The following is a 922,746-nucleotide window of genomic DNA, read 5'->3' as shown; positions in this document are numbered from 1 at the left end:
CGGCTGGAAGTCCACTGTAGCTCTGTCTGTTGCTAACGGCAACGTTGTAGCTGTTAATTTCAGCGGTGTGAATGCTGCAGGCGACGATAAGAAACAATATTCTGTAGACGGCAAATACGGCATGAAAGCCGGCGGCGCTGCTGCTGAATGGCATGAAGAAATCGCCCTTGCCGAGAAATACTTCCTTGAGAACAAAGGCGTAGCTCCTACCCTGGATGCTGAAGGTAAAACAGACGCAATCTCCGGCGTATCCATCCACGTTGGTGAATATTTCACACTTGCACAAAAAGCACTCGAAGGCGCGAAATAAGTATTCGCCACCCTTTTGCAGCTAATCAGATGAATGAGGTGAGTTTCTCTTGAAGAAAATAGTCATTTTGGGCGGCGGCTACGGCGGCGTACTCACGGCTAAGAAACTGGCAAAGAAATTTAAGAACGACAAAGATGTAGAAATCAAACTGATCGACCGAAATCCATATCACACTCTTTTGACTGAGCTGCATGAGGTTTCTGCGAATCGCGCACCTGAGGATTCGATCAAAATTGACTTGAAAAAAATCTTTGCCGGCCTGAAGGTAGATGTTGTTCTAGACGAAATCAGTAACATTGATTTCAAGAACAAGAAGCTGAAGTCCGACAAAGCCACCTATGCTTATGATTATCTGGTCATCGGCACAGGAAGCAAGCCAACCTTCTTCGGAATCCCCGGAGCAGAAGAGAACACCTTCTCCTTCTGGTCTTACGATGATGCAGTAGCCCTGAAGCGTCAGATCCGCGACATGTACACCAAAGCTGCGAAGGAAAAGAACCCGGCTACTCGCCGCGCTATGCTGACCTTCGTAATTATCGGTGCCGGCTTTACCGGCGTTGAGCTTGTAGGTGAAATGGCCGAGCAGCGCGAGGAGCTCTGCAAGGAATTCTTCATCGATCCTTCTGAGGTTAGATTGGTTGTAGCTGATATGGCTCCGAAGATTCTGCCTATCCTGCCGGATAAGCTGATCCAGAAAGCCGAAGCCCGTCTGCGCAAGCTGAAGGTAGAAATCGTTACAGGCGCCAAAATCACCGAAGTAGGCGCAGGCTCTGTTGCCCTCGGCGAGAAGAACATCGTGGATGCACAGACAATCGTCTGGACAGCCGGTGTTGAAGGCTCCGAAATCGTCGGTAACCTCGATGTTCAGCAGCAAGGCCGCAAACGTATTGTTACTAATGAACACCTTGAGAGTGTTGACCATAAGAACGTATACGTTGTTGGGGATAACATCTTCTTCATCCCTGAAGGCGAAGAACGTCCAGTTCCGCAAATGGTTGAGAATGCTGAACAGGCAGCTCCGGTTATCGCAGGCAATATCACTGCCGATATCAAGGGTACGCCTAAAAAAGCATACAAACCAGGCTTCCACGGCACCATGGTTTCGATCGGCAGCCGCTACGGTGTAGCGAACGTTGGTCTTCCGGGCAAGTTCTTCATGCTGACCGGATTCATGGCTATGTTGTCCAAACATTTCATTAATATGTTCTATCTGTCCCAGGTTGTGGGCTTCAACAAGGTCTGGACTTACATGATGCACGAGTTCTTCCATGTTGAGAACCGCAAGAGCTTCGTCGGCGGTTACTTCTCCAAGCGCTCACCGAACTTCTGGCTCGTTCCGCTCCGTATGCTGCTCGGGGGAATGTGGTTATATGAAGGTATAGAGAAGATCCGCAAGATCTGGGTTGATCCGAATAAGATTTTCCTGATTCCTGCGGCTCCTTATGCAGACGCCACATCAGCAGCAAGTCAGGCTGTAGATGCAGTCAAAACTACCGTAGATGCCCAATCTGCCGCTTCCGCAGTATCCACTGCCAAAGAAGCTGTATCGGCTCTTCCGGTTCCAGGTTTCATCTATGATATCTCTAACTGGTTCATGGATCTCATGTTCTATAACCCGGACGGTTCTTACACCTTCCTGGCCAAATGGTTCCAAATCGGTATGGTTTGTGCCGAGATCGTCTTCGGTGTAATGCTGATTGTTGGTCTGTTCACAGCGATCTCTGCTCTGGCCACGATAGGTATGGCGGTTATGATCTGGACCACCAAGATGGCAGCAACAGAAATGCTCTGGTATGTTGGAGCAGCTATTGCCTGCATCGGCGGTTCCGGCAGCGTGTTCGGCCTGGATTACTATGTTCTTCCTTGGCTCAAGAAGCAGTGGAAGAGGATTCCTCTCGTCCGGCGCTGGTATCTGTATACCGACTGATGAACCGGGTAACCGGTTGTTACGAACTACATTCATTTATAAACAGCGGCGGATGCACAGGCTCCGCTGCTGCAAGCTGAATAGGATATTCTCAAGAGTAATGTGTCCCTAGGACACATTACTCTCCTTGTTTAACGAGGTGAAAGTACATTTATATGCGCTTTTTCAACAAAGTGGTTTTGTAGGAATATTCAGGGATTGAGTTCCTTCCAGCAAAACCGACATGAAGGAGAGAAGCTTGTGAACCAAAAAATCACCCAAGATACGTTCCGGTTGCTTCAGGCTGAAATGTCTAGTATTGCCGGAATTCAGTTGTCTCTCTCTCCGGCAGAATATGAGCAAATGCTCTCGGTACTGGAACGCCATGATCTGGAGTATGACCGCAAAACCCATTTGCTAGGCATTTATACTATCCTTACCTTGGCAGCACAGCGCCATATGGAATGTGTCCCACATCATCCTGACCTGACCCGTAACATTTTGGATGGAGATTACCTGTACAGCTTCTATCTGCAGTTTGCAGTGAAATGCAGGGAGCTGGATCTGGTAGCTTATATGGCCTCTTCCATCAAAAAATTGCAGATCGAACGTTCAAATGGAGAGTTCACGGAACACAATCTGGCCAGGGAGCTTGGTGAATTCCTCATTCAGGAGCGCAGACAACGAAGCCGTACCAGCAAAGCCATTTGAACAGGTGGGAACATGAACGATGAAGCTGCACGAAGCCTTGAATATTGATCTGAATGAAATTAACCGTGAAATTAAGAATCTGGTGACCCGTGATAAGGATGTTCCCAAAAAGTCGCAGCTGGCGCAGAGCATTCTAGAACTGACAGGCTCCGGCGGTAAACGCCTCCGCCCGCTGATGGTTATTGTCGGCAGCCGGTTTGGTCCTAAGCCTGCCGGACGCCGAACCCTGCAATTATCCGCTGCGGCTGAATTTATCCATGTGGCCTCATTGATTCATGACGATATTATTGATAACGCCGAGCTGCGGCGGGGCGAGCCTGCGCTGCATATCAAGACCGGTATTCTATCCGCTGTCCATATCGGTAATTATATGTCTGCCCGCATTATTGAACTGCTCAGCAAGTACACCGGGGATAAGGACCGTTACGTTCACGATTTGTCCTCTGTCGCTACGGGCCAGCTATGTCTCGGTGAATACCAGCAATTGGAGCATGCCTTCGATTATGATCTTACACTGGAGCAATATCTGGAGAAGTCCCGTAACAAAACCGCGCTGCTGATGGCTACCTGCCTGCGGGTAGGCGCACTGTCGGCGGAGAGCAGTGCAGAGACTGCCCAGCTTCTCTATGATTTCGGCGAAGCGCTGGGGATGTCATTCCAGATTCAGGATGACATCCTGGACTTCACGCAATCGGCGGATGTCCTCGGCAAGCCGGCCGGCAGTGATCTTCGCCACGGCCAGGTTACCCTTCCTGTGCTCTTCGCCTTACAGGATGCCGAACTTGTCCCTGTCATCCGCAGAATAGGCCCTGACTCTTCTCCTGCGGACATCGAGCAGGTCTTGGAGCTGGTAAGGGGCAGTGATGCCCTGGCCCGCTCAGAGGCTGTCAGCCAGGACTATCTGTCCCGGGCTGCTGCGATTGTGGAGCAGCTCTCCAGCTTCCCGGCGCATGCTGACCTGAGGACTCTGCTGCAATACTTCGCCGGGCGTGACCGCTAAAGCACCAGCACAATGTGGTGACAACCTGTGCGAGCACAATGTATGCTGTTTTTCGCATACATTCAATTTTTAGCTGTTGAAATCCCTCTTGTCTACAAATTTATACATCTTTCCACAGCATCAGGAAACTATAGTTTCCAATACAACTACAACAAAAAAAGACTGCCGGAACTTTCCTGGCAGCCTGGGCGCCCTGTAACAGGGGCGCCCTTTTGTTTATTCATTTTCAAGCAGCATCGTATCTATCTTCTCCTGAAAATCATCCCTGTACTGACGGAATACCTCCGTATCAAACTTAGTATTGGGATCTTTGGGCTTGGGCGGGCCAATGAGGAGCTGCGCGTACAAGCTGTCAGTTTCTTGGGATAGCGGTGCCCATACTTTCTTCACATCGTCATATTCAGCACCCAGGCCTGCGATGTAGCTGTCGGATTCTTTCTTGTGGGCCATCGCAACAGCTAACCGCTCCATGGTTGCCTGAATATCCATCTTTTCGCCGACACTGTTCTTCCCGTTCTTGGAATAATAATGGAACTCAGCGAAGCCTTTGTTCCACACATCGACAATGATAAAGTTGACCAATTCATCCAGCACCGTCAAGGGCGGCAACGTCACAGCCGGAACTGGTGCCTTGAACTTGCTGCGGAGGTTGCTAAATTCGGCTTTTTCTACTGCTTCCATAGCTCTGAAGATTTTATTATCTGCAATCAGGACAATGACCTCATTGTACATATTCGACCGTTTCTCCCCTTGAAGCAGCACCGCATCTACCTTTGTCCCATTGTCATCCGTATACTCTGTAGATTCAATGACCTTGGGTCTAAGCACTTTAAGCTCTGGCTCCGTCTCCGTCAATTGGGCTTCTTTGAACAAAGCCTGCACACCGGGATGGAGATGTTCAGCCACAAATTTCTTTTTCGCCGCCACATCCGAATTGTTCACATATGTAATGATGTAGTCCAGAGCCAGCTTCTCCGCAGCCGTAGGCTCTGCCTTAGGTGCTTCAGTAGGAGTAGTTGTCGGGGCAGGAGTAATCTCTGCCGTAGGTTGAACAGTTGCAGCGACAGTGGGTGCAGCAGCAGTCGGAGTGTTATCAGGCTTCGCTGTATTGGCGTCCGAAGCGCAACCCGACAGCACAGCACAAGCCACAATAAGGCTGAGCACCAGTTTGTTGTTCAATTGGTATTCCTCCTTCAAGAAATTGGATGTTCCAAGACCTATTCTTTCTATACCCATCCAATAACCACTTAAAGCTCATGTTAATTGAAGTTTTGCTGAACAAACGAACGCAGCGCAGCGTACGTGAGTGGTGTTTAGCGTGGAGGTTTGGGGTTTGGGGTTTGGGGTTTGGGGTTTGGGGTTTGCGGTTTGGATGCCCCAAAAAGAAGAAAAGCGCGAAGCTCTAAGCTTATTCGCGCTTTTTCTGCCGCCCCGCCCCACTGGGTAGGCCTGTTGTCTTTTTGAAGTTTAATCTTCTCTGGGGGAGGTTAGGACGGAACGGAGAGGAATTTTGGAACTGGAGGAGCGGTAGCGTTCGCCTTTAACTTCGGATTCCTACCGCTTTCAGCGGCTCCAATCAGGGAATCCGAAGTTAACAGCGACCGGAAGTCCAAACATTCCGCGCAGTGCAGCTTCCAGCTCCCCAACCTCCGGCACGCGCCACACTCCGACGCGCTTCCCACCCTACTTAACGTAAAAATAATCAATCAGCGTACACAGCAAGATCACCATACTGATCACCTGATTCAAATTATAAGAAGCCACCTTCATCAGCTTACGGTTGGCAGGCTTGATAATTTTGTGCTCCGTCATGAGCAGCACCGTAGCAATGCCGATGCCCACCAGATACATCCAGCCGAGATCACGCCAGAGGTACAGGAACAGCAGCAGCATAACCATAATGAAATGCAGCCCTTTCGAGATCCGCAGCGCATTCTCCAGGCCGAAGAAGCTCGGAATGGACCATAAGCCGTTCTTGCGGTCGAACTCAATGTCCTGAGTCCCGTAGATGATATCAAACCCGGCAATCCAGAGCATCACCACAGTTCCGATCACGAATGGTGTGAACGCAATATTCCCGGTGACCGCAAACCAGGCGCCAATCGGCGCCGAAGCAATCACAAAGCCCAGATACAGATGGCTCAGGAAGGTGAAACGCTTCGTATAAGAGTAGGATGAGATCAGTACAATGGCTACCGGGGACAACACCAGACAGAGCAGGTTCAGCATCCCGGAGGCCACAATGAACAGGGCATAATTGATGATAATGAACAGAATGACTTCTTTCTCGGCGAGCAGACGCTGCGGCAGATGCCGGTGGGCGGTACGCGGATTGTTACCGTCGAAGGTGCGGTCCACCAGACGATTAAACGCATTCGCCCCGTTGCGTGCCCCGATCAGCGCGATCAGTCCCCATAACATCATATGGCCGGAAGGCCAGCCGCCCGCCGCCCACACCATCGAGATGATGGCAAAAGGCAGGGAGAACAGCGTATGGGAGAACATCACCAGCTCGCTGAACATTTTCAGTTTAAGCGCCGTATGTTTAAAAGCATTAATGATAACCATAATGTTAGGCCTCTTTCTCAGTGAATCGCTTGCAGCACTTCATGGAGTGCATCCAGCAGGGCATTGATATTCCCGGAAGTGACAACAAGCGGCGGCTGGAAGGCGAGGACGTTGCGGCCTATGCCGTTTTTGCCGATCAGGTATCCGCGGTCCTTCAGCTCTTCCAGCACATAGTCTGTCACAGCAGCGGCATCCTCAGTCTCGGAACCGGCCAGCTCGGCCCCAAGCATAAGTCCGCTGCCCCTTACATCGGTAATCAACGCAGGGTACCGCGCCTGGAGAGCAAGCAGGCCTTGCTTCAGCTGCCCGCCAAGCTCAGCCGCACGTTCCGCCAGCCGCTCATCACGGATGTAGTCCAGCACCGCCAGCGCCGTAGCCGCTGAGACCGGATTCCCTCCGAACGTCGAGGCGGAAGGCTTGTTCAGCGATTCCGCAATCTCATCCGTTGTGGAAAAGGCAGCGATGGGCACTCCGTTCCCCAGTGCCTTGGCCATGCTGATAATGTCCGGCACGACGCCGAAATGCTCCATCGCAAACATCGCTCCCGTCCGGCCGTAGCCGGTCTGGATTTCGTCGTCAATCAGCAGTACACCGTATTGCTCAAGCAGCGCCTTCACCTCACGGAAATAAGACAGCGCAGGCATGACGATCCCGCCGTTCCCCTGAATCGGCTCCACGATCATTGCAGCGATGGTGTCTCCCTGGGCAACGAGTACTTCCTTCAGATTCTGGATGGACTGAGCCGCCGCTTCCTCCAGCGTCAATTCCGGATGATATGGGCGTTTAATGAACGTAACATCCTCATCGAGGAAGGCATCGGTTCTCCACATTTGCAGCCCGGTCACACTCATAGTGAGATTGGTCCGGCCATGCAGGCCGGCCTCCAGCGCGATGAAGCCTTTGCGGCCCGTATGCATCCGCGCCAGCAGCAGCGCCCCTTCATTCGCCTCTGAGCCGCTGTTGACGAAGAATGTCCGGCGCAGCGTGCCCGGCAGCACTTCTTCCAGACGCTCCGCTAAGTCTACATTCGGCTGGGTCAGATAGATCGGCGAGGTGTGCTGCAATTGCTGCAGTTGTGCTATCGTACGTGAAGTAATAGCTGGATTACAGTGGCCGCAGGCAACCACAGAGACTCCCGCGAAGAAGTCGGTGTATTCCTTGCCTTTCTCATCGTAGACGTACTGCATGCTTCCGCGCACCAATTGCGGGGCATCCCGGTAAAAATGTGCGGTGCACGGGTAGAAATACTGCTTCCTTTTGGCAGCTACCGCTTCTCGTCCAATGATGACGCTCTGTTCCATGAAGTTCCCCTCGCTTTCAATAGCTGATGATTTAACAATAATGGCTAAGCAGGATGATCCCAAATGAGGCATACCTGTCTATTAGTTTGTGAAAAAAGGTACTTATAATTGCGCCATATGCCCTTATTATACTCGCAGCAGCGTTATTTTAAAATTGAATTATTAGCATTAGTTAAATTGCAGTGAACCGAGGGTGTACCCCGCATATACCGGCTTCAGTCCGCCCAGCAGATCATCCTCCGGCTTCGTTCCATCCATCGCAGCCTGATAAGCAGCAATAATAGTGCGCAGCTCCTCTATACTGTATGTCGCGCCTTCTATCCGGAAGCTGGCAATCCCCAGGCCGTTCATTTCACTAAGCATCGGGAGATAGCATAGCTCCTTGGCGAACAACAGATGGCAGCGGCCATATTGGTCACGGTAGACCGGGTTCTCGCCCTTGTCAGTCTTAAGCACCAGCACATCATTGCGGACATATTGATTGTCTTCTTCCCCGATCGGCTCCATCACCTCTGTATTCTCGAACAGATCATGCTCCATATACATCAGCGCAGGCGTTCCGTGCACCACAACCTCCAGCGGCAGGTCGCTGCGTGAGGTGAAGGAGGCGAAATGCTCCAGGGTCATCTCCGGCGAAACAGTCAGCTTAGTAAGGCCCAGTCCCGCATACAGCCCGGCAGACAGATGGTTGTAGACATTCAGATTAGCATCGCCAATCATCGGATAACCGGTCGCGCGGTAGCGGCGGATCGCCCCCAGGTTCGTAATGATCAGGCCGTCAATCGGCAGCCGCTCCCCGTTCAGCAGATGATCATACTGGTCGAAATGCAGCTCATTCATCATCCGCGGCAGGCCGAGATATAGCTTGGTATGACCTTTTACCGCTCCAAGGTCCTTAATATCCTGCTTCGTAAAAGGACGGTCCGGCTCAAACACATCGCCCGGCAGATACAAGCTGTCTACTCCCATCTCCAGTACGAGACGCGCTTGCTCCATATTATTTACACGCACTGCCAGCTCAGGCTTGTTAAGGGTACTGCGTCTGTCTTCAGCCATTCGCCCGCGCAGCTCCGTCACCCGCTCCGCAGACAGCTCACGCTCAGCAGTCGGTGTACTGAACACTTTGCCGGTGCTGTAGAACTTGCCTGTTCCCTCATAACGGCGGTTGATATTCGATAGTCCCGGTTTGCCAAAAGCATATGCCGTGGAAAAATCGCGCTTACGGTTATTATACAGCTCTTTGGAATCCTTGGTGCGGTCGAAGCCCAGCGGATCATCAATATAACGGTCAATCGCATCGCCGTAGCTGTTGGACAACATCACCATGAAGTCTTTATCGCGCATACGGCCTTCGATTTTGAAGGAAGTAATGCCGGATTCAATCAGCTCCGGAAGATGCTCATACATGAACATATCCTTCACCGCCAGCGGATATTCCGCAGGGAAGACGTAGCCGTCACGTTTGATCCGGTAATCCCAGCGGCATGGCTTCATGCATTTGCCCCGGTTGCTGCTCATCCCGAACACCTGGGAGCTGAAATAACAGTTCGCCCCGTGTACAGAGCACATATCGCCGTGGATGAAATATTCCAGCTCCATGCCGCTTCTTGCGCCCAGCAGCTTAGCGGTCTGCAGATCCATCTCACGCGAGGTAACCACCCGGCTGACGCCCAGCTCCTTCAGCGCATGGATCATCTCCAGATTATGCACATTCATCATGACGGAAGCATGAACCGGCAGATTCAGCCCCATCCCGCGGATCAATTCCAGCACCGCCATATCCTGCACGATCAGCGCGTCCGGACGGGCCGTGTCCAGGAAGCTGAGGTACGCTCTGGCCTCTTCCACATCCTCTTCGCTGAACAGATTATTTACCGTGATATATACTTTTTTGTCCATACTATGGGCGATATTCAAGGCTTCAATAATCTCTTCATGACTTAAGTTGTAGCCCTTGCGCATCATTCTCATGTTCAGCACCGGACCGCCGAAATACACCGCATCACACTTCGATTCAATAACAGCCTTGAAGATCTCGAAGGTTCCCGCAGGAGCCAATAACTCTACTTCTTTACCATTAAAATAACGTGCCATTTCCGTATCCCCCTAAATGTCTTACAATAATGCTACTGCAACTCCCAGAACAACGAACATAGCAACAAAAAGCGTATCCGCCGCGCCCCACCTGAGCCGGTGATACCGGCTGCGCGGCGCATCCATACGGAAGCCCCGGGCTTCCATGGAATAGATCAGGTCCTGGGCGCGCCGGAACGCACTGGCGATCACCGGAACCAGCAGCGAGACAAGCATCCGCGCCTTCTCCTTCAGCGGCAGCTCCTTCAGATCCGCTCCGCGCGAGGCTTGCGCCTTTAGAATAATCTGCGCCTCATCGAGAATCGTCGGGATGAAGCGGAGCGCGATGCTGATCATCAGCGTAATCCGGTCCGGTGACAGCCTGAGCTTCTTCAGCGGGGCCAGCACTCCCTCCAGCCCCTGGTTCAGTTTGCCCGGCGTTGTCGTGAACGTCAGCAGCGCGGTGAAGGTCAGCAGGAACAGCATACGGATCACAGAGAATGCCCCCAGCCGAAGTCCACCCGCATGCAGAGAGAATGAGCCAAGCGACCATAGCACCTCCCCTTCCTTCACGGACAGCGCCTGTACAATGAAGATGAACAACATCAGATAACGCAAAGGCTTCGCAGCCTTAATGAAATATTTCAGTGGAATGCGGGTCGTCGCCATCACCACGATGGAGAAGAGCGCAACCAGCCCGATGGATATCCAGGAAGTGGACAGCAGGATGATAGCAACATAGAGCAGCATTCCGGTAATCTTGGACCGGGCATCCAGCTTATGTACCCATGAGCCCGTATCAATGCTGCGTCCCAGCAGCAGACGCTCATTCATGGCCATTCCCCATTTCTTCCGTGCCGGAGGTATTCAGCGTGCGGCGCTCTTCCAGCAAGGCCGCAAGCCGCCCCGCGAGGCCCTCGGCTGTAAGGAGCGGCTTCTCGCCGCTAAGGCCGAAGCGCTCGGCGGCAGCCTGCCAGTAACGCAGAGACTGCGGAACCCGCAGCCCGCAGCGCTCCAGCAGCGCCGGATCAGCGGCCAGTTCGCCGCCGCTGCCCTGGAAGGCGAGCTCCCCCTCCCTCAGCAGGACCCAGTTGTCAGCATAAGGCAGCAGTTCATCCATCCGGTGCGTCACGATGATGATCGTCCGGCCCTGCTCGCGGCACAGCCGCTCCAGCAGCGCGATCAGCTCCGCCCGGCTTACCGGGTCCAGGGTGGCAGTCGGCTCGTCCAGCACGACAATGTCCGGGTCCATCGCCAGCACCGAGGCAATGGCTGCCTTGCGCATCTGTCCTCCGCTAAGCCGGAAGGGATTGCGCTCCAGCAGCGCCAGATCCAGTCCCATGTCTGTCATCGACTTGCGTGCCCGCTCCTTGGCCTCCTCCAGGCTGACTCCGAAGTTCAGCGGCCCGAAGCAGAGATCCTTCTCTACCGTATCTTCGAACATCTGCTGCTCCGGGAATTGAAAGACGAGGCCTACCCTCCGCCGCAGCGGAAGCAGCCTCGGTGATTTCTCCCCTGCAGTTATCGTTACATCCAGCACCTGCACCGTGCCTTCCGTCGGCTTAAGAATGCCGTTGAACAGCTGGAGCAATGTAGATTTACCGGAGCCGGTGGCTCCGGCAATGCCGGTCAGCGAACCCCTGGCAATCTCCAGATTAATCCCGTGCAGCGCCGTCTGCTTCCACATACTCCGGTCAGCATACGTATAGCTTACTTGCTGTAGTTGTATTGCCATAGTGTGTCTATAAGCTCCTTTTCGCTGGCGGGTACATCCACCGTAATTCCCCGGCTCTCCAGTTCACGGGCAAGCTGCCAAGTATAAGGCTCCCGCAAATGGCATTTCTCCAGCAGCTCTGCATCACGGAACAGCTCCGCAGGTGACACATCTGCCGCGATGCTACCCCCGTGCAGCGCCAGCACCCGGTCCGACGCCAGGATCTCATCGGCATCATGAGTAATCAGCAGAATCGTGTAGCTGCCTTCTGCTTGCATGTCGCGCAGAATCCCCATCAGCTCGTCGCGGCTGCCCTCGTCCAACATAGAAGAGGCCTCGTCAAAGATGACGATGCCTGGCTTCATAGCGAGAATCGAGGCGATGGCCACACGCTGCTTCTGCCCGCCTGACAGCTCTCCGGGATGCTTGGACAGCAGATGGCTGATCCCGAGCTTACCGGTATAGAATTCAAGCCGCTCCTTCATCTCTTCGTAGGGCAGGCACAGACCCTCCAGGCCGAAGAGAATATCTTCTTCCACCGTCTGACCGATGAACTGGTTATCGGGGTTCTGGAAGACCATTCCGATGCATTGCCGGATGGACTGAATCGTCTCTTCCTGCAGCGTATGTCCGCAGACAGAGATATGGCCGGCACTCTTCGGAAGCAGCGCATTCAGCAGCTTGACCAGGGTCGATTTTCCGCAGCCGTTAGGCCCCACAATGCTCACCCATTGACCCTGCGGGATCGACACGTTGATATCATGGAGAATCGGATGCTCCGGGTCATAGCCGAAGGATACGCCCTCAAGGGCAATGACTGCTGGCTTCTCACCAGCTTTTATATCGTTGTACGCTTGATTCATGTTACTCATCCTTCCGCAGCTAGTGACCCGGTCCGTTCAGGAACTCTTCAAATAAGGATATTTTGGATAGCGAGTCAACCACATACCGGACGGCGAAGCCGACAGCAATGCCTGTAATAATGCCTGTGATCAGAAGAACCGGCAGGTAATAGAAAATACTTGTTGAATTGAATACGAATGAGGCTGCGAGCAGCTGTCCCGTATTATGAGCCAATCCGCCCGCAATGCTGATACCGATGACACTGAACTTTCTGCGGCCAAGCTTCACCAGCGCGAACATCACAATGAAGCTGAACAGGGAGCCGAACAGGCTGAACAGCAGGCTGGATAGCGTACCAAGCAGGAAGGCGGTCAGCAATGTCTTGAGGATCACCAGAACCAGGACATCGCGTCCGCGCAAAAAGTAAATACAGGTCAAAATCATTATATTGGCGAAACCCAGCTTCGCCCCGGGCATTAGCCCCACTCCAGCCAGCGGGATCTGTGCCTCCACAATACTCAGCACCACAGCAACGGCAGCGAATATAGCAATAATTACGGTCCGCTTCAGCGCTGTAGCCGATTCACTACTGGACATAGCCATCTACTTCATCCTCCCCGGCCGCACTTGCAATCTCAACCAATACCCGGTGTGGAAGGCATACGATGGTCTGCTTGGGCAGCGTGATGAATCCGAAGCCGAGGCAGACCTTATCCGGGCAATCCGCATCGAACATCTCAACCCCGTAATCATGCACCTTCAGAATGTTATAGCCCCGCTCGGTGCGGACCTCAATAGTCTGCTCTTCTTTGGTTAGGGTTATCGTTTTGAATAACTTACCATCTACTGTTATATTGGCCTTGAGTTCTTTGCCTGGCCCACCTTTATCAGCATCGTTTGACAGCCATCTTGGCACGAGAAAGGCGAGCGCAGCAATCAGAACGATAGAAATCAGCAGCACATCTGCGCGTTTCATAGAAATCTCCCTTATTTTTTAATTAAAATCCAGACTTAATAATTATAACGGTCTGCCCTCAATCCTTCAATGAATGTAGTCGTTAATTGTCGCATTTCCATCGCAGTTCACAAAATAGGCACGCAAAGCCGAAGCGGAACCTCCATAAACTGGATAGTATCCGCTTCGGCAAGGAATATAAGGATATGCTTTCATCTAAAGTGTTACCCCGCTTGGACAGGCTGAGCATCCTTGCGGGCTTCCGGCTTCTCTCCGAAGTAATCCAGGAACAATCCGGCGAATTCAGGGTCCCATTGGCTGCCCCTGCCCTGCTCCAGAATGCCCAGCGCCCGTTCGTGGTCCATCCCTTTCCGGTAAGGCCGGTCGGACGTCATCGCATCATAGGCGTCCGCTACCGCGATAATCCGGCCGTGCAAGGGTATATTCGTACCGGCAAGACCATCCGGGTAGCCGAGGCCGTCATAACGCTCATGATGCGAGCGGACGCCGCCCAGATAGGGTGCCATTTTGTCCGCCGGTTCAATCTGCCGCAGAATATTCTCCCCCAGCACAGTATGGCTCTGAATCTGAAGGAACTCCTCATCCGTAAGGGCTTCTTCCTTGAACAGGACGCTGTCTCTCACCCCGATCTTGCCGATATCATGCAGCAGGGCTGACTTGCGCAGATCATCCAGCTCCTGCCCGCTCAGTCCGGCCAGCTGTCCGATAATCACCGAATACTCCGCTACACGGAGCGAATGTCCTGCCGTATAAGAATCGCGGGCATCCAGTGCCACGGCAAGGGTGGAGAAGTAGCTGTCCAGCAGCTGGCGGCTCTGCTGCTCCCGTGCCTGAAGCCCGCGGACCATCATGTTAAAGCCTGCCACCAGCTTCGAGAACTCATCGGAGTACTCATCCTGCACCTGGACCAGATTGCCGTCCTTCACCTGGTTCATCGCCTGATACAGCTCATGGATCGGATGCTGTACGCTATTCGTCAGCAGCCAGGCCGCAATGGAGGAGAACAGCGTACCGATCAGCAGCACCATCCCCGCCCAGGCCCAATAGCTCTGAAGTCCTACGACGACTATCGAATTCCCCTCACCATTCATACGGATATGTGTCGCCATAATAAACAGGAACAGCGGGAAGGTGCCGATCAGCATACAGCTCACCAGGAATTTGGGGCGTATCGGCACGAACACATGGCCCTCCAGGGAAAAATCCACGCTATACTGCTCCAGCGCACGGTTCCTGAACTCCTTAATCAGCGGAATAATGGAGGTGCAGGTCAGGAAGAATTCAATCAGGGAATGCATACAGGCCACAAGCACAGCGCAGCACATGGCCAGGATCAGATAGAAATAAGGGAACGTAACCCAGCCGGCATGGATCATCCAGAAGGTCAGCAGCAGAGCCGGAACGGATAATCCGAGCAGATGCGGCCCCATAATCCGCTGAACGGCCCGTTTGGGCAGCTGGTGCGTGTGCAGATATGCTTCTTCCAGCATCGATAGCGCAGCATTCTCCTGAACCAGTGCAGCCCGTATAGGTCTGATCTGTCTGAGAAAAATAGTAATCTCTATGGACGCCATAATCACAAAGGAACAAAGAAGCACCAGCAGGAGCCGGTAATATTCAACCCGGCTGATCTCCAGGGAAGATAACATAAGCAGACTCCCGACTGCCAGTACCGCTACAGCTGAGCTGAAGATGTAGTTCCGGATCTGTTTCTTTAAAAAAATTCTGTATAGTTCCATCTGTCCCCTCATTCCCGTCCCGGCCGCAGCCCAATATACAGTTGCATATATATGATCCCCGTGCTATAATAAAATAATATTTGTTTTCGAGTATGTTTATCCCCATCAAGAAGATGTCAGGCCGATGAATCACTTCTTTATATTATCGGCGGTTTGGACACAATATCTTACGTTTTCTTGCAGTACTTTTCCTTTTTATGAGACTAAATTCGAACATAGCATTCCGATTCACACTGGCGCGGCCACGGAGCCGCAAGGACAAAAGAGAGGTAGGGCTTTTGTCGTATTGGAAGGATTTCTCTCGCCACACGGCTGCTGGAAATAACAAGGAATAACGACACCCGTTTCGCTCACAAACGGCGGGGGATTTATATACCGATAAGACATGGCTGGCTGCTTCTCTGTTCTTCAGGGAAAGGCCCCATGTGTGGAACATAATTAGCGCCCGATAACCGCTGTCTGCGGATATCGGGCGCGTCTACGTTCTAGGGGTTTTTATCTTACAGTTTCAGCGGCAGCCGGGCTGTGTACATAGCGTTCTACGAATTCGCCTACTGTGCGGATGTATGTGCTTTTATCCGTATCATAGGACAGGCCATGCCCTGCTCCATGCACCACCAGTTGCTCCTTCGGACTCCGGCAGGCCTCATACAGCTCATTCATCATCGCATAAGGCACGAACTTATCCGCATCCCCGTGGATGAACAGAATCGGCACTTTGGCCTTGCGTACCTGCTTCAGAGCAGACGCTTCACCAAAGGAATAGCCAGCCTTCTTCCGGGTCACCAGACTGGCCACCGGCACAAACGGGAAGCTGGGCAGATGGTACATCCGCTTCAGCTGATAGGACAGCTGCGCCTTAACCGAGGTATAGCCGCAATCGGCGACAATCACCTTGACCTGCGGAGGAAGCTCCTCACCGGACGTCATCAGCACCGTGGCTCCACCCATAGATACACCATGCAGCACGATTTGCGCGTCCGGACCGTTCTCCTGCAGGACAAATCCGATCCATTTCAGATAATCCCGGCGCTCCGGCCAGCCAAAGCCGATATAATCCCCTTCGCTCCGCCCGTGTCCTCTGGCATCAGGCAGCAGCACATTGTACCCCAGATTCTCATAATAGTTCTTAGCGGTCGCCCCCATATCCTTGGCCTTCCCGGAATACCCGTGGGCAACAATGACCGTCCGGCCGGCAGCACGCTCTGACGCCAGATAATAGCCTTGCAGCTTGAGTCCATCCTCAGACACCAGCTCCACCTCACGGAAGGTCTGCCGGGACACCCACTCCGCCCCTTCTCCCCACGAGGCTCCAGCCACCGGCGGCGGATCGATCTTAAGGTCTGGGGTCTTGGCCAGGAATTCCTTAGGGGCCCGCTTAATGGCTACTCCATAAAAATAGAATCCGGCATATCCCACCCCTGCGGCCACCACGATCAGCACCACAAGCAGGGTTATCATCCACATCAACGTTCCTCCTTCAGTAAGCAACCATTCCAGCCAGGGAATAGGATCTTTTGCTTAGTGTAATTTGAGCCTAGTATAGCACGGGAGTACGGCTAACTGAAAATACAGCCGGGGCTAAGGCAAGATTCAGCATGAATGGATGGAGTATGAATTACGACGACGCTTAGGAGCACGCTCCGCAAACGGAACGTTGTTCCAATCGCTCTTGTATCCAGATTTTTTTACATTCCCCTAATCGGTGAAAATCCGGATACAAAGGCGACCGCTCCGCTTCTCCACAATCATTCCGCCCGCTCCGCTGTTTAAGTGTAGGAGTATCAAATGAAAAAAGAGCTGCTCCAGGAGAACTTCATCTCCGAAAGCAGCCCTTGTCAAATTACAGGGTCATCGTTTGTCTATATAAATCTCAGTTCCGGTGATTCACTTACGTTTGCTGTTTCTGGTGGTTCTTCTAAGAATCAAGCCCAGACCAGCGAGTGCCAAACCAGCAAAATAATAAGGAGCAGGACTGGATTCGCCCGTCTTCGGCAGCATTCCATCCACAGGCACACTGCCTAGAGGAACCTCATCATCAATAATGACTACATCGGGTGCCGGTTCCGCTGAAGGCGTAGGCTCCGGTGTTGCTACTATTGGCGCAACCGCAACAGCTGGTGTCGGCGTTGGTGCCGGTATTGTTGTAGCTATTGGAGTTGCTACAGGTCCAAGCGGCAGCGGATCATCATTCACAGCCACGTCATTGCTCACGATAAATCCAATAATCGGAGTCGGCGTAGGCACTGGAGGGAAACTGAACGGCGGCGATGTTGGCGCTGGCGTTGTTACTGGTGTTGGCGTTGGTGTTGGCGTTGGTGTCGGCGTTGGTTCTACCGTTGGTGTCGGTGTCGGCGTTGGTTCTACCGTCGGTGTTGGCGTCGGCGTTGGTTCTACCGTCGGTGTTGGTGTCGGCGTTGGTTCTACCGTCGGTGTTGGTGTCGGCGTTGGCGTTGGTTCTACCGTCGGTGTTGGTGTCGGTGTCGGCGTTGGTTCTACCGTCGGTGTTGGTGTCGGCGTCGGCGTTGGTTCTACCGTCGGTGTTGGTGTCGGCGTCGGGGTTGGTTCTACCGTCGGTGTTGGCGTCGGCGTTGGTTCTACCGTCGGTGTTGGTGTCGGCGTTGGTTCTACCGTCGGTGTTGGTGTCGGCGTCGGCGTTGGCGTTGGTTCTACCGTCGGTGTTGGTGTCGGCGTTGGTTCTACCGTCGGTGTTGGTGTCGGCGTCGGCGTTGGCGTTGGTTCTACCGTCGGTGTTGGTGTCGGCGTTGGTTCTACCGTCGGTGTTGGTGTCGGCGTCGGCGTTGGCGTTGGTTCTACCGTCGGTGTTGGTGTCGGCGTCGGCGTTGGCGTTGGTTCTACCGTCGGTGTTGGTGTCGGCGTTGGTTCTACCGTCGGTGTTGGTGTCGGTGTTGGTTCCACCGTCGGTGTTGGTGTCGGCGTCGGCGTTGGTTCTACCGTCGGTGTTGGTGTCGGCGTCGGCGTTGGTTCTACCGTCGGTGTTGGTGTCGGTGTCGGCGTTGGTTCTACCGTCGGTGTTGGTGTCGGCGTTGGTTCTACCGTCGGTGTTGGTGTCGGCGTTGGCGTCGGCGTTGGTTCTACCGTCGGTGTTGGTGTCGGCGTTGGTTCTACCGTCGGTGTTGGTGTCGGCGTTGGCGTCGGCGTTGGTTCTACCGTCGGTGTTGGTGTCGGCGTTGGCGTCGGCGTTGGTTCTACCGTCGGTGTTGGTGTCGGCGTTGGCGTCGGCGTTGGTTCTACCGTCGGTGTTGGTGTCGGCGTTGGCGTCGGCGTTGGTTCTACCGTCGGTGTTGGTGTCGGCGTCGGTGTTGGTGTCGGCGTCGGTGTCGGCGTTGGTTCTACCGTCGGTGTTGGTGTCGGTGTTGGTTCCACCGTCGGTGTTGGTGTCGGCGTCGGCGTTGGTTCTACCGTCGGTGTTGGTGTCGGTGTCGGCGTTGGTTCTACCGTCGGTGTTGGTGTCGGCGTTGGCGTCGGCGTTGGTGTCGGCGTCGGCGTTGGCGTTGGTTCTACCGTCGGTGTTGGTGTCGGCGTCGGCGTTGGCGTTGGTTCTACCGTCGGTGTTGGTGTCGGCGTTGGTTCTACCGTCGGTGTTGGTGTCGGTGTTGGTTCCACCGTCGGTGTTGGTGTCGGCGTCGGCGTTGGTTCTACCGTCGGTGTTGGTGTCGGCGTCGGCGTTGGTTCTACCGTCGGTGTTGGTGTCGGTGTCGGCGTTGGTTCTACCGTCGGTGTTGGTGTCGGCGTTGGTTCTACCGTCGGTGTTGGTGTCGGCGTTGGCGTCGGTGTCGGCGTTGGTGTCGGCTCTACCGTCGGCGTTGGTGTCGGCACTGCTGTCGGCGTTGGTGTCGGTACCACTGTTGGCGTTGGTGTCGGTACCGCTGTTGGCGTTGGTGTTGGCACTGCTGTCGGTGTTGGTGTCGGCTCAACTGTCGGCGTTGGTATCGGCGTTGGCGTTGGTGTCGGCTCAACTGTCGGCGTTGGTGTCGGCTCTACCGTCGGCGTTGGTGTCGGCACTGCTGTCGGCGTTGGTGTCGGTACCGCTGTTGGCGTTGGTGTTGGCACCGCTGTTGGCGTTGGTGTTGGCACCGCTGTTGGCGTTGGTGTTGGCACCGCTGTTGGCGTTGGTGTCGGTACCGCTGTTGGCGTTGGTGTTGGCTCTGCCGTTGGTGTTGGTGTCGGTACTGCCGTTGGTGTTGGTGTTGGCACCGCTGTTGGCGTTGGTGTCGGTACCGCTGTTGGCGTTGGTGTTGGCTCTGCCGTTGGCGTTGGTGTCGGTACCGCTGTTGGCGTTGGTGTTGGCACCGCTGTTGGTGTTGGTGTTGGTGTTGGTGTTGGTGTTGGCACCGCTGTTGGCGTTGGTGTTGGCACCGCTGTTGGCGTTGGTGTTGGCACCGCTGTTGGCGTTGGTGTCGGTACCGCTGTTGGCGTTGGTGTTGGCTCTGCCGTTGGCGTTGGTGTTGGCACCGCTGTTGGCGTTGGTGTTGGCACCGCTGTTGGCGTTGGTGTTGGCACCGCTGTTGGCGTTGGTGTTGGCACCGCTGTTGGCGTTGGTGTTGGCACCGCTGTTGGCGTTGGTGTTGGCTTCACGGTTGGTGTTGGCGTCGGCTTCACGGTTGGTGTTGGCGTTGGCTTCACGGTTGGTGTTGGCGTCGGCTTCACGGTTGGTGTTGGCGTCGGCTTCACTGTCGGCGTTGGCTTCACTGTCGGCGTTGGCGTCGGCTTCACAGTTGGTGTTGGCGTCGGTTTCACGGTTGGTGTTGGCGTCGGTTTCACGGTTGGTGTTGGCGTCGGCTTCACGGTTGGTGTTGGCGTCGGCTTCACGGTTGGTGTTGGCGTCGGCTTCACGGTTGGTGTTGGCGTCGGCTTCACTGTCGGTGTTGGCGTCGGCTTCACTGTCGGTGTTGGCGTCGGCTTCACTGTCGGTGTCGGCGTTACCGTCGGTGTTGGTTTCACTGTTGGTGTCGGCGTTACCGTCGGTGTTGGTTTTACTGTCGGTGTTGGCGTTACCGTTGGTGTAGGCTTCACTGTCGGTGTCGGCGTTACCGTCGGTGTTGGCTTCACAGTCGGTGTCGGCGTTACCGTCGGTGTAGGCTTCACAGTTGGTGTCGGTGATGGACTAGGGGTCGGCGTTGCGGTCGGCGTCGGACTCGGCGGCGGCCCCTCTCCCTCGTACATCCCAAGGTGCATCTCAACCCCGCCGCGAAAAGATTTTGCAATCAGGGTCCCGTAAAGCTCTGCTCCGGCATAATGAACATCCGCTCTAGGTGCGAGGATCGTCCCGTAGAATGAGGTATAAGCGATATTCACCGCAGAGGCTTCGTAAAAGTTGAACAATACTTGACTGGCTCTGCCGTCCTTCATTGAAAAGCTCGGCACATTGACTGTAGGCCCGCTTATATTAATAATCAGCGTAGCGTTCTGGGCAATGTTGAACTGAATATAATTCGTACTCGCCAGTGTCGCGGCATCCACATGAACCACATTGAAGCGATCTGGTGCATTTATCGTAAGCTGCCCATAATGATTATTGCCAATCTCATTCGTGTCGGCCAAGGCCCCATACTCTGTGGAACGCGAGATTAGAAACTCCCGCTCGGCTGCAAAATCAATCGGGCTGGCATTTTTCTTCCCGCCTCTAATGTTGACACCAGGCTCATTGGCTGTAAAGCTATCCCCAAATACTACATTTCCATAGATCTCTCCACTGCCTGAATGTACAAAATTCTTACCGGCCACAAGTACATCCGTCGGCGCAGCACCACTGTATGCTCTTGCTACTCCGTAACCTCCCGAGAGGGTAATGTTCCCTGCCGCTGCCAGGCGGCCCTCAATCTGATCATTGCTCTGTGCAAAATCCCCGAGGATAAAAGCATTAAAATTCCCTGCGACTCCTAAAACCGGTGTTGGCGTATACGGCACCCCTGAAGCTGCTCTAACATCCGTCCCCCACGTAAAAGCACTGGATAAGGTCAATAGGCCAGCCATAATGATGGCGGCTGTTTTACGCACTCTTTTTTTCAATAGTCCACACCTCCTAGTTACTATTCTATGAATCTGTCACGCAACTATAACAACAAAAAGACCGCCACGAAGGGTTAGCTTCACGGCGGCCGGACGACCCTAGCCTCAACTTTAGAGACAGTAGATTCCTGACTTTGCGTCCCGTTCTTTCGATACGGTTTGCGTTTGTACATGATTTCGGTATGAAATTGAGATTTGCTTATGTAAATTCGTTGTTGAGTCTATGACATTTGTTACTTTTGTACTATTTTAGTTTATCCGCTCCCCCACCCTGTTGTCAATCCATTCCCAGTATATTTTTTGAAATTATTTTTTGCGAAGGTTCCTCTTTGATCCCTTGTACCATAAGGGTTAAGGGACGAGTCTCTTTTTTATCTATTGACGAAAAAAGTCGAGAAATCAGAGAATTGGCTGTAGCCGTTTATCCCGCTTTTCTATAATTATATCAATTTATATTATTAAAATTTGATGCATTTGTCCTATTTTTATCACCCTAAGCCCATCTCCCCTCCCATTTCGCTTCTGTTCAATGTAATCCCCCCTATTTATGGGAATCTTAGCCCCGAAAAAAAGCGCCGCCCATGAGGACGACACCTGCTAATAGAATTCATATATTTTGAATAAAATGTCGCCTAGGCGGACCCAAACAGCTGAATCCAGCCAATCATTGATACCCAGAGCGGAACACTTAGAATGATCCCGAATACTAAACCACGGCGGAGACTTCCTTCATGACTCATTGCCATTCTCCTTTGAGCTGATTTATTTTTCAATCTTTAATATTTCAATTTTAATATAAAATAATTCATTTGATTTTATTGTGAAAAATGTCACATTATTTGAGTTAATTTATAAAACCCATTGATTATTTTTTGAAGGATGAGTTACAATGCGAATATACGTTCTCTTTGAGGGGTTGAGAGGGATGCATAGAGCAGAGAGCCAGGATAACCTGCTGGTCAAATCCTATATTTTGCTGCCGCTTATTCTATCCGCCTTCGAGCGCGATGCTTCTGCTATATCCTCAGAGCTTCGCACGCCTGCGCCTTATCTGGAGGTCATCCAGAGGGCAGTCCATGCCGTTTCTGCCGATCTGCGGGAGGTCCGTGCCGGGATGCGCGCCCGTGGTCTGAGGGTCTATGAACAGAATCGGCTGGAGGCGGGTGTTGAAGCCAAATTCGTCTGCAGGGGTTATCACGAGCGGATGCTGCTGCTGGATGACGTGATTGCCGCCCAGGCCACTCTGCATATGCGCAGGTATCTGGGTATGGAGAAGACGGCGCAGGGCGGCCCGAAGCAAGGATAACAAAGAAGCCTGCCGCAAGCGGCAGACTTCTGCATTAAATGATCACCCGGATGCAATTACATTAACAACGTCCAATACCCCAACGTGCCGCATATAACCACCACAGCTACCGGGTACAAGATTCTACGGCTGACCTGATCCCTGAACGCAAGAAACAAACAAAGCATACAAAGCCATGCAATTAGAAGGCTTCCCATCTATTATGCATACGCCCCTTCCCGGCATTCCTGCCCCTCTCCAGCGGTAGACCGCCTCAGAGCACAACTATCCTTATATATAGGAAGATTTCCCGCCGAATATCCCAATTATACCAGCCGGCAGCCAATCCGGAGCAATTTTTCTTCAAAATATCGTCAGGAAATTCACAATTCCTCTTCCAGCACAGGATATTCCCAGAACCCCAGACGTCCCTTGGCAGGTATGGGATGTACCAGCGGAACAACCTCCTCCAGCTTCCAGGCATACCTTCCTTCGGCATAATTGCCGAATACATATTCATTTCCACCCGGCCAGCCTTGCTGCGCAAGCTCCGGTGTCATTTCACAGCAATCCGCAATGCGGCTGACTGCAATGATCTTGCCGGTTGGCAGATTGTCCGCAGTGTAGCCGTGACGTGCAAGCAACGACTGGAACGGCTCCGTCCGGCAGATCGCTTTATTTACCTGCATCCCGGCATGAATAGCTAACTCCCCCCGGTGGGCGGTCCGCCAGGTCCGGGTTTCGATTTGTTTTTCTCCCAGCGCAATTAACGTGGCCCACGGCTGGCGAATGGTCAGGCATTTCATATATTGTTCGCTTCCTCTCCAGTTGCAGTATACTCCACTATGTGAACAGCGAGCAATTCTTGATGGAGCGCTATCAATTAACCCCCTTCTATATAGTAAAAATTCCCTTTCTCTGTTAGACTATTTTCAGAACACTACTCGGGGAGGATTTTTTTGAGAAAAAGCTATATTTCTTGCTTACTGGCAACACTTAATTTTGATTCTGCAATAGCGGAGGGTCAGCCGGGAAGAACAGATGCAAACAGCGGATATTATTGCCGCACCAATTGTGCCAAATGGTGATATGCAACAGGAGAGTACCATTAACACAACAAGGGGGGGCCAAATCTGCGCCGGCCGCCACCAAAAAAACAGCTGTAAAAGCAACCACCAAACCGACCGCTAAACCGACCAGCAAACCTACAGCCAGGACAACCATTCGCCCAACGGCCACCCCGCACCTACACTGCCGAAGAAATGAACGTCAGCATGCTAAAAACATACAAATTCATAAATTTAAAATATGACAAAAGTATTGCCCTCAATAGGAAATGGAGGTCTATGCATTGCAGTATATTATATATACAGATGAATCAGAAAAAAAAGGGAGATATTTCGGTAATTTTTATGGAGGCACCTTAATTAGATCTACTGATTTTGACTATATTAACAAAGCACTCAACAAAAAAAGAATGGAGTTAAATCTTACTGGTGAAATCAAGTGGCAAAAGGTTACGGAAAACTACTTAGAAAAATATATGGAGATCATTAATTTGTTTTTTAATTTTGTAAAAGAAGATAAAGTGAAAATTAGAATCATGTTCACTCATAATATGTACCAAGCAGTTGGTTTAAACGAAGCACAAAGAGGCAATGAGTATTTCTTGCTTTATTATCAATTTTTCAAACATATATTTGGCTTTCAATATTCGAATCCAACAAACGAGCCCATTTCTTTATATATTTTATTAGATCAATTGCCTGACAAAAAAGAAAAAAATGAAGAATTTAAAAGATTCATATATTCGCTTCAATACCAGGAAATTTTTGTTGAATCAAAACTACACTTCAAAAGCATGGATGACATAGGTGAAGCTACATCACATGAACACATAATACTACAATGCCTTGATGTCGTTTTAGGGTCAATGGAATTTAAGTTAAATGGAAAAGATCAAGACAAACCCCCAGGGCAGAGATTACGAGGAAAAAGGACACGAGCCAAAGAAAAATTGTACAAGCTAATTAACAAACGGATTCGAGAAATATATCCTAATTTTAATATTGGTGCCACAACAGGCTCTTCAAATTTAAGTGATCGCTGGTCACACCCTTACAGACATTGGAAGTTTGAGCCTAAGTACACAAAAATTAATAATCAATATAACGCAAAAAATAAATGAGCCCCACTTCACCTACTAAGTAGCCCACGTGGAACGTAAGCCTTCGGTGATAGTCAAGCTCATTTATAGTTTCATTATATAGTTTGCCCTAATAATTTGCAATGGATTATACGGCAACTTCAATAATGCATCAACAACACGTTCATTGAATCAATAAAAAGACGCAGCACCCACTTCCGGGAACCCGCGCCACTATCGACTTCATACAAATGCTGGTGAAGGGAATTGAACCCCCGGCCTACGCATTACGAGTGCGTTGCTCTACCCCTGAGCTACACCAGCTTACAGACTCTGAAGTCTGCCAAACAAAAAACATTATAACTCTTCCAGCGGAAAACGCAACCCCTTTTTCCTCTGGCGGCTGTGTCCTCAGCCGTGCATCAGCCCCAGCCCGCGGAAATAATCCAGCGCGAGCTTAGCGCTTGCAAGGGAGGATACCTCATAGGCCTCTTGCTCCACAATATAATAGAGAATTCCACTCTGCTCCGCGATCTCGAAGACGCTCTGGAAATCCACCTCTCCTTTTCCGAGATCGGTCTCCTCCTGGTTGGCTCCGAAATCCTTAATGTGGACCAGCGGAACACGTCCGGCGTACCTTGAAACATATTGAGCCGGGTTGGCTCCGCCTCTGTGTACCCAGCCCAGATCGAACTCTGCCAGCATCTGCTCCGCAGGAATCCGCTCCAGCCAGATATCGATGACCGCCTTGCCGTCAACCTCTGCGAATTCATAATCATGGTTGTGATAACCGTACTGCATCCCTGCCGCCCGGACCATCGCGGAAGCCTTCTCCAGGAATGGAATGATTCTTGTTACATCCTCTATGGAAGGGTTCTGCGGAAGCGGTGCCGATGGGGTGATCATATATTGCAGTCCGAGCTCTACACCATATTCAATCTCTTTGGCTAATGCCTGTTCCATCTTATCCAGACTGCTGAAGTCCAGACCTACATGCGCCGAAGGGGCAGCCAGGCCAAGTTCATCCAGCTTACGGCGCAGTTCCCCTGCAGATACACCGAAATAACCGGCGAATTCCACTGCCTGGTATCCCATCTCTGCCACCTTGCCCAGTGTACCGAGGAAATCGCGTTCCGTCTGGTCACGCAGTGTATACATTTGAATTCCGATCTGCTGTGCTGCTTCTGTCATGAAGAATCCGCTCCTTATCGGTTAATTCTGATTAGATACTATAGTGGTTACTCTCCCTGAAGCTTACGCTCCACGGATTCCAGCTTGCTGCGGCTGGTGGAGGTCTTGTCGCGCCGGTCGTCGATCTTGAGCGAGGTGGAGACTCTCTGCGCCCCGGCGGTGAACGGCGACTCATGCAGCGCTTCTACCGCAGCCAGAATCCGCGCTACCGGTCCCTCAATAATTGTACCCATAGAAGTTAGCTCATAGGTAATGCCCTCCACCGTCTCCAGCACGCGCTGCATCTCGGCCACATAACTGCTGAGGCTGGTGCTGCCTGTCCCAATCGGAATAACGGTCACTTCGCCAATTGCCATTGTGATCTCCCTCCTAATTATCTGTTGTTCCTGCCTCTTACTTATCCTCTTATTGTAACGCTTCGCCAAGCTTGCCACAAATCACCTGCCACCCCTCTCTATTCTATTAATATCCGTCAAAATAATTACCAGGATTAGACGCACTCTATTTATGGATTCTTTGTGGCGTATTTTCGGAGATTTTATGAAACATTCACGGCAGATTCGGAGGAAAGTTGTGGATTACCTGTGGACTAACTGTGGATCAGCTGTGAGTAAAAGCGCCGAACCCGCTCCCCGTGCGGGATTGCAAAAAAACATTTACAAACACAATATATTGCGGTAGCTTTAATAGATCACAACAAAATATAGTAGAAACGGGTGTTTCACCCCTTGTAATAGAGGTGCGACTTAATAGGGAAGCGCGGTGCAAAACCGCTGCGGTCCCGCCACTGTAACCGGATGCTCCCAGGGCGCGATGCCCCCAGGGCCGCATTCTCCGGCTAATTGCCACTAAGGGGCTGAATAAGCCCCCCGGGAAGGCGCCGGAGGAGTTGCCGGAAGCCAGGAGACCTGCCTGTTTCGGTGGCACCGCTTAGACTCCTGCGAGGAACAGGGGAGGTGTCCGTATGCGGCCTGCCATAGCAGAGTTAGCCTTCCGTCAATCGGGCCATAGGCTGCCGATACCTGAGGACGATCGGGGATTATCTTCAGGTATCGGCTCTGCGGAATATACAAGAACGGGCGTAAGCTATTTGCCCCGTGTCTGCTCGTATGTTCCACCCAGACCACAGGCAAATTTCCGCTTACCGGATCTTTGCATCATGCATTCGGGCATTTCCGGCCTTCCCGGCCGGGGGTGCTTTTTTACTGATGTCCTGACCATTCTATCTATATTACATATTACGCTTACAATACCCGAGAGGAGAGAGTTATATAATGACACTGCTGGAGAAACGTTATAACGAAGGACAAGCTGCACAGGAGGATCTTTTGGAAGAGGTCATTCATCTGGGACGGGATATTATCGACAGCCGGGATCTGGATCTGCTGCGCGAGAACGCCAACCTGAACGGGGAGAGCTTCTCCGGCAAAATGAGCAAGTTCGGCAGTGAATACTCCAAATGGTATGCACGCAATTTCACCATGCCGCCACAGCTGGTACAGGCTACCCTGGATAATGTCGTCTATGTACATGACCTTGATCAATACGCCATTGGAACCACGAACTGCATCTTCATTCCGTTCGAACGGCTTCTCCGTGAAGGCTTCAACACCGGCAACGGCAGTGTACGGCCTCCTAACTCGATTATGACGGCGATGTCGCTGGTGGCGATTATTTTCCAGTCACAGCAGAATGCGCAGTACGGCGGCGTATCCGCCAATAAGCTGGATTATGACCTGGCCCCTTATGTTACCAAATCCTTCTCCAAGCTCTTCCGCAAAGGTCTGGAGTATTTCGAGGAGAATGCAGAGGGTTCTGCACTTGGGGAGATTACGATGAGCCGCAGCGATCTGGCTGAGCAGTATCCGCGCGCCTTCCGTTTTGCCCTGAAGGAGACGCAGAGCGAGACCCTGCAGGCCGCAGAGAGTATGGTACATAACCTGAATACGATGTCCAGCCGCTCCGGCGGCCAGATTCCTTTTACCAGCATCAACTACGGCACCTGCACCTCACCAGAGGGCCAGCTTGTGATCAGCTCGTTGCTAACGGCTACGATGAACGGACTGGGCAGCGGGGAGACACCGGTGTTCCCGATTCAGATTTTCAAATGCAAGCAAGGCATCAACCAGCAACCGGGTGATCCTAACTACGAGCTGTTCCTGAAGGCAGCCGAGTGCTCGGCGCGCAGATTATATCCGAACTTCGCCAATCTGGACGCTCCGCTGAACATGCAGTATTATGATCCGGCTGACCCGGATACCGAGTTCGCTACGATGGGCTGCCGGACCCGTGTACTCAGCGACCGCTTCGGACGCAACCACTGCTCCGGCAAAGGCAACCTGTCCTTCAACACGCTCAACCTGGTGCGTCTTGGACTGGCCCACGGCACGATAACCGGCCGCCGCCTCGCTGCTGACGAAGCAGGATTCTTCGACGACCTCAATCACTATATGGATATTGCACTGGACGGCCTGTTGCACCGCTTCCGTATCCAGGCTTCCCAGAAGGCCAAAGCCTCCGATTTCATGATGCGTGAAGGCGTCTGGGAAGGCGGCGAGCAGCTTGCCCCCGATGACAGCGTAGGCGAACTGCTGAAGCACGGCAGTCTGTCGCTGGGCTTCATTGGAATGGCTGAATGCATGAAAGCCATGTACGGCAAGCACCACGGCGAAGATATGGAGATTCACGCCAAGGCTGTTGCTATCGTCCGCCATATGCGTGAATATTGCGACCGCAAGAGCGAGGAGCTTAACCTCAATATCACCTTGTTTGCAACGCCGGCTGAAGGTCTCTCCGGCAAGTTCACGAAGATCGACCGCAAGGTGCTCGGCTCTATCCCTGGGGTAACGGACCGTGAATACTATACGAACTCGTTCCACATTCCGGTCTATTATGAACTAAGCGCAGCTAAGAAGATCAGCCTGGAAGCTCCGTTCCATGAACATTGCAACGCCGGAGCGATCTCCTATGTCGAGCTGAACGGCAATGCCCGGAGCAACCCGTCAGCCTTCGTCAAAATCATCAAATACGCGCTGGAGCAGGACATCAGCTACTTCAGCATTAATCATCCGATTGACCGCTGCTCCGGCTGCGGCTATGAAGGGGTTATCGGCACGAATTGCCCGACCTGCAATGCCCATGAGGATACCACCCATATCCGCCGTCTGCGCCGGGTTACCGGGTATCTGACCGGTGACTACCAGACCCGCTTCAATGCTGCCAAGCAAGCCGAAGTCCGGGACCGTGTTAAGCATCTATGAACATCTGCGGATATTACCCGGAGTCGATCAATGAAGGGGAAGGCCTGCGGGCCGTCCTCTTCTTCAGCGGCTGCCGCCACCGCTGCCCGGGCTGCTTCAACCCAAAGACCTGGAACTTTAATTACGGGGAGGTCTTTACCCCGGAGCGGCGGCGGGAGATTATAGAGGAAATTGCAGGCAATCCGCTGCTGGACGGCTTGACGCTTGCGGGAGGGGACCCTTTTTTCTCGGCTGAGGAGGCTGCAGACTTCATTCACGAGCTGCGCGCGGAGCTGCCGGACTTCCCAATCTGGATCTATACCGGCTATACGTACGAGGAGCTTACGGCTTCACCGGGCTCTGCGGAATGGAATCTGCTGGCCTTGTGCCAGGTCGTGATCGACGGACGGTTCGTCGAAGAGCTCAAAGACCTTACCCTCTCCTACCGGGGAAGCAGCAACCAGCGGATCATTGATATTCCGGCGAGTCTGGCGGGAGATAGGGTCGTACTGTGGGAGCCGGAGCTGAGCTTTCAAGGGGTATGAAATCCCCATACAAAAAGGCACTACACTCCCGCATTCGGGTAGTGTAGTGCCTTTTGATTGTACCGGGCGGCAAATGGAGCCGGCAGCCTAACGTTATTCTACGGCTGCTGATTGCCCTGCCTTGCGCCCCACCTTATGCTCCGTCTCTTCCGCCAGCTCTTCCAGCACGCTGTCCAGGCGAAGCTTCAGCTCCTCAGCCAGCTCAACTACGCCCTGGTCGTTACGCACTGCCTGGGAGTCTACGGCGTAGACGCCGCCAAGAATGTAGCGGGCGCCAAGTACGGACAGTACCGGCTTCAGCGCATAGTCAATCGCCAGCAGATGCGCGAGACTTCCGCCCATGAAGAGCGGCAGGACGATTTTGCCGGCCAGCCCTTTTTGCGGCACCAGATCCAGGAAGGTCTTCAGCACTCCCGTGTAAGAAGCCTTATATACCGGACTGACGACGATTACCGCATCGGCTTCCGCCACGATCCCATTCGCCTTGACGATGGCTTCACTCTCGAACTTGGTGTGAATCAGATCCTCCGCCGGAAGCTCAGCGACATTGATCCGCTCCACTTCATACCCGCGTTCACGCAGGGCACTCTCTGCATACTCAATCACGGCATTAATCCGTGAGACCAGAGAGGGTGTTCCGTTAATTACGACTATTTTGGCCATTTCCGCACCTCTTCCGTCCGCAAGATAGGATGGGCCGGGCTGCTTCGCCGGGCGCCAATACTTTAAATTAGTAATAATCCTAGCAGAGTACAAGGAATATTGTCAAACCCCTCTTATGCTTGCAAACCGCTGCCGCTCTGGTTATAATAAACGGCAAACCTATACCCCCACCAGGCCAACGACCGGCATCCAACCGCGAGGCGTCTGCGACCGGAGCAGCTTCCTGTTCCCTAAGTTTACCGGGTTTCGCCCGTTACCGCGAAGACCAAAGAGGGCCTGATTCCGCGCTGCATAGCTGCTATACGTGAATGAGGTCAACCTGGGTGGCACCGCGAGCTGACGCTCCTCGTCCCATGGATGAGGGCGTTTTTTGCGTTTTTTTACCCACACTTAAGGAGCGGATGCAGATGTTGGATATGAATTGGATCAGGGAGAATGAGGACATTGTACGGAAGACGGCCGAGTGGAAAAGATTGAAGTTCCCCCTGGAGGAACTTCTGCAGTGGGATGACCGGCGGCGGCTGGCCCGCCGGGAGACCGAGCAGCGCCGGGCGGAGCGCAACGCGCTGACCAAGGAGGTCGAGCGCCTGCTGCGCGGGGGCGACCATGAAGGCGCCGAGCAAGTGAAGGCGCAGGTGCGGGGGACCCTCAGCGAGTTGGCGCGGCTGGAGGCGGAGCTTCTGGATGCGGAGCAGCGCTGCAGCGAGCTGATGCTCCTCGCGCCGAATCCTGTATCGGCGGATACGCCGATCGGACCGGATGACAGCGCGAATGTGGAGCTGCGGCGGCATGGCGCGCCGCCGGTCTTCGGGTTCCGCGCGCGGGACCATGTCGAGCTCGGAGAGCTGCACGACATTATGGACCTTCCGCGCGGCGTCAAGGCCGGAGGGCCCCGCAGCTATGTGCTGAAGGGGGCCGGACTCCTGCTGCACCTGGCCGTGCAGCGGCTGGCGCTGGATGTACTGATGCAGCGCGGCTTCAGCGTCATGGATGTGCCCGTGATCGTCCGCCCGGAGGCGCTGGAGCGGACCGGGTTCTTCCCCGGCGGCCGGGATCAGACCTACGAGCTGACTGGCGAGAAGCGCTGGCTGGCCGGGACCTCGGAAGTGTCGCTGGTCTCGCTGTACAGCGATGAGATTCTGGAGCTGGAGCAGCCGCTGCGCCTGGCCGGGATGTCGGCCTGCTTCCGCCGCGAGGTGGGTTCGGCCGGCCGCGATGTGCGCGGGCTGTACCGGGTCCACCAGTTCTCGAAAATCGAGCAGGTGGTCATGTGTAAGAACGATCCGGCAGAATCGGAGCAGATGCTCCAGGAGATTCTCGGCAATGCCGAGCATATTCTTCAGCTGCTGGAGCTGCCTTACCGGGTAGTCGCCGTCTGTAGCGGAGACATGGCGATGAAGACCCACAAGCAGTATGACATTGAGACCTGGATGCCGGGCAGAGAAGCTTACGGGGAGACCCACTCGGCTTCCAATCTGCTCGACTTCCAGGCCCGCCGCTCGGGCATCCGCTACCGTGATGAAGACGGGCGGCTGCAATACTGCCATACCCTGAACAACACAGCGGTGGCCACGCCGCGCATCCTGATCCCGCTGCTGGAGAACCACCAGCAGGAGGATGGTTCGATCTATATCCCACAGGCACTGCGGCCTTATATGGGCGGGACGGAGCGGATTGAAGCTAGGTAAAGCAACCTAACCTTATCCATTGGCTACCTATCCGCCCACTTCTGGGGGTACCCGGCGAATTCAGGGGCATTAGTGCTCCTTCTATCGCTCCTTTGACCCACATCCTGCAAAATCAGGGGCAGTACTGCCCCTGATTTTGCTCTTTCTGCTTACATTGGGTACATTCAGGGGCACTAATGCCCCTTTTCTTCACCTCGGAGTTCAATCGGCCCATGCACCTTCCCGCCAACGCATTGTAATCAGTTTTTCGACTACATCCAACCCACGCACCCTCCGACAGCACATTGTAATCGGTTTTTTGCCTACATTCGCCCGCGCACCATCCGTTTGTGGTGGATAATGTGTGCATAGAAGAGTTGAGGGGAAGTGGATTGATGATCATAGTTTCTTTAACAGCAAAAACAACAATAACCGGCGCTTCCCTCACTTAGTAGGGGACCGCCGTTTTTTAGCATATAAATAACATATAGTTTACATGTTTTTCAGAAAACATAACTAATTCCCCATGAAATATATTAAACTTTTATTTATTTCATCATTTCCAACCATGATTTTATGCAAGTTTAACAAATATTGACGAAAAATTGCGCTAGATTCATATTATCTCTATTATAATAGAGTACGAATGATATTTTATGGGGAGGTATACTCACATGAAACTTTCTTCACAATGCAGGAAGCCGCTCAGTCTATTCCTGGCGGCAGCATTGCTATTAACCGGGATCTTCCCGGGAATGTCCACAGGCTCAGGGACGGCCTCGGCAGAGCCGATTATAGCAGCCGATATGGTTGCGGCCACTGCGGCCACCCAAGCTCCCCCCGTTACTGCATCCCCTGCCTCAGGCACTAAGATCGGTACAGGGTCAAAGATTACTTTAAACACCTCTGTAACGGCAAGCGTGTACTACAGCGTCTACGCCAACAAGAGTACTACAGCAGAAGTGGCAGACCAGTTGTATACTGCCCCAATCACCGTTCACTCCGATATTACCTCGCTTAAGATTACAGCTTATGCCTCATTACCCGATTCTGAGAAAGGTCCCACATCCACTTTTGAATACAGCGTCTCTCCTGCACTGGCAGGTCTGAAGATTAACCAGATTCAAGGCGCAGGACATATCTCACCTTACTTGGACGCAACGGTCGTTGACGTCAAAGGAATTGTTACCTACATCAAGGATGCGGACAGCTTCTATATCCAGTCTGCGGCCGCTGATATGGATAACGATATCAAGACCTCGGAAGCCATTCAAATCTATCAGAAGGGAAAAAGCATTGCCGTTAAACCAGGCGATGCTGTCACGGTAGACGGCGTTGTCAAAGAATTCGGCCGCTCGGGACAGTTACCCACCACTCAGATTACAGCCAGCCAGACAACGGTTGTCAGCAGCGGCAATCCGCTTCCGGCCCCAACCCTGCTGGGCACCGGCGGACGCCTCATCCCAACGGCTGTAATCGACGATGACGGCCTGAACCCGGCTAAGTTCGAGCCCGCCACCGATGCCATCGACTTCTATGAGAGCCTGGAAGGCATGCGTCTGGAGCTTGCCAAGCCGACCACCGTGGGCCCTGCAGTCTACTATGCTTCCAGCAGTACTTTTGAAATCCCAGTGGTGACCGTCAACGGTACAGGCAACACGACTGAAGTGACTTCCCCTGCCGGTGGACTGGTATTGACGGGTGCCGACTTTAACCCGCAGCGCCTGATTCTCTCGGTGAAGACCGCTCCGGTACTCACTACAGGCCAACAATTCTTGGGCAATGTCACCGGTATTCTGACCTATGATTACGGCAAATTCCTGATTTCTACGGAAACAGACGGCCTGCCGGATGTCTCCCCAAGCAAGCTGAAGAGAGAAGTGACCTCGCTCTCCCCGGGAGATGCGGATAAGCTGAACATCGCTTCTTTTAACATTGAGAACTTCTCCCAGCACAATGATCCTGCCAAAATCACCAATGTCGCCAAAGATATTGTACTCAATCTCAAAACACCGGACATCGTTGGCCTGACAGAAGTACAGGATAACGATGGAACCGGCAAAAGCGGAACGGATGCCAGCGAGAACTACAAAGCGCTGATTGCTGCCATTGCTGCCATTGACGGCGGTGCATCTAACTATGGTTACACGGATATCGCACCGCAGAACAACCAGGATGGCGGCGTTCCGGACGGCAATATCCGCTCCGGCTTCCTATACAATATGAACCGCGTCACTCTGAAGCCGGGCACACCCGGTACAGCTACAGACGCTGTAAGCTATGCCGCCGGCTCTGGCCTAAGCCTGAATCCGGGCCGCATTGATCCGGGCAATGAGGCCTTCAAGGAGTCGCGCAAGCCGCTGGCTGCCGAGTTCCTTTTCGGGGGCAAAGAAATCATCGTAATTGCTAATCACTTCAACTCCAAGAGCAGCGACAACTATCTGTTCGGTTCCGTTCAGCCTCCGGTCTTCTCGACTGAAGTTCAGCGGGCCAAGATCGCCAAGGTAGTAGGCAGCTTCGCTGAGGATGTGCTTCAGAAGAATCCTGAGGCCAATCTTGTCGTGCTCGGCGATCTGAATGACTTCCAGTTCTCAGACACGCTTAATATCCTCAAGGGCAGTGCGCTTACGAATCTTGTAAGTACCCTGCCGCTGAATGAACGGTATTCCTACAACTTCCAGGGCAACTCCCAGACGCTGGATCATATCCTCGTCAATAACCGGCTGGCTTCTGCCAGCAAGCTTGATATCGTGCATATTAATGCCGATTTTGCAGATCCGGGAGATTATCCGAAGGGCACTGTATCGGATGCCGACGGCATCCGGATCAGTGACCATGATCCGCTGCTCGCACAGATTGATTTCGGCGGGGCAGATTTCAATCTGCGGGTCCTGCATACGAACGATACCCATAGCCATCTGGAGAATATCACCAAGCGGACCTCCGCCATCAGCAGCGAACGGACAGGCAATACGGTACTGCTGGATGCGGGTGACGTCTTCTCCGGAACCCTGTATTTCAACCAGTTCAAGGGTCAGGCAGACATCAAGTTCATGAATAATATCGGCTATGATGCGATGACCTTCGGCAATCATGAGTTTGACATGAACAAGGAGAATCCGGAAATCCTGCGGAATTTCGTGACGGCGGCCAAGTTCCCTTTTGCCAGCTCCAACATTGATTTCACTACCAAGAATAGTGAGCTTGCTGATCTCTATCAAGAGATGACTGGTATTCTTAAGACGGATGAGTCCAAAAGTACTGCCAAAGACGGTCACATCTATCCTTCCGTCATCAAGGACGTATATGGAGAGAAGATCGGAATCTTCGGCTTGACGACTGAGGATACTGTAGGCCTCGCGTCTCCTGGTGATAAGATTATTTTCAAGGATCATGTAGAAAGTGCAAAGCGGACCGTCCAGGCGCTTGAAGCCCAGGGCATCAACAAGATTATTGCCGTCACCCATCTGGGGTACACTGTGGATCAGGAGCTGGCCAAGGCCGTTCCGGGGATCGACATTATTGTCGGCGGACATTCCCATACGAAGATCGATAACCCGCCAGCCCCTGTGGTGATTGCAGGTACGGACAAGAAGGTCCTGATTGTGCAGACTGGTGAATACAGCCAGTTCCTGGGTGAGCTTGACGTTACCTTCGATAAGGATGGCGAGGTCAAGGCTTATCAGGGCAAATTGCTGGATGTCAATCTGTTCGGTGAAGATGCTGCTGCCAAAAAAATTCTTGCCCCGTACGATGCCGAACTGGCAACGGTTCGAAGCCAGGTTGTAGGCTACTCGGACGTTGACCTTTACACCAACCGCGACATTGACGGGAAATCCGTACGCGTGGTGCGTAAGGAAGAGACGCCAATCGGCAATATGATTGCTGACAGTATTGCGGAGAAAGTAACCGAGCTAATGCCTAACTTCGTATCCAAGGAGGACCAAAGTACGATCAAAGGCATCGTCGCCATCCAGAACGGCGGAGGCATTCGTGCAGCGATTGACAAGGGCGATATTACGATGGGTGAGGTGTTGACCACACTCCCATTCAATAACAGTCTGGCAGCCCTGAAGGTTACCGGCGCAGAGATCATCTCCTCCCTGGAGAACGCAGTCAGCGGGCTGGAGTCCGATCAGGGACGTTTCGCCCATGTCTCGGGGATGAAATACACGTATGACTCTACCAAGAAGCCGGAGATTATCGATTCATTAACCGGCAAGGTCACGCAAGCGGGAGAACGCATAATCTCCGTTGAAATCAAACAGGCGAACGGGTCTTATCTGCCGATTGATCCGGCAGGCTATTATATTCTGTCTACGAATTCCTTCATGGCAGGCGGCGGGGACTTCTACCGTGCACTGGCCTCAGCCAAGGCGGACGGACGTTATTACGAGCTGGGTCTTCCTGACTTCGAAGTTCTGCTGGCCTATCTGAAGAAGCACCTCCAGGTGACTTCCAGCGTTGAAGGACGGATCACCGATCTGAAGGGCGCCGTTCCAAACCCAAGTCCGACTACAACACCAGCACCAACCACCAATCCGGGCGGATCTAATCCGGGTGGAACCGGGGGAGTGACTCCTACAGCAACGCCATCGGCCACCCCTGCTCCAAGCACGGGAGCAGCGCCGCAGGTTACCACGTTTACTGCAGCGGATCTCACCGCTCAGTTTGCAGCCTTGCCCGCCGGTACTAATGAGCTGAAGCTCCCGCTCACGGCTTCAGCAGGCGGCGCGCAGGCTGTGCTGCCAGGCAGTGTGCTGGTGCAGCAGGCGGCGGCACAACCCGACACAGTGTTGACCTTCATCTCTACCGGCGGTGCTTCCTACTCCCTGCCGCTGAGTCTAATTAACGGAACGGCTCTGGCCGCACGGCTTGGCACCAGTGATTTCACAATTACTGTCTCATTGCTTCAGGCAGATACCGCTATACTGGACAGCCTGAACAAGGCCATCGCCGCGCAGGCAGGTACGATCACTGTTGCTGCGCCCGTCATTGAATTCAGCATCAGTGCCCAGGCAGGTACCACCAGCGTTCCGCTGAACACCTTCGGCAGCACTTATGTGAAGCGGACAATCACGGCCACTGGTGCAGTTGATGCTAAGGGTGCGACTGGTGTCGCCTTTGACCCGGCCACAGGTAAGCTATCCTTCGTGCCTTCGGTCTTTGGTAGTCCGGCAGACGGACATACGGAAGTAACGATTAAGCGCAACAGCAACAGCTATTATACTGTGGTGAAGTCGTCCAAGACCTTCGGTGACACTACCGGGCACTGGGCACAATCCGCCATTGAACTGCTGGCCTCGAAGCTGGTGATTACCGGCACCAGCCCCGCCGCTTTCTCGCCTGCACAGTCCATAACACGGGCAGAGTTCGCAGCGTTGATTACCCGTTCCCTGGGCCTTGCCCCGGCTGCTCCGGGAACCCCCTTCAAGGATATTAGCGCAGGCTCCTGGTACACAGAAGCTGTACAGACAGCCGCTGCCGCAGGTCTGATTACCGGATACACGGACGGCAGCTTCAAGCCGGGCAGTCCGATTACCCGGCAGGAGATGGCAGCCGTTCTGTCCAAAGCCATGAAATACACCGGCAAGACCCTGACGTCTGATCCGGCTGTACTGGCTAAATTCCGCGATGCCTCAAGCATCCCGGCCTGGTCCAGAGCAGCGGTAGCAGAGATCGCCTCAGCAGGCATCATTCAGGGAACCCCTGATGGTGCGTTCGCTCCGGCGAAGCTGGCTACCCGTGCAGAAGCAGCTACGATGCTGGAGAAGACCTTGAAGTCGCTGCAATTCATTAACTAACACACGCACACCACAGCGTTATACGAGGTTTAAATCTGTAAAGGCGGTTCCCAAGGCGCATGATGCGCTGCGGGAACCGCCTTTTTTGAAAGATAAGAATTTTTATGTTTGGCCCCGCAAAGTACCTGGGTCATCATCGAGGCCGGAGCTCCACTTTACGGGGTTATTTTGTGAAGCATAAGACTACTTCTTTGCGAGAAAGAGACTCCCTCCGAATACTGCGGCAGCCGCTCCATTGCTCTGATAAAAATATCTTGTGCCGCATCCTCCGAAAAAAAAGAATCATTTGCAAAACTAAAAAGGTTCGTTTATTATAAAACTAATATAAGTTCTACGTTTATAGAACAAATTAATTATTCTTCATTATCTATAATTTCTCTTGCCTAACCCTACTACACAAGAAAGCAGGAATTTCTTATGGATTATAAAGTAACTGTAGACTTCGCGCCTATCTATGAATGCATTACCAGCCTGAACGCTTTTATCGGCAAGCAAAATCATACCGCTATGGATGCCGGGACCCCCTGGGTCCGCCAGGTTCAGACACAGTTCGCCCCTGTCATGCTCCAGCGTATGAAGGAAGTGCTGAAGCTCACCGATAATTTCAGTCTCTCCCCCTTCATCTGGAGCTGTCCCGGAGAGCGTACGGCGGAGGAATTCCTGCATTGGTTCGAAGAGCTGTCTCCGGGGGAACTCTACAACATTGCCGGACGGTTCGGACAGAGTGTGCCTGCGAATCTTGCCGGGCTGCGGGATGCGGCGGCTGAAGTGATCCGCGTGTGGAATGACAGCTATTTCAGCAGCATTGATCCGGCCATTATAGAAGGACTGCGGCAGGAGGCCGAAGTACGGGCAGCGATGCTGGACGGCACGAATGATATGGCTCTATATGAGGCAGCTACCGGAGGGATGCGGCTCTATCCGTCGGAGACGCTGAAGCAGGTTATTATCACTCCGCAGTATCATGCCCGTCCGCTGGTCATCTCTTCTCAATATGATGAATTTGTGTTCACCAGCTACTCCTGCGATGCGCTCCCTCCGGGAGAAGGACGTCCTGCTGCCGCTCTCCTGCGGCTCACCCGGGCATTGTCGGATGAGACCCGGCTGTTCATTCTCCGGCAGCTTACCGGACGGCAGATGAATTTCACGGAGATTGTGAAGGCGGTCCAGCTGTCCAAAAGCACGATTCACTACCACCTGATCGCGCTGCGCGCAGCAGGTCTGGTCATCGTTCACACCAGCGGCAAAAGTGTCTCCTACAGCCTGCGGCTGGAGGCGCTGGACGATCTGCCCGGGCAAATTGAGGATTATCTGAAGGGGTGAGCAGGTTGCAGAAACGGAGCTATTACGGATTGTTATCCACGGTTTCACTCAGCGCGTTCGGCGATGCCTTTGGGCTGCTGGCTATGGAGTGGCTGGTCTATGACCTGACTGGCTCCAAGGTAGCCATGGGGGCGCTTGCGCTCAGCTCCATGATTCCCGAGCTAGTGCTGCGCCTGCTCGGCTCGCCGCTGTCCGACCGGCTGCCCCGCGCAGCGTTCATGGCCTGCCTCGCCGTGCTGCGGCTGCTGGCGCTCCTGCTTCCGCTCGGCATGGGACTCGCCGGCCATCTCCAGCTCTGGCAGCTGTTCGCTGCCGCCAGTCTTAGCGGTGCCTGCTCCGCGCTGTTCCTGCCGACGGCCATGGCCGTCATCCCCGAAATCGCCGGGACCGGCAAGCTGATGCGCGCCTTCGCGATCATTGACGGCTGCAAGGGCGCTGCCGTGCTGCTCGGCCCGGCGCTTGCCGGCATCCTGACCGCAGCCAGCGGTGCCTTGCCGGCGCTCGGGGTCAACGCCGTCTGTTATATGGCTGCGATTGCCATGCTGCTGTGGCTGCCCCGGATGGGCAAGCCGGCCGGAACGCCTGCCGCTGCCATCTCCATATCCGGCTATCTGCGGGAGGTGGCCGAAGGCTTCTCGTTCTACCGGCGGTTCCCCGCTATGCTGACGATCATGATGATGGCTGCCGTAAGCAATCTTAGCTCCACAGCTATATGGACGATGATGGTCCCTTATGTCCGTGAGGTGCTGCACCGCGATGCAGCGGCTGTAGGCACACTGTCCACAGTGTCTGCGCTTGGCTACCTCGCCGGGCTCGGGGTCATCTCCATCATGGGCGAGATTAAGCAGCGGCGCGCTGTCATGCTGGGCAGCCTGGGCTTGTCGGGCATCGTCACCATGCTGTGGGGCTTCATCCCCAGCTATGCCTTCGCCCTATTCGCCGTATTCGCCGCCGGACTGATGGGGCCCTTCTTCAGCTCCTTAAGCTCCTCTCTGCACGGGCGGCTCGTGCCCGGCCAGCTTCAGGGCCGGGTGAATTCGGTCCGCTTCCTGATTGGCGGGAGCCTGTCGCCGATTGGCGCCTTGGCCGCCGGTACGGTCGCCGAGCTGTACGGGGTTCCAGTGCTTTTGCTTGCCGCAGGCCTGCTTCCGGTGCTGTACGCCGGAGTAGCCCTACGCCTGCCTGGGTTGAAGATGCTGGACGGCGACTTGTCTGTGCTGGAGCAGCGGGACCGCCAACGCCAGGAGGCTGCGCTGACGGGCAATGTCTCTATGTAGATGGACCTCAAGGAGCTGGCAGTGTTGTATTTCGCGCAGGATCTCCGCCCACACCGCTCCTATCGAGCCACAGTGTTGCACTTTATGCAGGATTTTTCTAATTTTGATACTGGTTACAGCACATTGTTGCAACTTTTGCAGGATTTCGGGCGATTCGGGGCTAGCGGGAGCTGGATTGTTGCCTTTCGTGCAGGATCTTCGCCCAGGTTGCTCCTATCGAGCCACAGTGTTGCACTTTATGCAGAATCTTCGCGCAAGCCGCTCCTATCCAGACGCAGTGTTGCACAATGATCAGGATCTCCCGCACGCCGTAATCTGTCCCACGCCGCCCCACGCCAAACAGGCGATGCCACATGCGCATCGCCTGTTTATCGTAACTGCACCTGCTGTGCTGCTATCCGCTAACTGCTGCTCAGGACTCCAGCTCGCCCTGAACGGTCACATAGTGACTGGTATCCCCGTGCAGCACAATCTCCGGCACGCCGTTTGTAATATCAATTCTGCATAGGCAGGTAGGGTGGATGTAGGGCAGATCCCACAGCTTCTCCATGGCCCGGCCTTCAAAATAAGCCATCAGCACCTTCACTACTACCGTATGGGTGGCAATGAGGATCGTGCCGCCTTCATGCAGGTCTATCAACTCACGCAGCTTGCCGAGCGCACGCTCCTGCACGGCGGCGAAGGTCTCGCCGCCCTGGATACTGAACAGCGCCGGATCACCCCAGAACAGCTGGTGCTGCTCCGGGTACTGCTCCTCCAGCTCACCGGCCTCCCGGCCTTCCCAGATGCCGAGGTTAATCTCTCTGAATTCATCATAGGCGGTAAGCGGAATCTCCCGCTCCCCCCGGATAATCTCTGCCGTCCGCAGCGCCCGGGGGCTGGAGCTGGCATAAACCGCGTCCAGATGGACATCCTGCAGGCTCTTGCCCAGCCATTCCGCCTGCTGGACGCCCAGCGGCGTAAGCGGCGAATCCTGATGACCCTGCATCCGCTTCTGCACATTCCATTCCGTCTGCCCGTGTCTTGTAATATACACTGTAGTAGTCATGAATTCCGATTCCCCTTTACCCAAGTATGTATCGATAATTACCTGCGGCAGCGCTCCAGCCACTTCACCCCATAATCGACTATCTCCCGCTGCGGGACCAGCTGCGCCGCAGATGCTGCAATGAAGTCCTTGGCAATCCGCCCGGTCTCCTTGTCAAAGTCCGCGCCAAGCTGAGCGAAATCATCCGAATTCCAGTTGTAATCACTGAACTCCACCCATTGCCGGGCACCGTCCACCAGCATCGGAGCGCCTGCGATCACTTCCTGCTTCCCGGCATAATCCGCCCGGTACTCCGCCAGATGCAGCGAGGTGTTGTTCCCATGGTCCACGCCCAGCAGCAGCACGCTTCCACCTAGCTCATAGATCCGGGCCAGCGGCGACCGCTCTCCGAAGGCATATTCCAGGCCATGGCCGTCAATAATGACATCCCGGTTCTTCCCCCAGGCGGCAAAAGAATCAATCGGATGACTGCTGCGCCGCACCCCCCGCTGCTTGCGGAAGCAGTCCGGGATAATCCCCATGCCGCGAATCGGCGTGAGGTCCGGGTCGTACGCCGGCATATGCTCGCGGATGCCCGGCCACCAGGCCTCCGGCACCGGCGGTCTGCTCCAGCCTGACGGATCGGTCAGATCCGAGGATTGCGTCGGCATCACCAGTGTTCCTTCCCCGCCCAGCACCTGCTCCAGCGCGAGGATCACGGCAACGGGTCCGCCTGCCACCCACTGCCCGAGTGACTTGAAGGAGGAATGCATCAGCAGCGTCATTCCCTCCTGCACACCCAGCCGCCGGAAATCGGCGGCAAGTCTATCTGTCGTAATCAGTGTTCCTTGGATCTCTTCCATACAAATACCTCCAGACCTTCCATCCATCCTATCATAGATCACAAGTGGAAACGACTTTGCCGTCCTTTTAAGGACGGTATCGTTTCAGCGAGAAATAGAAGGATAATTTATCATGTGAAACATATGAATTCTTATATTTGAACCGCAAGTCTTGTCACCCGGACCTAATGCTATATCTGCCATCGTTCTTGTATCTACTCTAGCCCTAAGACTCCTTATCCTCAGCCTGGCCGGGATAACGCCCCATCAGCAGCTTCGCCCGGTACTCCCCGGGAGAGATGCCCTCCAGTTCCTTGAATACCCGTGCGAACTGCTTACTGTTCTCGAAACCGACGGACTCGGAGACGGAAGCCAGCTTGACCCGGTTATCGGCCAGCAGCTCTTTGGCGTGGCGGATGCGGACTTTTTTGAGATACAGCACGAAGCTCTCCCCGGTGTAGGCCTTGAATGCCTCACTGAAATAAGAATAGTTGAGGGACACATAATTACTGACCATCGCCATGTTCAGCGGGCGGGCATAGTTCGCTTCGATATAAGCCAGCGCTTCCTCCATATCGGCATGCTCGGTGTGAGCGGATTTGATGCCTATAATATAATCGTTAACGCTCAGAAGCAGATGCTCAAGCGCACGGTAATAGTCGTGGAAATGGCGGAAATTATGCAGGTTGCCCACTTGGCGGTAGAGCTTCAGCACCTCCACCGAAGCTTCTCCATGGGTACGGAACACCTCATCCAGTACACGTTCATTCATACTCCGCCCTACATTCTCCAGGTAACTCAGATCCAGTCTCAGCAGATGCTCCGTCTGAAAAACAACACCAAGCAACGCCTTGATCTCCTTCTCCCGCCCGGTGCCCAGCATATTAAGCAGCTTACGCAGCTCCTCCTCGGGGAGCGGGAAGCTCAGCCGCCCAGCCTGAATATCCGTATAGTCCACGAAGCTGGCCTGCGGCGACAGGAAGGTATATTGCAGCGCCCGGCAAGCCTCCAGATAACAGGCGCGGAACTGCTCGGCGCTGCGGCTCTCCCTGCTGATTCCGAGCAGCAGCCGCGTTAGCTCCTTGGACTCGGCCTTCCTCGCCAGCTCCAGGAAGTTCTCCCCCTCTCCGACAAGCACCAGCTTCCCGTCCCCGTCCGTCAGGATCTCCGTGAATTTGTGCTCCAGCGGTCCGCCCAGCTGCTCCAGCAGCCCCTGCACTTCTCCAGGCTTCATCCGTGTACCGTCACTGTGATAATAGTTCAGCACCCCTACTGTAAAAGGCAGCGCCAGCCCCGCAAGCTCCTCCTGCTGGGCCGCCGATACCTCGCCCTCCTGCTGCATCAGGAGGCTGCGCAGACGGGCCGCCCGCAGCTCGCGGCGGTAGCCCTCTGCTTCCTGCAGCTGCTTGTGGCTGCTGGATTCCCGCTCCGCCCCTTCCTTGGCTATGCGTTCGAGAATCTCGAACAGCTCCTCGCGGCGGATCGGCTTCAGCAGATAATCCTTAACGCGGTAGCGGATCGCGCTTTTGGCATATTCGAAATCATCATGGCCGCTGAGAATAATCACAGCCGGAGCTCCGCCCGCCCCTGCTTCCGCAGACAGCCGCGCCAGCAGCGTAATCCCGTCCATGATCGGCATCCGGATATCGGTGATAATCACATCCTGCCGCTCCCGCTTATACTGCTCCAGTGCCTCTGCACCGTTTCCCGCCATCGATATATTGTAGACCGACGGATATTCCCGTTCGATCATCACCTTCAGACCTTGACGGATCATTCTCTCATCATCCACAATCATCAGATTTATCATCGCTGATTATCCCCTGTCAATAGAACTTTGGGCAGAGACATGTACACTGCCGTCCACTTCCCTGCTTCGCTCTGCACTTCCAGTCCATAGGCTTCCCCGTAAAAGAGCTGCAGGCGCTGATGCACATTGCGCAGTCCAACGCCTCCCGCCTTATATCCACCGCTGCTAATCCCGGAAGCGTCCGCTCCAAGCTCTTCCTTCGCATAGATCGCCTCATGCAGTTCCACCAGCCGCTCCTGCGTCAGCCCCAGCCCGTTATCGCGAAGGACAATGAAGATATCCCCCTCCGCCTCTGTAAGCTCGATCTTCACAATCCGGTCCGTTAACTCCACGCCGTCTGCATTCCAGGCATGCTTCACGCTGTTCTCCACAATCGGCTGCAATGACATCTTAAGCACCTCCACTTCCAGATAAGCGCTGTCAATATGAAGCTCCAATTGAATGGTGTGTTCGAACCTGATATTCATGACTTCTATATAATTCTCGATGTGGCGAAGCTCGTCTCTCAGCTTCACATATTCCCCGGTCCATTTGAAATTATAACGCATCATTCCGCCAAGCCGGGTCAGTGCATCCGAGATGGTCCGCTGGTTCTCGATTTCGGCAAGCATCTTGATATTCTCCAGCGTATTGTAGAGGAAATGGGCATCGATCTGATTATGCAGGGTCCGCAGCTCTGCCTCCTTGGACAGCGCCTGCTTATAGACCGCCTGGGCAACCAGCGTATTGATTGTATTCATGAGCTTGGAGAAATGATGCGCCAGCTCTCCGACCTCTCCGCCCCCGCTGACCTTAATACTGCCATACGGCTCGCCCCGGCGCACCTTCTTCATCGTCTCTGTCAGGCGGCGGAGATTCTTCAGAATGAATGCATTCAGCACATACGTAATCGCCGTAACCAGGAAAATAAATCCAATATTCACCCCGATAATCAAATTACGGGTCCGCGAAATATCCTTCATGAGGCCTTTCATCGAGACAACAGTGACCAGGGAGGCATCAATCTGCTCCACCGGCGCCTGAATCAGCAGGAACGAGTTCCCGTTCTCCTTGTAATCCATCTCCCATTCCCCGGTCTTGCGGTAGGCGGCCAGCCGTTCCTTGATCGCTGCGCTCAGCCCGGAATCAGTGGTCAGGAAGGAGTTATCGGTGCGCGTGAACAGATTCAGCGCATCATCCACAATGACCATCTGGGATTCGTTATCCTGCACAGAGGTATAAGTCTTGGGCGTGAACTTGCTCAGCAGCATATCTACCTGAACCATTCCGATATGATTCCCTGCCGGGATACTGATCTCCCGCAGCACGGATACCTTCGGCTGGCCTTCCCCGGCTCCCCCAGAGAATCGCTGCATCAGATCAATGTCCGTATTTTGAAAGGACCAGAGATTCCGCCTTCCTTCCAGTCTCATGGCCTGCTGGAACCAGGGCTCCATAGAGACCCGGGATTCACGAAAAATAACAGGCCACAGCTCATACACATTCGGACTGGCAGAGAACAGATACAGATGCTCGATATTCGGGTTGTTGAACTGAATCTGGCTGAAATTCAAAAAGGTAGTCGTATTGAAGTCAATCAGCTCACCCAGGGTCGGATCGTCCTCACTGATCAGGTAATCTCTGACACTTTTATCATTATACGCCATCTGCAGAGCCCGCTCCATCGCCTCGATCTGGTTGAGTACATGCATTCTCTCCATTTGCAGCAGATAGCTGTTCTTCTCGATCGAATCCCGCATATAGGTGTTGTTGATTTCCTGATACGAATAGAAGGACACCAGCAGGCTGGGTCCCAGAATAATGAAGATATAGGCCGCAATCAGCCGGCTCTGCAGTGATCTCCGCCCCCACCAGTAGTGGAAGGAGTGCCATAATGCCCCTGTTCTCTCTTTCATGCCCACCTCTTGAAAATAGCCCAAAAGCCCGCAGTATGCGGGCCATTGGGTCATATATTTAAAAACTTACATTCCGAGTTTTTTCTTATTCTCTTCATATTTCGTCTGGCGGTAGGCATCGAAGGTCGCTTGGCCTTCCTTATCCTTTTTCGCAATATATTCCGTCCAGATCTTGTCGAATTCCGCATCGGAATCAGCCATCAGCAGCTTCGGCATCGTTTTGCCGCGGAGCTGTTTCAGCTTGGTGGCGATAATGCCTTCCGGTGAGTTACCCGTAGGATCGATTAACTGGAACTCCGAAGTATTGATCGATTTGCCCTTGGTCCAGTCTTCCAGTTGCTTGAACGGCTCCACGGATTCCGGTTTCCACTGGTCGGTAATATTCGTATTCTGCATCATCCAGAAAGTGAAGGAAGAGCCGAATTGCTTATCGAAGGCTGCACGGTCGGAGTTCATAAGCTTCAGCGCTTCAGGCAGGAACTGGTCCTTGCCGTCAATTGTATCATAGCTGACCCCTTTTTCGCCCAGATAAAGATCCTTATTGCCTTCTTCACTGTTCAGATAGCTGAGGAATTTAATCGCACGCGCCTTATCCTTAACATCCTTCGAGATCAGGGTTACGGTCCAGCCGGAGATCCCAGGGCCGTTCAGTGCAGGCTGATCCATCTTGGTGTTAGCCGGACCGTCTACTGCAATGTACACCTGCTCAGGGTTCTTCTGGAAGATAGTGCCGAGCTGGGAACCGAAGTCCGTACGTTGATAGAGCATTGCGAAGTAGCGGCCCTGTACGATCTTTTCTTCCATTTGAGCACGCTTGTCAATGAAGATATCCTTCGCAAGCAGTCCGTCCTGGTTCGCCTGGCGGAGGGTCTTCATCCAGCGGACATACTCAGGGTCACTCTCGCGGTCGTAGACCTTGCCGTCTTTTTCCCAAGGAATGTTCAGGAAGTTCTGAATGTAGCCTTCAAGGGAATCATTGCCGTTCTCGGTGAACTCATGCAGACCCAGCGGAATCAGCGGCTGTCCGTTCACTTCAGGGAATTTCTCCTGGGCTGCCTTCAGGGCGCCAAGGAAGCCTTCAGGTGTGCGCATATCCGGGCTGCCGATCGCTTCATAGATATCCTTGCGGACCGCGAAGGTCTGGTTGGAAACATAAGTATCGCCATATTTTTCGTAGTCGGCAGGAGAAGAGGAAGAGTTAGGATAGCCGTAGACGTTACCGTCAGGCTGTGTATACCAGCCCAGCTTATCTTTATCCGAGACCTTGAAGAAGTACGGGTCATATTCCTCAGCCAGCTTGTTCAGCGGAAGCACCAGCTCGCCTTCCACCATTTTTTTGATCGCATCTTCCCAGTAGCCGAGCGTGATGAAGTCAGGCATTTTGCCGGAAGCAATCAGCGTATTCAGCTTTTCATTCTCATTACCGGCAGGAACGATGAAGTTCACGTTAACGCCAGTCTTCTTGGTAATATATTGCGAAGTCGGGTCAACGCCCCACTTGTTGGCGAACCAGGCAAAGTTCAGGTACCAGTCGAAGGTAATCGGTGAAGTATCGCTTTTCCAGCCCGGCTCATCTGCGTTCAGTGCAGGTGCTGTTGTTTCTGTGGCTGGTGCTTTGGTAGCTTCCGTATTCGCCGGAGTGTTGCTCCCGCTTGCGTTATTGCTGCTGGAGCAGCCTGCCGCCAAGGAGGTCAGCATTAGTCCTGCAAGCAGCAGACCCATTTTCTTTGGCTTATGTTTCATGCCCATTTGTTTACCCCTTTTCTAGAAAATAATAATTATAAGCTCAACCCCGTTGCCCATAAGACACCCGGGCGCTGGAGGAGTTACCTGGTAGCAAGGAGATGATCAGCCCTTGATCGAGCCGATCATCATGCCTTTGACGAAATAACGCTGCAGGAACGGATAGACGAATACGATAGGCAGCGTAGTGACAACCATGGTTGCCAGCTTGATGGACTGGGACGTTACCGACCTTGTTGCCGCGTTACCCTGGACAGCCACCATCATAGTATTGGAGCTTGACTGGGCGACTACACGGAACAGATAGGTCTGAATCGGCTGCAGGTCCACATTGTTGATATAGATAATCCCGGCAAAATAATCATTCCATTGATACACGCCGTGGAACAGCGCAATGGTCGCAATAACCGGCATGGAGACCGGAAGGATGATCCGCAGGAAGATGGACCAGTCGTTGGCCCCGTCAATCCGGGCGGCCTCTTCCAGACCCTCGGGAATCTCCCGGAAGAAGGTCATGAAGATAATGAGATCGAAGAAGCTGAACATCACTGGAATAATATAGACCAGGAAGTTATCCAGTAGATGAAGGTCGCGGTTCAGCAGGAAGGTCGGAATCAGACCGCCGTTGAAGAACAGCGTAACGGTGCCGATCAGGATGTAGATTTTGCCGCCTACCAGATCCCTGCGGGATAAAGCATACGCCACCATTGCGGTGAAGAATACATGGACAGCGACACCAAGCACTGTCTTGGCTACCGTAATTCCCATGGCGAGCATAATGCCCGGGCTTGCGAATACCGCTTCGAAATTCTTCAGCGTGATCATCCGCGGCCACCAGTAGATGCCGCCCAGCATGGCGTCGTTCCCGTCATTGAAGGAATTGACCAGCACATACCAGATAGGATACAGCGTCAGGAAGCAGACACAGAGCATGACCAGATTATTGACGATATCAAAGATAGCTTCACCTTTGGTTTTACGTTTTAGAGCAAACATATATAGGTCCTCCTTGTCCTAGAACAGCGACGTGTCGTTGATTTTTTTGGATACCTGGTTGGCAATCAGCAGCAGAATCAGTGCTATAACCGCTTTGACCAGGGTGACCGCCGCAGAATAGGAGAAGCGGTTGGAGATAATACCCGTCTGATAGATATAGTAGTCAATTACGTTAGAAGCACTGTCATTGAGCGAGTTCCGCAGAACCAGAATCTGGTCGAAGTTGGAATTCAGTACCCCGCTGACGGCCAGAACAAACAGAATGCTGATCGTTGCCCGAATAGCCGGCAGTGTGACAAACCACATTTTCTGGAAGCGTCCCGCTCCGTCAATCGTTGCTGCTTCATACATTTCCGGAGATACGCCGGCGATGGCCGCGAGATAGATAATGGCAGACCAGCCAAGCTCCTTCCAAATGTCAGAAGTAATAATAATAGTCCAGAAGTAACTGGGCTCAGCCAGATAGGTAATCGGCTTGTCAATCAGATTGAGTGCAAGCAGAATATTGTTGATAATCCCTACATCAGCCAGCCAGGTGGCCAGAATCCCGCCAAGTACAACCCAGGACAGGAAATGCGGCAGATAGGAGATCGTCTGAATAGCCTTCTTGTATCTGATGGAACGGACCTCATTGAGAAACAGGGCGAATATGATCGGCAGCGGAAAACCGATGAACAGCTTAATCAAGCTGATGCCAAGCGTATTGCGGATGACATTCGGCAGATCCTCGTCAGCAAACAGCTCTCTGAAATGCTCCAGCCCTACCCATGGGGCTTCGGCAATCGACTTGACGATGTTATATTCCTTGAAGGAAATAATCAAGCCATAAATCGGAATGTAGTTGAAGATGATCATCCAGACTACGCCGAGCAGGGCCATGGTCTGCAGATGACGCTGGGCTACAAACTTCCTCCACAGTGTGTTTTTGCGACCTGAACCGGTTTCGATTGACGCCGGAATGAGCGGCCCCATGGCCGGATTCGGCTTGGTGTTACGTTTGTTCTCCATCGTATGGACCTCCAAAATACCTATCTTTATTGTGAAGCGTTTTCATCTCTATGTATGTATTGTATGCGTTTTAGGTATTCGGTAAAAGGCCTCATTTTTCGTATTTAGGGGCTCATTTTTCGGCTTGGAGCGTTCCTCTGAGCACTCCAAGCCGGGGCCTGTTACACATGCAGAACCGCATGCTCCTCCGATAGTACGATATAATCACCGGTCACACCGTCCTCAAAGGCAGGCTTGCGCGGCTGGCCGTTTCCGAGCGGGGGCAGATCCTGATGGTATTTGTAGAATACAAGCTGGGATCGTGTGCCCTCCTGAGTCAGCTCAAGCCGCAACTCCTCACCGGTCAGACGGACAGCGGACACCACACTCCCCGTTACTTTTGCCGTCAGCTCATCCCATTGCTCTTCCTCAGGCTCCCCTGCCCAGCTGGATATCCACGGCCGGTGGCTCTTGTTGTAATTCAGGTGGCATTCAATCACTCTGCCGTCCAGCAAAATATATTGGCCCGATGCCCAGACGGCATACACAAGATACTGCCTGATGCCCTCCTTCTCCAGCAGCAATCCGAAGAACCCGGGACCGCCCATGCCATAGGTTCCCAGATGGGTGGAGAATCTCACTGCCCTGCTGCCCAGCAGCGAGTCCGTGTCAATCTCTGTCAGGGTTCGGGGTCTGGCGGTCATCATCGCCTCGCCTTCTTCCGCCTCATAGTGGAAATCCCTGAATGCAGGTTCTTCCACCCAGCCCTTCGACTCCCATGCCTCCCGCTGGGCAGCCGGAACAATCAAAGAGTATTTCTCAATCAGTCCCATCTTAAGCTCGCTCATTCCTTCATCCTGCTCCTCTCTTGTTTGGCTGCTCTAATTCAAGGTAATCTAGGCCAAGCTAACCAACCCAACCCAACCAATCCAGGCCAACCCAATCCGCTACCTCGCATTCCGGCTGGGGTGCTGCTATCAAATCTATACCCCATTATTATAAGCTAATTCTCTGCTTGACTGAATTAGCGTCTATGTTGGCCTAAGCTTCAGCCCATTGTAATCAGTTTTTCGATTACATTGGGTCCGCGCGTCTACACCAGGTACATTCCGTTCCCCTTCCCCGAATCACCAAAGAGGAGGCCCCAACGGACCTCCTCCATAGCTTATTCTACTGGTAATGCAGACACAGCTTATTCCATCACCGCACGGATCGCGGCAATCTCCCCGCGCCGCAAGGCCTCGGCATCTGCGCCGCGCAGCAAGCCGCCGGTAATTACGCGCTCCGTACCGTCCCGGAAGGTCAGCCCCAGCGTCTGAATAACCGCCTTGCTGTCGCCGAAGGTATCCGCATGACGCGGATTCACATAGGTCACTTCCGTGCTGCCCAGCAGCTTGAAGGAGACCTCTCCCTGCTCGTCGAACAGCCAGCCGGGAAGGGCCGGATGCAGCGCCAGGGTTAGTTCACCATCTGAGATAGCGAACAGGCTGCTGCCTGCCATCATCGTTCTCCACATGCTCAGGAACTCGGCGGTGGAGCCGCTCAGCCGGGCAACAAATCCCCGTCCGTGTGTATGCGGGTCAGGGTTGCCGCCCGTGGAGATGAACGACGAATTTTCCAGCGTACTGCGTCCGTAGACCTCTGGATCAAGGAACGGAATCAGCGACGTTCTCAGCTCACTGTAGAATTCTTCATACAGCCCCGCCTTCAGCAGCTCAAGCAAGTATTTATAGGACATGTGCAGGAAATTCGATTCCCGCTCTTGCCAGCCTGCGGTGAACGCCCGGATACGTCCGATCTCATGCCCCTCTTCCTCCAGCGACACCGAAGTGCGGTACATCGAGGTGACCGGATCGAACAGCCCGCTCTGCTTCACCTTGCTGTAGATAGCCTTGGCGGTCTGCTGATCCTCCAGTGTCTTAAGCCAGCGGGTAGGACCTTCCAGGAAATACGGCAGCGCCGAGGCCTCGAACTCCTCCACTACGGCCTTCGGCAGTCCATAGCCGCTGATGACCGGCTCGCCGGCAGCATCCGTAACCGGCCGGAAGCGCGTAGCCTCGAAACGGAAATAGGTGGGCACCAGTCCGCCGCCCATCTCCACCGCACGCGCGATCCCCTGATCGGTCTTGCGCAGCCACTGCTCCAGCATTTCGCGAATCACCGTAAGAGAGACATCACGGGTCTCACCTGTAATCCCGAAGCGAATCTCCGCCCGGTAAGCCTCACGCGCATAGGCAACGCGGTCCCAGTATGCGAATGGGTCCAGCGAGCCGTCCAGCACTTCCGTTACAGCCTGCTCTACCTGTGTCAGCAGCGCCGCTATCTCCGATGGAAGCGCCACTGACGCAGGAAGCCCGGCACTGTTCTCCAGCGCTTCCGCCATGAACACCAGCATCCGCTTCAGCTCCAGCGTCTCGCTCATCCCCGAGCCGATCAAGCCCGGCAGCCCGTTCATCGCATCGTTCCAGCCCGGCTTGTTCGCCTCCATCTCCACACCCATACCGTACGGATCCAGCGTAGCGAATTTGTTCAGGGCGAGCGACAGCATTTTCACAAATAGACTGGTCCGGTAGATCTCCCCATGCCCGCCTTGCGTGCGCAGCCACTCGGTACCGGATGCCTTGCGCTTCAGCTTGTGCAGCTTCTCCTCATCCTCCAGCAGAGCTCCGAACTGCCGCACCTTGCCGCCGCTGATCACATATTTCTCGCTGCGCGGCAAGACGTACGCCGGAGAGTCGTAGAACGCATACGTCTCATCCCCGAACAGCAGCTCCCCAAGACGCTCAGGATAAATATCCAGATAGCCTTCCACCAGGTCCAGGTTATACGTCCAATGATCAGACCAGAACCCCTCCCCGAAGGCGGCTTCAATGTTCTGCTGCGACAACGCTAGCACCCCGCTGAGGAATTCCTGCTCGCTTAGGGTTAACGCAATCTGCTGATCGGCAATATAGTTAATCAGACTGCCTGCGGTGAAGCGTCCGGCCAGGAGCTGCGTAAGTCCCGTATGCTGCTCCGCAAGCGCTCCGGCCAGCCAGGTCTTAAGCTGCTCTTCCGCACCCGGCAGAATCTCGAAGCTGGTGCCCTGTACACTGAGCGGATTGTAGCCGTCTGCCTGAATCAGGCTATAGAACATTTTGATATTGAAGCTGCCCACCTTGGGATGGAAAAAGACGTCGTTACGCCGGTTCTGGTTCATATCGCGGAAGTTCCCGTTCCCCTGCGAATAATATTCGGGAGCCAGCGAGAAGAAATTATAATCCCGTTCCATATCGCCATGCTTGCGGGAGTAGAGATGGACGACGAAGCCCTCTTCCCCATTGTCAAAAATAAACGGATATCCCCCGCGCAGGAAATTGTCGAGATAGGACTGGCGGCAATACGCGTCGAAGATCGGCGAGGACGTCCGGGTGGCGATATCTGCAGTTAACTCCTCGGTCAGCGCGGCAGCTTCAAGGGATTTGGCGGCAAAATACTCCTCACGGCACAGCTCCGCCGTCCGTTCATTAATCCGGTCAATATCATTCACATGCCCGATGATCGTGTTCAGCTTCAGCGAAGCACCAGGGGCCAGGGTCCGGGCTGTGCCGCTGAAGCCGCACGGCACCTTGTTAACCGGATACTGCGGTTGTGCCAGCAGCTCTGCCAGCGGAAGCGCGGCGAAGCGGTCGGGATAGGTCAGTGAAGTATTCCCGCCAAAGATCACCTCATAGTCTACCAGCGGACGGAGCAGTTCCCCTTCCACCGTGGAGGAGAGATAGAAATGCCCGCTCTCGATCTTGCCAATTTCGGCATCGTCATTCGTGCCGGAGCGCAGCTTGTAGAACGGAATCCCGTGCTCCAGGTTGAACACATCCATCCAGCTGCGGAGCAGGTTCCCCATCTCCTTATAGTTGCCGTTTGCCACCCCGAACGGAAGCACCTCCGGCAGACCGTCCAGCAGTTCCAGCTCAAGTTCGGCTCCGCCGATGTTCTGAATCTCCACCTGACGGACCAGCGCGGCATAATCATCCCCCGGAAGATTGAAGTAGTGGACCGTGGTCTTCAGCCCATGTCCGGTATGCGTCTCCTCAATGGTTAATCCGTTCGGCAGAATGGTCATGATCCGCTTGGCTTCAGGGTCCGGGCGGGCCGACTGGAACGGTTCATAGATCTCTGCTGCCCCCTTCAGCTTGATGAAGGTGCGGAAGCCGGTCGATGTTACATTCTTGTAGGAGATATTGGCCGGCGAGAACTCCATGATCGGTGAGTTTTTGTCCCGCACGCCGAAGCTGCTGATCCCTTGGCCGCGGTTCACATAGAACGTCCACATCGGGATTCCTTTCAGTCCGGCCAGGCCGGGCAGGAAGCTGGCGAACGGTTTGCCTTCGTGGAACTGCTCGATAATAAATTTCCCTGAATCAAAAGTATAATGGCTCATCTTTACTCCTCCTAAAATATCAATAAATGCTTGCGGCATAGACCTAAGCCTGTGTGATCAGATGGGTCGCAATAGAGTGCGCAGGCAGCGTGCATTCGGCGGTCTCGGCGCCCAGTCCCAGCGTCAGCGTACGTGCTTCCCCGCCTTCGTTCATCAGCACCACAGCGAGACTGCCGTCCGGATTGCGGAACGCTGCCGACAGCACCTCTGCCGCTGCCGAATCCAGGCCGATCCGCACCGCACCCGGAGCAATGAATTTGCTGAAATGCCCGATGTAATAATACGAGCTGTTGTAGTGGACCTCGTCTGCAGCCGTATCGGCAATCACCGGAGCATCGCAGAGATTGCCTACATGGTTCGGCCCGCCCGTCTCATCCAGCACCAGATTCCAGTCCAGGTAGCCTTCGGTCCAGGCATTCAGATCGCCGATCATATTACGGCCGTAGCGCTCACCCGTGAACCATTCCCCCAGACGCACGCCGCCCTCCTGGCAGCCTTCAGTGAACAGCACATGCTTATCCGGGAAAAGCTCATGCACCTGCTCCACGTTGCCGAACTCCTCGCCGCCGTACCAGTGAATTCCAGTCCCCCAGACATACTTTGCAGCCTCCGGGTCCGACAGAATCGGGGTCACGCGCTCGACCATAATGTCGCGGTTATGATCCCAGATTACGATGTTCACATCGCCCATTCCAGCTTCGTGCATTACGGGGCCGAGATGATTTTTGACAAAATCACGCTCTTCCTCTGCACTGTACACACAGGAATCCCAAGTCTGTACTGCTGCCGGCTCATTCTGCACAGAGACACCCCAGACCGGAACGCCTTCCTTGCGGTAGGCCTCGATGAATTTGGTATAATACCGTGCCCAGACCGGCGCATACTCCGGCTTCAGCGAGCCGCCGTTATTCATCTCCCCGTTGGTCTTCATCCAGGCAGGCGGGCTCCACGGAGAGGCCAGCATGGTGAACGGTCCGCCCCGGGCCTCCATGGCATCCTTAATCAGCGGCAGAACCCACTTATGGTCACGTGAGATATCGAAGGTCTTAAGCTCCGTATCCCCATCCTCCACATACGTATAATTGCCGAGTGCGAAGTCGCAGCTATGGATATGGACACGGCCCATGCTGTAATTCAGCCCATCCACCGGGTCGAAATACCGCCGGATGACCTCTGTGCGCTTCGCCGGACTCATCCGGGACAAGGTATACGCCGCTGCTTCTGTGAATGCGCCGCCAAAACCAATAATGGTCTGATACGCCTGCTCTGGCCGCAGCACGATATCTGCTTTTGCCGCGGCGCTATCCGCATTGAACTGAATGCCATTCTTGGGACTTAGGCGATCCCCTGTATCTTTGGCGGTGACTACGGTTTGTACTGTTGTCATGTCCATCACTCCTCTATTATTTTTGCCAGGTTACAGCAGGAACGAAAGAAATCGAAACCGGTTTCGATTTTGCCGAAAAAAAAGGTATTCCTGAATGAACGCATCTTCATCACATGCGCGGCGGTGCGCAGGAATCCCTCACAATAATCTCTACAGGCAGCACAAGTGCTTCCTGAGCCGTACCTGGACCGTTCATAGATGCCAGCAGGAGCTCCGCCGCCCGGGTCCCCAGCAGTCCGGTATTCTGGCGTACAGTGGTCAGCGCAGGCGTAACGTATCTGGCAAGTTCGATGTCGTCATAGCCCATCACCGAGACATCCTCCGGCACCGCAAGCCCCTGATCCTTAGCTGCCATTACTGCACCCAGGGCCAGCAAGTCACCTGAAGCAAAAACAGCCGTCGGCCGCTGTGGCAGCGCCAGCAGACGCTTCATTGCACCATAACCGTTCTCCAGCGCGTAGAAGGCTCCCTCGGCCACGTATTCATCCGGCACCTCAAGTCCCTGCTGCTCCATCGCCGTTCTGTACCCCAGCTCCCGCTGCTGTCCCGGATAGGTGTTCCCGCCTCCCGAGATGTGGGCAATCCGGCGGTGTCCAAGACGGGCCAGATACTCTACCGCCTGCAGTGCACCCGTCATATTATCCGAGCAGACTGTATGCGACAGCTCCGTCTCGAAATCGAGCACCACGGTCGGAATATCACTCTCCAGCAGCTCCCGGAAATACGGGTCATCGTAATCAGAGAGGAACACTACCACCCCGTCGACGCCGCGAATCCGGCAGTTCTCCAGATATCCGCTCTGCTTGCCGCCGACATCCTTCGAGATGAACATGAGGGCATAGCCCTTGGCTACGGCAACCTGCTTGAAGCTCTCAATCACTGCGCTGAAAAAGGGATGGCGGATTCCCGCCCCCGTATTCTCAACAAACAGCACACCGATGGTCCAGGATTTCTTAGTCGTCAGTGTACGTGCATGCGCATTGGGAAGATACCCCATCTCCCGGGCGGTACGCAGAATCTCCTCACGTGTCTTCGCCCGCACATCGGAATAGTTATTGAACGCCTTGGACACTGTGGTTGGTGAGTAGCCGGTCCTTTTGGCAATATCATATATCGTGGTCATTCCGGTTCACTCCCGCAGCTCAATGAAAGCCCTTTTATGTTCACTGACATTCTAACTTCTTTCGGCACGGCCGTCCAGCATAAAATATCTTTGGACCTCAGGCAGCAGCGTCACGATCTGAATCAGCATTCCCAGCGACATATAGAACACATGAATGAAGCTGACCATGTTCCACATGTAGGTCTGCGCCATAATCCAGATAATCTGGCCGAAGCCGATATAGAGTGAAAAGCTCCAGGCCGCATGCCGCTCCTTGAACGGTGTCAAGGCGTAGCTCCAAGACCACTGCGGCTGCTTCCAGAGGCCGTACAGTACAAGCAGCGGGAGCAGGCCGAATACAGACAGGAGCAGCAGCCCGGGGATGGCAAAGCTGTGAAAGGGCATTCGTACCATTGCCGAGACCGGCATGCCGAGTAATTCCCCGCTGGGATCAGCCAGCAGCGCCAGCCCGCCGGCAATGGCCCCCAAGCTCAAAAAACCTTGAAGTACAATCAGCACCCTCACAGCACCTGGCATTTTTTTAGCAGCATTCATCCTCATTCCTCATTTCAGGCACATTTTTTTCCGGCTACAGCCTCGGGCTATTTCTTGTTAGCGCCTATGCTTTATTGAGATTTTACAGATTTCTCCTCAAGATTGCCGGGAAAGAAATCACACTCCGGAAAATTCGCAGGATGTGCCTGCTGTGTGAATGTCTGCAGTTTACGCTATACTAGTATCAATTAGGACAACTACTGAAATTAAAACGGACGCATGCAAGCAGATGCACTTATCATTCACAATACAGAAGGGATTGGACGGTTGCGGCTTAAGGCTGCTTCTGCCAAGTACATTTATGACTGAGACCACAACTCTACCTCCATCCAAAAAATGCGCGTACTGCCATCAGCTTAAGCCGCTCTCTGAATTCCGCAGGCGCACAGGCAAGCGCGCCAAGGGCGTGTCCCGGCGCGGAGCCTGCCGGGAATGCCGCAAGCTCCGCGAGGCTGAAGCTTCCTTGCCGCCAGTGCGGGCAAGCGTAGTGCCTGCCCTGCCGGAGCGCCCGGCAGGGCCCCTCAAGCGTGACAAGGGGCCGGCCTCTATCTCCGGGGCAGCTGCGCCCGGGAAGGCACAGCCGCCCATAGCCCAGCCCCGTCCGGCCTCACGGCCTGAACGTGCCCGGGACGCCAGAGGCAACGCGGGAGCGGCCGGTCTTAAGGGCAAGGCACGTCCCCGGCATGCCGCCGAGACCGGACGCAGCCTTCCGCAGCAGCGCGGGCCGAGGCCCGATCCGCAGGATGCCTCTGCCCTGATTCCTTCTGCCAAGGGCATGATTCTCATGCGCGGGCACAGCGATAAGGGCCGCCGCTGGCATCAGGAGATCGACCTTGAGCTTGCCATGACGCTGGTCAAGGAGCATGCGGCCGTCGTTGTGAACCGGCGTACGATCCGCCGCATATACAGCAACAAGGACTTCCGCGCCTATATTTTGACGAGGGACCGCTATACGTGTTATTTCTGCGGCCAATACGGGGATACCATTGATCATCTGCTCCCCCGCGCCAAGGGCGGGCATACTACGCCGGACAACTGCGTCTGTGCCTGCAATTTATGCAATCAGACGAAGGCTGACCAGTCGGTGGAGCAATTCATGAGCCGGTAATGTTCTTGACCCGTCCTACCTGGCCGTCCGCCAGACGTACCTTGATCCCGTGCGGATGGCGGGGCGAGTTGGTCAGGATGTCTTTCACTGTGCCATGCGTGAGCTTGCCGGTCGCCTGATCCTGCTTCAGTACGATGTCTACCTGAATGCCGGGGCGGATATCCGCTCTTATTTGTCCGTTCATAATACACTCTCCTTCCGTTAATATTTGCGTTATATGTCGTCTACTTCCTCTTACAGATAAGGATGAACAGCCATGGCTTTTGGAATCAACCGGGCGGAATTAACCCGCTGGAAACAGGCCGTCTCCGCAGGGGAGATTGCGTTCCTGACCCATTACTGGATCGATAAACGCTACCCCGGGATCACCACAGTCACCAAGGTGGGCTGCAGCGATCTGCCCCGCCTGCGGGATTGGTGCAGGAAGCACGGTCTCCCGGCGCGGTATATTCATAACCGCCAGCCGTTCCCCCACTTCGACCTCATGGGCCCGAAGCAGGCGGAGATTCTCCGGCAGGAGGGCTTATGGGAGCACCTGGAACGCTTCCGTATGCTCTGAATTCTATGATGAACGGCAGACTGAGGAGCGCCTGTGACCGGGCGGTTATTTCGGGTTCCGCAGGTCCTTCATAATCCGGCGGCCGGTCGGGGTCTGGGCCAGCCCGCCCCCGGCCGTCTCCCGGTGCTTCTCAGGCATCGCAGAGCCGACCTCCAGCATGACCTTAATCACTTCATCGGACGGAATCACGCTACGGACGCCAGCCAGGGCCATATCCGCCGCCGCAAGCGCCGTAACGGCACCGAAGCCGTTGCGGACAATACACGGAATCTCCACAAGTCCGCCTACCGGGTCACAGATCAGTCCCAGTGTATTTTTGAGCGCGAGACCTACCGCATGTACAGCCTGTGCCGGAGTCCCGCCGCGCATCTCGGTCAACGCTCCGGCCGCCATGCCGATCGCTGAACCCACCTCGGCCTGACAGCCGCCTTCCGCACCCGATACAAAAGAATTATTAGCAATAACATACCCTATCGCTCCAGCCGCGAACAAACCGGAGACCATGTAGTCATCGTCCCAGCCGAAGCGCTCCTGACAGCTCAGGAACACACCGGGGATAATTCCGCAGGAGCCGGCAGTCGGTGTGGCAATAATCCGGCCCATGGAGGCGTTCACTTCAGAGACAGCAAGGGCATACGCCATCGCCTGGCCTGCCGGTCCCCCGAGACAAGGCTCATCCGCTGCATTATAGGCGGCCACCCGCTGGGCATCCAGGCCTGTCAGGCCGCTGCGTGAGGTGGTATCTTCGGTCATGCCGCGCTGCACCGCTTCCTTCATCACCCCGTAATACTCGCGCATGGTGGCGAATTCCTGCTCTTTGGAACGGCCGGATTCTGCGCTCTGCTCCTCAAGCATCAGAGCGCCGATCCCAAGCTCCCGCTCCCCGCATAGTACAGCCAGCTGGCTCAGTGTTTGAAAATTCATGTTGTGATGTCCTTCCCCTTCTGTGTCTGTTCTTGTGCATTGCCGTTCAAATCGACTACCTTGACGCTCTTCACTGCCGGAAGCGCCCGCAGCTTCTCCAGCAGCTCCGCCGTGGCTGACTCATCCAGCTCCAGTACCGTCAAGGCCGCCCCGCTGCGGTTCTTCCGGTCCAGTGACATATGTCCGATATTGAACTGGCCCTCCCGCATGACATCCGTGACACTGGCCAGCACACCCAGATAATCCATATGCTGAATCAGCACTGTAGGGTACATGCCGGTCAGCTTCACACTGAAGCCGTCAATATCCACAATCTCAATATTTCCGCCGCCGATGGATGTGCCTGTTAGGGTCATCTCCGTCCCGCTCTCCCTGCCTACAAGACGCAGACGGACCGTATTGGGATGGGGAAACAGCCCCGTTCCCTGACCGAAAGAGATGCTCATCCCGGCTTCGGCCGCAAGCTCAATGGAATCCGGCAGCCGGTGGTCGTCCGTGGCGAAGTCAAGCAGACCTCCGGCGATTGCCCGGTCTGTCCCATGTCCCTGATAAGTCGCGGCAAAAGAACCGAAGAACGTAACCTCGGCCTCTCCCGGCAGCTCACCAAGCACCTGCCTTGCGGCCCGCCCGATCCGCGCGGCTCCCGCTGTATGAGAACTGGAAGGCCCGACCATGGCCGGACCTATAATTGAGAATACATCTTTAAATCTCATAGTTCTGGTCTCCCGCTATCTAAATTCGGCCATGCACAGCGAATATTATTCATCTGTTCATTGTACAGCACCTATATATTATACTGCGTCCGCACCAAAGCTACACTATTACATGAATTGTGAGGGAAATAGAAGGATAATGTATAGCGTGAAACCTATAATTTCTTATTTTGAGAACAGCACCAGCCCGTCCCGCTCCTGCCAGCCGATACGGGTCCAGAAGCTGCGGCCCGGGGCATTATTTTCGATCACCATGAGATGGCACTTCGTTATGCCCGCTTCCAGCAGTTCCGCGAGGCAACGCCTCACCAGCTCACGGCCTGCACCGCTTCCCCGGCTGCCGCTGTCGACAGCCACATGATACATATAGCCTCTGCGTCCGTCATGCCCGCACATCGCTGTGCCCATTAGGGTGCCATCTTCCTTCACGCACACCTGGCTGATGCCCGGATTCCGCTCCAGATAACGGATGATGTGCTCACGCGAGTCGGCTTCACTGAGACCCATTCCGTCCGTATTCTCCCATAACCGGTAAGCCGCCTCGTAATCGTCCCCTGTCATTGCTCTATATATCATTCATTCTCCCCATTTCTATGTTTAAGACTCCACTTCACGCCGCACGCTTTTCTGGGCGCATGCATACCCATATACGGAAGAGCTGAGCAGGCAAGGAGGAGTAACCGCCGATGAACCCCGTGCATCCTTATTATGGCAAGTGGAAACAGCTTTGCCGTCCTCTGAAAGGACGGTACCGTTTCAGCGAGAAATAGAAGGATAAGTTATCGTGTGAAACCTATAAGTTCCTTATATTTTGAAAAGACGGTCTGTCATGTGCAGCCTGTCGCTTTCCCCCTCAGCACCAGGACCGCCAGCCCGGGCTGGCGAGCGTAATGCAGCCGCCTCCAATCAGCGAGCAGCCGCAAGGCAGTCCTTTTTCCTGACTCAGGCGGCGCTTCCGCATCTTCATCCAGGGAGCTGCATCATTAACACCGCCTCCATAACCGCATACCGGGGACACGAGGAGCTGATTGACTATTCATCCACCAAAGGCGCTATCGTCTCCTTCACACGTTCGCTCGACTTATCTCTCGCCGGCAGCGGCATCCGTGTCAACAGCGTAGCTCACGGTCCGGTATGAACGCCGCTGATTCCCGCCAGCTTCTTCTCTGCGGAGGAGGTCAGTGTCTTCGGTACTGAGACTCCGTCAAGCGTGCGGCACAGCCCTACGAACTGGCAGGAGCCTAAGTCTACCTGGCCAGCGATGATGCTTCTTATGTAACCGGCACCTGCATTCATTTTAACGGCGGAGACATGGTTACCAGCTTATCCATGTCCAAGCTTCAGCCGGTCACTCCGGCCGTATTCATCCCCCACCTGAAAGGATGTATAGCAATGAATCAACACAAGGATTTCAACCTGCCTTCTGTCCGCCTCAATGCGGGCATGTACGCTCTGACCAAGCTGTCGGCCGCCGGATTGACCTTCATCCTGATCTCCCTGTTCATGCTGATCCATGGCTATGAGAACGGAATTCCGTCCGGCTGGCCAGTATCGGTTCCTTATGCTATCTACGCCTACGGCCTACCGGCTGCCATCCTCGCTGATGCGCTGCTGCGCATGTTCCGCTCCACCTCACTCAGCCCTGCGCTGGTCCTGTACGCCATTGCCGGCTATGGCGCCGGCCTGTGGCTCGCTGCGGAGCAGGGCGGCGACGCCCTCGTCTCCGGCCTTACCGGCCTCGCAGTACTGTTGCTGTTCCGCATCGCTCAAACCGCGGGCGAGCGCTTCCCGATCCTGCTTCCCTTCTTCGCTCTGTTTATTCCGCTGGTCTGTCTGGTTCTATTCTGACCCGGACGGATTCAGGCGGGGGCGCTGGTGCATCGCGCGCTATTGGATGCCCGCAGCATACAATTGGAGAAATGTATCTTCATCCATCCGTTTCTGCCGATTATAGGCAAACAGGTGGCAAAACTACTAATAAAGTTAGTTTTGCCGCCTGGAGTGAAATGTGCCAAATTAAGTGTCGTTTATCCAACTAACGTCCCGCCAGAGCTCATCCGTTCATCAGCAGGTGGACAAAATCCACCTATTATCCGCTAAAGCAGACTAACATAGACTTTGAGCTCAAAGTAGGGCCGTGCGCCAAAGCGAGCAAGAACTTGAACTTGTTAATAGAATGTTGCCGGAGGCTGGCGCTGTTGGTTTTGAGAAATCAAGCCGGTGCCTACACTTACAGCGCTTCGATAATATCCCCGGCGATCAGGGCGGAAGGGTGGTCCCGCTTCCGGGCGGCGCGTTCTCCGGCCAACCCGTGCAGGTAGACTCCGAATGCTGCGGCCTGATCCGCCTCCAGGCCCTGGGCCAGCAGACCGGAGATGATGCCCGTCAGCACATCCCCCGCACCGCCGGTACCCATACCGGGATGCCCGGTGATATTGATATAGGCTTGCCCTTCGGGCGTTGCTATTACGGTATGGGCTCCTTTGAGCACAAGGATTACCCCATGCTGAACTGCATAGGACAATGCCAATCCGATCCGGTCCCGCTGCACCTCCGCTGTAGATATCCCCGCCAGACGGGCCATCTCCCCCGGATGCGGGGTCAGAATAACCGGATGGCGGCGGCTCCAGCTCCGATATCCGGCATCTGCCAGTATATTCAGCGCATCCGCATCGATAACCATAGCCCTGTCCGACTCCTCCCACAGTCTGCGGAGCCACTCCGTATCTCCTTCGAACCGGCCCAGGCCGGGGCCGATGGCTACACAATCGCGGCTGGTACTCAGCCGCAACACTTCAGCGGCCGTACCCGCGTTCCACTCCCCGTCGCCTCCGGTGACCGGGGCCAGCATCAGCTCCGGTACGGAACCGATCACATAGGGCAGCAGCTTCTCCGGCAGCGCCCAGGTTACCAGCCCGCAGCCTGCGCGCAGTGCAGCGCGGGCAGACAACAGGCCTGCGCCGCTCATGCGCAGGCTTCCTGCTGCAAGCAGGACATGCCCGTAGGTACCCTTGTGGCCCTCGGGCGAACGGCGGCGCGCCAGGTCAACCTTCAAGCGCGCCGTCAGTACTTCCGGCGTCAGGAGGCTGACCTTGACGCCCTCCCGGGCAAGTGCAGCGGGTATGCCGATGGAGCGGACCACGACCCGCCCGGCTGCCTCTGCGCCGGGATATTGCAGCAGCCCCCGCTTCAGGAACGCGAGGCAGACGGTCACTGACGCATGAATGCAGGGCTCATGCGTCTCCCCCGTGTCCGCATCCAGCCCGCTGGGGATGTCCGCGGACACAATGGCTCTGCCGCTGGCATTCGCAGCGGCAATCAGCTCCGCATAGGCACCGCGCGGGGCTCCCGCGCTGCCTGTGCCGAGCAGCGCATCCACGATGCCGCTGCATGCGGCAAGGTCCAGGGCATCCCTGCCGTAGACTACGGCAGGGATGCCCATGGCTGCAGCGGCATCACGCTGCAGCGCGGCTTCGCCGGCCAGCGACTCCGGCGCGGCCGCGTACACCAGCGTGACGGCGATGCCGGCCTCACGCAGGTGCCGGGCGGCGGCGAGGCCATCGCCGCCGTTGTTGCCCTTGCCGGCGAGGACGAGCCAATGCTCTCCGCCGGCACCGGCAAACGTCAGCGCTGCATCTCCGCTGACAGAGAAGCCCGCAGCATCAGCGCCGAAGCCTGGCGCCACGCGCCCGCTTGACGCATGTGCTACGCTACCAGTTGCTACCGTTCCGCTACTCCGCACTACACCTCCAGCCATGCCGAACCCATCACTACGTACACCATCAACAATCGCTCCCGCTCCGGGTACTTCGCCACCTAGCACTCCCGCTTCATTACTCCACACTCCACCTCCAGCCGTACCAGCCACACCAGCCACACCAGCCATACCAGCTTCACTTGCCCGGCGGCGGCAAAAGGCGATGACCTCCTCGGCAATGGCCCGTCCGGCATTTTCCATCAGGGCGATGGCCGGGATGCCCAGCCGCTCAATCGTGTCGCGGTCGAATGCCCGCATCTCCTCCGCTGTCACCACATCCATTGGTCCAGACCTCCTTCATAGTTGCTTCGATTGTACTAAGTCCCGTTTCAGCAAGCAAATAACCCAGGTAGCTCATAGCGTCCAACGAGTAACTAGTAACGATCTGCTTAAAAAGAAAAAAGCCCTCCCGCTACGAGGAGGACTCTTTATGTTAGATAGTTAAGGATATCGTTGTAAAATCAGGCGTTTTAGTTGTACAGAGTGCGTTAAACCTGCCGCTGACTCTACCTCTGCATTTTCACCTTCCGCCTCCGCGTACACCCCCACCCTCATCAATACCCTACAGTAAACCTGGCCCTGCTGAAATTACCTTCCTCCAGCTCATCGATGACCGCCACAGCGAAATCCTGGATGCTGATGCCGCTCCGGCCGTCTTCATCTACAATAAGCCGGTCGAGGCCGATACGGAATTGGCCGGTGCGGCGCCCTTCTACCAGAGCGGCAGGCGGACTGAGATACGTATAATCCAGCTCTGACCCTCTATAGATCTCATACGCATTGGCATGAGCCGAAGCCAGCGCGCGGTAGTCCTCGGGGAATCCGGCGGTGTCCATCAGCCATTCTCCTGATTCTGTCTTCAGGCTGCCCGCTCCGCCGACAATGATCAGACGCTCAAGTCCGGCCGCCCGCATCCCTTCCAGCAGTGAATCCGCCACCCGCAGCAAATCATTCTCATGCCCCGCCGCCGGACCGAAGGCACTGATTACCTCTTCATGCCCGCGCACGGCTGCCGTTACCGAGGCCGGGTCCAGCAGATCAGCAGCCGTCACCTGCAGCCGCTCATGCTGAAGGCTGAAGGCTTCCGGTCTGCGTACCGCAGCCGTGACCTCATGTTTTCTTTTTAATGCTTCCTGTACGATGGCACTTCCAACTCTGCCCGATGCCCCAAATACTACAATATCCATTATCCCGCTGCCTCGCTTTCCTAATCTGCTATCCTTTATCATTACACGAATTCATACGATTTATCGCCGCAGGAACATTCCCTGTGAAGCAGGCATTACCGGCGCGAACCCGTATCTGGCATATAACTTGGCCGCTTCCCCGTCAGCGATGAGACTGATATACGCCTTTTCCGGCACACTGTCCAGGAACGTGCGGATTTCCTGCATGATGCTTTTTCCGAGACCCCGTCCCTGGAAGGAAGGCTTCACAGCAATATCCGTCACTTGAAAAAAACATCCCCCGTCCCCAATAACCCTGCCCATGCCCACTAGTTGCTCCCCTGCATACACCGTCACGGCAAAAGCAGAGTTAGGCAGTCCGGCGGACGCCCCCTCTATGCTCATCGGACTAAGCCCGGCTTCCTGCCGCAGCGCCAGATAATCCTCAACTGAGGGCAGCTCCTGCCGGATCTCCGGCTGTACTGAATTTGTCATAATTCTCCTCCTGTATCCTGCAATCTGCAAGCAGATCCCGCTGCCATACTGATACCAATATATATGTATTTGTTCAAAATTGAAACGCCCCGACTCCTCCGGCGTACAATAACTCAAAACACAGCACTTGCTCTCTGCGGGCGGGCAGGTTATTCTTACCCCGTGTCCTTGGGTAAACTGTGGATAGACAAGCAACACTATTATTTTGGAAGGTTGGTGAAGTAATTATGTCTCCTACAGGGAAACTATTTAAATGGGGAACTTTCGCTTATGAGGCTTTTCTGGCGCTGCCGATTATCGGGGGAAGCTTTGTTGTGGCAAATGCCTGGGTACCGCTTGGGGTCGCTTTTCTGCTGCATGCTGTAGCCATTATCATTCTGCTGAGAGAGCGCGGTCCGATTATCGGGAATGCAGTGGGTGTGGTCACCTCGGTGGTTGCCTTGATTCCTTTTGTCGGCTGGGTGATGCATGCCATTACCGCTATCATTCTGCTCGTAGAAGGACTGAGCGGATCACGGCGCAATCCACGTTACTGATAGTCAACAAGTGGAAACGGCATTGCCGTCCTTTTAAAGGACGGTACCGTTTCAGCGAGAAATAGAAGTATAATTTATCGTGTGCGACATATAAATTCTTATATTTTTACAAAAGACCTCCCATTGGTTGCCCAATGGAAGGTCTTTCTGCATTATCCTCGTCCCCCAGTACGGGTATCGGTCCGCCGGCTTCCGGTCTCTCCACTACCACGTGAATTTGCTGTGCTGTTCTCGAAACGTTTGCGCTCCGTGCGCTCCATCTGTACGATTTGACCTTCATGCACTACGATGTGCAAGGAGCCGAATTCCATATCGTCGAGAAGTTCCGTTATCCGCGCAAGCCATACCTCATCCACCTTCAGTGGTTTCGCCATTCGCAAGCCTCCCTTTCCCGGTTAGGGAAGTAACTCTGCCTAAATTCCGTTATTACCACCTTGTATACTATGAATTAACTTAGCACGGCTCCCAATAGCTGTCAATGAGCATTTTTGCGTACAAGTACGCTTTTTACAATCATCGTTACCAGTGCCAGCAGGAGCAGCAGAGAAGCCACCGCGAAGGATGCCGAAAACTGATATTCGTTGTACAAAATTTCGACATGCAGCGGCAACGTATTCGTCTCCCCGCGGATATGCCCGGACACCACCGATACGGCGCCGAACTCGCCCATGGCCCGTGCATTGCAGAGAATAATGCCGTAGAGCAGACCCCACTTGATATTCGGCAGCGTGACGCGCCAGAAGATCTGCCACCCGTGCGCACCTAGCGTAATCGCAGCCTCCTCCTCCTGTGTGCCCTGCTCCTCCATCAGCGGAATCAGCTCGCGGGCTACGAACGGGAACGTGATAAACAGCGTAGCCAGCACGATGCCTGGCAGGGCGAAGACGATTTTGATATCATGGTCGCTTAACCAGGGGCCGAACCAGCCGTGCGAGCCGAACACCAGAATGAAGATCAGTCCGCCAATCACCGGTGATACCGCAAAGGGCAGATCGATCAGCGTAATCAGAAATCCCTTGCCGCGAAAACGGAACTTGGTCACCGCCCACGCCGCCGTTACTCCAAAGACCGTATTCAGCGGAACCGTAATCGCGGCGACCAGCAGCGTCAGTCTCAGCGCCGAGGCGGCGTCCGGGTCGGTCAATGCGGCCCAGTAGACATCCAGCCCCCGCTTCAGCGACTCCACCAGAACAATGATCAGCGGCAGCGCAATCAGCCAGAGCAGGACCAGTCCAGCCAGGGAGATGAGCACCCATTTCACCACTTGTGACTCCGTCGTAGAAGGCGATGACGCGCCTGTTCGCGGCCCGGGGACATGCAAGGGAACCGTACCGGCCATTCTAATTCCTCCTAAATTAATGTGTTTATCGCGAGCTCCGCCGAGCCCAATGCTGAAGGCTGTTGATGACCAGCAGCATCAGGAAGGAGAGCAGCAGCAGAATCAGCGCCACGGCAGTGGCTCCGGCGTAATCGAACTGCTCCAGCTTGGACATGATCAGCAGCGGGGCGATCTCAGTGCGCATCGGCATATTGCCAGAGATGAACACGACAGAACCGTACTCGCCGATGCCCCGGGCGAACGCCAGAGCGAAGCCCGTAAGCAGCGGAGGCAGCAGCTCCGGCAGGACAATCCGCAGGAAGGTACGCCCGCGGCCTGCCCCAAGCGTAGCTGCGGCTTCTTCCATGTCCCTGTCCAGATCCTCCAGCACCGGCTGCACCGTGCGGACGACAAAGGGAATGCCGATGAACATCAGCGCCAGCGTGATGCCCAGCGGCGTGAAGGCTACCTTGAAGCCCAGCGGCGTCAGCAGGGAGCCGATCCAGCCGTTCTGGGAATAGAGGGCGGTCAGCGATACGCCCGCCACGGCTGTAGGGAGCGCGAACGGCAGGTCGATCAGGGCGTCGAAGATTCTTTTACCGGGGAATTCATACCGCACCAGCACCCAGGCCAGCAGCAGTCCCAGAAAAACATTAATCAGGGCCGCAGCGCCCGCCGTACTCAGACTGACACGGTAGGAGGCCAGGACGCGGGCATCCGTAGCCACATCCCAGAACTTGGCCCAGCTCAGCCCCGTTGAATTGAAGAGCAGCGCGGACAGCGGCAGCAGGACCACAAGACTCAGATACAGTACGCTGAACCCCATCGTAATTCCGAACCCCGGCAGCAGCTTGCGCCGCGACACCGTCCTTGCAGCAGCTTTGGTCATGACACTCATCTGCCCATTCATCCTTTCAAGACTCCGCTATCAGCTGCCCGGTACGTAGATTTTGTCGAAAATCCCGCCGTCATTGAAGTGCTTCGCCTGGGTCTCCTTCCAGGTTCCGAATTTATCGGCCAGGGTGAACAGCTTAATCTCCGGGAATTGATCCTTGAACTCGGCCTTCACGCTATCCAGTGTCGGACGGTAATAGTTCTCGGCAGCAATCTTCTGGCCTTCCTCGGTGTAGAGATATTTCAGGTAGGCATCTGCTACCTCGCGCGTTCCTCTTTTATCAACCACCTTATCCACCACCGCAACCGGCGGCTCTGCCAGAATGCTCTCTGACGGATTCACAATCTCGAATTTGTCCGGACCCAGCTCCTTGATAGACAGATACGCCTCATTCTCCCAGGCAATCAGCACATCCCCGATGCCGCGTTCCACGAAGGTAGTGGTTGAGCCGCGCGCTCCGGTATCCAGGACCGGTACATTCTTGAACAGCTTTTGCACAAATTCCTGAGCCTTGGCTTCATCATTATTATTGTGGTCCAGCGCATAGCCCCAGGCAGCCAGGTAGTTCCAGCGGGCGCCGCCAGAGGTCTTGGGGTTAGGGGTGATGACCTCTACGCCCTCCTTCAGCAGATCGGGCCAGTCCTTGATGCCCTTCGGGTTGCCTTTGCGGACCAGGAAGACGATGGTGGAGGTATACGGGGAGCTGTTATGCTCATATTTACTCTGCCAGTCCGCGCCGATCAGCCCGGCCTCCTGAAGCGCATCAATGTCATATCCGAGTGCCAGCGTAACGACATCTGCCTCCAGGCCATCCAGCACAGCCCGGCTCTGCTTGCCCGATCCGCCATGCGATTGCTTGACTGTTACCTTCTGGCCGGTCTCCTGCTCCCAGTAGGCGGCGAAGGCCTTGTTGTAGTTCTCATACAGTTCACGCGTTGGATCATAGGATACATTCAGCAGCTCGACTGGATCTTTGGCCTGTGTCTGGGTGGCTTCCGGTGTTGAAGACGCCTTCGCCGCCGCTTCTGCCACGGCCGGGGCCGCCGTTCCTGCACCCGCACTGTTCCCTGCATTACTGTTCCCGCAAGCCGTAAGCCCTGCCGTCAATATCAATGCAACTCCGGCGAGAAGCCCCTTCTTGATCCCTTGTGTCATCCTTAGCCCACTCCCCCATATTAGTCTGGTAACAAGCAATAGACGCAGGAAAGCCCGCTTGCGGCAAGTCAAACCGGTCTTATAGACACGTATCTGCGAGCCTGAAGCAGGCGTTCCTCCGTCTGTACGGTAAGAACTTATTCGATTATTCCTACCCATTTAGTAGGTTATAGAGATATAATACTGAACGCTTCCCGCGCTGTCAAACCTTTTTTTCACTTTGAATGAAAGACGGCGATCCACGGGCCCCGGGCAGGAAGTGGCGCCCGTTCCTGTAAGCTCCACTTGTTATTGCTGCCCCAAAGTAATATCATTGCTTACATCTAATAGAGTGAAAAAATAGAGTGGAAAACGCACCGGGGGAAATAATCATGGGAATGGATTTGGAGTATGGCCCCGCGCCGCAGGGACCGCGGCTGCACAGGCGCGTACTCAAAGAACTGGGCAGACGCATTCTGGAAACGTACAGGTATGATACTACTTTATGGAGGACTGCGCTCAGCGGCCCTTGGACGCTATGCATTCTGGCTTTTTCTATAGTTATTATGGGTATTCCTACCGGACTCGGAAGCGCAGCAGATATTATGTTGGCAGTTGGCGCAGGAACGCTTGTTATGGCGCTGGCCAGCAATCTGCTGGCTGTGCTGCTCTCTCTAACCGGACTGCGGCTTCCGCATCTGTTCGCAGGCTCTTTGCTCAGCACTTATGGGGCTGTATTGCTAATCTTATATTTTTCCGATCTGGAGCTTGAAGCTGCAGCCGTTATCGCCGGTATCGCAGCCTTAGCCTGCGGGATAGGGGGACTTGCGGCCGGTCTGCTGCGGACCCGCAGAATGCTCAGCGGCAGTCTGCTGGCAGCGGCACTCCTCCTCTCCCCCTTCGCACTGGCCTATGGCTCCGGGACGGGGAGCAGCCCGGTATCGGTACCGTCGCTTCAGAGTCTGGCGGCAGACGGACAGGTGCTTCCCTTACTTGCAGACGATCCCGCACAGCCGGGCGGCTATACATTCCACAGCTTCACCTATGGAAGCGGCAAGGATCTGCAGCGCAAGGAGTACAGCAAGGATGTCCTGCTAACCTCTGCTTCCGTGGATGCTACCGGGTATATCTCTTCCTGGCCCGCGCTGCGGACCCTGTTCTGGGGATTCGATCCCGCTACCCTCCCGCTGAACGCCAGAGTATGGATGCCGGACGGGGACGGGCCGTATCCGCTGGTGCTCATGGTGCATGGCAACCATATGATGGAGGACTTCTCCGAAGGCGGCTACGCCTATCTTGGTGAATTGCTGGCCAGCCGGGGCTTCATCGCGGTCGCCCTGGATGAGAATTTCCTGAATTATTCAGCTTGGTCGGGTATTCCAGACAACGACTTCAAGGTAAGGACCTTGATGATTCTAAAGCATCTGCAGCAGATCGGAAGCTTCGCGGAGCATCCCGGCACCCCCTTCTACCAGAAGGTTGATTATGACTCTGTTGCGCTGCTCGGCCACAGCCGGGGCGGCCAGGCTGTAGCCATGGCTGCGGATGCATCGCTCTGGTTCAGCAGTGATCCGGTTCTGGAGGCTATTCAGCAGTTCCATATTACTTCAGTCATTGCCCTGGCCCCTACGGATAAAATGATCGACAGCAAGCAGGCCCGTCTAACGGATGTGAGCTATCTGACGCTGCAGGGCGCCCGTGACGGCGATGTGCATGATTTCTACGGGGACCGGCAATATATGCGTTCTTCCTACACCGGCAATACCCCCGGCTTCAAAAGCTCGCTCTACATCGCTGATGCCAACCATAGTCAGTTCAATACGGACTGGGGGCTATATGACCAGACGCTGCCGACCGGCCTGTTCCTGAAGCGTTCCCGGATCATGGACGGGGAGGAGCAGCGGAGAATCGCGAAGGTCTATGTCTCTGCCTTCCTGGAGAACACGCTGCACGGGAGAACCGAGTACCGGCAATTGTTCCGCGATTACCGCAGCGGCGCCCGGTGGCTGCCGGATACCGCCTATTATAACCGCTTCCAGAGCGGGTCCTATATCACGGTAGCGGACTATGATGAAGATCGCAACAGAGGCATCGTTCAGGGCGGGACCGTCTCTACGACTACGGGGCTTCACTGGAGCGAAGAGGCCGCGAAGGACCGTGAACGGAACAATAAGCCCTCTTACGGTATCCTGCTGGAGCGCAGCGCAAGCCCGGATCAGGAGTCTGCGGACGCCGAGGCGGCTTACAGCATTAGGCTCAGCGATACGCTGACCCGGACGCTTGCGAAATCCCCTGCTGTAGAGGGGCTCACCTTCTCCCTGGCGAACCATAATTCCGATCCTAACCAGGACGGCGATGCCGGGCCGATGCCGGAAGCTGAGCTCTCTCCGGATGTGGAGGTGGAGCTGACTGACAGCAACGGCACCGCCGCAAGAATCCCTCTGGACGAGGTGATGGATATTCTGCCGCTCCCGCAGACTGAATTCACGCTTAGTCCGTGGCTGGAGGAGCGGATCAGTGACGGCAAATTCAGCAACCTCTCGGAAGCCGTCTACCAGACCTACAAGCTGCCCTTCGAGCTGTTCCTTGAGGAAGAACCGGAGCTTGATCCGGACAGTTTGACTGATATCACTTTTTATCTGCAAGGCTCAGAAGACAAGATTATGCTGGACGACATCGGCTTCTACGAGCGGGGGGACCCGCTGACAGGAGTGTATTAACCGGACATCATTCTATCTATAAAAAGCCCAAATTGCCCCCTGCCCGCCATACTCCGGCGTTCAGGGGGCTTTGCCGTTCCTGCACAAAGATACTTGTCCAGGTTAGTCCAGGGCTACAAGGCAGACAGGGGCTGGTACTTCCAGCTCATTGCCGGTAGGGATCAGCCGCCCGGTCTCACTGTCTATGCGGAAGGAGGCAATATTGCCGCTGTTCTGGTTAGCGGCGAGCAGCATGCCGCCGATCAGAGCGAAATTGCGCGGTGTCCGGCCCCCGGAGATTACCCAGTCTTCCGCTTCCAGCAGACCTGTAGCCTTATCGATGTGGAATAGTGCGATGCTGTCGTGTCCACGGTTGGATACGTAGAGGTAACGCCCGCATGGCGATACATGGATGTCAGCAGCCGTGTCATCACTTCCGGCCGTATAGTGCTCTGGGAGACTGCTGATGCTCTGCAGGAGCTTCAGATTACCCTGAGGCTCATCATTGGCGAATACGGTGACCGTATTGCTCAGTTCATTGACCAGATAGATCCATTGCCGCGAAGGATGAACCGCCAGATGGCGCGGTCCTGAACCTGGAGGAAGGTCCGCCTCCCGGTGAGTGACCAGCTTCCCTTCCTCCACCCGGTAGATCACAATCTGGTCGAGACCGAGATCACAGACCAGCACATGTTCACCCGTCTTGTCCGGGATCACCGAATGGGGATGGGGTGCCTCTTGACGGTCGCTGCGGATTCCCGAGCCTTCATGCTTCACCTGGGAAGACATCTCCTGCAAGGACCCGTCCGGGTTCAGCGGGAAAACATTGACGTTGCCTCCCGTATAGTTAGACACCGCTATGTAATCTCCCTGCGGAGCAACCGAGACATAACAAGGTGCGCCGCCTCCGGTTGCTCTGCTGCCCAGCGGATGCAGGGCTTTGCTGCCGGGTTCAATCGCATAGGCATGAATCTCACCCTCATCCTGCTCGCTCACTGCATATAATGCAGTCTGCGCCGCATTGACCGCCAGATAGGAGGGATTCTGGGTCCCCCGGGTACCGCCCATAAGCCTCATTTCTCCGGTCTCCTTATCCAGCGCACCGAGCAGGATGGCCTCTTTCTCCTTACTGTTGTACGTTCCAATATAGAATAATACTTCATTAGGCTGGTGCATGGCTGCGGCTCCTTTTTGTTCTAAAGTATATAATCTTATATAACCTGTACACCCCTATTCTCACTCAGAGGGTGATCCATTAATTCACTATAACATCTTTATGTACCCGCGGCCTTATCAGGGTTAAACAGCATAAATTTGGACAGACTGGAATACTAAATAAATGTGTGCCGGCAAAATTTAACACTGGTTTAAACGCTGAGCATGAGGTTAATAGTAACCATCGAAGACAACAAACACAAAAGGAGCTGAAGTAAATGAGTTTACTATGGATGTTGATTGTTGGTGGCGTAATTGGTTGGCTGGCCGGGTTGATTATGGGCCGGGACATTCCGGGCGGAGTTATTGGCAACATTATCGCTGGTATTCTCGGTTCATGGCTGGGCGGCATGCTGCTGGGAAGCTGGGGACCTAAGGTCAGCGACTTCTATGTCTTCCCATCACTGATCGGTGCTGTGATTCTGATCTTTATCGTAAGCCTGATTCTGCGTTCGGTTGGCGGACGTAGCCGTTCTTAAGCTCTATGGCAGCATTCTTCGATGAAGCTGCTGAACTATACTTAGCAAGCAGACCCGCCGGGGTTAGACTCCTGGCGGGTTTGTTGTGTGTACCTCATTCTGAAATCCAATCATTATCTGCTATAATGAAGACAATAGTGACCAAAATCACAGAGAGGACAGTGAATTATGGGTAACATCAACCCCTCACTTCTGCATGTGGGCTCTACGCTGGGGGCCGTATTCATGGCGCTGATGGTGATTTTCATCCGCATGAAGGCCAGTGCCCGCCCGGTAACGATCCGCAAAATATGGATTCCGCCGCTTGGCATGTCCACTGGCTTCGCCATGTTCGTCGTACCGGAAGTGCGCTTCCCCTGGTGGTGGGCGGCCGCGGCCTTCCTGGTCGGCTGGTTTATTTTTGCCTATCCGCTAATCCGCAGTACGCGGTTCGAAGAACGTGAAGGGCTGATCTATGCCCAGCGCTCCAAGAGCTTCGCGTTCATTCTGCTTGGACTGCTGCTGGTCCGCACTCTGCTCCACGAGTTCATCAACCGGTATGTATCTGTTCCTCAGTCCGGCGGATTATTCTTCATTCTGGCCTTCGGCATGATCCTCCACTGGAGACTGTTCATGTATAAGCACTATACCGGAATGTTGCCTGCCGAGCCGCAGATTCCGCAGCCCCGGGTCTAGGGCGAAGCGGGGTAAGACATTCATTTATGTAAAAGGGGGGTGTCCCCGGCAGCCTTAGGGATGACTGCCGGAGGCACCCTTTCCTTCTGCCTTCCCAAATGCCCATCAGCTGCATATTATAGTTCATAAGAACCCTGACACTCTAACCTTCCATGTGAATTGTGGCTAAATAACGGACGGGGACAGCGGTCATTTTCGGTGCTATGTCAGGTAACTTGCGATGAGATCGGTTAGAATAGTACCATACTTGTAGAGAGTGGGGACGGGGCAATTGAAAAGTAAATCGAGAAAAGTGGCAATCGTCGGCTCCGGCATGGTCGGCTCAAGTGTTGCCTATTCCATGGTGAATCAAGCCGTATGCGATGAGATCATGATGATTGACCGCACCTACGACCGCGCCATGGCACAAGCGCTTGATCTCTCGCACTGCATGGACTTCACCGGAACACGCACCAAGGTCTATGCCGGCACCGCCAGCGACTGTGCGGGGATGGATGTCGTCATTCTGACGGCAGGCGCCAATCCCAAGCCGGGGCAGACCCGGCTGGATGTACTGGATGCTGCTGCTGTAATTACCCGGGAGATCATCACCGAGATTATGGCGGGCGGCTTCGATGGTATCTTCGTCGTCGCTGCGAACCCTGTAGATATTGTGACTTATATGGTCTGGCAGATCTCCGGCCTGCCGCGGCACCGGGTGATCGGCACAGGCACCTCCATCGACTCTTCCCGGCTGAAGACACTGTTGTCGGAAGTATTCACGATCGATCCGCGCAGCGTCAACGGCTATGCCCTTGGCGAGCATGGGGAATCGCAGTTCGTGGCCTGGTCCCATGTGACCATCGGCGGCAAGCCGATTCTGCAGATTATGGAGCAGCACCGCGAGCGCTTCAGCAGCCTGGATCTGGAGGATATCGCCCGCAAGACGAAGGATGCCGGCTGGGAGATTTTTACGCGCAAGGGCTCCACTCACTTCGGGATCGGCAGCGCGCTCGCCTATATCACCCGCTCCATTCTGAATGACGAGCACAAAATCATCGCCGTCTCCGCCATCCTGGACGGGGAATACGGACAAAGCGGCGTATGTGCCGGAGTACCGGCTATTATCAGCAGCAGTGGCATTCAGGAATTGCTGGAGCTGAACCTCAGTGATACGGAGATGGCCAAATTCACCGCCTCCTGTAGCATCATCCGCGCGGGAATTGATAGCCTCACGCTAGAGGAGCAGCACTAAGCTTAACAGCATAGCCTATACAGTAAACACCCCTCTGCTTCACACAGTAACCTGTGCGGCAGAGGGGTGTTTGCGATGATTTCACCTGATATTATTGAAACTTCTCGATCTCGCTCCGCAATTCGCTCATTAACTGGTTGAGGGATTCGGCTGAGGTGACGACCTGGCCCATCAGATTCCGCTGCTCGGTGGAAGCCTCCGCCACCATCTCGGCACTCTCGGCAGAATCTCTGGCAATGATCAGCATATCGGAGATGGAGGCTGTAATCTCCTCTGTCCCGGCGGACATCTGTTCATTGACGGCAGAGACGTCCTGGATCTGAACCGATACCTCACGGATGGACGAGCGGATATGGTCGAAGGAGGTGCCTACGTTTTGCATTTTACCCATTCCGTCTCCGATCTCAGCAATGCTCTTCCCCATAGAGACCTCAGCCGCTCTGGTGGATTCCTGAATCTGACGGATCAGCTCCACAATATTCACAATGGCGCTGTTCGTGCGCTCCGCCAGCTTCTTCACTTCATTCGCCACCACGCCGAACCCGCGCCCATGCTCCCCTGCTCTGGCCGCTTCAATCGACGCATTGAGGGATAACAGCCCCGTCTGGTTGGAGATTTCGGAGATTACATCAACAATCTGGCCAATCTGTTCAGATTGTCCGCTCAGATTGCTGATCAGAGCCGAGGTCTCCTCCGCAGCGCCGCTGATGACAGTCATCTGCTTAAGTGTGGATTGAATCTCTACATATCCGTTCTCGACCTCGGTGCTGACCGTCTCTGCCTGGTCGGACACATTGACGGAGGATTCCGCAATCCGCTGCAGCCCGATCGCCATCTCCTCCGTAGCTCTTGCCGCCTGTTCCGAGCCCTTGAACTGTTCGCCCATGCCCTGAGCGACTTCCTGGACGACTGTCTCAATCTCAGCCGACGTATTCGAGGTCTGATTAGCGTACTTCAGCACACTTTCTGCCGAGACAGCAACCTGGGCCACTGTAGCATCGATTTTACCGACAATGCCGGATAATGATCCGATCATATCATTAATGCTCTGGCTCATCTGGCCGATTTCATCACTGGAGCGTACGGTCACCCGTTCGCTGAGATGGCCGTCCGCTACTTTCTTCATCACCCCGGAGATCGCTGCAATCGGCTTCACAATCAGACGGGTCAGATACAAGGCCAAGGCAATGACCGCTAAAATGATGATTACAATGAACAAGGTGGATATCCGCTGGGCTGAGGTGACTTTGGCGGTAATCTCGCTTTTGGGAACCGTAATCAGCAGCTTCCAGTCTGTGCCCGGAACGCTACGGAAATAGGTAATCACCTGTTTGCCGTCCTCTCCCTTGTAGGCTTCCGAGCCTGCTTCCTTGCCGAGAATATGCTCTACAGCCTGTTTCATCTCTGTTGTCTTGGCGTAATCCGCGATATTCTTGCCGATCCGCTCGGTCTCGGAGTAGGCGTAATAATCACCCTTGCCCGAGATTACGTATCCGTAGCCGGTGTCGCCCACGTGGATATTTTTGCCCATCTCCATCAGAATGTCCGGTGTCACCGAGAAGGCGATGCCGCCGCCAAACTGTTTGTCCTTGTCCACGACCGGAACGAATACCGGAATAATATATTTACTGAGCTGTTCCAGATAAGACATCTCCGCTACAGCCGGAGCAAGACTCTCCTTTGCCTGCAGGAAATATGCCGATTGGCCTACATCCGCCGTAAGCTTAAGGGAATTGGCCAGAATGCCTTGCTTGTTAATGACGCTGTAACCTTCGGACTGAGTATCGCTCTCTTCGAGTACCTTGACCACAGGAAAAATAGTATCCGGTCTCGAGGTATCAAATTCAGGATGCTGTGCAATCAGCTCCTGGACCGCAGATGTCCGCGTATTCAGCCACTCTGCGATCCGTGTGGTATTCATCTCCAGAATATTCTGGGCGAGCTCCTCACTGTCGTCTCTGGTTACACCCCCGAAGTACTGCATGAAAAAGATCGTGACACCAAGCAGAGGTACAATAGCAATTGCCAAAATAACAAGCGAATACTTGCTTTGTAGCGACAATGATTTTCCATTCTTTGCATTCATTTTCAATTTGGACCGTACACTTGCCTCATTCACCGCAAAATCCCCCTAGAAACCCTTTGTGGTCTTCCATATGCTGTAAATATATATTGATATATCGGCATAAATAGACAAAAAGCATAATACATGCAATAAAAATAAGCCTTAAGACCCAAAAATTAGGATCATTAAGGCTTATACTTTTCATAATTATTTCATTATCGCATCATATTACACCATTATACCGATTTCGGCGGCTGTAAAGCTCGCATACTGTTCAGTACAGCAAGTACAGTAACTCCGACATCTGAGAATACGGCCTCCCACATGGTGGCAATTCCGAACGCTCCCAGCAGCAGGAAGACCGCTTTAACTCCCAGCGCAAAAGCAATGTTCTGCCAGACAATGGTCCGTGTCCGCTTGGCGATGCCGATGGCGGAGGCGATTTTGGAAGGTTCATCCGTCATGATTACAATATCCGCAGCCTCAATGGCTGCATCCGAGCCAAGTCCGCCCATGGCAATCCCGACATCCGCTCTGGCCAGCACCGGAGTATCATTAATCCCGTCCCCGACAAAAATGATCTTCTCCTTCGGTCCCTTTTCCCGCTCCAGCTGTTCAATCGCCGCGACCTTATCCCCCGGCAGCAGCTCTGCATGGATCTCCTGAATATCCAGTTGTCTGCCGACAGACTCGGCTACCGGAGCGGCGTCACCAGTCAGCATAACCGTCTTGTGGATTCCCAGTGCATTCAGAGCCTGAATAGCCTTAAGAGAATCGTCCTTCACTTCATCTGCAATGACGAGATAACCTGCGTAGCGCTTATCTACAGCAATATGAACGATCGTCCCGTACTCCTGCGGGGTTACGCTGGCAATCCCTTCACGCTCCATCAGCCGCGCATTCCCGGCAAGCACTGCCTTCCCCTCCACGGTAACGGCGATGCCGTGGCCGGAGATTTCGTTATAGTCGGTAATCGCTTCGCCGGGAATCGCTTCGCCATAGGCTGCACGGATGGATTCCGCAATCGGATGGCTGGAATGGCTCTCCGCATAAGCCGCTACCCGCAGCAGTTCCTGCCCGGTGAAGCCTTCCGCCGGAATATTGCCGGTTACCGTGAACTGGCCTTTGGTCAAGGTTCCTGTCTTATCGAACACAACGATCTTCACATCATTCAAGGCTTCCAGATAGTTGCTGCCCTTCACCAGAATCCCGTTCTTGGACGCGGCACCAATACCGCCGAAGAACCCAAGGGGGATCGACACGACAAGCGCACAAGGGCAAGAAATAACGAGGAAGACCAGTGCGCGGTAGATCCAGTCCGAGAAGGTGGCTCCGCTAAGAACCAGCGGCGGAACCACTGCCAGCAGCAGCGCTGTTATCACTACAACCGGCGTATAGGCGCGGGCGAATTTGGTGATAAAATTCTCTGTCTTCGCTTTGTTATTCGTAGCATTCTGCACCAGCTCCAGAATCTGCGAGACTGCTGACTCGCCGAAGTCCTTGGTCACTTCAATGGTAATCACACCATTGCGGTTAATGAATCCGCTCAGCACCTGGCTCCCCGGCTGTGTCGAGCGGGGTACCGATTCTCCGGTCAGCGCCGAGGTATCCATCATCGCGCTGCCCTCAAGAATAATCCCGTCCAGCGGAACCTTCTCGCCGGGCTTAACCACGATGCTGTCCCCTACGCTAACCTCTTCGGGGGACACCTTGCGCAGATTATTGCCTTCCTTCAGATAAGCGAACTCCGGCCGTATATCCATCAGCGCTGTAATCGAACGGCGTGAACGGTTCACAGCCATTCCCTGGAACAGCTCACCCACCTGATAGAAGAGCATAACCGCGACGCCTTCAGGATATTCGCCGATAGCGAAGGCACCGATGGTCGCAAGGGCCATCAGGAAGTTCTCATCGAACACCTGGCCTCTTACAATATTCCGGGCAGCAGAGAAGACAACCTCACCGCCGACAATCAGATAGGCTGCCAGGAAGATCAGCAGCTCGGTGATCCCGCTGACTGGCAGGAACATCCCGGCAGCGGCCAGAATGGCACCACCGCCCAGCCGCATCAGGATGCGGCGCGTATCGCCCTCCCCATGCTCGTGGCTGTGTCCGTGGCCATGGGAATCCTCATGACTGTGGCTGTGCTCAGCAGCATGTGAATGCTTGTGCCCGTCTTCATGGGAATGCACTTCTCCGTGGGCATGCTCATGACCGTGCGGTTCGCCGTGGCTATGAACATGGCCCTGTCCTTGAACCGCTACGCCGCGCACCTGAGCTGCATCCTCCGCAGACAAGGGCTTCTTAACAGCCCGCGAAGCTTGAACCGCCCGTAGCTTCACATGCGGCTCCAGCTTGGTTACCGTCTGCTCAGCCTGCCCGGCGATCTCATCCGCAGCAGCAGCCGTTGTCTCCAGTGTCATGGTCTTGGTGGCGAAGTTGACGGTGCAGGAGGACACACCTTCAATCTTCTTGACCTTATTCTCGATCTTCATTGCGCAGTTCGCGCAGTCCAGCCCATCCAGTACCCATTTCCGCTTCACATTGTCTTCTACCGTACTCAAATGACTCATCTCCCTTGATCGTCCCTATATATGAGTATTTGTTCATATGTTAACTTACACCTATTATATTCTCCTGAAACATACAGTGTCAATGCATTCAGCCCACAGATTGTGGCAAAATAAAAATAAGAAAAGCTTGTAATTTACCTGCAGACGCCATAATATTAACATATGAGCAACCATTCATATATTAACTGAAAAGAGGTCCTATCTAATGAACAATTCCAAAATGAACAACGTTAAACCTTCCGGGCAGCATCCGAATGTAACAGCTTCGAACAGCAGTGGATCGGAGCACACAAGTCATGAGAATGCAGAGCATACGCATAGTGACTCACATGCTCACTCACACTCTGGGACACATACTGGAGCACATGCTCATTCGCAATCTGGCGGGCATTCCCACTCTCATTCACATGCACATTCACATTCCCACGCACCAGATAATAAAAAGGGGCTGCTAATCGCCTTAATTATCACCGGCGGTATTATGTTCCTTGAATTCTTCGGCGGTCTGTTTACGGGAAGTCTGGCTCTATTGTCCGATTCAGGCCATATGCTCAGTGACACCGCCTCCCTTGCCCTTAGCCTTGTGGCAATGATTATCGCGGTGAAGCCGGCATCCTCCAAGAACTCCTACGGCTTCCACCGGTTCGAGATTATGGCGGCCTTATTCAACGGGGTGACTCTGTTCGTCATTGCCGGATTCATTATGTATGAAGCTTTCCAGCGTTTCTCCGCCCCTCCGGCGGTAGCCAGCGGAACGATGATGCTGATTGCCAGTGTCGGATTGCTGGCCAATCTCGTCAGTGCGTGGTCACTGATGCGCAAAAGCGGGGCTAAAGACAATATCAATATCCGCAGCGCTTACCTGCATGTAATCAGCGATGCTCTCGGCTCCGTGGGCGCGCTGGCGGCTGGTCTAATTATGAACCTGTTCTCCTGGTATGTCGCAGATCCTATCATCAGTGTGCTGGTTGCCCTGCTGATCCTGCGCAGCGCCTGGGGTGTCATCAAGCAAGCCTTCCATATTCTTATGGAAGGAACTCCGTTTAACGTGAATGCTGAAGAGGTGAAGAAGGCTCTACTGGGCATTGAAGGGGTTCAAGATGTGCATGATCTGCATATCTGGACCATCACCTCCGGCCTGGATGCCCTCAGCGGTCATCTGCTGATCAGAGACGGGGTGAATACGGAGCAGGTACTGCAGCAGGCACTTCAATTAGTGGAAGAGAATTTCGGCATCCAGCATACCACACTGCAGATTGAGAATTCTGCTGTGAAGCACGGTCACCTTCTGGTTTGAGGAAGAGGTGGTACGCAGAGAAGGGTGAGAGAGTATGAGAGTCCAAGGGAGTCCGGGATAGTCGGAGGAAAACCTAACGATTCTGTAGGCCTGCCGAATATATGCTGTTTTCCACATACATTCGGCGCACTGGCACATATATATTTGGTTTACCGCACAACATAATATAAAAGGGCTGCCCCAAGCCATTACCTGGCTTGGGGACAGCCCTTTTGCTGTCATAACAATCTATTCATGCCGGATATGTTCATGAGTCTGCAGGAAGATCTGCTCCACATGTGCATCATTCAGCGAATAATATACGGTCTTGCCTTCCTTGCGGCGCTTCACAATCCGCAGATTCCGCAGATAGCGGAGCTGATGGGAGACTGCCGACTGTCCCATATCCAGTATGGAGGACAAGTCATGCACACATAGCTCCTGCTGGGATAACGCGTAAATCAGCCGAACTCTTGTCGGATCGCCCAGTGCCTTGAACATTTCCGCCATCTTATCTGTAGTCTCGCGGTCCGGCAGAATCAAGGCCATAGATTCCGGTTCCAGTTCGGAACCATTACAGGTGTTGTCGCATTCTTCAAGTGCCGCTGGTTCCATGCTCCCGCCCTCCTCCATATACTCATCCGGCATCGCCGGCGCTTAATAGTATCTTCTACGATTAATTATAGGAAAAATGGCGTCGAATGTCCATGGAGAAGGGAAATGCGTAAGGGATTTCACTCAAACATGCGGCGGTGTATAGCGTTGCGTTCGGGTTCGCTTCGAATATTCCGTGTTAGTTGTAGTCATTGGATTAGTATTTAACATTTCCCGCCAGCCGCATTCCTATACCTGCTAACCTTATACCGCCTTACGCCAAAAGCCTATCAAGCCAGCACCCAGGAACAGAAGCAGGCTGCCCGACACGACAATCATCAGGCTCTCCAGCGGCAGGTTGAAGGCGCCGAACCGTTCTTCTCCGAAGGGGGACATGGCCAGCATCGGTTGTACCCATGGGTAATAAGGTCCGTAGGTGGCAGAATTGGCAATCAGTATATTGGGAATGGTGAAGCAGACATTCAGCGCCAGCGGAGCGCCGAAGCTGCTCCAGCCCTGGGATACCGCCAGTTGCAGGGCAGCCAGGGGCAGGCAGGCAAACCATCCTCCGAACAGGCTGCTCAGCAGCAGCTCCCAGGGAACTCCCCCTTCAGCACCCCGATACCATCCGACCCCCAGAACCCCTCCAACAAATAGCAGCTGCACCGCACCCAGCAGCGCTATTATCAATACATATTTGGCAAAGTATACTGAAGTCCGCGTAACCGGGAGCGCCAGGAGCTGCTTCCAACCGCCGTCACTATGCTCATTGCGGCAGATTAAGGCAGCGAAGAGTCCTGAGAGCACCGGAAGAAACAGCAGCGCATGTAGCGTTGACATCGTACTCAGCAGAACCTGCCAGGTGATTGTCTGATTTCCCGGCATGTCCGAAAGCGCACCAATCGGCAGGGAGACCAGCGGACTGAGCAGAATCAACAGCCAGGTGCGGAATCCGGCTATCTTCAGACACTCCGCAGACATGATTCGCAGAAAATTCCTCATATTCAGTCCACATCCTTTCGCGCGAAATGGATGGCTCCAGGCAGGATTACCAGGAGTCCAACCACCAGGCCGGCTCCGCTGAACAGCCAAGGACGCGGATCACTCCAGGCTAATTCCGGCCAGGAGAGCGGGAACCACTGCGTGAAGTACGAACCGAACGGGCTGACCAGCGACAAGGTCAATCCCACCGATACCGGAAGGGTCTGGTTCCGGCTGGTTAAAGACAGCCACAGCTGGAGTGCAATGATAGGCATGGCCGCAGCATAGGCGGCGAAGCCCATCCGCAGGACATCTGCGAGCGGTATCGGCTGAGTACCAAAGCCGAGCAGCAGTCCGAGAATGACGGTTCCCGCCGACAGCAGCAGGCAGGACACGATAAGCAGCAGCAGGCAGAGCAGCAGCTTCGCCATGAATACTGCCGTACGGGAGACAGGCAGCGCCAAAAGCTGCTTCCAGGCGCTGGTCTGATGCTCGACATTCGCAATCAGAGAGCAGATTAGTGTGCCTCCAAGATAAAGGGCAATCGGTACGAAAGGTATGACCTCACTGAGCAGGCCACCCCACAGATCCTCGCGGTACTGCCCGCGAAGATAGTCATAGCGGAGGCCGAAATTCAGTCCCTGCATGGCGATGAGGCCCAGCGGACCGAGAAAGGTGAGGAACCATATGCCTTTGCCGCGGATCTTAAGCCAGTCCGCCGACAGCGCACGCCACATCATAGCTCCCCTCCCCCAACCACCTGCAGGAAGAATTCCTCCAGAGATTGCCTGTGCTCCTCCACCCTGTAGATCGCGTGACCCTCCTCGACCAGCTCTTTGACCAGCAGCGATACTCTCGCATCACTCATCCGGGGCAAAACCAGCCGGCCCTCCTGCAGCTCGCCGCCGCAGCCGCGCCGCACCGCCGTCATCAGCGCAGTCTCCGGCTCGGATAACGCCAGGCGCAGATGGCCGGCCGCCTGCTGCTGGAGATGGGCAATGGTATCCTGGTAGACCATCTGTCCCTCGCGGATAATACCAACCGTACCGGCCATCTGCTCAATCTCGCTCAGCAGATGGCTGGAGACCAGCACCGTAATCCCCTGCTCTCCGGGCAGCCGCTTAATCAGGGAACGGATCTCCTGTATGCCTGACGGGTCCAGCCCGTTGGTCGGCTCATCGAGAATCAGCAGCTCCGGGCTGCCCAGCAGAGCTGCCGCAATCCCCAGCCGCTGCTTCATGCCCAGCGAGAAGCCCTTGACCGGCCGCGTCTCCTCCCCGGTAAGTGAGACGATCTCCAGCACCTCGGCAATGCGCACCTTCGGCACAGCCAGAATGCGGCGGATCGCTTCCAGGTTGTCCCATGCACTCAGATGCCCGTAGTAGGACGGCGATTCCACCAGTGAGCCTACCTTGCGCAGAATGGGCATCCGGTTCGCACGCAGCTCCTTGCCGAAGATTTCAATGCTGCCGGAGGTCGGCTTGATCAAGCCGAGCAGCATGCGGATAGTTGTTGTTTTGCCGGCACCATTTGGTCCGAGGAAGCCGTAGATTTCCCCTTTTGTAATATTGAGATTCAGGTTCTTCACAGCCGCACGGCCGCGGTATTCCTTAAGCAGGTTTCTTGTCTCTATCACTGTATCCTTCATTCTTCTCTTCACCTCGGTAACAGCATAACGCCCCAAGGTTAAAAGCACGGAAGCAGCAAGTTTAAATTTCGTTTAAATTGTTCAGGCGTTCCGCTTCCAGATCACAACCTCGGTTCCCTTCGCCGTGCTCTCCATGCTCCATTCCAGGTCCATCCGCTTCAGCAGCAGATCAACAATCGACAGGCCCAGGCCTGCTCCTGCGGAGTCAGTGCTCTGCGCAAGGCCGCCGCCGTGATCCGAGATGATAATCACCCGGTTGCCCTCACGGATCTCCGTAAGTATTCCTACATACAATCCGCTGCGTGCATGACGCAGAATGTTCTGGAACAGATTATCCAGCACTCTGCGGAACCAGCTGTCATCGATCTCCCAGTACAGCGGCACAGCCTCCAGATCAATATCGATCTGGTACCCCTCCCTCTCCCACACCGGATACCAGGCGGCGGCGCTCTCCCGCACCAGTCTCAGCACATTCCGGCGTTCCGGGTGCAGCGCAATGCGCCCGCTGTTCAGCAGATTGTAGGACAGCAGGTTCTCAATCAGGATGCTTAGGCTCTCGATCCGCTGATCCATCAAGTCAAGGGAGGACTGCCCGTTCGGTGACAAAGGCTCCTTGCCCAGTACATGGAGATGGCTGCGAATGACGGTAAGCGGAGTCCGCAGATCATGCGACAGATCGGCCACCAGCCGCTTACGCAGCGCCTCTTCTTCCGCCTCTCGGGCACGGCCTGCCTTAAGCTCCGTCACCATGGTATTGAAGGCTTCCTCCAGACGTCCGATCTCATCCGGCTTCCCCGGCGGAACAATCTGCGGTAAGCCCTCCTGCCCGGTGAACACCATAGCGGTCTGCAGCCGCAGCAGCCTTCTGCGGATCATGATGAAGAAGAACCAGGAGCTGGTGATGAACAGAAGGAAGAACACCAGCATGGCAATCGTATACCATTTATCCAGACCTGCGGTATATTTGCTCTTCGTAATATCCTCAGGAATCTGCATAACCATGAAGCCCTCAGCGGCTTCTGCCCGGTCCCCTATGAAAGCGACAATCGCCAGCGGCTTCAGCGCTACACTGTCCTTCATGAAGGATACCGCTTCAGCGGCGCTCCACTGGGCGGGAACGGCCGGAGCCTCTCCCGTCAAAAGCAGCGGCGGTCCTGAAAGCTCTCTAACCAGCTGTGTTTCCCCCGCAGGATCGACCCAGAATATTCTCGCCAGCGGATAGGCTTCGCTTAAGGCCGACAACCGCCGGGTGATATCTGCAGGAGACTGGTCAAGGAGCTTGCGGGCCTCCTCATGCCACATAATCTCCAGCTTATCTATACTGGAATACTGCTCATACTCCTTAGGTGGACTTGTATGAGTAAGCCCCCCGAAGATACTGTACACAGCAATCGTCAGCGGAATAACAACGGGCACGAACAGCAGTGCAGCTACAATAATCAGCAGATAACGAAAAAGCAGCGAACGGTGCAGCAGCTGGAAACGCCCTGTCCCCTTCACCCTCTCACCCGGTAGCCGATCCCCCGGACCGTCTCAATAATCTCCGGCGCTGCAGGATCAAGCTCCAGCTTCTCGCGCAGATAACGGATATGTACCATCAGTGTCTTGTCGCCTTCGATATAGCTCTCCCCCCAGACCGCCTCATAGATCTGCTCCTTGGTTAGAATCTGGCCCAAATGCCGCAGCAGATAAGAGAAGATCTGGAACTGCTTGCCGGTAAGCATAATCTCCCGTCCGGTCGCAGCTTCCGTGACCACACTGCTTCCCGGTCTGACAACCAGATGCTTAAGCGTGAGCTGGGCGGGCGCAGCAGCACCGCTTCTTCTCAGCAGCACCTCTATTCTCGCCGCCAGCTCATCGGGATGAAATGGCTTGGTCAGATAATCATCGGCGAAGTCCAGCCCCTGAAGCTTATCGTCAATGGAGGTGCGCGCCGAGAGCATCAGAACCGGCAGCTCCGGATACGCCCGCTTCAGCCGCTGGCCGACGGTGAAGCCATCCAGCCCCGGCAGCATCACATCCAGAATCGCAAGCTGGCAGCCCTCTGCGGCTTCAAGCGCCCCGTCCCCGCTCTCCAGCCAGCGCACAGCATATTCCCGTTCCCGCAGATCAGCCGCCAAGGCACTGCCGATCTCCCGGTCATCTTCTACGTACAATAGGGTTACACTCACGTTGTTCTCCATCCTTTCTTCCTTCCAAATGGCATCACAAATCCCCGGATACCAGCAGTCTTGAGGTCTGCCTGCATCCGGGGAGGTTCATACTTGCTGTTCAGGCCGTAATTCCGAACCGTCCCGGCGGCTTATCCTCCGGCAGCCCGAACAGATAGCCTTGTCCCAGATCCATGCCCAGATCACGGCAGACCAGGAATTCCTCACGGCGTTCAATGCCTTCGGCCAGCAGGCTTGCACCGAATTCTCCGGCCCTGGAGATAATCTCCCCAAGCATCCGCTGCTTCCCTTCATCCCGGTCACAGAAGCTGATTAGACTGCGGTCAACCTTGACATAATCCGGCTGGAGACTGGACATCAGTTCAATGGTCGAATAGCCCGCGCCCACATCATCCAGCGCAACCCGCATCCCCTGCTGGCGGTATTCGGCGAAGATGGCTCGCAGATGCGGAATATCGCTGATCTGCTCCGTCTCCACAACTTCAAATACATAATCCTCCGGGTCCTGGTCCAGCCTGCGGATCGCCTCGAAGGTATGCGTAAGACAATACTTGGGATTATAAATAGAAGAGGGCAGGAAGTTAATGAACCGCTTGATGCCCTTGGGCAGCAGCCTGCTGCTGGTCTCTATCGCCGAGATCCGGGCGGCCCGGTCCAGGAAGGAGTGAAACCCTGTACGGCGGGCAATCTCAAATAGCTCATAGGGCTGAAAGTAACTGCCCTGGGCCAGCGGCCGCAGCAGAAATTCAAAACCGACAATCTCCTCGCTGAAATTCACAATCGGCTGCATATGGCTGCAGAAATCATGGCTCATAATGATGGACACCAGATTCTCATTAGCGAAGCGGACCTTCAGCTGCTCAAAGGTCAGCCACCGGTCCGGGGCCGCAGAGGCACCTTTACTCTTAACGCATACGGTTAATGTATCCGCTATGTCCTTAGCCGCCACCAGCATTTCAATAAGCTTCAACAGCTCTTCCTTACGATGATATGGAATGATACAGGTCTTGCTTGTCTGATAAACTTCATAACCGGCATTTCGGATGGCAGCAGCCAGCGGAGCTGAGCAGGGGCGGAGCTTCAGCTCCCCTTGATCCTCTATCGGGTCGATGTCAGCACAATCAACACAGTTCATGGCAATCCCCTCCGCCTCATGATGTCGATAACCTGAGGCCATTATAGCATGATTCCTCCGGCACAATCCGGAAAGAAGCAGCAGAAAGAGCCTCTTTTGAACCATGAAGGTCCATAAGAGGCTCGGGTTGCCAGACTATATAGTGCTCAGGCTTTGGCAGAACTCACCCGTTACCGGACACGGCCATCCTTTTACCGGAGACACCCGCTTAAGACTGCCATACCCCATGCTCGCCGTTCTTGCCCATATATTCAATCCGTGAAGGTGACAGCTCAAGAATGACATAATCGGGATCATCCGGTCCCTTGAACCATTTCTCCAGGGACTCATTCCATACCTTAGAGCGCAAGCTATCATCCTTCGTCACAGCAACCGTAGCTTCAATCTCCAGTACATCCTTGCCGCCGCCCTGTTCATAACCAAGCAGCAGACAAGCATTCGGATTATCCTGAAGCTCTTCTAACTTATGAGTCTTGCGGCTCGTTGCGAGATAGATGGACAGCCCGTCATGAAATACCGCCATGTAGCGCACCTTAGGCTTGTTACCGGCCTCAATCGTGCCGAAGGAACCGAACCTGTTGTCGTCCAGCACCTGTATGATTGTTTTCTCCAGCTCTTTGTTATCCATTGACGTCACAGCTCCCTTCAAAATTCATGTGAATATAAGTTTATATATTCACGTCCTTGGTTTGGATTTATGATTAACCTGTGCCTAATATAGTGTACCCTTCCCGTTCATTCTGAATCCCGCCATCTGCTCATAAATTGATTCATAAGGAGTCTTATTCTTGAAAAAACTAATCTGGATCGGCTGTCTCTCCTATTTCGTAATCGGCCTCGCCCATGTCGTCCTGGGCTCCATTCTGCCAGTGCTGCTCCAGCATTATGACCGCAGCTACAGTGCTGGGGGCGAGCTGATCTTCAGCCAGTTCGCGGGCTTCCTGGCCGGCGTACTGGTCTCGCCGCTGCTGAACCGGCGGTTCGGCAAGCGCGGCGGCATTATGATTGCCACCGGCCTGCTGCTGTGCGCCGAGATTGCTTATGCCTTCCTCCCGCCCTGGGGCTGGATGTACGTAATTGCCGTAGCCGCAGGGTTCGGCTTCGGGATGATCGAAGCCGTCATCGGCACGATTATTATAGCCGCAGTCACCGAAGGAACAGCAGTTGCCATGAGCCGGCTGGAGGTGCTGTTCGGTGTCGGGGCGCTGCTCATGCCGCTGGCGGCCAGTCCGCTGATTGCCGCAGGGCAGTGGCGGCTGGCCTTCCTGATCGTTGCAGCCTTCTCCCTCCTCTCGCTGCTCTTCTGGGCGAAGAGCAGATTCGGCCCGCTGGACAGCGCGCTGGATGAGCGGCCTGCCCGCCCTGACCGCGCTGCGGCAGCGGGAACCGCCAGAAGATTATCCTTGCCCTACAAAGGCAAGCAGTGGGTCGTGCTTGGCTTGTTCATTCTGTTCTTCTTCCTCTATGTAGGCACCGAGATGAGCCTGGTGAATTTCATGCCGGCGATCTTCATCGCGAAGCTGGGCATGAGCGAGGCCACGGCTGCGCTCACGGTGACCTTCTTCTGGCTTGCTATGTCGGCAGGCAGACTGTTCGCCGGTGTCATTGCCGAGAAGATTTCCTACCGTATCTATGTGCTCGTCAGCTGCTTTGCCGCTTTGCTGCTGCTTATCATTTTCCCGTTCGCCGGTCACCGGCTTGCCGCCTTTGCGATCATTCTGCTGCTTGGCCTGTTCATGTCCGGCATCTTCTCGATCGCGCTGGTCTTCTCCAGCAAGCTCCTGCCCGGCGCAGAAGAATCGACGCCCAGCATTATGATCGCCTCCGGCGGAATTGGCGGCGCGGTGCTGCCGCTGCTGACCGGCTGGTCCATGGATCATCTGCAGATCGCCCAGACCTCGGGACTTTTGGCCGCTTTTGCCGCACTGTTATTCGTGCTGAGCGTGACCGCCTGGAGAATCGGGTAATTGTATGCTACAAGGTCCATATTCTGTGAATAAGGATGGAACCCACATATGGCTGAACTGCATTCCGAGCCCACTCTGCATACCGCCTTGCTGCAATTCATTTTCCCCTTTTCGATGAAGGCCGAAGTAGACCAAGAGCTGATTGAGAGTCTTCAGGGGGATGGATTTACCCGTTTTTTTCTCGACAACAAGGAACTGGAGCAGGCCTATTACGGAGACCACTGTGTATCCCATGAGAAAATGGAGCGCAGCTATCTTCCGTTTGCCGCCCATGTCTTGTTTCCGCGTGAGAAGGATAAGGATTCCTTCCGCCGCTTTTCCCGGGTGAGTGATCTGCTCTGCGGGCTGCAAATGCCCTTCCAGACGGTTCCCTTCCGCGTGCTGTCGACCGATGTGTTCCTCTGCCCGTTCGAGCTGGGCTTCCTGACGGTAAGAGTGGCTATTGAGGAGGAGAATCTCCCCTTCAGCATGGTGCTCGAATTCGCCGACCGGTTCCGCAACCTGGAGGATGTAAGTGTTCAGGATGAGCATACCTTCATTCATTGTCATAAGAAGTCTTTTGACCGGGTGGAGGATTTCGTGTTCAGGCATCTGGTCACCGGGCTGGAGCCGTATCTCGATCCTGCGGAGACGAATGACAATTATTTCGAGACCCTGCCCTTCTTCGTCGATGAACGGATGCTGGTGCAGGCCTTCTACGGCGTTAATCTCCCGGAGGATGAGGAAGAGATCAGTGTCGAGCTGCTCTACCGGGCCTCCCAGGTGGACGGTCTGAGCATCGACGGCAGCCCCTATATAAGCGCGAGTGATCCGGACTATATCAAGCAGTACACCCGGGAGCATTGCTATAGCCGCTGGGGGCCGGACACCTATTATATGACCAATGAGCAGACCTTCTGCTGCGTGAGCCGGGCCAAGCCGGAGATTGCCGCAGGCCTGATCAGCCAGATGTACGGCGAGTATTATTACGGAATGCTGCTGAGTATTTTTCATAAAATCGTGCTGCTGAAGCTCGCCAACCTCCACTCCCGGCTGCGCATCAACCACGACAATGACGAGATCGAGAATCTGATCTTCCTGATCAACAAATTCTCGGCCAAATTCTACTTCCTGGAGCTGATTTCGCAGTCGCAGGGGCGGGAGATTTTTTTTCAGCTGCGTAAGGTGTATGGCAATGATGCCCTGTTCGATGAGGTGAAAATGACCCTGAATGACCTGTTCCAGTATCAGGACAAATTCCAGGCCAAACGGCGGGATACGCTCCTGATGGTGCTCACCGTGTTTACGGTCATCAGCGGGATTTACGGGATGAATCAGGTGATCGAGGATCTGAAGGGACAGATCGACTGGAGCAAAATGCTGGAGTACTCCGCGTTCGAGTATCTGGCTCTGTTCCTGACCTTCTCCGGGATCACCGTCAGTGTCGGCTTAACGCTGAGAGAGATCTGGAACGGCATCCGCAGCCGCCGCAAGAAGCGGCATTATACGAGGGATTAAGACATATCCGAATAGATAAACAAAATAACAGCGATGCTTCCGCCAGGGGAGTATCGCTGTTTTTTGGTAAGCATTCAGAGATCTTGTGAGTGATTTGTCTGCCATCAAGCGTAGTAACCAGTAGTTAGACATAATCAGCACTAGCTTCCACCTGAGGGATGGGAAGAATTACCGGAGGTTCATATGACACCTAAAGACTATGACAGCCTCTCCTGGCCCGGCAGGTTCAGCAGAGGAGATAAGCAGGCACTTGCCGATGCTATGGATTACTATGGAACGGATGTGCTTAGGCTGGTCAAGCGCATTCTGGGCGGCTGCGGGCGGGCAGAGGATGCTGAGGAATGTGTCAGTGATGTATTCTTAGCTGCCTGGAACAACATCGGACAGTACGATCCTGATCGGGCCTCATTCCGCACATGGATTCTAATCCTTGCCAAATATAAGGCGCTGAATCTGCGGCGTAAACTACAGCCCGGGCTTGATCAGACGATGGGCCAGGCAGCCATCCCCGTCCGGAGCAGCAGCAACACAGAGCAGGAAATTTTGCGGCGTGAGGCAGCGGAAGAACTGCTGCACCATATCAAGCAGCTTCAGGAGCCGGACCGCAGCCTGTTTCTGCGCCGGTATTATCTCTATGAGAGTCTGGATGAACTGGCTGAGGCTTTTGACTTAACGAAAAAAGCTGTAGAGAACCGGCTGTACCGGTGCCGAACCATTCTGAAGCAAACTCTGCAGCAGACTAAACCAAACAGAGAGGAGGACTTAGGCCATGAAGAAAGAGTTGACCACCGGTGAGCAGGAGCTGTTCGATCAGCTCGATACGCTGGAGTTCAGTGAAGCGGAGCTGGCCTTGAACACGCTGACCGCCGAGCCTCAATCAGCCGCTCCATCGGAAGAGGAGCTTGAAGCCATAAGCAGAATCAAAGTGCGCACCTTGTCCCGGACCGGGACCGCTCCTGACGTACAGCGCCGCTTGCCTTCCGTCCGCAGAAGCCGCCGGCAGGCTTATACCGGAGTTGCCGCAGCCCTTCTGCTTGGCGCAGGGCTGGTGTTCACTTCGCCCAGCGTCCAGGCGGGCCTGAAGCAAGTGTTCAGTTTCTTGCCCGGCCTTCACACCGTAGTGGAGAATAGTCCCGACAGCCCGTTATATGTGCTGAAGAAGCCTTTCACCGCTGCTGTAGGTCGGGGTGAACTGACTGTCAACGCTATCCTTGTGCAAGAGAACCGCGCAACCATTAATCTTCGGGGGCAGAAGACTCGCATTATTAATGAATTTCAGGCAGACATCGGAGGAACCCGCTATACCTTCATGTTCAATTCGCGAACTTCCTCCGGAGGTCTCGACTGGGATGCAAGCTACAGCGCTCTTCTTCCCCATGATCTCACTTTACAGGCTGAAGAAACGGTAACCTTATACATTAATAGCACGGTCATTGGACCGCTTGTCCTGGGGCCGCCGCAGACCGCCGATGACCTGCAGCAGCTCGGGGTCAGCGATGTCCAGCAGGATGTGCGGATTTCCGCTTTTCCGGTACGGCTGGGTGATGGGCTTGTCCGTGTTGAACTGGTCCCGGCTCTTCAGAAATCCGCATCCGCTGCATCTTCTTATACACTAGAGCCGCTAATGCCCTGGAATGGCACCTATGTCGAGAATGCAGCAGGAGTAAAAGTCTCTACCGAGCACTCTCCATCCTCTATAGGCTACTATTCTGAGCTCTTGTTCCGTGAACAGAAGGAAGCCGGAGGACATCCTTATACAGTCGTCATCCCTTACATCGAGGTATCCGATCAGGAAGCCGTCTCCCAGAAAGTTACCCTGCCGCTGCCCGCTATCGGAGAGAGCAGAACGCTGGATATTACTGCTGAGATCGCCGGATATCCGGTAGACTTCACCCGCATCACCCGCAGCAGTGAGACAGAGGTCAATGTAGATATAGACTTGAAATTTAACCCGGCGGGGGCAAAGTCACTTACCCATTTCTCTGTCAGCTATCCGGGCTCTAAGGAGCCTTATTCCTTTGGGTGGGAGGAGAGTGAAGGCACACCGCGTGTCATGAAGACTCTTAACCTGATTACAGAGCCGGGCGCGGATAAGCTGCGTTTTATACTTTCGAAGCCCATTTTTATATGGAAAGGTCCCTGGACTCTGCCGCTCAAACTGGAGGATTAAGACACAGAGGGTGGACAACGGCGGGGCTGCCGTCTATAATACACCGTAAGAACATAGCAATACCTGTGAACTTTATAGAACCAGGGGTGCTGGAATTGGCCGGCTGAGATTGTATCCCACAAGATACTGACCCTTATACCTGATCTGGATAATGCCAGCGTAGGAATCTTCATTCGGCACAGTGCCTTAAGCGGTACTGCAGCTGAAGTCCCCTCACGCAAGTCACTGGCGTCCCGATCATCGGGACGCTTTTTTGATTCTAAGGATGTACAGGAATAAGGTTTCTGTAAGCTCTGAAGACCAGGGGTTGCTGGAAGGAGAGAGAAAGAGAAATGGGAGTCAAAAAAACAGTCACACTACTGCTCAGCTCCATGCTGCTGCTCACCGTAGCGGGCTGTGGCGGCGGGAACAACAGCGGCAATGCGGGGGCCAGCGCACCTGCTGCCGGGAACAGCACGGCTGCACCTGATGCAACCGCAGCCGCACCCACGGATGCACCAAAGGCTCTGACCCCGGTCAAGATTGCCCTGGACTGGACGCCGAACACGAATCATACCGGCCTGTATGCTGCCAAGGAGTTGGGCTATTACGCGGAGGAAGGTCTTGATGTGCAGATTGTACAGCCTGGCGCTGCCGGGTCCGATACGATGGTCACTTCCGGCGAAGCCCAGTTCGGCATCAGCGCCCAGGAGGCGCTGACCCTGGCCCGTCTGCAGGATGTGCCGCTGGTGTCGATTGCTGCAATCATTCAGCATAATACCTCCGGGTTCGCGGCTCCGAAGGACCGCAATATTAAGACGCCGAAGGATTTCGAAGGCAAAACCTACGGAGGCTGGGGCTCCCCTGCGGAGCAGGCTGCCATGAAAGCCATCATGGACCCCGAAGGCGGGGATGTCTCCAAGGTGAAGCTGGTAAATATCGGCGAAGCGGACTTTTTCACAGCCGTGAAGCGGGATATTGACTTTGCCTGGATCTTCTATGCGTGGACCGGGGTAGAGGCCGAGCTGCGCGGGGAACCTCTGGATATGCTGTATCTGAAGGATTACGCTCCGCAGCTGGATTACTACACCCCGGTGCTAACCACTAGCGAGAAGGAAATCGCCCAGCACCCTGAAATGGTGAAGGCCTTCCTTAAGGCTACGTCCAAGGGATATCAGTACGCGATCGATAACCCGGAAGAAGCCGCGACGGTCTTGTCCGATGCTGTACCTGATCTGGACCCCAAGCTGGTGCTGGCCAGCCAGAAATGGCTTAGCCCGAAATACAAGGACGACGCCCCGCGCTGGGGCGAGCAGAAGCTTGAGATCTGGAAGAATTATGCCGACTGGATGTACGGCCTGAAGCTGCTGGATAAGCCGCTGGATGCGGAGAGTACGTTTACGAATGAATTTTTGCCGGAATGATAATCAACCCGCATAGCGGGAATCTTATACTTAACTTGGAGAGGAAGGATTCATCATGGCTAATACATTGCTCAGCATTCAGGTCATTCCCAAGACACCGAACAACGAGGATTCTATCCCTTATGTGGACAAGGCCATTGAGGTCATTCAGAAATCAGGCGTGAAGCATCAGGTCAATCCGCTGGAGACCACTATGGAAGGCGAGCTGTCCGAGCTGCTGGATATTGTGCGTGACATGCATGAGGCGCTGATCGCCTCCGGCAGCCCGAGTGTCATCTCACAGATCAAGATCGCCCATAATCCGGGCGGCATCAGCATGGATAAGCTGACCGAGAAATACCGGCCGTGAGAAGCACCTGGAAGCTAGTGTGGCCGCCCTTTGTGGCGGTCCTCTTTTTTGTCGGGATATGGCAGTTATCGGTTATGCTGTTCGACATCCCGGCCTACCAGCTGCCCAGCCCCGCAGATATCGCGCGTGAGTCGAAGAACAATGCCTCCGGGATCTGGGAGCACACCGCCGCCACGCTGCGGCTGACCCTGATCGGCTTCCCGGTCGGCACAGGCATTGGCCTGCTCACCGCCTTGCTGCTGCATCTGCTGCCCTGGGTCAAGCGGGCGATCTATCCGCTGCTGATCCTCAGCCAGAATGTGCCCTCCATTGCGCTGGCCCCGCTGCTGATTATCTGGTTCGGGTTCGGCCTGCTGCCCAAAATCATCCTGATCACCCTCGTCTGCTTCTTCCCTGTAGCTGTTGCAGCCATGGGCGGGCTGGCCCAAAGCGACCGGGTGATGATGAATTATATGAAGATGGCCGGTGCGGGCAAATGGCAAATCTTCACCCGGCTGGAGCTTCCCGGCTCCCTGCCCTCCCTGTTCTCCGGGCTCAAAATCTCCGCCACCTATGCGGTGATGGGTGCAGTGGTGGCCGAATGGATCGGCGCCGACAAGGGGATCGGCTACTATATGCTGCTGCAAAAGTCCTCTTACCGTGCGGACCGGATGTTCGTGGCCATCGCCATCATCGTGCTGCTGAGTCTCGTATTATTCGCGCTCATTGCCCTGCTGGAGAGATGGCTGGTGCGCTGGAAGCCGCGTAAGGATGCTTAATGTGTACAGAAGGATCATCCACAACAGAAGTAACCATAATGAACAGAGGGAGGCTGGGCGAATTGTCTGAGCTTACGAGGATTGAACTGGAGAAGGCGGACGGAGACGGATGCCTGCGCACTCAGAGTGTGCCGCCTGCGCTGGAAGTCAGCGGCATCTCCAAATCGTTCACGCACCGCCGCCGGGAGACGCAGGTGCTGAATCAGGTGTCCCTGACCGTGGAGCCGCAGGAATTCGTCTCCATTGTCGGCCCGTCCGGCTGCGGCAAAAGCACGCTGTTCCATATTATCGGCGGCCTTACGCTGCCCGATACCGGAACCGTCCGCATGAACGGCATCCCGGTGACCGGGCAGCGCGGCAAGATCAGCTATATGCCGCAGCAGCCCGCGCTGTTCCCGTGGCGCAGCACGCTCGACAACGTCCTGCTTGGCGCCGAGCTGCAAGGCGCCCCGCCGCGGGAGGCCCGCGAGGCTGCGCGCCACTGGCTGGCGAAGATCGGCCTCGGCGGCTTCGAGCGGGCCTACCCGCACATGCTGTCCGGCGGCATGCAGCAGCGGGCCGCCTTCCTGCGGGCCATGCTCGCGCCGCAGGAGCTGATGCTGCTCGATGAGCCGTTCAGCGCACTGGACGCGCTGACCCGCGAGCAGATGCAGCGCTGGCTGCTGGAGCTGTGGGAGGAGAACCGCCGCTCCGTGCTGTTCATTACCCATAACATCGAGGAGGCGCTGCTGCTCTCCACCCGCATCTACGTTTTCTCCGGACGGCCCGGCTCCGTCCTCCATACCGTGGAGGTCCCCTTCCCGCGTCCGCGCCGCGAAGAGATCGCCGATTCGCCGGAGTTCCTGCGGATGCGGCGCCAGCTCTCCCAGTGGATGCGCGAGGAGCAGGCGAAGAGCCAGACATAAGGAGCAAGCTGCTGCGAAGGTGAAATTGCAGGAACGATCGGGCTCCTCGCTGTGCCTAACAACAACCTTCGTGACTCGGCACTGCCTTGTCAGTAGCGGTATAACTCATCCTGATTGTATTTAGTACAATAGAATCTTCAATATTCCGGACAAAATTCACTTCTGCTGTATTTCGTACAGCAGATTTTGTATATTTGCCCAAAAATACCACTTTCGCAGATTTCTGCTGTACAGAGTACAACAGAATCGGATTTGCTGCGGATTCAGGGGATATCTGTTGTATAAAATACAATTGAGCTAACTGCGGCAGCAGAACTATGGCAAGTGAATTCACAAACAATCCAGCAACTTTAGATACTCAGCTCAGGTTGGCGTTACCATTCAGCCCATAGTTGTATTACGTGCAATTAAAAACAGTGAAAAGCATAGTTTGTCTTCTATAACTGCACCGTCACGGCCTACATCCAGCCCTTGTCCTCTGCCAGCCGCACCGCTTCAATCCGGGTCTTGACCGCAAGCTTGCTGAGGATCTCCGAGATGTAGTTGCGGACGGTGCCGTAGGAGAGGTGGAGCGCCGCGGCGATCTCACCGGCGCTACGGCCCGCGGCGGCAAGCTTCAGAATCTCACGCTCCCGGTCCGAGAGCGGATTCTCTTCGCGCAGGCTGCCGAACACCAGCTCAGGCGAGACCTCGCGCCCCCCGGCCATCACACGGCGGATGGCATCGGCCAGCTTATCCACCGGCTCATCCTTCAGCAAATACCCCTGAATTCCGGCTTTCACTCCGCGCTCGAAATAACCGGGGCGGGCGAAGGTGGTCAGGATAATGATTTTGGTACGGCAGCCCCGCGATTTCAGTATCTCTGCCACCTCCAGGCCGCTCATCAGCGGCATTTCAATATCCATCAGGCATACATCCGGCTGGACACGTTCGATCAGGGCCAGCGCCTCCGCCCCGTCCCCGGCTTCGCCCGCCACCTCAATATCATCCTCCAGATCGAGCAGCGATGCCATCGCGCCGCGCAGCAGCCGCTGATCCTCGGCAATTATGATCCTGATCATGCTGTTTCCCCACCCTTTCCATCCTTCACTACTCTTGGTGTAACCACCGTTAGCCGGGTTCCCCCGCCGGGTCCCGGAGCCAGCGTCAGCGAGCCGTCAATCAGGGCCAGCCGCTCGCCCATCCCCTTCATGCCGTTGCCGTCCCGGCGCTCCGTCCCCCCTGAACCGCTCGCTTCTACCCCTATGCCGTTATCCTCCAGTGTGATCTGTACCTCGCCGGGTGTCATTACGATGCTAATCCGGCATTGGTCCGCACGGCTATGCTTAACGATGTTGGTAATCCCCTCCTTGATGCAGAGGCTGAGAATATTCTGCGTCAGATCGGATACACCCGGCAGCGCTGCATCTCCCTCTACCTCAAGCGCGATCTCCGCACTGCGCAGCATCTCCGCCGCCTCGGCCAGCTCTTCGGCAACGGAGACTGCACGCATCTCAGAGACCAGCTCCCGTACCTGGCGCAGCGCGGCCCGCGAGGTCCGCTGGATTTCACGGGCTTCCGCCTGCGCCCGCTCGGGATTCTTGACGACCAGCTTCTCGACCAGCTGGCTTTTCAGCGTAATCAGCGACAGCGTGTGTCCCATCGTGTCATGCAGATCGCGGGCGATGCGCATTCGTTCCTCACGCTTGATCATTTCCTTGATCTGCTCGTTGGCCTGGTCCAGCTCCTTCTCCAGCACCCGCCGCCGGTTAATGGAGCGGATGCCGAAGGGCGTGATCAGCATCATTATCGCAAATGGCAGCATGAAAAGGATATCCGGGCCATACACCTGCGGCAGGTAGAATAGGCCCAGTCCGGCCAGCACAGCGGTGAACACCGCAAGAGCCCGTCTGAATTGGCGCGTATCGGTATACCAGCCAATAAAGTTACTGGAGAAGAAGCCCATATACATGTTGTAGGGGCTATAGACTACGGTTAGCACGACAATAATCAGCAGCTGCACTCCCATCCAGGCCGTGTACGTTCTACCCTCCGTCCAGTAGAGCTGACGGTACGTCACCAGGAACAGCAGGACCAGCCCATAACCCGCCATCAGCTTGACCCCGCTATACCCCTGAAGGTTAAGAATCGGGAACACCAGATAGATCAGCCAGATGTAGGGGAAGAAGCCGAATTTTTGCGGAAAGAACCGGAACTGCTTACTAGCCATTGTACATTACACCGCTTCCTGTTTTCGCCTTATATAGACCGATAATAACATAAATACGGCCAGGTAACCGAGCAGCAGCAGCACAGCCTTCCACGACGGGGAACCTCCCGCTACAATCGCCCAGGCTCCATCTCCATAATTGTAGGACGGCAGCCAGTGCCCGATCTTCTGCATCAGCTTAGGCATAATGTCGAGAGGCATCCACATACCCCCGGCCACCGCCAGCCCCATATAGAGCACATTGCTCACCCCGCTCGCCGTATCCACCCGCTTCATGGACCCGATAATCGTACCCAGCGCGAGAAAAGGCAGCGAGCCCGCAAGCAGCCACAGTCCACTAAGCAGCCACTGCGCTGCTGTCAGCGACACCCCGTTGATCAGATACCCGGCCAGGAAAATACACAGAACCGAGAACAGATGCATGACGCTCTGACCGAACATTTTGCCGAAAAAATATACCGAGGACGGCAGCGGAGTAATGCGGATAAACGTATTCCAGCCCTGCGTCTGCTCCTGCACCAGCCGGATGCCGAGGGTCATAATCGCCGAGCCCATCACGCTGAAGGCCGCCATCGACATCAGATAATGCGACTGCCACTGCTTCGTATCGTCCGTGCCCGTATTCACCACCCGGGTGAAGATGAAGTAGAACATAATCGGCATGAGCAGCGACCAGAATACATAATAGGGATTGCGGATAATCCGCAGCAGCTCTGCCTTGCACTGGGCCAACATAGGTTTCATCATACTGCCGCCTCCTCTTGATTCAGGGTCAATTGCTCGAACGCTTCATCCAGCTTCCCCTGGTCGATCCGTACATCCTGCACAGCCAGCCCGTTCACGAAAATAGCCCGCAGCGCCTCATCCGTATTCTCCGTCGTCACATGCAGCCGCCCATCCTTCTCGTAGCAGCCTTCCACGGTTGGCAGCTCCAGCAATTGATTGCGCAGCAGCGCCGGGTCGCCGGACGCCAGGAAGGACAGCGACTTCTTCACCAGTCTCGCCTTAATCTCGTCCGGGCTTCCGTCCGCCGCCAGCACTCCCCGGTTGAACAACAGAATCCGGTCCGCGATATCCTCCGCTTCCTGCAGGTAATGGGTGCTGAACAGAATCGTCTTGCCCTGATCAGACAGTCCCCGCACCCTATCCCAGAAATGCCGCCGCGCCGTCGTATCCAGCCCCACCGTCGGCTCATCAAAAAACAACAGATCCGGGTTGCCCGCCAGCGCCAGCGCGAAGCTCAGACTGCGCTTTTGCCCGCCGGAGAGCTTCTCCGCATAGCGGTTCAGATCCGCCGCCCCCAGCCCCGTCGCCTGAAGCAGCACCTCCATCTCCATGGGCTGCGGATAATAGCTGCGGATCAGGGCCAGAATCTCCCGGACCTTCAGCCGGTCCATAACGCTGACCTCCTGGAGCATGGCTCCAGTCCGCTGCTTCACCCTGACGTCTGTTGGCTTATGACCGAACACCTTCACGCTGCCCTCCGAGGGCTCAAGCAAGCCCAGAAGCATCGCCAGTGTAGTGGTTTTGCCGGCTCCATTAGGGCCAAGCACCGCTGTGATCGAGCCGCGGCTAATCGTAAAGCTCACCTGCTTCACCGCTTGCTTCTCCTGGAAGCTGCGGCTGACATTGTTCATTTCAATGACATGTTCCATCATGTATCCCTCCGTGTCCTTCTGCCCTCTTGGCTATATTGCTATAGTACCGGAGACCGGAGAGAAGCATCAGTATGGACTGTCACCGATTCAAAGTGACAACTGTCACCCGGCAACAAGTGGAAACGGCTTTACCGTCCTTTTAAGGACGGTACCGTTTCAGCGAGAAATAGAAGGATAATTTATCATGTGAAACATATAAGTTCTTATATTTAAATAAGGCGCTCCTGTCCACGATTTCGTTATCGTAGCAGGAGCGCCTCCGTGTGCATATTACTCAAACCTCAATTGCCCAATCGCCTGTTCCAGCATGTCGTTCAGCGTCCGTCCTCCGGGAGGTGCACTTACCCAATGGAAAACCGCTGTGCGTATCGCTGCCATAAGCAGCGCGGCCAATAAGTCCGGGTACAGGTCGAGCTTCACATCCTTATGTGTGCGTTCCGCAATCACCTTGGCCAGCTCCCGCTCAATCTCAATCTCCACCTTGCGTGTGGCGCCGAACAATGCCGGATCATCGCGAAGGAGGACGATACGCGCATACCACTGCCGGTCTGTTGTCTCGGCGAATCCGTCAAGCACAGCAGCCCGGATCGAGTCTTGCAGCGGTTCCCCGGACGGACGGCCGGCAAGGGTAGCCGCTATCCGCTCGGAACGCTGGTACGCATTGCCGACAATCGCAGCCTCTTTGGACGCAAAATAGTTATTGAACGTCCGCATGGAGACATTCGCGGCTGCGGCAATATCCTCCACCCGAACCTGGCTGGCCCCTTTCTCCATGGCAAGTCTGCAGGCTACATCGCTCAGCGTCCGCCTGGTCTCTTCTTTTTTGCGTTCTCTCAAGCCCTGTTTTTCATTCGTCATGTCACTCAATTGCTCCAATCCTTATATGTAGTCAAGATCTGCGTTGCTGTCATTTCAGCACCGCAGATCCGGCCTTAATCCTGAAGATCGCTTACTGCGCCGGTTGTAGCTGAATGTTATAATCGAGCACCTCATCCAGCCAGTCAAACATCACCTGGTAGCTGAGCGGCAGATTGTTCAGCTGGCAATGCAGGTCGGCACCATCCTCCTCCGTCCCCTTGAAGATCGCATTCTTCTTGTTCGGAGCCTTCTCGTAAGTGTCGATCGCTTGCCGCTGCATCTCGGGATGCTCCGCTTCCGAATACATGGAGAGCAGGGGACACTTGACGTCCTTAGGATCAACCTCCATCACTTCTCCGGCTGAACCATGCCACCCGGCAATGCTGTCCAAGCCATGGGACCAGGCCAATCCGGCGAACAGCACCTGGCCGGTGTACGGCATTTTCTTAGTCTGCTCCGCCGCTTCTTCTGCACTGCCCCTGAGAAACGAGGACATGCCGCGTTCAATGAAGGACGCCATGGAGTACACCGGTGAGTTCGGCACTGCCGCTGCGAAGCGGTCGTCACAGCTTGCATGAACCATTGTCTTGGCCCCGCCATAGCTCATGCCGCTGACGACCAGCCGTTCAGGGTCCACATCCGGCCGGGCCAGGACGAAATCCGTGGTGGCTCTGTAGACATTATGCAGCTCCTCGCGCGGGAAGTTCTTGGCCGTTGCCTCAGGCTCATAGAACCGGACACATACATCATAAGGAAGGTCTACGATCAGCGCGTTATATCCCCGGTCAATAGCCGCTTGCCCTCCGAGAAAATAGGTATCTTCCTTGTGCGTTTCCCCGCCGTTATGGAAAATAATCGTTGGTTTAGGCGTATTCCCGTGCTCCGCCTTCAGGAAGCATCCCGGGAACTTATACCCCTTGTATTCCACCTCGACCCACTCGTGGGGAATCTGCTCAGACTTCGCATCAAGCGCCTTGCGGAAGCATTCCACACTTTTGCCGTGGTACCGCGCAAAATCCGGTTCATCTGGAAAAGCCCCGTAAAAGGCTGCCCGGTAATACGAGTGGGCACGGATAAAGGCCTCGCTGGCACTGATCAGATGCCCTTTCTTCAGGCAGCGCTCTGCCGTTGCCTCGATCTTAACGGCTTCCTTCTCGAATTCAGTCTTCCAGCTGGTCAAAGAGCTGGGATCAATGTTCCGTGCAAGCTTAAATACTTCACCCTGCGACACACCGCCGCAATGTACGAACGACAGCAGCCACTGGAACGTGAATTCAATATCATCGCGCTCGAAGAATACCTTGTGCGTCAACCGTGCAGCCACCTTTGTCTCTTGCCCGTCTACCTGTACCATACTCTTCTCCTCCTTCTCAAATCTATGATTTCAAGAGCATCCGCAGCAGAACAGCCGCGAAGCGGAAGAGGGAATTTGGCTACGGCGCGATTCCGGGCCCGGGTGTTGGCGTCCAGCGAAATCCAACCTCTATCCAAATTTTAGCACTTTCCATATTTTTGCGCAACACGCAATATTTCTTTTAATGCAATTTTGCTGTGAATGCAAAATAATCGAATAGGAGAATACCCTTCCACTCGCTTCGGCTCACTCACCCTCACTCGAACCCATTGTATGTTGTTTTCGGCATACATTTGCCCCGTTCACCCTTGCAGTTGCACATTGTATGTTGTTTTCAGCATACATTCGCCCCGTTCACCCTTTCAGTTGCACATTGTATGTAGTTTTCGGCATACATTCGCCCCGATTCCCCACAGTTGCACATCATGGCGATGTTCCGCCTATCTCTGGCCAATTTTGATGGTTATCACTCTCTGCCACCACTTGTATCGGTTTGTGGCAGCATTGTTGTATTTTTTGCAGGATTTCTCTAGACATGTTACTAGCTGCGGTGCATTGTTGCATCGTTTGCAGGAATTTCGATGTTTTGAGCAAGTTTGTGCTAGCTTTGTTGCATTTCGTGCACGATTTCCGCATAAGCCGCTTATTTTCGGCAGCATTGTTGCACTTCTTGCAGGAAATTCAATATTTGTTACTGGCTGTGGCGTACTGAGCCTGCGTACCTTCGCGCCAGCCTACAGTATTCGGTTTTACGCATACGTTCGGTCCATCCTCCCCCAATCAAAAAAAGGCCTCCCCCACAGACTCTGGAGAAGGCCTTTCTGTTCACTACCTCTGCATGAATCCCTTGCTGAGCAGGAATTCCTTCATGTGCAGCCTGGCAGGCTGAGCCAGCCGGCCGGCCATCATCTCCGACCAAGAGGCTGCGCTCTGGCCGCCGGTACGCTCGCGCATGTAGTTGCTGGAGATCGCGTCGTACACCTGGGCCTGTTCCACTGCGGCTTCGGCATTGTAGCCGTTATGATGCAGCACCGCCGCCTGCGGCAGGCGCGGGCGGATGCCGTTCACGGCGGCCGGATACCCGAGGCACATGCCGAAGACCGGATAGACCAGCTCCGGCAGGCCGAGCAGTTCAGATACCGCAGCGATCTCATTGCGGATGCCGCCGATGTAGACAATGCCAAGACCGAGCGATTCTGCGGCAACAGCAGCATTCTGCGCGGCGAGCGCCACATCGACAGTCGCTACAATCAGATTCTCGGCCGTGTCCTCATAGGACGGCTTCCCCTCCAAATGCGGAGCGGACGCTTCCCGCAGCCGGTACAGGTCCGCACACCAGACCAGAAAGACCGGACACTGTTCGATGTACGCCTGATTACCGGATAAGGCAGATAACTGGGCTTTCAGTGCTGGCTCCGTTACAGCAATAACTGTGTACGCCTGGACATTGCTGGAAGTCGAAGCCATCTGTCCCGCTCCAATCACTGCTGACAGCAGCTCGTCGCTGACCGGCTTGTCCTGGTACTGGCGGACAGAGGTATGACGGTTCAACAGCTCAAGGGTTTCATTCGTTATTTTCATTATCGTCCCACCTCTCTTCACTCCTATATAAGCCTATTATGATCCCATTTCGCGGCCCATACAACAAGAGTGGCTCCCTTCCAGCCTCTTTCAGACTCTTCCGCCCTCTTTCGCCTCTTGCTCCTCTTCTTCCTCTTCTTCCGCCTCTACGGCCTCTACGGCCCCTACCACCCGCTCCCGCGCTTCACCTCCTGGACAACCGTCAGGATTCCCTCATCAATCTGCGTAAGCCCCGCCCGGGAAATACTGATGCGCAGGAATTTGTCCCGGGTCTGGTAACCCGGCAGATAGAAGCCATTCCCGGGTACCACGCGGATCTTCCGCCCGGCCAGGCGCTTGACCAGACGCTCCAGGTTGACGGTGAGCGGCAGCTTGAACTGGATATAGATGCCGGAGCTGTCCGCAGAGGCTTCGATTAAGCCGTCTGTATTATGCCGCCCGAGTGCTTCGTATACCGCGCGGATTTTTTTGGCATACATGGCTTTGATCTTGTGCCTGTGATGCCCGTACATCCCGTTCTTGATGTATACCTCAAGCGCAGCCTGTGACAGCAGCGAGGTATCGGTGTAGCCTTTATAGGAGCGGAAGGCCTCCAATAGGGGCTGCGGCACAACCACCGCACCGAGCCTAAGGCCCGGGAAGATGATTTTGGAGAAGCTTTTGAGATAGATGACATGGGAAGTCTGGTCATACGCATAGATCGGGTCATAACGCCGTCCGATCCCCAGATCCGCCATATAATCATCCTCGGCGATGTAGACATCGTATTTGGCTGCCAGTCCGGCAATGACCTTGCGTTCCTCTGTGCTGTAGGTTGTCCCAAGGGGGTTGTGATATCTGGGCATCGTATAAAAAAACTTAAATCTCCCGCTGGCGAACTTCTCCTCCAGCTCCTGCAGGTTAATGCCCGCCGCCGAACGCCCGATTCCGCTCACCGGCAGGCCCTCAGCCTCCAAATACCGCAAAAAAATATCATACCCCGGCTGTTCCACCAGAATCTCCGTTCTGCCGCTGGGAAAAGGCATTCTAGCCAGAATCTCCAGCGCCTGCTGAATCCCCGAGGTAATCAGAATCGACTCCGCCTTGGCGAACACCTGATACTCCGCCAGATGCGACACCAGGGTGCGGCGCAGCGTCTCCAGCCCCAGGGCATCACCATAGGTGAACAGATGGTATTTGTACTGATCAATCGCCTTATTGAGGCAATGCTGGAAGTCCAGGTACGGAAAGACGTTCAGATCCGGCGAAGCCGAAGCAAAATCAACCGTCCCTTCGCTCCCCGCCGCTGCCGAATCGTCACTCTTGTCCACCATGTAATAGCCGCTCTGCGGAATAGAGTAGATCGTATGCGTCCTCTCCAGCTCCCCGTATGCCTTCAGAATCGTACTGACGCTGCAGCCGTAGATTTCTGAAGCACTGCGCACAGACGGCAGCTTATCCCCCGGGCGGTACTGCCCTTCCTTCATCTGCCGCTCCAGCTCTGTGATCACCTGATGATATTTGTTCATCGCCCGCCTCCGTTCGCCGTCATTACCCTACTATGCCGTGTATTTTATCCTATTATTCTTCCCTTATTATATAGGATCGCGGCAGACTGTACCGGTACAGTTGAGGAAAGCTTGTATTGTTGGTGTACGCCTTTTCCTTTAATTTTAAAGTAATAGATCGAATGTTTACAGCATCCAATCTTCACTAACCTATAAGGAGATGTACCCATGCACAAACAAGGACTCAAGCTGGCCTACAGCTTCGCCGTACTCAATGCGGTCATTATCGGCTTCTCTTTCCTGTTCACCAAAGTGGCTCTCGTTCATGCCGGGCCGCTCGACACGCTGACCTTCCGGTTCGCCGCCTCGTTTGCCGTGATGTCGGTTCCGGTCGCCCTCGGCTGGGTCAAGGTTTCCTACCGGGGCAAGCCGATTGGCCGGGCCCTGCTGCTCGCCGCGATGTATCCGCTCGGCTTCTTCACCCTGCAGGTCTTCGGACTTCAGCGCGCCACCTCAGCCGAGGGAGGCATCCTCTATTCATTCACTCCGGTGGTGACGATGATCATCGCCTCGATTTTCCTGAAGGAGAAGACCACCCTGCTGCAAAAGCTGTGTATCTTCCTCTCGGTATTCGGCGTGGTATTCATCTTCGTCATGAAGGGAAGCGGCATTCAGCTGTCCAATATGACCGGGATTGTGCTGCTGTTCATGACTTGTCTCGCTTTTGCCGGGTACAGTGTGCTGGCCCGCTCCCTCTCCAGCCACTTCAGCCCTGCTGAGCTCAGCTATCTGATGATGGGAGTCGGCTTCGCCACCTTCCTGATCATCTCGCTTACCGGACATACAGTCAGCGGCACGCTCGGGGATTTCCTGAATCCGCTGGGAAGCACAACATTTGTCCTGTCCGCCGTATATCTGGGGGTGGTCGCCTCGCTGGTCACAACCCTGACTTCAACCTATATTTTATCCAAAATCGAGGCCTCACTCATGAGCGTCTTCACCAACCTCTCCACCATCGTATCCATTGCAGCCGGAGCGATCTTCCTGGGTGAGCAGATCACGGTCTATCACTGGATCGGATCATTCCTGATCATCGCCGGGGTTATTGGCACGAACCTGCTGGGCCGGAAAAAGACCGCTTCGGCTTCCGCAGCAGCCAGCGAATAGAGTAGCATGTACCGAATGCGTCTATAGAAGACGCGCATTTAGGTGCTCCCCTCCGCTTCATATCTAACCCAAAGAATCGCCGGCATATGTACCGGCGATTCTTTGGGTTCCTTCCTTCCGTCCGGATGGTTCCGACTCCAGCAAGCCGTATAATTCTTACAGCTTGACGCGCTGTAAACGCAGCGCGTTCAGTACAACAGATACCGAGCTGAAGGCCATCGCGGCTCCGGCCAGCCAGGGCGCCAAGAAGCCGAGCGCCGCAATCGGGATGCCGAGCGTGTTGTAGGCCAGCGCCCAGAACAGATTCTGCCTGATATTGCGCATGGTCTTGCGGCTCATCAGGATCGCATCCGGGATGCTCATCAGATCGCCGCGCATCAGCGTGATGTCCGCCGCCTCCATCGCTACATCGGTGCCGGTGCCGATCGCCATGCCCGTATCCGCGGTTGCCAGCGCCGGAGCATCGTTGATGCCGTCACCGACCATTGCTACCTTGACTCCGCCGCTCTGGAGCCTGCGGATCTCTTCCGCCTTGCCCTCAGGCAGCACCTCCGCCAGAACCGTGCGGATGCCCGCCTGATCCGCAATCGCCTGGGCCGTAATCTTGTTGTCTCCGGTAATCATGATAACCTCAATACCCATAGCATGCAGCCGGGCTACTGCCTCGCGTGAGGTATCCTTAATCGTGTCAGCCACGGCAATCACTCCCGCTACCGCATCCTCCACGGCTACCAGCATCGCTGTTTTACCCTCTTGCTCAAGCCGGGTCATGATCCCTGTCCACGGCTCGATATCCAGCCCGTTCTCCACCATCATCCGCCGTGTGCCTACACTTACCTTCTGGCCGTCCACTACCGCCGACACCCCGCGGCCTGGTACCGCCTCGAACTGGCCCGCAGGCGGCAGGTCGATTCCTCTACCCTGTGCTCCAGCCACAATGGCCTCCGCCAGCGGATGCTCCGAGAGCTTCTCCGCAGCCGCTGTTATGGCCAGCAGCCGGTTCTCGCCAAGCACCCGGCCTTGCGCAGCTATTGCGGTAGTTGCTACAATATCGGTCAATACAGGCTTGCCGTTGGTCACGGTCCCGGTCTTATCCACGACAACCACCTTCACGCCCTTCGCAGCTTCCAGATGCTCCCCGCCCTTGAACAGGATGCCGAACTCGGCGGCCCGGCCGGACCCGGCCATAATGGAGGTTGGCGTCGCCAGTCCCAGTGCGCAAGGACAGGCGATGACAAGCACCGCAATGGCTTTTTCCAGGGCCTCTGCAAACTGCCCCGGCGCTCCCCAGATATACCAGACCCCGAAGGTTACAGCAGCAATACCAATCACAATCGGCACGAAGATCCCGGAGATGACATCAGCAATCCGCTGGATCGGTGCCTTCGAGCCCTGCGCTTCCTCCACGACTCTAATGATATGTGCCAGCGCCGTATCACGGCCGACCTTGCGGGCTTTAACCCGCAGCATTCCGTTCTTGTTCATCGTAGCTCCGATAACAGAATCCCCCGGCTTTTTCTCCACCGGGATACTCTCGCCTGTGAGCATGGATTCATCGACGGAGGACAACCCCTCAACGACTTCACCGTCTACAGGCACCTTCGTGCCGGGCTTCACCAGCACAATATCGCCGATCACTACATCCTCCACGGGAATGCTCAGCTCCGCGCCGTCACGCAGCACCAGTGCAGTCTTGGCCTGAAGCCCCATCAGGCTGCGGATCGCATCCGACGAACGCCCCTTGGCCAGCGCTTCTAACCACTTGCCTACGAGAATTAACGTGATCAGAACCGCACTGGTCTCGAAGTACAGCTCCACGGTGTGGTGCATCCCGCTCATTTTCAGAGAATCAATCGTCAGGTATAAGCTGTAAAAATACGCCGCAGAGGTACCCAGCACCACCAGCACATCCATGTTGGCACTGCCATTCTTCAGCGCCTTATAGGCGCTGACATAGAACTGCCAGCCGATCACGAACTGAACCGGGGTCGCCAGCACAAGCTGGAACCAGGGATTCATGAATAGCTCAGGCGTCCAGATCCAGGTTGTGAACGAGAAGTGGCCCGCCATGGCCCAGAGCAGCGGGAGAGACAACAACGCGGAGATCATCCACTTATTCCGCTTGCGTGTAATCTCTTCACTGCGCTGCTCCGCGATATCCTTCCGGTCCTGCTTAAGTGACGCCTTATAGCCGATGCTGCTCACCTTATCCATAATCTCGGCTGTACTGACATTGCCCGGCGAATATTCCACATGCGCAGTCTCCAGCGCCAGGTTGACATTCACAGCCGCGATCCCCGGCATCCGTCCCAGCACCTTCTCAATGCGCGCCGAGCAGGCGGCACAGGTCATGCCGGTAATATCGAAATCCGCCGACTCCTTCAGCGTATCGTAGCCAAGGGAGCGGATCTTCTCCTCGATCTGCGGCACATCCATAACCGCCGGGTCGAAGCCCACCGTAGCCTGCTCCAGTGCCAGATTGACATTCGCCCGGGATACCCCCTCCATGCGGGACAAGCCCTTCTCAATCCGCGCCGCACAGGCGGAGCAGGTCATGCCGGTAATCTGCAGCGTTGCCTGCTGCGGGGCGGCCTCTGTACTCTTTTCCATCCTCATGCACCTCCACATACCCCCAAGGGGTATATTTATCTTGAAAAGAAAAGGCATTGGCGCCCGGCCCTGTACCCCAGGGTTCCCTGCTCCAAGCCCTTATATTACAAACCTTAGCTTACACTACGTCGTAGCCCTGATCTTCAATAGCGGCCTTGATCTTATCCAGGCTTACCGCATTCTCATCGAATTCAACCGCCACCGTCTTCGCCGGCAGATCCACCTTCGCTGCAGCGCCTACACCGCTCACAGCCTTCTCTACAGCACTTACACAATGACCGCAGGACATTCCTTCAACATTCAGTGTTACGTTCGACATTTGAATAACCTCCTAATTATTGTTGGTACACGCTTAATTTGTGTTCATATTCTACAGCCGGATATATAGATTGTTCCGTGAGGAAGGGGTGGCTGTGCTTGATTGTACTTTATACAACAGATGCCGGATAAATCAGCCTCTGAGTGGAATCTATTGTATTTTGTACATTAGTTTTTCTGCTTTTAGGCACTTTCACCTTATTTCCCTGACTTCAATTGTACGGAATACAATAGAATGGATATTTTAATCGTTAAGCAGGAATTCTATTGCACAAAGTACAATCAGACCCTTGGTCGTTATTCTTTTTTCTTCCTCACCACAGCCTGGAGAATTCGAACTATTAAATCCCATACAAAGCACAACCTTTATTTCATCAGCTTGTTCACCGTAACCAGCAGTTCGTCAATCACCTCATGCTCACCGGCTTCGATCCGTTCGATAATGCAGCTCTTCATATGGCCTTCAAGCAGCAGCTTGCCCACACTGTTCAGGGCCGCCTGCACCGCCGCCAGCTGATTCAGCACATCATCACAGTAGGTATCCCGTTCAATCATGCCTTTGACTCCGCGGATCTGCCCTTCAATCCGGTTCAGCCGGGTCGTCAGCCCATTCTTGAATTCCGGGGAATGATGACTCTTACGCACACCGGAAGCAGTAGAATGGCAGGCTTCTGCACAATCCTGTCCGGCAGGGTCCTTCTCATTTGTAGACACAGGAATCAGCCTCCTTATTACCAATATAATATACCCCCCATGGGTATGTCAAGACCTCAGGTGACAAGCAGCCTTTTTCCCTCCTCCAGATACTTTGCCCTATTGCAGCAGGAATAAAGGACCGGCAGATAAGGAATACCAAGTACACGCATGCAAGTTCCCAGCAGATCCCAACCTGTATGTCCTCTTTAAAAAAACAATTGCCACCCTATTCAAATTTGACTATAATGAAATTCCATTGAATTTTAAACATAAAGGAGCTTAACATGCACAGCAAAGAAAGTAATCTCAAGCTCGTCATTGTCGGACTGCTGCTCGGTATTCTGATGTCAGCCATGGATAACACCATTGTTGCCGCAGCTATGGGCACGATTGTCTCCGACCTCGGGGGACTGGATAAAATCGTCTGGGTCACCTCCGCCTACATGGTCATGGTTATGGCCGGAACCCCAATCTTCGGCAAATTGTCCGATATGTACGGACGCAAACGGTTTTTCATCTTCGGGCTTATCGTGTTCCTGATCGGCTCCGCCCTGTGCGGAACGTCGGCGAGCATTACCCAGCTCAGTATTTACCGTGCGATACAAGGGATTGGCGGCGGAGCACTCATGCCGATTGCCTTCACGATTGTCTTTGACATCTTCCCGCCTGAGAAAAGAGGTAAGCTCACCGGACTCTTCGGTGCTGTCTTCGGAATCTCCAGTGTGATTGGGCCTCTGCTTGGTGCGTATATCACCGAATATGTGAGCTGGAACTGGATTTTCTATATTAACCTGCCCATCGGGATTGTCTCGTTCTTCCTTATTATGACCTCCTACAAGGAATCCATCACGCATTCCAAGCAACGGATTGACTGGGGCGGCGCGTTCACCCTGGTGGCAGGTATCATCTGCCTGATGTTCGCCCTGGAGCTTGGCGGTAACCAGTATGCCTGGGATTCTGCGGCCATTCTCGGACTGTTCGCTGCGTTCGCCGTGCTTCTGATCGCCTTCATTATCATTGAAAAATTCGCGGCAGAGCCGGTCATCTCTTTCGCCATGTTCCGGCAGCGCCTGTTCGCAACCAGCAGTATACTTGGCTTGTTCTATGGTTCAGCATTCATCGTAGCCACGGTATATATCCCAATATACGTCCAGGGGGTATACGGCGGCTCCGCCACCAACTCCGGCCTGATACTGATGCCGATGATGATTGGTACCGTAATTGGCAGCCAGTCCGGCGGCCTGCTTACCACCAAAACGAGCTTCCGCAACATCATGCTGCTGTCAGCAGTCTGCTTCGTGGGCGGGATCTACTCCCTCAGCACCTTAACCCCGGAGACCCCCCGGATGGCGCTTAATGCCTTCATGGCATTGACCGGCTTCGGCGTGGGCTTCTCCTTCTCCGTGCTCAGCCTGTCTTCTATCCAGCATTTCGACATGCGCCAGCGCGGTTCGGCAACGTCCACCAGTACCTTCATGCGCTCGCTCGGGATGACGCTGGGGATTACAATCTTCGGCATTATCCAGCGTAACCACTTCGCCTCCGAGCTGAGCACAGCCTTCGGAGACAGCGGGCAGGCCGCTTCCTTCGGCGACCCGCGTTCCGCGTTAACACCCGAGGCCAGAGCACAGATTCCGGCGCCTGTACTGGAGAAAATCACGAACTCACTGTCTTCGTCGATCTCACATACCTTCTTGTGGGCCATCGTTCCGGCGGTGCTTACGGTGGTGTTCGTCCTTCTGATGCCGAAGGACCGTCTGCTGCCGCAGGGCAGCCAGCATGGTGCAAATCAAGGTCAGCGGTAAGCCCATGCCGATGAAGCTGCTGATTCTGGGACTTTTGCTGGAGCGGAATATGCATCCCTACGAGATTACCCTGGTCATGAAGGAACGCTCTATGGATCAAGTCATCAAGCTTCAGACCGGTTCCTTATATTACGCCGTGGACAAACTGGCCGCAGGCGGCCACATCGAGGCGGTGGAGATCATTCACAGCCCGGACCGGCCGGATAAGACCATCTACCGCATTACGGATAAAGGCAAAGAATTGATGGAGCAGCTCATTCTCCAGCAGATTAAGAAAAGTGATCCGCCGTATCATCCGCTGTACATGGCCCTGGCCCTCGCGCGTCATATCGACCAGGGCAAGGTGGCGAAGCTGCTGGAGGAACGCATCCGGGAGGCGGAGCATCAGGTGAATTATGCCTATCAAGTATACGAGGAGCATATCTCCATCGTGCCCCGCTCGGTGCTGCATATGATGTACGGCAGATATGAACATAGCCAGACCGAGCTGAAATGGCTGAAGCGCCTGTATGAGGATGTAGCCGTCCGCAGACTGGATGATATCGGCAGACCGATTATCGGAGACTAATAAAATACCTATGAACCAGGGGGATTGTCTATTCTGCCGTTACCGGCAGCAGGCAGTCCCTTTGGTGTCTGGAGTACGTCCTCGTATCGCGGATTTCAGCCGCTGTAACTGTTTAGCGAAGACAATATGTGTTTATGTAGGGAGCAAACCGCCGGCGAGCGGCTTAGGCAACTGGACTGAATGCCAACCCCCGCCTGACGGATACTCTGGAAAGGGAAGTGAAGCCGCTATGAGCGATGACAAACAGCCGATCAGAGACGAACGCGACCACCCGGAGCAATACCCTGCGGACAAGCCCAGCCTGTTCGATGTAGATGAGAGCCAGCAGCATGTGGACCCGATACCCGTAGAGGACCTGACACTCGAGAAAGAGGAAGAGAAGGATAAAGAGACCACGAAGCACCGTTCCTCCAGCGACAAGCGATACCACACCGGGTTCTAAAGGTGTAGGCTTGTCCGGTAGCATAACCGGAGCATTCTCAAGCTGAATACTATGGAGGGATCACTTTGCTGAAGGCGTTACCCCTTAACCGGCGCGGCATACCTGCCAGCCGTATCGCGCTGGGCTGCATGGGACTGGGAGGAGGCTGGGACCGCGAACCGGTCACCGCTGCGAATATGAAGCAGGGGCATGAGGCGCTGGATGCAGCGCTGTCGATAGGTATTAATTTTTTTGACCATGCGGATATCTATACCCGGGGCAAAGCGGAGAAGGTGTTCGGGCAGATCTTTAAGGAACGGCCGGGGCTACGCGAGGACATCCTGCTTCAGTCGAAATGCGGCATCAAGCTGATGGAGCCAGGCGAACTCTCTAATAGCTTCGACCTCTCCAGGGAGCACATTCTGTCCAGTGTTGATGGAACTCTCACACGGCTGGGCACAGAGTATATTGATATTCTGCTGTTGCACCGCCCAGATCCGTTAATGGACCCCGAAGAGGTGGCGGAAGCGCTGCATCAGCTCAAGGCCTCCGGCAAGGTGCGCCACTTCGGCGTCTCCAACATGAGCGCCGCCCAGATCCAGCTGTTACAGACTTATTGCGACGAGCCGTTCATAGTCAATCAGCTGCATATGAGCCTGTCCAAAATCAGCTGGGTCGACGCCGTACTCAGCGTGAACCGCGACCCGTGGAAGGACATTACGTTCCCGGAGGGCACCATGGAGTATTGCCGTGCCGGGAACATCCAGCTACAGGCCTGGGGCCCGCTGGCCCAGGGACTCTTCAGCGGACGGCCGCTTGACGGCCAGCCGGACAATGTTGTGAATACAGCAGCCATGGTACGGAGACTTGCTGACGAGAAGGCTACGACACCCGAGGCTATCGTCCTGGCTTGGCTGATGACGCATCCCGCAGCTATTCAGCCCGTCATCGGCACTGTGAATCCGCAGCGGATATCCGCCTGTGCAGGCGCAGACCAGCTGGAGCTATCCCGCAAGGAATGGTATGAGCTGTACATCACCTCGCGCGGGGAGAAACTTCCTTGAGTTTGTATTATATTGGGAATTGCGTGAAGGAACAGGTTCAGCGAATTCGGACATTTTCATAAAACTAGCGGAGAGGGGCTGTCCTAAAAACCATGAAATGGCTGCTTAGGACAGCCCTTTATTGCGGAGTAGAGTCAACGTGAGCACTTGAGTGGACGCTCCGCTGTTTAAGTGGTAACGAAACACCCAATCATAAGAGAATATCATTTGAATTCTCTTCCACAACAGAGAAAGCAGCGATTCTCCATTAACGGAAGTATCGCTGCTTTTGGGACAACCCCTTCTTTGCCAACGAATACACTAACCCATTCGTTTAGCCGACTGGTGCAGCATCCGAATTGTGTTCGGTTTTTCGCTTACATTGGGCCCTATTCTTCACCCCGCCCACTTTCGCCCCATCCAGGTGCACTTATGCTCCTCATTTACGCTCCCCGCCCACTTTTGCCCCATCCAGGTGCACTTATGCTCCTCATTTACGCTCCCCGCCGACTTTTGCCCCATTCAGGTGCACTTGTGCTCCTCATTCCCGCTCCCCGCCGACTTTTGCCCCATTCAGGTGCACTTGTGCTCCTCATTTACGCTCCCCGCCGACTTTTGCCCCATCCAGGTGCACTTGTGCTCTTCATTTCCGCTCCCAGCCGACTTTTGCCCCATTCAGGTGCACTTATGCTCCTCATTTACGCTCCCCGCCAACTTCCTGCACTTAACACCTATTTACTTCATCACCCCCTCGCTTTTCTACTCGCCTCACTCCGTTCCTCACACTCACTCCAGCCATTCGTTCTTTATAAAGAACATTTGTGAAAAACAGCGATACCCGCAGCTATAGCGAGATATCCCATCCAATTCGTACTTTATTGCGAACATTTCGCTGAAATTAACATTTTTCTTTTCCAAGCGGTGCAGTGTATGATTTGCTTACGATATCGTTCTTTATAAAGAACGAATATAACGAATAACTCATTAGCAAGTTGAGAGGGGGCTTAGCTATGTACCCCAGATCTGCCAAGCGGCGCAAACGAAAAACCAGGAAGCTCGGCCTGCGGATTCTGCATTCGGGTATGGCCGTATCTGTGCTACTGATGTACACCTCGGGCCAGATCGGCAGCACCTATGGAGAGTTCAACACCTCCCAGGAGCAGATCAGCTCCATCGGGCTGTGCTCAGTATTCCCGGGTCAGATTGAACAGCTGTTGTCCGAATTCAGCGGTCACATAAGCACCCTCATGGAGCTGAAAGCTTCCCTTGGCAGCCATAGCTTCAGTGGAGTGTATGACGCCTCAATCGCTACCGGAGAGTTGTCACTTGCAGAGCTTGATCAGGCTGCGGACGAACTCTCGTCGCAGCTCACTCAAGCTGGCAGCGAGATCGATCTGCTGGAGAAGCAACTGAGCTTCAACGGGACGGTCTGGCAACAAATCCTGCAGGAAATTGGCTATGCAGCGGCCATTCTGCACAAGCTCGGAGGGTATATGGTGAATCTCGACCCTAACTGTCTGGAAATCCGTGATGCACAGTTCTTCGACCAGATTCAAGAGAGTCTTCATCAAAGCGGGATTCTGTCGGAATCGCTGGCGGAGACGTTAAGCGGAATTGTGCAATACCTTGGCTCGATTCATGATATCGGCGGATCATTGCCCACTGGCAATCCTGACCGCGTCTTACTCCGGCAGGATGACTACAGCTTCCCTGCTGAAGAGCCTATCCTCTCGTTCGTAACCAGCGCCTATCAGGCAGATTCGCAGGTATCCCCCGCGCTGCTGGCCGCGTATGAGCAGTTGAATACCGAATTATCAGCATCCAAGGATACCCTGTCCTCCACAATCCACACCTTGCAGGAACGGCTGGCAGAAATCGCTGACGCCAAGACGGCCCTTGAGGACAAGGCGAAGGCACAGCAAGAGGAAGAGGAACGACTGGCGCTTGAAAAGGCCAATAAAGCCAGAGCGGAGGAAGCCGAGCGGCTCGCCATAGAGAAGCAGAAAGCTGCTGACGAAGCGCTGAAGCTGGAGCATGAACAAGCCCAGAACCAGCCGCCTGCCACCAGTCCTCCTGACAAAAGCCAGCCGGTAGAGGAGCCCGCTCCCGAAGCTCCTGTACAGAACACCCCAGTCCCAACAGCTTCAGCAGCTGAGGTTATTGCTCCAGCAGCCACTCCGGCGCCTGAGATTCTTTTACCGGAAGCGGCTCCAGATCATGAACCCGGCAGCGAAATTCCAATTCCGGGCACTGTGATGGACGGCGGGCAACCTGCTCCTGCAGCTACACCGGCTCCACAACCCGATACCAGCAAAGGCGGCGAATAAGATGCGCATCCGTAAAATAGCGGGCACGATAATCTCCACACTAATTCTGATGGTGTTCCTGGTGCTGATCACAGCCGTTGTGATCTCCAAAGCCTCCGGCGGCGAGCCCTCTTTCTTCGGCTACCAGATCAAGACGGTATTATCCGGCTCCATGGAGCCCGGCATACAGACCGGTTCCATTGTGGCCATTAAGCCGGGCGGAGACATGAGCCGTTTCCAGAAGGGTGATGTGATCACTTTTTTGAATCCCGATAATATTCTGATCACCCACCGCGTGGTCGATACTGAGCTGAACAGTGCTCTGGGGGAAGCCAGCTACACCACCAAGGGCGACAATAATGACTCAGCCGACACCGCCGCCGTCAGTTCCACGAATGTGGTAGGTGAGTACACCGGCGTGACCGTCCCCTATGTGGGCTATGCCATGAGCTTCGCAGTCTCCAAAGCCGGAAGCGTAGTGCTGATGATTATTCCCGGACTGCTTCTGCTCCTCTACGCGCTGTATTCTTCCTGGAAGGCCGTTGCGGCACTTGAAAAGAAGAACGTCTCGTCTTCCGCAAACAACGGCGGCGGGCCGGATACTGTGACTGACCTCGTATAATGATCAATTGTCCTCTCCCGTTTACGAAACGCGGAGCCACAATACAGCTTGCCGGAAGCCCCGGCTATGCACAAACCAGACTCATAAGAGAGAGGGATGAACAAATGAACGTCAAAAAAACATTAGGTCTCGGCGTTGTATCGGCAGCATTAGGCTTGACCCTGGTCGGCGGAGGCACCTTCGCTTACTTCAGCAGCACCTCTACTACCTCATCTTCTTTTAACAACGGAACTTTATCACTGAAGTCTGATCCCTCTGTCATTGTTAATCTCAGCAACCTCAAGCCGGGAGACAGCATCTTAAGAGATTTCAAGCTTATAAATGACGGGACGCTTAACATTCCCAAAGTAGTGCTGCGCACCTCATCGGCCATTACAGACGCTCTGGGAGACAACGGCTCCCATAATTTCAAGGATGATATTATTGTGACCTTCCTCGCGAACAAGGATAAGCAAGAAGCGCCGCTTCTGGTCATCTCGCTGGCCGATTTGGAGAAGCAGAGTCCCGATCTGGTGGCCCGGGGAATTCTCGGAGCGATCCTGGGCGGAGAGAAGTCCGGCATTAAAGCCGGAACCTCCGATAATCTGCTCATTCAATTCGCCTTCAAGGAGACTCTCCAGCCGCAGAACTATTATCAGGGCGATACGCTTGCGCTGACGCTGAATTTTGAAGCCAACCAGGAAAAAGGCAGTCTCAAATAATTTACCAACAAAACAAACCATTCGAGGAGGAAATTAATCATGGGTATCAAAAAAACATTGGGTCTTGGCGTAGCATCAGCAGCACTGGGTTTGTCTTTAATCGGCGGGGGCACGTTCGCTTACTTCAGCTCCACAGCCACCAGCACGGCAACCTTCGCCGCAGGTACGCTGAAGCTTGGCTCTTCCTTCAATACTCCGGTAGCGTTGACGAATCTGAAGCCGGGAGACTATACCGTCCGCACCTTCACCTTGTCCAATGACGGCACACTGGATATCAAATTCCTCAAGCTTGCCACCACTTACACCGTGACCGATGCCAAGGGCGATAACGCAGGCCAGGATCTCGGAGACCACTTCAAGGTCAAGCTCCTCGATAATTCATACACCGGCGGTTCATTAAGCGGTCATGTGCTGTCCGAGATCTCCCTGAAGGATCTGAAAAACACCCCCAGCTACGATCTCGTAGCAGCAGGTATACTGCCGGGAGGGATTGCCGCAGCCGGGTCCAAGACCTTCAAGATCGCCTTCGAGTTCGTGGACAATACGCTCGATCAGAATATTTTCCAGGGTGACGGCTTAGCATTGAACTGGACCTTCGATGCACTTCAAGGAGTGGGAGAAGCCAAGTAGGCCAAAGCTGCATTTATCGATCAAGAACGGCATATCCTCCCCCATCCGGGCCGGGTATGCCGTTTCCTTTTCCCCGCTTCCGGGTTCAAGGATTTTTGTCCGATTTGCAGATTTTTGTTATACTGACAAGTGGAAACGGCTTTGTCTTCTTTTTAAAGAGCGGCACCGTTTCTGCGAGAAAGATAGGGCTACGGTATAGCGCGAAGCATATCACTTCTTATCTTTTACCAAAAAAGTACGGAGGGCGTTGTAATCGTGTCAGATACTATGGGAAGCCGCATCCACAAACTCCGGCTGGAGAAGGGCTATTCGCTATCCGAGCTTGCGGATAAGGCTGATGTGGCGAAATCATACCTCAGTAATGTGGAACGGAATATTCAATCCAACCCCTCCATTCAATTCATCGAAAAAATCGCAGACGCGCTTCAGGTATCCATTCATGTACTGCTGTATGGCGGACTGGCAGAGACGGAAGAACAGGCGCTGGACGGGGAATGGTTCCGGCTGGTTCAGGAGGCTATGGCCTCCGGTATAAGCAAACGCGAATTCAAGGAATTCCTCGATTACCAGAAATGGCGCATGGAACAAAAGGACAACTAGACGTAGCATCGTATGCCTCAAGGAAGACTCCGCACGGCAGGGAGGCCGCCTTCGGCGAGGGCATTCTTTCAAGCGGCATGCAGAAAAGGCACAGCGTACCGGACGCTGTGCCTTTTCTGTATGTATCCTAACAATGATGACCGCCCTTACATCGCCTGGAGTGCCTTTTCACTTAGAAACCGGCGGATATCCTCCGCCGCGATCCCCGCCTGCTTGGCAGACATCAGCAAGTGCACCCATTCTAAATCCAGATCTACTGCCTGCAGCTCGTCATTCCCCTGGTTGGACATATCCAAGAAATCTCCTCCTAGAATTTTCGCGTCCCCAGGCAGTCCGGCCATCATAGTAGTATTGCTACTTTGTAGTATCTCTACGTTAGATCCGAGACTTTGTGCCCCTGTCTTTCGGCAGGTTTACCTTTTACTGGACCCTTTCCATCATGAAAGGATCTGGCAAGAATCGATGAAACCGTTCTCCGCAATAACATTATACAAGATCATACGCGATTAGTGTGTCGTTTTCTGGAATTTTTTTATGATAAAATGTGAGGAAACTTAGCTGAAATTGCCAGCGGCTTGTATAAATATTTCCAGTTCCAAGTTCAAACCCTAAGTAATAGTTTAATTATGCTAAAGGGAACTCTAACTACTCCGCTTTACCGCACCACGCAACATCGTATAGAGACAATTACCCATCTGTATAGATAACGGACAGTGATATGGATTTATTTCTATTTATGATAGTTCCGTATGAATACTGTAATGAATCATGCCGAATTGCGAACGGATTGACCGAAAGTATGAATTGATTACCCCGCCGGAAAGTAGCACAATAGGATGAGAATGAAACCGCAAACATTTGCAGCTCCGCCAAGTGGCACACTGGATGCCTCGCGTGGAGTTTATCCGTTAGGAGGACCTATTCATGGCAGTCAAAGAGCCCTATAACGACACAGTATGGAGCAAATACTACGGCCCCAATCTGGGCTACATCCAAGAAAGATATGAGCAATTTGTCAAGGACCCCTCTTCTGTTGAACAACATTACCGCGATCTCTTCACCGTATCCGGCCCCCCTCCACTGGCACCCGATGCCGAGAGGGCTCCAAGGCCTGCCGTATCAGCAGATGCCGAGTGGCTCAAGAAGGCTGTCAAGGCCTCGAAGCTGATCGCCAATATTCGAATATATGGCCATATGGCCGCAGACATTGACCCGCTGGAGCGCAGCAAGAACCCGATGGCCAAATGGCTGGAGCTGGAGACCTACGAGCTTACCCGCGAGGATCTTAATGCTCTGCCCGCTTCGCTGATCTGGGATAATGCCCCTGCAGATGTGCATACCGCGATGGATGCCGTCCACAGAATGCGTCAGGCCTATACCCAGACCATTGCCTATGAATTCGGGCATGTGCATGATGAACGCGAGCTGCGCTGGCTCAACAGCCAGGCGGAATCGATGACCTCCCCTGCCCCGCTGAATAATACAGAGCGCAAAGAGCTGCTGAAGCGGCTGGTTCAGGTGGAGCATTTCGAGACCTTCCTGCACAAGACCTTCGTCGGCCAAAAGCGGTTCAGCCTGGAGGGCAATGATGCCCTCGTGCCGATGCTGGATGAGATTGTGCGGGCCGCCGCGCATGACGGCGCAGAGCATATCCTGATGGGCATGGCCCACCGCGGAAGACTTAATGTGCTGGCTCATATTCTGGGCAAGCCTTATGATATTATTTTCTCGGAATTCCATCATTCGCCGAACAAGGAACTGTTCCCTTCGGAAGGCTCCATGGGCGTGACCTACGGCTGGAGCGGTGATGTGAAGTATCATCTCGGGGCTGACCGTGCCGTCCGCGAAGGCGAGACCGTGCGCACCCGGATCACACTGGCCAATAACCCGAGCCATCTTGAATTCGTCAACCCTGTCGTCGAGGGCTTCACACGCGCCGCACAGGAAGAGCGCAACGATCCGGGACTGCCTAAGCTGAACACAAGCAAGGCCATGGCTGTGCTGATGCACGGCGATGCCGCCTTCCCTGGAGAGGGCATTGTCGCTGAGACGCTTAATATCGGCAAATTGCAGGGTTATCAGAATGGCGGCACCGTGCATATTATCGTCAATAACCGGATCGGATTCACCACAGAGAGCGAGGATTCCCGCTCCACCCATTATGCCAGCGACTTGGCCAAAGGGTATGAGATTCCGGTCGTGCATGTCAATGCCGATGACCCGGAAGCCTGCATTGCCGCAGTACGTCTGGCCAGTGCTTACCGCCATATGTTCAAGAAGGACTTCCTGATTGATCTAATCGGCTACCGCCGCCACGGGCATAATGAAATGGATGATCCTGAGACCACCCAGCCGATTGTGTACGGCAAAGTGCGTAACCACCCTACAGTGTACCGCGCTTATGCAGAACGCCTGGAGCGCGAGAAGGTAATTACAGCAGATGATCTGAAGAACATGATTGCCGAGGCAGAGAGCGTCCTCCAGCAGGCCTTTGACCAGATGAAGGAAGGAAAGCACAAGAATGCGGAGTCCAAAACCGCCGTCGCGCTGGATAACGACAGTCCCCAGCAGCGTCCGACTGCCTTCCCTCTTGCCGGTCTGCAGGAGATTAACCGTGAGCTGCTGCGCGTACCGGCCGGCTTCAAGGTCTATCCGAAGCTGGAACGGATTCTGCAGCGCCGCAAGGATGCGCTGAATGACGGAGAGCGGGTAGACTGGGCGCTGGCAGAGACACTTGCCTTCGCTACCATCCTGAAGGATGGCACGCCGATCCGCCTCAGCGGACAGGATGCACAGCGCGGCACGTTCGCCCACCGTCATCTGGTGCTGCATGACAGCGAGAACGGGGAACTCTATGCTCCGCTGCATCAGCTGAGTGATGCCGGCGCTTCATTCGGCGTCTACAACAGTCCGCTGTCCGAGGCCTCTGTCCTTGGCTTCGAATATGGTTATAATGTATTCGCACCGGAGACCTTCGTCATCTGGGAGGCTCAATACGGCGACTTCGCCAATGCCGCTCAGGTCATTATTGACCAGTTCATTTCAGCCGGCCGCGCCAAGTGGACGCAGCGCAGCAATCTGACGATCCTGCTGCCTCACGGCTATGAAGGCCAAGGACCAGAGCATTCCAGCGGCCGAATGGAACGGTTCCTCCAGCTCTCCGCTGAGGAGAACTGGACTGTAGCCAACCTGACCACTGCTGCTCAGTATTTCCATCTGCTCCGCCGTCAGGCCGCACTCTGCGGACAACCGGATGCCCGGCCGCTGGTGATCATGGCGCCGAAGAGCCTGATCCGTAACACGCGCAGCACCTCAGCCGGAGCTGACCTCGCTTCGGGCACCTTCCAGCCGGTTCTTCCCGAGCCGCTGCTCGGCAGTAAACCGGAAGCCGTGAAGCGCCTCGTGGTATGCAGCGGCAAGGTGGCCATCGACCTGCAGACGGAGCTGGAGGCAACACGCGGACAGGACTTCTCCTGGCTGCACATTTTGCGCATGGAACAGCTCTATCCGTTCCCGGAACGCGAGCTTGGCGCTCACCTTAGCGGCTTCAGCTCTCTGGAGGAGATCGTCTGGGTACAGGAAGAACCGAAGAATATGGGCGGCTGGACGTATGCCGAATCCCGGCTGCGCGCCATCGCACCGCAGAAGGTCACTGTCCAGTACATCGGCCGTCCGGACCGTTCCAGCCCGGCCAGCGGCTATGCAGATGTCCATAGCTTCGAGCAGCGGCGCATTGTCCGGGAAGCCCTGAAATTGAATGCTACAGTGCAAGCACCTGTACCGTCTTCCTGAGTACAGCAAGGCGGTCATCCGATATTACGCACACCACTATATTTGGGGAGGTACGGCCTGTGTCCGAGATAAAAGTACCCGATTTGGGCGAATCGATTTCCGAAGGAACGATCTACAAATGGCTGGTTAAAGAGGGCGACACTGTCGGCCAGGGGGATGTGCTTGCCGAGCTTGAGACCGATAAGGTCAATCTGGAGATCAGTGCGGAGGAGGACGGCGTCATCTCCTCCATCCTGCGCCAGGCGGGCGAGAACGTTGCCGTTGGCGAAGCCATCGGCATCATCGGCAGCGCCGCCGGTGCAGGCGCTGCCAGCAAGCCGGCAGCAGACAGCGCTCCGCAGGGCGGCAGCGCGCCTGCTGCTGCCGCAAGTGCCGCAGCGGCTGAACCGGCCGCTGCTGTAACGGCTCCAGCCGCCGCCGAAAGTGCGGCGGCAGGCACTGCGGCCCTGGCTTCGCCGGGGGCGCGCAAGCTGGCACGGGAGCGGGGCATCGACCTCGGCGAGGTCAGTGCCCGCGACCCTATCGGCCGGATCGGTCAGGCCGATGTGGATGGTCATGGCGCAGCGGGGCCGCAGGCCGCTGCGCAAGCGGCTCCGGCTGCGCGGCCGGAGCCGGCGAAGCCCGCGCCGCCGGCAGCGGGCAAGGCGCCGCACGCCGAGGACGGCAAAGCCACCGAGCGCAAGCGCATGTCGCGGCGGCGGCTGACGATTGCCAGCCGCCTGGTCGAAGCGCAGCAGACGGCCGCGATGCTGACCACCTTCAATGAGGTGGACATGACCGCCATTCTCGACATCCGCAAGCGCCGCAAGGATGCCTTCAAGGAGAAGCACGAGGTCGGACTCGGCTTCATGTCCTTCTTCACCAAGGCCGTCATCGGCGCGCTCAAGGCTTACCCGATGCTGAATGCCGAGATCGACGGGGAAGATCTCCTGCTGAAGAAATATTATGACATCGGCATTGCCGTAGCTGCCAAGGAAGGCCTGGTTGTACCGGTCGTCCGCGATGCCGACCGGCTTAGCTTCCCTGAGATTGAGCGGCGGATCGGCGAGCTGGCCTCCAAAGCGCGCGCCAATACGCTCAGCCTGCCGGAGCTACAGGGTGGAACCTTCACCATCACGAACGGCGGAGTGTTCGGCTCCCTGCTGTCCACACCGATCCTCAATACCCCGCAGGTCGGCATTCTCGGCATGCACAAAATCCAGCTGCGCCCCATCGCACTGGATGAGGAGCGCACGGCCAACCGTCCGATGATGTACATCGCCTTGTCCTACGATCACCGGATCGTGGACGGATCAGAAGCGGTCAGCTTCCTGGTCAGAGTCAAGGAATTGCTGGAGGACCCGGAATCCCTGCTGCTGGAAGGCTAAGTCTCCGGCCACACAGTTTCTCCATCCGCTTATCTGATAACAAGTGGAAACGGCTTTGCCGTCCTTTTGAAGGACGGTACCGTTTCAGCGAGAAATAGAAGGATAATGTATAGCGTGAAACATATAAATTCTTATATTTACACAAAGGCACCCGGCGGAGCGTAACCCTACGCTTCCCGGATGCTTTTTTTCATATCCGCTGACTCCGCTATCCCCGCTCATACCAACATGCGCCTGTTCTCGGCAGCCCACGCACCTCCGCCGCGCTGAATGTAGTCGGTTTTTCGATTACATTCGGCCTTCGCGGCGCACCCAGTCCAATTGTGATCGGTTTGCTGAATTAAGTACGGACGACATTCTATAATAGTCACACTGCTCATTTTCATGCTGGATTTGTGTCTCGAAAGATAGGTTTGTGTTCGACCATGAAAAAAAGACATCCCCCACCCGCTTACACAAGCGTAGGACATCTCTTCTCCGAACTATTCTCTTTGTCTATAGTACTCTTATCTGTCTATAGTACTCTTATCTGTCTATGGTACTCTTATCTGTCTATAGTACTTCTCAAGCCGACACAAGTCGATATATGGTTAAGCCGAATTCCGTGAAGGCTTCAGGCTCATTCCCTTAGCTGTAGCCGCTCTGGCTACCGGAGGCTTCAGCGAAACCGCCAGGATGCAAGCCACAATACACAGCAGCCCGATGATGTTAAAAGTGGGCTTGAACCCGCCGAGGAAGGCGGCGATGAACGAACCGGACAGCGCGCCGATCCCGAAGCCCTGATAGATAATGCCGTAGTTCTTGCTGTGATTCTTCAGGCCGAAGAAGTCACTGACGATCGCCGGGAAGACGGTAATGTTACCGCCGAAGCAGAAGGCGATGGCCGCCACACAGGCGAAGAACAGGCCATAGCTCAGCGTGGCATAGCTGAGGGTAAACATCGCCACAGCTGTTACCGCCAGCGTGATACTAATCAGCTTGGTCCGGCTTACCCGGTCGGATAATGCGCCAAGAATCAGGCGTCCGGCAGTATTAAAAATAGCGATCATCGCTACAGCATTCGCCGCCGTCGCCACATCCATCCCCGCCAGCTGCACACCGATATCCTTCACGATACCGATCAGGTAGAGGCCGCTCATGCAGGCGGTGAAGAAGATTACGAACAGCAGGTATGCTTCCTTCGTGCGGAGCATTTCTTTTACCGTATAATCCTTAGGCAGAAGTTCAGCCCCGGAGGCGGCCAGCTTCGGATTTCCCTTGACAGGTGCAGCTACCGGAGCCTCCCGGACCAGCAGCGAGCCGATGAGGATCATCGTCATAACTATAAGGCCCCAGTATAGAAAAGCATTCGACACCCCCGCCGATTCAATCAGGCCGCCGTTGATGTATTTGAAGATCAGGCTGCCCGTTCCGTATGCACCCACGGACACCCCGGAGATCAGTCCCTTATTCTTCGGGAACCACTTCATCAGGTTGGACAGCGAAGTAATATACGCCGTTCCGTCCGCATACCCGACTACTACACCAGCCAACAGGTAGAACATCGGCAGGGAACTGGCCTGCGAGCTTAGAATCAGCCCCAGCCCCAGCAGTATGCCTGAAGCTGCGGTCAGTCTGCGGAGACCGAACCGGTCCTGCAGCTTGCCTGCGAACAGTGTGGCGAAGGCCAAGGCAAAGCTGGTAATAGAAAACGTTATCGAAACTGAGCTAAGCTCAAACCCAAATGTACTCACAAGATGTGCATTGAACAGGCTCCAGGTGTAGATGGTACCGAGTCCCATTTGCATAATTACTGTACCTAGTACGATGAGCCACCGTTTACTGGCTGTATCCGTTATCATCAGAATTCCCTCTTTCTCGCTGAAGTCGCTTCAAGGCTTACTTTGCCTCTTCATTGTAGCGAAAGGAGCTCCTTCTGAGAGAAATCCGGAATGAGATGACACTGACAGGGAATGAACTGCCGTTAGAGACGCATAATCTGCCTGAATTCCTTCACCTTACTACGGCTGACGGGTACCTCGACATTCAGATCACGCAGCCGGAGCAGATAGGTATTGTTGAACCAGGGGATGATTTCCTTGATTTTAGACAGATTGACCAGATAGGAGCGGTGGCAGCGGAAGAACTGCTCCTGCGGCAGGCGGGTATGGAATTCGCTGATACTTAGAGCCATGCTGTATTCCTCCCCCTTGGTGATCACACTCGTTGTTTTCTCCTGCGCCGAAGCATAATAGATCTCGTCTGCATTGACGACGATAATCTTTTCATTTTTCCACAGATTGACCTTATCGCTGCCCAGCTTCACCAGTCCCTCTTCCCCCTGGCGGCTCCCGCCCGTGATGGCACCTTCCAGCTTCTGCAGCATTGCTCTGATCCTCGTCTCGCTGTAAGGCTTCAGAATATAGTCGAACGCTTCAATCTCGAACGCCTCGGCGGCATGCTCCTTATAGGCTGTAATGAACACAATATACGGCTTGACCGCGAACCGGCTGATATTATGGGCCAGCAGCACCCCATCAATTGAAGGGATATTGATATCCAGGAAAATCACATCCACCGTATCCGTCTGCAGATACTTCAGCGCATCCAGCCCGTCCTCGAATTCCGCTGCAATCTTGATCCGGCTGTGGGTCTGAATCAGATACGTAAGCTCCTGTCTTGCCAGCACTTCATCCTCGACAATGATCGCTCTCATCGCTGCTCCTTTATCACATCAAAATATATTTCCGTCCCCTTAGCCAGCCGCCGGATGATCAGACCTGTACCATAGATCAGCTTGATGCGCTGGTGCACGTTGTTGAGGCCGATTTTGTTGCCTTCCATGCTTCCGCTGTAGACCTTCGCAATCGTCTCTTCACTGATCCCCGCTCCGGTATCGGCAATTCGCACCCTTACACTGTCTCCGTGGTCCTTGACCGAGATGTCCACAGTTCCGTTCCCCTTCCCCTTCAAAATCCCGTGGATAATCGCATTCTCCACCAGCGGCTGAATGACCAGACTCGGAATGCGTACCGCCACCTCATCTATATCGTACAGAACACTCAGGCGGCTGCCGAAGCGGGCCTTCTCAATCTCCACATAATGCTGCACCTGCTGCAGCTCGCGCCGGATATCTATAGACTCATCGGTCAGCTCCAGATTATACCGCATATACCCCGACAGATTGACGATCAGCTCGCGCGCCTTGTCCGGGTCGATCCGGATCGAGGAAATAATCGCATTCAGCGCATTGAACAGAAAATGGGGGTTGATGCTGGTCTGCAGTGCCTTCAGCTCGGCCTTGTTGGCCATCTCCTTGATCCCCTCGACCCTTGAGACCTCCATCAGTGTGGAGATGATCTGTGACAGCCCTACAGCCATAGCCTGGAGGGAATAGGTGATTTTATGCGCGTGGGTATAGTAGATCTTGAGTGATCCCGTCACCTCCCCCTTCTCCTTCAGCGGAATAATGATCAGCGAGCGGATGTCCCGGTTCATGTACTCGGTATCGTCGTCACGGATGGTAATCTCCCCGCTGCTCAGCGTCTGCTTCGTCTCTTCACTGATAATCTCATTAGCTTCGGCATAATATTCTTCCCCGACACCCACGTAGGCCAGAATGACTCTGGTATCGGTAATGGCCACCGCATCCGCCCCGATATCCTTCTGGATGATTCCGCAGATGGTACGCAGGGACTCGGGATTAATACTGCGGAAATACGGAAGCGTCTTATTGGCAATATCCAGCGCCAGCTTGGACTGCTTCGCGGCAATCCGTTCCTTCTCCCCTTCTACACTCTGCACAAGCGTAACAATCAGTCCGGCACAGATCTGCCCCATTATCATCGGAAAAGCAATCTTGGACACAATGTCCACCCCCAGCGAATGGGGATCAGCCATCACCAGAATCAGCGCCATCGTCAATGCCTCACAGGCCATTCCGGCGGCAATGGCAGCGATCCAGCGCCGTTCAGGCGAAGTGCGCCGGTAAATGATCCCGGATACCACACCCGCTGTAATGCTGGTAATCAGACACGGGAGCGAGGTGACCCCGCCGATATCGATCAGGAAGCGGTGTACGCCTGAGATGATCCCGGTAATCAGCCCGACCCAAGGGCCGAACAGAATCCCCCCGGCTATAATGGCGATAATCCGCACATTGACCAGAGACCCCTCCACATTAATTCCGCTGTAGGTTCCGAAGATGGCGAACAGGCTAAAGATGACCGTGACAATCGCCAGCTCCTGCGGCGCATGAACGCCTTTGGCAAAAATCTCCTTGAACCTCGGCACCCGGCTCAGGACGAACAGACACATCAGCAGCAGCGCTGCCCGCTCAAACAATTGCAGCAAAATACTCAGATTATATTGCACACTCACGCCTCCATAGGACAAGCTATCGGTCCATTATAAGTTGGGATAATGGTTATAGCAATCTGCGCTGCGGCCTCTAATGGTTAAGGTAATCCTATTGGATTTCCAAACCGGGCATGTCTGTTCCCTCGGTATAAAAGCCCTTCTATTGCGGAAAATTAACTATTATCGTATGGTTTCTTTAAAGGAGTGATAGCTTGTGCGTCTAGCTTTTTGGATTGTATTTGCCTTTGTTGGCATTTTGATCTTTTGGATAGTTGGCGGCTTAATTGGCCGTAACAAACGAAAGTAATCTATAGGGGCTATAACAGCCCCTCAAAATAACTGCTGCACCTTTTCTTCGGACTGTGCAACAAACACAATGACTCTCGTTGAAAAACATGTATTAAGCTAACTGGCAGGATAGCAATGATTGGCTAGCGAAATGATAATAAAGAAAATATGGAGAAGTGTTCGAAGAGTCGAACTGTTACCGCCTGCATTTTTAGGCATGGTTTGCAGGGTATACTTAAAAAAATCCCACTATAATTATTTTTGAAAGGAGGAGCGAATATGGATTGGCTTGATCGATTTAATGCGGCTATAGATTATATTGAAAACAATCTAGATGATAAAATCGAATATTCTTCGGTTGCTCAAGCAGCTTGCAGCTCTGAATTTCACTTTTCAAGGATGTTTTCATCATTATTAGGAATATCTCTTTCAGAATATATTCGTCGTAGACGCCTTACCAAAGCAGCCTTTGATATTCAAACAAGTAATGCCAAAATCATAGATATTGCTTTGAAATATGGGTATGACTCATCGGATGCCTTTACGCGGGCATTCAAGAAGCTTCACAGTGTCACACCCAATTCAGTCAGAGATACAGGTGTACAGTTGAAAGCCTATCCTCGAATCTCCTTTCAAATTACAATTAGAGGGGTTGTCGAATTGGAATATCGAATTGAAAGAATGGATACTGAATTGCGTTTTGTGGGAAAACGGCAAAGTGTAAAAACATCTCGTGCATTTAAGGAGATTCCTGCTTTGTGGAGAACATCCAACAAGGATGGCTTTAAACAAGCTTTAATTGACATGTCATGGGTAGAACCTAAATGCAAGCTAGAGAGCCTTGTCGGCATTTGCGGCAAAGAGGCGGCTATCACTGATGAGGTATTCGATTACTTTATGGGAGTACGATATGATACTGAAATACCTTCCGATATGGAGGAGAGTAAAATAGCCCCATGCACATATGCTGTATTCCCTAATGTTATTGATGCTTGGAAAAGGTTATATTCAGAATGGCTTCCTACGTCTGGATACGATCTTGCAAATCAACCTTGTATTGAGCATTATTTAGGACCAGGACATAAGATAAAACATGAGCTGTGGGTACCCATTCTCGAAAAGTGAATAGACTATATATTTATTGAAGTAACGTGGAACGTTAGTTCAACAAAACAGTGACAGCTTATGACTCAATTTTCCCATTCAGAGCTGTCGTCGACTTTAATTTTTGGCTAACGTCCCCCCCCTGCGTTACTGCACAGTTTACGTCCACTATTCACTGCACTTAGACTGCCAGATCAATCCCCACCACACCCACAATCTCCCCGTCGCCGTTCGTAATTGCTCTGGAGAGTGTGATGCAAGAACGCTTGGTAATAGCGGAGACATACGGCTGCGAGACGTACTGCCCTTCCGCCATCGCCCCGTTCCACCAGTCACGGCGCTTCGCATTCAGCAGCCCGGCCGCAGGCTCGGAGTAGATGAAAGTTCCATCTGTCCGGTTGGACCAGATGGCCTGCACATCCGGCACCTTATGCTTGCAGGCTGTAAGAACTCTGCCATGGATGTCCGCATCCGCTGCACACATCTCCTGCTTGGCTGCTATCTCCTGAAGCACCGCCTGCATTTCCTCAAGCCGCGCCGAATATTGGCCCAGCTCAATGACTTCGCGTCCGGCAATGCCGTTCACCGACTGCTGCAGGGTCTGAGATTCCAGCAGCAGGCTCGCGCTGATCTCATTAAGCTGCCCGATCTGTGTCCGCTGGCGGGTTACCTGCTCCAGGGTCAGGTCTACGCCTGCTATGGTCTCATTAACAATTCCCACTGCACCGCTTAGTTCGCCGGTCACCTCTTCAATCAGCCTGCTCTGCCGATCGGCCGCAGCCGCTGACTCCGTAACTATGACCCCAACTTCCTCCACCCGGGCCGAGATATCCCCGAGGCGCTGCTTCACCTTCGTTACTTCATTCACTCCATGCGCAACTGCAGCCTGCTCCTTCGTAACCGACTCCAGCACCTGCCGCACTCCATGATTGAGATCCAGCAGCACCGCCGTAGAACGCTCCACGGAATCCCGGCTCTGATCGGCCAGCTGCCTGATCCGGCCTGCGACCACAGCGAACCCCCGGCCCGATTCCCCCGCCCGCGCAGCTTCAATCGAGGCATTCAGCGCCAGCAGCGAAGTCTCATTGCCGATGCCTACGATCAGGGCGTTCATCTCCTCCACCAGCGCAATATGTCCGCTTAGCACGGTGAATTTGCTCAGCATATCTCCGCTCTGCTCCTGCAATTCCTCCATGACCTCATCGGTATTCTTCAGGGAATCCACCATCCCCGTCATCCCTGTACGCGCCGCCTGCATCGCCGCACTCAGCCGCCCGGTCAGCTCTCCAATCTGTCCGGTAACCGCTGCCACTCCGCCCATCCTGGCAAAAGCCCCCTCAATATTAGCCTTCGCCTCATTGCTCCGGGTCTGCAGCTCCACCTCATAGGCATGCGAATAGTCCGCTGTCTGCTGAAGCCCTTCGGTATGACGGGTAATCTCCTCCAGAGCACCATGCAACCGGTCCGTGGTGACGACAATTTCATTGCCCAGCAGCTCCACCTTGCTCCGGGCTTCTGCCAGTTGCCCGGCTCCGGCCACTCCGCCCCGGCGGATATTCAGCGCAAGCCCGGCAAGCGCCGCCATCAGCAGCAGATAGACAACCTTATGTACCCAGTACATCTCCATCCATAACCCATACATCCCCACACCCAGCAGCAAAATAATAACGATAGCGGCCTTGCTCCGGCGAATTCCCATTCTGCACGTTCACTCCACTCTATCATGTTATGTATTCTAACATTATATCAGCAGAGTTAAATTAAGGAAACCACTACTCTATAGATTGGACTTATATTTTTTTCTGTTAGGGGTTTGCCGCTATACCAGCCAATTGCCATTGGGTTTTAAGCATACTTTCAGCATTAAAGTCATTCTACGAATCTTTCAAAGAATACTTATCCCCAAATCTATACACATCTTATCCACAATAGAAGAAAGCCATAGTTTTCTAAAAAAACAATAAAAAACAGCCGTCCCCAGCTTCTGCGGGTACGGCTGTCCTTCCGGCGTCTTCCCGCCCAGAGTTATACTCCTGCGGGTTGTACGCTAACCTCTTGGGCATTCTTCGCCATCATGCCGCGGGCAATCCAGACGCCAGCCGCTCCGGCTTGGGCCAGTCCGCGGGTAATGCCTGCCCCGTCGCCGCCGCAGTAGAGGCCGGAGATTTCGGTCTCGAACTCATCCGTCAGCTTCGGACGGGCGGAATAGAATTTCGCTTCTACGCCATAGAACAGCGTATGTTCAGAGGCGATGCCGGGGGTTACCTTTTCCAAGGCTTCCACCATTTCAATCAGGCTCTTCATTGTGATGTAAGGCAGCACCAGACCCAGATCGCCGGGCACCGCTTCCTTCAGCGTCGGCTCCAGGAACCCTTCCTTGATCCGGGTCTCCGTAGAACGGCGGCCCCGCAGGATATCCCCGTATTTCTGTACGATGACCCCGCCGCCGGACAGATCATTCGCCCGCTTGCAGATCTCCCGGGCATATTCGTTCGGCTTGTCGAACGGCTCAGTGAAGGTATGGGAGACCAGCAGCGCAAAGTTGGTATTCTTCGAGCCCAGCGCAGGGTCCTTGTAGGAATGCCCGTTCGCAGCCATCGCCCCGCTGTGATTCTCCACCACCACATGCCCCGAGGGATTGCTGCAGAAGGTGCGGACGCGTGTACCCACGGAGGTATTGAAGATGAATTTGCCCTCGTACAGATGCTCATTGATCTCCCTCATCACCACATCCGAGGTCTCTACACGCACCCCGACATCGACCTGGTTATTGTACATTTTGAGCCTGCGCTTCTTCAGTACCTCTGTCAGCCAGGCCGAGCCGTCCCGTCCCGGAGCAATCATCACCAGACCCGCTTCATGACTCTCCCCGTTCTTCAATGTAATGCCTGTAATGCGGTGCGTTCCGTTCTCTTTGACGGTAACGATATCTTCTACTTCTGTCTTGTATAACATATCAATGCGTGTCCGCAGATATTCATAGATTGATTTCAGAATCTCCAGGTTCTGCTCGGTTCCGAGGTGGCGGACCTGCGCCCGCAGTAGCTTCAGCCCGGCGGCATATCCCCGCTGCTCAATACCGCGAATGCTCTCCGTGGTCGGATCGGTAATGACCGGGGTTGCCCCGTGCTCCAGATTGATTCCATCTACATATTCAATCAGCTCCATCACCTTGGAAGGAGGCAGATAATCCGTCATCCAGCCGCCGAACTCGGTTGTAATGTTGAATTTGCCGTCACTGTATGCCCCAGCACCGCCGAAGCCCGCAGTAATGGAGCAGGCCGGCAGACAACCGGCGAATTCCTTGCGGCCGGAGGCGGGTGGACAGAGCTTGATTTTCTCCTCCAGGATCGGGCAGTTGCGGCGGTAGATATCATGGCCCTTGTCCACCAGCAGCACCTTCAGCTCAGGGGCCTTCAGCGTTAATTCATAACAGGCGAATATTCCAGCCGGACCGGCTCCAACAACAATTACATCATATTTACTCATATCTTCTCTGTTCCTCCCAGGTGAAACGGCTTCGGCCTGCAGTTGACAGGGGCTGCGAAGCGTCTCTGCGGTATATTCGTCCACTTATCCAAGCAGCACCCAACAGCACACAAAAATCCCGGCCTCTTCATAGGTATGCAAAATGCACCCTATTCGTAGCCAGGAATTTACGGTCCCCTGTAGAAACCCTCAAACCTTATCATTGAGGATATACGAACAGCTTTACCCGTTATTACGGGCCAATTGGAATTTTACCGAATAAATCCGAATGTGTCAATGACGAATAGCATTAATAGTTCGTGTTTATAGCAATACCCAGAATCACACATACTGATAACCTCAGAAACTCCTTACAAACACGAACGTTATTACAGACCTATTCCCATACATAAGACCTAGAAGGAGAAACGTGAACATTGTCGAATATATAAGTACATTGCCACTGGAAAAGAGGAACATCTTATGCAGATCCCGCCGCCTACTCCTCGCCAAATGTATTGGAACCGCGTCCTCCTCAATACCTTTTGGATGGCGTTTATTGTTTATCTGGCAAGCCAGCTATATGTTTACTTATCCATGCGGGGCCACCGGCCCGAGTTGTCCGACAATCCATATCTCATTAGGCATATATGGATTCCAGATGCTATTCTGTTCGCCCTGCTACTGATTCTGGAGTCTGTTCATAAATACAAGCCGTTGTTATCCGAATTCTCAATTATTCTTGGAAGCCATCTGTGCGGCATCGTGTTCATTCTGAATCTTAGTTCCGAATATCATGTGAAGCCACTGATTATGCTGCTTCCCCTGCTGGTATCCATGATCTATCTGAGGGAGAATTATCTGAGGGCTTCCTCTGTGATCTGCCTGATCTACATCATCATGCTATTTCTGAACACCTCTATTACCGATTACACGCTACGCATCCAGAACATCATTATCACCCTCATCTTAGCCGGAACCTCCCTGGCCGGCTTCGGTGTTATAGCCCGGGGCAAGGATCTTATGCGGTCGCTCGAGAATTCGGTGAAGTCAGAGCAGGAGCTGCGCATCCAGAACATCATTATGGACAGGCTGTCCAAGATCGACCCGCTGACCGACCTGTACAACCATAAGACCTTTCATGAGTACCTGGGCTGGCTGATTGACCATCAAGAGAGCAATCCTTTTCCGATGCAGCTGGCTGTTATTGATATCGACAATTTCAAAAAGGTCAATGACGAGTACGGACACTGGGTCGGAGACATCGTTCTCCGGCAGGTCGCCGCTGTTATGCTCCAGCATATCGACTCCGATGATTTCGCAGCCCGGTACGGCGGGGAGGAATTCGTAATTATTCTGACAGCCAAGACATTGGAGGATTCGAAACGGATCATGGAGAAGATCCTCACGGGGATTGCGAGCCTCCCAATCAGCGAAATGGACAACAAATCGGTTACCGTGAGCATCGGAATGCATGAATATAACGGCGGGGATTCCAAAAGCTCTATCTTTCAGCAGGCAGACGACGCCCTGTACGAGGCCAAGAAGTCCGGCAAGAACAAAATTATCACCCTGTAGTAAGGTCACATATAAATTCTATATTTCAAAAAAGCGGGTCCACCATGCATAGCAACGTATGCCGGGGACCCGCTTGTCATCTAAGTCCATTCTCTGCTCTATTCCAGTTCCTCCGCTCCATACCTTCGCTGCGGAACGAGCAACTCCATCACCTGGCGCTGCGGCACCGGCCGGCTGATCAGGTATCCCTGCACCTTATCGCAGTGTGCCTCTTGGAGGAAAGCCCATTGGCTGGCATCCTCCACGCCCTCGGCTACTACATCCAGGCCCATCTTATGGCCCAGAATAATAATCGTCTGCACAAAAGATTCGCTAAAGGCCTTATCGGCCAGGGAATCGATGAAGATTTTATCCATCTTAAGGGTAGAGATCGGCAGCTGCTGCAGATAGCTAAGGGAAGAATACCCCGTCCCGAAATCATCCAGGGCAATCCGTATCCCCCGGGACTTGAGGAACTCCAGCTTGCTGACCGTACTCCCGAACGACTCCATGAAGATGGACTCTGTGATCTCCAGCTCCAGACTGGATGCCGCAAGGCCGCTCTCCGCCAGACCGTCCAGCACAATCTCTACGAAATCATCCTGCAGGAGCTGAATAATGGAGATATTCACCGATATTTTGTAAGGAATGCCGGTCCGCTGTTGGATGCTGTTCATGAACTTGCAGGCTTCCCGCAGCACCCATTCGCCGATATAGATAATCAGCCGGGAATCCTCGGCGATCTTGATGAAGGTGAGCGGGGAGACGAAGCCGAGGACCGGACTGTTCCAGCGGATCAGAGCCTCGAAGCCTGAGATCAGACCGGTCTCCATCTCTACCTGCGGCTGATAATGCAGCTCGAATTCGTTATTATTCATTGCACTGCGCAGGTGCTTCTCAATATTCATCCTGTCATTGAAGGGGGTATGCATCGATTTATCGTATACGACGTAGGTGCTTTTCCCCTCTTCCTTGGCCCGGTACATCGCTACATCGGCGTTCTTCAGAATCTCTTCCGTTGTCTCGCCGTCTTCCGGGTAGAAGGAGATCCCGATACTGGAGGACACATACAGATTGCTCTCACCGATAAGAAAAGATTTGCGGAACGCACGCATAATATCCTCAGCCAGATTAAGCACATCCACCCGGCTCTCAATATCCTTGAGGAAAATCACAAATTCATCTCCGCCCAGCCGCGACAGCATATCCGCCCTGCGCACAACAGACTGGAGACGCTCACTGGCCTTGCGGATCAGAATATCGCCGGACTTGTGTCCAAGCGTGTCATTGATGTATTTGAAATTATCCATATCTACAAAAAGCAGCGCCGCACTGCCGCCCGTCCGGCGGAAATAACTCTCCATCGTCTCCAGCAGACTGAGCCGGTTCGGAAGATTGCTGAGCGAATCCATATACGCCAGGCGGTGCATATTCTTCTGATTCTCCAGCAGCATATCATATTGCCCTACAATCTCCTGCTGGGTCGCTGAAAGCTGCTCATAGGTCACTTCCAGCTCCCGGTAGCTGTTATTCAGCTTGAATTCAGCCTGCTTGCGCTTACTAATGTCGATCAGGGAGCCGAGGAACAGGACAATCTGATCCTTCGGATCAACGATCGCCTTACCCCGCACCTCGAACCAGATGTACTCGCCCTGTCCCGTTCTCATCCGGTATTCGGTTTCATAGATCGGGGTCAGTCCGGTAAGATGCTCCTGTCTGGCCTTGCGCGCGGATTCCTGGTCATCCGGGTGAATAATGCTGAGGACGCCTCCCTCAAAGGAGTTGATCTCCACCTCGGTATATCCCATCACCTCGTACCACCGGTCCGAGAGCTTGTAGAAGCCGCTGTCCCAGTCCAGCTCCCACATGTAAGCACCCGAGCCTTCCGAGGCCAGGCGGAACCGCCGTTCGCTGACCCCCAGCTTATTGAACTGATCCTGCAGCTCCACCTCTGTGGCCGCCAGCTCCTCATAAGTGGATTCCAGCTCCTCATAGCTAAGCTGCAGCTTAAGCTCATTCTGCTTGCGTTCATCAATATCGATGCCGACCAGCACGAAGATATTCTCCGCCTGTTCGTCCATCCCCTTAATGAGAGCCGTGCGGACGGAGAAATAATGCGCACCCGGAGAATGGTCGGGCAGTCTCAGCTCGACATTGGTCACATAATCCTGAGCTGCCGCTTTGGCAAGGAGATCCCTAAGCACAGCTGCTCCAGCTTCCAGGCCGGTCAGCTCATCTATGCTTACACCAAGCACCTCCTTCTCCTTCAGCCCGGTCATCAGCTCGGCATATTTATTGAAGCGCACGCTCCGTTTGTCCCCGTGAACAGCCCACACAATCACCCCGGTATTCTCGATCACATCCTTGAAGAATTCCTGTTCAGAGTGAATCGTACGGCGCAGCCGCCGGATATACATCCGGAGCAGGACGGCACCGAACACCAGCAGAATGGTCCCGATGGAGAACACGGTAAAAATCCGGTTACGCATCTTTTCATTATAATGGTCGGAATGCACGAAGAAATACTGCTGGTACAGCTCTTCGAAGGCACCGGAGCTTACCAAACGCTCTAGCCTTGCATTGACGTAGGACACCAGCTCCGGCTTGGATTTGGTGATGCCGTAGGCCACATCCTGCGGATATAAATTGCTCATTCTACGGATAATATTACCGGTTAAGCCCTGTTCTACAATCAGATAATCGACAACCCCCTGATTCTCGAACAGCAGGTCGATCTCACCCTGACGCAGAGCGTCTAGCGCTTCCGGTACGGTTGCATATTCTATGTATTCTGATGGCGGGATACCCGCCTCATTCTGCAGGACAGACTCTGCATATTGTCCTTTACCAACACCGATCTTGTACTTACGGAGTGTACCCAGCGTCACCTCACCCTGGAGTCCTTGACGCGAATAGACGGAAATATAGCTTTTTAGCACGGGCTTTGAGAAAAGAATGTCCTGCTTCCTCTCCTCGCTGACAGCCATCAGCCCGGTGGTATCAATCCCGCCCTCAGTCAGCCTCCGGTACGTCTGCTCCCAATTCCCGGTGCTGTAGTGGACGAGATACTCATTCTTCTCAAAGACCATGCTTGTCAGATCAATATCGAAGCCCGTCAGATAACCATTCTGTATGTACTTATAAGGCGGATACTCCAGTTCTGCCTGATACTTAATTTCCTGTCTTTCGGCATAAGCGGCAGCGGGGTGTGCAAGCATGAGCACAATGCTAATTAGAAGCAACAATTTACACCGCTTCATCGCAATTCTCCTTTATCCCAAGTAAGATCGGCCTAACTATGTATACAAGCTTATTCGACAAAATATGGTAGGGTTCCTGCTCCTTTTATCTCATTTCCGATAAATTGTGCATATCCTTGTGATTTCGTATCTTTAACTCTTGAGCGTACAATCTTAGATTTAATCAAAAACTTTAGATTTGTATTGCTTTTTGTGGTTAGAATGTGGATAATAACATTAATGGTTGATAATGATTATCATTATTGGATGTATAACATTCATTATTTTCTATATTTGAGCTAAAAGGAGACTGAACACCCATGAACGCAGCCACTACCCGGACCGCCCTGCAGGTTGACGATTACCTGGACCTGCTCAATCTTGCTGTGAAAGTCGGAGATATGAAATGGCAGAAAGAAATCAAGTCCCGGTTGCAGTATATCCTGTGCCTGCAGACCCGATAGTCCATTTCATACAGAAATAGATGAATATCGCTTACTTCTTACACAAGAGGCGGTTCCAAAGGCCATTAAATGGCTGCTGGGACCGCCTTTTGATTTGGAGCTTTTGATTTGGAATAAGGATCAACGTGAGCACACGGGTGGACGCAATCTCCCTCAATTCAGCAGCACCTGCATCTGCGGAGCTTAGAATGTTTAATGATATAGTATAATGATCAGCATACTACAATGAACAATAGCCTATAGATCGGAGTGTGTCAGCTTGAGAAAAAACCTCACCCTCGCCTTGGTCTTGATATTATCGCTGCTGTGGATTCCGGGGGTCTATGCTGCGAATGTTCCTGCACAGCAGGGAGTAATTACGGATGAAGCCCGGCTGCTGTCTGCCCAAGAAGCAGAGAGTCTCACCCAGATTGCCACTACAGACCGGTACACCTTCCATGTCTTAACCGTTGATTCGCTGGCCGGGAGCGACATTTCCAGTTATGCTGCGGATGTATATGATACCTGGGGGCTGAAGTCCCGGGACATCCTGCTCCTGATTGCTTACGAAGATCATCTGACCGAGATCACCTTCATTAACCCCGGGCTGCAGGATGCGCTTGATGCCTGGTCCATACAACAGGGCGGAGCTGCGGGTAACGCAGCAATTAACAAGGTGCTGGAGAAATATTTCAATCCTTATGCCAGAAACGGAGATATTCCTGAAGGCATACGTTCTGTGATCCAGCAGATGCAAGCCATTGGCAGCAGCGGACAGAGCAGCAATACCGGCAGCGGTACATCAGGTGCTGCCGCAGGGACGGCAGGAGCTGCCTCAGGCGCTAACAGCAGCGGTAGCGGATTCCCTCTCCTGCCAGTCGCAGGCGGCCTTGTCTTGGCCGCCCTGCTGATACTGCTGCTGTATGTGCTAATTACCGGACTGCGCCGCCGCAAGGGACTATCCGCACAGCGTGAGCAGCTCGCCGACCTGCTGGTACGGGCGAACCATGCCCTGGAATCCCTTCAGCCTTTCCAGGGGATTGTGCAGGGCAAGACCGGTGAGATGGTCGAAGGGATCTCGAAGCGTCTGACCTCCCGGCTGGTTGAAATCTCTGCATTGCAGACTGCTGGGCAAGCACCATTGCCACCGTTCTACCGCCTGTCCGCACTTAAGACGGCAGCAGAGCAGCTTCAGCAGACAGAGGGGGAATTCCGCGCCTCCCTGGAGGAAGAGGAGAAAAAGGTCGCAGTCATAAGCGATGCCGACCGGAACGTCAAACAGCAGATCACCGAGTTGAAGCAGGCGGCCCCGGAGCTTGAGGAACAGCGGCAGCAAGCGGTCCGGGAGACGGGCTATACGCTGGAGGAGATTGCCCAAGATCTTCAGGAGCTGGCCGAAGAGACGGCCAAGGCAGATCAGCTGGAGCTGTTCGACCCGATTGCCGCCCAGGAGATTACTGCACAAGCCAAGAAGCGGCAACAGCAGATTGAGCAGGATGTGCAGGATGTGGGGACCTTTGACGACAAACTAAAGGCCTTCCCCGGTGTCCTTGCGGCTACCCGCAGCCGGATTACCGGGCTGATCGACCAGAACTCCCTGCACAATATGAAGGTTAAGCCTTACGACAGCCTGGAGCAGGCTTCCGCTGCCGCCAGTTCCATGGAAGCGCCGCTGCACAGCGGCGATATGGACGAAGTGCGCCGGATTGGCGCTGATATGGATGCCCTTCTGACTGAAGCCGTGGCTATGACGGAACGCCAGGCTATGATCCGGCAGAATAATCTCAGGGATCTGGAGACTATACGCAGCACATGGGCAACGCTTAGCCAGCGGCGGAACGAATTACAGAGCCGGCTTGCCGGGGCGAAGAACCGGTTCGCCCGGCAGCACCTGGACGATCTGGAGAAGCTGCTGGTAGAAGCCGGCGCCTCACTGCGGCAGGGCGCGGCGGAAGTGCCGCAGCTCGAGACCTGGACCAGCGATACACGCGGAGAGTATGACAATGCCCGCAGCGGGCTGGACCGGCTGCTTGCCTTGCAGGATGAGACTGCAAACAGCATGAATAGCATTAGCAGCAGTCTAGACTCTCTGGAGGAGCGTCTGGACAGCCTGAGCAGGCTGTTCACGGAAGGGCAGAGCCGGGTGGATGCTGCCTACAATCTGCTGCACAGCAGAGGAATTGCCTCGCAGAACCGCTTCCAGCTATCCTTGCTGCCGGAGTATACCGAGTTGGAGCAGCGTCTGGCCTCGAGCCCTTACGATCTGGATCAACTGGAGGAGACAGGACGCTCCTATACTTCGCAGATCGCTTCCTTCGTAGAAGAAGCGAACCGGCTGGTCCGCCAGAAGGAAGAGGCCGAACGCGCAGCCAGAATGGCCATGCTGCAGGAGCAGCAGCGCCGGGAGCAAGCCCGCAGACGCAATTCCGGCCCGCCGGGCGGAGGATTTGGCGGTGGAGGACGCTCCTCGGGAGGCTCTTCTTGGGGCGGCGGTGGCGGCGGCGGACGTTCCTCCGGAGGCTCTTCATTTGGCGGCAGCAAATCCGGCCGAAGCTCCGGCGGCTCCAAGTGGTAAGCAGCCGATTGCCGCTACAGCACATACTCCCCCTAACAGGTGGATGATGTAACAATCTATTCTGCGGCATTAAGCGAAATCAGGGACATTAGTGTCCCTGATTTTGCTTACTATGAACTTCATCCGCCCCACGCACCCTCACGCGAGCTAATTATATTACTACTGCATCAGGGCAATGAGATCCTTGAAGGCTGGGGAGAGCTGCAGCTCCTTGCGGTAGATTAACTGAATGTAGAAACGCTCCTTTTGCCCCGCCAAAGGAATGCCCGTCAATGCCCCTGTACGCTGCTCCTCCTCCACCGCATAGCGCGGCAGAAAGCCTGTCCCCCAGTTATGCTTCACCGCCTGCTTAATGCCCTCCAGATTCCCGAATTCCATGCCTACACGGGCAGCGACACCGGATTCTCTGAATACCTGGAGCAGCTGCTTCCGGTAAGTGCAGGTATGCTCTGTCAAAACCAGCATCTCCCCCTCCAGTTGCACAGGAGTAACTGCCGTCTCGGCTGCTAAGGGGTGCTTCGGATGGGTAACGACATATAGCGCTTCTTCACGCAGCGGCAGAGTGATCAGGTCGCCCGTATGAAAAGGAACATCGAAAATCAGACCAAATTGAATGGATTTCTCTAGGACGGCGGCAATAATATCCTCTTCAGAACCAGGCTGTACCCGCAGCTGCATGCCCGGATAACGCATCCGGTACTGATGAAGCCGGTGAGGCAGGAAGTAGGCGGCCAGTGTCTCAATAGCACCAATGTTCAGCGTACCCTGGTCACCGCCTGTAATTACTGCTCTAGCCTCTTCGCTCAGAACCAGCATCTGCCGGGCATACGGGAGCAGATTACGGCCGGCGAAGGTTGGAACCATCCCTCTGCCGGAACGTTCCAGCAAAGTGGCCCCATACATCTCCTCAAGCTTGGCAATCTGTGCCGTCACACTCGGCTGGGCGTACCCCAGCACATCGGCCGCCCGCGTATAGCTCCCGTGATCAACCACAGCACAAAAGGTCCGTAAGTAAGTTAATTCCATATGCAGACCTCCTGAATTATCAAAATTTTCGATATTTGATATCACAGACTATAAATAACTCCAATTATAAGTTCCCTGTATACTTAAACCAACTTATTTAAGGAGGAATTACGTATGAAAAGACAGGCAAAATCTCAAGTCCTGGCTGCACAGGCTGCGGACCCGGCGGATGCAGTAAGGCATTTCACCGCAAAAGCAGCATTCGAAACGGATGTCGCCGATGTTGCTTATGATCTGAGCGAAGGAATTACCGGCTTCCGGCTTATCGATGTTCGTGATGCCCATTCTTATGCGGAAGCGCATCTGCCGGGTGCCCTCTCTCTGCCCGGAGGCCTCCTACACACCACTTCCCCGGAGTGGTCCAAGGAGGAGGTTCTGGTGATCTATTGCTGGGGGCCTGCCTGTAATGGAGCCAGCAAAGCCGCTGCACAGCTCGCCGCACAGGGGTACTTGGTGAAAGAAATGCTCGGAGGCATAGAGTATTGGCGCAAGGAAGGGGGAAATCTGGAGGGGACTCTTAAGGAGAACGCACCTCTGTATTGGAACGTATCTGACAGCTCACTATAATATCTCCAAACTCCCTAATTCCGTACCACAGATGCAAAACAGCGATCCCCCTATCACCGGAGAATCGCTGCCCTGTCGATTATATTGCCGTTCAGTGAGACTCATCCTCCAGAAATGGCTTGTTCACATAGTAATACATCACGCCCATTAGCACGCCGCCGCCGATGAGATTGCCTAATGTGACCGGGACGAGATTATGCACCACGCCTCCCCAGGAGATCGTACCGGGGTGGTCCAGGACGAGGGCAATCGCGAAGGTACACATGTTGGCAATACTATGCTCGTAACCCGAGATGAAGAAGCAGAACACGAACAGCACCATGGCGAACATTTTGGCACCGTCGTTCTTCATTGACATCGGCACGAAAAAGGCCAGACAGACGAGCCAGTTACAGAGAATCGCCCGGAAGAACAGCTGCATCGCCGGAGCTTCCATCTTATGGGCCACCACATTCAGCAGGAACCCGTTGACAGAGGAATCATAGAACAATCCGGTCAGAAAAATAAGCAGCGCAAACGCCGTAGCCCCAAGAATATTGCCCAGGTAGCTGACGACCCACATCCGCACAACCTCAGTCCATGCCAGCTTGCGCCTCAGTGCCGCATAGGTGTAATAAAAAGTGTCCCCGGTGAACAAATCGCCCCCGCCGTAGGAAATCAGGATGATGGCTGCGCCGAACGTGATTGCAGCCATCGGATAGGTCATCGGCGATTGTTCCATATAGAAGAAGTTGCCGGTCTTAAAAGCTACGATCACGCCGAATCCGATAAACATGCTGGCGAGCATGGCCCTGGCAATGTAACGCCATACGCTTTGCCGGAAGATCTTCTGTTTCTTAAGTGCAAGCTTCTCTACCTGCAGCAGTGCCTCGTTCTCCATTTGACCTCCGTATTCACTTTATATTTTCAGCGGTGCCGGAAGACTGTTGTACAGCCTCCAGGCTATTATACCCAATAAACCACTGGAAATTGCTTGAATCACAGAGCATCAATAATTTATGGATTCCGCACACTGCCCGCACCCTTTTCACAGGCCGTTATCCTCCCGATCATTCAGGCTGGCAATCGCCTCCGCTTTCTCACTGCTGGCTACGACGATAAGCACTACGATCAAGCATCCCAGAATCATCCCGCTTATCCCCTCTTTCTCCACAGGTCGCCTTAGTGACAACGTATGTGGAGGAGCGGGATAATATGAGTAGGATTTTCTACCGGTGCAGAATCAAACCCCTAGTTCAAAAAGCTGCTCAGCCCGCTCTCCGCCTGCTTCAAAGCCTGCGGCTGTGAGCCTTCGTTAAGCCCGAGCCGGTTGTTAAGCTGGGTATTGATGGTGGTCATTTTGGACGTATAGTCCTGACAGCTCTCGATAATCCGCCGGTTGGACTGCTCCGAGGTATCCAGGGCGCTGAGCAGGTCGCCAATGGCCTGATTCACGGCTTCCAGGGACATGGACGGCTTGGAGAGCAGCTCCGTGGTCTTCTCGGTCGTCGTGCGCAGCAGCCGCGCATTCTCCTTGAACTGGTCCTCGATCGTCTTGTTGGTGGCTTCCACTGCATTGATGACATTCTCCTGATCGGCCAGGGACATGGCAATCATCGCCGAGACGGTGATCAGGTTAGAAGTCTTATCAATCGCGTTGTTTACGGAATCAATCAGCTTGTCATTATTGTCATTGATGATATCCGTTGCCGCAATCGCCTGATTGTAGAGCAGAATCATCTCGGTCATGGACTGAATCCGCACCATAACCTTGCGCAGCCCCCGCTCCAGATACGCTTTGCGGAATTCATTCTCGGGCTTAGCGATCTCAACCTCGAACAGCTCCTTCAGCTTATTGCCGAAGGCGATCTTGGTCTGGAGGTTATAGATCTCCTCCATGGAGGTACGCTTCAGCTGGCGCATGTTAACGATGCTCTCCTCCAGCGTATCCCGTCCGTCACGCAGACCGGTGATAATGGCATCAATGTTAGTGCGGACCGACTGATATTTGTAGACATAATTCTTAAGCGGGCTTTTGCGCAGCATTTTGCCGAAGAAGCTGACATTCTTGCTCTGCTGAAGGGTCTCGCACTCACCCCGCAGCTTCATAATCATATTGGGTACTTCCACCCGCTTACCGCTCATCAGGTCATTGACCGGGCGGTCCAGCAGCTTCAGCGTCTGGCCTGCCTTCTCCTGCGTCTTCACCCCAAGCTTCCCGATATCATCCATCAGGGAATCCAGTGCCACCGTGTCAGTCTTGGCTACCTGCTCAATTAGCTGGGAAGCCTCCTGGACTACCTTCTGCTCATCTTCTTTTCTAAGCTCAATTAACTGCGTGGACATGGTCGCCCTCCTCCTATAATTCGGAACTGCTGTAGCGCTGATGAATCAGTTCCGCCTTGGTCTGAAGTTCCATCAGGTCTTTGTGCTCAATCGTCGACGCAATATCAGAAATTTTGGCATCGACATCACGCAGACCGTTCAGCAGCATTCTCCGGTTTCTTGTCTTGGCTTCGCCGCCCAGGCGCAGGAACGGATTGATCACTCCGTTAAGGTCCTTCAGCACCAGCCTGCGGACGGTATGGTTGATCTCGCCATTGCCCAGCTCCTGCAGCAGCGGAATGACGCGCTGCAGTCTGGCGAACAGCGCCAGCGACTTCTCGACAATTTCATTGTCCAGCGTATCCTTCTGCCCTTCGGAGATAATCATATCCTCCAGAATACTAAGATACTCTACCACCGGGGCGAACTCTGCCCCGATCTGTATTTCCTCCCTGTGTCCGGTTCCCGAATGGGCCGGGGAGGCCTGTCCCGCAGCAGCAGGCAGGGCAGCAGCAGACGAAGCTTGCGGCGCGGCGGCGGATACTGCCGGAATCGCCTTCGGCTCCTGTCCGGCAGGAATCACCTCCACCGGGAGATTCACTCTTGTACGCCTAAGCTCCGGCACCGCAAGCGCAGCTCCGATTACCGGAAGCAGCAGCGAGACCAGCTCAGGCAGGAAGCCGCTGGTCAGTACGGCTACGACATAACCAGCACCGGCATACGCCAGTACTTTGAATTTAGCTTGCATTCCTTCTCACCTCTTATGAGCGTGAATGCTTCACGCTCAATTCACGGAATCCGTAATCACGGATTCTCCGTTTATTCTCATGATCAGCGGCTGCTCGACATGGCTGGCCAGGACGTTATGCTCGAACTCCGCAGGCAGAACCTCGCCGCCGAGCGCGCTTTTGACAGCCAGATATGGGAAGTTGATTCCGGACAGACAGGAGATATGCAGACCGCCGGACATCCGCGGGTTAATCTCCAGCAGCTTGGGGACGCCGCCGCTGTACTTCATCTGGACATTGAAATTGAACGGAATCCGGTACGTCTCAGCCACCCTGCGGGCTACCTCCGCAAGCTCCGGGATATACTCCATAAGCCGCAGACGGCCACCCGCCTTCCGGCGGGGAACAGCGGCCAGCAGATTGCCCTTCTCATCCGACAGACAATCAATACTATATTCATAGCCCTCCAGCAGCTCCATCACCATCAGGTTAGGGAAACTCCCGGCTTCATCAAGGATGCAGTAAGCCTCCTCGAAGGAGATCAGCGGAGTCACATGGCCGAACAGCTCCTCCACGGGACTGCGGTCATTATCTATGATCCGGAATCCCAGTCCGCCTTCCGTCTCGGTAGGCTTGAAGCAGACCTTGTGTCCTTTGGCTGTGAGATCTTCATAAGCTTCCCTGAACTGCTGCGCATTACTAACCACATGATAATCAGGAATCGTCATAATCCCGTTGGCCTTCACGCTCTCATAGAACTTGCCTTTGTCCATGATCATCTCCAGCAGATCCAGATCACGGCAGACCAGCACCTTCGTCCCGATCTCATCGAACAGCGAAGCGTGCAGCGCGATATCGAGCATATGCAACCGGGGAATGAAGATATCAATCTCGTTCCGGCGGCAGAAGTCAACACAGAACTGCACATATTCAATGCCTTCGAGCGCCGGCTCAGTTCCGGCCACATCGGCGCCTTGCAGCGACATATGGTGGATATCCGGGTGGGTGGCGAAGATTTGCACCGGAATCCCGTCTTCATTGCCCCGGATGAGATTCATGTAGTGATAGGCAACAGAGAACCAGCGGTTGAAATATATATTTACCTTTTTCATGGTGGCGGTCCAACTCCCAATGCTGTCAAATGTGTATAAATCCTGTGAACATACTGCATAATCTCATCCGCGGCAAATACTCCCGGCCGCTCAGTAAACGGATACTCTAAGTGTACTAAACCCGCCTGCTGCTCGGCAAATATTTCTCCGTGGCAGGGGGCTATGGCATAGTCGGCGGCGGCGAGCAGGCTCTTGTCCAGAAGAGAGTCCCCAGAGGCAACCATCGGCTCCGAATGCACAGTGCGGCGCACATGGAGAATGGCATCGCTTTTGTTCACCGCCTCCGGCACGATATAGAGCTTGCGCCCCTGCAGGGATACTTTCCAGCCAAGCTCACCCAGCCGCTGCGCCATCTTAGCAATCTCCTCCAGCGGCAGCAAATCCCGGTGAACCACGAACGTATAGAACAGCTCATCGCAATACCGCCGGCTGATGATCCATTCTTCCCGGACAACAGCGCGCACGATGCTTTCGGCTTCTTCCGTTGCAGCGGAGCCGCGTTCCACCGCTCTGCCAACAGCCGTCCGCCAATCCTGGTCCACTACCCCGTTCACAAGAATATTGCCGCCATTGCTGGTGATGGCATAATCCGGAATGACCGTCTCCTGGAACAGGTTAATCCGCCGGTACTGGGCAATCGTACGTGTAGTCACCGGCATGAAGACAATCTTCGCCGCCAGCTCTTTCAGTGTAGCCAGAGCCTGCTGTGAGATATACGATACCGTTCTGCCGTCAACAACCTCTGCCGGAGCCAGACCAGGGGTATCCTCAGGAACGCCTATCGCGCTAGGAGAGTAGATCAGCGTGCGGTCCAGATCGCTGGCGTAGATCATTCACTCTCCCCTTTCAGCGGCTTGATGATTCCACAGCAGGAGTAGGTCAGCCCGGGATATACCTCAACCGGTACGCCCCGGTCCTCAGCCAGCAGCAGAATATGCCGCAGGTTGGGATTGTCCAGCCTGTCGACAAGGATTCTCCAGGGCACTCTGCGCAGCAGTACACGCGTCGTCTCACCGACTCCGGGCTTCACCAGATTGATATTATCAATACCGAAGGTATCCTGGATACTGCGGATATCGGCCAGCCCCTGCCAGGTAATCTCCGGCGGATGCTCAAGCATCTCCGCAGCCTGTGCTAGCGCCTCTGCCGCTACTTCAGCGAAATACGGGGTAATTGCTTCAACGAATACGTTGGACAGGTCACTGTCCAGCCATTCCTTGTAGAATTTGGCCCCGTGGAATTCCTCAGGCCCGATCAGATCATCACGGAGCACCGTACGGCTCATCAGGCCGGATACCGTGGAGTTCAGGCAGGCGCTTGGAATCAGATAATCCTCCCGGGTTCCGTAGGTACCCGAGCAGTGACCGGGATCAGCAAGTACCGCCAGATCATCATTTAGCGTAATGCCATATTTCTTATACATACTCTCACAGGCCTCTATCAGCACCTGCCGGATGGCCCCCTTGCCGGTCCAGCCATCGATGAATTGCAGCTCGGCATCCCCTCCATGCTGCTGCAGCATATAGAGCACCGCATTCTCATCAATCCCCTTGCCGCGGATAATGGAGATGCTATAATGCGGTAGGTCCGCTCCATATTTCTCAAGAATATAACGTTTGATCAGTACCCCGATCGGAGTGCCCGCTCTCGCCAGAGAGACCAGCACGGTATTCGCCGTTCCCCGCCGGGCAACAATCATCTCGGACACCCCAGCTACAGCCAGCGCCACCTTCCTCGCAGTCTGCTGCAGCGTCTCATGAAACAATTCGATATACTGCTCTGTCGGCTGGTATTCCACCGGAAGCATCTCCGAATAATGCACGCCGGACTGGATCGCTTCCTCCCGCTCCGCCGTCCCCCGCTCAAGGGATACATTGCTTAGATCCTTGAGCAGGAAGGTAACGTCGGAAGCAGGATAGCTGCCCAGTGCCACCGGAGGAGATATTCTTCTATTGTGAATGGCTTCGATATCTATTCCCTTCATAGCCCTGAGCCTCCCGTAACTGGTTCTGGGCTGAGCACAACAAGATGTACCTTATTGCCCGCCAGCCTCTGTAAAATATCCGTCATCGGCGCAATCCGCTGCCGGGGCACCTCGCGCTCCAGCAGGACGAAGATATCGTCATACTGGCCGGGGTCCACATTATAGATGAAATTCGTGATCTCCGTATCGCCTGCGGACGGATAGGCAGCGGCGCTGTGCACACCGTAATCCGCACGCCGCTCGGGATGGATCGGACTGCGGGTCGAGGACTGGTACAACACGCCCTCTCCCATCTCTGCGGCGATCCGCATCGGCAGATACATGAACTCGCCTACGCCCATCACCAGCGTACGGGCACCTTCACGCAGTCCCCGGAGCTGCCTGGCCACATGGCTTACAGCTGCATCAATCTGCGCATTATCCGCAGACTCCAGACCGAAGCGGCCGCTGTGCTTCAGATATGGCGATGGATTGATAACGCCCTGCCCATCCGCCGAGGTTACAAGAAGCCGCTCTAAGCCGTCGAATGCATAAGTGGTTACAAGCTCTGCGCCTGTGGAAGCAGCGGCTCCGCTATCAGCTGCGGCTTGCAGCTGCGGTATCCCCTCAACCTTGATACTTCCCTGAAGCAGGGATAAAGCGGTTATACGAATTCCCAGCTCCTGCTCCAGATCACGGTAAGCCTGGATATTAGCTTCACTCCGCCAGTCCAAGAGAGAGGCCACTACATAGTCCCTGCGCGGAAATTTGGACTGGATGTCACGGATCGTATTAATCGCCGTATTACCGGTCGTAATCTCGTCATCCACCAGCACAATCGGCTCTGTCCCCGATAACAGTTCAGCATTCAAGGCATAGCAGAGATGATCTACGGCGTGGGAATGCTCCTCTTCAAAGGTGACCACCGATTCCAGCTCAGGAATCAGCTCACGCGTGGTATGAATATAAGACGCACCGCCAGCGAACGCATTATACATGCTATGGCCCAGGGCGGTAGCGGTTTCGGCGAACCCTATAAACAGAACCGGCTGCGGCAGAACCAGGCGCGCAGCAAGCAGCGCATGATAAGCTTCTTCCGCAACTTCAGGATGGATCAGGCCATGAACGGCCTGGTTCATCAGCGGGTCCATAATCTCCCGGTCAACGGTATCCGCGCCCATCTCCAGATACAGAAGCAAGGCGAGTGCAGCTCCGCTGAGCAGCGGGGTATACGGTCCTACGGGAATATGCTTGCCAAGGACTTTGCTGACGAACAGGAAGGAACGCTTCTTATTGATTCGTGCAGCCATGGAGAACAAGGAATCCACAGGCATATGAAAAGGATTCGAGGTTTCTGTTACCGTAACCTGCAGATTCTCGACGATATTAAACGTGTGTGTATTCGTTCTCGGGTAGTAATCCGACAAAATGCTGTTGTTCATGTAACACCCCGTATATTTGAGATCGTAATAAAATTCGTCTGGCCCAGTTCAAATGAGGCTTGATTTCATTCATTTTGTTATAATATTCACTCTTGAACACGCCGCGGCTGCCATCGTTGCTGTCTACAATACTTAAGGCGTCCACATACTCTTCATGCATTACAGTATACATGGCCTGCACCGGTCTGAGGTGGGATGGGTGGATAATGGTTTTGCCCACAATGCCGTTCTCCTTGTCCAGAATCACTTCCCGGATCAGTCCGTCCATCGAGCTGGAGATGAAATTATTGCGCATCTCGCGGCCATGCTTGCCGTAGGTATCCTCGAAGGGCGTCTCCCGCAGCTGCGGGCGGAGGACACGGTGTCCTTTGCTGGCAAAATACTCCCACACGGGACCCGAGATCACGTAGCCCTCCTCCACACGGCCAAATACGTTAATGATATCCGACATGCAGTCACGGATCGGCGTCAGGTCATAAATACTGATATCCGGACTGCGCCGCAGTCCGAACAGACTGGAGAAGTCCGTCGCTCCAATCCGGACATTCAGCACATACTCGCGGTATTGCCCGAGCAGATCCCGGACCCCAAGCAGAGTGTCCATCCGGCTCTCCCGGTAGATGATCGGCGCATTCTCCAGAATCGGCATCCCGTACAGCACCGGGGCGGAATAGCTGCGTGTGTCATTGTAATCGGCAATAGCCTCGAAATAATCTGTACCGTTCTCTACGGAGAATTTGGGGAAGACGAAGCCGGTCAGCATGGTGATTAATGATCCCAGCCGGAAAATCAGATCTCTTAGCTGTGCAGGGTTACGTACGCGGATGAACAGCAGCGGAAGACTGCCGAGCTGGTCCGGCTCATTCTCCGCATAAGCGGACAGGAACGCCAGATGCCTGACGATGGACTCTTCGGCATAATCCACTTCACCGTCCCCGATGGCATCCTCCAAATCTATGATTACCGTGATAAGCCCCGAGGCTCTCAGCTTAATAATATCTTCGGCAACACTGGCACGGGTGGCCGGCATATACAGGGCTGCTCCGACGGCATAAGCCAGTAAATCCTTACGGGTGGTATGATCAAATGAAACCGGCGGAACATGGAATAATGAGGCTTCCTGTTCTTGTGTGAGGTAATCGAAATATCTCAAAGCCCTTCCCCCTTAATGTTGTGCCAGCACAATACAAATGGCCTTTGGCTTCGAGCAGAACCAGCTATGCCGTCCTCTCGGGGACGGTATCCGGCTTTCTTTGAACCCAAGCAAAGGCCATGCTATAAACACCTATTACGATTACCCGAAAGGCGCGCCGGAGTCCACCCTTCCCGTGAACCCCGCGCCTTCCTGCACAGCTATAAGGATAAAAATATGAAGCAGAGGTGAATCAGGCTTTGTGGTTCTCGGCCTTCTTCCGTTTGCTTGCGCTATACACGATAGTACCTGCAAACACCGCAATTAGAATACCGAAGAAAATTACATGCGGCAATTCATAGCCGAAGGCTCCGGCAAGCATTTTACCGGCAATCAGTGCAATAAGCAGGAATGCCGTTTGTTCCAGTTCAGGATATCTTGCGATCAGCTTGAGGAACACCTGTGCCACACCGCGCATCATCAGTACGCCGAGAATACCGCCAAGGAAGAGTACCCAGACTTCAGAACTAAGACCGAATGCTGCTACCACGCTGTCAATACTGAAGGCAATATCCATTAATTCAACCAGAAGGACCGTCTTCCAGAAAGAGGCACCTTTATTCTTAATCTCGCCATCTTCACCGCTGCCCTTGAACAGCCCTTTGTAGGCAATATAGAAGAGATACAAGGCCCCGAGCACCTTAACCAGCGTAAATTTGACGAGATAGGTCCCCAGACCAATCGCCAGGAATCTGAATAAATAAGCGCCGAGTATCCCGTAGAACAAAGCCTTACGCTGCTGCTCCTTCGGAAGGTGCTTAACCATAACCGCCAGTACAAGCGCGTTATCAGCGGACAACAGACCCTCCAGCAGAATCAGACTTCCGATAATTCCCCAGCTGACAGGGTCGGAGAGCGTTCCTGCAATATCACTCCATGAGAAGAAATGCCCGTAATTCTCACCGATACTCCTAAAAAAATCACTGAACCAGTCCATTCCACTTGCGCCTCCGGTAATATCAAATTATTTGCTTCCCGCTACCCAGCGAAGCCCCCAGCCATAAGCCTCATCCATCTCCCGGTGACCGCTGAAATATTGCACGAGCCGTTCAATACTGAAGGTCTCATTGTCCACATTCCGGATCAGCGCGATGGCACACATGCCTTTACGGTTGTTATGCTCGTCCAGATTAACGATAATATCCGGTCCTCCATCCTGCTTCAGGGTAACCACTCCATCCGCCTCAGACCAGTTGGTAACTCCTTTGTAAATAAAGGCAAACACCAGAATCCGTTCGATTTGGGCAACCTTACTTCCGTTTATACGCAGATTCTCGCCGGATGTTACGGAGCCGGTCCGGTCATCTCCATCGAGCATCATATAAGGCTGCTGCTGCAGGTTACCGAACGCATTGCCCAGTGCCTGCACCACGCCTTTGCTGCCGTTCTTCAGCTCATACAGACAGGCCAGATCGAGATCCACCCCGCCCTTGTTACGGCTGAACAGCCCTCCGCCCTGCTTCTGGTTCCAGTTGAGGTTAATCAACAGCTCACCCAGTCCGGAGGCGGATTTCTTCAGGTTAATCGAATCGCCCTTCTTCTTCAGCTCAATCTTCTTGAGATTGAGATTCAGCGCCGGTGCGGGAGCAGCCTCCTGCTTAGGCGGTGCCGGTGCAGGCGGTGGCGGAATCACAATATTCGGTCTGGATGACTCCGCGCGGGGCGGCGGTACTTGAAGCGGCGGGCGTCCCGGCGGCGTCTGTTCCTGCGGCTTCGGTGCCGGTGCAGGCTCATCCTCAACTTCTATGCCGTAGTTGCCGCAGAGCGCCTTAAGCCCGCCCGAGAAGCCCGCAACAATCGCACTGTATTTCCATTCTTCACCATGTCTATATAATTCTCCAACTACAACAGCCGTTTCCACAGAGAACTGATTTCCGAGGTTACACCGCAGAAGCTGCGCACCTGTCGCCTGATTTACGACCCGGCACTCCGCTTCGCTCATTTGTCCGAACATCTGCTTGCGGTTTTCTCCGTCATACAGAGTAAGGGTGAAGGCAATCTTCACTATGTTTGCCGGAATCCGCTCCAGCGAGACCTCGAACTGCTTCAATCCGCCCGAAGCCGTCCCCGGCACATCCTTATAGGTGATATAGGGAGTAGACGGGTTATTATAAAAAATCAGATCATCGTCACTGCCCACTTTACCGCCAGCTCCAAGCAGGAATGCGGAAGCATCAATATCCATGGAAGACGGAGCTTTCCACCCGATCTCAACCGTAATGCTGCGGAGCCCCGGGCTCCCTTTGGTCAGGTCTGCTTTCTGCCCTTTGACTACTTCTGTATTCATTCTTACGCCACCTTTATACATGGATAAGAGCGCAACTTATCAGATTTTGTGTATAAAAAGGGCAGGATCGATGATGATCCCGCCTTTGAAGCTCTTATTGCGCGTCCAGCCCGTAGTTTTTGCATAATGCGCTTAGTCCGCCGGCGAAGCCGCTGCCGATCGCCTGGAATTTCCAATCCGCCCCCTGGCGGTAGAATTCACAGAAGACTACAGCCGTCTCGGTGGAGAAATCCTCGCCCAGATCGAACCGCAGAACCTCACGGTCGCTGGATGCATCTACAACGCGGACAAAAGCATTGGAGACTTGTCCGAAGTTCTGCGCACGGGTCTCATAATCATAGATCGTGACCGTGATCCCGATACGCTGAATATTCGCAGGCACCAGACTGAAGTCTACGATGATCTGTTCATCATCCCCGTCGCCTTCACCTGTACGGTTGTCGCCTGTATGGGTTACAGAGCCTGTACCGCCAGTCGGGTTGTTATAGAATACAAAGTCATTTTCGCTTTTGGCTTTGCCGTCCTCATGCAGCAGGAATGCTGATGCATCGAGGTCGAAATCCTTGCCGCCGCTATACTTGTTTGTATCCCAGCCCAGTCCTACTACAACTTTGGTCAGACCCGGATTCGTCTTGGTAAGATCAATCCGCTGTCCTTTGGAAAGACTGATCGTCACTGTCAAAAACCCTCTTTCCTTACAGATTTAATTCCCGTAATGTCAGAGTCTTATTGCAGGCCGTAATCACGGGTCAAGCCGGCCAGACCGTCCTTGTAGCCGCTGCCGATCGCGTTGAATTTCCATTCTGCACCGTTACGGTACAATTCACCGACAACTACGCCTGTTTCAACGGAGAAATCTTCACCCAGGTCAAAGCGGATCAGTTCCTCACTATTCGCATCGTTAACGATACGCACATAAGAACGGGAGACTTGTCCGAAGTTCTGGCTTCTGGACTCTGCTTCATAGATGGTAATGGTGAAGGCAATCTTGTCCACATCTGCAGGAACATTAAGCAAATCGACTTGAACCTGCTCATCGTCTCCGTCGCCTTCTCCTGTACGGTTATCGCCGGTGTGAACGACAGATGCGTTCTCGTTCTGCTTGTTGTTGAAGAAGATGAAGTTGGTTTCTTTATCTACTTTACCGCTGGCATTGGTCAGGAACACGGAAACGTCAAGGTCAAAGTCCTTACCGCCATCGTATTTATTCGTATCCCATCCTAGGCCGACTGTGATTTTGGATAAGCCCGGGTTGGTTTTGGTCAGATCGATTTTTTGTCCCTTGGATAAGTTGATAGCCATGAATAGAGCCCTCTTTTCTCAAATTGGATTTAGATATAGCGTTCTGCCAGCTGATTGATATGCGCTGCGTGGGCGCCTTCACCGATGGCGGCGAATTTCCACTCATCGCCGTGACGGTACAACTCACCGCAGATCAGTGCCGTGAAGCCTGTATAATTGTCTGTCAGATTAAACTTAACCAATTCTGCGTTGCCTGCCGCATTAATAATCCGGATATACGCAGATTTGATCATCCCGAAATCCTGCTTGCGGTTCACAGCATCGTAGATGTTGACTACAACCAGAACCTTATGGACATCGGCAGGAATCGACTTCAGATTCACATTAATCTGCTCGTCGTCCCCGTCTCCCTCACCCGTCAGGTTATCTCCCGAGTGAACCACGGAGTTGTTCGTATTCTGTTTGTTGTGAAAGCAGACGAGGTTCAGCTTATTGGTCAGCTTGCCGTTCTCATTCAGCAGCAGCGCTGAGGCATCGCAGTCCACGTTCGCCTGTTTCTTGACGCCAAAGAATCCTCTTGCCGGTTCGGCAGGGTCCCAACCCAGTCCTACAATTACGTTAGACAGTCCGGCATTGCCTTTGGTTAAATCGATCTTCTGACCTTTTACCAGATTAATTCCAGCCAACTTGAAGTACCTCCGTTTCCAGATAGAAGTGTGCTTGCGGGTGTTACATCAGTGATACGGCGATGAATCGCCTAAAGTTTCACCTAATTAGCAAATGGAATCCAGCCTGTAATTACAGGCTGAATTCACTAGGGCTAAGTGACAGCACATTGCAGATATTCCGCACAACCGCTTTCTCATGCTCATCGAAGTCACCGTCAGCCGCACCAATCGCGGAGCATACGCCTACAATAACGCGGCCAATCTCCGGTTTGCTGCTGAACTTTGCAATCGCCTTGAGCGCTTCCTGCTTGCCGATTTCGGGCGAGAATTCGAAGTTGCTCACATAGAAATTAAACTGGGCGATGACATCTCTCATATCAAATACCTTAAGTTCATTGCTGAGATTCATGTACCCCGCCATCTTGTTCTTCTCGGATTCCTCAATCTTGCCGTCAGCCGCAGCCACCAGTGCGCAGCCTGCCACTACAGCATTCATGAAGTCTTTATTTTTAAATTTCTTAACCTGTTCTGTCAGTCCGTTTTTTGTCGTATTCAGCCAATTTTTAAATGTGCTCATCGTATTCTCCTTCTATCATTATGGAATTATGACCAGCAGAAAGCCTATGCGGTCTTATTAAGCACCCTATCCTTGTCTGCCGGAAATATAAGGATAAATCATTATGCAGAACCGCTGTCATCCTTATACTTTAAAAAAAGATATCCCCGAGCCTCCTCCCCGCCACCCTGGGCAGCTATTCACGCTTGGACTTATTGCCTATTTCTTACTCTTCTAATATAACCGATTAAATAACAATATTCTACTTTGGGCGATTCTTACAGCACCTTGGACAGAAACTCCCGTGTACGCTCATGCGACGGGCTGCCGAACAACTGCTCCGGCGCACCCTGCTCGACTATGGCCCCTTGCTCCATAAAAAGCACCCGGTCCCCCACTTCACGGGCGAAGCCCATCTCATGGGTCACCACAACCATGGTCATCCCCTCGCGGGCCAGCTCCTTCATAACCGCCAGGACCTCGCCCACCATCTCGGGGTCCAGGGCCGAGGTCGGCTCGTCGAACAGCATGATCTTCGGCTCCATCGCCAGCGCCCGGGCAATCGCCACCCGTTGGGCCTGACCGCCGGAGAGCGAGGAAGGGTACATCTCCGCCTTCTCGCTAAGACCTACCTTCTGCAGCAGCTCTAATGCCTTCTGCCTTGCTTGCTCCGCCGTCCATTTCCGCACCTTCATCGGGGCCAGCATGATGTTCTCGATCACTTTCCGGTGCGGAAACAGATTGAACTGCTGAAAGACCATCCCCAGCTCGGTCCGGATATCGTTAATCCTTGTGCTCTTGGCCATCAAGGAAGTGCCTTCAATGATAATATCGCCTGCTTGCGGCTGCTCCAGCAGATTCAGACAGCGCAGAAAGGTCGATTTGCCCGAGCCTGAAGGCCCGATGACTACCACAACCTCCCGGCTGTGAATGTCGACGCTGATATCCGTCAGTACCTGATGGGCACCGAATGATTTATGCAAATGCTTGACTGAAATAATCGGTTCCATAGGGGTTACACCTTCCGTTCGATATAATTAAGCAGCTTGCTTAGCGAATAAGTAAGAATGAAATAGATCAGTGCAGCGGTCAGATACGGCTCCCAAATCCGCAGGTATTGGCCTTTCATGGTATTGCTCCAGTACATAATCTCAGGGGCGGCAATCAGTGCCAGCAGCGAGGAATCCTTAACAAGCACGATGAATTCATTCCCGAAGGCGGGAACCATCCGTTTGATGGCCTGGGGCAGAATAATGAAGCGCATCGCCTGCCGCCGGGTCATTCCGAGGGACAGGGCCGCTTCCCGCTGCCCGGGGTCGATGGACTGGATACCGGCGCGGAAGATCTCCGCAGAATAGGCAGCAGAATTGAGCGACAGCGCCACGAATGCGCTCATTAGCGCGTAGGTTTTGCCATAGAACAACGGGATCAGGCCGAAATGGACGATCAGAATCTGCACATAGAGCGGCGTACCGCGGAAGATGTTGATATAGGCATGGAAGGGCCAGCGGAAATACCATTTGGGCGCCATTTTACCGAAGCCGATAATCAGCCCCAGCAAGGAGCCGCACAGAATGGAGACCAGCGATACGCCGATGGTGAACAAGGTCCCTTTTAGTAAAACCGGTAAATAATGAACGATGATGTCGAATCTGAAATCCATAGAATTCTTCCCTTCTCTTCTGCTTGTGACTTGCTCAAAAAAAGAAGCACGCGCAATAGCAATCATTACGCATGCTTAGTTGTTGCGGTTCTTAGGCTACTTCGCGTTCATAAGCGCCGCCGTGTCCGGCTCTTCGCCGAACCATTCCTTGTAGATCTCCGCATATTTGCCGTTCTCGATGACCTTTTTGATCGCCGGGTCCAGCTTCTCCTTCCATTCGCTGCCCTTCGGATACAGGATACCGTAGTACTCGGAGCCGAAATTCTCCTTGTCGATAATGCCTGTCAGCTTCTCCTTCGGGTTGTTCTTGATGTATTCGTTCACGATGGCGATATCCGCGACCACCGCATCCGCCCCGCCGCCGTTCAGCTCCATCAGCGCTACCGCATTGCTGTCGAACCGCTTCAGGTTGCCGTTGTCGACGCCCATAATGCCGCTCATCAGCTCATCTGCTGTCGTAGCCGCCTGAACCGCAACCTTTTTCCCCTTCAGGTCCAGGGCGGATTTGATGTCGCTGCCTTCCTTCACCATGATCATGTTCGTAGATTCGAAATAAGGGATAGAGTAGTCATAGGTTTCCTTGCGCTCATCTGTAATCGATACCGAGGATACGCCCGCCTGATATTCAGTGCCCTGCTTCACACTGGTCAGCATGGTATCCCAGCCTGTGTTGGTGAGCGTGTAATCGATGCCGGCCTCCGCCATTACCGCCTTGATGAAATCAATGTCAAAGCCCTTGATCGTATCGGTATCCATATACTCCATTGGTGCATAGCTGGCATCAGTAGCGATTTTGAGGCTTTTCCCGTCCGCACTGCCGCCTTTTGCATCATTATCAGAGCCACAACCCGCTATTGCCAAGACCAGGAGTGCCACCATACCTGACATCGCCCACTTTTTTCGGATTCCCATTCTCCAATCCCCCTACTTATTTGTAAAATAACTTAAGGAGATTTTATCAGATTAAAGTAATGATGACAATTAACTTTATCCATTCATGTAATATAATATGACACTATTATCGATATATTGTAACATATCATGCAAAAAAGCAGCCAAAACGTCCCGGAGAGAGCTCCCCGGTAGCATTCTGGCTGCTTACTGAATTGGTCAGTACATATTAGCGCATAAGTTAGAAGGTCAGATCACCGTCATACGAAGCAATCATCCGGTACAGCTCAGGACGGCGGTCACGGAAGATCCCCCATTCAATCCGTCCTACCTCAAGAGCATCCAGATCGAATTCGCTGACCAGCACGGTCTGCTCATCCCGTCCGGCTTCGACAATCTTGTTGCCCTGCGGACCAGCAATGAATGACGAGCCGTAGAAATCAATGCTGGAATCCTCGTCAGTCTCCTTGCCGATCCGGTTGGAGGCCACGACAGGAATCAGGTTAGCGGCAGCATGACCGAGCATGCAGGTCTGCCAGTGATCCTTGGAATCAATCGACCCGTCCTGCGGCTCCGAGCCGATGGCTGTAGGATAGAACAGAATCTCCGCCCCCATCAGGCTCATCACCCGGGCAGCTTCCGGGTACCATTGGTCCCAGCAAACGCCGACTCCGATTTTGGCATAACGGGTATTCCACACCTTGAAGCCGGTATCGCCCGGGTTGAAGTAGAATTTCTCTTCATAGCCTGGACCGTCAGGAATATGGCTCTTGCGGTATTTGCCCATCACGGTTCCGTCCGCATCAATTACCGCCAGCGAGTTGTACCGCGCATAATTCTTCTTCTCATAAAAGCTGATCGGCAGCACCACCTCAAGCTCCTTGGCGATAGCCTTGAAGTGGTTCACCGCCTTGTTCTGCTCAAGCTCCGTAGCATAGGCATAGTAATCCGACTTCTCCTTCTGACAGAAATACGGCGTCTCGAACAGCTCCTGCAGCAGAATAATCTGCGCGCCTTGGGCAGCCGCCTCTCTAACCAGTGTCTCCGCTTTGCGGATATTCTCATCAATGTCGCCGGAACAGCTCATTTGCGTCGCGGCTACTTTTACTTGTCTCATGGTTGTTCCTCCTTGGTTGGATCTCAGTCTAATCCACCGCAGGCATCTGCTGGGTGGTGCAATGCACGTTCCCGCCTTCGCCGATCACGGCCATTCCGTTCACGGTACGGATGCGACGGTCCGGGAACAGCCCGGCCAGCGTCTCTTCAGCCAGCTTGTCCGTCTCAGCTGCTGTACCGCCGAAGACTGGCAGGATAATTCCGCCGTTCACAAAATAAAAGTTCAGATAGCTCAGCGTCAGGCGGCTGCCCTCGAAGTCCACGCGGGGCGGCTGCTGGATGCGGATAATCTCCAGCTTCCGGCCTTTGGCATCAAGCGTCTGCTCCAGAATACGCAGATTCTCCTGCGTAATCGCATAGTTCTCATCCTGCGGGTCCTCGCAGACCTGGATAATCACCTTACCCGGTGCCGCGAAGCAGGCGATATTATCGACATGCCCGTCCGTCTCATCCCCGCTGAGGCCGCGCTTCAGCCAGATGATGGACTCGGTCCCGGTATATTGCTTGACATAATCAGCAATCTCTTCGCGGCTAAGCTCAGGATTACGGTTCGTATTCAGCAGGCATTCCTCTGTGGTCAGCAGGGTGCCCTCGCCATCCGTATGAATGGAGCCGCCCTCCATCACCAGCGGAGCATCGAACGCATTGACCTCCAGGTGCTTCAGAATCTGCGGAGCCACCTCATCATCGAGATCCCAGGGCGAGTATTTGCCGCCCCAGGCATTGAACTTCCAGTTGACCCCGGCCAGCTTCCCGCCCGGACCTGCGAGGAAGGTCGGTCCGTTGTCCCGCAGCCAGGCATCGTTGTGACGGATCGGGAGCAGCGTGACCTTGTTTCCAAGGGCCAGCTTCTCTACCGTGTCCAGCTCATCGGGATTGACAATAACCGTCACCGGCTCGAATTCGGCAATCGCGCGGATAATCTCGGCATAGCCTGTACTGACCGCTTCATGATTATCAGGGTGTACCATAGAGTCCTTCACCGGCCAGGAAATGAAGGTCCGTTCATGCTTGGCCCATTCGGCAGGCATTGTATAGTGTAAATCACGTGGATGCATCATTTAGTTACCTCTGCTGTTTAGTTTTTGAAGCCGGGGGATCTGCCCGCAAGCTCCTCACCCATCATACATTAATATGCCGGTGGGCTCAATTGCTGCGCAGCAATAATCCCTCTGGAAATATCCAGAGGGACTGCCATAGAAGCATAATAATCTGCGGACTGTAATCAGAAAAACTGTGAGACTCTAATCAGAGAGATTGCAGGACTACAATCAGAGGACCTCAGGGATGAATCGATTTTACAGAGTGATACGCTTGATGATGTTGCCCTCAAAATCCTTAATGCTGAACTCACCGTTCTCCAGAACGCCATAGGAGTTCGGGTTGTTCTCCTTGGGCAGCGCAATCGATCCGGGGTTGAGCACATTAATGCCGTCCTTCACCTCTGCCACCGGCAGATGCGTATGCCCCTGAATGAACACATCCTGCGGGGCGAGCGCAGGTAAGTGATCGATGCTGAAGCCATGCCCGTGGGTGGCGTAGATTTTGCGGCCTTCATGCAGAATAAGCACATAGTCGCCCATCATCGGGAAGTGCAGCAGCATCTGATCCACCTCGGCATCACAGTTACCTCTTACCGCCGCCAACGATTTGCCCGATTCGCTATAAGCATTCAGCCTGTCGGCGACCCCCTGCGGATTATATCCCTCCGGCAGCGGATTCCTCGGTCCGTGATACAGGAAATCCCCCAGAATAACCAGCGTGTGCGGCTGCTCCTCGTCCGCCTTCGCCAGCGCCTGTTCCAGCCAGTACAGTGATCCGTGAATATCGGAAATGAACATCAGCTTCATTCTTACGCTTCCTCTCTATCCATATAGGTTGAACAACTGCTGTGACTCTCTATAAAATCCTGCCCTAAATGCAACATTCCGCGCACCATTCCGGCACAAATCAGCTATTGTTGCATAAAAGGCAGGATTCCTTCTCCTTCAAGCTGAATTGCGGGATGATTTCCTGCTATTTGTGCAACATTTCGCCTAAACTCCCATATATCAATGCACCAAAACTGCAATGTATGCAACAATCGGGTGCATCACGGTTTGCACAATGTATTAACAGAAAATTAGTGAAAGAGGTTCGTCACACCTCTGCATCCATTGTAAACGCCTCAGCCGAGTGAACGCAAAGCAAGACGCCCTGGCGGGCGTCTCTAAGCAGGATGTTTCTTAACAGGGCGTTTCATAACAGGGCGTCTCTTAGCGGTCCGTCTCCTAACAGGACGGTTCTTGCCAGGGCGCCCCGTAACAGGGCCTCTCTAGAAGAGACATTCCTTGGAGGGTAACGCTTGCCTTAGCGTCTACTTGCAACTTACTTAATCAGCAAGCCTCAAGGCAGATTGGACGAGCCCATCAGGAAGCGGTCTACCTCGCGGGCAGCCTGGCGGCCCTCGTTAATCGCCCACACTACAAGACTCTGGCCGCGCCGCATGTCGCCGGCGGTGAAGACGCCCTCCACATTCGTTGCCTGCGCGCCGAACTCTGCCTTCACGTTGGAGCGCTCATCGCGCTCCACGCCAAGCTGTTCCAGCACCGTCTCTTCCGGTCCGGTGAAGCCCAGCGCCAGCAGCACGAGCTGCGCCTGAACAACCTCTTCGCTGCCCGGCACTTCTACCGGGGCCATCCGCCCGTCTTCCGTACGCTTCCATTCAATACGCACTGTATGCAGCTCCTGCACATGTCCGCCTGCATCGCCCACGAAGCGCTTGGTATTGACCAAATAGCGGCGCGGATCTTCTTCATATAACGAAGCCGCCTCCTGCTGTCCGTAGTCCACCTTCAGCACCTTCGGCCATTCCGGCCACGGGTTCCCCGGCTGGCGGGTCAACGGTGACTGCGGCATAATCTCCAGTTGGATCACACTGCGGCAGCCGTGGCGGATCGAAGTGGCTACACAGTCCGTCCCCGTATCTCCGCCGCCGATGACGACAACATCCTTGCCTGCCGCGGACAGATACTCTCCGTCAGCCAGTTCGGAATCCAGCAGGCTCTTCGTGTTCAGCGTCAGGAACTCCATCGCCTGATGAATGCCGCGCAGCCCGCGGCCTTCGAGCGGTAGATCACGCGCTTTGGTCGATCCGCCGCAGAGAACCACTGCATCATGTTCCTCCTGTAACTGAGCCGCTGTAATATCTCTGCCGATCTCGGTCCGGGTGACGAAGGTCACGCCTTCCGCAGCCAGCAGATCTACCCGGCGCTGCACCTTCTTCTTATCCAGCTTCATGTTCGGAATACCGTAGGTCAGCAGTCCGCCGATCCGGTCAGCCCGCTCATAGACCGTTACACTGTGTCCCGCCTTGTTCAGTTGGGCAGCGCAGGCAAGCCCGGCAGGGCCGGAGCCTACGACGGCAACCTTCTTGCCTGTCCGGGTAAGCGGCGGCTCAGGAACGATCCAGCCTTCCGCGAACCCTCTATCTACAATCGCTTTCTCGATCGATTTAATCGTTACCGAATCACCGTTCTTCCCTACTGTGCAAGAGCCTTCACAAGGCGCAGGGCAGACGCGTCCCGTAAATTCCGGGAAGTTATTCGTCTTGTGCAGGCGCTTCAGCGCAACCTGCCAGTTGCCGCGGTAGACCATGTCATTCCACTCTGGAATCAGATTATGCAGCGGACAGCCGCTGGCCATCCCTGACAACATACGCCCGACATGGCAGAACGGTGTTCCGCAATCCATACAGCGGGCACCCTGCTCACGCAGCTGTTCTTCCTCCATCGGAACCGAGAATTCATTCCAGTTCTTAATCCGCTCCAGCGGCTCGCATTCAGCAGGCGTGCGCCGCTGATATTCTATAAATCCGGTTGTTTTACCCATCCCTGTCATCCTCCGAGTCTCTCTGATTGGCCGCCGAAAGGTAATAGACGGCATTCATGCCCACACCCGGCTCCAAAAAGAAACACACTCTTCTGTCACCGTCCGTTATTCTGTCACTGTAAAGCAGCGAAGCAAGAGGCTATAACGGGGCTTCATATCACCCCGGTACAGGCTCTTGCACGGTTATAATAAGGGGAATAAATGCCTTCATATTACCACCTACCCGCAGGGAGGGAACATGAGCAATATCACCTTTTGTGTTAACGTTATGTGGCAAATCGTGCACAGCAGACTCAGGCAGCATCTTTTTTCTTGAACATATTGTAGACCGAGCTGAACACCCCGAACAGAATGCCAGTTAACGGGAAGACGATCCAGTTGATCTCCCACTGGTCGAACACAAAACCGCTCACCAGAAAAACACAAGTAACCAACGGCCAGATCACAGCGGCAACCGCACCGACAAACCGGTCCTCCTCCTTCTTCGCTTCACTGAAATCACCGGTCTTCAGCAGTCTCTGATAAGCCCCCCGGATATTCCCGTAATACACGAAGAGGAACACGGCTACAGCCACTATAGTCAACAGAACGGCTACCCCGTAGGAGCTGTATTCATCTCCGAATGCAGAAGTTACAAAGATGGCAATCGGCGACAATACGCATAAACCGACACCCATAATTAGCGACAACGTATAGGTGGCGGCAAAAGCCGACTGTCTCTGCTCAATATATGCCTCCAGCGGATACGGCAGACTGAACCCGGACTCCAAATATTTGTATTTCTCCATTTTCGTGCCACTGTAGATGAATAACGCGATAGCAGGAACGAGGAGCAGTAACAGGGAGACCAGCCCGATCATGCTCATCGCATCCTCAGAGAATACAGAGTCCATGAACCCGTTCTCCCCCAGACCTGAGATCAGGATAAGCAGAGCAGCGCCTAGCATAATCAGCCCTACACCCCAGCCTACGAGCAGGCCGGATCTTTTTTTGGCAGCGATAAATCCTTCTACAGCAAGCTCATCCAACATGGGCAGCCCTAGTCCTTCCTCCTTACGAACCTCTCCAAGCCCCAGCTCGCTGACCAGCTCATCAATGTTGCCGAATTCAGAAATGACGATGCCCACCGCTTCGTTCTCCGACTTCCCCTCATGCTTCAGTTCATAGTATTTCTCCTCCATGTTGCCAAGCAGCTCCTGCTTCAGCATCGCCATCTGTTCTGTTCTGGGCAGAGATGCGAACATATTGTTCAAGTATCCAATGATGGTATCCAAGTTCCTCACAGCTCCTTTATGAATTTGTTGATAACTTCCTGCGTTACCTGCCATTCTTCGCATTTTGCCCGGTAGTAGGCCAGGCCCAGGGGAGTGATGCGGTAGTAGGTGCGTCTTTTGCCAAATGTCTCATCCAGATAGAAGGAATCGATATAACCGTTCTTCTCCAGCCGGGTGAATGCCGAATAGAGTGTGGTCTCCTTCATAATGTATTTCTCATCCGATAGCTTCCGTATATTCTTGGAAATCTCATAGCCGTAAGACTCCCCGTCCAGAAGCATGTAGAGGATCATCGTGTCGTTGTATCCCCTAATCACATCACTGCTGATCAATTGCCTGCCTCCTATTACTTCATCTGTCGTAGTAATTAAGTTCAGTGTAGCACAATTACTACGACAGATGAAGTAGTTTTCAGTGAAATTATGATTTATTTTTAGAAAAAACAGAATATTGACAGACAAATGTTTCTTTTATATGATTTATTTATCGCACGATAAATAAACGATTGGAAATGATCACAATGGCAGCAAAGGAAGATAAGAAGCAAAAAATTATGGAAAGTGCCTTGACCTTATTTGCAGAAAATGACTACTACAGGACAACAACCGCCATGGTAGCTAAATCAGCGGGAGTTACACAGCCCTACATCTTTCATTTTTTTGACAACAAAGAAGACTTATATATAGCAGTGTTAAAACATGCCTACGATCGGATTCATGACACTTTTATGGAAGTCGAGGCACCTGCTGATCAGTTGGTTGGCGCGATGGGCAGCAGTTTTTTCAACTTAATGGAGACACACCGTTCCGAAGTATTAATGGTTATGCAGGCTTATACCATCTCGGAAGCGGGGATCAAACAACATTCTGCTAAGCTCTATAAGACTATTTTTGATGAAGTGACTGCCAAATTTCAGAAAGCAGGGTTACCCAATGCGGAAGAAAATACGATCCGTTTTATGAGTATGGGGTTGCTGGTCACGTTATCCGAGGTGCTTGATTTATCAGAAATAAAACAATCCATACAAACGACTAAGAATTGAATCAGGGGCAAGCAGCAAACGGATAAATCTTATCTGGTACTGCTTGCAATTATTTTGATAACTATTTATTAATCGATAAATAAATTTGAGAGTGTGATCGAACCGTGCCTACTATGTTCAACGAATTGATGACATCTGCCGTATCTATTTTCAAGCGTGAACAAGCGCTCGTTATGCTTGGACTGCTTGGGTTTGTTATTGCGGGATGTGCTGCTGTCTATATGTTCTTTCAAGGAGCAGTTGTTCTGCCGGAGGGAAATATTAAAAATGTATTCTCGTTTGCAGCAGCCTTAGGAATTTTTCTGTTATCCATTGCTGCCATCTTGCCCTTTGCAGGCTTTACCATTCGCATGAGAAAAGTGGTTCGCCGGCTTTTTATCGCCGCTGCTTCCTACAGCTATGTAATCGAAACCCTGCAGAATTTCCGGGGCTTCAATCCCCGTTTCTCTAAAGCCGGCGGACCGGTGGATATCCTTGCGGGAGCTTTATTTGGCGTCGTATCTCTTTCTTTTGTCATCTCGGGCATCCTGCTTGCTGTCCAATTTCTGAAAATGAAGGCTCCATTATCGCGCCCTGTACTTATCATCGGTATCCGTTATGCCTTGCTGTCGGTATTCATAGCTAATCTGGCAGGACTGATCATGATGAGTTTACAAGGTCGTTTTACCGGAGCTGGAGGCAATTATATTGTACTACATGGAATTGGCCTCCATTCGCTCCAAACCCTATTGTTACCCGCCTGGCTGCTGGAACATTCGAATCTACTGCCCGGCAAACAGCGTCAGCTCCTGCATACAGGCTGCATAGCTTGGTTGATTGGCATAATGTTTATAGCCGTTCAGACCAGTCTTGGCTGTTCTATGTTTGAGATCAGCTTGTTCCCGATACTTACCGTCCTCTGTTTACTGGTTTGGCTGCTTACTGTCATTTCAGCATACATTAAGCATATTTCCGCCACAGCAAAAAGCAGACTGCCCCGGCAGCCTGCTTCGACGCGTTATCTATAATCGCGATACCTATCAGTTAGTTTACAGCAAGTACAATCATTCCTATTCCAGCAGCAGTTAAAATGCCGCCCTCCAGCCCGCTGATCTGCTCGCCGAATACAATGCCCCATGCTCCCAGTTCGGGCAGCTTCAGGGCTGCACCGTCCGGGTTGGCATTGTACAGAACGTACAGATGCTCCGCAGAATCTCCTCCGGCATGATCGCGGAGTGTGAAGGCCACCGCCTGCACCGGTGCGTCCTCGAACACCAGATGGTCACGGATCTCCTCTGCGGTACGCAGCCGGAAGGCGGGGTGAGCCGCGCGCAGCGCGATCAGCTGCTTCATGTACGCTACGGATTCAGCATGCTCCGCGCAGCGTTCCCAGTCCAGCCAATTCACTTCCACTTGCGATTTATAGCTGTTCTCCACACCATCCTTGGTCCGCAGGAACTCCTGCCCGGCATGAATGAACGGTATCCCTTGACTCGTCAGCACCATAGCCGAGGCCAGATGGTGCATAGCACGGCGCTGCCCGTCTTCTGCTCCAGCCGTAGACAAGACCAGCTTATCCCACAATGTATGATTGTCATGGCACTCCACGAAGTTCACACTCTGCTGCGGCTCCTGGGCGTATTGTCCAAGGCCGGGCCCATAATAGATTGCTCCGGCAATGCCTGTCTTCACATTGCGCTCGAAGCCGATCCCCCCGCTGATGAAGCCCTTTTGGTCATGCAGAAATATGTTTCCCTTCACCGCATCGCGGAAGCCGTCATTAAAATGCCCGATGCCCGGCATCTCATTGGCCTGACGCTGGTTGGCCCGCAGCTCTTCTGCCAGTTCCGTATCCATCACCCAGCCCTCGCCAATGGTCATAATCGAGGGGTCCAGCTCATCCAGACGGCAGCGGATCTCATTCATGGTTCCTACATCATGAAGTCCCATCAGATCGAAACGGAAGCCGTCAATATGGTACTCCTTAGCCCAGTACAACACGGACTCCACGATGAAACGGGACATCATCTTCCGCTCAGAGGCAGTGTCATTCCCGCAGCCTGAGCCGTTCGACAACCGCCCGTCCTGCTTGTACCGCAAATAATAGCCGGGGACCAGCTTGGTGAAATTGACGCGGAAGCCGTCATACACATGATTGTAGACCACATCCATGATCACACGCAGGCCGCGGTCATGAATTGCCTGAATCATCGTCTTCAGCTCCCGGATGCGCAGGCCCGGAACATACGGATCTGACGCATAAGAGCCTTCAGGAGCATTGTAGTTCTTGGGATCATATCCCCAATTATAATGAGGCTCCATAAGAAGGGTCTCATCTACGCTCTCTGTTGCATAATCATAGATAGGCAGCAGCTGCACATGGGTAACACCGAGACTGCCAATATGATCAAGACCGGTGGCAATGCCCTCAGGACCCCGGGTGCCGGCTTCTGCAAGACCCAGGTATTGCCCTGTATGCGTAATCCCGCTGGCAGGATGAACCGATAAGTCACGCAGGTGAAGCTCATAGATCACCGCATCCACCGGGTCCGCAAGCGGCGGCTTATCCTGCGTCCAGCGCGCGGGATCGGTCTTGCGCAGATCCAGTATAGCTCCTCTGTCCCCGTTCACGCCGACCGCGCGGGCGTACGGGTCCACTGCTTCATTCCATAGATCACCGATGCGCACCTTATAGGTGTAGAACGTTCCGTCCAGATCGCCCGGAACGCTGAGTCTCCAGGTTCCCCGGACGTCACGCACCATGGGAATCTGCCGCTGCGCAGCATCCTTCCAGGATGGATAGAGCACCAGCTCCGCTTCCTGGGCCGTCGGGGCCCAGAGACAGAACGCTGAGCCGGACGCCGAATAGGTTAGGCCAAGATCCTCACCGTCATAGCTGAACAGCTCATCGAAACTCCGGTCGAAGACGGAGATTCCGCCGGTAGCCGCCGGGTCCCCGTAATCAATCGGTTCCTTCATTTCCTTCTGTACTGACAAGGCATACCGCCTCCTTTACCCTTAACTAAATATACGGCACAATTTCAAGTATTTATTCAACTCTGTTTTTCTCTATATGAAATTTTATCCTAACCACCATGTTTGTGCAAACGTTTGAATCACACGATGCAAGTGGAAACTGCATTGCCGTCCTTTGTAAGGACGGTACCGTTTCAGCGAGAAAGATAAAGATAGGGCGAAGCATATACATTCTTATCTTTCAAAAAAGCCGGGGCACAGCAGATATCCTTCCCCAGCCCGGCCACTATCTTGAAGCAGACTAGTAGCTCATCAGATATAAAAGGATGGATAAGGTTGTTAAACCGTTTCGCCAATCCGGGCATATTTAGTTGTACAGACTACAATTAGAAGAGGGAGTCCACCCGTCTCACTGTTTTTAGTTGCATAGAATACATTTATCTCTGATATGATTCGCTACGAACTGAATGCCTGTCTCTTTACTCCAAGGAGTTCTTTACTTGCTAAAGGTGGCTTCCTTCCAGAATAGGAGTTTCTCTCCGTTCGTTGCACCGATTCCTCCAGCACAGGGGAGCCCTGACTCCAGCATTTTAAATCTGATGCACTACTATCTCCTGCTTGTCTGTTACTGCACATCTGGAGATTCCGGCAGGTTGAGCGATACCATCGTAAGTATTCTTTTATTCGCTGAATAAGAGATCTGCCGTTCTCTGCCCGGAGTATAACCGCCGCCCGGATGCCGCACCCCGTTGTCATGGACAACCAGCTTGCAGGAGCCGTCCTCTTCATCCTCATAGCCGATTCCCAGCACCCAATGATAATCATACGCATATCTTCCGCGCCAGCGGAGGCTGAACCACTTGTCGAATTTGAGCGCGACCGGACGCCCGGCATCAATCTCGGCCCGGTAGCGCCCGATATCATTGAACACGGATACCTTAATCAGGCCGGAGCGGTTACTTAAAGGCGGCAGGGCTGCGCCGATGTAAGCCCGGAGGCCTCTGACAAAGCTGCGTGTGCTCATGCCCCAGGGCGTCCCGCCATGATGGGCGTAGATGTAGTTAATATGCGCGGCCATGGAATCAAAATGACGGGTACCCGGAATAAACGTCCGGCCCCTATGCGAATGCCAATATTCCACGAGGGCGGCCATGGTCGCCGGCCCGCAGGCTGAGGAAGGCGAGGCTACGCCTGTCTCCCACTGTGTATACGCCTTCGCCTTCAGGCGCTCCCCGGAAGGCTTCCGGCTCATAGAGATACCCTATGGCTGCAATGCTCCAGCACCCGGTCAATATCGGCAGCCAGGAACGGCTTGCTGACAAAGTCATCCATGCCCGCCGCATAGCAGCGCTCCCGGTCCTCTTTTCTGGCATACGCTGTCACGGCTGCAATATACGGCTGGTGCGGAGCAGGGGCCTGTTCGCGGATTCTGGCCGTTGCCGTAAGCCCGCTCATCCCCGGCATCTGAACATCCATGAATACCAGATCATACCGCTCACGGAGCACTGCCTGCACCGCCGCTTCGCCATGATCGACCAGATCGGCGGCATAGCCTCTTTTGTCCAGCATAGTCACCAGCAGCTTCTGATTCACCGGATGATCCTCCGCCACCAATATACGCAGAGTCCCAAATTCAGAGGCGGGTTCGCCTTCTTCCGGGCTGCTAATCCGTTCAGAGGCCGACGCTGGTTCAGAGACGATCACCGTATCCTCCCAGACGCCTTCCGGTTCCAGCTCTATATCTACAGGCAGGATGAAATAGAAATTAGATCCTTCCCCGACTACGCTCTCCACAGTGATGGCACCGCCCATCAGCTCCACCAGCTTTTTGCAGATCGCCAGACCCAGTCCGGTTCCCCCATACTTGCGGTTAATAGACGGGTGCAGCTGCGAAAAGGACTGGAACAGCAGCGGCTGCTTCTCAGGAGGGATGCCAATGCCTGTATCGGCCACGCTGAATTTGAGCGTCAGCTTCCTGCGGCCCCTGCTATATTCTCTGCTCAGCAGAATGGAGACCTGTCCCGTCTCGGTGAATTTCACGGCATTGCTGACGAGATTCACCAGCACCTGGCGCAGCCGGGCCGCATCTCCCATAATCAGCTCCGGCACATCCGCAGCCATGCGGCAGGACAACTCTATATTCTTTTCACGGGCCTTCGGCATGAACAGCTCCGTAATATTGTCGAGCAATTCCGCCAGACATACCGGTTCGTGGGTAAGCGTCATTTTACCGGCCTCGATTTTGCTGAAATCCAGAATTTCATTAAGAATATATAACAGGGATGCACTGCTATCGCTGATAATCTGCGCATATCCCCGCTGTTCTTCCGTCAATTCCGTCTCAGCCAGCAGATCGGTCATACCCATAATTCCGTTCATCGGTGTACGCAGCTCATGGCTCATGATGGCAAGGAATTCCGATTTGGCCTGGTCGGCTTTCTCCGCCAGCTCCTTGGCTCTGATAATCTCCTTCTCCCCGGTAGTATCACGGAAGACAACGACCGCACCCTTGCGCTCACCCTTGTCGAACAGAGGGGTAACCTGGTACTCGGCCAGGAAGCTGGAGCCGTCCTTGCGCCACAGCACCGCATCCAGACTCTGGTGGGCTTCTCCTGCCCGGACTGCCCGCATCAGCGGAGACTCTTCCGGCCGGTAATGGTTGCCGTCGAGCGCGGTCTGCTGGATAGGGTACAGGTAAGGTTGCCCGGTAATCTCATCACATTCGAAGCCCAGCATATGCGCCCCCGCAGGATTAATAAAGGTGACCTTCCCCTCGTTGTCCAGACCGAATATCCCTTCGGACACGGCATTGAGGATCAGAGTGTAATCATTGCTCAGCTTCTCGATCTGCTCCGTGTACCTGATATGATCTGTGATATCGCGGGAAATTCCATACACCCCTACCACCTGATGATCTACAACAATTGGAATATTAATCGTATTGATCTCCACCGGGTGCCCGTCTTTGTGAATCAGCGTCAGATCATAGCTCTGCGGCTCCCCCTGGCTGGCAAGGGTGAAATGATGCAGCGTCTTCTGAATATCTTTGCCAGCGACCAGCGGTCCAAAATAATTCCCCAGCAGCTCCTCCAGCGAGTAGCCGCTCAGCTTCTCCAGATTGGCATTCGCCGTCAGATAATCCCCTTGCAGATTCATGGAATACACCGCCGCCGGATTATACTCGAACAGGGATTTGTAGCGTTGCTCATTCTCCTGCAGCTTCGATTCGAATTGCTTGCGTTCAGTAATGTCACGTCCTACCGCAATAATCTCTGTCTTCCGGCCCTGCGCATCAAAAATATAACGGCTGTTCGTCTCAAACCAGACATAGGTACCGTTCTTGTGGCGATAGCGGTAGGACGCCGGGGGAATCAATCCAGAATCTTCGCTCTCCGCCATCTGATTCAGAATCATTTCCAGATCATCGGGATGCAAATAATCGTAGGCACTGGTGCCGATCATCTCTTCAGGCTCATAGCCGAGCAGCGACCGGCTGGCCGGCGAGCAGTACAGGAAGAGGCTGTCCTCTATCGCATGGCGGGAGATCAGGTCAAGGGAATTCTCTGACATCAGCCGGAAGTTCCGTTCACTCTCCCGCAGCTGCTCCTCCATATGCATACGCTCGGTAATATCCTGCATCATGCCGAACAGCTGGGCTGGCCTGCCTTCCGGTCCCGGGATAACGTCCCACTGGACATGCACCATCAGGACCTCCCCATCCGGCAGAATCATCCGGAAAGCCGTATTCCCCGGCTCCCCCAGTCCCCTAGCCCGTTCGACGGCCTCCCTCAGAATCGGAACATCTTCCGGATGGACCAGTGTCAGAAAGGCATTCTGATTCACATGGCCTGTCTCCACACTGTATTGCAGAATACGCCGCAGCTCATCGGAGAACGTGACTCTACCCTTTAGCAGATCCCAGCCCCATGAGCCTATTCTGGCTACCCGCTGAGCGGACGCAAGGGCCTCCTCGCTGTGCTTGCGCCGGGTGACGTTACGGCCAATTCCCATAATCCGTGTGATTTCATCCTTCTCATTGCGAATCACATGGAAGGAGGTCTCGAACCACAGATAGTGACCCTCCTTATGGCGCAGGCGGCGGCTGGAGATATTGTTCTTCAGCAGACCGCCGGAGCTGTTGATAGCCTCAACATCGTCCAGGTGATAGAATTCTGCGCGGTTCCTGCCGATAATCTCCTCCGGATGATACCCGATCAGGGAGTAGGAGGACGGTGATATGAACGTTATCGTCCCGTCCGGCAGGGAGAAGGAGATCATGCTCTGATCGTCTTTTATGAATAAATTGTACAGATCACGGCTGTCTACGGTTAGCTGATCTGCAATTTTGCGGTCTGTTATATCCTGTGCATATACAATAACAGTCTGGCCGGACAGCTCCTCTTGCGCCGGAATGAAGGTCAGGGAGAGCCAGAACGGATACCCGTCACGGCCGGAGAACCGCTGATCTATCTGGAGATGCTGTCCTTGCTGTTGTGCAAGCTCTATCCCGATTCGCTGAATAGAGAATTGCTCGTGCAATTCCCGGCCCGCCCCCGATAGAGTCCCTGAGAGAAACTCAGCTTCAGTGCAGCCCAGCATATTGCAAAAAGAAGGGTTAATCTTCATCCATCTGCCTCCTTCCGGAGACAATACCGCCATCCCCACCGGAGATAATTCGAAGGCTTGATCGAGAATGCTGTTATTACTAGCCAAGTTATCCATTACATAGGACCTCCTTCATCCCGGGCTGGCGTTCGCTTCCGCAGACCCTCTGCTGTTCTTCATCTGCCATTTCTACCTTCACAGTATACGCTATGACTGTCACAGAATGAAATGGAAGCCCAGCCCTTGATTTCTAAAAGTTAAAATTGAAATTATTGACAAAATATACGGTTATCCCTATATTTAAAAGCAAAACTATCTTCGTGACTCATTACGCCGGAAGCACCCGTAATAGAGGCCTGTTGGCCTTTACTGCGGGTGCTTTCTTTGTGTTCCGGGACATGAAGACAAGCGGAGGAATGTAAATGAACAATCTGTATAAGCCAAGTTGTCTGCTGCTGTCCGTCTTGATTGCCCTTGCCCTAAGCTTCCCGGCCGGTCCGGCTTCGGCAGCGGCGGCGGTGATTACCTCATCGGTTCAGGCTTCCTTTGACCTGACTGCTGCTAAGGCGGACAGCACAGCCCGCGCCCGGATGAAGAGCCAGTTCACAGAGTTAACCGTCCTGTCTGCCGGGTATGACAGCCGGGAGGTGCAGATCAGGACGCTTCATGATCAGAATACTGAGGCGCTGAATGCAGTCCGGGAGTCCATCAAGAATATGGACCAGGCTTCCATCACCAAGCTGAGCGCCGCGCTCAGCAGTGCCAAGCAGCGTTATCAGCCGCTGTTCGATCAATACAGCGCGCTGAACAAGCGGATCTCCCTGCTCAAGGGACTGAAGGACAAGACGCTGAATTCCGTCCTGAAGGCCCAGTCGGAAGCCATGAAGCTGCTGGTCCAGATAGCCCGCCAGGAGATTCGCGATAAGGAAGCGCTGCTCAAGGCCGCCAAGGATACCCGTACGCGCCGGATGGCCGCTGCCCGCAAGACCCTATCCGGCATTGACAGGCCACAAGGCCTAATCAAATCGCAGAAAAGCGCAGTCTCTGCCCTGAACAAGCGGCTAACAGCAGACTGGAGCGACTTCAAAGCGGCTATCCGCAAGCAGAATCCGGCTCTGGCCGGACAATCCTTATCTTCTATGGTCTCCGGGTACAAGCAGATCGCAGCGGGAAAGCTGAAGATCCTGGAGTATGAACAGACGATTGCCGGAGTCATTGCCGTTACTCTTAAACAGACGGGCAGCTAGGCCGCAGACGGCCGTTCCCTGCTTGCTCCTGTGTCTTCTGCACGCCTGAACGCATATGTTAGGTTAAGAACCCTATCTACTATGCAGCGGGAGGAGCAGCTACAATGCACATCTGCATGATTGCACCGGAGCAGTTCACGGTTCCCGGGGACGGCTCTGTAGAGATTTGCATCTGGAATATCGCACGCAGGCTGGCCAAGAGACATAAGGTAACCGTCCTAAGCCGCAGAGCCGCCGGTCTTCCTGACACGGATGAGCTCGAGCAGGTCAAGTTCATCCGGCTGCCCTCAGGCACCCCTTCCCGGTACCGCAGCTCCGTCCTTACATTCCTGGAAGCCGCCGAGCCGTTCGATCTTATTCAGATCGATAACCGGCCACGGCTGGCGGCGGCTGTGAAGCGGCAGTCACCCGGCACTCCGGTGATGATATTCCTTCACTCTCTCACATTCGTGCCCCAGGAGCCCGCCATTGCCCGCAGCCTCGCCCTGGCCGATGCCGTCACGGCCAACAGCAGCTCCCTGAAACAGCGGCTTACCCGAAGATTCCCCGGTATCCGCAGCAAGCTTCACGTGGTTCCTCTGGGGGCAGACCTGTCGCGCTTCACCCCTGTGTCTGTGCAGGAGAAGGCGCGTCTGCGCACGCTGCATGGTCTTGGCCCCGGCTTCACGGTCCTGTTCGTAGGCCGGGTCATTCCGCGCAAGGGAGTGCCTGTGCTGCTCCGGGCCATGCACCGCTTGAACCGGCATATACCCGCCCGGCTGCTGATCGCGGGCAAGGGGAAGCCGCCGTACCTCAGGCAGCTGAGAGCCCTTGCCCGGCGGCTGGGCGTACAGGTGTCTTTTCTCGGCAATATTCCCCATGAGGATATCCACAGTATGTATCAGGCTGCCGACTGCTTCATCTGCCCCTCCCAGCAGCATGAAGCCTTCGGGCTGGTGAATGTGGAGGCGATGGCCTCGGGGCTGCCGGTGATTGCCTCCAGCAACGGCGGAATTCGGGAGATTATCGATTCGGGCCGTAACGGCTTTCTGGTGAAGCAGTACAGGAACCCTGCTGCTTTTGCCAGCCGTATGCTGCAGATCGGCCGCAATCCCGACCTTGCCGCCAGGATCGGACTACAAGGCAGAAGTGATGCGCTGCTGATGTATGAGTGGCAGCATACCACAGAGCTGCTTGAGAATATTTATTTGAAGCTGACGGGATCACGTTAACCAGAGGAGGCTTTCTTATTCAGGGTTCCACTGGTTAACGAAGCGGCATAACACTTTACCTTGCGATATTTTTCTGGATGGCGGACAGCCTCTAACTGTAAGCCTAGTCAGGATGCGACAATGTGTCATATGGATTTTGTGATCCTTCTCGCAGGATGCAGCCGAGAGTTAATAATATACTACACATGTAAGCGTTGCCATTAAACAAATGCACTGCACAGTAATCCACCGAGATATTGGCAACCCCCTACAACCTATTATTCGCTGTAGAAAGGGTGCATCGTTATGTTAATGATCAAAGCTATAGTAAGACCTGAGAAGGCGGATGACGTGATGGCCGAATTACTGCTGGCCGGCTTCCCCTCCATCAGCAAAATGGATCTGCTCGGGCGCGGCAAGCAAAAGGGTATTCAGGTTGGAACCAACCATTACAATCAAATCTCCAAGAAGCTGCTGATGATCGTCATTCAGGATGAAGACAAGGATGACGTGATCAGCATTATTATGCGTACAGCTAGAACCGGTGAGCATGGCTCCTTCGGCGACGGCAAAATCTTTGTCCTGCCGGTACAGGAGGTCTTCACCATCAGCAACGGCAAGAACCAGCTATAGAGTGTCTTCGCTCTGCTATATTCGCGCCCTACAAGTGGAAACAGCTTCGCCGTCCTTTTAAAGGAAGGTACCGTTTCAGCGAGAAATAGAAGGATAAGTTATCGTGTGAAACATATAACTCCTTATATTTTGAAAGAGGCAGCAAAGCATCCCCCGCTCTCCGTCATCACGGACGTCCGGGGACTGCCTTGCTGCCTTTATGAATTACTGAAATAGCAATCTCAGATCAGCTGGATGACGGTAAGCACCAGCCCGACTACAAAGCCGCAGACGGCCCCGTTGACACGAATCCACTGCAGATCCTTGCCGACTTTCTCCTCCAGCATATTCACCAGAGCGGCATCGTCCATCTGATCGAGGTTCTCCTTAACCAGCTGCCCGATCCGGTAATGATTAGCTTCCACGAAGGAGATTAGTGTACCGCGAATCCGGTCCTCCGATGTCTGAATCCATTCCTTCTCCTGGCTAACCCGCCGGACCAGCGCGGCATACAGCGAGAACAGCCTGCGTCCGCCACGGCCCCGGTCCTCTTCCAGCAGCGTAACCGCCTTGCCGCGCAGCCCTTGCAGCTGCTGCAGTACAAATGCGGCGGCCGCTTCCCCTTGAAGCTCATTCAGCGCCCAATTCTTCAGCGAGGCAATCCGCTCTTCATCGCTCAGCAGCTGGAACAGAGCCACCCGGATCTCCCGGATGACCTCCTCCCGGTAGGGGCTATCCTCTTCCTTAAAGTCACGAATCGTAGACTGCACCATACCCTGGAGCATTTCCCCCAGCATATCGGCATCCACGAACCCGACGAAGGCCTGGAAGGCCATTCCTTTCAGTCCGCCCAGCTTAACCTCGGCCAGCTTCTCACTGGCAATCTTACCCAGCATGGCCCGCGTCTCCGGGCGTCCGCTCCAGGCGGAGATCCCCTCCAGCGCAAAATCAAGGGCTGCAATGTCCTTGCCCTCATTCATCAGGCTGGTGGCGATGGTATCTGCTGCGACTCCAAGCTTAGCTTCACGCAGATAGCTTGCCGCTGCCGATTGAATATACGGAACGGCCTGCTCTACCGGAAGCCGCAGTACGAAGCCCTGTAGCTGCTCCAGCACTTCCTGCCGCGCTTTCTTTCTGGAGAAGAACCGGGTCAGCACGGTAGCTCCGAGCGAGACTATATTGAATGTGCGCAGCTTATTCTCAATGCTCTCCTTGTTCAGCAGCTCATTCTCCATCGCAGAGATCAGGGACTGGATCAGCTTATCCCGGTTCTTCAATAGCAGCGAGGTATGCGGAATTCTAAGGCCCAGCGGATGGCGGAACAGCGCCGTCACGGCAAACCAGTCGGCGATTCCTCCGACCAGACCTGCCTCGAATCCCCCTCTTAGCAGAATAACTGCAAGATTCTCCGGCAGAAATAAGGTGAACAGAAAGCCGCAGGCCATAATAGCCAGAGAGATCGTAGCTAAATTTCTGGATTTCATCAGTATCTTTTCCCCCTTACATAGCGACCCCATGCCGCTTGCATCCCGGTCATCATCTCTTGCACATGCAGAAGACGAACCAGGCTGTCAGGTTACAGGTCTGCCTTACATTGTACCACGTGAGCACTCTTTTCTGAAAATCCATCAAGCTGCATGCAGCAGGGAACTGTTCTGTAAATACTATAGATGAACACTTTAATTTTAAGTTTCCGAGTAAATAATGATAAAATACAAGTGGAAACGGCCGAAAAATAGAAGGATAAGTTATCGTGTGAAACATATAAATTCTTATATTTCAGGCAAAGCCTACGCGCCCTTGAAGGGGAAATTACAATAAACAGATAGAACAGGAGAACAATCACATGCTTATTGCACTGGATATGGACGGAACACTGCTCAATGCGGAGGGTGAAATCAGCAACGAGAACAAAGAGGCTATTCTTCAAGCACAGCGCCTGGGCCATATCGTGATTATCGCTACGGGCCGTTCCTACATGGACGCTGAGCGGCAGCTGCGGCTGGCTGATCTGGAATGCCCTGTGGTGAGTCTTAACGGTGCTGTAATCACGCTGGCTGACCGGAGCGTGGCGGCAAGCACTCCGCTGAATAAAGAGAATATTATTCCCGCGCTGCGCTGGCTGAATGAAATTCCTGAATTGTATTACGAGGTATACACTGAGGATAACGTATATGTTGAGCTCGACAAGCGGGTACAACTGGAAAAGCTGGCTACTCATAAGGATACTGAGGTTCCCGAGGAACTGGCCTGGCTGCTCCAGGCGATGGTCGATCAGCAGTTCCAGCAGGCAGCTGTAACCTACGTGGAGAAGATGGAGGACGTCTGGAGCAAGGAAGAGAATCTGATTTATAAGACTTTGGTCTTCTCGCTGAACCGTGAGCTGCTGAAGGAAGCCTCTGTGCGGTTCGCCGCCATCCCCGGACTGATTATTACCGCATCGCATGTCAACAATATCGAGATCAACCATGAGGAAGCGAATAAGGGTGCCGGTGTAAGCATGCTCGCTGCCCATTACGGGATTCCTGCGGAGCAAGTGGCGGTGATGGGCGACAGCTACAATGATCTGCCTATGTTCGAGATGGCGGGGTACAAGATTGCCATGGGGAATGCCGCCCCCGTGCTGAAGCAGACCGCCGACTTCATTACGTTAAGCCATACGGAGAATGGTGTAGCGGCAGGGCTGCGGCATCTTCTGGACAGAAGAACAGCCTTCAAATGAAGGCTGTTCTTTACTAACGGCGGTCGGTTCCCGAGCGCCGGAAGAGGCATAATGAGATGGCTCCCAGGTTGAGTGCCAGATATAGAATAAGCGTTAACCGTTCGGCATTGGTTAATTCCATAAGTACCGGAATAAACATAATATCCCTCCATACCTTACTTCTATTTGTACATCTGTTATAGTCAGCTAGTCCTTTGTCCAATATATTAGCCTTATCTGTCAAAAAATGGACCTTATGATAAATGGCGTTATTTTCTGCTGGGAGGAATTACTCTATGAACCACCTATACCCCGGGATTGCCCGGCTATATGAGAACCGGCTGCTGCGCACCGAGCTGGAATGCGAGCAGTTCGATCAGGCACTGGAGGGTCTGGCCGGTGATACGGAGGATGCCGTCATTCACCAGATCTTCAAAGTATTCGATGATGATACGGAACAGCAAGAGGTGATGTTCAGCCTTGTTCATTTTGTAGAGAGTATCCAAATGGAGATGTATCTGACCCAGCTGCTGGAATCACTGCCGGAAATGCTGGAGCATGCCCGCAACTGGGCGATTGTGCTGAATCAAAGAATTCTCCAGGACGACACTTACCGCAGGGATTACGCTGAGATCGCTGTGCGCATGCCTCCTAGAATCCGGCAGTGTCTGGCCTTCCTGCTGGAGGAGATCAAGGAAGATCAGCCGCGGCTGTACGAGCGCAAGGTGAATTCTCTTCTTGCCAAGCTGAATACATCCGGGAGATAGCCTCGTGCAGAAAAGAGTGCAGAATGGTATAGTGTATACTGGCCAAAACCGCAGGACTGATTATGCATTCAGAAACATACGAAGGTGAACATAATGAACAAGCTCTTATTTCATAATATCCCGCTGGGAGCCAGCGGTGAGAATATACCCCAGGCCAAGGTAGCCTCGGCCCGGACGAGCCGGGAGACGGTGCAGCCGGGGGACAGCGATGCGGCTTATTTCAGGCGGCTGGAGGCTGGAGGCATTCTGCTCAATCCCCCGCAGATCTCGGCGGTGCGCCATCATCTGGGGCCGCTGCTGACACTGGCTGGAGCCGGCTCCGGCAAAACCTCGGTGCTGATCTGCAGAACCGGGTATTTGCTGTCTGTGCGCGGCATCGCCCCCGGACGCCTGCTGCTGCTGACCTTCTCCAGCAAAGCAGCGGCAGAGATGCGCGAACGGATCACCCTGTTACCGGGGGTGAACGAAGGGGATGCTGCGCGCCTGCAGGCGCGTACGTTCCACTCGTTCTTCCTTTATTTCCTGCGGCGGCAGGGGCTGCGGCAGGATATTTTCAGCGAGACCCGCCGTCAGCATATTCTGCTGAAGCAGATTATGCGCGAGCTGGGACTGCCGAAGGATGCCTATCCTCCTGAGAATCTGCTCAGTCTGCTCTCCGCCTGCAAGATGAACATGGGCTTGCCCGCACAGCTGCCGGAGACTACCGAGGCAGAGAAGGAGATGAAGGCTATCCTGACTCTATACGAGCAGTGGAAGGCCGATCATTTCAAAATCGACTTCGACGATGTGCTGCTGCTCGCCTACCAGATGCTCCGCGAACAGCCTGCGCTGCTGCGGGAGCTGCAGCAGCAGTATCAATATGTGATGGTCGATGAATTCCAGGATACGAATGCGCTGCAATATGAGCTGGTGAAGATGGTTGCTGCTCCGCAGGATAATCTGATGGTGGTCGGCGACGATGACCAGACGATCTATTCCTTCAACGGAGCCCGCAGCGAGTTCATTCTGGAGTTCGAGAAGCTGTATCCGCAGGCCAAGGTGATTACGCTGGATATCAACTACCGCTCCGGACCGGCGATCATCGGGCTGGGCAACGGTATCATCCGCCATAATTCACGTCGCCGCGCCAAGACGCTGCAGGCAGCCCGCAGTAGCGGCCTGCCGCCCCGTTATCTGCGTCCGCTTACAGCAGATGACGAGGCCGCGCAGATTGTGGAGCATATTGAGCATGAGACTCAGAGCGGGACCCGGGAATTCCGTGATTTCGCCCTGTTATACCGCGCGACAAGCAGCAACCGGGCGGTCCTGGAGCTGCTGCTGCTGCACGATATTCCTTATATAGATTATGGTGAAGGCCAGCTGTTATATGAGCATTGGCTGATCTCTCCGGTGCTGGATCACCTGCGCCTGTCGGTGAACCGCCGCGACTTCGCCGCCATGGAGAATATTCTGCCGACACTCTATATGAACCGGGACAAGGGGATGGAGCATATCCGGCGCATGGAGGCGGTGCAGGCGAAGCAGGGCCCGCTGATTCATCTGCTGTCCATGCCGGGCATGGAGGATTTCAAGGGCGTCAAGCTGCGCGAGCGGCTGGACCTGATCCGCGGCCTGCGGGAGCTGACGCCAGTGCAGGCAATCCGCCAGATCCGCACAGTATTCTACGATTATTTCATCGAAGGCAGCGAGCGCCATCAGGCTACCCTGCACCGGGAGACACTGAAGGAAATGCTGGATGAGCTGGAGTCCTCGGCGGAGCGCTTCGCCACGATTCCGCTATTCCTCGAATTCATCGACAACGTAACAGAGCGTAATGAGCAGAACCGGCAGCCGGGGCTGAAGGAGCAAGGCAACCGGGTGGCGCTGATGACCATCCACAAATCCAAGGGACTGGAGTTCCCCGTAGTCTTCCTGATCGGAGCCTCCGAAGGGATTCTGCCGCATAGCTCCGCTCTGGAGGAGGACCGTGCGAAGGACCGCAAACCAGCGAAGGCCTCGGTCAAGGTGATCAATGCGGCGGCTGCAAGAGCCGCGGCTGAAGCAGGCATTGCCGCATTGGAAGAGGAGCGCCGGCTCGCCTATGTAGCCGTTACCCGGGCCAAGGAGGAGCTGTTCATCAGCTCGCCCGCCCGGCATCGGGGTAAGAAGGCGGAGGTCTCGCGCTTCATGCTCGCGGCCTTCCGCTCGGCGGCCCGCCCGCAGGCACCGGCTCCACCCGCCGGAGGGAGCAGCGCAGGCAGATCGCCTATAACCCGCAGCAGCACCCCGGGTTCAGCCGCAGTGAGAACGCATACTGTCCCGGTCTGGAAATGCACCGGCAAAGCCTGTCCGGGCTGGACCCGGAAGAAGGCGGGCGGGGCAGAGGATCACCTGACCTCGAAGCCGTGTCCGCTCTGCAGCTCCCCGATGGAACCAAGCACCCGCGAGGTCCCGGTATAAGCGAACATCCGGCTGCCTTTTCAGCTAACCTGCCAGATGTAAGTTTCCTCCCAAACAATAAAAAGCCCCTTCCAGCAGACGTAACCGGAGTCATGATATGTTCATGAATTCCGGGTACGCTCTGCCAGAAAGGGGCTATTATTCATTAATCTATATTTAAGCCGGAGTGACTTCCGGTTCTGCTGCTTCTTCATGGACCGTCTTGATCTGAATCATGACTGTGCCCGAAGCAGTCAACACTTCAATTCCATCCTTGAAGATCAGATCAGACACCAGCAATTGGTCGCCGATGGCCAGGCCGCTGATATCCACTTCCATCGATTTCGGCAGAGCTCCCGGCATGCAGCGGACTTCTACTTCATATATTTCCACCTGCAGTACGCCGCCTTCTTTGACACCCGCAGCTTCGCCTGCAAAATGAATCGTAACCTTGCTGTCCATACTGATGCTCATATTCACATGCTGGAAATCGACATGTAGCACTTTACCGGACATCGACTGCTTCTGAATGTTCTGAACCACTACCGGAAGGGTCGTTCCATCCGGCAGCTTCGCCTGCAGAATCGCCCGCGGATTCGTTCTCAGCATCTCCAGCAGTTCCTTCTCGTTCACTTCAAGACTGAGAGTATCTTTACCAATGCCGTACAGTACAGCCGGTATGCGGCCCTGCTTTCTTGCTGCATTCAGGTTGGACTTTGTTTCCGATGTACGATTGCTTAATTGAATAAATGTACTCATTGCTTGGTTCCCGCTCTCTTTGACCATAAATTCTTGTCAAACATAGTGTACCATGACCATATAATCTAGTCAAACTTACAACCATCAGACCTCCATCAGACCTCATACTCAGCAAAAGGATCAGGAATCTCAATACGGTAGGCTTCCGCATCGCTGACGCCTACCGACAACACCGACCGGCCGTCCTCCCCCCGTACCAGTCCGCCGCTGAAGATCACATCCTGCAGATCAGGCCGTTTCCCCGGACCGACCGGGAAATCGCTTCGGGCGGCAATGATTTTGAGCGGAGTCGTCTCGAAGGTGTCCGGGTTGAGCGAGAAGACCATAGCGTAATAATGCTTCTTCCCCAGAGGATCGAAGCAAGCGATATGCCCAAGCACACCGACATGGCCGTTGCTTAGCAGATGGGCTTCATTGGCGCCGCCCCACTCTTCCTGCACGAACTGATGCTGTAGAATTTCTGCTTCCACGAGCGTCTGTTCATTCAGCTCTTCCAGAGAATCGATAACCGTGAAGCCGATCTGCCCTCTGCCGCCACGCTCCCCCTGCGGTCTCGTAAGCACACCGATTCTCCCGTCCTGCAGCTCTATCAGCCGGATGTCCTTCATCTGCTGCGGACCGGAGGCGAAATGGTTCATCGAATCGATCCGGTACCCCCGGTAGAACTGCGTGACCCAGGAGACGATTTGCGGCGGATGATCCCCGGCCGTAATGACTTCAACTCCGCCGACAATCAGTTCGCCCTTAATCCGGGTGACACAGGGGTCCTGCAGGTTATAGGTATGCGTATGTGCCCTGGGAACCCATACCCCGTCCCCTCGGGATGTAAAAAAGAAGACTTGAGAGAACTCACTGTCGCGCTCCTCAACTCTTCCCAGTATGACCTCCTCCCCGTCATGCGGGAAAGGGGCCGTTATATTGTATACATCACGCCCGCCTACACCGGAGAAGACCAGCTTCTCCACGTGTACGGTACGGAGATTGGCGTAAAAGGTATCCAGCAGTTCGCTACAGGCTGCTGCCATTGCCGGGCTCCTTGTCATTGCCTTCCTCCTCATATTCATTTGCCTTATCTATTGCCCAATCGTTCTCATCTGATTCCATCCGGATCAATTCCCCAGGCTGAATATTGAAGTAGGTACAGAGCTTTAACAGCAGATCCCGGGGATACTGCACCATCTCATCCTTGTACATCCGCCGGACGGAATCAAAATGGTAGTTAATGTCTTTGGCAAGCTTGCGGATCGATAATTTGGGGTCATGTTCTTCCATAACCTCACTTAGTTTACTGCGAATGACTGGCATCCATACACCTCCTACAATACTATATCTGGAGATTTTAGGAGAGTCAATAAATTGACAAGATAAAATGGTCATGTTATAGTCGATTTAGGAAATAAATTGCAGAAACGAAAATTCATACCACTCACCCCTGGAAAATAAAGCTCTCTTTATTTTCTTTTTTTATCCCCAAATTACGATAATCCATAGGGAGGCTCTATCATGAACCGCAGCAACCGCAATAAAAACATAGTTTTCCTGTCCACCAGCCTGCCTAGAGAATGCGGAATTGCTACCTTCACCCAGGATCTGCTGGATGAGTTCACGAAGCTTCAAGGCTTCAACAAACCGCGGATCATCGCCATGAACAACAACAGAGATTACCGTTACACGGATCAGGTCATGAGGGAAATCAACCAGCAGCAGCTATCCGATTATATAGATTCAGCCCGGGAAATTAATCAGTCGGATACCAATCTGCTCGTCATTCAGCATGAATTCGGCATCTACGGCGGAGAGAGCGGTGAATATCTCCTGCAGTTCACGGAAGAGCTTCAGGTCCCTTATGTGGTTATCTTCCATACTGTCTTAACCAAGCCTACACCGAAGCAGCATGAGATCATTACCCGGCTCGCTGAAGGAAGCGTCCAAGTGGTCACGATGGCCCAGTCCACAGCACAGGATCTGATCTCTGTCTATCATATAGAAGCCGCCAAAATCGCCTTCATTCACCACGGTGTGCCCTTTGTGCAGACAGCTACCCGCGCGGAGCTAAAGACCCAGTATAAGTTCGGAGACCGCAAAATTCTCTCCACCTTCGGCTTCCTGAGTCCCGGCAAGGGCATTGAATATGCAATTGAAGCGATGAGCGGAGTGGTGAAGCAGCACCCGGACGCGCTCTATATCATCTGGGGCAAGACCCATCCGGTCGTTAAACAAGAGGCAGGCGAAGTCTACCGGCAAAAGCTGACCGATCAGGTGTATGAGCTAGGACTGGTCAATAATGTGCTGTTCGTCGACAAGCTGCTGACCCAGGAAGAAGTCATCGAGTCACTGGTGATGTCGGATATTTATATGACTCCATATCTGGGCAAGGATCAGGCTGTCAGCGGCACCCTCGCTTACGGCATTGGCTATGGCAGAGTCATTATCTCCACCCCTTACCGCTATGCCGAAGAGATGCTAGCTGAAGGCCGGGGGTTGCTCGCGGAATTCCGCAATTCAGCTTCTCTGGAAGCCTGTATTCTGGAGCTGCTGGATGATCCGGCCAAAGTCGAGGATATGGAGCAGCGTACACAGGCGCTTGGCAGTAAGATGATGTGGAGTGAGGTTGCAAAGAGCTATGCAGCCATCTTTCACGATAAAATAGCCCTCTCCACCCCGGCTGACCGGAGTGTGATTTGATGCATCCACCAGCAGTGTTGCAGCTCAAACCGGACTATATGCGCCGGATTACCGATGACACGGGGATTTTTCAGCATACGAAGTTCGGTGTTCCCGACCGTGCCAAAGGCTACACCACCGATGACAATGCGCGGGCTCTAATTGCAGCCGTACTGATGTACAAAAAAAATCCCGAGGCCGCTGCCCTCGACCTGATCCATACGTACCTCTCTTTCGTCCATCATGCACAGACGGAGGAAGGCAACTTCCGGAATTTCATGGACTACAGCCGCTCCTTCCTGGAGGAGCGCGGCTCCGAGGATTGTCAGGGACGCACCCTCTGGGCGCTGGGCTTCGCCCTCTCCTATTCTTCCATCCTGCCGGATAATCTGCTGAATACCTGCCGCTATCTAATCAACCAGGCGCTGCCTCATATCGGCGGCATTCGGTCTCCCCGGGCACTTTCCTATGCACTTGTCGGGCTAAGCTATCTGCTCAAAACTCCCGGAGCACTCACCTACTCCTTTCCGTATCCGCATACACCAGGCACAGAGGAAGAACAGGCCTTCCTGCCCGAAGCCTTCATTAGTGAGCTGATCGAATCCATCGCGGTCCGGCTAAATGACCAGTACAACCATACCAAGGGCGAGGGCTGGAACTGGTACGAAGACAGCCTGACTTACGGGAACTCGATGCTGCCTTGGGCACTATTGAAGGCCTACAAGATCTCCGGCAATCCGGTGCTCCGAGCTACGGCCCAAGAAAGTCTGGATTTCCTAATCTCCCGGACCTTCGCGCCGGAAGGCTATTACAAGCCCATTGGCAGCCATGGCTGGCTGCTGCGCGGCGGCACGCCTGCGCTCTATGACGAACAGCCGATCGAAGCCTGCGAGATGCTGCTCGCCTGCCGGGAAGCCGCCTCGGTGCTGAAGGACCCTGCTTATCTGCGGAAGGCTGACTTATGCTATGCCTGGTATACAGGGAATAACTCCTTGCAGCTCAGCCTGATAGATCCCCAGACCGGGGCTTGCTACGACGGGATTCACAGTTCGGGACTGAATCTCAATCAAGGCTCGGAGAGCATTATCTCCTTCTTGATTGCCCATCTGGTGACCCATCATGGATAAATTCGCAACCATTCTCGCAGGCGGGGGCGGCACCCGCTTCTGGCCGCTGTCGAGACAGGAAATCCCCAAGCAGCTGCTGAACATCAGCGGCAACGATATTATGCTGAACGATACGATTGAACGCTTCAAGGGCATTATCCCGCAGGAAAATACCGTTATTGTAACGAACCGAACCCAGGCGGTACTGCTGGAGAGCATTATGCACAGCAGTGTGCAGAAGAGCAATATCCTGATTGAGCCGGTGGCCCGAAATACTTCGGCGAGTATTCTATTCGCCGCTTTCGCCATCCAGCAGATGAGCGAAGGGGACTCCTTAATGGTCGTCCTGCCTTCCGATCACTATATTACCGATGAGCCGCAGTTCCGGCTTACGCTGGACGAAGCTTGCACCGTAGCCATGGAGAGCAATACCATTGTCACGATCGGGATCAAGCCGACCTTCCCGTCCACCGGTTACGGCTACATCGCTTATGACAAAGAGCCGATCGCAGTCAAGCCGGTTGCCGTATACGATGTAGCTGAATTCGTGGAGAAGCCGGATTTCAAGAAGGCACAGGGGTATCTGGCCTCAGGCAATTATCTCTGGAACAGCGGGATCTTCATCTGGAAGACCTCGGTCATTATCGATAACTTCAAGCGTTATTTGCCGCGGTTGTATAACACGATGCTGCCGATCAGGGAGGCATGGGGTACGGATCAAGAGCAAGAGACGATTAACCGGATCTACCCGCTGCTCCAAAATATATCGATCGACTATGGCATCCTTGAGCGTTCCGACGAAGTTGTGGTCCTCTCCGGACAGTTCGGCTGGAATGACATCGGCAGCTGGGATGCACTCGGTGCCATCTTCCCGCCTGATGGTGAAGGCAATATTATCAAAGCCAATCATTTGGGCATCGATACCCACAACTCCATCATCTATGGCAACGGGCGGCTGATCACCACTATAGGCGTTGAAGGTTTTATTATCGCCGACACGGGGGATGCCCTCATGATCTGCCCTAAGGACAAGGCACAGTCCGTCAAGGACATTGTGGATCTGCTCAAGGACAAAGGCATGCTGGAATATGTATAGGAGATGTCACTCGAAGAATAATTTGGGCCAATGGGGCTAGTACAGTATTGCTCCCCTTGTTCTAGCAGAAACGGCTACGCCGTCCTTGTCAAGGATGGCGTAGCCGTTTTTGCTCATGTTATTAAGGTGGTCTTGTGACCGTTCAGCCTCAGGTCCAGGCCCACAGGAATCCGTCGCGGTCCCAGGCAATCCGGCCGCCATGCAGCTTGCGGAAGGCCTTCTTCACTTCCTTGGATAACGAAGCATTGCCGTTCTCATTCACGAATACAAACTGTTCACCGAAATTTGCCTTCACATATTGGGTCGCAGCGGTCTGGTATAACGTCCCTGTGAACTTGATTTCCTTCACCATCCACTCCGCCACTTCCTGTGCGGTTACTTCCATTGGGGGTACTGCTCCTTCCTGTTCTTCTTGCTTGCTTGCAGATTTCCCCATTATACCACGAATCCCGCTGCTTCTATCCGATCCATTCCGGACTAACGGCGGAACCTGCTTGAACAGACAACTACGCCCCTTCCTGCTCCAGATGCAGCAGCTTAGCAGCGTCCATGAGAAGGGTCACGCGATCCCCTTCCCGGACCTGCAGCCAGCGCCCGTCATTTAGCAGGTCTACTGTTAAGGGGATACCTTCCGCCGTCACGCTGACCCGGATAATGCTGCCCAGAATGGATACCGCCTGGACCTGACCGTGCACATCCACCATACCATCGGCGTCATCCTGGATCGGCTCCCCTGCCGCCAGCAGGGTTACGGTCTCCGGCCGGATGGCAAACCGGTCGGCCCGGCTCTCGATGCTGCGGAAGAGCGATAGCGCCTCGGCCCGGCTCAGCACATTGTAGCTGCCCATGAACCGGGCGGCAAATTCCGTACGCGGCGCTGTGTAGAGCTGCTCCGGCGAGCCTTGCTGAACGATCTGCCCCTTATTCATGATGCAGATCCGGTCCGAGAGGATCAGTGCTTCCTCCTGATCATGGGTGACGAACAGCGTCGTCATGCCAAGCCGCCGCTGGATGTCGCGGATCTCCGCGCGCAGATTCTTGCGGATTCGTGCGTCCAGTGCGCTGAGCGGCTCATCCAGCAGCAGTAGCTTCGGCTGGACGGCCAGCGAGCGGGCCAGCGCCACGCGCTGCTGCTGCCCGCCGGACAAGGACTGCGGGTAGACATCCCGCTTGTCCTCCAGATCCACCATCGCCAGCAGCTCTGCGCTGCGCGTCCGCCTTGCTGCAGGAGCGATGCCGCGCATGCGCATGCCGTATTCCACATTTTGACGGACCGTCAAATTGGGGAACAGCGCATACGACTGGAACACCATGCCGATGTCCCGGCTGCGCGGCGGCAGCTGCGTCAGCTCCCGGGACTCCAGCAGCATACTGCCGCTATCCGGTTCTGTAAGCCCGGCGATGCAGCGCAGGAGTGTGCTTTTGCCGCAGCCCGACGGTCCCAGCAGCGTAACCAGCTCCCCTTCGGCGATACTCAGATCCACCCCATCCAGTACCCTGGCATCGCCGAACCTTTTATGGATGCCCAGCAGCTTCAGATAATCATTCATTCCTGTCCCTCCCTATTAATGCCGGGTCTGCCCCGGCTTCCTTACTTCGATAACCGGCCCATCCGCTGCCCCAGCTTCATCAGCACGGCCGACAGCAGCAGAATGAAGAAGAAATATGAGATGGCAATGGCGCTGGCCAAATGCCCGCTTTCTCCGACTCTTTTATACAAATAGACCTGAATCGTCTGGATATGGCCCCCGACCAGCATATTCGTCAGCACAAACTCCCCGAACAGCACCGAGAACGACAGCAGCGCCGAGACGATAATCCCAGGCCATATATTCGGCAGAATGACCGTGAGGAAGGCCGTACGCCTTCTGGCTCCCAGCAGTTCAGCGGCATTCAGCAGCTCCACCGCCGATACACTAAGCAGACTGTTACGGATGCCCTGATACATATAAGGCAGCACGACTACAAAGTACGCCCCAATCAATAAATAAGCCGTCCCCGAAAGGTTAAAAGGTCCCGAGGAATATGCGCGGATCAGCCCTACGGCAGCTACCACCCCAGGCACGGCATAGGGCAGAACGACGATTCCCTTCATGAAGCTCTCCCAGCGCGGATAATAGACCGTAATGACAAAAACAGCCGGCAGCATCACAGCGAGACTCAGCGCCACACTGATGCCGCACAAATACAGGGAGGTCCAGAGCGCTTCCAGGAAGCGGCTGTCCCGGAACATACCGCTGAACCATTCCAGCGTCCAGCCTTTAGGAAGCAGCGTATTCTGCCAGTCCCGGGCAAAAGCATACAGCCCTGTAGCCGCCAGCGGCAGCAGCAGGTAGACCATCAGCAGCAGCATGAAAACGCGCGGGCCGATCCCCGCTCTGCGTGTATTCATTGTCCTGCCTCCTCCCGGGCGATCCGCCAACGGCGCTTCCATGCCTGGCCGCTGCTGCTATGTTCCCGTCTGGACTGCAACGCACCGCTATAGACGTCCATCCGGCGCACCATCCGCTGATTCAGGAACACCGCCAGCAAAGTGCTTAACGCCAGCAGGACAGCAAGGGTGCTGCCCATCTCCGGCTGGGTGACCACATTGCCCGCTACCAGGGAGCCAATGCGCACAGACAACAGATTATAGTTGCCCCCGACCAGCGCATAGGCTGTTGCGTAGGCACCCATCGCATTGGCGAAGAGAATGCCGAGCGTCCCGAAGATCGCCGGGGAGAGCACGGGCAGCCCAACCGTCGTCCAGAACTGCCAAGGTCTTGCCCCCAGCAGGTCCGCCGCTTCCCTCCACTGCTCCCGGATGCCATAGAAAGCCGGATACAACAGCAGTAATGCCAGCGGAATCTGGAAATAGACATAGACCAGAATCAGACCGGACCAGCTGTACAGGTTGAAGTCGCCGAATACATTCCAGCCCCATTGCTTGAACAGCAGCGTGAACACGCCGTTATTGCCGAGCAGAATAATATAGGCAAAAGCTAGCGGAACTCCGGCAAAGTTCGAGGTCATATTCGAGAGCAGCAGCAGCCGGTCGCGCGCAGCCGGGGCAAAGCGCGTGACGCAATACGCGCAGGCCAGGCCCACCCCCAGCCCGATCAGGCTGGAGAAGACAGCGATCAGCAGGCTGTTCTTGATTGCCTGCATGTAATAAGCACTGCTGAGCGCATGGATATAGTTGCCCAGCGTGAAGCCTTCGCCGCCAGAGCTGCGAAGACTGCCCAAGAGCATCGACAGGACCGGCACGGCCTGGAAGGCCAGCACCAGCAGCACAAACGGAGCCAGAGCCAGCAGACTACTCCATTGTCGTTGTTTCATTCCGTACACTCCTCTCTTCTTAAGATACGGAAGTAGCAAGCGGGCGCCCCGGATACTGCAAGGCGCCCTTCATCTGTTGCATACAGTTCAGTCTGAGGTTAGTTCAGGTGGACCAATACGCGTTCCTGCCAGAGCTGCGGAATCGTCTTGGCGGTTGCCTCCCACACCTTGTAATCGCCTACCGGCTTCACGTTCGCGTATTGCTCCTGGGGAAGCAGCTTCGCAGACACCTCCTCCGGCAGCTTCACACTCTCGCGGATCGGACGGGCGTAACCTTTGGCCAGGTTGATCTGGCCTGCATCGCTGAGAATATACTCACGCGTCAGCTTGGCGGCATTTGGATGCGGAGCCCACTTATTGATAATGGTCGCATAACCGCTCACTACGCTGCCTTCCTTCGGAATCGCCACATCGAAGCTGCTCTTATCAATCTGATCCTTATAGTTCAGCGCATTGAAGTCCCAAAGCAGGGTTACCTCCACCTCGCCCTTCTCAATGTTCGCAAGCGATGCTTCGGCATTCGAGAGACGGCCCTTCTTGGCCAATTCCTCGAAGAAGGCGAGTCCCGGCTCAATATTGGATTCATCCCCGCCAAAAGCAATCGCAGCCGCCAGCACGGCCATCTGCGCCTGTGCAGCCTTCGTTACATCGCCTACAATGATTTTGTAGCTGCCGTTCTTCAGGTCTTCCCAGCTCTTAGGCGGACTAGCCACCAGCTTGGTATTGGTCAGGAAGGCGATGCTGCCTTGATAACCGACCACCCAGTGGCCGTCCTTATCCTTGGCCCAGGCGGGAATCTCATCCCAGTAAGAAGTTTTGTAAGGCTGGGTTACGCCTGCATCTGCTGCAACCGGACCGAAGGCGATACCCACATCGCCAATGTCGGCGGTCGGCTTGTCTTTCTCGGCATCGAACTTGGCAATTTCCTCCGCGCTCGACATATCTGTATCGGTATGTGTAAGTTTGTATGTTCCCGTAATGTCCGTCCAGGTATCCTTCCAGTTCGCCCAGGTATCCGGCATCCCCACGCTGACCACCGCGCCTTCCTTGGCTGCTTCGGCCTCAATGTCGCTCAGACTCAGCTCTGCGGTGCTTGCGGTGCTGTCATCAGCTTTCGCCTCCGAGTTGGCACAAGCAGCCAGCAGCAGGACGAGCAAGCACAACAGCAGACTCATAGACCCTAACCGTGCAAATCTCTTTTTCATGATTTCCCTATCACTCCTATTTCTGATTTGCGGGCTAATCTCTGAATGGAAGCTTGTTCGGTGCCCACCTGAAGTATAGAGGTCCATTATTTGCCCGGCATTAAGCTCAGTAGTAACCTTTGTAAACCCGCAGCATTTGTGGCAGACCGGAGAGCCTTAACCACGCTGCCTTCCAGGTAACACAAAGAGCCCCCGGAATAACCGGAGGCCATGCGCTACTCTCTCATTTTATCTTCTGTGCGCACCCACGCTGACCACACCGTAGCGGTAGAGCACCTTCCGGCCGAACCAGCCGAAGGCCCGGTCTGTGAAGAAGCCCATGAAGCCGAGGCTAATCAGCCCTACGAAGATCCAGTCGGTACGGAAGAACAGCCGCGAATTCCAGATTAGGTACCCCACCCCTTCGTTCGAGGCAATCATCTCCGCGCCGATAATCGCCATATAGGAGGTGCCCATCGCCAGCCGCACACCGGTGAAAATATACGGAATCGTCGAAGGCACAATGACATGCAGCAGAATCTGCCACTCACTGGCCCCCATGCTGCGTGCGGAACGGATCTTGTCCTCCTCTACCGACATGACCCCGGTCAGGGTATTCAACACCACAATGAAGAAGGTGGCGTACATAATCAGCGCGATCTTCGACTGCTCCCCGATGCCGAACCAGACCAGGAAGAGTGTAATGAAGGCAATCGGCGGAATGAAGCGGATGAAGTTCAGGAACGGCTCAGCGAACAGGCGGACTACATTCACCTTGCCGGTGATCAGTCCTGCCGGAATAGCCAGCAGACTGCCTAGCACCCAGCCGATCAGCACGCGGTACAAGCTGACCCCGATATATTGCACCAGCGTCCCGTCCTCCACCAGCTCACGCCCGCCCCGGACCGTTGCCCACGGCCCGGGAATGATATCCGGACCATACACCCAGGCGCCAAGCTGCCAGAGGAGCAGTACGGCAAGCCACAGCAGGGATACGGATACCCATTTCTTTTCCAACCATCTCATCAGGTATCACCTCCCGTCCTATTCTTCAAAATGGCTCTGAATCCGGCTATACAGCGAATAGAATTCAGGTGAAGCCACATCCCGGGGGAAGGGCAGCGTATTGTCGTAGATGTCTGTGATATTGGAGGAGGGCCCTACCGACATAATGCCGATGCGCTCCCCCAGCAGCAGCGCTTCCTGAATATCATGGGTCACGAAGATCACCGTCTTATGCGTCTCCCGCCAGATCTGCACCAGCTCCTTCTGCATCGTCCGCCGGGTCATGGCATCCAGCGCGCCGAACGGCTCATCCATCAGCAGGATCGCCGGATCATTCGCCAGCACCCGGGCCAGCTGTACCCGCTGCTTCATTCCTCCCGACAGCGCCTTCGGGAATTTGTCCTCATGGCCGTTCAGCCCGACAAGCACGATGTAGCGGTCAGACAGACGCCTGCGTTCGGCCTTCGCCGTCTTCTTCATCCGCAGTCCGAACTCTACATTCTCCCGCACCGTCAGCCAGGGGAACAGGGACGAATCGGCCTGCTGGAACACCACCGCCCGGTCCCGGCCCGGCTTATCCACCTCGATGTTGTCTACCCGCAAATGTCCGCCAGACTTGGAGACGAACCCGGCAATCATATTCAGCAGCGTGGATTTGCCGCAGCCGCTTGGGCCGAGCAGTACGAAGAATTCTCCGCCCTTGATCACCAGATCTACATCCTTAATAATGTAGTGAACATCTCCGGCTGCCGGTTCACTGTAGCTCTTACGCAGCTGCTCGATATGAATAGCATGCTGCCTTGCCGCTGGTTTAGCAGATAAAGACATGGGGCACCTCCTGTAGTTTCATTTATTCCGGGTAGGTCACTTTATCCGGCAACGCCTGCTTCAGCGGCTCCAGCTTAAGCTTGCTGCCAAGGTCAAAATCCTGCGTGATAATCCCTGTATCCACCATATACTTCTTCTGTCCGGCGAGGCTGTCGTATGCAGCCTGGGTGAAGCCCACCTTCCACGGATTCGCCGGCAGATCCTTCAGCGTTGCTTCCTTCGGCTGCTTCACTTCCTTGTACATCAGCTCCGCTACTTCCTCGGGATGCTCCTGTACGTACGCCGAGGCTTCATCCACCGCTGCCAGGAAGGCTCCAATGCCTTCACCATGCTCCTCTGCAAAAGCATCCGCAGCTACGATTCCCATCCCCAGCCGTACCGGAGTCTTCGACATATCGGTCAGCTCATGCACGCCCTTAAGTGCAGCCAGCCTATCGGTCAGCGCTGAACCGCTGAACCAGGCGGCATCGACATCCCCCTGCTTCAGGGCGATGAAGGCTTCGTCGAAAGCACCCTGTCCTGTAAGCTTCACACCGCTGAGTGCGATGCCCTGCTCCTTCAGATATTCGTCCCACAGATACGGCAGGAACGTCCCGCGCAGGAAGCTCAGATTCTTACCCTTCAAGTCCGCGGCAGACTGAATATCGTCTCTGACGTACAGCTTCCATACTGCCGCTGCCTGATCCGTGGCCTGACCAGCGGAAGCAATGATTGAATAGTCGCCCTTGGCAACGGCATTCAGCACCGGGAAGTCCGCACCGAAGGCCACATCCACCTGCTTGATGAACAGCGCATTCACTCCCTCGGCCGGTGTCCCGAAGTTGATGATCTCCGCATCGATGCCGTGGCTTGCGAAGATGCCTTGCTTAAGGGCTACCCGGAAAGTCGGATTCGTGTTGATATCAGCAATCCTGATCTTCAGGGTCTCCGGTGTACCGCCGCCCTTTCCCGCAGAGGCTGCCGCATCTCCCTTGGAGCTGCAGCCGGAGAGCACCAGTACCAGAGATAAGGATAAGAGCAGAAGGCTTGAGCTGTACCATGATTTTGTCACAAGAACGCACCTCTTCGTCTATGAATTTCTGAAGCCTGCCTGAGTCTCTACCTGGCCCGCCGGACGCTGCCTTCATCCGTAGTGGCTACACAGGCTGCCCCCTCTGTAAAAGGCAGCGTCGTCGCTACCTGCACGACCGAATCCGATCCCTTCGGAGCGGCCCCCGGTACCCTGAAGCTGGACACATCGAGCGGCTCAATCGCATTCTCCTGCGGCTTCGTAAGCTGCGGCACCCAGGCATAGGGTACCCGGTAAGAACGGTAGACCATATTCGTATTGCGGCGGTCTGTGTACGGGGAGATATACTCCCAGACCAGCTCATGCGCTGCCGTGACCTCGAACAGCCGTCCATTGGAGCCTTCGGTAATCAGCGTGTTGCCGTTCGCAAGCCGCTGCGCCGAGCTGATATACGGGCTGTAGAACTTATAGGAATCCGTCGGAATGGAGAATCCGGCCTCCGCCGAAGTATACTGCCACTCAATCTCCAGCGTCACCGGGTTAATCTCCAGTACGCGTGAGTGATCACGCAGCGCGTTCTTCTGCCCGAACGGCGATGCCGGATTCGGCAGACCGTAGCCGCCCCAGCCGCCGTTATCGAATACAAGCAGATTGCCTTCCCCCGGCAGTCCCTTCGGAATGATGTGGGCGTGATGCTGGCCGATAATCCAGCCGATATGCTTCACTTCGGGCAGGGAATAGTCCGGGCCCAGACGCCAGACAATAGCCCCGCTGCGCTTGTCGGTGATGGCGATAATATTCGCCTCGCGGGCATCCCAGATAATGTTATCCGGGTGGAAGCGCTCGTCTCCTTGATCATAGAACCGGTTCGGCCCCACATAAGACGCAGAATTAATATGCAGCCAGTCGCCTACGCCGCCGCCCAGATCCCCGAAGGAGCGGGTATTGGGGTCGCGGAACAGGACATTGCGCGCCGCCTGGTCGAAGCCCAGCTCCGCGAAATGATCGCTGGCTGCCCACTCCCAGAGGATATTGCCTTCCCAGTCCACTTCAATAATCGTGTCATCCAGCAGCTCTTTGTCGGAAATCTCAGGGTTATGCAGATTTTTATGCGCCAGGATTAGCGTTGTCCCGCTGTTAACCGAAGGATCAAGCCCGGGAGCATAGTATCCCGCAGGATTGCCTTCCCGCTGGTAATCATGGTGCTGGCGGGCATACCACAGCGGCTCAGCCCCCGGGTCCGCGATCTGCTCATAGCTGTTGTATCTCCAGACCACATTGCCGTCCCAGTCCACCTGCACCAGATCGACATTATCCTGAATGCCGAATTTGGGATCTCTTCTGCCGGTGCTGCCCAGGACATAGCCGCCAGGAAGGATTTTGGCCGGGAAACCGATCAGTCCTTGCCATAGATGTACCTCCTTGCCGCTCATGTCGATTAGCACTACGCCCTCATCGCCTGCCTGAAATACCGTGTAGCCGCTCCATGCCTTGGCCGGGTTATATACAGTTGTCCCTGTTGGATATATTGTGGAATGTCCCATGCTCATCTCTCCTCATCACTGGGTTGGTATGCTCTTCATTTCTCAATAGCTGAGATAATTACTCTTCGTGCCTCCGCGCAGCTTCTGTTCAGGCTCTGCGGGAACGGGTATGGCTGCATTCTGCCGGGCCAGCTCCAGCAGCGTCTCCGAGAACCCTTCCAGATTCCCGATCATCCGCTGATAGAACCGGCTCTGCTGCTCCAGCTCTTCCTCCGTAAAGCCCTCGAACAGAAGCATAATACACCTGGCACCGATGTTTCCGTTCCGCTCCGCCATCTCCCGGCCGCGGGCGGTAATATCCAGCAGCACAGTCCGGCGGTCATCCTCCTTACGCCTGCGTACCGTATATCCGCCCGCCTCCAGCTTGTCACTCAGCGCCGTTATGGCGCCTGAGGTGAAATCAAGCTGCTCCGCCAGATCGCCCAGACGCTGCTCCCCGTCACGGATGATTTTGTGCAGAATCAGCATTCCCGGCAAGGCTACTCCCTCCACGTATACGCGGTCACGCTCCTTAACGAACCTGCGTACCAGCTTACGGAACAGATGATCCGCCTGCTCCAGCCGCTCCCACTGTCTATCCTCCATGCCCTCTCTCCTCTGCTATTCATCCACGGGACGCAAATAGGCCCCCGGTCCATTCCCTGTTCGGGAACTGTAGCGGGAGCCTTTGGTGGTCCAATCAGCTCAAATCTCAGGTATGATGTTGACAACGATTCTTTCACTGTTCATTTAATTAGCGGTGAATGATTGCTGTTATCATATACCCCCTTAAACACACCTGTCAAGTGTGAATTATAAAAACAAGTGTGGACCGGCTAACCGGCTAATAACCGCAATTGCCTTATGTATAAAATTGTGTCACAATCCGCGGCATTCCGATTGTTATATAGGTATCCAACCAAAGGAGGTGAGGTAAGTGCAATTAACCGTCCCCGGGGAAGCGGACGAACGAAGCTTAATGATCGAGCGGGCTGTAGAGGCTGTCAAGGCTGGAGACAAGCAGTCGTACGAAATCATTATTAAGCGGTTTCAACGCCAGATTTATACCTATTGCTTCTATATTCTCAAAGACCATACCGAAACAGAAGATGCCGTTCAGGAAATCTTCATCCGCGCCTATGCGAACCTCCACCGCTATGGCAGCAGCACTTCCTTCTCAGCCTGGCTGTACAAAATGGCTTACCACCATTTAATCAATTTGAAGAAAAAACAAAGCCGCTGGCTTAGATTAGTAGAGCATTACAAGGAGCAGCAGCGGCAGGAGCAGGTCCCGCCAAGTGAATCGGTAACCTCCGAGCTAATAGCCTGTCTGACCACAGAGGAGCGCCACATCCTGCTGCTGAAGGCCGTAGAGCAGTACACCTTCGAGGAGATCAGCGAAATTATGGGAATCAAGGCGACAACCATCCGCAAAAAATACGAACGGCTGCGCAAAAAACTGCTGGAGCGTGCCGCCCAAAAAGGAGCGAGGAAGCATGGATCAATATCGGGAGCGAACAAGACATCGTGAGATGGATGCTATTGAACAACATATTCGGGAATCCGTTAAGCCAAGAGCGGAGTTAAGCACGATCATTATGAATAAGATTGGAGAGGAAGAAATGAGCAGCATAACAAGATCAAGAGGATCGAAGGCCAGACCGGGGATTTTCAAAAAAACAGCTATCGCCGCCACCATCGCCGGGGTTCTAGGTGCAGGCATTCTGGGCGCAGGCTTCGTGTCACCGGCAATGGCAGATACGCTTAAGAAAATTCCGGGGATCGGCATTCTCTATCAGGGAACCACTCCGCAGTCGCTTGAGCTTGCAAAAAGTCAGGGAATGTTGTCACAGCCGGGTCTCAGCGTAACCCATAACGGAGTTACACTCAAGCTGACCGATCTGCTCTATGACGGCACACGGCTCAGCTTCCAGCTTGAGCATGAGGGCGGATTAGATTTCTCGGGCGGAACTATAGGGCAGTTGATTGAGCCACCGGCCGTCTTGGCTGACGGGCAGCAGATTAAGTTCACTTCAGGAGCCTTCGGCGATATTCCTTATCAGGATCATGCTTATCTTGCCGAGCTGTCGGGCGATTTGAATCTGCCGAATGAATTCACCCTGACGGTGGAGGCTAAGGTCAAGCAAATGAATGAGACCTTTACATTCACTGCACCTGTAAAAATCATGGATACCGCCCTCACGGTTACCCCGAACATCACCAAAACAGAGGGTGCCTTCAGCTATACTGTCGAGCAATTAAAGGTCACTCCGGTATCCACCCGTCTGGTTCTGAACAGTCAGGGTGAGGTGCCGCAATCCGCAGAGCAGTCCGGCGAATTTCATGCCAGCATGATGTACTATGAGCTTGTAGACGACCAGGGCAATTCTATTGACCCGAATAGATACGGATTTTACGACAGCAAACCGGAGACAGAATACTATCTGAATGAGCTGTATCCTCCTTTTGCTAACACACCTAAGACCATAACCATCAAGCCGTATACGCTGACCGTTAAGAGCGATGACTTCACCATTGCGGGGCAGAAAAAAGACAGTAACGGTAACATTCTGCCGGGACGCGGGAATCTGGGCAAACGGACTTATCTGAAGAATCTGGAGACCACGATCACCCTCCAGCCTTAGTGTATTAGTTCTCCCGCTTCATGCTGTTCATCATCTAAAAAGCAAGGCTGTCCGGGTAGCCGTCATGCGGCTGATCCCGGGCAGCCTTTTGCTTTTGGCGTATAAAAGCGTTACGACAGGCTGACCACATAGGTCAGAAACTGATAGATATTATCCTTCAACACTGTGGCTGTGGCCAGCAGCTTCTTACCGGATGGACTCCAGTGGAGAGGATCAGACAGATGAAAATCATTCAGCACAGGCGTCTGCTCTCCGGTCTCCACCTCGGTAATGAACAGGTCCTGCTGGTCATCCGTTGAACCAGACGCCGTGACTGCATAAGCCAGCAGCTTGCCGTCCGGCGACCAGCTGGTGCCGAAGATCTGCTGCCCCGAAGCTAGCTTAGACTGCTCATTGCCCTCGCTGTCACAGAGCTTCAACGTCATCTCTCCGCGTCCGGTACGCTCAACAATCGCCAGCATACTTCCGTCAGGGGAGGGAACGGCCCAGATCACATTCTTTAGCAGCACCTTAGTCTGCTTCGTCACTATGTCATAGGCGCTTAGCTGGCTATCTTCACCTGTAACATAGAGAATCCGGCTGCCGGTCTGAACCACCTCATGCACATAAGGGATGCCCGTCTTCAGGATCGTCTCCTGCTTGCCGGTTAGATCTGCACTTCGAATATTGCCTTCCATATCAGGAAAAATCACATGCGTATCATCCGCCCATTTCCCTTCCTCGATCTGAAACTCCGTCTCGCTAACCTTCACCGGAGCGCCGCCAGCCAGGTCCATAATGTATCCGATCCCAGTCATCTCGGACAGCTCCTTGAAGAAGATATGCGTCTTGTCCGGGGAGATTTGCGGCGCGCCATAATTCAGCTCTCCAACCTGCAGCGGAGCTTCCTCACCTGTGGACAGGGTATGCAGATAGAGATTCAGCGGATACCGTTCCTGTCCTTCAATCACCTGCGAGGGGAGACTGCGGTTCTCCTTGGTCACTACCATTACATCCTCACCGGCAAAATCCGTCCCCCGCACCCCCTCCACCTTCTGTATGCCCTCAAGCTTCAGCTTCGTATAGACCGGTTCGCTGATATTGTCGAGGACTGTAATTTTGCGGCCCGCCTTCTCTACAACCTCACGTGTATCTGTGTTCTCAGTACTACAGGCAGTAACCGACAGCAGAACAGCTCCGCAGAGCAGAATGCTCCAGATTTTGCCCCAGGCTCTATGGCTCATATGATTCATTCAGGCTTCCCTCCAGCTCATCGCTCATGTTGCCTCTTCAGCATACCGGACGCTTATTTCCAAACCGCATCTCAACTATATCCAACTTGTAAACATTATCCCTTCAGGTCACCAGCGGAAAGGACAGCTCAAACGCCGCCCCTTCGCCTGAGCCTTCCAGCAAGATAATGGTTCCGCCCTGCTTCTCCACCAGATTACGGACCAGCGAGAGGCCAAGCCCTGTGCCGCCCGAGGCTCTGGAACGGTCACGATTGACCGTATAGAACGCTTCGAAGATCTTCTCCCGCGACGCCTCCGGAATGCCGATGCCGGAATCCCGTACAGTAATCCACACCCGCTGATCCCTTACCTCGCTGTGCAGATGGATACTCCCCTGCGGAACATTATATTTGATTGCATTGTCCAGCAGATTGATGAAGATATGCATGAAGCTCTCCCGGTCAATCCAGATATGCGCGGGCTGGGCGTCAAGCGTGACTGTGAGGCCGTAGCGCTCCGCCTTGCCTTTCATCCGTCCGCAGATATCGCTCAGCGTACTCTCAACCTCCAGCAGCTCTGCCTGGGATTCAAAATCATACTTCTCAAGCGCCGTCAATTGCAGCACCTTCTCCACCATCTCGTACAGCCGCTCTGTTTCCTTGGCAATACTCAGCTTGGCATCATGCAGCAGCTTGGGGTCATCGTCATACATATTCAGCAGGTCGACATACGCCTTAATCGAGGTCAGCGGCGTCTTGAATTCATGGCTGATGTTCCCGATGTACTGCTTCTGCTGCTGCTCCAGCGCCTGAAGCTTCTCCACAGCCAGCTGCAGCTTGTGCCGTTCTTCATCCTTGGCGGCAATGCTGCGCTCAATCTCCCGGCTCATGAAATAAATGCCTTCGCCCAGCTCCCCCAGCTCATCCTTGCGCCTTACCGGCGGAGCCGTGATATAGTTGGCCCCGCGGATATCCTCCGCTGCCTTCTTCAGCCGCCCGATGGAGGCAGCCGCACGGTTGAAATACAGATACCCGAGGATGAAGCTGAACACCAGCACGGCGCCGCCTGTCGTCAGGAACAGATTCAGCAGTGTCTGCTGGAAGCTGCGGGCGCCCTCCAGGGAATACTGTAGCTGCACCACACCCATCTGCCCCTCCGGTCCCTGCAGCGGGGCCAGGTAGAACAGCTTGTCGCCTTCACTCTGGTAGGCGACCTTGTTATTCAGCGCGTAGTCCAGCGCTGTGCTGAGATCCGGCTTGCCCGGACCCGTCCCAGGCTCGCCTTGCGCTGAGGTGCCCGCCTGCTGTCCCTGGCTGTCGTACAGGGTCACCTCCAGGCCGGTGAATCCGGCCAGCTCGGCAGCCAGCGCCTTGCCGCGCTGCTGCATGAAGACCTGCGGCGTAAGGCGCGCGCCTGTATAATACGTCTGCTTCACGCGCAGATTGACCGTGTTGACATGCTGGGCCAGACTGCGCTCCGTCTGGCCCTGCTCATTGCGCTCCACGCCGCGCAGGACGAAGTAGCTCAGCACGCCGACGGCCAGAATCAACAACGCCGCCAGGAACAGGCTGAACTTCAGCTTAATGCTGATTCTCATGAGTAGCTCCCAGCAGGCACTGCCTTATAGCCTACGCCGTAGACGGTTTGCAGGATATTCTGGTAGGGCTCGCCCAGCTTTTTGCGCAGCCGCTGAATATGAATATCTACGGTGCGCGTTCCCCCGGCATAGTCCATATCCCAGATCTGCTCCAGCAGCTCCTCGCGCATATACACCCGCTGCGGGTGCGAGAGCAGCAGATGCAAGAGATCGAATTCCTTCGGGGTCAGCTCCAGCGGCTCCCCGCCAAGCTCGGCGCTGCGCCGGTCCGGGTGAACCTGCAAGAGGCCGTATTCGATCAGCTCACTTCGGACCTCAGCCGTATTCTTCTCCAGCCGGCGCAGCAGTGCCTTCACCCGGGCCAGCAACTCGCGGATCTCGAAGGGCTTGGTCATATAATCGTCTGCACCCAGCTCCAGACCGACAATTTTATCGACAATATCATTCTTGACAGTCAGCAGGATAATTCCAATATCATCCCGGTCCTCCAGCTTGCGGCAGACATCATAACCGCTCAGCTTCGGCATCATTACATCCAGCACCAGCACATTTGGACGGAAGGTATTCGCCTTGCTTAGCGCTTCCTCCCCGTCACCGGCAGTATCGACTTCATAGCCTTCACGCCGCAGCGCGTAGGCAATCGCACTCACAATGGCCGGTTCGTCATCGACGACCAGTATTTTTTTCATAGACGGCCCATCCTTCCGCTCTCGCTTGTTCAGTTCGGGTAATGTCCTTCAAGAATAACGCAGATGAAGAAGCCGGAGCAAGGAACCGGCAGAGACAAGCAAAGTTTAGGTTATCTTTAAGAAGACTTAAGCTTCATTTCAGTATTATTGGGTAAACTGTACTTAGCTGAAGTTCACTAGCCGCCGTAAATGATGAACCTTGACCGATATAACCAACCACGAAAAGAGGATTATACACATGAATATAAAACATATGAATATTAAGCGTGTAATGATTGTAGGAACAATGATCGTAGCCATGTCGTTCGGAGGAACGGCCTGGGGCAAGCCGGCTTTACATACCCTTCCTGTCGCCAAATGGTCCACCTCTGATGTGGCCGATACCGATGAGCTGCTGGATGCCCTGAACCTGAACCCTACCTCTGACGAAGAGCTATACGACGCCTTGTATGACGGAAAATCCCTGCGCAACATCGCCGAAGAGAATGGCGGCAACGTGACCCGGGTTGTCAACTTGCAGGTCAAGCAGCTGACCCAGCAGCTCGAAGCCAGACTCGCCAGCGGCAGCATCACCCTACAGCAGTTCAATGCTCAGAGGGCTGAGCTCAGGGAGATTGTGGCGCAGAGTGTCGAAACTTCGTTTGGGTGAGTGAATGGGCGCAGCGACAATTAAATGTGGCTGAACGTATTTAAATAAGCTGTCCTACGAGCAGGCATACTGCGCGTGGGACAGCTTTTTTATATGCGGCTCATACGCCTTCACAGCTAAATACTCAGATCATTCAAAGCGCACTATTGACCTAAGCCCCGCTCTTGTTATGATTAATAGATACTCTTAGAAGCGGGGGAATGGCAATGCATAATGCGCTAATGGAACGTTTGCAGCTTTTTTAACCAAAGAGGGGAATCAGAGTCTGCTCGGTACACCAGCAACAGAGGAACAAATCGCTGGGGCAGAGAAGCAGCTGGGTCTGTCGCTGGATCAGGATTATGTTCAATTCATCCGAAGCTTTGGCGGCGCCTATGCCGGGCTTCCCGTACACGCTTTCAGCAACGGCTCCTCCATCGGGCGGGAGAGTGTGACCGAGTTAACGTTGTTCTTCCGCGAGGATTACAAGGATACCCCTATGAGCAGGCTGCTTGCACGAAGTGCAGTCTTCTCTATGGACGGCTCAGGTAACCCGATCCTGCTTGACCCCGAAGGCCGCGTGCTGCTCATCGACCATGATAACGGGGATTACGAGGTGATCGCAGAATCGTTTGCTGCGCTGATTGAAGAGAATTTTATGGAGTGGTAGAGAATCATCCCATTCGTTTAAGCTTCATATCTTCAATATCCAAAATGTTATGATAAAAGTTGGACTGAGTATCTTTGTGTGAAATACCAATTACCATCGTATTAGGCAACTCCAGACTCAGTAGTCTGTATAGATCTGACTCATGCGTTCCATAAATATCGGTAGTCGCCTCATCAATTAATAACAATTCCGGCTTGAGGAGAAGACATCTCCCCATATTAAGGAGTTGCTTCTCGCCCTGGCTGAAGCTATCCAAATACTCATTGGTCTCTTGTTCAAGGGAGCTTACTCTGCCCTTAAGTTTCAACTTCTCAAGCATTGACCATATCTCCTGATCCGTACATTGCTGCTCGGGGTCCAAATTCTCTCTTAGAGTTCCGTGGTAGAGTACGGGACGCTGTGGTAAAGTCACGATTTTCTTCGCCAACAAATGATCTGGAATGGATTTAACATTCGTATCTCCAAGCAGAATCTCACCTTCATAGTCCATAAATTGGGTCAGGCAGTAAAATAACGTAGACTTGCCACTTCCCGTTCTTCCTTTGACAAGCAGGTTTTGATTTGGTTCAAGTTTGAGGGTCAGTCCAGAGATGATCGGCCTTGAATCATTATACTGAGCGCTCAAATTCCTGATTGTCAGGCCCCCTGCTGTATTTATAAAGGGCGGTAAGCTCTCATGTATGGTTTTTGGGGATTCTTCATTTTCAAGATCCAAGATTCTTTCAAGTGAATTCGTCCCAATCTCCATATGACGAAGGTCTCTAAGTAGGACCTCAAAATTAGAAAATGCTGTTAACGTATACGTTAAAGTAACGTAAATAACAACAGGATTTCCTGAAAACCCCTTTAAGCTCATAAGAATCAAGAAAGCAGAAAATGTAAAATACCCTGCAACTTCTATCCAGAACAGATAAAATCTATTAACAGACTGCCTTGTATACTCAGCATTTAGTGTATAGGATATTTTTTCTTTCCATATATTCAATAAATACACTTGAAGATTTTTCTTTCTCACATAATCAGAATCTGCTGCTGCAGACTTCAGAATAGCAAGGCATGGTTCGTGAGCTTCGTTAGCTAACTTAGAGGTAATTTTACCTGTAATACGAACTTCTTTCTGAATCTTATTGAAAAAAATCAGGAATACACCCAGGACCAGAACCATATATAAATCTGAATATGCTATTAATAGGGATGCAGTAATAATTTTAAAAAATGATTCCAGCAAATTACTGGTATAACCACTCATATCCATATCAATAACTTTCATATCATTGGAAAAACGGGCAGATAAAGAACCATTCTGCTGTTTGCTGAACTGCAAAAAGCTCATTTTGGATACCCTCTGTAATAACTGCTGATGAAAAGATTCGCCTGCTTTTACATTACCTAGATAAATTATACTTATGCGAACAATATTGGTGAGGACCAGCAAGAGGGCTACGCCAAAATAAATAGAGGAAAACAAAATTGGGTTTGCTGCATTCCCGCCGAATCGTGGCACTATATATATGGATGCAACATCGATAATCTGCGCTAAGATAAATAAAAATATGAAAAGAAATAATATCGGCCTGTTCCCAATCTCCAAAAAATAATTTTTGAGGATCTTTAAGCCGGATTGCTTAGTCCCTGTATTTTCGTCAGAATCCGGCGCATCCAGATTTAATTCACGTCCTTCAGACCGTTCATTTTGCGTGATTTCATTCTTGATTTGAATTGCAATTTCATCAGGGAGGAATTCCCGTAGTGTACTGTGATTGAGTTCACTATTTTGAAAGGCATGCTGAATACGCCCCTCTCTCATTACAATAACTTGGTCCGCTTGTTCGAATAATTCCCGGTCTATGGTTGCTGCTACCATAATTCTCGTTGTATCTTTCCAAAAATCTAAAATAAGATTTCTGAGTACTCTCTTCCGTACCTTTGCATCCAAAGAGTTTAAGATTTGGTCAAGCAGTACTACTTGGGCCCCCTGATATGCAGCCCGGGCTAATAGAATTCTTTTTATCTGTCCGCCTGACAGATTGACCATATCCGTATTAATAATAGTAGAGTCTCCACTCGCCCATTGTTCCAGATCCTCGCCTAACTCGCATGCATGAATAATCTGATCATAACGCGCTTCTTCATAAGGTCTGTCCAGGATAATATTATCCCTAATACTTACCGGAAATAATGGAGAATTATCCAAGACCTCCTCACATTGCTGAGCCAGGCGGCTCTCACCCTGAACGCATTCCAAATACCCTGCTATTGAACGTAGCAGAGTTGTTTTCCCAGATCCTGTTTCGCCCACTAAGACAACTAACTGTCCTGGAGCAATGGTTAGGTCTATATCTGTAAGCAGTATCTGACTTGGGTCCGTAAAATTACTAAAGGATGCTTTCTGTAGTGCGATTGTCTCTGCTTGTGGGGGAGTTGAATGGCTTCCCTCCCATGCAAATTCATCCAGACTAACATATTCCTGTACTAGTGAGATTGCCTTCATTCCTTGTCTAACCGTATTTATACTAACTAGGAAGTCGTTAATACAACGATCAAGGAGGCCAAAAACGATAAAGGAAGCCATGGTTTTTTCAACACTTAGCGGATAGCCCATGAGGGAGGAGAAACCGATACATATCATAGCTGTTAAAGGTACCATAGAGTAGTTAATGAGGGTTAATAGAATCTGAACCTTACTTTTTTTATGTAAAACTTCCGATTGTCGTGATCTTTCATTTTTAATCTTTTGAATGAAGTAGTTGGTAAAATTCATTTGTTTAGCTTCTTTAAACTTGTGAAGAAAGTCGTTAATTTCAAAGAGCCTCTTACTATTCACTTTGCTTAACTCTGTATCTACCTGGTTCAGTGTATGAAGTAGCCGTGAGAACATTGGTGCTGCGAATAATAACAAGCATCCCATAAGACCCCCCACTCCTAAATACATTACCAGGAGTGCAACTCCAAATATAACACCAAGGGCGCTGCTTACACCGTCTATAAACCAGACAATTCCTCTTAACCAGCTAATCTGGTTTCCATACAAATCGATCAATTGTCCTGCTCGCTGAGAAGATTCTCTTTTCCGCAAAATATTTTTGAAAAGTATATTTCGATAATTAAATTCAATCGATGTAATTAGCTTCCAACGAAAATGTAAAAATTGAGAATTACAGATTACCTTAATCATCTGTATGGCGATAAACAGGAATATACCTCCTAGTGCTTTACCGTGCGGCTGCGAGCTTCCGTTAATAATTGAGCGAAGAATATCAGGAAACAAATACGGGATGGAGAATTGTAATGCCAGTGTCAGAAAAGCAAGCAGCGCATAAGCAAGAAAGGAGAACTTCAACTGACGCACAATATGCATAATCAGTGGCATCACATTTTTTTGTCTGCGAACGGACTCAGACTCTTCTTGAAAATGATCTATCCCATAGGCGGAGGGAATGACCAAACATGATTCTTGAACAGCACTTATTGGCAGATCCTTACGAATAGCTTTATTAATGAAGGGACGTGTCCACGTAAAAAAAACTCTTTGAATAGGATTTGATTTCTCTTCAATCGAGCGGCTCTGATTCGAATTAATCAAACTGTTCATCCCTTCAACAACTCATTTATGAAATAAAATCCCAAATGTCATAAAATATATTAATTCATGTTTTGTGGATATAATATAAAAAATGTCATGCCCGTTCTGGAGGATTGAACTCCTTCCAATTCGTCATGTAGGCCGTATCATTCCCGCCATAGAAATTCACCGGAACTTTGTTCTCACCAATCATTCATTCCTTGCACCTAATTCAAATCCAGTGAAAATATTTCTTCAAAACCCGCTTTCCCCTCATTGGTGACCTGTACCGCACGTGTACCCGGCAGACGCCGGACCCAGTCCAGCTCCAAGACTCTCTCCAGAAGGGCATTTCCTAGGGCTCCGGCCAGGTGGTGGCGGCGTTCGCTCCAATCCAGGCATTGATGTGAGAATTGACGGCGTTTCGTTGCAGCTTCGTTCAAATCAACGCCAAAGTCTGCAAAAAACTTCTTCCCATGCTCCGTCACCGTATACCTGTCCTCTTCTTCAAGTAAGATACCGCTGTTTAGCAAAGCATGGGTTAATTGTACCCCCACATTCCCGGCGAGATGGTCATAACATGTTCTGGCATAACGCAACGCCTTGTCCTGCGAGGATTGCCTTAATGACTTAACTGTCACAGGCGGAGCAATAGATAATAAGGACTCCATCACCCGCGCAACCTCTTGATCTCCAATCGCAAAGTAACGATGTCTCCCTTGTTTCTCTACGGTAACCACGTTAGCATCTATCAATTTCGCTAAATGAAAGCTTGCCGTTTGAGGCTTGATTCTTGCCATATATGCTAACTCGCTTGCCGAATGGAACCTTCCATCCAGTAAAACGGTTAATATTGCCGCCCGTGAAGCTTCACTTACTAGAGCTGCGATGATAGCAACATTCGGATTGGCCTGCATCCTAACCCTCCTTTTTGTATTCCATACTTCGATGAGTGTTGAATTATTTATATTATACACTGAAGTAGGATCTACAATATGGGAGGAGAAATACAATGAATCCTACGAAGCAAAGAATGAACACTGAAATGATACAACCCAAGATTTTATATTATGGAACTCCTGTCATCTTACTGAACACCTTGAATGAAGATGATAGCGTAAACATCAGTCCTATTTCATCCTCCTGGGCTTTAGGAGACTGTATTGTACTAGGGATTGGTCTTGGGGGAAAAGCTATCGAGAACCTGGAGCGGCTTTCCGAATGCGTTATTAACATCCCCGGCCCTTCACTATGGGAGAATGTGGAGCAGCTTGCTCCCTATACGGGTAAAAATCCTGTCCCTGATTACAAGCAACAACATGGCTACTCCTATCAAAAGGATAAATATGCTGCCAGCGGACTCACACCTGTTACGTCCATAACTGTTAAGCCTTCACGAATTATGGAATGCCCGTTACAAATTGAAGCAAGCGTCCAACATATCCGGATACCGGATCATTCGCCTGGCTTTGCAATCGTTGAGGTACAGGCTGTTCATGTACATGCGCACCAGGATATTATTATGGATGACAAACATATCGATCCGCTGAAATGGAGTCCGCTCATCTATAATTTCCGTCATTATTTTGGTCTGGGTCATCAGCTTGGCAAAACCTACCGGGCAGAAACCTAATCCTTATGGTTGATGTCCCACGCTCCCATAGAGCAGAACTCGACCTTAAGGCCGGATATGCCTGTTATGTCTTCAAGAACCGGTACAATCAAACCCGAATAGCGTTGATATAACCACTCTGAAGCAAAACGGCTCGGACTGTAGACGCAGTAAGTCTCCCCCACCTGCTTCCCCTTCGTGCCCTTGAACCAGGTGTTGAAGCTGGGCGGCGAGATGCGGCCTTGGATATGATTCAAAGCTTGCGTCCAGACCTCATCAGACAGCTCCATGGGAGGGCTTACAATTTTCTCAGAAGCTGAATCGCCGCTAACTCTCTCCCCTAACAAAAGCTCTTCCACCGACTTCCCGAAGACCTGTCTAAGCTTCAGCAACACCCCGATATCAGGCAGGCAATCACCCTGCTCCCACTTGGAAACCGCCTGATGGCTTACGCCAACTAAGCTGGACAGCTCTGTCTGGGTCAGGGATAATCCCTTCCTTAAGTTCAATATATTCTGCCCGGCTTTGTTATTATCTATCAACGTGAGGACACCTCCACTCTACTATTACTCAACACAGCCAATAGTAGCATAGAAGAGCTGAGATCGAAATCGAGCGTAAGTTGAGTATTTTAATTATCTTCTGCAACTCTAGGTTGCACAAGGCTATGTAGTGGTTTTGAATGCTAATTCCATTAAAAAACGGCTGGTCAGGTTCCCCTGATCCAGCCGTTTACGGTTACTTCAACAGTACATTATCGATCAATACTGCCGTGTCAAAGACACTGTCACCTTGATCCCATACATGGAACCGGAGGACAATCGAGCCCTTGCCGGCAAATTGGCTCACATCAAACTGGACATGCTTCCAATTCGTCATGTAGGCCGTATCATCCCCGCCGTAGAAATTAACGTCTACTTTATTCGCGTCAATCCAATAGGCTGTGGATTCATTAATCGATTCCTTACCGACAATCACAGATTCCTGTCCGTAGACACTGGACGTCACCGTAGGTCCGCCATTCAAGTGTGAGGTCACGAGGGAAGCCGGATTGATGTATACACTGGAAGTTACTGTTGCTCTGAATGTATCGTTATATTTGGTTCCAACAAATTCCTTCGGCTCCTCAGAAATGAAATTGTAATCGAACGACAAGGTTGTGGCTCCCGCCGGGACCATGAAGCTCTGCTCGATATAACTATCCGAATTGTAGTCATATCCTCCCTTGTCATTGTTTTCAAACCCAAGGCCAGTACTGATAATCGCCATGTAGTTACCCTCTGTAGGCTTAAGCGGCCCCAGCTTTGAGATGACCCGGACATCTCCGTTTCCATTCCAGCCGGTCCACTTTCCGTTCTCAAAGGTTCCATTGATGACCCCTTCGGTTTTCGTACCAATGTTGCTTCCCTTCATGACGAATGCTGCCAACCCGTCATTGGCTCCGTGAGCAGCCACTGCTGCCTCAAAAGCTTGTCCGGTTGTCATATTCTCATTGTTCAAGGCGTTGAATACAAATGGGGCAATGACCTGATCATAAGCAAGCTTTACATAATCGGTGTAACCATAATAAGCGCTGGCCCCATTGTTGAGGAACGCATCCGACATGGAATCGTTGTATGCGCTGCGGCAGCTGCCGTTATATACAATAGTACCAGGAAGCATATCATTGTACCGTGTAATGAAAGAAGGCGTAATCGCATAATAGCCCGATATGATAGCCAGTCTGCCCTTTTTCAGATCCAGTTCATAGGTCTTGTTGTTCTCAGCCGTTGCCTTCTCTCCAGTCAGGAACATGACCTGCGGCCCCGCATATTTGAAATCAACACCATATTTATCATGGAATTTCTGGAGCACAATCTCATCATAGTACGTATCCCCATGGGAATCTAAGACCACAACACCATACTGATTAAGTCCTTTGAAGAAGTTAACACCCGCTGCGCTATCCTTTACTCTCTCCACAAGGAAGGGGTAATTCGACTGCTCAAAGCTTTGATATACAGCGTCATACACCGTAGAAGATGGAAGTGTACCGGAGAACGGAGAAACCACAGCAACCTGCTGGCTTCCTATGGTGGCTACGGTTTGTTCCACATCTTGCGTGAGCGCCGTCAATGCGTTATTGGAAGCAGCCTCTTCGACTGTGTTGCTTAATCCTTTTGTATTCTCAGGGGCCGAGGATATTCCGCCTAGAATCCCGTTATCCAGCAAATACCAGATGCTTCCTCCCTCACCTGATATTCCTGCATGCTCTACTTCGTCCTGGGTTTGAAGCCAAGCCACTGTTTCTTCCTTGGCCTTTTGCAAGTTACCGCTAGAAGCGGCCAATTGATCAAGCTTACTCTGTGTATTATTTTCAATAATTTCTGTTTGTGCAAGCTGTTCATCTGTAAGATGTTTCAGTACAGACAGTTTAAGGACTGCACTGCTAGGCACATCTCCAGCAAAGGTCTGCAGATTTATGTAGCCTTCCGTACTTTCAGTTAATACTGCTTTGCCGCTATAGAGTCCGTCTGCTGCAAGGCTGTCTCCATGAATTTCTAAACCATCATCGTGCAGCAGGGTAATCTGTGACATCACTTTGCCGCTGTCATCTACCTGATAGACACTTGCAGTTACTGTCTCTGCCGCATTAAGCGTTGTACGGAAAATAACTTCAGTGGACTCTTCTGCATAAATAGCATCTGTACTCTCCCCCTTCACTACAATCTGGAGAGCATTGGCCGGTACTGGAGTCGGCTCCACTGGTGCCGGTGTTGCTGGTGCTGGAGTCGGCTCCGCTGGTGCCGGTGTTGCTGGTACAGGTGTTGCCGATGCTGGCGTTCCTGGACCCGGGGCTGCCGGAGCACTCACAGACGTATCACGGATAGCTTGTGTCGCTGTGGGAGCCGGAGTAACCACTGGAGTCTTACCCTTATCAGTCTCTTCAGCAAGAAGCTGCTTGGACTTCTCAACATATACTGCTTTATTCGTCTTGAACTCATATGCGAGACGGGCCAGAGCCTGGCGCTCTGCACGCTCTTTAGGTTTGAATTTCAGCGTACCGTCAATGCCCTGAACCCCGTTGATGAACCCATTGTTGAAGGCCAGGGATACTTGAGCTTTTGCCCATTCAGACACCTCTGACATATCGGACAGCTTGCTGCCAAGCGGAAGCTTCTTCGCTGTTTCATCTAATTCAAAGGCCCGGATGAAAAATACGACCAGCTCTTCCCGGGTTACACTCGAATTAGGACTGAACGTGCTCGCCGATGTCCCCTCTGTGATGCCTGCCTTCACCAACGCACCTACATAACCACGATACCAGCTGGTGGCGGCAACGTCTTTGAATGGTGCGGTCTCGTCACCACTTACTTCCAGTCCTAACGAAAGGACTATTATTTTCGCCAGCTCGGCGCGCGACATAGCCTTATTCGGTTTGAAGGTGTTATCTTCATACCCCGAGATTATTCCTGCTTCAATTAAGGATTGAATCTCCTTCTGAGCATAAGAGCCTGCGATATCCTTCAATTGCGCGGACTCCCCGAACACCAGATGTGGCGTAAGGCTGCTGATTAGCAGGGCAAGTACAATCACCAGACTGAGTTTACGGCGTGCTGCTTGGAATAACAAAATTACTTCCCCCTCTTTCTTTTTAGAAAAATTCATAAAAACCATCGTCCTACAGAGTCCCATGGATGGAATATCGCTCCATAATTCGACAACTTCTTGATTCTACAATAGGACTATGTAAATTTACTATGTATATTGATACAAGGAAATTGTATAAATTGGAAGAATGGAGGGGAAAGATTAAAAAAGACCATCAAGCATAAGCTTGATAGCCTAAAGGCTGCTCGCACGAAGCGCAGTCTTCACTATACAATCATATCCCCCACCCCAGTTCTCTCTATATCAGACCTGACGCTGTATATTGACTTGAATTTGGAATAGTGATCCGCCCAGATTAACAGATGTTCACTTGTAATGAATTGATCCAGCGTACCCGGGATTTCCAGCTGCTGAAGTTCTTCGGGTAACGTAGCGAATAGAGCATCCTCCATATTGGTATAAGAATAGGATTGCAAGCCTCTTGCGTAGAAAATGGAGGGTTGAAGCTCAATATGATCCGTCAGCTTCATCTCGTTATGTTGATTCACTAATTCCGTTAATATCTCTTCCATTTGTTCAACGGCCCTTGTAACAGAGGGTTCCAGCAAAATAGCTTCAAGCTGCTTGGTCTGCCTGCTAACCTCAGGGCTGATCTGCACCAGCTCCCTGGATATCCATTTGTAGGTTCCGGGCCGGAGCCTTTTGTTATAGAGAAAAATCAGTTGAACTGCCTGCTCCACCATGCGGTTGATGAGCAACCTGGCCGACAACGGTTCGCCCCGGAGGTCTGCAAGTCCTGCCACATACAGCTGCCGGAATGAACTCCAGGCATACTTCAATTTGTACCGCCATATCTCATCGGGCAGATAAGCCAGTCCCCTTCGCACTTCTGTCATCTCCCCAACAGGATCTGTAAAGATCCTTCCCCTTGTCCATTCCAGCAATTTCTGCTCAGGAATGACTAACCATTCGTATAAGGATGGATATGGGGTTAGCAGTCCCAACTGGATTCGCATGTGCCGGGAGACGCTGGTAATTGCAATATGATGAAGGTTGCTCTGCCCATTGTAGGGTATAAGCACCTCATGAGATTCATCTACCGAAAACCGGGAAGGATACCCTTTGAACAAGGCTGGCACCTCTTCATCGAATGCTTGGTCAAGGCTTACAGCATATTTATCGTAATCCGGGTCCAGCAGCCAAATGTAGCACCTCGCCCCCCATTCATGATCTCTGGAAAGAACGTCATCATAACCCAGAACATCCGAACCATATCCTATCAATCCGGCAGCATGCTTCTCCACTAGTTGCGGGAAATGTCTGGCTATCAGCGGCCTCACAATCTCCCAATAGAACTCCTCGCTCAAGTCTAAACCCTTCATTTGCAGACTCCATTTCATGTAACAGTGCGCACTCACATTTTGTTTTACCGGTAACCTTATGTTAACACTTCGCCCACAAATTACTAGACTATTCATTTGAATTCTGTTATCATTTAGATTGAAGTCTTGATAATAATACTATTCCATTAAAAAACGGCTGGTCAGGTTCCCCTGATCCAGCCGTTTTCTGGTTATTTCGATTCCACATTATCGGGCCCGGCTCCGCTCACTCAGATACCGGCTAACCGCCCCATCGCTCCAGACATGCGCTTCGACGTACCGCTCGGGACCGTATTGTCCGTCATTGTTCCAATTCTGCGGTAACCCGTACTTGTCAATGATGCTCACAATCTCGGAATAGGTATACAGGGTGTGCCTGTACTCTTTGCCATCGTTAATCAGCGGGCTGAAGGTCGGCATGGAGTCTCCATAGGTAAAAGAAATCGTGTTCACATCAAATTCCTCAATCGGAATCTTGAGTGATGCGCCATTCTCGAACCACGTGCTTAGCCACGGACTATGTTCAACTACCATATAATGCGGGGAGGACCGCTGGACCAGACCGCCCTTACGTATAAATTCCGCCCGGATGATGCTCTCGCAGTTCCGCCGATATTCCACATACTTATCGTGTCTTTGGGCGCTCTGGGCCTTGGGCTTGGTCTCTTTAATCGTCTCCAGCACAGCCCTCGCCTGATCGCCCGGTAAATCGGATAGGCTGACAAACGGACCCACAGCAGCATCATAATAATGATATAAGAACATCGTTCCGCTCCTTTTCTAGAGCACAGACTCCAGCACTTCATCCTCAGCATCAATACTATTCATAGCCGTACGGTTAATCCAAGACAGCGCCAGTGTTCCCTCGCCCATATGAGCACCTACCACCGGGACAAAGGTCATAATCTCTGTACGCACCGAAGGGGACATGGCCTTAATGGCCCACTCCAGGCTCAGCGCCTCTTCTTTATTGTTCGCGTGCATAATACATACATCCTGGAAGCGGCCGATTTCCTCCTGGATGGTCTCCAGCAGCTTTTGCTTCGTCTTCTTGAAGGTGCGGATTTTATCAACGACGACAATCTTACCCTCATCGAACCGCAGAAGCAGATGAATCCGCATCAGCTGGCCCAGCAGGAACTGAGAGCCGGAGAGCCGTCCGCTGCGATGCAGCTGGTTCAGGCTGGCAGGGATGATATAGAAGGACATTTCCTCGATTATATTATCAATTCTGTTCTTGATCTCCTGTGCAGAGCAGCCTGCCTGCTGCCAGTGAATACCGCGCAGAAGCATCTCACGGATAGGATACGCGCCTACTTTGGAATCGATACCCATTACGTTCACTCCAGCAATATCCGCCGCCTGCATCGAGGTGTTGAAGGTCCCGCTAAGCTCGGAGGAACAGTGGATCGCAATAATCTCGTCATACTCTTCCTTCAGACGCTCGTATAATTCCACGAACTCACCAATCGGCGGCTGGGAGCTGCCCACCTTGTCATGCTGCCGCATTTTGTCATAGAACTGATCGGCGTTAATATCTATATTCTCTTTATAACATTCATTATTGACGATTAGTCGGAGGGGAACGATATACACATGGTTATTCATAGCGAATTCAGAATCAATGGTGCTGGTGCTGTCAGTCACCCAGGCGATGGATTTCATAGTCACTACTCTCTTTCGTGAGGGATTCACTGCTCAGGAATCGGCAGCTATGGCTGTCTGTATATTCATAAATTATACAGGATGCCAGCCATACATAGAGCATTCCTTTAATAATCCAATCACTTTTTTTCAACTAAATTCGACATAAATTCACATTATATATGACGAATATACCTGTTTAAGAGAGGTTTGATTATGGTATGAGAAGAGGTAGAAATTAGAGTTCGTACGAGCATACTACTAAGTTCCTCTACTCCCGGAAGTACTGCGTCACCGTTCCCTTACCTGCCCCAACCACTACTTCTGCAAAAGCACCGTTCACCAAAGTAACCTGCGGCGGCAGATGTCCGCAGTCGATGTCGTATGCCACCGGCAGTCCCAGCTCATCGGCCAGCTCCTGGTAGACATCCTCTACGGTGTACCCGTCCATAGGGCGGTTAGCCGCACTGCGGCCGAACATGAGACCGCTGCAATGCTCGAACCAGCCCGCCAGCTTCATCTGCACCAGGGAGCGGCGCAGGTCGGTCACAGACAGCTCACAGTTCTCTAAGTACCACAGAATAGGCTCATTATGGATATAGTGCTGCTGGAAATGCCGGACCTCTCCGTAGGGCGTGCCGATCAGATGGCGGATAACGTCGATGCAGCCGCCCAACAGGCGACCCTGCATAGTGAGGGCCTGATTGCCCACCGTCTTCCAGCTAGTCGTTTCTGTAAGGTTGAACACATGGGGCGACGGCTCGCCTCCCCATTCCAGCTGATATTGCTGTGAGGATTGCTGAACTACAGCGCCGCCGCTTGGCGTAGACAATACCTTCTTCCACATGGCAGTTACCGGGTCTGTCTGTTCCCCACGGAGGTCGATGAAGTTCGTACCATGGGCAGTGGCAATCCCCGTCTTCAAAGTGACAGCCAGCAGCAGCACACTGATATCGGAATACCCGAGAATCCATTTACACTTCATCTTACTGAAATCCACCTGCTCCAGCATCTCAATCAGCAGCTCCCCGCCCCAGGGAGGCACGACAAGTCCGATGGACTCATCGGCCATCATCGCGTTGAATTCAGCGGAGCGTACAGCAGCCGGGGCCGATTTGGCCTTCTCCTGTGTCCACGCTGTGGGTCCGCAGACTACGCCGTACCCACTTTTTTGCAGCCGTTCTACAGCGAGTTCAAGCAGTTCACGAAGCTCCTCTCCCACTCCTGATGAGGGCGCGGTTACACCAATAACGGCTCCTGCTTCTAATTTCGGATATCTGATCATCTGGTTATTCCCCCCTAAGGTAACCCCACAAAGTGGGGCTTTAGCTTTGATGATGACTCAGGTACTTTGCGGGGACCCCAAAACATGTAAATTCTATAAAAAGACGATACCCGAACCTTGAGCAGGTTGAATATCGCCCTATGCGTACTACGGATTATAGAATTGACTGCGTCATTCCAGTGAAGGCTTATTGTCCCGGCTAATATCCAGGATATCCAGGAAAAAGACGAAGATCGGAATCCCGAGAATCAGCCCCCATACCCCGATATAATGCTCGGAGAACAACAGTACTACGAGGGTGTAGAACATCGGCAGGTTCATTTTGGAGGACATCAGCTTCGGATTCAGGAAGTAGCCTTCAATGACATGCAGAATGGCAATCATCGCCAGAATATTGATCGTCAGCGCCAGTCCGCCGGTGTTGTAGCCGATGATACATAGCGGAATCAGTGAAATGACAAAGCCGACGACCGGAATCAGACTAAGCATGAAGATCATAATGGAGAGGGCGAACAGATACGGAAATGGCTGGAAAAAGAAACCAAGCACCCACAGCCCGACCACCGTAAACAAAGTATTGAACAGCGCAATCAGAATCTGTGCTTCAATCACCTTGCCGAAGGAGGAGATGAATTTTCTGCCGAAATACTCAAGCTCCACATAGAACCAGGAGATTTTGCTGTCTCTCAAACGGGAGGTAAAGTTGACGATCCGGTTCTTTTCCAGAATGAACACAAGGCTTAGAATCGTGGACAGGACGAAGGTGGTTCCCCAGTTGCTGATTTTGAAGACATATTCGATCCCCTGATTCAAATAGCTCTGATAGTTGAGCTCCTTGACCTTTCGGAACAAGTACTGCATAATTTCATTCTGCGGAATATCATCGGAGGTCAGCGTACCCAGAAAGGTGGTTAACTGCTTGATCTGCGAGAATACCTTGGGCATATATTTGACGAGTGCCATGACGATCATGCTGATCAGCGCCACATACAGTATAATGATGATGACCTTGCTGTTCACCTTCACGAATTTGCCGATCCGCTTGCTCAGCAGCACCTGAAAGCTGTTCATTACATAAGCAATCAGGAAGGTCAGCAGCACCAGATTCAGCATATCCCTGATACTGTACAGCAGCAGTCCAATCAATCCCAGAATCAAGAAGCGCCGGACTGTTAAATTGGCGACATAACGCTTGAATACTTCCATTGTTCCCTTGTTCCTCTCCATTCGCAGGCGATTAAGATTTTAGTTATAGTGTACCGTACTGAAAACAATTATAGCAACTTTGGCATCGCCCAATTTCCGCGAAACAACGAACTTTATGTCGATTTACAGGAAGCTCTATTACTATATGCTAAAATGTGGGCAAAATTGGAAAATTCATACCTTTTTCAATAGGTCCAAATCAATGAAGTTCAAACTAATGGAGGCGAAAGCTAGTATGAAAAAAGTAATCTGTATCACTGGAGCATCCTCCGGCATCGGCCTTGCCACAGCACTGAAGTTCGCCCATGAGGGCTGGACGGTCTACGCCGGAACCCGCAATCTGAAGCGTGAACAGGAACTGTACCAGAATGTGGAGGGTCTGCAGTTCGTAGAGCTGGAGGTGACACAGCCGGAGAGTATTCAGCAGGTTATTGACCGGATAGAGGCGGAGCAAGGCAAGCTGGATATATTATTCTGTAATGCCGGCTTCGGCTACCTGAGAGCGCTTGGACAGGCACCGTTCCCTGAGATCGAGGAGGTCTTCAATACTAACGTGTACGGGGTCATGCATACGATCCGGGCTGCACTGCCGCTGCTGCAAAAGACTGGCTACGGCCATATTGTGGCGACCTCCAGTGTCGGCGGACTGGTCGGGCAACCGATGAACGAGGTGTACTGCGCCAGCAAATTCGCAGTGGAAGGGCTGCTGGAGAGCCTCGCCACCTACTACAAGCCGCAGTTCAACATCGACATCACACTGCTTGAGCCAGGGGCAATTGCCACGGAATTCAATTCAACTGTAATGGGGCATGTCGCCAGCACCGGCGGCGTTCTGGAAGACGAGTACAAGCCCATTCTGGATGCTTATAGAGCAGCCTTCCTAGAGCGCAATGTGGAGCCGCAGACGGCAGACTCTGTTGCGGATGTGATGTGGGAGCTGGTACAGCTTGAGACCAAGCCGCTGCGCCTGCGCACCTCGGAGCGGGCCGAAGCCTTCGTGGCCCGCAAGGTTAGCACCGACCCTACCGGACTGGAAGGCGTACTAAGCACGCGCAGAATTCAGTTAAATATGTAAAAATGTAAGCAGCCGCTCCATTCCTGGAGCGGCTGCCTTTGGCTTTCCCATATCCAATTCTAGCGCTGAATCGGCTCAATCCGGTACGTTCCGGTATTGCCGTCTCCGGCAGGCACGCCGGTGACCGCCCAGCCGTAAGACAATACATCCTCCAGCCGTCCGCGCTCGGCCTCCGTTAATTCCGCTTCCACCGCTTCCTGCCCCTCTTCCAGCTCCAGCTTCGCTTCAATACCCAGCGCAACCTCTATCCAGCTGCGGATTCCGCGGATGGTATTGTATTTAATCTGGTAGCCTTCCAGAACGGCCTGCCGGAATCCCTCCGGCTGTTCCTCAGCAAGGACAGACAACTGCCCGTAATCGAATTCGTATTTACTCTCATCGGCCGGCAGATCCCCTTCGCTCACTCTGCGCAGCAGCTCTTCGTCAGATCCGGATAACGCGCGCAGCGATTCCAGCAGAAGGGCATCCCATTGTGATAATTTGACCTTGCTAGTCGGTATTGTCATTGTATCTCCTCCTTGATTCGCAGATGTGTATCTCCTAAGATTCGTTCACAGCATTAGTCTGCATATTCCCCGGCCACATAATGTCCGGGACTCACTTCCCGCAGTGTAGCGGTTTCCTCTGTCCCGCGCGTAGCCGGGTAGGCCTCCAGCTGGATTCTGCGGCTGGCCTTCATCGGGTCTGTCTCCAGAATGGAGGACAGCAGCGCTCTGGTGTAGGGATGGAGCGGATTATCATACAGCTCATCGCTTGGAGCCACCTCCACCAGCCGGCCGCCATACATCACGCCGATCCGGTCGGCAATATGGCGGACCATCGACAGATCATGGGCGATGAACAGATAGGTCAGCCCGAACTCGGCTTGCAGATCCTCCAGCATATTAACGACCTGGGCCTGGACAGAGACATCCAACGCAGAGATGGGCTCATCGCAGACGACGAACTCGGGCCGGACCGACAGCGCCCGTGCAATAGAGATCCGCTGGCGTTGCCCGCCGCTGAATTCATGGGGGAAGCGGTACAGATGCTCCCGCTTCAGCCCCACCTTCTCCAGCAGCTCTGCCACCGCTTCCTTGCGCTCTTCGCCCGGATAGAGACCGTGAATCCGCATCGGCTCACTGATCAGCTCCAGTACGTTCAGGCTTGGATTAAGGGAGGAATACGGGTCCTGGAAAATCGATTGAATCCGCCTGCGGAAGGGCTTCAGCCCTTTTTCGCCCAGCTTGCCAAGCGGCTTCCCGTCATAGAACACCTCACCGTCCGTATAATCGTACAGACGAAGCAGGCAACGGCCGACCGTGGACTTGCCGCTCCCGGATTCGCCAACCAGTCCGAAGGTCTCACCTTGACGGATCTGGAAGCTGACTCCGTCTACGGCCTTAAGCACACCCTTATCCCGTCCGCGCAAATCCTTGCCCTTCGGGAAATGTTTCTTCAGATTGCTAACCTCCACAAGCACCTTGCGCTCACTCAAGTGAAATCCCTCCCCGCTGTAACTGCCGTCTTCTCTTCTGCACCTTCGGTCAGCCAGCACATCGAGCGGTGCCCTGGTGCAAACTCAACTACCGGAGGACGTTCACTGCAGCGGGCGAAGGCATGCGGACAACGGTCCATGAACGGGCAGCCGGGCGGGGGATTCAGCAGATCGGGCGGTGTGCCCTCAATTGGAATCAGCCGCTCACGTTCACCGCCGCCGCGCTTCGGTATGGAACGCAGCAAGCCCTGCGTATACGGATGCTGAGGCCGGTAGAAGATATCCTGCACCGTCCCCTCCTCCATAACCAGTCCGCCGTACATGACAATGACACGCGTGCAGACTTGAGCTACCACTCCCAGATCGTGGGTAATAAGCGCAACTGCCGTATCTCCCCGTTCCTTCAGCTCTTTGAACAGATCGAGGATCTGAGCCTGGATGGTTGCATCCAGCGCGGTGGTAGGCTCATCGGCAATCAGCAGCTCCGGGCGGCAGGAGAGCGCCATCGCGATCATCACCCGCTGGCGCATCCCTCCGCTGAATTCATGCGGATATTGCTTCAGCCGCTGCTCCGGATCACGGATGCCAACCTGGCGGAGAAGCTCCGCTGCTTCGGTATACGCCGCCGCTTTATCAAGTCCCCGGTGTCTGCGGATCACCTCTGTTAATTGCTGGCCGATTCGCTTGACCGGATTCAGTGAGGTCATCGGGTCCTGGAAGACCATCGCAATCCGGTTGCCGCGTAAGCCCCGCCACTGCTTCTCCGTGAGCCCCTTCAGGCTCTTGCCGCGAAACTCCAGCTTCCCGGCTGTCATATGGCCCGGCGGCGTGATTAGTGACATGACCGCCTTGGCTGTAACGCTTTTGCCACTGCCGGATTCCCCGACAATGCCTACGGTCTCGCCCGCATCAATATGGAAGCTAACTCCACGGACGGCCTGATTCTCCCCGTCCCGGGTAGCGAAGGAAACCTGTAAATTCTCAACAGTCAGCAGCCGTTCAGTCATGATGTTAAGCCCTCCTATCTTCGGATCAGCTTGGGTTCAAAGCCGACCCGCAAAATGTCTCCCAGCACATTGAAGCTCAGCACAGTAAACAGGATCATCAGCCCGGGGAACAGCGCCAGATAAGGCGCCTGGGCAATATACCCCTGTGCGCTGTTCAGCATACTCCCCCACGTGGCATTCGGCGGCTGCACCCCGAAGCCGAGGAAGCTGAGCGACGATTCCATCATAATGGCCGAGGCAATATTATTCGTCGCACCTACAATAATCACCGGTATCAGCCCCGGAAGGATATGCCGCCAGATCATGCCGAAGGCACTCTGTCCCGAGGCTTTGGCATATAACACGTACTCCCGTTCCTTAATCGTCAGGGTCTCCGCGCGGACGACACGGGCCACATTCATCCACATCAAGAGAGCAATAATAATGATCAGGTTGCCGATGCTCGGCTTCAGATAGACGCTGAGCAGCAGCAGGATCAGGAAGGACGGGATCGACATAATAATATCCAGCATCCGCATCAGCAGATTATCCAGCCAGCCGCCGAAATAACCGCTGATGACCCCAACCACTACTCCGACTAAGGTTGCCACAATCATGGAGGCGAATCCGACCAGCAAGGACACCCGGCCACCGTATAAGGCTCTGGACAGATAGTCGCGGCCATAATCATCGGTGCCGAACAAATGCGCAGCGCCGGGCTTCGTGAGACGGGCCATGGCATCCATGGCATTCGGATCATAACCGGACAGGAAGGCAAAGATAGCCCCCAGGGTAAATACCGTTAATATCACAAGAGCAGCGACACCCAGACCGTTCGTAAACAGCTCTGACTGCAGGTTTTTCCATTTACTACGATTCATGAGGTCACCCCTTCAGTTTGATTCTTGGATCGACAACGCTGTAGAGAATATCTGCCACCAGATTCCCAAGGATCAGCATTAATGAGGAGAACAGGGTAATCCCCATAATGACAGGATAATCCATCCCCTTCACCGCCGTCATTCCCAGGGAGCCGATTCCCGGCCAGGAGAAGACCGTTTCCGTCACGATGGCCCCGGCCACCAGATCCCCCATTGACATACCGAGCAGGGTAATCACCGGCAGCAGCACATGCTTCAACACATGGCGGAACAGAATAGTCGATTTCTTCGAGCCAAAAGCATACTGGATCTGCACATACTCCTCCTTGAGCTGTCCGATGGTGCTGGAGCGGATGTAGCGCACATATCCGGCCAGGAAGCCGAAGGCCAGCACCGTGCATGGCAATATCCCGTGCTTCAGCACATCAAGCGCTGATTCCACACCAATCGTACGCATACCCATGCTCGGAAGCAAATGCAGCTTGATTGCAAACAGGTACATCAGCAGGATCGCCAGCCAGAATAACGGAATGGAAATCCCCACATAGGAGATGAAATTGATCAGCTTGTCTATCCAGCGGTTGCGGTTCGCACCGGCCACGAGGCCAAGCGGAATTGCCAGGATTACTGCCAGCGCGATGGCGCTGCCCATTAGTCCCGCTGTCGCAGGCAGACGTTCCAGGATCTGGCCCAGCACAGGCTGGTGATTGACCAGTGAATAGCCGAAGTTACCCTGGACCATTTCCTTGATCCAGATGAAATATTGGATATAAGCAGGCTTATCCAGCCCCAGATTATGGCGGATGCGCTCAATATCATCGGCATGCATATTGGGCGTCACAAATGACAGCACCGGATCTCCCGGGGCCAGCTTGATCATGGTAAAGCAGACCACCGATACAAAAAACAGCATCGGCAGCGTCTGCAGCAACCTTCGGACGATGAGTTGTCTCATACGCAGCTTCTCCTAGCTCTTAACAGGCAAAAATAAGCTGGGGGAACCAGCTTATTTTTTTACCTTGCTTATTTTGTGAGGCGGATTATTTCTTGTAAATCTTGGACAGGTCTTCGAAGATGACGACCGGCTTCAGGACAGCCTCATCAACTCCGCCGTAAGTCTTAGAGATAGCTACAACAGTCTTTGTATAAGCGATCGGATAGATCGGAGCATCTTCGGCTACCAGTTCCTGTGCTTTCTTGTAGATCTCTGCACGCTTGGCCGGATCTGCTTCGCCTGCACCATCATTCATCAGCTTGTCAACTTCACTGTTGGAATAATGCGAGTAATTGGATGAGCTGCCCGTAGTGAACAGGATACGGTACGCATCCGGATCATACCCCATGATATAGCCGGTCAGGGCCAGCTCATAATCGGTAGCCTTCAAATCAATGAATTTCTGCACCCAGGCCGAGGAATCCATGTTCTGCAATTCAACCTCTACGCCGATTGCCTTCAGCTTCTGCTGCACATACAGCGAGATGGCTTCCTGCGCCTTGTTCCCGCTCTGTACGATATACCGGAGCTTCAGGTTGCTCTCACCGGCAGAAGCCAGCAGTTCCTTCGCCTTGGCAGCATCATTGTCAAAGGTAGGGACTTCGTTCGTGAAGTACAGCGCATCCGGTGTCAGGAAAGACTTTGCCGGATCAGCATATTCGCTGGAAGTGTAAGCTGTCTGGATCAGCTCGTCGCGGCTAAGGGCCAGGGACAGGGCTTGACGGACTTCTTTTTTGGCGAGGGCGCCGGTATCGCTGTTCGCATTGAACATCAGATAAGCGAGGCGGCCTTCGCTATACGGGAGAATCTCAAAATTATTCGTCGCTTGAATCGTAGGAACATCCTTCGGGTCCAGATACTGCACATTAATCTCGCCGTTCTGCAGAGCCAGATTCGCAGCATTGGTATCCTTGGCAATCCGGTAAGTGACCGAATCGAGATGCGGCTTGCCGCCGAAGTAGTTATCGAAGCGTTCCAGCGTCAGGTACTCGCCGGCCTTGTATTCCTTGAATTTGAAGGGACCGGAGCCGACAGGAGAAGCGTTCTTCGTACTCTTCTCAATGTTGGTCTCATTCTCGTAAATGTGCTTCGGAATCGGGAACACCTGTACCAGCGTTGCTTCAAAAGCCGGGCTGACCTGAGGCAGCTTGAACTCCACAGTCAGGTCATCGACCTTGACGGCCTTGATCGCCTTGTCGCCGATCAGGAAGTTGGCCCGCAGGAAGCTGTTCTGCTTCTCGTCAAGAATACTGTCGATGGTGAACACAACGTCATCTGCCGTCAGCTTCTCTCCATCATGCCAAGTCAATCCATCCTTAAGCTTCAATGTATACGTCAGATTATCGCTTGACGGTGTTAGGCTGTCTGCCAGGTAGAAGGTCTTCTTGCCATTGTTCACCTGGAACAGCGGAGCATACAGTGCCTGGTCAATGGTTAGGCTGACACGGTCACCCGCATAGTTCGGGTTCAGTACCACCGGATCGGAAGCGACCCCTATAATCAGACTGCCTCCATCCTTCGGTTCGCCGGCAGCTGGCTCTTGTGATGCAGCCGGTGTCTGTGCGGCATTGGTAGATGAAGCGTTATTCCCATTGGAACATGCACTGATCATCAGTGTTAATAATATTAGAATAGCAACCCCGGTTATCCCTTTACGCATTGTCTCTTCCTCCATGTCTATGAGCATTGTTACTCGTTGTTGAGCAATTATATATCGGAATACTCGGAATTACAATGTATGAATTTACCATAGACTTTACCAGACGCGGACCTCCTGCATGACCGCTCCGCGCCGCAGGGCATCGACATGCTCCATGCCTTCTGTGACCCTGCCGAATACCGTATGCCAGCCATCCAGATAATCGAACGTATCATAACAGATAAAAAACTGGCAGGACCCCGTACCTGGTCCAAAATGCGCCATAGACAGCGCCCCGCGCACATGCTTATGGGGATTCCCCTGCGTCTCACAGGGAATGGGATCTGTGCCGCCTCTGCCGTTGCGCTCCGGGCAGCCTCCCTGGGCGACGAAGCCGCGAACCACACGCTGAAAGGACAGACCGTTGTAAAAGCCGCTGTTCGCAAGCTTTGCGAAATTGGCTACAGTTCCCGGCGCCTCCTGTTCGAACAGCTGCAGCCGAATCTCCGGTCCCTGCTCCAGACAGATCAGAGCCTGCTTCATGGCGACTCCTCCTCTACACGGCCTGCATTGTCTGACGGTGCACCGATATAGACGGCCGTCTTGGCAGGATGCAACGGCGCATAAATCTCCTCGATATCCTCGTCCACGAGTGGCCTAAGCTCTCCGCCCTCCATATGCAGGAACACCTCAGCGCGCGGATTCATCGCCAGGAGGACATTGATCAATTGCTGTACTTTTAACGTTGGCTTGTCCATCCTCTCACTCCTGCCTGCCCTCTTCCGGGAATTATATATATTAGCGGTATTGTACAACAGCTCAGGGCAGACGGCAATACGGCTCTCTTCTATACATACAGGTTATTATTTCAGGGAAATGGGGAAAGTCCGGTACTTCTCTGAAAATATCGAATACATATAATTGATATCAACTATTTGCGAATCCAAGGGGATGTTCTATCATGTTGACCTTATTCTGGAGTGGCCTGCTATGAATCCGAATAGAACCCGGGTGCTGCTAGGCAGCCCGATCCATCAAAAACCGGCGATCCTGGAGCAATTCCTGAACTCTCTGCTGCGTCTGAACCTGAAGGATATCGATCTTGATTTCTATCTGATTGACGATAACCCGGATGAAGCCGCAAGCGGGCTGCTGCAGCAATTCGCCCGGAACGGCAGATCCGTCTTCCTGCAATCCTCCGGCTACCATGATGACTATATCCGTGATGAGCATACGCATGTCTGGCACTCCAATCTGATCTGGAAGGTAGCCGGATTCAAGAATCTGATGATCCGGCGGGCGGAGGCCTTCGGCTATGACTACCTGTTCCTGATTGATTCCGATCTGATTCTCCACCCGGATACACTGGTGCACCTGATCGGTACAGGCAAGGATATTATCTCCGAGATTTTCTGGACACAGTGGCAGCCGAATACACTGCTGCAGCCGCAGGTATGGATGCATGACGAATACAACCAGTGGGAGATCCATCCGGGGGAGCAGCTCTCGCCGGAGGAGATTCAGCGCCGCTTTTTTGCTTTTTTGCAGAAGATGCAGCAACCAGGTATCTATGAGGTTGGCGGACTTGGCGCCTGCACACTGATCAGCGGCTCAGCCCTCAGCTCCGGGATCAGCTACGATCCAGTCCGTAATATCTCCTACTGGGGAGAGGACCGTCATTTCTGCATCCGTGCAGCGGCGCTCGGCTTTCCACTTTTCGTGGATACCCACTTCCCGGCGCTGCACCTCTACAGAGACAGCGATCTGGATCTGGTGGCGGAGTTCATCCGGCACACCTCGGGCACGGAAGCAGAGCCGGAGGCCTCACACAAAGCACCCATCTTTGAAGATAGCGATACAACCGCTGATGATGATCTGCCAGATTGCGCAGAGACGGCTCAGCCCCCCGCTGACAAAAGAGTGCAGGAGGCAGCAGCGCAGTGGGAGGTGCTGTGGACCGAAGCCGAAGCCCGGCAGCACTTGTCCAAGGAGCCTCTGCCTGCTGACGCCGGCGGTGATGCAACCGGAGCCGAGATGAATAATCCGGCAGTTCCTGCTTCCCGCCGGCCCAAGCTGACTCTCACGATGATCGTCAAGAATGAAGGCACCAGGTTCCTGCGCCAGGTGCTCGAGGAGCATCGTAAGTACATCGATGAGGCCGTCATTATCGATGATGCAAGCACAGATGATACAGCCGATATCTGCCGGGAGGCTCTTGAGGGGATTCCGCTCCACCTGATACAGAACCCTGTCTCCCGCTTCCATAATGAATCAGAGCTGCGCAAGCAGCAGTGGGAGGCGGTGGTTAGGACCCGGCCCGAGTGGATTCTCAATCTGGACGGGGATGAGCTGTTCGAGTCATGTTTTCCAGAGGAGATTGATTCCCTGCTACGGACAGCAGATTGCGACTTATTCTGCTTCCGGCTCTACGACTTCTGGGATGAGGCCAGCTACCGCGAGGACAGCTACTGGCAGGCTCACCAGAGCTACCGCCCGTTCCTGCTCCGTTACCGGGAAGACTTCAACTATGCCTGGAATGATCTGCCGCAGCACTGCGGGCGGCTGCCGGAGAATATCTTCGAGCTGTCCCATCAGTTAAGCAACCTGCGTCTGAAGCATCTTGGCTGGTCGAAGCCGGAATTCCGGCTGGAGAAATATCTGCGTTATATGCTGCTGGACCCGGACGCCCAGTACGGCTGGAAGGAGCAGTACCAGTCTATCCTAGATCCGCATCCCCGGCTGGTTCCTTGGAGCGAATAAGGCGCAAAACTAGTCATAAGAAGAACGAAAGAAGCTCCCTATCGGAGCTTCTTCTTTTTTTGCGAATAAGCTTCAGGAAATAAATTACTATAGGTGCGCAGGCAAATATGTTAAAATAACAGAACATAAGTTCGTATTTCGGTTGTAAAATATAGCCTAATATTTCCCTATTATTAGAAAGATATATAGATGAGGAGGCGTAACGGCAATGGAACAGCAAATGATACAGCGTTACCGGCAGGAAATCTATCGAATCGGCTGGCGCTTACAATACCGCAGCAAGCGAACCCGACGGCATGAATGTACCTTCATGGATATCCGCCCGGCTCAGCGGGATGAAACGGAGGAGATGATTAACCGGTTGTCCGTTGAGCAGCTATTAGATACACTTCCAACCAAAGGAAAGGTGATTCTGCAGAAGATTTATCTGCAGGAAATGACAGAAGCTGAGGTCGCGGCACAGCTGCATATGAGTCAACAGGGGGTTAACAAATGGAAGCAAAAAATGCTCCAGCAGCTATCACAGACAGCGAATTCGCAGACCTTCTGACAGGCGTCCGTCTGAAACAGCCGGAGGCCATGCTCCAGATCATTGAACTATTTCAGGAGGACATCGAAATGGTCAGTCAGTGCATTCTTCTCCCGCGGGAGGATGTCATTTCACATATTGTGACGGAGATTCTTAACTTCATACAGGCCGGGGATAGCACATGAACAAGCGGGCAAATGCCACCCTATAGTGGCACTGCCCGCTTGTTATCTATTAGGAATAGCTAATCTATCAGGCAAGACCGGCATTCATGCCGGCTGTACCCTAGGTATTGACATTCCTGCTAGGGTAAGGTTTATGGTTACTATAAGAAGTTCCGGCCGGAATAACTTATGAGAGGGTGTTCATGCGTTGAAGATCGGAGAGTTCGCAGAACTGAATAAGGTTACCACCAAAATGCTCCGGCACTACGACGAGATCGGTCTGCTTCATCCCGCAGCGATCGATCCCGGGACAGGCTACCGCTTCTATACCCCGGAGCAATCACATCCTCTGAACTGGATCATGATTCTGAAGAGCCTCGATTTCACTCTGGGAGAAATCAGGGAGCTCTTAAGCGGACCTGTGGACAGCCTAATCCTCATCCGTCAGCTTGTACGCAAGCGCATCGGGATTACGTCGGCCTTAAATGAACAAATCCAGAAGAAACTGGCCATAGACCGTCTAATTACCCTCATTGAGAAGGAAGGGTTCGAAATGAATAAGACCATCCATTTACAGAAGCTAGGGCTAACAGATATACATGAAATCAAAAAGAACATGCCCAATATGGAAATGTTCCTCGAAAATGTAGCCGGTATTGCAGCAGAATCTGCGGGCAGTGATATCCACTCGGTGATCCGCTTCGATATCAGCCACTTCAAACAAGTGAATGACGACTACGGCTTCGACATAGGGGATAAAGTCATTGTCGCCTGCTATCAATTAATTGAAGCGGCCGTCCATAAGCATCTGGGTCATGCTACGATTGGACGCGCACACGGGGATGAATTCATTGTGTTCGCCATAGCGGACAAGGACAGTGCCAGCTTGGCTGCCCAAAGCATCATAAACGATATGAAAAGCTTCGATTTCACCGCTATCGGCTGCTTGAGGCCCATGGGATGTTACATCGGAGGTCTGGTCGGTCCGTTCGGAGCCGGCACCGATATCCGCACCATTATCGAGGCTTCCATTGAGACTCTAGACCGGGCACGGCGAAATGGGGTACACTCATTAAATATTGAATCTTACATTGTATAACTCGAATGCCACAAGAAGGGGCGGAACCCATCCATGGAACTCTACGCCGTAAAAATTGGTGAATCTTCATTTCGCTTAAGCAACATATACCGCGATATGAAACATTCGGAGGAAGCAGTCCAGATTGCGTGGTCATTTTATATTGCCAAGCATAATAATAAAACAATCTGTATCGATACAGGCTTTCGCGATGAGAATGTGGCACAGCAATGGGGAATTACACTAACAGACGTTGCAGACGAGTTAAGAGGCATCATTGGCAATCTAAGCTCCGTAGATACAGTCATCATTACGCATAGTCACTTTGACCATATTGAGAATCTTGACTTGTTTGATAAACCTGAAATTATCATTTCAAAAACCGACTATGAAACTGCGCTACAGCAATGCTCGCCGGCCATCAAGGAGAAGCTGCTTCAAGGCCGGGTTGTCACCGTAGACAACGAATATATTTACGACAACCAGTTCAGATTCAAGGTGATCGGCGGGCATAGCCCTGGTTCGTCGGTGGTTTACTTTGAATCGGTTCATACCAACTATATAATTACCGGCGATGAATGCTACTGGTGCGATAATTTGCTAAGCAATCGGCCGAACGGGGTTTTTTCGAGTACAGAAAATAACGAAATGTTTCTAAATGAGGCTCATCACAACGGATTCATTCCGCTCCCATTCCATGATCTGCAAATATTCGAACACTATCCGGCCGTTTCTAACAATATAGTGAGAATCCTTTAGATTTTGGATATGGTCATCCTTTATGGATGGCCTTTTTTGTCGGATATGTCTATCACGTGTTGAGTTATTATACTAATAGTTGTATTATTATTCATTATTCACAAAGAAGGAGCACACCTATGCCATTAATAATCAGAAACGCTGAGCCTAATGATATAAGCAGTCTGACCGAGCTGATGTATGAATACATCGTTGGTTTTTATCAGAACCCCAAACCTCCTGCCGATAAAATCAACTCTTTAATCCAGACCCTTTTTGACCAGCAGCAGGGGGTGCAGCTCGTGGCAGAGCAGAATGGAGAGTTGGTCGGCTTTGCTACCCTATTCTTTACATTCAGCACTATGAAAGCAGATAAAATCAGTGTTATGAACGACCTCTTCGTAAGAGAACCCTTTAGAGATACCGAAGTGGAATCACAACTATTCCTGGCATGTCAACAGTACTCACAGAATCATGGATATGCCAACATGACTTGGATTACTTCTACTACTAACAAACGTGCTCAAAGCTTCTTTGAAAACATGAACGCGGTCAAAGGGAAGGATTGGGTTCACTACTCCCTTATCTAAATCAACGCGTCGAAATGGCCCTCTGCGTCTACTGTCGCTGTCCGGGGATCGGTCAGACCGATGCCCTTAAGGCCTCCCTTTCCCTCAGTCCGCCAGGGCGGAGTATGATCCTGAAGCGGGGGAGCAGGTACAAATGAAGCCGAAGCGGTACTCCCGCTTTTCTGCACCAGATGGGCCTCCAGCTGCCGTATTTGCCGCTGCAGCTGCTCCCGGCGATAAGGAGTCTGCATCTCTCCGCCCTGCGCCGCATTCACCTTGTCCAGCTCCATCAGCAGCCGGTTGCGCTGCTTCTCCAGAGAACTGACATCACTCTGTGTGCTGCCGTAAGCTGTAGTGGCCTGTACCGGGCTGATACCGGATACCGTCTGTGCCGCCATGATCTCTCCCCCCGTTTCCTTGGCTTCTGCTTCAAATCCAGCCATATTCGAAAGTTCTAATCATTTCTATTACCCGGTAGCCCCAGCCATGACAACATTTCAACCACATATTTACAAAGAATCGTCGTATAGTCTCAGTCAGATGCTGATTGGACTATACCAAAGGCCTAGCCGGGAGGTCTGTAAAAGCGCCAAAGGCCCATGCTAGCGTTGCCCCGCACCGCTAGCATGGGCAGTTCCGCCTCAATAAGGCAGAACGCTTTTTGTGGATGCTTTGTAGATTGCCGCTGTCTCCTTAGGGGAGGCGCCGGGGCCCATTACATTTCACATCGATCCTACTGTCTTCGCAGACTCTGATTTCGCTATTGCAACGGTCAGCTCGCCGTCCGCTTCGTCCACCGTCATTACCGAGCCTTCTTCCGCTTCTCCGGCGATCAGCGCGCGCGCTACCCGGGTCTCCAGGCTGCGCTGAATGAACCGCTTCAGCGGTCTAGCCCCATAGACGGAATCGAAGCCTTCCTCGGCAATGAAGCGGACCGCCTTGTCACTCAGCTTAAGACCGATGTTCCGCTCGGAGAGACGCAGACGCAGGCCATCGACCAGCTTAACCACAATTCTCTGGGTCTCGGCCAGTGTCAGCGGCTTAAACATCACGATATCATCCACCCGGTTCAGGAACTCCGGACGGAAATGTCCGCTCAGCTCCTTCATGACCCGGTCCTTCACGGCTTCGGTCAGCTCGCCGTTGTCGTCCGTGCCCTGAATCAGATGAGGCGAGCCGATGTTGGAAGTCATGATGATGATCGTGTTCTTGAAGTCGACCATCCGGCCCTGCGAATCGGTCATCCGTCCGTCATCCAGCAGCTGCAGCAAAATGTTGAATACATCCGGGTGCGCCTTCTCCACCTCATCCAGCAGCACCACCGTATACGGCTGGCGGCGCACCGCTTCGGTCAGCTGGCCGCCTTCTTCATAGCCGACATATCCCGGAGGAGCACCCACGAGGCGGGAGACACTATGCTTCTCCATATACTCCGACATATCGATACGGATCATGCCGTCCTCGCGGTCGAACAGCGATACCGCCAGCGCTTTGGCCAGCTCCGTCTTCCCGACCCCGGTCGGCCCGAGGAACAGGAACGAGCCGATCGGACGGTTCGGGTCCTTGATGCCGGCTCTTGCCCGAAGAACGGCATCGGCTACCAGCCGGACCGCCTCATCCTGCCCGACTACCCGCTCATGCAGCGTATCCTCCAGCCGCAGCAGCTTATCCCGCTCGCCTTCCACCAGTCTGCTTACGGGAACTCCCGTCCAGCGCGAGACAATATCGGCGATCTCCTCCTCCGTCACGGCTTCACGCAGCAGCCGGGTCTCCTGATCCTGCTGCGCCGCTTCCTCCGCGCCCTTAAGCTGCCGCTCCAGATCAGGAATAATCCCATAGCTTAATTCAGCCGATTTGTTGAGATCATAGATCTCCTGCGCATCGACCAGATCCTTGCGGGCCTGCTCCAGCCGCTTTTTCAGGTCGCGGATGCCCTGAATGGCCGACTTTTCCTTCTCCCAGCGGGCTGTCATCCCCAGATGCTTCTCCTTGAGGTCGGCCAGCTCCCGCTGGAGGTTCTCCAGACGGCGCGCACTGGCGTCGTCGGTTTCTTTTTTGAGCGCGGCTTCCTCTATCTCCATCTGCATCAGGCGGCGGGTCACCTCATCCATCTCGCCGGGCATAGAGTCAATCTCCGTACGGATCATCGCGCAGGCTTCGTCGACCAGGTCAATTGCCTTATCCGGCAGGAAGCGGTCGGTGATGTAACGGTTGGACAGCACACCGGCTGCGACCAGAGCGCTGTCGTAGATTTTGACCCCGTGATGCACCTCGAAGCGTTCCTTCAATCCCCGCAGAATCGAAATGGTATCCTCGATATCCGGCTCACTGACCAGCACCTGCTGGAAGCGGCGTTCGAGCGCCGGGTCCTTCTCGATATATTTGCGGTACTCATCCAGCGTGGTCGCCCCGATACAGTGCAGCTCGCCCCGGGCTAACATCGGCTTCAGCATGTTGCCCGCATCCATGGCCCCCTCCGTCTTACCTGCACCTACAATCGTATGCAGCTCGTCAATGAACAGAATAATCCGCCCGTCACTCTCGCGGATCTCCTTCAGCACCGCCTGCAGCCGCTCCTCGAACTCCCCGCGGTATTTCGCACCGGCAATCAGCGCGCTCATATCCAGCGAGAAAATCGTCTTGTCCTTCAGTCCCTCCGGCACATCCCGGCGGACAATCCGGTGGGCCAGCCCTTCGACAATTGCTGTCTTGCCGACACCCGGCTCTCCGATCAGGACAGGGTTATTCTTGGTCTTGCGGGAGAGGATGCGGATCACCCGGCGAATCTCGGCATCGCGTCCGATGACCGGATCGATCTTGCCTGCCCGCACCTCGGCTACGAGATCGCGGCCGTACTTCTCCAGTACCTCATAAGTTGCCTCCGGCTCCCGGCTGGTCACCCGCTGGTGTCCGCGGATCTCCGCAAGCACACCGAGCAGCTTCTCCCGGGTAACGCCCCGGCTGGTGAATAATCCGCGCAGCTCGCGGTTCCCGCTGCTTGAATCCGAGGCCATCGCCAGGACCGCATGCTCCACCGCAACGAATTCGTCCTGCATCTTGGCCGCTTCCTGCTCCGCCTGCTCCAGCATGGCAATCAGCGCAGGCGAGGCATACCGCCGCATGGTGCCTGCTCCGCTCCCGCTTACGCTGGGTTTGCGCTGGAGCAACGCCTCCGTACCTTGCAGCAGCTCGGCTGCGGGAACATTCATCTTCTGCAGCAGCCGGGGCAGCAGGCCCTCATGCTGCTGGAGCAGTGCCTTCAGCAGATGAAGATTGTCAATCTCCTGATGCCCGCTGGAACCCGCCAGCGACTGTGCCTCCGCCACGGCCTCTTGCAGCTTCTGGGTAAGTTTATTGAAATCCATTAGGATCATCGCCTTTCTACAATGTATATGTTAATCAGCCGGATGCCCGGCTGTTATTTACTGAATCGGAAATGCCTTACCGCGTTGCGGCTCTGCGCCGCTGCGCTCCGCCTGTGGTACGCCGTTTCGCCCCGGCCTGGAAGCTGCTGGACTCCGCCAGCTGGCGGTACTGCTTCTTCTCTGCCTCGGTCGTTCCGGCGGGAATGACCATCTCCATCCGGAACAGGATGTCACCATTCGTTCCGTCCGGACGTCTCAGCCCCTTGCCGGAGAGGCGCAGCGTTCCGCCGCTGGCTATCCCGGCAGGGATCTTCAGCTTCACGCTGCTGCCATCCGGCAGCGCCACCTTGGCTTCCCCGCCAAGCACAGCCTGCCAGGGGGCGATCTCAACCGTGCCGAGCAGATCCCCGCCGTCCGGCTCATAGATCTCATGCGGCAGGAGATGCAGCGAGATCAGCAGATCCCCGCCCTGCCCCGCTCCGCTTCCGCCGCCGGGTACCCGAATGACGGTCCCTTCCGCCGAGCGTGCGGGAATCTGTACATTCAGGTCCTTGCCTGCCGCCTGAACGCTGATATTACCGCCTCTATAAGCCTGCTCCAGCGTAATCTCAAGCTGGGCCTGCATCGTATTGAACTCATCCCCCCACGGGCTTCCGCCTGGACGGGCGCCACTGCCGCCCGAGAAGAAGCCGGCGCGGTCAGCCGCGCCCCGGCTGCCGAAGAACATCCCGAACAGATCCTCTTCGGGTATACCACCGGAAGAGGCGGCTCCGCTGCTCCAGCCCGCGCCAAACGGCGATTCCCATGACGCAGAGGAGGCTGATCCGTAGCTGCGCTGACCCCGCGAGCCTGCTGCGGCTCCATAGCGGAGCTCCTCATCATAGATTTTGCGCTTCTCTTCGTCGCCCAGCACCTCATATGCCTCGGCTGCTTCCTTGAATTTCGCCTCTGCCTCCGGGGCCTTGTTGACATCGGGATGCCATTTTTTGGCCAGCTTCTGATAGGCCTTCTTAATCTCCTGCTTCGAGGCCTTCTGATCTACCCCAAGACGCTCATAATAATTTGCCGCCACCGGGACCTCCTCCTTTCGTGTAATGGGAACCTTCTGCCTTCCTCCGGGAAAAGACGCATTATAGCCGGAACCCCCACTACAATGCGTCTAATATGAAGTGCTATATGAAAAGTCCGGTGAAATCCTGCTGCCGCCCGGTAAACCGGATAGGCCAGCGGCTTCAGCCGCTAAGCCCTGAGTTCCTGCGGAAGCGGCAGCTTCAACCGGACTTGAATGTCCATCTGCTTCTTAAGGCTCCCCTGACGCTTACTGAAGCTCTTTCCGGCCCTTAAGCATCGCCGCCGTCCTGAATTTCGATCCGTTTGCCCTGGGACTTCTGCCGTTTCGGCACCTCCAGGCTCAGCACACCGTCCTTCAGAGAAGCACGGATGTCTTCCTCTGCAATATCCTGGACGTAGAACCGGCGTACATATTCGCCAACCCGCCGTTCGCGGCGCACCATCTGATGCTCCTTATTCTCCTCATTGCTCTCTTCTGTGCGAACCGCCTTGATCGAGAGGTAAGGGCTGGAATAATCAATGTCGATTTCTTCTTTGCGGAAGCCCGGAAGCTCGGCCTCGATCAGATATGCCCCTTCACTCTCCCGGATGTCGGTCCGGAAAGACAGCGCGTTACTTGTCAGCGGTGCGAAAAAATCATCATTAAACACTTCGTTCAGCGACTTCGCCAGCACACCAAAAGCATCATCTCTGCGTTTACCAAAAGGAACCAAATCAAACATCGTTCATTCTCCTCTCATTTGACTTTTGATTTTTGAATTCGGTCTTGCTCAGGCTTTGACTTTGTCTGACCTATGGCTTTATTATAGCCTGCACCCCCGGAGAAAACAAAACCGGTATAAGCCGAAAATCCGGGAGAATCCGGCGTTTCGGCTCGTTTTTTATAATAAATTTTAACATTATTAACGATTTGACCTTATTTGACCTTCCTGTTCTACTTCAAATAACGCTCCCGGTATTCACTCTCCAGCATGCCCATCATAATCACATCATGATACTCATGGTTATAGAACAGCGTCTGACGCCGCACCCCCTCCTGCACGAACCCGATGGACTCATAGACATGCGCAGCACGGGCATTATAACTGTAGACCTCCAGCTCAATCCTGTGCAAATTCAGAATGCCGAAGCCATAATCCAGCATAAGCAGCAGCGCTTCACGCCCGTACCCTTGGCCCTGATGCCGCTCGTCCCCGATGGCGATCCGCAGATTGGCATTCCGGTTATCCCCATCGATATCCTGAATGGCGATGTCGCCGATAACCTCGTCGTTCTCCTTCAGCGCGATCAGCAGCAGCACCGTACTGTCATCCCCGGATTTATGGGCAATATACTGCTCAATCTGCTCTTTGGTGATATGCTTCTTCGTTCCTGTAAGCCTGCGGACTTCCGCGCCGTGGAACATCTCATAATACAGCCCGGCGTCTTCCCCGTTCAGGGAGCGCAAATATACCTTATCCCCTGTTAAAAGCCTTGAATGACCGTTCATCTCTGTCCACTCCCACTGTCGTAATTGCTTTTATCGTAATACAAATCTGTATACTATAAAATATACAGAAACGTCCGATTTCAAAGGACAGATGGAAGGTGAAGCATGCTGCTTGTCCCGGATCTGAATGAACACAGCGAGACCCCTTACTACATACAGCTCTATGATTATCTGGCAAAAGCAATCCTGAGCGGCAGCCTCCAGAGCGGGATGCGCCTGCCTTCTATCCGCCGTCTGGCGGCGTTATGCGGAATCAGCGCCACTCCGGTGGAGCTTGCTTACCAGCAGCTTCTGGCAGAGGGCTTCATCGCCAGCAAGCCGCGCAGCGGCTATTACATCCTGCCCGTTCACCAGGAAGGCAGCACTGCTCCTGGCGGGGAACGGCCCCGTCCGGCCCCCCGCCCGATCACGCCCCGGGATTCACGGCACTACGCATATGATTTCCATATGTCGCACAATGATTTCTCCCTGTTCCCGCATAAAATATGGCGCAGCCTCTACCAGGAGCAGCTGGCGAATCCAGACCTGCTCCAGTACGGCGACCCCCAAGGAGAGCCTGCCCTCCGCGCAAGCATCGCCGCCCATCTGCGGCAATTCCGCGGGCTGCGCTGCACAGAGAAGCAGATTGTAGTCGGCGGCGACCAGTATACGCTGTGTTCTTTGCTATGTCTGCTGCTGAAGGGAAGGGTTAACGGACTGGGTATCGAAGATCCGGGGTACCACCTGCTGCCAGCGGCATTCCGGCGGAGCGGATACAACATCTTGCCGATTCCGCTCGAGGAGGACGGATTGCAGCTAGACAAGCTGTACAGCAGCGGGGCAAATGCTGTGTACATCTCGCCGTCCCACCAGTTTCCCCGGGGGATGACCATGCCGATCACCAAACGCCTCGCATTGCTGGAGTGGGCCCGGTCCACAGGCGGCTATATCATCGAAGATGATTATGACGGGGAGTTCCGTTATCACGGGCGGCCGATCCCTGCGCTGCAGGGGCTTGCCGAGGGCAGCCCGGTGATCTATATGTGCAGCTTCGCCCAGTCAGTAACCCCTGCCTTATGTATTCACTATATGGTTCTGCCGGAGGAGCTGCTGCCGGATTATCACAGCCTGAGAAGCGAGCTGTACCTGGAGCATTCAGCCTCACGGCTGCATCAGATTGCGCTGCATTATTTCATGGAGCGGGGGCATTTCGAGCAGCACCTGCGCCGGATGCGCCTGCTCTATCAGCGCAAGCATGACCTGCTGCTGCGTTCGGTCAGGCAGCATTTCGGTGATGCCGCAGTACTCAGCGGAACGGATGCCGGATTCCATCTGCTGCTGACCTTTAAGCCGCCCGAAGCAGAAGTTGGCTCCAGAGTCAGCAGCAGAGTTAGCATTAGCACCAGCGCCAGGGAGCTTGCTGCCGCAGCGGAAGCCGAGGACATTCGCGTTACCCCCATGTCCTACACCTGGTGGGGCAAGCCGGACTACGATCAGCCTGAATTCATCCTGGGCTTCGGCGGGATCGCTGAGGACCTGATCGATGAAGGCATCCGCAGATTGGCGGTGGCATGGCTGGGCTAGCAGAGCATCAGATTTAATCCTCATTCCCGCGCAGTCATTCGGATACTATAGGCGCTGGAACAGCAGTAACTGTATTCTATACAATGGAATGATGTCAAAACAGCTTCGAAATAGATTCTATTGTATTCGGTACAATGGATTGTTGAACAGAGACTATTTTTCGCCCAAAATGCCATGTTCTAATGTACGAAATACAACAGAATATCATTTTACGGTCAAATATAAGCTTTCTGTTGCAGGAAATACAATCAGCTACTTTTATCTCCAGCGAGAGGTCGGTGACGGGTGCAGGATCCGCCTAATAATATCTCAATGTTCATGCCCAGGCTTTTAGATCAACTATACTTCTCCAGCATATCCGCAAGCGTCCGCTTCACCTCAGCCACCAGCTCCGGCGGCTCCTGCACCGTAGCCTCGCTGCATAGGCCAATCACAAAACGCGCGAAGAAGCCCAGATCACTTCCCGGAATCTCGCCCTCCAGCCAGCCTGTGCCATCTTCACGCATATGCAGCAGCACCGGGGACCATACCTCCCCTTCGCAGGCCTGAACCCCCTCACTGCCCAGCTCCACGTATAGCTTGATAAGTCTATGCTCTGTCTGCGGCGGCGGCGGACTGCCGTATTCCTCCATATTGTCCAAGTGGATATGACGAAGATCAAGCGCGGCCGGTCCCGCTTCATCATATCCGGCAGACTGAATCCGGTCACAGCGGAAGATCCGGATGCCGCTCCGCAGGAAACAATACGCCGGACAATACCACAGGCCGTTACTGGCATAGATGCCAACGGGCTGAATCCACCTTTGCTGCCGCCGGGCCTTTGACTGGTAATCGATCAGCAGCACTTTTTGCCCGGTGGCCGCTTCCAGCAGTTGGGGCAGATAAGGGAATTCCGCCTGCCGCGCCGGGGTCAGGAAATCGATCCGGTGCTTCATCTCGTCAATCCGGTCACGGACATCGCCAGACATGTAGTTATAGAATTTGTGCAGGGCGGATAAGGATTCTTCCTTGAAGGGGAGATACTTATAATGGCGCAGGGCATGGCTGGCAAAAAAAATCGCCACCGCCTCTTCCTCCGTGAACGCAATCGGCGGCAGGATTCTCTCGCTTAGTACCTGATACCCTCCATGCGGCCCCACTTCGGAATAGAGCGGTACGCCCAGCTCCCCCAGCTCCTGCAAATCCCTAAGGATTGTGCGTGAAGAGACTTGGAATTCGTCAGCCAGCTCCCTTACGGTGAATTTGCGCTTGCGGTTGACGGTCATCATCAGGTCCAGCAGCCTTTTGGATTTCGACACAGGGTTCACTCCATTTATATTTTAACTATGACAAGACCTGTCACTATTACAGTCTACACTATAACCATAGCCGGTTAGTACAGGCAAATATACCTTCCAAGGAGCGAACAAGACATGAAGCTGCAAATGAACCCTTATATTCTGGTGGATGGATCTGCTGAGGAGGCGATAGCCTTTTATCAGGAGGCGCTTGGCGCTGTGGTGCTGTTCAAGCAAACAATGGGCGAAGGCCCGCAGAATCCGGACGCCCCCATGACGGAGCAGGAGAAGGCGCAGATTGCCCATGCCGTGTTACTGGCGGGAGAGACGAAGTTTTTTGTGGCGGATTATGAGCCGGGTATGCCGCGCAGCCGGGGCAACAGCATCAATGTGTGTCTCTCGGTGGAAACCGAGGTTGAAGCACAGCAGCTATTCAACTCACTGAAGGCAGGCGGCACCGTCGATATCGAGCTGGCCCCGGCCTACTACAGTCCCGCATACGGCATGGTGACCGATAAGTTCGGCGTATGCTTCCAGATCTTCACGATGAACGGGCGGTGAGGCTGTTGAGGCTGAGGTAACATCGGGCCGATGGGCATTGCGGGCAACACACATTGGGGGAAATACTATGCTCAAAGCCGATGTGCCTGTGCGCTGGCCGAATGTAATCGAAAAACCGATTACATTCGCCCCGGTAACCATCGCGCCGTCCATTTGTGGTCGGTTTTCCCACCACATCCGCATTGGGCAGATCAGCCGCAACAACGCAAACAAAGCCCTGTCCCCCGGAATCCGGCGAGACAGGGCTTTGTTCTAATATAACGCCCGCCACAAGTAAAAGGTGGCGTATGCTTCCCAGCCTTGCCACGGCCGGGCCAGCTCCAGCAGCTCCGCCGGTGTCGGCTTGCGGTCCATGCCGGTCAGATGCTTGATCACGTTCTGCAGGCCGACATCGCCGACCGGATAAGAGGATGCATCGCGCAGGCAGCGCATACGGACATATTGCGAGGTCCACGGGCCGATCCCGCGGATCTGCAGCAGCCGCTGCTCGGCGGCAGCCGGGGACGGAAGCCCCAGGAGTTCCTCCCGGCTCAGCTCCCCGCTTGCGATCAGCGAGGCTACGGTAAGCACTGTCTGTGCTTTGCTGCGGGTTAGCTGCAAGGCGCATAATTCCTCTACCTGCACCTCTGTGAACATCTCTGGGCCGGGGAAACGGTAGTAGGTCTGCCCCTCCCATTCCAGCGCTTCCCCGTATTCAGCGGTCAGCCGCTGCTTCAGCCTGTAGGCAAAAGCCAGATTCACCTGCTGCCCCAGAATCGCCCAGCATAACGCCTCGAACAGATCCGGGATGCCGATGATCCGCAGCCCCCGGTGCTCACTTGCCAGCGGCCCAAGCAGCGGGTCCGCTGCCGCCAGCGTGTAGAACGGGGCAAGGTCCCGGTCCAGATCAAACCACTCCACAATGTAGCGGGCCAACGCCTCCTGCTCCAGTGCACCAGGAATCGCCCCATGCAGCAGGGTTACACACAGCTTGTGATCCTCGGACACACTGAGCCTCACCAGAAGCGGGCCGCCCTCTATCCTGAACATCCGGCTGACGCCTGCTTCATCCGTGCGGAACAGGCATTCCAGCGGCGAGCGGTTCATGTACTCCAGACAGGCCCCCAGGTCAAAGTCTGCCGGCAGCGGCAGCTCAAAAAGCAAATCGTTCATGACCAGCCGCCTTTACATTCAGAATCCCCTCCAGCTGGAGTAATTCCTGCTTCATCTGGAGTCCGCCCCGGAAGCCGGTTAAGGTACCGTTCGCGCCAATCACCCGGTGGCAGGGTACAATAACCGGCACCGGGTTCTGCCCGTTGGCCGCACCGACAGCACGAACTGCCAACGGTCTGCCGATCCGCTCAGCTAATTGCTTGTAGCTGGCCGTCTCCCCATGCGGGATGGTAAGCAGCCCCCGCCACACCTCCTGCTGAAACGGAGTGCCCCACAGATCCAGCTCCACACTGCTGAAATCTACCGGCTCTCCGGCAAAATAACGCTCCAGTAGCGTTATCACTCCAAGCTGCTCAAATCTACCGGCATCCTCTATGAGCTCATGGGCAGGCGCATACATTTTCAACCATGTGGCAGGTAATTGCCCTTCGTCCTGCGGGAAGGATAAGCGGATCAGTCCTTTATCGCTGGCCCACAGGGTCCACTCTCCGTTTCCGGGATTCAGGGTATGATGATAAATCGTAATAGTATTTGTACTCCGGCTGTTATTCCGGCTTGAGTTCATGTTGGTTTCCTCCTTCGTTATGCTTGCTGCGGTACTCTGTAGGGGACAGCCCCGTCTTCTTCACGAACCAGGCGGCAAAATGAGAGGGCGTACGGAACCCCACAGCCCCGCCAACTTCAGCCATTCCCGCCGCAGTCTGCGTCAGCAGCCTGCAGGCTTCATCCGTGCGCAGCGTGTCCAGTCTGGCAGCAGGTGACAGGCCGGCAACCCGCTTATAGGTGCGCTGCAGGTGGAACGGGCTGACCTTCAGCTCTGCGGCCATCGACTGGAGGGTCAGCTTGCTGCCGAACCGCCCGTCCATAATGGCATCTGCCTGCGCCGCCAGGACCGCGTCCGGCCGGAGGGTGCCGCCTTCCTCGGGGCGGCATCTTTTGCAGGGACGAAAGCCTGACGAAATAGCCTCCTGCAAGGAGCCATAGAATATAACATTCGTTGCCTTCGGTGTTCTCGCCCGGCAGGACGGACGGCATACAATATGGGTCGTCAGCACCGCCGTATAGTAGATCCCGTCATAGGTCGGCTCGCGCCGCACTACCGTTTCATAGATATGCTCGAACAATTGCGGGTCCATCCCCATCACCTCTTACCGCCAGTATAAACGATTCGTTTCGGCTTATGCAGCCTATTGCAATAGGAGAGCAAGATTACGACAGTGAGGCAGATGGACAAACAATTGGAAAAACGTAACTTACCTAGCCGATTTCCGGGCAACACGAGGAAGAAAGTGGAAAACCGCGGCTAATAATGCTATTATTGACTGCTTGAATTAAAGTCAGGGAAGGACACAAAACCCAATGAAGCTATCAGATATCCGCTGTGAACGCCTAAGCACGAAGGATTCTCTCGCAGCCGCAAAACTATTAAGCCTGGACGGGGACACTGGTCCTGACCTTCTGCAGGTGCTGGAAGAAGAGCCTGAACTGTTTATTGCCGCTTATGTAGGTGAGACGCTTATTGCGTTAGTCCAAATGGAAGCGTCCGCACCCCAGTCTCATTTAAATGTATTCGTCGCCCCGCAGTATCGCCGGCAAGGCATTGGCAGGGCTTTGACGCAGGTGGCAGAAGCTCAATTACAGGCAGGCGGAACCCGTAAGGTCAGCACTTCCGTCCGGTCCGGTGTGTCCTCTTCCCTTGCGTTTGCCCGCACCCTTGGCTATGCTCCGTACTATTCACTTATTTATATGGAGCGGACCGGCGGTGCTTTTCCTCAGGAGACGGCTTCAGCAAGGTTGTATAGAGATGAAGACTTTGTTGACGCCCATTCCCTGTATGCTACTGCTTTTCATGAAATGCGGGTGCGCGTCGGCTGCTTCCCCGATTCTGTGGTTGCAGAGCCTAATGAAGGCAGACGAAACGCCTGGGCAGCAGATGCAGAGGACCGGCTGGTCTATGAGCTTGACGGGAAAGTCGTTGCTTACAACCACATCCACAGGAATGAAATCAGCAGTGTTAGTGTACGTTCTGACCTTCAGGGACGCGGAATCGGCCGAACCTTCGTGAAGTACTTGTGTGGTGAGATCCACCGGCGCGGCTATACAAGCGTTACCCTATCCTGTGTCGTTGGGAATGAAGCCATCCATTTGTATAACAGCCTTGGATTTCAGGAAACGCATCGAATGGAGTATATGACAAGTGGAAACGGCTTAGCCGTCCTTTGAAAGGACGGTACCGTTTCAGCGAGAAATAGAAGGATAATTTATAGCCTAAAGCATATAAATTCTTATGTTTTAAAAACTCCGGACAACTCAGAGCATTCCCGGTCAGGCCCTTCCCTGCCCGCTTCTCTACAATGAATAGTGAAAGGGAGATGAGGAGATGGAGACGATACGGCTGCTCCAGCAGGCGATTGATTACGTGGAGCAGAATCTGCAAAACACTATCGGCGTCGAGGATATCGCAGGAGCGGCGATGACCTCGAAGTACCATTTTCAGCGGATGTTCCATGCCTTGACAGGGTTCACTGTTACCGAATATGTACGCAACAGGCGGCTTACACTGGCGGCAGAAGAACTGGCCGGAACGGACGGCAAGGTGATCGACATAGCGCTGAAGTATGGGTACGAGACGCCTGAGGCCTTCACAAGAGCGTTTCAGCGGGTACATGGGGTGACTCCCAATATGGCGAAGAAAAAGAACGTGAAGCTCAAATCGTTCTCCCGCATCTCCTTTCAAATTCAAATCAAAGGGGAAAGCGAAATGAATTACAGATTGGTTGAAGAGAAGGGCTATAGAGTCATGGGTAAGGAGGTTATTATCCACCAGGATGCTTATAGTGAAATCCCTGCGTTTGTAGAGAAAATCTGGAACGATGGGACGCATGACCGGATTAACGAATGTGCCGGAAGACCCGCAGGTTCACTGCTGTTCGGTTATTATTATGACTTCAGCGAGGACGGAACCAAACGGTATCTGATGGGAACGGAACTGCCGGAAGGACAGGACGTCCCGGAGGAGCTTGACCAACTGACTGTGCCTGACCAGACGTATGCTGTATTCGAAAGCCGTGATTCGTTTTCCGGGGACACAGAGTTAGACCTTGCGATTCTGAATGTGTGGCGGCGGATCTATTCGGAATGGTTCCCGTCGTCAGGCTTTGAGCAAGTGGAGGGGCCTTGTCTGGAGAAGTACTACTGGACGGACGACACACATGAGGAGTCAATCTGCGAGGTATGGATTCCTGTGGTGAAGAAATAAATACAAGATTACTGATAAGCCCTCTACCAGCCATAACGGCATCTGGAGGGCTTTTTTGCGGACAGTGGTAAGAAATCATACTCTCTCAGTTTTAATCTTATAATCAGTGAATGTAATGAACTCTATAATTCTCCTAAGAGCTTGTTTACTTTTGAAGCAAAAGCATCCCAGTTTGTATCATATCCAACACCGTAATTCCATCCGTTAGTGCGCAGCCTTTGACCTAATTGGATATAATCAGCACGTTGCTTATCGTTTAGGCTAACATCAAAAGTACTGTCACCCGCCTTAAACGCATTCATGTAATCGTACAATTTCATTAGGATATCTTCCTTCCCCTTATCGCTTTCCATTCCACTGTGTAAGATAATCGAATCGATCGCATCATCTAGTTTCTGTGTTACAAGAGTTTCATTTTCCCAATTATGATCTTGTTGATACTGTATAGTTTCCTCAAGTTGAACTAGATCTCGTTGGATGTAAGCATTCAGTAATTCATGTCTCAACTCTTCATTCCTACTGACACGCTTAAACTCCATAAAAAACATAGCATTTCCGAATAGAGAAACTACTAAAGCTACTAAAATCCAGTCTTTTTTATTCATGCTTTCTCCCATACCTATCCTAATTTGAATTTCAAGTTATACTCAATATATACAAATTACTGGAAGGGAATGATTGGTCTATGTCTTCATTAAAAAGATGGTTTCCTGCCTGTTGCATTATGCTGTTCATGCTTATGCTTCCCAACGTTATTCTGGCAGCCCCTGCTTCCAGCCCGGCCCGGTCAACCACAAGACCTATACAGGTGAACATCGATGGTGCTTTTATCTCCGCTGATCGCAGTCCCTTCATACTGGCTGGCCGAACGATGATTCCCATCCGCACGCTTGCTTCCCTAGGGCTCCACTATTCCTGGGATGGTATCCGCCATACAGTAACGATTACGAATTCCTCCAATGACCACTTTGAAATGACTCAGGGGCAATCTATGGCTTACAAGAATGGCGAGCCTGTACAGATGGATAGTGAAGCCAATAATTACAACGGACGACTCATGGTTCCCGCAAAGTTTATCAGTGAGGCATTTGGATACAGTGTATACTACGAAAAGATAAGAGAAATCATCTTCATTCAGTCCAAGAATTTCACTCCTGATACCCAGGTCATCCATTCAGCAGACCTTAAACAGGCCCGCCTGGCGGCCATTTCGTTGCCGGTTCGCTACTCTTTCAAGCCTGGTACAAGTGTACAAAGTGATCAATCCCAATACTTCACCTACTCCTTTGCTTCAAAGGACGCTACCCGCTATGCCTACAGCAATGGAGAGATAACCACAGTGGTTGAGATTACAGGCACAACGGCAACAGCCATATGGCAGGCTTCGGAGGCAGATATCCCCGGTTATCCGGCAACTACGTTCGGCGGTGTGCAGCCAGCGTATATTTCCGATCTGTTTCAGGACTCTTTTAGCTACGACAACGGGGTGTATAGCGGTTATCAGAGGCTTAGCGACGACACTGTAACAACCTTTAAATTCTCCGGCCTCCCTTATACGGATCTGATCCGGGCCATCCCGGAGTAAGGAACCTATATGCCAAAGTTAGCCCCCGGGAAAAGGGTGTACCGGTCCAGATATTTTGCCGTGTCCGGTACCCTTTTCACGGACTTGATTTTCCCCTGCCCAAAAACAAAATTCCACCGCTCCACCTTCACCTTGTACTCATCCTCCGCAGTCACTCTCTGGACAATCCGCACCGTTAAACTGCTGTCTGTACTTGCAACAGGCTTCATATCAACAATCGTTTCCATATTATACGTTCCCGCCGGGAAGCTTTCGTTATAGATGTCCGTCTTGAAATCAGGCGTAACTACATCGAGCACTCCCTGATAATCCCGTTCGTCATACGCCATAATCCATCTGTATGCCAGGTTCCGGTTCGCTACATAAGCCACGCTGCTGCGCTCCATTCCGAAATTCGGATCAGAATCCACATATACGGTTTTACTTGTGTTATCCCACTGAATACTGGCGTCAAATCCTTCTGAAACGGCCCGAATCGGGACATATACCGTACCATTAATAATCCTAGGCTGCGTCTGAGTTTTCACTTGATTACCATTTACGATTATTTTTGGAGCGACGGTAGCCGCAAAGGCTCCCGCACTAAACACTAGGGTCAAGGCTAATCCTGATATGCCTATTTTAAAAAGTTTGTTCATTCTTGATCTCTCCCTGGATGACAGATTTCTATCTTAGACGCCGCTCAAGCATATTTGTTTCTATAAAATCAAAATACTGTAATTATTCGTTTGATTGCCCGCAATGTTGCATTTTGTGCAGGATCACAGCTTCGGCCGCTGTTCCCCTAAATTTTCAATTTGGGGCATATCATACCTGCCAGGATTTCAGACTTTTGCGGGTTACGCTATACAATAATGATATAATGGAACGACGGATTCACCCAATCTGCTACAGGAGAACGATAGCGATGCAGTCAAACTATATGATGGATGCTGCCGGGTGGGATAAGCTCATCTCGGAGGTTGCCCATTCTTTCGATGATCTGACCCTGAAACGGGGATTTCAATATTATAAGCAGCAGCGCGTGCAGGTCTTCAGGATGGTCACGCCGCACAGAATCATGTCGCTGGTCGAAGGCCGGGAGGATTATGCGGTCTCCATTGACCTGGACGATCTGCAGGAGAGCCATTGCGATTGCCCCGTATCCGGGATGTGCAAGCATATGGCGGCTGTGCTGATGCAATATGCCGAGGAGCAGGAGCGGCCTGTGCATTCCATCGCGAACGCCAAGGCGCTGATTGAGCAGCCCAAGCTTCATCCGGCTAAGGCGTCCGCTGTCCCGGGACGGCGCGGGGAACAATTGAAGAAGCTGGCCGCCTTGATTCCTGAGGCTACGGTGCAGCATTGGCGTGAATACATGGCGCTGCTGGTGGAGCCGCTTGCCCATACGGTGCGTAACCCGCAGTATGCGGACCGGGCGCTCGCCGCCATCACCGGGGGCCAGCCCAAGCTGCCTCCCGCAGCTGCCCAACTGTTCAAATTACACGCTCATCTCTGTGTGCTGGAGAGTATCCTCCGGCCTGGCGGGACCTCTCTCACGGCGAACCCCATGTCCCTTGGTTATTCCGTGGGCTATTACACCTCAATTGCGATTTCCGAGCTGCAAAAGCATATCACAGACATGATGAAGCGGGGTCTGCCGCTGGCGGAAGCCCCTGAGGAGTGGACGAGAGTCCACGATACGATTGCCTATCTGCGGACCGAGATGCTGAACGAAACGCGCGACCGCGCCAGAGAACAGCCTTATTTCTCAGCATGTTACAGCCTGCTGTGGATCAACTGGATTACCCCGAATCTAAGCGGACCGGAGCTGTACACCCAGGAGCTGGCGGAGCTGCAAAAGGCCGGAGAAAAGCTAAGCGCCGCGGCTCCCCGCCATGCCCTGCTGCTGGCTGAGAGCCGGATGCATGCGCTGCTGCATGAGGATGCGGACGCTCTTGAGAAGCTGAACACAGCGGCCGAACGGCCCGGGCTGCACCCGGAGGAGCTGATGAGCTTCCTGCCTCCGCTGGCTGAAGCTGGTCAGTGGAGACGCCTGACCCTGTGGCTGGCCGCGCTCGGTCCGCTGATGAACAGCCGAATGTACAATCTGCTGGATTATGCGGGCTACTGGGATGAGGCGGTCCGTCACCTGCCCGATGAAGAGCCGCTGATGTGGGAGACGCTGTCAGGGATGCTGCCGCTGTCACGCGAGATCTATGAAGTCCAGCTGCTCGCCTATGGCAAATGGCAGGAATGGATGGATATGCAGATCTCCTCCGGCCATCAGCCCTCTGACTTCCGGGTGAGCGATCTGCAGCCGATCGAGAAGAATGCGCCGGAGCTGCTCCTGCCGTTCTATCATCAGGCGGTGGAGCGCTTCGTGCTGGACAAGAACCGGCACAGCTACAAAGCGGCCGTGAAGCTGCTGAAGCGGCTAGCCAAGCTATACAAAAAACTGAAACGCGATGCGCGCTGGGAAGTGTTCCTGGACGGCTTCACGGATAGACACAGCCGCTTGCGCGCCCTTCAGGAGGAGCTGCGGAAAGGAAAACTGATCCCATGAATATGAAGATGCGCAATATTACCGTCCAGCTCGCCCTTACCCAGTATGGCGATGCGCTGATCTACGGTGTGGATGACCGGGATGATTATATACCCGGTGTCCAGCTCAAGCAGAAGCTGTTCGCCTGGCATGAGGAATCCTTCTACGGCACCGAGCTTAGCACCTCGAAGGCCGATGAAGTCGAGCTGGTGGTGCTGCCTGCCGAGCAGGTCCTGCCGTTCTTTGCGGACCTGCGGCTGCTCCGGCATGTCGGCTGGAGCTGGCAGGGCGATGCCCAGCTGTTAACCCGGCTGGCCCCGCTGCTGGCCGGAATGCTGGAGGCCCGGCAGTATGCCCCCAGCTTCGCAGCGTACCGTGAAGGCCAGCTCCGCTGGACCTGGACGGAGCAGGTGCTGGCAGAAGCCGCCGAGGCAGACTGGGACGATGCGGCCGCGCTGCATCGTCTTCAGGAGCGCAGCGGGTTCGCCGAAGGGCTGCAGGCCGCCTTCTCGGCGGCGGTCTTCCAGCGGTACTACAGCACCGAGGCGCAGGCCGGTGATCTGCGCAGTGAATTCCCGCTGCTGTTCAGCGCAGGCGGGAGAAGCGCAGCCGGTATGGACGAGGACAGCTGGCTGATGTCCATCGGCTGGAAGGCAGACACCGCGCCGTTCCGGCCGGTGCTGCAGCTGCTTGAGCCTGACGATGAGCTGCCGCACTGGCGGCTCCAGCTGCTCCTCCAGGACAAGCGCGACGAGTCCGCGCTTGTGCCGCTGCGGCTCACCGGGGACGGCGAGCCGCATGGCACTTGGCCCGCAGCGTGGACAGCGCATGTCCACGAGCGCGCGGGCGGGTGGCTGTCACGGCTGCGTGACAGCCTTCCGGAGCACATCGGGCGCGGCGCCGATGTGCTGGCAGAGCCGCTAAGCGACGAGGTCGCGTGGCGGTTCCTCACAGCCGACAGCCGGGCGCTGCTGGAGGCTGGCTGGCAGGTGCTGCTGCCGGCGTGGTGGGAAGCCGCCAGCCGCAGGAAGCCGCGACTGCGCGCGAAGATCAGCTCCGGCACGGCTGAGGGCAGCCGCGGGCAGTCGCTGTTCGGCCTCGATGCGCTCGTCGATTTCGACTGGCGCATCTCCATCGGCGACGCCGACCTGTCCGAGGCGGAGTTCGCGGACCTTGTCGCCCGCGGAGAACGCCTAGTCCAGTTCCGCGGCAAGTGGATTCCGCTGGACCCTGCGCTGCTGGCGCAGATTCAGCGGGCCATGGCCGGGATGGACAAGTCGCGCGGCTTGTCCTTCCAGGATGTGCTGCAGCTGCACCTGCTGAACGAAGGGGCAGACGGCGATTCGGAGGAAGCGGAAGCGCAGCGTGCCGAGGAAGAAGCGGTCCGCGTCCGGCTGGAGGTCGAGCTGAACGAGCATCTCGTGAAGGTGATCGGCCAGCTCGGGCAGCGCAGCCAGTGGCCGAAGCCGGAGGTGCCGGCCGGTCTGCACGCCGAGCTTCGAAGCTACCAGCATGAGGGCTTCGCCTGGCTGGTCTTCCTCCGCCGCTTCGGGCTGGGCGCTTGCCTGGCCGATGACATGGGGCTTGGCAAGACGGTGCAGCTGATCTCCTACCTGCTCCATCTGAAGGAGCAGGAGGAGGAAGCGGCTGCTTCCGGCGCACCCGTGGCCCGGCGGCAGACCGAACCGGCCGGCTGGCCTTCGCTGATCATCTGCCCAACCTCCGTGCTGGGCAACTGGCAGAAGGAGCTGCAACGCTTCGCGCCTTCCCTGAACGTGATGCTTCATTACGGAAGCAGACGGCTGGATGCCGGATACTTCTACGGCGCGGCTTCGCAGGCAGATGTCGTGCTTACCTCTTACGCTACCGCTGCACTGGACCAGGAGCTGCTGAAGCAGTTCACCTGGGCAACCGTATGCCTGGATGAAGCACAGAATATCAAGAATGCCGGAACGAAGCAGTCCGCTGCCGTGCGCAGCTTCCCGGCCCTGCACCGGATCGCCCTGACCGGAACGCCAATTGAGAACAGGCTGTCCGAGCTGTGGTCGATCTACGATTTCATTACACCTGGTTACCTGGGCAGCCCGAAGGGGTTCCAGGACCGGTTCGCAAATGCCATTGAGAAGGAACGCAACGCCGAGCGGACCGCTGATTTGCAGCGGCTGGTCAAGCCGTTCATGCTGCGCCGCAAGAAGAAGGACCCGGCGATCCAGCTTGATCTCCCGGATAAGAATGAGATGAAGACCTATATCAACCTGACAGCCGAGCAGGCCGCTCTCTACGACCAGAACGTGAACAGCCTGCTTGAACGGATGCAGAAGCTGGAGGGCATCGAACGCAAGGGGGCCATTCTCGCCGCCTTGACCAGCCTGAAGCAGCTCTGTGACCATCCGATGCTGCTGACCAAGGAGGCACTGCCTGAGCCGGAAGACGGCAGCGCTCTGGACACCACCTCCTTGATCGAACGCTCCGCCAAGCTGGAGCGGCTGCTAGCCATGGTCCGCGAGCTGCGCGAGGAGAACGAGCGCTGCCTGATCTTCACCCAATATGTAGGCATGGGTAAGATGCTCCAGGCCGTACTTCAACAGGAGCTTCAGGAACCGGTGCTGTACTTGAACGGCAGCACGCCGAAGAACACGCGCGACCGCATGATTGAGCGGTTCCAGGCTCCCGCGCTGCCTGTGGGCGAAACCGCTGCAGATGCAGCCGCCGGAGTACAGCCGTCCGATCAGCCGAATGTATTCATCCTCTCACTCAAAGCGGGCGGGGTCGGCCTCAACCTGACGGCTGCCAACCATGTGTTCCATTTCGACCGCTGGTGGAACCCGGCGGTGGAGAATCAGGCCACTGACCGTGCCTACCGCATGGGCCAGACCCGGGATGTGCAGGTGCACAAGTTCATCTCGCTCGGCACGCTGGAGGAGAAGATTGACGAGATGCTGGAGAGCAAGCAGCAGCTCAGCGACGACGTTATCTCCGGCTCCGAGGGCTGGATCACCGAGCTGTCCACGGACGCGCTGAAGGATCTGTTCACGCTGCGCCAGGAATGGGTGGGATAACCCGCTGCTGCGGATACCCCCTGTTCCGGCTATCTTTTATCTGCTACAGGTCTGGCATCGGTCTGTTACCAGTCAGCCAGCGTGGCAGTAACGGGCGTTCACCCGGCGGTCTTCACCATTGCTCAGACATTCTGAAGGTAACCGCCACATTGTCCTCACCGGCAAGCGAGCTGACCACCAGCGTGACCGGCAATAGCTGAAGATCGTAAGCGAGCCGCTGATTCAGCAGATTCGCCGCCACATTCTGGTACGCCCCGGATATGCCGGAGCCGATGCCTTGAGTCAGCACCTGTCCGCCGGTGACCGATGTACAGGTATAGTTCACCAGCAACGCTGTTTCAGTGACAGGGATAGCCGTAGTCGGTGTAGGGTAATTCACGAAAGCCCCGTTAACGGTCCCCCCGGCTATCACCTTATAGCGGATGGGGGTGGAGGCCAGAATCTCCAGCCCGTCTGGAACGATCTCGGCGGCCACTGCTTCAGGAACGGCGATCGTGGTGCTTCTGCGGAAGCTGAGGGCTGCGGTGTCGCTGCCGGTTACGGGAATATTGTTACGGAATTCAGAGGTAATCCGGCTCACCGCTATGGGCTGCAGGGAAACGGGAATCCAGAGCCCGCCGCTGTCCACCAGATAGATCCGGACCCGGATCTGCTCCTGGGAGTAAGCAATGTTGAATTGGAAAAAATTCTGCGTAATATTATACGTTTTGGTCATAACTTCCCGATAGTTCGACTCAAACAGCTCCTGCGCGAACAGCGTTGAGGGGCTTACATCATTATTTAACCCGGTTAAGTAGACCGTTCCCTGGGCTACACCATTGTTCACTACCTTCACCACAGCCTGACTGATGGGCCCTGCTCCCGGGGTAGGGTTCTTTGTTAACATATTGGTTGTTAATATAGGCACAGTTATCACCCTCCGTTAGAGCTGTATTCAATAGGATATGCAGATAAAAATGGAAGTTTCTAGTCGGTTGACAGACCATGGCACATGTCAAATCACACACACTCCCGCTTACTGGGGGTTGTTGCCAGATGACAAGGACTGTGCTAAAATCAATGTAACTTTTTTAGAACGGAGGGTTGCGTGTGATAGACTATATCCGGATTCGCACTTTGCGCGGCTAATTATATTCCCATAGCGCGAAAGCTCTGCCTTGTGCAGAGGACTCAGGATAAGTCTGTCCATAACACGTAACCCATAGCATACACCTGTTAATCCGCAACCCATACGCTGATACCCGGAACCGGTACACTGTGCCCACTAGTGCATGTATCCGCTTTGCCAGAATCTGTGTTTTCCGGGAGGATTAGCTTTATATCTTTTTAAGCTGCCGGGGCCTTTCGCCCCTGCCGCTTAAATCTTTATGGTGTCTATGGCAAGTATGGCCGTATAGCTGCTGCTCCCGTGCAGCGGGCTATACCAGACCTTATTCTGTTGTTCCTCCACCTACTGTTAGCACAGGCAGACTGCCTGTGCTTTTTTGATGCCCAAATTACACTATGGAGGTTGATCTATATATGGAACCCGTACAACAGAAAGCCGTTATCGTCGGCGTACAGCTGCAGAACGACACGAACTTCGCTTATTCCATGGAGGAGCTGCGTAATCTGGCAGCCGCCTGCGAGATTGAGGTCGTGGCTGAGCTTAGCCAGAAATCCAGCCGGGTGAACCCGTCGCATTACATCGGGTCCGGCAAAATCCAGGAGCTGGCGCTGCTGATGGAGCAGCATGATGCACCGGTCGTTATTTTCAATGATGAGCTGTCTCCCTCCCAGATCCGCAATCTGGAGTCATCACTGGACCGCCAGGTCATTGACCGGACCATTCTGATTCTGAATATCTTCGCCTCACGGGCGAAGACCAAGGAAGCCCAGCTTCAAGTAGAGGTCGCACAACTGCAATATATGCTGCCCCGCCTGAGCGGTCTGCGTGAGTCTCTCGGCAGACAGGGCGGCGGGGCCGGTCTGAAGAATAGAGGGGCCGGGGAAACCAAGCTGGAGCTGGACCGCAGACGGATTGAAGAGCGGATCTCCGCATTGCAGTTAGAGCTGCAGACGCAGGTCGCAAGGCGCCAGATCCAGCGTAAGCAGCGGCATAAGAACGAGGTGCCTGTGGTCTGTCTGGTCGGCTACACCAACACCGGCAAGTCCAGCTTAATGAACACCCTGGTGGAGACCTATCATCCCGGTTCGGGCAAAGGGGTGCTCGCCAAGGACATGCTGTTCGCGACGCTTGAGACCTCGGTGCGCAGCATTGTGCTGCCCGATCACAAGACCTTCCTGTTAACCGACACCGTAGGCTTCGTCAGCCAGCTGCCCCATCATCTGGTGAAGGCGTTCCGCTCGACCCTGGAGGAAGTAACAGAAGCGGATCTGCTGATTCATGTCGTCGATATTGCCGATCCGCAGCATGAGCAGCATATGGCTGTAACGAATGAGACCCTGAAGGCGCTGGGCGCCGACGGAATTCCTACCCTGTACGCCTACAACAAGGCCGATCTGAGGGAGGAGCCTTACCCGCAGGTGGAGGAGAATTCTGTAACCCTGTCTGCTAAGAAAAACCGCGGGATCGCCGAGCTGGTCACTCTGATCCGCAGCCGCATCTTCACCGACTATGTACAGTGTGAGATCCTGGTCCCGTTCGACCGGGGCAGCATTGTCTCCTACTTCAACGAACATGCCGATGTGCAGTCCGTCAGCTACGAAGAGCAGGGCACACGCCTGAAGCTGGAATGCCGGGCCGCCGATTACGAGCGGTTCAGAGATAATTTTATAGAGCTGCCGCAATAAAATCACTGAATGTCACAGGAGCTGGTCCCCGCATTACGGGGGCCAGCTCCTTGTGTTGTAGCCGGTTTTCGCATACGTTCTGAAGTGTCCCTTCCTTTCATGGCAGTGCTCCGCCTATCTCTTGCCCATTCTGAGCATTCTCTCTCACCGACCGCTTGTATGGATCGCATTGTTGCACATCTTGCAGGATTCTTCCAAAAATGTTACTGCCTATGGTACATTATTGCATCATTTGCAGGAATTCCGGTGCTTAGTACAACTTAACGCTAGCTTTGTTGCATTTCGTGCTGGATTTCAGCATAAGCCGTTTCTATGGGGCAGTATTGCTGCACTTCTTACAGGATTTCTCTACGATGTTACGGGCTGCGGAGCATGGCGTCCATCCATCATCGCAACAGCACCAATTGTATTCAGTTTTTCGCATACATTTAGTCCAAGCGCGGTGCACTGGCCTATTGTATTCGGGTTTTCGCATACATTCGGATCATATCCCGTCGCATCACCCATTGTATTCAGTTTTTCACATATATTCGGATCATGTCCGGTCGCATCACCCATTGTATTCGGTTTTTCGCATACATTCGGATCATGTCCCGTCGCATCACCCATTGTATTCGGTTTTTCACATACATTTGGTCATCGGCCATTGTGCCAGCAAATTGTGTTCGGTATTTCGCATACATTCAGCCTTTTAGCGGTGATGTCATCGCTCTCCCGGAGCGGGCCGCAGGTTAAGTACGAATCCGCCCTTCATGCTATTCATGCTGTTCACGCCTCTTACACCCCGCTCTCCCTTCTCAACATTCGCTTCATTCTCATGATTCCATTCGTCGACCCTCTTCTCTCCCGCCACCTTCCTTCCTGCAACTCTCTGCGTTCTGCTCCCTCCGTGCTCTCCTCCGCCGCTTACCCGCAACGCGCCCTCATCCGTCGGCTCCAGAAGCGGGGCAAAGCTCAACTCCCCCTCCTCCCGAACCTCCAGAGAGAACACCAGCGCTGCCTGCTGCATGGAGGTGAAATCCAGACTCCTGCGCGGACCGGCGTAGAGAATCATATCGATATTCATGTGGCCGTCTGCCTTATGAACCTCCCATGCCAAGCGGCTCCTTGCATCCACTGGCCCGCTGAATGCCGCGAACCAGGTGGTCAGGCTAAACACCGTCCCTCCGATGCTGATCACCGCACCTTTCTCTGTTAATCCGGCTGTAACTCCCTCCAGAGCGCCGCCAACCTCCAGCCGCAGCCGCAGATCCGAGGCCGCAATCACACCGCCGGTCCGGTCCAGATTCGGATGAGTATCCCCGCCATCCGTTATAAAATCGATCCCGAACAGCACATGGCCTGCCTCCTGCAGCGATTGGAAGCGTGCGGAGCAGTAGTCATAGCCGTCATGCAGGCAGCGGAGCCTGATATAGGCAGGCTGACCGTAATGATCTGCATAGATCAGCAGCGGCCGTCTTTGGTTCCACAGGTCACTGTGGGTGAAGGAACCCATGCTCCACTGCGGAGTCATATAAGTGACCGCCCACTTGCCGCCATACTCCTGCCTCTGCCTATGCCTATGCACCTGACCCAGACCCTGCTCCCCCTTCCATCCTTCCCCCAGCTCCAGTTCCAGCTCCACTCCCCGTTCCCGATCCTTACCCTGCTCTCCCCTCCGTCCTTCCTCCAGCTCCCGCCCTTTTCCTTTTCCTTCTCCTTCTCCCTCCCCTTCCAAGCGCTGCCTTACCTCCTTCGTATCAGGAACCTTGAATCGATCCAGATAAGCAGGGGGACAATGGATGCCGCTCATATACCATTCCTCTTCGTAGGGCAGCTCCTCCCATGGGAAGAACATCACGGCTCCTCCAGTCGCCAGTTGCAGAAACGCCTTGCTCTGGTCCTCCAGCAGCACCCCGTAGCAGCGGGAATGCGGCCCGGACCACTGGGCCGTGGCGGGATGATAATACCCGGCCACGGTCCTCCAAGTCAGTTCAAGCAGCTCGCCGGTCCAAGCCTTGACCCTGCTGTCCGAGGATTCGGACTGAAGCTTCGACAGCTCCAGAATGGCAATGTAGGTGTAGACCGGGCTGTTGTATTCCTGAAAGGCCCCATGCTTCAGGGTATGAGCATGTAGCCTCCTTAGCCGCTCCAGCCCATAGTCCGCATAATCCTTACGCCCCAGCTTCTCCCCGGCAATTCGGGTCACGAACGCGCCAATTATCGCAATATTGGTATAATCCGGTCCGACATTCCGCCGGATAATGGCTTCGCAGGCACACTCTATGGACAACACGGCCGCTTCCCGCAGATCATCCGGGAAGCGGTGGCCGTGACGTGAAAGGGCCTGCACCAGTCGGCTGCCGCAGAAGTCCGCCCAGTTCCAGTCCGGCGGAGCCATCTGGTCCAGCGGCTCTTCATAGAACCAGGACCAGATGCCGAAGGTATCATGCGCCGGGTCCATATCCTGCAAGGAGATAACCTGCAGGATAATATCGAATGCCCGCTGTTCATAACGGGCCAGCTCCGTGTCAAGCAGTCCAAGTGCATAGCTGAGCGAGTCTCTGGTGGAGTGGATGAACTCCGCCTGCTTCAGCGTTGTATGATAACCCGGGCTGCTGAGCGGGGAGCGCAGCATGCAGATCGCCGGATCATAGCGGGATTCCAGCCCCGCCATCTTATGGATCAGCCGTTGCCGCTGATCCAGCCCTCCACACCCCGCTTCTGCGTTATCCTTCACGGTCATCCCCCTGCCTCCCCTTCAACATTTAATGAACCCAACCCCTCGGATTGCGCCTGACGTTGCTGATCCTCCTGACGTTGCTGCCCCCCCTTGACGCTCTGAATGTTCTTGACGCCCTTGGTCCTCTTGTCGTCCCTGGCGCTCCTCATGTTCTTGACAACCTCGGTCCTCTTGTCGTCTCTGCCGCTCCTCATGTTCTTGACGCTCCTGACGCTCCTCATGCTCTTGACGCTCCCGATGTCCTTCATACTGTTTCGTATGCCCCGCATTCAATGCCTCTGTCAGCAGCTGCATCACCAGCCCTTGCCCGTACAGTGCCGGATATCTCTCGATAGTGTTATAGGCGGCTATCGAGGGCATGACCGGAGTGCCTCCCGAGACTCCCTGCACCTCACCGTCTACAAGGATAAGCGGAAGAATTCCCGCAAGGGCCGCCTCCACGCACTCCAGATAGGCATCCTCCAATAGTCCGCTCTTCACCGCCTTCAGGAAGCCGCAGGCAATGCCGGCGCTGGCCGAGGTCTCCTCGTAATAATCTGGCTGATCGAGCACCGTGTGCCACAAGCCGCTAGCCCCCTGAGCCTGCCGCAGCGCAGAAGCAAGCCTGCGGTAGCGGCTGCATAGCTCCTGCGGAATAGCAGTCAGGCTTCCGGTCCCGGCCACAATCTCCGGGACCGCGAGTGCCACCCAGGCATTGGCCCGGGCCCAGCGGGCTGCCGACATATGGCTGCCTGCCCGGCTGTTCCAGCCATGGAACAACAGCCCTGTCTCCGGGTCCTGGAGCAGCCGAAGGTGCAGCAGCGTCTGCTGCACGGCGGCGGCTGCAAGCTCCCGGTCTCCGGTCAGACCGGCAAGCCGGGCGAGGAACAGCACGGCCATATACACCGTATCGGCCCATACCTGTTCCGGGAATTCCACTGCCTCTGTCACCGTATGCTCCAGCGCCCCTTCCCTGGTCCGGGGAGCAGTCTCCAGCATCCATGCGGCAACCTCCTGCGCCCGGCTGAGCAACCAAGGGTCTCCGGTCAGCCGGTACAGCTCAGGAAAGAGCGCGTAAGGAGCCAGGGAATTGATAACCCGAACCCCCTCGGCCTTCAGCTTATTCCGGTTCACCCAGTACAGCAGGTAATCCGTCACCTCTTGTTTATCAGTCGCCGTACCATATTCCAGCAATGAGATTACGCCCACGCCGGGCACCCAGTCCCAGTGATCTATATCCATGGCCCAATTGCCCTGGTGCCGTTCGGAGCGCATGTATTCCCAGATACGCTCCAGCTTCTGCTCTAATGCCTGCCTGTTCTCTAATTCCCGCTTGATAGTCAAGACGTCTGAAGCCTCCCTGAATCGTAATCACCCTCTGGAATCTCTGCCTTTACCGGAGAGCTTCCCTGGAACGGAATCTCTCCGAACAGCGCTTTAACCGTCAGCTCCACCGTATCTTCATGCAGAGAGTACGCATTCACCAGGGTATCTAAGAAGGGAATGTCCTGCAGCAGATACGGCGTAGCGAACGAAATACCGATCGGCCGGACTGTCTCCGCATGCTGCATGGCCCAGATCGCTTTGGCCGCTTCGCCTACCGGACGGGCGGTGTTCATCATTCCGTGCAGCGGGAGGAAATAGGGAGCGAAGGCGGCATCCCAGCGGACCCCGGACAGCTCCCGTTGCCGCAGCGTCGTCAGCGGCTCGAATTCATCCAGAATATCGACCGCAAGCCCCCTGGCCTTAAGCTGCTCCACAAACAGATTCATCCGCTCATATCTGCGCCCCTCCGTCACCTTGTTCAGCATGATGACCAGCACCCGCCGGACCGCCCGGGGATTCAGCGGCAGCTGGCCGGTGCGGTTGCGCACCAGAGTAATGCAGCGTCCGGCCAGCTCGCGGCTGAACTGTCTGACCTGCCGGTCCAGACCAGGCAGCAGCTTGTCGTCCAGCAGCGGCAGTGCCCTACCGTCCTCTCCCCCGGCGCGGGCAGCATGCACGCCAAGCCGCGCCTTCATTTCCAGAATCCGCCGGACACTGGCCTTCAGCCGTTCCCGGCTGACGCGTCCATCCTCCACCGCCTGCTCCATCACCGCGAAGTACCGCACTCCCGGCCAGAGCAGCACATCCGTACCGCAATTGAAGCAGTCTATGATGCGCTGCGTATAGTCTCCCCAGGATAAGAACCCGCCCATATCCAGCGCATCTGACAACACCACTCCATCGAAGCCCAGCCGCTCCCGCAGCAATCCTGTTGTAATCCGTTCAGAGACGGTTGCCGGAATCGGCTTCGATCCGGCACCGCCTGCCCCATCTTCAATCCAGGGAAGGGCGATATGTCCGGTCATATAGGACATCACACCCTGATCAATCATCTCTCCAGCCACCTGCCCGTACGTGGAGAACCAGTCCTCTTCAGATAAGCTGTTCACCGTAGTAATGATATGCTGATCCCTGTAATCGACCCCGTCACCAGGAAAATGCTTGGCGCATGCCGCAAGGCCATGCTCCTGCATGCCCCGCATAACAGCGGCAGCCAGGCGTGCCGCCCGTCCGGCCTCATCGCCGAGACAACGGGTCGTAATCACGGGATTCATCCAGTTCAGCAGCAGATCGGTGCCCGGGGCCAGCGCCCAGGTGAACCCCGCCGCCCTGCCTTCCAGCGCGGTATATTTGCCGTATTCATAAGCCAGCGCTTCATCATCGGCGGCGGCAAGTGCAAGGAGCGGCGGGAAGGCCGTGAGACTCCTCACGGCCGAGCCTGCCCCGAATTCCAGATCACCGGAGAACAGCAGCGGGAACCTGCTGATGCCCTGCAGCATTCCCGCCCAGTCCCGGTAATCCTCCGCTTTGCCCGCGGCCTTCTGAATGACCTCACCGCCGATGAAGAAGCTGCCCACCGGATACTGCTCCAGATACCGGCGGAGGCCTGCCTCATCATCCCCTCTGAACGGCAGCCTGCCCGCATGGTCCTGCATCGTCTGCCCGATCAGCTCACGGAGACTCATCGCTTCAAGCGTATCCTCCACCCATTCCTGTTCTTCCTTGCTTAACGGCTTCTGCATTTATTCCGACTCCTCCCGGCAGGTTCTGTTCCCATTCAGTGTACCGGATAGCGAAGCTGCTCTACATACAGCCAGCTATAATATAAGTTCAAAATTCTATAAACCGCCTGCGGTGATCTGTCCATCCGGCTTTGCCCGTCAGGGCAGACTGATCAGCAGCGTCTGCCCCCGCTTGTTGTTCTCCTTGTTCATCTCCGCATACCGCCAGATATCATTCACAAAAAAGCTGACTGTGAATTCGCCGATGGTCGGCACCGTCCACCGGGGGGTGCCCTGGGCACTGGCGTTAGCCGTCAGGGTGATCTCCTCGCCCGGCTGAATCACACTGGTATTCGTATCTGTCCATGAAACCACTCCGCCATTGACCGAGAAGGCGCCGCCGGTAATCTGACCGAGTCCGGTCGAAGCGTTCAGCGGTGTGGGGCGGACCCCGATGTTCTTCACTTTGGCCCAGAAGATCAGGGAGTCACCCAGCTGCGGCGTGCTGTGCGGGGAAGGACTTCCATTGCTGTTCACGATATTCCAGCCGATATCCGTCACCGTCAGATCCGGCCCCGGCACCGGCAGCACAGACTCGTAGCTCTCATATTCCAGCCCGCTGACCATTACCTTTCCGCCGTTGCCTGCAATCTCAATCCGGTGCAGCCCGTACGCAAGGCCCGTCAGCTCATAGACAATTTTATGATCGCCCTCCAGCCCCGCCTGCGGAATCACTACAGTCTCCTTAAACTCGCCATCGACGTAGACATCCGCGCTGCCCATATCGCTCTTGATATCCGATCTCCAGCGGACGCCGATGCCATTGAAGCTGAAGGCGGCCGTGGCATCCTCCTCATAGGTCACATGGGAGACTCCATTCGGCGCTGGCGTGAATCCCGTATAGTCAATGTACGGATGATCGTGTGCGGCCGGATACCAGTGGGAGAGCGGAACATACAGCCCCTCCTCCAGTTTGAAATAATCAAGGTTCGCGCCCTTCCCGGCCGAGGTGAAGCTGATGGTGTTATAGCCCGGCTGGAGGGTAATCCCATACTGCCGTGAGGTCAGATTCGCGGTCCAGCTGCCCGTGGAGGGCAATGTTACTGTGGACTGCTTCACACCGTTCACGAGAATATTTTTCTTCGACTCTTCATTGGAAGCGTATGCAATCGTTAAGGTGTAGCTGCCTCCGTTCTCGGAGTGGAAGCCTTGGATCGCTAAGCCTCCGCTATGCGTCTGCTCCACCACCTTACCGCCCGAGGCGCTGCTGTTATTGCCGGTCCTCAGCGGCAGGGCGAAGGCGGTAGCTTCGGCCTCGAACTTGGACGGATCTCCGGCGGCATGCGGTGTAACCGGCATGACCGGTGTGGTCGCTGTAACGGCTGCGCTGGGAGGCGATACATTGCCGGAGTCATCCACGGCCTGCACGATGTAGCTGTAAGTGGTCTGCGGCGCTACGGTATAGTCACTCCAGAAGGTCAGCCGTCCCGGAATATTCATCACCGGAGCCGCTCCGCCGTCACGGTAGACGTTATAGCTCACGACAGCATCGTTGTCTGTGGAAGCCGCCCAGGTCAGCCGGATTTGCTCATGGCTTACGGCTGTTGCCGCGGGATTGCCCGGAGAAGCAGGCAGCGTATTGTCCTGCTCATCCAGAATGTACTGGACCGTCTCTCCCGCGTCCAGTGCTACTGTAAGTGTAATGTACGGGTCTGCCGTAAGCTCCACGCGGGAGTAGGCGGCGGCGTACGTCTCCCCTGGACCGAACCGCTCCCCGGCATACACTCCGCTGGAAGGCATGGCAACCCGGATCTGCATCGTTACCGGAGTTTTCTCGAAATTCACGAAGTTCAGCAGGATTTTATCCGAAGCCGCCCCGATGGCCGAAGTGCCCAGCGCCGAGGTATCCACTGCGCGGAAATACGCCTTAAGCCCGGTCAGCTCAGCCGGATTCAGCACCTCGTAGCCCAGCGGGCTTCCATGGGTAGCATAAGCGGCGGCCAGTCTGCGGAACGTCTTCAGCCGGGTCTCCCCGGATTCGTTGATATTGGCCGGTACCGCCGCAGTATCTTCATAGCGGTGCGTGTTCCAATTAATCGCAGAATCGAACAGCCCAAACTCCGTCCCGTCATTGAAGAAAGCGGCGTGCTGCATAATATGATCGACATAACCGATATTCCCCCGCAGCTCCCGGTCAAAAGCAGAAGCGAACCTGTAAGCATACGTGCCGTATTTCGTATTGTCGGAATGATTGTCGTTGCTGCCGGTCTCGCTCATGGCCATTTCTTTGCCGAAGCCTTCCTCCGAATCGCCATACACCCGCAGATTCTCATACAGGCTGCCGCCCGGCAACGGCTGGACCCCGGTCCCGCCATAGCTGTGTCCGTTGGACACATCCGACAGCGCTTCAATCGGTGCCCGCTGGGCGGCATCCCGTTCCCAGCCGTCAGGGCTTCCATTATACGGCCAGTATGCCCAGCCCGGGGCGACAATTTTCAGGTACGGCTGGCTGTTCGTCTGCCTCTCCTCGTCCATCATTTCATGTAGCGCCAGCACCGCCTTCTGTGCCCAGCCGAACAATCCCGGCTCATTGCCTGTCTCGGCATACTGGTACAGATCGCCGAATTTGCTGACAAATCCGCTATAATAGCTTCTCAGCGCGGAGCTGATCGTCCCTGCCACCAGCTCACTGTTAGTCTTCCAGTTGCCGCCGATGATATTGATCATCGGGGTAAGATTGAGGTCGCGCAGTGTCTCCAGGTACTTGCGGCCCTGCGGGTCCCAGCCTGCGCTCGTATCGGACCAGAAGGAGGTGCGCATCCAGTTGCCGCTGTAGGCAATGCCCAGCCACTTGGTCATCGGCGCCAGATGGCGGATTGCATGCTCGTCATACCGGAAGGTCGAGGCGGCAATCGTGCTTCCCAGATGGACATACCGTCCGTGGATAGGCTCGGCCGCCGGCTCAGTCAATCCGTCCAGCCTGAGATAATCCCACTCGAACCACAGGTACCTGTCTCCGTCATAGCCGGGTACCTGCGGATCGGCGTATAGCCCGCGGTCCACGGTCAGCTTCAGCTCATTGCTGCCGGACTTCAGCTGTTCTGGGGGAATGTAGAGTCTATAGGTTTCTTTCCACGTCTTCGTAAGGGGGGTCTCTCCGTCGTTCAGCCCGGTAATCTGAATCAGCCCGCTGAAGCTGCCGTTGGTAAATACGGCCAGCTGTGGAATAGCGGTGCTTGCATCCAGTACCTTGAAGCTGAATTCTGTACCATAGAGGGGGACTTCTGTTAGATTGAAGGTAAGTGTCATCGTGCCGTTGCGGTCCAGCTTCATGCCGCGGGAGATCGTATTCCAGTTCACGGGATTTACGGGGAGGGTAATATTCTCACTATACACATCCTGATACACTGTAAATTCTGCCGAGCTGTTATCATGCTCGCCGAGCTGCCAGAGCTGTGTAGTCGGCTGGTAGGTATCCTCTGTAACGGTACTGTTATTGACGGATTCTTGCTCAGACACAGGCGGTTGGGACGCAGCAGCGGACTCGCTGTCTTCCACAACCACCTGTGCAGGCGGCATTTCGGCAGAGCTAATTCGTGCTCCGGGCAATGATGCAGACATCCATACCAGAACTGCAATGAGCAATTTGCCTGTGATTCTCTGAATTCGCATAGTAACACCCTCTCTTGATCAGATAGGGGCTCCCCAAAGGCTGGATTTGCGAAAGAGAATACCCGGTACCTGCCGCAGGCGGCCGCGTGACTGCTGCTGCCGGATACCGGGCGTGCTATGGCCTCTACTGCTTATTTGGCGGCCAGAAAAGCGTCGAGCTGACTCTGAATTTCCGTAATCACAGCGTCCAGGCCTGCGGCCTTCAGCTTGCTGTTCATCTCCTTCAGGACCGGCTCAGGGTCCTTTTCCCCGGAGAACAGGGTGTTCTTATACTGTTTCGTAATGTTGATCAGCGCCCCGATCTGTGACTGCACCTTGGTCGAATCGAACACAAACCCGATGACCGGTGAAATATTCGAATTCTTATTCCAGTCCGTATAGAGCTGCACGCGCTTCGGATCTTCATCCTTATTCAGGTAGTTCAGCAGCACATTGCCGATCATCCAGGAGGATACGGAGTTATAGCCGCTGTCCGCAATGAACTCTACGGTATTGTTCTCCAGCTTCTTGTAGTGCTTGCCCTCAATGCCGAAGGTCAGCAGGTTGTAGAGCACCGGATCGGTGTGAATCAGGTTCATGAACATCATAGCCCGCTCGGGGTTCTTCGAGGTTCTGGAGATGGCGAGCATCGAGCCCTGCAGACTCTTAGTGCTGACCTGAACAGGCAGCAGTGTCTTGATGATCATCGGCTTCTCAGCGAGCCGGGTCCAGTCATTGGTGGAGGTCGGATTCATGTTGCCGTAGACGAACCAGGCTTTGCCGCTTTTTACCGCATCCTTCAGCTCGGTCTTGTCTGTAGCTCCATTCTTGTTGATATAGCCCGCTTCATACCAGCTGCGGATCAGCTTCAGCCGCTCCGTCATGGCTGGCGTGTCGTATTCGTTGAACACCTTCATGGTCTTGTAATCGAGCAGAGTCGGGATATCATTGCTGCCGTCCAAGTCCTCGCTGTCAGGATACGCGGTGAACCAGTGCAGACTGTCGGTATGGTTCATGAACAGCGGGGAGAGCGCCGGCTCCTTCTCCTTAATCGTCTTCAGCATCGGCTCAATATCCTCCAGCTTCTGGAGGCTGTTCACATCGAAGCCATATTTATCGACAATTGCTTTGTCAAAAGCAAACCCGACCGACTGCCCCAGCTCCTTCTCGGTTGGAACCGCATACAAATGTCCGTTGACGGTAGCCGCCTGCAGGTAGGCGGGATTGATCTGTGCCTTCGTCTCCTTGGCATAGGTATCCAGCAGCTCCTCCAGCGGCAGATACGCTCCCTTCGCGGCATTGGTCATGAAGTTCCAGGTATAGACCATGTCGAACACCTCGCCGGACTGGATCATCAGGTTAACCTTGTCAGCCGGCTTATCCCAGCTTAGCTGGTTGATCTTGAGGGTGGCGTTGATTTTATCCTTCAGGTAGGCGTTGATCTCCTGCTCTACGGATGCCACATCCGTATCCGGCCCGCCGGGCAGATACAGGGACAGCTCCACCGGTGCAAGCGTACCCGGCGCTTCTGTTCCGGCCGCTTCCGTGGCAGCAGCTTTCTTCGTTGCCGCCGGAGCCGTGGTACTCTCTCCCGCTTTCTCTGTAGGCGCCGCTGTGTTGCCGTTGTTCCCCGAGCATCCGGCCAGGGTGAACCCGGCTATCAGTACAAGCGACAGCAGCAGACCTGTGACTTTTTTACCTGCCATACTTTTTTCCTCCCCTTGATGGAACAAATATATGCTAATCGGTAGGTTCCGAGGTTAGCCTTTGATAGAGCCGAGCGTCAGTCCTTTGATGAAATACCGCTGGAAGAACGGATAGGCCAGCACAATCGGCCCAATGCCGATCAGCGCCATCGCCATGCGGATCGTCTCGCCCGGCAATTTGGCCAGCTCGGTAGCCGAGCCTTGAATGAGTGCCCCGTTGCGGCTCAGGTAATCGGCCTGGGAGATCATTTTGTACATCAGATATTGGAGGGAATAGAGGTCTGTATCGGTGATGAAGATCATGCTGTTGAACCAGTCGTTCCAGTAATGCAGCGTATTGAACAGCCCAATCGTGGCGAAGACCGGCAGGGACAGCGGAAATACAATCTTGAAGAATGTCCGCAGCTCCCCCGCCCCGTCGATCGTAGAGGCTTCAATCAGCGCAGGCGGTACACTCATCTGGAAGTAAGTCTTCATAATCAGCACATTGAACGGGGACAGCAGCATCGGCACGACCAGTGCCCAGATCGAATTCTTGAGGTCCAGCACCTGGGTGTAGACCATATACCACGGCACCAAACCGCCTCCGAAGAGCATAGTGAAGAAAATCAGGAAGGCGAACACCCCCCGGTACCGGAAATCGGCCCGCGAGATCGGATACGCATATAGGGAAGAGATGAACACACTGACCAGCGTTCCGGTAATGGTGACGAAGAACGAGATGCCGTAGGCCCGCAGCACCACACTGTAATCCTTGAAGATATACGCGTAAGCCTCCAGGCTAAGCTTCTCCGGGAAGAATTGATACCCGTTGCGCACGATGTAATCGTAGTCGGTAATGGAGATCATGAAGACGAGTACAATCGGCAGCAGGCAGGCCAGCGACAGGATGATAAAAATAATATGGAGGAGAACGTTAGTGAATCTGGATATTTCGTTATTAGCCACGGATTTCCACTCCTTCTTAGGGTACGTGCACCGCCTGACTTTTATCTAGAACACCGCCTGATCCTTATCGACCTTGCGCACGATCCAGTTCGAGCCGAGGACCAGGAAGAAGCCGACCACCGATTGGTATAATCCGGCCGCTGCGGACATCCCGAGGTTGCCCATGTTAATCAGCGCGTTATAGACGTAAGTGTCGATGACCAGCGTGGTCGGATACAGTGCCCCGGAGTTCAGCGTGGTCTGGTAGAACAGCCCGAAGTCAGAGCGGAAGATGCCCCCGATCGCCAGAATCGTTGTAATAATAATGACCGGCCGGATGAGCGGAATCGTGATGTGCAGGATCTGCTTCCACTTGCTGGCGCCGTCGATCAGGGCCGCTTCATAGTACTCGTTGTCAATGCCGATGATGGCCGCCAGATAGATGACACAGCCATAGCCTACCCCTTTCCAGAGATTGATCAGCGGCAGAATGAACGGCCAGTACTTCGGCTCCGAATACCAGTTCAGCTCATCCAGCCCGAACAGGGCGAAGACCCCTTTATTAATGAAACCGTATTCAACATTCAGAAAAGCGAACACCAGATAACTCACCACCACCATCGACAGGAAGTAGGGGAAGAACATGATGCTCTGATAGAATTTGGCGGCCAGCTTGTTCCTCAGCTCATTCAGGGCAACCGCAATGGATACGGCAAAAACCAGATTGAGCACAATGAACACGAAGTTGTAGAGCACCGTATTGCGGGTGATAATCCAGGCATCCGAGGTGGCGAACAGGAATTTGAAGTTATCCAGCCCCACCCACGGACTGCCAAGAATCCCGTCTACATAGTTGATATTCTTGAACGCGATTACAATTCCGAACATCGGCAGATAATTGTTGATCAGCAAAAATACTACGCCCGGCAGCAGCATCAGCAGCAGCACCTTATGCTTCAGCAGATGCTTCAGCCCGTGTCTCTTCTGTGTGTTCCGGCCTGCCGGCAAGCTGCTGCTGCCTGTACCCGCCACACTTCTCTTCTTCTCTGTAATCATTCCTTCCGCCTCCTGATTCCTTCAGCGATCCCTCTCTTCCCTGACTTAAGTGTACCTGCAGGCGGCCCCCTGCTAAATAAGGCCATCTATAATAAAAGTTCAAAATCCTACGGAGTTTGGAAGGGCCTCGCTTCCGGCCAAACCGAAACGGCGGTCACGCGGACGGAAAAAACAACAAAATCATCCTACCGGATGATTGGGATTACCTGCGCGCCAGCACCGATTGTATACTGTTTTCCGCATACATACAGGCCATGTGCCTACATGTGAGCACATTGTATGCTGTTTTTCACATACATTCCGGCCATACACCTGCATGTGAGCACATTGTATGCTGTTTTTCACATACATTCGGACTATGCGCCTGCATGTGATCACAATGTATGCTGTTTTTCGTATACATTCCGGCCATCGCCATACGACTGCATGTGATCACAATTGCAGCCTTTAACCGGTGATATTAGATTCACTCCTGCTCCTCCCGGCGACCCTTCAGCCACATTCAGTAATCAAGTCACTCTACGAATCATTCAAAGAATTCTTACCAACAAATGTAGACTCACTTTGTCCAAATACAACAACAAAAAGGCGCTCCACGATGACCGCTGTGGAACGCTCTTTTAACTGAAGCTTATGCGCTTGATCTGCCTGCCGGGATTAGGTCAGTCTGTGAACAGACCACACAATGCCCGAGGAGACACCTCCAAGATCTAACGGCACGGTTAATCCATCTGCTGCATAAAAGAGGCCGATGACATCACCTGCACTCAGCTCGACTTCACCCGTTAGAGTGACTGTACCATTACCAAGAATTGTCCGCAGAGTCAGCAGAAGCGCGATGTTAACATTGAGCAGCGGGAACAATCCGGTTACCAGATCCGTTACTGTCGGGGATGTTCTCCGCACTACAAAAGCCGGATCAATTCCCGTTCCCAATGCAACCGAGATGGCAGCCGTAGTGCTGTAGTTAATGGTTGCCTCAAACGAATATCTGCCGGATACCGGTATCGTGTAGTTGCCCGTAGTCTCATTAAATGTCGCACTATCATAGTAAGGCGTAGTCACAGTCCAGCCGGTCAGCTGAGTACTGGTCGTGACCGAGAATGTCGGCAGGAAGGCGGAAAATCCTTCTGTCGCAAAATTCGGGCCGGTCGCTCCAGTCGCCCCGGTCACTCCCACGCCTGTTGCTCCAGTCGCTCCGGTCACTCCCACGCCTGTTGCTCCAGTCGCCCCGGTTACTCCCACGCCTGTTGCTCCGGTCACTCCCACGCCTGTTGCTCCAGTCGCCCCGGTTACTCCCACGCCTGTTGCCCCGGTCGCTCCGGTCACTCCCGCGCCTGTTGCTCCGGTCGCCCCGGTCACTCCCACGCCTGTTGCTCCAGTCGCCCCGGTCACTCCCGCGCCTGTTGCCCCAGTCGCCCCAGTCACTCCCACGCCTGTTGCTCCGGTCGCTCCGGTCACTCCCGCGCCTGTTGCTCCAGTCGCCCCGGTCACTCCTGCTCCCGTTGCTCCGGTCGCTCCGGTCACTCCCACGCCTGTCGCTCCGGTCGCCCCGGTCACGCCCACGCCCGTTGCTCCTGTCGCTCCGGTCACTCCTGCTCCCGTTGCTCCTGTCGCTCCGGTCACTCCTGCTCCCGTTGCTCCGGTCGCTCCGGTCACTCCCACGCCTGTTGCCCCAGTCGCCCCAGTCACTCCCACGCCTGTTGCTCCAGTCGCTCCGGTCACTCCCACGCCTGTTGCCCCGGTCGCTCCGGTTACTCCCACGCCTGTTGCCCCGGTCGCTCCAGTCACTCCCACGCCTGTTGCTCCTGTCGCTCCAGTCACCCCAGCTCCCGTCGCTCCGGTCACTCCCACGCCTGTTGCACCTGTCGGACCTGTCACTCCCACGCCTGTTGCCCCGGTCGCTCCGGTCACTCCTACTCCTGTTGCCCCAGTCGCTCCGGTCGCTCCGGTCACTCCCACGCCTGTTGCTCCGGTCGCTCCGGTCACTCCTACTCCTGTTGCTCCAGTCGCTCCGGTCACTCCCGCGCCCGTTGCTCCGGTCGCTCCGGTCACTCCCACGCCTGTCGCTCCGGTCGCCCCGGTCACGCCCACGCCCGTTGCTCCGGTCGCTCCGGTCACTCCTGCTCCCGTTGCTCCGGTCGCTCCGGTCACTCCCACGCCTGTTGCCCCAGTCGCCCCAGTCACTCCCACGCCTGTTGCTCCAGTCGCCCCGGTCACTCCCACGCCTGTTGCTCCAGTCGCCCCGGTCACTCCTACTCCCGTTGCCCCAGTCGCTCCAGTCACTCCCACGCCTGTTGCTCCAGTCGCCCCGGTCACTCCTGCTCCCGTTGCCCCAGTCGCTCCGGTCACTCCTGCTCCCGTTGCCCCAGTCGCTCCAGTCGCACCGGTCGTACCTGCCCCAGTCGCCCCGGTCACCCCCACGCCTGTTGCTCCAGTCGCCCCGGTCACTCCTGCTCCCGTTGCTCCAGTCGCCCCGGTCACTCCTGCTCCCGTTGCCCCAGTCGCTCCGGTCACTCCTGCTCCCGTTGCCCCAGTCGCTCCAGTCGCACCGGTCGTACCTGCCCCAGTCGCCCCGGTCACTCCCACGCCTGTTGCTCCAGTCGCCCCGGTCACTCCTACGCCTGTTGCTCCAGTCGCTCCAGTCACCCCAGCTCCGGTCGCCCCGGTCACTCCCACACCTGTTGCACCTGTCGGACCCGTTGCCCCGGTCGCTCCAGTCACCCCAGCTCCAGTCGCACCGGTCACCCCAGCTCCAGTCGCACCGGTCCCGCCTGTCGGACCCGTCACGCCTGTTGCTCCAGTAGCCCCAGTGGCCCCCGTTACGCCAGTATCGCCCAATAATTCAGCCGATACCAGCCGGTGGGCGGTGACGAGCTGGCCGGTACTGCTCTTGCCCCACACAGAGATTTGAACCGGATCATCTACAATAGCCGGAGTGTCAAACACAAATTCAAAAGCATCCAAATCCGCAAAATAAGTAGAAGTAATAGATTCATTGGCAGCTACATTAAGTGATTGACTGACATACAGTACCCGCATGCCTCCCTGCATGTAATAGCCTTGTAAAGATACTGTAGAAGCTGCAACACTACTGCGGTTATCAATTCTGACCGTAACCTGTGTGGTGGGTCTTACCCCTCCTACTGCATTATTTTCCAGTGGTCCTGTAGATAGTAGAGTCATTTCACTGTCTCCTTTAATGGTAGATTTGTACTGTCCTGCTAGATTGTCCTTTCCTCGCTTAATCTATCTTTTGACTTCATAGAAGCTAGCAGGATAGCTAGCAGCAGAAAGATGGATCAATATAGTAATATTCTGCGATTCCGGCACGGTGTGTGCAGTAGAGCTAGATTCCGGCAGGCATCCCATATAAATAGGAGACAACACAAAAGAACCCTCCCGCGAGCCGCACTGGCCGGGAAAGGTCCCTGAATATAAGCCTATTCTATTCGCGTCCGCTGCTTGAACGGCTCTGCTGGCTCTCCCCCAATAACGGGGAACGGGGATCGAACTGCGGATAGATATACTCCTCACGCCGAAAAGAATACCCGGTAGCTGCAATATCCAGCATCTGATTCAGCCGCTCACTCTCGCTGCCCAGTCCCTGGTCCAGCGGAATGTCCCCCGCGATGATCCTCAGGTACAGCTGCATTCTTGGACGGTCACCTGAATAACGCGGCTCCATCGACACCGTATTCGGGTCGTATTGGTCCATGATCTGCGGGGAGAGCGGGTAGATCGATTCTGCTGCGGTGGGATAGAATTCCCTGAAGTGGCGCAGCCCGCGTGAAGTGCCCGGCTTATCCATAATCCCGTCTGTCACCGGGAGGGCGAGCGCCTGCTGGTACAGCATGCCCAGGAACTCCTTCGATTGAAGAAAACGCCAGACCTTCACCGCAGCCTCCCGGCTCTCTGCCGAACTGTTCACCACCAGCGGAGCGTGGGGGATCATCATCAGAGCCCCGGCTCCGCGCCGTGACAGGTCCGCGGCCGGAGGGAGCGCTACTCCCCAATCATCCTTAGGCATATACTCCTGCAGCTTGACATAATCTTTGCTGGTAACATACATCATGCCGATATTGCCGTCCGCGAATTGCCGGAGCGCGCTGCTCAGCTTCAGCAGAGTCTCCCCCGGATAGAGGCTGCCCTGCTGCTTCATCTCCCGCACCATCTGCAGCCAGGGAGCATACACACTCAAGTCATAACGGCCCGACCGGTAATCATAAAGATAATAACCGCTGTAGGTATTCGATAGCTCCAGCCCAGCCTGGAGACTGGCCCGGCTATCCCCGGCGGGCAACGCGAAGCCGTATTTGTTCACCGGTGCTCCGGCCCGGCTGATCTGCAGGGCCGCCTGCTCCAGTGCGGCGAAGGTAAGGGGAGGCTGCTCCGGGTCTAGTCCGGCGGTCCGGAACAATTGCTTATTGTAGATGAGGCGCACGGTATCAATACTGGAGGGCATGAAGTAGATTCCGCCCTTGAACAACGAGCCGGACGCGTACTTCCTGGCCCATACCGGGAACCGGAGCAGCCATCCGGCATCCAGGTCCGCAGACAGATTAGCGAGATACCCCTTGTTTACATATGTGGCCAGCCAGGCGTTATCGAGACTGAACACATCCGGCCCCTGCCCGGAGGTCATCAGCATATTCAAGGTATCGTCGTAGGCATCTGTTGCAAGGTTCATGGGCACAATCTCAATCTGATCGGGATTCGTTTTATTATAATGGCTGATGGCATTCTTCACTTCCAGATTCTCCGTCCAGTCAGACAGGGCGACCCTCACCCTGGTGGTCTGCTCCGCTGGTACGGCCTCCTCGTCCGGGGTGAGGTCCGGCAGCAGCGGGCGGTTATAACCAAGAGTGTAAATAGCCAGCCCGCAGCCTAAGACGGCAATAAAATAGAACAGTAACCTTTTCACACCGCACCTCCTGCGTTGACATCCTGACTTCACGCGTTTTACAATGTATACCAATTATTACCCTGGAAGGAGGACTCCGATGAAGAAATATTACGATTCGTTGTCGAAGGCACTCTTCCTCTATAACTTCAGCATCCGCAGCCGCCTGATTCTCTACTTCCTCTTCCTCGTTCTTCTCCCGACTACGATCATCTCGGTCACCATCTATAACAAATCCGCCGGGATCATTACCCGGAATATGAATACATCGATTGAGAATAACTTCAATCTGGTTCAGGATAATCTGGCCCGCCGGTTCGAAGCCGCCAATCAAGCCATGACTGCGCTGTACCTGAATTCTGAATTCGCGGACCTCATCTCCTCCAACCGGCCAACAGACAGTACCGGAATCATTAATGAACTGGCCGCCCTTAGCAAAATCCTTGAGGATTTCCCCGCGAACGGGACCTCCGGCAGCAACTTCGTTCCTATGCTCTATATGCTGAACCGGCCGGAATATACCCAATATAACTTCTCGCGCCGTGTATTCAATATTGATCTTATCACCTTGAAGCCCTGGTATTTAAGCATTCCGGCCAAAGCAGATTTTGCCGTGGTCGGCCTTAGCTCGCTGGATTCCCGGTTCACCCTCAAATTCGCGAAGCGCCTGTTCGGTATCCGGCATGCACAACTGCCCTATGTCGGGCTGCTCACCCTAGATATCCCGGCGGCCGAATTCGGTACGCTCCTGGAGCATTATAAGCCCACGCCCGGCAGTAAGGTCTATATCGCAGACAAGTCCGGAACCATCGCCATCAGCCCCGAGCCGTCACTCATCGGCCAGAATATCGCGGCCCAGGATTATTACAGCAAGCTTAGCTTGACTACAGACCATACTGACAACACCGGTAACCCGCCCCCACCAGACTACCCGTCCGCTCTGCATTCCTTCCGCCACTCCATCGGCAGTGAGGAGATGCTCGTCTCGTACAAGACCCTGGAGAACACCGGCTGGACCATCCTGTCCTTCTCACCTGTCCGCGAGCTTAACGGGGAGCTGATCTCCTTCCGCCGGGTGATGTACGTCGTAATTGTCATCTGCATGCTCGTCTCCTTCCTGATGGCGCTGCTGCTGTCCGAGAATATCTCCGCACCGATCCGCAAATTCATCCAGTCGATGTCGCATGCCGAGAGCGGGAACTTCAATATCCCCATCCGCTACCGGCGCAAGGACGAATTCTCCTATTTATTCAACCGCTACAACAAGCTGCTCCAGCAGATTAAGGCGCTGATCGACAAGCTCTACGTCACCGAGCTGCGCAAAAAGGAAGCCGAGCTGCAAATGCTCCAGGCCCAGATCAATCCGCATTTTCTCTACAACACCCTGGACTCCATTAACTGGATTGCCATTAACCACGATATTCCCGAGATCAGCAGCATGGTCACCTCACTCTCGGACTTCTTCAGATACAGTCTAAGTAAGGGACGCAATATTATCCCGCTCCGCGATGAGCTGCGGCAGGTCGAGAGCTATCTGCAGATTCAGCAGTTCCGGTTCCAGGACCGGCTTCACTATGAGCTGGAGGAGACAGACCGGGCTCTGGCAGAGGAATGTCTGGTGGTGAAGCTCAGTCTTCAGCCGCTGGTGGAGAATGCCCTGATTCACGGGATTCAGCAGCGGCGGGGTACAGGCACGATCCGTATCCGGGTAGAGCAGACGCAGGAGCTGCTTAGCATCTCCGTGTTCGACGATGGAATAGGCGCAGATCCCGCACGGCTGAACCAGCTGCTGGCAGACCCGCAGCCGGGCAACCAGTCTTACGGCATCCGCAATGTACATATGCGGATCCGGCAGTTTTTTGGAGAATCCTACGGCATCCGTTATTACGACAATACCGAAGACGGCTGCGGTCTGCTGGCTGTCATCCGGTTCCCGGTGGTCACTACTTGGAATGAGGTGAATGAAGATGTTAACGATGATCGTAGCGGATGACGAGCCGTTTATCCGCAGCAGTCTGATCCGTGTGTTCGATTGGCTGGAAGAGTTCGGGATTGAGATTATCGGGGAAGCCTCGGACGGGCTGGAAGCGTACGAATTATGCCTGAAGCTCCGGCCGGATATCCTGTTCACCGACATTATGATGCCATTAATGGGAGGCCTGGAGGTAGCAGAGAAGCTGCGGGAGGCAGGCTGCCGGACCCGGATTATTATTATCAGCGGCGCCCAGGACTTCTCCTACGCCCGGGAAGCGCTGAAGATCCATGCAGAGGGATATATTCTGAAGCCTGTCAAGCTGCCCGAGATCCGCAGTGTCTTCCGCCAGGCTGTGGCCAAGCTGACAGAGGAACGCGGGCAGCAGCTGGATATGGAGCAGCTTAAGCAGCAGCTTCAAGACAATATGCCGCTGCTGCGGGAGAAATTCCTCCAGAATCTGATCGCCGGCCTCTACCGCAAGGAGGAGGAGATCTGGCAGAAGATACAGTACTTCGCACTGCCCTTCCAGCAGGGGACGCTTCTCAGCGTCTGTGTGCTCCAGCTGGATGAATACCGGAGCGCGGTGGATAAATACTCGGAGGAGCACAAGCAGCTGCTTTATTTTTCCATTCAGAATATCATTCAGGAGAGCCTGGACAGCTACCCCTGCGCCATCAGCTTCGTGGCTAGCGAGAACGAGTTCATCCTGGTGTTCTGCACCCCGCAGACGCCTCCGTCCCACTCCATCTCCGGGACCTGCGGGCAGATTATCGCCAACATTCAGAAGTATCTGCGGCTGGACGCCTCCGTCGGCATCGGGCGGGCTTGTCCGCTGGCGGGCCAGCTTGAGGATTCCTATAAGGATGCGCTGGCCGCGCTGGTGTACAAATTCTATACCGGGCCTGCCTCCGTCCTCTACATCAAGGATATCCAACCCGACACGGAGAAGCTGCAGAGCACCTTTATCTATAAACTCCAGGCCCGGCTGATGAATGAATTGAAGGCAGGACATACGGACACCGTCACCCGGCTGATGGAGCAGCTCTTTGGCGGGCTGGCCGGGCACAAGCATAGAATTGAATATGTGCAGAGCCTCTGCGCAGAGATGATTTTCACCTCCGCCAGAGCTCTATATGAGATTGATGAAGATATCGGTCAGGTGCTGAGCGACCGGATTAGCATCATGGATAAGCTGTACCAGCAGACCACCATCACCGGCCTTAAGGCGTATATGCTGTCGCTCCTGCATGACCTAAGCGCTTATGTGGCAGGCAAGAATACCTCCAGGAACAGCCGGATCGTCAGCAGCATCCGTATCATCATTCAGGAGGGATACGCCTCAGAGCTGTCCGTGTCCAGGATTGCCGAGGACGTATTTCTGACACCTAACTACATCAGTCTGCTATTCAAGAAGGAGACCGGGGGAACCATTACCGACTATATCACCCAGATCCGCATAGGCAAGGCGAAGGAGCTGCTGCTGACCACGGACCTGAAGGTCATGGAGATCTCGGAGCGGGTCGGCTATGAGAATCCCCATTATTTCAGTACAGTTTTCAAAAAAACCACCGGCCTGCACCCGCTCAAATTCCGTTCGGCCAAGGGTTAGGCCGCCGCCCTCTAGCGGATAATATAGGATTTCGCACCTATTCTGGAGTAGATGGCGGTTTTTGCATTCACTTTGCTGGAGACCGGCAGGCCCTGGCGCGCGTTGCCCAGTGAAGCAATATAGTCAAAGTCCGGGTGAAGCCCCTCATCCGCCAGATAGGCCGAGGTCCGGCTGCCCGGCACCCGCTCCCTGTTGAGCGAGGTTATCATCTGCGCGGCACTCTTGATCCCGAGTCCGTGTCCGTAGTAACTGTCCCTGGACAACATAATGGCGTTCTCCCCCTGCCATTCCGGCTTAGCCGGATCATGGTCGGGATTCTTGAAATAGACCACATCGCCCGGCTGCAGCTCGGCCTGGTTGAACGTGGTAATCAGCTTCAGATTACTGTCATAGCTCCAGTCCCACAGGTACAGGCCGGTGAAATAACGGTTGAAGGCCGCTTCCCCAATCATGTTGATGGTTGCTTTATATAGAATCATCACCATCGCCATAGCACATTCAAAGGCATACAGCTGTCCATTCACAAAAATATCATTGATCGCTGCCGAAGGGGTGACATTTGCATTCAGTTCAAATCCCCCACCTCCTGTACGAGTCCAATACCTCGGATTGCAGCGGGAATTCTGGAAGGTTGAGAAATCCGTCCCTCCTGCATCCATTGCCCGGGCTGCCGCAATAATCTCCCCCCGCATTCTACTCTCAAAGGCCATATCCACAGGAGCCGCGTATCCATACCCCATTCTGCTTCCCCCTTTTGTCTTCTTGTCATGAAATATAGGTTATTGTACGTGTCGGGCCTCCTATTGGTGCGTAGGAGATGAATTCAGCAACGAATCCCCCTACAACATATATACTTACAACAAAACAGCCCCCCGTAATCTATCCACGGAGAGCTGCCGATCAGAAACACCTATTAATCTAAGGTGACATGAGGATTCAAAGTAATCTCAAAGGCGCGGCCCCAAATATAATCGGGATCATCGTATGGAAGTACGGCACTGGTATATTCCGAGAAGACCCAACTGCCCCCGTTAATCTGCCGGATACTGCACGCCGGCTCAGCACTGCCAATCAGGAAGGCGGTCGTCCCGGCAAGCGTGGCTGTGTGTGTCTGCATCCGCTCTCTCAGCAGAGCCTGAAGATGAGCGTAGTCCTCCGGGCTATTGAACAACAGCATATTCTGATCTGTAAACGTTGCAACATTCTCATAGAGCGAATGGCCTCTGGAGTACGTCCGGATTTCGCCAATCGCCAGCCTTTTGTAGAAGTAGTCCTTCAGGAAGCGCTTGAACAACAGTGAGCCGTGAGCGTTAACCGCAAGAGCCAGCGCTGCTGCGCCGGTCTCTGTAACGACCCAAGCATACCGGGCCTGGGCCATGCCCAGTGAGAGGCCGATTTTGTTCCCTGGCGTATTCCAGCCGCTATACCCAAATAGCGCGCCAGTACGCCTGCTGCCCAGCAAAGCCTCAGTTATACTTGCATCTGCTGCACCTGCGCCGACACAGTCAATCACTACCGACGGGACAAGACGGGAATAGTTATCTTCGATCCGGTTAACCGCAGCCAGTGCCTGATCCGCAGCGGTAATTGCGATAATCTCCACCTCACGGGCATCACCTACCGCCTCTCCCCCCACAATATCCAGATGGCGCAGGATGTTCTGATGCACATTCATATATTCATACGGACTCGTAAGGGTAGAGCCATGAGGTCCGAAATATTCAACAGTGTATCTGGTGGTGGCCCCGTTCCGGTAGAGCTGATTCGCCATCCGTGCCAGTAAGGACTGTCCCAGTCCGTCTGCATCAGGGAGAATGACGGCCCGGTCCGGATTTTGACCCTGAGTCCCGCCCAGCCATTCATTAATGCCTGCTTCCATATAGTGAATCTCGTTAATCTGCACGCCCTGAGTGTTGGCGTCATCTACACCGACTGCAAGGAAATCAATAGAGCCCTCCTGCGCCAGCACCTCCAGAATATAGCGGTTCGTCTTGAACTTATGCGCTCTGGTATTGTAATACTGCTCTTTATCAAAAGTAGCCGTATCTCCATATGCGCCAGTCTGGGACAGGTTATATCCGCTGAGAATATCATCGAACTGCGCGAAGCTTCTGCGCGGCTGAAGCATGAAATTACGGGACTCGGTATAGGCCGCCAAATCCAGCCCTTCCGCAAAAGAGGTGGTGGCCAGCCTCATAATCGTATCCATTACATACACTGGCTTGTCCGGGTAAGCTTGCTTCACTTCACGGATGACTTCCAGCAGTTCTGTAATTGCAGCATCATAAGCGGGATAAGCACCCCCTGCATCCGTACGCAGACGGCGGCTTCCAATCAGTCCCCCATAAGCGAGCATGTCCGCCGAGAGGATGAAGCCATCCGCTGAAGCCGCATGATCCCGAATAAATTGCCGGATCTTGGCTGTGTCTCCATAAGCCGGTGAACCTGTGGTCAGCAGGGTTGTGCCTGATGCTGTCTTTTGCGAATCCAGGCGGTTCTTAAGGTCCGTTACATCCGGTGTGATCACATGAATCCCCGCCGACTTCCCTAGCACAATCACATCATCCAAATTGACAGGCCGATCATCGAGCGGTACATATAGCACTTTCTTCATTTACATCACACTCCTCTAGTTAGCAGATAGACGCTGAACAGATGCCCTCACTATATAAGGTGATTTACACAGATGGATTACAACCAGAACTTAAAAAATAAAAAAAAATAAAAAGCCTGCCCAGTTGAACGGCAGACTCTCTACATGCATTCAGTATTATTCAGAAAAATTAATATACACGGAGGCATCATCAGCCGTTTTATTCCAAGTAACCTGTGCGCCAAGTGCTTCAGAGATAAATCTTAAATTCACAAAGAATATATTACTATCAGGTTCTAGAGAAGGAGCTTGAGTTAATACCACTTTATTTCCGTTCACAACCCCATCATATGAATTATTTGTTAACTGAATGATAATATCATCTTTGGTCGCAGTAACTGTTTTGGTCGCGTTATTCCATTCTACTGTCATTCCATAGGCCTCGAATATAGGCCGCATAGGAACAAGCGTTGTCCCAAGAGTTGTAACATTAGCGTAGATATCCAATTTTTCATTATTGATAAAAACACTTGGATGTTCTCTGGAAGATTTGACACTAGCTACACTACCAGCGGGAGCTGCTGAAGCAAATATACTATTCACTCCAATGCTCATTGAGATCGCTGTGACACTGAGAAATACGCTCACTATTTTTCTCATAAAAACCTCCACTTAGTTATAGACGATGCAAGAGTATCCTTTATCCATTTTTGCTCATTTATAGCTTAGAATAATAAAAATGAATGTAAAAGGAGAGTCATTATGGCATTAGAATTTAAGGTCAACGAAAAATTACTGCCTGAACAAATGGCTGAGGTGTTTAGATTATCGGGGCTAAAGCGGCCTCACAGCGATTTAGACCGTATGGGAAAAATGATTGATCAGGCCGATGTCCTAATTAGCTGCTGGGATGGCGGCCGGGTAGTCGGAGTAGCACGGGCCATTACGGACTATTGTTACTGCTGTTATCTATCAGATTTAGCTGTGATTCAGGATTATCAGAAGAAAAATATAGGTAAGAGCCTGATAGAACTGCTTCAGCAGACCTTAGGAGATCAAGTATCCATCGTGCTTTTGTCTTCCGAGCAAGCTTTAACGTTCTATCCTCAGGTCGGCTTTGAACAGGCGAATAACGCGTTTCGGATTGCCCGAAAACTTTAGCTACTCTTTGGAACCGTCAGCCTCCTGGAACCATAGATTTACCTGTGCGGTCTCCTCGGTCAGAAGATCCAGATAGATGGAGGTGCGGTAATCGGTCTCCTTGAGGCTCCGGCCTGTAATCTCGGCGATCCGGTTCAGGCGGTACATTAAGGTATTGGTATGAATATGCAGAAAAGCGGCCGATTCCTTCAGATTCCCGTTCAGCGACAGATATACGGCGAGAGTCTTCAGGAAATCACTCTTATGCTCACGGTCATGCTCTTTCAGAGGGTAGAGCAGCGCGCTCCGGCGGGGACGGTTCCGTTTCTGTTCCAGAATAGCCGGAAGGTAGGCCCAGAACCCGATTTCTTCATAGAGCAGCAGCTCACGGGTATGATAAGGCAGCCGCTTCTTCATCTCCAGAATCTGCAGCGCTTCGCGGTACGCTTCGGCGGCCGAAGTATATTCGCGGTATTCAGGACTGCAGCCTGCCGTAAGCCTGCCGCCTTCGCTCTGGCCCAGCTCCCCTAGCAGCTTGTGCAGGAACGAAGACAGACGCCCCGTCCCTTCTACCGGAAATATAAAGGAGAACAGAATAATCAGCCGGTTCTGCTCGGCAGTCTGAAAGAGCAGCCGCTGCCCGCTATAGGTATCCATCACCCTGCGGAATTTCTGCAAAAAATGCTCATCCACCGGCCTGCTGCTCTCCAGCACCCCGATATAATATCGCTCCGGCAGCAGAATCGTCCCCGCCTCTGCCTCCTGGCGAATTCGCAGTTCACTCTCATAATGCGAGGTCAGCAGCTTCCAAAAGAAATCCTCGAACGTCTTCTCCTGCCTCGTCTTCCAGCCGCGCTGCTTCAGCAGATAACGTCCGGCAATCCCGGCAGCCTTCTCCACGATACGCTCCGCATGCCCTTCGGTAAGATTCCCACCGTCCACTACCCAGATATAGCCGAGAATCTCCTGCTGGTGCCGGATGCACATGGCAAGTCTGGGACCCAGACCGACCTCCATCACGGCGGGGATACGGATCGGATGGCCGGTATTCTCCAGATTGTGCATCACACCCTTTTTGCGAAGGCCAATGATCACGGTATTCGGTACTCTTTTGCCGATAATGGTGGAGATTCGTGCGGCATCGCTCTCAAACTGATGGGAGCTGTAGCCAATCACATGATGATTGCTGTCCTCAATCGTAACCTGCGCCTGAAGCGATTCACTAAGGGTATCCGCCAGGGATTCCATGCTGTCAAAAAAACGGTCAAATGATGGCTCTGCTTCTGTCAATGTTCCCACCTCAACCCCAAAGGATAGCCGAAGCTTATATAAGTGATTACATTATATTACAGCACCTGGCAGTTGCCTATAGGGAGATGCAAAAAATGTGGAGGAAACCTGACATGGTATGAAGAATGTGATCGGTTTTCCGATTACATTCGGCCTACGTGCCTCCGCAGCGCCGAATGTGTTCGCTTTTTCGACTACATTTAGCCCACTCACCACAAAAAAAGCCCGGTGATAACTCACCGGACTGCAATAGGCGTAGACGTACTCTTTCCTGCCGACTTTTTTCTCTACAAATTAGATCAGCGTGAACTCTTGCTCTACAGCAGCTTCAACCGTGAAGTACTCTTCCCCAAGAGCTTCGGCTACGGCCTGGCAGGTGATTTTGCCGTTGGCTACGTTGACGCCGCTCTTCAGACCGGCATTGTCTTCGATGGCCTGGAATACGCCTTTGTTAGCAATTTGCAGGGCATATGGAACGGTGACGTTGGTTAGGGCAATGGTCGAGGTTTTGGCGACTGCGCCCGGCATATTGGCGACCGAATAGTGCAGGACCCCATGCTTCTCGAATACAGGGTTGTCGTGCGTGGTCACCCGGTCAATCGTCTCCACAATCCCGCCCTGGTCAATCGCCACATCGACAATGACAGAACCTGGCTTCATCGTCTGCACCATTGCTTCCGTTACCAGCTTAGGCGCCTTCGCGCCCGGAATCAGCACTGCCCCTACCAGCAGATCCGCTTCAGCAACAGCCTTAGCGATATTATACGGATTGGAGATCAGGGTGCTGATCTGGGCACCGAAAATATCGTCGAGCTGGCGGAGCCGGTCTGCGCTCAGATCGATAATGGTCACCTCGGCGCCAAGCCCGATGGCCATCTTGGCTGCATTGGTGCCTACCACACCGCCGCCGATAATGCTAACCTTGCCGCGGCTTACGCCAGGAACACCGGAGAGCAGGATACCCTGTCCGCCGTAGTTCTTTTGCAGGAATTGTGCACCGAGCTGTACAGCCATACGCCCAGCTACCTCGCTCATCGGGGTAAGCAGCGGCAAGGTACGTCCATCCACTACGGTCTCATAGCCGATGGCGAATACGCCTTTGTCTTTGAGGGCGGCAGCCAGGGCCGGCTCTGGAGCCAGATGCAGATAAGTGAAGAGGATAAGCCCCGGGCGGAAGTAGCCGTATTCACTGCTCAGCGGTTCTTTCACTTTCATTACCATTTCAGCAGCAGCCCATACTGCGGCAGCTTCAGCAACCAATTCCGCACCAGCTATGGCATAATCTTCATCAAGGAATCCACTGCCAGCACCCGCTCCGGCCTCTACAAGCACCTTATGACCTTCTGCGCTCAGACTCACCACACCCGCAGGGGTAATCGCTACGCGGTTTTCGTTGTTTTTGATTTCTTTCGGTACGCCAATAATCATCGTTCATCGCTCCTGTCAGGTAGGGTTCTCTTATGTAAAGAATCATAACATATGATCTTCAGCTGCATTTTGGGTAAAAAGAAAAACATGATCTGACATGATTGTGTTTTTACACAATGGGCTTAGGATGCCTCAGCGGCTCCCGGAATAGAACGTTTCCCTGCACTATAGCCCGCCCTAGCCATAACCCGGGGAGAGAATGTAAAGTTATGTTCCATATTCTCCTGTTTTTTGTTCCTTCTGACGCTTCCGGCCATCTGCTATTCTTGAGTTGCAAGCCTATACAGTACACACAGGGAGGTTGTCGCTTTTGAACAAGAGCCGTGTTATTGCCGGAATCACTTCACTCGTTCTGATCATGGGCCTGGCCGCAGGCTGCGGGAACAGCAGCAATTCATCTTCAGCGGACAATGGAAGCTCTGCTACAGGTAAGAATACAGCGGTTACGCTCAAAATGTGGGGCGGTGTCCCGCCGGAATCCGGTCCGCAGCAGGTGGTGGACAACTGGAACAAGGAGCACCCCGATATTCAGGTGGAATATGTACGCTATGTTAATGATGATGACGGCAATCTGAAGCTGGACACGGCGATGATTACCGGCCAGGATGTGGATTTGTTCGTGAACTATACGATCTCCCATGCCGCCAAGCGGGTGGAGTCTGGATTGGCCCTGGACCTCAGCAGCTTCACCGATTACAACATTGAAGAGAAGATGGGCGCGGACACCGCGAGCTGGAAAATTGACGGCAAGTTCTACGGTGTTCCGACGACCAAGAGCCCGTTCTTCATCGCCCTGAACAAGGACGAACTGGATAAGGCAGGCCTGCCCGTTCCGAAGGAATGGACCTGGAATGAGCTGCGCGAGTATGCGAAGAAGCTGAAGAGCGGCAATTCCTACGGTTTTATTCAAAATATGGAGCCCTTCGTGGACCCCATCGACTCCGTGCTCTCTCAGGAGGGCTACACCAAGCCGGACGGCACCTCCAATCTCGACCATCCGCTGGTCAGACAATGGCTTGAGACGCTGAACGGGATGATGCAGGACGATAAGACCACACCGCCGCTCGGCGAGCAATTAACTTCCAAGATGCCGGTGGAGCAGGTGTTCCTCAGCGGAGAGGTGCCGATGCTCAATATCGGGGCGTGGCTGCTGCGCAGCTCGAATAACTTCACTGACTTCCCGCGTGATTTCAAAATCGCCTTCGCTCCTGTACCCCGGCTCACTGAATCCGCCAGTGATTACGTGACCCGCGGGGGCCTCGGCGATTACATCTCTATTAACGCCAAGTCCAAGAAGCAGGAAGCGGCCTGGGAGTTCCTGAAGTGGTATTCCGATGGCGGCATGTCCCCGATGGCAGCGGGCGGAAGACTCCCGGCCTCCAAGGATGCCAAGCAGGAGGATGCGCTCAAGAGCCTCATCGGCGACAAAAGTGACTCCTACGATCTGGACTCCCTGATGTACGTCATGTTCGACAACAAGACGCCAACCTATGTCCGCAGCCTGCCGCAAGAGGTAATGGACCTGCGCTCACAGGAGTATGAGAAGTATTTCCTCGGCTCGCAGTCGCTCGATCAGACTGTGCAGGCCATGGCAGCGCGGCATAACGGGTATTTGAAGCAGAAGAAGTAGCGTGAGGGGCGCAGACAGAGAAGAAACAGAGAGATATCATGCATCGTACAGGAGGCTTGCCATGGGAATCATGGCGCCTCTCTTTCTTTTATCTGAACCTATCAGGAACAGGCTAGGCCTTGAATGAATGCGGCAAGCTCCAGCCGCGTTCTTGCGGACTGGAATGCGCTAATTTGGGCGAATCGCGCTGTTCTGGAGGCCACGCGGACTCAGAGGCGCTTAACTACCGTTTCCCCCTTCATTTCCGGTTACCTGGAGGGATATAACGGCCTCTGAGTCCGTCGGTCCACAAATCTAGGCGGCACATGCGTCCGGGAACCCTAATTACCGCGCACACTGGCAGATCGTTTATAATTGGGGGGAGGGACTATCTTTACAGAGGAGTGATGGAATGCTCAAAAGCTTCAACCCCTTTGACAGGACGATCATTATAGGCGGATTAGTCTCGGCGGGAGTCATTTTCCTGGCTGGCGTGTTTCTTCTGCTTGCGCTGAAGTACAACATCATTCGTTTAAACTGACATCCATCTTATGCCCCTGCATACTCCATGGGGTTCCTTGACAAGGCGGGGCGGATAACTATCCGATCCGTCTTTCTTGTCCCGCTGTCAAGCAGCCCGAATAGAACAAAACTATGCATTTCTGGCCTCCTCCCGTACCCGCTGGAACAAATCCATGCAATTTGAAATATCGCCAATCCGGCGGAGGGATTATGCTATAATCTAGCATATCAACCGTCCCGAACCGGGCAGGTTCAGTCAGGCTTGGAGGTGCTTCCCTGTGTCACAGCTGCTGCGTGTGCTGATTCCCCAGAAGTTGAAATACCGCCTGTTCACCGCGTTCGTGTGCCTGATTCTGCTGCCGTTCGGCGCACTGAATATCTATAACTATCAGCGTATTGAGACGCTGGTCCAGAAGAAAATCAGCCAGCAGAGCCACTATCAGCTGGAGCAGATGTACCGCACGCTGGAGGACCAGATCAGTATTGCCTTCAAAACGCTGCTGTTCCTGAAGCAGGATGACACTGTGAAGTCCGTACTGCTCCATCCCGGACAGCGTAATGAGCTGGAGAACAAGCGGCTGATGGAGAATATTTTCAAGAATCTGAACAACAGCTTCTTCCTGTATAATCCTTCGGTCTACTTCATGATTCTGGACTTATCTGAAAGCGCATACACCTCTTACCAGCCTAAGGATTCACTGGTCTATTCGGATCTGCGGGGAAATCCGGGGTTCGACAGAGGGCAGATGAATAACAGCTCCTATCACTGGGTGCCTAATGATACCAACTACGTGCTGCGTGATGTCTCGACCAGCGCCTACCTTCTCTCCTTATACGCCTATCTGGAGGATGCCCGGAACCAGCCGTATGGCATGGCCCGGATCAGCATTGATTATACGTACTGGCTGCGCTCCATTCACAAGCAGTCCGATCTGGAGCAGCAATATTTCCTGATTACCCGCTCGGGCGAGGATATCTCCCAGTCGGTTCCGGGCAGCCAGCTATCCGAGAAGGTGAAGGCAGGCTTTGCCGGGCAGCCGGGACAGCAGTATTTTATCGACAAGGACGCGAACGCCCTGATTAATTATATCTATGTGGAGTCGCTGGACTGGTATATCGTCAACCGGATTCCGTTGTCTGTGCTGTTCGTGGAGATCGAGGGGCTGAAGCAGCAGTACTTCATTACGTTCCTGGTGCTGACGAGCATCTTCCTGATGATGACCTTCGTGATTGCTACGACGATTACGCGGCCCTTGTCCCATCTGCAGAACAAGATGAAGGCGGCGGTGCAGAAAAGCCTGAAGATCCGCCTCCCGGAGCACAAATTCAGCGGCGAGATCCTTGAGCTGACCCGGACCTTCAATACGATGCTTGACGACACCCACCTGCTGATCCAGAAGCTGAAGGCGGAGGAGCGGCAGAAGGAGGCGGTGCATTTTCAGATGCTGCTGGCCCAGACGAATCCCCACTTCCTGCTGAACACGCTGAATACGATCAAATGGATCGCCATCCGTGAGCATAACGAGGATATTACGAACATGACCCTGTCGCTCGGCAAGCTGCTGGAGGCCAGTCTGAATACCGATAAGGATCTGATCCATCTCAAGGATGAAATTGAGCTTGTTGAGGCCTATGTCCATATTCAGCAGGTCCGTTACGCCCACAAATTCGACTGTACTTTCACGTATGACGAGGACATTCTCTATGCTCTGGTGCCGAAGCTCAGCCTTCAGCCGCTGGTGGAGAACGCCATTATCCACGGAATCAGCAGGCTGCCCGGCCACGGCCTCATTGAGCTGAACGTCCGCCGCGAAGAGCACAGGCTGATTGTCGAGATCCGGGACAACGGCGTAGGCATGGAGCAGGGCGGAGGCCCCAAGGCTCCGCGCAAGCGTCCGGGCATCGGACTGAGTAACATTCAGGAGCGGCTGCGGCTGTTGTTCCGGGAAGAGGGGCAGCTTGAAGTTCTCTCAACCAGCGAAGGCGTTACGGTCCGCTTAACGCTCCCGCTGCTAATGTCCACACCTTACGGCAACGAACATCCGGCTTGAAGCGCATAACTAAGGGAGGGATTACACATGTGGAAGGTACTGCTGGTGGAGGATGAGGTATTTGTACGGGAAAGCGTGCGTGAGATTATCGCCTGGGAAGAGCTTGGCTTCACAGTCAGCGGAGAAGCGGGCAACGGGGCTGAGGCGCTGGAGATGATCCGCGAAGATGTACCCGATCTGGTGATTTCGGATATCGTCATGCCGGAGATGGATGGCGTCGAGCTGCTGCGCAGAACCCGTGAGGAGGGGTATGCTTCCCGCTTCGTCATGCTGACCTGCATGAATGACTTCGAGAATGTGCGGCAGGCCATGGAATACGGGGCGTCCAATTATATTCTGAAGCTGTCGATGAGCGTGAATTCACTCCGGGACACACTGCGCAAGATCAGCGGCGAGCTGGAGAAGAACCGCAAGGCAGAGCCGGATGTGCTTAAGGAGTCTCCCCCGCCCCCGCCGGCCCATGAGGAGATTACGAGCCACCCGGAGATCCAGAAGATCCTTCACTATCTGCACGAACACTACGCTGAGGATATTACCGTGAAGTCGATGTCGCAGTATGTCATGATGGCCGAGAATTATGTCAGCACCCTGTTCAAAAAGAAAACCGGCCGCACCCTCATCCACTATCTGCACCGTGTACGGGTAGATCAGGCGATCCGGCTCCTGACCGGCTCCGACCTGCCGGTCTATGAGATCGGCAACCGGGTCGGCTTCGTGAGCGATAACTACTTCATCAAGATTTTCAAGCGCCTGACCGCACAGACGCCCAGCCAATACCGGCATCAACAACGGGAGAAGCCAGATAGCTTAAGCCTGTAGCCTGCCTTTCAGATTACGATCATAGTATCGCTCCAGCGGCATTCCTTCAAGGGAATGCCGCTTTTCTTGCTGGGCGGAACCTGGATAGAACATAACTAAGAACGAAGCGCCTGCTGCCGCTTGTGTAATTGTATATTTCTGTGCCATGAAGTGGGTGGTTTTGTTCCTTAACCCTCACGGGAACGCTTGCTATGCTTGTAATGTACTTATTAAGACCTAAGGAGTGGGGCTATTGTGAAAGCAACCTGGATGCGACGTCAGCAGCTGCTGGGCTATCTGTTTATCGGGCCCAATATGATTGGCGTGATACTGTTTTTTATCATACCGGCTATGTATTCGTTCTATCTCATGTTTACAGACTACAAGTTTATGAGTCCTAATACCAAGTTCATCGGGCTGGCCAATATCCGGCGGATGCTGGGGGATGAGGTCTTCTATATTGCCATTAAGAACACGCTGCTGTTCCTGCTCTCTGTTCCGGTGTCGATTGGGCTGGCGTTCCTGGTGGCTGCCATCCTGAACCGTTCCGTCTATCTCAAAAAGCTGCTCCGCGCCCTGTACTTCATGCCCTACATTACCAGCGGCGTAGCCGTAGCCTTCGTCTGGATGCTGCTGTTCCACCCGAATAACGGGCCGATTAACGGCATTCTCCGCTCTATGGGCATCGAGAACCCTCCCGGCTGGCTGTCCACGATGGACACGTCCATGTATGCGATTGATATCATCTGGATCTGGTTCATGCTCGGCTATAACATGATTATCTACCTCGCCGCCTTGCAGGAGGTGTCGGGCGAGCTGCTGGAGGCAGCCACCATCGACGGTGCCCGCACGTGGCAGACGGTCCGCAGCATCCTGTGGCCGCTGGTGAGTCCCACTACTTTTCTGCTGCTGATTACCGGGCTGATCATGTCGATTAAGCAGTTCGGCATCATCCAGGCGATTACGCAGGGCGGACCCGGGAACAGCACCACTGTGTTATCCCTGTTCATCTATCAGAATGCCTTCCGCTATTACGAGATGGGCTATGCCTCAGCAGTCTCCTGGGCCCTGTTCCTGATCATTCTGATCTTCACCGTTGTTCAATGGCTGGGCCAGAAACGCTGGGTTCACTACTAAGGAGCTGAGAATATGAATAAAGCCGCCGCTATCAAAATCATCACCACATTAATCATGCTGTTCTTCAGCATCGTCATGATTGTACCCTTCCTCTGGATGATCAGCACCTCCTTCAAAACACCGTCAGAGGTATTCCGCTATCCGATCCAGTGGATTCCGGACCACTTCAACTGGAGTCATCATGTCAAAGTCTGGTCCGGCCAGGGCAGCTTCGTACCTTATTATTTGAATTCCCTTAAGGTCGCTGTGCTGAGTACCATCGGTGCCGTCTCCCTGTCCGCCTTGGCAGCCTATGGGTTTGCCAGAATTGAGTTCAAGGGGCGTAACACAATGTTCCTGGTCTACCTGTCCATGATGATGGTTCCTCCGCAGGTGCTGTTCGTGCCGAAGTTCATCATGTTCGACTGGGCCGGCATCTATAACACTCACTGGGCGCTCATTCTGCCAGGTATGTTCACCATCTTCGGCGTGTTCATGATGCGGCAGTTCTTCCTCTCCGTACCCCATGAAATCTCCGAGGCCGCCTTCATCGACGGCGCAGGCCATTTCCGCATCTTCTCGCGGATTATCCTGCCGATGGCCAAGCCATCGCTGGCGACCCTGGCGATTATTGATTTCTCCTGGCACTGGAACGATTATGAGAACGCGCTCGTCTTCCTGATCGACCAGGATCTGTTCACCGTTCCGCTCGGGCTGCAGAACTTCATCCTGGAGAACAATGTCGATTACAACGGCATGATGGCCGCAGCAACCGCCGGGATCATCCCGATGATTCTCGTTTTCCTGCTCGGCCAGAAATACATTATTGAAGGAGTGGCCAGCTCGGCGGTGAAGGGGTGACAACTGATTGTATTTCCTGCAATAGAAAACGCATTGCTGACCGTAAAATGAGATTTTATTATATTTCATACAGTGGAATGTTGTGATTTGGCTGAAAATGGCTTTTTTTCAATATTCGATTGTACGGAATACAATTGAATCTATTTCGAAGCCTTTTTACAGCAATCCATTGTACAAAGTGCAGTTGCTATCGTTCTAGCGCCTTCACCGCCACCCAGCCGTCAATCAGATAAGCGCCGAAGAACCGGGATACGGTCATGAACCCGGCCTCCTCCAGAAGTTCCTCCACTTCTGCGGCGGGGAGCGGATGGGAGGTTACTCCGAAAGAGTGCTCAAAGGTCTTCCACTGTTCTTCCGGTATCCCGTTCCCGAGCATATGCAGCCGCCAGCCTGCCATCTGTATCTGCCATTCGGGAGAGCCCGGCCCCCCGCAGATGGCAGACAGACAGAGCGGCGCACCCGGCTGAAGCCGCGCGGCAATGCTGCGAAGGAGCGCCAGCTTGTTCGTCCTCCCTTGCAAGAAATGCAACACCAGCATACAGGTTGCGGCATCATACGCTCTAGTGCAGTTCCATGTACTGGTCTCCGTATGATGCAGCTCCACTCTATCCAGCAGACCCGCGACCCCCAGCCGCTGCTGTGCAGCCTGGAGCATACGCTGCGAGGTATCCAGGCCGCTGAAGCTCCAAGCCGGATGGTTCAGGCCCAGCTTTAGTATCTCCTGGCCCCCGCCTGCTCCTACAATCAGTAACCTTGGCTTCTCCCGCTTGTCCAGCCGCGCTGTTAACAGCGTATCCATCAAGTCATACTGGAGCTGGTAGCCGGGGATTTTGCGGCTGATGCTCTGAATATACTGATCCCCGTCGGCCTGTTCCCAAGGACTGGCTGCCTTGCTCATGCTGTCTCTCATTTCATCCCCTCCGGTGTGATAATCGGTACATGACCCCAACAGGTCATGTACCGATTATCAAGGCCGGGCCCCGGAACCGCCATCCCACATAGCTGGGATCTATAGAACGGGCCGCTCATACCAGTACCCCGGACTCCCCCGTTCCAGCCGCATCCGCGCCTCCAGATAACAGAAAACAAATCTCATCGACAGCTGCTCATACTAAAATGTATAATACTCCCAACGTTTCAAAATAACATCGGGAGGTAAATATTATGAAAAAAATATTACTTGATGAGTTTTTGAGATTAAGAAAACTAATTCACCGTAATGCCAGACCGCTTGAATTTACAAAGTGGAAGTATTTATTTGAAAACGGGAGCTGCGAGGAATTCCTTTCAGTTCTGTCCAGTTACCAAAATGAGGATGGCGGTTTTGGTTACAACATCGAGTGCAACAATTGGAACCCTAATTCTTCTCCCTATACAATATGTATAGCGTTGGATTATTTGGACACGGCAGATGATTCTGTTAGCAGTATAAGAGATACAATTATTATGGGTATCATCAACTACCTTGATTCCGGTACATATTTGTTGGATGACGGCTGGGTGGGGATGCAAGGAATCCCTAGCAACAATGATTTCGCACATTTGCCATGGTTTCATTTCGACCCAAAGAAAGCCACGGAAGCTGATATTGGAGTAACAAAGAGACTTTCAGACTTTATACTTAAATATGCAGACGAAAACAGTGATATCTACCACAAAGCAGTGACTTTAAAAGACAAGTACAAGCTGTGTGGTCAAATCCTACTCAACGGCGTCCCCGATTATGACCCGGTATCGTTGGAAATGAAATCATTTGACCCTGTAACATGGCCGTTTTGGTTACCATTGCCCGTGTACTTTATGGGTTCGCCAAAAAGCAACCACTATCCAGAACTTAAACATGTTGCAGATATAAATCTGGATACAATTATTGACATACTGCTCAATACCACAGAAATTCAAATGGCAACTGATGAAGAATTAACCACATTTGAACATAATAACCCGCATCCGGATGGCAAACAATGGTGTGTCGCTGAACAAGCCATCGGTAATTATTATTGGGGTACTCATCATATTACCTCTGATTTGGATATCTTGAGGAAGTTTGATCGATTGGATTTCAACCTGCCTATCCAATCCCCCGCTCAGTCACGAGACAACACCGACAGCACCGTCTCCAGCACCACATTCACGCCCATCTCACAATCCTCATAGGAGGTGAGCTCTTCCTCGCAATGGCTTTTCCCGTTCACGCTTGGGACAAAGATCATCGCCGACGGCAGGAACCCGGCCACGAACTGGGCATCATGCCCCGCACCGCTCGCCAGCTTCCGGCTGCTGTAACCGAGCTTCTGCGCAGCCTGCTCCACTAGCGCACAGATCCCCGGATCAAACCATACCGTGTCGCGGCCCCACAGCTTCGTCTTCGACACGCTGCAATCCAACAGCTCCTCTGGCAGGCCGTGAATGACCGCCTCGACCTCCCGGACCACATCCATGTCCTTATGTCTCGCTTCCACGGTGAAGATTACCTTGTTCGGAATCACGGTATGGATGTTCGGCAGCACATTTATCCGTCCCATCGTATAGACCAGCTCAGGGTCCAGCACGGACAGCTTGCGGCGCAGCTCCGCAATAATATCCGTAGCGGCAAAAAGCGCATCCCGGCGCATATCCATCGGCGTAGTTCCGGCATGATCCGATTCCCCGGTCACTTCAATCTCATAGCAGGCCATGCCCACGACACAGTCAACAAGGCCGATCTTAACGTTCTCCTTCTCCAGCACAGGGCCCTGCTCGATATGCAGCTCCAGATAAGCCGCCGCTTCCCTGATCCGGTTCTCTGCATCGCCGGCATAGCCGCTGGCCTCCAGCGCCTCGCCGAAGCTGACGCCCTCCGCGTCCTTCTTCCCCAGCATGGCTGCCTTATCGAACTTGCCGGATAAGACGCCTGAGGCCATCATGGACGGCTCGAAGCGGGCACCTTCCTCATTGGTGAAGTTCATCACCGTGACAGGCAGCCGGGGCTTAATCCCGTGATCTACCAGGGTTCTCACGACCTCAAGGCCGGCAATCACCCCCAGTACACCGTCGAATCTGCCGCCCTTCTTCACGGTATCCAGATGTGAGCCCATCACTATCGGGGGGCCCTCTTCACTGCCAGCCAGAGTGGCATACATATTGCCCATATCATCCACCTTCACGGTCATGCCCAGCTCTTCGCAGCAGGCGGTGAAATAGCCGCGCACCCGCACATCCTGCTCCGACAGCGATAGCCGGGTAACTCCGTTATGGTCTGTCCGCCCGAAATCGGCAAAGGCCTCAATGGTATTCTTCAGCCGCTCACCGTTCACCAATAGTTGCTTCACCTGCATCGGCTTATTCCCCCCCGTTTCCGCTGATATGGAATCATTGCTATCCTTCTATGTTAACGAATTCCACCTGTTTGTCATTGTACATACTGTAAAAATTATAGGCTGGAGAATTTCCGTTATTTGCTGGCACCTGCGGGGAAGTCTGTTAGAATATGAGACATCAGGATTACATATTGCAGGGCGAGAGGGGTACAGAGCATGAATACTATTTTACGCAGCAGCCTGGCCGTGGCCGAGATCAGTTCACTCGGTGCTGAGCTGGTCAGCTTCAGAAGAACGGATACAGATACTGAATATATGTGGAACGGAGACGCCGCCTATTGGACAGGCCGTTCTCCGGTGTTGTTCCCGATGATCGGGGGAGCCGCAGGCGAAGTGGTCCGTGTAGATGGACAGACTTATCCGCTGGCCCGGCACGGCTTCGCCAGACGCAACGAATTCACGCTGGTGGAGGCAAGCGAGACGCAAGCGGTCTACCGGCTATCGCACAGCGAGGACACGCTGGCCAGCTACCCGTATCCATTCCATCTGTATCTCACCTATAATCTGAACGGCAGCACGCTGGACATCAGCTACCGGGTGGAGAATCCCGGTGAAGGGGAGATGTTCTTCCAGCTCGGCACCCATCCGGCCTTCAACTGCCCGATTGGCGGAGAAGGCCGCTTCACCGACTACTATCTTGAATTCGAACAGCCGGAGCGCCTGGAGCGCTTATTCCTGAATGAGAATGGCTTGATCACTCCGGGCCAGAACGAGGCCATGCTCGGCGCGGACAACAAGATGCCGCTGAACCACGAGATGTTTGCGCATGACGCCCTTGTGTTCCGCAATGTCCAGTCCCGATCGGTTGCCCTGAAAAGCAGACAGTCTGACCGGAGCGTAAGCGTCGCCTTCACGGGCTTCCCCGATCTCGGCATCTGGCAGCCGAAGAATGCACCGTTCGTGTGTATCGAGCCTTGGCATGGCGTGGCCGATCTCGAAGGCTTCACCGGCGATTTCCGGGAGAAGCAGAACGCCATCTCCCTGCCGCCGGGCGGCCAGTTTACCAGCGCGCTGGCGATTACGTTTAACTAAATTTCAGCAGGCGAAAGGCCACAGTCACCCCATGGTGCTGCGGTCTTTTTGCTGTGGAACAGCGGCTTCCCATCAGGCAGTTCACGCCCCTCCTCAAGCGATAAGTACACTTTAGTAGTATATACAACCTTTTGACCCGGATAGTAAGATTATCACAAATATAGTGACGCGTAGACCCGAATCAGAACCGGGAAAGGAAGTGACTGCTCGAGTGAAGCCAGAGATAAGTATTATTGTGCCTATCTACAACGTGGAACTGTACCTGAGGAAGTGTGTGGATTCGATATTGGCGCAGACCTTCCGCAATTTTGAATTGATTCTGGTCAATGACGGATCACCTGATAAGTGCGGCGAGATTTGCGAGTATTACAAGGAGCTGGACCCGCGTGTCGTCGTCATTCATAAGCAGAACGGCGGATTGTCCGATGCCCGCAACTATGGAATTGATGTGGCAGAGGGCCGGTATATCGGGTTCGTCGACAGCGATGACTGGATTGAACCGGACATGTACGAAGCCCTGTACGAACTCATCACCGCCCACAATGCAGATATCGCTGTATGCGGCCATTGCGAGGTACAGGATGATGTCAAGCTGGAAAAGTCCTTCACGCACCAGGTGCGTGTATACGATAATGCGCAAGCCATTGACAAGCTGCTTGAGGATACCGAGATCCAGAACCTTGCCTGGGATAAGCTGTACAAGGCTGAGCTGTTCAGCCAGGTGAGATATCCGGTCGGCCGGTATTTCGAGGACATTTTTACCACCTATAAATTATTCCTCCAGGCGAACAAGACCGTCTCGCTGGACTCCCCCAAATACCTGTATCTCAAGCGAAGCGACAGCATCACCGGAGCGATGAACAACCGGAAATATTACGACCGCTTCCGTGCGGCGCTGGAGATCTACGAGACGATTCAGGATAAAAACTATCCGGTCGCCAAAGAAATCTCGTTATCCCGGACCGTAACCGAAGGCATTGAGCTGTGCAACTTCCAGCTGATTACCGGCGAGACTGCAGTTAACAAGGAATATCTGGCCGAGCTGGGCGGGTTCCTGAGCAAGCATACCTCCGCGATCCTGCGCAACCGCATCATCCGCCGGGAGATGAAGACGGCAGCCCTGCTTATTCTAACCAGCTCCACGGTATACAAAATGCTGTATTATTCCAAACTCCGTTTGAAGGGAAGTAATATGATATGAGCCAAGCCCTTGAGAAGATCCTGCCGTTGTCTTTCCGCAATTATGTAAGCAATATTCCCGTCTATCAATATTATAAGGGCTATCTGAGCTACCGGAATGCATATAAAGACAAGACGAAAGCCATTTACGTCGTCGGCTCCCCTGAGCATGACAATCTGGGCGATCACGCCATTACTTATGCGCAGATGAATTTTTTGCGGAAAGCTTTTCCTGACTATACCCTGATTGAGATTGTCGCCAACCGGCTGATGCATAACATGAAGTGTCTGGAGGAATTCTGTTCGCCGGAGGATATTTTCGTGCTTCAGGGCGGAGGCAACTTCGGGATCGAGTATTTCCGCGAGGAAGAGGTACGCCGCAAGATTATCTCCGAGTTCCCAAATAACAAAATCATCGTCTTCCCGCAGACCATCTACTTCGGTGATACCGAGCTTGGCCGCGCGGAGTTCAAGAAGACACAGGACCTCTATGGCTCCCACAAGGACCTCACGCTGGTCGCCAGAGAGGCAACGTCGTACGAAATTATGAAAGCAGGTTTCAGAAACAACGCAGTGCTGTTAACGCCGGACATTGTAATGTCCCTCGACATCACTGATCCTCCTAAGGAGCGCCATGGTGCCCTTCTGTGCATTAGAGCGGATAAGGAGAGTATTTTCAGCGAGCAGGATAAAAAGGTCATCCAGGAGTACACCTCCAAGCACTACATCTCCACTACCTTCACGGATACCTGCATCCTCCGCCCTGTCTCCCTGGAAGACCGGGACCACGAGCTGAATACCTTATGGAATCAGTTCAAGGAGGCCGAGGTTGTGATTACGGACCGGCTGCACGGAATGATTTTTGCGGCGATTACGTCCACGCCTTGTATTGCACTGGGGAATTACAATTATAAGGTCGTAGGCAGCTACGAATGGATCAAGCATCTGGGTTATGTGAAATTCACGAACGATGTGAAGCACATCCCGGCATTGCTGGAAGAACTGAAAACAATCGAACGCCCCCGGTACAACAATGAATTCTCGGCCCAGCATTACAGCCAGATCATTGAATCCATGGCAAGCAGCAGCGCTGAAGAACCTGCTTCGTCTATCGTTACCGCTTAAGATAAGCACAAGACACTCTCTGTAGCGAGGAAGCGATCTGTTTGAAAACCAATATAAAACTTGCTGCAATCATAACCTATGCTTCGGTATTTCTAGGCGTTATTATCTCCCTGGGCTCGACGCCGTTCATTGTGTCGACCCTGGGGAAATCCGAATATGGATTATTCGCACTGGTGAACTCTATCATCGCCTATATCGTCCTGCTGGATCTGGGCTTCGGCAGCGCGGTCATCCGCTTCAATGCGAAATACATCTCTGAGAATGACTCCGCAGGCCAGCGCAATATTAACGGAATGTTCCTGCTGCTCTTCTCAGCCATCGGACTCCTCTCCTTACTTGCCAGTGTGATTCTGGTGTTCAATTTCGATTCGATCTTCAGCAGCCTCGATGCAGCTGAGCTCGGCATTCTGAAGACCATATTCATCATTGCTGCCATCAATGTGGCTGTCTCGTTCCCGCTGAATATCTTCAGCTCGATCATTACGGCCTATGAGCGGTTCGTCTATCTCAAAATCATCAACCTGATCCGCGTGGTCCTGTCTCCGGCCATGATGGTGCTGGTCCTGCTGTTCGACTTCAGATCGACAGGAATGGTTACCGTTGCGCTTGTGCTGAACCTGGCGATCGGCGTGATTAACGTGGTCTTTTGCCGGACCAAGCTGAACTTGAAGGTCAGATTCCACGGCTTCGATACCAAGCTGTTCAAAGAGATCTTCAGCTATTCGTCGTATATCTTATTGTCTTCGATCGCCTTCCAGATCTATACGAATGCCGATCCGCTGATCATCGGGATGTTCCTCGGGGCTACGCCTATCGCCATCTTCGCCATCGCCGCCCAGCTCAACACGTATATTCTCAATTTCTCCAATGTGCTGGCCAGCTTCTACCTGCCGAAGCTCACCAAGATGATCGTCAAGGGTGCAGATCAGGCGGCCTTAATGCTGGAGCTGGTCAAAATAGGCAGAATCCAGGCGCTGATCGTAGGCTATATCGTCTCGGGCTTCGTATTATTCGGACAGAGCTTCATTCTGATCTGGCTCGGGCAGGATTACAAATATGCGTACACGGTTGCGCTGATCATTATCATTCCCCAGATCACATCGATTGTGCAATCCCTGTTCGCCACCATGCTGGAAGCGATGAATATGCACCGTGTGAAGGCCTTCATCTATTTCTCTGTCGCTATTCTGAAGGTGGTCTTAACCTTCTGGTTCATCCGGATCTGGGGGATTACAGGCTGCGCCATTGCTACTGCTATCGGGATGATCATCAATGTATGCCTGAATAATGTGTACTACAAGTATAAATTGAAGTTCGATATCCTTCATTTCTGGCTGCAGATCATCCGCGTCTTCATTCCGGTGGTGCTGCTGTCCGGTGTGTGCGGGTTCCTGCTTAGCTTCGTGAGCATCACTTCTTACGTGTACCTGGGCATGTATGTCATCCTGTACTCCCTCATCTATGTGCTTACTATGTGGCTGTTCGGACTGAACGGGGCAGAGAAGCAGATGGTGGCCGGACCCGTGAGAAAAATGGCTCTGCGGAGCCAGGCCTAGTCTGCATCCTTCAAGAAGAAAGATAAGGAATTTTTATTGCGCGATGCCTATAAATTCTTATTCTTTGAACCCAGGCGCTGCCTTTCGCTGTTCCTGCTTCCACCTGTACTGCAATCAGCAAACAAGCCTCTGCGGGCTTCCGCAGAGGCTTGTTACTTATCTATCAGAGTCAGAGCTGCTTCAGCCGCTCATCCAGCAGCCGGAATGCCTGCCTCAGCGCCGCCCCCGAGACGCCGCCGTAGACATCGCCTATGTTCAGCTCGTAGTAGCAGGCGTTCTCACCCGTTGGCTTGAGCCGCGGTGTCAGGCCAATGCCGGTCTCGTTATAGATCCCAATCAATACAGGAGCAAGCTGCTCCTGAGACAACGCGAAATGGATGTGGAACATATTCGAGACCGGAACCTCCGGCAGCGTGGATACCTTATCACAGCTGTTGAATAAGGCCGCCAGCTCCTTGGCCTGTTCATAGTATTCTGACATCCGGCTGATGCGCTGCTGGTAATAATACCGGGCCGGGACAATATAGGGATAGAGACTGATCAGATCGCCCCCGTGGCGGCGCTTCCAGATCTTCGACTCCTCCGTGAACTCCCTGCTTCCGGCTAAGATCGCTCCGGCAATCCCGCCGATCCCCTTGTACAGGGAGACATACACGCTATCGAACAGCGCGCAGACCTCAGCGGCCGTCTTGCCGTAGTAAGGCAGCACCTCGAACAGCCGCGCCCCGTCCAGATGGAGCCTGATTCCCTGCTCCCGGCAATACACCGATATTGCTTCCAGCTCCGTATACTCCGGCAGCTGTCCGCCGATCTCCCGCTGCGGCAGCTCCAGCAGCAGACAGGCAATCCCCGGTCCCATCCCCTTCACATCCTCCAGGGTAATCAGGCGGCCGGCACCGCCCAGCAGTAGCGGCTCCAGATGATGCAGCTCCTTCAGGCCGTCCTGCTCATGAATCTCCAGATGGCATAGCGGGTGATACGCGACCCTTTTGCTGCCCTCACGGTCACTCCAGATCCGCAGAGCAATCTGCTGGGCCATCGTGCCGCTGGGGAAGAACACGCTGCATTCTTTGCCCAGCACCTCTGCCATCTCCGCCTGAAACTCCTCAATCACCGTCCCTGTCCCGTACATGTCCGCAGCGAGGCTGTCCTCTACACTAGCCAGTGCCCTCTTGAGTACGGCTGCGTCCCGTCCGCCATGGCCAGCAAGCTGCACCTGCGTCCTGCCGAACGCCTCCATCAAAGCATTCTCCTGGTTCATTTTGTTATCCTAGCCCCCTTCTCCGTAGCATCCGAACGGAATGAATCCTTGAAATTATATCATTCCCCTACAAAATAACCGAATGTTTTGAATATTCACATGATATTCCTCTCCAGCAAGGTGAAATAAGTTGACCGCTGTGCTACAATATTGGAATTGCAAAGGCAATTGCTTAGGGAGGTTTATACATTCACCATGCTTATTATTGGTATCGCCGGCGGGACCGGCTCCGGCAAGACAACGGTAGCACGCTCCGTGATTGACCGTCTTGGCTCAGACAAAGTAACATTCATATCCCAGGATAACTACTATAAAGACCATTCTTACCTCAGCATGGCTGAACGCGGTGCGATTAACTACGACCACCCGCTGGCCTTTGACACGGAACTGCTGATCGAGCATCTGGATTGTCTCAAAGCGGGACAAGCCGCCTTCGCTCCCGTGTATGACTTCACGGTTCATGCCCGTTCCACCGAAAAAACGGTGAGGCTGGCCCCGAACAACATCGTCATTCTGGAAGGGCTGCATGTGCTGTCCGACGAGAAGCTGCGCGAGCAGCTCAACATCAAGGTGTTCGTGGACACCGATCCCGATGTACGCATCCTGCGCCGGGTGCTGCGGGATATCGAGGAACGCGGGCGGACCATCCGTTCGATCCATACGCAATACCTCACCACGGTGAAGCCGATGCACGAGGCGTTCATCGAGCCCTCTAAGAAATACGCCGACCTGATCATCCCGGAAGGCGGACAGAATCAGGTCGGGATCGAGCTGCTGTCGGTACTGACCGAAAAGTATCTGTCCGGCGATCACCAATGGAACTGAATGAAGCCGCCTATCCGCTGATAGGGGTGCAAGGACCGTCCGGCGGGCCGGACGGTTCTTTGCTGTTTCGGGGAGTATAATGTAATCGGAAAACCGATTACATTGGGCACCGCGAGGACGGCCGCAGGTGATCTGATCCAGAAATCGCGCCACAAAAGTCATATTACCTGACATAAAAATCATGTTCACACTATAATTTTCATCATTTTCAGCAAATACATCAATCCATTTGTTATATTTCCTGACTGATAGCGCTTTATAAACAAAATAAAGGATTGATTATTTGGGTTTCATCCACTATGATTAGTTCAATGGCAGGCATTAAAGTTAAAGCGATTTAACTTTAATTTGTTTATTGTATTGTCCACTTTAATTAATTTAGCAAGTTACAACTTTTATTTATCACTAAAGTTAAAGCGCTTATACTTTAAGGAAGAAAGGCTGGTGTGTCCGTGATTAAGAGTGAGACCCGGCGGCAGACGTTCTACATGTATCTGTTCATTTCCCCATGGCTGGTCGGCTTCCTGATCTTCGCCTTGTACCCGATCCTGTCATCGCTGTATTACAGCTTCACCGACTATGACATCATTCATCCGCCCCAATTCATCGGCCTCGCCAACTATACGGAGATGTTCCACAATGAGCTGTTCTGGCGTTCCGTGACAGTCACCTTAAGGTACACCTTCATCAGTGTGCCGGTACAGCTGCTGCTTGGCCTGGGCTTCGCCCTGCTGCTGCATCAGACTCTTCCCTGGCGCGGCTTCTTCCGGACAGCGATGTATTTCCCCAGCATGGTCTCGGGCGTGGCTATGTCACTCCTCTGGTATTGGATCTTCAATCCGCAGATCGGCCTCTTCAACTATATGCTCTCCTGGTTCGGCATTCACGGCCCGGCCTGGCTGATGAATCCCGATACGGCGCTGTATGCGCTAATCATCATGTCCTTCTGGACAGCAGGTTCGGGCATGATTCTCTTCCTCGCCGGTCTGCAAGGCGTCCCGGCCAGCCTGATCGAAGCCGCCAATCTGGATGGCGCAGGGCGCTTCCGCATTTTCCTGAATATTACGCTGCCGATGATCTCGCCTGTCCTGCTGTTCCAGCTGATTATGGGTCTGATCGACTCCTTCCAGGTCTTCACGCAGGCCTTCGTCATGACGCAGGGCGGCCCCAATTATTCCACCTGGTTCTACGTCTACAATCTGTATACCAGCGCCTTCAAGGAATACCGTGCCGGATACTCCTCCGCGCTTGCCTGGGTGCTGCTGATTGTCGTCATGCTGTTCACGGCGGTCATTATGAGGCTGTCTCGCCGTTATGTCCATTATGAAGGAGGCAGCCGCCGATGAGTACTGTTAAGGCCACCCGTCCGCTTGGTCCGCCCTCCCGGCTGCGCCGGAGATTCAAGCCCGTTAAGCTTGTCAGCTTCATCACGCTGCTCCTTACAACGTTCCTCATGCTGCTGCCGCTGTTCTTCATGGTCTCCACCTCGCTGAAGTCGAAACGGGAGATGCTGAAATTCCCGCCGACCTTTCTGCCGGAGAGCTGGGCCTGGAGCAATTATACGGATATTTTTGAGACTCTGCAGTTCGGCACATTGTACAAAAACAGCCTGATCATCGCTGGCTTCTCCGTATTCGGCACCCTGCTCTCTTCGGCTCTGGTCGCTTACGGGTTCGCCAGATACCGGGGACGCGGCAACAACTTCTGGTTCATCCTGCTGCTGAGCACGATGATGCTGCCTTATCCAGCCATTATGATTCCTCAGTTCGTGCTGTTCTCTCAGATACAGTGGATTGACACCTTCCTTCCGCTGATCGTTCCCGCCTTCTTCGGCTCAGCGTATAACATCTTCCTGCTGCGGCAGTTCTTCTCCACGCTGCCTGAGGAGCTGTTCGACGCCGGACGGATGGACGGCTGCAGCGAGCTGAGGATGTGGCGGACCATCGCGCTGCCGTTGTCGGCGCCGGCGCTGGCGACGGTTGCGATCTTTGCTTTTATCTATAGCTGGAATGATCTGTTGACCCCTGTACTCTATTTAAGCTCGTCGGACAAATTCACGCTTCCCGTCGGCATGGCCTCCCTCACCTCATCGCGCTTCCGCATTCCGCCGTGGCATCTGCTGATGGTCGCTTCGGTACTGGCTATGGTTCCAATCGTCACCCTGTTCGCCATCGCCCAGAAGCAGTTCGTAGAAGGCATTGTACTGACGGGCATCAAGTAATCCCGGGTTACAACACTTGAAATCAGGAGGGATTAGACAATGAAGAATATGATGAAAAGCAAGAGGTATGCGCTGCTGCTGGCAACAGCTCTGACAGTATCATCAGTCCTGGCAGGCTGCGGCGGGGGCAAATCGGCAGGCAATGTGGCTGCTAGTGACAGCGGAGCCGGGAATACCGGCGATCCGGGGAAGCAAGTGACGATATCCCACTATACTATTGATTCCGAGGACCGGACTTTTATCGAGAAGCTGATCCCGGATTTCGAGAAAGCGCATCCGAACATCAAGGTCAAGGTAGAGAAGGCACCCTATGAGCAGTTCGACAGCAAGCTGCAGACACTGATTGCCGGAGGTAATTCCCCGGATGTGACGAGCCATTACGGATACGGCGGTTTTGCAGAATACTATAACAAGGATATGCTGCTGGATCTGACGGACCTCATTAAGGAAGACGGCTTCAAGGCGCAGGACTACAACATTCCTGAGAATCTGATGAAAATCTATACCGTAAACGGTCATACCTACGGCATACCGGTCAATATGTATGTCACCTTGATGCTCTACAACAAGGATATGTTCGATGCCGCAGGCGTCTCCTACCCGCCGAGCGATTATGAAGATAAGAGCTGGACGTTTGACCATATGGTGGAAGATGCCAAGAAGATGACGATTGTCTCGGACGATATTGCCAAAACACAGTACGGCGTAGACTTCACCTGGGCGGAACGGGATATGCGGCCGCTGTACTTCGGGGCAGAGCCTTACTCTGAGGATACCTGGACCAACGGCGGTGTTCCTTCCGAGACACATTTCGATTCACCGGAGGTCATTGCCGCGTACCAGAAGCTGTTCGACCTTGTATTCAAGGAGAAGGTATCCCCGACCTCCGAATGGAGTAAAAGCGTAGCCGGACAGAACGGCGACCCGTTCGTCGCAGGCAAAATCGGCATGTCCATCGGCGGCTCCTGGAACCTGGCCGGGGCTAACGACTTCCCGTTCAAGATTGGCGTAGCCGCCGTGCCTTGGGGAGGCAACGACAAGGTGCGCAGCACGCTGTTCGTCGATCCGCTGCTGATTCTGAAGGACTCGAAGCATCCGAAGGAGGCTTTTGAATGGATCAAATACCTGATGACCACCGAGGTCCAGGAGAAGTCCATCGAGCTGAGCGGAGGCAATCCGCCTGTGAATACTGAAGCGGCTGAGGTGTACTATAAGCATTTTGACGGGATTGATCCGGGGGATGTGAAGAAGGTCTATGAAGGCGCGGTCAAATACGGCTACGAATCCTACAACCATCTGATTACCAACTACTCGCAGATCAACGATATGTTCATCAATGAGCTGCAGCCGGTCGAGACCGGGCACAAGACCCTGGAAGAGGTGATGCCGGTGATTCAGAAAAAGGTTTCGGAGATCATCAAGAGGTAGCGGCCCGGCGATGGTTATATGTTTAGCGGAACCCCGGTGCGGCCTGTATACTGGAGATAGAACAAGTGGAAACGACTTTGCCGTCCTTTTAAAGGACGGTACCGTTTCAGCGAGAAATAGAAGGATAAGTTATCGTGTGAAACATATAAATTCTTATATTTTATAAGCACCGGCAAATCCGCCGCAAGGAGCGCTTGGGATGAAAGTGAGTATTTTTGATGTAGCCAAAAAATCAGGGCTGTCCGTGGTTACCGTATCGCGGGTATTAAACGGAGCAACGTCTGTGCGGGAGAACAACCGCCAGAAGGTGCTCGACGCGATCAAGGAGCTCGATTACCGCCCCAATGCAGCAGCCCGCAGTCTGGCCAGCGGCAAGACCGGCATTATCGGCCTGATCGTAACGACCCTGCAGGACTCCTTTTTCGATGCAGTGGTCAAGGAGCTGAATGAGACGCTGGCCCTGCACGGGTATTATCTGGCCATCTCCGTGTCGGATGGCATCGGCTCCGGGGAGAGCCACTATCTGATCCAGGAAGACCGGGTGGACGGACTCATCCTGCTCTCCCCGATCAATGAGGACAATTATATTATCGAGCTGAAGCGGCGGGGCATTCCCTATGTGCTAATCGACAATCAGCTGCCGGAGAATGACAGCTACTCGATCACCATCGACAATTTCAAAGGCGGGTATGCCGCAGCCTGCCACCTGCTGGAGCTGGGGCATACCTCCATCGCCCATCTCTGCGGGCAGGAGATGTTCCGCAGTACGCGGGAGCGTCGCGCGGGCTTCCTGCAAGCGCTACAGGAGCAGGGCCTCGCCCCGTTCGAGATGGTTCACGGGGAATTCGAAATCGCCATGGGCTATGATACCGCGCAGTGCTGGCTTGCGGAGGGCAAGCTGCCGGGGGCCGTATTCGCCGGAGATGACAATATTGCCCTCGGGGTGATCAATGCCCTGATGGAGGCGGGCGTACAGGTGCCGGAGGAGGTTGCTGTAGTCGGCTACGATGACCACTATATCGCCTCCCAGCTCCACCCGCATCTGACCACTGTGCGCCAGCCGGCGGACAAGATCGGAGTCGCCGCCGCCGACATGCTGCTGCGCCGGATCAGCGGGGAGATGAAGCGCGGCTCCAATATCCGGATTGATCCGGAGCTGATCGTGCGGGAATCGACGAAGACAAAATTTTAGGAGTGACAAATCATTGGCTTATTACATGGGAATCGACGGGGGCGGCAGCAAAACCTACGCCCTCATATGCGATGAACAAGGCCGCATCCTCGGCAAAGGCCGGAGCGGCAACGGCAATCATCAGACCAGCGTGCAGCAGGCGGAAGCAAGCATCCGCGAAGCGGCCTCTCTAGCGCTGGCCGAAGCCGGGCTCCGGCTGGATCAGCTCCGCCATGCCTACCTCGGGCTGGCCGGGGCGGACCGCCAGACCGATTATAACATCCTGCATCCGCTGATCCGCCGGATCGGCTTCACGCAGTACACGATCAGCGGTGACCCGATGATCGGCCTGCGGGCGGGGACAGACCGCCCCTACGGCGTGGCCCTGATCTGCGGCACCGGCACCAATGCAGCGGGCCTGAATCCTGAGGGCCGCCACTTCCAATGCGGCGGCTTCGATTATATGTACGGCGATTTCGGCGGCGGTGGTGCGCTGAACATCGAGGTGTTCCGCACGGTCATCCGGGCCTGGGACGGCCGCGAGGCTCCTACGCTGCTGACGCAGCCGCTCCTCAGGCTGCTTGGCTATGAGCAGGTGGAAGACATGTACGACGACTTCCTGGATCACGGGAAGCAGGTGCCGCTGGATGCGGCCCGCCTGCTGTTCCCGGCAGCGGCTGAGGGCGATACCGCCGCGCTGGCGATCTTGAACCGCCAAGGCGTAGAGCTGGGCAAGGCCGCGGCGGCCGTCATTCATCGTCTCGGTATGGAGAACGATGAATTTGATGTGGTCCTGGCCGGAAGCCTGCTGACCCGGGGCGACCGGGGCTGGATTCGCGGTCCGATCGAGCAAGCGGTACACGAAGCGGCACCGGGGGCGGCGGTGGTCACACTGTCCACCGAGCCTGTGGTCGGCGCTCTCTGGTCGGCGCTGGAGCGGGACGGGATCACCATCAGCCAGGATATGTATGAGAGGATGCGTACTTACAAGGAATTTGAGCTTATTCCAACGATCATCACCAGACAGGAGTGATTCATCTTGACAGCGAACCAAGGTCTTAAGATTGCCGTCATCGGCGGAGGTTCTTCCTACACCCCCGAACTGGTAGAAGGCTTCATCTTGCATCATAAGGAGCTTCCTGTCCGGGAGCTGTGGCTCGTAGACATTGAGGCTGGCCTGCATAAGCTGAACATCGTGGGCGCTCTGGCGAAGCGCATGGTGGAGAAGTCCGGCCTGCCGATCGAGGTCCATCTGACAACCGACCGCCGCGAGGCCATTGCCGGGGCAGACTTCGTCAGCACCCAGATCCGCGTCGGGATGCTGGATGCCCGTGCCCGTGACGAAGCGATTCCGCTGAAGTACGGCGTCATCGGCCAGGAGACGACCGGCCCCGGCGGCATGTTGAAGGCGCTGCGCACCATCCCGGTCATTCTCGGCATCTGCCGGGATATCGAGGAGCTGGCACCGGACGCCTGGCTGCTCAACTTCACCAATCCCGCAGGCATGGTCACCGAAGCCGTGCTGCGGTACTCCAAGGTGAAGAGCATCGGCCTGTGCAATGCTCCGATTGGCCTGATTAAGCAAGTATCGGCCAAGTATGACACTGCCCCGGACCGGATCTACGCCGAGTTCGTCGGCCTGAACCACCTGCACTGGATTACCCGCATTGATGTGGAGGGTGAAGACAAGCTGCAAGAGATGCTGGAGGATACCGCTGGCTACAGCGCGAAGAATGTTCCGGCACGCGAATGGAACCCCGAGTTCCTGCAATCGCTGCACGCCTTGCCTTCGTATTATCTGAAGTACTTCTACATGACCGATGCAATGCTTGCAGAACAGCAGGAAGCCGCAGCACAAGGCGGGAACCGCGCCGAAGTCGTCAAGCGTGTGGAGGAGGAGCTGTTCGCCATCTACAGCGACCTTACGCTGGATGAGAAGCCGAAGCAGCTGGAGCAGCGCGGCGGAGCCTTTTATTCCGAAGCGGCCGTGAACCTGATGCGCTCACTCTATAGCGGCACCAATGACATTCAGACGTTGAATGTGGCCAACCGGGGCATTCTGGACTTCCTGCCGGACGATGCCAGCATCGAGGTCAACTGTGTCGTGACTAAGACTGGCCCCCTCCCGCTGCCGCTGACCAAGATTCCGCCGATGGCCACAGGACTGATCCACGCCGTGAAAACCTATGAGCAGCTAGCCATCGACGCCGCTGTCACCGGAGACCGCAGCCTGGCGATCCAGGCGTTAGCCCATCACCCGCTCGTCCCTTCTGTGGAAGTAGCCATCGCCATGCTGGATGAGATGCTGGAAGCGAATAGGGAGTATCTGCCGGCCTTTTTCGGAGAAGCGGCTGCCCCTGCACCTGTCTTATAATTTCCTTCTTCTGATAAAAAAGCCTGTGCCAACCACAGTTCACTCTGCGGCCGCACAGGCTCTTCTCTTATTTCTTTATGGTATAACGGTAGGTTTCGCCCTCAATCTCGAAATCCGCATATAGCGGCTTGCCGCTCGACTTCACTTCATCAGGAACCTCGGCCAGGAACACCAGCGTACCATACTTCAGCGGTCCAATCGTCGAGATATTGGTATAGGTGAATTCTTCACCACCGTTCTTCTCCATCGTCGCGAAGGTGCTATACACATATTTGTTGTCATATGTAACCTCCACATCCGCTACTCCACCCGCATTGATGGCTTGGCCTGCCAGATTTTTCACCTTCAAGGTGATCGCCAGATAGGTTGTCCCCGGTTCCTTGGCTTCATAGTAGGTGTAGTATGAACCCGGATTCGACGGATAAACTATTTTGCTGAATGATGTCTTGGTAATAGTATATTCACCCGTATCATCAATCCTGAGTGGCGTGCCCTTTACGATCCGCTTGTATTCATCGCCGGAATCAGCGGCTGCCGGGCTGTCTCCGGTACTTAGAAGTTCAGCCGTGCCGCCTTCCTCTTTCGCTGTCACAGGCCTCACAACAAGATCCTTCTTCAGCGCTTCATTCTCTTCCTTTAAAAACTTATTCTCCTTCTTCAGCTCACTAATCTCTGCCTTCAGCTTCTCCGTGAGCTCTCTGCCAGCGCCTGCACTGCCCGAAGAACAGCCGGTTACGGTTACCGCAAGCATAGCAGCAGCAAGCCAGAGACTCCCTGAATGGATTTTCATAACACACTCCAATATCTGTATTTCAACCTTCATTTATTATAAGACAGACTCTGTGTCAAAAGATAGAAAGATATGTAGCATCCCTCACAGCTATTGTCGAATGAAACATCGGATGCGAGCCGTAGTCGTCATCCCCTGTGCTGCTTGCGGTACTGGAGGGGAGAACGCCCTGTAATCGCCTTGAATACCCTCCCGAAATGCGCTATGCTCTCAAATCCCGTCTCCGCTGCCACCCGGGTGATCGGCCACTTCGTCTGTGTGAGCAGCGCCTTCGCCTCACGGATGCGGACAATATTCAGGTATTCAATGATGGTGAAGCCTGTCGTTTGCTTAAAAATCCGGCACAGATACGTTGCGCTGATGAAGAACCGCTCGGCAATGCCCACAAGGCTCAGACGCCCGCTGTAATGGTTGTCCAGATATTCGATGATGCTGTACACCCTGCGCTGCCCCTCGCTCTGCTCCGGGGAGACCAAGGCGGGCTTCGCCCCCCGTATCCGCTCCAGCGTAATCAGCAGTTGCAGCAGTAGCGTCCTTGTATATTCAGTGCTCCAGCGCAGACCCTCTTTCTGTTCCTCCTGCATCGCCTGGAACAGCTCTGTGATGACTCCCTGTTCATGCGCCGTGGGCCGTAGCAGGAAGCTCTCCCCTTCGAACACATTCATCCAGTCTGCCCCGGGTGCCACCGGCCCCAGATAGGCATCATTGAAGCTGATCAGGACCCGCTCATGCGGAAGACGGCTTCCGCCGGTTGTGCGGTGCAGGTGATTTTTGTTAATAAACACGAGGTCTCCGGCCTCCAGCGCGTACATGCGGTTGCGGATATAGTAGTGCCGCTGGCCGGACAGCAGATAATATATTTCGTAGAAATCATGGAAATGGTCAGTATCCATATTGAAATGCCCGATGCGCTTCAGCTGCTCAATCTGGAAAATAGGTTCCACCCTGCACCAAGCCCCCTGCCAGGATAAGATATGCACACTTTGGAGTAAAAGAGACTAAATACCGTTCACTTTCTGCATTTTCTATACTATAAAATAGAATCAAATCCAAGTAAATGGAGTGATCCCCTTGTCCAAAAAGAAATATGCACTTGTCGGCACCGGCGGCCGGGCTGAATTTTTCTACGGCGCTCTTGTTACCGCTTACAACGAAACCTCCGAGCTGGTGGCCTTCTGTGATGTCAATCAGACACGGATGAATTTCGCCAATCATATGCTTACAGGCAAATACGATTACCACGAGGTGCCTACGTACAAGGCCAAGGATTTCGACCGGATGATCACCGAGACCCGGCCCGACTTCGTGCTGGTGACTACGATTGACCGGACGCATCACAAGTATATCATCCGCGCGATGGAGCTGGGCTGTGATGTCATTTCCGAGAAGCCGATGACAATTGATGAGGAGAAATGCCGGGAGATCTTCGATGCGATCGAGCGCACCGGCAAGAATCTGCGGGTAACCTTCAACTACCGCTACGCGCCGCATAACACGAAGATCCGTGAGGTCATTATGGACGGCGTGCTGGGCGAAATTCTGTCCGTGAACTTCGAATGGCTGCTGAATACCCAGCATGGAGCGGACTATTTCCGCAGATGGCACCGCGACAAGCGGAACAGCGGCGGCCTCTTGGTGCACAAATCGACACATCACTTTGACCTGATGAACTTCTGGCTGGGGTCACAGCCGGACACCGTTTTCGCCATGGGCGACCTGCGCTTCTACGGCAGAGAGAATGCCGAGAAACGGGGCATCACCGAGTTCTACCAGCGTGCCTACGGCAGCAAGGCTGCCGAGAACGACCCGTTCGCGCTACATTTGGACCGTAACGAACATCTGAAGAGCATGTACCTGGATGCTGAACACGAGGACGGGTACCAGCGCGACCAGAGTGTATTCGGGGACAATATCAGCATCGAGGATACCATGAATGTCATGGTCAAATACAAGAACAAGACCGTCATGAACTATTCGCTTAACGCATATATGCCGTGGGAGGGCTTCATCATCGTGTTCAACGGCACACAGGGACGGATGGAAGTCCGGATTACCGAGCAATCCTACGTCAATTCCGGCGGCAAAAAAGAAAACGAAGGCGCGCTGGAAGGCGTCAGCATTATGATCTATCCGCACTTCAAGGAGCCTTACCGCGTAGAGTTCGAGAGCAGCAGCGGTGGACACGGCGGCGGTGATCCGGTCCTGCTGAGCGATATTTTTGACAAAAAGCAGGAAGACCGCTTTAACCGCGCAGCTTCACACGAGGACGGCGCGATGTCGATTATGACTGGCATTGCCGCTAACCGCTCCATGAAGACCGGCCAGCCGGTGCGGATTGCTGACATCTGGCGGGGGTAATTCTAGCGCGTGGTCTCGCAGCAGCTATGAACCCGACAATGAAGAAGCCCCCTTTCCACCACTTGGATGTGGGGAAAGGGGGCTGTTTAATTGTCTACTTGGAGCCAGGCACATTGTATTCGGTTTCTTGCATACATTCTGCGTGTCGCAGCAAAAAAAAGACCCTTCATTTAAGAAGGGCCTTCGCTTGCATTACGGTTAAAAGCATTATGCGGTCAAGAGGACTCGAACCTCCACGATATTGCTACCACTGGCACCTGAAGCCAGCGCGTCTGCCAATTCCGCCATGACCGCAAAGAAAACATTCAATGCAACGCAAGAAGTAATATATCATGAATTCTTCAGAAGAACAAGTCTTTTTTATTTATCAGAGTTAAGGAGGAGAATAGCCGCATTGTGAAGGGGTTAACTGGCGCATTACAGCTTGCCTCAACTTACGGTTGATTTTGTTATACCGCGTACCCTACTCCAGTATATGGGTTATTTTGAGAGCTGATATTATAATAGCCTTACGACGTCGGAATCCACTATAGGAGTTGTATCGCGCATGATCGTTAGCGAGAAAGTTGGTAAACGGATTGCTACCCTCCGCAAAATAAAAGGCTTGTCCCAGGAACAATTAGCGGAACTGCTCCATGTGAGCGCCCAGGCGGTATCCAAATGGGAGACCGGCAAGTCTCTGCCGGAGACGGCCACCCTTCCCCTGCTGTCCGCCACATTGAATCACTCTATTGACAGCATCCTGCTGCCCCAGGAGCTTGTGGTGCTCTCGGCAATCTATACGGATGGACAGCAGGAGCTGGATGTTACCCAGCTTGTGAACCAGTTCGTAGCTTCAGACCGATTAAGCTTAATCCCCGGGGAGCACCTCTTTCCCCACTCCTGGAATGACAGCCGCCTGAAGCTGCTGCTTGTTACCTATGAGACCCCTGACGGTATGTATTCGACCTTTGTGCTGAAGGACCAGCTGCTTACGATAGATATCCATTCGAACGGGTATGTATCAAGCAGTAATGAGCTGAAGATTATTGCTGCACATTATGGGGATGAACAGGCATACCGCAGCGTTGCGGACAAAATGAAGCATTACGAGCATTTCCGCTGGACTCAGTTCACCGCCACACATGAGCTGTTTCCCAGTCTGGTCGACTGCGGCGGTCAAGACTACCTGCTGCTGGTCTACCTGAATGCCGAAGGTATTCATGCCGTAAGCTGCGCGGAAGGCGAACAGATTCATTACAGCAGGGACCGCAGTTATCTCTATCAGACCCGTTCCTCCCGGGATGAATGCATTATTGAAGGGCTTCCGCGACTGGGCTTCGGACGGGGGCAGGATTGCTCCTGGGCAGGAGCCATGATGCTCGCTCTTACCGCCAGAGACATAGAGACCACGTATGAGCAGGTGATGGGCTATTCGGGAGCCTGCTGGAGAGTGGCTTTTGAACCGGTATGGGACTTCAGTGCTGCGGATGCCCTTGTCGTCTATGACTATTCTATCCCCGCCTGCAAGGCTTATGGACTAAGCGCCCACCAGGCCAACCGGTTAGAGCCGCAGCAGCGCACAGCCGAGAAGCTGGCGATTCTGGAGGATATCCGCCAAGGCAGACTGCCCCTTGCCATTAACCTCAGGGTAGCGCCGGAGTGGGGAGTCATTACAGGATATCTGGCGGAGGGGGATGTGCTGTTGTGCCGCAGTTATTTTGACGATGAAACCTTCAGTGAGCTTGAAGCTGATCCTGAATTCCAGGCTCATATGAGGATAAGCCAAGGGTATCTCCATGTGGATCAATGGCCTTACCGGATCATCCGGTTGGGCGAGCAGACGGCGGTCCCTTCTGCCTTGGAGAATCTGTATGCCTCGCTTCATATTAAGCTGGAATCGATGCAGCCTGAGACCATAGCCAGTAACAGCACTTATGCTGTAGGATACAAAGCGCTGGAGCTATGGAGAGAGGGGCTCCTGGATCATCCATGGTATGCCGCAGCGGACGAAGAAACCTTCAGCCGCAGGTTATCCGTTAATCACTTCTGCATGATGGCCCTGGCAGATGCCCGCCGCTGCGCCGCCGCCTACTTAAGTGACTCTCTGACGCTGGTGCATGACCCGCAACAACAAGCTGCCTTAGCGGAGATGACTGAGATCTACGGAGAGATGGCTGGTCTGCTGGATAGATACTATAAGGAGATGTCCGACCCGGCAGTTCTCCGCACAACCGGCACTGCCCCGAGAGCCAACTGGACGACCCGGCAGCGTGAGCAGCAGGCAGAGCTTCTGGCGAAGGTTGCTTCGCTGGAGCATCAGGGAGATACTCTTGCGCAAACGGTGCTGAGCCTAACTTATTAGTGTATTGATGTATAACGGCTCTAGTGCCGGGTTTGGCCTGACGTAGAATTGTTGTGCAACAGGCAGCAGCTTAAGCAGAAGCGCCGGACGCTTTTGCTTAAGCCAGACTGCTGTTCGGAGTTAGTCTAATTTACGGACCGGCCGCAGCACCGCATACCCGTAACCCTCAGGGAAATGCCGCTGATAATCCTGTTTCTCCTCTTCGTCCCACATATAGCCCATAACCGCAGGATCATAATTCCAGGCCACTTCCTCAACAATACGCATCACCTGCCCATTATCCTGCAAGTAATCAAAGGGCGGATGAAAAAAGACCAGATACTCCGATTCCGGGATATCGAGGCACTCCATACCCTCCGGAACCGCCCCGTCGTAGTCAGCCGCGACAAGGATACCATATAGATATCCTTTGCACCCCTCCTGATAGAACCAGCCTGCCGTTTGGCCCAGTTGGCCAGGCAGCGTATGGTGCGACATACTCTCCAGAGTTCCGGAGACCTCATCGCAGTCATGCCCATTCTCCCAGAATCCTCCGTAATTGTTAGAGCCGATATCGCGGATGCCAATAAACTTATGCGCCGGTATCAACTCAAGCTTAATCTCCGCTTCCTGCAAATGCACCTGTCTCATTCTATCCCGCTCCCTGATCAGATAATGATAAGGAGTGAACACCTCGGCACGAATAGCCAGCGGGATCGGCTGTGGAGCTATGCGGTAGGCATGGGGAGTGAGCTTGAAGGCTCTGAGAAAGGCCCGTGCGAACGCCTCCTGGGAGGAAAACCCAAACTTCACGGCAATATCCAGAATGCGCGCATCCGTGTCCCTAAGCTCCAGTGCCGCCCGGCCAATTCGGCGCTGCCAGACATAATCCCGCAGCGTCATACCGGTCAGAGCATGAAATTGCCTGGTGCAGTAATACGGCGAATACCCCAGCTGCTCAGACATCTTCAGCAGGGTAGGCGAAGACGAGAGATCCTCCTCCACCCAGTCAATCATGCGCTGAACCATCTCATTCCATTCGTACATTGTTGTTCTCCTCCTTTCATTGCTGATTTTAGCAGAGGCCTAGAGTGTAGATATGACTTGAGTTGTGGTGCCTTTAATCCTATTTGTATCTTCAGAATTTGTATATTTTCAGAACCCGCCCCCAATAAGGATATGCTTCATGACACGGTCCATGGTGAACCCGTTCTTGTCGTAGAAGCGGATGGCAGCTGTATTCTCTTCGCCGACAACCAAGCTGATACCCGAATAACCCAGCCCTTTGTACTTCTCTGCCAGACAGGCAATCAGTTGCCTGCCTATGCCCCGGCTTCTCTCTTCGGGCCGAATACATAGGTACTCCAGATGAAGGGTGCCGGTCCGTGCATTTCTTCTAACAATTATGTATCCGGTGAACCGGCCCTCATTAAGGACAGCTTGAACGTCATATTCACTGTTGCTGCTGTCTTCTATCTCTGCAGTAATCTCCTCCGGGGTAAGAATTGCGCCTTGAAATTGCTGATTATGCAGATCGAGAATCTCCCCGGTCCACCTGGAGGCAGGCTCTGTGACGGGCAGAATAGACAAGCCAGGGTGCATGCGGCGGATGTTGTCAGGCGCTGATGCTATAGCGATCGAGTAGTGGTAATGCGTGTTCACCTTCTCAGCCCGATAGCGGGCAACATATTCAATGAGCGCAGTATTATCACCGCTAATAAAAAGATGGACGTACCTTATAGCTCCAGCTTGAGCAGTCTCACTCAGGTAGTTGAATAAGCGCTGAAGCTCTTCTTCAGGGTGCGCTGAATAATAAGGGCCCCATACCTCAATATCCTCTTGCCCGCCCCCAACATCATAGATGTCCAGGATAATCGCGCCAGTAATACGTTCTCCTTCATACAGCACCAGACTTGCTTCCTCCATACCATCACTAAGGTCATGCATAACATCCTCCAGCGTACTGCCTACATACCCGCACTGCTGGTCTCCTGCATTACGGGCGCAGATGAACGCCGCTAACTTCCCGATATCAGTCAAACGGTTCTCCCCCCTAATCATAGATTCACTATTGTAAGATAATACCACCTACCTACTAATAGTACGCTATCCCGCCCCCAAAGACAGCCCCGGGTTGTTCAAAAATAATCCGCAGAACTCCATACCCGCACAAGCCGCCCCCCAGGTTCTGAGTAAAATAGAGTAAATAGAACAGTGAGGTGAATGACGAATGGCAAATTCAACAAAGCTCCGCAAGCGGGCACAGCAGCTGAAAGGCCAGCCGGTCTGCATCACTTTGCATAATGGGCGTTCCTACGTAGGGTGGATTACAGACCTGAACCAGGAGGCGGTGATTCTGTCCAGACACAGCACGCGTAAGGGACCATCCCCGAAACGGAAATCCTCTTCAGCTGCGCGCAGAGCAGAGGTATCCGGCTTCATGCCTTTACTAGGCTCGCTGATGGGCGGAGGAGGCGGGGCGGCCGGTATCGGCGGGGGTCTCGGACGGTTCATGGGCATGTTCGGAATGGTGCAGAAGGCTATGCCGGTGATGAAGATGGGCTACAACATGATCAAATCGATCCGGCCTTTTCTGGGCGGGCTCAAGGGCTTAATGGGCTAACACGTATATGCTCAAAAAAACGGATGTGCCGCCATTTCGCATGGGCACATCCGTTTTGGTGTGGAGATTCTTACGCCGCCGCTGGCCGCAGCGTCTCCGGTCTATTTTTTGACCACCTTGAAGTTGTCTTCCAGCAGCAGCCAATTCTGCGGAAAAGGCAGGCCCAGCTTCCAGTAGCTGATGCCCCGCAGCCCTAACTCCTTGATCAAATCGAACTTAGCCTGAATCGAGCGGGCATCCTCAAACCATACCGTATGCTGCCGCCCCTCGTCATCGGTGTAATTGAAGTGCGGCGCCTGGGCTCTATAGTCATACTGAATGCCTGCATTCCTGTTCCTTGCCAGATCAATGGCTGCCTGCGGACTGAGCGCTTTCGCATATTGCCCCCCTGCTACAAAAGGCAGTGTCCAATCATAACCGTACAGATTCTGGCCCATCATGATTTTACCGGCGGGCATCTCGCTTGCTGCATAAGTCAGCACCTGACGGACAGGCCCGATGGGCGAGACAGGCATCGCCGGCCCCCCGCTGTAGCCCCATTCATACGTCATAATAATGACGAAGTCAGCCACCTCGCCGTGGACCTTGTAGTCATGCGCCGTATACCAGGCCCCAACCTGTGACGCGCTGGTCTTGGGGGCAAGGGCGGTGGACAACAGGAAGCCCTCCTTGTGAATGACGTCTGCCGCCTTCCGCAGAAAAGTGTTGTATGCTTCACGGTCCTCCGGCCGGAGAAACTCCAGATCAAAGTGGATATCCCGGAAGTTCAGCCGCTTCGCTTCCGCAATGATATTCTCAAGCAGCCGGTCCTGGACCTCCTGATCATTCAGAATGATGCGCCCAAGCTCCGAGCTGAACTGGGCATCCTCCAGATTCGTCACAACCATCATCAGCGTCACCTGATGCTCTGCGGCAATGGAGGCGAGGCCGTCCAGAGGCGGCGGTACCAGTGTTCCGTCCCGCTTGATCCGGAAGCTGAACGGTGCGAGATACGTCAGCTCAGGAGCAGCCTCACGTGCAGCATTCTGCAGCGGCTGGGAGACACTCTCCCCCCGCGGCTCCACATATGCGTTCACTTCCGCTTGCCGCCTCGGTCCAGGGGGAAGGTACAGCCGGAGCCCGACCTGCAGCGGCTGATTCAGCGTCAGCCCGTTCACCTCAGCCACCTCGCTTGCCTTCAGGCCGAACCGCTTGGCGATGCTGTAGTAGCTGTCGCCCGGCTGCACCCAATAATATTGCCCGGCAATCGGGATTACCAGCGCCTGCCCCGCCACCAGTCTTCCCGGCGCAGAGAGCTGATTCGCCTCAGTTATCGTATCTGTGCTGATTCCGTAGGCCTGCGCAATGCCATACAGCGTCTGGCCCGGCTGCACTACATGTATTTGCATATCGTTCCTGCCATCCCTTCATAGTAGCCGTTTTATCTCTATTTTATTCGGCGGCCCTGCGGGTATGCGGAATCAGGCGGATCAGGCGAATTCTTATATATGCACAAAAGACACCCCGGAGGGTGTCTTGATGCTGGTGCTATCAATGGTTGCTGATCCTATGGTGCTGATGCTATACCTGCTTGAATTCAATCCATTCAATCTGCAGACCGGGCTTGACGAAGTCGAGCTTCAGCTCATACCGTCCGGCTTCCAGTTCAACCTTGACCAGCTTCTGTCTGATCCACCGGCCTTCCGTTCCGTTCGTCTGAATGGTGGTTACCGCTTGTCCATTCAGAGTCAGGTTGCAGGCGCTCTGCGCAAGCTCAGGCTCAGGAGACATGATGCTGACAATAATGCGGTACTGGCCCGCCTCGTCAGCCTGAATGTAGGTCGGCCCGGACACCGCAGGCGTTACCTGTGCGTTCTCGCTCAGAACCTGTACATGCTCAGCCGCGATAGCCAGATCAGCCTTGAACGTATCGACCGCTTCAATAATCTCATGCTTTCTGGAGAACACCGGCGCCTTCATGATGAACTCACAGATGTTGATTGCGCAGCGCTGAAGCTCCCCGCGGGTAAGGGTACCGTTCTCCAGAGATGCGATCGTGTTGTCGTCATAAGCGTTCACTTCTGCCCCATAGTTGCTGACAACCATGTACACATCGTTCTGCGCACGGACCATCCAGTTCATATTCTTACGGTCTGCCGGCCCTCCGTTCACCACATCATTCATAATCGCCCACCAGTCGGTCATGACGATCCCCTGGAAGCCCCATTCGCCGCGAAGCAGCGTGGTGTTGAGGTCATAGTTGGAAGCCGCCCAATGCCCGTTCACAGGGTTGTAGGAGGTCATGATCGAATTGGCCCCGCCCTGCTTGACTGCGATTTCGAAGCCCTTCAGGTAGATCTCACGAAGCGCGCGTTCCGATACGACAGCATCGACCTTACTGCGGTGCTTCTCCTGGTTGTTGCAGGCAAAATGCTTCAGCGTCGCATTAGAGCCGCCCTTCATAATTCCGCGTGTGCATGCGGCAGCGAAGATCCCCGAAATCAGCGGGTCTTCGGAGAAATATTCGAAGTTGCGCCCGTTCAGCGGGCTGCGCCGGATATTCAGCCCTGGTCCCAGCAGCGCATCCACCTGGTTGCGCAATAATTCCTGGCCTTCCATGACATACAATGCTTCCACCAGTTCTGCGTTCCATGTAGCGGCGAGCAGGGTGCCAATCGATACCTGTGTAGCCTTCGCTCCACTGTCCATACGGATACCGGATGGGCCGTCCGCTGTAGCTGCAACCGGAATGCCGTAGCTGAACAGACTGTCGCTGACGCCCCCGAACGCCGAAGCCGTACCCGGAGTTACCAGAGGGCTGCTCATTCCTTCGCCCCGGACAATCGCCGCCAGGTCTTGGTCGCTTAGCTGGGCAATGAAGGTGCTCATGCTGACTTTTCCGTCATGGACATCTCTCAGGGTATATCCCTGATTACCGGTCTGCGCAAGCGTCTGCGGCAGATTGCGTTCAATCCGCTCCGCCAGATCCACCTTGCGTGTAGGTACCTCAGACGAGACAAGCTCATACGAACCGTCTGCCTTACGGGCACCCGGCTTCATCCGCATGAAACTCTCAGTAGGTGCCATTGCTTCTTCCAGCTGTTCCACAACCTTAAGCTCTTCCAGCACATAACCTTCTTGTCCGTCCAGAAGCACTGCTGACACCGCTTTGACACTGGTGCCTGCATAGAAGCGGTAGGTACCGGCTTCGAGCACATAAGCGGAAGCATGCCCGGTCACACCAGCGTCATCATAGGAAGCCATGGAATGGAGCGGGAAGCTCACAGTAAGGCGCTGAGACTCACCAGGCTCGAGCAGCTTGGTCTTAGCGAAAGCTGCCAGCGCTTTGGCCGGTTGACCCAGCTGTCCCTGCGGCGCTTCGTAATACACCTGCACTACTTCTTTACCGGTATACACCGCTCCCGTATTCGTTACAGTTACACCAATTTCAATCTGCGGCTCGCCCGCCTGGTTCACCAGCTTCGCTTCCTCCGGCTCCAGCTTGAAGGTCGTGTACGAGATCCCGTAGCCGAATTCATACTGAACCTTATCGGGGCAGAAGGTCTCGAAATAGCGGTAGCCTACATAGATATCTTCCTCGTACAGGTTCTTGAACTCATTGCCGTAGTTGCGGGTCGACGGGTAATCCTCAATGGAATACGCGATGGTGTCCGTCAGCTTGCCGCTTGGCGTAACCTCTCCGGCCAGAACATCGGCAATCGCGTGGCCGCCTTCCATGCCGCCATGCCAGGAATAGATCACAGCAGAGATAGGATTCACATAAGCGGCGTCATTCACCCAGCTCATATCCATGATATTGGACACATTGAGCACCACAATCGTCTGTTCAAAATGAGCCGTAACCGAGACAAGCATCGCCTTCTCATCTTCCGTCAGCCGGTAGCTGCCTGCGGTATCGGCATTATCCTGATCCTCGCCCGCCGTACGTCCTATAACCACAACCGCTTTGGCTGACTGGCTTCGTGCCTGCTTCACCAGCTCGTCCGTAAGCGGCATTTCCTTCTGGTTCCACGGCTCCGCAGCCCATACCTTGCCGCCGTCATCGAACGGGTTAAGCCCGATCCAGGCCTCATAGGCTGCAGCCAGTTCTTCATTCACGCTAATGTTCTTCTTGCTGCGCAGTCCATCCAGCAGGTTCGTCGTATATGCAACGTGAACGCTACCGCCCGATCCAGTACCGCTGCGGTAATAATTCACCTGTATTCTGCCAAAAACAGCAACGCTCTCACCGTTACCCAGCGGAAGCACCTGTCCCTCATTCTTAAGCAGTACCGCGCCTTCTGCGGCTACCGTCCGGCTAAATTCTGCAAAACCCTCTAACGGCACTCCAATGTTCTGTGTACTCAATTGGTTTCCTCCTGTATGTTCATTTCCCATGCTGTGGGTTGATTCTATAAATAACGCCCTCCCGAAGGGAATGTACGTTACCTTGAATCTGTATGGTCTTGCATATAGCATATCCTTCTAAGAATATAAGCTCCAGCCATATTATTCAAGCACCGCTCTAAAAATAAAAAGACACCTGTGCGGGCGTCTTTCAAGCCTGTTCCTATGCAATCCGCTGCGCCTGAATAAATACGTCCGGATCTTCTGTTTATTTTATCTGCGGCGGCGGCCCTTCATCATGCGGTTGTACATAATAAGAGCAGCAACGATCATGCCCAGCATGGCTACACTGCCTGCCGATTCCTGCGACATGCCGAACATCAGGCACACACTTGTCACTAGCTGTCTTGTCAGCAGCGCGACGGCTATCAGCATGATAGGCCGCCATATGTTATATCCTCTCACTTTAGCAACACTCCTAACCCGATTTTCAATAATCGCATGATTCCTCATTCCATGAACCATCAATTTCTATTATAGCACAAGAAGGAATGCGCATACATTTTGCAGGCGGCCGGGGAGGTGGATTACGCTTTGACAAGAACGTACGTTCGATATATAATGCTCACATATGAGGGGGATTGAGACCGTGGATGTAATGGAGAAACTAGAGATTCTGACCGCTTCAGCCAAATACGATGTGGCGTGCACTTCAAGCGGTTCCGACCGTAAGGGCCAGGCCGGGACGCTCGGCAACACCTCTGCGATGGGCATCTGCCACAGCTTCGCGGCGGACGGCCGCTGTATTTCGCTGCTGAAGGTGCTTATGACCAACGGCTGTGTATATGATTGTGCCTATTGCATCAACCGCAAGTCCAACCCCATTCGCCGGGCGGCCTTCACCCCCGAAGAGATCGCAGATATCACCATGCAATTCTACCGCCGTAATTATATAGAAGGATTATTTCTCAGCTCAGGCATTATGCGCAGTCCCGACTACACCACCGAGCAGTTAATCGGCGCACTTGAGCTGCTGCGCAATGTCTATCATTTCAACGGTTATATTCATGTAAAAGCCATCCCCGGAGCAGACGAAGCCCTGCTGTCCAGACTTGGGCTGCTCGCCGACCGCATGAGCGTCAACATCGAACTGCCCTCGCAGGAGAGTCTTGGACGGCTCGCCCCCGATAAGAGCAAGGTATCCATCCTGAAGCCGATGGGGCTGATTAGCAGCCGGATCAAGGAGAACCGCTCCGATATCGTCCGGTATAATCACGCGCCCCGCTTCGCTCCGACCGGACAGAGCACCCAGATGATCGTGGGGGCAACGCCAGATACGGATTACCAGATTCTTAATCTGACGGAGGGATTATACCGCAAATACTCGCTCAAGCGCGTCTTCTTCTCCGCCTACACCCCGGTTGTGGAGGATTCCCTCCTGCCCGCTCTCGACACCAAGCCACCGCTGCTGCGGGAACACCGGCTCTATCAAGCCGATTGGCTCCTGCGTTTCTACGGCTTCAAGGCGAATGAATTATTGGATGAGGCCGTGCCGAACTTCAATCCGCTGCTGGACCCCAAATGCAGTTGGGCCGTTAACCACCGGGAGCAGTTCCCCGTTGAGATCAACCGCGCCCCTTACGAAATGCTGCTGCGTGTACCCGGCATCGGCGTAAGAAGCGCACAGCGGATCGTGAAGGCCAGACGGGCCGGAGCGCTCGATTTCCATGCGCTGAAGAAGCTGGGAGTGGTCCTCAAGCGTGCTCAGTTCTTCATCACCTGTAAGGACAAACCGCTGGAGGGACTGAAGGTAAGCGAGCACACCCTGCTTCGCTCACTCATGTCCGGGGAGCAGCTCGCTCTCCAGCAGCCGCAGGTGGAGCAACTCACGCTGTTCGACGACTTCAACCTGTCAGCACTTCCGGCAGCAGATAGTTGGAACCTGCTCAAGAAGGGGGCGAAGGCCTGATGTTCAAGCCGTCCGCACTGGCGTATACCTATGATGGAAGCTTCGAGGGCCTGCTGTGCTGTGTGTTCGAGAGCTATGCCTGGAAGGAGACTCCGTTAACGATACATTCCGCAGATGCAGAGCAGGGGCTGTTGCTGGAGGCCAAATGGATCGAGACTGACAAGGACAAGGCAGCACGGGTACTGAAATCCCTGCCGCTGCGGATCAGCCGGGAAGCCGAAGAACTGGTGCGTCTGGGCTTCTGGAGCTGCGCTCCCGAGAAGGAAATGCTGCTGTTGAACTTCCTGTATCTCGGCTTCCAGCATGGCCGCAAGGTGATGAATATGCTGGCCGACGACACGGTGAACACACTAATGAAGGCCGTACAGCAGCTCCGGCATGAAGCGCATCTGTATACAGGCTTCGTCCGCTTCTCCGTATACGGACCGGTCATGGCCGCAGTCATTGAACCGCAGGGCTATGTGCTGCCTGTGATCCAGGAGCATTTCTGCGACCGGTTCCAGGGGGAGAGCTTCATGATCTACGATCAGACGCACGGAGCTGCGCTGATTCATGAGCCCGGACGGGAGGCCATCGTGCCGTTAAACGGCTGGACCCCGCCCGAGCCCGATGAGACGGAGGAAGCGTACCGCCGCTTATGGACTGGCTTCTACAATGCCATCGGCATCAAGGAGCGCTACAACGACCGGCTGCGTTCCTCACTGATGCCGAAGCGCTACTGGAAGCACATGGTGGAGATGAATGGAAGGGGCGGTGTGCCTGTACTTTCTGCGGGGCAGCGGAAGAGAGCATTGCAGCCGGAAGCGCCGAAGACCTCATCGATCCCGGACATCCAACTTCAACCATCGGATACAAAAAGCGCCCCGCAGCCATCAACATGACTAACCGGAGCGCTCCTTGATTCAAGCCTTCTATATTATTAATGAAATAACTCTATCGTCCTAACCTTAGTTCAAAGCCTTCCATACCCAGTTCTCAACCTCTGGAAGGTCAATGCCTTCTTCGCGGATGTATGCATGATGCTTCTGCACGATGGCATCCATCTCGTCAGCGATGGACTGGTATTTGCTTGCTTCCGGCAGGCTCAGCACAGCTTCCTTCGTGAGGTCGAAGCGGTCCATCTGGTTGAGGACACGCATATCGAACGGTGTAGTGATGTCGCCATTCTCGCGGTAGCCATGCACATGCAGGTTATGGTTGTGGCGGTCGAAGAACAGGTCTTTGATCAGGCCTTCATAGCCGTGGAAGGCGAAGATGACCGGTTTATCTTTTGTGAAAAATTGATCAAACTCCTCGTCAGACAAGCCGCGCGGATCAAGCTTCTGACTTCTCAGCTTCAGCAGATCGACTACGTTAATGTAACGGATCTTCAGCTCAGGCAGCTTCTCATGCAGGATCGAGATGGCAGCCAAGGCTTCCATAGTTGGTTCTGTACCCGAAGAAGCGATGACAAGATCTGGCTCTCCGCCTTTGTCGGTGCTGGCCCAGTCAATGATCTTGAGGCCTTTAGTTACCAGCTCCTGAGCTTCGTCGGCCGAGAACCACTGCGGACGCGGATGCTTGGAGGATACAATCAGGTTGATCTTCTGACGGTCATTCAGGATCGTGTCGAAGACAGCCAACAAGCTGTTCGCATCGGACGGCAGATACTCACGGATGAATTCAGGCTTCTTGTCAGCCAGATGGCCGAGCAGACCCGGATCTTGGTGGGTATAACCGTTATGGTCCTGCTGGAATACGGTCGATGTGGCGATCACGTTCAGGGAAGGAATATCTTCTCTCCAGGTCTGATCTGTCGCCTTACGCAGCCACTTGAAGTGTTGGGTAATCATCGAGTCAACCACGCGCAGGAACGCTTCATAGCTGGCGAAGAATCCGTGGCGCCCAGTCAGGACATACCCTTCCAGAATCCCTTCCGCCTGATGCTCAGACAACTGGGAGTCAATGACACGGCCGTATGGAGCAAGGAATTCATCCTGCGGTTCCTGAATGGCATCCATCCATTGGCGCTTGGTCACTTCGAATACAGGTCCCAGACGGTTAGACATAGTCTCATCCGGTCCAAAAATCCGGAAGTTGCGGTTCTCTTCGTTGAGCGTAACAACCTCTTTCAGGTATTTCCCCAGCACGGCCATATCCTGTGCAATCACTTGACCCGGAACGGAATTATCCAGGGCGTAGTTGCGGAAGTTCGGCTTGTGCAGGTCTTTGATCAGCTTGCCGGCATTCGTTACAGGGTTCATCCCCATACGTCTGTCGCCGGTTGGCAGCAGCTCAGCCAGATCCGCGTTCAGACGGCCGTTCTCATCGAACAATTCTTCAGGTCTGTAGCTGTTCAGCCATTCAAGCAATGCCGGAGCATGCTTCATGTTCTTCTGATCAACCGGAATCGGCACCTGGTGGGCACGGAAGGAGCCTTCATTCGGCACGCCGTCCCATGCTTTGGGACCAGTCCAGCCCTTAGGCGTACGGAAGACCAGCATCGGCCATACAGGACGGGTAGTATCATTATTTTCACGGGCATTCTTCTGAATTGCGGCAATTCTCTCTACGATCGTATCCAGCACCTTCGCCATTTCCGGGTGCATCAGATCCGGGTTCTCGCCTTCTACGAAGAATGCTTCCCAGCCATTTCCGGCAAAATATGCGGTCAATTCTTCTCTGCTCATCCGGGAGAGGATGGTAGGGTTGCTGATCTTGAAGCCGTTCAAATGCAGAATCGGCAATACAGCACCGTCTGTAATCGGGTTGATGAACCGGTTGGACAGCCAGGAAGCGGCCAGAGGGCCGGTTTCTGCTTCGCCGTCACCTACAACTACTGCAGAGATCAGATCAGGGTTATCGAGAATCGAACCCACGCTGTGCGACAGGGAGTAACCCAGTTCGCCGCCTTCGTGAATGGATCCAGGTGTTTCAGGAGCAGCATGGGAGGCTACACCGCCAGGGAAAGAGAATTGCTTGAACAGCTTTTTCAGACCAGGGATGTCTTGGGTGATCTGGGGGTAGATTTCAGTGTAGCTTCCGTCCAGATAAGAGTTCGATACCATCACCTGACCGCCATGGCCCGGGCCTTCAATATAGAACATGTTGAGATCATATTTAGTGATTACACGGTTCAGGTGCGCATAGATAAAGTTCTGCCCAGGGATGGTGCCCCAGTGTCCGATCGGCTTCACTTTGACATCTGCATCCTTCAGCGGTTCTCTTAACAACGGATTATCCTTTAAATAAAGCTGGCCTACGGAGATGTAGTTCGTTGCACGCCAGTAAGCGTCAAGCTTTTCCAGATACGTTTTCGAGGAATAATCCACCTGTTCGATTGTTAATCCCATGTCTTCCACTCCCTAATCTTTTTCTTTGTATTTTGAATGTATCACTTCTACAGTTACATCATACATCGGCATTTCAGAAATTCAATCTTTTTAGAAATTAATACGGTCCAATATTGTGAAATTTTGAACATAGTATGAAATTCGCTGCAAAATTCGCACAAAATTATATTCTTTTTTATATTTATGGATTAATTTGTTATGTCCGAAAAGATGCCAAAAAGACCGGGACTCCTCCCGGCCTGCTATACCTCAGTTATGCTATTTACAACGTCCACCCGTTAATGCACAGACACGAACGTGTTGAACTTCAGATACTCATAATGGAAGCGCATATGCGAGAATTCAAACGGCGTGCCGTTATCCAGGAAGAAGATTCCTTCCATAATCCCTACGGGTTCATTCTCCTTCAGATGGAGCAGCTCCTGGTCATTCGGCAGCGACGGCTCGGCAAAAATAGACAAAAAGGATTTAGTCACCGCCAGATTGCGCGACTCCTCCAGATAATGAAAAATCGAGCCCTCGATAATCGTCTGGTCGAGATTTTGCACAATTTTGATCGGAATATATCCCGTCTCAATCATGAAGGGCGCACCTTCAAACAGACGCAGACGCACGATCTTATACACGAAATCATGGGGCATCAGGAACAAATCCCGCTGAAGCTCCTCCGTGGGCCGGATGACCTCGAAGCTCAGCACCTTGATCTCCGGCTTCTTGCCGTGCATCTGGAAGTTATCCGACACCCCCAGGTTAGAGCCCTCGTAATTGAAGATCGAATCGTTCTTTATGTATAGCGGATTGATGAAGGTGCCGGAGCCGCGTTTCTTGAAAATAATGCCCGAGCTCTCCATCTTCATCAGCGCACGCTTAATGGTACTGCGGCTAACCTGATACGCCTCGCTGAGACTGCGCTCATCCGGCAGCTTCATATCGGCGTACTGCCCGGCAAAGATCTTCGTTTTGAGGTCAGCAATAATCTGCTTGTAGACAAATTGGGTCATGGGGTGCTCCTTCGTCGGGTCTTTGCAGAACCAGTTCATTCAAGATTAAATATATCATAATTTAGATAGGGCAAAAAGGATGAATCCACGGATTCACCCTTTTTGACGCTTGTTGTCCCAATCCCTATACCATTTGACAATCTCCCGGCTCGGTTTCTCCGCAACCTCTGCTTCCATAACCGTTTCCAGTAATACATATTGTCTTTGCACCAGAAAATGAAAGCCCATGCTATCCGATATTTGCATGTACAATAATTGCGCTTGCTCCTCTAACGGATAGCGGGTGCACACCTGTTCAATATGCTTAAAGGCCTGTTCATATTCTGCATTCCCCATATACCAGCGGACCAGATTCAGCTTGAGCCGAATCCACTGCAGCTGGAATCTCTGCCGTTCAAGCTCCGCCCACACATAATCGTACCCCTCCAGATATTCGCTCTTGAACAGCTTCAGGATTCGTTCATATTCAGGCAGTGTGTCATTCGACAGCTCTAACCCCGCTTGGATAAAGCGGTCAAACTCATCAACGTCCAGGCAGATCCCATCCAGCTTGAGCAGATAGCCGTCCGCCGTATTTTGCAGGAGAATCCGTTCTCTGCTGAAAGGCTCCAGCATTTTGCGGATATGATACACAGCGGTATATAACTGCGGATAGGCCCTGTCCGGATCAAAATCAGCCCATATTAGCTCAATTAGAGTCGCTTTACTGACCACTTTGCCGCGATGATGCAGCAGATAAAAGAAGATTTCCTGCGCCTTCGCCGTTCTCCATTGCAGTGACGGAAGCTCCTGACTCCCTTCGTAGATCCGGAAGGCATCGAGCATCAGCATCCTCCAGCTTGTCTGCGCTGACGTTGCCCGGGCTGCCAGGCCAGGCTTCTGCTGAGCATTCAATCTCCGCACTGTAAGCTTCAGACGGTCCATATGAATCGGCTTAAGCAAATAGTCCAGGGCATTCAGCTCAAAAGCCTTGATCGCATACTTATCATATGCCGTTACGAATACAACCTGCAGATCGGGTCTTCGCTCCAGTAGCCTCTCCGCCAGCTCAATCCCGCTCAGCTCCGGTAAATGGATATCGAGAAACACAATGTCGGCCTCGGTCTCCTCCACCTTTTGCTGCCCTAGCAGCGGATCGGTATATTTGCCGATAATCTCAAAATCACCAAGCGCATGCAATTGGCGTTCCAAAGCCTTTAGTGCCAATTCTTCATCGTCAATCAGGATTGCTTTCATTCGGATCTCCTTCGCAGCTGGAAATCGGTAAGGTGTTATAACCATTATACTTCAAATTTAATGATTTAGGGGTTGGAGGAGAATGATCTCTCCTCCAACCCCTATCCATTTATTCTGTAACCCGTTGTTCCTTCTGTTCACTGTCGATCCGGTACTGATGGTCGATGACAGCCTCCTGGATATCCAGGTAGGCCCAATGATTCTTGGAGACATCCGGGAATTTCACCGCATCTGCTCCATGGAGCGGACCGCGGCCAAACATCTGATTAACAATGACTACAGCTTCCGCACGGGTCAGATAAGCATTCGGCTTGAAGCTGCCGTCCGGGTAGCCTTTGAGCAAGCCCGCCTTCACATTGGCTTCAATGACGCATTGTGCCCAATGTCCGGTGGTGTCGCTCATGCTGGACTTACCATCTGCCGGTACTGCAAGCTTCAGGTAGTTGGCAGCAGCAGCGGCCATCTCTGCTCTCGTAATCGGTGCATTCCCCCGGAATTTCCCGGCCGGATCACCCTTCATCAAGCCCTGTGTATTCACAAAGGCAATGGCTGCTGCCGCATAATGACGGACAGCGACATCCGGGAAGGGAGGATTGCCTACAGCCGCACTAGCATCATAGCCCAGATTCCGGGCAAGCATGAGTGCCATCTGCGAGCGCGTTACCCGATCGTCCGGCTTGAATTCGCCATCCGGGAAGCCAACGATATAGGATACATGCGTAGCAGGCGACTGATTATTGAAGTTGATAATCGTAAAGGTACTGAATTTGCTTACCGAGAATTCCAGTCCAAGCAGTCCCTCTTTATAGGTAACCGCTTTGCCTTTGACAACCTCTTTCGTGCCGTCGGTATGTTCAATGAAAATACCGAGCTGTGCCAGGAATGCATTACGCGCCGCTTCATTCGCAGGCAGCTTCACATCTCTTAGCGGCAGAATCAGGGTTACTGCGCGGCTGGACAGGTTCGTCTCGATGGTCATCGGTCTGGCGACCACTTCGATTTTGTTGTCCTTGGCCACTTCACGGACCACAGCTTCGAGCGTGGCTCTTTTCTCGATTTCATTCCGCTCTGTTGCACTTCTCACCGGCACCAGCCGGAAATAGAAGTCTTGTAAGGTGCCTTCCAGCGATTCATTCGGAACACGCACAATCGCGTTCTCCGTATAGATTTCCAGTACAATCCCATTTTCTTTCAGCAAATTTGCGGTCTCCGCCGGAATTTGGACATTCACTTCGCTGACATTGTCCGCCGCATCCGGGATGACTACACGGGCAATGCTTTGTCCCGTCTCTTTCGCCTTCTTCACCGCTTCTTCAGCCTTATCCTTGGTGAAGCGGACCAGATCAGTTATGGTTCCGTTGCTGTGCGTCGTCCGCTGAACCGGTACCTTCGTGATCCCCACCGCATTGGCACCGCCTATGGCTACATCCACCTGGATGAGTTCGGTTTTGGCAGTATCCGGTGCAGGAGCAGGGCCGGAGCCTCCGCCGCTGGAAACAGGCTGTTCTCTGGTAATGATCATGGTGTAGGTGTTCGTTCCACCTGCGGAATCCTTGACGGTAACCAGAACTTCATTCTTGCCTACTTTCAGAGGGAGCGCTTTGCTCCATTCGCCGTTCTTCACCTCTACCGGCGCTTCACCGGTAATGCTGAGTGTTACCACCGCACCCGGGTCAAGTGTTACCGGCTTGAATGACATTTCATATACACTGTTCCCTACAGTTACATCATAACTTGTAGTTTCAGGCTTGAGCTCCGGCTGCAGGGTGCCGCTTGAAGGCTCCAGGGAGACCAGCTTCCCGCTTGCGCGGATGACCTGAATCTGGTATTGGCCCAGCTTAACGCCCGGACGCTTCGCATCCACAATATCCACCTGAATGATGTTCAGCCCTTCCTGAAGCGGCAGCTTGCTCCAGTCACCGTCAGGGACCTCTACACCGTTCAGGCTAACCTTGCGCAGTGTATCGTTATCTCCTGCCGGGGCAAGATTCAGGGCGATGGTACCGGTCTCGTTAGGCACGGTCGCCTGATAGCCGCTTGGTACATCCGGCTGGAAGCCCGGACTTAAGGATACCGGCTTGTCCCCAACGAATAATCCCAGACCGTTCTCAGGCAGCTTGCCTGCCTCTGAGATATACTTGGAATCTCCGCCAAGATCAATTCCCGGCTGCAGACCCGTAAGCGGGTTATTCTTGTTGCCATTCTCCGTTACGTTGCCAAGCTCTGGATCGTAGCTCAACAGTCCGCCCTTATGATCTTCCGGAATGGACACGATCAGTTCATTGCCGTTGATCTCAAAAGGCTCCTTAAGCGGCACACCGCCGTAAGTGAATCCTGACAGATCGGTAAGATCGTTGATTGGCTTGTTGAATACCAGCTTGAGCTTGCCGGCTTCGGGATAAGCGGCAATGAGCTGAAGCGGAATCACATTATTATCCTTCGTGATGCCGGACTGCTCGCCAGCCTGGATCGGCTTCAATTCGTTCAGGACGTTGCCTTCAGCCGTAACATTACCGGCAGCAGGGTCGTACCCTACGATCAGCGCATCATCTGGACCGAGCGCTTCCTCCAGAACGACTTCTACTTTATCGCCCTGTACGGACTTCACAGCAATCACTTTCCGTCCATCGACGGTAAGCCCGGTGAAATCAGCATCGGTCAAAGCAGAACCTACAGGCTGGTTGAACGTCAGCACAGCATGATCCGGCTGTCCTTCATTTACCGCCACATGAGTCAATTCCAGCTGCGGCACGGTGAACGGTACCAGCTTCGTTTCTTTTCTTACCTCATCACCGAATATCTTGGTAGAAGTCACCGCTACATGGTAGGACCCTGGTGCCAGCGGTCCCGGCAGCTTGGTGTCCCACTTATAGACATCATCAGTTACCGTAATGCCTACTTCAAGATCGAACAGATAGGCATTAGGATGAACGTCCACTTTATAGACGGCAGCCGTAACTACCGAGTCCAGTGCAGCTTGTCCGGTTACCGGGAGCGGGAAGTCTGCTCCGTATACCTCGGTTCCGTTCGCAGGCTCTTGAATCTGCAAAGAGTCACCGAACGGACCGTTAGCGATCAGCGTAAAGTCGGACACTGGCTCCTTCCCCGGCGTCTGAGCCTCGATTGCCGACTCTGCGGCATTGTATTCGATTCGAACCACAGGGTCATTGGACAACGGGCTGGCCAGGGTCAGAATAATGACACTTGGATCTTCGTCGGATACTACAGCCTTCGTAACATCGACCAATTTTCCGTCCAATGTTACTCTGAAGTCATCTGTAGTATCCGCATCGTCCGCGTTAAACTTAATGTCCTTGTCGAACTTGATAGACACCTGATTGTTGCTTCCGGCTGTATAGCTTGCGCTGTCAGCTACCGGCAGCTGCTTAACCAACCCGGCAATTGCATCCTCCAGACCCTTGCGGGCAGCTTCGATTTCTTCCGGGGTAGCATGGTCATTATCAAGAACAGCGTTGGCAGCATCTGTTGCCTTTTGAAGAACAGCCAGAGACTCCTTTGTATAGGTCTGCGGAGCAGTATTCAGATAGCCCTGCGCTGTAGTAGCATCCGTTTTCAGCGGTGTTTTGTCCAGCAGTGTAATGGTTGTGTTAATGCTGGTGGTGGAATCTCCTGGCATGCCGCCGTATTCAACTAGGTAGGCATGCACCCCCTGGGAGTTAGTTGGATAATCATTCCATTTACTTTTATTAGGACCGCTTGAATAAATATGGACCACATGCTCGTATGTTTTATCATTGGGCTCATTCGGAGCCCAATTAGCGTACATAGGGCCGTAAGTTGCATCGGTAACCTCGGCGGCATCATTTTTTCCTCCATCGGCGAGGTACCCCTGGTAAAAACGAAGTCCTGATTTGCCTTCGAATTGCACCAATCCTTCCGGTCCGGTTACCCAGCGCCAATCGCCGTAGCCTTTATATTTTTCAATGTTCTGCAAGGTGGAAACGCGCGTAGTAGCCCTATCGTTTTGTTGTTCATTTTGTTCACGAGCCACATCTTTCCCGCCAATCCAGCCAATTACTGGAGTCTTATCGACAATAAAAGCGTTCTCATCCGGGTCAGTAATCGTCACCAGATACCCCTGGCGTCCATAATAACTCTTCTTCTCGGCATCCGCCTTGGCTTTCGGCCACTTGATGCTGGTTTCCGCCACATACTCATAGAAATGGCCGTTTTTATTAAAGGCCGGGACAGGACCAAGGCCGAAGGTCAGACTGCGCTCTCCTGGTGATGTCATAGTGAATTCGGCATTTTCCAATACGCTCTGATACTCTGCAGTTGAAGCTCCGCCTTCTAATATATAGACACCGTTCCCCGCGCCGGATTTAACTGTAATTTCTGTACCAGTTGTTACGAACGTAAGCTGGTCACCCTGCTCGTACCCGTTAATGACAACCGTAGCCCCTGACATCATTTCACCCGCTTCTGCGGTGATAGAGAGCTCAGGGAATGTTAATTTTACTGCGCCGGAACCCTTGGTGAAGCTCCGGTACTTATCTGAAGTGGAAATTTGTTCTGTACCCTCATTATCCGCTACAGCCGCATGGGCCACGGGTCCGGCCAGCGCAAAGTTGGCAGCAACCAGCGCAATCGACAACGAGGCTGCCAGAGCGCGGGAACCTCTTTTATTCCATTTCTTCGATGTTGTCATCTTTTTTTGTTCTCCTCATCTAATGGGACTTTTATGGGATCAGCCGACACTTCCTATTATTCATAGACCGCTTGCCTGTTACCTGTACTTTCCTCCCTTCTTATGCAGGCGTTCACCAAATCGTGCGATACGGATACCGACAGGTTGTGTATCATAATCTCTTAGTTTCTAATACTATCCGACAGACCTCTACATTAACTCTACAAATCTCCTTCATTGTGACAAAAATCATTGCATAATTGCGAAAGACACCTTCCCTTTGTGCTTCCAGTCATTTTTATAGCAAAAAAAAGACACCCCAAAGGGTGCCTTCGCTGATCTTGCGGATCGCTTATTTGCGTTAATCCACCGGGATATACATCTTCTGAATCTCCTGCACCCCGGGCTTAAACCCGAGATTGTAGTACATAGATTCCGCATCATTTCCTTCCATTACATACAATCTCAGCAGCGGATACGTCCCCTTCAGAGTGGTAAGGGCTCTTTGCAGCATCCGTGTAGCCAATCTTCTCCCACGATAAGCGGGATTAACGCCAATGCTATAGACTGCGGCCACATCATCCTGGAGACACAGCCGGCAATTGGCAATGAGCTGATCTGTCGCGTTATCGAATACCAGCGTGGAAGCCTGCGTTAATATTTCATTGGAGTAATTAGGATCTTCACCGGGTATAAAATCTTTTAAAGCAAATTGCTTCCTCCGGGTTGCATCCAGTCCGCCTCTAAAGCTCTCAAAATCACAACGGGCAATCTCTTCTTCAAGAATGAACCTTTTGCCTCCGTCCTCAGTCCCTTCCACTTCTGGACTCTCAATCCTCAGATCATCCTCCCATTTGATGTGAAAATATTCTGTAGGCCGCTGCATCCAGCGGCATCTGAATTCATCCGGCCAGAAGCCTGCCCGGGCATACAGATGAACCTGATCCGGTAGAATCTCATAGGTGCGTATGGGCTCCTTCCGGTCAGACCAATGAATCAACAACGCTTTAAGCTGCTTCAATACTCCAAATGAATCGTTAAAGGGCGGGATTACAAAGAGATGGTAGATCACATTCGGTGACATCCGGACTCCGCCGACTTTGCTCCCCCCCTTGTATATCCAAAAGGCATTCCTGCGCGGATTCGCATAGCTTTCCTCTCTAAAAAAACCGTTATACTCCATGTTATAATAGACGGAGCAATATATTCCCCACTCCTTGGGCTCTGCTCTTCGGATAGACCACTCACCGTTTAAATCGTAGGATATCGTATCTTCAGACCATTGCTTTATACTCATCTTGCACTCCTCCTTATACTTCCAGCCATCTAGCCGCACTCACATATACTTGATCTTATCAACGCCATACCCCCATTCAAATATAGGAAACTGCTATAAAAAGACTCTACTGTTTGTTTTTTTCTCAAATATAGGCTATATTGTCAGACCACTATTGTCTTATAATGGAAGTGGGCGGGATTCTTCGGTCATTTGTGAACGCGCGTTCATAACCCTGCCTGTTATCTATCATGAGGAGGAATGGTTATGCAATACGGTCATTTTGACGACAAGAACAAAGAGTATCTGATTACAAAACCGAATACGCCTGCTCCCTGGGCCAACTATCTCGGCTCGCCGGAATACGGTGCGATTATCTCAGGCAACGCCGGGGGCTACAGCTTCGTGAAATCCGGGGCCAACGGACGGCATATCCGCTATCATTTCAACTCCAAGGACGAGCCTGGGCGCTACATTTATATCAAAGACCTGGAGAACGGCGATTATTGGTCCGGCTCCTGGCAGCCGGTAGGCAAGAATCTGGAGCAATACAAATCCGTCTGCCATCATGGAACCGGATACACGAACATCGTCTCAGATTATGACAACATTCATACCGAGTCCTTATACTACGTACCGCTGAACAAGACCTATGAGGTATGGCGCATGAAGATCCGCAATGATGGCACCACTCCGCGTAAGCTGGCTCTCTTCGGCTTCGCCGAATTCACCAATGACAACAACTATGAGCAAGATACCGTGAACCTGCAATACACGCTGTTTATTTCCCGGACCTACTTCAAGCACGATAAAATTCTTCAAGTGATCAACGAAAACATCGCGGGAGAGCAAACCTGGAGATTCTTCGGCGCGGCCGGAGCAGAGGTCGCCGGTTATGACGGGGACCGCGATACGTTCCTAGGAGATTACCGCAGCTACGGGAATCCGCTCTCCGTGGAGAACGGGCAATGCTCGAACTCACTGAACTATAATGCCAATGCCTGCGGTGCCCTGCAGATGAATGTAGAGCTGCAGCCGGGAGAAGAGAAGGAAATTGCCTTCCTGCTGGGACAATATGATGAAGAAGGAGCCTCCGGCATTCTTAGCCACTACCAGGATTTGTCCGTGGTAGACCGGGAGCTTGAAGAACTGAAGACCTTCTGGCACAGCAAGCTTAACCGCTTCCAGGTGCAGACTCCAAGCAGCAATCTGAACCATATGATCAACACATGGAACGCATATCAGTGCTTCATCACCTTCATCTGGTCGCGTGCCGCCTCCTTCCAGTACTCCGGCCTGCGCAACGGGCTTGGCTACCGGGATACGGTTCAGGACATCCAGGGCATTATCCATCTGGACCATGAGATGGCTCTCGAACGCCTGCGGCTGATGATCTCTGCCCAGGTATCCAATGGCGGCGGACTGCCGCTGGTGAAATTCGACCATAACCCGGGCCATGAGGGAACACCAGACGACCCTGAGTATGTGCGGGAGACTGGACATCCCCACTACCGGGCCGACGATGCCCTGTGGCTGTTCCCCACGGTTATCAAGTACCTGAATGAGAGCGGAAACTGGGACTTCACCGATGAGGTCATTCCTTATTCAGATCAAGGCGAAGCAACGGTGTATGAGCATCTGCGGCAGGCGCTTCAATTCAGCCTCGACCGGATGGGCGCGCACGGGATGCCGGTTGGACTTCATGCCGACTGGAACGATTGTCTGCGGCTTGGCGCCAAGGGTGAATCCCTGTTCGTGGCCTTCCAGCTGTACATGGGCTTCAAGGTATTCATGGGCATCGCGGAGAACAAGAACAAACCGGAGGATACTGCGTGGGCACAAGGGCTGCTGGAGGAGCTGGACGGTAATATTCAGAAGTATGCCTGGGAGAACGATCAGTTCGTCCGCGGCTTCACCGAGGATAACTATACCATCGGCTCGTGGGAGAACGACGAGGGCCGAATCTGGCTCAATCCGCAGAGCTGGTCGGTGCTTAGCGGCGCAGCCCGCCCTGAACAGGCCAAGCTCGCCATGGACAAGGTCTATGACAATCTGCGGACTGATTACGGCACGATGCTATTCTACCCGCCATTCCGCAAATACGGCTTGCCGGTGGCACTGATGGCGCTGTTCAATGCCTCAACGAAGGAGAACGGCGGCATCTTCAGCCAGCCGCAGGGCTGGCTCATCCTGGCGGAGACGGTGATTGGTAACGGTGATCGCGCGTTCGAGTATTTCCTGAACTGCAGCCCGGCCACCATGAACGACAATGCGGAGGTCCGTAAGCTGGAACCTTACGTCCACGGCCAATTCGTGGAATCCAAGGACAGCCCGTATCAGGGGCGGGCCCATGTCCACTGGCTGACCGGCACCGCCTCCACTGTCATGGTCTCTCTGGCAGAGGGCATAATGGGTGTTCAGCCGCAGAAGGACGGCCTCCGTCTGGACCCGTGTGTCCCTTCGGACTGGACCGACTTCTCCATGGTACGCGAATTCCGCGGGAAGAAGCTGAACATCCAGGTGGAGAACAAGAACGGCGTTCAGAAAGGCGTCTCCCGCATCGTCATCAACGGCGAAGAAATCCAGGGCAATCTGATTCCTGTGTCCCGTATGGCAGCAGAGAACGATGTGCTGGTTGTGATGGGTTAACTTCACGCCGGTTCATGGAACGGCATAGATCAATATGAAGAAGGAGAGCAGTCCCACGGGGTGCTCTCCTTCTTTTTAACGTATACTTCAAGTCTGCAATCCCGGCTTCGCGTAGCTCTCCGACTACTTCAATATCTTATTCAGCTCTTCCGCCGATTTCTTGCTGTTCGCTCTGGCATAGAAGTAGAACGCAACCGTATGCAGAATCACGGATAACAGCAGCATTCCAGGCCACCAGGCGCGGATGGAAGCGAACATCTCAATGGAGAACAACCACACCATACCCATCCCGCCTGCAATACTGAGAATCGATCCAATAAGAATATTCCACAGCGGCTTCAGCGTAAATTGATTCCACAGTACATTGTACATAATCCCGAATAACACGGCAGCAATGGCGGCGATGCCCGCCAGACGCCACAGATACAGCATCTCCACCGGCTGATCTCTGAAGAATACCGTTAACAGCAACGTGACCCAGAGCGACGTAAGAGTAAATACTTGAAAGAATCCTTGCTTGAGCTGATTAGCCATGATAACTCCTCCTGAAATGATTGATATAGTAGCGGCTGACCGTATAGGAACTATCATTCGTCAGCAGGACTTCCACCCGTGCATTAGCGGTTGCCGAGAATTCTTTAATGTAGCGGATATTGATAATCGTCTGGTTGTTGATCTTGATGAACCCGGGCACATCCAGCGCATCGAGCGCGAACTTCAGTCTCGTATTCAGCAGGTACATCTCTCCGGTAATGAGCCGCACACTGCACATGCGGCCCTCCGCCTCTATGACTGCAACCTTGCCCGCTTCCAGGGTGACCTGGCGGTTATTGATAGCATTGATGACGGTAATCCGCTTCTCTGCCGCCTGAAGGGCAGCCTCAAGGTGCTTCCATTGTTCCTGTTCTGACGGATGCGTAACGACCTTGGCCCATCCCCGGTCCATCCCGCTGTCTGCTTCAAATCTGATCTCCAACTGGCACTGCCTCCTCTCAACACCCATATTATTATCCCGGAAGCATCTTGACCATCATTCTGCGTTTTCTTGCAGGAATCTATCGTTTTGTTACATAACCGCTCTTTTGAGGCATTCTTATCCCACAAGGAATCCTTGCTGCGTTATCCGCACTAATCGGGTACCAGACGTGTGTGGAGATCGCTGAGGGGGGATGGCACCTTAACCCGGTTTCTGAAAGACAACGGAACCTCTTGCATAGCAACGGATGATTGCAGTTGGGCCTACTATATCTCTTACCCGGAAGATGTGGAACGGGCAGTTGCCCGGACTGCGCTGAACAATTATGCGCCCAAGGCGGTTATCTGCTCCTGTCCTATCCCCAGGAACAATTATGTGAAGCATGTATTCAACTCCGCATCTGTAGATATGTATATCGTGATTGGCAGCAGAGACCGACCCTGCGATTACAGGTAACTTCGATACGTATACCCGGATGAACCATTCAGAATGGAGCTGGATGAGCGGTTATCGCAATATATCCTGCCGCCCTCGAAGGATCATGCAGTGTATATCTTCAGACGTAAGCGATAAGGGGCAACAACTGGCTTGGAACAAAACATTCAACCCCTTCGCCCCCACTTGGCCACTTGTAATCGGTTTTCCGATTACATTCGGCCCGCTCGCCTCCGCCTAGCCCTTTGTAATCGGTTTTCCGATTACATTCAGCCCGCTCGCCTCCGCCTAGCCCATTGTGATCGGTTTTCCGATTACATTCAGCCCGCTCGCCTCCGCCTAGCCCATTGTAATCGGTTTTCCGATTACATCTGGCATGCACGGTGCAATCAGCCACATGTCCTCCGCAGGCGTAAACCATCATCTCCTCTATAACAAAATAAGGCAGGCTACGGGAACTTCCCGGCAGCCTGCATGACATTTCTTTTAGAGCCTCGGATCGATCTCCTTCTCCTTCGTCACCTCGAACAACAGGTTCGCGGCAATCTGTTTGTAGGTGCTGTTGTCCGCCGAGATCTCCTCCAGCTTAATCTCCAGCATGTGCTTACCCAGCCGGTGCTCAGCCAGGGAAGTGCGCAGCTTAGGTGCGATATTCTTCTGCTTCATCAGCTTGGCATACTTGTGCGGAAATCTGTAGTCGTAGCCGTAGATGATCGACAGGTAACCCGGATTACGGACCTTCAGGTAAGGGACCACTCCCGGCTGCTCCTGCTCCGGCTTGATCACGATCCCCTCCATCTTCTGCTCAACGGTTATGGCGGCGAAATATTCCTCAGCCCGGCTGTAAGCCTCCGGCTCCTGCAGGTCCAGCACCAGGATCTCATCGTCATTCAGGAAGCGGTACTGCTCCGAGGTTACTCCCTCAGGCATCCGTTCCTCCCCGCTCTCCAGCACTTCCTTCAGAATAGCAAACGGCTTATAATCCAGCTCCGCCTCCCCGGCGTACAGCTCCAGCTGCCGCTTATACACCCGGTACGCCTCGTCCCTCTGGTCAAGCCCCACATAGGCATCCCGGATGCTGCGGACATGCTTATTTGTCTGGTATACATGAGCACCATAGCTGGTATTAAGCGCTTCTTTGGTCAGATGATGCTGATCCTGCTCGAATCCGCTGGCTTCATACGCCTGAATCAGCTCACCGAGCGAATCCTCGAACCCGTGCTCTCTCAGGAACGCAAGCTCATTCTCCAGCGCCCGCCCAATCGGCTGGAACTGGCGTTCAATCAGCCCTTCCCCCAGCGCCTTCCAGGGCAGAAGCTCCCCGTCCAGCAGCAGCACACGGATGCCTTGCTCCGCCATATACGTTCCGAACCGCCCCAGCAGTCCTTCATAGACCGGCGTCAGATCTGCAGCCTTGACCTTATAGCCATTGCGGCTAACCGCATAACAATGCTCTACGTCCCGGAATAGATACACCGTGCAGCGCGATCCCATATACTTAGGCTGAAGGACCACCTCAGACACCCCGCGTCCTGCAAAATAATCCAGACCCTTGCGCAGTGACTCCAGCTCGCCTGCTACTTCATCCTTATCCGCAGGCGACATCGTCCCGGAGATGAAGTTGACCTTATTCTGCGAGGAATAGCGCAGTCTGCGCATGGACTCCGCATCCAGCTCCTCCACAGAGACCATGCTCACTTCGCGGAAGAGAACCGGCAATTCTTCCGGCAAGAGCTGCTGGCGGGATTTATGGCTTTTGTAGAACGGCTTGAAGGTTATAAGGACAGAAGTTAGCCCGTTCCCATGCACCGCCCCTGTATCCAGATGTAATTTGTTCTTGATACGGAACGTCTGCTTCGCGGCAATATGTCCGAACAGATGGAACGGATGATTGCCCTCCGCCTCCTCCTTCAGGAAGCCCAGCTGCTGCTCGTACGCAGACTCACGGTCTAGCCGGAAGTTGCGCTGATGGCGCAGCGAATTCGTATCCAGCTTCCCGATGTACTTATTGCGGCAAGGCGCATGCGTCACATAGAAGGAAGGCCCCCGATTCCCGATATAGCGGTAAAAGGGCTTCGCTCGCTCCACCAGCACGGAGAATTGACGGAACAGCTCTTCATCTTCCTGTAACACCTGAGTGGAGTCAAAATAGGTTCTCAGCAGCTCCGGCTCAGTCCCCTTAATCTCCCCGCGCAGGTACTTGTAGACGAAATTCTCATGGTTGCCCATTACGAACAGGAAATGCTCCTGATTGTCATACAAAAACTCGATAATCTCCCGGGTCTGCTTGCCTTTATCGATCCAGTCGCCCGCTAGGATGATCTGTGTATTCTTCAGCTTATCCGTGGCGCATAGCTTCCCTTCTTCAATCCGGTAGCCGTAGCTGCGCAGCAGCCCCTGCAGCTCTTGAACACATTCGTGTACGTCGCCGACCACAATGTATTCCTGATCTCGCGGAAGCACCGCAGCGGCATAGGCCTCCCAATCCTGAATATGCACCCGGTAATCCGGGTTTGGCAGCTTTTCCCCAGAACCTTCAGTACCTTCAACACCTTCCAGCAGAAAATCCTTGGCCCGCACCTTATGAATACCATGGTAGCCCTCGCGGGACAGCACAGGCAGCACTTCCCGGCGCAGCCGGTTCAGGTGATTTGAGATCAGCTTCTTCGAGCGCTCCGAGGCATAATAATCCTCCCGCTTACGGTAATCGAACAGAATGACCTCCAGATTATACTGGTTCTCCTGGGCAATCGCCCGCACCTTGCTGCGGTAATCCTCAGCGAGACCTATCGTATCCATAATGACAAACTCCGCATTAATCGGCCAGGAGGTCACCCGCTTCAACCGCTCGAACAACAGCGCGAACGTATGCGAGCTGGCCTCCAGCATGACCTGGTCATATTTATCGTAGTCATAGCCCAAGATCTCCTGACGGATCAGGTCTGAAGAGAGATACTGCACATTCGTGCGCAGACCTGTGGTGCTGTCCGCAGCCTTAAGCTGTGGGATCAGCACTTCTTTGGCAAAAGTAGACTTCCCGCACTCCGTCGCGCCCACCAGCATGAATATCGTGTGTACCTTCGTCTGAATGTCCATGGCCTAACCCTCCTGTCTGCGCACAATGGCGCTCTGCGAGGTACGAATGTCGCCCACCCGGTCACCTACGAGCGAGAATTCGGCTTCCACGCCCAGCCCTTGCAGTGTGAGCGTCAGCCACTCCTGGAACGCCGCCTGGCCTTTTTCCCACTTGTGATCCTCATGGCGGAAGCCTTCCAGCTCATAGTAAGGATTGAAATCCGCATTCGGCGTAGTCACAATCAGCTGTCCGAAATCCACATGGCGGATGATTTGCCGGATCAGCGCAGCCGCTTCCAGTTCACTCATATGCTCCACCACCTCGGTCAGAATGACATCCACCTGCTCTCCGTTGTACAGCTCCAGGAAATGCTCCAGCGAGCGGAAGGTGACGATGTTATCCAGCTCCTTGGCCTTTGCTTTGCGGTTCACAACCTCCAGCAGCTCCTCGTTGATGTCCACCGCATAATAAGCGCCCTCAATCTTCCCGGCATACGGAATGGCGTAGAATCCTTCGCCGCAGCCGATATCCAGAATGGGCTTATCAAACGGAAGCACACCCGAGATGAACGTCCGCCGCTGTATCGCCGTACTGCCATATTCCAGACCCATCGGGTACAGATCTGTTTGCTCGACAGCCGTCTTGTACCGTTTGAACTGCTCCCGGGTCTTCAGGAGATTCCGGGCGAACAGGCTGCGGATATAGAAAGGAGCGTCCATCACGTTCAGACTGCGGATATATTTGTCCAGAATCCGGTCCGAAATATCGATATACTCATCCCCGAAAATCGATAGAAATAAGGACAGCACACTGACCACATGCAGGAGGTGGTATAAGCATTTGTGAGTAGTAATGGTCAGGGAATAGCTCTTATGCGCCTGGTGCTCCAGGGTGAACGTATAATCCTTCAGATGCTGCTCAAAGAACCGGATGTAATGCAGCCGCTCGACATGAATCATTTGTATGGTAAAAGAGTGCTCAAACCCCTCCGTATCCCGCTCATCCCGCGCCTTGAACGGGGTAGAGAAGAACTCATTCACCGCATTCAGCGGGAATAACGGGGTGTTATAGCGGGAGACATTGAGGTACTCGAAGCTCTCGCCATCGTTCTTTTTATAGGAGACCTCATTGTCAGCGTCCTTGAAGTACACATTATAAGTAGCCTCATCCGAATACCAGCCGTATGCGATACCCTGACGGACCGGGCGAAGCTGCATGCCGCTCTGCGGATTCTTGCGGATGATGAAGCTTAGCTGCGGGTTCGTTGATCTCAGTTGTACAATAGCCATGATTGTCTTCCTCCTGTCGGTCTAACTTAAAGTGAAACTAATGTTTTATGTCTTGGGATTAACCGTGACTCCAGAGAAGTTTTGGACTTCCGGCCGCTGTTGTCTCCAGATTTCATGATTTATACCGCTGTTCGCAGTGGAAATCCGGTGACAAAGGCGGACGCTATCGCTCCTACAGTTCCAAAATTCCCCTCCGCCACTTTTCCCTTAACTCAAATTATTTAGTTCAATCTATATAGTTTAAATTCAGTCCCCACACTTCCTGCAAGGCATCCCGGAACAGAGCATCAAGCCCCCGGTCCCGATTGTCTGTCTTAACACTGAGGTATGCCGCCGCTGTCTTCTCCAGCTCTTGCAGCTGCTCCTCCAGATACTCGTTAATCGCACTCAGCCGCGGTTCCAGGTCCAGCTCCTCACCCGACTTCTTCCGGGCCAGCAAACGCTGCACGACCTTCCACAGCTCACTGTCCCTTGGAATCAGCCGTTCCACCAGCACCTCGAATGCCATCGGCGGCATCTCCCCGTACCGGTGAATCCACTCACAGGCCAGCACCGGGCGCAGCACATAGAAATACTTTTTGATCTTGACCTGCTCCCCTTGCAGGTAATCCCGGTAATTGCCTTTGGCCATGTTCAAGTAATGGTACATACAGGATTTCGGCGAAAAGGTATACGGTGAGATCCCCCTAAGCTGCTCCGCCACACTGAACTTCTCAGCATACTGGATCGGGGACTGCAGCCACTCCAGCAGCGGCGGGTTGGATTTATGGAACAGCTTCAGCGCTTTGCGCAGATCCCAGCCGTTAATATCCAGCATATTGTTAATAGGACGCTCTATGACATCCCGTGCATCCCAGATCGATAAGTACCACTCCGGCCGATGCACATAGATGAACCGCACATCGTAATCACTGTCCTGCGAGGGGAATCCCCACGCCCGGCTGCCTGATTCACAGGCATAGAGGATCGTCACTTGCTCCTCTTGTTCAATCTGCTTCAATTGCTTGTGGATGAGCGTATTGATAGGGTTCATGTCATCCCTCCATTCCAAGTCGGTTTCGCTGGCCTTATCTTCCCTCATTTTGCCAAGAAGGAACAGGGTGGAAGTATGGCGGCAGACAAAAATCTTCCATTTCAAGCAACTCTGGTGCTTAATAGAGGTATTAACTATTACAACTCATGAATGCGTTACAGGCTGGAGGGATACATATGGCCAAGGAAAGCTTCGATAAAGAAATACAGTTTCTCCGTATGCTGTCACTAGCCGGGGGAGCCTACAGCAGGCAGCAATTCGCCGAGCGGCTCGGCATTTCCGTCCATACCTATGACAAAACGCTGCGCAATCTCAAAGAGATGGTAACCGTCCTGCAGCAGGATCTGACCGCAGAACAAGGCACCGAGCTGTCCGAATGGCTCCGCTATAATTACTATGAATCTGCCGATCCGCTGCTCCTGTTCCTTTTCCGGGCGAAATCACTGAAGGAGACGGAGAGTATCCGGTTGACGCTGCTGTTAACCGCACTTCAGAGCGAGGAGCTAACGGCCAAGGAGCTGCATGACGGCTGCTGTGACCAGATGCCTGCCGATTCGCCGCTGCCCGACGAGAAGACCATCCGGGGAGACCTGAAATACCTGGAGGAGGTAGGCGTGATTGTAAAGGTAAATGACAAGCGCCCCTACCGGTACAAAGCCGCCAACGAGCTGCTGGACCAGCTGACGGATGATGAGCTGCTCGACCTGTTCGATTATGTAGATGTCATTGCTAATACGCAGATTCCGTCCGTCCAGGGCTACCTGCTGCGTGACACTTTGAAGAAGGCTCTGCGGATAAGGGGCATTCTTCACGAAGCCACGGAGACCCACCGGTACAAATACCATTACCATTCCCGGATTCTGGATGAGGCGCATCTATATACGATTTTCGGGGCGGTTCAGCAGCGCCGGAGAATCAAATTCCTCTATCTGTCGCCCAAAAAAGGCATGAACTACACCTCCCAGAACACCAACCCCCTCTTCGAGCGGGAATCGGCAGGGATTACGGACAGTCTGCTTCCGCTGCGTGTCGTCTACGATCATCAGTATGGGCGCTGGTATCTGATCGGCTATCACAGCCGGACGGGGATCAAGAAGCTGCGGATGGACGGCCTGACCCAGGTTGAAGAGGGCGAGCCTGTAGAAGAAGAGGAGTTCGCGCAGAGACTTCAGCAATTGGAGACTCAGCTGGAGTATAGCTGGGTGACGGATACCAATCGTACAGTTAAGGTGGCCGTCCGATTCTATAACCCAAGCCGGTCCGGCGCCAACTTCATCCGGGAGCGGGTCGAGGCGCAGGGGCAGTGGGGAACCATTACGGAGGAATCGGGTACGACCTTCCTGTACGAGATTACGGTGAACGAGATCTTCGAGATCAAGCCGTGGCTGCGGAGCTTCGGTTCAAGCTGCGAGATTCTGGAGCCCCGCTGGCTGCGCAAGCAGTTCATGGAGGAATGGAAGGAGATCAAGAGCTACTATGAATCCCTTTGAGAAAATATTCAACTTCCAGATCATCTCCCGCCTGGAGGAAGCAGGCTCCCTGGCGCTAACCTCGCAGGAGCGTTCCTGGCTGAAGACGATGCTGGGGCATCCGGCGGCGGCTGAAGCTTTTTCAATGGAGACCTTACGTAAACTGAATTCCCTGCTGGAAGCCGAAGCTTCTATTGAAGTAGGAGAGATTATCATCGAGAAGGCCCGCAGCAAGGAACGCCAGGTCTATCATCCGCTGCTCCGCCCCCTGCGCCGCATCATCATGGAGAATCAGGGAATTCAGATCACGTATGCGATCAAGCATGGCGGGGAACGGACCGATCCGTCCGGCTTCCCCCACAAGCTGGAGTACAATATGTATAAGCGGGAGTGGTATCTGCAGTGGTACAGCACCCGGCAGCGCTCACTCATGTCCACCAAGCTGCGGAACATCGTGTCTGCCGAACCTGCTCCCATCCCCGCCCACCGGATAGAAGGCCTCAAGGCACGGATCGCCCGGCTCCTGGACGGTCTGAGAGAATCCGCCTGCATTCAGGTCATTCCGGTCTACAATGCCGAGCTGTCGCGGATCTTGGCCACCTTCTCCTGCTTCGATAAGTCAGTGGCCTTCGATGAAGCTACGGGGATCTATCACATCACCGTCCACTACATGAGAGATGACAGCGAGTTCCTGCTCTCCCGCATCCGCTTCCTGGGCCTGCGCGTGAAGATCACTGAGGGCGAGCAGCTGAAGCAGCGCATGCTGAAGTCGGCGGAGATGGCGGTGGGAAGGTATGGGGAGGAATAGCCAGAATTATTTTAGAGAAAAGCTGTTTGTAGCTACAATTTCACCATTCATTTCAAAAGTACACTCATAGGTTCCAGCAGGCCAACCTTCGGCGTCTAAGTTGAATAGTTGTCCTGACACGCCTTTGTTAATCGTTATTTTAAAGGTTTTCATTACTTTTCCTTCTTTATTGCTTGTAACATAGAACAATCCTTTACTGCTCTCTGTCGAAAGCTCCGGAAAAGCAATCTTGGCTTTTAGCTCTGCCCTTTGTGTGAAGGTTTCTGCTGAATCCACGAAATCAAAATTAGAATCATTAGTTTTATAGCCAAATGTTATTTCATAATTGTCCGGCATATTATCGGTATAGTACGCACGTAAAACCGAACTCAAAATTATCCAGAGCGAAAATAAAAAGATAAGAATTCCCGATATCAATAAAATGGTTTTTTTCATCATTCACCATCCAGGTCTCTTACTTAATTAGCACTTCAATTATCATCATGGCCCCGTCCTTGAACCCTGACACAAATGCAGCCGTTATATCCATTCCCTGCACTTGTGAATATAGCTCCAGTAAAGACTCCAGTTCCTCGAACTCACTCACTGACAGCTTCTGCTTCCAAGCTTCGAGAGATTCGGTAATCTGACCGTTAAGCGGGCGATAATTAGGGTCCTTGGAGATTATATCTTCACTAGGGAATAGACTACCATGATATAGCGATTCGAGAGTCTTGGGCATTGGGCCTCCTTCATAAGCTACACTATGAATTTAGGATATAAATCAGCGTAGCATAATTACAGAGGAAATTCGGTACGTATATGCGTATCATTCTGAAAATTTTTTTTGCTCAGGAGTGAACTTGCAGTGGGGAAGAATATTGTAGTGAAAATACCTGAATTGACTGCTAAGCATGAAATCTCCATAAGAGAGTTATCTAGAATCTCCAGGGTCCGCCATGCCGCTTTAAGCGAACTATCCAATGGAAAGAGAGAAAACATTAGCTTCAGTCATATCGTTAGAATAGCAGAAGCTCTAAATATTCAGGATATACGTGAGATTATCGACTTGGTTGACAGTAAAGAAAAGGATTGATTTAGTTACCTGTCTCTTCGTCTCCGTATAGAAGGCATCTCTTCATAGTAAGCTTGTAGATGATGATCCAGACTCCATATTCTTATAGAGCCGATAGCAGGGACATTCTTGTACTTCTTGTAGACTTGGATGATGGATAGATCACCCACACCAACTTCCATTAGCAGAATCAGAACCTGTTGCTTCTCCTTTTGTAATGAAATCAATTCCTGGCAGATCCAGAATGTTACATAGAATAGAGGTGTCGATAATATGAACATGCATATGTCTACACCTCCAACCAGCTTAGATCTGTATGATCTTCAGCAGGCTTCTTCAACGCCTTCACTAATTCGTCCTGGACCGTCAGATCGCCCAGATTACCTTTTGACAAAAGAACCGGTAAGGATTCCATATCCGGCAAGGAATAGAATTTACTTGATCCGTTGTCAGGATCTCTGTAACACAAAACAACCCCGAACAATTCTTCTTTGGATAGAGCATTCAGTAAGGTCGGATTATGTGTTGTAATGATGACATCTATCTTTCTCTCTTTGGTTAGTCTGGATATCGTTTGGATCAGGCTCTTCATTCGGCTAGGGTGGATTCCGTTATCCACCTCTTCAATCACAATCATAGTATCAGGGTCTTCTGTAATAAGTGCAGCGAGAATGGCCACATATCTGAGTGTACCATCCGAGAGACGCTTGGCCTCCACGAATTCCGAGCGTTCACCATACTTCTCCTTCAGGCAGAACATCACATCACCAATGGAAGTCTCTATGAACCCAATATCCAAAATTTCATTCTCCGGCAGATCCTTTACTGCGTCCAGGCCGTAGGTCTTAGCTCATGGTCGCTCATCCTTGAATAATCTCTCATCCGAACCGGCAAAGGATCTAAGAAGAGTATCTTCCCCAGACGCTCCAGAACCAGATTTATGTAAGACACGTTCTTCTTATTATACTCTGTAGTCGTAGGCATCTTGGACGATAGCTGTGATAGAACAGAGACAGAACGAATACAGGTCACTTCGGGATTTCTTCCCTTGCGCCCATTATTATATTCAGCGTTAATATCGCTATACTCGTCAGGAGTATCTTTGGTCTGAAACACGGTCACCGGTCTGTCGCCGCTAGAGGATAGCTTCAACAAATGCTCAGCAAGCACAAAAACACGATTGCTCACTTTGATGGTTATGGAATACTCCAAGTCATAATCCGCATCAATATCCACCAGACACCCTAGGTAAATGTATCTGTACCAATTCTGGGACAGCCTACACTACCGCCTCTGATCTCACTGTCTATATTCTTAGAGCCATCCAGAATAATAGATAGGTCTCTTCCTGAAGAGATCTCAGAGAGTATCTTCATCCCTTCAATCGCATTGGTTTTACCGCCTGCATTAGTGCCAATAACCGATGTTAATTTCTCAATTTCTAGAATAGATGAATCAAAGCTTTTGAAGCTCTGGAACGAAAAATTCTTCAGCATCTTCAACGCTCCCCTCACATGGAGTTTGCCTATATATCTTTATTGTAGCAAATAATGATCATAGTAATACTCACTAGTGAGATGCACATTGACACCTCTCCTATAGGCCCAAAGGCGAGAGAAAAAAGACGGCCCGTTCCTTAGCTGGTGGAGAGATTGCCTTGAATGGTGAACCGCTGCTCCAGGGGCAGACGTTGCCGTTGGTACAGGCATCATAGAAAATATCGTTATTATACACCCACACATTCACGTTACCTGTATCCATGGAAATCCCGTCGTCCGGGAATAGCATCAGGCCGAGCTTCCTCAACTCTACATATGGCATGAATATTATATTTGATTTTGGCGGCATGTAAGACTATAATACGTTTAAACAATTAAACATTATAACGGAGTGAGCCATGAGCGAATCGATAGGTAATCAACAAGTCATTGATATTTTCGAGAATCTAAGCCCTTATCTTCAAGGTCTGGGAGATCCCGTCCGCCAGCGAATCATATCGCTGCTCATTGACCGAGATAGCATGAACGTATCACAGATTGCAGAGCATGTTCCCATGTCACGCCCTACAGTCTCTCATCACCTGAAAATATTGCGCCAATCCGGGCTGCTGTCGGTTCAGAAAAAAGGGACTGAGATGTATTACAAACTGGAGTTCAACGATGCTATCGAATTACTCAAACAGCTCGTTCATCTCGTAGAAGTGGAATGTCAGAGCTAGCGCACGCCGCGCTGGTGAACTGCATTCCTTTTCTTCACACTATTACGTTTAATTGTTTAAACATATAAGTACATAAACATATAAACGGAGGCTAACAAATGAATAGACAAAAGATTCTCATCGCTGGAGGCTATGGTGCTGTAGGGGTACAGATTGCCCGCATTTTACATGACAGGCACCCTGATCTGGAGTTAGTGCTGGGTGGTCGTTCTGCTGGCAAAGCAGCCCCTTTCCCATCGGACCGGGTGCACACGGTTGTTGTTGATACCCAGGCAATCGATCCGCTGATTCACGCAGGAGAAAATATAACTTTAATCATTAATGCAGTGAACGATCTGGATGATCGACTACTGGTAGCAGCAGTGCGAAGAAAAATTCCACTCATTGATGTCACACGCTGGACAGAAGTGTTTCAGCAAGCGATCCGCACAATAGATCAGGAAGAGCTTCATGCCCCCGTAATTCTCTCTTCCGGATGGATGGCGGGAACGGCCTCCCTGTTTGCCATGATGCTCTCGAAATCGCTTCAGAACGTTGAGGTTAACATCCATGCCTTGTACTCCCTGCGGGATAAGGCCGGCCCGGATTCAGCGGCCTTCATGGACCGGATGAGCATTCCTTTTCATATCACTCAATCCAATACGAGCCGGCTGGTCTATCCCATGACTGACCCGGTTAAAATACAGTTTCCAAATGGATACACGACGCACTGTTACAGACTGGATACTCCTGATCATGTCACCTTGCCCCGTACCAGTCATATAAATTCCGCCAGCTTTCGCATCTCCTTCGATCATAAGGTTTCCACTTATGCACTCGCAGGACTGGTCAAAACAGGAATATGGAAGTTGATTAGTGGGGATCGATTCAAGCCTTTCAGACGGAAATTATTGTACAATCCGGGAACCGGGAGCGCTCATCACCTGGTGATTCTATTGAAAGGCATGGATGCGAAGCGTAACGTAGTGGAACGCAGAATGACTGTCTCCGATCCACTCGGTCAGACCCATATGACTGCGCTTGGCGCTGCGGTGCAGGCCGAAAATTTACTGCTGATGATGTCTATGGATGAGCCGATGGCTCCAGGCATCTATTATTCTGAGCACTTGTTCGGTCACCGCATGGACATGGATGCAGTCACTCACTTTTTCACACAATACGGTGTTCAAGTATCTTATTCCTGATCCAACACTATACTATCAATACGCCGCCAGAAAGAATGGTCATGATTCATGTGGTGAATATGGCACAGTTCATGAATCATGACACAATCCATCACTTCCAGAGAAGACTTCGCCAAGCGATAATGGGGTTAGGAGTTATATTATTCCACCACCAAATAATACAAATTAGCCGTACTATCCTTCGTAATCGTATGGGCGCCTGCCGCAAGGGAGACGTTGGCCACACCGTTCGTGATCGGGCAGCTTGTCCCATCCACCTTAATCTTGGTTCCCTCGGAGCCAAACACCAGCGTTAGCGTGGAGGCCTTGGATGCGGTGAACTGGATGCTGGTGGCGCTCTCAATCTTCAGGCATTGCGTTAAGGTCAGGCCGTTGTAGACTACCGTTCCTTTGCTGGTGGAAAGGTTGCCTTGAATGGTGAAGAAGCTGCTTGATGTGCCGGATGTTGTAAAATTGTGAACCGCCGCTCCCGGGGCAGGTGTTGCCGTTGGCACTGGAGTCGCTGTTGGCACCGGAGTTGCCGTTGGCCCAGGCGTTGCCGATGGTGTCGGCGTTGGACCTCCCGGATTCGCCTCGCCGCCTACAGACACCAGGCCTGAGGTGTAGCTCCGTATGGCTGACATTAACGGCGCGTTGAGGGCATAGGAGGTGTCGTCCACGGCATTATTGAAGCTCCAGCTAAAGTCACCGCCTCCCTGGCGTCCTGCTCCCGCTGTAACTTTCTGCTCTACTGCGCCAATGCTATCTACAGCTGCTGCGCTGACACCTGTATCGACCAGCGTATCGAAGTTGTTATATGCTGTTCCGCCGACAAGTGCTTTGTACGAGCCGGGAACGGCTTCGCTTCTCGATGAGGCCAGGTAAGCATCGTGAGAGCCTGCATTTGCCGGAGCTGTTCCGGTATTGGAGTTGGCATAAATGAGACTGGACGCCCCCGTAATACTGTTATTGAAGGCCTTAATCATCCCTCCAGTCTCCCCGGAGAATGTGCCTTCGCCCAGAGCATCCGTCCCCTGAAGAGAGTTCAACATCGGGTACTTGGCATTACGGAACACATTACTTTCCACGAAGGCTGAAGCGCCGGTCGTCACGCCCACACCGTATTTTGATACACCGTCATAGAAGTTATTATACACATGGACCGAGGCCACTCTGATCCGCGGATGACGCGAGTCGGAATGATCGAACCAGTTGTGGTGGAAGGTGACGAAGAACTCTGCCGATTCGCTAAGTCCGACCAGAGCTGCTTTGCCGGAATCGAAGTAGTGGTTGTACGAAATAGTGATATATGTGGAGCCTTTCTTGAGATCTGTGGAACCATCGCCCTTGGCCTGGTCGGCATCGCTGCCCGCTGATCCGTAGAAAATATCATTATTATGCACCCACACATTCGCGTTGCCTGTATCCATGGAAATGCCGTCATCCGGGAATAACATCACACCCAGATTCCGAACCTCCACATTCCCTGCGTATCTGAGCAGCAGCCCCCAGCCATAGGCAGTCGCATCTTTTCCTATTCCTTCAAGGGTAATGTTCATTTCTGTATAATTATTTTTGCCTTTGAGTTCAAGATACCCGCTGCTGTTCAACTGTCCACTGAGGTCGGCGGCGGTCACTTTTCCGATGAGCCTGATGGCGAGCGGTGTGGTGTCATAGCCTTTTTGCCGGAGAGCGAGAATGCTGCCAAGCCCTGTCCCTGTCTGAACTGTACCCGAGCTGCTGACCACTACGGGAAGCGTTACGGTCTGTGCGTTCTGGGAGGTGATATACAGCACCTGTGCGCCGCTCTTAAGTGTTCCGTTGTTGTTATAGGCACCTGAGCCTGTACCAAACGGAGAGCTGGAGGAGAAAGCAAACCCGGACCGGTCATACGGCGCGGCGGCCAGCGTACCCGTCACTGCATTTGCCGTTCCTCCGCCTGACAGCACGGCTTCCACCTTCATAACATAGCTTCCGGCCTCAAGGCCTACGGCATCTGCTCTCCAGTAGGAGGCATATTTGCGGATCAGCTCATTCGGAAGCTGCTGATACTGGGAATCTGCGGCGCTTGCCGCTTTGACGAATACCTTATAGCCGGATGCGTTACTGACAGGTGACCACTCCACATACACCGCTTCATTCCCGCCACCGCTGCCTGTCAGCGTAACCCCCGCAGCGTACACCGCCCCGGTTCCCCATCCGCCGTATATCAGAGTGAGTATAAGAGAAAACAACAAAGCCATACTGGTTACCTTTGCAACTAACCTTTTCATTCATTTGCCTCCCCGGATTTATTTGTTGCAGAATTACATGTAACCGCTTGCAATTTTTGACGTTGCTTCTCTTTTCACCCCCTCTTTACCTGCTGATCTGTATCCTTGAAGGACCTATGAATCTTGAGCCTCGCGGATATCCCGAGCATAGCAGAAGCCGAATTAGTGTCGAAACAATCATTTGCTCATATCGCCTGCAATTATGCACTATTATGAGAAAATGATTATTTTGCAGCGAAATGATACCTGCATGCAAAAAGACACCCGCCCAGGGTGCCTTGAATTGTCGCTACTATGGGTGATGCTGAAATCACTGAAACTTCGTATTAACGCGGATCTGGCCGCTTTTGCTTTTGACCGCTGGCTTCTCAGGCTCTTGGCTCAGGTTCTGGCCGATGTCGGTAGCGTTCTTCTTAAAGGTCTCGGTCACCGTCTGAATAACTTCGCCCACATTGTGCGCCGATTCAAAGATCGGATCGATGGTCTTGATCTTCCCCTTCACATCCCGGGTGACCTGATTCGCCGTGTGAATGAGCTGAGTCGCCTCTCCCGTCAATCCATGGATGGCATTTCTCACCTCGCCCAGCGTCTTGTTGGTCTCCCCGAGCGTGGTCATTCCCTTGCGCAGCGTAAGGATGACAAATGCAACCAGACAGACAAAAGCAACCGCAGCCAAAGCAACACTAAGTTGGATAACCATATGCAACGCCTCCTGTAGTTCCACTCTATGTCCAAGTTACAGACATCATTCCTAGATGTTGAGGCTACGACTCGCTTTTGCCGCCTTTGAAGGAAGATAACTTGTCAATCAGCTTGTCCTTATAGATTAATCCCAAGATAAAAGCTAGGACTGAGATAGCGGATATGACGATGGTGGGTCCATAATTCTTATCGTAGATATTTGCCCCAACGCTCACGGAGGCCAGCAGCCACGGGAATCTGGCAATGAGCAGGATCATAAAGAATCTTAGGGGCTTCATCGTCGTCAATCCCGCAGCATAGATGAACATATCCTTGGGGAATCCGGGAATAATGAAAACAATGAACAGGAAGATTGAGAATTTCTTATTATCCATCATCCCCCGCATCCACTTGAACTTATCCCTCTGAAGCAAGCTTTCAATGAAAGACCCGCCCAGGAATCTGGTGAAGTAGAAGGCAATCATCGCCCCCAGCATCATCCCACCAGTCACGTAAACCGCCCCCAGCATCGTCCCATAGATGTATCCCCCGGCAATTTGAACGACCTCTCCCGGTATGGGAGCGATCACCGTCTGGAGAATCTGGAAGAGAACCAGCATAACCGGCCCTAGCTTTCCTGTAGAAAGGATATAGTCCCGGAAGGCATCCAGCGACATCGTCAGGCGCAGAAGCTCCGGCAGGTATTTGATGAATACGATCATGATCACAAGGCCTACGCAAGCGAGGAGAACTTTGCTGACCCGTTTATTTTGTAATAACCAATCCATTTCGATTCCCTCTCTTCACTGGCTTATGATAGTACCAGCTTAGGTAAATATTCTTAAGATCCGGGCATGGAATTCCTTAAGAATTCTTAAGTCGCCTGTCATCCGGTGGTTTAAACGCAATGGACAATCTATAATGTAAGCACGACGAGCACCCGGGAAAGGAGAGGGATGGAAGAATGATGAATCCTGCGAAGACCATACTTATAGCGGATGACAACCACGAGATCCGGGAGATTGTCCGAGTGCTGCTGGAGAGTGAGCAGTACCTTGTCATTGAGGCTGTTGACGGTGAAGATGCCGTGAACAAAGTTGACGATACCATCGACCTGATCATTCTGGACATGATGATGCCCCGGAAGTCGGGAATTAAGGCCTGCGTGGAGATTCGTGAGATGACCAGTGCGCCTATCTTGTTCCTGACAGCTAAGACTCAAGACTCTGACAAAACTCTCGCCTTCTCGGCCGGAAGTGACGATTACCTGTCCAAGCCCTTTTCCTACACCGAATTGGTGTCCCGGGTGAAGGCCTTACTTAGGCGGTATTATGTATACAAAGGCAAGGAGGATACCTCCGCCCCCTCAGATGTGATTACCTTCAACGGACTAAGCATTAATCCTGCTGTTAACGAGGTAAGGATGAATGAGAAGGAGCTGACCCTGACCGAAATTGAGTACAAGCTGCTGGCGCTGATGGCCGGCAACCGCAATAAGATTTTCTCGGCGCAGAATCTGTATGAGAGTGTGTGGGGCGAGCCTTACTTCTACAGCTGTAACAATACGGTGATGGTTCATATCCGCAATCTGCGGATGAAGCTGGAGAAGGACCCGCAGAATCCCAAGTTCATCCGAACCGTCTGGGGAAAGGGGTACCGGATTGAATCATAAGCTACGGTTGAGCAGGCTGAAACTGAAATTAATCCTGTGCCTGATCGGTTCGTTCGTCGCTTCTGCAGGGTTATTCCTGCTGCTGCAGTCCACAGGCGAAGATCTGCTGGAGCATTACCGGACCAGAAGCTCGTTCATTCACAAGCAAGAAGAGCAAGCCCTTCCGGCACTTCAAGCATATATCTCCGGGCAACATCTTTCGCTTAAGGATGACGCGAAGATCGCGGAATGGGTCCGAGACGCCAAGTACGTGAACCTCTATCTCTATAAGGACAACCAATTTCTCTACTCTACGGACGGGTACACCATCAAGACCGAGAATACGAGATTTCTGCCGGACCCTAACATTTTCAGCAAATCCCAGTATTCCACGGTTACCTTTGCGGATACGACTGCTCAGGTCTATATGGAATATTTTTTTGAATACAAGTACTACAACCTCATTACGATTCTCGGTGTGATTCTGTCGTTCATATTCTTCATCGTCCTGGTTCTGTTCTTCATCAACAAGAAGACCTCTTATATTGGCGTGCTGGAGAAGGAGATTAAAATTCTGGAGGGCGGGAATCTGGACTATCCGATTACTCTCAAGGGGAAGGATGAGCTGTCGTCGCTGGCCCAGAGCATCAATGAGATGAGGAAGTCATTCATCGAGCGTCTGGAGAGCGAGGAGCGGGCCAGAGTAGCCAACAGCGAGCTGGTCACCGCTATGTCCCACGATCTGCGGACACCGCTGACCGCATTGGTCGGCTACCTGGACATCATCGAATACAAGAAATATCAGGATCAGGAAGCATTAGCGAAGTACATTCATAACAGCAGGGAAAAAGCCTATCAGATTAAGCATCTGTCCGACAAGCTATTCGAGTACTTCACCGTGTATAACACAGAGGAGAATGACCTGGAGTTCGAGTCTTACGATGGGATTCAGCTGATGGATCAGTTAATCGATGAGCAGTCGATGCTGCTGGAGAATCACGGCTTCCAGGTAGCATGGGAGCCATCCCCTGTCCCTTTCCGCGTGGATCTTCACCTGATCTCCTTCAGGCGGGTATTCGATAATCTTTTCTCCAACATCACGAAGTATGCCGATACATCTGCGCCCGTCACTATTGCGTATAGGATTGAAGACCGCTGGCTGTTGATGGATATCACGAATGTTATAAAAACGGAGGACCATGAGGTCCATAGCACCGGGATCGGCCTCAAGACCTGCCACAAAATCATCAGCCAGCATAAGGGCGAAATTACGTTCACAAGCACTGGCAGCAGGTATTCCGTCCACATCCGCTTGCCGGTAGATACCGCGCAACCCCAACCTTAAGGAGGAACCATCATGCAAGAGATCAGTACCGACCGATTAATCATTAGAAACTTCCGGGAGGCAGATGCATCAGGGATGCTGGAGTACTTGGCGAACCCCCGGGTGAACTGTTTCCTGAGCGAACGTCTCTCTACGTTAGAAGAAGCCATCGCTTCCGCCAGCGAACGGAGTCAGGACGACTCCCATCTGGCCGTCACTCTGAAGGAGACCGGTGCCATCATTGGCGATCTGTTCTGCATGAAAGAGGAGCCGGATACCTACAGCGTAGGCTGGCACTTCAACCCGGCCTACGAAGGCGCCGGCTATGCCAGCGAAAGCGCCCGTACGCTGCTGCGCTACCTTTTCCTGGAGCAGGAAGCCAGACGCATCTACGCCTATGTCGAGGACGACAACTCCAGATCGCAGAAGCTAGTCGAGAAGCTGGGCATGCGCCGGGAAGGCTGCTTCCTCGAATTCATCTCCTTCACCACGAACGAAGACGGAACGCCGAAGTATGAGAATACCCAGCAATTCGCTATCCTGAAGCGGGAATGGCTGGAGCAGGGGAATAGGTAACCATAGACAGCCAAGGCGCAGGCCATCCTGTTCCTTGGCTGTTTTAACTGGAGTAGGCGTCCGGCTATCGTGACCATGTTTTTCTCAACTTCTCCGGCATGGGGATATGCCTTATGGATTCTAACGGATGATACAGCAGCATCCATGGTCCTGAGAAACGCATAACTCCCTTTATTTTTGTGCGGTAGACGGGTGTATAACAATGAATCGGACACTTGGCACACGCGGTTTTCTCTTCACCGAATTTGCAGCAGGAGAGTCTTGTCATAACATACTCATTTAAATTCCGGCATTCCTCACAGAGCTCCTGCCCATGATGTTTTCTCTTGCAATAGATATGAATCATCTTTGAAGCAATTATTTTTTCTTTGCGGATCTTAGGGCCCTCGTTCAGCGGCTGCTTTGCTGCTCTGCTCATATCATAAGGCCTCCTTGACTTGTAAGGGGGACACCTTACTTTTATTTTTCCTCAGCATATTTCGTCAATATATAAGAGATCATTTCTAATGAATGCACACCTTTGGCAATGTCTACAACAAACTCTACTGCAAACTCCCGCTGCATTTTTAGATGGTACCCATTCAGAATCAAAAATGATTTCGTAACCAGATAAGCCGTACGTTTATTGCCATTATGGAAACAATGGTTTTTGACCAGCGATTCGAGCAAGGCGGCTGCCTTATCAAATATAGAGGGATAAGCATCCTCGCCAAAAATACTTTGTTGCGGTCTATGTACCGCAGATTCCAGCAGGCCATGTTCCTTCACTCCTGCTTGATCTGCGTCATTCATTCTTTTCATCATGAAATGGTGTGCTGTAATAACCTCTTCTCTGCTAAGAAAGATAGTCATATTAACGATCCCTTAGATCTTCAAGAATGCCCAGATCCTCTTCGAACACATCGAAGAAAGCCTCCAAGACCTCAGGCCGAACCTGTTCAGGCAACAGAGCTGCCCGGCTTTTTCTCAACACCACTTCTCCACGTTCATTTTCAATAAACTCGATTTCATCTCCCTGCGAGATATTCAACTTTTCCGCAAGAGCTTTTGGCAAGCTCACGCCCAAGCTATTCCCCATTCGCCCAATCTTTCGGGAATAACGGATCACCTTCGTTTGATCCTTTGTCACTTTGATCACGCCATTCATTTTATTTCTTCCTTCTTCTTATAGTATGATCTTCCCGCTTCAAGTTATAACTTTTAACAGTAATAAAAGTTATAACATATGTACATTTTAGCAAAATGATATGGAAAAGACCATCTTCAAGTATCCTTTTACCATCCACTCGGATTTTGAATTTATTTTGTAAAATTACATCACAATCCTTATGATTAAATAATTCACTGGACTACAGATACAATTTAACCTGACTTACTTTTTATCCATACTCATCATTAACTGATTCCTTCCATTTGGATACCCCAAGTCCTCTCATACGGATCTCGTTCAGCTCTTCTGTTGTCATTAATCCCGCTTGATACAGATTCATGTATTCTTGAGAAACGCTTTGATTAAAAATCAGCAAATCATCGGTATTAATCGTCACAGGTACTCCACAATCATAAAGCTTCCGAATAGGATGGCTGCCGTAGTTCTCCGCTACGCCAAGCATAATATTACTAGTAGGACAGACATTCAGTTGAATATGGTGAGCAGAAAGCCAGCTCATAATTTGAGGCGAGCGGACGGCTGCAATTCCATGGTGAACCTCATGAAGCCCGAGCTCCTCAACAGCTTCCATAACATCATCTGCGGTTCCGAACTCCCCCACATGAGCCTTGAGCGCCAGCCCCGCCGTATTCGCAGCTTGGTAAATGGACTTAAAAGATGTGATCGGCTGGGCAAATTCATCGCAACAAATATCGATGGAGCGAAACCAGCGGTAAGCCAATATTTCATCTAACCGGTTATACACTTCATCTACATTGCAGGCACGGTCCAAAGCCAGCTCCGGGAGAAACTGTGTTGCAGGAGCAAACCGGCGATGATATTCATTCATGATCCGCATAAATGGCTCCATTCCTCCCAAGGTATCCACCTCATCCACTCCAAAGCTTAATGCCAATCTCTCAATATGGTCGTCAGCCGCTTGCGCAAAGGAAGCTTCAATCCGTTTCAAATAACCTTGAATACCAGGGCAATGCCGTTTCACAGATTCAACAAACCATTGCTGCATGTCGTTCAACGATCGGAACGGTTCCGCCGGCGGCTCTATGTTAACATGCGCCCACTCGCTAATATATCGAATGGTCCCTCCGCGTCCGGCGTGGTTATGCAAATCGCTTTTCGGGATGGACTGCAGATCCACAAGTGATTCATTCATAAGCGCTTCTACAAACCTTTGTTTAGTGGAGAAGTTCTTAGATCCTATCGGCAATTGGTGACACCCCCTTTTCGTAAAGACAAGAACAATTATGACTGTTACGGAACAGCCCCGTCAAACCCTCTTGTCTGCATTGTTCCCAGAATCGACCGAACATTTCGTTATCAAACCATTTGATCCTCTCTTCATTTCTCACATTCAAGAAACAAAGGGTACCTCTAAGCCATAATTTGGCTTTAGAGATACCCCTCGTAGCTAACGAAAATCATATTTGATTACTTAGGCCTCTTGATGACTAAAGGTTGAAGTAGAAGAATGAATTTTCATAATCGCTATTGTCTCTGAGCTGGACGGTCAGATAGTTCGCTACTCCCTTATATACAGGTACGATTACAAGACCTTCTGCAGCGTAGCTGTAACTTTCACCCGGCTTAAGCTTTTTCGAATTAGTTGCGTCACTAATAGCATCATCCAACGAGCCAGTGAAACCGGAATTTTTCACACCGACGATACTGTTTCCGTCTGAAGTTTTAGAACCCCACAGTTGTGGTACCAAATGAACAGCAACATAAAGGCCTTCGTTGTTATCATCAGAGATAGCCTTTCCGTTATTCAAAACGAACTTTACCTTAGCCAATTTATACTCAATCAAAGCATTGGCTTCTGGTTCTCTGAAACCAAGACTTGCAATTTCACTTCTTGTGATTGACTTTACTGAGCTTACGGAGAAAGTATAGTTTCCTGTATACGACAGACCATCATAACTATAGGGATCATTAAATGTAACCGACTTGCCTATTGGAATTGCAGAGCTAAGGGTTTTACCACCATTAGCTGATGCTGTCGTCGTCGTTGCTGCTGGAGGTGGCGTATTTGTCGCAGGCGGGTTAACAGTTTGCTTAACGGGTTCTTGGGGGGTCGATGCTGTGCTGGCATCCTTATAAGGAATACCACTATCACCTGAACCATCAATGGAAATCGTTAAAGAGGGCGCATCAAAATTAACATCCGCTCCAAGCGCCTCTGAAACAGATCTTAAGGGCACATATGTAGAACCATTATATACTAAAGCAGATAAATTATTACCCGATTGATCTTTTGGAGTCCATTTGGAACCGTTAAGGACAAACTTGATATCATGGTTCAATTTTGCCTTAATTGCTTCAACACCATTTCCTGCGAACACCCCTACTGTGCCAAATAGTAGACTTGAAACTACAATAGATGAAACAAACACAGACTTCCTCATTTTAACTAACTTCATTCTGAAAATCCCCCTACAGTTTATTTGATACTACATGCACTACCATAAGTTAAAGTTTTCAACATAATGAAATAAACCGCTTGTCACACTGCTTCTATAAGGTTCATAAAAACAAGCTGACAAGATATTCTGGGATTTATCCCACAATTCAATTTCAAAGTTAAAATATGTATCTATTTACTTATCGGATCAATAGGGAGTAATTGTTAACCCTTTTCCCGGAATTTATAACCCCAAAGAGAAATAAAAAAGACACCCCTAAGGGTGTCTTCACTAGTACTGCACCAATCCTCTATCCTTTACGTAGTGCGGGCACGCTGATTCGCAAGCGCCATCGCGGCGGCATATCCGGAGCTCCAGGCCCATTGCAGGTTATAGCCGCCGCAATCTCCGTCCACATCCATCACCTCACCGGCCAAATAGAGCCCAGGCACCAGCTTAGATTCCAGCGTTCCTTCGACTAGCTCCGTCGTATCGATGCCACCGGCTGTGGTTTGGGCGTTCGTGAAGCTGTTGGTGTCGGTGATTTTAAATTCCCAACGCTTCAATAGTTTATAGAATATTTTCTTAGTTTTCCATGATAGATCCTGACACAGCAGATGCAGCTGTTGATCAATTCCAGCCTCCTTCAGCAGCACGGGAATCAGCTTCTTGCTGACGATGCCTATCAGGGAATCAGCAACCATCCGGTGCCCGAAGATCCCCCAGTGGATCTCCAGAAAATCAATTAACTCTTCCTCCGTGCGCTCCGGCATCAAATCAACCGACAGGGTCACGGATTCTCCTATGCCGAGATTATACGCAGCCTTTCTGCTTAGCTGAAGTATAGGCGGGCCCGAGATCCCATAGTCCGTAAAAAGAATCTCACCAGACTCCGTGCGGATGACTTCATTGTTTACGATCACATGGGCCTCTCCCTCAAATTTGATGCCCGACAGTTCCTTCAAATACGGATAATCCAGCTTCAATTGTACAATGCCTGGCACCGGGTGGATCATGGTGTGACCCAGACGCTGGACAAGTGTATAACCGGAGCCGTCTGTTCCTGTTTTGGGAGCGGTAAGGCCGCCGGTACATAGAAAAAGATAGTCGCTGGTATACACTACCTGTTCCTCTGTATCCGTCTGGCAGGTTATCGCGAACCGGGGATGTCCCGCCGAAACGGTCACATCGAGCACTTTATGTTTATAATATACGGGAACATTCCGGTCCTCCAGCGCCAGCTTAAACACACCCGGCACCGAAGCCGCCTGCAGCGACATCGGATACATCCGGCCATTCTCCAAGCTCATAAAAGGAAGCCCGAGCGAAGAGAAAAATTCGATCGTCTGGCGGACACCGAATTGCCGCAGTACATGTATTGGGAATCCTGCCTGATTGCTGTGATACTTAATGGATAAAGCGGCTGCTTCATCCGTACCGGTGGCGGTGGATTGGTTCGTAATGTTGCAACGCCCGTTACCCGTCGTTATAATTTTCTTCCCGAGCCGGTCATTGCTTTCAATAATGGCTGTATCAATACCTTGATCCCTCGCTGTAACTGCAGCCATTAGACCTGCAGCACCCCCACCGATAATGAACAGCTCGTGGTGCTTAGAAGTCTGATCCTTATACATATTAATTGATGCATCCCTTTTCCTAATAAATTTATTGAATGGACTTAGCTATCGCCATGGCGGCCACATATCCGGAACTCCAGGCCCATTGCAGGTTATAGCCGCCGAAATCTCCGTCCACATCCATCACTTCGCCGGCCAAATACAGCCCGGGCACCCGCTTGGATTCCAGCGTTCCCCGGGTAAGTTCCGATGTATCAATGCCGCCGGCTGTCACCTGCGCATTCGTAAAGCCATTGGTATCCGTCACTTTGAATTCCCAACGCTTCAAGAGCCGATAAAAGTTCTCTTTAGTTCTCGGCGTGAGATTCTGGCAAAGAAGCTGTGGCTGTTGATCTAAGCCCGTCTCCTTAAGCAGGACAGTAACAAGCTTCTTGTTGAAGATACCCACGAGGGAATCCGCCACGGTCCGGTGCCCAAAGCTCTCCCATAGCTTTTCTAGGAACTCCACTACCTCTTCCTCTGTACGGCCCGGCATCAGATCCACCGATAGTTTCACCTGTTCTCCTCTTGCCAGATGATACGCAGCTTTCCTGCTTAGCTGGAGAATGGGCGGACCGGTAATACCATAGTCTGTGAAGGCCAGCTCACCCTGTTCACTGCCGATGACTTTACCCTTTACAATGATATGGGCTTGTCCCTGAGATTTGATACTGGACAGTGCCCTCATATTCGGATATTGCAGCTTCAATTGCACAATGGCCGGAAAAGGCTCAATCAGGGTGTGCCCCAGACGTTCGGCAAGGGTATAACCGGGAGGCTCTTTTCCTGCATTGGGACCGGTATTGCCCCCCGTAGACAGAAGCAGATAGTCGCTTGTATAAACAACCTCCTCCTCTGTCTCTGTTAGGCATTTTATCGTGAAGCGCGGATGATCTGCCGAAGCAGTAACATCCACCACTTTATTCTTAAGGTATACTGGAACATTCCGATCCTCTAGCGCCAGCTGGAAAATATCCAGTACCGCCGCTGCCTGCAGCGACATCGGATACATCAAGCCCCCCTTGAGTCTTGTCAGCGGAAGCCCAAGAAAGGAGAAAAAATCAATCGTCTGGCTGACGCCATATTGCTGCACTACCGCAAGCGGAAATCCGGATTGATTACTGTGATACTTGCGCGATAAAGCGGCTGCTTCATCCTCAGCTGTCACAGTGGATTCATTCGTAATGTTGCAGCGGCCATCACCTGTCATTAAGATCTTCTTGCCAATCCGGTCGTTACTCTCCAGAATGGCCGTATCGATCCCCATATCACTCGCAGTAACAGCAGCCATTAGTCCGGCAGCACCTGCGCCGATAATAAAGAGCTTGTGGTGCATAGAAGTCTGATTCTCATACATGGTTGGTCAATGCATCCTTTATCCAATTTTCTCTAAGCACAAAAACACTTGATTAAATTATAGCATAAGCAAAGCAGCGATTCCCTAACAACAGGAGAATCGCTGCTTTGCTGTGTCTAACGTATACCAATGAAAGGTTGGCTATGATTACTTAGCTGCCAGCATTCTAAGCAGTACCGTGACGGTCTCCGCCCGCGTTGCGGCGTCTTTCGGGAAGAAGCTGTTGTTGCCTTTGCCTTGCATGAGTCCTGACTTCTTCATCTCGGCCGCTGCTCCAACTGCCCAGGCGGGGATGTCGCGGTCATCCGTGAATCCTGCGGAGCGGGCAACAGGAGCCAGTTGTAATGCTCTCGCCAGCATGACAGCCATTTCGGCTCTGGTCACTGGCGCATCCGGGCGGAAATTGCTGTTGTTATCCCCCTGAATGATTCCCAAGGCTACCGCCTGCGCAACGGCTGTCTTGGCCCATGGTCCGATTCGGTCACTATCCTTGAAGGATAACGCTGCTTCTGTGTTCTGAAGCTTCAGCGCCTTCGCCAGCATCACCGTGAATTCAGCACGGGTCACGTTACGGTTAGGCTGGAACGAGCCGTTCGGATAACCTGTAATGATGCCTAACCGAACAGCTTCACTGATACTGGCTTCAGCCCAATGGCCCGCAATATCGGTGAGGGATGGACCAGGCGCCGGAGTTGCCGGGCCTTGCGGACTCTCGTCCGGTTTACCCGGTGTTCCCACAACAACCGGCGGGACAGGTACTGACGGAGTCACAGGTGCTTCACCTCCAGGGTTGCCGCCATTTCCGCCGCCCGAACGCTCGTTAACCGAGACGCTAATTCTTCCCGTAATGGACGGATACGCATTCAAGACCGCCGTAATTGTAACTTCTCCAGGTGTGGAAGGTGCCGTAAAGACCGCGCTAAACCGGCCGTTTGCGTCCGTTACAGCATGAGCAGGCTCAAGGCTGCCCGAGGAAGCTGTAAGTCCGACCTCCAGGCCGGAGACCGGGAGATTGTCGCTGCCCGAGACAATTCCTGTAATGGATACGTCATCTCCGGTATTCACAGCAGAAGGTGCCGCCTGAAGTTCAATAAGGGCAGGAACTGGTATGGCCTTGCTTACAGAGACGGTAACCGTATTCGTCACGGAAGGATTGCCGGTCAGTACAGCCGTAATGACCACATCCCCCGCTGCGGACGGTGCCGTAAAGACTGTGCTAAACCGGCCGTGCTCATCCGTTACGGCAAGCGCAGGCTCGAGGCTGCCGGAGGCTGCCATGACCTGGACCGCAGCACCCGCTAACGGAAGATCTTCACCGTCATAGACGGTTCCCGTAACCGACACTTTGCCTCCAGCAGATACAGAGGACGGGTTAGCCTCCAGTTCAATCCGGGCCGATACAGGCACAGCCTCTTCTTCTACGGATACGGTAACCGCCCCTGTCACAGATGGACTTGCCGGCAAGACAGCTGAGATGGATACCTTACCGGGAACAGATGGTGCAGTAAAGACTGTACTGAACTTGCCGTACACATCTGTAGTTACTTTGGCAGGTTCAAGGCTTCCATCGGCTGCTGTGAGTTCAACATCTACACCGGATAACGGAAGATTGCCATCGGCGTAGACGGCCCCCATAACGGATACTTTGCCTCCAGGCACCGCCGAAGATGGCGTTGCCGCAAGCTCAACCCGGGCGGGAACAGTTTCCTGTGTCTCTGGTCCAAAGACTTTAAATTCCCAGAGCGAGTATCCGTATTTGCTCCCTCTCTGAGTTCCATACATCCGGACATATCTGGCATTCACCGGATCTATGGAAATCTCGTCGACATCCCCGTCTCCACTGGACGTACTATATACCGTCTTCCAATCGTGCAGCGTATCGGAGACGTCGATCCGGTATTCTTTTCCATAGGCATCTTCCCAATGCAACATCACCTTGGAAATCGCCTGAACAGAGCCCAGATCGACGTAAATCCACTGCGGATCAGCATAGTTAGACCCCCAGCGGGAAGTCAATGAGCCGTCTACCGCGTTCCCCGCTGGCACATCGGCTGCTTTGGACGAGCTTGCAATCGCAGTCTGGCCTTCCGCAAGGTTAGGGGCAACCACTTCATACACGTTAAATTCAGCAAGCGAGTAGCCGTCTCCGGTCCCCTGCTGAACGCCTAGCATCCGGACGAACCTGGCGCTGGTCTTACCGAAGGAGATGTCGTCGATGCCGCCATCCCCCATCGAGGTCGCATACACGTCATTCCAGGTGGCCGCATCGTCGGATACTTGAATTTTATAGCTTTTGCCGTAAGCCTTCTCCCAATGCAATCTAACCTTATTGATCATATATTGATCCTGCAGATCCACATAAATCCATTCATTGCCTGAAGCGTTCGAGCTCCAACTGGAGGTTCTGTACAGATCCGTAGCGTTTGACGCAAATTGCTTGCCTACGCTGGAGGAAGCAGCCGCTCCTTTACTGTAAGCGAGATCATACCCGCTGTCGTCGATGAAAGCTCCCTCGCTTAGCGTCTCACTCCGCCCGGTGAACGTATCTTTACCGAGTGTGTAAGTGGTTGTGGTCTGGTCTCCGTTCCGGTTCAGCGTTACGTTGACGGTAATTCCCGGCGTTTCGGGATTCGCCACCGAGATGCGGACAGGGTCCGCGGATTCATCAACGATCACCATCGACGGTTTATCTACAGTGACGGTCAGTCCTTCTCTTAGCGTGACTGTACCCGGCTGATAGAACAGCATTTCCGCAATGCCAAGCGAACGGTGCCGGACCGCCTGAACGGACGGTGTATTCGCCAGAATACTAATCGGGCTTGCTTCCGCGTAGCTGCTAACCTCCCCCGCGGTTTTACCCGGCAATACGATGTATTGATAGGAAGCATTGACCGGCTTCACGCCATGATCCAGCCACATCGAGAACACCGGCTTAGTGATTGGCTCCGCAGAACTGCCAGTAACCACATCGCTCCATTTACCGGTCTTCGTCTCCTGCTTCACCTGGAAATTCGTCTTGTCCAGGAAAACATACCCGGTCTGATCATTATAGGCCCAGCGTCCGTTCACCTGCGACGTTCCGTCTGCCACTTTGCCGTCTACAAGCACATCGCCTACAGCCAGACTCTGGTTCAGTGTCGTATGGACCGGTGCAGCATTCGTTGAAGTGATGCCTGCGCCCAGCGCTACCATTTCATCATCGAAGAAAAAGTAGCCCTTTTTCCCGCTGGTGCTCAGCTTGTTGAAATCAAACGCCGTGGCTCCGTACCGCTCATTGGTTACGCCGCCGACAAAGGTCTTCGGGTTGTTGAAGTTATTCTCCTTCGTGAAAACGTAGGGAGCTGTTGTTCCCGGAACATGATTCCAGTCCATCAGAGGGTACACGGTTCTATACTCATCCCCGGTTCTCTGGATAGCCGTGGCGCCTTGCGGAGTCCAGTAGAGCAGGTTGTATCCGCTTGGGTTAATGGTTCTCATTTCGCCGCCCTTGACCGTGCTGGACGACATCTTCACTGTAATTCCGTAATCCTTCCGCATATGAGAGGAGACCAGGGTCTGCCATTGCGTCATATTGTTCGCATCCAGTCCATTGCCCGAGACCGTGCCAATACCCCGGATATTATTCAGGAATACGGCGAATTCATCCGCCCGCTTCGGGTTAGCCGCCTGCATCCACTCCAGCGGATCTTCATAGAAGGTCAGCGCGGAGCTCTCATAATCTGGCCACTCCGGTCCGTTCATCCCCATGCCCAGATCGGCAACATCGCCTCTCACCAGATACCTGGTTCCATCCAGCACATAAGAGGACAACGAGTCAATGGCCGCCTGGCTGTAAGCGAAGCTTGTGCCCGAGACGACATAAGCCCAGAAGGACATATCTCTCGCAAAGCTTCTTCCGTAGCCCGTGGTATAATTCGTCTTCCCATGCATGAAAAAGGACATGTCAGACTGAATTCCCGTTAGCGTCTCCGTCACCGCCGAGAGCACGTTAAACGCCTCTACGGCGCTGCGGACATTCTGGGCATCCTCCAGCAATAAGCCGCGGATCATATAATTCTGGTTGTACCAGGAGGAGTTGGCCCCATCGATTGTATTCGGTTTGCTGTCTAACGTGTCGACAATACCCGCAGCCTGCTCTGCAGTCAGATAGCCTTCGCATAGCAGTGCAACTTTGCTGAGCCGTAATTGTTTGCCGATGCCGGTCTCCCACCAGTTCGTGGAGGTCGGCTTGACCTTGAACCAGTGATCCAGCGCTTTCTGAATACCGGCTAACATGGCTTCATCGTGATAGTATGGCCCCTTCGGGTCTGCGAACGCCTGAGCCATCGATTGCATCCGGTCCAGCGCAAGGTAAGGCGACCACGCCCGCCCGTTGGCACTGGAGGCCGTACTGGTATAATCTACATCGCTCCAGCTTCCATCCGCTTTTTGAGTCGATAAATAAGTTCCGGCCTGTGATTTAAAAGTCCATTCCACCCGGCCATTGGTTCCGTCATTGATGATGTCCTTGGAGATATAGAAATCCACCGCCCGCTGCTTCATCAGCTTCATTTCCGCCAGCTCTTGCGACGAGCTATCCGCCGATACAGGGTATTGGAACCCGAGAGTCGAGATCATCAAACCAACCATAACGAGACATATCCATTTCTTGATCCTATTTTGCATGTGTCCAGTCATGTACACGCTCCTTCGCTTATCTGCCAGATATTTGTTAGCGCTTTCTAAACTTTAGATTAAAGAAGGCAGCTCCCACTGCCTCCTTCCTCTTACACAAGAGTATCTAATATATCCTGGAGCGGGATGTCCGCTACAGCCATGACTTCATCTGCCGCGCCATAATACATGCGGACCGTCTGGTCCAGCAGCAGCGCACCGCACGAGAACACGACCTTGCCAAAGAATCCGTTCACCTCATAGGAAGCTTCCGGCTCCAGCACGGGGACACGCGATCTCGCAATGACCCGGGACGGGTCCTCCAGATCCAGCAGCACCGCCCCCATACAGTAGCGGTGGCTGCTGTCCGCACCATGGTACAGCGCCAGCCAGCCCTGCGGCGTGCGGATGGGAACAGCCCCACCACCCATACGGGCGGAGTCCCAGCCCTGCTCACCGAGTCCCATCAGGAACCGGTGGTTCCCCCAATGGTCGAGGTCAGGCGATTCCGCGATCCACATCTCTGGTGCGCCGAAGGACTTCGGCACCGGACGATGCAGCGCGTAGTATTTGCCGCCAATTGTCTCGGGGAAAATCATGACATCCTTATTCTCGGGCGGCAGCATGAACCCGCGCCGCTTGAAGGTCTGAAAGTCGCGGGTCTCCGCCAGCCCAACTCCGACACCGCGTGCGGAGGCCGCACTGTAAGTGATGTAATAGGTGTCCCCGATCTGGGTCACACGCGGATCTTCGATCCCCCATGCTTCCAGCGGATGCTCAGGGAACAGGGCCGGCTGCGGCTCGACCTCGAAATGAACGCCATCCTGGCTCCGTGCTACCCGGAGATGAGACAAGGAGGTGAGCATCACCGTCTGTCCCTCCTTGGCTACGAAGCGTGAATCTGAGAAATCATAGCCTGGATCATTCCTGTCGTACCGCTCGACCTGCACCTCCGTCCCTGCTTCATTCAACCGGGGAACGAGCACCTCATCCGCCTGGTCTGATATTGGCGCTTCGGCAACGCGCAGCAAGAGAATTGTCTCCTCCTGTAGCTGCGCCACGCCTGCATTGAACGCGCCCAGCACCTTGAAATCGGGGCGGGAGGGGGCAACATCCCGGGCTTCGATCAGAGGATTATGCGCGCTGCGTGTTATTTTCATTGGAGTGACCTCTTTCTGTATTTGAAGTACAGTTATTTGCCGGAAGTAACAGTATCAATCTGAGCCTGGATTTCATCGATCACTTTTTGCCCGCCGAGACTCGCCATTTTGTCCTCCATCGTCTTCTTTCCTTCCGCCGCAGGGATCAGGCCTTGGCTTAACGGCAGGAAGATCGAATCGTGCAGCGGCGTGATTTTGGCATATTCCGTCTTTACCTTCTCAGCGTTGAAGTTGAAGCCTGCAATCGGACTCAGCGTGAAATTGGACGTCTGGGTCGAGAAGTCGAACCACTTCTTGTCATCCTGCATCATGGTGTCAGGTGTACGGTTGAGCGTCGGCCGCCACGTCAGCACATAACCAGGGAATGTATAGCCGGACAGCGCCTTATAGCTCGAATCGCCGACAGGCTCCCAGTCCTTCCCTTGAATGCCGTATTCCATCAGATCATGGTTCTCCTTAATCGACAGCCAGTTCACTACATCCATTGTGACATCGGAATGCTTAGAGGTCGTCGGGATACAGAGGAAATTCCATTGCTGATAAGCCGTATAAGGCTTAGCCTGCTCCCCGTTCGGAATGAAAATCTCTAGCTTATCGCTGCCATCCTTCAGCATTTCCGAATATTTCAGACCTTCGACCCCATCAGCTGCATAGTAGGTCGCCGCATATTTACCTTGCTTGAACAGCGTCTCGGCATTTTGCTCCTGGGCAATATTTTTGGAGATAATCCCATCCTTGTAGTATTTGGTAACACGTTCATAAGCATCGGCAATCGTCGGGCTCTCCCATTGGCCAATGACCTTCTTATCCTTGATCGCATACGAGAACATGTTGACCCCAATCTCCAGCACTTCATCCTGTGCCAGATTCGCAGAGTTACTCAGGATAAATGGCAGCTTATCGGCCTTAATTCCATTAATGACAAAAGGCTTGATGTCTTTCTCATTTTCCTTGACTGCATACAGGAATTTCTCCAGGTCATCGAGGGTCTTCAGCTCAGGAAGCCCGTATTTCTCGCGTAAATCCTTACGGATCAGTACGCCATACAGCTGGCCTTGGGTGGTGCCGAGCGGAATCCCCATAATTTTGCCGCCGAATTTGTTATACTCCCACATTTCCTCCGGAATGGATGCCTTCAGCTCAGGCCGTGCAGCCACTGCCGCATCCAGCTCCGTCAACGATTTACTCTCGATCATCTGGTTCATGGATAGCCATGGGGCATCCAGGTACATATCGAACTCTTCACCGGCAGACATCTTCACGGATACCGCATTCCCGTAATCGGTCCAAGGCATGAAGTTGATATTCAGAGCGGCTCCGATATTATCCTTTTTCAGCTTGTCGTTGACCGCCTGCAGCACAGCATCGAACCCCGCAGGTTTATCTCCCGGGAAATAAGCCTTCAGCGTCACTACTTCTTTGGAAGCAGGCGCTGCACCCTCTGAACGGGAAGGGGAATTCGTAGAATTCGCTGTACTGCCTTCGTTCTTCGCATTTCCCCCGCAGCCTGCCAGCACCAGTGACGACACCAATACCGCTGTTGTTGCCGTGCCGAACCATTTGTTTAACCTCATCTCGTAACCCTCCCGTATCTATGGACAATCTGAATAACTTACCCTTTGACAGCGCCTACCGTTAGACCTTTGACAAAATATTTCTGAAGCATCGGATACAGCAGTACAATCGGGCCGATGGTCAGTACCGTGGTCGCCATCCGCACCCCGTACGTCGGTGGAGTCACTGCAATCGCTGCACCGGAAGGAATCAGATTCCTGGCCGCTTCCATATTGGAAACCATCCGGCGCAGAATTAACTGCAGCGGGAATAACTTCTCGTTATCAATGAACATCAGTCCCATGAACCAGTCATTCCAGAAGCTCAGCGCATAGAAGAGGCCGACAGAAGCCAGTATCGGCTTGGAGATCGGAATCATAATCTGGAAGAACACTCTCATCTCATTCGCTCCGTCGATTCTGGCAGCTTCCTCTAGCTCCTCAGGTATAGTGCGGAAGAAGCTGACCAGCAGGAAGACGAGAAACGGCTGGCATAACATCGTCAGAATGAGCACCCAGATTGTATTCTGCAAATGCAGCCACTGGCTGACTACAATATAGAACGGAATGATACCTCCCGAGAAGAGCATAGGCAAGTAGCAAAAAAACAGAAAGGGCGTTTGCAGAACATTTCGTTTATTCGCCAGTGAATAGCCGAGCATGGCAGAAATGCACAGGGCGCTTAAGGCCCCGACAACCGTGATAAACAGGGTAACGCCATAGCCATTGAACAGTACATCTGATTGCAGAACCGCCTTATACGCGGCCAGCGATAACTTTTGCGGGAATAAGGTATAGCCGTGCGCGATCAGCTCCTCCTCATCCGTAAAGGAACCGGCAATCATCAGCAGAAAAGGAAACAGACAAAATAAAGTAAACAGCAAAATGAACGTATGGGCGAATGCCGTAAAGGTGCGATCCGCAGCGCTATGTTTCTGTCTCATAGTTACTCTCCTAGAATAAAGCAGATTCTTTAGATACCCTGCGGGTTACCCAGTTGGCAGCAATGACGAAGATCAGACCCATAATAGACTGGAACAGGCCCACTGCCGAAGACATGCCGAAATCGTGCAGCTGCCGCATGGAGCGGAAGACAAACGTATCAATGACGTCGGTAGTCGGATACAGCATCGAGTTGTCGCCAATGATGGCATAGATCATCGCAAAGTCCCCGTTGAAAATTTTACCCACGGCCAGCAGCGTCATGATCATAATCGTCGGCACTAGCAGCGGCAGCGTAATGCGTGTCACAATCTGCAGTTTAGAAGCCCCGTCGATGCGGGCCGCCTCATACAGATCCTCCGATATGCCCGTAATGGCGGCCAGGAAAATAATCGAGAGATAACCAGCGCCTTGCCACACCCGGATCACCGTCAGAATATAAGGCCACAGACTCGACTCAAACATCCAGTTGACCGGTTCCATACCGATATTGTGCAGCCAGACATTAATCATGGGCTCTTCCCCGCCGAATAAGGATTGGACAATCATCCCGATCACAATCCAGGACATGAAATAAGGCAGGAAAATAAGCGACTGCGATATCCGTTTGAAATATTTATTGCGGATCTCATTGAACATGAGTGCAATCAGAACGGCCGCCGCTGTCGTGAACACAATAAACAGCACGTTGAGTAGCAGTGTGTTCCGCAGAATCGTCCAGAAGTCATCTGATGTAAAAAAGTAATCGAAATTTCTAAACCCTACCCAGTCACTCCCCGTGATCCCCTTGGCAAAATCATAATCTTTGAAGGCAATCATAATCCCGTATATAGGAAAATAACTGAACACGAGGAAAAACAACAGCCCCGGTACCGCCATCACATACAGAAAAGGATTCTGCGTGATATGCCTCCATTTTGAACGTTTACCTGCGTTTAGCGGGTAGTTCATTTGTACATCCCCCCTTTCCTCAAGACCGGTAATCGCTTAAGGAGCGTCCCGTTATCTATGCCGTCACCTTATCAAGCCCTTGTGCCCTGAGCAATTCCGAGAAACGCCGATCCTTCCCGCAAGTGCAGATTTACCGCCTTCCCAAAAACAACACTCTTCCCAAAACAAACGATTCGGCAGACGAAAATACCCTGTGTGCTATAATAAATCTACTTGTAATGAGCCGGACAGTTATGATTACGGAGGTTCCAGAGCCATGAAATTCAGACAACCGTTCTTCGCCTCGCTGAAGCGGCACCCTACCTACATGAAGCTTATTTTTTACTTTGTCAGTGCGAACGTTCTGGTCTTAGGGATATCCTTCGTCCTGCTCTATGGGCAATCTTCCAAGACACTGCTGGAGGAAATCGGCGATCATTCGGAATCCCTTCTCGTCAACGGGGCCCGGAATACGTCGCGGCTGATGGAATGGGCACTTGATTTCAGCTTCTCCTCCAGTAATGACAGCGCGCTTAAGGTGTATGCCCTTTCGGACCATTACAGCGATTTCGAGACTTATGAAGTATGGAGCCAGTTAATGGACATTAAGAACGCCAACCCCTCCATAGATTCTGTCTACCTCATTAACGATTATACGAATACGGTCATTGACTCCAGACTTGGGTTAAATGATACCGCAGCTTTTTACGATCAGGATATTATTAAGCGCTTACGTGACCCGGAAACAGCCAACCATAGCGTGCTTATTCCGAGAACCTTGTCCCTCCCCCTTACCGGGAACACGCCCAAAGAAGTGATGACCATTGTCAGATTTTATGAAAAAGGCAGCTCTATCTCCGCGTTCGTCATGAATGTGGATACCCACAATCTCATGACCCTGCTGCAGAATAATTCAAACTTCGCGAGCCGGTCGATCACCGTGCTGAATGACAGAGATGAGACGATTTTTAGCAGCACGCCAATGAATCCGCAGCAGATTGCCGAGCTCAGAAGCCACGGGATGAAGGGAGCCAGCGGCTGGAAGCTGTTTCAGCCCCAGGATCAGGGAGAGAAGCTGGTGGTCTATGCCGACTCCTCCGTTAAGGGCATCCAGGATTGGACCTTCATTGAGATGATCCCGAAATCCGCCATTCTGAATAAAATCACGGTCCTGCGCGATACCAGTCTGATCCTGTTCCTCGTCTTGTTCGCAGCCTCCCTGGCGGTGATTATTCTAATCTCCAAACGGGTGTACTCACCCATTCAGGAGCTGATCAGCCGGGTCATGCGGCAGCATCAGGCGGAGAAGCCGGGCCTTGGCGCGAACGCCAATGAACTCGAATACTTATCAAGCGTTTTCACCTCGCAGCATAATCAGATTCACGAGCTTACTGAGCAATGGCGGCATAATAAATTTCTGGGCAGAGAACGATTCTTAAGGGATTTCCTGGGCGAGACGTACCATTCGGCAGCGGAGATCTGCGCTCAATTCGTGGAATGGGGGATTGATCTGCCGGGCGATGAGTTGTCCGTAGCCATCTTCCGGATCGACCACTTCGCAGAATTCTCGGGAGTGTACCCGGAGAAGGACCGGCGCCTGCTCCGGTTCGCGATGTCCAATATCATTCAGGAGTCGCTGCAATCGTCCAGGCACAAGCTGCAGACCGTAGATATGGGGGACGACCACGTGGCTGTAGTCTTATCGGCTCCCTTGTCAGAGGAATTCGCGAAGGAGCTGCAAGTAGCAGGGCGGCTGATCCAGCAGTATTTGTCTGTGGGAACCACCGTGGCCTGGGGCCGGACATTGCCTGGCTTAACCGACATGCATGAGGTATATCTGGAGACGTATGATCTGACGCAGGAGAGGTTCCGCTTCGGACACCGGTCGCTCATTGTGAAGGAATGGCTACCTGCTGCGCCCGGGGAATTGTATCATTTGCCTGTGAGTCAGGAGCGGCAGATCGCCCAGGCTATACTCAAGGGGGACGCCGCCGTCATTCTGGAGGTCTTACGCTCAGCAGTTGTGAAGTTGCGGGAACTGCCTTATTTTGAATGTAAAATGTCTCTGATTACCTTGTTCATGGACATCCGCCGGCTTATCCAGGAGCATTCCTCCCAGCCGCTGCCTAGCTCGTGGGGACTGACGTCCATCGAGAAGCAGATCATTCGGCAGGAAACGATGGATAACGTCATGCCCTGGATGGAGGCTTTGATTACCAAGACGCTCGAAGACATTGCGGCCGCCCGCAGCCAATCCAAGAATATCGCCCTGATCGGCCAGGTGGACCAGTTCATCGAGAGTCATCTCACCGACCCGAATCTGTCTGCCACCATGCTGGCCGATCACCTGGGCTTGTCCGTCAATTATTTCCGCAGTCTGTACAAAGCAGAGACCACCCAGTCCATCACCGATAAAATATCAGAGAAGCGGCTAACGTTCATCTGCCAGGAGCTCATTGCCTCCGACTCGCCGATCGAGCCCATCGTGCAGCATTTCGGCTTCTCGTCCCTGAACACCTTCTATTCCAGCTTCAAGAAGGTATACGGCATGACCCCGGCCCAGTACCGGAAGAAGTACCGGGCCGGGGATGGAGGGGAGAAGGTGTAGGGCAAGTGAAACCTGTACCTTCTTATATTTGCGCGCAAAGAAGCGATAAGGATGTGTTCCTTATCGCTTGTGTTGTTATTCCAGCAAATTGCCTCTTTTATTCTCCCTTATAGGCCTTACGCAGCTCTGCAAGCTCAAACTTCTTCATCTGCAGAAAAGCCTTCGTCACACGCGCCAGCTGCTCCGGCGTACCCTTCTTCATCATCTCATTCATCTCCGCCGGAATAATCTGCCAGGAGATGCCGAAGGCATCCTTCAGCCAGCCGCATTGCTCGGCTTCAGGAACTGCGGACAGCTTGTCCCAGTAGTAGTCAATCTCTTCCTGAGAATCGCAGGATACCATGAAGGAGACCGCTTCATTGAAGCTGAACTGATGATTATGCGCACTGTCCATTACCGTGAACCACAGATTCTCCAGCATGAAGTCCGCGAACATAATCGTTCCTTCCTGATCCGGCGCAGAGCCTGCCGGGTAGCGGGTAAGAAGACCTTGCCGCGAATCCTTGAATACGGACAGATAGCAGGACATCGCCTCTTCCGCCTTCCCGCATCGATCCCCCACGAACAACAAGGAAGGAATGATCGCAGGCCGCTCTTCCCCTGCCGGATTCGTGAGAATCAGCTGCCAGGACACTCCGAACTTATCCTGAATCCAGCCATACCGCTCACTGAACGGATACTTGCCGAGCGGCATCAGGGCGGTGCCGCCTTCAGCTAACTTATCCCACACCTCATCTAATCTCTCTGCTGCATCCTTTTCCCGTGAGGGATCAAAATTCACAAAGAATGACACAGCCGGATTCAGCTTGAAATACGGCCCCCCGCTGATCGCCATGAACGGCTGCCCCCAGACCTCAAAAGAGACCTGACCCGCATCGCCGGACGGCGTATCATGAATGGTGTTCACACTTGTAACTCTGGATTCCGGGAACACAGAAGCATAAAAGCGGGCGGCTTCTGCCGCCTCCTTGTCATACCATAGATGCGGGACAATTCTCTGTCTAATGCTGGCCACAACGATTCCTCCTCAGCTTCCTGTCCGTTCCGGTCCAAGGACAGGGATAGGGCTTCAATTTGCTTTATTATACACTAATGAGGGGCTACTTCATTCTTTAATTGGACAACATTGCAACATTGCCCGGCCTCCGGCCTGGCCCGCAAAGGCTAATCCTCTTCCATTGCCATATCCTCAATACCCCGCCGAATACTCTCTTCTCTCTTTTAAATTAACAATATCCTGGCCCGTCGGGTTCTGGAAAACGCGAAGTCCAAACAGAGGAATAATCGCAAAAATGTGATCAAAGATATCCGACTGTACCGACTCATACACACCCCAGGTCGTCTCATTGCTGAACGCATAGATTTCTAAGGGCAGTCCACTGTCTCCTGCTTCTAACTGTCTGACAATGAGCGTCATATCCTTATGAATTTTGGGATGATTGCGCAGATATTCTTGGACATATTCCCGGAATACTCCGATATTCGTTAGCTGTCTTCCATTCACTTTGCTCTCCATATTGATATGATGTTCGATATTATAAGCGTTAATTTCATCTAATCTTGTCGTGACATAATCGCTGAGATAGTGTACTTTCCGGAACTCTTCAATCATTTCTTTGGTACAAAAACATATGCTGCTTGTATCAATACAGACACTTCGCTTCATCCTTCTGCCGCCAGAAGCTTCCATGCCCCGCCAATTTTTAAAAGAGTCTGAGATCAGGGCATAGCTTGGAATCATGGTAATGGTTTTATCGAAATTCATCACCTTTACCGTATTCAGCGTAATGTCAATTACATTGCCGTCAGCATTATATTTAGGCATTTCAATCCAGTCGCCTACACGGACCATATCGTTAGAGGATAATTGCACCCCTGCCACGAGGCCCAATATAGAATCCTTGAAGACCAACATAAGAACAGCAGATAAAGCACCCAGTCCACTAAGAAGAATCAGCGGATTCTGTCCCATGAGGTTAGAAATCACTATAATAGCAGCAATAATATACAGAATAATCTTCGCAACCTGAATGTAACCCCTGATCGGCCTAATCTTGGACACTTCATACGTACGATAAATAGCATCGATGGCATCAAGCAGGGCATTAAACACCGTGATCGTTACGATAATCATATAAGTTAAGGCAATCTTTATAATGAAAGACTGATACAGTGGAAAAATAGGTGCAGCATAATAGATGATAAAGGCCGGAGCGAGATGCGACAGCTTGTGAAACACCTTTTTCTCCAAAAAGAAATTATCCCACGTATACCGGTTGTTATTAATGATATGGATGATGATCTTCAGTACGATTTTTTTGGCTACAAGATTGGCCACTACAGAGAGCAAAGCGATAAATAAAATCATAATGATGTTCGAGAGATACACACTCATTTGCTCGCTCACGCCATATCCTGCAAGGTTTTCTTTAATATAATTCATCATTTCCTCCTGACAGGTGCATAGTAGCCTACAATTATAGAGGATAAATAGGGGTTATGCAAAAATGAAAATACTTGCAATGTTTGAATTAGTACTATATAGTTCTAGTCATGACAAAGGTAAAAATAATGAATCAAAAACGTGTGCTTGAAGTCGCGGCAGCCTTATTTTTAGAAAAGGGATTTGCTTATACCAGCATGGATGAATTAGTTCGTGTGAGCAAGGTATCAAAATCGAATGTGTATTATCACTTCGCTGATAAGGAAGAGTTGTTAGCAGGAGTCGTTGATTATTGGATTGAAGCGTATGAGCGTGCAATGGATGAAATCCTTTCCCAGAACCAATTATCCGTGGAGGATCGTGTCCAGATGTTTTTAAAACATTTATCGCAAGGAGTTCAGTCCAGAGAGTATAAGGGTAGCTGTCCATTTATTACTCTTTATATTCAAACCCCTGCACAAGCAACGCACATAAAGGAAAAAATAGGTCTCTTTTTTACAGGCTTACAAATGAAAATCTCTCTATTGCTTAAGCAAGGAGCAGAAAAAGGCGAGTTTAGAGATACGATTCATATTGATGAGGTGGCGGCACTTTTTATAACGAATCTGGAAGGAGCACTGTTTCTGTCAGAGACATTGAAGGATGCAACGGTGATCACGACAACAGCCAGCCACTTTTTTAACTTGCTTCGATAAGAAGCATTTTTTTTACAACAAAATTAGTACCATTCAGTACTAAAAAGGAGCGCGGATGATTTGAGGACTATATTTTTGACAGGTGGAACAGGCTTTATCGGGAGGCAACTCGTGGAGGAGCTTCTTAAAGAGGAGAATATGATTTTTCTTTTAGTGAGATCGAGAAGTAAAGCAATACGTGTTTATCAGGAAAAAGGGTTTTTCAACGAGGCAGCCCTATTCTTTATTGAAGGTGATTTGACGAAACCAGATTTAGGTCTAAGTGATGAAGATAAGGAGAGGGTACTACGCACGGATATTATTATTCACGCAGGCGGACAAATGGATATTCAAGCGACAACGCAAGAGGCAACTTCTGTGTTTTTAAATGGTGCCAAGCATATCAGTGAATTCGCTAAACGTATCCACCAATTGAAGGGTTTGCAGCAATTTATTCATGTAGTTGGATATATGTCCCCCTTTGATGATGATAATAGCAAGGTTGCGATTGATGTGTTTCAAGAAGGGCACGACTATCTGAAAATAAAAAATCCGTATGAAAGAACCAAATTTTTAGCAGATCTGTATATTCGCCAGCAGGCATCCGCATTAGGGTATCCGCTATCTGTGATTAATCCGCCAACCGTAGTCGGCAGCAGTACAACAGGAAGTACAGAGCAGGTAGCTGGCTTAGGCTTGCTTGTGGAGAGTATGCGCAGAGGGCTGATGCCAGTTATTCCTGGAGGCAAGGGGTATAAGTTACCGCTTATTTCAAACGATGCGCTGGCGAAGTTTATTGTTCAGGTTGTTAAGCTGGAGCAATCGTCTATTCAAACCTATACACTTGTTCCAGACAACCAGCATGATCCGGATATATCTGAATTATTAGGCGTTATGTCAGAAAGTATGAATATGGCCGCACCTGCAATCTCTGTGCCGCTTCGCTTCATGAAGGCACTTATGAACAGCGGGATCAGTAAAATCACACAAATTCCATCGGATGGACTGAACTTTATTACAAATAGAACCTTTTCAAATGATCTACCGAAAAAAGTCATGGGAGAAGATTGGTTTACTAAGACGAGTGTGATGAATTTTCTCCCGGCCGTAGTAGCAGATTTGGATTACCGCCTGATGTACCCCAATGACCAGTATAATCATGCATATGAACGAAACTTAATCGGAAACACTGTGATTTATCAAATACCAGGTGAGGGCAAGCCATTTATTTTATTCCACGGTTTGCTCAGTGATGGAGCCGATTTATTTCCTTTAGGACTAGAGCTTCATGAAAAAACGGGTCGACCCGTATGGATTCCAGATCTTCCGGGTTTAGGACGTTCCCCTTTTAAGCGGGACAAGAATCTTCTGGATCTCTATTTGAATGTAGTGAAGGAGTTATCAGGAAAAGCCACTCATGGCGCACATTGGATTGGCCATTCCCTCGGAGCGGTTATTCTGCTGGAAGCGTCAGCGTGCGAGTACCTGGATACGAAGAATACTATCACTTTACTTCAGCCACCTGTTGCCAAAAAAAATTCTAAATCGTTCAATACTCCTCAATTTATGAACAAATGGGCATTGAAGTTAGCAACGGCTAATTCATTAGAACGTTATTTAATTGATAATGGTCTGTTTGAAAATATAGAGAGCATTCCGAAATATTATATTGCCAAAGTACGCGACAGCTTCACTTCGCCTAGAATTGTAAATACCACTCTTCAACTCAACCGTTTTCTGTCGAAAAATTATCAGGGTGATTTCACCAAAGTACCAAGGTCTAATCTTCATGTTATTTGGGGAGATCAAGATCGGCACTATTCTGCTCCAGTACAGCTTGGTAACGTTGATGTTGTTCCCTATGGTCATCATTTTCCTCTTAGCCATCCAGGGAAAGCGGCTTGTTATATTCTAGGGAATTAATAATACATCCTCAGGCATGAAAAAAGACACCTCTTAAGGTGTCTTCTGCTTTACTCCATATTGGAGCCGAGGGGAGTTGAACCCCTGTCCGAAGATAACGGAACATAAGCTTCTACGAGTGTAGTTACAGTTTTGATGTCACCCTAGAAGCCCCCCGTAATTATATAATTTGCCTAACTTATAGAAAGGGATAATCCGCACATAGGCTGCTCCCTCATCCCTTACTTCCTCAAAGCATTGATCCCCTGCTCCGTTAATCCAGTGGCCTTTACAATAATCGGTATGTCTAGATTCAGGTCAAGCATGTTCTTAGCTACCTTCTTTACACCTGCCATTTCCGCACTTCCCAGCATAGATGCCTCATCATGCAGATACTTCTGTCTGGCCTCATACAACCGTCTGGCTTCTGAATCCTGACTCAAATATTGCAAGGTATCCATTGCCTTCTCCAAACCCGGCTCATTCATCTTCAGCACCTCCCATTGTGATGTATCGGCACCTTTCAGGAATAACAGCCAATTGATCACCCCGCCTTCAGACGGAACGCTATGTTCATCCAGCTTCGGCAACTCCAAGAAATGCACCTCAATGTCGTCAATCAAGGATATCCCTGTTCGGTCCTCCCGCAGATGAAATACGTTATGATATTGCTCATTCTTCAAGAACGTATAGTTTAAAATGTTTATCGTCACGCATTTCCTCAACTCTGGATATTTGTCTCCCTGACTCAGTTGACTCGCATACCGTTTGCTCCCATAAAACATCGTTCTCTTTTCAATGTCATACTTATTAAACAACTGCATCTCTATATCAATCAGTTTACCTTCAGAACGGTTACCCATTAGTTGAATATAATCCTCTTCGGAGCACATTGTTTGCATAATTTATTTTAACAATATACTCAGCGTTATCGTCGTCATTCAAGTTTTTCTCATGATACGATGCACCTATTCTACTTTCCTAACGTTATCGCAGCATATTCTAACAATTTTGATAAAGATGTGGATGATTAGATGCTGCGAACATCGATGGTCCATTGGAGGCTGTTGGCAATGTAGCTGTGGGGCATAGTATTAAAGAGGTTATTAGAAGCCCTTTGGATAGGCAGGTTGACAATCGCAATAGGTGTAACTATAATGGTTGCAGAAGGGGGTGCCTGCAATAAAAATAAGCACTAGATTTTCTGTAGCAATTCACATACTGAGTTTTTTGTCCATTGGGAAAGATATGATTTGTACTTCAGAGTTGGTTGCAAGTAGTGTAAATACAAACCCGGTGGTCATTCGCAGGGTAACCGGGATGTTGAAAAAGGCTGGTTTAGTCAAAGTTAATTTTGGCTATGGAGGAACATATCTTTTAAAGCCAATTGATGAAATAACCTTGCTTGATGTATATCGATCGGTAGAAGTAGTTAATGAAGGGCAGTTGTTTCAGATTCACGAAGATACAAATCTGGATTGCATTGTTGGTGCTAATATTCAAGATGTTCTTAGCATTATATTAAAAAAAGTAGAGATTTCTATGGAAGATGTTCTGGCAAGTTTCACTATAAAAGATGTTGTTGATGGGATATTAAAAAAGGCTCAGTTATCTTAAAGCCTTTTTTTTTACACAAAGTGTAACTGTAACAGTTACGTTTACACAATTGATAACTGTAGTCTTAACAGGACACAAAGTGGTACGAAAGGCTAGGCAAATGCAATAGTTAATATGCAAATAATTTACCAATAAAAGGGGAATGTACAAAATGGGGAAAATACTTGTTACTGGTGCAACAGGCGGTCTCGGCAATAGAACACTGGAGCTTCTTCTTAAGAAAGTCCCGGCAAATCAGGTCGCTGTATTGGTGCGAAATCCTCAATCCGAACAAATTGCAGGTTTTATTAAGGAAGGTGTGGAAGTCCACCAAGGAGACTACTTTGATTATAACTCCCTTTTACGAGCTTTTAATGGTGTTGAAAAAGTAATGCTTATTTCCGCAATTGCATTTACCGACCGTAACACACAACATTTCAATGTCATCGCTGCTGCAAAACAAGCAGGTGTCAAGCAGGTTATTTACACGTCAATTACAAGAAGAGAAGATTCAGACTTAATTATCCCTGAAGTTACGAGATCAGACATCTTTGCGGAAGAGGCGCTCAAGGCATCCGGTTTAGAATACACCATTCTGCGGAATCCGCCGTACTTCGAAGCCATGCCTAATTATTTCGGTAGTAACGCTTACGAAGTCGGCGTAAGAGTACCTGAAGGTTCTGGTAAAGTTGCCGCTGCATCACTCTATGATTTAGCGGCAGCCAATGTGGCTGTTCTTACACAGAACGGTCACGAAAATAAGACATATACACTAAATGGCAGTGATGCGAGATCATTCACAGACATCGCTGATGACCTCTCCGAGATTAGTGGAACAAGAGTTGCCCATGTCACTATTAGCGAAAAAGAATATGTGGAGAATTTGACGAGTAATGGTGTCCCACTTCACGTTGGTGAGTTCTTATCAGCTTGGCTACGAGGTATTAACAGCGGAGAATTCTCTGAAACGTCTGGAGATCTTGAACGACTGATTGGTCGGAAACCCATGACATTTAAAGAATTTTTTAAACAACGTTTCCCACAAAATAAGGCGTAACATAAAGAAGAAACAGGAATTGTACTTCGTTAGCTCAAAATTCGAAAACAAAGGTGCGGACAAAATCGGCACCTTTCTTCATCACAAGTCTAATCGAACCCCTGTCCGAAGATAACGGCACATAAGCTTCTACGAGTGTAGTCACGGATTTGATGTCACCCTAGAAGCCCCCCGTAAAGGGATATTTGGTATAGTTGGGTTAATAACTTGTCAGTGAGGGGGAGAACCTATGGATGAAGTCGTTCAGGTCATATATTCGCCAAGCGAAAAATAAAATTTGTGCAAGCATACTCGGCATGCAGATTCTGAGAGTTTCCTAAACCATATCCATAAAACAAAAAGACACCCCTAAAGGTGTCTTTCACTGATACTCCATATGGAGCCGAGGCGTGGACGTGCAGAGCTACAATTCGGCGGAGCGTGATGCTCTTCAACAAGCCTGGCCGTTTCCTCCTCAAAACAATGCCTCATCCTGCTAACCATGAAGCCATCTATTGAACTATCGTTCCCGTTAGCGGAACAGTTTATAAATCGAGAACCGGAACCGGTCCGTCCATCCAGTTCAGCTGGCTATCCATCATGAACTGAACCGTCCAATGATGCTCTGCCTGATACCAGTTATTAAATTCCACAATACTCTTGTACAGATTTTCTACGGCTTCCGGCGTTCGTTCTTCCAGTACCCGATGGATGTCCGTCAACAAATTCTCAGGCTTCTTTTGGGCCCCCTCTAGAACCTGTAAGAACCACTTATAAGAAGGGAAAAGTGTTTCGTTGTGTAGCAAAATCAACCGACCTGCGAAAAAGACATAGTGGGTCAAACAGTAGTCGATTAATAAACGATTGTTGCGTTTCAGTCCTTCGTAATAATACCATTTCCAGGTTTCGAATTGTGCATAGAACTTCTGCATGTTCTCAGTCTTTTTCTCCACCGGATATCGGGGAGCATCATGGACCAACCGTTCCAACCCCTCGATATTGGAATAGGTGACGAACGCATCCTGGAATGCGAACTTAGCAGGATCGCTGCCGGATTCGGCCACTTGCTTGATGTAGGAAGCGGATACAACTTTCCCGTCCACATAACCGCCTTCATAAGAACAGGATTCCGTTTCGAAATACCCAAGATTATGGATGGAACAAGCTTTCTTGTAATCCTCTTCGGAAAGGACGATCATAATGTCGATATCAGAGGTTTCGCCCGCAAAGCCATGCGCCACGGAACCTCCGATGATAATCCCTTGTACGTCGGGTCTGGCTTTAAGCTTGTTGGTGATGGCATCAATGGCAGCCTGATGATGGGGATACATAATACATCCACTCCAATATAATTAATATAATCATTAATTAGTAAGCCAATACGTTAATTATAAGTAAATAATATTCCACTTTTGAAATTCCCGCAATCCCCCGAATGAATCAATCGTCTTATAGATAACTGCCCGTTAGTTTAGTTCCATCTAAAAATCAACCAAGCTCCAAAAATCTAGTGATTATCAACCGACCAAATTTGCCATTTGCACGAGCGGCTGATCAGCCAGAAAGCACCAATTCCGATTAGTAGCAGGAGAATCTCCACAAACCACAAGCTGATTTTCCCTGGGTACGCCTTACGCCTGATAGAGAGCCGGAGTGAAATCAATAAGAGCATGCAATAAAATGGCATACACCAGAACTATTTTCCTCTTTGCACGCACTGCGTACAGGACAATAAGCGATAGAGCAATTTGAATAAAAAGTGCGGGTATCCGTTCCAAGCCTCCCAGAAGAACCTCATAAAATGAAGCATTCAGCAGCTTGCTCTTGATATCTGCCAATACATCGGGTGATGCTTTCCCGCCCAGTGACTGCTCAAGCTTGCCCGTATTTATCATTACGGCATATACGAGCGACTGAATCGAGGTCATTCCGGCAATAAATATCGCTTCACCCCCCCCATCGCCCAGTCCGTATGCAATGCCATCTCTTCGTTTCCGATTATGTTTAAGCAGTAAGCGGAACCCGAAATATCTGCCGGCCTCTTCAAAAATCCCAGCTACCAGTGCCCCATACACTGCGAAAAGTAACGGATTGGCGAGTAAACCATGTGGCCGCTGTTTTTATTATAGGTCCAGGGGGCTGTCTTATAGTCCAAAATAACCGCAAAAATGAAAAAAGACACCCTTCAAGGTGTCTTCTACTTTACTCCATATGGAGCCGAGGGGAGCCCGCCCCCCTGTCCGAAGATAACGGCACATAAGCTTCTACGAGTGTAGTTACAGTTTTGATGTCACCCTAGAAGCCCCTCATCTGAATTGACATGGTAAAGAATAATACCATAACTTATATTATATTCCTGTCTCTAACGCCTCTGCTAATGTACAGAAGCCATCAGCAAAATGGATTTGTAGAAAAATAGTACTCATAAATAGTATAAGGTGAGGCATCATTAGTAACACAAGGGAGCCCCCTAACATTGGATGCTCCCTCATTCTTTACTTTCTCAAAGCATTGATCTCCTGCTCTGTTAATCCTGTAGCCTTTACAATCGTCATTATGTCCAGATTCAAGTCAAGCATATTCCTCGCGACTTCCTTTATACCTGCTAATTTAGCACTTCCCAGCATGGAGGCCTCATCGTGCAAATACTTCTGTCTGGCTTCATACAACCGTCTGGCCTCTGAATCCTGACTCAAATATTGCAAGGTATCCATGGCCTTCTCCAATCCTGGCTCATTCATCTTCAGCACCTCCCATTGTGATGTATCGGCACCTTTCAGGAACAACAGCCAATTGATCAATCCGCCTTCAGACGGAACACTACGTTCATCCAGCTTCGGCAACTCCAAGAAATGAACCTCGATGTCGTCAATCAAGGATATCCCTGTTCGGTCTTCCCGCAGATGAAATATATTTTGATATTGCTCATTCTTCAAGAACGAATAGTTTAGAATGTTGATCGTTACGCATTTCTTCAACTCTAGATACTTCTCACCCTCACTGAGTTGACTCGCATACCGTTTGGACCAATAAAAGAGCGTTCTTTTCTCTATGTCGTACTTATTAAATAACTGCATCTCTATATCAATTAGTTTACCTTCAGAGGTCTTCGCATAAACATCAAAATGGATTGTTTGTCGAGCGGATCATCTTTATCCGTATACGGGTTCATCAGGATTATCTCAGTCAACACGGCGGCCCGCCAGCTTCCGTAAAAATGCGGTTAAGAAACGCCAGCAGCACGTCCTTATTATTCTCGCTGCCAAATATCCGTTTGAACACAAAATCCACACGTGGGTCCAGTAAATCCATCGGCATCGGCTCCATTCGTTATTATTATAGCATTTTTCAAGTGCGGAGTTTGAATTGCTATTGACTCTATCTTGATATTAAATAATTAGGGTTTCATTCCACGCACTACAAACAGCATATAAATTTGAAAATCCCATACCCTTTTCTGGCCTATGACGAGGTCTCTACGCTTATTATATCGATCACAAATCAATAATTTGAGTTCCTCTGCATATGCATACTCTTCATCAAGTTGGTTTAATCCCATCTCTAATCCTTCTATGGCCTGCTGACGATCCAACTCTACCATTCTTAGCTTTTGATCTATAGAAATACTTGGGTTATCTAGAATCACTGGCAGGGTAATTGCGTCTACTTCTATATGAACGAAACCAAGTTCTTCGAATAATATTGGTAATAACGATGGGTCTGTTGCATAGTTGCCGATTCCCCTTGAAGAATCCTTCCTGGACCAGATGTCATGAATCGGTTTCCATAATTCCTGTTCCCTCACTGACATCTCTGCATGTGGAGCAGATAACGGCGTGGAGACAATGCTTTTCTCAGGTCGAGAACTCATCACTGAGACCATACCGCCTGATCTACATATTCGCTGTTGTTCAAGTAAGAAATCCCGATTAGGAACGTGTTCAATCACAGTATGCGATAGGCAGGCATCCACAGAATCAGAAGGAAGAGGAATTTTTAGTACATCCCCTTCTATGTATGTAATATTATTCATACCTTGCTCTTGAGCTTCTTTACTAGCGTACTCAATAAAAGCAGAATCACGGTCAACGCCTATGAGAGAAACATCATGGTACAACCACTTCGATATTTTTCGGGTCAATGTTCCAGGACCACATCCAAGATCGACTGGTGTTCTCCCATTCATAGGCTTTATCCTTTGGCGTGCCTAAGGATAAAACCCTTTAATTTCCGATTCCGTATCATAGAGGCTCAATACCTTCTGTGGTCCTTTTATGGTATCGGAATATGTAGTTTTATTTTACATATAATACACATGTATGATATATGTATTATATGTATTAATTATAAAAAAATGGATGGTGAAAATGAAATGAATAGTAAAAAAATATCAAAGAAGAATTTTTCATTCTATTCTTTTATAATTGGTGTTTATGTAATCTTAATTGCTCTTATTGATCATTATGCTATAAAAGCAGGTCAGCTTGTAGATGGTATCGGCTTTTTTTCTCTCTTTTATATTAGTCCTATAGGATTAATTTTCGGACTAATAGGTCTTAAAAATAAAAAAAATAGAAATATCTCGCTTTTAGGGATAGGAATTAATTTATCAGCAATTATATTTTGTGTACTCATTCTGACGGTTTTTTATACTCCGTAATATACAATTAAGTGCTGTACTCATCGCATTGATTGTTTTCTTATGTGTTTTATCAAACCGGTGAGTATAGATCTTGTTTGTTGTAGCCAAATCAGAATGCCCTAACGCTTCCGAGATTGCCTTTAAGTCAACACCCGCTTCATAGAGAATACTTGCAAAAGTATGACGCAAATCATGAAGTCTGATTTTAGGCAATGCATTACGCTCTAAGAATAAGCCAAATTGCTCAGTCAGCGTATTCACACGATACGGCCTTCCATTGTCCTGGATATAAACATAGCCACTATCTATGTACTCATCACCCAACATCCATTTGTACTCTTCTTGACGCTCTCTGGCCCTGGTAAGGACCTCAAACAGTTCATCCGTCGTATAAAGCACACGCTTGCTCTGTTCCGTCTTGGGGGCTTTTATAATCTCTTTACTGCCTGCGCTAGTACGAACCTCTGCTATCTGGATGCTCCTATCCTTGAAGTTAATATACTTCCATTGAAGACCTACAATCTCTTCACGTCTAAGTCCCAAATAACCGGCCAGATATACGGGTAATTCAAGCTTGGTGTTTTCTACTCTGTCTAACAGAATATTTAATTGATCCCGTGTATAAGACTGGCCTACGAACCGTTCCTTCTTAGGAAGAGTTACAGCGTCTGATACGTTACGATGCACAAATTGCTGCTTCAGGCCGTAATCCAACGCTTTCCGAATACAGGCATGATGTTTATGTACAGTATTTGGAGAAAGCTGCTTGTCATCCATTAGATATTTATAATACTGTTAAATGTGTGCAGGTTGCAGCTTTTGTAACTCGAAGTTACCCAAGAAAGGAATAATATGCTTAAAGATAATATTTCTGTAACCATAAATGGTTGTCTCTTCGCAGTTATACTTTACGTAGTTCTCTATCCAATGCTCAAGAAATTCGGAGAAGGTCATTTTTGTCGTCTGGAGCAATAAATTACGTTGCTGATTATATTCAAATTCATTCAATAACTTTTTAGCTTCGGCCTCAGAGGAAGCGGACGTATATTTCCTGATTCGTTTGCCTTTACTATCTGTACCGAAATCAAAAGTAACCCGAAATTTGGTTCCAACCTTGGTGATGCCTCCCTGCCATGCTATCATCTCCTAATTCTCTTTGCCGTAGGGGATTCCTCTACCTAAGGTTAGGATAGCATGCTGTAAGATATTTTGTTAATAGATAGAACTGTAGCCAAATGGACTACAGTTACCCTCAAGAATCACGCAGTTAAACGAGTGTTGGCTACAATTTGGCTACAATCCAGACCTGTATAAGTAAAAAACCCGCTCTGGGAGCGGGTTTTAGGATGGAGCCGAGCCGTGGCTTGGCAAATCCACAATTCGCCGCCGTGTGATGTTGAGGATATTTGGGGATGTGGCATAATTTCGAAGCTTATATTGTCACTACTCTTTATCAGATTTCCCGTTCTCACAGACGTTTCTAACTTCTTTTACGTGATATTGAAAGGAGTTGTCCCTTCCCTGCACTTAACCGCCCTAAGCCGTAATAGGAGTGACCATGGAAAACATATTTTCAAAATCGTTATATCACCAAGATATTATCAACTTACCTTCATCAATATATCCTTTAATATCGGTAACAAAGCCTTCTAATTGTTTCTTAAAATCACTCGAGTACACATCGAATCTCAAGAAATATTCAATCCAATCGATTTCTTTCCTTCTCATAGAGACACCATAACGATCTCCAGATGCCACTGCGTTAGTTACGGCTTTCTTTCTTCCCTCGACATAAATTTTGACTACACTTTCGGGAATGTTCTTTCCTTCTTCCTCTAACAGTATTGCTCCGCCATGACATTTCCCATACTCTTTACTAGAATAACTCAATACATCCCCAAACATTTCCGTAAATTTGCTCCTGAGTTTATTTGGCAAAGTAAGGTTTGTTGAAAGTTTGCAGAGGTTGAGAAATCTCTTAAATCGGTCAGGGAAATAATAAAAGTCATTTATCATGTACCTAGCATCATTTGCAAATTCCATGGAATAATAGATAATCTCGTTATATTCCTCGATATAATCAGTGTCAGAATACTCCCTAATAATGGCTTCCACTGAGTCAAGTAACCTGAGTCCTGCACGGTCAGGTAGTTGGCCAGTGAAATCAAACTCAGTATCAGGAGCTAATATCATTAAACTTGTTGGATCTGTAAATATTTTGGAAATTGCTTTTAGGTAATCTGCAACTAAATGCTCAGTAACCACTGTAATTTCTCTATTTAGCGCACGCTTGATAGCATCTTTTATTTGCGGGTAATTCTCTTTAGATAAAATATTATCAAAGTCCAATCTTTCTTTGTAAGTACTCAGTTCACTTGTTAACTTTTCGACAAACTCTGGCAAGTCACTAAAGCCTTCGTCAAGTACAGTAATACCACAACCATGCAAAAAATCCTTATGTAGTTCATAGTATTGACCGAGAGAGTTTTTATCATGTTCGGTTAATACAAGGAATGCCTTAGGCTGATCCTTCTCAACCTCATTAATGATACCATCATAATCCTTTCTAAAATGAAAATAGATTTCATGTATATTTATATCCCTAAAACCGTAACCAAGCATCAAAATAACATTAGTTGCAAATATTGTGTATAATTTACTTTTGTAATAACCAAAGTTATGCATGAAATTATAGTACTGTGAATGGGTTAAAACTATACTAGCCGGTTCTGAAATGTGCCCGTGGATTTTGTAGATTACCTTACCCTTTTCGTTCAACGAAAGTTCTTTTCCAACACCGGGAAAAGTAATTTCTGTCCCTACGAATATTTCTCTCTCTAAATTTTCATCGTAATTCGTTGTTACTATTGATTGAAAGGATTGATCACCTAATAATTTCAATTTTTCAATTTCAGGTTGCTTACGATGTGTTTCTTTAGAGTTCTCGTGCACGCATTCAACTACGATCTCATTAAACTCTTTCAATAATTCTTGGTTCACTCTACTACCAAGAAACCCCTGCAATTTCACATCATCATCTATATTTTTAAATGACGGTTGTTCTTTAAATTTCTCAACTTTATCAGCAAAATGCTTCTTCTTATAGAACTGCCATAATGCTTCAGCTACTTGTAAGGGGTCTTTTCCCTTGAGATCACTTTCTGACAAACTGAGATTTATCTTACTATGTCGTGTAATTGACAAAAGAAGAGTATCCCATGAAGGATTTCCAAAAAAATAGCTAAAACCAGCTCCAATAAAAGGAACCACCCTTTTCGCATGCATCGCTTTTAATAAAGATTCAGGTATACTCACAAGTTCGACCCTCTTTCGGTTCTTAATACGGATCTTCATCCAAACAGGCAATTATAAACAAAGCCCCTATTACAAACGACCTTATCACTAATAAAGCTGAAGGACCATCAAGAGCGTCTGCGAAACAAAGACACAAAGTATAGCAACGAAGCAAAAAGTAAAAGCAGGATATCGTTCTTAATCTTTTGCTAAAATGTTCTCTAGAAGTTACCTTACCATCAATATCCAATATTAGACAAGTGAAAATGAAAATCGACTTTAAAAAACCTTTCTTAAGGATGATACCGCAATAATCGCGAAAAATAGCGAAAGAGCCGTCAAAAGCGTCGCAGAGACACAACTGACGGTACCCTCACAAGATTAAATTATTAATGTGATCATAAAAATAACCGTTATGAACCCTGTCCATTAACCATTGTGGTTTTATATGGACAAGGGTTCATTTTTACGAGTCGTGGCTTGGCAAATCCACAATTCGCCGCCGCGTAATGCTGAGATTATATGGAGAGGTTGCCTAAATTACTTCAACTGATTAACGAAATTTTCTATGTACGACCTAAATTCGGATCTGGCTGATGAAGATATCATGTTAATTCCCACTGCCTGCTGGTTAAATAGCAACTCAGCACCTTTTAAATTCACAGATACAACACTGGAGATGTCAATTGTAACTGGCTTTTGCAGCATGTTGTGGATGTGAATCCGCCGACTGGTAATCAGAAAACCGTCTTTGGCGCTACCAAAGCCAGTGTTATCAAACAGAACAATAGCCCTTTCATCGGCTTCCAGCTTTGCATAAGCTTCGAATGCGTTCTGATACTTCTTAGTGACCTTCTCATTTTCATTTTCGAGAAATAGATATTTGCGAATCCCCTCGTTCTTGATACTTAATATAGTATCCTTAATATCTTTTATAATCTTATCTTTATTCTTCATCGAATTAGAAGTAGCAGCTAAAGATACCGCAACCTCAGTCTTCGATAACTGTAATTCGGAAGAAGCACGGCTATGTTCAACTATCCCTGTCCCATTGATTGTACCAATCCCTCCTCCGTATTTCTGAACAAATACTAAGAGTTCAACAAACTCATAAAACTCACTCCGATCCTTGCCGCTAATTAGATTTATATCTACCGATTGCCCGTCAATAAGAATCGCACTGCCGGACAGACGCATCTCCTGAAGCCCCTGTAAGCTGATACTTAATCCCTTCGCCATCATATTGTGTGCATATATATTCTGATCCGTAATCAAGAAGCCGTCTTTAGCACTCCCAAAAGCGGTATTGTCAAATAAGAGAATAGGTGCCTCGTCTTGAATAGGTGCATAAGAGGCCTTGGCATTAGCCAACTTTGTCAATAACTTCTCAGTCATTTCCCCTTGAATAAGGTATAACTTGGATTTCACCGATTCATTCTGGATTGAGAAGAATGCCCTCTGTACCGACTTAGTTGGTTGATCTGCCAGCTCAGATTTGATAGCTTGATATAAGTTATTATTCTTCAACTTTTGTTCCAGTTCCACAGTATAATCCCCAAATAGCTGCGCTAGACGTTGCTCACTTTCAATAGCTGCATTAAGGTCTTGAATTAATTGATCTATCGGCACTTCAAAATAGCGGGCATAGTTAATCAGATCACTTTCATCTTCATCTGAGCTATATTTCAAGGCAAGTTCATAGTAATCTATATCGAATGGATCTTTCACCAAGATCTCAGCGATCATCCGCCTACGGTCTTCATTCCTGACACTGCCGTCCATAATATTGTTATATATAATAGAAGCTTTTTCTTGTTCGATGCTTGTGTACGACTCTGCGGCGAGTGACACCCCACTGTCATTGATACACTCTACAACAGCTCGATGTATGTAATAAATATCAAAATAAACAGACAAACAAAGCGTCTTCTTCGTATCAGGGTCTTTAAAAATTTTGTTCTTGAGATTATTCACTTCGGCGCTTGTGGCCGCATTACCCATAGCGTTTGAAAACGAATGCAGCAGACCAGTTGTCATATTGGCTGTTCCGGCCATTGCCATCCCTTTCATTGCACCACCTAAACCGAACCCTCCTCCTACCATCCGCCCTCTCCCCGATTTACGATCTGAACGGTATTCTTTCTTCGCTTCTTTATATTCCACTAGTTCTTTAAATTTTTCTCGAATTTCACTAAAATTTTCTTCCCAATTGCCTATATACTCATATGCAACATCGGTGAATCGGCTTAAACTGATGTGGTAAACACCAAAACGCTTCAACATTTCGATTGCGTGTTCCATTGCAGATCCGATAAGATCATCTGCATCGCTATCCCCATGACGGATTAAGTCGTCTAGGTTGTGGTACTTTGTCCCAAAGTTTCGGGACATCTGTTCTCTAGCCTCCCAAGCCAGCTGTTGAAATTCTCCACGAATGAAAATATAGTCCTTTGTTTTCTTAGGAAGTTCTACTTCGTATCCCAACAAGTTAAAACTTTCAGTTTGGGACGTTCGGGCACTCTGAGGCTTTTGTCCCACTAAACTTTGCTGTTGTCCTTCTGACTGCGGTGACTCTTGTATATCATTAACTCCGATCGTTTTTGTTCCACAATTAAAGCAAAACTTTGCATTATCGTCTAATTTCGTACCACAATTGGAGCAGAACATTATGCGGCTTCCACCTTTCACGTTAGCAAGATATATTCATGCAAAATTATACCAAATTAACTCAAACTTCAACATAAAAAATCAAATCATCACGCGGCGTCGGATTTTACTAGGCACTAAGATTTCTAATGCACGTATTTAATTTTTGTTGTTCATCAAGTCGATTAGATGTGTCAACAAGCTCCGCATACGGATAAGCCAAAGCCAAAGGACTTTGTCCGCCCCGTGTCGAAATAAAAATTATGATCTTTGTATTTGGGAAGCAAGGTATGTTATCTGACGAAGAATACAAAGGCAATAGCATTCTTTCTTACCATGCCTTTAAAATCAGCGATCAGTGACCACGAAATGCGATAAGGAGAATTCTAAAATGGCGAATGAACTTCAATCTTTATCCGTGCTTTTTCAAAACAGACTGTTCCGCATACCTGACTATCAACGTGGGTATGCGTGGAAACACGAGCAGCTTGCGGATTTTTGGGAAGACTTGCTAAACCTGCACGAGGATAGATATCACTACACTGGGCTACTCTCACTTAAGGCTGTTAGCCGAAAGGAAGCGCACCAGTGGCACGAGGACGAGTGGCTACTAGATATCGGCTATAAACCATATCATATTGTTGACGGGCAGCAACGGCTAACCACGTTTTCAATTCTGATGCACGAAATAGTGTCTATAGTCAAAAACGCTCCAGAAAATAAGGACAAGCCTGAAGAAGTGATTTTCCTCGGATATGAATCGTTGAAGGATATCAAGGCGAAGTACGTACTTCGGAAGCGTCCGCCCCAGAATATCGTGACAACATATCTGTTCGGTTATGAGACTGATAATCCAAGTTCCGAATACCTAAAATACAAGGTATTTGAGGAACCTTTCGGCGGAACGGTTTTTGAAACCTTCTATACGAAGAATTTGAAATACGCGAAGTCGTTCTTTGCCAAAAACTTAAGGGCAATATACGAGAGCGAAGGCATGGGCGGGATTGAGTTTTTATACAAGAAACTCACATTGCGTCTGATGTTCAATCTTCACGAAATAGAGGATGATTATGATGTTTTTGTAGCATTCGAAACAATGAACAACCGTGGCAAAAAACTCACTAATCTGGAACTCTTGAAAAACCGACTTATTTACCTGACCACACTTTTCGATAATGATCAACTGGATGCAAGGGATAAGGAACAACTTCGAAATAACATTAATGATGCATGGAAAGAGGTGTACTATCAACTTGGGCGTAACCAAGATGCACCGCTTTCTGACGATGACTTCCTCCGAGCACATTGGATTACATACTTCCAGTATTCACGGAAGCGGGGAGACGATTATATACGCTTCCTACTGGGCAAGTTCTCCGCGAAAAACGTCTTTGAGAAGTTTACTATCACCACACAAGCTGAAATATTTGAACCATTGACTGATTTTGAAGCCTCTGATGATGATATACCTGACGATACGCCTGAACTAGAACCTATTCTGGTCAGCAAGCTCACACCAATGGAGATCAGTAACTATGTGAACAGCTTGAAGAAACTAGCGGAGTTCTGGTACTATAGCTATTTCCCAAGCGACAGTACTATTCTTACCGATGGAGAAAAGGTGTGGATCGATAAACTGAATCGTGTAGGAATCGGATATTTCCGGCCACTTGTAGTAGCTTCACTTGCCACAGCAAAATTGACACCTTCTACCGAACGGATTGCACTTTATAAAACGATAGAGCGATTTATATTCCTCTCATTCCGTGTTGGCGGATTTAATGCAAGCTACAAAAGTAGTGATTATTACAATAAGGCAAGAGACGTTCTTTGGAACAGCAATACACTATCATCGGTCACTGATGACTTAAATGCAACTCTCAACAAGGATATGGCTGCTCTTATTGCAAACTTTATCACACGTACCGATAGACGTTTCGATTCAGGTGAGGGATTCTACGGCTGGCGCGATCTTCGATACTTCCTGTACGAGTACGAATATGAACTGGCAACCCGATACAATCTGCAGAAAGTAGATTGGAGTATGTTCACTAAAGTTGAGAAGGAGAAGCTAACGATTGAACATATACTACCGCAGACCCCGACAAAAAGTTACTGGCGCAATCAATTCAGACAGTACACCGAGGAAGAGATAAAGCTGTTGTCTGCTTCCTTGGGCAACCTGCTTCCGCTTGCTCAGAGTATTAACTCCTCTCTGCAAAACGACGGTTTCCCAGATAAGAAAAACCCTTCATCTTCTGGCCGCCGAGGGTACGCGAACGGATCGCACTCGGAAATCGAAGTTGCTTCAGAAGGTACCTGGACGGCACAGAACATATTGGATAGAGGGATGCTTTTGCTTAAATTTATGGAATCGAGATGGGGACTCTCATATACCGATGAGCAGAAGGCTCATTTACTCCATGTCGAGTTTGTTGGTGATGAACGTGCAGAGGTTCCTGAACTAACAGTTGAAGAAGCCTTGCCCGTAACACAGCAAGTATCTCCAGATACTACACGTGACCTATCTGATCGCCATTACCTCCGCTACGACTTTTGGAGCAACTTTGTAGAGTATTGCAAAGAGCATGGACGAGGGGAGGATATTGCATCCCGCAAGCCCTCCTATGATGATTGGTATGATGTCACAATCGGTAGCCGAAATTACCACATCTTCTTTCAGCTTGTTCGAAAGAAAATTCTACGCATTGGCCTTTATGTCTACAATTCGGAGAGCTTCGCCAAATTAGATTCACTTAAGGCTGACATAGAAGAAACATATGGTGGAAAACTTGAATGGTATACCAGCCGTGAAAAAAGTACAGCAAAGAGGATTCTGCACTCCTTAGATGCCGATATCCATAACCCAGAGCTTTACCAACAGCACTTCCAATGGCTTATTACTCAATTTGATAAACTGAAGGCGGTGTTAGAAGGATTGGATCGACAGATAAATAAATAATTTGCGAAAGGGGATATCATGTGAATGTTCAGGAGTTAGGGAGAATTCTTAGTGACATGTATAATAAGGCACCTCACGGAAAACAAGTTGCTAAAATTCATTTATTCGGTGTTAAATATGCGGATGTCATACAAAGAAACCACTACAGTGTTAAGGACATTGTAGCAGCTTCTGGTATCAACATTTCATACGCAACAGAAGTTAGCAAAGGCATAAAATTGTCAGAGTATGTGGTTCCGAAAGATTAATCATCCAATTGAAGAACCCTTATCCTACTTTAACCATTGTGGTTTTATGTGGACAAGGGTGTTTAGATGCAAACCACAGCTCGGCAAATCCACAATTCGCCGCCGCGTAATGCTCAGGTTGTTTGGGGAGGTGGCATGAACCAAGATGCAGCCCTATTCTAAATTATATAACCACACATGATTTTAATATCTTTTCTAATGGATCAGCCAATAAATTTCATTAGTCAGCGTCTTAAGTTATCTGATCTACTAAATTAAGAGGGATTAACGAAATAAGATAACTAAGAATCACTATTCATCTCTAGTATCTACAGCCATATCATGCTTAATTACATAGGGCATGATGTCCACCCCTGCCTTTTTCAATAAGTTTATTGTTCCAATGTCAATTCCAGACCAGTGGTCATTCCATGCTTCCCTGAAATATTTATCTAGGTCGGTATACATCATTACATTTCTTAAAAAACCAACATAGTTATTATGACCGGATGTGAATTTTGAAGGATTATCAGTAATAATTTGGTCAAGTTCATAAATACTTTTTATACCGAATGCTAATAGCTCATCAATGATTTCTTCCGCACCTTTATTAAAGACAGGAGCAAAATCCTCGTTTTTAATTAACAACTCCAACTTTTGGGGCAAATAATTACTTAGTGATGTGATATTAATTGAAATGTCCAACTCACCCCGTTTGGTTTTCTCTACTGTCTCACTTTCATATATATCTAATGTTTGGGCAATGGAATCAAACTCCCTATCAACAAGTTCTAATGTTGCAGAAGCCAAAGCAAATCTACGTTGGATGTCATACTCTAACGGAAACTCACCTTTGAATTTATAACTTCTGTCATGAGCAATGTCTGCCCATGCATGTTCAAGAATCGTCCTAATTTGAATTTCAAAAGTTAAATCTTTAAATATTTTATATTCAGGCAGTTCTAACCTACTATCAGTTAGAGTAGCAACATAATGAACGGATCTATAGCCTACTTTGTCGCTACCCAATTCCATACCCTTATCCACACTATTACTTTCGTCGATTTTGAACAAGGGCTTGATTACTTCACAACATTTGATTACTTCAGATTTAATATATGTAATAATTCGAATACCTGCTAAATCCTGAATTTGATTTATTGGATCATTGTATTTATCCTTCGATGCCTTCTTAAAAAAGCTATCAGTCTCTTTTGCTCTACTCGATATTGAATAGTATGTAATTCCTGCAGAATCTAACACTTCTTCAATTATATTTTCGACTTTACTTGCAAGACTAGAATACTTTGGTCGATTTATTGTGTACCACTGCATAATTTCATCTATATTTTTAACTTGTGCTGACATACGCCACCTACCTTTAATTAATGGAATACTACTACTATTCTACAAATCAGATTTGGTTCCTTCATCTTTTTCGTTCTTCCAACAAACACGGTCAAAAAATAAATAGAAGAATATTAAACCCCTGTCCAGTATTAACCGTTGTGGTTTTGCATGGACAAGGGTTTAAACAACTGGTGGCGTGGTAAATCCACAATTTGTCGTAATATACAAGGACTATTACATGCCTAAGAACAATTCAGTTGATGGTCTAATTCTCCTTGTTAGATCATGCTTATTACAATACCTTAATGCTCTACCTTCTTCTGTCATATAACCAAAAAAATCTAATGAAGAATACGAGCAAATCACTTGGAACAAACGATCCAAGAGCTCGGTATGCTGGAATGAACTTGTTATGAATCTGCTATCAAAGATATCATTTGAATAATTAGGCTTATAGAAAACAAAAGTACCTTCAAATGATTTCCCCTTCAAGTCTATCCTATGCCCCAACACAATAATACAACCCTGTTTATAGTTGATTTTATGAGTAATAGCCCCATTGAAATCAGTACCATACCCTCCAAGTTTATTCGCTAGTTCATCAGAAAGAGCAAATATGTAATCTGTTATTTCTGAATACTTACTGTAACTCTCAGGTATCAGTTCTCTCTTTTCAATTTTCGAAATAAGTTCTTCAATAAATTGAGCTTGTTCATTAAGGCTAAACATGGGGACAACTTGCTTATATTCCTTATCCTCTTTTTCTTGCAGAATAGCCTTGCATGCCGTTTCCCATGTGAAAGACTTCTCTTCCTTTATCTTACGTATTTCTTCAAAATACCCCAACTGGACATCATTCAATTGCTGTCTCGACCCGATGAGCCCAATTTCTCTTAATATCTTTTTAAAGAATCGTACGTTCCCTAACTTCTCACCAACCTTCTCAGCGAACTCTTCGTCGGAATATAGCATACATTACCACCATGCCTTTCAATCCATATTAATTAAACTCATCTTAACACTTATAAACTTTAATTCATATACTTTTCCCTTTTTTATATTCTTTTATTATCCGAAATACAATGATGATTTTACCGAGCTTGTCACCTGAAAACTCTAAGAAATCCCGTCGAATAATTAACAACCTAGGGTAAGTACCTTATCCAAACCTGGAGAAATATAAATACTCTGACCAATACCTCACTTCAGCACTACTCCACAGTTCGTGCGACTTACTCTTCTATATGTCATGAGAATTTTCAAATCTGTTACAAAACAACTTTCATCTATATATAATAACTTTGATTATAATCATGGAGGTCTAAAATGAACAAAAATCAAAAGCAATTACTCGCCCTACTCGAATCAACCTTCAACCCCCAAGACGATGTTCACTTCTTGGCGATTGCAGAAACACAAATTCAAGTTTACGACAAAGAGCGGCCCGTACACCAAGTACGAGTCGCTCTTACTTTTAAAGAAGGAGACACAGTAAACCCTTATTACGATGGTACCGACTTATTTGTAACGATGGACGAGAATAGCATTCAGTTCTGCTTAGAAAAAGATTGGGCTGACGGCCCCCCCCGCTGTTGAAGGAAGTCCCATTGAGTTGGCACTTGGCTGGGTATCCGAATTAGGCCTGCCCTTTCTCGTGTCCTCACATGCAAAGGAAGCGGCCGAAAGCAAAGCCAGTAATTCAGCCGACCGATCACAAACAACGCCCCTGACTGACCCGACCCCTTGGTTCTAAACCTAGACTTCAGTAAGCAAAGGAGATCAAGCAACCATGACTCTAACCCTCAACAAAAAAGAAAAACGAGCCCTCGCCACAATCATCCATGAACGTACAGACGAGCATCTGTCACGCTTTCCCTACGCTAGATACCCAGTCGAGCCAATGGAGGAGTGGAAGCGGCTTTTCTGTGACCCGAAGGCTGTTTCTTCTGACACACTTAAGCAGGCGCTGGGGTGGCACTTTGGCGACTGGCAGCGCAAGGACATGGCTCTCTCTCACAGAAAAACCATCGCCACTGTTCTTAAGGCATGGCCCGAGTTCACCGACACCGTCACTAGCCCCTCTGCTGACTCCTTCAGTTTTTGGGAAGAAGCTGCCCGACTGGCAGCGCGGCTTTGATGCCACCGCCTTCCTACTGCACCTCCTGCGGCCCGACAGCTTGGAACTGACCGATCATCATCGACTCCATGCCGTGTCCGAGCTTCTCAAGGAGATCAACCACCAAGACAGCGACCAGGACCTCACCCAATCCCTGCAAGACATGGAGCGCTACACCCGGTTTTTCCGGGCTGTCCTGCCCAAGCTCCCTGGAGCCGACGGACGCGTCCGGCTGGATCGCTTTCTTAAAGCCTACGGTAACCGTCATGCCTACAAAAATATCAGCAATACTTACAGTACCAAAGAGGCAACCATTCGGCAGTTCACTTGGAGTAACTGCGAAGCGCAGCGCTTTGACCTTAAGAAAATCACCTTGCGCTCAAATGCTGATATCCTGTTTGCCTGCCTACTGCTGGTACTGGACAAGCATAAAGAGGACAACGAAAAGCTCACCATCGGGAAAATTACAGACCATATCCCCCTCGGTACAGCAGGAATCTGCAATCCAGCTAGCTACCACTACGCCATGATTGCCCTCTTCGGAAGCCAAAAAAGCCGTGACTACTTCAATTTGGAAGGCGCTACGCTTCGGGAGGCATTCACGGAACAGGCCAACCAATCCACACGCGACATGAGGTTCTACATTAAACACGCTGAAGAATCGGTAACTATTAATCCGAAATATCTGAAAAAAGCATGACGCACTACCCTGAAAGGAGGTGATACCCCATACCATCCATTAAGGATTACCCAGCCTTATTCGTTTAAGAAGATAGTCGGGTCAAACGCAGAGAAATTTGCAACGAAATCATTGAAGCCATTCTTCACACACTCTACAAATCCGATGGCCCTCTCCCTCTGCATCTGTAATTTTGTAAGCTCCATCCACGAAATCCAAGTCAAACTCGAATTCAATTTGCTACTTCTCAGGGTTAAAAAAAGGCTTGCCGCCCGAGATCTGGACGACAAGCCTTCAATTTCTATTCAGTTTCCTTCCATTCTAAAGCCGCTTTCAGTAATGCCAACGCCTTTGTATGCTCATAGACAGGCCGCTCCAGCATGAGCGCAATGATTTCTCCCAGTGCGTCATCCCGATTAGCAGGGTCAATCATACGAAATAATTCCTCTAATGACAGGGATAAGCCTTCGGCTATCTTCTTTAAGGTAAAGACCGAAATGCTTTTTTCGCCTCTCTCAATCTGTCCGATGTAATTTGAGTTCAGCTCCGCCAGTTCCCCAAGCTTCTCTTGAGACAGCCCCTGTTCTACGCGAAGTAGTCTAATCTTTTCCCCTAATCCTTTTACAAATGTCTCTGCCTCTTTTTGGTCGCTCTTCGCCTTATGCACCACGAGCATCACCTCATAATAAGCGTAAAAGAGAATCAGCAGTCCCTGCCAACTACCAAGAATACGTATTTAATGATTTAATCCATCTAATAATACAAATTACTGTTTTATTATGTATTATTAAATACGATAAAGTAAAATTTTTCATTACAAAATCATAACTTAAAACCAGGAGGCTCATCCCATGATTCGCATGAATGAAGGAGAAGTTCTTATCAAGGAAGGCAAGGCCAATCGTGCGCGTTTTGCACTCATTTCCCAAGGTGGAAAGCTAATACTTACTAATCAGCGGCTTGTATTTGTCGGAACCGGTATGAACATTGGTGAAGGAACTATTGCCATCAAACTAGCTGATATTTTGAGATACAAGAAAGCGGTGGCTTTGCCGCTGATGCCAATACCGAATGCGTTCAAGGTTACCGACCAAAACGGCAAAACCCACAAGTTCATCGTATCAGGGCGGGGTAAGTGGATTCGTGCAATTTCCGAAGCCCTTTAACATCCGTCAACACTACAACAGAGCATCGAATACACTCTCAAAACCGGAGGAATATACAGATGAAAGTAAAAAACCAAATTATCACTACGCTTACCGTCGCTACCTTGCTCTTCACACAAGTTGGGACCGCTCTTGCAGACAGCACAATCAATGTGTATCTGAAAGGAAAACTACAAACCTTCGAACAATCGGCAATCATCAAAGACGGATCAACATTGGTTCCCATGCGGGCTATTTTTGAGGCACTAGGCGCAACGGTCAAGTGGGATGGAAAACAGCAAATTATCGACGCTACAAAGGATGACAAGACCATCCGCTTGCAGATTGGTTGGAAAGGTACTTGGATCGGGGAAACCAAAGTGGCATTGGACGCTGCTCCACAAATCATAAATGGCAGTACAATGGTGCCGCTACGCTTCATCGGTGAAGCCCTTGGTGAGAAGGTCGAATGGGATAGCACTTCTCGTTCCGTCCTCATTTCAACCGACAAATTCCAGCTTCCGAAAGCGGATAGCGGCGTGTATAAAGGCTATGCCTCTGTCATGCGGGACGCGATAAAGAGCGAAACGTCGACAGGGGTCAAGATGCCAGATGCTACCTATAAGATTCTGGAGAGTAACAGTGATGCGTTCTTTGCGACTAATCGGGACAAGTTCTCTCTCTACGACAAAGCAAAACAGGTAAGTTCAGCTAATATGTCAAAAAATCCAGCCCAGTACAGCTCCGCAATTACTGAGGTTAATCGAATCCGAATCTTCGACGTACAGGAATTGACCGCAAAAATGGACAGATCACTACTATGGCCTATGGAGAGAATGAAAGCGGGGGCTTGTTCTTCCAGATTTTCTACGCCGGTTCTAAGAAGCTGGCTAAAGAAGATATCATCGAAATGGTGGGGATTTCAACAGGCAAATCTCAAATCAGTGTGCTCAATCGTCTTGGCGTTCAGTATGATGCTCCTGTAACAGTTTTCGTAGCCGGTAATATCTTTACTGCTTTAGAAGAGTATCAGTTACAGGCCAATCGCGGCAAAGGTCAGGCCATTGAGTTTGACGATGAGGCACAGGCGCGTCTGGATAAAGGAACAGGGACGAGTTACACAGGCGAGATGGGTCTCGTGCAGGCGGCTGAGGACGGAGTGCTTAGCGAAGTACAGCGTCTAGTCGGAACAAACCATGTCGATGCTAACGCTCTACCCCAAAACCGGACTCCGCTGATGGCAGCAGCACTTAAAGGCAACGACGAAATCGTCACGTATCTGCTGTCGCAGGGTGCCGACCCGAACCTAGGATATTCCTTTACTTCAGCACTTAGTTCAGCAGCATACAGCGGAAAAGCTTCAACCGTGAAGCTGCTGCTTCAAGCAGGTGCAGTTCCAAATGACTTTGCCCTAAGTACGGCAAGGGATAGTGGATATGCTGACATCCTGACGCTTCTAGAAGCTGCTACAAAGTAACGAGTCTTTATAAATTACAAGTCCCCATGTCGCTTCTAAAGGACATGGGGAATTTATAAATAATAGATAGTAGAATGGAGGCGTAGCACTTGGCAATTCTTTTTTTTGACATGCTGAGAAACAAGATAGACATGACAAAAGCTGAGGCAGCGGTGAGAAGAGCAGAGACGTTCTCAGATCGGCAAGTCACACTCAGCACTAAAGCAGAGCTGGAGGATGCTGTAAGCAAGAGATACGGTACCATCATCGTTGTGGGCGAGCTGGCAGAAAACGTGGGCAGAGCCTACAAGGTTAAGGACAAGCTGAGGTTGCTGGAAAAGGCATCTTTCGTTCAGCCGCAACCAGGTTTCCTGGGTATAACGGAGACGGTCATCATCACAGCTATTGTAGCGTTGACGGTTGTTCTTGTTGTGGCAATGTTAAAGAACTACAACATAGATACAGATATTGAAACGAGCGATGTAAGTCCTAAAATCAGATTAAAGCTGAATAAGTAAAGCTCTTCAAGATACCCCGAATTCTCTAGGTCGGGGTTTTTCCTTCCCCTCATAAAACAATTTCAATACATACATAGGCTCATGTATCTTTTGGAGAAGGACATTATTCCATGGGGTAGATTTATAGAGGATAGCAATGTGTATTATATACCTGTTTAATTCCTCGTATTTATAAAGTAGACTCCTGATCATACAATTGTGAAGAAACCCGAAAAAATCAAAAGTATATTCATCCATATATAATTACGATGCGAGAAGAGCTGCTTGTGATAGAATGAATCTAACGATTTTTACTAAACAGGTGAGAGCTATGCAATTAGATGCGGAAACGATTGAATTAATGCAACATGAATTACAAAGTAACATCGGTGATGAGAGATTTAGAGTAAAGCTGAGGGCTGTCCTACTTAAACATACAGGGTTGTCAAACAAGCAGATTGCCGATGAGTTAAATGTGTCTACTGAAACGATAAGAAGATGGATTCTCAAATTCAACGACCAAGGTTATGAAGCGCTTCGAGAGAAGGACCGTAGCGGGAGGCCGACGAGTTTAAATTCCAAACAAAAAGAAAAGATAATTAACCTCCTGAAAGAACACCCAATATCCGAAGGATACCATGTTACTGAATGGACGATTAAAATGGTACAGGACACTGTGTTAAAAAAATTCAACACATTTTTAAGTACATCTTCCGCGCATAGATTGATATCCCATAACAGAGTAGAGAACAGGAACAGAGTAACATTTAGTGAGCAAAGGCGAATAAGAAGGGAATTTGAAACGCGGTTTTTCGAGTTAGAACATGAACGTAGGGCTGGTAGCGCTTGTTGGTACGTGCATCGGCTGTATCTGGGGAGATTCCTCGAAAATGCGGGATTGATCAAACTGAATTATGACTACGAACTTTTCTGTGCAATCAATATTAGCAACATTGAGCCATTGAATGAGAGCCAACTTGAAATCACAATTTCAACGTCGAGTAAACTCCATCCACCTGAGCATTCGAGATACACAAGGTTCATAAGGCGACTCATTAAAAAATATGTCGAAGATAAAGAAGTAACCGAAGCTGATGATGATATTAAAAAAACCTTCAAGAGAAAGTTATTGAGAAAAAAGCATGAAAAACCTTCAAAGGTATTGATCTTAGTGCAGCCATTAGATTGGGAGATGAAAGCGGAAAAAGAACTGAGCGGTGAATGCAAACCGGATTCCGAAAAGCCGTTCGAGTTTTAGTTTACACCTATTAGTTCCTTAGAATATAGCATTAGGCAAATCATTGTGATGGAACGATTGGAAAAACACTTAAGAAAGTCATTGAAACAGTCCAAACTTAGCACGGTGGATGTTCAAGGTGAATTACTAAAGAAAGTGAATGAAGCCTTCGTAGAAGGACTTAAGCATTACGAAAAACACAAGACTTTTGGGAATTATTAATTCATACAACCCATATCAGCCAAGGCCTCTCACAGGCCCTGGCTTTTTTTTCGCGTTATATCTGCTGCCAATCGAATTGTCATTTCTGAGCTTTCTTAGGCTTTCCTGTATTCTTTGGTTTGTAAGGTTGTTTTAACGACCTTAACATCTAAAAAAGGAGCAAATCAATGACAACAAATCACGAAGAAATCGTAACAGATCAACAGATTGACCCCTCCCAACACGCTGAGCTAATCAGTGATCTTAAAGGGGTCGGCAGTAAGCATAAAAGCAAGGGCGCGAGCGGTGAAAGTGCGTTTTCCATGGTAAGTACCCCAGGTAACGGAAAACGCATTACTTTCAGCCCCAATTTGATAAGTAAGCTCGGCTCTCCTTCAAAAGTGCAAATTGCTTTCAACAACAATGGGATTGCTGTTGGATCCAAACTTCCTGAGAATGACTCATTCTTCACATTAAGAAAGATAGGCAATAGATCGGTTATTTATTCAGGAGAACTGGTAGATGAACTTACGGCGCTTTTCGATCTCAACTTCAGCGAAAGAACCAGTATCTCGTTCTATGAAGTGACCTATCTTACCATAGATGATAAAGAAGTCGCTTTTGTACCGCTGTCCTTATAAGTTAACTGCTTGGTAAGGCAATTTTGATCTTTGAAAACTGAATAGTATTAACCTGGATTTTTCGATGCTGATAGTTTGACGACACCAACAATACTTAATTAAAGGAGAATGAACCATGCTTCGCTGCCAGATTACATGAAGGATAAGGAAGCTCTGCTGCCAAGTCGGTACTCAATAGCAGAGAAAAACCTTTGTATAGTCCAAACAAATAAGGATGGCAATCGTAATGATTTTCCACTGGCTAACTTTTTCGCTTGGATAAATAAAACTGTCGTCAAGGATGATGGTTCGGAGCAACAACGATTTTACGAGCTGGAGGGAGTCTTGCTACATAGTAGAAAACGACTGCAGCCCATACATGTCGCAGCGAGCGATTTCGAGAGCATGAAGTGGCTGGAGCAGTGGGGGCCAGAGCCTAACATACAACCTGGGAACAAGGTCAGGGACACCGTCCGCCACGCGATCCAGACAACAGCATCAGGAGCAACCAAAGAACGTGTGTTCGCCCATCTAGGCTGGGTGAAAGTGGGGGGGACTTTCAGATACCTTCACGCGGAAGGAGCTGTGGGAGCAACAGACGTTAAGGTCGAGATCGACCCAAGGTTGAGAAACTACAATCTGCCTAAATCATCAGGTGATCGAAAAGAGGCTATGAAAGCAAGTCTGGGTTTGCTGAACATTGCGCCACATCGGGTTACGCTACCAATGTGGGGGCTGACCTTTCTGTCTCCAATGTGTGAATGGTTGAGAACAGTCGGTCTAGAGCCAAAATTCCTCATGTGGCTGCACGGTTACACAGGAACTCGTAAGACAACGCTCGCCAAGTTGTTCTCATGCCATTTCGGTGATCTGTTAGAACGCCCTCCAGCAAGTTTTAAAGATACGGCAAACTCTGTGGAGAAGCGTGGGTTTGATGTCAAAGATTCATTACTACTAATAGATGATTACCACCCGACCAGTTCACCGAGAGAAGCGAAAAGCATGACGCAACTAGCTCAGCAAATCCTAAGGGCTTACGGAGACAGGGTTGGACGAGGCCGCATGAGGCAAGATACTAGCCTCCGGCCCGACTACCCTCCTAGGGGCATGGCTATTGTAACAGCAGAGGATGTTCTAGACGGTGGATCAAGTATTGCCAGATTGTTCCCCGTTGAACTTAGACAAGGTGATCTCGATCTTGACAAATTAACTACTGCCCAGCAGCAGTCTCCGCTCTTAAGTCAGGCGATGGTCGGGTACTTGGAGTGGCTTGGACAGGCCATGTCGGAAAGTGACGACCGGCTGAGAGAAATCTTTTTCAAAAGAAGAAACGAAGCTTCCCGACTACACGTACACGGTAGGCTGGTAGAAGCCGCAGCCTGGCTGCATCTCGGACTCCAACTAGGCCTAGACTACGCTGAAAGTGTTGGTGCAATCGAACCTGAACAAAAACATGAGCTTCTTGAGGAGGCCTGGGAGGGATTTGTAGGAACGGCGAGCGAGCAAGGAGAACAGGTGGCGGAGGTCAAAGCGACAAAACGCTTTGTAGACATTGTCAGCGAACTCCTTGCTAATCGTACAATCTACACAGAAACCACCCAACCGCTTTCTCAAGGGGACATTCCCAAGAGTGGTACTCACGTTGGCTGGCATGATAGCAACTACTATTACTTTCTGCCTGACGTTCTCTACAATGCAGTGTGTCGCTTCCTTTCGGCACAAGGGACTCATTTTTCGTATTTCCAGTCAAACCTTGTGGAAACAGTTAGCCGAAGAAGGCCTCACGCTCACGGAAACATCCAAGGAAAACGGTAAAGAGCGGCGACACAACCTGGTCAAAAAAGCAGTTAGAGGTCATCGTTCCCGTAAACTCTGTGTGAAAGCTGATGTTTTGCGGGGAAGGGCCGACGAAGAACTACAACCCCGAACTCGACCTGAACAAAGCCAACCTGAACCTAGGCGGGACCTGACAGAAGTGTTCGCCCCCGAGAACGAGGGCATTGCCCCCTGAAAGCGATAGAGTCGGGGCACTGGAGATTCCAATTGGGTCATGGACTGCGGGAATTGGAGCCCCCATTGCCCCCGAAAAAAAACATAAATAAACATAAAAAAATAGAATCCCCCCCCCCCTGCCAATAAGAAAGTTTCTCTCTACCCGTCAGGCCAGGGGGAAACGGGGGCGGTGCTAGCAAGCCATGAGCCACCAAGGTTTTTGCGCCACCGCTGTTGGAGAGGAGGCTAAACTCGGGGGCATCATGCGGGGGCACCCTAAGAGCGGAACAAAGACCGTTTTAAAACAGATATTATTTCCTTAGAATGCTGTATTTACTAAAGACTCTAAGGGAGCTGGGCTAATTGATTCACATTACAAATCAAGATTCCATTGATAGACATATTAAGATGGGTACACTACCTCAAGTTTGTCTAACGTACCTTGCTAAAGAATATAAGGAGATACATGAATCCCTTCATCAGGACGATGATAATCCTTTTTCCCTGCTGGAACAAGGTTACCGTATGTTGTTTGTTCAGTTAGAAGATAGCTGCACACTAACAGATAGTACCGTGATTGTTAATCTATTAGAGACTGAACCAGAGTATGTGGAACTGGTAGAACTGTCCGATGGAGTTTGTATGTACCGAGCCTGCCTTATGCCCGACAACGAGTGTTTTCTGCTGATTTATGCGCTCAGGGGCGCTTTAAGGCTAGGACTGGAACAGTGGTTTGCGGAGCATTCTGGATGCCTGGCTAAGGAGGACTTTGAATGAAACCCTCCAAGCAAATACCAGCAAAACGAATTGAGGTTGTTTCTCTGCGAATGGTACGGGAAAAAACATCATTACTCTATCCTAATCGCGTGATTCGCTCACCTCAAGATGCAGCTGATCTGTTTCGTCAATTTATCGGTGATTGTGATCGAGAATCGTTTTGTATCCTTTGCCTCAATACGAAAAATGAACCAACGGCTATACATCAGGTATCTTGCGGGTCGCTGAATGCTTCCATTGTTCATCCTAGGGAGACGTTCAAGCTGGCCATATTAAGTAATTCGGCATCTATCTTGGCCTGTCATAATCATCCATCAGGCCAGTCAGATCCAAGCCCTGAGGACATTGAAATCACAGAGCGATTGCGGGACAGCGGCTGCCTTTTAGGGATAGATTTACTGGATCACATCACCTTAGGCGACAATGCTTTTGTCAGCATGAAGGAACGCGGATTAATGTAATCATCTACCATTAGAAACACTAACAACAGGAGGATTCCCATCATGCTATACTTCACCATCATTTCTCGAAAAAAACTGAAGCAGTCCTGCTCTGAACCCGATTCAAGTTCCATGCAATCAAATGAACAGGTAAAGGAAACACCCGAACAATATTATCAACCTGCCGTTGAACTGTTGAATACTATTCTCAAAAAAACGTCTTAAGCAATAACCATTTACATCATCCTAACAGCGGCTCCTCTGGTGAGGGGCCGATCCTTTACTAACTTTGTACATTCAGAGAGGGGAATTATTATGTCTTTAAGAGCAGCCTTTTACTTAAGATTTTCCAGTGATAACCAGAGAGATGAATCCATCGACGCACAAAAGCGAGCAGCTGAGCATTACTGCAAGTCAAACGGCTATAAAATAGTAGCAGAATACGAAGATCGAGCAAAAACAGCAACCTCTGACAAGCGTCCTGGCTTTCTGCAGATGATTGAAGACAGCGGAAAAGGATTGTTCGATGTAATCATCATCCACAAACTGGACCGTTTCAGTCGCGACAAATATGATAGTGCCAAATATAAAAGAATTCTTAAAAAGAACGGTATACGCTTAATTAGCGTAACGGAAAACCTGGATGACTCCCCAGAGAGTATCATTTTAGAATCTTTGCTTGAAGGTATGGCGGAATATTACTCCAAGAACCTTGCGCGGGAAGTGATGAAAGGCATGAAAGAAAACGCCTATCAGTGCAAGCATACTGGAGGATTGCCGCCAATCGGGTACTCGGTTGATCCCGTCACCAGAAAATACATCATCAATGATGAGGAACGCGGAATCGTAGATACAGTTTTCTCGATGTTTCTCGCAGGCTACGGTTATAACCAAATCATTCGAGAACTGGCAGATAAGGATTACAAATCACGATATGGTAAGCCTATCAGCAAGGGGACTTTAGGTACTATCCTCCGTAACGAGAAGTACACCGGAGGGGAGTCGAACCCCTGTTTTATGATTTTTAAATGGTGTTACTTTTGATTAAAAAGCACCAGAAACCCTTATTCTAAAAGGGTTTCTGACTTTTTTAAATGTTAAGTCGTGTTGCTTGGTTTTGTCTAAATTTAGATCCGTTTCAGTCGTTTGGCTACACATGGGCTACAAAAAATCGAGGGGATTCTGGGGTGAAGTACGGTAAAATTTATTTTGTGTTAGTGGACATTACCCATAACATGTACCGTATGCGGGTTAATCCGGCCTTACCAAACAATCTGATTTAATCTGATAAAACCTTAATATAACAATATCTTCCACAATATCATTATGTGAAAACACGATCTTATTGGGGCGGTTGGTGTTACACTTTATCACCAATTTAACACCAACGATAAATGGACTCATAAACGATGCATGCTTCAGAATCCCAGATTAAAAATGAGCTTTTTATGCTTTGCTTGAGATAAAATTGACGATCTTGATTCTCAACTTGGAAATGGAGGGGGAATACTGCTCCTTTCATGAAAGACGAGGATATCAAGGTACTTGTTCGAACCCCCCTCAACAGGAGTAGTTCATACTAAAGCAGTCCCCACTTATTCCAAAATTCCGTTCTTCCCGCTTGTGATGAAATATTCTATTATCACTTCACTACCATTCCGGTCTATCAATTTCTCCAAGAATGTAATTAAGTCCGTAGTGGATGAAATCTATTAATTTCACGAAACCCAGGTCAATGAAATTTAAAGATACTCATCCTGCGATACAATTTTCGCTTCTGGTTGAAGACAAACTACAATGCCTTCATCTTCATCTTCCCTGTCATCAAAAAGTAAAGCATAACTGCCATTGCGTTGGAACAATAAAGTACGTGGGACGAATCGTTTAGAAGCGTCTCCTTCGGAATAATCAGTCAGAAGAAGCTTTTCAACCGATTTTAAGCGTTCATTTTTGTGGTCACCAAAATCAATAATTGCTGCTTCCTGATCAGCAGTAATACCATCCTTTTCAAAATATGCTGCCGCTTTGATGATTACGCTATAGTTATTGTTAAACAGTGAAATTTCCGTTTTTGCTTTCCACCCTACGTTAAAAACAAGCTCACCAAACACCGTACTATTCATTACAATTCACCTGTTCCTTTCTTGGCTTCAGAGATTCCACCGCTATGCGTAAAATTCGCATGAATTTCGTTAGGGACCTTCTGCATTGTTCTCATATCCTTACATTCGTGCCACGTATAATTATTGTCTTTGCGCCATTGTACAACTTCTTTGGGATCACAATCTTTTTCTTTGGCTAGGGCAATATCAGCCCTATCGAAATTATCAGTACGCTCGGTAGAGAACGGCTCAATCTCTACTTTACCTTTGCTAACCTCGCTAAAATCCGGCTCACCGTCCTTATAGACAATCCCATTATCTATACCGTATTTATCGAGTAGTTGCCCCATCGTTAAGCCTTCTGGGTTGGAGCGCGTTCTTCCTTTCACTTCAGACGGGATATAATCATGATCCGGAATCCATTTGGAGTTGCCTCGTTCACCGTCCCAATGTCCATTATTACCTTCAATTGGACAATTTCTTAAATTTCCAATCTCAGGCCCTAACGGTTTATCATATTCGCTCATCGGTTTTTCGAAAGTTTTATTCTCTGCCATTTTGCCAAGCGGACAGTCGGAAAACCGTTTTAGTGAAGTCTCTGTTATGTCTTTAAACGATGCAATACTCATATATTCCCCCCGCCGATTTTCGCAAAACTATCCTTTACATCATCGATCCATTGCTTATAAATCCGTTCACGAGCCTCTGATTCTTCTTGCTGTACGCTTATGTCTTTCATCAAGCACTGGCTTAAGGCAAGGATTACTTCTTCGGAGGCTTGGGATACGAACTGATTTACAAGTCTGGCAAGTTTCTCGGTAAGCTCTGCACTATTGACGGAAGTAGACACTAAGCTTTCGACTTGCGCACGAACACCCAACAGGCCCATTATGCGACGGGAAAGCTTAATGAATTCATATGGATTCCATACGGACAATTGACCCTCTAATTGATATTCGGAAATTTGCTCCTCAACAAATTCTCTATTGTTCGATGATAAATGAAGCATAGCCAAACCGCGTTCAATTTCGTTTAAATTGAAGTCCAACCGTTCACGCACTCTACCCTGGATAAGCAACGACAGGAGCTGCGTCCAAACCTTTTGGGCATCCGCCGCCGTCAAATGTGCTTTGCTATCGTACTGTTTTTCATCTATATCGCATTTATGTACTTTAACTAATACAGGCTCTGCCCAATCATTCTGGTAAATAGCCGCAACGCCACGCTCCAGCTTTGACAGCTCACCAATCTGCTCTTCGTTCAAATTTGCGGCATACCCTACAAGCTCACGGTCGCTTCGTTCCGGCAATCTCAGAATAATTTTGGTGTTCGTGTTACGAATGACCGACATATCTAATAACCCGGGTGACTGATCAGCAATAATAAATCCTTCCCCGTACGTTCTCATCTCTGCGATCGAATTAGCGAGCATCTCTACCGATTTGCCAAGCAGATTGGTACTCTCAGCGGATTGCTCTGTTGATGTTCTCTTTAATAGAACATGTGCTTCCTCAAGCACAGTGATATGTTTAAGCGAACTATTCGTTTGGCCAGAGGTCATCCGGTATTCATTGAGTTTCATAACGAGCAGTCCCATAATAAGCGACTTGGTTTCCGTTGATCCGATGCGGCTCAAATCTACAATAACGTTTTTATCGAACAGTTCGGCATCAGTTAAGTCATCGCTTGTGAAAATCAGACCATTCAAACCATTCGTCAGTGAGCGCACACGAGTACACAAGGCACCGGAGTAATCGCCCTTGCTATCAGACGAGTACTTGGATTCAATTATCACGTTTTCAATCTGCTCCAACAAGTCTGCAAAATTCGGATATATATTACCTTTCGGATTTTCAGAGGTGCTTAAATTCCAGCCTACCTCAGCATAAGAACGTTCCATCGCTTCCTTTAAGATGGCGGGCATTGCAGCATACATTGGCCAACATACATTAAACAATTCAACAAGCCTATCCAAATGCTCTAGAACATGAATATCGGACGGAAAACGGAACGGATTAATTCGAAGCAAATCATTTTTTTTAGGATTAGTACCATAAACTGATACGTCGGCAAACTGTCCAAATACGTTTTTGTACTCGCCTTTTGCCGGTTCGATAACCAGAAATGGGATATCGTACACATTCCGTAATTGATGGAGTATTTCGTATACAGTATTGCTTTTTCCTGATCCGGTGGAGCCTGTCACAAACGTATGCATTGTCATCGAATCGCGGTCAAGACGCACCTCGGTATACGTCTCACACCCCATCGTAAACACATTGCCGAGAATAAAGCTACTATCGCGATTTCGGCGCCGATCATACTTAACAACTTCCCGACCGAAATCAGTGTGTTCGATGACGGGAAAACCGCACACCGATTTTCGGGGAAGCCCCATCTGAATCGCTAGCTCGTTGCCGCTTACAAGCGACGAAGCTGTCACAGGCAAGTTGATAGATTGTGAGCGATACTCAAAGAGAGGATGAACAAAGTTCGTAATGTACTCTCGAAGCATAGGAAGCTGTTTGGTGTGTTGGCGTCCCCAGAAGTTAATAGCCGATGTTTCCACACCGGATTTCTCACCCTTCATCAATGCTCGATAGGTGCCTGCCGCCATCTCCGCAGTTTCTTGGCTATCTGACAAGAAATACGCAGCACATTCCCACATGCCCAGACTTTCGCAATCATCAATACGCTTTAACTGCAAATCAATTCGCTCAAGCGTGTTCATAAGCGTTTTATTTTGCATCGTAAGCTGCATATTGTCAGAAGTACCGGATGTTAAGCCCTTCGTCTTAGTATTATTTTCACTCGTACTTTCATTGGACGTATCTGATTCCCCAAACGAATCTGACGAACTCTCGGAATAGCTTTCGTTCGTAGATGTTCCTCTCGTTGTTGACTTAGTGTTAATCGCGCTAAGACCAACATGGCCTGCCATAATCGCTCCTGCTGCGGCTAGACTGGCGCCTCCCGTTAGTGGAGCGGCAACAATGCTTGCTGCGCCAAGCAATGCCGCGCCAACTCCTTTTGCAACCATGGTGGCGGTGTCGGTCTTGGTTTCAGATTCGTTTACTATCGAACTCATTGAGCGACTGGTGCCAGTTTGGGTCGAGCGGTTTGTCGAATGTGACGTTCCCGTTGTCGTTCCTTGTGAAAAGGCATTAGAAACATTTAACGCGGTATTCGTGCCATAACTTAGCTGCATATTTGCAAATGGTGACAGCTGAGTATATATATTTTCATAGGCGCGTCGTGTTTCTGCTAACTGGGTGGCTGACGTGCTTTTAGCCAAAATGACGGCTGTATAACGCTGACCCTGCATGGCCAACACTAGCTTGTCGAGCCCTTGAATAAAGCGTTCATTATCGTTGAATTCCGTATCTTTGTTGTTAGCAACGCAGGAAACAGCCGCGATGTTCTTCGACTGGACGCCCGACAGAACCTGCTCTGCGGTAGAGTCGAGAAGATCGTTCGTCTTAACCCCAGGGAACTGGCCGCGCAGTGCATTTCTCAACGTATCTTTGAGCGATTTTGTTGTCCGCTTATCGTCGAGTGCGCGAACGCCCATATAAAAGTCGGTTCTCTGACCATCGCTGTCGGCAATAATGAATACACCGCAGTTCAGGTTTTGCACCGAATTGAATACAGAAGCAAACTTGTAGGTCGAGTACTCATCGTTTTGATAGACCATTTCGTTTATTTTAAACAAACGAATATCGCTTATCTGCTTCAGATTATCGGGGAGTGGAATAATATCAAGCTCGGTGAGCTTGGTTAAGTAGTTTTTGAGCACAATGTCGTCTACAAGCAAGCTCGCCTCGGCAAGCTGACTCTGCAGTGTATCATAGCTTGGGACATTGCTGGTTGGCGGGGCGGAGGTTATTAATTCGCTTTCGTTCCCGACATTCACCGCCACCGTACTCTTCCCGCCAGTCAAGTCTATAAAATCACTCATAGTACTACCTCCTGTTTGTTGCGGCCCACACGACGGCACCAACGATGACCGCTCCTGCGGCAGCGCCTGCGACAAAGCTGCCTCCGGCAATTGCGGTGGCCGTACCGACGACGACTCCGCCTGCGACGGCTCCAGTTGTGACTCTGGTAGTGCGCAATCGCTTATTTTGCTTAACAATCCATTGCTGTTGCCTGGGACTGGGGGGCGATGATCGCCACGTGCTGTTAGATGGTTCGCGAAAGGGATATTTACCGTTATTAGCACCACCGATTCTGCTACTGCTGCTGCCGGGAACACTACTGCTACCGCTGCCGTTTGAAGATCTTACTGGTGTATATGAAGCAACCGGGCGTAGATATCTAACGATCTCATTGAGACGACTGATCCGTTCGTGCGAAAAGTTGCCGACGACTTGAACCATTAGTTTATTCATATAGTCGTCGTTCCAGGCAGTTTTATCTTCTTCAAGCTCTCGTCCATCGTGTTCATCATAAAGCCCGTTCATATTTCGAGCATACTGTTCCATTTGGTTGAATTCAGCAAATGTCGGGTCAACAAGCAGACTGTCTTTCATCATAATCCGGACACCTATGACATTCCCCGATGCAACGGCGCTTCTAAAAGCATTAGTTATCGCCAAGATAATGTTCCCCCTAAATTTCCATAATTAGTTCCACTTTGGCTTTGATATTTTCTAGCCAATTGAGTTTGCCTTCCGATTCCTTAATACGTTCATCAGCTTTCTCTTTATCGGTGGCGTACCCTTCCAGTTCGGCAAGCTTTTCCATGAGCACACCGTCAAGCCTAGTAAACTCTTTATAGAAACGATCAACAATTCGGTTGGACTGCTGAAGTGCATGTTTGCGAGCGGCCTTACCGTTTTCGAATAAACTCTGCTGTACGAAGCTTAAAAACTCTTGCGCTAGTTCATCGCCTTTTATGTAGCGGATCGTTTTGTAAATATCGCGGTACTTTGTAACAGACTCGCTCTTTGGCCAAAATTTCACACTTTTAAACCAACCTCTTGTACGCTCTTTAACATCATAACTTTCCTGACCGACAACCCGATCTTCTTCGCGTACAAGATGCCTTGCTGAATAATTTAGTCCCTGTACACTACCATTCATTATTTTTAAGGGATCAATGGATACACTATTGAGATCTTTGGTATCCATTTCATCAATTAATGAACGAAGCTTCTTCTTATATTCATCCAACAAGGAGGCTACTGTTTCTTTCAAGTCCATTCGTATAAGATCATCCAGATCTTCTTCAAAATCCGGTTCTAACTTCTCTACGAACTTCGTCAATCGCACAACTTCTTCCTCGGCATCCTCGAGTGAAAGCTCCTGGCCCTGTGAATCGTCGATACGTTTTGTGATCTGTTTTTGGAACTTCTGTATTATTTCTTCTACCACTATATTGGAATATTTAGTCACCTTGGCAATCGCATCTTCGACATTCTTCTTAAATTTCTTAGCATCGTTTGCACTATCTATTTTCTCGCGGATCAAATCAATCATTTTAACAATCCGCTTACTATCATCGCGGTTCTTAGCAAGCTCGCGCTTCGTTACTTCTAAACAGTCTACTTCATCCAGTTTGTGTATGAATATGTCGACAATATTTTTGATTTTGGCTGTCTTGGCATACTTCTGCACATACTGGCGAATCGCAGCCTCGATAGAGACAATGCCAGTGTGAATTAATGCTTCGTTCGCATTCTCGTTATCTCTGCCATTCCACGCGGCCATTGCAGACGCAAGCTGGCCATTGATCTCGCCACGAATGCTTGGAGGGAGTGATGCATACGTTTCAAAGTGCAACGTCTCGTTGCGGTTCAACTTTTTGACCTTCATTTCTGTCTCATCAACTGTATCCATGTCCACATCCGCCCCGCTTTCCATCAGCCTGATGTTAAGCGCTGGCAGTGCGGACGCAGGGTATAGATTCGGATTCGCTATACCATGGTTTTTCAGATACGCGCGTACGCGCTCTAACGTCTGACTTGTATCGCCATCTTCCTTTTTGCGATCATCCAGTTTATTAACAACGAAGATGAATCTATCCTTCGACTGCTTGCCCCCAACACTCATACTCTCAGCGACGCGATTCAACAAAGCATTGTCATCGTCTGTCCCAAATTCTCCTGTCATAATATAGAGTACGAGCGCCTTTGACGATTTTCCGAGAAGCTCACTCTGAACCTTCCTATGTCTAGAGTCACGCGAATTGTTCGGTCCCGGTGTATCAATGAGCACAAGCGATACATCTTCCGACGAAACGAATGGAATATTTCCCGAAACATGGATGGCGGAAATGTTCTCACTGGAATTCAAACGTTCCATGATCGGATAAGTTAATTTCGCATGCGTCTCAGCCAATTCTCCCTCTTTATTGTACACCTCCGCCCCAAATGGTACGGCCTCCTGCGTTATGTCCTTAATTCGCGTAATGATTGCCGTGCAGGCCTCTTGCTTGGATGGCATCAACTTGGTGCCGAGCATCGCGTTAATAAGCGTGGATTTACCAGCGCTCATTGTTGCCACAACACAAACCTCGAAATCGCGGCTTTTGGCATGCTGGAATGCACTTACGATTTCCAAATTTCTGAGTTCATCGAAGGGACCTTGTTGAATTTCTTTGAATACCTCGTCGATAAGCGCTTCCTTATCCGACGTTTCTTTGGCTGGTTTTCTTACAATCGTTGCCGTTAACTCGCCTCTTTCATGTGATTCGGTGAATACATCGACCAAGTCCTCATAATCGAGCAACGTGCCGTGAAATGTAATTTCAAAATTCGTATCATTGTATTCTTCGACAAGTATGCGCGGGAGATCCTCAACCCATTCCTGCAATCGGGAGCCGTCGCCGGCCTTCTCTCCAAGCTTACTGTTTTGCGCCAATCGCTTCCCTTCAACAGTAATCTCTGTTTCGAGCTTATATGGATTGTACTTCACAAACACTTTTTTCATCGGTCGCTTCCCCCGTATAGTATGTTTTCAAGACCGTAAAGCCCACATCTTACTGCAAGCGCTAATTGCTCATCTTCAGTCGCTTGAGATGGAACCGTGAATGTATTCAAGTAGACAGAGAGATCATATTCTACCCTGCTGAATTTTTTTACATAGTAGTCATACTCGTCTTGCTCATCTTCAGTCAAAAACTCATTATTCTGCTTCATCTTAATTAATAACGAAAAGTAAGCAGATATCGGATAAACAATAGGGTCCTCATATCCGAGGTGAAGCAAATCATTTTTCACACCCTCAATACTTGTGGTAATTGAATCATCTGCGCTTTTGAAGTCATCAAGTTTATTTAGCACAAAAACAACCTTGTTTCTTGGCACCTTTTCGGATATGTACTTCAAGTATCGAATTTCCTCGTCTGTCCCAAGTTGATTAGCGTTCAGCACATAGATCAGCTTATCGTACTGTTCTTCGATCAAAGCTTTGCGGGTCAGGATTCCGTGCTCCCGATTGGTCGCAGAATTTACACCTGGAGTGTCGATTAGACAAATTCGACTTGGAGGATCCGAATGAACGAAAGAACGGAAATGGGAGGCAATATTACCACTACCTATTTTTCTAGGATTCATCAGATCTTTATATGTAGAACTCAGATTAAGCTGCGTCGCGCGCAAGTGAACTGAGCCATCTTCAAACGGCTTGTTTAAATAGAAATGCAAGTTTGCTGTACAAGCTTCTTGTGATGTTCTAGCGACTTGCTTGCCGATAAGAGCATTGATAAGCGTGGATTTTCCAGCGCTCATATTGGCCGTAATCAAGATTCGTAGTTCCTGTTGCGCTGTAAATCTTCGGTTTAACCGAAATTGATGAATCAATCCCTCGGCAAAAAGCAATCTTTGCGGAATCGTCTCATCGGTAAATAGATTAGATACCAACACACCCAGTACAGCTTGCTGTCGTTTGTTTAGGTATCTCTGCATATCTTCTTGTACCTTCTCAATTGTGCTCTTATCTGCTACGATAAGCGCAATATCGCACATTAGCCAAAAACGGTATTTCCACATCCATGGTCTAAGAGAGTCGTTTACAACCGAATGAATAATGCTATCACGGTTTTTGTCAGTTACAGCAATTGTATTATCTTCTTCGACAAGCATCGCTTGATATTGTGATAACCGAGCATTTGCGTATTCGGCAACACCTGGGCATTGGCTCACAAAATACTCAAGCGTGACATAATAGCGTATCCTCGTCTTTTTCTTTGCTTTCCTCAGCGGATGCGTTATTAAGCTATGCGAGGTTACAAAGTTACTTCGTTGATTACCTTCCATTCGTAGCTATAACACCTCAACCTTCTCTCCCTGACCTCGTATCCACATATCAACACCGTTTCCATATGCTTCAACTGAAATTACATAAACCCCTTCATTTTCTGATAATATCTCTGCCGTCGGTAATCTGTCCAACACGGCCTCAATAGAAGTGCCGCTAAACTTAAACTTCACTCTTTGCAATTCACCCGAGTACATGAACTGCACCCTCTTGCGAAACTCCCCGTCGTTGAATTTGTCCTTATATGGCACTTTGAACTTGGTTCCCGTACCTTGAAAACTTCCAATCCTGTCAATACGAAATACTGTTGGGAAGTCATATCGACCATCAGCCATGAATGCAATTAGATAGAAATAGTATTCTGAGAACATTATGGAGACCGGTTTCACTTCATGCCCCCGCTCCATGCCGTCTTGGCGGACATAGGAAACCAGTATTACTTCATTTTGCGTTATGTACTGAGAAAGCCCCCAAATTGTCCCGAGAAGCTTTTTTCCATGCCTTAACGGAACGTAATAAAACTGCTCGTTACGGATCATGCTCTCGACCTGCTTACGATCATTTGATGTTACCTGTGCTAATAATTTTACAACAAGCATATCCAACTCTTCCTTGCAAAACGCCCTACTCTCAAGAAGGATTTTGCATACTGCTAAAACCTCTTCATTTGTAATCCATTCGCGTTCCATACGGACAAGGTAGTATCCAGAACGAATTCTGTCATATTTAATCGATACCTCCCCTTCCGCAAACCGAGTATCAGCTAAATACACTCTTAATTCGTCAATATCACGCTGAATGGTTTTTTCTGTTACACCATACCGTTTGGCAAGGTCTACCTTCTTGATAATTTCACCTCTGTTAAGCAACTCATGCATATTCAACAGACGAAACCCTTTATTGCCGTTAAAATCAAGGTTCAAGCTCGATTCCCCTTCTTTCAACCGTTTCCCCAACTATATCACGATAGGTTGGACATATATTGGGGTTAGGAAAATTCCATTAGACTAATTTTTTGGCTCACTATAGTTTCAGAGACCCATGAAATACGCCCTAATATTACACTTTTTCACATGTCGAATGTTGTATAATTTTGTAGTACGAATGATAAGGTTTCAAAATATATGCTTTATAGACTGAATTATTAAATTGTATATTGAAAATCGTTCACTCCTTGATGGGATAATAGGAAATAATTAACTTTTAGGACGTGATCTCATGACAAACTCCGTTGAAAAGCATCGAGTTGAAACGACTCTTCGTGATACTTCCGACAAACCGATGAATCGTCGGCCGGGATACTTTTAGTTTGCACAAGCAATTAGAACCTTGCAGAACGCAAAAAAAGCCTTTAGGAAGGAAGATGAACGCTTCATTGACCTTCGACACTATCGGTCAGCAGGTATTGAAGCAATTCCTCCAAAGGCTTATTCAAACAATCTAAGTATTTAAGGATGGAAAGATTAAAATAAACTACATATCTTTCGATCGCTTCCCCGAATATGTCCCTCCGAAGACGTCAAATAGAATTTTTCAAGAATGAGATACTTTTATAAAGAAGTTGAGAACTGGAATGATTAAGGGAAAAACCCGCTCTGGGAGCGGGTTTTAGGATAGAGCCGGGCTTACTGTTGAAAACCCTGTCGATCCTTTCGTATCAGTTAGTCGGTTTCTTGCTGGTATCAGAAATGTAACACCTTAAATTGACATTGAAACTCAGTTGTCCTTATTAAACCACCATCTAAACAACACATATGTCAGCAAATAACTCATAGCGGTCATTATTACAAAGAGCCATGGTTCCTTCAAACAGTCAAGCCAAGATACATCCATCCCATAAATACCAGTTATTACTGTAAGGGGCAAGAAGATGGCCGATATCCCTGAGATTTTCTTGTTGAACCTTTCACGTTGCTCACTTTTGCGTTCCTCTTCCTTCAACCTAAGATTCTGCTCCGCACTTTCTGTGAGTGCAGCTAGTGCCTCCATCGTCTCATGCAGTTCCTTGAACAAGTCATCGATTTTCAGGCGATTTCGCATCCATTCATACAGAGCGGCATGATGAGTGCTACGTGAAACCTGCTTATAGGAAGATCGGAGCATAAATTTCACAATCCTATCTTTCATACGGGTCAGAATCTCACTTTGCTTCCCAGGGTCATTCTCATGAAGATCCAACTCATGGGAGATATGGGATGCCTGAACGGATAAATATAGTAACGCAAACTTCTGATGCAGGATCAAAAGATATAAATATGTATAGGTATTTTGAATATGGCTGAAATATTGGTTAATGAAAAACTCATCTGTACCCGCATCTCCAGTTCGAGTTATCATATTGGCTAGACCTTCGCTCGAGATCCCCCAGCAACTGTTCCCGAACAAACGCAGCAAATCCGGATTCTGCCAAATGTTTTGCTCCGCTCCAGAAGGTTTATAGGTTGCCTTGAAGCTTCTCCTCATATGAAAAAGATAACGATCCGCCATATCCGCTTCTGTTAGACTGTCAAGTAGTACCGCCGAGAAGACAAGAGCCTCGGTCGGCCGTCTCTTGTTCCCTTCGAAGAAAGTTTCCACGTCTATACCTCGCAGAATCTCCAAGCTTATATCACTAAGCTGAAGATCCCTTGACACTGCCTCATTTATAGATAACCGCTGCTCAAATGTCAGGTGATGATCGAAATTCATGAGCTTCTTCAGATAATAAACTGCTTCGATTTGCTCATCGATGACCAACTTGTTTGGAAATTGTATATGATACAGCAAAAAGCCGACCTGTGTCTCGAACAGGTACAGCTCCACTTCACGGATGTAGAAGATCCAGTGCTTTTGTTTCGTACTACAAGTAATCGGCTGATTATAGTTTGAGGGTAAGCCGACGGATTTGCGGGCACCTTGCTTCATGCTCCATAGTCTGCCAATAGCTTCATTCCTGTTGTACTCCCCAGATACAAGATGCTCGGCATAGTCAAACAGGCGGTCAGCTGTCTTTTCCTTGGACTCAAAAACCCCAGCATCCATCTGCTCCTGGCATGCTGAAGCGAAAGGTTTCTGATAAGCGAAAGGGATAATCATAGTCATGTATTGCTTCACAACTGTCGGTTCTTGCACTTTATTCCCTCCTTCAATTATCGTTCCACCCAATTTGTTCAAGGATTATTATACTGTCTTACTCCGGTCAACTATGCATTTTATTTCCATCTCCATAGAGTCAATAAACTCTCTATACTCTCCTCCAATAGAGATATTCCATTCCTCGTCCCAAATCGCCTGTTCATCAAAAGGTTTGCGCAGCAAACGGCTGGCATGTTTGGCAATCAAGAGGTTCCTTATCTTATAGACTGGATAACTTGATACTGTTTTTCTTTTGAAGGACTCCGATGACTTTCCCGCACTGTAGATAGCATCTTCAAATTTGCCAATTGCCAGTTCGAGGAGAGCTGCTTCCTGATAAGCTTTTCCGAAACCTGATTTATATCCCACCTCGTCAAAAAGCTCAATCGCATTGGCTATGTATTCTTGAGAAAGCCCATAGTTCTCTCTCAAACGGTATATAGTCGATAAACAGGCATATGATTTCCCCTTCTCAAGCCTTGCATTAAGCTCATAATTAACATTTAAGGCGGCTTCCACGTATTGCTCGGCTATCTTCAAATCAGTAAACACATAGGCCATGCCCAAACTATTGTAGGAACGTCCTAATCTGACTTTATCATTGTAGTCTTCAAAGATTGTGAGCGCCTCGCTAAACAAGGCTATGGCATCCTTGAAATCACCTAAATCATAATAGATTTGACCTTTGATCCTGATGAGATCTCCTTCAATTACCCGCAGTCTATAAGATTGGGCCATCTTTATCGCCTTGTCCAACTCTGCCTCTGCCTCTACAAATTTCCCTCTCACGTACAACATGTCGCCAATGATGAGCAGCACTTCCGTGTAAATTTGGGGGGCAGATTCGACATCGTAACGTTGAAGCATTTCTTGGCATATCTCCAACGCTAAATCGGGCATTGCATACTCCCGGGCCGTATTGGCATATTCTAATAATATTTTTAGAACAATATCGGTTTGAGCATGGAGTAACTCATCCTTGATCTCTTGGAACTTGTAAAGGGCCTGATCAAGCATACCACGGTTTCTTAAAATAGTTGCCTGTTCGAACTTTAGACGGATTAACAGATTCTTTTCCAGTTCCGAACCGTATCTGCTCTCAATATTATTCAGAATCTCTTCACACAGATCAAAGTTTCCGTAATATATGGCATCCTCAAAGGCATCCAGGATATGCCCGATCATTCCTTCGTTTGTATTAAATGCTTCGAACAGCCGATAAATCCGATTTCTGGCTGCACTAGAAGAACGGCTGAAGGTATTCGATAAATCGAATAGAAGACGGACAACAGCTTTTTTGAATGTATTCTTCGGGTCCCCACACAGCTCGATAACTTTGGGAATATCGCCTATTGCATAATAATGATACGGCAGATAATGAAGTCCATAATTCAAGTCCTTCTCTTCATAGGGCTCGCAATAATTGATTATCAAACGATGGTATTTAACCAACTCATCCTCGTCCAAAGCGCATTCGCTGTCTCCTAATGCGTATTCATATAGTTTTTTATGGAAGAGCCTAATTTTATTGTCATATTTCACTGTGTACGCCGCGAAATAATTGATATATTTCGCTACCTTATAACTGCTCACTTTAAGAATACTCGCCAATTCATTTGTACTAAGACCCTCTTCAGCCAAAGCAAGCAAGGCAAAGATATCGAAATAAAGGGGGTCAGAATTATCCCGGAGATCGACCATCAAGCGCTCAAAAAGAATCTCAATACTGCGTGGCAGCTTGTTCATATATTTATCTCTGTCAACGTCATTACTTTGAACAATTTGCTTCAGTATGCAATGGATGAAAAGGGGATTTCCAGAGGTACATTCGATCAGTTTCAGGATAAAGTTAGGGTTAGAAGAGCCTATTTCAGCCTCAACCATTTTTTCTACTTCTCCGAAAGTAAGCTTATCCAGCGTGTACCTTCTATTGAACTTGTCTTCCAGATCGGTCAGTTCCTTAATAATTCGGGAGCTCAGAACAAAATAAATATGCGGTGGCAAAAATTGCGGCAGGAATGAAAGTTGCAGGCGTTCGCCAATATACAGCAATTCATCAAGAGCATCAATGACTAACAACTCTTTGGTATCCGCCGCTGCACATTTTTGTGAAAGCAGGTAAAGTGCGTTGCTGAAATCCTTGGTGAGATCATTCATATCTTCCGGCAGTTCTCTTGGCTTCAGTCCCAGTCTGGATTCAATCTGATACAGCAACGACTGAATCATAGCCTTTTCACTATTGCGCCCACCGTGATTCGAAATAAAATGATGCATACTGCCTCTGTCTTTGGACACTCTGGCGAGTAAAGAAGTTTTTCCTTGCCCCGGAATTGCTTCAATGAGGTAATAGCCTGATTTACTTTCATCCATAAATGTATCTATTAACTTCAGAACATTGTCCCGGCCCTTGAAGGACTGTGTATGGAAGTCCATCAGTGCTCGCTGTTCATCAAAATAATAGTTCTCCCACTGCTCATCAGTATCTGATCTCTCAACAAATCCTCCACTTTCCTTGAAAAAAGGCTGTACCATCTGGATAAACATTTTGGAAAGTATCTTGTACTCATCATCAGCAGTATCCAGTGGAAAATTGGAGCTTTTAGCGCTCGGAGTAATACTGAGGTAAGTCAGTTTTTTTATGACCCCGGCTTTATTATTATTATCTTCGTACAAATAAATATATTTCTCTTTTTCCTCATGAATATAATTAAAGTAGGAGAGTGGACTCACCTTCAGATGGGCTTTGCCACAACCATTTTCATTAAGGATGTAGATGTCGCCTTCCACGCAATCCGCTCCGAGTGTAAGCTCATTATAGTGATTTGAGATGTTGACACCGTTTAGTTGATGGGAATAGGTTATTGTGCCTTCTTCGATCTCAATGGGGGAAATGTACTGATAATCTGCCAAAAAACTAAGCTCGCGCAACATATTTTCCAAGCCAGCAAGATGTGTATCAATTAACTGCTTATATTCGTTATCGGATAGGCTCAGACTATGTCCTTTCTTCTGGTTTCTAAGCTTAATGAACTCGTCAAACACATTATGTATTCTGGTTCCTTTAGCTTTGTGCTTATCGCCCTTGAAGAACACGGGGTATGATTCTCTCATGAAGAGCTTCTCTTCATTTCCAGTAAAGGATTTCAACGTTTCTCTTAAGATTTCATACCAGTCTCCCAGCGAAAGTTTCTTGTTGAATTTCTCACCCAGCCTCTTGTTCCATTCATTATCAGGGCAGCCACAGTCAATATAATCGGATAGCACAACAATAGCCATGAACCGAGTGGTTACTTCAAATACATCCAGTAAAGTTAAAAATGTAGCCTGGTATGTAGTCCTACCCTTATTTGCCATTTTAATTTCGGTTTGCAGTTGCTGGTAAAATACAGCTATAGGAAATGGATAGTGGCGAAGCACCAACTGTATATTATCTATCATCTTCATCACTCCCTATGTTAGATTATAGAACGGCCCCATAATAGTTCATCCCAATTCTCTCTTCAGGTTATCGTGCATCCCTCTGGGTCTTGTCGGCAGCCCCGATTCATATAAATGCGAAACATCACCCAGACCGATACATCTTGGCATTGCGACCGATTCGGAACGTTGGTCGAAGATAATGGTGGTGACTGAGCTGGGCGCCAACCAGAATCCGGACCATGCGATCGTTAATGGAATCTGCAGAAGATGAGCAAGCCAAGTCAAGCCAAATCCCGCATGGCAGAATACTGCAACTTTATCCTGATTCGGCTGTAAGCACTCGTATACTTTTCCTTTACGTACATATCCCAAACTACCGATAAAACGATCCGAATCCTCCTTAAGTCTCTTGAAATTATTATCTATAGAATTCCCGGCATAGGCGCTGAAGGTGTGCCAGTTGTCATGATTTGGGAACGGCTCCTGGCTCAGAAGTAACTCCGCCGGGACATCCCATGGATTTTTGTATTCCCCGGATCCCTTTTTCATCCAACTTAATTCCTGCATCCAATTCTCAATCCTTGGCTCTTTATGTACGATTTTTGCCGTATACTTCATCGTATCAATAGCTCTTTGCATGGGAGAGGAGTATATGGCGTCTACTCCCTGGTAGTCCAATCTCTTTGCTAACGCGGCAGCTTCCTTATGCCCGTAATCAGTAATGGTACCCTTTTCGTAATCAGGATCGGCATGCCTGATGATATACAGCTTCATTAATTAAGCCCTCCAATAATTATTTTCGTATAGAAGGTAAGTAGCAGTTTTATTAGCGGGATAGTATGTCGTATATATGTTCTGCTGAGAAGCATTTGTTGCCCCAGAAAGCGGAGGCTTGCAACAGCTTAGTCTCTAGTTTGGACGCAAGCTGCTTCTTAAGGACTTCGGATGTTCCGGCGGTATGAAATTGACCGACATATCGTACACTGTCAATAAGCAAAGCCCTTGCCTGCTCGGCCTTCAGATAAGAGGTTAAATCGTGTTCGAAGCCTGCAAGAAACCGCGTGGGTAAGCTGTCATGCAACATACCGACGAATAGTTCCTGTTCCTCGGGCAGATATTCCATCTTGAACAGATGAACTGCGACATCATAGAGGGGATCAGCGATCATAGAAAGCTCCCAATCCAGAAATACAATTTCAGTGTTACGCAGAATGCAATTCTTCCGGTGAAGATCGCCGTGTGACAGTACAAAGGGCCTCGGTGTCAATTGTCCTGCTATCCTGCGGAATCTCTCGAATAGATCATCAGGAAGCTCAAACATCTCATATAAATATGAATAATGACCCCGAAGCTTCAGGTAGGTTTGCTCTAGCAGGGAAATCATGTGTAAATAAAAACCTTCCGTATCACCGCTCTGCGGCCAATCCTGGAAGTAAGTGCACAGCGGGTTTCCGATGAGTTCTAGAGAAGACAACTTCTGGAGTAGCGCTACAGTTTGTGGAATAAATTGTTCGGGAAGCCTACACCCTCTCGGATAAACATCATTTATCAGTTCACCCTCAATGAACTCCATGATCATAAACTTTGGATCCTCACTAGACTGGTACAACCTGGGAACCGGGAATCCTTCCAGATTATTGAGCAAAGAAAGCATCTGAGCTTCTGGAATCATCCTAGGATTCATAGGTTCGCTGTCCTCTATGGGGACGCGAATAATAACCTTCCGACCCTCCAATTCTGCCGTATAATTAAGATTGTTGTAGCCACTGATGGGCTTAATACTTCTTGTCATTTTCAAAATGTCCATAAGTCTCAATCCTTTGTGATTATACTTTCACTAAATCAATGTAGGCATCATAAATTCTGATTGATAGCATGTAAGATTATGGTCTATGATTCGGATACGAAAGCTCAACCTCGGTTCATAAAGTTTGTTTGTCCGTTTTACTTCGTTACAGTTTACCGCCTCCACCCGAGAGCGTGCAAGGATTCTTTGTAAACTTGTTACAAATAAGCCAAAGTGGTTTTACAAATATCAGTAACAGAGGGCTATAAAACAGGTGATGTGACTATAACTGAAATTTAAAAAAGCACCTCGAGTATTAAGAACTCCATAAATTTCAAATACAATCCGCCTAAAAATACAGACAATAAACGCAAACCCCATTAATTGAGCGGAGTTTAACATGGAGACGAGCCGTGGCTTGCCAATTTACATCGCGTAATGATTCAAATATTTGGCTAAGTTGCCTAGCTACACAACATTTATAACAACATTGCCGCAATACCATCCAACTGGGATCTGATCTCTTCCCATTCACCACTTAAATCAAGTGTCTTAACGCTGATTCGATTTCCGCTCATTCTATATTCATTGTCTGGCGTTATTTCTTCCTCTGTTTTAGCATAAAGCAAAACTCCGCTTACATTACCAGTATTGTTTGTATCCTTATTTTTCACATATGTAAATATTTGATATAAATGTCCAGAGATCAAAGTTGCCTTATCAAATTGGGGATTCTTTTGCATCGTGTTTCCGTAGTACTTTGTATCAATAATCAGTGTTTCTTCCCCGCGTCTCAGCGTAATATCTGTTTTCATTCGGGGTAAAAAATCAGCAAAACCATCATCCACAATCCAATCAATGTGTGATGCACCCGCCTTAAGGTTCGGATATTTCCGCTGAAAATATCCAAGAACAAATCTTTCAAATAATCTGTGCATATGCTGATCGTCAAGATACTTACTAAGTTTGTACTTTCCTGATTTAACCGTGCACCCGAGTCATGATAACGTGATTTCAGAATGCACACCTCTCGCTATGCAATCTCTTGAGTTGAGTGTCCGTGAAGAAGGAATCCTATATCCTCTAATTATCAATCAGCATAATCAAATTATTGATGGCACTACAAGATGGTTAATAGCTCAGAAGCTAGGTATCTATGAGGTGCAGGTTTATATAATCGATTCCGATTCCAATTGTAACTCTGAAGAATTTCTGCTACTTACGCTGAACAGATCTAGAAGGGATAATGAACACGATCTCATTAAGCTAGCTAAAATCGCTAAAAGGCTTTATGTAATTTTCGATATCAAAAGAGGTAGGAAATTGGGACACGGTGACCCAAAAGATGCAAAATATGTAGCAGATCTTCTTAAATGTAGTCAAAAGAAGATAACTAGGCTATTGAGACTTCTTCAGCTTATTCCTTCTATTCAAGACTTAGTTTCTCAAGACAAAATTGGAATTAGCATTGGAAACAAGATTGCATCTAAGCTTAATGAGGAGCACCAACATGCCTTTTACAATGTCATTACTAGATTGGATATTAGAAATATGGGAAGCCAAGAAATTCACACCTTGATTGAACAATTCAAGAATGACCTATTACAACCTATTGATGAGATTTTAGAGGAGGATTTGGAACTCACAACGTTTGATGAAGTTATTAGAGCTTCTTCCGGCGAGCATTTCCCATTAGTTATGAAAAATCTCTCCGAAGTCCCAGTCGAAAATATTATTAAAGATATTGTCAAAGTCTATCATAACACCACCTTTTGCTACGAAGAAAACCGTTATCCGATAAGTAAACAAAATCACATGAAACTGATTGCAACCGTTGAAACTTTATTGGGCTATCTTATGGATAAGGTGGGATCCGTGAGTTGAATATGACTTCAGGTCCCTCACCGTTGGAAGCACAAACCAAAAAGCTCTTTAGGCATATCCGTACGGGTAGTTACAAAACCCGGGCTCAGTATATGGGCAAGTGTCATAATTTTGCACGATTCTGTCATGATACGTATAAAGTCAGTAACATCCGAAATATTAACACTGATCATCTAGCGGCCTATATTGTGACCCGACAAAAAGATCATATCGCTGGAACAACAATCTGCGATGATCCTTCGGCTATTCGCTTTCTGATGGATCATGTTTCTAATCCACGCTATCAGATTTCAACCAATGCTGAAATCGAAGAACAGTATGATCTACTGTTGGGTAATGAACCTCTAAATCCGGGTAATCGCGCGTGGGCAACCAATGAATATGAGACATTCATCCATACTTGTGAAAATATTAGTGCTTATAATCCCATTGATGTATCTGTTCTTTGCATTAGCATGGGGTTACGTATAACCGAGGCAGTTGCCTCGACCAGGTCGCAAGCAGAATATGCACTTCGCACTGGGGAGTATCAAGTCAAACACGAGGCTAAAAATGGAAGATGGCGTAAAGTCCCATTAAGCCCTGAGGCAGAGAAAATGTTCTTAAGGCGTCTACCCGAGGTGCCACGCGGAGGTCATCTTTTCATCAAACCTGATCAAAAAATGCACTTGGCAGTAAACGAGCATGAACACTTTTTACGGTGCATCCGAGGTAAAATAATTAGTGAAGAAGGAATACGAACAAGAACCATTAGAAAGTCCGCAAAAACCTTTACAAATGAGATAACTTGGCATGGTCTACGTTATTCATATGCTCAGAACAAAATGAAACAACTACTTCTAAAAGGATTCAGTCACGATGCTGCTAGACAAATTGTATCTCAGGATCTTGGTCATAATCGACTGTCTGTTGTAGACGTGTATATTGGAAAGAAAGGTTGCTACTTGGATTAAAACCATTCTTTACACCTTTGAAAACAAATTGGAGGGCTCAAAATGGAACCAAATCTCTTTACTATAGACGAAGCGCGAAATATTTTAAGGGTGGGTCGGAACGTGATGTATCAGCTGATTAAGGAAGGCCTGCCTCACATAAAGGTAGGCAAACAAATTCGTATACCAAGAGAGGCACTATATAAATGGATTGAATCCAAAATGTTTGTCTCTTGAATCGAGTGACGAACCTCGGCCTCTCACATCACCGTACATACCATTCGGTATACAGCGGTTCATGAATATACGTATGGATTTGTATCTGACCAAAAGCGCTAAGTCCATTGGATTTTCAATGTTATCCAGTGCTCCTGATAGGAATTGGTCCCCCTGCTATTCACCAATACCCTTTCGGGTATTCTTCCATCCATAGGCTTTATCCTTGGGCGTGCTAAGGATAAAGCATTTTAACTTCCTATTCCATAGAGGATCAATACCTTCTGCGACCCTTTTTTAGTACGATGCACCTTACTGATACTTACTCCACAATATCCAAAAGAGGTCACAGAAGGTATCTTCTGTGGCCTTATATTAACTTGCTCTTTTCCGTACCTATTCTCGAAAATAAGACGTCTCCCTGGTGTCAGAAGAAAATAAAACGTTAAACTGAGAAAATATTATTGTAGACTGGCATGCCCGCTACAGCAGCCTGCTGCGCGGTGTTCCTGCAGCTCGTGCTCTGGTTCTTTCGGGCTACGCCGGGAGCGCTACAGTGGCCGGCTACAGCAGCTCTGCATACCTGATTGCTTCCGGACAGAGCCGCTACGGACGAAGCGTGTCGGCGCGGCGGGTGCTTCCCCCGGTCAGTCACATTCTCAGGGTTGCTCTTACCCCTGAAGTGCTTCTGCAGCAACCGGTACGCGGTAAAATTCTCGCCCAGACAGCGCTGGAGTTGTGGGCACTAGGATCCGCGAAAGGCATAAAAGAAGAAAAAAGCCCCTTTTCAGGGCTCTCTCTACTTCATTAGATCATTTTAGTAATGATAGTGAATCGTGAATTTAGGGTCACGCTGGTAACCAAAGGAGACAACGTTCCGATTCACATCTCCCACAGGAGCCACATGCTCGATAATTTCTTGTCCATCATCGGCAATGCCCTTGGTCAAGATCGGATCAATCGTCGCATTAATCGGAGTGAGAATAGAAAGTTGAACCCGGCCGGCGACAAGTTCAAGACCGTCGAATGGAACTGTGATATTGAACTCGAAATGATTAGGCTGATCTTTAAGAGGGTACAGCTTGTAATCGTAACTCAGCAGGTAAGTATTTGTGGCCCCCGATATTGGAATGAGTGGTGCCTTTTTCATAATGGCACGGAGCATGTATCTCGCCGCGTCTTCCATAACACCAGGTAGGTTTTCATTTTCAGACTGCTGAGCAATATCCTCAGCACCTTGCAGAATCGTTGAGGCTTTCTTCGGACTCATATCAAGACCGCTAATTCGGAAGAAATCCATGACTTCCTGTGGAACAGATGCCCCAGTGGGAACATACCAAGTTTCTTCCATTGGGATAGCTTCATTTGTTACAAGTAGCGTCTGTACGTAAACCGTGTCATATAAGCCGCCATTGTAGCGAGAAGTACCGTGAATTACAGCTGAAACGTCTTGAAGTTGTATTTGCATTACAATCAGACCCCTTTTTGATTTAATATAGTTGGTAGAGCGGTAAATGGGACGGCAGGATAATATTTTGTGAAAGTATAGCTATATCATGATTGCCTCCTCCTCTCGTTTTCGCTTTCAATAACCTATTATTAGGCAGCCCAAACTCTCCCCTATGAAACTAGAAAAGTTTGGAGGTACTGTTATGTTTGAGTTTGAGCCAGAGTTCAAAAAATCAGAAACTGTTGCCGCTCGAAATCTAGGTGAAAAAATTGCAAAGATGTATGGAGACATTCCACCAGTACCAGTGAAAGAAATCATCACCAGCAAGTACCAGATAGAGGTTATTGAGCTAGAAATAGATCCATCGGTTAGTGCAATTGTAGATTTGGATATGAGAGAGATCTTAATTAATTCCACGCAAGGCCAACAGCGGGGACGATTTACATTAGCACATGAGCTTGGACATATTGTATTGGACCATGGGATTCGTAAATGGAAGGAGTATTCATCTTATGTAGGCGTAAACTCAGATAAACCTATTGAGGAGGAAGCGAATGCATTTGCTGCTGGCTTACTGATTCCAGTATTTATGCTAAAAAGCGCCTTGCAACGAACAAAGAATCCAAGAGAACTTGCAAAGCTTTTTGATGTAAGTGAACACTCCTTATGGATTAGTCTTCAAACGCACAACTTGATAGATAAACTCTAAGAAAATGGACCACTAGTGTTAAAGTCATTTATGACCAAGCCAAAGAAAAACAAGAAGCCTCCACCCCACCTAAAGGTAGGATTGGAGGCTTCTTGTTGTGATTTTGAGTGATTTGTCTAAGAATTCAACTTTGGGATCAGTCTTTTTTTTACAGCAGTTGGTATTGAGTTAAGAAATTCTTTTTTTTTCGTTCGGCACGATCTTCATACAATTTATTTCTTGAATTTGAAAGTGCTTCTTTCCTTTCATCTTCGTCCAGATCAGCATCAGCTCTTGCGGCCACTGACATATTTCTTGTACCTACTAGATAGTTATCATAATCTAATTTCTGCTCTCTAATCGTATCAATAAATAATTCTTTTTTTAAATCGCATACAGCTAAAATACGTTGATGAAGACTAATATCAATTTCCCAAGGAAGTATTTCATCATCTAAAATCGTGAATAGTTCATCTAATTCAACTTGGATTTGTTGTGAAAATTCTTTTAAAGTTAATTTGTTTAAATCAATATATGCACTCAATAGTTCCCCAAAACTTAAAATTTCTCTATCTTTAAACCATTTTAACTTATAACTAACCTGATCATTTCTAGATTTTATTTCTGAGACGCATAAATTTGCCAAGTATTTCGAGTCTGTGGATGGCCTATCAAATAAAACATTTTTAAAAGTATTCAAATTATTAGTTAACATGAATGATCACCTATATTTATCGAATGGTAAAACTTAAAGTAAATGAAAGTACAAAGGTAATAGAATTGGGCATAGAAATAAATTTATAGTTTGACGATTTGGCAGAGGCTCTCATTTTGAGCCTCTACCTTGTCATTATGTTCAATTATTATGTTTAAATTTGATAGATTTATTATTTCGTTCTTTGAGGATATTAATTCGTTCTATCGCTTTATTTAGTCGATTACTGACTATCTTCGTTGATGCCCCTAGTAATAATGCCGTCTCTTCTACAGATAAACCGTCTATAAGCCTTAACTTAACGACATCATATTGCTGAGAAGTAAGCTGTCTAATGATTCCGTATAATTCTTCGATTTCCTCTTTGATAAGAAACTGCCTTTCGGGGTCCTCCTTCCCTTCGACGACGGTACAATATTCAAGGATTTCGATACTTTTATCTCTTTTCCTTTTATTGAACTCCTTCACCGCATTTTTTACCATGTTGTCAATGATGCCATTTACATATGTCTTGAGTGTCGCTCGCTCCGGATCGTATAGGTTGATTGACTTTGCAAGTGCATATACAAAATCATGCACTATTCGATCTATATCATCCTCGTTAGCGAGAAAGGCGAAGTTATAATGCTCAATTCTTCTCCTTACCTCACAGCGACAATGAGATATCAATTCTTCCCATAGCCTCTCATCCGGGTTATTTCCTGCTTTAAGAGCTTCATAGATGGGTTGATATTTTTGCTGCGTCATACTTGATCACCAACGGCTGTTAGATTTGTAGTTCCATACAACCTATTATCCAATCTATTAAAATATCCCCTCCAATATAAAAAAATATAATTAATTATAACATGCCGGATGGACGCTACGGTAACTTGATATTATCTACTATTGTTGAGCAAATTGTCAGTTCTGAGCTACTGCAGCTTCATATTCATGCTATGCCGGTTTTAGAGGGTGGAACGGACTCCGGGTGGCCATAGGGGTTCTTTGCTTCCATATCCCGCTCCACTCTTTATACTTAGAAAGGGATCGGCAGCGGACAGATTACCTTAAAGCAACATGCTTTTTTTCTTTCCAATCTTCTTCTACCAATGGAACTGGAAAATGTTTTGTAAAATAACAAAAGCCCGAATCCGAAGATTCGAGCTTTTATAGGTTTATTACAAACCTTAATTTGTACCTTACGATAGGCGCTCATTACGAGCTTGAATGACGACATATTACCTTCAAATCCTCTGTGCGTCAAATCAAATTTGCAGTTGACACAATATCCTCGATCTATAAAACTAATCCCAGAGTTAATCCTTATCTCTCCCAAGAGCTGTACTCATCGCATTGATTGTTTTCTTATGCGTTTTATCAAACCGGTGAGTATAGATCTTGTTTGTTGTAGCCAAATCAGAATGCCCTAACGCTTCCGAGATTGCCTTTAAGTCAACACCCGCTTCATAGAGAATACTTGCAAAAGTATGACGCAAATCATGAAGTCTGATTTTAGGCAATGCATTACGCTCTAAGAATAAGCCAAATTGCTCGGTCAGCGTATTCACACGATACGGCCTTCCATTGTCCTGGATATAAACATAGCCACTATCTATGTACTCATCACCCAACATCCATTTGTACTCTTCTTGACGCTCTCTGGCCCTGGTAAGGACCTCAAACAGTTCATCCGTCGTATAAAGCACACGCTTGCTCTGTTCCGTCTTGGGGGCTTTTATAATCTCTTTACTGCCTGCGCTAGTACGAACCTCTGCTATCTGGATGCTCCTATCCTTGAAGTTAATATACTTCCATTGAAGACCTACAATCTCTTCACGTCTAAGTCCCAAATAACCGGCCAGATATACGGGTAATTCAAGCTTGGTGTTTTCTACTCTGTCTAACAGAATATTTAATTGATCCCGTGTATAAGACTGGCCTACGAACCGTTCCTTCTTAGGAAGAGTTACAGCGTCTGATACGTTACGATGCACAAATTGCTGCTTCAGGCCGTAATCCAACGCTTTCCGAATACAGGCATGATGTTTATGTACAGTATTTGGAGAACGCTGCTTGTCATCCATTAGATATTTATAATACTGTTGAATGTGTCCAGGTTGCAGCTTTTGTAACTCGAAGTTACCCAAGAAAGGAATAATATGCTTAAAGATAATATTTCTGTAACCATAAATGGTTGTCTCTTCGCAGTTATACTTTACGTAGTTCTCTATCCAATGCTCAAGAAATTCGGAGAAGGTCATTTTTGTCGTCTGGACCAATAAATTACGTTGCTGATTATATTCAAATTCATTCAATAACTTTTTAGCTTCGGCCTCAGAGGAAGCGGACGTATATTTCCTGATTCGTTTGCCTTTACTATCTGTACCGAAATCAAAAGTAACCCGAAATTTGGTTCCAACCTTGGTGATGCTCCCTGCCATGCTATCATCTCCTAATTATATTTGCCGTAGGGGATTCCTCTACCTAAGGTTAGGATAGCATGCTGTAAGATATTTAGTTAATAGATAGAACTGTAGCCAAATGGACTACAGCTCCCTCAAGAATCATGCAGTTAAACGAGTGTTGGCTACAATTTGGCTACAATCCAGACCTGTATAAGTAAAAAACCCGCTCTGGGAGCGGGTTTTAGGATGGAGCCGAGGGGAGTCGAACCCCTGTCCGAAGATAACGGCACATAAGCTTCTACGAGTGTAGTTACAGTTTTGATGTCACCCTAGAAGCCCCCCGTAACCGGGTCCCCTTCGGGTCAGCCTGATTATCTTCTTCAGCTCACCCCAGGCGGAGATGAGACAGCGTATTCCACTATTTGTTAGCCCCTAGCCCTGTCACATGGACGATGCAGAGTAGAAGCACGCACACAGTTTCTTAGGCTGCGAAAGCGTAGTTGTTTTGTTGTTTGCCGTTTAATAGGCTTTAGCGTTGATGAAGCGGACGCGTCCCCACTACTCGCTACTCATGCTCGAACTATCCCCGTCGAATCCAAGAACGGCCCCTCATTAGAAAGGGCGCTTCGGATTAACGGATCAATCACAAGCACAAATGCTGATCCGGTACACAGCGATCTGACTTAAGATGGCTGTTCAGAAGCAAAAAATCTACTTACCTAGTATAGCACATTTATCAACACTTTAACACGCGGGTTAAAGGAATTGAAGGTTGAATCTGGAACCACTTCGCGCAGGTGCAGCAGTCCGTCTATCTGGCTACCTTCTGTTTGTCGCGCAGCACGCGCTGGATATCACGCTGTGCGTCACGCTTCGCGGCGGAATCCCGTTTGTCGTATTCTTTCTTACCTTTACCCAGACCAATCAGCAGCTTGGCATAGCCATTACGCACATATATCTTAAGCGGCACAATGGTGAAGCCATCCCGTTTGGACGAGCCCAGCAGCTTGTGTATCTGCTCCTTATGCATAAGCAGCTTACGTGTACGCGTAGGGTCGGTAGGATTGGCGCGGTTGCCCTGTTCAAAAGGACTGATATGCATGTTGTGGATATGAATCTCGCCATTGCGGATCGTAGCGAACGCATCCCCTATGTTGGCGCGGCCATTACGCAGCGATTTGATCTCTGTTCCTGTAAGAACCAAACCAGCTTCGTAGGTGTCCTCAATAAAATAGTCATGGGAAGCTTTTTTGTTCTGGGCGAGCACTTTCCCGTCTGCTTTTTTACCCATGAGCGTCACTCCTTGAATCGAATTCCCGGCAATCCTTCACGGACACCAGGTCTATATTGTATCAAAAGCGGAGCTGCCAGCGCAAGGAAGGATCGCTCTATGCTGCGGTTGTATGAAGCCAAATTCTTATTAAAAAGCACTGTTCCCCTAAAGGAACAGTGCCTCATATCGTTCAGCCTACGCCTTAGGTTTCTTCTTACGCTTACGGCGCCCGCTCTTCTCGCCAGTGTCAGCACCTGCCTGGCCTGCGGACTCCCCGTTGCCTGGCGTCACGGAGGGGCTAATGAACACGCCGCCTTTCTTCTTGCGGCGGCCCTTGCCCTCCGGCGCTGCACCGCGCCCTTCGGCCCCGAGGTCCTCGCGGCTGCGGAACCGTGTGCCCGCGTCTACGCCGCGCAGCTCACCGCCCGCCTGCTCAGACCCGCCACCGCTCGGCGCGCCGTAGCCGCCCTTGCCCGAGCCAAAGCCGAACGCGATGCCGCGTCCCCCGGCACCGCCACCGGCCTCCGCGCCGCGGCCTCTACCGCCCTCGCGCGGAGCGCCAGACCCGCCGGCTTCGCCCCGGCGGTCCGCCTTCGCCCCGCCTGCTGCACCTGCGGCGGCAAGACCGCGCCGTGCTGCCGCTTCCGGCCCGCGGCCACGCTTGCGGCCGCTGCCTGCTGCGCCGGCGATGTCCCACGCCGCCGCTCCATCCGGGCGTGGCTCGGCTACAGCGCCGCCGAAGCCATCGGCCGCACCGCCCTTGCCCTTACCGGCAGCGCCGAAGCTGCCCCCTGAACCCGCGCCGCCCTTCTTCTTGCCGGCGCCGTTCTTGCCTCCGGCAGCAGCACTGCCGGGCTTGCCTTTACCGCCACGCCCCTTGCCGCCTCCAGCCTTACCGGCGAACGGCTTGCTGATGCCTCCAGCGCCCGGACGGCCGCCTTTGTCGCCCCGTCCACCGTAGGTCCGGTGATCTCCCGCCGCGCGCGGCTTCATATCAACCAGCTCGAAGTCAATGGTGTGGTCATCCATATTGACCTTGGCCACGCGGATCTTCACTTCATCGCCGATGCGGAAGACCTTGGAGGTACGCTCGCCGATCAGCGCCATATGAGCTTCATCGAAGTGGTAGTAATCATCCGTCAGCGCACTGAGGCGAATGAGACCTTCGACCGTATTATCCAGCTCAATGAACATCCCGAAGCTGGTCACGCTGCTGATCATGGCTTCGAATTCCTCGCCGACCTTGTCCTGCATGAACTCCGCTTTCTTCAGCTGCTCGGTATCTCGCTCGGCTTCAACAGCTACACGCTCACGCTCCGAGGACTGCTGGGCAATATCCGGCATCCGGGAGGCCAGGTATTCGTGGCGCTTCTCGCTCAGCGCTCCTCCATTCTCAAGGACCTCACGCATAACGCGGTGAATGACCAGATCGGGATAACGGCGGATCGGTGAGGTGAAGTGGGAATAGAACTCCGCTGCCAGCCCGAAGTGCCCGGTACTCTCGGCATCATACTTCGCCTGCTTCATGGAGCGCAGCATCATCGTGCTGATCACCGTCTGCTCCTTCGTTCCCTGAATCTGCTCCAGCAGATCCTGGAGCGCACGCGGGTGAACCGAATTCCCACGGCCCTTCACGTGGTAACCGAAGTTAGCCGCAAAAGCCATGAAGTTCTGCAGCTTCTCCGGGTCCGGGTCTTCATGAATCCGGTACAGGAACGGAACCTTCAGCCAGTGGAAATTTTCTGCCACCGTCTCATTAGCGACCAGCATGAACTCTTCAATAATCTGCTCTGCCACAGAGCGTTCACGTTTTACAATATCGATAGCCTTACCGGCCTCATCTACAATAATTTTGCTCTCTTCAAAATCGAAATCCACCGCCCCGCGCCGCATCCGGGCATCGCGCAGCTTCATCGCCAGCACCTTCATCAGCCGGAAATCCCCGATTAGCGGAGCATAACGCTCCAGCAGCTCAGGATCTTCATCCTCGACAATCTTCCGTACGTCAGAGTAGGTCATTCTCTCCTTCGTGCGGATGACACTGGTGAAGACATCGTGCTTCACGACCTTCATCTGCTCGTCAAATTCCATTTCACAGGACATCGTCAGACGGTCAACCTGCGGATTCAAGCTGCAGATACCGTTCGACAGCCGGTGCGGAAGCATCGGAATGACACGGTCCACCAGGTACACACTACAACCACGGTCATAGGCTTCCTTGTCTAGCTCAGAGCCTTCACGCACATAATAGCCTACGTCAGCAATATGAACGCCCAGCTTATAATGACCATTCTCCAGACGCTCTACGTTGACCGCATCATCCAGATCCTTGGCATCCGCGCCGTCAATCGTTACGATATTGAGCCCGCGCAGATCACGCCGCCCCTGCTCGATAATCTCTTCATCTGTGATCGAATCCGGCGCCTGCTCTGCTTCCGTCATCACCTCAGCCGGAAAAGCCTCCGGAAGCTGATGCTTACGGATCACCGACAGAATATCCACGCCCGGATCATCCTTATGGCCAAGGATCTCAATGATCTCGCCCTCAGCCGCAGCACGGCCCTCCGGATAGTTCACAATGCGGACAACCACCTTTTCCCCGTCAACCGCACCCTTGAAAGACTCCCTGGGGATGAAAATATCCCGGTTAATCCGCTTATCGTCAGGCAGCACGAAGCCATAGGTCTCCAGGCTCTGGAAGACACCCACCGTCTGCGACACGCCTCTGATCAGAATCCGTTCCACTTCGCCTTCCATGCGCCCGCCGGACGGGCTCTTCGAGGTAATACGGATCAAGACGATATCGCCGTTCATTGCACCCTTCAGATCGTTCGCGTGGATATACACATCCGGGTGCTCCCGGTTATCGGGAATCAAAAAAGCAAAGCCCTTCGCATGTACCTGCAGCCGTCCGCGCAGCAAATCCATCCGCTCAGGCACACCATAGCGGCTGCTCCGGGTCAAAATGATCCGGCCGTCCTTTTCCAGGTCAATTAATAGAGCCTCAAAGGCTTTGAAATCGGCACTATCCTCCACGGCGAAATGGCTCACCAGTTCTTCATAAGTTAGTGGTTTATAAGCGGTCTCCCGCATGAAATCAAGTAAGATTTCCTGTGTTATCATGTTCGTCACCTCAGCCTCCTGCTGCATTCCTATGCATCGGCATACTGTATGCCTTGTCCTATTGCACAGTAATCATTTCAAGTAAAATTTACCTTTATATACTTCATACCCTAGTATACACGAAATCAATCCCGGGCATCCCTGTTATGATGTTCACAATTTTATATCTCCATACAAAAAAGCCCCCGTCTATTCCATTAAGAACAGAGCGAAGGCTTACTATAGACCCGTTATTCAACAACAATGGCAACAACAATTGACATGATGAAGAATCCAGCTGCCAGACCAACTGTTACACGCTGCAGCACAAGCTCCATACCGCGTGCCTTTGTTTTACCGAAGAGATGCTCGGCACCGCCGGAGATGGCACCGGAAAGACCTGCACTTTTCCCTTTTTGCAGAAGAACGACCGCAATCAGACCTACGGCAAAAATCAGAAGCACCACTTTCAAAAAGATATCCATTCACTTCCACCTCCTACGTCCAAGCATCACTATCTATGCTAAATTAGAATTTCCGTTTCATAAACAGCATTTTTATTTTATCATAGCCACAGAATGAATACAACCTTCCAGACGGCATTCACGCCCTATCTCACTATGAAAATCTCATTATTGCCATCTATCGCAGGTAGAAGCAACAAAAAAGCCTGCCGGAAACCGGCAGGCTCATTGATTCAAAAGAAATTATCTTTTGAGGTTGTAGAAGGATTTCAGGCCATTGTATTGAGCCAATTCACCCAGCTCGTCTTCGATGCGAAGCAGTTGGTTGTATTTAGCCACACGGTCTGTACGGGAAGGAGCACCAGTCTTGATCTGGCCAGCGTTGGTTGCTACAGCGATGTCAGCGATAGTGCTGTCTTCGGACTCACCGGAACGGTGGGAGATTACAGCTGTGTAACCGGCACGTTTCGCCATTTCAATCGCATCGAAGGTTTCAGTCAGTGTACCAATCTGGTTAACCTTAACCAGGATGGAGTTACCGATACCTTTTTCGATACCTGTTGCCAGACGCTCAGTGTTCGTAACGAACAGGTCGTCACCAACCAGCTGGACTTTATCGCCCAATTTTTCAGTAAGCAATTTCCAGCCATCCCAGTCATCTTCGGACATACCGTCTTCGATTGTGATGATTGGGTACTTCTCAACCCATGAAGCAAGCAGGTCAACATACTCAGCGGAAGTGTAAGATTTACCTTCGCCTGCAAGTGTGTATTTACCATCTTTGTAGAACTCAGTGGAAGCTACGTCCATACCGAGGAATACGTCAACGCCTGGCTTGTAACCGGCTTTTTCGATAGCTTCGATGATTGTAGTGATCGCTTCTTCATTGGAACCCAGGTTCGGTGCGAAACCGCCTTCGTCGCCAACAGCTGTGTTCAGGCCTTTGGATTGCAGTACGGATTTCAGGTTGTGGAAGATTTCCGCACCTGTACGCAGAGCTTCCTTGAAGCTTGAAGCCCCTACTGGAAGAACCATGAACTCTTGAACGTCGATGTTGTTATCGGCATGCTCACCACCGTTGATGATGTTCATCATTGGTACTGGAAGAGTCTTGGCGTTGAATCCGCCCAGGTATACATACAAAGGAATGTCCAGAGCAGTTGCAGCAGCGCGTGCTACGGCCATGGATACAGCCAGGATTGCGTTAGCGCCCAGCTTACCTTTGTTGTGAGTTCCGTCCAAAGTGATCATCAGCTTGTCGATGCCCACTTGGTCAAGAGCGTCCATCCCGATTACTTCTGGAGCGATAATTTCGTTTACGTTCTCAACAGCTTTCAGAACGCCTTTACCCATGTAACGGGATTTGTCGCCGTCACGAAGCTCTACAGCTTCATGAGCGCCAGTGGAAGCGCCGGAAGGAACGATAGCGCGGCCTTTTGCGCCGGACTCCAGATATACGTCAACCTCTACAGTAGGGTTACCACGGGAGTCAAGGACTTCGCGTGCATACACATCAGAAATAATAGTCATGTAAGTTTAATCTCCTTTTATACAATGGTTTTGGGTTTACAAAAACAGATGTCTTGCTTATTTGCGGCTGGCAATCATGGATTGTCCGGTCATTTCCGCAGGCTGCGGAAGTCCCATCAGATCCAGGATCGTCGGTGCCACATCTGCGAGAATACCAGCTTCACGCAGAACTACATCTTCAGTGGTAACGATGAATGGAACCGGGTTGGTGGTATGGGCTGTGAACGGACGTCCGTTCTCATCGAATACCATATCCGCATTCCCGTGGTCGGCAATGATAATAGCAACGCCGCCCTTGGCAACCACAGCATCCACAACTTTGCCTACGCACTCGTCCGTAACTTCAACTGCCTTAATCGTAGGCTCCAGCATGCCGGAGTGTCCTACCATATCAGGGTTAGCAAAGTTCAGGATAATGGCATCTTGTCTATCCGCTTCGATCTCCGCTACGCAGGCCGCCGCCACTTCGTATGCGCTCATCTCAGGCTGCAGATCATAGGTTGCCACTTTGGGCGAGTTGATCAGGATGCGGGTCTCACCAGGAAGCTCCTCGTCGCGTCCGCCGCTGAAGAAGAAGGTCACATGCGGATACTTCTCTGTCTCCGCAATACGCAGCTGCTTCTTGTTCTGCTGAACCAGCACTTCACCGAGCGTGTTGTCCAGGTTCTTCGGGGAGTACGCCACGAAGCCTTGAACGGTCTCACTGAAGGTAGTCAGGCATACGAAGTGCAGGCCTTGCGGGAACTTAGGACCACGGTCGAAGCCGCGGAAATCCGAGTTTGTGAACACTTGTGACAGCTGGATCGCACGGTCAGGACGGAAGTTAAGGAAAATGACAGAATCGCCGCTCTCCACTGTCGCTACCGGGTTGTTCTGGCTGTCCACAATTACACTTGGCTCCACGAATTCATCGAACACAGAATTCTGGTAGGATGCAGTGATGGCCTGAAGGGCATCGGTATATTTAGGGCCTTCGCCATATACCATTGCACGGTAAGCCTTCTCTACACGGTCCCAGCGTTTGTCACGGTCCATCGCGAAATAGCGTCCGGATACCGTAGCAATCGTTCCTACGCCAACCTCTTCAATCTTGGCGACCAGATCCTGAATGAACTTCTGTCCACTGTCGGGAGGTACGTCACGGCCATCCATGAAGGCATGAATATAGACTTCATGCAGATCTTCTTTTTTGGCCAGATCGAGCATGGCGAACAGGTGATTGATGTGGCTGTGTACGCCGCCATCGGATACCAGGGCATAGAGGTGAAGCTTTTTGCCGGTTGATTTAGCGCTTCTTACAGCAGCCACCAGCGTTTCGTTCTCAAAGAATTCTCCGTCGCGTATCGACTTGTCGATACGGGTCAGGTCCTGGTATACAATCCGGCCGGCACCAATGTTAAGGTGTCCTACTTCAGAGTTACCCATTTGGCCTTCCGGCAGACCTACAGCTTCGCCGCAAGCGGTAAGCGTAGTATTCGGATATTGCTTCAGGTAACGGTCGTAGTTCGGCTTGTTGGCTTGGGCAACAGCGTTGCCTTCATCCGTGTTCCGCAGTCCGAAGCCGTCCATGATAATCAGTGCTACAGGTCTTGGAGCTGACATTCTTACTTCGCCCCCTCAACGAGTGAAACGAAGGAAGCAGGCTGCAGGCTGGCACCGCCGACAAGAGCGCCGTCGATGTCGCTTTGACTCATGTACTCCGTTACATTCTCAGGCTTCACGCTGCCGCCGTATTGGATACGTACTGCTTCAGCTGTTGCTTCATCGTACAGACCTTTAACAAGGGTACGGATATAAGCAATAACTTCATTGGCGTCCTGGGAAGTGGAGGATTTACCTGTACCAATCGCCCAGATTGGCTCGTAAGCGATAACTACGCTTGCTGCCTGCTCTGCGCTAAGACCGGCAAATGCCGCTTCAGTCTGAACCTTACATACGTCCTTAGTCTGATCAGCTTCACGCTCTTCAAGCTTTTCGCCTACGCAGACAATTGGAGTAATGCCGTGACGGAATGCCGCATGCATTTTTTTGTTGACGATTTCGTCCGTCTCACCGAAATAAGCACGGCGTTCGGAGTGACCGATAATAACATACTCTACACCAAGATCCTTCAGCATTACGCCGCTGATCTCACCTGTATAAGCGCCGTTGTCTTCAAAGTGCAGGTTCTGTGCACCAATCTTGATGGTGGTGCCTTGTACCGCTGCAACCAGTGCTGGCAGGTTAGTGAATGGCGCGCAGATAACAGTCTCTACACCTGCCACTTCTGCCTGGCCTTTAATTTCAGCGATGAAGCCTTCAGCTTCCGGAACGGTTTTGAACATTTTCCAGTTGCCTGCAATAATAGGTGTTCTACTCATAGTGATGTATTGCCTCCCTCTTCGGTATTACTTGTCGTTCAGTGCTTCTACACCTGGAAGAGCCTTGCCTTCCATGAACTCGAGCGATGCGCCGCCGCCAGTGGAGATGTGATCCATCTGGTCTGCGAGGTGGAATTTCTCAGCAGCTGCTGCGGAATCTCCGCCGCCGATAACTGTGTAGCCTTCAGTAGTTGCACAAGCCTGAGCTACGGCAATAGTACCTTCAGCAAATTTATCGATTTCAAATACGCCCATAGGTCCATTCCATACAACCAGCTTGGAGTTTTTGATAATATCGGCATAGATTTCACGAGTCTTAGGACCGATGTCCAGACCTTCCCAGTCTGCAGGAATCTCGGTTACATCTACAATCTTGGTGTTGGCATCTGCACCGAACTTGTCAGCGACTACAACGTCAACCGGAAGCACGAAGTTCTTGCCCAGCTTCTTGGCCTTCTCAATGAATCCAAGTGCTGCATCAATCTTGTCGTTGTCTACCAGGGATTTACCGATTTCGAAACCTTGAGCCTTGGTGAACGTGTAAGAGAGGCCGCCGCCAATCAGTACATTGTCAGCCAGATTCAGCAGGTTGTCGATAACGTCAATCTTGTCTTTAACCTTGGAACCGCCGATGATGGCAGTGAAAGGACGTTCCGGGTTAGAAAGAGCCTTGCCGAGGACGGACAATTCCTTCTCCATCAGAAGACCGGATACTGCAGGCAGGAAGTGAGCGATTCCTTCTGTCGAAGCATGGGCACGGTGAGCTGCGCCGAATGCGTCATTGACGAACAGGTCAGCCAGTTCAGCGAACTGCTTAGCCAGTTCAGGATCATTCTTCTCTTCGCCTTTGTAGAAACGGACATTCTCAAGCACAAGCACATCGCCATCGTTCAGCTCAGCAATTTTCGCTTTTACCGCTTCGCCGATGGCCTCATCAGCCTTGGCTACCGGTTTGCCGAGCAATTCAGACAAACGGACTGCAGCGGAAGTCAACCGCATGGAATCGACGAATTCGCCTTTAGGACGGCCCATATGGCTGGCCAGAATGACCTTTGCACCGTTCTCAATCAGGTATTTAATTGTTGGAAGGGTTTCGCGGATACGGGTATCATCAGTGATCTTGCCGTCTTCCACTGGCACATTGAAATCTACACGCACGAATACGCGTTTGCCTTTTACTTCTACATCACGGACACTTTTTTTGTTCATGATTAACATTTCCTCCACACCCAAAATTGGTTCCTTCACAAAGCCATTTCACACGAATCCAGTTCATCAAGTTGAAACGACCTTTACCGTCCTCTTTAGGACGGTACCGTTTCAGCGAGAAATAGAAGGATACTTTATAGCGACCAGCCTATAAAGTCTTATATTTTTAGAAAGAGCGGAAACAGACTTTCCTTGTTTCCGCTCTATTGTACTGCTTATATGAAATCGGTCTTATTTAGCAAGCTTAGCGAATTTCTCCAAAGTACGAACCAGCTGTGCAGTATAGGACATTTCATTGTCATACCAAGCAACAGTTTTAACCAGCTGTTTGTCGCCAACAGTCAGTACTTTAGTCTGAGTTGCATCGAACAGGGAACCGAAAGTCATACCCTTGATGTCGGAAGATACGATTTCATCTTCAGTGTAGCCATAAGTTTCTGGGTCAGAAGCTTCTTTCATGGCTGCATTGATTTCTTCAACGGTTACGCTCTTGTCCAGAACAGTAACCAGCTCAGTCAGGGAACCTGTAGCTACAGGCACACGTTGTGCTGCACCGTCAAGTTTGCCCTTCAGTTCTGGAATAACCAGGCCGATGGCTTTAGCAGCACCGGTAGTGTTAGGGATGATGTTCTCAGCAGCAGCGCGGGCGCGTCTGAAGTCGCCTTTTGCGTGTGGAGCATCAAGAGTATTCTGGTCACCTGTGTAAGCGTGGATAGTAGTCATCAGACCTTCGATGATACCGAACTTGTCGTTCAGGACTTTGGCCATAGGAGCCAGGCAGTTCGTTGTGCAAGATGCACCGGAGATTACTGTTTCGGAACCGTCAAGGATGTCATCGTTAACGTTGTACACAACAGTTTTCATGTCGCCTGTAGCAGGAGCGGAAATAACTACTTTCTTAGCTCCGCCTTTCAGGTGCTTCTCAGCGGCTTCTTTAGTTGTGAAGAAACCAGTACATTCCAGAACGATATCAACGCCAAGCTCTCCCCAAGGAAGTTCTTCAGGGTTGCGGTTCGCCAGAACCTTAACATCTTTACCGTTAACTTTGAAGAAGCCGTCATGCACTTCAACATCGCCTTGGAATTTACCTTGAGTTGTATCATATTTAAGCAAATGAGCAAGCATCTTAGCGTCAGTCAAGTCATTGATTGCTACCACTTCGATACCTTCTACATTTTGAATACGGCGGAATGCAAGGCGTCCAATACGTCCAAAACCGTTAATACCAACTTTTACACTCATTGAATAGTTCCTCCTAGAGTTCGTTTTATTTATTCAAGACAGGCCGTGAGGCTCGTCAAGACAACAATGTTAAGTATAATGCATAAACCCTTTGCGCGCGCCCCATTTAATGGAATCTATAGGACCTTTTGTAGCTGTGTGTCGATTTCCTTGCCAATTTCGACAGCCGCCGCCTCGTCGATGACGAGAATATCCTCTTGCCCGAACCGCAGCATCGCATGAATAGCCTTCGCCTTGCGTTTGCCTCCGGCAATGCCGATAACGACTTCTGTTCGGATTATGTCTTCCAGGCGCAGCCCCATGGTCAGCATAGTGTGAACCACTTCGCCGTCCTCATTGAAATAGTATCCGAAGGACTCGGCTACAGCACCCTCGCCCTGAATCTCTGAGATTGTCCCGGAGTCCAGCTTGCGGCGGTGAGTCATTTCAATGGCATCACCTATTCCATGTACAATAATACGCGATCTGCGGATAATTTGTACAATCTCTCCAATATTGGAGTCCTGCGCAAGTGACTGATAAGCGTCTCCGCTAAGCAGATCGGGCACATGCAACAGTCGGTAATTGGCACCAATCCGTTTGGCCATGGTTGAAGCAATGGTGTTGGCCTGTATCTCCATGCTCTCTCCCAGTCCTCCGCGCGCCGGAACAACCCAGGCGTTCTTATAGGAAAGGGATAGCGGCGGGGTCAGCTGATCGGCCATCTCGGCCAGGGTTGATCCGCCTGTGACGGCAATCGTGTCGTCACTGCGCAGTACGCTGAGCAGTGCCTTGGAGCCTGCGCGCCCCAGTTCACGCTTAGTGAACGGCGATGTCTCACAATCACCAGGTACCACAATTACTTTGGTGAGACCGTACGTAGTACGAATTTTCTCTTCCAGATCATCCAGGCCGAATAGGCTCTTGGCGACCGGCTCCAGCAGGTCAAGCAGTCCGCGACCGGCATCGCTAATGCGCATACCGACGCTCTCGATCTCAATGAGCCCCTGCGATTTCAGAAGATCCGTCTCGGCGCGCAGCACCCGCTCAGTCATATCAAGCGATGCGGCTAACGTCCTGCGCCCAATAATATCTGACAGCATGATCTGATGTAGAATCGTATACCGTCTCTTAAGGGTTTCCATGAGATCAGGCAGAAGCTGCTTTTGGATTTCCAATAAATTACGCATGCTTTCACTCCTGCAACTTCGTCTTTCTCTTATCCCTTGTTCGTGGTCTCAAAATGTCCCGGGTTAACTTTTTAAGTCCCACCCATATTCTACCCAAAACTGACGCCGAGTGCAAGTGTTCCGAGACTATAATTCTCAGCCCGCTTTCATCTTATACATGGGCTTGTCCGGCGCACAGCAGGCAGGAGGCGTATCTCCGGCTTTCTTAATGAAAACGGACAAAACTATTTTTAAGCAGCATGCTTAATACACATTGCTTTTATCCGAGATGTGTATTATAATAATTTCTGTTGCGCCCGTGGTCCAATGGATATGACGTAGGCCTCCGAAGCCTGAGATCCAAGTTCGATTCTTGGCGGGCGCGCCATTATTTTCAAGCTTGTACATAATTTAGTGCCGGATATATTATATTTAACCAATGAGCCGCTTGAGGGCTCTTTTTTTTGAAAGTAAGTTTGACTTTCTTTGACTTTTTGTTTGAATTTGTTTATCATGTGGTTATTACGGTAACAGTAAACAATGAACACATTCGAAGCACCAATTTCAAGGAGGTTTTCCACGTGAGTTATATTCCTATGGTAGTAGAACAGAGCAACCGCGGTGAGCGCGCTTATGACATCTATTCCCGCCTGCTGAAGGACCGCATCATTTTCCTTGGAACGGAGGTTAATGACGTGGTAGCCAATTCCATCATCGCACAAATGCTCTTCCTGGCTGCCGAGGACCCGGATAAGGATATTCACCTGTATGTGAACAGCCCAGGCGGTTCCATCACAGCGGGTATGGCAATCTTTGATACAATGCAATACATTAAGCCGGATGTATCTACCATCTGTGTAGGTATGGCCGCTTCTATGGGAGCATTCCTGCTGAACGCCGGTGCCAAGGGCAAGCGTTTCGCCCTGCCGAACAGCGAGATCATGATTCACCAGCCGCTAGGCGGTGCCCAGGGCCAGGCTTCGGATATCGAGATCCGCGCCCGCCGCATCATCAAGCTGCGTGAGAAGCTGAACCGCATCCTGTCCGAGCGTACAGGCCAGCCGCTGGAGAAGATCGAGAAGGATACCGACCGCGATTACTTCATGAGTGCTGCAGACGCTGCCGAATATGGTATCGTGGACAAGGTAATTGAGAAGACTTTGCCGACAGGCGTATAAGTAATCTATCCCAATGAATACACCAAGAGGCTGTAACAGACCGGTCCGGTCATGTTACAGCCTCTTTCTTCATGCCTACCTTAAGCCCCCGTACCCCAGGGCATCCAGCTTGCCTGCGATTACGCGGTAGCCTCTGCCGTTCGGGTGGATATGGTCCAGGAACAGCAGCCCCCGCTCATTACCGGCAAATTCATGATATATCGAAGCAAAACCTACATTATTACTGCTATAGCCTGCGGCATAGCGGTTGAACTCCCGCACCCACTCTGTTGCTTCATCCACCTGGGGATATGGGTTATAGAGGCCTACCAATCGGATGATATAGGGGCTACGCGTACCAGCCTTGAGCTGTGTAAGGGTGCCCATGATGTCGCTGTAATTGTGCTTGCAATCCCGGAGCGCCTGCTGAAGCAAGCCCTGGAATTCACCGGGCCTGGGCCCCGCTGCCCGGGCTGCCTTAATCAAGTCATTGCCGCCAATGGACATCGTAATGATCTGCGCATCCTTCACTGCTGCCCGGTAGACATTAGAGGTCCTCAGCCGTTGCTTCAGCCCCCCGGTGGTCAGACCGTTGACGCCAAGATTCGCCGGCGCCACTGGCATGCCCAGCCTCCCTTCTGCCATCCGACGATAGATGGGGACAAACCCGTTCCCGGGCAGCGCCCCGAAGCCGGTTGTGAGTGAATCTCCGATAGCCGTATACGCATAGACCATAACCTTACCTCCCCGTTATAAGCTGCTTGCCTTCTATAGCTTATGACTATCCGGGTAAAGTGGTAACGGCAGGGCAGGCTGATTAGGCACTGCACATGGAGAATGCCCCTGCGTCTCCCGGAGGAAACACAAGAGCATTCTTATGAAGATCTATTATTTCAGCGCTGTGAACGGACTGCTACCGTCAGGCAGAAGTTCCTTGAAGCTGAAGTCGAATTCCGGGAAGCCTGCAGCATAGACGGTATATTCATACAACTGGAAGAAGAGCACCGCTTTTCCATCTTTTAAATAGAAATACTTCTCGGTATTCAGGCCGGTGAACCCGCCCAGATAGCCTCCATGAGCCTTGAGCTCAGTAGTCAACTTGCTGTTAAGCTGCTTCTTGTAATTGGGGTTGGCCCCGAACAGGTCGCCCAGCAGCAGGCGTTTGCCGTCTTTGAGCGAGAAGGTGAAGGCATTGCGGTACGTCATCCCGTGAGCACCGCCGGTATATTCGTACTGATTAGTCACCAGACTAAGTACGCCATCCTGATTGTAGGTGACTACATAGCCGCCTTCAAATTCATACGGCTGTTCATCCTTCTGGCGCTTGGAAATTACATCCTCAGATTCGGCTGCGAATTTCAGAACGGTCTGCTTAATCGTATCATTGATTGCCTTCTCAGCCTCTGCACTTGCCAGACCGCTGACCTGCGGATAATCCAGCCGGACAGGCGCATCCTTATGATCCTTCACATAGCTCACAGTCTTGATAGTTATCGCATTCTGCGTTCTTTTCGTCAGATTCAGCTGTCCTGCTGCCGCGTTCCAGTCCACCTTATAGCCCAGGTAATCGTTAATGAGCTGAGACGGGACGTACAGCCGGTTGTTCTGTTGTTTGACGTCATATTCATTGATGTAATAATTGTTCACCTTAATAGCGATTCCATACTCTGAAAGTACCAGCTTCGTTTGCGCAGCACCGGTACCGATCGTGTAGGTCTTCCCTGCTTTATCATAAGAGAGTGGCATCCCCAGCGCATCGCGCAGGAAGGTTACCGGCACCCATACCTTTCCTTCCTGGAGTAGGCCCGTTAGGGCTGTGCTTTTACCGTTTACCTTGAGCACTACAGAGGAGGATTTGGATTTGGCCTGAACGGTTGCCGGAGCGGCCTCCGTAATATCTGCATTGAGGATTCCTGTTCCGCCCAGCAGAATTCCTGCTGCGAGCATTCCCGCACCCCATCTGCGGATGTATTTTTTAGAGTTCGTATTCATTGTTATTTCCCCTTCCACCTGGTGGTATGATTAGTCATGATGTGTGTTCCTCAGTATCACTGTTCCTATTATAGTAAAAGAAAGCGCGGGGATTGTTACAATCCGCTTTACAGTTTCTTAAGGTTTGCCATGATTATCTAAAGATCCTGTTACCTCAATTTAAACAAATTGAGAGCTTTCGATAGCGCATATGTGCATATATATACATTCATATAATTATATAAAAGCGCCTGCCCCGCTATAACAGCAGAGCAAGCGCCTCTTGCGAAACGTTTATTTCAGTTCATAGGTTACATTCAATTGGGTAGTGACCTTGACCTGCCCGGGTTCAACGGAACTTCCGGCAGCAGAATCCATTGCCATCTTTTGCGCTGCTTCAGCGTAGACCACCGGGTTATTCCCGTCATCACTCTGAACGACTGTGACTACCTGGCCCAGTCCGCGTTTGGCTGCTTTGGCAATAGCCGCTGCTTTGACATCTGCATTCTGCATAGCCTTCTCGATTACCTGTGCTTCAAAAGCCGATGGATCTTCAATGGCAAACCGCACATTGCCGATGTTGTTCGCTCCAGCCGCCGAGGCAGCGTCCAGCAATTGTCCAACCTTTGTCAGATCCCGGTAAGCGACCTCCAGGGTATGCTGGGCGTTATAGCCTTTTACCTTCTGGCCGTCTTTCTCGCTGTAAGTGTAGTTAGGCTGTACGTAGAACTGGGTGCTCTGAATGTCCTTGTCCGCAATGCCCCAAGTGGTCTTGAACAAGGCGGTCAGCTTGGAGACCTTCGCGGCTGTGCCCTTCTGTGCTTCCTGCGCGGTTTCGGCAGTTGTCGTTACCCCGATGGAGAGATACGCGATATCCGGTTTGATCGACAGCTCGCCTTTGCCCACCACGTTCACAATATTCTTCTGCACCTCATCAGCGTAAGCCTTTTCAGGACCCTTTAGCACTCCGCTCAACCCCATTCCTCCAATCATCAAGCTCCCTGCCAGCAATACTGCTCCAATCGATTTACCCCATTTTCTCATGCTTGCCATCCCCTTTCGATTCGTTTAAGTGTTAGTACCCTCTAGACGGGACAGCATGGTAAAAGTTGCATGAGCAATGTACGATATTTTTTTATTTGCTCCCCGTCCCGATCCAGAAGCGGCGGATGACATTTCCGTCCTCCTCTATATATTCGCTATCCCCGATACCGCCATTCCTGCGGATTGTCCGTTCCGATGCGGTGTTGACGGCGTCACAGACCACGAGTGCCTGCTCAATACCCAGTTCACCGGCCTTCAGGAGAGCCTGTTTCAGAAGCTCACTTGCATAGCCCTGTCTGCGTGCAGAGGGGACGATGCCATAACCGATATGCCCGCCAGAATGGAGCAGCCTCTCCGTCAGCCGATGCCTGATGTTCACAGCTCCCACTACCCGCTTGTCCGTAGTCACCAGCCAGAAGGTTGAACTTCTCACCCACCCGTCCGGGATTTCTGCACCATGGGCATACCCGCGAAGAGCCTGAATCATACCGCCAAAGTCAGCCGGGTCCATCTCTGTTACCCAGGGGACAAATGGCTCACCGCTGGCCTTCCACTCCTCATAAAAGGCTAAATACGGCTCTCTGAACGTCTCAGCAGGTTCCACTAATGATACTTCATTGCCTTGAATCTGCATTCCTATCCCCCGCCTTATCCAGTATAGCTGATATGAAAAAAAGCCCCTAAGGGGCTTTTGGGGACTGACCCCCTAATGTGAGACAAATCAAAACACCTTCAAGAGAATGAAACTCTGTCGTAAGATAGGGAGATATCCTTGGAGGTGTTTTTTGCGTTGGCAACCAGAGTGAGTTACCCCGTAGAAATAAAGATGAAAGCTATAGAAATGAGATTGGCAGGAGTACCCGTGAGCGATGTTATGAGACAGTTGGGCATACGAAATAGGACACAACTAAAAGTCTGGATGAAATGGTATCGCGAAGGCGAAATTCATCGCATGGAGCAACCTGTAGGTAAGCAATACAGCCTTGGAAAAGGTCCGGAAGCCACTACGGAGCTGGAGAGACTAAAGGCAGAGAATCGATTCCTGAAGCAACAATTGGACCTGCTAAAAAAGTACAAGGAACTGGAAAGGGGGTGGAACCAGAAGTTGTCGTTGCCTGGATCGAATCCATTCGGGCAGAAGTGAAGGTGTCGGAGGCTTGTGCGTGGCTTGGGGTCGCGAGAGCTACCTACTACCGCTGGAAGGCTGCCAGGACTCAACGTACAGATCGGATGGTGGAAAAGATAAGGCAGCTTTGCACTCTGCACAAATTCCGGTACGGTTACCGTAAAATCACGGCACTCCTTCGGGCAGAAGAGCCTATAAACCATAAACGGGTCCAGCGTATCATGCAGCGTGAGGGATTACAGTGCCGTGTGAGGATGAAGAAACGAAAGACTACGGGGCAACCGGCACAACCTGCAGAACATCTGTTAAAGCGGCAATTTCATGCAGCAGCTCCCTTGCAAAAACTGGTCACAGATATTACGTATTTGCCGTTTGGCGGCAAGATGTTGTACCTTTCAAGTATTTTGGATCTGTACAACGGAGAAATTGTCGCTTACAGTATAGCGGACAAGCAGGACACGTCCTTTGTATTGGATACGCTGGGCCAACTTCCAGAGCGGGCCAACATGCTGCTCCACAGCGATCAGGGCAGTGTGTATACGTCTCAGGCGTACCAGGCGGCAGTCAAAGAAAAAGGCATTACCATGAGCATGTCCCGTAAAGGAACGCCCGCGGATAATGCCCCCATCGAATCGTTTCATTCCACCCTAAAGTCTGAAACGTTCTACCTCGAAGATCTCATGTGTACAACGACAGCAATCGTTGAACGGACCGTTCGAGACTACATCACCTACTATAACTCAATTCGGATTCAGGCGAAACTAAATAACCAGTCGCCGGTGGATTTTCGGCGACTGGCTGCTTAAACTTGCAAGGTGTTTTGACCCCTGTCTCACAAACAGGGTGCAGTCCCTTTGGTAAGACCATGTAGCATTTATTGATTCTCAAGCTCTTCCTTGCTTACCAGACTGGTCAAAGCGGTTACAGCCTGTTCCGCGTCTGCACCATCTGCGCTGATATGAATCTCCGTACCGGAACTGATCGCAAGGCTCATAATGCCCATGATACTCTTGGCGTTCACTTTTTTATCGTCTTTTTCCACGAAAATCTCCGACGAAAACTTATTAGCTTCTTGCACAAACAATGCTGCCGGCCGAGCATGGAGCCCCGTCTTCAACCGAACAACTACCGGGTGCTTTGTCATGAAACGCTTACCCCCTATTTGAGATCTGCCCAAAAATTTCACATTAATTTTATAATATTATATCATTATAACGCATACCGCACTAGAAAAAAAATAATCAGCCGCCGCGGACCTTGTCCGCCAGCTCATCAATTTTGCGCAAACGGTGGTTAACACCCGATTTACTGACCGTCCCGCCCAGCATATCCCCGACTTCCTTGAGGTTAATATCCGGGTGAGCCAATCTGATCTCGGCAACCTCCCGCAGCTTATCCGGCAAACTTTCCAGACCCACCTCGCGCTGCAGCAGCTTGATGTTCTCAATCTGGCGTACCGCCGCACTGATCGTCTTATTCAGATTGGCCGTTTCGCAGTTCACAATCCGGTTGACCGAGTTGCGCATATCGCGCATGATCCGCACATCCTCGAATTTGAACAGCGCCTGATGAGCGCCGATCAGACTGAGGAACTCGATGATCTTCTCGCCTTCCTTGATGTATAGGATGAAGCCTTTTTTGCGTTCTATACAGCGGGCATTCAGGTGAAATTCACCAGCCAGCTCAACGAGCGCCTTGCAGTGCTCCTCATACATGGAAGCGATTTCCAAGTGGTACGAAGAGCCCTCCGGGTTATTGACTGAACCGCCTGCCATGAAGGCTCCGCGCAGATAGGCACGCTTGCAGCAATTCTTGCCGACAATCTCCTCATCAATCCCATCCGTGAAAATAAAACCTTCAGAGACAATCCGCAGATCCTTAAGGATCTCCTGGACCTGGTTCGGAATTCTTACAATATAGACGTTATTCTTCTTCAAACGCATTTTTTTACGCACGAGCAGCTCGATATGGACCTGGTAATATTTCTTAAGCAAAGAATATACCCGCCTTGCAATCGCGGCGTTCTCCGTCGAAATGTCGAGAACCACCTTTTTGCTTGAAAGCTGCACCGAACCGTTCATTCGGATCAGCGCTGACATTTCCGCTTTCTCGCAGCAGGGCGGGCTCTCGACCATCGTCAGCTCTTTTTTGGTAAGGGCCGCAAAAGACAAGGGGCTCACCTCTTTCATTTAACTCTTTCTGTCAATCCAATCCTTCACCAGCTGGAAAATATGGTGACTGAGCTTATCTGTATCATGCCGCAAATAGGTTTTGAATAATACCAGCTTGTCGGCAATCACCTTATACCCGTTGCCATCCACAGCCTCACGGTCAAGCTGCACCGGGCGGGCGCCCTTCTCGGCGTATTTAAGCTGAACCTGCTCCGGGATCTCCCCGTCATTCACGATTACATAATCGAACAGATGCAGCCCGATGTGGTCATATACGGCCTGAAGATGGTCATTAACTGTATAATTATCCGTTTCGCCCGGCTGGGTCATCACATTGCATACAAAAATCTTAATCGCCTCTGAAGCCACTACGGCCTCTGCCAGCTTCGGCACCAGCAGATTCGGCAGAATGCTGGTGTACAGACTGCCCGGACCAAGCAGAATAGCATCTGCGTTGCGGATAGCCTCCAGCGCCTCCGGCAGCGGCTCTACATCCACAGGCTCCAGGAACACGCGCTTAATGACGCCGCCTGCCTCCGGAATTTTGGATTCGCCGGTAATCAGCGTCCCATCCGCCATCTCGGCATGCAGGATTACCGCCTCTCCGGCCGCAGGCAGCACCCGGCCGCGAACGGCGAACAGCCGGCTCAGCTCTCGGACTGCTGTAACGAAATCCCCGGAGATGTCGGTCAGTGCAGCCAGAATCAAATTGCCCAGGCTATGTCCGGCTAAGCCTTCTCCGCTGCTGAAGCGGTACTTCATAATCTGCGCCATCAGAGGCTCAACGTCAGCCATAGCTGTAAGTACGTTGCGGATATCCCCGGGCGGCGGCATCTGCAGCTCACTGCGCAGAATCCCGGAGCTTCCCCCGTCATCTGCGACAGTTACGATCGCCGTGATATCCAGCGGCTTCTCTTTCAGCCCCCGGAGCATCACGGAGAGTCCGGTCCCGCCGCCCATCACGACGATCTTCGGACGCTGTCCTTGTTCTTCAGCCACTAATCATCCCTTCTCTCATCAATGCCGGTCGCGTTCGGAGTCCCGATGGCTGACTGCTACCGCTTCCGTCTCGCTAACTCCCAGCATTTTGCCCAGGTATTCGGCGATGGCTACCGAGCGGTGTTTGCCGCCTGTACAGCCGATGCCGATAATAATCTGGGATTTGCCTTCCTTGCGGTATTGCGGAATAAGGAATTGAAGCATATCTAGCAGCTTGGTCAGAAATTCTTGCGTTTCAGGCCATTTCATTACATAGTCGTACACCTCGTTGTCTTGGCCTGTCTTAGGCCGCAGCTGATCCACATAATGTGGATTAGGCAGGAAGCGGACGTCGAACACCAGGTCAGCATCAATCGGAATTCCATACTTGAATCCAAACGAAGTAATGTTAACCGAGAGGGTGCTTTTCCCGAGGTGGGAGAAGCGTGACACTATTTTTTCTTTGAGCTGCACCGGCTTCATGCTGCTGGTATCCAGACACAGAGTAGCTGAATTCTTCAGTTCCTCCAGCATCTGGCGCTCCATGCGGATGCCGTCCAGCGGCATGCCCTTAGGAGCAAGCGGATGATGCCTCCGGCTCTCCTTGTAACGCTGTACAAGCACTGAATCTGTGGCATCCAGGAAAAGGATCTCACACCCGATCGTTGACTCGTCCTTGATATAGGCCAAAGACTCCGACAAGGCGGTGAAGAATTCCCGCCCCCTGAGGTCGATGACCAGCGCGACCTTGGCGATTTTACCTTTGGACTGCTCAATCAGCTCAGCGAATTTCGGGATTAGCACAGGCGGTAGATTGTCCACGCAGAAGAACCCCAGATCCTCCAGGCTCTGCACGGCAATCGTCTTGCCCGCACCCGACATGCCTGTAATGATAATCAGGGTGGCATGGGCGGGCAGGGTTTGCTCGAGGTCAGTCATTACAGCATCCCTCCCTATAATTAGTATATGAATAATTCCAGTCTTTTAAGAACGCAGCAGCAGCCCTGCCGCACCAATAATACCGGCGTCATTGCCAAGTGCTGCAGGTACAATCGTAACACCGGTCTGCAGAGGGGCAGGCGCCAGCTTAGCGAACACCCGGCGGACTTCATCGAACAGAATATCGCCTGCCTTGGAGACTCCGCCACCGACGATGAATACTTCTGGGTTCAGAACCGCTGCAACGGAAGCCATCGATTTGCCCAGGTAGAAGGCCGCCCGGTTCACAATACGCAGCGCAGCCTCATCGCCTGCCTTAGCGGCATCGAATACTTCCTTCGCAGCGATTTTTTCAACGGTGGACAAGGAGGTCCGGTCCCCGCGTGCTACAGCATCATTCGCCATGCGGATAATGCCTGTCGCTGAGGAAACGGTTTCCAAACAGCCCATGTTCCCGCAGCCGCACTGGATCGCTTCCAGATCGGGCACCACAGAGATATGTCCCAGCTCGCCGGCAAGACCGGCAAAGCCCTGATACACCTTACCATTAATAATAATACCGCCGCCGACACCCGTACCGAGCGTATAGCAGACACAATTCTCTATGCCGCGCCCTGCACCGCTCCAGGCTTCGCCCAGTGCAGCCACGTTAGCATCATTGTCTATTTTGACTGGCTTGTTCAGACGACCCTCCAGAATGGAGCGGATCGGCACATCTCTAAATCCTATGTTGGGCGCAAGGATGATGATACCTTCACGAATATTCGTAAATCCGGCCAGTCCCGCACCCACACCAGCCAACTGGTCCCAGGAGTACGGAGAGTCCTCCACAATCTGGCGTACATACTTCTCGATATTATCGATGACAGCATCGACGCCATCCGCAGTCCCTGTCGGACCTTCGTAAGTGTGCAGCAGGCTTCCCTCGGCATTACAGATTCCAACCTTAATCGTGGTACCACCTAAATCCACGCCAACGTAGATATGTTCAGACATGTTACAAGCCACCTTTTTCTATGCTAAAATAGTTAATCCTACGTACCCACTATAATAGAAGCCTCCCCTGCGGTCAAGGAAAGGCGATACACCCGGGGCAATGGGCTTGAGGAAGCTGGCCGGAACGCTCACTGGCAGCTTCAGCCCGGCGGCAACCCGCATAACATAACCCCAAAACATATAAATTCTTATTTTTTAACAAAAAGACTTTCTCACCAGGCAGGCAAGAAAGTCCGTTCATTCTCTTCTATTGTAAGGCACCGGACGTATTACTGCTATTCCGACAAAATCCGCTTCTGGCCCTCAAGGGCACGGATCGGTGCGATATTCTGGGTGAATTCCAGCGTCCCCATATAACGGCCGTCTGCATCCCGCACGGCGAAATAGCGGATATAGATGAATTTATCCTTGATGTTAATCCAGAAATCCTCAGCATCCTTCACTCCGGCCTTGAAATCCGCCAGCAGCTTCTCAACAACATGCACGCTTTGCGGCGGATGGCAGTTCTGCACGGTGCGGCCGATGACAGCCTTCGTCCGGGCGAAGATCCGTTCCTTGCCATGCGAGAAGTAGCGGACGACATCGTTCTCATCGATAAAGGTGAGATCCACCGGCAGATGATTCATCAGCGTCTCAAGCTGGTGGAGCGACAACAGCCCGGTCTCGAACCGGATGAAGCCCTGGGGGGACAGACCTTCCCCTTCTTCCGCCGGAACATCAGCGCCCTCAGGCTCCGCCGCACGTTCCGGTACCCATTCCTGATCCGGCGCAGTCAGGCAGAAGCCGATTTCATCGCTTTCGCGGGCGATTTTGACCCACTCATCCTCAGTCAGCTTATCCAGCGCCATCGGTAGCAGAATATTCTCTTCCTTGAAGATCATTTCATTGACTTCCTTAATAATCTCTTCAAGTGCGGCTGTAATCTGCCCGCTGTCCCCGTTATAGGCGCTAAGCGCCTTCTTGGCTTCCTTGATCATATTGCGGATTCCGTCATCGACTCCCCACATTACCTTCGTAGGACCGTATATACCGTACTTCTCCAGGTAAGGGAACAGGAGATTCTCCTTGCGGCTGTAGTGCTTGTCGAGATCCAGCAGCAGACTCAGGTCCTCCAGCAGTTTGAAAATAATCTCATCGCTGGCGTTCTTCTTGAACTTATCCGCATGCAGCTCCAGCCGGAAGTTGACCAGACGCTCGATCTCGCGGTTCTCCAGCTTGAACGTATGCACGGGATGACCGGGCTGCTCCTCGGGCTTAGAAGAACGGTGAATTTGTTCAATCGAGCCTTTGAAAATCGCCGTATGCACGGAGCAGAGGCGCTGTACTTCCTCTACCGGAATGCCTTCCTCGGTCATTAGGGAGTGCTCCATGGCGGAGATTTCCTCCACCGTAACATCGCCTACCGCCTCTTCAAATCGTGCCTTAACCTCCTCCACGCTTTTGCCCGCATGCAGCTCCTTGATGATCTCTCTCAGCATAGCCTGGCGGCGTGTCTGTTCCGGAATATCGACCTCGCGGTTATTAATCAGTTCGCTCATCGTAATCTCTCCTTCTATTCTATAATCTCGAAACCATGCTGCTGAAAGGCCAGCCGAACGGTTTCTAGCTCTATTTTCTTTAATTTCATTCCTTTGGACAGGGTCATGAATCGTCCTGCAGTCTGCAGCATTCCAGGCTTTGCAATATCACGAAAACCCAGCTCCACCATGATCTCAACAATTTCCGGGTGCCTGGTTACCAGCTCAAAGACCGATTCATCCAGCTTCAACGCTTTGCTCATCCTTTTGCACACCTCACTAATGAGAATTCTTCTCAGGCAATAGCTTAGCATAGGGTGCAGAGGTGAATTGTGATTGTAATCACTAACTATAAAAAGACTATCCCCGCAAGCCTTTCAGCTTGGGAGATAGTCTGAGAATGTTACGATTCCGCTGTATTAGCAGCTAAGTTAGAGTGATTTGCTCCATCTATGGGAATTACGGATATCATGCGAAATCCGCATGCTGCAGAACTTAGGACCACACATCGAACAGAAATGCGCCTGCTTCGCCCCCTCCGCCGGCAGGGTCTCGTCATGATACGCGAGCGCTCTTTCCGGGTCGAGGGAAAGATGGAACTGGTCGCGCCAGCGGAACTCGAACCGCGCCTTGGACAGCGCATCGTCACGGTCCTGCGCTCCCGGATGTCCCTTGGCAAGGTCTGCAGCATGTGCAGCAATTTTGTAGGTAATGACGCCTTCGCGCACATCATTCTTGTCAGGCAGGCCTAAATGCTCCTTAGGGGTAACGTAACACAGCATCGCCGTGCCGAGCCCCCCGATCATCGCGGCTCCGATGGCCGAAGTGATGTGATCATAGCCGGGTGCAATATCCGTAGTCAGCGGCCCAAGCGTATAGAAAGGAGCTTCCCGGCAAATCTCAAGCTGCTTGTCCATATTCTCCTTAATCTTGTGCAGCGGCACATGCCCCGGACCTTCAACCATGACCTGAACATCGTGCTTCCAGGCTAGTAGGGTCAGTTCTCCCAGCGTCTCCAGCTCGGCGAACTGAGCTTCGTCATTGGCGTCGGCGATTGAGCCGGGACGCAGGCCATCCCCAAGTGAGAAGGCCACATCATACGTCTTCATAATCTCACATATATCTTCAAAGTGTGTGTACAGGAAGTTCTCCTGCTGATGAGCCAGGCACCAGGCGGCCATAATCGATCCGCCCCGGGATACGATGCCAGTCATTCTCCGGGCAGTCAGCGGAATATAGCGCCGCAGCACCCCTGCATGAATGGTGAAGTAATCCACTCCCTGCTCCGCCTGTTCAATCAACGTGTCACGATAGAGCTCCCAGGTTAAGTCCTCGGCAATGCCGTTCACCTTCTCCAGCGCCTGGTATAAGGGCACTGTACCGACCGGCACAGGAGAATTGCGGATAATCCACTCCCGGGTGGTATGGATCTTGGAACCGGTGGAGAGATCCATAATGGTGTCAGCCCCCCAGCGGGTCGCCCACCGCATCTTCTCCACTTCCTCTTCTATAGAAGAAGTGACCGCAGAATTTCCGATGTTCGCATTGATCTTCACCAGGAAGTTACGGCCGATAATCATCGGTTCACTCTCCGGGTGATTTATATTGGCCGGGATAATGGCACGGCCCGCTGCCACTTCATCCCGTACGAACTCCGGCCGGGTATTCTCGCGGATCGCAATATACTCCATTTCCGGTGTTATAATCCCTTGCCTTGCATAATGTAGTTGAGTTACATTACCGCCTGTATAGGCCCGCTGGGGATTCCTGCGCAGTCCTGGACAAGCTTCGGCGGCAGCCCCTTGTCTGCGGATTCCGTTATCCTCCGGCCGGACGGCTCTTCCGGTGTACTCCTCCGAATCGCCACGCTCCGCAATCCAGCTTGAACGGTGCGGCGGCAGCCCCCTCCGAATGTCAGTCTCTTCCGCGGCATCCGTGTAAATACCGCTTGTGTCATAGACACGCAGCGGAGCATTCTCCTCTTCCCCGGCAACGCCTTCGGTTCTGCTAAGGCTGATCTCACGCATCGGAACTTGGATATCCGGGCGTGAGCCCTCCACATACACTTTACGGCTTGCGGGGAATCCGGAAAGATCCACCTCTTCGTTTTTACCCATTCCTGTCATTTCAATCTCCTCCTCTTCGCTCTGTACACTCATCAGATAAGAGGTCACGCAGCAGATTGAGCTGAAGAATCTATAGATTCCTGCAAGTCAAAAAGCCGCTCCACCTGGAGCGGCTTTATTAAAGAAACAGCCAAATAAGACTGTACTCAAAAAAGGTCCGACTCCACTTTCCTACGCTGGTATGATCCAGATCAGGTTCAAGGGTCCGGAAATTCAATTTTCCCGTCTCAGCCTATTCAGGCTCCCCTAGTGGGTATCTTATCTAATTAAGTACATTTTACCTGTGCGGGTAATTGTTGTAAACCCGTTATTTGTCCAGCGATTCGCTCCAGTCGTGCACCATCGTGCCTTCCAGAAACTTCTCGGCATCCATAGCGGCCATACAGCCGGTTCCCGCTGCCGATATCGCTTGGCGGTAACGGGTGTCCTGCACATCGCCGCAGGCGAATACACCCGGGATGTTGGTCTCGGTGGTACCCGGATTCACCACGATATAGCCATTAGCATCCGTATTGATCTGCCCGCCCAAGAAGGCTGTGTTCGGTGTGTGTCCAATCGCTACGAACACACCGTCTGCCTCTACCAGCTCTGTCAGACCTGTCTCATTATTAAGCACCGTAAGACCCTTCACTCCGGTCTCTCCTACCGTTACTTCTACCGGTGTGCGGTTCAAGGCCCAGGTTACCTTGCTGTTGTCACGCGCCCGGTCCTGCATGATCTTCGAGGCCCGCAGCTCGGGACGGCGGTGAACCAGCGTTACGCTGGAAGCAAAACGGGTCAGGAAGCTGGCTTCCTCCATGGCAGAGTCACCTCCGCCGACGACGACAATCTTTTTATTACGGAAAAAGAAGCCGTCACAGGTCGCACAGGTGCTGACCCCACGGCCCACATTCTCCTGCTCGCCCGGGATGCCCAGATATCTTGCAGAGGCCCCGGTTGAAATAATGACTGACTCCGCTTCCAGTACACCCATTCCGTCCACTGTTACCTTGAACGGACGCTGTGAGAAGTCCACCGACTCCACCCAGCCGTTCTTGAATTCAGCGCCGAAGCGTTCTGCCTGCTTGCGCATATTGTCCATCAGGTCCGGACCCAGAATCCCTTCAGGGAAGCCTGGAAAGTTCTCCACTTCTGTTGTCGTTGTCAGTTGTCCCCCAGGCTGCAAGCCTTCAATTACCAGCGGGCTCAGGTTCGCACGCGCCAGATAAATGGCAGCAGTCAGCCCGGCCGGGCCTGTTCCGATTACAATCGTTTTGTACATTACATTGGCCTCCTTACAAGTAGATGTTCTTACAACAGCAATTGCTTCAAATACGGGTAGTGGACGGCGATAAGCCGCTGGTTCCTGGCAGTATCCCCTTGGGTCCGGGAGCAGCCGCAGGCTCCTGCTCTTCGCCGGGCGAACCGCCGGCTTCATTCAGGTTCTCCCCGATCAGCCGCTGAAGGCTGAACAATGCTGCCTCCTGCAGGCGGTCCTCCTGCAGCGGCTCCTGCTCCAGAACTCCGCGCAACACCTCAGACATCTCCTCGTCCTCAATCCAGCGGAGAGCCTCGGTCACCTGAAGCTTCGTAGCAGAATCGCCGTAGCGCAGCGCCCAGAAGAACGAGGCACGCAATAGAGGATTATTCCGCACTTCTTCAGTGAATCTGCCCGTATTGCCCTTCCACTGCTTCAGCTGCTCCTGGAAAGGCAGCTGATAATTATAGCTGACAGTAGGCATAGGATGTCCTTCTGCACGGGCCTGCTGGAGCTGGGACAGGAAGAACGCAGGGACAGCGGAAGCTGGGTCCAGCTTGGCTGCCTGTCTCCAGCAGCGCAGCGCCTCATCAAGTCTTCCGCTATTGCTTGCCGCCGCTGCACAATAATGATACAGCCCGGCGTCTCCGGCGACCTCCTCGTCCTTCAGCAGACGGCGGAAATGGCTGTAAGCGGCGGTGTGCCGGCCCAGGATACCCATGGTTGTGGCCATTTTGAATACATGCTCCTGATGGAACGGCACCGTTGCTTCAAGCATCCCCAGCAGCGTCTCAAGCTGCCCCTTGTCCCCTGCATACTGCAGGAAGATGGCCATATTGCACAGAGCGTGCAGATTGCCAGGGTCCTGCTTGAGCACTTCATTCAGACATTCCTTCGCCTTGGCGAACCGGCCCATATAGAAATGGGCGAGTGCCAGATTATTATGCGCAGCCAAAAAATCCGGGGTGCTCGCAATGATCTCCTCTAGCAGCTCTACAGCCTGAGGGAACTTGCCTTCCTCCAGCAGACTTCGCGCCTGGTCATGCTCTACGACTCCCTCACGGCTGCGGATACGCACCAGCGGAGCAGGCCGGTTCAGCTCATATTGCAGCAGCTCCATCAGTTCTTCGGATTCGGTCATAAACTCGCCGTCAGCATCCTCTTCCAAGTAGGTGACCAGCGAACGCTCCGCCTCTTCAAAGCTTTCCATATTAGCGAAGTTATTAGCCATATAGAAATGGCATTCCGTCATAGCAGGGTCGATCTTCTCCAGAACATGGATAAGAATCTCGTTAGATGCGGTATAATTGCCCATCTCAGATAATATACCCGCCATATTGCAATGATTCACCGGATTATCCGGCTCATATTCAACAGCTTTGCGAAAATTTCTTAATGCCTTATCATATTGAAAGCGGTCCAGCGACCGAACGGCTCTTTCAAAGAAAAAATTGGCATCCAGAGTGACCGGAATGATGTTACTGTTCTCCGCGACATTCTCTGAAGTTCTCTCAATCATGGAAGCAAGGCACCTCCCTTTTGTCAGCTTCCCTAGCCTTACCTGTTCGTTTCCATTTATGGTCTCGGCTGTCTTCTTCACACAGTATACCACATGTGGCAACGAGATTCTCAATCTCAAGAGAGTGCTAACGGGAGTGAAAAGATTGGAAAAATACAGCCTTAGGGCCTGCTCACATCTCATTCACAAAAAAGACGCGGGAGTTAAATCCCCGCGTCTCTGAATAGCTTATCTATGGAACCGCCCTCGATGATAATGCGCGTGGCCTCCGCCAGCATGGGGGCTACCGAGAGCACTGCGAATCTGCTGGAATGCTCGTCCGGCAGGGCAATGGAATCGGTAATGACAATCTCGTCGATATTGGGATGGTCCATCCGCGCAAGCGCATCTCCGGAGAACAGTCCGTGTGTAGCACAGACGATGCTGTTCCGCGCCCCCCGCTCCTTCAGGCCCTCCACCACATTGACGATAGTCGTTCCGGTATCAATAAGATCCTCGATAATGATCGGCGTCCTGCCTTCCACATCACCAATGACATGGGTGATCACCGATTCATTATGAGCCGGACGCTTCTTAATCATGATGGCGAACGGCGAATCCAGGCGGCTGGCCAGCTTCTCCGCCATGGATGCGCGTCCCGCATCCGGGGAGACCACGACCAGATCGGTAAGACCCTTCACCTTCAGATAACCGCTGATCAGATCAAGCGCGGTCAGATGATCGACCGGAATATTGAAGAATCCCTGTATGGCTGCGGCATGCAGATCAATGGTAATTACGCGCGTTGCACCGGCGGTGGTCAGCACATCGGCGACCATTTTGGCCGAGATTGGTTCACGCGGTGCTGATTTGCGCTCCTGCCGGGCGTACCCGTAATAAGGAACGATAATGTTCACCGTTCTGGCCGATGCGCGCTTGGCGGCATCAATCATGACCAGCAGCTCAACAAACAGCTCGTTAATCGGATGAGCCAGGGATTGCACCAAAAATACGTCGCAGTTCCGGATGCTCTCTTCATAATGCACATAAATCTCGCCGCTTTTGAAACGGGTCAGCTTGATCTGGCCAAGCGGCGCACCAAGGCGCTCCGCAATATCAGCGGCAAGCTTCGGATTCGACGAACCGGAAAAAATCCGTAATTGATGATGCATAGTACCCTCCTGGGATTATAATTTATAATGCTAACGGCACATTGGTACGGCGGCGTCCTTCAAAAACGGCCAGCTCGCGGAAGCCGGTGCGCCAGAGCATGTCCCGGGCCTCTGGTAAGCCGTCTCCCAGCTTCATGGGATCATGCGCATCAGAGCCAACCGTGAGCGGAATGCCCAGCGCAAGCGCCTGAACAAGAACATGCTCTGCCGGGAACATCTCGGCGCACGGCTTGGTCAGCCCGGAAGCATTCAGCTCCATGGCGATTCCGCTGCGGGCGATGACCTTCAGCGTATCCAGCTCAAGCGCTCTGGCCTCCGCCAGGTCCTCCGGCGTCCGGGGGCCGTAACCGAACCTTTTGATGACGTCCATATGTCCTATAATATCATATAATCCCGATAACGCCGACTTCTGTACAGCATCATAATAACGGCGGTATACCGCCATTACATCCCGGCCTTCCCAGCCATGGGTCTGCCGGTGGTCGGTAATGTCCCATTCTCCCAGGAAATGCACCGAACCAATCAGGTAATCCCACGGATAGGGTGCCAAAAGCTCGCGGATCTGTTCCTCATACCCCTCAATATAATCCGCCTCCAGCCCGACCCGCAGCTCAATCGTGCCCCGGTAGCGCTCCTTCAGCGACAGGCATTCCTCCACATATCGCGGAAGCTCCGCAAGAGGCATAGCCATCTCGGGATAGTAGCGGTCCGGGTCGACATGGATAAGCGGCAGATGATCCGACAGCCCGAGCTGCTCAAGCCCCAGAGCGATGCCCCGCTGCACATACTCCTCCAGCTTCCCGACCGCATGGCCGCAGCGTTCATGATGGGTATGATAATCGATGTGCATGCTGAAAGTTCCTCCTAATCCCGACGCGGCCGTTCATGGCGGGCGCTCAGCTCTTCCAGAATCTCATCCAGCGGAAGCTTGCGCTCCTGCAGCAGCACGAGCAGGTGATAGATCAGATCGCTGACCTCCAGGCGAAGCTCGGCATTATCTTTGTTTTTGGCGGCAATGATCGTCTCGGAGGCTTCCTCACCGACCTTCTTCAGGATCTTGTCCACGCCCTTGTCGAACAGATAGGTGGTATACGCTCCCCCCGGACGGTTCACCTCACGCTCGGCAATGACACGCTCCAGCTCACCAAGTACCGCAAATCGGCCGCTCTCTGCTTCAGCAGCATTCACGGCAGCCCCGGCAGTGTCAGTTACGGTTGCCGGTGAATCAAGCGGAATCTCGCGGAAGAAGCAGCTGTTCTCCCCGGTATGGCAGGCCGGACCCTCCGGCACTACCTTCACCAGCAGCGTATCGTTGTCACAATCGTAATGGATCGAGGTAATCGCCTGCGTATTGCCGGACGTCCCCCCCTTATGCCACAGCTCGCTGCGTGAACGGCTCCAGAACCAGGTCTGGCCGCTCGTAAGTGAGCGCTGCAGCGACTCAGGATTCATATAGGCGAACATTAATACCTCCAGGGTGCGCGCATCCTGAATGACAGCAGGCAGCAGGCCTGCTTCATTCCAGCGGATGCCGGACACTGCCTCCTGCTGGCTTAGTACGATATCCTTCTTGTCCTCGCTCATCGGATCTCTACTCCTCTTTGCTTCAGATCAGCCTTCAGATCATGAATAGCAATCTCTTTATAGTGAAAAATGGTTGCCGCAAGTCCGGCATCTGCCCGGCCTTCCGTAAATACATCATAGAAATGCTCAATTCTCCCGGCCCCGCCGGAAGCAATGACAGGAATACTCAGCAGGTCGCTGACCGCCGCTGTCAGCTTCAGGTCGAAGCCGTCCTTGGTCCCGTCCGCGTCCATACTTGTAAGCAGAATCTCGCCGGCCCCCAGCCGCTCAGCTTCCTTAGCCCAGTTCAAGGCCCGGATACCCGTGGGCGTACGTCCGCCGTGCGTATACACTTCCCATTCGCCCCAAGCCTCATTATATTTGGCATCCATCGCCACTACAATGCACTGGGAGCCGAAGTGACGGGCCCCCTCCAGAATCAGCTGGGGGTTATTTACAGCAGCTGTGTTAATGCCGATCTTGTCCGCTCCGGCACGCAGGATCCGCTTCATATCATCAGAGGTCGAGATGCCCCCGCCCACCGTGAAGGGAATGGCAATCTCACCCGCCGTCTGCCGCACCACCTCAATCATGGTCGCCCTGCCTTCCACAGAAGCGGAAATATCGAGGAATACCAGCTCATCCGCTCCCTCGCGGTCGTACAGTGCAGCAAGCTCCACCGGATCTCCGGCATCGCGCAGATTCACAAAATTCACACCTTTTACCACACGCCCGTCCTTCACATCCAGACAGGGAATAATCCGTTTCGCCAACATGCCAAGACCCCTCCTTAGTATAGACTTACCGCAATCCAGAGGATTGACCCAGGGTCTGCAGCGCTTCAGCCAGATTAATATTGCCGGTATACAGCGCCTTGCCCACAATCGCCCCGCCGATCCCGCTGCCGCTATGTACGTTCAGGCGCTGCAGATCATTAAGGCTGGTCACGCCGCCGGAGGCGATTACGCTGCGGCCGCTTGCCTTGGCCATAGACAGAATGCCTTCCACGTTCGGCCCCTGCATCATCCCGTCGCGGGAGATATCGGTATAGATGAAAGTCTCAGCGCCCTTGGCAGCCAGCTCTCTAGCCAGGTCTTCCGCGCGCACCTCCGAGGTATTAAGCCAGCCGTGGGTTGCCACGAAGCCGTTACGCGCATCGATACCGATGGCAACTTTGTCGCCGTATTTGGCAAGAACCGCTTCTGTAAAAGTCTGATCATTGATGGCAGCCGTTCCGATAATCACCCGGCTGACGCCGAGGCCCAGCAGCTTCTCGACATCGGCAAGTGTACGGAGACCGCCGCCGACCTGTACAGGAACATTCGCATGCTTAGCAATAGCTCCAATAATGGCATCATTCACAGGACAGCCTGCTTTGGCTCCGTCCAGATCCACCAGATGGATATACTGCCCGCCCTGCTCTTCCCATGATTTAGCCACCTCTACCGGACTATCGTTATAGATCGTCTCTTGGGCATAATCACCCTGCTGCAGCCGGACACACTTGCCGTCCCGGATATCAATCGCCGGATATAGGATAAAAGAAGACATGAATACTCCCCGCTTTCATTGCAAATTAGTGATTCAGGCAGGCTACGCCTGCTGTGCCCGGAGCTGCAGGAAATTACCCAGCAGCTTGATGCCAAGCTCCCCGCTCTTCTCCGGGTGGAACTGCATGCCGTAGACATTGCCGCGCGCCACTATAGCCGTTACCGGATGTCCATAGTCTGTGACGGCCAGCAGATCGCTGTCCGCCGCGAGTACATGATAGGAGTGCACGAAGTACACATGGCCCTCCGTCAGACCTGCCAGCAGCGGACTCTCCGGCTGACGGAAGCTCAGCTTGTTCCAGCCCATATGCGGTACCTTGTAGCCGTCCCGGGGGGCGAAGCGCACCACTGCGCCGGGCAGAAGCTCCAGCCCCTTATGCTCGCCATGCTCCTCGCTGCTGCTGAACAGCAGCTGCATTCCGAGGCAGATGCCCAGCACCGGCTGGCCCGCTGACGCCGCGGCCCGGACAACATCGTCCATTCCACTCTCCCGTAAGTGCTCCATCGCATCGCCAAAGGCACCGACTCCCGGCAGAATGACACTGTCTGCCGCCAGGATCTCGGCGGCGTCCGAGGTTACAAGACTCGTATACCCCAGCCGCTCTACGGCCTTACTGACACTGTGCAGGTTGCCCATGCCGTAATCGACGATTGCAACGGCCATCCTACAGCACTCCCTTCGTTGAAGGCACGCCCTTCACCCGGGGATCAACGATAGTCGCTTCGTCCAGTGCCCGTCCCAGCGCCTTAAAGACCGCTTCAATCATATGATGGGTATTAGAGCCGTAATGAACGATGACATGCAGCGTAATTCTCGCCTCCAGCGCGAACTTCCAGAGGAATTCTTCTACCAGCTCTGTTGAGAAGCTGCCTACCTGCTGGGAAGGATAGGCTGCCCGGTATTCGAAATGCGGCCGGTTGCTGATATCGATCACTACCTGGGCAAGCGCCTCATCCATAGGGACGAAGACACTGGCGTACCGCTTGATACCTTTTTTATCGCCAAGCGCTTCACGCAGGGCCTGTCCGAGACAGATACCGATATCCTCCACCGTATGGTGATCATCAATCTCGATATCTCCCCGCGCCTGCACCGAGAGGTCAAATTGTCCATGCTTCGTGAACAGATCCAGCATATGATTCAGGAACGGCACATCAGTCTCCAGTTCGCAGTCCCCGCTGCCGTCCACGGCAAAGGTTAGCTTGATGTCCGTTTCATTGGTTGTACGGCTAAGTCCGGCCTTACGCAGCGCCGATTCGTTGTTATTGTTCTCCATTAGTATCTCCACCTTTCGCTTCGTTCGTAAGCCGGATTTCGATGGCGCGTGCATGGCCTTCCAGCCCCTCGCGCCGGGCAAGCTCCATAATCGCCGCCCCGTCCCGTAGCAGCGCCTCCTTGCTGTAATAGATCAGGCTGGACTTCTTGATGAAGTCGTCCACATCTACAGGGGAGGAGAACCGCGCTGTGCCATTCGTCGGTATAATATGGTTCGGTCCGGCGAAGTAGTCGCCGACCGGCTCCGAGCTGTACGGCCCGAGGAAGATCGCCCCGGCGTTCTCAATTGCGCCGGTCAGCCCCATCGGGTCGTTCACCACAATCTCCAGATGCTCCGGCGCCAGCCGGTTCACCACGGAGATGCCCTCCTCAAGCGAGTCTACGACGATAATCGCGCCGTAGTTCTCCACCGAGGCCCGCGCGATCGCCTCGCGCGGCAATGCCTGCAGCTGCCGCTCAACCTCGGCAGCCACCGCCTCCGCGAGACGCTGCGACGGCGTCACGAGGATCGCCGACGCCATCTCGTCGTGCTCGGCCTGCGAGAGCAGGTCGGCCGCGATGTAGGCGGCCTCGGCGGTATCGTCGGCGAGCACGACGATCTCGCTCGGTCCGGCGATGCTGTCGATGTCGACAGCGCCGTAGACCTCGCGCTTGGCCAGGGCCACGTAGATGTTCCCTGGCCCGCAGATCTTGTCGACCGGCACGATGGATTCCGTGCCGAAGGCGAGAGCGGCGATGGCCTGCGCGCCGCCTACGCGGTAGATCTCGTGTACGCCCGCTTCAGCGGCGGCCACGAGAATATAAGGATCAATGCCTTCAGAGCCGCCCGTCGAAGGCGGCGTCACCATCACGATCTCCGGCACCCCGGCAATCTGTGCCGGTATCACGTTCATCAGCACCGAGGACGGGTAGGCCGCCTTGCCGCCGGGAACATAGACGCCCACGCGCTTCAGCGGGCGGATGATCTGGCCGAGAATCGTGCCGTCGGGCTGCAGATCCATCCAGGAATTGCGTTTCTGCCGCGCATGGAACGCACGGATATTCACGGCTGCTGCGCGAATTGCCGTCACGAAGGACTCCTCTACCCGGCCATAGGCGGCCTCAAGCTCCTCCGGCGTTACGCGCAGCTGCGCTGGCGTCAGTGCAGCGCCGTCGAAGCGCTCCGTATACCGGAGCAGCGCCGCGTCGCCTTCCCGCTTGATATCGGCCACGATTTCACGTACGGCCTTGTTCTGCTCCGGCGTGCCATATTCCACCTCACGCTGCAGCTTAAATTCCTTACTGGACTGGATCTTCACCGCCGCTTCCCCCTTGAGCTCTATAGTTTTGCTTATATTATTGTACCTGCAACCCCGGTTCTGCAATAACAGCCTGCAACCGGTCGCACAGCTGCTGAATCTCAGCATTCTTCATCCGGTAACTCACCCGGTTCGCCACCAGGCGGCTGGTAATCTCGAAGATGCTCGTCATCTCCACCAGACCGTTATCCTTCAGCGTCTGGCCAGTTTCTACCATATCTACGATCCGGTCAGCCAGCCCGATCAGCGGTGCCAGCTCAATGGAGCCGTTCAGCTTCACAACCTCCACCTGCTGGCCTTGCTCACGGAAATACCGCGAAGCCACGTTCGGGTATTTGGTGGCTACCCGCTGCTGAATGCCCGGCTGCCAGTTCGGAAGCCCGATAATCGACATCCGGCAACGGGCAATCCCGAGATCCAGCAGCTCGTACACATCACGGCTCTCCTCCAGCAGTACATCTTTACCGACAATACCGATATCCGCCACTCCATACTCTACATAAGTGGGCACATCCACCGGCTTGGCCAGAATGAACTCCATTCCGGCCTCCGGCAATGAAATCACCAGCTTGCGCGACTCTTCTCCGTCCGGAGGAATCGGCAGTCCCGCCTGGCGGAACAGCTCTGCCGCTTTATTGTAAATCCGGCCTTTCGGCATGGCTACCTTAAGAATCTGTGCCATCAATACCCGCCCCCGTTTCATGTTAAATCATCATTTCAAAATTACCTGTAGCAGCTCCGCTCACCCATGCTCGCTGACAAACGACACGAACGTGTATATCTCGCCGTACAGCTCGCCCTCTGCCTGAATAGTATCCGCATCCAGCCGCTTCACGGTCTTCAGCTCCTCCGGACCGGTTGCCAGCCGCGTGACCACAACATGCCCTTCCGACCGCAGCCTCGCTGCTTCGGCAAGACCCTCCTGGCGCCGCAGTGCATCATACTGGACCAGAACCGGCAGCTCTTCCTCTTCTGGCAGCCCGGAGACTCCATCCAAAATACGGTTGGTCTTCAGAGAGAAGCCGGTAGAGGGAATCGGACGCCCGAATTGCTGCAACAGGTTGTCATACCGGCCGCCGCTGCATACCGGGAAGCCCAGCTCGGAAGCATATCCCTCGAAGGTCATGCCTGTATAGTAAGAGAAATCACCGATCATCGTCAGATCAATCAGCACATGCTGCGAGACACCGTAAGCCACCAGCACCTCCCATACCTTGCACAGATGCTCGATCGACGCGCGCGCCACCGGATGGTTACTCAGCTCCAGCGCCTGTCCGCAGATCTCCTTCCCGCCGCGCAGCCGCAGCAGTCCGTCCAGCTCCTGCTTCTGTGCAGTGGATAGCTCAAGACGCCGCAGCGTCTCGCGGAAGGCTACATAATCGCGGCTGAGCAGATGGCTCTTCAGCTCCTCCTGAGCCTGCGGTAAGCCGGATACCGCCTCCTGGAACAGACCGTCGAGGAAGCCGACATGTCCAATAGCTATTTTAAAAGACTTTACGCCTGCCGCCTGTAGTGAAGCAATCGCCAGCGCGACTACCTCTGCGTCAGCCTCCGGTGAATCATCACCGACAAGCTCCACACCGGTCTGAAAGAATTCCGCCTCCCGCCCGGCCTCTTCTTCAATCGCCCGGAAGACATTGGCATGGTAGGACAGACGCAGCGGCAGCGGCTCATCCTTCAATAATGAGGAGACTACTCGGGCTACAGGTGCCGTCATCTCTGAACGCAGCACCAGCGCCTGCCCACGGTTGTTAAGCAATTTATACAGCTTCTGATCGGAGGTAGAGCTGGCTACACCGACCGTATCGTAATATTCAAGAGTAGGCGTAATCATCTGCCGGTAGCCCCAGCGGCTCATACAGTGAAGCACATCCTTCTCGATCTTGCGCAGCTTCGTTACCGCACGCGGGAGATAATCCCTTACGCCGGCAGGCTTTTCAAATCCTTTTGGTTTGGCCATCTTCATTGTTCACCTCATCGGATATGTTAAAGAGTATCTTTGAATACTTTATCATGGTAAAGTGGTAGCAAAGTAAAGCAGTGGCAATATCGTATCACGGACTATCCTTTTGCGTCAACAATTCGCTTGAATTACAGAGTTCCTTTTGCCACCGGGATAAGCGGCGAATATAATAGGTTAATATGATTGTACTTTATTTCCTCCATGAAGTATTCCCGGTATCTAATTCAGAAGCAGAAAGAAGGACTGACGGCTTGAGTACATCCTATATGATTGGCGTTGATATTGGAACCACCAGCACGAAGGCTGTCCTCTTTGAGGAGAACGGAACGATTGTCGCTCAGAGCAATCAGGGCTATCCGCTGCATCAGCCCTCCCCCTCTGTCGCAGAACAGGACCCGGAGCAGATTCTGGAAGCCGTAATTCATACCATAGCAGCGGTCATGCAGGAGAGCCTTGCCGCACCTGAAGACATTCTGTTGGTCTCCTTCAGCTCCGCTATGCATAGCGTCATTGCTGTAGATCCTGCGGGTAAGCCGCTGACCGCCTGCATTACCTGGGCCGATAACCGGAGCAGCCGCTGTGCCCGGCGGTTGAAGGACGAACTGAACGGACATGAGCTGTACCTGCGGACAGGAACGCCCATACACCCTATGTCTCCAATCACCAAGCTGATGTGGCTGGGGGAGGAGCAGCCCGAGCTGTTCCGTCAGACCTACAAGTTCATCTCCATCAAAGAATATATCTTCTTCCGGCTGTTCGGCGAATATGTGATTGACCATTCCATCGCCTCTGCCACCGGCATGTTCAATCTGGAGAAGCTCGATTGGGACGAGGAGGCGCTCCAGATTGCCGGTGTTACTCCGGAGCGCCTATCCCGTCCGGTCCCGACCACCCATATCCTGCAGGGACTGCTTCCTGAGCTTACCGGAAAGCTCGGTCTGCTCAAGGACACTCCGTTTGTCGTAGGCGCCAGTGACGGCGTTCTGTCTAACCTGGGCGTAGGGGCCATGGAGCCGGGGGTAATCGCTGCAACGATAGGCACAAGCGGTGCCATCCGTACTGTAGTTGACCATCCGCTGACCGATCCCAAAGGACGGATATTCTGCTACGCCCTGACAGACAAGCATTGGGTAATCGGCGGCCCCGTGAATAATGGCGGGATGCTCTTCCGCTGGGTGCGTGATGAGTTCGCCGCATCTGAAGTAGAGACTGCGAAGCGCCTGGGCATTGATCCCTACGAAGTATTAACCAGGATCGCTGAGCAAGTGCCGCCCGGCAGCAACGGACTTCTCTTCCACCCGTATCTAACCGGAGAACGCGCACCGCTGTGGAATCCCGATGCCCGCGGCTCCTTCTTCGGGCTAAGCATGAATCACCGTAAGGAGCATATGATTCGTGCGGTGCTGGAAGGTGTCATCTTCAATATGTACACTGTATTGCTGGCCATGGAGGAATGCATCGGCGAGCCCGTTAGAATCCTGGCTACCGGCGGCTTCGCCCGCTCGGCGTTATGGCGGCAGATGATGGCGGATATTTTCGATCAGGAGGTAGTCGTCCCTGAGAGCTTTGAGAGCTCTTGCCTCGGCGCAGTCGTCTTGGGATTATACGCCATCCGGCGGATTGATTCCTTCGATGCTGTCTACAGCATGATTGGCTCCACTCACCGGCATGAGCCGGTTACTGCCCACGCCAAAGCCTACAAACAGCTTCTGCCTATCTTCATCTCCGTATCCCGCAGCCTGGAGGATCAGTATCAGGCAATCGCCGACTTCCAGCGCGAGCAAGCCGGGGAACAGCCCAGCTAACATAATCTTCAGACGCCTGCTTACAGCAAAGCGCCGGACAGCCGCATCTGCGGCCAGCCGGCGCTTTCAATATATTAAAACTAAGCCAAAGTCTACACTGTCGCCTTTGGCGCTGCTGCCGGCTTCTGCGGTGCGGAGCCGAACACCATCCAGGCCGGCTTCACATAACGGAAGGCAAGCGCAACCACCAGCCAGGAGCCCACGAGGGCTACCAGCCAGCCGCCCGCTATTGCCGCCGTATAGGCCAGCGATCCGCCGTGGAACGGCAGCTTCCGGTACATGAACAGCAGCAGCGGATGGAGCAGATAGATACCGAAGGAGCACGCCCCAGCCGAGAGCAGCAATCTTGTCAGCACGCTTCGTCCTGCACCGTACAGCAGGAAGGACAGCTGAAACAGTACCAGACAAGAGAGTAAGGCATGCAGGTTCGAGAACCCTTCATACCACAGACTGTTGATTACTGTTTTCTTCGTATAGTTGTTATACCACAATACCACATGGTAAGCCCCGGCAGCGGCCCATAAGAGCCACAGTACCATCCAGCCCATACCTTTACCTGAACGCCAGCCTTCGCGGGAGGGAATCAGCCACTTTTTCAGAGAGCTGTAGTAGATCGCAATCGCCGCACCAAGCAGGAAATACGAGAAATACGTAATGGCCAGACTCCCCTTGGACAACTGCCAATACCCGTGGTTCACCATATATTTGTTAAGCAGCACGAAGCCCCACTGTAACGCAAGCCCAATCACTGGTGCCCAGGCCGCGAGATGCCGGACTTTCTGCAGACACCAGAGTATCAGCGGGAACAGCAGATAGAACTGGATAATGATGATGATATAGTAGAGATGCGTATACGCCGTACCCGTCCATAGATACTTGAAGAACTTCCCGCCCATCTCCTGAAGAGGCATCCCCCAGGTATGACCAGCCGTCATTTTCAGTCCAAAATACAGTACCGTAAACACAAGATAAGGCACAATAATATAGATCAGCCTGCGGCTGTAGAATTTGGCCAGCACCTTCCCGCCCAGCGGACGGTCAATATAATTGTAGAAGAGGACGAACCCGCTTAAGAATATAAAGGAAGGCACCGCAAACTGGCTGAACTTATTTATGAACAGAAACGGAGCGAACATGGAAGTGCCCAGTGTCTCAGCCAACGTGCGTGAAGTGGCATGAATGGCGATCACCGCAAAAATAGCGATTGCCCGAAAAATATCAAGCTGTGGTATTCTTTCTTTTTGAGCCATTATGATTCCTCCTGTTTACGCAGCTCGCGGAGCGGATTCCCCCCGACGAACGAACCGGCAGCAACATCCTTGTGAACCACCGATCCCGCCGCAACCGTAGCCCCATCCCCAATCGTAACCCCAGGGAGAATAGTCGTGTTAGCTCCAATCATTACATTCTCGCCGATAATAACTTCACCCAGCCGGTACTCCTTGATGAGGTACTCATGGGCCAGGATCGTAGTGTTATAGCCGATAACCGTGTTCTCCCCAATAGAGATCTTCTCCGGAAAAAAAACATCCACCATCGCCATAAGTCCAAACGCAGTATGCTTGCCTACCTTCATCCCGAGCACCCGGCGGTAAATCCAGTTCTTGAGCGGCAGAATCGGGCAATAACGGGCAATCTGGATAAAAATAAAATTGCGCACACCCTTCCATGGGCTGACCGTACGGTAAATATGCCAGAGCGAATTATGCCCCTCCACGGGATAACGGCTTATCTTTCTCACGGCTGCATAGTCTCCTGCTCCACAATAGAGTACAAGTCCTTCATCTCCTGGATGATGTAATCCGGTTCATAGGTGCGCAGCACAGCCTCACCCTTAAGCGACCAGGCTACAGCGGCTACACGAACTCCTGCTGCCTTCGCAGACTGAATATCGACAGCACTGTCACCTACCATCAGTGTCTTGGCCGGATCAACACCCAGATTGGCAACTGCCGTGAGCACCGGTTCCGGATGTGGCTTCGGATGAGTCACATCATTCACCGTAACAATCGTCTCCATATATTTTAGCAGATCGAACATCTCCAGAGACTTCAATGTGTTAGGCCGGATCTTGGTGGTCACCACCCCAAGCTTGATCCCCCGGCGCTGCAGCTCCTCCATCGTCTCGTTCACATCTGGAAAAGAACGGACCAGCTCATCGTGATGCGCATTGTTGTACGAACGGTAGGACCGTTCCAGCACTTCTATATCCTTCGGCTCCAGGCCGGAGAACGCGCCTAGCTGCTGCTGAAGTGTAGTTCCCATCAGGGGAATGATCTGTTCACGGGTCAGAACCGGCAGATTATTCTCCTTCAGCGCATGCATGAATGAATTAAGAATCAGCTCATTCGTATTCACAATCGTTCCGTCCAGATCAAATAACACGCATTCTATCATTGATTGTATTACTCCTTTGTTTCCTTATCTTCAGAGGGATCTTCCACCTGCTGAACAGGCTGAGAAGGCTTCTGAGGCGTATTAGCAGCACTCTCTGGAACCACAGTATCCGCTGCTGCCGGTTTGGTGCTAATGATCGGGTCCAGGTAATGATCCTTCGGCTGACCACTTACCCGCCGAACAATAATCAAGGCAACGGCAGCAATAATGATGAATAGCGCGAGCAGCTGAGAGATGCGGATATTCCCGTAAGCCGGATCAAGGTATCCTTGCTCGAAGCCCATCCACTTCATCGGACTCCATAGCCCGTTAATGAAGGCTGCCACACCGCTGCTGCCGTCAAAGGCAAGGCTGTCCGTACGCAGAGCTTCAATGAAGAAGCGGCCGATGGAGTACCAGATGAAGTAAGACATGAAGATTTCTCCGGCACGTACGAACTTCTGGCGGCGCAGCACCAAGAGGAGCAAAATGCCCAGCAGACTCCAGAGTGATTCGTACAGGAAAGTTGGATGGTGAAAAGCATCCCCTATGTACATTTGATTAACGATAAAGTCCGGCAAATGCAGCTTATCCCGCAGGAACGATTCCTCTACCACGCCGCCATAGGCTTCCTGGTTGATGAAATTCCCCCAGCGGCCGATCATCTGGCCGGCGAGCAGTCCGGGAGCACAGATATCCACGATACGCCAGAACGGGTAGCCTTTATAGCGGAAATAAATAATCGCGCAGATAATCGCACCGATTAAGGCGCCATAAATCGCAATACCGCCATTCCACACCTTGAAGATATCAAGCAGGTTATCCTTATAGTCTTCCCACTTGAAGGCTACGAAGTATAGACGCGCCCCAATAATAGCCGATGGCAAACCCAGCAACAGCATATCCATGAAGAACTCCTGTGGAATGTTGAAGCGTTTGCCTTCTTGAATACATAGGAATAACCCGGTAAGCGCACCAAGACCCAGAATCAGGCCATACCAGTGAACCGGCAGCGATCCAATAGAGAAGACAATCGGGTTAATCGCTAGTGAATAAAACATGCTCTCACACTCCTAATCCAGATCATCCATATCTTCTGAGATGGTGGCTGTAAGTTTATTTGTAAATTGCAGCGCGGCATTGAAGCCCATTTGCTTGAGCCGGTAATTCATCGCAGCCACCTCGATAATGACAGCAAGGTTACGTCCCGGACGGACAGGGATGGTAACCAGGGGCACATCGGTATCAATAATCCGTGTCGTCTCCTCATCAAGTCCCAGACGGTCATACTGCTTGTCCTGCTGCCAGGCTTCCAGTCTAACCACCAGTGTAATCCGCTTGTGGTTACGGATAGCGCCTGCCCCAAAGAGCGTCATAACATTGATAATCCCTACACCGCGAATCTCCAGCAGGTGACGAATTAATTCCGGTGCGGTACCATGAAGCTGATTATCCGAGGTCTGGCGGATCTCCACCGCATCATCGGCAATCAGGCGATGACCGCGCTTAACCAGTTCAAGCGCTGTTTCACTTTTACCAATGCCGCTGGTGCCTGTAATCAGCATCCCTACCCCATACACATCACAGAGAACACCGTGAATTGTTGCTGTCGGTGCCAGTCTGCCCTCAAGGAAGCTAGTCAGTCTGCTTGAGAAAATCGTAGTCGCCATTGAGCTGCGCAACACCGGAAGTCCCTTTTCGTTGCTGATATCCACAAGCTCCTGCGGAATATCCAGCCCACGAGTAATGACGATACATGGGGTATTGTCGTTACAGATTCCGCGTACCCGGCTTTTCCGTTCTTCCTCTGAGAGCATAGAGAAGAAAGCCAGCTCTGTTTTGCCTAATAACTGCACACGTTCTTCCGGATAATATTCGAAATAACCGGCCATTTCCAGCCCGGGACGGTTCAAATCATCCACTGTTATCGGTCTCTTCAGACCATCATGTCCGGATACTACCTCTAATTGAAAATGCTGCACTAATTCCGATACTTTTACCTTCTTAGCCATATATGTCCGTCCTTTCGTCACCCGCGGCTTATGCCGCTTCCCCGCATACCCGTTACATCTTTATCCATTCCAGCTACAGGTAATTCTCCTGCTATCTTAATGGATTATGCCAGTGAATGCAATCTTAACCCCAGCTGTTATCGTTCCAATCCACCATGATCATTACAAGAAAAAGCCGCCTAACCAGGCGGCTTTCTTCATTATAAACTATGTTCACCCTGCAGAGATCTTATCCAAGCAGAACGTTAAGTTCGGATTCTTTATCGAAGATGTGGACTTTGTTCATGTCGATGGCCAATCTAGGCTTGCTGCCTTCACGGGTAGTGGAACGTCCATCTACACGCGCAATTACAGTGTTATTGCCAAGACCGCTCAAGTAGAGGAGCATTTCATGACCAAGGTTTTCCGTAACATCAACCATCGAAGTGAAGATTGTGTTAGGGGAAGCTTCCAGGAATACTGGCTCTTCATGGATGTCTTCTGGACGAACGCCCATAATTACATCTTTACCGATGAAGCCTTTGTTACGCAGGATTGTAGCTTTGCCGCCTGGAACTTCAACATCAAGGTTCTCTGCGCGGAAACGAACAGCGCCGTTCACTTCGGAAAGAGTTCCGTTGATAAAGTTCATTGTAGGGGAACCGATAAATCCGGCTACGAACAGGTTCGTAGGCTCATTGTACAGTTCTTCAGGGGAAGCAGCCTGCTGAATGATACCGTCGTACATAACTACGATACGGTCACCCATTGTCATTGCTTCTGTCTGGTCATGCGTTACATAGATACAAGTGGTTTCAAGGCGTTTAACCAGCTTGGTGATTTCAGCACGCATTTGACCACGAAGTTTAGCATCCAAGTTGGAAAGAGGCTCATCCATCAAGAAGACTTGTGGATCACGGACAATAGCGCGGCCTAGAGCGACACGCTGACGTTGACCACCAGACAGTGCCTTAGGTTTGCGTTCCAGCAAATGCTCGATATCCAGGATTCTTGCTGCTTCGCGCACTTTCTTGTCGATTTCTTCTTTCTTCACTTTGCGCAGTTTCAGACCAAAAGCCATGTTCTGATATACACTCATGTGCGGGTACAAGGCGTAGGATTGGAATACCATCGCGATATCACGGTCTTTAGGAGCAACGTCATTCACTACACGGTCACCAATGTACATTTTACCTTCAGAGATTTCTTCCAGACCAGCGATCATACGCAGGGTTGTGGATTTACCGCAACCGGAAGGACCAACCAGTACGAGGAATTCCTTATCTTTAATATCAAGATTGATATCGATTACTGTTGCTTTATCGGAACCCGGGTATTTTTTGAAAATATGCTCTAAACGTACGCCTGCCATTGTATTTCCCCCTCGAGTCTATTATTGGATTAGAAAATCAAACGCTTTCTTGTACACTTATCTTACCCCAGAGCCGGCCTCATGGCTATTTGTAAGGTTCACAAAAAACCTATTTTCTTTTCGTCACTTTATACAATAACATGGCAAGCTTCACAATAGCGGCATCCCCAAAGCTGCGGACATCGGCACCCGTTTCCTGTTTGATTTTGTCCAGCCTGTAGAGCAACGTGTTACGGTGAATGTACAGCTTCTTGGCGGTTTCACTGACATTGCAGTCCATTTCAAAAAAGGTATCCAGCGTCAGTAGCAGTTCCTTATCCGCCAGTACCGCTGTATAATCACCGATCTGGCCCAGCAGTTGTCTCCGCCGGTCATCTGGAATACTGTTAACCAGCCGCTCCATGTGCAGCTCCCACGGCAGATGAATGTAATCCCCTACCTGGAAGATGCGGCCAAGAATAATAGTCTCCCGCAGCAAGGCGACTGCTCCTGTCAGACCTTTAACCGGAATAATGGCTGGAGAGACTGCAAGATGAAAGACGCCCACCCACTCGCTCGCAATCAGTTCATGCAGCCCCATAGAAGTCTGTGACAGCAAATCCTCAGCACTCTCTTCCTCATCCTCTTTATCATCTCCGTCAGTGAGGAGTTCCTTACGGGCTAAAATTAACCATTCCTTATCCTGCAGAGGAACCAGCAATACATCATTCTCGAAATAACTGCGCAGCAGCTTCATTAAGGAGCGATACGTCATTTGCGGATTATGAACATTCTCGCTTACCAGCATGAAGGGAATCATATCTCCGAACAGCCGGCCCTTCAGTGAGATTTCATCCGGGATCTCCGCATCGTCCTTCTCCTGCTCCAGTTGGGCGTTCAGCCATCCGCTAAGCTGCCTTGCCTCCATCTCTCCTTCTTCCTTGAAGCCGGTTGCCTTCAGTGCTACCGCAAAATTGCGCCCGGCATAATTCACCAATTGCAGCTCAAGCGGTGACAGCCCTTCTGTCTCCACCCATACTGTTGTAACACGGCCATCATTCTCATAGAGGGGAAGCCAAAGATATCCCTCATGAATGACCGGCAATTCCTGATCCTTATCCGTACCTATGCCAAAAAGTGAAGCGGAATGCTGCCTCCCCAGCTGCTTGATTCCGGTCCTCTTTCCGGTGAGTTGCTCCAATTTTTGACGCAAACCCTCACTATCCATCATCACCATTCTCCACCACTTTTGCTTTTTTCGCTTATTTTATCATATTTTGCTGTAAAATGCGGAATTTGCGCTTATGAGCATTATTGAAACATATATCAAATACAAAAAAAGGCCACCACCTAAAGTGATGACCGTTTGATTTAAGATGAGCCATGAAGGACTCGAACCTTCGACACCCTGATTAAAAGTCAGGTGCTCTACCAACTGAGCTAATGGCTCATAAAAAGGGATGGAGGCTGATGGATTCGAACCACCGAACACGTACGTGAGCAGATTTACAGTCTGATGCGTTTGGCCACTTCGCTAAGCCTCCATGTATGGTGGCGCGGGAGGGAATCGAACCCCCGACACAAGGATTTTCAGTCCTTTGCTCTACCGACTGAGCTACCGAGCCATGAAAAAAGCCTGAAAAACAAAAAAATGGCGGAACCGACGGGATTCGAACCCGCGATCTCCTGCGTGACAGGCAGGCATGTTAGGCCAACTACACCACGGTTCCACAATTTGCTCTTAAAAATGGTGCCGGCGAGAGGACTTGAACCCCCAACCTACTGATTACAAGTCAGTTGCTCTACCAGTTGAGCTACACCGGCACGGTGTAAGGCAATACAATTCAAAAATAAAAATGGTGGAGGCTGAGGGGTTCGAACCCCCGACCCTCTGCTTGTAAGGCAGATGCTCTCCCAGCTGAGCTAAGCCTCCGGGTATGTATGGTAGCGGCAGAGGGGATCGAACCCCCGACCTCACGGGTATGAACCGTACGCTCTAGCCAGCTGAGCTACGCCGCCACACTACAAGTATTGGATTTATAATGGCGGAGAGAGAGGGATTCGAACCCTCGCACCGCTTACGCAGTCTAACCCCTTAGCAGAGGGTCCCCTTATAGCCACTTGGGTATCTCTCCAAATTAATGGTAGCCATGTAAATCCGCACAGGAACTTGATTCCTGAAAACTGAATCCGAAACGAATCTGCGTGTTAGAAATTTGGATAAGCCCTCGACCGATTAGTATTGGTCAGCTCCATGCATTGCTGCACTTCCACCTCCAACCTATCTACCTCGTCGTCTTCAAGGGGTCTTACATACTGGGAAATCTCATCTTGAGGGGGGCTTCACGCTTAGATGCTTTCAGCGCTTATCCCGTCCGTACGTAGCTACTCAGCCATGCTCCTGGCGGAACAACTGATGCACCAGCGGTACGTCCATCCCGGTCCTCTCGTACTAAGGACAGCTCCTCTCAAATTTCCTGCGCCCACGACAGATAGGGACCGAACTGTCTCACGACGTTCTGAACCCAGCTCGCGTACCGCTTTAATGGGCGAACAGCCCAACCCTTGGGACCTACTTCAGCCCCAGGATGCGATGAGCCGACATCGAGGTGCCAAACCTCCCCGTCGATGTGGACTCTTGGGGGAGATAAGCCTGTTATCCCCAGGGTAGCTTTTATCCGTTGAGCGATGGCCCTTCCATGCGGTACCACCGGATCACTAAGTCCGACTTTCGTCCCTGCTCGACTTGTAGGTCTCGCAGTCAAGCTCCCTTATGCCTTTGCACTCTGCGAATGATTTCCAACCATTCTGAGGGAACCTTTGAACGCCTCCGTTACTCTTTAGGAGGCGACCGCCCCAGTCAAACTGCCCGCCTGACACGGTCCCCGTACCGGATTACGGTACTAGGTTAGAACCTAGATACGATCAGGGTGGTATCCCAACGGCGCCTCCGCAGAAGCTTGCGCTCCTGCCTCAACGGCTCCCACCTATCCTGTACAGATCGTACCCAAATTCAATATCAAGCTGCAGTAAAGCTCCATGGGGTCTTTCCGTCTTGTCGCGGGTAACCTGCATCTTCACAGGTATTAAAATTTCACCGGATCTCTCGTTGAGACAGCGCCCAAGTCGTTACGCCATTCGTGCGGGTCAGAATTTACCTGACAAGGAATTTCGCTACCTTAGGACCGTTATAGTTACGGCCGCCGTTTACTGGGGCTTCGGTTCACAGCTTCGGGTTTAACCCCTAACCACTCCCCTTAACCTTCCAGCACCGGGCAGGCGTCAGCCCGTATACTTCGCCTTACGGCTTCGCACAGACCTGTGTTTTTGCTAAACAGTCGCTTGGGCCTTTTCACTGCGGCCCCCTCGGGCTATTCACCCTACCGAGGCACCTCTTCTCCCGAAGTTACGAGGTCATTTTGCCGAGTTCCTTAACGAGAGTTCTTCCGCGCGCCTTAGAATTCTCTTCTCGCCTACCTGTGTCGGTTTGCGGTACGGGCACCTTCTCCTGACTAGAGGCTTTTCTTGGCAGTGTGAGATCATGACCTTCGCTACTATAATTTTCGCTCCCCATCACAGCCTGGCCTTAATAGTGTGCGGATTTGCCTACACACCAGCCTCACTGCTTAGACGGACATCCATCAGTCCGCGTCACTACCCTCCTGCGTCACCCCATCGCTCATAGCGGATTACGGTGGTACAGTAATTTCAAACTGTTGTCCTTCGACTACGCCTTTCGGCCTCGCCTTAGGTCCCGACTTACCCTGAGCGGACGAGCCTTCCTCAGGAAACCTTGGGCTTTCGGCGGATCAGATTCTCACTGATCTTTTCGTTACTCATACCGGCATTCTCACTTGTATGCTGTCCAGCGCTCCTTACGGTACACCTTCAACCCACATACAACGCTCCCCTACCCCAGATGCAAAGCATCTAGCCATAGCTTCGGTGGTGTGTTTAGCCCCGTTACATTTTCGGCGCAGAGTCACTCGACCAGTGAGCTATTACGCACTCTTTCAATGGTGGCTGCTTCTAAGCCAACATCCTGGTTGTCTGTGCAACTCCACATCCTTTCCCACTTAACACACACTTGGGGACCTTAGCTGATGGTCTGGGCTGTTTCCCTTTTGACAATGGATCTTAGCACTCACTGTCTGACTCCCGGCAAGAAGTTAATGGCATTCGGAGTTTGACTGAGCTTGGTAACCCTTGCGGGCCCCGCACCCAATCAGTGCTCTACCTCCACCACTCCATTCACCGAGGCTAGCCCTAAAGCTATTTCGGGGAGAACCAGCTATCTCCGAGTTCGATTGGAATTTCTCCGCTACCCCCACCTCATCCCCGCATTTTTCAACATGCGTGGGTTCGGGCCTCCAGTGCGTGTTACCGCACCTTCACCCTGGACAGGGGTAGATCACACGGTTTCGGGTCTACGTCCACATACTCAGTCGCCCTATTCAGACTCGCTTTCGCTGCGGCTCCGGCTTCTCACCTTAACCTTGCATGTTAAACGTAACTCGCCGGTTCATTCTACAAAAGGCACGCCATCACCCATAAAGAGGGCTCTGACTTTTTGTAAGCACACGGTTTCAGGTTCTATTTCACTCCCCTTCCGGGGTGCTTTTCACCTTTCCCTCACGGTACTGTTTCACTATCGGTCGCCAGGTAGTATTTAGCCTTAGCAGATGGTCCTGCTGGATTCATACGGGGTTTCACGTGCCCCGCACTACTCGGGATCCGTCTCGGAGAGAACACAGTTTAGGCTACAGGGCTTTTACCTCTATCGCGGGCCTTTCCAGACCTCTTCGCCTACCATATTCCTTTGTAACTCCATGTGAGACGTCCCACAACCCCAAGAGGCAAGCCTCTTGGTTTAGGCTGTTCCGCGTTCGCTCGCCGCTACTGACGGAATCACTATTGTTTTCTCTTCCTCAGGGTACTTAGATGTTTCAGTTCCCCTGGTCTGCCTCTGCGTATCCTATGTATTCAGATACGAGTAACTGCGAATTACCACAGCTGGGTTTCCCCATTCGGACACCCCCGGATCAAAGCTTGCTTACAGCTCCCCGAGGCAGTTTCGTTGTTCGCCACGTCCTTCGTCGGCTCCTGGCGCCTAGGCATCCTCCGTGTGCTCTTAGTAGCTTAACCAACGTTCCGGTGTTTTGCTTGTTTGCACAATCAAAAACCTTCACTTTGTAGCAACTAATAACTATTTCAACTTGCTTACACAAGTTTCAGCTAAAAGATGTTCTAAAACGCAAATTCGTTTCGGTATCCAGTTTTCAAGGATCAAGATGTTGCATATACTGTTGTAAAGAATAATTGGTGGAGCCAAGCGGGATCGAACCGCTGACCTCCTGCTTGCAAGGCAGGCGCTCTCCCAGCTGAGCTATGGCCCCAAATAGGTATTCAATTCAAGATTGTTATATGGTGGGCCTTGGTGGACTCGAACCACCGACCTCACCCTTATCAGAGGTGCGCTCTAACCAACTGAGCTAAAAGCCCATATAACAAAACATACAGTAGTGAAGCAATCAATGAATTGATTGTTCGCTTGGCGGCGTCCTACTCTCCCAGGACCCTTCGGTCCAAGTACCATCGGCGCTGGAGGGCTTAACGGTCGTGTTCGGGATGGGTACGTGTGGAACCCCTCCGCTATCGCCACCAAACGCATACGAAAGAGACTTGCTCTTTCAAAACTGAACACGAGTGAGTGTCCGAACCCTAAGGTTCTTTTTGGAAGCAAAGCTTCCGATTTGAATGTCTTCATTGCAGAAGACGATTCTCCATAGAAAGGAGGTGATCCAGCCGCACCTTCCGATACGGCTACCTTGTTACGACTTCACCCCAATCATCTACCCCACCTTCGGCGGCTGGCTCCCTTGCGGGTTACCCCACCGACTTCGGGTGTTGTAAACTCTCGTGGTGTGACGGGCGGTGTGTACAAGACCCGGGAACGTATTCACCGCGGCATGCTGATCCGCGATTACTAGCAATTCCGACTTCATGCAGGCGAGTTGCAGCCTGCAATCCGAACTGAGACCGGCTTTGCTGGGATTGGCTCCACCTCGCGGCTTCGCTTCCCGTTGTACCGGCCATTGTAGTACGTGTGTAGCCCAGGTCATAAGGGGCATGATGATTTGACGTCATCCCCACCTTCCTCCGGTTTGTCACCGGCAGTCACTCTAGAGTGCCCAGCTTAACCTGCTGGCAACTAAAGTCAAGGGTTGCGCTCGTTGCGGGACTTAACCCAACATCTCACGACACGAGCTGACGACAACCATGCACCACCTGTCTCAACTTTCCCCGAAGGGCACCTGATGCATCTCTGCTTCGTTAGTTGGATGTCAAGACCTGGTAAGGTTCTTCGCGTTGCTTCGAATTAAACCACATACTCCACTGCTTGTGCGGGTCCCCGTCAATTCCTTTGAGTTTCAGTCTTGCGACCGTACTCCCCAGGCGGAGTGCTTACTGTGTTAACTTCGGCACCAAGGGTATCGAAACCCCTAACACCTAGCACTCATCGTTTACGGCGTGGACTACCAGGGTATCTAATCCTGTTTGCTCCCCACGCTTTCGCGCCTCAGCGTCAGTTACAGCCCAGAAAGTCGCCTTCGCCACTGGTGTTCCTCCACATATCTACGCATTTCACCGCTACACGTGGAATTCCACTTTCCTCTTCTGTACTCAAGTCACCCAGTTTCCAGTGCGACCTCAGGTTGAGCCCAAGGTTTAAACACCAGACTTAAATAACCGCCTGCGCGCGCTTTACGCCCAATAATTCCGGACAACGCTTGCCCCCTACGTATTACCGCGGCTGCTGGCACGTAGTTAGCCGGGGCTTTCTTCTCAGGTACCGTCACTCCGGCAGCAGTTACTCTACCGGACGTTCTTCCCTGGCAACAGAGCTTTACGATCCGAAAACCTTCATCACTCACGCGGCGTTGCTCCGTCAGGCTTGCGCCCATTGCGGAAGATTCCCTACTGCTGCCTCCCGTAGGAGTCTGGGCCGTGTCTCAGTCCCAGTGTGGCCGTTCACCCTCTCAGGTCGGCTACGCATCGTCGCCTTGGTGGGCCATTACCCCACCAACTAGCTAATGCGCCGCAGGCCCATCCCCAAGCAGCAGATTGCTCCGCCTTTCATTCTCTCCTCAGGAGAAAAAAGAAATTATCCGGTATTAGCTACCGTTTCCGGTAGTTATCCCAGGCTTGAGGGCAGGTTGCCTACGTGTTACTCACCCGTCCGCCGCTAAGTTTGAAAGGAAGCAAGCTTCCTTTCAAACTCCGCTCGACTTGCATGTATTAGGCACGCCGCCAGCGTTCGTCCTGAGCCAGGATCAAACTCTCCAAATTGGTATTTAGAAAGAGCGATTGCTCATTTTGAAACATCTGACGAGAATTCACATTCTCTAATTTGGATCTCACCGAAGTGATTTCCCACTCACTCGTTGTTCAGTTTTCAAAGATCAATGTCTCATCTTTTGTCGTTGATGTTTGTCTCAGCAGCGACCTTTATAATATATCACAGCACCCTTGTTTCAGTCAAGCGTTTTTTTAATTTCTTTTTTCGCTTTAGCTTTCAGCAAGTGATCCGAAGATCTCCTGTCCAAAGGGCCGAGACTTAATGTATCATGAATCAGGAGCCTTCGTCAACCTCTAAAACAAAGTTAATTTCAAACCTAATAACAGCGCCACTCCCGGCAGTCCAAGAATGGTTACAGCACCTATGGTTGTGGGGTTAAGTGGTATGTGCAGATCACTTACAACTCCTGAGAAATTAACGATATAAATTCCGAGTGCCGCCAATATAAGATGGGTTCCAAATACGCTCAGCCATGCCCACCCCAATCTTTTCCTGAATACAATCAGAATCAGCAGCGCTGCAGATATAATCAGTACACCCATAGCTACAGTTCTTAGCATCGTTTTCCTCCTCGTTGACTCGGTCTGTTCATACTTGCAGCTGGCTCCGGTTAAGTCCCAGCCGCTTGGCATCCTTAAGGTGTATCTGATATTTACGCTCAGCCGCCTCCAGGATATAGATCGCATAGTCAATCTGATCCTGGCCCAGAGCCTCATCAAACATCAGGTAAGCCCGCTCCCATTCAGACTGCGCTTTACGCACCTCATGGTACACCGCGCCCCATTCCTCTTCCGTCTCCACTGCCTTTGCCTTATCCGCATTCCCGCTCAGCCACTTGGTACTCCACCAACCCATTGCAATCCCTCCTAAGATATATGAATAACTGCAGATGCAACTATGATTCACACCCGTTAATCTCATACATATCGGAATAGGGACAAACTTAGAACCGGGAGAGGGGTCTTAGCAGAACTTTTAGCAGTGTATCAGCGGTTCTTGAGGAAATAAAAAAAGGAGCCCGAGGGCTCCCTACACTTTTAATACAACAGCACAACAGTCAGAACAGCTCACGACGGCCTTCCAGCGCCTTCGACAGGGTTACCTCGTCTGCATACTCAAGATCGCCGCCTACAGGCAAACCATGGGCTATCCTGGTGATCTTGATCTCAAAGGGACGGACAAGACGCGAGATATACATGGCGGTGGCTTCCCCTTCAATGTTGGGGTTGGTCGCCATAATCAGCTCCTTCACCCGCTCATCGCTGAGTCTGGTCAGCAGCTCCTTCAGCCTTATGTCGTCCGGCCCTATGCCTTCCATAGGCGAGATTGCACCCTGGAGCACATGATAATAGCCGTCAAATTCCTTGGTACGTTCGATAGCCACCAGATCCTTCGAGTCCTGAACCACACAGATTACCGAAGCATCGCGGGTTTTGTCCTGGCAGATCCGGCAAGGGTCGGTATCCGTTATGTTGCAGCAGACCGAGCAGTAATGAAGATTACGCTTGACGCTGACCAAGGCTTTGGCGAAATCAATCACCTCATCCTCCTTCATGTTCAGCACATGAAAAGCCAGCCGGGCCGCCGTCTTCGGGCCAATCCCGGGCAAACGTGTAAAAGCTTCTATCAGCTTGGCTAGCGGTTCTGGATAATACAAAGTATCGGTTCTCCTTTGGCAGGGAGTGGAGTAAGCCTAGAACAAGCCAGGAATCTTCATTCCGCCTGTGAATTTACCCATATCGTTGTTCGCCAACTCTTCTGCCTGGGTAAGAGCATCATTAACAGCAGTGATCACCAGATCCTGCAGCATTTCGATATCCTCCGGATCAACAACCTCCGGCTTGATCTGAATGGACAGCAATTTCTTGTGTCCGTTCACCTGAACGGTAACCACGCCACCACCGGAAGAACCTTCAATCATCTTGCTGCCTAGCTCCTCCTGGGCTTTGAGCATCTGTTCCTGCATCTTCTTAACCTGCTTCATCATTTGGTTCATATTATTCATACATCATCTCTCCTTTGGGATGCGCATCTTCGCGCTGATAGCTGAATCCTTATTCTTTTATGACAACAAGGTCTTCTCCAAAGAGCTGGATCGCCTCATCAATCCATGGTTCGGACTTGCCTTCGCTGCTCTCGTGCTCATGCTCCAGACGCAGCTCCTCTGTTCCGGCCGAAGCCGCAGATTTCGTCGCTGCTTCATTCCAGTCCCGCATCATCATAGTAACCAGCCGGTAAGGCTTACCCAGCTTGGCATTCATTACATTCTCGATGACCTGCCGGTTCGCAGGCTTCTCTGTAGTATCCCGGTGAATGGTATTCTTGAAGGCAACCAGCACAGCATCTTCCATCACCGCCACCGGCTCACCGTCCACAAACCAAGCGTGTACCGTGACCTTCTCTTCCTTCACACCCTGAAGAACAAGACTCCACTGCTTAAAGACCGCACTAAAATCAGGACTGTCCTTACCCGCAATGAACTTATCCAGCTGCGGGGGAAGCTTAGAGGCGGAGGATACCCGCGGAGCGCTTGGCGGGGCAGTGCGCTGCGCTGCCTGCTCACGCCCGCCGCCAGCAACCCCTCCGGCTTGAATAGCCTGCTCCAGCTTCTTCTCCAGTGCGGCAATCTGCCGTCTGAGCTGATCCAGCTCACCGGACTGTACCTGAGGAGAACCATTCGCGGCTGCAGGTGCGGCCGAATTCACTACCGGATCACCTACAGACGGAGCAGCAGCATCCTGCGGACCGCTGCACAGCTTCATCAGCGCTACCTCGAATATAGTCTGTGGATGGGTCGCATACTTCATCTCTCCCAGATAGCGGCTCAGCGTCTCTACAATCAGGAATAACCTGTCACGGGTAAAGGCCTCAGCCATATCACGGAAATCGGCCGGATTAAGCACGCGGTCCGTTAGCTGGTTTGCTCCAGGCACCATCTTGATCATCAGTAAATCACGGAAATAATACAGAAGATTCTCCAAGCATTTATCTGCGCTCTTGCCCTCATGCATCATCTGTTCCACAAGCTCCAGCAGCTGTCCCATGTCACTCTCAAGAATAGCGTTCGCCAGACGCGCGAACTGCTCGGAGGGGATGCCCCCGGTCATTCCCAGCACCTGCTGATAGGTCACATTCCCGTCTGTGAAGGAAGAGATCTGATCCAGAATGCTAAGCGCATCGCGCATCCCGCCGTCAGACAGGCGGGCAATATACTGGAGAGCATCTGCATCTGCTGTAATGCCTTCCTTCTGGCAAATCTCAGTCAAGCGGCCCGTCTGTTCCTCCAGCGAGACCCGGCGGAAGTCAAACCGCTGACAACGCGAGATGATCGTAGCCGGCAGCTTGTGCGGCTCGGTGGTCGCCAGTATAAACATCACATGCTGCGGAGGCTCTTCGAGCGTCTTCAGCAGGGCATTGAATGCCTCTGTTGTCAGCATATGCACTTCATCAATAATATACACTTTACGGCGTACTTCGGTAGGTGCATATTTCACCTTATCCCGCAGATCGCGAATCTCTTCAACGCCCCGGTTGGATGCCGCATCTATCTCCTGAACATCCATGATGTTGCCTGCCGTAATCCTCAGACAAGACGGACACTCATTGCAGGGCTCAGGACCCGGGCCCCGCTCGCAATTGACTGCCTTGGCCAATACCTTGGCCGCACTCGTCTTACCGGTTCCCCGCGGTCCGCTGAACAGATAGGCATGCGAAACCCGCTGTTCACGGATCGCATTCTGCAGCGTCTGGATAATATGCTGCTGCCCAACCATATCTTGAAACGACTGCGGCCGCCAGGCACGGTACAGCGCGATATGTTCCACTATGCATTACCCTCTCTCAGGCTGCCGCTTTCCGGCATTTGTCGCTAATTTATTATACTATATTCCCAAGTCTTTGACCAAGCAGAAGCGGCTCACCGTCCGTCAAGGAAGGATATTAGCCAGAGCGGGAATAATATCTCATTACCTAGCATACCTAGAAAAACAAAAAGCGTCTTTGCTTGTAGCAAAGACGCTATCATCATCCTTATTTAAACCGTGCACCTGTTATTGATGGCTGCGATCCAAGCGGTAATCCTACAAAACTGCTCGGGCTAGGCCACCCTCCGGCACAAGAGCAAACTCGCTTATGGCTGCTTCCTTCCGGACCTGACCAGGTTCACAAGCACTCATTGCGGAGGACCCAACCGTCAACACAGCCTATAGGAACCAAGGCCTCACATCGACAGCACCTCTAACAGGAATTCAACCTCGCTACAGCGGATTGCGAGTTACAGGGCACCGCTACCTCCCCGTCTAGCACGGCGAAGATAAGTATAGCTTACGGACAGGCAAAAATCAACTATGCAAAATTAGATACCATATTTCTTCTTGAATCTGTCCACACGTCCGCCGGCATCCAGGAACTTCTGCTTACCGGTGAAGAACGGGTGACAGCTTGAGCAAATTTCGACGCGAAGCTCCTGTACTGTCGAACCGGCTTCAAAAGTGTTGCCGCAAGCGCAGGTTACCTTCGTTACATTGTACTTGGGTTGAATGGTTGTTTGCATATACAATCTCACCTCTCACGCCCTAAGCCTCATGCGGGCCTAGAGTTATATGATTACGCAAGCTACATTCTAGCATGTGAAGCCCAGGCTCTGCAATAGGCCAGCCGTTCTTAAAAACCTAAAGCCTAAAGCTGCACTCTGCGCTGCTTGGCACGGGCCAGCTCAGCAGGGGGAACATGGGTGAAGGAACCAATGACAACCTCCGGGAGCTCCTCACGGAAGATCTCGAGCATGGTCTTCATGCCAAGAATCTCGCCCCGTGCAGGAGGAATAAGCTCCAGATAGCTCTCTGGGTCAATATTGAGATTACGCATCTGAATGAGCTTAAGATCTGTACGTCTGACGAACTCCACCATCGCTTCAATCTCTTCCTCACGGTCAGTAACCCCCGGGAAAATCAAATAGTTAATGGAGGTATATACGCCTTGTGAGGCAGCGTACTTCAGCGACTTCTCCACGTTAGCCAGCGTATATCCGCGAGGCTTGTAATAGGCGTTATAATGGTCATCCAGCGCGCTGATGGTACTAACCCGCATTAGATCAAGCCCTGCATCAACAATGCCGCGGATATGATCGCTTAAGCCGGCATTGGTGTTGATATTGATATAGCCCATATCGGTAATGGACCGGACTTCACGGATAGATTCAATAATCAGCTTCGCCTGCGTAGAAGGCTCGCCTTCACAGCCCTGTCCAAAGCTGACAATCGATTCCGGCGTCTTCAGGTGCTCCAGCATTACTTGCGATACTTCGTTCACAGCCGGACGGAAGTTCATCCGGGTCTGCGGGGACACAAACCCGCTGTCATCGGGCTGTTCAGAGATACAACCGAAGCAGCCGGCATTGCAGGAGTATGAGACCGGAACAGCACCCTCCCAGCGGCCCAGGAAGGTATTGGACGAGGTTAAGCATTCATATTCCAGCGCGCAGTTGGACAAGTGATTATACAGACGGTTCTCCGGGTACTTCGCAGTCAGTTCGCCCACACCGGTCTTCACATCGTCCCGGTCGCAATTAAGCGGGTTCCACTGCTCCGGATCATCAGTAAGATCAGCCGCCACATAGAAACCGCCGTCCTTCCATACTACAGCGGAATATCCGAAGAGCGGAAGCTTGTAGGTCTTGTCTGTCTTGACGTAACCGGGAAGGCACAGACGAGTGTATCCCTGCGGCAGCAAGGCTCCGACAGCCTGCGAACCTGCCGGCAGGGGCAGCATCTCACCAGTCTCCGGATTCATCCCAATCGCCCGCGTGCTCGGAAGCCCGACCAGCGTGGCCCCCTCAGGCAGCGGAACCAGCTCTTCCTCCAGTATCTCAACGATCATATCGCCACTGCGGGCCAGGGCATACAGCTCGGGATGATCATATACGTTTCCTTGTTCGTCGGCATATACCAAATACATGTTATTCTCCTCTTGTTATCTATTCTCAGGTAGTCGGCACAGAAGGCGCCTTGGGACGCGTGGTGCGGCGGGCGGACGAGCCGCTATTCGAGGTGCCGCCTTTGCTGGCCGTACCGCTTGCTGACGAGGAATCCTTGCCTCCAGCCACATCGAAGGAGGCCAGGAACTCCGCATTCGTCTTGCTGTCACGCAGCTTCTTCAGGAATCCTTCTACGAAGTCATAGGATTCATTCATATTTTTACGGATCGACCAGATTGTATCCAGCTCTTCCTTGCTAAGCAATACTTCTTCACGGCGCGTACCTGAACGGCGGATATCAATTGCCGGGAAGATCCGGCGCTCAGCCAGCTTACGGTCCAGATGGAGCTCCATGTTCCCTGTACCCTTGAATTCCTCATAAATAATATCATCCATCCGTGATCCGGTATCAATCAGTGCGGTAGCAAGAATAGTTAAGCTGCCGCCCTCCTCCACGTTACGTGCCGAACCGAAGAAACGCTTAGGCCGATGGAACGCGGCAGGATCGATCCCTCCGCTAAGTGTCCGGCCGGATGGCGGAACTACGAGATTGTAAGCACGGGCAAGACGGGTAATGCTGTCTAGCAGAATGACAACATCCTTCTTGTGCTCTACCAGACGCAGCGCACGCTGGAGTACAAGCTCTGCCACTTTGATATGATTCTCCGGCAGCTCGTCAAATGTCGAAGCCACTACCTCACCTTTAACCGAACGCTGCATATCCGTTACTTCCTCAGGACGTTCATCGATCAGCAAAACAAACAGTGCAATCTCGGGATTGTTCGTAGAGATACTGTTGGCAATTTCTTTGAGGAGGAGCGTCTTCCCTGCTTTGGGAGGTGCTACAATTAAACCGCGTTGCCCCAGACCTACAGGAGCAAGCAAATCCATGATACGGGTCGATAAATGGGTTGGGGATGTTTCGAGCGGCAGCTTATCTTGCGGATAAAGCGGCGTAAGCGCCGGAAAATGTAACCGTTCAGCTGCAGTTGCCGGGTTCTCGCCGTTGACGGCATTCACCTGCAAGAGTCCAAAATAGCGCTCGTTCTCTTTGGGCGTCCGGCATTTCCCGGAGACCAGGTCACCGCTTCTAAGGTCGAACTTGCGGATCTGCGATGCGGAGATATAAATATCCTCTGCACTCGGCAAGTAGTTAATCGGCCGAAGGAAGCCATAGCCTTCCGGCAGAATCTCAAGCACGCCTTCCATAAACATTAGACCGCTCTGCTCTGCCTGTGCTCTAAGAATAGCGAAGATTAACTCCCGCTTCTTAAGCGTTCCGTAATAAGGAATCTGGTATTTCTTAGCCAGCTTATACAGATCGGTAAGCTTCATTTCTTCCAGATCGGAAATTTGAAGATCCATGTGCTATAACCACCTATTCAATTTGTGTATGATGAGTTCTAAACTATGAGTCTATGAAATTGCTTATTAGGATAGGATTACCCGAATTGGAAGGAGATATGCACTCAGGCAGCCAATTTCTGCTTGCCAATCCGGGCATTCTCCTTATTCGTTCTCGCGCCAGACATCGGCTCCTAAACTGCGAAGATTACTTACGAGGTTGTCATAACCGCGGTCAATATACTCTACACCTGTCACTTCAGTGATACCTTCTTCAACAGTAAGACCTGCAATCACCAGGGCTGCGCCTGCGCGGAGATCAGCAGCCTTCACCTTGGCCGCATTCAGCGGACCGCCTTCAATGATTGCGGAACGTCCTTCCACACGAATCTTAGCGCCCATGCGGACCAATTCAGGAACATGCTTGAACCGGTTGCTGTAGACGAAATCGCTTAGGACGCTAACGCCTTCAGCCTGAGTCAGCATACTCGTCATTGGAGATTGCAGATCAGTCGCGAAACCGGGATAGATCAGCGCCTTGACATCTGCGTGCTGGTACTTGGCCCTGCCGATCACCCGGATACTCTCATCCAATTCTTCTATGTCTACTCCCATTTCCAGCAGCTTGGCAGTGAGTGCCTCCAGATGCTTGGGAATCACGTTATCAATTAAGACATTGCCCCGCGTAGCCGCAGCGGCAATCATATATGTTCCAGCTTGAATACGGTCAGGAATGATCGAATGGCGGCAGCCGTGCATTTCACTTACGCCTTCAATCCGGATCGTTTCGGTACCGGCGCCCTTAATAACAGCGCCCATGGAGTTGAGCAGGGTAGCTACATCTATAATCTCAGGCTCTTTAGCCGCATTTTCAATAATTGTAGAGCCTTTGGCACGGGAGGCCGCGAGCATAATGTTAATAGTGGCACCGACACTGGATACATCCAGATAGATCTTAGCACCGCGCAGTTCTTTGGCATACAGGTGAATCGAGCCATGGTCATTGGTAACAGTCGCACCAAGCGCCTCAAAGCCTTTGATATGCTGGTCAATCGGACGGGGCTCAAAATTACAGCCGCCGGGTAATCCAATGGTCGCTTCCTTAAACCGGCCCAAAAGTGCGCCCATCATATAATAAGAGGCCCGGAGCTTTTTCACCGGTCCGTTAGGCATGGGAATGGATACGATACGGGAGGGATTAATTCTCATTTGGCTGCCTGTCCAAGACACGCTCGCGCCAAGCTCCTCCAGAATTTCGGAGTAAACGGCAACATCACTAAGCGCAGGCAAATTATCCAGCACAACTTCAGACTCCGCCAAAATTGCTGCAGGAATAAGCGCAATAGCGCTATTCTTTGCTCCGCTGATGGTAACAACGCCCTCTAGCGGACGTCCGCCGCCAATCATTAATTTTTCCATAAATTTATCTGGTTCCCCCTACGTGTATTGCAGCTTGTTATGGCAATACCAGTTGTGGCTTAAGGTGACAAAAGGACTACTTGTGATTGGTGATTAGAAGAAGAAACGGCTGCGCCGTCCTTACCTGAAGGACGGCACCCGTTTCTGAGGAAAACGAAATGGCTTGTGCGGAAAAACGTTATGCGGCAGGGTATTAATTAGGCTTTGTTGCTGGATCCGAATTCGCGGATTTTGCCGATAACAGTCTGCTTGATAGCATCGCGGCCTGGTGCGATAAATGTACGCGGATCGTAAGCATCCGGCTTAGCAGCAAGAACTTCGCGAACAACCTTAGCGAACGCGATTTGGTTCTCAGTGTTCACATTGATCTTGGAAGTACCCAGGGAGATGGATTTCTGAATGTCATGTACCGGGATACCAGTACCGCCGTGAAGTACAAGCGGAAGGTTAACTGCATCGCGAATTTCTTCCATTTCCTTGAATCCAAGGTTTGGTTCGCCCAGGTAAGGACCGTGTACGGAACCCAGTGCAGGAGCCAGAGTGTCGATGCCTGTTTCTTTAACGATGCGTACGCATTCGTTAAGGTCAGCGTATTGGATGCCGCCGATAACGTCATCTTCCTGTCCGCCTACAGTACCAACTTCTGCTTCTACAGATACACCTTTAGCGTGAGCATAGTCAACGACTTTTTTAGTCATTTCAATGTTCTCGTCGATTGGGTGGTGGGAGCCGTCGATCATTACGGAAGTGAAGCCGGCATCGATTGCATCTTTACATTTGTCAAAGCTTGAACCGTGGTCCAAGTGGATGGCTACAGGAACGGTGATTTTCATGTCATGAATAAGACCTTCAACCATCTTAACTACTGTGGTAAAGCCGCCCATGTGACGAGCTGCGCCTTCGGATACGCCAAGGATTACCGGTGACTTCTCTTCTTCTGCTGCACCAAGAATCGCTTGCGTCCACTCCAGGTTATTGATGTTGAACTGGCCAACTGCATATTTTCCTTCAAGTGCTTTGGTCAACATGTCTGTCATAGATACTAATGGCATGGTTTCAATCCTCCTAAAATATTGGGTTGCTTATATAAGCCGACATCACATACAGGCCTATTATAGCACATCCTGTGTTAAATACTAAATAGGATACACAAAAAAATGTCCCGGTGGGACGATATACAGCCAACCCTTTGCCGGCGGATCATTTCCTCTTTTAGCGTATCCATAACAGGATGTCCCCAAACTCTATTTTTCTAAGCTAGCTGCATTGGTCAACTGATTTGTTGTGCAGGTGCATATTGACGGCAACGCGCATCTCATCGATATCAAACGGCTTGGTAAAATGCATCAGGGCTCCCAGCTTGGTCGCTTCCTTAATCATGTCCAGCTCTCCGTAGGCCGTCATCATAATGACCTTGATCGCCGGATTAAGCTCCTTCAGATGCTTGAGAATCTCGAGTCCGTCCATCCCCGGAATTTTCATATCCAGCAAAACCATATCCGGCGATTCGTTCCTGACAATGTCCAGCGCCAATTTCCCGTTAGCTGCCTGAAAGGTGGCATAACCTTCACTATTGAATACTTCCATGAGAAGAATCCGGATTCCATTCTGATCGTCGACGATTAACACTTTCTTCTTTTCCATACGATACCCTCCCAGAGTTTAAGGCAGATTGTCCATACCGCGCCCTCTCAACAGCTAACGGCCCCGCTTCAACTTAGTCTATACGAAACCTATTATTCGTGGTTTGCAGCCAAAATCCTGCTAATTGGCTAAAATGCGTAAATCTATGCCATATAAAGGAGGATTTTCGGTGAAAAAGCGGGAATACAGTCCCCTTGCATTCAGGAAGCTATTATGCAAAGCAGGTCTTCAAAAAAGAAAGCCCCCGTACCGGGAGCTCCCACAGGCCTGTCTGGCCTATTCATTCTATAGTTACATTTGCTCGGAATGTGTAAGCGAGGCTTTGACAAATTCACGGAACAGCGGTTGCGGACGGTTGGGACGGGAGGTGAATTCCGGGTGGAATTGCACGGACAGGAACCACGGGTGACCCGGCAGCTCGACAATCTCCACCAGACGTCCATCAGGAGAGGTACCGGAAATAACCAGACCTGCCTTCTCCATCTCATCACGATAAGCATTGTTGAATTCATACCGGTGACGGTGACGCTCATAGACCAGCTCATCGTCATAGCAGGACATAGCAAGGGAATCCGGCAAAAGCTTACAAGGATACAGGCCAAGGCGCATCGTGCCGCCCATATCTTCGATATCCTTCTGCTCTGGCAGAAGGTCAATCAGCGGATGCGGAGTCGAAGGATCAATCTCGGAGCTGTTCGCTCCTGCCAGTCCCAGCATGGAACGGCCGTACTCGATGACAGACACCTGCATTCCCAGGCAAATGCCGAAGAACGGAATGGACTGCTCCCGCGCATAGCGGATGGCCGAGATCTTGCCTTCGATTCCCCGGTCGCCGAAGCCGCCTGGAACCAGAATGCCGCCGATGCCGCCCAGCAGCTCGTCCACATTCTCATCGGTTACCAGCTCTGCATCGACCCACCGGAGCTTCACTTCGGCATTGGAGGCAAATCCGGCATGGGACAGGGATTCAACAACACTCAGATAAGCATCGTGCAGCGCCACGTACTTGCCGACGATAGCAATCTCAACGGTACGCTCCAGCTTCTGAATCCGCTCCAGCATGCTCTCCCATTCACGCATATCCGGCGCAGGAGTAGTCAGCTTCAAGTGGTTGACGACAATCTCATCCAGACCTTCGTCGCGCAGATTCAGCGGCACCTCATAAAGCGTCGCGGCATCGCGGCATTCCACAACGGCGTTCTCATCGATATCACAGAACAGAGCCAGCTTGGCTTTCATATCGTTGGTCAACGGATATTCCGTACGGCATACGATCACATTGGGCTGAATCCCGATGCTGCGCAGCTCCTTGACACTATGCTGGGTCGGCTTTGTTTTCACTTCTCCGGCTGCTTTGATATAAGGAATCAGGGTCACGTGAATGTACATGACATTCTCCCGGCCGATGTCGCTCTTGATCTGACGGATGGCTTCCATGAACGGCAGACTCTCGATATCGCCCACGGTGCCGCCGATTTCGGTAATGACTACATCCGAGCCGGTCTCACGGCCCGCACGGAAGACACGTTCCTTGATTTCGTTCGTAATATGCGGGATAACCTGCACGGTTCCCCCAAGATATTCTCCACGGCGTTCTTTGCTGATGACCGAGGAATAGATTTTGCCTGTGGTTACGTTGCTGTTCTTGGACAGGTTAATGTCAATAAACCGCTCGTAATGCCCAAGGTCGAGGTCGGTCTCCGCGCCGTCATCGGTCACGAATACTTCCCCGTGCTGATAAGGACTCATCGTTCCCGGGTCCACGTTAATGTAAGGATCGAATTTCTGGATCGTTACCTTGAGACCTCTGTTCTTGAGCAGTCTGCCCAGCGAAGCAGCGGTAATGCCTTTGCCAAGGGAAGACACAACGCCACCCGTTACGAAAATATACTTTGTCACTGTAAAACCCTCCTAAATAAAGTCCAGAAATTCAGGGGACGCTTGCCCCTTATCGTATCCCTTTTTTCCATCATCCAACCGGGGAACCCGAAAGTTGCTTCCACCCGCCAAAATTCAAGGCCGGCAGCCTGGAAATCGCGGAAAACCGCAGCTTCTTGGCATACAAATTAAGCGAAGCTTATTCTTTCTTATCTTGTAAAAAAACAAAAAAGTGACACCCGTAGACCCGGGGCACTTTTTATTTTAGAAAACAATATTAACTTTCATTATAAGCCCATGCAATAGTTTACTCTGAGCGTCCCGCCCCTGTCAAGGGAGGAATTGCGCCCCTGCAAAGACTGTTCTAAAATTTATCTTCCTCGTCCTCATCGTCGGCATCGTCTTCTTCGCCGTCTTCGGAATCTTCATCATCCGATTCGTCTTCGTCAATGTCGTCTTCATCAATGACTACATCTTCGTCAACTTCCTCTTCGCTGTCGTCGTCAGAATAGAGGTCGTCGCGATCTTCATCAATCGCATCGAAATCCTCTTCCTCAGCAGCATAATTCTCTTCTTCATCGGCAAAATCGTCATCTTCCAGATCGTCGTCTTCATCGTTGATGATCCGCACGCGCTTGGTGTTGCCGACAGGGTCATCGGAGCGTTCGAGCGGGTACCAGCGCTTCAGGCCCCACAAGTTGGTTCCGACACAGGCAAAACGCCCGTCAATATTAATCTCGGTATATAGCTGGGCGATCGTATCTTGGCTCTCTTGATCGGTCAACCCGCGCAGCTTGGCAACCTCCACCATCAGATCACGGTAGTAGTAAGGCGTATTAGCTGCCTTAAGCACCAGGAAGGCCAGGTCTACCATCGGCATTTCTTTTACTTTCTCAGGGTCCAGCTTTAAATTGAGTGGCGTACTCACTAAAGGACACTTCCTCTCACGCATTGTTCACATTAAATCATGCTTCATTCATGATATCCATTAACAAAACTAAGTAAAACCTATTTGCGGGTAAATTGCAAGTCTATTGCAGCAAGATCCGGGAAACGGAATCTGCGGCCCTGCCGCTGGATGAAGGCTTGTCCGCCTGGGCGGGGCAATAAATGGGATGAGCATGGAGTGACTAATACAAGTGGAAACGACTTTACTGTCCTTTTAAAGGACGGTACCGTTTCAGCGAGAAATAGAAGGATAAATTATCGTGTGAAACCTATAATTTCTTATATTTTTCCCAAAAAGGCGGAGGGGGGTACCCCTCCGCGCATGACTGTATCCACGCCAAGGATCGGCTCCTTACGGGATGTTGCAGGGCACCTCGCGGTTCCCTCTGTTTATTTTATGTAAACTCCAGCCTTTTGACACGATGGGCAGCCTATTTCGTTAAAAAAGGGCAAGTTCCCATTCGGACACCATCCCCCTTTCATACAATATGGCAGCACGGCACCGAGGAGGGGACGGCGTAACCTATGGATTATTACGGATTTTGGCAGATGCTGCTTGAAGAAATGAAGGCTGCCCCCAAAAGTGCACCGCGGCACATTGTGACCTTCAACGACCCCCGCATGTATGCCGACGCACTGTCGCAGTGGAAATCTCTGAAAACTAAAAAGCCTGGTCTGCGGCAGGTTCAGGTCTCTACGCTGATTCAGGCTTTCTTCGTGCCCGCCGCAGGAGCAGAGCGGCTGATGAACCGTTATGCGGATTCCCTCTGTATAGAAGCAGACCACCGGATTCAGGTTCATTCGCCCTTGGCGGACAAAAGCGGTTCCGCCCTGATGCCCTGGGGAATCAGGGCCATCCGCGCTCCACAGGCCTGGTCCAGATCGACTGGCGTCCATGTGAAGATCGGCGTCATTGATACAGGCGTCGATTTCCGCCATCCCGATCTCAGGCATTCTCTGGCCTCCGGGGTCAACCTGCTGAACCGCGGCATGATGCCGCTGGATGACAACGGACACGGCACGCATATTGCCGGTACCCTGGCGGCAGCCGGGGGCTCACGCAATATGATGGGCGTAGCCCCCCGGGCGCTGCTCTATCCGGTCAAGGCCTTCGACCACAACGGCTCCGCTTATGTGTCGGATATTGTCCTTGGCATCGATTGGTGCGTGCAGAACAAAATCGATATCATTAATATGAGCTTCGGGATGAGGAACCGGAGCAAGGCTCTGCATGAGGTGGTGATCAAGGCCTACCGGGCCGGGATTGCCATTATCGCTTCCTCCGGCAACGACGGCAAGCGCGGCGGGGATTACCCCGCGCGCTATCCGGAGACTATTGCCGTAGGCGCCCTTGATAGAAGGCAGCGCGTCGCCGCCTTCAGCAACCGCGGACCGTACATTGATGTGTACGGCCCAGGCGAGGGCATCCCCTCCTGCTGGCTGCGGGAGGGGTACAAGGAAATGAGCGGCACCTCCATGGCGACCTCCCATGTCACCGGTGCCGCGGCCCTGCTGCTCGCGCTGCGGCCGGGGCTGTCGCCCCGCGAGCTGAAGCTGCTCTTGCGCCGCTCCGCTTCGCCGGTGCGGCTGCGTAAGGGCCAGCGCCGCTCGTCGCTGGGCGGCGGCGCGGCCGATGCACTGCAGCTGCTGCGCGCAGGCATCCGGGCCCGGCGGGGCAACGGCAGCGCCAGCAGCACCGCAGGCAGCGGAGCGAAGGCCGCTGCTGTGGCGAAGGCTTAAGGTGCAGCAGCATAGCATAATGACAAGTGGAAACGGCATGGCCGTCCTTGTAAAGGACGGTACCGTTTCAGCGAGAAATAGAAGGATAAGTTATCGTGTGCAACATATAATTTCTTATATTTGACCAAAAACGCCGCCCCCATAAAACAGGGGCGGCGCTTTCCAAGTATAGTTACATCCGGTCCGGTGCGGTAACACCGACCAGCCGCAGGACGTTGGCAATGGCCGTACGTGCTGCGCCCAGCAGGGCAAGGCGGGCTACTGTCTGAGCGGCATCCTCAGTGATCACGCGCTCTGCCTTGTAATAGCTGTGGAACAACGAAGCCAGGTCGTATACATACCGGACCAGACGGTGCGGTGCATAGCCCTCGGCAGCAATGGTAATCTCCGCAGGCAGTTCACCGATTTTGCGCAGCAGATCATATTCATGTACGGCGGTCAGCTTGCTGTAATCAATCTGGGCTGCATCCGGCACTACAATCCCTTGCTCCTCCGCTTGGCGGAATATGCTGCAAATCCGCGCATGTGCGTATTGTACATAGAATACAGGATTCTCATTGGATGTCGAAATCGCCAGATCCATGTCAAAGTCCAGATGCGAATCCATGCTGCGCATGGTGAAGAAGTAACGGATCGCGTCGATTCCTACTTCATCCATCAGGTCTTCCATCGTGACGGCTTTGCCGGTACGCTTGGACATCTTAACCTTCTCGCCATCCTGGAACAGGCTGACCATTTGGGCGATCAGCACCACGAGCTTCTCGGGATCATTACCGAGCGCCGCCATAGCCGCCTTCATCCGTGGAATATAGCCGTGGTGATCGGCTCCCCAGATGTTGATCATCGTGTCGTAGCCGCGGCCGTATTTGTCGCTGTGATAGGCGATATCCGGTGTGAGGTACGTATACGTGCCATCGTTCTTGATCAGCACGCGGTCTTTATCATCGCCGTATTTGGTGGTCGCAAGCCAGGTGGCGCCTTCCTTCTCATAGACTTCTCCGCGCTCACGAAGCTCATCCAGGGAACGCAGCACTTCTCCGTTCTCATAGAGGGAGGTTTCACTGAACCAGATATCGAAGTTGACCCGGAACCGGCTGAGGTCGCGTTTGATTTTGTCGAGTTCCTTGGCAAGCCCGTAGGTACGGAAGAATGCCGCCCGGTCGCCCGGTGTCATAGCCAGCAGAGAATCGCCCTTCTCCGCCACCAGCTCCTTGGCGAAGCCCTTGATATCCTCTCCATGATAACCGTCCTCCGGCATCTCGGCCGGCTGGCCCAGCTCCTGCAGGTAACGGGTCTCGATGGATTTGCACAGATTGGCGACCTGGTTCCCGGCATCGTTAATGTAGTACTCGCGGGTCACGTTGTAGCCGGCATAATCCAGCACGTTGCACAGGGCATCGCCGACAGCAGCGCCGCGGGCATGTCCCAGATGAAGGCTGCCGGTAGGGTTCGCGCTGACGAACTCCATTTCTACACGCTTGCCCTGGCCTATGTTCACACGGCCATAACCGTCACCCTGCTCGGCCACAAGTGCGATCACGGGGTAGAGATAGCTTTTGGACAAAGTAAAGTTAATGAAGCCCGGTCCGGCAATCTCCGCCTTCTCAATGGAAGCGCGGCCCGTATCCAGGTGCTCGATAATGGCCTCGGCGATCTGCCGGGGATTACGCTTAGCGATCTTGGTCAGCTGCATAGCAGCATTCGTAGCCATATCTCCATGGGCCTTGTCCTTCGGCACTTCCAGCACAATGGCCGGCAGCTCTTCGCGGGACACCAGACCTGCGGCTACAACCGCATCGGCGACGGCCTCCTTCACCCGTTCATGGGCAAGCTGGAGCGGATTTAAAGATTGTGTCATGATTGTGGTTCCTCCTGTATATTCAAACTTATAGCGAACTGTCCTGTTACTTCTCCATATACGTAGAGATCATATTCCCATGAAACGGCAAGCGATCTTCCTTCGCGCTTGATGTCCAGTGTCTTCGTGTCTGTGGTGAGATTGAACTGTGTATAAGGCGAGCGGTAGAATCCGGGCAGCGGTTGCCCCGGCTCAAAGGACTGCTCCGACTGGACAGCACCATGGCGGATCAGCTTGATTCTGCCCTCTGAAATCTTCAGCGTGTTGCGTACCGCGGCCACTGCGCCTTCGGGTCCGGTCTGCTGCTCTTCATAAATAATGTACAGCGACTGTCCCTTGGCAATAGCCTCACCTGCAGCATGCACCACACTGCGCTCTGTGCCCTGCACACTCTCCAGCGTTACCGAAACGCCGTATTTGCCTTGCGGTCCTTCAGTCATCACACGTTCCCCGCTTATTCGTACTTGTAATCATAGAGGTCATATTCGCTTTCCCATTGTACACTATATCCAGATCAGGAGGGCAATTCAATCGCTTTTTCATCTGTCCTGGCCCTCACAGCGGCAATAACGCCACACTCTCCCTGCCGCGAAGCTGGCTGATCATCGATGTCCAGGCTTCCGGCTTGTCCGCAAGCACGGCGTAATAACGGGTCAGGAAATCGGCCACCAGCGGCGCTGCGATGCTCTCCAGCTCCTCATCTCCGGGCATGAAGCAGAGGTCCAGACCGGACACCGCTTCGCCATCCCCCTGCCAGGAAGGGTGGACATAGGGAATATCTATTCTTTTATAGCCCAGATGCGACAGAACTTCACGGCGGACGTACGGGTCCATCGGCTTAATTCCGCCAAAATCATACCCCACACGGTACGGATCATAGATCTCAGCGAACATCCCCAGCAGCTCCGTATGATTCTCAGCCGCCAGCTTCTCCAGATCCTTCAAGCGTTGACGCGCCAGAAAACGGCCAATGCCCAGCCCTTCCCGGCCAATAATCGTGAAATCGGTCATCGCCACATTCCAGTCGGCATAATAACGGTATTCCGTAGTGCCTACAACCGTCCCTTCATGTACGGCAGCGAACACGCGTATTCCCGGATCGGCAAGCGGCTCCTTCCACAGGCTGTACTCCAGCACTTCCTCAGGCGGAAATACCTCCGACAGCAGCTGATGCACCCCTCTGAACAACGGGTCGTCAATATCTGTAATTCTTCTATATTCCATAATCAAGGGATCTCCTCCAAGTGATAGGCTGTATTCATTTATTGAAAAGGATTCCGCCATTCCATCAGCGCTGCGTAATTCCCAGATTCCTCGTCCTCCAGATAACCCGCAACCACACTGACCGGAGACCGCCCGCACCGCAGCAGAAAAGTAATCACCGGATCAGACCAGCTTCCGGCAACAACCCCGGCTAAATACTCTTCTGCTGTCATCTGACCGGCCACCCGGTGATAGCCCGGCATCCGGCCCGCTCCCAACAGCCGCTCCAGCTTCTGTTCCACGACCACATGGTATAACGACTGGACCAGCTCTTTGCCCAGACCCAGCTTGCGGTATTTGGGACGGACGCACAAATCCGCTATGTACAACGTGTTCCCGTCCGGCTGATGCGAAGTAAGGTATCCGTCTGCCGTAACCTCTGACCACGTATGATGATGCATCGGCGCCTCCGGGTCGAAATTCATCAGGAATCCGGTAACCGATCCGGCCAGCTCCCCGGCCACCTCCACACATAAAGCCCCTTCCGGAAAAAGTGTCACGTGATTCAGCAGCTGCTCCCGGTTCCACCACAGCTCCGCAGGATAAGGCGGCGGGAATGCCTCGGACTGGATCGTGATGAGCTCGGTGAAGTCAGCTTCCGTATAGGAACGGATCACCGCAGGGACCGGCGTCTTGCCGTCCAAAGCGTAGAACTTCTTATAATACATCCGTTTGTCTCCCCTTTACGTCCAGTCGGTGTACAGATCGGTGCGGCGGTCACGCCAGGTGGTTACAGACCCGTGTTCCCGGACGCGGTACAGCAGATCCAGATCCAGATCGGCGGTGATGATCATATCATGGTTAATCTCCCCTTCGGCCAGCAGACCCTGCGGAGGGAACGGGATGTCATTGGGTGTAATTACTGCAGCCTGACCGAAGTTGGCCCGCATCAGGTCAACGGTAGGCAGCGATCCTACGGTCCCGGTCAGCACTACATAGACTTGATTCTCGATAGCCCGGGCGTGGCTCGTATACCGTACCCGGTGGAAGCCGTGGCGGTCATCCGTGCAGGACGGGCAGAAGATCACATCTGCGCCCTTGGCCCGGGCCATGCGCACAATTTCAGGGAATTCAATGTCATAGCAGGTCAGCATGGCAATGGTCCCATGATCTGTCTGGAATACCTGAAGCTCCTCACCCGCCCCCATATTCCAGCCCTCTACCTCGGCAGGGGTAATATGCAGCTTGGCCTGCTCGGCAATTCTTCCGTCCGGGTAAAAAAGATGGGCTACATTATACAGCTTGCCGCTGCGCCGCAGCACATGGGTCCCCCCAATAATATGTACCACATACTTCTTCGCGTACCCGGAGAACATCTCCAGGTAACGGTCTGTGAACTGCGGCAGATCCTCTATCCCCAGCGCTCCCCCGTCTTCGCCTCCGATCGACATCAGCTGTGTCGTAAGAAATTCAGGGAAGAGGATAAATTCAGCGCCGTACTCTCGGGCCGTCTTGATGTATTGCTCACACTCGGCAGCAAACTCCCCGAAGGAAGAGATGGTGTGCAGATGATATTGTACAGCAGATACGCGAAAAGCCATGGCGGCAGTCCTCCCGGGCATGATTGTTACATGCATTTTCATAAGTATCTAAAATTTTACCATAACCGTTCACAAATTCACACATGGAGCAGCGTGCGCAAATGCTCACCTGTTCCCGCCGGGTTCGACAAGATCCGCTTTCTCTGCCAATGGTGAATATCTCCTCTCATCCTTTCCCATAATGAGGAATACAGGCAGCGGCAGCCCTCATGGTGCCAGCCTGTGTAACTGCTTGAATTCGAAGGAGCCTGATACCATGACGCGCGATTCTGCCACACCCAAAGTCCGCAAACGCCGCTTCCGCCTGCTCTTTCGGCTACTGGTTGTCTCCGCCCTGCTGTTCCTGCTGGCCGCCGGCGCTCTGCTTGGATACCTATATCAGAAGCCGCTCCCCCCGCTTGGGGATGATGTCCGCTCCAGACTGCTTGACGTCAGGGGCAATGTGATGACCACCTTCACTACAGACGGCCGCAGCCGTGAGCCTGTTGAGCTTAACCGGATCTCTCCGCTGCTCATCAAGGCCACGCTGGCTGTGGAGGACCGGAAATTCTATAATCATATCGGCTTTGATCTGAAAGGCATGGGGAGAGCGGTACTCGCCAATCTGGAGGCGGGCAGACGCACGCAAGGGGCCAGCACCTTAACCCAGCAGCTAGCACGCAATCTGTACCTGACCCATGAGAAAACCTGGACCCGCAAAGCCAAGGAAGCGCTATATACCCTACAGCTGGAAATGAAATATTCTAAGGATGAAATCCTGAATATGTATTTAAATGAAATCTACTACGGGCACGGCGCTTATGGGATCGAGGCTGCAGCCCGGATGTATTTCGGCAAAGCTGCCGCAGATCTGGATCTGGCGGAAAGCGCACTGCTGGCCGGAGTGCCCAAGGGACCCACCTATTATTCTCCTTATAATCATCTGGACAGCGCCTTGAAACGTCAAGGCATCATCCTGGCCGCCATGGTCGATACGGGGGATATTACGGAGTCGCAGGCACAGGAGGCTGTTAAGGAGCAGTTGAAGCTGAGCCCGCAGGGTCAAAAAGATACCACGGTGGCTGTACCCTATTTCCGCGATTATGTGCGCAGCCTTGTGATCGACAGCCTGCATATCAGCAGTGACGAGCTGGACCGGGGCGGGCTGAATGTCTATACGACGCTTGACCCGGATATGCAGCAGGCTGCGGAAGCGGCGGTGGATCAGGGTATGGACCATAGCAGCGAGCTGGAAACGGCCCTGGTCTCCGTTGATCCCCGCACTGGCTACGTGAAGGCTATGGTCGGGGGCACGAATTACCGGACCAGCTCCTTCAACCATGTGCTGGCGAAGACGCGCCAGCCCGGATCTTCCTTTAAGCCGATTATGTATTTGGCGGCGCTGTCGACTAAAGAAATGACCGGTTTGTCCGTCTTCAACAGCCAGCCAACGCTATTCCATTATGATAACAACCGCAAGACATACCAGCCCCGGAACTTCGGGGATAAATATCTGGGAGAGATTAATATGCGGCAGGCCATTGCCGCATCCGACAATATCTATGCAGTGAATACCATTATGAAGATTGGGGCAGATAAGGTCGCCGCTATGGCGGCCGCCATGGGCATTAACAGCCCGCTGCAGAGCGTTCCTTCGCTTGCGCTAGGAACCTCGCCTGTCAGCCCGCTGGAGATGGCCGCAGCCTTCGCAGTGATTGCGAATGACGGAGTGAAGCAGCCGGTCACTGCAGTCCTGAAGATCACGGATGCGGGCGGACATCTTCTCTATGAAGCTCCGCAGCCCGAGGGACAGGCCGTCGTTGAGCCAGCAGCAGCTTACGTGTTAACCCGGCTGATGGAGGGGGTCTTCGAGAGCGGAGGCACCGGGAACCGGGTGGCCTCGATGATCAAGCGTCCGGTGGCCGGCAAGACCGGTACTACAGATACCGACGGGTGGATGGTAGGCTTCACGCCTGAGCTCTCAACCGCCGTCTGGGTCGGATATGATAAGGGCCGTGATATTGCGACCACCGACGGCAGACGGGCAGCACCTATCTTCGCCGGATTCACGGAAAAAGCACTGGAGAATGTGCCGCCGAAGATTTTTCCCATTCCCGATGGCGTAGTCAGCGTATATATCGATCCGCTGTCCGGCATGCTGGCTACAGCAGACTGTCCGGAGAAAAAGCTGGAGACCTTCATCAGCGGCACAGAGCCTACCGGATATTGTGACCAGCATAGCTCTGGTGAACCCGGTGCTTCCGGTCCTGTCAATCCGGTCAAGGAAGAGCATTCCCTCTGGAATAATATCAAGCGCTGGTGGATGAACTAACCGGGGATTGCCGCTCCCCGCTGCCCTGCGTTACGATGGGGAGACCGGCAGAGGCGTACGCCCGCCTAACTCCGCCGCAGGAAGGTGTGTCATCCATTCATGAAGCCGAATCACTCCGCCGGCCTTGAACCGGGCGCGCCACAGCTGCTGCAGCCTGAGCTCTACAAGCTCCCGGCAGTTGAAGCAGCGCCGCGTCTTCTTGGCCAGCATCTGGTCCGCCGCACGGAAGACGGGGACATCCGCTGCCGCATTGTGGAGACAGAGAGCTACGGAGGTGCTGAGGATAAGGGCAGCCACGCTTACGGCAGCCGCCGGACCGCCCGGACGGAGGTCATGTTCAGCGCAGGAGGCGCAGTGTATGTATACCTGATCTACGGTATGTACCATTGCCTAAATGTCGTAACTGCCGCACAGGACGAGCCGCATGCCGTTCTGATCCGGGCAGTAGAGCCGCTTACGGAGAGGGATGCCGAGCTTATGGCAGCATACAGGGGGGTTGCCGTCAGGAAGCCCTCGGACCTCTCCGGCGGGCCGGGCAAGCTGTGCCGGGCGCTGCGGATTGACAAGAGCCTTAACTTTTCCAGGTTCGATCTGCCGGAAGGCCCGCTGAGCATCGAGCAGGGGGAAGACCCGGAATCCCTGGATATTGTCCAGGCCCCGCGCATCAATATTCCTTATGCAGAAGAGTATGCCGGGCGCCCCTGGCGCTTCTATCTGCGGGCTAATCCTTATGTCTCGGCCAGCGATCCGCAGGCACAGCCCCACAGGCTGGTCTAAAGGCCTATACCGCTGTTTCGGCTGTGGTATATTGGGTATTAATAAGAGAACCCTAATCAGCCTCTCCCTTGGGACTTCCCAGGCGGAGAGGTTTTTCTTCTATTTTTGATCTCCGCATCCTCAGGCGCCAAAAAATGATAAACACTCCTATAAAATGACAATAAATCCCCCTATTTGTATACGCTTCCCCCGTTCTCTTAACTTACAATTACTGCTATAATCATATATATCTACAAAAAATATAAAGATGTAAATGAGGGACATGGGATGAAAGATACAGGCATGATCCGAAGCTTAGACAGTCTCGGAAGAATTGTGGTTCCCGTAGAAATCCGCATGACACGTAATATTGACATTGGGGATCCTATTGAATTTTTTATACTGGATGAGGATATAATCGTCCTCCGAAAGTACACCTCCACAGAATGCACCTTTTGCAGAAGTCTTGATCATGTTACCTACTATAAGGATCAGTTCATTTGCAACACCTGTCTGAAGGAGCTTAGTGACCCCGAACGCGGATCAGAACCCATCCATGCCTCCCCAAGTTCAGCAGAAGAGCAGCCCGAGCCAGCCCGCGGGGTACGGAGAAGTAAGACCGAAGAAATGAGTCTGCGTCTAATGAAAGCGATCGAAGAACATCCTTATGCCAACCAGAAGGAGCTTGCCGAGGTTCTCGGCATCAGCCAAGCCAGAGTCAGCCAGCTCAAGCGCAAGCTGAACACTCCCGGCAGAGCAGATCCGCAGTAACGTTATCCATTCATCCCTGCTTAGACATCAGATAAGGCTTGGCCCCCTAACGGGGCCAAGCCTTAATTTTTGTTCAAATATAAGAATTTATATGTTCACGCTGTACATTATCCTTCTATTTCCCGCCGAAACGGTACCGTCCTTTAAAAGGACGGCAAAGCCGTTTCCACTTGAACTACAAGTATTATTCCGACAGCGCCCCCTTCAGCTCCTCAGGCGAAGCAGCCCACCACTCTTCATTATGGGCCATCAGCAATGACTTCAGCGCGGCCCGCTCAACACTTCCAAGTCCATCCAGAATAAGCTTACGCTTCAAGGCCGCATCCAGCTTATTGACATGATCCGCAAGAATCTTCCAGCCGCGGCGCGCCTCGGTGTCAATCCACATCTCGCAGGCGGTAATTCCGCCGTAGAACTGTCCCTCCGGGGTACGGTCAACGGCGACCCATACGACCCATACCTGTCTTCCCGCCGGAACATCCTCACGGTTCATAGAGAACTTGATTCCCTTCTCCACTTTGCTCTTGGCATGCATGGCACCGATATCGATAACGGCGATGCCCTGATCAATAATGACAGGCGATACATTGTTCAGATCAATCGAGCCTGCACCGAAGCCTTTATGCTTAGCTCTGGCGTTCACAATATTCAAGGCAATTTGTTTTTTGCCCTCCGGTTGTACGTTATCCACATGTGCACATCCTTTCCATTCACTAATTATTTAATTTTAGCTAATAATGCGGCGATTGCAAACATATACATCCCGTAGATGCTTGTCACGGGAGGAATCATAGTATGAAGCCACATTCATTAAGGTATACCCTCATCTTCGCAGTCCTGGCTGTCCTCACCTTGCTTGGAGGCGGAATATGGTTTCTGTCAGGGCATAGCCCTGCCGTATGGACTGCCTCTGTTCCAAAAGAGGCCAAGTCCCCCGCCATTATCCCCCGGCAGCAGCCCGTGCAGTCCGATCTTTCAGATACGATCTACACGTCGGAGACAGAGGCTTTAAGCCAGCGCGTGGTTGAATATCACATGGATGTGGAGCTCCTGCCGGGTGCGGAGACCCTAGTCGCCTCCGAGACGCTGACCTGGACCCATCCAGGCGCAAAGCCGGTCCAGGAGCTCTACTTTCATCTGTATCCCAATGCATTCGCATCCGCCGGTACCACCTTCATGAAGGAGTCCGGGGGTACGCTTCGCGGTGACACCATGCCCGCAGGAGGTTACGGGAGCATTACACTGACAGATTTGCGGACCTCTGAGGGCGTCTCGCTAATGCAGCGCACACAGTATGTGCAGCCGGACGACGGCAATGTCAATGACAGAACACTGCTCAAAGTCCATCTGCCTCAGCCGGTGAACGGCGGTGAGAGCGTGACGGTAAGGCTTAAATTCGAGGTTAAGCTGCCGAAAATTTTCGCCCGGATGGGAACCGCTGACGACTTCGTGATGGCCGGCCAGTGGTTTCCGAAGCTTAGCGTCTACGAGCCTGCCGGCAGAAGAGGACTCAAGGAAGAAGGCTGGAACCTGCATCAATATCACGGCAACTCCGAGTTCTACAGTGATTTTGGGATCTACAATGTATCCATTTCTGTCCCGCCCGAGTATAAGGTCGCCGCAACCGGGTTTCCGGTGAGAGACGCCAAAGTTGTACAGGGCCGCAAGATCTATCAGTTCTATGCAGATGACGTCCACGACTTCGCCTGGGCCGCATCGCCTGATTTCGTGGTTGCCGAGAAGGCCTTCTCCGCGCCGCAGGTGCCCGGGGTGAAGATTAAGCTCTATCTGGACCCGCTGCATAAGCATCTCCAGGAGCGTTACTTCCAGGCGGTCGAGGCGGCACTGACGGCATTCAGCAAGTGGTACGGCCCTTATCCGTATTCCACTTTATCCATTGTTGTCCCGCCAGAGTCCGGCAACGGGGCCGGAGGAATGGAATACCCAACCCTGATTACCGCCTTCGGCGCCACGGACACTTCACCGGGCACCTCCCTGGAGCGCACGATCATCCACGAGATCGGGCACCAGTATTTCTACGGCCTGGTGGCCAGTAATGAATTCGAAGAAGCCTGGCTTGATGAGAGCTTCACCTCTTATGCTGAAGACCGGCTAATGGAACAGGAATACGGCGTGGTCTCAAGCCTGCCGCTTCAGTCCAGCCTGGTCTCCTCTTCACAGCCTCTTACGCTGGAGACCTGGAAATACACTGGTGATGATGCCTACACGCGCAATGTGTATATCCGGGGCAAGCTGGTGCTGAAGGATATGGAACGCATCGCCGGAACCAAGAATATGGACGCCATCCTCGCCGCCTATGCCCGCAAATACCGCTTCCAGCATCCGTCCACCGCCGACTTCCAAAAGGTTGTGGAGAAAGTGACCAAGCAATCCTGGCAGACTTATTTTGAGCGTTTTGTCTATAGCGGGGGTGCACCCGACTTCGCAGTTGATGATATCAGGCTCACGGTCGGACGGGACAACGGCGACGGCGGGGGGATCCGCTATAACGCTGTGGTCGATGTAAGCAATAAGGGCAGCCTGTACCCTGATGTTCCCGTGAAATTCACCTTCGCAGACGGGTACACTGTGCAGCAATACTGGAATGACGAGGGTAAGGCTACCTCCTTTGAGTTAGCGTATAAAGCTCCGCTGGTCTCCGCAGAGATCGATCCGGGGCATTCCATTCTGCTGGAGAGCAGGCATCTTAATAATTTCAAAATGGCGGAGCTTGAGCCGCGCACACTCTCCCGCTGGACGCTTAGCGCATCTACTCTGCTTGAAACCCTGCTCGGAACTCTTGTCTGGTGAGGTGAAGGAATGGTGAAAAGTTCAATTGCCCGCGGTTGGATCAGCATGAAAGAACAGTTCTATATATTGATTCTGCTATTTATCTACCGGCTGTTCTGGGGTTATTTCCTGTACAAATTCATTAAAAGTGCGGTTGTCCCCGTCCTGCTACGCTACCCGGATGCGAATGCCGGCGGCAGCGGAATAGGCAGGCTGCTGTATTATATCGAGGGGCAGACTGCGCTGCGCACCGACCCCGCCGTCCAGCACTGGCTGTGGATGCTGCTGGCGCTGACAGTGCTAAGGCTGCTGCTGACTCCCTTTATCCGTGCAGGGCTGCTGCACGAGCTTCATCAGGAGCGCGACGGAGCGCGGGGACTGTTCTTTTTCCCGGGAATGAGAAAATATGGGCTGCCGGTGCTGGCGTTCAGCCTGGCCGAATGGGCACTAACCCTCCTGCCGCTCTATTGGCTGCTTCCACGCATGTACCGTCATCTGCTCAGCGGCGTTCTCGATGTTCAGCTCCTGCTCAAGCTTGTGCCCTGTGTGCTGGGCTGGCTGCTCTATCTATTCCTTGTCCGCAAGCTTCTGCTCTATATGCAATTCGGCTATACCGCAGGTACCGGCATGTTCTCCTCGCTGCTAATCTGCCTGAAGGTGTTGATGCCTTCGATCGGTATTTCCGTCATTCTGGGGGCGGGAAGCCTGGCCGTAATTCTGCTCTGTAGCGCCTCTGCTCTGTTCTATCCCGGATTGCCGGCACTTATGCTCCGCCAGGCAGCTCCGCTGCCCTCCACGCTGTTCAATATGTGGGGAATCGCTGCCCAGTACCACCTCTGGTCCAGTAAATCATTTCCACAATAATAAGCTGCTACAGCGGCATACTAAAAAGAGTCACAGCCCCTCATCAGGGAGCAGGACTCTTTTTTGCTTGAAGAGAAGGACAAAAGCATTTGCAAAAGGGTAAATCGTCTGATACAATGATGCCTGTACCACTAGTAACAAAGTTGTAATCTTTCAAACAGAATCTTCCGTATCTATTGCAATTTAATCAATGTCGATAAGTCACTGTTCTGGTGCATAAAACGCCGAATTCCCTGCACCGGGAAGTGGGGGAACCATATTTTGGGTGAATTGATCTCGCTTTAGAGGGGTCATAGGGGAACCTTCTACCGAATCCTTAAGCTAACCTCGCAGGCCCTGGAAGGAGTACATCTTTTGATTAGACAGAATTTCAAGAAAAAATGCACCGCAGCGGCGCTGGGTCTTGTGATGGTATTCACACTCGGAGCGGGCAGTGCCTTCGCAGATTCCAAAATGGATACTGTGATTTCAAAAACCATTGGAACGTCGTATAAAACCGGGGGCACAACCACCAGCGGCTTCGACTGTTCCGGATTTACCAAGTATGTGTTCAAGAATGTCGGGCTTACCTTGCCCCGTACATCCAAAGCACAGTACAAAGTTGGAACAACAATATCCAAGAGCAATCTACGCTCCGGAGATCTCGTGTTCTTCAATACTCTGGGTAACGGAGTTTCCCATGTCGGTATTTATGTTGGAAACGGGAAGTTCGCACAGTCCTCCAGTTCACGTGGTGTAACCATCAGTTCGATGAGCCAGTCTTACTGGGCCAACCGCTACGTTGGCGCCAAAAGAGTAATGAGCACAACAGCCTACCAAGCTGTCGCTTACGATTGAACTTTTGAAGCATACCCCGAATATTTCATCCTCTAACAACTAAATGTAACTTATACGAGCCCGGGATGATTATTGCCGTAATCATTTCCGGGTTTTTCCTTTTCCTTATTCTACCTTTTACCCGAATCCACAGCCTTGAAACAGCATTTTATTGCAAAAACAAAGAAAAAATCATATAAAACAACCCCGGCGCATAGATATGAGTCTTTCGAAAGGGCTATAACTCTAAAAAACAGCAAAAAAGATGGATTAATATGTTATAAGTGATTGCCAAGCGCCTTAGTCTTTGTTACAATTATCGCAGTGAGCTTTTAGTAACATTTTTGTAATTATTGAATCGCTTTTAACAAAGGTTTTGTCATGTATTGAATGAACCGCTAATCCTAATCAACAGTCGTGCCGAGTTCCCTAATGAATTAGGGAAACGGGGGAACCACTTTGGGTGAATTGACCTCCTATTCTAAGAGGGGTCATAGGGGACCTTCAACCGAACCCTTAAGCTAACCTCGTAGGCATTGGAAGGGGTATTTACTTTTGAAGAAGAAGCTAGCAGCCGCAGTACTAAGCTTGTCCATTATCTTCACAATCGGAGCAGGAAGCGCTTTCGCGGATTCCAAAATGGATAAAGTGATCGACAAAGCCATCGGAACCAAATACGTATCCGGCGGTACATCAACTAACGGGTTTGATTGCTCCGGATTTACAATGTATGTTTTTGATAAGATCGGCATTAACCTGCCCCATCAATCCGGCTCTCAGTACCAGATGGGTACTGACGTGTCCCTTGACGAGATGAGACCAGGCGATCTTGTATTCTTCAATACAAGCGGTAAGGGCATATCCCATGTAGGTATCTATGTTGGTGACGGCGAATTCGCCCATGCCTCTTCCTCACGCGGTGTAACCATCAGTTCGCTGAGTGACAGCTATTACGTCAACCGCTACGTTGGCGCCAAACGAATCATGAGTACAGATGCCTACAAGACTGTAGCTTCGGATTCCCAAGACAACGATGATGTACAATAATTCTTTGTAACCTACGCTCTTTTCCAAGATTTTTGCCGAAATCTTGGAGAAGGGCTTTTTTTTGTCTATAAAATTACTTACCCGTCTCTATATTTGTAAAACACCGATTCTGTACTTTCAGAAAATAATTATTGGCGTTTGTCAAGTTTCTGCATTTCCGCAAGGAATTTGCGTCGAAACTGGCTGTTTTTGTATATAATTAATAGAAGAACAAGTGGAAACGGCTTTTCCGTCCTTTAAAAGCAGTTTCGGCTGGAAGGAGGCCTCCCGTAATGATTAGCTCCCCGTTAACCTTTTATGTGGTGCCTATGGAACCGCAGCATGCCGCTGAGATCTGTGAGTGGAGCTACAAGCCTCCGTATAATATTTACGGCTGGATGTCCTGGGAGCAGATGCAGGCGCTGGGCGTGGAGTTCGGAGACCCGCAGCTTCGCAGTGAGCAATATGTATCTGTAGTGAACGGACAGGGGGATCTGTGCGGCTTCGCCCAGCTCTTTCCGATGGAGGGGGTAGTCCGGCTTGGTGTCGGAATGCGGCCCGAGCTGTGCGGCCATGGAATGGGGCATCTGTTCATGAAGGCTATTGTGCAGGCAGCACGGGCGCGATACCCGGAGCGTGAGATCGACCTGGAGGTGCTGACCTGGAACCAGCGCGCCATCCGCGCTTACCAGAAATGCGGATTCACTATAACGGATACCTATGAACGCCGCACCCCGACCGGCAATAAGCCTTTTTATTGCATGGTCTATGAGGAATAGCACTGGAGACAGATTGATTTGCAAAAAAATGGATCGTTTGTGTTCATTTTTTTGACACAAATACTATGATAACGCTTCACCATCCGCTATAATGGAGTCAGCAGCTTACATGGAGGGACGGATGCAGATGCAGAAATGGATCATGAGCGGTTTGTTTTTTGCCGCCTGTGCCTTTGCAGTAATCTTAATGTTTACCTTACCCGGTAAATCCGAGGTGGCGGAGCAGAACAAGCCGACCATGCCGGAGGTTGTGCTGGACGCTGCTGGCGCAGAAGCTACAGTGAAGGCCAATTGTATCTCCTGCCACGGTGACCAGCTTCAGGGCGGGGCGGGACCCAGCCTGCAGCAGGAAGGCGCTTCGCATGACGCGCCGCAGATCTACAGCATAGTCACCAAGGGCCGCGGACAGATGCCTTCCTTCAAAGACAGGCTGGCCCCTGAAGAGATTGCGAATGTAGCCCTATGGCTGGCCGAGAAGAAATAATCCGCAACCTGTACAAACACCATGCTCTTCATTTCAAATGTATAATGCCCGTGACGAGGATAACGAATGATCCTTGCACGGGCATTTCTATTGATCAGATATTCCTATTGTCTCCATAGGAGCCTTGTCCTCTAGCGGGTCTTCTCAAATGCCTCATTAAATTCATGCGCCTGGCGGAGATCAAGCTTCTCCACATCTGCAGCCAGCCGCAGAACAACCGTCTTGTAATCAATGGTGATATGCGGGTGATGGTCAAAGGCCTCCGAAATTGCCGCTACCTCATCCACAAAAGCAATTCCCTTCATATATTCACTGAACATATATTTGCGCACCAGCCTATCCCTCTCCAGCTTCCAGCCCTCAAGCTTGCCGATCTGCTCCTGAAGTTGTTCCTCAGTTAATTGCAATTCGTTTCCTCCCTTGCTAAGTTAACGGTTCCTTAATCCTTCTTGCCTTCAAATAAAACATCCCTCAGCTTCTGAAAGTCCAAGGGATGTGCCAGGCTAAAGATTTTTGATTAAATGTATTCTGACATCCCGGCAATTAGTACTCCACTTCCAATTTTAACATGGCTGGATGCCCGGGACAAACCCGCTGCCGCATTTCCCCCCTGTTTTATACAAGAACGACCGAAGCCAGATCCTCATCGCCCAGCAGAATATTAATGCGGTGTGTTTCTTTATCGTACATTACAACTCCGCTGCCCACCTGAATGACCGGCTCGTTGCCCAGCGCGTAGAACAGGTCTTCCGCAAGCGCCTCCCAGACCTCCTGCCTTGATTCCTCCGGCAGATTTGTCCACTCTTCAGGCTCCATTTCAAAAAAAATGTACCCGTCTGCAATCCGTCCAACGGCTCCTGTCAGTTCAACCAGAATTTCACCGTAATCTCTGCCATGCTTAACTCCCACATCAATCACTCCGTTTTCTTCGCTGATGAATAATAACCTACCTTATCTATTATAGCCGAAAAAATCACTTCACAAAAAAGGGAATGATGTCGATAAAGAAGAATATACGTGATTTGGTTACGAACAGAGTGTTCTCCCGCGGTTCAAGGACGAAATACGCGGTTAGTCGATCACTTCTTAATTCTCATGGACGAGGTGTATAAATGGAAATCTCAACAATTCTAGGCCTGGTTTTTGGTCTGGTCGCAGTAATCTGGGGGATGATTCTCAAGCATGCTCCGCTTGCAAGCTTGAACAACCCCGCTGCCTATGTCATCATTTTTCTTGGCACGGCTGCCTCCATCTTCATGGCCTTTCCGATGTCGGAAGTCAAGAATTTCCCTAAGCTGTTGAAGATCCTGTTTACGAAGAAAAAGATGGTCGGTAAGCCCGAACTGATTACCATGTTCATGGAATGGGCATCCATTACCCGCCGCGAAGGACTGCTCGCTCTGGAATCCAATGTCGATGAAATTGAAGATAACTTCCTCCGAAACGGCATGCGGATGATTATTGACGGCAATGATCAGGAGTTCGTCCGTGATGTATTAATGGAAGATATTCATGCCACTGAAGACAGACATAAGGCCGGAGCCTTGATCTTCTCCCAGGCCGGGATGTATGCCCCTACACTAGGGGTACTCGGGGCTGTTATCGGGCTGATTGCCGCCTTGGGTGATATGAGTAACATGGACGTCCTGGCCCATGCGATTGCCGGTGCCTTCATTGCAACCCTGCTCGGGATATTCACCGGTTATGTTATGTGGCACCCTATGGCGAACAAGCTGAAGCGGATATCCAAACGCGAGATTGAAGTCCGCCTGATGATGGTGGAGGGTCTGCTCTCCATTCAGTCCGGGGTGTCTACCATAGCCATTAACCAGAAGCTGTCCGTCTTCCTGACTCCGTCCGAGCGTGCCAAGCTGAGCGAGAAGGAGGGGGCTTCCAGTGAGCAAAAAGACTAGGCATGAGGAACATGAAGAGCATGCCGATGAATCCTGGCTGCTTCCCTATTCCGATCTGATGACCCTGCTGGTTGCTCTATTCCTAGTTATGTACGCCATGAGCGCTACGGACGCCGTGAAATTTCAGCAAATGGCTGAAGCCTTTAATTCAGCGCTCAGCGGCGGCGGCGGCGTCCTGGAGTACCGGTCGGATTCCCCGACCAGCACCCAGCTGGACCAGGGCAAGCAGGATAAACTGAACAATGTGATTGCCAAGAACACCGGCACCTCCGATCTGTCCAAGCTCCGTGCCAAGGAGCAGGAGGATCTGGAGAAGCTGAAGAAGCAGTTCGACCAGTACATTAAGAACAACGGGATGACCGACTTGCTTAGCACCAAGCTGAATCAGTCCCAGCTGATGATCACGATTAGCGACAATGCCCTGTTCGCTTCGGGACAGGCTATAGTGAAGGACGAATCCCGCCAGCTGGCTAAGTCGATATCCAACATGCTGCAGCAATTTCCCGATTATGAAGTATTGGTGCAGGGGCATACCGATAATGTTCCAATCTCCAACAGCACGTACTCCTCGAACTGGGATCTTAGCGTAGATCGCGCCCTTGAGTTCATGAAGATTCTGCTGCTCAATCCCAACCTGGACCCGACGAAATTCAGCCCGACCGGCTCTGGCGAATACCACCCCATCGCTACCAATGCTACGGCTGCCGGGCGGGCCAAGAACCGCCGGGTAGAAGTATCTATCCTTCGTAAATATAAGGATGCTGCTGCAGAGACCACGGATGTCTCTAATGTAACAGCTCCCTGAATAGACATGAAACCAATAAGAGCTGCTTTCGAACGACCCCTGTCAGGGTCAATCGGAGCAGCTCTTATTATAGGTATGGCATTATTATCTTATTGCAGCTGATAATTCAGCATAGCACCCAGCTCTTGCTTCTCCTCCTGAGACAGCTCCCGCCATTCTCCGGTCTTCAGCGCGCCAAGGCGGATATTCATCACCCGGATGCGCTGCAGCCGCCGCACTTCATAACCGAAGGCACTGCACATGCGGCGGATTTGCCGGTTCTTGCCCTCAGTCAGCACGATACGGAATACCCGCTCACTGATCCGCGTAATCTCACAGGGAAGTGTCTTGCTGCCCAAAATTCTCACACCGGTAGACATGCCGGTCAGAAAAGAAGGCGTAACGGGTCGATCTACAGTGACCACATATTCCTTCTCATGCTTGCCTTCTGCACGCAATATTTTGTTAACAATGTCACCGTCATTGGTCAGCAGAATCAATCCCTCTGAATCCTTATCGAGCCGCCCGATCGGGAAAATCCGCTCCTCATGTCCTATGAAATCGACAATATTACCTTGAATATGCGCTTCTGTGGTAGAGGTAATGCCCACCGGCTTATGAAGCGCGATATACACGATCCTGCTGCCCGTCTGAAGCGGCTGGCCGTCAATCAGCACTTTATCCCCTGCTTCAGCCTGGCTGCCCAGCATAGCGGTCTCACCGTTGATGGTGACCCGCCCTCCCTCGACCAGCTTGTCTGCTTCACGGCGTGAACAATAGCCTGTCTCACTGATGAATTTATTGATTCTCATGTTCGTCCTCACTCCGTTCTATATTCATGCCGGCCGGAGGTGCTTGCTCCTTCGCTTCAGGCAGCTTGATGATTACCTGCGTTCCCCGGCCATACTCGCTTCTAATTTCCAGGCTGCCCTTATGAGCCTGAATGATCCGCTGGCTGACCATCAGGCCAAGCCCCGTTCCGGACTCTTTGTTCGTAAAGAACGGCTCTCCCAGCTTGGGCAGCATATCCTCAGGGACGCCTCCACCCTCATCCGTGATCACAATAACCACAGAGTCCTCCAGCTCCTGCTGCTCCACGGTAATCGTTCCCCCGTCCGGCATCGCTTCGATCGCATTTTTGATCACATTGATAAATACCTGCTTCAACTGATTCTCCTCACAGTGCACCATGGCGGGTACTCCCGAGAAATATGTGGTGAATTCAATGCCGAACAGGTGGGCCTGGCTATCCAGCAGAGAGATGACATCGCCGACAATATGCCGCAGATCCCTCTGCTGGAAATGAACAGCCTGCGGCTTCGCCAGAATCAGGAACTCACTGACAATCATATTGATCCGGTCCAGCTCCGAGAGCATCAGTTCAATATGCAGCGGAACAAGAACCTTCTTCTCCTGCTGAAGCTGCAGGAAGCCCCGCAGGGTGGTCAAGGGATTGCGGATCTCATGAGCAACCCCTGCCGCAAGCTGGCCGACTGTAGTCAGCTTCTCCGAGCGTCTGAGCAGCTCCTCGATCCGGTTGCGCTCGGTCATGTCACGGGATACATGGACAACCGACTGCGGCTGGCCCTCTTCATCCCGGATAACCGAGCTGCTGACGCTGACCTCTACCAGGGAGCCGTCCCGCTTCAGCCTGACGGTCTCAACAGGCGGCAGAGATGCCCCGTCCTTAAGCTGCTGCAATCGTATACTCTCCTGCTGCTGCACAGTGGCCGGAACCAGATACGGCGGCTTGACCAGAGCATCCGCAGCGCCCCATCCATAGAGGTCCTCGAAGGCTCTATTCGTACTGATGATCCGCCCCTCCATATCCACCGTGTGGATGGCATCTGAAGTGCCGTTAATCACCGACTCCAGATGCTCTTTGACCGCACGGTTCTCCTCCAGTGTCTGCCCCAGCCGGTTTGTATGCTGCAGCAGATGTGAGGTCATCGCGTTGATGCGCTGGGCCAGCTGCCCAAGCTCATCGCGGCTGGATACATTAAGCGGAGGCTCAAATTTACCCTTAGCCACATCATTGACCTTAGCCAGTATATCCTGAATCGGGCGTGTAACTACACCGGCCAGGACATAACTGGCCAGGAGGAAGATAATAAGCAGAAGAACCGAGGTGGTGATATTATTGAACAGCTGCTCCCGGATAACCGAGGAGATGGCCTGGTAGTCCATGACTACACTGATCACATAATCCGCCGCTCCCGGCCGCTCAATCGGAATGAAGCTCTTGAGCACTCTTTTACCCAGTGCCTTCGTATCCAGCGTTACCGGTTTGCCCTTGTTCAATGCTTCACGGATTGCCGCCTTATCCTCTGCAATATTGCCGTATGAATAGGTGCCGTACTGGATGGGACGGTTCCGCAGCTTCGTGTTCTTAGGATCTGCGCCGTCAGGCAGCATACTTGAGGCTCCGAAGGTCTTCGGATTGATTCCGGTAATCTCCAGAATTCCGGGATTTACAGCTTTGGATTCCTGGATGATCTCATCAGGGCTCATAATTTTGACATAATCGCTTACCGCTGTACTCCTCACGAACGGATCTATGATATAATTGCGGGCCCCGTCATAATAATAGCCCCATTTATCGATGTACTCCGGATTGGAGGTTGAATATTCAAACGGCCCGGACCAGAAATTCTCCAGGGACTGCCCCTGATCGACAGATACGCGCTGGCCTGCAAACAGCTCCAGAAAAGCCACATACCAAAAACCCATGCCCTTGGTCGAAAGTCCAATCTCTGCAGGATCTGAAGATTTCGCTACGATAATATCATCCGCAGTCTTCACCAGCAGCGAGATATTCGACACCCCCAGCTTGGTGGATAGCGCCTTCAATTGTTGATTAGTAATATTCCTGATATCCGGATCCAGCTCATAGGATGCCAGAATGGCAGTCAACCGCAGGTTCTGGGCAATTTTATCCTGCACGTAATTCGAGCTGAAGCCGCTCTGCTCCACCGATACGGCAACCTGCTTCGCAGTGATCTTCATGTTGCTTACGCTCTCATTACGCAGATTATTCCGGGCAGCATAAAGGTTGAGTGTAAGATTAAGCATTAAGATTAAGAGTACAGAGCCAAAAATAATTGCTGATAGTTTCGTTTTTATGGACAAGCGTATTGTTCACCTCTTATCCGCTGGTAAATCCTAGCGGGCATTCAACATAATCATACCTTTTGCCCTTCCATTTGAAAAGGCCTTTCCCCACAGCCGGGCACTGGCAGATATTGAATTATCGGGACAGTTTCTCTACAATAGGTAAGAAACCATCCACAGGTTATGCACATATAAACATTTTGCCAAATTGCGATGTGCACAATTTTGTGTATAAGTCGGCCGTTATCCACAGAGTTGTCCACAATTTGTTAAGAACGAATATTTGTTCGTTGTATAATGGGCATAGAAGAAGGGAAGATGCATTTGAATACCAGGCTTGAAGAACTGCCTTCGGAGGAGCGGGCCATTCATGAACATTGGATGGCAGAAGCGATAGGAGAAGCCCGCAAGGCTGAGGCCTTAGGCGAAGTACCGATAGGTGCCGTAGTTGTCCACGGAGGCCAAATTATAGGCCGTGGGTATAATCTGCGCGAGACGACGCTCGATTCCACTGCCCACGCAGAGATGGTAGCGATCCGGGAAGCCAGCAATGCCCTGGGCTCCTGGCGTTTGCTTGATTGCCAGCTCTACGTTACCCTGGAGCCTTGTCCCATGTGTGCAGGAGCGATGGTGCAGTCCAGGCTGCCGCTTACCGTGTATGGCACTCCGGACCCCAAGGCCGGCTGTGCAGGGACCTTGATGAACCTGCTGGAGGAGTCACGCTTTAACCACCGCACAGAGGTCATCCAGGGCGTGCTGCAGGAGGAATGCGCGGAGCTGCTGACCTCCTTCTTCCGCAAGCTGCGGAAGCGGCCTGCGAAGCTCTAGAAAGCCCATTAACACTTATCATTCTTATAAGGAGAATACCAGATGTCCTATAAGCTGTATAACAACGCACAGGGGATATATCTCTCGCTGCTGGAGCTTACGGATGCAGAGGAGCTACTAAGCCTCCGTCTGCGTAACCGAACCGCGCACCAGCAATTTGAGCCCCTTCGCAGTGAAGACTACTTCACCCTGGAGAGCCAGCAGCAGCTGATTAACCAGCGTATCCTGGATGCGCAGCAGGACAGCGCGTATATGTTCGGGATTTATCTGCTCAGCGGCGAGCTGATCGGCCAGATTACGATCTCCAATGTAGTGCGGGGAGTCGGACAATTCTGCGATATCGGCTATCTGATCGATCATGAGCAGCAGGGACAAGGCTACACCAGTGCCGCCGTACACCTGATCCTCGGGTATGCCTTCCGCTCTCTGGGGCTTCACCGGGTACAGGCTGCCATCCTGCCCCATAATAACGGTTCCCGCAGAGTGCTGGAGAAGAACGGCTTCCAGGCCGAGGGACTCGCGCGCCGCTTCATCCGGATTAACGGCGAATGGCAAGATCACCGCACCTACGCCATTCTGGCTGAGGAGTTCCTGCCAGAGGAACAGGAATCCCCTTAAACTTCATATGTGCACACAAAGACCCGTATGAGCGGGATTTGCTCATACGGGTCTTTGGTGTGCGGAACTATGGTATTAATAAGTACTCGTACCTGTGTTTCCGAACTGCTGCTGCAGCTCTTCCAGAGTGATGACATCATCACCTTGCGGAATGCCAATCTTGAAGGTCTGCTTCTCATTGATCTTGCTGTATTGGTTGCTTGCATTCATAGATAAGGTAACATTCTCACCCTTGTCAGGATCATTAACCTTGATGTTCATGAGCATATCCTGGTATACCGGATAATCATCTTTGTTGACTGCGGTATTCAGATGGAACTGGTTAATAGTGAGATACTTGTTCAGATCAGCCAGGCTCTTGTCGAACTCAGCACGGGCTTCACTGGTTTGCAGCTGTTCCTTGGCTTCGGCCAGCTTGGCAGGCTCAACCTGCAGCAGATCCTTGTATTCTTCTTTGCCCATAATATCAATAATCTTCGGCAAAGCGTTGTTCACCAGAATGGTGAGTGCCTCTTTGACGTTATCGTTGGTAACCTGGAATTGAACTACCTGCTTGGCTTCTACGCCTTCAGGCAGACCTGCATCCTTAGGTTTGATATCATTGAAATACTTGGCTTGATCGTATTCACCAAGCAAGGTATTCATCACTTCATTCGACAGCTTCTGCACCTTCTGTGCATCCATCTGCGCAGGATTGAATTCAGCGCCCTGCTCTTCAGCCAGCTGCTTCAGATCCAGCTCTACGAATTTGTTAACGATCGTCTCAGGAATCGGCAGGAACGGAATCGAAGGTACTTTGACATACAGCTTCTGTCCGGTCATTACCATTGGAACCGTGAAGGACATGGCCATGTCCCCCTTCAGATTCAGAACGGTTGTCATTTCTGTCTGCATAGGCTCTGCCTGGTAGACTCCATCGATAGTAAGCTCGGCGTTCTTAAGCATGCTGAGCATCTGGCCCGTTGAAGCATCCGCTTCATTGGTACCTGTGTCTATCGACAAATCATTGATAACTAATTTGGTCTTCATTTCGTAAGATGTCATAGCTGTAGCTTTGGCTGCAGCTGAAGTCAGAGCCGCCTTAGGCTCCTCTTTCTTTGCACATCCCGGCAGAATTACTGCAGCAGTTAACAGTAACGCGGCAGCGGATAGCCCCCATTTTTTGTTCATTATTTTTCTCCTCTCCCATGTAAAAAAATTCTTTCCCCTCCCTAATGATAAACCATTTGGCAATTATGAGAAACATTTCTCTTCATTTTCATTTAAAATTGTATTTAACCCTGCGGATTATGATGGTCCACATGGTTGGCCTGCTTCACCTTTTTAGACCCGGATAACGGCGCCGGACCTGAAGAATGGTGCTCCTTGCGGGGTCCCTGATTGTCCTGCTGTACGCCGGGTACAGGCATGCTCTTGGGTTTGCTCATTGGATTAGCCTCCTATGGATTGGTTAAGCCCTGAAGGGCTTGGGCACATTCATGAATCTGTCTCGTATACTGCTGCGCCAACAGCTGAACAGCATCCAGCTGTTCATCCGCATGCACCCCGGCCTGCTCGGCGTCAAGCAGATCTACAGCAACCTCGCGGCTATCCACATAGGTACAGCGGAAATCCAGCGAATACCCCTGCCGTCCCGCTGCATTGAAATGGATGAGCAGACTATTCTGGTTGGCCGCATCCCCCTGCACACTGAAGCTATCTCCATTCTCCATCAGTTCGGGCAGCCGCTCCTGCCAGGCAGACACCAGACTCTGCTGATCTACTTGCAATTGTCGGTCCATCTTTATCATCAGCCTCCTTCTCTAATACATTGCGGAGAAAGCCGGATTTTTATTCCCGCTGGAACAGCTTCCGGTGAAAAAGAGACCTTAGCGGATACAAAAAAACCGTCCACGTGAGAGAACGGCTTCTATCTGCACTTATTTAGATGTAAAGGAATGGCGGAGAGGATGGGATTCGAACCCATGTGGGCTTGCACCCTAACGGTTTTCAAGACCGCCCCTCGCTGTAAAAACCCGCAATCCCTTATGCTGATTGACTTTATGGCACTTTATTGTTGAACCGCTACAGCGGTCTGAGTTAAAACGTTCGTTTCGGTACGTGACCGTTGGATAAGTTGATTGTATTATTTTTATACATATGTAGTCAACTTAGAAAAGTCTCATACTTACGCAGAAGATAAACCTTATGAAATGCCACTGTCTGTTATACAAATCATCTTTCTATTTTCCATATTGTTTGTCCAACTTTAATTGGAAGAGATTTAATAATCTCTTTGAACGCTTCCAGTTCTGTCCTTGATTAGCGTGTTTCGGTGCACTCCAATTAATTCGGCAAGTACAGTTTCATTTAGATGATGGATTTCGTCCGCATCCATTTCATACGGATTACTGCACAAATAATACTTTTGACAATGAAAATACAGGAGTATTCTTAGTAAGATATCCGCATCCTCTAAGGTGATATTCTTTAACTGCCCCCTGGATTGTAATTGATATAACCTTGAGAACATACCTTTACCATCCCTTCCCCCTTTAAATCCGCCCATAATGAAGTAGTCCTCGCTTATGCTATAGGTAGTATTTCTTGTGTTATTTCCGCCTTTATTTATCAAACCAAGGTCAACTAGCTTACCTATAATTTCCTTGGTTCGTCTTTCTTTTTTGCCCAATCTATCCGCGATATCAGATATAGTTGCGGGTTTTCCACTCTTCAAGAGTATGCCGTCTTTATTAAGTTGCATGAAATGAAGCAAGAAAAATAACGCCCCTAACTCATTTCCCTTAGCTCTGGGAACTATCTGCTTGATTGGTTCATCGAATCAATTTACATACAGCCACCTTTTGCAGCTTTGATTATGCTCAGAATACTATCAATTGTACTCGGATCAAGGCTGGATAACCATGCAATCGTATCATGCTCTTCTTTTGTAGGGCATCGTCCGATACAATCCTGAACGGTTTCCATGAATGGTACGTACTGTTCCATTTGCCATTCCTCCATGACCATACCATCTGGCCGGTAAGGACGCGCAAGCTCGCGTTCAATCCATTCTTTCCGACCGGATCTACTATTCACACCGATATACTGTAAATCCATATACACTACACTTCCTTTCAATTTTAAACCTCTGTTCTCAACTATGTATATTTTCGAGATAATTTTTATAAAAATTGGATATTTTCACAACAAATATGCGAATGTTATCGTCTATAAAGGTGAAACTATACTGCTTGAAATATGTATCAAAGATGCAAACAAATACTAAAGAAAGTTGGTTTTCAAATGAAAAAAACAGTAGCAGCATTAATCTTATTAGGAGTGGTTACAGGATGCAGCACCCCGTCTTCAGATGCTCCTTCAACAACCAATAGTACTACCAGTGCAACGGAGGAGCCTGCTACAAATGTAGTAGCACCTGAAGCAAAGCAGTTTCAGTTGAAGTATACAACGTCTTTAACTGCCGAGCCACTGACCAAAATTAATGCAGTAGAGCAAACTAAACAATTGAAGAGTCAAGCAGTTGATGAATCCAAGGTTTTAACTTATAAAAAGAAGGATGATGTAGAGAAAATTTATGCTGCACTTCAATCCAAAGACGGAACTTATGATATGGGACAGATCGGCTATGAAGGGGCCAGCGACTATTCGACAAGTACAGTTGATGTTTTGGGTCAATCTTACGTTAAAGTGACCGGATCTGTTGGAGCTAGTGCCCCAATTTCTAATTATGTGTCACTCAGCACTTCGCCCCCAACAGTGTTGCATATAGAAGCCAATACCGTTGAGGCTGATGTGGACCAAGACGGGATTAAAGAAATCGTTGCTACTGTGGGTACAGCAGCGGAAACGTCCATCTATAAAATAGAGAAGGATTCCCTGGTAAGCGTAAATCTTAATGAAGCCATGAATGCCGCAGTAGTGATGTATGACCAGGAATCTAACACTTTCAAAGCAGAAGTAACCAAAGGCGAGGTTTCAGAATGGAAGATTGAAAATAACCTTCTAGTTCCCAGTTCTTAAAAAGCCTTTGGGCTTTTTTTGTAATTTTATGTTTTGTAACGTTACGCAACATGATAATATATAAACAGAAATAGAATTTGAAATGAGAAGGACGGGACCCTTCTTATTTTAAATGTCCCACCTCTTTCATACTAAAATGAAATGAGGGATTTTCTCATGGCTAATACTGCTACTGTTAATCTAATTACTGGTGACGTATATGGTTTGTACATTAACGGAAAATATATTGTTGGTGATACGTTTTCTCGTGTAGATGCCGTTAAACAGCGTTTGAATTACATTTTTGCCGATCCTAACCGGGATCTTGACTTTATTACTCCATCATATGAGAACGGACAATATGTCATTAGCTGTCCACGTGTACGCCGAAATGTAGGCCAGGTCACTTATCTGTACGACACAAACGGCAGTGATGGTGGAAACAGCATCCGTCTAAACTCTATGAACCGACCCACTGGAGCAACTCAGGAGCAAGTACCACCCAAACGGCAATCATGACAGCATCTGGCCCTATGCCTTGGCATAATGCCCTTTTGACTGCCAACCAAATTCGTGCGGCAGTTAGTCCGAACTTTGCCAGCGCAGCCGGTGACAATCCACTTAAAGCGCTCGTCGCTCCGACAAATACAGGTGCTTCCGTGCAGAGCGTCATTTCTTCCAGTGCTCGTTGTGATTTTTACGGACACCCTTGCCAAGGTACTGCGGCAGGCACAACCTCTCCATCATGTTCAGGATACAGCGACCTGAGTGCATATCAGAATATTTCAAATACCACTATAGGTAACGGAGAAGTGCTTCACCCTGTCGATTTAACGTGTGCCATGACATCGACTAATAGTTGGAGCAGCACATACCGTAATAAGTATATTAAAGTCACAAACCTTTCCAACAACCAGTCTATCGTTGTTCGGGTAACCGATACCGCGCCTGCCAATCGTGGAGTGGAATTGACGTATCGTGCATGGGTAGGCATTGGTAAACCGTCTGGAGCAAACAGCGTGAAAATTGAACTTATGAGCTAATCGTTTTGACAACCAAAAAAGGCATGACTCAATTAATAAAGAGTCATGCCTTTTGCTATTTAGACTTAGGATCAGATGCTTACTGTGCATATTCAATTTTTCCCGATAGATCAGACTCGTAAACCGGCGACTGTCGAATAAGCCTTCGTTTTCCAAGCATACAATATCAGCATTTAATTCCCGTGTGATATATTTCCACTCCCGGAGGATGCCGTCATAGTCTCTGCCCAGCCGATCCAGAGCATCCAGGTATAATAAATCCCCTTCTCTCAGCACAAGACGCATAGCCTTATACTGTTCTCGGTCAAAGTCTTTCCCGCTCTGCTTATCTACAAAAGTAAAACGATCTTCAATGCCCAGCTCCCGAAATTTTTGGAGCTGAATGATTAAATAAGACTTTTGCGAACTATTTTCTATTGGTTTTTCTTCGTTCGTAAAAGCATACCTTTACGGATATAAATCCCCACCTCTAAAAAGAGGATTAACCATAACGTATCGTGACGTTGCGCTATATGTTATAGTGAATAAAAATAGGAAGTTATTTCAAGGTACGTCCATTGTTTACCTCTTTTGAAAACTCCCTATAATACATTATTTGATAAAATCTACAACAAAACGTCAATATTGTAACCTGAAAAATCGAAACATATTCTTCCTTTTCTACGTGAAAAATATACTCCTGTGGAAATTACGCCCTTAGCATGCGAACAAACGTTTGGTATAATGGGAAGACTAAGTACAGAAACGGCATTCAATCAAAAGGGGGTTCCTCATGTTAGTCTTTGAAAACCAATTGCCCAATGTATCCTCAGATGTAAAGCAACATATTATGGATCATAGACGCAAGCCCAACCTCTCAATTTCATTGTGATGTAACAACAGAAATCCCTAATGTGTATGTTTATCTAATTGAAGACAACCCGTTGGAAAGCTATTCTATTTTCCATGCCTTTTCGTATGACAATATTGGTCCAGATTATTCCTATCAAAGTTTTACTATTGACCAAATCCATAAAATGCACCAATTCATTGAAAAGGCTAAGTTCATTTAGCCTTTTTTTCCTTTATTACACGTTCATATTCTTCTTCAATGGTTTTGGATAACAGTTCGGTTGCTGTCATATTCAACTTTTTTGCAGCCGTAGCTAATTGCTTTTTTATATAGACAGGTACGTCATAATGAAATTTAACCTTATTTCCATATGCCATCGTCCATTACCCCCTATCCTATAATTTCTTGGTATTTATTTTCAATAATACGAATTAATAATTGAGTCGCTGATATTTCTTGTAATGCGGCTGCCTCAATTAGTTTTTCCTTGATTTCAGGCTGAAACTCATAGGGTAATTTCAGCTTAGGCTCTACCATACGGCCATCTAATGTTTTTTCAGCATCCAGGGCAAGTTTCACTAAAGTATCTAGGGACGAATCATTAGAAGCTTCTCTTCCATACTTGGGCAATACTCGTATTAAGTAATTTTTTAAAGCCTTCTGATTTTCCTCCGGTATTTCTATACCAAAATGCTCACCATTAATTTTAATATCACAATCGACCGCAAATCCAAATAGATTAATACTGTACTTCATATTTCCCCTCCTTATCAGCTATGGTTATTATATAGCGATTCGTAACCCCTCACAATATTATTTTCTACCTTCTAGTAACTAATTTCCATTTAAATTTGAACTTATTCCTAGCAATTCGGAAAAAATAGCATTGCCTTTAGCTTTATGATTAGCTATTAAACTGTGGGTAGCCATAACAACCAGTTGTGTTTGAGACAACCCAGTTTTTTCCGATATCTCTAGCAAATCTTTTCTGGCACTTTCCGGAAGATACACAGTGAGCCTAGGAGGCTTTTCTTTCGATTCCATTCGCATCACCCTATTATTATTTATTTCTATTATAGCATATATTTTATATCATAGTAACATATAATATGTGTTATTTAAAAAATATAGCGTAACGTTTCGTTATGTAATATAATATAATATAATAAAGCCAAAGAAGGGGGGTATTTACTTATGGATCTACAGGCAGTTGTTCAGTTAATCGGAAACGTTGGATTTCCCATTGCTCTTTCTCTGATTCTTCTCCAGACGATACTCATCAAATTCAACAAACAAATGGATGGATTAGAGAAACGCTTGGCTCAGCTTGATAAGACGATGAATCTGATGGTTAAGACGTATCATCAAAGTACATCAAAATCTGCTATTCGCCAGGATAAAAAGAAGACGGTTGAGATTAGATTATCTGTATCTTATGAGCAAATAAACTCCATTCAATTGAATGGAGTTTATACTGCGTTATGTACCCCGTTATATCGTATTGGTGAAAAGGATCTCCTCCAGCGATTTTTCTTGGTGAGGATCTCATTGGTACAACGGAACTGTCAGGGGAATCTTGGCGGATTTAGCAGCTACGATTACCTGGTTTAGTTCGCTGGATCTGTGAAGAGTTTCAAAAAAGAAACTTATATGAGGATTATGCAACTTTTGAATGAGCAGTTCAGACTATTATTATGAGGACAGATCAACGAGGAGGATATTTAAATGGACTACAAAGGGAAAGTCGTGATTATCGGCCTGCTATTTGGGGCTTTATTAGCAGGATGCAGTCAGAATGAAAATTCGCCTTCAACTCCTTCACCCACTCCTGCAACTGAACAAAGTCAGAATGAAAATTCGACCAATAAAGCAGGTGAAGAAATGACAGAAGCAGAGCCACTATCTTATACAGCAGAACAAAAAAATGAAATTAGTGAAGCTGCTAAGAAAGCCGGATTAGATAAAGTCTACATCCCCACAGTAGGTTTAGGTAGCGATGATTACATGGATCGTGTTGAAGTTAAAGACAATCAAGTCCGTATTGTATTTATTCGTGGTTCAATCACTCAATCCAAAGAAGAACTTAAACCAACTGCCGAGATTGCTTCGACTAAAGAAGTAGCGCTTTCTAAAGATGTATCTGGGGAGTGGATTGCTAAAGAGAATGAAGTACCGTATTTATACTTTGAGAAAGACGGATTGTATTTCAGTATGAGTTCAGCAAAAACCTTTTCTCAGGCTGAGTATGAGAGAGCGGCCGCTTCGCTTGAACCCTTAGAGTAAAGTTTTCTAGCTATCTGCTCACTATGAAGAGATAGTTTTTTTGTGCTGTAGTATTGCGTAACGTTACGCTATATAATATTATAATAACTAAGCAATACCAACTGACCTTTGGAATGTGTGGGGTACACATCCACAAGGCCATACCCCGTTCAGGTTTTTGCTATACCAAATAGACGGAGGTAATTTATTATGGCAGCAGGTGTTGATACATTAAACGTAGTAAGTTCATCGATGGCGAATTGCTTGGTTAGCAATGGTCAAACTTTTGTAGGTCGCTACTATCGACCGGCGGCTTCGAATTTTTACAGCAGTCGTTTGCAAAATGCTGAAGCACGTACCATTTCCAATGCGGGTCTTTTTATCATTTCCATTTTTCAGTACAATTCGAGAACAGCGTCTTACTTTACCAGTAGCCAAGCTCATGCAGACGGTGCTACTGCTGTAAATCAAGCAGTGGCTGCCGGTCAGCCCTCTGGCACGCCCATTTATTTTACTGTGGACTACGACGCAAGCGCAAGTGATCTGAGTAATTCTATTATTCCTTACTTGAACATTGTAAAAACCTATACCGACAGTTACGGCTATCAGCTAGGGATTTACGGGGGATATAGAACAACGACAACAGTCGGTGCAGCTATTCCGGGCATTTATCGTTGGCAGGCTAGTGCTTGGAGCAGTGGTCAGAATGACCCCAATCGACGCCTTTATCAGTACGCAATCGAACAATCCATTTGCGGTGGGCCTTTTGATAAGAATGAGAGCAACGGGAACGCTGGAGGATGGAGATTGTAGTAGACAATCAACGAAGAAGGGGCTGTCCCAAAAGTAAATATTATTCTTATAAGTGGAAACAAAACCTATAGCTTCTTCAAAGCGTAACAGGTAAAAAAGGAGCGATTCTCCGTTATTGGAGGACCGCTCCTTTGCGTTTCTGGTCGTTCGCTGCTTGCTTCAGCAGGTTGTGGGCGAGCGAAAGCCAACCGACCTCCAGCGTCACTTTTTCCAAGCCGCGAAGCAGAAAGCGCCGGAAGCCCGGTTATTCTTTAATTGTCCAAATACACTTTCCGGCTCCGTCATTCGACGTACGGCCAATAGATAGCCTTCCTCGCTTCGGAGGATTTCTTTCGCCTGTTTCTGGTATCTAGGCCGCTCCAGACTGACTGCGATTTCCCGGTTTCCGCTTCCCTTCGTGCAGTTTTCTTTTAGCGGACAACCTCCGCAGCTTTGACTTTGGTAGTGACGCTTCTTAATTTCGTATCCACTCTCTGTGGTTTCCTTGCTTTCTCGTTGGAAATACAGCGGGTGTCCAGCTAAACACGTCCAGCGATCCTCGGATCCGTCGTAGGTCCAGTTCTCGATTTTTCCGACGTCGGCTTTCCAGGCTTTGCTCTTTTCTTTGTGGTAGGTGCTGTATTTCACGACGGCCTGTATCTCGCTCTTTTCCAGATAGGCGTAGTTTTCTTCACTTCCATAGCCGGCATCTGCAATGACCGTCTTTGGAAGTTCCCCGAGGAATTGCTTTGTTTTTTCCAGATGTGGTTCTAAACAGCGGGTGTCACCCGGTCTTTGATGGAGACTGTAGGCCACAATAAACTGGTTTTCGGTCCCGATCTGTAGATGATAACCTGGCTTCAGTTGGCCATTTCGCATGTGATCTTCTTTTATCCGCATAAACGTTGCCTCTGGATCGGTCTTGCTGAAACTGTTACGGTCCCCAAGCAGTTTTTGATATTCTTCGTACTTCTGCAGTCGGAGAAGCAAATCCTTACGCAACTTCCGAACCGTCTTTTTTAGGGGCTTGTCTTTCGGTTTTTCGGCAAGCTGAGCTTCAAGCTTTTGCACGGCTTGTTCGAGTTTCTCACTGTCCATTTCTGAACACGTGCTGAATTCAGCCAGATCTTTGCCCTGGTTCTTTTGTTCTTCCTGCTCTTCCGCTGCGTCAATGTCAGCGAATAGGGCCTGTACCTTATCTTGCAGTTTCGCTTTGTGTTTGCTGACCGCTTTGCTCCAGACAAAGGTGTAGCGATTGGCATTCGCCTCAATCTTAGTGCCGTCCACAAAATAATGCTCCAGAGACACGTATTTTTCGTTAGCCAGAAACTGAAGCACGGCGGTAAATACCGTTTCGAGGACATTTCTCATCCGCTGGGAACGGAAGCGATTCAGCGTGCGGAAGTCGGGTCGCTGCCGTCCGGCCAGCCACATGAAGGGAATGTTCTCCCGGACCGCTTTGGCGATTTGGCGAGACGAATAGATTCGCTGAGTGTAAGCGTAGATGATGACTTTGGTAAGCATTTTAGGATGGTAGCTGTCACGGCCGCCGCCGGGATAGGCCGCGTCAAAAATGGCGTTGTCCAGCCGATTGACGGCGGCATTCACGACGCGAACGAGGCGATTTTTCGGGATATCTTCTTCCAGATCCATTGGCAAGCAAAGTTGGTCCATGGTATATTGGATGTACAAAGAAATCGCTCCTTTGGGAATGGTTGGGTGGTACCTCCATTTTACCAAAACGAGCGATTTTTTTGTTTCTTTTTTAAGGATGGACGAGCCATTTCCCGCTCAAACAGCGGAGAGGACGGAACGATTGTGGAAAAGCGGCAGCGGTCGCCTTGGTCTCCGGATTTTCACCGCTAGGGGAATGAAAAAAAATCTGGAGACCACAGCGATTGGAACAACGGTCCGTTCGCGCAGCGTTCACCCAAGTACTCACGTTGATCCTACTACAAACTAAAGAGCTGTCCCAAGCAGCCACTTCATGGCTTTTGAGACAGACTCTTCTTTGATGGCTTCAACTTCTGTAACGTCAACATAGATGAAATCCATACACGAATGACATCACGGTTAGGTACAAAGTTATCAAGACCGCTGTACTCCGTTGCTAAGAAACGCCGAAACCAGTTCATATGCTTCCTGTAGTCTTCTAAGGTGCGCTCTGCCGCCCCTGCCGCTTGCCTTGCGGCATAGTAGCGGGTAAACAGCTTGTCCAGTGTCAACGTCTCAGGGCGAGGTTTCTCGGCTTCCTGAAGCGTGGAGCGGGCCGTTTCCAAGACCGATGGAGTAAGGCGGTCTAATAACCGCTGAGGGATGTCTAAATTATTCTTTCTTTGTCCCCGTTTATGTTTATGGGCTGTTTTTCCTTTGTTCACATTCATAATGAATACCTCCCGTTAGATTCTCCTCTAACGGTCACGAACACAAAAAAAACGCACCAGACCGCTGTTCAACAGTCTAGTGCGTTTATGTCATATCCACCACAATATCTTATGTGGCGGGGCATTTTAAGGAATGGCGGAGAGGATGGGATTCGAACCCATGTGGGCTTGCACCCTAACGGTTTTCAAGACCGCCCCGTTATGACCGCTTCGGTACCTCTCCAATGCATTTGAATTTCACATGCATTAGGAATTATACCACGCCCGACAAATAATATGCAACTATTATTATTGAGTTGTTTTTGCAGAAATGGATTTCACATTACGCATATACGGCTGCAGGCATTCCGGAATCAGCACACTTCCGTCCTCCTGCTGGTAATTCTCCAGGATAGCTGCAACCGTACGTCCTACAGCCAGCGCAGAGCCGTTCAGTGTATGCACGAATTCAGGCTTCGCCTTCGGCTCCTTGCGGTAACGGATATTGGCCCGGCGCGCCTGGAAGTCCTCGGTGTTGGAGCATGAGGAGATCTCGCGGTACATGCCGCTCTCAGGCAGCCACACCTCAAGATCATACGTCTTGGCAGAGGTGAAGCCCATATCTGCCGTACAGAGCAGCAGGACGCGGTAGGGCAGCCCCAGAAGCTGTAGCACGCGTTCAGCGTCGGCGGTCATCTTCTCCAGTTCCTCGTAGGAGCTCTCCGGATTGGCCAGTTTCACCAGCTCCACCTTGTTGAACTGATGCTGGCGGATCAGACCACGGGTATCGCGTCCGGCTGAACCGGCTTCCGAGCGGAAGCAAGAGCTGTAGGCCACATGATACTTCGGCAGATCGCCAGCGGTCATAATCTCTTCACGGTAATAGTTCGTCACAGGCACTTCTGCCGTAGGAATCAGATAATACTCTGTATCCCGCAGCTTGAACAGGTCCTCTTCGAATTTGGGTAGTTGTCCCGTTCCATAGAGGCTGTCCTTATTAACAATATAAGGCGGCAGCATCTCTTCATAGTTATGTTCCCCGCTATGCAGGTCCATCATGAAATTGATCAGGGCACGCTCCAGTCTGGCACCCAGTCCTTTATAGAAGACAAAGCGGGAACCCGTAACCTTCGCCGCTGCCTCAAAATCAATGATATCCAGCTGCTGTGCAAGCTCCCAGTGGGATTTCGGAGTGAAACCAAGCTCTTTGGGCTCTGACCAGCGGCGCACTTCAACATTGTCTGCCTCGGAGGTGCCCACCGGCACCGATTCATGCGGAATATTCGGGATGCTCATCGTCAGCTCGTCAATTTTGACCTCAAGCTCACGCACCTCGTCATCCAATTCCTTAATCCGGTCAGATACCGTTCGCATTTCTGCGATCAGATCATCAGCCGGTTCACCATTCTTCTTCTTCTTGGCTACGTCTCCGGACACAGTGTTCCGGCGGTTCTTGAGCCCTTCTGTTTCCTGAAGCAGCTCACGGCGGCGCTGATCCAGCGCCGGGAAGCCGGCAATCAAATCCAGCGACTTTCCTCTCTTATTCAGTGCTTCCTCTACTCTTGCATAATCGCTGCGCAATACTTTAACATCTAACACAAAGTTTCCCTCCTGAAAACAGCCCAAACTCTTTCAAATTGCTGTTTTGTTTGCAGCTTTGAAAGAGTCAAAGTGTCCTTATATGCGGTTCTATAGATTGGCTGCAATACTGTCCTCTACCATGTCGGCAAAATATTGATGCAGCCTGTAATCATCAGTCAATTCCGGGTGAAACGAGCAGGCCAGCAGATTGCCTTGGCGCGCGGTTACAATCTCATCCTTATAGAGGGTAAGCACATCAACATCAGGACCCACCTCGTCAATAAGCGGGGCGCGGATAAATACCGCCCGCACGGGTTCAGCAATCCCCTTAACCTCCAGATCACATTCAAAGCTTTCCCTCTGGCGGCCAAAGGCATTCCTGGCCACGGTAATATCCATCAGCTCCAGATGGCCGGCTTCATCTCCGGCAATCCGCTTCGCCAGCACGATCATACCGGCACATGTACCGAAAATAGGCTTACCTTGACCCGAGAACTCACGGATCGCTTCAATAAAGCCATATTTGCGCATCAATTTGCCAATCGTCGTACTCTCACCACCGGGAATGATGAGGCCCTCTATCCCGTCAAGCTCCTCTATACGCTTAATAGGCAGGCCTTGTGCGCCGGTCTTCTCAATACTGACAATATGCTCTGTAACAGCGCCTTGAAGCGCCAACACTCCAATTCTCATCCGGAAGCCTTCTCTCTATTAACGGCCGCGTTCCGACATACGTTCAGCCGGGGACAACGTGGCGATATCAATCCCCTTCATCGGAGTGCCCAGATTCTTGGACACTTCAGCAATCAGCTTGTAGTCCGTGAAGTGGGTTGTCGCTTCGACGATGGCACGGGCGAATTTCTCAGGATTGTCCGATTTGAAAATTCCCGAGCCGACAAACACCCCGTCAGCACCCAGATGCATCATGAGCGCGGCATCAGCAGGCGTAGCTACGCCACCGGCGGCAAAGTTAACAACAGGCAGCTTGCCCAGCTCGTGAACCTCCAGAAGCAGCTCATAAGGAACACCCAGCGTCTTAGCTTCATGATATAGCTCATCAGGCGAGAGGCCGGTTACCTTGCGGATTTGGCTGTTGATGTGGCGCATATGGCGGACAGCTTCCACGATGTTGCCGGTTCCCGGCTCACCCTTGGTACGGATCATAGAAGCCCCTTCGCTAATCCGGCGCAGTGCTTCTCCAAGGTCCTTGGCTCCGCATACAAAAGGAACCGTGAATTCGCGTTTGTTGATATGGAACACTTCATCGGCAGGAGTAAGTACTTCACTCTCATCGAGATAGTCTACACCCAGAGATTCGAGAACCTTGGCTTCCACATAGTGGCCGATCCGCGCTTTGGCCATCACAGGAATGCTCACTACCTTGATAACCTCTTCTACAATAGTAGGATCAGCCATACGTGCGACACCACCCGCTGCGCGGATATCAGAAGGTACACGCTCCAGAGCCATAACGGCAACTGCCCCTGCGGCCTCAGCAATTTTCGCCTGTTCTGCATTCATGACGTCCATAATGACGCCGCCTTTTTGCATTTCTGCCATGCCTCTTTTGACTCGCGAAGTTCCTGTTTCCATGTCTACGCCTCCCGTTAGATCTAACCTAATCTAACTTGTAATTCTACCGCAAGGCTGTAATATACACAACCTATTTACTGGGATTTTATCGTGAAACCGAGGTCAGCGCCCCTATGAGACTAGAACAGGTTTTTAATTCCTTTGAACAGATCACCGAAAAAATCACCGATGGCTCTCAGCAGCAGCTTGAACCAGCCCGCTTTCTCCGCTTCCTCGGCAGTAATCAGGTTCACCGTCTTCTCTTGCGTCTGAGACATTCCTTCAATCTTATAGGAATACGTGACCTTACCTACCTTGCTGGCTCCGGCAATCGGTGCAATCAGCGTAGCCGGATCATTCGTGACCACTGTAGTCTTGATCTGCGGCGATACAGTACCCTTAGGAACCATGAACGTTACACCAGCGTCCGTTACTACGGATACGTCTTTATTCTTGCCCTTCAGCACAGGCACAGTTTCAGTGCCGGCAATCACGGCCTTAGGCGCAACTACCTGCTTAATCTCAAAATTATTAAAGCCGAAATCCAGCACCTTCTTCGTTTCGGTGAAACGGTGGGCTTCGGAGTCTGCTCCCATTACTACGCTGATAAGACGCATACCGTCACGCACCGCTGTACCGGTGAAGCAGTTACCGGCGTTAGTCGTATGTCCGGTCTTCAATCCGTCCAGTCCCGGATAAGCGTAAGCCTTGAAATTGGGGATATCCTTGTTGGCTTCCAGCATCCAGTTATAGTTAATCATCGGCTTCGAATCACGCTCACGGAATTTATACGATTGGATTGTCGTAAAATCTGTAAACTCCGGATGATCCGTAACAATATACTTAGCAAGAATAGCCGCATCCATTGCAGACATTACCGTCTCACGGTCCTCTTCAGGCCGGTATTTAGCAGGCATGTCTTTCCGGTCAAGACCGGTGGAATTAATGAAATAAGCCGTCTTCATCCCCATCTTCTGTGCGGTCTCATTCATCTGGGTCACAAACTGCTGCTCCGAGCCGGACACCAGTTCAGCCAGAGCAACTGTAGCATCATTGGCAGAGCCTACCGCCATCGCTATGTAGAGTTCTTTAACCGTATGTTCATCGCCCGCTGCCAAAAAAATACGCGATCCTATCTGCTTGGACGCATTCTCCTGTATAATGACCTTCTGATCCCAGGAAATCTTGCCGCTATTCACCGCTTCGGTTACAAGGTATTCTGTCATCATCTTCGTCATACTTGCCGGAGGCATAGGCTGGTCCGCATTAAGCGAGAGCAGAACTTCACCTGTAGTAGGCTCAATCAATACTGCCGATTTCAATTTCAGTCCGAGGGATTCCACGGTTGGAATCTTGGCTACTGCCGTTTTGGCAGGGGTAGCCGCCGCCTTGGTTCCAGCCTCTGTGGTAGCCGGTTTATTCACTGCCTCTGCCATCGCAGAAGCCGCAGGAAATGCTAACATATTTAAAAGCAGACCTACTGTCGCTGTCTTAATCACAATTTGCTTACTGCTTAGTTTTCGCTTGGACTTCAATGATTACTACTCTCCTTTAATCCTCAGATCAGTGCTTGTTCTATTCTAACACAGGGGTATCTGCAAAAAAAGACAGACAGGACTAAATTAGTCCTGTCTGTCAGCAAAAATAGGCGATTCTTCCCGGCTTATAGGGAATAGTTCGGAGCTTCCTTGGTGATCTGCACATCATGAGGATGACTCTCACGCAGGCCTGCTCCAGTGATCCGGATGAACGAGGTATCATTGCGCAGTTCTTCTAATGTCTTCGTTCCGCAATAGCCCATACCGGAGCGCAGTCCGCCGATCAATTGGTGAACCGTGTCTGACAATGGCCCTTTAAAAGCTACACGGCCCTCAATACCTTCCGGTACCAGCTTCTTATCATCATCTTGGAAGTAACGGTCTTTACTGCCCTGCTTCATGGCGCTCATGCTGCCCATGCCACGGTATACCTTGTATTTACGTCCCTGATAGATTTCCGACTCTCCGGGGCTTTCTTCCGTACCAGCGAACAGGCTTCCCATCATGACTGCAGCAGCACCAGCGGCGATGGCCTTGGTAATCTCTCCGGAGTACTTAATCCCCCCATCTGCAATCACTGGAATACCGTATTCACGGGCTACTGTCGCACAATCGTAGATCGCAGTAACCTGCGGAACGCCGATCCCGGCAATTACGCGGGTAGTACAGATAGAACCTGGACCGATACCCACCTTGATTACGGAGGCTCCTGCTTCAATCAATTCGCGGGTAGCTTCGCCTGTAGCCACATTACCGGCTACAATCGTTAGATCAGGATAAGTCTCGCGCAGCTTACGCACTGCATCGATAATATTAATGTGATGGCCATGTGCGGAATCCACGGTAATCAGATCCACACCGGATTTTACCAATGCTTCTGTCCGTTCAAACGTGTCCTTGGAGATCCCAATTGCCGCTCCAACCAGCAAACGTCCGTGGGCATCCTTGGCACCGTTGGGGAACTGGATGGCTTTCTCTATATCTTTAATAGTAATGAGACCTTTGAGAATATTATGCTCGTCTACCAGCGGCAGCTTCTCAATCTTGTGACGCTGCAGAATGCCCTTCGCCTCTTGAAGAGTGGTTCCTACAGCAGCCGTAACGAGATTCTCATGAGTCATCACTTCTTTGATCTGAATATTGAAATCATGGATGAAACGCAGGTCGCGGTTCGTCAGAATACCGACAAGCTTGCCCTCTTCATCTACGATAGGCACACCCGAAATGCGGTATTTGCCCATCAGGACTTCAGCGTCGGATACCCAGTGGTCCGGCGTAAGTGAGAATGGATTGGTAATAACCCCGCTCTCCGAGCGCTTCACACGGTCCACCTCTTCTGCCTGCTGCTCCACGGACATATTCTTATGAATAATGCCGATTCCGCCCTCACGGGCGATAGCAATCGCCATAGCGGCTTCTGTGACTGTGTCCATACCTGCACTCATCAAAGGGATATTCAGCTTCACATTCTTGCTGAGTACAGTGGTTAGATCCACTTCCTTAGGTAATACCTCGGATTTACGCGGAACCAGCAGCACATCATCGAAAGTGAATCCCTCTTTACCAAACTTATCTTCCCACACCTGGGTCATTCCTCCTCTAAATTCTTTTCTCTACCCGCCCGCCAACTTATGAATAAAGAAACTCCTGCGTCAAGTCCATACCCGATAGACAGCGGTAGAGGCCTGGGAGTTATACATAATCGTGTCTTCTGTTAAGGTTTGAGAGGCTTGTCCAAAAATATATTAGAGCTATCTTAGCAAAGGGCATTTGGCCTGTCAAGAATATTACACTGCCCTGTGAAGGGATTAGGCAATCCGGCCTCCGGTAAGCGAATTCTTGGACTAAAGTCCGTCTACAGTGGACAACGGAGCAGCTCTTGGCGGCATCGGCTAAGTAATTGGATAAAATTCAACTGCTTCCTTTAAATGTTACATCTCTATCTCTCAGACTGTGTCCAGGCATTCCAGAATATACAAAAAAGCCATTGTCGAATTGTCGACAATGGCTCATGTGTGCTTGGCAACGTCCTACTCTCCCAGGACCCTTCGGTCCAAGTACCATCGGCGCTGGAGGGCTTAACGGTCGTGTTCGGGATGGGTACGTGTGGAACCCCTCCGCTATCGCCACCAAACATGCGTCTGTGAAACAGACGCTGCCGCTAGAAATTCGGTTCATCACGAATGTGTGAATGAATTTCGTTGCGTTCAGGAACTTGATTCCTGAAAACTGAATCCGAAACGAATCTGCGTGATAGAAATTTGGATAAGCCCTCGACCGATTAGTATTGGTCAGCTCCATGCATTGCTGCACTTCCACCTCCAACCTATCTACCTCGTCGTCTTCAAGGGGTCTTACATACTGGGAAATCTCATCTTGAGGGGGGCTTCACGCTTAGATGCTTTCAGCGCTTATCCCGTCCGTACGTAGCTACTCAGCCATGCTCCTGGCGGAACAACTGATGCACCAGCGGTACGTCCATCCCGGTCCTCTCGTACTAAGGACAGCTCCTCTCAAATTTCCTGCGCCCACGACAGATAGGGACCGAACTGTCTCACGACGTTCTGAACCCAGCTCGCGTACCGCTTTAATGGGCGAACAGCCCAACCCTTGGGACCTACTTCAGCCCCAGGATGCGATGAGCCGACATCGAGGTGCCAAACCTCCCCGTCGATGTGGACTCTTGGGGGAGATAAGCCTGTTATCCCCAGGGTAGCTTTTATCCGTTGAGCGATGGCCCTTCCATGCGGTACCACCGGATCACTAAGTCCGACTTTCGTCCCTGCTCGACTTGTAGGTCTCGCAGTCAAGCTCCCTTATGCCTTTGCACTCTGCGAATGATTTCCAACCATTCTGAGGGAACCTTTGAACGCCTCCGTTACTCTTTAGGAGGCGACCGCCCCAGTCAAACTGCCCGCCTGACACGGTCCCCGTACCGGGTTACGGTACTAGGTTAGAACCTAGATACGATCAGGGTGGTATCCCAACGGCGCCTCCGCAGAAGCTTGCGCTCCTGCCTCAACGGCTCCCACCTATCCTGTACAGATCGTACCCAAATTCAATATCAAGCTGCAGTAAAGCTCCATGGGGTCTTTCCGTCTTGTCGCGGGTAACCTGCATCTTCACAGGTATTAAAATTTCACCGGATCTCTCGTTGAGACAGCGCCCAAGTCGTTACGCCATTCGTGCGGGTCAGAATTTACCTGACAAGGAATTTCGCTACCTTAGGACCGTTATAGTTACGGCCGCCGTTTACTGGGGCTTCGGTTCACAGCTTCGGGTTTAACCCCTAACCACTCCCCTTAACCTTCCAGCACCGGGCAGGCGTCAGCCCGTATACTTCGCCTTACGGCTTCGCACAGACCTGTGTTTTTGCTAAACAGTCGCTTGGGCCTTTTCACTGCGGCCCCCTCGGGCTATTCACCCTACCGAGGCACCTCTTCTCCCGAAGTTACGAGGTCATTTTGCCGAGTTCCTTAACGAGAGTTCTTCCGCGCGCCTTAGAATTCTCTTCTCGCCTACCTGTGTCGGTTTGCGGTACGGGCACCTTCTCCTGGCTAGAGGCTTTTCTTGGCAGTGTGAGATCATGACCTTCGCTACTATAATTTTCGCTCCCCATCACAGCCTGGCCTTAATAGTGTGCGGATTTGCCTACACACCAGCCTCACTGCTTAGACGGACATCCATCAGTCCGCGTCACTACCCTCCTGCGTCACCCCATCGCTCATAGCGGATTACGGTGGTACAGTAATTTCAAACTGTTGTCCTTCGACTACGCCTTTCGGCCTCGCCTTAGGTCCCGACTTACCCTGAGCGGACGAGCCTTCCTCAGGAAACCTTGGGCTTTCGGCGGATCAGATTCTCACTGATCTTTTCGTTACTCATACCGGCATTCTCACTTGTATGCTGTCCAGCGCTCCTTACGGTACACCTTCAACCCACATACAACGCTCCCCTACCCCAGATGCAAAGCATCTAGCCATAGCTTCGGTGGTGTGTTTAGCCCCGTTACATTTTCGGCGCAGAGTCACTCGACCAGTGAGCTATTACGCACTCTTTCAATGGTGGCTGCTTCTAAGCCAACATCCTGGTTGTCTGTGCAACTCCACATCCTTTCCCACTTAACACACACTTGGGGACCTTAGCTGATGGTCTGGGCTGTTTCCCTTTTGACAATGGATCTTAGCACTCACTGTCTGACTCCCGGCAAGAAGTTAATGGCATTCGGAGTTTGACTGAGCTTGGTAACCCTTGCGGGCCCCGCACCCAATCAGTGCTCTACCTCCACCACTCCATTCACCGAGGCTAGCCCTAAAGCTATTTCGGGGAGAACCAGCTATCTCCGAGTTCGATTGGAATTTCTCCGCTACCCCCACCTCATCCCCGCATTTTTCAACATGCGTGGGTTCGGGCCTCCAGTGCGTGTTACCGCACCTTCACCCTGGACAGGGGTAGATCACACGGTTTCGGGTCTACGTCCACATACTCAGTCGCCCTATTCAGACTCGCTTTCGCTGCGGCTCCGGCTTCTCACCTTAACCTTGCATGTTAAACGTAACTCGCCGGTTCATTCTACAAAAGGCACGCCATCACCCATAAAGAGGGCTCTGACTTTTTGTAAGCACACGGTTTCAGGTTCTATTTCACTCCCCTTCCGGGGTGCTTTTCACCTTTCCCTCACGGTACTGTTTCACTATCGGTCGCCAGGTAGTATTTAGCCTTAGCAGATGGTCCTGCTGGATTCATACGGGGTTTCACGTGCCCCGCACTACTCGGGATCCGTCTCGGAGAGAACACAGTTTAGGCTACAGGGCTTTTACCTCTATCGCGGGCCTTTCCAGACCTCTTCGCCTACCATATTCCTTTGTAACTCCATGTGAGACGTCCCACAACCCCAAGAGGCAAGCCTCTTGGTTTAGGCTGTTCCGCGTTCGCTCGCCGCTACTGACGGAATCACTATTGTTTTCTCTTCCTCAGGGTACTTAGATGTTTCAGTTCCCCTGGTCTGCCTCTGCGTATCCTATGTATTCAGATACGAGTAACTGCGAATTACCACAGCTGGGTTTCCCCATTCGGACACCCCCGGATCAAAGCTTGCTTACAGCTCCCCGAGGCAGTTTCGTTGTTCGCCACGTCCTTCGTCGGCTCCTGGCGCCTAGGCATCCTCCGTGTGCTCTTAGTAGCTTAACCAACGTTCCGGTGTTTTGCTTGTTTGCACAATCAAAAACCTTCACTTTGTAGCAACTAATAACTATTTCAACTTGCTTACACAAGTTTCAGCTAAAAGATGTTCTAAAACGCAAATTCGTTTCGGTATCCAGTTTTCAAGGATCAAGGTAAAGATGAGAGCTTAAACTCTCAAAACTGACCAACGAGTGAGTATTCGAACCCAAGGGTTCTTTTTTGGAAGCAAGCTTCCGATTTGAATGTCTTCATTGCAGAAGACGATTCTCCATAGAAAGGAGGTGATCCAGCCGCACCTTCCGATACGGCTACCTTGTTACGACTTCACCCCAATCATCTACCCCACCTTCGGCGGCTGGCTCCCTTGCGGGTTACCCCACCGACTTCGGGTGTTGTAAACTCTCGTGGTGTGACGGGCGGTGTGTACAAGACCCGGGAACGTATTCACCGCGGCATGCTGATCCGCGATTACTAGCAATTCCGACTTCATGCAGGCGAGTTGCAGCCTGCAATCCGAACTGAGACCGGCTTTGCTGGGATTGGCTCCACCTCGCGGCTTCGCTTCCCGTTGTACCGGCCATTGTAGTACGTGTGTAGCCCAGGTCATAAGGGGCATGATGATTTGACGTCATCCCCACCTTCCTCCGGTTTGTCACCGGCAGTCACTCTAGAGTGCCCAGCTTAACCTGCTGGCAACTAAAGTCAAGGGTTGCGCTCGTTGCGGGACTTAACCCAACATCTCACGACACGAGCTGACGACAACCATGCACCACCTGTCTCAACTTTCCCCGAAGGGCACCTGATGCATCTCTGCTTCGTTAGTTGGATGTCAAGACCTGGTAAGGTTCTTCGCGTTGCTTCGAATTAAACCACATACTCCACTGCTTGTGCGGGTCCCCGTCAATTCCTTTGAGTTTCAGTCTTGCGACCGTACTCCCCAGGCGGAGTGCTTACTGTGTTAACTTCGGCACCAAGGGTATCGAAACCCCTAACACCTAGCACTCATCGTTTACGGCGTGGACTACCAGGGTATCTAATCCTGTTTGCTCCCCACGCTTTCGCGCCTCAGCGTCAGTTACAGCCCAGAAAGTCGCCTTCGCCACTGGTGTTCCTCCACATATCTACGCATTTCACCGCTACACGTGGAATTCCACTTTCCTCTTCTGTACTCAAGTCACCCAGTTTCCAGTGCGACCTCAGGTTGAGCCCAAGGTTTAAACACCAGACTTAAATAACCGCCTGCGCGCGCTTTACGCCCAATAATTCCGGACAACGCTTGCCCCCTACGTATTACCGCGGCTGCTGGCACGTAGTTAGCCGGGGCTTTCTTCTCAGGTACCGTCACTCCGGTAGCAGTTACTCTACCGGACGTTCTTCCCTGGCAACAGAGCTTTACGATCCGAAAACCTTCATCACTCACGCGGCGTTGCTCCGTCAGGCTTGCGCCCATTGCGGAAGATTCCCTACTGCTGCCTCCCGTAGGAGTCTGGGCCGTGTCTCAGTCCCAGTGTGGCCGTTCACCCTCTCAGGTCGGCTACGCATCGTCGCCTTGGTGGGCCATTACCCCACCAACTAGCTAATGCGCCGCAGGCCCATCCCCAAGCAGCAGATTGCTCCGCCTTTCATTCTCTCCTCAGGAGAAAAAAGAAATTATCCGGTATTAGCTACCGTTTCCGGTAGTTATCCCAGGCTTGAGGGCAGGTTGCCTACGTGTTACTCACCCGTCCGCCGCTAAGTTTGAAAGGAAGCAAGCTTCCTTTCAAACTCCGCTCGACTTGCATGTATTAGGCACGCCGCCAGCGTTCGTCCTGAGCCAGGATCAAACTCTCCAAATTGGTATTTAGAAAGAGCGATTGCTCATTTTGAAACATCTGACGAGAATTTACATTCTCTAATTTGGATCTCACCGAAGCGATCTCCGATACTCACTCGTTGTTCAGTTTTCAAAGATCAAGCTCGTTGTCAGCGCCGCTCACCGCGTCACCAGCAACTCTTATAATATATCACATCCAACCGATCAATGCAAGCTCTTTTTTTAACTTCTTTTTCGAGCTCGGCGTTGATGTTTCGCGGCCAGAAATATAATATATCATGGATAGAGATTCATTGCAAGCATTATTTCTAAATCATTTGACCAGAGCATTTAATCCCCCGATGCCAAGAGAACTGCCTGAGCAGCTCTCTTAGTTATCCGGGTCGGACTAAGAGAAACCCTTAGTCTTTATTACGCATATGCGGGAACAGCAGTACATCACGGATAGACGCTGAATTGGTCAGCAGCATGATCAGACGGTCTACACCGATTCCAAGGCCCCCTGTTGGCGGCATGCCGTACTCCAGAGCTCGGATGAAATCATCATCCATCTCATGGGCTTCATCATTGCCCTGCTCTTTCTCGTGAATCTGTGCTTCGAAGCGCTGGCGCTGGTCAATCGGATCATTCAGCTCGCTGAACGCATTGGCATGCTCGCGGGCTACAATGAACAGCTCGAACCGGTCGGTGAAGCGCGGGTCCTCTTCATTCTTTTTGGCAAGCGGTGAGATCTCTACAGGATGTCCCATAACGAAGGTCGGCTGAATCAGCGTCTCTTCCACAAACTGCTCGAAGAACGCATTGAGGATATGTCCAAAGCTCATATGCTTCTCCACTGGTACCCGGTGTTCCTTAGCCAGAGCCTGTGCTTCTTCATCCGTCATCTGAACACCGAAGTCTACTCCGGTTACTTCTTTAACGGCATCCACCATAGTCACACGGCGCCAGCCTGGAGACAGATCTACTTCCTGTCCCTGATAATTAATCACCTGGGAGCCAAGTACCTCCTGGGCAATATGAGCGATCAGGCTCTCTGTCAGATGCATAATGTCCTTGTAATCCGCATACGCTTCATACAGCTCGATCATTGTGAATTCCGGATTATGGCGTGTTGAAATACCTTCATTACGGTATACACGGCCAATCTCATAGACTTTCTCCAGACCGCCGACGATTAGACGCTTCAAGTGCAGTTCAATGGCAATCCGCATATACAGCTGCATGTCCAGCGTGTTGTGGTGGGTAATAAACGGACGGGCCGCTGCTCCGCCTGCGATAGCATGCAGGGTTGGAGTCTCCACCTCCAAATAGCCCAGCGAGTCCAAATAACGGCGCATCGACTGGATGATCCGTGAACGCATGATGAAGGTCTGCTGTACCTCAGGATTAATGATCAGGTCCACATAACGCTGACGGTAGCGGAGTTCTACATCCTTCAGACCATGATACTTCTCAGGAAGCGGGAGCAGGGACTTGGACAGCACCTCAAGGTTATCTACTTTAATAGAGGTTTCGCCGGTCTTTGTCTTGAACAGGGTTCCCCGGATACCGACGATATCGCCAAGATCAAGGATCGTGAAGGCTGCATATTGTGACTCAGGGATACTGTCCTGGCGCACATAGATCTGGATTTTGCCGCTAAGATCCTGGATGTGAGAAAAGCTTGCCTTGCCCATGACCCGTTTCGCCATAATGCGTCCAGCCACACTGACCTCCAGCGCCAGCTCGTCCAGCTCTTCCTTGGTTTGCCCGTCGTATTTGGCCAGAAGATCGCCAGCAGCAGCGGTACGCTCATATTTCTTGCCAAAAGGATCGATCCCGAGTGCGCGGAGCTCGTCCAGCTTACCCCGGCGGATCTGCAGCAATTCACTTAATTCATTCTCTGTAGTTTCGACGTTGTTGATTTCTTCCGTCATGTTCTTCATCCTCTCTTACTCACTATACAAAAGAAGAAACGGCTCCACCCCGATCTTGAGGACAGTCCGTTCCGGTACAAAATATAAGCTGTATGTGTTCACCCATATTTTACGGCTGGTATTTACTTTGAAAAAAGCTTCCCTAAGGAAGCTCTCGGAACCGTCTTACTTCATTTTGATATCAAGAATTTTATATTGAATGACGCCTGCAGGGACACTAACATCCACAATCGTACCAATCTTCTTGCCGATGATCGCTCTGCCTACAGGGCTCTCATTAGAAATTTTGTTGTTCAGCGGATCGGATTCGGCAGTACCCACGATAGTGTACTCCATAATGTCGCCATACTCCATATCCTCAACGTTCACCGTTACCCCGATGCTTACCACATCTGTCACGATCTCATCGCTATTAATGATACGGGCATTGCGGAGCATCTTCTCCAAAGTAAGAACCCGTCCTTCAATAAAAGCCTGTTCATTCTTCGCGTCTTCATATTCCGAGTTTTCACTGATATCTCCGTAGCCGATGGCCACTTTGATACGCTCCGCCACCTCGCGGCGCTTCACGGATTTGAGGAACTCCAGTTCTTCTTCCAGACGCTTAAGTCCGTCCGGTGTAAGGATGACTTCTTTATCGCTCATCTCAACCGATTCTCCTGTCGTATACATTTATTGAAAACACCATACTATATGCGAATCCGGAGGGATCAGAACCCTCCTTCACCATTGCTCCTGCTGTAACGGCGATTTTATACTGTGAAATTATATTGGAACCGCTACAAAATGTCAATGACGCCCCATATAATGTTTAGCAATACTCAATAAAGCACACAGGAACGGGGCTTAGTCCCAGGAATATGTGAGGCTCATACGGCGAAAAGCTCGCTATCTGCGCTATTCTGGTCCTCATCCTGCCTAAGCTGACCGACAAAATCATTCAAAATCCGCACCATCTCGTCACGTTTCGTTTCTTCCATAATAACGTCCTTCACGCGGGCCGCCGCCTTAAAGCCCTTCAAATACCAGGCCAGATGCTTGCGCATCTCACGGACTGCCACCGCTTCACCCTTAAGGGCAATCAGGCGGTCCATATGAAGAATAGCTACCTTAATCTTCTCTTCGGCGCCAGGCTCCGGCATCAGCACACCACTATCCAAATATTGAATCGTCCGGTACAGCATCCACGGATTGCCCAGTGCGCCACGCCCGATCATTACACCGTCGCAGCCGGTCTGGTCCAACATCGCCCGCGCATCCTCCGGCGTATTCACATCGCCATTGCCGATCACCGGAATCGATACTGCCTCTTTAGCCATACGGATATAATTCCAGTCGGCGCGTCCAGTATAGAGTTGTTCGCGGGTCCGCCCGTGTACGCTAACTGCCGCTCCGCCAGCCCGTTCCACCGCACGCGCATTCTCTTCAACGAAGATATGCTCGCTGTCCCAGCCGATCCGCATCTTCACGGTGACCGGTTTGTCCACGGCCTCGACTACTGCGGATACCATCTCATAGATTTTGTCCGGATTCAGCAGCCAGCGTGCTCCGGCATCGCATTTGGTCACCTTCGGCACCGGGCAGCCCATATTAATGTCGATGATATCGGCATTGGTTTCTTTGTCGACAATTCTCGCCGCATCCACCAGCGATTCCCGATCTCCGCCAAAAATCTGCAGGCTCAGCGGTTTCTCGCGCTCATCGACAAACAGCATCTCACGCGTACGCTGGTTGCCATGTACGATCGCCTTGCCGCTGACCATCTCCGCACAGACCAGGCCAGTCCCGAATTCCTTGGCAATCAGACGAAATGCCGGGTTACATACGCCAGCCATAGGCGCCAGCACGACCTGATTCTTCAATTCAATATCACCAATCTTCAGCATGGCCCAATCACTTCCCTACCTCAATTTGTAACGTTCAGCCCAGTCTTATGGTGCCGGATGGGCCAATTCCTCTACTGTCACTTCCAGAAAATCCGCAATTTTATTTAAAATTTGATCTTCCAAACGTCGGTTGCCCCGCTCCACTGCGCCAAGCACAGCAAGTGATATTCCGACAGAATCCGCCAGTTCCTGCTGCGTGTAGCCCTTCAGCTTCCGGAACGCTCTGACCCGCATTCCCATACGTTTGTTGTCCACAGGCGAATTCCTGCCTTTCCGTCTATGTCTTGCAGCGCTGTTGTAATTAATCTGCGGAATCCGGAAGACTCTTCGTTCTGCGATAGGATATCGCTTAGCGGCAGAAGGACAAACGCCCGCTCCAGCATCCTCGGATGAGGCAGCGTCAGATCCGGCGTGTCCAGGGTCAGCCCCTCTACCCACAACAAATCCAAATCTACCGTTCTCGGTCCATACCGCACATCCCGGACCCGGCCTAACTGGTTCTCTGTGTCCAGCATCACATGAAGCAGCTCCTCGGGTGCCAGTGTGGTGCGCAGAACAGCCGCCATGTTAAGAAACTGAGGCTGATCCAGATAACCGACAGGCTCCGTCTCGTAGACCCGGGAGGTGCGCACTACTTCAATCTTGTCGTGATGCTCCAGCCGGTGCAGGGCTTCTCTCAAGGTGCCTTGACGGTCACCCAGGTTAGCCCCTAAAGCAATATAAGCCTCTGATGCCTCAGAGGTGGAAGGTATGTTCATCAGTCTGTCTCACTTTCTCGTCCGGCGCAATTCTACAGTGACTCCCTGGAAATGAATATCAAAAGGAGGATGCGGCTTGGTCACCTGGACCGTTACTGCATTGATAACAGTATAAGTGTCCAGTAACCCGGATGCAATATGTTCCGCCAAAGCTTCAATCAGCTTGAAGGACTGGGTTTCGACAATTTTTTTGACTACAACATGAACTTCAGCATAATTCACGGTCTGCTCCAGATCATCGCTGAGCCCTGCTCCCTGCAAATCAAGCTCCAGCTCAAGGTCGATATAATAACGCTGGCCGAGCTTCCGTTCCTCTTCAAACACTCCGTGGTAACCGTAGTACTCCATGCGGTGCAGCTTCATTTTATCCATTAAGGGTACCTGCCTTCTCTTGAAGAATATAGTCTATACGCAGAGCACAGGTGTCCCTGCATATAACATGGCGTCACACATCTCTACGGTACGTTTCATCGCCGCAATATCATGAACCCGAACAAGCTGACAGCCCTGCGCAATCCCGAAGGCGACAGTAGCCGCGGTTCCCTCAAGAACATCATCTGCGGGCAGACCGAGGGCGGTGCGGATGAATTTTTTGCGCGAAGTGGCCAGCAGCACCGGATATCCCAGCTTCGTTAGTGCGCTCAGACCGGTCATGACCTGAAGATTCTCTGTATAGTCCTTGGCGAAGCCGATTCCGGGGTCCAGAATAATATTCTCCGGCTTCACTCCCGCTGCCAGCGCCAGGTGAATGCTCTCGCTCAGGTCATCCGTCATATCGCTGATCAAATCGTTATAATTACGGTCATGCCGGTTATGCATCAGAATGATCGGACAGTCTGCCTGCGCAGCAACCGCCGCCATCTGCGGATCGGCCTTGGCTCCCCATACATCATTGATGATATGCGCACCGGCCTGAACCGCCTGACGGGCGACTTCCGCCTTGTAGGTATCTATAGAGAGGGGGAGATGCGGGGCAGCTTGATGGATGCGCTCAATGACAGGAAGTACACGGGCCAATTCCTCTTCAGCACTCACCGGCTGGTGACCCGGACGCGTGGATTCTCCGCCTATATCGATAATATCGGCCCCCTCTGCCGCCATTTGCAGCGCATGCTCTACGGCTCTATCCCGCTCCGTCCACAGGCCCCCATCCGAAAAGGAGTCCGGCGTCACATTGAGTATCCCCATAATCAGCGTACGCTTGCCCAATTTCAGCTCACTGCTTCCGCAGCGGTAAGTCCGTTCATAGATCATCGGCTTCATATCAGCATATCCGTCCTTTCTCTGTACAGCTTCATAAGTGCAGCCGTCTGCTCTCCACAGCGCCCGCTGCCTATGGTTACCCGCCGGTCTCCATTCCATAAGGTGCTTACTGGTACAATCTCCTGCACAGAATTGGTGAGGAAGATTTCATCCGCAGCCGCAAGCTGCTCCCAGCGGTACAAGCCCTGTTCAGGCTGAAGGCTGGCCGCTGCCAGCTCAAGCACCATTTCCCGGGTAATTCCCGGAAGAATGCCGGTGGCGATATCGGGGGTATAGAGCCGCTTATTGGAGATGAAAAAAATATTGCTCACAATGCCTTCGGCGAGCTCTCCCTGTGCGGTCAGCATCAACCCCTCTGCCCCTCGCTCTGCGGACGGATACCCGGCTAATTCACGTTTTGCCAAAATGTTGTTCATATAGTGCAGCGATTTGAGTCTTACCGGGCCCTCCGGGGTATTACGCCGGTGGTTCAGAAGCTGAAGTTCTTTGCCTTCCGTGTAAAGGCTGGCTGGTGTAAACGGAAGGGCTTTGATATAGAGCAGATGATTAGGCTGCTTATAGGCTACGGATGGCAGACCCAGAATATCCTCACCGGCTGTAACGGTGTAGCGGATATACGCCTCACTAAGCTCATTCTTGTCCATTACAAGCTGAATCCATTCCCGCAGCCTCTGTACATCTGGCTCAAAAGGAATGCCCAGCTGGCGGCAGCCCTCTGCCATTCTGCTCAGATGACGCTCCAGCAGGAAGGGCTGCCCCCCATAGGTGCGGAAGGTCTCGAACAGACCCATGCCGTACAAAAAGCCGTGATCCAGAGCGGAGACCACGGCGTCTTTGGCGTCGACTGCTTTGTTGTTAAGTCCTATATATTTCATGCCGGTTCTCCGGCTCTCCGTTTCAGGAAATTGCGCAGTATGGTATGCCCATGATTCGTAATGATCGACTCAGGATGGAACTGTACCCCTTCAATCGGGTATTCCTTATGCCGCAAGGCCATAATCTCGCCTTCAGCGGTCTCGGCGGTAATCTCCAGACAATCCGGCAGACTCTCGCGTTCCACGATCAGTGAATGATAGCGTGTCGCTGTGAATGGAGACTCCAGCCCTTCAAATACGGAGGTGCCGTTGTGATGAATCGGCGAGGTTTTGCCATGCATAAGACGTTCTGCACGGATGACATTACCGCCAAAAGCCTGTCCAATCGCCTGGTGTCCGAGACATACGCCGAATATGGGGATGATGCCTTTGAAATGCTGCAGCAGCGCAAGGCTGATGCCTGCCTCATTCGGTGTGCAGGGACCCGGAGAGATCAGAATATGATCGGGGGCTAATGCTTCTATCTCCTCAATGCTGATCTCATCGTTGCGTGCTACCTTAACTTCTTCCCCCAGCTCACCCAGATACTGCACCAGGTTATACGTAAAGGAATCATAATTATCGATGACCAAGATCATAATGCGCTTCCTCCTTCGGCGCCGAGGGCAGCCCGCTCTTCCTGCTCGCGTTCACTGCAGAGAATGGCTTTTACTACCGCTTTGGCTTTGTTGTGGCATTCCCGGTACTCACGGTAAGGGTCCGAATCGATCACAATTCCCGCACCTGTCTGAATGTAGCCGATTCCGTCCTTCACTGCGAGCGTACGTATGATTATATTTAATTCCATATTGCCGTTATAGTCAATCCAGCCCATTGATCCAGTATATGGCCCCCGGCGGACCGGCTCCAGCTCTTCGATGATCTCCATGGTGCGCACCTTGGGCGCGCCCGTGATGGTGCCGCCGGGGAACAAGGCGGCAATGACATCGTACGCATCCCTGCCGGGTGCGACGATTCCCTCGACCTGCGAGACGAGATGCATCACATGCGAGTATCGCTCTACGGTCAGCAGCTCCGGCACGCTGACCGTTCCGTAGGCAGCGACACGGCCGATGTCGCTGCGCTCCAGATCGACAAGCATAATATGCTCGGCGATCTCCTTCTCGCTCCCGCGCAGTTCCGCCTCCATGGCGGCGTCCTCCGCGGGAGTATGGCCCCGCCGCCGGGTGCCGGCAATGGGGCGGGCGCTGACCTTGTCCCCGTGCAGCTTGACGAGCAGCTCCGGCGATGCGCTGGAGAGCGCGAAGCCGGGCGTGCGGAGCAGCCCCATGTACGGGGACGGGTTGAGTCTACGGAGCCATTCGTAGACGTCCTCGGGTGTGGATTTGAGCTGCGCCTGCTGGCGCAGCGAGAGGTTCACCTGGAATACATCCCCGGCGCGGATGTATTCCTGGACCTTCAGCACAGCCTGCTGGAAAGGCGCAGCAGAGAAATCCGAGCTCATGCCGGGCCACTCGCCGGTGATCTCAGCTTCGCTCTCTACACTGCGGGTCAGCTCCGCATATCTTGCAGCGGCGGCTTCTTCCGGCTCTGCCGGTGTATAGAGAACGCTCCACTGCTCCAGCATGCGCTCCGCACGGTGCACAGCAGCCTCATACAGACTCCTTAGCCCGTCCAGGTTACCGGATACAGTATCCGTTACAGGAATATGAACTGCACAGTAGAGCTGCTGCTCCTGCTCATCGTAGATCCACACTTCTTCCAGTCTCATGAACAGATAATCCGGGAATTCAGGGTTGTTCCTGGCAAGCGACGGCAGCTTCTCCAGGGAACGGGCCACATCATAGCCAAGAAATCCGATACAGCCTCCGGTGAACGGCGGCAGACCGTCAAGCGGCAGGCGGGGAGACGTATATTCCCTCATCCATGCCTGCAGCACTTGCAGCGGTTGGCCTTCCGTTACGGCAGACTCTATATGCCCTGAAGCCTTGGCTCCGGGAGTATAGCTCTGTGCAACAGCTCCTCGGCCTTCAATGATGGAGACAGGACTTAGACCCAGATAGGTGTAGCGTCCGCCCTTGCCGCTCTCCAGGACAACCGAATAGGGAGAAGCCTGTTCCCAGGCCTGCTTCCAGCTGCGGGGCAAGCCCTGATTGTCCTGCCGTTTCCTCAGGATCAGGGGCAAGACGCTCCAGGCTTCATCTGCCTCTGCCCACTGCTCCCAATCCTGCCAAGCCGTTAAGATCTCCACAACCATTCTCCCGCCTCATCGATAGTTTATTGCCTGTCAGTATACTGTACATAGGGTTACTTTGAAAAGCCCAAACGCCGCATGAAATATATTCATTCTTATATTTTCAAGTGGAAACGGCTTTACCGTCCTTTAAAATGACGGTACCGTTTCAGCGAGAAATAGAAGGATAATTAATCGTGTGCAACATATAAATTCTTAATATTTCACAAAAAGAGCCTGCGCTATCCCTGTGAAAGCGGATAGGGCAGGCTCTTCTAACGAGCTGAATTCTCAGCAATTATACTTCAAAGTTATAGAGCGGAGTGCTCAGGTAACGTTCGCCGTTACTTGGGATGATAACAACAATCTTCTTGCCTGCGCCCAGTTCCTTCGCTACCTTCAGTGCAGCAAACACAGCCGCACCGGAGGAAATGCCGGACAGCACGCCTTCTTCCTTGGCTACGCGGCGGGCAGTTTCGAAGGCTTCATCATTCTCAACATGAATAATCTCATCATAGATATCCTGGTTCAGAATTTCTGGCACGAAGTTAGCGCCGATACCCTGAATCTTGTGCGGGCCCGGTTTGCCTCCAGCCAGAATCGGTGAAGCTGCAGGTTCTACCGCATAGATCTTCACGCCCGGATATTGACTCTTCAACACTTCACCCGCACCGCTGATCGTTCCGCCTGTGCCGACACCGGCAATGAATGCATCCAGCGGGCCGCCGACAGATTCAATCGCTTCAACGATCTCCGGTCCAGTGGTCTCGCGGTGGATCTTCACGTTAGCCTTGTTCTTGAACTGCTCCGCAAGGAAATAATCCGGATTCTCGCTCAGAATCTGCTCAGCCTTCTTAACCGCACCGTTCATTCCTTCCGATCCCGGAGTCAATACCAGCTCAGCGCCGTAGGCACGCAGCAGGTTGCGGCGCTCAAGGCTCATCGTTTCCGGCATAACAATAATGGCCTTGTAACCTTTGGCAGCTGCCACAAGCGCCAGGCCGATCCCTGTATTACCGCTGGTCGCTTCTACAATCGTGCCACCCGGCTTCAGCTTGCCTTCTTTCTCAGCCTCTTCTACAATGCTGATGGCAATACGGTCTTTCACACTGGAGCCTGGATTCTGGTATTCCAGCTTCAGGAAGATCTCTGCCGAACCTTCCGGAACAATCCGGTTCAGGCGGACGAGCGGTGTGCCACCGATCAAATCTGTTACACTGTTGACGACTTTAGCCATGAGTAAAAACCTCCTTGGAATGATAAATGAATTAGGGTGCGGAACTTATGACAGATGCTATCAGCATATATTACCGTAGCTCCCGGTTCGCAATGCCTGGGTAACTAACAGTTGAAATTGTACCGCTTAATATTCCCGACTAAATCAGTAGGTTTTATATTTAATTTCATATTATCAATCTTGCAAGCTGTTGTCAATATATATTGCTGTATCGTATTTGACCCGTAATTCACGCTCCACCTGCTGCAAGGGCGCTGCCTGCTCCAGTCTCAGCTGCTGGCCGATCATCCGGCGCAGCTCCTCCTGGTCCGGCTTCACAGGATCGATCAGCTTCTCCAGACGGATCACCGCATACCCGCCGTCAATCTGCAGCGGTCCTGCGATATCCCCCTTCTCAAGCCCGGCTGCTGTCTCCAGCAGCTCCTCAGGCCAGAACGGGTCCTTCTCCTCGACCGTTCCGATACTGCCGCCGTGCTGGCGGCTTTCCTTGTCGATCGAGACCTCCCGGGCCAGCTCTGCAAAATCCTCCCCCTGCTCCAGGCGGTCCATCACTGTACCGGCCTCGTTATAGGTGGAGGTCTGGATGATAGAGAGCTGCATTTGCTTGCGGGGCATGAATCTCTCGCTATTTTGCTTCAGATAATCATCAATTTCCGCTTCACTGACCGTAATGCCGGCCGTAGCTATTGCCTGGAGCGTCAACCGGTATACCGTCTCCTCACGCAGCTCCTGACGGGAAAGTCCAAGCTCAGACTGCATCTGCTGATAATACTGCTCCTCCGAGCTGTAACCGGAGATTCCCCGCTTCAGTTCCTGCTCAATCTCTTCATCCGTAACCGTAATTCCCAGCGCTGCGGCTTCCTTGCCCACCACGATATGATTCAGCATGCTCAGCAGCATTTCTTCCCCATGCTTCTTCTGAAGCTCCTCTATCCATTCCTGTTCCGTGACCGGCTGTCCTCCGGCAGCAGCGACATCCGAGGCTTCTCCTTCAGCCGTCTCTGCCTTCAGCAGTGCCATGGCACGCAGGCTCCAGAATAATAGCCCTCCCAGCACCAGAGTTGCCACGGCAAGTAATATAACGGCATTGCGCAGCGCGCGCTCCTGTCTTGTCACCATCTCATATCCCTAAGACTTCGCTTGATCGAGGATTACCTGCAGTTCATCCTTGTTAAATACATAGCTCTCATTGCAATAATGGCAGACGACTTCTGCCGTATCATCTTCTTCAATCAGCCGTTCCAGTTCGTGCTCACCCAGGCTGACCAGAGTCTGCTCAATCCGTTCCCGTGAGCACTGACATACAAAGCGGACCTCCAGCTCATCCAGGATCACAGCATCCGGCAGCAGCAGCCGCAGCATTTCCTCAGGCTCAAGCCCCTGATCCAGCACGGACGTAACCGAAGGCATGGCTCCAACCGCTTGCTCAACCTCGGTAATTTGCTCATCTGTCAGGCCGGGCAGCAACTGAATAATAAAGCCTCCGGCAACTCTAACCGAATTATCAGTCTCCACCAATACTCCAAGTCCTACAGCAGCAGGCGTTTGCTCCGAGAGAGCAAAATAATAAGTGAAATCCTCACCCAGCTCTCCCGAAACGATAGGCACACTGCCGCGGTACGGCTCCTTCATCCCCAGATCCTTGCTGACATCAATGAAGCCTTCCGTTCCTACCGCCCCTGCGACATCCAGCTTGCCCATACTGTTGCTTGGCAGATGAACATGAGGATTGCTAACATAGCCGCGAACTTCTCCCAGGGCATTGGATTCAGCCGTAATCTGCCCGAGTGGACCGTTTCCTTTGACCATAATCGCGAGTTTCTCCTGCCCCTTGAGCATGGCCCCCATTATAGCTGCGGCCGTAACCGTACGTCCAAGCGCTGCCGTAGCCGTCGGATACGTATCATGTCTGCGCCGCAATTCATCGACAAGCTCTGTGGTACGGACAGCGAACGCTCTGACTCTTCCGTTCATAGCCGTGCCCCGGACCAGCCGGTCCTTCTTATTATCCATTGGGTGCATACTCCTCCTATCTATCTGTTCTGTATAGGTTCATCTTTAAGATTATTTGTTACGGTTGTAAATAATGCGCAATCCTTCAAGCGTCAGCATCGGATTAACCTCGTCGATACATTCTGTCTCACTGGCAATCAGTGAGGCCAGCCCCCCGGTGGCAATAACCTTGAGAACAGGAGCGTTCATCTCCTGCTTGATGCGTCTGACGATACCCTCAACCTGACCGGCATAGCCAAAAATTATCCCTGCCTGCATCGCATGTACAGTATTGCGTCCGATTACCTTCTTGGGCTTCTCCAGCTCGATCCGTGGCAGCTTGGATGCCCGCAGATACAGGGCCTCCGTGGAAATGCCCAGACCCGGCACGATAGCACCGCCCAGATAGTTGGCCCCGGCATCAATGCAGTCGAAGGTGGTTGCCGTACCGAAATCAACAACGACAAGCGGACATTTATACTGCTCAATCGCCGCAACCGCGTTCACAATCCGGTCCGCCCCCACTTCGCGCGGGTTCTCATAACGCAGATTAAGCCCGGTTTTGATACCGGGTCCCACAAGCAGCGGGTCCTTGCCAATGAATTTGACACACATCTCCACGATGACCTGCACGAGCGGCGGAACAACGGAGGAGATGATGACCCCCTCGACATCCCTGAACGACAGATTCGACATGTTGAACAGATTATGAATCATCACACCGTATTCATCGACAGTGGACCCGCGGGCAGTGCTCAGCCGGAAATGGTGCAGCAGCTCACTGCCCCGGTAGACACCCAGTACGATGTTTGTATTGCCGATATCAACGACAAGTATCATCAGAGGGTTCCCTCCTTCTTGGCGTTCAGGTCCAGACTGATATCGAGACTCGCGAAGGAATACGTTAGCCGTCCTACCGAAATCACATCCACACCCGATTCAGCAATGCCCCGGACCGTCTCCAGAGATACATTGCCCGATGCCTCAATGGTGACATGCTTCGCCTTGGTCCGGATTCTTCTCACGGCTTCAGCCATCTGCTCAGGAGACATGTTATCGAGCATAATAATATCCGCTCCGGCCGCTAGCGCTTCCTCTACCTGCTCCAGACTCTCCGTTTCTACTTCAATGGTCATGGTGTGCGGGATATTGGCACGGGCACGCCCTACTGCCTGACGGATGCCACCGGCCCCCTTGATATGATTATCCTTAATCATTACCGCATCATACAGACCGTAACGGTGATTGGCTCCGCCGCCTATACGGACTGCATATTTCTCCAGCATCCGGTGGCCTGGTGTGGTCTTGCGGGTATCCACCAGGCGGGTCGGCAGTCCTTGAAGCTTCTCTACAAAGGAAGCCGTTCGTGAGGCCACACCGGATAACCGCTGCATCAAGTTGAGAGCAAGCCGTTCACCGGTCAGGATGGCATGGGTGCTGCCTTCTACTTCAGCAAGCACAGTGCCCTTGGAGACAGCCTGCCCTTCCTGGACCAGCGCCGTGAATACAAGCCCAGGATCAACGACCTCGAACACCAGCTCGGCCACGGGGATTCCACAAATAATCCCGTCCTCCTTAGCATGGATAATTCCCTTGGACTCATGCCCTGCGGGTATGGTTGTACGGGTGGTAATATCCCCCGAGCCGACATCTTCCTGCAGCCAGCCCTTAATAGCCTTAAGCAGGTCTTCATTATATCCGTTAAACATCATCACTTAATTCCTCCACTATTCCAAGTTCGCGAATCTGGAGCAGATGCTTCTGCCACTGTGCGTCACTGCGCAGCGGATAATCCTCACGATAATGCGCACCGCGGCTCTCCTCCCGTGCCAGGGCCGATTCGGTGATCAGCAGACAGCATGTAAGCATATTGGCGAACTCGTATTCTTCCCGTGTTGTCAGTTTGGTCTTAAAAATCGGCAGCTGGCGCTTTATCTCATCCAAGCCTTTATTCAGCATTTCCCGGTTCCGCCTCAGTCCGGCGTACCGTACCATAGCCTTTTGCAGCTTGAGCCGCCGTTCTACAATCGCCTGTGCAGGAGCTTCCACCCTTGCCTGATGATAGGCTGAGGGCAGGTTATCCCGGTCAAGCGGCGGAAGCTGGCGGATGCGTTCAATAATCCGGCGGCCGAACACAACGGCTTCCGACAAGGAGTTGCTGGCCAGCCGGTTAGCTCCCTGCACACCAGTAGATGATACCTCACCACAGGCAAACAGGCGGGCAACTGTGCTCTCTCCACTCAGGTCGGTCTTCACGCCCCCCATCATATAATGCGCAGCAGGAGCCACCGGAATCCAGTCACTTGTAATATCCAGCCCGTAGCTCATGCAGGTCGCATAAATGGTCGGGAAGCGGCGTTTAACCATATCCGCCGGTTCATGTGTAATATCCAGATAGACAAAGGTTGATTTGGTCAATTCCATCTCGCTTACAATGGCACGGGCAACAATATCCCGCGGGGCCAGCTCCTGCAGCTCATGATAACGTTCCATGAACCGCTCACCGTTAATGTTCCGCAGCACAGCACCTTCTCCCCGCACAGCCTCCGAGATCAGGAAGCGCGGAGCACCAGGATAGCTGAGTGCAGTCGGGTGAAACTGAATGAACTCCATATCCCGGATATGGGCACCGGCACGGTAGGCAATAGCTACCCCATCTCCGGTAGCCACCTCAGGATTGGTCGTGTAACGGTATAGCTGCCCTGCTCCGCCGGAGCACAGGATTGTTGCATCTGCCTGCAGGAATAACCGCCCTCCATCAGGCCGCTGTACAAGCGCTCCCAGACACTCTCCGCCCTCCGTAATCAGGTCAATGACATAATGGTCATCCCAGGTCTCAATATTCTGATGCCGGGCAGCCTGTTCAGCGAGTGCGCGGACAATCTCATATCCAGTAGCATCCCCATTTGCATGTAAAATACGGCGGTGGCTATGCGCCCCCTCCTGGGTTAAGGCTAGTACACCATTCTCCTTATCGAAAATAGTGCCAAGCCGGATCAGCTCGCGTACGCCTTCGGGTCCTTCATTGACCAGCACATCGACAGCCGCAGAGGAGTTCAATCCCGCGCCGGCCATCAGGGTATCCTGACGGTGATACGCCGGCGAATCGTCCTCCGAAATGACGGCTGCAATTCCGCCCTGGGCATACCGTGTATTGCTCTCCATTACGGTCTTCTTCGTAAGCATAATAACCTTCCGGTCTTCGCTGGCCTTGATTGCTGTGAATAACCCGGCAATACCGGAACCAATGACAAGGCAGTCTGTCTTAACTACAGGAAGTCCCTGAAGATCAAAATCAACCAAATATTGTGGAATCATGACCGCTTTTCACCTGTTTCAACGAAAGAGTAGCGCATGCTACCGGACTTGTAGCATGCGCTCTAGGGATGTTCTGGCTTTGTCGGCGACTGCAGGCGGTACATAGATCTGCGGCTTCATCGTCTCCAGGCATTTGACCAGCTTCTTCAAATTATTAACCTTCATATTAGGACACACCAGGAATTTGGTGGCAAAATGAAACTCCTTATCCGGGCTGTCCAACCGCAGCTGATACCCGGTTCCATCCTCAGTACCTACAATAAACTGCCGGCGGTCCGATTTCCGGCAATATTCCAGAATTGAGGTAGTGCTGCCTACATAATCCCCCATTGCCACGACTTCCGGGCGGCATTCGGGATGTACAACAAATTCAGCTTCCGGGTATTTGGCTCTCATCTCCATCACATCTTTGACGGTAAGCATGTCATGAGTATTGCAATAGCCCTCCCAGATAATCAGCTTCTTACCGGTCTGATCCTGCACATATTGACCCAGATTCTTGTCGGGTACCCAGATGATTTCTTCGGCATCAAGCGATTCGATCACCTTTACCGCATTCGCCGAGGTGCAACAAATATCTGTCTCCGCCTTGATCTCTGCCGAGGAATTGATATAGGTTACTACCTTCGCACCCGGATGCTGCGCTTTCAGTTTCCGCAACCCATCCACATTGACCATGTCAGCCATCGGGCAACCCGCACGTTCGTCAGGAATCAGGACCGTCTTGTTCGGCGCCAGAATCTTGGCACTTTCCCCCATGAAATGAACGCCGCAGAATACGATTACATCTGCCTCTGTCTCCGCTGCCTTCTGGGCCAGTAAAAAAGAGTCTCCCCGGAAATCGGCGACTTCCTGAATTTCATCCCGCTGATAATAATGAGCCAGAATAATAGCATTCCGTTCTTTCTTAAGCTGTTCGAGGCGCACACGAAGTTCACGATTCTGTTCCTGCTTGCGCTCAAGCGCCAGAGCTTCCACGGTCAGTTTCCCCCTTATGTCTTCATGGCTTGCCGCCAGTACATTTCTTATAAATGATAAATTTAATATTTATTCACTAATGTACACAACGTTCCACCCCCTGTCAATCTAAGCGGACGCTCTGTTTCAGAGAGAAACCGGAAGACAAGTTATCGTGTGAAACATATAAATTCATATATTTTAAAAGAAAAGCCCGGAGAACCAGTGGTTCTCCGGACTAGATTACACAATTTCCTACGGTACAGCTTAGATTAGGCTTCCGCCACCCTTATTCCCGTCATCCGGTCCGTTGCCCTCTTCAGGGTCCGGCTTGTTCGGAATATCCTTAGACAGGTCTAATGGGGACTCTTCGTCATTCTTACCTTGAATCCGGACACGCACATCACCGATGGAATCAATAATCGGCTCGCCCGCTTCATTGGTAATAGCATCGCCTTCTTCTGGCTTACCATCCTCACTCAGGTAGCCTTTCTCAATCAGTTCTGCGATCTGATCAAGTTCCAGCGTTTCCTTCTCAAGCAGGGTGTTGGCAATCAGGTGCATTTCTTTGGAATGCTTAGTCAGCAGATCTCTGCAGCGCTCATAGCTGCTGCGGATAAGGTTCTGCATTTCCTGATCAATCTCATAAGCGATGGAATCGCTGTAATTCTGTTCATGTCCGATATCCCGGCCCAGGAAGACTTGGCCTTGGGTTGCGCCGAACTGCAAGGGCCCGAGCTTATCACTCATCCCATATTCCATAATCATCGCACGCACAATGCGCGTAGCCTGCTGGAAGTCACTATAAGCGCCTGTGCCGATTTCACCAATGAATAATTCTTCAGCAACACGTCCTCCAAGCAATCCGGTAACCTTATCCAAGAGTTCCTGCTTGGTAACGATCATCCGGTCTTCCTTAGGAAGCATAATGACATATCCGCCGGCACGGCCACGCGGGATAATCGTAACCTTGTGAACCACATCAGCATGCTCAAGGAAGTAGCCGGCAATGGTATGGCCTGCTTCGTGATAAGCGACAATCCGTTTCTCGCGGTCACTGATGACGCGGCTGCGCTTCTCGGTACCGACGATGACACGGTCAATCGCTTCATCCACTTCACGCATCGTAATGTCCTTGCGGTTACGGCGTGCAGCAAGCAATGCCGCTTCGTTCAGCAGGTTCTCCAGATCCGCACCAGTGAAGCCGGTAGTACGCTTGGCGATAACGTCAAGTCTTACATCCTTAGTCAGCGGTTTGTTGCGGGAGTGAACCTTCAGTACAGCTTCACGGCCCTTCACATCTGGACGGTCAACCGTAATCTGACGGTCGAAACGGCCCGGACGGAGCAGCGCCGGGTCAAGAATATCTGCGCGGTTGGTAGCCGCGACAATGATAATGCCTTCGTTGCCGCCAAAGCCGTCCATTTCAACGAGCAATTGGTTAAGGGTCTGTTCACGTTCGTCATGTCCGCCGCCAAGTCCTGCGCCGCGCTGACGTCCCACAGCATCGATCTCATCAATAAAGATAATACAAGGTGCGTTCTTCTTCGCGTTCTCGAACAAGTCACGTACGCGGGATGCGCCGACACCGACGAACATTTCCACGAAGTCGGAACCGGAGATGCTGAAGAACGGAACGCCTGCTTCCCCTGCAACTGCACGGGCCAGCAAGGTTTTACCTGTTCCCGGAGGACCTACAAGGAGTACCCCCTTCGGAATCCGGGCACCCACCGCTGCGAATTTGCGGGGGTCCTTAAGGAATTCAACAACCTCAACCAGCTCTTGCTTCTCTTCATCAGCCCCTGCAACATCCTCGAAGCTGATCTTCTTCTTCTCTTCATTATATAACCGGGCCTTGCTCTTGCCGAAGTTCATCACCTTGCCGCCGCCGCCCTGTGCATTATTGAACAGGAAGAAGAACAGGATGAACATGATGACCAGTGGAATCATGGAAGAGAGGAATGTCAGCCAGATGCTGTCACCTTCCATTTTTTTCTGGCTCAGTTCTACGCCGTTCTTATCGCTTGCAGCCACAAGTTCATCAAGGGCCTGGTCTGTAGGAGGAACATAAGTGGAGAAATTCTTCGATTTAGCCTCGGGTGGCAGCTCTCTATATTCGCCAGTAACCAGAAATGCATTCCCCTCAAACTGAACCGTCATGCTCTTCACATTATTGTTCGAGATCTCCTGCCGCAACTCGTCATATCTAGGGAGATCGGCGGATTCATTTCCATTGCTTACAAACTGGACTATGCCCACCACGACTAAAAATAAAATCAAATAAAAACCAGAATTCCGGATGAACCGATTCATCCCCTACCTCCTCTCGCAACGCTCAAGTTATTGTACCATAGCCTGACCGGACTCCTCAAATTGTCAGGAAATCCAGAAAAGTGATCCGTAGATCTAAGGCTGTCGGGTAGTTCATTTGGTATAAATCTCAGGCTTCAGTACACCGACATAAGGGAGGTTCCGGTACAGCTCGGCATAGTCCAGTCCATAGCCTACGAGGAATGCATCAGGAATCACAAAGCCGGTATACTGGGCTTCAAGATTCACTGCACGGCCTGACGGCTTGTCGAACAGAGTGACTACGTTGACAGAAGCAGCGTTGCGCCCCTGCAGCATGTCAATCAGATAGCTGAGTGTAAGGCCACTGTCGATAATGTCCTCGACAATCAGAACATCACGGCCTTCAACCGATGTGTCCAAATCCTTGATGATTTTGACTACGCCGGATGATTTAGTTGTACCGCCGTAGCTGGATACCGCCATGAAGTCCATTTCAACGGGTACTGTAATCACTTTAACCAGATCCGCCATAAAAATAAACGCACCTTTGAGTACACAAATCACTAAAGGTGTGCGGTCTGCATATTCCTTGCTCAGCTGGGCGCCAAGCTCCCTGATTCTTTGTTGAATTTCTTCTTCGCTGATCAAGATTTCCTGAATATCATTCTGCAACTTGCGAACCTCCTAAGATATACTTATGAAAGACTTACTTCGGCCATTACGATTCTTCGCCCTGTTCCAGGTCTTCCAGGGTCAGGAGCAGAACCGAGGCCGTGTGCCGCCCAACTGCGGCATGCACCGAGCGCCTTACGCCCGGAATCCAGACGATATTGCCGAGTGCATCACATACGAGGGGAATTGCAGGCCGTTCGGAAGAAGGTATTTTATCATCAATGTAAATATCTTTTACCTTTTTGCTTCCGTTTAATCCCATAACCCTTATGGTATCTCCAGGCAACCGGGAACGAATGGTGAGCGGCAGGACAAGATCATCCCAGTCAAACCAAGCCGAGTTCTTCCCGTAATCCTCCTCCTGTGCAGAAAAAACTTCCCCCGCAAGCCCCCTCATCGTCATAACCTTTCCTATCTCCATAAGCTTAATCCGGGGATGAGTCAAAGACAGCCGGTATGTATAGCCTACCTGCCGGGTCAAGGGCTTGGACGAGAACACAATGGTATCATATTGCCGCACGCAGACATAACCGCCACCCATATCCAGCGTCCAGACGGTAGGGTATTCCTGCAGCGTTCCCCGGCGTACTGCTTCAATCTTGGAAAAATCCATGAATGATGAATCCGCCGACAGATAATTTAATATTAGTTTAATCAAACGCCGTTGTAAAGCGGAGGGTATGGCCGCAAAGGCAGCTCTTTTCAAGGTGTATTTTCCATGCTCGGTGAAAACAAGCTCATCAAAGCATTTTGCCGCATTCGCCTCCATATATTCATCTTCCGCCGAGGCAATTTCAGCCAGCTGCAGAAGCGATTGTCTCACTCTCGGATTATGCTGCTCCAACACAGGCAACAGCTCCAGCCTAACTGCATTCCGCTTGTACTGCGTCAGAAGGTTTGTCGCATCCTCCGCATAGGCCAGGCCCTCCTCCCGGCAAAAGCCGACAAGAGCCGTTTTGTTAATACGCAGGAAGGGGCGGATGAGTTCCACCTTTTTTTCAGTCCGTTTCCAGCGCATGCCGGCAAGGCCCGAAGGCCCGCTCCCCCGCAGCAGCCGCATAAGCACCGTCTCGGCCTGATCGTCTGCATGATGGGCCAGCGCCACCGATCGCGCCTGATAACGGTGTGCGGTTGCGATCAGGAACTGGTAACGTTTCTCCCGTGCAGCGCCTTCCGGGCCAAGCCCGCTCTCCTTAATGATGGATGGAATATCGAATTCGCCCAGCTCGAAGGGAACGCCCAGCTCTGCCGCGAGGGTCCGGACCAGCTCTGCTTCCTCTGCCGATTCGGCTCTGAAACCGTGATTGACATGGGCGCATATCAGCGTCAGCGGCATCCGGGTCTGGGAGATCTCATGCAGAATACGCAAAAGAGCCACAGAGTCCGGCCCTCCGGAAACTGCGACTACAATGGTGTCATGAGGCGCCCACAGCTCATATTCAACCGCAGCCTCCATTACGGATTCCACCAGTTCCTTCCTGTGCTCCATAGGGGCTTCCTTTCCTGCCATCCCTAACACGGCCTGATCCGGCGGTCAGCATCTTGGTGATTATGTACGATTACAGCATTCAATTAATTATCAGAAACGGAAAACCCAGTATAGCGTGAATGCCAGCAGAAATAAAGACAGCGCGAACGCATTTTTGAGCCAGCGCGGGGTCGCCATCGTCTCATGTCCGGTCTTCCGTCCTCTGTAGATGTGGCTTCTCCAGATCTCCGCAGCCTGCGCAGAACCGGGGAAACCGCCTTTGAGTGCGAGGCATAGCCAGGAGGACAGTTTCTTGTCCGGCAGCTCCCGGGCCAGCTTCATCAGCTCCTCTACGCTCCTTGTCTGCGGCAGCTGCTGGGCGGCAGACTTCAGCCCTTCTTCATTAAGGAGACGCAGGCACAGGACGGCAAAAGCAAACAGGTCATAGCTCTGGTCACCTGTCCGGCTGCCGGCATTCCAGAATCCGCGGTCATGCCATTCGGTGAACTGCTTCACGCTGCGTCCGATGGGACTTGCCCCTCCGTAATCAATCAGCTCGGCTTCCCCGTAGCTGGATACCATGACATTCTCCGGCTTCAGGTCTCCGAATACGAAGCCGCACTCATGTAGCGTCTGCAGCTTCTCCAGAATCGTCATTCCGACAAGCCCCAGCCAGGAGGCACCATTCCTGGACAGGAAATGATGCAGCGGCCTTCCTTCCACATAGCGCATCACATAAAAGGGCGCCTGGTCCCGATCCTTGAAATCATCCGATTCCAGCAGGTAGGAGGATAGCGGCGATTCCTTGCGTGCCCGGTGCTCGCTGCGTTTGCGGCAGGACTGCAGGGAGGTCAGCACGTTAATCTCAGACTGCAGCTCCAGCGTATCGTATCCGATCTTAAGCGCATACCGCTCCCGTCGGCCTTCCCGCTGCACCAGATATACGGTTCCGTTTGCCCCTTTCCCCAGCACACGTTCCACGACATAACGGTTCCCCCGCCATTTGCCGGTAATCACTGTGCCTGCCGGATAGGATGGATTAGACGACATACCCATCAATCATCCCTTCTCTTGCCCCGTCATCTTCCCCTGGAAGATAATTACGATGTTCCTCCAGTTTATCATAACGATAATGTTCCAGCACCTTGAAAATAGCCGGTCCGGTCGGCGTTGCCCCCCGCATCTTCAGTCTGGAAAAGAGGGAGCGGACCTCGGACACATTCCGGGTCCAGTCGATATCCAGTATGGCATCCTCACTGCCTGAGCGGCCGGGAAAATGGAACACGGCAATCTCGCTGCGCCCTTCCCGGGCCTCCAGACTAAGCGCCAGATCACGGATGGCGTCCTCTACCGCGCCAAGCTTCGGCTTCATGCTCGCGCTTGCGTCAATTAACAGCGCTATGCGCAGCGGCGAGATCTCGGTCAGCTCATCGACCACGGTAACCACCTGCGAACGCTGCTGCGGAGGCAGCTCCGCCAGCGAGCCGTCGCCGAGAATTTTTTGCACCTCTTTATTAACCGCCTGCTGAATGGTTTGAACCACCGTCTTGCGTGTCATCATCTGAATGGTCTGGGCCAACTGCGGGGTTCCCACGATCCGGCTGATACCGCCCCCTGCCTTGGCAATATCGGCAATCTCACGGCTGCCCAGCTCACCGATGGTTCCATAATCCACAACCCCCACAACATTGACCGTGATGCCCTCCTGACGGGCGTGTGCAGCCGCCAGCACCGGACTCTCCCCCACATTTGAACAACCGTCCGTGATCAGCAGAATTTGCTTCATGACCGTTCCTCCCTTCCTTGTCTAGTTACTAGCATTGCCAAGGTAGAGAGATTTCAAACGCCGCTTGACACTGGAAGTTGATTTGAAAATACTACGTAAAAATGAGTCTCTGCGAGACTTTTAGGCCTCCGATCGCTGTTGTCTTCCGATTTCTTGATTATAGTACCGCGGCTGGCGGTTGAAATCGGAAGACAAAGGCGAACGCTGACGCTTCTGCGGCTCCAAAATTCTCTCCGTTCCGTTTATTTTACTATGTTATTCAAACCCTACCCTTCAACCCCCTAACCAGCAGCGGTTGAAACGGAGCGGAGCAAGGGCTGGCGAGTGGCTGGAATGCACCCGCCGAATAATTTAAAGACACCCGCCTTTCAGCACTGACTGTGCTCTCGGACCTTGAATGTTACTGTTACTCTAACTCATATTGTTACTCATGCTTCATGCACTTACACCAGTCCCCTACTCTGCCTACAGCCTCCTACTCTTTCTCCAGCTCCGAATCCAATAATCCTGCCTAAAATGCAACATTCCTCTCAATAATCCCTCCTGGTAAGGAATATGTTGCACAAAAGGCAGGATTCCTCCCCCCGTAAGTCAATTAGCCGAAAGAATATTGCAATTTATGCAACAATCCACTAAAGTACCGGGGTATCTTCAGCGTCAAGCTGCATTATGTGCAACATTTCCAGCTTACTCACCCAATAGACTAATTAGTTGTCAGGTCAATGGCTAGCTGGTTAGCTAACCGTACGCGGGCGCTCCATCCGGCCGACGCCAGGCATATGCAGGCTGGACCATTCCGGATGGTAATGATCCACACGGCTGACCACGATGGTCATATCATCATGGACCTCATTCCCCTGATAGCGGATTACCTTATCCAGCAGCTCGTCCGCCATATCCTGCGGGTCATCGCCCTCCAGTTCCTGAATCAGACGCTTCATCCATATCTCCTTATTAACGGCATATCCGGGCGCATCATAAATACCATCGGTCATCATAATCAGGATATCGCCGGGACGAAGCTGCATGGTGACCAGATCCACCTCGATGTCTTTGATGATGCCGATCGGCAGATTGCTGGCCGTCACGGGAATCACCTCGCTGCCCCGCCGGATGAAGCTCGGAGCAGAAGCAATCTTCATGAAGATGGTCTGTGCCGAATACTGGTCGATCAGCGCCATATCTACTGTCGCATAGAATTCATCTGGGGAGCGCAGCAGCAGAATAGAGTTGACGGATTTCACCGCCAGCTTCTCATCCATTCCCGATTGCAGCAGCTTCTCCAGCATGGATAACGCAGCGCTGCTCTCCATCCGGGCCCGCTCCCCGTTGCCCATTCCGTCACTGATAGAGACGGCAAAGGTACCGTTACCCAGCTCCACCGTGCTGAAGCTGTCCCCCGACAGCATATCGCCTCCCATGGCGGCGGCAGCTACGCCGGAGCTTATCTCATAAGCCTTGGCCGAGCCAAAGGTCACCATCGACAGACCCTCGCGTGGATGGATGGCAGTCTCACTGACCACTGCGATATTCTCCTCCAGAATATCCGAGAGCAGCGGAGCGATCATTTTGCGGCATTCATCGAAGCCCCGGGTGTAGGCATGTACAACCTCAATCTCCACACGGCCGGGATCGAGACTCAGGATCTCAATGCTGTGAATGGAGAGGCCCAGCTTCTCCAGCGCCTCCCGGATCTGGCTCTCCTGCCGGTACATCGCCTGCCCTTCCCGCTTAATCTCTTTCGCCAGGTCCTCCATGACCTGCGAGACGCCGGATAATTGCTCGGCCACAAATTGGCGGCTGTCGTATATTTGCCGCTTCCAGCGCATATCATGCTGGTATAGCTCATATTGGCCCTTCATCACCTCAAGAACCTCCCTCGTCCTGCCGCAGATCCGGCTCCACTCCGGCGGCAGCTGGGCAGCGGTAATGTCCGGGCACTCCTCGACCGTGGTCATCATGTCCGTCATATACCTGTAGGTCTGATAGAACTTGGCATCCCAGCAGTGGGTCCGCCGGATGCACCCGGCGCAGGCTCCTTCTGTTACCGTATTCATAAAGTCCTCCATCTCACGGTCGCTTTTGCCCGCCTCTGCGGCCCGGGGAATCTGCCCGAAACTGCTGGAGAGCTGCTGGAATACCTGTGAGAACTGGGTCACCCGGTCTGCTGTAATATCCCGGACCCTCCGGGCATATTCATGCTGGGTACGGCTGTGATCGGCCGTGCCTGGTACATATTTGGCAATGGCAGTAATCATCCCCTTAGGTGTTAGAAGAAACAGCACTATGGCTGCGCAGGTCTCCCAAGTAGAATTCATGACATCGCCCGGTCCCATGAAATAGACGGATAGGATCGTTGATCCCAGCAGCATCCCGATCGAGACCGCCCCTTTGCGTCCGGACTGCATCATGCCTGCCAACATCCCAGCAAAAGCCAGCAGGCTCATTTGATAGATGGCTCCGATATCGGCCAGACTGAGAATCAGCCCGGTCACTACGCCAACCGCAGCACCAAGCGGCGCGCCTCCGGCCAGGGCAAAGATCAGAATCAGAAACCGCGATAACACATGCTCCAGCGATAGACCGTTAATGGTCCAGCCAACAAGGCCGGTCATGACGGAAGCCAGCAGGATGATCAGACAGAGTACCTCCTCATTGCGGAGTGCCCTGCTTTTCTGCTTATAGGTGAATACAGGAAGCGCCTGCAGGAATACAAGCGTCAGCACGAACCCAAGTATGGCATCAATGGCTGCCATCATCAGCGGATACCATGTGAGCGAAGGACCGATGACGACCTGGAACAATCCCACCATAAAAGTAGCCACGAACACCATCAGCGGGGCATAAGACAGATCCACCCGCTGGAAATTCTCCAGCCCTTTATAGATCAGGTAAAAAATAATCAGCTCCGCAGCAACCACGATGGCACCCGGAAACGGTGTGAAGAGACTGCCGAGCACGATGGCTACGGCCACAGGCAGCATGGAATCCCTGCGCATAAATACAATGACGGCGAAATAAGCAGCAGCAAACGGGGTAAGCTCATCCAGGATCATAGCCCGTCCCAGCAAAAAGCCCATTAGGCTAAGCAGCAGCACCCACTTCTTGACCGCGATGAACTGGACAACCGGCAGCTTGGTGCCCCACGCCGTAAGGCGTGTACCTAAGGCTTCTTTCTGATTTTTGTCTTTGCTTCCTGCTCTTGTCCACTCCGGCAAATTCACCACATTGCTTTTACTCATTCCCTGCACCACCCGTTTATGAATTTTATGGTTCTCATTATATAGCGGGGGTCTTAAGAAAGTTTGTCAGAAACGGAGAGCAATCTGTAAAAAATTTCCGACAAAAAAGCCTGTCCCGACATTCTGCGGAAAAGCCTCCCAATCCCGTACGGGGTAAAAGATTGGCTGCGGACTGCCGCAGTCGCACTGCCGGTTGCAGGTAATGCCCGCGCGGACATTCGTCAGCGATTGCCCTAGAGTTATGTGAGAATGGCATGGATGCTGTCGGCAATTTGCCGGGTACCGACAAAAATAGCCGGAAGCTGGGGCGCGCGGTATAGAGCTGGGGCGCGCTGGGCTGCTCATACTCTGCGTTGCGAGCAAATTGTAATCGGTTTTCCGATTACATTTGGTCAATACACCTCCACGTTGCCGATTGTAGTCGGTTTTCCGATTACATTTGGTCCGTACGCCTCCACGTTGCCGATTGTAGTCGGTTTTTCGCCTACATTCGGCCCGCGGGCACAAACACAAAAAAACCGCGAAGGGCGTAAGCGCCCCAGCGGTTTATTTATGATGTGCAAGACTCAGATTATACGCGCTTGGCTCCACGGCCGCCGCGCTTTCCTTCTGTGTTCTTCTTGATCGAAGATATCCGTTCTTCGCTGTCTTTCAGGAAGCGTGACATTTTATCCTCGAATGAAGGTTTACCGGCTGCAGGCTTGAATGGACGCCCACCCCGTTCACGATTGAATCCACCGCCGCCTCCGCCACTGCCGCCACCACCGCCGAAACGGTCTCCACCGCTTGGACGTTCAGGTCTTGGAGCTCTGGGGGGACGTACTTCCGATGCCGGCTTATCAACGGCTTGCTTAATGGAAAGTCCGATCTTGCCGTCCTTGTCAACATTGATCACCTTAACGGTTACTACATCCGCAATCTTCAAATGATCGTTAACATCCTTGACGTAGTTATCGGCGATCTCCGAGATGTGAACGAGACCTGTGACACCTCCTGACAGATCCACAAATGCTCCGAAATGCGTGATGCCTGTCACCTTGCCCTCTAACTTGGTGCCCACTTCAATTGCCATAGAATAAAATGATCCTCCCTTAAAAATATACAGACGAATATAATGTCCATCCTGTCTGCGGTGATTTGATTATACAGTAAAGAGCAAAGCAAGGCAACACAGCGTAAGCCTCTTTTCGCCTGCTTTTATTGCCCGGATTGCTCGGTACGGATAGGTGATTCCCCTGCAGGATACATATTGTACCATTTACGCGCTAATTGTCCGATATACTCATCGTCATTCAGCCGCGAGACCTCATATTTCAATTGATTCAGCGTAGCTGTTACACTCTCACTGTTCTCTGTCTTACGGGCGAGCTGTTCGCTCTTGTCGGCGATTGCTGCGCTCTGGGCAAAGAAAGTGTATCCGGCCCAGCCGAAGAAAACAGCCATCACAAGAATCCATATAAACTTTCTTCTCTTCGCGCCTGCGGCCGAAGCATTGTGGTTCGTATTCTTCTCTTCCGCAGAGAATCTGTTCATTCAGCTTACCTCCAGTTCCAGGGTTCAAGGTCAGCGCTTCCGCCACCCTGATATCCACTCGGTGATTCTCACGATCCGGGCGCTATGAACGAACCGGGATGTATACGGAGAGGCCCACCTTACAGGAAGTACCCAGATTGGCTTGGTTAGACGCAGCAGCAGCTTACAAATATAAAGAAGGACCCGGCCGAGCAGCAGCACTGTTCCCTTAACCAGGCGCCACAGCCAGAGAATCGGACCTCCGATGACTATGGTAACGAAACGCCATAACATCCTGCATACATACTGAACCGACTGAATTAACCTTACCACAAAACGCTGCACCGTAATACTGAAGATCAAAAAATAGATCCATACACCTAGAAAGAGGCCAAGAACGACATAAAACCTCAATTGTCCCTGGTTTCCGGCATAAAGCATGCGAAAGACCAGTAGGGCCGCCCCTATCCAGTACAGCAGATCCAGCAGCGCATTCAGCCAACGGGGAAACTTCAGCTTCTGCGACAGCACCCGGTAGCTGTCATAGGCCAGTCCCATGGCAATGCCGGCCAGAATCATATATAGCAGGGTGATCCATTGTACGGAGGGATTCATTTAAACAGCTTGCGGAGAATCCCTTTATTTTTGCCTTGCGTCCCGGGGTCCAGATAAATCAGGGAATGAACATTGCCTTCAAGAGACAGCATTCCATTCTCCAGACTTAGATTCTTGATATGTAAATGAGTACCCCGTATAGTCAGTTGGCCGAGTTCTGTACTCAGCAGAAACTCTTCGCTATCAAAGCTCTCCACATTCTGCACACCGGTAAGCTCAATCTGCTTGCGGCTGCGCATGTGCAGATCATGCTGTTTGCTCCCTTTGGCTGGCTCGATCATAGCATGTACCCCTCCTTCTTGGTTCTAATCTATGAAGGAAGGACAGGGTATAGAACCGGTTAAAAGAAGAAAAAAGAGGTATTCCGCTCCGCCGTCTTCCGGCTTTGGGAATACCTCTTAACCTTACACTTCGATGATCTACTACCAATCGAGTCCAGTACTTTTGACAACCGGCTCTTCACGGAGCAGGGTATACATTCCGGCGGCCTCGTCCTTGCGGGTAGTTTCCACCAGCTTTTCCACTTTGACCGTCACAAGCTTTTGGCCGAACTGCACGGTAATCTCGTCACCGATCTTCACCGTACTGCTTGGTTTGGACTCCCGTCCATTGATCAACACGCGGCCCTGTTCGGACACATCCTTGGCCACGGTGCGGCGCTTGATCAGACGGGAGACCTTCAGGAACTTGTCCAGTCGCATTAGTTAACGGCTTCTTTGAGCTTGTTGCCTGCCTTGAAGGCCGGCACTGTGGATTCAGGAATTTCGATAGGTGCGCCCGATTGCGGGTTACGGCCGGTACGGCCGGAACGTTTGCGCGTTTCAAAAGTACCGAAACCGATCAGCTGTACTTTATCTCCGCTTGCTAGAGCTTCTGTAATTTCGCCCAGAACTCCGTTGAGTACGGTTTCTACGTCTTTTTTGGCCAATCCGCTTTTCTCGGAAATGTTGTTTACCAGATCTGTCTTGTTCATAATTTGAAGTTCCTCCTAGGATACAAAAAATAAATGAAAATCAGGTTTACCGGAAAATCACGGCAAATCGTCATTTCGTCTTTATGATATTCTGGATTCCACCCTCAATTCCTGCCACGTTCCGCCGTTTTTTTTGAAAAAGTAACATCTTGCGTAGGATATGGGGGCATATAGCACTATAACATTATAAACCTCTCATTGCATTTCAAATCAGAGATTAGCGCCGTAGTCACAGCATTGCCGTGAACCGCGCGTGATATACTGCAGAAGACTATAATTCTAGAATCTATTGCTTCCGCTCTTCCGCCTTGGCTTCCTGCCAGAGGGCTTCCATCTCTTCGAGCGGGCTGTCCTCCAGCCGGACACCCTGATCGCGCAGACGCCGCTCAATATATTCGAACCGGGCTACGAACTTACGGTTGGTGCGGGTCAGTGCTTCTTCCGGATCGGCTCCAATGAAGCGGGCCGCATTGGTGGCTGCGAACAGCAGGTCGCCCAGCTCCAGCATCTGCTCCCCGGCAGACTGTCCCGTCTCAATCGCCTCCTGAAGCTCGTCAATCTCCTCGCGGATCTTAGCCAGCACATCGCTGGTATTGTCCCAGTCGAATCCGACTTTAGATGCCTTCTTCTGCAGCTTGTACGCCTTCATCAGTGCCGGCAGATCCCTTGGAACCCCGCTAAGTGCGGACAGGGCTTCGGGCTCCACGCCTTTGCGCCGCTTCTCCTCGGCCTTCATCCCTTCCCAGTTCTGCAGTGCCTCCTCGGCATTGCCAGCCGCTTGATCACCGAAGACATGCGGGTGGCGGAACAGCAGCTTCTCATTCAGCCCCTCAATGACATCGTAGACACTGAAGGTTCCCAGCTCTTCTTCCATCTGGGAGTGCAGCATAATTTGGAGCAGCAGATCGCCCAGCTCTTCCTTCATATGGTCCGGATCATCCTCGTCAATCGTCTCCAGCACCTCATAGGTCTCTTCGATTAGATTTTTGCGCAAGGATTCATGCGTCTGCTCACGGTCCCAGGGACAGCCCTCGGGGCTCCGCAGAATATCGACAATCTCATGCAGCCGGGCAAAGGTGCGGTTACGCGCTTCATCCGCACGGCTCGCCGGAACATATACCAGCGACAGATTACCATAGCCGTCCAGCCGGTCCAGCTCGTACAGCGGCACACGGAGAATCTGCTCCTCGCCTTCCACACCAAGCGCATGTGCAGCAATCACCTCATACTCAGGCGGGTACAGCTCCATCAGGCAGAGCTTGGTTTCAGATGCGGTGAAGCTGTCATAGACCTGCCCGATCAGGGTATGCAGCTCCGGGTGAAGCTGGGAGCTACGGATACCAGAGGCATCCAGCAGCTGGAAGCCTTCAATCGGATCAAAGCCCAGACGGACGAACGCTTCATCCAGGAAGCTCTCTCCGCCGAGGATATTCAGCTCAATGCCTGCCTCCGGGCAGCGCCCGCGCAGCAGGGAGACAGCGGATTCGGCCACCATGGGATGCCCCGGCACGGCATAGACAATCTCCGTGCCCTGCGGAGCGGCCGCAGCCTTCTCGATCAGCGTTGCCGTAATGGCTTCATAGACCTCAGGGAAGGACGACAGCGTCTCATACAGCCCGTCGAAGGACTCCCAGGCTATCTCCATCTCCGCTAGTGCAGCCATAACAGGATGCTCTGCGGTCCGCACGTATACGGCCGAGGCCGCCTTCAGCTTCTTGATGATGCCCAGTGTCAGCCGGTCCGGATTCCCGGAGCCCAGGCCGACGATCGTTAATGTTGCGCTCATGCCAGTCTACTCCTTCCAGGCAGCCGCCCTCTGCTATGCGCAGAGGCGGCTACGCTATGTATGGTCAGCGCCTTAAGGGAACAGGCGCAGCTTTTTTAGCTTGTCCGCCAAGCGGGGGCCGAAGCCCGGAAGCTGGCGCAGCTCGCTCTCGCTGAGCAGCCGCAGCGTCACTGCGCCGAGTGCGAAGACGGCGCAGCCTGCGAGCACGCCGAGCAGGCTCTGCGCCAGGGCCGCGGTCCGCCCGCCTCCGAAGCCGGCGGCGTCTGCCGCCCTGGCTGCGCCGTGGCTCACGGCTGCGGCAACCAGCCCCAGGCCCGCGAGCAGCGCCGCGGGCTTCAGCAGGACATCTGCGGCGCGCAGCCGCAGATGTCCCTGCCGGTAGAGCAGCAGCACGTTCAGCGCTGCTGCGAAAAGATGTGCGGCCACGCCGGCGATGGCCGCACCGGTAATGCCCTGCTGCGGGACTAGCAGCAGGTTGAGGGCCGCCTTGAGCAGAGCGGCGGCCAAGAGATGCAGCGCCGGCGCGCGCACGGCGCCCAGGCCTTGCAGCAGCGCGGCGGAGATGATGCTGACCGTACCGCCTGCGGCGGTGAAGGCCAGCCAGGTCATCGCGCCGCTGCCGGCGGCGTCCCCGTACAGAGCCGTGTTCACCGGCTCTGCAAGCACGGCCAGGCCTACGGAGGCGGCCAGCCCGAGCAGCCAGAACCAGCGCAGCGACAGCGTGATGCGCGTGCGGATCAAGGCCTCATCCCGCTGGTACTTCGCTTCGGCCAGCGCCGGAATGAAGACGACCGAGAGTGAGGTCGCCAGCATCGTTACGATCTGCACGAGCGGCAGCCCGCGGTTATAGATGCCGAACTGGGCCATCGCCGCCGTCTCGCTGCTCCCGCTCCCCGCCAGCAGACGGGGAACTGTGAAGACATCGACGAGGCCGATTAACGGAACCGCAAGTGCGCCAAGCATCACCGGGAGGCCATAGGCCAACAGCTCGCGGGCAGGAACGCCCTGCTTAGCACTTCGTACGGCTGATGCTGTTCTGTTCTTAAACGAAGCTTGGGGCAGCCTGTCCTGCAAGTCCCGGCGGTGGCTTCGCCAATACAGCAGCATTACGCCAAGACCGGCGATACCGCCTCCAGCGGGCCCCAGCATCGCACCGGCAGCAATTCCTGCCGCATCTGCGCCAGCGCCCGTCAGATACAGCAGAAGCGCGATCATGACCGCCACGCGGACAGACTGCTCGACCACCTGTGATACGGCGGTCGGCATCATATTATGCAGCCCCTGGAAGTAGCCGCGCAGTGCCGCCATCAGCGGTACCACCGCCAGCCCCCAGGCGCTGCTGCGCAGAGCAGGGACAATATGGGAGCTGCCGACCCATACCGCAATGAGCGGAGCCCCGGCGTAGACCAGAATGCCGAGCAAAAGGCCGCTGGCCGCCGTAATTCCGGCTGATAGCAGCAGCACCCGCCGCCCCTTCTGCGTGTCCTGTGCCGCCGAGGCCTCGGCCACGAACCGCGAGATGGCGGCAGGCAGCCCGAGCATCGCCACCGTAACCAGAATGGTATACAGCGGATAGACCGTATTGTAGATGCCGAACGCGGCGTCACCGCCCATATTCTGCAGCGGTATCTTCTGGAGCGTACCGATCAGTTTCGAGAAAATAGCTGCCGCGCTAAGAATAAAAGCGCCCTGCAGCAGCTTCGAGCCTTGAGTATTGGATGTCATCGTTTACCTGCTTCTACAGCCATAACTGCCATAATATAGAGCTTGCTTTAACCTAAGCAAATGAATTTCTATATTATAACTTATCTAAGGGAAGAAGTGTAAACGGCCATGCATACATTCCTGAGGGACCGCCTCCACAGCAAAAACCCGCCATTCCCTTAAGGTTATCATAACCAAAGGAAAAGCGGGGCTCTCCAGCACCAGCTGATTACTGCTCCATTTGCTTGCCCAGGAAGGCAGCGGCTGTCTCAGCCATTTTCACTTCCATCTGGGCCATCTTGACCGAATCATCCTTATTCAGCAGCACTACGCAGCCGATGGGGTCTCCTCCGGAGATAATAGGCGCTGCCACATACGTGGATAACAGCTCCGTGTGGTCCTTGCTGATGTCATAGCTGCCTGCATTGTTCTCAAGCATCGTTTTACGGCTTTCCATTACCTTTTCCAGCAGTACACCCACTTGCTTCTCCAGATAATCCTTCTTGGAGCCGCCGGCGAGCGCGATGAACGTGTCCCGATCCGTAATCATGGTAATATGCCCTGTTCCTTCATACAGCGACTCTGCATATTCCTTGGCGAAATCGCCCAATTCACCAATCGGCGAATATTTTTTCAGTATAACCTCACCATCGCGGTCTACAAAAATTTCCAGAGGATCGCCCTCACGAATCCGCAATGTGCGTCTAATCTCTTTGGGGATAACAACTCGTCCGAGGTCATCAATACGTCTTACAATACCAGTAGCTTTCATTTCACATGTTGCCCCGCTTTCTTAAGAAGTATGGTCCAACTACTGTCCATTATGGGAATGGTTAATCCCAGTGATTTATCGTAATATCTGACCATAGTATTCATCTCTTCCCAGTTCCTTATACATCCGTCACCCCGCATATAATTGTTCATGCAGAATGAGAACGCCCCGGTCCCGCATCATTCCAGTTATGATCACTAACGGGGGTTTCTATACCACCACACCATTCTTCCCGGTTCCTTCTGTATCGACAAAAAATAACCCCACAAAGTGGGGCTTTAGCTTGGATGATGACTCAGGTACTTTGCGGGGAGCCCAAAACATATAAATTCTTTTAAAAAAGCCGCCCGGATGCGTGGCGCATCCGGCGGCTTGTCCAGCCTAAATTTATTTTGCGGCTTCTGTAGCAGCCGGTGCATCTGTAGCGGCTGGCGTGTCAGAACCCGCAGCAGGAGCTGGTGTAGCTGTGGCTCCCGCGCTGCCTGCAGCAGCAGAGCTCTTCGGCAGATTGATTTTAATCTCCAGACTATCCAGGTCCTTCTCCAAGAAGGTCTCCAGGCTGGCAGAAGCCGCAGCGTTCTTCAAGGCTTTGAGCTGGTCGGCAGTCAGCGTATCGAAGGTAGTGTCCTTGCGGGCCTCCACCTTGATAATGTGATATCCGTAAGTAGTCTTGACCGGCTCACTGATCGTATTCAGCGGAAGACTGTGGGCCGCAGCCTTGAACTCTGCTACATAATCTACCAGAGCCTTGTCCTTATATTCACCGCCGGTTTCCTTCGTGCTGGTATCATCCGAGTATTCCTTGGCAACGGCAGCAAAGTCCGCACCGCCATCCAGCTTCGCCTTCACTTCCTGAGCGCGCTTCAGCGCATCGGCATCCGTCCGCTCCTTGCCGGCGCTATCAGTAAGGCCAACCAGGACATGGCGCAGCGTAGCCACACTATAATCAGCCTTGGTGGCTTCATAATGGGTCTTGACCTGCTCGTCCGTTAATTTCAGCAGCATGTCCTGATATACGGTAAGTACACGCTGCATATAGGAACGCAGGTCCGACTCGCTCAGATCCTGTTCCTTCAGCGTGCTTTTGTATTTGTCGCCCAGCGCAGTCTTGATCGAGCCGATCTGTGTATCGACTTCTTTCTCCGCAGCCTTCTTCGCTTCATCCGTGGCCTTGTCCGCCAGGTATTCGAATGCGACCTCCTGCTTCAGGATGGACTCCTTGAACATATCAATCTCCAGATACTGCGCCTGCTCGGGGGACAGGAATTTCATTACGCGGGTATCCAGATTGAATTCCTTCTGGGTAATGGTTCCGCCCTTATACGTTGCCACCGCAGTATCATCACTTTTATTGCTGCAGGCAGCAAGCATGGAGAAGGACAGGGCTGCGGTCAGCGAGACCACCAGTACCTTCCAGGATTTTTTATTTAACGACATTGTGTAATTCTCCCTTCGATTTTAAAGACTGTTTGGCTGCCGTCAGGAATTGCTCCAGCACATCTAGCAGCTCCTTATCACCTAAATCCTTAGCTTTGATCCGAATTGTTGCCTGGGCATCCTTATCAAATTGTACACGCCTTTCAAAGCTATTACCAACTTTGGCGAGCTTTGCCGTATCAAAGGCCCCGAGGCTGCCCTCGTGGAAATTAAGCAGGACCTCATCCCCGCGCCGGACCATGGATTCCATGCCGTACAGCTTGCCGTATACCTTCAGCCGGGCCACAGAAAGCAGATTAATAACGGCTTCCGGCAATTCGCCGAACCGGTCCAGCAGCTCATCTTCAAGCTCGGAGGCATCCTCGAAGGAGTCAACTGCAGCCACTTTTTTATAGATTTCTATTTTTTGGATACTGTCGTAAATATACTCGGAAGGAAGATAGGCGTCAATCGACAAATCAATGACCGTATTCCCCTGCTTAAGCGAAGTATCCTCTTCGCCCAGCACGCTCACCTTGCGTTTGCGGATTTCCTCCGCCAGCATCTGTGAGTACAGATCGAAGCCGACCGAGGCGATGAAGCCATGCTGCTCCGCCCCCAGCAGATTGCCTGCTCCCCGGATGGAGAGATCGCGCATAGCAATTTTGAAGCCGGACCCGAGCTCTGTGAATTCCTTGATGGACTGCAGACGCTTCTCAGCCACCTCTGTCAGCACTTTATCGCGCTGGTAGGTGAAGTAGGCATAAGCAATCCGGTTGGAACGGCCGACTCGGCCGCGCAGCTGGTAGAGCTGGGACAGGCCCATTTTGTCAGCGTCATGAACAATAAGGGTATTAACATTAGGAATATCGACACCCGTCTCTATAATACTGGTGCTGACCAGCACATCATACTCCCCGTCCAGGAAGTCGAGAATCGTCTTCTCAAGCTCCGATTCCGACATCTGTCCATGCCCGATACCCACTCTTGCCTCCGGCACCAGCATGGAGATCTGCGCCGCCATTTCCTGAATCCCCTGTACACGGTTGTACAGATAGTAGACCTGCCCGCCACGGGCCAGCTCGCGCTCCACAGCTTCCCGGGTCAGCGTCTGGCTATGCTCCACCACATACGTCTGTACGGGAAAGCGGTTCTCCGGTGGTGTCTCAATAACTGACAAGTCACGCACCCCGAGCATCGACATATGCAGCGTGCGGGGAATCGGTGTAGCCGTCAAAGTCAATACATCAACATTGGTCTTCAGCCGCTTCAGCTTCTCCTTGTGGGTCACGCCGAAACGCTGCTCTTCATCGACAATCAGAAGGCCGAGGTCCTTGAAGACCAGATCCTGTGACAGCAGCCGGTGTGTGCCGATAATGACATCCACTGTTCCCTGGCGTACTCCCTTGATCGTATCATTCTGCTCCTTGCGGCTGCGGAAACGGCTCAGCACCTGAATATTCAGCGGATAATTGGCGAAGCGCTCGCGGAAGGTCTCGTAGTGCTGCTGCGCCAGAATCGTCGTCGGCACGAGCACCGCCACCTGCTTGCCCTCTATTGCAGATTTAAAAGCAGCCCGGATCGCCACCTCTGTCTTGCCATAGCCTACATCGCCGCAGAGCAGCCGGTCCATCGGACGGTTCTGCTCCATATCCTTCTTGATCTCTTCGATCGCCCGCAACTGGTCACGGGTCTCCTCATACGGGAACATCTCTTCGAATTCGTGCTGCTCCTGCGTATCCTTCTCGAAGCCATAGCCAAGCGCGCTCTGGCGCTCTGCGTACAGCTTGATCAGATCATCGGCGATATCCTGAACCGAGCTCCGCACCTTGCTGGTAACCCGGGTCCATTCATTGCCGCCCAGCTTATATACCTTCGGCTCCTTGTCTTCCGAGCCGACATATTTCTGAATCAGGTCAATCTGTTCAATTGGAACAGAGAGCTTGTCGCCTCCTGCATAGAGGATATGCATATAGTCGCGGTGGATGCCGCTGACCTCAAGCGTCCCGATACCCATATATTTACCGATCCCGTGATTCTGGTGAACCACATAATCCCCGATCTTCAGCTCGGTATAGCTCTTTATCCGTTCGGCATTATCAATGCCCTTGGAGACCTTCCGCGCCTTACGCTGCTTCTGCGAGAACATCTCACCTTCAGTGATCACCGCGAGATGAATCGAAGGAAGCTCGAAGCCGGAACCCAGGTTGCCCTGCAGGATCGTCGGCTCCTCAATGCCATAGTCATCCAGTACCCGGCGGATACGCTCCGTCCGCTCCTCGCCGTTCGCCAGCATGATAACCTTCACGCCGGACTTGTGCCAGCGCTCCATCTCGGATTTCAGCACATTCATCTGGCCATGGAAGTCCTGCATTCCGCGGCTGATGAAGCCTAAGATATTCTGTGGCTGAATATGCGGAACCTGACGCAGAAATATCGACATAAACAGGCTCTGGAACGGACGCTGGTACATAATAACATCGCTGTCAACAGAGAGCTGCAGCTCAGGCAGCGTTTTGCCGTTCTGCAGCAAGTGCATATTCCATTCCGACTCATCACGCTCCAGCTGCTTGGCGGTCTCCAGAAGTCTGGCCGGCTCATCCAGGACAAGCAAAGTATCCTGAGCCATGTAATCATACAGATGAATGCGTTCAGGGTAGAGCAGACTGATATATTTATAGACTTCCGGGAAATAGGTGCCCTGCCGCAGCATCTCCAGCTCCCGGCCCATCTCCTCACGCAGACGCAGCTTGGCCTGACGGTCACTCATCTTCTCAAGCTGCCGCTCCAGCATCGCAGACGCAGCGGTAGAAGCCGCATCCTGGCGGAGTTGATCGAATATAATCTCCTTGGCCGGTGTAATCTTCACACTGCGGACCTTATCAATGGAGCGCTGATCCATAGGGTCGAAGGTGCGGATGGAATCTACTTCATCATCAAACAGCTCCACCCGGTAAGCCAGTGGAGAGGTCATGGGATAGAAGTCGATAATACCGCCGCGTACACTAAGCTCACCACGGTTCTCTACACGCTCCACCCGCTCATAGCCCATCTCAATCATGGACATGAGGAAGTCATCCAGTGGCAAGGTTCCGTCCTGCGAAACCGTAAGCTGGGCTTCAGCCATGACATGCGGAGCGGGTAGCAGCCTCCGAACGCCGGAGTAGGGAACGACTACAATTCCACGGAAGCCTTGGGCGCAGCGCGTCAGTACATCAATCCGCTGGGCCAGCGTCTCCGGGCTTGAGACAGCGGCCTCAGCCGCCACAAGCTCATTCGCCGGGTAGAGCAGCACCCGTTCCGGGGAAAGCGCTTCCTGTAAATCATCAGCCATCTTCTGGGCTGAGAACATATTATGGGTCACAACCAGCAGCGGACGCTGCGTCTCCTCATGCAGGGCAGCCAGCATGATTTGTCTGGCCGAGCCGGACAGACCGGAGATAAGCTGTTCCTTCATACCTGCTGCGATGCCACGGGTGACAGACTGGAAATCAGTATCCTTGGAAAAAGCTTCTATAAGACCTTGTAACAACAGGTGCACCTCTCTTACTAAACAGGCTGACAGCAGCAGCGCCGCTGTCACCTATTATAATTGGAATCGAAAACAAGCCTCAGCGGATAAGGCCAAGGCTTGCGGATGACGATAGAGACAGGCGCTTCCACCTTACTGAAGCGGACTGGCCAGCAGACTGAGCTCAGGGTTGTTATCCAGCGCCTGCTTGCAGTAATCGCAGGTCACCTTCACCGTAATCTCGCCTTCTGAATCATACGCTATTATATCTCTGCGCTCCGCAGGGGTCAAGGATTGCAGCCCCAGCTGCATCTCTGTAATATCGCTTCTGCCAATGCTTCCCAAGAACGTCCGGCAGTGCCTGCATACATAGTGTATTGCCATCTATATGCCTCCTGAAGGTAGTATATACCTCCAGTATGCCCCGCCCGGGAAGGCTTTAGCCGCAGGGTCTTGAACCCTATGCCTTATATTTCATCCGTTGAATTTGGCCATGGTCTGTTCAAAGGTATGCTGCAGGCTGAATTCCACAGCATCGCAAGTATCACTTATCATGCTCTCAAGCCTTGCTCCATCCTTCTTGGCGAAGGTAGACAGTACGTAGTCCACGATAGCAAAGCCAGGCTCCGGACGGGATATGCCCATCCTCACCCGGTTGAAGCTCTGGGTGCCCGTATGCTGAATGATGGACTTGATGCCATTGTGCCCGCCGGCACTGCCCTGATAACGCAGCCTGATCTTACCCAGCTCCGTATCCAGGTCATCATAGACTACAATCATATCTTCCAGCTGGACCTTATAATAATCCATATAAGCCCGTACCGCTTCCCCGGACAGGTTCATGAAGGTCATCGGCTTGATCAGCACCGTCTTCACACCGCCGATTATCCCTTCACCGATTACCGATTTGCATTTATTCTGGTTAAAGGCAATTCCGTGTCTGGACGCAAGCTCATCGAGGGCCATGAAGCCGACATTATGTTTGGTCTTCGCGTACTGCGTTCCGGGATTCCCGAGTCCAACAATCCATTTCATATTTATGGTTTTCCTTTCCGCCCGGTACTCTCAGCAGAAGAGTTCCGTTTTTGGTACAATAAGTTTATACTCCGGAGACAGGTGATGAACATGCCACATCAGGGCGATATCTTAACACTGCAGCGCCATTTCCAGTACCATATTCAATATGCTGTGCCTGTTGAAGTCTATAGGGGGAACGCGCACGTAGACATCGGTGTGATTACAGCAGTGGACGAAGGCTTCGTAGAGCTGCAGGGTACTTTGTACAACCGCAGCCTCTTCACCTTCATCTCCCGTCCGGGATATTGAAGGTTATAAGAGCCTCAGTCCCAGCCGCTGAATCACGCCGATAAGGGTTACACCTTCCGCTTGACGAAAGGTGTAACCCTTTTTCTGCTGATCTGCCTGCGGCCTATTCGATTTCGAACAGCTTACTGATCGACAGCTCTTCATGTACGCGAATGATAGCTTCGCCCATAAGCGGAGCTACCGACAGCACCTTGAGCTTGGAGGTCGGGTTGCTGCTGCGAATTGGAATGGTATCCGTCACGATTATTTCTTTGATCGGAGAGTTTTCCAGACGTTCATGCGCCGGACCGGACAATACAGGATGCGTACAGCAGGCGTAGACTTCTTTCACGCCGCCTTCCATCAGAGCATTGGCTCCCAGAACGATCGTTCCTGCCGTGTCGATGATATCATCGATCAGGATCGCCGTTTTGCCTTCAATATTACCGATAATGTTCATAACCTCACTGACGTTCGGTTCAGGACGGCGCTTGTCGATAATCGCCAGCGGAGCGTTAAGGAAGTCGGCCAGCTTTCTGGCACGCACCACACCGCCATGGTCAGGAGAGACGACCACCGGGTTCTGAATTTGCTTCGAACGGAAGTATTGGGCCAGAATCGGAACACCCAGCAGATGATCCACAGGAATGTCGAAGAAGCCTTGAATCTGCATTGCATGAAGGTCCATAGTAATGACGCGATGTGCACCCGCCTTCTCAATCAGGTTCGCTACCAGCTTGGCCGTAATCGGATCACGGGAACGGGCCTTACGGTCTTGACGGGCATACCCGTAGTAAGGAATCACGACATTGATGCTCTTCGCTGAGGCACGCTTAAGCGCATCTACCATCACCAGAAGCTCCATCAGATTGTCGTTCACCGGTCCGCAGGTGGACTGTACGATATAGACATGACAGCCCCGGACACTCTCCGACAGCTTAACCTGAATTTCTCCGTCACTGAAGCTGGTCGTATGGGACTCGCCCATCGGAATGCCGATATAATCAGCAATCTGGCTGGCCAGCTTAGGATTGGAGTTGCAGGTGAAAATCTTGAGTTTGGAATCACAATAAGTCATAAAATATAAACCCTCCGTGACGGAATTTAACTGGCCAAAGCACCGGCGCGGATGTGCAAGAAGTCCGTCCGGCGCTCTAAGCCTACAGCTGCTTTCTGCTTACACGCTTTACGATGGACTATGCTGGCCTTTCTTCGCCTTGGCCCGGGAGCGGATCTTCTCTGCATAACCCGGCTTATTCTCCTGCCTTGCTCTGGCAATCGCCAGATCGTTCTCCGAAACTGGACGCGTAATGGTGGAACCGGCGACAATAAATGCGCCCTTGCCCACTGTAACCGGAGCAACAAGGTTCACGTTGCTGCCGATAAAGGCATCATCGCCAATCTCAGTTCTGAACTTATTATAGCCGTCATAATTTACGGTGATCGCGCCGCAGCCAATATTTACATTCTTGCCGACCTCAGCATCGCCTACATAGCTTAAATGAGATACCTTGGAGCCGTCGCCGATTGTAGCATTCTTGATCTCTACGAAGTCGCCGACCTTAACACCCTCACCCAGAACGGTGCCGGGACGTAAATACGCAAAAGGCCCAACGGAAGCCCGTGTGCCGACCTGAGCCTGATTCAGTACGGAATGCTTCACAGCCGCTCCGTCCATAATCACGCAGTCTTCAATTTCACTTGCCGGACCGATCACACAATCTTCGCCGATCACTGTCTTGCCCTTGAGCACCGTGCCTGGATACAGCACCGTATCTGCTCCAATCTCAACCTCTGCCCCGATATAGGTTGAAGCCGGGTCGATGATAGTGACTCCGCCGAGCATATGCTTCCGGTTGATGCGCTGACGCATATAGCCTTCGGCTTCAGACAACGCCAGACGGTCATTTACACCAATGGACTCCGCTGAATCATGGGCCTGATAACCCAGAACGATATCGCCCTGCGCCCGGAGTATGCCGATAACATCCGTCAAATAATACTCCTGCTGGTTGTTGGTGTTCGTAACCTTCTCCAGAGCGGCAAAGAGCTTAGCATTATCAAAACAATACGTCCCTGTATTGATCTCATGAACCGCAGCTTCACTCTCTGTGCAGTCCTTCTGTTCCACAATCTTCAGCACTCCGCCGTCTTCGCCGCGGATAATCCGGCCATATCCGGCAGGCTGCTCCATAACAGCAGTAAGGACAGTTGCAGCAGCATTCTGTGCTTCATGCAAAGCCATCATGCCTTCAAGTGTCTCGCTCATGACAAGCGGCGTATCGCCGCAGATAACAATGGTGGTTCCTTCTTCACTGCCCAGAAGATCCTTGGCCTGCTTAACAGCATGACCGGTTCCAAGCTGGACATCCTGCAGCACATATTCGGCATCCTCGCCTAAATATGCCTTAACCTTCTCGGCGCCGTGGCCTACAACAACTACATTACGCTGGCATCCGGTCGCTTTCACTGTATCAAGCACGTGCCCTACCATCGGTTTACCGCAGACAGGGTGCAGCACCTTGTATAATTTAGATTTCATGCGCTTGCCTTGACCTGCAGCAAGTACAACAGCCATTCTTTTCAAGAATGCCAACCCCCTACTTCTTGAACTCACTACTGAATATATCTCATTCCGGGCAAAAAGAAAAGAGAACCATGCAGGCATGGTTCCCTTTTCTTCGAACCCCAATAAAATCACCCCACAAAGTGAGGCTTTGGCTCCGAGGCTGACCCACGTATTTTGCGGGGACCCCGAAACATATAAAGCGGTGTGGGCTGGTGCCGCCCTTGGGGAGGCAGCAACTCCCAGAGAGTCAGCGGTTCACCGCTTAAGCTCCCTCTTCAATAACTTCCTCTTCCTCCGTAGCGGCACGTTCGTACTCGGCCAGAACCGCAGATTGAATCTTTTCGCGCGTTCCCGAAGAAATCGGGTGTGCGATATCGCGGAATTCTCCGTCAGGTGTACGCTTGCTGGGCATTGCAACAAACATCCCGTTATTCCCGTCGATGACGCGAATGTCATGAACAACAAACTCGTTATCGATTGTAATGGATGCGATTGCTTTCATTCTCCCCTCAGAGTTGACGCGGCGGAGTCTGACATCCGTAATTTGCATGTGTGTGTTCACCACCTTTTTCCATCAGAGACTTGGTGTATAATTCCACACAGCAAAGCGAATTCCTTCTTTTTCATTCCAAATAATGCCTGATTAAGAAGATTATTTTTGCTGAAACCCTAATTTCGACAGATTTCGTGCAGTTATCTTAAGAATCCTCACAGTTTCGACATTATGCCCTACTTTTCAGAACCGGCATTTATCACTCATTCAGGAGGAGAAATAGTTGCCCGGAAACGCCGAAATACGCCGTACCTTGGAGTCCACCTCTGTCAGCTTCACCAGCGATACGTAGTCATGCAGCAGACGCTCTTCGTTCTCCACATCGCCGGACTCTACGAGCACGCCTACACCTGCAACCTCAGCATTGAACTCACCCAGCAGATCTACCATTCCGCGTACGGTGCCGCCCGCCTTCATGAAATCATCGACAATCAGCACCCGGGATTTCTCGCGCAGTGCCCGTCTGGACAGGGACATCGTATGGATGCTCTTATGGGAGCCCGATACATAGTTGATGCTTACAGCTGAGCCTTCCGTTACCTGATGGTCACGGCGGACCAGCACAACCGGCAGCCCCAGCTGCGCAGCCGTTGCGTACGCGAGCGGAATCCCCTTGGTCTCCACCGTCATGACGACGTCAATCTCCACGCCGTAGAAGGCGGTGGCAATGATCTTGCCGGCCTGCTCCATCAGGGACGGGAGGCCGAGCAAATCTGACATATACAGATAACCGCCCGGCAGAATCCGGTCACTCTGCTCAAGCTGCCCGCACAGACGGTTCACGAAGGCAAGCGCCATATCCATGGGCATGCGCGGAATATACCGCACTCCGCCCGCTGCCCCGGCCAGTGTCTGCAGCTCGCCCATCCCTTCGCCTTCAAATACCTCTTTTATAATAGCCAGGTCCTCGCTGATCGATGACTTCGCCGCACCGTACCGCTCTGCAAAAGTGGACAGCGGCAGCAGATCATGCGGCTTCTCCAGTAAAAATTGGGTCATGTCAACTAACCGTTGGCTTCGTTTAAGTTTTTTCACGGAATGCTCCTCGCCAAAACCGAATATTACTATGAATAATATCATTATTGTACGGATTTACACAAGCGGAAACCGCTTTGCCGCCGTTATAAGAGCATGGTCCCGTTCCGCTTAGCTAAGCGAACGCACTGCATAGACTTCCTTGCAGAATCCGCGCAGACCGTTATAGATTCTCGCCACCTTGGAGTGCTTGGAGACAAGGCCAAATACGGTCGGACCGCTTCCCGACATCAGCACGCCGTCCGCACCCAGCTTCAGCATCGCTTCCTTGAGCTGCTGCACCTCAGGGTGCAGCTTCAGGGTCACATCCTCCAGCACGTTGCCGAGGCCCTCACAGACGGCTGAGAAGTCACCGGCCTCCAGAGCCTGCTGCATGCGGAGCGCGGACGGATGCACCGCTATGTTGCCAGCGCGCACACGTCCGTATACCTCAGCCGTCGATACATTGATCGGCGGCTTCGCCAGGATAACCCACATTTGCGGCGGATTCGCGATTGGGGTCAGCCGTTCGCCCCTGCCCGTCGCCAGGGCAGTGCCTCCTGTGACGCAGAACGGGACGTCTGAGCCCAGCTCAGCGCCCAGCTCCTGCAGCTCCTGCACCGGGATGCCCAGGCGCCAGAGCCGGTTCAGGCCGCGCAGCGTAGCCGCGGCATCGCTGCTTCCGCCGGCGAGACCGGCAGCAACCGGAATTCTTTTGTCCAAATGGATATGTACGCCGCTTCTGACGTTATACCGGTCCTTGATCAGCCTTGCCGCCTGGAAGGCCAGATTCTTCTCATCCAGCGGAATATATCCGGCCTGGCTTGAGATAATAATCGAATCCCGCTTCAGCTCCGACAGCTCCAGACGGTCCGCCAGATCGACCATTGTCATTATCATTTCCACTTCATGAAATCCGTCAGCCCGCTTATGCAGCACATCCAGCATCAGATTAATTTTTGCCGGTGCCTTCTCATACATTTTCAAGGCGTTCACCCACCCTCAGCTTTTCCCGTACAAAACAACTTAACATATTATATGAGAAACTGACAGTGAAGTCCATTAAATATACATCCGGTTCTATGATGAAGAAAAGGTACCGCCCGCAGGCGATACCCGGTGCGGCATGACACCGCTACAGCAACTTACGATTTCCGCGCAGCAGCCTGCTCTGCCAGCTGAATCGCCCTCTTCACCATATTCCCGGCGTCGACTGCCCGGATTCCGCCCCAGCCCTCCTGCTCAACCGTTTCGTAGAACCCAAGCTCCTTAGCCAGCTCCGTCTTCAATTCCTCCGACATCATGCTCCGTCTTCTGCGGCTCATTACGAATTCCTCCCTTGTAAGTTGCTCTATGATGAATGTACTGCCTATGTAGTATGCAGCCAGGAGGCCAGTGTCATGCAGCATAATTCAGGAAGACCCCTACATGCAAAATAACCCCACAAAGTGGGGCTTTAGCGTAGGTGATGACTCAGGTACTTTGCGGGGACCCCAAAACATAAAAATTCTATCAAAAAACAGCCCCCCTGCAGGGAGACTGTCATGACGCTAAGCTTTGATATACATAATCCGCATCTGCCCATCGTCTTCGGTAACTGTGATTTCCACAGATTCAGTAAGTATATCGGCATAGCTATAGGAGACACGCTTGAATGTCTGCTGCTCCTGATCGAGTTTGACAATAAATACAGAAGGGTACGTTTCTTCCAGGACACCGGTGCGTTCAACGGTCTTCCGACGGCCACCGTTAGCCCGCAACGTGATCTTATGACCGACGTGAGCTTCAAGACTGCGTTTAATTTCCAACAGCGCGTTATTAGCCATTGCCTGACGACCACCTCTTTCCTTGTCCATTATACAACTTCTATAACCACTTGTCAAATTAAATAAATAATTATAGATGATGATAAAAAAGTTGTCAACGGAATTTTTTTAGACGGGGAAAGTCCTGACTCAAGCACCTTGTTATCAGTAATGAAGACTGGCTGCTCCCTGGCCCATCTTGTGTTAGAAGCTGCTTGCATGGCAGCAAAAATAGGATAAGCACGAATGCTTACCCTATTCCTTCCGCCTGTTCAGTTATCACTTGCCCGGCTACAGCATCGAAGGCGCTACCTTCAGCGTAGCCAGGTTCTGCAGTTGGGGCATTCCGATCCGGAAGCTGCCCCGCGTCTCTATTCCGCCCATCCCCTGATTGCCGCTGATCGTATGGCTCAGCACATCGCTTAAGTTCACTGTATCCCGGATGGAGGTAAAAGAGGCCTTGGCCGCGATATACACCGGATCCAGGGCATGAATGAGTATTCTGCCCGGGGAGCTGGCGAAGTTGGCACCATTGCCCAGGAGAGCCTCAAAGTGCGACTGGCAGGCTCCGGCTACGATCGTCAAGGCATCGAAATTCCGCTCGTACTCACGGGCCACCCGGATGGCTGCCACAAAATTCTGTGAATTCTTATAGCTGCTCAGACTGTACAGATCATAATTCTGCTGTTGCTTAAGTACTCCATCATGGCCGGTAATCACTACGATATCGGGACGCACACGGGGCAGCAGGCGGTACAGCGTCTCTGCCATTTTGGATTCGTTGACATGATGTCCCTCCGCCGGTATGCGCAGCTGCTCGTAGAGGCTCAGGCTCTTCTTCAGATAGAGCGCATCCCCGTCCAGATGCAGGACCTTGCCCGGCACTTCAAAGTAAGCCGCCTCCTTCGGAGATTGGCCCCAGGTTCCCGTGGACCCCGATACACTCTCTCCGCTTCGCTGGCTCTGCACCTGCCGGTCTTTACGCAGCCAGGTTAGAGATTCTGTTGCCTTGATCTGTGCACGCTGTCCCCGCTCGGTAACCCGTGTAGGAGGCACCTGAACCAGATCCTCCAGCGGAGAATCCGCCAACAGACGGAACTCCGTGCCTTTGATGACTGCTCTATTCTGCAATATATTGTCTACCCGGAAGGTCACATCGCCGCCATAGGATTTACGAATGACCAAGTCTCCTAGATTCATCACAACACCACCTCTACCCCATGTTATGGGCAAAAGCCCCGGTTGGTTCATCCGCCGGGAGGGTTTTCTGTATTCTATGCGATGCCTGCGGCCAGAAGAACCGCACTGAGCCGGGCATACTCTTCAATGCTAAGCGTCTCGCCGCGCCGCGAGGGTTCAATACCGGCTTCAGAGAGCAGCGCCTCCAGGCGCTCCCGCCCTTCTTCCGGGAAGAAGCGGGCCTTAAGATTATTGGCAATCGTCTTGCGCCGCTGGGTAAAGGACGCCTGAACCACACCAAAGAAATGCTTCTCGTCCGCTACCTCCACCGGAGGACGTTCTCTGACCTTCAGCCGGATCACAGCAGATTCAACGTTCGGCTGCGGGATGAACACCGTACGCGGCACCATGCAGACCAGCTCAGGCTCGCTGTAATACTGGACGGCAATACTCAGGCTGCCGTACTCCTTGCCGCCCGGAGACGCCGCCATACGCTCGGCAACCTCCTTCTGGATCATGACCACGATATTATCCAGCGGCAACTTCTCCTCCAGCAGCTTCATGAGGATGGGAGTAGTCACATAATACGGCAGATTAGCTACTACACTAACCCGGTCCTTACCCGCGAAATCCTCAGCGAACAGCTCCTGCAGATTCACCTTCAGCACATCGTCATTGCGGATCTTCACATGGGGATATGGCGACAGGACATCCCTGAGAATCGGAATCAGCCTGCGGTCAATCTCTACTGCAGTAACAGCCCCGGCCGTCACCGCCAGCCGTTCCGTCAGTGCTCCGATTCCCGGCCCAATCTCAAGTGCACCGGCTGTGCTGTCCAGACCGGCGGCATCCACGATTTTGTCCAGAATATTCTGATCGATCAGAAAGTTCTGGCCCAGACTTTTTTTGAAGGAGAATCCGTAACGCTGAATTATTGCTTTGGTTCTTGTTGGGGACGAGATATTCTCGATACCGCTCATGAAGTAATGCCTCCCTGATCAATTTGGGCGAGGGCCTGCGCGAATTCTTCGCGGGTAATGCCGAACATCGCCAGACGTTTGTATAGCTGTTTGCCATTGCAATAACCGATACCGAGCAGATTGCCAAGCTGCATTCTGCGCTCAGCCGCCCGGGGATGCACCATCAGCCCTGCGGCCATGAGCTCATCCAGCCCGATGATAGGCGGCGCCCCCTCGAAGGAGGTATGTACATGCTCCAGCGCATGGCGGATAGCCTCAGGCGAAGCATTCTCTATTCCGATATCGCCTTTGCGGGTTGCATCCTTCTCAGGGATGAAGGCATGCTTGCAGCCCGGTACCTTGGCCGCAACGATTTTGCGGATTCGCTCTCCGGCATGATCCGGGTCGGTAAGAATAATTACACCCCGGCGCTCCATGGCCAGCTTGATCTTGGCAATGACCCTGCTATCCACTGCCGAACCCCCGGTTTCAATCGTATCGGCCTCAACCGCCCGCTTAACGGCAACAGTATCGCTTTTCCCTTCAACCACAATTAGCTCTTTAATCATAAATATTTTTACTCCTTACTCCAGAACGCAAAAAGAAGAGGATTCGCTCCCCTTCTTTTTGGCTAAAGAATGTATAAGTGATGAGCGGCAGCTCTCTGAAATTTCGTAAGTGCTTCCCTCACTATATCGTATTAACCGCTAATTTGCAAAAGACTTTACGTTTAGTTCAGCTCCGGCTTCACAGGTCCGATCACATAGAGTGTGCGCGACTTACGGCCGAAATTACGGGCATGGCTCAATGAATCGTAATAGACATCCACCTTGTTGCCTTTGATGGCACCGCCGGTATCCTCTGCTCGGCGAAACCCTAATCCTTCAATGTACACCCACCAGCCAATCGGTATAACACTAGGATCTACAGCTATAGTGCGGCCTTCCGTTACGCGTGTGCCGGAGGCAGTACGTGTTCCAATACCCGGTTCCTGCGACGAATACGCAGTCATGGATACGTTTTTGATCATTCTTTTGTACTCGAAATCCAGACCAGCCTTACTGGTAACATTGCTGACCCTTGCACTGGCTTTAGATGAGTTGGAGGTTGTTACAGGTTTGGAGACTTTGGCAGTAACTACGACGGGCTTAGGAAGCGGCTTGGTTCCAATGGCAATGACTTTGTCCTTGGTAACCGTCTGTACTTCCTTGCCGATCATGCGCATGGATGCCAGCTCGCCATCTTGATAGATCTTCTCGATGTGCTGAATCATTACGCCCGGCTTACCTGCCTGTGCCACTCTTACGGTTCCCTTGGTCAATGAGGGGTCTGCTGTCTTAATGACCCGGAAAGGCAAATTAGTTGTCCGTTGAACCACATGCTTGTTAATCCGGACAATTTTGATTTCCATGTCTGCAGATACTGCGGTTTCTAGCGAAGGGTAAATCTTGTCTAAGCCTTCCAGGCTATAGCCCAGCTTGTCGATGGCCTGACCAATAGTATCCTCGGTCGTAAATAACGTCTCGGTCTTTCCGTCTACGGTAAGAGCGAACTTCTTCGCAGTGTTAATCACGATACGGTCGCCGTCTTTTATTTCATCACTAAGGCCAATAGATAATTCATCATGCGCCTGCAGCGAAATCTGTTCCTTAGCCAGCATATCACTGAACAGCGTTTCCCGCGTCTCCAGTGTCTGTACCTGTCCGTCTATTACTAGGGTAATTTCTTTTTTGCTCTGACCGTGTACGTACAGCAGTATTAACAGTGCGATAACAATCGATGCCACACCGGCAAGTAAAACTACGCGGGGATTCACTTGCTTCAACCGTAATGCGAAAGACCTGCTGGATGATTGCGAATCATGGGATACCTCTGGTTGGAATACGCCCACTCTTTCCATCCTCCTTACATAGCCCCGTCGTCCAAGTTATATCAAGGTGACTGTATCACTTCTGACGAAACTAAGTTTGAGTTTGCAACAGGATACGCCCGCACTTGCTTCAGCGTTTCCTGCTCATGGATCGCCTGCTCGGCATAGTTACTCCGGAGATCTGTTATATAACAGTATGCCGGGAGCATTCTCATTATTCAAAACAAAAGAAGCCTAAAAAAGAGTTCTTAGAGGACTCTTTCGTGGCTTCCCGGTGTCGAATACGTCGGAATGCTTATGCACGAGGTTTCCTCTCTTACTTGCGCTTACGGGGTTAGCTGTCGGGTTCGGACATAAGAGAGACGCCCTATCTCAGGTCACCCGCTCACGGCGGTTGCCCTCAAATTCACCCCAAAGACCACGTAAAGAAATCAAATAATGCCTGCGGCAATTCTGTGCCAGTACTCTTGTACGTTCATGCGGCAGCGCATTATTGGTTCCCCCGTTCTCCATACGGAGACTCAGCGAGACGATCCATGAAATTAGTGACTGTCACAGTTACAACAGCTCACTGCACTGAAAAGATGATATCCTGTTTTGATACATGTTGTAAAGGACGATTCAACCACGTTTACGTAAAAAAATGATTAAAATATTGTAATAATCGGCCGTTTTTCAGTCAAAAAAGTTTAATATATCCGCTATACTTCATTTTTCACCGCTTTTACTCCCGTTTTCAGAGTATCCCAAATCGTTCCAGTGCGTTCGCATACGTAATTTCAGCCAATTCCTGTAATTCAATCCCTTTTATTGCCGCGGCCGCCTCCGCTACAAGCCTCACATGAGCGGTCTCATTTCGCTTGCCCCGGAAGGGGTGCGGAGTTAGATATGGGGAGTCGGTTTCGATCAGCAGCCGGTCTAGCGGAGTCTGGGCAAGCACCTCTTTGGGCACCCGGGCATTCTTGAACGTAATCGGTCCACCAAAAGAAAGATGGAATCCTAGTTCAAGACACATCTTGGCACTTTCCCAGCTGCCGGAGAAGGAGTGCATTACGCCGCCAACCTCGCCCGCCTTCTCCTCGCGGAGGATACGGATCACATCTTCATGAGCATCTCGGTTATGAATACAGATTGGCATCTTCAGCTCACGGGCCAGACCGATCTGCTTGCGGAATACATCATGCTGTACATCCTTAGGGGAGGTGTCCCAGTAGTAATCCAGCCCGATCTCACCGATGGCAACCACCTTGGGATGAGAGCATAAGGAGGCGATCCATTCCAGGTCTCCGTCCCTCATCGTGATGGCATCCTGGGGATGCCATCCTACGGCTGCATAAATATAATCATATTTCTCGGCAAGCTGCATGGTCGTCGGTATCGTCTCCCGGTTAAAGCCAATGTTGATCATCTTGCTGACGCCGGCTTCCAGCGCTCTGGCAATGACCTCTTCGCGGTCTTCGTCGAATTGTGGAGCATCCAGATGGGTATGGGTGTCGAATAACTGCATTACATTACATCCTTTCGGCCTGTTGTGTTATCTATAATTCCAAGCTTGATCTGATTATTTGGCAAAAATCTCTGCGATGGACGGCGGCAACTGTGAAAGGGCTTTCTGCAGCCTGTCCTGTGGAAAATACAGATGGTATCTGCCGCGGTGAATACCGCTGATGGAGCGTACAATGTCCGATACCTCGGAGATTTCCCTCAGCCGCTCATGCTTATCCAAAAGCAGGATCTGCTTGCTGTCAAAGCCGTCTCCCGGACGGAACACATCATAGGGAAGATCGGTGGGATAATCAATTTCCAGGTCATAATCGGGCCGGAGTCCCGCACCGGCGAAGCTGCGGCGGATTTCGTCAATTGTGTCAGAATCCAAATGCTCCATTTCCACATATTTATACAGTTTACGATGGATAAACCGGCTGCACAAGTCGCTCAGGATGTCATCCTCCTCCAGCGTCCACTGCATGAAGGCAGTCTGCATCAAGGCTTCATCCAGCAGCAGATACTGCCCTACCGTTACCTCTCCGCTGAACAGATCACTTAAGGGCTCAATCATGAAGCGGAAAGCATGCTGCTGCTGCACCAGCTCCTTGGCCCGGCGGAGAATCTGTCTGAGAATAATCTCTGAGCTGCGGGTTACCGGGTGGAAATAGACCTGCCAGTACATCTGATACCGTGACATTAGGTAATCCTCAATCGCATGCATCCCCGATTCCTTCACAACCACCCGGCCGTCATAAGGACGTAGCATCCGCAGAATCCGGTCGATGTCGATGGTTCCGTAATTCACCCCCGTATAATATGCATCCCGGAGCAGATAATCCATTCGGTCAGCATCAAGTGGTCCCGACACCAAATTGACAACAATTTCATGCTCGTAGGTTTTGGAGATGACTGAGGCCACTTTATCGGGGAAATCTTCAGCCACATCACGCAGAATAGCAGTGATCTCTGTATCCTCCAGAATGATACGGCAGGTCCAGTCTTCATGATCCATTTCGAAAGCTTCTTCTATAGAATGGGAAAAGGGTCCATGCCCCAAATCATGCAGCAGTGCCGCACACAGGGTAAGTAGTCTCTCCTCCGGCATCCAGTCCTTGTAGCCGCTCCGTTCAAACTGGGAGATAATCCTCCGCGTAATCTCATATACCCCCAGAGAATGGGAGAAGCGGCTGTGTTCTGCCCCGTGAAAGGTCAAATAGGAGGTCCCAAGCTGCCGGATGCGCCGCAGACGCTGGAATTCCATAGTATTGATCAGTCTCCAGATAATAGTGTCCTGTACGTGGATGTAGTTGTGAACCGGGTCCTTAAATACCTTCTCTTCTGACAGCGGTTGCTTCATGAAATCATCTCCTTTTCTTGTTTTATATAATATATTGTCGCTCTTTGTCGAATATTAGCGATTCATATACTGCCAAATCGACAAACATCTTAATAAGCTATTTTAGACTCAGTTGCCCTATCAAACGCGGAATAAATGTAGTCTCAAAATATTCCTTAAAATTCGCCTGAAAAAAGGTTGACTGTTTTGGGAATGGTTGGTATTATAAATATCATAAAACAGTGAAGAATGTCGAATAATGACGCTTTTGAACATTGAGAGGAGCAACGATTGTAATGATGAAATCAACAGGAATTGTACGTAAGGTAGATGAGCTTGGACGGGTCGTTATTCCAATAGAATTGCGTCGTACCCTAGGCATTGGGGAAAAAGATGCGCTCGAAATTTACGTGGACGGTGAGCGGATCATGCTTAAGAAATACGAGCCTGCTTGCATTTTCTGCGGCAATGCTGAGAATGTAACTTACTTCAAAGGTAAAATTGTTTGTCATGAATGCATTTCGGCTATCCCTACCCCTGTGACAAACTAAAATAAATAGGGTATAATAGGAACTAATCCAATTGTTAATTCTAACCTTTTTATATCTCCTTGGCCTCCCGTTCGCGCGGGAGGTATTTTTTTATGTCTACCCTCTCTACAGGGAGGGCCCCAGCCCTCTGGACACCCGGAAGCTTGGTGGATCTCTGTAGCTAGCGCGGAAGGAAGCGGGGTTCGGTGGTGGACCGACCCTGTTCGGCCTCCCTGCGGGATACACTTTACATCGGAGCGTTCTGCCTACAGGATACGGCTTTACGAGGGAGCGCTCTCCGTGCGGGATACACTTAACTGCACTGGTTACTGGCTATACAAAGTAGAATATTTTCGGATGGAAAATTTGGATAGCTGTATTCTATACAGTTATTTACTGGTATAAAGTCCGCCCGGGCAGGTTAGTAGTACTTCATGTATTTATATCCAGATAAAACCTTTATAATATCTATTTACCTATACACATAAATGTATAAACTACATCTAAAACTAGTTTAAGGTAGATTTTCAACCATAAAAGTGTTCATAATACATTTATTTCAATGGTTTCACTGATTATATAACCCATTTATAAGTTCCAACTTGGTGTCAGCCTTATCCCTTATTCCCGCTCCAGGAGTTCATTATAAATATCGCGCTTGGACAGGCCACGGTCAGACGCTGCCTTTTTCATAGCATCCTTACGTGTTAAACCTGAGGCTTCATAATGAGCCACATGCTCCCCGGTACTAAGCTGGCGCCACCAGGAAGACTCGGCCAACTCCGCCTCCTCTTTACTCTCTCCCTCAAGTACGATCACGTATTCGCCAAGCGGGGGATGCTCCTCCAGCCAGGCCAGACACTCCTCAATGTTTCCGCGCAGGAACTCCTCATACCGCTTAGTCAGCTCACGAGCCAGTGTAATCCGGCGGTTGCCGAAGGCCTCCTGCAAATGAACGAGTGTCTTGGCAACGCGGTGAGGTGATTCATAGAAGAGAAGTGTCCCTTGGGCAGAACGCAGAGGTGCCAGAACAGCCCGGATATCCTTGCGCTCCCTAGGCAGGAAGCCGATGAATGTGAAGCTGGCGGTAGGCAGTCCTGAGGCAATCAAAGCCGACAATGCGGCATTCGCCCCAGGCACTGGAATCACCGGAATCTGATGGCTGACAGCCAGAGCTACCAGATCGGCACCAGGGTCGGAAATCGCCGGCAGACCAGCATCGCTGACGAGTGCCAGATTTTTACCTTCTATTATATAGCGTATCAGCTCCGGCCCACTGGCCGCCTTGTTATGCTCATGGTAACTGAACAGCATGGACGGTGTAATTTCAAAATGGCTCAGCAGCTTACGCGTCTGCCTCGTATCCTCAGCGGCGATAATATCGCATTCCTTCAGCATGCGCACTGCCCGGTAAGTCATATCCTCCAGATTGCCGATCGGTGTAGCCACCAGATACAGGCACCCGCATCCTTCGGGCTTCGCTCCGTCATGGTTGTTTTGAAAGCTGCTTTGGCATTGTATGGTCATTGGCTCGTATCCTCTTTGTTTCCGTAATAAATATCCATAATCTCAGGGCAATATTGATTGTCCTCATTATATACGATTAAAGGCGGTTGTAAACGCACCTCGGGCTTCCCGTCACGCGCAGCCTCAATCAGAACCATATTCGCTTCCAGATGGGCGCGGGGATGCACAAAGCGGATCAGCTTCGGCTCCAGCCGGTGCTTCCGCATCAGACTGATAATATCTACAAGGCGCTGCGGCTTATGCACCATGCTGACTTTGCCTCCGGTACGGACCAGCCGGACACAGGCCTGAATGACCTCCTCCAGAGTACAACCGATTTCATGACGGGCCATCGCCTGATGGGAATTCAGCTTCAGATCGCTCCCGTTCAGCGGCATATAGGGGGGATTCACCGTGATCGCATCGTATACGCCATAGCCCGCTGTAAGATGAAGTTCCCGCAAATCGCCCTCATGAATTTGTACCTTCTCTTCCAGACCGTTAAGCGATACACTACGCCGGGCCATATCCGCCAGACGGGGCTGAATCTCGATTCCTTCAATAGAAGCCTTCGTCCGTGTAGACAGTAGCATGGGAATTACCCCGTTACCCGTACACAGGTCAAGCACCCGTCCGCGCGGCGGTACACTGGCGAACCGTGCCAGCAACACGGCATCCATCGAGAAGCTAAATACTTCGTCACTCTGGATAATTCTCAGATCATGGGTGAGCAGATCATCGATCCGTTCTGCTTCATGCAAGGATATAGGTGTATTGTTCATTGAATGGGTCATTGTAATCTCCTAAAAGTTTTTGTTGAGCATATGCTTCAATCTGTATATTCTTCGAAACAAAACTTACTTCGGAAGCATAGCCTTACATTCAAAAAAACCGTAGGCGACAATCTCCTACGGCTGGATATCCTCATTTATTAAGAAAAGAAAGGCAGAACAGACAATCGCCTTCCGTCCGCAAATGCCCAAAGTAGACATTGCAGATGTGGAAGCCTTCGTGATACAGCCGGGCCAGATTATCGTAGCCTTCCCCGACAACCTCCTCTTTCCCTTCGGCAGCAAGTATAGCCTCCGCCTCCGCAGACAGCGCGGCCTTATCTACAGGCGCTTCCCTTTTCAATATGATACGAAGTTGCTCGTTCTCCAGACTCAGCTTCTGATTCGCTTCCATCAGCTCTTTGACCGTCTGCTTCCAATCGCTCAGAGTGGTGCGCATCTCATCCATCTGCGCTTCCATCTCCTGCATGTGTATAAATATATTTTTCTTCTCCAAGTTTCCACCCCGAAAGTAACCTTATAATGGTTTACTTGACGACAACATCATCCATTGGAAGTTCTTTAACTTTACCCACTTCAAACAGCTGCACATGAACCGTGCGGCTACCGGCATTGATACCGACTACCTTGCCGTCACCCAGTGAAGTAACGACCATTTTGCCTACGGCCGGCATTTCTTCCTTCGTGCTCTCATAATTATCATGCTCAAACTTCAGACAACACATCAGCCGTCCGCATAATCCCGAGATTTTGGTCGGGTTAAGCGACAGATTCTGATCCTTCGCCATCTTGATGGACACCGGCTCGAAATCACCAAGCCAGGAGGAGCAGCAGAGCACACGTCCGCATGGTCCTAGTCCGCCCAGCATCTTGGCTTCATCACGCACACCAATCTGCCGGAGCTCAATGCGGGTACGGAAAATGCTGGCCAGGTCCTTCACCAGCTCGCGGAAATCCACGCGTCCCTCGGCCGTGAAATAGAAAATAATCTTGTTGCGGTCAAACGTAAACTCCACATCCACCAGCTTCATTTTGAGGCCATGATCGCGGATTTTATTTAAACAGGTGGTAAAAGCATCCTTCGCTGCACCCTTGTTCTCTTCCACCACGCGCGCGTCGGTCTCGCCGGCAATACGCATGACTTTCTTGAGCGGCAGTACAACGTCTGCTTCCTGCACCTCTTTTTTGCCTACGACAACCTTACCGTATTCGACCCCTCTTGCAGTCTCAACAATTACGCATTGATCGCGTTCAATCGGGAAATCAAGCGGATCGAAATAATATATTTTACCCGCTTTTTTGAAGCGGACACCTACTACGCTGTACAAAAATTAACCCCCTTGTTTGACGGTAAAGGAACCCTTAAGCAAGACTGCTTCCCTGATGATCCATGCTTGTCCTTCCTCGTCCGCTATACCCGGTCTTTCCAGGGCTGAGGATTATATCCCGGAGGATCTATTATAAATAACCCGAACCTCTAGCTTTCCAGCCGGATTAAAAACTGCTCCAGACACAGCTGGGCATTGGCATTGGAACGCAGCTTCCGCTTGCTCTCCGCCGCATATTCCATATAAGCCACCCACTGCTGCGTACTCCTCTGACGGGCAGCCCTCGAAATAAAGTCTAACTGATCTATGAAAACGATACTTTCGTGCTTTCGGTACAGGAAGTAGAGCATATCTTTGAACCATAAGTGGAACATGCTGAATAGAGTATCCAAATGTTCACCAAGTCCGGTCTTGAACAGCTTCGAACCCGCGGTTGCCACCGCAGTGCTGCCCTTGCCCAGAGACTCCTTCGCTAATTGTAACACTAGATTTCTCATTTCTGCAAACCAATTCTGTGCCAAAAGTTCCCTGCAGCCGTCAAGACCGGCAGTCAGCGATACCGCGCATCGCGCCAGCGGCACCGGAACCCCTTCGCCGGACAACGCCTGCAGCATAATATCCGGATGCAGCGGGCTAAACGGAATGCGCTGGGTTCTGGACTGGATCGTCGGAAGCAGGGAACTGCTGTTATCCGAAATCAGAATACCAACCGCCGGGGCTGGCGGCTCCTCCAGAAATTTCAGCAGACTATTGGCGGCTTGCACCGTCATTTTGTCCGCTCCTTCTATAATATAGACCTTCGGGTTAATCCCTTCCGAGCGGTAGGAAAAAACACGTTGAAGCTCACGAATCTGGTCGATCTTAATACTGGCCCCGTCGGGACGCAGCAGGGTCAGATCAGGATGATTGCCATGCTCCACCTTGCGGCATTCCAGGCACTCTCCGCAGGCATCATCCTTGCTGGCGGTACAGAATATCGCCTGGGCGAACGTCAGTGCCATCTTCACCTGCCCGCTGCCTGCCGGACCCGTGAACAGATAGGCATGGCTGACAGCATCCTTACGTAAGGCATTCTGAAGCAGCCGCTTGGCGTCCTCCTGGCCTAATAGTTCATGAAAAGACATAGGTTCCTCCAAGTTGTCAGAAAGAAAGGTTAATCAGCAGCCCGCGGATCTCTCCAACCCGTCCCAGGAGATCGATCCGGCCCTGCTCGCTGTCGAGCAGATCATCTGCCATATTCAGCAGAGCGGCATCAACCTCCTCAAGCAGCTTGTAGCGTTTGCCGCGGCCCCGCCGGTCCCAGCCTTTGGTGTCCTTCAGCATCACTCCACGGCGGGCCGTCTCCTCCAGAAACCGTTTGATCAGGTTCCGGTAGATCGACAGCTCACGTACAGTCATGGATTTGGAGAGCCGGTCGCCTTGCAACTGGATATCTTTAATCTGACGGTTCAACTCATCTATAGTTTTCTGCTGGCTTTGCTGTTGAAATACATCGTTGAAGTTTTTTTGCTGGACCGGCCGCCTCTCAGCCTCCGTGGTCAGCATTTCGCTTTTTAAGGGCCTGTAGCCCGGGTTGATTTTCAAGGATATCTACCGCCCTTATGGTCTAATGCTCATTATGCTCAATAATGCTCGAAACGATCGACGGGAAGTACGAATACGGTAGCTCCGCCCACCTGCACTTCGACAGGAAGCGGCAAATAGGAATCTGTCGTGCCGCTCATCGGCGTGACCGGAGTGACCAGTTGCTCACGCACTTTGCAGCTGTTACGGATTACATTGAGTACTGCGTCTACCTGAATATCATCTACCCCAATCAAAAAGGTAGTGTTACCCGCACGGAGAAATCCGCCTGTACTGGCCAGCTTGGTGGCGCGGAAGTTCGCCTTCACCAGTTCACTGGATAGCCGGTTGCTGTCTTTATCCTGGATAATTGCAATGATCAAATTCATCTTCGTATCCCCTCCTATTAGTTATGTTCACAGGCTTTCCGCACAGCATTAATTCAATCTGCAGAGAAGCCCTGTTCATTCATTATACCTCTATGTTCTATTTGACAAAACACCTTAGAAATCCTTTAATATCCTGTCCTTCAGTACACGTACAATATCCTGCTCCACCATATGGATGGGACGATTGGCATCAAGCACCACAATCCGCTCCGGATCGGAGCCGATAACCAGCTCATAGCCCGCTTTTACCTTCTGGTGGAACTCAAGGCTCTCCAGATCCAGCCGGTTCACTTCCCGGTTCTGATTGGCGGCAATCCGAGATAGGCCCACTTCAGGATCTACATCCAGGTAAAAGGTAAGATCGGGCATTCTCCCGCCAGTCGCAAACCGGTTAATCCCCCGCACCTCTTCGATGCCCAGCCCTCTGGCGTAACCCTGGTAAACCAGACTGCTATCTACAAAACGGTCGCAGAGCACGGTAATTCCCTCCTGCAAGGCAGGCTCGACTACCTGCGCCAGATGCTGGCTTCTTGCTGCCGCATATAGGAGTGCCTCTGTCCGGGCATCCATGGCCGTATGCGCCGGGTCGAGGATAATAGAGCGGATCTTCTCGGCAATCTCAATCCCTCCCGGTTCACGGGTGATTAAATAGGGCATGGAATGGTTCTGCAGATAAGCTGCCACCCTGCCTAGTACGGTTGTTTTGCCGGAGCCGTCGCCTCCCTCCAGTGTAATGAAGAATCCTTCTCGCTTCACTTATGCTTCTCCGCCCTTCTGAATGTTGTATACCTTAATATGCTGTAAGGCCGGATCAGTACAGGCCTGGAATTTCGCCCCGCCTGTACGCAGACGGATCAGCCTGTCACAGACAGACGCTGTAATGCTCTCTCCTGGATACAGGAGCGGAATGCCAGGCGGATAGGGAATAACCATCTCTGCCGCAATCCTGCCCACACTTGCCTCAAGCTCTATGCTCTCTGTCTCACCGGCAGCGACCGGCCGGGTTGAGAACGCAACCGGAGCTGATGCTGCCGGAATGTCAAAATTGTTCCACGTGGAAATATCGCCGGAGAAGGTTGAGTCCCCTTCTCTGCTATTATATGACACTGCCTGGGCTGCGTTCCGTGAGCTGGAGAAGGATTCTCCGCCTTGGGGAGCGGGAGCTGAGGCAGTGTCTGAGTAAGTAGACTGGCCGGGCCCAGCGGTAAGATCTAGACCAGAGACAGGTTCAGGATCAGAGATATGATCAGAGCCAGCAATATGATCAAGGTCTGATGAGGCAGTGGTCCCGCCTGTCTGCGGCTCTGCCAAGGAAGTCAGCGCTGCAATGTCCTGCAGCGCTGTCAGCAGCTCCGCTGCCTCTTCAGCCTTCGAGCCGAGGCTGAAGGCCAGAACCACGTGCCGGTCGTCGCTCATCTCCGGCACGATTCCCCTCTCTTCGAGCCTGCGCTGCAGCTCGAAGCCCCCCAGGACCCCTGCGGCGTCATAAATGACCGCCTTAAAGGGGTCCTGGGTCACGTACGCCGCCCCGCGCAGCGGCGGCGTACTCGCTCCTGCGGCGCCCGCCTCGCCGCAGACAGGCTGCTGCAGCGAAGCCGGCTGCAGCAGCCCGAAGCGCGGCAGCCCGAAGCGCGGCAGCGCCGCCAGGCCGCGCCGCAGGACATCCACGGCGGCGAGCCCCGCCGTGAAGGCACTGGCGCCCTGGCTGTGCAGCAGGCGCCGGGCCAGATCGAGCGAAGCCATCACGGGGTACGATGGGCTGGAGCTCTGCACCATGGCCAGGCGCTGCCGCAGCAGCGCGCGGTCCAGCCATGGCCCTTGCACATGCAGCATGGCGCCCATCGTCAGCGCGGTCAGCATCTTATGCGTGGACTGCACCACGCCGTCTGCGCCCCCGGCAAGCGCCCCGGCCGGAAGCGCCGGGTGCTGTCCGTAATGCGCCCCGTGCGCCTCATCCACCAGCAGCGGCACGCCGCTGGTGTGACAGGCCTGCGCGAGGGGCGCAAGGTCAATGCCCATGCCGTAGTAGTTCGGCATTGTGACCATGACGCCGGCTGCCTCCGGATAGGCATTCAGCGCCGCCTGCACCGTCTCAGCAGACGGAGCCACGGCGAGTCCGCTGCCCGGATCAATCTGCGGCTCCAGGAAGACTGCACGCGCTCCTGCCAGCATCAGTCCATGGATTACGGACTTATGGACGTTGCGCTGCAAGAGAAGCAGCCTTCCGGGCTCTGCACACACCGTCAGGATCAGGGCCAGATTGCCGGCGGTGCTGCCACCCACCAGCATATAACTCTCCTCCGCGCCATAACAATCGGCGGCCAACTCCTGTGCTTCCCTTATTACCCCTTCCGGATGATGAAGATCATCCGTTCCGGTAATCTCCGTCACATCGTAACGCATTACTTCCGTGAGATACCCCGCACTCTCTGCACTGACAGTACGCCGGTAAGCCTCCCCGTTCTTGTGTCCCGGCACATGATAAGATATATTACCCTTAAGTCTATATTGTTCCAGCATTTCGTATACAGGTGCCCTGCCAGGCTGTAGCTTGTCCATAGATTCTTCCTTCCCTGGGGGTTACCTTCTATTTTAACGCAATTACACCCAAACGCCTATCACTTCCGCAAGGGACCCCACAAGCAATAAAACGGCTCCCCTCACCCGGTCAGGGCGGAGAAGCCGTTAAGAGGAACTTTGTATTTGCAGCCAACGCGACACAGATTCACCGCCCGCTCTTTATATGTTGCTTGTTACAGGTACTGCAATTCGTGCATTAAGCATGCATACGCAGATTGATCTTCTTCATCCGGCTAATGAAAAAGTTGTACTTCACATCCTCAGCCTCCGTACGCACCATCTCACTCTCACAGTCTTCACAGATGAAATGCGAGACAATCACAATGCCCTCTTCCTTTTCCTGCCCGCAGATAATGCAAGCCTGCCCTGTTTGCTGTTCCATTTTCATCCCACCTTGACTCTTTTAAGAACAGTATGGTACACCTTCTATCATTTTAAACCTTTTCATAGTTTTTTCCTAATCCTTCATAGCCTAAAATATATATATTCGCCTGATACCCATTCTGTGAATCTGAGCCCGTTGTTTAATAAAACACAGGAGCAGGCCGATAATAATAACAAGAGAACTTGCGAGGAGGTCCGAATTCCAGGTATGGAACCAAACACCAAAGGTGCCGCTACATTCTATCAATACAAGCTTATCAAAAAAATTACTATTACAGCATTACTGCTGCGGGTCTATATCACCCTACCCTTTATATGTCTTGTGCTCGAAAGTGTCTTTCTCTCCTGGCTGAGTATCCTGTTCATGATTATAGCCGGACCTGTCATGCTGTGGATTCAGTATGTCATCTCACGCTCCGTGCTGCTGATTAGCGGACACCCTATCGCCAAGCGCTGGAAATTGTCCCTGCGCCTGCCCTGGCCCGGTTACATGCCTGATCAATATATCAATTACGGCATCTTCCGCTCCGTACAGCTGCATAACCTCTGGATCGGTCTTTGTATAGCCGCACTCTTCATCGTCTGGGCTCCGCCCGCCTTCACGGCTTCGCTGGCGGTATGCCACCTGTGGCTGCTGCTCCCCCGTCTGTATGCGCTGCTGCGGTTAAAGAGTGTAGCCAAAGATGGGATGCTCAAGTTCAATGCAGCAGACGCCTCCTATTACGCCCAGTGATCCCAACCAGATATACATAGCTCTGTATTTAAGCGGCCAAGCATGCACACAAAAAATCGCCATCCATAACCGGACGGCGATTTTTTATCTGTTCTTCAAGCCTTTGGTTGTGACCTTCTTTTCCTTCGGAATCATCACGATGAAATAGTCATCATGCACGGTCAGATGTACAATAAGTCCTTCTTTCTGAAAAACACGGGAGCTCCCAGAATCGTCTGCTTTCTGTTCCTGCTCTTCCCAGCCCCACGCCTTAATGGCAGCAAGATAAGGCTCCGGAACGCCTTTCTTCTCCTTCAACCCCGGCAGGGAGTACCGTACATAGTCCATAGCTACGTTTGTAGTTGTTCTGTCGGGTGAGCTTGCCTCTTTGGGCACGGGGAAGTCTTCCTCATTAAGTGCACCGTTAAAAGTCTCCCAAGCCGGCTCCTTCGTTCCGCAACCCGCCAGCATTACTCCGACTATACAAAGAATAACTAATATCCACAAAGGTTGAGTTCGCTTCATACCTTAAATCCTCCTTACCTCTACCATGCATCTAAAGACGCAAGAAAATTCCAAGATAGAATTTATACGTAGTTCATTCGTATTAAGGCTTTTGCTTATTTATTGCACTTTCCCATTATACTTGGAACCATCGCCTCGTCGGTAACAAAAATGTCACTCGTTTGTAAGCGTTTTTATACTAAAGCACTATACCCCTTCCCGCTTTTTATATACGCGGATATACAAAAAAGCCATTGTCGACAATTCGACAATGGCTCATGTGTGCTTGGCAACGTCCTACTCTCCCAGGACCCTTCGGTCCAAGTACCATCGGCGCTGGAGGGCTTAACGGTCGTGTTCGGGATGGGTACGTGTGGAACCCCTCCGCTATCGCCACCAAACATGCGTCTGTGAAACAGACGCTGCCGCTAGAAATTCGGTTCATCACGAATGTGTGAATGAATTTCGTTGCGTTCAGGAACTTGATTCCTGAAAACTGAATCCGAAACGAATCTGCGTGATAGAAATTTGGATAAGCCCTCGACCGATTAGTATTGGTCAGCTCCATGCATTGCTGCACTTCCACCTCCAACCTATCTACCTCGTCGTCTTCAAGGGGTCTTACATACTGGGAAATCTCATCTTGAGGGGGGCTTCACGCTTAGATGCTTTCAGCGCTTATCCCGTCCGTACGTAGCTACTCAGCCATGCTCCTGGCGGAACAACTGATGCACCAGCGGTACGTCCATCCCGGTCCTCTCGTACTAAGGACAGCTCCTCTCAAATTTCCTGCGCCCACGACAGATAGGGACCGAACTGTCTCACGACGTTCTGAACCCAGCTCGCGTACCGCTTTAATGGGCGAACAGCCCAACCCTTGGGACCTACTTCAGCCCCAGGATGCGATGAGCCGACATCGAGGTGCCAAACCTCCCCGTCGATGTGGACTCTTGGGGGAGATAAGCCTGTTATCCCCAGGGTAGCTTTTATCCGTTGAGCGATGGCCCTTCCATGCGGTACCACCGGATCACTAAGTCCGACTTTCGTCCCTGCTCGACTTGTAGGTCTCGCAGTCAAGCTCCCTTATGCCTTTGCACTCTGCGAATGATTTCCAACCATTCTGAGGGAACCTTTGAACGCCTCCGTTACTCTTTAGGAGGCGACCGCCCCAGTCAAACTGCCCGCCTGACACGGTCCCCGTACCGGATTACGGTACTAGGTTAGAACCTAGATACGATCAGGGTGGTATCCCAACGGCGCCTCCGCAGAAGCTTGCGCTCCTGCCTCAACGGCTCCCACCTATCCTGTACAGATCGTACCCAAATTCAATATCAAGCTGCAGTAAAGCTCCATGGGGTCTTTCCGTCTTGTCGCGGGTAACCTGCATCTTCACAGGTATTAAAATTTCACCGGATCTCTCGTTGAGACAGCGCCCAAGTCGTTACGCCATTCGTGCGGGTCAGAATTTACCTGACAAGGAATTTCGCTACCTTAGGACCGTTATAGTTACGGCCGCCGTTTACTGGGGCTTCGGTTCACAGCTTCGGATTGCTCCTAACCACTCCCCTTAACCTTCCAGCACCGGGCAGGCGTCAGCCCGTATACTTCGCCTTACGGCTTCGCACAGACCTGTGTTTTTGCTAAACAGTCGCTTGGGCCTTTTCACTGCGGCCCCCTCGGGCTATTCACCCTACCGAGGCACCTCTTCTCCCGAAGTTACGAGGTCATTTTGCCGAGTTCCTTAACGAGAGTTCTTCCGCGCGCCTTAGAATTCTCTTCTCGCCTACCTGTGTCGGTTTGCGGTACGGGCACCTTCTCCTGGCTAGAGGCTTTTCTTGGCAGTGTGAGATCATGACCTTCGCTACTATAATTTTCGCTCCCCATCACAGCCTGGCCTTAATAGTGTGCGGATTTGCCTACACACCAGCCTCACTGCTTAGACGGACATCCATCAGTCCGCGTCACTACCCTCCTGCGTCACCCCATCGCTCATAGCGGATTACGGTGGTACAGTAATTTCAAACTGTTGTCCTTCGACTACGCCTTTCGGCCTCGCCTTAGGTCCCGACTTACCCTGAGCGGACGAGCCTTCCTCAGGAAACCTTGGGCTTTCGGCGGATCAGATTCTCACTGATCTTTTCGTTACTCATACCGGCATTCTCACTTGTATGCTGTCCAGCGCTCCTTACGGTACACCTTCAACCCACATACAACGCTCCCCTACCCCAGATGCAAAGCATCTAGCCATAGCTTCGGTGGTGTGTTTAGCCCCGTTACATTTTCGGCGCAGAGTCACTCGACCAGTGAGCTATTACGCACTCTTTCAATGGTGGCTGCTTCTAAGCCAACATCCTGGTTGTCTGTGCAACTCCACATCCTTTCCCACTTAACACACACTTGGGGACCTTAGCTGATGGTCTGGGCTGTTTCCCTTTTGACAATGGATCTTAGCACTCACTGTCTGACTCCCGGCAAGAAGTTAATGGCATTCGGAGTTTGACTGAGCTTGGTAACCCTTGCGGGCCCCGCACCCAATCAGTGCTCTACCTCCACCACTCCATTCACCGAGGCTAGCCCTAAAGCTATTTCGGGGAGAACCAGCTATCTCCGAGTTCGATTGGAATTTCTCCGCTACCCCCACCTCATCCCCGCATTTTTCAACATGCGTGGGTTCGGGCCTCCAGTGCGTGTTACCGCACCTTCACCCTGGACAGGGGTAGATCACACGGTTTCGGGTCTACGTCCACATACTCAGTCGCCCTATTCAGACTCGCTTTCGCTGCGGCTCCGGCTTCTCACCTTAACCTTGCATGTTAAACGTAACTCGCCGGTTCATTCTACAAAAGGCACGCCATCACCCATAAAGAGGGCTCTGACTTTTTGTAAGCACACGGTTTCAGGTTCTATTTCACTCCCCTTCCGGGGTGCTTTTCACCTTTCCCTCACGGTACTGTTTCACTATCGGTCGCCAGGTAGTATTTAGCCTTAGCAGATGGTCCTGCTGGATTCATACGGGGTTTCACGTGCCCCGCACTACTCGGGATCCGTCTCGGAGAGAACACAGTTTAGGCTACAGGGCTTTTACCTCTATCGCGGGCCTTTCCAGACCTCTTCGCCTACCATATTCCTTTGTAACTCCATGTGAGACGTCCCACAACCCCAAGAGGCAAGCCTCTTGGTTTAGGCTGTTCCGCGTTCGCTCGCCGCTACTGACGGAATCACTATTGTTTTCTCTTCCTCAGGGTACTTAGATGTTTCAGTTCCCCTGGTCTGCCTCTGCGTATCCTATGTATTCAGATACGAGTAACTGCGAATTACCACAGCTGGGTTTCCCCATTCGGACACCCCCGGATCAAAGCTTGCTTACAGCTCCCCGAGGCAGTTTCGTTGTTCGCCACGTCCTTCGTCGGCTCCTGGCGCCTAGGCATCCTCCGTGTGCTCTTAGTAGCTTAACCAACGTTCCGGTGTTTTGCTTGTTTGCACAATCAAAAACCTTCACTTTGTAGCAACTAATAACTATTTCAACTTGCTTACACAAGTTTCAGCTAAAAGATGTTCTAAAACGCAAATTCGTTTCGGTATCCAGTTTTCAAGGATCAAGGTAAAGATGAGAGCTTAAACTCTCAAAACTGACCAACGAGTGAGTAACAGGCCTAAACCTGATTGGTGGAAGCAAGCTTCCGATTTGAATGTCACCATTGCAGGTGACGATTCTCCATAGAAAGGAGGTGATCCAGCCGCACCTTCCGATACGGCTACCTTGTTACGACTTCACCCCAATCATCTACCCCACCTTCGGCGGCTGGCTCCCTTGCGGGTTACCCCACCGACTTCGGGTGTTGTAAACTCTCGTGGTGTGACGGGCGGTGTGTACAAGACCCGGGAACGTATTCACCGCGGCATGCTGATCCGCGATTACTAGCAATTCCGACTTCATGCAGGCGAGTTGCAGCCTGCAATCCGAACTGAGACCGGCTTTGCTGGGATTGGCTCCACCTCGCGGCTTCGCTTCCCGTTGTACCGGCCATTGTAGTACGTGTGTAGCCCAGGTCATAAGGGGCATGATGATTTGACGTCATCCCCACCTTCCTCCGGTTTGTCACCGGCAGTCACTCTAGAGTGCCCAGCTTAACCTGCTGGCAACTAAAGTCAAGGGTTGCGCTCGTTGCGGGACTTAACCCAACATCTCACGACACGAGCTGACGACAACCATGCACCACCTGTCTCAACTTTCCCCGAAGGGCACCTGATGCATCTCTGCTTCGTTAGTTGGATGTCAAGACCTGGTAAGGTTCTTCGCGTTGCTTCGAATTAAACCACATACTCCACTGCTTGTGCGGGTCCCCGTCAATTCCTTTGAGTTTCAGTCTTGCGACCGTACTCCCCAGGCGGAGTGCTTACTGTGTTAACTTCGGCACCAAGGGTATCGAAACCCCTAACACCTAGCACTCATCGTTTACGGCGTGGACTACCAGGGTATCTAATCCTGTTTGCTCCCCACGCTTTCGCGCCTCAGCGTCAGTTACAGCCCAGAAAGTCGCCTTCGCCACTGGTGTTCCTCCACATATCTACGCATTTCACCGCTACACGTGGAATTCCACTTTCCTCTTCTGTACTCAAGTCACCCAGTTTCCAGTGCGACCTCAGGTTGAGCCCAAGGTTTAAACACCAGACTTAAATAACCGCCTGCGCGCGCTTTACGCCCAATAATTCCGGACAACGCTTGCCCCCTACGTATTACCGCGGCTGCTGGCACGTAGTTAGCCGGGGCTTTCTTCTCAGGTACCGTCACTCCGGCAGCAGTTACTCTACCGGACGTTCTTCCCTGGCAACAGAGCTTTACGATCCGAAAACCTTCATCACTCACGCGGCGTTGCTCCGTCAGGCTTGCGCCCATTGCGGAAGATTCCCTACTGCTGCCTCCCGTAGGAGTCTGGGCCGTGTCTCAGTCCCAGTGTGGCCGTTCACCCTCTCAGGTCGGCTACGCATCGTCGCCTTGGTGGGCCGTTACCCCACCAACTAGCTAATGCGCCGCAGGCCCATCCCCAAGCAGCAGATTGCTCCGCCTTTCATTCTCTCCTCAGGAGAAAAAAGAAATTATCCGGTATTAGCTACCGTTTCCGGTAGTTATCCCAGGCTTGAGGGCAGGTTGCCTACGTGTTACTCACCCGTCCGCCGCTAAGTCTGAAAGGAAGCAAGCTTCCTTTCAGACTCCGCTCGACTTGCATGTATTAGGCACGCCGCCAGCGTTCGTCCTGAGCCAGGATCAAACTCTCCAAATTGGTATTTAGAAAGAGCGATTGCTCATTTTGAAACATCTGACGAGAATTTACATTCTCTAATTTGGATCTCGCCGAAGCGATCTCCAGGTACTCACTCGTTGTTCAGTTTTCAAAGATCAAGCTCGTTGTCAGCGCCGCTTATCGCGTCACCAGCAACTCTTATAATATATCACATCCAACCGATCAATGCAAGCTCTTTTTTTTAACTTCTTTTTCGAGCTCGGCGTTGATGTTTCGCGGCCAGAAATAGAATATATCATGGATAGAGATTCATTGCAAGCATTTATTTCAAATCCATTATCTAAAGCTACGCTTCCCATAACTAGCCTTATCCCGGCAAGCAAGTTAGCATAGCTCTACTCCTCTGTCCGCGTGCTTAAGCTATAATCTCTTGAATATGCAGCTCCCGTTCATTAATCAGATTAACGATGTTTCCTTCAACCTGAACCATAGGTCTTGTCGGGTTGTTACGGTCGGTAAAGATGATTTCCCCGTGACGTCCGTCGCTGAGCCGTATCCGTGTACCGTTATATAGGTCTGTCGTCTTTTGAATGAAGGTCTGTACGATTACCGGATCGAGCTTCCCGAAGCTTTCTTTCTGCAGCTGCTCCAATACCAGATAAGGCGACTGTGCCTTTCTGTAGGCTTTTCCCAGCGTCATGGCATGGAAGATATCAGCGACTGCCACAATCTTGGCGTAGAAATGAATCTGGCTGCCATCCAGCCTAAGCGGATAGCCTGAACCGTCTATCTTCTCATGGTGCTGCAAGGCGGCTAGTCTAACCCCTTCGTTAATGGCTGTAACATTGCGCAGCAGCTGATAACCGTATGTAGTGTGCCTGCGTACCTCGTCGATCTCTGCAGCGCTAAGAGGGGTCGGCTTCAGCAGCAGCGCTTCGTCCACCTTAATGTTACCTATATCGTGCAGCAAGCCGGCAAAAGCAGCCTGCATCCAGTCCTTCTGCGGATATCCGCACCACTGGGCAATTCGATAGGAGGTCAGGGCAGACAAAACAGCATTATGATAGTTGTATTCCTGGTCAATCAGCACACGCGGCGCAAACTTTAGGACATGGTAATCCTTCAAATGGGTAATCAGCAGCTCCAGCTGACTCCGCAGTTCGAAGATCGGAAGAGCCGCTGCGGCCGCTGCACGGTAGCTTTGCTTGATGAGCACCAGCATTTTCTCATACTCATCATGAAGCGGAGAATTACTCTTGGCCAGCACCGATTCATTAATCAGGGCACCCGCCTTGGCCGCTTGCTGCTTCACTGCCGGTTTAGCGCTCTCTGCCGGCTTATCCTCCCCTTGTGCCCCTTCAATCTCAACCTGTCCGATCAAAAAAGCCTGCAAAATCTCAATATCCCGGGGGAGAATGATCTTGCCCCTCCCGAACAGTACTCCTCCTAAAGGAGTAATTACATCCTTTATAATCTTTGAACCCGCTTTAATCTCTCCAACGGATATGTTTGGCATTAGCCTAAGCCCCTTTATGTCGGTGACACCTGTAATTCTCTAATTATAGTATGGAACCCGGGAAGCGGCTAGATAGAGAATTCCCCGTTCGTTAGTTAATAGGGTATAAAAAAAGAGCATGGATTTCTATACATCAGAAACCCATGCTCTCCTGCAATCCTTATTCGAGGTTGTCGTCTTCGTTCACGGTACCCGCTTCAGGCTGGCTGACTTCGCCCTCGCCTTCTACCGGAGTTCCTTGAATGTCTTCGCCGTCCTCATGTTCAGACAACTCTTCATCCTCTTTGTCAGCTCTGCACAGTGTAGCTACAGCATCATCCTCACGGATGTTAATCAGCTTAACCCCCTGCGCATAACGGCCCATGGTGGATATTCCGTCCATACTGGTACGAATCAGGGTGCCGCTGGTCGTAATAATCATCAGATCCTCGTCCTGCTTGACGACCTTCAGCCCGACAACCGGCCCGTTCTTGTCCGTAAGGTTAATCGTCTTGATACCCTTACCGCCACGGGTCTGGGACCGGTAGTCACCGGCAGGTGTCCGCTTGCCGTAGCCCTTGGTGGTTACGATCAGTACCTCAAGCTCCGGATCTACGCAGTCCATGCCAATGACATGGTCATTGGAATCAAGCGTAATCCCCTTCACTCCGGTAGCACTGCGGCCCATTGAGCGCACATCATTCTCCGAGAAGGTAATCGACATTCCGCGTGCAGTCCCGATAATCAGATTCTGCTCTCCGTCGGTCAGCTTCACTTCAATCAGTGAATCCTCTTCACGGAGATTGATGGCAATCAGGCCGCCCTTGCGGATGTTATTGTAATCTTCCAGAGGCGTCTTCTTCACAATCCCCTCACGGGTAGCGAAGAACAGGTATTTATCGCTGTCCGCTTCTTCCACCTGGATAACCGCGCTGATCTTCTCTCCCTGCTCAATTTGAATCAGGTTAATGATCGGCGTCCCCCGGGCAGTGCGTCCAAGCTCCGGAATCTCATAGGCCTTGATCCGGTACACCTTACCCTTATCGGTGAAGAACATCAGGTAGTTATGGGAGTTGCTCACGAAGAGATGCTCCACAAAATCCTGGTCCTTGGTGTCCATCCCGATGACACCGCGCCCGCCGCGCTTCTGGCTGCGGTAGGTGTTGACTGGAAGACGCTTAATGTAACCGGTGTGGGTGATTGTAATTACAACCTCTTCACGCGGGATCAGATCCTCGTCAAGAATACTCTCTTCCCCAACCGTAATTTCTGTACGGCGGTCATCGGAGTACTTATCCCGGATCTCCTGCAGCTCATTGCTGATAATATCCAGCACGAGATGCTCATTAGCCAGAATCTCACGGTATTCTGCGATTTTGGCCAATAATTCATTATATTCATTCTCAATCTTCTCGCGTTCCAGACCGGTCAGGCGCTGCATCCGCATATCGAGGATCGCCTGGGCCTGCTCTACGCTCAGACTGAAGGTCTCCATCAGGCCCTCACGGGCAATGTCGGTGGTGCGTGAGGCGCGGATCAGGGCAATAACCTCATCCAGATGATCCAGTGCTATCCGCAGACCTTCCAGAATGTGTGCCCGTGCTTCCGCCTTCTTGAGGTCGAAGATGGTCCGGCGGCGGATGACTTCGATCTGATGCTGCAAATAGTGATACAGCACATCACGCAGGTTCAGAATCTTCGGCTCCTTATTGACGATCGCCAGCATGTTGATCCCGAAGGTGGACTGCATAGAGGTGTGCTTGTAGAGATTGTTGAGTACAACGCTCGGGTTCACATCCCGTCTCAATTCAACCACTACGCGCATTCCGTTACGGTCAGACTCATCACGCAGATCCGTAATGCCCTCGATGCGTTTCTCACGCACCAGCTCCGCAATCTTCTCTACGAGCCGGGCTTTGTTCACCTGGTAAGGAAGCTCATGCACAATAATCTTTGCCTTGCCGTTATTCTCTTCAATGACCGCTTTGGCACGCATGGTAACCGATCCGCGTCCGGTGCGGTAAGCCTGACGGATTCCTTCCCGGCCCAAAATATAACCGGCCGTCGGGAAATCCGGGCCTTGAATATATTCCATAAGCTCCATAGGTGTAATATCCGGGTTCTTGATCATCGCCTGTACTCCGTCAATGACCTCACCGAGATTATGCGGAGGAATGTTGGTAGCCATACCCACCGCAATCCCGCCTACACCATTGACCAGCAGGTTGGGATAACGTGCAGGCAGAACTACAGGCTCATTCTCTTCGCCGTCATAGTTGGGGGCGAAATCAACCGTTTCCTTGTTCAGATCACGGAGCATTTCTCCGGCAATTTTGGACAGGCGTGCTTCGGTATAACGCATCGCAGCTGCCATATCTCCGTCGATGGAACCGAAGTTACCATGACCGTCTACAAGCATATAGCGCATGGAGAAATCCTGTGCCATACGTACCATTGTTTCGTAGACTGCCGAGTCACCGTGAGGGTGATACTTACCGATAACCTCACCGACGATTCTAGCTGACTTCTTGTGTGGCTTATCCGAGGACATTCCAAGTTCCGACATCGCAAACAAAATGCGTCGGTGAACAGGCTTGAGTCCGTCCCGCACATCCGGCAAAGCCCGGCTTACAATGATGCTCATTGCGTAATCCATAAAGGATTCGCGCATTTCCACGCCAATGTCCCGATCCCTGATTTGCGGGTTATTTTGTTCAGCCATGAGTTGGTGGACCTCCTTCAGTTAAAAACCGCTACCCTATATTATATTACTTTCACAAAACCAGCACAATTAAACATGATAGCCTGTTATCGTCTATATTGATTTTCTTTTAGTACGGATAAGGATATACGCCCTCTCCGCTGCTGTCTTCAGTACATAGACTGTAGAGACAAGAGGATTGGCTTCATGCCCCTGTTTTCGTCCCAAATAGCATAATCTCATATCCTTATATTATAACATTATTTAGCTTTCTTGTCCTGAAAATTCGCGATGCGTAAAGAAACGGAGGCAGAACATGAAGATTCAGCGCGTGTCCAGCAAATGGGCAAAAACGAAAGTCATTCTGCAAAACCGTCAGCTCTCGGTCTACATTCCCGAAACGCGTAAATACAGCCTGGAGGAGCTTAAAGAAATGCTACATCTGCACGGCACGGTATATATCAAACCTGACCGTGGCACCTATGGCAGCGGAGTGATGAGAGCCGAGCAAAGGATAGTGCACTTAAGTCCCAGCGGGCAGCAGCCCGATACCGATGGGCCGGAGGCAGAATCCGAAAGCAGTGAAGCAGAAGTACCGGCAGAGCCGAAGCTGATGTATATCCTGCGCTATGCAAAGGACGCCGAGGTCTTTTATAGCCCCGAGGAGCTTCATGCTGCACTGTTGCCCCGGGTTGGAGACCGCACCTACCTGGTCCAGCAGGGCATTGATCTGCTTCAGCATCAGAACCGTCCCTTCGACCTACGCGTGCTTACCCAGAAGAATCCTCAGGGAAGCTGGGAGTCTACAGGCATGCTTGGCCGGGTCGCCGCGCCGCAGAAGGTGATTACGAATTATCACAGCGGGGGCAGTGTTTTCCCGGTAGATACCCTGTTCAAGGAGCATATGAGTTCTGACGAAATGTCTGCAACCATCCAGCAGCTGAAATCCCTGGGCGTCCGAATCGGTGCGCAGCTCGAGACGGCTTATCCAGGTCTTAAGGAGCTGGGGCTTGATGTAGCCATGGACCAGCATCACGATCTATGGCTGCTTGAAGTAAATACCTTACCCTCCATCATTGTCTTCAAATTGTTCCCGAACAAAGCAATTTACCGCAGAATACACCGTTATGCTGTGGCCTATGGACGGTTGAAGCCTAAACGGAAGTCCGTAACCAGCCGCCGCAAGCGAATATTGAACATCTAACTCTATGTATTCAAGTGGCAGGCTATATACCCTCCATCTTATACTTAAAAACCTCCGGCTTCACCCGCAAGGGATGATCCGGAGGTTCGCTGTAAACTGATCAAATATCCAGGTTCTTGACCGATTGCGCATGCTCCTGAATGAATTCGCGGCGCGGTTCGACATTGTCCCCCATCAGGGTGTCAAAGATACTGTCTGCCAGCATGGCATCCTCAATGGTCACCTGCAGCATGGTGCGGCTCTCAGGGTCCATCGTAGTGTCCCAGAGCTGAGCGGCGTTCATCTCACCGAGACCCTTGTAGCGCTGAACGTTAACCTTCACGTTCTCGCCGAAGGTCGAAATGATCTCATCGCGCTCCCGCTCGCTCTGTGCATAGCGCACAACCTTGTTGCGCTCGATCTTGAAGAGCGGCGGCTGGGCGATATAGATATATCCCGCATCGACAATCTTCCGCATGTAACGGTAGAAGAAGGTAAGCAGCAGCGTTCGGATATGGGCACCGTCAACGTCCGCATCGGTCATGATGACCACCTTGTGGTAACGCGCCTTCGAGAGATCGAAATCATCGCTGATCCCGGTTCCGAGAGCAGTGATAATTGCCCGGATTTCCGCATTGGACAAGATCCGGTCCAACCGGGCCTTCTCCACGTTCAGGATCTTGCCGCGCAGCGGCAGGATGGCCTGGAAATGACGGTCCCGGCCCTGCTTGGCAGATCCGCCCGCAGAGTCACCTTCGACGATGTACAGCTCACTAATGGATGCATCCTTAGAGGAGCAATCCGCCAGCTTGCCCGGCAGGGCACTGACTTCAAGCGCGCTCTTGCGGCGGGTTAGCTCACGGGCCTTTTTGGCCGCTTCACGGGCACGAGAAGCCTGCAATGACTTCTCTAGCACCTTGCGCGAAACGGCAGGGTTCTCTTCCAGGAACTCCTGCAGCTTCTCGCCGAACAGAGATTCTACAATCCCGCGGACTTCACTGTTGCCGAGCTTTGTCTTGGTCTGACCTTCGAACTGCGGCTCAGGAATCTTGACGGAGATAATCGCCGTCAGACCCTCCCGGACATCATCACCGGTCAGATTCTGACTGCTGTCCTTGATTACGCCTGCCTTGCGTGCGTAGTCATTAATGATCCGCGTCAAGGCACTCTTGAAGCCGGATTCATGCGTTCCGCCTTCATGGGTATTGATATTATTAGCGAACGAATAGATGTTCTCTGTGTATGAATCGTTATATTGGAGAGCCACTTCAACCGCGATCATATCCCGTGAGCCTTCCACGTAGATGGGATCCTCATGAAGAGCTTCTTTTTTCTCGTTAAGATATTTTACATACTCCACAATACCGCCTTCATACTTGAACGTATTGTTGACCCCGGTCCGTTCATCCAGCAGTGACAACTCAATGCCCTTGTTCAGGAAGGCCAGCTCTCGGATACGGGTAAGGAGCGTGGAGTATTCAAAAGTAGTGGTTTCGGTAAAAATATCCGGGTCCGGGTGGAAGGTGGTGGTGGTCCCCGTCTCCTCTGTATCCCCAATCACTCGGATGTCATATTGCGGCACACCGCGGTTGTACTCCTGCTGGTAGACATGCCCGTCACGTTTGACAGTGACAACTACCTTCTCGGACAAGGCGTTAACCACAGAGATCCCTACGCCGTGAAGACCGCCGGACACCTTGTAACCCCCGCCGCCGAACTTACCGCCCGCATGCAGGACAGTCATGACCACTTCAAGCGTGGACTTCTTCAGCTTGACGTTCTCACCGACAGGAATTCCCCGCCCGTTGTCAATAACAGTCACACTATTATTTTCAGTAATTATGACTTCAATCCGGTCGCAAAAACCTGCCAGCGCCTCATCGATACTATTATCGACAACCTCCCAGACCAAATGATGCAGACCTTTGGAGCTGGTGGAGCCAATGTACATGCCGGGACGTTTCCGAACTGCTTCCAGCCCTTCCAGTACCTGAATCTGGCTCTCATCATATGTCGGTTGATTCATTGACATGCCTTCACCTACTTCTTTCAGATTATCTCCTGTAGCTTACGAAACTTATATTTCTAACAAGATCTTGGCTCTTTTTTTGAGAGTGGAGGAGGAGATCGGGGAGTAGTAGACAATATTCCTGGTCACGACAATAGACTTCGCTTCCTCTTCACCAATGCGTTCCAGCTTCTTATCCTGCTGGGAATGAGTCATAAACTGCTTCGATACCTTGGAGGATTTCTCAATCGATATATCAAATATAGCAATCAGCTCTGAGGATCGAATAATTTTTTCTCCGCCCAAATGAATATACATGGTCTTCCTCCGCTCTTTATAGCCCCACTTTGCCGCCATGGACATGATACAGGATTGCACCCTTTAATTTATCAGCATTCAGTCCCTCAACACCGGTAGCAGTGATGAAGGTCTGCACCTTGCTCTGAAAGGTTTCGATAAGCTGGGTCTGACGATAGGGATCAAGTTCGGACAAAACATCATCAAGAAGCAGCACAGGGTATTCTCCGATCTCCTCATGGATCAGTTCAATTTCCGCCAGCTTGAGCGATAAAGCTGCCGTACGTTGCTGCCCTTGGGAACCGTAGACCTGAGCTTCTCTTCCGTTGATAAAAAAGGACAGGTCATCCCGATGGGGACCCGTCAGCGTCATGCCGCGCCTGATTTCCTGATCTCTTGTTTGTGATAACTTTAACATAAAATTGTCCAATAAGACAGCTTCATCTTCCTCTTCACGCTCACCAAACGAGGGGACATAGAGCAGTTTGAGCTCTTCTCCGCCGTTTGTGATGCCCCGGTGGATGCTTTCTGCCCATATTTGCAGCTTCTTTATGAATTGTTTCCTTTTTTTGACGATTTTAACACCATGTTCTACAAGTTGGGCATCCCAGATGTCCAGAAGCTCCCTGCCGCCAGCCTCTTTGCCCCATAGCTGCTTCAGCAGATTGCCCCGTTGGACGAGAATTTTCTGATACTGCTGCAGATGGAACAGGTAGCTCGGCTGGACCTGGCCAATCTCCATGTCAAGGAACCGCCGCCGGATTCCCGGAGTGCCTTTGACAATCTCCAGATCCTCCGGAGCAAACATCACCACATTCAGCGAGCCTACGAATTCGCTGAGCCGGCGCTGCTCCAGCCCGTTAATTCTGGCCTTCTTGCCTTGCGGGGACAGGGTCAGCTCCAGCTTAAGATCCCCGTATTTACGCTCTACTTCAGCAACAATCTGCGCGGAGCCCGCCGGAGCATCGAAGGAGATCAGCTCCTTGTCCTTGGAGGTCCGGTGGCTTTTGGTCATCGCAAGGACAAACAAAGCCTCCATGAGATTGGTTTTGCCCTGGGCGTTCTGTCCGAGAATAAGATTCACATCACCCAGATGCTCAAGACGCAGCAGCCCATAGTTGCGGTAATCCTGCAGTCCGATATTTTTGACAAACAAGAGTCTGTTCCTCCTTAGGGTTACTCCTCCTTGACGCCGCCGCCCTCAACTTCAAACACGCCGTTATCCTGTACCTCGATAGTATCACCCGGGTAGAGCTTCCGGCCACGCCGTTCCTCCACCTCACCGTTCACCCGCACATGCCCTTCCTGCAGCAGCGCCTTAGCCATCCCCCCTGTGGATACACAATCGGAGAGCTTCAGGAACTGGTCGAGCTTAATATATCCACTGTGGATAACTATTTTTTTCATGTTTTTGATCCTTTCGGCCACTTATCCACATGTTGATGAACAGGGCGTTAATTAGTTGTCCGGTATGGCAGAATCACATACAGGCTGCGGCTCTCATCGAGCGGTCTGAGAATAATCGGACTCATCATGCCTGTGAAGGCGATCACGAGCTGCTCACTCTCCACAACCTTCAGTACATCGAGCATATATTTGGAGTTGAAGGAGATGCGCAGCGGCTCGCCTTTGAAATCCATGACTTCCAGCTCTTCACGGACCTTCCCTAGCTCGGAGGAGCTGGAGGAGATCTCCACATCGCCGTTCTCCAGGGTCTGCATCCGGACGATGTTCGTTTTCTCTTCACGGGACAGCAAATAAGCGCGGTCAATCGATTCGCTTAATTTTTTTGTGTCCAAGGTTAGTTCTGTTTTGTAGGTGGTTGGAATAATTCTAGAAGTATCCGGATAAATGCCATCCAGAATCCGCGAATAGAACAGCACTTTGTCGATTTTGAACAGCACCTGGTTATCGGCGACGACAATATCCACCAGCATATTCTGATCAGGGATAATTTTGCTCAGCTCGTTCAGCGTTTTGCCGGCAATGACAATATTCGCGAACTGGATATTCTCTGTACCCTCCAGGTGTGCAGCTCGGGTTGCGAGCCGGTGGCGGTCGGTAGCCGTGAACTTGAATTCATTGTCGGCCAGATTCCACAGAATGCCTGTCAGGATCGGTGTTGTCTCTTGAGTGGAGATGGAGAAGGCGGTCTGTTTGATCATATTCTTCAGCAAATCACCGGGCATGGAGATGGTTTCATTCTCCTCAATGCTTGGCAGAACAGGGAATTCTTCAGGATCGAGACCCACAATCTGAATCTCCGTAGAGCCGGAGGAGATATAGGTCTGGAAGCCTTCTTTAACTTCCATGTGAATTTCTTTGGAGGGAAGCTTCTTGATAATCTCTACGAAAAATTTGGCGGGAAGCACTACGCTGCCCGGCTGCTCTACCTTAACGATCGTCTGGCTGTCATTCTCAGCAGGGATGAAGGATTGAATGGAAATATCCGTATCGCTTGCAGTCAGTGTAACGCCCTGATGGCTAACCTCAAACTTAATGCCGGTCAGAATAGGAATCGTTGTTCTGCTGGAGATAGCCTTGGAGACATGGCCGATGGATTCGTTAAGTTCGTTTTTGAGAATGCTGATTTTCATGATTTCACTCCTAGCTGAAAAATTGGGAATTGGGTGTACGTAAATGCTCTTTGAAACCTGCTCTTAGAAGATGAATTATTATAGTTATTTAATAGTATTAGTAGTAGGGGCTCCGTTTATGTGGATAAGTCGCTAAACAGCATAAAATTAAGCCTACCCACATGTGTATAGATTGTGTATAGGCTCTTTGTTCCTCTTAGGAAGGATTTTTAATTTTCTCCGAAAGATTATTTACCACTTTGTAGAGCTCCTGGTCCACCTTTAATTGCTGCGTAATCTTCTCATGGGCATGGATAACCGTTGTATGGTCGCGTCCTCCGAAGGCCTCGCCGATCTTGGGAAGCGAATAATCAGTTAACTCACGGGAGAGATACATGGCAATCTGTCTTGGAAAAGCTACGGCCTTCGTGCGTTTCCGCGCTTTGAAGTCCTCCATGCGTAAATTGTAGTATTCACCGACTTTTTGCTGAATATCGTTAATGGTGATCATCTTCGGACGGCTCGAAGGGATGATATCCTTCAGCGCTTCGGCTGCCAGATGTGTTGTCACATCCTGGTTCGTCAGAGACGAATAAGCCACTACACGGATCAGCGCGCCTTCCAGCTCCCGGATATTCGTATCGATCTGGTTGGCAATATACATCATGGCTTCATTCGGGATATCCAGGTTCTCCGCCTTCGCCTTCTTGCGCAGAATGGCAATCCGCGTCTCCAGATCGGGAGGCTGAATATCTGTAATCAGTCCCCATTCAAACCGTGAGCGCAGCCGTTCTTCCAGCGTAGGAATTTCCTTCGGAGGCCGGTCGCTGGAGATAATAATTTGCTTGCGTTCTTCGTGAAGAGCATTGAACGTATGGAAAAATTCCTCCTGCGTTGACTCCTTGCCGGCCAGGAATTGGATGTCGTCAATCAGCAAAATGTCAACATTGCGGTACTTGTTGCGGAAGCTTTCGCCGCGGTTATCACGGATGGAGTTGATGAATTCATTCGTGAACTTCTCGGAGGAGATGTAAATCACCTTGTTGTTGGGGTTGTGCTCCAGCACATAATGGCCGATCGCATGCATCAGGTGAGTCTTTCCGAGACCAACGCCCCCATAGAGAAACAGAGGGTTATAGGCTTTGGCCGGCGCTTCGGCTACAGCAAGGGAGGCTGCATGCGCAAAACGGTTGCCTGAACCGATCACGAACGTGTCGAAGGTGTATTTGGGATTGAGCAAATGCGTCTGTGCTTCTTCGCGTGAAACAACGGGAGTAGGCGCACTTTGCTGAACCACAGGCTCAGAGGGCTTGTTCTCCTCAATGACAAATTTGACTTCCACTTGCTGTCCGGTAACTTCATATACCGTTGCTCCTACCAGTTTGGTGTAGCGACTTTCCAGCCATTCTACGGCAAAGGTTGTAGGCGCCGAGATGATAAGAGCCTGGGAATTGAACGTCATGGCCTTGGTGGCCTTGAACCAGGTATCGAAGCTCGGCTTGCTTAGTTTGGTTTGAATAATCGATAATATTTGCTGCCATAATTCGGAAGTATGGCTGTCCACAGACTGTCACTCCTTTAAATCTTCCAAATGTGGCATCAGCCATGAAGTGGAAATGTCGAAGAAAATGGGTTGGTGCTGAATCTTATCCCCAGTATGCAACTTCAAGAGACAAAAAAACATGGATAAATTTGAATTGTTCACAACTTTATCCACAGCTTGTTGATAATTTATTGAACAAACAAATCTATTCACATTCAAAAGTAATACCATCATAGCAAAACGCCCCTTATTTTTCAATGAGCCACGCTATTTTATCCACAAATTCAATCACTTGTGTATAATTTTTAGGCACACCACTACATATTGTTGATAATTTGTTTACGGTTCGACAGTTTCCGCGACTACGCCAATTTTTTTATACACAGGTTGTGCTCATCTGTGAGCAAAATCTGCCCGGAATTAATCACAGGTGGATAACTGGACAAGCCTGTGGATTATTATTTTGGATGTGTTACTTTGTGGATAAGCGGTTAAAGTTAGGATTAGTGAGGAGACGGCGCAAGCTGGGGATAAGATTCTGGCTTTCGGGCTGTTCCAAAAAACGAGTGTACAAGGGGAGCAACCTGAAAAAGAGGGAGAAAGAGAGATAGTTGACTTTTGGAGCAAAAATATGTTTAAATATATAAAGGTGTTTTCTGTGAGGATATGTCTCCAAATTAAATTGATAATACTTGTAGATACTGTCCCTACTTTAAGGACGGCTTAGTCCGTTTCTGCTTATATGACAGTAATTAGTTCCTGTAAGGGAGGTGCAATACATGAGACCGACGTTCAGACCAAATGTGAGCAAACGCAAAAAGGTGCATGGTTTCCGCAAAAGAATGAGCACGAAAAACGGCCGCAAAGTGCTGGCAGCCCGCCGCTTGAAAGGCAGAAAAGTTTTGAGTGCGTAAGATAGGCCACTTTGGGACCACTGCTGTGGTCCTTTTTTACGCTTTATTTGCAGAATGCATCAGCTGTTTTTATTTCTCTTCTATATATAGCGCAGAATGGGATGACGCTCAGCGAGCAGATACCCACGCATTACTTCTGCTGCCGCAACAATAAATACTAGGCTCTGCAGGGGATGTTAACGCTACTGCGGGGCTTTTTTTTAAAGGTATCTTCCTTTTGAAGGACTGCAAAGCTGTTTCCACTTGATTATAGATCCACAAACCGTCTGTTTTTGTCAGCAGGGTGTCTCCAGGGCCGCGGGACTAACCGTTTATGGTCTCCCTTGAATGACAATACTAATAATAGAAGATGAAATGCCGGAGCCTGGAGAAATTCCGGTATTTGAATAGGAGATTCCCGTGCACAAAAGTTTACGATTACGAAATCGTGCCGACTTCAGCCGTGTATACCGCCATGGGAAGTCATTTGCGAATCATCAGTATGTAGTATATTGGTTCCCCAGAAGAGAAGTGGAACGATTCCGGGTGGGCATATCCGTCAGCAAAAAGGTCGGGAATGCTGTAGTCCGCAACCGGATGAGAAGGCTGGTCAAAGAGATTGTCCGTCATCACGAGGCGGAAATTGCCGGCAATCTGGATATCGTTTTCATTGTCAGAAAAGGAGCACTCTCCAAAGATTACGCCGAGCTGGAGAAAAGCGTGCTGCATGTGCTGCGCAAAGCCAAGCTGCTCAAGGCTTTACGCAAGTAAAAGAGCCTGAAGAGGGCTTGTTTATTTGTATCCATAATTATGTTATGATTTACGGTGCAATGGAATGTTTATGAGAGGGGTTTTGAAGTGTCTCTAATGAAGACTAAGCGAGGAAAAATGTTTCTTCTCCTCGGGTTAATGGTTCTAATGATCGCTGTTCTGTCGGGATGCTCTCCGTCTGCGACATCAGTGACGCACACTACGGAGGATTTGAAAAATGGAGGCTTCTGGCAGAGTAATGTAGTCTATTATTTCGCCATTGCCCTGGATACTTTTGCGAAATGGTTCAACGGCCAATATGGCCTAGCCGTTCTTGTAATGGTTATTATTGTCCGCACGCTGATTCTTCCGCTTACGATTAAGCAGGTGAAGAGCTCGCGCGCCATGCAGGCGATTCAGCCGGAACTTGAGAAGATTAAGAAGAAATATAAAGATGAGCCCGAAAAGGTTCAGCAGGAAACGATGCGGCTGTTCCAGGAAAACAAGGTTAATCCGATGGCGGGCTGTCTGCCGCTGATTGTGCAGATGCCAATCTTCATCGCCCTATACAACTCGATCTACTACAATCCGGATCTTAGATTACATGACTTCCTGTGGCTGCAGCTCGGCAAACCCGATCACCTGTTCATCCTGCCGGTTCTCGCTGCCGCAACCACCTTCATTCAGACCCGCATGATGACCAAGATGAACCCGGTCCAACAGCAGGGGCCAATGCAGTTCATGATGATGGTCTATCCGGTTCTGATCTTCATCATGTCCTACAATTTCCCGGCTGCTCTGCCTCTGTACTGGGTATACAGCAATATTTACACCATTGTCCAGAACTACTTCTTGTACCGCAACAATGATAAGCACAAAGCAGCACTTGTTGCTGCCAATGCTACGGTAAGTGCAGGCAACAGCAAGGCCAAGGATGTAAACCTGACGAAGAGCAAGAACAGCAACTCTAACGCCCGCAAAGATGTAACTCCTACTGCTAAAGGAAACGGAAGCAATGGGAAGAAGGGGGTCAAAAAGTCAAAATGAGCAAAGTCGTCGCGACAGGGAAAACCATTGAAGAAGCTGTAGAACGGGGACTTAATCAGCTTGGAGTTCACAAAGACCGGGTAACGGTCAACGTACTTGAACAGCCGTCAAAAGGATTCCTTGGATTGATCGGTGCGAAGGGAGCCAAGGTAGAATTGACCTTGATCCCGGAAGCCGCACCGGCATCAGCGGCGAGTGCTCCGCTACTGTCTCAGCAGACAACAAGAGAGAGCAATACAGAGGCGATCAGCGGTGTACCGCGCCAGGATTCCGGACACCCGGTAGAAGAAGCATACGGTCAGGCCGTTCATTTCATTGTAGATGTCGCCAAGAGCATGGGGCTTGAGGTGGAAGTTGAAATTGTTCATGCCAAGGAATCAACTGTTCTGCAAATTTCCGGTCCGGAGCTTGGGCTGCTGATTGGCAGAAGAGGACAAACTCTCGATGCTTTGCAGTATCTGGCTAATATTGTTGCCAACCGGTATTCCGACAGCTTCATCCGGCTCGTGCTGGATGCGGAGAACTTCCGGGAGCGACGTAAGAAGACACTGGAGGAGCTGGCCGACCGTCTGGCCGGGCGTGTGGTGAGGACCCGCAAAGAGGTGGTCCTTGAGCCCATGTCCCCGCAGGAACGCAAGATCATCCATTCCAGATTACAGGATCACAAGCAGGTGAACACCCTCAGCAAGGGTGAAGAGCCGAACCGCCGCGTCGTTATAACTTTGAAGTAGAACCATATGCCGCAATGACTCCTTGACCTATGCGAGGAGTCATTTGTTTTTTGATACCATACCCAGAGGTGAATTACAACATGCTTAGTGACACTATTGCCGCTGTATCGACAGCCTTGGGTGAGGGCGGTATTGCCATCATCCGGGTTAGCGGACCGCAGGCAATTCCCCAAGTAGCCCCCTTGTTCAAAAGCCGCATCCCCCTTACGGAAGCTGAGTCTCATACCGTGCATTATGGACATATCGTGAGTCCGCAGGACGGGGAACAGCTGGAAGAGGTGCTGGTAACCGTCATGAAGGGACCACGCTCTTTTACTACGGAGGATGTGGTGGAGATCAGCGCTCATGGCGGTGTAATCTCTGTAAGAAGAGTAATGGATCTGCTGTTGCAGCAGGACATCCGGCTGGCCGAGCCAGGAGAGTTCACAAAGCGTGCCTTCTTGGGCGGACGGATTGATCTCTCGCAGGCCGAGGCCGTGATAGATCTGATTCGTTCCAAGTCGGACCGGGCCTTCTCGGTTGCCCTCAAGCAGGTTAGCGGCTCATTATCCGCACGTATTCATGAGCTTCGGCACACCCTTATTGAGATGCTGGCCCATATTGAAGTAAATATTGATTACCCCGAGCATGACGTGGAATCCTTAACTGCCGATTTCATCAAGGATAAGAGTCAAGAGGTTATGCAAGGCATAGATAAGCTGCTTCGAACCGCCAATGAAGGAAAGATTCTGCGCGAAGGGATTACGACAGCTATTGTGGGCAGGCCCAATGTTGGGAAGTCCTCACTGCTGAACGCGCTTGCCCGCGACAACAAGGCGATTGTGACCGACATTCCGGGAACAACGCGTGATGTGATAGAAGAGTATGTAACGATTAATAATATCCCTCTGAAGCTGCTGGATACTGCCGGTATCCGTGAGACGATGGATGTGGTGGAAAGAATCGGTGTGGAGCGCTCGAGGGCAGCTTTCAGTGATGCGGATCTGATTCTGCTGGTGCTGAATGCCAATGAGGAGCTTCATGAGGATGAGCTGGCGCTGATGGAACAAATCCACGGTAGACAAGCGCTGGTCATCATGAATAAAATGGACTTACCGTCCCGTCTGGACACGGGGAAGCTGCACTCCTTTTTCGCTGACACGAGTATTGTTCCGATGTCGGTGCTGGAAGAGGAAGGACTCGACACACTGGAAGAGGCGATCTCCGCACTCTTTTTCGGGGGCAAGCTGGAATCGGGCGATCTGACCTATGTAAGCAATGTAAGGCATATAGCCTTGCTTAAGAAGGCACATAAATCTCTACAGGATGCTTATGAAGCAGCGGATATGCTGATTCCTATAGATATGATACAGATTGATGTACGTCTGGCCTGGGAGCAGCTAGGGGAGATTATTGGAGATACGGCAGCTGATTCACTGCTGGACCAGATCTTCTCGCAATTCTGCTTGGGCAAATAAGAAGGAGGAACCGTTATGAATTATGATGGAGGCAGCTATGATGTTATCGTCATCGGCGCCGGTCATGCCGGCTGCGAAGCAGCTCTGGCTGCTGCACGGATGGGCTGCCGCACACTGATGATCACAATTAACCTGGATATGGTGGCCTTCATGCCATGTAATCCTTCGATTGGCGGACCCGCTAAGGGCCATGTGGTGCGTGAAATCGATGCACTGGGCGGAGAAATGGGCCGCAATATAGATAAGACCTTCATTCAGCTGCGAATGCTTAATACAGGCAAGGGACCTGCAGTTCATGCCCTGCGTGCACAAGCAGACAAGTTCCTCTATCAGCACGCGATGAAAGAAACGATGGAGAAGACTGCTAACCTGACACTGCGCCAGGGGATGGTAGAGGAGCTGATCGTGGAGGATGGACGCTGCGCCGGAGTGGTGACGAAGACAGGGACGGTATATCACAGTAAGACCGTTATTCTAACAACAGGGACCTATCTGCGCGGCAAAGTGATTATGGGTGAGCTGACATATGAGAGCGGACCAAATAATCAGCAGCCGTCCGTACGCCTGTCCGAGAATCTACGCGAACTGGGGTTCGATTTGGTCCGCTTCAAGACCGGAACGCCACCGCGTGTCCACAAGGATTCGATTGATTTCTCTAAGACAGAAATCCAGCCGGGCGATGAGAAGCTGAAATTCTTCTCTTTTGAAACCAAATCCTCGGATAATGAGCAGTTGCCTTGCTGGCTGACCTACACCTCTCCGGTTACCCACCAGATTATTAATGACAATCTGCACCGGGCACCGATGTTCACGGGTATTATTGAAGGAACGGGTCCGCGTTATTGCCCTTCCATTGAAGATAAGGTTGTCCGGTTCAGTGATAAATCACAGCATCAGATCTTCCTGGAGCCGGAAGGTAAAAATACATCGGAATACTATGTACAGGGTCTGTCGACAAGCCTTCCTGAGGATGTGCAGCTGGCGGTCCTGCGATCTATTCCCGGTATGGAGAAGGTAGAGATGATGCGCAACGGCTATGCCATTGAATATGATGCCATGGTTCCTACGCAGCTCTGGCCATCTCTGGAAACCAAACGTCTGCCAGGACTATTCACTGCAGGACAAATCAACGGAACCTCTGGTTATGAGGAAGCGGCAGGGCAAGGTGTAATTGCCGGAATCAATGCAGCGCGTAAAGTACAGGAGAAAGAGCCAGTGGTGCTGGACCGTTCGCAGGGCTATATTGGCGTTCTAATCGATGATCTTGTCACTAAGGGAACGAATGAACCTTATCGCCTGCTGACTTCCCGCGCGGAATACAGGCTGCTGCTCCGTCATGATAATGCGGATCTCCGCCTGACACCAATCGGCTATGACATTGGGCTGATTACAGAGCAGCGCTATGAAGCCTTCCTTGATAAGAAAGGCCGGGTCGACCGTGAGATTATCCGTCTGCAGGAGACGAAGGTTAAGCCGATTCAAGTGAATGAAGCTCTAGCCAGTTATGGATCTGCACCAATTGTTGACGGAAGCAACCTGCTGACCTTAATGCGCCGCCCTGAGATCGCCTACAGCTTCGTGGATATCATCTCTCCTTCTCCAGAAGAGCTGGATGAAGAGATGAAGGAGCAGGTGGAGATCCAGATTAAGTATGCCGGCTATATTGAGAAACAGCTCCTGCATGTGGAGAAGCTGCAGAAGATGGAGCAGAAGAAGATCCCTGACGATATCAACTATAATGAGATTCATGGACTGGCGATGGAGGCACGGCAAAAGCTGACCAAAATCGCTCCAATCTCCATTGGGCAGGCTTCGCGTATCGGAGGCGTTACCCCGGCAGATATCTCAATCCTGCTGGTCTATCTGGAGCACTACAACCGTGTAACAGCGGCGAAAGGATAATTTATGGATACAACGGTAGCCGAGTTCACCTCCCTGCTCAAGGAGCATGGGTTGGAACTCTCAATGAAGCAGCTTGAACAATTTGAACTCTATTATCAGGAGCTGATTTCCTGGAATGAGAAGATGAATCTAACCGGAATCACAGAACGGAGCCAGGTATATACTAAGCACTTCTATGATTCTTTATCTTTAGCCTTCTACGTGAATATGCAGGAGACGAAGAGTCTTGCTGATATCGGATCAGGGGCAGGGTTCCCTGGAATTCCGCTAAAAATATGCTTCCCTGATCTCAAGCTGACGATTGTGGATTCACTTAGCAAACGGATCACTTTCTTGCAGCATGTCTGTGATACCCTGGGGTTGAAGGGTGTAAAGCTTATTCACGGCCGGGCAGAGGATGTCGCCAGACAGTTTGTTCACCGGGATGCTTATGATGTAGTCACTGCCCGTGCGGTGGCGCGCTTATCGCTTCTGAATGAATTCTGTCTGCCGTTCACCCGCAAGGACGGCATCTTCGCTGCCATGAAGGGGAGTGATCCGACGGAGGAATTGCAAGAAGCCAAGCGCAGCTTCAAGGAACTGCGTGCTGAACTGCATAAGGTAGAATCCTTCAGTCTGCCAGTGGAAGAATCTTCCCGGCATATTATTCTTGTACGTAAGACTGGGGCCACCCCCTCCAAGTATCCGCGTAAGCCGGGCGTACCTGCGAAATCACCGCTCATCTAATTGTTTCACGTGAAACAACATTTGACAGTCTTCTGTTATACTGGATCAAGCTCATGCGAATGTGAGCTTGATCTTTTTTTGATAGATAAGAATTTATATGTTTGGGGTTGTTTCGTGGAAAGCTGGGTCAATTCGGGTGGGTTTGCAGGAAAAATAGGTCATTATGGAGAATAGGATTATTAGTGGAAAAGTGATAGAATAATATAGTAAGACTTTTAATAGATGTGATCAGAATGAATGCTAGGCCGTCTTTAAGAGAAGTGGCTAAGAATTACTTATGGATACTTTTCTTACGCTGTACGATAAGCTTTTCGCAGGAAAGGTTAAGAAGATCGTACTATAACGAAATTAGGTGGTTATGAACGGAATGAAAGAACAATTCACCAAGCTTTTTGGATTTACTGAGCGGAGCAGCGGAGAAGAAGTCAAACAAATCCCAGTTCATGAGGTCATCAGCAGTCCTTATCAGCCACGGACTATTTTTGATGATGAGAAGATAGAAGAGTTGTGTCAGACTATCAAAACTCATGGAGTAATCCAGCCCATCGTTGTGCGTATGCGTGATTCCCAGTATGAGATTATTGCAGGCGAAAGACGCTGGCGGGCGGTTAAAAAGCTGGGCTTGGACACCATTCCGGCGCTTGTCCGCGAATTCAATGATTCACAGGCTGCGTCCATCGCACTGATAGAGAACTTGCAGCGTGAGGGCTTAACCTCTATTGAAGAGGCGATCGCGTATCAGAAGCTGATTGACTTGCATCAATTGACCCAGGAGAGTCTGGCTCAGCGGCTTGGTAAAAGCCAATCCACCATTGCCAACAAAATCCGCTTGCTGAATTTGCCTGAACAGGTCAAGACGGCATTAATGGAAAGAAAAATCACCGAGCGCCATGCACGCTCACTCTTGTCGCTGGACACGGAGGAGATGCAGCTTAAGGTTCTGGCAGAGATTATTTCAAAGGAATTAAATGTAAAACAAACGGAAGCACGTATCGCCTTCTACAAGGCTGTTACTCAGACCAAAAAATCAAAACGGACCTCCTATACCAAAGATGTTCGTCTCGCTCTTAATACAATTCGGCAATCTATAGACATGGTGACCGGTTCAGGAATGGAGATTAAGACCTCCGAGAATGACCGCGGAGATCATTATGAGATTGTGATCCAAATTCCAAAACGATAAATGGAAACAAAAGCTGAAGGCGGCCCTGAGGTGTTGGCCGCCTTTTCTATGACTAGCTTCGAACGTTATCACATATACACTCTAAGGATAAGTTGTTGTCTAATTGTTATTTATCTACATCTCCGCAAAAGTGATGCCGTAGATCAAGATTATTATGCCGTTAACAACTATGAACTACAAGATGATTCTTTCTAAACAATTCGAGGTGAAATAAGTGTCCAAGATTATTGCCATAGCAAATCAAAAAGGCGGGGTAGGTAAAACAACAACCTCTGTGAACCTGGGTGCCAGCATGGCTACTCTGGGGAAGAGAGTGCTGCTTGTTGATATTGATCCGCAAGGCAACACTACGAGCGGCGTTGGCGTCAACAAAGCGGATGTAGAGAATTGCATTTATGATATTCTTATTAATGAAGTGGATCCACAGGAAACGATTCAGGAGACCCGGATTGAAGGCCTTCATATTATTCCGGCAACCATTCAGCTGGCAGGAGCAGAGATCGAGCTGGTCTCTACGATATCGCGGGAACTGAAGCTGAAGAAGGCGCTGAATGCAGTTAAGGCGAATTATGATTACATCATCATAGATTGTCCTCCATCATTAGGGATTCTTACCATTAACTCTCTAACGGCTGCAGACTCAGTGATTATCCCTATACAATGCGAATATTATGCGCTTGAAGGATTAAGCCAGTTGCTCAATACTGTAAGACTGGTTCAGAAGAATCTTAATCCGCATCTCAAAATAGAGGGAGTATTGCTCACGATGCTGGATGCCCGGACCAACCTGGGAATTCAGGTGATTGAAGAAGTGAAGAAATATTTCCAAGAAAAGGTATACCGAACGATTATTCCGCGTAATGTACGCTTAAGTGAAGCCCCTTCACACGGGCAGTCAATTATTACCTACGACTCCCGTTCCAAGGGAGCGGAAGTATATTTAGAGTTGGCAAAGGAAGTGATCTCTTATGAGTAAGCGCTTAGGGAAAGGCTTGGATGCATTAATACCTTCTCTGTCGATCAACGAAGACGATAAGGTATTAGAGATTCCATTAACGCAGCTCAGAGCCAATCCTTATCAGCCGCGCAAGGATTTCAATGAAGAGGCTATCCAGGAGCTTGCAGAATCCATACGGCAGCATGGAGTGATCCAGCCGATCATTGTTCGCAGTGTGTTGAAAGGGTATGAGATTATTGCCGGGGAACGCAGATTCCGGGCCTCGCAATATTGTGGTAAAGCTACGATTCCGGCAGTGGTCCGCAGCCTCAGCGATCAGCAGGTAATGGAGATTGCCCTTATAGAGAACTTGCAGCGTGAGAATCTTAACGCGATGGAAATAGCAGTTGCTTATCAAGGGCTGATGGATCAATTCTCACTGACACAGGAAGAGCTTTCTCTTAAGGTCGGAAAGTCCAGATCGCATATCGCCAACTTTTTGCGGCTGCTTAGCTTGCCGGAAGAAGTAAAGGATTATGTTTCACGTGGAACAATTTCGATGGGACATGCCCGGGCAATTGTGGCTCTGAAAGATCCAGAGGTCATTAAGCAATTGGCTGCACAATGTGTAGAGCTTCAGTGGAGCGTTAGAGAACTGGAAGAGGTAGTTAAAAATCTCGACCGCAAACCTGCTAACGGGATCAAGGCCAAGGTCGTTAAGCGCGATCCTTATATTGACAATGTAGAGGAAGTATTACGGGAGCGGTTCAAAACAACGGTCAAAATCAAACAAGGCAAGGAAAAAGGGAAAATCGAATTAAACTATTACAGTGCCCAAGACTTGGAAAGATTACTGGAGTTGCTGGGGAACTGATTTGGATATTTGTACCGAAGACATATCCTGAGATATCCTTAATACGGATATGGAGGGGTATGTTTTTTAAATCGAAAAGAAGGAGGGTGGAAGATGGAGAAACTGGTATATCTCGATCACGCAGCCACTTCGTGGCCCAAGCCACCGGAGGTGGCTGCAGCAATGGTGGAGGCCTTGGAGCTGTCAGGGGCTAATGCTGGGCGGGGCAACCACTCACTGGCTATCGGTACGGGGCGGGTATTGGTTCGTGCACGAATGCTGTTGGCAGAGTTGTTTGGTATAGCGAATGCCCAGGATATTGCGTTCACTCATAATACAACTATGGGGCTAAATATGGCTATTAAGGGTACACTTCAACCAGGAGATCATGTCGTGTCAACGATGACGGAGCATAACTCTGTGCGCAGACCCTTGGAGTATTTGCGCCGGAGCATCGGGATTGAAGTCGATTATATACAGGCAGACCGCGAGGGCCAAATCAACCTTCAGGAGCTTCAGCGATCTCTGCGTCCTAACACCCGAATGGTGATCTGCAATCATAGCTCCAATCTGCTGGGGAGTATTCTGCCGATTGGGGATATCGGCGATGTTGTGAAATCGCATGGGGCTGTATTCCTGGTTGATGCAGCTCAGAGTGCAGGGGCGCTTACTATTGACGTGGCGGCCATGAATATTGATCTGCTGGCATTTCCGGGACATAAAGGGCTGCTCGGTCCACAAGGGACCGGGGGGCTGTATATCTCTCCTGGGCTGGATCTGGAGCCGCTGATGCATGGAGGGACTGGCAGCCAGTCGGAGAATAGCGAGCAGCCCAATGTTCGTCCGGACCGTTATGAGGCAGGGACACAGAATGCCGTTGGAATAGCCGGTCTGCTGGCTGGCGTGAAGGCGGTTAAGGCACTGGGAGTGGAACAGATTCATATGCAGGAATGGAAGCTGACACAGCTCTTGATGGAGGGCCTAGCTGCTATTCCGGGCATGCGGGTTTTGGGTCCAGCGCCAGGCGCTCCGCGTAGTGGGATTGTGGCTTTTGTTGTAGAGGGGCAGGAGTCGGCGCATATTGCCCACCGGCTGGACCGCGAATACCAGATTGCCGTACGGGCAGGAATGCACTGTACACCGCTGGCCCATCAAGCAGCGGACACTCTGGATAGCGGAGCGGTAAGGGCGAGCGTGGGAGTAAGCTCCACGGAAGCGGATGTTCAGCGGCTGCTGTTAGCCATGGAGGAAATGTATGGCGTATCACACTCAAGCTAATAAGTGAATAAGGATTCAGGTGGATTATACAGGTCGGTATCGTTGCAGCGTGGGAATTCTTATTTTTGTATAAAGGATGATTCAACATGTCGGAGTTAAATGAAATCATAAACGAGTATTTATCGGCATTCATCATGAGCTTTGCCGGGGTAATCATATTGATGGCCATTCTGATGCTCGTCCAGGGTGCCAAGCTTCGTAAAATGCGCAGCCGGTATGAAGCCATGATGAGCGGGAATGGAATCGAGGATCTGGAGAATCTGCTGGTCAACCTGAAGAATCAGGGGGACATGCTGGAGGAGACTCAGCAGGAGCAGAAGGCGCTGCTTGAAGCGGCACATACCAAAATGCGCGGCATGAAGTCGAAGGTGGCCATGAAGCGCTATAATGCTTTTGGAGAACGAGGTAATGACCTGAGCTTCTCGCTTGCCATTCTGGATGACAACCATAGCGGAATTGTGCTGAGCAGTCTGCACAACCGCGAGAACTCATATATCTATGCAAAGCCGATTGAAAAGGGAGAGTCCCCTTATGCTCTGTCACCGGAGGAGAAGGAAGTTATTGCTCTCGCGTTGCAGCAGATCTAGCATGCAGGTTCCACTGCTTCAAGGCAGAGTACAGGCTGGATGAAATAATATCCGACAAGCGCATGACCAGGCTTAATCTGGTGTTTTGCAATACGAAGTATTCCATGAATCCTCCCACATTAACGATGCCGGTCAAATGGATATCGCCAACAGGGGGAAGCTGCTTGTTGACCCCTGCGCCGGGACGCAGCGGACCTTCAACCACCTGGATGCAGCCAACGCTAGTGGACTGGCCGAGGCAGGCGTCAATGGCGATGATGAACGGGTTGGCATGCTTTTGGTACACAAGGTTAACTGTCTCTTCCAGGTTAATGGCATGTACCGGCTCCTCCAGCGTTCCGTAGAGATGGAACAGCGGACTGTGGAAGCGGGCCAGTGTCGTGCCGACCAGGGGGCCAAGTGAATCGCCGGTCGAGCGGTCTGTGCCCACGCAGATAATGACAATGGGCGTATCTGGACGGGTGCGCGAAAAGTGGAACAGCAGACGGTGGGTAATGGCAGAATAGATATTGGGGTCGGCATGTGATATTTTTAAACAAGATGGTTCTTGTAGTGGTGGAGCTTTGGAAGAGAAATTCATATAATCGTCCTTTCTGAGGCAGCGACTGCAAATCACGGGAAAATCAGCTGAATAAGCGGTCAGGCTGCTGATTATGCAAGGCTTACGTCCGCGGGAGCGTGTTCTGATGATCCTAGTATATGGATGGAAGTGGTTTTTTATACTATGGCGGCAATAGATAGGACCAATAGCCCAGGGGAGGCGTGGAGTGTGGAGGAGGAACTGCTGATAGCGTTTGATTCGACCCAGCAGGCGCTGCGCGCCGAGATGCTGCTTGAATATGCGGAGATTGAAATCGATATCTTCCCTACGCCCAAGGAGATCACTGCCGGCTGTGCGATGTCGATTCAATTCTCCCGGAGTGCACTGGAAGAGGTGCGGGTCATTGTAGCAGAGCAAAGTATAGAGATCCGCGGGATCTATGCCAAAGCTGCTGAGGGAGACGGTTATATAGAGGTAGGGGAAGAAGGAGGGGTTAGATGAATAACTGGCTGCTCGAGACAACAAGCGGAGAAGCCCTCGAGGAAGCTGCGCGCTTCAAGGATAAGGTATGGGACTGGCTAAGCAATGCGGATATGTGGGCCGCGGTGCTGTTTGCCGGGATACGGATTCTGCTAATTTTCATTCTGACCCGGGTGATTATCAAAGTGGTCTCCAATGTGATTGACCGGTCTCTTGAGCGGGAGACGAGGGGGAGGGCATTAGTCAATAACCGGCGCTTCTCTACAGTTGGCGGACTGATGAAGAATGTGGTTACCTTCTTCTGTAACTTCACCATGATTCTGCTGGTTCTGTCGGAGTTCAACTTCGATCTGAAGCCGCTGCTTGCTGGAGCAGGGGTAGTCGGGCTGGCTATAGGGTTCGGCGCACAAAGTTTAGTCAAAGATGTGATTACGGGCTTCTTTATTATTTTTGAGGATCAGTTTGCAGTCGGGGATGTTATCCAGAGCGGGACTTATAAGGGAACGGTAGAGATGATTGGCCTGAGAACGACCAGACTGGTAAGTGCTACGGGCGAGGTACACATCATTCCTAACGGCACGATTGTTAATGTGACGAATTATTCGCTGGCAAATGCACTGGCTGTAGTTGATGTTCCGGTCAAAATCGAACGCGGGCTCGAAGCCACTCTGTCCCTAATCGGCGAGGCGCTTCAGGGCATCGAGGAACGCAGCTCCAGTGTCATTGCCTACCCTAATATTCTGGGAATTCAGTCGATGAGCACCTCTGAGTATGTCATCCGCATAGCGGCGAATTGCCTGCCTAATGCCAGAGATGCCGCCGAACGGCAGATTCAGAATGATATCAAGCATGCTCTGGAGAAGCAGAGTGCCCTGGAGGCCGCTAAGGCCGAGCAAGAGGCGCGTGAGCAGGCGGAGAGGGAGGCTGAGGCGGCTCGTGAGCAGGAACGCGCAGAGGCAGCCCGCAGAGCCCGTGAGGAGCAGGAGGCCAGCCCAAGAAGGCAGATGGCAGCTGCGCAAGAGGCAGAGGAGGGGGAAGAGTAATGGAACGCAAGGTATTCGGGCTGGGTGATATTGTGCAGATGAAGAAGCAGCACCCGTGCGGAACGAACGAGATGGAGATCATCCGTATGGGAATGGATATCCGGATTAAGTGCACCGGATGTCAGCACAGCGTCCTCATTCCCCGCGCCAAATTCGAGAAGAATCTCAAGAAGGTCCTACATTCAGCGGATAGTGGAGCAGTGAATGATTAAGCTGGCGCAGGAAGCGAAGCGTAAATGAATAACGCTTGCAATTGTGAGCTTGGCATGATATGATAATTCTTGCTGCGGAGAGGTACCCAAGAGGCCCAAGGGGGCTGACTCGAAATCAGTTAGGCGTGTCACAGCGTGCGTGGGTTCGAATCCCACCCTCTCCGCCACTTCAGCAATTATATTCTTAAATGATGAGACCTCCGTTCTGATACGGGGGCTTTTTTGTGTCTAAATACTTCATTGTTCAGCCTTATATAGAGAGAACGCAAAAAGAGAGACCTTCGCAGGTCTCTCTTCCAGAGGCAGTACATCAATGACGTTCGGATATCTCTGTCTATAGCTACTACTGCGATAGGGTAATGCCAAAGCTGTTACTCCTTTTTACAGAGCCAGCTTCACTCTCCCCGGGTACGATAGCTGCTGAATTCAGAATCCCTGTGATCGTGTTCGTCTTCGACGTTCAACGGAACCACACCTCTCTTTTGTACTGCCTGGGTATAGTATGTGCAGCATTTAGTGTTTTATACCTGGCTGCTGAAATTAATGGACACGGGCTTTCTCGACCTTTTTCCACTTGCGGTTCTGGTTGGTGGTCTCCGGGAAGGTGTCGCCTTTCTCCATTGTGATCCGCTTCGGATTCTGAATCTCCGTGTGGAAGCTCCGCGCTTCGCCTACTTCGGTGTAAACGCCCGGGTTGGGGGCTTTGTCGCCCTTTTCATACTCAGTCTGTTCGCCCATTGGTGAATAACCTCCTGTTATCGAATGATGAAGCTGTTATATTGTGGCCCTGACGTTGAGGGATTACTCTAGGGTTCTTACGGAATCCGGCAACAGTTTTTTCTTGGGCTCCAGCATCTGGTACGTATTAATAAAACTTGCAATCCTCTGCTGGGTTTGGTATATTGATTTGGTGCGAGTCTATGTTTGTGCTCGTTCCTTGCTCCTGACCTGATCAGGGGCCGCAGACCATAAGGAGGTGAAAATTATGCGCAAATATGAAGTCATGTACATTATTCGTCCTGACATTGAACAAGAAGCCGTTCAAGCAGCAGTCGAAAAATTCCAAGGCATCATCTCCAACGGCGGAGAAATTACAAAGCACGACGTGCAAGGTAAACGCCGTCTTGCGTATGAGATCAAGAAGCATCGTGATGGCGTTTTTGTTTTGGTTAACTTCAGTGCAGAACCTGCAGTAGTTACTGAACTTGAGCGTATCATGAAGATTTCTGACGAAGTAATTCGTTATCTCATTACGAACGACGTTGCCTAAGATATTGACAAGCTTTGTAACGAATCGCGCTATTAAGGAGGGGACCTAATTGTTGAACCGTATCATTCTGATCGGTCGGTTGACCCGTGACCCGGAACTTCGTTATACTCCTGCTGGTGTTGCCGTAACACAGTTTACGCTTGCCGTAGACCGTAACTTTACGGGCCAGAACGGTGAACGCGAAGCGGACTTTATCCCGGTAGTAACCTGGAGACAGCTGGCTGAGACCTGTGCCAATTACTTGCGCAAAGGAAGACTGGCAGCCGTGGAAGGACGCATCCAAGTACGGAATTACGAGAATAACGAAGGCAAACGTGTATACGTTACTGAAGTTATTGCCGATAATGTCCGTTTCCTGGAATCCGCGCAGAGCCGTGAAGGCGGAAATGCATCAAGTGGTGGAAGTATGCCTGAAGAGCCAGCCTTCGGTGGCGGCGGTAACGGCGGGAACAGTGCTCGCGGAAATGGAAGTAACAATAATTTTTCGCGTAACAACAATACCCAAGATCCTTTTTCGGGCGATGGAAAACCGATCGATATATCGGACGATGATTTGCCATTTTAATAAGGAAGGACTGAACTGAACATGGCTTTCAAACCAAGAGAAGGTGCGGACAACGACAAAAGACCGGCACGTCGTGGTGGACGCAACAAGCGTAAAAAAGTGTGCTATTTCACTGTGAACAAGATTACTCACATTGATTATAAAGACACTGAGCTTCTTAAGAAGTTCATCAGCGAACGCGGAAAGATTTTGCCGCGTCGTGTAACTGGTACAAGTGCAAAATACCAACGCGCTCTGACTATTGCTGTAAAGCGCTCGCGTCAAATCGCGCTGCTGCCTTACACAACAGAATAGGACGTTTTATGAAGCAGCCGGCTATGCCGGCTGCTTTTTTTCTTTTAAATAGAATTTATAGGACGATAAAAACGGGATTACCTGGGTGATGAACTGCTTCACCTATAATTGACAAATGGATTCCAGATGTAGTAAATTACAGGTATCCTATAACTAAAGGGGAAATATTGATGTTGGTGAGCGTTCTTAACTAAGCAATTTCATATCGTTCCGGCTGAAGCCGCCGCATGCTCTGATTTTGCCAGGGGCATGTCTTGTTAGAGTCTGTCCTGGCGACATCTCTGACTGATTAGACCGCGGGCTGCTGGAATGAATGATTTAGTTAAGAACACACGCGAAGCGTCATGATGGCCTCTTGATCCGGCTATTGTTCTCTTTGTGATTAACCGTGCTCTTGCAGCACGGTTTTTTCTGTTTTCAGGTGTCCTCCCGAAAGGGGCGGGACTCTGAGGCAAAGAGAAGAAGTAGCAGCAAAAAGAGGGCGAAGACTGCCGTGGTGGCGGTTCTTTGCCCTCTTTTTGCGTTATGCGCAGTTGATTAGGATAAGAAATATACTTGTATACAAGGAGGAACTTAGATTGAATCTGCAGAGTCTGCACACATTGGAATATGAGACAATTAAGCAGGAATTGATGCGTCATGCGGTATCTTATGAGGGAAGAAGGTATGTCAGAGAGCTTCAGCCGATGATCTATCTGCCAGCGATACACAGGGCGCTTGAAGAGGCGCAAGAAGCGAAGGAGCTGCTGGAGCGCGGAGCAAGTGTGCCGATTCCCTCGCTGGAGGGCATTGAATGGGTGCTGTCACTGCTCGGGACCGGCTATATGTACAATGAGCAGGATTTCACCGCAGTCTTGCTGTTTCTGAACAGCTGCGGGCAGCTCAGGAAGTATATGGCCGCCAAGGAGCAGATAGCTCCGCGTATCGCCGCATACGGGGCATCGCTTCAGGAGCTGAATGGGGTCCGGGACGAGATAGAACGGTGTATCCGGCTGGGCGTCATCGATGACCAGGCCAGCAAAGGGCTGGAACGGGTCCGCAAAAGGCTGGCGGTTGCCAAGGAGCGTCTGCACCGGAAGCTGGACAGTATCATGAACCGCCACAAGTCCATTTTGCAGGAAAGTCTGGTCAGTATGCGCGGCGGGCGGTATGTCATCCCGGTGAAACGGGAGTATCACAAGCAAATTAAGGGCTCGGTGCTGGACCAGTCTACCAGCGGGCTGACGGTATTCGTGGAGCCGGATGAGGTGGCCTCATTACAGGGAGAGATTGAGCTGCTGACTGCTGACGAGGCCCGTGAGGAAGGAATAATCCTGAGTATGCTGACAGGGCTGTTAGAGCAGGAGCAGGCCGCTATCCGGCTGAATATTGAGGTAACTGGTATGTATGACTTTATTTTCGCCAAAGGGAAGGTTGCCCGGGTAATGGATGCGGGGCCAGTTGCGCTGAACGAACGCGGTTATGTGAGGATGAATGGAGGCCGGCACCCGCTGATGAAGGATATGGTGCCGGTCAGTCTGGAGTTGGGCCAGGGATATAAATCGCTGATCGTAACCGGGCCGAATACTGGTGGTAAGACGGTTGTGCTCAAAACCCTGGGTCTGCTCGTATTAATGGCACAGTCCGGCCTGCTGGTACCGGTTGATCCCGGCAGTGACTTCGCTGTCTTCACCAATGTAATAAGCGTTATCGGAGACGGACAAAGCCTCACACAGTCCCTAAGCACCTTCTCGGCACAGATGAAGAGTATTGAAGGAATGCTCTATGATGCTGGCAGAGGCGTGCTGCTGCTGATTGATGAGCTGGCTGCCGGTACAGACCCGGGTGAAGGGTTCGCGCTGTCCATCGCGATTCTGGAGGAGCTGAACCGAAAGGGGGCTAATATCGTGGTAACGACTCACTTCAATGAGCTGAAGGCCTTCGCGGCGGCAACGGCAGGCTTCGAGAATGCGCGCATGGAGTTTGACAAGAATACTCTGCAGCCGCTGTATAAGCTAACGATTGGTGAAGCTGGCGAGAGCTACGCGCTGCAGATCGCCGAGAAGCTGGGTATTATCCATTCCGTCATCGAGCGGGCGAAACAGCTTGTGACAGAGCAGCAGGGACACAGAGGCAGCCTCAACCCGTGGAAGGACGCTATCAGAGCTGCACAGAGGGCTAAAGCAGCTGAAGCTGAGATACCCGCAAGAGCGGGTAGAACGGCTGACGGAGAAGACAGTGCATCACAGGAGACGAATGCTCCGGTACCTGAATTTGCGGTAGGGGATGCTGTCTATGTCAGCTCTCTGGGGCGCACTGGAATTGTCTATGAGAAGAAGGACAGCCGGGGTAGGGTCGGAGTGATGATTCAGAAGCAGAAGATGAGCATTAACCATAAGCGGTTGAAGCCTTATCTGTCCAAGGAGGAGCTGTATCCCGAGGATTATGATTTTGATATTATTTTTGAGAGCAAGGAGACCCGGAAGAAGCGTAAGCTGATGCGGAAAAAGCATGTGGAGGGCCTGAGCATCATCCATCCGGGAGAGGAAAATTAAGGCGCTGCTGTGACTGAAGTCTGCCCGTCAGGGCAGGCTTTTTTTAGTATCGGAAGGGTTCTTGGCTGCCCCGGAATAAATTAAAGACTTCACATTACAGCGAATATTGTATATCCTCTATAATGTGGAATAATTAATTGTCCATAATCTGCATAATAGGCATTACAGTAAAATCTAGTGAAGAAACCGCTTACATTACTGTGTGATCCAACCCGGGAGGGAAGAAATATATGTCAAACCGACTCATCGGCAGACTGATGCTACCGCTTGCGCTCTTGGTGGCATTGTCGGCATGCAATGGGCCAAGCCCGGCCGTCAAGAATGTTGTGGCGCGCTTTAGCGAAACAGCCGATGAACCCATTACAGGCGGGACTGTGACCTTTGGCTACCCGTCCTCTTTTCAAGGTATCTTTGAACCGGCATTCTTCGAAGGAGAAGATGATTCCAATGTGCTGGAGTTCACCACTGAGGCTATGTTCACCGTGAAGGATGATTTGTCCACGGCTCCTAATATCGCCAGCTGGCAGGAGTCCGAGGATCATACGGTGTTCACATTTACCATTAAACCAGGGGTCCGCTGGCATAATGGGGATGAGCTGACGGTGGAGGATTGGAAATTTGCCCTGGAAACTATCGCCAGCCCGGAGTATACGGGTTCCCGATACTATAGCGTTGAGATGATCAAGGGAGCAGAAGCGTACCACCAGGGCCAGGCGAAGGAAATTACAGGGCTTAAAGTGATGGACCCGTATACGCTGCGCATTACAATGAATTCAGCACGGGTGAACGTGATTGATAGTCTGTGGGCCTACCCCATGAACAAGCGGTATTTCGAGGGAGTGGCCGTTAAGGACATGATGGACAGCGATCAGGTGCGCAAGCAGCCAATTGGCACGGGTCCGTTCATGGTAAGCAGCATTATACCGGGCCAGACGGTGGAAATGAAACGGTTCGATAATTATTACAAGGGCGCAGCGCTTCTGGATGGGATTACTTATAAGGCAATCGACAGCAAGGATATCACCGCTCTGCTGGAAGCAGGAACTGTCGATATGGCGGCTTTACCGCGTGATGCCTATGAGGCTGCAGGGCAATTGGATAATGTAGAGATTAGGGTCACACCGGGAATGTCGTTTGAATATATCGGGTTCAAATTTGGACACTGGGATGAGACAGACGGTCAGGTGGTGATGGATAATCCCAAGTTCCAGGATAAGAGCCTGCGTAAGGCAATGTATTATGCAATTGACCGGCAAGGGATTCTAAATAAATATTCCTATGGCTTGGGAACGCTTATCGAGACGCCTATTCCAAGTTCCAGCTGGGCCAAGATCGCAGATGAGGAGATCGATACCTACCCTTATTCTCCCGAAAAGGCCGGTCAGCTTCTGGATGGGGCCGGGTATCTGGATATGGACGGGGATGGACTCCGCGAAGATCCCGGCGGCAAGAAGCTCGTTATTCACTATGATGCGATGAGCGGCAGCAAAACGGCTGAGGCGCGGACGGCAGCCATTCTTCAGAATTGGCGTGATGTCGGGCTGGATGCGCGGCTCAGCGGAGGAAGCCTGAAGGAGCTGAATGCCTTTTATGAAGCGGTGGAGTCGGATGATCCGGCAGTGGAGCTGTTCAACGGCGTGTGGGGACTGGCCAGCGACCCTGATCCTTCGGGCTTATGGCGGGCTACGGATTCGTGGAATTACTCCCGGTGGACCTCGAAGCGCAGTGAGGACCTGATCCGGGAAGGAGTCAGCCTGAAGGCGTACGATAAGGACTTCCGGAAGGAAATCTATTATGAATGGCAGAAGCTGATCAATGATGAGGTTCCGATGATCTTTTTCGCTGAACGCTCGGATATTACTGCGGTGAATAAGCGCCTGCAAGGGGTAACAATGAATGCTTTAAGCAATATCATCGATCCGCAGAGCTGGTGGATTAAGGATACTGAATAAACTGTGGAGGACGGTCTGGATTGCTGCGTTAAGTGGCTGAACAGACTGTCTTTTTTTTATTTTTTTCCCTGAAAAAGAATCAAAACGCCATTTGCTGCGTCATATACTTTATGGAATATAAGCGGCCTAAGTGTCAAAGTTGTCGTTATTTGTTGTTTCTTTTTAGTGGTGAAGTGATTACAATAGAAATATTGTTTATGTGTCAAAGCCGTTTCCCAGGTTTATTCTACAATTAGAACGACCCGAATCCCGGAAAGGGGGGAATAATACCATCTGAAGCAGGGCGGCGTACAGCAGCTAGAACAGCCCACTCATGACTGCCCTGGAAGCCCAGGCGGCCATTGTAAATAGATTACGTTCATAATATGTACATTCCACCATAAAGAAGGAATCAAAAATGATGAATAAGCTTAAAAAAATAAAGAAAAGATATATTGCGCTCATTCTGGTACTGGTGATTGCTGCAGGAGCGTTTCTGTTCCAGAAGCCGCTTGCTGTGCTGGCCTTTGACCTCTTTTTATCCGATCAGGTAGAGAAGAAGCTGACGGATGAATCCTTTGTGCCTCTGGAGAATAACACCACCAAAAATCCGACAACCGTTAAGGCCGAACCCGTGGCACTCAAAAACGATCCGTTCTCTCTGATGCTGCTGGGTACAGATCAGCGGAAGAATGAAACCGCACGCTCAGATACCATGATGTATGCGGTGATCCGGCCGGAGGATTATAAGATTCTGCTGATCTCCGTACCCCGGGATACCTACACTGAAATTATTGGATACAAGGATAATAAGAAAGATAAAATTACACATGCTTATGCGTTCGGCGGACAGCAGATGTCCAAGGATACACTGGAAGCGCTCCTCGGCCATGATATTCAATATTATGCCACCATTAACTTTCAGGGGTTGAAGGATGCTGTCGATGCCATTGGCGGTGTGCCGCTCCCGATCAAGAAGGATATTGTCAATAAAGGCAAAGACCATGAGAAATTCACAATTAAGGCCAATAAGTCGAACTACAGCGGCGAAGAGGCACTTAACTATACCCGCTACCGTGAGGATAGCGACTTCAACCGGACCAAACGTCAACAGGTCTTTATTGATGTCGTAGCGAATAAAATGTTATCGATCAGCCAGATCGGCAATATCCCTGAACTGCTGGATATCATGGGCGACAATTTCAAAACGGATATTCAGCCCTCAATGATCATCAGTCTGGCTAAGAAGTTCATGGGCGGCAAGGATATGGATATCTCCAGCTTCACGGTGATGGGCGAAGGCAAACGGATGGACGGGATCTATTACGATATAGTGAACGAAGAGGATCTGACTAAAGCCAAGGCCCTGATCGACAACTGGATGAATCCCAGTACACCTGTTGACCAGCTGATTGAACCAGGCAAGGCCGGCAATGCGCTTGAGCCTTCGGCCACACCCGCAGTACAGTAAGGATCAGACCGGATATTCTTGACCCGTTATAAAAACAGCAGCCATTCCCGCAAGGTTAATGGCTGCTGTTTACTGTCTTCATGCTATAATGGAATGGAACTTATTGCTGTAGGCAGACGTATAACTACGGTGGGCTTTAGTGCAAGGAAGGTAAAGTAGCATTCCTTCGGAATTCTTTGAGGAGGATCAAGAGATGAATATTGCGTTTTTTTTACTTCCGAAGCAGGAGGTCGCATGTGTTACCATGGATTCCACGCTGCGGCAGACCCTGGAACGGATGGAGTTTCACCGCTATACAGCAGTGCCGATCCTGAACCGCAACGGAGAATATGCCGGAACGGTTACAGAAGGGGATCTGCTCTGGTATATGAAGGATTCGGGCGGCGCGGTCACTTTTGAGAATGCTTCCAAATTTCTGCTTAAGGATGTCCCGCTGCGGATGAACAATCTGGCGGTCTCGATTGATGCTGATATGGAAGATCTGATTAATTTGGCCAAGGTCCAGAACTTTGTACCGGTGGTCGACGACATGAAGCGGTTCATCGGCATTGTACGCCGGAGTCAGATTATTGAATACTGCGAGAAATTTGTCTCACGGCAATCGCTCGAATCGTTATAAGGAACCAAGGCCTGTATTTCCGGCGAAACGGAATGCGGGCCTTTTTTGAAAGATGGAAGGCGATATTCAGGGGCGGCAGGCGTCCGTGTGGCTCGGAAATTTTTATGCTATAATGGAGAATAATGCTTTTTGCCGGAGGTAGAGAGACAGTGCCCAATGTGCCGAAGGATCTGGATGTGGCCAAACGCGCCAAGGTAATTGAGTGGTTAAAGACGGAAGTAATTGATCAAGTCTCAAGGTTATTCAAAGCGCTGTGGGAAGGCAGTACCACGCGTGTCGGCGACAGTCTGGCCAGCCTGATTATGAGTTCGTACATCTTAGGGCGCAGACTCGGTATCCCTTATCGCGAGCTGGATGATTTACTGCTGGAGAAGCTGAGAAAGCACAGACAGGAAGGCCATCAGCTCGAAGAATGGTACCAGGATATATCTGCATTAGAAGAACATATGCGTAAGAGGTGAATACTGTTGAAATTTCGCTGGACATCTGTGGCTTGGAGCATAGCTTATCTGTTGCTGCTGTTATCCCTGTCAACCCCGCTACTACTTATTACAACATTCTTTATGATTATTCCGGCCATAGTGCTCTTTACGACCCTTAACATCAAGCAGTTCATTCTGCATCTGTTACCGGTTCTGCTAATTGTGGGTCTGATTACCCCGATGTATATCCTGATTGCGGCCTATTTCCTGATCCCGGCCCTTGTGATGGGACGATGGTACAAGAAGCGTGCTTCAGCGATTTCTACTCTGATTGCCGGCATGGTCGCTATACTAGCTGAATTCCTGCTGATCCTGCTGATCAGTACGACGTTCCTTAAGTTCAACCTATACGACTATGTCTATGATGTTCTGAAGACCTATGCGGACTGGCTGGCAAGTATGGGTGCAAGCAATCCGCTGCTGTCCGAGATATCCATCTCCTCTGATCAGATTGGCCAGATGAGCTGGCTGACGATCCAGGCGATTCCAATGACGCTGATCCTCAGTGCGTTCGTGATTGCGGTTATTACCCATTCCATTGTCCGCCCTATTCTGAACAGTATGGAATATGCGGTGCCTAAGCTGAAGCCGGCGCGGGAATGGAGACTGGCCAGATCGTTCATCTGGTATTATCTGCTTGGCGTGGTCATCAGCCTGCTGTTCGGCGGTGCCGACAGCGGCTTCATGCTAATGGTCTCGGCCAATCTGCTGCCGCTGCTGCAGATTGCGTTCAAGATCCAGACCGTCGGCTTCCTCTTCTTCCTGGTGCATGAACGGAAGTGGAGCAAGATCATCGCTCTTCTGCTGGCAATCCCTGTGATTGCTCTGCCGGGATTCTGGATTATTGGTGTGGTAGACCTGGCGTTTCCGCTGAGGGAGCTTGTGAAGAAATCGAAACGATAGGGTGAGGGCTCATGCCAAAATTTCTGCAAAGACGCTGGCACGGCTATCATACCGTGTGGGCGTTCTTACTGCTGCTGGTCCTGATTATAGTAGTCAGTATCTATAACTGGGTCCTCGGTGTTGCCAGTCTCTTCCTGGCCGGCACATTGTGTTTCACCATGCTGCAGGCCGAGCTGTCGTTCCGCCGCAACCTTGTAGATTATATCAACGGCCTGTCCTTCCGCATCAAGCGGGTGGAGGGGGAGGCTGTAAGCATGCTTCCGCTCGGGATTATCCTGTACAGTGAGGGCCGGGCAGTGGAATGGCATAACCGGAATGCCGGCCAGATCTTCTCCCGCAAGTCGCTTGTTGGTGAAGATATGCAGGAGCTGATGCCGGAGGTTATGGCTTCTCTGCAGAACCTGCCGTCCAAGCGGGAACCGGTTAAGGAAGGGGTATTGAAGGAGCACCGCCATGAGCTTACGGTCGATGACCGTTATTATGAGGTCGTGGTGATTCCAAGTGAACGGCTGCTGTATTTATTCGATATTACCGAGCTTGTTGTGCTGCGTGAGCGGTATGAGGAAGAGAAGCTGGCGATTGGAATTGTCATGATGGATAATCTGGATGAAGCCGCTCAGGGGATGGATGATCAGCAGCGTACTTCGCTGATCGCCAAGGTAGCCAGTGAGATTACCGAGTGGAGCAAGCAATTCGAGGTATATCTGCGCCGGTTGTCTTCCGAGCGGTATCTGATGCTGCTGAATCACCGCAGCCTTCAGGCTCTGGAGGAGAGCAGGTTCGTGGTGCTGGACGAGGTCCGTGAGATGACGGCCGACCTCAAGGTGCCGATGACGCTGAGCATAGGCCTTGCCTACGGTTCGGAATCGGCCAGTGAGCTGGGAGCGCTTGCCCAGTCGAGTCTGGACATGGCACTCGGCAGAGGCGGGGACCAGGCCGCTGTGAAGGCGGGCCAGCGGCTCTCCTTCTACGGCGGCAAGACCAATGCCGCCGAGAAACGCACCCGCGTCCGGGCGCGGGTGATCGCCCACGCCCTGCGGGATCTGATGCAGGAGAGCGACCGGGTGCTGATTATGGGGCACCGGATACCGGATATTGATGCGGTAGGAGCGGCGATTGGCCTGCTTAAGGCGGCACAGATGTACAATGTGGAAGCAAGCATAGTGATGGAGACGCCGAATCCTTCGATTACCCGGATGATGGAGGAGATCCGCAAGGATGAGGCGCTCTACAAGACCTTCATCACGCCAGAGCAGGCTCTCCAGATGATGACGGAGCATACGCTGCTCATTGTTGTGGACACCCACAAGGCTTCCATGACTATGGAGCCGAGACTGGTGCAGTATGCCAGCCGGATTGTGGTGGTTGACCATCACCGCCGGGGTGAGGAATTCATCAATGACGCTGTGCTCGTGTATCTGGAACCGTATGCGTCATCGACTTGTGAGCTGGTGACGGAGCTGCTGCAGTACATTCATGACAAGATTAAGCTCAGCCCGCTGGAGGCCACGATGCTGCTGGCCGGGATCACGGTCGATACGAAGCATTTCGCACTCCATACAGGGTCGCGGACCTTCGAGGCTGCCGGGTTCCTGCGCCGGGTCGGGGCGGATACGATTCTCATTCAGCGCATGCTGAAGGAGGATTTGCAGGAGTACATCTCGAAGGCGGAGATCATCAAGCATGCGCGCATGGTGTATGACCAGATAGCGTTAGTGGTCACACAGCCCGGGATGAAGATCCCGCAGCTGCTGATCGCCCAGACGGCGGATACGCTGCTGGGGATGACGAATGTGGTAGCGTCATTCGTCATCAGTGAACGTCCTGACGGCCTGATTGGTATCAGCGCCCGTTCTCTGGGACGGATGAATGTGCAGGTAGTCATGGAGAAGTTGGGCGGCGGCGGGCATTTGTCCAACGCGGCTGTACAGCTTGAAGGAACAACAAAAGAAGCGGAAGCCAGACTGCTCGCAGTGCTGGCCGAAATCGAAGCGAAAGAGGGGTTATTTGAATGAAGGTCATATTCTTGAAGGATGTTAAGGGTCAAGGCAAGAAGGGGCAGGTTAAAGAGGTGTCGGAGGGCTATGCAGCCAATTTTCTGCTGCCGCGCGGGCTGGTTCGTCCGGCTACAGACGGCAATGTGAAGACACTGGAGAACCAGACGGCAGCCGAACAGCGCCGCAAGGACCAGGAGAAGGAGGAAGCGGTACAGCTGGGCAAGAAGCTGGATGAGCTAACCCTGACTCTGAAGGCCAAAGCAGGCGAAGGCGGCCGTCTCTTCGGCGCTATCACCAGCAAGCAGATCGGCGAGACACTGGCAGCTACTCAGGGGATCGTCATCGACAAGCGCAAAATTGAGCTGAGCGATTCGATCCGCCATGTAGGTACGTTCCAGGTAACAGTTAAGCTGCATACTGAAGTAAAGGCTAACCTCACGGTTCAGGTAACGGAGGAGTAGGATGGGTGGAGATCTCTTTTTCGATCGGGTTCCCCCGCAGAATCTGGAGGCAGAACAGGCCGTACTGGGTGCAGTTCTACTGTCGGATGAGGCGTTAATTACCGCGATGGAGCGGGTGAATACCGAAGACTTCTACGACAAACCGCATCAGATGATATTTGAGGCGATGGTGCAGCTCGGAGAAGAGAGCCAGCCGATTGATCTGATTACATTGACATCCCGGCTCCAGGATAAGGGGGAGCTAGAGGATATCGGCGGTGTCAGCTATCTGGCGAAGCTGGCGCATGCGGTGCCGACTGCGGCCAACGTCGATTATTACGCCCAGATTATTGAAGAGAAGGCGATGCTGCGGCGGCTGATCCGTACAGCCACGCAGATTGTCAGCGAAGGCTATACCGGCGGCGAAGATGTGGGCATTATGCTGAGTGACGCTGAGCGGAGAATCCTGGAAATCTCGAATCGCCGTAGCGGTAGCGGGTTCATTGCCATCCGCGATGTGCTCATGCAGGTATTCGACCGTGTAGAGCTGCTCCATCAGAATAAAGGCGGAACCTCGGGGATTCCAACCGGATTCGTTGACCTGGACCATATGACGAACGGCTTCCAGCGCAATGACTTAATTATTGTGGCGGCCCGTCCTTCCGTTGGGAAGACGGCCTTCGCCCTGAATATCGCGCAGAATGTAGCGGTACGGGCGAAGGAGACGGTAGCCATCTTCAGTCTGGAAATGTCGGCGCCCCAGCTGGTTCAGCGTATGATCTGCGCAGAGGCCAATCTGGACGCCAATATTATGCGTACCGGCGATTTCAAGAGCGATGATGACTGGTCCAAGCTCACGATGGGCATCCAGTCGCTGTCCGAGTCCGAAATCTACATCGACGACACCCCGGGCATCACGGTTACCGATATCCGTGCAAAATGCCGCCGGCTCAAGAAGGAGAAGGGACTCGGAATGATTGTCATCGACTACCTGCAGCTGATCCAGGGCCGGGGCAAGGCCGGTGAGAACCGCCAGCAGGAGGTATCGGAAATCTCCCGTACCCTGAAGCAAATCGCCCGTGAGCTTGACGTTCCTGTCATTGCCCTGTCACAGCTCAGCCGCGGTGTGGAGCAGCGCCAGGACAAACGGCCGATGATGAGTGACCTTCGTGAATCAGGCTCTATTGAGCAGGATGCGGATATCGTAGCGTTCCTGTACCGTGATGATTATTACAATCAGGATACCGAGAAGAAGAATATTATCGAAATTATTATCGCCAAGCAGCGTAACGGTCCGGTAGGGACGGTGGAGCTTGTGTTCCTCAAGAACTTCAACAAGTTCGTCAACTACGAGCGGGCCCATGCAGAACCTTTTGCAGGTTAGGCAAATTTCGCACAATACACGAACGATCGCACATTCAAGCCTGTGATCGTTCGTTTTTATTTGACTTTAAAAAGTGCCGCTGTTACACTGATTATTGTGCTTTGGCGGCCTGCCCGCCTGGTGTCCGGAGGGCTGCGTAAAAGATGAAGCGCGTACAGAGCCCCTATGATAAGCGGAAAAATAATGGTGCTTGCTAGCACCTACGGAGGAATGTACATGTCAACGGTAGTCGTCGTGGGAACACAATGGGGAGACGAAGGCAAAGGCAAGATCACGGATTTTCTGGCGGAAAGTGCAGATGTGGTCGCCCGGTATCAAGGGGGTAACAATGCCGGTCACACGATTCTGATTGACGGAAAGAAGTTCAAACTGAGCTTAATTCCATCTGGTGTATTTTATAAAGAGAAGACTTGTGTTATCGGCAACGGAATGGTCATCAACCCGGAAGCGCTGATCCAAGAAATTAATTATATTCATGACAATGGCTTCGATACGAAGAACCTGGTAATCAGCGATCGTGCCCATGTCATTATGCCTTATCATATGGTGCTGGATGCGCTTGAGGAAGACCGCAAAGGCCCGAACAAAATTGGTACAACACGCAAGGGGATTGGCCCGTGCTACATGGATAAGGCTGCCCGTAACGGCATCCGGATTGCCGATCTGATGGACGCTGAGGAATTCGAAATGAGACTTCGTCCATTGATGGAAGAGAAGAATCAAGTGATCACTCAGGTATACGGCGCTGAGCCGCTGAATGTGGAAGAGATTCTAACCAAATATCTGGAATATGCAGAAGTGCTGCGCGGCTATGTAACCGATACTTCGGTGGTGCTGAATGATGCGATTGATGCGGATTCCCGTGTGCTGTTCGAAGGTGCGCAGGGCGTGATGCTCGATATCGACCAGGGAACTTATCCGTACGTTACTTCATCGAATCCATCAGCTGGCGGAGTCTGCATAGGCTCAGGCGTGGGTCCGTCCAAGATCAAGCAGGTTATCGGTGTGGCTAAGTCTTATACTACCCGCGTTGGAGACGGCCCGTTCCCTACAGAGCTTAACGATGCGACCGGTGATTATATCCGCGAGACCGGGCATGAGTACGGAACAGTAACCGGACGTGCCCGCCGCGTAGGCTGGTTCGACAGTGTGGTGGTGCGTCACGCCCGCCGTGTCAGCGGAATTACCGGCCTGTCGCTGAACTCGCTGGACGTACTGAGCGGTCTTGAGACTGTGAAGATCTGCACCGGCTACAAGTACCGTGGAGATATTATCACACATTACCCGGCAAGCCTCAAAATGCTGGCAGAATGTGAAGCGGTCTATGAGGAGCTTCCAGGCTGGAGTGAGGACATTACTGCGGCGAAGACGCTGGAGGATCTGCCGGCTAACACACGCAAATACGTGGAACGTGTATCGGAACTTACTGGTATTCCGATCTCGATCTTCTCTGTGGGCCGCAACCGTGAACAGACCAATCAAGTGCTGCCAATCTATATCTAGACTGAAGCAGAACTGAATAAATACGTATAGGAGCAGGGGCCTCGATGAGGCTCCTGTTTCTGTATGTCTAGAAGATTTTTCAGCAGGTTAAACAGCCTTTCTGTGCTTCGGGGACGTTTCCCGGACGTTGTTCTAGTCAATACTATGAGAATGGGATCATAGCGAACTGATTCTTTAGAGGTTGAATAGAGCAGGGTGTAAGGGAGTGATGGTGGTGAAAATAGTGAAGCGTACGCTGAGCGTCTGCCTGATTGTGGTGCTGGCGAGCGGTCTGTCCATGCTGACAACGGCATATGTGGTGAATACGTATATCCAGTCGGTGCTGGCCAGCTTCGATATCAAGCTGGACGGGCCAGGGCCGGGAATCGGCGGCTTCGTGAAGAGTCTGACCGGTATGGGCGGCAGCGGGGCTGCCTCTAAGGAGAACTCCAAAGCGGCCTCAAGCGAGACTAAGAACTCCATCAAGGAGGCTGATTCGGGCAAGACGGACGGTGAGAAGAAGGACAACAGTAGCGGAAAACCAGGGAATCTTCAAGAGAAACCGGTGGACGAGACAGTGCCGGATAATGCACTGCCTGTAATGGGACAAGCCGCGGCGGGAGAAGAACAAAGTGAGCAGGGGCTGGACCAGAATCTGGTGATGACGCCGGAGGCTATGAACGATCTGAAGCAGAGTCTGCCCGCTAATGCGAAATCCAATATCTTCAATATGCTGATGAACAAGCTTCCCCAAGAGGAGATGATCAAGATCTCCGCTGCCCTGGAGGGCGGCTTGACAGAGAGCGAAGTTACGGAACTGCAGGATATCATTGCGAAGTACGTAGATGAGGATGAATATAAGGCGTTGATGAAAATGCTTACACCGGATAGCGGAGAGATGAATCAGAATTAATAATTGTCACTTTTTGGTCACGGGATCGCCGTTTGAAACGCATATTTTGGGTATAAACCCGCGAATTTCGCGGGTTTTGCCATGGGAGCAAAGTTGAAATTTTTCTTCAGGCTATGGTACAGTAAAAAAGGACTAATAAGGGTTAATATTTTGTAACCTTTTTCGTGTGCGTCATACAGTCATATTCGTACTCATGCAAATCGGATGCGCAAAGCATATACATTCTTGTTTTTACAGCCGAAAGGGAGAGTTTGATGAAAGGATTTAAGTTTATACGCCGGATGGGGAACCTGCGGAACCGCGTAGAAGCATCCACAGGATCTGGTGCAGCAGGTGAACAAGGTACAGATGCAATGACTTCGGGTGAACCCCGTGTCTTTCAGCCGGAGATGAAATCCCGTCGCCGCCGGCGGTCATGGCTGCTGGCTTCAGCCGGTCTGGTTCTGCTGACCACCTTCCTCGTGGGGGCACAGAAGAAGCATGTAACAGCGAATACAATAACCTACTACAAGGTGCTGGTGAACGGCGAGGAGATTGGTGCGCTGAACCAGCAGGCGGAGTTGAACAAGCTGTTCGAGGAGAAGAGACGGGAATATCAGCTCAAGTATCCTGACTCTGTGATGGTCCTGCAGACTGGAGGTATTACTACCGAGGCCGAGCGGGCCTACAAGCCGGAGGTGAACAGCGAGGCTACACTGGACAAGCTGGATGGGATGCTCAAGGCTTATGCCGTAGGCGTACAACTGGCTGTGGATGGTGAACCGCTGGGGATCGTGAAGGATCAGGAGACAGCGGCGGCAGTGCTTCAGGCCGTTAAGGCGCATTACGCTCCGCAGAATGCGGCAGCTCCGGGGGCGAAGCTGAAGAAGACGGCGGCCAAGGCGGGAGCGGCTGGTTCAGCCGCCAATGATCAGGTGGAGTCAGTCAAGATCCGGGAGGAAGTGAACGTCGTTCCGGTGAAGGCAGATCCCAATAAGGTGCTTAGTGTAGAAGAAGCAGTGAAGGTACTCACCGAAGGCAGGGAAGCGCCGCTCCGCTATGCAGTTCAGGAAGGCGACACAGTCTCTGCTATTGCTTCCCGGTTCAACATTACCCAGGCGGAGATTTTCCGCAATAATCCTGAGGTGAAGGAGCTTAGTCTGCAGATTGGAGATGAATTGCAGCTAACGGTGCCGCAGCCTGACCTTACGGTAGTGACCGTAGAACAGGTAACTGAAGAGGTGGTTACGGAGCCTGAGGTTATTATCCGCAAGAGCGACCAGCTGCCGGCAGGCAAGCGTAAGGTTGTCCGACCCGGACAAACCGGGCTCAAAACGATGCAGTACAGGCTGACCAAAGAGAACGGACAGGTGGTTCAGGAGGAGTGGCTGGGTCAGAGCGTGGTAAAGGCTTCTCTGCCTGAAGTGGTCTATTCCGGTACCAAGGTTGTAGGTGAAGGAACAGGAATGTTCGCCTGGCCGGTTAGCGGAGCGATGATCTCCAGCAGCTACGGCGAGCGTTGGGGACGCACACACAAGGGAGTCGATCTGGTATCGGGCAACCGAACCATCAAGTCTGCGGATGCTGGGACGGTAAGCTTCGCCGGCGTGCAGAACGGTTACGGCAATGTGGTGATCGTTAACCATAACAACGGATACGTTACGTACTACGGGCATTTAAGCAGTATCTCGGTCTCAACCGGACAGAAGCTGGGACAGGGCAGTTCCATCGGCATTATGGGCAGCACCGGGCGCTCGACGGGGACGCACCTGCATTTCGAGATCCGTAAGAACGGGACGGCCATCAATCCGATGAAATACCTAAAGTAATGAATGACAGATAGGCTTCCATTCTATAATTCCCTGCCGTCCGGATGATTTCGGGCGGTTTTTATTTTCCGTTGTAACGCATTTCTACTTGAATAATAGGCTTTTGGGGCCCCCCGGAAAGTACCTGAGTTCTCTTCGAAGCTAAAGCCTCACTTTGTGGGGTGAATTTGATGTGACGCCAAGGCAGGTATGTTAAAATAAAGGAATCAGGGTTTCGAGTATCGTTAGAAAGGTGAAGCTGAGCTTATGCAAATGGGAACGATTCTGGTAGTGGATGATGAACAACCTATTGCTGATATATTGAAATTCAATCTGGAAAAAGAGGGCTACGAGGTCATCTGCGCCTTCGACGGCAACAGTGCGGTGGAGCTGGCTCTGTCCAAACGCCCCGATCTGATGCTGCTGGATCTGATGCTGCCCGGCAAGGACGGAATGGATGTCTGCCGTGAGGTGCGCTCTGCCCATCTGGATATTCCTATCATTATGCTTACCGCTAAGGATGGGGAGATCGATAAAGTGCTGGGTCTTGAGCTTGGTGCGGATGATTATGTGACCAAGCCGTTCAGTACCCGTGAGCTGCTGGCCAGGGTTAAGGCCCAAATGCGTCGCCAGCATAAGCCATCCCAATCGGAAGCGCCTAGTGAGGCGGTGGAGAGCAAGCAAGGGGTCTATCATTTCGGATTATTCATTGATACGGATATGTATATGGTCTACAAGGATAGTGAGCCGCTGGATCTGACGCACCGTGAATATGAGCTGCTCTATTATATGATCCGCCATGCGGGCAAGGTAATGACCCGGGAGCATCTGCTGCAGGCTGTGTGGGGCTTCGAATATTTCGGCGATGTGCGGACAGTGGATGTGACCATCCGCCGGCTCAGAGAAAAAATTGAGGAGAATCCTAGCAAACCGGAGTATATTCATACCCGGCGCGGACTCGGTTATTTGATGCATAGCCCCAAAAACGGAGGGTTGTAATGAAGGCACTGTCCTTTTTCCGGACGATCCAGGCCAGGCTTATTGTAATCTATGTGCTGCTGATTCTGATTGCGATGCAGCTGATCGGCGTATACTTTGTCAGCTCGATGAAGAACTCGCTGACGGATAACTTCACCAAGGATCTGAAGGCACGGGCCGAGATGCTCTCGATCCTCACCGCTGACAAATTTGGCAGTGAGACGGGCACAGCCGATGAGGAATCGGCTGTGGAGAGCCTGCGCGGCATGGTGAACAATCTGTATATCAATGGCGCAGAAATTCAGGTGCTGGATGCGAGCGGCAAGATTATTACCACCTCGATCCCTTCCCAGAATGACTATGTCGGCCAGCGGAACACGCAGACCGTGGTCAGCCGCGCCTTGCAGGGCATCAGCGATAATGAGGAATATATTATCGCTGATGATAATGTGCGCAAGAAAGTAGTGGCAAAGCCGGTAATTTCCGGTGATAAGGTAGTAGGCGCCATATATATAGCGGCTGATATGAAAGACTTATATGCCACCATGAGCCGGATTAACAGTGTGTTCCTCTCGGGGCTGCTGCTGGCGCTGGCGCTCACGGCAGTGCTGGGAGTTATCCTCGCGCATACGATCACGCATCCGATTAAGGAGATGACCAAGCACGCCACGGCTGTGGCGGAAGGGCGCTTCAACCGGAAGGTTCCTGTGTTCGGCAATGATGAGATTGGGCAGCTGAGCCAGGCCTTCAACTATATGACGGACCGGCTGCGCGAGGCGCTGCTGCAGAACGAAGAGGAGAAGGAGAAGCTGTCCTCCATTCTTGCCAATATGAGTGACGGTGTCGTAGCAACAGACGAGAGCGGCGCGGTCATTCTGATGAATACACGCGCCGCCTTGATGCTGGGTGCGGAAGGACCACTGCCTGCAGGGGCCTCGCTTGGCGGGCTGCTGGGTCTGGAGCCTGAGCAGTCTGTCTCCGTAACCCAGGGAATTCCCCAGTCGGCTATGCTTCACCTGTCTCCCATGGGCGGAGAGGATCCCAACATTGTGCGGGTGACCTTCACCCCGATTCACCGCCGCGAAGGCGGACGGATTGCCGGGACGATTGCGGTGCTGCAGGATGTTACGGAGCAGGAGAATCTGGAGGAGTCCCGCCGGGAGTTCGTGGCGAATGTATCGCATGAGCTGCGGACGCCGCTTACGACGATCAAGAGCTATGCGGAGGCGCTGGATGACGGTGCGCTGGAAGATCCGCAGCTTGCCGTGCGGTTCGTCGGAGTTATCCGCAATGAGACGGAGCGCATGATCCGGCTAGTTACGGATCTTCTGCATCTGTCGCGGCTCGATTCCAAGGAATCCAGTCTGCGCATTCAGCAGACGGATATCTCCGAGATGCTGGAGGATGTGGCGGACCGCTTCTCCTTCCAGATCCGCCAGAAGCGGATTCACATCAGCACCAGGGTTCGTAAGGATGTCGCCATAGCCTGGCTGGACCGCGATCAGATTGATCAGGTGCTGGGTAATCTGGTCTCCAATGCCCTCAAGTATACACCAGAGGGCGGGACGATCCGGCTGGAGGCACATAAGAACGAGGACGGCATGTTGGCCGTGTCTGTCCGCGACTCCGGGATAGGGATTCCGAAGAAGGACATTGAGCGCATCTTTGAACGCTTCTACCGGGTTGATAAGGCACGCTCGCGGAACATGGGCGGAACAGGTCTGGGACTGTCCATTGCCCGGGAAATTGTCAAAGCCCATGGCGGCTCCATTTCCCTGCAATCGGAGCTGAATGAGGGCTCGCTGGTCACGTTCACGCTGCCTTTGATGAAGCAAAGGGGGAGTGAGGCGTGAAGGAGAGAATCAAGTCATGGATGCTGGTCTTGCTTATACTCGGAAGTCTCGTGGAGAGCTATTATCTGATCTACAGGCTGCCCGGCAGCGACTCGGCAGTGTTGTCGAAGACCTTATATGTGAAGACGGATAATATGGGGCCGAAGGAAAAGGTGGAGAACCTGCTCTACCCCGATAAAATGATTATTCATATGGGCGGAGACAAGCATACACTGTTCTACCCCAGCTCCACTTTCTATAACCTGATTATGAACCGCCTGAAGGGCCGCAGTTTCGAGAGCTTCCAGCGGCGGTCCGTACAGGATTTCGACTGGGACAAGATCCGAAGTGAGAATCCGGGCATTGAGCTGTCGTTCGGGGCAGGCATTCCGGTAACGCTGCTGCAGCGGGTTATGCAGATCTCGTCGGATTCGCTGTTCGAGGGGGAGAGCATTGACCGGATCTGGATCTACAATATCAAAAATGACTCCAAAGCCCATGTTATCTTCTTCAGCACACGCGGGGATATTGTGTACGAGGCGGCTAAGGCTGATCTTACGGTCCAGGATGTGCAGCAGCATGTGGACTTCGGTAAGAATCTGACGCTGTATACAGCCGTAAACGGTGAGTATTATGTCCCTGAGGCGGATGTTCCGCTGGTTAAAGTTGTGATGCCTGCGAGTATGTATACCATTGAGCAAATGCAAAGCAATCTGTTCTTCGATGCAGGCAATACAAGGTATATTCCTGAGAAGGACGGCTCCAAAATCTATACTGACAGCAAACGCAGCCTGCAGGTGGACCAGGAGCAGAACTGGATGAGTTATAGTGATCCTGCAGCACTTCCGGACGGGGACAGCACACCGGCGAAGGATGCACTGGTGGCGGTGGAATTTGTCAATAACCATGGCGGCTGGAACGGAACCTACAGGCTGGCTGCTACGGAGGAGAGCCGGCAGGACCGCAAGGTTTCTTTTCAGCAATATTATGGTGCTTATCCGTCCGGCTCCTATCCGATTATGAGCAATCCGCAGCTTCAGTATGGCGTAATCCATCTGGAGCTCCAGCAGGGAACGGTCTCTTCCTATGAGCGCTCCCTGATGTACACGAATGAGGAAAAGTCTGAAAAGACCATTGTTAAGCTGCCCGGCGGCGAACTGCTGAAGCAGCGGCTGGCGCAGATCGGCAGCTCCTTGCGGATCATTGAGCTTACGCCTGCCTATATGCCTGCGCTGGCCGGGGAGAAGCTGCAGCTTCATCCGGTCTGGCGGGTTACACTCAGTGACGGCAGTGAGCTTACATTGAATTAGGGCGGAGATAAACCAAGCGGACAGGATACGATTCGAGGAGGGACGTTATGGACTGGGGAAGGGCTAAGAGTGTATTGATATATGCCTTTCTGGTGCTGAATCTGCTGCTGTGCTATCAGCTATGGATTGATGTGCGTGATCAGGTCAGCGCTGGACTTGACTTCACTTCCCTGTCTGCTGAGACTAAGGCGGTGATGGAAGAGAAGAACATCAGGCTGCTGTGCCCGATTCCGGCTGGCACTCCACAGCTGCCTGATATCACGTACCGTTATTCGGCCGAAGAGCAGAATGAACTGCCTGTGAAGCTTAAGGAGCCGGTCGACAGCAAGCTGATGTACTCCTCGTTCTCGGAGCTTAGCAATCTGCTGAAGGGCCAGATTCCCGACATTTCCAATTACCGGTTCGATTCACAGGAGAGCGAGGTTGGCAAGTTCGTCCTGCATCCGCTGGTGGATAACAAGTGGTCTCTGTTCAGAGTGAGGCTGGAGCTGATCAACAGTGACCAGAAGATTGTGGCCTACCGCTGGCCGAAGATTGAGATCGCAGCCAGCCGGAGCGAGGATCTGCAGAAGGTGCTCCCGGCATCGCAGGCGCTTAGCAGTCTGATCGAGAAGTATTTTCCTGCGGATGCCGCAGTGAAGGAGATTGAGCTGGGCTATTATGGTGAGCTGTTCAACTCCGAGAGCCAGGTGGCTTCGCCGATGTGGCGGTTCATCTTGGAGGACGGCAGCGCCTACTATATGGATGCGATCAGTGCGGACATTATCAGTCCGAAGACAACAGAGTAGAAGGAGCAGGAGAGATATGGGGATTTCATTTACAGTACTGTCCAGCGGTTCTACCGGGAATGTGACAGTAGTGCGTAACGGCGAGACCACACTTATGATCGACGCGGGGCTGAGCGCCAAGCGGATTGACGAGCTGCTGGCCATGCGTGAGCTGACGGGAGCGGAGCTGGACGGGATTCTTGTGACTCACGAGCATTCGGATCATATTAAGGGGCTGGGCGCGATGGCCCGCAAGTATAATCTTCCGATCTATGCGAATTCGAATACCTGGGGAGCTATAGAGAAGGGGATTGGCAAGATTGAGGAGCATAACCGGGTCATTATGGAGACCGGGCAGCACCGGGATTTCGGCAGTATGCGGGTGGAATCCTTCGCCATCTCCCACGATGCTGCGGAGCCGGTAGCTTACAATTTCTATGACGGCAAGGAGAAGCTGTGTGTAGCGACAGACCTCGGGTATGTCAGCGACAAGGTGAGAACGGCAATATCGGATGCCGATGTGCTGGTGCTGGAGTCGAATCATGATATCGAAATGCTGCGGATGGGGCGTTATCCCTGGAATACGAAGCGGCGGATTCTTGGCGATCTGGGGCATCTGTCCAATGAGGCGGCAGGCGCAGCACTCAGCGAGATTCTGAGCGGGCGGACCAAGCGCGCCTATCTGGCCCACTTAAGCAGAGACCATAATATGATGGATCTGGCGAAGATGTCCGTGCGCGGGGCGATGGAGGACCGGGGCTGCTTTTATAAAGACAGTGAGTTCAGACTCTGCGACACCTACTATGACCGGCCTACGCCATGGGATAAGGTGAGCCAGTCATAAGGCGTTCAACCTCGGTAATCTTGTGCTCCAGCTCTTGGCGGGAGAATAGCCCTTTATCAATTAACAGCTCAATCATTGCATGCTGGGCAAGAATCAGCTGATAATGTTCATCCTTAAGGTCCCCCAGCTTACCAATGAATTGCACCAGATCCTTACTTGTTGAAAAAGACTCCATAGTCCGTCCCTCCTTGTGAAATGGATGTATTGAGACTGTGAATAATTTACATTTTTTTAACATAGAAAACATGTGGGCAGCGCGGCTGCCTGTGATACAATCATATAGAGCGTTCTAATCCTATTGTAGTCTTTTAAGTTGCAAAATATTCCGGATACAAGCTGTTAAACTTTTTAGTAGCTTATTAGAGTAATAGACATCCCTTGCGCTTAGAACCCACTGGAATGTGGTGAATAAATCAAGTGAAACCTTTTAGTACTTCGTGAAGTCTAAGAGATATAGCGGTTAAGCTCGGGCGTGGTTGCTTGGCGTTCAGGTCGTGAATGCGGTGGCAATAGAGGGGAGAGAGTGTAACATGGGATTATTCGATGATGATTTCTATTCAACCAAGGTGTCACGGCGCAAAAGCGGCAATTCTAAATCAACTGGCGGATATACTGACGGCAAGTGGGCTGTCCGCAAATCGAAGCGGTCGCTGGCAACCTGGCAGATCTCACTGATCAGCTCTGTCTGCAGTGCTGTGGTGGCTGTGCTGCTGTTCAGTCTGGTAACGGGACAGTTCACCGCTGAGAGAGCTCAGGCTCCGGTGGTTATTGATAAGGTGGCTGCGAGCAGCTCAGATCCGTACGACCGGATTATTCAGGCTGCTGCCCATGTCCGCCCTGCGGTAGTAAGCATCATTAATCATAAACAAGACAATAAGGAACTTAATATTCTCGATGAATCCGCTCTAGGCTCGGGAGTTATCTATAAGAAGGATGACAATAAGGCATTTATCATTACGAATAATCATGTCATTGAGGGTGCCGGCAAGCTGGAAGTGGTTACAGTAGACGGCGTGACCCACAAGGCGGAGCTGGTAGGCGCTGACAAGGTGAGTGATATTGCTGTGCTCTCCATTGACGGCAAGGGAATCGACCGGATTGCTGAGATCGGGGATTCCTCCAAGTTGCGTCTGGGTGAGACTGTCATTGCCATCGGCAACCCGCTGGGGCTTGGGGATACACTAACTTCCGGCATTGTCAGCTACACAGAGCGGACGATACCGGTGTCACTGAACCAGGATGGCGTGTACGATTGGGAGCAGGAAGTGATCCAGACGGATGCGGCCATTAACGAGGGCAACAGCGGCGGCGCACTGGTGGATCTGGACGGCAAGGTGATTGGTATCAATACGATGAAGATCTCCGATACGGGGGTAGAGGGGTTGGGCTTTGCGATTCCCGCCAATCGTGTAGTGGACACAGCCAATGAGCTTACCTCCAAAGGGCGGATAGCACGTTCATACCTGGGTGTATATTCGGTGGATTTGAATAATCCGTATGTTCCGCTGGCCGATGACCAGCGCAAGGAGCTTAATCTTCCGTCTGTAGTTACTGATGGGGTTGTGGTTCTGGATGCTGTAGGACCGGCGAAGGATGCAGGCCTGCAGCTTAACGATGTGATTACGAAGTTCAACGATAAGCCGATTACCTCCACGCTGTCGCTGCGCAAATATCTGTACGATCATACCAAGATCGGCGATAAGCTGAAGATTACCTTCTACCGCAATGGTGAAGTGAAGCAGACAACAGTTCAGCTTCTTGAGAAGCCGGAGGAATAAAATTGGAAATGGCCGTATATAATAATGAGGCAGTCACGATTACGGAAACAGTTGAAGCCGTCCTTTTCAGGAAAAAAGAAGAGGGCGGGGCTGTTTCAAGAATAAATAAATGGGGTAACTGGTAGTAATGGGTATAAATATTACAAATTAATACGACTGGTAGCCCTTACATTGGGAAGTGGCCCTTATAAGGGGAAAAACGGAGAAATTAGGATAGAACAGCTTGCCTTTGTTATTAAGGTGTGGTAACATGAAATTATTCATACATTGATACCTTATTCTCGCATTGAAAAGGGCTGTCAACCAAAGATACAACCTTTCTCAATGTGTGAATTTTTTCTTTGTCTGAAGATAAAAAGAACATATTAATTTAAATTTGTGGAGGTAACACACATGCAAACAGGTACAGTTAAATGGTTCAACGCAGAAAAAGGATTCGGTTTCATCGAAGTTGAAGGCGGAAGCGACGTATTCGTTCACTTCAGCGCAATCACTGGCGACGGCTTCAAAACTTTGGACGAAGGCCAACGCGTTGAATTCAACGTTGTTCAAGGCAACCGCGGACCACAAGCCGAAAACGTTGTAAAACTGTAATTAATAGAAGACACCGTCCCCGCTTGTGAAAGTTGGGACGGTCTTTTTTTATCATTACTTGCTTGCAACATAAAGGAAGGAGGAACGGCAATGAACTACCGGAAAAAGCCTTTGGAGGAAGTACCGGAAGAAAATACCGCAATTTGGGCCTGTACCAATGAGGATTGCAATGGATGGATGAGGGATAATTTCGCATTTGAACACGCGCCTTCCTGCCGTCTCTGTCATTCCCCAATGGTTCGTAGCATGAAGATGCTGCCGCAATTGCTTAATTCAAATGGCGATCTCAAATCGCTTAAGAAAGGTATTTCCATTACCTAGACCAATACCTTTATGAATCAAGACAACTATATACTATACATGCTGGATAAATGTAAGACGGTGAAACCGTCTTATTTTTTTTGCTTTCTATATGCAATATTGTGATATTTGTCACAAATATTTTGTTTTTCATGCCTAAACAGGGTGTATAATGTGACAATCATCACACTTAAGGCGTCGGAAATTTGACAAAATAGACATAACGAAATAGGGAGAAGGAAGGGGAGAAATATGGATACAGTACTGCTGTCACGTATACAATTTGCGTCGACGACAATTTTTCATTATTTCTTTGTGCCAGTATCGATCGGACTTGCGCTCATAATTGCCATTATGGAGACCATGTACGTAAGAAAGGGCAATGAAGAGTACAAAAGAATGGCGCAATTCTGGGGGAAGCTGTTCCTGATTAACTTTGCAGTAGGTGTAGTAACAGGGATTTTGCAGGAATTCCAGTTCGGAATGAACTGGTCGGATTATTCGCGCTTCGTCGGTGATGTGTTCGGGGCTCCGCTTGCGATTGAAGCCTTGTTGGCCTTCTTCCTGGAGTCCACATTCATCGGAATCTGGATCTTCGGCTGGGATAAGGTGTCCAAGCGGATTCATCTATTATCGATCTGGCTGGTGGCCTTCGGGACGATGCTGTCGGCATTCTGGATTCTGGCGGCTAACTCCTTCATGCAGCATCCGGTCGGCTTCCAGATTAACAACGGCCGGGCTGAGATGAATGACATCTTCGCACTGATTACAAACGGCCAGCTGCTGGTGGAATTTCCGCATACAGTGCTTGCCGCTTACGCTACAGGTGCCTTCCTGGTAACAGGGATCAGTGCTTACAAATTGCTTAAGAAGCAGGACGTCGCCTTTTTCCGGAAATCATTCGAGATCGCAGCAATTGTAGGGGTTATCTCTTCCTTCGGCGTTGCGGTTGCAGGACATGCACAGGCTCAATATCTGGTAGAGACACAGCCCATGAAGATGGCGGCTTCCGAAGCGCTGTGGGGTGAGAGCGGCGACCCGGCACCTTGGACGGTATTTGCCAATATCGATGTGAAGAACCAAACCAACAGCAATGAAGTTCAGGTTCCGTATCTGCTGAGCTTCCTGTCCTACAGTAAATTCTCCGGTGATGTGAAGGGGATGCTGGAGCTACAGAAGGAGTATGAAGTAGCCTACGGACCAGGAGATTATATTCCGCCGGTCAAAACAACCTTCTGGAGCTTCCGGATCATGGTTGCTGCCGGCACGCTGATGATGCTGTTCGGGGTATATGCTATCTACCTCATGTGGCGCAAAAAGATGGACAGACCCAATACCTGGTTCATGCGCTTCATGTTCTGGGGACTGCTGCTTCCGCCGATTGCCAATACGGCCGGCTGGATTATGACAGAGATCGGGCGTCAGCCATGGACTGTATTCGGACTTATGACTACAGAAGACAGTGTGTCGCCTAATATTACCAGCGGACAGGTGCTGTTCTCGGTGATTACTTTTAACGCGATCTATGCCATATTGGGTGCAGTGCTGGTCGGCCTGTTCGTCAAAGTGATTAAAAAAGGTCCTTATGCTATGGATAACGAACACGGTGAATCCCACGATCCGTATAACAAGGAGGGCTAACCAATGTCACTTAATGAATTATGGTTTCTGCTGATTGCGGTGCTGTTCGTCGGCTTCTTCTTCCTGGAAGGCTTCGACTTCGGTGTAGGGATGGAGACACAGATATTGGCCAAGAATGATACGGAGCGCCGGATACTGATCAATTCGATTGGGCCGTTCTGGGATGCGAATGAGGTATGGCTGATTACGGGTGCCGGTGCAATGTTCGCGGCCTTCCCGCATTGGTATGCTACGCTGTTCAGCGGTTTCTATATACCGTTTGTAGTTGCTCTGCTGGCGTTGATCGCCCGTGGTGTCGCATTCGAGTTCAGAGGTAAGCGTGATTCCAAGACTTGGCAGAAAACATGGGATGTCTGCATCTTCTTCGGCAGCTTCCTGCCGCCGTTCCTGCTCGCCGTGGTATTCGCCAGCTTCATCAAGGGCTTGCCGATCGACAAGGATATGCAGATGTATGCCGGATTCTTCGATATCGTCAATACGTATACAGTGGTTGCAGGGATTACGGTTGTCCTGCTGTGTCTGGTACACGGGCTGATGTTCACTACGCTCCGTACGCTTGGAGATCTGCAGGAACGGGCGCGTAAGCTGGCCCAGAAGCTGCTGATTCCACTGGCGGCGCTGCTGGTAGCCTTCGTTGTAATGACGTATACTATGACGGATATCTTCGATAAACGCGGAACGCTGCTGTGGATTGTAGTCGTTCTGGGTGTAGCAGCTTATCTGCTGGCCGGATATTTCATGACTAAGAAGAAGGACGGCTATGCCTTCGGGATGACTGGTGCTGTGATGGCCCTGTCTGTTGCATCGATCTTCATCGGACTGTTCCCGCGGGTTATGATTAGCTCGCTGGATCAGGCGTTCAACCTGACGATTACGAATGCGGCCTCCGGCCAATATTCGCTGAAGGTGATGACGATTGTAGCACTGACTCTGCTGCCGTTCGTGCTGGGCTATCAGATCTGGAGTTATTTCATCTTCCACAAACGGGTTCATGAGAAGGAGCATCTTGAATACTAATGGATAAAAATTTGCTTGGGTACAAAGGAGTTAAGCCGGTCTTTCTGCTGGTTGGCTTCCTAACCCTGGTGCAAAGCTTCTCCATTCTTCTGCTGGCGAAGTCGTTGGCAGAAGCTGTCTCTGCGCTGTTTGCGGGAGAACCGCTGAAGGAACAAGGGGCTAGAGCGCTCTTGTTCCTTCTTGCGTTTCTTGTGCGTCATGCCTGTGCCATGCTGATGAGCCGGGCGGCGTACCGCTTCGCGGAAGCGACCGGCAGCAGCATGCGGAGACAGATGATGGACAAGCTGTTCCAGCTGGGACCAAGGCTGGCTGGCGACCGGGGGACCGGAAATATGGTCACATTAGTGCTTGAAGGAGTAACGAAGTTCCGCACATACCTGGAGCTGATTATTCCGCGGATGGTCGGTATGGCGATAACACCCGCTCTGCTGCTTGTCTATGTGTTCACCCTGGATACGTCCAGCGGTGTGATTCTTACCTTAACGATGCCGATCATTATTGTATTCATGATCCTGATCGGGATGACGGCCCGCAAGCAGATGGACCGTCAGCTGAAGTCTTACCGTACCTTATCGAATCACTTCGTGGATTCGCTGCGCGGTCTGGAGACGCTGAAATTCCTTGGACGCAGCCGCAGCCACAGTGAGAGTATTGCCAAGGTCAGTGACCGCTACCGTTCAGCAACTATGCGTACGCTGCGAGTCGCCTTCCTGTCTTCGTTCGCACTGGACTTCTTCACTATGCTGTCTGTCGCTTCGGTAGCGGTAAGCCTTGGTCTGCGTCTGGTCAATGAGCAGATGACGCTGGTTACCGGACTGACGATCCTGATTCTCGCGCCGGAATATTTCCTGCCGGTGCGGCTGGTGGGCGCAGATTTCCATGCCACCTTGGACGGTAAGGAAGCCGGTGAAGCGATGAAGAGCATCATTGACCGCGAGACGGTCCAGGCGAAGCTGCTGGAGCAGGGTGGGCAGAAGGAGATGGCAGGTCAGAGCGGAGCTTGGTCAGGCGACTTTTTCACGTGGAACAATAATAGCGACCTGAAGCTTGACGGGGTAGGCGTGACCTATGAAGCGGACGGAGTGTCGTCACTGGAAGCTGTTCATCTTGAATTCAGCGGGCATTGCAAGATTGGTATTATCGGGGAGAGCGGCGCAGGCAAGTCTACACTGATAGACGTTCTGGGCGGCTTCCTTCATCCAACCTCTGGAACCCTTACGATTAATGGAAGCCTGGTCAGTGCGCTGACCGATGAGGGCTGGCGGAAGCAGACGGCTTATATTCCGCAGCGCCCGTATATCTTCAGCGGCACGCTGGCTGATAATGTCCGGTTCTATTATCCCGAGGCTTCACAGGAGGCGGTAGCTGCCGCGCTGGAGTCGGCCGGTTTATCGAAGCTGGTGTCCTCGCTGCCGGAAGGTCTGAACGAAATGATCGGCGGCGGCGGCCGTACGCTCAGCGGCGGGCAGGAGCAGCGTGTGGCTCTGGCCCGCGCCCTGCTGAGCAGCCGCCCGATTATGCTGCTGGATGAGCCGACGGCTCATCTGGACATTGAGACGGAATATGAGCTGAAGGAGACGATGCTGCCGCTATTCGAAGGCAAGCTGGTATTCCTGGCTACACACCGCCTGCACTGGATGATCGACATGGATCTGATTGTCGTTATGCAGCAGGGACGGGTGGCTGAAATAGGCACACACGACGAGCTGACTGCGCGGAGGGGTGCTTATTATGAGCTTATTCAAAGTCAATTGGAGGGAATCCATTGAAACGTGAAGGATGGTTTGCTCCCTATTACTCTGCCTACTTCTGGCGGTTCGTGTTAATCATCTTGCTGGGCGCTCTGACTATCTTTTCTGCGTCCTCGCTGATGTATACTTCAGGCTTTCTGATCTCGAAGGCCTCGATTCCGCCGGAAAATATACTGATGATCTATGTCCCCATTGTCGGTGTGCGCACCTTCGGGACCAGCCGGGCTGTTATCCACTATGTGGAGCGGTTGGTGGGACATGACACGATTCTGCGCATTCTGTCGAAGATGCGGGTCCGGCTGTACCATATGCTGGAGCCACAGGCGCTGTTCTTGTCCTCACGCTTCCGTACCGGGGATATTCTCGGTATGCTTGCCGATGATATCGAATATTTACAGAATGTGTATCTTCGGACCGTCTTTCCGAGCATTATCGCGCTATTGATCTACGCAGCGGCGATGATTGCGCTCGGGACGTTCGATGTGGCCTTTGCTCTGCTTATGGGACTCTATATGCTGGTGCTGGTTGTCGTATTACCGCTGATCTCCCTCCTGCTGACCCAGAAGCGTCAGCGTCAGGTGAAGCAGGAGCGCAACCGGCTGTATCAAAAGCTGACAGATGCTGTGCTCGGGCTGGGAGATTGGGTAATCAGCGGACGGCAGAGCCAGTTCGTCGATACGTACGAAGCGGACGAGCAGGCGCTTGCCCGCATAGACGGTTCATTGCGGCGCTGGGCACGGCTGCGTATGTTCATCGGTCAGGCGGTTGTTGGCCTGGCCGTGTTGTCTTTGTTATACTGGGCGGCTGGACAGTATGCTGAAGGGGCGATTGCCGGAACGCTGATTGCGGCGTTCGTGCTGGTGGTCTTCCCGGTGGCGGATGCCTTCCTGCCCGTATCCGAGGCTGTGGAGAAAATTCCGCAATACCGGAATTCACTGGAGCGGCTGGAGGGTGTGGAACCCCCGGCGAAGGCTGTGCTCTCTGAGGCGGAAAAAGGCAGGAATGCCGAAGCTGCGGCTCAGGCTGCTACTGCTGCCGAGGCTGTCAAGGCCAGCGGACAGGTTCAGATTGAACTGAGGTCGGCGGGCTACCGCTATGCGGCAGGTGACGACTTCTCTGTTCAGGGGTTGGACCTTACGCTGCCGCAAGGGCGGAAGGTTGCAGTTATCGGCCGCAGCGGAGCGGGTAAATCGACGCTGCTCAAGATGGTGCAGGGCGTGATTGCGCCCACCATCGGCTCCGTGACGATTAACGGGATCGATGCTGCGGCTTACGGTGAGCGGATTCCACAGCTCATCGCGGTGCTGAACCAGAGCCCGCATCTGTTCGACACCACGGTGGCGAACAATATCCGGCTCGGGGACCCGGGGGCTTCGGAGGTAGCGGTCCAGCAGGCGGCAGCCCTGGCGAAGCTGGATACGCTGATCTCTTCGCTGCCGGAGGGCTATGATACTCCGGTACGCGAGGCGGGGCAGCGCTTCTCCGGCGGAGAGCGCCAGCGGATGGCCTTGGCCCGTATTCTGCTGCAGAATACGCCAGTGGTTGTACTGGACGAGCCAACCGTTGGCCTCGACCCGCGCACGGAGCGCGAGCTGCTGGCCACTATGTTCGAGGCGATGGCTGGAAAGACGCTGGTCTGGGTCACGCATCATCTGGTGGGCGCCGAGCAGATGGACGAGGTCATCTTCATGGAGAACGGCCAAGTGGAGATGCGCGGCACCCATGCCGAGCTGATGGAGCAGCAGCCGCGTTACCGCAAGCTCTATGAGCTGGACCGGCCGGGGCAGGCGAAGAATGTGGCGGACGGCGAGTAAAGGCTAGGATTAGAATCGAGGCAATGTAAGTACGATCAAAGAAGCTCTTCCTGTCCCGTTGGGGGCGGGGAGAGCTTCTTTGATCGTAGGCCTGATGTATGCGAAAAAGCGACTACAATCGGTGAGCGCAGGGGATTGTGAGCCAAATGTAATCGAAAAAGCGAACACATTGGGTGAGTATGCTGGTGTGTGGCCGGATGTAATCGAAAAACCGAATATAGTGAGCGAGTGCTGGGATGTGCGGGCCAGATGTATGCGAAAAAGCCAATACGGCTGCTGCTGTATACCATTAGAAAGTTGGTGGATGATGGGAGAAACTAATGAATTAAGGTATACTGAAATGGATGATCCTGTCAGGATCAATTAGAACGGGGTGGAAGCATGTGATAACGGAGGGCTCCTGCGATTATAAATAAGGAGAGATTAATCAATGGAATCAACAACGTGCGAATTAACATGGAATCTGGACCGGATCTATCCTTCGTTCGAGTCGGAGGGATTTCAGCAGGACCGCAGGCAGGTGGAGAGCCTTGCCGGGGAGCTGAATACATGGTCGGCCTCGCAGCCCGTTAACGGGCAGGACGCTGCAGACCTGATGGAAGAGTTCCTTAAACAATATAATGCGTATCAACAGCTATATTTGCGTCTGTTCAGCTATGCGGAGCTGCGGTTCAGTGCGGACAGCCAGTGTGAGGAAGCTGTGAATCTGATGGACGAGCTGGAAGAGGTGACTAGCGGGGCGGGTGAAACCTTGGTCCGCTTCAGCAAGTGGTTGGCGGGGGTAAGCGCGGATGAACTGGAGCGGAGTTTCCGTTCTAGCGCTTATCTGGAGCAGCATAGCTTCTATCTGCGCGGATTACAGGGGAAATCGCAGCATATGCTTAGCGCAGAAGGCGAAGCGGTGATTGCCAGGATGCAGAACACCGGCTCCAAAGCGTGGGAGCGGCTGTACATGCAGACGCTGTCTACACTGCGGACTGATCTAGATCTGGCCGGGGTGACCCGTAGTGTGACGCTGGCGGAGCTGCGGAATCTGGTCTACGACCCCGATCCTGCGGTACGGAGGGCGGCGGCTGAAGCAGAGCATGAGGCTTGCCGCAGCGTGGCGGAGCAGAGTGCTGCCTGTATTAATGCCGTCAGTGGTGAGGCGGCGACCGTCTATGAGCTAAGAGGATATGCCTCCCCGCTGCATAAGGTGCTGGAAGCAGCACGGATGGATCAGGAGACGCTGGAGGTGATGCTTCAGGCCATCCGGGAGAGCCTGCCGGTCTTCCGGCAGTATTACGCCGGGAAGGCTGGGCGGCTGGGGCATTCGGGGGGACAGCTGCCGTTCTGGGATGTTTTTGCGCCCATTGGCACGGAGACTTCAGTCCGCATAACCTATGCTGAGGCTCAGGCGATGATTATCGCGGGGTTCAGCAGGTTCAGCCCCGAGCTGGGCGGGTTCGCCCGCAAGGCGTTCGGGCAGCGCTGGATCGATGCTGAGCCGCGCAGCGGAAAGGGGAATTTCGGGATGTGTGTCGATATCGTTCCGATAGGGGAGAGCCGAATCATAACAAGCTTCCACGGCCAATATATAGATGTGAGTGTACTGGCTCACGAGATTGGGCATGCGTATCATACCAGCCGCCTCGCGGGACATACGATGGTCAACATGGATTATCCGGTGCCGATTGCGGAGACGGCATCGATTTTTTGTGAGAGTCTGATTCATGTTGAACTCTTGAACTCGTTGCCTGCGGAGGAAGCGGATGCGATCCTGGAACGGAGTCTCTCGGATGCAGGGTATTATATTGTCGATTTCTATGCCAGGTACTGCTTCGAGAGCGCGCTCTATGCCCGCCGGTTATCCGGTCCCCTTTCATTGGAGGAGCTGAACGCATTGATGCTGGAATCGATGGCTGCGGCTTACGGGGATAGTGTGCTGCCCGGGTCCATTCATCCTTACCAGTGGATTAGCAAGGCGGGGTATTATATGGCAGGCAATGAGTTCCTGAACTTCCCGTATTCCTTCGGGCTACTGTTCTCCAAGGGGCTGTATGCCCAGTACCAAAAGCAGGGGCAGGTGTTCGTGAGCCGCTATGAACAGTTCCTGTCAGCAACCAGTACCCGGAGCATCGCAGACGCTGCGAAGCTGATGGATATTGATGTACATTCTCTGGAATTCTGGCAGGAGGCGCTCGGATTCATTGCCGGGGATGTCCGGAAGTTTACAGGGCGGGAATAAGGGCGCGTTTTGCGCTGCGGGAGGTTCCTTTTTGCAGGGAAGTGTGGTAGAACAGTAGTATAAGTCTACGCCGCAGCGGCACAGAAAGGGATGCTTGATTGAATGTATGTAGTCTGTAAGGAACACGTAGAGCTGGCCATCGACAAATTTGTGGACGAGTACGAGGATGCACCGGATGTAGTCGATCTGAAGGAGACGGAGTTCTCGGACTGGGACCCGCCGGCGAAATGTGCGGAATGTGAACGAAATGCGGAATATCTGGTCGTCTGAGGACGGCCGGAATAAGAAACACCCTGTGGCTGTGAAGGCTGCAGGGTGTTTTGGCGTGCGGGTGTATGCGCGAATGGTACAGTTGCGGATTTAGCATTACCTAAAATGTATCTAGCAGTCCGCGGCTTTCGCCATCTCGGACAGCGGGCTGCGCTGACTGCCCCGCAGGTAGATGGAGGCGGAGCCAATCGCCACGATTGCCGCAACTGACAAGCCCCAGTAGATGTTGGAGTAAGCGGCCTGAAGCGGCAGGCTGCGCTGCCATTCCAGGGCGCTGGCGGCCATCGCTACGCTGAAGGCACCGCTGAAGAACTGCAGCAGCTGGAAGAGCCCCATCCCGGAGCCGATCTGCGAAGCAGGCAGGATACGCGAGATTTCATTCGACACACTGCTCGACAGTACAGTGAAGGACAGGCTCATAATCATGTAGACGAGCATGACGGCGATCCAGGATTGTCCGGCGAATAAGGCGAACAATACGGTGGCGGCCAGAACGAGCAGCGGTGCGAAGCGCAGAATTCCGGTGTTACCGTAGCGGTCAATCATCCGTCCGACCAGGCGGGAGACGAAGATAGCCAGCAGTGAGCCCGGGAAGATGACCAGACCGGCATGGCTGGCGCTGAAGCCGAAGCGGTGAGTCAGAATCTGCGGCAGCAGGAACAGGGTAGCGAAGCTGCACAGGTAAGAGGCAACCCCGATCAGTGCGAGTACGAGATATGGCCGGTTGCTGAATAGCGCGGGCAGTACGAATGGATCAGGGGTTGTGCGGATACGCCCTACAAATAAGGCAATCGCGGCGATGCCAGCGATCAGCGCGATCCACAGTCCGCTGGTCAGGAACAGCAGCAGACCGGTAGTACCCACGCCGAGGAAAATTCCGCCCAGGATATCGAATGAGCCGCTAGCCGGAACTTCCTTGGGCAGCAGGATCAGGAACAGCGGCACCAGCAGCAGAATGGCGGCAGTGACTGCGAACAGCCAGGTCCAGCCGAGGTATTCAACAATGGAGCCGCCAGCTACCGGACCCAGACCCAGTCCCAGGGAGACGGCCGACATGATCGTCGCCATGGCTTTGCCGCGCCGGGCCTGCGGAATGTAGCGGGTGAACAGGACAAGGGACAGTGACATCACGGCGCCTGCACCTGATGCTTGCAGAATACGCACAATCAGCAGGAAAATGAAGCTGGTGCTGAAGAATCCGGCCACAGCAGCAAGCCCTAAGGTGAGCAGCCCGATAATCAGCAATCGGCGGATCGGCAGGAAGTCCGAGAGCCGGCTGTATGTGATTGAGGCAATAGAGAACATGATGGAATACCCGGTTACAATCCAGGAGGCGGACGCTGCGGTGATGCCGAAGGTCTCGGTTACATCAGGCAGGGCCAGATTGAACATCGCTGTGTTCATAATAACGAGGACGACAGCAACGCTGAATAGCAGAGTTAGCAGTCCTTCCCGTGGTAGAGCCGCTTGCGGAGCAGCCATTGAATGCTCTTGATCGCCCTCAGAAGCAGGTGATGAGGTCATGAGAAAGCCACTCCTTCATTATGTTATTGTATTATTCGATTACTTACGAACTATTGAAATATAGCATGGGCTAATGTAAAATGCAATTAGGAAATCATCGTGAAAAGAAGTACTATTATATACTCTGAAGGAGTTTTATTCATGAAGCAGCTCCATCATCCCGACCGTAAGGACATTCAGCTCGCCTCAGTGTTGTACGCGCTTAGCGATCCGATCCGTCTATATGTAGTGTCGGAGATCTGTAACCACGGCCCGCAGTCCTGCAACAGCTTCAAGGTACCGATTGCCAAGTCTACGCTGACCCACCATGCCCGGACGCTTCGCGAAGCGGGTGTCATTCATACCCGGGTGCAGGGTACCCAGCGTATTCTGTCCCTGCGGACGGAAGATCTGGACGAGCGGTTCCCAGGGCTGCTGGATTCCGTATTGCAGGCTTACGTCAGTCCTGGTCCAGATGAGGGGTTCGGGGAGCCGGAAGAGGAAGGGCAAGAGCAGGGATAATCAATCATATACCGTATGAAGTCATCGCCACTCCAGGTTCTGGGGTGGTTTTTTGATCTGGTTAGTGCATACAACCGTTACCATTGACAGAATTGTGTAGGTTGCAGTAATATTTTAAATTGTAATGATAATCATTCTCGATTGGAAAAGAGGAAGTCAACGCTATGTTCGCATCTAAAGGTAAGAGGCTGCTGCAGGGCCTGCTCGTATTAGTGGTTATATCCATGGTCGCTGCAGGCTGTTCATCGAATAATACAGACAAACCATCGGCTGCCGGCGACGCGCAAGCCACGAAGACCCTTACAATGGCGTGGCCCCGGGATATCGGACCAATGAATCCGCATTTATATAATCCGTCCCAGCTGTTAGCCCAGTCTATGATCTATGAGCCGCTTGTCAGTTATCAAGACGGGAAGATTGTCCCGGCTCTGGCCGAGTCCTGGACGCTATCGCAGGATGGCAAGGTATACACGTTCAAGATCCGCAGCAACGTCAAGTTCTCGGATGGAACGGCTTTTACCGCACAGCTGGTGAAGAAGAATATGGATGCGGTCTTACATAATAAGAAGCTGCACACATGGCTGGGCATGATCCCGCTGATTGAGAAGACAGAAGCGGTCGATGACACTACGTTCCGGCTCACGCTGACGGAATCCTATTATCCGGCACTGTACGATCTTGCGGTGGTGCGGCCGGTACGCTTCCTTGGCGAAGCGGGCTTCCCCGAGGATGGCGATACGTCCAAGGGTATTCGCAGCCCGATTGGAACCGGACCTTGGGTGCTAAGCGAGTATAAGAAGGATGAGTCGGCAACCTTTACACCGAATCCTTACTACTGGGGTGAGAAGCCGAAGGTGGACAAGGTGGTGGTGAAGGTGATCCCGGATGCGGAGACGCGCGTGCTGTCTTTTGAAAAAGGAGATCTGGATCTGATCTACGGCGAAGGTCTCATCAGCTATGACGCCTACAAGGGGCTTGAGAGCACCGGAAAGTACGTCACTAAGCTGTCTGAGCCGATCGCCACCCGCAATCTGGTGCTGAATACCATGAACGCGAAGCTGGCTGATCTTAAGGTCCGTCAGGCACTTAGCATGGGCTTCAATAAGGAAGCGATGGTCGAAGGGGTGACGCTGGGACTGGAGGAGAAGGCAGACAATATCCTGCCGCCGAATCTGCCTTATGCCAATATCAAGGTGAGCCCGGTGAAATATGATGTGGAGCAGGCGAATGCGCTGCTGGATGAAGCGGGCTGGAAGCTGCCTTCAGGTGGGGGCGTGCGGGAGAAGGATGGACAGAAGCTGGAGCTGGAGCTGATGTATGACAAGGCGGATCAGACGATGAAGGGGATGGCGGAGACCCTGCAAGCTGAATGGGCGGGGATCGGTGTGAATCTGAGAATCACCGGCGTCGAGCTGACCGTCTACATCCAGCGCAGAAAGGCCAATGAGTTCGATATGAATTTCTACTCGACCTTTGGTGCGCCGTATGACCCGCATTCCTTCATGACAGCCGTGCTTCAGCCGGGCTATGGGGTCTCGGATACCCTGGCGGCTCTGCCAATGAAGGCGGAGATTGATAAGAAAATCAAAGCAGGTATGGCAACAATAGACGATAAGGCCCGTACCGAGCTGTTCGGCTCTGTGCTCACTACGCTGCAGGAACAGTCCTCGATTCTTCCGATCTCTTACATCAAGCAGATGGCGGTGTACCGGGACAATGTGGCTGAATTCAAGTTCCCGTCCAACCGGGATGAATATCCGCTTCATGGCACCAAGAAGAAGTAGTAGTCACGCAGGAGGGTTCTAAGTGGGCGTATATATCGGAAAAAGAGTGCTGGCGATCATCCCCATCCTTCTGTTCTCCTCATTGCTGATGTTCGTGATGATCCGGGTGGGGCCGGTAGACCCGGCTGAGGCCTATCTGGCAGCGGCCCATATCCAGCCGGATGATGAAGTGTTGGCCGCCAAGCGGCATGAATTCGGGCTGGACCAGCCGCTGCTGGCGCAATATGTTCAATCGGTAGGCCGGCTGCTCCGGCTGGATTTCGGCCATTCCTACCTGTCCAATATGCCCGTCTGGGGAGAGGTTGCCCAGAAGCTGCCCGCAACGCTTCAGCTTGCGTCCGCCAGTATCGTGCTGGCGCTGGTGGTTAGCATCCCGCTTGGGGTGTTAGCAGCGATTTACAAAAACCGGCTGGTGGATCATGTGATCCGGGTATTCGCCTATATCGGCGCCTGTGTTCCGGTCTTCTGGATCGGCTATCTGCTGATGTTCTTCATCTCGGTCAAGCTGGAATGGCTGCCTGTGGAAGGCAGAGGGTCCGTGCAGCACCTAATTCTTCCGTCAATTACCCTGGCGCTCTGGCTGATTGCCATCTACGCGCGCCTGTTGCGGACGACCGTTCTGGAGGAACTGAAGGAGGCTTATGTCCGATATGCCCGGGCCAGAGGGATTAAGGAACGTGTGATTCTGTATAAATACGTGCTGAGAATTGCCATAGCGCCGCTTATTACAGGACTGGGTATCAATCTGGGGAAGCTGCTGACAGGAGCAATTATCGTAGAGCAGGTATTCTCCTGGCCGGGCTTCGGCCGGTACTTCATTGAAGCGGTCATTAACCGTGACATTCCGGTGATTCAATGCTATGTCATGCTCTCGGTCTGTGTGATTGCCGGGAGCAATCTGATCGCCGATCTGCTCCAGCTGTTCCTGGACCCGCGAATTGCGCGTAAAGGGAGGGCCAGCCAAGGATGAATAACTTAAGCAGCCGTTTCAAAGGCAGGAGAGTCATCATGATCTGCGGCAGCCTGCTGATCCTGTTTGGTCTTGCTGGCCTGTTGGCCCCGTGGATCTCACCGCATGATCCGATCCGGGTGAATCTGGCAGCGAAGCTCAGTCCGCCTTCATGGGAATATCTTCTAGGGACAGATCAGCTGGGCCGGGATAATCTATCCAGGCTACTGTATGGAACACGGATCTCACTGGGCTTTGCTTCACTTATTTTTGCCGCTTCCTTAGGGGTTGGACTGCTCGCAGGAGTGGTTTCGGGGTACATCGGCGGGTGGCTGGATGCTGTGCTGATGCGGTTGTGCGATGGCATTATGTCTTTTCCCAGTATGATTCTGGTCTTCGGTCTGATCGGGATTCTGGGGCCGGGCCTGTCTCAATTGGTTATTGCGCTGATGCTGGTGCAGTGGGTGTACTTCGCCCGGATGTTCCGGAATATGATTGTCAGCCTCAAGGAGCGGAATTTCATTACGGCAGCGCGGATCAGCGGCTCCTCCCCCTGGCAGATCATGAGCAGACACCTTATTCCCAACATCCTGCCGTCGATTGTGGTGATAGGGACGCTTGAGATGGGCTGGGCGATTATGGATATCTCCGCGATGTCCTTCCTGGGCCTGGGCGTCCAGGCACCTACACCGGAATGGGGGGCAATGCTGAACGAAGGGAAATCCTTCATCCGCAATCATCCCGAGCTGATGCTCTATCCGGGCCTGATGATTATTATGGTTGTAGCTTCGTTTAATCTGCTGGGCGAGGCGCTGTCTGAACGGTACGGGATCAAACGAGGCTCCTGAAAGAAGGAATGAGCGAATCATGGAACAAGCGGAAGTTGTGCTGCAGGTGAAGGGTCTGAAGGTATCTGTGAAGACAGCGGCAGGAGTTCTGCCCCTCATAGAGGATGTTAACCTGGAGCTGAAGCCGGGGCGTGTGCTGGGTCTTGTGGGAGGCAGCGGCAGCGGAAAAACCGTTACGTCGCTGGCGCTCCTCCAGATGCTGGACCGGCAGACGAGTGTAATCGAAGGCAGTATCCGGCTGCATACCCGTGAGCTGAACGGACTCCCGGAGAAGGACATGCGCAGGCTTCGCGGCAGTAGTCTTGCGCTGATTATGCAGAATCCGATGACGGCCTTCTCTCCGGTGTATACCATTGGTGCGCAATTCGTGGAGTCGATTCGTACACATATGAAGCTGGGGAAAAAAGAAGCCAGAGCCTGCATGGTCCGTTCCCTGGCCGATGTGAATCTGCCCGATCCCGCAGCGCTGCTGCACAAGTATCCGTATGAGCTGAGCGGCGGGATGCTCCAGCGGGTGATGCTGGCGCTCACCCTGTGCCTGAAGCCCTCCGTGATCATTGCCGATGAACCTACTACGGCTCTGGATGTGTCCAATCAGCTTCAGGTGCTGCGGCAGCTGGACCGAATTCGGCAGGAGCATGGAACTGCTATTCTGCTGATCTCCCATGACCTCGGCGTCATTGCGGAGCTGGCTGATGAAGTTGCGGTCATGCAGCACGGGCGAATTGTTGAGACCGCTGATGTATTCGAGTTGTTCGACCATCCCCGGCATGAATATACCCGGGAGCTGCTTGCAGCAAGGCCGCTGCTTCAGCTTGGTCCGCAGTTAGGGGGTCAGCTATGACCGGAATAGCGGCAGAATACATGCTTGAGGTCAGGGAGGTTACCCATACCTATGCTGCATCCCGCCGGTGGAGGCGTTCAGAGGAGCAGGAGCCTGTGCTGTCCGGCGTGTCTCTTCATATAGAAGAGGGAACCTGCCTGGGGCTGCTGGGATCAAGCGGAGCCGGTAAAAGCACACTGGGCCGGGTTATTCTTGGCCTGGAGCCGCCCCGCGCGGGCCAGGTGCTGATTCAGGGACAGGATCTGTATAAGCTGAGCCCGCAGGCGCGCAGGACCATACGCCGCGATCTGCAGGTGGTCTTTCAGGATTGTTATTCAGCCGTGAATCCCCGGATGACAGCCGAGCAGATTATTGGCGAGCCGCTGTCCAACTACGAATCCTTGAGTGTTCAGGAGCAGAAGCGTACGGTAGGCGAGCTACTGGAGTGTGTCGGACTAAGCGCGGCAGACATGCAGAAGCAGCCCTACCAGTTCAGCGGAGGACAGCTGCAGCGGATTAATATTGCCAGAGCGATTGCGCTCAAGCCTAAGCTCATCGTGTTGGATGAGGCGGTTAGTAGTCTGGATATGATTAACCAGACTACTATTCTGCGGCTGCTTGGTGAGCTCAGGGCTGCGTTCGGCCTCTCATATCTGTTCATCACCCATGATATTAAGGCCGCCTGTATGATCTCAGACGCACTGGCTGTCATGGATCAGGGCAAGATCGTGGAATATAACGACAGCAAGGAGCAGTTCCTGCAGTCCTCTCATCCTGCGGTTCGCAGCTTGCTCGACTCCATGCTTGCGGAGCATCCGCGCAGCCGGCACAGGGATCTGCCCGGGAACGCTGTACAATAATGGTAAACATCCGGTGAGCAATCGAGGAGACTACAGTCTCGCTTTTTGCTCACCTTTTTGATGTGGATCAAGCTTCTTATAGGACTCATTTGCTTCCGCCAGTACCTCCGCTCCGCCCGCCGCCAGGAACTCCTCCACGAACTCCCCGAATTCCTCAAGCGGACGCTCCCCGGTGATGAAGGCAATGTACGCCTGGTCTCTTAGCTTAATAAGTCCAGGGCCGTTCCTGATCAGAGAGGGAGTAGCCACCTCCAGGGCATTATAAATGCCGTCGTGATCCAGCCCCAGGGTTGCCGCCCACTGCTCGCTCCGGCCGGCAGGAAGGATGGGCAGAGTCATACCGATCCCCGCGCCGATTGTATTCTGGTAGCTGAACATATGGTTATACGGCGGCAGCAGGATGATATCCTTCTTGTCCGTTCCGGCCCAGTCCCAGTGTGTCCCCTGAATACCATACTGCAGAGCTGCCGCCTCATCGGGGTCAGGATTTGCGCTGATGTAGTCCAGCAGCTGGAGGATCTTCTCCAGCTTGCCCGGCTCCTGGGTAGCATCCGCGCCAATAGCGGTGAAGCTCATCATCATATCATAGGCTTTGGAGCCGCGCCTGCCGTCCGGGCCGCTAACCGGCCGCCCGAAAGCGATCTTGGCCTGCGGATGCTTGGCGGTTAACTCCTTGACGTTAAACATGGCTTCTACCGGAACCAGCCTGGCTGCCTTCTGGTCATCCAATCTCCAGTCCGTATAAGCTCCTGCCTGTGTCCAGTGATAATAATTGCCCATGGAGGTCATGCCGATCCGCCCGTTAATGAAGGCGTGCGACAAATGCTTGTAGCCTCCGCTATTCTCCCCGGTGATGAACTCGGGATCAATGACCCCGTCCTTGTACCATTTGCGGAGATAACGCAGCGCTTCCTGCATATCCGGCTCCAGAGCGCCAATGACCAGCCCCTGATCCTTCCGGCTGAAGTAGAGCTGATCCGTGAAGACCATCTGCCCGAATGCGCCGAAGACAACATTCATGCCCTCCTGCGACAAGCCGTAGGTGTCCCGGATCCCGTTGCCGTCCGGGTCTTCGTTCGTAGCCGCATAGATGAATTTCTCGAAATCGGCCAAGGTGTCCGGCACCTTAAGGCCGACCTTGTCCAGCCAATCCTGCCGGTATACCACAGGGACCCGATAGATATTGGTAGGATTAATGACCGGAATGCCATAATAGGAACCGTTAATGCGGCCATATTGCTGATAGGCCGGTGCATTCTCGCGGATGGCCTTAAGAATATTGGGAGCATAGGTGTTCAGTAATTCCTCAGGAATTGGAGCGAGCACGCCCTGTTGCTGGTACTTCAGCAGATCCTGGGTCTGCCGGACCCGGAACAGGTCGGGAATGCTGCCTTGCACCAGCTTCAGGTCGAGCAGGGATTCGTATTTGTTGTTCGGCAGATTCCAGAAGTCCAGATCTACGTTGAACTTCTGCTCCAGCTCCCGCACCATTACGGCATCCTCCGCAACCGGCAGATTCTGATGCATGGTCCAGGAGATTTTGAGCTTCGGGGCAGAGGCAGCAAGAACAGCAGAATCAGAAGCGGAAACGGATGGCTCCGGCAGCTCTTGTCCAGGCGCAGATGAGAGTGTAGCTGGCTGCCCGCTGCAGCCGCAGATCAGCCCCAGGAGGGGCAAAAGCACTAATCTTTTATACATATCCATATGGCACCCTCCTTATCCCATGCTAATCTCCGCCTGCGGCGGCAGTGTGTTCACGGTCCGCAGATAGTTCCCCGGTGTACAGCCGTAGATTTCCTTGAAGCGCTTGATGAAGTAGGGAGTTGTTCCATAACCGACCGTGCCGGCAATTTGTTCGATCGACATGTTATTGTTCTCAATCAGCCGCCGGGCCTCTTCCATCCGTATGCCGGTAATATAGTCGGTGTAGGTGATCCCCAGCTCTTCCTTGAACAGCTTGCTTAGATACTTTGGACTGATGAAGACCTTGGCAGATACGGCATCCAGCGATAGATCCTCGGACAGATGCTCCCCGATATAGGCCTTGGCCGCTTCAATGGTCGAGAGTGCGCGGTCACTGTTCCGCTTCTGCGTCTCCATGATGAAGGTGCCGATGGAGGCGGCGAACCACTCCTGCAAATGCCGGATATCCGGCAGGGCAATATATTCGTTATACAGATCTAGAGGCCCGTGGGCGGAAGGGGTGTAGCGGATGCTTTTCAGATAATCCGAGTACATAAATACGGTATTCGCCAGAACGAAGTGGCAATAATCCGCCGGGTAGTTGCCTTCCCGCATGACGGCTATCAGCTGCTCCAGCGCGGCCAGTGTCTCATCCAACTGACGGGTCTGCAGCTTATCCTTGAATCTCATCAGCACAGGCTGCGGGATTTCATCAAGACTCTGCTCCTTCTTCAGCAGCTCCCGGTCCTTCAAGACCCTGCTCTCCGGCAGAAAATAAGCATACTTCATCAAGGTCTGCGCTTCAGCGTAGCTCGTGTGGAGAAGGCTGACGGCATCCACCCAACAGCCCTGTGAGAGCTGAATATTCAGCTGGAAATGCTGCTCCGCTGCTGCTGTAATCCGGTCCGAGAGCTGTTCGAGCAGCGTCCCGGAGGCTTCGCGCGCGCTGATAACGACAACCGTCTGCTTGTCCGGCAGCTCCTCAGCCAGAATGCGGATTCCCTGAAGCCGGATCGCCTCAAGCGTCCCGGTCATCCCGCTCATGGCTGCCTGTAAGCCGCTCAGACTCATACGGGCGTAGGCTCCACGGGTGTTGAGGAGCAGGCAGCAGTAATAACGGTGCTCCGGAGAGAGTCCCAGGAATAGCGGATCTACGGTTACACTGCCTTGGGCAGGGCTGTCCTGAAGGAGATTCAGGATCATATTCTGCCGGATATGCGGACTGCTGGCCTCAAGCGTCCCCTCCAGTGTGGTGACTTTGTCGTTCAGACGGATGAAGGCGGAGTCAATAATTCCGAATTCGTTAAGGGCGGGTCCCGGCACTCCTGGCACCTCAGGCCCCGGGCCGTAGAGGTCCTTAATAGTGCGAAGCAGCCGCTTAAGCGGACTGTAATTCAATTTGGCCAGAATGCCGGACAGACAGATTCCTACCAATAGAGCAATCAGACACAGGGAGAGGATGACCCTCTGGACAACGAGCCATTTCTCATAGAACAGGTTCGCCGGAGCCGCACTGAAGAGCTTCCAGCCGGTAGTCGGCAGGTCCTGATAGGAAATGACATAGGTGCTGCCCCCGATCTCCTGGCTCATGTTCCCGGATGTCTCAGGAGAGGCTAGCGCATTCGAGATACTAGCAGCATAGGTATCGGCCTGAGCGGCAGCATCCGGACTCGAACCGGCCAAGATTCCCCCGGTGGGCGTAGCAATGAAGCTGCTCTGATAGCGGGCAGGCATCATATTCTGCAGAATGGCGCGCAGCGCGCTCTCCTTCAGATCAATGGCAATCAGCAGCTCACTGGCTGCCCCGGGGGACTGGAACGGATAGCTGTGCACATAGGTGATCAGCTGGCTGCCGCTGCCGCCGGGGATGCTGGAGACGATATCGTCCGGCACGAACCGGGCCTCTGTCCAGAGGCTGTTACGGGAATTAAGGTTCATGCCGTTCACCCAATCCATCCAATAGGCGGCACCCGCCTGCTGGTCCGCACGGAATTTCAGCCCATACAACGAGGACAGCAGGAGATGCTGCCTGGGAGCATACAGATGTACGGCTTGGATCAGGTCCGAATGATTGGATACCTGCATGTTCAGCGACTCCTGGAGACTGCTTACCTTGCTGAGATTCGCTGGAAGTGAAGCATCTGGCAGCATACGGAGCGCCGACCGCTGGTTCAGAGAGACTTCCAGATAGATCTGCTGGACCCGCTGAAGCACGGAGGCTTCAAGGGTACGGGCGGTATTGTCAAGGATGAGCCGGTTGCGTCCCTGAAGCTCTTCCTTATAATGGTTCGAGAAATACAGATAGAAGGCAGAGCAGAGCAAGAGGACAATGACTAGCACAACAGAGATGTATGAAGCGGCAAGGGCAGCAAAGGCAGAGTTCCATTTTCGCAAGTTGTATTCTCCTCCCAGGCGGATTATACACTAGCCCCTCACAAATCTGTTCGGGATTCATGTTAAATCAATGTAAAATAGCCGGAAAAAAGCTGAATTGTTCCCAAAATCATAGAATTGCGAAATTGTGTTATTGAGCGCGGTGGAGGCAGGTGCTATATTGAGTCCGATTCAGGCAATCAAAATAACAAGATAGGGGCTGACACATTGAACTTGAAGTCGAAAAGAAAGCTGTTGTCTGTTACGGCAGGTCTGGTACTCCTCACGAATTCTATCGCGGTACATCCTGCAGAGGCGGCCACGGGTAATTCATTAACCGAGCTGCCAGCTGCTCCGGCATGGGGACATTTCGTAGATACTTATAAGAATAACACACCTGTGAATATGGCGGTGTATTCCAACCCCTCGATCGGTGTTCTCTCCGGCTTCCTGGATCTCTGGACACCGGGCGCCACCTGGGATACCGGAACGAAGCTGAACAACGAAGTGCTGGATTACAACATTCAATATGTAGCGGATCTGTCTAAGACCCGTACTCCGGCAGAGGAGGAGGCAGCGTATTACGATGACCGGCGGAACCAGACCTATGGAGCGGCTGACGGCCTTGGTCCGTTGTCTGAGGTGTACCGATCCAAGTCGGGAACCTTCACGACCATTAACAGCATCCCTGCTGATGCCACCTCTGTAAAATATAATGACGGAAATGACAGCAACAAGGCTGGCGATTCCGGTTCTGAATTGGGCAAAATGGTAGACTTGATCGGAAAAGTCCGCGGCGACTATGCTTCAACGAGTCAGGCTAAGAAATTCTACAGCTACATGCGTCCATTCCGCTGGAAGGATACCTCTGTCATCGTGCCGACGCTGGTGCCGGCGAGAAGCAGTACGCCTGCCACAGACGGCGGTTTCCCGAGCGGCCATACCAACGCTTCCTATCTGGCAGCCCTGGCTCTGGCGTATTCCGTACCTGAGCGCTTCCAGGAGCTGATGACCCGGGCCTCGGAGATGGGCAACAACCGTGTCGTTGCCGGGATGCACTCACCGCTGGATGTTATGGGCGGACGAGTAACGGCGATGGCCTTCGCAGCAGGTGCGCTGACCGACCCGGATAATGCGGCATTGAAGCAGGCGGCCTACACTCAGGCTCATGAAGTGCTGCTTACACAGACGGGTACCGCAGAAGACCGGTTCACAGATTATGCGAAGAATAAGGCCCAGTATACCCAGCGGCTGACCTATGGCTTCCCGCAGATTCACTCCACGACTGAGCCTGCTGTTGCTCCTAAGGGAGCAGAGGTGTTGCTGGAGACCCGTCTGCCTTACCTGAGTGCGGATCAGCGTAGAGCAGTTCTCGTAACAACAGCACTTCCATCCGGCTATCCACTACTGGATGATCCTGAAGGCTGGGGACGATTGAACCTATTCGCCGCTGCCGACGGGTACGGTGCATTCGCTGAGCATGTAACAGTAGCGATGGACGCTGCGAAGGGCGGCTTCTACGCCGCAGACCGCTGGCGCAATGATATCTCCGGCACAGGCGGGCTGACCAAGGAGGGTACAGGCACGCTGAAGCTGGCCGGCAGCAATACGTATTCCGGCGGTACAGAGGTGAACGCAGGTGTCCTGGAAGGAGACTCGGCAACAGCCTTCGGCAAAGGGAATGTGACGAATACCGGCGGTTCTGTAATTGAGAACGTCTACGGTAAAATAGTGATCGGCGGCAGCTTCACCCAGGCCTCCGAAGGTACGCTTGTACTGGGCCTTACCGGAGCAAAGGATGTCCTTGAGGTTGAGGGGGCCGTGAAGGCTGACGGGAAGCTGAAGGTGAACTTCGCAAACAGCTACGTTCCAGGCAGCGGCCTGATTCCGCTCATTACGCATGGCGTCAGCCAGCGCAGCGGGCAGTTTGCTTCCGTGCAGGTTGAAGGATTGCCAAGCAAATATAACGCCCAGGTAGTATACCTGAGCGATCAGATTGCGCTTAGTATTACAGATACGACAAGCGGCGGAACTGGCGGCGGTAATCCGGGCGGAACGCCAGGGACTCCGGCTGGAAATACCGGAACGGTACCAGGGACCACCGGCACCACGCCAGGGAACGGCAGCACTACTCCTGCTGAACCGGAGAAGCAGCCACAGGGCGGCGTTAATCCGTTCCAATCCGGAGTGGTTAGCCGCGAGACAGTATACAAGACTGTAACGGAAGCTATTGCGGCTTCGAAGAATCAGAGCATCAGCTTCAAGGACACCGCAGGCCACTGGGGCAGCGGCACCATCGCTACAGCCGTGAAGCTGCAGATCATCAGCGGCTATGCGGACGGAAGCTTCCGCCCGGATGCACCGGTGACCAGAGCCGAATTCGCGGCGATGATCGCCCGTTCCTTCGGGATAGACACTACATCGGCAGCCTCTAAGTTTGGGGATACAGCCTCCAATTGGGCGGCTGGCTATATCAGTGCCTTGGCCGATAAAGGTATCGTAACCGGCTACTCAGACGGCAGCTTCAAGCCGGGAGCGACCATTACCCGCGCTGAGATGGTTACAATCATCGGCCGTGTGCTTGATCTCGGCGTGCTCCAGACGGGCACTCCGGCAAGCTTCAAAGATGTCAGCAGCAGCTACTGGGCAGCTGACGCCATCCGCCAAGCCGCTTCGGCTAATTTGGTGAAGGGCATCTCTGCCTCAGCATTTGCACCGAAGAATCAGGCTACCCGCGCCGAAGCGGTGGCGGTGATCATCCGTGCGCTGGAGAGCGACAGTTCCGTTAAAGCTCTGATTGCAGGGTTGTAAGCTGCAAGTAAGTGACAGGAGTAGGTAAGTTCTTATGGATAGAGTTATTATGAATAGGAAGCAGGAAGTACAAGCCGCTGGCTTGTGCTTTTTGCTATTGTTGCGGTTACTATGGGTGTCGTTCCGCGTGCTTTCATCATAATGTGGGCATATTTGACAAATTCAATCTACAAGTGTAATGTATAGAACAGAGCTTGTATTTACACTTGTAGATTGAACGACGCTGCGATGGAATGGAGCTGTTATGATGAGTACAACCCCGAAGATTTCGGAAGCTGAATGGGAAATTATGAAGATTATCTGGGAGCATCATCCGCTCACCTCGGAACAAATTACCCGGATCCTGCCTGCATCTGTGGAATGGAGCGAGCAGACGGTGCGTACCTTCGTCACCCGGCTGCTTAAGAAGAAGGCGATAGCGTATGAGAAATCCGGCCGGAGCTATCTGTATTATCCGCTGGTGTCAGAGAATGAGTGTGTCCGGGCCGAGAGCCGCTCCTTCCTGAAGCGCGTATTCGGCGGAGCCACCCAGTTAATGGTGACCAGCTTCCTGGAGGATGTGGAGCTGTCCAAGCAGGAGATTGAACAACTCGAACAGCTGCTGAGGGAGAAAAAGTCGCAGGGTACCAGCGGAAACTCAGGTAAGCAGGAATGAATATGATCTACGGATGGTTTGCCGGTATCGCAGAACAGACACTGGCGGCAAGCATGGTGATTCTGGCCGTGTTGTTCCTGCAATACGTTCTGCGGAGGTTCATCAACGCCCGGGTGCGTTACCTCCTGTGGCTGCTTGTTATCGCCCGGCTGTTATTGCCTGCCGTACCGGACAGCCCTGTCAGCATGCTGCATATTCTCGGCAATAGTAAGCATTTCTTAACAACTATCCTGGATAAGGGGCCGGACACTGGAGCTTCTAAGGGTGAATATCAGGAGCTTCCGCCGGGAGAGGGAGATCCGGCTACATATCCGGTCGATAACACCGCTCTGAATGTACAGGGGCAGACAGACACCCTCCGGGCAGAGGATGGTGCTGTAGCGGATAACCGCAGCTCTGCGGGGGCCGTGGGCTATCCGCTCTGGTTGAAGATAGGCACAGTGATCTGGCTGCTGGGCGTCATGCTTATGCTGCTGAATGGATTGTTGTATATACGGAGGATGCAGCGTGAGCGCAGACGGCTTAGACGGGTGAATGCCCCGGAGATTCTTCAGGTGGTTCTTGCCACCAGACGCCAGTTTGGAATAAAGAGAGCGATACCTATCTATACCGGAGGTTCTGCTAACAACCCATATCTGTCAGGATTAATGCGTCCATGGATCTTTGTCCCGGAGCAAGCTCTACAGGAACTGGATGCTTCCCGGCTGCGGCACATCCTCGCGCATGAGCTGGCCCACTGCAAGCGGAGGGATATGCTGTGGAACCTGTTAGGAAGCCTAGCCGCCACGATACATTGGTTCAATCCTCTGATGTGGCTGGCGATCCGGCGGATGAAGATCGATAGGGAGGTCGCCTGTGACGCCTATGTGTTGGAGGTATTAGGGGAAGAGGAGGCCATCGATTACGGGCTTACTCTGGTAGAGTTCCTGAAGCGTTTCTCACGAGTCCGGGAGAGGAGGGGGCATCTCTATTTCTCCAATCCGCAGCAGCGGCAACAGATCAGGAGAAGAATCAGTATGATTCAATCTTTCCGCAAAGGCTCCTACCGCATCTCCGCAGCAGCTGTAATTCTGGTCGCCCTGCTCAGCATCGTGACGCTAACGGGTGCCTCAAGAGAGCCTAGTGACTCTGCTGCCACAGGAACTAAGGCCAAACCCGCTGGCACACTGACTGAAAGCGTTCCCGGAGAGGAACGTGCAGAACCGGCAATGGAGCAAGGGGAGGCCCTGGTGCCGTTATTGAACATGGATGTAGAGCAGACGGAGTATGTGAGCCGCCATCATCTGCTGAAGCCGATGAATGTGGAGGTTGCCCAAGACGGCTATAAGGTCAACGTCACAGGCTTCATGGCAGACAGGCATCAATTGGTTATTTTTTATACGGCGCGTGTTGACGGCGGAAGATCACTAGTCTCTGATGATCCTCGTTTCGTAGAATGCATCATTACGGATGGTGTGACTGGTAAGGTGATTAATGGACGGACTCAACCGATGACCATTACTGACCGCCCGCAGAATAATGTTGAAAATGTGGCTGCTAGACTTCGGTTCGATACGCCTCTGACGAACCCGCCCTCAAAGATCAAGGTTGAATTCCGGTTGCGCTCACAGGCAGCAAGCGGAAGCAAGATACAGGAGTCCCCGACACTTCAGACCACCTTCGATGTGAGCGCAAGCTACTGGAAGCAAGAGAAATATACGGTCCAATCGAAGGAGACGCTCGATGTAGGCGGACACAAGATTAGAGTGAGATTACAATTAACACCGCTCACAACGATAGCCACTTTTTATTCCGATGAACCGGTTTTTAGTAACACTGAATTCAAAAAAGCTTTCAATGAGAAGTATGGTTCTCCAATGCTGTGGTGGAGCAAGGCAGGAACTGGAGACTATACGCAGCAAACACGCAGTACATCTATTACGTATACAGATTATGAGATGAAGATGCTTGCAGAAACCTATTTCTTGATGAATAAACCGCAATCTCTGCGGCTCGATTTCGTCAAGAAGCCACCGGTACTGAGGGGAACGATAGAGCCTGAGAGTTCATATCAAATGAATTTTGATATTACCGGGCTGAATCAGAGCTGACTCGGATTTAACCACCAACTTAAATTGAAGGAGAGTGTAACTATGATTAGAATGAAGCGGAATGATATGGAGATCTCACATGCGGCGCAGATGCAGCCTATACAGGAGCCAAAGCAGTGGTCAGCGTCAGATAAACGGCGGTCCTCCAGGGCCCGGATATCTACCGCCATCGTTGCAGTCATGACAACCGCAGCACTGGTGCTTAGCCCTTTTGCCGTGACAGGTCAAGCTCTAACCGTCTCGGCAGCAGCGGCGAATCAGGCGGCAGCACTGGCCCCCTTTGAGAAGCTGGAGATTCAGAATAAAGAGCAGATCCAATACGCCATCAAGCATAATCTGGTGCAGCCCCTGAATACAGTCGCCAAAAAAGACGGCTACCAGTTGACGTTGAAGGGCTTAATTGCCGACAAATATGAGCTGATTATTCTTTTTACAGCACAGACTGACAGCAAGCGGGCATCACGTCTCAGGGGTTGATAGGGCATGATCTGCAATTGACAGACGCCATCACCGGAAAGGTGATCAGCGGCAGGAAGATGAATGATGCGATTGTTCAGGGCGTGAGCCCGGCTAAGCAAAATAACATCATGCACGGAGCGGCTGTCATCCGGCTAACGACCCCGTTAAGCACGGCTCCCAAAAAGGTAGCTGGCGAGTTTGTGCTAACCTCACTATCGGGCAGTGAACTGAAACAGCTAGAGGCGGTACAGGCGCAGATCTCAGCGGAGATCCAAAAGGCTTATACTGCTAACCCTAAGGTCACAGACTTCAAGAACAGTCCAGCGCTGTTGAAGAAATTTGATGCGCTGAATTCCAAGATCAAGAAGAGTCCGCCGCTGAAGGTGGCTTTTGAGATCAACCCTAAGGTCTGGGAGCAGGAGAGCCAGATGCTGTCGCCGGAAGAAACGCTTGATGTAGCAGGGCATAAGATCAAGATTAACCTGGAATTGACGCCATTCACCACAATAATAACGTTATCTTCCGATGAAGGCTTGTTTAAAGACAAAGAATTTCTGAAGACATTCAATCCAGACTATTATCCGGCCCTCATGGTGGATAGCGGAAACGGCAAGTATACATCACATCACATCAAGGAAGAACTGCGAATTCCTATACGGATGATGGGATGAAGATCATGATGGAAAGCTATTTTCAGTTGAATCAACCCAAATCAATTCGTATAGACTTCATGAATGTGATCAAGAAGACAGTTACACAGCAGGTGATTGTTGATTTATCGAACCAATAATGCAGGTTATCCTTTAATCTATACTTGTAGATTGAATGACACCGCCACTGAATGGAGCTGTTATGATGAGTCCTACGCCGAAGATTTCGGAAGCCGAATGGGAGATTATGAAGATTATCTGGGTGCATCATCCGCTCACCGCTGAACAGGTTACCCGGCTTCTGCCGGTATCTGTGGAATGGAGCGAGCAGACGGTGCGCACCTTCGTGGCCCGGTTGCATAAGAAGAAGGCGATCGGGTATGAGAAATCCGGCCGGAGCTATCTCTACTATCCGCTGGTGTCCGAGCATGAGTGCGTCCGGGCCGAGAGCCGCTCCTTCCTGCAACGTGTATTTGGTGGAGCCACTCAGCTAATGGTAACCAGCTTCCTGGAGGATGTCGAGCTGTCCAAGCAGGAGATTGAACAACTGGAGCAGCTGCTCCGGGAGAAGAAGTCGCACGGTGCAGGCGGCTGTTCGGGTAAGCAGGAATGAATATGCTCTACGGATGGTTTGCCGGGATCGCAGAACAGACACTTGCAGCAAGCATGGTAATTCTGGCCGTGTTGTTCCTGCAATACGTTCTGCGGAGGTTCATCAACGCCCGGGTGCGTTACCTCCTGTGGCTGCTTGTTATCGCCCGGCTGTTATTGCCTGCCGTACCGGACAGCCCGCTCAGCATGTTCCATATTCTTGGCTCTGGCGGACAATTCCTGACATCCGTGATGGACAAGGCGCCAGACCCTGGAGGCTCAGCGGGTGAAGCTCAGGAGCATTCACCGGGGGAGGGAGCTAAGACTGCATATCCGGCCAATAACACCGCACTGGATGTACAGGGGCAGACAGGCACCATGCAGGTGGAGAATGAATCGGCAGCCGTTAACCGCAGCTCTGCGGGGGCCGCAGGTTACCCGCTCTGGATGAAGATAGGCACCGCGATCTGGTTACTTGGCGCTGTGTTTATGCTGCTGAGTGGACTCCAGTACATATGGCGTATGCAGCGTGAGCGCCGGCAGCTTAGACAGGTGAATGCCCCGGAGATTCTTCAGGTGGTTCTTGCCACCAGACGCCAGTTTGGAATAAGGAGAGCGATACCTATCTATACTGGAGGTTCCGCTAACAACCCATATCTGTCAGGACTAACGCGTCCATGGATTTTTGTTCCGGAGCAAGCTCTGCGGGAACTGGATGCTTCCCGGCTGCGGCACATCCTCGCGCATGAGCTGGCCCACTACAAGCGTAGGGATATGCTGTGGAACCTGCTAGGGAGCCTAGCCGCAACGATACACTGGTTCAATCCTCTAGTGTGGCTGGCTATCCGGCGCATGAAGATTGATCGGGAGGTTGCCTGTGACACTTATGTGCTGGAGGTGTTAGGGGAAGAGGAGGCTATCAACTACGGGCTTACTCTGGTAGAGTTCCTGAAGCGCTTCTCACGAGTCCGGGAGAGGAGGGGGCATCTCTATTTCTCTAACCCGCAGCAGCGGCAACAGATTAAGAGAAGAATCAGTATGATTCAATCTTTCCGCAAAGGCTCCTACCGCATCTCCGCAGCAGCTGTAATTCTGGTCGCCCTGCTCAGCATCGTGACGCTAACGGGTGCCTCAAGGGAGCCTAGTGACTCTGCTGCCACAGGTGCTAAGGCCAATCGCGCTGGCACAATGACTAAAAGCGTTCCCGGAGAGGAACGTGCAGAACCGGCAATGGAGCAAGGGGAGGCTCTGGTACCGTTTCGGAACATGAATGTACAACAGACGGAATATGTGAACCGGCATCATCTGCTGAAGCCGATGAATGTGGAGATTGCTGAAGGCGGCTATCAGGTCAATGTGACGGGCTTCATGGCAGACAGGCATCAATTGGTTATTTTTTATACGGCGCGTGTTAACGGCGGAAGATCACTTGTCTCTGATGATCCTCGTTTCGTAGAATGCATCATTACGGATGGTGTGACGGGCAAGGTGATCAATGGCCGAAGCCGCCCCATGATCATTACCAGCAGTCCGCAGAAGGGTGTTACCCTTGCGCTGGCCAGGCTTCAATTTGATACGCCATTAACGGAGTTGCCCCCTAAGATCAAGGCAGAATTCCGGCTGCGTTCACATGCGGGTGATGAGCCTGATGTGCAGGTATCTCCGGCGCTCCAGACCACTTTTGACGTGGAAGCCCAGGATTGGAGGCAAGAGATGCAGACGCTCACACCGCAGGATACGCTTGAGGCGGGCGGACACAAGGTTAGAGTGAAGCTGCAATTGACACCGCTCACAACGATAGCCACCTTTTATTCAGATGAGCCTATCTTTAAGAATCAAGAGTTCTTACGGGCCTTCCATGAGAAGTACGGTTCTCCCTCACAGTGGTGGAGCAGGAGCGGGGCGGGAGATTATACGAAGCAGTCAGGGAATATATCCATTGCGTATACAGATTATGAGATGAAGATGGTTACGGAAAGCTATTTCTCATTGGATGAGCCGCAAGCGCTGCGGCTGGATTTCACGAAGATGCCGGCAGGCAGTTCAGGTCTGGAGAAGCGCGAGCCGGTCTATGAGCTGACTTTTGACCTGACAGGACAGAATTAGAGTGAATGCAGCAGAACAACCACTTAAGATTAAGGAGAGTGTAACTATGATTAGAATGAAGCGGAATGAAATGATGCAACAATGTGCACAGACGCAATGCCCGGCAGCAGATCAGCGGCGGTCCTCCAGACCCAAGCTGTCGGCTACAGTCGTCGCAGTCATGACAACAGCAGCGCTGGTGCTGAGTCCTTTTGCCGTGACTGGTCAAGCGTTGGCCGCTCCGGCGGCAGCGACGAAGCCGCAGGCAGCGCTGGCCCCTTTTGTGAACCCGAAGTTTCAGAATTATAAGCAGGTCGAATATGCCATCAAGCATAATTTGGTCCAGCCCTTGAATACAGTTGTCACAAAAGATGGCTACAAGTTGACGATGAATGGCTTTATCGCTGACAAATATGAGCTGATTATTCTTTTTACCGCCCAGGCCGACAGCAACCGTGCATTCACGTCTCAAGGATCGATAGCGCATGAACTGCAATTGACGGATGTCATTACGGGGAAGGTCATCAGCGGCAAGAAAATGAATGATGCTGGGGTTTATGGCGTAAGCCCGGCTAAGCAAAACAATATCATGTACGGCACGGCTGTCATCCGTCTAACGACTCCATTAACCACGGCTCCCCAAAAAGTAGCTGCGGAGTTTCAGCTAACCTCGTTAACCACTAGTGAGCTGAAACAGGTAGAGGCATTGGAGGCGCAGATGATGGCAGAGGCTAAAAAAGCCTATCAGGCTAATCCCGAGGAGAAAGCGTCCAAAACGAGTCCTGAGCTGCTGAAGAAGTATAACGCGCTGAAGGCCAAAGTGAAGAAGAGTCCGCCGCTGAAGGCAGTCTTCGTGATCGATCCTAAGGTCTGGGAGCAGGAATCTCTAACCCTGACGCCGGAAGAGACCGTGGATATGGCTGGACATCCGATTAAAGTGAACATGGAACTGACACCATTCACAACAATCACGACTCTAACCTCAGATGAGGCTGTGTTTACGGATAAAGCTTTTAAGGAGAAATTCAACAATAATTACTACCCATCACTATTGATTATGAGCGGAAACGGTGAGTACAAACCGCAAGAGGGTAGTACTTATTATACGTATTCAGATCATAAACTGACCATCATATCGGAAAGCTACTTCCTGCTCGACAAACCGCAATCGCTTCGCCTGGACTTCACTAATATGAAAGACCGTAAGATTACACAGCAGTTGATTATTGATTTGTCTAAGCAATAATTGCAGGTATTGCAGGCTATTCGTAGTGTCTTAGGGCCACCCGTGAAGGGTGGCTCTTCTTTTGGCGTTACAGGGTGTGCGGGGAATGTCGCCTAGGCAGGGCATGTTATGGGCAGGGATGTGATAAAATACAGGGACATGACAAGATCAGACCGATGGAGGAATTATGTTAATTCAACTGATAAGCGTAGGCAAATTGAAGGAAAAGTATCTGACGCTCGGCATCGCGGAATATGCCAAACGGCTCACGCCCTACCTCAAGTTCCAGATGATTGAGGTGGCGGATGAGAAGGCCCCTGATAACCTCAGCGATGCAGAGGTTATTCAGGTGAAGGTACGCGAGGGTGAGCGTATCCTCGCGCAGATTAAGAGCGAGGCGCATGTCATTGCGCTCGCGATTGACGGCAAGCTCTGGAGCTCCGAGGAGCTTGCCGCCGAGATCGACCGGCTCGGCACCTACGGGACGAGCCATGTCGTCTTCGTCATCGGAGGCAGCCACGGGCTCTCCGATGAGGTGATGCGCCGCGCCCAGCAGCGCATGAGCTTTGGCCGCATGACGCTGCCCCACCAGCTTATGCGGCTGGTTCTGGTGGAGCAGGTTTACCGGGCGGTGAAGATAAATCGGGGGGAACCGTACCACAAATGACGGCTAAATTTTTGGTCCAGAAAAGAGAAAGAGGGTAAAACTGATAGGATACCACTGAGATACAGATAAGACCTGTTTGGCTTGTTAAGAGACTAAAAATGTCCTTATTAATGCAAATGGAGAAGGGAGATTTAATTAATTACCTTTTCATAATATACCTAGGTCTAACAGTTGCTGAGAACCGTCAATGTGCAGAAGGAGGATGTTTATGAAGGATCAATAGACAAAACTATTGACCCTTTTTTAGTTCTCAGTTATTATTAAGTTATTAAGTTTGTCTAACGTTCCTTCGGAGGTGCTAAGATGGAGAAAAGTATTAAAAAAAAAGTTTTGGATGAGATTCAGCGACTAGATCCTACAGCAGATGTTGTAACTATTAATGAAGATGAAAAGAAAATTGTATTCAACTCGGAGATCAAAGGTGCGCATAAAGTAAAATTTGAAGATGAAGGCTATGTGAGAGCACTACTTGTGACAAGATTGGTAAAAGAAAAAGGATACCCCATAGAAGCTATTGTACTAGAGGAAGGGTATAAAGTTGGCTCAGATGCGAAACAGAAAAATCCTTTTGGCGATGTTTACGTTAAAAATAAAAAAAATAATTCAACATTTCTATTTATTGAGTGTAAAGAACCAGGTGAATATGAAACGAAATTGGGGAATATTGAAACTCAATTATTCAATCTAGCTTCGTTGCATCAGTCAGAGGGAAAAGGGCAGATTAAATATCTTGTATATTATTCTATTGATGTAACAACATTGGAAGATAAATTAATTATGATTGACTATGAAAAATTTAAGACGTACGACAAATGGAAAAAATCGGAGTCGAAATTTGATTTAAATGCTATACCGGAGGATTATGGGGTGGCAAAACACGCTTACTATGGAAGGCTCAATGAGCAATTAAATGGTTTAAAACCTTTGAATAAGAAACTAGATGGAGAAAGTTTTAATAAAGAGAAGAATCGTTTACATGATGAATTATGGGGTGGAGGATCAAGTAACTACAATGACGTGTTATTTGTCCTAATGCGATTATTTACATGTAAGATTTACGATGAGCTTACAACTTCTCCGGGCGAAGCATATGCATTTCAAATTAACTACCTTGATGGAGTTCAAGAACCTTTAATGATGACTTTTAAACGAATTTCGGTCCTCTATAAAGATGCCCAAACCTACTTGTTGAACCAAGAAAATAAATATGAGGCACCTGATGCAGATGATAATTATGTAGCTACCTTTATTGATTTAGACAAAGTAAGCTTAAATAAAATTATTGAAGCCGTTCGTATTTTGGAAGGAATCTCTTTAACGGGAAACGATATTAATGAAGATATATTGGGCGACTTCTTCGAATCTATCATTACAAATGAGTTCAAACAAGATAAAGGACAATTTTTTACACACTGGATGATTTGTTTATTTATTATTGAAGTACTAGATATTAAAGGAGATATAATAAGGCGCATTAAAGCTGCTTCAAATAATGGTAGAGGAGTTAATTTAAATGAAATTCTACCATATGTGATTGACCCTTCATGTGGTAGTGGTACCTTTTTACTTCAATTAGTTAAAATTGTTTCAAGTCATTATATTGATGTTAAGGATAATTTAAAACTTAATGATTTTGTAGCTGATAGAGTTAGTAATCGCTGGTTTATTTTGGATGAAAATAACAAGCAAAAGGTTAACAATTGGGCTAATGAATTTGTTTATGGAATAGAGCCTAACACCGATTTGGCGACAGCAGCTAAATTAAATATGATCTTCCATGGGGTTAAAGATGCACATATTTTCACCAATGATGGATTAGCTTCCTTTGGAGATTATAATAGTATTAATCCAGTAATTCAGGCTAATAACAAATTAACTCAATTTAAGGTTCAAGAATTTCGAGAGAAGCCTAATTATGAGATGAATGGGAAATTTAGCTTTTTAATCTCGAATCCTCCATTCTCACTGATTATGAATTATTTAAATACAACTTATCGTGAGAGATTTATTTATGCTGATAAGAAAAATTCTGAGAACCTTTTTATTGAGAGATGGTGGCAGTTATTAGAAGAAGGTGGGAAAATAGGTGTAATCCTACCAGATTCTGTTTTTGATACAACAGAAAATAAATACATTCGTGAGTTTATTTATCGTTATTTTAAAATTGATCGAATCGTATCCATCGATAAAACTGCTTTTCAACCATTTACTTCAACTAAAGTGAGCATTTTATTCGCTACTAAGAAGAATAAGCAAGAAGTTGAAGCATACGAGAGTATTTGGAAGAAATACTCAAAAGAATATAATGCATTATACAATAATTCTGTAATGAAATTTATTATGAGTAATGAGGAGTTAAGAGGAAAATTAAACCGAGCATTGAAAAAGCAACAGATTACTACGCAATTTAATAATAAATTACTATGTTCAAATAAATATCAGGATTTTAAACGAAATTTGATTAATGAAATCTTCCAAGAGGATGTATTAGCCCAATTTATTAATCAAGATATTTCTGATGAAGTAGTTAAAGAGCTTTTTGAAAACAAAGGGCTAAAATCTGAGTATGTAATTTTAATTAATATTGAAAAGTTTATTGCTAAAAATGAAATTTTAACTTTCAAATATGTTGATACTGAAAAATTTATTAAAGAATATACCTTAGATTATTACTCAAAACCAATGCAAGAAAATGTAGAGCAAATTTTAGAAGTGAATTACGATGACATTCTAAAAAACTCCAAGTTAGATTACCCAAGTTGGGATATGAGTTTAGCTAAGAAAAAGAAAGAATGGCACTGTAATATGTGGTGGGTATTTAGAAAAGTATCTGAACAAATGGATTACACATACGACTCAATCAGTGTGGAGAACATTGGATATAAACGCACAAAAAGAGGAGTTAAGTATATTAAAAACGATTTAATGACTCTAGATGCAAATAAAAGAGTTGTAGTCGATACACAAAATCCATCTACTGTATTAGATTTTATTTTTAAAGGTCGTGAATAGTATGAAAAATCTCATCGTAAAAAGTAGTTTTGCTGTTATTGGGAAAAACTATAACATGGGTATGAAAGAATATGATACTTTTCAAGGTGAGGGAATTCCATTAGAAGATATTTTACTATACAGATCAATAGATAATAATATTTTGTCAGGTAGAACTCCTTCAAAAAATAATCCTGATTATTGGAACGATGGAGAACATGAGTTTTTCACGATGAAAGATGCGGATCTGGATTTATATATCTTGAATGAAGAATGCACAGATAAACTGACAGATGTAGCTTTGCAAGAGAATAAAAATCTCTTGCAAGTGCCTGCTGGAACACTGTTAGTTTCAAATGCAATGACGATTGGTTTAGCTTTAATTGCCCAAAGAAGTGTATATATTAATCAAAATGTCTTTGCGTTATATATTGATCAAACGAGATATAGTAAGGTCTTTTTGAAGTGGTACTTTAACTATGTTTTAAGACCGAAGTTTCAAAAGCAATACGAAAGTAAATATTTATCTAAAAATGAGCTAGGAAAAATTCTTTTACCCAGAATTCCGTTAGAGCAACAGAAAAGCATTGAAAAAAAAATCGCCGAGATTGAAGATCAAATAACTCTTTTAAAAGATAAATTTGACGATGATAATAAAGCTATAACCAAAATATTTGCGAGGGAATTGGCTATCGATTTTTCAGAAATAGACTTATTAAAAAAAGAAAAATTAGTGTTCAAATCTACAAAATTTGTAGACTTATCAAGTTCAAATTATGATATGCGTCTGGGTTTTAAATTCCAAAGTCCTATTAAGACTAAGTTAGAAGAATTACTGGCAAGTATTTCGACAATTAAATTGAAGAGCTTAGTAGAATCACCTATAGTGTTAGGTGAAAGTATTTCTCAGAATGACTATGCAGATGAAAATATTGAGGAGTACAGATATGTGTCAATGGCATCAATTAAAAATTGGACTGTTGATATTGAAAACTCTAAATTTATTCAAACAGATTATTTCAATATGTCTGATAAGACTGTAATGCCTGATGACATTATTATGGCACGTTCTGGTGAAGGAACAATTGGGAAAGTAGCTTTAGTTCCAAAGAATATTAGGGGTATATTTGCTGATTTTACGATGCGAATAAGGATTTTTAATGAGTATTCGGCTAAATTTATATATTATTATCTACGATCAGATTTCATACAGTTATTAGTTGAGTCATATAAAAAAGGACTTGGTAATAACACAAATATTTTCCCGAATGAAATTAACGATTTTCCAGTTCCATATTTAGACATAGACAGGCAAGCGGAAATTATTCAATTAATAGATGACGAATTGTGTAAGTCGAAAGAAAAGTTAGAAGCAATTAATGAATTAACTTCGCAAATTCGAAGGATCATAATAGAATTTTAAAAAAGCTAATTGGGGTAAGTAGACCCAATTAGCTTTTTTCATTGAGGAGTGTAAGGTTATGAAAAAAGAAGAGGCGATTAAACATTTAGAAAAGCGATTTATTAGACAGGGATTTATAAAGAATGGTTGTATAATTGCGGATTATTTTCCGGAAAAAATAGTTAAAGAATTATTGGAAGAGGGTGTTATCGAAATAAAAAATTCAGTAATACCTACTATTGTTTTGAGTGAGAAAAATCGAAACCAAATTTTAATAACAAGAGAGGTTAATTGGAATAACGCAATGAGGTAGCATGTAAATGCTTATTTACTTCCATTAATGTATTCCTTTTGTTTCTATATCTTTATTGCTAGTGAAAATTAGGAGATTTTGTATTCAGAATTTCTGGAAATTGTATTTATTAATTGGAGGCTAACTATGGACAAAAAACGGCAAAAACTGATATTGGAATTCCTCAAAAATTCTTTTGATCCCGAAGGTACGATTCACTTTTTGGCGGTAGCTGCAATGGAGCAAGAGGGAGTAGAGCATCTCGAGTCCCTCATCATTAAAGTCAGGGTAGCTCTAACACTTCAAGAAGGTCAATCCATAAACCCATATTTTGATGGAACTGATTTATCAATTGAAATGACTCCGACTGAAACTCAGTTTATCCAGGAAGAAGATTGGGCAGATGGACCACCAATTAGAGAAGGTAGCCCGATTGAACTGGCGTTGGGGTGGGTATCCGAACTGGCCCTACCGTTCTATGTTTCTTTCGAAGCTCAGAAAGCGGCAAAAAAGAAAGAAGGTAAACAGTCATAGAAGAACTAAGAGCCGAACATACCCGTTTGATCGAACATGAGGAGGACTTGTTGGCACAAACAGATACCTGTCAGCTGATTATGGTTCAACTATTGAGGTTTATCAGAGAGAGCAAGGAAACACTTCATCCAGAAATACTAAAAGAAATACTGCTGTCTGTACAAGCCATTGAATCACACGTACAAGCTAAGCTTCTGGAAATTCGACTTGAAGATCTGATTTTAGAAAAACAACTACGTCAGAAAAGGGAACTTAATGATTCTGATTCCGGTGTTAGTTAATGTTCGTTCCCTTCCCTACTCGTATCAAACGTCTCCAGCATATCCTTCACTATCCGATGTACCATGCGTACTTCTTCCAGGCTTCTCCCTCTTAGCAATGAATCATGTATTTTTAAAACCTGCTCTATTTCAGTTGCATCCTGTTCAGGGTCAAGATCATGAAACCGGAACGCCTCGGATGCTTCCACCTCAAGAACATTCACTATCTTCTCCAACGTCAGTAAGGAAATATTTCGTTCCCCTCTTTCAACCCCGCCTATATAGGTATCCTGCAACTCGGCACGGTGCGCGAGCTCCGCCTGTGAAAGGCCTCTTACCTTTCTGAGCCTACGTAATTTTGCTCCTACCAATTTAAGAAATTCAGACATTCTTACCACCTCTTATCCCGATAGTAGTGAAGGAATAGAAAGGCAGGAAGACTATTAAACTATAATAAAGTATTGAATAAATACTTATAAGTTCTTATAATCGATATATAGTACGTGAGTCCCAAGTTTTTACACTGTGATATCGGCTTTCCAATCGATGATATTACAAAATGTTATAAAACAAGATAAAGTATTATCTTTTCTTACAGAATCAAACCATATTACACCTACAAGGAGGCTCATTCCATGATTCTCATAAATGAAGGAGAAGTTCTTATTAAGTAAGGCAAGGCCAATTGTGCGCGTTTTATGCTGATTTCCCAATCCCTTTAACATCCATAAATACAACAACAGAGCATTGATAGGCTCTCAAACCGGAGGAATATATAGATGAAAGTAAAAAATCAAATTATTACTACGCTTACCGTCGCTACCTTACTCTTCACACAAGTTGGAACCGCTCTTGCAGACAGTACAATCAACGTATACCTGAAAGGAAAACTACAAACCTTCGAACAATCCGCAATCATTAAGGACGGATCAACATTAGTTCCCATGCGAGCAATTTTCGAGGCACTAGGCGCAACTGTCAAGTGGGATGGCAAACAGCAAATTATCGACGCTACAAAGGATGACAAGACCATCCGCTTGCAGATTGGTTGGAAAGGCGCTTGGATCGGGGAAACCAAAGTGGCCTTGGATGCTGCTCCACAAATCATAAATGGCAGTACGATGGTGCCGCTACGCTTCATCGGTGAAGCTCTTGGTGAGAAGGTCGAATGGGATAGCACTTCTCGTTCCGTCCTCATTTCAACTGACAAATCCCAGCTTCCGAAAGCGGATAGCGGGGTGTATAAAGGCTATGCCACTGTCATGAGGGATGCGATTAAGAGCGAAACGTCTACAGGTGTCAAAATTCCAGATTCTACCTTTAAGATTCTGGAGAGTAACAGTGACTCTTTCTTCGCGGCTAATCGGGACAAGTTCTCTCTCTACGATAAAGCTAAACAGGTAAGTTCAGCTAATATGTCAAAAAATCCAGCCCAGTACAGCTCTACAATTACTGAGGTTAGTCGAATCCGAATCTTTGACGTACAGGAATTGACCGCAAAAAATGGACAGATCACGACTATGGCCTATGGAGAGAGTGAAAGCGGTGGGCTGTTCTTCCAGATTTTCTACGCCGGTTCTAAGAAGCTGGCGAAAGAAGATGTCATCGAAATGGTGGGAATCTCCGCAGGCAAGTCGCAAATCAGTGTGATCAATCGTCAAGGCAACCAGTACGAAGCCCCTGTGACAGTTTTTGTAGCCGGTAACATCTTTACTGCATTAGAAGAGTATCAGTTGCAAGCAGAACGCGGCAAAGGTGAGACCATTGAGTTTGACGATGAGGCACAGGCGCGTCTGGATAAAGGAACAGTGACGAGTTACACAGGCGAGATGGGTCTCGTGCAGGCGGCTGAGGACGGCGTGCTTAGCGAAGTACAACGTCTAGTCGGAACAAACTATGTCGATGCTAACGCTTTACCCCAAAACCGGACTCCGCTGATGGCAGCAGCACTTAAAGGCAACGACGAAATTGTCACGTATCTGCTATCCCAGGGTGCCGACCCGAACCTGGGCTATGCCTTCACGTCACCGCTCAGTTCAGCAGCATACAGCGGAAAAGCTTCAACCGTAAAGCTGCTGCTTCAAGCAGGTGCAGTTCCAAATGACTTTGCTCTAAGTACGGCAAGGGATAATGGATATGCTGACATCCTGACGCTTCTGGAAGCTGCTACGAAGTAACCAGTCTTTATAAATTACAAGTCCCCATGTCGCTTCTAAAGGACATGGGGAATCTATAAATAATAGATAGTAGAATGGAGGCGTAGCACTTGGCAATTCTTTTTTTTGACATGCTGAGAAACAAGATAGACATGACAAAAGCGGAAGCAGCGGTGAGAAGAGCAGAGAAACAAGACAACAAGCGATTTCGTCAGACACAGACGTTCTCAGATCGACAAGTCACGATCAGCACTAAGGCGGAGCTGGAGGATGCTGTAAGCAAAAGATACGGTACCATCATCGTTGTAGGAGATCTGGCTAAACATGTCAGCTCAGCCTACAAGGCCAAGCATAAACTGGCCACGTTGGAGAAGCCTCCCGCAGTGGTATCTGCTGGAGGCTTAGCGGCTGTCGGCATAACGGAGTCTGTTGTCATAACTGCTATTATTGCGCTAGCCGTTATTCTAGTTGTTGCATTATTCAAGAATTACGATATCGACACCGATATTCAAATAACCAGTGAACTAGGTGAATTACAGCCAAAAGTTAAACTGAAATTGGTTAAGAAAAATACTTAAACTCAATTCTAATACCCCTAAGTCTTTTACTGAGACTTAGGGGTATTTTTCTTATATGAGAAGTGTATATTCGGTATAAGATATTTGGGATTTTTGTTTTAATGATCGAATCACGATAAAATGGGCTCATGAAGGGAATGCATATAAAGTTTTAAGGGAATTGCAATATATAGCGAGAATCCTTAAAGAATTTGCAATTTTAAGCTTTTATGAGTAGGTTGAAAAAAGAAATGGAAATGTAATAATCTGGAGGTTTACTAAAATGAATCAAAATAATATCCCTACAGTATCGCTATATGAAATCTGTAACGAACTCTATAGTTCACAAAATAATGAAGATAATGGCAAGCAAGATGAAAATAAACAGTACACCGCTCACGACTCAAGGCATCATTTCTATATAGAACAAAAAAAGCGGTTTAAGGAAATGCTGACTTGCTTAGGGGTCAACGTGGACGTACTAAAACCTGATAACAAAGCGTTTGTCATACCGGCTGAGCAAAAGGATCAGGTAATAAAATTGCTAAAAAGCTATACTTTGCCTGAAATGAAGAAGATCCGGAAACGGGCTTACATCGAAGTTGACTACAAAGAGATTGAGGAATTTGTAAAAATGGTCGATTTGATTTTGGATGAGCGATTATTCGGTGAAAATCGGTACGACCAGTTAGCTTACATGCAGGTGATCACGAGATATAAGGTTAATGAAGTGATGCAAAATGTGAGAAATGAAGCAATCAATGAAATAATCGGAACGATTCAGGAGCTATTTCCAATTGAAACTAAAAGCATGCTTAATGACCCGGATAAAATTGGATTGCTCAGTTATTATAAACAGATTTTGATCGATGTTAATCTTAAGTTCCTAAAAGTCACTGAAATTGTCAGCGACTTACGGTATGGCTCGTTAGTTCAACCGGATGCGTCTGATGAGTTAGATTTTAATTTTCTGGAACCCATCGAACAGCTAATTCAGGAAGCCCATAGGATCATTGAGGGAAAACCAAGTGTCTCAAATCTAAAGGAGCCATCAAGTGAAGAATTAAAACAAACGGTACTTTTACTTGAAGATTTGAAAAGCAAAAGAAAAATTAACTAGATATTATCTACAAGGACAGCGCCACTTGGTTGCTGTTTTTTTGTTTTTCTATGGGGGGATAAAAAAACAGATATTTTCCCCTCCTACGAGTAATTCTCAAAAGGGTATAGTATTTGGTTTGTAAGTTAATTGACCTTTGAAAACTGAATAAACAAACAAAAGCTATTTACAAGGAGGAGCTTAAAATGCCAACGACAGAAATCAACATTCAGGACCACGATCAACAAAGTCTTTATGAGAAAGCCTTCATTAGGAAGCAGATCGAGGCAGGCAATGCCCAAGCGATAGGTTGCTGTTTCCTTAAGAGTTACCGCGAAAAGGTTCGAGAAAAAAAGTATCTTGCACCTCATTTCATTGATTCAGAAAAGCAGGTAATTAACTACCTCACTGAGATGGAGATCCTGAATGGCCACCAAGATGGAAAGGCATGCCTGATCGTTGAACTGACCAATAAAGTTGAAGGCAACTGTATCGACGGTAGTTTTTTTGAGATAACACTTGCCCGTGATAAAAGTATGTCTGATGAGCAATGTGAAGAATTAGAACTTTACAAGCCATTGTACGTCGCAATCCGCGAGGAAGGGATCAAAGGAGCAGCTCGTGAGATTAGTGATAAGATGGCGAACCCAAGATATGCTTTCAAAATTGATTATGATGGCGAAATGGGCGGAAATACAGAGCTGAATATGTTTTTCTTCGACCTCGTCTTAAAAGTTTCTGGGGATTTGGTCGAGAATAAGCAATCTATCTGTCAAGCCGTTCAAAGTAACTTTAATGTTGTTAAATGTCTGGATGGCAACGATGAGCTACGGTTTACCATTCGAGGTATACACGGAGAAGGACCGTGTGTTTACACCATAGGGAACATTATCTCAGTCGCCTCTGATAATTTCGGTCCGGCAATAGATAGTAGAATGGCAGCAATCGGTCTGACCGACTATAAGGTCATTTTCACAGTCAATCGATGGATTTAGTTTTCCATTCGGCGTTGAGCCTCAAGTAGCGTCAGTACCGTAAATTTAGCAACTATCAAATCAAGATCACACGAGGAGGACTAACAAAATGAACATTGCAGAAAATGCGACAGCAGATTCAATACTTAATGAGGTTCTTGATGAGAGCCCTTACGGTAAGCAGAATTTTAGACCGGTACAGAGCAAACAACATGGTACCAGAGCTTCTGGGGAGCCATGTGTGTTGACAGTCGTGAATACGAAGAGCAGCGGCAAGCGCATTACCTTATCAGGTGATTTGATCGAGAAAACCGGATCTTCTACAGCTATACAAATTGCCGTGAATGACGAGGGGATTGCTATAGGAGGGGAACTTCCTGATAACGATACCTACTTCACCTTGCGGAAGATTGGAAGAAAAGGTGTGGTTTACTCCACTGAGCTGGTAGATGAAATTACAGCGCTTTTCGAACTCGATTTTAGTGAAAGAAGCAGTATCTCATTCTATGATGTGTCGTACCTTAGCGTGGAAGATACTGAAGTTGCCTTTGTACCGCTTAAGAAATAAGAAAACAGCTTGTCAAGGAAAAGATTCAGCGTGTATTCGGGAGGCTGTATGTATCGGTACACGCTAGAATTAATCTTGCAAGGATGACCAACGAAAGAGTGGCATTCAATTCCCATTACCATAAAAAGGAGAATGAAACCATGAAACAACACTTACTGGAAATGTCGTTAACCCAACGGATATTGAAACTGAAGGATGAAAAAAAGATTGTAAAAGAGCTCAATGCCATCCTAGAGGAACAAGGCTGTAAAGTCGAATTTTTTAATCTTAGTTTGGATCGTATTAAGGAAGGCAACCAAGTTCTAATGCTTCCTTGCCATTCCTTCCAACTCAGTTGGCAGGATACCCATAGATTGCTTGATTATTACGACAATAACCTTGCAGATGTCTTTGGAAAAGATCTAAGCATCACGCCAGATAAAGATGTGGTTCAGTTCTTTAATGCTTGCAAGGGAGATTTATACGTCGATAGCTTTCAAGCACTTAAAGCGACAATTGAAAAATCGGCTTTCTGGTCTCGCACAGTTCTGCGTCCGCTTGGCCTTGCTGCCATACCTATAACATGTCAAATTGTTCAGGTGAATTACGCTAATTTACAACCGCAAGAAGCGTCAGTACAGTCAATGGTGAATGTCGATGATACAGCCCTACTGACGCTTCTTGCGAGAGATATGATTCAAAATAAAAAAGGAGAGATACATTCATGAGTCAAAACCTTTTTGCAAACGATGATACGATCATTCAATTTCCTGAGATAGTACGAGCCTATGTAGATGAAGGCATACAAACAGGCGAAATCCTTGATGCTGTTAGGAAGGATTTTAAAACTTCCTTTGGTAATGGCCTGCGGTCTGCCATCAACTTTAAGGTTGCCGTTTTCACGCCAGATGGTGACGCTGTTGAATTGTTCTTTGCACCGACACTGAGTCAGCATCCTAAAAGTAAGTTCGCTCAAACGCTAGCCAGTTTTGGCGTCGTGCCAAAAGCTAACGACAAGCTTGACCTGAAAGCATTCCGAGGTCTGCCAGTCATTGTTGAAATTAAGCACAATGAGAAAGACGGCATCGTCTATTGCAACATCGACAAGATGGTGCGGGATGAATCAGAAGAAGTTGAAGTGGATTTCTTTGTACGTGAACAATCTGCCGAAGAAAGGGAATCGGTAGAGCGGCTCTTCGAGGAGGACGACGCCGAGTAGTAAACAATGGAGTATGTCCCCTGCGATCTTTTTCAGGGGACTGTACTTCCAACCGAGAGGAGTAACTACATGCTAGAGGTAAAAGATCCATTTGAAGTCATTGTTGCAATTCAAAACCTGCTTAGAAAACCTGGCGAAGTCGTGGAACTTCGCATTCTGAATACAAAGAAAGGTACGGTTAGCGGCTACTTCGACAATATGGAGGCTTTGGCAGATGCAGCCCGTCTATACGATGGAGACGTTGAAGGGGTATATTCAACACTGAATCCAGTAAAAAGGGATCTGCTGGCAAGAGCGCACAATCGCGTGGAAGAATGGGCCAAGCATACAACAAGTGATGCAGATATTGAGCGGCGAAGGTGGATCATGATCGACTTCGACCCCATACGAGCCTCCGGCATTTCCTCCTCTGATGCTGAGCATGAGACAGTGATAGTGCTAGCAAGAAAGGTGAAGAAGATGCTCAGGAAGGCAGGCTGGGCCGATCCATTCTTGTGTGATAGCGGTAACGGTGTACACCTGTTATATCCCATCGATATGCCAAATGACGACTATAGTCGAGATCTCATCAAACAACTCCTTGGAACGCTAGACTGGCATTATAGCGATGATAAGGTGTGCATCGACACCAGCGTATACAATGCTGCGCGCATTTGCAAAGTCTACGGTACACAATCGTGCAAGGGCGATGATACAGATGAGCGTCCGCACCGCTTCTCAGGGCTGTTGGAGCAGCCCGAATCAGTAGGTGTTGTCTCTATAGAACAGATTAAAGCGATTATAGAGAAGCTGCAGCAACCTAACACTGAAGCACCAAAAAAAGAAAAAAACGTCGACGCCACAACGATTGATCTAGAAGCTTGGGTAAATCAATACGAACTTGGGATAGCCGTAAAAGGACGCTGGCAAAACAAAGCTGACAAATACGTGCTTAAAACGTGTCCGTGGAATGAGGAACACACAAATCGTAGCGCCTACATCCTCCAATTTGATAATGGTGCTATAGCCGCTGGTTGCCATCACAATAGTTGCCAGGGTAAAGGGTGGCGAGAGTTACGATCTCTATACGAACCTTTGAGTGCTGAAAATGCTTCCGAGAATCAAGTAGATGAAAAAGTGAATCAAGCTCAACTACTCATTCGATTAGGCGAAGACAGTGAATATTTCCGAAACGAAATCGGAGAAGCCTATGCAAAAGTACCGAGCGGTGATCACTACGAGTGCTTGAAAGTGAAGAGTAAGAGACATAGGCTATTACTCACAAAGAAGTTTTATGAGGCAACAGGTAAGGCCCCATCGGATGATGCGATGAAGCAAGCCCTCAGTATTATGGAAATGAAGGCTACATTCGAAGGTGATGAGTACGCATTAGAGCGGCGGGTCGCCAGTGTAGATAACGTCTACTACTATGACTTGGTGAATGAGAATCGACAAGTAGTAAAGGTTATGCCGAATAGGTGTGAAATCATCTCCGATGCGCCTACCGTGTTTGTTCGTACCAATAACATGAAGGCGCAGGTCAATCCTATTTTTCCAGGGGATCTAAAATTGTTGCTTAATCATGTCAACATCCGAAATGATGATGATCAAATTCTATTTTTGGTGTATACCGTTTCATGCTTTATTCCGAGTATTCCGCACCCTGTACTTGTTCTTAGCGGAGAGAAAGGGGCTTCCAAGTCGACAACCATGCGAATGATAAGGTCAATCGTAGACCCAGCAGCGTGCGACATCCTGTCCATGCCGAACTCCAAACAGGACTTGGCAATTGTACTCTCCAATAACTACATGCCAGCGTTCGATAACTTGGATGTACTCTCTGCTGAAAAAAGCGACCTTCTTTGTATTGCCTCCACTGGAGGGGGTGTTAGTAAGCGTACGCTCTTCACAGATGAGGATGAAACCATCTTTCAACTTCTACGCTGTATTGTCCTCAATGGCATCAATATTGTGGCTACTAGGGCAGACCTATTAGATCGTTCTCTTATTGTCGAACTTGAAAGAATTGAACCAACCGAACGGAAAGCGGAGAAAGAGGTTTGGAACGCTTTTGAACATGATAAGCCAGCTATATTGGGTGGTGCACTAACGGCACTATCCAAAGCAATGGCTATTTACCCAGACGTTAAGCTAGAATCGCTGTCAAGAATGGCTGACTTTACTCAATTTGGTTATGCCATTGCAGAGGCCCTCGGATATGGAGGGGAGAGATTTCTCGAAGCCTACAGAAACAATCAAAACAAGGCCAATGATGAAGCGGTTGGTGCACATCCTGTGGCTGCTGCTGTCATTGCACTCATGAAGAGGAAAGGTAGCTGGAATAGCTCCATTTCAGAGCTACTTGAACGACTGGAGAGCGTGGCCATTACAGAAAAAATCAACACTTTGGTTCCATCCTGGCCCAAAGCTGCTCATGCCTTGACGCGCAGGCTGAACGAAGTGAAGTCCAATCTGCAACAGATCGGTATTAGGTTTGATATTCGCCATGGTGGAGACGCCAAGATGATCTCGATTGTGAAGGAAGGCGGAGAAATCCATGGGGCAGAGGGGACCAATTATAGGCTTCCAAGGCCTCGTCCTTCACTAAAAACCAGCCCCGAGATGCAAGCGATGTTCGACTCGGAATAACGGTCCACTTTCTCCCGCAAAATGCGTCAGTACGAACAATAACGAAGGCTATTACCTGCCGCCATGTTCGCTACTGACACCTCGCGGGGTTGGAAAGGTCCAAGCTACGTTATGGACATGGAAATTGTGAGGGGAAAGTATAAATATCACTAGATATTGTGAGGAGAATGAATATGTCAAATACTAATAATCAGAGACTGAGCGCGGCAAAATATGTAAGGGTATCAACCGAAGAACAATGTGAATGGTTATTGGAAGAGCAGCTATTCGACCTCAAGAGATATGTCAAACAAAATAAAGATTTCCACATCCCAGCGCCTTCAAAAGGTCGCGTCAAATAGTACAGTGTTGTATATTGATGCCGCTAAAGCTTCAACCTATAAATAGATATTATTCCTTAGAATGCTGTATTTACTAGAGAAGATTCTAAGGAGATGAACGATTTGATTAATATCACATGTCAAGCTTCCATCGTGAGTGAATACGAGAAAGGCATGTTATCCTCTGTTATCCAGAAATACCTTGTAGGAGAGTTTAAGGAGATGCAAGAATCTCTTCATCATGACATTGAAAGACCATTCTCCCTAATAGAACAAGGATACCGTATGTTGTTTGTTCAGTCAGAAGATACCTGCACACTAACAGATGGCGACGTTGTTGTGAATCTATTGGAGAATGAACCAGAGTACGTAGAACTGGTAGAACTGCCCGATGGAGTTTGTATGTACCGAGCCTGCCTAATGCCCGACAACGAGTGTTTTCTGCTGATATACGCGCTTAGGGGCGCTTTAAGGCCAGAGCTGGAACAGTGGTTTGCGGAGCAATCTGAATGCCTAGCTAAGGAGGACTTCGAATGATTAATTCTAAGCCTAAACCAGCTAAACGTATTGAGGTTATTTCTCTACGAATGGTACGTGAAAAAACATCGCTGCTCTATCCCAATCGTGTGATTCGCTCACCTCAAGATGCGGTTGACTTGTTCCGCCAATTCATCGGTGATTGTGATCGGGAATCATTCTGTATCCTTTGCCTCAATACAAAAAATGAGCCCACCGCTATGCATCAAGTATCTTACGGGTCGCTGAATGCCTCTATTGTCCATCCCAGGGAGACGTTCAAGCTTGCGATTCTTGCCAACTCAGCCTCCATCATAGCCTGCCATAATCATCCGTCAGGTCAGCCAGATCCCAGCCCTGAAGACGTTGAGATTACAGAGCGACTGCGGGATAGCGGATGCTTACTTGGCATTGATCTACTCGACCATCTTATTCTTGGAGAAGGCATCCAATATACAAGCATGAAGGAAAGGGGACTGATGTAAGTGTCTTATACATTTGATTCCCAACGATACGTAACGCGAGGCGTAAATAATGAGCTCAACCCTGAACTGCAACTGCTTCTATGGGCGTTATTGGATGAACAAATTCAAAGCGGTATACAGATGGACTACCTTCAAGTATTTGATTTGACTACTGAGAACGAGGGAAGTCATATGGTTCAAAAGATCATCCACTCTCAAGAGCAACCGGAACGTACAAAGACCTATAGTTATCCTGGCATTAATAAGCCTCTGCATGGCATTAACGTGTGGATAATTGATAGCGACGAGTACGTGACGATGCTCTTGCCATCAGAATATTGAGAGGGTGGGACAGATGAATCCAAGGGTTATTAATCTCATTATCGTAGCGCTTCAAATAACAATCGAAATCATTAAAAGCAGCAGAAATCATAAATAGAGTAAACAAGTCTGCTTATAAAGGCGGTAGGCTCTTGTTTCGATGACATACTTCAAAGGGGGAGCTGCTATGAGGGACGGCTTTAATGTACAGTACGAATTTGAATCCGCTATTGATTTGCTCTCGGATATGGTTATCAACTACATTTCCATGCAAGAGAAAAGGGCATCATACCGTGCAGAAGTTATGCTCTGGCTGGAGCCAGTTGAATTGCTGGAAATGGAAGAACTCGCTAACCATGAACTGACCTCACAACTTCTTGGGACAGCAGACTACCAAATGGTCGCCTGAGAATAGGAGGTCAACCTAATGGTATCAACAGTAGCCCTCTACATTCGGGTCTCCACAGATGAGCAGGTGGATGGTTACAGCATAGATGGTCAGATGGATATGCTTAAGGTATTCTGCAGACGGCACAATCTAACTCTATATAAAGCATATATAGATGCAGGAAAATCAGCAAAGTCGATTCAGGGCAGACCCCTTTTGCAGCAGTTACTTGTGGATGCACAGCAGGGGTGTTTTCAAAACGTCTTAGTCTGGAAGCTAAATCGGCTTTCACGCAACCATAGTGACTTGCTGCATATGGTGAAAATTCTTAATAAGAGCAATGTCGGAATAAAGAGCGTGACAGAAGATATTAATACCGATACGACGATGGGCAGCTTTGTTGTACAGGTGCTGAGTGCTATTGCTGAGTTAGAACGGGAACAGATTTGTGACAATGTCCGTTTAGCTGTGCAAGAGCGCAATCGGCAGGGGTGCTGGAATAGCGGGAATATGGTGCTCGGTTACCGGTGGCATAAGAATCCTGACCCTGGACAGCAACGGCTTGAAGTTGTGGAACCTGAGGCTGAGCTAGTTCGAACTATTTTTACCATGTATGCAGATGGATTAGGGTACAAGGCAATCACCAATCGACTAAATGCTGCAGGTTGTCGGACCAAGAAGGGCCTAGCTTTTGGGATCGCGGCGGTGAGAGGCATCCTGACTAATCCCAACTACATCGGAAAAATACGCATTGGTACAAGCCAGCGCCATACAGGGGCTGAGGTACAACTGGTGGAGGGTGAACAAGAAGCAATCATTGCTTTGGAATTGTGGGAACAAGTCCAAGCCAAGCTACGAAGTCGATCGAACCCGCCATTGAAGACGATCAAACGGCATTTTCCATTGTCAGGATTGCTCAAATGTCCTGGTTGCGGGTGCAGCATGGTTGCGGCACACACGAAGAGCTATAACAAAAACGGGACAATTCGGAAGAACTACTACTATGTGTGCTCGATCTATAGGAGTAAGGGCTCCGCTGCGTGTAGCTTAAACGCGATTCGTGCAGATGATATGGATTGCTGGTTCTCTCAACAAATGCAGGAGCTTGTGACTAAACCTCCTTTGCTGAATCAAATCATCGCGGCAGCGAACGATAAGCGGGATCTAAGCCGTAAACCTCTTGAGGATGAAAAGAGAGGTTTGATTAAGGAGTTGGTTGCATTTGATCAGCGGCAGCAAAGATGCTTTGAGTTATTTGAAGAGGAGCATATCCCTCAGGAAACTCTAGTGGTACGGCTTAAGGAACTTGAAGAGCAGAAAGCTGTTAAGCAGGAGGGGCTGCGAGTTGTTGAAGAAAAACTTGCCAATCAACAGATACAATTGGTAGATAGCAATAAGATTCTTGCCGCATTGAAGAATGTGTGGGCAATGGTCCAAACCTCCCCGCATGAACAGCAAAAGAAGCTGCTTAAGGGCTTGTTTGATAAAATTACGCTTCCAGCTGACAGGAATATATCAAAAGCTGTCTTACATGGGAGTGCATCGTTAAATCATATACTACTCACAAATGATATGGAGGAATTTTAATGCATAACCAACAACAAACCTGCATAAATCGGGTCGGGCTGGAACCAGAGTGAGTACTCCAATGTTAATGACCTCTGATAAGGTGCGCCGAGTCGGTATTTACGCCCGTGTGAGCACGGAGGAACAGGCTGAGCATGGCTATTCCATTGATGCACAAATTGGAACATTAAGGAATTATTGTAATCTTTATGGTTATGAAGTTTACCGAGAGTACGTGGACCGAGGGATCAGCGGTAAAAGCATGGATAATCGCTTTGAGCTGCAGCAAATGCTTCAGGATGCAAAAAGCAATCTAATAGATATTTGCTTAGTATGGAAATTTAATAGGTTGGCGAGGAATGCAGGTGATCTTCTTCATATCGTTGATACACTGCATAAGAATGATGTAGCTTTCATGTCCATGTCCGAACAATTCGACACCTCAACCTCTCATGGAAAATTCATGATGCAAATCATGGGTGCTGTAGGGGAATTGGAAAGAAATACTATAGTTGACAATGTTAGGATGGGTCATAAACAACGTGCTAGGACAGGGAAACATAACGGTAAACTACCGCTTGGGTACCGAAGTGTAGAAGATGTCGTGAATGGAGTTCGGGTTCGGGAGTCAAAAGTAGTGATAGTCCCCGAGGAAGAAGTCATCATTCTCAAAATATTTGAACGCTTCGCAACCGGACGAGGTTTCAAGTCGATTGCTAATGAACTGAACCATGAGGGCTATGTAACCAAATCGGGAGGGGCTTTCTCCATCAGTGGGGTGAAGGAGATTTTGGACAATCCATTCTTCGTGGGGAGAATACGCTATGGAAGATATGAAAACTGGAGTGAGAAAAGGCGTAAGGGCCTTAACACCAAACTGGAGACTTTTGATGGGATTCACCCCGCTATTGTTTCGGAAGAACTATGGAACAAAGTACAGTACCTACGCAAGAAAAAATCAGTGGTCTCCTTGAAGCGGTTCGATGGCGAGTTCCTGCTAACCTGGCTCATTCGCTGTCCAAAATGCGGAGCACCAATGGTAGCTAATCGGACTCAGAATCGTAAGAAGGATGGCAGTAAGGTCATGCGTCTATACTACTCTTGCAGCAACTTCCGTAACAAGGGGAGCAAGGTATGCAGCGCCAACAGCATTCGGAAGCTGGAGGCAGAGAATTATGTAATTAAACGGCTTAAAGAAGTATTAGCAAAGCCTCAGATTCTCAAGGCTATCGTGAAAAACATCAATGAAAGGAAAACGAAGCGTGTCAAACCCCTACAGCAGGAACTTGAGCATATTCTGGTTAAGATAACAGAGCTGGAGGGGAAGCGGCGAAAGTATTTTGACATGTACGAAATGAACGGTTTAGATAAGACGATGTTCTCCAAGCGGCTTGATGACATTGGTGAAGAACTGGAACGATTACATGTCAAAAAGACAGAGCTGGCTGCTGAAATGAAAGAGGACCATGCTGAGCCTGTCTCCTACGAAGTTGTCCGTTCTCTTCTGGTCAAGTTCGATAAGCTGCTGGATTCGTCATCATTTGACCAACGAAAGACCTTAATGCATTTGGTCATCAAGCAAATTACAATCAAGGATTCAAAAAGCATCGACCAAATCGATATGAACTTCGATGAGAATACGGTACACCATTTTTTAAACACTGACCCTTCTGTGAACCATACAGAAGGGTCTCTTTCTGTCCATATAATACACAAAATTGAAGGAATAAACATTTCTATTGCCATATGAAGAATGAAAGCGTTAATATTCTTCATTAATGAGAATGTTCTCAAATAAATGAGAACCGTTTGTAAACAAATTTTCTATTGACAACGTTCTTATATCTGTTTAGAATGAGAACATCAAGCCATATAAATTTGAAAGGTTAGGTGTTCAAATGAAAATACTAAAGATAACCGTTGAGTTTGAAATGAACGAAGGTGAAGCATCCATTGAGAAATTTCGTGGTTTTCTCGATGCCTATCTGAATCAGGAGATAACAGAGGTAGAAGATGATGAGCAGGATGGGGACTTTGTAGGAGAACTTGTCAAGAACGAGAAGGATGGAATTGTAGAGTCAGAGCATTTGGATCGTTTAAGAAGATTTCGCGATGGTCTTTCTCAAAAGCAACAACAGGTATGGAATTACTTTATGAATCATCCTGGGCTTGTCTACAGTGACGACCTACGGCAGGCACTCCCTATATTGGAGAAGCACGGGGCTCTAAGTGGTGTTTTTCGGGCAACAAGACGTTGGGTGGGACTGGGAGGAGAGAAAGAAACAAGCCCTTTTGCACAAGTTTCGTGGAGTCATGAGCGTGGATGTGGTCTTTATCGCGGCCTGACAGATGCTGAAGTACAGTCACTGAGCAAGTATTAAAATTTAATCTTTTAGTGAAAGGATGATGAAAGGTGATTGTAAACCATTACCGGAGATATACAGCAAGTGATGTTGTAGTTTTGCAACAGTTTGCAGAAGATTGTGAAAATAAAGGGCTGGTTTTGGAGTTAGGGGGTAAAAATGGATACGTGTAAAAAATGCAAGAAACGAGCCGTTGATAAGACTATCGGAAGTAATAAATGCGGTAAATGCAAAGCTAGGAGTGGTGAGCATCATAATAAATTTAGAAGATCAGCATTAGAAAAGTACGGGAAAAATTGTATGAATCCGCGATGTCCAGTCCCTCCAAGTCAGCTGTATGAAGATGATTTGGATGTACATCACAAAAGGGAAGTAAGTGAATTTCCAGACGATGCTACAGTACAAGTAATCAACTCAGTTGAAAACGCTGAGGTATACTGTAAGATTTGTCACGCAAGAAAGCATAGAAATGCTTGCTAAAGAATGAATAGATATTTATTAGAGACCCTTCTACTTATAAGTAAAGGGGTCTTTTGCTGTCCAGATGAAGCGAGAGATCCAAGGTCAGCAGATTTCAATTGCAATCTGACTGTTCGAGTGAACGTAATCTCTTGTCAGCCCCTAAATAAGCGTCAGTGGCTCCAAAATGATTTTGAACAGCTATTGTCACTACTTACAACACTGACACTAAATGCAGGTCAAAGCGGGGAATCGGTGCCAAATGTATTTCAATGATAGGAGTATTCAGAACACAACAGATGACATACCAAGAGTCTTATGGGAAACTGAATCTAAGAGAAATTGGAGGGACGGTATATGTCCGAATTGACGAAGAAGGAAATCGAGTCGATAGCCAAGACCATCTCAGAACACTTTGGGGAATACACAACCAAGTATGAGGTATCGAAATATCCAGAAGAGCCATACCTAAAGTGGAAAGAAAGCTTTTCTGATCCTAAAAATGTTGAACCTAATGAAATTAGTCAAGCGTTCGAGTGGAAATACGGCCATTGGGGAAAGCCGAGTTATGTCCCCTCCCATAAAGTTATTATTGCCAAGTTACAAAAATATTGGCCTGAGTTTGCTGAAACAGGCAAGCTGGAGCTTGACGACATTTTTGCATTTTGGGAAGAGAAGTTAGCAGGTCATCAGTCCTTCATTACAATAGCATTCTTGTCACATCTAATATGCTCTAAGAAAGTGGAAATCATAGATCAGCATAATTTCCGAGCAATGAACTATCTCATGTCAACAGTAAGGCCTGATTGGGTTTGGAAGAGAGTACCTGTAAGCCAAGAGGACATCACGGATTTTTCTGCATTTGTACGATCCGTGCTTCCAGCGGTTAAAGAGGCCAAGGGGAATAAGCGGGAGCTAGACAAGTTCCTGATGATGTTTGGGAAGCATAAGGTGAAAGTCATTCCAGTATCCCGATCCAAAGTAGCTCCAGCAGTATCCAAAAAGCATGACTGGAACTCGTTCTCATCAGAGGTTTTCGACATAGGAAAGATCACATTACGATCCAATGCCGATCTGCTCTTTGCTCTGCTACTCCAATCATTGGATGCGGATGGAACTGGTGATGGGTTCACATATACAATAGAAGAGATACAGAAAAGAATACCGATGCAGAAGACAGGCATTGCAGTCAGTTCGAGCTACAACTACGCGATGGTTGCCTTATTCGGGAATCAGAGAGGAAGAGATTACTTCACGTTTGGAAATGTAAGCTTGGGTACGTACTTCACAGAGCAGGCTAACGATCCATCCAGGGACAATACCTGCTGGAAGAAATACCTTGATGAGAAGGTCAGTATTAATCCGAAATACGTGAGAGTGGGCAAATAAGAGAGCAGCCGGAAGCTCCAATTCAATTTCCAACCTAAAAAAGCGTCAGTGGCGACAATTGCGTCAAATGGCAGAAGGTCAATGGACACCACGGACACTTCCCGCAGATGTTTCGAGTCAAGGGCTGTTGCGGTAGTCTCATCGAAGGCAAAGGAGCATCAAAAATTTAGCCGTTATAGCGTGTACGGTGAACCTTATCATAAGTAGAGGCAAGTTTTTTGAAAAAAAGCTCGCAGGAGCCTGTATTTACAGCATATAGACCATAGGAGTGGGGTAGGTCAGACTCTGGTCAGGATGGTGAGTAAACGGGCTTCTGCGAGTTTATTTGTACTACAGAGTATGTAGTAAGATAGTAAGATATTTTTTTTCATATACTATGAAATTTAGTATTTTTATGAGGCGGATAGAATGAAAAAGGAACAGAAATCCGTTGAATATATGGGATATATAGGATAAAATAAAAAGGGGCGGTGAAAACTGTTCCCTACTACGGGCATTGTACTCGTAGCTCTGCAGTTCGGAGGAATTTTAAATTGCCGCATATGTGCGGAGGAGAAGATCGACCCATTGGGCCGATCTAAAAAGAAGAGTTAAAAAGGCGATAATTCGCAAGAGAAAGTAGAACCTGTTAAAGCAGGGAATACAAAAACGTGTTCTGCCTAGTTTCGGTACGTGCCTTCATTATCTGGAGGTAGCGGATGAAAAAAGGTAAGAAGAACAAAAACAAAAAGAATAGCTTATTGGAGCAACTAATAACGGGCGTAGTGATCAGCGTAACTGCTGAATTAATCATTGTGCTTATTCATAAGCTGTTTCAGTAAGCTTGAAAGGAAGAGGGGGTGCGCACCCCCTCTTCCTTTCATTATATTCTCAACGAATTTATTGATTTGTGAATCGATGGGGCGACTATATTGTCAATATCCGTAGTGGAATGTTACATGACGGACTATATAAAAGTAAACTAATATTGCTCTGAAACTATAGAACACTGTCTACATAAATGATACACAAATAAAAATTATGTTAGGGGGAACAAAATGAGTGAAAGTTTTTTAGTATCTGCGATAAAAGCATTCTTTCCAAACTCGCCGTTGGCAATGTTTTATATCCTAATATCCCTTGTATCCATTTGGATGTACAAACAGTTCCGGGCATATTTAATTGAGAATCAAAAAAGTACAATAGGAAAAACAGAGAAAGCAATAGAAGTATATTCTGAGCTTGAAGTAACGATTCGGAAAATATTACGGGAAAATATAGTATCGACATCACTTGATGAATGTATTACCAAATCAAGTTCATATTTACCTTATGAATTATTAAAAGATTACTATTATTGGGTGGAGACTGAAGAGGAGGTAGAAGGGGATAGAATTAGAAAGCTTAAAGAATTGCATCAGAAAGTAAAGGATGAAGTATTAAAACTAAAGAGAACGCAGTATGATTCAGTTACATATAGAAATAACGGTGGAATGATGGAATTTATAGAAGTTTATTATAAAACTAAGCTTGTTTCCTTGTTTGAACCGTTGTTTCATACGGCAATAAATTTGCTTATTTTACTGATAACAGTTTTAGTTGTCGGAACCATTGCGGTTACTGATGAATGGACTCAAAAAGTGTTTTTAATATCAATCTTAATTTCAGGAATTTTTTTCCTATTAGTACTTGATTTAATCCTTTCGGAGGTCCTGTTAAAGAAAAGGTTTAAACACTCATCTAAAAACTGGATCATATTTGGATTATTTATAATTGTACCAATCCTTTTAGCACTTTGGGGGCAATGGTATATTGGTGTAATTATAATAGTTATCATTATTGCTTATGCTTATTATGCTGCGAAATTCAGTATTAGAACTGTAAGCGGGGCATAATATTTAACTTGCATTAGCCTGTGTTTCTATCATAGGACATGACTTGTGGCCAGATAGCGTTCATGTGGAGAAAAGTGAACTTTCATAAGGTTGACTGAACTGATACAGACAAATTAAATTTTTGCTTTTTTGGAATTTATAATTTCTACTTTTTCCTCAAAAGAAACTGTCCTTTTTTGAAGATGTATCGCCCTGTTGTATTGTTAGAAATATAATAAGGGCAGTGTTACAAAACATAAGTGAAGACTGGCGGTGATTTTTATTAAAGAACTACTCTGGAATCTGTATCCAGATATTAAAGAAAGAAGGCACTTTGCTGGGGAGTGAACTACAATATCTCATGGCCGAGACAAATATTAGACCTAATAATAAAAAGCTCGTAGGAGCCTGTATTTACAGCATGCCAACCGAAAGAGTGGGGGGGGGGCACCCTCTGGTTGGAACGGTGCGTAAACGGGCTTCTACGAGTTTGTTTGGTTTTATAGATGTAACGATTAAGTTTTTCTATTTACTTCAAAGCCCCCTCCAAATGTAGAAGGAAGATATACTACCCAAACCACGCGTATCTTGCCGCTCTCGATGTCCTGAAGGGCAGGGCGCTTGCCCATGGATTTACCGGAAATACTGGCATCTACATATTCCTTGTAAACAAATAACATCAATATTCTATTTAGCGGACTTCCAGATTTTTAGTCGTCTGGGGTATTGAATGGGCGACTCTTCATTATCTTCATTTTCATAGCTCTTGGAGTCATCGGTGTAGGAATTAGGCTTCATGCTATAGGAATCGCAAGAATTGAACTGCAAATACTTGTTCGATTCACCATAAATGTCGCCCAACAATTCAAGGATTTCGCCCTTAGAAGGATCAGAAGGGTCTACAAATGGATACCACTGCCGCGAACCTCCATTGAGTTCAATATCTCTGTAACGAACAGAATTTATAAGAAAACATGATTTTGTGACCAGTAAAGGTCTGAAGTAGATCAAAAAGCTTTGAACTGGGCTAAGAAAGAGATTAAGCACTAGAAAATATTGACACCTGACTGGTACAATGGACTTATGTATCTAGTTGTCCAAAAAGTATTCGGCTAAAGAGTAAGACCTCCTTGTATCATACATATGAAAAAGCAAAGGTGGTTTCAAATGAAATTAGTCAGTTTTAGAGTTAAGCAATTTCGTTCTGTTGAAGATAGCGGTTGGATCAACATATCTGATGTAACAGCATTTATAGGTACAAATGAATCAGGTAAGACTAATTTGCTTGTTCCATTGTGGAAATTAAATCCTGCAAAAGATGGGGAAATAAATGCTATTCAAGATTATCCTCGCGACGAATATCATATAATTCGTGCTCTCAAGAAAAAACCAATTTTTATTGAGGCTAAATTTCATCTCTCAGAGAGAGTGAACGATAAAATTTCAGAACTAACTGGTCTTCTCAAGGTACAGGTTGAGCATGTCATTGTTAAAAGAGCTTTTGATGGCGAATACTTTGTGGAGTTTCCAGAGGCAAAAGGACCGATAGAGCCAGATGTGAGATTTATATGTGAATTGATTACTCAGACCATACAGGATATTCAGGGGGTTTCATCCACAATTAAGGCAGATGAGACTCTGAAAGAAAATATCTTAAGAGTATTAGATAGTTCTCTTGTTGAACTTGGAGGCGTGAAGGAAGATACCTTAGATTTACAACAAATGAATCGCATAAAGGAGAATCTTCAAGGAATAGACTTGTCAAAAGCAGCTAAGCGCTCAACAATTTCTCCAAGGTTTGGACAATTAATAGATGAAATTGATGCACACATTGAATCACTGGATATACCTGAGCTTGAAGAGAATGAGGAGGTAAATCAATATATTGTAGAACGTCTGCCCTCTTTTGTGTACTACTCGAATTACGGTAATCTTGATTCGGAAATATATTTGCCCCATGTCATTCAAAATATGAACAGAATAGACCTCGGAGTGAAAGAAGCCGCTAAGGCTCGCACTCTTAAGGTTCTTTTTAATTTTGTAAAGCTAAAGCCCCAGGAAATTCTGGAGCTTGGAGAAGATTTTCCGCAAGGATCATCCCCCTCGCAAGAACAGATTGAAATTGTAGCAGAAAAGAAGAAAGAAAGAGATGTTTTACTTCAGTCGGCATCAACACAGCTAACATCAAGATTTAGAGAATGGTGGAAACAAGGAGATTATCGCTTCAGGTTTCAGGCAGATGGTAATCATTTTAGGATTTGGGTATCGGACGATAAAAGGCCTGAGGATATAGAACTTGAAGCAAGAAGTACTGGACTGCAGTGGTTTTTAAGCTTTTATCTTGTATTTTTGGTAGAGAGCCAGTCCTCACACGAAGGTTCGATTCTCCTTTTAGATGAGCCAGGAAATTCTTTGCACCCAATTGCGCAAAGGGATCTTTCAGCATTTTTTGATAACCTTTCAAAAACTAATCAAATCCTCTATACAACCCATTCTCCCTTCATGGTTGACCCTAACCATTTGGATAGGGTCAAAGCAGTATATATTGATTCAGCGGGATCTACTGCAGTTTCGGCTAATCTTAGAGCTGGTGAGGGGCAAGTTAAGCAGACTCAATCCATTTATCCTGTTCATGCTGCTTTAGGATTATCGGTTTCAGATACTTTACTGCAAGGTTGTCTAAGTGTAATAGTTGAGGGTCCTTCCGATCAGTATTATCTAAGCGCAATCAAAAACGTTCTTATAAGCAAAGGATTAATCCTTCCTAACAGAGAAATTGTGTTTATTCCTGCAGGAGGCGTTAAGGGTATAGCAGCCGTTGTATCCATTATTACAGGGAAAGACCAGACACTTCCTTTTGTTTTATTAGATGGAGATGGCCCAGGGCTAAGTAGCGCTAGAAAACTGAGAGATAGTATTTTTGAATCAAGTCCAGATCATGTTATTTTGGTGAGCGAGGTCATTGGATTGGTCGGAGCAGAGGTCGAGGATCTATTTTCTGTTGATTTTTTAGCTGATATAGTAAATCGCATGTTGCCAAGACCAGCAGATCTCGAGGAAGATTTCTCTGACATTGTACAACCAGGGATTCCTATAGTATCGCAAATAGAAACATACGCTTCTTCTAATGGTATTGAACTCCAAAAAGGCTGGAAAGTAGAACTTGCTCAGCGGACTAAGACACAGCTACTTAAAGGAAGGTCAGCAAAAAGTATAGATGATGATTATTTAGAAGTTTGGAGTAAGCTTTTTGAGTCACTAATTCAGTAGTGAATGAAGCACAACGATCGTTGCTTATACTAAGGCCGTCAATTAACAAAACTCTACTAAAACAAGTTGAGAAAATACATCTTCGATTGATACACCATTGCTTTAATATTTCACTGGAAATCGAGGAATATGTTAAGAAGTTAGATAAAATATCATAAAAGGGGAGCCACCAATGAACCCGAATTATTTCCTTGAGTCAATTCCTAACATCGAGTCAAATGATAATTTAAGAGAACCTCAAATTGAGGCTTATAAAGCAGTTTACGATCATCTAACCGTACAAAATAATCCCGAACATGCCATTGTTGTTCTTCCAACTGGTGTTGGGAAAACAGGGGTCATGGGTTTAATTCCCTATGGAAATTCATTGGGAAGAGTGTTAATTATAACACCTCAATTGGTCATAAAGGATGCGGTGCTTGATTCTCTTGACCCAGAGCACCCTAAGAATTTCTGGATGGCTCGGAATATTTTTAGTAAGTTCAATGATCTACCATCAGTTATTGAATATGATAGTACAACCTCTAAATGGGCATTAGATGAAGCAAATATCGTTATATTGAACATTCACAAGCTTCAAGATAGATTGGACAGAGCACTAGTGAAAAGAGTGGATTCCGATTATTTTGATTTGATTATCATTGACGAGGCACATCATTCCACAGCTCCAACATGGGAGAAGACTTTGGAGTACTTTTCCTCAGCTAAGGTTGTTAAATTAACAGGTACTCCTTTCCGGTCTGATGGTGAGGTTATTGAGGGAAAGTATGTTTATAAATATTCCCTTAGTAAAGCAATGGCGAAAGGGTATATAAAATCACTGGAGAGAGTGAAGTATATTCCTGATGTTCTTTATCTAACCATCGATCGTAAGGATGATACGTTTTATTCTATTGATCAAATTCGAGATATGGGACTGAAGGCAGATGATTGGATTTCTCGTTCAGTTGCTTATTCAAAAGACTGTAGTTTGAAAGTTGTTAAAGAGAGCATTGATATTCTTAGACGTAAAAAGGAAAGTGGCATCCCGCATAAGATTATTGCAGTTGCATGTAGCATTTATCATGCTGAACAAATTCAAGTCTTATATGAAGAGTTTGACATAAAAGCTGTTGTGATTCATAGTAAATTACCAAAGGATACACTAAGTGCTGGTTTGAATGCTATAGAAAATCATAGGGTTGAGGTAGTTATCCATGTAGCAAAATTAGGTGAGGGTTATGATCATAAGTATTTATCAATAGCCGCTATATTTAGACCATTTCGTTCAAGATTACCTTATGAGCAGTTTATTGGTAGAGTCCTTAGATCAATTGATGCTGATGAGGTTGTTAGTGGAGAGGATAATATTGCGGCGGTTGTACATCATCAAGAGTTAGGATTAGAGGATCTTTGGGAATTTTACAGAAAAGAACAAGAAAAGAGCAATGTAATTAAATTTATTGAACGTGGTGGAACTTCTGTGGAGGGTGGAAATATCACCGACCGAAATATAAATAAAGAGACTGGTTACGTTCAGGAAGATGGGGAAGGCGAATTTGTCACGGATTCCTTTATTGATACTGAATTAATAAAAGAAAGGGAACGGCGGGTTGCTGAAGAACACGAAAAGTTAAAGAAGCTCAAGGAATTGCTCCCTGATTATCCGGAAGATGTACTTCTACAAATGGTTAGAAGACAAGAAGAGGGGTCGATGACTGAAAAAATTCTAAGACCTGATAAATTTATTTTTAGAAAAAAACGTAATTTAGATGATAGAATTAAAAATGAGATGGTTCCAGAGTTAATTATCAAATATAATATCCGTAAAGAAGCGAATGATTTAATTAACTGTAGAATTTTTAGTGGGAAATATGCTTGGATACCGGAAAAGTCTTCTGATAATGCCGCAATGTTAGCTATTTACCTTGAATATCGCGTGAACGAAGAAGTTGGAAATCGTATTCGTACATCTTGGGGACCGGAAGAATATGCTGCTGCGCTTAATCATGTAGAAGATATTTATGAGGTAATGGATCAGATTTTAGATTCTGAATTTGGAGGGAAGTAAATGTCTCATATCCATGAGCTTTACACGCTAATAGAAGGACACATCATTACACCTGCTGAATTGTTATCAAATGCTAAGTTACCCAATTATGAGTTTGTAAAGTTTTCAAATAACGGTATAGGGCTACATGTCGAAGCTTGCTGCCGAGTAGATGAAGGAAAGCAAGTTCTTTTCAATTACTATTTTGATGAAAAAGATCGACTTCAGAAGTTAGTGATGGAATCAGGAACAACATCAGAAGTACTCTTTGATCGTATTGTTGAAGTTGAGAAACTTAGATCTAAAATACGCTCTACAAAGCGTAACAGGGATTCTAGCATTCGCAACTGAAACCTATCCGTCACCTCTAAGGTGGCGGTTTTTTGGTTGCTGGAAATAAGTGTTTATAGCTATAGGTCCTATCTAAAGAATATGTATTTGGTTGAAATTACCTCAGGCATAATATACAATTATATTGCCTATGGTAATAGACTATAGGGATGTGGATGATCTCTTGTCAATGGCCTGGACGATAATTCTTATCACATGCCAGATAACTAGGATTGCTGACATGGTCACTGATATTTGAATCATGAATGTGTCACCAACTTTCCACAATGCTATTGTTATTATAACTCTAGTATAACTGTTTAATGAGACGCAGTCGCATGCAAGTGCGGGAAGGAGTTAAAGCTCAGAGGGCCTAACAGCTGCAGTGATACGGCCCTTTAAGCTCACTCAAAATAATGAAAACGCAAAATATAAACTTTAGGCACTTTCAATTGAAACCATTTCCTCATTTTGATCAAAGGATATCTTTATCCAACATAGTTAAAGGCAATCTGCAAACCCCCTCGTATATAACATCTCATAGCTTTTATCCTTTTATCCATTACACAAAGACAACAAGGAAATATAAGGAGAATGCAAAATTAGCACCAAAGAATAGGGAAATATTCTATGCGAGCCATATGGACGGATACATATTTAAGTACTACGGTGAACTGTTAAACCAAGCTTATAATCATCTATGCTACGCACGAAAAATAGACGAGGTTTCTCTTGCTTATCGTAATAATAAAGATGGAAAAAATAATATAGATTTTGCTGCTGAGGTAGTTCAATTTATTACTTCTCAGGAAAGGGCATATATATTTGTGTCCGATTTTTCTAGTTATTTCGATAGTCTAGATCATACGTTATTAAAAAAACGGCTTTTAACAACTTTAAATACCAATAAGCTTTCTGAAGATTGGTGGAAAGTATTTAGAAATATTACGAAGTACAATTGGGTAGAGAAAGATGATGTTATCAAAGATTTGGGAAATATTAATAGTGCTAATTCATCACGTTCACCAAGGGATCGATACTACAAACCATCTGAATTTAGAGAATTCAGAAAACGCGTTGAGATTAAGAAGAATCTGAAAGACTATGGTATCCCTCAAGGGACTGCTATCAGTGCTGTTTTAGCTAATGTTTACGCAGTTGATTTGGATGAGGCGCTCCATAATTATGCCAATAGCTTGGGTGGAATATATCGAAGGTACAGTGATGATATTATATTTGTGATCCCCATTAAAAAGGGGGAAGAGAACTTAACTGCTGCCCATGAACAGTTCATAAAACAGATTGTGGGAGATAACAAAGTGGTTATGGGAGAAGGTAAGACCAGCTCCCTGTACTTTGTAGATCAGAAAATATATGAGGATAGCCTTTTTGAGAAAGAGTCTAAGCTAGACTATTTAGGGTTTTCATTTGACGGAAAAAAAGTGAAGATACGCGAAAAAAGTCTGTATAAGTATTACCATAGAACCTATAAAAAAATTGAGAAAATTAATAAATTGAGTATAAAAACAGGAAGGAAGATTGGCCGAAGAAAATTGTATTCTTTATACACACATTTGGGGTATAACTACAAGGGTCATGGTAACTTTATTTCTTACTCCAAAAGGGCCCATCTGGTATTTAAAGAGAATGACAAAATTGAAAGTTTAATAAACCTTCAAACCAAAAGGCACTGGAACAAGATACAAAGGAGATTGATTAGAATTCCTTAAGAGTATTCATATAAGGTAGAAAATTATACATTCTAAAATAAAAAGTGATAAGGTCGCCGAATAAGGTATGGTCTTATCACTTTTTATGTGACTTCATAATTGCTTTGTAGTCAAAAACTTGCCGCTTCAGCTAGCACGGTGAACCGTATCACAAGTAGAGGCAAGTTTTTTTGGGAAAAGATAGTTGAAGCCACAATTGGTTAGAAAATCTGTTTAGCTCCAGGAATAAGGTGCAGCAAAGCAGATATCAGGAAAAGAGGATGATGCTGAGAGTGGACGGAGGCCAGTAATATTGTGAAAGGCGATCATCTAGAACACAATGACAGCTCAGCCATTTACTTAAGGCCCCAACTGTGTGGAATTAAGAGCTCCAGTTAGGGTTAGGCCGATTGGCAGAATCGGAATGGCATAGGTAGCAGCCCTCCCTCCCACAATATCTGAGTTCGGGTAGGATGCGACTATGCCGATGTATTACAAGGATTTAGGACCATGCTTTCGACCACATTTCCCGGTGGCAGGCCGTTTCAAAACCAATTTTGGGATAAAAGTCGGGAGCGCCTCCGAAACAATAAGTAGCTCCTAATGCTTCCGTGCGCTTCATTAGCTCGGTTACGGCTACAGTTGCCAGCCCTAAACCGCGATATCGCGGATCTGTAGCAAGGGGTTCAAGATATGCAAAATCGTTCACACCATCCACCCACATTCCGGCAAAACAGGCGTACTCTCCATTGGGGGCTTTAATAATTGCGGTAAGGTCCTTTCTGAAATGAGGACCACTCTGCATGAGCAGCCTGGAATCAAGGTCATCGTCCGGTTCGTCTCCATGATCAAATCCCCGCCAGATGACATCGTTAATTTTACGTAGGTCATTTTCGTTTTCTAAAGTGATGAGTGTAAATCCCTCGGGTAAGGTGCGCTTGGAAAAACCTGAACTGAAATTGTAAACTCGGATCGGCTCACTGTATGTCTTGTGATATCCTTTTTGGACTAGTGATTTGATTAGTGGTTCTTCATAATCGTATACCCTAACATCGAGGCTGTATTGATCAGCTGATCTCTTGGATAGTTCTGTCTCTGCATATTCAAGCATTTCTTGTTTTAAAAAGTCGTATCCTTTTTTGGTTGAAAAGTAGCATTCGCCAATGTTCATTTCATAGCAAGCTACACCTACAATTTCATCATTCTCCTCCCATATGCCAAACCGGTGTGTTAGAGAATGGTTGAAATAGGGATGCGTATGCGCATATTCCCAAAAAGGTTGTGGGACATTACCTCCCAACTGATACTTCTTGAAGTTTAATCGCATGAACTGAGAGACTCTTTCGAAATCAGAAAGTAATCTATACCTTCTTAACGTGGTCTTCATGTTTTACCTCCGGGGTATAATAATAGATCATTTGTGCTGGAAGGATGAGCCTGAACAATTCTTTAGGATTGGAATAGGAAATAGTAATGTTCACTTTATAGGTCCCCTTTCACGTTTATACAAAATATGGTATCGAAAAAATCATTATAAATCTATGCAAAGAACATATTAAATAAAACTTGCCCCTTCAGCTATTGCGGTGAACCATATCATAAGTAGGGCGAAAGATAGTGGTACCACTCTTCCAAAACTAGCGAATCTAATCGCGTCAAGTCACCCACTTATTGGGTGAATATAGGGAATATTAAACGTTGCTTTCCTTCAAAAAGGATATTCCTTTTGTGGAGAGAACTAATAGCGACTGTTATATGTGTTTTAAAAGCAAGGAGGTTAGTTTCTTTGGCTGAGAATAAGTGAAATCAATGATACTTAGGAGTCCAAGGAAAGTATACTTATTGATTTTTTTGAAGAGTGTCTGATGCAAACATCGTTATATGCCACCAATCCTCGTCATTAATAATGTCCAGCTACCTGTTTAAGCAGCTTAATGAATGCGAAAGCGGCCTAAAGAAGTGTTTTTTTCGTAGTGTTGTTATTCGGTAATTCGATGCTTATGAGCAGGGTGATGCTGCTTCTGGGCCCCTTTCGACCTTAATAAAGCAGAAATAACGAAAAACAAACATTATTTTGCGTATTATGAATAACATAATGAATGATGCAACAGCCACATGAGTTGAATCCACCCCCCTCCTCCACTTTCCAAGTTAGTTAGAGATGCTGTACGTTGTTGTTATAAAGTATCAAAAGCTTTAATTATTAGTTTAGCAGAGAGGGGTACAAATGATGGAAGGGTCAGGATTTAGTCGAGGCAGGAAAAGAATTATACCGAGGGTAAGAGGTCTCTTGATGGCTGCAGCGATCATCGTTTCGTTACTGACATTTGGATCTTCTTCATTTGCCGGAGGAGATGAAGGGGGCCCCGCCCAAGAGGTCGTGACTTATAATACGAACGGCGGCTCAACGATTGCCCCTAGTTTTGTGTCACCCGGAGGTACGGTGTTTTTTCAACAAATTCCTGTGAAACAGTGCTACAGCTTCGAGGGCTGGTTCTACGACAGCGCGCTGACGCAAGCCTACAATACGTCAGATTTAATCAATAATGACCTTACGCTGTATGCAAAATGGGCGGCCTCAAGCGCAGGCGCGCAGTGCGGCGCAGTTACATTGACCTCTACGATCGGTACGGTAAGCGTTGGCGGGACGGAGAATGAGACTATCATTGTCGAGAGTGACGTCAAGCTAGCGGCGTTGAAGGCTGCGATTACACCGTCAGCGAATGCAACGTTCGAGATCTACGATGTAGACGGAATAACGAAAGCGAAGACGCTAGCGACGGGCATGAAGATCATCGTAACCGGGCAAAGCGGTACGAATAAGGTGACGTACACGATAACGGTCAGTTCTCCGAACTTAGCGTTAAATAAATCCGCGATGGCGGACAGTGCGTGCAACGCCTCGGAAACAGCGGCCAAAGCCGTGGACGGTAGCGTAACCGATAACGGCAAATGGTGCTCTTTATCCGGCAACCACTGGCTGCAGATCGATCTTGGCTCCGTTGAGCAAGTAAATCAATTTGTCATCAAGCACGCATCGGAAGGCGGAGAGCCAACCTCCCTTAACACGAAGGCGTATAATATTCAGGTCAGCGAAGATGGTGTTAAATGGAAAACTGCAGTCGACGTAGCCGATAATAAAAATAGTGTGACGGTAGACAATATCACTGCATTATCAGCAAGGTATATCAAGTTAAACGTTACGACGCCTACGCAAACTACAGATCCTGTAGCAAGAATATACGAGTTTCAGGTATTCGGACCGCCCAATTTGGCATTAAATAAACCCGCGACGGTTGACAGTACGTGCAATACTTCGCAAACTGCAGCCAAAGCCGTGGACGGTAGCGTAACCAATGACAGCAAATGGTGCTCCAAATCCAGTAACCGTTGGCTGCAGATCGATCTCGGCTCCGTGAAGCAAGTGAACCAATTCGTCATCAAGCACGCATCGGAAGGAGGAGAGGCCGCTTCCTACAACACCAAGGCTTATAATATCCAGGTTAGCACGGATGGTCTGAAGTGGAATGAGGTCGTAAACGTAACCAACAACGTAAGCGGCACTACGTTGGACAAAACAACTATTGTACCGGCTCGTTACATCAAGTTGAACGTTACGGTGCCCACGCAAACTACCAACCTTGCAGCAAGAATCTATGCATTCGAGGTATACGGACCTCCAAATGTGGCATTAAATAAACCTGTGATGGCTGATAGTATGTGCAACACCTCGCAAACCGCCTTCAAAGCCGTGGACGGTAGCGTAACCAATGACAGCAAATGGTGCTCCAAATCCAGTAACCGTTGGCTGCAGATCGATCTTGGCTCCGTGAAGCAAGTAAACCAATTTGTCATCAAGCATGCATCGGAAGGAGGAGAGACCGCCTCCTACAACACCAAGGCTTACAATATCCAAGTCAGCACCGATGGTACGAACTGGAACACAGTGGTCAACAGAACCAACAATACGAGCGGTGTTACCGTAGACATGATAACCGCAGTATCGGTTCGATATATTAAGCTGAACGTAACGACGCCTACACAGACCACAAACCCCGCAGCAAGGATTTATGAGTTTGAGGCCTACGGATCTGATTTTACGACATAACCCTTGCGACTGATGTAATAGTAAAGATTTATTGCCTCTGAGACTTTTAAGTTTAAGGGGCTTTTTGATTTTTGATTAGAGACACGACGCCCCGCTGGGATCGCACGGGTTCCGAGCATGGTAATTGTCATGCAGGAATACATGGTGTCGGTAAAATACTAAGATACCTTTCGATTTCACCCTACAGATGTTACGCCGAACTGTATCATACATGAGGGCAAGTTTTTTGCTGACTTTTTCGTGCAGAAATTGCAAGGTATTCATTTTTTATTTCCGATAAAATTACCTTGAAGGGAGGGAATACGATGGATTGGTTGGACAGGATGAATAGTGCCATGGAATATATCGAAACAAATCTAGTGGACACTATTTCATTAGATGAAATAGCACAGAGAGCCTGCTGCTTCACCTATCTTTTTTAAAGAATGTTTCCATTTATTACTGGCTTATCTTTATCGGAGTACATTCGACATCGAACGGTTGACATTGGCGGCATTCGAACTGCAGACAACAAATTTATCGCTTCCTTTTCTTACTTGCTTTGGCGAATACGCTTATTGCGTTTTTTCATCTGTAAAATCTGCCGAAGAGGCAATACGGGAACTCGGTCAGCGGTAAATGAAATGTAATTATTGTCTGCTAATTGAGGAAGGAGGATAAATTCATGTTTACCTATATAGGAAATGGGGCGTATTGTTATTCCAATTCCACTTCCATGCTTCTTGACACTGTCGGGGAAAGAATACCTGCGGAATCTATTGAAGTCTTGTCTGGCGTTGGACTTGGAGCGCTCTGGTTCAAAGAGGACAACATGGTATTCTTTTCGAACGGAGTTCCACATATCGGAGTAAGCAAGGCACTGGACATACTGGGATTCACCATTACCGAATATTCAAGCATAGATAGTTCAAATATTGAAGGAATACTTACAACTGCAATCAAACAACATCCAGTATTGCTAGGACCGTTGGATATGGGTTATTTAAGATATATGCCTAATCATAGTTATCTACATGGTTGCGATCATTATGTGCTGGCTTTTGGGGTAGAGAATGGAGTGGTTAGACTCCATGACCCTGCAGGATATCCTTATGCAATGCTTCCAATGGAAGACTTGATAAAAGCAAGTAAAACAAGTCATCTTCAATACCGATTGTATCCACATGATATGACCTATCATTACTGGTGTGCCCCCAAACGAGTTAAGCACCCGAATCATCAGGAAATATGCGTTGAGGCTATCCGGTATTTCAGACAAGTTTATAACGATATAGAAGAACAATGCTCGGAACGTAACTGGTTAATAGGAAGTGATGCCATAGCAGAGTTAAAGAGATATATTCTGGGTGGCGATATTAACCCTAGTTTGCTGGGTCATTTGACACATTTTGCGTTTCAGGTAGCGGCAAGACGTGCATTGAACTTTAGCGAATTCTTCCGAAGTGAGAATGGTGGTTTAGCCGAAATTAAGCTGTTGCAGTCAGAAGTGTATGGCAGGTGCCACTCGCTGGCGGTAAACGGTGATTGGCGTATGATAGGTGAAGCTTTAAGTCATTTAGCAGAGCTGGAAATTAAGTTTCAAGAAGCTATATTCATGTAATGTTCGGCGGTACTAAAATATCAGAGCCATCTTAAACATTCAGGGCTTGGCTGCGGACGATAATATGAGGGAGCTCGAAGAGACGCAGCATTTAACCAGGAGCTGTTTTTGTTTACGGAACCGTGAGCCGGACGGCGTCACGTACAGGCCAGCGAAAGAAATCCACTACACTCCCAAGTTGGGGAGCTTGTTAAACATGTCCCAAGCGAAATAGTCCTCAATCTGATCGAGGAGTGCCGCCGAAAGTGTTCTGGCGCTGCGCAGCATGTTAACGCTCTGCTGTGTTTTGATGATCCTCAAACTTAGAAGCCTCCTAAAAATGAAAATGAACCCATTAGAAGGGGTCAGGGTACTTGATTCAGAATATGGTATATGATTTTAATAGATTTTTTTCAAAATATTTAGCAGTGCCCGTTTCTTTTTCGCGGTAGCTTTCGTTATATATTGCGAAGAACGATTTGAAGGAGGATTACTTATGGCAGTCAACGTTAAAACTATGCGGTTGTCCAATTATTGGTTCGTGATCTGGAAGCTTCCGTGAGGTGGTACAAGGAGATGCTTGGCATTCCATTCACGTTTGAATATGCCCAGGCGACCAAGAGGCTTGGCTAAACGTCGGGGGTGTCGGTTTGGGACTTATTGGCTGCCCGGAGGTACCGAAGTTGGACTTCACGAACAGCCGGGGTCAGCTACAGCCGATTATCTCACTTCAGGTGGATAACATTCATGAAGCGTACGACCCGGATAGACATATGGGCAACTCGTGGGGCGGTTGGCCAAAGGAAGAAGGTTAGTGCTTGCAAGGCAGGATAAGAAGGGGTGTTCTAGTCATCTGAAGATGACAGAGGCCCCCCCCTTTGAATGGTTGCGAAGCATTTTCTCAAAGGTATCTTAAAAGGGGCTTTAAATTTGCCGTTACAGACAGCGCGGTGAACCATATCATAAGTGACGGCGAAAAGTTGGGTTGAAATTTCAATACTAATTCCATGAGAAGCGCCTAAGACCCAACTCATTATGGCATCAGTCACATATAACAATACGAGCCCCTAATTAAGAATAGTTCTCCACCATTTGATCTAAAAATTTACGAAAGTCTTCCACATAGGTTACGGGCTCCTCAACTTTTAGATGAGTACCGAAGCTTGCTAAAAGTTGAAATCCTATATGATTTTGAGGGACATACAGGGTTGCTAATAAAAGTCCGGAACCATGGTCCTCAATGCTTTTTCGACCGTACCTTTCGATGATTTGATCTTTTATGTTAGGTGATATCCATGCCTTAATCGTGACGAATTGCGGTAGATAACTTGATTCATGTCCTTGCTCCGACCAATCGTCTCTGGGCTGAAAAGCGCGTTCATTCATCGTAATATGATCGATCCTAGATAGCTTGAATGTTCGAGATCCCTGTCGATGCAAACAGAAGCCTTTTAAGTACCAACTCGATTCGCTGAAATGCAGCTCATACGGCTCGACCATTCTATTCGTTACAGCCCCGTCTTTATCTGTATAATCAAAGTAAACAAGCCTATTCTTTGAAATGGATTCTTGACAGGTCTTTAAGGTTTCAAGTATTTCGGACCGACCTTGCCAATCATAAAACGACAGTCGAATGGAACGATTCAGAGACAAGGGACTAACCATTGCCTCTATTTTTTTTATCGTTCTTTCAACGTCTTCAGTAAGGAGAAGTTGTTCCAATCCGCCCAGCGCGGTTAATATATTTTGTAAATCGGAGCTGCTTAATAGGCGTTTATCCACCTTGTATTCATCCATTAGGCCAAAGCCGCCTTTGACCCCGATGACAGAGTAGATCGGAATATTGCATAAGCTTAATGTTTCCATATCGCGCAGGATCGTTCTTTTGGAAACATGAAATAGCTGCGAGAATTCCCTTGAAGAAACAACCTTTTTTTTCAGCAATATCATGATAATCGAAATGAGTCTCTCCACTTTGTCCATAATGGCCCTCTTTTTTGTACATGATTTTAGAATGATGACAATAAGATGTCATCCTTTATCCATTATACTACATGTATCACAAGAAGGAGGTAATTACATTACATGTTTAATCCAACCGATTTTCCCAAGTCAACCCTTATTTCAGTCAACGGTGTGGAACTCGAAGTTTTTGAAGCAGGCCGGCAAAATGCCGGAAAACCCATTGTCCTCTGTCACGGCTGGCCAGAGCATGCCTTTTCTTGGCGCTATCAGATGGACGTCCTTGCCGAAGCGGGCTACCATGTCATCGTTCCAAACCAGCGGGGTTACGGCAACTCATCCCGTCCGACCGAAGTGACAGACTATGACATCGAACGCTTGTCGGGTGACCTTGTCGCTCTTCTCGATTACTACGGATACAAAGACGCCACCTTTGTCGGTCATGACTGGGGTGCATTCGTCGTTTGGGGACTGACCTTGTTGCATCCAAACCGCGTCAATAAAGTGATAAATCTGAGCTTGCCTTACCAAGAGCGCGGAGAAAAACCCTGGATCGAGTTCATGGAAGAAATACTTGGCGGCGATTTCTATTTCGTCCACTTCAATCGACAGCCAGGCGTCGCGGACGCCGTATTCGAAGACAATACATACAGGTTCCTTCGCAACCTGTATCGGAAGAACGAGCCTCTCAGAGCACCTGAACCAGGTATGGCGTTGATCAATCTCGCCAGAGCAGAAACACCGCTCGGTGAGCCCGTATTGAGCGAAAGCGAGCTGGCCGTTTACGTCTCCGCTTTTGAAACATCAGGGTTCACGGGCAGCATAAATTGGTACAGGAACCTTGACCGCAACTGGCGCTTATTGGCGGAGGCGAACCCCATCATCCAGCAGCCGACCCTCATGATCTACGGCGACCGGGATGTGGTTGCGAAGTCTGAAAACCTGACGAAGTTCGTGCCCAATGTGGAAGTGGTCAATCTGGACTGCGGTCATTGGATCCAGGAAGAAAAGCCGGAAGAAACAAACCAAGCGATTCTGAGATGGCTGAAACAGCAGGATGCCATCTAGCTGAGACTGCAAATTTGCAATTCCTTTTTTTATGCTACTAACGTGCGTTCTTATTTTGCATAGGGTATTCCACTATCGAGGAACGTTAGTTTAATTAAGCGAGATCTAAGAAAGGGCCACCCCACTAAGGATGGCCCTAAAACTTGCCGCTTCAGCTAGCGCGGTGAACCGTATCATAAATAACGGCAAGTTTTTACACACTGCATTTGCTGTTTTCTATTAAATAAAGAAACCCCGCTGTCACTAAGGCGAGTTCCCTGATTTCTAGGCCTGGATTATAGTGATTTCCTTTTCTATTTAAGAGTAGGCGTACAACCCGTATCGTTAAAATCCGGATCCTGTATAATTTCATGATAGTGATCTAATTTATATTCGACGATCTTCTGAACCTCCATTAATCTAGAGATTTCATTTTGGATCTTTTGCTTATGAATTTCTAGCATAGACATCTTTTCAGGAATGGCATCGGTACCGCGGCTTGAAAGCTCCCGATATCGCTTCATTTCTTCTATCGTCATACCCGTGGCCTTCAGTCTAGTTAAAAATAGGATACTTTGCACCTGTTCACTACTATAGACTCGATGCCCATTTTGTTTTCGATCCGCATAAGGCAGCAAGCCGATTTTCTCATAGTAGAAAAAACACCGCTTCGTTTGGTAAAGTAAGATTGTCGAGATTCACTAGAAGTATGATAGAAGTCGAACCGGATGGAAAAGACATAAAAGAAATTGTGTTTTGGTTACGCGGTGAACCGTAATATAAGTATGGCGAAATAAATCTGTGGCAGGCGCTGTCCCCAGGTACCGTCATCCCAATCAAACCTAAAGATCAAATTTATAAAGAAATAGCGGCGTAGGGATCACCTCCCTTACGCCGCTATTATTCTAGGTTAATTCATTGTATTCCAACAAATCGTTAACGACAGCTTGGAGCTGATTGCTGTTAGTTAAAGAAAACGGCGGGTTATATTCATATCTGTGATCATGGGCATACCCAATCCCTTCCAATACTTGGTCTAAATTGTTAGTGGTTACTCCCGTTATCCCTGCAACGGCAAATGTTGTTGCGTCAGGCTTAGGGGCATATCCAGGATCCCAAAAGTAATTACTGATCTCTGTCAACGCTAGTCCAGCACGAACTTCATTAACTATCGCTTGAATATCAGTTACGGTCCATGGAGATTTCGCGTCCGTGCTCAATGCATAATCAATATAGATTAAGTTCGATTGAGTGACACCTGTTACTCCAGCAATGTCAAATATGGATTCGTCAGGCGCATCGACATTTGGCTCTGGCTGGCCATAGTAAGCATTAATCGCTTCCAACGCAGCTTGTGGAGTCATTGGTGTTGGCGTCGGTAATGGTGTTGGTAATAGTGTTGGTAATGGTGTTGGTAATGGTGTTGGTGTTGGTGTTGGTGTTGGTGTTGGTGTTGGTGTTGGTGTTGGTGTTGGTGTTGGTGTTGGTGTTGGTGTTGGTGTTGGTGTTGGTGTTGGTGTTGGTGTTGGTGTTGGTGTTGGTGTTGGTGTTGGTGTTGGTGTTGGTGTTGGTGTTGGTGTTGGTGTTGGTGTTGGTGTTGGTGTTGGTGTTGGTGTTGGTGTTGGTGTTGGTGTTGGTGTTGGTGTTGGTGTTGGTATTGGTGCTGGTGCTGGTGTTGGTATTGGTATTGGTGCTGGTGCTGGTGCTGGTGTTACTGCTGGTAATGGGGTTGGGGTTGGTGCTGGTGTTGGTGTTGTTCCTGATGCTTCAGCTTTAGCTTTGTCTATAGCTTCTGTTGCTGCATAGGATCCGACTACAAGATCGGCGCGAGTAGCAAGCTTGGCTCCATCGTTGCCTAGATCAATGCCGCTCACTTTGGCAACATCTAAGTAACCCTGATACCATGGAGTCGTCGTTTGCACCTCAGATTTTTTACCAAACCCCTTAACTAGCATTGTAGCAAGCTGCCCAGTAGTTACGTTATCCTTTGGTGCAAATGTGGTGTCCGTCATGCCATTAATGATTCCAGCTTTTTTTGCCGCTTCAATAAACGGAATTGCCCAAGCCGAAGAAGCATCCGTATCGTTCACATCTTTAAAGGACGAATTGGCTCCCGGCTGGACGGTTAAGTCAAAAATTTTAGCTACAAGTTTAGCAGATTCCGCACGCGTCATGTTTCCCGTAATATCAAATTTGTCGGTGCCATTACCTTCTATGTATCCCTTGGCTAGCAATGCATCAATTTTGGCAAGAAGAGACGCATCCAGACCTGCCAAATCTGTGAAATCTTTAGAAGTCTTTGTAGGTGGCGAAGTATCCCCTGCTGCGGCAACTACACCTGGAATGAGTAAGCAAGCTAATAACGATAGAAGAATCGATTTTGAAACTTTCCTTTTCATAGAAAACCGCTCCTTAATTTATTTTTTTAAGTGTAAATCTGACTTAAGGCTTATATCGGCATTTAATTTAAATTTAAATAGATTTTCGATGAAAAATATTCTACGCCCCGGGGTTATTTAGCAGCTGGTGACTTTAAGGATAGTTGGGCATTCTCAACAGGAACCCTCAAAAATTCTTATCGATGCCGAATCTCGGTCTCAGAAATTTTGTGGCATAGGAACGGAAGAGCCATGGCCCTGATTTTTCGCCGATAGACTCGTTAAGCTGAACCGTATCGTAAGTAGTGGTAAAGCAGAGGATCGAATTGAGGGTGGAAGCTGCAATGCTCTATCTGCGGATAGGGGCGTAAATGCTCCACAGATGTGGAGTGCTGTGTGTTGCTTACGCGAATATAAGAAATACGTAGGAGATGAGGGTAAATATGATTAAAATAGATGGTCTTTACAAAATTACGAATGAAAAGATCACGCCTCCCCACTGTCCTAGCTTTTCGGGAATTGTTGCCGGCCAGTGCAAAGGAGATTTATGGGTTGATAATGCTGAATATCCCACTGTTGCAATTGCAAACTCTTATCCGGTTGGGGGATTTGCTTTTTTAGGTGAAATCAGATCCCAAGAGACATACAACACAATTTTAGCATTTGTTTATGAAGAATTATTCCCACTGCTAAAGTTGAGAAAGATAGACTGCTTTGAGTTTTCAATTGAAAGCGAGAATTTAAGAAAACATGTTTTGGAGATGTTTTCAACCGAATCTATACAAAGCGAAAAAGAGTTTCATTACAGAAAAAATGAGAGGTACCCTAAACAGATTAATCTGCCTGAACAATATTCCGTACATGAAGTTAATTCTGAATTATGGAATCTGATAAAAGAGAGGAAGATTGAAAATCAAGAAATGCTTACTGAACGAATACTAGGGTCTTGGGAGAGCATAGACGACTTTTTTAATAAGAGCCTAGCTTTTTGCATCATGTGTGTTGATAAAATTGTTGCTGTTATTGTTGGAACTGCCAGATTTAATCGTTATATTGCAATTGACATTGCAACAGAGGAAGAACACCGAAAAAAGAGTCTCGGGCAGATACTTACTCAAACGTTTGTTAATGAATGTATAGAAAGAGGGTTACTGCCCCAATGGTCATGTGTGGAGTCCAACCTTGCTTCTAGAAAACTTGTTGAAAAAGCGAATTTTAAATTTCTAAAGCAAAACGATGTGTATTGGTTTAATATATAGTCACTTGAAAAATGGAGATTTCCAAATGCATCACATGTGGAGTGCTGTGTGTCGCTCATAAGAGAATAGCATTTAAGAGCCGCATTTAGGAGACTTGTCTACACTTTGGACATGGAGAGGTGAACACGGTGATGGATAAGGAATTATTGAAGCAGGTAGGCGCCCGGATTCGTGCTCTGCGGAAAGAGCGGGGCCTGTCGCAGGAGGCGCTTGGGGAGATAGGCGGGTTTCATTTTTCATACATGGTTACTGCAGCAGAGCGTGATATTTAGGATATGGTAGGCATGCTCCGTGAGGCTAATGAGGAGAAGGTACGTGTGGCTAAGAATGTACTGAAGGAATTATTATAAAGAATCATTATGAAGCAAGCCTATCTATTCATAGTATAAACAACAGAGGCGGCCTTCCAGGCCGCCCTTTGTTTTCGCAGATAGACCCTTTAAGCGAAAGGGATTAAGGCTGCATAACCTTCACCATCTGCGCCTCGAATTCCGCGTAAGTGATTTTACCCAAAGCCAAATCCATGCTATGAAGGTAGATTTGTTCTGTTTTCGAATAGTCGCGCTCCACTTTCAGTGACTGCTCCTCGCCCGGGAGGGGCTCCAGGACATGACACTTGTTCGCAAAAGCTTCGAAATAGCGGTAGCCAAATTTGCGTTGCGAAACCGCGTTGATATGAATGCCATCAGGATTCGCGGTCAACTCTGCTGCCGTTACGAAATAACAATGTGGCTGTTCGTTAGCGAAGCGCAACAATTGTTCATTGATCTGTCTATACTCTGTCGCTTGCTGTCCAAAACCAGTCTTCCCAAGGAAATCGCCAAGTCCGCCAATGATGAGCAGCACCTCATCAAGATTCAATTCGTTTCTTAGGGTCTCGATGATAAGGGTTAATTTCTCGTAATACGTTTCATGCAGCGATTGATAACTGTCGCTCTCACCCTGGTGCCACAGAATCCCGCAGATTTGACTGGACCGCAAGGCGAAGCGGGCTTCGGACAAAGCATGCTGAAAAAGGATGCCCTCCGGATGCCAATCATTCAAAGAACTGCCACCTTCTGCACAGGGAATCAACCCAATTTCTTCGTCAGAATGGGCTTTCGACCAGGCATTGGCGAAAGACGCCGCCAGGCTTACTCCGGAGACCGGACGGTCATAATTAATCGGCTCTGTCATCATCTGCCACTGTCCATTACGCAGCATTTTTATTTTTTCATTATATATAGGGTCGACTTCATGCAAAAATCCACGGCCTGCCATATTAGATTGACCCAACATTAAAAATGATTTTATCATTTAATCTTCATTCCTTTACATAACTAATATAGGCTAATTGAGTCATTATATAGTCTGATTAGACTAAAATCAATTAATGATCATTATGCCTGGAATTAGAGATAAACCAAGAAGATTTCTTTACTATCGCGGAAGTGATACATGCGGTCATCCAATAAAGCTGAGAATTCCGTTGAAGGAAATTCAAAGGATTCTGCAGAGTGATGAGTCCAGGATCGCACTTGCTGTGTTCCAAGAAAAGATGTATGAACTATCCAGCGAAATGACGGCATTGTCTGTCATTCACAATGTACTGCAAAACTTGGTAGATCAACTAAAGCTCCATGCCGAAGTGAAGCTGAACCCGGGAGTCTGGAAGGATAAAACTCTGCTACAGATCGTTGAAGCCCTTCCTTTATCCAAAAGTAATCTCAAGGAGGACCTATCCATGAACGATTTGATCAAGGCAGATCAACATTTATCCACGCTTAAGGATGTACGGATTGTTTACCTTCCGCCTTCACCAGTGGCTTCGATCCAAGTAATTGGAAAATCACCGGAGTATGAAACGGGGATGGAGTTGCAAAAGTTTATGATGTATGTATAGTTCAAAGGAAGAGCATTTGAATTACATCAACCAGTATCATTTAAGCAATGAGGAAATCGATAAGGTGGTACAATTGGATTTACTACTTCCGATAAAGTCAAAGTTGAACCGGTAAATGATACAAGGCCATCCCGTAAAGGATGGCCTTAAAACTTTTGAAGAGAAACGGCCAGTTGATTGGATCCGTGAGTCTTTCAAAATTCCATGGGCCGGAACTTGCCATTCCAACCGTTACGAACCGTATCATAAGTAGGGGGAACAGTTTGACGTGAAGTCCTTGCTGGCAGTGGAACGAGAGGGTGTTCAGCTACCAGAAGCTTGCTTCATTTAGTTTGATCGGGATGCCGAATTCCATTTCGCACTGTCCATCCGGATGGTGAAGGGAGTTGGGGAAGTAAATCTCTAGGGCCGGACGTGAAACGTCCCATATATACGGGCTTAGGGGAAGCCACTCGATGGAGACCAGGTGCAGCAGATCTTTCACCGTATCCGGTCTGTCGGTCATCCGCACAATGGCGTATTTGCCTCCAGGAATCGTCCGGATGCCCAGATCGCCAGTCGGCGTCATCCGTTGCTCCGTTGTAATGCAAGCGTCATACCTGTGTCTGCCGTCCGGCGTGATGAAAGGGTCGTCGAGGATGAGTCCGACCGTCATACTTCCTTTTTTTAGTGCTTCTCTCGCGTCCAACCACGAGGCTACCCGCTCAAATAGCCCCGTAATGTCCGAATTGATTTTTCCTTCATTGATGGTTCCCCTATACCGGGCGTAGATAGCAGTCATTGGAGCAAGGTTCCGAATCTCAATCGGGAGTTCCGCCAGCTTGCGGGACAGTTCGGTGGACTTTTCAAAGGTGAACCGGGCCCTGAACCGTTTCGCAATCGTCTGGAGAGGAAACCTGTCCCGGCATTCGGAAGCACTCAGGCCGGTATGCTCGCGGAACACTCTGCAAAAGTGGGCCGGGGTTTGCATACCACAATCCAAGGCGATATCAGTTATGCTCCGGTTTGGGTGGAACAACAGTAGCTTGATTGCCTTCTCGATGCGGATCCGCCGGGTAAACCCGTGCACGTTCTCACCCATCACCGCTTTGAACACCCGATGGAAGTGAAAGGGGGAGAAGGCGCCCACGTCCGACACTTCTTTAAGGGTTAATGGATCCGTAAGATGCTCCTCCATGTAGTTGACGACATGGTTGACCCGGTACCGGTATTCCAATTCCAAGGCTTTGGCTGTCACCATCCGTTTCACCGCCCTCCCTTATTTCCATTATTGATTAAATCCGATCTCTATTATAGCAAGAATTGTTAATCGGGTAGCAAGAAATTGGAAGACGATCCACGCCCATTACACTACCATAAGGGAAGATAGAAGAATAACCTTAAAGGGTGTGTTCATGTATGACCGAAATATTCCGTTATGCCAAGCTAGCCATGTTGGCAGGGGCAGCTTGCCTGATCCTTACCACGTCCGCTTGCTCTCCGGAAAAGTCCTTAGCCCCTGCGTTGTCCCCCGGCAACTCCAAGGTGATCAACTTGCCAAACGGGGAGTGGCCGATCGGCACTCCAGAGCAGGTTGAGATGGATCCCAAGGAAGTCGAAGCAGTGATGCAATATGTCAAGGAATCGCCGGTTCTCTCCATGCTAGTTGTTAAGGACGGCACAATTGTCTCCGAGTATTACAAGGATGGCATGTCGGATACCAAGCTGGCTATAAACTCGATCACCAAGAGCGTGACATCGCTCTTGATCGGGATAGCTATCGACAAAGGTTATCTGAAAGGAATAAATGAGCCGATAGAGCCATTTTTCCCCGAATATAAGGAGTTGTTCGATTCACCCGATAAGAGATCCATTACATTAGAGCACTTGCTCAGCATGACAAGTGGCTTACATTTCCCGGAATGGACTGATTGGAATTATATGATCCAGCCTATGACGGAGACCAAGGACTGGAACCAATTTGTACTCAGCCAACCGATGGATTCTAGGCCAGGTGAAATATGGAATTACAATACAGGCGGTTCCCAATTAATGGCGGCGATTCTCAGGAAAACGACGGGGCAATCCGAACTCGATTTTGCCAAGGAGCATCTGTTGGGTCCTCTCGGAATTGATAGCATGAAGTGGCCCCGTTCACCGGACGATTCGAATTCAGGGGGCTTCGGCCTGAAGATGAAGCCAAGGGATCTGGCCAAGATTGGCCAATTGGTGCTTAACCGTGGCGTATGGGATGGCAAGCGCATCGTCTCGGAAGCATGGATCCGGGAATCGACCTCTCGGCATTCGGAGGGAAATGTGTTTTTCGGCGAATATGGCCACCATTGGTGGATGAATCAGTACGGCGGGCACGAGGCAGTTTTTGGTATGGGTTATGCCGGCCAATATCTGACCATCGTACCCGACCTGGATCTAGTGATCGTCGTGAACTCGGCTGCCACCGGGAATCCCCGGGATACCACCCTTCCTATTCAGTTTATCGAGAGTTTGGTTAAAGCGGTGAAGAACAAATAGAGGACATAGTCCTAGCCTGCCGCTGTTTTATTGAGACTCCAATCAACGTTGACATTTGAATTTATACCACAATTAAAGGGCACCCACACGAATACTCTTTAATTTCGCAATTATGACCCAAGTGTTTGATAATGAAGCATCACGATCTGACCCATTCTCTCGGAATGGGTTAAAGTTAGATTCTCTGGCACTGTTCCGGCAGGGAATAAGGGAATGCCTTCTCCCAGAATGGTGGGAATAAGCGCAATTTGGAGCTCATCCAGCAATTGAAGCTTCAGGACGCTCTGGACAAGCAATCCACCGCCTACAATCCAGACCTTGCCTTCTGAGGTTTGTTGTAACCGGGGGATAAGCCGGTCAATGGATTCGCCTGTAAAAACAACATGTGGCGCAGGAGATTGCCCGGAACGCGTAAGGACAAAAGCCGGTTTATCTGCATAGGGGAATTCATCGGCTAGCTTCAGCACCTCTTCATAAGTATTCCGCCCCATCACTACGCTTCCCACAGTTCCATAGAATTCACTATACCCGTTATCCCCTCCATTCCCTTCGATCTCATACAACCAATCGACAGAGCCATCGGGCCTTGCGATGTAACCATCCAGACTCATAGCGATGTATAGCACAACTTTATGTTTTGACATTGTTATCGCTCCCTTCTAGATTCAATGATACACTTGAACTATGACAAAATATGACGTAGTTAGGTGAAGCCATTGATTAATCGAAGACTGGAAATTATGCGGACATTGGATTCAAGGACCAAATTTACGGCCCGCCAGCTGGCGGAACGATTCGGAGTATCGCTAAGGACGATCCAACGCGATCTGGATTATCTGCAGCAGATGGGGGTTCCTCTGTATTCGGAGGTAGGCATACACGGGGGGTACCGGGTGCTGCCGAACCGGATTTTGCCACCCCTTCAATTAACACAGCACGAGGCGTTGGGATTGTTCCTGATGATTGAATATTTGGAGCATATTCCGGATTTTCCCTATGGAATCATCCGGGCTCAACTGGCAGATCAATATTATTCCGGATTGCCGGATGATGTGCGGGATCTGATTAGGCGTTCGAAGCAGCATCTTGCCGTTCTTCAGCACTCTTCGATACGCCCAGCGCCGTTAACGACCCAGGTGTTAGGTGCAGCCGTGGAGAAGAGAGAGATTTCATTTGCTTATCATTCCCGCAGCGGCAAGAAGAATGTGCAGGTCTATCCGCTCGGGATCTATTATGAACAAGGGTATTGGTATATGCCCGCCAGCAAGCAGGGTGAGATTCGCCTGTATCGGGTCGATCGGATGGAGAAGCTGGAGGAAGGGCCTCACCGAATAGAGGAGTCACTTCCAACGCTCGCAGCATGGATGAAGGCCGGGGAGACCAGGGATAGCACCGAGGTCAAATTACATTTTACAGATATGGGCGTAAGGCTGGCGGAGTCGGACTGGGTATTCGCTTCAGTTCTGGACAGGGAATGGCGGGGCCTTATTCCTGTGGAAGAGTTCCCGTTCACGGCGCAGAAGCTGCTTGCATACGGACCGGAAGTGAAGGTGGTCTCTCCAAGGGAGTTGCAGGAATGTGTCAGAGAGTTGCTGGAGAAGACTATAAGTCAGTATTCATAACATACTCAATATCCATTTTCTTGGGGTGTTGACGTTTTTTTGTATGATAAAGTTGACATGGTGTATGGTTTGGTATACATTATGTTTAGTGAACTATACTAAAGGCGGTGTCATACATGACTTATCAGGAAAAGAAGAGCATCGTATCGCTAATCAGCACCCTGCTCATTTTTACAGTGTATTTGCTGTACAGGTACCCGCAGTATCCAAATGAAGTGTTGGATTCAAAAGTAACCTTCCATTACTGGGGTTCCTTCATTCTTGTATTGACCTTGGTTTCCATCGCGGCACATATCGTGATCAGCATTGTTTTTAACATCATCTTCCGCATGACGACAGGTGAAAAGGAACCTGCATTCGCGGACGAACTGGATAAGCGCATTGACTTGTTGGCCTTCCGAAATTCATTTGCTATGTTTGTCAGTGGCTTCCTATTGGCTATGGGCTCATTGGTTATAGACCAGCCTTTGAAGGTAATGTTCATCGTCCTAATCGCCGCTGGATTTCTGTCAGACGTAACCGGTTCAATATCGAGACTGTATTACTACAGGAGAGGAGTCTAAGATGGGCAAAGTTCTTGTTGGCAATTACATCAGAAAATTACGATTCGATCTTAATGAAATGACCCAGCAGCAGCTGGCCGACAAGGCAGGTGTAACCAGACAAACGATCGTAGCTCTCGAAAAAGGAAATTACTCTCCTTCACTGGAGTTGGCCTTTCGTATAGCCCGCACCTTTAACTTGCCGCTCGAAGAGGTATTCTTTTACGGGGGAAATTCAGAGGAGCCAAGTGGGAAATAGATAGGGGGTAAAGGATGAGAGCAATGGTATATGCCAAATACGGTTCGCCTGATGTGCTTCACCTGAAGGAGCTAGAGAAACCTGCACCGAAGGATAACGAAGTACTTGTCAGAATCAATGCGGCAACGGTAACAGCGGGGGACTGGCGTATGCGAAAGGCCGCCCCGTTCCTTGCAAGATTGTACAATGGTCTCTTAAGGCCCAAAAAGGTAACGATATTGGGGTTTGAGTTAGCCGGGGAAGTTGAAGCCGCAGGCAAAAATGTAACACGCTTTAAGATTGGCGATCAAATATTTGCGTCTTGTGGTTTCGGCTTCGGTGCATATGCCGAGTACAAATGTCTGCCTGAAGATGGACTGGTGGTCATGAAGCCGGTCAATGTGAGCTATGAGCAGGCTGCTGCTGTTCCCGTCGGGGGGCTCACCGCGCTGAACTTTCTAAGGAAGGGGAACATCGCGAGCGGAATGAAGGTGCTTATTTATGGAGCCTCTGGAAGTGTGGGAACTTATGCGGTCCAGCTTGCCAAATATTATGGGGCAGATGTAACAGGGGTATGCAGTACTGCTAATCTTGAGCTGGTAAGATCTATAGGAGCCGATCGGGTCATAGATTATACGAAACAGAAGTTTATGGCGCATGAAGAAAGCTATGATCTGATCTTTGATGCCGTTGGGCAAACGATATCGAAAATCAAAAAATCGGCATTCAAAAAAGCCCTGCGTACGAACGGGACGTATGTGAGTGTGGATATGTCACACAAGCCTCGCGTTGAAGATCTTATCTTCCTCCAAGAGCAGCTTGAGGCCGGTACCCTTAAGCCTGTTATTGATAGATGCTATTCGCTGGAACAAATTCCGGATGCCCATCGTTATGTCGAACAAAAACATAAGAAGGGGAATGTCGTCATTACTGTAAGTTCCCTATCCTAAGAAACAGCTCAAAGGGAGTGTGAGAACACTCCCTTTGAGCTGTTATGGTATGTTATCCGAATGTCAAATTTAAAGCGCTTACTATTATAGTTTTATATAAAATGTATTTATTAACATTATTCGACAAAATTCACCTTACTTTTACGTGGTAGCTATGATATATTCTGGGTGAATATGGATAGTAAAGAAGTGAATGGGGAAGGAGAATGCGTATGGAGGCGCTTGTGTGGACATCGAATCATAAGCTGGAGCTCTGCGAATGGGAAGAGCCGAGAATTGCAGCACCGGATGAAGTCAAGATCCGGATTGAGATGACGGGTGTATGTGGAACAGATTTAGCAGTCATCACGGGGAAAGAGGAGGGGGTTCCAGGCGTTATTCGCGGTCATGAGGCTGTGGGGACCGTAATTGAAACCGGCAGCAACGTTGACCGCGTTAAGGTAGGCGACCGCGTGGTTATTGATCCGAATCAAAGCTGCGAGAAATGTTATTTTTGCTTGAAGAAACAGCCGCACCTCTGTACGGGCACCGATGGAAATGGGATGCCTATTGCAGGTTTGAATCGAAATGGGACATTCACTTTTTTTTACTCTACTGTACAAACGTTTGCACACCTGCTTCCTGACCATATGAGCTGGGAAACAGGGGTTTTGATCGAGCCTCTTGCCTGTGTGCTGCACAATTTCAAAGAGGCTAATGTCACTGCAGAAGATAAGGTGCTCATTCTTGGATCGGGTCCGATGGGATTGTTAAGTCAAATTGTGAGTAAATCCAAGGCGGCGCTTACCGTTGCGACGGAGATTAATCCTTACCGGCTGGCTTTTGCCAGAGAAATCTCAGATTATGCTCTGACACCTTCCCAATTACATGAAGCTACTGTAGACGAGATCTGCTCGGGACATAAGTTTGATGTGATTATCGACACGGTAGGCACTCAGCTCGAAATGGCGGAGCAATGGATTGAGCGTGGAGGCCGCATCGTTCCTTTTGGTATTAATGCGAATTACCGGTACACCTTTTCTCCTACCAAATTCGTACAGCATGCCATCAAAATTATCGCAGCAGGCGAATACCGCTACATGTTCGAGGAAGCTATACGGTTTGCTGCTGAGACACCTGAACTGGAGAAACTGGTGACTAGAAAAGTTAAGCTCAATCAGCACGAAGCAGCAATCAACGAGTTGATCGGCTATGAATTGAATTCTTTGAAGGTGGTTGAGAGTGATACCGTGAAGACGGTTTTTGTTCCCTAAATGTGGAGCTGTAATTAGCGAGGGGTGGATCTATTCATGGGCAAAGAAGGCAAATTTAGACTTGTTCAGGATTACTTGTCTATGCACAAGGCCAGAGAGGTAGAGCCAATTTGGATACCTGCAGTGTGGAATGAGTGCAGCTATAAGCCTATTCTCTTCGAAAAAGACGGTGAAATATGTGTGCATCCGTACGATTTTTTGACAGAGCATTTGAGGTATGTAGACAAGCTTTCCTGGAGGTATTTGCTCAAGGAACGCACGAATTTAGACGAAAGCACGATCTATTCTGCGTTAATTCGTTATTCGACGGCCTGGGATTACAACCATGACGGAACAGTCGAATCGGGCACTTTTCTAAGATTCCTTATTCTTCTGCCGCTGTTAAAGAAAATGGGCGTCAATATTCTGTATATGCTTCCAGTAAACCAGTACAGCAAGTTAAATCTGAAGGGGGATATCGGGTCACCTTACGCTGTGCAATCGTTATTCCACTTGGACCAGAATCTGCATGACAGCTTGTTGGACGGTATGGAAGAGTTCACCATCCACGATGAGCTTAGCGCTTTGGTAGAAGCTTGTCATTTGCTTGATATCAAGACGGTTGTCGATTTCATTCCTCGTGTAACGGCGAGAAACAGTGCATTCATTACTGAGCATCCCGAATGGGTGTACTGGATCAAGCTTGAGGAATTAGAAGGCTTTGCGCCGCCGCCGATTCCTGAGCTTGGATTCTTTGAGGAATGTACGCCTGACCACTTGGAGACGGTCTACCACAGCCAGGAGACCGCAGCATTCCTGCGGAAGTTCTCACCGCCGCCCCATGAACTTCATCCCAGCCTTTGGCAGCAATTGAAGGAAAGAGCTGCTAATCATGGAGACGAGCTATTAACTTTGGTGGAGCAAGAGATGGGAATAACAACCTCTCCGGCGCATTCGGATTGGATTAATGATGTGCAGCCGATTTGGACAGACATTACGTTCTTGCGCCTCTATAAAGATTTCTCTCCGCAAGTGAGACATCTTATCAGCCCGACTCAGGCGCCATATGTCCTTTTTGATACGATTAAATGCAATGACTACCCGGGAGAGGAGCCGAATTGGGAGTTATGGGACGTTCTGGAGCAGGCAGTACGCTTTAATCTCGAAAAGTATGGGATTGACGGCTTTCGCATCGACATCGGACATGTGCTTCCTATTCCGTTGTTGACTCGTATTTTTGACACGGTTAAAGAGATGAATCCGAATGCGCTTCTGATCAGTGAAGACTTGTTCAACCGCAATCACAGGAAGGCAGCGAACACGGGCTACAACATTATGCTTGGAAGCGGATGGAACGTGATGACGGAGATTACTAAGGAGAACCTGGTTTCATTCTTAGAGGAACTGCCTGAGTTGAATATTCATGTGTTTGCTTGTGCAGAAACGGCAGATACTCCCCGGATCACGAGCCGTGGCGGTGTCGGGGTTGCCCGGATGATCGCAGTATTTAATCAATTTCTTCCGAACGCAATTCCTTACGTGACAACAGGCTATGAAATGAATGAGGAGCAGCCCCTCAACTGTGGTCTTGGTGACAACACGAACGGTGAGGAGATTTCCCGCGCTTTTTTTAATGTCATGCAAATTAATTGGACTAATCCTGCACCCATGCTGCCGCTGCTGGCGGAGCTAAGTGAATTTAAGGAAGCTTGGCACCACCTCGTGAAGCCGGAGAACTTTTTCGTGGCTCAATCCCCGGAAGGTACTGCTATATACGGGTATATGCAAGGGGATGAGATGATACTGTGCTGCTTTAACTTGAGTGCCGATGCTTTCTGCCAAGTCGATTTAAACGTGGCCGTACCCGGCCGATGCCCATTGACCGTAGCACTGGATAGCTCTTTAACGGGTAGCAGCGTAGGTCAGGCGTTCGACTTCTTGCAGCTTGCGCCTAATCAGGCTCTAGTGCTCATAAACAATTTTTAGAAAAGGGAGAGAGGCTGCGAATGGAAAAGAACAACAAGGAAATCGTGCTATGGCATGAGTTTGACGGTCCGGGAGATACCTCGATTGAAGTGCTGGAGGGGATTTGCAAGCTGTATACAGAGCGCTTCAGCGTACAAATTACGCCACAAGTGATGAACATTACGGATCTGACTGCGCGCTTGAACCGAATCAAACATACCCGCCAAGGTCCGTATCTGGCGATGGTTCCTGCCGATATGTCCTCCTATGTCGACAATGGTCTTTACTCCGAGGTTCCGGGCGGGTTGTTTGAGGATGTGCTGACTGAGGAGGCCCTTTCCACGATGCAAATGGAGGGTGTCCAGTATGGTATCCCGGTCTTGCGGGGCAATCATCTGGTTCTATATTACAATCCGGAGATTTACCCCAGTGCACCGGCGACATGGGACGTGTTTGAAGAGGCAGCAGAGAGGTTAACCGCCCAAGGAATCGTACCCATTGGGGCGGATCTACAACAGGGCTATTGGTTTATTCCGTTCCTTACAGCTTTCGGTGGCTGGCCTGTACAGAATGGAAAGCCGAATATCGTCAGCCCTGAGATGAAGCAAGCGCTTGAGTTCATCCGCGACAAGATGGATCAGGGCGTACTCGTCAGTCTCGACGGTTCTACAGGACTGCTAGAGCAGTTCATTGACGGTAAGATCGGCGCTATTATTTGTGGGGAGTGGATCTACAACCATCTGGACAAGCATATGAACGACAGGCTTGAGGTTTGCCAGCTTCCAGTCATAGAAGGCCAGCAATCGCTATCTATGTCTTCTTCCATCGGCCTGATCTACCCGAATTTTTCGTTAACCACGGAGGAGCGGGAAGATATTTTGTCATTCACGCGTTTTATGCTGAGTGACGAATGCCAAACCCTGTGGACGCAGGGCGTGCAGCGAATTCCGGCTCAGGAGCAGGTGCTACACCGCCTAAGTGCCTCTGCTGCACCTAATAAAAGAATGATTTTGTCGCTTTTAGACCACACACGGCCGATGCCGACTTACCCCTTCATGATCCATGTCTGGGAGGCGCTCAATGCGGGTCTGATCGAGTTGCCTTTAAGCAATCCCGAACAAGCCTTGAAAAAAATGGAACAGACCCTCCAAGCATCCTGGGGCGCATTAAAAAATTAATCAGATAAGGGGAAAAGAGAAATGAAAACAACGATATTCAGCCAAATTTCAATCGACGGAAAGCTCACGATGGGAGCCGGGAATTCGAGTAAAGAGCTTTTTTCTTTATTTTCCAGTGAGGATATGGAATTCATCCATCTGTTCCGGGGGAATGTGCAGGGCATTATGGTTGGTAAAAATACAATCCTGACCGACAATCCATTTCTTACGAATCGGTATGAGGAGAACAAAAATCCAATCCGTATCATACCGACGACTACCCTGGATATTCCGATGGACTGCAATGTGCTTTCGGATCAGGGAAAGACGATTATTGTCACGACCGAGAAAGGACGGCATGAAGGTAAGATCAAGCAGATCCGGGAAAGAGGGAAGGAGTGCCTCATCTGCGGCAAGGATACCGTTGATTTTGTGGAGCTTGAACGTCAGTTAGAGGAACACTACGGGATCACCAGCCTGATGGTCGAAGGTGGCGGATTTTTGAACTGGCATATGTTCAACCAGGATATCGTCGATGAAATTATTCTGATGCAGCTCCCGATCATCATAGGCGGCTCCACGAACATTACATTAGTGGATGGAGACGGGTATCAGCAATTGAGCTTTGCTAAGAAGTTCAAGGTTGTAGAAATTCAGCCAAACGATAATTACACACTCATGCGCTACAAAAAGGTGATATGACCTCACACTAAGTCATAGACTGCAATGGCTATGGGTTAATGGAAAAATATAGAATATGGGGGTTGTGTACGAATCATGTCAGAGAACAAAGAGTTCTATAAAAGTGTGTATAAAATCGCTGTGCCCGTTACGCTTCAAAGCTTGCTGATGGCGCTGCTCAATTTGACGGATCAATTGATGATCGGGCAGCTTGGAGATGTGGCCATTGCCTCGGTGGGGATATCCACCAAAATATATGGGATCATCGCGGTTGTCTTAGCCGGTTTATCGACGGGTGTATCCATTTATGCTGCCCAGTTTTGGGGGAACAAGGATTCCAAAAGTGTCTCCCAAGTGCTGGGTCTCGGGCTGATCGCCGGTTTCACGTTTTCTTTCCTGTTCTCTGCGGCTGTCTTCATGGATTCGCCGCTCTTTTTGAGCCTGTTCACTACAGACGTGAATGTAATAGATAAGGGGTACATTTTCCTTCAGGTCATGTCGATCGGCTTTGTGCCTGTTATGCTCACGATGATGTATTCCGCGATTTTGCGCAGTACGGGCCATGCCAAATGGCCGATGTATGTAAGTTTAATCTCAGTGGGTTTGAATATTATACTGAATTACGTGCTTATATACGGCCATTTCGGCGCTCCTGCGCTTGGTCTGAAGGGCGCGGCCATTGCTACCCTTATTTCCAGGGTCTTAGAATGCTTGTTGATCATTGGTGCCGTGTACCGATATCGTTTACCGGGAGCTGTCGGGTTAAAGAACTTGTTCATCATTCCTAAACCGCTCATTCGCAAGTTTTTTGGAACGACCTATCCGCTACTATTGACTGAATTGATCTGGGTATTGGGTGAAACGGTATATGCGATCATATATAGCCGTATGGGGTCAACGGAAATGACTGCGATGACTATTACCTTCCCACTGCAGGGTCTTTGCATCGGCTTATTATCGGGACTGGCCAGTGCAGCAGGAGTAATGGTTGGTAACCGTTTGGGTGCGGACGAAACTGAACTTGCACTCGATCACGCGAAAAGGTTCATTCGCCTTGGCATCATTATCTCTCTGATTGTCGGGGTTATTATTGCGGCAGGTTCGAAGCTGTATGTCTCTGCATTCAATATCTCCGAGGATGCTAAACAAATGAGCATGTATATCGTTATCGTGTTTGCTGGATTTCTTTGGGTCAAGGTGTCAAATATGATTATAGCTGGCGGAATTCTAAATAGCGGGGGAGATAGTAAGTTCGTGTTCACCTTGGAATCGACCACAACGTGGCTAATAGGTGTCCCATCCGGGCTGCTGCTGTCCTATATCTGGAACCAGCCTGTCTACCTTGTGTATCTCGTCATCTCCCTGGAGGAGGTTGTCCGCTTTGGCTTCGGATACGCCCGGATTTACTCCCGCAAGTGGATAAGAAATCTAGTTCATGATGTGGCTGAAAAGGCCATGTAACAGACGACACTGCAATGCGGGTTGACAAAAAAGTAATTAGGTGCCATACTATGTGTATGAACAACAACAATAGAAAAATAAATGACATGGAGGCTATTCCCTCCCTTGTACAATCCCAGCGTCAGATTGATCGCTATAACCTGGACATAGACGCACAGGCTATACTCGTCGCATCTAGGCTAATGGCAGCGGGAGCCCAGCTTGGTCAGGCCTCGGAGATTCATTTCTCCAGATTCGGCGTATCAACAGGCCGATATCGTGTATTGGCAGATCTCGAAGATCACGAAGGAGAAGAGTTGCCTTCGCAATTAGCAGAGCATCTAGGCGTTACACGTGCTACAGTGACTGGTCTGATCGACATTCTTGAACGGGATGGCCTAGTATCCAGGCGGTTAAGCTCAGAGGATGGCCGTCAGAAATCGGTTGTTTTGACGGAAGAAGGAGCGCAGAAGCTACGTGAAATGGCTCCTGAGCATTTCGCTTGGCTGGAGGCCATGGTGGGCTTACTCAGTATAGACGAGCGCAGCGTATTCCTCGACTTGCTGGGCCGGGTTACACTAGGCATCTCTGCCCTTATGGACGAACCAGGCTCGAAACCAAAATGAAACATCAGTAATGAGTAGAATGGGCTAGTAATGCTAGCCTCTTTTTACTCCTATATAGTTAGGTTCCTAATTATATCTCGCTGAAAGCACTCGACGGAATGATCTCAGAGAAGGAAGGGGTAACGAAATGAACCAGATGAAATACCCGTATCCGCCAGATGATGCTTACGGTATCAAGACGGTGGGTTCCAGAAAAAAGCCCTTTGCACTATGGCGTGAAGTTGTAATGGCCTATGCTGCTCCTGCCATCATGGCAGGTATTGGGGGATTGGTTACTGCTGATAGGGGGCTTCAAATCGGAGCATTGACCACAATTGGCGGTGCATCAGCCTTGATGGCTTTGATGATTGGCCTTATATTGCGCAGCCGGGTGGGTCATATGCGATGGGTCACAGGTGCACCTCACTTGGTTGTGGTAGGAGGGTTCGCAATAGCCGGGTCCTTGTATGGCCTATGCGCGGCATGGGTGACATCTGGTGTACTGGAACTTATGATGCCGGGCCATCACTTGGCCTGGGTCGATCGCGTCTGGATCGATTTCCCGTTGTCTGGATTCATAGCAAGCACGATAGTGACATGGCGGTGGCGTCTTGCCGTTACCACCCATTTGACATCCAAAAGGAGAAGAAAAAAATGATAGTTATTGTGGGAGCAACAGGTACGATAGGCAGTGCGCTGGTGGAACGGTTGGCTGATCTTGGCGTGCCCGTCAGGGCTCTGAGTAGAGAGCCGGAGAAGTTGCGTAAGCAGATCGGAGAAAAGGGCCGATCAGCTATCGAGGTCGTATGGGCAGATGCTGCTGACCCCGAATCGCTGCGCCGCGCATGTACAGGTGCCAGCCAGCTCTTCCTCGCCATGTCCAACAGTCCAAGACAAATTGAATTGGAAACTTCAATCATTCAGATTGCAGGCGAATCTGGAATCGAGCACATCGTGAAAATATCCAGCCCTGCCTTTGAGCAGAGCTCTCCAGTAGCAGTGGCGGGCTGGCATCAAGAAATCGAGCAAGTGCTGAGGGGATCAGGTCTCACCCACACCGTGTTGCGCCCTTATGCATTCATGCAAAACCTAATGCGCTTTGCACCAACGATTACAACCCAAAATGTTTTCTTCGGCTCCATGGGCCATTCACCGTGTAACTTCATTGACTGCCGCGATATCGCAGATGTTGCCGCAGAAGCTTTAACTAACCCTGAGGTATCAGGCCAAATATATACGCTTACAGGTTCAGAGATTTTCAGCTATCCTCAGATCGCGGCTCGGCTATCCGCCCTGCTTAATCGGCCAATAAGTTACATCAATATGGAACCCCAAGAACTACTCCGTAATCTTATCGAGCACGGGCATATGCCTCCTTGGCTTGCGAACCACGTTGTGGAGATTCAAACCATGTCTAGGGTGGTTCCAGAAAGTCCAAATGACACGGTGAGGCGCCTGCTCGGCAGAGAGCCGCGTAAGCTGGAAGCCTTTCTGCATGAGAGTGTGGAGAATTACCGGTAGAGAATGTCAATAACACGGGGTTGTGAAATCACACCGTTTTGGCTAACGTATCAACGATGGTTACAAAAAGGGAGATTAGCAGCTACGAACAACTGTTAATCTCCTTTTTGCAACCCTGCTATTCGCTTACTTCTTTCTCCGTCTGCCGAAAAAAATACTGATATTATGAATAAGGATAGCTATGCTGATTAGCACCAATATATATGAATAATCCGTTTTATCTGCCAGTAAAAGAGACACACCAAACAATGTAAAAGTAATTATAAAACTCAAAGATGTGTTTTGAGGGTTACGGTCTTTTTTGTAGGCTGAGTATATGCTAAAAAACATAAGCCAGGCAATACCAATCACTATAAATATCTTTAAATACATAGGGGATCAAACCTTACTAGTGAATTTTAAAGTTGGGTGATGTAAATGTACGACTTTTGCATATCCATCTTTGCAGTATTAAATTCATTAATAGTTACACCTGCAAGAACTGCCAGGCCTCCTCCCGCAATAAGCCATCCTGCAGAAGACCAGACAAATTCGCTCCCGCAAACCCTGATGATCCAGCTTTGGCTAACATTAGTTCAGAGTACACGTTAAGACTTTGTCTCCAAATGCTTTAATATCCTCCAAGTAGTCGTACCCTGGTGGATTTGGACCTGCTTGATTGTACATTCTAACCGCGACTAGCCGATGTTCAGGAATAACCAAACAGGCAAGATTGGCTTCCCCCCTTGGTCATCAGCATATTCTTCATTTAACCATACTAAATTGTCATCGCTATTCTTACACCAACCTGTCTCAATGAAATTGCAGGGTTTGAAAACATATTGTTGCATAACCTCTGACAGGGGTGCCTCAAATAACTTCCGTATTATTCTAATCAGCATATTGATCCCTATATTGTTATAATTCCAACCCGTTCCTGGCGGGAAAAGAAGTGTTCATATGGATCGGCTGTCGACAGAAGAGATACAAGATCAACAGGAGTTACTGGAGGCGATCACTCCTTATGTTAATAAGTTGGACCTAATGGTTAAAAAAAGCTCGTAAACCTTACTCTCTCTGTATGATTTGAATATAGTCCAATGGTAAACCTCAATATACGTAGAGAGGTTAATCCCATTGGACTTTTTTCAAAGGTAAATTAGCTGATCAAATTTTTTCACTTAATCATTGATTGAAATACCTGCGGCTTTAAAATGTCCTTGAGTTAGAATTTTACCAAATTGAGAAGCGAGTTCCTTTGGGGTATAGGAAAAATCATTTTTAACCCACCACACCACAATACCCATAAAAGTAGATGCGATATATTGGAGTAATAATTCCTTTGAAATCTTCAATGGGGCATCATTCAAGCCGTCCTCCACTGTGTTTTTTATAATTTCCTCCATTTTTGACTGAAAACCATAAATTCTATTCTCATCCACTAACAATGCTTTGTAAAAGGGGATATTGTCCTGGATTTTCTCCAGGATGGTTTGCATTAGTTGTTCAAGCATAGAACCGCTTAACGGAGTTTTGCTGCTTGAGCATTGCTTGAGTGTACTCTTTAGTTCTTCGATTAACTCGTCCATAGATGCATTTAACAAATCGGGTTTGTTCTGATAATGAAGGTAAAAGGTATTCCGGTTAATCATCGCTTTATCGGCAATGTCTTGAATCGTAATTCCTTCGTATCCCTTTTCCGTAAGAAGCTCTATAAACGCTTTTTTGATTGAATGTTTGGAGCGAATGATACGCAAATCGGTTTTTTTGTTCATTAGAACTCATTCCCTTAATTTTTTTGTGAGATATACGACATTTGAGCTGAAATTGCATGTTATCTCTCAAAATCAGAAATATTAAATATTGAATGCTGACCTTTTATTAATCATAATAAACACAAGACAAATATACAACACATTGACCATTATTTATCTTATTGACCATTAATTCTAATTGAAAGGGAGATATCAAATGAAAACTATAGCTATTGTTGGAGCAGGAGCAGGTTTAGGAATGTCCATTGCGAAGAAATTCGGACAAAACGGCTTTCGCGTAGCTCTTATTGCCCGAAATGAAGATAAGCTGAAACAGCTGGTTATTGAATTAGAACAATTGGGAATTGAAGCTGCTCCATTTCAAGCGGATATATTAAAGAAAGAAGAAATCGAGAGGGCCTTCGCCACTGTTAAAGAGAAATACGGGTTTATTGATGTTCTCGAATACAGTCCAACGCCGAGCATCAACACCGTAGCGCCAACATTAGATGTAACCGAAGAAAATGCGTTATACCAATTTCAATTTAATGTTTTAGGTGCGTTATCGAGTGTCCGGCAAGTGCTGCCGGAAATGCTGGCTAAGCAAAGCGGTGCCTTATTATTTACTACTGGAGGCGCTGCAATCCACCCGGTACCGATGATGGGTAATGTCGGAATTGCAGTTTCAGGGCTTCGTAATTATATCTTTAATTTGAACAGCGAATTAGCGGACAAAGGTGTGTACGCGGGTCACCTTTCGATCGGAATCTGGATGCAGCCGAATTCAGGAGTTCAAGACAAAATCGCTGATATTTGGTACGACATGTACACCAAAAGAGACAGAGTAGAAGAATTTATAACTGAAGACCGAGTGTGAATATGAATATCACCATTTTTGGTGCAAGTGGTGCAATCGGACAGCTGCTGACACAATTAGCTCTAGATCACGGAGATTTTGTTACGGCATATGTTAGAAACCCCCACAAAATTAGCCTCAAACATCCCAATTTGAGCTTTGTACAAGGGGAACTATCGAATGCTACAACCATTGAGCAGGCTGTTGCTAAATCAGATGTCGTAATCAGCACACTAGGACCAGCATCCGATATGTCACGAAAGCTTAAAGGGACGCCGATTGCAGACGGACATGAGCTGATGATTAGGGCTATGAAGAAGCATCATGTACGCTGCCACCCGTGACAACCATATGATTAGAAAAATGCCTATCGTCTACAACAAATAAGCTCCAAAAAGGAGGCTTGGAAATGAAAATCGAGATATGGTCGGATTATGTTTGTCCATTCTGTTATATTGGTAAACGGCGGTTAGAATCTGCACTGGAGCAATTCGCTCATCAGAATGAAGTGGTGATTGAATATAGAAGCTTTGAACTTAATCCGCAAGCATCATTGTACTCTGGCAAAAATATGCATCAAATGGCCTCTGAGAAACATGGTGTGAGTATCGAGCAAGCGAAAGAGGCAAATGCTAAGCTTGGGCAACAAGCGGCGATGATGGGTCTGGTGTATAATTTCGACGGAATGAAGCCTACCAATACGTTTGATGCTCATCGTCTAACCCAATATGCCAAATCGGTTGGTAAAGATAAGGAATTATCCGAGAAGCTGTTCTATTCGTATTACACGGAAGCCAAGCTGATTACCGATCATGATACATTAGCAGATATTGCAGAATCCGTTGGAATGAACAGGGACGAGACAAAGGCAGTTCTTCAGGACCCATCCAAATATGCTAACGAAGTGCGTTCAGATGAAGCCACAGCCAAACAGTTAGGAATAACAGGAGCCCCTTTCTTTGTCATTGACAGAAAATATGCAGTTTCCGGCGCACAGCCCGTTGAGATATTCTTAAGCGCCCTTAACCAGGCAGCTCAATAAATAAGCCCCGCAAGAATCATGCACAAGCCACTCGCTTGTGCTTTTTGCCGTAGCTTAAGTTGCAGCTCTTATTTTATGATTAATGGTGCTGAATTTGAGCGGTTATTGAAGCAGGAGGTAAGGATCATTTATGACTGAATTATTAGCGCCAGCAGGCAGTATGGAAGCTTTGAAAGCTGCAATATCCAATGGTTGTGATGCAGTATACTTAGGCATGCAAAAATTTGGTGCACGCGCATACTCCTCTAATTTTGACTTGGAAACGTTAAATGAGGCTGTTACGTATGCGCACCTGAGGGATGTTAAAATCTATGTTGCCATGAATACCATCGTGTTCGAGAACGAAGTGGAAGAGATGAAAGAGCAGATCCGCGAATTAAATGAAATCGGTGTGGATGGCATTATCGTCCAGGACCTGACGGCGTTTGATTATATTGTTAAAAACTTTACTGATCTGGAAGCACATTGTTCCACTCAGATGGGAATTGACGATGTAGACGGAACTTTATTATTCAAAGAACTTGGCGCGAAAAGAGTGGTTCTGTCCCGTGAGGTTAAGATTGAAACAGTCAAAGAGATCAAAAGAGTAGCTGACATCCCTTTAGAAATCTTCGTTCACGGTGCGTTATGTGTATCTTATTCGGGAAACTGTCTAATGTCAGGATTAAGCGGCTTTCGGTGCGCAAATCGCGGAAGATGTGTGGGTTCCTGCCGTAAGGAATACGATCTGATGGATCAGACAACAGGTACATCTTTAGGCAAAAGCTATATTTTATCCACTAAGGACTTGAACACAATTGATTACATTCATGATCTAAAAGAAATCGATTCTTTAAAAATAGAAGGCCGAATGAAAGTGCCTACGTATGTGGCTAATGTGGTATCCAAATATCGTATGGCCTTAGATCATAAAATCACTGAAGCAGATAAAGAAAATCTGAAGAAGACATTCAATCGCACCTTTACCAAAGGATATTTGTTCCACGAGGACCGGAGGAATATTACAAACATCGCAAGACCTAATCACTTTGGTTATGAGATTGGAACCATTAGCAGGGTTGAGAAGGACAGGTATGAAATCACACTTACACGTACTTTAAATCAAAACGACACCATCCGGATCAATCATGACAATGAAGATGTTAATTTGACGGTTGCCAAGCTATACAACAAAGACGGTGACTTAATCAACACAGCAGATGATGTCTGCTATATCAAAGTCAAAGAAAAGATGTCTGCGGGAGATGTAGTCTATAAAACGAAGGATTATTTCTACCACAAGGAATTAGAAGCCTCACTGGAAAAAGAATTTAAGCGGTTTGACCTAGATATTAGCGTATATGCATATCCAGATTCAAAGCTTGTCATAGAGGCGGAGGGCTTTGGTTTTAATTATTCCTATGAAAGTGAGGAAATATTAGGCGAAGCCATTAATAATCCAACCACCAAAGACCAGGTCATCAAGCAATTCTCCAGATTAAATGATACGATATTCGAGCTTCATCAGGTCGATTATGAGGAAGGCAATGCGTTTATTCCAGCCAAACTGTTAAATGCAGCAAGAAGAGAAATTGTACTGGGCTTATATGATTTAAAGCTTAACAGCCAGAAGAAAAGAACCAAGACTGTGGAAGCCAAAGAAAAAATAAGCTTTGCCCCTGTACAACCATACCTCACGGCTTCTGTAACGACTCAGGAACAGTATGATGCTTGCGTGAGCTGTGGAATTACGGAAATCTATTTTGACAATGTGGTTAGAAGAAATCAGAATGATTATCAGGAAAAAGAAGGGCAGCTGCTGATCGGAGGATATGGCGGAATTCATCACTACCGAGGAACCAATCCGTTCGTTACGGACTATTCTCTAAATGTTATTAATGCTACTAGCTGCTATGAACTATATAAATTAGGTGCTAAGCGAGTCACTTTATCTTATGAAATGAATAAGAGCCAAATTGAAGATTTAATGAATGCTTATGTTGATGAAAATGACGGTTCTCCTGCGCTGGAGATGATTGTGTATGGCAGAGCTCCATTGATGTTCACCAAATATTGTCCGATGCGAAAAATGAATCAATGCAGAATTTGCAGAACGAAGAGCTATGAGTTAAAAGATGAGCAAGCAACGTTCCCTATCCTTTCCCATGAGGATTGTACAGCGATTATTCTTAATGGGAAGACGCTTAATCTTCTAGATGAGCTGCCGAACCTCAAAGGAATCGAGGCGCTCCGGTTAAACTTCACCGTTGAATCTAAAGAGCAGGTTGTGAACGTCATTCATATGGCCTTAGGCAAATTAGATGGCTCAATGAATCATGCTGTGTTCAATCAGGAAACAGACACAAGAGGCCATTTTAATAAAGAGATTGTGTAGGTAGGTTGAAAGACAGTCATTCGAAGAAAAGCTCGCAGGAGCCTATATTTACAGCATATCGACGATAGTAGCAGGGTAATCACACTCCGGCCGGAACGATGCGTAAACGGGCTTCTGCGGGAAAGGTTACGGTGAACCGAATTATAAATAGTGGTAAAACTTAGACTTTATGACATTTGATAATCAAAGTAGATGGTATCATTCTTGCCTTTGCATTAGAGTACCACTCACTTGAATTACTTGTATCATTATCATCGAATGTTGAATCTTCAATTATCTTGTCAATAACAAATCCAGCATTTATAAGCTCGTTAATAAAAGTGCTTACCTTTCGATATTGCATAACTATCGGTGTGCCCCTCCAAGAATCATGTTTTTCAAAACCCTCAATTACATAAGAACGCCTAAACCTTAATTGTTCATTCGCGTATTCAACAACACTGTGTACAGGATGTTCCCAGCTAAAGACCAAAGTACCGCCTAACTTTAGGCTTCTATGAATATTGCTTAACGTCTTTTGTAAATTTACCGTCCAACCGAGTGCATATATGGAGACGGCTTTATCAAAATAGCTATCTGGAAGACCCGGAATATCTTCCATCGGTGATTCAATAAAGGTGACTGGAGTGCCTAGGTTTGAAACAACTTCTTTTGCTGTATTTATTTGTGAGCTGGATAGATCTACACCCCACAACTCTCGTGCTCCACGTTTAGCGAGATATTCTAAGGTATGCCCACTACCACAACCCACTTCTAAAATAATGCTATCTTCAATTTGTCCAAGTAAATGTAATTCTTCCTCCGTTGGCGCATAATCACCATAGTCAAGAATATCAAACGAGCCTTCGAAAAATTGATCAGCGACTTTATCCCATCCACTTTTGTTTATTTGTATCATTTCTCTTTGTTCTAGCATTCTCGGTCACCTCATTCATAATTTTAAAGTGCATTTTTAAACGCCAACTGGTCTTCTTTGTAATTGTCACCTCCACATAAATGGGGAATGAACAGTAATAATTGTACCAACATATGCTAAAATAAGGAAAATATAAAAATAGTGTTCGTTTTTTTGTTAGCATTAAGCCGAATTGGGTCTGCCTAATGATACTCTGGAAGACTGTCCAATCCATCGTTGACTATAGCAGCAAGCACCGCATGTAAGTTATTCGGATGTGCCGCCAACACTGTGTAACGCGAGCGTCACGATCATTATTCGTCTAATTGATCAATTATTGTCTGAAAAGTAAATGATAAAAGCGTAATACGATTAGCAGCAGATTATCCCCAATCGCAAACAGCTTAGCATTCATGATACATTGAATGCTAAGCTGTTTCATTAAGGGGAGATTCTGAATGTCGGTTCAGTGTATGGAAGTGTTCTTCACTCTCTTGGACCGCAGGAAATAGGGAATCCAGATTGCAGCGTATAGGAGAGAGCGGGATATATCTGTATAAGAGGTATCATCCGTTATGGAATCAGAAATCGATCTTTGCAATTGGCTGGCCATCAGGGTATCTACTGTATTAATTATGATGTTATATACGATGAAAGATATACATATGTATTTGAATAATTTCTTATGTTTAAAACCCAGGTAGAAGATGTACAGGATCATCAGGCACTGAATAGCAATTAATGTCGTCTCTATGACAAGAGTAGGGAGCATTAATCCGCTGTAGTAACTGCTGTCAGGGTTTGTGAGAAGCCTATAGCTTTCGGTCCCGAAAAACGAAATATTACCATAGATGTTCAGCACACTTCGTATAAGTGAAAAAACAATGCCAAATACAAAAATCCATAACCACCCTCCAATGCCGGAAGGTGCTGAATGATCAGTGATCGGATCTGAAGTTTCCACAAATACTTCGGAAGCTACGGCGGCCTCCGCGGCAGACGTTGGAACTTTTTTGATAAATAGTGGTTTCATTAATGCTCCAATGGCTCCTCCGATTACACTTGCCAAACCTCCAACGATAATTGATATGAAAATGTTAGCATCCACTGTATAAGTTTTATGTAGAATAAAACCTAATGAGAAAAAGAAGATGCCCATTAAACCTTGTACCATTTCATCACCTCATAATATCCGCAGCAAGTGCGGGAATTTTTATATACTATATCGGTATATTCCATCAATTACTTAAATTAACTCTCAATCCTAAAAAACTCCGAAAACCCTTGGATGTAGTGGGTTTCCGGAGTTCTTTTAATAATATAGAAATGCGTTGCAGTAGATCCCAGTTTCAATTTCAGCGATTTAGAATGTTCGCTACTTAGGAATGATGGGAACCCATAATTCCTGCTCAATTTTAGCTCCTGGAGCCAAAAAATTCTCTATACAAGGGAGATTGGCAAGCTCGTATCCAGATGTAGGAAGCCATTCAGTATATAAGCGCTGCCAAGCATTGACGTTATCGTTAGGGAAAACTACATATACAGAGGGAGGAAGAATTAGTTCTTCCATATCGTTCGGTATATTTCCGTCATATCTACACCCCATGAGTAAATCAAAGGTATCCTCTTTAATTGCCGCGTCTTTACCAAAGATACCAAGCAACCCTTCAAGTTGGCATTTTGGATTTTCCCAAGACATGTCTATCAGCTTTTGAAGAAACCCATTTGTTTGTGCTGTGGCCCACAATTGTGGAACCGTATTAAAAGCATCATCAGTTTTTACCGTTTCCCTTTTAACTGCAAAACGAAGGCTACAATCAATATTTTCAATTCGATACTCCATCTCAGAGACTCCTTTTATGGTAATCTGAAAGGACATGCGTGGATATGCTTTCAACTGTACATTGCTTTCACGAACGGATGCAGGTGTAACGCCATGCAGTTGGCGAAAGGCTCTCGTAAAAGCATCAGGGGAACTATATCCGTATTTCATAGAAATATCAGTAATCTTTGTACTATGTTTCTGTATTTCAAAAGCCGCCTTAGTAAGCCTTCTACGCCGAACATATTCAGCTAGGGTAACATTGGCTAAAGATGAAAACATTCGTGAAAAATGGAACTCGGAGCAGCAAGCAATTTTTGCAATATAAGAATAGTCAATTTCGTTATCAAGGTTACTTTCTATATAATCAATTGCGCTGTTAAATCTGTTTATCCAATCCATATACTCACCTGCCTTTCACTAATTACTATACAGCAGCTATCATTGAAATACCCTGCAATGCTTGCCTAAGTTTGCAGGAATATGCTATGTATTTTGAAACGATATTGATTAAGCCATAGAGGTGGAAATTATGAATTTTGGAGAAAAAGATGCAGTACCCTCTGAACTCCTTGAGTTGGTTGGAGATGACGAGGCTTCATTGATTTGGGTGAATACAGCGAAGACTTATTATCTTAAAGGTAAAAGTGGAGTAAATAAATATTTGAAAATCCAGGAAGCAGGACATGCTGAATCTTTAGAAAGACAAGCCCAAAGGTTATTGTGGTTATACAATAAGTTACCTGTTCCGGAGGTTATTGATTTCGGTATGATCGGGAATTATGAGTATTTATTAACACTTGAATTGCCAGGCGTGGAAGCTTCCAACAAGCAATATTCTTCGAATACAGAAGAGATGATCTCTTTATTGGCACAAGGTCTTCGGAGAATTCATGAAGTTTCAATTGAAGATTGTCCTTTTGATCATTCATTTGAACAGCTGATGAGCACTATTCAGTACAAATTGAGCAGTGGGGTTAAATTTGATTCAACGGAGCTGCGTAGAAAGTTTGGTGAGGACAATGTTGAAAAGTTACTGCTTGAAGTCAACAAGTATTCTCGGGGACTCAAAGAAGATTTAGTATTCACACATGGTGACTACAGCCTGCCAAACATCATTATTGCTGATGATTCTATAAGTGGATTTATTGATCTGGGGAATTGTGGGATCGCGGACCGTTATTACGATTTGGCAGTAGCTGAGAAGAGCATTATTAGAAACTTCGGCGAGCAATGGGTCAAGTTATTCTTTACATCCTATGGAGCTTCAGAAATTGATTATACCAAAATAAGATTCTACCAAGTTGTAGAGCATCTGGTTTGGGCCTGATCAACAAGGTTATTCTCTATTTATACAGTATTTTAATTGAGTGAACACAGGGAGGATACCGGGATGAGAATGCCAAGCGACAGCGAACTGACATTGCTATTCGAAGGAGATGGGCAACAGCTTGAGCAATTTACTTTTGCGTACAGCGTCATTGTAGATTGGAGAGAAGAGGACGAGGAGATCGTCCGATTGTTCGGTAAACGCCTTCCCGATGAAACGGTCGAGGTGACGTCTACGGACAAAGGACTGGATGTTACCTACAATGGACAACTGCATTCGATTGCGCTTACCTTTACCGGACAAGACCGCTACATCACGATTCGCGGCTTTCAGGAGCTGATCCGGGACAAATATGAAATCCGGCTGTTTGAGGCCTCATATTTTTCGGATACGCACGAATTTTTGATTTTACCGAAGCGGCAGTGGGAAGAGCTGGATGCCCGGTATCCGGTGCGGAGCAGGGAGATATTCCGTGTCATCGATGATGAGCTGGATTTTCCGTAACTTTTACAAGTTGGATGCATCCTACAGGTTTTAGAAAGAAAACGGCCCTTGTCCGCATCGTTTGCGGCAGGGCCGTTTTTCGTTTTTCATACGCTAGCTTCAAATTACTATTCTTGCCATACATTCATAGGGTCCCATGGCTTGATCTGATTGCCATATTTTCCGGCCAAAAAAGCTTTCATGTCTTCCAGCTTAGCGGGCACCTCGTTCCAGGCTGGAAGGGGGGATAACCCTCGTTTGCTTTTCAATAGGATATCCACGGTAACATACAAGCGTTCTGGCTGAATCCAATGAAGGAAGCGGGAAATATCAATTTGCTTGGTCAAGGACAAGGAATCAATTTCGTCATTGTAATGCTTGTTGAACTCGCTGATCAGGTTCAGGAGGTAGTCCCTCTGCTCCTTCACGAAGTCCAGTCCGCAGATAGCGCCATGTCCTGGAACAACGATTTCGGGTTTAATTTCATCAATAATGCGATCAAGCACTTTAACCCAATTGAGGGTTCCCTCTTCGCTGTATGCTGTACAACCGTTAAACACGACATCGCCGGCAAACAGCACTTTTTCTTTTGGCATCCACAGCAGCAAGTCACTGTCGGAGTGGGCCGGGGCTACGTTGTAAATCATGATTTCCGTATCTTCAAGACGGATACTGATATCGTCCTTGATCTGAATATTCGGGTATACCCATTCTACGCCCTCCAGGTTGAATCCTTCAAATTCTGCTGCAAAAAACCGCTCGCCCGAAGTCGATTCCAGAGAATCCTTCCCTCTTCTGATGACGTTGTCCATCCAGCTGATATTTTCGGTGAGACGCTCTCTGGAGGCTTCCTTATGCATAATAATGCAAGCATCTTCAAACACTTTGTTTCCCCAGGCATGGTCACTGTTATAGTGCGAGTTCACCACATATGCGGGAGAGCCGCCGTTGCTTACTTCCTTATAAGCCTCCCGCATTTCCCGTGCATGGAATAAATCGAAAAACGTGTCATACACCAGCCCTTCACCCTTGTTGATGAACCCGGCATTGGCCCAACTGATACCGCGATACGGCGAAATACCGGCAAAGACGCCAGCTGCGACTTCAAAAAATTTGACGCGGCGCTTTTGGATAATACGTCCATACTTCATAAGAATTCTCCTTTGCGTATGTGTTTTTGGGATAAAGCATACTGATTATGCCTTTATTATAGAGAAGGGAAAACATAAATGCAAGCAAGTGCTTGCATGCATTTACTCTGTGTTTTATGATTGTAGCAGAACAACATCACACCACTATATGGATGGAGGCGCTGCATATGCAATACTTGTAGTAGAATAGGCTTAACATATGCAAAAGGAGAAATACAATGAATACTTCGGACAGAATCATTGAAGCCGCGACACGGCTCATCAGAGAGAAGGGCTATCAGGGAGTCAGCACCAAAGCCATTGCAACGGAAGCTAAAGTCAATGAATCTACGATTTTTCGGCAATTTGGAAGCAAGCAAGGCATATTGGAAGCCATCGTTGAAAGACATGCAGATATCCCGCAATTTGAGAAGCTGTTAAAAGAGGACGCAACGGATAATCCGGAAGTCGATCTGCTGAATGTAAGCCAGCAGTACCGTTTGTTCTTCCATAACAATGCGGACATCATTATGATTGGCGTCCGTGACACAGGAATGCTTCCTGAATTGGACAGGGTGCTGGCTGAGCCGCCAGTGAAGCTGCACTCTTTGCTGGTTGAATATTTTGAACGCCTGCAGAAGAAAAAAGTGATAGCTAGACAGGATGAGCGTCTTACCGCTATGTCTTTTCTCTCGATGTGTTACGGGTTTCAGATGAGCGAGTTGATTCACCGGCAATATCAGTCCGAGCTCATCACTGAGGAAGAGTTCTACAAGCACAGTGTCTCATTGTTTGTTAAAGGAATGTTGTCTCAGTCATAAGCTTTGTGAGTACCCTTTACTAAGGTTGCTGTATATCAATTACTTCAAAAAAATTTCAGGTTGATTCAAAAACACTGACCGTAACTGTCAGTGTTTTTTTTGTATGCTTGTCGTGTGTTAGCCAATAATGGACTGGAGGACAAAAAATGTTTACAAAAATTGAAGAATTCGTTGCGGAATGGACTAGCGAGGCGGAATTAACTGCTACCGTACTGGATGCACTTACGGATGATTCTCTTGGACAGGAGGTTATCGAAGGCCGACGAATGCTGGGACAAATCGCCTGGCATCTGGTTCAATCGCTGCACTACATGACAACTTTGGGGCTCGCTTTCGAAGCTCCATCCAGAGGCGAAGAAGCTCCGGATTCTGCTGCATTTATAGCTTCGGAGTATCGGCGGATCAGCGAGAATTTGCTGAACGCGGTTCGAACGCAGTGGAATGACGAATCTTTGCGCGAGTCGGTCATGATTGAGAAGGAAGCTTGGCTGAACGGAAGTTCCCTTCGTTATACGATCATGCACCAAGCGCATCATCGCGGACAGATGACCGTTCTCATGCGTCAGGCCGGACTTCGAGTGCCTAATGTGTACGGTCCGACTTACGATACTTGGGTCGAGAAAGGGATAACACCTTTAATCTAAGTTCCTTTACAATGAAACAAACGGTCTAGGGAGTGAAGAACGGTTTGTCAAAAGCGGATAATATGCTGTCCATCCTATGGTTGCTTCGTTCGGGAAAGCGGATGACGGCGCAGCAGCTTGCGGACGATTTGGAGATTCATGTTCGCACCGTATACCGGTGCATTGATTCACTGTGCGCGAGCGGAGCCCCAATTATTGCCGAAGCCGGTCCGAACGGCGGTTACCGGCTTCTCGGTGAATTCGTCGATTCTCCGCTGCTCTTCGATTCCGAAGAGCAGAAGGCGCTCGTACATGCATCCGTCTTCGCACGGGAAGCGGGTTATCCGTTCACGGATGCGCTTTCCCGGGCGGTCGATAAACTGAAGCGATACACGAATGAAGAGCAGCTTGAGCGGATTAATAGACATAGCAGCGGGCTTGCCGTCATCCAGACACCCACGGACGCGAGAGAACTTGAATTGCTTAAGCGGTTAGAGGAGGCTGTAGCCCGGGGAGAATCGCTGAACATGGACTATGCCAAAGGACCTGAGCTTACGCCAAGCCATCGAGTCCTCGACCCCTACGGCATCGTGCATTGGAAGGGACTATGGTACGTTGCAGGGTTTTGCCGGTTGCGGCAAGAGATCCGAAGCTTCCGGGTGGATCGCATCGTCCGTTTGGAGGCGGCGGATACCCGCTTCGAACGTCCAGCTGCCTTTTCCGCGAGGGATTTCCTCTTACATTCTTTATTTCCGGATTCGCTCGAAGCTGAGACGCTAGTCATCGTAAGGCTTCAGGGACACGAACATGCGCTTAACGAGCTATGCAAGCATTGGCTGTTCGGTCATGCGCTGATCGAACGCAGGCAGCCCGGCGAAGCTCTTTTTAAGCTGGGAGAACTGTCGCTGCAAACCTATGTACCGTACTTTCTTCTTCCATACGGGAAGTCTCTCAAGATACTTGAGCCGCAAATACTAATCAATCGAATGGCTGAGGTCAGCCTCGAAATGTTTAAGCACTACGAAGCTATGCAAGTAAAATCAGAGGATAAGAAGGGATGAAGAGTGGATATGAACAAATTTGCGATGTACGGAAAATTGACAGCCAGCCCCGGGAAACGGGATGAACTTATTCTAATATTGTTGGAAGCTTCGCGTAGCTTGAAGGATATGGCGGGCTGTGAGCTCTATATTATCAATGAATCCGCAGATGACCCCGATACGATCTGGGTCACTGAGCTGTGGAGCGATGCAGAGGCTCATGCCGGCTCTCTCAAGAACGAAGAAGTGCTGGCCGTCATTCAACGCGCACGTCCTTTAATCGCAGGCGCAGAACAGGTTAGACTCCGTCCCGTTGGCGGGAAGGGGTTAGACGTATAAAGAGGCCGAATTCAAACTACACGATAAGACTTTGTCTCCAAATGCCTTAATATCCTCTAAGTAGTCGTACCCTGGTGGATTTGGACCTGTTTGATTGTACATTCTAACCGCGACTATCCGATGTTCAGGAATAACCAAACAGGCACAGCCAGTTAGTCCTAGTATTTGATAGGACCCGGGCGGGAGTGTATTTCCTATTTCAGAAATAGCTCTAGGCTTATCCTGAATCCACCAAGCGAAGCCATTCCTAGGCAATGTATCATCAAGATTTGCTGGGCTCTGATTACTTGTAGCTTGTTCTATAACCTCTTTCGGAACAATCTGGCGTCCATTGACAAGTCCACGATTCAAGTGAAGGTAACCCCAATAAGCCAATTCACGGGCACTTACAAAAAGATTGGCTTCTCCCCCTTGGTCATCAGCATATTCTTCATTTAACCATACTAAATTGGCTTCTCTATTCTTACACCAACCTGTCTCAATGAAATTGCAGGGTTTGAAAACGTATTGTTGCATGACCTCTGACAGGGGCGTTTCAAATAACTTCTGTATTAATCTAATCAGCATATTGATTCCTACATTGTTATAGTTCCAACTCGTACCCGGCGGAAAAAGTTTTTCATGATTATTTTTAAGTCCATGAGTATGTGTTAATAAATGTCTTATTCTAACTCCTTGGACAGCGGCTAGGTTTAGATCCTCTAAGTAATCTGAAATATAATCATCCATGCTTGAAAGCTTATTTTGGTATAAGGCCAAACTGACCGCAAAGCCAATGTATGATTTTCTTACGGAAGCAACATTAAACCGGGTTGAGGGCATTACAGATTGTATCTTTGAATTAAGCTCATATGAGCCAAAGTAGCTTTCATTAACAATGGTGTCATTATGGATGATAAGTGTAGCGGCTGCGGAACAGGAAATCAGGTCCTTAGCTCTAATTACATGGTCAGTAAGCGCCAAATACTTATCCTTACTGGTATGTACTACTTCTTTTTGTAAGAACATATTCTCGGTTCACCTCTGTTTATAATAAACATGCCGGTATAGAATATATAAATCATACTACAAAGAGCTAAGCCTGGAGTGATTCGAACATGATGAATTTATATGGAGCGGAGCATCACTTGATGGTGGTGTCCGATTCGATTGATGCGGAAGAGCACCGGCATTCTTTTTTACAGGTGACGATCTCGTTAACAGGCGAATTTGACATTGAGGTAGCGGGGCTAAGCTTGCGTTGTCCAGGGATCATTATCAATTCGGGCGTCGTTCACCGGTTAAAAGAAGCAGGACATCCGCTAATGCTTCTTCTGATCGACAGCACCTCTGACATGGCTGCGAGCTTTAAGCGGGTTCTGGAGGGGCAGCAGGTTCATGTGTTCCCGCATGAAGTGATGAGGAGTATCCGTGCATTGGTGCAAAAGGAGTACGCCGGCGTTAAGGACCCGGACAGCTATCGTTCTTTTCTGGGACAACTTATGAGGCTATTAGGTGTAGAGCAGGTGAAACCCACTATTGTTGATCCGAGAATCAGAGAGCTTATTCAGCTCCTCAAAGATTGCACCGACTCCGAACACTCCGTCAGTCATTACGCCCGGCAGTTAGGTTTATCCAACAGCAGATTGTCGCATCTTTTCAAAGAAAATACAGGTATTTCGCTTAGCGGGTACATGGTGCTGCACAAGCTGGAGAAAGCAATCTATTTCATTTTTGCGGGTCATAGCGTTACGGATGCGGCGATGGCTGCAGGCTTTGACAGCCCGTCCCACTTAGCTGCTACCAGCAGGCAGTTGCTGGGCATGACGGCGAAGGATATCCGTAAAGATAGCGTCTTTTTAAAAGTTTCCAGCCTGCATTAACCTTACAATGGGTGCAGGAGGTGTGTTCCATGAGTGCATACTTGAAGGAAACGGAATTGCTGAACTATTCTCACCCGTTGATCCAGCAAATTGTTCACAGCCGCCGGTGGGATTCGATGTCCAGGAAGGAACAGATTCTCGGCATCTATAACTACGTTCGTGACGAAATCCGATTCGGCTACAACCGGGCGGACGATATTCCGGCCTCGGAAGTCTTGCAGGATGGCTACGGCCAGTGTAATACAAAGGGAGTGCTGTTTATGGCGTTGCTCCGGGCTGTGGGCGTGTCATGCCGTATACATGGATTTGCTATTGATAAGAAGCTGCAAAAGGGGGCCATGAAAGGCTGGTATTACCAGCTCTCCCCCCGGGAGATCATTCATAGCTGGGTTGAAGTGCTATATGAGGATAAGTGGTTGAATATTGAAGGATTCATACTGGACGTTCCTTATTTGACCAAGCTTCAGCAAAAATTCGAACAATGTACGGGTTCCTTCTGCGGATATGGCGCTGCAACAGATAATTTTCAAAATCTGCAAATTTATTGGAATGAAAATGATACCTACGTGCAAAAAGAAGGAATCGTTCAGGATTTCGGGATCTACGACAGCCCTGATGCCTTCTTCTCCGCTCATCCGCAAGGGCTTAGTCCGGTTAAGAAAATAGTCTACACCAAGGTGGTCCGGCATCTGATGAACCGGAATGTTGATCACATCAGGCAGGGGTAGGATGAAGTAGCCGATCCATACCGGCACAAGAGGACATTTTAATAAAGAGATTATGTAGGTAGAAGGCCAAAACGGGGCATCCAGAAGGCAGTTATCACTGGCTTTTTGGACAGCCCCTTTCCTGTGCCGCTCTCTGTTTTTCATGATGAACCCTAACCTTGTTGCTGCTTGTCTGCGGGAATCCACAATTCCATATAGCTTGCTCCAGGGGTGCTTTCGTAATATAGTTCCGGTACATAGAGCATGTTGATCATGCCGTGCTTTTTTAGCCACAGGTCGCTGTAGTTGAGCGCTTTGTAGAGAGCGGAAGTTACCAATTCCTCGAAACTCTCCGCCTCGAAGCCAAAAACCACATATTCCCTGTCTGGCAGCTGCCATATCTTGAACTCCCCGGGGTCTGCATCCGGCAACGCCTCTGCTCCGGCAAAATAGGTGAAATTGCCGCTGGGAGCATCCCCCATAAAGGCTACCCCCAACTCCCGGCCTGCAGGAAGCCGGTTTATGCTGCCCTTACGCTCGTGAAATTGTCTCCACACCTCTCCAGGCACGTCTACCCCGGTAGCTTCTCCAAGAGGCATTTGGCCATCAATGGGAGCATAGTTGCTCAAACCAATAAACATGATAGGTTGCTCCAACGTTCTCCGGTTAATCTCCAGAATCAGACCATCGCTAATCAACGGCACTCCTTCATCGATCATCGTGTTGCTCAGACTCAAATCCGGTTTGATAAACTGATTCAGCCTTACCGGATGGTCTCGGTACTGCTCAGGCGTCATTCCGTAGGCCTCTTTGAAAGCTCGGGTGAAGCCCTCATGGCTACCAAATCCCCACTCCAAAGCCACGTCCAGAATACGGTTTTCCTTGCAGCTCAGTGCTTCGCAGGCATTTGCCAGACGCCGGTAGCGGATGTACTCCCGGACTGGCTTCTTCACTAGACGAGAGAACAACCTTTGGTAATAAAATGGGGATAAAGCGGCAATGGCGGCCAAACCATTGATCTCCTGGTTTTCGCTGATGCGTTCTTCCATATAATCTAACGTTTTTTGAATGGCTTCCCATGCGTACATATGGATGCACCTCCTTGCCTTCAAGCATAGCACAGGTACAGAAGAGCGAACTTGACGGATTCTGCCCTTTTTGGACAATCTGCCAATATTTCAATAGGTTGACTAAAATGCTACTGACATTACCCTGTCAGTAGCGTTGTTTAATTGACCCTCCCTCTTTTTTCTTAGCCTACATGCGCCACAGCCCGAACCTCTATCCACTGTTCCGGAAATGCCAGGTAAGTCACCCCGATCATGCTCCCCGCCGGCCGATGCTCTCCGACATACTTTTTGAACAGTTCGATCGCGGTTTCCCCGTGCTCCTGCGCATTCGTAAGATACAGCTCCACGTAAGCCAGATTATCCTTTGTCGCTCCGAACTCTTGTAGCACGGTATCCAAATTCTTCAGCGTCTGCGTCATCTGTGCCTGAATATCGCCTGCTCCGACGAAGTTGCCCTCTGCATTATGGGAGAACTGTCCTGAGATATACAGCGTGTTGTCGACAAGGTACCCCTGCGAAATCCCGTGATCCCAGAGGTTATGGTTGTACGTTCGAATGGTTGTCATTGCTTTAGCCCCTTTACTTCAAAGTAAAGCTATTATAGACTGAGCAGAAATAAAGGGATAGTACGCACAAACAAGTGGGCTACTATCCGAAAGGATAGCGTGAACATGGGCATTTCTGATCTGAAGGGCAAGGAGACGGTGATCCAAGACACACCATTCGGTTATACGATGTCGGTGATCGGCGGTAAGTGGAAGATGGCAATTCTGTATCTGCTGTCCGCCAAACCGTCGATTCGATTCAACGAAATGCAGAGACAGCTCGGAGCGGTGACGTACAAGGTGCTCAGCGCGCAGCTTAAGGAATTGGAGGCTGATGGACTGGTGAAGCGTGTGGAGTATCCGCAGATTCCGCCCAAAGTGGAGTATTTGCTGACACCGAAAGGGCAGACACTGCTACCTGTATTGGAGCAGCTATGTGAGTGGGGAGCACAGAACCGGTGAGGTCCACGGTGGTTTGTACTCAGACGTTCTTCAAGAAAAGGCCATCCCCGCCATTGGAGTAGTAACGAATTGCTTTCCCTTTTTCTTCGGCATATTCAATCTCTCTTTTTGTACTAATTCCAATGTAACCATTCACATCTATCACGAATATTTCATCAGAAAGATCGATTTTTCTAAAATGGAGATTTCCAAGGAGTTCAGCTTGTTTCTCAGTGATTTCAAATCCTTCACTTTGCTCAAAGAAGGCGAGGCTAATTACAATATTTCCTTGAAGTGTTAGGAATGCATTGGCCTGTTCGAATGCCTCTTTAAACTTTGTAGAGCCACATAAAGTTATTATTTTCATGATTATTTCCTTTCATAATTTCTTGGTTAATGTATTCGTTCCATATAGTCATTATCCTTCAAAACATTTCAATCACTTCATAATGGAGGTCTTAATATGGCGTTCCCAACGCATATTGTGTCGGCAGGCGGAATTGTTGAAGATGGGAAGGGAAACATCCTTTTAGTAAAAGCCCATGATGATGGATGGGTATATCCTGGCGGGATAACTGAAATCGGAGAGAACCTTATGGATGGCCTGATACGAGAAATCAAGGAGGAAAGTGGAATAGATGCTACTGTCAGCCATTTGATCAATGTGATTTCAAATACAGCGGTTCATAAGTGGCATGATGGCGTAACTGATGTTCCAACAAAGGTAATGTTTGATTTTGTGTGCAAAGTTGTGGGTGGAGAGTTAGCAACTTCTGATGAAACTAGTGATTGCAGATGGGTGGCCAGGGAGAATGTTCTGGATTTCATTACCCTGCCAGCCATCCGCTTACGATATGAAGTTTATTTGAAGTTTGACGGCTCAGTGAATTACATAGAGTATGCTACTACAACAACGTCCGAATGTAGCGTCAAGCTACAAAGAGAGGTATGAAGCCTAAAAAGAGCCGCCACTTTGTTAGTGCAGGCTCTTTTACAGCTACTATTTAAATATTATCTTTCAAGAAAAATGCTGGGCGATATTAGTTAAATACTCTTCTTCAGCCGTATTTTTTTTCATCTGAATGAGCATCTTTGCATCATCTCCAACGATATACCGGAATTGATTTGTACCGTCTGTGGCCGCTTGGTATATGGTTTCGGCAACGATTTCTGGAGGCGAGGCGTATGCCGGCTGTTTTTCCATCTCACCCAATTTAGCGCGAAACGCACCAGTAAATAGCTTGTAGTCTGTTAAATCATCATTATAAAAGAATTCCATGGATCTTCCACCAAAGTCCGTATGAATAGCACCGGGTTCAATCAACTTCACTTTGATGTTTTGTGATGCTAATTCATAAGATACGGACTCAGAAAAACCCTCTACTGCAAACTTGGACGAATGATACAGAGACATCGTAGGGAAGGTCACTCTCCCACCCATAGAAGAGATGTTGATCAGCATCCCTTTTTGATTCGACCGGAAATGTGGCAGCATGGCTTTAGTCATACGGATTAGACCGAAAACATTCACTTCAAACTGTCTTCTAATCTGCTCCTCCGTAGCGGCTTCTATCAGACCCATTGTTCCATATCCAGCATTATTGAGAAGAACATCAATAGTACCGAACCGATCAATCGCTTCTGCTAACGCAGTTTGAATAGTATCTGCTTGTTCAACATCAAGCCTTAGTACCAACACATTATCCAGTGTAATAAACTCAGTTTCTTGTTCAGGTGAACGCATCGTGGCTACTACGTTCCATCCATTTTCAGCAAAATGCTTTGCTGTAGCTCTCCCGATGCCTGATGAAGCTCCCGTGATAAAAATTGTGTTCATGTCCATTCCTCCTAAAAGTTTTGTTCTTGAACTAACTTCTCCAGGCTTACCAATCCCTCGGCTATGGTTGTAAGTTTAGCTTTGTATTCTTCTATCCCGATTTGGATGCAAATGATCTGCGCTGGATGCATTTCATCTTTATAAAGCGAATATTGCTCAAGTAATTGATCTAATTTGTGGTTTGATGCCTCTTGGGCTTCCTTCAACCATACAATCACCTTGTCATATCCGACGAATTCACCGAAATAAAGCCTCATCATAAAATCAGATTTCCTGATGCTGTCTCCTTCTAGCGGGGCTAGTAAATAGGTGTTAAAACACTCTCTGCCTTTAGGCGTTATATTTAAAAGGTTTTTGTTAGGCTTACCGTCCTGAAGCACATTTTCCTTAATGATCAACCCCTCCTTTTCCATTCGGGTAAGTGTGGGATAGATTGTTCCATAACTGGAACTATAGAAATTAGAGAATACATTTTCTAACAGCTGTTTGATTTGGTATCCAGTCAACGCTTCTTTCATAAGTATGCCTAAAATAACATCTTGACTGTTCACAATTTGACCTCCTTGTAGTTTGGGGTAAGTTTTATATCACAAACATAGTATATCAGTTCGATATATATTGTGTAAATATATGTTGATCTGATGCATGGATCTTTTTTTGGGTAAAAAAAATTTACGCCAGTAAATATGGCGCAAACTTCTTTGCCGCTTCTTGGTTGTAGTGAATAACTGAGTGCTCTTATCTTAAATCCTCCACAAAATAACAAATGTTCTTATTAGGGTAATACAGAACAACCAACCTGTCAGATTCGTAATTGAAATCTTGCCACGAGTAAACTCCATTAAAATCTGGCGTTTTATCTTCAGGAACATCTAAAGGCTGTAATGTGTTCTCCACATATTTTTGAATATCTCTTTCATTATCATGAAGAGTATCCCCGGAATAGTTTACAATCCTCTTTCTTCCGCCGGTTGACTTTAATATTGAAGACAATTGTTTTTCTTTCGTTCTAAAAATAGTATAACGCAATCCCTCCCCGCGAAATCCCCCTTGATTTGTATATTGATCAAGTTCCTTGAATTTGGAAGGCAATTGCAGCTGCCAATTTCGCTCATATTGCCTTTTGTGCGAGAAGTCGGTTTTGGCTTCATTCCATAGATATGCCGGAAGCGCAATAGCAATGACAACAACAAGAACCACGAAAGCATTGATGACTTTCATTTTCATCCTCCAGAGGCTTTTTTAGATTTATCGATCATCTTGCACTGTTTTCAATTATTTTCTATTATTTATAATATATTAACACAAAGCGGAAAGGTTAGTGATTACTGCCTATGATTATTGCGGTCGATGTATATTATGAAGAGAATCAAGCAAAATCGGTGGGGGTTATCTTTCAGGGTTGGGAAGACTCTGCACCGCTCGACGTTATCGTTTCTTATACAGAGAATCCTCGGGCATACGAACCTGGTTCTTTCTACAAACGGGAGCTTCCCTGCATACGGGAACTGCTGAAACTTACGGATACAAACCAAATACACACTATTGTGGTGGACGGCTACGTGTACTTAGACCAAGAGAGGAAGCCGGGGCTCGGACATTATGTTTACACAGATTTTTCAGGGAGAATTCCAGTGATCGGTGTTGCCAAAAATGCCTTTCATGATAACGACAATGAGGCGTTTGTTAAAAAGATTTGCCGGGGCACCAGCGCTAAGCCTCTCTATATCACGTCTATTGGCATGGAGCCAGACACCGCTGCCCGGCACATCCAGAGAATGCACGGAGAATATCGGTTCCCCTATCTGCTGAAATTGCTGGATAAGCATACGAAAGAAGCCCGGGGATAATTACTGGATCGAATTAAACTTGAAAAAGCGAAGCTTGCCGAGACTCATCCCACACCATCACCTTCTAATAAGGAGTAGAAATTATCGCGGTCTTCATCATCAAATTTGCCAAGCGACTGTACCCTGACTATTACATATGGAGAATAACATTCTAAAATAAGTCATCTAAAGAATTACAGCTTTCCTGCCAATGATTTGATTTGAAGTAATATCGAAGCCGGGAGGTGTGTCGTGGGATCTATTTTTAAGAGCAGAGCAACTGAAGAAGAATACTATCTATGCTACGATAAGAGTTTACATAGGTTTGGATTAGAGGGGACGTCATATTATATCTCGACATCATTTGGAGATACTTATGTACTATGCTTTGGTGATCCGAGTAAGAAACCATTGATTCTCCTTCATGGAATGACAATGAGTAGTACGATGTGGTATCCCAATATGAAGCAGCTGATTCAAGAGCGTTGCGTTTATGCTGTGGATATTGTGGGAGATTTCGGTAGGAGTAAACCTACTGTTGCTATAAAAAATCGGAAAGCCGCTAACCAGTGGCTTCTTGAAGTTTTGGACGCAATGCAGTTTAACAAGGTAGATTTAGCGGGTCATTCAATGGGTGGCTTCTTATCTTTAAATTTTGCACTTGATTATCCGGGACGCGTGTCGAAGCTGTTGCTTTTTGCCCCTGCTGGAACTTTCTATAAAATAAGTTTTAAATTTTTTGCGAAAATTTACCCCGCATTATTGTTTCACACAGAAAAGTGGATCGACAATGCTTTTTTGTGGTTTTCAGGTAAAGGAGAGCCTCTACACCCCGTATTTCGTGCTCAAGTCATTAGCGGTTACCGCCATGCGAAACCACTTCTGCAGGTGATGCCCTCAGTATTTGCTAAAGAGGAATTCCAAAATTTCAATATTCCAACTCTGCTCCTTATAGGAGATAAAGAAGTAATATACCCGGCTGAGAAGGCAATAGCAAATGCTAAGCGATTAATTCCTAATCTCGAGACCCATATCATTGAAGGGGCAAGTCATTCCCTGACTATGGAGCATGCAGACGTTGTGAACGAAAAAGCAATTCTCTTCTTGCGTAAAGAAGAAGGGTAAAACGTTTCAGCTATCGCGAAAAGCTATGACCAATCATGCTTTTTTCATATAACCTGAATTTCTTGCCCTCATGCTATACTCAGTACACTAAAAAGTTGTAAGGAGATGTAGCGATGATACCCTTTCGCAATGATCATGTAGGCAGCTTCCTGCGTCCTGCGAACTTAAGCCAGGCGCGTGAACAATATAAAGCAGGCAACATCACATATGAGGCATTAAGAGCGGTGGAAGATCAAGAGATTATCCGGATTATTGAGCAGCAGAAGGAGAATGGCGTATTCGCCGTGACGGATGGGGAATTCCGCAGAAGCTGGTGGCATTTCGACTTTCTGGGCGGCCTAGACGGCGTGGAGCTGTATGAGGAGATCGACGGACCTAAGTTCCATAATATGCAGACCCGCAAGGGTGGTATTCGTGTGGTCGGTAAAGTGGATTTCTCAAGCCATCCCTTTGTGGAGCATTTTGAGTTTTTGCTGAAGCATGCAGGTGACGCCGTAGCGAAGCAAACCATTCCAAGTCCCAACATGCTGATCTACCGGCTGGAGCCGGGGGCCAATAGTTATAGCGACCGGGAGCAATTCCTTCAGGATACGATTGCGGCGTATCAAAAAGCCATTCAAGCCTTCTATGATGCGGGATGCAGGTACCTGCAACTGGATGATACAGCATGGGCAGACCTGTTCTCAGAAGCGGGGCACAATAAGCTGCGCGCGAAAGGTCTGGAACCGGCGGAAGAGCTGTTAACGATGCAGCGGATGATCAACGAAACTTTGGCTCATAAACCGGAAGATTTGGTTGTGACGATGCATATTTGCCGGGGGAACTATAAATCCAACTACTTCTCCACCGGCGGTTATGATTACGCTTCTGAGGTCATTTTTGGCGGCTTAGACGTAGATGGCTTATTCCTTGAATTTGATGATGAGCGTTCAGGCAGCTTCGAGCCCTTGAAATATGTGAACCGGCCGGATTTGAAAATCGTGCTGGGTCTGCTCACCTCCAAAACTGGCGAGTTGGAAGATAAAGAGCACATTAAAGCCCGGATTGCCGAAGCAGCAACGTATGTGCCCCTTGAGCAGCTCTGCTTGAGCCCGCAATGCGGGTTCTCCTCTACAGAGGAAGGCAATATTCTGACGGAAGAGCAACAGTGGCGTAAGCTTCGTTATGTGAAGGAAATTGCCGATGAAGTGTGGGAGGCAGACCAAGAGACCGTTATCGTGGAAGCCTTCATTAATGGTCACCATGTACCGTCCCTTTCGCAGTCAGCCAAAGAGAATCCGGCGAGCCCGGCGGAAATCGTAGGCTATTTCCCTGTCACCACGAAGGAACAAGCGGCTCAGGCGATTGAAGCGGCGGCGGAGGCTTTTAAAATATGGAAGAAGACCCCGATTGATGAACGTATCACTCGGATGCGCAAGGCGATAGAGAAGATTAGAGCAGCGGAGAATGAAATTGTCCATCTGCTGTCCAGAGAGCATGGCAAGCCCCTGTATGATGCCCATGGTGAGATTTATGTCTCGTTAATGTGGATGGAGTTCGCTTGTAATGAGGCTGCATCCGTTCTACAGGAAGAGGTCCAGAAGCATGACCATGGTACAACCATTCTGTCCTATGATCCAATGGGTGTGGTGGCAGCGATCAGTCCATGGAACTATCCGATTGCTCTATCTACGATCAAAATCGCTCCTGCCTTACTTGCGGGCAATACGATTGTGCTGAAACCGAGTCCATTTGCACCGCTGGCGGCGGCGAAGGTGGCAGAGCTGATCGCGGGTGAGTTCCCGGCGGGTGTCATCAATGTCGTTCATGGGGCTGCAGATGTGGGCGTTGAGCTGACAAGTAATCCTCTTGTCGCCAAAATCGCCTTCACAGGCGGAACCGCAACCGCCAAGCACATCATCAAAGCGGCTGCGGATACGATTAAGGACATGACGCTGGAGCTTGGCGGCAATGATGCGGCGATCTTCCTGGATAGCTTTGATGTTCAGGATGAGCGGGCGATGCGCCGGATTGTCATTTCTAATTTCCTGACCACAGGTCAGATCTGTATGATCGCCAAGCGTGTATATGTACACCGTTCTATCTATGATGCTTTTGTTGAAAAATATATCGAGGCGGCCAACCGCTGGATTCGCATTGGTGATCCCTTCGATGCCCATACGACGGTAGGTCCGGTGAATAACCTGAAGCAGAAGAATTACGTGCAGAGTCTGATTGAGGATGCGCAGAAGCGTGGGGCTAAGATCATTCCGCTCGGCCAAATTCTCGACCAGCAGCGGTTTGAACAAGGTTATTACCTGCAGCCCACGCTCGTTCTGGACTGCGATTACCATGATCCGATAGTGGTGGAGGAGCAGTTCGGTCCTACCGTTCCGATTCTGCCCTTCGATGATGTAGAGCAGGTAATTCATCTGCACAATGAGAGCATCTATGGATTGACGAGCTCGGTGTGGGGGAGGGAAGAGGACGCCATCTTGGTCGCACGTCAGCTCGAAGCGGGAACGACCATGATCAATACGGCTGCTGTGCAGGGGCTCGATGTCCGGTTCCCGTTCGGTGGCTTCAAGCAGTCCGGTATCGGCCGTGAATACGGCGCCGAAGGCATCCGTACGTATACAGAGTTGCATGTGATCAATGTTCCGAAGACACTGGATCTTCCTTATATCCCAGAGTAAAAATAAAAACCGTCAGGGATTCTTGATTCCCATGACGGTTTTTGTTATCTACGCGATTCAGACCTCGGCTTCTCCAAGCGGCTACGTTCACGCATAGCGTTAATTTGCCTTGCATGTCTTTCGTCCCGGCGGCCTTGTCTCGTTCGGAGCTGGCTCAGCATAACGAGCAGGCCCAGGGTGCCGAGTACATAAGAGACGATGGGATTTACTTCATTCCACAGGTTGACCCCGGCCAGAAGTAATACTGCGCCAATGATGGTGGCAATCAACCGCTGTGTATTTTTGTTCTGCGTCTCGATTAATTTTTGCTCGAGGGAGCTCGCCAGCTTGACCCTTAAACCTCCGCTATCCATTTTATCGATGGCCGACATGAACTTCTTGGTCGTTGGAAGGATGTCTTTGAGCATATTCTTGCCATCCTCTACAACCTTGGAGATAACACTTCCCCGCAGATCCCTCCGCACCACCTGCTCCACATAAGGCTTAACGGTCCCGACCAGATCAAGCTCAGGGTCCAGTCCGGTACAGAGGCCGTACACGGTGCCTATGGCTTTGCCCAGGAAGGTGGTATTGGCAGGTAACTGAAAAGGCTGGGAGTAGAGGAAATTACGTAATTCCTCCACATTGTCGCCTGAGGTCACAAAACTCAGATCAAACGTATCCCCGTTGATTTGTTCGAATAATAACGTAAGATTCCTGGAGAAGACCTCCAGATCGACATTCCGTCTTAAAAATCTCAACTTGTTCAGGGCATCGATGGCGCCGTGGGCGTCTTTCAGATATACGGCCAGCAGAAGGGCTACCATCTGGGTCTTCATATCCTTCGGAATCCGCCCGACCATTCCAAAATCAATCAAAGCGATGGTGCCGTCAGGCTGCACGAGCACATTGCCGGGGTGGGGGTCAGCGTGAAAAAGCCCGTTCAATAGAATCTGTTCCACGAACATTTCGATCAGCGATGTCGCAAGTCTGGTCCGGTCCACCCCCCAAGCCTCGAGCTTGGCGAAATCATTGATTTTGACACCCTCCATAAACTCCATGGTCAGCACCTGCGAGGTAGTACATGACCAATGAATGTGCGGAATCACGACATCCTTCCGGTGGGCTAACTGCTGCTTGAACTCTTCCGCATTGTGCCCTTCTTGCTGGTAATCGAGCTCTTCCATAATGGTGTCATGAAACTCATCATACACGGCATCAAGATCCATAAAGTCCGTAATCATCTTTTGACGCTTCAATAACGAAATTGCGACCTGAATGGATTTCCAATCAATCGCGATAATGTCCTCTACACCGGGCCGCATCACCTTCACGGCCACTTGCTCACCTGTCCGCAAGGTGGCCCGGTGGACCTGTCCGAAGGAAGCTGCTGCAATAGGAGTCGCGCTGAACTCAGCATACATCTCGCTTATGGATACCCCGAGTTCACGCTCTACCTTCTGCCGGATCTCGGAGAAATCTACGAATTCTACAGAATCCTGCAGCTTGGATAATTCCTCGATCACTTCCTTCGGTAACATATCCACCTGTGCACTCACATGCTGCCCAAGCTTGATAATCAGTCCGCCCATATCCATGGCAGTTGTCGTGAAATACGCTGCCTGCTTGCGGTATAGGGCCTGTTGCCTCGCTGCAAAGCGCCGTCTTGACATCAAGAACTTCACCTTGCCCAGCCACCAGAAATCCCAGGCGAACTTGAAAATCATCTGCATGGTTCTTCTGAACCTTGCATCCTTCAATAATTTCAGGAATTCGCTCATACTTGTTCATCTACCACAGAGTTATTATGCTGCATCCCAAATCTCTCCTTCTAATCATCCATGTGCCTAATTGTATGATATTTCATACCAGACAGATATACAATTACAGGCTTGGACGGCTAGGCGTTTGGGCAGCAGCCCGGTGGACGTAATACCGTTGCATTCATCATTTAACACGCCGGGTTAATGCCCAGAAGATTAGAGCCGTAGCACTAACTATTGCACCGAGCAGGCACACTCCATTCCAGCCCGCATAGGCGTAGATACTGGTGGAGGCGATTGATCCGGTGGCGCTGCCGATCGAATAGAAGACCATGTAACCGGCAGTAAGCCTGCTGCGGGCTTCCGGGCGCAGATTAAGGATCATGCTCTGGTTGGTGACGTGTACGGCTTGTACGGCCAGGTCAAGAAAGATAATCCCGATGACTAACGCGAGCAGCGAATGAGGAGTATAACTGATTGGCAGCCATGAGATGAGCAACAGAATCAACGCCACGCCGGTGGTCTTTTGCCCTAAACCCCGATCAGCTAGACGGCCTGCCCGCGCTGCTGCTAAGGCTCCAGTAACTCCGGCGAGACCAAACGCTCCAATTGCAGTATGGGACAGGGACAGCGGCGGAGCGCTAAGAGGCAGAACCAGGGAAGTCCACAATATACTGAAGGCAGCGAAAATCAGCAGGCATAGCACAGCACGGATTCGCAGCAGCCGTTCTTGCGCGAATAGCGTGAATAGCGAACGGAGAAGCTGCGGGTAGGATAAGGATTCTCTCCGGGGCTCAGATTGCGGCAGCACCCTGAACAATACACCTGCCATGATTAACGTGAGTCCCGCCGAGACAAGGTAGACTGAACGCCAACCTGCCAGATCCGTTAGCACGCCGGCGAACGTCCGCGCCAGTAGAATCCCAATGACAATTCCGCTGGTCACCATACCGACTGTGCGCCCGCGTTCAGCTGGGGCAGACAAGGTGGCTGCGAATGCAACAAGCGTCTGTGTCACTACCGCAAGCAGTCCGACCGCAGCAATGCCTATGAATAACACCATGCTGGTAGGGGCAGTACCCACAACAATCAAAGCCAGCACGGATATCAGCATCTGCCCGGTAATCAGCCAGCGCCGATTAAGCAGATCGCCCAGCGGCACCAGCAAGAGTAGTCCAAGGGCATAACAAATCTGAGTCACTGTAATCACGATGCCGACGGAAGAATGCGTAATCCCGAACTCGCTGGAGATCGCGTCCAGCAAGGGCTGGGCGTAATAGATGTTAGCGACCGCCAGTCCGCAGGTGATGGCAAACAGAAGTGCAACCTTACGTGACATTAAAGATACAGATACTGGTTCTGCTGTTACGTCATTGAATTTCGGTTCTTTCACAAAGTCCGCCAAACTTAACGCCTCCTTAGATACCACGGTTTAATAACATACCGATAGGTATGTAATAATTCCTGATAAATATAACGCCAAGCAAAATCAACTGTCAAGGTGGAACTGGGGTGGGAGATATGTAGAATAGTCTGATTGACAGGAGGATCTTCGCCAAATACAATCGTAATATACCATTCGATATGAAAAGAGGGGGAGTTCTATGGCCCGACCGCGCGAATTTGATCAAAATAAGGCACTTGAGGCAGCGATGCATGTGTTTTGGGAAAAAGGGTTCGAAGCGGCCTCCTTAAGCGACTTAACCGCAAGAATGGGCATTCAGCGTCCAAGCCTATACTCTGCCTTTGGAGATAAAAAAGGATTATTTGAAGCTGCCTTGCGAAAATATACGAGTTCCCACGCTGCCTATGTCCGTAACAGTCTGCACAAGCATTCTTCGGTGAAAGAAGCATTCCTTAGCTTTTTTGAAGATGTGGTGTCCAAAGAATATGAGAAAAGCCCGAGCACGGGATGCTTCTGCATCAATTCAATGGTGGAGCTGGCTCCCCATGATGAGAAGTTCGAGATTCTGACCAGAGAACATCAGATGTACCTCTCGGTCATCTTCCAGGAAACGCTTGAACGGGGCATGCAGTCAGGGGAGCTGGATGCAGGGATAAATGCCAAGAATCTGGCGCAGACGCTGGTCATTTCGTTAATAGGACTTACCGTGTTCCTGAAGTCCCGTCCAGACAGGGTAGTGATTGATAACTTTGTGAAACAGATACTTACTTTAGTACCCATATCTTAATCAAAAGAGGGAAGGTGATTGCTATCTTTATGGAATCCAGCAAAGAGAGGGAGCTCTCCTTCGATATCCGCAGAACAGTGATCTTAGGAGCTTATATCCGGGAGTGGAAGATGCCGGAATACAGGGTTATCTTGAGCAAACCTGAAACAGCCGTACATGTTGAGGTTTTCTATTTTCCGGCTGATGATGAGAATGCGGTGGCGAGGTTCGCAACAGTCGGGTTATCCGCCACTCACCGCCCGAATGGACAAGCTGTGGGTACGGAGTGGGTGATGGCTCTGACCTCTGACTTAGGCGGGGAGTCTGTGGACCGGATATTTACCTATCTCTGTGATCTTATCGCCCATCATATAGAGAGCGCAGGTGATTCGCGGATACCTAGAGTGATGGAGGAGAGTCCGCTTGCCCCTGCTAACTGGACAACCACTGCTTTTCTGCTGGATGAGCTGAGGGGGGAAAGTGAAGAGCTGGAGGAGATTCAGGTCGGGCGCGAGAGGGCTGAGATCCTATGGGCGCTACCAGTCACGGCGCAGGAGGCTGCATTAATTTTACATGAAGGCGTGGAGGCCTTTGATTCCTACATCGAAGAGATCGAGCATTCCATTATTGATCCGCGGCGGCCATTGGGAAATGCTCACTAACCATGCTAAACTAATGATATCTATCACCAAAGACAGGACGGAAGAGATGCAATGGGAAGAAAACAGTCTTTTACAGAGACAGAGCTGCTGGACACAACCAAACAATTGGTGCTTGAGCATGGATATGACGGATTTCATCTCAAGCTGCTTTCACAGCATCTGTCAGGAGCCAGAAGCACTATCTATCAGTATTATGCGAATAAGGAAGAGATTGTGGCGGCTTGTATGAAGCGCGTAATGGCAGCAGTAGTAGACAAGGCATTAGCCATTGATGAGGCTGACCCGATGGATGCCCTTGAACAGCTGCTGCTCATTTACGTGGAGGAGTCTGCGTTACATCAGCTTTTGGGAAATGCGAGTAAAATTAACACAGCTAATTCTGCTGCGGCGGCGAGAGATCTCGAATATATTGAGGCAGGACATCAGACACTTAAAATTCAATTATCCCGCTTATTCGAACGCGCTCAGCAGAATCAAGACCTGCGGCAGGATATCCCACTTCCTGTACTTATTGGTGTGTTCTTCAACCTGATTGATACGCCTAATATGCTGAATATCCCTACTCCCGCTTGGGGTAAGCTGCTGTTTCAAATGTGGATTGGAGGGGCCAAGAGCTAGTAGTAGTCTTGAGTCTAATTTGACACTCGTGTCATATATATTGTTTAATTAAAGGGTCAGATGCAATGGCGGCATAAATTCGACACTTGTGTCAAAAAAATATGAAGGAGTGGGAAGAGGAATGTTTTTAGCAATGAAAGAATTGATGCACAGTAAAATGAGATTTTTAATGATCATCATCATTTTCGTGCTCCTAGCCTGGCTGGTATTTATCTTATCAGGCTTAGGGAATGGTCTATCTACGCTGGCTGCGTCAACCTTTAAGACGATGAAGGCAGACTATGTCATTTTCGAGGAAGGGTCGCAGTCATCAATGAGCAAGTCGCTGCTGTCTGATCAATTATTGGCGGAAGTAGAGCTGCTGCCTAACGTGAGTGGCGCTGCACCTATGGGAACTAGCATGGCAACAGCCATGAAGGCAAACAGCACCAAGAATGAAGACAAGCTGGATATCGCGATTATAGGAATTAACCCGGGAAGCTTCCTGGAACCGTCTGTCGTGGAAGGGCAAGGCCTATCTGCTGAGAATCCTAAGGGTGTGATCGTGAATTCGACCATGAAGGACGAGGGCTATGGCGTTGGGGACACTTTTCAATTAGACGGCACGACGGAATCATTGACGATTATAGGATTTGTGGAGAATCAGACCTATAACCACGTTACCTCCGTATTCACTCCAATGGCCGAATGGCGGAAGATTGCCTTCGCAGCTCCTGGTTCGGATAAAGGCGTTGCCGGGCCCGTTAATGCGATTATGCTGCAAGGCAAGGATATCGATCCGGGCGCTATGAATAGCGAGCTAACGGGAACGGACACGGTTACCCGGTCGGCAGCAGTACAGGGAATGCCAGGGTACAAAGAAGAGAACGGAACGATTCTAATGATGCTGGCTTTTCTGCTTGCAATCGCCGCCTTCGTACTTGGGGTATTCTTTTACGTAATGACGATGCAGAAAACGAACCAGTTCGGCATTATGAAAGCTATAGGTGCCAGTAACAGATTCTTAAGCAAAGCTATTGTATCGCAAGTATTGTTGCTATCGCTGACCAGCATTGTAGTCGGAGTCTTACTGACTTATGGAACAGCGGCCATTATGCCGAAGGGTATGCCGTTCAAGCTGGAGACTTCTCTTGTCGTGACATATTCTGTGATCCTGCTGGTTATCGCTATGTTAAGTTCGCTGGTATCGGTTCGAAAGATTACTAAGATTGATCCGCTCAAGGCGCTCGGGAGGGCTGAATAATGACAATGACTAAGGGATTACACATGAGTGAAGTCACCAAGTATTATACCGAAGGAAGCAACCGGATTGCAGCACTCGATCATGTGTCTATATCCGTGGAGCCGGGTGAGTTCGTTGCTGTCGTCGGACCGTCGGGTTCAGGGAAAAGCACATTCTTGTCTATTGCCGGAGCACTGCTGAAGGCTTCAGAAGGGGAGGCTAAGCTGAATGGACATGCTATTGCTAAGCTTACGGCACAGGAACTTGCGGATCTAAGGCTGAAAGAAGTCGGATTCATTATGCAATCATCAAATCTGGTTCCTTATCTAAGTGTACTGGACCAATTGCTCATCGTAAAAAAAATGTCAGGTAAGGTGAACAAAGAAGACAAAGCCTTCGCCGTTAAATTGCTGGAAGAGCTGGGCCTGGGCTCGAAGCTGAACAGCTTCCCGGAGGAGCTGTCAGGCGGTGAGAAGCAGCGGACAGCAATTGCCCGTGCGCTTATCAATAATCCCGGCATCATTCTGGCAGATGAACCGACAGCAAGTCTTGATACCAAGCGTGCCCATGAAGTGGTCTCCCTGATTGCCCATGAGGTGAGAACACGCCGCAAAGCAGCGATTATGGTCACACATGATGAGCGCATGCTTGAATATTGCGATAAGGTGTACCGGATGCAGGACGGGAGGTTAACTGTAGCAGGTGCAGAGGAAGCAGGCTGAGGAAGGTGAAGATCTGGAGGAGATTCAGATCGGAGACGAGGTCATCCGCATCCTCCGGTGGTACCATTCACGGCGCATGAAATTTCATTGAGCATCTATCCGAGATCCCGCTGGATCATATGGAGATTTCGGAATGTTAGTGTTGCTGGTCCATTTCCGGTTCATGGACACGTTCTGCGCCGTATAATTGGTTCAGATGCTCGATATGCGTGACTCCCCAATCGTTCATGGCCTGCATAATGCCTGATAAGCTTCGTCCATATTCCGTGATGGAATACTCCACCTTCGGCGGGATCTGGTGGTAAATCTCACGGTGGACAATATTGTGGTATTCCAGCTCACGCAATTGTTGTGTGAGCATTTTTTTGGTGATCTCAGGAATGGCCCGCTGCAATTCGCTGAATCTCATGGTTCCGTTAGAGAACAGGCGCAGCAGAATGACGGGCTTCCATTTCCCCACGAAGATTTCTAATGCGGACTCGAATTTACAGTAGGTCATGCCGCTGCCCCCTTGATTCACATAAGGTATCTTTTAGGTAACTAGGTTTAGTTAAAGTGTCTACTTTTCATGTGAAACCCTTCATATTATTATGCAGCTAAGGCTTCTGTAGCGCAAGAAGAAACGCCTTCCCGGGTGGATGGAGCGCGAATGGCGCTTGCGTGAACATATGAGAGGGAGTGACATTGTATATGAATATTGTGCTATGGGTCTTACAAATTGTTCTAGGCGCGGGGTTCTTGTATTCAGGCTGGCTGAAGGCCTTTCAGTTGGACTCGGCCCGGGCGGCCTGGAGCTGGGTGAATGATGTTCCGCAGGGGGTGGTTATGGGCATCGGCATCGCTGAATTGCTGGGTGTTTTAGGGTTGATTTTACCGATGGCACTCCGAATACTACCGCAGCTCACTCCGCTCGCCGCTATGGGTCTGGCTGCCGCCGCATGTTCCGGGTTGGTCTTCCATCTACTGCGGGGCGAATCTAATGTATGGATCAACATCATCTTTATAGTGCTGGCGGCCATCATTGCTGACGGCCGTTTCCGGCTCTTGCAGGGAGGCTAAGCCCCGTCCCTTGACCACACTGGATGGAGTTATTACACTTTTCATAAAAGGTATGGGAGAGGGTAATTCTCTTAGGGCCGCTCCAGGCTATCAGCTATCATTATTAATGATACTCACCTTCTCTTCTAATCATTTTACCTAACTGCTGTAACAGCCTACACTTTGTATGAAGCTACTACAGCGTAACAGGAGGTTATGAAGATGAAGGCAATTACACTTGGACCACAGGGTCTGCAATATATGGAGCATCCGGACAAGCGTCCTGAACAGGGGCAGGTCAAGGTAAGGCTAAAGACAGCCGGACTGAATCACCGGGATTTATTCATTATCGCTGCTGCCGCTTCTGCTACAGAAGGTGTGCCTGGTCCGGTTCATCCTTGCGTGCTGGGTTCAGACGGGGCGGGCGTTATCGAAGAGACAGGTGAGGGGGTAAGCGGCTTGGCTCAGGGGATGGATGTCATCATTAATCCATGTCTCGGCTGGGATCGGGCAGACGAGGTGCCTGTGGTTCCTGATATATTGGGATATCCTGCAGACGGGACTTTTGCGGAATATGTCATTGTGCCTGAGCAGAATGTTATGCCTAAACCAGCATATCTGTCCTGGGAGGAAGCGGGGGTGTTACCCTTAGCGGCACTCACTGCGTACCGGGCGTTATTTACCAGAGGAAACCTGAAGCGGGGCGAGCATGTGCTGATTCCGGGGATTGGCGGCGGGGTGGCTACGTTTGCTGCGCTTATGGCGGCAGCGGCTGGGGCGCAGGTTACGGTCACGTCCAGAAGTGAAGCGAAGCGTGCAGAGGCTCTGCAATTACCGGTTACACGGGTTATAGACAGCACCAGCCGTTGGCGGGAAGAACTCCAGCACCACCCTGTAGACCTGATCCTGGATAGCGTGGGTCCAGCTACATTCGATCAATACTTCGAGGTCATCAAGCCTAACGGGAGAATCGTCATGTTCGGCGCAAGCTCAGGCGATGATCTCACCATTCCGGCCAGAGCGATATTCTTCCCGCAGCTTCAGCTGCTTGGAACCTCCATGGGCAGCCATGAAGAATTCACCGCGATGCTAGAATTCATGGAGCAGCATCAGATACACCCTATCATGGATAGCGTGTATTCTTTAGCGGAGACTCCGCTTGCCCTTCAGCGGATGGAGCGCGCGGAGCAGCTTGGAAATATTGCCCTGAGAATAGGCTAAGGGTAGGGGCAGGACATGCAAACGCTACTGACTTGGGCCCGATGTGATCGTTTTTTCGATTACATTAAAAACGCTACTGACATAACGTTGTCAGTAGCGTTTTTTTATCATTGGACATGTAAACATTCAGGAAAGGGTGATCGCTTATGAATTTCGCTTCGATACGTATCATTACTGACGACATTGATCGTCTGGTTGAATTCTATGAGCAAGTGACGGGGATGACAGCAGAACGGCCTGCCCCTGTATTTGCCGAATTCGTAATGCCCACATGTACCCTGGCCATCGGCCACTCCAGTACAGCACAGCTATTCGGTGCTGATTCTGTAGTGGCGGCCAGTAACCGCACGGTCATTATGGAGTTCCGCGTCGATGCTGTCGATGCTGAATATGCGCGACTTAAGCCGCTTATCGGGGACTGGGTACAGGAGCCGACGACGATGCCGTGGGGGAACCGCTCGATGCTGTTCCGTGATCCCGACGGCAACCTGGTGAACCTCTTTCAGCCAGTGACGGAGGATGCGGTGAAACGGTTTGAGGGCAGGCAATGAAGGGCCAGTCCGCGCGGCAGAAGCGAAATAGAAATCACAAAAAAGCTGGAAGGCTCCTTGGGGGAACCTCCAGCCTTTTTGTGCACAAAACCATGTCTAGTTCCCGAAACGCTTAAGCCACGATTTTAATCCCTCGCTCATAATCTCATATTCGCTCTGTGCATCACCTGGATGCAGCTCGATTCCCCCGGACGGGCCCAGAATCACCATGTCTACACGGGTCTGATCCTTAAAAGTAATGGTCCCGGTATTGCTCGCTCCGAATGAATTCCCTGCATCAAAAGGTCTAAGCTCAGCATCCTGTATCATTTGGATCATTCTATCCGTTTCTTCTTCGCTTAATACGATGGGGTTAATCATGCCGATGCTGATTTCCTGTACCTGCCCCGAGTTTAGCTTCTCTTTGAACTGCTCAGACCAGCGGCGTTCTGCGTTTCCTGAGGAGCAACTGGATACAATCAGGATGAAACCGGCGATTACCAGGACCACCCCTGTTACCCGTTCTGCCCCTAAGGCCAGCCCGCTGGGCTCCGCATTTTTGAACCTCCAGCCCAGCCGTAGATACCATGCGATCTTAGGCCAGATGGCTATAACCAATCCAATAGTTATGATTACAGCACCCAAAAATCCAGTCAAATCAATCACATCCCATGTCGGTTAATTCATATTTACTACGGGAAACTATTCGTTCAGGTTTCTTTTATAGAAATTCCTTACAATATAGGTATTGACTTGACGTGCACGTAAACTTGTAGGATAGAGCCATGAAGTACTTCATAGCCACAGGAAAGGAGAATTCATGATTACCACTCAGCTGAGTAAAATCGGAGAGGTGTCGGCGGTATGTGGAATTATTGCAGACGCAGGGGGTTGCCAAGGGCAATGCCATCGTTCTGTTATTGGAGCAGTCGAAGAAGATTAATCTGGACGTTGCTGCTATGTTCCGTGAAGAAGAATTGAATATAGGGACGGAGGAATCAGGGAGAATGGAACATCAATTAGTGAAGCTGGAGGATCATCAGGTCCGGTTTATTGAATTGAAGCCGATGAAGGTGGCGTACTATCAGACTACTGCAGGGAATCAGCCGGAGGATGAGGCGTGGAATGTGCTCTATGCATGGGTGAAGGAACAAGGGTTAGACCAGGTTTCGGCCACCCGGTATTTCGGCTTCAATCAGCCTGGTGCGCAGAATGAGCATGGTTATGAGATGTGGGCTACGGTCTCTGAAGACAAACCCTCGGGCGAGGTACGGATCAAGCAGGTAAGTGGCGGTCTCTATGCCGTCTCCAGCTTATACGGTCTCGATATCCCCGAAGCCTGGAACCGCTTAAATGAATGGGTGCAGAGCAGTAAATATCAGCCGGGTCCGGGTCAATGGCTGGAGGAGCACTTCCTTTTCAACGGGGATATGTTTGTTAACGAAGCGTTCCAGCTCGATCTTTATTACCCCATAGCCGTGCAGGCGAAGGGTTAATCCGTACATGTACTAAGGCCTTCCTGCGAGGAATGGCCTTTACTCTTTTGAAGGGAAAACGGGGTGGTTAACAGAAATAGTATAGGAGAGAGAAAACTAGCAAAACGGAAGGATAGAGCCATGAGCAACTTCATCTTGAAGCATTGGACGGAGGAGCATGAGCTGCCACCCTCTGTGTGACACAACGATTGCGAGCATTGTGAAGTATAATGATGATCCTTGGACTATCGTGGATGCCTGGACGAGCCTGGAGTATGAAGGCGGTACAATCAAGCAATTAAGTATTGAAGACCGGACATTAATCGCGGTGAATGAGCATGATGAGCTGAGGATCGAGATCAATCTGGATCATCTTACAGAGATGAAGCTGATCCCATGCCGCAAGTAGAATCAAGAAATGCCTTATCCAGTATTCTAGAATGACTATAGAGCGGTTGGAACGAGGGGGTGAACGGACGGTGTACGAGTGGCACAGGCAGATTCAGACCATTGTCGATGATATGGACCACAGCATTAAGCAGCATAACAGTGAGGCCATAACGCTGCAATCTCTCGCTGACAAGCTGGGCTATTCGGAGTTTCATACGACGAGGAAATTCAAAGAGATATCCGGGATGCAGCTTAGGGATTACCTTCGCCACCGGAAGCTGGCTTTTGCACTGAAGGAGGTGCGGGATAGCGGAAAAAGCATTCTGGATATTGCGCTCGACTATGGATTCTCCTCTCATGAGGCCTTTACGCGGGCGTTCAAGGTGACCTACGGTGTGGCCCCAAGCGAGTACCGGAGGCACCCGTATCCTGTCGTCCTTCGTACCAAAATCAACCCGTTTGACCGCTACTTATTCGGACTAGGAGAGGTTGGCATGGTAAAATCTACAGAAGAGGTTAAAATTTATTTCGTAACCATTCCCGCGCACAAATTCCTGCACATTAAGAACTACGAGAGCAACGGGTACTGGGATTTCTGGCAGAAGCAGAGCCTGATTCCGGGGCAGGACTGCGAGACCATCAGCGGCTTGCTGGATAGTATCAAGGGCAAGCTGGATGATGACGGCGGAAGCGATACGAACAGCGGCAACGGTCAGATCATGGCCTATATGAATGACCCGGACGGCAGGCTCTGCGATTGGGGATTTCCGCGTACAGAGTGCTATGGGGTACGTCTCCCCTATGATTATGAAGGCGAAGTCCCCGCGCAGATGCTGATGGCAGATGTCCCTGAGGCCGAGTATATTGTGTTTGAGCACGGACCGTTTGATTACGAGCAGGAGAACCGCAGTGTCGAGGAACGGATGGAGCAGGCGATGGCCGCTTTTGACTATACAGGCACTGGCTATTGCTCCGACCCTACCCCCGGCCGGATCATCTACTTCTATTTCAACCCGGAGCGGTACTTCAAGTATGTCCGGCCTGTACGGAAGTCATAATTAAGGCCAAGCGCCTGCTGCTTTCATAGGGTGGGTGCTTTACTATATATCAATAATGAACCTAAGGAGTATATCCATGTATGACGCTAATCCGGGCTGGCTTGCCCATTGCACAGAAATTATAGATGTAGCAGATTTGTTACCGGCCCCCTCCACAATGCGTCTGGATCAGGCTGCCCTCCTGTTGGTAAGTGACGGCCAAGCCATGCTGTCGATCAACGGGCATGAAGAGCAGCTTCTTTTCGGCCAGTTAATTGCTCTTGAGAAAGGTTCGGTCATCCGGCTAGCCTCTGCCAATCATTTTGATTTCTCGGGCTATTTGATTAGCTTCAATACCTATGACACAGAAATGCAATCTCCTTGCGATTGGAATACAGACCGGGCGGCGGGCTATAGGGTTCAAAGTGTGCCTGAAGCGGTGGTAGCAGAGATCCGGTCTTCCCTCACCAGGAGCACCGGGCCGCTTGGCATCACCATGAAGCAGTACATTCTATACCATTTGTTAAAAGAATTACAGCAGGAACAGCCAACCGCTGACAGCACACTTGAGCAAAGATTGGCGCGCACGGTGATTTATATGCAGCAGAATTATCATCAAATGATTACAAGAGATGAACTGGCGGCAATCGCCGGATACAGCCCGTCCTATTACTCCAGGAAATTCACCCAGCTCTATCATAAAACACCGGTGGAGTATCTGATCCGTTACCGGATGTATCGTGCTCAGGAGTGGCTGCTGCTTACGGACGACTCCTCCAGACAGGTGGCGAGGAAGACAGGCTTTGAGGATGCGCAATATTTCAGCCGGCAGTTTAGACAGGTAGCCGGGCTTCCGCCCATGCGGTTCAAATCATCGGTTGCAGACAGCCGGATATGCTTCCTCTCCGCGGCACATGCAGAGATAGCAATAGCCTTAGGGGTAATCCCCCAATCTGTTGTTATTGTCAGTGCCTTAACCCCGGACTATCAACAACCCTTGTTCCATATGCATGGAGTGACCTTACTGGCCATGCCGCAGTATGTCACTCTGCCGGACCTCATTGCAGAGCAAGAGCCCGATCTGATTGTTGCTGAGCATTTAACAGAAGAGTTGAAACAATATTTCCGGGCCATTGCTCCCATCCTAACGAGGCTGCCGGATGATCTGAGTGCACTGATCAGCTATTTCGGCACATTGTTCAACCGGGAGGCCCAGGCAGCACAGCTCATTGCCGGGCTTACTGTACAGGCCGATCTCTTGAGGAACAAGCTGCAACGGCAACTTCCGGGCGGCTCCACCGTTCTGTACCTTCGTGTTGAAGAGCTCGGCTATCGTTATATCGGTGAATCCTCCAGCGATGCAGCTACCCTGCTATACAAGGAGCTGGGGTTAACCATGCCTGAGATTGTCCGTGCCCACGAGAACAGCTTCAATCCATGCACATTGCAGCAATTAGCGGAGGCCAATCCTACGTATCTATTCATTGAGAAGCGTATTATGGATTACTATAGCGCAGATCTTAGCCTCTCGAAGCTACAGACCAGTGAGAAATGGGCTGCCTTAGACGCGGTGAAGAATAACCGGGTGATCTATGTGGATACCGGGCTATGGATTAATAATTGCAGCGCGTATGGCAAAAGGGCAATCCTGCAGCAAATGGAACAGGCTATGTTGGATAGCGGGGCTCCAGAGACACAATAATCCAATGTTTACGACATTTTAGGCTATAGTAGGTTCTATCATTATTCCTTATAATTTGATAGTGATAATCATTATCAAAGAAAAGAGGCTGCAATGTAATGAGAAAACCTATGCTCTATATACTTTCTATGCTAGTTATTCTGACTTTGGCTGCTTGCTCCACCACTAAGGCAGGCAGCGGCAGCACGGCGAAGGCTACAGAAGGGCCTGGTGAGGCTGCCACACGTGTTGTGACAAGTGCTTTTGGTGACATCACCATTCCTGTGAAGCCGAAGAACATGCTGGTCCTTAACTCTAATTATGCCGAGAACTTAATTGAAATCGGCGTGATTCCTAATATGGTCACCCTTGTACAAGAGATTGAACCCGAGTACCGTCCGAAATTATTCAATGACAACAAGGTGACAATGATTGAGGTTCAGCAATATGAAGAGAATCTTGAACTTATTCTTGCCGCAGCACCAGATCTGATTATTGCAGATAGCGGGACGATTGATGCTAAAAGGTATGAAGCTCTGAGCAAGATTGCGCCTACGGTTGCAGTCGAGGCTGGGGGTACGGTGAAGGAAATCGTTACTTCGCTTGGCAAGCTGTTCGACAAAGAGAAGCAAGCTGAAGTAGCACTGAGCAAATATGATGACAAAATAAAAGCCGTCAAACAGACACTGCAACAGGCTCTGGGGGATCAGACAATTCTCGTCTTGCGTGTGGAGCAAAGCCAATATCGGGTGTTGGGCCAGGAGGCTGGAAGCCCCGGAAGCGGCATTTTGTATAACGAGCTGGGACTACATATTCCGGAGCAGTTAAAAGACCATAAAGAATGGTTCACGCCGATATCATTGGAGGTGTTCCCCACCCTTAAGGCAGATCATATCTTCGTAGAGCAACGCATGATGCAGAATTACAGCAGTGAGCAGTCTATGAAGGACTTGGAGCAGTCTCCGATATGGAATGCGATGGACGCTGTGAAAAAAGGGCGTGTGTACCGCTTGGAGACAGCCGATTTTGTAGTGGGTGAAGGACTGATCGGCACGCCGCTGCTCCTGGATTATCTGGTAGACAAGTTGGTGCCCTAATGGAACAGGATATCTATGACGTCATTATCATCGGCGGGGGCCCCGCCGGGATGTATGCAGCCTTCTATAGCGGAATGCGGGAGATGAAGACGAAAATCATCGAAGCCAAGCAGGAACTGGGCGGATTCATGCGCACCTATCCCGAGAAGCTGGTATGGGATGTTGGCGGGATCGGGCCTGTCCGGTGCGAGGAGATCATCCATTCGTTAATCAGACAAGCGGCTACTTTTGACCCAAGTATTGTATTCGGGCAGGAAATCGCCCAGATGGAGAAGCGTGATGACGGTATATTCATACTCACAGCGGATTCAGGAGAGAAGCATTATTCCAGAACCATCATTCTGGCTACGGGGCGCGGCATTACGAGTATTCAGAAGCTGAATATTGAAGGGGCTGACCGCTATGAACTCAGCAACCTTCACTATACCGTCACGAACGTCAATAAGTTCAATGGGAAAAGAGTGCTAATCTCCGGCGGAGGCGATTCGGCAGTCGATTGGGCGGTCGCTATCGCTAAGGTTGCGAAGGAGGTGTATGTCGTTCATAGACGGGATGACTTCAGCGCCTTCGAATCCTCGGTGACCGAGATGAAAGCTCTGGCTACAGTGTATGTTCCCTATACCGTATCCCGGCTACACGGCCATGAAGGCAGAATCGAATCGGTGACCCTGCAGCAGGTGAATGCCCAAGAAACGGTCCGCATGGAAGTGGATGAGGTGCTGGTAAATCACGGGTTCGACCGGGATTTCGGCGGGGCGATCCTCGAATGGGGGCTGGAGCATGAAGAGTTCGGCATCTCGGTAACCCCGGCCATGTGCACGAGCATGCCAGGCATCTTCGGCGCAGGCGATATTGTAACCCATGCGGGAAAGGTAAGGCTGATCGCCGGTGCCTTCAATGATGCGGTGCTTGCCGTCAACAGTGCCAAATTATATATCGATCCCACCGGCTCCAAGATGGCCGGGGTCTCCTCCCATAATGACCGTTTTGCGGACAAGAATGAGGAAGAGCGGCAGAAGTACAAAGCATCGCAGAGCAAGTGAGCATATAAAGTAGCGGTGCATACGAGCGCACAAGCCAAAGGGCTTGTGCGTTTTGCTGTAGCGGAAAGTGGAGGGCGTATTTTATGATTAAGCGATATTAAGATTATTCAAGATTTAGAAATGATTGTGAAAGGTGGGTGCGTAGTTATGAATGAATTTAATGTGAAACAATTCACAATTTGGATTGAGGCCCGAAGAAGGTGCAGCCGACCTCTGCTGCTTGTCCTAATGGCTATCCTTCTGATCAGCAGCCTGACAGCTTGCAGCGGCAACTCCTCAGCGGGCGAGGAAGCAAGTCCGTCTACACAACCAGCCAGTCCATCGGCACTTCCTGCCCAACTGGCCCAGGCAACGCCTGTGGCCACCCCGCTAACGACCAAAGCGACCGGCCAGATTTATCTGTATGGCGAATCCCATGGAGTAGCCAAGATTATGGACAAGGAGTACGAAGCTTGGTCTGATTATTACCACAACAAGGGAATGAGGCACCTATTCGTGGAGCAGTCCTATTATGCTGCCGAATACTTGAACCTGTGGATGCAGTCAGACAATGACGACATTCTGGAGGAGCTTTATCAGGATTGGGAAGGGACTCCGGGTCACGTTCCCTATACGAAGACTTTTTTTCAGAAAATAAAAAGCGGGTGTCCGGATACTATTTTCCACGGGACTGATGTTGGGCATCAACGCGATAAAACCGGTAAGCGGTTTTTGTCTTATCTTGCGGACAACAACCTCACCGGATCAGAGATGTACACCTTAACTACCGAGGCCATTCAGCAGGGGCTGATATATTACAGGAGTTATGATAATGTATACCGGGAGAATAAAATGGCGGAGAATTTCATCCGTGAATTTGAAAAGCTGGGCAGCGAGAACATCATGGGCATTTACGGCGCAGCGCATACCGGAGTCAATGAAATGGAACGTATCACCCAAGCGGTTCCTTGTATGGCGAATCAATTACGGAAGCACTACGGCCGCAACCTGCATTCCGAGGACATTAGCTGGATGGCAAAGGATATTGAACCGCTCAGAGTGGATGAAATCACCATGCAGGGCAAAAAGTATGCGGCATCGTATTTTGGGAAAAGTGATTTGAGCGGATTCAAGGATTACGCCTTCCGGGAGTTTTGGCGATTGGAAGGAGCTTATGCAGATGCGAGCAAGCTGCCGCTGACGGATAATGTTCTTACGTATGACCAATACCCGATGCTGATCGAAAAAGGCCAGGTCTTTGCCATCAGCTATACCAAAACAGACGGTACCACGGAAAGAGAATATCATGTGGCTAACGGTAAGAAGTGGGAGGACATGGATGCAACAGTGCAAATTAAGGTAACGGAATGACCTGTTGTATGTAAGCAAACCTGCGGAAATGGTATATTAGTCTAGGAGTTTCCATTTCTTAAGCAGATGGGCAGGTGTAACATTTGGACATGAATAATGGAAAAGGGAAAGCTCAAGTTGTGGAATTTATGACTTGGGCGGAGGAGAAGGGCTGGGAGATAAGGAGGAAGTCCGGTTCTCAGCTACATTTAGATAGCGGCATTACTTCCCGATATACAGGACTACCTGATGAGTATTTAGAATTTCTAAAGGTGGTTGAGACGTGCGTTGCACCGGATGAGCAAACCTGGTTTATGGGTGAGGCTGAGTTCAATCATAGTGCGGAAACCGAATTCCGGTGGAATGAATTTGAACTCCTAAGTTTGGAGGCCGCAGCGGGTGATTCAGCTTGGCAGTCTGAGATCACAGCCTGGTGGGATCACCACTTGCCGATCGTAATGTCTGTGGAGGATGGTTATTCCTTCTATGCCATTGCAACGGATAGCGGGGCTATTGTTCATGGATGTGAGCCTGAATTCGAAGAGGTTGAGAAGGTAGCCGATTCGTTTGGAGAATTCCTGGCCTGGATGATGTCGAATTCGAATAGATAGATTCTAAGATGCAGAAAGATCAGAACCTGAGGAACTTGGTTCTGATCTTTTTTATCATTCTCTTGCTTCAATCCTGCTCCCGGTCTCTGTCATACTCAAGTTCAACCAATTTAATGAAATAGGAGGGAGTAATCTTTAAACCTCTGCAAAGTTCAAATATTTTGGTGATGGACGGCTCGTTGCGGCCGACCTCGATCATAGAGATATAGGAACGGTCTACATTACATTCGTGAGTAAGGTCCTCTTGGCTCAAGCCTTGTTTGAGTCGTATCGTTTTACGGTTTTTTCCGATAATTTGTTTAAGGGTATTGGGTGTATCGTTCAAGGAAAATACTCCTTGTATATCCATGATCTATCCCTGCCCAGCCATCTCCACAAACCTACACATTGCACTGGAGAGCATGGCGTTGCGGCAGTATATCAACCATACCTCTAGCTTCCGGTATTCTTCGGGGAGGCGGTGGGAAGTGATTCGTCCGGCCTCTTCCGCCTTGCGGATCGAGGACTTAGGCAGCAGGGAGACGCCGAGTCCGGCAGATACTCCGTTTAGAATCATTTCCAGCGTGCCGAATTCCCGGATCTGAACCGAGTGCATCCCGCTCTCACGCAGGAAGCGCTCCGCTTTAACCCGGTGCGTACAGCCAACGTCGAAGAACAGCATGGGCTTGTGCAGCAGTTCTTGGAGTTCGCTCTCCCCCGGTTCAGCAATTAGCACCAGCTCCTCCTCGTAAGCCACAATATGCCCGATATCCGGCTGGTCTATGGGGCCGTATACGAAGGCACCATCCAGCTTATGATCAAGCACCTTGTGCAGAAGGTCATGCGTTTCACCCGTGATGAGCGACAGATGGACATCAGGGTAGCGTGAATGGTAGCCGGCGATCATGGATGTCAGATGAATGACCGCCGTCGTCTCAATAGAGCCAATCCGCAGCGGACCGGCCGGGTGCTCGGAGTATTGTGTCGATTGTACAGCTTCGTCCATTAGCAACAGTATAGCATTCGCGTATTCCAGCAGGTTCTCGCCCGCAGGCGTTAACATCATTCCCCGATTGGACCGGTGAAACAGCGGTACCTTCAGCTCAGCCTCCAGGAACTGAATCCGGCTCGTCACATTCGACTGTACATAGTTCAAGGCTTGCGCAGCTCTCGTAATCGTACCCTCACGGGCCACAGCCTGAAAAATCCTCAAATCTCCACTTTCCATTGCGGTGTCACCTTCTGTATATCATAATCTATGGTAGTACCTTCCGATGCTGATCATTGTACTGAATTCCATCATTGATGCTTCCCATCAATGAATGGTCAATCAATGGGGTTGTCGATGTGATCCTCATAGTAATCGAAGTATAACTGCTTCTGCGTCCCTCTTACCGCATAGAACACATCGGCTACGGACTTGCCCCGCTGCTCAAGCGCCTGATTTAGCCACTGGGCGGTCAACCCGTTGTGGGCGAGATTGTCTTCAATGATCCTGCCGTCCATGATCAGCTCAACCGGGAAGGACTGGACTGCTGTAGCGTGCAGCTTCAGATCCTTGCGCGTCACCCACTCATATTCGCTTTTCTTCTTGACCGACAGCTTCCCGTGGCCTTCCAGGCAAGCGTACTCCACCTCCTCCAGATTGAAAATATCCTTCTCGCGCAGCGATTGAGCCAGGGAGTCTAAGGTGTAACGGATGCTTCGCATGTTGTCCTCAAGAATAGTCCCGTCCTCAATGATAACGGTTGGCGTACCGGATACCCACCGGTTCCATGTCCGGCTCTCCAGCGCGGCCTTGGAGACGAGGAAAGAGATGGCGAAGAAGATCAGCAGCGATACGGCGATGAGCCCATAGCTCAGCTTGTTATTAAACGCCAGATTCGCTGCAATGGAGCCCAGCGTAATACCGCTCACGAAGTCATGGAAGGTCATATTGGAGATCGTCTGCTTCCCGAGGATTCTCGATGTTACCATAAGGAGGACAAAAGCGGCGATCGTTCGTAAGATAATTTCCAGATAAGTTGGCAACAGGCATACTCCTTACTCTATGTTCTTAGGGCAGTTAGACTAGCTTACACCCTAAGAATAGCCCTAAACCTGCCGTAATAGACATTCGTAAAAAGCATTTGCAATAAGCCTGGCACACCAACGGTCTCGGGTCTTCTGTTACCACACCCCGAAGCCCGGATCATACTCCCGGACAGCTGAATAAATCCCCTCCACTATACGGGGAAGGTCTTCTTCCGGGTAGCCATAGTCCTCGGGCATGGCCTGCGGGGGAACAATAGCAGATACGCTGCCGGGGTACAGCTCAATCTTATGCTTTTCCAATCCAATCTCGAAAGAATCCTTGAATGACAACCCGTCATGGGCCAGAAAAAAGTACATGTCGTGGATATCATCCTCTTCAATGATGAGCACACCATGTTCGTTCAGCTTCATAAGATAACCTCCTGCTCGAATAGTGTTACATCTATTATATTCGATTGGTTATGAGCGAAGCGCGGTAGGACAGGGGAGTTGCCGACTCGTATTTCTTGAAGATCTTAATGAAATAGCCGGCATCGCAAAAATTCAAGTGATTGCTGATCTCGTTGACTGACCAATCGGTTGTTGCCAGCAGCTCCTTCGCCCACCCGACCTTCATGCGGGCGACATATAGGGAGAAATGCTCGCCCATCTCCCTGGTGAACAGGCGGCTGAAGTAGCTGGGGCTGATATGGCATAGCTGCGCCAGCGATTTCAGCGAGAAATTCTCCTCCCGGTGGCTTAGCATATAGTCCAAAGCAGGCTGAAGCGTAGGACTTATGCATTCCGTTTTGTATGCGCTTCCCGAAGAGACCGGAGTCTTGGGAGCCGAAGGCGGCTCTACAGGCAGAGGCGGCAGCTCAAGCTGGAGCTTGGACTCCTGCGGGTTCAAGGCCTCAACCTGCCGGTTCCTCTCCAGCAGCTCATGCTTCAGGATCGATTCCTTGACCACATAGTTGCACAAATGATAGAGCATATCGGCGGTGGCCACAACCTCCCCATAGGTCATGACGGGCAGCAGTTCGTACTTGCGGGCCCGATCCTCCGTCATGGCGTCCTGCTGCGGGCGGGATACAATCTGCTCCAGATTCGGGCCGCTTCCCTCCGCCAGCCGGATCTGTCCGGCCATCAGCGCACCGATGTACTGATTATCGACAATGATAGGTATAGCAATGTCGAGAATATCGAAGTGGCAGCGGTAGATATAGGGCCGGCTCAGCCGCACAGCCTCCAGACCTCCGCGCGCGTCACATTTTTGACAATAGGCTGAGAATTCCTTGTCGCTGCGCACGGTCTGGCAGAAGGCCTGACAGCGGCTATGTGCCGTAACCGGCACGCCTTTATAATCAACCATAATGATGGCCATGCGTGTCACAAGGGACAACGATTCCTGAAGCTTGCCCCATTCGTCCAAATCAATGATATACTTCAAGTCGAATTTGGATTGCATCCGGCTCACCCTTTCCATCTACAGTCATAATGAGAACAGGATAATTATAATTCAGAATCTGGGCAACATAATAATACTATTTTGCAGCATATTAATTCGTTTGCTTTGTCCCATGCGCCCCTCTATCCAGTTGTCTATAATGGGGACATACGACTCGAGGAGGAATGAAAGAATGAGAAGAACCTTTATCAGCCCGGCTAAGTACACACAAGGTGAAGATGAGCTGCTTCAATTGGGATACTTCGTCAGTACTTTCGGCACATCGGCTCTGCTGATTGCGCACCCGGATGATGTGAAGCGTGTGCAAGCCAAGCTCGATGCCACCAGCAGTCAATTCGGCATTACACTGGTGAAGGGGGATTTCCAGGGCGAATGCTCCCGGCAGGAGATTTCCAGACTACAGGAGCTGGCCCGTGAGCACAAGTGTGCTTGTACTATAGGTCTTGGCGGCGGCAAAGCGATCGACACGGCTAAATGTGTGGCAGAAGGCGATGCGCTGATTATCGTTCCTACCATTGCGGCCACCGATGCACCCACCAGCCATTCTGCTGTTATTTACACTTCTGAAGGCGCTTTCGAGGATTATGCTTACTTCAAAGCCAGCCCATCGGTTGTGCTGATTGATACTACTGTTATTGCGCAGGCTCCTACCCGCTTCCTGGTATCCGGGATGGGCGACGCCCTCTCCACCTACTTCGAGGCCAGAGCTACTGCGGCATCCTATTCGAATGTCAATGCGGGGCTTCCTTGCGGAGTGCATGCAGGCGTGATTACGGAGGCCAAAGGCACCAAAGCCGCGCTGGCCCTTGCCCGCTTATGCTACGATACACTGCTGGAGGATGGCGCCAAGGCCAAGCTGGCTTGCGATCAGAACGTGGTGACACCGGCGCTGGAGAATATTATTGAAACCAACATCCTGCTGTCGGGGCTCGGGTTCGAGAGCAGCGGCCTGGCTGCCGCACATGCTATCCATAACGGCCTGACGGCGCTTGAAGGCACTCATCATTATTATCATGGCGAAAAGGTGGCCTTCAGCACGATTGCACAGCTCGTTCTGGAGAATGCGCAGCAGGCAGAGATCGATCAGGTGCTGTCCTTCTGCCACTCTGTGGGGCTTCCCGTATGCCTGGCTGATATTGGTGTCGCTTCCATCTCCCATGAGGAGCTGATGGAAGTGGCCCGCAAGGCGTGTATCCCGGAGGAGTCGATTCATTCGATGCCGTTCCCGGTTACCGCTGAAGCGGTTGCCGCTGCCATTGCTGTTGCTGACAAGCTGGGCGAAGCCTTCAAGAAGAGCAAGGAGCAGCGCGTATGAAAAAGATAATCAACGACCCGTCGGACCTCGTCCGTGAGATGTGCAGCGGACTGGTGATGGCTCATCCGCAGCTGACATTCGACAGCAAATACAAAATTATCTCCAGGTCTGCGCCGAATCCTGACAAGGTAACGCTGATCAGCGGCGGGGGCAGCGGCCATGAGCCGGCGCATGCCGGGCTGGTCGGACCGGGAATGCTGGATGCCGCAGTCTGCGGCGATGTCTTCGCCTCCCCGTCACAGATTCAGGTCTATCAGGCGATTCGCAACCATACCGGCCACAAGGGCGCGCTGCTGATCATCAAGAATTACAGCGGTGATATAATGAACTTCCAGAATGCAGCTTATCTGGCGGCTGAGGATGGCCTCGATGTGGACTATGTGAAGGTAGATGATGATATTGCAGTAGAAGACAGCCTGTATACGGTGGGGCGCAGAGGGGTTGCGGGCACGATTCTGGTGCATAAGGTTGCCGGGGCGGCTGCCGAGGCCGGACTGCCGCTGGCAGAGGTGAAGCAGGCCGCGCAGCATGCGGCAGAGCATGTGCGCAGTCTTGGTTTTGCTTTTACCTCATGCACGGTTCCGGCCAAGGGTACGCCTACCTTCCAGCTTCAGGAGGATGAGATGGAGTATGGGGTCGGCATTCATGGGGAGCCGGGCATCCGCAGAGAAAAGCTGCTTAGCGCCGATGAGCTGGCGGAACGTATGATCACTGCCCTGCTGGCCAGTCTGAACCTGGATCAGCCGGACGGCGGAGAGGTAGTGGTGCTGGTCAACGGCTTCGGCGCAACGCCTCTGCAGGAGCTGTACCTGCTCAATCACTCCGTAATCCGTAGTCTGGGAGAACGGGGGATCATCATCCGCCAATCTCTTGTGGGCAACTATATGACCAGCATAGATATGGCCGGTGCTTCCATCAGCCTGATGAAGCTGGATGATGAGCTGCGCAGATGGCTTGCTGAGCCTTGCGATACTCCGGCGCTCCGGCTAACGGGCGACCTTGCGCCGGTACAATACGTCAGCCCTCTTCCGCAGCAGGAGGCTCAGGCTGAGTGGAGCCTGACGGCCGAGACCGATCCGGGCTTCGCTGTCCTCCGTGACGAACGGCTGCGGCTTACGAATATCATCTATCTGGTGGATAAGATGAGCGAGATTATTATCGCGAATGAGGCTCCCTTCTGTGAGCTGGACGCCCATGCAGGTGATGGAGATTTCGGGATGAGCGTCGCCAAGGGCTTCAAGCAATTGAAGCGGGAATGGAAGGAGCTGCTTCAGCATCATTCCACGAATATTGGGAGCTTCCTTCAGGCCTGCTCCCTGATCATTATGGAGCATTGCGGCGGAGCCTCCGGTCCGATCTGGGGCTCAGCCTTCCGTTCAGCAGGCAAATATGCCGCAGGCCGCACCTCGCTGAATACGCTGGAGATGGCCGGAATGCTGGAAGCAGCGGTTCAGGGCATCCAGGCTACCGGCGAACGCTCCTTCGGACGTGGAGCAGTTGTAGGCGATAAGACGCTGATCGATGCGCTGATTCCTTGTGCTGAAGCCTGGAAGAGCAGTGCGGAGCAGAAGCTGTCCCTGAAAGAGGCCTTTGCCAGAGCGGCCGAAGCGGCTGTTGAGGGGGCCAGACGCACAGAAGCTATCGTCGCGCGGATGGGCCGGGCCGGGACGGTGGGCGAGCGCAGCATCGGCTACCCGGATGCGGGCGCATTTGCCCTGGGGGTTATTTTCACAGAGCTGTCTAACGCTGTTCAGTAAGTGTTCCAACGTTATAAGCCCGCCTGTCACTTCACCGTGACGGCGGGCTTATTCTTGTCTAGTCAACGAGGGGCCTGGAATATATGCAGGGTGTGATATGATGGAAGATGATCGGCCTGGTCATTTTTAGGAGACAGATTCTTTTGCAGGAGGGATCATCATGAATATAGAGAAGCAGACAGCGCAGCTTGAGCGGATCAAGACAAAGCTGGGGCAGGCCCTTCGCAAGGATGCGGAATTCGCGGAATTTGGGTCCTCATCACATCAATACAGGCAGGAAGATAAGCTTACAGCAGGCAAACTGGCAGACTGGGAGGCCCAATATGGGATCAAGCTTCCTGAACCATTCGCCCGGTTCCTGACAGAGATCGGGAACGGCGGGGCCGGACCGTATTACGGAATTTATCCGCTTGAACAAGCCACCTCCTATACCGAGCTTCCGGCACTCCAGGGCCGGGCGGCGCTTCATCCCGGGATGAGCGCAGAGGAATGGAATATCCTGACGGAGCCTTTGACGGGCGAGCGGGACATCTCGGATGAAGAATACGAGGAGGCCAGAAACAAGGCGCTTGGCGGAATGCTGTGCATCGGCACCCAGGGCTGCGAATATGAGATGTGTCTGGTGCTGGAAGGGGAACACCGGGGGAGAGTGGTGTACACCTCCGATTTTTATCCGGATCGTCCTTTTTTCTTCGTCTATGAAGACAACTTCCTGGACTGGTACGAGCGCTGGCTGGATGAGATTATTCTGGATTATGACAACGCATGGTTTGGCAGCCCGCTGCCGGGTGACGAGAATACGCTTATTCAGCTGTATCGGAACACCCCAGATGAGAAGCTGCAGACCAAAGCGCTAGAGGCGATGTTCAAGTTCAAGCGAATCGCCCCGGCCACCCTGAAATTCCTAAGCAATGTGGGCGGGCAGACCCTATCTGCTCAAGCTGCTGCAGTCGGATGATTATTTTGGCTGAGCGGATGTTCCCCGCCTAAAATCGGTCTTTGTAAAGGCCCCTGTGATCAGCAAATAGCAGGACAAACATTCTTGGAGGGTATACGTATGCTTCTTTCAGAAATATTGCCTCATGTGGCCCGGTTACAGCCAGATCACTATGCTACAAAGTATAGAAATGAGTATCTGACCTATCAACAATTACTGCATCAGGTGAGCTGTGTGGCGGGAGGTCTGAAGGATTTGGGAGTAGGACCCGGTGAACGGGTGGCGCTTGCAGGTGAACCTTGCCCATATCTTGTGATTGCAGAATGTGCCGTAATTGCTATAGGTGCCATTCCAGTTACGGTTTTTCCAGGTTTGGCTCCTGCAGAGATGAATCAGATCCTTGAAGATGCTGCCCCAACAGCTATCGTGTACGATGCGGATCATCCGGGAATAGCCTCTTCTCTTTCAGCGCCCAGTATAGCTTGTACTATCACGTTCAAGCCGGTCAACGGCGGCCTGTCTTTAGAAGATTTAATTGCGGCCTCCTCTCCACTAACAGAATGGTATATAGCAGAGCCGGATGATGTCGCTCTTCTTATTTATACCGGGGGTACAACGGGACGCTCCAAGGGAGTGATGCACTCTCATCGTACGATCAGAAAATGGGCTTTCATGAACCCTGCAAGAGGCGGAGGGCATAATCCGGCCAAGAAATCGCTTGTTCCTAATCAAGCCCATCTTACCGGACAATTTATCCTTTGGACAACTCTTTTTGAAGGGGGCTGTCTCATTTATCCGGACTCCTATCCGCTGCAGGCTAACGAGGTCATAGACATTATTGAGCGTGAGCAAATCAGGTTCCTGGGAACAGTCGGACTTTTATTCAGGGATATCACTGCCTTGGCAGGCAACCATTCCAGAGAAGCCGGATTCGTGGCAGGCATATCCTGTGGAGGTGCTCCTATCAGTGAGAAGACCTTGTATCAAGCTCTTGAAGTATTCCCTAACGCGCAGTTATCAGAGGTGTATTCACAGACGGAGAGCGGCCAATTTATCAGCTTCTTATCCGTACAAGAGTGCCTTACAGAAGGGAAGCTGCATCGGCTGCAATCGGTCGGAAATCCATCCCATATGAACCGCTGGGGCCAGAAGCCGTTTGAGGTTAGTATAGTTGATGACTCAGGGCAAGAAGTAGAACAAGGAGACGTTGGCGAGATCATATGCCGAAGTGAACAAATTATGCTTGGCTACTGGAACAATCCGGAAGAGACAGGCAGGACCATCCGAGATGGGTGGCTCTATACGGGTGATCTCGGCAGACTGGATGCAGACGGTTATTTATACATTGTGGACCGGAAGAAAGATATGATTATAGTAGGGGCTTCTAATGTCTACTGTGCTGAAGTGGAACAGGTAATAAGCGCACACCCCTCTATTCTTGAGGCTGCTGTTATAGGAACCCCCTTGCCGGATGAAGGTGAAGAAGTCACAGCAGTAGTTGTACTTAAGCATAAGCAGACACTCGCTCTAGAGGACTTGCAACAATTCTGCGGTCAATCGATAGCCGAATATAAGCTGCCTACCCGCTTAGTGATTACTCACTCACTTGCCAGAACATCCGTAGGCAAAATAGATAAGAAGGCGATAAAAAATAGTATTTACTAAAGGAGGTTCTCCATGAGACTTCGTGATAAAGCCGTTCTCGTTACAGGTGTTACGGGCACGGCAGGAGATAAAATTGCCAGAAGATGTGTTAGCGAGGGAGCAGAGGTTAAAGGGCTTATCCGAAATAGGGACCAGATCGCGCTATGTGAAGAGCTCGGCATTACACCCGTCATCGGAGACTTGACCGATAGAGCGGCCATCAAGGACGCACTTCAAAATGTGAACGTTATCATTCACGCTGCGGCGTATCTGGGGGAGGATCGGGCGATTGCCGAAGCGTCCAATGTTCAAGGGGTCCAGAGTCTGGCCCACGGTGCTGTAGCTGCGGGAGTAGAGCGCTTCGTGCATATTTCTACGGTATCGGTCTATGGTCATTTTGATGGAGAGGTGGAGCTGGATGAGGCAAGCAGCCTTGCCTTCGGCCACGGGGAGGTATATATTTCAACCAAATGTGAATCGGAACGAATCGTGCAGGCTGCAATGGCTAACGGTTTAACCAGTGTGATCCTGCGTCCTGGAGTAATCTGCTCCGAATCCAACTCGCACTGGGGCGACAGACTGATCGCTAAGCTTGCTGATTCAGGGGAAGTGGACTGGATTCATCCAGAGGACTTAACGCCTTGGGTGCATGCGGACAACCTGGCAGAGATGTGTGTACTGGCAGCGACGCAGCCTGCGGCCGGGAACCAGTGCTATAACGCAATTGACGGGAATTACCCGGAAAAAGATTTTACGATGCGTATCGGTCTTGCCCTGAACAAGAAGTTCGTCATACCGGGCGGAGACCCTATAAGAACGGCGTATAGTTGCGGCAAAATAAAAAACGAGCTGGGCTACAGCCCGGTCAAAACGTTCGAGGAGACCGTTGTCCGGCTGGAGCAGCAAGCTAGGGGAGAGCTAAATGTATCCTAAACCGAAGGCCATGCGTTCCGTTCTAGATCCAAAGTATTTGGAATATTGCCTGAGTTCTCTGTATGACCTTGGAGATTGGAAGGATTGCCTGTTCTGGTTACGCGGCTTGAATGATACTTACAGAATCCGTACCGGCAGAGGCACTTATATTCTTCGGATCTACCGCCAATCGATAGCTGAAAGTGATGTTGTCTATGAATTGTCCCTCCTGACACAGCTGGAACACCAACTGAGCGCAGTAAATACAAAGGTTTCCGTTCCCCTCCCTCAAAAGAACAGCAGCTTATATACGGTCATCGATGCGCCGGAGGGCCCGAGAGTTGCCGTGATTTACAGCTATCTGACAGGCACGGAGAACGTGCTGCATGATGAGGAATCGTGTATTTCCTTCGGGAAATCTGCTGCTGAATTGCACGCTGCCATGGACAGGGTCTCCTTAGATTTGCCTAGACCGGATCTGGATACCCGCGCTCTGATCTCCCAGCCGCTGGAGCTTATTGTGGATTATCTCGGTGAGGGACACCGCTCTGCTGCGTATCTGCGCGAGTTCGCCGGTGCATTAACGGAGCGGATCAACGCTGCTAGTCCGGGCCTGGACTGGGGCATCTGCCACGGAGATTTGCACGGGAATAACAATGCCTTCCAGGAGGGAGATACGTTCACGCATTATGATTTTGAATGGGCGGCTCCGGGTTGGCGGGCCTACGACTTGGCCCAGGTCCGGCACAGAAAACGTCTGCCGCACGAGAAGAAGGAACCGCTGTGGCAGGCATTAATGTCGGGCTACCGCTCGGTGAGAGACTTTTCTGAACAAGATGAATCTGTAATTGATCTGTTTATGATGGCCCGCCGCTTGTGGGTGATGGGACTGGATGTCGAGTTCATCAGTGACAGCGGTGCGCTGGATTATACGGAAGACTGGCTGGAGGAGTTCATTGGTGAGTTCCGCTCTTACGATATAGTCTGATGATTCATGAGGAGGAGGAAGATGGCTATGTACACCATCTATAAGCATTGTCCGGTATTTCGAAATGAACAAATTACCCTGCGGCCGGTGCTGGAGGAGGATGCTCCAGGTCTGCTTAACTGTTACGCAGATCAGAAAGCGGTGCCCTTGTTCAACGCGGATAATTGCAATGGCGATACGTTCTACTATCCAACAGCGGAGCGGATGAAGCAGGCGCTTGATTTCTGGAGGTATAGCTATGACACGGAACAGTTTGTCCGCATGACGATCATCTGGAACCCTACTAACGAGATCATCGGAAGTGTGGAGATGTTTAACCGCGGGGAGGCTCCCGGCTATGGGGTGCATGGCGTATTGCGCATAGATGTGATGAGCGTATATGAGCAGGAAGAGGTGCTGAACGCTGTCCTGGAGCTGGTGCAGGAGCATTTCTACACTGAATTCGGTGTGGAATGGATAATGACCAAGGCCATCCACGCTGCGGCAGCACGCAGGGCTGTTCTTACAGGGCAGGGGTATATTCCGCTCAAGGAGTTCGAGTTATCGGATTATTATGGCCGCGTAAAAAAGGAGCTGTAGTGCCGATTACCCTCCGATAGGCGGGATGCTGTTAAAAGCCCACTGCAGCTGGGCATCCGCCCAGTCATCTTCTCCGCGAATGCATATGATGATTATGCCTAATGAAACGGAGAGGATGATAGATATGGGATTTATACCAGTGCCGGGAGGCGGCGGAGGATTTCCGGGGATACCGGGATTTCCGGGTGGACCAGGCTTGCCGGGAGGGCCGGGGGTTCCAGGGATTCCAGGCGGAGGGCCCGGAGGATTTCCGGGGACGCCCGGGGGTGCGCCGGGAGGAGTAGCGGCACCGACAGCGCCACCGCCGCAATTCGTGCCGCAAGCACCGGCGGTCACGGCTTATGCGGTTGACCCCGGAGGCATCAGAGGATGCCTGTTCCGCAACACCTATATCTGGCTGAATAATGGTGAGCAGTTCTGGTTCTACCCGGTATTCGTGGGCAGAAGTTCGGTGGCGGGCTTCAGATGGAACGGCTTCTTCTGGGGATACTACGGCGTTGATTTGAACCGGGTTAGCTCGTTCACCTGCTTCTAGCCTGGCGGCATCTCCCTGTTTGGCGTACCGTGTCTTGGTTAAGTATAGATCAAGATCACGAACAGGGAGGTGTACTATGGACAACCTGTGGATGACATTCGTCTACCCTGGCAGCTTCTTAAGTCTGCTGGGGATTGTACTACTCATTATTGGCTATCAACGGCGGCGCACGGGCAGGCGTACCCGTCTGGAGGGCGTGGTAGCCCAGCCCGGTCCGCCGGCACCTGGAGGCCCAGGCACCGCATCGTTCCAGCGGGAGGTACGGTATTCGCTGATGGGAGGCATTCTGCTGGGGCTGGGCTTGCTCCTATTTGCTGCACTGGGCGTTACCACGCTATTGGAATAGGACAAGCTGTGCCTTTGTGTTTAGTAATATTCTCTTGGTGCTTGCTGTTCTGGTTATTGCGGTGAGCATGGTCTATTATGTGCAGTTTGGGCGCAGGGGTAGCCGATCATCCGGGACCCTTACGAAGGATTTATAACACCAGCCCAGCCAGCCGGTGAATCCCCTGCTCAATCAAGGCCTCATCCACCTTGGCGAATCCCAGCACCCATCCCTTCCTGCGGCTCTGAAGGCAGTAATGGGCAAGCGGATATACCCGGATTCCCTGCTCCAGGGCTAACCGGGTCACGGCTTCCTCGTCGTAGTCTGATTCTGCCTCAAGGAATACATGCAGTCCCGTCTCTGCTCCGCTCAGGGTGAACCGCTCGCCTAGACCGCTGGATGTTATAGCCTTGGTTATGGCTTCATGTCTCCGGCGGTACACATTGCGGACTCTGCGCATATGGCGCATGAAATGCCCCTTCTGGATGAAGTGGGTCAAGGTGAGCTGATCCATCACCGGAAGGTGGCGGTAGGTCAGCTCCTGTACACGCGCCAACTGGGCAATGGCCCGTGCCGGGCCGACAATCGCCGAGATGCGGATGGCCGGGGCGATCATTTTGGAGAAGCTCATCAGATACAGGGTATTATTCGGCGCCTGGCTATAGAGCGTGGGCAGCGGGTCGCCACGGTAGCGGAATTCACTGTCATAGCCGTCTTCTATAATCCATAGCTGCTCCTGCACGGCCTGGTACAGCAATTGTTGCCTGCGCGGCTCTGACATCACGGAGCCTATGGCGCACTGGTGTGATGGGGTTACGAAGACCAACTTAGACTCCGGGTGGATCTGGTCAACCACAAGGCCATGCCTGTCTACCGGGACAGGGGCTACGTGCATCCGCCGGTAATTCATCGCCATCCAGGCCGCAGGGAAGCCGGGATCTTCCACAGAGACGGTATCTCCTTCTGTGAGAAGGGATTGGGCAATCAGGTCAAGGCTGTGCTGGGCGCCTGAGGTCAACAGAATCTGATCGGGCTCGATCCGTATGCCCCGCTCAAGCAGCAAGTAACGCTGAATCTGTTCCCTAAGCGGCAGGAGACCATAGGGATTGCCGTAGGACCAATCCGATACGTCCATTGCGGCGGAGGCGTGAAGCAGCGATTGCCGCCAGTGGTTCTGGAAGGTCCTGTCCACATACGGCTCGTGCGGGGTGAAATCGATCTCCACCTCCTGAGTCTGAGGGCCTCCGAACCAGTCTTGCAGCTGATCTACCGCTGAGTTCAGCAGGGGAAGGGAAGGAGGAACGGGTCCTTCCGGCATCAACTCCTCTTGAGCCGCTTCAATGGCCGGGTTCCAGTCGCTTACCCGTGTTCCGCCCCGCCGGGAGGTCACGGTATACCCTCTGCTCAGCAGTTCCTCATAGACGAGCTGCACCGTGGAGCGGGAGACTCCAAGCTGCTCGGCAAGTTCACGGGAAGGGAGCAGCAGCTCGCCCGGCGCCCAGATACCTTGTGTAATATTATGAATCACCTGATTCAGCAGTTGCTGCCAGATCGGGCCCCTGTCGTTGCGGTTGACGAACATCATAAGTCATCCCTCCTAGTCGTAGCTTTGGTTCCGTATCTTCATTATGGATTGCTCGGAACCGTCCTCTTTGGATATTTTAGCACAGTCCAATAGCTGATATACTACCGAATAACGTATACGCGGAGGACGCGGGAAGGAGAGGGTTCGATATGAATCCGGTTCGTTATAAGGTCAGGGAATGTAAGGATGAGGCGAGGATTGAACAGTTTTTGAAGCAGGCGAGAATTGGGTTTCTGGGATTAGCGGATGGCAATCTCCCCTATGTTGTGCCGCTGAACTATGTGTGGATGGACGGAAAGCTGTATATCCATGGGGCCGGGGATGGAAGACGCAATCAGGTGATGAGTGACAATTCAGAAGTATGCTTCACGGTCTGTGAGGAGTATGGAACGATCACGAACCCCGTGCCCGCCAAGACGGATACCGCCTATATGAGCGTGATGGTCTTCGGACAGGCAGAGCCGTTGACGGATTTGGATGAAGCTACGCAAGTCTTGCAGGAGATGATGAACAAGTATGTGCCCGGATACTATAACCGCCCTCTGTCCAAGCAGCATGTCGAGAAATACCGGTCGGCTGTGTACGGCGGGCCCGTACAAGTGTACCGGATTACTCCGCAGCATCTGACAGCCAAAGAGAATCCAATTGAAGCAGAGAGTATGTACAAGCCAGGGACGAATGAAGGGCAGATTATGTAGGGACTGCACTCCAACTGAATAGAGAATGAGCGCTCGGGCCGGTAACGGCCCGGGCTTGTTCTCGTTATGGCATGGGCGGAAATGTAATCGAAAAACCGATTACAATGGTCAGGGTGGGGGTTTGTGGACCAAATGTAATCAAGGATAGAGGGCCGGCAAAGTTGCTATGAACCCCAGGATACCGTATGGTTGAGTTAGTATAGCAAACAAAGGCAGGATCAAGCAGAAAGGATGAAGCAAATGTCCACAGATAACCAAGCTCTTCCCCCGGCTCCGATTACAGAACCCGGACGGTATGTCCTTGATCTGACGGGACCCGGCAGTCACACGCTTGACCGCAAGCCCGGTATGGGCAGCTTATCGATCGGCCCCAAGGAGTTGAAGCAACCAGCGGAGCTGCTGGTCGCAGCAGATGAGCGCATGAACTGGTCCGTCTTCGAGCCGTTCGCCACGCCCGCAGGCTCCCCCTGGCCGCGTTATCTGAGTTATACCGGCGGTGATGCGGGGTTCCTCGAGTGGGCGGAGCGGCGGCCTATTGAGACTATAAGCTGGACCCCGGTGCTGCCGGAGGGTGCATCCTTGGACGGTAGCCGGGCGGATATCTATACCCTGGGTATCAAACTGGGTCCTCTGGCAAATGGACAGCTGAGCCTGGTTCTGCCGGAGAAGCTGTACAACCTGAGCCTGTCCGGCGATCTAACCCGCTTCTCAGCTTCCGGCCATCTGCCCACTACACTGGCCTTAGTACCGGACACGAGCCGGCGCAGGAGCGATGCGCCATACCGGCTGCCGGATCTGGGGGAGCTGCAGGGTGTGACTGACCTGACGCTGAATAGCCCGCCCTTGGGCCAGCCCATCTCGCTGGACGGCCTGGAGCAATTCCCGAACCTGGAGTCGCTCAGCCTGTGGGGAAGCTTCTGCGATCTGGAGGCGCTTGCCCGCCTGACGGGGCTGACCAGCCTGCAGCTCCGTTTCATGCCGGAGCTGGAAGGCCTGCCTTCCCTGGATACATGGCCGCTGCTGGACCGTTTCATCGCCTACAATGTCGAGGAGGCCGGAGGCAAGCGTCTAAGGCAACAGATGAAGGCGCGGGCCAAGGTTCGCCCATGGGATGAGTATGCGTCCGTGAGCCAGCTGAGGAAGCCCGAGTGGTGGGTGAGCGAATACGGCCGCCCGTTCGCGGCCTGGCCGAAGCGTCTGGCCAAGCTGGCGAACGAAGCCTATGATACTGCGCAAGCAGCTATGGCGGAGGCCCGCAATCTCGAAGAGGCGGAAGCAGCCATTACCGCCTTCACCCTGCGCTTCAATTCACTGAAGGGCATCGAGACTACCGAGAGGGAAGACCTTGGCGAAGCTGTATGGCAGCTCAGCCTGTCAGAGCACCAGATCGGGCAGCCTATAACAGAGGAAGTGGCGCAGGGCTGGTTCGATGCGGCCCGTGATTATTAATTAAAAAGTTTATAAAAATTAAGATAAATCTTAAAATTTAGTTTCATTAGTGATAAACTAGGATCAGGATTGATCCAAACGGTGTGTGACTTGGTCCGCGCTGGCTTGCTATGGCGCCTAAGCAGGAGTGCCTGCATCCTTCCTGCAAATCGTAGGGTAGAAGGACGGTATAATATGAGCAACCAACAAACAAAAACAGACGTTATTTTAATTGGTGCTGGAATCATGAGTGCAACACTTGGTTCACTGTTAAAGGAATTAGTACCGGATTGGCAAATAACCGTGTTTGAGCGGCGTGCGGGTGCGGGGGAGGAGAGCTCAGGAGAATGGAACAATGCGGGAACGGGGCATTCTTCACTCTGCGAGCTTAACTATACTACAGAGCAGCCGGACGGATCGATCGACATCAGCAAGGCGATTAAGGTGAACGAGGAATTTCAGTTCTCCAAGCAATTCTGGTCCTATCTGGTGAGCCAGAAACGAATACACAATCCGCAGGATTTCATTGTACCTGTGCCGCATATGAGCTTTGTGGAAGGACAGAAGGACGTTGCATTTTTACAAAAGCGATTTGAAGCGCTTTCAAATAGTCCGCTGTTTCAAGGCATGGAATTCTCCGATGATCCAAGGCGGCTGATGGAATGGATTCCGCTGATGATGAAGAACCGGAAGCTGGACCAGCCGATAGCGGCCACCAAAATTGACTCGGGAACGGATGTGAACTTCGGCGCCCTGACCCGTATGCTGTTCAACCACTTACAGAGCAGTAACACCGATATTAGGTACAATCATCAGGTGGATGATCTGAAGCGCGCGCAGGACGGCTCCTGGGAGCTGAAGGTGAAGAATCTCGCTAGCGGCGTAACAGAGCGTCATAACGCCAAGTTCGTCTTCATCGGCGGAGGGGGAGGAAGCCTGCATCTGCTGCAGAAATCCGGCATCCCGGAAGGCAAAAAGATTGGCGGATTCCCGGTAAGCGGACTGTTCATGGTCTGCAAGAAGCCGGAGATTGTAGCCCAGCACCATGCCAAGGTATATGGTAAGGCTGCTGTGGGTGCGCCTCCGATGTCTGTTCCGCATCTGGATACCCGGGTGATCGATAAGCAGGAATCCCTGTTCTTCGGGCCGTTTGCCGGGTTCTCGCCCAAGTTCCTGAAATACGGCTCCATGTTCGATTTGATTACCTCGGTCAAGCCGAATAATCTGACGACGATGCTTGCAGCAGGAGCGAAGAACCTGTCATTGACCAAATATCTGATCGGGCAGGTCATGCTGTCCAAAGAACAGCGCATGGAAGCGCTGCGGGAGTTCATCCCGGATGCGAACAGTGAGGATTGGGAGCTGGTGGTGGCGGGCCAGCGGGTACAGATTATTAAGGATACAGCAGCCGGCAAAGGCATGCTGCAATTCGGAACGGAAGTCATCAGCAGCGCGGACGGCTCAATCGCTGCATTGCTGGGAGCCTCGCCAGGAGCGTCAACGGCTGTCTCTGTCATGCTGGAGGTAATCACCAAGTGCTTCCCGCAGCAGATCAAGGCCTGGGAGCCGAAGATCAAGCAGATGATTCCTGCCTACGGCATGTCCCTGTCTGCTAACCCGAAGCTATTGAACGACATTCATGCTTCCGCAGCGCACACGCTGGGCCTGACGAATGGAACAGACGGGCATGAGCCGCCAGCCGCGGTCAACCATCTGTAGCAATAGAGAGCGTGCAGCTGACCATCAGCCTGCCAGCTCTTATATACATGCAAAGAGGCCATCCCTGGGGATAGCCTCTTTGTCTTGCTGTGTTCCTCTCCCTGGTTGAGTACTTCAAGTGCGATCAAGCCTTATGGGTCTTGAACAGCCGGAAGGCCAGAATCAGAGCTGCGGCTACAGCGGCGAGGCCCGCCCAGTTCAGGTGGAGCACAGAGGTACGGCTGATCACATAGCCGCCTAAGCCCGATCCCAGCGCGAATCCGAACTGGATGAAGGAAGTATTTACGCTCAGGGCCATATCCGGGTTCCGGGGAACTAGGGTGACCAGCAGGAGCTGCTGCGCAGGAGAGATACTCCAGGTCCCCAGCATGAAGAGCATCAGGATCAGGAGGAGGACGATCATATGAACGCCCGTTAGTGAGAACAGGAGGAGCGTGGTTGCCTGTAACAGAAGTCCTGTCATTATGGTGAACTTCGATCCCTTGGAATCAGCCAATTGCCCGCCTAACTTGGAGCCCATGAAGCTGCATACCCCCGCGAGGAAGAGCACCCCGCTGATTTCGGTGATGGACAGGGAGGATGCGGCCTGAAGGTAAGGGGTAATATAAGTGAAGAGTGTAGCGTAACCCCCTACATACAATAAGCTGATCGCCAGAGCGGTAACAATTCTGGAATCCTTAAGCACAGACAGCTGCATCTTTAGGGTGACGGCTTCTTTTTCTTTTATGGCAGGGACCTTGGCAGAGATGATGAACAGCGGAACAAGGCTTAGCCCCCCGACGATGATGAACAGAGCCCTCCACCCAAAGTATTCGCTGAAAAAGGTACCGGCCGGAACGCCCAGAACCAGCGAGCTGCTGAGTCCCATCAGAATAATGCCAATCGCATTGCCTCTCCGCTCCTTCTCCACCAGTCTGGTGGCTACGGCCATAGCGACCACGGTTGCGATTCCCCCGCTTGCCCCTTGAATAATCCGTATTCCCAGCATAGCTTCATAAGGCAACTTCAGCAGCATCAGCCCGTTGCTGGCAATGAACACGCCGAGGGCGGTCAGCAGCAGCTTTTTGCGGTCCATACCCAGGGTCAGTGCAATGAGCACCGGTGCAATAATCGCTGCGGACAGCGCAAATACGGTCACCAGCAGCCCCACTTCGGAGGTGGATACGCCAAGATCTGAGGCAATCATCTCAATCACACCGGTAATAATGTATTCAATCGTCCCGATCAGAAAAACGGCAAGTGCCAGAATATATATCGTAAATCTGTTATTCAATTTCTCCCACTCCTTGTACATTCATAACGGAATCGGCCGCCGTTCTTGTCATCACTCTACGATGCTGCTAAGGTTAAGTCAAAGAAACGTTTCTGAATGGAACGTTCATTTTTTTTGAACGAAGGAGTGACATCGAATGGAATTGCGCCAACTTAAAACCTTCTATACGCTGGCTTCCACGCTTAATTTCGCCCGCGCCGCCGAAGCGCAGAACTATGTTCCCTCAACGGTTACGATGCAAATGAAGGCCCTGGAGGAAGAATTGGGGGTGAAGCTGGTGGACCGGCTCGGCAAAAATGTGACGTTAACGGATACCGGAAAAACGTTCCTGCGTTATGCAGACAACATCCTGTGTATGGTGGAGGAGGCACAGCACGCCCTCAAGCAGCCCGGTGAGCTGACAGGCACCATCGTAATCAGCGCAGATGAGACGTTATGCACCTACCGGCTTCCCGCCGTGCTGCAACGCTTCCGGCAGCTCCACCCCGGGGTCCGGCTGATCTTCCTGCCGCTCGTGAGTCCAAGCCTCAGGCAGAGTCTGCGGGACGGGGATGTCGATGTGATCTTCATGCTGGATGAGATGAAGGGCGAGAGCGGATTTTGCGGAGAAAAAATAAGGGAGGAACGCTTCTGCCTCCTGGCTGCCCCCGATCATCCGCTGGCATCGCGTCCGGCGCTGGCTATCCAGGATTTTCACGGCGAGACCTTCCTGTTAACGGAGCAGGGATGCTCCTACCGCAGCTTCTTCGAGCGCAGCCTGTCGCAGAAGGGAATGGCGGGCATTACGGAATTGGAGTTCCACAGCGCAGAGGCGATTAAACAATGTGCGAAGCTGGGGATGGGCATCGCCATCCTGCCTGAAATGGCCGTAAGCGAAGAATTGAAGCGGGGGGAGCTGATCTCCCTGCCGTGGGATTTGACCGCAGTATCCTTTGCCACCCAAATGTTCTGGCATGAGGAGAAGTGGCTCTCCCCGGCAATTGAGGCTTTTATCCGTCTGGCCCGGGATCTCGAATCCTCTCCTTGACCTTAGGTCAGACCTAGGGTGTATCGTAGAGATATTCCAAGCTGCAGCCCGGGGAGTGATTAGGATGAGAAATGAAATAACGATTAGTGAACTGGCCAAGCTGATGAATGTGTCGGTCCACCAGATCCGGTATTTTGAAGAGAAGGGTGTTCTGCAACCTGCTTATACCGGTGAGAATCAGTACAGAATGTACAGTATGGATCAAGTGTATCAGCTCGCGCATATCCTGCTGCTCCGCAAGCTTGAAGTGCCTGTTCAGTCGATTAACGAATGTATGAGCTATAGTCCGGAGCAGCATCGCGGGCTGCTGGAGCACTCTCTCGAAGGGATTGAACAAGAGCTGGTGCGTCTTCAGGAGCTACGGCAGTTCATCCGCAAGATGCTGGAGGAACAGCAGAGCTACAGCTCCTCGCCTGAGATCTTTCAGATCGTGAAGTATAAGTCTGCAAGTCTTGTGCAGGTGATGAAGCTGGATTCACACAGGAAGCTTAGTGCAGCGCTGCTTGCGGAGCAGGCGGCAGGGATACCAGATCTGTTCGAATCGGATATTTATTATGTGCTGGAGGAGTCAGGTGAGCTGACCTTGTGTCTGGAGCAGCCGGAGGCGGGCGGGGTGATTGTGCCGGAAGGGGAGTATCTGACTCTGCAATGTGTAGCCCGCGAGGAGGAGTTGGAGCAGTGGATCAGTCAATTACTAGAGCATGCTGCTGCACAAGCGATTCCTCTCGCGGGCCCGCTGGTAGTCATTGAACGCTCTTATCTCTCCCTGTTCGTTCCGGGCAAGCTGCATTATGAGCTGAGGGCCTGTATCGGCCCGGCTATATCTGCGGAAGGGAGCGGTTCCGTATGAGAACAGCGTCCACAGGTACAGCGCCAATAACTATTGAGGTCATGGAAGCTAAGTATAATCGTGCGGTCGGGCAGCTGCTTGCTCAAGCTTTTCAGGGGAAATTCCAGCACCGGATCAGGCTGAAGGAGGCAGAGCTGGCAGAATGCTTCGAAATGCTGCTTCAGTATGACCCTGCTAATCCCTATACACACAGGATGGTTGCTGTGCAGCAGGGCGAGGTAATTGGCAGCATAGCGATTAAGTGTACACCTGAAGCGGACCATACGGGGAACAAGCAGTCGTCTCCGCTACCGGGAACCTCACAGCTATTAGGCAAACGGGGCATAATCAGGATGCTGATCGGCCTCTATGTACTAGACCATACGCCAGCAGCAGGCGAGTGTTACATTACCGACCTTGCGGTCCAACCGGATCACCAGAATAAGGGGGTGGGCAGGCTGCTTATAGAATGGGCGCAGAAGCTTGTAGATAGGGAACCGGGACTGAATCGCCTCAGCTTGCATGTATCAGCCGGTAATCCGCATGTCCGTCAGCTATACGGGAAGTGGTCCTTCCATACGGAGGCCCGGGAGACACGTTATACCCTATATTTATTGTTCAATGAATTGCGCTGGGAATACATGGTTCAGAAGAGAGGCGGATACAGAAATGAAGACAACGAAGAAGCTATGGATCTCTCTGCTAACTATAGTGCTGCTCCTTAGCGGTGCGGGGATATACATTGTGCAGCAGAACCGTTTTGCGATGGTGGAGCAGGCCATCCAGATTGCGTCGCCTGAGGGCGAGCTGACGGGTACGCTGGTGTTGCCCAAGGGGTCTTCCGTATCTTCCGGCAAGCTGGGACTGGTCCTCTTCATTCATGGGGACGGGCCGATTAATGCCTCGCATGATGACGGGTATAAGCCGCTATGGGAGCGGTTAGCCGGTCTGGGGTATGCCTCCCTGTCTCTTGATAAAAGAGGGATTGGCGGTTCCGCAGGCAATTGGCTGGATCAGAGTATAGATGACCGGGTAGAGGAAGCCCGCGAGGCTATCGCATGGGCCCGGAAGCAGCCGAATATCGACCCGGACCGGATCGGGGTGTGGGGCGCCAGTCAGGCAGGCTGGGTGATTCCCAAGCTGGCCGGGAAGGAGCCGCTCGCCTTCAGCATTCTGGTCTCCCCGGCCATTAACTGGCTGCGCCAGGGTGCCTATCATACCCGGCAGCAGATGCTGCAGGAAGGAAAAACGGAGACGGAAATTGCAGCCGAAAAGGCGTCTAACAACGAAGTTCGGCAGCTTTTGGCGCAGAGGGCGAGCTATGAAGACTATCTGGCTGCGGTGAAGGAAGATGACCCGATGACGAAGGAGCGGTGGACGTTTGTCAGCAAGAATTACCTGTCGGATGCCGAGCAGGATCTTAAGCAGTTCCGCTCTCCGGTACTGTTGCTGCTGGGCCAGCAGGATATTCATGTCGACTGGCAGGAGACGGAGCAGGTGTACCGCAAGATGATCCAGCCTGAACTGCTGACCGTAGCGGTCTTCCCGGACGCAGAGCATTCGATGCTGAGCAAAAAGACAGCGGACTCCAGCTTAAGGGCGCTCATGGTCAGCCTCTTTGCTCCGCGCCAAATCACAGTTCCGGGCTATATGAATCAGATTGAGGATTTCCTGAAGGAGCTGGATTAATGCTCTTCGTCCACCATCTGGCGCTGGAACTTGCGGCAGCAATGGTCTATCATATAGGCTAAAGTATACAAATTATAGGATGTGCTGCGGAAGATGAATGACATGAGGAGATCCGATGGACAAGCCAATATCTATTCTAGTTGCTGAAGACGACAGTGACATTAGCCGGCTGCTGTGCAGCATTATTACAAAAAGCGGATATTTGCCCCAGCCCGCCTTCTCCGGTACAGAGGCCCTACTCTATCTGGAGCAGCGGCAATGGAGCATGGTTCTGCTTGATCTGATGCTGCCGGGAATGACGGGAGAGGAGCTGCTGAATTGGATTCGCGTGCGGGGGAGTATGCCTGTCCTTATTATCTCGGCGAAGGGAGAGCAGCAGACCAAGGTGTCGGCACTGCGCGGAGGTGCAGATGATTTTATTACGAAGCCTTTTGATATTGAAGAGGTATCGGCACGGATTGACTCCCATTTGCGCCGGTTCATGCAGATTATACCCTCAGCTTCAGCCCGCATCCTCCAGTATAACGGTCTTGTGCTGGATTGCGATTCCAAAGTGGTAACAGCAGAGGGAGCGGAGGTAGCTCTGACTGCCCGGGAGTATGAAATTCTCCAGTTGCTGTTATCGGAACCCAGAAAGGTATTCACTAAGGCCAATCTGTACGAGAGCGTATGGGGGGAGCCCTATTATGGTGACGATAATACGGTTAACGTCCATGTGAGCAATCTGCGGGGCAAGCTGGCGAAGACTGCGCCCGGCAGTGATTATATCGAGACCGTATGGGGAATGGGCTACCGGCTGAAGTCTTAAGATATTCTTAAGGGTTGGCTTTAGCCCTTTTTAAGTTTTGATTTCTATACTTGGTCTATCACATGTGAAGGAGGCCAAGGCAGCAATGAGTGAATATGTGTTGCAAACGAATCAGTTGACCAAAAGATTCAAAGGCAGTGTTGCGCTGGATAAAGTGAATATCTCTATCCGCAAGGGCGCGATCTATGGCTTTATTGGACAGAATGGAGCCGGCAAATCGACGCTGATGCGTATTGTCACCGGACTTGCTTTTCCATCGGAAGGGACGATTGAATTATTTGGCACCGGTACGGAACGGGAGCTAACCGAGGCCCGTAAACGGATGGGACTGATTATTGAAGGTCCCTCGTTGTTCCCGCAGATGACGGCCCGTGAGAATCTGGAGGTGAACCGTCTTCTTCGGGGCATTCCCGGCCAGGACTCCATCCGCAGAATGCTGGAACTGGTTGGACTGCAGGACACAGGGCGGAAGAAGGTGAAGAATTTCTCGCTAGGTATGAAGCAGAGGCTGGGCCTTGCCGTTGCCATGCTAAACGACCCGGAATTTCTGATCCTGGATGAGCCCACCAATGGGCTTGACCCGATGAGCGTTATCGAAATGCGCGAATTGCTTAAGCGGCTCAATCATGAACGGGGGTTAACGATTCTGATCTCCAGCCATGTTCTAAGCGAGTTGCATTTGCTCGCCAGCCATTACGGCATTATCCATCAAGGCAAGCTGCTGGAGCAGCTTACCGCGCGGGAATTGAACGATAAATGCCAGCAGTATGTCCATATTAAAGCGGATCATCCGGACAGAGCAGCCATGGTGATTCAGAACGAGCTGGGCACAACCGACTTCGAGGTCATGCCGGATGGGGTCATCAAGCTGTACGGGTACCGGGAACAACCCGGCAAGGTGTCCACGGCCCTATTCTCCGCAGGTCTTACCATCGAGCAGTTTATGTCCATGGGGGCAGATCTGGAGAGTTATTTCATGAAGCGGATCGGGGGTGCAGGGCATGTATAACCTGATCAGAGCGGAGCTGTTCAAGCTGCGCAAGGACCGGTCGTTCCTAGTATTGCTGCTCATCATTGCCCTGCTTTCCCTGGCCTATCCCCTGCTCTACTATATCGATAATAAGACCAGCGGCAAGCCGCAGTTCACCGGTGCCGAATTTCTGATTAAATTCGTGGCCAGCAATGGTTATGTTATTAAATTCAGCGTGGCTGCGTTGGCCGGATTCTTCATTGCCAGCGAATATACGACAGGTGTCATGAAGTCGGCCGCTTCGTCGGGCAACGACAGAGGGAAGCTCTACACAGCCAAGCTGATTGGATTCTCAGCGGGAGCTATGGTGATTTCTCTGATATTTCCCCTGCTCAGCTTGGCCGAAGTATCAATGATTTCAGGCTTCGGCCAGTTGCCGGAGGGAGTGGATGCTCTCTTCATCCCCCGGGCCCTCGGATTCACGTTGTTGTACACGGCTGCCTACGCAGCAATCGGGGCTTTATTCACAGCGGTGTTCGCCGAGAGCGGCAAGACCATCAGCTTCCTGATGATCTTCTTCCTGGCTATTAATATGATATTGGGATACTTGGCGGAGTATATCCCGGTTCTAGCTGCGGTGTACGATTACTCGGTCTTCAAGCTGCTGGGTGAAATCGGCAAGACTCATATGGATGGCAGCGATCTGCCGGCTCTCCTGCTGGCACCGCTGCTGACGATAGTTGTATCCGGGCTGCTAGGCGTTCTCATATTCCGCAAGAAGGAAATTAAGTAAGAGAAGGGGGCGGAGAGTCTTGTTCATCGTAACGCTCATATCGGTTACAGCGGCGGCTCTCCTGCTGGCTCATCTTCTAGTGCTGAGGCGGGAGCTGGTGAGGATGACTAGGCAGCTTCGCCGCTATAACGAACGAGCCACTGGTAAAAAGCTGGAGGTCACGCTATTTGACAAGCACCTCGAAGCGCTAGCAGGCCAGATTAACCTCCAATCCGATCTGATTGTTGAAGCGGAGGCTAACCGCAGGCAGACAGAGAATGAGCTGCGTCAGGCAATTGCCAACATCTCTCATGATATCCGTACGCCGCTAACCTCCATCTTTGGCTATATTCAATTGCTGGAAGTAGAGCCGATAACGCCTGATGAGAAGCGCGAATATCTGAGCGTTGTCAAAAACCGGACAAAGCGGCTTCAGGCCCTGTTGAACGATTTTTTTGAGTTGTCCTTAATCGAATCTGCGGATTATCAGCTTAAAACCGAGCGGATTGTAATGACGGTTCTGCTATCGGACACACTGGTCGGTTTCTACGATTCGTTTAATGAGCGGGGACTGATGCCGGACATCTGGCTCCCCAAGGAACCGGTAGCAGTCTATGCTGACGAATCGGCCGTGCGGAGGGTCGTTGAGAACCTGCTTATCAATACGTTGAAGCACGCTACCGGCCCGGTGTTCATCTGTTTCGAGCAGCGGGAGACGACAGCAGAGCTGCGGATTGTGAACGAAGCGAAGGACCTATCCGACATGGATGTGAGGCTACTGTTCGACCGCTTCTATACGGTGGACCGTACCCGGTCAGGGCAAGGCTCAGGATTGGGACTGTCCATTGCCAAAAGCCTCATGAACAAGATGAACGGTACTTTGACCGCGGAGCTGCACGGAGATAACTTAAATATGGTCTGTCGCTGGCCGCTGTGGTCACCGGTCTAAGCGCATCCTCATTACCATTGAACCGTACGGGGGAAAGCTAGCCTCGTGACAGCCGGCCTCTCCGTATAGTGACTTTTATGCATACCGGCTCATCATTTCAAGCAGGTACTTACGGAATTCTTCACGGTAATCCTTCGGCTCCATAATCTCCAGATGGGTGCCGAAGCCGGCCAGGAATTGATATCCGATCGGGTGCTGCGGAATATAGAACGTAGCCAGCAGTTGTTCCGCGTTATAGGCTTCGATGCTCTTGCGGCCGTACCGTTCAATGAATTGATCCTTGATGCCCGGCGAGATCAGTGCCTTCACTTCGGTTAACTGCGGCGGAACTTCAGCCTCCCGTGCCTGATTCAGCATTTCGGCTCTGGGGCTGAAGGTCTGTTCCTTCCGCTTCAGCTGCTCCATCCGGGAGAGCTTGAACATCCGCGCCCCCATCCGCTCCAGACAGAAGCCCTTCAGATACCAGCTTGATTCACTGAAATGAAGCTGATAAGGCTCCACGGTCCGTTTTGTGGGAGTACCTGTTCTATCAGTATAGTCAAAAGAGAGCAGCCAGCCCCCGGCGATGGCCTCCTGACAGAGCTTCATGGCTCCGGCAAGCTCCGCGCGTCCCTCCCAATCATAGAAGGACAGCTGAACCGACCCCTTAGAAATGAGCGGGCTAACCATTGCTTCTATTTTCCGAATCGTCATAGCTACATCCTCACTGATCAGAATTTGCCCCAGCCCGCCGAGTGCAGCCAGTATATTCTCCAGGTCGGAGCTGCTTAGCAGCCGCTTGTCCATCTTGTATTCTTCCATAATGCCGTAGCCGCCCTGTACGCCGGGAGTGGCGTATATAGGAATGTGCGCCAGGCTGAGCGCTTCCATATCGCGGAGAATCGTCCGTTTGGACACGCCGAATAATTGTGCGAATTCAGTGCTGGGCACAATGTCTTTTTTGAGCAGAATCATGATGATGGTAATCAACCGCTCCACCTTGTCCATCCGGTTCCCTCTTTCTTGAGTGAAGTGTGAAACGGTGACATATAGCCGTCACCTATCGTGTATTATACTACATTTATCTTATGAGGGAGGTTATGCTCTATGTCAGCTATTGCTTATCTTAATTTCGATGGTGTTGCCGGGCAAGCGATTGAATTCTATGCGGAGGCCTTGCAGGCCACAACCGTGAAAAAGGTCCAATTCGGAGATATTCCCCAGGACCCGAACTACCCCCTGCCGGCCAATGAGTTGGCGTTGATTATGGAGTCTTCTATAGCATTCGAGGGCGGGACAATTATGATGTCTGACCTGCTGCCCTCTATGCAAGCAGTAACGGGAGCGCTGGTGAAGGGGAATGCCATGCTGATCAGCCTGGTGATGGAGGACAAGCAGAAGCTTGAGGAGTACTTTAAGGGCCTGTCTGCGGGCGGACATGTCATCATGCCTTTATCCGCTACACCATGGTCTTCGTGCTTCGGAATGCTGGTGGATCAGTATGGCGTGGGGTGGAAATTCAACAGCGATGCCGTGCAATTCCTTGATCATGTGCTGCCAGCCGGGGCAATCTCTGAAATATTTTGGCAGAATGCGGGAGAGCGGAAGGATTTAACCATCATGTATTGAAAGATAGGAGTACCTGATATCGGCGTATATCGGTTAGGCGAATAGGAGTGGTGAATTTACAGCTTCGGTGCTTCAGTCCTCGATTATCCTGCTTGCGTCCGGCAGCTATGGTGGTTGTGTTGCTGGCGGCCATCCGTTCAGGAATCACTCATGAAAAGAGGAAGTTGAGCTGATGTCAAACCTTCGTCTGGGCAGTACCCGTTTATCTGGAGCGGATGGTGTTCGTGCAATCGCTTGCTTATCTGTTATTCTGCATCACTTGTCGCAAAAGCTGATCATGCCCGCACAAAAACCCTGGCTCCAGGATCTGCAATCCGTGCTGCTTCTGGGGAACAGCGGGGTCAGCTTGTTTTTTCTGCTAAGCGGCTTCCTGCTGTCGTTCCCCTTCTGGAGTGCGTATCTGAATAATGGTCCGTATCCGAGCCTGCGGACGTACACCCTGCGCCGTGCCGCTAGAATTATGCCCGGTTTCTATGTGTCACTGCTGGTGTGTCTGCTCCTGACCTGGAGGCTGGACATTCCTATGGAGTTCCTGGGGCGGCGGATTGCAGCGGCCTTCACCTTCACATCGGGCTTTCACTACACCACGTTCTTCCCCTCCGACTTGAACGGGCCGCTCTGGTCGATCAGCTTCGAGGTATTCTGCTACCTGCTGATGCCACTCTTCATGGCGGTGTTATTCATGCTTGGCAAGCGGCATTCCTTCGGTAAGGCGATCCTGTTCTGGGTCGCCGTATTTGGGTTGGTGCTTGCTGCCAATGCCCTCATTCATCATTGGTTTACTCCAAGCGAGCAGGGCCGGGGCTGGGACTATGGCCAGGTAGGCGGCGCGAAATTCTGGATGCCGCGATACAATCCAGTCGGCTTCTTCGGCCACTTCACCATTGGGATTCTGGCGGCGGGGATAACGAACGCCTTGCTGCAGCGCCGCCCCAGAGTGGAACGGCTCAGCAAGCTCGGCGTGTTCGATGCCGCCGCAGTACTTGCTCTGTGTCTTGCCGGTCTCCTGATCTGGCGGATGCGCCATGCAGGCGAATTCGACTTCAGTCTCCAGCAGCAGCCGTATATGTTCCCGGTCTATGCCATATTGTTCGGAATCGTGCTGTTCTCGGCACCCTTCAGCCGGTACGCCGGGCGTGTGCTGGATAACCGCTTTTTCCGGTATACGGCCAAAGTGTCCTTCGGCCTCTACATATGGCACTATCTGTTCATTACCTTAATCGAGAAGTACGGCATTCAGGATTTCCATTATTCCGGGGTCAGGGATGTGTGGCGCTGGCTGGGCATCAGCCTCACCGTTGTTGCCATCTCGTATCTGGCCGCGACGCTCTCCTTTTATGTTATCGAGCAGCCGTTCATTAACTGGTCTAAGGGCAAGCCGTTCTTCCGGCGTAAGCCGAAGGAGATGCCTGCGGAGGCGGCAGCCTAATCTTCACCCGACCGTTGACTTTGTGAAATCTCCATGATACATTGTGTATACACGGAATACACAATTTGTTGAGGGGGTTAGTTATGCTGGCTTTGGATGTTAGACACTTGAATAAGAAATATTCGAATTTTCAGCTCAAAGACGTATCTTTTCAACTGGAGCAGGGATATATTATGGGCTTCATCGGCGTGAACGGCGCCGGCAAAACAACGACGATCAAATCCATTCTAAATATGATTCAGATGGACAGCGGCGAGATTCACATTCTGGGCAAGAATATCGCGGAGCATGAGATGGAACTGAAGCAGGACATCGGCTGTGCCTTCGGCGATATTAACTTCTACACCCGCAGCCGGATCAAGACGCTGACGGGCATCACGAAGAAGTTCTATAAGAACTGGAATGATGACACGTATTACAAGTATCTGAAGCGGTTCAAGCTGGATGAGAACAAAAAAATCGCGGAGCTGTCCACCGGGATGAAGGTGAAGTACAGCCTGACTCTGGCCCTGTCGCATGGCGCCAAGCTGCTGATTCTGGATGAGCCGACCAGCGGACTCGATCCGGTCTCCAGAGACGATCTGCTGGATCTTTTCCAGGAGCTTATCATGGGCGGCGAGATCAGCATCCTTTTCTCCACTCATATTACCTCTGACCTCGAACGCTGTGCCGACTACATCACCTTTATTGAACAAGGGCAGATTGTGGCAAGTAGCGAGAAGAACGAGTTCAAGGAATCCTACCGGTTACTTAACGGCAGCGAGTCCCGGCTTAACGAAGTGAAGGGGAAGCTGATCTCCTACAAAATCAACTCCTTCGGCTTCACCGGATTGATCCATACCCGGGATCTCGATCCCGCCTGGACGTTTAGCACGGCTATCCCGACTCTCGATGACATCATGATCTACTTTGCCAAAAAGGAGGGTGTCTATGTATAATCTGGTGCTGAAGGATTTGAAGTTAGGCGTCAATCCCTGGTTCTTCGTCTTGCCCTTCCTGATGGGCTGCCTTATGCTGATTCCCGGCTGGCTCTATTTCCTGGTCCCGCTGTACTTCTGCTTCATCACGGTACCGAATATTTTCGGCGGCTTCAAAAGCCAGAATGATCTGATGTTCAGCACCGTATTGCCTGTGACCAAAAGCGATATTGTGAAGTCCAGAGTCACTGTACTTGTCATTCTGGAGCTGATGCATCTGCTGGTCGCCATGATTGCCAGTATATTTACCTTTCAGCTATACCCGAAGATGCAATATTTCTTCTTTGCGCCGCATATGGGCTTTTGGGGAATGTGTTTCCTGATGATGGCTCTTTTCAACCTCATCTTCATTCCGATATACTATAAGACAGCCTATAAGTATGGTCTAGCAACCACAGCATCGACCGTTGCAGCCGTCCTGTTCGCCACCTTGGTCCAGTGGGCAGGTATCCAGAATGATTGGCTGCATAGCCTGTTCTACGGCTCCGGGCTGGACCGGACAGGGCTGCAGCTCTCCATTCTGGCCGGCGGCGTCCTGATCTTCATTGCTTGTAACCTGCTGGCCTACCGGATGGCGGTAAGACGATTCCTGAAAGTGGAGATTCTATGAATGTAACAATATCCAGCACCTCCGAGAAGCCGATCTATCAGCAGCTGTATGAACAGATCAGCGCCCAGATTCTCCAAGGGGAGCTGGAGAGCGGCTACTGCCTGCCGCCGATCCGCCAGGCCGCGCTGGAGCTTGGTGTCAGTGTCATCACGGTGAAGAAGGCGTGGGAGGAGCTGGAACGGAGCGGGCTGATTAACACGGTAACCGGCAAAGGCTGCTTTGTCGCCGAATTCACGCCGGAGGAGATGCTGCGCATTCGTAATGAAATGGTCCTGAAGCAGATGGAGAGCGACATTCAGTATTACAGGTCATTCGGCCTTACCCTGGAGGAAGTGACCGCACTGCTGGGCAAGATCTACTAAAGCGCGGAGAGATTAAACGTAGAAACAGGCTTTTCACAATCCCTAGGGGGAGGGTGAAAAGCCTGTTTGTATGTCTGCTAGGTTCGTCCGCCTACGGGACGGTCAGTCTATTTTCCCTAAAATTTCTCCGGGAACTGCTTCACAATGCCTTCCGTAAGCAGGTCTGCAAAATGAATCATGTGGACCTCGTTTTTATCGGTGGCAGCAATAGAAGCGGCGTAGTCTCCTTTGAGGATTTCAAGCACGATGTCCGTGACGAGCTGCAGATGCTCGTACAGCATGTCCTGCACCTGCTTCACGGACCAGTTCGGGTTCAGCCCGCTCAGGAACTGGGCAATCTCATCGGCGTTCCGGTGCCAATCCGCCTGCAGCTTCTGCACCTCCGCCGCATTACCTTTCTGTGCGGCAGCGACGATCTGCCCGGCAATCTGAATATGCTCCTTGAGCAGTCCGGCCAGCTTGTTGCCGTTCGCCTCCCCGTAATAAGGCCCCAAGACATTACCGATGTCCTCCTGGTTCCTTAGCAGCCGCGCTAACACTTCCTTCTGGTCCGGGTTATTGTAGAGGGCGCTGACAATATAGTTGTGCGTCCAAATGGTGTGGTCAATCCACACCTGCTGCATATCGCTTCTCAGCTGCACCTTCTGCGGGCTCCAGCAGGCCGCCTCCTTTTTGCCGCCGCCTGCCTGGGCCTGCACCATTCCTCCGGCTTGCGTCAGATTGAATACGAGCCCCAGAGTAAACACCATTAGCCATAGCTTTTTCAAGATCAACTGCTCCTTTGGGTGGGATGAGAGAATCTGTATTATTATGGCTAATCGGGATGGTTATATGCGGATCTATTCCAGGCTGCATCACTCCTCAAATTTAACATGATCCATTACCGTGTTCCCCCACTCAGGGAGCAAGCGGGCCTCTCCCGCAAAGCGGCTTCCGGCGATCGAGCCGTTTTGAAACAGCGCCCCCTCAAAGCTGCATTCCTCGAACCGGCAATACAACAATAAGGCACTGCGGAAGTTGGCGTCATCAAAGCGGCAGCGGGTGAAAGACACATCATTTGCGATCACTTTGCTTAAGTTGCAGCCTGTGAAATCACAATCATGGAACGCCTTGCTTATTCTGGCACCATTCAGCTTCGCTCCCCGGAAGGAACAGTGGCCAAAGGTATGGGTCACGAATCTGTTGTCGAGTCTTACCCCATCCAGACGACAATGAGTGAGCGTTGAGGTGTTGGGGCTTGCCGAATCCTCGAAGCGTGAATAAGAGAAATCAATATCCTGTAGAGTGAGGTACTGTATGCTCTCGGTCAGGGTAACTCCCCGGTAATCCTTGAGTCCTGTTTCCGTCTGTCCATAAGGGGAGGTGGGAAAGGAGCGGTCTTTTTGATGGAGATTATGTTTACCTGAAATAGCCGCTAGACGGCGGTTCACTTCAGAGAGCTGGTCGTCCTGCCATCTGGCTAAGAGGAATTTCTTATTCAAGGTGGCTCCTCCTTGCATTAATTTGGTAAAATAAATGAAATCTAGTTTATATGTTAGTATGCCAAGTAATTATAGACAAGCCATTAAAGGAGGCCATCCACCCGTGGGAAGATCGTTTGCAAATCTGCATATCAAGTCAGGTGACCTGAAAAAGACCCTTCAAGCATTACAGGAGCTGACCGGCAAGCATGGCAAAGTACTGGGTTATCCTGAGACGCCGGAGCGTAAGGCCGTTATCTATGTAAGCCAAAGTAATGAGGGCTGGATCAGCGTGCTTCACGATTATTTCGTATGGGGTACGGTGAAAAAGGCTGGCAGAACCTTGTCCGCGCTGCTGGGGGAGCCGGTGATGACGGTGGCATACATGAATGAGGAGATCTTCGAGCTGTCGTTCTTTGAGCAGGGGGAGATCCAGGCCGAACGAATCTTCTGTGAGCCTTGGACCCGGGAAGAATATGAACAGCTGCGGGAAGAGCGCATAGCTGACGAATATATCCAGCGGGTGCTCGGGATGCAAGCGGAGCAGGAGAACTTCGGCGCATTCATCAGCCTTACGAACCCGGAGCAAGCGGTGGAGCGGCTGTCCGAAATTACTGGAATGTCACTATGGAGCGATGCGGATTGGCTGCCGTATGAAGAGACGCTCAGAGCACGCTTTGTTACGTATGAATGGTAGAAGAAGATGCTAAAAAACAGCGGGTTCTACAAGCTGCGCTTCTTCATCACCCCCGAGGAGCTTAAGAGAGTCGTAGAGCTTCTGGAGCCTACGCAGGTGCGGTACTATTTAACCAATAATACCCATACAGAGCATGATCAGAATCAGGTAGTGGAGGCGTATCGCGCCTTCTATCAATATTATATAGCTGCTGAAAAAGCGAGCGGGGTGCGCCCTTTCTTCATCTATTCGATGTCGGTTCTGCCGGACACGGAGAGCTTTGGTTTTTTTGCGAGAAATGAGGGTGTTTCTATTCCCTATCACGGGCAATGGGCAGAGAACGAGCTGCCCTGCATTATGATCTCCTGCCCTAAGGGGCACCGCGTCAATGCTCAGGATGAGCAAGGGGAGTATTATCTCTATGAGGATGTCCGGGAGCACAAGCCGCTGAGCTATGCCCTCTACAAGGGAATTACCGGCTCTATTCAAAAAATGACCAAGCCTCTCCGCTTCTACGCGCAAGACCCGAAGGCGATGGAGGAACAGAAGCCCTCTGTACGCATAAGCCGTGCGGCGGCTGAAGATTTAAGCAACTCCTGGATGGTCAGACAATATGGGCTCGTGATCCATGGGCCACCAGGGTCTAGCTGATGTACCGGGTTATCCATGAAAGGGAGGGGAACAGATGGCGCTGAAGTTGATCTGTACCTGGGGCGTGCTCGCTCTATCATGCTGTGCGGTATGGTGGAGCTTCAAGACCGAAAAGCTGATCACCGTCTCCTGGCTGATGTTCCTGCTCCCTGCGATTCTCCAGCTTGTTGCTGCTGTGCGGATCGGGCCGGGCAAAGCCAAGTTATTTCTTGTATTCGGCTGTATTAATCTGCTGTTCGCAGCCCTGACCGGTGCGGCTGTCTGGTATCTGGTCCAACTGGCAGATGCCTATAGAAGGGGAAAATAAACCAAGGGTGTCTTAAGCGGGGGGAGGGTGCTGATATGCAGCTGGGTTTTACGCTGGATACCCATGGAACATGTGTGGGTGTACTTAGAGATGAATTGATGCCGTTAGAGGAACTGGCGAATACATGGGAGTTTCCCTATGGTATCTTTGTGGTGTTCCGGGTGTTGCCTGATAGCTACGGGCGGAGAACGTTCAGACGCTTTGACAGCGGGGATCATACCCTCTATCTGGATCTCAGCCTAAGCTACGAGTTGTACCAGCGTATGTCCAAGAATGAGCAGCGCGAGGCCTTGGGCATTCACCTGTACAGCTATCTGGCAGAGTCTGTATCTAAATATACCAAGCATGCCGGTAAAACTGCCCAAGCGGAGCTGCTGGAACAGGTGAAAAGCTGGATGCTGGCCAATAACTGGCTGGAAGGGAAAATCCATCAGGCACGCCTCCTCCTCTCCCGGGAGATGGGACTCCATGAGGTTAGCCGGACGTTGAAGCTGCCGCTGGAAGAGGCCGAGTATATTCTGCTGCGCATGAATGATGATGCGCCCGTTGCTGTTCATCCTGACAATCTATAATCATCCCTTAGCAGGGAAAGGGGAGTACATCTATGTATGAGCGTCTGACCGAGAAATTGAGTAAGCCTTCCGCGATAAGGTGGTTTCCGGGCCATGGGGCCGAGGAGAGCTGGATTACCGAAGCCGAGGCGGAATTAGGCTTCAAGCTGCCGCCGTCCTACCGCTGGTGGCTGACCCGTTATGGGGGTGGGAGCCTGGGGGACGGGCAAATTCTGACGCTGGTTGCTCCTGAGGATAGGGAGTATACCGACTGGGATCTGCTGTATATCCACAGGCTGAACCTGGTGGAGGATTGGTGGGTCAGCCGGTTCCCGCACCGGCTGGATCTGTTTGTGCCGGACAGTGATGAGCTGTATTACTTCGATACTTCTGCTCCTGATGAACAGGGAGAATTCCCGGTCATGCGTTATGACCTGATGAATGATCTGATTGAGGAATACGCCACCACGTTCGCCGGATTTCTGGAACAGCTGATCGACGAGAGGAAATAGCCATGAGTGCGGGACTGGAAATACAGCGGCTGGCGGCGGAGATCGTGGAGGCGGCGCGGAGGTCGTTCCGCGAGCTTTTCGCTAATGGGGAGCATTATTATTACTGTACGCTATATACAACGGGCGAGGGACATGCGCCAAGCCTCTCCGCTTGGTCACGGGAAGCGCTGGAGCAGGAAGCGGCAAGACAGGCAGAAGGTGGCAGCATACCAGCAGCAGAAATCGCCGAGCTGATCAAATGGTCTTACGCCGATTCGCCTTATTGCTCCTTCGGGGATGAGCATTTCGATGAGGTCAAGCGGTTATTCCAGGCGCGCCCTTCTATTGCCGAGCTTGAGGGTGATGCATGGAACCATGAATTCGGGCTGCGGCTGGAGGCCATTGAGCTGGCGATGAGGATGCTGGATGCTGAGGGGCTGTTCGTTCTCAATCAGCCGCGTGAGGACGTATGCGTGCTTGCCGAGGTGATGCCGCCGGATGAGGGGAATACGGACATTGCTCTGCGGCTGAACCGGGCGGATACTCCGGCGATGCAGGCTTGGCTGGCGGAAGCCGCAGAGTAAGGTTATTGATGAATAACTCATGCAGGAAACCGGGGGAATGACGAATGTATATCGTATCTGAAACCAAAGGGTTGTCAGAGCATCTCAGGCACCTGCTTGAAGCGGAGAACGCAGAATTGTATCCGCCAGCCTATACCAAGTTCTTGCAGCAGTACGGCGAAGGGACGTATCGGGGTTGGATGAATGTGCAGGCTCCTGACCCTGAGGTGCTGCGGCCTTTTGCCGAATATGGGTTATGGGAGCATGATGAAGACAGTCCTATAACGGAGCAGCAGATCGGCGAGTGTACGGCTATAGGAACCACCGTGGACGGTGATTTCCTGGCGGTCCATCCCGGGGTGAGCGGGCTGCTGTGGCTGCCCCGTCATGCAGAGCAGATTCAAGCGATCCCGCTGTCTGCCGGGGAAGGGGAAGAGGCTGTTGGCTATGCCCTGATTCTGGATGGCATCTACCGCCGGATCTATGGGCGGAGCCAGGAGGAGAGCGTCTATTATGAGCCGTGGACGGGAACCCGCGAGCATGTCTTCCTGCGGATGCCGCCGGGAGCGGGCCAGCTGGCGCTCACGGAGCTGGCTGACCTCTACCGGGCGGACCATCCGCCGGATCTCTTCATTGAGAATCCTTATGTCTGCTACCTGTTCTATCGGGAGCTGGGGGGCTATATCCGCCTGAATCTGGCGGGTGGGCAGGAGGTAGCCGTCTTCTATGAGCAGGCTGCCGGGCAGGTATCTGCCAAGCTGAAAGAGTGGCTTCTGTCGAAGGGATGCGAGTCGTATGCATAGGAGTGAAGAATAAGGAGGAGTGCGGATGATTGTCCTGAAGGACATAGGGAAATTCGAGGTGCTGCCGGAGCGGGCGATGCAGATCTATCAGGGGGATGTTCCGGCTTTGCAGGCTGCCATCAAGGCGGGCTGGGATATCGAAGCAGAGCTGGAGCTTAGCAAGCGTACCACAGTCAGCCCGCTCGACCTGGCGATTATCACGCAGCAGACCGGGGTGGTGAAGCTGCTGGTGGAGCATGGCGCGAAGCTGAATGTCCGCGAGAATCCGGCCTTCCTGCGGGCGGTCCGTTATGGCAAGGAGGAGCTCGTCCGCTACCTTGCTGCACAGGGCGCGAAGCTTGACCTGCTCAGCAGGACAGGATCGGGCGCTTATTCACAGGCGTACTACGGCAACAAGAAGAATATCCCGCTGATCCATGAGCTGGGTCTGGACATCCGGCAACATGCCGGTGCCGTGCTGCGGCAGGCCGCCTCGGACCATGATCTGAAGACGCTTACCTATCTGCTGGATCAGGGAGTGGATATCAATTATAACAAGCCGGATATGGTCTATCCTTACGGGGCGACGCCGCTGACGGTAGCTGCCCGGATGGGGAATCTGAATATGGTCCGCTTCCTGGTAGAACGCGGTGCGGACATCATGATGACGGAGAAGGACGGCGAGCGGGCGTATACGATTGCGGTCAGCAGCAAGCATACCGCCATGGCGGAATACCTGAAATCGCTGGAACCGCCGGATGTCCACAATGTAGCGAACAAGAAAGCGGAGCTGGCCAAATATAAACTGCCTGATGAACTGGTCCAGTTCCTTACCGGGGACGAGCTGCGCCTGACGCTGGCCCCCAATGAATACAAGATCGGGTACATCGACTTCTTCAGCTTCACCGATACTGTTCAGATGAAGGCCGGCCGGCGCAAGCTGCTGCGCCTGTCTGCCGATATTGACAATTATTCCGGTCTGGTGCTGGTCTGGAATCCGCAGAAGAAGGGGCAGCTCGGCTGTTATGATCTGGAGCATCAGACGTATGCAGATCTGTGCAGCTTCCCGGAATTTGTTGTGCAGCCTGAACACTACCTCATACAGTTCATGGAGGGAGAGCTGGACGGGTCATGAAGGAGAGACTGTCTGAATTGAATCATCATCATGAGACCTATGAGACTCCAGAGACCAATGCGACCCCCGAGACCCTAAACGGGCTGGAGGACATGCGCTCCGAGCTAACCGGGTATTGTTACCGGATGATGGGTTCCATCTTCGAGGCGGAGGATGCCGTCCAGGATACTATGATCCGGGCCTGGAAGCACCAGGAGCAGATGAGGCAGCAGGCCTCTCGCAGGTCCTGGATGTATCGGATTGCTACCAATGTCTGTCTCGACCGGCTGAGGAGCGCCAAGCGGCGGGCGCTGCCGATGGATCTCTCGGAACCGGCCGCTGTGGTTGCAGAGCCTAGGGAGATTCTGCCGCAGCATTCCTGGATCTGGCCCGCTCCGGGCCATGTGGATGACCCTGGTAATATCCTGGTCAGCAGAGAGACCCTGCGGCTGTCCTTCATTGCACTGCTTCAGCTGCTGCCGCCCCGCCAGCGTGCCGTGCTGATTCTGCAGGAGGTCTTCCGGTGGTCGGCAGCCGAGACCGCCGGGGCACTGGAGATGACCGTGGCCGCAGTGAACAGCGCGATGCAGCGGGCGAGGGCAACCATAGCCAAGGCACAGCTCCGGTCCGAGGCTTTGCAGGCAGACGATGACGAGGTGGACGAAGGACTGATTACCCGCTATGTGGAGGCGTTTGAACAATACAATATAGCTGCGTTGTTAGCCTTATTCCAGGAGAACGGCAGCCTGTCGATGCCGCCATTTACGATGTGGGTGCAAGGCAGCGCGGATCTTGCGGCCTTCTACCAGATCACACGCAGTCACTGTGTGGGCTCGCGGTTGATGCCGGTCCGGGTGAACGGGAACCGGCCCGCCGTTGCCCAGTATGTTCCCTCTGGAGAAGACGGTTTACTGGTCCCGTGGGCAATTCATGTGCTTGAGCTGAGCGGGGGGAAGATCGCGCATGTTCATCATTTTATAGATACTGAATTATTTATTCGCTTTGGATTGCCGGAGCACCGATGATTCTTCCGCGGCTAGAACGTCTATACTAATGAATCACACAGGCAATTCCAATCCGAACTCAAGGAGGAACACACAATGACAGTCAAACTTACTCCCTACATCACTCTGGAGGGGCGCACGCAGGAGGCTATTCAGTTCTATGCACAGACTATGGGTGCTGAAGTTCTCTCCATCCTGACGTACGGTGATATGCCGGACCTCCCGGACACGTTCCCGGATGAGGTACGAAGCCTGGTGGCCCATGCCAAGGTACAGGTGGGCGGCACGGAGCTGATGTTCTCGGATACTCCTGGCGGTACGCCGGTTGAGAGCGGGAAGCGGGTAACCATCTGCATTACAACGGATAGTGTGGAGGAGTCGCGGAGGATTTTTGATGCGCTGCAGGAGGGCGGTCAAGTCAATATGCCGTTTCGGGAGGAGCCGTTCAGCCCCGGCTTCGGCGATCTGACAGACAAGTACGGGGTGACGTTCCAGATTTATACGGAGCTTGGGTAGAGCGGGCAAATAGTAGCGGAGAGGATCAATCATGATAGGCTGCACGCGATGAGCGTGCAGCCTATTTTGCTTTATGGGGAGTGAGTCTGTGTTTACACTTTCCGCACAATCGCCAGTGCATGCAAACTATATCCGAGCAGACTCTTATCCTCACAGGTCCGCAGATGAAACTGAAGCCAGTGTTCGAAATCTTCTGGCTGCGCCCCATTAATATGGTTAGCTAGAAGATAGCCGATCCCGTCTGTTCCAAGATGGGCAACGATCTCTGTATGATAGGCTGCGGCCATGTGTTCCATTTCCTGAGGTGACATATGTAGGAATAGACCATCCTTCGTCTGATTGGTATGCCAGGTAAGTACATCTTCCATGTTGCTGAGTCTATCACTTATGCTCAATACCGAAACGGCGGCATTGTTAATATAGGAGACCGCGAGTAACCCGCCCGGCTTCAGTACGCGCAGGCATTCGGTCATGGCAAGCTGCCGGTCTTCATTGCCGATATGATAAAAGGCCCCCATGTTCAAAACAACATCAAAGGTTTCGCTGTCAAAACGTGATAAATCCGTGATGCTTCCTGTATACATATCAGCCAACACCGGGCGTATGCGCTGCTTCTCTCTAATGATATCTACATTATGAGGAACAATATCTCCGGCAACTACCTTATGCCCCAATTCTGCAAGCTGAAAGGAGTAATTCCCCGTTCCTGCACAGCCGTCAAGAATGTAGGCTTCCGGCTTAAACAGCTTTTTGAAGTAAGACATCGTTGTGATCCATTCGATCTGATGCCCGTTATCCCTGAACAGCCTTCCCTCCTCATCATAGGAATCATAGTAATCGATTATTGCATCCATCGTATTGCCCTCCTTGTAGTATGGCCGGGCTCATCTTGAAATGCTGCCCTCCCCTTACCTTAGCGGATCAGGGGAAGGCAGGCTATGATCAGGATTACTTGAAGATCCGCTGCGAGAACTGATACAGTCCGCTGCTCCAGACCTTGCCCTCATGTCCGCCTACATCCAGATACCACAGATGCGGAACGTTCATGCTGGTCAGGCTGTTATGGAAATTCTGGCTGACATAGAGCAGGCCGTCCGAGGCGCCGCAGGAGATCCAGAGCAGCTTCAGCTGGCTGGCCGTCTGCGCCGGATTGGTGATCAGCTGTGAGGCCGACTTCGTATTCGGAGCAGAAGAGAACGCGCCGATCCAGGAGAACTTGTCCAGATGCTTCAGGCCAAAGTTCAGGGTCTGTCCGCCGCCCATGGATAATCCGGCCAGGGCACGGTTTTGCTTGTTTTTGTATACCGGGAAGTGAGAGTCAACGTAAGGAATGAGGTCATTGATCAGATCGAATTCAAACCGTTCGAAGGCAGCTACCTTGTCGGCAGCATAAATATCGCCGATTGGGCGGTCATCCGCCATAGCGCGGCCGTTCGGGAACACGACAATCATCGGCTCCAGCTTATTCTGGGAGTACAGGTTGTCCAGAATGTTCCGCGGATTCATCCCGTTCAGCCATTCGTTCTGATCCCCGCCGATGCCGTGCAGCAGGTAGAGAACATTGTAGGTCTTGGAAGGGGTATAGCCTGGAGGGGTGTATACCATCGCGTTTCTTGACTTGCCTACGGTAGTCGAATAATAAGAAATCTGCTGTACGTTGCCGTGCGGAATATTATTGCGGTATCCGTCATAGCCTTGCGGAGCGGGAGTGATGGTGCTGGTTACAGCCGCAGCGGCATCCGCAGAGAGGCTCAAATCCTGCTCCTCTGTCACAGGTGATGCAAAAGACATTGCAGGCAACAGCAGTACTGTCGCCAGAGCCAGACTTGCAATTCGGGTCATTATTTTCTTCATTTCATATCTCCTCCTTGATTCGATTGGTGAAGCCTAATTGCCTTCCCTCTACAGAAACGGAGCCGCCTCCTCCTCTCCCGACATATTATGTAAGCGCATCCACATCGAGGATACCATATATAGGATATTATGTAAATTGTTTTCGGGGATTTTTCAAAGAATGAAATTCAGTAGTGCATCTTAATGTTGTCATACCGGGAGCAGCAGGGTAATAGATAGGAATAGAAGCTTCCAAATATCTGGATTTGAGGCGGGGGCCAAGGACTGGAGGGATGGATCATGCTAGGACAGAGTGTATCAGGAATCAGTCCGGTACAGGTCATCATGGCCTACGGCGGCACACAGAGCGATGTCAGTTCCCTGGAGAAGCAGCGGAACCGGCTGATGATGGAGCTGGACCGGGTGAACGCGGCGCAGGGCGGGCAGGCAACGTCCTACCGCCGGGAGCAGCTCCAGCGGCAGATCCGTCTCCTTGAGGTTCAGCTCGCGCACAAAGCCGGAAGCAGCGCGGTCACGGATGTGAGTGCCGCCGCCCAGAATGTTCAGGCTCCGCCCTGGAGGATGGAGTGGAAGGGCGGCCTTAAGGGTATCGGCCAGACCGATCCCCGGACGGCGACGGTGGATGCGGAGGGCCATTTCGATGCTTTAATCTAAGGTTGGAATCAGGATGCGATTAGCGTAACGGTGATGAACCGGGCGCTAATCGCATTTTTGGTGAGAGGGATGCAACGGATGCTAAGCATTCTCTACTATATACATAAGAGGACGTAAAAGGAGAATAGCAGATGGAAGATGAGGGGATAGTCCAGCTATACTTACAGCGCTCACAGCAGGCCATCACGGAGACCCGGAACAAATATGGTGCTTACTGCCGGGCGATCGCCAGGAATATTGTCGCAAGCCCCTCCGATATGGAAGAGTGTGAGAACGACACCTATCTGGCCGCATGGAACGCTATTCCGCCTAATCTGCCCCGCAGACTGAAGGTATTTCTGGGGCGGATCACCCGCAATATCGCGCTCGACAAGCATGGTTATAATACGGCCAAGAAGCGGAGCCGCCAGCTTGAGGTGATTCTGGAGGAGCTGGAGGACTGCCTGCCTGCGGCGGAGACGGTAGAAACGGAGCATGCCGCAGGCGAAACCGCCCGGTTAATCAATGAATTCCTGTATGGGCTGGAGGAGGAGGCGCGGCAGCTTTTTGTCAGACGGTATTGGTATGCGGATTCGATAGAAGCCATCGCCGACAGGTTCGGTATGAGCAGCAGTAAGGTGAAGTCGAGCCTATTCAGGACCCGGAACAAGCTTAGAGTTCATTTAGACCAGGGAGGCGTTCACCTATGAAGCGGGAGGACTTGTATAAGGAGATTGGGCAGATTGACGAGGAGCTGATTGCGGCAGCTGAACACAGCGGAGTAAGAGGCAGGAGCAGGAGCCACAGGTTCTCCAAAAGATGGATCGCCGTAGTCGCCTGTCTGGTCGTGTACAGCTCAACTTCTACCGTGCTGCTCGCCACAGAATACACCAGAAATAAAACGGAGGAGCCTTATATCCGTTATCTGACAGCGGAGGATATGGAGCTGGCCCCCCGTGCGCAGTATGAGGCCGGCAAATTCCTGAAGGCGTTAGCCAGCGGCAACGATGATAAGGTATATATTGCGGTGAACCGGCTGGTGGAGAGCTTCAACGATCCCAAGGCGCGGGAACTGGCGCTGCAGAAGCTGCGGCCCTTCTTGACCAGTGATTCCGCGAAGATCGCGGAGTCGGCTGCTTTTGCCACGGATATCCTGTCGAAAAGCTACCAGAGCCCGTATCTCCACAAAATGGCCGACGGGAGCATCATATTCACCTTATTCAACAATTACTCGGATTACGGCACCCAGAATGTGCTGTGGCGCATACAAGATGATGTGCTGGAACCGTATTTCAGCTTCGCGGCCCCCTCGATGTACATTAAGGAAATCCTCCCGTCCCCGGACCGGAGACTGCTGGCGGTGGTGACCCGCTCGAATAAAAGTGAATTCGTGCAAATCCTGAATGTGGAGAAGGGGACGATCAGTCCGGAGCTGGTAGAGTCGGCGAGAATCAGACATGGCGCGCAGCGTAAGCTGGATACTTGGACGCGCAGTGATCACGAGAATTACAGTTATGCGGACCATCTGGTGTGGACCCATAGTGATACGTTAGCGTTCGAGGGTTCCCTGGCCTACGACGACACAGCAATTATTGAGAATATTAGAGTGACGTACCGGTTCAGGGATAAGATGATGGAGGTACAGCCGGTGAAGTAGTGAGTTTGCGCTACACGAATATAGCTGCGAATGGATAATACATCCGTCCGCGGCTTTTTTGTGATGTGATGAATTTAAGAAAGTTTTAATCTTTACCTGACTTGTTCTTAAATAGTTCCGCCTATTCTTGAGTACAGGGAGGGAGCAACTTGAAGAATTGGGCCCGTAAGGATTCATCGGTGGCTTGGTTATTTCTGGCACCCAGTCTCATCGGGTTTGCCTTGTTTTATCTGATTCCGTTTGGTATGGGCGTGTTCTATTCCTTCATGGACCGTGCGGTGGACGGGCAGTATGTGGGCCTGCAGCAGTACCGGGAGCTGATCGCGGGCGACTCCTTCCGCAAGGCAGCCTTCAATACCTTCTACTTCAGCCTGGTGAGTGTTCCGCTGCTGATCGTGCTGTCGCTGGGCCTCGCGCTGCTGCTCCATAAGAAGCTGTATTTTCAGAAATGGCTAAGGACTGCTTACGTTCTCCCGCTGGTTGTTCCTGTCGCTTCCATCATCCTGGTCTGGCAGATCCTGTTCGACTGGAACGGGGCGCTGAATGCGTGGCTGAGCGGCTTCGGCCTGGCCCGGGTGGACTGGATGAAGACGGAGGCCGCGCGGAATGTAATTATGATGATGTATGTGTGGAAAAACATCGGGTACAACGTGATCCTGTTCCTGGCCGGACTGCAGCAGATCCCGAAGGATTATTATGAAACCGCCCAGATTGAAGGGGCCGGCCGTTTCAGGCAGTTCCGGAGCATTACGCTGGTCTACTTAACCTCTACGATGTTTTTTGTAGTCATGATGTCGATCATTAACTCTTTCAAGGTATTCCGGGAGACGTATCTGCTGGCCGGGCCGTATCCGCATGACAGTATCTATATGCTGCAGCATTTTATGAACAATATGTTCCTGTCTCTGGACCTCCCGAAGATGACAGCGGCATCTACCCTGATGGTCGGCGGCATTCTGATCCTTGTTCTCGGGCTGTTCGCCATGGAACGCCGGTACCGTCGAAATATGGAATAGAGGTGGAGAGATAGTGCCAGTGGATAAAGTCTTACCCAAGCTAATATTAACCGTCATTATGGGAGTGGTTGCCCTGCTGATGCTGTTCCCGATTGGGGTCACGCTCATCAATTCGTTCATGAGTAGCCGCGAGATAGGGATCAATTACGGTCCGGTCGGACAAATGAACACGGTCATAGAGGGCAGGAGCGATCCGTTCGCCAATCTGAAATGGCTGCCCGATCAGGTCTCTCTGGAGCAGTACGGCAAGGTGCTGCTGGAGAGCCCGGTGTACCTGTCGATGTTCTGGAATTCGGTGTTCCTGGTGGTGCCCATCATTGCCGGACAGACGCTTATAGCTGCGCTCGCTGCTTACGCATTCTCCAAGCTGAGATTCCGGGGCCGGGAGCTCCTGTTTCTGGTCTATGTCCTGACGATGCTGATGCCCTTTCAGGTAACCCTGGTGCCCAACTACATCATGGCTGACCGGCTGGGGCTGCTGAATAGCCCGGGGGCCATTATCCTGCCTGGTATTTTTGCAGCCTTCGGTGTGTTCATGCTCAGGCAGTTTATGCTGGATATTCCGTATGCCTATATCGAAGCGGCCAAGATGGATGGAGCCGGACATTTACGGATTTTTTATACCCTTATTGTTCCCATGGTTCAGCCGGGTCTGGCCGCGCTTACGATTCTCTTATTCGTCGATTACTGGAATATGGTGGAGCAGCCGCTGATTTTCCTGGATGATCCGCTGCGTCAGCCCCTATCCGTCTACTTATCGAATGTCAGCAGTGAGAAGGGGCTTGCATTTGCTGCTTCGGTCATCTACATGGCCCCGATGGTGCTGCTCTTCCTGTATGCGGAGACGTATTTCATTGAGGGCATTCAGTTATCTGGGATCAAGGGCTAGGGTTCGCATATGAGGGACTTATGAGGATAGGAGGAGAACGGGGAAATGGAGATTACAGGAGTGCCCGCAGACCACAGGCGGAAAAAAAACATTAAAAGGGCCTTCCTGCTGCTGCTGGGCGTGTTACTCTTCTTCACCTTCTTCAGCAATACGCTGCAGTCGTTGACCTTGCCCAAGGTAACGACGGTCACGCCGCAGAGCAAGAGCCTTGAATTCACGCTGGAGGGCAGCGGGGTGCTGCGGCCCGTGAATGAAGTGAAGCTCCAGAATGGAAGCGGCTGGAAGCCACGGGAGGTGCTTGTGCAGGAGGGAGAGCGGGTGAAGAAGGGGCAGAGGCTGATCGTCTATGACAGCCAGTCTGCCGAAGCCGGGCTGCAGGATGAAATCGCGCTGCTGGATCAGCAAAAGACCCAGCAGCAGACCTTGCAGGATCAGTTCATTCAGACGTATGCGGAAGGGGATGAGCTCCAGATTCGCAAGGCCCGGCGCGAGATTGAAGCAGGCAAGCAGGAGCAGGCCAGACAGGCGCGTAAAATCGCCGGGATGAGAGAGAGGTTAACTGCGGAGCAGCAGCTTAAGGCACCCTTCGACGGGATTGTGACCCGGTTGAATGCCCTTCCGGGGATACCGTCATCGGGCGAGCCGGATCTGGTGCTGTCGAGCAGCCGAGAGGGATTTCAATTCGATTTCACAGCGGACGCGGGGCTATTAACTAGTCTTGGAATTACCTTGGGGGAGAAGCTTGAGGTGGAGGTTCATTCTGCTGAGGGACCATCGGCCCGGATATTGCCGGGAAAGATTGCAGAGATCAAGAGCGCTGAGGCGCGTGCCGGAAGTCCGGCCAGTGAGGATACCAGCGGGGCGGAGGACATCGCACAGAAGACGGTCTTCATTGTAATGAATGAGGGTTCGCTTCAGGGGGGAGAGCAGGTTCAGTTTCAGATGAAGAAGCCGTCCCTTCAGGAGGGTGTGGTGGTACCGACTAAGGCCATCCATCAGACGGGCGGGCGCACCTTCGTCTATACCATCGAGGAACAGCGGGGGGCACTAGGCAATACGTTTGTCGCCCGTGAGGTTCAGATCCGCTCCAGTATCACGAACGGCCCGGACAGCATGATTCAGACGGATAACCTGTATGGGGACGAGATGATTATTCTGGAGAGCAGTGAGCCCTTGCAGGACGGGAACCGCGTACGTCTGCAATAGCCGCAGGAGTACGGCATAATATACGAACAATTATTGGAGGTAGTGAAGGATGAAAATGAAGATGATTAACAAAATGGGCTGGCTGGGGATGAGCCTTGCTTTTACAACGATGATGACAGCATGTAGTCCGGGGAGCAGTGCAGAAGCTCCAAGCACCGGGGGGAAGACGGTTGTTACGCTATCGGTTCAGCAGGATAGTGAGTTCTACCGTGCGGTAGAGAAGAAGTTTGAACAGGCTTATCCGGATATCGATTTGCAGATTCAGGCGTATAAGGGGATCAGCGAGAAGATGGAGGGTCCGGATTATGAGAAGTATCAGAAAACCGCCGGTACGGCATTGCTCTCAGGCAAAGGAGCCGATATTTATGAAACGGGCAGTTTGCCCGCCAGTGATTACGTGAGCAAGAAGCTATTCCTTGATATGGATGATTACCTCAAGCAGTCGAAGACGCTGAAGCAGGAAGACCTGCAAATGAATGTGCTGAATGCCCTGAAGGTGAACGGGGGCACCTATATCATTCCTTCCGGGTTCAGCCTGAGAGCGTTCCTTGGAGACGGGGATGTACTTAAGCAAGCAGAGATCGACGATAAGAGCTGGACTTGGCAGGAATGGAAGAAAATCTCCAAATCGCTGATTACGTCCGGGCAGCAGGCAGGGTCCGCACACCGCTACGCGCTTCCGAATAATCCGCCGGATATGCTGCTTCAGGAGATGGTGTTCGACGGCTATAACCAGTTCGTAGACGTAGCTGGGCGCAAGGCCAAGTTTGATTCCCCTGCCTTCATCTTTATGATGCGGGAGATTAACGAGATGTATCAAGAGAAGCTGATGACCACCGAGCCGGTGGAGACCGAGAATCAATTGTTCTATTCTGCCGTTATACAGGGCCCGGCGGATTTCATCAACGTTCCGTATACCTATTTTGCCAATCCCAAGCTGCTGTATAAGCCGCATAGCGGAAATTCCGGCGCCATGAGAATTATTCCGAGCTACACGTTTGCGATACAGGCCAAATCGCCGGTTGCCGAACAAGCCTGGACATTCATGGAATTCCTGCTCTCTGATGAAGTTCAGTCCCTGCAGAGCAGAGAAGGTTTCTCCCTGCTCCGGTCGCTTAATGATAAGCAGTTCAGTGAGCTTCAGCAGCAGGTGAAGAGCGGGACGTATAAGCTCCCGGACGGCAAGCTTGCAAGTGTTCCTGAGGGACAATTCAAGGTGTTCCAGGACATGATGGATACAGCGGATAACTTCGCCATGATGGATGTGAAGATTCTGAGCATCATCGGTGAGGAAGCAGGCGCGTTCTTCAGCGGACAGAAGACGGCAGAGGATGTAGCCAAGCTGATTCAGAACAAGGCGACTACGTACCTTAACGAATAGAACAAGGTCTGGGAGGTCCCGGTATGAAGCGAACCACGATTCTAATCGCAGAGGACGAGAAGGAGATTGCCGACCTGATTGCCCTGCATCTGCAGAAGGAAGGGTATCACTGCATCAAGGTACCTGACGGCCGGGCCGCGGTGCAGGCCATTCAGTCACAGTCCATTGATCTGGCGATTCTGGATATTATGATGCCGGAGCTGGACGGGTACGAGGTTACCCGCCAGGTCCGGGTGAAGCATAACCTGCCGATTATCTTTTTAAGCGCCAAGACTTCAGATTTCGATAAGATTACCGGCCTTGTGATGGGAGCGGATGATTATATGATCAAGCCCTTCAACCCTATGGAGCTGCTGGCCCGTGTCAATTCCCAGCTGCGGCGTTCTCTGCAGTTCAGCCAGCCTCCGGCTGTCCATCAGGCCCCGGTGCTGGAGTCGGGCGGGCTTATTATATCCCTTGACCGGCATACAGTTACGCTATACGGGAAGGCGATTGACCTCACGCCCAAGGAATTCGACATCCTCTATCTGCTGGCCAGCCACTCCAAGCAGGTGTTTAGTGCGGAGAATATTTTTCAGCAGGTGTGGGGCGAAGCGTACTACGAGTCCGGCAATACCGTGATGGTGCATATCCGTACCCTCCGCAGGAAGCTGGGCGAGGACCAGAACAAGGACCGGTTCATCCGAACCATCTGGGGCGTCGGGTACACGTTCAATGAATAAGCGGGCCCGGGGCTTCCGGGCCAGATTAGTCCAATTGCTGGGGGTAAGCATGCTGCTCTCAGCCGGTCTGACCTATGGAATCTTTAAGCTGCTTCAGCTCTACTACTCCGGGGTGAGGATGGAGGACCCGGAAGCAGAGGTGCGCCGGTTCATCTACAGGCTCGGGGACTTCAACGTATCGCTGATGCTGTTCATTCCGCTCATGCTGATCTTCTTTTTCAAGTTCACCAAGCCTTATATCCGTTATCTTAACGAGATCTCCAGCGGGATTCATCATCTGGCTAACGGGGAATTTCAGAATCAGGTGAAGATTGCTTCAAGGGATGAGTTCAGTGCGATTGCCGAGGATCTGAATGCGGCAGGGGCTAAGCTGCTGGCAGCGGTGCAGCGGGGCGATTTCGCCGAGAGCAGCAAGGATCAGCTGGTCGTCAATCTGGCCCATGATCTGCGTACGCCGCTCACCTCTGTGCTTGGCTATCTGGATCTGATCCTTAAAGAGGAGAAGCTGCCGGTGGAGACAATCATACACTACGCCACCATTGCCTTCACCAAATCCCAGCGGCTGGAGAAGCTGATTGACGGACTGTTCGAGATCACCAAGATGAACTATGGCACACTGCCAATGGTAAAAACGCAATTGGATATCGGCGAGCTGCTCCGGCAATTGAACGAGGAGCTATACCCGGTATTTGAGCGGAACGGCCTCACCTCACGGCTGAAGATTACCCCAGGCTTAAGCGTCTATGGGGATGGGGATCTGCTGGTACGGGTCTTAGGGAATCTGCTGACCAATGCCGCCCGTTACGGGCAGGAAGGCGTATATGTGGATATTAACAGCCGCCCTGATTCAGATACAGTAGCGGTTGAGGTGATCAATTACGGGAATCCCATTCCGCCGGAGGAGCAGGCGCATATCTTCGAGATGTATTATTCCGGGGACCGGGCGCGGACTCATCAGGATGGCGGCACGGGTCTGGGTCTGTTCATTGCGCGGAACATCGTAGAGCAGCATGAGGGAACTCTGTCTGTGGAGAGTAACGGGATACGGACAAGATTCGAGATGCGGCTGCCGCAAGCGTAAGCGAAGTTAAGGGAGGAGAGAATCAGAATCATGTATCATTCCAAGAGAAAATATGCTGCTGCCATGCTAAGCCTGGCGGTTCTCAGCCAGTCCATTGCCTTCGGAGCCTATGCGGCAGCCGCCGGATCTTCAGCGGGAACAGCGGCGACAGCCGCCTTACCCACTCTCGAGGGACTGGGGGCGGTCTCCTTGAAAAGCGGTGTGAGTGTGAAGCTCCTGAACGCAGCGCTTCAGCCTCAGGAGAGCGGGAATATACTCACGTACACCTTGAATTACTACAACGGAACGGGCAGCAATGTAAGCCTGATCGATTATTTCTCCAAGGTCACCACTTCAAGCGGTGCTGTGATTCAAGGCAAGCCGGTAACAGGCAGTGCTGCCATCAAGTCTATTCCGGCTAACAGCAGTCAATCGGTGACGTACTACGTCAATGCGGGAAAGGCTGCCAAAATAAACGGAGTCCGCATCGCCCTGTTCGGCTGGGATTTCAGCCAGGCGAATTACCAGAAGAAGCTGGGAACGTTCACGATTCCCGGCTCCTACTCCACAGTGACCCCCAGGGGCCAGAGCAAGAAGCTGACCCTGGGAGAGCTGCCGGTGACCGGCAAGGCGGAAAGTCTGCATATCTATAAGATGGACGGGAAGGTATATGCCCGGGTTGGAGTCAGCTTCACCAACTCGGGAGCCAAGGTGCTTAAGGATACGGGCCTGAAGGGATACCTTGTATCGCCGGGAGGCTCGATGTTCGAGCTGAAGGCGGACAAGGCCGACACCCTGATTCAGCCTAAGGAGAAAAGAATTCTCTACTACCTGGCGGACCTCCCTTCTTATACGAAGCTGGACAATATGTCCCTGCAATTCGTCCAGGAAGACAGTGCGCTGCCAATAAAGCTGCCGGTTGCCGAATATAAGCTGCCCGCGGCGGAATCGCCTAACTTTAATGTACCTGTGAACGCCGTGAAACGGCTCAAGGTTAATAACAGCGCGATTGAGACCCAGTTAGCCAGTGCGGCGGTGTATTCGGAGGACAATTTGGCGAAGTGGAGCCTGAAATTCCGTGTGCGGAACACCGGCAATCAGGCAATGACGCTGCCGGCATACCCGTTCAGTCTAATAACAGCCGAGGGTTACAGCTACCCGGTCAGCAATACAGCCCTGGCGGGCCTTACCTTGAAGCCGCTGGAGGAGCAGACCGTAGAACTCAGCGCCGAGCTGCCCCTGAAGCTCAAGCAGGGTATGCTCCGGCTGCAGATGACTGAACCGGCTGAAGCGGACCGCATTGCCTTCCCGGCAGCGATTTTCCAGATTCCGTATTCCTTGCAGCCGGATCATCTGCTGGCTACGGAATATCCTGTGCAGAACCCTCTGGGGACTTTCGTAGTCAAGCTCGAAGCGGTGGAACGTTTGCCGTGGTCGGACCAGGATCAGGTCGTAACTAAGGTGAGCCTGCGCAATACAGGTGCAACCACGGTACAGCTCCCGGCGCTTACGGCGCTGCTGAAGGCGGGGGATAAGGATATCAGCGGCAGCGCGCAGATTGTGATTGACGGCTCCGTGACTCATCTGGCTCCACGGGAGACAGCCGTACTGTATATTGCAGGGAACCTTCCCTATTCCTATAATCTCAAGAAGCTGAAGATCATTCTTCAGTATCCTTCGGGAGAGGCCAAAGCGAATTTCCTGACGCTGTTCACCAGCCAAGTGGATAACACCCTGAGAACGGCGGCTGCCGGAGAGCCTCTCCCTATAGGGCTGACCGGCAAGAAGGCAGAGGTGCTGGAGAGACAGACCCGGATCTATCCGGGGACAGATTCCAAGCTGATCTATACGGAGCTGATACTGACCAACGAGGAGTTACGCAAGACCCAGCCGTCACAACTGGTGGGTTATTACAGAACTGCGGATCAGCAGTATTTCGAAGCGGTAATCAGCCAGCCGGAGGCGGCCCTGAATGCCAAAGAGAAGAGTATCGTAACCGTCTGGAGTAAGCTTCCGCCGGAGATTAATGCTTCAGAGCTGACACTCTTTCTTGGAGAAGGGATTGCCGAAGGCAAGCTGACGGTACCCGGGGCAGCGCCGACCGCTTATATTGATACCGCAGGCCTGGCCCTTAATGCTACGAATCCTGCACCGCAGACGTCTCTTCAGAAGCTGGAGCTATTCCCGTACGTCATGTCGGTGACCCAGTCCACCGCAACCCTGTCAGAGGACCGCGAGTCTATCGAGGCGAAGCTTAGCTACCGGTTAACCCGCAGCGGGCTGTACGTAGCCGGGGCGAATGAGCATAAGCTGGTGGCCGAGCTGATCGATCCGTTCGGCCAGCCTTCGGAGAAGCTGCTGCCTTTGGGAGAGGAACTGACAAGTGCAGGAGCTTCGGACAGCGTGTCCTTCTCGCTGAACAACCGGGCGTACAAGGCGCTCACCGGCGCCACGGTGCGGGTGAACATCTATGACGAGTTCCAGGGCAAGCGGATGCTGCTGGGCAGCGAGAGTTATGCTGTGGTGTATGAACGGCCTGCGGCGAAGAAGTGGGAGGAGGAGTGATTTTTTAGGCGATGAAGAACAGGCCGCTTTCCGGGGATGGAAGGCGGCCTGCTTTCTAAATTATTTTAATCGGTTGGATGACTATGGTGTGTATCTGCTTGGAATCGTGGGTTCTGTTGTAGTTCTTACAGAATGCGTCAACATTTGTAATGATTTTAGCTTTATCGTAGATGAAGAAATAGATGTGTTTTTTCGGATAATGATATGCATCTGACCCGATCTCCTCGGTGAGTTTCCGCTCAGACATATTGGGACGAGTACATTTAACTTCAATTACAGTTTCATAGGAATCAATAAATATATCGAAGCGGTACCCCTTGTATCCTCCGTCAGTGGGTACTTCAACTCTTGCTTCAGGAAAAATGGGACGAAGTAGTGAATAGAGCAAACGCTGCACATCATATTCGTTGCCCAGTGAAATGTCACCAAGGCTCTCTAGCTTCAGTGTTCCATTTCCATGGACTGGCTTCTGATACATTTCGTAAATATGCTTATCGAAATTATGAAGGACTCTGCTGATGATAAGATGAAAATGCGCTTCATCTACTTCATTAAGTGCTTTGGCATCATCGAATAGACCAGTGTTAACATCTGTAATTAAATTCTCCAGGTATAGTTGTGCCTGGAGCATACCTGCCCTGGTGAGCAAGACGAATTTCTGTGCTATGGACTGATCGGAGAAGAGGCGCTCTAATATGCGGCTGGTAGTATCCACCCATCTGCTGAAGTCAGCCGATTGTCCCTGTGGGAAAGATTGAATTTGTGCTTGAAGAGCAGTTATAACTTGTAGTCTATCCTCATTAATCGTAGTCAAAATAATCCCCCTTCGATTAGTTGAGATTACCCCAGCGTAAAAAGAACAGGAATAACGGTTCTAGAATGTAAACTTCATCGTCCTTATATTCAAAAACCTGATACATCGGTTCGCTGCTCTGCATGATAGCCTGCATCTGATCAATAGCAGCCTTAATTTTCACCCGGTCTGGCCTATCCGCATTATTACCAAGCAACACATCGATTCTTCGCTTGATACTGTCGATAGAAAGGCTCACAATGGGCGGATCATCAGCAATCGCCTTTAGAAGTAACTCATAGATATCAGTTTCTTCACCTTTTATAGTCAGATAGGTTTTTCTTTTCTGCCCCCGGGGGTTAGGACCTGTTTTCAACTTCCGGGCAACCTCTTGGTAAGCAAGAAGGTTCAATGAGGTCATTCTGTAGGCCTTGTCTAGGATCTCCTGGTCAGGCATCGCCGGATGATCTGTATTGTCAATATCGAGTATCATACTAAGGTTATAACAGATAGATTGCATGAGTTGAGGGGAAGATAGACTCTCCTGTGCAATGTTATCAGCGATCCGAAGATCAATCTGCATATTTAGTTTGTTGAATCCAGCAACAGCGATTTCACGCAGTTCATCTGTATTCCAAGGCTCGATATTAATCAGATTCAATCTTCCGCTTAAATCGGCATTCTTTCGAATTGCATCATCCGATCGGTGAGGTAAGGATATGATGATGGCTCGAAGCCCTTTGCGGATCGCATCTTTGAGCTGATAGGCAATCTCAAACTGTTTGCTGGGTGAAGCGTAATGGAAATCATCTAGTAATAGAACTAAGTTGTTTGCTATAAAATATTGAATGACTTTATCTTTGCCGGAACGGAAAGACTCTGTGATGGAGGTGGTGATTCCTTCCGTTGTTCCGGCGAGCCCCTGACCTTCAAGCGTGCGTATCTCTGTATGGTCCCGTTCGAGGGAAATACCAATTTTATTTGCAATCGTCTCCCAGAAATCTACAGTATCTTTAAAGTCGCTTCCTATAAAATCGACGTATCCATCCAAGCCGATTACCTTGTCACACAGTACTGTTTTTCCAGTTTTCGATGGGCCTATGATTGAAGTTAAAAATCCAACCATATCGACTACGTTATGAAGACGGAATTCATAGGTCAGCCCGAATTCCGATTTGCGGGAAATATAGGTGTGAATCGGGAGGGCGCCTGCAATAAAAACATCTCTAACTCTGAGCTTCACACTATCACTCCTCAGCAGCACTAAATGGTTGTAAATTATCTTAGTTTCGTTATCTCCTTTAGTATATCCCTAAGTGACATGATTTAACAGCGATGTCTAACCTTTTAGGATGGACAACACCTAAATCCTCTTAAATTATAAAATGTATATCAAAAATATACCTTTACCCCTTAATTATCGCAGCACAGCAAAAAAACACCCAAAACAAGCCTCAAGAATATCTTCCAGGGCTTGTTTTGGGTGTTTTAAATTATTCTATCCTCTAACCGGCGGCCCACACATCCAGCTCGATTTTGAGTTCAGGCAGCCCTAATCCTTGGATGTAGGCAACCGTCATGGAGGGAGGCGTAGGGCCGAACACTTCATTCCAGATGGAATAGAAATGGTCCCAATCGATTTCCTCCGTGGCCCAGATGTTGATTTTGATGACATGGTCCGGGGTTAGCTGCTGCGAGGACAGAATGGCGACAATATTACTCATGGTATTGGTTACTTGCTGGTTGAAATCGGGGGGGATGTTATTGTTCGGATCGATCCCGATTTGACCGGAAAAGACGTACATTTCAGCATCTCTGCTAATTTTGGTCACATGACTGTAGCTTCCAACCGGTTTTGCTATATTTTCAGGGTTATATCTTTGAACGACCTTATTATTTAGATTCATGAGGGTAAGTCTCCTTTTAAATGGGCTGTTTTTGTAGTATCGCTTAATATTGGACAGACCTATCCCGTCCGCATCGATTCTAAAAGAAAACAGCCGTCGAATACCCGATTCCAGCAGACAGATATTGAATGGATCTCTTTTTCATCAGGTATCCCTCCTAAACATTTAAAATTTAACTTACTCTAAGAATGATAACATACCCTCAATAAAAACCAAAATACAGGGTGCGATACGATGCGTGGCGGAGCCATAAGTTAAAATTTCCCTCTGTCGTAATACTTTCGCCCTGTTGGCCTACTGGACCGTGTGCGAAGATGGAACCATCAAACGGCTGCAAGATCGCCGGGAGATCTTCAGGCTACCCGCGGTCCTTCCTTCTACTCAATTGGATGAAATAGGGCCGCAGCTCTCCTGAAGGATGCTTACTCAGAGAGGAGGCGTCCAGGCTATTGTATTCCTTCCTTCTACCCATGGACTTAAACCGAGTAGGGATACGGCTCTCCTGGACACTTTTACTATGCAAATAAACCGGATTTACCTGCGTAGAGCAGGCAAGATTATGCTGAAATATACACCTGACGCTGCTGACACAAAGAAGCTCCCGAAGGGGTACTTGGCCGCAGCCCTCCGCAATCTGCAGGGGCTTGGGTATACCCTGTCGCCTGCCTTATTCCGGGCGGTCCAGAAGCTGCCCCGCGAGGCCTTCGAGCAGCTGTACTATCCGCTGATTGCCGATGTAAGACGGATGGTTGGCGCGCATGTGCATTATGCACCGATGTATCCGGGGTTCCCGGAGCAGGTCATGCAGGAGGACGAAGCAGATCTGTATTTCAATGCGATGTTCCATTATTATACCTGGGAGCTTCCATATGCTGATTCTGTGCAGCGAACACCCCTTGAGGATCATGTGAAGCTGAAGGTCATTGATCTGGGGAGCAGCACGGAGTTCCGGACCCTAATCCGCCAGCTGATGGAGGCCAGGGGCTCAATTTCGGCAGAGGATCAGAAGGATATCGATGCTGTGATTGCGAATACAGCCAACGAAGAGCTGGATGAGCTTTTGCCGGAGGAGATCCCGTTCAAGGAGAATGCCGGATATGTGGCGTCGTCGCTGCTTAAGCATGGTAAAGCGGACGTAGCAAGAATAAGCCCGTACTTCAAGACGGCAACCGATGTGCTGCGGCTGGCGGTGGCCTGGTCGGGAGGCGATGTTAGTCTGGCCTTGCCTACCCGCTTCCGCAAGTTCAAGCGTAGTGAACGCCGGCTGCTGCTGGGGCTCTTGGAGCGGTGCCATCCCATCACCGAGGATATGCTAAGGTACCGGGAACGCTGGATTCGTCTCGGCGAGATCCTGCATCCATCTGAATATAAGCAGCGGTATAAGCGCTGTGAGGAAGCTTTTGATATCCTGCGTAATAAAAAGCCCTTCACCACCTATAACGGAAGTGTAGAGCTTGCCCTTCAGTACCAGCAGCTCTGGACGGCACTGGATCTGCTGGCGAAGCGTCCGGGTGAATTCGCACGAAGATTGGCGAAGCTGCTGCGGATGACCCGGGAGCCTGAGTACGTGGTGATGGCCTTCGGCGAAGTGGCCGGTCAGGTATCGACCCCGGTGCTGCTACAGGTGAAGAACTACTTCGAACGCCAGCGGGAGCTGCCTGAGCTGAGGGTGTTTTTCCCCAAGGGAAATGTCGCCAAAGCCTGGGCCACCCCTAATACCCTACCGGAGATCAGTGAAGAAGCCTGCCGGGATATGGTGGATCTCTGCGAGCAGACGCTGGTGGCGCGGTTTGCTGCCCAGCCGTCTCTGGGAAAGGTATATGTGGATGAGCGCCTGAGGGACTATCTTGTGCCATTCTCCCAGAGATCGGCCAGCAAAGCACTGCATACCCTGGTCCGGGGAAGCCGGATTCCGATGGAAGAAGGGAATACGGTCCGTTTCTTCTGCTGGTGGAAGGAAGGGAAGATGGGCGGTACGCCTACAGGCCGCGTTGATATTGACCTGTCAGCAGTGATGTATGATAAGAATTGGAATTATGTCGAGCATATTTCGTATACGAATCTGCGCTCGGCACAATATCATGCAGCCCATAGCGGGGACATTGTAACGGCGCCCTACGGGGCTAGTGAGTTCATCGACCTGCATATTCCTTCTATTGTTGAGTATGGCGGAAGGTATGTGGTAGCTAGCCTCCATTCTTTCACAGGACAGCCGTACTGCAATCTGCCGGAGTGCTTCACGGGGTGGATGATGCGGAAGAAGCCAGGGTCCGGTGAAGTTTATGAGCCAGCCACGGTATCGAACAAGATTGATGTCACGGCGGATACTCAACTCGCCATTCCTGTGATACTGGATCTGGTGGAGCGGACCGTGATCTGGACAGACCTGTCCCTGACCAGAGATCCCTTCTATCCTAATAATGTGGAGGTCAACCAGAAGGGGATGGTGATCATCGGCAAGGCGATGACCTCCTTGAAGAAGCCTGATCTGTATGATCTTTTCACGCTGCACGCCAAGGCCCGTGGTCAGCTGGCCGTGTCACCACAGCAGGCCGATACCGTATTCTCGGTAGACCAGGGAGTGACTCCGTACCACATCGAGCAGATTATGGCCGAATATGTGGTGTGAGTAGAGCGGGTAACCTGTTTGTTCAAAAGAAAGGGGTGTCTTAGCCATGATATGGCTTGGGACACCCCCCTTTTGTTGCAACTATTCTATCTCGATTCCGTACCAGCCGTCGGCCAGCGAAGTTAGCTTATACTTCACCGGCTCTGCGGCATAGGCCTGCTCCACCTTGCTCTGACTTGCGCAATACACAATATGATAGGTGGGGCCATGCTCCCTTTCCCAGTCGAATACGAACCGGAGGAGCGGCTTCCCGTCTTGCCTGCTGTAGCGCACGAAGTCCAGGCTGTCCTGGGACCATGCAGCGATCTGCTGGATCTTGTCTTGCAATTCTGTATTTACACTGTCATGGAATGGAGGGGCGGCATTATTAGAGTAGATGAACGTATTCCCGATATCGCTCCGTTCATCCAGACTGTCCATCAGCAGCAGGGTCTCCGATTTCACAGCATCAAACTGCCCGCGATGCTCCCGGAATATGCCGTACTTCGCCTCGGAGGGATCATAACGGATGATGAAGCCTGCTGCGGCAAGCATCAGTATAATGGTCATGCCAAGGAAGCTTCGTGTCCTGCGGCTCAATGGATTCACCTGCCTGATTCATTGGAGTTATTTCACAGAGCCGCTGAAGGGCAGCTCGTAATCAATCGTTGTAATGAACGGCACATATTTGCCATTGAACCGTTCGTAGTGCTGCAAAGTGAACCAGTCTACAAACCCTGGATTATTGACCTCGTCATCGGCATCCAGACCGAAATGGTCGTAGAAATGGAACGCCAGCTTCCCGCTGAATTGCCCCCCGATGTTCTTGAAGTCCTTAATAGTAATATTATGACCATGGAAAGCATGGATGGCCAGCGATAACGCCAGATTGCTCTTCTCCGTGAATACCGGATATGGGCTGGTCGGGAATTGGTTCACGTAATTATTCACGATATTCTGGCTGCTGTTCGGGTTGAACTTCAGCCTGGACAAATCGCCTGAATTATTGCGCAGCTCCTGCACAACAAAATTCTTGATGAGCCCTACATAGTTCTGGGTGCTGGAGTCGGTGATGACGGCATTATCCAGCTCGCTATTATGATACTTAATGTATTTGCTGGTATCGAAGGTGTCGCCAAAGGAGACCGATGTTCCCTCATTAATGGTTTTGCTGTATTTGAAGGTTGAGATCAGATCGCCAAGAACGAACTTCATATCATCTGTTGCACCTATCTTGCCGACAGCGAATAGAGCGGCCATCTCGCCCCAGATCATGAACTCCGGTGTAATCTTGGCCACCGAGAATACCGGGCCCAGCTTGATTAACTCACTATACGTGTAGTCATTGAACGTCAGATCGTCAGAGACAGGAGAAGTTCCCTGCGCAGCGGTCTTCAGCACGCCCTCCCTGTGATTCGATTGAAGGATTAGGGCCTGCTCCACATCTGGAATCAGTCTTCTGCTGTCCACCGTATCGTTCAAGCCGTCGCCGTCCGTATCGGCCAGGTTGGGATTGGAGTACAAATAGGCGTAGACCTTGTCGCCGGATTTGACAATGCGGATCTCTTGCCCGTCCTTAAGCCCGTCCTTATCGCTGTCAGCATCCAGATAGTTCAATCGGATGGCTGCACCGCCAGTACCTACACGCAGTCTTCCGGCTTGTATCTCCTTCTCATGATAATCACTGATGCCATCCTTGTCGGTATCCTTGTACAGGTCTGAGGTCTCAGCGATGGTGTCGAAAATTCCATACAACTGGCTGGCATTGCTGGCGTGATAATAGCTGCCGCCGGTGCCCTGGGCCATGCTGGTCAGCACACTGGTCGAGATACTGCTCCCCAGGCCCACCGTATAGATCACAATACCCTGATCGGCAGCCCGCTTGGTTAGTGTGGTGTCATAAGAGCCTTCCCCGTCGGTAAGCATAATAATATACTTCAGGACATCCGCTCTGCCGCCGGCGGCGAACAGATTAAGTGCACTGGAAATCCCGCTGCTCAGAGTCGTTCCGCCGTACGCATCAATCCGTCCCGCAGCCTGACTCAGCACGGCCTTGTCTGAAGTAAAGCCGGATAATACTGTAGCATAGTCGTCAAAATCTACCACAGCCCCGCGGTCACTGTCCGTCAGCAGATCAACAAACTGCCGGGTGACGCTGATTCTCACATTGTTCCGGTCATTATCTGACATACTGCCCGAGGAATCGATGACGAAGGCGATATCCATCCCGGCATAATGCTCCTGCCCCTCATCGTACAGGAACTTATACTGCCAGACCTGGTCGTATACCGTCTTGTTCAGCAGAATGTATCTGGAGAAATGAGCCGTCTCTGCCGAGACCACATTCCCGGCCAGCCGTTGACCGGAGAGCTCTTCAAACAACTGGAATTCCTCATTGTAATAGTAGATCCGCGGCACAAAGTCTGCCTGATTCAATAGGCTCTGATCGAACTCAAAGGAGATCGTCGCCTTCTCAAAGCTCCCGTCGATGGAGAAATTATAGCCCTGGTCAATGTAACCGGGAATGGTGGCATCGTTAAGAATGCCGTCCACGACCGGCTGGACGGACAGGCTCTCTACCTGTTCCGCAGTGATCCCTTCCACGGATACGCTTGGAACAGCTTTGCCCCCGGCATCCTCTGCCTTCACCGTTCTAGCGAACTTCGTCTCAGGCACAAGCGGGTCGCTTCCGATTTGGAGCTCCCAGGCGTCAGAGAGTCCGTCCCCATCGGTGTCGGCCTTCAGGGGATCGGTCTTGTGCGTATGAACTTCTTCGCCGTCCGTTAGACCGTCGTTGTCACTGTCTTCACTGATAAGGCTGGTCCCGAGCTGCAATTCCTCCAGGTTGGTTAATCTATCCTTATCGTAATCTTCATCACCATCGGCAGTCCCGTTCTTGTCGCTGTCCGGTTCAAGCGGATTCAGCCTCAAGACAAGCAGCTCATCCTGGTCGCTTAATCCGTCACCATCCGTATCCCTGCTGGTGGGGGAGAGACCGAAATGTCCCTCATAATAATCGCTGATGCCGTCATGATCGCTGTCCTTCTCCGGGTCAATCCCGAGGTTAGGCAGATTGCCCTCATCGAAGTTCACGATTATATACTCTTTGGTCACTTCAGTTCCATCTTGAGCGTGGGCGCGCAGCTTCAGCAGATTGTATCCGATCCCAAGTCCGATTCCTTCCGCAGACCACGCCGCACTTACAGGGATCGTCCCTTGCTGGAGGACTGCTTTATTTCGGTCTTCAAGCTGATAGGTGAGGGCCGTGACGCTCGATGCTCCTCCCAGCACTCCGGTCAGCTTGTCCAGCTTGGAGCTCAGGAAGTAGTAGTCTCCATCCGGGCTGTTCTGAAGCTGGAGACTGTAAGTATCGAGCTGTACGGAGACCTTCTCCGGCTCAGGGGCTTCCTGCCGGGTGGAGATCTGCGTCAGCTGATAGACTGAAGGTTCGCTTGCCACATTCCCCGGGCTCCCGGTGAAGCCAAGGACCAGAGTCTCGCCCGGCTGAATGTTGGCATTATAGCCCGCATTATGTATCACGTAATGATTGCCGGTATGACTGATGATGTCAGCCGTCCAGAAGCGTTCCAGCTGCCCCTCATAATCGAACGCCAGTGTCCAATCCTCAACTGCGGACGGTGACAGATTCTTAATGGCAATTTCACCGTTAAAAGCGCTGCCCCAATCGCTTGTCACCTTGAAGCTGGTCTCGTATTGCCCGCCTGGAACGGTCTGCTCCCCGCCCAGCAAGTCAAACACTGCGGGCAGCTGCAGCTCTTCTTCAAAAGAAGCCGTGAAGCCGAAATTCACACTGCCACCCGCCGGAATGTCCTGATTGCTGCCTGCATTCTTGATGGCATATAGACCATTCTCATAAGAATCTACCCGGCCGTTCCAGATATTCGTGATCTCATACGGAGACGTAAAACCAAGGGTCCAGTTCTCCAGTACCCTGCTGCCCGTGTTCCTGATGGTAACATCGGCATTGAAGGCTCCCTCCCACCGGGAGGAAATGCTGTAGAGGACTTCATACCCTTCTCCCGTGTAAGTCACTTCCTGACTGCCGCCTGTCTCGTCTTGCGCTAAAGCGGGGTGGAGCTGAAGAGAAGAGAATACCAATACGAGAATGGCAAATAAGGTGAAGCTCCGTTTCATGATTCTTGTAGTGAACATTGCTGCCGTTCCTCCTCATATGATTATTAATAGGGTGGATAATATGTAAGATCTTGGAGTATATGAATCTATCATATTTGCATAAAGAGGTTTAGGCAACAACAAATGGAAGAAAAGTAGAAGAACTACAAAAAGGACCAGCCTGGGGCTGTCCCGTTCGATAGAGCTAAGGTGTAGTCTGCATCATTTTGCAAGCAGACCTCTCACCGGAGGGTATAATTCCAGAATGTTGCCTTGCGGGTCCCGGAAATAGAGCTGCTTGCGTTGCCAGAGCCCGGAGAAGTATCGCCCTCTTCAATTACCGGCATCTGGAGGACTTCGCTATAGAATGTCTTCATATCCTCCAAGTGACTGTTATCAGTTTCAATTGTCTGATCTTCATGGTTGTCCTCCCTTTCCGTGCGGATCTCTGATGTGAATTGTGGAATGTAATGCTTGCATCCGGATATAAATTCTGTTATCTTGATATTAACAAAATGTAATTATCAATTAGTTAATAAGTTAATAAGTAATTTGTTTTGCGGGAAGCAGAGGAATCGGAGGGATGAGCATGAAGAAGGCACCCGGCAACTGGAGCGGGTTTGAACTCGCCTGGCTGGTGATATTTACGCTGATTGCGGTTGTTTTTACGGTGATCTCCAAGGATTCGCTCTTCGGGTTCACGGTCTTCATCACCGGGGTACTATGCGTGGTGCTGACGGCGAAGGGGAAGCTGGCGAGCTATGGATTCGGGATGTATAATACTTTTGGTTATGCTTATCTGGCCTATATCAACGGATTATTTGGCGAGGTTATGCTGAATCTGCTATTCTTTGTGCCCATGAATATTGTAGGCTTTTATATGTGGAAAAGAAATATTCAGGGCGGCAAACTGTCCATGCGCCAAATGGAGACGAGGGGCATTCTGCTCACCATTGCAGTCTGTGTGGCGGGGGTGCTGCTGCTGGGCTTCGGCTTATCGTTCATTCCTGCGCAGAATTCACCTTATATCGATGCTCTGACTACCGTGTTATCGGTAGTGGCAACGATCCTGATGGTACGGCGTTTCAAGGAGCAGTGGCTGGTCTATATTGTGCTGAATATGTTCACCGTGCTGCTCTGGGTGATCCGGACGCTGGAAGGCAGCGGGGAGGGTCTGCTGATGATTGTCATGTGGAGCGCCTATCTGATCAACGCGGTCTACGGCTACTACAACTGGAATAAAGGGGCTAAGGAGGCGCTGTCATGAAGACACTTGGATTAACACTCGGGAAGTTCGCTCCGCTGCATAAAGGGCATCAGTTCATGTTCGAGACGGCGCTGCGGGAGGTTGACGAACTGATTGTAGTGATCTATGAGACGACCGTCTCTCCGGTTCCGCTGCAGGTTAGGGCTAACTGGATTCGCAAGCTCTATCCTGCGGTCCGGGTAATCGAGGCCTGGGACGGGCCGGACGGATATTCGGATGACAGGGAGCATGAGATCCGGGAGGAGCAGTATATTCTCGGGCTGCTGAAGGGCGAACAGGTGACTCATTTTTATTCGAGTGAATTCTATGGAGAGCATATGAGCCTGGCGCTGGGCGCTATTGACCGGCGGGTGGATGAGGCGAGGGTGCAGGTGCCTGTATCGGCCACGATGGTCCGTTCGGACCCCTACAAATACCGTGATTATGTAAGCGGGATTGTGTACCGCGATTTGATTACGAAGGTCGTGTTCGTAGGGGCGATGTCTACCGGCAAGTCGACGATCACCGAAGCGCTTGCCCGGAAGTACGGCACGTCCTTCGCCAGCGAATACGGGCGTGATTACTGGACGGAGCATCAGGTGGACCGGCGGATTGGGCTGGAGGCTTTTGACGAGATTGCGGTAGGGCATCTGGAGCGGGAAGAGCAGGCGCTGCTTGAGGCCAATAGGTATTTATTCGTCGATACGAATGCGATCACCACGTATATGTATGCGCTGGATTACCATGGGAAGGCACCTGAGCTGCTGACCCGGCTGGCCCTGGAGAATGCGCAGCGCTACGACCTGTTCTTCCTGTGCGACGATGATATTCCATATGACGATACGTGGGACCGCAGCGGGGATCAGAAGCGGCAGGTGTTCCACCAGCAGATTATCGCAGATCTGAAGGAGCGGCGGATTCCCTATATTACCCTGAGGGGCGCGCTTACGGAACGTATAAGCAAGGTGGACAGTGTACTGGCAAAGTTCAAGCCGTACGGGAACTATTTCGGAGAGCTGGAGCATTGAGCAAGAGACAGAAGGAGGCGGAGAGAGTGGAATTGAGAGATGGTAACGGACTTACAGAACAAGAATTCCTGGAACAGTACCGGCCTGGGGATTATGTGCGGCCTTCAGTGGCTACGGATATGGTGATCTTCACCGCCATGGATGCAGAGGCAGACCATGTAACCGTGGCTGCGGCGAAGGAGCTGCACCTCCTGCTGATCCGCAGAGGCGGGCACCCTTGCCTCGGCAAATGGGCGCTTCCGGGCGGCTTCGCCCAGCCGGACGAGACCACGGATCAGGCGGCCGCACGCGAGCTGGAGGAGGAGACCGGTGTTACCGGTGCGTATCTGGAGCAGCTTCGCACCTTCTCTGACCCCGGGCGCGATCCCCGTACATGGGTGATCAGCAGCAGCTATATGGCGTTGGTCGACAGCCGCCGTATCCAATTAGAGGCAGGGGATGATGCCGAGGCTGCGGCCTGGTTCAAGGTAAGCTACCAGCTTCGGCAGGAGCATAAAGAGCTGCTGGAGCCGGGCTGCATACGCACCCGTACCTATGAGCTTCGGCTGGAGGCCGCAGGCCAAGCGCTGACTGCGGTGATCGAACAGACGGTGACAGCGGCACCGGCGTCCAGTTCGGTGCAATATGCCGTCTTGTCCAATGACGGACTTGCTTTTGATCACGCGAGGATCATTGCCTATGCCATGGAACGGCTGCGCCAGGAGACGGAGAGAACCGGAATCGCGCTGCTCTTAATGCCTGAGCAATTCACCTTGGCCGAATTTCAGCAAGTCTACGAGTTAATTATCGGCCAGGAACTGCCGAAGGCGGTCTTCCTGGACAAGATGGCTGCGCTTATAACGGCGACCAACCTGTACACAGAGCAAACGGAACACACCCCCTCCCGCCGCTTGTATCAGCGGAACTGGGGAGAAGTCTGGATTTTTAATTAGGAGGAATCATCCATGAACGCAGGCAGAGCAATATTAAGAACAATGGAATTCAGCCATGAATTGGATGTGCTGCACAACTACATTACACAATCCAAGATGCCGGTGCGCAAAAGCGACTCCTTCGATAAGCAAGTCATGCTGCTCGAAGAAGCCCAGGGTGAAAGGGCGTTTCAATCCACCTACAAAAAGATGAAAAAGGTCAACATCCTGTCCGGTCTGTTTGCCCTGCCGGTGCTGCTGGTGGTTGCCATCGCCGCGATCTACGGCCGGTATATCAACCGGGGTTATGATGTGTTCGGCTATTTCGTGGATCATCCGGTGCTGTATCTCGTACCCGCCGCGCTGATCGTGGTGACGCTGGTGCTGGCCTTGTACCATTCAGTACTGCGGCGGAAGCTGTATGGCCGGATCTATCCGGAGCTGAAAAGTAAGCTGGGACTGAACGCCGCCTGACCACAGGCGGCATTCAGTTTATCCCTTGAAATATAAGAATGTATAGGTTTCACGCTATACATTATCCTTCTATTTCTCGCTGAAACGGTACCGTCCTTCAAAAGGACGGCAAAGCCGTTTCCACTTGGCTGGGCTGCTGCTCAGGCGCGGCAATGCGCATCGTGACCTTCCCGCCCCCGGAGGGTGCGGCGTTGCTGAGGCTCAGACTGCCTCCGTGCTGCTCGGCCACAGACCTCGCAATATAGAGCCCCATTCCGTGGTGATCCCCGGAACTGCGGCTCGGATCGCCCCGGTAGAATTGGTTAGTCGCCTCCCGGAGGTCGGCCGCTGAGAAGCCGCTGCCGGTATCGGTAACCGTGAACTGAACCGCCGCCGCTTCACCCTGGACGAGCAGGGCAATGCTTCCACCGGGCGGGGTGTGCTCGGCCGCATTGGCGATCAGGTTCATGATTCCCCGCAGCAGCAGCTCCTTGTGGATGTACAGGAATTCCGGCAGCTTCTCATGCCGGACAGAGGTCCGCAGGTCCCTGCCCGCAGCCAGGGCCTTCATTTGCAGCTCCAGCTCGGCCATGATCTCTGCCGCCGGGACCCGTGTCTGCTGGCGGGATGAGCCGGCCTGCAGGCTGGACAAGTCAATGACCTCCTGCACGAAGGCTTCAATGTCTTCGGCGCTGCGGCGGATATAGCCGCTGTATTCACGCTGCGGCTCAGTCTCTACAATCTCCTGCAGCAGTTCAGCGTTGCCCCGGATAATGGTCAGCGGCGTCTTGATGTCGTGGGCCAGCGCGGAGATCTGCTCCCTGCGGGAGCGTTCCAGCTCCCACTGCTTCTCCAGTGAAGTCTGCAGGGCATCCTTCATCCGGTCCAGGGAGCCCAATACCTCGTCAATCTCCCGGATGCCGCTGGGCTGGACGGTGAACTCCAGATTCTCGCGCCGGATATTATCGGTCGCTTCCTGCAGCCCGGTCATCCGCTCCGAGAGCTTCCGGCCGAACCTGGCCGCGAGCAGGGCGGCCATCAGCAGGAAAACGAGCACGAAGAGCGCGGGGGCAAGCAGCTGGGGGTTCGGCAACGAGCTGCGCAGCAATGGAGAAGCGTACTGCGGCGTCAAGATATAACGGAAGATCCACAGCTTCTGCCCATGCTCAGCGGTGGTGTAGTAGTAGGAGCTTCTGTTGTTCCCCTCCTGGACAATTCTCCAGGCTTGCTTCGACTCTTTAGCCGTCAGATTGCCGGCCAGCGGCTTCCCGTCCAAGGTGAATACGGTGTACTCCAGCCGGCCCGGGACCAGGGGGGACTTATCCGCTCCGCCCGCAGCCAGCTGCTGCTTGAACTGGGCGATTTCCTTCTCGTCATAGTTGGCAGGCAGCAGCGCCCCCCGGGCGAACGCCAGTGTGAATGCGCCAACCAATACTCCCAGCAGCAGAACGGTACCGAGGCTCAACAGCAGCAGGTAGTGCAGAAAAAAGGTGCGCAGCCGCACGGTTTTGCGTTGTTTTACAGCTTCCACTTATATCCGATCCCCCAGATGGTTTCAATGGCCTCAAGCCCGTACCGGCCCAGCTTGGCGCGGATGTTCTTGACATGCTCCGTAATGGCACTGCTGTCACTCTCCCCGTCATATCCGAAGACCCCTTCATAGATATTCTCTTTGGAGAAGACCTGACCGCGGTGGCGGGCCAGAAACTCGCAGATTTCATATTCACTTTTGGTCAGCGGCACCTTGTCCTCCCGGGCGTACAGCTCTTTACCGGAGAGGTTGAAGCGTACAGGGTCCATATACAGAATGTTGCGCTTCTCCCGGTTCTCCCGCCGCAGATGAGCGTTGATCCGCGCCCGCAGCGCACCTATGCCGAAGGGCTTCATAATATAATCATCCGCCCCCAGTCCCAGTCCGTACATCAGGTCACTTTCCAGCGTCTTCGCCGTCAAAAAAAGAATGGGACAATCCACCGCCGTGCGGATCTCCCGGCACAGGGTGAAGCCGTCCACACCGGGCATCATCACATCCAGCAGAATCAGGTCATATGCACCGAGGTCGGTCCCGCGCACCAGCGTGGAATCAGAGAAGGTGGTTACCAGATGGCGGTCGGTACTGAGTGCGTTGGCTATCAGGGACAGGATGGCGGGTTCGTCGTCTACCACAAGTATTTTGGCCATAATATTAATTCCTTCATTTACAGATTTGGAGGCTAGTTATCCGCAGAGCGGCCCTCCCACTTGTAGAACCATAACATACTGAGGAGTCCGGCAGCTATCGTTGCTACTATGCAGATGGATACGCCGGTGGCCAATCTCGTTTCGGCAAAAGGCGGCAAGCCTCCCGAATGCTGAATCTCCAGCAGGGAGAGGAAACGGCCGCCCCAGGCGAAGGGGATATACGGCCAGAGGATATCACCAAGACCGGTCAGCATCAGGGCAGCGAGCAGGCTTCCCGTGATTCCTATGCCGATAGAGACGCCCCGTCCGAAGCGCAGGCTGAGCGCGAAGTGAAGCAGATAGAGCAGAATATTGCTTGCGAACAGGATCACGGACCCGGTGAGATAAAAGGGTATGCCGTGCCGGTCCTGTCCCAGCATTCCGGCAAAGCCCAGGCTGAACAGGACGAAGATCAGCAGGACAGCCCCCAGGCTGAATCCCAGCAGGAGCAGCAGCTTGCTGGCATAGGTGGTATTTCTGGCCGCAGGCAGAGACAGCATTCCCTGGAATCCTCCGGAGACGGCCTCCTGCTCCGCCACCATTGCACAGACCAGCCCGATGAGGGTAGGAAACGCACAAGCGACTGCCTGCATGAACCCCATCACCTTGCCCGCTTCACTGGCAGGGGAGATGGAATAGTAGGCCAGGAACAAGGCAGCCCCGATCAGCGGGGTCAGCAGATGGATCAGGAGAAACGGGGTGCGCCGTATTTTGAGCAGATCGGCCCTGAGCAGACCCGGAAGTGCATTCATGCTACTTCGCCTCCTGTCTACGGAACCATACGGTGGTGAGCAGGAACAGGATGGCGAACCATCCGAGAGAGACCAGCGTACCCGGAAGAATCATATCCGTGCTGCGCAGGGGGCTGTCCGCCGGGACCGGCAGGCCGTTCGGCAGGATGGACAGCACCGGACACATGAGCCTGAAGGTAATCGTATAGGGGATGTAATCCCATAAGCCGCCCTTGTCGAATTGAACTACACCTAGAATAGTACCGGCAAGGTTCAGCAGGACCGCTGCGAATAATCCGAGACGGGCCGCCAGGAACAGGCACAGCGGGATCTGCCACAGGAAGGTGAGGAAGATCAATATGCTGCCCGCCAGACTGCCCAGCAGTGTAATCGTCTGTCCGAACAGTAGCCCCCCGGCTGTAACCCCGGTCAGGAACACGAGGAGCGCAGCCATTAGCCAATACGCACAGGCGATGATTTTCCCGGCCCAGAGTGTTCCCGGTGTAAAGGGCAAGGCCAGTATTCCGCGGTATTTCAGCTTCGCGTCCTTCTGCAGCGCCAGCGAACAGACCAGGCTCAGCGCTCCGGGCAACAGTATCGTGTACCACCAGTTATAAGACCCGCTCTGAAAAAAGCCGCCGCCCATCAGAACAGCGCACAAGAACAGAGTGAATACTGGAGCGATCCAGGCCAGCTTGGGAATGAAGGTACGCCGCCATTTCAGGTGTTCCGCTCTAATGATATTAAGCATGAGCGGCACCCTCCCTCCGGTGGGCTGTTACGACCTGCATGAACAGCGCCTCTAGGTCCTGATCCGGGGAGACCGCCCCCTGATAGCCCAGCACGCCGCCCGCGATGATGCCGATATGGTCAGCCGTCTGCTCCACCTCGGAGAGCAGGTGGCTCGACAGAATGACGGTGATTCCCTGCTCCGGGAAGGAGCGGATCAGCTCCCGCAGCTCCTGAATCCCGATCGGGTCCAGCCCGTTCGTCGGCTCGTCCAGAATCAGCAGCTCCGGCTGGTTCAAGAGCGCAATCGCGATGCCGAGCCGCTGCTTCATCCCCATGGAGAATTGTCCGGCGCGTTTCTTCCCGGTAGCGGTCAGATCGACAACAGCAAGCACTTCTTCGATCCGCGACTGCGGCAGTCCGAGGGCTAGCGTGCGTACCTTGAGATTCTCCCGGGCAGTCAGATTATCGTACAGCGGCGGTGCTTCAATTAATATGCCGATCCGGCTTAAGTCCTTTCGGGTCCATTCCCGGCCCTGGAAGCGGATGGTCCCGGAATCGGGCCGCAGCATGCCGGTAATCATTTTGAGCAGGGTCGATTTGCCTGCACCGTTCGGACCAAGCAGCCCGTAGACAGAATTGCGTGCAACAGTTAACGATACGTTGTTGACGGCTGTCTGGCGCTTGAAGCTTTTACATAGAGCCTGTATTTCCAGAATATTATCCTGCATAGTATATCATCCTTTCTCTCCCTCTACTCTAAGGGCAGATTCTAAGGATTGTGTAAGGATGACATGGTAGGGGCCCCTGCCTGGGTGAACAGGAGGGGCTCTGTGTTGACTTTGCAGCAGCCGTCAGGAAGGATTAACGACGCCGGAAGGCGCCGCCGCGGGCCAGGGCAAAGAAGATCAATAGCGCAACGATGGAGCCGATAATAGCCGGAACAATGTGGAAGCCACCTACTACAGGGCCCCTTGGACCAAGCAGCTCGGAGCCCAGCCAGGAGCCGATGAACCCGGCGATTATATTGCCGAGTACGCCTCCCGGAACATCACGCCCGATCAGATTGCCGCTTAGCCAGCCGATGAGTCCACCTACGATGATTACCCAGAGCAGATACATTGATTTGTCCCCTTTCTAGTTGGTTTATTCAAGGTATGTTGAGAAGCGGGCAAGGTGAACTATCTGTGAAGGTTTATTTTTGAAAAGTATATAGCTAGCGGTCCGGCAGCAGCCAAGGCTAGTTGTACACCAGGGCGGACCGATTGAATGCGAAAAACCGAATACAATGTGCCGGGGCAGGGTGCGCGGGCGCAATGTGTGTGAATAACTGAATACAATTGATCGTCACGGGGGTTCGAACGGTGACGGAGAGTCTAACGTTCTCTCGCGGTGTTAATATTAGGTAGAAGAGGAGGGATCGGATGAACAAAATTCTCGTAATCGATGATGAAGCGGCTCTGCGGGACCTGATCGAGCTTGTGCTCCGCAGAGAGAATTATGAGGTGCGGACTGCGGAGAACGGAAGTGCGGGGCTTACGGCCCTGGATTCTTTTCAGCCGGATTTGGTGGTACTGGATCTGATGCTGCCCGATTGCTCCGGCTATGACCTGTGCAAGGAGATTACCAAGCGGCAGGCGGTTCCCATCATTATGCTGTCGGCCAAGAATGAGATTATAGATAAGGTCCTGGGACTTGAGCTGGGGGCCGAGGATTACATGACCAAGCCGTTCGATAACCGGGAGCTGCTGGCGCGGATCAAGGTGGTGCTCCGGAGAGCCCAGAACAGCGGTCTGCCCGCAGATGCTGAAGATACCCGGATCACTCATGAGGAGCTGACCTTCGATCTGGAGACCCGGGTAGTGCAGAAGGGCGGCGTTCCGGTTGCCCTGACGGCCAAGGAATTCAGAATTCTGGAGACGCTGCTGAAGCGCCCGGACAAAATCTATACCCGGGATGAGCTGCTGGAGATCGTCTGGGGCTATGACTTCATGGGCGACAGCCGCAGCGTGGATATGACGATTATGCGCTTAAGAAAGAAGCTGGAGGATGATGCCGAGAATCCGAAATATATCAGGACCGTCTACGGCTTCGGTTATCAGCTGGGAGGTGGCTCCGCCTGAAATACGCGACCCGGCTGGTGCTAATGTATTTGCTGTTCTCGGTGCTGTCCTTTGCCGTTATCATTATTTCGGTGAATAAGGCGATTGACTATTTCAGCTTCGTAACGATAGAGAAGCAAATGATGGAGAAGGCAGATCTGGGCGAGATGTCCTTCAGAGAGGTGCTCTCCAGGCACGAACAAGAGGTGGATGCCGGGCAGATGGAGGCGGTGGCGAGAAGCGCGCTGGAGACGTTAAAAGCCTCCGTCAAGGAGGTGCGGATCTACGACAGCAGCCAGAAGCTGCTGGGACTCGCTGTTGACGGGATTGTGATTAATAACAAGACCCCCGTCATTTTCCCCGGGAATATCCAGAACGCTCTTAAGGGTAATTATGCGTACACGGTCTCCGGGGATCACCTGCTGTACTTCGCAGTTCCGATCCAAGACAAATATTATCAGAACAGCTATGTGTACGAGTTCGTGGAGGATGTCTCTTATTTCTATACGATGATGGATCAGATCCGCTATATCCTGTTCGCCGGTGCGGGAGGGTTCATTATCCTGATTACGCTCTCCAGTCTTTTCATCGCCCGTAATACGACGAAGCCGATCAAATACCTGCTTGGCGCGACAGAGAGCTTCTCCAACCAGCAGTTCAGGGAGGTGCGCCTGAACCGGAAGGATGAGCTGGGCATGCTTGCTGCGGGCCTGAACCGGATGGGCATTCAGCTCAGCGACTATATCCAGTATCAGAAGCAGTTTGTCTCGAATGTATCCCATGAGCTGAAGACGCCGCTCGCTGCGATCAAGGGGTTCTCACAATATTTGTACGAAGGCGAGGACGAGGATGAGGAGCTGCAGCGGATCTACTTCCATCTGGTGAATGAATCGGACCGCCTGACCCGGCTGGTCAATGAACTGCTTATGCTGTCACGCTTCGATAAGGCAGGACAGGATGGAATCGATGCCGAGAAGACAGATCTGGCACAGCTGGCCGCAAGGGTAGCCGCCGGATTGAGGGTCAAGGCGGACAGTAAGGGGATAGAGCTTACGATCCGCCAGGGACCGTCGGTCTTCGTCAATGTCAATCAGGTGCTGATGTCCCATGCGATCGCGAATGTACTGGACAATGCCATTAAATACTCCGGTCTCCGTACCCGGGTAAGCATTGAAACTTTGGTCCGGGAGCAGGAAGCTGTCGTGCAGATCAGCGATCAGGGCATCGGAATCAGCGCGGATGAACTTACCCGCGTCCAGGAACGCTTCTACCGGGCACGGAATGCCAGCGCGGCAGGCGGAACGGGGCTGGGGTTATCCATCTGTAAGGAGATCGCCGAGAAGTTCGGCGGGCACCTCAGCATAGAGAGCCAGCTCGGAACCGGAACTACCGTCTCTATCCATCTGCCGCTTAGTTAACGTTACAAGACTGATACAACTCTGTTATTACACTAATAAATGGTTTTCGTATACTAACCTCATACCAAACAAACAACGCGCCAAACGCGTACATTCATGGAGGGATTACTTATGGGAACATTTAAAAAACCGGCAGCGCTGCTGCTGCCCGCAGTATTGTTAATGACACTTCTGGCCGGATGCCAGTCCGATTCGGCCGCTCCGGCGGCTACCCCTTCGGCAGAACCTACAGCTGAAGCGGTGTCCACAGCGGCACCGGAAGCTTCGGCTACCCCTGCTGCTGAGCCTGCGGCGACTGAAGCTGCTACGGCCGAGCCAACCCCAGCGGCTTCAGCGGGCAGCTCCGAGGCGATCAAGGAGGGAACCATCGAGAAGGAAGGAAATGTGATCCTGAAGGAGCTGGCTTTTGTCCATAAGGATCACACCATCGCGCTCTCCGACATTGTGGATGATGCTAAGCTGGAGAGTATGCTGGGCAAGGCAACTGCGAAGAAATCGCACACGTATTCTTTGGATGACGGTAAGAATATGGATACCCTGATCGGCAGAACAGAGAACACGTATACCTTCCCGGGCCTTGAGATTAAGACGATTGATTCGGGTGACGGCAAGCAGTTCTACATCTTCAGCATGAAGATTACCGATCCGAAGTACACTACGGTCCGTAATATCAAGGTCGGAGACAGCCTGGACACACTCAAAAAAGCCTATCCCGAAGGCAAGCTGACCGGAGACGGGGCACCTGAGGAAGAGGATGACTACCGGTTCGCCCCAAGCAACTATGTGGATTATATTCTGTTCCATGTCAAGGGCGCTAAGATTGAAAGCATAAGCATCTCTACGCTGCTGGACTAAGCCTGTCCCCCGGTTCTGCCAGATTAAATAAGAACAGCCCTGCCGCTTCACGGCCTGTAACGGTCATGAAGCGGTCAGGGCTGTTTGTCTGTGTAGCTTAAGCTTATTTCTGGGCGGACTATCCTATTCCGCTGGAGCTGGTTCCAGCACCCGCACCGTCTCCCCCTCTATCAGCTCAGGCAGATAGTAGGTGCTGCTCTTCAGGTCCTTTTTACCCTGAAGCTTCTTAATGACCCATTCGGCCGCATCCCGGCCCATCTGCTCCTGCGGGTGGGTTAAGGTCGTCAGCTTGATGCCTGCGTTCTTGGCGATATAGGAATTGTCCTGGCCAATGATTGACAGCTCCTCCGGGATCGAGATCTCCAACTGCTTGCAGACGTTAACCACCTCGAGTCCCACCTCGTCGTTATAGCACACAAGGGCTGTCAGCACCTCCCGGTTATCCTTCAGGAATTGCTTGAGGTTCGCCGACAGGTCACACTTGGATTCCGTATCGAAGGAGAGCACCTGCTCCGGGTGGAAGCGCAGTTTGGCTTCGCCGAGCGCCTTGATATAGCCTTTCATGCGGTATTTGCCTTGGAGATCGTCCATTTTGGCGATAATCCCGATCTGGGTATGGCCCTTCGAGATCAGCTCCCGGGTCGCCAGATAGCTGGACTGTACATCATCCAGACAGAAGAACGGCACCTCCAGCTCCTCATAATAAGCGTTAATCATGATGAACGGGACATCCTGCTCCTTGAACGACAGGTAATAGGCGATGTTCGGGTTGTACAGATTGCTCTTCGTAGGCTCGATAATCAGCCCGTCTACCCCGAAGGACAGCATCATTTCCAGCGCCTTTTTCTCCTGGGCCACATCATTATTGGTGCTGGCGAGCAGCAGGGAATAGTTGTCCTCGTTGAGCCTGCCTTCAATCCCCCGGATAATGGAGGGGAAAATATAATCGGAGAGGTATGTGGTGATTACGCCGATGGTCCGTTTGCCCGCGCCATTCCCGGATTTGGACCGGAACTGGTGGCTGACATAGGTGCCTGAGCCCTTCTCGCTCCGCAGGAACCCCTCGTTGGACAGTTCCAGAATGGCCTTCCGCACGGTCTGGCGGCTGACGCCGTACATCTCCTGCAGCGCCGACTCCGTAGGAATTTGTTCGCCTACACTGTAGGTGCCGGACAGGATATTGCTTTTGAGTTCATCGAATATGATCTGGTACTTGGTTCGCACACGGGTCACTTCTTTCATAGTTGTTCTTATTTGAAATGGATAAATTATTGTAGTTGTACGTACATATTATAGCTTGAATATAAGCTTAATATCCTCCGGTGTCTACTATATATAATGATTTGCATAAAAAACGGGTGATTTCTCGGTAAATTTGTAGGTATATCTTATATATATTATTGACAAATGTACGAACAAAAAATATACTAAACCTGTTCATAAAGGAAGCGCATTCTTTAGATTCGTAAGTAACACAGTTTGGTTCAGAGAGGAGTAACGTGGGCATGGATCAGAACATCAAGCAAGCGATACTTAAGGGAGAGACATCACTGGGTATCGAATTTGGGTCCACACGTATCAAGGCCGTCCTGATTGATCAGCAGTTCGAGACGGTTGCATCCGGAAGCTACGAGTGGGAGAACCTGCTGGAAGGCGGATATTGGACGTATCCTTTGACGGATATTATTAAGGGCCTGCAAGCGGCTTACCGCGAGATGAAGCAGGAGGTTGCACAGAAATACGGGATTACGGTTACTACTGTCGGTTCGATCGGATTCTCAGCAATGATGCATGGATATATGGCCTTTGACAGCACGGGCGAGCTGCTGGTTCCGTTCCGGACCTGGCGCAATGCTACAACCGGTGCGGCGGCCAAGGAATTAACAGAGCTGTTCCAGTTCAATATTCCGGAGCGCTGGACCATTGCCCACCTGTATCAGGCGATTCTGAACGGGGAAGAGCATGTTCCGCAGGCAACGTTCGTAACGACGCTGGGCGGATACATCCATTGGCTGCTGACCGGCAGCAAGGCGATCGGGATTGGCGATGCCTCCGGGGTCTTCCCTATAGATGAAGCTTCGCAGAATTACCATCCGGCCATGGTCAGCCAGTTCGATGAGCTGATTGCCGCTAAGAATTACCCTTGGAAGCTGAGTGATCTTCTGCCCAAGGTCTACGCTGCAGGCGAGCAGGCGGGCGTGTTAACAGAGGCTGGAGCGAGACTGCTGGATGAGTCCGGGGACCTGCTGGCAGGCATTCCGCTCTGTCCTCCGGAAGGCGATGCCGGAACAGGAATGGTCGCTACGAACAGTGTCCGCAAACGGACCGGTAATATCTCTGTAGGCACCTCCGTATTCGCTATGATCGTGCTGGAGAAGGATCTTACGGCGGTATATCCTGAGATTGACATGGTGACCACCCCGGATGGTAGTCCGGTGGGAATGGTACATGCCAACAATTGCTCCAGCGATATCAACGCCTGGGTCGGCTTGTTCCGGGAATTCTCGGAGGCGATGGGCTTCAAGGTTGATCCGGCGCAGCTGTTCAGCGTTCTGTTCAATAAAGCACTGGAGGCAGACGCCGATGGCGGCGGCTTGCTGAGCTACGGCTATTTCTCGGGTGAGAATATTACCGGGCTGGACAAGGGACGGCCGCTGTTCGTCCGTTCGCCGGAGAGCCGCTTCACGCTGGGTAACTTTATGCGGACGCATTTGTTCTCCGCTTTTGGCGCACTGAAGATCGGGATGGATATTCTGACTTTGAAGGAGCAGGTGTCCATCGACAGCATTCTGGCGCATGGCGGCTTGTTCAAGACGCCTGTAGTCGGACAGAGAATTGTAGCTGCTGCGATGAATGTGCCGGTCTCTGTGATGGCAACAGCCGGAGAAGGCGGCGCATGGGGCATGGCGATTCTGGCTTCTTATATGAAGAATAGAGGGCAGCAGGAGCGTCTGGATGATTTCCTCGACCAGAAGGTTTTCAAGGATATCGAAGGCGAGACTATTCATCCGGTTGCGGCAGATGTGAAGGGCTTTGAATTGTTCATGGAACGCTACACGGCGGGTCTGGCGATTGAGCAGGCCGCTGTAGATCATCTCGTAGAGAACGGGGGGAATTAACACATGCTGGAGCAATTGAAGGAAGAGGTATGCGAGGCTAATCTGGAGCTGCCTAAGCACGGGCTGGTCAAATACACCTGGGGCAATGTGAGCGCGGTGGACCGGGCGAGCAGCCTGTTCGTCATCAAGCCGAGCGGAGTCAGCTACGATAAAATGAAGCCGAGCGATATGGTCGTTGTGGACTTCGATGGAAATGTGGTGGAAGGAGAGATGCGACCTTCCTCGGATACAGCCACTCATGCTGTACTCTACAAGCATTATGCTGAGATCGGCGGCATCGTGCATACGCATTCCACATGGGCAACCATCTGGGCTCAGGCTGGACTGGATGTTCCGGTTATGGGGACGACACATGCAGATACCTTCTATGGTTCTGTACCATGCACACGGTTCCTGACCCAGGAAGAGATTGACCGCGGGTATGAAGCAGAGACCGGGCATGTGATCATTGAGACGTTTGAACAGCGGGGGCTGGATGTCATGGCGATTCCCGGCGTTCTGCTGAAGGGCCATGCGCCGTTCACGTGGGGCAAGGATGCCCACGCCGCTGTCATGAACAGTGTGGTGCTGGAGGAAGTGTCCAAGATGAATCTCTTCGCCCGCCAGCTGAATACGTTCGCCGAGGAGCTGCCGCAGCGGATTCTGGACAAGCACTACCTGCGCAAGCACGGCAAGGACGCGTATTACGGACAGAAATAACTGACTTTTACCAAACTAATAGAGAAGAGGATGAATATTATGTCAACAGTAAGCGACAAGCAATTCTGGTTCGTAGTAGGATCGCAGCACCTGTATGGAGATGAAGCGCTGGGTGAAGTGAAGGCTCATGCTCAGGAAATGACCGATGCGCTCAACAATAGCGGAGTGCTTCCTTATCCGCTGGTATTGCAGGATCTGGCCGTTAGCGCAGACAAAATCACTTCCATCATGAAAGAAGTGAACTACCGTGACGAGGTTGCCGGTGTAATCACCTGGATGCACACCTTCTCCCCGGCTAAAATGTGGATTCGCGGCACGAAGCTGCTGCAGAAGCCGCTGCTGCACCTGGCTACCCAGTATAATGAGAGCATTCCTTGGGCGACAATTGACATGGACTTCATGAACCTGAACCAGGCTGCCCATGGCGACCGTGAGTATGGTTTCATCAATGCCCGTCTGAAGAAGCAGAATAAGGTCGTTGTAGGATACTGGGAACGTGCTGAAGTCCAGAAGCAGATTGCAGAATGGATGGACGTTGCCGTAGCTTATAACGAAGGCTTCAACATCAAGGTTGCCCGCTTCGGCGACAACATGCGCAACGTTGGCGTGACCGAAGGCGACAAGGTAGAAGCCCAGATCCAGTTCGGCTGGACCGTGGACTACTTCGGCATCGGCGATCTGGTAGCTTATGTGAACGAAGTGAAGCAGGAAGAGATCGATGCCCTGTTCGCAGAATATACGAAGCTGTATGCCGTTGATTATGGCACGTACAGCAAGGAAGATTGGGAAGCCAGCGTGAAGGTGCAGGCGAGCTATGAGATTGCCCTTAAGCGCTTCTTGGATGCAGGCGGCTACAATGCCTTCACCTCCAACTTCGAGGATCTGCACGGCATGAAGCAGCTTCCGGGTCTGGCTGTTCAGCGCCTGATGGCACAAGGCTACGGGTTCGCCGGTGAAGGGGACTGGAAGACTGCGGCCCTGGACCGCCTGATGAAGGTCATGAGCCACAACCTGAACACCGGGTTCATGGAGGATTACACTTACGAAATGGCTGCCGGACAGGAAGCGATTCTCCAGTCCCACATGCTGGAGGTTGATCCGAGCCTGGCCAGCAACCAGCCGAAGATCATCGTGTCCCCGCTGGGCATCGGCGACCGCGAAGACCCGGCCCGTCTCGTCTTCGACGGCAAGTCAGGCGAAGGTGTCGTGGTATCGATGGCTGACTTCGGCACTCATTACAAGCTGCTGATCAACGAAGTTACCGCCTTCGAGCCAACCGTTCCAGCTCCGAATCTTCCGGTAGCACGCGTACTGTGGCAGGTGAAGCCTAACTTCCAGGACGGAGTCAGAGCATGGATCGAGAACGGTGGCGGACACCATACCGTCGTATCGCTGAACCTCACTACTGATCAGATCGTTACCTACGCCAAGCTGGTGGGACTGGAATACGTGATTATTAAGTAATAAGAGTTAATTGTTAAAGTAAAGCATGTTAAAAAGAGCGAAGGGGCGTATAGCCCTCTCGCTCTTTTTGTTTGGCAGGTATGGTGGGCGCGGCGGCGGTATGCAAAAGACATCTGCCTGCACCGCCGGGAAGCTTGTGCCGGGGTAGACGGCCCAATGTAATCGAAAAACCGATCACAATGTGCAGGCGTGGGGCAATCGGCTCGAATGTAATCGGAAAACCGATCACAATGTGCAGGCGCGAGGCAATCGGCTCGAATGTAATCGGAAAACCGATCACAATGTGCAGGCGCAGCGATCAGTCTGCTGAATGTGCTAGCGCAGCGGTTCCTATGCCTAGTGCTCCTGGTGTCACTAACGTCCCCGCGCCCCCGCTCACTTCCTATTCCGCGCACGGTATTGCTGCGGAGTGGTGCCGACGACCCGCTTGAACAGGTTGGAGAAGCTGCCAAGGCTGGTGTATCCGACCTGCTCGGCGATGTCGGTAATCTTCAGCTCGGTCTCCTCCAGCAGTTGCTTGGCCTTCTGCAGCCGCTCCTGTATGATCACATCCGAGATCGACAGCCCGGTCTCCTTCTTGAACAGCCGCGACAAGTAGGCCGGGTTCAAGTACACATACGCGGCCAGCTCATCCCGGGTGATCTCCTCGCTCAGACGCGAGCGGATATACTGCCGGATCTTGGTGACTGTGGCCGAGGATACGTTATTGCTGGTCTGCAATAAGCGCATTACGGCTCGCAGGCATTCCAGCGCCCAATGCTGGAGCGAAGCGGACTGCTTCGGATAATTCTCCTTATCCATCAAGGGCTTCAGCTCGGCTGAGGCGTGTGCGGATAAGCCTTTTTTGGCGAGAACGGTGTGTACAATGAACAGGATGCCGTGAATAAGCTGACGGTGCAGTTCACTTGTCCAGCGGCCAGGCTCAATGCCCGAGAACCACAGGGTTACACGGCGCTCCAGCTCCTCCAGCTCGCCAAGCTCCAGGAGGGTCGCCCACTCTCCGAAGATGTGCATAGGCGCTGCCTGAGGCCCCGGCGCAAGCGGCAGATGTCGGCCATACGCCTGATCCTCCGGTCCGAACACCTGACGCGAACGGTTCAGGTTGCGTTGTTCCCGTTCAGTGACATCCGTATATGCGCTCATGATACCGGACAGAGGGACGCCCGCGCTGATGTAGATCGACAGGGAGCAATGCAGCAGCCGCCCGCAGGTATCCAGGAAGGTGCGGCCATTCTGCTCCAGCGTATGCCGGACGGCCTTCATATCGCCACGCACGTAGATGACCGCCAGATTATGGCCGACCTGATCCTGCAGCACGGTGCCTTCCAGCCCGCTTAGCAGCAGCTCATCGGCCATATTGCGCAGCGCATATTCCATAATCGTCTCATCCCGTGCACTAAGGTTCTCCTTCCACTGCTCCAGCCCCAGCAGAGCTAGGAAGTAGCGGTCCCCGGGCTGCAGATCCAGATTGTAGGTGTTCGCCGGAAGGGTGAGCGATTCCAGCACGGGCGCCGCCCGCTGGCTGAGAATATCCTGCCAGAACCGTTCCACCAGTAGCGGCAGCTGATGCTCCCACTGTCTCCGGTATTCCTGGATCAGGGTCTCGAACTGCTGCTGCTCCTTCTGCTTGCTGATCTCAGCGAGCGCCTCACGGGAGATCTTCATCAATTCCTCATAGTCTACCGGCTTGAGCAGATAATGGAAGGCACCGTGATAAATCGCGCGCTGGGCATACTCGAAATCGGCATGGCAGGTCAGCATAATCGTCAGCGTACCGGGAGCAGATTGCTTCACCCAGGCCAGCAGCTCAAGGCCGTTTCTGCCCGGCATTTCGATATCGCAGATCAGCAGATCTACGGGCTTCTGCTCAAGAATAGCAATTGCCTGATCCACATTCTCTGCCAGACAGACATCCGACACGCTAAGCGCGCTCCAATCCACCCCCTGCTGGAGGCCGAGCAAGGCGAAGTATTGGTCGTCAACGATTAGAACTCTGTACATTGAACGTCACAGCTCCTTTTGAACGGGTAGTCTGATTTCCACAACCGCGCCTCCGTCTGGAGCATTGTGGAAGGTAAGCCGTGCCCGGTTGTTATAGAACATCAGCATGCGTCTGTATACGTTCCATATTCCCAGATGGCGGTCTGTCGGCTTGCGCTCATACACGCCATGATTGAGCATGTCGAGCTGAGCTGCGGAGAAGCCCGGCCCGGAATCGCGGATCTGAATGGTAATGCAGGAATTTCCGCTCTCCCCTGCATCTTCACTGACGGTTATGCCAACGTTGAAGGGCTTCGAATTGTTGATGAATCCATGCTTGATCGCATTCTCGACGAAGGGCTGGATCAGCAGCGGCGGAATCAGTGTAGACTCAAGCTCCTGCGGAAGCTGCACCTCATAAGACAGCTTGTTGGGATACATGACCATCTGAATCTCGATATAATTCTGAATATGACCCAGCTCGCCGCTCAGCGGAATCCAGGCGTCATTGGTATTCATAATGAAGCGGAAGTGGGAGACCAGATGTCCGATCATCTTCTTGATCAGCGCATATTGCTTCAGCTCTACCAGATGAAAGACGATATTCAAGGAATTCATGAAAAAATGAGGATTGATCTGCGCCTGAAGATGCTTCAGCTCGGCCTGCTGCACCTTCATCTGCTCCTCATACACATCAATCTTGAGATTACCGATCTGCTCCGCCATCTGGTTGAATTGCATCGTAATGATCTGGAACTCTCTGCTGTTGCCATCCTTCAGCCGGTATTCCAGCTGTCCCTTCCCCAGGATGCGCATCCCGCTGGTCAATTGCTGGATAGGCTTGAACACCAGCCTGCTGAGCAGAGCCAGCAGAATAACCATTACGAGGATAATGACGAAAGGAATGACCTTGATGATCCGCTGGAAGATCGGCAGCTCGTCCAGAATCGATTTCTCGTCAAGCAGGAAGAAGACATTCAGATTGGAATACTGCGAAGGCTTGTCAATCAGCAAATACGAATTGCCGTTACTCAGGCGAATCGAGGCATCCACCGGACGGTCAGGACGGCCCAGCTGGTTGCGGATGAGCGCAAGATCTTCACTGGCGAACTGGCCCCAGAGCAATTTACCGTCATTGTCGATCATGCCCACCTGCCCGCTGCCTCCGGTAGACTCCAGCTGGGTCAGCGGCTGGGCCAGAGAATCGATACTGACCAGTACCCCCATGAGAAGCCGGCCGCTCTTGTCCGGCAGCACCTTGAATAACACCGGCTCTCCGCCGAGAGTCACAGTCTCCCACTTCAGGGAGGCCTGGAGATTAGGGGCCTTGAGGTGTGAAGACAGCCCGGAGGCAATGACCTCCTTCTCCTGGTAATACTCTCTCTGGCTGCTGAGGAATAATTCATCCCGGTCCTGATGGTAGACGAAGACACTGCGGATAATGGTGTAGTAGCTGACATCGCTGTACCACTGGTCCATCAGCTTACGGATGGACAGATAATAATTGACGCTGTCGGGCCCGCTGTCCGAATAGAGCTCCAGCAGCATGTTCTCATTGGCGGTACGCAGCAGATAATGGCTGGTCTGCTCCAGCAGCTCATCGAGAGTACCTAAGTGCAGGGTCAACGTGTCCGAAGCAGACTTCGCAACCTTCTCCCGGACAATGTTGGTGGAATAGAGATTGGTGTAGGAGAGAAAGAGGAACAGCGGCGTGACCAGCAGCAGGACAAGGGCACTCACTTTGAATCGCAATGATAGTTTCACAGTCATCCCCCTTATCCTTAGGTACATTTACACGCTGAGCGGCAGGAAAGGGGAAGGACGGCTGCCGTCCTTCCCCTTAGCTTAAAATATAAGAATTTGTATGTTCCACACGACAACTTATCCTTATATTTCTCGCTGACACGATACCGTCCTTAAAAGGACGGCATAGTCGTTTCCACTTGTTTGTTTAGGATTGTTTGGCCTTCCAGGCATCATATTGCTTCTGAACCTCGGCTCGGATATCCTCAATACCGTTTGCCTTCAGCTTATTATTGTATTCCGTCAGCACCTTGTCTACTCCCAGGCTGCCCGTTTCCAGCAGCGGGCGGAATTCCTTGATAATATTGCTGACCACAGAGACCTGTGTTTTGACAGCGTCGGTATTGAAGTTGAAGCCGAAGGACTTCACCTTATGGGCACTCTCGTTATAAGCCTTGAACTTCTCCCATTTATCGGCACTTTCGCCTTCCCACAGATAGGTTATGGTCTGGTTGCCGAACATCCATTCAATTCCCGGTGCCCAGCCGGTATCGGCACGGGTAGCAATGCCGTCAGGCAGCTTGATGAAGTTGTCCTTGCCTTCTACCTTGACATACTGCCGGCCCTCTACGCCGAAGTCAATCAGATTGACCAGAACTGGGTCGGTATGCAGCAGGTTCAGCAGCATCATCGTCCGCTCGGGATCAATCGAGGTGCGTCCGATGGCCATCATGGAGTTGCTGACGCTGGCTGTGCTGATCTCGGGTTCATTCCCCTTCAGCTTCACCAGCTCAATGCCGGTGGCGATGGAATCTTCCTTGTCGGAGTCCGGCTTGTCAGAACCGAATTTCATCCAAGTCTTGCCGGCCTTGAAAGCGTCTTCAGTACTGGTCTTAGTCGTTGCCGCATCCTTATTAATGTAGCCCTTGCTGAACCAGTCGCCATAGAGCTTCATCCGGTAGATCGCGGTGTCGGACTCCATCGAGCTGATCACCATCTTATCGGTCTTGGTATCCAGGACGATTCCGGCAGGAGCGCCTGCCACCAGCTCATAACGGAAGTTCTCCTTCATGCTCTCTTTGGTCTTGTCGAAGTAGCCCAGGGTATCCGATCCGCTGCCGGATAGCCAGATAGGCGCGATGGCCGGTTCCTTCTCCTTGATCGTCTGCAGCCATGGCTCCAGGTCCTCCAGCGTCTCAATTGAGTTCACATCGAAGCCGTATTTATCTACCAGATCCTTGCGGAACATAATGGTATGGCTCTCGCCGATTTCCTTATTGGTAGGAATCGCATAGATTTTGCCGTCAACCGTTCCGCCGTCAAGGAAGCGGGGATCAAGGGTGTCCTTGATGCCTTGTCCATATTTGGCTAACAGATCATCCAGCGGGAGAAATGCGCCTTTGGCTACGTTATTGGCGAAATCCGCCCAGTTCGGAGCAAAGGTCAAATCGACCTGTTCACCGGATTGATAGGCTAGTGCCATCTTCTCGGCCCAGGAGGACCAAGGGAGTCCCTGGAAGTCAATCTCGGCGTTGATTTTTTCTTTGAGATACTTGTTGATCTCGTCCACAACCGCCTTGGTATCATTTTGCGGGAAATTCCCGACCGTGTAAACTTTCAGCTTCCGGAACGTTGAGGTGTCAGGATTAGTGCTGCCTTCCGTGCCTGCTGTTGTAGCTGCTGCTGTCGATTCTGCCTTGGAAGGTGCGGATGCACCTGAATTGCCCCCGCCGCATCCGGTAATGCCCAGTATCACGGCGGTTAGGGCAGCAAGCACCGCGCCCGAGCTTCTGGTTGTTCTCATTTGTATGAACCTCCTCAATGATAATTAGATCATATATTCTAACCGGCATTTACGCCAGAGCTAGACCAATTAACCTTTGATAGCACCAATCGTGAGGCCTTTGGTGAAGTACTTCTGGAAGAACGGATAGATGAACAGAATCGGACCAATCGACAGCACAACCATGGCCATCCGCAGACTTTCGGTCGGAACGGATTCCTGTACCATCAGGGCGACACCGGTGCCGGCAAGCTGGGTTTTGAAGAACTCGGCCTGGCGGATCATCTGAATCATGACGTACTGCAGCGAGAACTTGTTGGTGTCATTAATGAATAGCATGGAGTTGAACCAGTCATTCCAGTACATCAGCGTAGTGAACAGTCCGATGGTCGCCAGTACAGGCAGGGAGATCGGCAGCACGAGCTGGAAGAAGATCCGCCATTCCGAAGCCCCGTCCAGCTTGCCGGATTCAATCATCTCCTCCGGGATCGTCTGCTGGAAGAAGGTGCGGGTGATGAAGATATAGAAGGCATTGGACAAGCCGGGCAGGATCAGCGCGACCAGCGAGTCCTTCAGATCAAGATAGTTCACATATAGCAGATAGAAGGGGACAAGCCCTCCCGAGAACAGCATGGTGATCAGCAGGTAGAAGTTGAATGTCTTTTTAAAAGGAAAATCCTTCCGGTAGAGCGGATACGCATACAGCGCAATCAGCAGCACGGCCAGAACAGTTCCGATAAGGGTAACGGTCAGGCTGACACCATAAGCCTTAACCAGTGTCTCCGAATGCTTGAACAAATATTGGTACGCGGACGCGTCGATATGATCGGGCCAGAACTTGTAACCCTGCAGCGTCAAGGCCTTCTCGTTGGTTAAGGAGATAGCGACAATGAGCAGGATCGGCAGGATACACGCCAGGCTGAAGGCGATGAAGAATACATTCAGAATAATCTGGGCGGTAGTAGAGCCTTTGGTATAAGGGTTGCTTCGGGATGCAGTAGTCATTAGAATCCTCCGTTTCTAGAAAAGCGCCGTATCGCGGTTCAGCTTACGGGCCAGAGCGTTCGCGCCGATGACCAGGAAGAAGCCGACGACAGATTGATAGAAGTTCGCCGCAGAGGACATCCCCAGGTCATTGAGCTGGATCAGGCCCCGGTAGACATAGGTGTCGATGACGTCCGTAGTCGAGCGCAGCGCACCGGAGTCCAGGGTCACATGGTAGAACAGCCCGAAGTCAGAGCGGAAGATACCGCCCATGTTAAGAATCGTGAGAATCACCATGATCGGCGTAAGCAGCGGCAGGGTAATCTTGGTAATCTGCTGCCATTTGCTGGCCCCGTCCATCACCGCAGCTTCGTACAACTCTTCGCTGATGCCGGTGATGGCTGCAAGGTAGATGACACTGCCGATCCCGATGGAGTGCCACATTTTGGTGATCCACAGAATGTAAGGCCATGCGTTAGGATGCATATAAGCGTTCACCGAGGAGTAGCCGAACATCGGCAGAATATGCTTGACCAGGAAGCCGTACTCCGGGTGCAGGAAGGCATAGACGATGAAGCTGACCACGACCATGGACAGGAAGTTCGGCATAATCATCACGGTCTGGAAGAACTTCGAGGCCAGCTTGTTACGCACCTCATTGATCGCAATCGCCAGCGAGACGGAGAGAATAAGGCCTGAGATAATGAAGACCACATTGTAACCCACGGTGTTGATGGTCACCCGCAGGGCGTCAGAGGTGGCGAAGAGGAACCGGAAGTTATCCAGCCCGGCCCAGGGACTGCCCATAATGCCATCAATGTAGTTGATGTTCTTGAAGGCAATGAATAATCCGAACATCGGAATATAGCAGTTGATGAAAAAGATAATCGACGTGGGCAGCAGCATCAACAGCAGCACCCGGTATCGCACGATATTGTGCAGCAGACGGCCGAAACGGCCCTGGGGCGGTGGCGCTAGCTTGGTGTTCATAGCTTGTGGTGCGGGATTTGCCATAAGTTCTAACCTCACTCTACTTGTTCTGGATGAATTTATTATAGTAGAGCGGATGAACGGAATTCTTTCTTGTAAATGACTCTGTTTATTCAAAAATGACTTTTATGCAGAGACGTTATTTCTGTACTTATGTCACAAACTAGCAGCCGGGAAGCGTTATTCTTGTATATTCTTCAAAAGCAAAGGAGAAAAGCTATGTACACGATCAGCTTAAATACGATGAAGAAAGCAATGATAGCAACAGCAGTAACCGCTGTACTCGGAGGGACAGTTGTCGGCGGGGGATACTCTTTACCCGTAGCGGCGGCAGCCGATGTTAACAAGGATAATAAGGCGGGCAGCGTATTCGCGGCCAGCGATAACGCCACTCTGAAGGCGATTGTTCAGAAAAAGCTTGCTGCCGCCCCGAATCAGGCCGTGACCCAGGAGGGGGTAACCCTGACACTAACCGATCTGACCTATGACAGTAATCAATTTATCGCAGGCATCCGGCAGGACGGAGGGACGGTGGACAAGAACGGTTCTTTCCTAGACCAGACCAGGAATGTGGACGTGTTAATCAATGGGAAAAAGCTGTTGTACGATACTTCCATCAGTACAAATCCAGAGGATACGGACACAGCCTTGATCTATCTGAATAAGGGCGCGATGAAGCAGCAAATCCCGGATAAATTCGACCTTACGCTGAAGACTTACGCCAACGGGGTGAAGGAGCCGTTTGTTTTTAAAGTTCAAGTGAACAAGTTGGGGGCCCTCTTAAGCTTGAATCCGGGCGTCTCCAAGAAGAACAGCACATTCAGCTACACAGTGACATCCTTCCAGATGACCCCGTTAACAATGTCTCTGCAGGTGAGCTTCAAGGGTGCAGTTCCGGCGGCGGCCAAGTCCAAGGTGAACCCGGAGAGAATGTTATATGACCTTGTGGATGAGAAAGGGAATGTGAGCTCGCCGTGGGGCAAGCCGTTTGAGAAGGTTAAGACAAGCGGTACTGAGGAGCAGAACTACGGTGCTTTTCCGGCCGTCCCGAAGACCATTAGTGTTAAGCCGTTTACGTATGCCAAGGATGCCAGCGGGAAAATGTTCAAGGACAAACAGGGCCAATGGGCTAAAACCTATTATAAAGATCTGGAAACCAAAATTACGGTTAAATAACAAGCGATGTAACTAATGTTATTGACAGAAGTCTGGGCTATGAATAGAATTGACAAATATTTAGATGAAGTCCGCTTCAAATAATTAAATATTCGCAAGCTATGAAGGCTATGGATCACACTATAGCTGGAGCAGCTTCTGGAGAGACTGCGGGAGACCGCAGCGCCGAAGGGTTCACAATCTCAGGCAAAAGGACAGAAGAGTACCGGATTTCTATTTCCCTGGCTGATTCCCTTCAGCGTGGGCAGATAGCTTATTTGGAACCTCTTATGAACCGGGAGATTGGATGATATCCAGTCTCCTTTTTGCGTATTTTCAGCATTGTATACATTAAGGGGGAAACAGGTATGGCACAGACAGAATTAAAAAGAGAGCTTGCAAACCGGCACGTCCAGCTTATCGCCATCGGAGGTACGATTGGCACAGGTTTATTCCTGGGATCGGGCAAGGCGATTCAGCAGGCCGGGCCCTCCATCATGCTCACGTATCTGATCGTGGGAATCGCCGTGTTTTTTGTGATGCGTGCGCTGGGGGAACTGCTGCTCTCGAAGGCGGGGTATCAATCTTTTACAGACATTGCTGAGGATTACTTGGGGCCGCGCGCGGCATTCATTACAGGCTGGACCTACTGGTTCTGCTGGATTATGACGGCGATGGCCGATGTGATTGCAGTGGGCGTCTATGTGCAGTACTGGTTCGATATTCCGCAGTGGGTACCGGCCGTGATCTGCCTGATCATTCTGCTCGGACTCAATCTGCTAACGGTCAAAAGCTTCGGGGAACTCGAATTCTGGTTTGCTCTGATCAAGGTAGTTACGATTCTGGCCCTGATCGGCCTGGGGATTGTCCTGCTGGTGACCCAGTTCAAGACGGATGCAGGCTCAGTGTCGGTCCGCAATCTCTGGGAGCACGGGGGCGTATTCCCGAACGGGGTGAAGGGCTTCCTGTTCTCCTTCCAGATGGTGGTATTCGCTTATGTCGGCGTGGAGCTGGTGGGGGTATCGGCAGCGGAGACGGCGAATCCTGAGAAAAACATCCCGTCCGCGATCAACAAAATTCCGCTGCGGATTCTGTTCTTCTATGTAGGCGCGCTCTTCGTGCTGCTGTGCATTAATCCCTGGACCCAGCTTAGCGCGTCTGAAAGTCCGTTCGTGCGCACCTTCAGTCTGGTCGGGATTCCGATTGCTGCGGGAATTATCAATTTCGTGGTCTTAACCTCGGCGGCCTCCGCCTGCAACAGCGGGATGTTCTCGACCAGCCGGATTCTCTACAATCTGAGCAGAAGGAATCAGGCCTCCCCTCAGCTCGGCAAGCTGAACCGGAATCATGTGCCTGCGAATTCCCTGTTTATTTCTACTATAGTAATCTCTGCCGGAGCGCTGCTCAGCAAGCTTATTCCGGGTCAGGCCTTCGGCATCGTGACTACAATCAGCGCCATTTGCTTCATCTGGGTCTGGGGCGTTGTGCTGGTCTGCCATATCAAGTATAAAAGGAACCGCCCGGATTTACATGCCGCTTCCAAATTCAAAGCGCCGTTCACCCCGGTGATTAACTATGCTGTCCTGACGCTGTTCGCCGCCATTCTAGTGATCATGCTCTTTGCCGACGAGACCCGTCCGGCGCTGCTGTTTACTCCGCTCTGGTTCATTCTGCTGTTCGTTCTGTACTCCATCAGAAGCCGTAAGGAGAAAAACGAACAGGAAATCAGTATAATCAATACATAAACTGATTTCAGGATGAAGAGGGTGCAGCCGCCGCATGAACAAGACAGACCGCATGTTAGCCATCGTACTGGAGCTGCAGCGCAAAGGGGTCGTACGGGCAGAGGATCTGGCGTCTGTCTTCGAGACTAGTGTAAGAACCATCTACCGCGATATCCAGGCGCTTAGTGAAGCCGGAGTGCCGGTGGTAGGAGCTACAGGTCAGGGATATTCACTGGTAAAGGGGTATTTCCTGCCCCCGGTCAGCTTCACAGCGGAGGAGGCTGTGACTCTGCTGATCGGGACGGATTTCGTGGAGCAGCGGTTCGATACGGAGTATGGTAACCGGGCATCCGCAGCAGGCAGGAAGATTGAAGCGATTCTGCCGGGTGATGTCAAGGAGAATGCTGCCCGGCTCCGCCAGAGCATCCTGCTGCTGAGTACCAGTAAAGATAAGCTGCAAGGACAGGAGAAGGAGTACATGGAGCAGATCCGCCGCGCGATTCTGGATCAGCGGAAGATCAGCTTCGGGTATACGAAGGGCAGACAGGAAGCTGACGGAAGTCACCGGAGTATCCGAACCGCCTCGCCGTATGGACTTGTCCTGAACAGAGGCGCCTGGACCCTGGTCGCCTGGTGCTGGCTGCGGCAGGAAATCCGTCATTTCCGGTTATCCAGAATGAGCGGGCTTACCGTTCTGGATGACCGGTTCGAAGTGCCTGCGGATTTCGATCTGCACGAGTATCAGCCGGATGATGACCGCCATGTACGCGTGTGTATTTTGGTGCATCCCGAGATAGCTGACAAGGCGGCTGAATCGAATAACTTTTATCTGGAGGCCGTGGAGGACCGGGCAGACGGCAGGCATATGACCTTCCGCGTACGCCAGCCCGGGGACCTGCTGCAATGGGTGCTTGGCTGGGGAGCGGGGGCGGTTGTCCTGGAGCCGGAAGCCTTGCGGAAGCTTGTGCGGGAGGAAACGGCGAGAATGCTGGAACGCTACTGACATAACGTTGTCAGGAGCGGTTGTGTATATTCAGGTCAGACCTTAAGAATAAAGGAGTTGCCTGAATACTATGAATATGAATACGAAGATTACGGAAGCCTTACAGCAATTTGAAAAGACTGCGAATCACTATCTTATGGAATTAGATACCTTCAGTATGGAGCAGCTGCTGCGGCAGCCTGCCGAAGGAGAGTGGTCTCTCGGGCAGATGGTTCAGCACTTAATACAATCGGCGCTGTACATGCAGCTTCGTAATATCGATCAGTGTCTGGCCGGGAACGGGCAAGCGGCGGGGAAGGAAGTAGAGATGACTCCGGATGGTAAAGCGGTTTTTGCCGAGGGCAGCTTCCCGCCTGTACGCGTTCATGTTCCGCCGTCACCGCAGTATACGCCGGTGCAGCCGGAGAGCAAGGAGCAGCTGATCCAAGGCCTGAACACAGTGATTGAGCGGATGCGCGAGACCCTTCCGAAGCTTGCGCAGGCACCTGAGCACAGCACCGCCCCTCATCCCCGGTTCGGCCCCTTGTCTGGGGCAGAATGGTATCTGCTGATTGAGATGCACTACCGCCATCACTTGCTGCAGCTGAACCGGTTGAAGGATTTCATAGGATCAAGTGTTGCGCAATAGAAGAACGCCAATAAGCCGAAGCCTGTCAGTTGTAACTGAGGGCTCCGGCTATTTTGCTACACTGATCACGTCGAGGGTTCACGTGCCCAATGTGATCGAAAAACCGGCCACAATGGTCAATTTTTAATTATTCATTTTTGAATAAAGGAGGTTTGTCGCAACATGTCGAACTTAACTCTTGATTTCGCTGTACCCTGAAGCTAACTGAATAAAAGGAGATCCGCACCTATGAAAAACATCGTACGCTCCCTTGAAGATATAATAAATCTCGCGCCCGTTCTGAAAGCTGCTTTTCCATACGATATCTCGATTGCCGTCTGTGATACCGAGAAGTTTCTCGCCTATTACCCCGGGGATTCCATTGATCTGGGGATTCGCGCCGGGCAGATGATTCACGCGGACGAACCTCTGTATCACGCACTGAAAAATGATGAATACTCAAGGGCCAATGTTCCCAAAGAGTATTATGGATACGAATTTGTGGGTACGGTCCTTCCGGTACATGGAGAGGATGAACGTGTCTGCGGGGCGGTCTGCATTCAGGTGCGCAGACAGACCGAGCTGCGGGAAATTGCTGACCGGATGGCACTGTCCCTGAATCAGGCTAATGCGCGGATCGCGCAGGTAGCGGGCGGGTCTAACCAGCTGGCCGGCTTCTCTCAGAAGCTGCTGGTCCAGTCAGAGACCACTGCTGCAAGTGTCCACAAAAGCGATGAAGTGCTGGCCGTTCTGAGGAAGGTTGCCGACCAGACGCATCTGCTTGGAATTAATGCGGCCATTGAGGCCGCCCATGCCGGAGAGAAGGGCCGGGGCTTCGACATTGTCGCCAGAGAAATCCGCAAGTTCTCACAGGAGACCGAGCAATCCGCGCAGCGGATACGGGACACCCTGCGGGAGATCCAGACAGCGATGAAGGGAATCGGCCAATCCATCGGTCAGATTGCCTCAGTGGGGCAAGAGCAGGCAGCTTCAACGCAAGAGATGTCCAGCTTCATTGAGGAGATCCGGGCGATGTCGGAGCAGTTGAACCAGTTCGCGCAGAAGCTGTGAGGGCAAGTGTGGAAGCTCCCTGCATAGTCCCGCGAATCTTACAGATGTGCGATCAGTGTGGCTGCCAGCGCCAGGAAGGCCGGGAGGCCTTGCATCAGCAGGATGGATCTCTTAGAGGTGAGTCCGCCGTAGATGGCCGCAACCGCCACACAGATCAGGAAGAACAATTGCAGCTGGTAACCGAAGTCTGCGCTCGGATGCAGCAGGCCCCAGACTAGACCGGCTGCCAGGAAGCCGTTATACAAGCCCTGGTTGGCAGCAAGCGACTTCGTCTCCCGGGAGAAGGCAGGGGTCAATCCGAACGCCTTCTGTGCTCTCGGGGTGGTCCACAGGAACATCTCCAGTACTAGTATGTACACATGCTCTAGTGCTACTAAGGCAACAAGAATTAAACTTACAGTCATCATAACGAGTCCCTCTTTTCAAGTAATGTGAATCAAATCAATTCTTTATTTAAATTGTGCAAAATATAATTTTACGAACTTAAATATACCGGACTTTTTGCTATTTGTCAATTTACTACAAATCGTAAAATTGTAATGTAGAGGGGGCAAGAAGAATGATACATATAAGAACGCTAACCCCGTCTGATGCCGAAGCCTACCGGGCGCTTCGTTTGCAGTCGCTGCAGCAGCACCCGGAAGCTTTCCTTAGCTCCTATGAATCGGAAGTGAAATTGTCCACTGAGACGACCCGGATCAAGCTGGACCCCTCGGACGGGCATTTCACTCTAGGTGCTTTCTTGAACGGGGAGCAGAGGCTGGCGGGAATGGCCACCTTGTTCCGGGAGAGCAGGCTCAAGATTCAACACAAAGCACATGTCTATGCAGTATATGTAGATCCGGATGCCCGTAAACATGGCACGGGCCGTGCGCTGATGCTGGAGCTGATTGCACGGGCGAAGGCCGCGCCGGGACTGGAGTTGCTTACACTGACGGTAACGTCCAATAACGTTCCGGCCACAAGACTCTACGAATCTCTGGGATTCGTCCGCTATGGCACTGAGCCGAAGGCGATGAAGCTTGGCAGCGAGTATCTGGATGAGGATCTGATGGTGCTGATGCTGTAAAATACAGCAAAAGCCCCTCCCGCCTTTTCGGCAGAAGGGGCAGAGATGAAGGGGCGGTTGCTTACTTCGCAGACTTTCCGCTCAGGATGGCCTTCACCTGGCTGACCATTGCCGCTGCGTCAGCACTGGTGACACCGTCCTGCGGACGGAAGCTTCCGTCTTGATCCAGCTTCACGATCTTGAGGGCAAGCGCGGTCTGAATAGCTCCCGAGTTCAGGATATTGATCTTGTCATTATCCTTGATCTCCACCGGGATCAGCTTGATCATCGGCAGTTGGCCGCTGGTCTGGAGTGTGTTAATGAGCAGATAGGTGAACGATTCGCGGGTCACGCTCATATTCGGGTCAATCTTGATCTGCAGGTTCGCTTCCCCGGCGGCATCCTTGATGTACTGGACGGCTTCGGTTGCGGTAATCGTCCCGCTCACTGCACCGGGTGCCGGATGTGCCTTCAGATAAGAGAGTGCATTGCTGATGGCTACTGCCGCTTCTGCACGGGTGATCTCCTGCTTCGGGTTAAGCTTGCCGCTGCCATCCAGCTTCAGGACACCGTAATTCAGCGCACGCTGCAGGGCACCGGAGTATTCAACCTTCACCTGATCCTGATCGGCATACTCCGTCACTACTGGCTTAATCATCGGCAGGCGGTTCGTGTTCTCCATCGCATCAATGAGCTGGTAGGTAAACTCTTCGCGGGTCAGCTTCTCACCAGGCTTCAGATCCGCAGGCAGGTCCAAGCCGTGCACACCGGCAATAATCAGCGCCTGTGCATACCAGGCGGAGTCACTCGCGTTCTTGAAATAGTCGGTGGCATGCGGCTCCTTCACGAACCGGATCGTATCCAGATTGAGATCAAGCGCACCCACGATCATCTGCACCCCCTGGGCTGCTGTGATGCTGAGGTTCGGGCCGAACAGATCCGCGCTGATGCCTTTAATCAGGCCGCTGTTCTGAAGCGCGATAATCTTGTCTTTATCCTGTACGTTATGGATATCCTTGAAGGCCGCGGCCGAGGCGAATTGTTGTCCTGTGAAGCTGAGCGCCAGAGCGGCTGCTGCGGATAGTGTGATCATCTTGAATGTCTTCTTCATGTCCAGTCACCTCGTAGTGTAGTTTGTGGTTTATTTGTGATCATAGACGGCGGCATAGTCAAAAAGGTTCCAGCAAAAATAAAATAATCAAAATCATAAAAAAAGCACTGGCCGCATCGGGCTAGTGCCGTTTTCTCATACAAATCTCCTGCCATCTCATAAGCCATCCATACTGCTCATCACAGAATTCTTTCGTTACAGACTGTAGCCCCTGGCAGCGGACAATTCGGGATATAATCTGATAATGCCTTACCGCAATGAAGTCAAAAATCGCGTAGATCTCAATGTCACTCAGGGTTCGCACCTTAGAATACCCGGTATAGAAGCGTTCAAATAAACGCTGGGTAGCATCATACATGGAATCGTGATATTGATTAAAATGAGTAGCGTCTGACATGTATGCCACGTCCATGCCGGGATAGTCTCCGGAGGCATCATCAAAATCCATAAAGATATACTGCCCATGGCGGTTCCTAATCATGTTGCCTGTATGAAGGTCGCCGTGACAAAAGCCTCTTGGGAGCTTTGAAATACGGCCCCACAGTTCATTTCCATATTGTTCAAGATCGGACATGGAGTTTGAATCACAGTCCAGTTCGCTCATAATAGAGAGATAATCATCAATATATTCATCTTTTGTACGCATAATCAGTTGTTCTACAGGGTAGTTCTGCATTAGCTTATGAAGCTCGGCTGTCTGGTAACCGATAAGCTCCGCTTCGGCAAATCCATCAGGATTGTCACCCTCTACATAGTCGTAGAGCACAGCGGTAAGCCAGCCCTCCTGAGCTTCAAGAAGAATGTGATTCTTAAGTCTGGCAGTCCTCAGGACCGTCACAGCCGGAAAGGAATGAGCCTGCAAATAGTCAAGAATTCGTATAGACTGCATGGCATCGGCTGTTTTGAAGCTGCGGTATATTTTGAGCACATAACGCTTACCCCCGCCCTCTGCCAAATAAACCGAGCCAATCATCTCCCGGTGAAGCTTGATCTGCTTCATACGTAACGAGTAGGATTGGTTAATCTCACGGATAAGATGATCATGGTTCATCTGGCAGCGTCCCCTTTAATAATGGCTCCAACTGCTATCCATTATCCTATGGGAGAAAGACAGGTGTATAGAGAAAGATTGACTATAATTATACCTCCACCGCAACAATCTGATTCCGGCCCTGATGCTTGGCGGCGTACAGGGCTTTATCGGCAGACTTGAACAGGTCGTTCAGGTAGGTGGTCGCATCCATGGCAGGCGGGATCTTGAATTCGGCGATGCTGAGCAGCCCCAGGCTGATGGTGATGGACACGGGCTCATCGATATAATCGATACGGATGGTGTTGTGTTCAACCTCTAATTTGAGCTGTTCGGCCAGACGCCTCGCCTCGGCTCCATTCGTATCCGGCAAATAGATGATGAATTCCTCTCCGCCGTAGCGGGCCAAGATATCGGAGGGCCGCAGGCTGCGGTGCAGCAGCTCCACCGTGCTGCACAGGACCACATCTCCGGCGAGATGGCCGTGCTGGTCGTTGATTTTTTTGAAAAAATCGATGTCGATCAGTATAATAGTCGAAGGTGTCCGGGTATCGCTGACCCGCACTGCCTCCTGCTCCAATTGCTGCATCAGATAATGCCGGTTGTAGCAGCCGGTTAGACTGTCGGTGATCGCCAGCTTCCTCAGCTTGCCGTTCGTCTGGAACAGCTCCTCCTGCACCTTCACCAGCGAGTCGTTGCGTTCCTTGAGGACGGCATTCTGCTGGTTCGTCTCATCGATGAGCCGCCGGATCTCGGTAACATTCTGGAAGGTGACGATCCGGCCGACCCGGTTGCCGCTTACTATGATCGGCGCTGCATGAATACTGACAACCATTTGGATAAGAGGATGCAGAATTTCCAGCTCAGCCGTCTCCAGCGGATACTCATGGTATTTCTCAAGGAAGGACTCGATCTTCATCGCAGGGTCATCCGGCAGATAGCTGCTTATATTGAACGCCGTACCCGTCACAAGCGGGATATAGGGATGCAGGGCATGATTGATCTCTACGACCTGCTCCTGGTCATCCAGCACGAGAATTCCGTATTCCATGGTATTGATAATATCCTGATGGGCGATGGTTACGATATCGAATACTTTGTCCTGGTGGATCGTAATCACAAAGAACGTAGCCGACACCACTATACCCAGTGAAGTGAAGCCCGGAATTACCGGCAAATAGTCATCCAGAATGACATTGAGAAGCACGTCGATCATAAGGAAGATGCATAGCGCCGTAATGCCTTTGAGCATGTACATAACCTGATTCTTGATCCGCGCGGCCTGGTTAGAGGTCAGAGCCACGTATATGACATACATGGACACGAGGGCATTAATCACAAGAAAGGTCATGCTGATCCAGAAAATAGGTCCGTAGATCCGCTCAACATACCCTCCATTTACCGGGCGAACGAACCATCCATAAGGATTGAGCACCACTCCAAGGGAGGTCAATACTGCAGGGATCACCAGCGCGGACACTATTTTTCTGCTAAGGAACTGGGATTGTCCCGCGAGCAGAATCGTGAAGAAGAACCAGCCCAGGCCCAGCAGGGAAGCATCCACGAAGGCAAGCTTCACATAAAAGAGCTGATAGATAGGATCATCGACGGTCCTGATGGCAAACTGGCAGTAGGGCCAGATCAGCATGGCGAAATGGAACCCTAAATAGACCTTGTGCAACTTGGTAATCGTGACCGTAGCCACGATATAGATGAGCAGCAGGAACAGAAGGAAGCACATAATCAGGTCAATCCAAGAGGCTAAGGCCAATATATTACACCTTCTTGATTTTAATAGTATTTATTGATTTTTGTGGGTCTAAGGTCTTATATATTGTTTTTAATATATAATTAGCGTGTGCAGATTACAAGATTTTTAGATAAATCCATCGGGAAATATTGGATTGGGAGGGGACCACATGAAGTCTATTAGCGTGCAGAGTCTTGTAGAGAAATTCCATCTGGAGGTGCTCGCCGGAGCGGGCAGGATGGACCGGATCATCACCCGTCCACGGACGCACAGACCGGGTCTGGAGTTTGTCGGTTATTTTGATTTTTTTCCGATGGAGCGGGTGCAGGTCCTTGGACGTAAAGAGATTAACTACCTGTTAACGCTGAGTGTAGAGGAACGGATGCTGCATATCGGCAACATCGTCAAATACCATCCTCCGTGCTTTATCGTGACCAGCGGCCAGCAGGAGATTCCTTATCTGACGCTGTTCTGCGACCAGGAGGGCATTCCGCTGCTGCGGACGCCGGAGGTGACTACCGAATTCATTGCCAAGCTGGACAGCTTCCTGGTGAAGACGCTGGCGCCGGAGCTGTCGATCCACGGGGTATGCGTTAACGTGTCTGGGATCGGTATTCTGCTGCGTGGCAAGTCGGGGATCGGCAAGAGCGAGACGGCACACACGCTGATCCGCAGGGGCCACCGCTTCGTGGCGGATGATATTGTGGTGCTGAAGAAGCTGGGTCCGGCGACGCTCCTGGGGACCCATAATGAGACCACGCGTGAATTCCTGGCGCTGCGCAGCATCGGCCTGATCAACGTCGTGCGGCAGTACGGGCGGCGGGCGTTCCAGGATGAGACGCGGATCGTACTGGATATTGAGCTTGCCCCCTGGCAGGAGAATTCGCTCAACAATGAACTGGAGCTGGTGCCCCAGTTCACCGAATATCTCGGGGTGCAGATTCCGCATATCGAGGTCCAGCTTCAGCCGGGCCGCGATGTAGCCGGTCTGATTGAAGCGGCTGCGAACAACTGGTATCTCAAGCAGCTCGGATATAGCGCGGTGGAAGAATTCATGCAGCGGATTGAGGACGGGATGCAGTCTTAAGGAACGCAGGGAATGAAGACCCGCGCTCCTGGGCAACTTAGAGGAAAGACAGCAAGGGAGCGTGTCCGTAAATGGCGAGAAGAAACAGAAAATATGCTGTACCAGGGTCCGCCCAGGGAATGCAGACGTTCAAAGCGGAGGTTATGCGGCAGGAAGGATATCACGTAGATCCGAATCATCCGGACGACGTGAAATACGAGGTAGCCAAAGAGCTGGGCATCCCGCTGCAGGCCGGAAATAACGGCAATCTGACCACCGGGTCGGCCGGACAGATTGGCGGCAGAATCGGAGGCTCCATGGTTCGCGAGATGGTGCGTCTGGCCCAGGAGCAGCTTGCGGGTAAGCAGAAGTCTTAGAATGGATTGGATCAAATCCATATTCATATTTATGCTAATAAGATCCCTTTCTTTGTTAAAGGGGTCTATTTGTGCGTATATTCACGAAAAGTTCTGCACTTAGACGTAAAAGCAGAAAAATACCCTATAACATCTCGTTCCATGTTATAGGGCAACAATCAGAGCTGACCTAACCAGCGCTTCGGAATTAAGCAGTAGGCGTGCCCTGAAGCAGACTGTTTCTGTAATTCATGAGCGGGGCCAGCCAGACCATGCCGGTTCCCCGGTACACGTTGACCAGGCCTTCGCCTGAGGCGGCGGAGCCCAGACGGGTCTTGCCTGACTTCTCGACCGTGAAGTCCAGAGAGCTCGACCACATGAGGGCGAAGTTACCGTCCACCTTCAGCACATCATTTTGCAGCTCGACCACAACGGCTTCCTCGGAAGGAATGGGAGCTTCGAGGGCGAGAATGCCTTTGCCGCGCGCGCTCAGGTTGAACAGCCCTTCACCGCCGAGGACGGCAGAGGAGATGTTCTTGCGTGCCGCAACGGAGATGTCGAGCGTAGTCTCGCAAGCCAGGAACATGCCGTCATCAATCACGATATGGTCGTTGTCCACATCAATCAGCCAGAGGTATTTGTAGGTGGTCTCCAGCAGGATGGTTCCGGTTCCCTTGTAGAGCGGTTTGACTGCGCTGGTTCCGGTTGCCGCCCCCGATAGCATATTGCGCATCAGTCCTCCTACGCCTTTGATGCCGGAGGTCATCTCGATATTGCCGATCATATACTGCATGGCCCCGGCGCTCAGCATCACCTCATTGTTATTCAGCTCAATCATCAACTGCTTGTTGCGCATGTTGCTTTTGCTCATGAAGAAGTTGGTCTCCGCTTCATAGCGGGAGGTAGTGCTGAGATCCTCTTTGTATTCGATGATGCTGAAGCCGCCTAGCTGCTCTTTAATAACAACGTTGGAATTGTCTTTCAGGTTATTAATGGTAAAAGCCATGGATACCCGCTCCTTCGGTAGCTGTAGTTATGCAATACTGTGTATCATGCCTTCAAAGCATACGTATTCGACACTTCTCGCGGGTATCCTTGAATTCCGGGAGAAAAAAACGCATACAATAATTCCTTTACTTCTAATATCAGGTTAGCGTAATGTTCTAAGTATAGTGCTCAGAATACAAACGTATCTCATGACACCAGCATTTGAACCGAAAGGAAGTTAGCCTTGTTTGAGACGCTGCTGCTCAATTTTTTGTTTATGCTGTTTCCGGTGCTGATATTTCTGATTTTCTTCGAGAACAGGCCCCACGCCTACAACCGTAAGATTCTTGTACTGCTCATTGCCGTCACCATGATCCTGTGTATCGCCAAGCCGATCCGGCTGGATACCGGGTTCATCTTTGACCTGCGGTATGTTCCGTTTGTGATTGCGGCCTTGTATGGAGGGTACAAATATACCCTGCCCTTATATGTGATTCTGAATGTGTACCGTTTCTATATAGGCGGCGCGGGAACCGTCCAATCCTTACTTTTTTCGACAGCAGTCCTCATTCTGGTTCCTTCCATAAGCGCCAGATTTCTCCGTTCTAAGCCTAAGGGACGGATCTTATGGGCTACCTCCATCGTGGTCCTGACTATGGGCTGTTATCTGATCATCCTGGGCCAGATCATGGATAAGCTGGATACCCAGTTCTGGACGCTTGCCTTCTATGCCTTAGCCACCCATGCAGTGGTTATGGCGATCCTAATGATCCTGCTGGAGCAGATCCTGGCCAACCTCAGGAACCGTGAGCGGATTATGCAGTCGGAGCGGCTGAATGTGGTCAGTGAGCTGGCGGCCAGCGTCTCCCATGAGATGCGCAATCCGTTAACCGTGACCAGCGGCTTCCTGCAGCTGCTTAATCTCTCCAAGAACCTCACCCCGGAGGAGAAGGGGTATGTCGAGCTGTCACTGCTGGAGCTGAACCGGGCGGAGAAGATCATCAGCGATTATCTGTCTTTTGCCAAGCCGCAGTCGGCGAGCCGGGTCTACTCCAACCTGATGGCTGAATGTGAATACACCAAGAATGTGATATTGCCGTATGCCACGATCCACAAGGTAGCGGTTGAATTCAGCTTCAACAACTCGCTCAGCACCCATTATGACAGCAATGAGATGCAGCAATGCCTGATTAATCTGTACAAGAATGCGATTGAAGCGATGGAGGGGGTGGAGGATGCTGTCCTGTCTATTGCTGTCTTCGCGAGCGGGCAGAATATTATCATTACCATCAGCGACACCGGTATCGGAATGACGAAGGATGAGATCTCGCGCCTGGGCAAGCCGTATTACTCCACCAAGGCGGACGGGACGGGGCTCGGAATGGTCATGGCGTATAACACGATTAACAAGCTCAAGGGCCGTATTGAGGTCACCAGCGAGAAGGGCAAGGGAACCGTCTTCAGGATCATCATCCCGGCCTAACGCACGGCAACAGTGGGAAACTTGGTGTGAAAATGATAAAGTATCTCTAAGAGAACTTGGAATGATTAACCGGGAGGCTATGGGTAATGAGAGAAGAATTAATCGCGCAATTGAACGCTTGGCATGAGGCGGACGAATATGAAGAAATCGTATCCCGCATCAAAGAGGTGCCGACACCGCTGATCGATGAGGAACTGGCAGTGCATCTGGGCCGGGCGCTCAACAATCTGGGCCGTTACCGGGAAGCGCTTAAATGGTTCAACAAGGCGGCAGATAAGGGTAAAAAAGACCCGCTGTGGCATTTCCGTGTCGGCTACGCCCACTATTATCTGGACGAGTATGATCTCGCGATCAAAGCATTCAAGAAGGCAAATAAGCTGGACCCTGAGGATCAGGATACCATCGAATTCCTGGAATGGAGCCGCAGTGAGAAGGCGGCGCTGGCCGCTGCGGACGAGGATAGCGAGGATGCAGAAGAAGCTGCCGAAGCGGATTCCAGTTCAGATGCTGGTTCAGATGCCAGTCCCGATGCGGATTCGGATGCGGCAAAAGAGACGAAGCACTAGGGATTGACGGCCGGTCTGGCCGAAGCATACAATGGAGTCAATCTTATCAAAGAGGTGAAATGGATGCCATTCCGTACCGTTGCAAGGAACTAGTTATCGGGCTGGGTAGAACGCGTACCAGCCGCCAAGGGGGAGGTCTGTCCTCTTGGTCACAGATAACTGGATTCTTGAACGGTGCCTGGAAGGTCATTCTTTGTGAGCCGGGACACTGAGTTATTCCGCTTGAAGACTACACTGCTGAGGCAGGAGTCTCTGGTGCGGAGTGGCGAGGAGAGTTCCCGGCTTTTTGCCATACTCTTATGAATAAGATTGGAGATTGTGATCATGTTAAAAAAATGTCTTGTCCACCTCAGAGGGTGGGCCGCTCTGTATATAGTTCTCGGCTGTGCCATTCAGCTCTTAAGCAGCCTGGGCATTGTTGTCTTTCAGCGGATTCTGGATCAGGCGGTGGCGGGAACGGGCTTCCGTGAAATCCTCTACGGGGTTGTCGTCTACGGGATGCTGCTCGGCCTGAACGTCCTGCTGAACTATGCGGATGAATATCCCAGCGCCTATCTATCGAACAGCATCACAGAAAGACTGAAGATTATGGCCTTGTCCAAAATCTCCAGAATGGATTATTCCGCCTATCAGAACATGGGCACAGGCCAGATGATCAAGGTGATTGAGAACGGCGCGGCGGCCGGGAACAGTATTTTATTTTCTTTTATCCTCCATACGCTGCATGAGTTGCTGCCCACGATTCTCTTCAGCCTGCTCTTCATCAGCTACTATGACCTCAGAATCATGCTGGTGATTGCGGGCGGGTACGTGGTTATCTTCCTGTTAACGAATGTTCTGCTCAAAGTTCTCTACCGGATCAAGGAATCGGTGCTTATGCAGCAGGAGGCCATGTCCCGATACGGGGTCCGCGGCTTCATGGAGCTGGTCGTCTTCCGCACCAACAAGAAGTACGCGCAGGAGATCGGCAGACTGAATAAGGCGGCACAGCAGATTATCAGGCAGAGCGCGAAGCTGCAGATGATTCATGAATCCTTCTTCGCCTTGTTCGAATTGTTCATTACGGTCATTAAGGTGGTTGTGCTGCTGTACGGCGTGAAGAATGTGGTCTCCGGGCAGGCCTCTGTTGGGGTCATGGTCGCACTGTTCATGTTCATTGAGAAAATTTATACGCCGATCGCCATCTTCAACGTATTATTCGTCGGCTATAAGCTGAACAGGGTCACCTATCAGCGGTTCGAGGCATTCCTGAATGCTCCCGAGGACCGGAATCTGGAGCAGGGCAAGGCGCTTGCGCAGCTAGAGGGCAGCATTGAATTCAAGGATGTATCATTCAGCTACGGAGAGGTGCAGGTGCTGGACCGGCTGTCCTTCTCGGTTGCGCCCGGAACCTCAGTGGCTCTGGTGGGCTTAAGCGGCAGCGGCAAGTCAACGGTCATTAAGCTGATTACGGGCCTGCTCAAAAAAAGCGGCGGCCAGCTGCTGGTCGACGGCACGGATATCGACGAGCTGAGTCTGGACAGCTACTATGATCACATCTCTTATCTGTCGCAGGACAGTCCGATCTTCGATACTACCATCCGGGGCAACATGGTGTTTGAGCAAGACGTCCCGGATGAAGAGCTGTATGCGGTGCTGGATAAGGTTCACCTGAAGGAGAAGGTACTGGAACTGCCGGAGAAGCTGGAGACGCGGGTTGGGGAGCGCGGGCTGAAGCTGTCGGGCGGGGAGCGTCAGCGGCTGGCTTTTGCCCGGGCGATCCTGCAAAAGCGGAATCTGATCATCCTCGATGAGCCGGTATCGGCCCTGGATAATATTACGGAGCGCAGCCTGATGGAGACGGTGTTTGCGGAGTTCAGGCATAAGACGGTCATTATTATCGCACACCGGCTGAATTTCATCAGCGGCGTGGACCAGATTCTGGTCATGGAGCAAGGCAGGCTGGCGGGGGAAGGGGAATTCGATTCCCTGATCCGGGACTGCCCGTCCTTCCGTACGCTGTGGAATAACGGCAGGGGACAAACGGATTAAACTATCTTTTACCTTGTGGACTATCCTGCGCCTGAACTATGCTGGGTGTCAGATAGAACTTGAAGGTGAGGTTATGTGTATTATGAATCTGGCATTGTCCAGGATGAAGCTCGAAACAGAGCGGTTAATCATCCGTCCCTATATGGAAAGTGATCTGATGGCTTCGTTCGAAATAATGCAGAACCCGGAGGTGCTGGCCTTCATGCATATGGAGGTCATGCAGAGGCATGAGTATGAGGGGATGTTCCGCTGGCTAATGTTCAGCTATCATACACCGTTTGAGCTGCCGTTCAAGTATTCATTTGCCATCTGTGATAAGGCAACCGGGCAACTGATCGGCTGGTGCGGGGCCGGTGTGCTGGAGTTCAGGGCGCCGGATGCGGAGCTGTATTATCTGATTGGGCGTGAACACTGGGGCCGGGGCTATGCTACCGAAGCTGCTGCGGCGATGGCGGACTACGCCTTCGATGTAATCGGACTGGAGCAGCTATACGCCAAGGCAGATCCGCGCAACACCGCGTCGCTCGGGGTGCTCCGTAAGCTGGGCTTCCAGGTGGAGCAGGAGCTGGCCGGGTTGACCGGCGATTATGAGGATTGCAATGGGGAGCTGCTGCATGTGCTGACGAAGGAGCGGTTTGTAGAGCGGGCCTTCAAGGCGGGAAATGACCATATACTGAGGGGGCGGGCGATGAACTGACGAGGGATATGCGCGGAATGTATAATTGGAAGAAGCGTGGAAGAAGACCGGAAGATTAGAGAATACGGCTTGCTAAGCCGTATTTTAGTAACAGGTGCCGTCCTTATAGGATGGCACCTGTTGTGTATGAGCAGGACTCCCTATCGCTGTCTCATGCGGCATTGCAGCAGTTTTTTAGACTGATTGTATTTTCTGCAATAGAATTCGGGCTTAGCTAAGCTAAATAATCATCTGTTGTATTTTATACAATGGTTTTCTTGAATTCTGCCCGAAAGCCCTTATTTGTCCAGATTCTGCTGTACAGAGTGCAATAGAATCAATTTTTAGACCAATTTCGGGGTCAGCTAATGTACAAAGTGCAACAGAAGTAGAGTCCAGCCAGTTCTGAACCCGCACATCATTCAGCCGTAAGTGTTCGTTTATAAGAAAACTTACGTCCGCGGATTAACTCTAACCTGTGCGCCCTTGCCGCTGGTCTGCAGCCCGGAGGCCTTGGTTCCGGCCTCCTTCAGATCGGCCACGAGCCGCTCCAGCACTGCCTTCGCAGCGGCGGCTTCCTTGGCGCCGGAGGACTTCACGACGAGCTGCACCGGCTTGCCGGAGCGCAGATGCTTGTCTGCCTGACGCAGCTTCGTGTCGTAGTCATGCTCTTCAATATGGGCGGTGAAGCGCAGCTCCTTCACCTTCTCCTGGCTGCTCCCGCCGCCTTGTTGCGGACGGGTGGTATTCCCCTTGCGGGCAGCTTGTGCCGCCGCCTTGCCTTTGCCCTTGGCGACCAGGCTGCAGGGCGGCGGGCTGCTCATCAGCGAGGTGCAGACCAGGTCGGCCCCTGCGGCTCTGGCCTTGGAGAGCGCCTCGGTTCTGGATACGGTGCCGAGCTTCTCGCCCTTCAGCCCGGTCAGTTCGACCTCGGCTGCCTTAATCTGTTCATTAATCAGTACGGCCACGGAAATGATCCTCCCTTTGCGGATATGATATAGCTATCATATATGGAAGCGGGCAGGGCTTCAATAACAGCTGCCTGCAGCCGTCAGGCCGGCAGGTTGAGACGGTTGTGCAAAGCGGTTATACTCAGTGGACGCAGGTTTTTCAGCATGGAACCACTGGCACTACTATATTTTCTGTTGAATGGGGGATGGCAATTGAATGACACAGCTGACGATAAGCAGTTAATTCTGCTTATTGCACAGAAAGACTCGAATGCCCTCGAACTGCTCTATGACCGGTATGAACGGGTCATTTATAGCTTTGCTTACCAGATCGTGAAGGATTCGATGGCTGCCGAAGAGGTTATGCAGGAGTTGTTCCTGCGCCTGTGGAAGAATGCGGGGCAGATTGACTTCGGCAAGGGCAAGCTGCTCACCTGGATGTTCGCGGTGACCCGCAATCTGGCGATCGATTACCTCCGTAAGCGGGACGCCAGGCTGCCGCGGCAATCCGCCGATTCCGGGAATCTGGAGCAGGTTCAGGACCACAGCGCGCTTACCGAGGATCTCGTTGAGCTGCAGATGGCGGGGGAACAGATCAGAGAGGCGCTGCTGGGATTAAGCCGCGACCAGCAGCAGGTAATGGATATGATCTATTACCAGGGCTACACCCAGCAGGAGGTAGCGCAGCTTGCGGCTATCCCGCTGGGAACGGTCAAGGGAAGAGTCCGGCTGGCGATGAAGCAGCTTCACAAATCTTTACGGCACTGGGGAAGGAGGGATCATGCACATGAGTGAACACAATGAGGAACTCTGTGAGTTGGCCGAATTATATACGCTGGGTGCACTGACGGCTGAGGAAATGCAGCAATTCGCTGCCCATGCGGCAGAATGCGCGGAATGCAGAGAACTGGTGGAGGAATACCGGCAGGTATTGGACCATCTTCCGCTTGCCTCTGAGCCGATAGACCCGCCCTCCGGCATGAAGGAGCGCATCTTGTCACGGGTGCTGGAGTCCGGGAGCGCGGGCGCACCGGCAGCCCGGCCGGAGACCCGTCTGCTGAATATCCAGCCTGATGCAGAGCAGGCTATGGAGCATGAGCCAGCGAGGACTCCTCCGGCAGAGCAGGGCTTGCCCCAGTTAAGCATCCCGCAGCCTAGAAGAACCCGCTTCTGGGGGTACCTGAGCCTTGGACTGGCTGTGGCTGTGCTGCTCTTGGTCGTCTACACCGGCCAGCTGCGCGGGAATGTGTCTGAGCTGAAGCAGCAGCTGGCTTCCGGCACCGGACCGCTCCAGGGGCTTAAGGTGAATGAGGCGGTAGCGCTAAGTCCGGCGGGAGAAGGGGTTACCGCCAAGGGTACAGCAACGATTGTCGCAGACCCTACCGGCACCCACCTTGTGCTTCAGGCAGAAGATCTGCCGGAGCTTACCGGCACCGAGGTCTACCAAGTGTGGCTGATCAAAGGGGACTCGCCGGTGAATGCAGGCACCTTCATCTCACAGGGCGGAAACGGGGCACTGTATTATTCGTTTGACCCGAAGGCCTATGATACCATAGCCGTTACACTGGAACCGGATGGCGCGGGCGTTACCCCGCGCGGGAAGATGATTCTCGCAGCTCCGATTAAGCAGGGGTAGCAAGAGTAGCTGGTAGTATAATGCCGCAGGCAAGCGAGCGGAGTTGAATAGACTTGAAGCAGAACAGCCGGGAGGATGGATTCCCGGCTGTTTAGGTATTATACAGAAGATTAGTCAGTACATGAAATGAGGAGAAACGGCGTGGTAAAGTTAATCGTTGCGATGAATATCTATGCTTCCGGGAGGAAATCCATGTGTTCTGCTGCGCCTTGCTATCCATAAGGAAAGAACCAGCAAGACAAACAACGCCCATGGGAACGACATGACACCCGTTGTTTCGAGAAGAATTCCGCCGATTATACCGCCTCCGCCAATAGCCAGGTTCCATGCGGTTACAAGCATGGATTGCGCTACATCTGCGCTTTCTCCACCAGCCTTAGCCATCGCTGTCTGCAGCAGCGTTGCTGCTCCCCCGAACGTTAAGCCCCATACAGCAACTACAAGATAGATAACGAAAGGCTTGCTGCTGCCTATGCTAAGCAGGACAGATGCCAATGCAAATGCAGTGAGGCTAATTAGAACCAACAGTCTCAGGTGACGATCAATCCAAACACCGGTTAACCAGATGCCCAGAAGTGCTGTAATACCAAAAATAAGCAGAACCAAATCCACTAGCCCGGATAGCCCGGCCTGAGTAAGGTATGGTGCTATATAGGTATACAGAATATTGTGGGCCAGTACCCAAGCCAGCACAACACACAGGATCGGCCGCACTCCGGGGCTTGTGAAGACCTTGTTTAGAGGAAGCCGCTTGTCTGCAACTTCTCCAGGATAGTCCGGCAGCTTCCAGAGTATCCAAATGGTCAGCAGCAGAGCGAACAGCGACAAGACGCCAAAAATATTACGCCAGCCTGCAAGGTTACCCAAAAACGTTCCGGCAGGGACACCGAGCGCTAGAGCAAGCGGTGTTCCCGCCATTGCAATAGCCATAGCCCGTCCCGTCAACTGCTCTGGTACCATGCGTCGTGCATAGCCTGCGATCATTCCCCATAGGACACCAGCGGATACACCTGCGAAAAAACGGGCCGCAAGCGTCAGGAGATAGCTCGAAGATAAGGCAGTAACGGTATTGAATATGAGAAAACCAAGGATGCATACTAGCAGCAAGGGTCTCCTCCTCCAGCCGCGTGTTGCCGTGGTCAATGGAATGGCGGCGACTAACGAGCCCAGGGCATAGAGGGTAACAAGCTGACCTGCCATGGCCTCTGTGACTCCAAGTCCCTTGCTGATCTGAAGCAGAAGTCCGGCAGGAATCGTTTCAGTCAGAATACAGATAAACCCGGTCATCGCCAGGGCAAGTAATCCAGCCCAGGGAAGGCGTGCGGGAGAAGGGGCACTGGAGCTTTGCTGCGGGGAAGCAATTGTGCTGCTGCTCATCCCGGCGTTCTCTTTGGTATTGTTCATGACAGGTCCAATCTGCCATAGATGGCATTGCACAGGTCAACCGTGAACGGACCCGACATGCCCTCCAGTGCTGTATTGGTGAAGGCAACCACACTTAGTCGCTGCTTGGCATCGACGAACCACGAATGGCCATAGGTACCGCCCATGCGCCATGTGCCAAGGGACTCTGCAGTATCTGCAGCAGCAGGATCTTTAAGCACTGTGAATCCCAGGCCGAAGCCTCGTCCCGGCCAGAAGGGCATGGAGAGGTCACCAATCTGGTTGGTAGTCATTTCGCGGACCAGCGATTCCGGCAGCAGGGGCGCCCCGCCCTTCCGCAACGTCTCCAGCAATTGGAGGAAGTCTCCTGCGCTGCCGATCATACCGGCTCCCCCGGAAGCATAGGCAGTGCTGTCTAACGCCCGGTTCGGGGCGAGCCGGAATCCCGCCGTTCCTTCTACAAAGTCCAACCTGTCCGGATTCTTCATAGGCCGCAGCCCCGGAACGTCATCGGCGTAAACGGTGGCCAGCCGCTGCGGTTCCACGGCAAGGAAGCCGGTATCCTTCATGCCGAGTGGCCGGGTCACGAGCATATCTATGGCTTCATTGAGCGTGGTCCCGGTAACCCTTGCGATCACCGCCCCCAGCACATCTGTTGCGATAGAATATCTCCACTCGGTGCCTGGTGTATAGAGGAGTGGAACAGACGCTAGCCGCTTCAGATTCTCTTCAAGCGTGACACCAGACTGATCCATGCCATCGGATACCCCGGCCTGCGCATAGGAGCCGCCTTCTTCCTGAAAGAAGCGGTAGGTTAGACCAGCAGTGTGAGTCATTAGATGGCGTATCGTGATTTCCGCTCGCTTGCCGTTCTTCAGACGTGGCTGAAACTCCGGCAGCCAGCGGTCCACCCGGTCATCAAGCGGCAAACGGCCTTGGGCCACTAGTACCAGAGCAGCTGTCGAGGTAATCGGTTTGGAAACCGATGCCAGCCGGAATAAGGCATCCTCCCGCATGGGCTGCTTCAGTTCACGGCTTGCAAAGCCGGCAGCCCGGCTGTATAGGAGCTTCCCATCTACCGCTACCTTGATGACAGCGCCCGCCAGGCGCTTGTCGGTAAGCGTCTGCTCGATAACTTTATCAATGCGCGCCAGGAGGTGGTCTGGGTTAATCGTGTTCGAATACTGTGTACTCAACAGTTATCATCCTTTCACTATAGTTAAAGCAAGGTGTGCTTTACTAATGTAAGTATATTATATAAAATAAGTTAATCGGCTTACATAAGGCAACCAAGCTATAATGGCCGTCCGGCGGTTAAAAACAAGGCGATTTGTACAAAGTTCCTTAAAATTAAAGGAGTTGAATGGAATGGACCATACGGATAAGCAGATTCTGTTTCATCTTCAGAGCCAAGCGAGAATATCTATGACGGAACTCGGGAAATGTGTGGGCCTATCACAACCCGCAGTGACAGAAAGAGTTAGACGTATGGAGGAAAACGGGGTAATCAGCGGGTATCGCACCATAATCTCACCGGAGAAGATTGGAAAACATGCGGCCGCCTATATGCTGTTCCACTCCAGAGAATGTACGGCCTTCATGGAATTCTGCCGCTCCTCTCCGGAGGTAGTTGAATGTTATCGAATCAGCGGAGAGCACAACTATCTGTTAAAAGTAATGACCGATTCCACGCAAGCCTTGGAGCAGTTCGGCAATGAATGCGATAAATACGGGAACTATACGATTCTAATTGTGATGTCATCGCCCATAGACCATAAATATCTTATTCCTTCGCTGGAAGCGGCAGGCGTTAACCTGCTCGAATAGACAACAAGCGATGAGAAGCAATAGAGCAGCAGAAGCAGTCCGACAATTTCATAATATTCCTTGACAGGAATATTCCTTACTGGGTATATTATTGATGTACCCCAGTAAAAATAAATAAAATGCTCTACAAAAGGAACATCGGAATGATGAACACAATGACATTTAGCGCACTTGCTGAGCCTACGCGGCTGCGGATGATAGAGATCCTGAAAGACGGGCCGATGAGCGTAGGCGATATCGCCGAGCGGCTCGCGCTCCGTCAGCCTCAGGCTTCGAAGCATTTGCGTGTGTTGCTGGAAGCCGGACTGGTTGAGGTGGAAGCGGCGGCTAACCGCCGGAACTACAGGCTGCGTACGGAGCCGCTGAAGGCAATGGATGCCTGGCTGGAAGCTTACCGCAGGCTATGGAGTGAACGCTTCGACAACCTGGATGACTATCTGCGGCAGCTACAGTCCGAAGAAGAATGAATGACGATCAGGAGGGATTAGGTATGTCTGAGACAATGGTTTCCCGTGTAGAAGGTCTTGAACTGGTTCTGGAACGTGTATTCGCCGCCCCGCATGAGCTTGTATTCAAAGTGTTCACTGAAGCTGAGCATCTGAAGCAGTGGTGGGGGCCGCGCGGCTGGATCGTTCCCTTCTGCAGCGTTGATTTTCGTCCGGGCGGTATTTGGCATTACTGTATGAAGTGTGTCGATGAGAAGCAGGGGGAATTCTTCGGAATGGAATCCTGGGGCAAGGGCATCTATCATGAAATCACTGATGGCGAGAGCTTTGTCTACACCGATTACTTCTCGGATGCCAAAGGCAATGAAACCGAAGGAATGCCGTCTACTTTGGTCAGCATGATCTTTGAAGAGACGGAGGGGGGCGGAACGAAGCTGATCAGCCGCTCGAAGTATGAGTCCGAAGAAGCGCTCCGCACGGTTATGGATATGGGGATGATTCAGGGAATTACCGAAACCTGGGACCGTCTCGGGGAGCATCTGCAGTCGATTCAGTAAATTGCCGGAATGGATATGAAAGATATTATAGGGGCTGTCCAGATGCCGGATATAGGCAGGGGCAGCCTCTTTTTGGTATAGAATCGTTTATATGTTGTGGGGTTATTTTGAACTGGGCGCCTGTTTTATTTTCTGATTTTCCGGTGAATGGGTAATAGTGAATGAACTGACGGCAAGCGCACCTGCGGAATGTGGGAACGGGCTTGCTTTACAGTGTCCAAACAGGGAGGCTACAGGGATGGATAAGGTATTGCTTGCACAAGTGAAGCGTTGGCATGACAAGAATGAATATCAGCAGATTGTGGACCGTCTTCTGGAGATTCCGCCGGAGGCAAGAGATTATGAATGTATCAGCCAATTGGGCAGAGCCTATAACAACCTGGGAGATTACGACAAAGCGCTGGGGCTACTGCTCAGCATTGCAGAGGAAGGCAAGGCGGATTCGCTGTGGCATTTTCGCACAGGGTACTCCTACTATTATCTGAAGCAATACGAGCAGGCTGTCCAAGCGTTTGCACGTGCAGACGAACTGGAGCCGGGAGACGGAGATATTCAGAATATGCTGGAGTACAGCCGGGAAGGCTTGCAGCGTGAGGCCAGAGAGCAGGCCAGGCGTGCTGAAGCGATACATAATGCTAAATTGCTCAGAGAGAGCGGCGGCAGAGACCTTGGGTCTTTCCTTGATTTCTGTGCGGATTTCTGGGAGGACAGCGACTATGCCTTGAAGGAGTATGTCTCTCCGCTGCCCAGTGACGAGCTGATTGCTTCAGTCGAGCAAGAACTGGGCTATAAGCTGCCAGCTTCTTACATTGCCATGATGAAGCAGCATAACGGGGGGATTCCGCGGAATACTTGTTTTCCGGTGAATGAATCTACCTCCTGGGCGGAGAACCATGTCGCGATATCAGGAATTGCCGGGATCGGCCGTGACAAAAGCTACTCCCTCTGCGGAGAGCTGGGCAGCCGCTTCATGATTGAGGAGTGGGGTTACCCCGACATTGGCGTGGTCTTCGGAGACTGTCCTTCTGCCGGACATGATGTCATCATGCTGGATTACCGCCACTGCGGCCCGGAGGGTGAACCTGAGGTGATTCATGTGGATCAGGAGGGTAACTATGAGATTACGTTCCTGGCCCCTGACTTCGAAACCTTCATCCGCGGGCTGGTGAACGATGAGGTGTTTGATACCTCGGAGGAGGATAAGGAGGATGACCTGAAGACAGTGGCGTCCGGGGCGTTCTCACCGCTGCTGCAGGAGCTGTGCGACAAGGTTACGGAAGTGGACGATATAGAGGGCGTTATCCGCAGGATCAGCACCGCCATTGTGGAGGAGAAGGGCCACTTCTCTCTTCATGCGGACGAGCGGTCCACCTTGATGTATGATCTGCAATTCTGGCTCTATACACGCGTCTACCCGAATACGAGCCGTGACCAATATCTTGAGGTATATTCCAAAATGATTGCGTTCGGCGGTGAATTCAGCACGGGCGGATATGCCCCGGGCTTCATCACGGACTGGCTGGATGATCGTATCCGGCAGGGCATGATCGTGAACACGAACGGGACACTCCGGTTCACAAATGAGGCAAAGGAACAGTTATTGAAAAAGCTGGAGGAGGCGGAATCGGCGGGAGCTGCGGATCTGAAGCCTTTCATAATCGTGGAGCAGGATAACGGCGGCAAGTCCGTGATTCTGAATGCAGGAAGCTATAAGACGGAGGTATTCGCCGCACGGGAAGACGAGGGCTTCGAGGGCAACGGATATGATTGGGCCTCTCTGGCTGCGGTCTTCCTGGAGGAGCAGATGCCTGAGCTATCCGGAATTGTCCGCTTCGACCCGGAGGCCGGTATGTTCTGCGCCTATTCCTCTGACGGCGAAGCGCTGGTCAAGTTCGCCACTGCCTTCAAGCAAGCTTGTGAGGACGATGCGCTCATCCGCGATCTGTTCTCGCGCGCGGAGCTGGATTAGGGGAATCAGACGGGGCTGCCTGTATATGGGCAGTCCCGTTCTTTATTAATTATGAAACAAGTTTAAGGAAAGTAGAGCAATACCAATGATAAACATAATAATTGCCAGTACTCTTACCATTATAAAATAGGAGGAGGATGGCTCTCTGCGTGCCTTCCATCCTTGCAGAAGCTCCCAAGACTTAAAGGGGAATATTGCTATTAACAGAGCTCCGATAACCCATACAACCAAAAATATAGTTGATATTGCTGAGAAAATAATCATTCCACTTGGAGATCCCATAATACTCCTCTTTTCTCAAAACCGATTTCAGTTTACTAAGCGGCATCCTTTTGGGTTTGGATTCATCGGGCATCTTTTTTTTCGGAGCTATCCAGGGTAGCCAGCACTTCCCGATTGAAAAATTCCGCTCTCCACGCTCAACTGCTCCTATGTACGCATCATCCAAGTTAGATATTGACAGCATGTCTGGAGCAGGTTGTTTTGAAGCTTCCTGAAACACCGTGTGTGGAAGTCTAAGGTCAGATGGACTTCTTTTTCAGTAAAAGAAAGAGAATGCCGCCAATAATAAAGCCGCTTATTACACCAGCCAATACAGATTTGAGAATACTGAGTGCAATGTCCATTCCCGTACTGTCAGGCGGCGATATGATATTCATAATGAAAAGAAAGCTGAACAGGATGGATGTAATCAGAAAAGACTTTGATTTTAGGAATCGTTTCATGGTTCTCCTCCATTCATAAGTATTTCTCAGTTATATATGATAATGTAAGACTTTTTGCATACAGATGTCTATTTTTTCCTGCTATACTGGGTTTATCTCAGGCGACAAGGGGACAAGAACCAGTATGGGCGGGATCACCAGACATGATGTGAATGAGGAGTATGCATACTCCGGTTTAGTAGAGGCGGGGGATTTTATTTTCCTGAGCTTCTGTGTGGGCAATGTGGGCGGAACGGTGGAAGAGCAGGTGGAAGGTGCGCTGAATGATATGAGTGATCGTCTCGGACAGGTGGGACTTACACTCACAGATGTGGTGAAAGTGGACATTCTGCTGCGGGATGTGTGGGAGATTCCGGTTATGGAAGAGGTATTCAAGCGCAGATTCCAAGGCAAGTACCCTGCCCGCAAAACGATCTCCACCGAGTTCGCGCATGTGGGCGGTCCGGATGGACTTAAGGTCCAGATCGACGGCATAGCATACCGACCGCGCGTGTAGCGGGGGGAGGATAAGCTCCGCAACAATCATACGCCCAGCTCCAACTGCAACAGCAACAGCAGCCCCTCCTGCCGGAGTGGGCTGCTGTTTGGGTTGCCTCAATGTAACAATCTTACGGTTTCAAAAGCACCCGGTGAACCCCTTGGCTTCCGCCCGGTGCCGTTCCGAGATATAAATATCCTCCCTGGCTTACGGCAGTGGTGATCCCGTACAAGGTCCCTTCCGGATCATGCCAGCTGCTCACAAGCTCGCCTTCGGGGCCGTATTCTGCGACAAGTCCGTGCTTCACCGGGGCACTTGCTCCATTTAACAGGGACTGTGGCACCTTGGACATCGTCGCTGCTACCCAGGGATGACTATGCATGTAATCGGCAAAAGCCAGACGGGTTGTGAATACTCCTACCCAGAAATGTCCCTGAGCGTCGCGAGTGATATTGTCCGGGAACCCTGCCAGATTCTCCGCGAAAATATCCGAGGTGCCTTGCTTGGGCCCCTTCAGCCAGTATCGGGTCAGCTGGTAATGGTACGATTCAGCAACAAGCACGAAATCTTCTTCAGCAGACAATGCGACCCCATTGGCAAAATATAAATCCTTCAGCAGAACGGTGGTCTGCCGGGTCTGCGGATCATATCTCAACAACCGTCCATGCGGTTTGTTCTCGGCGATCTCTTTGAACATGACCTTGCCGTAGTTAGAGGTATCGGAGAAATAGATCATTCCGTCCTGCGCGATGTCCAGCTCGTTCGCCAGATAGATCGGCCCTCCGTCCACTTCAGTGGCCAATACTTCAATCTTCCCATCCTTGTCAATCGACAGCAGTCCCTTCTGAATATCCGCCACAATCAAATTTCCGGCAGCATCGAATTTCAGCCCGTTAGGTGTTCCCTGGGTATCGGCGAACACTTCGGCTGGCTGCGCCTTACCTTCCGCATCGAAGGCTACTCTGTATATTTTGCCGTCAGAGTCGCCCGTGTACAGCAGCCCCGCAGCATCAAAAGTGATAAATTCCGGGAACTTCGCGCGATCTGTCACAAGCTCTGCGGAGCTAAGCTTGCTGTTCTCTTTCCAAGGGCCCTCCTGCTCAAAAGAAGGGGCGGCAGGTGCAGACCATACGGCAGGCTCTACCGGGGCTGGCATCAGCAGGAATCCGGCGATTCCCAGCACGATTATTCCGAGCAGGATCAAGCTCCATCTGCGGATATGCTTACCGGCGGACCGTTTGCGTTGATTAGTTTCTGTAGACATTACACATTCTCCTTAGGGTTTGTAGGGCGAAGCATACCACCGACCAAGCGCAGGCTTTGTCTGCGGGTCATGAACCGGGTAATCTGGGCACTCAGGTAATTGCGGAGCCCCGGAACAACGTACTGTTTTCCTCTGGCCATAGCGCGCAGTG

823 protein-coding genes, 15 tRNA genes, 9 rRNA genes, 2 other RNA genes, 9 pseudogenes and 10 riboswitches (2 of these 868 cut by a window edge) are annotated in these 922,746 nt (G+C 51.2%); of the genes and pseudogenes, 386 read left to right on the top strand and 472 right to left on the bottom strand.

The features are described 5' to 3' along the window. From NYE24_RS22930 to NYE24_RS22915, 4 genes are all read left to right on the top strand, one after another. Nucleotides 1-310: the 3' portion of an FMN-binding protein gene (locus NYE24_RS22930; RefSeq protein ID WP_342476747.1), read on the top strand. The gene continues 596 nt to the left of window position 1, outside the view; only the last 310 of its 906 coding nucleotides appear in the window; its start codon lies beyond the left edge, outside the window; it ends in the stop codon at nt 308-310. Nucleotides 311-359: 49 nt separating this feature from the next. Beyond that, nucleotides 360-2,237 (top strand): FAD-dependent oxidoreductase, encoded by a 1,878-nt coding sequence (locus NYE24_RS22925; protein ID WP_036695252.1) that lies wholly within the window; start codon nt 360-362, stop codon nt 2,235-2,237. A 240-nt stretch (nt 2,238-2,477) separates the two neighbouring features. Continuing rightward, nucleotides 2,478-2,927, top strand: coding sequence for a hypothetical protein (locus NYE24_RS22920; RefSeq protein ID WP_036695251.1), 450 nt, complete (start codon nt 2,478-2,480; stop codon nt 2,925-2,927). A 19-nt stretch (nt 2,928-2,946) separates the two neighbouring features. Continuing rightward, nucleotides 2,947-3,927, top strand: a complete 981-nt coding sequence (locus NYE24_RS22915; protein WP_342476746.1) for a polyprenyl synthetase family protein — start codon at nt 2,947-2,949, stop codon at nt 3,925-3,927. A gap of 216 nt (nt 3,928-4,143) precedes the next feature. Here NYE24_RS22915 and NYE24_RS22910 read toward each other — a convergent pair whose 3' ends face one another. The 12 genes from NYE24_RS22910 to NYE24_RS22855 form a co-directional block, all read right to left on the bottom strand. Then, nucleotides 4,144-5,106, bottom strand: coding sequence for a hypothetical protein (locus NYE24_RS22910; protein ID WP_342476745.1), 963 nt, complete (start codon nt 5,104-5,106; stop codon nt 4,144-4,146). Between the two features lie 504 nt (nt 5,107-5,610). After that, complete coding sequence (locus NYE24_RS22905; protein WP_051494019.1) at nt 5,611-6,495, bottom strand: UbiA-like polyprenyltransferase; 885 nt, start codon at nt 6,493-6,495, stop codon at nt 5,611-5,613. Between the two features lie 17 nt (nt 6,496-6,512). Continuing rightward, nucleotides 6,513-7,796, bottom strand: a complete 1,284-nt coding sequence (locus NYE24_RS22900; protein ID WP_036700625.1) for an aspartate aminotransferase family protein — start codon at nt 7,794-7,796, stop codon at nt 6,513-6,515. Between the two features lie 168 nt (nt 7,797-7,964). Next, complete coding sequence (locus NYE24_RS22895) at nt 7,965-9,890, bottom strand: U32 family peptidase (RefSeq protein ID WP_342476744.1); 1,926 nt, start codon at nt 9,888-9,890, stop codon at nt 7,965-7,967. A gap of 21 nt (nt 9,891-9,911) precedes the next feature. Further along, complete coding sequence (locus tag NYE24_RS22890; RefSeq protein ID WP_036700649.1) at nt 9,912-10,703, bottom strand: energy-coupling factor transporter transmembrane component T; 792 nt, start codon at nt 10,701-10,703, stop codon at nt 9,912-9,914. Next, entirely contained in the window at nt 10,696-11,604 is a 909-nt protein-coding gene (locus tag NYE24_RS22885; RefSeq protein WP_342476743.1) for an energy-coupling factor transporter ATPase, read from the bottom strand. The genes NYE24_RS22890 and NYE24_RS22885 overlap by 8 nt, the downstream gene beginning before the upstream one ends. After that, a complete protein-coding gene (locus tag NYE24_RS22880) occupies nt 11,580-12,446 on the bottom strand; it encodes an ATP-binding cassette domain-containing protein (RefSeq protein WP_341028505.1) in 867 nt (288 codons plus the stop codon). The genes NYE24_RS22885 and NYE24_RS22880 overlap by 25 nt, the downstream gene beginning before the upstream one ends. A gap of 19 nt (nt 12,447-12,465) precedes the next feature. Continuing rightward, nucleotides 12,466-13,029 carry a Gx transporter family protein gene (locus tag NYE24_RS22875; RefSeq protein ID WP_036700635.1) on the bottom strand — a complete coding sequence of 188 codons (564 nt, stop codon included), beginning with the start codon at nt 13,027-13,029 and terminating at the stop codon, nt 12,466-12,468. Then, complete coding sequence (locus NYE24_RS22870; protein WP_036700638.1) at nt 13,013-13,402, bottom strand: NusG domain II-containing protein; 390 nt, start codon at nt 13,400-13,402, stop codon at nt 13,013-13,015. Before NYE24_RS22870 ends, NYE24_RS22875 begins: the two co-directional genes overlap by 17 nt. A 203-nt stretch (nt 13,403-13,605) precedes the next feature. After that, nucleotides 13,606-15,141, bottom strand: a complete 1,536-nt coding sequence (locus NYE24_RS22865; protein WP_342476742.1) for an HD-GYP domain-containing protein — start codon at nt 15,139-15,141, stop codon at nt 13,606-13,608. Between the two features lie 495 nt (nt 15,142-15,636). Next, nucleotides 15,637-16,602, bottom strand: coding sequence for an alpha/beta hydrolase (locus NYE24_RS22860; protein WP_076162431.1), 966 nt, complete (start codon nt 16,600-16,602; stop codon nt 15,637-15,639). Nucleotides 16,603-17,028: 426 nt separating this feature from the next. Further along, on the bottom strand, nt 17,029-21,174 hold the full coding sequence (locus NYE24_RS22855; RefSeq protein ID WP_342476741.1) for a choice-of-anchor A family protein: 4,146 nt from the start codon (nt 21,172-21,174) through the stop codon (nt 17,029-17,031). 81 nt (nt 21,175-21,255) lie between these two features. Then, nucleotides 21,256-21,348: riboswitch (cyclic di-GMP riboswitch) on the bottom strand. A 751-nt stretch (nt 21,349-22,099) separates the two neighbouring features. Here NYE24_RS22855 and NYE24_RS22850 point away from each other — a divergent pair. Beyond that, the gene (locus NYE24_RS22850) at nt 22,100-22,480 is read left to right on the top strand and encodes a hypothetical protein (RefSeq protein ID WP_076162417.1); all 381 of its coding nucleotides are present in this window, start codon (nt 22,100-22,102) and stop codon (nt 22,478-22,480) included. 362 nt (nt 22,481-22,842) lie between these two features. On the opposite strand, the gene NYE24_RS22845 is transcribed toward NYE24_RS22850, so the two are convergent. Then, on the bottom strand, nt 22,843-23,265 hold the full coding sequence (locus NYE24_RS22845) for an ASCH domain-containing protein (RefSeq protein WP_036702135.1): 423 nt from the start codon (nt 23,263-23,265) through the stop codon (nt 22,843-22,845). 190 nt (nt 23,266-23,455) lie between these two features. Further along, a complete protein-coding gene (locus NYE24_RS22840) occupies nt 23,456-23,683 on the bottom strand; it encodes a hypothetical protein (RefSeq protein WP_342476740.1) in 228 nt (75 codons plus the stop codon). Nucleotides 23,684-23,810: 127 nt separating this feature from the next. Here NYE24_RS22840 and NYE24_RS22835 point away from each other — a divergent pair, with 127 nt between their 5' ends. Then, a complete protein-coding gene (locus NYE24_RS22835) occupies nt 23,811-24,647 on the top strand; it encodes a DUF3800 domain-containing protein (RefSeq protein ID WP_342476739.1) in 837 nt (278 codons plus the stop codon). Nucleotides 24,648-24,857: 210 nt separating this feature from the next. Here the strand turns inward: NYE24_RS22835 and NYE24_RS22830 are convergent. The 3 genes from NYE24_RS22830 to NYE24_RS22820 all read right to left on the bottom strand — a co-directional run bounded on the left by NYE24_RS22830 (nt 24,858) and on the right by NYE24_RS22820 (nt 26,152). Beyond that, a tRNA-Thr gene (locus NYE24_RS22830) sits at nt 24,858-24,929 on the bottom strand. Between the two features lie 87 nt (nt 24,930-25,016). Next, nucleotides 25,017-25,796 carry a sugar phosphate isomerase/epimerase gene (locus tag NYE24_RS22825; RefSeq protein WP_036702134.1) on the bottom strand — a complete coding sequence of 260 codons (780 nt, stop codon included), beginning with the start codon at nt 25,794-25,796 and terminating at the stop codon, nt 25,017-25,019. Nucleotides 25,797-25,843: 47 nt separating this feature from the next. After that, entirely contained in the window at nt 25,844-26,152 is a 309-nt protein-coding gene (locus NYE24_RS22820) for an MTH1187 family thiamine-binding protein (RefSeq protein ID WP_036702132.1), read from the bottom strand. A 341-nt stretch (nt 26,153-26,493) separates the two neighbouring features. After that, nucleotides 26,494-26,727, top strand: a riboswitch (cobalamin riboswitch). Nucleotides 26,728-27,070: 343 nt separating this feature from the next. On the opposite strand from NYE24_RS22820, the gene NYE24_RS22815 reads away from it, so the two are divergent. Both NYE24_RS22815 and nrdG read left to right on the top strand, forming a co-directional pair. Beyond that, nucleotides 27,071-29,056, top strand: coding sequence for an anaerobic ribonucleoside triphosphate reductase (locus NYE24_RS22815; RefSeq protein WP_036702130.1), 1,986 nt, complete (start codon nt 27,071-27,073; stop codon nt 29,054-29,056). Further along, nucleotides 29,053-29,580, top strand: a complete 528-nt coding sequence (nrdG, locus tag NYE24_RS22810) for an anaerobic ribonucleoside-triphosphate reductase activating protein (RefSeq protein ID WP_036702129.1) — start codon at nt 29,053-29,055, stop codon at nt 29,578-29,580. The genes NYE24_RS22815 and nrdG overlap by 4 nt, the downstream gene beginning before the upstream one ends. Before the next feature lie 93 nt (nt 29,581-29,673). Here nrdG and ssuE read toward each other — a convergent pair whose 3' ends face one another. Continuing rightward, nucleotides 29,674-30,243, bottom strand: a complete 570-nt coding sequence (gene ssuE / locus NYE24_RS22805) for an NADPH-dependent FMN reductase (RefSeq protein WP_036702127.1) — start codon at nt 30,241-30,243, stop codon at nt 29,674-29,676. 407 nt (nt 30,244-30,650) lie between these two features. On the opposite strand from ssuE, the gene serS (NYE24_RS22800) reads away from it, so the two are divergent. The 4 genes from serS (NYE24_RS22800) (at nt 30,651) to NYE24_RS22785 (ending at nt 40,314) form a co-directional block, all read left to right on the top strand. Next, nucleotides 30,651-31,931 carry a serine--tRNA ligase gene (serS, locus tag NYE24_RS22800; RefSeq protein ID WP_076160240.1) on the top strand — a complete coding sequence of 427 codons (1,281 nt, stop codon included), beginning with the start codon at nt 30,651-30,653 and terminating at the stop codon, nt 31,929-31,931. A gap of 653 nt (nt 31,932-32,584) precedes the next feature. Continuing rightward, nucleotides 32,585-37,714 (top strand): S-layer homology domain-containing protein, encoded by a 5,130-nt coding sequence (locus NYE24_RS22795; RefSeq protein WP_342476738.1) that lies wholly within the window; start codon nt 32,585-32,587, stop codon nt 37,712-37,714. 417 nt (nt 37,715-38,131) lie between these two features. Beyond that, a complete protein-coding gene (locus NYE24_RS22790) occupies nt 38,132-39,037 on the top strand; it encodes a winged helix-turn-helix domain-containing protein (RefSeq protein WP_036702123.1) in 906 nt (301 codons plus the stop codon). Nucleotides 39,038-39,042: 5 nt separating this feature from the next. Beyond that, nucleotides 39,043-40,314 carry an MFS transporter gene (locus tag NYE24_RS22785; protein WP_342476737.1) on the top strand — a complete coding sequence of 424 codons (1,272 nt, stop codon included), beginning with the start codon at nt 39,043-39,045 and terminating at the stop codon, nt 40,312-40,314. A gap of 412 nt (nt 40,315-40,726) precedes the next feature. Here the strand turns inward: NYE24_RS22785 and NYE24_RS22780 are convergent, their stop codons facing one another. The 12 genes from NYE24_RS22780 to NYE24_RS22725 all read right to left on the bottom strand — a co-directional run bounded on the left by NYE24_RS22780 (nt 40,727) and on the right by NYE24_RS22725 (nt 57,078). Beyond that, the gene (locus NYE24_RS22780) at nt 40,727-41,362 is read right to left on the bottom strand and encodes a histidine phosphatase family protein (protein WP_036702155.1); all 636 of its coding nucleotides are present in this window, start codon (nt 41,360-41,362) and stop codon (nt 40,727-40,729) included. Nucleotides 41,363-41,400: 38 nt separating this feature from the next. Beyond that, the gene (locus NYE24_RS22775) at nt 41,401-42,204 is read right to left on the bottom strand and encodes an AAC(3) family N-acetyltransferase (protein WP_076160230.1); all 804 of its coding nucleotides are present in this window, start codon (nt 42,202-42,204) and stop codon (nt 41,401-41,403) included. Between the two features lie 205 nt (nt 42,205-42,409). Further along, entirely contained in the window at nt 42,410-43,993 is a 1,584-nt protein-coding gene (locus NYE24_RS22770; RefSeq protein WP_036702117.1) for a response regulator, read from the bottom strand. Beyond that, nucleotides 43,990-45,888: a sensor histidine kinase gene (locus NYE24_RS22765; RefSeq protein ID WP_036702115.1), complete on the bottom strand. Its 1,899-nt coding sequence runs from the start codon at nt 45,886-45,888 to the stop codon at nt 43,990-43,992. The genes NYE24_RS22770 and NYE24_RS22765 overlap by 4 nt, the downstream gene beginning before the upstream one ends. A 66-nt stretch (nt 45,889-45,954) precedes the next feature. After that, nucleotides 45,955-47,637, bottom strand: a complete 1,683-nt coding sequence (locus NYE24_RS22760; protein WP_083678085.1) for an extracellular solute-binding protein — start codon at nt 47,635-47,637, stop codon at nt 45,955-45,957. Nucleotides 47,638-47,736: 99 nt separating this feature from the next. Further along, nucleotides 47,737-48,627, bottom strand: coding sequence for a carbohydrate ABC transporter permease (locus tag NYE24_RS22755; protein ID WP_036702113.1), 891 nt, complete (start codon nt 48,625-48,627; stop codon nt 47,737-47,739). Between the two features lie 18 nt (nt 48,628-48,645). After that, nucleotides 48,646-49,635, bottom strand: a complete 990-nt coding sequence (locus NYE24_RS22750) for an ABC transporter permease subunit (RefSeq protein ID WP_036702111.1) — start codon at nt 49,633-49,635, stop codon at nt 48,646-48,648. A gap of 161 nt (nt 49,636-49,796) precedes the next feature. After that, entirely contained in the window at nt 49,797-50,462 is a 666-nt protein-coding gene (locus tag NYE24_RS22745) for a hypothetical protein (protein ID WP_076160222.1), read from the bottom strand. A 344-nt stretch (nt 50,463-50,806) separates the two neighbouring features. Beyond that, complete coding sequence (locus NYE24_RS22740; protein ID WP_342476736.1) at nt 50,807-54,034, bottom strand: cellobiose phosphorylase; 3,228 nt, start codon at nt 54,032-54,034, stop codon at nt 50,807-50,809. Nucleotides 54,035-54,077: 43 nt separating this feature from the next. Continuing rightward, nucleotides 54,078-55,421 (bottom strand): glycoside hydrolase family 30 protein, encoded by a 1,344-nt coding sequence (locus NYE24_RS22735; protein WP_342476735.1) that lies wholly within the window; start codon nt 55,419-55,421, stop codon nt 54,078-54,080. A gap of 109 nt (nt 55,422-55,530) precedes the next feature. Then, entirely contained in the window at nt 55,531-56,544 is a 1,014-nt protein-coding gene (locus NYE24_RS22730) for a LacI family DNA-binding transcriptional regulator (protein ID WP_036702103.1), read from the bottom strand. Nucleotides 56,545-56,595: 51 nt separating this feature from the next. Next, nucleotides 56,596-57,078 carry a hypothetical protein gene (locus NYE24_RS22725; protein WP_036702101.1) on the bottom strand — a complete coding sequence of 161 codons (483 nt, stop codon included), beginning with the start codon at nt 57,076-57,078 and terminating at the stop codon, nt 56,596-56,598. 301 nt (nt 57,079-57,379) lie between these two features. Between NYE24_RS22725 and NYE24_RS22720 the strand changes: the two genes are divergently transcribed. Beyond that, on the top strand, nt 57,380-58,186 hold the full coding sequence (locus tag NYE24_RS22720; RefSeq protein ID WP_342476734.1) for an HNH endonuclease: 807 nt from the start codon (nt 57,380-57,382) through the stop codon (nt 58,184-58,186). On the opposite strand, the gene NYE24_RS22715 is transcribed toward NYE24_RS22720, so the two are convergent. Then, nucleotides 58,173-58,370 (bottom strand): YwbE family protein, encoded by a 198-nt coding sequence (locus tag NYE24_RS22715; RefSeq protein WP_036702099.1) that lies wholly within the window; start codon nt 58,368-58,370, stop codon nt 58,173-58,175. The genes NYE24_RS22720 and NYE24_RS22715 overlap by 14 nt on opposite strands. A 72-nt stretch (nt 58,371-58,442) precedes the next feature. Here NYE24_RS22715 and NYE24_RS22710 point away from each other — a divergent pair, with 72 nt between their 5' ends. Beyond that, nucleotides 58,443-58,745 carry a hypothetical protein gene (locus NYE24_RS22710; RefSeq protein ID WP_036702097.1) on the top strand — a complete coding sequence of 101 codons (303 nt, stop codon included), beginning with the start codon at nt 58,443-58,445 and terminating at the stop codon, nt 58,743-58,745. 45 nt (nt 58,746-58,790) lie between these two features. Here the strand turns inward: NYE24_RS22710 and sdaAA are convergent, their stop codons facing one another. The 3 genes from sdaAA to NYE24_RS22695 all read right to left on the bottom strand — a co-directional run bounded on the left by sdaAA (nt 58,791) and on the right by NYE24_RS22695 (nt 60,958). After that, the gene (gene sdaAA, locus NYE24_RS22705) at nt 58,791-59,669 is read right to left on the bottom strand and encodes an L-serine ammonia-lyase, iron-sulfur-dependent, subunit alpha (RefSeq protein WP_036702096.1); all 879 of its coding nucleotides are present in this window, start codon (nt 59,667-59,669) and stop codon (nt 58,791-58,793) included. Further along, on the bottom strand, nt 59,666-60,382 hold the full coding sequence (gene sdaAB / locus NYE24_RS22700) for an L-serine ammonia-lyase, iron-sulfur-dependent subunit beta (RefSeq protein ID WP_036702095.1): 717 nt from the start codon (nt 60,380-60,382) through the stop codon (nt 59,666-59,668). The genes sdaAA and sdaAB overlap by 4 nt, the downstream gene beginning before the upstream one ends. A gap of 165 nt (nt 60,383-60,547) precedes the next feature. After that, the gene (locus tag NYE24_RS22695) at nt 60,548-60,958 is read right to left on the bottom strand and encodes a GNAT family N-acetyltransferase (protein ID WP_036702094.1); all 411 of its coding nucleotides are present in this window, start codon (nt 60,956-60,958) and stop codon (nt 60,548-60,550) included. Between the two features lie 355 nt (nt 60,959-61,313). On the opposite strand from NYE24_RS22695, the pseudogene NYE24_RS22690 reads away from it, so the two are divergent. Together NYE24_RS22690 and NYE24_RS22685 are read left to right on the top strand one after the other, a co-directional pair. Then, nucleotides 61,314-61,699 (top strand): annotated as a pseudogene (locus tag NYE24_RS22690) (SDR family oxidoreductase); the annotation flags it as partial. A 75-nt stretch (nt 61,700-61,774) separates the two neighbouring features. Then, nucleotides 61,775-62,230, top strand: a complete 456-nt coding sequence (locus NYE24_RS22685; protein WP_235218603.1) for a hypothetical protein — start codon at nt 61,775-61,777, stop codon at nt 62,228-62,230. A 382-nt stretch (nt 62,231-62,612) separates the two neighbouring features. Here the strand turns inward: NYE24_RS22685 and NYE24_RS22680 are convergent, their stop codons facing one another. The 3 genes from NYE24_RS22680 to NYE24_RS22670 form a co-directional block, all read right to left on the bottom strand. Next, nucleotides 62,613-64,421, bottom strand: coding sequence for an NAD(P)H-hydrate dehydratase (locus tag NYE24_RS22680; protein ID WP_342476733.1), 1,809 nt, complete (start codon nt 64,419-64,421; stop codon nt 62,613-62,615). Between the two features lie 272 nt (nt 64,422-64,693). Continuing rightward, on the bottom strand, nt 64,694-65,326 hold the full coding sequence (locus NYE24_RS22675) for an NAD(P)H-binding protein (protein ID WP_036702092.1): 633 nt from the start codon (nt 65,324-65,326) through the stop codon (nt 64,694-64,696). A 60-nt stretch (nt 65,327-65,386) separates the two neighbouring features. Beyond that, entirely contained in the window at nt 65,387-65,800 is a 414-nt protein-coding gene (locus tag NYE24_RS22670; RefSeq protein ID WP_036702090.1) for a GNAT family N-acetyltransferase, read from the bottom strand. Nucleotides 65,801-66,027: 227 nt separating this feature from the next. Between NYE24_RS22670 and NYE24_RS22665 the strand changes: the two genes are divergently transcribed. Further along, entirely contained in the window at nt 66,028-66,336 is a 309-nt protein-coding gene (locus NYE24_RS22665; protein ID WP_036702089.1) for a hypothetical protein, read from the top strand. A gap of 152 nt (nt 66,337-66,488) precedes the next feature. Here NYE24_RS22665 and NYE24_RS22660 read toward each other — a convergent pair whose 3' ends face one another. The 4 genes from NYE24_RS22660 to NYE24_RS22645 all read right to left on the bottom strand — a co-directional run bounded on the left by NYE24_RS22660 (nt 66,489) and on the right by NYE24_RS22645 (nt 69,704). Beyond that, the gene (locus NYE24_RS22660; RefSeq protein ID WP_036702087.1) at nt 66,489-66,710 is read right to left on the bottom strand and encodes a YezD family protein; all 222 of its coding nucleotides are present in this window, start codon (nt 66,708-66,710) and stop codon (nt 66,489-66,491) included. A gap of 101 nt (nt 66,711-66,811) precedes the next feature. Continuing rightward, nucleotides 66,812-67,675 carry a sulfate ABC transporter permease subunit CysW gene (gene cysW / locus NYE24_RS22655; RefSeq protein WP_036702085.1) on the bottom strand — a complete coding sequence of 288 codons (864 nt, stop codon included), beginning with the start codon at nt 67,673-67,675 and terminating at the stop codon, nt 66,812-66,814. A 25-nt stretch (nt 67,676-67,700) separates the two neighbouring features. Continuing rightward, nucleotides 67,701-68,543: a sulfate ABC transporter permease subunit CysT gene (cysT, locus tag NYE24_RS22650; protein ID WP_036702150.1), complete on the bottom strand. Its 843-nt coding sequence runs from the start codon at nt 68,541-68,543 to the stop codon at nt 67,701-67,703. A 39-nt stretch (nt 68,544-68,582) separates the two neighbouring features. Beyond that, on the bottom strand, nt 68,583-69,704 hold the full coding sequence (locus tag NYE24_RS22645) for a sulfate ABC transporter substrate-binding protein (protein ID WP_036702083.1): 1,122 nt from the start codon (nt 69,702-69,704) through the stop codon (nt 68,583-68,585). A gap of 371 nt (nt 69,705-70,075) precedes the next feature. Between NYE24_RS22645 and NYE24_RS22640 the strand changes: the two genes are divergently transcribed. Next, nucleotides 70,076-72,403, top strand: coding sequence for an alpha/beta hydrolase (locus tag NYE24_RS22640; protein ID WP_342476732.1), 2,328 nt, complete (start codon nt 70,076-70,078; stop codon nt 72,401-72,403). Nucleotides 72,404-72,505: 102 nt separating this feature from the next. On the opposite strand, the gene NYE24_RS22635 is transcribed toward NYE24_RS22640, so the two are convergent. Next, the gene (locus NYE24_RS22635) at nt 72,506-73,558 is read right to left on the bottom strand and encodes a lactonase family protein (RefSeq protein ID WP_076160199.1); all 1,053 of its coding nucleotides are present in this window, start codon (nt 73,556-73,558) and stop codon (nt 72,506-72,508) included. 257 nt (nt 73,559-73,815) lie between these two features. On the opposite strand from NYE24_RS22635, the gene NYE24_RS22630 reads away from it, so the two are divergent. The 3 genes from NYE24_RS22630 to NYE24_RS22620 all read left to right on the top strand — a co-directional run bounded on the left by NYE24_RS22630 (nt 73,816) and on the right by NYE24_RS22620 (nt 75,985). Beyond that, a complete protein-coding gene (locus NYE24_RS22630) occupies nt 73,816-74,076 on the top strand; it encodes a GlsB/YeaQ/YmgE family stress response membrane protein (RefSeq protein ID WP_036702079.1) in 261 nt (86 codons plus the stop codon). Between the two features lie 168 nt (nt 74,077-74,244). Further along, entirely contained in the window at nt 74,245-74,751 is a 507-nt protein-coding gene (locus NYE24_RS22625) for a cytochrome c biogenesis protein CcdC (RefSeq protein ID WP_036702077.1), read from the top strand. Nucleotides 74,752-75,022: 271 nt separating this feature from the next. Continuing rightward, complete coding sequence (locus tag NYE24_RS22620; RefSeq protein WP_036702075.1) at nt 75,023-75,985, top strand: L-lactate dehydrogenase; 963 nt, start codon at nt 75,023-75,025, stop codon at nt 75,983-75,985. 91 nt (nt 75,986-76,076) lie between these two features. Here the strand turns inward: NYE24_RS22620 and NYE24_RS22615 are convergent, their stop codons facing one another. Both NYE24_RS22615 and NYE24_RS22610 read right to left on the bottom strand, forming a co-directional pair. Further along, entirely contained in the window at nt 76,077-78,071 is a 1,995-nt protein-coding gene (locus NYE24_RS22615; RefSeq protein ID WP_342476731.1) for a methyl-accepting chemotaxis protein, read from the bottom strand. 215 nt (nt 78,072-78,286) lie between these two features. After that, nucleotides 78,287-80,623 carry a heavy metal translocating P-type ATPase gene (locus NYE24_RS22610; protein ID WP_342476730.1) on the bottom strand — a complete coding sequence of 779 codons (2,337 nt, stop codon included), beginning with the start codon at nt 80,621-80,623 and terminating at the stop codon, nt 78,287-78,289. Between the two features lie 388 nt (nt 80,624-81,011). Here NYE24_RS22610 and NYE24_RS22605 point away from each other — a divergent pair. Beyond that, a pseudogene (locus NYE24_RS22605) lies at nt 81,012-81,920 on the top strand (cation diffusion facilitator family transporter); the annotation flags it as partial. 228 nt (nt 81,921-82,148) lie between these two features. On the opposite strand, the gene NYE24_RS22600 reads toward NYE24_RS22605, so the two are convergent. The 8 genes from NYE24_RS22600 to NYE24_RS22565 all read right to left on the bottom strand — a co-directional run bounded on the left by NYE24_RS22600 (nt 82,149) and on the right by NYE24_RS22565 (nt 89,056). Next, a complete protein-coding gene (locus tag NYE24_RS22600) occupies nt 82,149-82,514 on the bottom strand; it encodes a metalloregulator ArsR/SmtB family transcription factor (protein WP_036702072.1) in 366 nt (121 codons plus the stop codon). A gap of 243 nt (nt 82,515-82,757) precedes the next feature. Beyond that, nucleotides 82,758-83,495 (bottom strand): ABC transporter permease, encoded by a 738-nt coding sequence (locus tag NYE24_RS22595; protein WP_036702071.1) that lies wholly within the window; start codon nt 83,493-83,495, stop codon nt 82,758-82,760. A gap of 2 nt (nt 83,496-83,497) precedes the next feature. Further along, entirely contained in the window at nt 83,498-84,214 is a 717-nt protein-coding gene (locus NYE24_RS22590) for an ABC transporter permease (RefSeq protein WP_341028459.1), read from the bottom strand. After that, entirely contained in the window at nt 84,211-85,122 is a 912-nt protein-coding gene (locus NYE24_RS22585) for an ABC transporter ATP-binding protein (protein ID WP_342476729.1), read from the bottom strand. Before NYE24_RS22585 ends, NYE24_RS22590 begins: the two co-directional genes overlap by 4 nt. Before the next feature lie 81 nt (nt 85,123-85,203). Next, a complete protein-coding gene (locus NYE24_RS22580; protein WP_051494110.1) occupies nt 85,204-86,622 on the bottom strand; it encodes a sensor histidine kinase in 1,419 nt (472 codons plus the stop codon). Further along, nucleotides 86,619-87,293 carry a response regulator transcription factor gene (locus tag NYE24_RS22575; protein ID WP_036702141.1) on the bottom strand — a complete coding sequence of 225 codons (675 nt, stop codon included), beginning with the start codon at nt 87,291-87,293 and terminating at the stop codon, nt 86,619-86,621. The genes NYE24_RS22580 and NYE24_RS22575 overlap by 4 nt, the downstream gene beginning before the upstream one ends. Nucleotides 87,294-87,393: 100 nt before the next feature. Further along, nucleotides 87,394-88,428 (bottom strand): EAL domain-containing protein, encoded by a 1,035-nt coding sequence (locus NYE24_RS22570; protein ID WP_076160187.1) that lies wholly within the window; start codon nt 88,426-88,428, stop codon nt 87,394-87,396. 208 nt (nt 88,429-88,636) lie between these two features. Further along, complete coding sequence (locus NYE24_RS22565) at nt 88,637-89,056, bottom strand: pyridoxamine 5'-phosphate oxidase family protein (protein WP_342476728.1); 420 nt, start codon at nt 89,054-89,056, stop codon at nt 88,637-88,639. A 160-nt stretch (nt 89,057-89,216) separates the two neighbouring features. On the opposite strand from NYE24_RS22565, the gene NYE24_RS22560 reads away from it, so the two are divergent. The 8 genes from NYE24_RS22560 to NYE24_RS22525 all read left to right on the top strand — a co-directional run bounded on the left by NYE24_RS22560 (nt 89,217) and on the right by NYE24_RS22525 (nt 97,477). Further along, entirely contained in the window at nt 89,217-90,395 is a 1,179-nt protein-coding gene (locus NYE24_RS22560) for an MFS transporter (protein ID WP_036702062.1), read from the top strand. A 48-nt stretch (nt 90,396-90,443) separates the two neighbouring features. Next, nucleotides 90,444-91,892 carry a hypothetical protein gene (locus NYE24_RS22555; protein WP_342476727.1) on the top strand — a complete coding sequence of 483 codons (1,449 nt, stop codon included), beginning with the start codon at nt 90,444-90,446 and terminating at the stop codon, nt 91,890-91,892. 183 nt (nt 91,893-92,075) lie between these two features. After that, a complete protein-coding gene (locus NYE24_RS22550; RefSeq protein ID WP_342476726.1) occupies nt 92,076-92,687 on the top strand; it encodes a sigma-70 family RNA polymerase sigma factor in 612 nt (203 codons plus the stop codon). Then, a complete protein-coding gene (locus NYE24_RS22545) occupies nt 92,662-94,062 on the top strand; it encodes a hypothetical protein (RefSeq protein ID WP_342476725.1) in 1,401 nt (466 codons plus the stop codon). Before NYE24_RS22550 ends, NYE24_RS22545 begins: the two co-directional genes overlap by 26 nt. A gap of 72 nt (nt 94,063-94,134) precedes the next feature. Continuing rightward, nucleotides 94,135-94,245, top strand: a riboswitch (TPP riboswitch). 149 nt (nt 94,246-94,394) lie between these two features. Then, nucleotides 94,395-95,465, top strand: coding sequence for an ABC transporter substrate-binding protein (locus NYE24_RS22540; RefSeq protein WP_342476724.1), 1,071 nt, complete (start codon nt 94,395-94,397; stop codon nt 95,463-95,465). A 55-nt stretch (nt 95,466-95,520) separates the two neighbouring features. After that, a complete protein-coding gene (locus NYE24_RS22535) occupies nt 95,521-95,814 on the top strand; it encodes an MTH1187 family thiamine-binding protein (protein WP_209994420.1) in 294 nt (97 codons plus the stop codon). Further along, on the top strand, nt 95,811-96,572 hold the full coding sequence (locus tag NYE24_RS22530) for an ABC transporter permease (protein ID WP_340757471.1): 762 nt from the start codon (nt 95,811-95,813) through the stop codon (nt 96,570-96,572). The genes NYE24_RS22535 and NYE24_RS22530 overlap by 4 nt, the downstream gene beginning before the upstream one ends. Further along, nucleotides 96,572-97,477, top strand: coding sequence for an ABC transporter ATP-binding protein (locus NYE24_RS22525; RefSeq protein ID WP_342476723.1), 906 nt, complete (start codon nt 96,572-96,574; stop codon nt 97,475-97,477). Before NYE24_RS22530 ends, NYE24_RS22525 begins: the two co-directional genes overlap by 1 nt. 458 nt (nt 97,478-97,935) lie before the next feature. Here the strand turns inward: NYE24_RS22525 and NYE24_RS22520 are convergent, their stop codons facing one another. The 8 genes from NYE24_RS22520 to NYE24_RS22485 all read right to left on the bottom strand — a co-directional run bounded on the left by NYE24_RS22520 (nt 97,936) and on the right by NYE24_RS22485 (nt 106,645). Beyond that, nucleotides 97,936-98,538 (bottom strand): response regulator transcription factor, encoded by a 603-nt coding sequence (locus NYE24_RS22520; RefSeq protein WP_342476722.1) that lies wholly within the window; start codon nt 98,536-98,538, stop codon nt 97,936-97,938. Beyond that, nucleotides 98,535-99,686: a sensor histidine kinase gene (locus NYE24_RS22515; RefSeq protein WP_342476721.1), complete on the bottom strand. Its 1,152-nt coding sequence runs from the start codon at nt 99,684-99,686 to the stop codon at nt 98,535-98,537. Before NYE24_RS22515 ends, NYE24_RS22520 begins: the two co-directional genes overlap by 4 nt. 6 nt (nt 99,687-99,692) lie before the next feature. Continuing rightward, nucleotides 99,693-100,430, bottom strand: coding sequence for an ABC transporter permease (locus tag NYE24_RS22510; protein ID WP_342479282.1), 738 nt, complete (start codon nt 100,428-100,430; stop codon nt 99,693-99,695). Next, the gene (locus NYE24_RS22505) at nt 100,430-101,341 is read right to left on the bottom strand and encodes an ABC transporter ATP-binding protein (RefSeq protein WP_036702050.1); all 912 of its coding nucleotides are present in this window, start codon (nt 101,339-101,341) and stop codon (nt 100,430-100,432) included. The genes NYE24_RS22510 and NYE24_RS22505 overlap by 1 nt, the downstream gene beginning before the upstream one ends. A 273-nt stretch (nt 101,342-101,614) precedes the next feature. Next, nucleotides 101,615-102,202, bottom strand: coding sequence for a TetR/AcrR family transcriptional regulator (locus NYE24_RS22500; protein ID WP_036702048.1), 588 nt, complete (start codon nt 102,200-102,202; stop codon nt 101,615-101,617). Nucleotides 102,203-102,293: 91 nt separating this feature from the next. After that, the gene (locus tag NYE24_RS22495; protein ID WP_342476720.1) at nt 102,294-103,556 is read right to left on the bottom strand and encodes a prolyl oligopeptidase family serine peptidase; all 1,263 of its coding nucleotides are present in this window, start codon (nt 103,554-103,556) and stop codon (nt 102,294-102,296) included. Between the two features lie 828 nt (nt 103,557-104,384). Then, a complete protein-coding gene (nfsA, locus tag NYE24_RS22490; RefSeq protein WP_036699014.1) occupies nt 104,385-105,137 on the bottom strand; it encodes an oxygen-insensitive NADPH nitroreductase in 753 nt (250 codons plus the stop codon). A 164-nt stretch (nt 105,138-105,301) separates the two neighbouring features. Continuing rightward, nucleotides 105,302-106,645 carry a PLP-dependent aminotransferase family protein gene (locus tag NYE24_RS22485; RefSeq protein ID WP_036699015.1) on the bottom strand — a complete coding sequence of 448 codons (1,344 nt, stop codon included), beginning with the start codon at nt 106,643-106,645 and terminating at the stop codon, nt 105,302-105,304. A 207-nt stretch (nt 106,646-106,852) separates the two neighbouring features. On the opposite strand from NYE24_RS22485, the gene NYE24_RS22480 reads away from it, so the two are divergent. Further along, nucleotides 106,853-107,791 (top strand): DMT family transporter, encoded by a 939-nt coding sequence (locus NYE24_RS22480; RefSeq protein WP_076160163.1) that lies wholly within the window; start codon nt 106,853-106,855, stop codon nt 107,789-107,791. 156 nt (nt 107,792-107,947) lie between these two features. Here the strand turns inward: NYE24_RS22480 and NYE24_RS22475 are convergent, their stop codons facing one another. From NYE24_RS22475 to NYE24_RS22465, 3 genes are all read right to left on the bottom strand, one after another. Next, nucleotides 107,948-110,401, bottom strand: a complete 2,454-nt coding sequence (locus NYE24_RS22475) for a heavy metal translocating P-type ATPase (protein ID WP_036699018.1) — start codon at nt 110,399-110,401, stop codon at nt 107,948-107,950. Between the two features lie 118 nt (nt 110,402-110,519). Then, complete coding sequence (locus NYE24_RS22470; protein WP_036699020.1) at nt 110,520-110,720, bottom strand: copper ion binding protein; 201 nt, start codon at nt 110,718-110,720, stop codon at nt 110,520-110,522. Between the two features lie 365 nt (nt 110,721-111,085). Further along, complete coding sequence (locus tag NYE24_RS22465) at nt 111,086-111,364, bottom strand: metal-sensitive transcriptional regulator (RefSeq protein WP_235218520.1); 279 nt, start codon at nt 111,362-111,364, stop codon at nt 111,086-111,088. 335 nt (nt 111,365-111,699) lie between these two features. Here NYE24_RS22465 and NYE24_RS22460 point away from each other — a divergent pair, with 335 nt between their 5' ends. From NYE24_RS22460 to NYE24_RS22420, 9 genes are all read left to right on the top strand, one after another. After that, entirely contained in the window at nt 111,700-113,220 is a 1,521-nt protein-coding gene (locus NYE24_RS22460; protein ID WP_342476719.1) for an MDR family MFS transporter, read from the top strand. Continuing rightward, complete coding sequence (locus NYE24_RS22455) at nt 113,195-113,788, top strand: PadR family transcriptional regulator (protein WP_305954397.1); 594 nt, start codon at nt 113,195-113,197, stop codon at nt 113,786-113,788. The genes NYE24_RS22460 and NYE24_RS22455 overlap by 26 nt, the downstream gene beginning before the upstream one ends. A gap of 229 nt (nt 113,789-114,017) precedes the next feature. After that, on the top strand, nt 114,018-114,230 hold the full coding sequence (locus NYE24_RS22450; protein WP_342476718.1) for a hypothetical protein: 213 nt from the start codon (nt 114,018-114,020) through the stop codon (nt 114,228-114,230). A gap of 65 nt (nt 114,231-114,295) precedes the next feature. Further along, on the top strand, nt 114,296-115,273 hold the full coding sequence (locus NYE24_RS22445; protein WP_342476717.1) for an aldo/keto reductase: 978 nt from the start codon (nt 114,296-114,298) through the stop codon (nt 115,271-115,273). A 989-nt stretch (nt 115,274-116,262) separates the two neighbouring features. Then, a complete protein-coding gene (locus NYE24_RS22440; RefSeq protein WP_342476716.1) occupies nt 116,263-117,579 on the top strand; it encodes a hypothetical protein in 1,317 nt (438 codons plus the stop codon). 1 nt (nt 117,580) lies between these two features. Beyond that, a complete protein-coding gene (locus NYE24_RS22435) occupies nt 117,581-118,180 on the top strand; it encodes a signal peptidase I (RefSeq protein ID WP_342476715.1) in 600 nt (199 codons plus the stop codon). 104 nt (nt 118,181-118,284) lie between these two features. Then, on the top strand, nt 118,285-118,881 hold the full coding sequence (locus NYE24_RS22430) for a TasA family protein (RefSeq protein WP_076162439.1): 597 nt from the start codon (nt 118,285-118,287) through the stop codon (nt 118,879-118,881). A 39-nt stretch (nt 118,882-118,920) separates the two neighbouring features. Continuing rightward, entirely contained in the window at nt 118,921-119,511 is a 591-nt protein-coding gene (locus NYE24_RS22425) for a TasA family protein (protein ID WP_036695621.1), read from the top strand. Between the two features lie 267 nt (nt 119,512-119,778). Next, nucleotides 119,779-120,111 (top strand): helix-turn-helix domain-containing protein, encoded by a 333-nt coding sequence (locus NYE24_RS22420; protein ID WP_036695620.1) that lies wholly within the window; start codon nt 119,779-119,781, stop codon nt 120,109-120,111. 146 nt (nt 120,112-120,257) lie between these two features. Here the strand turns inward: NYE24_RS22420 and NYE24_RS22415 are convergent, their stop codons facing one another. Continuing rightward, nucleotides 120,258-120,401: an anti-repressor SinI family protein gene (locus NYE24_RS22415; protein WP_143803895.1), complete on the bottom strand. Its 144-nt coding sequence runs from the start codon at nt 120,399-120,401 to the stop codon at nt 120,258-120,260. A gap of 34 nt (nt 120,402-120,435) precedes the next feature. Beyond that, a riboswitch (cyclic di-GMP riboswitch) is annotated at nt 120,436-120,539 on the bottom strand. A 496-nt stretch (nt 120,540-121,035) separates the two neighbouring features. On the opposite strand from NYE24_RS22415, the gene NYE24_RS22410 reads away from it, so the two are divergent. Next, nucleotides 121,036-123,903 carry a 2-oxoglutarate dehydrogenase E1 component gene (locus NYE24_RS22410; RefSeq protein WP_036695619.1) on the top strand — a complete coding sequence of 956 codons (2,868 nt, stop codon included), beginning with the start codon at nt 121,036-121,038 and terminating at the stop codon, nt 123,901-123,903. A gap of 59 nt (nt 123,904-123,962) precedes the next feature. Next, entirely contained in the window at nt 123,963-125,270 is a 1,308-nt protein-coding gene (gene odhB, locus NYE24_RS22405) for a 2-oxoglutarate dehydrogenase complex dihydrolipoyllysine-residue succinyltransferase (RefSeq protein ID WP_342476714.1), read from the top strand. Nucleotides 125,271-125,860: 590 nt separating this feature from the next. Here odhB and NYE24_RS22400 read toward each other — a convergent pair. The 3 genes from NYE24_RS22400 to NYE24_RS22390 form a co-directional block, all read right to left on the bottom strand. Then, the gene (locus NYE24_RS22400) at nt 125,861-127,111 is read right to left on the bottom strand and encodes an OFA family MFS transporter (protein WP_036695617.1); all 1,251 of its coding nucleotides are present in this window, start codon (nt 127,109-127,111) and stop codon (nt 125,861-125,863) included. 122 nt (nt 127,112-127,233) lie between these two features. Next, a complete protein-coding gene (locus tag NYE24_RS22395; protein ID WP_342476713.1) occupies nt 127,234-127,965 on the bottom strand; it encodes a LytTR family DNA-binding domain-containing protein in 732 nt (243 codons plus the stop codon). Next, entirely contained in the window at nt 127,962-129,623 is a 1,662-nt protein-coding gene (locus NYE24_RS22390) for a sensor histidine kinase (protein ID WP_327196384.1), read from the bottom strand. The genes NYE24_RS22395 and NYE24_RS22390 overlap by 4 nt, the downstream gene beginning before the upstream one ends. A 552-nt stretch (nt 129,624-130,175) precedes the next feature. Here NYE24_RS22390 and NYE24_RS22385 point away from each other — a divergent pair. After that, entirely contained in the window at nt 130,176-131,021 is an 846-nt protein-coding gene (locus NYE24_RS22385) for an AraC family transcriptional regulator (RefSeq protein ID WP_076161771.1), read from the top strand. Between the two features lie 160 nt (nt 131,022-131,181). On the opposite strand, the gene NYE24_RS22380 is transcribed toward NYE24_RS22385, so the two are convergent. Beyond that, a complete protein-coding gene (locus NYE24_RS22380; RefSeq protein ID WP_342476712.1) occupies nt 131,182-132,699 on the bottom strand; it encodes a methyl-accepting chemotaxis protein in 1,518 nt (505 codons plus the stop codon). A 326-nt stretch (nt 132,700-133,025) separates the two neighbouring features. After that, a complete protein-coding gene (locus tag NYE24_RS22375) occupies nt 133,026-134,489 on the bottom strand; it encodes an NAD(P)/FAD-dependent oxidoreductase (RefSeq protein ID WP_036695613.1) in 1,464 nt (487 codons plus the stop codon). A gap of 136 nt (nt 134,490-134,625) precedes the next feature. Beyond that, nucleotides 134,626-134,725: riboswitch (purine riboswitch) on the bottom strand. Between the two features lie 256 nt (nt 134,726-134,981). Between NYE24_RS22375 and NYE24_RS22370 the strand changes: the two genes are divergently transcribed. Further along, nucleotides 134,982-136,046 carry a GGDEF domain-containing protein gene (locus NYE24_RS22370; RefSeq protein WP_342476711.1) on the top strand — a complete coding sequence of 355 codons (1,065 nt, stop codon included), beginning with the start codon at nt 134,982-134,984 and terminating at the stop codon, nt 136,044-136,046. A gap of 98 nt (nt 136,047-136,144) precedes the next feature. Here the strand turns inward: NYE24_RS22370 and NYE24_RS22365 are convergent, their stop codons facing one another. Next, entirely contained in the window at nt 136,145-139,285 is a 3,141-nt protein-coding gene (locus NYE24_RS22365; protein WP_342476710.1) for an EAL domain-containing protein, read from the bottom strand. A gap of 299 nt (nt 139,286-139,584) precedes the next feature. Here NYE24_RS22365 and NYE24_RS22360 point away from each other — a divergent pair, with 299 nt between their 5' ends. Both NYE24_RS22360 and NYE24_RS22355 read left to right on the top strand, forming a co-directional pair. After that, nucleotides 139,585-139,728: a hypothetical protein gene (locus NYE24_RS22360; RefSeq protein WP_171720322.1), complete on the top strand. Its 144-nt coding sequence runs from the start codon at nt 139,585-139,587 to the stop codon at nt 139,726-139,728. Between the two features lie 259 nt (nt 139,729-139,987). After that, complete coding sequence (locus NYE24_RS22355; protein ID WP_342476709.1) at nt 139,988-142,282, top strand: TPM domain-containing protein; 2,295 nt, start codon at nt 139,988-139,990, stop codon at nt 142,280-142,282. A gap of 159 nt (nt 142,283-142,441) precedes the next feature. On the opposite strand, the gene NYE24_RS22350 is transcribed toward NYE24_RS22355, so the two are convergent. Then, nucleotides 142,442-143,308 carry a LysR family transcriptional regulator gene (locus NYE24_RS22350; RefSeq protein WP_342476708.1) on the bottom strand — a complete coding sequence of 289 codons (867 nt, stop codon included), beginning with the start codon at nt 143,306-143,308 and terminating at the stop codon, nt 142,442-142,444. A 114-nt stretch (nt 143,309-143,422) separates the two neighbouring features. Here NYE24_RS22350 and NYE24_RS22345 point away from each other — a divergent pair, with 114 nt between their 5' ends. After that, on the top strand, nt 143,423-143,875 hold the full coding sequence (locus NYE24_RS22345; RefSeq protein WP_036695609.1) for a rhodanese-like domain-containing protein: 453 nt from the start codon (nt 143,423-143,425) through the stop codon (nt 143,873-143,875). 91 nt (nt 143,876-143,966) lie between these two features. Here the strand turns inward: NYE24_RS22345 and NYE24_RS22340 are convergent, their stop codons facing one another. The 23 genes from NYE24_RS22340 to NYE24_RS22230 all read right to left on the bottom strand — a co-directional run bounded on the left by NYE24_RS22340 (nt 143,967) and on the right by NYE24_RS22230 (nt 166,515). Then, nucleotides 143,967-144,755 carry a formate/nitrite transporter family protein gene (locus tag NYE24_RS22340; protein ID WP_036723535.1) on the bottom strand — a complete coding sequence of 263 codons (789 nt, stop codon included), beginning with the start codon at nt 144,753-144,755 and terminating at the stop codon, nt 143,967-143,969. A gap of 350 nt (nt 144,756-145,105) precedes the next feature. Beyond that, nucleotides 145,106-146,200 carry a toxic anion resistance protein gene (locus NYE24_RS22335; protein WP_036695607.1) on the bottom strand — a complete coding sequence of 365 codons (1,095 nt, stop codon included), beginning with the start codon at nt 146,198-146,200 and terminating at the stop codon, nt 145,106-145,108. Nucleotides 146,201-146,213: 13 nt separating this feature from the next. Further along, complete coding sequence (locus NYE24_RS22330; protein ID WP_342476707.1) at nt 146,214-146,927, bottom strand: hypothetical protein; 714 nt, start codon at nt 146,925-146,927, stop codon at nt 146,214-146,216. 36 nt (nt 146,928-146,963) lie between these two features. After that, on the bottom strand, nt 146,964-148,019 hold the full coding sequence (locus NYE24_RS22325; RefSeq protein ID WP_036695605.1) for an ATP-grasp domain-containing protein: 1,056 nt from the start codon (nt 148,017-148,019) through the stop codon (nt 146,964-146,966). After that, nucleotides 148,016-148,852 carry an HAD family hydrolase gene (locus NYE24_RS22320; protein WP_036695604.1) on the bottom strand — a complete coding sequence of 279 codons (837 nt, stop codon included), beginning with the start codon at nt 148,850-148,852 and terminating at the stop codon, nt 148,016-148,018. The genes NYE24_RS22325 and NYE24_RS22320 overlap by 4 nt, the downstream gene beginning before the upstream one ends. Next, complete coding sequence (locus NYE24_RS22315; RefSeq protein WP_342476706.1) at nt 148,849-150,003, bottom strand: cysteine protease StiP family protein; 1,155 nt, start codon at nt 150,001-150,003, stop codon at nt 148,849-148,851. Before NYE24_RS22315 ends, NYE24_RS22320 begins: the two co-directional genes overlap by 4 nt. Then, nucleotides 150,000-151,292 (bottom strand): phosphoribosyltransferase family protein, encoded by a 1,293-nt coding sequence (locus NYE24_RS22310; RefSeq protein ID WP_076161784.1) that lies wholly within the window; start codon nt 151,290-151,292, stop codon nt 150,000-150,002. The genes NYE24_RS22315 and NYE24_RS22310 overlap by 4 nt, the downstream gene beginning before the upstream one ends. A gap of 76 nt (nt 151,293-151,368) precedes the next feature. Next, nucleotides 151,369-152,577 carry an HpcH/HpaI aldolase/citrate lyase family protein gene (locus NYE24_RS22305; protein ID WP_051493581.1) on the bottom strand — a complete coding sequence of 403 codons (1,209 nt, stop codon included), beginning with the start codon at nt 152,575-152,577 and terminating at the stop codon, nt 151,369-151,371. 232 nt (nt 152,578-152,809) lie between these two features. Beyond that, nucleotides 152,810-153,553 carry a TerC family protein gene (locus tag NYE24_RS22300; RefSeq protein WP_036695602.1) on the bottom strand — a complete coding sequence of 248 codons (744 nt, stop codon included), beginning with the start codon at nt 153,551-153,553 and terminating at the stop codon, nt 152,810-152,812. A 27-nt stretch (nt 153,554-153,580) separates the two neighbouring features. Beyond that, the gene (locus NYE24_RS22295; protein ID WP_036695601.1) at nt 153,581-154,903 is read right to left on the bottom strand and encodes a TerD family protein; all 1,323 of its coding nucleotides are present in this window, start codon (nt 154,901-154,903) and stop codon (nt 153,581-153,583) included. Between the two features lie 94 nt (nt 154,904-154,997). Further along, entirely contained in the window at nt 154,998-155,579 is a 582-nt protein-coding gene (locus NYE24_RS22290) for a TerD family protein (RefSeq protein ID WP_036695600.1), read from the bottom strand. Nucleotides 155,580-155,629: 50 nt separating this feature from the next. Further along, nucleotides 155,630-156,205 carry a TerD family protein gene (locus tag NYE24_RS22285; protein ID WP_036695599.1) on the bottom strand — a complete coding sequence of 192 codons (576 nt, stop codon included), beginning with the start codon at nt 156,203-156,205 and terminating at the stop codon, nt 155,630-155,632. A 29-nt stretch (nt 156,206-156,234) separates the two neighbouring features. After that, nucleotides 156,235-156,831 carry a TerD family protein gene (locus NYE24_RS22280; RefSeq protein ID WP_036695598.1) on the bottom strand — a complete coding sequence of 199 codons (597 nt, stop codon included), beginning with the start codon at nt 156,829-156,831 and terminating at the stop codon, nt 156,235-156,237. Between the two features lie 112 nt (nt 156,832-156,943). Beyond that, complete coding sequence (locus NYE24_RS22275; protein ID WP_036695597.1) at nt 156,944-157,390, bottom strand: tellurite resistance TerB family protein; 447 nt, start codon at nt 157,388-157,390, stop codon at nt 156,944-156,946. A 257-nt stretch (nt 157,391-157,647) separates the two neighbouring features. Beyond that, nucleotides 157,648-158,370: an amino acid ABC transporter ATP-binding protein gene (locus NYE24_RS22270; RefSeq protein ID WP_342479281.1), complete on the bottom strand. Its 723-nt coding sequence runs from the start codon at nt 158,368-158,370 to the stop codon at nt 157,648-157,650. A 14-nt stretch (nt 158,371-158,384) separates the two neighbouring features. Next, on the bottom strand, nt 158,385-159,032 hold the full coding sequence (locus NYE24_RS22265; RefSeq protein WP_076161749.1) for an amino acid ABC transporter permease: 648 nt from the start codon (nt 159,030-159,032) through the stop codon (nt 158,385-158,387). Between the two features lie 96 nt (nt 159,033-159,128). Further along, complete coding sequence (locus NYE24_RS22260) at nt 159,129-159,944, bottom strand: transporter substrate-binding domain-containing protein (RefSeq protein WP_036695595.1); 816 nt, start codon at nt 159,942-159,944, stop codon at nt 159,129-159,131. A gap of 220 nt (nt 159,945-160,164) precedes the next feature. Beyond that, nucleotides 160,165-161,040, bottom strand: a complete 876-nt coding sequence (gene aguB, locus NYE24_RS22255; RefSeq protein ID WP_036695594.1) for an N-carbamoylputrescine amidase — start codon at nt 161,038-161,040, stop codon at nt 160,165-160,167. Between the two features lie 28 nt (nt 161,041-161,068). After that, nucleotides 161,069-162,097: an agmatine deiminase family protein gene (locus tag NYE24_RS22250; RefSeq protein ID WP_342479280.1), complete on the bottom strand. Its 1,029-nt coding sequence runs from the start codon at nt 162,095-162,097 to the stop codon at nt 161,069-161,071. Nucleotides 162,098-162,337: 240 nt separating this feature from the next. After that, entirely contained in the window at nt 162,338-162,889 is a 552-nt protein-coding gene (gene yfcE, locus NYE24_RS22245; RefSeq protein WP_341028413.1) for a phosphodiesterase, read from the bottom strand. Between the two features lie 535 nt (nt 162,890-163,424). After that, nucleotides 163,425-164,909, bottom strand: a complete 1,485-nt coding sequence (locus tag NYE24_RS22240) for a glutamate synthase subunit beta (protein ID WP_036695592.1) — start codon at nt 164,907-164,909, stop codon at nt 163,425-163,427. A 293-nt stretch (nt 164,910-165,202) separates the two neighbouring features. Beyond that, nucleotides 165,203-166,183, bottom strand: coding sequence for a permease prefix domain 1-containing protein (locus NYE24_RS22235; protein ID WP_342476705.1), 981 nt, complete (start codon nt 166,181-166,183; stop codon nt 165,203-165,205). A 5-nt stretch (nt 166,184-166,188) separates the two neighbouring features. Then, nucleotides 166,189-166,515, bottom strand: a complete 327-nt coding sequence (locus NYE24_RS22230; protein ID WP_076161743.1) for a PadR family transcriptional regulator — start codon at nt 166,513-166,515, stop codon at nt 166,189-166,191. Nucleotides 166,516-166,703: 188 nt separating this feature from the next. Here NYE24_RS22230 and NYE24_RS22225 point away from each other — a divergent pair, with 188 nt between their 5' ends. Both NYE24_RS22225 and NYE24_RS22220 read left to right on the top strand, forming a co-directional pair. Then, on the top strand, nt 166,704-167,225 hold the full coding sequence (locus NYE24_RS22225; protein WP_342476704.1) for a TetR/AcrR family transcriptional regulator: 522 nt from the start codon (nt 166,704-166,706) through the stop codon (nt 167,223-167,225). Nucleotides 167,226-167,338: 113 nt separating this feature from the next. Then, a complete protein-coding gene (locus NYE24_RS22220) occupies nt 167,339-168,232 on the top strand; it encodes a hypothetical protein (protein WP_342476703.1) in 894 nt (297 codons plus the stop codon). Between the two features lie 16 nt (nt 168,233-168,248). On the opposite strand, the gene pulA is transcribed toward NYE24_RS22220, so the two are convergent. The 3 genes from pulA to NYE24_RS22205 form a co-directional block, all read right to left on the bottom strand. Further along, nucleotides 168,249-170,201 (bottom strand): type I pullulanase, encoded by a 1,953-nt coding sequence (gene pulA, locus NYE24_RS22215; protein WP_342476702.1) that lies wholly within the window; start codon nt 170,199-170,201, stop codon nt 168,249-168,251. 604 nt (nt 170,202-170,805) lie between these two features. Continuing rightward, nucleotides 170,806-171,432, bottom strand: coding sequence for a C39 family peptidase (locus NYE24_RS22210; RefSeq protein WP_051493578.1), 627 nt, complete (start codon nt 171,430-171,432; stop codon nt 170,806-170,808). Beyond that, complete coding sequence (locus tag NYE24_RS22205; protein ID WP_342476701.1) at nt 171,429-174,902, bottom strand: PAS domain S-box protein; 3,474 nt, start codon at nt 174,900-174,902, stop codon at nt 171,429-171,431. The genes NYE24_RS22210 and NYE24_RS22205 overlap by 4 nt, the downstream gene beginning before the upstream one ends. 305 nt (nt 174,903-175,207) lie before the next feature. Here NYE24_RS22205 and NYE24_RS22200 point away from each other — a divergent pair, with 305 nt between their 5' ends. From NYE24_RS22200 to NYE24_RS22190, 3 genes are all read left to right on the top strand, one after another. Continuing rightward, nucleotides 175,208-176,032: a hypothetical protein gene (locus NYE24_RS22200; RefSeq protein WP_342476700.1), complete on the top strand. Its 825-nt coding sequence runs from the start codon at nt 175,208-175,210 to the stop codon at nt 176,030-176,032. A gap of 116 nt (nt 176,033-176,148) precedes the next feature. Next, complete coding sequence (locus NYE24_RS22195) at nt 176,149-177,243, top strand: glycosyltransferase family 4 protein (protein ID WP_342476699.1); 1,095 nt, start codon at nt 176,149-176,151, stop codon at nt 177,241-177,243. 285 nt (nt 177,244-177,528) lie between these two features. Then, a complete protein-coding gene (locus NYE24_RS22190) occupies nt 177,529-177,855 on the top strand; it encodes a P-II family nitrogen regulator (RefSeq protein WP_076161725.1) in 327 nt (108 codons plus the stop codon). A 221-nt stretch (nt 177,856-178,076) separates the two neighbouring features. Here the strand turns inward: NYE24_RS22190 and NYE24_RS22185 are convergent, their stop codons facing one another. After that, entirely contained in the window at nt 178,077-179,318 is a 1,242-nt protein-coding gene (locus tag NYE24_RS22185) for a DUF445 domain-containing protein (RefSeq protein WP_036695583.1), read from the bottom strand. Nucleotides 179,319-179,680: 362 nt separating this feature from the next. On the opposite strand from NYE24_RS22185, the gene NYE24_RS22180 reads away from it, so the two are divergent. Beyond that, nucleotides 179,681-180,556: a Cof-type HAD-IIB family hydrolase gene (locus NYE24_RS22180; RefSeq protein ID WP_076161721.1), complete on the top strand. Its 876-nt coding sequence runs from the start codon at nt 179,681-179,683 to the stop codon at nt 180,554-180,556. 13 nt (nt 180,557-180,569) lie between these two features. On the opposite strand, the gene NYE24_RS22175 is transcribed toward NYE24_RS22180, so the two are convergent. Next, nucleotides 180,570-180,695 (bottom strand): hypothetical protein, encoded by a 126-nt coding sequence (locus tag NYE24_RS22175; RefSeq protein ID WP_256707949.1) that lies wholly within the window; start codon nt 180,693-180,695, stop codon nt 180,570-180,572. Between the two features lie 136 nt (nt 180,696-180,831). On the opposite strand from NYE24_RS22175, the gene NYE24_RS22170 reads away from it, so the two are divergent. Together NYE24_RS22170 and NYE24_RS22165 are read left to right on the top strand one after the other, a co-directional pair. Next, nucleotides 180,832-181,302, top strand: a complete 471-nt coding sequence (locus NYE24_RS22170; protein WP_036695581.1) for an Imm30 family immunity protein — start codon at nt 180,832-180,834, stop codon at nt 181,300-181,302. Nucleotides 181,303-181,395: 93 nt separating this feature from the next. Further along, nucleotides 181,396-183,741 (top strand): UvrD-helicase domain-containing protein, encoded by a 2,346-nt coding sequence (locus NYE24_RS22165; RefSeq protein ID WP_342476698.1) that lies wholly within the window; start codon nt 181,396-181,398, stop codon nt 183,739-183,741. Between the two features lie 156 nt (nt 183,742-183,897). On the opposite strand, the gene NYE24_RS22160 is transcribed toward NYE24_RS22165, so the two are convergent. The 3 genes from NYE24_RS22160 to NYE24_RS22150 all read right to left on the bottom strand — a co-directional run bounded on the left by NYE24_RS22160 (nt 183,898) and on the right by NYE24_RS22150 (nt 185,784). Continuing rightward, nucleotides 183,898-184,479: a 50S ribosomal protein L25 gene (locus NYE24_RS22160; RefSeq protein ID WP_342476697.1), complete on the bottom strand. Its 582-nt coding sequence runs from the start codon at nt 184,477-184,479 to the stop codon at nt 183,898-183,900. 95 nt (nt 184,480-184,574) lie between these two features. Then, a complete protein-coding gene (locus NYE24_RS22155; RefSeq protein WP_036695578.1) occupies nt 184,575-185,522 on the bottom strand; it encodes a DUF1861 family protein in 948 nt (315 codons plus the stop codon). After that, nucleotides 185,488-185,784: a helix-turn-helix transcriptional regulator gene (locus NYE24_RS22150; protein WP_063829030.1), complete on the bottom strand. Its 297-nt coding sequence runs from the start codon at nt 185,782-185,784 to the stop codon at nt 185,488-185,490. The genes NYE24_RS22155 and NYE24_RS22150 overlap by 35 nt, the downstream gene beginning before the upstream one ends. Nucleotides 185,785-185,982: 198 nt before the next feature. Between NYE24_RS22150 and NYE24_RS22145 the strand changes: the two genes are divergently transcribed. The 3 genes from NYE24_RS22145 to NYE24_RS22135 are packed head-to-tail and all read left to right on the top strand — an operon-like array spanning nt 185,983 to nt 189,345. After that, nucleotides 185,983-187,164 (top strand): glycosyltransferase family 4 protein, encoded by a 1,182-nt coding sequence (locus NYE24_RS22145; RefSeq protein WP_036695577.1) that lies wholly within the window; start codon nt 185,983-185,985, stop codon nt 187,162-187,164. Continuing rightward, on the top strand, nt 187,164-188,270 hold the full coding sequence (locus NYE24_RS22140) for a glycosyl transferase (protein WP_036695576.1): 1,107 nt from the start codon (nt 187,164-187,166) through the stop codon (nt 188,268-188,270). The genes NYE24_RS22145 and NYE24_RS22140 overlap by 1 nt, the downstream gene beginning before the upstream one ends. Beyond that, on the top strand, nt 188,263-189,345 hold the full coding sequence (locus NYE24_RS22135) for a mannose-1-phosphate guanylyltransferase (RefSeq protein WP_036695575.1): 1,083 nt from the start codon (nt 188,263-188,265) through the stop codon (nt 189,343-189,345). Before NYE24_RS22140 ends, NYE24_RS22135 begins: the two co-directional genes overlap by 8 nt. Nucleotides 189,346-189,493: 148 nt before the next feature. On the opposite strand, the gene NYE24_RS22130 is transcribed toward NYE24_RS22135, so the two are convergent. From NYE24_RS22130 to NYE24_RS22085, 10 genes are all read right to left on the bottom strand, one after another. Then, nucleotides 189,494-189,730 (bottom strand): hypothetical protein, encoded by a 237-nt coding sequence (locus NYE24_RS22130; protein WP_036695574.1) that lies wholly within the window; start codon nt 189,728-189,730, stop codon nt 189,494-189,496. A 121-nt stretch (nt 189,731-189,851) separates the two neighbouring features. Further along, a complete protein-coding gene (locus tag NYE24_RS22125; protein ID WP_342476696.1) occupies nt 189,852-190,895 on the bottom strand; it encodes an ATP-binding cassette domain-containing protein in 1,044 nt (347 codons plus the stop codon). A 41-nt stretch (nt 190,896-190,936) separates the two neighbouring features. Beyond that, a complete protein-coding gene (locus NYE24_RS22120) occupies nt 190,937-191,737 on the bottom strand; it encodes an ABC transporter permease subunit (RefSeq protein ID WP_036695572.1) in 801 nt (266 codons plus the stop codon). Then, nucleotides 191,734-192,663, bottom strand: a complete 930-nt coding sequence (locus NYE24_RS22115; RefSeq protein WP_036695571.1) for an ABC transporter permease subunit — start codon at nt 192,661-192,663, stop codon at nt 191,734-191,736. The genes NYE24_RS22120 and NYE24_RS22115 overlap by 4 nt, the downstream gene beginning before the upstream one ends. A gap of 98 nt (nt 192,664-192,761) precedes the next feature. Then, nucleotides 192,762-193,868, bottom strand: a complete 1,107-nt coding sequence (locus tag NYE24_RS22110; protein ID WP_036695570.1) for an ABC transporter substrate-binding protein — start codon at nt 193,866-193,868, stop codon at nt 192,762-192,764. Between the two features lie 228 nt (nt 193,869-194,096). Further along, nucleotides 194,097-194,873, bottom strand: coding sequence for an ABC transporter permease (locus NYE24_RS22105; protein WP_036695569.1), 777 nt, complete (start codon nt 194,871-194,873; stop codon nt 194,097-194,099). 18 nt (nt 194,874-194,891) lie between these two features. Next, nucleotides 194,892-195,680, bottom strand: a complete 789-nt coding sequence (locus tag NYE24_RS22100; protein ID WP_342476695.1) for an ABC transporter ATP-binding protein — start codon at nt 195,678-195,680, stop codon at nt 194,892-194,894. A gap of 22 nt (nt 195,681-195,702) precedes the next feature. Beyond that, nucleotides 195,703-196,731 carry an ABC transporter substrate-binding protein gene (locus NYE24_RS22095; protein WP_342476694.1) on the bottom strand — a complete coding sequence of 343 codons (1,029 nt, stop codon included), beginning with the start codon at nt 196,729-196,731 and terminating at the stop codon, nt 195,703-195,705. Nucleotides 196,732-196,778: 47 nt separating this feature from the next. Further along, nucleotides 196,779-198,233, bottom strand: coding sequence for an aryl-sulfate sulfotransferase (locus NYE24_RS22090; RefSeq protein ID WP_076155570.1), 1,455 nt, complete (start codon nt 198,231-198,233; stop codon nt 196,779-196,781). Between the two features lie 42 nt (nt 198,234-198,275). Then, the gene (locus NYE24_RS22085; protein ID WP_342476693.1) at nt 198,276-198,818 is read right to left on the bottom strand and encodes a MarR family transcriptional regulator; all 543 of its coding nucleotides are present in this window, start codon (nt 198,816-198,818) and stop codon (nt 198,276-198,278) included. Between the two features lie 331 nt (nt 198,819-199,149). Between NYE24_RS22085 and NYE24_RS22080 the strand changes: the two genes are divergently transcribed. Further along, nucleotides 199,150-199,743 (top strand): RNA polymerase sigma factor, encoded by a 594-nt coding sequence (locus NYE24_RS22080; protein WP_076155575.1) that lies wholly within the window; start codon nt 199,150-199,152, stop codon nt 199,741-199,743. After that, nucleotides 199,709-200,857 carry a DUF4179 domain-containing protein gene (locus tag NYE24_RS22075; protein WP_342476692.1) on the top strand — a complete coding sequence of 383 codons (1,149 nt, stop codon included), beginning with the start codon at nt 199,709-199,711 and terminating at the stop codon, nt 200,855-200,857. The genes NYE24_RS22080 and NYE24_RS22075 overlap by 35 nt, the downstream gene beginning before the upstream one ends. Nucleotides 200,858-200,967: 110 nt before the next feature. On the opposite strand, the gene NYE24_RS22070 is transcribed toward NYE24_RS22075, so the two are convergent. The 3 genes from NYE24_RS22070 to NYE24_RS22060 all read right to left on the bottom strand — a co-directional run bounded on the left by NYE24_RS22070 (nt 200,968) and on the right by NYE24_RS22060 (nt 204,354). After that, nucleotides 200,968-202,089 carry a hypothetical protein gene (locus tag NYE24_RS22070; RefSeq protein ID WP_342476691.1) on the bottom strand — a complete coding sequence of 374 codons (1,122 nt, stop codon included), beginning with the start codon at nt 202,087-202,089 and terminating at the stop codon, nt 200,968-200,970. A gap of 103 nt (nt 202,090-202,192) precedes the next feature. Next, on the bottom strand, nt 202,193-203,665 hold the full coding sequence (locus tag NYE24_RS22065; RefSeq protein ID WP_342476690.1) for a HAMP domain-containing sensor histidine kinase: 1,473 nt from the start codon (nt 203,663-203,665) through the stop codon (nt 202,193-202,195). Beyond that, a complete protein-coding gene (locus NYE24_RS22060; protein WP_342476689.1) occupies nt 203,662-204,354 on the bottom strand; it encodes a response regulator transcription factor in 693 nt (230 codons plus the stop codon). Before NYE24_RS22060 ends, NYE24_RS22065 begins: the two co-directional genes overlap by 4 nt. 238 nt (nt 204,355-204,592) lie before the next feature. Here NYE24_RS22060 and NYE24_RS22055 point away from each other — a divergent pair, with 238 nt between their 5' ends. Both NYE24_RS22055 and NYE24_RS22050 read left to right on the top strand, forming a co-directional pair. Continuing rightward, entirely contained in the window at nt 204,593-205,003 is a 411-nt protein-coding gene (locus tag NYE24_RS22055; protein WP_342476688.1) for a hypothetical protein, read from the top strand. A 265-nt stretch (nt 205,004-205,268) separates the two neighbouring features. Further along, nucleotides 205,269-205,652, top strand: coding sequence for an SMI1/KNR4 family protein (locus tag NYE24_RS22050; protein ID WP_342479279.1), 384 nt, complete (start codon nt 205,269-205,271; stop codon nt 205,650-205,652). A gap of 4 nt (nt 205,653-205,656) precedes the next feature. On the opposite strand, the gene NYE24_RS22045 is transcribed toward NYE24_RS22050, so the two are convergent. Together NYE24_RS22045 and NYE24_RS22040 are read right to left on the bottom strand one after the other, a co-directional pair. Further along, nucleotides 205,657-209,244: an ATP-binding cassette domain-containing protein gene (locus tag NYE24_RS22045; RefSeq protein WP_342476687.1), complete on the bottom strand. Its 3,588-nt coding sequence runs from the start codon at nt 209,242-209,244 to the stop codon at nt 205,657-205,659. Between the two features lie 197 nt (nt 209,245-209,441). Further along, nucleotides 209,442-210,131: a helix-turn-helix domain-containing protein gene (locus tag NYE24_RS22040; RefSeq protein ID WP_036695558.1), complete on the bottom strand. Its 690-nt coding sequence runs from the start codon at nt 210,129-210,131 to the stop codon at nt 209,442-209,444. Between the two features lie 95 nt (nt 210,132-210,226). Here NYE24_RS22040 and NYE24_RS22035 point away from each other — a divergent pair, with 95 nt between their 5' ends. Beyond that, entirely contained in the window at nt 210,227-210,847 is a 621-nt protein-coding gene (locus NYE24_RS22035) for a flavin reductase family protein (protein WP_342476686.1), read from the top strand. On the opposite strand, the gene NYE24_RS22030 is transcribed toward NYE24_RS22035, so the two are convergent. The 7 genes from NYE24_RS22030 to NYE24_RS22000 all read right to left on the bottom strand — a co-directional run bounded on the left by NYE24_RS22030 (nt 210,844) and on the right by NYE24_RS22000 (nt 219,934). Next, nucleotides 210,844-211,368, bottom strand: coding sequence for a helix-turn-helix domain-containing protein (locus tag NYE24_RS22030; RefSeq protein ID WP_342476685.1), 525 nt, complete (start codon nt 211,366-211,368; stop codon nt 210,844-210,846). The two genes, NYE24_RS22035 and NYE24_RS22030, sit on opposite strands and share 4 nt — an antisense overlap. Nucleotides 211,369-211,564: 196 nt before the next feature. Continuing rightward, complete coding sequence (locus NYE24_RS22025; RefSeq protein ID WP_342476684.1) at nt 211,565-214,438, bottom strand: S-layer homology domain-containing protein; 2,874 nt, start codon at nt 214,436-214,438, stop codon at nt 211,565-211,567. A gap of 245 nt (nt 214,439-214,683) precedes the next feature. Then, nucleotides 214,684-215,817 (bottom strand): DUF4037 domain-containing protein, encoded by a 1,134-nt coding sequence (locus NYE24_RS22020; protein ID WP_342476683.1) that lies wholly within the window; start codon nt 215,815-215,817, stop codon nt 214,684-214,686. A gap of 189 nt (nt 215,818-216,006) precedes the next feature. Then, nucleotides 216,007-216,564 (bottom strand): hypothetical protein, encoded by a 558-nt coding sequence (locus NYE24_RS22015; protein WP_076155602.1) that lies wholly within the window; start codon nt 216,562-216,564, stop codon nt 216,007-216,009. Nucleotides 216,565-216,579: 15 nt separating this feature from the next. Beyond that, nucleotides 216,580-217,464: a DegV family protein gene (locus NYE24_RS22010; RefSeq protein ID WP_342476682.1), complete on the bottom strand. Its 885-nt coding sequence runs from the start codon at nt 217,462-217,464 to the stop codon at nt 216,580-216,582. Between the two features lie 250 nt (nt 217,465-217,714). Further along, nucleotides 217,715-218,728 carry a S66 peptidase family protein gene (locus tag NYE24_RS22005; protein ID WP_342476681.1) on the bottom strand — a complete coding sequence of 338 codons (1,014 nt, stop codon included), beginning with the start codon at nt 218,726-218,728 and terminating at the stop codon, nt 217,715-217,717. 171 nt (nt 218,729-218,899) lie between these two features. Then, nucleotides 218,900-219,934 carry an AI-2E family transporter gene (locus tag NYE24_RS22000; RefSeq protein ID WP_036695551.1) on the bottom strand — a complete coding sequence of 345 codons (1,035 nt, stop codon included), beginning with the start codon at nt 219,932-219,934 and terminating at the stop codon, nt 218,900-218,902. Nucleotides 219,935-220,169: 235 nt separating this feature from the next. Here NYE24_RS22000 and NYE24_RS21995 point away from each other — a divergent pair, with 235 nt between their 5' ends. After that, on the top strand, nt 220,170-221,009 hold the full coding sequence (locus tag NYE24_RS21995) for an SDR family oxidoreductase (RefSeq protein ID WP_342476680.1): 840 nt from the start codon (nt 220,170-220,172) through the stop codon (nt 221,007-221,009). A gap of 59 nt (nt 221,010-221,068) precedes the next feature. Here NYE24_RS21995 and NYE24_RS21990 read toward each other — a convergent pair whose 3' ends face one another. From NYE24_RS21990 to NYE24_RS21955, 8 genes are all read right to left on the bottom strand, one after another. Beyond that, entirely contained in the window at nt 221,069-221,515 is a 447-nt protein-coding gene (locus NYE24_RS21990; RefSeq protein WP_036695549.1) for a hypothetical protein, read from the bottom strand. 53 nt (nt 221,516-221,568) lie between these two features. Next, on the bottom strand, nt 221,569-222,486 hold the full coding sequence (locus tag NYE24_RS21985) for an ATP-binding cassette domain-containing protein (RefSeq protein WP_342476679.1): 918 nt from the start codon (nt 222,484-222,486) through the stop codon (nt 221,569-221,571). Beyond that, the gene (locus NYE24_RS21980; RefSeq protein ID WP_342476678.1) at nt 222,483-223,493 is read right to left on the bottom strand and encodes an ABC transporter ATP-binding protein; all 1,011 of its coding nucleotides are present in this window, start codon (nt 223,491-223,493) and stop codon (nt 222,483-222,485) included. The genes NYE24_RS21985 and NYE24_RS21980 overlap by 4 nt, the downstream gene beginning before the upstream one ends. 14 nt (nt 223,494-223,507) lie before the next feature. After that, complete coding sequence (locus NYE24_RS21975) at nt 223,508-224,353, bottom strand: ABC transporter permease (protein ID WP_036695546.1); 846 nt, start codon at nt 224,351-224,353, stop codon at nt 223,508-223,510. A gap of 4 nt (nt 224,354-224,357) precedes the next feature. Continuing rightward, the gene (locus NYE24_RS21970) at nt 224,358-225,308 is read right to left on the bottom strand and encodes an ABC transporter permease (protein WP_036695545.1); all 951 of its coding nucleotides are present in this window, start codon (nt 225,306-225,308) and stop codon (nt 224,358-224,360) included. An 85-nt stretch (nt 225,309-225,393) separates the two neighbouring features. After that, nucleotides 225,394-227,007: an ABC transporter substrate-binding protein gene (locus NYE24_RS21965; RefSeq protein WP_036695544.1), complete on the bottom strand. Its 1,614-nt coding sequence runs from the start codon at nt 227,005-227,007 to the stop codon at nt 225,394-225,396. Between the two features lie 96 nt (nt 227,008-227,103). Then, entirely contained in the window at nt 227,104-227,529 is a 426-nt protein-coding gene (locus NYE24_RS21960) for a peptidylprolyl isomerase (RefSeq protein WP_342476677.1), read from the bottom strand. Beyond that, complete coding sequence (locus NYE24_RS21955; protein WP_036695542.1) at nt 227,526-227,744, bottom strand: hypothetical protein; 219 nt, start codon at nt 227,742-227,744, stop codon at nt 227,526-227,528. The genes NYE24_RS21960 and NYE24_RS21955 overlap by 4 nt, the downstream gene beginning before the upstream one ends. 232 nt (nt 227,745-227,976) lie before the next feature. Between NYE24_RS21955 and NYE24_RS21950 the strand changes: the two genes are divergently transcribed. The 6 genes from NYE24_RS21950 to NYE24_RS21925 all read left to right on the top strand — a co-directional run bounded on the left by NYE24_RS21950 (nt 227,977) and on the right by NYE24_RS21925 (nt 232,845). Further along, a complete protein-coding gene (locus NYE24_RS21950) occupies nt 227,977-229,746 on the top strand; it encodes a glycosyltransferase (RefSeq protein WP_342476676.1) in 1,770 nt (589 codons plus the stop codon). A 208-nt stretch (nt 229,747-229,954) separates the two neighbouring features. Then, on the top strand, nt 229,955-230,296 hold the full coding sequence (locus NYE24_RS21945) for a sigma factor-like helix-turn-helix DNA-binding protein (protein ID WP_036695540.1): 342 nt from the start codon (nt 229,955-229,957) through the stop codon (nt 230,294-230,296). Then, a complete protein-coding gene (locus NYE24_RS21940; protein WP_156949642.1) occupies nt 230,239-230,460 on the top strand; it encodes a hypothetical protein in 222 nt (73 codons plus the stop codon). Before NYE24_RS21945 ends, NYE24_RS21940 begins: the two co-directional genes overlap by 58 nt. A gap of 187 nt (nt 230,461-230,647) precedes the next feature. Then, a complete protein-coding gene (locus NYE24_RS21935) occupies nt 230,648-231,538 on the top strand; it encodes a MerR family transcriptional regulator (RefSeq protein ID WP_076155619.1) in 891 nt (296 codons plus the stop codon). A gap of 33 nt (nt 231,539-231,571) precedes the next feature. Then, nucleotides 231,572-232,276: an MBL fold metallo-hydrolase gene (locus NYE24_RS21930; RefSeq protein WP_076155621.1), complete on the top strand. Its 705-nt coding sequence runs from the start codon at nt 231,572-231,574 to the stop codon at nt 232,274-232,276. A 119-nt stretch (nt 232,277-232,395) separates the two neighbouring features. Next, nucleotides 232,396-232,845: a GNAT family N-acetyltransferase gene (locus tag NYE24_RS21925; protein ID WP_342476675.1), complete on the top strand. Its 450-nt coding sequence runs from the start codon at nt 232,396-232,398 to the stop codon at nt 232,843-232,845. Here NYE24_RS21925 and NYE24_RS21920 read toward each other — a convergent pair. The 5 genes from NYE24_RS21920 to NYE24_RS21900 form a co-directional block, all read right to left on the bottom strand. Then, nucleotides 232,842-233,267, bottom strand: a complete 426-nt coding sequence (locus NYE24_RS21920; RefSeq protein WP_036695537.1) for a hypothetical protein — start codon at nt 233,265-233,267, stop codon at nt 232,842-232,844. The two genes, NYE24_RS21925 and NYE24_RS21920, sit on opposite strands and share 4 nt — an antisense overlap. A gap of 279 nt (nt 233,268-233,546) precedes the next feature. Beyond that, the gene (clpB, locus tag NYE24_RS21915) at nt 233,547-236,189 is read right to left on the bottom strand and encodes an ATP-dependent chaperone ClpB (protein WP_342476674.1); all 2,643 of its coding nucleotides are present in this window, start codon (nt 236,187-236,189) and stop codon (nt 233,547-233,549) included. Nucleotides 236,190-236,265: 76 nt separating this feature from the next. Beyond that, entirely contained in the window at nt 236,266-237,261 is a 996-nt protein-coding gene (locus NYE24_RS21910) for a DnaJ C-terminal domain-containing protein (RefSeq protein ID WP_342476673.1), read from the bottom strand. A gap of 268 nt (nt 237,262-237,529) precedes the next feature. Further along, complete coding sequence (locus NYE24_RS21905; RefSeq protein ID WP_076155631.1) at nt 237,530-237,982, bottom strand: Hsp20/alpha crystallin family protein; 453 nt, start codon at nt 237,980-237,982, stop codon at nt 237,530-237,532. Nucleotides 237,983-238,194: 212 nt separating this feature from the next. Then, complete coding sequence (locus NYE24_RS21900) at nt 238,195-238,749, bottom strand: GNAT family protein (RefSeq protein ID WP_342476672.1); 555 nt, start codon at nt 238,747-238,749, stop codon at nt 238,195-238,197. Nucleotides 238,750-238,854: 105 nt separating this feature from the next. Here NYE24_RS21900 and NYE24_RS21895 point away from each other — a divergent pair, with 105 nt between their 5' ends. Further along, nucleotides 238,855-240,312, top strand: coding sequence for a PLP-dependent aminotransferase family protein (locus NYE24_RS21895; protein ID WP_342476671.1), 1,458 nt, complete (start codon nt 238,855-238,857; stop codon nt 240,310-240,312). A gap of 335 nt (nt 240,313-240,647) precedes the next feature. Here NYE24_RS21895 and NYE24_RS21890 read toward each other — a convergent pair whose 3' ends face one another. After that, the gene (locus tag NYE24_RS21890; RefSeq protein ID WP_036695532.1) at nt 240,648-241,610 is read right to left on the bottom strand and encodes a YafY family protein; all 963 of its coding nucleotides are present in this window, start codon (nt 241,608-241,610) and stop codon (nt 240,648-240,650) included. 114 nt (nt 241,611-241,724) lie between these two features. Here NYE24_RS21890 and NYE24_RS21885 point away from each other — a divergent pair, with 114 nt between their 5' ends. Further along, on the top strand, nt 241,725-242,150 hold the full coding sequence (locus NYE24_RS21885; protein WP_036695531.1) for a VOC family protein: 426 nt from the start codon (nt 241,725-241,727) through the stop codon (nt 242,148-242,150). A gap of 67 nt (nt 242,151-242,217) precedes the next feature. Continuing rightward, the gene (locus NYE24_RS21880) at nt 242,218-242,406 is read left to right on the top strand and encodes a hypothetical protein (RefSeq protein WP_342476670.1); all 189 of its coding nucleotides are present in this window, start codon (nt 242,218-242,220) and stop codon (nt 242,404-242,406) included. Here the strand turns inward: NYE24_RS21880 and NYE24_RS21875 are convergent. From NYE24_RS21875 to NYE24_RS21865, 3 genes are read right to left on the bottom strand one after another with little or no spacing between them, the layout of a single operon-like run. After that, nucleotides 242,403-243,302 (bottom strand): DNA-3-methyladenine glycosylase 2, encoded by a 900-nt coding sequence (locus tag NYE24_RS21875; RefSeq protein ID WP_342476669.1) that lies wholly within the window; start codon nt 243,300-243,302, stop codon nt 242,403-242,405. The genes NYE24_RS21880 and NYE24_RS21875 overlap by 4 nt on opposite strands. Continuing rightward, on the bottom strand, nt 243,283-243,867 hold the full coding sequence (locus NYE24_RS21870) for a methylated-DNA--[protein]-cysteine S-methyltransferase (RefSeq protein ID WP_342476668.1): 585 nt from the start codon (nt 243,865-243,867) through the stop codon (nt 243,283-243,285). Before NYE24_RS21870 ends, NYE24_RS21875 begins: the two co-directional genes overlap by 20 nt. After that, a complete protein-coding gene (locus tag NYE24_RS21865; protein WP_342476667.1) occupies nt 243,848-244,438 on the bottom strand; it encodes an Ada metal-binding domain-containing protein in 591 nt (196 codons plus the stop codon). The genes NYE24_RS21870 and NYE24_RS21865 overlap by 20 nt, the downstream gene beginning before the upstream one ends. Nucleotides 244,439-244,661: 223 nt before the next feature. On the opposite strand from NYE24_RS21865, the gene NYE24_RS21860 reads away from it, so the two are divergent. Continuing rightward, nucleotides 244,662-245,525 (top strand): GNAT family N-acetyltransferase, encoded by an 864-nt coding sequence (locus NYE24_RS21860; protein ID WP_342476666.1) that lies wholly within the window; start codon nt 244,662-244,664, stop codon nt 245,523-245,525. Nucleotides 245,526-245,682: 157 nt separating this feature from the next. Continuing rightward, the gene (locus NYE24_RS21855) at nt 245,683-246,561 is read left to right on the top strand and encodes an AraC family transcriptional regulator (protein ID WP_342476665.1); all 879 of its coding nucleotides are present in this window, start codon (nt 245,683-245,685) and stop codon (nt 246,559-246,561) included. Between the two features lie 122 nt (nt 246,562-246,683). Here the strand turns inward: NYE24_RS21855 and NYE24_RS21850 are convergent, their stop codons facing one another. After that, on the bottom strand, nt 246,684-247,166 hold the full coding sequence (locus NYE24_RS21850) for a hypothetical protein (RefSeq protein WP_342476664.1): 483 nt from the start codon (nt 247,164-247,166) through the stop codon (nt 246,684-246,686). 128 nt (nt 247,167-247,294) lie between these two features. Here NYE24_RS21850 and NYE24_RS21845 point away from each other — a divergent pair, with 128 nt between their 5' ends. Further along, a complete protein-coding gene (locus NYE24_RS21845; protein WP_342476663.1) occupies nt 247,295-248,146 on the top strand; it encodes a copper amine oxidase N-terminal domain-containing protein in 852 nt (283 codons plus the stop codon). A 5-nt stretch (nt 248,147-248,151) separates the two neighbouring features. Here NYE24_RS21845 and NYE24_RS21840 read toward each other — a convergent pair whose 3' ends face one another. Beyond that, nucleotides 248,152-248,784 carry a copper amine oxidase N-terminal domain-containing protein gene (locus NYE24_RS21840; RefSeq protein ID WP_342476662.1) on the bottom strand — a complete coding sequence of 211 codons (633 nt, stop codon included), beginning with the start codon at nt 248,782-248,784 and terminating at the stop codon, nt 248,152-248,154. Nucleotides 248,785-249,053: 269 nt separating this feature from the next. On the opposite strand from NYE24_RS21840, the gene NYE24_RS21835 reads away from it, so the two are divergent. Further along, nucleotides 249,054-250,691, top strand: coding sequence for an SWIM zinc finger family protein (locus tag NYE24_RS21835; RefSeq protein WP_342476661.1), 1,638 nt, complete (start codon nt 249,054-249,056; stop codon nt 250,689-250,691). Then, nucleotides 250,688-253,729, top strand: coding sequence for a DEAD/DEAH box helicase (locus tag NYE24_RS21830; protein ID WP_342476660.1), 3,042 nt, complete (start codon nt 250,688-250,690; stop codon nt 253,727-253,729). The genes NYE24_RS21835 and NYE24_RS21830 overlap by 4 nt, the downstream gene beginning before the upstream one ends. A 112-nt stretch (nt 253,730-253,841) precedes the next feature. On the opposite strand, the gene NYE24_RS21825 is transcribed toward NYE24_RS21830, so the two are convergent. After that, complete coding sequence (locus NYE24_RS21825; protein WP_342476659.1) at nt 253,842-254,636, bottom strand: hypothetical protein; 795 nt, start codon at nt 254,634-254,636, stop codon at nt 253,842-253,844. Between the two features lie 614 nt (nt 254,637-255,250). Between NYE24_RS21825 and hflX the strand changes: the two genes are divergently transcribed. Further along, entirely contained in the window at nt 255,251-256,522 is a 1,272-nt protein-coding gene (gene hflX / locus NYE24_RS21820) for a GTPase HflX (RefSeq protein ID WP_036695520.1), read from the top strand. 703 nt (nt 256,523-257,225) lie between these two features. On the opposite strand, the gene NYE24_RS21815 is transcribed toward hflX, so the two are convergent. From NYE24_RS21815 to NYE24_RS21775, 9 genes are all read right to left on the bottom strand, one after another. Next, the gene (locus NYE24_RS21815) at nt 257,226-259,247 is read right to left on the bottom strand and encodes a hypothetical protein (RefSeq protein ID WP_342476658.1); all 2,022 of its coding nucleotides are present in this window, start codon (nt 259,245-259,247) and stop codon (nt 257,226-257,228) included. Nucleotides 259,248-259,262: 15 nt separating this feature from the next. Next, on the bottom strand, nt 259,263-260,567 hold the full coding sequence (locus NYE24_RS21810; RefSeq protein ID WP_342476657.1) for a glycoside hydrolase family 88 protein: 1,305 nt from the start codon (nt 260,565-260,567) through the stop codon (nt 259,263-259,265). Next, nucleotides 260,564-262,291, bottom strand: coding sequence for a glycoside hydrolase family 3 N-terminal domain-containing protein (locus NYE24_RS21805; protein WP_342476656.1), 1,728 nt, complete (start codon nt 262,289-262,291; stop codon nt 260,564-260,566). Before NYE24_RS21805 ends, NYE24_RS21810 begins: the two co-directional genes overlap by 4 nt. Before the next feature lie 138 nt (nt 262,292-262,429). Continuing rightward, the gene (locus tag NYE24_RS21800) at nt 262,430-265,942 is read right to left on the bottom strand and encodes a carbohydrate-binding domain-containing protein (protein WP_342476655.1); all 3,513 of its coding nucleotides are present in this window, start codon (nt 265,940-265,942) and stop codon (nt 262,430-262,432) included. A 131-nt stretch (nt 265,943-266,073) separates the two neighbouring features. Beyond that, nucleotides 266,074-267,627 (bottom strand): ABC transporter substrate-binding protein, encoded by a 1,554-nt coding sequence (locus NYE24_RS21795; RefSeq protein WP_342476654.1) that lies wholly within the window; start codon nt 267,625-267,627, stop codon nt 266,074-266,076. A gap of 54 nt (nt 267,628-267,681) precedes the next feature. Continuing rightward, entirely contained in the window at nt 267,682-268,575 is an 894-nt protein-coding gene (locus tag NYE24_RS21790; RefSeq protein WP_342476653.1) for a carbohydrate ABC transporter permease, read from the bottom strand. A 45-nt stretch (nt 268,576-268,620) separates the two neighbouring features. Next, on the bottom strand, nt 268,621-269,610 hold the full coding sequence (locus NYE24_RS21785) for an ABC transporter permease subunit (protein ID WP_342476652.1): 990 nt from the start codon (nt 269,608-269,610) through the stop codon (nt 268,621-268,623). 657 nt (nt 269,611-270,267) lie between these two features. Then, a complete protein-coding gene (locus NYE24_RS21780) occupies nt 270,268-272,796 on the bottom strand; it encodes a collagen-like protein (protein ID WP_342476651.1) in 2,529 nt (842 codons plus the stop codon). Nucleotides 272,797-273,058: 262 nt separating this feature from the next. Further along, entirely contained in the window at nt 273,059-274,534 is a 1,476-nt protein-coding gene (locus tag NYE24_RS21775; protein ID WP_342476650.1) for an extracellular solute-binding protein, read from the bottom strand. Nucleotides 274,535-274,613: 79 nt separating this feature from the next. Here NYE24_RS21775 and NYE24_RS21770 point away from each other — a divergent pair, with 79 nt between their 5' ends. After that, complete coding sequence (locus NYE24_RS21770; RefSeq protein ID WP_342476649.1) at nt 274,614-276,506, top strand: sensor histidine kinase; 1,893 nt, start codon at nt 274,614-274,616, stop codon at nt 276,504-276,506. Continuing rightward, complete coding sequence (locus NYE24_RS21765) at nt 276,481-278,097, top strand: response regulator (RefSeq protein WP_076155685.1); 1,617 nt, start codon at nt 276,481-276,483, stop codon at nt 278,095-278,097. Before NYE24_RS21770 ends, NYE24_RS21765 begins: the two co-directional genes overlap by 26 nt. Nucleotides 278,098-278,108: 11 nt before the next feature. Here NYE24_RS21765 and NYE24_RS21760 read toward each other — a convergent pair whose 3' ends face one another. From NYE24_RS21760 to NYE24_RS21750, 3 genes are all read right to left on the bottom strand, one after another. Next, the gene (locus tag NYE24_RS21760; protein WP_076155688.1) at nt 278,109-278,837 is read right to left on the bottom strand and encodes a protein-glutamine gamma-glutamyltransferase; all 729 of its coding nucleotides are present in this window, start codon (nt 278,835-278,837) and stop codon (nt 278,109-278,111) included. A gap of 173 nt (nt 278,838-279,010) precedes the next feature. Further along, a complete protein-coding gene (locus NYE24_RS21755; RefSeq protein WP_076155690.1) occupies nt 279,011-280,711 on the bottom strand; it encodes a DUF4127 family protein in 1,701 nt (566 codons plus the stop codon). 156 nt (nt 280,712-280,867) lie between these two features. Beyond that, entirely contained in the window at nt 280,868-281,305 is a 438-nt protein-coding gene (locus tag NYE24_RS21750; protein WP_342476648.1) for a copper amine oxidase N-terminal domain-containing protein, read from the bottom strand. Nucleotides 281,306-281,452: 147 nt separating this feature from the next. On the opposite strand from NYE24_RS21750, the gene NYE24_RS21745 reads away from it, so the two are divergent. After that, the gene (locus NYE24_RS21745) at nt 281,453-281,851 is read left to right on the top strand and encodes a GNAT family N-acetyltransferase (RefSeq protein WP_036691260.1); all 399 of its coding nucleotides are present in this window, start codon (nt 281,453-281,455) and stop codon (nt 281,849-281,851) included. On the opposite strand, the gene NYE24_RS21740 is transcribed toward NYE24_RS21745, so the two are convergent. Both NYE24_RS21740 and ald read right to left on the bottom strand, forming a co-directional pair. Beyond that, on the bottom strand, nt 281,852-283,120 hold the full coding sequence (locus tag NYE24_RS21740) for a helix-turn-helix domain-containing protein (protein WP_342476647.1): 1,269 nt from the start codon (nt 283,118-283,120) through the stop codon (nt 281,852-281,854). It abuts the gene before it with no gap. Between the two features lie 294 nt (nt 283,121-283,414). Beyond that, a complete protein-coding gene (gene ald / locus NYE24_RS21735; RefSeq protein WP_076155712.1) occupies nt 283,415-284,548 on the bottom strand; it encodes an alanine dehydrogenase in 1,134 nt (377 codons plus the stop codon). A gap of 310 nt (nt 284,549-284,858) precedes the next feature. On the opposite strand from ald, the gene NYE24_RS21730 reads away from it, so the two are divergent. The 6 genes from NYE24_RS21730 (at nt 284,859) to NYE24_RS21705 (ending at nt 291,505) form a co-directional block, all read left to right on the top strand. Then, entirely contained in the window at nt 284,859-286,178 is a 1,320-nt protein-coding gene (locus tag NYE24_RS21730; protein ID WP_342476646.1) for an extracellular solute-binding protein, read from the top strand. A gap of 391 nt (nt 286,179-286,569) precedes the next feature. Next, the gene (locus tag NYE24_RS21725) at nt 286,570-286,698 is read left to right on the top strand and encodes a hypothetical protein (protein WP_342476645.1); all 129 of its coding nucleotides are present in this window, start codon (nt 286,570-286,572) and stop codon (nt 286,696-286,698) included. 259 nt (nt 286,699-286,957) lie between these two features. Further along, the gene (locus tag NYE24_RS21720) at nt 286,958-288,730 is read left to right on the top strand and encodes a histidine kinase (RefSeq protein WP_341028278.1); all 1,773 of its coding nucleotides are present in this window, start codon (nt 286,958-286,960) and stop codon (nt 288,728-288,730) included. A gap of 27 nt (nt 288,731-288,757) precedes the next feature. Beyond that, nucleotides 288,758-289,549: a response regulator gene (locus tag NYE24_RS21715; protein ID WP_342476644.1), complete on the top strand. Its 792-nt coding sequence runs from the start codon at nt 288,758-288,760 to the stop codon at nt 289,547-289,549. Nucleotides 289,550-289,783: 234 nt separating this feature from the next. Further along, nucleotides 289,784-290,665 (top strand): sugar ABC transporter permease, encoded by an 882-nt coding sequence (locus tag NYE24_RS21710; RefSeq protein ID WP_036691267.1) that lies wholly within the window; start codon nt 289,784-289,786, stop codon nt 290,663-290,665. A gap of 12 nt (nt 290,666-290,677) precedes the next feature. Continuing rightward, nucleotides 290,678-291,505 carry a carbohydrate ABC transporter permease gene (locus NYE24_RS21705; RefSeq protein WP_036691269.1) on the top strand — a complete coding sequence of 276 codons (828 nt, stop codon included), beginning with the start codon at nt 290,678-290,680 and terminating at the stop codon, nt 291,503-291,505. A 187-nt stretch (nt 291,506-291,692) separates the two neighbouring features. Here the strand turns inward: NYE24_RS21705 and NYE24_RS21700 are convergent, their stop codons facing one another. Further along, nucleotides 291,693-292,415 carry a class I SAM-dependent methyltransferase gene (locus tag NYE24_RS21700; RefSeq protein WP_342476643.1) on the bottom strand — a complete coding sequence of 241 codons (723 nt, stop codon included), beginning with the start codon at nt 292,413-292,415 and terminating at the stop codon, nt 291,693-291,695. Between the two features lie 254 nt (nt 292,416-292,669). Between NYE24_RS21700 and NYE24_RS21695 the strand changes: the two genes are divergently transcribed. Then, the gene (locus NYE24_RS21695) at nt 292,670-293,662 is read left to right on the top strand and encodes a hypothetical protein (RefSeq protein ID WP_342476642.1); all 993 of its coding nucleotides are present in this window, start codon (nt 292,670-292,672) and stop codon (nt 293,660-293,662) included. Here the strand turns inward: NYE24_RS21695 and NYE24_RS21690 are convergent. Beyond that, on the bottom strand, nt 293,593-294,822 hold the full coding sequence (locus NYE24_RS21690; RefSeq protein ID WP_342476641.1) for a Zn-dependent hydrolase: 1,230 nt from the start codon (nt 294,820-294,822) through the stop codon (nt 293,593-293,595). The genes NYE24_RS21695 and NYE24_RS21690 overlap by 70 nt on opposite strands. A gap of 198 nt (nt 294,823-295,020) precedes the next feature. Between NYE24_RS21690 and NYE24_RS21685 the strand changes: the two genes are divergently transcribed. The 4 genes from NYE24_RS21685 to NYE24_RS21670 all read left to right on the top strand — a co-directional run bounded on the left by NYE24_RS21685 (nt 295,021) and on the right by NYE24_RS21670 (nt 299,756). Next, the gene (locus NYE24_RS21685) at nt 295,021-295,896 is read left to right on the top strand and encodes an aldose 1-epimerase family protein (protein ID WP_342476640.1); all 876 of its coding nucleotides are present in this window, start codon (nt 295,021-295,023) and stop codon (nt 295,894-295,896) included. A gap of 211 nt (nt 295,897-296,107) precedes the next feature. Continuing rightward, entirely contained in the window at nt 296,108-297,097 is a 990-nt protein-coding gene (locus NYE24_RS21680; RefSeq protein WP_036691276.1) for a glycosyltransferase, read from the top strand. Further along, on the top strand, nt 297,094-298,200 hold the full coding sequence (locus tag NYE24_RS21675) for a polysaccharide pyruvyl transferase family protein (RefSeq protein WP_342476639.1): 1,107 nt from the start codon (nt 297,094-297,096) through the stop codon (nt 298,198-298,200). Before NYE24_RS21680 ends, NYE24_RS21675 begins: the two co-directional genes overlap by 4 nt. Nucleotides 298,201-298,241: 41 nt before the next feature. Next, nucleotides 298,242-299,756: an oligosaccharide flippase family protein gene (locus NYE24_RS21670; protein WP_342476638.1), complete on the top strand. Its 1,515-nt coding sequence runs from the start codon at nt 298,242-298,244 to the stop codon at nt 299,754-299,756. A 169-nt stretch (nt 299,757-299,925) separates the two neighbouring features. Here NYE24_RS21670 and NYE24_RS21665 read toward each other — a convergent pair whose 3' ends face one another. Further along, nucleotides 299,926-301,017, bottom strand: coding sequence for a beta-eliminating lyase-related protein (locus NYE24_RS21665; RefSeq protein WP_342476637.1), 1,092 nt, complete (start codon nt 301,015-301,017; stop codon nt 299,926-299,928). Between the two features lie 195 nt (nt 301,018-301,212). Between NYE24_RS21665 and udk the strand changes: the two genes are divergently transcribed. The 7 genes from udk (at nt 301,213) to NYE24_RS21630 (ending at nt 309,036) form a co-directional block, all read left to right on the top strand. Beyond that, nucleotides 301,213-301,842: a uridine kinase gene (gene udk / locus NYE24_RS21660; RefSeq protein WP_036691281.1), complete on the top strand. Its 630-nt coding sequence runs from the start codon at nt 301,213-301,215 to the stop codon at nt 301,840-301,842. A gap of 446 nt (nt 301,843-302,288) precedes the next feature. Next, nucleotides 302,289-303,188 carry a sugar ABC transporter permease gene (locus tag NYE24_RS21655; protein WP_342476636.1) on the top strand — a complete coding sequence of 300 codons (900 nt, stop codon included), beginning with the start codon at nt 302,289-302,291 and terminating at the stop codon, nt 303,186-303,188. Next, nucleotides 303,185-304,063 (top strand): carbohydrate ABC transporter permease, encoded by an 879-nt coding sequence (locus NYE24_RS21650; RefSeq protein ID WP_342476635.1) that lies wholly within the window; start codon nt 303,185-303,187, stop codon nt 304,061-304,063. Before NYE24_RS21655 ends, NYE24_RS21650 begins: the two co-directional genes overlap by 4 nt. Before the next feature lie 39 nt (nt 304,064-304,102). Continuing rightward, nucleotides 304,103-305,491, top strand: coding sequence for a sugar ABC transporter substrate-binding protein (locus NYE24_RS21645; protein WP_342476634.1), 1,389 nt, complete (start codon nt 304,103-304,105; stop codon nt 305,489-305,491). A gap of 199 nt (nt 305,492-305,690) precedes the next feature. Further along, nucleotides 305,691-306,683, top strand: coding sequence for a LacI family DNA-binding transcriptional regulator (locus tag NYE24_RS21640; protein ID WP_342476633.1), 993 nt, complete (start codon nt 305,691-305,693; stop codon nt 306,681-306,683). Nucleotides 306,684-306,696: 13 nt separating this feature from the next. Beyond that, nucleotides 306,697-307,695, top strand: coding sequence for a BadF/BadG/BcrA/BcrD ATPase family protein (locus NYE24_RS21635; protein WP_342476632.1), 999 nt, complete (start codon nt 306,697-306,699; stop codon nt 307,693-307,695). A gap of 6 nt (nt 307,696-307,701) precedes the next feature. Then, nucleotides 307,702-309,036: a 6-phospho-beta-glucosidase gene (locus NYE24_RS21630; protein ID WP_342476631.1), complete on the top strand. Its 1,335-nt coding sequence runs from the start codon at nt 307,702-307,704 to the stop codon at nt 309,034-309,036. A 67-nt stretch (nt 309,037-309,103) separates the two neighbouring features. On the opposite strand, the gene NYE24_RS21625 is transcribed toward NYE24_RS21630, so the two are convergent. Both NYE24_RS21625 and NYE24_RS21620 read right to left on the bottom strand, forming a co-directional pair. Next, complete coding sequence (locus tag NYE24_RS21625; protein ID WP_051493197.1) at nt 309,104-309,826, bottom strand: bZIP transcription factor; 723 nt, start codon at nt 309,824-309,826, stop codon at nt 309,104-309,106. A 128-nt stretch (nt 309,827-309,954) separates the two neighbouring features. Next, on the bottom strand, nt 309,955-310,770 hold the full coding sequence (locus NYE24_RS21620; RefSeq protein WP_342476630.1) for an AraC family transcriptional regulator: 816 nt from the start codon (nt 310,768-310,770) through the stop codon (nt 309,955-309,957). A 127-nt stretch (nt 310,771-310,897) separates the two neighbouring features. Here NYE24_RS21620 and NYE24_RS21615 point away from each other — a divergent pair, with 127 nt between their 5' ends. Beyond that, nucleotides 310,898-312,184: a Gfo/Idh/MocA family oxidoreductase gene (locus tag NYE24_RS21615; RefSeq protein ID WP_342476629.1), complete on the top strand. Its 1,287-nt coding sequence runs from the start codon at nt 310,898-310,900 to the stop codon at nt 312,182-312,184. A gap of 210 nt (nt 312,185-312,394) precedes the next feature. On the opposite strand, the gene NYE24_RS21610 is transcribed toward NYE24_RS21615, so the two are convergent. Continuing rightward, a tRNA-Leu gene (locus tag NYE24_RS21610) sits at nt 312,395-312,478 on the bottom strand. A 253-nt stretch (nt 312,479-312,731) separates the two neighbouring features. Between NYE24_RS21610 and NYE24_RS21605 the strand changes: the two genes are divergently transcribed. Then, a complete protein-coding gene (locus NYE24_RS21605) occupies nt 312,732-314,528 on the top strand; it encodes a helix-turn-helix transcriptional regulator (RefSeq protein ID WP_342476628.1) in 1,797 nt (598 codons plus the stop codon). Between the two features lie 120 nt (nt 314,529-314,648). Here NYE24_RS21605 and NYE24_RS21600 read toward each other — a convergent pair whose 3' ends face one another. Both NYE24_RS21600 and NYE24_RS21595 read right to left on the bottom strand, forming a co-directional pair. After that, complete coding sequence (locus NYE24_RS21600; RefSeq protein ID WP_036691294.1) at nt 314,649-315,554, bottom strand: AraC family transcriptional regulator; 906 nt, start codon at nt 315,552-315,554, stop codon at nt 314,649-314,651. A 108-nt stretch (nt 315,555-315,662) separates the two neighbouring features. After that, entirely contained in the window at nt 315,663-316,547 is an 885-nt protein-coding gene (locus NYE24_RS21595) for a GNAT family N-acetyltransferase (protein ID WP_076155738.1), read from the bottom strand. Between the two features lie 190 nt (nt 316,548-316,737). On the opposite strand from NYE24_RS21595, the gene NYE24_RS21590 reads away from it, so the two are divergent. Beyond that, a complete protein-coding gene (locus tag NYE24_RS21590; RefSeq protein ID WP_076155741.1) occupies nt 316,738-317,130 on the top strand; it encodes a hypothetical protein in 393 nt (130 codons plus the stop codon). Nucleotides 317,131-317,231: 101 nt separating this feature from the next. Here the strand turns inward: NYE24_RS21590 and NYE24_RS21585 are convergent, their stop codons facing one another. The 3 genes from NYE24_RS21585 to NYE24_RS21575 all read right to left on the bottom strand — a co-directional run bounded on the left by NYE24_RS21585 (nt 317,232) and on the right by NYE24_RS21575 (nt 321,891). Beyond that, the gene (locus tag NYE24_RS21585) at nt 317,232-318,518 is read right to left on the bottom strand and encodes a glycoside hydrolase family 18 protein (RefSeq protein WP_342476627.1); all 1,287 of its coding nucleotides are present in this window, start codon (nt 318,516-318,518) and stop codon (nt 317,232-317,234) included. A gap of 172 nt (nt 318,519-318,690) precedes the next feature. Continuing rightward, nucleotides 318,691-321,477 carry a glycoside hydrolase family 3 C-terminal domain-containing protein gene (locus tag NYE24_RS21580; RefSeq protein WP_036691299.1) on the bottom strand — a complete coding sequence of 929 codons (2,787 nt, stop codon included), beginning with the start codon at nt 321,475-321,477 and terminating at the stop codon, nt 318,691-318,693. Nucleotides 321,478-321,729: 252 nt separating this feature from the next. After that, nucleotides 321,730-321,891, bottom strand: a complete 162-nt coding sequence (locus NYE24_RS21575) for a hypothetical protein (protein ID WP_235218339.1) — start codon at nt 321,889-321,891, stop codon at nt 321,730-321,732. 223 nt (nt 321,892-322,114) lie between these two features. Between NYE24_RS21575 and NYE24_RS21570 the strand changes: the two genes are divergently transcribed. Together NYE24_RS21570 and NYE24_RS21565 are read left to right on the top strand one after the other, a co-directional pair. Next, nucleotides 322,115-323,425: a putative DNA modification/repair radical SAM protein gene (locus tag NYE24_RS21570; RefSeq protein WP_342479278.1), complete on the top strand. Its 1,311-nt coding sequence runs from the start codon at nt 322,115-322,117 to the stop codon at nt 323,423-323,425. Then, the gene (locus NYE24_RS21565) at nt 323,425-324,306 is read left to right on the top strand and encodes a TIGR03915 family putative DNA repair protein (protein WP_083677848.1); all 882 of its coding nucleotides are present in this window, start codon (nt 323,425-323,427) and stop codon (nt 324,304-324,306) included. Before NYE24_RS21570 ends, NYE24_RS21565 begins: the two co-directional genes overlap by 1 nt. A gap of 66 nt (nt 324,307-324,372) precedes the next feature. Here the strand turns inward: NYE24_RS21565 and NYE24_RS21560 are convergent, their stop codons facing one another. The 5 genes from NYE24_RS21560 to NYE24_RS21540 form a co-directional block, all read right to left on the bottom strand. Further along, the gene (locus tag NYE24_RS21560) at nt 324,373-326,757 is read right to left on the bottom strand and encodes a phosphoketolase family protein (RefSeq protein ID WP_036691304.1); all 2,385 of its coding nucleotides are present in this window, start codon (nt 326,755-326,757) and stop codon (nt 324,373-324,375) included. A 278-nt stretch (nt 326,758-327,035) separates the two neighbouring features. Further along, nucleotides 327,036-327,758 (bottom strand): GntR family transcriptional regulator, encoded by a 723-nt coding sequence (locus NYE24_RS21555; RefSeq protein WP_036691306.1) that lies wholly within the window; start codon nt 327,756-327,758, stop codon nt 327,036-327,038. 93 nt (nt 327,759-327,851) lie between these two features. Next, nucleotides 327,852-328,994 carry a response regulator gene (locus tag NYE24_RS21550; RefSeq protein WP_076155748.1) on the bottom strand — a complete coding sequence of 381 codons (1,143 nt, stop codon included), beginning with the start codon at nt 328,992-328,994 and terminating at the stop codon, nt 327,852-327,854. 109 nt (nt 328,995-329,103) lie between these two features. Next, nucleotides 329,104-333,663 carry an S-layer homology domain-containing protein gene (locus NYE24_RS21545; RefSeq protein WP_342476626.1) on the bottom strand — a complete coding sequence of 1,520 codons (4,560 nt, stop codon included), beginning with the start codon at nt 333,661-333,663 and terminating at the stop codon, nt 329,104-329,106. 340 nt (nt 333,664-334,003) lie between these two features. After that, entirely contained in the window at nt 334,004-334,939 is a 936-nt protein-coding gene (locus NYE24_RS21540; protein ID WP_341028216.1) for a GNAT family N-acetyltransferase, read from the bottom strand. Nucleotides 334,940-335,185: 246 nt separating this feature from the next. Here NYE24_RS21540 and NYE24_RS21535 point away from each other — a divergent pair, with 246 nt between their 5' ends. Continuing rightward, nucleotides 335,186-337,567 carry a N,N'-diacetylchitobiose phosphorylase gene (locus NYE24_RS21535; RefSeq protein ID WP_342476625.1) on the top strand — a complete coding sequence of 794 codons (2,382 nt, stop codon included), beginning with the start codon at nt 335,186-335,188 and terminating at the stop codon, nt 337,565-337,567. 123 nt (nt 337,568-337,690) lie between these two features. Here the strand turns inward: NYE24_RS21535 and NYE24_RS21530 are convergent, their stop codons facing one another. From NYE24_RS21530 to NYE24_RS21510, 5 genes are all read right to left on the bottom strand, one after another. Then, the gene (locus tag NYE24_RS21530) at nt 337,691-338,101 is read right to left on the bottom strand and encodes a hypothetical protein (protein WP_342476624.1); all 411 of its coding nucleotides are present in this window, start codon (nt 338,099-338,101) and stop codon (nt 337,691-337,693) included. Beyond that, nucleotides 338,094-338,543 carry a LytTR family DNA-binding domain-containing protein gene (locus NYE24_RS21525; RefSeq protein ID WP_342476623.1) on the bottom strand — a complete coding sequence of 150 codons (450 nt, stop codon included), beginning with the start codon at nt 338,541-338,543 and terminating at the stop codon, nt 338,094-338,096. Before NYE24_RS21525 ends, NYE24_RS21530 begins: the two co-directional genes overlap by 8 nt. A 921-nt stretch (nt 338,544-339,464) precedes the next feature. After that, the gene (locus tag NYE24_RS21520) at nt 339,465-342,074 is read right to left on the bottom strand and encodes a metallophosphoesterase (RefSeq protein ID WP_342476622.1); all 2,610 of its coding nucleotides are present in this window, start codon (nt 342,072-342,074) and stop codon (nt 339,465-339,467) included. Between the two features lie 3 nt (nt 342,075-342,077). Next, a complete protein-coding gene (locus NYE24_RS21515; protein ID WP_342476621.1) occupies nt 342,078-343,343 on the bottom strand; it encodes a class I SAM-dependent methyltransferase in 1,266 nt (421 codons plus the stop codon). 226 nt (nt 343,344-343,569) lie between these two features. After that, nucleotides 343,570-344,376 (bottom strand): nucleotidyltransferase domain-containing protein, encoded by an 807-nt coding sequence (locus NYE24_RS21510; RefSeq protein WP_342476620.1) that lies wholly within the window; start codon nt 344,374-344,376, stop codon nt 343,570-343,572. A 176-nt stretch (nt 344,377-344,552) separates the two neighbouring features. Here NYE24_RS21510 and NYE24_RS21505 point away from each other — a divergent pair, with 176 nt between their 5' ends. After that, on the top strand, nt 344,553-345,866 hold the full coding sequence (locus NYE24_RS21505; RefSeq protein ID WP_076155768.1) for a WYL domain-containing protein: 1,314 nt from the start codon (nt 344,553-344,555) through the stop codon (nt 345,864-345,866). Further along, complete coding sequence (locus NYE24_RS21500) at nt 345,853-346,653, top strand: WYL domain-containing protein (RefSeq protein ID WP_076155770.1); 801 nt, start codon at nt 345,853-345,855, stop codon at nt 346,651-346,653. Before NYE24_RS21505 ends, NYE24_RS21500 begins: the two co-directional genes overlap by 14 nt. 6 nt (nt 346,654-346,659) lie before the next feature. Here NYE24_RS21500 and NYE24_RS21495 read toward each other — a convergent pair whose 3' ends face one another. Both NYE24_RS21495 and NYE24_RS21490 read right to left on the bottom strand, forming a co-directional pair. After that, nucleotides 346,660-347,091 carry a hypothetical protein gene (locus NYE24_RS21495; protein WP_036691320.1) on the bottom strand — a complete coding sequence of 144 codons (432 nt, stop codon included), beginning with the start codon at nt 347,089-347,091 and terminating at the stop codon, nt 346,660-346,662. 16 nt (nt 347,092-347,107) lie between these two features. Continuing rightward, complete coding sequence (locus NYE24_RS21490; RefSeq protein WP_036691322.1) at nt 347,108-347,374, bottom strand: DUF6809 family protein; 267 nt, start codon at nt 347,372-347,374, stop codon at nt 347,108-347,110. 126 nt (nt 347,375-347,500) lie between these two features. On the opposite strand from NYE24_RS21490, the gene NYE24_RS21485 reads away from it, so the two are divergent. Continuing rightward, the gene (locus NYE24_RS21485) at nt 347,501-347,728 is read left to right on the top strand and encodes a helix-turn-helix transcriptional regulator (RefSeq protein ID WP_036691324.1); all 228 of its coding nucleotides are present in this window, start codon (nt 347,501-347,503) and stop codon (nt 347,726-347,728) included. 5 nt (nt 347,729-347,733) lie between these two features. Here NYE24_RS21485 and NYE24_RS21480 read toward each other — a convergent pair whose 3' ends face one another. The 5 genes from NYE24_RS21480 to NYE24_RS21460 all read right to left on the bottom strand — a co-directional run bounded on the left by NYE24_RS21480 (nt 347,734) and on the right by NYE24_RS21460 (nt 349,468). Continuing rightward, nucleotides 347,734-347,889: a hypothetical protein gene (locus tag NYE24_RS21480; protein ID WP_342476619.1), complete on the bottom strand. Its 156-nt coding sequence runs from the start codon at nt 347,887-347,889 to the stop codon at nt 347,734-347,736. Between the two features lie 107 nt (nt 347,890-347,996). Further along, on the bottom strand, nt 347,997-348,506 hold the full coding sequence (locus NYE24_RS21475) for an AAA family ATPase (protein ID WP_036691327.1): 510 nt from the start codon (nt 348,504-348,506) through the stop codon (nt 347,997-347,999). A gap of 23 nt (nt 348,507-348,529) precedes the next feature. Then, entirely contained in the window at nt 348,530-348,895 is a 366-nt protein-coding gene (locus NYE24_RS21470) for a hypothetical protein (RefSeq protein WP_342476618.1), read from the bottom strand. A gap of 56 nt (nt 348,896-348,951) precedes the next feature. Further along, entirely contained in the window at nt 348,952-349,203 is a 252-nt protein-coding gene (locus NYE24_RS21465) for a hypothetical protein (protein ID WP_342476617.1), read from the bottom strand. Nucleotides 349,204-349,303: 100 nt separating this feature from the next. Further along, on the bottom strand, nt 349,304-349,468 hold the full coding sequence (locus NYE24_RS21460) for a hypothetical protein (RefSeq protein ID WP_342476616.1): 165 nt from the start codon (nt 349,466-349,468) through the stop codon (nt 349,304-349,306). Nucleotides 349,469-349,604: 136 nt separating this feature from the next. Between NYE24_RS21460 and NYE24_RS21455 the strand changes: the two genes are divergently transcribed. Next, nucleotides 349,605-349,925 (top strand): metalloregulator ArsR/SmtB family transcription factor, encoded by a 321-nt coding sequence (locus tag NYE24_RS21455; RefSeq protein WP_036691332.1) that lies wholly within the window; start codon nt 349,605-349,607, stop codon nt 349,923-349,925. A 98-nt stretch (nt 349,926-350,023) separates the two neighbouring features. Further along, the gene (locus NYE24_RS21450; RefSeq protein WP_342476615.1) at nt 350,024-351,109 is read left to right on the top strand and encodes a saccharopine dehydrogenase; all 1,086 of its coding nucleotides are present in this window, start codon (nt 350,024-350,026) and stop codon (nt 351,107-351,109) included. Here the strand turns inward: NYE24_RS21450 and NYE24_RS21445 are convergent. The 4 genes from NYE24_RS21445 to NYE24_RS21430 all read right to left on the bottom strand — a co-directional run bounded on the left by NYE24_RS21445 (nt 351,100) and on the right by NYE24_RS21430 (nt 354,830). After that, entirely contained in the window at nt 351,100-351,225 is a 126-nt protein-coding gene (locus NYE24_RS21445) for a M48 family metallopeptidase (RefSeq protein ID WP_342476614.1), read from the bottom strand. The genes NYE24_RS21450 and NYE24_RS21445 overlap by 10 nt on opposite strands. A gap of 24 nt (nt 351,226-351,249) precedes the next feature. After that, nucleotides 351,250-353,361: a pectate lyase gene (locus NYE24_RS21440; protein ID WP_342476613.1), complete on the bottom strand. Its 2,112-nt coding sequence runs from the start codon at nt 353,359-353,361 to the stop codon at nt 351,250-351,252. A gap of 310 nt (nt 353,362-353,671) precedes the next feature. After that, nucleotides 353,672-354,061: a DUF948 domain-containing protein gene (locus tag NYE24_RS21435; protein WP_051493202.1), complete on the bottom strand. Its 390-nt coding sequence runs from the start codon at nt 354,059-354,061 to the stop codon at nt 353,672-353,674. Nucleotides 354,062-354,125: 64 nt separating this feature from the next. Further along, complete coding sequence (locus tag NYE24_RS21430; RefSeq protein WP_076155794.1) at nt 354,126-354,830, bottom strand: VTT domain-containing protein; 705 nt, start codon at nt 354,828-354,830, stop codon at nt 354,126-354,128. A 176-nt stretch (nt 354,831-355,006) separates the two neighbouring features. On the opposite strand from NYE24_RS21430, the gene NYE24_RS21425 reads away from it, so the two are divergent. The 3 genes from NYE24_RS21425 to NYE24_RS21415 are packed head-to-tail and all read left to right on the top strand — an operon-like array spanning nt 355,007 to nt 357,593. Continuing rightward, nucleotides 355,007-355,714: a response regulator transcription factor gene (locus NYE24_RS21425; RefSeq protein ID WP_036691338.1), complete on the top strand. Its 708-nt coding sequence runs from the start codon at nt 355,007-355,009 to the stop codon at nt 355,712-355,714. After that, the gene (locus tag NYE24_RS21420; RefSeq protein ID WP_036691339.1) at nt 355,704-357,038 is read left to right on the top strand and encodes a HAMP domain-containing sensor histidine kinase; all 1,335 of its coding nucleotides are present in this window, start codon (nt 355,704-355,706) and stop codon (nt 357,036-357,038) included. The genes NYE24_RS21425 and NYE24_RS21420 overlap by 11 nt, the downstream gene beginning before the upstream one ends. 12 nt (nt 357,039-357,050) lie before the next feature. After that, entirely contained in the window at nt 357,051-357,593 is a 543-nt protein-coding gene (locus NYE24_RS21415; RefSeq protein ID WP_036691341.1) for a GNAT family N-acetyltransferase, read from the top strand. Between the two features lie 64 nt (nt 357,594-357,657). On the opposite strand, the gene NYE24_RS21410 is transcribed toward NYE24_RS21415, so the two are convergent. The 12 genes from NYE24_RS21410 to NYE24_RS21355 form a co-directional block, all read right to left on the bottom strand. Continuing rightward, entirely contained in the window at nt 357,658-358,011 is a 354-nt protein-coding gene (locus NYE24_RS21410; protein ID WP_051493203.1) for a nitrous oxide-stimulated promoter family protein, read from the bottom strand. A 41-nt stretch (nt 358,012-358,052) separates the two neighbouring features. Further along, nucleotides 358,053-358,445 (bottom strand): type II toxin-antitoxin system death-on-curing family toxin, encoded by a 393-nt coding sequence (locus NYE24_RS21405; RefSeq protein ID WP_342476612.1) that lies wholly within the window; start codon nt 358,443-358,445, stop codon nt 358,053-358,055. A gap of 1 nt (nt 358,446) precedes the next feature. After that, nucleotides 358,447-358,740 carry an AbrB/MazE/SpoVT family DNA-binding domain-containing protein gene (locus tag NYE24_RS21400; protein ID WP_076155798.1) on the bottom strand — a complete coding sequence of 98 codons (294 nt, stop codon included), beginning with the start codon at nt 358,738-358,740 and terminating at the stop codon, nt 358,447-358,449. A gap of 232 nt (nt 358,741-358,972) precedes the next feature. Beyond that, nucleotides 358,973-359,971, bottom strand: a complete 999-nt coding sequence (locus NYE24_RS21395) for a hypothetical protein (RefSeq protein ID WP_342476611.1) — start codon at nt 359,969-359,971, stop codon at nt 358,973-358,975. Between the two features lie 241 nt (nt 359,972-360,212). After that, nucleotides 360,213-361,181 carry a stalk domain-containing protein gene (locus NYE24_RS21390; protein ID WP_342476610.1) on the bottom strand — a complete coding sequence of 323 codons (969 nt, stop codon included), beginning with the start codon at nt 361,179-361,181 and terminating at the stop codon, nt 360,213-360,215. A gap of 299 nt (nt 361,182-361,480) precedes the next feature. Continuing rightward, nucleotides 361,481-362,797 (bottom strand): NAD(P)/FAD-dependent oxidoreductase, encoded by a 1,317-nt coding sequence (locus tag NYE24_RS21385; RefSeq protein ID WP_342476609.1) that lies wholly within the window; start codon nt 362,795-362,797, stop codon nt 361,481-361,483. Between the two features lie 31 nt (nt 362,798-362,828). Continuing rightward, entirely contained in the window at nt 362,829-364,136 is a 1,308-nt protein-coding gene (locus NYE24_RS21380) for an aminoacetone oxidase family FAD-binding enzyme (RefSeq protein WP_051493206.1), read from the bottom strand. A 147-nt stretch (nt 364,137-364,283) separates the two neighbouring features. Then, the gene (locus NYE24_RS21375) at nt 364,284-368,765 is read right to left on the bottom strand and encodes a polysaccharide lyase family 8 super-sandwich domain-containing protein (protein ID WP_342476608.1); all 4,482 of its coding nucleotides are present in this window, start codon (nt 368,763-368,765) and stop codon (nt 364,284-364,286) included. 137 nt (nt 368,766-368,902) lie between these two features. Next, nucleotides 368,903-369,949, bottom strand: a complete 1,047-nt coding sequence (locus tag NYE24_RS21370) for a glycoside hydrolase family 130 protein (RefSeq protein ID WP_342476607.1) — start codon at nt 369,947-369,949, stop codon at nt 368,903-368,905. Between the two features lie 32 nt (nt 369,950-369,981). Beyond that, a complete protein-coding gene (locus NYE24_RS21365; RefSeq protein WP_076155808.1) occupies nt 369,982-371,523 on the bottom strand; it encodes a DUF3502 domain-containing protein in 1,542 nt (513 codons plus the stop codon). A gap of 38 nt (nt 371,524-371,561) precedes the next feature. Beyond that, the gene (locus NYE24_RS21360) at nt 371,562-372,446 is read right to left on the bottom strand and encodes a carbohydrate ABC transporter permease (RefSeq protein WP_209994846.1); all 885 of its coding nucleotides are present in this window, start codon (nt 372,444-372,446) and stop codon (nt 371,562-371,564) included. A 10-nt stretch (nt 372,447-372,456) separates the two neighbouring features. After that, nucleotides 372,457-373,395 carry an ABC transporter permease subunit gene (locus NYE24_RS21355; RefSeq protein WP_342476606.1) on the bottom strand — a complete coding sequence of 313 codons (939 nt, stop codon included), beginning with the start codon at nt 373,393-373,395 and terminating at the stop codon, nt 372,457-372,459. Between the two features lie 256 nt (nt 373,396-373,651). Between NYE24_RS21355 and NYE24_RS21350 the strand changes: the two genes are divergently transcribed. Continuing rightward, entirely contained in the window at nt 373,652-375,982 is a 2,331-nt protein-coding gene (locus NYE24_RS21350; RefSeq protein ID WP_342476605.1) for a helix-turn-helix domain-containing protein, read from the top strand. A gap of 97 nt (nt 375,983-376,079) precedes the next feature. Here the strand turns inward: NYE24_RS21350 and NYE24_RS21345 are convergent, their stop codons facing one another. After that, nucleotides 376,080-376,997 carry a VOC family protein gene (locus NYE24_RS21345; protein WP_342476604.1) on the bottom strand — a complete coding sequence of 306 codons (918 nt, stop codon included), beginning with the start codon at nt 376,995-376,997 and terminating at the stop codon, nt 376,080-376,082. A gap of 174 nt (nt 376,998-377,171) precedes the next feature. After that, nucleotides 377,172-378,425 (bottom strand): mechanosensitive ion channel domain-containing protein, encoded by a 1,254-nt coding sequence (locus NYE24_RS21340; protein ID WP_342479277.1) that lies wholly within the window; start codon nt 378,423-378,425, stop codon nt 377,172-377,174. Nucleotides 378,426-378,553: 128 nt separating this feature from the next. Here NYE24_RS21340 and NYE24_RS21335 point away from each other — a divergent pair, with 128 nt between their 5' ends. Further along, nucleotides 378,554-379,120 (top strand): TetR/AcrR family transcriptional regulator, encoded by a 567-nt coding sequence (locus NYE24_RS21335; protein WP_076155831.1) that lies wholly within the window; start codon nt 378,554-378,556, stop codon nt 379,118-379,120. Nucleotides 379,121-379,180: 60 nt separating this feature from the next. Then, on the top strand, nt 379,181-381,022 hold the full coding sequence (locus tag NYE24_RS21330) for an alpha/beta fold hydrolase (RefSeq protein ID WP_342476603.1): 1,842 nt from the start codon (nt 379,181-379,183) through the stop codon (nt 381,020-381,022). A 221-nt stretch (nt 381,023-381,243) separates the two neighbouring features. Here the strand turns inward: NYE24_RS21330 and NYE24_RS21325 are convergent. Then, nucleotides 381,244-381,852: pseudogene (locus NYE24_RS21325) on the bottom strand (Rpn family recombination-promoting nuclease/putative transposase); the annotation flags it as partial. Nucleotides 381,853-382,183: 331 nt separating this feature from the next. Between NYE24_RS21325 and NYE24_RS21320 the strand changes: the two are divergent. Then, a complete protein-coding gene (locus NYE24_RS21320; RefSeq protein WP_342479276.1) occupies nt 382,184-382,618 on the top strand; it encodes an Rrf2 family transcriptional regulator in 435 nt (144 codons plus the stop codon). Nucleotides 382,619-382,769: 151 nt separating this feature from the next. Next, a complete protein-coding gene (locus NYE24_RS21315) occupies nt 382,770-383,654 on the top strand; it encodes an SDR family oxidoreductase (RefSeq protein ID WP_342476602.1) in 885 nt (294 codons plus the stop codon). Between the two features lie 524 nt (nt 383,655-384,178). Here the strand turns inward: NYE24_RS21315 and NYE24_RS21310 are convergent. The 4 genes and pseudogenes from NYE24_RS21310 to NYE24_RS21295 all read right to left on the bottom strand — a co-directional run bounded on the left by NYE24_RS21310 (nt 384,179) and on the right by NYE24_RS21295 (nt 387,819). Further along, a complete protein-coding gene (locus NYE24_RS21310; protein ID WP_036690116.1) occupies nt 384,179-384,964 on the bottom strand; it encodes a nucleotidyltransferase domain-containing protein in 786 nt (261 codons plus the stop codon). A gap of 300 nt (nt 384,965-385,264) precedes the next feature. Beyond that, a pseudogene (locus tag NYE24_RS21305) lies at nt 385,265-385,720 on the bottom strand (YhfC family glutamic-type intramembrane protease); the annotation flags it as partial. Nucleotides 385,721-386,128: 408 nt separating this feature from the next. After that, nucleotides 386,129-386,960 (bottom strand): annotated as a pseudogene (locus NYE24_RS21300) (Rpn family recombination-promoting nuclease/putative transposase). Between the two features lie 70 nt (nt 386,961-387,030). Continuing rightward, nucleotides 387,031-387,819 (bottom strand): class I SAM-dependent methyltransferase, encoded by a 789-nt coding sequence (locus NYE24_RS21295; protein WP_342476601.1) that lies wholly within the window; start codon nt 387,817-387,819, stop codon nt 387,031-387,033. A gap of 168 nt (nt 387,820-387,987) precedes the next feature. Here NYE24_RS21295 and NYE24_RS21290 point away from each other — a divergent pair, with 168 nt between their 5' ends. Continuing rightward, nucleotides 387,988-388,293, top strand: a complete 306-nt coding sequence (locus NYE24_RS21290) for a hypothetical protein (protein WP_342476600.1) — start codon at nt 387,988-387,990, stop codon at nt 388,291-388,293. On the opposite strand, the gene NYE24_RS21285 is transcribed toward NYE24_RS21290, so the two are convergent. From NYE24_RS21285 to NYE24_RS21270, 4 genes are all read right to left on the bottom strand, one after another. Further along, on the bottom strand, nt 388,243-389,052 hold the full coding sequence (locus tag NYE24_RS21285) for a site-specific integrase (protein ID WP_342476599.1): 810 nt from the start codon (nt 389,050-389,052) through the stop codon (nt 388,243-388,245). The two genes, NYE24_RS21290 and NYE24_RS21285, sit on opposite strands and share 51 nt — an antisense overlap. Nucleotides 389,053-389,070: 18 nt before the next feature. Next, entirely contained in the window at nt 389,071-389,418 is a 348-nt protein-coding gene (locus NYE24_RS21280) for an N-terminal phage integrase SAM-like domain-containing protein (RefSeq protein WP_342476598.1), read from the bottom strand. Between the two features lie 444 nt (nt 389,419-389,862). Then, on the bottom strand, nt 389,863-391,590 hold the full coding sequence (locus NYE24_RS21275) for an SIR2 family protein (protein WP_342476597.1): 1,728 nt from the start codon (nt 391,588-391,590) through the stop codon (nt 389,863-389,865). Nucleotides 391,591-392,109: 519 nt separating this feature from the next. Beyond that, the gene (locus NYE24_RS21270) at nt 392,110-394,236 is read right to left on the bottom strand and encodes a zinc ribbon domain-containing protein (protein ID WP_342476596.1); all 2,127 of its coding nucleotides are present in this window, start codon (nt 394,234-394,236) and stop codon (nt 392,110-392,112) included. Between the two features lie 370 nt (nt 394,237-394,606). Between NYE24_RS21270 and NYE24_RS21265 the strand changes: the two genes are divergently transcribed. After that, entirely contained in the window at nt 394,607-397,177 is a 2,571-nt protein-coding gene (locus NYE24_RS21265) for a DUF4268 domain-containing protein (protein ID WP_342476595.1), read from the top strand. 20 nt (nt 397,178-397,197) lie between these two features. Beyond that, entirely contained in the window at nt 397,198-397,425 is a 228-nt protein-coding gene (locus NYE24_RS21260) for a hypothetical protein (protein ID WP_342476594.1), read from the top strand. A 291-nt stretch (nt 397,426-397,716) separates the two neighbouring features. Here the strand turns inward: NYE24_RS21260 and NYE24_RS21255 are convergent, their stop codons facing one another. Both NYE24_RS21255 and NYE24_RS21250 read right to left on the bottom strand, forming a co-directional pair. Further along, on the bottom strand, nt 397,717-398,772 hold the full coding sequence (locus NYE24_RS21255) for a RelA/SpoT domain-containing protein (RefSeq protein ID WP_342476593.1): 1,056 nt from the start codon (nt 398,770-398,772) through the stop codon (nt 397,717-397,719). A 216-nt stretch (nt 398,773-398,988) separates the two neighbouring features. Continuing rightward, the gene (locus NYE24_RS21250; protein ID WP_342476592.1) at nt 398,989-399,726 is read right to left on the bottom strand and encodes a hypothetical protein; all 738 of its coding nucleotides are present in this window, start codon (nt 399,724-399,726) and stop codon (nt 398,989-398,991) included. Nucleotides 399,727-400,080: 354 nt separating this feature from the next. On the opposite strand from NYE24_RS21250, the gene NYE24_RS21245 reads away from it, so the two are divergent. The 3 genes from NYE24_RS21245 (at nt 400,081) to NYE24_RS21235 (ending at nt 401,570) form a co-directional block, all read left to right on the top strand. After that, on the top strand, nt 400,081-400,350 hold the full coding sequence (locus tag NYE24_RS21245; RefSeq protein WP_342476591.1) for a hypothetical protein: 270 nt from the start codon (nt 400,081-400,083) through the stop codon (nt 400,348-400,350). Nucleotides 400,351-400,543: 193 nt separating this feature from the next. Further along, entirely contained in the window at nt 400,544-400,891 is a 348-nt protein-coding gene (locus NYE24_RS21240) for a hypothetical protein (protein WP_342476590.1), read from the top strand. Nucleotides 400,892-400,931: 40 nt separating this feature from the next. Beyond that, on the top strand, nt 400,932-401,570 hold the full coding sequence (locus NYE24_RS21235) for a hypothetical protein (RefSeq protein WP_342476589.1): 639 nt from the start codon (nt 400,932-400,934) through the stop codon (nt 401,568-401,570). Nucleotides 401,571-401,850: 280 nt separating this feature from the next. Here the strand turns inward: NYE24_RS21235 and NYE24_RS21230 are convergent, their stop codons facing one another. Beyond that, nucleotides 401,851-402,225: a helix-turn-helix transcriptional regulator gene (locus NYE24_RS21230; protein ID WP_342476588.1), complete on the bottom strand. Its 375-nt coding sequence runs from the start codon at nt 402,223-402,225 to the stop codon at nt 401,851-401,853. Between the two features lie 175 nt (nt 402,226-402,400). Between NYE24_RS21230 and NYE24_RS21225 the strand changes: the two genes are divergently transcribed. From NYE24_RS21225 to NYE24_RS21180, 10 genes are all read left to right on the top strand, one after another. Further along, nucleotides 402,401-402,715: a hypothetical protein gene (locus tag NYE24_RS21225; RefSeq protein WP_342476587.1), complete on the top strand. Its 315-nt coding sequence runs from the start codon at nt 402,401-402,403 to the stop codon at nt 402,713-402,715. A 59-nt stretch (nt 402,716-402,774) separates the two neighbouring features. Then, complete coding sequence (locus NYE24_RS21220) at nt 402,775-403,680, top strand: copper amine oxidase N-terminal domain-containing protein (protein WP_342476586.1); 906 nt, start codon at nt 402,775-402,777, stop codon at nt 403,678-403,680. After that, nucleotides 403,641-404,171: an ankyrin repeat domain-containing protein gene (locus NYE24_RS21215; protein ID WP_342476585.1), complete on the top strand. Its 531-nt coding sequence runs from the start codon at nt 403,641-403,643 to the stop codon at nt 404,169-404,171. The genes NYE24_RS21220 and NYE24_RS21215 overlap by 40 nt, the downstream gene beginning before the upstream one ends. Before the next feature lie 89 nt (nt 404,172-404,260). Then, nucleotides 404,261-404,668, top strand: a complete 408-nt coding sequence (locus NYE24_RS21210; protein ID WP_342476584.1) for a hypothetical protein — start codon at nt 404,261-404,263, stop codon at nt 404,666-404,668. Nucleotides 404,669-404,942: 274 nt separating this feature from the next. Continuing rightward, on the top strand, nt 404,943-405,905 hold the full coding sequence (locus NYE24_RS21205; protein WP_342476583.1) for a helix-turn-helix domain-containing protein: 963 nt from the start codon (nt 404,943-404,945) through the stop codon (nt 405,903-405,905). 368 nt (nt 405,906-406,273) lie between these two features. After that, on the top strand, nt 406,274-406,726 hold the full coding sequence (locus NYE24_RS21200) for a hypothetical protein (RefSeq protein WP_342476582.1): 453 nt from the start codon (nt 406,274-406,276) through the stop codon (nt 406,724-406,726). A 135-nt stretch (nt 406,727-406,861) separates the two neighbouring features. Next, nucleotides 406,862-408,520: a hypothetical protein gene (locus NYE24_RS21195; RefSeq protein WP_342476581.1), complete on the top strand. Its 1,659-nt coding sequence runs from the start codon at nt 406,862-406,864 to the stop codon at nt 408,518-408,520. A gap of 540 nt (nt 408,521-409,060) precedes the next feature. After that, a complete protein-coding gene (locus NYE24_RS21190) occupies nt 409,061-409,474 on the top strand; it encodes a hypothetical protein (RefSeq protein ID WP_342476580.1) in 414 nt (137 codons plus the stop codon). Beyond that, a complete protein-coding gene (locus NYE24_RS21185) occupies nt 409,471-409,935 on the top strand; it encodes a JAB domain-containing protein (protein WP_342476579.1) in 465 nt (154 codons plus the stop codon). Before NYE24_RS21190 ends, NYE24_RS21185 begins: the two co-directional genes overlap by 4 nt. A gap of 294 nt (nt 409,936-410,229) precedes the next feature. Further along, the gene (locus NYE24_RS21180) at nt 410,230-410,958 is read left to right on the top strand and encodes a recombinase family protein (protein WP_342476578.1); all 729 of its coding nucleotides are present in this window, start codon (nt 410,230-410,232) and stop codon (nt 410,956-410,958) included. A 698-nt stretch (nt 410,959-411,656) separates the two neighbouring features. Here NYE24_RS21180 and NYE24_RS21175 read toward each other — a convergent pair. The 12 genes from NYE24_RS21175 to NYE24_RS21120 form a co-directional block, all read right to left on the bottom strand. Continuing rightward, the gene (locus NYE24_RS21175) at nt 411,657-412,037 is read right to left on the bottom strand and encodes a hypothetical protein (RefSeq protein WP_342476577.1); all 381 of its coding nucleotides are present in this window, start codon (nt 412,035-412,037) and stop codon (nt 411,657-411,659) included. Continuing rightward, nucleotides 412,037-412,645, bottom strand: a complete 609-nt coding sequence (locus NYE24_RS21170) for an HNH endonuclease (RefSeq protein WP_342476576.1) — start codon at nt 412,643-412,645, stop codon at nt 412,037-412,039. The genes NYE24_RS21175 and NYE24_RS21170 overlap by 1 nt, the downstream gene beginning before the upstream one ends. Further along, complete coding sequence (locus tag NYE24_RS21165; protein WP_342476575.1) at nt 412,642-415,974, bottom strand: ATP-binding protein; 3,333 nt, start codon at nt 415,972-415,974, stop codon at nt 412,642-412,644. The genes NYE24_RS21170 and NYE24_RS21165 overlap by 4 nt, the downstream gene beginning before the upstream one ends. A 4-nt stretch (nt 415,975-415,978) precedes the next feature. Further along, nucleotides 415,979-416,551 (bottom strand): hypothetical protein, encoded by a 573-nt coding sequence (locus NYE24_RS21160; RefSeq protein ID WP_342476574.1) that lies wholly within the window; start codon nt 416,549-416,551, stop codon nt 415,979-415,981. A gap of 76 nt (nt 416,552-416,627) precedes the next feature. Beyond that, nucleotides 416,628-418,949, bottom strand: a complete 2,322-nt coding sequence (locus NYE24_RS21155; protein WP_342476573.1) for a dynamin family protein — start codon at nt 418,947-418,949, stop codon at nt 416,628-416,630. Beyond that, nucleotides 418,946-420,277: a dynamin family protein gene (locus tag NYE24_RS21150; protein WP_342476572.1), complete on the bottom strand. Its 1,332-nt coding sequence runs from the start codon at nt 420,275-420,277 to the stop codon at nt 418,946-418,948. Before NYE24_RS21150 ends, NYE24_RS21155 begins: the two co-directional genes overlap by 4 nt. Before the next feature lie 6 nt (nt 420,278-420,283). Then, complete coding sequence (locus tag NYE24_RS21145) at nt 420,284-421,201, bottom strand: WYL domain-containing protein (protein ID WP_342476571.1); 918 nt, start codon at nt 421,199-421,201, stop codon at nt 420,284-420,286. Between the two features lie 793 nt (nt 421,202-421,994). Continuing rightward, nucleotides 421,995-423,389, bottom strand: a complete 1,395-nt coding sequence (locus tag NYE24_RS21140; RefSeq protein WP_342476570.1) for a CorA family divalent cation transporter — start codon at nt 423,387-423,389, stop codon at nt 421,995-421,997. Nucleotides 423,390-423,437: 48 nt separating this feature from the next. Further along, nucleotides 423,438-426,830 carry a tetratricopeptide repeat protein gene (locus NYE24_RS21135; RefSeq protein WP_342476569.1) on the bottom strand — a complete coding sequence of 1,131 codons (3,393 nt, stop codon included), beginning with the start codon at nt 426,828-426,830 and terminating at the stop codon, nt 423,438-423,440. Between the two features lie 45 nt (nt 426,831-426,875). Next, complete coding sequence (locus tag NYE24_RS21130; RefSeq protein ID WP_342476568.1) at nt 426,876-427,586, bottom strand: histidine phosphatase family protein; 711 nt, start codon at nt 427,584-427,586, stop codon at nt 426,876-426,878. A gap of 52 nt (nt 427,587-427,638) precedes the next feature. After that, nucleotides 427,639-428,619 (bottom strand): phosphotransferase, encoded by a 981-nt coding sequence (locus NYE24_RS21125; RefSeq protein ID WP_342476567.1) that lies wholly within the window; start codon nt 428,617-428,619, stop codon nt 427,639-427,641. A 458-nt stretch (nt 428,620-429,077) separates the two neighbouring features. Continuing rightward, nucleotides 429,078-429,536 carry a restriction endonuclease gene (locus tag NYE24_RS21120; RefSeq protein WP_342476566.1) on the bottom strand — a complete coding sequence of 153 codons (459 nt, stop codon included), beginning with the start codon at nt 429,534-429,536 and terminating at the stop codon, nt 429,078-429,080. Between the two features lie 28 nt (nt 429,537-429,564). On the opposite strand from NYE24_RS21120, the gene NYE24_RS21115 reads away from it, so the two are divergent. Together NYE24_RS21115 and NYE24_RS21110 are read left to right on the top strand one after the other, a co-directional pair. Beyond that, nucleotides 429,565-430,482, top strand: coding sequence for a ParB/RepB/Spo0J family partition protein (locus NYE24_RS21115; RefSeq protein ID WP_342476565.1), 918 nt, complete (start codon nt 429,565-429,567; stop codon nt 430,480-430,482). A 2-nt stretch (nt 430,483-430,484) separates the two neighbouring features. Further along, nucleotides 430,485-431,435: a phage integrase N-terminal domain-containing protein gene (locus tag NYE24_RS21110; RefSeq protein ID WP_342479275.1), complete on the top strand. Its 951-nt coding sequence runs from the start codon at nt 430,485-430,487 to the stop codon at nt 431,433-431,435. Between the two features lie 1,012 nt (nt 431,436-432,447). Here the strand turns inward: NYE24_RS21110 and NYE24_RS21105 are convergent. Further along, on the bottom strand, nt 432,448-433,098 hold the full coding sequence (locus NYE24_RS21105) for a hypothetical protein (protein WP_342476564.1): 651 nt from the start codon (nt 433,096-433,098) through the stop codon (nt 432,448-432,450). A 184-nt stretch (nt 433,099-433,282) separates the two neighbouring features. Between NYE24_RS21105 and NYE24_RS21100 the strand changes: the two genes are divergently transcribed. Beyond that, nucleotides 433,283-433,789, top strand: a complete 507-nt coding sequence (locus NYE24_RS21100) for an ImmA/IrrE family metallo-endopeptidase (RefSeq protein ID WP_342476563.1) — start codon at nt 433,283-433,285, stop codon at nt 433,787-433,789. Between the two features lie 148 nt (nt 433,790-433,937). Here NYE24_RS21100 and NYE24_RS21095 read toward each other — a convergent pair whose 3' ends face one another. From NYE24_RS21095 to NYE24_RS21035, 13 genes are all read right to left on the bottom strand, one after another. After that, nucleotides 433,938-434,483 carry a hypothetical protein gene (locus NYE24_RS21095; RefSeq protein WP_342476562.1) on the bottom strand — a complete coding sequence of 182 codons (546 nt, stop codon included), beginning with the start codon at nt 434,481-434,483 and terminating at the stop codon, nt 433,938-433,940. A 141-nt stretch (nt 434,484-434,624) separates the two neighbouring features. Further along, nucleotides 434,625-435,230, bottom strand: coding sequence for a sigma-70 family RNA polymerase sigma factor (locus NYE24_RS21090; protein WP_342476561.1), 606 nt, complete (start codon nt 435,228-435,230; stop codon nt 434,625-434,627). A gap of 551 nt (nt 435,231-435,781) precedes the next feature. Beyond that, nucleotides 435,782-436,906 carry a site-specific integrase gene (locus NYE24_RS21085; protein WP_342476560.1) on the bottom strand — a complete coding sequence of 375 codons (1,125 nt, stop codon included), beginning with the start codon at nt 436,904-436,906 and terminating at the stop codon, nt 435,782-435,784. Between the two features lie 208 nt (nt 436,907-437,114). Next, nucleotides 437,115-437,479, bottom strand: a transfer-messenger RNA (tmRNA) gene (gene ssrA / locus NYE24_RS21080). A 202-nt stretch (nt 437,480-437,681) separates the two neighbouring features. Beyond that, a complete protein-coding gene (gene smpB / locus NYE24_RS21075) occupies nt 437,682-438,161 on the bottom strand; it encodes an SsrA-binding protein SmpB (RefSeq protein ID WP_036690100.1) in 480 nt (159 codons plus the stop codon). Between the two features lie 177 nt (nt 438,162-438,338). After that, nucleotides 438,339-441,266, bottom strand: a complete 2,928-nt coding sequence (rnr, locus tag NYE24_RS21070; RefSeq protein ID WP_342479274.1) for a ribonuclease R — start codon at nt 441,264-441,266, stop codon at nt 438,339-438,341. A 230-nt stretch (nt 441,267-441,496) separates the two neighbouring features. Beyond that, the gene (secG, locus tag NYE24_RS21065) at nt 441,497-441,730 is read right to left on the bottom strand and encodes a preprotein translocase subunit SecG (protein WP_036690096.1); all 234 of its coding nucleotides are present in this window, start codon (nt 441,728-441,730) and stop codon (nt 441,497-441,499) included. Nucleotides 441,731-441,952: 222 nt separating this feature from the next. After that, nucleotides 441,953-443,239, bottom strand: a complete 1,287-nt coding sequence (gene eno, locus NYE24_RS21060) for a phosphopyruvate hydratase (protein WP_036690094.1) — start codon at nt 443,237-443,239, stop codon at nt 441,953-441,955. A 57-nt stretch (nt 443,240-443,296) separates the two neighbouring features. Next, complete coding sequence (gpmI, locus tag NYE24_RS21055) at nt 443,297-444,841, bottom strand: 2,3-bisphosphoglycerate-independent phosphoglycerate mutase (RefSeq protein ID WP_076155966.1); 1,545 nt, start codon at nt 444,839-444,841, stop codon at nt 443,297-443,299. A gap of 2 nt (nt 444,842-444,843) precedes the next feature. Next, nucleotides 444,844-445,599, bottom strand: coding sequence for a triose-phosphate isomerase (gene tpiA / locus NYE24_RS21050; RefSeq protein ID WP_036690091.1), 756 nt, complete (start codon nt 445,597-445,599; stop codon nt 444,844-444,846). Nucleotides 445,600-445,626: 27 nt separating this feature from the next. Then, nucleotides 445,627-446,808, bottom strand: coding sequence for a phosphoglycerate kinase (locus NYE24_RS21045; RefSeq protein WP_036690089.1), 1,182 nt, complete (start codon nt 446,806-446,808; stop codon nt 445,627-445,629). Nucleotides 446,809-447,039: 231 nt separating this feature from the next. Further along, a complete protein-coding gene (gene gap, locus NYE24_RS21040) occupies nt 447,040-448,050 on the bottom strand; it encodes a type I glyceraldehyde-3-phosphate dehydrogenase (protein WP_036690087.1) in 1,011 nt (336 codons plus the stop codon). A gap of 116 nt (nt 448,051-448,166) precedes the next feature. Further along, nucleotides 448,167-449,219 (bottom strand): sugar-binding domain-containing protein, encoded by a 1,053-nt coding sequence (locus NYE24_RS21035; protein ID WP_076155970.1) that lies wholly within the window; start codon nt 449,217-449,219, stop codon nt 448,167-448,169. A gap of 292 nt (nt 449,220-449,511) precedes the next feature. Here NYE24_RS21035 and NYE24_RS21030 point away from each other — a divergent pair. After that, nucleotides 449,512-449,586: transfer RNA gene (locus NYE24_RS21030), tRNA-Arg, on the top strand. 193 nt (nt 449,587-449,779) lie between these two features. Further along, the gene (clpP, locus tag NYE24_RS21025) at nt 449,780-450,376 is read left to right on the top strand and encodes an ATP-dependent Clp endopeptidase proteolytic subunit ClpP (protein WP_036690083.1); all 597 of its coding nucleotides are present in this window, start codon (nt 449,780-449,782) and stop codon (nt 450,374-450,376) included. Nucleotides 450,377-450,451: 75 nt separating this feature from the next. Here the strand turns inward: clpP and NYE24_RS21020 are convergent, their stop codons facing one another. From NYE24_RS21020 to NYE24_RS21005, 4 genes are all read right to left on the bottom strand, one after another. Continuing rightward, nucleotides 450,452-451,090 carry a GDSL-type esterase/lipase family protein gene (locus tag NYE24_RS21020; RefSeq protein ID WP_342476559.1) on the bottom strand — a complete coding sequence of 213 codons (639 nt, stop codon included), beginning with the start codon at nt 451,088-451,090 and terminating at the stop codon, nt 450,452-450,454. Between the two features lie 153 nt (nt 451,091-451,243). Next, nucleotides 451,244-452,347 (bottom strand): DUF4163 domain-containing protein, encoded by a 1,104-nt coding sequence (locus NYE24_RS21015; protein ID WP_342476558.1) that lies wholly within the window; start codon nt 452,345-452,347, stop codon nt 451,244-451,246. A 273-nt stretch (nt 452,348-452,620) separates the two neighbouring features. Then, nucleotides 452,621-453,370, bottom strand: coding sequence for an SIMPL domain-containing protein (locus NYE24_RS21010; protein WP_036690079.1), 750 nt, complete (start codon nt 453,368-453,370; stop codon nt 452,621-452,623). A 91-nt stretch (nt 453,371-453,461) separates the two neighbouring features. Beyond that, a complete protein-coding gene (locus tag NYE24_RS21005) occupies nt 453,462-454,004 on the bottom strand; it encodes a GNAT family N-acetyltransferase (protein ID WP_342476557.1) in 543 nt (180 codons plus the stop codon). Nucleotides 454,005-454,160: 156 nt separating this feature from the next. Between NYE24_RS21005 and NYE24_RS21000 the strand changes: the two genes are divergently transcribed. Then, nucleotides 454,161-455,302 (top strand): IS3 family transposase gene (locus tag NYE24_RS21000; protein WP_342476556.1). Its coding sequence is split into 2 segments (ribosomal slippage): nt 454,161-454,434 and nt 454,434-455,302, totalling 1,143 coding nucleotides; the frame shifts between segments, so codons are not numbered across the junction. Between the two features lie 68 nt (nt 455,303-455,370). Here the strand turns inward: NYE24_RS21000 and NYE24_RS20995 are convergent. The 20 genes and pseudogenes from NYE24_RS20995 to NYE24_RS20900 all read right to left on the bottom strand — a co-directional run bounded on the left by NYE24_RS20995 (nt 455,371) and on the right by NYE24_RS20900 (nt 474,777). Then, a complete protein-coding gene (locus NYE24_RS20995) occupies nt 455,371-455,640 on the bottom strand; it encodes an HPr family phosphocarrier protein (RefSeq protein WP_036690075.1) in 270 nt (89 codons plus the stop codon). Nucleotides 455,641-455,737: 97 nt separating this feature from the next. Further along, a complete protein-coding gene (whiA, locus tag NYE24_RS20990; protein WP_036690073.1) occupies nt 455,738-456,667 on the bottom strand; it encodes a DNA-binding protein WhiA in 930 nt (309 codons plus the stop codon). Between the two features lie 18 nt (nt 456,668-456,685). Beyond that, nucleotides 456,686-457,627, bottom strand: a complete 942-nt coding sequence (locus tag NYE24_RS20985) for a YvcK family protein (RefSeq protein ID WP_179090418.1) — start codon at nt 457,625-457,627, stop codon at nt 456,686-456,688. 57 nt (nt 457,628-457,684) lie between these two features. Further along, a complete protein-coding gene (gene rapZ, locus NYE24_RS20980; protein WP_036690069.1) occupies nt 457,685-458,584 on the bottom strand; it encodes an RNase adapter RapZ in 900 nt (299 codons plus the stop codon). Nucleotides 458,585-458,629: 45 nt separating this feature from the next. Next, the gene (locus NYE24_RS20975) at nt 458,630-459,580 is read right to left on the bottom strand and encodes an ROK family glucokinase (protein WP_036690067.1); all 951 of its coding nucleotides are present in this window, start codon (nt 459,578-459,580) and stop codon (nt 458,630-458,632) included. Between the two features lie 275 nt (nt 459,581-459,855). Continuing rightward, on the bottom strand, nt 459,856-461,118 hold the full coding sequence (locus tag NYE24_RS20970) for a DUF438 domain-containing protein (RefSeq protein WP_036690064.1): 1,263 nt from the start codon (nt 461,116-461,118) through the stop codon (nt 459,856-459,858). Between the two features lie 14 nt (nt 461,119-461,132). Next, nucleotides 461,133-461,360 carry a DUF1858 domain-containing protein gene (locus NYE24_RS20965; RefSeq protein ID WP_036690062.1) on the bottom strand — a complete coding sequence of 76 codons (228 nt, stop codon included), beginning with the start codon at nt 461,358-461,360 and terminating at the stop codon, nt 461,133-461,135. 195 nt (nt 461,361-461,555) lie between these two features. Next, nucleotides 461,556-463,223, bottom strand: a pseudogene (gene thiC / locus NYE24_RS20960) (phosphomethylpyrimidine synthase ThiC); the annotation flags it as partial. 151 nt (nt 463,224-463,374) lie between these two features. Continuing rightward, nucleotides 463,375-463,481: riboswitch (TPP riboswitch) on the bottom strand. A gap of 49 nt (nt 463,482-463,530) precedes the next feature. Beyond that, nucleotides 463,531-464,484, bottom strand: coding sequence for a thioredoxin-disulfide reductase (trxB, locus tag NYE24_RS20955; protein WP_076077056.1), 954 nt, complete (start codon nt 464,482-464,484; stop codon nt 463,531-463,533). A gap of 46 nt (nt 464,485-464,530) precedes the next feature. Further along, nucleotides 464,531-465,979 carry a tetratricopeptide repeat protein gene (locus NYE24_RS20950; protein WP_076155983.1) on the bottom strand — a complete coding sequence of 483 codons (1,449 nt, stop codon included), beginning with the start codon at nt 465,977-465,979 and terminating at the stop codon, nt 464,531-464,533. Nucleotides 465,980-466,182: 203 nt separating this feature from the next. Beyond that, a complete protein-coding gene (locus NYE24_RS20945; RefSeq protein ID WP_036690058.1) occupies nt 466,183-467,130 on the bottom strand; it encodes a ribose-phosphate pyrophosphokinase in 948 nt (315 codons plus the stop codon). 22 nt (nt 467,131-467,152) lie between these two features. Then, entirely contained in the window at nt 467,153-467,980 is an 828-nt protein-coding gene (hisJ, locus tag NYE24_RS20940) for a histidinol-phosphatase HisJ (protein WP_342476555.1), read from the bottom strand. A 14-nt stretch (nt 467,981-467,994) separates the two neighbouring features. Next, nucleotides 467,995-468,714 carry a bifunctional phosphoribosyl-AMP cyclohydrolase/phosphoribosyl-ATP diphosphatase HisIE gene (gene hisIE, locus NYE24_RS20935; RefSeq protein ID WP_342476554.1) on the bottom strand — a complete coding sequence of 240 codons (720 nt, stop codon included), beginning with the start codon at nt 468,712-468,714 and terminating at the stop codon, nt 467,995-467,997. Beyond that, nucleotides 468,711-469,469 carry an imidazole glycerol phosphate synthase subunit HisF gene (gene hisF, locus NYE24_RS20930; protein WP_036690052.1) on the bottom strand — a complete coding sequence of 253 codons (759 nt, stop codon included), beginning with the start codon at nt 469,467-469,469 and terminating at the stop codon, nt 468,711-468,713. The genes hisIE and hisF overlap by 4 nt, the downstream gene beginning before the upstream one ends. Before the next feature lie 25 nt (nt 469,470-469,494). Then, entirely contained in the window at nt 469,495-470,244 is a 750-nt protein-coding gene (hisA, locus tag NYE24_RS20925) for a 1-(5-phosphoribosyl)-5-[(5-phosphoribosylamino)methylideneamino]imidazole-4-carboxamide isomerase (protein WP_036690050.1), read from the bottom strand. Nucleotides 470,245-470,286: 42 nt separating this feature from the next. Then, on the bottom strand, nt 470,287-470,907 hold the full coding sequence (gene hisH, locus NYE24_RS20920; protein ID WP_036690049.1) for an imidazole glycerol phosphate synthase subunit HisH: 621 nt from the start codon (nt 470,905-470,907) through the stop codon (nt 470,287-470,289). Nucleotide 470,908: 1 nt separating this feature from the next. Further along, nucleotides 470,909-471,520, bottom strand: coding sequence for an imidazoleglycerol-phosphate dehydratase HisB (hisB, locus tag NYE24_RS20915; protein ID WP_036690047.1), 612 nt, complete (start codon nt 471,518-471,520; stop codon nt 470,909-470,911). Beyond that, the gene (gene hisD / locus NYE24_RS20910; RefSeq protein WP_076155992.1) at nt 471,507-472,817 is read right to left on the bottom strand and encodes a histidinol dehydrogenase; all 1,311 of its coding nucleotides are present in this window, start codon (nt 472,815-472,817) and stop codon (nt 471,507-471,509) included. Before hisD ends, hisB begins: the two co-directional genes overlap by 14 nt. Nucleotides 472,818-472,854: 37 nt before the next feature. Then, on the bottom strand, nt 472,855-473,499 hold the full coding sequence (gene hisG / locus NYE24_RS20905) for an ATP phosphoribosyltransferase (RefSeq protein ID WP_036690044.1): 645 nt from the start codon (nt 473,497-473,499) through the stop codon (nt 472,855-472,857). Between the two features lie 60 nt (nt 473,500-473,559). Continuing rightward, nucleotides 473,560-474,777, bottom strand: coding sequence for an ATP phosphoribosyltransferase regulatory subunit (locus NYE24_RS20900; RefSeq protein ID WP_036690122.1), 1,218 nt, complete (start codon nt 474,775-474,777; stop codon nt 473,560-473,562). 269 nt (nt 474,778-475,046) lie between these two features. Between NYE24_RS20900 and gntK the strand changes: the two genes are divergently transcribed. Further along, complete coding sequence (gene gntK, locus NYE24_RS20895) at nt 475,047-476,585, top strand: gluconokinase (RefSeq protein WP_342479273.1); 1,539 nt, start codon at nt 475,047-475,049, stop codon at nt 476,583-476,585. A 92-nt stretch (nt 476,586-476,677) separates the two neighbouring features. Here gntK and NYE24_RS20890 read toward each other — a convergent pair whose 3' ends face one another. The 34 genes from NYE24_RS20890 to rpoE form a co-directional block, all read right to left on the bottom strand. Continuing rightward, nucleotides 476,678-477,835, bottom strand: coding sequence for an acyltransferase family protein (locus NYE24_RS20890; protein WP_076155995.1), 1,158 nt, complete (start codon nt 477,833-477,835; stop codon nt 476,678-476,680). Further along, entirely contained in the window at nt 477,835-478,326 is a 492-nt protein-coding gene (locus tag NYE24_RS20885; protein ID WP_036690040.1) for an acyltransferase, read from the bottom strand. Before NYE24_RS20885 ends, NYE24_RS20890 begins: the two co-directional genes overlap by 1 nt. Beyond that, a complete protein-coding gene (gene ppaX / locus NYE24_RS20880) occupies nt 478,323-478,982 on the bottom strand; it encodes a pyrophosphatase PpaX (RefSeq protein WP_036690039.1) in 660 nt (219 codons plus the stop codon). The genes NYE24_RS20885 and ppaX overlap by 4 nt, the downstream gene beginning before the upstream one ends. Before the next feature lie 8 nt (nt 478,983-478,990). Beyond that, the gene (lgt, locus tag NYE24_RS20875; protein ID WP_036690037.1) at nt 478,991-480,022 is read right to left on the bottom strand and encodes a prolipoprotein diacylglyceryl transferase; all 1,032 of its coding nucleotides are present in this window, start codon (nt 480,020-480,022) and stop codon (nt 478,991-478,993) included. A 12-nt stretch (nt 480,023-480,034) separates the two neighbouring features. Beyond that, nucleotides 480,035-480,973, bottom strand: coding sequence for an HPr(Ser) kinase/phosphatase (gene hprK, locus NYE24_RS20870; RefSeq protein WP_036690036.1), 939 nt, complete (start codon nt 480,971-480,973; stop codon nt 480,035-480,037). A gap of 229 nt (nt 480,974-481,202) precedes the next feature. Further along, nucleotides 481,203-482,324, bottom strand: coding sequence for a sn-glycerol-3-phosphate ABC transporter ATP-binding protein UgpC (gene ugpC, locus NYE24_RS20865; RefSeq protein ID WP_341028123.1), 1,122 nt, complete (start codon nt 482,322-482,324; stop codon nt 481,203-481,205). Nucleotides 482,325-482,433: 109 nt separating this feature from the next. Further along, nucleotides 482,434-483,516, bottom strand: coding sequence for a helix-turn-helix domain-containing protein (locus NYE24_RS20860; protein WP_256706404.1), 1,083 nt, complete (start codon nt 483,514-483,516; stop codon nt 482,434-482,436). Between the two features lie 164 nt (nt 483,517-483,680). Further along, nucleotides 483,681-483,753: transfer RNA gene (locus tag NYE24_RS20855), tRNA-Lys, on the bottom strand. A gap of 11 nt (nt 483,754-483,764) precedes the next feature. Further along, a tRNA-Tyr gene (locus NYE24_RS20850) sits at nt 483,765-483,847 on the bottom strand. A gap of 5 nt (nt 483,848-483,852) precedes the next feature. Further along, a tRNA-Phe gene (locus NYE24_RS20845) sits at nt 483,853-483,928 on the bottom strand. Between the two features lie 27 nt (nt 483,929-483,955). Further along, a tRNA-Asp gene (locus tag NYE24_RS20840) sits at nt 483,956-484,033 on the bottom strand. Nucleotides 484,034-484,051: 18 nt separating this feature from the next. Then, a tRNA-Thr gene (locus NYE24_RS20835) sits at nt 484,052-484,127 on the bottom strand. A gap of 33 nt (nt 484,128-484,160) precedes the next feature. Next, nucleotides 484,161-484,236 (bottom strand) — tRNA-Val (locus NYE24_RS20830). A 9-nt stretch (nt 484,237-484,245) separates the two neighbouring features. Next, nucleotides 484,246-484,322: transfer RNA gene (locus NYE24_RS20825), tRNA-Met, on the bottom strand. A gap of 24 nt (nt 484,323-484,346) precedes the next feature. Further along, nucleotides 484,347-484,438 (bottom strand) — tRNA-Ser (locus NYE24_RS20820). Nucleotides 484,439-484,519: 81 nt separating this feature from the next. After that, nucleotides 484,520-487,448: ribosomal RNA gene (locus NYE24_RS20815) — 23S ribosomal RNA — on the bottom strand. Nucleotides 487,449-487,623: 175 nt separating this feature from the next. Beyond that, nucleotides 487,624-487,699, bottom strand: a tRNA-Ala gene (locus NYE24_RS20810). A 29-nt stretch (nt 487,700-487,728) separates the two neighbouring features. After that, nucleotides 487,729-487,805, bottom strand: a tRNA-Ile gene (locus tag NYE24_RS20805). 47 nt (nt 487,806-487,852) lie between these two features. After that, nucleotides 487,853-487,969 (bottom strand): 5S ribosomal RNA (gene rrf / locus NYE24_RS20800). 123 nt (nt 487,970-488,092) lie between these two features. Then, nucleotides 488,093-489,653, bottom strand: a 16S ribosomal RNA gene (locus tag NYE24_RS20795). The 16S, 23S and 5S rRNA genes sit together here with 10 tRNA genes alongside, the layout of an rRNA operon. A 303-nt stretch (nt 489,654-489,956) precedes the next feature. Continuing rightward, nucleotides 489,957-490,223 (bottom strand): pro-sigmaK processing inhibitor BofA family protein, encoded by a 267-nt coding sequence (locus tag NYE24_RS20790; protein ID WP_036698881.1) that lies wholly within the window; start codon nt 490,221-490,223, stop codon nt 489,957-489,959. 28 nt (nt 490,224-490,251) lie between these two features. After that, on the bottom strand, nt 490,252-490,518 hold the full coding sequence (locus NYE24_RS20785) for a DUF2508 family protein (RefSeq protein ID WP_051493900.1): 267 nt from the start codon (nt 490,516-490,518) through the stop codon (nt 490,252-490,254). A gap of 202 nt (nt 490,519-490,720) precedes the next feature. After that, nucleotides 490,721-491,320 (bottom strand): recombination mediator RecR, encoded by a 600-nt coding sequence (gene recR, locus NYE24_RS20780; protein ID WP_036698882.1) that lies wholly within the window; start codon nt 491,318-491,320, stop codon nt 490,721-490,723. Nucleotides 491,321-491,356: 36 nt separating this feature from the next. Beyond that, complete coding sequence (locus NYE24_RS20775) at nt 491,357-491,668, bottom strand: YbaB/EbfC family nucleoid-associated protein (protein WP_342476553.1); 312 nt, start codon at nt 491,666-491,668, stop codon at nt 491,357-491,359. A gap of 49 nt (nt 491,669-491,717) precedes the next feature. After that, nucleotides 491,718-493,487 (bottom strand): DNA polymerase III subunit gamma/tau, encoded by a 1,770-nt coding sequence (gene dnaX, locus NYE24_RS20770; RefSeq protein WP_342476552.1) that lies wholly within the window; start codon nt 493,485-493,487, stop codon nt 491,718-491,720. Between the two features lie 214 nt (nt 493,488-493,701). After that, nucleotides 493,702-493,970, bottom strand: an RNA gene (ffs, locus tag NYE24_RS20765) — signal recognition particle sRNA large type. A gap of 47 nt (nt 493,971-494,017) precedes the next feature. After that, the gene (rpmE, locus tag NYE24_RS20760) at nt 494,018-494,215 is read right to left on the bottom strand and encodes a 50S ribosomal protein L31 (RefSeq protein ID WP_036698887.1); all 198 of its coding nucleotides are present in this window, start codon (nt 494,213-494,215) and stop codon (nt 494,018-494,020) included. A 125-nt stretch (nt 494,216-494,340) separates the two neighbouring features. Beyond that, nucleotides 494,341-495,618, bottom strand: a complete 1,278-nt coding sequence (locus NYE24_RS20755) for a radical SAM protein (RefSeq protein WP_036698888.1) — start codon at nt 495,616-495,618, stop codon at nt 494,341-494,343. 25 nt (nt 495,619-495,643) lie between these two features. Beyond that, nucleotides 495,644-497,002, bottom strand: a complete 1,359-nt coding sequence (gene rho / locus NYE24_RS20750) for a transcription termination factor Rho (RefSeq protein ID WP_076162080.1) — start codon at nt 497,000-497,002, stop codon at nt 495,644-495,646. A 144-nt stretch (nt 497,003-497,146) separates the two neighbouring features. Beyond that, nucleotides 497,147-498,400 carry a UDP-N-acetylglucosamine 1-carboxyvinyltransferase gene (locus NYE24_RS20745; RefSeq protein WP_036698893.1) on the bottom strand — a complete coding sequence of 418 codons (1,254 nt, stop codon included), beginning with the start codon at nt 498,398-498,400 and terminating at the stop codon, nt 497,147-497,149. 197 nt (nt 498,401-498,597) lie between these two features. After that, nucleotides 498,598-499,452, bottom strand: a complete 855-nt coding sequence (gene fba, locus NYE24_RS20740; protein WP_036698894.1) for a class II fructose-1,6-bisphosphate aldolase — start codon at nt 499,450-499,452, stop codon at nt 498,598-498,600. A 205-nt stretch (nt 499,453-499,657) separates the two neighbouring features. Beyond that, nucleotides 499,658-500,044: a response regulator gene (locus NYE24_RS20735; protein ID WP_036698896.1), complete on the bottom strand. Its 387-nt coding sequence runs from the start codon at nt 500,042-500,044 to the stop codon at nt 499,658-499,660. Between the two features lie 291 nt (nt 500,045-500,335). Further along, a complete protein-coding gene (locus tag NYE24_RS20730) occupies nt 500,336-501,943 on the bottom strand; it encodes a CTP synthase (protein ID WP_036698897.1) in 1,608 nt (535 codons plus the stop codon). A 343-nt stretch (nt 501,944-502,286) separates the two neighbouring features. Then, complete coding sequence (gene rpoE / locus NYE24_RS20725) at nt 502,287-502,850, bottom strand: DNA-directed RNA polymerase subunit delta (RefSeq protein ID WP_036698899.1); 564 nt, start codon at nt 502,848-502,850, stop codon at nt 502,287-502,289. A 545-nt stretch (nt 502,851-503,395) separates the two neighbouring features. Here rpoE and NYE24_RS20720 point away from each other — a divergent pair. Further along, nucleotides 503,396-504,610, top strand: a complete 1,215-nt coding sequence (locus tag NYE24_RS20720) for a S8 family peptidase (RefSeq protein ID WP_342476551.1) — start codon at nt 503,396-503,398, stop codon at nt 504,608-504,610. A 172-nt stretch (nt 504,611-504,782) separates the two neighbouring features. Here NYE24_RS20720 and argS read toward each other — a convergent pair whose 3' ends face one another. The 5 genes from argS to NYE24_RS20695 all read right to left on the bottom strand — a co-directional run bounded on the left by argS (nt 504,783) and on the right by NYE24_RS20695 (nt 509,272). Then, complete coding sequence (gene argS, locus NYE24_RS20715; RefSeq protein WP_036698900.1) at nt 504,783-506,468, bottom strand: arginine--tRNA ligase; 1,686 nt, start codon at nt 506,466-506,468, stop codon at nt 504,783-504,785. Then, entirely contained in the window at nt 506,465-506,908 is a 444-nt protein-coding gene (locus NYE24_RS20710) for a DUF1934 domain-containing protein (protein ID WP_036698902.1), read from the bottom strand. The genes argS and NYE24_RS20710 overlap by 4 nt, the downstream gene beginning before the upstream one ends. A gap of 115 nt (nt 506,909-507,023) precedes the next feature. Then, nucleotides 507,024-507,692 (bottom strand): GNAT family N-acetyltransferase, encoded by a 669-nt coding sequence (locus tag NYE24_RS20705; protein ID WP_342476550.1) that lies wholly within the window; start codon nt 507,690-507,692, stop codon nt 507,024-507,026. A gap of 38 nt (nt 507,693-507,730) precedes the next feature. Beyond that, nucleotides 507,731-508,399, bottom strand: coding sequence for a GNAT family N-acetyltransferase (locus NYE24_RS20700; protein WP_036698904.1), 669 nt, complete (start codon nt 508,397-508,399; stop codon nt 507,731-507,733). A gap of 15 nt (nt 508,400-508,414) precedes the next feature. Beyond that, a complete protein-coding gene (locus NYE24_RS20695) occupies nt 508,415-509,272 on the bottom strand; it encodes a carbon-nitrogen hydrolase family protein (RefSeq protein ID WP_036698905.1) in 858 nt (285 codons plus the stop codon). A gap of 256 nt (nt 509,273-509,528) precedes the next feature. Here NYE24_RS20695 and NYE24_RS20690 point away from each other — a divergent pair, with 256 nt between their 5' ends. From NYE24_RS20690 to NYE24_RS20680, 3 genes are all read left to right on the top strand, one after another. Next, entirely contained in the window at nt 509,529-511,583 is a 2,055-nt protein-coding gene (locus NYE24_RS20690; protein ID WP_342476549.1) for a PBP1A family penicillin-binding protein, read from the top strand. Nucleotides 511,584-511,682: 99 nt separating this feature from the next. Next, nucleotides 511,683-512,360 (top strand): DNA-3-methyladenine glycosylase, encoded by a 678-nt coding sequence (locus NYE24_RS20685; protein WP_036698907.1) that lies wholly within the window; start codon nt 511,683-511,685, stop codon nt 512,358-512,360. A gap of 267 nt (nt 512,361-512,627) precedes the next feature. After that, the gene (locus NYE24_RS20680) at nt 512,628-513,110 is read left to right on the top strand and encodes a winged helix-turn-helix transcriptional regulator (protein WP_342476548.1); all 483 of its coding nucleotides are present in this window, start codon (nt 512,628-512,630) and stop codon (nt 513,108-513,110) included. Between the two features lie 184 nt (nt 513,111-513,294). Here NYE24_RS20680 and NYE24_RS20675 read toward each other — a convergent pair whose 3' ends face one another. Then, entirely contained in the window at nt 513,295-513,801 is a 507-nt protein-coding gene (locus tag NYE24_RS20675; protein ID WP_036698910.1) for a YwhD family protein, read from the bottom strand. Nucleotides 513,802-513,905: 104 nt separating this feature from the next. On the opposite strand from NYE24_RS20675, the gene NYE24_RS20670 reads away from it, so the two are divergent. The 6 genes from NYE24_RS20670 to NYE24_RS20645 all read left to right on the top strand — a co-directional run bounded on the left by NYE24_RS20670 (nt 513,906) and on the right by NYE24_RS20645 (nt 519,869). Beyond that, nucleotides 513,906-515,921 (top strand): M1 family metallopeptidase, encoded by a 2,016-nt coding sequence (locus NYE24_RS20670; protein WP_036698911.1) that lies wholly within the window; start codon nt 513,906-513,908, stop codon nt 515,919-515,921. 9 nt (nt 515,922-515,930) lie between these two features. Then, a complete protein-coding gene (locus NYE24_RS20665) occupies nt 515,931-516,764 on the top strand; it encodes a hypothetical protein (RefSeq protein ID WP_051493901.1) in 834 nt (277 codons plus the stop codon). Nucleotides 516,765-516,976: 212 nt separating this feature from the next. Further along, nucleotides 516,977-517,115, top strand: a riboswitch (cyclic di-AMP (ydaO/yuaA leader). 57 nt (nt 517,116-517,172) lie between these two features. Next, on the top strand, nt 517,173-517,601 hold the full coding sequence (locus NYE24_RS20660) for a C40 family peptidase (RefSeq protein ID WP_051493903.1): 429 nt from the start codon (nt 517,173-517,175) through the stop codon (nt 517,599-517,601). 387 nt (nt 517,602-517,988) lie between these two features. Further along, nucleotides 517,989-518,131, top strand: a riboswitch (cyclic di-AMP (ydaO/yuaA leader). 4 nt (nt 518,132-518,135) lie between these two features. Beyond that, nucleotides 518,136-518,627, top strand: coding sequence for a C40 family peptidase (locus NYE24_RS20655; protein WP_342476547.1), 492 nt, complete (start codon nt 518,136-518,138; stop codon nt 518,625-518,627). A gap of 272 nt (nt 518,628-518,899) precedes the next feature. Then, nucleotides 518,900-519,385, top strand: coding sequence for a GNAT family protein (locus tag NYE24_RS20650; RefSeq protein ID WP_036698915.1), 486 nt, complete (start codon nt 518,900-518,902; stop codon nt 519,383-519,385). Between the two features lie 127 nt (nt 519,386-519,512). Next, nucleotides 519,513-519,869 (top strand): cytochrome c, encoded by a 357-nt coding sequence (locus NYE24_RS20645; protein WP_036698939.1) that lies wholly within the window; start codon nt 519,513-519,515, stop codon nt 519,867-519,869. Nucleotides 519,870-520,000: 131 nt separating this feature from the next. Here the strand turns inward: NYE24_RS20645 and NYE24_RS20640 are convergent, their stop codons facing one another. Then, nucleotides 520,001-520,276, bottom strand: a complete 276-nt coding sequence (locus NYE24_RS20640; RefSeq protein WP_036698917.1) for a 4a-hydroxytetrahydrobiopterin dehydratase — start codon at nt 520,274-520,276, stop codon at nt 520,001-520,003. A 208-nt stretch (nt 520,277-520,484) separates the two neighbouring features. After that, complete coding sequence (locus tag NYE24_RS20635; RefSeq protein ID WP_036698940.1) at nt 520,485-520,778, bottom strand: hypothetical protein; 294 nt, start codon at nt 520,776-520,778, stop codon at nt 520,485-520,487. Between the two features lie 203 nt (nt 520,779-520,981). Between NYE24_RS20635 and motA the strand changes: the two genes are divergently transcribed. Together motA and motB are read left to right on the top strand one after the other, a co-directional pair. Further along, the gene (motA, locus tag NYE24_RS20630; protein ID WP_036698919.1) at nt 520,982-521,782 is read left to right on the top strand and encodes a flagellar motor stator protein MotA; all 801 of its coding nucleotides are present in this window, start codon (nt 520,982-520,984) and stop codon (nt 521,780-521,782) included. Further along, nucleotides 521,766-522,587, top strand: coding sequence for a flagellar motor protein MotB (gene motB / locus NYE24_RS20625; RefSeq protein WP_036698921.1), 822 nt, complete (start codon nt 521,766-521,768; stop codon nt 522,585-522,587). Before motA ends, motB begins: the two co-directional genes overlap by 17 nt. A gap of 89 nt (nt 522,588-522,676) precedes the next feature. Here motB and NYE24_RS20620 read toward each other — a convergent pair whose 3' ends face one another. Then, nucleotides 522,677-523,378, bottom strand: coding sequence for a pseudouridine synthase (locus tag NYE24_RS20620; RefSeq protein ID WP_036698923.1), 702 nt, complete (start codon nt 523,376-523,378; stop codon nt 522,677-522,679). After that, the gene (locus NYE24_RS20615) at nt 523,365-525,572 is read right to left on the bottom strand and encodes an ATP-binding protein (RefSeq protein ID WP_305954414.1); all 2,208 of its coding nucleotides are present in this window, start codon (nt 525,570-525,572) and stop codon (nt 523,365-523,367) included. Before NYE24_RS20615 ends, NYE24_RS20620 begins: the two co-directional genes overlap by 14 nt. Before the next feature lie 429 nt (nt 525,573-526,001). Between NYE24_RS20615 and tadA the strand changes: the two genes are divergently transcribed. Continuing rightward, nucleotides 526,002-526,505, top strand: a complete 504-nt coding sequence (tadA, locus tag NYE24_RS20610) for a tRNA adenosine(34) deaminase TadA (protein WP_268748816.1) — start codon at nt 526,002-526,004, stop codon at nt 526,503-526,505. 42 nt (nt 526,506-526,547) lie between these two features. Then, the gene (locus NYE24_RS20605) at nt 526,548-527,123 is read left to right on the top strand and encodes a GNAT family protein (RefSeq protein ID WP_036698927.1); all 576 of its coding nucleotides are present in this window, start codon (nt 526,548-526,550) and stop codon (nt 527,121-527,123) included. 75 nt (nt 527,124-527,198) lie between these two features. Here NYE24_RS20605 and NYE24_RS20600 read toward each other — a convergent pair whose 3' ends face one another. The 5 genes from NYE24_RS20600 to NYE24_RS20580 all read right to left on the bottom strand — a co-directional run bounded on the left by NYE24_RS20600 (nt 527,199) and on the right by NYE24_RS20580 (nt 530,222). Continuing rightward, on the bottom strand, nt 527,199-528,293 hold the full coding sequence (locus NYE24_RS20600; RefSeq protein WP_036698928.1) for a DUF6612 family protein: 1,095 nt from the start codon (nt 528,291-528,293) through the stop codon (nt 527,199-527,201). Nucleotides 528,294-528,397: 104 nt separating this feature from the next. Further along, on the bottom strand, nt 528,398-528,550 hold the full coding sequence (locus tag NYE24_RS20595; RefSeq protein ID WP_076162066.1) for a small acid-soluble spore protein P: 153 nt from the start codon (nt 528,548-528,550) through the stop codon (nt 528,398-528,400). Nucleotides 528,551-528,562: 12 nt separating this feature from the next. Next, nucleotides 528,563-528,904 carry a hypothetical protein gene (locus NYE24_RS20590; protein WP_076162064.1) on the bottom strand — a complete coding sequence of 114 codons (342 nt, stop codon included), beginning with the start codon at nt 528,902-528,904 and terminating at the stop codon, nt 528,563-528,565. Between the two features lie 482 nt (nt 528,905-529,386). Beyond that, a complete protein-coding gene (locus NYE24_RS20585) occupies nt 529,387-529,866 on the bottom strand; it encodes a hypothetical protein (protein ID WP_342476546.1) in 480 nt (159 codons plus the stop codon). An 83-nt stretch (nt 529,867-529,949) separates the two neighbouring features. Then, on the bottom strand, nt 529,950-530,222 hold the full coding sequence (locus tag NYE24_RS20580) for a hypothetical protein (RefSeq protein WP_036698932.1): 273 nt from the start codon (nt 530,220-530,222) through the stop codon (nt 529,950-529,952). Nucleotides 530,223-530,408: 186 nt separating this feature from the next. Between NYE24_RS20580 and NYE24_RS20575 the strand changes: the two genes are divergently transcribed. From NYE24_RS20575 to NYE24_RS20565, 3 genes are all read left to right on the top strand, one after another. Then, entirely contained in the window at nt 530,409-531,146 is a 738-nt protein-coding gene (locus tag NYE24_RS20575; protein WP_036698933.1) for a hypothetical protein, read from the top strand. A 156-nt stretch (nt 531,147-531,302) separates the two neighbouring features. Beyond that, nucleotides 531,303-531,644 (top strand): hypothetical protein, encoded by a 342-nt coding sequence (locus NYE24_RS20570; protein WP_342476545.1) that lies wholly within the window; start codon nt 531,303-531,305, stop codon nt 531,642-531,644. Beyond that, nucleotides 531,641-532,168: a hypothetical protein gene (locus NYE24_RS20565; protein WP_342476544.1), complete on the top strand. Its 528-nt coding sequence runs from the start codon at nt 531,641-531,643 to the stop codon at nt 532,166-532,168. The genes NYE24_RS20570 and NYE24_RS20565 overlap by 4 nt, the downstream gene beginning before the upstream one ends. Before the next feature lie 111 nt (nt 532,169-532,279). Here the strand turns inward: NYE24_RS20565 and NYE24_RS20560 are convergent. The 4 genes and pseudogenes from NYE24_RS20560 to NYE24_RS20545 form a co-directional block, all read right to left on the bottom strand. Next, nucleotides 532,280-532,585 (bottom strand): annotated as a pseudogene (locus tag NYE24_RS20560) (recombinase family protein); the annotation flags it as partial. A 627-nt stretch (nt 532,586-533,212) separates the two neighbouring features. After that, a complete protein-coding gene (locus NYE24_RS20555; RefSeq protein ID WP_200869261.1) occupies nt 533,213-533,377 on the bottom strand; it encodes a hypothetical protein in 165 nt (54 codons plus the stop codon). Between the two features lie 13 nt (nt 533,378-533,390). Continuing rightward, nucleotides 533,391-533,756, bottom strand: coding sequence for a hypothetical protein (locus NYE24_RS20550; RefSeq protein WP_342476543.1), 366 nt, complete (start codon nt 533,754-533,756; stop codon nt 533,391-533,393). 78 nt (nt 533,757-533,834) lie between these two features. After that, nucleotides 533,835-534,044 (bottom strand): hypothetical protein, encoded by a 210-nt coding sequence (locus NYE24_RS20545; protein ID WP_342476542.1) that lies wholly within the window; start codon nt 534,042-534,044, stop codon nt 533,835-533,837. Between the two features lie 150 nt (nt 534,045-534,194). Here NYE24_RS20545 and NYE24_RS20540 point away from each other — a divergent pair, with 150 nt between their 5' ends. The 3 genes from NYE24_RS20540 to NYE24_RS20530 all read left to right on the top strand — a co-directional run bounded on the left by NYE24_RS20540 (nt 534,195) and on the right by NYE24_RS20530 (nt 536,075). Beyond that, nucleotides 534,195-534,611 (top strand): hypothetical protein, encoded by a 417-nt coding sequence (locus NYE24_RS20540; protein WP_342476541.1) that lies wholly within the window; start codon nt 534,195-534,197, stop codon nt 534,609-534,611. A 114-nt stretch (nt 534,612-534,725) separates the two neighbouring features. Beyond that, nucleotides 534,726-535,283: a hypothetical protein gene (locus tag NYE24_RS20535; RefSeq protein ID WP_342476540.1), complete on the top strand. Its 558-nt coding sequence runs from the start codon at nt 534,726-534,728 to the stop codon at nt 535,281-535,283. A gap of 189 nt (nt 535,284-535,472) precedes the next feature. Next, nucleotides 535,473-536,075 carry a DUF1906 domain-containing protein gene (locus NYE24_RS20530; protein WP_342476539.1) on the top strand — a complete coding sequence of 201 codons (603 nt, stop codon included), beginning with the start codon at nt 535,473-535,475 and terminating at the stop codon, nt 536,073-536,075. Nucleotides 536,076-536,276: 201 nt separating this feature from the next. On the opposite strand, the gene NYE24_RS20525 is transcribed toward NYE24_RS20530, so the two are convergent. From NYE24_RS20525 to pth, 47 genes are all read right to left on the bottom strand, one after another. Continuing rightward, a complete protein-coding gene (locus tag NYE24_RS20525) occupies nt 536,277-537,746 on the bottom strand; it encodes an IS1182 family transposase (protein WP_342476538.1) in 1,470 nt (489 codons plus the stop codon). A gap of 293 nt (nt 537,747-538,039) precedes the next feature. Further along, the gene (locus tag NYE24_RS20520; protein ID WP_342476537.1) at nt 538,040-538,438 is read right to left on the bottom strand and encodes a hypothetical protein; all 399 of its coding nucleotides are present in this window, start codon (nt 538,436-538,438) and stop codon (nt 538,040-538,042) included. A gap of 134 nt (nt 538,439-538,572) precedes the next feature. Beyond that, a tRNA-Ser gene (locus NYE24_RS20515) sits at nt 538,573-538,661 on the bottom strand. 65 nt (nt 538,662-538,726) lie between these two features. Next, nucleotides 538,727-540,016: a serine--tRNA ligase gene (gene serS, locus NYE24_RS20510; RefSeq protein WP_036690631.1), complete on the bottom strand. Its 1,290-nt coding sequence runs from the start codon at nt 540,014-540,016 to the stop codon at nt 538,727-538,729. 90 nt (nt 540,017-540,106) lie between these two features. Then, nucleotides 540,107-540,691, bottom strand: coding sequence for a pyridoxal 5'-phosphate synthase glutaminase subunit PdxT (pdxT, locus tag NYE24_RS20505; protein WP_076162052.1), 585 nt, complete (start codon nt 540,689-540,691; stop codon nt 540,107-540,109). Between the two features lie 18 nt (nt 540,692-540,709). Next, complete coding sequence (gene pdxS, locus NYE24_RS20500; protein ID WP_076162050.1) at nt 540,710-541,591, bottom strand: pyridoxal 5'-phosphate synthase lyase subunit PdxS; 882 nt, start codon at nt 541,589-541,591, stop codon at nt 540,710-540,712. Between the two features lie 119 nt (nt 541,592-541,710). Beyond that, nucleotides 541,711-543,105, bottom strand: a complete 1,395-nt coding sequence (locus tag NYE24_RS20495) for a D-alanyl-D-alanine carboxypeptidase family protein (RefSeq protein ID WP_036690624.1) — start codon at nt 543,103-543,105, stop codon at nt 541,711-541,713. 128 nt (nt 543,106-543,233) lie between these two features. Beyond that, nucleotides 543,234-544,691: an IMP dehydrogenase gene (gene guaB, locus NYE24_RS20490; protein WP_036690642.1), complete on the bottom strand. Its 1,458-nt coding sequence runs from the start codon at nt 544,689-544,691 to the stop codon at nt 543,234-543,236. Between the two features lie 434 nt (nt 544,692-545,125). Then, nucleotides 545,126-545,242, bottom strand: a 5S ribosomal RNA gene (gene rrf / locus NYE24_RS20485). A gap of 127 nt (nt 545,243-545,369) precedes the next feature. After that, a 23S ribosomal RNA gene (locus tag NYE24_RS20480) occupies nt 545,370-548,298 on the bottom strand. A 268-nt stretch (nt 548,299-548,566) separates the two neighbouring features. Then, a 16S ribosomal RNA gene (locus NYE24_RS20475) occupies nt 548,567-550,127 on the bottom strand. 379 nt (nt 550,128-550,506) lie between these two features. Next, nucleotides 550,507-552,021: a lysine--tRNA ligase gene (lysS, locus tag NYE24_RS20470; RefSeq protein WP_036696489.1), complete on the bottom strand. Its 1,515-nt coding sequence runs from the start codon at nt 552,019-552,021 to the stop codon at nt 550,507-550,509. Between the two features lie 165 nt (nt 552,022-552,186). Further along, nucleotides 552,187-552,666 (bottom strand): transcription elongation factor GreA, encoded by a 480-nt coding sequence (gene greA / locus NYE24_RS20465; RefSeq protein ID WP_036696487.1) that lies wholly within the window; start codon nt 552,664-552,666, stop codon nt 552,187-552,189. A gap of 224 nt (nt 552,667-552,890) precedes the next feature. After that, on the bottom strand, nt 552,891-553,907 hold the full coding sequence (gene dusB, locus NYE24_RS20460) for a tRNA dihydrouridine synthase DusB (protein ID WP_036696485.1): 1,017 nt from the start codon (nt 553,905-553,907) through the stop codon (nt 552,891-552,893). A gap of 45 nt (nt 553,908-553,952) precedes the next feature. Beyond that, on the bottom strand, nt 553,953-554,162 hold the full coding sequence (locus NYE24_RS20455) for a helix-turn-helix transcriptional regulator (RefSeq protein ID WP_036696484.1): 210 nt from the start codon (nt 554,160-554,162) through the stop codon (nt 553,953-553,955). Further along, nucleotides 554,114-554,665, bottom strand: a complete 552-nt coding sequence (gene folK / locus NYE24_RS20450) for a 2-amino-4-hydroxy-6-hydroxymethyldihydropteridine diphosphokinase (RefSeq protein WP_076161674.1) — start codon at nt 554,663-554,665, stop codon at nt 554,114-554,116. The genes NYE24_RS20455 and folK overlap by 49 nt, the downstream gene beginning before the upstream one ends. 9 nt (nt 554,666-554,674) lie before the next feature. Beyond that, entirely contained in the window at nt 554,675-555,037 is a 363-nt protein-coding gene (folB, locus tag NYE24_RS20445) for a dihydroneopterin aldolase (RefSeq protein WP_036696480.1), read from the bottom strand. 33 nt (nt 555,038-555,070) lie between these two features. After that, complete coding sequence (gene folP, locus NYE24_RS20440; protein ID WP_076161676.1) at nt 555,071-555,928, bottom strand: dihydropteroate synthase; 858 nt, start codon at nt 555,926-555,928, stop codon at nt 555,071-555,073. After that, a complete protein-coding gene (locus tag NYE24_RS20435) occupies nt 555,925-556,803 on the bottom strand; it encodes an aminotransferase class IV (protein WP_342476536.1) in 879 nt (292 codons plus the stop codon). Before NYE24_RS20435 ends, folP begins: the two co-directional genes overlap by 4 nt. After that, entirely contained in the window at nt 556,800-557,381 is a 582-nt protein-coding gene (gene pabA, locus NYE24_RS20430; RefSeq protein WP_036696474.1) for an aminodeoxychorismate/anthranilate synthase component II, read from the bottom strand. The genes NYE24_RS20435 and pabA overlap by 4 nt, the downstream gene beginning before the upstream one ends. Next, complete coding sequence (locus tag NYE24_RS20425) at nt 557,378-559,000, bottom strand: anthranilate synthase component I family protein (RefSeq protein WP_342476535.1); 1,623 nt, start codon at nt 558,998-559,000, stop codon at nt 557,378-557,380. The genes pabA and NYE24_RS20425 overlap by 4 nt, the downstream gene beginning before the upstream one ends. A gap of 274 nt (nt 559,001-559,274) precedes the next feature. After that, a complete protein-coding gene (gene cysK / locus NYE24_RS20420) occupies nt 559,275-560,213 on the bottom strand; it encodes a cysteine synthase A (RefSeq protein ID WP_036696469.1) in 939 nt (312 codons plus the stop codon). Between the two features lie 174 nt (nt 560,214-560,387). Continuing rightward, nucleotides 560,388-561,332: a peptidylprolyl isomerase gene (locus NYE24_RS20415; protein ID WP_342476534.1), complete on the bottom strand. Its 945-nt coding sequence runs from the start codon at nt 561,330-561,332 to the stop codon at nt 560,388-560,390. Nucleotides 561,333-561,341: 9 nt separating this feature from the next. Beyond that, entirely contained in the window at nt 561,342-562,226 is an 885-nt protein-coding gene (gene hslO, locus NYE24_RS20410; protein WP_342476533.1) for an Hsp33 family molecular chaperone HslO, read from the bottom strand. Between the two features lie 51 nt (nt 562,227-562,277). Further along, the gene (locus NYE24_RS20405; protein ID WP_036696465.1) at nt 562,278-563,045 is read right to left on the bottom strand and encodes a type III pantothenate kinase; all 768 of its coding nucleotides are present in this window, start codon (nt 563,043-563,045) and stop codon (nt 562,278-562,280) included. After that, a complete protein-coding gene (gene nadC, locus NYE24_RS20400; RefSeq protein WP_342476532.1) occupies nt 563,045-563,917 on the bottom strand; it encodes a carboxylating nicotinate-nucleotide diphosphorylase in 873 nt (290 codons plus the stop codon). Before nadC ends, NYE24_RS20405 begins: the two co-directional genes overlap by 1 nt. Continuing rightward, on the bottom strand, nt 563,907-565,523 hold the full coding sequence (gene nadB, locus NYE24_RS20395; protein WP_076161684.1) for an L-aspartate oxidase: 1,617 nt from the start codon (nt 565,521-565,523) through the stop codon (nt 563,907-563,909). The genes nadC and nadB overlap by 11 nt, the downstream gene beginning before the upstream one ends. A gap of 39 nt (nt 565,524-565,562) precedes the next feature. After that, the gene (gene nadA, locus NYE24_RS20390; RefSeq protein WP_036696456.1) at nt 565,563-566,501 is read right to left on the bottom strand and encodes a quinolinate synthase NadA; all 939 of its coding nucleotides are present in this window, start codon (nt 566,499-566,501) and stop codon (nt 565,563-565,565) included. Between the two features lie 246 nt (nt 566,502-566,747). Continuing rightward, nucleotides 566,748-568,793, bottom strand: a complete 2,046-nt coding sequence (gene ftsH / locus NYE24_RS20385; protein ID WP_036696453.1) for an ATP-dependent zinc metalloprotease FtsH — start codon at nt 568,791-568,793, stop codon at nt 566,748-566,750. Between the two features lie 111 nt (nt 568,794-568,904). Continuing rightward, entirely contained in the window at nt 568,905-569,444 is a 540-nt protein-coding gene (gene hpt, locus NYE24_RS20380; RefSeq protein WP_036696450.1) for a hypoxanthine phosphoribosyltransferase, read from the bottom strand. A 46-nt stretch (nt 569,445-569,490) separates the two neighbouring features. Further along, a complete protein-coding gene (gene tilS, locus NYE24_RS20375; protein WP_036696447.1) occupies nt 569,491-570,933 on the bottom strand; it encodes a tRNA lysidine(34) synthetase TilS in 1,443 nt (480 codons plus the stop codon). A gap of 90 nt (nt 570,934-571,023) precedes the next feature. Next, the gene (locus NYE24_RS20370; RefSeq protein ID WP_076161689.1) at nt 571,024-571,968 is read right to left on the bottom strand and encodes a serine/threonine protein kinase; all 945 of its coding nucleotides are present in this window, start codon (nt 571,966-571,968) and stop codon (nt 571,024-571,026) included. Continuing rightward, nucleotides 571,952-572,698 carry a hypothetical protein gene (locus tag NYE24_RS20365; RefSeq protein WP_342476531.1) on the bottom strand — a complete coding sequence of 249 codons (747 nt, stop codon included), beginning with the start codon at nt 572,696-572,698 and terminating at the stop codon, nt 571,952-571,954. The genes NYE24_RS20370 and NYE24_RS20365 overlap by 17 nt, the downstream gene beginning before the upstream one ends. Before the next feature lie 734 nt (nt 572,699-573,432). Continuing rightward, on the bottom strand, nt 573,433-575,940 hold the full coding sequence (spoIIE, locus tag NYE24_RS20360; RefSeq protein WP_342476530.1) for a stage II sporulation protein E: 2,508 nt from the start codon (nt 575,938-575,940) through the stop codon (nt 573,433-573,435). 571 nt (nt 575,941-576,511) lie between these two features. Beyond that, nucleotides 576,512-577,012, bottom strand: coding sequence for a S1 domain-containing RNA-binding protein (locus NYE24_RS20355; RefSeq protein WP_036696437.1), 501 nt, complete (start codon nt 577,010-577,012; stop codon nt 576,512-576,514). A gap of 125 nt (nt 577,013-577,137) precedes the next feature. Continuing rightward, nucleotides 577,138-577,473, bottom strand: a complete 336-nt coding sequence (locus NYE24_RS20350; RefSeq protein ID WP_036696434.1) for a septum formation initiator family protein — start codon at nt 577,471-577,473, stop codon at nt 577,138-577,140. 30 nt (nt 577,474-577,503) lie between these two features. Further along, nucleotides 577,504-578,067, bottom strand: coding sequence for a spore cortex biosynthesis protein YabQ (yabQ, locus tag NYE24_RS20345; RefSeq protein ID WP_342476529.1), 564 nt, complete (start codon nt 578,065-578,067; stop codon nt 577,504-577,506). Beyond that, nucleotides 578,064-578,348 carry a sporulation protein YabP gene (gene yabP, locus NYE24_RS20340; protein ID WP_076161693.1) on the bottom strand — a complete coding sequence of 95 codons (285 nt, stop codon included), beginning with the start codon at nt 578,346-578,348 and terminating at the stop codon, nt 578,064-578,066. Before yabP ends, yabQ begins: the two co-directional genes overlap by 4 nt. A 141-nt stretch (nt 578,349-578,489) precedes the next feature. Next, nucleotides 578,490-578,768 (bottom strand): RNA-binding S4 domain-containing protein, encoded by a 279-nt coding sequence (locus tag NYE24_RS20335; RefSeq protein ID WP_036696426.1) that lies wholly within the window; start codon nt 578,766-578,768, stop codon nt 578,490-578,492. Next, nucleotides 578,768-579,040, bottom strand: a complete 273-nt coding sequence (locus tag NYE24_RS20330) for an HU family DNA-binding protein (RefSeq protein WP_036696423.1) — start codon at nt 579,038-579,040, stop codon at nt 578,768-578,770. Before NYE24_RS20330 ends, NYE24_RS20335 begins: the two co-directional genes overlap by 1 nt. Before the next feature lie 286 nt (nt 579,041-579,326). Further along, nucleotides 579,327-580,826 (bottom strand): nucleoside triphosphate pyrophosphohydrolase, encoded by a 1,500-nt coding sequence (gene mazG / locus NYE24_RS20325; protein ID WP_342476528.1) that lies wholly within the window; start codon nt 580,824-580,826, stop codon nt 579,327-579,329. A 72-nt stretch (nt 580,827-580,898) separates the two neighbouring features. Then, nucleotides 580,899-582,551 (bottom strand): polysaccharide biosynthesis protein, encoded by a 1,653-nt coding sequence (locus NYE24_RS20320; RefSeq protein ID WP_341027833.1) that lies wholly within the window; start codon nt 582,549-582,551, stop codon nt 580,899-580,901. Between the two features lie 208 nt (nt 582,552-582,759). Continuing rightward, nucleotides 582,760-583,302, bottom strand: a complete 543-nt coding sequence (gene spoVT, locus NYE24_RS20315; protein ID WP_036696414.1) for a stage V sporulation protein T — start codon at nt 583,300-583,302, stop codon at nt 582,760-582,762. A gap of 387 nt (nt 583,303-583,689) precedes the next feature. Then, a complete protein-coding gene (locus NYE24_RS20310; RefSeq protein WP_036696411.1) occupies nt 583,690-584,739 on the bottom strand; it encodes a peptidylprolyl isomerase in 1,050 nt (349 codons plus the stop codon). Further along, nucleotides 584,726-588,250, bottom strand: coding sequence for a transcription-repair coupling factor (gene mfd, locus NYE24_RS20305; RefSeq protein WP_036696407.1), 3,525 nt, complete (start codon nt 588,248-588,250; stop codon nt 584,726-584,728). The genes NYE24_RS20310 and mfd overlap by 14 nt, the downstream gene beginning before the upstream one ends. A gap of 132 nt (nt 588,251-588,382) precedes the next feature. After that, a complete protein-coding gene (locus NYE24_RS20300; RefSeq protein ID WP_036696405.1) occupies nt 588,383-588,613 on the bottom strand; it encodes an anti-sigma-F factor Fin family protein in 231 nt (76 codons plus the stop codon). A gap of 90 nt (nt 588,614-588,703) precedes the next feature. Continuing rightward, nucleotides 588,704-589,264 carry an aminoacyl-tRNA hydrolase gene (gene pth / locus NYE24_RS20295; protein WP_340750472.1) on the bottom strand — a complete coding sequence of 187 codons (561 nt, stop codon included), beginning with the start codon at nt 589,262-589,264 and terminating at the stop codon, nt 588,704-588,706. Between the two features lie 90 nt (nt 589,265-589,354). Here pth and NYE24_RS20290 point away from each other — a divergent pair, with 90 nt between their 5' ends. Then, on the top strand, nt 589,355-589,555 hold the full coding sequence (locus NYE24_RS20290) for a hypothetical protein (protein ID WP_036696494.1): 201 nt from the start codon (nt 589,355-589,357) through the stop codon (nt 589,553-589,555). A 103-nt stretch (nt 589,556-589,658) separates the two neighbouring features. Here the strand turns inward: NYE24_RS20290 and NYE24_RS20285 are convergent, their stop codons facing one another. The 13 genes from NYE24_RS20285 to NYE24_RS20225 all read right to left on the bottom strand — a co-directional run bounded on the left by NYE24_RS20285 (nt 589,659) and on the right by NYE24_RS20225 (nt 602,328). Continuing rightward, nucleotides 589,659-590,612 carry a ribose-phosphate diphosphokinase gene (locus NYE24_RS20285; protein ID WP_019914487.1) on the bottom strand — a complete coding sequence of 318 codons (954 nt, stop codon included), beginning with the start codon at nt 590,610-590,612 and terminating at the stop codon, nt 589,659-589,661. A 108-nt stretch (nt 590,613-590,720) separates the two neighbouring features. Further along, nucleotides 590,721-592,121: a bifunctional UDP-N-acetylglucosamine diphosphorylase/glucosamine-1-phosphate N-acetyltransferase GlmU gene (gene glmU / locus NYE24_RS20280; protein ID WP_342476527.1), complete on the bottom strand. Its 1,401-nt coding sequence runs from the start codon at nt 592,119-592,121 to the stop codon at nt 590,721-590,723. Nucleotides 592,122-592,365: 244 nt separating this feature from the next. Continuing rightward, nucleotides 592,366-592,653 (bottom strand): septation regulator SpoVG, encoded by a 288-nt coding sequence (gene spoVG / locus NYE24_RS20275; protein ID WP_036696395.1) that lies wholly within the window; start codon nt 592,651-592,653, stop codon nt 592,366-592,368. A 210-nt stretch (nt 592,654-592,863) separates the two neighbouring features. Next, nucleotides 592,864-593,691, bottom strand: a complete 828-nt coding sequence (purR, locus tag NYE24_RS20270; protein ID WP_076161703.1) for a pur operon repressor — start codon at nt 593,689-593,691, stop codon at nt 592,864-592,866. A gap of 111 nt (nt 593,692-593,802) precedes the next feature. Further along, nucleotides 593,803-594,657: a 4-(cytidine 5'-diphospho)-2-C-methyl-D-erythritol kinase gene (ispE, locus tag NYE24_RS20265; RefSeq protein WP_036696392.1), complete on the bottom strand. Its 855-nt coding sequence runs from the start codon at nt 594,655-594,657 to the stop codon at nt 593,803-593,805. Between the two features lie 158 nt (nt 594,658-594,815). Next, nucleotides 594,816-594,995, bottom strand: a complete 180-nt coding sequence (locus NYE24_RS20260; RefSeq protein WP_036696389.1) for a small, acid-soluble spore protein, alpha/beta type — start codon at nt 594,993-594,995, stop codon at nt 594,816-594,818. A 225-nt stretch (nt 594,996-595,220) separates the two neighbouring features. After that, nucleotides 595,221-595,496 carry a Veg family protein gene (locus tag NYE24_RS20255; protein ID WP_036696386.1) on the bottom strand — a complete coding sequence of 92 codons (276 nt, stop codon included), beginning with the start codon at nt 595,494-595,496 and terminating at the stop codon, nt 595,221-595,223. Nucleotides 595,497-595,766: 270 nt separating this feature from the next. Next, nucleotides 595,767-596,675 carry a sporulation peptidase YabG gene (yabG, locus tag NYE24_RS20250; RefSeq protein WP_036696383.1) on the bottom strand — a complete coding sequence of 303 codons (909 nt, stop codon included), beginning with the start codon at nt 596,673-596,675 and terminating at the stop codon, nt 595,767-595,769. A 74-nt stretch (nt 596,676-596,749) separates the two neighbouring features. Then, nucleotides 596,750-597,634, bottom strand: coding sequence for a 16S rRNA (adenine(1518)-N(6)/adenine(1519)-N(6))-dimethyltransferase RsmA (gene rsmA / locus NYE24_RS20245; RefSeq protein ID WP_342476526.1), 885 nt, complete (start codon nt 597,632-597,634; stop codon nt 596,750-596,752). Next, on the bottom strand, nt 597,631-598,182 hold the full coding sequence (rnmV, locus tag NYE24_RS20240) for a ribonuclease M5 (RefSeq protein WP_036696379.1): 552 nt from the start codon (nt 598,180-598,182) through the stop codon (nt 597,631-597,633). Before rnmV ends, rsmA begins: the two co-directional genes overlap by 4 nt. 161 nt (nt 598,183-598,343) lie before the next feature. Then, nucleotides 598,344-599,504, bottom strand: coding sequence for a 3D domain-containing protein (locus NYE24_RS20235; RefSeq protein ID WP_342476525.1), 1,161 nt, complete (start codon nt 599,502-599,504; stop codon nt 598,344-598,346). 287 nt (nt 599,505-599,791) lie between these two features. Continuing rightward, nucleotides 599,792-600,020, bottom strand: a riboswitch (cyclic di-AMP (ydaO/yuaA leader). A gap of 199 nt (nt 600,021-600,219) precedes the next feature. Next, a complete protein-coding gene (locus NYE24_RS20230) occupies nt 600,220-600,990 on the bottom strand; it encodes a TatD family hydrolase (RefSeq protein WP_342476524.1) in 771 nt (256 codons plus the stop codon). 54 nt (nt 600,991-601,044) lie between these two features. Continuing rightward, nucleotides 601,045-602,328 (bottom strand): HD domain-containing protein, encoded by a 1,284-nt coding sequence (locus NYE24_RS20225; RefSeq protein ID WP_342476523.1) that lies wholly within the window; start codon nt 602,326-602,328, stop codon nt 601,045-601,047. Between the two features lie 275 nt (nt 602,329-602,603). Here NYE24_RS20225 and NYE24_RS20220 point away from each other — a divergent pair, with 275 nt between their 5' ends. Continuing rightward, nucleotides 602,604-602,858: an AbrB/MazE/SpoVT family DNA-binding domain-containing protein gene (locus NYE24_RS20220; RefSeq protein WP_019914502.1), complete on the top strand. Its 255-nt coding sequence runs from the start codon at nt 602,604-602,606 to the stop codon at nt 602,856-602,858. Between the two features lie 600 nt (nt 602,859-603,458). On the opposite strand, the gene rsmI is transcribed toward NYE24_RS20220, so the two are convergent. The 10 genes from rsmI to NYE24_RS20170 all read right to left on the bottom strand — a co-directional run bounded on the left by rsmI (nt 603,459) and on the right by NYE24_RS20170 (nt 611,376). Next, the gene (gene rsmI / locus NYE24_RS20215) at nt 603,459-604,364 is read right to left on the bottom strand and encodes a 16S rRNA (cytidine(1402)-2'-O)-methyltransferase (protein ID WP_036696369.1); all 906 of its coding nucleotides are present in this window, start codon (nt 604,362-604,364) and stop codon (nt 603,459-603,461) included. After that, the gene (locus tag NYE24_RS20210; protein WP_179090530.1) at nt 604,361-605,137 is read right to left on the bottom strand and encodes a tRNA1(Val) (adenine(37)-N6)-methyltransferase; all 777 of its coding nucleotides are present in this window, start codon (nt 605,135-605,137) and stop codon (nt 604,361-604,363) included. Before NYE24_RS20210 ends, rsmI begins: the two co-directional genes overlap by 4 nt. Nucleotides 605,138-605,267: 130 nt before the next feature. Then, on the bottom strand, nt 605,268-605,630 hold the full coding sequence (locus NYE24_RS20205; protein ID WP_036696367.1) for a DNA replication initiation control protein YabA: 363 nt from the start codon (nt 605,628-605,630) through the stop codon (nt 605,268-605,270). 31 nt (nt 605,631-605,661) lie between these two features. Next, entirely contained in the window at nt 605,662-606,462 is an 801-nt protein-coding gene (locus NYE24_RS20200; protein WP_036696365.1) for a stage 0 sporulation family protein, read from the bottom strand. Between the two features lie 149 nt (nt 606,463-606,611). Then, on the bottom strand, nt 606,612-607,586 hold the full coding sequence (gene holB, locus NYE24_RS20195) for a DNA polymerase III subunit delta' (RefSeq protein ID WP_036696363.1): 975 nt from the start codon (nt 607,584-607,586) through the stop codon (nt 606,612-606,614). 16 nt (nt 607,587-607,602) lie between these two features. After that, nucleotides 607,603-608,046: a YaaR family protein gene (locus NYE24_RS20190; RefSeq protein ID WP_036696360.1), complete on the bottom strand. Its 444-nt coding sequence runs from the start codon at nt 608,044-608,046 to the stop codon at nt 607,603-607,605. 38 nt (nt 608,047-608,084) lie between these two features. After that, on the bottom strand, nt 608,085-608,414 hold the full coding sequence (locus NYE24_RS20185; RefSeq protein WP_036696358.1) for a cyclic-di-AMP receptor: 330 nt from the start codon (nt 608,412-608,414) through the stop codon (nt 608,085-608,087). 114 nt (nt 608,415-608,528) lie between these two features. Continuing rightward, nucleotides 608,529-609,170, bottom strand: a complete 642-nt coding sequence (gene tmk / locus NYE24_RS20180) for a dTMP kinase (RefSeq protein WP_036696355.1) — start codon at nt 609,168-609,170, stop codon at nt 608,529-608,531. Further along, entirely contained in the window at nt 609,171-610,973 is a 1,803-nt protein-coding gene (locus tag NYE24_RS20175; protein ID WP_342476522.1) for an aminotransferase class I/II-fold pyridoxal phosphate-dependent enzyme, read from the bottom strand. Between the two features lie 217 nt (nt 610,974-611,190). Then, complete coding sequence (locus NYE24_RS20170; RefSeq protein WP_036696352.1) at nt 611,191-611,376, bottom strand: sigma factor G inhibitor Gin; 186 nt, start codon at nt 611,374-611,376, stop codon at nt 611,191-611,193. 210 nt (nt 611,377-611,586) lie between these two features. Here NYE24_RS20170 and NYE24_RS20165 point away from each other — a divergent pair, with 210 nt between their 5' ends. Next, nucleotides 611,587-612,111: a hypothetical protein gene (locus NYE24_RS20165; protein ID WP_036696350.1), complete on the top strand. Its 525-nt coding sequence runs from the start codon at nt 611,587-611,589 to the stop codon at nt 612,109-612,111. An 84-nt stretch (nt 612,112-612,195) separates the two neighbouring features. Here the strand turns inward: NYE24_RS20165 and NYE24_RS20160 are convergent, their stop codons facing one another. The 6 genes from NYE24_RS20160 to gyrA all read right to left on the bottom strand — a co-directional run bounded on the left by NYE24_RS20160 (nt 612,196) and on the right by gyrA (nt 622,054). Beyond that, the gene (locus tag NYE24_RS20160) at nt 612,196-612,615 is read right to left on the bottom strand and encodes a hypothetical protein (protein WP_036696346.1); all 420 of its coding nucleotides are present in this window, start codon (nt 612,613-612,615) and stop codon (nt 612,196-612,198) included. 263 nt (nt 612,616-612,878) lie between these two features. After that, nucleotides 612,879-612,995 (bottom strand): 5S ribosomal RNA (rrf, locus tag NYE24_RS20155). A 127-nt stretch (nt 612,996-613,122) separates the two neighbouring features. Further along, nucleotides 613,123-616,049: ribosomal RNA gene (locus NYE24_RS20150) — 23S ribosomal RNA — on the bottom strand. A 266-nt stretch (nt 616,050-616,315) separates the two neighbouring features. Then, nucleotides 616,316-617,876, bottom strand: a 16S ribosomal RNA gene (locus NYE24_RS20145). Between the two features lie 376 nt (nt 617,877-618,252). Further along, complete coding sequence (locus NYE24_RS20140) at nt 618,253-619,353, bottom strand: HD-GYP domain-containing protein (RefSeq protein WP_076161409.1); 1,101 nt, start codon at nt 619,351-619,353, stop codon at nt 618,253-618,255. Nucleotides 619,354-619,513: 160 nt separating this feature from the next. After that, complete coding sequence (gene gyrA / locus NYE24_RS20135) at nt 619,514-622,054, bottom strand: DNA gyrase subunit A (protein ID WP_036699897.1); 2,541 nt, start codon at nt 622,052-622,054, stop codon at nt 619,514-619,516. A 295-nt stretch (nt 622,055-622,349) separates the two neighbouring features. Here gyrA and NYE24_RS20130 point away from each other — a divergent pair, with 295 nt between their 5' ends. Next, nucleotides 622,350-623,237: a YheC/YheD family protein gene (locus NYE24_RS20130; protein ID WP_036699896.1), complete on the top strand. Its 888-nt coding sequence runs from the start codon at nt 622,350-622,352 to the stop codon at nt 623,235-623,237. A gap of 100 nt (nt 623,238-623,337) precedes the next feature. Here the strand turns inward: NYE24_RS20130 and gyrB are convergent, their stop codons facing one another. The 6 genes from gyrB to dnaA form a co-directional block, all read right to left on the bottom strand. After that, nucleotides 623,338-625,248 carry a DNA topoisomerase (ATP-hydrolyzing) subunit B gene (gene gyrB / locus NYE24_RS20125; RefSeq protein WP_342476521.1) on the bottom strand — a complete coding sequence of 637 codons (1,911 nt, stop codon included), beginning with the start codon at nt 625,246-625,248 and terminating at the stop codon, nt 623,338-623,340. A gap of 45 nt (nt 625,249-625,293) precedes the next feature. Then, nucleotides 625,294-625,542: an extracellular matrix/biofilm biosynthesis regulator RemA family protein gene (locus NYE24_RS20120; protein WP_036699891.1), complete on the bottom strand. Its 249-nt coding sequence runs from the start codon at nt 625,540-625,542 to the stop codon at nt 625,294-625,296. Nucleotides 625,543-625,558: 16 nt separating this feature from the next. Continuing rightward, a complete protein-coding gene (gene recF / locus NYE24_RS20115) occupies nt 625,559-626,677 on the bottom strand; it encodes a DNA replication/repair protein RecF (RefSeq protein ID WP_036699888.1) in 1,119 nt (372 codons plus the stop codon). Between the two features lie 20 nt (nt 626,678-626,697). Continuing rightward, entirely contained in the window at nt 626,698-626,928 is a 231-nt protein-coding gene (gene yaaA, locus NYE24_RS20110) for a S4 domain-containing protein YaaA (RefSeq protein WP_342476520.1), read from the bottom strand. Between the two features lie 47 nt (nt 626,929-626,975). After that, complete coding sequence (gene dnaN, locus NYE24_RS20105) at nt 626,976-628,118, bottom strand: DNA polymerase III subunit beta (protein ID WP_036699883.1); 1,143 nt, start codon at nt 628,116-628,118, stop codon at nt 626,976-626,978. 196 nt (nt 628,119-628,314) lie between these two features. After that, nucleotides 628,315-629,661, bottom strand: a complete 1,347-nt coding sequence (gene dnaA / locus NYE24_RS20100; protein WP_036699882.1) for a chromosomal replication initiator protein DnaA — start codon at nt 629,659-629,661, stop codon at nt 628,315-628,317. A 758-nt stretch (nt 629,662-630,419) separates the two neighbouring features. On the opposite strand from dnaA, the gene rpmH reads away from it, so the two are divergent. From rpmH to NYE24_RS20040, 12 genes are all read left to right on the top strand, one after another. Next, entirely contained in the window at nt 630,420-630,554 is a 135-nt protein-coding gene (rpmH, locus tag NYE24_RS20095) for a 50S ribosomal protein L34 (protein ID WP_039295761.1), read from the top strand. Nucleotides 630,555-630,953: 399 nt separating this feature from the next. Beyond that, nucleotides 630,954-631,304 carry a ribonuclease P protein component gene (rnpA, locus tag NYE24_RS20090; protein ID WP_036699878.1) on the top strand — a complete coding sequence of 117 codons (351 nt, stop codon included), beginning with the start codon at nt 630,954-630,956 and terminating at the stop codon, nt 631,302-631,304. Nucleotides 631,305-631,391: 87 nt separating this feature from the next. Further along, nucleotides 631,392-632,330 carry a YidC/Oxa1 family membrane protein insertase gene (locus tag NYE24_RS20085; RefSeq protein ID WP_036699876.1) on the top strand — a complete coding sequence of 313 codons (939 nt, stop codon included), beginning with the start codon at nt 631,392-631,394 and terminating at the stop codon, nt 632,328-632,330. Next, on the top strand, nt 632,327-633,061 hold the full coding sequence (jag, locus tag NYE24_RS20080) for an RNA-binding cell elongation regulator Jag/EloR (RefSeq protein WP_036699874.1): 735 nt from the start codon (nt 632,327-632,329) through the stop codon (nt 633,059-633,061). Before NYE24_RS20085 ends, jag begins: the two co-directional genes overlap by 4 nt. An 80-nt stretch (nt 633,062-633,141) precedes the next feature. Beyond that, nucleotides 633,142-634,518, top strand: a complete 1,377-nt coding sequence (gene mnmE, locus NYE24_RS20075; RefSeq protein ID WP_036699873.1) for a tRNA uridine-5-carboxymethylaminomethyl(34) synthesis GTPase MnmE — start codon at nt 633,142-633,144, stop codon at nt 634,516-634,518. Nucleotides 634,519-634,533: 15 nt separating this feature from the next. Beyond that, nucleotides 634,534-636,420 carry a tRNA uridine-5-carboxymethylaminomethyl(34) synthesis enzyme MnmG gene (gene mnmG, locus NYE24_RS20070; RefSeq protein WP_342476519.1) on the top strand — a complete coding sequence of 629 codons (1,887 nt, stop codon included), beginning with the start codon at nt 634,534-634,536 and terminating at the stop codon, nt 636,418-636,420. 3 nt (nt 636,421-636,423) lie between these two features. Then, entirely contained in the window at nt 636,424-637,146 is a 723-nt protein-coding gene (gene rsmG, locus NYE24_RS20065; protein WP_036699870.1) for a 16S rRNA (guanine(527)-N(7))-methyltransferase RsmG, read from the top strand. A gap of 367 nt (nt 637,147-637,513) precedes the next feature. Next, nucleotides 637,514-638,329, top strand: coding sequence for a nucleoid occlusion protein (noc, locus tag NYE24_RS20060; protein WP_036699868.1), 816 nt, complete (start codon nt 637,514-637,516; stop codon nt 638,327-638,329). A gap of 214 nt (nt 638,330-638,543) precedes the next feature. Then, the gene (locus tag NYE24_RS20055) at nt 638,544-639,305 is read left to right on the top strand and encodes an AAA family ATPase (RefSeq protein ID WP_076161401.1); all 762 of its coding nucleotides are present in this window, start codon (nt 638,544-638,546) and stop codon (nt 639,303-639,305) included. Further along, a complete protein-coding gene (locus tag NYE24_RS20050) occupies nt 639,298-640,140 on the top strand; it encodes a ParB/RepB/Spo0J family partition protein (RefSeq protein WP_036699863.1) in 843 nt (280 codons plus the stop codon). The genes NYE24_RS20055 and NYE24_RS20050 overlap by 8 nt, the downstream gene beginning before the upstream one ends. Before the next feature lie 93 nt (nt 640,141-640,233). Then, complete coding sequence (locus tag NYE24_RS20045; RefSeq protein ID WP_036699860.1) at nt 640,234-641,397, top strand: aminotransferase class V-fold PLP-dependent enzyme; 1,164 nt, start codon at nt 640,234-640,236, stop codon at nt 641,395-641,397. An 86-nt stretch (nt 641,398-641,483) separates the two neighbouring features. Next, complete coding sequence (locus tag NYE24_RS20040) at nt 641,484-641,984, top strand: DUF4446 family protein (protein ID WP_036699858.1); 501 nt, start codon at nt 641,484-641,486, stop codon at nt 641,982-641,984. Here the strand turns inward: NYE24_RS20040 and yyaC are convergent. Continuing rightward, on the bottom strand, nt 641,956-642,564 hold the full coding sequence (gene yyaC, locus NYE24_RS20035) for a spore protease YyaC (protein WP_036699855.1): 609 nt from the start codon (nt 642,562-642,564) through the stop codon (nt 641,956-641,958). The genes NYE24_RS20040 and yyaC overlap by 29 nt on opposite strands. A gap of 189 nt (nt 642,565-642,753) precedes the next feature. Between yyaC and NYE24_RS20030 the strand changes: the two genes are divergently transcribed. The 4 genes from NYE24_RS20030 (at nt 642,754) to NYE24_RS20015 (ending at nt 644,427) form a co-directional block, all read left to right on the top strand. After that, complete coding sequence (locus NYE24_RS20030; RefSeq protein ID WP_036699852.1) at nt 642,754-643,026, top strand: DUF3343 domain-containing protein; 273 nt, start codon at nt 642,754-642,756, stop codon at nt 643,024-643,026. Next, nucleotides 643,023-644,048: a mechanosensitive ion channel domain-containing protein gene (locus NYE24_RS20025; RefSeq protein WP_342476518.1), complete on the top strand. Its 1,026-nt coding sequence runs from the start codon at nt 643,023-643,025 to the stop codon at nt 644,046-644,048. Before NYE24_RS20030 ends, NYE24_RS20025 begins: the two co-directional genes overlap by 4 nt. Further along, on the top strand, nt 644,048-644,260 hold the full coding sequence (locus NYE24_RS20020) for a DUF951 domain-containing protein (protein WP_036699847.1): 213 nt from the start codon (nt 644,048-644,050) through the stop codon (nt 644,258-644,260). Before NYE24_RS20025 ends, NYE24_RS20020 begins: the two co-directional genes overlap by 1 nt. Nucleotides 644,261-644,336: 76 nt before the next feature. After that, nucleotides 644,337-644,427, top strand: a tRNA-Ser gene (locus tag NYE24_RS20015). A gap of 373 nt (nt 644,428-644,800) precedes the next feature. On the opposite strand, the gene NYE24_RS20010 is transcribed toward NYE24_RS20015, so the two are convergent. Further along, entirely contained in the window at nt 644,801-644,998 is a 198-nt protein-coding gene (locus tag NYE24_RS20010; RefSeq protein WP_036699845.1) for a YjzC family protein, read from the bottom strand. Between the two features lie 247 nt (nt 644,999-645,245). Here NYE24_RS20010 and rpsF point away from each other — a divergent pair, with 247 nt between their 5' ends. The 20 genes from rpsF to NYE24_RS19910 all read left to right on the top strand — a co-directional run bounded on the left by rpsF (nt 645,246) and on the right by NYE24_RS19910 (nt 668,063). After that, entirely contained in the window at nt 645,246-645,530 is a 285-nt protein-coding gene (rpsF, locus tag NYE24_RS20005) for a 30S ribosomal protein S6 (RefSeq protein WP_036699842.1), read from the top strand. A gap of 49 nt (nt 645,531-645,579) precedes the next feature. After that, a complete protein-coding gene (gene ssb / locus NYE24_RS20000; protein ID WP_036699840.1) occupies nt 645,580-646,095 on the top strand; it encodes a single-stranded DNA-binding protein in 516 nt (171 codons plus the stop codon). A 21-nt stretch (nt 646,096-646,116) separates the two neighbouring features. Continuing rightward, on the top strand, nt 646,117-646,389 hold the full coding sequence (rpsR, locus tag NYE24_RS19995) for a 30S ribosomal protein S18 (RefSeq protein WP_036699837.1): 273 nt from the start codon (nt 646,117-646,119) through the stop codon (nt 646,387-646,389). Between the two features lie 578 nt (nt 646,390-646,967). Beyond that, on the top strand, nt 646,968-648,923 hold the full coding sequence (locus NYE24_RS19990) for a DNA mismatch repair protein MutS (RefSeq protein ID WP_342476517.1): 1,956 nt from the start codon (nt 646,968-646,970) through the stop codon (nt 648,921-648,923). Nucleotides 648,924-649,153: 230 nt separating this feature from the next. Next, nucleotides 649,154-650,875, top strand: coding sequence for an oligopeptide ABC transporter substrate-binding protein (gene opp4A / locus NYE24_RS19985; protein ID WP_342476516.1), 1,722 nt, complete (start codon nt 649,154-649,156; stop codon nt 650,873-650,875). A gap of 397 nt (nt 650,876-651,272) precedes the next feature. Continuing rightward, a complete protein-coding gene (locus NYE24_RS19980) occupies nt 651,273-652,325 on the top strand; it encodes an LCP family protein (protein WP_036699832.1) in 1,053 nt (350 codons plus the stop codon). A gap of 193 nt (nt 652,326-652,518) precedes the next feature. Further along, complete coding sequence (locus NYE24_RS19975) at nt 652,519-652,944, top strand: CBS domain-containing protein (protein WP_036699831.1); 426 nt, start codon at nt 652,519-652,521, stop codon at nt 652,942-652,944. A gap of 158 nt (nt 652,945-653,102) precedes the next feature. Next, nucleotides 653,103-653,405, top strand: a complete 303-nt coding sequence (locus tag NYE24_RS19970; protein WP_179090524.1) for a MazG-like family protein — start codon at nt 653,103-653,105, stop codon at nt 653,403-653,405. Between the two features lie 6 nt (nt 653,406-653,411). Then, nucleotides 653,412-654,329 carry a DUF2232 domain-containing protein gene (locus NYE24_RS19965; protein ID WP_076161388.1) on the top strand — a complete coding sequence of 306 codons (918 nt, stop codon included), beginning with the start codon at nt 653,412-653,414 and terminating at the stop codon, nt 654,327-654,329. Between the two features lie 11 nt (nt 654,330-654,340). Further along, the gene (locus NYE24_RS19960) at nt 654,341-656,344 is read left to right on the top strand and encodes a DHH family phosphoesterase (RefSeq protein WP_036699826.1); all 2,004 of its coding nucleotides are present in this window, start codon (nt 654,341-654,343) and stop codon (nt 656,342-656,344) included. Further along, nucleotides 656,341-656,787 (top strand): 50S ribosomal protein L9, encoded by a 447-nt coding sequence (rplI, locus tag NYE24_RS19955; RefSeq protein WP_036699823.1) that lies wholly within the window; start codon nt 656,341-656,343, stop codon nt 656,785-656,787. The genes NYE24_RS19960 and rplI overlap by 4 nt, the downstream gene beginning before the upstream one ends. Nucleotide 656,788: 1 nt before the next feature. Next, nucleotides 656,789-658,150: a replicative DNA helicase gene (gene dnaB / locus NYE24_RS19950; protein ID WP_036699821.1), complete on the top strand. Its 1,362-nt coding sequence runs from the start codon at nt 656,789-656,791 to the stop codon at nt 658,148-658,150. Nucleotides 658,151-658,366: 216 nt separating this feature from the next. Next, a complete protein-coding gene (locus NYE24_RS19945) occupies nt 658,367-659,653 on the top strand; it encodes an adenylosuccinate synthase (RefSeq protein ID WP_036699818.1) in 1,287 nt (428 codons plus the stop codon). A 214-nt stretch (nt 659,654-659,867) separates the two neighbouring features. Then, nucleotides 659,868-660,545 (top strand): hypothetical protein, encoded by a 678-nt coding sequence (locus tag NYE24_RS19940; protein ID WP_036699912.1) that lies wholly within the window; start codon nt 659,868-659,870, stop codon nt 660,543-660,545. A gap of 254 nt (nt 660,546-660,799) precedes the next feature. Beyond that, entirely contained in the window at nt 660,800-662,353 is a 1,554-nt protein-coding gene (locus tag NYE24_RS19935) for a M23 family metallopeptidase (RefSeq protein WP_342476515.1), read from the top strand. A gap of 246 nt (nt 662,354-662,599) precedes the next feature. After that, nucleotides 662,600-663,331: a response regulator YycF gene (gene yycF, locus NYE24_RS19930; protein WP_036699813.1), complete on the top strand. Its 732-nt coding sequence runs from the start codon at nt 662,600-662,602 to the stop codon at nt 663,329-663,331. After that, a complete protein-coding gene (gene walK, locus NYE24_RS19925) occupies nt 663,331-665,163 on the top strand; it encodes a cell wall metabolism sensor histidine kinase WalK (protein WP_036699810.1) in 1,833 nt (610 codons plus the stop codon). Before yycF ends, walK begins: the two co-directional genes overlap by 1 nt. After that, nucleotides 665,160-666,452 (top strand): two-component system activity regulator YycH, encoded by a 1,293-nt coding sequence (gene yycH, locus NYE24_RS19920; RefSeq protein ID WP_076161383.1) that lies wholly within the window; start codon nt 665,160-665,162, stop codon nt 666,450-666,452. The genes walK and yycH overlap by 4 nt, the downstream gene beginning before the upstream one ends. A gap of 47 nt (nt 666,453-666,499) precedes the next feature. Further along, on the top strand, nt 666,500-667,240 hold the full coding sequence (gene yycI / locus NYE24_RS19915) for a two-component system regulatory protein YycI (RefSeq protein WP_342476514.1): 741 nt from the start codon (nt 666,500-666,502) through the stop codon (nt 667,238-667,240). A 16-nt stretch (nt 667,241-667,256) separates the two neighbouring features. After that, nucleotides 667,257-668,063 carry an MBL fold metallo-hydrolase gene (locus NYE24_RS19910; RefSeq protein WP_036699804.1) on the top strand — a complete coding sequence of 269 codons (807 nt, stop codon included), beginning with the start codon at nt 667,257-667,259 and terminating at the stop codon, nt 668,061-668,063. Here NYE24_RS19910 and NYE24_RS19905 read toward each other — a convergent pair. Continuing rightward, the gene (locus NYE24_RS19905; RefSeq protein ID WP_036699801.1) at nt 668,032-668,238 is read right to left on the bottom strand and encodes a hypothetical protein; all 207 of its coding nucleotides are present in this window, start codon (nt 668,236-668,238) and stop codon (nt 668,032-668,034) included. The genes NYE24_RS19910 and NYE24_RS19905 overlap by 32 nt on opposite strands. Before the next feature lie 355 nt (nt 668,239-668,593). Here NYE24_RS19905 and NYE24_RS19900 point away from each other — a divergent pair, with 355 nt between their 5' ends. The 10 genes from NYE24_RS19900 (at nt 668,594) to NYE24_RS19855 (ending at nt 679,455) form a co-directional block, all read left to right on the top strand. Further along, on the top strand, nt 668,594-669,841 hold the full coding sequence (locus NYE24_RS19900; RefSeq protein WP_076161375.1) for a trypsin-like peptidase domain-containing protein: 1,248 nt from the start codon (nt 668,594-668,596) through the stop codon (nt 669,839-669,841). Nucleotides 669,842-669,843: 2 nt separating this feature from the next. Continuing rightward, the gene (locus NYE24_RS19895) at nt 669,844-669,966 is read left to right on the top strand and encodes a hypothetical protein (RefSeq protein WP_256707725.1); all 123 of its coding nucleotides are present in this window, start codon (nt 669,844-669,846) and stop codon (nt 669,964-669,966) included. 268 nt (nt 669,967-670,234) lie between these two features. Beyond that, nucleotides 670,235-670,435 carry a cold-shock protein gene (locus tag NYE24_RS19890; RefSeq protein WP_019914582.1) on the top strand — a complete coding sequence of 67 codons (201 nt, stop codon included), beginning with the start codon at nt 670,235-670,237 and terminating at the stop codon, nt 670,433-670,435. Nucleotides 670,436-670,525: 90 nt separating this feature from the next. Then, on the top strand, nt 670,526-670,756 hold the full coding sequence (locus tag NYE24_RS19885; RefSeq protein ID WP_036699797.1) for a cold-shock protein: 231 nt from the start codon (nt 670,526-670,528) through the stop codon (nt 670,754-670,756). Between the two features lie 231 nt (nt 670,757-670,987). Continuing rightward, nucleotides 670,988-672,376, top strand: coding sequence for a cytochrome ubiquinol oxidase subunit I (locus tag NYE24_RS19880; RefSeq protein ID WP_036699795.1), 1,389 nt, complete (start codon nt 670,988-670,990; stop codon nt 672,374-672,376). A gap of 3 nt (nt 672,377-672,379) precedes the next feature. After that, complete coding sequence (gene cydB / locus NYE24_RS19875) at nt 672,380-673,393, top strand: cytochrome d ubiquinol oxidase subunit II (RefSeq protein WP_036699793.1); 1,014 nt, start codon at nt 672,380-672,382, stop codon at nt 673,391-673,393. Then, nucleotides 673,393-675,162, top strand: coding sequence for a thiol reductant ABC exporter subunit CydD (cydD, locus tag NYE24_RS19870; protein WP_036699790.1), 1,770 nt, complete (start codon nt 673,393-673,395; stop codon nt 675,160-675,162). Before cydB ends, cydD begins: the two co-directional genes overlap by 1 nt. Further along, nucleotides 675,159-676,958 (top strand): thiol reductant ABC exporter subunit CydC, encoded by a 1,800-nt coding sequence (cydC, locus tag NYE24_RS19865; protein WP_342476513.1) that lies wholly within the window; start codon nt 675,159-675,161, stop codon nt 676,956-676,958. Before cydD ends, cydC begins: the two co-directional genes overlap by 4 nt. A 430-nt stretch (nt 676,959-677,388) precedes the next feature. Continuing rightward, on the top strand, nt 677,389-679,185 hold the full coding sequence (locus tag NYE24_RS19860; protein WP_342476512.1) for a M3 family oligoendopeptidase: 1,797 nt from the start codon (nt 677,389-677,391) through the stop codon (nt 679,183-679,185). Between the two features lie 102 nt (nt 679,186-679,287). Next, nucleotides 679,288-679,455, top strand: a complete 168-nt coding sequence (locus tag NYE24_RS19855) for a CxxH/CxxC protein (RefSeq protein WP_063829067.1) — start codon at nt 679,288-679,290, stop codon at nt 679,453-679,455. A 111-nt stretch (nt 679,456-679,566) separates the two neighbouring features. Here the strand turns inward: NYE24_RS19855 and NYE24_RS19850 are convergent, their stop codons facing one another. Continuing rightward, nucleotides 679,567-680,979, bottom strand: coding sequence for an MFS transporter (locus NYE24_RS19850; RefSeq protein ID WP_342476511.1), 1,413 nt, complete (start codon nt 680,977-680,979; stop codon nt 679,567-679,569). 141 nt (nt 680,980-681,120) lie between these two features. On the opposite strand from NYE24_RS19850, the gene NYE24_RS19845 reads away from it, so the two are divergent. The 6 genes from NYE24_RS19845 to nikE all read left to right on the top strand — a co-directional run bounded on the left by NYE24_RS19845 (nt 681,121) and on the right by nikE (nt 686,744). Then, complete coding sequence (locus NYE24_RS19845; RefSeq protein ID WP_036699783.1) at nt 681,121-681,480, top strand: helix-turn-helix transcriptional regulator; 360 nt, start codon at nt 681,121-681,123, stop codon at nt 681,478-681,480. Nucleotides 681,481-681,644: 164 nt separating this feature from the next. Next, the gene (gene nikA / locus NYE24_RS19840; RefSeq protein ID WP_342476510.1) at nt 681,645-683,264 is read left to right on the top strand and encodes a nickel ABC transporter substrate-binding protein; all 1,620 of its coding nucleotides are present in this window, start codon (nt 681,645-681,647) and stop codon (nt 683,262-683,264) included. 22 nt (nt 683,265-683,286) lie between these two features. Next, nucleotides 683,287-684,234, top strand: coding sequence for a nickel ABC transporter permease (gene nikB, locus NYE24_RS19835; RefSeq protein ID WP_076161360.1), 948 nt, complete (start codon nt 683,287-683,289; stop codon nt 684,232-684,234). Next, a complete protein-coding gene (gene nikC / locus NYE24_RS19830) occupies nt 684,231-685,061 on the top strand; it encodes a nickel ABC transporter permease subunit NikC (protein ID WP_036699778.1) in 831 nt (276 codons plus the stop codon). Before nikB ends, nikC begins: the two co-directional genes overlap by 4 nt. Before the next feature lie 19 nt (nt 685,062-685,080). Continuing rightward, nucleotides 685,081-685,905 (top strand): ABC transporter ATP-binding protein, encoded by an 825-nt coding sequence (locus NYE24_RS19825; RefSeq protein WP_143804414.1) that lies wholly within the window; start codon nt 685,081-685,083, stop codon nt 685,903-685,905. A 20-nt stretch (nt 685,906-685,925) separates the two neighbouring features. Continuing rightward, nucleotides 685,926-686,744, top strand: a complete 819-nt coding sequence (nikE, locus tag NYE24_RS19820) for a nickel import ATP-binding protein NikE (protein WP_342479272.1) — start codon at nt 685,926-685,928, stop codon at nt 686,742-686,744. Between the two features lie 30 nt (nt 686,745-686,774). Here nikE and NYE24_RS19815 read toward each other — a convergent pair whose 3' ends face one another. Continuing rightward, nucleotides 686,775-688,448, bottom strand: a complete 1,674-nt coding sequence (locus tag NYE24_RS19815; protein ID WP_342476509.1) for an ABC transporter substrate-binding protein — start codon at nt 688,446-688,448, stop codon at nt 686,775-686,777. Between the two features lie 12 nt (nt 688,449-688,460). Further along, complete coding sequence (locus NYE24_RS19810) at nt 688,461-690,821, bottom strand: AraC family transcriptional regulator (protein ID WP_342476508.1); 2,361 nt, start codon at nt 690,819-690,821, stop codon at nt 688,461-688,463. Nucleotides 690,822-691,094: 273 nt separating this feature from the next. Here NYE24_RS19810 and NYE24_RS19805 point away from each other — a divergent pair, with 273 nt between their 5' ends. From NYE24_RS19805 to NYE24_RS19740, 14 genes are all read left to right on the top strand, one after another. Beyond that, nucleotides 691,095-693,611, top strand: a complete 2,517-nt coding sequence (locus NYE24_RS19805) for an S-layer homology domain-containing protein (protein ID WP_342479271.1) — start codon at nt 691,095-691,097, stop codon at nt 693,609-693,611. A gap of 247 nt (nt 693,612-693,858) precedes the next feature. Beyond that, entirely contained in the window at nt 693,859-694,266 is a 408-nt protein-coding gene (locus tag NYE24_RS19800) for a BlaI/MecI/CopY family transcriptional regulator (protein ID WP_342479270.1), read from the top strand. A gap of 2 nt (nt 694,267-694,268) precedes the next feature. After that, complete coding sequence (locus NYE24_RS19795) at nt 694,269-696,356, top strand: M56 family metallopeptidase (RefSeq protein ID WP_342476507.1); 2,088 nt, start codon at nt 694,269-694,271, stop codon at nt 696,354-696,356. Nucleotides 696,357-696,398: 42 nt separating this feature from the next. Beyond that, nucleotides 696,399-696,833, top strand: coding sequence for a DUF4179 domain-containing protein (locus NYE24_RS19790; protein WP_342476506.1), 435 nt, complete (start codon nt 696,399-696,401; stop codon nt 696,831-696,833). Then, entirely contained in the window at nt 696,830-697,486 is a 657-nt protein-coding gene (locus NYE24_RS19785; RefSeq protein ID WP_342476505.1) for a hypothetical protein, read from the top strand. Before NYE24_RS19790 ends, NYE24_RS19785 begins: the two co-directional genes overlap by 4 nt. Nucleotides 697,487-697,670: 184 nt before the next feature. Next, nucleotides 697,671-698,078, top strand: coding sequence for a BlaI/MecI/CopY family transcriptional regulator (locus NYE24_RS19780; RefSeq protein WP_342479269.1), 408 nt, complete (start codon nt 697,671-697,673; stop codon nt 698,076-698,078). A 2-nt stretch (nt 698,079-698,080) separates the two neighbouring features. Next, complete coding sequence (locus tag NYE24_RS19775; RefSeq protein ID WP_342476504.1) at nt 698,081-700,162, top strand: M56 family metallopeptidase; 2,082 nt, start codon at nt 698,081-698,083, stop codon at nt 700,160-700,162. A gap of 46 nt (nt 700,163-700,208) precedes the next feature. Then, the gene (locus NYE24_RS19770) at nt 700,209-701,387 is read left to right on the top strand and encodes a DUF4179 domain-containing protein (protein ID WP_342476503.1); all 1,179 of its coding nucleotides are present in this window, start codon (nt 700,209-700,211) and stop codon (nt 701,385-701,387) included. Between the two features lie 166 nt (nt 701,388-701,553). Next, nucleotides 701,554-702,033: a 23S rRNA (pseudouridine(1915)-N(3))-methyltransferase RlmH gene (gene rlmH, locus NYE24_RS19765; RefSeq protein WP_036699737.1), complete on the top strand. Its 480-nt coding sequence runs from the start codon at nt 701,554-701,556 to the stop codon at nt 702,031-702,033. 303 nt (nt 702,034-702,336) lie between these two features. Next, the gene (locus NYE24_RS19760) at nt 702,337-705,045 is read left to right on the top strand and encodes an N-6 DNA methylase (protein WP_342476502.1); all 2,709 of its coding nucleotides are present in this window, start codon (nt 702,337-702,339) and stop codon (nt 705,043-705,045) included. Between the two features lies 1 nt (nt 705,046). Next, nucleotides 705,047-706,447, top strand: a complete 1,401-nt coding sequence (locus tag NYE24_RS19755; RefSeq protein WP_342476501.1) for a restriction endonuclease subunit S — start codon at nt 705,047-705,049, stop codon at nt 706,445-706,447. A gap of 58 nt (nt 706,448-706,505) precedes the next feature. Beyond that, a complete protein-coding gene (locus NYE24_RS19750) occupies nt 706,506-706,739 on the top strand; it encodes a hypothetical protein (RefSeq protein ID WP_342476500.1) in 234 nt (77 codons plus the stop codon). 126 nt (nt 706,740-706,865) lie between these two features. Further along, nucleotides 706,866-707,252, top strand: coding sequence for a hypothetical protein (locus NYE24_RS19745; RefSeq protein ID WP_342476499.1), 387 nt, complete (start codon nt 706,866-706,868; stop codon nt 707,250-707,252). 50 nt (nt 707,253-707,302) lie between these two features. Next, a complete protein-coding gene (locus NYE24_RS19740) occupies nt 707,303-707,533 on the top strand; it encodes a hypothetical protein (protein ID WP_342476498.1) in 231 nt (76 codons plus the stop codon). On the opposite strand, the gene NYE24_RS19735 is transcribed toward NYE24_RS19740, so the two are convergent. After that, on the bottom strand, nt 707,530-707,901 hold the full coding sequence (locus NYE24_RS19735) for a helix-turn-helix transcriptional regulator (protein WP_342476497.1): 372 nt from the start codon (nt 707,899-707,901) through the stop codon (nt 707,530-707,532). The two genes, NYE24_RS19740 and NYE24_RS19735, sit on opposite strands and share 4 nt — an antisense overlap. A 390-nt stretch (nt 707,902-708,291) precedes the next feature. Between NYE24_RS19735 and NYE24_RS19730 the strand changes: the two genes are divergently transcribed. The 22 genes from NYE24_RS19730 to NYE24_RS19625 all read left to right on the top strand — a co-directional run bounded on the left by NYE24_RS19730 (nt 708,292) and on the right by NYE24_RS19625 (nt 733,690). Continuing rightward, nucleotides 708,292-709,689 carry a stalk domain-containing protein gene (locus NYE24_RS19730; RefSeq protein WP_342476496.1) on the top strand — a complete coding sequence of 466 codons (1,398 nt, stop codon included), beginning with the start codon at nt 708,292-708,294 and terminating at the stop codon, nt 709,687-709,689. Nucleotides 709,690-709,778: 89 nt separating this feature from the next. After that, entirely contained in the window at nt 709,779-710,246 is a 468-nt protein-coding gene (locus tag NYE24_RS19725) for a hypothetical protein (RefSeq protein WP_342476495.1), read from the top strand. Between the two features lie 262 nt (nt 710,247-710,508). Beyond that, on the top strand, nt 710,509-711,345 hold the full coding sequence (locus NYE24_RS19720) for a hypothetical protein (protein ID WP_342476494.1): 837 nt from the start codon (nt 710,509-710,511) through the stop codon (nt 711,343-711,345). A 185-nt stretch (nt 711,346-711,530) separates the two neighbouring features. Next, nucleotides 711,531-712,319, top strand: coding sequence for a hypothetical protein (locus NYE24_RS19715; protein ID WP_342476493.1), 789 nt, complete (start codon nt 711,531-711,533; stop codon nt 712,317-712,319). 88 nt (nt 712,320-712,407) lie between these two features. Continuing rightward, entirely contained in the window at nt 712,408-712,866 is a 459-nt protein-coding gene (locus NYE24_RS19710) for a hypothetical protein (protein ID WP_342476492.1), read from the top strand. Nucleotides 712,867-713,006: 140 nt separating this feature from the next. After that, a complete protein-coding gene (locus tag NYE24_RS19705; protein WP_342476491.1) occupies nt 713,007-713,573 on the top strand; it encodes a hypothetical protein in 567 nt (188 codons plus the stop codon). Beyond that, nucleotides 713,570-714,064 (top strand): hypothetical protein, encoded by a 495-nt coding sequence (locus NYE24_RS19700; protein WP_342476490.1) that lies wholly within the window; start codon nt 713,570-713,572, stop codon nt 714,062-714,064. Before NYE24_RS19705 ends, NYE24_RS19700 begins: the two co-directional genes overlap by 4 nt. A gap of 69 nt (nt 714,065-714,133) precedes the next feature. Further along, nucleotides 714,134-716,692, top strand: coding sequence for a hypothetical protein (locus NYE24_RS19695; RefSeq protein ID WP_342476489.1), 2,559 nt, complete (start codon nt 714,134-714,136; stop codon nt 716,690-716,692). Between the two features lie 173 nt (nt 716,693-716,865). Beyond that, complete coding sequence (locus tag NYE24_RS19690) at nt 716,866-717,033, top strand: recombinase family protein (RefSeq protein WP_342476488.1); 168 nt, start codon at nt 716,866-716,868, stop codon at nt 717,031-717,033. A gap of 132 nt (nt 717,034-717,165) precedes the next feature. Continuing rightward, the gene (locus NYE24_RS19685) at nt 717,166-717,549 is read left to right on the top strand and encodes a hypothetical protein (protein ID WP_342476487.1); all 384 of its coding nucleotides are present in this window, start codon (nt 717,166-717,168) and stop codon (nt 717,547-717,549) included. Continuing rightward, a complete protein-coding gene (locus NYE24_RS19680; RefSeq protein ID WP_342476486.1) occupies nt 717,546-718,013 on the top strand; it encodes a JAB domain-containing protein in 468 nt (155 codons plus the stop codon). The genes NYE24_RS19685 and NYE24_RS19680 overlap by 4 nt, the downstream gene beginning before the upstream one ends. Further along, nucleotides 718,014-718,334, top strand: coding sequence for a DUF960 family protein (locus tag NYE24_RS19675; RefSeq protein WP_342476485.1), 321 nt, complete (start codon nt 718,014-718,016; stop codon nt 718,332-718,334). A 166-nt stretch (nt 718,335-718,500) separates the two neighbouring features. Next, the gene (locus tag NYE24_RS19670) at nt 718,501-718,722 is read left to right on the top strand and encodes a hypothetical protein (RefSeq protein ID WP_094869774.1); all 222 of its coding nucleotides are present in this window, start codon (nt 718,501-718,503) and stop codon (nt 718,720-718,722) included. A gap of 18 nt (nt 718,723-718,740) precedes the next feature. Beyond that, complete coding sequence (locus tag NYE24_RS19665; protein ID WP_342476484.1) at nt 718,741-720,288, top strand: recombinase family protein; 1,548 nt, start codon at nt 718,741-718,743, stop codon at nt 720,286-720,288. A gap of 61 nt (nt 720,289-720,349) precedes the next feature. Continuing rightward, on the top strand, nt 720,350-722,017 hold the full coding sequence (locus NYE24_RS19660) for a recombinase family protein (RefSeq protein ID WP_342476483.1): 1,668 nt from the start codon (nt 720,350-720,352) through the stop codon (nt 722,015-722,017). 148 nt (nt 722,018-722,165) lie between these two features. Then, nucleotides 722,166-722,648: a hypothetical protein gene (locus NYE24_RS19655; protein WP_342476482.1), complete on the top strand. Its 483-nt coding sequence runs from the start codon at nt 722,166-722,168 to the stop codon at nt 722,646-722,648. Between the two features lie 798 nt (nt 722,649-723,446). Beyond that, nucleotides 723,447-724,478, top strand: a complete 1,032-nt coding sequence (locus tag NYE24_RS19650) for a hypothetical protein (RefSeq protein ID WP_342476481.1) — start codon at nt 723,447-723,449, stop codon at nt 724,476-724,478. Between the two features lie 1,037 nt (nt 724,479-725,515). Then, nucleotides 725,516-726,352: a hypothetical protein gene (locus tag NYE24_RS19645; RefSeq protein ID WP_341027696.1), complete on the top strand. Its 837-nt coding sequence runs from the start codon at nt 725,516-725,518 to the stop codon at nt 726,350-726,352. Between the two features lie 1,146 nt (nt 726,353-727,498). Next, nucleotides 727,499-729,601, top strand: a complete 2,103-nt coding sequence (locus NYE24_RS19640; protein ID WP_342476480.1) for an AAA family ATPase — start codon at nt 727,499-727,501, stop codon at nt 729,599-729,601. Nucleotides 729,602-729,773: 172 nt separating this feature from the next. Continuing rightward, nucleotides 729,774-731,651 carry a DEAD/DEAH box helicase family protein gene (locus NYE24_RS19635; RefSeq protein WP_342476479.1) on the top strand — a complete coding sequence of 626 codons (1,878 nt, stop codon included), beginning with the start codon at nt 729,774-729,776 and terminating at the stop codon, nt 731,649-731,651. Beyond that, the gene (locus NYE24_RS19630; RefSeq protein WP_342476478.1) at nt 731,652-731,981 is read left to right on the top strand and encodes a hypothetical protein; all 330 of its coding nucleotides are present in this window, start codon (nt 731,652-731,654) and stop codon (nt 731,979-731,981) included. A gap of 395 nt (nt 731,982-732,376) precedes the next feature. Next, nucleotides 732,377-733,690 (top strand): reverse transcriptase domain-containing protein, encoded by a 1,314-nt coding sequence (locus NYE24_RS19625; protein ID WP_342476477.1) that lies wholly within the window; start codon nt 732,377-732,379, stop codon nt 733,688-733,690. Between the two features lie 481 nt (nt 733,691-734,171). On the opposite strand, the gene NYE24_RS19620 is transcribed toward NYE24_RS19625, so the two are convergent. Continuing rightward, entirely contained in the window at nt 734,172-735,056 is an 885-nt protein-coding gene (locus NYE24_RS19620; protein ID WP_036699735.1) for a GNAT family N-acetyltransferase, read from the bottom strand. 840 nt (nt 735,057-735,896) lie between these two features. On the opposite strand from NYE24_RS19620, the gene NYE24_RS19615 reads away from it, so the two are divergent. The 3 genes and pseudogenes from NYE24_RS19615 (at nt 735,897) to NYE24_RS19605 (ending at nt 739,377) form a co-directional block, all read left to right on the top strand. Next, nucleotides 735,897-737,777, top strand: coding sequence for a discoidin domain-containing protein (locus NYE24_RS19615; RefSeq protein ID WP_342476476.1), 1,881 nt, complete (start codon nt 735,897-735,899; stop codon nt 737,775-737,777). 305 nt (nt 737,778-738,082) lie between these two features. Then, nucleotides 738,083-738,293 (top strand): annotated as a pseudogene (locus tag NYE24_RS19610) (AraC family transcriptional regulator); the annotation flags it as partial. A gap of 148 nt (nt 738,294-738,441) precedes the next feature. Further along, nucleotides 738,442-739,377, top strand: a complete 936-nt coding sequence (locus tag NYE24_RS19605; RefSeq protein ID WP_342476475.1) for a hypothetical protein — start codon at nt 738,442-738,444, stop codon at nt 739,375-739,377. Nucleotides 739,378-739,542: 165 nt separating this feature from the next. Here the strand turns inward: NYE24_RS19605 and NYE24_RS19600 are convergent, their stop codons facing one another. Next, entirely contained in the window at nt 739,543-739,677 is a 135-nt protein-coding gene (locus NYE24_RS19600; protein ID WP_268748820.1) for a hypothetical protein, read from the bottom strand. A gap of 237 nt (nt 739,678-739,914) precedes the next feature. Here NYE24_RS19600 and NYE24_RS19595 point away from each other — a divergent pair, with 237 nt between their 5' ends. Together NYE24_RS19595 and NYE24_RS19590 are read left to right on the top strand one after the other, a co-directional pair. Next, complete coding sequence (locus NYE24_RS19595) at nt 739,915-739,989, top strand: hypothetical protein (protein WP_342479268.1); 75 nt, start codon at nt 739,915-739,917, stop codon at nt 739,987-739,989. Nucleotides 739,990-740,039: 50 nt separating this feature from the next. Further along, on the top strand, nt 740,040-740,171 hold the full coding sequence (locus NYE24_RS19590; protein ID WP_342476474.1) for a hypothetical protein: 132 nt from the start codon (nt 740,040-740,042) through the stop codon (nt 740,169-740,171). A gap of 256 nt (nt 740,172-740,427) precedes the next feature. On the opposite strand, the gene NYE24_RS19585 is transcribed toward NYE24_RS19590, so the two are convergent. Beyond that, nucleotides 740,428-741,339, bottom strand: coding sequence for a YafY family protein (locus NYE24_RS19585; RefSeq protein ID WP_342476473.1), 912 nt, complete (start codon nt 741,337-741,339; stop codon nt 740,428-740,430). A gap of 102 nt (nt 741,340-741,441) precedes the next feature. Between NYE24_RS19585 and NYE24_RS19580 the strand changes: the two genes are divergently transcribed. Further along, on the top strand, nt 741,442-742,386 hold the full coding sequence (locus NYE24_RS19580) for an alpha/beta hydrolase (RefSeq protein ID WP_342476472.1): 945 nt from the start codon (nt 741,442-741,444) through the stop codon (nt 742,384-742,386). Between the two features lie 293 nt (nt 742,387-742,679). Here NYE24_RS19580 and NYE24_RS19575 read toward each other — a convergent pair whose 3' ends face one another. Further along, a complete protein-coding gene (locus NYE24_RS19575; RefSeq protein ID WP_342479267.1) occupies nt 742,680-743,009 on the bottom strand; it encodes a MerR family transcriptional regulator in 330 nt (109 codons plus the stop codon). A gap of 261 nt (nt 743,010-743,270) precedes the next feature. Next, nucleotides 743,271-744,320, bottom strand: coding sequence for a hypothetical protein (locus NYE24_RS19570; protein WP_342476471.1), 1,050 nt, complete (start codon nt 744,318-744,320; stop codon nt 743,271-743,273). Between the two features lie 55 nt (nt 744,321-744,375). Between NYE24_RS19570 and NYE24_RS19565 the strand changes: the two genes are divergently transcribed. The 3 genes from NYE24_RS19565 to NYE24_RS19555 all read left to right on the top strand — a co-directional run bounded on the left by NYE24_RS19565 (nt 744,376) and on the right by NYE24_RS19555 (nt 746,274). After that, nucleotides 744,376-744,885, top strand: a complete 510-nt coding sequence (locus NYE24_RS19565) for a hypothetical protein (RefSeq protein ID WP_342476470.1) — start codon at nt 744,376-744,378, stop codon at nt 744,883-744,885. A gap of 301 nt (nt 744,886-745,186) precedes the next feature. Further along, on the top strand, nt 745,187-746,002 hold the full coding sequence (locus NYE24_RS19560; protein ID WP_036695812.1) for a GNAT family N-acetyltransferase: 816 nt from the start codon (nt 745,187-745,189) through the stop codon (nt 746,000-746,002). A gap of 131 nt (nt 746,003-746,133) precedes the next feature. Next, on the top strand, nt 746,134-746,274 hold the full coding sequence (locus NYE24_RS19555) for a helix-turn-helix transcriptional regulator (RefSeq protein ID WP_342476469.1): 141 nt from the start codon (nt 746,134-746,136) through the stop codon (nt 746,272-746,274). A gap of 181 nt (nt 746,275-746,455) precedes the next feature. Here the strand turns inward: NYE24_RS19555 and NYE24_RS19550 are convergent, their stop codons facing one another. Further along, on the bottom strand, nt 746,456-747,298 hold the full coding sequence (locus tag NYE24_RS19550) for a sialate O-acetylesterase (protein WP_342476468.1): 843 nt from the start codon (nt 747,296-747,298) through the stop codon (nt 746,456-746,458). An 85-nt stretch (nt 747,299-747,383) separates the two neighbouring features. On the opposite strand from NYE24_RS19550, the gene NYE24_RS19545 reads away from it, so the two are divergent. Continuing rightward, nucleotides 747,384-747,884 (top strand): hypothetical protein, encoded by a 501-nt coding sequence (locus NYE24_RS19545; RefSeq protein ID WP_342476467.1) that lies wholly within the window; start codon nt 747,384-747,386, stop codon nt 747,882-747,884. Between the two features lie 307 nt (nt 747,885-748,191). Here NYE24_RS19545 and NYE24_RS19540 read toward each other — a convergent pair whose 3' ends face one another. After that, on the bottom strand, nt 748,192-749,124 hold the full coding sequence (locus tag NYE24_RS19540) for an AraC family transcriptional regulator (RefSeq protein ID WP_076156131.1): 933 nt from the start codon (nt 749,122-749,124) through the stop codon (nt 748,192-748,194). 158 nt (nt 749,125-749,282) lie between these two features. Here NYE24_RS19540 and NYE24_RS19535 point away from each other — a divergent pair, with 158 nt between their 5' ends. Next, complete coding sequence (locus tag NYE24_RS19535) at nt 749,283-750,395, top strand: serine hydrolase (RefSeq protein WP_342476466.1); 1,113 nt, start codon at nt 749,283-749,285, stop codon at nt 750,393-750,395. Between the two features lie 110 nt (nt 750,396-750,505). Here the strand turns inward: NYE24_RS19535 and NYE24_RS19530 are convergent, their stop codons facing one another. Beyond that, complete coding sequence (locus NYE24_RS19530; protein WP_342476465.1) at nt 750,506-751,039, bottom strand: dihydrofolate reductase family protein; 534 nt, start codon at nt 751,037-751,039, stop codon at nt 750,506-750,508. A gap of 63 nt (nt 751,040-751,102) precedes the next feature. Here NYE24_RS19530 and NYE24_RS19525 point away from each other — a divergent pair, with 63 nt between their 5' ends. From NYE24_RS19525 to NYE24_RS19470, 12 genes are all read left to right on the top strand, one after another. Then, a complete protein-coding gene (locus NYE24_RS19525) occupies nt 751,103-752,017 on the top strand; it encodes a YafY family protein (RefSeq protein ID WP_342476464.1) in 915 nt (304 codons plus the stop codon). Between the two features lie 116 nt (nt 752,018-752,133). Next, nucleotides 752,134-752,580 carry a hypothetical protein gene (locus tag NYE24_RS19520; protein WP_173134510.1) on the top strand — a complete coding sequence of 149 codons (447 nt, stop codon included), beginning with the start codon at nt 752,134-752,136 and terminating at the stop codon, nt 752,578-752,580. Nucleotide 752,581: 1 nt separating this feature from the next. Next, on the top strand, nt 752,582-752,818 hold the full coding sequence (locus tag NYE24_RS19515) for a helix-turn-helix transcriptional regulator (protein WP_036695797.1): 237 nt from the start codon (nt 752,582-752,584) through the stop codon (nt 752,816-752,818). Nucleotides 752,819-752,832: 14 nt separating this feature from the next. Continuing rightward, complete coding sequence (locus NYE24_RS19510; RefSeq protein ID WP_342476463.1) at nt 752,833-753,747, top strand: NAD(P)-dependent alcohol dehydrogenase; 915 nt, start codon at nt 752,833-752,835, stop codon at nt 753,745-753,747. Between the two features lie 212 nt (nt 753,748-753,959). Next, nucleotides 753,960-755,000 (top strand): alcohol dehydrogenase catalytic domain-containing protein, encoded by a 1,041-nt coding sequence (locus NYE24_RS19505; RefSeq protein ID WP_342476462.1) that lies wholly within the window; start codon nt 753,960-753,962, stop codon nt 754,998-755,000. A gap of 36 nt (nt 755,001-755,036) precedes the next feature. Continuing rightward, nucleotides 755,037-756,965 (top strand): alpha-amylase, encoded by a 1,929-nt coding sequence (locus NYE24_RS19500; RefSeq protein ID WP_342476461.1) that lies wholly within the window; start codon nt 755,037-755,039, stop codon nt 756,963-756,965. Between the two features lie 20 nt (nt 756,966-756,985). After that, complete coding sequence (locus NYE24_RS19495) at nt 756,986-758,122, top strand: extracellular solute-binding protein (RefSeq protein WP_036695791.1); 1,137 nt, start codon at nt 756,986-756,988, stop codon at nt 758,120-758,122. A gap of 21 nt (nt 758,123-758,143) precedes the next feature. Continuing rightward, nucleotides 758,144-758,803 (top strand): dihydrofolate reductase family protein, encoded by a 660-nt coding sequence (locus NYE24_RS19490; protein ID WP_342476460.1) that lies wholly within the window; start codon nt 758,144-758,146, stop codon nt 758,801-758,803. Nucleotides 758,804-758,878: 75 nt separating this feature from the next. After that, a complete protein-coding gene (locus NYE24_RS19485) occupies nt 758,879-760,243 on the top strand; it encodes an MATE family efflux transporter (protein ID WP_342476459.1) in 1,365 nt (454 codons plus the stop codon). Nucleotides 760,244-760,293: 50 nt separating this feature from the next. Next, nucleotides 760,294-760,848, top strand: coding sequence for a MarR family transcriptional regulator (locus NYE24_RS19480; RefSeq protein WP_342476458.1), 555 nt, complete (start codon nt 760,294-760,296; stop codon nt 760,846-760,848). A gap of 127 nt (nt 760,849-760,975) precedes the next feature. Further along, nucleotides 760,976-761,485: a hypothetical protein gene (locus tag NYE24_RS19475; RefSeq protein WP_036699997.1), complete on the top strand. Its 510-nt coding sequence runs from the start codon at nt 760,976-760,978 to the stop codon at nt 761,483-761,485. Then, nucleotides 761,482-762,348, top strand: a complete 867-nt coding sequence (locus NYE24_RS19470; protein ID WP_076156150.1) for an SDR family oxidoreductase — start codon at nt 761,482-761,484, stop codon at nt 762,346-762,348. Before NYE24_RS19475 ends, NYE24_RS19470 begins: the two co-directional genes overlap by 4 nt. Nucleotides 762,349-763,508: 1,160 nt before the next feature. Here NYE24_RS19470 and NYE24_RS19465 read toward each other — a convergent pair. Continuing rightward, nucleotides 763,509-764,102: a TetR/AcrR family transcriptional regulator gene (locus NYE24_RS19465; RefSeq protein WP_341027676.1), complete on the bottom strand. Its 594-nt coding sequence runs from the start codon at nt 764,100-764,102 to the stop codon at nt 763,509-763,511. Nucleotides 764,103-764,298: 196 nt separating this feature from the next. Between NYE24_RS19465 and NYE24_RS19460 the strand changes: the two genes are divergently transcribed. The 4 genes from NYE24_RS19460 to NYE24_RS19445 all read left to right on the top strand — a co-directional run bounded on the left by NYE24_RS19460 (nt 764,299) and on the right by NYE24_RS19445 (nt 768,353). Continuing rightward, nucleotides 764,299-764,958 (top strand): SDR family NAD(P)-dependent oxidoreductase, encoded by a 660-nt coding sequence (locus NYE24_RS19460; RefSeq protein ID WP_342476457.1) that lies wholly within the window; start codon nt 764,299-764,301, stop codon nt 764,956-764,958. Nucleotides 764,959-764,960: 2 nt separating this feature from the next. Then, the gene (locus NYE24_RS19455) at nt 764,961-765,281 is read left to right on the top strand and encodes an NAD(P)H-binding protein (protein ID WP_342476456.1); all 321 of its coding nucleotides are present in this window, start codon (nt 764,961-764,963) and stop codon (nt 765,279-765,281) included. 65 nt (nt 765,282-765,346) lie between these two features. Beyond that, nucleotides 765,347-765,979: a DsbA family oxidoreductase gene (locus NYE24_RS19450; protein ID WP_342476455.1), complete on the top strand. Its 633-nt coding sequence runs from the start codon at nt 765,347-765,349 to the stop codon at nt 765,977-765,979. Nucleotides 765,980-766,109: 130 nt separating this feature from the next. Continuing rightward, nucleotides 766,110-768,353, top strand: a complete 2,244-nt coding sequence (locus tag NYE24_RS19445) for a U32 family peptidase (RefSeq protein ID WP_342476454.1) — start codon at nt 766,110-766,112, stop codon at nt 768,351-768,353. A 160-nt stretch (nt 768,354-768,513) separates the two neighbouring features. On the opposite strand, the gene NYE24_RS19440 is transcribed toward NYE24_RS19445, so the two are convergent. The 3 genes from NYE24_RS19440 to NYE24_RS19430 form a co-directional block, all read right to left on the bottom strand. Beyond that, complete coding sequence (locus NYE24_RS19440) at nt 768,514-769,269, bottom strand: class I SAM-dependent methyltransferase (protein ID WP_342476453.1); 756 nt, start codon at nt 769,267-769,269, stop codon at nt 768,514-768,516. Nucleotides 769,270-769,714: 445 nt separating this feature from the next. Beyond that, nucleotides 769,715-770,422 carry a DUF2569 domain-containing protein gene (locus NYE24_RS19435; protein WP_076156169.1) on the bottom strand — a complete coding sequence of 236 codons (708 nt, stop codon included), beginning with the start codon at nt 770,420-770,422 and terminating at the stop codon, nt 769,715-769,717. A 201-nt stretch (nt 770,423-770,623) separates the two neighbouring features. Further along, complete coding sequence (locus NYE24_RS19430) at nt 770,624-771,472, bottom strand: AraC family transcriptional regulator (RefSeq protein ID WP_076156172.1); 849 nt, start codon at nt 771,470-771,472, stop codon at nt 770,624-770,626. A gap of 130 nt (nt 771,473-771,602) precedes the next feature. Between NYE24_RS19430 and NYE24_RS19425 the strand changes: the two genes are divergently transcribed. Together NYE24_RS19425 and NYE24_RS19420 are read left to right on the top strand one after the other, a co-directional pair. After that, the gene (locus NYE24_RS19425; RefSeq protein ID WP_076156175.1) at nt 771,603-772,400 is read left to right on the top strand and encodes an APH(3') family aminoglycoside O-phosphotransferase; all 798 of its coding nucleotides are present in this window, start codon (nt 771,603-771,605) and stop codon (nt 772,398-772,400) included. Between the two features lie 63 nt (nt 772,401-772,463). Next, on the top strand, nt 772,464-772,904 hold the full coding sequence (locus NYE24_RS19420; RefSeq protein ID WP_342476452.1) for a hypothetical protein: 441 nt from the start codon (nt 772,464-772,466) through the stop codon (nt 772,902-772,904). 107 nt (nt 772,905-773,011) lie between these two features. Here the strand turns inward: NYE24_RS19420 and NYE24_RS19415 are convergent, their stop codons facing one another. Then, nucleotides 773,012-774,034: an MBL fold metallo-hydrolase gene (locus NYE24_RS19415; protein WP_342476451.1), complete on the bottom strand. Its 1,023-nt coding sequence runs from the start codon at nt 774,032-774,034 to the stop codon at nt 773,012-773,014. A 218-nt stretch (nt 774,035-774,252) separates the two neighbouring features. Here NYE24_RS19415 and NYE24_RS19410 point away from each other — a divergent pair, with 218 nt between their 5' ends. The 4 genes from NYE24_RS19410 to NYE24_RS19395 all read left to right on the top strand — a co-directional run bounded on the left by NYE24_RS19410 (nt 774,253) and on the right by NYE24_RS19395 (nt 776,836). Beyond that, a complete protein-coding gene (locus NYE24_RS19410; protein ID WP_342476450.1) occupies nt 774,253-774,834 on the top strand; it encodes a TetR/AcrR family transcriptional regulator in 582 nt (193 codons plus the stop codon). A 146-nt stretch (nt 774,835-774,980) separates the two neighbouring features. Beyond that, the gene (locus NYE24_RS19405) at nt 774,981-775,478 is read left to right on the top strand and encodes a DinB family protein (protein WP_076156190.1); all 498 of its coding nucleotides are present in this window, start codon (nt 774,981-774,983) and stop codon (nt 775,476-775,478) included. 44 nt (nt 775,479-775,522) lie between these two features. Beyond that, nucleotides 775,523-776,518, top strand: a complete 996-nt coding sequence (locus tag NYE24_RS19400; RefSeq protein WP_342476449.1) for a WYL domain-containing protein — start codon at nt 775,523-775,525, stop codon at nt 776,516-776,518. Between the two features lie 9 nt (nt 776,519-776,527). Continuing rightward, nucleotides 776,528-776,836 (top strand): putative quinol monooxygenase, encoded by a 309-nt coding sequence (locus NYE24_RS19395; protein WP_076156531.1) that lies wholly within the window; start codon nt 776,528-776,530, stop codon nt 776,834-776,836. On the opposite strand, the gene NYE24_RS19390 is transcribed toward NYE24_RS19395, so the two are convergent. After that, nucleotides 776,825-777,844 carry a serine hydrolase domain-containing protein gene (locus NYE24_RS19390; protein WP_076156195.1) on the bottom strand — a complete coding sequence of 340 codons (1,020 nt, stop codon included), beginning with the start codon at nt 777,842-777,844 and terminating at the stop codon, nt 776,825-776,827. The two genes, NYE24_RS19395 and NYE24_RS19390, sit on opposite strands and share 12 nt — an antisense overlap. A gap of 89 nt (nt 777,845-777,933) precedes the next feature. Here NYE24_RS19390 and NYE24_RS19385 point away from each other — a divergent pair, with 89 nt between their 5' ends. Further along, a complete protein-coding gene (locus tag NYE24_RS19385) occupies nt 777,934-778,698 on the top strand; it encodes an AraC family transcriptional regulator (RefSeq protein ID WP_342476448.1) in 765 nt (254 codons plus the stop codon). Nucleotides 778,699-778,727: 29 nt separating this feature from the next. Then, entirely contained in the window at nt 778,728-779,426 is a 699-nt protein-coding gene (locus NYE24_RS19380) for a transglutaminase family protein (RefSeq protein WP_342476447.1), read from the top strand. 152 nt (nt 779,427-779,578) lie between these two features. Here NYE24_RS19380 and NYE24_RS19375 read toward each other — a convergent pair whose 3' ends face one another. Together NYE24_RS19375 and NYE24_RS19370 are read right to left on the bottom strand one after the other, a co-directional pair. Then, nucleotides 779,579-780,493: an AraC family transcriptional regulator gene (locus tag NYE24_RS19375; protein ID WP_342476446.1), complete on the bottom strand. Its 915-nt coding sequence runs from the start codon at nt 780,491-780,493 to the stop codon at nt 779,579-779,581. A gap of 164 nt (nt 780,494-780,657) precedes the next feature. Then, nucleotides 780,658-781,041: a RidA family protein gene (locus NYE24_RS19370; protein ID WP_342476445.1), complete on the bottom strand. Its 384-nt coding sequence runs from the start codon at nt 781,039-781,041 to the stop codon at nt 780,658-780,660. 105 nt (nt 781,042-781,146) lie between these two features. On the opposite strand from NYE24_RS19370, the gene NYE24_RS19365 reads away from it, so the two are divergent. Next, on the top strand, nt 781,147-781,482 hold the full coding sequence (locus tag NYE24_RS19365; protein ID WP_036699940.1) for a helix-turn-helix domain-containing protein: 336 nt from the start codon (nt 781,147-781,149) through the stop codon (nt 781,480-781,482). 19 nt (nt 781,483-781,501) lie between these two features. On the opposite strand, the gene NYE24_RS19360 is transcribed toward NYE24_RS19365, so the two are convergent. Beyond that, complete coding sequence (locus NYE24_RS19360) at nt 781,502-781,828, bottom strand: hypothetical protein (RefSeq protein WP_342476444.1); 327 nt, start codon at nt 781,826-781,828, stop codon at nt 781,502-781,504. A gap of 96 nt (nt 781,829-781,924) precedes the next feature. Between NYE24_RS19360 and NYE24_RS19355 the strand changes: the two genes are divergently transcribed. Then, on the top strand, nt 781,925-782,413 hold the full coding sequence (locus NYE24_RS19355) for an NUDIX domain-containing protein (RefSeq protein ID WP_342476443.1): 489 nt from the start codon (nt 781,925-781,927) through the stop codon (nt 782,411-782,413). A gap of 66 nt (nt 782,414-782,479) precedes the next feature. Here NYE24_RS19355 and NYE24_RS19350 read toward each other — a convergent pair whose 3' ends face one another. From NYE24_RS19350 to NYE24_RS19340, 3 genes are all read right to left on the bottom strand, one after another. After that, nucleotides 782,480-783,298, bottom strand: a complete 819-nt coding sequence (locus NYE24_RS19350; protein ID WP_076156202.1) for an SDR family oxidoreductase — start codon at nt 783,296-783,298, stop codon at nt 782,480-782,482. Between the two features lie 11 nt (nt 783,299-783,309). Next, nucleotides 783,310-783,849, bottom strand: a complete 540-nt coding sequence (locus NYE24_RS19345; protein WP_342476442.1) for a PadR family transcriptional regulator — start codon at nt 783,847-783,849, stop codon at nt 783,310-783,312. Between the two features lie 187 nt (nt 783,850-784,036). Beyond that, nucleotides 784,037-784,519: a hypothetical protein gene (locus NYE24_RS19340; protein WP_342476441.1), complete on the bottom strand. Its 483-nt coding sequence runs from the start codon at nt 784,517-784,519 to the stop codon at nt 784,037-784,039. Between the two features lie 113 nt (nt 784,520-784,632). On the opposite strand from NYE24_RS19340, the gene NYE24_RS19335 reads away from it, so the two are divergent. The 4 genes and pseudogenes from NYE24_RS19335 (at nt 784,633) to NYE24_RS19320 (ending at nt 788,927) form a co-directional block, all read left to right on the top strand. After that, nucleotides 784,633-785,148, top strand: coding sequence for an endonuclease V (locus NYE24_RS19335; protein WP_076156210.1), 516 nt, complete (start codon nt 784,633-784,635; stop codon nt 785,146-785,148). A gap of 231 nt (nt 785,149-785,379) precedes the next feature. Next, nucleotides 785,380-786,252 carry an alpha/beta hydrolase gene (locus tag NYE24_RS19330; RefSeq protein ID WP_342476440.1) on the top strand — a complete coding sequence of 291 codons (873 nt, stop codon included), beginning with the start codon at nt 785,380-785,382 and terminating at the stop codon, nt 786,250-786,252. 113 nt (nt 786,253-786,365) lie between these two features. Next, a pseudogene (locus tag NYE24_RS19325) lies at nt 786,366-787,448 on the top strand (5-methyltetrahydropteroyltriglutamate--homocysteine S-methyltransferase); the annotation flags it as partial. Continuing rightward, nucleotides 787,440-788,927, top strand: coding sequence for an aldehyde dehydrogenase family protein (locus NYE24_RS19320; protein WP_342479266.1), 1,488 nt, complete (start codon nt 787,440-787,442; stop codon nt 788,925-788,927). The pseudogene NYE24_RS19325 and the gene NYE24_RS19320, both read left to right, overlap by 9 nt. 44 nt (nt 788,928-788,971) lie before the next feature. Here the strand turns inward: NYE24_RS19320 and NYE24_RS19315 are convergent, their stop codons facing one another. Both NYE24_RS19315 and NYE24_RS19310 read right to left on the bottom strand, forming a co-directional pair. Continuing rightward, a complete protein-coding gene (locus NYE24_RS19315) occupies nt 788,972-790,687 on the bottom strand; it encodes an AarF/UbiB family protein (RefSeq protein WP_342476439.1) in 1,716 nt (571 codons plus the stop codon). 166 nt (nt 790,688-790,853) lie between these two features. Further along, the gene (locus tag NYE24_RS19310; RefSeq protein ID WP_342479265.1) at nt 790,854-792,008 is read right to left on the bottom strand and encodes an MFS transporter; all 1,155 of its coding nucleotides are present in this window, start codon (nt 792,006-792,008) and stop codon (nt 790,854-790,856) included. A 265-nt stretch (nt 792,009-792,273) separates the two neighbouring features. Between NYE24_RS19310 and NYE24_RS19305 the strand changes: the two genes are divergently transcribed. The 5 genes from NYE24_RS19305 (at nt 792,274) to NYE24_RS19285 (ending at nt 796,064) form a co-directional block, all read left to right on the top strand. Continuing rightward, complete coding sequence (locus NYE24_RS19305) at nt 792,274-792,861, top strand: TetR/AcrR family transcriptional regulator (RefSeq protein WP_342476438.1); 588 nt, start codon at nt 792,274-792,276, stop codon at nt 792,859-792,861. A 29-nt stretch (nt 792,862-792,890) separates the two neighbouring features. Beyond that, nucleotides 792,891-793,502 (top strand): suppressor of fused domain protein, encoded by a 612-nt coding sequence (locus NYE24_RS19300; protein ID WP_341027642.1) that lies wholly within the window; start codon nt 792,891-792,893, stop codon nt 793,500-793,502. Between the two features lie 51 nt (nt 793,503-793,553). Beyond that, nucleotides 793,554-794,120 (top strand): TetR/AcrR family transcriptional regulator, encoded by a 567-nt coding sequence (locus tag NYE24_RS19295; RefSeq protein WP_036691506.1) that lies wholly within the window; start codon nt 793,554-793,556, stop codon nt 794,118-794,120. Between the two features lie 121 nt (nt 794,121-794,241). Beyond that, complete coding sequence (locus NYE24_RS19290; protein WP_342476437.1) at nt 794,242-795,363, top strand: FtsX-like permease family protein; 1,122 nt, start codon at nt 794,242-794,244, stop codon at nt 795,361-795,363. 5 nt (nt 795,364-795,368) lie between these two features. Continuing rightward, nucleotides 795,369-796,064, top strand: a complete 696-nt coding sequence (locus NYE24_RS19285; protein WP_036691726.1) for an ABC transporter ATP-binding protein — start codon at nt 795,369-795,371, stop codon at nt 796,062-796,064. A gap of 136 nt (nt 796,065-796,200) precedes the next feature. Here the strand turns inward: NYE24_RS19285 and NYE24_RS19280 are convergent, their stop codons facing one another. Then, the gene (locus NYE24_RS19280; protein ID WP_342476436.1) at nt 796,201-796,563 is read right to left on the bottom strand and encodes a helix-turn-helix domain-containing protein; all 363 of its coding nucleotides are present in this window, start codon (nt 796,561-796,563) and stop codon (nt 796,201-796,203) included. A 191-nt stretch (nt 796,564-796,754) separates the two neighbouring features. Here NYE24_RS19280 and NYE24_RS19275 point away from each other — a divergent pair, with 191 nt between their 5' ends. The 3 genes from NYE24_RS19275 to NYE24_RS19265 all read left to right on the top strand — a co-directional run bounded on the left by NYE24_RS19275 (nt 796,755) and on the right by NYE24_RS19265 (nt 798,874). After that, nucleotides 796,755-797,123 carry a DoxX family protein gene (locus NYE24_RS19275; protein WP_342476435.1) on the top strand — a complete coding sequence of 123 codons (369 nt, stop codon included), beginning with the start codon at nt 796,755-796,757 and terminating at the stop codon, nt 797,121-797,123. Between the two features lie 201 nt (nt 797,124-797,324). Then, nucleotides 797,325-798,323 carry a zinc-binding dehydrogenase gene (locus tag NYE24_RS19270; RefSeq protein ID WP_036691515.1) on the top strand — a complete coding sequence of 333 codons (999 nt, stop codon included), beginning with the start codon at nt 797,325-797,327 and terminating at the stop codon, nt 798,321-798,323. 146 nt (nt 798,324-798,469) lie between these two features. Next, a complete protein-coding gene (locus NYE24_RS19265; RefSeq protein ID WP_341027634.1) occupies nt 798,470-798,874 on the top strand; it encodes a VOC family protein in 405 nt (134 codons plus the stop codon). A 96-nt stretch (nt 798,875-798,970) separates the two neighbouring features. Here the strand turns inward: NYE24_RS19265 and NYE24_RS19260 are convergent, their stop codons facing one another. Beyond that, nucleotides 798,971-799,510 carry a DUF6199 family natural product biosynthesis protein gene (locus NYE24_RS19260; protein WP_342476434.1) on the bottom strand — a complete coding sequence of 180 codons (540 nt, stop codon included), beginning with the start codon at nt 799,508-799,510 and terminating at the stop codon, nt 798,971-798,973. Between the two features lie 209 nt (nt 799,511-799,719). Between NYE24_RS19260 and NYE24_RS19255 the strand changes: the two genes are divergently transcribed. From NYE24_RS19255 to NYE24_RS19220, 8 genes are all read left to right on the top strand, one after another. Then, on the top strand, nt 799,720-800,349 hold the full coding sequence (locus NYE24_RS19255; protein ID WP_342476433.1) for an effector binding domain-containing protein: 630 nt from the start codon (nt 799,720-799,722) through the stop codon (nt 800,347-800,349). 157 nt (nt 800,350-800,506) lie between these two features. Beyond that, a complete protein-coding gene (locus NYE24_RS19250; RefSeq protein ID WP_342476432.1) occupies nt 800,507-800,737 on the top strand; it encodes a hypothetical protein in 231 nt (76 codons plus the stop codon). 70 nt (nt 800,738-800,807) lie between these two features. Beyond that, the gene (locus NYE24_RS19245; RefSeq protein WP_036691522.1) at nt 800,808-801,776 is read left to right on the top strand and encodes a helix-turn-helix transcriptional regulator; all 969 of its coding nucleotides are present in this window, start codon (nt 800,808-800,810) and stop codon (nt 801,774-801,776) included. Nucleotides 801,777-801,852: 76 nt separating this feature from the next. After that, a complete protein-coding gene (locus NYE24_RS19240; protein WP_076156246.1) occupies nt 801,853-803,457 on the top strand; it encodes an AraC family transcriptional regulator in 1,605 nt (534 codons plus the stop codon). Nucleotides 803,458-803,555: 98 nt separating this feature from the next. Then, nucleotides 803,556-804,533 carry an ABC transporter substrate-binding protein gene (locus NYE24_RS19235; RefSeq protein WP_036691523.1) on the top strand — a complete coding sequence of 326 codons (978 nt, stop codon included), beginning with the start codon at nt 803,556-803,558 and terminating at the stop codon, nt 804,531-804,533. Next, nucleotides 804,533-805,576 (top strand): NAD(P)/FAD-dependent oxidoreductase, encoded by a 1,044-nt coding sequence (locus NYE24_RS19230; RefSeq protein WP_036691525.1) that lies wholly within the window; start codon nt 804,533-804,535, stop codon nt 805,574-805,576. The genes NYE24_RS19235 and NYE24_RS19230 overlap by 1 nt, the downstream gene beginning before the upstream one ends. A 228-nt stretch (nt 805,577-805,804) precedes the next feature. Next, nucleotides 805,805-806,926 carry a hypothetical protein gene (locus NYE24_RS19225; RefSeq protein ID WP_342476431.1) on the top strand — a complete coding sequence of 374 codons (1,122 nt, stop codon included), beginning with the start codon at nt 805,805-805,807 and terminating at the stop codon, nt 806,924-806,926. 89 nt (nt 806,927-807,015) lie between these two features. Next, nucleotides 807,016-807,516: an SMI1/KNR4 family protein gene (locus NYE24_RS19220; RefSeq protein ID WP_036691738.1), complete on the top strand. Its 501-nt coding sequence runs from the start codon at nt 807,016-807,018 to the stop codon at nt 807,514-807,516. Between the two features lie 67 nt (nt 807,517-807,583). On the opposite strand, the gene NYE24_RS19215 is transcribed toward NYE24_RS19220, so the two are convergent. The 5 genes from NYE24_RS19215 to NYE24_RS19195 all read right to left on the bottom strand — a co-directional run bounded on the left by NYE24_RS19215 (nt 807,584) and on the right by NYE24_RS19195 (nt 810,976). Then, a complete protein-coding gene (locus NYE24_RS19215; protein WP_036691740.1) occupies nt 807,584-807,841 on the bottom strand; it encodes a helix-turn-helix transcriptional regulator in 258 nt (85 codons plus the stop codon). Between the two features lie 27 nt (nt 807,842-807,868). Next, nucleotides 807,869-808,723 (bottom strand): LysR family transcriptional regulator, encoded by an 855-nt coding sequence (locus tag NYE24_RS19210; protein ID WP_342476430.1) that lies wholly within the window; start codon nt 808,721-808,723, stop codon nt 807,869-807,871. A gap of 98 nt (nt 808,724-808,821) precedes the next feature. Continuing rightward, on the bottom strand, nt 808,822-809,526 hold the full coding sequence (locus NYE24_RS19205) for a DUF421 domain-containing protein (RefSeq protein ID WP_342476429.1): 705 nt from the start codon (nt 809,524-809,526) through the stop codon (nt 808,822-808,824). Nucleotides 809,527-809,664: 138 nt separating this feature from the next. Next, nucleotides 809,665-809,940, bottom strand: a complete 276-nt coding sequence (locus tag NYE24_RS19200) for a hypothetical protein (RefSeq protein WP_342476428.1) — start codon at nt 809,938-809,940, stop codon at nt 809,665-809,667. 34 nt (nt 809,941-809,974) lie between these two features. Continuing rightward, entirely contained in the window at nt 809,975-810,976 is a 1,002-nt protein-coding gene (locus tag NYE24_RS19195; protein WP_036691532.1) for a PocR ligand-binding domain-containing protein, read from the bottom strand. 172 nt (nt 810,977-811,148) lie between these two features. On the opposite strand from NYE24_RS19195, the gene NYE24_RS19190 reads away from it, so the two are divergent. The 9 genes from NYE24_RS19190 (at nt 811,149) to NYE24_RS19150 (ending at nt 819,989) form a co-directional block, all read left to right on the top strand. Further along, nucleotides 811,149-812,291, top strand: a complete 1,143-nt coding sequence (locus NYE24_RS19190; protein ID WP_036691534.1) for a glycerol dehydrogenase — start codon at nt 811,149-811,151, stop codon at nt 812,289-812,291. Next, entirely contained in the window at nt 812,288-814,048 is a 1,761-nt protein-coding gene (dhaK, locus tag NYE24_RS19185) for a dihydroxyacetone kinase subunit DhaK (protein WP_076156260.1), read from the top strand. Before NYE24_RS19190 ends, dhaK begins: the two co-directional genes overlap by 4 nt. Before the next feature lie 160 nt (nt 814,049-814,208). Beyond that, entirely contained in the window at nt 814,209-815,006 is a 798-nt protein-coding gene (locus NYE24_RS19180; RefSeq protein ID WP_342476427.1) for an SMI1/KNR4 family protein, read from the top strand. A gap of 99 nt (nt 815,007-815,105) precedes the next feature. Continuing rightward, on the top strand, nt 815,106-816,650 hold the full coding sequence (locus tag NYE24_RS19175) for a class I adenylate-forming enzyme family protein (protein ID WP_342476426.1): 1,545 nt from the start codon (nt 815,106-815,108) through the stop codon (nt 816,648-816,650). Nucleotides 816,651-816,662: 12 nt separating this feature from the next. Beyond that, on the top strand, nt 816,663-817,562 hold the full coding sequence (locus tag NYE24_RS19170) for an NAD(P)-dependent oxidoreductase (RefSeq protein WP_342476425.1): 900 nt from the start codon (nt 816,663-816,665) through the stop codon (nt 817,560-817,562). Next, nucleotides 817,552-818,529, top strand: a complete 978-nt coding sequence (locus NYE24_RS19165) for a phosphotransferase (protein WP_076156269.1) — start codon at nt 817,552-817,554, stop codon at nt 818,527-818,529. Before NYE24_RS19170 ends, NYE24_RS19165 begins: the two co-directional genes overlap by 11 nt. A 21-nt stretch (nt 818,530-818,550) precedes the next feature. Then, entirely contained in the window at nt 818,551-819,108 is a 558-nt protein-coding gene (locus NYE24_RS19160) for a GNAT family N-acetyltransferase (protein ID WP_342476424.1), read from the top strand. A 124-nt stretch (nt 819,109-819,232) separates the two neighbouring features. Further along, nucleotides 819,233-819,643, top strand: a complete 411-nt coding sequence (locus tag NYE24_RS19155; protein ID WP_036691545.1) for a hypothetical protein — start codon at nt 819,233-819,235, stop codon at nt 819,641-819,643. A 76-nt stretch (nt 819,644-819,719) separates the two neighbouring features. Beyond that, complete coding sequence (locus NYE24_RS19150; protein ID WP_036691547.1) at nt 819,720-819,989, top strand: hypothetical protein; 270 nt, start codon at nt 819,720-819,722, stop codon at nt 819,987-819,989. A 130-nt stretch (nt 819,990-820,119) separates the two neighbouring features. On the opposite strand, the gene NYE24_RS19145 is transcribed toward NYE24_RS19150, so the two are convergent. Further along, nucleotides 820,120-821,553 carry a PLP-dependent aminotransferase family protein gene (locus NYE24_RS19145; protein ID WP_342476423.1) on the bottom strand — a complete coding sequence of 478 codons (1,434 nt, stop codon included), beginning with the start codon at nt 821,551-821,553 and terminating at the stop codon, nt 820,120-820,122. Between the two features lie 149 nt (nt 821,554-821,702). Here NYE24_RS19145 and NYE24_RS19140 point away from each other — a divergent pair, with 149 nt between their 5' ends. The 3 genes from NYE24_RS19140 to NYE24_RS19130 all read left to right on the top strand — a co-directional run bounded on the left by NYE24_RS19140 (nt 821,703) and on the right by NYE24_RS19130 (nt 825,398). Next, nucleotides 821,703-822,251: a pyridoxamine 5'-phosphate oxidase family protein gene (locus tag NYE24_RS19140; RefSeq protein ID WP_036691550.1), complete on the top strand. Its 549-nt coding sequence runs from the start codon at nt 821,703-821,705 to the stop codon at nt 822,249-822,251. Nucleotides 822,252-822,491: 240 nt separating this feature from the next. Beyond that, nucleotides 822,492-823,700 carry a hypothetical protein gene (locus tag NYE24_RS19135; protein ID WP_342476422.1) on the top strand — a complete coding sequence of 403 codons (1,209 nt, stop codon included), beginning with the start codon at nt 822,492-822,494 and terminating at the stop codon, nt 823,698-823,700. Between the two features lie 174 nt (nt 823,701-823,874). Further along, nucleotides 823,875-825,398, top strand: a complete 1,524-nt coding sequence (locus tag NYE24_RS19130) for a malate:quinone oxidoreductase (protein ID WP_036691554.1) — start codon at nt 823,875-823,877, stop codon at nt 825,396-825,398. 124 nt (nt 825,399-825,522) lie between these two features. On the opposite strand, the gene NYE24_RS19125 is transcribed toward NYE24_RS19130, so the two are convergent. Further along, nucleotides 825,523-826,671: an MFS transporter gene (locus tag NYE24_RS19125; protein ID WP_342476421.1), complete on the bottom strand. Its 1,149-nt coding sequence runs from the start codon at nt 826,669-826,671 to the stop codon at nt 825,523-825,525. 136 nt (nt 826,672-826,807) lie between these two features. Between NYE24_RS19125 and NYE24_RS19120 the strand changes: the two genes are divergently transcribed. The 8 genes from NYE24_RS19120 to NYE24_RS19085 all read left to right on the top strand — a co-directional run bounded on the left by NYE24_RS19120 (nt 826,808) and on the right by NYE24_RS19085 (nt 833,715). Further along, nucleotides 826,808-827,698: a LysR family transcriptional regulator gene (locus NYE24_RS19120; RefSeq protein WP_342476420.1), complete on the top strand. Its 891-nt coding sequence runs from the start codon at nt 826,808-826,810 to the stop codon at nt 827,696-827,698. 64 nt (nt 827,699-827,762) lie between these two features. Next, a complete protein-coding gene (locus NYE24_RS19115) occupies nt 827,763-828,548 on the top strand; it encodes a MerR family transcriptional regulator (RefSeq protein ID WP_342476419.1) in 786 nt (261 codons plus the stop codon). Further along, the gene (locus tag NYE24_RS19110; RefSeq protein WP_342476418.1) at nt 828,545-829,252 is read left to right on the top strand and encodes a GNAT family N-acetyltransferase; all 708 of its coding nucleotides are present in this window, start codon (nt 828,545-828,547) and stop codon (nt 829,250-829,252) included. Before NYE24_RS19115 ends, NYE24_RS19110 begins: the two co-directional genes overlap by 4 nt. Then, nucleotides 829,197-830,216 (top strand): alpha/beta fold hydrolase, encoded by a 1,020-nt coding sequence (locus tag NYE24_RS19105; protein ID WP_342476417.1) that lies wholly within the window; start codon nt 829,197-829,199, stop codon nt 830,214-830,216. The genes NYE24_RS19110 and NYE24_RS19105 overlap by 56 nt, the downstream gene beginning before the upstream one ends. A 115-nt stretch (nt 830,217-830,331) precedes the next feature. Then, entirely contained in the window at nt 830,332-831,024 is a 693-nt protein-coding gene (locus tag NYE24_RS19100; protein WP_342476416.1) for a response regulator transcription factor, read from the top strand. 85 nt (nt 831,025-831,109) lie between these two features. Then, on the top strand, nt 831,110-832,033 hold the full coding sequence (locus tag NYE24_RS19095) for an ATP-binding cassette domain-containing protein (RefSeq protein WP_076156294.1): 924 nt from the start codon (nt 831,110-831,112) through the stop codon (nt 832,031-832,033). After that, nucleotides 832,026-832,787 carry an ABC transporter permease gene (locus NYE24_RS19090; RefSeq protein ID WP_342476415.1) on the top strand — a complete coding sequence of 254 codons (762 nt, stop codon included), beginning with the start codon at nt 832,026-832,028 and terminating at the stop codon, nt 832,785-832,787. Before NYE24_RS19095 ends, NYE24_RS19090 begins: the two co-directional genes overlap by 8 nt. 19 nt (nt 832,788-832,806) lie before the next feature. Continuing rightward, entirely contained in the window at nt 832,807-833,715 is a 909-nt protein-coding gene (locus tag NYE24_RS19085) for a histidine kinase dimerization/phospho-acceptor domain-containing protein (protein ID WP_342476414.1), read from the top strand. Nucleotides 833,716-833,790: 75 nt separating this feature from the next. Here NYE24_RS19085 and NYE24_RS19080 read toward each other — a convergent pair whose 3' ends face one another. After that, nucleotides 833,791-834,702, bottom strand: coding sequence for a YafY family protein (locus tag NYE24_RS19080; protein ID WP_342476413.1), 912 nt, complete (start codon nt 834,700-834,702; stop codon nt 833,791-833,793). A gap of 99 nt (nt 834,703-834,801) precedes the next feature. On the opposite strand from NYE24_RS19080, the gene NYE24_RS19075 reads away from it, so the two are divergent. The 5 genes from NYE24_RS19075 (at nt 834,802) to NYE24_RS19055 (ending at nt 838,701) form a co-directional block, all read left to right on the top strand. Beyond that, on the top strand, nt 834,802-835,323 hold the full coding sequence (locus NYE24_RS19075) for a VOC family protein (protein ID WP_342476412.1): 522 nt from the start codon (nt 834,802-834,804) through the stop codon (nt 835,321-835,323). Nucleotides 835,324-835,495: 172 nt separating this feature from the next. Continuing rightward, on the top strand, nt 835,496-836,752 hold the full coding sequence (locus tag NYE24_RS19070) for an acyltransferase (RefSeq protein WP_342476411.1): 1,257 nt from the start codon (nt 835,496-835,498) through the stop codon (nt 836,750-836,752). An 83-nt stretch (nt 836,753-836,835) separates the two neighbouring features. Beyond that, nucleotides 836,836-837,690: an ABC transporter ATP-binding protein gene (locus NYE24_RS19065; protein ID WP_076156302.1), complete on the top strand. Its 855-nt coding sequence runs from the start codon at nt 836,836-836,838 to the stop codon at nt 837,688-837,690. Beyond that, complete coding sequence (locus NYE24_RS19060) at nt 837,683-838,339, top strand: ABC-2 transporter permease (RefSeq protein ID WP_036691579.1); 657 nt, start codon at nt 837,683-837,685, stop codon at nt 838,337-838,339. The genes NYE24_RS19065 and NYE24_RS19060 overlap by 8 nt, the downstream gene beginning before the upstream one ends. Further along, the gene (locus tag NYE24_RS19055) at nt 838,336-838,701 is read left to right on the top strand and encodes a GntR family transcriptional regulator (RefSeq protein ID WP_342476410.1); all 366 of its coding nucleotides are present in this window, start codon (nt 838,336-838,338) and stop codon (nt 838,699-838,701) included. The genes NYE24_RS19060 and NYE24_RS19055 overlap by 4 nt, the downstream gene beginning before the upstream one ends. Nucleotides 838,702-838,817: 116 nt before the next feature. Here NYE24_RS19055 and NYE24_RS19050 read toward each other — a convergent pair whose 3' ends face one another. Both NYE24_RS19050 and NYE24_RS19045 read right to left on the bottom strand, forming a co-directional pair. After that, a complete protein-coding gene (locus NYE24_RS19050; RefSeq protein ID WP_342479264.1) occupies nt 838,818-839,450 on the bottom strand; it encodes a glycosyltransferase in 633 nt (210 codons plus the stop codon). 105 nt (nt 839,451-839,555) lie between these two features. After that, nucleotides 839,556-840,182, bottom strand: coding sequence for a pentapeptide repeat-containing protein (locus NYE24_RS19045; RefSeq protein ID WP_341027592.1), 627 nt, complete (start codon nt 840,180-840,182; stop codon nt 839,556-839,558). Nucleotides 840,183-840,285: 103 nt separating this feature from the next. On the opposite strand from NYE24_RS19045, the gene NYE24_RS19040 reads away from it, so the two are divergent. The 10 genes from NYE24_RS19040 (at nt 840,286) to NYE24_RS18995 (ending at nt 846,816) form a co-directional block, all read left to right on the top strand. Then, nucleotides 840,286-840,858 carry a hypothetical protein gene (locus tag NYE24_RS19040; protein WP_076156310.1) on the top strand — a complete coding sequence of 191 codons (573 nt, stop codon included), beginning with the start codon at nt 840,286-840,288 and terminating at the stop codon, nt 840,856-840,858. Nucleotides 840,859-840,864: 6 nt separating this feature from the next. Next, nucleotides 840,865-841,488: a hypothetical protein gene (locus NYE24_RS19035; RefSeq protein WP_342476409.1), complete on the top strand. Its 624-nt coding sequence runs from the start codon at nt 840,865-840,867 to the stop codon at nt 841,486-841,488. A gap of 34 nt (nt 841,489-841,522) precedes the next feature. Beyond that, nucleotides 841,523-841,795 carry a hypothetical protein gene (locus NYE24_RS19030; RefSeq protein ID WP_036691592.1) on the top strand — a complete coding sequence of 91 codons (273 nt, stop codon included), beginning with the start codon at nt 841,523-841,525 and terminating at the stop codon, nt 841,793-841,795. A gap of 35 nt (nt 841,796-841,830) precedes the next feature. Beyond that, nucleotides 841,831-842,367, top strand: coding sequence for a hypothetical protein (locus NYE24_RS19025; protein ID WP_036691595.1), 537 nt, complete (start codon nt 841,831-841,833; stop codon nt 842,365-842,367). 32 nt (nt 842,368-842,399) lie between these two features. After that, the gene (locus tag NYE24_RS19020) at nt 842,400-842,858 is read left to right on the top strand and encodes an SMI1/KNR4 family protein (RefSeq protein WP_342476408.1); all 459 of its coding nucleotides are present in this window, start codon (nt 842,400-842,402) and stop codon (nt 842,856-842,858) included. Nucleotides 842,859-842,860: 2 nt separating this feature from the next. Further along, nucleotides 842,861-843,421, top strand: coding sequence for a DUF4303 domain-containing protein (locus tag NYE24_RS19015; RefSeq protein WP_342476407.1), 561 nt, complete (start codon nt 842,861-842,863; stop codon nt 843,419-843,421). Nucleotides 843,422-843,465: 44 nt separating this feature from the next. Beyond that, nucleotides 843,466-844,203 (top strand): hypothetical protein, encoded by a 738-nt coding sequence (locus tag NYE24_RS19010; RefSeq protein ID WP_036691603.1) that lies wholly within the window; start codon nt 843,466-843,468, stop codon nt 844,201-844,203. 25 nt (nt 844,204-844,228) lie between these two features. After that, on the top strand, nt 844,229-845,317 hold the full coding sequence (locus tag NYE24_RS19005) for an ankyrin repeat domain-containing protein (RefSeq protein WP_076156314.1): 1,089 nt from the start codon (nt 844,229-844,231) through the stop codon (nt 845,315-845,317). Next, the gene (locus tag NYE24_RS19000) at nt 845,314-846,321 is read left to right on the top strand and encodes a sigma-70 family RNA polymerase sigma factor (RefSeq protein WP_076156317.1); all 1,008 of its coding nucleotides are present in this window, start codon (nt 845,314-845,316) and stop codon (nt 846,319-846,321) included. Before NYE24_RS19005 ends, NYE24_RS19000 begins: the two co-directional genes overlap by 4 nt. 75 nt (nt 846,322-846,396) lie before the next feature. Then, the gene (locus tag NYE24_RS18995; protein WP_036691608.1) at nt 846,397-846,816 is read left to right on the top strand and encodes a VOC family protein; all 420 of its coding nucleotides are present in this window, start codon (nt 846,397-846,399) and stop codon (nt 846,814-846,816) included. A 92-nt stretch (nt 846,817-846,908) separates the two neighbouring features. Here the strand turns inward: NYE24_RS18995 and NYE24_RS18990 are convergent, their stop codons facing one another. Continuing rightward, nucleotides 846,909-847,670, bottom strand: coding sequence for a methyltransferase domain-containing protein (locus NYE24_RS18990; RefSeq protein WP_342476406.1), 762 nt, complete (start codon nt 847,668-847,670; stop codon nt 846,909-846,911). 94 nt (nt 847,671-847,764) lie between these two features. Further along, entirely contained in the window at nt 847,765-848,670 is a 906-nt protein-coding gene (locus NYE24_RS18985; protein ID WP_036691613.1) for an alpha/beta hydrolase-fold protein, read from the bottom strand. 279 nt (nt 848,671-848,949) lie between these two features. Here NYE24_RS18985 and NYE24_RS18980 point away from each other — a divergent pair, with 279 nt between their 5' ends. The 10 genes from NYE24_RS18980 (at nt 848,950) to NYE24_RS18935 (ending at nt 859,799) form a co-directional block, all read left to right on the top strand. Beyond that, nucleotides 848,950-849,324: a hypothetical protein gene (locus NYE24_RS18980; RefSeq protein WP_036691616.1), complete on the top strand. Its 375-nt coding sequence runs from the start codon at nt 848,950-848,952 to the stop codon at nt 849,322-849,324. Nucleotides 849,325-849,455: 131 nt separating this feature from the next. Continuing rightward, complete coding sequence (locus NYE24_RS18975; RefSeq protein WP_342476405.1) at nt 849,456-850,013, top strand: sigma-70 family RNA polymerase sigma factor; 558 nt, start codon at nt 849,456-849,458, stop codon at nt 850,011-850,013. Beyond that, nucleotides 850,010-850,960 (top strand): hypothetical protein, encoded by a 951-nt coding sequence (locus NYE24_RS18970; protein ID WP_342476404.1) that lies wholly within the window; start codon nt 850,010-850,012, stop codon nt 850,958-850,960. The genes NYE24_RS18975 and NYE24_RS18970 overlap by 4 nt, the downstream gene beginning before the upstream one ends. A gap of 149 nt (nt 850,961-851,109) precedes the next feature. Next, nucleotides 851,110-851,976, top strand: coding sequence for a sugar ABC transporter permease (locus tag NYE24_RS18965; RefSeq protein WP_342476403.1), 867 nt, complete (start codon nt 851,110-851,112; stop codon nt 851,974-851,976). A 13-nt stretch (nt 851,977-851,989) separates the two neighbouring features. Beyond that, the gene (locus NYE24_RS18960; protein ID WP_076156335.1) at nt 851,990-852,865 is read left to right on the top strand and encodes a carbohydrate ABC transporter permease; all 876 of its coding nucleotides are present in this window, start codon (nt 851,990-851,992) and stop codon (nt 852,863-852,865) included. 45 nt (nt 852,866-852,910) lie between these two features. Then, on the top strand, nt 852,911-854,071 hold the full coding sequence (locus NYE24_RS18955) for an RND transporter (protein WP_342476402.1): 1,161 nt from the start codon (nt 852,911-852,913) through the stop codon (nt 854,069-854,071). Between the two features lie 49 nt (nt 854,072-854,120). Beyond that, a complete protein-coding gene (locus NYE24_RS18950; protein ID WP_341027576.1) occupies nt 854,121-855,452 on the top strand; it encodes an extracellular solute-binding protein in 1,332 nt (443 codons plus the stop codon). Nucleotides 855,453-855,475: 23 nt separating this feature from the next. Further along, nucleotides 855,476-856,174, top strand: a complete 699-nt coding sequence (locus tag NYE24_RS18945) for a response regulator transcription factor (protein WP_342476401.1) — start codon at nt 855,476-855,478, stop codon at nt 856,172-856,174. Next, nucleotides 856,167-857,255: a HAMP domain-containing sensor histidine kinase gene (locus NYE24_RS18940; protein WP_342476400.1), complete on the top strand. Its 1,089-nt coding sequence runs from the start codon at nt 856,167-856,169 to the stop codon at nt 857,253-857,255. The genes NYE24_RS18945 and NYE24_RS18940 overlap by 8 nt, the downstream gene beginning before the upstream one ends. A gap of 30 nt (nt 857,256-857,285) precedes the next feature. Then, nucleotides 857,286-859,799 (top strand): hypothetical protein, encoded by a 2,514-nt coding sequence (locus NYE24_RS18935; RefSeq protein ID WP_342476399.1) that lies wholly within the window; start codon nt 857,286-857,288, stop codon nt 859,797-859,799. A 55-nt stretch (nt 859,800-859,854) separates the two neighbouring features. Here NYE24_RS18935 and NYE24_RS18930 read toward each other — a convergent pair whose 3' ends face one another. The 3 genes from NYE24_RS18930 to NYE24_RS18920 all read right to left on the bottom strand — a co-directional run bounded on the left by NYE24_RS18930 (nt 859,855) and on the right by NYE24_RS18920 (nt 862,499). Then, complete coding sequence (locus NYE24_RS18930; RefSeq protein ID WP_076156348.1) at nt 859,855-860,613, bottom strand: hypothetical protein; 759 nt, start codon at nt 860,611-860,613, stop codon at nt 859,855-859,857. A gap of 16 nt (nt 860,614-860,629) precedes the next feature. Continuing rightward, nucleotides 860,630-861,835: an ATP-binding protein gene (locus tag NYE24_RS18925; RefSeq protein WP_342476398.1), complete on the bottom strand. Its 1,206-nt coding sequence runs from the start codon at nt 861,833-861,835 to the stop codon at nt 860,630-860,632. A gap of 262 nt (nt 861,836-862,097) precedes the next feature. After that, nucleotides 862,098-862,499 (bottom strand): RidA family protein, encoded by a 402-nt coding sequence (locus NYE24_RS18920; protein WP_036691640.1) that lies wholly within the window; start codon nt 862,497-862,499, stop codon nt 862,098-862,100. A 517-nt stretch (nt 862,500-863,016) separates the two neighbouring features. On the opposite strand from NYE24_RS18920, the gene NYE24_RS18915 reads away from it, so the two are divergent. Beyond that, entirely contained in the window at nt 863,017-865,128 is a 2,112-nt protein-coding gene (locus NYE24_RS18915; protein WP_036691642.1) for a TerD family protein, read from the top strand. Between the two features lie 81 nt (nt 865,129-865,209). On the opposite strand, the gene NYE24_RS18910 is transcribed toward NYE24_RS18915, so the two are convergent. From NYE24_RS18910 to NYE24_RS18900, 3 genes are all read right to left on the bottom strand, one after another. Further along, nucleotides 865,210-865,677, bottom strand: coding sequence for a hypothetical protein (locus NYE24_RS18910; RefSeq protein WP_342476397.1), 468 nt, complete (start codon nt 865,675-865,677; stop codon nt 865,210-865,212). Nucleotides 865,678-865,734: 57 nt separating this feature from the next. Further along, nucleotides 865,735-869,280: a DUF3289 family protein gene (locus NYE24_RS18905; RefSeq protein WP_341027564.1), complete on the bottom strand. Its 3,546-nt coding sequence runs from the start codon at nt 869,278-869,280 to the stop codon at nt 865,735-865,737. Between the two features lie 203 nt (nt 869,281-869,483). Next, on the bottom strand, nt 869,484-869,618 hold the full coding sequence (locus NYE24_RS18900; RefSeq protein ID WP_268748795.1) for a hypothetical protein: 135 nt from the start codon (nt 869,616-869,618) through the stop codon (nt 869,484-869,486). 212 nt (nt 869,619-869,830) lie between these two features. Between NYE24_RS18900 and pnuC the strand changes: the two genes are divergently transcribed. From pnuC to NYE24_RS18880, 4 genes are read left to right on the top strand one after another with little or no spacing between them, the layout of a single operon-like run. Beyond that, nucleotides 869,831-870,508, top strand: coding sequence for a nicotinamide riboside transporter PnuC (pnuC, locus tag NYE24_RS18895; protein ID WP_342476396.1), 678 nt, complete (start codon nt 869,831-869,833; stop codon nt 870,506-870,508). Next, on the top strand, nt 870,505-871,515 hold the full coding sequence (locus NYE24_RS18890) for an AAA family ATPase (RefSeq protein ID WP_036691651.1): 1,011 nt from the start codon (nt 870,505-870,507) through the stop codon (nt 871,513-871,515). Before pnuC ends, NYE24_RS18890 begins: the two co-directional genes overlap by 4 nt. Nucleotides 871,516-871,541: 26 nt before the next feature. Next, a complete protein-coding gene (locus tag NYE24_RS18885) occupies nt 871,542-872,447 on the top strand; it encodes an NUDIX hydrolase (protein ID WP_036691756.1) in 906 nt (301 codons plus the stop codon). Between the two features lie 12 nt (nt 872,448-872,459). Next, on the top strand, nt 872,460-872,900 hold the full coding sequence (locus NYE24_RS18880) for a DUF6097 family protein (RefSeq protein ID WP_036691654.1): 441 nt from the start codon (nt 872,460-872,462) through the stop codon (nt 872,898-872,900). Between the two features lie 97 nt (nt 872,901-872,997). Here NYE24_RS18880 and NYE24_RS18875 read toward each other — a convergent pair whose 3' ends face one another. The 6 genes from NYE24_RS18875 to NYE24_RS18850 form a co-directional block, all read right to left on the bottom strand. Next, the gene (locus NYE24_RS18875) at nt 872,998-874,410 is read right to left on the bottom strand and encodes a HAMP domain-containing sensor histidine kinase (protein WP_342476395.1); all 1,413 of its coding nucleotides are present in this window, start codon (nt 874,408-874,410) and stop codon (nt 872,998-873,000) included. Beyond that, nucleotides 874,398-875,060 (bottom strand): response regulator transcription factor, encoded by a 663-nt coding sequence (locus NYE24_RS18870; RefSeq protein ID WP_036691656.1) that lies wholly within the window; start codon nt 875,058-875,060, stop codon nt 874,398-874,400. The genes NYE24_RS18875 and NYE24_RS18870 overlap by 13 nt, the downstream gene beginning before the upstream one ends. Nucleotides 875,061-875,092: 32 nt before the next feature. Further along, the gene (locus NYE24_RS18865) at nt 875,093-875,851 is read right to left on the bottom strand and encodes a lantibiotic immunity ABC transporter MutG family permease subunit (protein ID WP_036691659.1); all 759 of its coding nucleotides are present in this window, start codon (nt 875,849-875,851) and stop codon (nt 875,093-875,095) included. A 1-nt stretch (nt 875,852) separates the two neighbouring features. Then, nucleotides 875,853-876,581, bottom strand: coding sequence for a lantibiotic immunity ABC transporter MutE/EpiE family permease subunit (locus NYE24_RS18860; protein WP_341183360.1), 729 nt, complete (start codon nt 876,579-876,581; stop codon nt 875,853-875,855). Further along, nucleotides 876,574-877,290 (bottom strand): lantibiotic protection ABC transporter ATP-binding protein, encoded by a 717-nt coding sequence (locus tag NYE24_RS18855; protein WP_036691664.1) that lies wholly within the window; start codon nt 877,288-877,290, stop codon nt 876,574-876,576. The genes NYE24_RS18860 and NYE24_RS18855 overlap by 8 nt, the downstream gene beginning before the upstream one ends. A 133-nt stretch (nt 877,291-877,423) precedes the next feature. Continuing rightward, on the bottom strand, nt 877,424-877,681 hold the full coding sequence (locus NYE24_RS18850) for a GlsB/YeaQ/YmgE family stress response membrane protein (RefSeq protein ID WP_036691667.1): 258 nt from the start codon (nt 877,679-877,681) through the stop codon (nt 877,424-877,426). Between the two features lie 302 nt (nt 877,682-877,983). Here NYE24_RS18850 and NYE24_RS18845 point away from each other — a divergent pair, with 302 nt between their 5' ends. From NYE24_RS18845 to NYE24_RS18835, 3 genes are all read left to right on the top strand, one after another. Continuing rightward, nucleotides 877,984-878,682, top strand: coding sequence for a response regulator transcription factor (locus NYE24_RS18845; RefSeq protein WP_036691670.1), 699 nt, complete (start codon nt 877,984-877,986; stop codon nt 878,680-878,682). A gap of 23 nt (nt 878,683-878,705) precedes the next feature. Beyond that, the gene (locus tag NYE24_RS18840) at nt 878,706-880,079 is read left to right on the top strand and encodes a HAMP domain-containing sensor histidine kinase (protein WP_342476394.1); all 1,374 of its coding nucleotides are present in this window, start codon (nt 878,706-878,708) and stop codon (nt 880,077-880,079) included. 111 nt (nt 880,080-880,190) lie between these two features. Further along, nucleotides 880,191-880,934 (top strand): hypothetical protein, encoded by a 744-nt coding sequence (locus NYE24_RS18835; RefSeq protein ID WP_342476393.1) that lies wholly within the window; start codon nt 880,191-880,193, stop codon nt 880,932-880,934. Nucleotides 880,935-881,057: 123 nt separating this feature from the next. On the opposite strand, the gene NYE24_RS18830 is transcribed toward NYE24_RS18835, so the two are convergent. Beyond that, a complete protein-coding gene (locus NYE24_RS18830) occupies nt 881,058-882,158 on the bottom strand; it encodes a GntR family transcriptional regulator (protein WP_342479263.1) in 1,101 nt (366 codons plus the stop codon). Between the two features lie 281 nt (nt 882,159-882,439). Here NYE24_RS18830 and NYE24_RS18825 point away from each other — a divergent pair, with 281 nt between their 5' ends. The 3 genes from NYE24_RS18825 to araA are packed head-to-tail and all read left to right on the top strand — an operon-like array spanning nt 882,440 to nt 886,216. Continuing rightward, entirely contained in the window at nt 882,440-884,053 is a 1,614-nt protein-coding gene (locus NYE24_RS18825; protein WP_342476392.1) for an FGGY-family carbohydrate kinase, read from the top strand. A gap of 3 nt (nt 884,054-884,056) precedes the next feature. Next, on the top strand, nt 884,057-884,752 hold the full coding sequence (locus NYE24_RS18820; RefSeq protein ID WP_036691678.1) for an L-ribulose-5-phosphate 4-epimerase: 696 nt from the start codon (nt 884,057-884,059) through the stop codon (nt 884,750-884,752). A 39-nt stretch (nt 884,753-884,791) separates the two neighbouring features. Beyond that, nucleotides 884,792-886,216 (top strand): L-arabinose isomerase, encoded by a 1,425-nt coding sequence (araA, locus tag NYE24_RS18815; RefSeq protein ID WP_342476391.1) that lies wholly within the window; start codon nt 884,792-884,794, stop codon nt 886,214-886,216. 375 nt (nt 886,217-886,591) lie between these two features. Here the strand turns inward: araA and NYE24_RS18810 are convergent, their stop codons facing one another. From NYE24_RS18810 to NYE24_RS18790, 5 genes are all read right to left on the bottom strand, one after another. Beyond that, entirely contained in the window at nt 886,592-888,217 is a 1,626-nt protein-coding gene (locus tag NYE24_RS18810; RefSeq protein ID WP_342476390.1) for a helix-turn-helix domain-containing protein, read from the bottom strand. 6 nt (nt 888,218-888,223) lie between these two features. Then, nucleotides 888,224-889,960, bottom strand: a complete 1,737-nt coding sequence (locus tag NYE24_RS18805; RefSeq protein ID WP_342476389.1) for a histidine kinase — start codon at nt 889,958-889,960, stop codon at nt 888,224-888,226. A gap of 187 nt (nt 889,961-890,147) precedes the next feature. Next, nucleotides 890,148-891,743, bottom strand: a complete 1,596-nt coding sequence (locus tag NYE24_RS18800) for an ABC transporter substrate-binding protein (RefSeq protein WP_036691684.1) — start codon at nt 891,741-891,743, stop codon at nt 890,148-890,150. A 69-nt stretch (nt 891,744-891,812) separates the two neighbouring features. Then, the gene (locus NYE24_RS18795; RefSeq protein WP_036691686.1) at nt 891,813-892,727 is read right to left on the bottom strand and encodes a carbohydrate ABC transporter permease; all 915 of its coding nucleotides are present in this window, start codon (nt 892,725-892,727) and stop codon (nt 891,813-891,815) included. Nucleotides 892,728-892,742: 15 nt separating this feature from the next. Continuing rightward, nucleotides 892,743-893,696: an ABC transporter permease subunit gene (locus NYE24_RS18790; protein WP_051493237.1), complete on the bottom strand. Its 954-nt coding sequence runs from the start codon at nt 893,694-893,696 to the stop codon at nt 892,743-892,745. Between the two features lie 219 nt (nt 893,697-893,915). Between NYE24_RS18790 and NYE24_RS18785 the strand changes: the two genes are divergently transcribed. From NYE24_RS18785 to NYE24_RS18765, 5 genes are all read left to right on the top strand, one after another. Beyond that, nucleotides 893,916-894,872: a DUF5643 domain-containing protein gene (locus NYE24_RS18785; RefSeq protein ID WP_342476388.1), complete on the top strand. Its 957-nt coding sequence runs from the start codon at nt 893,916-893,918 to the stop codon at nt 894,870-894,872. 128 nt (nt 894,873-895,000) lie between these two features. Beyond that, a riboswitch (glycine riboswitch) is annotated at nt 895,001-895,080 on the top strand. A gap of 139 nt (nt 895,081-895,219) precedes the next feature. Beyond that, on the top strand, nt 895,220-896,596 hold the full coding sequence (locus tag NYE24_RS18780) for an amino acid permease (RefSeq protein ID WP_036691689.1): 1,377 nt from the start codon (nt 895,220-895,222) through the stop codon (nt 896,594-896,596). 34 nt (nt 896,597-896,630) lie between these two features. Then, nucleotides 896,631-897,578, top strand: coding sequence for a YafY family protein (locus NYE24_RS18775; protein ID WP_342476387.1), 948 nt, complete (start codon nt 896,631-896,633; stop codon nt 897,576-897,578). A gap of 76 nt (nt 897,579-897,654) precedes the next feature. Beyond that, entirely contained in the window at nt 897,655-898,206 is a 552-nt protein-coding gene (locus tag NYE24_RS18770) for a DinB family protein (protein ID WP_342479262.1), read from the top strand. Between the two features lie 228 nt (nt 898,207-898,434). Beyond that, nucleotides 898,435-899,256, top strand: a complete 822-nt coding sequence (locus NYE24_RS18765; protein WP_342476386.1) for a methyl-accepting chemotaxis protein — start codon at nt 898,435-898,437, stop codon at nt 899,254-899,256. Between the two features lie 38 nt (nt 899,257-899,294). Here the strand turns inward: NYE24_RS18765 and NYE24_RS18760 are convergent, their stop codons facing one another. Next, nucleotides 899,295-899,663 (bottom strand): DUF1304 domain-containing protein, encoded by a 369-nt coding sequence (locus tag NYE24_RS18760; RefSeq protein WP_036691693.1) that lies wholly within the window; start codon nt 899,661-899,663, stop codon nt 899,295-899,297. A gap of 152 nt (nt 899,664-899,815) precedes the next feature. Here NYE24_RS18760 and NYE24_RS18755 point away from each other — a divergent pair, with 152 nt between their 5' ends. After that, nucleotides 899,816-900,325, top strand: a complete 510-nt coding sequence (locus NYE24_RS18755) for a GNAT family N-acetyltransferase (protein WP_235218351.1) — start codon at nt 899,816-899,818, stop codon at nt 900,323-900,325. A 61-nt stretch (nt 900,326-900,386) separates the two neighbouring features. On the opposite strand, the gene NYE24_RS18750 is transcribed toward NYE24_RS18755, so the two are convergent. From NYE24_RS18750 to NYE24_RS18740, 3 genes are all read right to left on the bottom strand, one after another. Beyond that, a complete protein-coding gene (locus tag NYE24_RS18750) occupies nt 900,387-901,415 on the bottom strand; it encodes an S-layer homology domain-containing protein (RefSeq protein ID WP_063828981.1) in 1,029 nt (342 codons plus the stop codon). 121 nt (nt 901,416-901,536) lie between these two features. After that, a complete protein-coding gene (locus tag NYE24_RS18745; protein WP_342476385.1) occupies nt 901,537-902,466 on the bottom strand; it encodes a phosphotransferase in 930 nt (309 codons plus the stop codon). An 88-nt stretch (nt 902,467-902,554) separates the two neighbouring features. Next, complete coding sequence (locus tag NYE24_RS18740) at nt 902,555-904,216, bottom strand: GGDEF domain-containing protein (protein ID WP_051493230.1); 1,662 nt, start codon at nt 904,214-904,216, stop codon at nt 902,555-902,557. Between the two features lie 148 nt (nt 904,217-904,364). Between NYE24_RS18740 and hprK (NYE24_RS18735) the strand changes: the two genes are divergently transcribed. Both hprK (NYE24_RS18735) and NYE24_RS18730 read left to right on the top strand, forming a co-directional pair. Beyond that, nucleotides 904,365-905,282, top strand: coding sequence for an HPr(Ser) kinase/phosphatase (gene hprK, locus NYE24_RS18735; RefSeq protein ID WP_036691698.1), 918 nt, complete (start codon nt 904,365-904,367; stop codon nt 905,280-905,282). A gap of 71 nt (nt 905,283-905,353) precedes the next feature. After that, entirely contained in the window at nt 905,354-905,638 is a 285-nt protein-coding gene (locus NYE24_RS18730; RefSeq protein WP_036691699.1) for an alpha/beta-type small acid-soluble spore protein, read from the top strand. 187 nt (nt 905,639-905,825) lie between these two features. Here NYE24_RS18730 and NYE24_RS18725 read toward each other — a convergent pair whose 3' ends face one another. Continuing rightward, entirely contained in the window at nt 905,826-906,623 is a 798-nt protein-coding gene (locus tag NYE24_RS18725; protein ID WP_036691702.1) for an AIM24 family protein, read from the bottom strand. 225 nt (nt 906,624-906,848) lie between these two features. Here NYE24_RS18725 and NYE24_RS18720 point away from each other — a divergent pair, with 225 nt between their 5' ends. From NYE24_RS18720 to NYE24_RS18705, 4 genes are all read left to right on the top strand, one after another. After that, complete coding sequence (locus tag NYE24_RS18720) at nt 906,849-908,087, top strand: ATP-binding protein (RefSeq protein ID WP_036691704.1); 1,239 nt, start codon at nt 906,849-906,851, stop codon at nt 908,085-908,087. A gap of 86 nt (nt 908,088-908,173) precedes the next feature. Next, nucleotides 908,174-908,653: a tetratricopeptide repeat protein gene (locus NYE24_RS18715; protein ID WP_051493231.1), complete on the top strand. Its 480-nt coding sequence runs from the start codon at nt 908,174-908,176 to the stop codon at nt 908,651-908,653. 324 nt (nt 908,654-908,977) lie between these two features. After that, complete coding sequence (locus NYE24_RS18710; RefSeq protein WP_342476384.1) at nt 908,978-910,684, top strand: ABC transporter ATP-binding protein; 1,707 nt, start codon at nt 908,978-908,980, stop codon at nt 910,682-910,684. An 82-nt stretch (nt 910,685-910,766) separates the two neighbouring features. Continuing rightward, nucleotides 910,767-911,381, top strand: coding sequence for a GNAT family N-acetyltransferase (locus NYE24_RS18705; RefSeq protein ID WP_076156567.1), 615 nt, complete (start codon nt 910,767-910,769; stop codon nt 911,379-911,381). A gap of 431 nt (nt 911,382-911,812) precedes the next feature. Here the strand turns inward: NYE24_RS18705 and infC are convergent, their stop codons facing one another. Continuing rightward, a complete protein-coding gene (gene infC / locus NYE24_RS18700) occupies nt 911,813-912,328 on the bottom strand; it encodes a translation initiation factor IF-3 (RefSeq protein ID WP_036691710.1) in 516 nt (171 codons plus the stop codon). Nucleotides 912,329-912,523: 195 nt separating this feature from the next. On the opposite strand from infC, the gene NYE24_RS18695 reads away from it, so the two are divergent. Further along, nucleotides 912,524-913,105, top strand: coding sequence for an RNA polymerase sigma factor (locus NYE24_RS18695; RefSeq protein WP_036691711.1), 582 nt, complete (start codon nt 912,524-912,526; stop codon nt 913,103-913,105). Beyond that, nucleotides 913,098-913,946 (top strand): anti-sigma factor, encoded by an 849-nt coding sequence (locus tag NYE24_RS18690; protein WP_342476383.1) that lies wholly within the window; start codon nt 913,098-913,100, stop codon nt 913,944-913,946. Before NYE24_RS18695 ends, NYE24_RS18690 begins: the two co-directional genes overlap by 8 nt. 150 nt (nt 913,947-914,096) lie before the next feature. On the opposite strand, the gene NYE24_RS18685 is transcribed toward NYE24_RS18690, so the two are convergent. Both NYE24_RS18685 and NYE24_RS18680 read right to left on the bottom strand, forming a co-directional pair. Beyond that, nucleotides 914,097-915,323: an MFS transporter gene (locus NYE24_RS18685; RefSeq protein ID WP_342479261.1), complete on the bottom strand. Its 1,227-nt coding sequence runs from the start codon at nt 915,321-915,323 to the stop codon at nt 914,097-914,099. Nucleotides 915,324-915,346: 23 nt separating this feature from the next. Further along, nucleotides 915,347-916,525: a serine hydrolase domain-containing protein gene (locus NYE24_RS18680; protein WP_342476382.1), complete on the bottom strand. Its 1,179-nt coding sequence runs from the start codon at nt 916,523-916,525 to the stop codon at nt 915,347-915,349. Between the two features lie 172 nt (nt 916,526-916,697). Here NYE24_RS18680 and NYE24_RS18675 point away from each other — a divergent pair, with 172 nt between their 5' ends. From NYE24_RS18675 to NYE24_RS18655, 5 genes are all read left to right on the top strand, one after another. Beyond that, the gene (locus NYE24_RS18675; RefSeq protein ID WP_076156441.1) at nt 916,698-917,156 is read left to right on the top strand and encodes an Lrp/AsnC family transcriptional regulator; all 459 of its coding nucleotides are present in this window, start codon (nt 916,698-916,700) and stop codon (nt 917,154-917,156) included. 146 nt (nt 917,157-917,302) lie between these two features. Next, on the top strand, nt 917,303-917,623 hold the full coding sequence (locus tag NYE24_RS18670) for a metalloregulator ArsR/SmtB family transcription factor (RefSeq protein ID WP_076156573.1): 321 nt from the start codon (nt 917,303-917,305) through the stop codon (nt 917,621-917,623). Nucleotides 917,624-917,646: 23 nt separating this feature from the next. Continuing rightward, on the top strand, nt 917,647-918,159 hold the full coding sequence (locus NYE24_RS18665; protein ID WP_342476381.1) for an SRPBCC domain-containing protein: 513 nt from the start codon (nt 917,647-917,649) through the stop codon (nt 918,157-918,159). A 238-nt stretch (nt 918,160-918,397) separates the two neighbouring features. Then, nucleotides 918,398-920,128: an Imm51 family immunity protein gene (locus NYE24_RS18660; protein WP_342476380.1), complete on the top strand. Its 1,731-nt coding sequence runs from the start codon at nt 918,398-918,400 to the stop codon at nt 920,126-920,128. A gap of 849 nt (nt 920,129-920,977) precedes the next feature. After that, on the top strand, nt 920,978-921,349 hold the full coding sequence (locus NYE24_RS18655) for a RidA family protein (RefSeq protein ID WP_036691799.1): 372 nt from the start codon (nt 920,978-920,980) through the stop codon (nt 921,347-921,349). Between the two features lie 112 nt (nt 921,350-921,461). Here the strand turns inward: NYE24_RS18655 and NYE24_RS18650 are convergent, their stop codons facing one another. After that, the gene (locus tag NYE24_RS18650) at nt 921,462-922,595 is read right to left on the bottom strand and encodes an SMP-30/gluconolactonase/LRE family protein (RefSeq protein ID WP_036691801.1); all 1,134 of its coding nucleotides are present in this window, start codon (nt 922,593-922,595) and stop codon (nt 921,462-921,464) included. Continuing rightward, nucleotides 922,595-922,746 carry the final stretch of an SDR family oxidoreductase gene (locus NYE24_RS18645; protein WP_036691804.1) on the bottom strand. Its footprint extends 649 nt past the window's final position, so 152 of the gene's 801 nt are visible here — the last part of the coding sequence; the start codon falls outside the window, past its right edge; the stop codon is at nt 922,595-922,597. Before NYE24_RS18645 ends, NYE24_RS18650 begins: the two co-directional genes overlap by 1 nt.

This window comes from Paenibacillus sp. FSL H7-0350, from assembly GCF_038593195.1.
Classification (GTDB): domain Bacteria; phylum Bacillota; class Bacilli; order Paenibacillales; family Paenibacillaceae; genus Paenibacillus_AQ.
This window is presented reverse-complemented; position numbering and strand designations above follow the sequence as displayed.

Coding starts and splice junctions, on each gene's coding strand:
- gyrA (WP_036699897.1), bottom strand. CDS start 622,054: ATGGCTGAACAAAATAACCCGCAAATCAGGGATCGGGACATTGGCGTG.
- NYE24_RS19080 (WP_342476413.1), bottom strand. CDS start 834,702: ATGGACAAGGTGGAGCGGTTGATTACCATCATCATGATTCTGCTCAAA.
- NYE24_RS19305 (WP_342476438.1), top strand. CDS start 792,274: ATGGCCCGACCGCGCGAATTTGATCAAAATAAGGCACTTGAGGCAGCG.
- nadB (WP_076161684.1), bottom strand. CDS start 565,523: ATGATTCCACAATATTTGGTTGATTTTGATCTTCAGGGACTTCCTGTA.
- NYE24_RS18880 (WP_036691654.1), top strand. CDS start 872,460: ATGAACGCAGGCAGAGCAATATTAAGAACAATGGAATTCAGCCATGAA.
- NYE24_RS22660 (WP_036702087.1), bottom strand. CDS start 66,710: ATGGCGAAACCACTGAAGGTGGATGAGGTATGGCTTGCGCGGATAACG.
- NYE24_RS21640 (WP_342476633.1), top strand. CDS start 305,691: ATGAAAGTGAGTATTTTTGATGTAGCCAAAAAATCAGGGCTGTCCGTG.
- NYE24_RS22880 (WP_341028505.1), bottom strand. CDS start 12,446: ATGAATCAAGCGTACAACGATATAAAAGCTGGTGAGAAGCCAGCAGTC.
- NYE24_RS22565 (WP_342476728.1), bottom strand. CDS start 89,056: ATGGATAACAAAGAGCTGGAGAAAACAATCATACAGGTGCTGGACGAC.
- NYE24_RS21555 (WP_036691306.1), bottom strand. CDS start 327,758: ATGACCCAATTTGTCTACAAGCAGATTATTGCTGACCTCAAAACGAAG.
- NYE24_RS21450 (WP_342476615.1), top strand. CDS start 350,024: ATGAATAGACAAAAGATTCTCATCGCTGGAGGCTATGGTGCTGTAGGG.
- NYE24_RS21980 (WP_342476678.1), bottom strand. CDS start 223,493: ATGACTGAACGGCTGCTGACTGTTGAGAATTTACAGGTTTCCTTCGCT.
- folK (WP_076161674.1), bottom strand. CDS start 554,665: ATGAACATACCTTCCACCTCTGAGGCATCAGAGGCTTATATTGCTTTA.
- pth (WP_340750472.1), bottom strand. CDS start 589,264: ATGAAATGGATTGTTGGACTCGGGAATCCCGGAACGCAGTACGCGAAG.
- NYE24_RS18660 (WP_342476380.1), top strand. CDS start 918,398: ATGGATAAGGTATTGCTTGCACAAGTGAAGCGTTGGCATGACAAGAAT.
- NYE24_RS21600 (WP_036691294.1), bottom strand. CDS start 315,554: ATGTACGAATGGAATGAGATGGTTCAGCGCATGATTGACTGGGTGGAG.
- NYE24_RS18870 (WP_036691656.1), bottom strand. CDS start 875,060: ATGGCCAAAATACTTGTGGTAGACGACGAACCCGCCATCCTGTCCCTG.
- NYE24_RS20230 (WP_342476524.1), bottom strand. CDS start 600,990: ATGCAGTTATTCGACACCCATACCCATCTGGATGCTCCACAATTCGAC.
- NYE24_RS20535 (WP_342476540.1), top strand. CDS start 534,726: ATGGACTACAAAGGGAAAGTCGTGATTATCGGCCTGCTATTTGGGGCT.
- NYE24_RS22110 (WP_036695570.1), bottom strand. CDS start 193,868: ATGAAAAAGAGATTTGCACGGTTAGGGTCTATGAGTCTGCTGTTGTGC.
- NYE24_RS19960 (WP_036699826.1), top strand. CDS start 654,341: ATGCCAAAATTTCTGCAAAGACGCTGGCACGGCTATCATACCGTGTGG.
- NYE24_RS18675 (WP_076156441.1), top strand. CDS start 916,698: ATGGACCATACGGATAAGCAGATTCTGTTTCATCTTCAGAGCCAAGCG.
- NYE24_RS20370 (WP_076161689.1), bottom strand. CDS start 571,968: ATGGGTATGTCGTCTAATCCATCCTATCCGGCAGGCACAGTGATTACC.
- NYE24_RS18915 (WP_036691642.1), top strand. CDS start 863,017: ATGCAAATAAACCGGATTTACCTGCGTAGAGCAGGCAAGATTATGCTG.
- NYE24_RS22500 (WP_036702048.1), bottom strand. CDS start 102,202: ATGACGAATGAAAAACAGGGCTTGAGAGAACGCAAAAAAGAAGAGACC.
- NYE24_RS21255 (WP_342476593.1), bottom strand. CDS start 398,772: ATGTCAGCACAAGTTAAAAATATAGATGAAATTATGCAGTGGTACACA.
- NYE24_RS21295 (WP_342476601.1), bottom strand. CDS start 387,819: ATGAATGGGAGAACACCAGTCGATCTTGGATGTGGTCCTGGAACATTG.
- rho (WP_076162080.1), bottom strand. CDS start 497,002: ATGGATCTTCAAATTTCCGATCTGGAAGAAATGAAGCTTACCGATCTG.
- NYE24_RS18765 (WP_342476386.1), top strand. CDS start 898,435: ATGAAAAACATCGTACGCTCCCTTGAAGATATAATAAATCTCGCGCCC.
- rpsF (WP_036699842.1), top strand. CDS start 645,246: ATGCGCAAATATGAAGTCATGTACATTATTCGTCCTGACATTGAACAA.
- NYE24_RS19035 (WP_342476409.1), top strand. CDS start 840,865: ATGCTAAAAAACAGCGGGTTCTACAAGCTGCGCTTCTTCATCACCCCC.
- NYE24_RS22285 (WP_036695599.1), bottom strand. CDS start 156,205: ATGGCTATCAACTTATCCAAGGGACAAAAAATCGATCTGACCAAAACC.
- NYE24_RS19550 (WP_342476468.1), bottom strand. CDS start 747,298: ATGATAAAATCATTTTTAATGTTGGGTCAATCTAATATGGCAGGCCGT.
- NYE24_RS19845 (WP_036699783.1), top strand. CDS start 681,121: ATGAAGCAGCTCCATCATCCCGACCGTAAGGACATTCAGCTCGCCTCA.
- NYE24_RS22775 (WP_076160230.1), bottom strand. CDS start 42,204: ATGGAAGAGATCCAAGGAACACTGATTACGACAGATAGACTTGCCGCC.
- NYE24_RS21855 (WP_342476665.1), top strand. CDS start 245,683: ATGGAGACGATACGGCTGCTCCAGCAGGCGATTGATTACGTGGAGCAG.
- NYE24_RS21335 (WP_076155831.1), top strand. CDS start 378,554: ATGAATCAAAAACGTGTGCTTGAAGTCGCGGCAGCCTTATTTTTAGAA.
- NYE24_RS22410 (WP_036695619.1), top strand. CDS start 121,036: ATGGCAGTCAAAGAGCCCTATAACGACACAGTATGGAGCAAATACTAC.
- NYE24_RS20900 (WP_036690122.1), bottom strand. CDS start 474,777: ATGGCCAAACCAAAAGGATTTGAAAAGCCTGCCGGCGTAAGGGATTAT.
- NYE24_RS22875 (WP_036700635.1), bottom strand. CDS start 13,029: ATGGCTATGTCCAGTAGTGAATCGGCTACAGCGCTGAAGCGGACCGTA.
- NYE24_RS21870 (WP_342476668.1), bottom strand. CDS start 243,867: ATGAACTCAAGCCGGAATAACAGCCGGAGTACAAATACTATTACGATT.
- NYE24_RS22105 (WP_036695569.1), bottom strand. CDS start 194,873: ATGAGATGGTTGGAAAAGAAATGGGTATCCGTATCCCTGCTGTGGCTT.
- NYE24_RS21800 (WP_342476655.1), bottom strand. CDS start 265,942: ATGCGAATTCAGAGAATCACAGGCAAATTGCTCATTGCAGTTCTGGTA.
- NYE24_RS19135 (WP_342476422.1), top strand. CDS start 822,492: ATGTCCACAGATAACCAAGCTCTTCCCCCGGCTCCGATTACAGAACCC.
- NYE24_RS19645 (WP_341027696.1), top strand. CDS start 725,516: ATGAGTGAAAGTTTTTTAGTATCTGCGATAAAAGCATTCTTTCCAAAC.
- NYE24_RS19200 (WP_342476428.1), bottom strand. CDS start 809,940: ATGAAGCTGAACGAACATGGTGTGCTCATCATTGAAGAGGATGATATC.
- NYE24_RS22860 (WP_076162431.1), bottom strand. CDS start 16,602: ATGATAACCCTGCTTGTGGTGCTGATCGTGGTGGCCGCAGGGGTGGGA.
- NYE24_RS18790 (WP_051493237.1), bottom strand. CDS start 893,696: ATGAACACCAAGCTAGCGCCACCGCCCCAGGGCCGTTTCGGCCGTCTG.
- NYE24_RS22165 (WP_342476698.1), top strand. CDS start 181,396: ATGAACAAGCTCTTATTTCATAATATCCCGCTGGGAGCCAGCGGTGAG.
- nadC (WP_342476532.1), bottom strand. CDS start 563,917: ATGATGTTTAACGGATATAATGAAGACCTGCTTAAGGCTATTAAGGGC.
- NYE24_RS19055 (WP_342476410.1), top strand. CDS start 838,336: ATGAATGTAACAATATCCAGCACCTCCGAGAAGCCGATCTATCAGCAG.
- NYE24_RS22480 (WP_076160163.1), top strand. CDS start 106,853: ATGCACAAACAAGGACTCAAGCTGGCCTACAGCTTCGCCGTACTCAAT.
- NYE24_RS21430 (WP_076155794.1), bottom strand. CDS start 354,830: ATGGATTGGTTATTACAAAATAAACGGGTCAGCAAAGTTCTCCTCGCT.
- NYE24_RS20995 (WP_036690075.1), bottom strand. CDS start 455,640: ATGACAAAGCACCCGGTAGTTGTTCGGTTGAAGACGGGGCTCCATGCT.
- NYE24_RS22000 (WP_036695551.1), bottom strand. CDS start 219,934: ATGGAAGTATTCAAGCGTTATGTCGCCAATTTAACAGTCCGGCGCTTC.
- NYE24_RS21955 (WP_036695542.1), bottom strand. CDS start 227,744: ATGGACAAGCCAACGTTAAAAGTACAGCAATTGATCAATGTCCTCCTG.
- NYE24_RS22845 (WP_036702135.1), bottom strand. CDS start 23,265: ATGAAATGCCTGACCATTCGCCAGCCGTGGGCCACGTTAATTGCGCTG.
- NYE24_RS19975 (WP_036699831.1), top strand. CDS start 652,519: ATGAATATTGCGTTTTTTTTACTTCCGAAGCAGGAGGTCGCATGTGTT.
- NYE24_RS22090 (WP_076155570.1), bottom strand. CDS start 198,233: ATGGGACATTCCACAATATATCCAACAGGGACAACTGTATATAACCCG.
- NYE24_RS19780 (WP_342479269.1), top strand. CDS start 697,671: ATGAGTCCTACGCCGAAGATTTCGGAAGCCGAATGGGAGATTATGAAG.
- NYE24_RS20160 (WP_036696346.1), bottom strand. CDS start 612,615: ATGAAGCGAACTCAACCTTTGTGGATATTAGTTATTCTTTGTATAGTC.
- NYE24_RS22425 (WP_036695621.1), top strand. CDS start 118,921: ATGGGTATCAAAAAAACATTGGGTCTTGGCGTAGCATCAGCAGCACTG.
- NYE24_RS19250 (WP_342476432.1), top strand. CDS start 800,507: ATGAGCTGCCACCCTCTGTGTGACACAACGATTGCGAGCATTGTGAAG.
- NYE24_RS21370 (WP_342476607.1), bottom strand. CDS start 369,949: ATGAAAATAACACGCAGCGCGCATAATCCTCTGATCGAAGCCCGGGAT.
- NYE24_RS21410 (WP_051493203.1), bottom strand. CDS start 358,011: ATGAGCAGAGCAGCAAAGCAGCCGCTGAACGAGGGCCCTAAGATCCGC.
- NYE24_RS22510 (WP_342479282.1), bottom strand. CDS start 100,430: ATGAAACCTATGTTGGCCCAGTGCAAGGCAGAGCTGCTGCGGATTATC.
- nikE (WP_342479272.1), top strand. CDS start 685,926: ATGCTTGAGGTCAGGGAGGTTACCCATACCTATGCTGCATCCCGCCGG.
- NYE24_RS18685 (WP_342479261.1), bottom strand. CDS start 915,323: ATGAGCAGCAGCACAATTGCTTCCCCGCAGCAAAGCTCCAGTGCCCCT.
- NYE24_RS22055 (WP_342476688.1), top strand. CDS start 204,593: ATGAATATAAAACATATGAATATTAAGCGTGTAATGATTGTAGGAACA.
- NYE24_RS19625 (WP_342476477.1), top strand. CDS start 732,377: ATGAAAACGCAAAATATAAACTTTAGGCACTTTCAATTGAAACCATTT.
- NYE24_RS19720 (WP_342476494.1), top strand. CDS start 710,509: ATGAATCAAAATAATATCCCTACAGTATCGCTATATGAAATCTGTAAC.
- NYE24_RS22815 (WP_036702130.1), top strand. CDS start 27,071: ATGACACTGCTGGAGAAACGTTATAACGAAGGACAAGCTGCACAGGAG.
- NYE24_RS20650 (WP_036698915.1), top strand. CDS start 518,900: ATGATTAGCTCCCCGTTAACCTTTTATGTGGTGCCTATGGAACCGCAG.
- NYE24_RS19485 (WP_342476459.1), top strand. CDS start 758,879: ATGTCAGAGAACAAAGAGTTCTATAAAAGTGTGTATAAAATCGCTGTG.
- NYE24_RS20570 (WP_342476545.1), top strand. CDS start 531,303: ATGGCTAATACTGCTACTGTTAATCTAATTACTGGTGACGTATATGGT.
- NYE24_RS22130 (WP_036695574.1), bottom strand. CDS start 189,730: ATGGAAGTAACCGCACAGGAAGTGGCGGAGTGGATGGTGAAGGAAATC.
- NYE24_RS21110 (WP_342479275.1), top strand. CDS start 430,485: ATGACTTCAGGTCCCTCACCGTTGGAAGCACAAACCAAAAAGCTCTTT.
- NYE24_RS22220 (WP_342476703.1), top strand. CDS start 167,339: ATGTTCAACGAATTGATGACATCTGCCGTATCTATTTTCAAGCGTGAA.
- pabA (WP_036696474.1), bottom strand. CDS start 557,381: ATGATCTTGGTCATCGATAATTATGATTCCTTTACGTATAACCTGGTG.
- NYE24_RS22295 (WP_036695601.1), bottom strand. CDS start 154,903: ATGAATACAGAAGTAGTCAAAGGGCAGAAAGCAGACCTGACCAAAGGG.
- NYE24_RS20290 (WP_036696494.1), top strand. CDS start 589,355: ATGCCACATCAGGGCGATATCTTAACACTGCAGCGCCATTTCCAGTAC.
- NYE24_RS22540 (WP_342476724.1), top strand. CDS start 94,395: ATGGGAGTCAAAAAAACAGTCACACTACTGCTCAGCTCCATGCTGCTG.
- NYE24_RS18890 (WP_036691651.1), top strand. CDS start 870,505: ATGAAGACACTTGGATTAACACTCGGGAAGTTCGCTCCGCTGCATAAA.
- eno (WP_036690094.1), bottom strand. CDS start 443,239: ATGACTATTATTTCTGATGTGTATGCACGCGAAGTCCTTGACTCCCGT.
- NYE24_RS21200 (WP_342476582.1), top strand. CDS start 406,274: ATGACAACAAATCACGAAGAAATCGTAACAGATCAACAGATTGACCCC.
- NYE24_RS19095 (WP_076156294.1), top strand. CDS start 831,110: ATGAGTGAATATGTGTTGCAAACGAATCAGTTGACCAAAAGATTCAAA.
- hisJ (WP_342476555.1), bottom strand. CDS start 467,980: ATGCACATCGATTATCATACCCATCATGAACGCTGCGGCCATGCGGTC.
- NYE24_RS21380 (WP_051493206.1), bottom strand. CDS start 364,136: ATGTATGAGAATCAGACTTCTATGCACCACAAGCTCTTTATTATCGGC.
- NYE24_RS19010 (WP_036691603.1), top strand. CDS start 843,466: ATGTATATCGTATCTGAAACCAAAGGGTTGTCAGAGCATCTCAGGCAC.
- NYE24_RS19605 (WP_342476475.1), top strand. CDS start 738,442: ATGTTTACCTATATAGGAAATGGGGCGTATTGTTATTCCAATTCCACT.
- NYE24_RS22340 (WP_036723535.1), bottom strand. CDS start 144,755: ATGGAGAACGAGGCACTGCTGCAGGTAGAGAAGCTTGCACTTAAGAAA.
- NYE24_RS19545 (WP_342476467.1), top strand. CDS start 747,384: ATGCCTGGAATTAGAGATAAACCAAGAAGATTTCTTTACTATCGCGGA.
- mnmE (WP_036699873.1), top strand. CDS start 633,142: ATGCTTAGTGACACTATTGCCGCTGTATCGACAGCCTTGGGTGAGGGC.
- NYE24_RS22075 (WP_342476692.1), top strand. CDS start 199,709: ATGGATCAATATCGGGAGCGAACAAGACATCGTGAGATGGATGCTATT.
- dnaN (WP_036699883.1), bottom strand. CDS start 628,118: ATGAAAATCAGCATTCTCAAAAACGAACTTAACGAATCCATCGGCCAT.
- nikA (WP_342476510.1), top strand. CDS start 681,645: ATGTTCGCATCTAAAGGTAAGAGGCTGCTGCAGGGCCTGCTCGTATTA.
- NYE24_RS22185 (WP_036695583.1), bottom strand. CDS start 179,318: ATGAAATCCAGAAATTTAGCTACGATCTCTCTGGCTATTATGGCCTGC.
- NYE24_RS21575 (WP_235218339.1), bottom strand. CDS start 321,891: ATGCTGATAGCCGTCGCGCTGCTGACAAGACAGCTAGTGACAAGTGTG.
- NYE24_RS22685 (WP_235218603.1), top strand. CDS start 61,775: ATGAATCAACACAAGGATTTCAACCTGCCTTCTGTCCGCCTCAATGCG.
- NYE24_RS21545 (WP_342476626.1), bottom strand. CDS start 333,663: ATGACAACATCGAAGAAATGGAATAAAAGAGGTTCCCGCGCTCTGGCA.
- NYE24_RS21700 (WP_342476643.1), bottom strand. CDS start 292,415: ATGAGAGACAGCATGAGCAAGGCAGCCAGTCCTTGGGAACAGGCCGAC.
- NYE24_RS21095 (WP_342476562.1), bottom strand. CDS start 434,483: ATGTTAACTAATAATTTGAATACTTTTAAAAATGTTTTATTTGATAGG.
- NYE24_RS22545 (WP_342476725.1), top strand. CDS start 92,662: ATGAAGAAAGAGTTGACCACCGGTGAGCAGGAGCTGTTCGATCAGCTC.
- dusB (WP_036696485.1), bottom strand. CDS start 553,907: ATGCTGAAGATTGGTGATATTGAATTGAAGAATCAGGTCGTGCTGGCG.
- NYE24_RS22085 (WP_342476693.1), bottom strand. CDS start 198,818: ATGGAGGATAGACAGTGGGAGCGGCTGGAGCAGGCGGATCATCTGTTC.
- NYE24_RS21565 (WP_083677848.1), top strand. CDS start 323,425: ATGTTCAAGCCGTCCGCACTGGCGTATACCTATGATGGAAGCTTCGAG.
- NYE24_RS20140 (WP_076161409.1), bottom strand. CDS start 619,353: ATGCCAAACATATCCGTTGGAGAGATTAAAGCGGGTTCAAAGATTATA.
- NYE24_RS19755 (WP_342476501.1), top strand. CDS start 705,047: ATGAAAAATCTCATCGTAAAAAGTAGTTTTGCTGTTATTGGGAAAAAC.
- NYE24_RS18850 (WP_036691667.1), bottom strand. CDS start 877,681: ATGTATCTGCTCTGGGTAATCATCGTAGGTGGACTCATCGGCTGGCTA.
- yfcE (WP_341028413.1), bottom strand. CDS start 162,889: ATGAAGCTGATGTTCATTTCCGATATTCACGGATCACTGTACTGGCTG.
- NYE24_RS21160 (WP_342476574.1), bottom strand. CDS start 416,551: ATGATGAAAGACAGTCTGCTTGTTGACCCGACATTTGCTGAATTCAAC.
- NYE24_RS21270 (WP_342476596.1), bottom strand. CDS start 394,236: ATGTTCTGCTCCAATTGTGGTACGAAATTAGACGATAATGCAAAGTTT.
- NYE24_RS19140 (WP_036691550.1), top strand. CDS start 821,703: ATGAATCCGGTTCGTTATAAGGTCAGGGAATGTAAGGATGAGGCGAGG.
- NYE24_RS22735 (WP_342476735.1), bottom strand. CDS start 55,421: ATGACAACAGTACAAACCGTAGTCACCGCCAAAGATACAGGGGATCGC.
- NYE24_RS21850 (WP_342476664.1), bottom strand. CDS start 247,166: ATGAATAAAAAAGACTGGATTTTAGTAGCTTTAGTAGTTTCTCTATTC.
- NYE24_RS20700 (WP_036698904.1), bottom strand. CDS start 508,399: ATGTATTATAAGAAGTTCTACGCTTTGGACGGCAAGACGCCGGTCCCT.
- hprK (WP_036691698.1), top strand. CDS start 904,365: ATGAAGTCTATTAGCGTGCAGAGTCTTGTAGAGAAATTCCATCTGGAG.
- yabQ (WP_342476529.1), bottom strand. CDS start 578,067: ATGAATCCCTCCGTACAATGGATCACCCTGCTATATATGATTCTGGCC.
- NYE24_RS20365 (WP_342476531.1), bottom strand. CDS start 572,698: ATGAAGCAAATTCTGCTGATCACGGACGGTTGTTCAAATGTGGGGGAG.
- NYE24_RS19735 (WP_342476497.1), bottom strand. CDS start 707,901: ATGTCTGAATTTCTTAAATTGGTAGGAGCAAAATTACGTAGGCTCAGA.
- hisB (WP_036690047.1), bottom strand. CDS start 471,520: ATGGAGAACAATAACAACGAATCGGCGCTGCGTAAGGCCGGACTTAGC.
- hisF (WP_036690052.1), bottom strand. CDS start 469,469: ATGTTGGCGAAACGGATTATTCCCTGTCTGGATGTGAAGGACGGGCGT.
- NYE24_RS21665 (WP_342476637.1), bottom strand. CDS start 301,017: ATGAACCAGGAGAATGCTTTGATGGAGGCGTTCGGCAGGACGCAGGTG.
- NYE24_RS21690 (WP_342476641.1), bottom strand. CDS start 294,822: ATGCAGGTGAAGCAACTATTGGTGAACGGTGAGCGGCTGAAGAATACC.
- nikC (WP_036699778.1), top strand. CDS start 684,231: ATGAATAACTTAAGCAGCCGTTTCAAAGGCAGGAGAGTCATCATGATC.
- NYE24_RS19015 (WP_342476407.1), top strand. CDS start 842,861: ATGAGTGCGGGACTGGAAATACAGCGGCTGGCGGCGGAGATCGTGGAG.
- NYE24_RS20965 (WP_036690062.1), bottom strand. CDS start 461,360: ATGAGCAAAGCGTTGAAGCTGGATGAATCGGTCTTTGAGCTGGTAACC.
- NYE24_RS22795 (WP_342476738.1), top strand. CDS start 32,585: ATGAAACTTTCTTCACAATGCAGGAAGCCGCTCAGTCTATTCCTGGCG.
- NYE24_RS18810 (WP_342476390.1), bottom strand. CDS start 888,217: ATGTACAGAGTTCTAATCGTTGACGACCAATACTTCGCCTTGCTCGGC.
- NYE24_RS22380 (WP_342476712.1), bottom strand. CDS start 132,699: ATGGGAATTCGCCGGAGCAAGGCCGCTATCGTTATTATTTTGCTGCTG.
- fba (WP_036698894.1), bottom strand. CDS start 499,452: ATGCCATTAGTATCTATGACAGACATGTTGACCAAAGCACTTGAAGGA.
- NYE24_RS21125 (WP_342476567.1), bottom strand. CDS start 428,619: ATGGACATTTTGAAAATGACAAGAAGTATTAAGCCCATCAGTGGCTAC.
- NYE24_RS19660 (WP_342476483.1), top strand. CDS start 720,350: ATGTTAATGACCTCTGATAAGGTGCGCCGAGTCGGTATTTACGCCCGT.
- NYE24_RS21895 (WP_342476671.1), top strand. CDS start 238,855: ATGCTGCTTGTCCCGGATCTGAATGAACACAGCGAGACCCCTTACTAC.
- NYE24_RS19480 (WP_342476458.1), top strand. CDS start 760,294: ATGTGTATGAACAACAACAATAGAAAAATAAATGACATGGAGGCTATT.
- NYE24_RS21715 (WP_342476644.1), top strand. CDS start 288,758: ATGTGGAAGGTACTGCTGGTGGAGGATGAGGTATTTGTACGGGAAAGC.
- NYE24_RS19890 (WP_019914582.1), top strand. CDS start 670,235: ATGCAAACAGGTACAGTTAAATGGTTCAACGCAGAAAAAGGATTCGGT.
- NYE24_RS20335 (WP_036696426.1), bottom strand. CDS start 578,768: ATGCGACTGGACAAGTTCCTGAAGGTCTCCCGTCTGATCAAGCGCCGC.
- NYE24_RS21645 (WP_342476634.1), top strand. CDS start 304,103: ATGAAGAATATGATGAAAAGCAAGAGGTATGCGCTGCTGCTGGCAACA.
- NYE24_RS18935 (WP_342476399.1), top strand. CDS start 857,286: ATGTATCATTCCAAGAGAAAATATGCTGCTGCCATGCTAAGCCTGGCG.
- NYE24_RS19440 (WP_342476453.1), bottom strand. CDS start 769,269: ATGCTAGAACAAAGAGAAATGATACAAATAAACAAAAGTGGATGGGAT.
- NYE24_RS21435 (WP_051493202.1), bottom strand. CDS start 354,061: ATGGTTATCCAACTTAGTGTTGCTTTGGCTGCGGTTGCTTTTGTCTGT.
- NYE24_RS19650 (WP_342476481.1), top strand. CDS start 723,447: ATGTCCGAATTGACGAAGAAGGAAATCGAGTCGATAGCCAAGACCATC.
- NYE24_RS18710 (WP_342476384.1), top strand. CDS start 908,978: ATGTTAAAAAAATGTCTTGTCCACCTCAGAGGGTGGGCCGCTCTGTAT.
- NYE24_RS22350 (WP_342476708.1), bottom strand. CDS start 143,308: ATGGAATTAACTTACTTACGGACCTTTTGTGCTGTGGTTGATCACGGG.
- NYE24_RS19775 (WP_342476504.1), top strand. CDS start 698,081: ATGCTCTACGGATGGTTTGCCGGGATCGCAGAACAGACACTTGCAGCA.
- NYE24_RS22675 (WP_036702092.1), bottom strand. CDS start 65,326: ATGGATATTGTAGTATTTGGGGCATCGGGCAGAGTTGGAAGTGCCATC.
- NYE24_RS19680 (WP_342476486.1), top strand. CDS start 717,546: ATGATTAATTCTAAGCCTAAACCAGCTAAACGTATTGAGGTTATTTCT.
- NYE24_RS19750 (WP_342476500.1), top strand. CDS start 706,506: ATGAAAAAAGAAGAGGCGATTAAACATTTAGAAAAGCGATTTATTAGA.
- NYE24_RS22065 (WP_342476690.1), bottom strand. CDS start 203,665: ATGAGAATCAGCATTAAGCTGAAGTTCAGCCTGTTCCTGGCGGCGTTG.
- NYE24_RS19335 (WP_076156210.1), top strand. CDS start 784,633: ATGATTATTGCGGTCGATGTATATTATGAAGAGAATCAAGCAAAATCG.
- rapZ (WP_036690069.1), bottom strand. CDS start 458,584: ATGACTGACCTCGAGCAAACCCTGCCCGCCCATGCCACCCTGATTATC.
- NYE24_RS21350 (WP_342476605.1), top strand. CDS start 373,652: ATGAAATTCAGACAACCGTTCTTCGCCTCGCTGAAGCGGCACCCTACC.
- NYE24_RS22160 (WP_342476697.1), bottom strand. CDS start 184,479: ATGAGTACATTTATTCAATTAAGCAATCGTACATCGGAAACAAAGTCC.
- NYE24_RS21400 (WP_076155798.1), bottom strand. CDS start 358,740: ATGAATGGCGTGATCAAAGTGACAAAGGATCAAACGAAGGTGATCCGT.
- NYE24_RS21310 (WP_036690116.1), bottom strand. CDS start 384,964: ATGTATCCCCATCATCAGGCTGCCATTGATGCCATCACCAACAAGCTT.
- NYE24_RS19130 (WP_036691554.1), top strand. CDS start 823,875: ATGAGCAACCAACAAACAAAAACAGACGTTATTTTAATTGGTGCTGGA.
- NYE24_RS22195 (WP_342476699.1), top strand. CDS start 176,149: ATGATTGCACCGGAGCAGTTCACGGTTCCCGGGGACGGCTCTGTAGAG.
- NYE24_RS19415 (WP_342476451.1), bottom strand. CDS start 774,034: ATGAAGTATGGACGTATTATCCAAAAGCGCCGCGTCAAATTTTTTGAA.
- rpsR (WP_036699837.1), top strand. CDS start 646,117: ATGGCTTTCAAACCAAGAGAAGGTGCGGACAACGACAAAAGACCGGCA.
- NYE24_RS19170 (WP_342476425.1), top strand. CDS start 816,663: ATGAGACTTCGTGATAAAGCCGTTCTCGTTACAGGTGTTACGGGCACG.
- NYE24_RS22770 (WP_036702117.1), bottom strand. CDS start 43,993: ATGATAAATCTGATGATTGTGGATGATGAGAGAATGATCCGTCAAGGT.
- NYE24_RS21725 (WP_342476645.1), top strand. CDS start 286,570: ATGCTCAAAAGCTTCAACCCCTTTGACAGGACGATCATTATAGGCGGA.
- NYE24_RS22695 (WP_036702094.1), bottom strand. CDS start 60,958: ATGATATATAGAGCAATGACAGGGGACGATTACGAGGCGGCTTACCGG.
- NYE24_RS20045 (WP_036699860.1), top strand. CDS start 640,234: ATGGAGAAACTGGTATATCTCGATCACGCAGCCACTTCGTGGCCCAAG.
- NYE24_RS21675 (WP_342476639.1), top strand. CDS start 297,094: ATGAGCCAAGCCCTTGAGAAGATCCTGCCGTTGTCTTTCCGCAATTAT.
- NYE24_RS20785 (WP_051493900.1), bottom strand. CDS start 490,518: ATGGGTTGGTGGAGTACCAAGTGGCTGAGCGGGAATGCGGATAAGGCA.
- hisA (WP_036690050.1), bottom strand. CDS start 470,244: ATGTCTTCTTTTATCCTATATCCGGCGATTGATATCCGGGACGGCAAG.
- NYE24_RS22630 (WP_036702079.1), top strand. CDS start 73,816: ATGAGTTTACTATGGATGTTGATTGTTGGTGGCGTAATTGGTTGGCTG.
- hslO (WP_342476533.1), bottom strand. CDS start 562,226: ATGGATAATAAGAAGGACCGGCTGGTCCGGGGCACGGCTATGAACGGA.
- NYE24_RS22820 (WP_036702132.1), bottom strand. CDS start 26,152: ATGGCAATTGGCGAAGTGACCGTTATTCCGATTGGGACAGGCAGCACC.
- NYE24_RS22850 (WP_076162417.1), top strand. CDS start 22,100: ATGCATAGAGCAGAGAGCCAGGATAACCTGCTGGTCAAATCCTATATT.
- NYE24_RS21900 (WP_342476672.1), bottom strand. CDS start 238,749: ATGAACGGTCATTCAAGGCTTTTAACAGGGGATAAGGTATATTTGCGC.
- NYE24_RS22345 (WP_036695609.1), top strand. CDS start 143,423: ATGAAAAGACAGGCAAAATCTCAAGTCCTGGCTGCACAGGCTGCGGAC.
- NYE24_RS22045 (WP_342476687.1), bottom strand. CDS start 209,244: ATGAACAGTTTGATTAATTCGAATCAGAGCCGCTCGATTGAAGAGAAA.
- NYE24_RS21520 (WP_342476622.1), bottom strand. CDS start 342,074: ATGGACATTCAGACGAAGGTACACACGATATTCATGCTGGTGGGCGCG.
- NYE24_RS21750 (WP_342476648.1), bottom strand. CDS start 281,305: ATGAGCATTGGAGTGAATAGTATATTTGCTTCAGCAGCTCCCGCTGGT.
- NYE24_RS21590 (WP_076155741.1), top strand. CDS start 316,738: ATGGCAAATTCAACAAAGCTCCGCAAGCGGGCACAGCAGCTGAAAGGC.
- NYE24_RS18835 (WP_342476393.1), top strand. CDS start 880,191: ATGGGAACATTTAAAAAACCGGCAGCGCTGCTGCTGCCCGCAGTATTG.
- NYE24_RS22435 (WP_342476715.1), top strand. CDS start 117,581: ATGCGCATCCGTAAAATAGCGGGCACGATAATCTCCACACTAATTCTG.
- smpB (WP_036690100.1), bottom strand. CDS start 438,161: ATGGGTAAAAAAGCAGACGGGAAAGTGCTCGCCCAGAACAAAAAAGCT.
- walK (WP_036699810.1), top strand. CDS start 663,331: ATGAAGGCACTGTCCTTTTTCCGGACGATCCAGGCCAGGCTTATTGTA.
- cydD (WP_036699790.1), top strand. CDS start 673,393: ATGGATAAAAATTTGCTTGGGTACAAAGGAGTTAAGCCGGTCTTTCTG.
- NYE24_RS20425 (WP_342476535.1), bottom strand. CDS start 559,000: ATGGTTGTGGAGATCTTAACGGCTTGGCAGGATTGGGAGCAGTGGGCA.
- NYE24_RS21020 (WP_342476559.1), bottom strand. CDS start 451,090: ATGGTCTATGCGTATACGGCTATCGGAGATTCACTCACAACCGGCTTC.
- NYE24_RS19075 (WP_342476412.1), top strand. CDS start 834,802: ATGTCAGCTATTGCTTATCTTAATTTCGATGGTGTTGCCGGGCAAGCG.
- NYE24_RS21815 (WP_342476658.1), bottom strand. CDS start 259,247: ATGACCGTGAAGGATAACGCAGAAGCGGGGTGTGGAGGGCTGGATCAG.
- NYE24_RS19450 (WP_342476455.1), top strand. CDS start 765,347: ATGAAAATCGAGATATGGTCGGATTATGTTTGTCCATTCTGTTATATT.
- NYE24_RS21535 (WP_342476625.1), top strand. CDS start 335,186: ATGCAATACGGTCATTTTGACGACAAGAACAAAGAGTATCTGATTACA.
- NYE24_RS21120 (WP_342476566.1), bottom strand. CDS start 429,536: ATGCACAGATTATTTGAAAGATTTGTTCTTGGATATTTTCAGCGGAAA.
- NYE24_RS22885 (WP_342476743.1), bottom strand. CDS start 11,604: ATGGCAATACAACTACAGCAAGTAAGCTATACGTATGCTGACCGGAGT.
- NYE24_RS21385 (WP_342476609.1), bottom strand. CDS start 362,797: ATGTATAAGGATCAGACTTCTAAGCACCACGAGCTGTTCATTATCGGT.
- trxB (WP_076077056.1), bottom strand. CDS start 464,484: ATGTACAAAACGATTGTAATCGGAACAGGCCCGGCCGGGCTGACTGCT.
- NYE24_RS20255 (WP_036696386.1), bottom strand. CDS start 595,496: ATGGCTAATAACGCGCTGTTGGAAATTAAACGCAGTCTTGAAGCTCAC.
- NYE24_RS21230 (WP_342476588.1), bottom strand. CDS start 402,225: ATGCTCGTGGTGCATAAGGCGAAGAGCGACCAAAAAGAGGCAGAGACA.
- NYE24_RS21165 (WP_342476575.1), bottom strand. CDS start 415,974: ATGAGTGATTTTATAGACTTGACTGGCGGGAAGAGTACGGTGGCGGTG.
- NYE24_RS22205 (WP_342476701.1), bottom strand. CDS start 174,902: ATGGATAACTTGGCTAGTAATAACAGCATTCTCGATCAAGCCTTCGAA.
- NYE24_RS20615 (WP_305954414.1), bottom strand. CDS start 525,572: ATGAAGATCACTGCGAAGCAGGTTGCCGTATCGGTGGAGCAGAGCGGC.
- NYE24_RS18780 (WP_036691689.1), top strand. CDS start 895,220: ATGGCACAGACAGAATTAAAAAGAGAGCTTGCAAACCGGCACGTCCAG.
- NYE24_RS19670 (WP_094869774.1), top strand. CDS start 718,501: ATGAGGGACGGCTTTAATGTACAGTACGAATTTGAATCCGCTATTGAT.
- NYE24_RS18715 (WP_051493231.1), top strand. CDS start 908,174: ATGAGAGAAGAATTAATCGCGCAATTGAACGCTTGGCATGAGGCGGAC.
- rsmA (WP_342476526.1), bottom strand. CDS start 597,634: ATGAGCGGTATCGAGAATATCTCGTCCCCAACAAGAACCAAAGCAATA.
- NYE24_RS21035 (WP_076155970.1), bottom strand. CDS start 449,219: ATGCGTAATTTATTGGAAATCCAAAAGCAGCTTCTGCCTGATCTCATG.
- NYE24_RS18725 (WP_036691702.1), bottom strand. CDS start 906,623: ATGGCTTTTACCATTAATAACCTGAAAGACAATTCCAACGTTGTTATT.
- NYE24_RS18905 (WP_341027564.1), bottom strand. CDS start 869,280: ATGTTCACTACAAGAATCATGAAACGGAGCTTCACCTTATTTGCCATT.
- NYE24_RS20415 (WP_342476534.1), bottom strand. CDS start 561,332: ATGGTGACAAGACAGGAGCGCGCGCTGCGCAATGCCGTTATATTACTT.
- NYE24_RS21970 (WP_036695545.1), bottom strand. CDS start 225,308: ATGAGACAACTCATCGTCCGAAGGTTGCTGCAGACGCTGCCGATGCTG.
- NYE24_RS18705 (WP_076156567.1), top strand. CDS start 910,767: ATGAATCTGGCATTGTCCAGGATGAAGCTCGAAACAGAGCGGTTAATC.
- NYE24_RS19030 (WP_036691592.1), top strand. CDS start 841,523: ATGGCGCTGAAGTTGATCTGTACCTGGGGCGTGCTCGCTCTATCATGC.
- NYE24_RS21805 (WP_342476656.1), bottom strand. CDS start 262,291: ATGCAGAAGCCGTTAAGCAAGGAAGAACAGGAATGGGTGGAGGATACG.
- NYE24_RS18785 (WP_342476388.1), top strand. CDS start 893,916: ATGTACACGATCAGCTTAAATACGATGAAGAAAGCAATGATAGCAACA.
- NYE24_RS22710 (WP_036702097.1), top strand. CDS start 58,443: ATGGCTTTTGGAATCAACCGGGCGGAATTAACCCGCTGGAAACAGGCC.
- pdxS (WP_076162050.1), bottom strand. CDS start 541,591: ATGGAAACAGGAACTTCGCGAGTCAAAAGAGGCATGGCAGAAATGCAA.
- mnmG (WP_342476519.1), top strand. CDS start 634,534: ATGAATTATGATGGAGGCAGCTATGATGTTATCGTCATCGGCGCCGGT.
- NYE24_RS18910 (WP_342476397.1), bottom strand. CDS start 865,677: ATGACCATTATACTGATGCTTGCCGCAGCAGGCTTCATCATCCGTTAT.
- NYE24_RS21840 (WP_342476662.1), bottom strand. CDS start 248,784: ATGAACAAACTTTTTAAAATAGGCATATCAGGATTAGCCTTGACCCTA.
- NYE24_RS20945 (WP_036690058.1), bottom strand. CDS start 467,130: ATGCATCATCAATTACGGATTTTTTCCGGTTCGTCGAATCCGAAGCTT.
- NYE24_RS19900 (WP_076161375.1), top strand. CDS start 668,594: ATGGGATTATTCGATGATGATTTCTATTCAACCAAGGTGTCACGGCGC.
- NYE24_RS22680 (WP_342476733.1), bottom strand. CDS start 64,421: ATGGATGTGGTGACAGCGGAGGAGATGCGGGCATTCGACCGCGACACG.
- NYE24_RS19565 (WP_342476470.1), top strand. CDS start 744,376: ATGCCATTAATGATTCCAGCTTTTTTTGCCGCTTCAATAAACGGAATT.
- spoVG (WP_036696395.1), bottom strand. CDS start 592,653: ATGCAAATTACGGATGTCAGACTCCGCCGCGTCAACTCTGAGGGGAGA.
- NYE24_RS20890 (WP_076155995.1), bottom strand. CDS start 477,835: ATGGCTCAAAAAGAAAGAATACCACAGCTTGATATTTTTCGGGCAATC.
- NYE24_RS19165 (WP_076156269.1), top strand. CDS start 817,552: ATGTATCCTAAACCGAAGGCCATGCGTTCCGTTCTAGATCCAAAGTAT.
- NYE24_RS20985 (WP_179090418.1), bottom strand. CDS start 457,627: ATGGGCGGCGGGACCGGACTCTCCGTGATGCTCCGGGGGCTGAAAGAG.
- dhaK (WP_076156260.1), top strand. CDS start 812,288: ATGAAAAAGATAATCAACGACCCGTCGGACCTCGTCCGTGAGATGTGC.
- NYE24_RS20735 (WP_036698896.1), bottom strand. CDS start 500,044: ATGGAAAAGAAGAAAGTGTTAATCGTCGACGATCAGAATGGAATCCGG.
- tpiA (WP_036690091.1), bottom strand. CDS start 445,599: ATGAGTAGAACACCTATTATTGCAGGCAACTGGAAAATGTTCAAAACC.
- NYE24_RS21085 (WP_342476560.1), bottom strand. CDS start 436,906: ATGGCAGGGAGCATCACCAAGGTTGGAACCAAATTTCGGGTTACTTTT.
- NYE24_RS20690 (WP_342476549.1), top strand. CDS start 509,529: ATGACGCGCGATTCTGCCACACCCAAAGTCCGCAAACGCCGCTTCCGC.
- lgt (WP_036690037.1), bottom strand. CDS start 480,022: ATGTTTTATTCACTAGCGATTAACCCGATTGTCTTCTCTATTGGATCG.
- NYE24_RS22475 (WP_036699018.1), bottom strand. CDS start 110,401: ATGGAAAAGAGTACAGAGGCCGCCCCGCAGCAGGCAACGCTGCAGATT.
- NYE24_RS19340 (WP_342476441.1), bottom strand. CDS start 784,519: ATGAAAGTCATCAATGCTTTCGTGGTTCTTGTTGTTGTCATTGCTATT.
- NYE24_RS22170 (WP_036695581.1), top strand. CDS start 180,832: ATGAACCACCTATACCCCGGGATTGCCCGGCTATATGAGAACCGGCTG.
- NYE24_RS21510 (WP_342476620.1), bottom strand. CDS start 344,376: ATGAACCCTATCAATACGCTCATCCACAAGCAATTGAAGCAGATTGAA.
- NYE24_RS22790 (WP_036702123.1), top strand. CDS start 38,132: ATGGATTATAAAGTAACTGTAGACTTCGCGCCTATCTATGAATGCATT.
- NYE24_RS19435 (WP_076156169.1), bottom strand. CDS start 770,422: ATGGTACAAGGTTTAATGGGCATCTTCTTTTTCTCATTAGGTTTTATT.
- NYE24_RS21005 (WP_342476557.1), bottom strand. CDS start 454,004: ATGCAGATTCAAGGCAATGAAGTATCATTAGTGGAACCTGCTGAGACG.
- NYE24_RS22335 (WP_036695607.1), bottom strand. CDS start 146,200: ATGTCCACGCAGTTAATTGAGCTTAGAAAAGAAGATGAGCAGAAGGTA.
- opp4A (WP_342476516.1), top strand. CDS start 649,154: ATGTCAAACCGACTCATCGGCAGACTGATGCTACCGCTTGCGCTCTTG.
- rnr (WP_342479274.1), bottom strand. CDS start 441,266: ATGATAACACAGGAAATCTTACTTGATTTCATGCGGGAGACCGCTTAT.
- NYE24_RS19235 (WP_036691523.1), top strand. CDS start 803,556: ATGAGAAAACCTATGCTCTATATACTTTCTATGCTAGTTATTCTGACT.
- NYE24_RS18770 (WP_342479262.1), top strand. CDS start 897,655: ATGAATACGAAGATTACGGAAGCCTTACAGCAATTTGAAAAGACTGCG.
- motA (WP_036698919.1), top strand. CDS start 520,982: ATGGAAATCTCAACAATTCTAGGCCTGGTTTTTGGTCTGGTCGCAGTA.
- NYE24_RS20645 (WP_036698939.1), top strand. CDS start 519,513: ATGCAGAAATGGATCATGAGCGGTTTGTTTTTTGCCGCCTGTGCCTTT.
- NYE24_RS22180 (WP_076161721.1), top strand. CDS start 179,681: ATGCTTATTGCACTGGATATGGACGGAACACTGCTCAATGCGGAGGGT.
- NYE24_RS19505 (WP_342476462.1), top strand. CDS start 753,960: ATGGAGGCGCTTGTGTGGACATCGAATCATAAGCTGGAGCTCTGCGAA.
- NYE24_RS21155 (WP_342476573.1), bottom strand. CDS start 418,949: ATGAAAAAAGTGTTTGTGAAGTACAATCCATATAAGCTCGAAACAGAG.
- pnuC (WP_342476396.1), top strand. CDS start 869,831: ATGAAGAAGGCACCCGGCAACTGGAGCGGGTTTGAACTCGCCTGGCTG.
- NYE24_RS22825 (WP_036702134.1), bottom strand. CDS start 25,796: ATGACAGAAGCAGCACAGCAGATCGGAATTCAAATGTATACACTGCGT.
- NYE24_RS21570 (WP_342479278.1), top strand. CDS start 322,115: ATGGAGAAACTAGAGATTCTGACCGCTTCAGCCAAATACGATGTGGCG.
- cysK (WP_036696469.1), bottom strand. CDS start 560,213: ATGGCTAAAGTCGTCAACAGTGTAACAGATTTGATCGGTGGCACACCG.
- NYE24_RS19710 (WP_342476492.1), top strand. CDS start 712,408: ATGAACATTGCAGAAAATGCGACAGCAGATTCAATACTTAATGAGGTT.
- rsmI (WP_036696369.1), bottom strand. CDS start 604,364: ATGACCATACAATGCCAAAGCAGCTTTCAAAACAACCATGACGGAGCG.
- NYE24_RS20605 (WP_036698927.1), top strand. CDS start 526,548: ATGTCCTATAAGCTGTATAACAACGCACAGGGGATATATCTCTCGCTG.
- NYE24_RS19295 (WP_036691506.1), top strand. CDS start 793,554: ATGGGAAGAAAACAGTCTTTTACAGAGACAGAGCTGCTGGACACAACC.
- NYE24_RS21995 (WP_342476680.1), top strand. CDS start 220,170: ATGAAAAAAGTAATCTGTATCACTGGAGCATCCTCCGGCATCGGCCTT.
- NYE24_RS22585 (WP_342476729.1), bottom strand. CDS start 85,122: ATGAAGGATACAGTGATAGAGACAAGAAACCTGCTTAAGGAATACCGC.
- NYE24_RS21365 (WP_076155808.1), bottom strand. CDS start 371,523: ATGAGGTTAAACAAATGGTTCGGCACGGCAACAACAGCGGTATTGGTG.
- NYE24_RS22670 (WP_036702090.1), bottom strand. CDS start 65,800: ATGACAAATTCAGTACAGCCGGAGATCCGGCAGGAGCTGCCCTCAGTT.
- NYE24_RS20975 (WP_036690067.1), bottom strand. CDS start 459,580: ATGTCTGAACATATCTACGTTGGCGTGGATTTAGGTGGTACCACGATT.
- NYE24_RS20710 (WP_036698902.1), bottom strand. CDS start 506,908: ATGACTGAAGGACCGCAAGGCAAATACGGCGTTTCGGTAACGCTGGAG.
- NYE24_RS19640 (WP_342476480.1), top strand. CDS start 727,499: ATGAAATTAGTCAGTTTTAGAGTTAAGCAATTTCGTTCTGTTGAAGAT.
- NYE24_RS19455 (WP_342476456.1), top strand. CDS start 764,961: ATGAATATCACCATTTTTGGTGCAAGTGGTGCAATCGGACAGCTGCTG.
- NYE24_RS19120 (WP_342476420.1), top strand. CDS start 826,808: ATGGAATTGCGCCAACTTAAAACCTTCTATACGCTGGCTTCCACGCTT.
- gyrB (WP_342476521.1), bottom strand. CDS start 625,248: ATGTCAATGAATCAACCGACATATGATGAGAGCCAGATTCAGGTACTG.
- NYE24_RS22060 (WP_342476689.1), bottom strand. CDS start 204,354: ATGAAAAAAATACTGGTCGTCGATGACGAACCGGCCATTGTGAGTGCG.
- NYE24_RS21515 (WP_342476621.1), bottom strand. CDS start 343,343: ATGGCTATTGTACAACTGAGATCAACGAACCCGCAGCTAAGCTTCATC.
- sdaAA (WP_036702096.1), bottom strand. CDS start 59,669: ATGAATTTTCAAACACTGAGCCAGCTGGCTGTACTATGCGGGGAGCGG.
- rplI (WP_036699823.1), top strand. CDS start 656,341: ATGAAGGTCATATTCTTGAAGGATGTTAAGGGTCAAGGCAAGAAGGGG.
- NYE24_RS19620 (WP_036699735.1), bottom strand. CDS start 735,056: ATGAAGACCACGTTAAGAAGGTATAGATTACTTTCTGATTTCGAAAGA.
- NYE24_RS19520 (WP_173134510.1), top strand. CDS start 752,134: ATGACTTATCAGGAAAAGAAGAGCATCGTATCGCTAATCAGCACCCTG.
- NYE24_RS18855 (WP_036691664.1), bottom strand. CDS start 877,290: ATGCAGGATAATATTCTGGAAATACAGGCTCTATGTAAAAGCTTCAAG.
- NYE24_RS21770 (WP_342476649.1), top strand. CDS start 274,614: ATGAAGAAATATTACGATTCGTTGTCGAAGGCACTCTTCCTCTATAAC.
- NYE24_RS20665 (WP_051493901.1), top strand. CDS start 515,931: ATGGTGAAAAGTTCAATTGCCCGCGGTTGGATCAGCATGAAAGAACAG.
- NYE24_RS20020 (WP_036699847.1), top strand. CDS start 644,048: ATGGAACGCAAGGTATTCGGGCTGGGTGATATTGTGCAGATGAAGAAG.
- NYE24_RS20350 (WP_036696434.1), bottom strand. CDS start 577,473: ATGAACAGATTCTCTGCGGAAGAGAAGAATACGAACCACAATGCTTCG.
- araA (WP_342476391.1), top strand. CDS start 884,792: ATGTCAACAGTAAGCGACAAGCAATTCTGGTTCGTAGTAGGATCGCAG.
- NYE24_RS19555 (WP_342476469.1), top strand. CDS start 746,134: ATGGATAAGGAATTATTGAAGCAGGTAGGCGCCCGGATTCGTGCTCTG.
- NYE24_RS21560 (WP_036691304.1), bottom strand. CDS start 326,757: ATGGGATTAACAATCGAACAGGTGGATTATTCCTCGAAAACGTATCTG.
- NYE24_RS21240 (WP_342476590.1), top strand. CDS start 400,544: ATGACTCTAACCCTCAACAAAAAAGAAAAACGAGCCCTCGCCACAATC.
- gpmI (WP_076155966.1), bottom strand. CDS start 444,841: ATGTCAGCTCCAAGACCTGTAGCACTGATTATCATGGACGGCTTCGGA.
- NYE24_RS21950 (WP_342476676.1), top strand. CDS start 227,977: ATGAATCCGAATAGAACCCGGGTGCTGCTAGGCAGCCCGATCCATCAA.
- udk (WP_036691281.1), top strand. CDS start 301,213: ATGCTTATTATTGGTATCGCCGGCGGGACCGGCTCCGGCAAGACAACG.
- clpB (WP_342476674.1), bottom strand. CDS start 236,189: ATGGATTTCAATAAACTTACCCAGAAGCTGCAAGAGGCCGTGGCGGAG.
- NYE24_RS19180 (WP_342476427.1), top strand. CDS start 814,209: ATGAATATAGAGAAGCAGACAGCGCAGCTTGAGCGGATCAAGACAAAG.
- NYE24_RS19310 (WP_342479265.1), bottom strand. CDS start 792,008: ATGTCACGTAAGGTTGCACTTCTGTTTGCCATCACCTGCGGACTGGCG.
- NYE24_RS19280 (WP_342476436.1), bottom strand. CDS start 796,563: ATGACCTACTGTAAATTCGAGTCCGCATTAGAAATCTTCGTGGGGAAA.
- NYE24_RS19025 (WP_036691595.1), top strand. CDS start 841,831: ATGCAGCTGGGTTTTACGCTGGATACCCATGGAACATGTGTGGGTGTA.
- lysS (WP_036696489.1), bottom strand. CDS start 552,021: ATGACGGAAGAAATCAACAACGTCGAAACTACAGAGAATGAATTAAGT.
- NYE24_RS22520 (WP_342476722.1), bottom strand. CDS start 98,538: ATGATCAGGATCATAATTGCCGAGGATCAGCGGCTGCTGCGCGGCGCG.
- NYE24_RS19825 (WP_143804414.1), top strand. CDS start 685,081: ATGGAACAAGCGGAAGTTGTGCTGCAGGTGAAGGGTCTGAAGGTATCT.
- NYE24_RS21440 (WP_342476613.1), bottom strand. CDS start 353,361: ATGAAAAGGTTAGTTGCAAAGGTAACCAGTATGGCTTTGTTGTTTTCT.
- NYE24_RS22015 (WP_076155602.1), bottom strand. CDS start 216,564: ATGTTCTTATATCATTATTATGATGCTGCTGTGGGTCCGTTTGTCAGC.
- NYE24_RS19745 (WP_342476499.1), top strand. CDS start 706,866: ATGGACAAAAAACGGCAAAAACTGATATTGGAATTCCTCAAAAATTCT.
- NYE24_RS19060 (WP_036691579.1), top strand. CDS start 837,683: ATGTATAATCTGGTGCTGAAGGATTTGAAGTTAGGCGTCAATCCCTGG.
- NYE24_RS22155 (WP_036695578.1), bottom strand. CDS start 185,522: ATGACAAGGAGCCCGGCAATGGCAGCAGCCTGTAGCGAACTGCTGGAT.
- NYE24_RS22175 (WP_256707949.1), bottom strand. CDS start 180,695: ATGTTTATTCCGGTACTTATGGAATTAACCAATGCCGAACGGTTAACG.
- NYE24_RS21465 (WP_342476617.1), bottom strand. CDS start 349,203: ATGCTGAAGAATTTTTCGTTCCAGAGCTTCAAAAGCTTTGATTCATCT.
- NYE24_RS21940 (WP_156949642.1), top strand. CDS start 230,239: ATGGAAGCAAAAAATGCTCCAGCAGCTATCACAGACAGCGAATTCGCA.
- NYE24_RS22865 (WP_342476742.1), bottom strand. CDS start 15,141: ATGGAACTATACAGAATTTTTTTAAAGAAACAGATCCGGAACTACATC.
- NYE24_RS19655 (WP_342476482.1), top strand. CDS start 722,166: ATGAAAATACTAAAGATAACCGTTGAGTTTGAAATGAACGAAGGTGAA.
- NYE24_RS19635 (WP_342476479.1), top strand. CDS start 729,774: ATGAACCCGAATTATTTCCTTGAGTCAATTCCTAACATCGAGTCAAAT.
- NYE24_RS21975 (WP_036695546.1), bottom strand. CDS start 224,353: ATGAATCGTAGTAAATGGAAAAACCTGCAGTCAGAGCTGTTTACGAAC.
- NYE24_RS19705 (WP_342476491.1), top strand. CDS start 713,007: ATGAAACAACACTTACTGGAAATGTCGTTAACCCAACGGATATTGAAA.
- NYE24_RS20010 (WP_036699845.1), bottom strand. CDS start 644,998: ATGGGCGAACAGACTGAGTATGAAAAGGGCGACAAAGCCCCCAACCCG.
- NYE24_RS22725 (WP_036702101.1), bottom strand. CDS start 57,078: ATGAATGCTGCTAAAAAAATGCCAGGTGCTGTGAGGGTGCTGATTGTA.
- NYE24_RS20575 (WP_036698933.1), top strand. CDS start 530,409: ATGAAAAAAACAGTAGCAGCATTAATCTTATTAGGAGTGGTTACAGGA.
- NYE24_RS19510 (WP_342476463.1), top strand. CDS start 752,833: ATGAGAGCAATGGTATATGCCAAATACGGTTCGCCTGATGTGCTTCAC.
- NYE24_RS19375 (WP_342476446.1), bottom strand. CDS start 780,493: ATGTACGCATGGGAAGCCATTCAAAAAACGTTAGATTATATGGAAGAA.
- rpmH (WP_039295761.1), top strand. CDS start 630,420: ATGAGACCGACGTTCAGACCAAATGTGAGCAAACGCAAAAAGGTGCAT.
- NYE24_RS22070 (WP_342476691.1), bottom strand. CDS start 202,089: ATGAATCATATGAGCCATAGAGCCTGGGGCAAAATCTGGAGCATTCTG.
- NYE24_RS21745 (WP_036691260.1), top strand. CDS start 281,453: ATGGCATTAGAATTTAAGGTCAACGAAAAATTACTGCCTGAACAAATG.
- NYE24_RS21780 (WP_342476651.1), bottom strand. CDS start 272,796: ATGACTCTACTATCTACAGGACCACTGGAAAATAATGCAGTAGGAGGG.
- NYE24_RS21015 (WP_342476558.1), bottom strand. CDS start 452,347: ATGAATACGAACTCTAAAAAATACATCCGCAGATGGGGTGCGGGAATG.
- NYE24_RS19585 (WP_342476473.1), bottom strand. CDS start 741,339: ATGGACAAAGTGGAGAGACTCATTTCGATTATCATGATATTGCTGAAA.
- NYE24_RS19365 (WP_036699940.1), top strand. CDS start 781,147: ATGGGCATTTCTGATCTGAAGGGCAAGGAGACGGTGATCCAAGACACA.
- NYE24_RS22720 (WP_342476734.1), top strand. CDS start 57,380: ATGACTGAGACCACAACTCTACCTCCATCCAAAAAATGCGCGTACTGC.
- NYE24_RS21585 (WP_342476627.1), bottom strand. CDS start 318,518: ATGCAAATACATGTAGTGCAGCCGGGCCAGACGCTGTATGGCATTGCG.
- NYE24_RS22760 (WP_083678085.1), bottom strand. CDS start 47,637: ATGGGCATGAAACATAAGCCAAAGAAAATGGGTCTGCTGCTTGCAGGA.
- NYE24_RS22415 (WP_143803895.1), bottom strand. CDS start 120,401: ATGTCCAACCAGGGGAATGACGAGCTGCAGGCAGTAGATCTGGATTTA.
- NYE24_RS22135 (WP_036695575.1), top strand. CDS start 188,263: ATGGATAAATTCGCAACCATTCTCGCAGGCGGGGGCGGCACCCGCTTC.
- NYE24_RS18840 (WP_342476394.1), top strand. CDS start 878,706: ATGTATTTGCTGTTCTCGGTGCTGTCCTTTGCCGTTATCATTATTTCG.
- NYE24_RS22450 (WP_342476718.1), top strand. CDS start 114,018: ATGAGCGATGACAAACAGCCGATCAGAGACGAACGCGACCACCCGGAG.
- NYE24_RS19535 (WP_342476466.1), top strand. CDS start 749,283: ATGACCGAAATATTCCGTTATGCCAAGCTAGCCATGTTGGCAGGGGCA.
- NYE24_RS21375 (WP_342476608.1), bottom strand. CDS start 368,765: ATGGTTGGTTTGATGATCTCGACTCTCGGGTTCCAATACCCTGTATCG.
- NYE24_RS22430 (WP_076162439.1), top strand. CDS start 118,285: ATGAACGTCAAAAAAACATTAGGTCTCGGCGTTGTATCGGCAGCATTA.
- hisIE (WP_342476554.1), bottom strand. CDS start 468,714: ATGAGCGAGGACAAGAAGGATATCGTACTAAGCCAGCAGGAGGCAGTG.
- NYE24_RS21425 (WP_036691338.1), top strand. CDS start 355,007: ATGATGAATCCTGCGAAGACCATACTTATAGCGGATGACAACCACGAG.
- NYE24_RS19540 (WP_076156131.1), bottom strand. CDS start 749,124: ATGGTGACAGCCAAAGCCTTGGAATTGGAATACCGGTACCGGGTCAAC.
- NYE24_RS19275 (WP_342476435.1), top strand. CDS start 796,755: ATGAATATTGTGCTATGGGTCTTACAAATTGTTCTAGGCGCGGGGTTC.
- NYE24_RS21415 (WP_036691341.1), top strand. CDS start 357,051: ATGCAAGAGATCAGTACCGACCGATTAATCATTAGAAACTTCCGGGAG.
- ppaX (WP_036690039.1), bottom strand. CDS start 478,982: ATGATAGAATGCGTGTTATTTGATCTGGACGGAACGATTGTGAATACG.
- ftsH (WP_036696453.1), bottom strand. CDS start 568,793: ATGAATCGGTTCATCCGGAATTCTGGTTTTTATTTGATTTTATTTTTA.
- NYE24_RS19850 (WP_342476511.1), bottom strand. CDS start 680,979: ATGACCTCATCACCTGCTTCTGAGGGCGATCAAGAGCATTCAATGGCT.
- NYE24_RS20680 (WP_342476548.1), top strand. CDS start 512,628: ATGAAAGATACAGGCATGATCCGAAGCTTAGACAGTCTCGGAAGAATT.
- NYE24_RS19695 (WP_342476489.1), top strand. CDS start 714,134: ATGCTAGAGGTAAAAGATCCATTTGAAGTCATTGTTGCAATTCAAAAC.
- NYE24_RS18995 (WP_036691608.1), top strand. CDS start 846,397: ATGACAGTCAAACTTACTCCCTACATCACTCTGGAGGGGCGCACGCAG.
- greA (WP_036696487.1), bottom strand. CDS start 552,666: ATGAGCGATAAAGAAGTCATCCTTACACCGGACGGACTTAAGCGTCTG.
- NYE24_RS22590 (WP_341028459.1), bottom strand. CDS start 84,214: ATGATGTGGCGTGCGCTGTCGGCGGACTGGCTTAAGATCCGCGGCAAA.
- ald (WP_076155712.1), bottom strand. CDS start 284,548: ATGATTATTGGCGTACCGAAAGAAATCAAAAACAACGAAAACCGCGTA.
- NYE24_RS21130 (WP_342476568.1), bottom strand. CDS start 427,586: ATGAAGCTGTATATCATCAGGCATGCCGATCCTGATTACGAAAAGGGT.
- gap (WP_036690087.1), bottom strand. CDS start 448,050: ATGAGTGTAAAAGTTGGTATTAACGGTTTTGGACGTATTGGACGCCTT.
- NYE24_RS19580 (WP_342476472.1), top strand. CDS start 741,442: ATGTTTAATCCAACCGATTTTCCCAAGTCAACCCTTATTTCAGTCAAC.
- NYE24_RS19175 (WP_342476426.1), top strand. CDS start 815,106: ATGCTTCTTTCAGAAATATTGCCTCATGTGGCCCGGTTACAGCCAGAT.
- NYE24_RS20435 (WP_342476536.1), bottom strand. CDS start 556,803: ATGAAATATATAGGACTTAACAACAAAGCAGTCGACGCCAAAGACGCC.
- NYE24_RS21795 (WP_342476654.1), bottom strand. CDS start 267,627: ATGGCAGGTAAAAAAGTCACAGGTCTGCTGCTGTCGCTTGTACTGATA.
- NYE24_RS21250 (WP_342476592.1), bottom strand. CDS start 399,726: ATGCTATATTCCGACGAAGAGTTCGCTGAGAAGGTTGGTGAGAAGTTA.
- NYE24_RS18670 (WP_076156573.1), top strand. CDS start 917,303: ATGAACACAATGACATTTAGCGCACTTGCTGAGCCTACGCGGCTGCGG.
- NYE24_RS18950 (WP_341027576.1), top strand. CDS start 854,121: ATGAAAATGAAGATGATTAACAAAATGGGCTGGCTGGGGATGAGCCTT.
- NYE24_RS20695 (WP_036698905.1), bottom strand. CDS start 509,272: ATGGCTTTTCGCGTATCTGCTGTACAATATCATCTGCACACCATCTCT.
- NYE24_RS19570 (WP_342476471.1), bottom strand. CDS start 744,320: ATGCTAGTTAAGGGGTTTGGTAAAAAATCTGAGGTGCAAACGACGACT.
- NYE24_RS20545 (WP_342476542.1), bottom strand. CDS start 534,044: ATGGAATCGAAAGAAAAGCCTCCTAGGCTCACTGTGTATCTTCCGGAA.
- NYE24_RS21945 (WP_036695540.1), top strand. CDS start 229,955: ATGGAACAGCAAATGATACAGCGTTACCGGCAGGAAATCTATCGAATC.
- NYE24_RS21245 (WP_342476591.1), top strand. CDS start 400,081: ATGAACAAAAATCAAAAGCAATTACTCGCCCTACTCGAATCAACCTTC.
- NYE24_RS19370 (WP_342476445.1), bottom strand. CDS start 781,041: ATGACAACCATTCGAACGTACAACCATAACCTCTGGGATCACGGGATT.
- NYE24_RS19155 (WP_036691545.1), top strand. CDS start 819,233: ATGGGATTTATACCAGTGCCGGGAGGCGGCGGAGGATTTCCGGGGATA.
- NYE24_RS19530 (WP_342476465.1), bottom strand. CDS start 751,039: ATGTCAAAACATAAAGTTGTGCTATACATCGCTATGAGTCTGGATGGT.
- rpmE (WP_036698887.1), bottom strand. CDS start 494,215: ATGCAAACAACCATTCAACCCAAGTACAATGTAACGAAGGTAACCTGC.
- noc (WP_036699868.1), top strand. CDS start 637,514: ATGAAAGAACAATTCACCAAGCTTTTTGGATTTACTGAGCGGAGCAGC.
- NYE24_RS22615 (WP_342476731.1), bottom strand. CDS start 78,071: ATGAATGCAAAGAATGGAAAATCATTGTCGCTACAAAGCAAGTATTCG.
- NYE24_RS19935 (WP_342476515.1), top strand. CDS start 660,800: ATGAAAGGATTTAAGTTTATACGCCGGATGGGGAACCTGCGGAACCGC.
- NYE24_RS20170 (WP_036696352.1), bottom strand. CDS start 611,376: ATGGAACAGCAAACAGGGCAGGCTTGCATTATCTGCGGGCAGGAAAAG.
- NYE24_RS20330 (WP_036696423.1), bottom strand. CDS start 579,040: ATGAACAAGACAGATCTGGTAAACAACATTTCCGAGAAAAGCGGATTG.
- NYE24_RS22005 (WP_342476681.1), bottom strand. CDS start 218,728: ATGATCAGATATCCGAAATTAGAAGCAGGAGCCGTTATTGGTGTAACC.
- NYE24_RS18845 (WP_036691670.1), top strand. CDS start 877,984: ATGAACAAAATTCTCGTAATCGATGATGAAGCGGCTCTGCGGGACCTG.
- NYE24_RS22250 (WP_342479280.1), bottom strand. CDS start 162,097: ATGCATCCACGTGATTTACACTATACAATGCCTGCCGAATGGGCCAAG.
- NYE24_RS19980 (WP_036699832.1), top strand. CDS start 651,273: ATGATGAATAAGCTTAAAAAAATAAAGAAAAGATATATTGCGCTCATT.
- NYE24_RS19460 (WP_342476457.1), top strand. CDS start 764,299: ATGAAAACTATAGCTATTGTTGGAGCAGGAGCAGGTTTAGGAATGTCC.
- NYE24_RS21340 (WP_342479277.1), bottom strand. CDS start 378,425: ATGAATTATATTAAAGAAAACCTTGCAGGATATGGCGTGAGCGAGCAA.
- NYE24_RS19690 (WP_342476488.1), top strand. CDS start 716,866: ATGTCAAATACTAATAATCAGAGACTGAGCGCGGCAAAATATGTAAGG.
- NYE24_RS21830 (WP_342476660.1), top strand. CDS start 250,688: ATGAATATGAAGATGCGCAATATTACCGTCCAGCTCGCCCTTACCCAG.
- NYE24_RS20685 (WP_036698907.1), top strand. CDS start 511,683: ATGAAGCCGAATCACTCCGCCGGCCTTGAACCGGGCGCGCCACAGCTG.
- NYE24_RS18750 (WP_063828981.1), bottom strand. CDS start 901,415: ATGAAGAAGACATTCAAGATGATCACACTATCCGCAGCAGCCGCTCTG.
- NYE24_RS20405 (WP_036696465.1), bottom strand. CDS start 563,045: ATGATACTTGTCGTTGATATCGGCAATACAAACATCGTACTGGGTGTC.
- NYE24_RS21880 (WP_342476670.1), top strand. CDS start 242,218: ATGCTCAAAGCCGATGTGCCTGTGCGCTGGCCGAATGTAATCGAAAAA.
- NYE24_RS22370 (WP_342476711.1), top strand. CDS start 134,982: ATGTATTGGAACCGCGTCCTCCTCAATACCTTTTGGATGGCGTTTATT.
- NYE24_RS21220 (WP_342476586.1), top strand. CDS start 402,775: ATGAAAGTAAAAAACCAAATTATCACTACGCTTACCGTCGCTACCTTG.
- NYE24_RS19240 (WP_076156246.1), top strand. CDS start 801,853: ATGTATGACGCTAATCCGGGCTGGCTTGCCCATTGCACAGAAATTATA.
- NYE24_RS21765 (WP_076155685.1), top strand. CDS start 276,481: ATGTTAACGATGATCGTAGCGGATGACGAGCCGTTTATCCGCAGCAGT.
- NYE24_RS19500 (WP_342476461.1), top strand. CDS start 755,037: ATGGGCAAAGAAGGCAAATTTAGACTTGTTCAGGATTACTTGTCTATG.
- NYE24_RS22895 (WP_342476744.1), bottom strand. CDS start 9,890: ATGGCACGTTATTTTAATGGTAAAGAAGTAGAGTTATTGGCTCCTGCG.
- NYE24_RS22375 (WP_036695613.1), bottom strand. CDS start 134,489: ATGAGTAAATATGATGTAATTGTTGTTGGAGCCGGTCCGGCTGGAATA.
- NYE24_RS22730 (WP_036702103.1), bottom strand. CDS start 56,544: ATGACCACGATATATGATATTGCCAAAAGGACCGGCTACTCACCAACC.
- NYE24_RS22100 (WP_342476695.1), bottom strand. CDS start 195,680: ATGTCTTTATCTGCTAAACCAGCGGCAAGGCAGCATGCTATTCATATC.
- NYE24_RS22915 (WP_342476746.1), top strand. CDS start 2,947: ATGAAGCTGCACGAAGCCTTGAATATTGATCTGAATGAAATTAACCGT.
- NYE24_RS22265 (WP_076161749.1), bottom strand. CDS start 159,032: ATGGATTTCAGATTCGACATCATCGTTCATTATTTACCGGTTTTACTA.
- NYE24_RS19350 (WP_076156202.1), bottom strand. CDS start 783,298: ATGAACACAATTTTTATCACGGGAGCTTCATCAGGCATCGGGAGAGCT.
- NYE24_RS22400 (WP_036695617.1), bottom strand. CDS start 127,111: ATGATAACGGATACAGCCAGTAAACGGTGGCTCATCGTACTAGGTACA.
- NYE24_RS21930 (WP_076155621.1), top strand. CDS start 231,572: ATGGAACTCTACGCCGTAAAAATTGGTGAATCTTCATTTCGCTTAAGC.
- folP (WP_076161676.1), bottom strand. CDS start 555,928: ATGAAGCCGATGATCTATGAACGGACTTACCGCTGCGGAAGCAGTGAG.
- cysW (WP_036702085.1), bottom strand. CDS start 67,675: ATGGCCGGTACGGTTCCCTTGCATGTCCCCGGGCCGCGAACAGGCGCG.
- NYE24_RS19050 (WP_342479264.1), bottom strand. CDS start 839,450: ATGGTGTTTACTCTGGGGCTCGTATTCAATCTGACGCAAGCCGGAGGA.
- NYE24_RS18900 (WP_268748795.1), bottom strand. CDS start 869,618: ATGAAGACATTCTATAGCGAAGTCCTCCAGATGCCGGTAATTGAAGAG.
- NYE24_RS19880 (WP_036699795.1), top strand. CDS start 670,988: ATGGATACAGTACTGCTGTCACGTATACAATTTGCGTCGACGACAATT.
- spoVT (WP_036696414.1), bottom strand. CDS start 583,302: ATGAAAGCTACTGGTATTGTAAGACGTATTGATGACCTCGGACGAGTT.
- NYE24_RS19220 (WP_036691738.1), top strand. CDS start 807,016: ATGAATAATGGAAAAGGGAAAGCTCAAGTTGTGGAATTTATGACTTGG.
- NYE24_RS22315 (WP_342476706.1), bottom strand. CDS start 150,003: ATGAAGGGAATAGATATCGAAGCCATTCACAATAGAAGAATATCTCCT.
- ssuE (WP_036702127.1), bottom strand. CDS start 30,243: ATGGCCAAAATAGTCGTAATTAACGGAACACCCTCTCTGGTCTCACGG.
- NYE24_RS19495 (WP_036695791.1), top strand. CDS start 756,986: ATGGAAAAGAACAACAAGGAAATCGTGCTATGGCATGAGTTTGACGGT.
- NYE24_RS20580 (WP_036698932.1), bottom strand. CDS start 530,222: ATGGATTTACAGTATATCGGTGTGAATAGTAGATCCGGTCGGAAAGAA.
- NYE24_RS21875 (WP_342476669.1), bottom strand. CDS start 243,302: ATGAACGATTTGCTTTTTGAGCTGCCGCTGCCGGCAGACTTTGACCTG.
- NYE24_RS21905 (WP_076155631.1), bottom strand. CDS start 237,982: ATGTTTGATTTGGTTCCTTTTGGTAAACGCAGAGATGATGCTTTTGGT.
- NYE24_RS19290 (WP_342476437.1), top strand. CDS start 794,242: ATGTTTTTAGCAATGAAAGAATTGATGCACAGTAAAATGAGATTTTTA.
- NYE24_RS22150 (WP_063829030.1), bottom strand. CDS start 185,784: ATGCCAGTCATTCGCAGTAAACTAAGTGAGGTTATGGAAGAACATGAC.
- NYE24_RS20185 (WP_036696358.1), bottom strand. CDS start 608,414: ATGAATTTGATCATTGCAATTATCCAGGATAAAGACAGCAACCGGCTA.
- NYE24_RS22900 (WP_036700625.1), bottom strand. CDS start 7,796: ATGGAACAGAGCGTCATCATTGGACGAGAAGCGGTAGCTGCCAAAAGG.
- NYE24_RS19315 (WP_342476439.1), bottom strand. CDS start 790,687: ATGAGCGAATTCCTGAAATTATTGAAGGATGCAAGGTTCAGAAGAACC.
- NYE24_RS21550 (WP_076155748.1), bottom strand. CDS start 328,994: ATGAAAGCAATCCTGATTGACGATGAAGAATTGGCACTAAAGGCTTTG.
- NYE24_RS22485 (WP_036699015.1), bottom strand. CDS start 106,645: ATGAACAAATATCATCAGGTGATCACAGAGCTGGAGCGGCAGATGAAG.
- NYE24_RS22645 (WP_036702083.1), bottom strand. CDS start 69,704: ATGACACAAGGGATCAAGAAGGGGCTTCTCGCCGGAGTTGCATTGATA.
- nrdG (WP_036702129.1), top strand. CDS start 29,053: ATGAACATCTGCGGATATTACCCGGAGTCGATCAATGAAGGGGAAGGC.
- NYE24_RS19815 (WP_342476509.1), bottom strand. CDS start 688,448: ATGGATATGTATAAAAGATTAGTGCTTTTGCCCCTCCTGGGGCTGATC.
- NYE24_RS20530 (WP_342476539.1), top strand. CDS start 535,473: ATGGCAGCAGGTGTTGATACATTAAACGTAGTAAGTTCATCGATGGCG.
- NYE24_RS19630 (WP_342476478.1), top strand. CDS start 731,652: ATGTCTCATATCCATGAGCTTTACACGCTAATAGAAGGACACATCATT.
- NYE24_RS20600 (WP_036698928.1), bottom strand. CDS start 528,293: ATGAACAAAAAATGGGGGCTATCCGCTGCCGCGTTACTGTTAACTGCT.
- NYE24_RS20520 (WP_342476537.1), bottom strand. CDS start 538,438: ATGAATGTGAACAAAGGAAAAACAGCCCATAAACATAAACGGGGACAA.
- hflX (WP_036695520.1), top strand. CDS start 255,251: ATGGAACCCGTACAACAGAAAGCCGTTATCGTCGGCGTACAGCTGCAG.
- NYE24_RS19000 (WP_076156317.1), top strand. CDS start 845,314: ATGAAGGAGAGACTGTCTGAATTGAATCATCATCATGAGACCTATGAG.
- NYE24_RS22745 (WP_076160222.1), bottom strand. CDS start 50,462: ATGAGCGAGCTTAAGATGGGACTGATTGAGAAATACTCTTTGATTGTT.
- tilS (WP_036696447.1), bottom strand. CDS start 570,933: ATGGAGCACAGGAAGGAACTGGTGGAATCCGTAATGGAGGCTGCGGTT.
- NYE24_RS19115 (WP_342476419.1), top strand. CDS start 827,763: ATGAGAAATGAAATAACGATTAGTGAACTGGCCAAGCTGATGAATGTG.
- NYE24_RS22360 (WP_171720322.1), top strand. CDS start 139,585: ATGAACGCAGCCACTACCCGGACCGCCCTGCAGGTTGACGATTACCTG.
- yycI (WP_342476514.1), top strand. CDS start 666,500: ATGGACTGGGGAAGGGCTAAGAGTGTATTGATATATGCCTTTCTGGTG.
- NYE24_RS22125 (WP_342476696.1), bottom strand. CDS start 190,895: ATGAATGATTATCTGAAGCTGCTGGGCATCCATAAAAGGTTCGGCGAT.
- NYE24_RS20705 (WP_342476550.1), bottom strand. CDS start 507,692: ATGGAATATAGAAGAATTACAGATATTGACGACCCGTTGTTCAGAGGG.
- NYE24_RS22550 (WP_342476726.1), top strand. CDS start 92,076: ATGACACCTAAAGACTATGACAGCCTCTCCTGGCCCGGCAGGTTCAGC.
- NYE24_RS21205 (WP_342476583.1), top strand. CDS start 404,943: ATGAATCTAACGATTTTTACTAAACAGGTGAGAGCTATGCAATTAGAT.
- NYE24_RS19700 (WP_342476490.1), top strand. CDS start 713,570: ATGAGTCAAAACCTTTTTGCAAACGATGATACGATCATTCAATTTCCT.
- NYE24_RS21760 (WP_076155688.1), bottom strand. CDS start 278,837: ATGGGGTATGGATACGCGGCTCCTGTGGATATGGCCTTTGAGAGTAGA.
- rlmH (WP_036699737.1), top strand. CDS start 701,554: ATGTTAATTCAACTGATAAGCGTAGGCAAATTGAAGGAAAAGTATCTG.
- NYE24_RS21695 (WP_342476642.1), top strand. CDS start 292,670: ATGAAAAAAATATTACTTGATGAGTTTTTGAGATTAAGAAAACTAATT.
- NYE24_RS21100 (WP_342476563.1), top strand. CDS start 433,283: ATGTTTGAGTTTGAGCCAGAGTTCAAAAAATCAGAAACTGTTGCCGCT.
- NYE24_RS21505 (WP_076155768.1), top strand. CDS start 344,553: ATGGCCAAGGAAAGCTTCGATAAAGAAATACAGTTTCTCCGTATGCTG.
- NYE24_RS18980 (WP_036691616.1), top strand. CDS start 848,950: ATGCTAGGACAGAGTGTATCAGGAATCAGTCCGGTACAGGTCATCATG.
- NYE24_RS20300 (WP_036696405.1), bottom strand. CDS start 588,613: ATGGCAATACACTATGTATGCAGGCACTGCCGGACGTTCTTGGGAAGC.
- NYE24_RS21685 (WP_342476640.1), top strand. CDS start 295,021: ATGAATACTATTTTACGCAGCAGCCTGGCCGTGGCCGAGATCAGTTCA.
- NYE24_RS22145 (WP_036695577.1), top strand. CDS start 185,983: ATGAACCGCAGCAACCGCAATAAAAACATAGTTTTCCTGTCCACCAGC.
- rnmV (WP_036696379.1), bottom strand. CDS start 598,182: ATGATTAAAGAGCTAATTGTGGTTGAAGGGAAAAGCGATACTGTTGCC.
- NYE24_RS20130 (WP_036699896.1), top strand. CDS start 622,350: ATGAAGATTCAGCGCGTGTCCAGCAAATGGGCAAAAACGAAAGTCATT.
- NYE24_RS22535 (WP_209994420.1), top strand. CDS start 95,521: ATGGCTAATACATTGCTCAGCATTCAGGTCATTCCCAAGACACCGAAC.
- NYE24_RS22385 (WP_076161771.1), top strand. CDS start 130,176: ATGGATTGGCTTGATCGATTTAATGCGGCTATAGATTATATTGAAAAC.
- NYE24_RS19420 (WP_342476452.1), top strand. CDS start 772,464: ATGAGAATGCCAAGCGACAGCGAACTGACATTGCTATTCGAAGGAGAT.
- NYE24_RS19160 (WP_342476424.1), top strand. CDS start 818,551: ATGGCTATGTACACCATCTATAAGCATTGTCCGGTATTTCGAAATGAA.
- NYE24_RS19230 (WP_036691525.1), top strand. CDS start 804,533: ATGGAACAGGATATCTATGACGTCATTATCATCGGCGGGGGCCCCGCC.
- NYE24_RS19470 (WP_076156150.1), top strand. CDS start 761,482: ATGATAGTTATTGTGGGAGCAACAGGTACGATAGGCAGTGCGCTGGTG.
- NYE24_RS19110 (WP_342476418.1), top strand. CDS start 828,545: ATGAGAACAGCGTCCACAGGTACAGCGCCAATAACTATTGAGGTCATG.
- NYE24_RS20950 (WP_076155983.1), bottom strand. CDS start 465,979: ATGATTGAGAGAACTTCAGAGAATGTCGCGGAGAACAGTAACATCATT.
- NYE24_RS19905 (WP_036699801.1), bottom strand. CDS start 668,238: ATGGAGTCTTTTTCAACAAGTAAGGATCTGGTGCAATTCATTGGTAAG.
- NYE24_RS19270 (WP_036691515.1), top strand. CDS start 797,325: ATGAAGGCAATTACACTTGGACCACAGGGTCTGCAATATATGGAGCAT.
- NYE24_RS20025 (WP_342476518.1), top strand. CDS start 643,023: ATGAATAACTGGCTGCTCGAGACAACAAGCGGAGAAGCCCTCGAGGAA.
- NYE24_RS18730 (WP_036691699.1), top strand. CDS start 905,354: ATGGCGAGAAGAAACAGAAAATATGCTGTACCAGGGTCCGCCCAGGGA.
- NYE24_RS21105 (WP_342476564.1), bottom strand. CDS start 433,098: ATGCAAATACAACTTCAAGACGTTTCAGCTGTAATTCACGGTACTTCT.
- spoIIE (WP_342476530.1), bottom strand. CDS start 575,940: ATGAGTAAAAGCAATGTGGTGAATTTGCCGGAGTGGACAAGAGCAGGA.
- NYE24_RS19395 (WP_076156531.1), top strand. CDS start 776,528: ATGAACAAATTTGCGATGTACGGAAAATTGACAGCCAGCCCCGGGAAA.
- NYE24_RS22495 (WP_342476720.1), bottom strand. CDS start 103,556: ATGGTACAGGTAGACGGGCAAGAGACAAAGGTGGCTGCACGGTTGACG.
- NYE24_RS22525 (WP_342476723.1), top strand. CDS start 96,572: ATGTGTACAGAAGGATCATCCACAACAGAAGTAACCATAATGAACAGA.
- NYE24_RS21490 (WP_036691322.1), bottom strand. CDS start 347,374: ATGCCCAAGACTCTCGAATCGCTATATCATGGTAGTCTATTCCCTAGT.
- NYE24_RS19355 (WP_342476443.1), top strand. CDS start 781,925: ATGGCGTTCCCAACGCATATTGTGTCGGCAGGCGGAATTGTTGAAGAT.
- NYE24_RS19005 (WP_076156314.1), top strand. CDS start 844,229: ATGATTGTCCTGAAGGACATAGGGAAATTCGAGGTGCTGCCGGAGCGG.
- NYE24_RS19730 (WP_342476496.1), top strand. CDS start 708,292: ATGAAAGTAAAAAATCAAATTATTACTACGCTTACCGTCGCTACCTTA.
- NYE24_RS20755 (WP_036698888.1), bottom strand. CDS start 495,618: ATGTATTTGGTATATGCCGACGAACAAGGAAACGTATATGATCATCCC.
- NYE24_RS18920 (WP_036691640.1), bottom strand. CDS start 862,499: ATGAATCTAAATAATAAGGTCGTTCAAAGATATAACCCTGAAAATATA.
- NYE24_RS21355 (WP_342476606.1), bottom strand. CDS start 373,395: ATGAACTACCCGCTAAACGCAGGTAAACGTTCAAAATGGAGGCATATC.
- NYE24_RS18990 (WP_342476406.1), bottom strand. CDS start 847,670: ATGGATGCAATAATCGATTACTATGATTCCTATGATGAGGAGGGAAGG.
- NYE24_RS20775 (WP_342476553.1), bottom strand. CDS start 491,668: ATGAATAATATGAACCAAATGATGAAGCAGGTTAAGAAGATGCAGGAA.
- gntK (WP_342479273.1), top strand. CDS start 475,047: ATGATTGGCGTTGATATTGGAACCACCAGCACGAAGGCTGTCCTCTTT.
- NYE24_RS21045 (WP_036690089.1), bottom strand. CDS start 446,808: ATGAACAAAAAAAGTGTCCGTGATGTAGAAGTAAAAGGCAAACGCGTA.
- NYE24_RS22505 (WP_036702050.1), bottom strand. CDS start 101,341: ATGGAACATGTCATTGAAATGAACAATGTCAGCCGCAGCTTCCAGGAG.
- NYE24_RS22455 (WP_305954397.1), top strand. CDS start 113,195: ATGGTGCAAATCAAGGTCAGCGGTAAGCCCATGCCGATGAAGCTGCTG.
- NYE24_RS22625 (WP_036702077.1), top strand. CDS start 74,245: ATGGGTAACATCAACCCCTCACTTCTGCATGTGGGCTCTACGCTGGGG.
- NYE24_RS22330 (WP_342476707.1), bottom strand. CDS start 146,927: ATGCAAGCTAAATTCAAAGTACTGGCGTATGCCGGTGCTGGTTATGTC.
- hisH (WP_036690049.1), bottom strand. CDS start 470,907: ATGGCCGTTGCAATCGTCGATTACGGCATGGGCAACCTGCACAGTGTC.
- NYE24_RS21265 (WP_342476595.1), top strand. CDS start 394,607: ATGGCGAATGAACTTCAATCTTTATCCGTGCTTTTTCAAAACAGACTG.
- NYE24_RS22200 (WP_342476700.1), top strand. CDS start 175,208: ATGAACAATCTGTATAAGCCAAGTTGTCTGCTGCTGTCCGTCTTGATT.
- NYE24_RS20555 (WP_200869261.1), bottom strand. CDS start 533,377: ATGGCATATGGAAATAAGGTTAAATTTCATTATGACGTACCTGTCTAT.
- NYE24_RS19800 (WP_342479270.1), top strand. CDS start 693,859: ATGAGTACAACCCCGAAGATTTCGGAAGCTGAATGGGAAATTATGAAG.
- NYE24_RS21495 (WP_036691320.1), bottom strand. CDS start 347,091: ATGATGAAAAAAACCATTTTATTGATATCGGGAATTCTTATCTTTTTA.
- NYE24_RS19860 (WP_342476512.1), top strand. CDS start 677,389: ATGGAATCAACAACGTGCGAATTAACATGGAATCTGGACCGGATCTAT.
- NYE24_RS21170 (WP_342476576.1), bottom strand. CDS start 412,645: ATGAGTATTGCATCGTTTAAAGACATAACAGAGACTTCACTAAAACGG.
- NYE24_RS20970 (WP_036690064.1), bottom strand. CDS start 461,118: ATGAGCGAACTGATTAATAACCGCGAGGTCGATATTCCGGAACAGACA.
- mazG (WP_342476528.1), bottom strand. CDS start 580,826: ATGAGCGCAACATTAACGATCGTCGGCCTGGGCTCCGGGAATCCGGAC.
- NYE24_RS21280 (WP_342476598.1), bottom strand. CDS start 389,418: ATGATAGCATGGCAGGGAGGCATCACCAAGGTTGGAACCAAATTTCGG.
- NYE24_RS22600 (WP_036702072.1), bottom strand. CDS start 82,514: ATGGAACCAGCGGCACTTGAAGAATGCGACAACACCTGTAATGGTTCC.
- NYE24_RS21480 (WP_342476619.1), bottom strand. CDS start 347,889: ATGGAAGTTGGTGTGGGTGATCTATCCATCATCCAAGTCTACAAGAAG.
- NYE24_RS19020 (WP_342476408.1), top strand. CDS start 842,400: ATGTATGAGCGTCTGACCGAGAAATTGAGTAAGCCTTCCGCGATAAGG.
- hprK (WP_036690036.1), bottom strand. CDS start 480,973: ATGGCTAAGAAGGTAAAAGTATCGGAATTAGTGCAGCATTTTCAATTA.
- NYE24_RS22115 (WP_036695571.1), bottom strand. CDS start 192,663: ATGAAACAACGACAATGGAGTAGTCTGCTGGCTCTGGCTCCGTTTGTG.
- NYE24_RS22440 (WP_342476716.1), top strand. CDS start 116,263: ATGTACCCCAGATCTGCCAAGCGGCGCAAACGAAAAACCAGGAAGCTC.
- NYE24_RS19190 (WP_036691534.1), top strand. CDS start 811,149: ATGAGAAGAACCTTTATCAGCCCGGCTAAGTACACACAAGGTGAAGAT.
- NYE24_RS19150 (WP_036691547.1), top strand. CDS start 819,720: ATGGACAACCTGTGGATGACATTCGTCTACCCTGGCAGCTTCTTAAGT.
- NYE24_RS22595 (WP_036702071.1), bottom strand. CDS start 83,495: ATGAGGAATTTTCTGCGAATCATGTCTGCGGAGTGTCTGAAGATAGCC.
- NYE24_RS19430 (WP_076156172.1), bottom strand. CDS start 771,472: ATGGATTGGATAAACAGATTTAACAGCGCAATTGATTATATAGAAAGT.
- NYE24_RS22840 (WP_342476740.1), bottom strand. CDS start 23,683: ATGGTTGTCCTGGCTGTAGGTTTGCTGGTCGGTTTAGCGGTCGGTTTG.
- NYE24_RS18970 (WP_342476404.1), top strand. CDS start 850,010: ATGAAGCGGGAGGACTTGTATAAGGAGATTGGGCAGATTGACGAGGAG.
- folB (WP_036696480.1), bottom strand. CDS start 555,037: ATGGATAAAATGAAGCTGCACCGCATGGAGTACTACGGTTACCACGGA.
- NYE24_RS22140 (WP_036695576.1), top strand. CDS start 187,164: ATGCATCCACCAGCAGTGTTGCAGCTCAAACCGGACTATATGCGCCGG.
- NYE24_RS22420 (WP_036695620.1), top strand. CDS start 119,779: ATGGGAAGCCGCATCCACAAACTCCGGCTGGAGAAGGGCTATTCGCTA.
- NYE24_RS20320 (WP_341027833.1), bottom strand. CDS start 582,551: ATGACATCCAATACTCAAGGCTCGAAGCTGCTGCAGGGCGCTTTTATT.
- NYE24_RS20590 (WP_076162064.1), bottom strand. CDS start 528,904: ATGGACCGACAATTGCAAGTAGATCAGCAGAGTCTGGTGTCTGCCTGG.
- NYE24_RS21150 (WP_342476572.1), bottom strand. CDS start 420,277: ATGGAAGGTAATCAACGAAGTAACTTTGTAACCTCGCATAGCTTAATA.
- NYE24_RS19795 (WP_342476507.1), top strand. CDS start 694,269: ATGATCTACGGATGGTTTGCCGGTATCGCAGAACAGACACTGGCGGCA.
- cydB (WP_036699793.1), top strand. CDS start 672,380: ATGTCACTTAATGAATTATGGTTTCTGCTGATTGCGGTGCTGTTCGTC.
- NYE24_RS22320 (WP_036695604.1), bottom strand. CDS start 148,852: ATGATCTACGCCAGCGATCTGGACCGCACGCTGATCTACTCTCCTAGC.
- NYE24_RS19285 (WP_036691726.1), top strand. CDS start 795,369: ATGACTAAGGGATTACACATGAGTGAAGTCACCAAGTATTATACCGAA.
- NYE24_RS22120 (WP_036695572.1), bottom strand. CDS start 191,737: ATGAATACACGCAGAGCGGGGATCGGCCCGCGCGTTTTCATGCTGCTG.
- NYE24_RS22890 (WP_036700649.1), bottom strand. CDS start 10,703: ATGAATGAGCGTCTGCTGCTGGGACGCAGCATTGATACGGGCTCATGG.
- NYE24_RS20165 (WP_036696350.1), top strand. CDS start 611,587: ATGGAACCAAACACCAAAGGTGCCGCTACATTCTATCAATACAAGCTT.
- NYE24_RS20660 (WP_051493903.1), top strand. CDS start 517,173: ATGGTATTCACACTCGGAGCGGGCAGTGCCTTCGCAGATTCCAAAATG.
- NYE24_RS19410 (WP_342476450.1), top strand. CDS start 774,253: ATGAATACTTCGGACAGAATCATTGAAGCCGCGACACGGCTCATCAGA.
- ugpC (WP_341028123.1), bottom strand. CDS start 482,324: ATGGCAGGCGTACGTTTAGAGCATATTTTCAAAAAATACCCGGGTTCC.
- NYE24_RS20550 (WP_342476543.1), bottom strand. CDS start 533,756: ATGAAGTACAGTATTAATCTATTTGGATTTGCGGTCGATTGTGATATT.
- NYE24_RS21705 (WP_036691269.1), top strand. CDS start 290,678: ATGAATAAAGCCGCCGCTATCAAAATCATCACCACATTAATCATGCTG.
- NYE24_RS19760 (WP_342476502.1), top strand. CDS start 702,337: ATGGAGAAAAGTATTAAAAAAAAAGTTTTGGATGAGATTCAGCGACTA.
- aguB (WP_036695594.1), bottom strand. CDS start 161,040: ATGAGACAAGTAAAAGTAGCCGCGACGCAAATGAGCTGTTCCGGCGAC.
- NYE24_RS18650 (WP_036691801.1), bottom strand. CDS start 922,595: ATGTCTACAGAAACTAATCAACGCAAACGGTCCGCCGGTAAGCATATC.
- NYE24_RS19910 (WP_036699804.1), top strand. CDS start 667,257: ATGGGGATTTCATTTACAGTACTGTCCAGCGGTTCTACCGGGAATGTG.
- NYE24_RS21920 (WP_036695537.1), bottom strand. CDS start 233,267: ATGGCTGGATTTGAAGCAGAAGCCAAGGAAACGGGGGGAGAGATCATG.
- NYE24_RS18860 (WP_341183360.1), bottom strand. CDS start 876,581: ATGCTTAATATCATTAGAGCGGAACACCTGAAATGGCGGCGTACCTTC.
- NYE24_RS21460 (WP_342476616.1), bottom strand. CDS start 349,468: ATGGATACAGGTAACGTGAATGTGTGGGTGTATAATAACGATATTTTC.
- rsmG (WP_036699870.1), top strand. CDS start 636,424: ATGGATACAACGGTAGCCGAGTTCACCTCCCTGCTCAAGGAGCATGGG.
- NYE24_RS21135 (WP_342476569.1), bottom strand. CDS start 426,830: ATGATAGATAATATACAGTTGGTGCTTCGCCACTATCCATTTCCTATA.
- NYE24_RS22640 (WP_342476732.1), top strand. CDS start 70,076: ATGGGAATGGATTTGGAGTATGGCCCCGCGCCGCAGGGACCGCGGCTG.
- NYE24_RS21785 (WP_342476652.1), bottom strand. CDS start 269,610: ATGATTACAGAGAAGAAGAGAAGTGTGGCGGGTACAGGCAGCAGCAGC.
- NYE24_RS22325 (WP_036695605.1), bottom strand. CDS start 148,019: ATGAAAAAGGTAAATATATATTTCAACCGCTGGTTCTCTGTTGCCTAT.
- NYE24_RS20745 (WP_036698893.1), bottom strand. CDS start 498,400: ATGGAAAAATTAATGATTGGCGGCGGACGTCCGCTAGAGGGCGTTGTT.
- NYE24_RS18665 (WP_342476381.1), top strand. CDS start 917,647: ATGTCTGAGACAATGGTTTCCCGTGTAGAAGGTCTTGAACTGGTTCTG.
- serS (WP_076160240.1), top strand. CDS start 30,651: ATGTTGGATATGAATTGGATCAGGGAGAATGAGGACATTGTACGGAAG.
- NYE24_RS21650 (WP_342476635.1), top strand. CDS start 303,185: ATGAGTACTGTTAAGGCCACCCGTCCGCTTGGTCCGCCCTCCCGGCTG.
- NYE24_RS19615 (WP_342476476.1), top strand. CDS start 735,897: ATGATGGAAGGGTCAGGATTTAGTCGAGGCAGGAAAAGAATTATACCG.
- NYE24_RS21605 (WP_342476628.1), top strand. CDS start 312,732: ATGATCGTTAGCGAGAAAGTTGGTAAACGGATTGCTACCCTCCGCAAA.
- NYE24_RS19380 (WP_342476447.1), top strand. CDS start 778,728: ATGAGTGCATACTTGAAGGAAACGGAATTGCTGAACTATTCTCACCCG.
- NYE24_RS21010 (WP_036690079.1), bottom strand. CDS start 453,370: ATGAGAAAATGGGGTAAATCGATTGGAGCAGTATTGCTGGCAGGGAGC.
- NYE24_RS21090 (WP_342476561.1), bottom strand. CDS start 435,230: ATGACGCAGCAAAAATATCAACCCATCTATGAAGCTCTTAAAGCAGGA.
- NYE24_RS22870 (WP_036700638.1), bottom strand. CDS start 13,402: ATGAAACGCGCAGATGTGCTGCTGATTTCTATCGTTCTGATTGCTGCG.
- NYE24_RS20355 (WP_036696437.1), bottom strand. CDS start 577,012: ATGGCAATTGAAGTGGGCACCAAGTTAGAGGGCAAGGTGACAGGCATC.
- NYE24_RS20670 (WP_036698911.1), top strand. CDS start 513,906: ATGAAGCCACATTCATTAAGGTATACCCTCATCTTCGCAGTCCTGGCT.
- NYE24_RS18945 (WP_342476401.1), top strand. CDS start 855,476: ATGAAGCGAACCACGATTCTAATCGCAGAGGACGAGAAGGAGATTGCC.
- NYE24_RS18655 (WP_036691799.1), top strand. CDS start 920,978: ATGGGCGGGATCACCAGACATGATGTGAATGAGGAGTATGCATACTCC.
- NYE24_RS22240 (WP_036695592.1), bottom strand. CDS start 164,909: ATGGGTAAAACAACCGGATTTATAGAATATCAGCGGCGCACGCCTGCT.
- NYE24_RS20210 (WP_179090530.1), bottom strand. CDS start 605,137: ATGACCCATTCAATGAACAATACACCTATATCCTTGCATGAAGCAGAA.
- NYE24_RS22190 (WP_076161725.1), top strand. CDS start 177,529: ATGTTAATGATCAAAGCTATAGTAAGACCTGAGAAGGCGGATGACGTG.
- NYE24_RS22750 (WP_036702111.1), bottom strand. CDS start 49,635: ATGGAGAACAAACGTAACACCAAGCCGAATCCGGCCATGGGGCCGCTC.
- NYE24_RS18745 (WP_342476385.1), bottom strand. CDS start 902,466: ATGAACCATGATCATCTTATCCGTGAGATTAACCAATCCTACTCGTTA.
- NYE24_RS20565 (WP_342476544.1), top strand. CDS start 531,641: ATGACAGCATCTGGCCCTATGCCTTGGCATAATGCCCTTTTGACTGCC.
- NYE24_RS22460 (WP_342476719.1), top strand. CDS start 111,700: ATGCACAGCAAAGAAAGTAATCTCAAGCTCGTCATTGTCGGACTGCTG.
- NYE24_RS21860 (WP_342476666.1), top strand. CDS start 244,662: ATGAAGCTATCAGATATCCGCTGTGAACGCCTAAGCACGAAGGATTCT.
- NYE24_RS19070 (WP_342476411.1), top strand. CDS start 835,496: ATGTCAAACCTTCGTCTGGGCAGTACCCGTTTATCTGGAGCGGATGGT.
- NYE24_RS21960 (WP_342476677.1), bottom strand. CDS start 227,529: ATGAAGCAGGCTCTGATCTGTCTGGAGCAGGGACCGGAGATTCGGCTG.
- NYE24_RS21625 (WP_051493197.1), bottom strand. CDS start 309,826: ATGAAAATCCATTCAGGGAGTCTCTGGCTTGCTGCTGCTATGCTTGCG.
- yabG (WP_036696383.1), bottom strand. CDS start 596,675: ATGAATCTAGGAGACTTGGTCATTCGTAAATCCTATGGCGGCGATGTG.
- argS (WP_036698900.1), bottom strand. CDS start 506,468: ATGACACAATCTTTAAATCCGCTCCAGCTTGCCCATGAACGGGTGAAG.
- NYE24_RS21185 (WP_342476579.1), top strand. CDS start 409,471: ATGAAACCCTCCAAGCAAATACCAGCAAAACGAATTGAGGTTGTTTCT.
- NYE24_RS22020 (WP_342476683.1), bottom strand. CDS start 215,817: ATGAAATGGAGTCTGCAAATGAAGGGTTTAGACTTGAGCGAGGAGTTC.
- NYE24_RS21390 (WP_342476610.1), bottom strand. CDS start 361,181: ATGAAGTTAGTTAAAATGAGGAAGTCTGTGTTTGTTTCATCTATTGTA.
- NYE24_RS19105 (WP_342476417.1), top strand. CDS start 829,197: ATGAAGACAACGAAGAAGCTATGGATCTCTCTGCTAACTATAGTGCTG.
- NYE24_RS19665 (WP_342476484.1), top strand. CDS start 718,741: ATGGTATCAACAGTAGCCCTCTACATTCGGGTCTCCACAGATGAGCAG.
- NYE24_RS22275 (WP_036695597.1), bottom strand. CDS start 157,390: ATGAGCACATTTAAAAATTGGCTGAATACGACAAAAAACGGACTGACA.
- NYE24_RS22365 (WP_342476710.1), bottom strand. CDS start 139,285: ATGAAGCGGTGTAAATTGTTGCTTCTAATTAGCATTGTGCTCATGCTT.
- NYE24_RS20310 (WP_036696411.1), bottom strand. CDS start 584,739: ATGTCGTTAAATAAAAAATCCTGGAAGGTACTGGTGGTCTCGCTGACC.
- NYE24_RS19770 (WP_342476503.1), top strand. CDS start 700,209: ATGATTAGAATGAAGCGGAATGAAATGATGCAACAATGTGCACAGACG.
- NYE24_RS21540 (WP_341028216.1), bottom strand. CDS start 334,939: ATGAGTATAAAGCAATGGTCTGAAGATACGATATCCTACGATTTAAAC.
- NYE24_RS22035 (WP_342476686.1), top strand. CDS start 210,227: ATGAATCCTACGAAGCAAAGAATGAACACTGAAATGATACAACCCAAG.
- NYE24_RS19360 (WP_342476444.1), bottom strand. CDS start 781,828: ATGAAAATAATAACTTTATGTGGCTCTACAAAGTTTAAAGAGGCATTC.
- NYE24_RS22300 (WP_036695602.1), bottom strand. CDS start 153,553: ATGGACTGGTTCAGTGATTTTTTTAGGAGTATCGGTGAGAATTACGGG.
- NYE24_RS20050 (WP_036699863.1), top strand. CDS start 639,298: ATGAGTAAGCGCTTAGGGAAAGGCTTGGATGCATTAATACCTTCTCTG.
- NYE24_RS22780 (WP_036702155.1), bottom strand. CDS start 41,362: ATGACTACTACAGTGTATATTACAAGACACGGGCAGACGGAATGGAAT.
- yabP (WP_076161693.1), bottom strand. CDS start 578,348: ATGATCGAGCCAGCCAAAGGGAGCAAACAGCATGATCTGCACATGCGC.
- NYE24_RS20620 (WP_036698923.1), bottom strand. CDS start 523,378: ATGAGAATCAATAAATTCATCAGTGAGACAGGCTATTGTTCACGCCGT.
- NYE24_RS20175 (WP_342476522.1), bottom strand. CDS start 610,973: ATGGACAAGCTACAGCCTGGCAGGGCACCTGTATACGAAATGCTGGAA.
- NYE24_RS18825 (WP_342476392.1), top strand. CDS start 882,440: ATGGATCAGAACATCAAGCAAGCGATACTTAAGGGAGAGACATCACTG.
- NYE24_RS22260 (WP_036695595.1), bottom strand. CDS start 159,944: ATGGGAATCCGAAAAAAGTGGGCGATGTCAGGTATGGTGGCACTCCTG.
- hisG (WP_036690044.1), bottom strand. CDS start 473,499: ATGGCACAGATTCTTAAGGTAGCCATGCCGAAAGGCCGGATTTACAAT.
- NYE24_RS22225 (WP_342476704.1), top strand. CDS start 166,704: ATGGCAGCAAAGGAAGATAAGAAGCAAAAAATTATGGAAAGTGCCTTG.
- NYE24_RS22740 (WP_342476736.1), bottom strand. CDS start 54,034: ATGAGCCATTATACTTTTGATTCAGGGAAATTTATTATCGAGCAGTTC.
- NYE24_RS21530 (WP_342476624.1), bottom strand. CDS start 338,101: ATGGCTAATCAGCTCAAGCAAGGATTCTTTCAAGTATTTACTCTTACG.
- NYE24_RS20120 (WP_036699891.1), bottom strand. CDS start 625,542: ATGTATATTCATTTGGGCGGAGAAAAAATTATTCGATCCTCAGAGCTG.
- NYE24_RS19490 (WP_342476460.1), top strand. CDS start 758,144: ATGAAAACAACGATATTCAGCCAAATTTCAATCGACGGAAAGCTCACG.
- NYE24_RS20720 (WP_342476551.1), top strand. CDS start 503,396: ATGGATTATTACGGATTTTGGCAGATGCTGCTTGAAGAAATGAAGGCT.
- NYE24_RS20220 (WP_019914502.1), top strand. CDS start 602,604: ATGATGAAATCAACAGGAATTGTACGTAAGGTAGATGAGCTTGGACGG.
- NYE24_RS18940 (WP_342476400.1), top strand. CDS start 856,167: ATGAATAAGCGGGCCCGGGGCTTCCGGGCCAGATTAGTCCAATTGCTG.
- NYE24_RS22665 (WP_036702089.1), top strand. CDS start 66,028: ATGTCTCCTACAGGGAAACTATTTAAATGGGGAACTTTCGCTTATGAG.
- yyaC (WP_036699855.1), bottom strand. CDS start 642,564: ATGAATTTCTCTTCCAAAGCTCCACCACTACAAGAACCATCTTGTTTA.
- NYE24_RS19560 (WP_036695812.1), top strand. CDS start 745,187: ATGATTAAAATAGATGGTCTTTACAAAATTACGAATGAAAAGATCACG.
- NYE24_RS19515 (WP_036695797.1), top strand. CDS start 752,582: ATGGGCAAAGTTCTTGTTGGCAATTACATCAGAAAATTACGATTCGAT.
- NYE24_RS19405 (WP_076156190.1), top strand. CDS start 774,981: ATGTTTACAAAAATTGAAGAATTCGTTGCGGAATGGACTAGCGAGGCG.
- NYE24_RS19715 (WP_342476493.1), top strand. CDS start 711,531: ATGCCAACGACAGAAATCAACATTCAGGACCACGATCAACAAAGTCTT.
- NYE24_RS21865 (WP_342476667.1), bottom strand. CDS start 244,438: ATGGACCCGCAATTGTTCGAGCATATCTATGAAACGGTAGTGCGGCGC.
- NYE24_RS19225 (WP_342476431.1), top strand. CDS start 805,805: ATGGCTATCCTTCTGATCAGCAGCCTGACAGCTTGCAGCGGCAACTCC.
- NYE24_RS22905 (WP_051494019.1), bottom strand. CDS start 6,495: ATGGTTATCATTAATGCTTTTAAACATACGGCGCTTAAACTGAAAATG.
- NYE24_RS21990 (WP_036695549.1), bottom strand. CDS start 221,515: ATGACAATACCGACTAGCAAGGTCAAATTATCACAATGGGATGCCCTT.
- yycF (WP_036699813.1), top strand. CDS start 662,600: ATGCAAATGGGAACGATTCTGGTAGTGGATGATGAACAACCTATTGCT.
- NYE24_RS21175 (WP_342476577.1), bottom strand. CDS start 412,037: ATGAATAGTACGGTGTTTGGTGAGCTTGTTTTTAACGTAGGGTGGAAA.
- NYE24_RS20595 (WP_076162066.1), bottom strand. CDS start 528,550: ATGAGCAAACCCAAGAGCATGCCTGTACCCGGCGTACAGCAGGACAAT.
- NYE24_RS22610 (WP_342476730.1), bottom strand. CDS start 80,623: ATGAGTCATTTGAGTACGGTAGAAGACAATGTGAAGCGGAAATGGGTA.
- NYE24_RS21290 (WP_342476600.1), top strand. CDS start 387,988: ATGGATGGTGAAAATGAAATGAATAGTAAAAAAATATCAAAGAAGAAT.
- NYE24_RS21180 (WP_342476578.1), top strand. CDS start 410,230: ATGTCTTTAAGAGCAGCCTTTTACTTAAGATTTTCCAGTGATAACCAG.
- NYE24_RS20585 (WP_342476546.1), bottom strand. CDS start 529,866: ATGCAACTTAATAAAGACGGCATACTCTTGAAGAGTGGAAAACCCGCA.
- NYE24_RS22755 (WP_036702113.1), bottom strand. CDS start 48,627: ATGTTTGCTCTAAAACGTAAAACCAAAGGTGAAGCTATCTTTGATATC.
- NYE24_RS22040 (WP_036695558.1), bottom strand. CDS start 210,131: ATGCAGGCCAATCCGAATGTTGCTATCATCGCAGCTCTAGTAAGTGAA.
- NYE24_RS22635 (WP_076160199.1), bottom strand. CDS start 73,558: ATGCACCAGCCTAATGAAGTATTATTCTATATTGGAACGTACAACAGT.
- NYE24_RS19265 (WP_341027634.1), top strand. CDS start 798,470: ATGAATTTCGCTTCGATACGTATCATTACTGACGACATTGATCGTCTG.
- NYE24_RS19195 (WP_036691532.1), bottom strand. CDS start 810,976: ATGCAATCCAAATTCGACTTGAAGTATATCATTGATTTGGACGAATGG.
- NYE24_RS22765 (WP_036702115.1), bottom strand. CDS start 45,888: ATGAAAGAGAGAACAGGGGCATTATGGCACTCCTTCCACTACTGGTGG.
- NYE24_RS22310 (WP_076161784.1), bottom strand. CDS start 151,292: ATGGCTGCACGAATCAATAAGAAGCGTTCCTTCCTGTTCGTCAGCAAA.
- NYE24_RS19090 (WP_342476415.1), top strand. CDS start 832,026: ATGTATAACCTGATCAGAGCGGAGCTGTTCAAGCTGCGCAAGGACCGG.
- NYE24_RS19885 (WP_036699797.1), top strand. CDS start 670,526: ATGAACTACCGGAAAAAGCCTTTGGAGGAAGTACCGGAAGAAAATACC.
- NYE24_RS22515 (WP_342476721.1), bottom strand. CDS start 99,686: ATGGCTAGTAAGCAGTTCCGGTTCTTTCCGCAAAAATTCGGCTTCTTC.
- NYE24_RS21845 (WP_342476663.1), top strand. CDS start 247,295: ATGCTTATGCTTCCCAACGTTATTCTGGCAGCCCCTGCTTCCAGCCCG.
- NYE24_RS18795 (WP_036691686.1), bottom strand. CDS start 892,727: ATGACTACTGCATCCCGAAGCAACCCTTATACCAAAGGCTCTACTACC.
- NYE24_RS22470 (WP_036699020.1), bottom strand. CDS start 110,720: ATGTCGAACGTAACACTGAATGTTGAAGGAATGTCCTGCGGTCATTGT.
- NYE24_RS21500 (WP_076155770.1), top strand. CDS start 345,853: ATGAATCCCTTTGAGAAAATATTCAACTTCCAGATCATCTCCCGCCTG.
- NYE24_RS20285 (WP_019914487.1), bottom strand. CDS start 590,612: ATGACTTATTGTGATTCCAAACTCAAGATTTTCACCTGCAACTCCAAT.
- NYE24_RS18985 (WP_036691613.1), bottom strand. CDS start 848,670: ATGAAGAAAATAATGACCCGAATTGCAAGTCTGGCTCTGGCGACAGTA.
- holB (WP_036696363.1), bottom strand. CDS start 607,586: ATGTCTTTTCATGAACTATTAGGCCAGGAGGACGCCAAGCGGCTGCTT.
- NYE24_RS21360 (WP_209994846.1), bottom strand. CDS start 372,446: ATGAGACAGAAACATAGCGCTGCGGATCGCACCTTTACGGCATTCGCC.
- NYE24_RS22210 (WP_051493578.1), bottom strand. CDS start 171,432: ATGAGCCGGAAGCCTTCCGGGGAGCGCCTGAAGGCGAAGGCGTATACA.
- NYE24_RS18760 (WP_036691693.1), bottom strand. CDS start 899,663: ATGATGACTGTAAGTTTAATTCTTGTTGCCTTAGTAGCACTAGAGCAT.
- NYE24_RS19390 (WP_076156195.1), bottom strand. CDS start 777,844: ATGTTCTTACAAAAAGAAGTAGTACATACCAGTAAGGATAAGTATTTG.
- NYE24_RS19300 (WP_341027642.1), top strand. CDS start 792,891: ATGGAATCCAGCAAAGAGAGGGAGCTCTCCTTCGATATCCGCAGAACA.
- NYE24_RS21405 (WP_342476612.1), bottom strand. CDS start 358,445: ATGACTATCTTTCTTAGCAGAGAAGAGGTTATTACAGCACACCATTTC.
- NYE24_RS22010 (WP_342476682.1), bottom strand. CDS start 217,464: ATGAAATCCATCGCCTGGGTGACTGACAGCACCAGCACCATTGATTCT.
- NYE24_RS18975 (WP_342476405.1), top strand. CDS start 849,456: ATGGAAGATGAGGGGATAGTCCAGCTATACTTACAGCGCTCACAGCAG.
- NYE24_RS20790 (WP_036698881.1), bottom strand. CDS start 490,223: ATGCTAAGAACTGTAGCTATGGGTGTACTGATTATATCTGCAGCGCTG.
- NYE24_RS19065 (WP_076156302.1), top strand. CDS start 836,836: ATGCTGGCTTTGGATGTTAGACACTTGAATAAGAAATATTCGAATTTT.
- NYE24_RS22570 (WP_076160187.1), bottom strand. CDS start 88,428: ATGAACTGTGTTGATTGTGCTGACATCGACCCGATAGAGGATCAAGGG.
- NYE24_RS19145 (WP_342476423.1), bottom strand. CDS start 821,553: ATGATGTTCGTCAACCGCAACGACAGGGGCCCGATCTGGCAGCAACTG.
- NYE24_RS21285 (WP_342476599.1), bottom strand. CDS start 389,052: ATGGATGACAAGCAGCTTTCTCCAAATACTGTACATAAACATCATGCC.
- secG (WP_036690096.1), bottom strand. CDS start 441,730: ATGGATATCTTTTTGAAAGTGGTGCTTCTGATTTTTGCCGTAGGTCTG.
- jag (WP_036699874.1), top strand. CDS start 632,327: ATGAGCAAAGTCGTCGCGACAGGGAAAACCATTGAAGAAGCTGTAGAA.
- NYE24_RS21195 (WP_342476581.1), top strand. CDS start 406,862: ATGAAGGATAAGGAAGCTCTGCTGCCAAGTCGGTACTCAATAGCAGAG.
- NYE24_RS21885 (WP_036695531.1), top strand. CDS start 241,725: ATGAAGCTGCAAATGAACCCTTATATTCTGGTGGATGGATCTGCTGAG.
- NYE24_RS22555 (WP_342476727.1), top strand. CDS start 90,444: ATGGCTGAACTGCATTCCGAGCCCACTCTGCATACCGCCTTGCTGCAA.
- NYE24_RS19210 (WP_342476430.1), bottom strand. CDS start 808,723: ATGGAAAGTGGAGATTTGAGGATTTTTCAGGCTGTGGCCCGTGAGGGT.
- NYE24_RS21225 (WP_342476587.1), top strand. CDS start 402,401: ATGATTCGCATGAATGAAGGAGAAGTTCTTATCAAGGAAGGCAAGGCC.
- pdxT (WP_076162052.1), bottom strand. CDS start 540,691: ATGAGAATTGGAGTGTTGGCGCTTCAAGGCGCTGTTACAGAGCATATT.
- NYE24_RS19855 (WP_063829067.1), top strand. CDS start 679,288: ATGTATGTAGTCTGTAAGGAACACGTAGAGCTGGCCATCGACAAATTT.
- NYE24_RS18955 (WP_342476402.1), top strand. CDS start 852,911: ATGGAGATTACAGGAGTGCCCGCAGACCACAGGCGGAAAAAAAACATT.
- NYE24_RS19475 (WP_036699997.1), top strand. CDS start 760,976: ATGAACCAGATGAAATACCCGTATCCGCCAGATGATGCTTACGGTATC.
- cysT (WP_036702150.1), bottom strand. CDS start 68,543: ATGACCAAAGCTGCTGCAAGGACGGTGTCGCGGCGCAAGCTGCTGCCG.
- yaaA (WP_342476520.1), bottom strand. CDS start 626,928: ATGAAAAAAATAGTTATCCACAGTGGATATATTAAGCTCGACCAGTTC.
- NYE24_RS19385 (WP_342476448.1), top strand. CDS start 777,934: ATGATGAATTTATATGGAGCGGAGCATCACTTGATGGTGGTGTCCGAT.
- NYE24_RS19445 (WP_342476454.1), top strand. CDS start 766,110: ATGACTGAATTATTAGCGCCAGCAGGCAGTATGGAAGCTTTGAAAGCT.
- NYE24_RS18820 (WP_036691678.1), top strand. CDS start 884,057: ATGCTGGAGCAATTGAAGGAAGAGGTATGCGAGGCTAATCTGGAGCTG.
- NYE24_RS21455 (WP_036691332.1), top strand. CDS start 349,605: ATGAGCGAATCGATAGGTAATCAACAAGTCATTGATATTTTCGAGAAT.
- NYE24_RS18755 (WP_235218351.1), top strand. CDS start 899,816: ATGATACATATAAGAACGCTAACCCCGTCTGATGCCGAAGCCTACCGG.
- NYE24_RS22715 (WP_036702099.1), bottom strand. CDS start 58,370: ATGAACGGACAAATAAGAGCGGATATCCGCCCCGGCATTCAGGTAGAC.
- NYE24_RS20040 (WP_036699858.1), top strand. CDS start 641,484: ATGTCGGAGTTAAATGAAATCATAAACGAGTATTTATCGGCATTCATC.
- NYE24_RS22395 (WP_342476713.1), bottom strand. CDS start 127,965: ATGAGAGCGATCATTGTCGAGGATGAAGTGCTGGCAAGACAGGAGCTT.
- NYE24_RS21755 (WP_076155690.1), bottom strand. CDS start 280,711: ATGAAGAAAGTGCTATATGTACCGCTCGATGATCGGCCTGTCAATTTG.
- nfsA (WP_036699014.1), bottom strand. CDS start 105,137: ATGAAAATAACGAATGAAACCCTTGAGCTGTTGAACCGTCATACCTCT.
- NYE24_RS19100 (WP_342476416.1), top strand. CDS start 830,332: ATGGACAAGCCAATATCTATTCTAGTTGCTGAAGACGACAGTGACATT.
- NYE24_RS21835 (WP_342476661.1), top strand. CDS start 249,054: ATGCAGTCAAACTATATGATGGATGCTGCCGGGTGGGATAAGCTCATC.
- NYE24_RS21925 (WP_342476675.1), top strand. CDS start 232,396: ATGCCATTAATAATCAGAAACGCTGAGCCTAATGATATAAGCAGTCTG.
- NYE24_RS20225 (WP_342476523.1), bottom strand. CDS start 602,328: ATGAAGCAACCGCTGTCAGAAGAGAAGGTATTTAAGGACCCGGTTCAC.
- NYE24_RS21315 (WP_342476602.1), top strand. CDS start 382,770: ATGGGGAAAATACTTGTTACTGGTGCAACAGGCGGTCTCGGCAATAGA.
- NYE24_RS21965 (WP_036695544.1), bottom strand. CDS start 227,007: ATGCGTAAAGGGATAACCGGGGTTGCTATTCTAATATTATTAACACTG.
- NYE24_RS19945 (WP_036699818.1), top strand. CDS start 658,367: ATGTCAACGGTAGTCGTCGTGGGAACACAATGGGGAGACGAAGGCAAA.
- NYE24_RS20540 (WP_342476541.1), top strand. CDS start 534,195: ATGGATCTACAGGCAGTTGTTCAGTTAATCGGAAACGTTGGATTTCCC.
- NYE24_RS18690 (WP_342476383.1), top strand. CDS start 913,098: ATGAGTGAACACAATGAGGAACTCTGTGAGTTGGCCGAATTATATACG.
- NYE24_RS19465 (WP_341027676.1), bottom strand. CDS start 764,102: ATGAACAAAAAAACCGATTTGCGTATCATTCGCTCCAAACATTCAATC.
- NYE24_RS18775 (WP_342476387.1), top strand. CDS start 896,631: ATGAACAAGACAGACCGCATGTTAGCCATCGTACTGGAGCTGCAGCGC.
- NYE24_RS18800 (WP_036691684.1), bottom strand. CDS start 891,743: ATGAGAACAACCAGAAGCTCGGGCGCGGTGCTTGCTGCCCTAACCGCC.
- NYE24_RS20260 (WP_036696389.1), bottom strand. CDS start 594,995: ATGAGCCGCAGAAGACGGAGCATGATGTCGGAGGAATTGAAGACGGAG.
- sdaAB (WP_036702095.1), bottom strand. CDS start 60,382: ATGAGATTTAAAGATGTATTCTCAATTATAGGTCCGGCCATGGTCGGG.
- NYE24_RS19790 (WP_342476506.1), top strand. CDS start 696,399: ATGATTAGAATGAAGCGGAATGATATGGAGATCTCACATGCGGCGCAG.
- NYE24_RS19425 (WP_076156175.1), top strand. CDS start 771,603: ATGAATTTTGGAGAAAAAGATGCAGTACCCTCTGAACTCCTTGAGTTG.
- dnaB (WP_036699821.1), top strand. CDS start 656,789: ATGGGTGGAGATCTCTTTTTCGATCGGGTTCCCCCGCAGAATCTGGAG.
- NYE24_RS18865 (WP_036691659.1), bottom strand. CDS start 875,851: ATGAATGCACTTCCGGGTCTGCTCAGGGCCGATCTGCTCAAAATACGG.